This is a genomic window from Nocardioides aquaticus (genome assembly GCF_018459925.1).
Lineage (GTDB): Bacteria > Actinomycetota > Actinomycetes > Propionibacteriales > Nocardioidaceae > Nocardioides > Nocardioides aquaticus.
Genome location: NZ_CP075371.1, coordinates 1,511,738 through 2,406,776 on the forward strand (window position 1 = coordinate 1,511,738; position 895,039 = coordinate 2,406,776).

An 895,039-nucleotide genomic window follows, 5' to 3' on the forward strand; every position below is an offset into this window, starting at 1 on the left:
GCGACGTCGCGATCATGATGGTCGAGGCCGAGGCCACCGAGCAGACCTTCGAGCTCGTCCGCTCCGGTGCCCAGGCCCCCACCGAGGAGATCGTGGCCCAGGGCCTCGACGCCGCGAAGCCGTTCATCAAGCAGCTGTGCGAGGCCCAGGCCGAGCTGGCCAAGGAGGCCGCCAAGCCGGTCGCCGACTTCCCGGTCTTCCTGGACTTCGAGGACGACGTCTACGCCGCGGTCGAGGCCGCGGTCAAGGGTGACGTCGCCCAGGCGCTGACCATCGCCGACAAGCAGGACCGCGAGTCGCGCACCGACGAGATCAAGGCGGCGCTGCTCGAGAAGATCGGCGGCGACTTCGAGGGTCGCGAGAAGGAGATCGGCGCCGCGTTCCGTGCGCTGAACAAGTCCTCCATGCGCGAGCGCGTGCTGCGCGACCAGGTCCGCATGGACGGCCGCGGCCTCGCCGACATCCGTCCGCTGCACTCCGAGGTCGGGGTCATCCCGCGCGTGCACGGCTCGGCGCTGTTCGAGCGCGGCGAGACCCAGATCCTGGGTGTCACCACGCTGAACATGCTGACGCTGGAGCAGAAGCTCGACACGCTGTCGCCGGAGAAGTCGCGGCGCTACATGCACAAGTACGTCTTCCCGCCGTTCTCCACCGGTGAGACCGGTCGCGTGGGCTCGCCCAAGCGCCGCGAGGTCGGCCACGGCGCCCTGGCGCGTCGCGCCTTGCTGCCGGTGCTGCCCTCGCGCGAGGAGTTCCCGTACGCCATCCGCCAGCTGTCCGAGGCGATGGGCTCCAACGGGTCCACCTCGATGGGCTCGGTCTGCGCCTCGACCATGTCGCTGCTCCAGGCCGGCGTGCCGCTCAAGGCGCCCGTCGCGGGCATCGCGATGGGCCTCATCTCCGGCGAGGTCGACGGCAAGACCCAGTACGTCGCGCTGACCGACATCCTCGGTGCCGAGGACGCCTTCGGCGACATGGACTTCAAGGTCGCCGGCACCCGTGAGTTCGTCACGGCCCTCCAGCTCGACACCAAGCTCGACGGGATCCCCGCCGAGGTCCTGGGTGCTGCGCTGAACCAGGCCAAGGACGCCCGCCTGGCGATCCTCGACGTCATGAACGAGGCGATCGCCGAGCCCGAGGAGATGTCGCTGCACGCGCCGCGCATCATCACCGTGCGCATCCCGGTCGACAAGATCGGCGAGGTGATCGGGCCCAAGGGCAAGGTCATCAACCAGATCCAGGACGACACCGGCGCGAGCCTGTCGATCGAGGACGACGGCACCATCTACATCGGCGCCACCAACGGCGAGGCCGCCGAGATGGCCCGCCAGGCCGTCAACGCGATCGCCAACCCGACGATGCCCGAGGTCGGCGAGCGCTACCTCGGCACCGTGGTGAAGACGACCAACTTCGGCGCCTTCGTCTCGCTGCTGCCCGGCAAGGACGGCCTGCTGCACATCAGCAAGCTGCGCGGCCTGGCCGGTGGCAAGCGCGTCGAGGCCGTCGAGGACGTCGTGTCGGTGGGCCAGAAGGTCCAGGTCGAGATCGCCGAGATCGACGACCGCGGCAAGCTCTCGCTGATCCCGGTCGTGGACGAGTCCGCCGAGGGTGGCGCGGACGACGCCGAGGCCGAGGAGGCCTGAGCCCGTGGGGGAGACCCCGCCGCAGCGTGCGACCCGCCCTCCCCGGGACCCTCGTGGTCCCGGGGAGGGCGGGTCGCCGCCGCTGCGGCCCGGGACGACGCAGACCCTCCTGACCGAGCGTGACGCGCTCGGCCGGGTGACCTCGACGGTGCGGCGCACGCTGCTGCCTGCGGGCCTGCGGGTCGTCACCGAGGAGATGGCCGGGGCCCGCTCGGCCAGCGTCGGCGTCTGGGTCGGCGTCGGCTCCCGTGACGAGACCGCCGCCGAGCACGGCAGCTCGCACTTCCTGGAGCACCTGCTGTTCAAGGGCACCGCGGAGCGCTCCGCGCTCGACATCTCGGTCCAGCTCGACGCCGTGGGCGGCGAGCTTAACGCCTTCACGGCCAAGGAGTACACCTGCTTCCACGCCCGCGTGCTGGGCGAGGACCTCGACCTCGCGGTCGACGTGCTCGGTGACATGGTCACCGGCTCGCTGCTCGACGCCCACGAGGTCGAGGCCGAGCGGGACGTCATCCTCGACGAGATCGCGATGCACGAGGACGACCCCGACGACGTCGTCCACGAGCTGCTCTCCGAGGTCGCCTTCGGGGCCGACACGCCCCTGGGGCGCTCCATCGCCGGCACGGAGGCCTCGATCCAGGCCCAGACCCGGGACGGCATCGTCGACTTCCTGGGCCGGCACTACCGGCCCGGGCAGATGGTCGTCTCGGCCGCCGGGGCGCTCGACCACGACCACGTGGTCGCCGAGGTCGAGCGGGCCTTCGGCCGCGGCGGGTTCCTCGACGGCGTCGCGGGCCCGGCGGCGCCGCGCTCGAGCGACGTCGTCGTCCCGGTCCGGGCCGGCCAGGCGCGGCTGAGCCGCTCCTTCGAGCAGGCCAACGTGGTGCTCGCGGTGGAGGGGATGACCCGGCACGACCCGGACCGCTACGCCCTCGGCGTGCTGAACACCGCGCTCGGCGGCGGCACCTCGAGCCGGCTGTTCCAGGAGGTCCGCGAGCGGCGGGGGCTGGCGTACTCGGTGTTCTCCTTCTCCTCCCACCACGCCGACACCGGCCTGGTGGGCGTCAGCGTGGGGTGCCTGCCGGACCGTCTCGACGAGGTGCTGGCGACCGTCCGCGGTGAGCTGGCGAAGGTCGCCGCCGACGGCCTGGACGCCGCCGAGCTGGCGCTGGGCCAGGGCCAGCTGCGCGGGGGACTGGTGCTCGGCCTCGAGGACCCCGCGTCGCGGATGCACCGCCTCGGCAAGTCCGAGCTGGTCCACCACGAGCTGCTCGGGGTGGACGACGTGCTCGAGCGGGTCGCGGCGGTCACGCTGGAGGACGTACGGCGGGTCGCGGCGCAGGTGCTCGTCCGCCCCGAGGTGCTCGCCGTCGTCGGACCCGGCTGAGGGGTCGCCCCGTCGGGGTCGTCGGCGTCGGGCTCAGCGCCGGCCGATGATCCCGACCACGGCGGGCTGCGTGCTCTTCAGCGCGGAGACGCGGAAGCCGCCCTTCTCGAGCGAGGCCCCTGCCTGCGCGATCATCTGGGGGACCTGGTCCTCACGCGCCGCGTCGTAGAACAAGCCGACCACGCCTCCGGGGCGGAGCCGGTCGTGGAGCAGCGCGACCTCGTCGACGCACTCGCGCACCCAGAACAGGTTGACGTTGAACGCGAAGACCTTGCTGAGGCGCTTGACCGGCACCCGCAGGGTCGCGAGGTCGATCTGGCGGACCGTGAGCCGCTTGTCCTCGATGGCCGCGGCGTTGCGGCGCTTGGTCCGGTCGACGCCGGACTCCGAGCGGTCGATCGCGAAGAGCCGGCCCTGGCCGGGCTCGAGCCGGCTGCAGATCAGCTCGGCGGCCGCGCCCGGTCCGCACCCGATCTCGAGGACCTTGTCGTCGGGCTTGATGTCGACGAGGTCCACCGCCCACCGGATGCGCGCCGGGATCTGGTCCACCACCATGGGCCACAGCCTGCCAGAACCCCGGGCGCTAGGTTGGCAGGCGTGGCAGCAGCGACCCCCGTGACCTCGGAGAACCCCTCGTCCGACCCGGTGCCCGACCGGTCCGCGGCCCCCTTCGCGTCGGTGTGCTGGGCGCCCACGGACGCCTCGGCACCGCCATCGTCGACGCCGTCGAGCGTGCGGACGGCCTGCTGCTCGTGGCGCGCCTCGGGCGCGGCGACGCGCTGGAGGGGCTGCTCGGCGACGGTCCGGGCACCGGTGCGCAGGTCGTCGTCGACGTCACCCACCCCGACGTCGTGATGGACCACCTCCGCTTCTGCTGCGACCACGGGCTGCACGCCGTCGTCGGCACCACCGGGTTCGACGACGACCGCCTCGCGACCCTGCGCGGCTGGCTGGAGGAGCGGCCCGACCTCGGCGTGGTGCTGGCCCCGAACTTCTCGATCGGGGCCGTGCTGATGATGCGGCTGGCGACGCTGGCGGCGCCGTTCTTCGAGTCGGTCGAGGTCGTCGAGCTGCACCACCCCGACAAGGCCGACGCCCCCTCCGGCACGGCCCGCCGCACCGCCGAGCTCGTGGCGCAGGCCCGGGAGCGGGCCGGCTGCGCCCCCGCGCCCGACGCGACCACCACCGCGCTGCCCGGCGCCCGCGGCGCCGACGTGGCCGGCGTCCCGGTCCACTCCGTACGTCTGCGCGGCCTGGTCGCCCACCAGGAGGTGCTGCTCGGGGGGCTGGGGGAGACCCTGCAGATCCGCCACGACTCCTACGACCGGGCCTCCTTCGGCCCGGGGGCGGTGGCGGCCGTGCGGGCGGTCGTCGACCGCCCGGGGCTGACGGTCGGTCTGGAGCACGTGCTCGACCTCCCCTGACCGGGCCCGGTGGCCGAGGCGGCGCCGGCCCCGGTGGTCACCGCGCCCGACCCGATGCTCGACGCGCAGCGCAGGTGCAGGCGGTCATGTCGCTCGACGTGTGATCTTCACCCACCAGGTGCACGCACATCACACATCGACCCACCGCGACCGGTCTCGCTGCGCTCGCTCCTCGACCACGGGGGCCCGGGCGCTCGCTCCTCGGGCGCCGGCCGCGGCGAACCACGTGAGGCGCGGTTCGCCGCCCGCTGCGGAACTCTGCAGGTCGTTGCACTGCACAACCCTGCGCCGCCGTAGCGCTGGGGGGGACCGGGCAGGTCTGCGACGGTCGGAGCACAGGCGTCTCCCGACCGGGCGCCCGCCGTCTGCCGAAGGGTCCGTCATGCGCACCACCCCGTCCCGCCCCCTGGGCCTCGCCGTCGCCGCCGTCGCCGCGACCGGCGCCCTGGGCCTCTCCGTCCTCCAGGCCGCCGCCTCCGCCCCCTCCGCCGGGCCCTCCTCAGCAGCCGCCGACGAGGCGCTCGTACGCTCCGCCGTCGCCGCCCTGACCGCCCACCCCGGGGCCGCCCGGGTCCCGGGTAACGCCGCCCGGGGGAGGGGTGCGCAGGAGCTGCGGGCCACCGACACCGTGGTCGACGCGGACGGCACCAGCCACGTGCGCCTCGAGCGCACCTACGCCGGGCTGCCGGTGCGCGGCGGCGACGTCGTGGTGCACCAGGGGCCCGGGGCCGCCTGGGAGGGTGTGAGCCAGACCTTGGAGGACGACCTGGCGCTCGCCACCGACCCGCAGGTGGCCCCGGCGGCCGCCGCGCGGCGGGTGCTGGGCGCCGCGTCGCTGAGCAAGGGCATCCAGGGGTTCGCCACCCAGGGCGGCCCCGAGCTGGTCGTCGAGGCGTACGGCCCGTCCCCGCGCCTGGCCTGGGAGGTCACCACCACCGGGCGGCAGGCCGACGGCACCCCGAGCCGGGCCACCACCTCGGTCGACGCCCTCACCGGTGCGGTGCTCCGCTCCGAGGAGCACGTGCAGACCGTCGACGGGGACGGCCGGTCGCTCTACTCCGGCTCGGTCCCGCTGGACGTGACGGCGACCGGCGCCGGGTTCGAGCTGCGCGACCAGACCCGTGGGGGCACCTCCACGGTCGACGTCGCCAACAAGACCGACTCGGCCCTGTGCGGGTTGATGGGGCTCGGCTGCGCCACCGGTCCCGTCGTGTCCAGCACCGACGCCGTCTTCGGCGACGGGACCGCCGCCGACCGGCAGTCCGCCGCCGTGGACGCCCAGCACGGCACCGACACGACCTGGGACTACTTCCTCGACGTCCACGACCGCGAGGGGATCTTCGGCGACGGCACCGGGTCGGTCAACCGGGTCCACTACGGCAAGGACTACGTCAACGCCTTCTGGGACGGCGAGAAGATGACCTACGGCGACGGTGACGGCCAGAGCTACGGTCCGCTGGTCTCCCTCGACGTGGCCGGGCACGAGATGACGCACGGGGTCACGGAGAACACCGCGAACCTGACCTACTCCGGTGAGTCGGGAGGCCTCAACGAGGCCACCTCGGACATCTTCGGCACGATGGTCGAGTTCTACGCCGGCAACGCCGAGGACCCGGGCGACTACCTGATCGGCGAGGAGTTCGACCTGGCCCGCGGCGAGGGCCTGCGTCGGATGGACGACCCGATCTCCGACGGCAGCTCCCCGAACTGCTACTCGGCGAACACCAAGAACCTCGACGTGCACTACTCCTCGGGCGTGGGCAACCACTTCTTCTACCTGCTCGCCGAGGGGTCGGGGGCCAGGCAGATCAACGGCGTCGCGCACTCCTCCACGACCTGCGACGGCTCCACGCTGGCGGGCATCGGGCGCGACGCCGCGCAGCGGATCTGGTTCCGGGCGCTGTCGGTCTACATGACCTCGGGCACCGACTACGCCGGCGCCCGGACCACCACCCTGCAGGCCGCCTCCGACCTGTACGGCGCGGACAGTGCCGAGCGGGCCGCCGTGGGCGCGGCCTGGACCGCGGTGGGCGTGGGCTGACCCGGCCCGGGGCCGTGGCCCCACGGACGACGGACGCCGGCACTCGGGGAGTGCCGGCGTCCGTCTCGTGCGGGTGGTGCGTGCTGGTGGGGGTGCTGCTCAGGGCTCGATGGTGACCTTGATGGCCTCGCCGCGCTGGACGATGCCGAAGGCGTCGAGCGCCCGCTCGAGCGGGATGTGCTCGGTGATCAGGTCCTTGACCGGCACCTGGCCGGTCGAGATGTACTCCAGGGCCCGCTTGTTGTGCTCGGGAGCGGAGCCGTTGGCGCCGTGGATGTGCAGCTGGCGGTAGTGCACGACGTTGGAGTCGCAGGTGATCGTGGGGTCGGTCTTCGGCAGCCCGCCGAAGAACGAGATCCGGCCGTTGCGGGCGGCCATCGCGATGGCCTGCTCCTGGGTGACGTTGGCGGCGGTCGCGGTGATGACGACGTCCGCGCCGCGGCCGCCGGTCAGCTCCATGACCCGCTCGACCACGTCGACCTCGGCGCCGTTGATGGTCTCCTCGGGCGAGACCGCGTCGGCCGACATCTTCAGCCGCTCGGCGTTGACGTCGACGAGGTAGACCGGGCCGGCCTTGTGGACGCCGCGGGCGATCCGGATGTGCATGCAGCCGATCGGGCCGGCGCCGAAGACGACGACCGTGTCGCCCTCCTCGATGCCGAGCAGCTCCTGGGCGTTGATCGCGCAGGCGAACGGCTCGGCGGCCGAGGCCTCGTCGAAGCCCACGTTGTCGGGGATCCGGTTCAGGCCGTCGACCTTGAGCACCTGCTTCGGCACGATCATGAACTCGGCGAAGCCGCCGTCGTACTGGTAGCCGACCGAGGTCTGGTTCTGGCAGACCGCCATCCAGCCCTTGCGGCACTCGTGGCAGTCCCCGCACGGGACGGCCGCGATCACCTGGGCGCGGTCGCCGACCTCCCACGAGGAGCCGTACGTCGTGTTGACGTCGGCGCCGACCTCGACGACCTCGCCGGCGATCTCGTGACCGATCGTGCGCGGGGGAGTGAGGTTCTGGTGGCCGTTGTGCAGGATCTTGACGTCGGTCCCGCAGGTCGAGCAGTTGCGCACGCGCAGCTTGACCTCGTCCGGGCCGCACTCCGGCTCCGGGACGTCCTCGAGCCGGATGTCCTCGGGGGCGTAGAAACGCAGGGCCTTCATCTGTCCTCCTGGTGCTGCATCGGGTGTGTCGCCAGTCACTGTATCGGCGCGGGCCGCGGATTCCGATACCCGGTTGCGTTGTTGTCGCACCCGTTCATGTGGCATTGGAACCCTTGACCGGGGCCGTGACGTGTATTACAAAGGCATTCACACATCCGTGACCGCTGTCACAGCGGCTTGCGGATCGGTCGACGCCGGCCTGGGCCGGCCCTAGCAGGAGGGGTCTGGGATGGCCACCACCACCAGCGCGAGCCCGTACCACGCGGCTGACTCACCATCGGAGAACGGCGGCGGTGGGGGCGGCGTCCGGCTGCGCGTCCAGCGCTTCGGCACGTTCCTGTCCAACATGGTCCTGCCCAACATCGGGGCCTTCATCGCCTGGGGCCTGATCACGGCCCTGTTCATCGAGACCGGGTGGATCACCCTGATCGGCGACGCCCTCGGGTACGGCGGCGGCTACGGCTTCGTCGAGGACCTCGGCGCCTGGGGCTCCGGTGCCGACGGCACGGGGATCGTCGGCCCGATGATCACCTACCTGCTGCCGCTGCTGATCGGCTACACCGGCGGCCGGATGATGTACGACGACAACCTGCGCGGTGGCGTCGTCGGCGCCATCGCGACGATGGGGGCCATCACCGGCGCCGACGTGCCGATGTTCCTCGGCGCGATGATCATGGGCCCGCTCGGCGGCTGGTCGATGAAGAAGTTGGACGCCCTGTGGTCGCACAAGATCCGACCCGGTTTCGAGATGCTGGTCAACAACTTCTCCGCCGGGATCTGGGGTGGCTTCCTGGCCATCCTCGGCTTCGTCATCGCCGGCCCGCTCGTGACGCAGTTCAGCAACGGCGCGTCGCGGATCATCGACCTGCTGGTCGAGAACAACCTGCTGCCGCTGACCTCGATCTTCATCGAGCCGGCCAAGGTGCTGTTCCTCAACAACGCCGTCAACCAGGGCATCCTGACCCCGCTGGGCACCTCGGAGGCGCAGGACGCCGGCCAGTCCATCCTGTTCCTGCTCGAGGCCAACCCCGGCCCCGGCCTCGGCCTCCTGCTGGCCTTCACCTTCTTCGGCAAGGGCGCGGCCAAGGCCTCCGCCCCCGGGGCGATCGTGATCCAGTTCGTCGGCGGCATCCACGAGATCTACTTCCCGTACGTGCTGGCCAAGCCGAAGCTGATCCTCGCCGTCATCGCGGGCGGCATGGCCGGCATCGCCACCAACCTGGTCTTCGGCTCCGGCCTGCGCTCGCCGGCCTCCCCGGGCTCGATCATCGCCGTCTGGGCCGCCGCGCCTCCGAGCAGCCTGCTCGGCGTCACCGCCTCCGTGGTGGCCGCCGCCGGCGTCTCGTTCCTGGTCGCCTCGTTCCTGCTCAAGCTGGACCGTTCCGACGACGACGGCGACCTGACCGCCGCCACCGCGGCGATGGAGGCCCGCAAGGGCAAGAAGTCGTCGGTCGCCGGCAACCTGACCGGGGCCGCCGCGGAGCGCACCGGGGCGATCCGCTCGATCGTCTTCGCCTGCGACGCCGGCATGGGGTCCTCGGCGATGGGCGCCTCGGTGCTGCGCAAGAAGGTCCAGGGCGCCGGGTTCACCGACGTCACCGTGGTGAACAAGGCGATCTCGAACCTGAGGGACGACGCCGACCTGGTGGTCACCCACCAGGACCTCACCGCCCGTGCCCAGCAGCGCACGCCGTCGGCCACGCACGTCTCGGTCGACAACTTCATGGCCAGCCCGCGCTACGACGAGATCGTCGAGCTGCTCCAGCAGACCAACGCCCCCGACCGGGAGCCGGCCATGGCCGGTGCCGCCGCGGGCGGCGGGACGGCGGAGGCCGCGACTGGCGGTGCCGGTGACGGGCTGCTGGCCACGGAGGCGATCGTCCTGGACGGTCGCGGGTCCACCCGCGACGAGGCCATCACTCAGGCCGGGGAGCTGCTGGTGGGCACCGGGGCGGTCGACCAGGCCTACGCCGACGCCATGCACGAGCGGGAGACCTCGGTGTCGACCTACATGGGCAACCGGCTGGCGCTGCCGCACGGCACGAACGAGGCCAAGTCGGCCATCCACCGCACGGCGCTGTCCTTCGTCCGCTACCCGCAGGGGATCCAGTGGAAGGGCAAGGACGTCACCTTCGTGATCGGTGTCGCCGGTGCCGGGGACGACCACCTGAAGCTGCTGGGCAAGATCGCCGAGGTGTTCCTCGACGAGTCCCAGGTCGCCCGGCTCGAGGCCGCGACGACCCCGCAGGAGGTCCAGCAGATCCTGGGCTCGGTCAGCGTCTGAGCACCAGCACCACCACCCGTACGAGGCCCGCACCCCCGACCCGGGGAGCGGGCCTCGTCCGCGTCCGCGGCCGGCCCGGAGTCGGCCGGCGGCCGGCCGCGTCGCTGTAACGCTGTGTTACATCGTCAGGTGCGGCGTCGTGGCGCTGCGCCAGGTGCAGTAACACAGCGTTACAGCTGCCTGCCCCGGCCGGGTCCGGCCGCCGAGCCGCACGCGGCGCGCGGCGGGCGCGGCCCGGCGGAGGTCAGCCCAGCAGCCGGAGCACGGCGGCCAGGGCGGCGGCCCCGACCACCACGACCAGGAACGGCGCCCCGCGCCACAGCAGCAGCGCCGCCAGCCCGAGCGCCGGCAGCCGGGCGTCCACGACGAGCGCGCCAGCGCCGCCCAGCACCTGGACGGCCACGAGGGCCGAGAGCAGCGCCACGGGCAGCAGGAGGGCGGTCCGCGCCACCACCGGGTGCGCCAGCAGCGACGCCGGGACCGACAGGCCCAGCAGCTTGAGGAGGTAGCAGCCCACCGAGGCCCCGAGGACCGCCAGCCAGGTCACGGCGACGGCGCTCACGTCGCCGCACCCCGCGGCGCCGCCGCGCCCCGCGGTGCGAGGAGGCCGCCCAGCACCGCCACCCCGACGGCGGCGAGCACCGGCACCCCGGCCGGGGTGGCCGGGACCAGGGCGAGGGCCAGCGCCGCCGCGCCCGCCGCGACCGCGAGGGCCCGTCGGCCGCGCACCTGCGGCCAGACCAGGGCCAGGAAGGCGGCGCCGACCGCGGCGTCCAGGCCGAGCCGCCGAGGGTCCCCGAGCGCGGACCCGGCGAGCGCCCCGGCCAGGGTGGCGGCGTTCCACAGCACGAGCACCGAGACACCGGTGGCGGCGAACCCCAGCCGGGCGGCCGGCCGCGACGAGGCGTGCGCCAGCCCGACGGCCGTCGACTCGTCGATCAGCACGTGGGCCGCCGCGGCCCGACGGGCCCCGCGCCAGCCGAGCAGCGCGCCCATCCGGACGCCGTAGAACGCGTTGCGGGTGCCGAGCAGGACCGCGGTCGCCGCGCCCGCGAACGGCGAGCCGCCCGCGGCGAGCACGCCCACCAGCGCGAACTGCGAGGCGCCGGTGAACATCAGCAGCGACAGCGCGCAGGTCTGCGCGACCGAGAGCCCGGCGGCCACGCTCACCGCGCCGAACGAGACGCCGTACGCCCCGGTGGCGACCCCGACGCCGAGCGCCTGTCGCAGCACCGCCCGACGCTGGTCGGGAGCGAGCGCGTCCACCGGCTCAGGCCAGGGCGGTGTGCAGGCGTACCTGCTTGGCGCGCACGCCGCCGGGGCCCTCGAGCTCCCGGTGGGCCTGGTCCGGCGCCCACCCGGCCTCGGTGAGGAAGCGACGGCGTACGTCGTCCTCGGCGCGCAGCCAGGTCACGGCGCGTGTGAAGCGGTCGGCCACGAGGGTGTCGGCGGCGGCCTGGAGCAGCCGGGAGCCGTGGCCGAGGCGGCGGTCGTCGGGCGCGACGCAGATCTCGAGCAGCTCGCCGTCCGCGACGGGGTCGCAGTCGGGGTCGGTGCCCGGCGCGGTCACGGCGAACCCGACGACGCGGTTGCGCTCCAGCGCGACCAGGACGCGGTTGCGGGCGTCGCCCGGGCTCACCATCGAGGTGCGCCACACCTCGGCGGCGCGCTCCTCGACCTCGGGCCCCGACGGGACGTCGGCGGGGTCGACGAGACCGGCGTACTGCTCGGGCCAGGTGGCCACCTGGACGCGGGCGACGGCCGCGGCGTCGTCGGCCCACGCCACGCGCACGGAGACGTCGGCGGTCGGACCGGTTCCCTGGGCAGCCATGACCGCATCGTCGCAGCCGTGCCCCGGCCGCGTCGCGGGGGGACGCAGGGGTGGGTGCGCGATGCGTACGGTCGGGGCATGGAGATTCGTAATCTGGGCAGGAGCGGCCTGAAGGTCTCGGCCGTCTCGTACGGCAACTGGCTGACGCACGGCTCGCAGGTCGAGGAGGACGCCGCGCTGGCCTGCGTCCGTCAGGCGCTGGAGGAGGGCATCACGACCTTCGACACCGCCGACGTCTACGCCAACACCGCGGCGGAGACCGTGCTGGGCAAGGCGCTGAAGGACCAGCGACGGGAGGGTCTGGAGATCTTCACGAAGGTCTACTTCCCGACCGGGCCGGGAGCGCACAACGACCACGGCCTGTCGCGCAAGCACATCACCGAGTCCATCGAGGGCTCGCTGCGGCGCCTGGGCACCGACCACGTCGACCTCTACCAGGCCCACCGCTACGACCACGAGACCCCGCTCGAGGAGACGATGGAGGCCTTCGCCGACGTCGTCCACAGCGGCAAGGCGCTCTACATCGGCGTCTCGGAGTGGCGCGCCGAGGAGATCCGCGAGGCGCACGCCCTGGCCCGCGAGCTGCGGATCCCGCTGGTCTCGAACCAGCCGCAGTACAACATGCTGTGGCGCGTCATCGAGTCCGAGGTCGTCCCGACCTGCGAGGAGCTCGGCATCGGTCAGATCGTCTGGTCGCCGATCGCCCAGGGCGTGCTGACCGGCAAGTACAAGCCGGGCGCGGAGTTGCCGGCCGGGTCGCGGGCCACCGACGAGAAGGGTGGCGCCGACATGATCAAGCGCTTCCTCGACGACGACGTGCTCACCCGGGTGCAGGCGCTGCAGCCGGTCGCGGACGAGGCCGGGCTCAGCCTGGCGCAGCTCGCCGTGGCGTGGGTGCTGCAGAACCCCAACGTGTCCTCGGCCATCATCGGCGCCAGCCGCCCCGAGCAGGTCACCGAGAACGTCAAGGCCGCCGGGGTCACCCTCGACGCCGACGCGCTCGCGGCGATCGACGACGCGCTGGGCGAGGTGCCGGAGAAGGACCCGGCCAAGACGAAGTCCCCGGCCACGCGCGACTTCGGCTGAGCCGACCGCAACGCCGACGGGCCGGTGCGGCGTGGTCGTCCCACGCCGCACCGGCCCGTTCGTGCGTGCGGGTCAGCGGTAGCGCTCGGGGAGCTTCTCGCCGATCTTGACCTGGCTCTTCGGCAGCCGCATGAAGCGCATCTGCATGGAGCGGCTCACGGCGTACCAGGTGGTGCCCTTGACCGACTCGCCCTCGAAGCGCTTCGCCAGCTCGCGGCGCAGGCGGAAGCGGAGCGTGAGCACGTCCATCACGATCAGCGCGAGCACGGCCACCATCACGGTGCTGCCGATGCGGACCAGGCCGGGGTTGCCGGAGTACGTGAGGACCGTGGTCACCAGGACCAGGGGCAGCACGATCTCCAGGAACGAGAACCGGTGGTCGACGTAGTCGCGCACGAACCGGCGCACCGGGCCCTTGTCGCGGGGCAGCAGGTGCCGCTCGTCCCCAGTCTTCATCGCCGTACGCACCTTCTGGGCCTCGTCGGCGCGCACCCGGCGCTTGGCGGCGGCCTGCTCCTTGCGGGTGCGGGGGGCCTTGGCGCGTGCCTTGGCGGCGGCCTCGGCCTCACGACGGGTCGGCGTGGGACGCCCCTTGCCCGTGGTGATGACGGTGCTGCCGTCGGCGGGCGCCGCAGGGCTGCCCGCGACGGTGGTGTCGGTGTCGTTGCGACGTCGGAACAACAGGGGCCTCGGCAGATGTCAGGGGGTGGTCGGTGGTCGTCTCGTCCGGAGCCCGAGTCTACCGGTCGCGCCGTACGGACCCCTCGCACCGGTTGCCGCTGCGCCGTAGGGTGAGGGCGTCGGGCAGGCCCCGCCGACACGCAAGCCGACCCCGCAAGTCGCCGCACCGAGAGAGAGCCCCGACGTCGTGAGCCTGATGAAGCGCATGAGCCTGATCTTCCGCTCGAAGGCCAACTCGGCCATGGACCGGGCCGAGGACCCCCGCGAGACGCTGGACTACAGCTACCAGCGCCAGACAGAGCTGCTGACCAAGGTGCGCCGCGGGGTGGCCGACGTCGCCACCAGCCGCAAGCGCGTCGAGCTCCAGATGAACCAGCTCCAGCAGCAGGTCGACAAGCTGCAGGCCCAGGCCGAGAAGGCGCTCGGGATGGACCGCGAGGACCTCGCCCGTGAGGCGCTGACCCGCAAGTCCGCCGTCGTCGGCCAGGTCGAGGACCTCCGCGTGCAGCACGCCAACCTGCAGGGCGAGGAGGAGAAGCTGGTCCTGGCCCAGCAGCGGCTGCAGGCCAAGGTCGAGTCCTTCCGCACCCGCAAGGAGACGATCAAGGCCAACTACACCGCCGCCGAGGCCCAGACCCGGATCGGCGAGGCCATGTCGGGCATCGGCGAGGAGATGGGCGACGTGGGCATGGCCATCCAGCGCGCCGAGGACAAGACGGCCACGATGCAGGCCCGCGCCGGTGCGATCGACGAGCTGATCGCCTCGGGTGCCCTCGACGACGCCTCCTCGACCAACCGCGGCGACGACATCGCCCGCGAGCTGGAGCAGATGAGCTCGCAGTCCGACGTGGAGCTCGAGCTGGCCCGCCTCAAGGGCGTGTCGGCACCCCAGCAGCCCGAGGCCCTGAACCAGGGCACCGGCGACGACGTGCTCGCCCCCGAGGCCGAGCGGTCGACCGAGCCGGGCCAGGAGGGTCGGTCGTGATCGTCCGGATCCTCGGTGAGGGCCAGTACGACGTCGCCGACGCCGCCCTCGACCGCCTCAACGACCTCGACGGCGCGGTCGAGCGTGCGGTCGAGGCCGGCGACGAAGCCGCCTTCGAGGCCGCGCTCGCGGCGCTGCTCGACGGCGTGCGGACCGTCGGCGTGCCGCACGACCTGGACTCCCTCGACGAGTCCGACCTGATCCTCCCGCCGGCCGACGCCGACATCGCGCAGGTCCGCGACCTGCTCGGCGACGAGGGGCTCATCCCCGGCTGACCCCGGGTCGCAGGGTTCTCACCTCCCTCTTGGGAAGACAGGGGAGACTGGTCCCATGGCACGCACCCGGTTCGTCGGCGACTCGGGCCTCACCGCCCGGATGACGCTGGTCCTGTTCCTCCTCGGCGCCCTGTTCGTGGGGCTGATCGCCGTCCTGATGGCCGTCTTCGGGCGGTCGGGCGGACCCGGCGTCGCGGTGCTGATCGGCATCGCCGGCCTCGGCGTGGCCTGGTACCAGTGGTACTCCTCCGACAAGGTCGCGATGAAGGCGATGCGGGCCCGTGAGGTCACCCCGGAGCAGGCTCCCGAGCTGCACGGCATGATCGACCGGCTCTGCGCCCTGGCCGACATGCCCAAGCCCCGCGTCGGGATCGCCGACACCCCGCTGCCGAACGCGTTCGCGACCGGCCGCTCCCCGGAGCGGTCCGTGGTCGTCGTGACCACCGGGATCATGGGCCGGCTCACCGCCGAGGAGCTCGAGGGCGTGCTGGCCCACGAGCTGGCGCACGTCGCGCACCGCGACGTGCTGGTGATGACGGTGGCGTCCTCGGCCGGCATCGTCGCCGGCATGCTGACCCAGGGGGCGCAGTACGGCGCGCTGTTCGGCGGCCGCAGCCGCGACAACAACTCCGGGCTGCCGGTGTGGATCGTGGTGCTGGCGGTCAGCCTGGTCACCTACGCGATCAGCTTCCTGCTGCTCAAGATCCTCTCCCGCTACCGCGAGCTGTCGGCCGACCGCGCGGGGGCGTACCTGACGATGAAGCCGCAGGCCCTGGCCTCGGCGCTGCAGAAGATCAGCAGCGGCATGGACTCGGTGCCGCAGAAGGACCTGCGCGCCAGCCAGGCGATGAACGCCTTCTTCATCGCCCCGGCCGTCAAGGGTGTCTCGCTGTCGACGCTGACCTCCACCCACCCCAGCCTCGAGCAGCGCCTCGAGCAGCTCGCGCGGATCCAGACCGAGCTCGGCCGGACCACGCCGTGAGCGCGCGCTGATGGGGTTCTGGAGCTCGATCATGGGCCGCTCGCAGCCGGCCGCCCCGCGTCTGGACTCGTTGTTCGCGGTGCCGAGCGCCGCGCTCACCCTCGAGGCCGGGCTCGGCCTGGTCCCGACCGGCCTCGGCTCGGTCTGCTACCGCGCGGCCTCGGGTGCCGGCTTCGCGCAGACCCAGCAGGAGGCCGTGGCGCTGCTCGGCGCCGCGCCCGACGCGCCGGACGTCGAGGTCACCCTCGACGACTTCGGGTTCACCTGGCTCACCGTCTCCCACGACCCGAGCGACACCGCCGGGCTGTGCACGGACCTGCACGCGGTCAACAGCACCCTGGGCGACGCCGGGTTCGGCCCCGGGCTGCTGTGCTCGCTGGTCGTCTTCGCCGACGTCACCGGGCGCCGGGTCGGCCTGGTCTACCTCTACAAGCAGGGCACCTTCTACCCGTTCGCGCCGCAGCCCACGACGGGCTCGGCGCGCCAGGCGCAGGTGCGCGACACCCTGATGGAGATCCAGGTCCGCGACGCCGTCGAGCACGACCTGCCCCTGGAGCAGGAGCGCTCGCGCTGGCTGGCCGTGTGGGGCGCCCCCGGCCTGTGAGCCTGGTGGTGAGCCTGCTGGTGCGCCGGGTCCCCGGCCGGGCCGGGCCCGGGACGTCCGGCCGGCTCCGCGCGAGTCCGGCGCCGTCACCCCTCGGCGGCTCCTATGATCCCGCAGGGGGACGGGCAGGCCGTGGCTCCGTCCGGAACGGAGCGCCGAGCGATGACCGCCGAGCAGGTGTGGGTGGACATGGTGACCGACCTCGGTGACCTCGCCGCCCCGCCGACGCAGCAGCTGCAGGCCGTGGTCGACCTGACCGCGCGGATCTGCCGGGTGCCCCTCGCGCAGATCAACTTCTTCACCCGCGACGAGCAGCGGCAGGTCGCGGCGCACGGCATGGACCCCTCCGCGTGCGCGCTCGAGGACTCGATGTGCCACGTGGTGCGCCACGACCTGGAGACGGTGGTGGTCCCGGACACCCGGCTCGACCCGCGCTTCGCCGACAACCCCTTCGTGACCGGGCGGCTGGGCCTCCTCCGCTTCTACGCCTCGCACCCCCTGACCACCGCGTCCGGCCTGGTGGTGGGGCGGCTGTGCGTCTTCGACACCCGGCCCCGCACCCTCGAGGAGATCGCGGGGTCCGAGGTCGACTCGCTCGGGGTCGTCGCCGCCCGCGTGATGGACGTGCTGGAGCTCGCGCTGCGCAACCGCGAGCTGGTCCACGCCCTGGAGCACGTCGAGGCGATGCGGACCGAGCTGCTCACCTCCCACGACCGGCTGGCGGCCTTCGCCGGCCAGGTCAGCCACGACCTCAAGACACCGCTGTCCAGCGTGTCGCTCTCCCTCGGCCTGATCCGGGAGCAGCTCGCCGGGGGCGGGGGGAGCGCCGAGGAGCTCGACTGGCTCGTCACCAAGGCCGGCGACGCCGCCGGCCGGATGAGCGCCCTGGTGGACGACGTCCTGGCCTTCGCGCAGGTCGGGGGCTCCGAGCTGCACCAGGACGTCGACCTGGCCGAGGTGCTCGGCGAGGTCCTCGACGACGTCGGCTCCCGCCTCGACGGGGGAGAGGTCCTCGTGGGTCCCCTCCCGGTCGTGTGCGGCGACCGCACCCAGCTGAGGTCCCTGCTGCAGAACCTCGTCACCAACGCCCTGGCCTACCGCAGCCCGGACCGGCGCCTGCAGGTGGAGGTCGACGGTGGGCTCGTCGACCACCGGTGGCTGCTGGAGGTCCGCGACAACGGACGCGGGATCGCCCCCGAGGACGTCGAGCGCGTCTTCGTCCCGCTGCAGCGCGGCGCCCACGACGTCGCGGGCAGCGGCATCGGCCTGGCGACCTGCCGGCGCATCGTCGAGGCCCACGGCGGGCGGATCAGCCTGCGTCCGCGCGCCGGTCACGGGGCCGTGGCCCTGGTCGAGCTGCCGACCGGCTGACCACGCCCGGTCCGGGGCCTCGCCCTGGGGGCGGTCGTTCCCCTATCCTCGCCGCGGGGGAGCAGGCGTCCACGGCCTGCTCGGAGGGGGGACTCGTGGAACGGGTACGACGCACGGCCGACGACGGCGACCGCCGCGACGCGTCCGCCGGACGCGGCACGCGCGCCGAGGCGGGACCGGTCGCGACGGGCTCGGACGAGGCCGACGACGCCCGGGACCTGGCCGCGGTCGCGGACCTGGCCGCCCGCCTGTGGCAGGTGCCGCTGGCCGTCGTGACCCTGCTGGACGACGAGGGCCGGCCCGAGGTCACCGCCTTCGGTGGCGCGGGGCTCCCGGCCTCGGTCGACCCGCGGCTGCTGGCCACCCGGGGCCTGGTCCACGACCTGGTCGTGGTCCCGGACACGCTGCTCGACCCGGAGTGGGCCACGCACCCGCTGGTCGGGGACCGCACCGGTCTGCGGTTCCTGGTCCGGCAGCCCCTGCTGGGCCCGTCCGGACGGCAGGTCGGGCTGCTGTGCCTGCTCGACACCGCCCCCCGTGCCGCCGCCGACGTCCCGGCAGTGGCCGCGCTCGACGAGGTGGGCGCCCGGGTGGCCGACCTGGTCGAGGTGCTCGGCCGGCACCGGGCCTCGCGCCGCACCTTCGACCGGCTCGAGGAGGTGCACCGTGACCTGCGCGAGTCCAACGACCGCCTGGTGGTCTTCGCCGGCCAGGTCACCCACGACCTGAAGGCGCCGCTGGCGAGCATCTCGATGTCGGTGGACCTGATCGAGGACGAGGCCGGCCGCGACCACTTCGACCGGCGGCAGGTGCACTGGTTCGTGGAGAAGGCCCGTCAGGGGGCGCGCCGCATGCAGGCGCTCGTCGACGACCTGCTGGAGTACGCCACGCAGGGCGGTCCGGTCGAGGCGCGCAGCGTCGACCTCGACCTGGTCCTGGCCGCGGTCCTCGACGACCTCGCGGGGATGACCCGGACCGCCGAGATCCTCACCGGTCGCCTGCCCGTCGTCCTCGGCGACGAGGTCCAGCTGCGGTCGCTGCTGCAGAACCTGCTCAGCAACGCCCTGAAGTTCGCCCGCCCCGGGGTCCACGCCGTCGTCCGCGTCGAGGCGCACGCGGTGCCGGGGCGGGTGCGGGTCGAGGTCAGCGACAACGGCCGCGGTCTCCCCGCCGGCCTCGACCCCGAGGACCTGTTCGAGCCGCTGGTGCGCGGCGACCACTCGGTCCCGGGCGTGGGCATCGGCCTGGCCACCTGTCGCCGCGTCGTCGAGGCCCACGGGGGTCGGATCGGCCTGCTGCGCCGCCGTGAGGGCGGGGTGCTGGCGTGGTTCGAGCTGCCGGCCGGCGCCGCCGACCTCCCCGCCTGAGCCCTCGGCTCAGTCCTGGGCGGTCCGCCCGGGCAGGTCGAGCATCCGGCGGAGCGCGACGAGGGCGTCGCGCTCGGTGGCGTCGTCGACGTCGATCCGGTTCACGACCGTCCCCGCGACCAGCGACTCCAGCGCCCACACCAGGTGGGGCAGGTCGATCCGGTTCATCGTCGAGCAGTAGCAGACGGTCTTGTCGAGGAAGGCGATCGTCTGCTCGGGGTGCTCGCGGGCGAGCCGCTTGACCAGGTTCAGCTCGGTGCCGATCGCCCAGCTCGAGCCGGCCGGGGCGGCCCGGACGGTGTCGATGATGAACTCCGTCGAGCCGACCAGGTCCGCCTTGAGCACGACGTCGTGGGTGCACTCGGGGTGGACCAGGATCTTCACGTCCGGGACGGTGGCGCGCAGGCTGTCGACGACCTCGGCGCTGAAGCGGCCGTGGACCGAGCAGTGGCCCTTCCACAGGATCATCCGGGCGTCGCGCAGCTGCTCGGTGCTCAGCCCGCCCTGGGGCAGGCGGGGGTCCCAGACCACGCAGTCGTCCAGCGACATCCCCAGCTTGAGGACCGCGGTGTTCCGTCCGAGGTGCTGGTCGGGGAAGAACAGCACCTTGCCGCCGCCGGTCCCGTCCGGGCCGGCGGGCGGCTTCTGGGCGAAGGCCCACTCCAGCGCCGTCTCGGCGTTGGAGGAGGTGCAGACGACCCCGCCGTTGCGCCCGCAGAACGCCTTGATGTCGGCCGAGGAGTTCATGTAGGTCACCGGGACGACCGCGTCCCCGACGCCGGCGTCGGCCAGGGCGTCCCAGGCGTCCTCGACCTGGGTCAGCCGCGCCATGTCGGCCATCGAGCACCCGGCGGCCAGGTCCGGCAGGACGACCTGCTGCTCGGGACCGGTGAGGATGTCGGCGGACTCGGCCATGAAGTGCACGCCGCAGAAGACGATGAACTCGGCCTCGGGCCGCGCGGCGGCGTCCTTGGCCAGCTTGAAGGAGTCGCCGGTGACGTCGGCGAACTCGATGACCTCGTCGCGCTGGTAGTGGTGGCCGAGCACGAAGACCCGGTCGCCCAGCGCGGCCTTCGCGGCCCGGGCGCGCTCGACCAGGTCGGGGTCGGAGGCCGGCGGGAGGTCGCCCGGGCACTCGACACCGCGCTCGGCGGAGAGGTCGACGCCGCGGCCCAGCGGCAGCAGCGGGAGGTCGACGGTCGTCATGGGGAACATCCTAGGCCGGGGCCCGCGTCACAGCAGCGCCCCGCTGGGCAGGTAGGGCGCCGGCGGCCGCATCCCCCGGACCGCGAGGAAGCCGGAGGTGGTGACCTCCATCCGGGCGGTCATCGCGACGTCGACGGCCCACTCGTTGGCCGCGGTCACGTGGTGGACCTGCTGGACCGACCCGTCGGCCGACCCGTCGGCCAGGGCGGTCCAGAGCAGCTCGGTGGCCGTACGGCGGTCGGTCGCGGCGAGCAGCGCCACGCTCCCGTCGGCGGCGAGGTAGGCGTAGCCCGAGCCGGTGCCGCTGTCGCAGACGACCGGTCGCCAGGTGCGCTGCATCAGCGCGTGGTCGGGCCCGTGCGCGGCCCCCCGGGTGCGGCGGTCGACGGAGTCCATCAGGTCGGTGTCGGCGGGCGTGGCCTCGCGGACCCGGCGCAGGAGCGGGATGGCCGAGCGGTCGACCGTGCCCCGCAGCGTCAGGAAGGGGTGCATCGTGAAGCCGGCCAGGCGGTAGCGCCGGAAGGCGCGCGGGTCGTCCGAGGAGCACAGCATCCCGCGCAGGCACCCGCGGCCGTGGTGCAGCGCGGCCTCGAGCAGCACCCGGCCTGTCCCACGGCCCTGGAGGTCGGGCCGCACGGCGTACGTCGCGAGGATCCACATCAGCTCGCGCGTCAGCGAGGTGGCGAACCCGGCGAGCCCGTCCTCGTCCTCGGCCACCCAGCAGCCGCCGGGGTCGGTGCGCAGCAGGTGGTGGGTGCGCTCGACCCAGGCCCGGCCGCGCTCGGGGCTGCGCCGCTCGGGCAGCGGCACCGAGCGCGGCAGCATCCGGGCGTCGACCTGGTGGAAGGTCTCGGCCTTGAGCCGCTCCGCGGCGGGGACGTCCTCGGGCCGCATCGGGCGGACGACGGGCTGGTCGGGTGCGCTCACCGGCCCGAGCCTAGGAGGGCGCGAGCGCCGGGTGCGTGATGATGGGCACATGCGAGTTCTCGTGGCCCCCGACAAGTTCGCCGGCACCCTGACCGCGGTGGAGGCCGCCGAGGCCGTCGCCGCCGGGTGGCACCGGCACGCGCCCGACGACGAGATCGACCTGGCGCCGATGTCCGACGGTGGACCCGGCTTCGTCGACGTCCTGCACGCCACCCTCGGTGGCGAGCTCCTCGCGGTCACCGTGACCGGCCCGACGGGGGCACCCACCCCGGCGACGCTGCTGGTGGTCGACGACACCGCCTACGTCGAGAGCGCCCAGGCCTGCGGGCTGCACCTCACCGGGGCGCAGGGCGGCGAGCAGGCCACCACGCGCGGCGTGGGTGAGCTCCTCGCCGCGGCGATCGGCACCGGCGTACGACGCGTGGTCGTCGGGCTGGGCGGCAGCGGCACCAGCGACGGCGGGGCGGGCCTGCTCGCCGGCCTGGGGGCCACCGCCGACGTCCCGCTCGACGAGGGTCCGGCCGGCCTGGACGGCATCGGCACGATCGACCTCGCGGCGGCGCGGGAGCGCGTCGCCGGGGTGGAGGTCGTGGTCGCCAGCGACGTGGACAACCCGCTGAGCGGTCTCTTCGGCGCGGCCAAGGTCTTCGGGCCCCAGAAGGGGCTCACCGAGGAGCGCCTGGTCGTCGTGGACGCCTGGCTGGAGCGGTTCGCCGAGGTCGCCGGGAGGCGTACCGCGCTCGAGCCCGGCGCCGGCGCGGCCGGCGGCCTGGGGTTCGCGCTGCTCCTCCTCGGCGGCACGCGGACGCCCGGGATCGGCCTGGTCACCGATGCCGTCGGCCTGCCCGCCCGGGCCCGGGCCGCCGACCTCGTCGTCACCGGCGAGGGCGCCTTCGACTTCTCCAGCCGGGCCGGCAAGGTCCCGGCCGGTGTCGCGGCCGTGGCCGAGCAGGCCGTACGCCCGTGCGTGGCGCTGGCCGGCGCGGTGCTGGTCGGTGCGCGGGAGATGCGGGCGCTCGGGATGGAGTCGGCCTACTCCGTGGTCGACCTGGTGGGGGAGGAGCGCGCCTTCGCCGACCCCGCCGGGTCCCTGGCCGACCTCGCCGAGCGGGTCGCGCGCACCTGGTCGCGCTGAGGACCGCGAGGCGGCGAGGAATAACCCGGGCTGTGCGAGGATTGAGCAGCACAGACCATGATTGATCCCCGCACCCCTGGGAGAGCGCACATGACCGAGCAGGTCGAGACCACCACCGATCGTCGTACCGACCAGATCAACCTCAGCCCGGTCGCCGCGGGCAAGGTGACGAGCCTCCTCGAGCAGGAGGGCCGTGACGACCTCCAGCTGCGCATCTCGGTGCAGCCCGGCGGCTGCAGCGGGCTGCGCTACCAGCTGTTCTTCGACGAGCGCACCCTCGACGGCGACGTCGTCACCGACTTCGACGGCGTGTCCGTCGTCGTCGACCGGATGAGCGTGCCCTACCTCAACGGCGCGATGATCGACTTCGTCGACTCGATCGAGAAGCAGGGCTTCACCATCGACAACCCGAACGCGACCGGCTCCTGCGCCTGCGGCGACTCGTTCCACTGAGCCGCTGACGCACCGCGCGACCTGAGACACCGCAGCACCCAGCAGCACCCGGACCCCCGTCGGCCCCTGGCCGGCGGGGGTCCTGTGCGCCGAGATGACGCTTGCGGCGCGCCGAGATGACGCTTGCGGCGCGCCAAGATGACGCTTGCGGCGCCCCGACCTCAGCCGTGCGGCATCGAGGTCGGCGGTGCGGGCACCCGTCTGTCGTACGACGCCGCGCCGCGGTCGAGCCACGCTTCGCGACCGACCCCGAGCCGGGCACCCACCGCCTGGGCGTCGCGCCGCATCGCCTCGGTGGCGTCGGCGTCCTCATAGGCCAGGCGGGGCGTGGTGGTCCTCACACCGCGACGCTAGGGGCTACCGAGAAGTAGACCCAGGCCTACGCGGCGGTAGTGTCACGCGACGTGCCAGCCGACACCGCCGCCCCCCTGTCCTCCGCGCCGAACGGACCGCTGCTGATCGCGGGCTCGATCGCCACCGACCACCTGATGACCTTCGGTGGCCGGTTCGCCGACTCGCTGGTCGTCGAGCAGCTGGACAAGATCTCGCTGTCCTTCCTGGTGGAGGACCTGGAGATCCGTCGCGGGGGAGTCGCCCCGAACATGTGCTTCGGGCTGGGGCGCCTCGGCGTACGCCCGGTGCTGGTCGGCGCGGCCGGCGAGGACTTCACCGACTACCGGTCGTGGCTCGAGCGGCACGGCGTCGACTGCGACTCGGTGCACATCTCCACCTCCGCCCACACCGCGCGGTTCGTGTGCACCACCGACTCCTCGATGGCGCAGTTCGCCTCGTTCTACCCCGGTGCGATGGCCGAGGCGCGCCTGATCGAGCTGGCGCCGATCGTCGCCCGGGTGGGCGCGCCGGCCTACGTCCTGATCGGCGCCGACGACCCTGAGGCGATGCGCCGCCACACCCACGAGTGCCGCACCCGCGGCTACGCCTTCATCGCCGACTGCTCCCAGCAGCTGGCCTTCGGCGACGGCGACCTGATCCGCGACCTCGTCGACGGCGCGACGATCTCGTTCTCCAACGAGTACGAGTCGCACATGATCGAGCAGAAGACCGGCTGGTCGGCCGCGGAGATCCTGGACCGGGTCGGCATGCTCGTCACGACCCTCGGCGCGGAGGGCGTACGGATCAGCCGCCGCGGCGAGCAGGACGTGGTCGTCCCCGCCGCAGCCGACGTCACCGCGGTCGAGCCCACCGGGGTGGGCGACGCCTTCCGAGCCGGGTTCCTGGCCGCGCTGAGCTGGGGTCTCGGCCTCGAGCGCGCCGCCCAGGTCGGCTGCGTGCTCGCGGCCTACGTCGTGGAGACGGTCGGCACCCAGGAGTACTCCTTCACCGCTGCCGACTTCGCCGGCCGCCTCGAGGCGTCCTACGGCGCCGACGTGGCCGCCGAGGTCGTGCCGCACCTGACCTGAGCCACCGAGTCCCGGCGCACCTACGTCGTACGCCGCACCGCGAAGCGGGGGCAGCCGTCCGCGGCGACGTCCTCACCGACGTACTCCTGGTCCCGCATCCGGCACCACGCCGGGACGTCGTGACGGGCCGCGGGGTCGGTGGCGACGACGGCGAGGACCTCGCCGACGGCCACCCGGGGCAGGGCACGGGCCAGCTCCACCACCGGCAGCGGGCAGCGCAGGCCCCGGCAGTCCAGCTCCAGGGCCGGTGCTCCGCCGGGACTCACAGGCCGACCTCGGCGCGCAGCCCTGCAACGACCTCCGGCAGGACGGCGACGAAGCGCTCGACCTCGTCGGCGGTGGTGTCGCGGGCGACCCCGACGCGCACGTTGCCGTGGGTCAGCGCGCCCATCGCGGCCAGCACGTGGCTCGGCTCGAAGGTGGAGCTGGTGCACGCGGACCCGCTGGCCACCGCGAACCCGCGGGCGTCGAGGGCGTGGACCAGGGCCTCGCCGTCGACGTAGAGGCACGAGAAGGTCACCAGGTGCGGCAGGCGGTCGACGGGATCGCCGACGACCTCGGTGTCGGGGAGGGCCGTCGCGGCGGCGCGGATCCGATCGACCAGACGCCGTTGCCGGGCGGCGACCTCGTCCCGCTCGGCCACGACGGCCTGCAGTGCCGCGGCCGCCGCGAGCGCGGCAGGGACGTCCTCGTGGCCGGTCGTGCGCTCGTCGACCCGGTCGTCCGGCGGGAACGGCGAGGTCCACCGGACGCCCTTGCGCACGAGCAGGACACCCACGCCGGCCGGGCCACCCCAGTGGTGGGAGGACCCGGCCGCGGCCGACCACCCGTCGGGCAGCGGCTCGCGCCCCATCGAGGCCCGGGCGTCGGCGAAGAGGGGCACCCCACCCAGGCGGGTGGCCACCTCGGCCACGGGCTGGCGGGTGCCGACCTCGTGGTTCGCGCTCTGGAGCGCGACCACCGCGACCCCGGGCCGCCCGGCGGCGCGCAGCAGCTCCTCCACGTCGACACGGCCGGAACCGTCGACACCGACGTCCTCGACCGGGCCGGCCCACCGCGCCGCGTGGAGCACGGCCGAGTGCTCGACGGCGGCGTGGACGACGCGGTCCCCGGCCCGCCGACGGGCCGTCCGCAGCCCGAGCAGGCCCCGGTGCACGGCCTCGGTGCCGGAGCCGGTGAAGGAGACCTCGTCGGGCCTGACCCCCAGGGCTTCCGCGGTCGTCTCGCGGGCGCGGTCCAGCAGCATCCGGGCCCGGCGGGCGGGGCCGTGCAGGCGGCGCGGATCGGCGTACCCGGCCTCGACCGCGGCGCGCAGGGTGTCCCGCGCAGCCGGGTGCAGCGGCTCGGAGGAGGCCGCGTCCAGGTAGCCGCTCACGGCGGCAACCTAGCCGGTGGGGGCGAGGGCTCCGGGGACCACGGGTGAAGTACTCTCTGCAAGAGAGATTCTCCCTTCGAGAGGAAGGCCTGTTCGTGGGTCTGCAACTCCCCGGACGCCGCGCCGAGGCGTCGCGTCGCCGGCGCCTGACGGCGTCGTTGATGCTCGTCGCCGGTGCCGCGCTGCTCGCTGGCTGCTCCTCCGACACCGAGGCCGGTCGGCTCGGGTTCCCCGATCCGGTGTCGGTCCAGGCCGAGTCGAACCTCGAGCTGTGGCGTGGTGCCTGGGCGGCAGCACTCGTGACCGGCGTCGTGGTCTGGGGTCTGATCTTCTATGCGGTCCTCCGCTTCCGGCGGCGGTCCGACGACGAGATCCCGGTGCAGACGCGATACAACCTCCCGCTGGAGATCTTCTACACGATCTTCCCCGTCATCATGGTGATCGTCTTCTTCTCCCAGACCGTGCGCGTACAGAACGTGATGTTGGACGACTCGCCGCCCGACAACGAGCTGACCATCGTCGGCCAGCAGTGGCAGTGGACCTTCAACCACCCCTACGAGGAGGGCGGTGAGGAGGAGAACGTCTACGAGGTCGGCGCGGGCAACTACATCCCCACGCTCTACCTGCCCGTCGACGAGACCACCCGGTTCAACCTCTACTCGCCCGACGTGATCCACGACTTCGGCGTCCCGGGCTTCCTGATGAAGATGGACGTCATCCCGGGCCAGGTGAACTCCTACCAGGTCACACCGACGACCGAGGGCGACTACCTCGGCAAGTGCTACGAGCTTTGCGGGGTCTCGCACTCCCGGATGCTCTTCAACGTCAAGGTCGTCTCCCGTGCGGAGTACGACGACTACCTCGAGCAGCAGGCTGCCGCGGGCAACGTCTCTGACGAGCCCGTCCTCGGTGGCGCGTACGCCAACACCCAGGTCGGCCTCGAGGACGAGGCTGCCGAGGAGGGATCAGAGTGACCGCCACCGCCGAGAGGCCCACCGCCACCAACGCGACGCTGCCGCGCAAGACCCTGGGTCGTCAGCTCGTCACGCTGATGACCACCACCGACCACAAGCTGATCGGCAAGCTGTACCTGATCACCTCGTTCACCTGGTTCCTCGTCGGCGGCGTGATGGCGCTGCTGATCCGCTCCGAGCTGGCCTTCCCGGGCTCGCAGGTGGTCAACGACGAGCTCTACAACCAGCTGTTCACGATGCACGGCACGATCATGCTGCTGTTGTTCGCGACGCCGTTGTTCTTCGGCTTCGCCAACGTGATCATGCCGCTGCAGATCGGTGCGCCCGACGTCGCGTTCCCGCGCCTGAACATGTTCAGCTACTGGCTGTTCCTCTTCGGCGGCCTGATCGCGGCCTCCGGGTTCCTGACCCCCACCGGGGCGGCCGACTTCGGCTGGTTCGCCTACACCCCGCTCTCGGACGCCGTACGGTCCCCGGGCGTCGGCGGTGACCTGTGGATCATGGGCCTGTGGATGGCCGGACTCGGCACGATCCTCGGTGCGGTCAACTTCATCACCACGATCATCTGCATGCGCGCTCCCGGGATGACGATGTTCCGGATGCCGATGTTCGTCTGGAACACGCTGGTCACCAGCCTGCTGGTGCTCATCGCCTTCCCGGTGCTGGCCGGCGCGCTGCTCATGCTCGAGGCCGACCGCCAGTTTGGCGCCAACATCTTCGACACCTCGCACGGTGGCGCGATCCTGTGGCAGCACCTGTTCTGGTTCTTCGGCCACCCGGAGGTCTACATCATCGCGCTGCCGTTCTTCGGCATCGTGACCGAGATTCTCCCGGTCTTCAGCCGCAAGCCGATCTTCGGCTACGTCGGCCTGGTCGGCGCCACGATGGCCATCGCCATCCTCTCGGTCGCAGTGTGGGCGCACCACATGTTCGTGACCGGCTCGGTGAACCTGCCCTTCTTCTCGGGCATGACGTTCCTGATCGCGGTGCCCACAGGAGTCAAGTTCTTCAACTGGATCGGAACGATGTGGGGCGGGTCCCTGTCCTTCGACAACCCGATGCTCTGGTCGGTCGGGTTCCTGACCACCTTTCTGTTCGGGGGTCTGACCGGGGTGATCCTGGCCAGTCCGCCCCTCGACTTCGCGGTATCGGACTCCTACTTCGTGGTCGCGCACTTCCACTACGTCGTCTTCGGCACCGTCGTGTTCGCGATGTTCGCGGGCTTCTACTTCTGGTGGCCCAAGATGACCGGCCGGATGCTCAACGAGCGCCTAGGCAAGCTGCACTTCTGGCTGCTGTTCGTCGGCTTCCACACCACCTTCCTGGTCCAGCACTGGTTGGGAGCCCAGGGTATGCCGCGCCGGTACGCCGACTACCTCTCGATCGACGGGTTCACCGGGCTCAACCAGGTCTCGACGATCGGTGCCTTCATCCTGGCCGCCTCGACGCTGCCGTTCCTCTACAACGTCTACATCTCGCGCAACGCCCCGCTCGTCGAGGTCGACGACCCCTGGGGTTGGGGCCGCTCGCTGGAGTGGGCGACGTCCTGCCCGCCGCCGCGACACAACTTCGTCACCCTGCCCCGCATCCGCTCGGAGTCCCCGGCCTTCGACCTGCACCACCCCGAAGTCGTCGCCGTGGAGCTCGACGACAACCCGGCCGCGCGTGACGGCAACGCAGCCGACGCGCCCGACATGGCCGGGCGCGAAGAGGTCATCAACGACCGGACCAACCGACGCAGCAACGAGCGCAAAGACGGTGACCGATGAAGTCCGAGGCCTGGATCTTTGGCGTCACTAGCATCTTCCTGGTGCTCGTGACGCCTGGCTACTGGCTGATCACGTCGGCCGGTGACACGGGTGGGGACTGGACCGGCACGTCGGCGTTGGCCATGACCACGCTGCTCGCGGCGATGGTCACGTTCTATCTGGGGTTCCATGCGAGGCGCATGGATCCTCGTCCTGAGGACCGTCAGGACGGCGAGATCGCCGACGGTGCCGGAGAGCTCGGGTTCTTCCCGCCGTACTCCTGGTGGCCGCTGTGGTGCGCCTCCGCGATCGGCGTGATCGTGTTCTCGGTCGCGATGGCTGCCTGGTGGCTGTTGATCATCGGTGCCGTGCTCGGAGCGATCGCCCTGATGGGTCTCGTCTTCGAGTACTACCGGGGCTTGCACGCCCACTGAGCGCGGTACGGGCCCTCGCGCGTGAGTGCGGGAACCGGGGTCGTGTGCACCTGCTTGTTAGGCTGAGCGGGGTCGGAGGATCTCTCCGGCCCCGCTCAGCTGTCTTCTCACTGCCCCGGGAGCTCGTGCATGTCCCTTCCGTCCCGTTCCTCCTCCCAGTCCCGTCGCCTCGTCGCACTGGCCTCCGCCGCCGTCCTCGCCGGCAGCCTGGCTGCCTGCTCGACCGGCCCCAGCGCGCCGGAGACCAAGGGTGACGCGAGCGACGGGGGAGCACCCCGCGCCGGGGGCACGCAGGCCGCGTCCGAAGACGCCGCCCGACCCACGGTGACCACGAACGTCGCCCGGGGCGCCCAGGGCGTCCCCGTGGACACCACGGTGCAGGTGAGCGCCGACGGCGGCGAGCTGAGCCGCGTCACGGTCTCCTCGCCCGCGGGGCGCCTTCCCGGGACGCTGAGCGACGACGGCGCCGCCTGGGCGGCTGCCGAGCGCCTCGAGCCGGGCACGACGTACGACATCAGCTCGGTCGTCACCGGCACCGACGGTCGTGACGTCACCGAGTCGAGCTCGTTCACCACCGCGCCGCTCACGCTGGACGAGCAGACCTTCGCCTCCGTCGCGCCGCTCGACGGCGAGACCGTGGGCGTGGGCATGCCGGTCGTGGTCAGCTTCGACGTCCCGGTCACCGACCGTGCGGCCTTCGAGAAGCAGATGACCGTGACCTCCAGCCCCGCCCAGCCGGGCACCTGGCACTGGATGAGCGACTACGAGGCGCACTGGCGCCCGAAGGCGTACTGGGAGCCGGGCACCACCGTCGACGTCGACGTCGACGTCAACGGGGTCGACGCCGGCGACGGGATCTACGGCCAGGAGGACCGGGAGGTCGGCTTCACCGTGGGGGACTCCCACGTGTACAAGGTGAACGCCCAGACCCACCAGATGCAGGTCTTCTCCAACGGCGACCTGCTGCGCACGATCCCGATCACCACCGGCAAGGCGGGGTTCACCACCCGCTCCGGCACGAAGGTGATCATGGAGAAGTTCGAGAGCCGTCGGATGAACTCCGAGACGGTCGGCATCGCGGCCGGCAGCGCCGAGTCCTACGACATCGCCGACGTGCAGTACGCGATGCGGCTCACGTACTCCGGCGAGTTCATCCACGCCGCCCCCTGGTCGGTGTCCTCCCAGGGTTCTGCCAACGTCTCCCACGGCTGCACCGGGATGAGCACCGAGAACGCCGCCTGGCTCTACGGCATGACCCTGCGCGGCGACGTCGTCGAGTACACCGGCACCGACCGGCCGATGACGCTGGACAACGGCTACGGCGACTGGAACGCCTCCTACGCCGACTACCGCCAGGCCTCCGCTCTCGGCTGACCCCCGCCGAGGTGACGCTCGCGGCGCATCGAGGTGACGGTCGCGGCGCGCTCCCGGTCGTCCGTATCGCCGTCAGTCGGGTGGGTGCGGGCGTGCGCGTACTTGCGAGTTCGGGAGCGTCATCCCGGCAGATCCCCGCCGAGGTGACGCTCGCGGCACGTCGAGGTGACGCTCGCGGCGCCTCGTGGTGACGGTTGCGGCGCGCTCCCGGTCGTCCGTGTCGCTGTCGGTCGGGTGGAGCCGGGCGCGCGGCTCCCGGGTGGTGGGTGAGTGCGCCGTACGGGCTTGTGGTGTCGCGAGGCGCCGGGGCGTGCAGCTGGACCGGCGAACATCCACGGGTCCGAGAACGTCCTCGGCTGATCCCCGCCGAGGTGACGCTCGCGGCGCGTCGAGGTGACGGTTGCGGCGCGTTCTCGGTCGTCCGTATCGCCGTCGGTCGGGTGGGTGCGGGCGCGCGCGTCCTGGGTGGTGGGTGAGTGCGCCGTACGGCGCCGTGGTGCCGCGAGGCCCCGGGACTGCACAGCCGGATCGGCGTGTACTTGCGAGTCCGGAAGCGTCATCTCGGTGCGCCGCGACCGTCATCTCGGCTGTCCGCAAGCGTCATCTCGGCGCGCAGAACGGCCCGCCGCATGGTCTGCGACGGGCCGTCCTGGTGGTGCGGGCTGTGCGGGTGGTGCGTCAGTCGTTGCGGAGGTGGTCACCCTCGACGGCGTGCTTGCCGTCGTACTGGTGGCCGTCGGCCGCGCGGCCGTCCAGCGCCCCCTGCAGCTCGTGGGCGTGCTCGGCGTGGTGGTGCGCCTCGTCGAGCTCCTCCCGGGTGGGAGGTGCCGTGTCGTGGGCGAACCAGGCCTGGGACAGCTTGGCCCGCACCCGGTCGATGCGACCGTTCGGTGCGTCGACCCCGTTGGCGTCGGTGGCCGGCAGCGCCGCGTACGCCTTGGTGTCCTCACGGGAGGTGAGGGTGTAGACGGACTCCTGGGGGAGCGGCGCGTGCCGCTCGGAGAACCCGCCCTCGGGCGAACGCATGATGATGCCGGTCTCGTAGCCGTGGAGCACGTCGTCACGGTCCTTGCGCTGCAGCGAGATGCACCAGCGCCGGGCGATGATGAAGGCGATCACCGGTCCGATGAACACCGCCGCCCGCAGGAAGTACGTGATCTGGTTGATCGACAGGTCGAAGCGGATCGCGATGATGTCGTTGCCGCCCGCGGCCCACATCAGGCCGTAGAAGGTCATCAGCGCGACCATCAGGGCCGTCCGCGTCGGCGCGTCACGGGGACGCTCGAGCAGGTGGTGGTCCCGCTTGTCGCCGGTGATCCAGTTCTCGATGAACGGCAGCATCAGCAGGATCGTGAACATCAGCCCAGGCAGGATGATGATCGGCACGAGCACGTTCCACGACAGCGTGTAGCCGAAGAGCTCGGTCTCGATGCCCGGCATGATCCGCAGCGCACCGTCCGGCCAGCCCATGTACCAGTCCGGCTGGGACCCGGCGGTGACCTTGGTCGGGTCGTACGGTCCGTACCGCCAGATCGGGTTGATCGTCATCAGCCCACCCATGATCGCGGTGACGCCGAAGACGACGAAGAAGAACCCGCCGGCCTTGGCGGCGTACACCGGGAGCATCGGGAAGCCGACGACGTTCTCCTCGGTGCGGCCGGGGCCAGGCCACTGCGTGTGCTTGTGGTAGACGAGCAGCAGCATGTGGGCCGCGATCAGGCCGAGCAGGATGCCCGGGATCAGGAGCACGTGGATGATGTAGAGGCGCGGGATGATGCTGTCGCCGGGGAACTCGCCGCCGAACAGGAAGAACGAGACGTAGGTGCCCACGACGGGGATCGACTTCACGAAGCCGTCCGCCGCGCGGATCCCGGTGCCCGAGAGCAGGTCGTCGGGCAGGGAGTAGCCGGTGAAGCCCTCGAGCGTGCCGAGCAGCAGCAGCAGCGACCCGATCACCCAGTTCAGCTCACGGGGCTTGCGGAACGCGCCGGTGAAGTACACGCGGAGCAGGTGCACCATCATCGCGGCGATGAAGAGCATCGCCGCCCAGTGGTGCATCTGGCGCATCAGCAGGCCGCCGCGCACGTCGAAGGAGATGTGCAGCGTGGAGGACATGCCCTGGGACATCTCGATGCCGCGCAGCGGGGCGTAGGAGCCGGTGTACGGGGTCTCCGCCATGCTCGGGTCGTACCAGAGCGTCAGGAAGACTCCGGTGAGCAGCAGGACCACGAAGCTCCACAGGGCGATCTCGCCCAGCATGAACGACCAGTGGTCCGGGAAGACCTTGCGCAGGTTCTTCTTCATGACCGTGCCGAGGCCGAGGCGTTCGTCCGCCCAGTTGGCTACTGCTCCGGTACGGGTGGGCGCCGTGGCAGCGGTGCCTGTCGTCGTTGTCGCCACCTTGCTGGTGTCGATCGTCATCTTCAGCCACGCTCCCAAAAACTTGGTCCGACGGGCTCGTCGAAGTCGCTCTGTGCTACAAGGTACCCCTCGTCATCAACCGCAAGGGCGAGCTGCGGCAGCGGCCTGGCGGCCGGGCCGAAGATCACGTTCGCACCGTCTGCCAGGTCGAAGGTCGACTGGTGGCAGGGGCACAGGACGTGGTGGGTGGTGCGCTCGTACAGCGAGATCGGGCAGCCCACGTGGGTGCAGATCTTCGAGTAGGCGATGATCCCCTCGACGGTCCAGTTCTCGCGGCCCTCGACGGCCTCGATCTCCTCGGGCTCCATCCGGACCACGATCACCGGGGCCTTGGAGTTGGCGATCAGACGCACGGTGCCCTCGAGGACGAGCTCGCCCTCCTCGTCGGTCTCGTAGAGCGCGGCGGCGGTGGCGTTCACCAGGTCGCCGATCTCCAGGTCCGCGGCGCGGATCGGCGTGCCGATGACGTCGCGCACGACCCGCATCCCGTCGGCCCAGACCGTGTTGGCCAGGCCGGCACCCTCGTACGGCTGCTCGGTGGCGACCTGGCCCGGGGTGGGGCCGAGGTCGCGCAGGAGCACCACGGCGGGGACGCCGAGGAGGCCGACCGAGCCGAGCAGGGTGTTGCGGATCAGGGGGCGCCGGGCGATCCCGGACTCCTCGGTGCCGACGCGCAGCGCCTCGAGCGTGGCCTCGCGGTCCTCGTCGGAGGACCGGGCCGGGTGCCGCATCTCGGAGATCTCGTGGTCACCCATGAGCTTGCGGGCCCACTGGATGATCCCGACGCCGATGAGCAGCAGCGCGATGCCCAGGCACAGGCCCAGGGTCACCGTGGAGGCGCCGAGGCCGAGGAACGCGTCCCCGTCGCCACCGATGTCGAAGACGAAGTAGCTGACGACGAAGAGCACGACGAAGACCTGGGCGGCCACGAACATGCCGGCGACCTGGCGCTCGGCGCGCTTCTCGAGCTTCGGGTCGACGTCGGTGGGACGCCACTGGTGGGCGGGCAGGCCGGGGTCCGCGACCGGGGTGTCGGTCCGGACCGGGGTGAACTCACCGTGGCTGTCGGGCACGACGCCGCCCTGCGGCGAGGCGCCGGGGGTGGTGCCGGGGACAGTCGGGTGCTGGCCGCTGGGGTCCTTCGGGTCGTCGGGAGTCACTCCGTGGTGCCCTTCTGCTTGAGCGAACGCGTGCTGTGGGCCGCGATCCAGATCGCGAAGCCGACCAGGCCGCCGATGCCGACGACCCAGGCGAAGAGGCCCTCGGCCACCGGACCCATGCTGCCGAGGCCGAAGCCGCCGTACGTCGGCTGCTCCTCGGACTCCTGCAGGTAGGCGATGACGTCGCGCTTGTCCTCGGGTGCCAGGTTGCCGTTGGAGAAGGTCGGCATCGACTGGGGGCCGGTGAGCAGGGCCTCGTAGATGTACTTGGGCTCGACGCCCTGGAGGCTGGGGGCGTAGCCGCCACGCGGCATGGCGCCGCCGGCGCCGTCGAAGTTGTGGCAGGCGGTGCAGTTGGTGCGGAAGATCTCGCCGCCGCGGACGACGGCCTCCTCCTGCTCCTCGGCCGAGAGCCCCTCGACGGAGTACTCCGACTCCTCGGGGACCGCCGGGCCGGGGCCCAGGGAGGCGACGAAGGCGCCGAGCGCCTCGATCTCCTCGTCGGAGTAGATGGTCGGCTTGGAGGGGGCCTGCTGGCCGGGCTGCACCAGCGGCATCCGGCCGGTGCCGACCTGGAAGTCGACCGCGGCGGCGCCGACGCCGGCGAGCGCCGGGCCGTACTGGGTGCCGCTCTCGGTCAGGACGCCCTCGCCGTTGGTGCCGTGGCAGAAGGCGCAGCCGATGAGGAAGAGCTCACGGCCCTCCTCGACCTGGGCGGCGTCGCTGGCGGTCGTCTCGGCCTGCGCCGGGGCGAAGGCGGCGTAGAAGGTGCCGGTGGCGAACAGGCCGAGCAGCAGCACCAGGAGCGCGGCGACCGGGCGCCGACGGTGCCTCGACAGTCGGCCGGCGGTTCTGTTGAGCAGACGCACGATGGGTCCTCAGGATCGGGGTCGGGGTTCGGCGGCAGAGGTTCTGGCGGCAGGGATTGCGGTGGTGCCGTGCTCGGAGGGACGACTACTGGATCAGGTAGATCGTCGCGAACAGACCGATCCACACGACGTCGACGAAGTGCCAGTAGTACGAGACCACGATCGCGCTGACCGCCTGCTCGTGGGTGAACTTGCGGGCCAGGTAGGTGCGCCCGAGGACGAGGAGGAAGGCCAGCAGCCCGCCTGCCACGTGGATGCCGTGGAACCCGGTCGAGAGGTAGAAGACCGAGCCGTAGGCCGACGCCGACATGGTGACGCCCTCGGCGACCAGCTCGACGTACTCGACGGCCTGACCGGCGACGAAGACCGCGCCCATCAGGTAGGTGAGGATGAACCACTCGCGCAGGCCCCACTTGCGGAACTGCAGGAGCGAGCCGCTGCGACCGACCTGGCCGCGCTCGGCGGCGAAGACGCCGAGCTGGCAGGTCAGCGAGGAGAGCACCAGGATCGTGGTGTTCGCCAGGGCGAACGGGACGTTGAGCATCTCGGTGTTCTGCGCCCAGAGCTCGGGGCTCACGGAGCGGATCGTGAAGTACGCCGCGAACAGCGCCGCGAAGAACATCAGCTCGCTCGAGAGCCAGATGATGGTGCCGACGGCGACCATGCTGGGTCGGTCGTGATGCCCGTGGAGGCGGGAGGCCGGGATCGTTGCTGTGGTCGCCACGCGTTCATTATGCCCCGGCCACCAGGCCCGGGCACCCCCACCCCGCAGCGCGTCGCCGCACCCGCCCGGGGGCTAGGTTTGAACCGTGCTCACGACCCTCCTGGTGACGCTGCCGGCGGTGCTCGGCACGGTCGTGCCCGAGGACGCCCCGGTGCTCCCGCCGTTTGGCCTCGGAGCGGTCTTCACCCAGTGGGGGCTGGCCCCGGTCCCGCTCGTGGTCACCGTCTGGGGCGCCGGCCTCTACCTGCTCGGCGTGTCCACGCTGCGCCGGCGCGGGGACGCCTGGCCGTGGGCGCGGACGTTCTCGTTCGTGGTCGTCGGCATGGGCGCCTTCTACCTGGCCACGTCGTCGGGCTTCGCGGCGTACGACAGCACCCTGCTCAGCGTCCACATGGTCCAGCACATGGTGCTCTCGATGGTGGTCCCGCTGGCCCTGGCGTTGGGGGCGCCGGTCACCCTCGCGCTGCGGACGCTGCCCGGAGCGCCCCGCCGGCTGCTGCTGGCCCTGCTGCACTCGCGGGTGGCGCGGGTGCTGTCCTTCCCGCCGTTGACGTTCGCGCTCTACGTGCTCTCGCCGTGGGCGCTCTACTTCTCGCCCTGGTACGACGCCTCGCTCACCTCGACGTTCGTGCACGAGATGATGCACCTGCACCTGGTGACGGTGGGGGCGCTGTTCTTCTGGCCGCTGATGGGCATCGACCCCGTGCCCGGTCGGGTGGGCTACCCGTTCCGGGTGGCGATGGTGGTGCTGACGCTGCCGTTCCACGCCTTCCTGGGCGTCACGATCATGGGTCAGTCCACGCTGATCGGCGGGGACTGGTACCCGCGACTGGCTGCAGGCCCGATGGGGTCGTGGCTGCCCGACGCCGCAGCCGACCAGGAGCTGGCCGGGGGCATCCTGTGGGGATCCGGCGACCTCGTGGGGATCGGGTTCTTCATCGTGCTGTTCGTGCAGTGGGTGCGCTCGTCGCACCAGGAGGCGCGACGCGAGGACCGGCGCCTGGACCTCCTGGAGGCCCGCGAGGCCCGCGAGGCGCGGGCGGCGGCCGAGCAGACCGGGCGGTAGCATCGCCGGTGTGAGCGACGCGACCTCCCCGGCCCCCCTGAAGGTGCTCGTCTACAGCGACGACGTCAACACGCGGCAGCAGGTGATCCTGGCCCTGGGGCGCCGCCCGCACCCCGACCTGCCCGAGGTCGAGTACGTCGAGGTCGCGACCGAGCCGGTGGTGATCAAGGTCATGGACGCCGGCGGCGTCGCGCTGGCCATCCTCGACGGCGAGGCGGCGCCGGCGGGCGGGATGGGGATCGCCAAGCAGCTCAAGGACGAGATCTACAACTGCCCGCCGGTCCTGGTGCTCACGGGGCGCCCGCAGGACGCCTGGCTGGCCACTTGGTCGCGAGCCGACGGCGCGGTCGCGCACCCGCTGGACCCCATCGAGCTGGCGCAGACCGTGGTCACCCTGCTGCGCTCGCGCGTCCCGGCCTGAGCCGGGCGTGAGCGCCACGACCTGGCCCGACGTCCTCGGCGCGCTCGTCGCCGGACAGGACCTCGGGGCCGAGCAGACCACGTGGGCGATGGGCGAGATCCTCGCCGGCGCCGCGACCCCGGCCCAGGTCGCCGGCTTCGCGGTGGCCCTGCGTGCCAAGGGCGAGACCATCGAGGAGGTCGCCGGCCTGGTCGACGCCATGTGGGAGGCCCGGACGCCCCTGGAGGTGCCCGGGCGTCTGCTTGACGTCGTCGGCACCGGGGGAGACCGGTCGATGTCGGTCAACATCTCCACGATGTCGGCCATCGTCGCCGCGGGCGCCGGGGCGCGGGTGGTCAAGCACGGCGGCCGGTCGGCGTCCTCGCAGAGCGGGTCGGCCGACGTCCTCGAGGCGCTGGGCATCCGGCTCGACCTGCCCGCGTCGCGGGTCGCCGAGGTCGCGGTCGAGGCCGGCATCACGTTCTGCTTCGCCGCCGCCTTCAACCCCGCGATGCGTCACGTCGCCGGGACGCGGCGCGAGCTCGGCATCGGCACCACCTTCAACATGCTCGGTCCGCTGGCCAACCCGGTGCGTCCCCAGGCGATGGCCGTCGGCTGCGCGGACCTGCGCGCGGCCCCGGTGATGGCGGGTGTCCTGGCCCGTCGCGGTGCCGACGCGTGGGTCTTCCGCGGCGACGACGGGCTCGACGAGCTGACCACCAGCACCACGTCGACGGTCTGGGTCGTCCGTGACGGCGAGGTCGTGCGCACGAAGATCGACCCGGCGGCGTTCGGGCTGCCGCCGGCCACCGCCGAGGACCTGCGTGGGCACGACGCGGCGTACAACGCCGGGGTGGTCCGCCGCCTGCTCGACGGGGAGACCGGCCCGGTGCGCGACGCGGTCGTGCTGAACGCCGGCGCGGCGCTCGCGGTCTACGACGACCCGTCGGCCGAGCTCGCCGACGCGCTCGCGGCCGGGGTGGAGAGGGCCGCGCAGGCCATCGACTCCGGTGCCGCGGCACGCACGCTCGCGGCCTGGGTCACCGCCGCCGGGGCCTGAGAGTCAGTCCAGGCCGAGGGAGAACGCGGCCTCGAGGTCGTGGCGGGAGTAGGCCCGGAACGCGATGTGGGTCTCGGTCTCGCTCACCCCGGGCACCTTGTTGAGCCGGTCGGCGACCACGTGGGCCACGTCGTCGTGGTGGCGGACCCGCACCAGCGCGATCAGGTCGATGGTGCCGGTGACGGAGTAGACCTCCGAGACGCCGTCGATCTCGGCGATGGACTCCGCCACCTCGGGGATCCGGGCGACGTCGGCCTTGACGAACACGATGGCGGTGATCATCTGCTCAGCCTAGGAGACGCCGGCCGGTGAGGGCAGCCCGACGGTGGCCGGGTCGCGCGGGCCCGGGGCGAGCCGGGTGAGGTGTGGCGCCGCCCCGCGGACCGGGCAGGTCCACTCGCCCTCCACCTCCACCAGGCGTACGCCCGGCTGCTCCAGCCAGCGCAGCACCCGCTCCGACTCCGCCGCGCTCGCCGCGGGCACGGGCCCGGGCCGGGCGGCGACGGTCTCGGCGCTCGCGCGCAGGGTGTCCACCCAGGAGTGCGCGTCGGCGCCCGGCGGGATGACGCCGGCCGCGGAGAGCCGGCCGTGGCGTACCACGTGGACCGCCCACCGCCCGTCGTCCTCGCGCCGGGCGGCGACCACCTCGCGGCAGGCGGCCAGGGAGCCGAGCCGCTGGGTGCGGGACGCGGCGCGGACGAAGGAGGCCAGCCGGTCCCGGTGGGCGCCGGCCTCCTCGAAGCGCTCCTCGGCGGCCAGCGCGGCCATCTTGTGGTTGATCGTGTCGACCACGTCGTCGGGGCGGCGCAGCAGCGTGTCGCGCAGCCGCCGGACGACGGCGCCGTAGGTGAGCTGGTCCACGGAGCCGTCGCAGGGCGACAGGCAGCGGCCCAGCTCGGCCAGCGCGCACGGCGTACGGGAGGGCAGCGCCGGCATCCGGCCGCTGCACTGACGGACCGGGAAGGTCTGGTGCAGCGCGTCGAGGCACTGCTCGGCGGCGCGCCGGGAGGCGAACGGACCGAGGTAGTCGGCGTCGTCCTCCAGCACGGCCTTGACCAGGGAGAGCCGGGGCCACGGCTCGCGGGTGAGCTTGACGAAGGTGGTCTTCTCGGGGAACTTCGAACGGCGGTTGTACCCGGGCTTGTGGTGGGCGATCAGGCGCAGCTCACGGACCTCGGCCTCGAGCGGGGTGGCGCACTCGATGCCCCGCACCCGCGCGGCGAGCGCGACCATCTCGCCCATCCGGCTCCGCTTCTCCGAGGCGGTGAAGTAGGTGCGCACGCGGGTGCGCAGGTCCCGGGAGGTGCCGACGTAGAGCACGCGGCCACGCTCGTCCTCGAAGAGGTAGACCCCGGGGGCGTGGGGCAGGCCGTCGGCGAGGTGCCGCTTGCGGCGGGTCGCGGCACTGACCCGGGAGGTGTAGGTCTGCAGCTCCTCCAGGGTGTGCACGCCGACGCCGCCGAGGCGCTCCATCAGCGCGTGCAGCACGTGGACGGTGGCGCGGGCGTCGGAGAGCGCGCGGTGGTCGGGCGTGGTGGGGGAGCCGAACGCCCGGGCCAGGGAGGACAGCTTGCAGTTCGGGGCGTCGTCGCGGGTGATCACGCGCCGCGCCAGCCGGGCGGTGTCGACGATCTCGACCTCGGGCCAGGCGCGACCCTGGGCGCTGGCGAAGTGGCGCAGGAAGCCGATGTCGAAGGGGGCGTTGTGCGCCACCAGGACGCAGCCGGCAGCGAACTCGAGGAAGGCCGGCAGCGCCGCCTCGATGCGCGGGGCGCCGACGACCATGCCGTTGGTGATCCCGGTCAGCACGGAGATGAAGGCGGGGATGGAGCCCTCGGGGGCGACCAGGGTCTGGAACTCCCCGAGCACCTCCCCTCCGCGGACCTTGACCGCGCCGATCTCGGTGATCTCGCACCCGTCGCGCACCGAGGCCCCGGTGGTCTCGAGGTCGACCACGCAGAAGGTGACGTCGCGCAGGGGCGTGCCGAGCTCGTCGAGGCTGCGCTGGACCTCCCAGCGCGGGGACGGGGTCGGGGGAGCGGTGGTCACGGTCGTGACGCTAGGTCGCGGCACCGACAGCGGTGCGGAGGACGCGCGGTCCGTGGGGTCGGTGCGCGAGGGCTGTCGGCGGCGGGTGCGACGTTCTGTCCCATGACGACGAGAATCGACTGCGACTCCTGCGTGGTCCGCGGACTGGCCTGCCACGACTGCGTGGTGACGGTGCTCCTCGGGCCGCCGCCCGAGCTCACCTTCGACGACGAGGAGCGGCGCGCGCTCGACCTGCTGGCCGCCGGCGGGCTGGTGCCGCCACTGCGCCTGGTGCAGCCCGTCGACGGTCCCGAGGTCGAGTCGGCCTGACCCCGGCAGCTCCTCGAATCGGCCCCTCAGGACCAACGTCACGCCTGTGGACGCACGTTTGGTCGGTCGCGGGCCCGAGGTTAGGGTGGCCGCTCAGGTGCCCGAGGACGTCGACCACCAGGGTCAGCGGCGGGCACCGCGTCGAGTTGCGAACCGATCCGTCGGGGAGCGAGCCGGGGAACCAAGCACCTGGGGTGAATCCCCTGGCGCGGCCGCGTGCGGCCGGGCGGGGGTAGGGCACAGTCGAGCCCGAATCCGTCAGCTCACCTGGTAGACGTCACGACTACAAGGGAGACCGCCCGCTTTGCAGCACGGTCGTCATCGTTTTGCCAGCGTCCTCACCGGACTCACCCTCGTCGCCGGCGTCAGCCTGGTGTCGTCCTCGCCCGCCGCGGCCGAGCCGACGCTGGACGAGGTGAAGTCCCGCGTCGACACCCTCTACCACGAGGCCGAGATCGCCTCCGAGCGCTACAACGACGCCCGGCTGGAGCTCGACGAGCTCACCGACGACCTCGACTCCCTCTCGTCCGACCAGCAGCGTCAGGACCGTCGCCTGGAGGCCGTGCGCGAGCAGGTCCGCGACACCGTCCTGCAGCAGATGCAGGGCGACAACCTCTCGGCCATGGGCCAGGTCGTCGTCAGCGACGACCCGCAGGCGTTCGTCTCGCAGATGAGCACCATGTCGGCGTTCTACCAGCTCCAGCAGGGCATGTTCACCGACTACGCCACCGAGCTGAAGGCTCTCGACCTGCGCGCCGGCGCCACCGAGGACCGCGCCTCCGAGGTCGAGGTCGTCGAGCAGCGGCTCAAGGCCGAGAAGGACACGATCGACGCCAAGGTCGACGAGGCCGAGGCGCTGCTGGCCGACCTCGAGGCCGAGGAGCGCGAGCGGCTCGCCGCCGCGCAGGCCGCCGAGGCCGCCCGCTCGCAGGCCACCGTCTCCCGCTCCACCACGCCCGAGGCCGAGCCCGAGGCCGAGGAGGAGCCCGCCGCGAGCGTGCCCGCCTCCGGCGGGGCCGGTGCCGCGGTCAGCTACGCGATGTCGCAGGTCGGTGACGCCTACGTCTACGGCGCGGCCGGCCCCGACGCGTTCGACTGCTCCGGTCTGACGATGATGGCCTGGGGCGCCGCCGGCGTCGGCCTGCCGCACTCCTCGGGCGCCCAGATGAGCTCCGGCCCGTCGGTGTCGTCCTCCGACCTGCAGCCCGGCGACCTGGTGTTCTACTACAGCCCGGTCAGCCACGTCGGCATGTACATCGGCAACGGCCAGATCGTGCACGCGGCCAACCCGGGCACCGGCGTCGCCATCGCCCCGGTCTTCTCGATGCCGTTCTCCGGTGCGGTCCGCCCTGGCTGAGCACGCCACGCCTCGGCGCGAGGCCGGTCGTCCACGATGGTGGAGGGCCGGCCTCGTGCTGTTCCTGCTGCTGGTCGCCGGGGCCGTGGCCTGGGCCGCGCTGACCCCCGACCGGTACGTCGCCGGCTCGGCCGAGCCCGGGACCGGGCTGCCCGTCGTGGCCGACGGCGCGGCGGCCGCCCGGGCGGTCGAGCAGGTCGAGCGCGCGGTGCAGCGCCGGGACCCGGGGCCGCTGGCCGGCCTCGGCGCCGACCCGGCCGCCCAGGAGCGGCTGGACGCCGTCGTGGCCAACGCCCGTGCGATCGATGTCGTCGACTTCGACCTCCGCTACGTCGAGGAGACCTCGCCGGTCGACGCCGACGGCCGCTGGCGGGCCGAGGTGGAGGTCGCCTGGCGCTTCGCCGGCTACGACCGCGACGTCGCCTCCACCGAGACCTCGGTCGACCTGGTCACCGACGAGGACGGCACCCGGGTGGTGGCCCTCGCGCCGGTGGACGGCAGCGGGCCCGGCGCCGGGCGCAGCCCGGTGTGGCTCACCGGCCCGGTCGAGGTCGCCTCGTCACCGACCACGTTGGTGGTGCAGGCCGCCTCGTCCACCGGGCCCGACGCGGAGGCGTACGACGCCCGGGCCGACCGCGCGGTCGCCGTCGTCGAGCGGGTGCTGACCGGCTGGGACGGCCGGCTCGTCGTGGAGGTCCCGGCCGGGGAGGCCGGTCTGGACGCCGCCCTGGGCGTCGAGCCCGGCACGTACGGCGCGATCGCCGCGGTGACTGCCGCCGTCGACGGCGCACCCACCGGCTCGCCGGTGCACATCTTCCTCAACCCCGACGTCTTCGGCCAGCTGCAGGCGCAGGGCGCCCAGGTCGTGATGAGCCACGAGGCCGTGCACGTCGCCACCCGCGCGCCCAGCAGCGGCGCGCTGCCGCTGTGGCTGCTGGAGGGGTTCGCGGACTACGTCGCGTTGCGCGACGTCGACCTGCCGCTGTCGACGACGGCCGCCCAGGTCGTCGAGCAGGTCCGTGAGGACGGCCTGCCGCGGACGCTGCCGGGGCAGGCGGAGTTCGCGACCGGCGCCACGCACCTCGGCGCGACGTACGAGGCGGCCTGGGTGGCCTGCCTGGTGCTGGCCGACCGCGGTGGCGAGGAGGCCCTGGTGGACCTCTACGACGCCGTCGACGGCGGTGGGTCGGTGAGCCGGGCGCTGCGGGCGGACTTCGGGTGGGACGAGGCCGACCTCACCGAGGCGTGGCGGGACCGGTTGGACGCGCTCGCGGGCTGAGGGGTCCTGATACGCCGACGGCCCCCGCTCCGTGGGAGCGGGGGCCGTCGGGCGGCGAGATGAGGTCAGTTCAGCACGTCGCCGTGGCGGCGGCGCCACTCTCGGTTTCGATCGTGTCGCAAGTGTCCTCAAAGGCCTCGCTGACCACGGGACCGATCGCGAAGACGGCGACCACGACGAGCGCGGCGATGCCGGCCACGAGCAGGCCGTACTCGACGGCGGAGGCGCCGCGCTCACCGGCGGTGCGGCGGGTCTGGGCGAGGAGGGCGATCAGCTTGTCGATCATGTGGGGTTCCTTCGTGTGGGGGGACGTCCGAGGCGGGTCGAGTGGCCCCGCACACGAGTTCTCGGCGGACCCCGGGAGCGATCTGAGAGTCGATCGGACACACCGATCTAGTCCTTTCGGACTAGGTCCAGATCATCGGGACGAGGGGTCCACCGACGACAGGAGGCCCGACCGCATCGCGGTGACCAGGGCCTGCGCCCGGTTGGCGGCGCCGAGCTTCTGGTAGATCCGGGTGATGTCGGACTTGGCCGTGGACTCGGCGAGGAACAGCCGTTCGCCGATCCCGGCCGAGCCGAGCCCCTCCGCGAGGAGCAGCAGCACCGCGTGCTCGCGCTCGGTGAGCGCCCGCTCGCGTGAGGCCCGTTGGCGGACGACCGCCTGCACCAGTCCGGCGCACACGAACGACCCGGGTGACACCGCGGAGCGGCGGGCGGCCGCGACGACCTCGGAGGAGGGGGCGTCCTTGCCGACGAATCCGGAGGCGCCGGCCTGCATGGCCGCCAGGATCTGCTCGTCCCCGGCGTGCATGGTCACCACGACCAGCCCGACCTCGGGGCGACGGGCGCGCAACCTGCGGACGATGTCGAGGCCGGTGCCGTCGGGCAGCTGGAGGTCGGTGACGACGACGTCGGGTGAGTGCTGGTCGTGGGCGGCCTGCGCCTCCGTCACCGTGGCCGCGGTGCCGACGACCGACAGGTCGGGCTGCAGGTCCAGCACGGTCGACAGGCCTTCGCGGACGAGGGCGTGGTCGTCGACGACGAGCACCGTGGTGGAGGTGCTCACGCGTCCGCCGTGACGGAGGGGCGCCCGGCGCGCGGTGAGGGCCAGGCGTCGGCCGGTCGACCGACGCCGACCGCCACGCGGACACCACCGTCCTCGCCCTCCTCGATGGCCAGCTCCGCACCGACCAGGCTGGCGCGCTCGCGCATGATGGCGAGCCCGTGGGAGTCGGGGCGGGGCTGCTGCATGCCAACGCCGTCGTCGGTGACCACGATCCGGGCGTCGGGGGCGTGCACCTGGCAGAGCACCTCCACGCTGCGGGCGTGGGCGTGCTTCACGGCGTTGTTCATCGCCTCCTGGCCGATCCGGAAGAGCTCGGCCTCGACCTCGGGCTGCAGCCTGGTCGGGTGCTCGTCGGCGGTGACCTGGATCGCGACGCCGGACGCCTCCGAGAGGTGCCGGGCGACGGTGGCGAGGGCGGCGCCGAGGCTGGGGGAGCGTCCGACGCTGCTGCGCAGGGTCAGGACCGCCTGACGGACCTCGGCCACCACCGCGGTGACCCGCTCGCGCAGGACCCGCAGCTGCTCCTGCTGGTCCGTCGTCGTCTGCCCGGCGGCGAGCGCGTCGATCAGGTAGCCGAGTGAGGCGATGTCCTGGGCGACGCCGTCGTGCATCTCCCGGGCCAGGCGCTGCCGCTCGTCGGCGGTGGCGCTGTCGCGGAAGGCCGCGAACAGCAGGGCGGTGTCGAGGTGGACGGCGGCCGGGCGCAGCTCGTGCTCGAGCCGCGCCAGGGACCGCTCGACCCCGATGGCGTCCAGGTCGACCTCGGACGGGAGCAGGCCGGCCACCACGGCGGACTTGCCGAGCGGCCAGGCGAACGCCCGGTCGTCGACGACGACGTCGCCCCGCGACCAGGCCGCCTGGGCCGCGTCGCCACAGGCCGGGAGGTGGGCGTCACGGTCGGCGGCCTCGGCCACCAGCGGGCTCAGTGCCTCACCGCGCGGCGCGTAGAGCGCGACCGCCACGGTCGGCACCCGGTCGTTGACCGCGGCCAGGATCGACCCGCCCAGCGCCGTGACGTCGAGGCCGGAGCGCAGGCCGCCGGACAGGTCGATCAGCTCGCGGATCAGCTCCTGGGCGTACAGGTAGGGCGCCAGCTCGGTCGGGATCTGCAGCACCGCGGTCCGCACGAAGGTGGCGATGAACCCGAGGCCGAGCCCCCCGAGTAGCCAGACGGCGGCGAAGAGCAGCTCCTCGGACGGTGGGAGACCGAAGAGGGCCAGGGTGATCACGGACAGCGCGAGGACCTCCGCCAGCAGCGCGACGCCGACACCGACCACGCCGCGGTAGAGGCCGCCGACGAAGGGGGCGACGAGCAGGGCGCCGAGGACGGCCGGCTCGGTCTGCAGCCCGACCGCGGCGACGATGCCGGTGGCCATCGCCTCGCCGGCGACGAGGGGCAGCGCGGCCACGGTCGGCCGTCCCGTACCGACCTGGGCCACGGCCCAGACCGCGGCCAGCGCGGCCACGGCGACGACGGCGTCGCTGTCCCGACGCCACAGGACGGGCGCGAGAACACCGATCAGCACCACCACCCGAGTGGCGGCCGTGACCAAGAACAGCTGGCGCGAGCGCACGAGGGACCCCCTGTCCTCAGAGATTGTCCATCATGCTCAGGGCGGCCGGGCCCATTACTGCCACGAACAGGGTGGGCAGCACGAAGAAGATCAGGGGCACGGTGATCTTGACCGGCACCTGCTGCGCCTTCTCCTCCGCGCGCTGCCGGCGCTTGACCCGCATCTCGGTGGACTGGACCTCGAGCACCTGGGCGACCGGGATGCCGAACGAGTCGGCCTGGACCATGGCGGAGACGAAGCCCTTGATGTCCTCCACGTCGGTCCGGTCACCGAGCCCACGCAGGGCGGTGGCCCGGCCCTGACCCAGCTGCATCTCCTTCAGCACCCGGGCGAACTCCTCGGACAGCGGCCCCTCGAGGTTGCGGGCGACCTGCTGGACGGCGGCGTCGAACCCCAGGCCGGACTCGACGCTGATCCGGAGCAGGTCGACGGCGTCGGGCAGCTCGCGCTGCATCCGCTGGGCGCGGTCGTAGGCGCGCTGGTAGAGGAAGATCTCGGGCACGAAGAAGCCGGCGACCGTGCCGCCTGCGACGACGAGCAGGGTGACCGGCCAGGAGGTGCCGAGGACGAGCGTGACGGCCACGGCGACGACGAACAGGACGATCGCCCCCATCACCTTGCCGGAGACGACCGCGTCGACCGACCACTCCCGGGGGTTGCCGGCCAGGTCCAGCTTGCGACGGATCCGGGTGGCGGAGTCCGCGCCGGACAGTCGACGTCCGGTGGCCAGCGCCCGGCGGCGGAGGGGCACCAGGACCCGTTCGGCGAACGGGGGGTCCGTGTCACCCCGGATCTCCTCCGGGGCGGCGTTCAGCGCCTCGAGGTACGCCACGGACCGGTCGACCCCGACCAGCGGACGGGGCCCGCCGAGGGCCGCGGCGACCAGGACCAGGGCGCCGACGACGAGCAGGCAGCCCAGCAGCAGGAGCAGCACCTCAGACCTCCACCTTCACGAGCTTGCTCATCCAGAAGATCCCGAGCGACAACCACACCGCGGCGCCGATCAGGATCACGAGTCCGCGCGGGTCGGTGAAGAGCACCATCACGTACTCCCGGTTGGCCATCAGCAGGTAGAGCATGAAGCCCGGGGGCAGCACGGCCAGCACCACGGCGGACAGCTTGCCCTCGGCCGCGAGGGCCGACACCTGGCGCCGGATGTACTCCCGCTCGCGCATCGTGGCAGCCACGGTGTCGAGCAGCTCGGCGAGGTTGCCGCCGACCTGGCGCTGGATCCGGATCGCCATCACGACCCAGGCGAAGTCCTTGGACTCGTAGCGCTTCGCGACGCCGTCGAGCGCGTCCTCCAACGGCACCCCGAGCCGCGTCTCGACCAGCACCCGCTTGAACTCGGTGGCGATCACCTCGACGCCGTCGCGGACCACGGTGTCGATGGACTGGGCCAGGGACAGCCCGGCCGAGAGCGAGCCGGAGATCAGCTGCAGCGTCTCGGGCAGCGCCCGGTCGAACGCCTTGCGGCGCCGTCCGGCCTTCAACCCGAGGAAGACCCAGGGCAGCACCACCCCGAGCAGGAGCCCGACCAGGAGCAGCACCGGCCCGCCGAGCACGACCCCGACGACCGCGGACACCAGCGCGATGCCGACGTGCACCACCAGCCACTCCTGGGCCTTCAGCCCGCTGCCGGCGCGCTCGAGCTTGTGGGCGATCCGGCCCTCGAGGGAGCCGGTGCTGCTCAGCAGCCGGGCGGCCGCCGCGCCGGCCTGCTGACGGAGCGGCTCCCTGGCGGGCCCGGCCTCGACGGTCGGCGCGCCTCCGCGGCGGGAGGCGGCGACCCAGCGGTCCAGGCGGTCGCCGGCGCTCGGGTTGCCGGCCGCGGCCGGGACGAGGGCGACGGCCACGCCGAGCAGCCCGAGGCCCAGGAGGACGACGGCCGGCAGCAGCACCCCGGCCGGCACCTGCGGCAGCAGGGAGCGCTCCACCACCGGTCCGCCGGAGGTGCTCGCGGGGACGGCGGCCGGGTGCGACACCGGCACGAAGGACGACGCGACGACGTCGCCGGCAGGGGAGGGGAAGGTGACCGCGACGGTGGCCCGCTGCTCGGTCACCTCCGCCGGCACGACGACGTCGACCAGCACCTGGCGCTCGAGGATCGCGGCCTGCTCGTCGAAGGTCGCGGCTAGGGCAGCGCTGCTGGCCTCGACCACGGAGCCGCGCCCGGCCGCGGCGATCTCCGCGAGGGCGTCGCCGCCGGCGTCGCCGCCGGCGTCGCCACCGGCGTCACCGCGCTCGAGCGCCACCACGTCGACGTGCACTCCGGAGTCCTCGACGGCCCTGACGACGTCCTCGAGCGGGGTGCCGCTGGTGTCGGCGCCGTCGGAGAGCACGATCGCGGAGCGCTGGCCCCCGGCGCCTGCCAGCTCGACGGCGGTGCGCACGCCCTCGTTCAGCAGGGTCCCGCGCTCCAGCGACAACCCGTCCACGACGGCGCGGGCGGCGTCGCGGTCGGTGCTCGGCTCGAGCAGGACCTCCACCTCCCCTGCGAAGGCGACGACCCCGACGCTGACGTCGTCCGGGACGCCGTCCAGGTAGGTGCGCGCGGCGTCCTGGGCGGCGGCGAACCGCTCCCCGGCCATCGAGTCGCTGACGTCGACCGCCAGCACGCTGGTCCGTCGCACCCCGGCGCCGCCGGCCGCCTCGTCGGCGGGGGAGGCCACCGCCTCCGCGGTGGCACCGTCGACGGTGACCCCGACCCCGGCCAGGTCGACGTCGGCCCCGGCCGGCAGCGAGACCAGCACCGACAGGGCGTCGTCCCCGGGCTCGACGTAGCTGATCACGCCCTGGGCCGGCGCACCCAGGTCCGTGGCCGTCGCGGGCGCGGCCACGAGCGCGAGCACGGCCCCGAGGAGCGCGGTCGGCAGGAGACGGGAGGGCGTAGGCACGTCAGATCCGGTCGCTGTGGAAGAGCATCGGGTCCACCGTCACGTTGGCGTGCGACATCTTCTCCAGGAAGGACGGCCGCAGCCCGGTGGCCCGGAGCGTGCCGAGCGTGCGCCCGCCGAGGTCGAACCCCGCGGAGGTGTCGAAGAGGAAGATGTCCTGGAGCGTGATCACGTCACCCTCCATCCGCTCGACCTCGGTCAGGTGGGTGATCCGGCGGGTGCCGTCCTTGAACCGCGTCTGGTGCACCACCAGGTCCACCGCGGAGGCGACCTGCTCGCGGATCGCCCGGATCGGCAGGTCCATCCCGGCCATCAGCACCATCGTCTCCATCCGCGACAGCGTGTCGCGCGGTCCGTTGGAGTGCAGGCTGCAGATGGAGCCGTCGTGGCCGGTGTTCATCGCCTGGAGCATGTCCAGGGCGGAGGAGTCGCGGACCTCGCCGACGATGATCCGGTCCGGCCGCATCCGCAGGCTGTTGCGGACCAGGTCGCGGATGGTCACCGCGCCCTTGCCCTCGATGTTGGAGGGCCGGGACTCCAGGCGTACGACGTGGTCCTGCTTGAGCTGCAGCTCGGCGGCGTCCTCGATGGTGACGATCCGCTCGTCGTGCGGGATGAAGGTCGACAGGACGTTGAGCGTGGTGGTCTTCCCGGCGCCGGTGCTGCCGGAGACGATGATGTTCAGCCGGCCACGGACGCAGGCGTCGAGGAAGTCGGCGGTCTGCGGGGTCAGCGAGCCGAAGCGGATCAGGTCGTCGACCGTCAGCGGGTCGGCGGCGAACTTGCGGATCGTGAGCGCGGAGCCGTCGATCGCCAGGGGCGGCACGACCGCGTTGACCCGGCTGCCGTCGGGCAGGCGGGCGTCGACCATCGGGCTGGACTCGTCGACGCGGCGCCCGATCCGGGACACGATCTTGTCGATCGTGCGGCGCAGGTGGTCCTCGTCGTCGAAGACGGCGTCGGCCGCGACCAGCCGCCCGGACTTCTCCAGCCAGATCGAGTCCGGCCCGTTGACCATGACCTCGGAGACGTCGGGGTCGCGCAGGTACGGCTCGATCGGGCCGTAGCCCAGGATGTCGTCGGTGATGTCCTGCGTGACCCGCTGACGGTCCGAGGCGCTGATCGGCCGGTCCTGGGTCGAGAGCAGGTCCGAGAGCACGCTGCGGACCCGGCGGTCGAGCTCGGCCTCCTCCAGGTCGGCGTCGTAGAGGTGGGGCCCGAGCTGCTGGAGCAGCTCGGCGTGCACCCGGGCCTTGAGCTCCTCGACCGGGTCGCCCTGGCCGGCCTGCGCGCGGCGCTGCTGCAGCCCGCCCCCGGTGCTGGCGGCGGCGGGCGCGGAGGGCGCGGTGGGCGCGGCGGAGGGCGGCGGGACGGCGGGGGTGCTCCGCGGCGTCTCGGCCGCGTGCCGAGGGGCGGCGTCGGCCCGGTCGGCGGGTGCGGCGGGTGCGGCGGGTGCCGGCGCACGCCCGGTGCTGGTGTCGGTGGCCTGCCGCGCGGCGGCGAGGCGGTCGGCGAGGGTGCTCACTCGGCTCACCTCCGTCGCCGGAAGCGGCGTTGGCCGGCGTGCCCGGGATGGTCGGGGCCGGTGCCGCCGGCGGGGCCCGCGGCGGCGTCGGAGGGCCCCGGCACCGGGGTCTCCCCGCCCAGCAGCGTGCGGGCCAGGTCGCGGACGGCCTGGCTGGTCGGGTGGTCGGGTCTCGCGGTGACGATCGGGGTCCCGGTGTTGGTGCTGGCCGCGACGTCCACCGAGGTCGAGATCCGGGCCTCGACGGGTATGCCCAGGATGGCCTCGACCTTCTCGACGTCGATGCCGACGGCGTCGTCGGCCCGGTTGAGCAGCAGGTGCCGGTGGCCGGGGGCGACGTCGAGCAGGTCCATGGTCTCGAGCGCGACCTTGACGTTCTTCAGCGTCGGCACGTCGAGGGTGGTCACCAGGACGCACTCGTCGGTCTCGTCGAGCGCGGTCAGGGTCGCGTCGTCGAAGGCCGGGGCGGTGTCGACGACGACGTGGTCGAAGCTCTCGCGCAGGGTGCGCAGGACGCGGGAGACCAGGGCCGGGGTGATCCGCTCCTTGACGTCGGGGTGCGCCGGCGCGGCGAGGACCATCAGGGAGTCGGCGTGCCGGGTGAGCAGTCCGTCGAGCTGCACGGCGTCCAGGACGGACTCGGCGCCGACGGCCTGCTCGATGGTGTGGGTCGGGAAGAGCTGCATCGTGATCGCGACGTCGCCGAAGCCGAGGTCGAGGTCGACCAGGCAGACGCGGCGGGCGCCCCGGTCGGCCAGCGCGAGGGCGAGGTTGACCGCCAGCGTGGTCTTGCCGACCCCGCCCTTGGGGGAGAAGACGGTCGTCACCGTGCCGGTACGGGTGGCCCCGCCCGGTCCGCGCAGGGCGGTGTGCAGCTGGTGGGCGCGGCGTACGGCCTCGGCCACGGCCTGGTCGTCGTGGGTCTCGACGACGTCGCGCACCCCGGCCCGCATGGCCTGGCTGAGCAGCGGCGCGTCGATCACCTCCCGCACCAGCACGACGCTGACGGTGGGGCGGTCCACCCGCAGCCGCTCGCAGAGGTCGGTGACCAGGGCCAGGGGCACGCCCGGGCCGAGGAGCACGACGTACTCGTCGGGGTGGCGCGCCATCCAGGCGTGCATCCGCTCGACGTCCTCGACGGCCTGCGTGCCCGCGGGCAGCAGCTTGAGCAGCTCGGCGACGCGGGTCGCGTCGGGTTCGACCAGCACGGGCATCAGGTCACGGTCCTGGGGGCAGCGGTGCGCGGGAGGGGGAGGGGGTCACTCGAAGAGGTTCGCGGCATCGACGCCCCCGGTGTCCTCGAGCTCGCCCTCGGCGGGGAGCAGGGCGAAGGAGAGGGTGCCGGCGTCCTGGGCGAAGAGGACCTTCTCGGCCTCCCGCTGCTCGACGGCCAGCGTCAGCAGCGTGTTGGGCAGCTGCTCGGCGGGGACCTGGCCCTCGGCGGCGGTCGCGGCGGCCTGGACCTGGGTGGTGGACCCGGCGCCGATCACCGTGACCCGCGGCAGGAGCATCCGGGTGTAGGCCGCGGTGCCGTCCTCGGGGACAGCGGAGAGGTAGATCGCGACCTCCGAGCCGGGTCGGGTGAAGCTGCCGACGCGGCCCTGGTCGGTGAGGCTGACGGAGATCGCGACCTTGCCGTCGGGCACCGGGAGGGTCGAGGTCGACTCGACCTCGTCGGCGGAGCCGAACTTGACCGGGAGCAGTTGCTCGCCGGGGTAGATCGTGGTCAGCGCGACCTGGCCGGCGAACACCTCGTCGTCGGCGCCGGCGCCCTCGAGCACCTCGTCGACGGTGACGTCCTCGATCGTCACCTTGCCGGCGGCCAGGGCGTCGTCCATGGACTCGCCGCGCTCGATGCGCTGGGCGGCACTCAGCACCTCGACGGTCTGGAACTGCGCCACGGCCCGGTTCTCGGCACCCTGGGCGTAGAGGAAGACCAGGGTGGCCCCGAGGGCGGCGACGACGGCCGCCACGACCAGCAGGATCTTGCGTCGCTCCATGGGTCCCTCCCGGCGCGCGACATCGGCCACCTTCCCCCGGTGGTGCTGACGTCAGGCGCTGCGTGCGGCGCGCGGGACCATCCCGCGGGCGAGGCGAAATCGTGGCACGCAGCGGGACCGGGCCGTGGTGGAATCAGGAAAAAAGCGCTGTCGGGAGGGGCCTGCGGCAGGGTGCCCCTCAGGCCTCGTAGAGGCTCTCGATGGCGTCGCGGTGGCGGCGCAGGACCACCGAGCGGCGCAGCTTCAGGCTGGGCGTCAGGTCGCCGTCCTCCTCGGTCCAGTCCCGCGGCAGCACCCGGAAGCGCTTGACGGACTCGGCCTTGGACACCGCGAGGTTGGCCTCGTCCACGCCGGCCTGCACGTCGGCCAGCAGGGCCGGGTGGGAGACCAGCTTCGCGGGGTCCTTCGACGTGCCGTGCCGCTCGGCCCAGAGCGCGACGGCGTCCGGGTCGAGGGTGACCAGCGCCCCGACGTACGGGCGCCCGTCGCCGACCACGAGGCACTGGCTGACCAGCGGGTGCGCGCGCACCTTGTCCTCGAGCACCGCGGGGGCGACGTTCTTGCCGCCGGCGGTCACGAAGATCTCCCGCTGACGGCCGGTGACCCGGACGAAGCCCTCGTCGTCGACCTCGCCCACGTCGCCGGTGTGCAGCCACCCGTCGGCGGTCAGCACCTCGGCGGTCAGCCCGGGCAGGCCGTGGTAGCCGCGGAAGACCTGGGGCCCGCGCACCAGCAGCTCGCCCTCGTCGGAGATCCGCACGCCGGCACCGGGCAGCGGCCGACCCACGGTGCCGATCCGGGTGGCGTCGGGCTGGTTGACCGTCACCGCGCCGGCGGTCTCGGTGAGGCCGTAGCCCTCGAGCACGCTGATCCCGATGCCGCGGTAGAAGTGGCCGAGCCGCTCGCCCAGCGGCGCGCCGCCGCAGACGGCGTGCCGGCAGCGCCCGCCGAGGGCCTCGTGCAGGCGGGTGCGGACCAGGCGCTGGTACGCCGCGTGCCGGGCGCGGAGCCGGGCCGGCACCCGACCGCGCTCGCGTGCGCGGGACCAGGCGATGGCGGTGTCGGCCGCCTTCTCGAAGACGCGTCCCCGGCCGTCGGCGGCCGCGCGCAGCGAGACGGTGTTGAACAGCTGCTCCAGGACGCGCGGCACGGCCAGCACGAAGGTCGGGCGGACCTGCTGCAGGTCGTCGGTCAGCCGGCGCAGGTCCGAGCCGTGGGCGATCCGGACGCGGGCGCGGACGCACGCCACCTGCACCGAGCGGGCCAGCACGTGCGCGAGCGGGAGGAACAGCAGCGTCGAGGGTCCGTCGTCGTCCTCGTCGTCGGGGTCCGGGGTGCGGTAGAGCTCCGGCAGGCCGTCCAGGCAGGCCTGGGCGCCGGCCATCAGCTGGCCGTGGGTGAGCTCGCAGCCGCGCGGCCGCCCGGTGGTGCCCGAGGTGAACAGGAGCGTGGCCAGGTCGTCGGGCCCGACCGCGGCCCGACGGGCTTCCAGCGCCTCGTCGTCCGGGGCGTCCGGCCCGCGCCCGGCCGTGACCAGTGCGTCGAGCCCGCCGTCGTCGAGCACCCAGGTGTGGCGGGGGACGCCCGTGCCGGCGGCCTCGCGGAGCCGGTCGGCGACAGCGGTGTCGCCGACCACGGCGGCGACGACCGGCGCGTCGGCGAGGACCCGGGCCAGCTGGTCGACCGAGACGGAGTCGTAGAGGGGGACGCTGATGGCCCCGACCCACCACAGCGCGTAGTCGACGACGGTCCACTCCCACCGGGTGCGGGCCGCGATCAGGACCCGGTCGCCGGCGTGGACCCCGGCGGCGAGCAGGCCCCGGGCCACGGCGGCGACCTCGTCGCGGAGGGCGGTGGTGGTGACCTCGTCCCAGGTGCCGTCGGACGCGGTGGTGCGGCGCAGCAGGGCGACCGCGGTCGGCGCCTGGTCGGCGTTGGTCAGCAGGTCGTCGGTGAGGCTGCCGGTGAGCGGCGCGGGGGTGGTCCGGGGGGTGGAGTACTCCCGCACGGCTCCTCCTCGCTGGTCTCGCTGGTCCGGCGCCGCCGCTGGTGGCGGCGGGGGCAGGCTACTGCGCTGCCGGCCGGGGGACGCCATCCGGTGGGACGCCCGGGGCGTCCGGTAGTCTCGCCGATCGTCCGGCACCCCGGTCGCGCCCCGTCGCGACCGCGTGCCCGCGCAGCATCGGAAGGGTGTGAGCATGGCGGAGCAGACCACGTCGTCCCTCGTCGTCGACGCGACGCCCGCCGAGGTCATGGCCGTCATCGCCGACTTCGAGTCGTACCCCGCCTGGGCGACCGGGATGAAGCGCGCCGAGGTCCTCGACCGGGTCGGGGACGGCCCCGCGGCAGGCCGCGCCGACCGGGTCTTCTTCGTCCTCGACGTCTCCCCGATCAAGGACGAGTACACGTTGGCCTACACCTGGGACGGCGACCGGCAGGTCTCCTGGAGCCTGGTCGAGGGCAAGATGCTGCGCTCCCTCGACGGCGCCTACGTCCTGCGCGAGGTCCCCGGCGGCACCGAGGTCACCTACCGCCTCGCCCTGGACGTCTCGATCCCGCTGATCGGGATGCTGAAGCGCAAGGGCGAGAAGATCCTCATCGACACCGCGCTGAAGGGTCTGAAGAAGCGCGTCGAGCAGCTGGCCTGAGCGCCGGAAGCCCAGACACAGGACCAGGGTCAGGACCGATCGTGCGCGTCGTGCTGTTCACCGGCAAGGGTGGCGTGGGCAAGTCCACCGTCGCCGCCGGCACGGCCGCGCTCGCGGCGGCCCGCGGCAGTCGCACCCTCGTGCTCTCCACCGACGCCGCGCACTCCCTGTCCGACGCCTTCGGGGTCCCGGTCGGCCCGGAGCCGACGCCGGTCGCGCCCCACCTGCACGTGCAGCAGGTCGACGCCCAGCGCGGGCTCGAGGAGTCCTGGTCGGTCGTCCAGCGCTACCTGCTCGACGTGCTGCACCTCGCCGGCCTCGACCCGGTCACCGCCGAGGAGCTGACGGTCGTACCGGGCGCCGAGGAGGTCCTGGCCCTGCTCGAGCTGCGCCGCCAGGTGCTGTCGGGGGAGTGGGACGCCGTCGTCGTCGACTGCGCGCCCACCGCCGAGACGCTGCGCCTGCTGGCGCTCCCCGAGGCGCTGGGCTGGTACCTCCGCAAGGTGGTGCCCGCCGACCGGCGCGTCGTGCGCGCCCTCGCACCGCTCCTCAGCCGGGCCACGGGCGTGCCTGCGCCGGACGCCGAGGTCGCCGGTGCCGCCGAGCGGCTGCAGCTGGAGCTGGCCGAGGTGCGCGCCCTGCTGACCGGCCCCGAGGCCTCCGTACGCCTGGTGCTCACCCCGAGTCCGTCGTGCTGGCCGAGGCCCGACGGTCCTGGACGACGCTGTCGCTCTTCGGCTACCGCGTCGACGGCGTCGTGGCCAACCGGGTCTTCCCCGCCGGCCCCGGGGACGCCTGGCGGGAGGGCTGGGTGCGCGCGCAGGAGGGCGTGCTGGCCGAGGCGGAGTCGTCGTTCGAGGGCCTGCCCCTGTGGCGCGCGGGGTACGCGTCGGCCGAGCCCGTCGGCGTCGCCGCGCTGCGTGACCTCGCCTTCAACCTGTACGCCGGTCGCGACCCGCTCGGTGCGGTGACCGCGGCGGCGCCGTTCCGCGTCGAGCGCTGGAGCGGCGGGGCCACCCTGCACCTCTCCCTGCCGTTCGCCGACGCGGACCAGGTCGACCTCGCCCGCAGCGGCGACGACCTCGTCGTCACCGTCGGCGCCTACCGCCGCGTGCTCGCCCTGCCCGGCGTCCTGGCCCGGATGGCGGTCCGGGGTGCCGGCGTCGAGGAGGGCGGTCTGCGCGTGCGGTTCCAGGCGACGGATGCCGGCGCCCGGCCCGGGGTGCGGCCGGCGGCCCCCAGCGAGGCTGCCCCCGAGAGCGCGGTGGCCCGGTGAGCGCGGGACGGGCGGACGGACCCGACGGGCCGTACGGGGAGCCGTACGAGGAGGTCGGGTCGGTCGGCGAGGAGGCGGCGAAGCTGTTCGACGCCTTCTCCGAGATGTTCACCACCGGCCGGACCGAGCAGGCGCCGGGTCCGCAGCAGGGCCCGCAGCAGGGCCCGCAAGAGGGTGCCGGACGGGGCCGGTGGAGCGGGGACGGGCTGGCCGCGCTGGCTGCCGACGCGATGGGTGCCCTGCGCGACGCCGACCTGCACGTCGCGACGGGCGGTGAGGACTGCCGGATCTGCCCGGTCTGCCGCGCGATCCACGCCGTCCGGGAGACCACGCCGGAGGTCCGCTCGCACCTGGTGACGGCGGCCCGGTCGCTGCTGGCCGCGGGCACCGCCCTCGTGGACCAGCTCGACCAGCCCACCGACCCGGAGGCGTCCCCGCCGCCGCGCCCCGCACGCCCGCCCCGGCCACCCGGCCCGGGGGTGGAGCGGATCGACCTCGACCAGCACGACGAGCACGACGATGAGCACGATGAGCACGGGGCCCCCGGGTCCCAGGAGGAGCACCGGTGAGCCTGACCTGCGGCATCGACGTCGGCGGGACCAAGATCGCGGGCGCCGTGGTGGCCGAGGACGGCACCGTCCTGGAGCACCGCCGGGTGGTGTCCCCGGCCGAGGACCCCGAGGCGATCGAGGACGCCATCGTCGGCCTGGTGGCCGACCTCGGCTCACGGCACGCGCTGACCGGGGTCGGGGTCGGCGCCGCCGGCTACATCGACTCCGGGCGCTCGGTGGTCATGTTCGCGCCCAACATCGCCTGGCGCGACCGCGCGCTCCGTGAGGACCTCCAGGAGCGCACGCACCTGCCGGTGGTGGTCGAGAACGACGCCAACGCCGCGGCCTGGGGCGAGTTCGCGTTCGGTGCGGGGAGCGCCTTCGACGACCTCCTGCTGGTCACCGTCGGCACCGGCGTGGGCGGGGGCGTCGTCGTCGACGGCGAGCTCTACCGCGGCGCCTCGGGCGTGGCGGCCGAGATCGGGCACATGCGGGTGGTGCCGGACGGGCTGCCCTGCGGCTGCGGTCGGCACGGCTGCCTCGAGCAGTACGCCTCCGGCCGCGCGCTGCTGCGCCAGACCCGCGAGGCCGCGGCGACCGACCCCGGCGCGGCCGTGCTCGTCGCCGCCGCGGGCGGGGACGCCGAGGCCATCACCGGTCTGGCGATCACCGCCGCGGCCCGGGACGGCGACCCGTTCGCGCTGCGCTGCCTGGCCGGGCTCGGCCGCTGGCTCGGCGAGGGCATCGCGTCGATCTGCGCCGTCCTCGACCCCGGGGTCGTGGTGATCGGCGGTGGCGTCAGCGAGGCCGGCGACCTGCTGCTCGACCCGACCCGCGCCGCCTTCGCCGACCAGGTCATCGGCACCGGCTACCGCCCGCTGCCGCAGATCGTGCAGGCCACCCTCGGCAACGACGCCGGCGTCATCGGCGCCGCCGACCTGGCCCGGCGCTGACCCCGGTGGCGGCCGCGGTGGCGGCCCCGGTGACGGCCGACCCGGGCCGGGGGCTCGTCGTCGGCATCGACGTCGGCGGCACCAAGGTGCTCGGGGTCGAGACCGACGACCACGGGCGGGTCGTGCGGACCGCTCGCACGGCGACCCCGGGGCGTACCGCCACCCCGGGCGAGATCGAGGACGCCCTGTCCCGGGTCCTGGACGAGGTCGCCGACGGGCGACCCGTTGCCGCGGTCGGCGTCTCGGCGGCGGCGCTGGTCGGGCCGGACGGCGTGGTCCGCTTCGCCACCCACCTGCCCTGGCGCGAGCAGCCGGTGCACGCCCAGCTGGAGCAGCGCTGGCAGGTGCCGGTCGCACTCGAGAACGACGCGAGCTGCGCCCTGCTGGCCGAGCAGGCCCACGGCGCCGCCCGCGGCGTCGACGACGTCGTGATGATCACCGTCGGCACCGGTATCGGCGGTGCGATCAGCATCGGTGGCCGGCTGGTCCGAGGGCGCCAGGGCATGGCCGGCGAGCTCGGTCACCAGCAGGTCGTGCCGCAGGGCCTGCCGTGCGAGTGCGGGTTGCGCGGCTGCTGGGAGCAGTACGCCAGCGGCAACGCGCTGGTGCGGCTGGTCGCCCACACCCGGCCCGACCTGACCGCGGGCCCCGACGTCACCGCGGCCGCCCGCGCCGGGGACGGCTCGGCGCGCCAGGCGTTCGCCTCGGTGGGGGAGTGGCTCGGCGTCGGCACCGCCTCGTTGATCGCCGTGCTCGACCCTGCGCTGGTCCTGGTCGGCGGCGGGGTCTCGGAGGTCGGGGACCTCCTCCTCGGCCCCGCCCGGGTCGCGATGCGCCGCGCCCTCTACGCCGGCGACCACCGCGAGGTGCCGCCGATGGTGCAGGCCACGATGGGCCCCCACGCCGGCGCGATCGGCGCCGCCTGGCTGGCGACGGGACTCGACCGGCGGTAGGCGGCGCTCGGCTCCGGTGGTCGAGGAGCGAGCGCAGCGCCTCGGTGGTCGAGGGGCGAGCGCAGCGAGCGTCTCGAGACCGTCACTAAATCCTGTTAACGAACCTTTGATCGAATGTATCCGTGCTGGGCGGGCATAACCACCCCTGACCTGTGGAAACACCCCAGGACTGTCGGTGGCGAGTGCTTGGATTGATCCATGGCCACCACCAAGGACACCACCACCGCACACCCCGTGCCGGCCGGTGTCCGCGCCCTGTCGGCGAGCGTGACGGCGTTGGCGGAGCGGCCCCTGTTCGCGTTGGATGCCGCCACCACCCGCGACACCATCCAGTCGCTGGCGGTGCTGGAAGCCAAGGTCGCCTCCTTCAAGCTCGCCGTCCTGGCCCACGCTGAGGAGGTCCAGGTCGGCGCTGACACCGGGTGCACCTCCACCGGGGTGTGGGCAGCGAACGCCACCCGGTCGCAGAAGAACGTGTCCGCTGCCCAGGTCAGGCTCGCGACCGCACTCGAGACCCGGTGGACGAAGGTCCGTGACGCGCTCGCGGCCGGTGTCATGAATCCCGACCAGGTCCGCGTGGTCGTGAACGCGTTGGAGGACCTCCCCGACGACCTCGACGCGGGGTTGGTGACACAAGCCGAGGAGGCCCTGGTCGGGTACGCGGTCGAGTTCGATCCCGCCGAGCTGAGGCAGCTGGGGGCGCACATCCCGACCCTGATCGCACCGCAGGTCGGTGAGGAGATCGACCGCAAGAGGCTCGAAGCCGCTGAGGCGAAGGCCGCGCAGAAACGCCGGTTCACGCTGTCGTTCGACGGCCACGGCACCGCGCACGGGCGGTTCACGATCCCCGAAGTCCAAGGGCAGATGCTGCAGAAGCTCCTCCACGGGTTCGCTGCCCCCGGCCACGTGAACTGCACCCCCGACGCTGAGTCCGGGCAGAAACGGGAATGGGTCAAGGGCCGCCCGTCGGCGCAGAAGCTGGGTGAGGCGTTCTGCGAGCTCATCGAGAACTACCCCCGCACAAACGCCCCGAAGCTGGGGCGCACCGACGGCACGTTCATCACGACCACCACCTTCGACCTCCTCACCACCGCATTGGGGACCGCGACGCTCGATGACGGGACCCCGATGACCGCCGCCCAGGCGATGCGCCTGGCGTGCGAGGCACGGATCATCCCCGTCGTCCTCGGCGGCAACGGCGAGGTCCTGCACCAGGGCCGGGCCCGACGCCGGTTCACCGCAGCCCAGACCTACGCCCTGCACGCCCGCGACAAGCACTGCACCGCGAAGGGCTGTGACTGGCCGCCGGGTCTGTGTCACGCCCACCACGACACGTTGTTCTCCGAAGGCGGCCTGACTGACATCGAGGACGGACGCCTGCTCTGCCCCCACCACCACGCCCGGGCCCACGACCCGGCCTACGACATGAAGGTCCACGCCGACAACGAGGTCACCTTCCACCGGCGGACCTAGGCCGACCCAGCTCGGTCGATGGGTGATCTGCACTCACCAGGTGCACGGGGATCACCCATCGACCTGCGGGGGATGGCCTCGAGACGCTCGCTGCGCTCGCCCCTCGACCACCGTGGTTCGGCGCTCGTTCCTCGACCCCCGACCACCGGCGTACCCGGCTGTCCGGAACCGTCACCTCGAGGCGCCGCGAGCGTCATCTCGGCTGTCCGCGAGCGTCATCTCGGCTAGACGCGGGCGCCGTCGTCGTACGGGTCCCGCGGCTCGCGCGGCATCTTCCAGACCAGGTAGACGAACCCGGCGATGAACGCGGCGACCAGTGCCAGCGTGACGACGGTCGGCAGCGCCAGCCCGAGCAGCAGCGAGACCAGCAGCACGGCGGGGGCACCGATCACGCCGGCCCAGGCCGCGCGGCGGTCCGCGGTGGTCGGCGGCACCGGCGGCGGGGCGGGCGGCACGAAGGGGGCGTCCGGGGCCTTGGCCAGGTCGGCGTCGGGGTCGCCGGGTCGGGGCGGCGGGTCGCCACCCTCGCCGGCGCGGGGGGCCGGGCGGTCGAAAGGCTCGAAGAGGCGTCGCAGCCGGGCCGGGTCGGTGCCCGCCGGGTGCTGCTCGGAGCCCGGGGGCCGGGGCGGGCCGGGCTCGTCGAGCGTGGCGCGTTCGCCGAAGTTGGCCACGATCGAGGCCCACGCGGCGTCGTCGTCGGCCGGGGGTCCGGGCGGGGCGGGGTCGGCGTCCGGGCCGATGCTCGTGCCGTCCACCGTGCCGTCCACCGGGTCGTTCGCGTCGGTGGGCTCCTCCGGAGCCGGTCCGGGGTCCTGCGTACCGCCAGCCACGGTGCGAGGCTACGCGACCCACGGGCGGAGCAAGTCCGGGCCCGCTCCGCACCGGTGCCCCGGGCGTCCTCCAGGGACTAGGGTGAGCCCGCTGGACGCCGGACCGGGCCGACGCCGCGCAGACGAGGGAGAGGTGTCGGCTTGTTCTACTGGTTCCTGAAGTGGATCGCGATCGGGCCGCTGCTCCGCATCGTCTTCCGGCCGCAGTCCCACGGCCTCGAGCACGTGCCGACCGAGGGTGCGGCCATCCTGGCCAGCAACCACCTGTCGTACGCCGACTGGCTCTTCATGCCCAACGCCCTGCCGCGGCGGGTCAGCTTCGTGGCCAAGGCGGAGTACTTCACCGGCCGCGGGGTCAAGGGCTGGCTCCAGAAGACCTTCTTCTCGGGGGCCGGCCAGATCCCGATCGACCGCGGCGGCCGGGACGCCGCCGAGGGCGCGATGCTCTCCGCGAGGAGGGTGCTGGAGCGGGGGAGCTGTTCGGGATCTACCCCGAGGGCACCCGCTCGCACGACGGCCGCCTTTACCGCGGCAAGACCGGCGTCGCGCGACTCACGCTGGAGGCCGGCGTGCCGGTGATCCCGGTGGCGGTCGTCGGCACCGACACCGTCGCGCCCCCGGGCAAGAAGTTCGGCGCGATCACCCGCCCGGTCGTCCGCTTCGGCGCCCCGCTGGACTTCTCCCGCTACGCCGGGATGGAGAACGACCGCTACATCCTGCGCTCGATCACCGACGAGATCATGTACGAGATCATGCGCCTGTCCGGGCAGGAGTACGTCGACCAGTACGCCGCCCGCGCCAAGGAGCTCGCCAAGGAGCAGACCAAGGAGCTGGCGAAGGAGCAGGGCCGGGCCAAGGACCGCGCCGGCTCGGCCGACGTCGCCTCCGGGCAGCGCAAGGCGTCCTGACGCCGATGGCCGCCACCCGGGCCGCCGGGGCCGTCGCGGTCGAGGGCCGGCTGCTGCGGGCGCTGGCCGGGCTCCGGCTCGTCGTGCTGCTCAACGCCTGGGGCGTGGGCCTGTGGACCCTCGACGGCGCCGCACGGCCCGCCGGCGTGGTCGCCTGCCTGGTGCTGATGACGGTGTGGACGGGCGTCGCGACCTGGGGGTACGCCTCCCCGGCCCGCCGGGGACCGGTCCTGCTCGGTCTGGACCTGGCGGTCGCCCTCGGGGTCCTGCTGGCCGGGCCGTGGGTCAAGGGCCCTGACTTCGCCGCCACCGTGCCGGGCTTCTGGATCATGGCCGTGCTGTTCGCCTGGGCGATCCACCTGCGTACCGCGGGCGGGCTGGTCGCCGGGGTCGTGCTGGCCGGGGTCGACCTGGCGCTGCGGCCGGACGTGACCCTGACCGTCTACGGCAACGCGTTCCTGCTGGTCGTCGGCGGTCCCGTCGTCGGCTACCTCACCGGGTCCCTGCAGCAGATGGCCGACGAGCGCGACCGGGCCGAGCGGGCGGCGGCGACGGCCGCGGAGCGCGCCCGACTGGCGCGTGCGGTGCACGACGGGACACTGCAGGTGCTGGCGCTGGTGCAGCGGCGGGCCGGCGAGCTCGGCCCGCACGCCACCGACCTGGGCCGGCTGGCCGGTGAGCAGGAGCGCGGGCTGCGTCGCCTGATCCGGGCGCAGGACGCGGTCGCGGCGGGCGGCTCGCCCGGTGCGGGCGGCGACGGGAGCCCGTACGGCCCGTACGGCCCGGACGGGTCGGCCCTGGCTCCCGGGGAGCCGGTCGACGTGGCCGCCCTGCTGGCCTCGCTCGGCGCCCGCCCGGGGGTCGAGGTGGTCCTGCCGGGCGGGGTGGTCCCGGCCCCGCCGGTGACGGCCCACGAGCTGGTCGCGGCCGTGGTGGCCTGCCTCGACAACGTCGCCCGCCACGTCGGCGACGACGCCCGGGCCTGGGTGCTGCTCGAGGACCTCGGCGACGAGGTGGCGGTGTCGGTGCGCGACGAGGGCCCCGGCATCGCCGAGGGGCGCCTCGACGACGCCGCCGCGCAGGGCCGCCTCGGTGTGCGGGAGTCGGTGTGCGGCAGGGTGGCCGACCTGGGGGGCACCGCCACCCTGGACACCGGCCGCCACGGCACGACGTGGCGCCTCGCCGTACCCCGGGAGCACGCGTGACCATCCACACCACCCACCCCTTCGCCGCCGACCCCGACCCCGTACGCCGGCTGCGCGGCCGGCTGGCCTCGGGCGTCACCCTGCTGACCAGCGGCGCCGGCGCCAGCCGGGCGGGGCTGACCGTCACCTCGGTCGTCGTCGCCCACGGCGAGCCGGCCCGGGTGCTCGCCCTGGTCGATCCCGACTCCGACCTCGCCGACACCGTCGCCGAGGTCGGCACCGCCGTGCTCCAGCTGCTCGGCTGGGAGGACCGCGACCTGGCCGAGGCCTTCGCCGGCGCCGCCCCCGCGCCCGGCGGGCTGTTCCGGCAGGCGACCTTCGAGGACACCGCCTGGGGCCCGCGGCTGGCCGGCGACCGCACCTGGGCCGGGCTCCGGCTGGAGTCGACCGACGAGGTCGGGTGGTCGCGCCAGCTGCGGCTGGTCGTGGAGGAGGTTGTGGCCGGGGACGCCGGCCCGGCGCCGCTGCTGCACCACCGCGGCCGCTACCGCCGCCTGGAGGGGGAGACGTCGTGACGGCACCGGAGGCGCAGGCCGACCAGGCCGCGCAGGCCCTGCGGGTGATGGTGGTCGACGACCACCCGATGTGGCGCGACGCCGTCGAGCGCGACCTGGCCGCGGCCGGCTTCGACGTCGTCGCCGTCGCGGCCACCGGCGCCGAGGCGGTCGCCCGCTTCCCGGCGGCCCGTCCGCAGGTGGTGGTGCTGGACCTGCAGATCCCGCCGCCGTCCGGGGTGGAGGTGACCGGCCAGGTGCTCGCGCACGACCCGTCGGCGCGGGTGCTGATCCTCTCGGCGTCCGGCGAGCAGGACGACGTGCTCGCCGCGGTCAAGGCCGGCGCCACCGGCTACCTGGTCAAGTCGGCCTCCCGGGAGGAGCTGGTCGACGCCGTACGCCGGGTCGCCCGCGGCGAGGCCGTCTTCACCGCCGGGCTGGCCGGGCTGGTGCTGGGGGAGTACCGCCGGCTCTCCGAGCCCGCGCCCGGCCCCGAGCGCCCGCAGCTGACCGAGCGGGAGACGGAGGTGCTGCGGATGGTGGCGACCGGGCTGTCGGCCCGTCAGATCGCCGACCGCCTCGTGCTCTCCCACCGCACGGTGCAGAACCACGTGCAGAACACGCTGCGCAAGCTGCAGCTGCACAACCGGGTCGAGCTGACCCGGTGGGCGATCGAGCAGGGCCTGGACGGCGAGCCGGACGACCCGCGTGCCTGACCCTGCGGGGTGGCGGTGGCGCCGGGCGGGCCCGGCCGACGCCGTGCTGCTGCGCGACCTCGAGCGGGCGGCGAACCTGGCGGCGCTGGCGCACGTGTTCCCGCCGGCGACGTACCCCTTCCCCGACGCCGTGGTCGAGCAGCGCTGGGTCACCGCGCTGCAGGAGCCCGGGGTCGCGGCGTGGGTCGTCGGGCGGGACGGCCCGGGCGGCGCGGAGCCGCTGGGGTTCGTGGCCCACGACGACACCTGGGTGCGGCAGGTCGCCGTACGCCCCGAGGCGTGGGGCACGGGGCTCGGCTCGGCGCTGCTGGACCGAGCCGTCCACGGTGTCCGCGCCCGCGGGGGCCAGCCACGACTGTGGTGCCTGCGCCTGAACGAGCGGGCGCTCGGGCTGTACGGGCGCCGCGGGTGGCGTCGCACCGGCACCGAGCGGGCGGCGGTCCACCCGCCGCACCCGGTCGAGGTCGAGCTCGTCCTGGGCGAGCCGGTCCTGGCAGGATCCGGGGCGTGACCACGCTGCTCGAGGTCGCCGACCGGCTCTACGGCCTCCCCCTGGGCGACTTCACCCCGACCCGGGACGCCCGCGCCCGCGAGCTGCGAGCCGAGGACCGCGCGCTCGCCACGGCCGTCAAGGCGTTGCGCAAGCCGGCCACCGCGGCCTGGGTGGTCAACCAGCTCGTGCGCGGCGAGACCGAGCAGGTCGACCAGCTCCTCGCCGTCGGCGAGGCCCTGCGGGAGGCCCAGCGCGCGATGTCGGCCGACGAGCTGCGGGCCCTCACGCGGCAGCGCCGCCAGGTGACCGCCGCGGTGACCACGCGGGCGCGTGCCGTCGCCCGGGGCCTGGGGGTGAAGGTGACCGGGGCGGTGGGCGACCAGGTCGAGGCGACCCTGACCGCGGCCATGGTCGACGCCGACTGCGCGGCGGCGGTGCGCAGCGGGCTGCTCGTGGCGCCGCTGGCGTCGACCGGGGTGGGGTCCACCGACGTCGCCGCCGCGCTGGCCGCCCCCGAGGCGCTCGGGTTCGCCGCCTCCGGGCGCGAGGACGGGCCGGAGATCGACGGTGCCGCCGGGGTCGAGGGCCGGCACGGGATGCACGTCGTGCCCGACCCGGACGCGCACCTCAAGGCGGTCGCCGCCGCGGACGAGGCCCTGTCGGAGGCCGAGGACCAGCTGGTCGCCGCCACCGAGGAGGAGGCGGCCGCCCGGGAGGAGGTCGCGCAGCTGGAGGCGCGGGGCCTGCAGCTGCAGTCCGAGCTGGAGGAGCTGCGCCGCCGTCTGGCGGAGACCGAGTCGGCCGCCGAGGAGGCCGAGGACGAGCTGGCCGACGCCGAGGAGACCGCCGAGGAGGCCGCCCGCGTGACCGCGACCGCGACGGCCGACCGTGACGCGGCGCAGGCCGTCCGGGACGCGCTCGAGGAGGACTGACCCGGCCCGCGTCGGCCTCTCAGGCCGGCAGCAGGAGGAGCGGGACCCGCAGCCCGGCACAGCAGGCCGCGTCGGTCGTCCCGACGGGACCGGGTGGGACGACCGCGGGCAGCGCCTCGTCCGGGAGCCCGGCGAGGGCCGGTGCGCTCCTGGCCGGGCCGGTGAGGGCGACGTGCTCCAGGCCCCGGGTCGCCCGCGCGACGAGGTACGAGCCGAGGCTGCCGGCGGCGTACCGCCCCTCCAGGACCCCGGCCCAGGTCCGCGGGTCGGTGGCCCCGACCTCCGTCAGCAGCGACGCGACGTCGCCCCGGTGCTCGAGCGGGCGCGGGGCGCCGAGGGTCTCGGCGTCCCACAGCACGGCCCCGGCAGGGGCGTCGACCACGGCCACCTCGCTCACCGGCCCGGGTGCCTGCGCCACGGCCGTCAGCGCCGCGTCCCAGAGGGCCTGGGGCCGGGTCCCGCCGTCGAGCCCGGCCAGGAGCGCCTCGACGTCCCAGACCAGGCGGCTCATCCTCCGCGGACCACGGCCAGGATCCGACGGTCGACCCAGGTCAGGTCGTCGGCGACCCGCATCTCGTAGTTCTCGGTGCCGACCCAGGTGGCCACGTCGGGGTGCCCGGCCGCGGTGGCGTGGGCCTCGAGCTCGGCGCGGACGGCGTCGTCGACCGGTACCTTCTCCTCCTCGGTCGAGGCGGTCAGGTAGAGCGTGTTCAGGTCCAGCAACCGGGCCAGCTCGGGCACCGGGGCCGGGTGGTCGTCGACCCGCAGGTCGACGTCGACGTCGTCGCCGCCGGCGTACCCGGCCCCGTCCCGGACCACCAGCAGCGCCGCGGACTGCCGGCCGCGCTTGTCGCCGCCGGCCTCGTCGGCCGCGCTCAACGCGTCGAGCAGCCGCTGGCCGAGGGGAGCGGTCGGGTCGGAGGCCAGCCAGGCGGTCTCGAGGGCCTCGACGACCTCGGGCCCGGTCAGGCAGTTGCCTTGGACGGCGTACCCGTCACCGGTACGGCCGCCGGCCCAGGGGATGCAGTCCTCGCCGGTGTGGGAGGCCGCGCCCCCGTCGACGTCGACGATGCCGACCTGCCGGTCGGCGCGACCCGGGTCCTCCTCGAGCAGACGCTGCAGGGCGACCGGCGCGGTCGCGCCGTCGTCGAGGTGGGAGAGGGCCAGGCCCTTGTAGGCCACGTTGGCGTCGGCCTGCGTGGCCAGCGCGCCGACGTCGGCGACGGCGGCCGGCACGACCGCGCCGACGGCGAGGAACTTGGAGGCGACGGCGACGCCCCAGGAGTCGCCGTCCTCGGAGCGGGCCACGATGGAGAAGGTCATGCCCTGAGACTAGGAGACCCACGGGGCCGCGCCCTGGACGGGCGCGTCGCGCGTGGGCCGGGTCACAGTAGGGTCGCCCCCGTCTCGTCCGGAGGAACCAAGGAGGACCGTCCATGCGCGTCGGAGTGCTCACCGGGGGTGGTGACTGCCCCGGGCTGAACGCGGTCATCCGCGCCGTCGTGCGGCGGGGTGTCCGCGACCACGGCTTCACCTTCGTCGGCTTCCGCGACGGCTGGCGCGGCCCGCTCGAGGGCGTGACCATGGAGCTCGGCATCGACCAGTGCCGGGGCATCCTCCCGCGCGGCGGCACCATCCTCGGCTCCTCGCGGACCAACCCGCTCGCCGTCGACGGTGGGGTCGAGCGGATCAAGGAGAACCTCGCCGCGGCCGGCGTCGACGCGCTGGTCGCGATCGGGGGGGAGGACACCCTCGGGGTGGCCACCTCGCTCGCCGCGGCCGGGGTCAAGGTGGTCGGCGTGCCGAAGACCATCGACAACGACCTGTCCGGCACCGACTTCACCTTCGGCTTCGACACGGCCGTCAACATCGCCACCGACGCCATCGACCGCCTGCACACCACCGCGGAGAGCCACCACCGGGTGCTCGTCGTCGAGGTGATGGGCCGCCACGCCGGCTGGATCGCGCTCCACGCCGGCCTCGCCGGCGGGGCCAGCGCGGTGCTGATCCCCGAGCAGCCCTTCGACATCGACGCGGTCTGCGCGCACGTCGAGACCCGCTTCAAGAGCGAGTACGCCCCGATCGTCGTGGTGTCCGAGGGCGCCGTCCCGGTCGCGGGTGGCGACATGACGCTCTCGTCGGGTGAGAAGGACGCCTTCGGCCACGTCCGCCTCGGCGGCATCGGCGACCGGCTCGCCTCCGAGATCGAGCACCGCACCGGCAAGGAGGCCCGCGCGGTCGTGCTCGGTCACGTCCAGCGCGGCGGCACCCCCACCGCCTTCGACCGGTGGCTGGCCACCCGCTTCGGCCTGCAGGCCGCCGACGCGGTCGCCGACGGCGACTTCGGCACGATGATGGCGCTGCGCGGCACCCGCATCGAGCGCGTGCCGCTCAGCGAGGGCACCGCCGAGCTGAAGCTGGTGAGCCCGGCGGAGTACGCCGAGGCCGAGGTCTTCTTCGGCTGACCATGACCCTGCTGCTCTCGCGAGCCCTGCGCCGGCTGGGACGGACCCGGGCCTGGGCCCTGCCCGCCCTGATCATCTCGTTCGTGTTCCTCACCAGCTGGCCGCTGATGGTGCTGGCGGAACCGGCCAGCAACACCATCACCGCCCCCGAGAACTACTGGTGGTACTTCGTGGTGACCGCGGCCACCGTCGGCTACGGGGACCACTTCCCGGTCTCGGCGACCGGCCACGTGGTCGGCGCGTACGTCATCCTCGGTGGGATCGTCACGCTGACCACCTTGTTCACCCGGGTCTCGGTGGCCCTCGACAACGCGAAGGGACGACGCATGAAGGGTCTGGCGGACACCGAGGTGTCCGGGCACCTGGTGATCATCGGGTACACGCCCGGTCGCACCGAACGGCTCGTCGACGAGTACACCGCGGAGGGGCGCACCCAGGTCGTGCTGTGCGCCTGGGAGGACGTGCCGGAGCACCCGATGCCCGAGCGCGACGAGGTGGTGTTCGTCCGGGGCGACCTGACCGACGAGGAGGTGCTGCGACGCGCCGGGGTGCAGCGGGCCGCCCGGCTGCTCGTCGACGCCCGCGACGACAACGAGGCGCTCGCGCTCACGGTCGCCGCGATGCATGTCAACCCGGACGTGCACGCCGTGGTGACGCTGCGCGACATGTCGGCCGCCCGCAACCTGTCCTACGTCGACCCGGACGTCAGCTGCGTGCAGTGGCACTCGCCGCGGCTGGTCACCGAGGAGCTCGAGGACCCGGGCATCTCCCAGGTCTACGCCGACCTGATGACCTACGGGGGCCGCAACACCTACAGCGCCCCGCTGCCGGCGGCGCTGGGCGAGGTGCCGTTCGGCCGGGTGCAGGAGGGGCTGGGACGCACCCACGCCGTCACGGTGATCGCGGTGCGCCGCGGCGGGGCGCTCCTCGACCCGCGCTGGGAGTCGACCCTGTCGGGTGACGCGACCCTCTACTACGTCGGGGAGCGACGGCTGACCGCCGAGGAGATCGTCACGGCCGTCGGGTGACCCGTCCGATCGGGCGGCTCACGCGCCGCCGGGCGTCGCTAGCGTGGCCGGGATCAGGAGACCCCGGGTGCGAGGAGCGGACATGCGTGTGACGGAGCTGTGGCGGTTCCCGGTGAAGTCCCTGCAGGGCGAGCGGCTCGACGAGGCCGCCCTCGGGGAGCTGGGCATCGAGGGGGACCGCCGGTACGCGATCTTCGACCTCGGGACCGGGTTTGGGCTCACCGCGCGGCGCGAGCCGCAGATGCTGTTCGCCTCTGCCCGGACGACGCCCGACGGGGTGGAGGTCGTCCTGCCCGACGGCTCGGTCGCCGCCGACGACGCCGCGCTGTCGGCGTGGCTCGGTCGCCCGGTCGCACTGCGGTCCATGGCGGAGGTCGAGGAGCGGCGGTACGAGAACCCCGACGACACCGAGACCGAGGCCGCGGCCTCGTGGGGCCCGTTCACCGGGGCCGGCGGCGCGTTCCACGACTCCGCGGGCGCCACGGTCACGGTGCTGTCCACCGCCAGCATGGACGGTGAGCCCACCCGCAGGTTCCGCGCCAACGTGGTGGTCGACGAGGCCGGGGAGGACGGCCTCGTCGGGCACGCCGTACGGATCGGCGCCGCGACCGTCGCGGTGACCACGCCGGTCCCGCGGTGCGTGATGGTCACCCGCGCGCAGCCCGACGGCATCGAGGTCGACCGCGAGGTGCTGCGCGGCATCCACCGCGAGCACGGCGGCAACCTGGCGGTCGGTGGCTCGGTGAGCGTCCCCGGCACGGTGCGCGTCGGCGACGAGCTGGTCACCGCGGAGCCGCTGACCTGACACCCACCGCGCGGGACGTCAGACGGAGGGGGCGGTGACCACGCCGCCGTCCGTATGACGTCCCGGGCCTCAGCCGGCCAGGTGGCCCCAGGACGGGGCGAGGTCGCTCCACGGCCCGGTCGCGGCGACCTCGCCGTCGACGAGCACCACGACCCGGTCGGCCTGGGTGAGAGCGGCCCACTTCGAGGTGGAGCCGAGCACGGCGGTGCCGCGGGCGCGCAGCGCGGCCCACAGCTCGACCTCGGTGGTGGCGTCGAGCGCGCTCGAGACGTCGTCGGCGAGCAGCAGCTCGGTCTCGGCCGCGAGCGCCCGGGCCAGCGCCAGGCGCTGCACCTGCCCGCCGGACAGGCGTACGCCGCGGTGGCCGACGACGGCGTCCGGCCCGCCGGCCTCGTCGAGGTCGCGGCCCAGCCGGGCGTCGTCGACCGCGGGGTGCAGGGAGCGGTCGGCGTGGTCGAGGGCGACGTTGTCGGCGAAGGTCCCCGACAGCACCCGCGGCACCTGGGCGACGTGGGCGACCTGGCCGGGACGCAGGAAGGTCTCGGCGTCCTCCACCTCGTGGCCGTTCCACCGGATGCTGCCGGTGTGCTCCACGAGGCCGGCCAGGGCCGAGAGCAGGCTGGACTTGCCGGAGCCGACCTGGCCCAGCAGCAGCACCAGCTCGCCCGGCCCGACGTGCAGGTCGACGCCGGAGACGCCGATCGTGCCGTCGTCGTGGATCGCGCCGAGGCCGCTGACCCGCAGCTCGCGCAGGCGGACCGGTTCACCGGCGAGGTCCGGGGCGGGGGCGGCGCCGGAGACCAGGTCGATCCCGGCGGGCACCATCATCATCTCGTCGCCGCCGGCCAGCCGGGAGGTCGCGCGGGCCCAGGCGCGCACGCCCGGCGCCTCGGTGATCACCGCGCCGGCGACCCGGCCGAACCAGTCGAAGCCGGTGACGGCGCCGGCCACCAGCAGCGCCGTCGCCAGCTCCCACCCGCCGAGCAGCAGCACCGCCCAGGCGGCGACGACCCCGGCCTGCACCATCAGCACCGGCACGCCGGCCAGCAGCGCCTGCACCCGGTGCTCCTTGACCGCGGCGTCGACCCGGCCGCCGTCCACCCGCAGCAGGTGGGCGTGCACGGCCGGGGTGGCGGCGGCGAGCTTGACGGTGCGCGCGGACTCCAGCGCCGAGACCAGGGACCGGCCGAAGTCGGCGCGCGAGGTCGACGCCGCGGCGGCCGAGCGGCCGGCGACGGGTGAGCCCAGCGCCGAGGCGGCGGCGGAGACGCCCATCACCGTCATCAGCACCCCGCCGGCGAGCAGGCTGCCGCTGAGCAGGGTGGTGACCACGACGACGCCGAGCCCGTTCAGCACGTCGACCCAGCGGTCGGCGTAGCGGGCCAGCCGGTCGGCGTCCATGGCCCGGGCCACGGCCTCGCCGGGCGGGGTGCGGCGCAGGCGGTGCTGGCGGGTCTGGGCCACCAGCACGGACTGGCGCACCCGCAGCATCACCGCGACCCACCAGCGCGGGTAGCGCCGGATCGCCGAGGCCAGCAGCAGCGGCGCGGCCATCAGCGAGACGACCACGGCCACGGCCAGCGCGACGGTGGTGGTCCCGGTGTCCCGGCCCTCCTGCAGGCCCTGGACCAGCTCGCCCCAGGCCAGGCCGGTCAGCGCCCCGAACGAGCCGACCAGCGAGGTCAGCAGGAAGAGCCCGGCGGGGAACAGGCCCCACGTCGGGTGGATGGACAGCGCGCGCACCACGGTGCGGGACAGGCTCGGCCCGTGGCCGGGGTCGCGCAGCGGCGGCGGGGGACCGGTCCGCCGGACGCCGCCGATGGCGGCCGCCGCGACCGGGGCCGCCGGCTCGTCGGGCTCGTCGAGGGTGCTCGGGGCGGGGTCGCTGGGGGTGGCGGCGGCCTGCATCAGGCGGCGCAGCGGACCGTACTCGCCGGCCAGCACCGTCCGCGGCCCCTGCTGCACCACCCGGCCGGACTCGAGCACCACCACGTGGTCGGCGCGCTGGATGGTCGCCAGCCGGTGCGCCACGAGCAGGCCGGTCCGCCCGGCCAGCAGCCGGTCGGCGGCGCGCACGACCTGGGCCTCGGTGTGGGGGTCCATCCGGGCGGTGGCCTCGTCGAGCACCACGACGCTGACGTCGCGCACCAGGAGCCGGGCGAAGGCGACCAGCTGCTCCTCGCCGGCCGAGAGCGTCGTGCCGCCGGGGCCGAGCGGGGTGTCCAGGCCGGCGGGAAGGCCGGCCACCCAGTCCTCCAGGCCCAGCTCGACGACGGCCGCCTCGACCCGGGCCCGGGGGACCGCGCCGAAGAGCGCGATGTTCTCGGCGAGGGTCCCGGCCAGGATCTCGGTGCGCTGGCTGACCACCCCGACGGCGCGGCGCAGGTGCTGCAGGTCGACGTCGAGCACGTCGCGGCCGCCGAGCAGCACGGTGCCCGGGGGCGGGTCGGCGGCGCGGGAGACCAGGGAGACCAGGGTCGACTTGCCCGAGCCGGTCCGGCCCACCAGCGCGCAGGTGCGCCCGGCCGGCAGGGAGACCCGCACGTCGCTGAGGACCGGGCCCCCGGCGCCGGGGTAGGAGTACGACAGCCCGCGCAGCTCGAGGTCCAGGGCGCCCTCGGGCAGGTCCCGGCCGCCGACCGGCTCTTCGGGCGCGGCGAGCAGCTGGCGCAGCCGGATGACCGCGCCCAGTCCGGCCTGGAGGTCCGGCAGGTGCCGCGCCAGCTGGTCGATCTGGCCCACGAAGGTCGAGGTGACCAGGAACAGGGTGACCAGCTCGCCCACCGAGAGCCGCTCGGCGGTGGCCAGGGCGACCCCGGCCACCGCGATGCCGGCGAGCAGCGCGTGCAGCAGGACGCCGGTGCGGCGCGTCATCTGGGTCTCGAGCCGCAGCACGTCGTCGAAGCGGCGGTGCACCAGCGCGGTCAGCTCGGCCGAGCGGCGCATCAGGAAGGGCTGGCCGAGGCTGGTGCGCAGGTCGTCGCGACCGGCGATCCCCTCCTCCATCACCGCGGCGTGGTCGGTCCAGGCCATCTCCTCCAGGACCTTGCGGCGGGCGACCTCGCCGAGCAGCGGGCGGACGAGCGCCAGCGCCGCGATGGTGAAGAGCGGGAACAGGATCCAGGCCGGCCACCAGGTCAGCCCGGCCACGACCCACATCGGCACGGTGACCAGCGCGGTGCGCAGGGCGTCCCACGCGGACTGGCGCAGCAGCGAGCCGACCTCGTAGGTGTCGTCGTCGACGCGGTCCAGGACCTCGCCGACCGCCTGGTCGGAGAGCACCTCCAGCGGCTGGAGCAGGGCCGCGGCCAGCAGGTCGGCGCGCAGCCGGCCCTCGGCGCGGTCGACGACGGCGGCCCAGACCGTGCGGCCGACGGTGTCCAGCAGCGCCCCGCCGACCAGGCACAGCGCCAGGGCGCCCACCAGCATCCCCGTGGGGCTCTCGGCGACCTGGCCCGCGACGACCGTGCCGAGGGCCTGGCCGAGGGCGGCCACGGCGGCGACGGAGACCGCGAGCACGCTCGCGGGCCCCCGCAGCCGGGCCAGGTCGAGGCGCCGCTCGGGCCGGTCGACGGGCTGCACCGGGGTGCCCTCGTCGAGGTGGTCGGGGGCGGGGCGCGTGGTGGTCATGGCGTGGAGGGACGCTACGCCACCGCACCGACAGCGCTCACCTGCTTTTCGCCCGGAGCCCGGACCGGGTGCGACTGGCCGGGCGCGGTGGTCGACGTGGGCGTGCCGCAGGCGCTTTAGTGGGGCACCCGATCTCGAGGAGGGGCCGATGGGCTCGACCGCAGCCGACACCCAGGACCACGTCATCGAGGAGCCCGAGCTCAAGCGGGTGATGGGGCCCAAGCTCCTCCTTCTCTTCATCGTCGGCGACATCCTCGGTGCCGGCATCTACGCCGTGACCGGCGAGATGGCGCTCGAGGTCGGGGGCGTCGTCTGGCTGCCGTTCCTGATCGCCTTCGGGGTGGCCACCCTGACCGCGCTGTCCTACCTGGAGCTGGTCACCAAGCACCCGCAGGCCGCCGGCGCGGCGCTCTACGCCCACAAGGCGTTCGGCGTGCACTTCGTGACGTTCCTGGTCGCCTTCGCCGTGATCTGCTCGGGCATCACCAGCGCCTCGACCTCGGCGAACCTGCTGGCCACCAACCTGCTCGCCGGGCTCGACGGGGTCGGCTGGTCGGTGCCCCAGGGACAGCTGGCCATCACCGGCGTGGCGCTGGGCTTCATGCTGCTGCTGGCGCTGGTGAACCTGCGCGGGGTGGGGGAGTCGGTCGTCTTCAACGTCGTGCTGACCCTGATCGAGATGCTGGCGCTGGTCGTCGTGATCGGGATCGGCTTCGCGGTGATGGTGCGCGGCGACGCCGACATGTCGCGGGTGGTGGCCTTCGAGTCCGACTCCGACCGGGGCCTGTTCCTCGCCGTCACCGTCGCCACCGCCATCGCGTTCTTCGCCATGGTCGGCTTCGAGGACTCGGTCAACATGGTCGAGGAGACCCACGACCCGCACGGCACCTTCCCCAAGGTGATGCTCACCGGGCTCGGGATCGCGGTCGTCTTCTACGTGCTGGTCGCGATCTCGGTGATCGCGGTCGTGCCTGCGGGCGACCTCGAGCGGGTCGCCAGCCAGGAGGGGAAGGTGCTGCTGAACGTGGTCCGCCTCGGCGCGCCGGACCTCCCGATCGGCACGATCTTCCCGTTCCTGACCGTGGTCGCGGTGGCCAACACCGCCCTGATCAACATGCTGATGGCCAGCCGGCTGCTCTACGGCATGGCCCGCCAGGACGTGCTGCCGCGCTCGCTCGGCAAGGTGCTGCCGGGTCGTCGTACGCCCTGGGTCGGCATCGCCTTCTCGACCGTGCTGGCCCTCGGCCTGATCGTGGTCGTGACCGTGCTGGCCGAGACCTCGGTGATCACGGCGCTGTCCGGCACGACGGCGCTGCTGCTGCTGGGGGTGTTCACCGTGGTCAACATCGCCTGCCTGGTCCTGCGCCGCGACCAGGACGTGCCCGGTGGCTTCCGCGCCCCGCGCTGGACCCCGTACGCCGGGGCGGTGGCCTCCGCGTTCCTGATGGGCCCCTGGGCCCGGGACCGGGAGGACTGGATCCAGTACTCCGTCGGCGGGGGCCTGCTGGTCCTCGGCGTGGTCCTGTGGGGCCTCACCGCGCTGGTGAACCGCCGGGCCCGCGACCGCAGCGCCCGGTTCGACGACGTGGGCAGCCTCGGCGGCTGACCCCGGAGCTCCCGCGTCCACGGCGGGGATCGTGGTCGGGGAGCCGGGTGCGACCCGCGTACCCTGGCGCGTGTGAGCAGCTTCCCCGACCTCGCGGCCCTGCACGCCATCGGCGCCGCGCAGCAGCCGACCTACCCCGACGCCGCGGCCGTCGACGCCGCCGTCGCGCGGCTGCGCCGGATGCCCCCGCTGGTGTTCGCCGGCGAGTGCGACGACCTGACCGCGAAGATGGCCGCGGTCAGCCGCGGCGAGGCGTTCCTGCTCCAGGGCGGCGACTGCGCGGAGACCTTCGACGGCGTCACCGCCGAGAACGTCCGCAACAAGCTGCGGGTGCTGCTCCAGATGGCCGTCGTGCTGACCTACGCCGGCTCCGTGCCGGTGGTCAAGCTCGGCCGGCTCGCCGGGCAGTACGCCAAGCCGCGCTCCTCTGACCTGGAGACCCGCGAGATCGACGGCGAGAAGATCACCCTGCCGGCCTACCGCGGCGACGCGGTCAACGGCTTCGACTTCACCGAGGCCTCCCGGATCCCCGACCCGCAGCGCCTGCTCGACGTCTACAACTCCTCCGCGGCCACCCTCAACCTGGTCCGCGCGTTCGTCACCGGCGGGTACGCCGACCTGCGCCAGGTCCACGAGTGGAACACCGACTTCGTGCGCACCTCCGCGGCCGGGCAGCGCTACGAGCAGGTCGCGGCCGAGATCGACCGCGCGATGTCCTTCATGCGCGCGATCGGGGCCGACCCCCAGGAGCTGCGCCGCGTCGACTTCCACTCCAGCCACGAGGCGCTGCTGATGGAGTACGAGCACGCGATGACGCGGATCGACTCGCGCACCGACGAGCCGTACAACGTCTCGGGCCACTTCGTGTGGATCGGTGAGCGCACCCGCCAGCTCGACGGCGCGCACGTGGAGTACTTCCGCCACATCCGCAACCCGATCGGCTGCAAGCTCGGCCCGACGGCCACGGCCGACGACGCGCTGGACCTCGCGGCGAAGCTGAACCCGGACAACACCCCGGGCAGGCTGACGTTCATCACCCGTTTCGGCGCCTCCAAGATCCGGGACGGCCTGCCGCAGCTGGTGGAGAAGGTCACCGCGGAGGGCGTCAACGTGGCCTGGGTCTGCGACCCGATGCACGGCAACACCTTCGAGTCGAGCACGGGCTACAAGACCCGCCGCTTCGACGACGTGGTCGACGAGGTGCAGGGCTTCTTCGACGTGCACCGTTCCCTGGGCACCTGGCCCGGCGGGATCCTGGTCGAGATGACCGGCGACGACGTCACCGAGTGCATCGGCGGGGGCGAGGAGATCGACGAGGCCGGCCTGGCCCACCGCTACGAGTCGGTGGTCGACCCGCGCCTGAACCGGGTGCAGTCCCTCGAGCTGGCCTTCCTCGTCGCGGAGATGCTGCGCCAGGCATGAGCGACACCTCTGCGGCCCTCGACGGCCGCCCGGTCGACCTGCGCTCGGACACCGTGACCCGCCCGACCCGGGCGATGCGCACGGCCATGGCCGAGGCCGAGGTCGGCGACGACGTCTACGGCGAGGACCCGACCGTGCTGGCCCTCGAGGAGCGGGTCGCGGACCTGTTCGGCCACGAGGCGGCGCTGTTCGTGCCGACCGGGTCGATGGGCAACGTGCTGGCCGTCCGGGCCCTCGTCCCGGTCGGGCGCGAGCTGCTCTGCGAGTCCTCCTCCCACGTGGTCCGCGCCGAGCTGGGCGCGCACGCGGCGTACTCGGGTCTGACGACCCGCACCTGGACCCACCCGCGCGGGCTGGTCGACCTGGACGCCGTCCGGGGCCTCCACGCCCCCGACCTCGGGCCGTACTTCGTGCCGACCGCGGCGGTCGCGGTCGAGAACACCCACAACTTCGCCGGCGGCACCGTCAACCCGCTGGGCGCCCTGCAGGACCTGCGCGAGTGGGCGACCGGGGTCGGGGTCGCGGTGCACCTGGACGGTGCCCGGATCTGGAACGCCCACGTCGCCACCGGGACGCCGCTGCGGGAGTACGGCGCCGTGGTCGACACCCTGAGCGTGTGCCTGTCCAAGGGCCTCGGCGCGCCGATCGGCTCGGTGCTGGTCGGCAGCCGCGCGGTGGCCGACGAGGCCCGGGTCTGGCGCAAGCGGATGGGCGGCGGGATGCGTCAGGTGGGGATCCTGGCCGCCGCCGGCCTGCACGCCCTCGAGCACCACGTCGAGCGGCTGGCCGACGACCACGAGCACGCCCGCCTGCTGGCCGAGGCCGTGGGCGTGGACCCCGCCGGGGTCGACACCAACATCGTGGTCGTGCCCCGCAGCGACGCGGCCGACTTCGTGCTCGCGGCCCGCGAGCAGGGCGTCCTGGTCTCGGCGGTCGGCCCCACCACGGTCCGCCTGGTCACCCACCTCGACGTCACCCGCGCGCAGGTCGACCGCGCCGCCACCGTCCTGGGGCGCCTGGCTGCGTCCTGACCCGCCGAGATGACGCTCGCGGACAGCCGAGATGACGCTCGCGGCGCCTCGAGGTGACGGTCGCGGACAGGCCGGGCGTCAGGGGCGCAGCGACTGGAGCGCCCTGACCTGGGCGTCGTCGGGCTCGTTCGACCCCGGCGTCTCCAGGACGAACGGGACGCCCGCGGTCGCCGGGTGGGCGAGCAGCTCGCGGAAGGCGTCCAGTCCCAGCGGCCCCTCGCCGATCCGCTCGTGACGGTCGCGCATCGAGCCCCGTGCGTCCTTCGAGTCGTTGGCGTGCACCAGCCGCAGCAGGTCCGGCCCGCCCAGCTCGACCACCCGGTCGAGGGTCGCGGCCGCACCCCCCGGCTCGTCCAGCGGCGCGCCCGCCGCGAAGACGTGGCAGGTGTCGAGGCACAGGCCGACGCGCGGGTGCCGCCCGAGGACGTCGAGGTACGCCGGGAGGTCGTCGACGCCGGCGCACAGGCTGCGGCCCTGGCCCGCGGTCGGCTCGAGCAGCAGCCAGGGGGAGTCCTCGCCCAGCGCCGTCAGGGTGTCCAGGACGGGCGCCAGGGCGTCGCCGACCTGGCGCAGCGCGGCGGCGTGCCGCGCGGCGGCCTCCTGCGCGCCGAGCTGCGCGTCGACGTACGACCCGGTGTGCACCACGACGCCCTCGGCGCCCATCCGCACGGCCCGGGCCAGGTTGTGCGCCACCAGGGCGACCGACCGCTCGACGGTTGCGGTGGTCGGGCTGCCCAGGTTGACCAGGTACGGGGTGTGCACGAACACCCGCAGGCCGCGCTCGGCGGTGGCGGCGGCGAAGCGGGCGTCCTCGGCGGCGTCGCCGGCGGAGAGGGCCCAGCCGCGCGGGTTGCCGACGAAGACCTGGAACGTCTCGCAGCCCAGCGCCTCGGCCCGCGCGAGCGCCCCGGCGACGAGCCCCTTGCCGACCGGGACGTGGGTGCCGACGGGGTTGCGCATGGCGCCGACCGTACGACCCGGGCCGGCACCGCCCACGACCGGCACCGGCCGTCCGGTGCGCCTCCCCGTGCGGGCGGCGCCCGGGCCCTAGGCTCGGGCTCGTGATGGTCCTGCTGTGGCTCCTGCCCCCGGTCGTGGCGACCGTGCTGGCGATGCTCTGGGTGGGCTGGCTGGGCCGCGAGGGCCGCGGCGAGGTCGACCGCGAGACCGCCGTGCGTCGGATGGGCGAGGCGCTGTCGTCGCCGCAGCGCACCCCGGGGTACGCCGTGGCGCCCCCCGAGGCCGACCGCAGCACCGGCGTGGCCGTCCGCCCCTCCCGCCGCGCCTCCTGACCTGCGCCTGCCTGCCGGTCCGGGTTGGGCGGGGTGAGACAGTGGGGCCGTGAACCAGCGACTGATTGCCGCCCTCGTCGCGGCGCCGCTGGTCGTGGTCCTGGTCCTGGTGGCCGCCCTGGTGCCGCTGCCGTTCGCGACCTACGAGCCCGGTGACACCTTCGACGTCCTCGCCGAGGACGGCGGCTCCGAGATCATCCAGGTCGACGGCGCCAAGGTCTACCGCGACGACGGCCAGCTGCGGATGACGACCGTGCTGGTCTCGGTCCCGGGGCAGCGCAAGAGCCTGTTCGACGTCGTCGGCACCTGGTGGGACGACGACGACGCGGTCTACCCCTACGACGCGATCTACGGCGAGGAGGACACCGCCGAGGAGAGCGACATCGAGGGCCAGGTCGAGATGGTCTCCTCCCAGGACACCGCCACCGCCGTCGCGCTGCGCGAGCTCGGGTACGACGTGCCGACCCGGATCCAGGTCAGCTACGTCGACGAGGACACCCCCGCCGACGGGGTGCTGCAGGCGCGCGACGTCGTGCTGCAGGCGGCGGGGGAGCGCGTGCGCACCGGCGACGACATCGTCGAGGCGGTCCAGGCCACCCCGGCCGGGGACACGCTGAGCCTGACCGTCGCGCGCGGCGACGACGAGCGCCAGGTCGAGGTCACCCCCGAGCAGGTCGACGGCGAGCAGCGGATCGGCGTCCGGATCGGCCTCGGGTTCGACCTGCCGGTCGACGTCCAGGTCAACATCCCGCCGGCCATCGGAGGGCCCAGCGCCGGGCTGATGTTCGCGCTGGCCATCTACGACACCCTGACCCCCGGCTCGCTGACCGACGGCAGGTCGATCGCCGGCACCGGCACGATCGGTCCGGACGGCGCCGTCGGTCCGATCGGCGGCATCGCCCAGAAGGTCGCCGGCGCCCGCGCCGACGGCGCCGGGCTCTTCCTGGTCCCCCCGGCGAACTGCGAGGACGCCCTCGCCGCCGACAACGGCGCGATGCGGCTCGCCCGCGCCGACACCTTCGAGGCCGGCCTGGAGGCGGTCCAGGACTGGACCGCCGACCCCGACGCCGACCTCCCCTCCTGCGAGGACGCCGGATGACCGACGACGTGCCCCAGCCCACCCCGCCCGGCGAGCTCCAGGCCGACGTCGACCCGGCGCTGGCCTCGGCCGTGCTGGAGATCGAGCAGCACGTCGCCACCGCCGGCTGGGACCAGCCCGCACGGCTCTACGCCCTGGTCGAGACCGCCCGGCTGGTCGCCGGCGAGCCCGAGCTGGCGGCCGCGATGGGCCTGGACGACTCCGCCGCGGCCGGGTCGCTGACACCGGTCGAGCAGGAGGACCTGCGTGCCGACCTGCCCCTGGAGCAGCAGCTGGAGCAGATCGGCTGGCCCGAGGGCGTCGCCGGCTGCGCCGCGGTGGTCGAGCGGTTCGTGCTCCCCCCGGGCGTCGACGACGACCTGCCCGACGACCCGGCCGCCCAGGCCGAGTTCGCCCGCACCCACCCCGACCGCCAGGAGCTGCGGATGGTGGCCGGGGCGACCCGCCACGGGGCGACGTACTGCGTGCTGCGGTTCCGCTCCCACGACGACGACGCCGCGGTCGTGGGTGGCACCGACCTCGTGCCGGGCCTGCTGGCGCTGGTGCGCGAGACCCTGGCCGAGGACGGGGCCGACGACGGCGCCGCGGCCGCGTCCGGGGGCCTGTCAGGGTGAGCCCGGCATCATGAGTACCACCGACACCACCCGTCGCCGGGCCCTCCGCGCGACGCCGTCCTGCCCCCTGCCGCACCCCGCTAGGAGAACACCCACGTGAGCGAGCTCTTCGACGACGAGGACCCGCGCCGGACCGCGCCGCCCCCGCCGCCCGGCCCCTCCCGCCGCGCCAAGGCGCTGCTGGTCACCGCCGGCATCCTGGTGGTGCTCTTCTTCGCGCTGACGGCCTTCGCCGCGCTCTACACCGACCGGTTGTGGTTCTCCTCCGTGGGCTACACCGAGGTCTTCTCGACCCTGCTGTGGACCCGCGTCGGGCTGTTCGTGGTCTTCGGCGTCCTGATGGCCGTCGTGGTCGGGCTCAACATGGCCCTGGCCTTCCGGTTCCGCCCCACCACGCGGATCGCGACCCCGGACCAGAACAACCTCGAGCGCTACCGCCAGACCATCGCGCCCGTACGCCGGCTGCTGCTCGTCGGCGTCGCCGCGGTGATCGGCATCTTCGCCGGCACCTCCGCGCTGGGCCAGTGGCGCGAGTACCTCCTGTGGCGCAACGGCACCGACTTCGGCAGCACCGACGCCTACTTCGACCGCGACATCGGGTTCTTCGTCTTCGACCTGCCGTGGCTGCACTTCGTCACCGACTTCGCGATGGCCCTGATGGTCGTCTCGGCGCTCGCCGCCGGCCTCGTGCACTACCTGTACGGCGGGATCCGCCTCCAGGCCAAGCGCGACAAGATCTCCGGCGCCGCGCAGGTCCAGCTGTCGGTCCTGCTCGGCATCTTCGTGCTGGCCAAGGCCGCCGACTACTTCCTGGACCGCTACGACCTGGTCCTCCAGGACGGCAACCTGTTCACCGGGATGCACAACACCGACTTCAACGCGGTGCTCCCGGCGCGCAACATCCTGGCCGGCATCGCGCTGGTCTGCGCCCTGCTGTTCTTCGTCAACGTGTGGCGCCGCACCTGGCAGCTGCCGGCCGTCGGGCTGGCGCTGCTGGTGCTGTCCTCGATCCTGATGGGGATGATCTGGCCCGCCGTGGTCCAGCAGTTCCAGGTCAAGCCCTCGGAGGCCGACCAGGAGGCCGAGTTCATCGCCGCCAACATCGACGCCACCCGGCAGGCCTACGACCTGGAGGACGTCGAGCCTCAGGAGTACACCTCCGAGGCCTCGGTCAACGCCTCGGCCGCCCAGGGCGTCGCCGGGTCGATCTCCTCGGTGCCGCTGGTCGACCCGCAGCTGGTCCGACGGACCTTCGAGCAGCGCCAGCAGGCCCGCAACTACTACTCCGTGGCCCCGGTCCTCGACGTCGACCGCTACATCATCGACGGGGTCGACCGCGCGCTCGTCCTCGGCGCCCGCGAGCTCGACCAGACCGGCATCCCCGAGGCCGACCAGAACTGGTCCAACCTGCACACCGTCTACACCCACGGCGACGGCATCATCGCCGCCTACGCCAACCAGCGCCCCAAGAACAACAGCGCCGAGCAGACGGTGGCCACCGAGGCCGACCCCGAGGCCTCGAGCACCGACACCGCCGACGGCGCCGTGTGGGCCGAGGGCATCGAGAGCACGCAGGACGACCTCACCGAGCTGAGCGACGGCTACGAGAGCCGGATCTACTTCGGCGAGCAGTCCCCGTCGTACTCCATCGTCGGCAAGGCCAGCGAGAACGCCGAGGACGTCGAGCTCGGCCTGGCCGGCACGACCGCCGACCAGACCACGACCTACGACGGCGAGGGCGGTGTCGAGGTCGGCAGCCTCTTCCACCAGCTGCTCTACGCGGTGAAGTTCGGCGAGCCGAACTTCCTGCTGTCGGGCCGCGTCAACGAGAACTCCAAGCTGCTCTACGACCGCGCCCCCAGCGAGCGGATCCAGAAGGTCGCCCCGTGGCTGACCCTGGACAGCGACGCCTACCCCGCGATCGTCGACGGCCGGGTGCTGTGGATCGTGGACGGCTACACCACGACCGACCAGTTCCCCAACGCCCAGCGCGAGTCGTTCGACACGATGACCGACGACTCGCTGCAGGACGCGACACCGGGCTTCCAGACGGTGCCGACCGACGAGATCAACTACATGCGCCAGGCCGTGAAGGCCACCGTGGACGCCTACGACGGCACGGTCACGCTCTACGCCTGGGACGAGGAGGACCCCATCCTCCAGGCGTGGACGTCGATCTTCCCCGACAGCGTCGAGCCGAAGTCGGCGATCTCGGACGAGCTGCTGGAGCACCTGCGCTACCCCGAGGACCTGTTCAAGGCCCAGCGCTACCAGTACGCCCGCTACCACGTGACCGACCCGGTCGACTTCTACCAGGGCAACAACCGCTGGGCGGTGCCGGACGACCCGAACGTCGACGGCGCGCTGCAGCCGCCGTACCGCCTCTTCACGGGGCTCCCCGCCGCCGAGGGCGAGGAGGTCGAGGGCGCCGACGAGGCCGACCCGAACGCCGCCGTGGCCGAGCAGACGTGGTCGCTGACCTCGACGTTCGTGCCCTTCGAGCGCGAGGTGCTCGCCTCCTTCGTGTCGGTCAACTCCGACGCCACGTCGGACGAGTTCGGCCAGATGACCGTCCTCGAGCTCCAGGACCCGAACACCCCGGGCCCCGGCATCATCGCCAACGAGTTCAGCCAGGACCCGGAGGTCGTCTCCAGCCTGCTGCCGTACCGCGGGACCGGCGCCGCCGAGCCCAGCTTCGGCAACCTGCTGACGCTGCCGGTGCAGAACGGCCTGATCTACATCGAGCCGATCTACGCCCAGCGCTCGGCCTCCGAGTCGGCCTACCCGATCCTGCAGTTCGTGACGGTCTCGTACGGCGGCGAGGTCGGCATCGACACCACGCTGACCGGTGCGCTGGCCAACGCCTTCGGGGTCGACGAGATCGGCAGCACCGACCAGGCCCCGGGCACCGGGACCGGCGGTGGCAACGGTGGCAACGGCGGCGGCAACGGCGGGGGAGGTGGCGGCCAGGCCGAGGACCCCGGCACCCTCGACGAGCAGATCCTGGACACGCTCCGCGAGGCACAGCAGGCCTTCGACGACGCCGACGCCGCGGCCGCCGACGGTGACCCGGTGGAGTACGCCCGCCTGGTCGTCGTGGCGCAGAACCTGATCTCCGACGCCACCGCCCTGGCCGACGAGCGCGACGCCGCCGCGGGTGACCCGGCCGCCGGGGAGTGACACGCTGATCGGGTGAGGTGGCCCGGTGGTCGAGGAGTGAGCGCCAGCGTGCGTCTCGAGACCCTCGACGGCCGGAACCAGCCTGCATGACCCAGGCCACACCCGCCCGATTTGTCCCGGGCGCCCCCCGTCCCGTAATGTCTGGTTCACCGACGCGGGGTGGAGCAGCTCGGTAGCTCGCTGGGCTCATAACCCAGAGGTCGCAGGTTCAAATCCTGCCCCCGCTACAAAGTGCATAACAGCAGGTCAGAGGCGGCTTCCGGAGAGATTCGGAGGCCGCCTCTGATGCTTGTCGGGACCGAATGTCAGCAGGATGTCAGCATACGTTGCTCCGAAGAAGCGCCTGGCATTCGATCGGGCGGGTCAACTGTGAGGCATTGTGAGCACCGTCGAGCCAGCGTGAGCCGGTGTTTGTGGTGACAACATCCAATCGCATCGTTGGCGTGCTGCTAGAAGCGGTTCGGCACCTTCGATCACTTCGTCAGACCAGGCTCTCCACGGCCCTACGCGCGTGGGCCAGATTCTCCCGCGTTGACCGGAGAAGGATGTCGAGTTCCGCACCCTGGGCGGCGGACAAAGCTGAGAAGTTGAGGTTCGCCACCGAGATTTGGCACGCGGCTATCGTGAGAAAGCCTAGGTACTGCTGACGATTTGACTCCGACAACTCCGCCCACCGGAGCGGAGGAACCAGGCTCTGGCCCCAACGGCGCTGTGCGTGCCCTGCGTGAGTACCGACGTAGTCGAGCACGTCCGTAGCCACGGCGATCGCTTCTAGGAGGGCTTCGTAGCCACCCTGTGTGGCGAGCAGGGCAGCTTCGGCCTCGCCGAGCTTCGCCTGGGCTGCCCGCTCCTTCTGCTTGTTGCGTCGCGACATCCACAAGTAGCCGCCCAACCCGAGCGCTGCGGCGGGGACGGCCACGATCCCAGCGAGAACGCCGATTCCGCCGGCTATGCCGGCACCCCCGGCGGCGAGGCTCCCCCCACCCAAGTAGGCGAAGGTGGCGCTGGTGGCGGCCGCTCCGCTGAGCCCCGACAACGCGGCACCCGTGGACGCCGTCCCGAACATCGCCGCCGCGGTGAACGTTCCGTACGCCGCCGCGCCTCCCAGAGCGCCACCGAACGCCGCACCGCCGGCGCTGGCGCCGATGTTGTGGGCAACCCGACTAGTGGTCACGCTCAATCGATACTCAGCGACCACCTCCGGATCAGCCAACTCGTCGTCTTCGAGGCTCTCCGGCTCACTCGGACGCGGGGCGCCGTAGATGCCGCCCGCGACCGTCACGAACGGCAGGAAGAACTCGTCGCGGGCTCGGTCGTGTGCCACGTTGAACCGATCGCTGAGCGCTCCGACGGCCTTCATGCGCTGGTCGATCGCGTCCTGAAGCACACCGACCCGCTGCCTGATCGGCAGGCCTGAAGTGGAACCGGCATCCGAGCTCGCCGCCCCCTGATCCAGCCGGGCGCGTTCCTCCGCTTCCACGTCCGGCGCGAGTCGCTCTGCAGCCTCGGCAAGGACATCCATCGAGACCCCGAGGGTCCCTGCGATTCGTTGAAGTCGGGCGGCCCCCGGCCTCATCTGCCCCGACTCGACTCGCGAAATCGAAACCCCCGCACCCGGGCCCTTGCTGTAACCCGCCCTCTCGCCGAGCTGCTGCTGGCTGAGGTCCATGTCTTCGCGGAAGCCTCGGATGGCTCGCCCCAGAGCCTTCGTCGACACACTCATGGCCTGAACTTAGCATGACTTTACGTCGGTGCTATTGACTTAGCGTTTCCTCTTAGTGTTAAGGTGTTCACCTCAGTCTTGCCGACCAGGGGAAAGGAGCCGGATCGTGGCTCGTATCAACAAGGCCGCACTCATCGCCGACGTCGCACAGGTCGCGGTCCGTGCACACGTGGTTGCGCAGGACCCGGCTGTGGCCAAGGCCGCGCGCGTCGCGCTTGACGACGTGATCCGCGCTGGGCAGTCGACCGCCGACCTCGGCCGCGAGGTCGTTGACGCATGGAACCGTGCGGGCCCGGCCGCTCGCCGGATTTGATCGGCGAGATCCGTGTTCGACCTCACCGATCCGCTCGATCCACTCAACCCACTTCACGCGCAATTCTGGGCGGCATGGTCTTGCCCGCAGTGTGCGGAGGACGGGGACGAGGAACAGCTGGTCGACGGCAGATGCCCGAACTGTGGGTCGCGGGTGGATAAGCAGTGAGGAAACGCCCACTACGAGCGACGATGCCATCGAAGTCTCGGCGCCGCGGCCAACACCGTGGCTACCCTCGACCTCGGGACCATTCAAGGAGAGCCACATGAGAACGCCGACCGTGATCGTTGACGTGTCGACCGTCGTACGCGACCGGGTGGACCCCGGATGGCACCGGATGGACGCTCTGATCGACCTCTGGCGACGCGAGATGGACGAGAAGGCGATCTTCTACGGAGTCCTGGACGACGCGTCCTGGTATCACCTCGACGACGCCGGACAGGCCGCCTTCGCGGCCTGGCAGGCTGCGGGGCGAGCAACACGGGTGCGCTGGGCAGATCCGCTGGTCTGCGAGAACGCGGAACGATACCCGCACGCGAAGGTCCTCACGAGCGACCTCTACCGCGACCTGCGCCGGGACTTCGTCTGGCTCCAGAACAGCGACCGCTTCTACACCTTCAGCTTCACTCCCACGGGCGTCTCCATCGAGCGCGCGGAGATGGGCGCGATCCGGGACGAGGACGTCTCGCAGTACGGCGAAGCGGCATCGTTGAAGCCCAAGTGCCTCAACACTCCAGAGGGTCGCCAGATGCTCCGGCGGGAGTGGGCCTGCACCAACCCGAGCTGTCCGAGTAGCCAGGCGAGGGCGATCGCAGACCTCCCCTACAACAGGAACGGGAAGGCGCTCTGCCCCGACTGTCGCAAGGAGTTGGGGGATGCGGGCGACGCCGCGGACACGCGGGAGCTCAAGGTGCTAATCGGTGGCAATGATGTCGCCCACATTCCGCTCGTGGCTGGGAGCCGCATCGCGATCGGCCGGGGGGGAGGCGAAGACCGTTTCGACCTCCGGCCACTCGTCGGCGATCAGCAGACGTTAGTCAGCCGCGACCACGTGGCTTTTCGCAACCTGCGTGGTCGGATCTTGGTGTCTGACCTCGGGTCGAAGAACGGCTCAGCACTCGTCCGTGAGGACGGCCAGAGCGATCCGATCCCGGCAGACGTCGAGCAACGGCTCGAGCTGCATGAGTTCGTGAGCATCGCCGGCGGTCTCGTGCAGTTCAGGCTGTCGGGCAAGCGCTACGCGCGCGGCGCGTACGTCCCTGATCGAGGTACTGGCGTCATCTCAAGCCCGACCGTACTGGCGTCCCCGCAGTCACCTGCCTGAAAGGCCCCTCGTGTCCATTCTCGACGTGCCCGCGATTGTCCCTCGGCCGCTCCCCGTCGTGCTCCTCCTCGACACCAGCGGAAGCATGCTCAAGGACGACAAGATCGAGGTGCTCAACGACAGCGTCCGCGAAATGATCGCCGCCCTGAAGGACGCCGACGCTCATACCGGCTCGATTCGGCTCTCAGTGATCGCGTTCGGAGGTCCTACCGCCCAGACCGTGATCGCCCACGCCCCCATCGCCGAGGTGGAGTTCACTACCCTCCAGGCTGGCGGGCGAACCCCTCTGGGACAGGCGTTCGCCCGCGCGGAAGAGCTCGTCAACGATCTGGAGGCCCTTCCGTCCAATTCGCACCGCCCAACGATCGCGCTGGTTTCGGACGGCCTCCCGAACCGCGACGACGACTGGCGAGACCAGCTCGAGCGACTGATCGATCACCACCGAGGGGCCAAGGCGACTCGGTTCGCCCTCGGTGTCGGCGATGATGCCGACCGCGACATGCTCGCGGCGTTCAGTGGCGGCCTCGTGCATCGCGCCGGCGATGCCAGCAAGATCCGCACCTTCCTTCAGTTCGTCACCATGACCGTCACCGAGGCGACGGTCACAGGAGTGGTAGCCAACGCGTCGTCAGTGTCGGGCGACACCTCGATCGAAGAGTTGGTTTGGCGAGACGATGATTTCTGAGGTCCGCCACGTCGTGGATGAGGCCGATGTCGCGTACCAACTGGGCGAGCCCATCGCGAAGGGCGGCCAAGGCATCGTCTACCGCGTCGTCGCGCAGCCCGACCTCGCCATCAAGTTGTTGTTCCAGCCCGAGTCCTTGGCCCACATCGCCCGTGTGCGCAGGCTTTCGCTTGACGGCCTCCACATCGCGGGGCCGACAACGCTACTGCGGGGCGAAACGCCGGGATACGTTATGCGGTTGGCGCGCGACATGACGACCCTGACCGCCGCCTATCTCCCAGGACAGTTCGGCAACGGTCACGACGCCTCGTGGTATCGGGAGACCGGCGGTCTGCGGCGCCGGCTCGACGTCGCTTCGCGAGTCGCTGCCCTAATCGTTGCGCTGCACGACCGAGCGCTCGCGTACGTCGACCTCAACCCGTACAACGTTCTGATCTCCGACAACGTCGAGCTGGCGGAGACCTGGCTGATCGACACCGACAACCTGACATCGGCGTACAGCGCGACGAGCCAGGTCATGGGCATGCCGGGGTACCTGGCGCCCGAGCGCTCCAGGCCCCATTCGATCGCCCCTCCCAGCACGCTGGCCGACGCCTACAGCCTGGCTGTAATGGTGTTCAAGATGCTGTTCCTCAGCCACCCGCTCGCGGGTACCGCAAGCGCAGACCTCGGGGCGGAGGAAGCGCGCGACCGGGCCGACGCCGGGGAGTTCGACTACATCGGTCCCTCCGCGGGGAGCTCCAATAGCCCTGCGGCTCCGATGACCTCGGCGCTGCTGCCTCTCGGCATGACGACCCGCCTTGCCGTAACCGCGCGTCGCACGTTCGGCCCCGGCAAGCTAGACCCGCAACTCCGTCCCGGAGCGGCGGCGTGGCGCGACGACCTGTTCAGTGCACTGGACAACGTCGTGAGCTGCCCGGGTAGTTGCGGATGGACGATGTACCGCAACTCGGCGACCTGCCCGGCGTGCTCAACTCCAGTCGGCAGAACCTTGGTGGCATCGGTGCACCTCGACGACGGCGGAGTTCCCAGCCCCGACTCCCAGATTCACGTGCTTGTGGTGAGCCCGCGGCACCCGACCGAGATCAACCCACGGCACCTGTGGGGCGCCTCGGAAGAGACCGACCCGATCCTCACCATCACCGCGCATGGCGACACTTTCGTAGTCAGGGCAGAGGGCGACGCCGTCGTCAGCGACCCGCAGGGGAGGCCGGCTCGATCCGTAGCTCGACCGGCGGGTCGAGCCACGCACTTCCGCGTGAGTGTCCAGGGCCGACCGCCACGTTTGCTCGCCCTGCGATGGGCCGGTCCCCGATGAAGCTCGAGTTGGCCGGTGGGGGACAGGCACGGCTACTGGCCCTTCCGCGAATCAGCCAGGCCCCCGTTCAAGACGGGCAGCCCGTTCGCATCACCCTTACCGGTGGAGGCATCGCCCTCCACGACGGAACACGCACGTCCCTGTGCGGAGAGCCGGACGAGCCCGACGCCAGTTGGCTCAAGCAGGTCGCGGAGTCCCGCGCCTACCTCGCAGACGTCATCACAGTCGACCAAGGAGTCCGGCTCCGCGTCATCCCCTTCGACCAGGTAGACCAGTGGGCTCGCCAGCATGCCATCGGCGTCGACGAGCACGCACTCGATCGGATCGCCCAAGCGGTACCGCACCTGCAGTCTCGGCGTCCGGAGGAGATACGGGCCTGGCTCACCGACCAAGTCAGGCTCGAAGCGCCCGACCCTGCTGTCCTGGTGCACGTCGGCGGGTCCCGTCGTGTCAACGTCGAAGCTTTCCGGCTCGTCGGGGAGTCCCGCTACGTCGACGTGAGCCTTGTCGGGGAGCGCCTCCTCGTGGACACGGTGTCTCCACGCCGTCGCCGCGACTCTGAAACCCTTTGCCTGGTGCACGGGTCGGTTCGCTTCGAGGACGCGACCCGTCTGGCATCCATCAGCCCCGCGGACCTTGCGGAATGGCACCGGCTCACTGAAGCAGACAACTCTTACCTCCAGGTGTGGAACCGCTACAACCAGTTCGAGCGAGAAGCCCGAGAGCGAACCGCGCGCCTGGCAGGCAGCGCGGCCTACGACAGTCGCCGCCGCCTGCTGGACGGGAGCTGGGAGTTCGACCTCGTCCTCAGCGTCGGGGCCAGTCGCCTCATCGAGGCGCTCCGACTCGGCGAGGTCACCCTTGAAGCCGGCGCCACCGTTGCCTACGACCAGTCCGCAACCGTCTCTGGCGCCGGTCGGCGAACGCTGGCTGGCACTGCGCGTCTGACGGAAACCGGCACCGTGGTCCTTCGCCCCGAGGTGGACGACTCGGGGGTCGACCTTCCGCGCCACGGCTACCTCTCGGGCTCGTTCACAGCAGACCGAATCCGCCTGAAGCGCCGAGAAGAGGCGCAGGCAAGGGCCGTCACCGCGAAGTCGTTCCCGGTACTCCAGCTCTCCCGTGTCTTGGCGGGCCAAGCGCCGGCGGCGGCCGGGCGTGTGGACCGGCACCCCGCCATGTCCAAGCGGGCTGCCGAAGCGCTCGGGGCACCCCCGACGCGGGCCCAAGTCGACGCCATCACCATCGCCCTCAATACCCCCGACATCGCTCTCATTCAGGGACCGCCAGGGACAGGGAAGACCCGGGTGATCGCTGCCGTCAACGCTCGGCTGACGCAGATCAACGCGGACCACCCCGCCGAGATTCGCCGCACCTTGCTGAGCAGCTACCAGCACGACGCAGTGGACAACCTCGCCTTCGGAGCTGACGACGGTCGCCTGCCCGCGATGAAGGTGGCGGCCCGGAGTGGGCAGAGCGGGAACTCCCAGGTGGCCCAGTGGGCACGGGCCACCGTTGCGCGGATCGACAAGCACCATGCTGGGCGCGAAGAGAGCCGAGTGGTACGCGACTGGATTGAGCTGCGCGACCGGACGACGGCGTACCGACTCATGCCCGCAGACGTCGCCAGCACGGTCGAGGTACTGAGCTGGCTCGCTGCTCGCTCGTCCCTCATCGGCAGCGAGACGGCCCTCGACGCGGAGGACCTGATCACCAAGTTGAACCATCAGGTCGGCTTGCGGCATTCTCGCGAGCGGTTCGTTGAGATACTGCGTCGCGTCCGCTCGCTGCGCGTTTCTCCGGAGTCGTTCGCCGACGACGGCGCTGACAATGCCACGCTGGCGCTCGAAGACGAAGGTCTCCGAGCCGCGCTCTCCGAGGATCAGGCGCGGCTCATGACCGAGCTCAGCAACGCCGTCGACCCTGCACCCCACCTGCTTGAGGCAACCGCCCGACTTCAAGCCGACGTTCTGGACCGGCTCCTGACCTCGCGTGCCCGCTCTGCCGTAACGGCGCAAATGCCCGAGGTCAACGCTCTCCTGCAGCGGTCCCTCACGACGGCTCAAGAGCGTGTGCAGCAGTTGACGTCCGTTGCGGACAGGATCGTGGAGGACTTCAGGCGTGCGCTCCTGGAGCAGCCCGAGACGGTCGCAAGCGCGGTCAGCACGCACTCGCGCGCACTCGCAGCGACATGCCAGCAGGCAGTGGCCGGAGTGATGAAGGAGATACAGGCCAGCCTCGAGTTCGACACGGTGATCGTCGACGAGGCGGCTCGCGCCAACCCCCTCGACCTCCTCATCCCGCTCACCCTCGCGCGCCGCCGCATCATTCTTGTCGGCGACCACCGCCAGCTCCCGCAGATGCTCGACGAAGACGTCGTCGACACTCTCGAGAACTCGGATCCCGAAGCCGAAGTGAAGCGCGTGCTCGAAAAGTCGATGTTCGAGCAGCTCTTCCAGCAGTTGCGGGCACTGGAGCGAGCCGATGGGATCAGCCGGGTCGTCACCTTGGACCAGCAGTTCCGCACTCACCCTGTCCTCGGCGAGTTCGTCAGTACCCACTTCTACGAGCCCTACGGCGAGGCCTTCACAAATGGCCGTCCGGACCCGACCGAGTTCGAACACGGTTTGGACGCATACGAGGGCCGACCGGCGGCCTGGATCGACGTGCCCGCAACACTGGGGCCTGAGACAGGGCGGAGCAAGACCCGAAGGATCGAGGCGGAAGTCATTGTCCGCGAGCTCGTGGCCGCCCTGGACGCAGGCAGGGATCTCAACTTCGGGGTTATCGCGTTCTATTCCGGCCAAGTCCGCGCGATCTGGGAGGAACTCGAAAGGATCGGCTACGCGGTCCGCGACGGGGACGTGTTCTCCCTGGCGCCCTCGGTGAGGCTCCTGTGGTCGGAGGACGGCCTTGAACGCGTCCGCGTCGGAACGGTCGACGCCTTCCAAGGGCGTGAGTTCGATGTCGTGTACCTATCCGCGACGCGCTCCCAACGACTGGCCCCGCGGAACAAGCCGCGATTCGGTTTTCTGGCGTTGCCGAATCGCCTGTGTGTCGCCATGAGCCGACAGCGGCGACTACTGGTGGTAGTCGGTGACGCGGCGATGTTCACACACGACCACGCGAACGAGAAGGTGCCGGCGTTGGCGGCGTTCCACCAGTTGACCGGGGGTGCCCATGGCTGCCGTCGACCAGCGTGACCTCCCCGTGCACCTGGCAGAGGAGCTGGACGAGCGCACGGATTTCGTCGTGCTCGCGCCCGCGCAGAGGTGGCGGACCCTGATCGACGGCGTCTCGCACGTTCAGGGAGACGTGCTGCTCACCACGGTCGCCCGGTTCGTGGCGGCCGGCGCGGCGCCGCTCCAGATCAGTGAGGCGCTGCAGTTGCCCGACGACCTGATCACGCACCTGGTTTCCCGGGTTCGTCTGGAGCGCATCAAGGTTACTGAGGACGGGCGGGCGCTCGTCAGCGAGTCGGCCATCTTGGGCTGGATGTACCGGGACCTGATCACCGACGATCTCAACCCCACCATCGGCCCCGAACGTCCAGCCGTCGACGTCCGTTGGCAACACGACCGAGCCACCTTCACCACGGGAACGACTGGCAAGCCTCGTCGAATCCATGCGGCGGCGCTCTTCACACCCAAGACAGATCCAGCACGCCCGACCGCTCACGAGCTTGTGCGACTCGCGGCCGAACGCCCCGGCGGCGAGTGCCGGCTCACCTTGGTCGGAGCCGACGAGCTGTGCTTGCTGGTGCATCCCATCCAAGTGGTCGACCACGAAGCGGTTGTCGTCGATGCAGCCGGTCGCCCGCAACTCCAAATGACCCGCTCGTTGCACGAGACCGCGCGGTCGAAGCCGACGCTGCGCGCATGGCTCGATCGTGCCGTCGATGCCGAGCCAGTCACAGTCGTCTCGTCCACGACCGATTCGCCACTGGGGCGGTCGGTCCTCGGCTTGTTCAAAGCCCGCCAGGACTTCGAGGCTCACCGTTCAGCGCGAGCTGCGCGACAGCTGCTGGAGGCCGTCGAACTCGTCTTGAGGAGGTACTGCGCCCACACGTGGTTCCGCAGTCAGATTGATCCCTCTGAGTTCCCGCCCGTCATGGTCGACGCGGGCTCGTTGGCCGCCGCGTTCGGGATTACCGAGTCAGAGGCAGCGGCCCTGCTTGGCGACCACGACGCTGAGGCTCGTCGCACCTCCCAAGAACTTGTCCGCCTTGCCCTCGAGAGTCGGCATCGCTCGGAGCTCCAGGCCGTGAACGTCCTGGCTCTCGTCCAACTGGGCGCAGAGTTCGTCGTCCTTCGCGGCACTCAAGGACAGTTCGAGCGCCTGAGCAGATGCGCTCTCCAGGTCGAAGACCTCGGACGGCAAGCACTCAACGATCAGAAGGATCACCATGAGCGGTCGCAGTAACAAGGGTCGGTCCGCCAAGCCGGGCTACAAGGCAGCACAGCCCGTCGAGGACGTCCTGGCGGAGATAGAGAACGAAGAAGGTCCGCCTGACCCGGACGGCGGCGGCCCAGGAGGGGGTCCTTCGCAGACGCTGGCGGACGCCCCCGAGGATCTACGGGTCGTGGAACGAGAGCTGCGCGCCGCGTGGGCGGACGCGCTGCGGTTCAAGGAGCTGTGGCAGCGCGCCAAGCAGCGGGCCGACAAACGCGAGGGGGATCTCGCACCGAGAGAAGCGAAGGTCCGCGACGACGAGCTCGACATTGCAAAGCACAAGAAGGATCTGGCAGTCCGCGAACGAGCTGTCGCGGAGGAAGAGCGTTCGTTGGAAGACAAGCGCGCCGACGCTGCGTCCGGGTTCGCCAGCGAGCAGCTCAAGGCGACCGAGCAGCTCCGTGGGAAGCGAGACGCTCTCCAGATCGAAATCAACACCCTGGAGGAAGAGCTTGCCACCCGCCGGACTGTCGGTGTCTCCGAGGAACGCGCCGCACTAGCGAAGGAGCGCCTCCAACTGGACAACGACCGGCAGGCCCTCGAACAGGACCGTGCACGGCACGCGCGCGATGCTCAAGCACTTGCGGCCGAGCGCGCACTGTTCGACGACCAGAAGCGCCACCTGGAACGCAAGCACGAGCAGGACCTCGAGCTCGCCGAGCGCGACGTCGCTTTGAAGCTCGCGCGACCGGAGCGACTGCGCGAGAAGGAGGAGGAGGCACGCAAGGCCGCCGAAGAGGAGGGTGCCGCGCTGCGGGCCCTGCTCGACCGTCTGGGCGAGCGGCCTGAGAGGTTGGTGGAAGAGAATGCGCGCCTCAGCGTTCAAATCGGCGAGCTAGAGGACCGCTTGACCAACGTTCCCGACGCGGCCCAGCTGGAGAATCTGAAAGCACTGGCTGCCAGGACGCGCCAAGCTGAAGCCGACGCTGTCGAATGGCGGCGTCAGCGAGACGAGGTCGGCCAGCGGCTCGACCGCCAACTCGTCGCTGTCGGAGACCTGGAAACCGCTCGCGAGGTCGCCCGTGGCCTAGAACGCCAGAACGCCGGCCTGCGGGCAGCCCTTGACGAAATGGGCGCACGTTGGGGTGAGCTCCAAGCCCAGGAAGCCGACAGAAAGCCGTTTGTCACCCTCAGCGGCTACGACGCAGACCCGGCCATGCTGCGCCTCCCACCAACCAGGTCGGGGGAGCTGACCCTCCGCGCCCTGGCGGACGAAGTACGTCAACGGATGGCGGGTGAGCGGCAGTTCTACTACTCCGAGACCGACGTCCGTCTCTTCCTCGCCGGCCTTGCGTCAAGCCGACTCCACCTGCTCCAGGGCATCTCAGGGACTGGCAAGACCAGCCTGCCCATCGAGTTCTTCCGCGCGCTCGGCGGAAACAGCAGCGTGATCGAGGTTCAGGCCGGATGGCGAGACAAGGACGACCTCTTCGGCTTCTACAACGCATTTGAGAAACGGTTCAACGAGACCGAGTTCACCAAGGCTCTCTATCGCGCACTTCTCCCCGCGAACGCAGACCTTCCCACCGTCATCGTCCTGGACGAGATGAACCTGGCTCACCCCGAGCAGTACTTCGGCACCATGCTCTCGAAGCTGGAGAACCTCGAGCGCGGGGCCGTCCTCGACATCCTGAACAGTCCCGTCCCGAACGTTCCCGACCTCTTCGTCGACGGATCCAAGTTGCCCTTCGCAGAGAATGTGTGGTTCGTGGGCACCGCCAACCACGACGAGACCACCGTCTCCTTCGCGGACAAGACCTACGACCGATCCCACGTCCAGGAACTGCCACACACGTACACGTCTTTCCCCGCGAGCGACCAGCATCCCCAAGACCCGATTTCCTTCATCGCACTCAAGGACGCGTTCGACCTTGCGGAGAGGCAGCACCGCACCGCGGCCACAGGTGCGCGGCGCTTCATTGCCGATGAGGTCCGGCCCCTGTTCACACCCTTGAGGATTGGGTGGGCGAATCGCCTGCCCCTTCAGCTCGATCGTTTCGTGCCGGTCTTCCTTGCCGCGGGCGGCACCGTCACCGAAGCCGTCGATCACGTGATCGAGGCCAAGATCATCCGCAAGGTCCGCGACCAGTTTGAAATCACCCCCGACCAGCTCACCGAGCTCAAGGACAAGCTCCAGGCGGCTTGGCCCAAGCTCGAGAGCGGCGGATCGCCGACCCGCTCCCTCGCCAAACTGGACGACGAGATCCACAGACTCAGCGGCGGCATCGGCTAGCCGTGAACGAAACCCGAGACCGAGTGACAGGTCGTTCTACGGCGCCGGAGAGCGGATGGACCGGTCGCTGGCTGGATGACCTCGGCTACGTCCTCGACCCCCAAGCCGATCGCGATCGAGCGGCGTCCGACGACCTGGATGCCCTCGCCGACCACATTCCGGACCTGCGCGACCTCAGGAGCATTGAGTCCTGGGACCTTTTCGCGATCGCGGCGGACCCGAAGGCGCGCAACACCGACGACCTCCTCCTGGAGGAACGAGAGGAGAAGCTCGCCGAGCACCTACCGTCGATCGCGCGGATCTGCCAGAAGCCCCTCACTCGACTGACTGACGAGGTAGACCTACTGCCGGTGCCGAGGGTTCGTCGGCCGGCGAAGCGAGCCATCGAGCGATTCACCGCCCGCACGGAGGACTGGGCCGGCCGCACACTCCTCGGCCCTGTTCCCCGGCGTGCGCTGGCCCTGCTCCGCGTGGAGGACGCCAACCTCTACGAGAATCGCATGGTCAACGAACTCGTCCACCCAATCCTCAGCACGAGCTTGGCCCGGCGGATCCGCCAACTGAAGCGAGCCAGGTATGGGCTGGCCGAGCTCGACGACGCAACCACTCAGGGGACTCACCTCCGCCAAAGGCGGCTCTACGAGTTCTGGGGCGGAACGGGCGACGACCCAGGCACTCTCGCGCGCGGGGCCGCCGAAACTCTCGCCGAACTCGAGCGCCTCGCCGCGGCGGTCAAGGCTCTCCGCAGCACACGGCTGGTGCGCCTGCTCGGCAACCGCCGCACAGGCCGGCGTCAACTCCGTCAGACCAACGTGATCGCAGACAACGACAAGTACCATGCTGCCGGGATTGTCTGGCGGGCCTTCGAACGGGATACGCCGACTCCCGAAACTCCCGACGAGCGCCGCCACCGCTTGCTGGAGCGCCATGAGTGCTTCGCCCTCTACGCCCTCGTGCTGATCGTACGAGCCCTGAATGATCTCGGCTACCGACCCGACGCGGACCAAGCACCAACCCCCGGAACCTGGACACGCCTGAGCGGAGCCGCGACTTGGGCGGACGCCGAGCTGTACAGGGGCGGGGACGGCACCGTGACCCTACGCTGCGAGGGGCAAGAGACGCGGTTCGTCCCCCTCCTCGACCTTATTGGGCCCGGCGATCGACCCGAGCAAGTGCTGGTGCGTTGGGCCAGCATCGAGGCGGCAGTTAGGACGCCGACGGTTATCGTCAACCTGGCACCATTCCGGCTGGCGGCCGGGCTTCCTGGTGCGGCAGCCATGTCGCTGACCTCGGCCGGCGCCGACGGTCAAACCGGCCGCTACCTCGCGACCGCGGTGCCGGTAACCCCTCTTGAAAGCACAAGCCTCGAACGGGTGGCCCGCGCTGTGGCCGACGCAGTCCGGACACCCGCGCTTGACGCCTACCCTCCTCGCGTTGTGGATGGCGACAGCGGGCTGCCCCGGAAGATCATCTCTTCCCTCGTCGAGTCCCAGATCGCCTCTGCTCCGCTCGCCGATCTCTTCTTCCGTGCCGACCAGGACACGCTCTGCGTCCGGCGGCGCATGGTCCCCGCTGAAGCGGAGCGACTGCGCACCTGGGTAGGTAGCCGCTTGAGGAGCGGCCGGGGGACCGGTTGGGAGCGCGATTTCACAGATCTGCTGGAAAGAACACCAGACTTGATCGCGGCCGCCGGCGAGGTCGCCGACCGGCTCATGGTGTGTCCTGCGTGCGGGCAACGAGCCGACATTGTCGCGATGGGCCGCGGACGAGTAGGGAATCTGCTCTTCGTCACCTGTGACTCATGTGGTGCTCGATGGGGGCATCACCGATGCGGCGCCTGCCAGGGCCGAATCCCCTTCATGGCGCCAACGCGCCACGCGCCACGCCGAGCGCCTGAGGGGCCCGGGTGGGTAGAGCGCACGTACGGACAGGACGCATTGGCATCCCCATGCTGGCGAGATGGAGAGGTGGAGTCGGACTACGTCTGCCCGCACTGCGGTAGCTGCGGGGGATCCATCAAGAGTCCAAGTCGAGAATGCTCCCGATGCGCGCCTGGGCATCACTAGTCCCGCACGTACAGCGCCGCACCCCGTCGTCTCGCCCGACCCTTGAACGTCGCCGAGATCCGCCAGATCGTCGACGCCATCGACCGAACCACCTAGCACCGTGGGTCACCCCGGGGATCTTGGGCGGCACCCGCGTCCCTCTGTCCACTCGATCGGCCTGCCGCGCTTGAAGAAGGTCCCGATTCCCGAGGAGTGGAGATGGAGACCCTTCTGCTGAAGATCCCCGAGGTCATGGCGCGCCTGGCGGTCGGCCAGACGAAGGTCTACGAGTTGATGTCCAGCGGCGAGCTCCGGTCGGTGAAGGTCGGCCGGTCGCGCCGGGTCCCCAACGACGACCTCGAGCGCTTCATGGCTGAGCTCGATGACAGCCGACCAAATCTGCGCCTGCCCGCGCCGAGGGGGTCCACGGCCCGCGCTTCATAGCCCCTTTTCCACAGGCATGCGGTCGCCGGTACCGGTGGCGGTGCCCAAGAGTCACGCTGGCTTTCGTGTCCATTCGCGCACACTCGTGCGCTTGAAGAGGCGGATCCCGGTCAGGAGGCAGACGTGGTGTGCCAAGAGTGGCTGAATATGCAGGTCTGCCGAAGTGCCCGATTCGGGCGTAGCGTGGTTGCCTCAACATCACGGCGCGCCAACTCGGAGGCTGGAGTGTTGCGATCTCGGCTAGTACTCGCGACCTTCCTGGTGGTGACGTGCGCTGCTTGCAGCCACGAGGAGGCCTCACCAGCCCGGCCTCCGAGCCCAGATCCGACCACGTCGGCGCCCTCGGCGCCGACGTCTTCTGTTCCACCTGAACTCGCCGGCTACGACGAGAAGGAGCGGGCCGCCTACGAGACGGCGGTGGACGAGTACGACACGTTCACCACGCGCAACGACAAGTTCTACGCGGCCGGTCAGACGACAGGCGCGGCGAAGAAGTTCTACCAACGCTACGCCCTCGATTGGTCGACGGCATGGGGCAATCTCGCCCAGGTCGCCAACAACAAAGTCACCGTCAGTGGCTCGACCAAGAGCGTGTGGACGAAGCCGCGGTCGGTCAAGCTCGGCGGGCCGAGAGGCGACGTCATCGTCCTGCGCCGCTGCCTTGACGAGTCGGGCCGCGTCGTCACACAAGATGGGAAGACGCTGGATCAGCCTCAGTTCAAGCAGCCGCACATCTATACCGTCCGGCTGGAGAAGCACACCGGTGAGGCCTGGTGGCGCTCGGGAATCGCGGAGCAGGGCCAGACATGCTGAACCGGGCTCTCGCGATTTTGGTGGTGGCCCTGTTGCTACCGCTGCTCGTCATGACGCCGCGGGCCGCCGCCGCGGGCCACTCGGGGTGCCCAGCGGGAACGAATCCCGTCAGCGTCGGGTCCGGGGTCGTATGCGTCGTTGTCACCGATCCCGGTGAACCAGGCAGCGCAGGCAGCCCCGGCCCAAGAAATCCCGGAGAGGGTGGTCAGGCGCCGGTCGGCTGCCACAAGTCCGACGGCACTGAGGTTCCTTGCCAGACGCACGACGGCACCTGGTGGTCGGGGCCCCAGTGCTATGCCGCTCCCTACGACGCGCCGCCGGGAACCCCGGCATGGCAGGGGCATACCGACGGCTCGGTGTGGCAGTGCACGAGCTGTACGTCTGCCGGCACCGCAACCACCTGCAACGTCCAGATGATGTGGACGGCGCCGGGCCAACAGCCCGGGCCGCCCACGCCCGAGCAACTCGCGTCCACGGCTCTCGGACAGTTGCCTCTCGCGAGGGCCGACATACACACCGCACCCGAGCCGCCCGCAGCGACGTACATCGGTGTCGAGAATTGGCTGTGGGTACCGGATGGCCAATGGGCAACATTGCACAAGTCCGTCACGGCGGGTGCGACGACCGTGACCGTCACGGCTTCCCCCTCGCAGACGGTCTGGGACCTCGGACCGACCGCTATCACGTGCTACGGGCCGGGGAGACCGTGGGTTCAGGGCATGACGGAAGCTGCCAGCACCACCTGCGCCTACACCTACAAGGAGACCTCGGACAGAGCGCCACAAGGGCAGTTCCAGATCTCGGCGACCATTCGCTACCACGTGACCTGGAGCTGCTCGGGAACTTGTCCGACCACCGGCGGTGACCTTGGGCTCGTCGATGCGCCCGCAGGAGCCAGCACCATGCGTGTCCTTCAGCGCCAGACGGTGGTGGTCCAGTGAGCACCGAAACCGACCCGCGTGCGACCACGGACCAGCGGCCCATGGCTGCTACGCAACGGCCGATGTCCCTCGGCCATGACCTTCCCCGGGTGCCTCGGCGGTACGGCCAATGGGCCGGTGCGGTGCTCTTCGTCGTCATGGCCGTGCTCCTCGCCGGGTGGTTCTGGCAGCAGAAGAGCGACCAACGCCCGGTGCTCGCTATCGCCGAGCCAGTCCCGGCCGGCTCTGTGATCACAGCCAACGACCTGGAGATCATCGAGGTCTCGGGCGTCAAAGGTGCCATCCCGTCGGCCGACAGCGACACCGTCATCGGCAGCACGGCTGCGGTCGGCCTTGTGGACGGCCAGATCCTGACGCGCGACATGGTCACCGCCGATCCACTCCCGGGACCGGGCGAGCGGGTGGTCGGCCTTCAGTTGGAGGCCACCCGCGCCCCCGCCGGGCTCGCGCCGGGCGACGTCGTCGTGGTGATCGCGGTGCCGCCCGAGGGTGACCCGAGCACGCCGGGCAACCTCGACAACCCGACGGTCCTGGCCCCCAGCGCGACGGTCGCCTCGGCTGCGGCGATCGAGGGCGCGGGGACTCGCCTGACCCTCGTCGTGCCCGAACCGGTCGCCGAGCGTGTCACCGCCTACGTGGCAGCGGGGCGAGTGGCGCTGGTGCAGGCTCCCGCAGGGGGTGATGAGTGATGCTCATTGCGCTGTGCGGAGACAAGGGCTCGCCCGGAGTGACCACGACCGCTTTGGCGCTCGCCTCGGCGTGGACCGGACAAGCGATTGCCGTCGAGGCCGACCCTGCCGGCGGTGATCTGGCGATCCGGCTCCACCCGGGAGGCTCCACCCTTCCCGAGACTCCGACCGTGCTGTCGGTCGCAACCGCCGCGCGCGCCGACCGGGAGCACGATCCCGTCGCTACACACGCCCATGCGTTGAACTCCACGACCGGAGTCGTGCCCGGCCCTGTGCTGGCGGAGCAGATGGCGAACATCGGCGATTGGTCCCCGCTCACCGATGCACTCGTGCGATGCGCCTTCCCGGTATTCGTGGATCTCGGCCACCTGCACTCCGCATCATCGATGCTGCGTGTCGCCGCGCGTGCTGACCTGGTCATCGCGGTCGGGCGCCCCGACATGTCGTCTGTCATCCGGCTGCGCGACCGCCTGGCCCGCGTGGCGCCCCACCTGGCTCATTTGCGTGGTGCGGCTCCACGGCTTCTTCCGCTCCTGGTGACTACTAGTCGGCACGGCGCCGCCGACGTGGCGGACCTGCGCGGGATCCTCGCGGAGACTCCGGTCAAGCCGTTCGTCGTGGACTGTGGGTTCCTGGCACACGACCCGTCCGGAGTCCGGCGCCTGGAGGCGGGCGAGGAGCCCGGCGGCCGACTCTCGCGCACTGACCTCCTCCGGACCGCCCGCGACGTGACCGGCCGTCTTGAGTCCCTGACCGGATCACCGGCGACGGCATCGAAGCCGTCCATCGTGGGGGGACGTCGATGACCGACCTCGACTACACGCTGATCAAGCGCCTCCAGGCGGAACTGGGTCGACTTCGTCAGGAGGACATCTCCCGCCGCCGATCGGCGAACCTGCCTTCGCTCGCCGGCCCGGATGCCGTCCAGCATGGAAAGGCACTCGTCCAGCGAGTCATCGGCGACTATGAGGCCGGTCTGGCGGAGACGGGCGGTGACACGCTCGCGTGGGAGGCGCGGCAGGATCTCGTGGAAGCGTTGGAGGCACGGCTGTTCGGCGCGGGAAGCCTGCAGGCGCTCCTGGACGACGAGAACGTCGAGAACATCGACATCAACGGCTTCCAACACGTCTACGTCGAGTACGCAGACGGCACGACAGCCAAGGTTCGGCCGATCGCTGGGTCCGACGAAGAGTTGGTCGAGACCATCCAGACTCTCGCGGCCCACGAAGGCCTGTCGGCCAGGGCGTTCGACGTAGCCAACGTGCGGGTCAACCTTCGCCTGCCGGACGGATCGCGCCTCTACGCGGTTCAGTCGGTCACGAAGCAGCCAGTCGTCTCGATCCGCCGTCACCGCCACACCCGAGTGACGCTCAAGGACCTCGTTGGACTGGAGACCGTCGACCAAGAGATGTCCGAGCTTCTCTCGGCGCTCGTCCACGCACGCAAGAACGTGATGGTCGCGGGCGCCACCAGCGCAGGGAAGACGACTCTGCTCCGGGCACTGGCATCGGAGATCGGCCCGGATGAACGGATCCTGACCGTCGAGCGGTCGCTGGAACTCGGGCTCGACGGCGACATTGACCACCACCCCAATGCCATCGCGTTCGAGGAGCGGCTCCCCAACACCGAGGGTGCTGGCGCGGTCACGATGGCCGAGCTCGTCCGCGACACCCTGCGCATGAACCCGTCCCGAGTCATCGTCGGAGAAGTCCTGGGGGACGAGGTCGTCACCATGCTCAACGCGATGACCCAAGGAAACGACGGATCGCTGTCCACCATCCACGCAAACTCTTCCTCCGACGTAGTCCACAAGATCGCCACCTACGCCATCCAGGCGCCGGAGCGGCTCCCGTGGGAGGCGACCGTCCGCCTCGTCGCCACCGCTCTGGACTTCATCGTCTTCATTCGTCGTATCCGAGGCGAGGAAGGTCAACGGCGCCTGGTGGAGTCCGTGCGCGAGATCGCCGGGATCAGCGACGACGGACAACTCCAGACCAACGAGCTGTGGGGCCTCGATCCGAGCGGAAACGTCGTACGACGACACGGGGTCCAGGTCCGCGCCCAAGACGAGCTGATGGCGGTCGGTTGGCGTCCCAACACGGGCGGGTGGTCCTGATGGCCATGCTCGAGTTTCTCGCTGCCACCGCCGTGGCAGCACTCGGCCTGGTGGCGATACTCCGCCTCGCTCGAGGCCAAAGCGCCGTACCGAGGCTGTCCCTTGGTGGCGCGGTCGGCCGAACCAAGACCCGCCAGGTCGGCGTTGCCGCCGCCGTCGGGGTAGCCGCCCTCGTCCTCACACGCTGGCCTCTGGCCGGGCTCGCATCGGGCGTGATCGTGTTCCTCTGGCCCCGACTCTTCGGCGGTGGCGCGGCCGGACGCCGTCAGCTGGAGAAAATCGAGGCACTTGCCTTATGGACTGAGTCACTCCGGGACACCGCGACTGCGGCCGCCGGGTTGGAACAGGCCATTCCCGCAACCGTTCCTGCCACCCACGCACTGCTTCGCGGGCCGGTGCGCGAGCTGGCCGCGAGGCTTGACGGACGGGTTCCATTGCCCGAGGCCCTGGCACGCTTCGCCGACGACGTCGACGACCCCGCTGCCGACATGGTCGTTGCAGCGCTGTCGCTCAACGTCAGGCAACGTGCGGGTGGGCTGGAGCGGATCCTCACATCGCTTGCCGCGTCGTCCCGGACAGAACTAGAGATGCGTCGAAAGGTGGAGCTCGAACGGCGTGCCCTTCGTCGGCAGGCCCAGCGGATCGCGTTCGCTGTCGTCGGCTTCGTCGCCCTCCAAGCGGTGTTCGCCCGTGGCTGGGTTGAGCCCTACTCAACCCCGCTCGGACAGTTCGTGCTGGCCATCCTGACCGCCGTCTTCCTCGGCGCCTTCATCCGGATGCGCTCGCTGTCCAACAGCGAGCCCGAGTCCAGATTCCTGACCTCCCCGGACCACGTCACTGAGATCGCCTCGTACAAACCGCATCTCGTCCGGATGGGAGCACGGTCGTGACCGGGTTCATGCTCGCCGCCGGCGTTGTGGCCATCGCCGTACTCCACGCCTACCGCCTCGCGGTGCCGCCACGTCCCGACCTGGCGAGTGCCGTTCGGCGATGGGACGCGTCTCGAGCACGCGCCACCCGCATCCAGCGGATCGGCGCACCGAAGGCGACGACTGTCGGCGGGAAGGCCCAGAACTGGATGGTCGACCAGGTGCTCCGACGCGCACGTGACGTCAAGCACCTTGCGCAGGATCTGGCCGTCACGGGTGCCACGATCGAGCAACACGTCGGCAAGACAACCGTGCTGGCCATCGTCGGCTTCGTCGGTCCACTCGTCGTCCTCGGCTTCCTCAACACGATCGGACTTGGGCTGCCGCTCGTGTTCGGTCCGGCCGTGGGTGCAGTTCTCGCGGGAGCGATGCTGTTCGTCACTCGCCAGGAGCTGACTGACAAGGCCAAGAAGAAGCGCGCCGAGTTCAGGCGCACGCTCTCGGTCTATCTCGACCTCGTTGCCATGTCGATGCAGGCGGGTCGGGGCCATGCGGAAGCGCTGCCCGCGTCGGCGGCCATCGGCACAGGTTGGGCCTTCACCCAGCTCCAGGACGCTATCGACGGCGCCCGGTTCTCCGGGACCACGCCCTGGCACGCGCTGGGTCAGCTCGGTGATCGATTCGGCATCCGCGAACTCACCGATCTCGACGCGGCACTAACTCTGGCCAACGATGACGGCGCCAAGGTACGCACCACCCTGGTCGCTCGGGCGGAGACCCTTCGCTCGGAGCGGATCGCAGACGCCGAAGCGGCTTCCGCTCAGGCCACCGAGTCGATGCGCTTCGCCCTCATCGTCATGGTCTTCACCTTCCTCGCCTACGAGCTCTACCCCTCGGTCGCCCGGCTCTTCGCCGGCTGACTTCGCCACCACCCGCAGGAGAGCAACATGGAGGAAATCAGGATCCTGGTGATCTGGTTGCAGGCCCGCCTGTCCGAGCGCGAGCGAGACGAGCGCGGGTTCACGGCTGTCGAGTGGCTGCTGATCGCGCTCGGCGTCATCACCATCGCCGGCATCGCCGTTGCCGCGATCAAGGCGTATGTCACCGGCCAGACCAACAAGCTCGGACAACCCTGAACACGAGACCCATGCATCGGGCACGCCGAATCCGCGACGAGCGAGGAGCACTGTCCATCGAGTTCCTCCTCGTCATCAGCGCGCTCATGCTCGTCTTCCTGGTCATGCTTCAGTACGCCGTGAAGGCACACGCTCACCGCGTGGCCGAGGCGGCCGCTGAGGAGGCCTTGGCATCCGCCTCGGCGTATGACGGATCCGCTGCCTCCGGAGAGCAGGCTGGCAATCACACGCTCAGCGATCTCGGCACCTTGTCGAACACAACCGTTGTGGTGACCCGCAGCGGGACGACGGCCTCGGCGACGGTGACCGGCGACGTCGAGCAGTTGGTCCCGTTCCTGCCCGTGCATGTGACCGTCCGCATAGAGGGCCCCGTCGAGCAGTTCGTGGAGTCGCCATGAGGCGCAACGAGCGCGGCGCGATGGCGATCGAGGCCGTCCTCCTGACTCCTGTGCTGGTGGCGGCGATCATCATGGTTGCGGCTGGATCCCGGTACGTCGATGCGCGGAGCCAGACGAACCACGCGGCGTACGCCGCCGCGCGTGCGGCCTCGCTGACGACCAACCAAGAGGCCGCTGTCCAGGCCGGCAGGAAGGCCGCCGAGCATTCGATGGCCGAGCGCGGTCGCGCGTGCGCCGACCTCCAGGTCGACATTGACGCCGGCGACTTCAACCCCGGCGGGACGGTGCGAGCCACCATCGCCTGCACCGCTGACTTGTCGGATCTCGTTGGCATCGGGCTGCCCGGATCCAAGACATTCACGTTCACGGCGGTCGTCCCGCTTGAGCAACACCGGGACTTCCCATGATCGTGCGCAGCGAACGAGGTAGCGCCTCGATCTGGGCGATCCTGGTGATCTCCGGGGCCTTCACAGTCCTCCTCGGCCTCGTTGTCGATGGCGGGAGGGTCATGGACGCCCGCATCGCTGCATCGCGGGCCGCGGCCCAAGCGGCCCGGGTCGGAGCCGACTCTCTTTCCTCGGCCAGCGTGCGCAGTGGCCATGACGCCATCAGTGTCGAGGCGGCCAAGGCGCGCGCGCAGAACTATCTCCATGACGCCGGGATGAGCGGCGCCGTCAGCGTGTCGGGGGACACCGTCACGGTGACCGTCACAGGTGCGTCCGAGACGCAGATCCTCGGCGTCATCGGCATTGCGTCCTTCCCGATAAGGGAGTCCGAGTCCGCTCGAGCCATCACGGAGGAGGACCTGCCATGACAGCGATCCGCCGGGCAGGGATCCTGTTGCGAGGGCTGAGCTCCGCCGTCATCCTCGTCGTACTCGCGGTGGGCGTCCCCGCGATGCTCCTAGGCACGGTGGGCAATCCGATCCCCGACGAGTGGACCTGGACGTCACCGCTCACAACGGGCGCCCTGCTGGGGCTGATCGCTTGCGTCGCCTGGGTCTTCTGGGTGCAGCTCGTGATCTGCGTCGTCGTCGAACTGATCGCGGAGGTCCGACTCGCGACCGGGCGCTCCGCGGACTGGCTCGCTCGTGTCCCCGGCACTTTCGGCGGGCAGCAGGCGCTCGCGCGGTCGCTCGTCCAGGCCGTCATCGCCATCGGTCTGACCACCACCGCGACAGGAACGACGACGTCGTGGATCGGGCACGCTGATGCCGCTACACCCGCTCCAGCTGGGACGCCAGCCGTGACAACTCAGATGTCGTCCAACGCGGCAGCCCCTGCTTCGGCTGCGCGGCGATCCACGATCAGCGTCACGGTCGAACGCGGTGACACGCTCTGGTCGATCGCCGAGCAGCACCTGGGCGCAGGCGAGCGGTGGCGTGAGATCGCTGAACTCAACCGAGGTCGCGAGATGACCGACGGGTCGACCTTCGATGATGCCCGGACGATCTTGCCTGGCTGGGAGCTCCTCGTACCGTCCGTCGCACCGCGCGACGTAGTCGTCGACCGCGCCGTCACAGTCAAGCAAGGAGACACACTCTGGGAACTCGCCGAGGAGTCGTACGGCGAAGGCTCCGCGTGGCCACGCATCTACGAGGCCAACGCCGAGCAGATCGAGGACCCAGCCCGGATCTTCCCGGGGCAGCGCTTCGTCGTCCCGGATCAGCCGGCCAAGGAGCCTCCGGCGGTCGAGCACGTGCAACCGCCTGTCGAACCGCCCGACACGGAGGTCGTCCCGCCGGCCAAGTCCGACCCGCCCGCGGCGGAGGAGAGTCCGACGTCGGCTCCGACGTCGGCTCCAGCTGATGTGGCCCCGTCAAGCGCGGCGGAGACCGACAACCAGACGACGGTCGGCTCGGGTGGGGTGCTCGAGGATTCCGGATTCCACGTCGACGGAGCCACGATCACCCGCGCGCTCCTTGGTGGTGGCGGATTCCTCGCCGCCGGGATGCTTGCGGTGTACGTCGGACGACGGCGCACCCAGACCCGCAACAGGCGCTCCGGTCGGGCTATGCCGAGCGTGGCGCCGCCGTTGCGGGCCGACGACAAGGTGTTGAGGGCCATCGGGAATGAAGCTGGTCAACGGGTGGCGTTCTTCGATTCCGCCCTACGGGAGCTCGCGCAGTTGATCGAGAGTTCGGGGCTCCGCCTCCCGGACGCTGCGGCGGCTCGCATTGACCAGGAGCGGCTCGAGCTGCAACTCGCGCACCCAGAACTTGCGGCTCCTGACCCGTGGATCGCCTCGCCTGACGGATCGGTGTGGACCGTTTCGGCGGGCCACACCCCGGCGACATGGGATCGAATCTCGCCCTACCCGGCGATGGTCACTCTCGGTAACGACGCCGACGGCGGAACGTGGCTCCTCGATCTGGAGTCGGCCGGCGTCACCCAGATCGTGGGCGCTCCGGCCGCCGCGGCCGACCTGGCCCGGTTCGTCGCCGCAGAGTTGGCGCTCAATCCATGGTCGGACGCTGAGATCGTGAGCGTTGCCGGCATCGCCGGCGAGGTCGCCCCGCTGAACTACGGGCGCATCTTCGCCGAGCCGAGGCTCGACATCGATCGACTCACCAAACTCGCCCGTCAGGTGGCCGACACCGTCGAGTCATCTGGTCGGCATGTGCTTGCGTCACGCGTGGCGGACGGTGAGGACGCATGGGTACCCACCGTGGCCATCGGCCGCGTCGGAGATCAAGACGGCGATGTCTCGAAGTACGCGATCGCGGACCTGCTCAACGAGGTGGAACGCACCTCGGCCCGCACGTCGGTGGCCCTCCTGATCGTTGCCACGGAGGCGGTCGACGCCCGGGCGCTGACGCTCCGCCTCACCGGGGAAGGGAGCTTGGAGACACCGTGGGGAACCGTGCGCCCGAACCGACTGACCGGCGAAGAGGCGGCGATCCTGGCTGAACTGTTCGCCGACGCCGATACGGAGGGTGACGAGCCGATCCCGGGCATGACCGGCCCGGGCGCCGAGCCGACCGGCACCGACGAGGCTGGCGCCCTCGTCCAAGAGCTGACCGTGCCACGACGCGGCACTGGCGACCCTCACTCTGTCCTGCCGCGTCCTGATCGTGCCTACGTCGAGGCTGCGGCGACCACCGCCGACGATCTCGCCGCATTGGCCCCGGAGGTGCCGCCGAGCGAGGTGGCAAGCCACTTGGCGGGGACCCGACGCTCGAGGCTGATCTGGCCGACTGGCTCGATCCGGCAATCAGCCGACCCAAGCTCCGAGTCTTGGGACCGGTCGAGCTCCTCGCGGGCGGTGAGAAGACCAAAGAGGTCGAGTCGAGGCCGGCGTACTTCGCCGAACTCGCTGCCTACCTCGCCGCCCATCCAGCCGGACGAACACCGAACGAGGTGGCGGCCGACTTCGGGATCCAGAACAACACCCTGCACACCCGTCTGGGTCAGCTCCGGAAGTGGCTCGGCCGGCAGCCCGCCTCTGACGAGTGGTACCTGCCCAACGCCGTGCGGATACGGGGCCAGCAGGTTTACCGGATCGAGGGCATCATCGTGGACGCCGATCTCTTCCGGCGGCTTCGAGCACGCGGTGAGGCCCGAGGCCCGGAAGGGATCGAGGACCTGCGCCGTGCACTGGAGCTGGTGACCGGGAGGCCCTATGACCAGCCTCGAAACAGGGGGTACGGCTGGCTCGTCGACACGCCGTTCGACCACTACCTGACAGCGGCAATCGTCGACGTCGCCCACATCGTCGCCACGTTCGGGCTGACCGAAGGCCAGCCCAAGCTCGCGTTGTGGGCGGCTGAGAGGGCAATCGCCGCGGCTCCCTCCGAGGACAAGCCCCGGCTCGATCTGACCCGCGCCATGAAGGCGATGGGCCAGGATGCAGAAGCCGAGAACTACCTCAGTCGCGAGGTCTTCAACCGCTCCGACGACGACCGGGCTCCGCTCGACCCGTCAGAGCGGACGAAGCAAATCGCGGAGCGGCTCGACCAACGGCCCTTCACGCGAGTAACCAGGCGAGACGGGCTGCCAGGTTGATGCGCTGCGCGCACGTCGCGCTCACCCTGGAGGCAGGTCGCACCTTCGATATCCACTCCGGCAACGCCATCGGCGCCTAGCCTGAACACCCTAAGGTAGATCGACTCGAGGGCGGCAGCCTTGTCAAGTGACACAAGTAAGTTCCATGAGGCCAAGCAGGCAGCTGCCGTGCTGAAGCACGCCGTACTCGACCGTTACGTGACGCCGTTCGCTAGTAAGACCGGCAGCACGTCGAAGGATGGGCGGGTGGCGTTCATCGACGGATACGCCGGCCCCGGCAGGTATGCCGACGGCGCTGAGGGCTCCGGGGCGATGTTGCTCCGCAAGGCCAGGGAACTGGCCAGCATGGGCAGCCCTCGGCAGTTGGAGTGCCACTTCGTGGAGGACGACGCGGATACCATCGCACGACTCCACGAGGTCGCAGCGGCGGAAGGCGTGGGCGTCTCCTACACGATCACCGACGACAGCATCTCCAAGCGTTTGCCTGTGCTCCTCGACGCGGTCGAGAACATCCCGTTGTTCGTCTATCTCGATCCATGCGGGCTGCCGATCCCGCTCGAAGAGGTCGCCTCGATCTTCGCCCGTCCCAGCGGACCCGGCACACCCCCGACCGAGGTCCTCATCAACCTGACCGCGCACCTACGCCGGTTCGCTGGAATGCTCTACAGCGACAAGGCGATCGAGAACTCGCTCAAGACGGCGGACTCCGCGCTCGGCGGCGGTTGGTGGCGCGCGGTGTGGCTCGAGAGCTGCCCGACTAAGCACGCCAGCGAGGACCAGAAGAAGGCGGCCGAGCTTGCCGTGGTTGAAGGGTATGCGCAGCGCCTACGTGAGAAGGCGGGGGCCCTCGGCACGTGGATCATCGACGTGAAGCCGCGCGGCAACCTCAAGCCGGTGTACTACCTCGTGTTCGCGACGCGCAGCATCCATGGCATGGTCGCGTTCGGCGAAGCAGCCTCGAAGGGTCTGGAGCAGTGGCGGAAGCACATCGCCGAGCAAGACGCTGAGGACGACTTGTTCGGCTCTGCTGCCGACTGGGAGGCTACGTGGACGGCCGATGAAGCCAAGCTCAAGACGCAGTGGATCGACACCCTGTCGAAGCGCATCATCGCCGAGCTGTCCAAGGGTCAGCCGTTCCGCATCATCGACCGACCTGAAGAGGTCCTCGGCAGCGATCTGGTGGGCGTGGTGCGTACCTTGCATTTGCGCCAGGCCATCAAGAACGCGCTCGCAGCGGGCAAGACCTCGACGGACCCGAAGGGCGTGGACGACCTCTACACGCTGCAGCTCACGCCGGCGTAGGTACGGGCATCTCGTCCCAGAGGCGCCCGTCTAGCTCACGTCCATTGCTCTTGGGCCTCGTGCCGCCCCACTGTTTGAAGAAGAACGCCACGCCCTGCTCGCGGCAGGAGTCGCGCAGTTCTCGGACCCACGCCGGATCGAGCTGGCGGTGGTTCGGCCCGCTCTCCCCACCAGCGATGAGCCAGTGGATGCCGTTCAGGTCGATCCCGGCGAGCGATCCGAGCAGCGGCTCGGCCGAGACGAATCGCGTTGCCACCGGCACCTGCCTGAGCTCATCCAGTCGCCCGAGCTGGCCCTCCGATTCGACGCTGACGCCGAGCCAGACGTTGCTGGGCCACGGTAGGTGAGAGGCCAGCCGAACAGCTCTCCGCGGTCGCTTGGTCAAGAGCTGGTAGGTGTGACGCGGCGTCTCCTCCATCACGCGGAAGACTTCCTGGATGAACGGCGTGCTGACCTTGGCGTGGAACAGGTCCGACATGCTGTTCACAAAGATCAGCCTCGGAGCTGACCATCGATACGGGATATCCAGCGCCGAGGGGTGCTCTTGGACAGCGAAGCCGGGGCCGCTCGTACGCGGGTCGCCGTCCTCCTGGTATTTGGGGTTGCCCATCGCTTTGAGGCGCTTTGCCAATGTCAGCGCGTAGCAGTTGTCACAACCAGCGCTGATCCGGTCACAGCCGGTGGTGGGGTTCCACGTGGCTTCGGTCCACTCAATGCCGCTGCCGTCCGCCATACCCTCACCGTAGGGCAGCCGGCCGACTGTTCGGAGATCCCGTGCCGAGGTGCCCTGCCTGGCCGTGAGCCGCGGCCCCGACGTCCCGATCGACCGAGATCGGACTTCTCTGTCGGTGGGCTCCGAGATACTCAAGTACAGCGAAGAGGAGAAGCAGGTGAACGACCAGGCAGAACAGGCCGACCGACCGGAGAGAGTCGAGCCGCCTAACGACACCGACTATGAGGCTCTGACACTGCTCGCTGACATCGACTCGGCCGAAGCGGTGGAGCTCACCGCATACAAGGTCGTCCGCACCCTGGAACGAGAACGCGACCGCGCCATCTCCCGAGCGAACGCCTACCTGACCAAGGACGGCACTGGCTTCTTCGCCCACGAACCCTCCGCCCGATACAACCCCGTCCAGAAGCTCTGGATCATCGGATACCGCGAAACCGAATGCCCTGACGAGATCCTCATCGGGGGCGCCCTGATCGTCCCGGACCGCGGACCCGTCTACAGCACCGACAGCATGCCGAGGCAGCCTGAGTTCGACGGCATCATGGCGTTCGACATCCCAGGCGACTGGCTCGATGTGCTGCAAGACGAAACGAGCAAGCCGTATTGGGGCGTCCTAGAACGATTCGTCGCCGACGAGCGCGCCAATCCCGACCACGAGGTCTACCCGGCACCCGAGGACGTGTTCGCTGCGCTCAAGCTCACTCCGTTTCGCGACGTCAGAGTCGTGATCCTCGGCCAGGATCCGTACATCAACCCCGGCGAAGCCCACGGGCTGGCGTTCTCCGTCCCCGCCGGGATCGACCTCCCGCCGTCGCTACGAACTATCCGCAAGGAGCTGGCCGCCGACCTCGAAATCCACCCGGCTGACCTCCCCGAACACGGCGACCTCACCGCCTGGGCCGAGCAGGGGGTTCTCCTGCTCAACACCACCCTGACCGTCCGCCGCGGATCGTCGAACTCTCACCAAGGCTTCGGGTGGGAGACGTTCACCGACGCCGTCATCCGCGCCATCAGCGACGAGCTCGAAGGAGTCGTGTTCATCCTCTGGGGGAGCGCCGCACAGGACAAAGAGAAGCTGATCGACAAGAACCGGCACCCAAAGCCCATCACGGCCGCCCACCCCAAAGCGTGGGCAACTGCGCACAATCAGCTCGCCGGGTCGAGACCGTTCACCACAGCCAACCGATTGCTGGCCGAATGGGGCCGGCCGGAGGTTAACTGGTCGCTCGAGCAACCATCTGCCCAGGACAAGTGACGACCAGGCGGCGGCAAGCGGGCGTCGCTGACCTGACCTCCCAGGCAACGCCGCGCGGGCGAGCTTCGCTCCGCGAATGATGGTGTCCGTTCGTCTCCGTGAGCGCGAATCAGCCTCACATCGGCAAGAAGTCTCAGATTTCTTCGGTGTGTGAGCAACCAGGTGAGGCGCTTGGTGAGCGTGTCGGTGAGGCCCGTCTTCTTCCGTGGAGTTCCGCGTGGATTCACGGAAGGGAACTCAGCCCATGCCTCTCATCAGACAAGTGGGGATCACGCCCCAGGAACTCGACGAGCTCGTCGACGAGGAACGCTGGGGCCAGTGGTGCCTCGCTGAGCCGGACCTCGCCGGGGTCGGATCGCTACAGGCCGTGCGTGAGCTGCGTGGCGAGGCCGAGGACCAGGCCCTCGGCGCACTGCTTCGCCTAGCGGCTACGGACGGACACGACGAGCAACTGGCCGCAGTCGCCGTCCTGCATCAACTCGGCGGCTCGGTGCGCACCATCGCCCGGCACTTTTGGCACCTCGCCGGCGGCGACGTCGAGGGCATCGTTGTGGGCGCGGCTTGGGAGCAGATTCGCTCGTACGACTGGCGGAGCCGCCGGCGTCATCACGCCTCGGCGATCCACCACGGCACCAGGAAGGCCGTCCGCGCAACGCTGATGCCGGACACCTCAAGGTCATTGGGTCGGAGGGTCGTGCTCCTGAATCCACAGTCTTGGGTGTTCGCGGCACTCGCGGAGCATGACGAGACGCCCGGCATGAGCATGAGCCTGGACGCCTTCGACTCTCGCGACCAACTCACCATCTTCCTCAACTGGGCCGCCGGTCAGGGCGTGATCGACGACGAAGAGATAGCGCTGCTGGACGCCCTGATGGACCTTGATCGACACAACGCTCAGATCCCGAAATGGCTCCGCGGCGCCTGCTCGATGGCAGCAGTCGAGCGCATGGCCTCTGAGCGCGGGATCTGCACCAAGTCGGTCTCCCGCGCCAGGGACAAGGTGCTCGCCAAGCTGCGCGAGGCTGCCTCGACATTCCTGGAGGAGGTCGCGTGATGGGTGTCCACTCGCCCCAGGTCGATGCGCTTGAAGGGGGCATGCGCACCTGTACGGCGCTCGCGACGCTACCTTTCGACGCTGGCGACCCGGAGTGGGTCGCGGACCTCCTCGACACCATGAGCATCGGTGACCTCGACACGGTCATCGACCAGCTCGACGAACTTCTCAGGCTGATGCGGAGGGCGGCAAAGGCACGCAGGATCCTCGCGACCGTCCATCCGGAGTTGATTCGAGCAGGACTTCAGGTGCGAGCGTCACGTGGAGGTGGGTCGTGAGTACGGCGGTCACGGAGGCGGTCTCCGTCTCCGATCTCGTGGCGGCGGTCCGGCGGCAACAGGCACCCCGCCCCGCGACTTCTTCTGAGGCAGGGACTTCTCCCGTTCGCGGCGCGTGCGTCGTCGGTGCTCACCCCGGTGCCGGAGCCACTACGGTCGCAGTTGCCCTCGCCGACGCACTGGACGCCATCGGACGCCCAGGGACGCTCCTGGATCTGGCTCCGTCGCCGGACGCCTTCGCCGCCGCGGAGTGCGAGGTGGACTCCCGGGTGCCGGGCTGGCGAGCGGGGCGACGAGGGCAGATCCAGGTGCTGCGCCGGCGTACGCACGAGGCGGAGGCCCCGAAGTTCTCGAATGACCTTGTCGTCGACGGTCGGATGGACTCGCTCAAGAGCCGGGTCCTGGTCTGCCGGGCCACACTCCCAAGCGTCCGCCGTGCCGACACAGACCTGCCCGACGGCGTGGTTCTTGCGGTCGTGGGCTGCAGCCGCTGGCCGAAGGTCGTAGCCGCGTCGCTCGGCCCCACCTTTCAGCGCGCCATGAGCGACGGTCGGATCGTCTTCTTCCCACATGACCGAGATCTCGAACTGAACGGCGTCGACGCAGAGCCGTTGCCGTCGAGTGCGCGCGCCGCAGGGCGACATGTCATCGAGCTTCTCTGGCCCGACCTTGTCGGGCCTTCCGCACCGCATCGATGGAAAGGACGCCGGCGATGATTGCTGAGGCGATCAACAACGTCTGCGCGAAGGCGCCGACCGGCATCGACAAGTACGCCGATATGTTGCTCGGCTGGGTGAAGTACGGCGTGGCCGCCGTGATCATTGCCGCTGGCTTCATCTCCGTCGGCGCACTCGTGGTCGGCAAGCTCGGCAGCATGTCCCGCGCCGCTCAGATGGGCGCGTCCGGGCTCATCTACTCGGTGCTGGCCGCCGTCGGATACGTCACCATCTACGGCATCCTCAACGCGATCGTGGGGAACTGCTGATGTCGGCGCGGACCTCAGTGGCACGGATGCTGGCCGGCCCCGAGGAGTGGAACCGGCGCAGGCTCCAGCTCCTCCTGGTCGTTGCCGTGCTCGTCGTCATTGCCGTCGTGGCCGGGATTGTCTGGTCGGTCATCGAGCTCCTCGGAGCCGGAGCGACGCCCCACTCGCCGAGCGCCGAATCCGGCACTGCGGCTCGTGACTCCGCAGCCGCACGCGCAACCTCGATTGACGAAGCCCGGCCCGGGCCACTGTCGACCGGGCACACCGGGACGATCAGGATCCCGCAGCCATCGAAACTGGGCGGGGCTCAGGTCGGGACCGGCTTCCCGCCAACAGCGGAGGGAGCACTGGCACAACTGATCGCGATCGACAGGCGCGCGATCGAGTCGGCGTCTGTGGTCACCGCGCAGGACGTGATCGCGGTTTGGGCAGCGCCCGGCGGCCCATCTGCGGAGAGCTGGTCCGGTGTCGCCGCCGTCCAGACGCTGTTGGAGGCGGCCGGGCTTCCGGCGAACGGGTCCACCGATCTTGCGATTCAGCTCGAACCGGCGATGGGCCTGGTTCTGGACGCTGGCACAGGGATGGCGACCGTCTGCGTCGACTTCATTGTCACGGCAAGAGTCGTGGGCAATCCGCCCGACCGCGTTGCTGCAGCCGACTGCCAGCACATGACCTGGCACGGGGACAGCTGGGCGATCGCTTCCGGCGAGGAGGCCGAACCGACGCCCTCGCTGTGGCCCGGGACGCAGGCGTCGTACGACGCCGGTTACCGGTGGCTGGAGTTCCTGCCATGACCGCTGAGCTCGTGCCGATGATCGACCTGAACCCATTTCACTGGCTCGGAGACCAGGTCAAGGAAGGCCTCGCCGACGTGTTCACGGCGATGATGATGTCGCTCTGGTCGGCCGCGCTCTGGCTGATGGACCTCGTCTTCAGCGTGCTCGACCGCTTCCTGACGCCAGATGTGACCGACCCCGGTCTCAACCACCTCTACAGCGTCACCCTGTGGCTCTCGTTGCTCGTCGCCCTCCTGATCGGCTTCGGACAGGTGGGTGTCGCGGCTGTACGCCGGGACGGACGGTCGCTCGGCGCTCTTGCCATGGGGGTCGCGCAGTACGGCGCGGTCGTTGCCGGCTGGATTGTTGTCTGCGGCGCGTTGGTCGTCGGCTGTGCCGGACTCACGCGTGGGCTTCTCAGCGAAATGTTGAACGTGCCCGCATTCTCCGGCTACTCGGCATCCGCCGGCATGCCGAACCAGGTCGTCGGCACGGTCCAGGCGGCGGTCCTCGGGGTCTGTGCGTTGTTCCTGGTGATCCCGGCCGCGTTCGGCTATCTGCTCATCATGCTGGTGCGGGAGGCGGCCTTGCTGATCTTGACCGCCACCATGCCGATCGCGGCCGCGGGCGCACTCGGCGATGGCACCAAGGCGTGGATGTGGAAGTCGATCCGATGGTTCGTTGCCGCATGCCTCACGTCGCCGCTGCTGGCGCTGGTGGTTGGCATTGGCGTACAGATCTCGCGAGCAGCTTTCCCTGAGGCGGGTCAGGTCCAGCGCAACGACGGCCTGATGTCGGACGTCATCCGGGCCAATGAGGCTCAAGTCGGCATGGCTGTCGTTGGCTGCGTCGTGTTCGCGATCGCCTGCTTCTGCCCCATGGTGCTCTTCCGGCTGCTCGCGTTCGTCGACCCTGGCACGGCATCGGGGGCGTCCTTCCGCACTACCCTCACCGCCAACGGCGGAGTATCAGGACTCCTTTCGGGCCGACGCACCGAGGACCAGGGCTCGGGTGCTGCGACCCAGACCTCGGCTGACGGCCGGGCCACCAGCGAGAGCGGCGCCGACGCCGAGACCGCCAACAGGTTCCAGTCCCGCGCCGCTAGGGCTTTCGGCGGCGCCGGCAAGGCGGTCGGAAAGACGATGGACGTCGTTGGCGGTGTCGCCGCCACCGGTGCCTCGATGTCGGTGGACGTGATGGGCCAAGCAGGGGTCGGCCACCAGGGTTACTACGACACCACCCCGCCACGTCGTGCCGGTAAGCCGTACCCGCAGCGCACCCGGATCGGCCACGGGTACGACCAAGGCAGCGGCGTCGCCAACGACCCCGTCCACGTCGCCGATGCAGACGAAGCGGCCGCTGTTGCCGAGGACGGAGCCTTCCTCGCATGACTGTCTACGGAGGATCCGCCACCCGCGACCGCCAGGGCTGGTTCCTCGGGCTCACCGGACCACAAGTCGTCCTCGTCCTCGCTGCCGCGTTTCCTTCTTGGTTGGCCATGTCGGTCGGAGAGTGGGCTGCGCTGCTCGCTCTAGTGCCGTTGTGGCTCGTCGCCGTCGCCCTGATCTGCGTTCCCGTGCGCGGTTGGTCTGCTGCTCAGTGGATCGGTGTCCTTGCGCGGCATGTCGTGGGTCGCGGGGCCGGCTGGACCCGGTGGCAGTCGAAAGGGGCCGCGGGTGACATCGATGACCCGGCCGAGGCCGACCTCCCAGGTGTCCTGACTGGAATCCAGATCCACGACGGACCGACGATGGCGGGACGAGGCGTTCGGCCAGCCATCATCCAGAACCATGCCACCCGGACATGGGCGGCTACGGCTCGTATCCTCCACCCCGGCATCGGCATGGCCGACGATGCCGACCGCGACCGGATGGGTGCGGGTCTCTCGGAGCTCTTCGAGGCCGCCTCCGCCAGCAGCCAGATCGACGTGCTCGCCATCTGTGTTCGCACGGTTCCCGACGACGGCACCGAGCGAGCCGAGTGGGTGCGCCAGCACGCCCGCGAGACGGAGCCCGAGCTCTCCGCCCACATCCATGCACAACTCGACGCGTCGATCAGCGGCGCGGCGATCCGAGCGGAAGCATTCGTAACCGTCGTTGTTCGGGAGGATGCCATCTCGAAAGACGCGCGACGGGCGGGTCGTGGTCTCAGCGGGCGAGCCCGCATCCTGTACGGCGTCCTCGGCGAGGTTGAATCGCGTCTACTCGGTGCCATTAGATGCACGCAGGTCAGTTGGCTCGACAGTGCTGAGCTCGCCATTGCGATCCGCACTGGCTTCGAACCGGGGGACGCCCCTGCTCTGGCCGACTCGGTCATCCACCACGGGTACGACGACACGATCGGGGCAGGCGTTCCAGTCGCTGCCGCGGGTCCGACGAATGCGACGACCGCCCTGCGGTCCTACCGACACGGCGAATGGGAGTCCATTGCCGCCACGATCCTGCTGCCACGCAAGGGCGCCGTGATGGGCGCTCTTGCCCGAGCCCTCGTTCCTTCCCAGGTCGGAGAGCGCCGTGCCCTGACAGTGTTCTTTCGACCCGTCAGCCAGGGCCTCGCCGAGCGCAGCACCGGACGCGCTGAGATGTCGGCTGCCATGGCCACCGAGGTACGCCGCAAGGTCGGGCGCGTCGAACGAGCACGTGACCGCCGTGCCGTCGAGCAGGTGCATGAGACCGATGAGAAGCTCGAGCGGGGTCGCTCGCTAGTCCGGGTCTCATCGGCCTTGGCCATCACCGTCCCGGCCGCATGGAACGCCCAGGACTATGGCCGTCGCCTGGACGCCTCCGTGCGCCTGTGCGGCTTCACGCCGCTGCCCCTCGACGGCGCCCACGATGCTGCCTTCGCGGCTGCCGTGATCCCCCTCGGGACTGGGCTGCCCAAGAAGCGCCGGAGCTAGCGATGGCCAGGCGACGTACGACCTCGCGGTCCGTCGACCACCTGCTCACGGACTTCGGCTCTCGTCTGCCGCGCAAGGACGCCGAGCCGCCGGAGCCGCCAGCCGACAAGCCCTTTCCGCGGGTCATCCGACACCGCGGAGTACGCAGGGCCGGTCACGGCTGGGCGCCGACCCTCCCACCCCTGGCGGGCTATCAGACCACCTCGGAACAGGCCCCCGTCATGTGGCCGCTCATCGCCGGCGACGGCTTACCGCCGACCGGAGCCCCGATGGGGTTCAACGTCCTCTCCGGTGGGTCTTTCTACTGCGACCCGATGGGGTGGATCAACGACGACACCATCCCGGTGACCAACCCCAACGTCTTCATCTTCGGCAAACCGGGCCGTGGCAAGTCTGCGCTGGTGAAGGCGTTCATGCTCCGCATGATTCGTTTCGGATACAGGTCGCTTGTCCTCGGGGACGTCAAGGACGAGTACGAAGACATCTCTCGTGCCCTCCGCGTCGAGCCCTACCGCATCGGCCCCGGCCTGCCGGGACGGATCAATCCGCTCGATGCCGGGCCGCTCGCGATGGACTGGGAGCGGCAGGATCGCACCGAGACCGCTCGCCGGGCCGCAGTCATCTTCAACCGCTGGCTTGCGCTCATCCGAGGGCTCGTCGGTTCCCAGCAGGTCCCCTTCACCCCGACCGAGGCGCGGGTGATCAATCACGTTCTGCGTGACCTCATCGGCTGGACGAACGGGCAGACAAGGCTGACGCCGGTCACCATCCCGATGGTTTGGAAGTCCCTCGACGATCCGAGTGAGGACCTGGTCGCCGCCTGTCGCTACGAGTCTCAGCAGGACTTCTACGACAGCACCCGGCCGCTCCGCGACGCCCTCGGGTCGCTATGCGAAGGCGAACTTGAGGGGCTGTTCGACGCGCCCTCGACCTTCGAGCCGAACTGGCGCGCACCGATTCAGACGCTCTCCCTCAATGCCCTTCACTCGGCCGGAAACGAGGCTGCGGTCGGCATAGCGCTGATGTGTCTCAACTCGTGGGGCCAAGGCATCCGGGAGATGGCCGAGGTCGGTGACCGGCGCATCGTGCTCCGCGACGAAGCCTGGATGCAGACCCGCCTCGGAGTGGAAGCCGTCAAGACCCTCGACTCCAACCTCCGTCTGTCGCGCAACGACGGCGACATCCAGCTGGTGACTTACCACAAGCCGTCCGACCCGCTCTCGGCCGGCGACCAGGGAAGCCAAGCGGCGCAGATCGCCAAGGACCTCCTCCACCTCGCCGACGTACGCATCCTCATGGGCCAGGACGAAGAAGTCGGCACCGAGCTCGGTCATCTGCTGGGACTTACCCGGATGCAGCAGGACCTCGTCACCGGCTGGGCGATGCAGGACAAGGGACGAGCGCTGTGGATGGTCGGCGACCAGCGATTCAAGGTTCAGACCGTCCTGACGCCTGTCGAGCGTCGGCTCACGTATACAAACGACGCGGTCGCGTGAGGCATGGCCGGCAAGACGACGTACGCCGTCGGACTGCTCGCACTTCCGATCGCGTTCCCGATCCTCTTCATCGTCATGATCGGTGGCCAGGCTTTGTCGTCACCGGCGGCGGCTTGCGGCGAGGAGGGGGTCTCCGTCGGGCCGAGCAGCGATCCGGACCTGGACGCCGAGCAGATGCGGGTCGCGCAGCAGATCGTCGCCGCCGTCCGAGCCTTCCCAGCCACCGCGGACAAGCCGCACGCTGCGGTTATCGCGCTCGCGACAGCCCGCCAGGAGTCCGGCATCCGCAACCTCGACTACGGCGACCGCGACTCCCTCGGCGCTTTCCAGCAGCGTCCGTCACAGGGCTGGGGGACGCCGGAGCAGGTCATGAATGTCCCGCACGCCACCACGACCTTCCTCCGGCACCTCATCCTGACTCCAGAGTGGGAAACCCGCCGGGTCACCGATGTCGCCGCCGACGTCCAGCGGCCGGCCGAGGAGTACCGCGGGCTCTACGAACAGTGGGTGCCGCTCGCGACCCGACTCACTGAGCAGCTCTGGTCTGGCGCAACGGCCTCACTGACGACGGCACCTGCGGTCTGCGGGTCATCGCCGCTCGTGGGCCGGGGCGGCGATGTCTACCCGGTCCCGCCGGCGTTCATCGGGACCGACAGCCACAACTGGGGCGGCACCGGTAGCCACTGGGACAGCTGGCACACGGGCACCGACTTCTCCGTGCCGTGCGGCACTCCGGTTCTCGCGGCGATGACCGGGACAGTCGAGATCGACACGAGTCAGGCATGGGCAGGTACGTGGCTGGTCAAGGTCGTCACCGGCCCGGACTCGGTGGCCACCTGGTACGCCCACATGCAGTCGCTCGACGTCCACGCCGGGCAATCAGTCCGAGCGGGTCAGCAACTCGGGCAGGCCGGCGCGCGCGGTAACGCCACAGGCTGTCACCTCCACTTCGAGGTGCATCTCCATAACGGCAGCATCTACGGACCGGACAACTTCGACCCGAGCCAGTGGCTCGCGGAACGCACGTAGCTCTCGGCCTCCACGTCGTCAGTGCGTGCAGGCAGGGCTTGCTCCGGACGGTCCAGAAATCGGGACGTCACCCTGGCTCAGGAACGACGCCGCAGAAGTGTCGGTCGTGCCCTTCATGCTTGGCTCCAGGAAGCCCGAACGCACGGACTTGGAGAAGACACTTGACTCAGGGCCGGATCAAGAAGGCCGACCTCGACTGGTGGCTGGAGTTCGCTGCCGCACGGGAGTGGACCTTCGCGAAAACCTACGCGCAGACCGCGCCGCATCACTACGTCGTGCAGGACCGCACGCCTGGCGTTACCCACGACGACATGGTCCGCGCCGCGCGGGTGATTCACACATTCGGGGAGCCGGGTAAGTACTACTCGCTGACCAAGATCTACCTGCACAGCCCGGACGGGCAACACCGCTGGTGGACTGAGGACAGCCTCTTCACCGACACCACGTTGGTGAACCGGGCGAGGACCGATTTGTTGTACGGGATCCAGAACGCGCAATCCACAGTGAGTGGCGTCGAGTCGCCTTACGACGGCATCGCTACCTATTGGGACGCCGAGCACCCAATCGCCGCGGGTGAGTCCGACCACGTCAAGCGGTTGCTCGCTGGCCGGCGCGGCAAGTACCCGCCGCACGTACTCGACATCGGCTGCGGCACGGGCCGAGTCCTCGATCTCGGCCTCGTTGCCCCCGACAGGTATGCGGGGGTCGACTCCAGTCAGGCGATGCTCAACCTCATGCTGCGTAAGCACTCCAACGTCGGCGCGGTGTATCCGGTAGACATCCGTCAGGCACTCGACGTCGGCGTATTCACCCCGCAGCAGTTCGACTGGGTATTCCTCGACGGTGCGGTCGAGCTCGACCCCGGGCAGCGCGCCCAGGCCCAGCGCATCGCTCGCCTTGCTGCCATCACCGTCGACAAGGACGAGTGGACGGTCCTCGACAGCGAGTCGACGCTCGGTCGCGCGTACAGATGAGTCTGCAGGGGCGAAAGGACTGTGCGCATCAAGCGATGGGGAGGAGTAATGGACGATGGCGGAAGTCTGCGTTTCCGTACGTTCCACTGCAGGAGCGGCGCGCCGTTTCAGGTTTGCAGTAGTCGCCGACCTGGGCTGGCCGGTTCCGCCGTCAGTACGGTTGACAGATGAACCACGCCACCCGCCACGCCGAGTTGACTCGGAAGCTCGTAATCTCTGAGGAGCTCTCCGGCGAGTTCTTTGTGCCCGCATACCAGCGCGGCTACCGCTGGGGTGAGTCCGAGGTCGTCAATCTCCTCAAGGACATCAAGACGGGCGTCGTCGACGCCACCACACCCCACAGCTACTACTTGCAGCCCATCGTGGTGATGTGGAGGGATACCGAGGGCTACTGGGAACTGATCGACGGCCAACAGCGGCTCACAACCCTCTATCTGATCCTCAAGTGTATCCGCGACAACGGGTGGCTTCCCGGCGCTGACGTGAAGTACCGGATCTCCTACGAGACTAGAGAAGAGAGCCGCGACTACCTCGAGTCGCTCGACCCAGAACTGCGCCACGCGAACATCGACTTCCACTACATCTACGCGGCCTACCAAGCGATCGAGACCTGGTTTGGGAAGCAGGCGGACCCGCAGCAAGCGGCAATCGACATCCGGACGGCCCTTGCAAAACATGTGTACCTGCTCTGGTACGAAGCGCCGGAGGGTACCGACAACAACGATCTCTTCAGACGGCTCAACGTGGGCCGCATTCAGCTGACGGGTCTGCCCAGACTTTGGTTGACACCTGACCTGTGAGGATCCGTCCTCGCTGGAAGGATGTCGACCATGGCGAAGGCATACCCGAAGGAGTTCCGCGACGATGTCGTGGCAGTGGCCCGTAAGGGTCAGGCTCCGTTGTCCCAGATCGCGAAGGACTTCGGGATCTCTGAAGGCACGCTGTCGAACTGGCTCAAGCGTGCTGATGTCCAGGACGGTCACCGTCCCGGCCTCACCGACGCTGAGCGTGTCGAGCTGCGTGAGACCAAGAAGCGGATCCGGCTGCTGGAGCAGGAGAACGAGGTCCTGCGCCGGGCAGCTGCCTATCTGTCGCAGGCGAACCTGCCGGGAAAATAGTCTTCCCGCTCGTCCGTGAGATGGCCGCGACCGGTGCCCGCATCAGGGTGCCGGTCGCGGTGGCGTGCAGGGTCCTGGGGCTGTCGCCCCAGGGGTACTACAAGTGGCTCAAAGACCCGGTGTCCCAACGGGACTGGGATGACGCACACGTCATCGACGTCGTGCTGGGCATCCACGCCGATGACCCCACCCTGGGCTACCGGTTCGTCGCCGACGAGCTTGCCGACGTCGGCATCACCGCCAGCGAGAACCGGGTGTGGCGACTGTGCTCAACCGCAGGGGTCTTCGCCTCCCACCACCGTCGTCGGGGTAAGGCCGGCAAGCCCGGTCCGGCTGTCCATGACGACCTGCTCGCGAGCGTCGATGAGGAGGGCCGGGTGAGCCACGACTTCGTGGGGGCGACCTCCGGCCCGAACCAGGTCTGGCTCACCGACATCTCCGAGCACCCCACCAGGGAGGGGAAGCTCTACCTGTGTGCGGTCAAGGACTGCTACTCCAACAAGATCGTCGGCTACTCCATCGACTCACGGATGAAGTCCGGACTCGCTGCCGCCGCGCTGCGCAACGCGATCGCCCTGCGCTCACCGGAGGGAACCATCGTGCACAGCGACCGAGGATCTCAATTCCGTTCCAAGAAGGTGGTTCGCCTGCTGAAGAACAACGGGCTGCGCGGCTCGATGGGCCGAGTCGGATCGAGCAGTGACAACGCAGCCATGGAGAGCTTCTTCTCGCTGCTGCAGAAGAACGTCCTCGACACCCGCCGCTGGGACAGCCGCGAAGAACTGCGCCTCGCGATCGTCAGCTGGATCGAAACGAAGTACAACCGCCGCCGTCGCCAACGAGCCCTCGGCAAGCTCACCCCGATCGAGTTTGAGATGATCTACGCAGCCGCAGACGCGGCCTGAGAACCATCAACCCCGAGTGTCAACCAAACCTGGGGCAGTCCCTCATTCCTGTTCCTGCCGATTGAGGACATGGAGTCCGGGGACGACCTCTACATCAAGATGAACTCGCGCGGCAAGCCGCTTACAGAGTTCGAGGTCTTCAAGGCTCGTCTTGAGAAGTCGCTTGAAACCTCCGGGAGGCACGAACAGCTCAGTAGGAAGTTCGACAGGGAGTGGTCGGATCTGCTCTGGCACTACGAGGGCGGGGACTTCTCCATCGACGAAGAGTTCATGAACTACATCGCCTTCATCATTGATGTCTGCGAATGGCGGGCGGGACCGACCCGCGGCGATGAGTCGCTCCTCGAGCGCGCGGAACATCTCTTCACACATCACGAGGATGCTGACCTGCACCTCGACTTCCTCTTCTTCGCGTTCGACACCTGGGTCGGGGACACGCCATCCGACAACAAGCCCGCGCGGGTCTTCTCCGAGCTGTTTTCAGTAGAAGGAGGCATTGGGTCGGGGCTCCTGCTCTTCGAATCCCAAGACCCGAACCTCTTCGGAGCTTGCGTCGAGCACTATGGGAGCAACCAGTTCTCGCTGGCGGAGACGCTGTTCCTGTATGCGGTCATCATCTTCCGGCAGTCGTGCGCAGACGAACCTGTAGAGGTCCTAAGCCAGCGGCTGCGATCCCTTCGCAACATCGCAGAGTCAGCGCCGGACGAAGTCCGCAACGAGTACATGCCAGAGCTGATTGCATCAACTGCGAAGGTCATGACGGAGGTGACGGACTCGAATCTCGATGGTCTGAAGCGTTTCAACCAGGCGCGAGTCGACGACGAGAGGCTCAAGCGCACCCTCATGCAGGAGCACCCGGCCGTAGAACCCGCCGTCCGCGCCTTGGAGGATCACCCCCTGCTCCGAGGCAGGCTGTTCGCGTTCGAGCTCGACCCAGCCACGATCGCGGAGCAGGGAGACAACTTCCAGAGCGTCTCCAACGATGAGCTCCTGCCGTCTCTGGCTTCCGCACTGCTTACGAAAGGGGACTACTCCCGCCGACTTGGTTCGAGGAGGCAGTTCGGGGTTCCCGGCCAGCGAAGGGGCGGCGGGTCGTGGCGAGACCTGCTCACCAGCGGCTCCCGGGAAGCGAGATCCGCGATGCGAGCCGCAGTCAACGAGTTGCTGGAGGACGTAGCCAGTCGGGATGGCCAACCACAAGACATCCTCCGTGACATTGCGAACGACTGGCTGTCGGACCGGGAGGCAACGGCGACGTTCGACTGGAGGTACTACTTCGTGAAGTACCCTGCCATGCTCGAAGCCGGTCAAGGCATGTACGTCAGCGGTGATGAAGCGAGCAAGTTCGGATACAAGCTGCACATGCTGAACGGGCGTGACTACCGATCCGCGTTCAAAGACCCATACCTGCAGGCAATCTGGACCGAAGTAGCCATGCCCGGGGAAGTGGCGAAGCCCGAGTTCCGGAGCTGGGACTACACAGGCTCGGAACAAGCCATGAGGCTCCACCAATCAGGTGTCGGAATCCGCAGCCTCGACGTTGGCTTGGAAATCCTCCTACCGGAAGACCCGGTTCAGGCCGACACCGCGAAGACCGCACTTGCCCCCTTCGCTCCCGACGCCGAGAACGTCATCCACGTGAAGAAGGCTGGCGCCGAGGGTGATCAGGTGGATGCGCAGGACCGGGTCCAGTTGGGGGTCAAGATCGTCCGAGCTCTCGTGAATGCTGGGCTCTAACCCGTCGCGCCAAGCGAGAGGATTTGTTCACCTGTCGGGTACCCCCCCGCGGTGACCACTGAGGAGGCTGTCCACTCGGGCTCGCTCCTGCGCTTGAAAGGGCGTGAGGGTTCAGAGTCGCCGCACTGACGTCTTCCCGACGACCTGGGAAATCCCCGTGGGAATCGGACTGATCTGGCTGCTCGGGTCATTCCTCGCGCTGCCCGCGGGTCAGGGGCTTGCCTTCGCGCTCAGCGGTGATGGGTTCGTCTGGCCCGGGCCAGAACTCGGGCAGAGCCTTCATGGCCTGCTGACGGGAGACGCTGGTCGCGGGCTGTCGCTCAGCCTCCAGGCTGCGGTGCCGCCGACGGTTTTCGTCTACGCGGCCGCGGTCGTCGTCGAACTCGCCTTAGCGAGCGCCGCGGTCATCGGTCTCTCCTGGTGGTGGCGCACGGTCGGGCCGCTGGCTCAGTTCGGTATGGCGACTAGGCAGGAGGTATTCGCTGTACTCGGACGCCGGCAGCTCCTGCGGAGGCGGAAGACGATTCGACCCGATCTCCTCGACGGTGGGCGGTCATGAGTCTTGCCGAAGCGACCGACCTCGGGTGGCGTCTTGGCCGGTCTACTGTCCCGCGCGGGGTCGAGGCATGGGTGCCGTTCGACCGAACGGCTGGTGTCTACGGCCCGCAGGGATCGGGCAAGACCCTGGACCTGCTCACGCCTGCGCTGCTCACCGCTCCGGGCGCCGCGCTCGTGACGCTCACCAAGCCCGAGGACCTCTACCTGACTCTCGGAGCGCGGGCGGAAGGGGAGCGGCCCGTCCACGTGCTCGACCCGTTCGACTTGGCGCCCGGCGTGCCGGCCCTGGTGTGGGATCCCGTCGACGGTTGCGCCGACTCGATGACGGCTGAGCGGCGCGCCAAGGCATTCACGGCGGGAACCGTTGGCGGGGCGGTGAGCCGCGGCACCGGCGACGAGGCGGCTCGCTTCTACGCAGCCGAGGCGGCCAAGGTGCTCCAGGCGTACTTCCACGCGGCAGCTCTCGAAGGTGCATCGCTGGACGACGTACTGATGTGGATCGCCGACCCGCACAACGCATCGCAGCCGGAGGAGATCCTGCGGACCCATCCTGCGGCGGCACCGTTCTGGGACGGACTCCTGCGCGGCGCGCTGCACGGCGATCACCGGACGGCCGGCAACACGATAACGACGGTCCAGCAAGCGGTGGCGTTGTTCTTTCAAGAGAAGATCCGGCGCCGATGCGTTCCCGGAACCGGTAGGCCCGCGACCGATCTCGAGCAGGTGATCGCTGAACGCGGCACCGTCTACTTGCTCGGGCGGGAGGACCCCTACGCCTCTGCCTCGCCGCTGATGACCGCGATCGCTGAGCACGTTCTGGACACTGCGCTCGGCGTGGCGATCGCTTCGCCGTACGGTCGACTCTGCCCGTCGTTCCTTGCCTGCCTCGACGAGCTGCCGTCTACGACGCCGCTGCCCACCCTGCGCACCCGCATTGCCAATGAGCGGGCGCTTGGCCTGTCCTTCATCTACGCAGCGCAGACCTGGCGCCAGCTCGTGATCTGCTACGGCGAGGACGAAGCACGAGCGATGTTCGGCCTCACCAACAACATCGTGATCTTCGGCGGCGGGAAGGACGGCGAGTTCTACAAGGAGGTCTCCGACTTACTCGGCACCATCCGGGTCTCCCGCCGCAGCTACAACCTTCACCGAGGCGGTTGGGGCAGCAGCTTCTACGGCGACGACGTACCCGTCCTTCGTCCTGAAGAGATCAGGCAACTTCCGGAGCGTCACGCCTTGGTCGTCGCCGAGAACGCCCGGCCATTCGTCGCGAAGCTGTCCCGCTGCATCGATGGTCGCCGCGGGAAGGCGTTGCTCTTTGCACAGGCCAAAGCGCGAGCGAACGCCGCGGGGGTACGTCGGTGACCGCGACCGATCTGATGGCCGCACCGTTCCCGGAACCGCCCGGCGTCATCGCGCGGCTGCTCGACGAGCTGCGCCTCGCCGCAGCGGCGACGGACGAGACCGAGCACGAGAGCCGGCGGGTCGCGATGCTGTCGCGGCCGTGGGACCCTCCGAGCTGCCCGCCCGAGATCCGCCGGAACGTCTACCTGTGGCTCGACGACGTCGTCGCGTGGATCAACGAGGACCACACCTGGCGTACCGATCGCGTGGTCCCCATCTGCTGGGACCTCCATCCGCACATCGTTCATGAGCTCGCGACACTGACCTGCCTGCGCTGGGAGGCGGCCTTCGCGCGCACGCCAGCCGCTCTGGAGGAGTGGCACCGATTCACCCTGCCGGCCTTCCTCCAGCGCGTCGTCGACCGCATCGGCGAGACCGGGTGTCCACCGGGGCGGCATCAACCGAACCCCGGCGGCGGCAGGAACGCCATCTACCGAGACGGCGACGAGCCATCTCGTCGACGGAGCCGACGGTGGCAGGACGAGGAGTCGAATTCACGACTAGCCGGAAGAACTGCCGTGATGGAGCTCGAGAACCGGGTCCCGGAACAAGCGCCGAGGCTAGCGAAGTCCGGGAAGCAGCCCGGTTAGATCGATGACCTCGATATTGGCCAAGTCGGTGAACTCGGCGACAGTCATCATTGGAGTGAGTCCGGGTGCGTCACGGACGCGTAGCGATCCCTTCGACAAGGTCTTCACGGCGTTTCGGTTGCTGGTCTTGAGAAAGGCGACAGGAAGCGGGCCAACCACGTAAACCTGGCGCCGCCTGCCTGTGTCGTCCATGGAGAGACCGACCACGTCGGCGAACAGGCCGCGTTGACGACCACCGTCGTGGCCCTTCCAGGACGAGAGCTTGAACTCGGCGACTCTGTGCGTTGTCTCCAGGTCGAAGACGCGGTCGGGATCGTTGCCCGCGCCCAGTGATGGGCGCTTGGTCACCAACTCACCGTCTTCGAGGATCATCGGAACTACCTGAGTGATGACGGCAGCGTGCATGAGGGTGTCGAGCATCCCGACGCGCTCACGGACAACGAGAGCGCAATCGACCAGATCCTCGTCGAAGCCGGATGACGCCACAATCTCTTCAGCGTCGGCTCGACTGACGCCCTGCAGCTTCGCTTCCAGAGCCGCGAGGGTGGAGGTCAAAGCGTTGGATGCCATAAAGGAATCCAGCCGCCGGAACGCCTCCAGCGCATCGGTATCCGTGTGGGGAGACGGTGAGGGGGCTGCAACTGCTCCCCGCGGTCCCGAAGAGCGAGGCGACTCACCGGGGATGGGACTAGTTTGGAATCCCAGTCGCTGGAAGACGCGCAGCGCAAAGTGGCTGATGAACGGCTCGTCATGGAGTGCAGTCGCGACTCGGAAAGCCTGCTTCGGCGGCCAACGGCGACCGTCGATCTCTACCCAGTGCGTACGGATCGGGTCGGGCGGGGCCGCTGTCACACGGGCGCGGACGGTTGTCGGGTCCAGCGCGATGGTGCGTCCGTTGAGCACGAAGTCCATGGCGCCGAGCGTATTGGCGACGTCCGACGCAATGAAAGGCGATGGTGACTACATGCTGACGTGCAAGCTGGTCCGTGGGGCGACGAACGGCGAGTCGAGTTCGTGGATTGCGCCGGTTCCGCGAATGCCTTCGGCTGCGCGAGCCCGGGTAATCGCCGGCGCAGACGGCCGTACCATCGCGAGTTCGCGCGCGACGCAGGCTTGAGGTTCATCGGTCCACTTCGTGCCTGCCTCGAGGACTTCCTCGTACATGGTCGCCAGCGACAGGTCGAGACGTTCTGCCAGATGCTGGACGTTCTCCATCCACTCTTCGGGGGGAAGCGCACCGATGATCCTCGCGAGCTTTCGGCCGAGATCAACTCGCGAGAAGGCGTCAGAGTGGGCTGGAAGTCGCTCTTCAACAAGGCACTCGATGAGCAGTTGGGCGTACCCGGTGGAGGTGGCGAGGCGCTCGGCGAGGGCCTCGGATCCCTCTGTTCGCAGGATGTCCGCCGGGTCGATGCCTGCTGGTAGCGCCAAGTGCCTCGGGTTCGCGCGTAGTGCGGCGAGCCGCCAGAACGCACGCTGGGCAGCGTGCCACCCCGCTGAGTCCGGGTCGGTGGCGATGACGAGCCGGTCGGGATCGTCGCGTAGGTACGGCTTCAGTTTCGCTGCCTGCGACTCGGTGAAGGCCGTTCCCAAGGGCGCGATACCGACGTACTCACCCCGTGACGCGATGGTGACGGCGATGGCGTCCATCGGGCCCTCGACCAGGACCGGTGCGCCTCCTGCTGCGAGGTCGGTGGCACCTTCGGTGAGGCCATACAGCTGCTCGCCCTTGTTGAAGACGGCCGTCCCTAGCGTGTTGAGGTACTTCGGCCCGGCGAACTCATGAGCATCCTTGGTCGGGTTGCGTCGGCCGATGAACCCGACCAGGTCGCGGCCGGAATAGATAGGGAACACGAGGCGGTCCCGGAACGAGTCGACCAGTCGGCCGCGCTCTGTCTCGCGGGCGAGGCCGGCGTCGACCACTTCCTCGATCGACGCCCCGCGAGCCGTCAGGTGGTGCACCAGGCTCGTCGGTCCTGGGGGTGCGTAGCCGACCACGAACCGCTCGTCCTCGGTGAGGTCGGTTCCCAGCCGCTCGCGGAGGTAATCCGGCGCCCACGACCTATCGAACATCGAGGAGTAGTGGTCAAACGCCCAATCGTTGAGCTCGACAATCCGGGCGGCGGGCGTGCTCTGACCCACGAGCCTCTGGACCGGATCGGACGGCGTTGAATCGACGGGAGCGAAGTCCGGTTCGAATGGCTCCGGCTCGTCGAAGGGCGCGTCCGTCATCGTCGCGATGCGCCACACCAGGGCCGAGCAGAGGTCTTCAGGACGAACGTCGGATCCGCCCGACGTGGCGGCTTCGAGCAACTGCTCGGATGTCCATTCAGCGGGACGAGCATGCACGGCGGCGACGAGCGCCGGCCACATCGCATCGGCCATCACCCGCTCGCCGACAGCTTCACCAAGTCGCTCACGCAGGTACGTCGACCAGGCCGGGCGGAGCGTGTGGGACTGGTTTGCCGACGCACGGAGGGCGGCGGGACCGAGGTGCCGGACGATGCGCCACCAGAGCGCGTCCGCGGCGCGTTCGTCGGGGAGCGGGTGGCCGACGTTCACAGCCCTGTCGAGCAGCGAGCGGACGTCGAGCCCGGCTGCTTGGAGGGCGCCGAGGCGCTCGGACAGACGGGCGAATCCAGCGTCGGACTGGACCTCGTCGGGCAGGAGTTCGGTCAGATTCTCGTTGGCGCGGTGAACACCGAGCACTGCCTTTGCGCGGCGGTCGAGGTCTCGCTGGTACGGAGTCGTCGACGATCCCGACTGCACTGGGCCGGTCGGACGATCGTCGTCCTCGGGCACGGCGAAGGCGGCTCGCCAGACCGAGAGGTCTCCGCGAAGCACGGCGTCCTCGCCCGCGGTGAGCCCTGACGCCCACGCCGGAGCGTCGGCCGACGCCCAGGCTTCGGCTTCCCCTCGAACCGACGCAGCGAGGCCTGTGATCCGGTCGGCGCGGTCGTGAAGGTACGGCCCCCAGGTCGGGTGCCCCGCCAACTGGCTCGGGATGGAGTCGAGCCAGGGGAGAGGTCCCTCGGTTGCCGACCCTCCGAGACGCCAGTCGAGCACGGCGGCCCGGTCGTTGGATGTACCCAGCTCCCGGGTGTCAGCGACGTCGAGCATCGCGACGACAGGATCCTCACCGTCCAGAGCACGAAGCGCCAGATGCGCGCGCAGAGTGGGGTACGCCGGTTCGGCTGTGAGGCCCGGCCAGATCGCTTCGGCGTCCCGGTCGACGCTCGTGAGGGTGTCGGCGTCGAGTGCCTCCTCGGCCGCGAACCCCAGCGCATCGTGGTAACGCGTGACCGCGTCGTGCAGCTGAGTCGCGCAGGACGCTGCCTCCCGCTGCGTGGTCGTGGCGGAGCGGTCCGATCCGTCGCGCTCGAGGATCTCCGCCAGGACGTCGATCGCGGTCGGCGGGCGGAGCGCCCTCGGATCGATGAGGCTGTGCGGGTCACCGTCGAAGCCGGTAGCGAGATAGATGTGATTCGCCTGACGGCCGCGCGAGACGCCGACGTAGAGCGTCTGGCGCGTCTCCTCACCGGTCGCGACGAGGTGAGCCGTGTCGGCGGTCATGCCTTGGGCGCCGTGGACGGTGGTGGCGTATCCGAGCTGGACGTGCTCGGCGACGTAGTCGGCGGGCAGCTCGACGGAGCGTCCGAGTTCCACGTGCCGCGCGACGAGGGAGCCGCCTGCGAGAACTTGCTCGACCCGCCAGCGGTCGCCGTTCTTGACCCAGTTGCTGCGCGAGATCACGAGTCGGCGGCTGTTGCGGCGAGTCACGATGACATCCCCGGCCGACGCGCGATTGCCGTCGGCGAGATCGACTTCCAGATCGTCTTCTATCGGTGTCGTCGAGCGTCGGTCTACCCGTGCCCGTGCGTTGAGCCGGCTGACGAGGTCGCGGGTCGGTGCGAGGAGTACGGCGTCGAGCCCTGCTGCGCGGTCGGCCGACCACGCGTCGTACGCCTGGTCAGCGACGGAGCCGAGATCGCCGACGTGGATGCGTGCGCCGTCGGCGTAGAACCCGAGCGCACCCGCATCGCCCTCGCGCATGGCGAGGGTGGCCGCTGCCTCCGCCGGGTCGTCGAAGCGCCGTACTTCGGAGAGAGTGGAGGCGCCGAACTCCTGCTGGATGTCGCGCAGGATCCCGCCCGCGCCGACGGCGGCGAGCTGCTGGTCGTCGCCGACCAGGCGTACGACGCCACCACGCCCTGCGACGTATCGGACCGCGGCCGTCAGTTCAAGGGTGGCTGCCTGGCCGGCCTCGTCGATGATGACCATCGAACTCGGGCCTATCTCGCGGATCCAGCGCGGCCACTCCGCTGCCGATTCATTGGCGAGAGTCCAGGTCAGCTTGGCAAGGGTGTCGGTGTGACCGGTGATGGCCTGGCCGAGTTCGTGGGCAGCTTGGGCTGAGGGCGCGAGGCCGATCACGTGACCGCCGCCCTCGGTCCAGGCGTCCGCGAGGACACTCATCGTTGTGGTCTTGCCAGTCCCGGCAGGAGCGAGGGCGAGCTGGACGAAAGCTCCTGAGGTCGCGAGGTCGCGGATCATCGCGACTTGGGCGTCGTTGAGCTCGAAGCCATTGGCTGCGGACGCGGCGACGGCTACCTCGACCCGTACGTCGGCCAGCGCGTGGCCACCGGATCGTGCGGCGAGCGCGAGGAGTTCGTTCTCGGCGCTGAGGACCTTCGCCGACGTGTAGAGGGTTGCGCCGTGGACGTCGAAAACGCTCGCGCCGTCGGGGCGACGGAGCTGGGCAGGCTCGGCAACCGGGTCGTCGACGCCGAGCCGGACGGAGCGGGAGATCGCGGCCTCAACGACCTCGCGGACCGCTTGGTCCACTTCCTCACGAGCGATCCCGGACCGGCGTGACTGACGCTGGGCCTCGGCAACGAGGTGCCAGACGTTCCAGGTCGCTCGGGATTCCTCGACAGCCACGATGGTCGAGGCGGCGGCGTCCTCGACCCACTCACGGGTGAGGGCCCTGCCGGCGTTGCCTCTGTTGATCGCATGCGCGTACATCTCGTCGACCTCGGCGGGGTCGCCCATGACGTCGTCGGCCTCTGCACGCCAGGTCGCTCGCTGGTCGCGCTCGCTACGGTGGCCGTGCTTGGCGTCGCGGGTCTCGAGCGTTGCCTGGTCGGCGAGTGACTTGGCCTCGATGGCCGTGGGAGGGCGGCCGAAGCGTTGCTGGAACTCGGCGGCGATCTCTGCCTGACGAGCCTCGATGGCGACGCGGCGACGGGACCACCAACGGGTGAGTGTGGTGCTGACTCCGCGGATCTCGCGGACCGGCAGTCTGCCGGTGGTGGACCCAGCCCGTTCGACGAACTCGACGCCGAGCCGGCCGACGAGCTCCGCCTCGATCCGGGTGTTGTAGTGCTCCGACGCGGCGACCTTGGCGGCGTAGAGGAGCCTGCCGTCGAGTGCGAGCCAGCGACCGTCCTCGGCCTGGACCTTGTTGCTCACGGCGACATGGGTGTGCAGGTCCGGGTCTCCGGCGCGGCTATCGCGGTGTGTGAAGGCAGCCGCAACCAGTCCGCGCACCTTCACCTGCCGGACGCCGCCTCGGCCGACCCGCGTGTGTGCCACTTCGCGCTCCAGCCAGGAGAGGGTGTCGGCGACGGCTGCGTCGTGGGCCGCTCGGATGTCGCTGGCGACGTCGCGGGGCGCCAACGCCCAAAGCGCGGAGACCGATTTTACGGGCGAGAACGTCAGGTCGAATCCGGCGACGGCGCTGGTCGCCTGGCGTGAGGCCTTGGCGATGAATCCGGAGAGTTCGCGTGCGTCCTGCGGCGCTCGGTCGTGCTCCTCGACGAACATCCGGATGCCGATGTCGGTCCGGATCCGCGCGCGCTCCTCAGGCCGGAGGGGGGCGTTCCACTTCTGCCGGTGCTCGCGGTTGTATGTCGTGAAGGCCTGGGCGACGCGGACGTTGAAGACGGACGACGTGTTGTGGACCAGGAACTTCTTGCCGAGCGCGATCGCCGACTCGACCTCGGTGCGGGTCCCGCCACGCTCGGCGATCTGCTCCTCGAGGGCGCCGGCGTTGGGGTGCATGCCGAGGCCGAACAGGGACTTCATCTGCGTGGCCGTCACTGCTTCGCCCGGCGTCATCGAGAGGCCGGCAAGACCTGAGCCCATCCATCGGCCCGGCGACTCGCCCTTCTCGTCGTAGTAGTCGGCGAGGCTGGTGTGGCCCTTCTCGGTGCTGTCGTGGGCGGCCACCTGTCGGGTGAGGTAGCTGTAGCCGTCACCCGCGGTCAGCTTCCGCAGACTCATCACGGCCCTTCAAGCGCGCTGACGCGGGCGAGTGGACACCCGCCGATCAGCTCGGTGCAAAGGGTGTGTGGCCGTGCTGTTCCGTCGGAGGGTGAGGCGAGGAGGTCGAGCGGGAGGCGGTCAGGCGGCGGTGAGGGTCGACCAGGCGCGGTGCTTGGTCTTCGTGGGGGCGTCGGAGGTCAGAAGGCGGCTGGCTCGAGCCGTCGGGGCGTCCTGCTTGGCGCGCACGGGGGCGTAGTGGTCGACGTACTCGGCCACCGCCTGGTAGCCGGCCCACGCCGTTCCCCGGATGCCGGCCTGGGTCTCGGCGTCGTGGAAGAGGAACGTCAGAACTTCCTGCCGGTCGGCGTCGGCCTGCTTGGTGCGCTCGCTCGCGTCTGGGTCGAGTGGTCCGAAGGTCGCCTCAATGAGGGCGTCGAACTCTCCGTCGGTGAGCGTCGTCTGGATCAGCCGCTCGGCCTCAGCCTCGAACGCCTCGACGTAGGAGAACGTCAGCCCCAGCGCGTCACGCGCTGCCGCGACGGCCGCCTTGGCGTTGCGGGTGTGCCGAATGGAGAAGCTCGACGCGTAGGCGGCGAGCGCGGCGGCCTGGGTGTTGGCGCAGACCACACGAACCGGAGTCACGAGGATGCGGAAGGCACCCGAGCCGTCGTGGCTGTTGAGGGCCGCGATGTTGAGATCGACGGCGTCGGTCCCGCCAATCGTGAGCGACTCCGGCAACTGCATGGTGATGAACACATGCCGCCCACCTCGCAGCGATCCGGCGGTGTCGAAGACCGCGCCGGACTGGTCGGCCAGGTTGTTGAGGAACTCGGCGTGGTCCTCGTTCTGCAGCGGCTCGTAGGCCGTTCCGACGACGCCGAGCGCTTCGGCGCCGCCGGTGAACGGGTTGTCGCGCACGGTGGCGTAGCCGGGCGCGTCGATGGTGGTCACGCCCTCGGCGGTGACCTCGTGGGCGATCAGAGGCGCCTTACGGACTCGCCAGCCGCCCAGGTGCCCGAGTGTCATCGCTTCCTCGGCGGTGAACGCCCGGTCTCGCACCGTCGTGCCGAGCCGGTGCCACGGGTCCGTGCGGGCGAAGATGGCGGCGGCCTCGCAGCCGTTGGTCTCGATCTGATGTGCCATGGTCGTGGCTCCTTCCGGGTCAGACGGCGACCGACTGGTCGTCGGTCGGCTGGTCGTGGGTGGTTGCGGCGGCGAGGAGGAGGCTCTCGACCTCGCTGGGCTGGTAGCCCCACTTCGCCAGTGCGCCCAGGACGCGGGCATCCCAGGAGTTCGGGTTGCGCCACGTGTGCTTGCCGGTGCTGTCCTCCCACGCGGTGACGACGGCCGCGAGCGTTGTCATGGTCGCGGCCTTCGGTGTGGCCTGCTGGTCGGCGAGCCCCTCGGCTGCCTGACGGCCGCCGCCGTACACCGACGCGGTGTCGAGTCCGAGGAGTTCGCGCAACGTCGGGTGGGCGGCGTCCATCGCCTTGGTGAGCGTGAACTGACCTCCGACGACGGCCTCGCAGATCAGGGCCTCGGCTCCCTGCGGCGGGGTCTTGCGGGTGAGGAACTGGCGCAGCCAGTCGCGGCGGACGACCTCGGCGCTGGTCCAGGCCTTGTTGTTCGCGATGACGAGGCGGCGCTCCTCGCGTGCGGCCTCGGCCGCAGCCTCGTGGGCATCCTCGCTGGCATCGGCCATGCGCGTGCCGGTGAGGTAGGTCCAGCGCTGGACGAGTCCGGCGGCCTCGGGGTCGCGGCAGATCCACACGGGGGTGAACACCTGCACCGGCTCCGCGTCGTCCTCGTCGCTGTCGTCGCCGGTCTCGGGGTACTCCCACTCTCTGACCACCACGACGGCAGCGCCGGGCAGGTTGGGCCACTCGTCCTCGGGGACCGGCTCTCCGTCGGCGGCGCGGACGTGGTCCGACAGCCGGAATCGGTGGACGTCGCGCACCTCGTCGGGGTCGAGCATGGGTAGCCCCTCGGCGCGGAGGCGATCAACCTCGGCGAAGAGTACGGCGCGCTCCCGGGCATCGTCGCGCAGGCGCTGGGCGGTGTGGGAGAGCGGTCGGCCGAACTGCTTGGCGCGCTCGAGTTGCTCGACGGCCTGGGCGTCGTGCTCGAACTCCGCGAAGATCGCCGCCTCGTCGAGCGTCAGGTCACCAGCGACGACCCGGGCGCGGGTCTGTTCCTTGTCGGCCACAGACAGGGCGGCGTTGACCCGCTCGCGGGGGAGTGCGGCCCGCTTCGCGATCTGGGCAGCGCTGATGCCGACGAGCGCGAGCTGCTCGACGCCGTTGACGATCTCGCCGTCGCGCATGCCCGCGCGGTGGAGGTTCTCGACCATCTGGTCGGTGATCCGGTCGGCCTCGTCGGGCTTGGCGATGACCTGCGCTGGAATCTCGGAGAGTCCGACCTCTGCCGCGACGACGGTGCGCCGCTGGCCGCGCAGAACGACATACCCGCCGTCGTCGTCAAGGTAGACGGTCACCGGCTCCAGCACGCCGCGCTCTTTGATCGAGCGGGCGAACTCCTTGGCGTCTGCGTGCAGGTCGGTGCGGACGTTCGCGCCGATCTTGATCGTGCTGGGGTCCAGGCGGACGAACTGCGAGTCGCTCATCGGGTCTCCTTCGGTTGGTTGAGCGGTCAGTGGCAGCGTGTGAGCCGGTCGGCTCCGCTGGCGCTTCTCTGTTCCGGGATGTGGAAGCACGCCCCGGAAGTGCTGGCTGTGCTCGACCTCATCGCCGCCTTCCCTCGGTGAGCCGGCCTCACAGCGTGCACGGGGTGTGGCACCCAAGCCATGGGCTGTGTGAGCGGCCTCTGAGCCCCTCGGTGAGCCAAGGAAGAAGTTCTCGACAGGTGTGAGCCGCTGGCCTGTCCATTCGCAAGAGTTCACGTGCTTGCAGTTCGTAGCGGGAACTACGAACGCGAGGCGCACATGGGAATCGAGACAACGAAGGCGCTTCGGGCGAGGCGCCGGGAGTTGGACGCTCGCCTCGCTCGGCTGATCCAGCGGCTGGATGAGCGCAGTCCGGTCGGCATCGCCCGACGGTCCCGCATGAGTGAGGCCGCTCGTCTGGTCCGTCGGCGGCTCAAGGCGCTCGCGGTGGCACAAGAGGCGGTGGCGGCGATCGAGTTCGAGGTCGGTCACGTCCTTCTGCGGCTCGTCGGCGAAGGGCTTTCGCGCAACGAGGCGTTCGAGCTGGCCGGCATCACCCGGGCCCACGGGCGCCGGTACGTCCATCTCGCCGGAGCTGCATCTCCCCGGCTTCTCGACGCGTCATCCACAGATCCGGCCGCGGCCGCCCGGGCGACGGCGCAATCCGGCCACCTTGAGCCCGATGGCACCCACCCGGGCGCCGCTCACGAAGGGAAACCCTGATGCTGCTCTCGCACGCAGTCACGCTCGCCGAGGCCCGCTCTTACGTCGCCGCCCTCGCCGACAACGCCCATACGTTCGACGCCTCCGTGGAGTACGAACACGTCCTCCTCGAGCTCGACACGATCCATGGCGGAGAGTTCCCCCCGCTCACCGAGGTCCTTGTCGACAAGCGCGACGTCCTCTACGCCGTCGCCGAGGCCGCCATAGAGGAGCTCGTCAAGCACGGCGTCGACGGGCTCCAGGTCGAGCTCGTCCTCGCCAGGCTGGAGGACGCCCGAGCGCTGGACCGGCAATGACGTACGGCGAGAACGGCCACCAACTTCGGTCCGAGCTGACCACGCTGCTTCGCCAGCACCGCATCCAGCAGCGACTCGGCGGACCAGGGATCCACACTGTGCCCGAGTCGACCACCGCTGAACAGCGTGCGCTGCTCGGCGAGCAGATCCAGCGCTTTCGCTACGCGACCCTCGCGTGGTGCCTGCATGCGGTCGTCGCCGCGAATCCTCGCCTCAATCTCGAACGGACCACCGAGAGGTCACGCCGGCCGGCCGAGGAACTGCGATACCGACTCGCCCAGTCCATCAAGGCGTCGAATGCCGGCCTGCCCCCGCTCCACGAGCTGACCACACCACGTGAGTTCCCGATGGTGGAGAGCTGGCGCCAGGTCGCCAGGGCCGCCGTACTCGGCGAACACGACTTCGGCGGTCTCATGGACCACGGCCGACTGACGCCCGCGCAGTCCAGCACTGTCCTGAGGGACGCCGCCGAGGTCGCGAGGGCTCTCGTCGTCCTAGACAAGCGATACGAGAACATCCCCGGCTGGATCCCTATCCGCGAGCGCGGTCGGCTCGACCGTGCCGCCCAGACGGCCGGCGTCTTCGCCGGATACGACGAACCCGACTACTCGGTGGACCACAAGGGCTGGCGTCCTCCGCCGGCGACGATCGACGGGGGCCCGCTACCAGGGATTGGCGGAGTACTGCAGGCCGAGCACAACATGCTCGTGCACCTCGCCAGTTTCCCGAACGCGCTCAACCTGCGCCGCGTGATGGACGGCCAGCGAATCCTGTCGCACGAGGCGGCTCGTCGCGCACCCAACGTTGCGCCCGACCTGATCGAGAAGTGGCTCGACCGGGAGCAGACCTACAAGAAGCTCATTGACGAGACCAGAGACGTCGGCGGACCGGTCGGCAGCGGGGGATCGGCGGCTGCTGAAGCCGCCAACGCAGTCGGCCGACTTCGTCATGTCCACGTCGACGAAATCACGACGCCGGAGCCGCTCCGAGACCTGGACAAGCTCTTCATCCGGACAGACGCCCGGGTCGCGGCGATCATCGAGCAGGGTGTCGCCGATCGGCTGTACTTCATCAGCGTGAAGGTGCCCCGGATCATCGATTCGTCTGGCGAGCTGGTGAGCCCCGTCCGCGAGCGGTACGTCCCCATCGCGACCCCGATCAACACCGAACTCCTCGCGATCGCTCGGAACGAGCTGCGGCCCGCGCCAGTCGTGGCAGCTTTTTCAGCCGGCGCCCACGAGAGCCGACAGCAGCTCCTGGAGTCGCTTGATCACCGACCGGATCGGACCCGAGGCCCTGGCCGGTAGGCAGGGAGTGGACTGTCCGAAGGTGACACCAGGTCCCGAAAGCGATGCCGGTGACGTCGGGGACGACTGCCCTCGGACCCCGCAGAGGCGTCACGGCCCCGCAGGGTTTTGACCGCAGCGCCCGGGTGCATGCCTGCTCGCCCTCACACGCACTGGACGTGACGTGAATGGCAAAGCCAGGCGAGTGAACTGTGAATCCGATCAACACTTGACACTGGGGTTCCGGGGGACTACCTTGGTTCATGGGGTTCGACAATCGGATTCACACCAACAGACAGGTAGGGTAATGTTCACAAACATGGCGGCCGCGCTCCCGCAGAAGAAGCGCTCGCTGCGGGGACGTCGCCTCGTGGTTGTGGACATCGAGAACGTGGTGGGAGGAGCCGTCTTGGCGATCGAACAGGCTGTGCGTGCACGTCTTTCAATCAAGGAGGTGGCCGCGCTGAACGGTTCCGAGCATGTCGTAATCGGCACGAGTCACGTCGGGGTCGTTTCGACCGGGCTCGGCTGGCCGGGTCCTCGCCTCGTTGTCCGGTCCGGCGAGAACGGCGCAGACCTCGCCTTGCTTGATGTCCTCACGGAGGAACGGGTCGCGGAGCGGTTTGACGAGGTGGTGCTCGTGTCAGGCGACGGCATCTTCGCCGAGGCGGTCGCCGACCTTGGGTCCGCTGGTGTCGAGGTCACGGTTGTGGGACATCCCGGCCGTTGCTCGAAGCGTCTGCGGCTGGCGGCACGGCGCACGGTCCTCTTCGATCGACTCGGTGTGGGCTTCGGGGGAGCGGCGTGATCCAGAACAGGGACGAAGGCCTCGTCTCGCCGAGCGACATTGCTGACATAGCCGGCGTGTCGCGTGGCGCGGTAAGCAACTGGCGCAAGCGCGACGGCTCATTTCCCCAGCCCGTGGCAGGCTCGGCCACCAAGCCTCTCTTCTCGCTCTCCGACGTCAGTGGCTGGCTCGAAGCCACAGGAAAGCGCGCAACGGCCCATCGTGTGGAGGAGCCACGAGCTGACGCCATGGAGGTCTGGGCGGCGCTCAATCTGCTGCGAGGGTCTCTGCCAGCAGAGGAGATCGCGGAGTTAGTTCTGACAGTGGCGACTTCGCGCACGGAAGGCGGTCACGTCGACTTCGACGATGAGCGTATACCGGCAGACATCTTGGAGCGGGTCGTCCATGTCATCGAGAAGACGGACCGCACTGACCTCGGGGAGATTGCCGACTTCGCCCTGGAGCGGCTCGCACGCTCGCAGGGCAAGATGGGGGCCGACTTAGGGTTCGTTGGATCCCGCACGACGACGCTGTTGGCCAACCTCGCTTCGACGCTGCACGGGGGCGTCTTGTATGACCCAGCTTGCGGCATCGCCGCAGCGCTTCTGGATGCGGTCAAGCTCGGAGCCAGACCAGCACGAATGGTCGGTCATGACATCAACCCGCGGGCCCTTCGCATCGCATCGCAGCGCGCCGAGCTTCACGGTGTTGACCTCGACCTTGCGCTAACGAACGTTCTCGCTGAAGACATCGATCCGACACTTCGTGCCGACGTGATCGTGCTCGAGCCACCGTTCGGCGTTCGGCTCGAAGGCACGGCGCGCCTCACTGACGCACGCTTCGACTTCGGTACGCCACCCCGGTCATCGGCAGACACGGCCTGGCTCCAACACACGATTGCGCACCTCGCGGATGACGGGCGTGCCTACGTGTTGAGCCCGGCGGGGACGCTCTTCCGCAGCGGTGAGGAAGGCCGGATCCGTGCCGAACTCGTGAAGCACGGTTGCGTCGAGGCCATCGTGGGCCTCCCTGGCAAGCTCTTGCCACACACGTCAATCCCGTTGGCGCTGTGGGTGCTCCGCCGCCCCGTCCCGGAGGCGGCGATCGAGAGCGTTCTCTTCATCGACGCAGCCGAGACGGTCTCGCCCGAGCACAACGTCGCCACCTGGCTGACGGACGCGAATGCGCGCGAGAGCGTCCCTCACGCGGTGGTCGCGATCACCGACGTCCTAGCCGCGGAGTCGCTTCTCACGCCTCACCGTTGGGTGGACCGCACGGAACGTGAGCCGAGCGACGTTGCCGACGCCTACCGACAGGGTTGGTCCGCGATCACCGACACCATGAGGAAACTGCAGAACGTCCTCAAGTCGTTTGAGCACTTCGCGAGTTTCTCGAAGTCGCGGGTCATGACCGTGAGCGAACTGGTCGACCAAGGGGTGCTTGACATGCGCATGGGCCGCCCCAAGGACCGCTATGAGGACGCGCCTGAAGAGCTTCGCGAGCGCATCGCCACAGCCTCGGACGTGCGCGACGGCACGCTGCGTGAACTTGGTATCGACACCGAATACGACGACTACCCCGAACTGACCTGGGAGGGCGACGTCCTGGTGACGACGATGAACACCATCCGCGCCCGAGTAGACGAGGCCGGTGGACACCTGCCGTCAACAGGGGTCTATCGACTCCGAGTGCTGGACCGGGAAGTGCTGTCTCCGGGGTATCTCGCCATTGCGCTCTCTGGCAGCTGGAACGACAGATTCCAAGGCGGCACCACCATCCAGCGGGCATCGATCAAGGACCTTGAGGTCCCGCTCGTTCCCCTGACGGAACAGCGTGACATTCAACTTGCGGTTCTCTCGATCCAACTGCTCCACGAGCACTCGGCCGATATGGCCGAGGAGGCAAGCGCCGTGGGAACCGCCCTCCTGGACGCCGTCCGCTACAACGCACGACTCGCGAATCCAGACATTTCTGTCGGAACGACCGACCAAGATGGCCTGAACGACTCTGAGGGAGCCAAGTGACCGACCGCCTTACCCTGCCCGAGCTGCAGCAGTACCTTGCCAAGGCCGCCGACATTCTCCGCGGCAGCATCGACCAGGCCGACTTCAAGGCGTACATCTTTCCGCTGATGTTCTTCAAGCGGATCAGCGACGTCTACCTGGAGGAGTTCGCCCAGGCGCTGGAGGAGTCCGGCGGCGACCACGAGTTCGCGGCCTTCGCCGAGAATCACCGCTTCGCCATTCCTGATGGCAACCTGTGGGACGACATACGAAACCACACTGAAAACATCGGCAGCGCGCTGCAGACGGCGTTCCGCGAGATCGAGAAGGCCAACCCTGAGACGCTCTACGGCATCTTCGGCAACGCCAACTGGACCAACAAGGACAAGCTGCCCGACCGGAAGCTCGCCGACCTGATCGAGCACTTCTCGAGCAAGACACTCTCCAACGCGAACGTGGCCCCCGACGTGTTCGGCAACGCGTATGAATACCTCATCAAGCGCTTCGCCGACCAGTCGAACAAGAAGGCTGGCGAGTATTACACCCCCCGCTCGGTCGTCGGTTTGCTCATCAACATCCTCAACCCGATCGAGGGTGAGAGCGTCTACGACCCGGCGTGCGGCACTGGCGGCATGCTCATCGAGGTCATCGAGCACGTCAAGGCCGCCGGCGGCAGCCCCAAGACGCTGTGGGGCAAGCTGTACGGCCAGGAGAAGGTGCTCGCCACCTCGGGCATCGCCCGGATGAACCTCCTGCTCCACGGCGTCGAGGACTTCAAGATCATCCGCGAGGACACCCTGCGTAGCCCCGCCTTCTACACCGGCAATCGCCTCGCGCAGTTCGACTGTGTCGTCGCCAACCCGCCGTTCTCCTTGAAGAACTGGGGTGAGACCGAGTGGGGATCCGACAAGTGGGGGCGCAACGCCCTCGGTGGCGTCCCGCCGAAGGGATACGCCGACTGGGCCTGGGTCCAGCACATGCTCACCTCCGCACGCCCTACGACCGGCCGCGTCGCCGTCGTCCTGCCCCAGGGCGCACTCTTCCGTCAGGGTGCGGAGGCTCGGATTCGCACTCACATCCTTAAGTCGGATGTCGTCGACGCCGTGATCGGACTTGCACCCAATCTGTTCTACGGAACCGGCCTGGCGGCCTGTGTCCTGGTCCTGCGACCCCAGAAGCAGCCCGACGAGAAGGGCAAGGTCCTCTTCATCAACGGAGAGAGCCTGCTCAAGAAGGGGCGCAACCAGAACACCCTGGAGCCCAAGCACGCTCAGCAGCTCCTTGACGCTTACGAGAAGTCCGACGACATCGACGGCCTCTCGCGCGTCGTCGACCTCGACGAGATCGCCGGAAATAGCTACAACCTCAACATCCCGCTCTACGTTGCCCCCGCAGACATCGGCGAGAAGCTGACGCTCGAGCAGGCGCTCGCCGACCTCGAAGCGGCCGGTGCCAGGGCCGCGGACACCCGCTGGGTCCTGGAGGCAGAGCTGGCGAAGTGGGGGCTGTCGGCATGAGTGCACGGATCACCCAGCGTGAGCTGGAGGCCTACCTATGGGGTGCAGCTGTGGTCCTGCGCGGCCTGATCGACGCTGGCGACTACAAGCAGTACATCTTTCCGCTGGTCTTTCTAAAGCGGATCTCCGACGTCTACGACGAGGAGCACGCCGCTGCGCTGGAGGTGTATGGGGACGAGGAACTCGCCGACCTCCCAGAGAATCACCGCTTCGCCATTCCCGACGGTTGTCATTGGGACGACATTCGCGCTGCCACCAGGGACATCGGCAGTACGGCACTCAAGGCCATGCGCGCGATCGAGTCCGCGAACCCCGACACTCTTCCGGGAGTGTTCGGGGACGGCGATTGGGGCAACAAGAACCTGTTGCCCGACTCGACGCTGAGCGACCTCATCGAGCACTTCTCGACCGAGACGCTATCGATCGCGAACCTTCCCGAGGACGAGCTGGGCAACGGGTATGAGTTCCTGATCAAGAAGTTTGCCGACGATTCCGGTCACACGGCGCAGGAGTTCTACACCAACCGCACCCTCGTGCACCTGATGACGCTCATGTTGGAGCCGCAGCCGGGGGAGTCCGTCTACGATCCGACCTGCGGCACCGGTGGCATGCTCATCTCCACCGCTGCCGAGGTCAAGCGACAGGGCAAGGAGTGGCGCAACCTGCGCCTCTACGGCCAGGAGCTCAACTACGGGACGTCGGCCATTGCGCGGATGAACCTGTTCCTGCATGGGGTTACCGACGGTCACATTGCCCACGGCGACACCTTGTCGCGGCCTGCATTCCACGACGCCAAGGGACGCTTGCAGACCTTCGACGTCGTGCTGGCCAACCCGCCCTACTCCATCAAGACCTGGAACCGTGACGCCTTCACCAACGATCCCTACGGCCGCAACCTCTGGGGTGTGCCGCCCCAGGGCCGCGCGGATTACGCGTTCTTCCAGCACATCGCCAAGAGCCTCGACTCCAACACGGGACGAGCAGCCATCCTGTTCCCGCACGGCGTGCTCTTTCGCAAGGACGAAGCCGCGCTGCGCCGGGAGCTCGTGAAGTCTGACATTGTCGAGTGCGTCATTGGCATGGGAGAGGGACTGTTCTACAACTCGCCAATGCCGGCGACCGTGGTCGTCCTTCGTGCCAACAAGCCGCCCGAACGAAAGGGCAGGGTGCTGCTCATCAACGCCGTCGACGAGGTCGCCCGCGAGCAGGCCAAGTCATTCCTGAGGGAGTCGCATCAGAGGAAGATCCTTGACGCCTACCGCGGCTTCGCCGACATCGACCGGTTCGCGGCCGTCGCAACTCTCGACCAGATCGCCGACAAGTCCTATAGCCTCGCGATCCCCTTGTACGTTGCGGGCGCGAAGGGTGCCGATTCGGGAGAGCAGATCACCATTGCTGAGGCGCTCATCGACTGGCGCGCGGCTGCCGAGGCTTCCGAGGCGGCCGTCGACGATGTGCTCGCCTTGCTTCGCGGTGGAGCGACGGCATGACCCTCAACCTCGACAAGTCGAAGTGGAAGCACGTCACGCTGGGTGACATCGCGGCTGCCTCGAAGGAGAGAGTCGACCCGTCGGACGGCTCGGTTGAGCGATATGTCGCGGGCGAACACATGGACACCGACGATCTGCAGATCCACCGATGGGGTGACGTCGGCAAGGTCGACCTAGGCCCGGCGTTCCATCGTCGGTTCCGACCGGGTCAGGTCCTCTACGGCTCGCGCCGAACGTATCTGCGGAAGGTGGCCGTGGCCGACTTCGATGGTCTTTGCGCGAACACGACCTTCGTCGTGGAGACCAAGGACGAGGGAGCTCTCCTACAGGAGTTCCTGCCGTTCATCATGACTGCCGAGCCGTTTCACGCGTTCGCGATTTCGGAGTCCAAGGGATCGGTTAACCCGTACGTGAACTGGTCGGACATTGAGCGGTATGAGTTCGACCTACCACCCACCGACGAGCAGAAGCGCATCGCCGACCTCTTCTGGGCTGTCGAGCACCGTAGGCGGGCTCTCGACGATCTTGCACATCGAACCCGGGACGCCTTCGAAGTCGTGCTCCGCGACATTTGGTCGACCGGCTACTTGCGGCCCATCGGCGCCATCGGTGAATGTGTCACTGGCTCGACGCCCTCGAAGTCCAACCGCGCGTACTGGGCGAGCGAGGACGTTCCGTTCTACACGCCATCGGAGATCGACGGCAGCGACACCATCCGTCCTGCACGCCAGAAAGTCAGTCATGTGGGCGCGGATGCAGGGCGCATGCTTCCTCCCTACTCGGTCGCAGTCGCCTGTATCGGAGGCGACATGGGCAAGTCGGCCGTCATCCAGAATCCCGGGATCTCGAACCAGCAAATCACCTCAATTGTTGGACTTTCGGCTGACGACGCCTACACATTGCAGGCAGTCCTATCGCATCCGCTTGGGCGGGCGGGGATGGAGGCGCGGGAGACCACGACGATCGTCAGGAAGCTGAACAAGAGCGACCTCATGAAGGTTGAGGTGCCGTGGCCAGATGACAGAACCGTTCTCAAGACTCTGGTTGAGAGCAACAGGAGAGCAGCGTCCGGTGTGGAAGCGGAGGGCGCTGGTCTTGTTGGCTTGCGCTCGGCCATCCTCGGAGAAGTCTTCGGAGGCAACTGATGGCTCAGTTCAACGAGGCCAACTCGGTCCGAGACTTCGTGCGCGATCTGGTGAGGTCGGTCGACGTCCAGTGGCTAGCGGGTAACGAACTCCCGCGCCGAACTGACGAGGTGATGCTCGAGGGCCCGGTGAAGGCCGCTCTCATCCGGCTGAACCCGGAGATCGCTGCCGACCCGGACAAGGCCGATGAGGTCATCTACAACCTCCGTGCGATCCTGATCGCCGCCCGCACGAGCCCGCATCCCGTGGTGGCGAATGAGGAGTTCATGGCGTGGCTGACCGGGCAGAAGTCGATGCCGTTCGGCCCGAACGGAGAGCACACGACGGTCCGGCTGATCAATTTCGATGCTCTCGAGGATGACTCATCGAACCAGTGGGTGATCTCGACCGAAGTTGCCTTCAAGCAGGGACGCGTCGAGAAGCGCTTCGACCTGGTGTTGTGGTGCAACGGCTTCCCGCTGGTGGTGGGTGAGGCTAAGACGCCGGTTCGGGCGGCGTACACGTGGATCGACGGTGCAGCTCAGGTCCACGACGACTACGAGCAGAGCGTGCCGCAGTTCTTCGTGCCCAACGTGTTCTCCTTCGCCACCGAAGGCAAGGACTTCCGCTACGGCACGGTCGGGATGCCGGTGGAGCTGTGGGGTCCCTGGCGCGAGGAGACAACCGAAGATGATGCCCCGGCCAAGGTCGGGTTGGTCGCGGTCGGAGAGGCGGTCGAGGGGGTCCTCAGGCCGGCCGCAGTACTGGAGTTTCTCCGGTTCTTCACGATCTACGCGACCGACAAGAAGCACAAGAAGATCAAGATCATCGCCAGGTTTCAGCAGTTCCAGGCGACGAACCTGATCGTCGAGCGGGTGTTGCTCGGCAAGATCAAGCAAGGGCTGATCTGGCACTTCCAAGGGTCGGGCAAGTCACTGCTCATGGTCTTCACAGCGCTCAAGCTGCGTGCGATGACCGCGCTAACCAACCCGACCATCCTGATCGTGGTCGACCGCATCGACCTGGACACCCAGATCACGGGCACCTTCAATGCCTCCGACGTACCAGGACTCGTATCTACGGACTCGCGCGCACAGTTGCAGAGGTTGCTGAGCCAGGGTGCGCGGAAGGTCATCATCACGACGATCCACAAGTTCGGTGAGGCGCCGGGTGTGCTGGACGACCGGCACAACATCATCGCGATGGTCGACGAGGCGCACCGTTCGCAGGAGGGCGACTACGGGCAGAAGATGCGCGAGGCACTGCCGAATGCATTCCTCTTCGGCCTGACCGGCACGCCGATCAACAAGCGCGACCGCAACACGTTCATGTGGTTCGGGTCGCCCGAGGACGAGGGCGGCTATCTGTCCCGGTACTCCTTCCACGACTCCATCCGCGACGGGGCCACCCTGCCGTTGCACTTCGAGCCGCGTTTGTCGGAGCTGCACATCGACCAGGAGGCGATCGACACCGCGTTCGAGGAACTCGCAGTTGAGGAGCGACTGACTGAGGCGGACAAGATCACGCTGTCGAAGAAGGCCGCGTCGATCGAGGTTCTGATCAAGACCCCGTCACGGATCGCGAAGATCGCTGCCGACATCGCCGACCACTTCCGCTCCAAGGTCGAGCCGCAGGGGTTGAAGGCGCAGGTCGTCGTTTACGACAAGGCCTCGTGTGTTGCGTACAAGGAGGAGCTCGACAAGCACCTCGGCCCGGACGTCTCGACGATTGTGATGTCGAAGTCCCGCGGCGACTCGCCGAACTGGGCGCAGTGGACACCGGGAGCGGAGGCGCTCGAGCAGGTCGTCGCGCGATTCAACGACCCGGCCGATCCGCTGAAAATCATCATCGTCACGGCGAAGTTGCTGACGGGTTTCGACGCCCCGATCTTGCACTGCCAGTACCTCGACAAACCGCTCAAGGAGCACACGCTCCTTCAAGCGATCACTCGCACCAACCGGGTCTACCCGCCCAACAAAACCCATGGGTTGATCGTCGACTACCTCGGCATCTTCGACGACGTCGCCAAGTCGCTGGCCTTCGACGAGAAGTCCGTGCAGCAGCTGATCTCCAATATCGAGGAGCTGAAGAAACAGCTCGCGCCGGCCATGGCCGCGGCTCTAGCGTTCTTCCCCGGAGTCGATCGGACCGTCGGCGGCTACGCGGGACTCGTTCAAGCACAGTCGGCGATTGCGGACGACGAGGCCAAGGATGCATTCGGTCTGGCGTACAGCGTCGTCTCGCAGTTGTGGGAGGCGCTCAGTCCCGATCCGATGCTTGGTCAGTATCGCGATGACTACCGTTGGTTGACCGACGTCTACGAGTCCGTTCGTCCGTCCGATATCGCCGGTCGTCTGGTGTGGCACGCTCTCGGTGCGAAGACGATCGACCTGATCAACGAGCACGTCGAGGTCGAGATCCCGCAAGGCGCCGAAACGATCGTCCTGGATGCGCAGACCATCGAGGACCTGATGACCGGAAAGCGCAAGGACATCCCGATTGAGGAGGTTGAGAAGCACATCACCGCCCGGATCGCGCGCCACCTCAACAACCCCGTCTTCATCGAGCTCGGCCAACGACTCAACGCGCTCCGGGAGAAGTACGCCGACATCCAGCAGTCCAGCCTCGATTTCCTGCGCGAACTCCTGGAACTGGCCCGAGACACCGTCGCCGCGGAGAAGGCCGCTGCCGACGTCCCCCGGGAGGAGCAGGGCAAGGCGGCGCTCACTGAACTATTCGAGGCCCTCAAGGGCGAGGAAACCCCGATCATCGTCGAGAACGTCGTCAATCGAATCGACGAGGTTGTTCGAGCTGTCCGCTTCGAGGGCTGGCAGTCGACCATTCGAGGCGATCAGGAGGTCCGGCAGGCGCTGCGCAGGACGCTCTACGTCCAGTTCAAGATCCGCGACAACGACGTCTTCGAGAAGGCGCTCGGCTATGTGCGGGAGTACTACTGAGCTGATGAATGCACACGTCCCGCCCTCCCCAAGCGTGCGGCTGCACGAAATATCTGTCGCCCCGTCTGTGACCGGGAGGTGAGCCATGCCAACGGATAGGTCAACCACGTCCGGGTGGGGATGGGAGAGGACAGGGCCTGTCTGGGGCGCTCGCGTGTACGACACCAAGGGCGGCCAGGATCACCTCGGTCTTGGATCGGTGAGCTCGGACAGGATCCTCCCGGCGCTGTCACCAGGGATCAACGTGCTCACGATCCACCCACGCTATTGGTCCTTCTACGCGTGGGTGCTCTCAAGCTTCTGGGCCCACGAAGAGCTCAAGCGATCGAAGGCGGCCTTTCAAGCCTTCTACCGTCCGCGGGAAGCACTCTTCTCCATGGCGTGCCAAGTCTGCGATGCTCCCGAGCACGCAACGATCTCTGGCAACGTGGTTGGGTCACTGCGCGTCAGACGCCTGCGTGAGGACCAGGTCTTCGACCCCCAGTACAACTACATCAAGGAACCTTTAGGCGGATACGGGCTGTACTACCGGTCGACGATGGAAGCGATGGGTCTCCTCGTCATCGGTGGCCGAGGTAGCGGCTTCCCGGTCGATGCGCCGTGGCCAACGGGCCGAGCACTCGGAGCGGCATATGGAAGCGCCGTTGAGACGACCCGGTTGGGCGCACAGCTTGCGGCGGACCAGATTCCCGACAGTGTTCCTCGGGATGAACTGCTGGAGTTCGCGCGCGCCGGGTGCTTGTGCCGGCTCCGCATGGCCGACGACCATGACTTGCCACTGTTGCAGGACCTCTTCCTCCACTGGGGGAACCCGGCCGAGACTCCGGCACGGCTCGCGACACTGCGCTTCCTGCTGGATCTCAGTCAGAGCGCCCAAAGCGAAGGGCTGGAACGGGACAACTTCAGGCAGTTAGCGTACTTTCGCCGAACCGACGCGGGCACCTATCGGCCTCGTGCTGACCTGAAGGCGGTCGCTCGCCGGTGGCGCGTCTACCAGGCGCGGGAGTACTTCTCCTTTGCTCTGAACAGACTGTTCGGCTGGGTGGTGCGCAAGGGGCTTGAAGAATCTGACGACGGCCTCAGCCTGGTTCCGATAGATCGGCTTTGGGAGCTCGTCGACGAAGCATTAGATACGAGCGAGTTCGTTAGAGAGACAAAGCTAAGTCGCAGCACGGTGCGGTCATCGACGACGGCCGCGCGGTTCGCCGACATCCTGACTGAACATGTCGACGTTAGCCCCGGACCCAACGCAGTCTGGATGCGCAACATGGATGCCGACGAGCACGCCTTGTACGACTGGTGCCGAAGTAGGGTCGACGACTCCGAGACCGTCGTGGCGATGATCGCCATCATCCTGCTGCTCTACAGGCGACTCGGCACTCCGGCCCGGGTCAGCGAGATGGAAGCGGATTGGGACCTTCTCAGCAGCGGGGATTCGCTGCGGGTAGGCATGCTGCAGTTCTTTCAGCAACTTCACCGCAAGGTACTGGCCGGCGAAACGCTGTCCCTGCTGGCTCGATGGATCATCACCAACTTCGTCATCATCCAGCATGAGCGCGTAGCAACGGCAAAGCTCCCTGAAGACACCTTCCGCGTCCGGAGGATTGGTACGCAGCTGCAGTTCTTCATGCGAGAGGCACCAGCCGAGTTCAACGACAGCCGCTTCGTCGCTCTCAGCACCACCGTCCACGAGCTCGGATTTGTCAGTTCGATGCGAGAGTCCTCGCGGAAACTAACGCCGGTGGGCCGGGAGCTGTTGCGCCAAGGCGACCTCCCAGCAGGGGCGCTCGAGGAAGCCTTGGCCGCGTTCGAGATTCAGTCCGGTGGGGAACGTGCCTGAGCTTGCACCCTCAGCGGATCTCGTCCTCCCCGAGCTCCTGCAGGGGCAATGGTCAAGTGCCCTGATCCTGACCTTCGGTGCGGACCTGGGGTTCTTTGAAGCGCACCTGCTCAGTCAACTCGCTGCGGTGCCGCTCCGAATCATTCTGGCCGACGACGAACGCCTGAATGAGAAGTTCGCCGAAGCCGTCGAGACGGGACAGCGCTTGCGTCGGGCCAACCGAACCTACGTTGCGGCGGCGATCCGCCATCCCGGCTCAGCCCACGCCAAGGTGATTCTGCTAACGGCCGCGCGCGAAGGATTGCTCGTCATTGGCTCGGGCAACCTCGGCCATTCTGGCTACGCCTCTCCTGGCGAGCTCTGGAGCGTTTTCCGGTACCACTCCGAGGACCCAAGACATCTCTCGGAGTTCGTCGCTGGTCGGGCCTTCGGGACTGCCCCAGGTTTGGTTGACACTCGGGGTTGATGGTTCTCAGGCCGCGTCTGCGGCTGCGTAGATCATCTCAAACTCGATCGGGGTGAGCTTGCCGAGGGCTCGTTGGCGACGGCGGCGGTTGTACTTCGTTTCGATCCAGCTGACGATCGCGAGGCGCAGTTCTTCGCGGCTGTCCCAGCGGCGGGTGTCGAGGACGTTCTTCTGCAGCAGCGAGAAGAAGCTCTCCATGGCTGCGTTGTCACTGCTCGATCCGACTCGGCCCATCGAGCCGCGCAGCCCGTTGTTCTTCAGCAGGCGAACCACCTTCTTGGAACGGAATTGAGATCCTCGGTCGCTGTGCACGATGGTTCCCTCCGGTGAGCGCAGGGCGATCGCGTTGCGCAGCGCGGCGGCAGCGAGTCCGGACTTCATCCGTGAGTCGATGGAGTAGCCGACGATCTTGTTGGAGTAGCAGTCCTTGACCGCACACAGGTAGAGCTTCCCCTCCCTGGTGGGGTGCTCGGAGATGTCGGTGAGCCAGACCTGGTTCGGGCCGGAGGTCGCCCCCACGAAGTCGTGGCTCACCCGGCCCTCCTCATCGACGCTCGCGAGCAGGTCGTCATGGACAGCCGGACCGGGCTTGCCGGCCTTACCCCGACGACGGTGGTGGGAGGCGAAGACCCCTGCGGTTGAGCACAGTCGCCACACCCGGTTCTCGCTGGCGGTGATGCCGACGTCGGCAAGCTCGTCGGCGACGAACCGGTAGCCCAGGGTGGGGTCATCGGCGTGGATGCCCAGCACGACGTCGATGACGTGTGCGTCATCCCAGTCCCGTTGGGACACCGGGTCTTTGAGCCACTTGTAGTACCCCTGGGGCGACAGCCCCAGGACCCTGCACGCCACCGCGACCGGCACCCTGATGCGGGCACCGGTCGCGGCCATCTCACGGACGAGCGGGAAGACTATTTTCCCGGCAGGTTCGCCTGCGACAGATAGGCAGCTGCCCGGCGCAGGACCTCGTTCTCCTGCTCCAGCAGCCGGATCCGCTTCTTGGTCTCACGCAGCTCGACACGCTCAGCGTCGGTGAGGCCGGGACGGTGACCGTCCTGGACATCAGCACGCTTGAGCCAGTTCGACAGCGTGCCTTCAGAGATCCCGAAGTCCTTCGCGATCTGGGACAACGGAGCCTGACCCTTACGGGCCACTGCCACGACATCGTCGCGGAACTCCTTCGGGTATGCCTTCGCCATGGTCGACATCCTTCCAGCGAGGACGGATCCTCACAGGTCAGGTGTCAACCAAAGTCTGGGCAGACCCACCAAGCCCACGCCGACATCTCCGGAATGGACCTGCCGGTTGCGGGCTACCCGACAGCATGCGGGCCGTCGGCCATCTCCAGGTCGGCGGCATCTAGGGTTTGTGCGAACGGCGTGAGGTGCCTAACAATCTCTACGGGCTGGGGAGAATCGGGAAGCTGGTGAGAATCCGGCACGGGACCCGCTGCGGTGACCTGGACATTGATCCAGGAAGTCCGAAGGCCGGCCTCACGACCGCATGCGCCAGCAACCCGCGGGCGTGCTCAAGCCAGGCAGAGTGAGCGGGAGGCCCAAATGCCAGCGCAGGAAGAAACCACCCGTAACACCACTGAGCCCGGATCCGCTCGTGTGGCGGACCACCCACTCCAAATGGACGTGGTGGGTGCGAAAGCATTGGTGCTCGGTGGTGACGAGCACGCGGCCGTGGACGTGGCGCGGCTGCTCAGTGCCGGAGCGCACGTGACCGTGCACGCCACCCGGGCCTGCGCCTACGTGGAGGACCTCGCCACCCGGTGCCTGATCACCTGGGTCAGACACGAGGCGACGTTGGAGGAGGTGGTGTCTGCGGACCTGACGCTGCGGCCCCGCCTCCGCTCCCAGCCGCGGCCGGCCGGACTGGACGAGAAAGGCGCCCAGGGGCAAGTGACTCTGGTCGGCGGGGGACCGGGGGCCGTCGACCTGATGACGCTCGCGGGACGCGAGGCCATCGCCAAGGCAGATGTGGTGGTGATCGACCGGCTCGCTCCGTGGGAAGCCCTGACCTGGGCCCGGCCGGACGCGGAGATCGTCGACGTGGCCAAGATCCCCTTCGGACGGTTCACCAGTCAAGAGGAGATCAATCGCATCCTGGTTGACCGGGCGCTCGCGGGCCAGCAAGTGGTCCGCCTCAAGGGCGGGGACTCCTTTGTCTTCGGTCGTGGCCACGAAGAGCTGGAGGCGTGTCGCGAGGCCGGCGTTCCGGCCCGGGTGATCCCCGGGGTCACCTCGAGCATCGCGGTGCCGGGGGCCGCCGGTATCCCGGTGACGCACCGCGGCCTGACGCAGGGGTTCACGGTCGTGTCTGGCCATGTTCCACCTGGCCATCCGGAGTCGAGCTTGGACTACGCAGCGCTTGCCCGCTGCGGGACCACGCTGGTGTTCCTGATGGGAGTGGGCACGCTGGATGCGATCACCGCCGAGCTGTGCGCGGTGGGCATGGACGCGGCGACCCCTGCGGCCGTGATCGCCGACGGCACCCACCTCCACCAACGAGTCATCACCGCGTCTCTCGCCTCGATCGCCGAAGTTGCCCACGACGCCGGGATCCGAGCCCCGGCGGTCGTTGTCATCGGCCAGGTGGTCTCGCTGCGAAGGACGGGGTCGCCATGAACGACGATGTGACCGCGCCCGTCGTGCTCGTGGGCATGTCGGCGCGCGAGGTGCAGGCGCACAACCTGCTGCACGAGGTCGCCCACGAGCATGACGCCACGGTCGCCTTCCTGCAGCTGGGAGACCCGTCGCTCTCCGCGGAGCTGACACGGCTCGCTGACCTGGGTGCACAGCGGATCGTCCTCGTGGGCGTCAGCCTCGGCGCGCTCGCGCCCGCGGTCTCCTGGCTGCGCCGCATCGCCGCGCACTGGTGGCGCGAGCGAGCGGAGCAGAGGCCCATCGTCGAGGTCGCCACCCGGCTCGCCGACGGGGTCGACCAGGTGCGCCAGGTGCTTGCCGTACGGCGTGAGGTGACGGGCGCCGAGGCAGGCCTCGAGTCCGCAGCTTGGGAGGACGTGCCCGGGCACCGCCACCAGGTGCTGGTCTGTCGCGGTCCCCGCTGCACGGCGATGGGGTCCGACCGGACCGCCGAGGCCGTGATCCTCGAGCTGATGCGGCTGGGCCAGTCGGACGACGACGTACTCATCACCCACACCGGCTGCCAGTTCCCCTGCAACCACGCGCCGGTCGTCAGCGTCCAGCCCGACGACGTCTGGTACGGCGACGTCGATCCCGACGTCGCCCGGCAGATCGTCGCGGAGCACCTCGTTGGTAGGCGTCCCGTGGAGTCCGCACGGCTGCCCAGGACCCGCGGCGCCAGGCCGGCGACGAGCCGCTCGTCTAGAGTGATGACCGAAAGTCTCGTGGAACAGGAACCCGGTCGATTCCGGGGCGGTTCCGCCACTGTGATGCCGGATCAGGGTCCACCTGACCGGCTCAGCCAGACACTGGCCACGGGACCTCCGACGACGAGGGGCGAGAACCCCCTGGGAGAACCATGAAGATCGCGCTGCTGTCCACCTCCGACACCGACCTGCTCTCGGCCCGAGCTTCGGGAGCCGACTACGTCTGGGCCAACCCGTCGAGGCCCGGGCACCAGTCGATGGCCGAGGTCATCGAAGGTGCCGACCTAGTCGTCGGTCGGATCCTCGGTTCGCCGCAGGACCTGTGCTCGGGGTTCGCGCGCATCCGGGACACCGGGATGCCGATGGTGGTGCTGGGCGGTGAGCAGCAGCCCAGCGCCGAGCTGATGGAGATGTCGTCGGTGCCGATCGGCGTCTGCGCCGAGGCCCACCGCTACCTCGCCGAGGGTGGCCCGGCCAATCTCGCCCAGCTGCACGCATTCCTCTCCGACACCGTGCTGCTGACCGGTGAAGGTTTCGAGGCGCCGTCCGAGATCCCGGCCTGGGGCATCGTGGAGCGCCCCTCGGCTCCGGCAGACATGGACTTGCCCCGCGTGGGCGTGCTGTTCTACCGCGCCCACCAGGCCAGCGGCAACACCGCCTTCGCCCACGTCCTGGCCGACGCCGTGGACGCCACCGGCGAAGCGGTCGGCGTGCCGATCTTCTCGTCGTCGCTGCGCGCTGCCCCCGACTCCCTGTACGACGCCTTGGGCACCCTCGACGCATTGGTCGTCACCGTGCTCGCCGCCGGTGGGAGCCAGCCGGCCACGGCCAGCGCCGGTGGCGAGGACGAAGCGTGGGACGTACAGCGGATGGCGGCGCTCGACATCCCCATCCTGCAAGGGCTCTGCCTCACCAGCAGCCGGGCCGAGTGGGAGGCCTCCAGCGATGGCTTGACCCCGCTCGACTCCGCGAGCCAGATTGCGATCCCCGAGTTCGACGGCCGCATCATCACTGCGCCCTTCTCCTTCAAGGAGATCGACAAAGATGGCCTGCCGCGGTACGTCGCCGACCCCGAGCGGTGTGCGCGCGTGGCCGGCATCGCGGTCAACCACGCCCGGCTCCGCAGCATCCCCACCAGCGAGCGGAGGGTGGCGCTGATGCTGTCGGCGTACCCGACGAAGCACTCGCGCGTCGGCAACGCGGTCGGCCTGGACACGCCGGTCTCCACGATCCGGCTGCTGCGCAGGATGCGCGACGAGGGCTACGATCTCGGCCAGCCGGGCACGATCCCCGGGCTCGACGAGGACGACGACACCGTCGCCGGCGACACGTTGATCCATGCGCTGATCGCTGCGGGGGGCCAGGACGAGGAGTGGCTGACCAGCGCCCAGCTCACCGACGCCCACGTGCGGATCACGAAGGCCGACTACGACGCGTGGACCAGCGACGTGCCGTCGACGCTGATGGGTGACATCACCGAGACCTGGGGCGAGTCGCCCGGGACCCTGTTCGTGAATGACGACGGTGAGATCGTGCTCGCCACCATCACCGCCGGCAACGTGGTGTTGCTGATCCAGCCGCCGCGCGGCTTCGGCGAGAACCCCGTGGCGATCTACCACGACCCCGACATGGCTCCGTCGCACCACTACCTCGCGGCGTACCGATGGCTGGAGCGAGGCTTCGGCGCACACGCCGTCGTGCACCTCGGCAAGCACGGGTCGATGGAGTGGCTGCCGGGCAAGAACGCCGCACTGTCCGCCGACTGCGCGACGGACGCCGCCATCTCCAACATGCCGCTGATCTACCCCTTCCTGGTCAACGACCCGGGCGAGGGCGCCCAGGCCAAACGCAGGGCGCACGCGACCATCGTCGACCACCTGATCCCGCCGATGGCCCGCGCCGAGTCGTACGGCGACATCGCCAAGCTTGAGCAGCTCCTCGACGAGCACGCCAACATCGCCGCCATGGACCCGGCCAAGCTGCCCGCGATCCGTGGCGAGATCTGGCAGCTGATGCACGCCGCGGAGATGCACCGGGACCTGGGCCTCGAGGAGCGGCCGGACGACGAGACGTTCGACGACTTCATCCTGCACGTTGATGGCTGGCTGTGCGAGATCAAGGACGCCCAGATCCGCGACGGGTTGCACGTCCTCGGCCAGGCGCCCAACGGCGAGGCACGGGTCAACCTGGTGTTGGCGATCCTGCGTGCGTCCCAGGTGTGGGGTGGCCAGTCCGCGGCGGTGCCCGGACTGCGCGCCGCGCTCGGGCTCAAGGAGAACGCGGAAGCAGCCGGCGCGGTCGACGAGATCGAGCGACAGGCCCGTGCCCTGGTCCAGGGGATGGAGGACGCCGGGTGGATTCCGGACGCCGCAACCGGCCTTCACGACGACCCCCAGGTGCAACAGGTCCTCCACTTCGCAGCCATCCAGGTGGTGCCGAGGCTGGGTCGGACCACCGACGAGCTGGACGCGATCCTGCACGCGCTCGACGGCGGTTTCGTGCCGGCTGGGCCGTCGGGTTCGCCCCTGCGCGGGCTGGTCAACGTGCTCCCGACCGGGCGCAACTTCTACACCGTCGACCCTCGTGCGGTGCCGTCCCGGTTGGCGTGGCAGACCGGGCTGGCGATGGCGGAGAGCTTGGTGCAGCGCTACCTCGACGACACCGGCGGCTACCCGGAGTCGGTGGGACTCAGCGTGTGGGGCACGAGCGCGATGCGCACGAGCGGCGACGACGTGGCCGAGGTTCTCGCCCTGCTGGGGGTCCGGCCCGAATGGGACGAGGCGTCGCGCCGCGTCAGCGACTTGCACGTCGTCCCGCTGGAGGAGTTGGGTCGTCCACGCATCGACGTCACGGTGCGGATCTCCGGCTTCTTCCGCGATGCCTTCCCCCACGTGGTGGCCATGCTCGACGACGCCGTCAAGCTGGTGGCCGGTCTCGAGGAGCCGCTCGACCAGAACTTCGTGCGCGCCCACACGCAGGCCGACCTGGCCGAGCACGGCGACGAACGCCGTGCCACCACGCGCATCTTCGGCTCCAAGCCCGGGTCGTACGGCGCCGGCATCCTGCAACTGGTCGAGTCCGGGACCTGGCGCGACGACAAGGACCTGGCCGAGGTCTACACCGCCTGGGGCGGGTTCGCATACGGGCGAGGGCTGGACGGGGCCCCGGCCGCGGACGACATGCGCGCCAACTACCGGCGGATCAAGGTGGCGGCGAAGAACATCGACACCCGCGAGCACGACATCGCCGACTCCGATGACTACTACCAGTACCACGGCGGCATGGTCGCAACCGTGCGGGCGCTGACCGGGGCCGACCCCAAGGCCTACGTCGGTGACTCGACCACCCCCGATGCGGTGCGCACCCGGACCCTGCAGGAGGAGACCAACCGCGTCTTCCGAGCCCGCGTGGTCAACCCGCGGTGGATCAGCGCCATGCAACGGCACGGCTACAAGGGTGCGTTTGAGCTGGCGGCAACCGTCGACTACCTGTTCGGCTTCGACGCGACGGCAGGAGTGGTGCACGACTGGATGTACGCCAGCCTGGCCAAGGAGTACGTCCTCGACGAGACCAACCAGGCGTTCATGCGGCAGTCCAACCCGTGGGCGTTGCGCGGCATCGTGGAGAAACTGCACGAGGCGATCGACCGCGGTCTGTGGGCCGAGCCCGACCCGGACGTGGTCGCCGCAATGCAGGAGGTCTACCTCGACTTCGAGGGGGACCTCGAGGACCGTCACGGTGGCTGATGGGGGCCGGCGGGTCCGGCTCATCGGAGTCGGCCCGGGTGATCCCGACCAGGTGACTTTCGAGGCCGTGCGGGCGATGCGAGAGGTGGCGTTCTTTGTCGTCGCGGACAAGTCGCCCCGTGGAGGGATGCCCGATCCCTTGGTCAACGCACGCGAGCGGCTGCTGGACCGGCACCTCGACGCCTCCCCCGTCATCGTGCGGGTCGAGGATCCCGAGCGCGAGCGGCGCCCCGACCGGACGGCGGCGGTCGACGACTACGCCGCGGTGGTCGCTTCCTGGCACGCGGCGCGGGCCGAGGCGTTCGAGCAGGCGCTGCTCGACAACGACGGGGATGCGGGCTTCCTGGTCTGGGGAGACCCGGCCTTCTACGACTCCACGATCCGGGTCGTCGAGCAGGTTCGCGCCCGCGGCAACGTGGCCTTCGAGATCGAGGTCGTCCCGGGCATCTCCAGCCTCCAGCTGCTCGCCGCCCGGCACGCGATCGTGCTCCACGAGGTCAGCGAGCCGCTCCACGTCACCACCGGCCGGCGCCTGAGCGAGGCGGTCGACGCCGGCCAGCGCAACATCGTGGTGATGCTCAACCGCGAGATCGACGTCACCGGGCTCGAGGACTGGCACATCTGGTGGGGCGGCAACCTAGGCACGCCCCACGAGGAGCTCGTCTCCGGTCGCGTCGGCGACGTGCTCGACCGGATCGAGCAGGCACGCGAACGCGCAAGAGCGGCGGCGGGCTGGGTGATGGACATCTACCTCGTACGCCAAGCCACACCGTCGCGGGAGACACAGCCGTGACCCTGCCCGACCGCGACGTGCTGCTGTGCCGCGACTGCTGCTGTGGCAGCGGGTCCAAGCACCCGCGCACCGACCACGGCGCCCAGCGAGAGGCATTGCTCGCGTGTTCGGGGGTCGACGGCGTCCGGGTGCGGGTCGTGGACTGCCTCGACCAGTGTGACCGCAGCAACGTGGTGCTCGTGCGTGACTTCACGGCCGGTCGCCGCCCGCACGACACGTGGCTGGGCGGTGTCCTCGACGCCACGGCGACCGAGCAGGTCGTCGCCTGGGTCACGGCTGGCGGCACCCTGCCCACGGAACTGAAGTCGCACTGCTTCGGGCAGGTAGCGCGCGGATGAGCGCGCTGCTGGTCGCCGGCACCACCTCCGACGCGGGCAGAGCATTGTTACGACGGGCCTGTGCCGGGCGTTCGCCAGGCGCGGGATCTCCGTGGCGCCGTTCAAGTCGCAGAACATGAGCAACAACTCGATGGTCACCCGCGACGGCGCCGAGATCGGCCGCGCGCAATGGGTGCAGGCGCTCGCGGCGCGCGCCGAGCCCGAGGCCGCGATGAACCCGGTGCTGCTCAAGCCGGGCAGCGACCAGCGCAGCCACGTCGTCGTGATGGGCCGGCCCGCGGGCGAGGTCACCTCGCGCGACTTCGTCGACGGCCGGCGTCACCTCGCCGCCGCGGCGTACGCAGCGTTCGACGACCTCTCCTCCCGGTTCGACCTGGTCGTCGCGGAAGGTGCCGGCAGCCCCGCTGAGATCAACCTGCGGCAGAGCGACTACGTGAATATGGGGCTGGCCCGGCACGCGGACCTCCCGGTCGTCGTGGTCGGGGACATCGACCGCGGGGGCGTGTTCGCGGCGATGTTCGGCACCATCGCCCTGCTGGAGCCGGCTGACCAGCGGCTGGTGGTGGGCTTCGTGGTCAACAAGTTCCGCGGTGATGAGTCCCTGCTCGCGCCGGGACTTCGCTCACTGGAGAAGCTGACCGGACGCCGGGTGTTCGGCACCCTGCCGTGGCGACCCGACCTGTGGCTGGACTCCGAGGATGCGCTCGACCTGGCGGGACGGCGAGCCGGTGACGGCGCCGCGCTCAGGGTCGCGGTCGTGCGGTTGCCCCGGGTCAGCAACTTCACCGACGTCGACGCACTCGGGCTCGAGCCGGGGCTCGACGTCGTCTTCGTCACCGACCCGCGCGCGCTGAGTGACGCCGACCTCGTGGTGCTGCCCGGCACACGCTCGACCATCGCCGACCTCGCCTGGCTGCGCGCGCGGGGGCTTGACCGGGCCATCCTCGCCCACGCTGGGCATGGTCGACCGGTGCTCGGCATCTGCGGCGGCTTCCAGATGCTTGGGCACGAGATCGCCGATCCTCAGGGCGTCGAAGGTGCAGCCGGCGCCGTCGTCGAGGGGCTCGGACTCCTCGACGTACGCACGGAGTTCGCCGCCGAGAAGGTGCTGCGGCTCCCGGTCGGTGACGGACTGGGCGCCCCGGCGACGGGTTACGAGATCCACCACGGGATGATCGTGCGTGGCTCCGGAGAGGAGTTCCTCGGTGGAGCCCGGTGCGGGGCCGTCTTCGGGACCATGTGGCACGGCAGCCTGGAGGGCGACCTGTTCCGGTCGGCGTTCCTGGCCGAGGTCGCTGCCGCAGCCGGTCGGGTGTGGTCGCCGAGCGCGGTCAGCTTCGCTGCGGCGCGTGAGCGCCGGCTCGACCTGCTCGGCGATCTCGTCGAGCAGCACCTCGACGTGGACGCCCTGCTGGCTCTGGCTCGCGACGGTGCTCCGGACCTGCGGGTGCTCCCGCCGGGGGTGATGTCGTGACCGTCCTCCTGCTCGGCGGCACCGGGGAGGCCCGGGACTTCGCGGCCGCCCTCGTCGCGGACGGCGTGGCCGTCGTGTCGTCGCTGGCCGGTCGGGTGAACCGTCCGCGGCTGCCCGTGGGCGAGGTCCGGTCAGGTGGCTTCGGGGGTGCCGACGGTCTGCGGAAGTGGGCGCGGGAGAACCACGTGACGGCGGTCGTGGACGCCACCCATCCCTTCGCCGCCACGATCTCGGCCAACGCTGCCGAGGCCTGCAGCGGGACGCTGCCGCTGCTTCGGTTGCAACGACCCGGCTGGTCCTCGCGCCCCGGTGCGTCGGCCTGGCACTGGGTCGACGACCACGCCGAGGCGGCGGCTGTGACTGCTGGCCTGGGCGCGCGGCCGTTCCTGACGATCGGCCGCCAGTCGCTGGGCCACTTCGTGACGCCACTCGCCGAGGCTGGTGTGCTGGCGCGGGTGGTGGACCCGCCGGAGATCGCATTGCCCTTGGTCTGGCGCGTCGTGCTCGGACGTGGGCCCTACACGCTCGAGGGGGAGCAGACGGCGATGCGCGAGCACCGCGCCGACGTCCTCGTCACCAAGGACTCGGGAGGCGCTCACACCGAGGCCAAGCTGGACGCTGCCGAGATCCTCGGCGTGCCTGTCGTCGTCGTCAGCCGCCCGGCCCCACCGGCGGGGGTCGAGACCGTCGACGACGTCGATGCTGCGGTGAACTGGGTGCGGGGCCGGCGATGAAGGTGCTGGTCACGGGCGGGGTCCGCTCCGGCAAGTCACGCCACGCGGAGGGGCTGCTCGATGCCTACCCTGTGGTCACGTACGTCGCTCCCGGCCCGACCATCGACGAGGACCCCGACCCCGACTGGGCGGAGCGCATCGCCGCGCACCGGTCTCGACGGCCCGCGACTTGGACCACCCTGGAGAGCCGTGACCTCGCCGCCGCGCTGACCACACCGGGGCCGGTGCTCGTCGACTGCCTCGGCACCTGGCTCACCGCCGTCCTCGACCGCGAGCAGGCCTGGGAGCGTCCGGGTCCGCAGGTGCATGAACTGGTCGAGAACTACATCTCCGCCGCGGTCGCCGAGCTCCGGCGGGCGACCGGACCCGTGGTGCTGGTGACCAACGAGGTCGGGCTTGGGGTGGTGCCGGCGCACCGCTCGGGTCGGCTGTACCGCGACCTGCTGGGCCTCACCAACCAGCGACTCGGGGTGGACTGCGACGAGGTGCACCTGGTGGTCGCCGGATGCGTGTTGGTGCTCTGAGCCCTGCCTGGCTACCGGCGCCGGCGAAGGCGCCGCCCTCCGCAGGCCAGCGCGAGCAGCACCGCCACGACCGCTGACGCCGTGTCGACGCGCCGGGCCAGGTCCAGCGCCCGGGCCACGTCGTACGGCTCGGGCGGGCGGACGGATCCGAGCACCTGGCGGTGCTCGACCCGATCGCCGTAGGTGTTCGCCCCGCCGAGCTGCAGGCCGAGCGCCCCGGCGAACGAGGCCTCGACCGGGCCGGCGTTGGGGCTGGGGTAGCCGGCGGCGTCGCGCCGCCACGCCTCGAGGGCCCCCCGCGGGTCTGGCCCGAGTGCCGCGGCGAGGAGGGCGGTCAGCCGGGCACCGGGGAGGTTGAGCAGGTCGTCGAGCCTGGCGGAGGCCCAGCCGAACTCCTCGTAGCGCTGGTTGTGGTGGCCGACCATCGCGTCGAGGGTGTTCGCTGCCCGGTAGCCGAGGAGCCCGGGTACGCCGGCCAGGCCACCGAGCACCAGCGGGGCGACGACGGCGTCGGACGTGTTCTCGGCGACTGACTCGACGACCGCACGTGCGATCTCGTCGGCGTCGAGGGTGCGTGTGTCACGACCGACGAGGTGGGTGAGCTGTCGGCGCGCCTCTGGCAGCCGACCCTGCTCCAGCAGCGCCGACACCGCCCGCCCCTCGCGTTCCAGCGAGGCTCCGCCGAGCACGACCCAGGTCGAGGTGGCGGTGACGACGACGTGCAGCGCGGGTCGACCCAGGGTGAGGCGCTCGACGACCAGCCCGACGGTGACCGTGGCCCCGACGAGCACGCCGTCGTGGAGAACACCCCGCGCCCGTGTCGGCCGATAGAAGCGGGACTCCAGGGCGGCAGCGATTGTGCCGAACCCGGCGACCGGGTGGAAGCATCGGGGGTCGGCCACGAAGCGGTCGGCGACGACGCCGAGTGCCAGGCCGGCGGCCCGCGAGAGCGCACGGCTCATGCGAGCCCCACCACCAGGGCGGCCAGGCAGAGCTCGATTGCCGCCCCGTACACATCCCCGGTCACGCCTCCGAAGCGGAGCACGGCCCGCCGCACGAGAACCAGGACGACGACGACAGCTACCCCGGCCGCGATTGGCGCTCGCCACCAGTCACCCCCGGTCCACGCGACGAGTCCGGTGATGACGCACGTGACCGACATCCACCCCAGCACCGTCGCGAAGCGGGTGACCGCTCCGGCGTAGTCGCCGCCCAGCCCGTCGGGACGGGCACCCGGGACACCGGCCGCGCACGTCAGCAGCAGCGCGCAGCGCGAGGCACAGACGAGGGCACCGGCCAGGACCGCGCTCTCCGGCGAGGCGATGATCGAGGCGAACGCAGCGGCCTGCAGCCCCAGCACGAGGAGCACGGCCGCACCACCGGCCGGGCCCGAGGTACCCGTGCGCATCACGGCCAGCGACCGTTCGCGGTCGTAGGACGCCGTCAGCCCGTCGGCGGTGTCCGACAGGCCGTCCACGTGGAAGGCCCGGCTGCCCAGCACGAGCGCCCCGACGCACAGGAGCCCGATGACGAGGGGGGGCAGACCGGCCGCCCGCCCGAGCCCGCCGACGGCCGCGACCGCGAGCCCGAGCGGAAGCACGGCTAAGGGGGCCAGCAGTATCGCCGCGCGGGCGACGGAACGGTCGACGAACCGTGGGGGAGCGACGCGCACCACGGTCAGCATCCCGACGGCGAGCCGCCAGCCGTCACGCATCCGGCATGAGCTCCGAGAGCATGGCAACGTCGCGGAGCACGGCGACGGCACTGCGCAGCACGGGCACGGCGCTCACGGCCCCGCTGCCCTCGCCCAACCGCATGCCGAGGTCGAGCACGGGCTCGAGGCCCAGCTTGGACAACGCCAGCGACTGCGCGGGCTCGGTGGACCGGTGCCCAGCCGCGAACCAGGCCACAGCGCCGGGGGCGATCCGCTCCGCGGTCAGCGCGCAGGCCACCGACATCAGGCCGTCTAGCAGCACCGGCACTCCCGCCGTGGCGGCCTCGACGAGGTAGCCCGTGCTCGCCGCCAGATCGGCACTGCCGAGGGTAGCCAGCGTGGCCATCGGGTCGTCGGTGCGGCCGCGGGTCCGGCCAAGTGCCTGGTCAATCACCTGCTCCTTGCCGGCCAGCCCAGCATCGTCGACACCGGTGCCCCGGCCGGTGACCTCCGAGGCCGGGAGGCCGAGCGCGGCAGCGATGATGGCTGCCGCCGGGGTGGTGTTGCCGATGCCCATGTCGCCGCTGAGCAACAGCTGGGCGCCGGCCGCGATCTCCTCGCGCGCTACGGTCCGGCCGATTTCGAACGCCTGTGTCGTCTGCTCGACGGTGAGCGCGTCTTCCAGGTGGATGGCGCCGCTGCCGCGGGTCACCTTGTGGGCGATGACCTCGGACGGCACGTCGGTGAGGTCGTCGTCGACACCCAGGTCGAGCACCCGCACGTGCACGTCGTGCGCAGCGGCCAGGGCCGAGACCCCGGCACGACCGGCCACGAAGGTGCGCACCATGGCAGCGGTGATAGCTGGTGGGTACGCCGAGACGCCGTGGGCGGCGACGCCGTGGTCGCCCGCGAAGATGACCAGCCGGATGTTGTCGAGAGGGGACGGCGGGACCACGCCCTGGGCGCTGGCCAGCCAGACCCCGAGGTCGCCGAGACGTCCCAGCGCACCGGGTGGTGTGGCCAGCCCGGCGAGCCGGTCTTGCGCGAGGGACTGGGTCTCGCGGCTCGGGGGCTGCACCGGCTTCGGTGCCAGGTGTGGGGTCACAGGCTGGCGGCTAGCTTGCGGCGCTCAGCGTCGGCTAGGTCACGTTGGTGGAGCGACCGTGTCAGCCCGACGAGCGCCACACCGATGACGCCCCACATGGTGGCCTGGGTGAGGATCGCAGCCCGGCGGAAGTACCAGAGGGTGTCGGCGGGGAAGTCGCCGAGCTCGTTGATCGTCGGGAGCAGCTGCCCTGCGACGACGGTGACCACTAGGAAGAGGGCACCGCCGGCCAGCACGGCGACGTACGCACCTCGATCAGACCAGAGCCGGTTGGCCAGGACCACCGAGGCGACCGCGACGGCGACCGAGATCAGCAGGTAGAGGAAGTAGAGCCCCGTGCGGCTGCCGATGGTTTCGGTGTTCCCGACCGCGGGCGGGGACGCGGGGTATTTCAGGAACGGGACTATGGCGACGGAGACGAAGCCGAGGAAGGCTACGAGCGCCGTGGACTGGCCCGGGGTGAGTCGGCCCAGGCGTCCGACGACCCCGGCCGAGACGAGGGCGACGAGGCCTCCGAGAGCGGCGCCGACGCCCAGCGAGCCAGTCACCAGTCCCCAGGTGCGTTGGGTGTGCCGGGAGACGACCGTGCTCTCATCCTCGTGGGAGTGGCCGGCCTCCTCGCCGTCGTGGGAGTGGGTCTCCTCGGCGGTGTCGGCCGGAGCCGCAGCAGCACCGGCCTCCTCGAGCTCGATGGCGGTCTGGACGTGGGGCTCAGCCACGAAGTAGGCGACCCCGAAGGCGGCGAGGCCGGCGATGAGTCCCGCCAGGAGACCCCGGACCAGGAAGGTACGTGCAGTCATGGGTGGATCCGTTCAAGTGACGGCTCCGGTACGAAGGATCGCCCGGCGGACCGGGGCGGAGGAACGAGGCAGTCAGGGACCGGGCGATCAGTGGCAGGGGTAGCCCATGAGGTGGCGACCGTCGTGGACCCACTCATGGATCGCGGTGCCGGCGGGCAGCGAGACCGCGCCCTGATCCGCGCTAATGAAGAAGAGCACGAGCACGGCCAACAGCCCGAAGAAGAGCGCCCAAGGGGCCAGCTCACGTAGCGGGATGGCCGGGATCTCGACGGCCCCGGGAAGTGCGACGGTCTGCGACATGTGTTCCTCCTCTGGGGATGAAAGCGTCCCCATGAATGCGGATGAATGCGCGGACCTTCGGGTCTGACTCCACCGCTGCCGATCGCTCGGAGGCGGTATCACAGTAGCGCGACTGTACCGGATTTTCACCGGCTTCCTCGTGCCCGCACAGTCAGCCTAGGGCATCTGACAGGGCCGCCACCAGTAGGTCGGTCTCCGGTCTTGGCCGCGCCGCGATGCGCACCCACTCAGGCCCCAAGCCCGGGAACGTGTCAGCGCGGCGTACCGCGATCCCCGCCACGCGCAGGCGGGCGTACACGCCGTCACCGACGCGGTCCAGGACGTACGACGTAGCCGACGGCACGTGCTCGACGCCCAGCCGCTTGAGGGCGGTTTCGAGGTCTTGACGCCAGCCGATCATGGTCTGCGCGCGTGTCGCTGTGTCAGCCGTCGCCGCGGGCGCCGTGCAGGCGGCGATCGCGGCGGCCGCACTCGTGGACACCGACCACGGCACCTGTGCCTGTCGCAGCTGCGCCAGCGTCGCGGGGTCACCGAGGAGGTAGCCGGCCCGCACGCCGGGAATGCCCCAGTGCTTGGTCAGGCTGCGCAGCACGAGCAACCCGGGAAGCGCTTCAGAGGCGAGGCTCGCGACCTCGCCGGGAACCGTGTCCATGAACGCCTCGTCCACGACGACCATCCGTCCAGGTCGCAGGAGAGCCTGGATCGTCGCGGCGGGATGAAGGACACCGGTCGGGTTGGTCGGGTTGGTCGGGTTGGTCGGGTTGGTCGGGTTGCCGATCATCACGAGGTCGGCGTCGTCGGGCACGGCTGCGGGGTCGAGCGTGAAGCCGGTCTCTGGGGTACAGAGCACTTCGGTCACCCGGTTGCCGGCCTGCTGGAGCGCTGCGTGCGGCTCCGTGAATTGGGGATGCACCACCACCGGGTGCCTCCACGATCGGAGTCGCGCGACGAGCGAGAAGGCCTCTGCGGCACCGGCCGTGGCCAGCGCCTGGTCAGGCGGGCGTCCATGCCTGGCCGCCGCTGCGACAGAGGCCGCAGCGGCGTCCGGGTAGGTGCCGATCCGGTCCAGACTGTCTCGCAGTGCCGCGCTCAGCCACGACGGTGGTGGGCCGGGGAAGACGTTGACCGAAAAGTCGAGCAGTCCGCCGGCCACCTCCACGTCGCCGTGATAGCGAAGGGGGTCGGTGATGGCCGCCGGGGGCGCCACGGCGCGTCGCTCCACCGCACGCACCGGGGCCGCGGAATGCGGTACCGCTGCGTGCACCGCGTCCGCGAACCGTTGGGCGAGGTGGGGATGACCGGCCCAGTGGACGTGCAGGTACGAGGCGTGCAGTGTCGGTGACACGAAGCCGATGGTGCGGTCGTCGACGGTCCACGCCGGGCTGAGCCCGGCCGGCGGGTCGACGTGGGTGCGGTGGAACTCGTGTCCGGTCACAACCTCACCCGCGGAGGTAAGGAGCGAGTCTCCGGCCGCCGTGGCGGCGAAGTAGCCGAGGGTCAGCCGCGGTGTCATCTCGGCGGTGGCGTTCAGCGCGCCCACCATCGCCTCGCGGTCGACGCTCTGGCACAGGTACAGGAGGCCCGCACACTCGGCGACAGTGGGAGTCCCCGACATGATGGCGGCCTTGAGGTCGGCGCGGAGAGGGACGTTGTCACCGAGCCCGGCCGCGTGCACTTCGGGAAAGCCGCCGCCCAGGTAGACGCCGGCCGTGTCAGGCGGGAGCGCCGGGTCGGTCAGCGGGTCGAAGGACACCACGTCGCAGCCCGCGGCGCGCAGCAGCTCCTCGGTCTCGGCGTACCGGAACGTGAACGCGCGTCCGCCAGCCATCGCCACCACCGGGCGGCGGTCGCTGGGTCGGGTGACCTCGACGTGCGGGTCCCAAGGCGTAGCATCTAGGTCGGGCGCGGTGGCGGCGATCTGCAGGACGCGTTCGAGGTCGACCACCTCGGCGATCTGCTGCGCCAGCTGGTCCAGGGTGTGTGCCGCCTCGTCCCGTTCGGCCGCGGGGACGAGCCCCAGGTGCCGGGAGGGTACGCCAAAGGAGTCGTCGCGTCCGATGCTGCTAAGGACAGGCAGGGCGATCGAGGAGGCGACCTCGGCAGCGTGCCGCGGCGAGCCAGCCTTCTTCAGGATGACACCGGCGATCTCGACGGAGTCGTCGAAGGTCGCCATCCCGTGCACCACGGCCCCGATCGACCGGGAGGCCCGCGAGATGTCCACAACCAGGACGACCGGGCTGCGAGTGAGGGCCGCGACGTGCGCCGTCGAGGCGAACCCGTGGCCGCCGACCCGGCCGTCGTAGAGGCCCATCACGCCCTCGATGACGGCCACGTCGGCCGCGGTGTCGCCGTGCAGGAGCAGTGGGACGATGCGGTCCTCGCCGACGAGGTGCGGATCGAGGTTGCGGCCCGGACGCCCGCAGGCGAGGGCATGGTAGCCGGGGTCGATGTAGTCAGGCCCAACCTTGTGGCCGCTGACGACGTGCCCGGCGCGGCTCAACGCCGCCATCAAGCCGATGGAGACGGTCGTCTTTCCTTGGCCGGTTGCGGGTGCTGCCACGACCAACCGCGGCAGGCTCACTACTCGATGCCTCGCTGGCCCTTTTGACCTCGGTCCATCTGGTGCTTCACCTTGGTCATCTCGGTGACCAGGTCGGCTGCCTCGATCAGCTTCGGGTGTGCCCGGCGGCCGGTCACCACCACGTACTGGCGACCCGAGCGGTTGCTCAGCGTCTCGACGACATCATCCACGTCGACCCAGCCCCACTGCATCGGGTAGGTGAACTCGTCGAGCACCAGAAGGTCGTGGGTCTCAGCCGCGAGGCGGCGCTTGATCTCCTGCCACCCCTCCGCGGCCTCGGCCGCATGGTCGGACTCCTCGCCCTCCTTACGGGACCAGGACCAGCCGGCGCCCATCTTGTGCCATTCGACGGGGCCGCCCTCGCCGGTGTCATCGTGGAGCTGGCCGAGGCGTTCGAGTACGGTCTGTTCGCCGATGCGCCACTTGGCCGACTTCACGAACTGGAGGACGCCGACGTTCCAGCCCTGGTTCCAGCTGCGCAGCGCGAGCCCGAAGGCCGCGGTCGACTTCCCCTTGCCGTCGCCGGTGTGGACCATTGGTTGCGGCGCTCTCGTGTCGTGAGGCCGTCGTCGGGCGTGACCTCAGGCTTTCCTTTGGGCATCAGGCGACCCTTTCGTGGACGGTGTGGGTGAGGGCGCTGACGCTGACCTCGGCGACGGGCACGTGCTCAGCGAGGAGGTGCTCGGCCAGCGTGCGGGCGAGCCCGAGGCGCATAGGCCCGCTCTCGCAGTCGATGACCACCGCGCCGACGTTGTGCGCCGCCAACAACCGTGCTGCCTGGTGGGAACGGGCGACCGCATCCGCCCCGGCGGTGGCGCGTCCATCGGTGAGGACCACCAGGAGCGGTCGTCGCCGTGGGTCGCGGACGCGTTCGACCTCCAGCACGCGAGCAGCTTCGAGCAGCCCCTCGGCGAGCGGGGTGCGACCCCCGGCGGGAAGCTCGGCCAGCCGCCGCGCCGCAATCTCCACGGAGTGGGTCGGCGGCAGCGCGAGTTCGGCCGCACCACCCCGGAAGGTGACCAGCCCGACCTTGTCGCGCCTGCGGTAGGCGTCGAGCAGCAGCGAGAGGATCGCGGTCTTGACCTGCTCCATCCGCGTGCGTGCCGCCATCGAGCCGGAGGCGTCGACGCAGAACAGGATCAGGTTGGCCTCCTTGCCCTCGTGGCTGGCCACCCTGAGGTCGTCCCCGCGGAACCGGAGGGCACCCGTCGTGCGACCCCGGATCGCCTGGTGCGGTGCCGCGGCCCGGATGGTCTCGATCAGGTGGATGGAGCCGCCCGAACCGTCCGGACGTGTGGTCCCTACCCGGTGTCCGAACTGGGTGATTGCCCGACTCCGGCGGCCAGCCGCGCCGGTGCCGGTCCCGCGGACAGTGAACACCTTGGTCCGGTACGGGTCGCCCGCTGTCACGGTTGCCTGGGTCGTGTCCTCGGATCCGGTCGGTGCAGGAGCCGGATGATCCTGCACTTCGTCGGGAGTGGCCGTGGAGTCGCAGGGCGCCTCAGATGTTCCGTCATCCAGAGCCTCTGGCTGCCCCGGTTCCGAGTGAGTGTCGTCCTCGGGCGCCTGCTCGGGGGCGTCGCCGGGGATGGGGTCGTCGTCACCCTGATCGTCGCCCTCCGGTGGTGGTTCAGGCGGGAGCTCATCGTCGCCGAGGACCTGGTCGAGCAGGTCCTCGTCCAGGCCGGGTGCGTCGAACGGGTTGCGCCGGCGCCGGTGGGGGAGCGCCAGCCGAGCCGCCGCCCGGATGTCCTCGCGCGTGACCTCGGTGCGTCCGTGCCAGGCCGCGTGGGCGACGGCGGTGCGGGCGGTCACGATGTCGGCACGCATACCGTCCACGTCGAAGGCTGCACAGACCTCCGCGATCTTCCACAGCGCCTGCTCGGAGAGGTGCACCGTCCCGACGATCTCCTGTGACTTGACGATGCGGGCGGTGAGGGCCCGCTCCGCATCGTCGTACGTCGCCGCGAAGCCATCCGGGTCTGCGTCGTAGGCGAGCCGGCGGCGTACGACGTCGACCCGGACCGCCGGGTCCCGAGAAGCTGCGACCTCGACGGTGAGGCCGAACCGGTCGAGGAGCTGGGGTCGGAGCTCGCCCTCCTCGGGGTTCATCGTGCCGACCAGCACGAAGCGTGCCGCGTGCTCGACCGAGACTCCGTCCCGTTCAACAGTGGATCGGCCCATGGCGGCGGCGTCGAGGAGCAGGTCGACCAGGTGGTCGTGCAACAGGTTGACCTCGTCGACGTACAGGATCCCGCGGTGGGCGCGAGCGAGCAGACCAGGCTCGTACTCGGCACGGCCTTCGGACAGTGCCCGCTCAAGGTGCAGCGACCCGAGCACGCGGTCCTCGGTGACACCGACGGGCAGCTCGACGAGACGCACCGGCCGCGCCTCGGTCTTCGCGTCCGAGGCGAACGGGCCGTCGGGGGAGAGTGTGGTGCTTTCGCGGGGGTCGCTGGAGAACCGGTCCCCGGCCACCACGTCGATGGGGGGCAGGACGGTGGTGAGTGCGCGCACGATCGTGGACTTCGCGGTGCCCTTCTCGCCGCGTACCAGCACCCCGCCGATGTCGGGCGAGATTGTGGTGAGCAGAAGGGCGAGCGCCATGTCGTCGGAACCGACGACGGCAGAAAACGGGTAGTGCTGTGGCATGGGAGGCTCCCGCTCGTCGCCAGTGAATACGTGGGCGCAAGGCCGGTCTTCGGACTTGCTGGCTCGACGTCCGGGGACGCCGTCCAGACCACCGCAGCGGGCCTGTGCCGGATTCTCACCGACTTCCCAGATTCTCCCCTCAGACCGCCCGCTCCGTGTGGGACGTCCGGCACCTCGGGGCACCTCGTGCCTGTCACCGGTCACGATAGCGTGCCGTCGTGTCCTTCTCACTGCCCTCTCGTGTCACTGTCGTCGGCCTCGGTGCAGACGGGGGGGCGGGTCTGCCCGAACCGGCCAGGGCGCGGGTGCCGGTGCCGGCTCCGTGGGGATCGAGTGGATGCGCGCCCACCCCACCTGTACGACTGTCGCCGTCGAGGCCGACCCCGAGCGCGCCGCGCGGATCGGCCGCAACGCCGCGTCTCTCGGCGTTCCCACGCTGCGGGTTGTCCACGGCCGCGCACCGGAGGCGTTCGACAAGCTGCCAGCCCCGGATGCGGTCTTCGTAGGCGGCGCGGCGACGGTGCTCGGGGTGGTGACCGGCAGCCTCACCCGACTGTACCCGGGCACCTACCTCGATGAGGAGGTCCTCGGGCACTGCTCCCCGGACACCCAGCTCGTCGATACCCAGCATCTCGACCTCGACCAGATCATGGGTCACCTTCTCGAGACCGACCGGGACGGGCTCGAGGTCGTCCGGTTGGTGTCGGGAGACCCGTCGGTCTACTCGGCCCTGACCGAGCAGACCCGTCGCCTCGACGAGGCCGGCGTGGCCTGGGAGGTGACGCCGGGGGTGCCGGCCTACGCCGCTGCTGCCGCGCTGGTGGGTCGCGAGCTGACGGTGCCGCTGATCACCCAGTCCGTGGTGCTGACCCGCGCCCAGGCCAGATCGACGGCGATGCCTGAGACCGAGGCCCTTCGCCACTTCGCACGCACTCGCGCCACCCTCGTGATCCACCTGGCAACCACTCGGATCCGTGAGGTGATCAGCGAGCTGGTGGGCGAGTATGGCGCTGACTGCCCGGTGGTCGTGGTCTACCGAGCCAGCCAGACGGGTGAAGTAGTGCTCCACGGCACCGTCGCCGACATCGCCGAGCAGGTCGAGCACGCGGGCCTCCGGCAGGCCGCTGTGATCATGGTCGGGCGGGCTCTGGATCCCCGCGATGGTGGGGACTCCTACCTCTACGACCCGACGCGAGACCGCTCGACGAAGTCCTGACTCAGTCGACGAACCGCGGTGTCCACACGCTCCCGGACGCCGTACGACGTGTGGTCGAGGCCCCCACGATCAGCAGGCACTTCATGTCGATCGACTCCGGGTCGAGCTCGGCCAGCGTGGTGACGCGCAGCGACTCCTCCTCGCGGCCGATGTCGCGACCCACCACCACGACCGTGGCGGCGGACTTGTGCTCGAGCAGCAGCTTCTGGGCGCGCACGATCTGGTCGGTCCGGGAGCGGGACGCGGGGTTGTAGATCGCCAGCACGAGGTCGGCTTCAGCGATGGCCCGCAGCCGTCGTTCGACGACCGACCAGGGCTTGAGCCGGTCCGACAGGCTGACGACCGCGAAATCTGCGCCGATGGGCGCGCCCGCCCGTGCGGCTACGGCCTGCACCGCACTCACGCCGGGCAGCACCCGGATCGTCACCTCAGCGTAGGCCGGGTCGGCGGCGGCCTCGTGGACGGCCGAGGCCATCCCGAACACCCCGGCGTCCCCGCCGGAAACGACGGCGACCTTCTCTCCGCGCAGTGCAAGGTCGAGAGCCAGCCGGGCCCGGTCGAGCTCGACGGTGTTGCCTGAGGCATGCCTGGTCAGGCCGGCGCGTTGCGGCACCCGGTTCACGTACGGCGCGTAACCCACCACGTGGTCCACCTCGCGCAGCGCTGTGGTCGCCTCGGGAGTGATCCACCCCTCCGGGCCTGGACCGAGCCCGACCACCAGGAGCTCCGCGGTGTGCTCGACCGGCTCTGGCTGGGCGTGAGCTCGTCGCCCCGTCGGTTCCTGGTGCAGCGAGTCTCCCGGCACTACGATCAGCGAGAAGTACGGCACTGTCGCAGGGTCCACGTCCGCCACCGGAAGCCACCGCTGTTCGGGCATCGAGGCCCGTTCGACATAGAGCGCGTGCTCGAGCCGGCCCGCCTGCGCCAAGGCCGACCTGACGGCCGGGAAGGTGCGGCCCAGCTTCATGATGATCGCGCCGTCGGTGTCGGCCAGCCGTCGTGCGAGCTCGGCCTCGGGCAGCGTGCCCGGCAGGATCGTCAGCACGTCGGTCTGCCGCACCAGCGGCGACGCGACGGCTGCCGTGGCCGCGGCGAACGCCGGCACACCCGGAACGACCTCGGTCAGGAACCGCTCGGAGAGACGGTCATGCATGTACATGTAGGAGCCGTAGAACAGCGGGTCTCCCTCGGCGAGCAGCACCACCGTCCGACCGAGCTCGAGGTGCGCGGCCAGGCGGGCGGCCGACTGCTCGTAGAATTCCGCCATAGCTCCGGCATAACCCCCCGAATGTTCGGTGCGACCGGTCGTGACGGGGTAACGAAGCTCCTCCTCCAGAGCCGTTTTCGGGATCAGGCCGGAGGCGATACGGCGCGCGTTGGACTGCTTGCCCACCCCTGCGTGAAAGGCAATCACGTCGGCGCCGGCGATCAGCCGGGCCGCCTTGAGGGTCATCAGCTCGGGATCTCCGGGGCCGAGTCCGACACCGTAGAAGTGCCCGGTCACTCCTTCTCCTGAGCCAGCGCGTTGACGGCGGACGAGGTCATCGCCGAACCCCCGCGGCGCCCGCGCACCGTGACAAACGGGATGTCGATGCCGTGGTCCTGATGCAACGAGACGAGGGCCTCCTTGGACTCCGCCGCGCCGATGAAACCAACCGGGCAGCCAACGATCGCCGCGGGTCGGGGTGCCCCAGCGATCAGCATCTCCAACAGGTGGAACAGTGCCGTGGGCGCGTTGCCGATCGCCACGACGGCGCCCTCCAGGTGGGGCTCCCACAACGAGACAGCCGCGGCCGTCCGGGTCGTGCTCCACGCGGCGGCCAGACCGGGTACGCGCTCGTCGTTAAGGAAGCAGAGCACGTCGTTTTCGGCCGACAGTCGGCCGGCCGTGATGCCCATGGCGACCATCCGAGCATCGGCGAGGATCGGCGCTCCCGTCGACAGTGCGAGCCGGGCCGCCGGGGCCAGCCCCGGGTGGATCACAAGGTCGGGCACGAGGTCCACCTGGCCACTCCCATGCACCATCCGGACCGCGATCTTCTCGGCGTCAGCGGGGATACCGCCGAGGTTCGCCTCTCGACGGATGGTTGCGAAGGACTCCACGTAGATCGACGCCCCGTGGTCGATGTAGGTGTAGTGGCGCGGGGGGCGCCGCAGGTCGTTCATCGGGCCTCCTCGGACGGGACGAGGACGCCCCGCCACGGTGTGACGACCAGCTCCCGGTCATATCCGGCGAGCAGGCTGGCAAGGGCACGGTCGATGACACCCTGGGGAGCGGCAACGTGTTCGCCACCTGCGACGGGTCCGTACGGCAGGACCGGGCAGGTGACATTGGTTGCGGCCTCGCGCGGGCAGGGATCGACCAGCGGCTGCGCGAGCTCGTCGACGTGCCACGGCGCCAAGGGTCCGGCGCCGCGCTCGTGGAGGAAGCGCAGGGTCAGCTCGGTCAGTACCTGGGCGGCCGAGGTCAGCTCGATGACCGGCCCCCAACCGGTGGACCCGACGCGGAGTTGGGCGCTGGTGGCATCAAGCGCCATCAGTCCGAGGTCGGTCGGCCGGCCGGCCAGATCACCTCGACCGTCGTCGAGGACGAACAGGAACCGGCCAGGGAGCTCAGCAAACTGCGAGTTCGCGCACAGCAGTTCGTCGAGATCGGCGGCGACCGGTCGGAGGTCGGTGCGGCCGCCGCTGAGCCCGGTCTGGGGGGAGACCATGAGGTTGCGCACGAGCTCATGGGTCCTGGACGGGAGAAGCCCGGTCTCCTCGATCGACCGCACCACCTCCGGGAGCAGGTCGCCGGCACGAGTGGGGAGCCCGCGCAGCTGCAAGTTGGCCCGGCGGGTGAGGTGGACGTCGCCGTCGCCGTACTCGCAGGCGACAGTGCTCAGGGCTGCCAGCGACTCCGGAGCCAACTGTCCACCGACCAGTCGCAGCCTGACGAGGGCGCCGTCATCGGCTGACCACGGACGGAAGACGCCAGGGCAGAGATCGGGTCGTGACCGAAGGCTCGAGGTGGTCTGCACTGCTGTCCTCCGGGGGTCAGGGCTCGTGCGCGGAGTCCTCGGTTCCCGGCGGCGTTCGCCGCAGGGGCCAGCAGGTCTTCGGACTCGGGTTCATCCGGTGCGGAACGCCTTCCCGGATCCTTCGATCCAGTGGCTGTCGCGAGAACATCCTCGCAATCACGTTCCGTCCGTCACCCATACCGCTGCGCGTCAGTCCCGGAGTCTCACCGGGTTCCCTGACCCGCACAGATTCGTGCGGGTCGGCTGGCGCGACGAGGGTACCAACTCGAGGCGGACCCTTGCCGCGACAGGGCGAGACTCTGCATCACCGCCTCATCTCGTCGTGCGGTGCCGTGGGCCTGCTTCTGGTGTCGACCAGCGGGAAGCCGACGCGGTGCCTACGGTGTGCGGTGACGTGCTGCGGCCGATGCGGGCGCTCACGCCTTGTCCTGGCTCTTCGACGCTGTGCAGAGGATCGACCCGGTGGCTTCTTCGTACCTCGTCCGACACGGTGAGTCGGAGTAGAACGTGCGTCGCCTTACCCAGGGCCAGACGTCACATCCGTTGCTCACCCACGTGGGACGCGAACAGGCACGGGCTGCCGCCGACATCATCGCGAGCGACCTCGCCGATCGACAGGAACGTCTCGAGCGGCTCGTCACCAGCGACCTGGTGCGCGCCGTCGAGACTGCGGCAATCATCAGCGACGCACTTGGTGTCCCACCTATGGGGGATCGAGGGCGTATGAGTCCTGCCTGGTGGCAGTCCCCGCGGGGCGAAGGTCTGCGACGGTCGTGCCGACCACACGGGAGCCCGATGGCATCGGGCTGAGATGGGGCTGTTGCCGCCCTGACCGTCGAACCTGCTCCGGGTAATGCCGGCGAAGGAAGTGAATCTCGACGTGTTGCCACGCATCCATCTGATCAGCGATCCGACCACGCTCGACCGGGCGTCGCTCGACGTGGTCGTCCGGACTGCCGGGACGGTAGTGGATGCGATCCAGGTTCGGGCGAAAGGTGCGAAGGATGGCGCTGTGGCGGCCTGGACAGCCGCGCTGGTCGCTGCCGTACGCCCCCTCGGGACCCGGGTGATCGTCAACGACCGGCTCGACATCGCCCTCATGGCAGACGCGGACGGCGTCCACCTGGGCGCCGAGGACCTGCCGGTCGATGCGGTCCGCTTCCTGGCGCCGGAGGGGTTCCTGATCGGCGCCACGTGCCGAGGGCCGGAGGGTGCCCGGGCGGCGAGGGCACAGGGTGCCGACTACGTCGGGCTCGGACCCGTCTACCGCTCGACGACCAAGGCGGACCTGCCAGACCCCGTGGGCCTGGACGTGCTCGCGCAGACCTCGCGGGTGTTGCCGACGATAGCGATCGGTGGGGTCACGGTGGATCGTGTCCCGGACGTGATGGCCGCCGGTGCCTACGGTGTCGCCGTGGTCGCCGCCGTCTGGCAGGCATCCGATCCACCCCGAGTCGCGAAGGAGATCGCCGACCTGGTCCACGTCGCGTGAGCCGCCGCAGCGTGGTGGTGATCGGCGGCGGCATCATCGGGCTGAGCTGTGCCGACGAGCTCCTCCGGGCGGGCCACGACGTGGTCGTCTGCGACCCCGCGCCCGCATCCGGTGCGACGCATGCCGCGGCCGGGATGCTCGCGCCGGCGGGAGAGGCTTGGTTCGGCGAGGGCGCCCGTCTGCGTCTCGGCCTCGACTCCCTGGAGCGGTGGCCCGGGTTCGCCGCCGGCCTGGAGCAGCGGTCCGGCATCGACGTCGACCTCCGCAGCACCGGGAACCTGCTGATCGGGATGGACCGCGACGACCTCGCCGAGGTGTTTCGCTGCTGCGCACTGCTCGAGGGGTCCGGTGTCCAGGCCGAATCCCTTGACCGGGACGAGCTGTGGCGCCGGGAGCCCGGTCTCAGCTCGCGCGCGGCTGGTGGCGCCTGGCTTCCCCGCGACCGGCATGTTGACCCGCGACGGGTGGCGTCCGCGCTGCTGGCGGTGCTCGGCGATCGGGTGGTGCCGCACCGGGCCACTCCGGTCGCGGGCGGTGTGGCCCTCGAGGACGGTCGCGTGCTCCCGGCGGACGTGGTCGTGCTCGCCACGGGGGCGAGGGGGCTGGCCTCCGTCCGGCCGGTGCGCGGCGAGGTGATCCGCGTGCGGACCAGGGACGCGCCCTCCCACATGGTGCGCGCGCGGGTCCACGGCCAGCCGGTGTACGTCGTGCCGCGCAGCTCCGGTGAAGTCGTCGTCGGAGCCACCGAGGAGGAGCACCCGGGACACGCCGCACCCACCGTGGGTGGAGTGGCCCGGCTGCTTGACGCAGCCCGCCAACTGCTTCCCGGCCTCGACACGGCCGAGCTCGTCGACGTCGTCGCCCGGGACCGCCCCGGCACGCCCGACAACGGACCGCTCCTGGGCGTAGTGCACAGCCCGGGACCGGAGACACGCATCGTGGCGGGAGGCCACTACCGCGGTGTGGTGCTGCTGGCCCCCGTCACCGCTGCTGTCGTCCGGGCTTTGGTCGAGGGGTCTCCGCCGCCCGACATCGCTGATCCCTTCCGCCCCGACCGCTTCGAGAGGACAACCGCATGCAGCTGATCGTCAACGGAGAGACCACGCAGGTCCACGACGGGCTCCGGCTCACCGACCTGGTGCCGGATCCGCGCGGGGTTGCCGTCGCCGTGAACGGCTCCGTGGTCCGAGCCGCTGACTGGTCGCGCACCCGGCTCCGAGATGACGACCGGGTCGAGGTCGTCACCGCCCACCAGGGCGGTTGAGCGTCGTGGAACCGTTCCTGCTCGCCGGAGAGCCACTGGCAGCCGGCTGTGGATCGGGACAGGCGGCCTGACCAGCCTGGAGTCGGTGCGCCGGGTGGTCGGGGCAGCAGAGCCGGGCCTGGTCACGGTCTCGATGCGGCGTACCTCCGATCTTGCCGCGGGTGGCCTCCTTGCCACCCTGCGTGAGCTCGGCGTCCGCATCCTGCCCAACACCGCCGGCTGCCTGAGCGCCCGCGAGGCGGTGCTCACCGCCGAGCTCGCCCGGGAGGCGCTGCAGACGGACTGGGTGAAACTCGAGGTGATCGGCGACGAACGCAGCCTGCTGCCCGACGTGGTCGACCTCGTCGACGCGGCCGCCACACTGGTTGGCCGCGGGTTCACCGTGCTGCCCTACACCACCGCCGACCCCGTGGTCGCGCGCCGGCTCGTCGACGTGGGCTGCGCCGCCGTGATGCCGTTGGGCTCCCCGATCGGCTCGGGCCGCGGGATCGCGGACCCGCACGCCATCGCCGCCGTCCGGGCAGCCGTGTCGATACCCGTGGTGCTGGATGCCGGCATCGGGACGGCCAGCGAGGCAGCTCTGGCGCTCGAGCTCGGCTGCGATGCGGTGCTCGTCGCCACCGCGGTCACCCGGGCGGAGGATCCCGTCGCCATGGCCACGGCGATGCGCCACGCTGTCCTTGCCGGGTCCCTCGCTGCCGGCGCCGCAGGGTTCCGCGCCGCGAGGAGCCGCGTGCCTCGAGCCCGATGCGCGGACGGGTGACGGTGTGAACCTGCCGCCTCTGCTGCTCCTCACCGACCGGAGCCAGCTGCCTGCCGGGCGATCCCTGGAACGCGCCGTGGCTGAGTGCGCCTCGGCGGGCCTCGCCGTCGTCGTCCTGCGCGAGCTCGACCTTCCCGAGCCGGAGCGCGCGAGCCTCGCTGCGCAACTTGCCCGCCATGTCACGGTCATCGCGGCCCGCACGTTGTTGCCGGCCACCGCCGGGGTGCACCTGGCGGCGCACCAACCGGTGGTGGCGGCCCGGCACGGCCGGTCGTGTCACGACGAGTCGCAGCTGAGGCAGGCAGTGTCCGGGGGAGCGGCGTGGGTCACGCCGGTCGCCGGTCGCGGCCTCGCCGTCCAAGCCGGGCTACGGCCCGGCCCTCGGCATCGACGGCGTGGCCAGGCTGGCCCCCGCGGCCGCCGGGGTGCCGGTCTACGCACTCGGCGGGATCGACGCGACCAACGCCGCTGACTTCCGGACGGCCGGAGCCGACGGCGTGGCCGTGATGGGCGCGGTGATGCGTGCGGACGACCCGGCCGCCGTGGTCGAGCAGCTGCTCGGAGCGGTCGCATGACCACGCCGCTGGTGGCCCTGAGCATCGCGGGCACGGACTCGGGCGGAGCCGCCGGGCTGGCGGCCGACCTGGCCACGTTCGCCGCGCTGGGTGCACACGGTGCGTGCGCGGTCACGGCGGTCACCGCCCAGGACACGACCGGGGTCGGCCGGATCGTCCCCCTGGCCGCCGCCGACGTCCAGGCGCAGGTCGACGCCGTCCTCGGCGACCTCCCCGTCGGCGTCGTCAAGACCGGGATGCTCGGCTCGGACGAGGTCGCCGCTGTGGTGGCGGGCATCTCCGGCATTCCGGTCGTCGTAGACCCGGTGCTGACCGCCACGAGTGGCGCCCAGCTGGGGTCGGACGAGGTGGTCGCGGCCTACCGGGAGGTGGTCTTGCCGGGAGCCACCGTGATCACGCCCAACCGTGACGAGGCGGTCCGGCTGACCGGTCTTGATCCTCGGACTCCCGCGCTCGAGCTGGCCGCGGCCCTGCACGAACTGGGCCCGGCCGTGGTGCTCACCGGGGGCGATCCGAGGGCGGCCACCTGTGGGGACACTGTCATGGAAGGTTCCGGCGCGGTCACCGTGCTGGAGCACGACACGATCCGCACCTGCAACGACCACGGCACGGGGTGCACCTTCAGCGCCGCCCTCGCCGTCCACCTTGGCAACGGCACCGACCTGCTCACCGCAGTGCACCGCGCGCAGGCCTTTGTCTCGGCCGCCCTGACCACCTCCTCGACCTGGGAGCTCGGCCGCGGCCGGGGCCCGGTCGCCCACATTTTCGTCCCCACCACCCAGGAGAACTGATGCAGCTGCACCCCAACCACAGCACCGTCCACCGCACGGGATCGCGCGAGGACCTCGCTGTCCCGTTCACCCGGGTCGCGCTCACCAACGGGGAGACATTCGACCGCTACGCCACCGCCGGTCCCGGCAGCGATCCCGAGGTAGGCCTGCCTGCACTACGCAGCGCCTGGGTCGCAGAACGCGGCGACACCGAGGAGTACGACGGCCGCGAGGCCCAGCTGCTCGACAACGGCAAGGCGGCCGTGCGCCGCGGTGAGGCACGCGAGCAGTGGCGCGGGCACCGCGCACGACCGCGCCGCTCGCAGCCGGGCCGCAATGTCACCCAGATGCACTACGCCCGCCGAGGGGTGGTCACCCCGGAGATGGAGCACGCCGCGATCCGCGAGGGGATGGACGTCGAGCTGGTCCGCAGCGAGGTCGCGGCCGGACGCGCGATCATCCCGGTCAACGTCAACCACCCCGAGGCTGAGCCGATGATCATCGGCAAGCGCTTCCTGGTGAAGGTCAACGCCAACATCGGCAACTCGGCAGTCACGAGCTCGATCGCCGAAGAGGTGGACAAGATGACCTGGGCGGTGACCTGGGGTGCCGACACCGTGATGGATCTGTCCACCGGCGACGACATCCACAGCACCCGCGAGTGGATCGTGCGCAACTCCCCGGTCCCGATCGGCACCGTCCCGATCTACCAGGCCCTGGAGAAGGTCGACGGTGACGCGTCTCGGATGACGTGGGAGATCTACCGCGACACCGTGATCGAGCAGTGCGAGCAGGGCGTCGACTACATGACCGTGCACGCCGGCGTGCTGCTTCGCTACGTCCCGCTCACCGCCCAGCGGATCACCGGAATCGTCTCGCGCGGCGGTGCGATCATGGCGGGCTGGTGCCTGGCCCACCACCAGGAGAACTTCCTGTACACGCACTTCGACGAGCTGTGCGAGATCTTCGCGCGCTACGACGTCTCCTTCACTCTCGGTGACGGCCTGCGGCCCGGTTGCACCGCCGACGCCAACGACGAGGCCCAGCTCTCCGAGCTGCGCACCCTCGCCGAGCTGACCCAGCGCGCGTGGGAGCACGACGTCCAGGTGATGGTCGAGGGTCCCGGCCACGTGCCGCTGAACCTCGTCGAGGAGAACGTCGTGCTCCAGCAGGACTGGTGCCACGGCGCGCCGTTCTACACCCTCGGCCCGCTGGCCACCGACATCGCTCCGGGCTACGACCACATCACCTCGGCGATCGGCGCGGCCACCATCGCCATGCACGGCACCGCCATGCTCTGCTACGTCACTCCCAAGGAGCACCTGGGCCTGCCGAACCGTGACGACGTGAAGACCGGCGTGATCACCTACAAGCTCTCCGCCCATGCCGCGGACATCGCCAAGGGGCACCCGGGCGCGCGTGACTGGGACGACGCACTGTCGAAGGCGCGTTTCGAGTTCCGCTGGCACGACCAGTTCGCGCTGTCGCTGGACCCGCACACGGCGGAGTCTTTCCACGACGAGACGCTGCCGGCCGAGGCGAGCAAGACCGCGCACTTCTGCTCGATGTGCGGGCCGAAGTTCTGCTCGATGCGGATCAGTCAGGACGTCCGGGACTACGTGGCCGCCGGCCTGGAGGAGAAGTCCAGCCAGTTTCTGGAGCTGGGGTCGTCGATCTACGTCGAGGAACCTGCTTAGACTCGCGCCCCATGACCTGGAACCGCCCGGTACCCCTCCTCGGTGACCAGACCTCGGCGTCCGAGCGGGCCGCCGAGGTCGAGGGCTGGGCCTTCCCGCAGACCGCCCGGGAGACGTTCTACGACGTCGTCGCTGCCCGTCGAGACGTACGCCGCTTCCGGCCCGACCCGGTCGACCCGGAGACGGTGCGCCGGGTGTTGGCGGCTGCACACATGGCACCGTCGGTCGGGCACAGCCAGCCCTGGCGGTTCATCGTGGTCTCCGATCCGGCCACCCGGGACCGGGCCGCCCGCATGGCTGACGAGCAGCGGCTGCGACAGGCCCGCCAGATGGACCCCGAGGCGGGCCGGCGGTTGCTCGACCTGCAGCTCGAAGGCATCCGCGAGGCCCCGCTCGGCGTGGTCGTCGCCTGCGACCGGCGTACGGCGGCTGCAGGGGTGCTCGGCCGGGCGACCTTCCCCGACGCCGACATGTGGTCGTGCGCATGCGCCATCCAGAACCTCTGGCTGGCCGCGCGGGCCGAGGGCCTGGGCGTCGGCTGGGTCACCCTGTTCGAGCAGCACGATCTCGAGGCCCTGGTCGGGGTGCCAGACGGGGTGGTCACCCTGGGCTGGCTCTGCCTGGGCTGGCCCGACGAGCGTCCGCCGGCCCCGGGCCTGGAGCGGGCTGGCTGGTCGCGTCGGCAGCCAGTCGACGAGGTGATCTTCGCCGAGCGTTGGAGCGAGGCCACTCCGGCGCCGCCGTCGCACCTGCGGGCGCCCGCCAACGACGCAGTGGTGGGCGCCCGGGACGAGGCCGACGTGCTGCTCACCCCGCCTGGCTCGCTCGGGTTGCTAGACCGCTACGTCGACCGGGTCGAGGCCGCGATGCAGGAACGTCGCGAGAGCGCACCGACCGGCCAGCTGCTGCTTGTTGCGGGCCGGCACCCAGTAACCAGCCACGGCGTCTCCGCCTACCGCGAGTCCGTCACCGAGGACGTACTTGCGGCCAGCAAGGTCGGCGAGTCCGCTGGTGCGGTCGCAGCAGCAGCCGCCGGCCTCGACTTCGAGGTGGTTGACGCCGGTACGGCGACCGGTGATCTCGTCACCTCCGACGCCCTGTCTGCCGATCAGGTCTCTGACCTGATCGAGCGCGGGCGTGGCCTCGGCGCGGCCGTCGGCAGCCACCATGTCCTCCAGGCACTGGGGGAGGTCGGCATCGGCAACACCACCGTGGCCGCCACGCTCGCGGCGGTGCTGCTGGACCTGCCCGCCTCCGACGTGGTGGGGCTCGGAGCCGGTGCGGACACCGCCATGGTGCGACGCAAGACCGAGGTCGTGGAGGCCGCACTGGCGAGGGTGCACGCAGCTCGAGGTCCGGGTCAACTGCTTCCCGAGGAAGCGCTTGCCTGCGTGGGCGGGCCCGAGTTCTGTGTCCTCGCCGGGGCTGTGCTGGGCGCCGCGTCCACCGGAGCGGTCAGCGTGCTCGACGGCCTGGCCACGAGTGTCGCAGCCCTGGCCGCAGTTCGTATCGAGCCCGGTGCTGCGGCGTACCTCGTCGCCGGCCAGCGCAGCGGCGAGCGCGCCCACGCCACGGTCCTGGAGCACCTCGGGCTCGAGCCGTTGCTGGACCTGCGGCTGCGGGCCGGTGAAGGGGTCGGTGCCACGCTGGCCTGCGCCATGCTGATCAGTGGGCTGAAACTGCGCCGAGGGATAGGCCGAACGGCGCCGTGATGGAGCTGTTGCTGGTCCGGCACGGGGAGTCGACCTGGAATGTGGCTGGACGCATGCAGGGCCAGACCGCCTCTCCGGTGCTCACCGATCGTGGTCGCCGCCAGGCTGGCGATGTTGGGGCCCGACTGCTCGCCCTCGGGGCAGCCCGGTTGCTGACCTCGGACCTCGTCCGGGCGCGGCAGACCGCAGCGATCATTGGCAGGACACTGCGGCTCGAGCCGGAGACGGATCCGCTGCTGCGCGAGCGTCACTACGGGACATGGCAAGGGCGCAACAGTGCCGAAGCCATACGGGCCACGCGGTCCCTGCTCGACCACGAACGGGTGCCGGGCGGCGAGTCCCTGGTCGACGTACGCCAGCGTTGGGCGACCCTGGTCACCGCGCTGGGCGACATCCCCGAACCTGTCGTCCTGGTCACCCACGGCAACGTCATCGTCGAGGCTGCCGGGGGTCCAATCCCGGAGAACGGCTCGGTCACCCGTCTCCTGCTAGATATATGGACACACACGCTGACGCCGGTCGACCGGTCGAGCGATGCAAGCCCCTTCCTGAGTCACAGTGCACGCGACGGGGAGAGGGGGGGGTGACCTAGCCTCGTGCTTTCGCCGGGCACCGTGGAACTGGACCGTTTGCTGACCTGAAAAGTGCTCCTGACCTGCGACAATGAGGGTTTTCTAGGTCAACGTCGTCGTAGCTCGAGGAGCACCTTCCAGGTGAAGAACACTACCTGCTTCTACCCCCATGTCGAGGTCGACACCGCGCCGTGTGCCGCGGTCGCCCAGGCCGGTGGGATCACGTTGACCGAGACCATCGCCCTGACCTACCTGATCGGGGCGTTGAGCGGTGAGCTGGCCCCGTGGCGCAAGGACCTGGCGGTCCACGACCCCGCCAAGGTGCTGCTCGATCTCGCGTTGAGCCTGGCCCTGGGCGGGACCTGCCTGGCCGATGTTGCGGTGTTGCGCGCCGAGCCCGGCGTCTACGGCCTGGTGGCCTCCGATCCGACGATCTCGCGGACCATCGACGCCCTCGCCGCCAACGCACCGAAGGTGCTGGCCGCGATCGACCGGGCCCGCGCCGGCGCCCGTGCCCGGGCCTGGGCGCTGGCCGGGACCGAGGCACCCGACCACGCCGCGACCGCGAAGCACCCGATGGTCATCGACCTCGACGCCACCCTGATCGCCGCCCACTCCGAGAAGGAACAAGCGAGCAGGACGTGGAAGAAGGGGTTCGGGTTCCACCCGTTGTGCGCGTTAATCGACCACGGCACCGACGGGACCGGGGAGCCCCTCGTCATCGGGCTGCGCACCGGGCGGGCGGGGTCGAACACTGCCGCGGACCACATCGCGGTGACCCGCCAAGCGCTGGCCCAGCTCCCCGACCACGCCCCGGGGACCAGGCCCGGGCGCCGGGTGCTGGTGCGCACCGACGGCGCCGGCGCGACCCATGACTTCCTCACCTATCTCGCTGGGCGACGGGTCACCTACTCGGTCGGGTTGACCCTCCCGACCAACACCGCTGACCTGCTGCAACACATCCCCGAGGAGGTCTGGACCCCGGCCTACGACGCTGGCGGCGGCATTCGGAAAGGGGCCTGGGTCGCCGAGCTCACCGGGCTGCTCGACCTGGGCGGCTGGCCTGCGGGGATGCGCGTGATCGCCCGCAAGGAACGGCCCCACCCCGGCGCCCAGCTGCGCATCACCGACATCGAGGGCCACCGGGTCACCGCGTTCGCGACCAACACCCCCACCGGTGGCGGTCACGGCCAACTCGCCGACCTCGAGCTGCGCCACCGCCGCCGGGCCCGGTGCGAGGACCGGATCCGCATCGCCAAGGACACCGGCCTGCGTGCCCTGCCGTTGCACGACTTCGACCAGAACCAGATCTGGTGCGCCGTCATCGCCCTGGCCGGCGACCTGCTGGCCTGGATGCCGATGCTCGCACTGCCCGGCACCGAGGTCCGCCGCTGGGAACCCAAACGGCTGCGGATGCGACTGTTCACGATCCCCGCGACCCGCGCCCACCACGCCCGACGCCGCGTCGTGCACCTCGCCGAACACGCGCCCTGGGCCCACCTCGCCCAACAAGCCATCGACCGACTCCGTGAGCTACACCGACTCGGCGTACCCCTGGCCGTCCCCGGGTAGAACCCGGCCCACCCGCCCCAACGACCAGCACCAGCTTTGGACCCGTGAAACCCACGCCCACCCCGGACGACACCGGGGCCACTGTCCTACCCAGGTGCCACTATCAGCACCACCAAGGAGCTCAGCCCGATCCTCGCGTCACGAACCCCACCCCATGAAAGCGCGAGGTTAGGGCCAGATCGCGATGCTGCTCAGCTCTTGATCGGCTCCTCACCCCGACCGGCTCGCTGGCCACCCGGCACCCACATGGGGTCTTCGCCGCCGTTCTCTACCCGCGCCAGGATAAACAGCAGGTCCGATAGCCGATTGAGGTATTGGAGTGTCACCTTGTTGACCGCGTGATCCGACGTACTGAGCCAGGCGCTGCGCTCGGCCCTGCGAGACACGGTTCGAGCCTGGTGCAGCAGGGCGCCAGCGGGGCTGCCGCCCGGCAGGATGAAACTGGTCAGGGTTTGCAAAGACTCGTTGAACTCATCGCACCACTCCTCAAGTTGTTGCACCTGCTCTGGCAACATCCGCAGCTCCGTCTTCTTCCGCTGCGTGCCGATCGGGGTTGCCAGGTCGGCGCCCAAGTCGAACAGATCGTTCTGCACATGGCGGATGATCTCAGCCGTGCGCGGTGTCGGCGAGCCGAGGGCGAGGACGAGACCGAGGACAGAGTTGGTCTCGTCGCAGTCTGCATAGGCCTGGAGCCGCGGGTCACCCTTAGACGTGCGGGATCCGTCGCCCAAGTGGGTTTCGCCGTCATCGCCGGTACGGGTGTAAATGCGAGTCAGTCGGACCGTCACGGCTGCTCAGATCGCCATCACGAGCAGTGCCGCCGAGGCAGCACCGATAAGAGGATTGACAATCGGCAACCCCAGTGCCTCCCAGAGAATGCTATCGAGACTGGACACGCGTGGCACCTCAGGCTTTCGTCGCGGGCTCGGTTGTGAAGCCGCGGACTGCGGCGTTGCGCACTCTAGGTGTACCGAGGACCCGGGTGGAGGGTGCGGCACAGACCTGTCCCATTCCCATGTCCTCGCTGGAAGACGGACGGGCTTTACCTATCCAGCTGGTTAGGTCCGACCTGGCGCCGCGGGTGGGCAGCCGGCATGTCTCCAGCTGACCCCTTCCGTGCACGGGTCGCGAAAACTAGGCTCCCGTTCAGACGGATCCGCTCTCGGGTCCGCAGCAGCGACGATGGTGTCGCTCGGGAGAGGAGAACCATGCCGGCGAGCTTGACGTTGGAGGAGGCCGAGGCGGTGCTCGCGGCCGCCAAGGCCAAGGCCGAGGAGATCGGTCAGCCGATGAACATCGCGGTCTGCGACGACGGAGGCCACCTCGTGGTCTTCGCGCGCATGGACGCTGCCATCAAGGTCTCGGTCGACATCTCACAAAGGAAGGCGCGGACGGCCATCATGATGAACTTGCCTACGGACGCGCTGAGCGGGATCACCCAACCCGGTGCCGAGCTCTACGGGCTCGAGTGGACCTCGGGCGGATTGGTCAGTTTCGGCGGCGGCATGCTGCTCAGCCGTCGCGGCGACACGGTTGGCGCTATCGGGGTCAGCGCCGGGTCAGTCGCCCAAGACATGGAGGTCGCCGCAGCCGGGGTCGCTGCCCTTCCGAAGACGCGCGACAAGTGAGTCGCTCGGCGGCCCGGACCGTGGGGTCCGGGCCGCCGGGGGTCAGTCCAGGCCGAGCCGCACTGCGATAGAGACGACCTCGGCACGGTTGGTCGCGCCGAGTTTGTCGGTGATGTTGCGCAGGTGGAACTTGACAGTGGACTCGCTGATGAACAGGGTCCGGGCCACCACGTTGTTGCGTTGCCCCAGGGCCACCAGGCTGAGGACCTCGCGCTCCCGCGTTGTCAGCGAGGCACCGTGGACCGTGTGCTGGCGCCGCAGCGCGCGCATCACGGCGCTGCAGAAGTGGCGGTCCAGCGCCGGCTCACCCGCGACCACCTGATGCATCACAGCGAGCAGGTCCTCGACCCGTGAAGAGCGCGAGACCAGTGCGTCGACCCCGCCGGACACCGCTGACAGCACGTCGTCGTCCGGCAGCTCACGTGCGAGCAGCACCACGGTCAGCTCGGGGTTGGCCAGCTTGACGGCCCGTACCTCCAAGATCCCGGCGGAGCGGTCTTCCGCGCTGGGAAGATCAAGCACCACCACGTCGACCTGCCTCGCCTCCGCGAGCCGCCGCAGTGACTCCGGACGCTGATCGCCCGGAACCAGCTCGATTCCAGGATAGGTGCCGAGGACGTCGAGCAGGCCGCGGCGTACGAGCTCGTCACCGGTGAGCACGGCTGTGCGGCAGGGCTGCCGCTGAGCCTCGGTCGCCGCCGTCGCCCGTGGCTCAGGGGCAGCCCCGCGCGCGGGCAGATGAGACACCGGATGGCTCGTGCGCTCAGGCCTGGGTCTGGTGATCTGCTGCGTCATCCTCACACCGTCCTGTCGAGTTCCGGGACTGTAACCATGGTCACGTTGCGCAGCGTTGCGCGTCACCGACGGGGGACGCGCGTCAAGACGCAGTCGCCGCACAGGCCCGCTCCTGGGATTCGGTAGAACAAGCAGCAGCTCTGGCGGCGCCACCTGATCCGCCCCGCTGGTCCATCCGGAGCGACGACCCAGCTGCCACTCAGCTCCGAGACGGTGAGCAGGTCGCCTACCAGCTGTTCCGCGACCGAGCCGACGGCCGGCGACGCGCCGCGCAGCACAGTGACCGCACCCCGCAGCGCAGAGGCGGTGTTGCCGAGCACGATGACGGGCGTGAGGCCGGTGGTCCCAGCGAGCAGATCGCCGAAAGGCAGCAGCAGGGCACGCACCAGCGGTCCGGTCATGGAGTCGTCCGCCCGCGCCCACGCGGCATCGTCGACGAGTCCCGCGTAGTCGAGTCTTGCCTGGAGCCGGTGCTTGTCGAAGCGGAACCACAGGTGGGCACCGAGGTCGGGGGCATGGCGCGTGAGTGCGGTCAGGGCTACGGCCGGTGAGACCAAACGGGCCAGGACGCCGAGGTGCGCCGTGGAGGCTGCGACCCGGTCCTCGACGTCAACCTCCGCCACGCTGCCACCCAGGGCCAGGCCGATCCGGGTGCGTTCCACGAGCTGCTCGATCCAGGCAGCGGAGCGCAGTAGCTCCGCGCATGGGCGCCAGCCGTCGGCGACACCGTTCGGCGGCAGCGGGTCGTGCCCCACGAAGGGTCCCAGCTCTGCCAGTCGAGCGTGGACGTGCTCAGCCTGCGTGATGGTCATAACCGGTGCAGCCGGTTGGGAACGCGCGGGCCCGGAGCCGCGATGCCGTACTCCGTGCGCAACCTGTGGACCTGGCTCAGCGACGCCGCCCATAGAGGGGAGTCACGGGGCAGCAGTTGGGTCTGCCGCTCCCACAGTTCGAGGTTTTCGCTGGCCCAGCGCGACCTCGTGGCCGAGGCGAGCAGGTCGGCGCTGTGGCTGGTGAGCAGCGCCTGGGTCAGCTCACGCTCGAGGACGTTGCGTTGCTCGACGACTCCGGGGGCGTCCGAAGCCGGCAGCAGCGGACCCTTATAGAGGCGCACGGCTTCATCGAGCCGTCGCCCGCGCAGCGCGGCGACTACATCGCCCCAGTCGGTTTGGATGGCGACCTCGAGCCGGTAGGGCCGCGAGTGCAGGAAGCCGGCGCCGAGGATCCCGCGCAGTCGGGTCATCTGGGCGCGCATCGTGGAGGGCTGGATGTCCTCGTCGTAGACCGCCAAGGAGAGTTGCTCGCCGGAAACCCCGTCGGGTTGTTCAGCCAAGACAGCAACGATGTCGCTGTGGCGGCGGCTCAGCCGCCCGGTGCGTTCGCCCCACTCGACCTGGAGGTCGGGACGCCCCAATCCCGTAAGCTTCAACAGAGGCCGCTCGGCGTCCGGGTTCGGCTCGGGAGCGAGCGCGCGGCGCAGGATGAGCAGTCGACCCAGCTCGCTCTCGGCCATTCGTGCGGTGGCTTTGACCATCGCCAGTGTCTGCGGTGTGTCGATGATGCCCGTTCCCGTCACGTCGACCACGCCTAGGACAGCGTCGGTCTCCGGATGGTGTATCGGTGCGGCAGCACACGACCAGTCCTTGACGGAGGTCGCGAAGTGCTCGCGGGAGTTGATGTGCACCGCGTCGTCGAGCCGGATCGAGGTCCCGAGGGCGTTCGTCCCGATCCGGTCCTCTGCCCAGTCTGTGCCTTCGACGAAGCGGATGGACTCCGCCTGCCGCTTGACCCCGGGGCGTCCCGCGACCCAGAGCAACCGCGTCTGCCCGTCCGAGACCGCCAGCACGCAGTCGGTCTGCACGGCGGCCCGCCCGAGGACGTCAAAGATCAGGGGGTACACCGGCGCGAGGATGTGGCCCGCCCGGTAGTCCAGGACCTCGCGCCGCTCCATCCAAGTCCGTGCCTCGGACAAGTCGGCGTCGACCCCTGCCTGGTGCGAGCGATGCCAGGACTCCGCAACCAGCGCGCGCATGGGACTCACCCTGTTCTGCCCCCTCCTGGATCCGGTCCCCACCATGCAGCGTCGACGCAACGTGGCGAGGTTCACAGTGCTGGGCACGACGATAACCCACCGCGGATCGCCCCGGTCTCGACTACCGGGCGCCCCCATTCCCAGGAGGAAGCACATGAGTCAACCCGCCCTGACAGCGGCCGACTATCCGCTCAGCGTGAAGCGGCCGGAGCTGCTGACCACACCCACGGGGAAGGCCTTCTCAGAGATCACGCTAGACGGCGTGATGTCCGGAGACGTCAGGGCGGAGGACCTGCGGGTCAGCGCCGAGACGCTTCGTCTCCAGGCGGCGCTGTCCGAGGCTGCCGGACGACCCCAGCTCGGCGCCAATCTGCGTCGCGCCGCCGAGCTGACCGCCGTCGCCGACGAGCGCGTGCTGGGCATCTACAACGCGCTCCGTCCCAACGCCTCCACCAAGCAGGAGCTGCTCGACATCGCGACCGAGCTCGAGGAGCAGTACAACGCCACGATCACCGCTGACTTCGTCCGCGAGGCCGCCGACGTTTACGAGCGTCGCGGCGTCCTCGCCGACGCCGACTGACCACTCAGGCCCCTGGAAGCAAAGGACACACCATGACCGCCCTGGAGAACACTCCCGCCCCCATCCGGCACAGTCTGCGCACCGAGGTGCTGGAGAGCCGCCCCGTCAACCTCGACGGCTTCGTTGAGGAATGGCCCGAGAGGGGCATGGTGGCGATGGACAGCGACTTCGACCCCAAGCCCAGCATCACCGTCGATGACGGTGTGATCACCGAGATGGACGGCACCGCGCGCGCCGACTTCGACTTCATCGACCAGTTCATCGCCGACAAGGCGATCGACGCCAGCCTCGCCGAGGCGTCGATGTCGCTGCCGGCCCAAGAGATCGCCCGGATGGTGGTCGACCCGACCACGTCGCGCGAGGACGTCCGCGACGTCGTCAAGGGGCTGACCCCGGCGAAGCTGCTGGAGGTGGCCAACAACCTCAACATTGTCGAGATCATGATGGGTCTGCAGAAGATGCGTGCCCGTCGCACTCCGGCCAACCAGGCCCACTGCACCAGCGCGCGTGACAACCCGGTGCAGGTGGCCTGTGACGCGGCCGAGGCCACGCTGCGTGGGTTCAACGAGGTGGAGACCACGCTCGGTGTGGTGCGCTACGCCCCGCTGGTGGCCATGGCGCAGCAGATCGGCAGCCAGGTCGGCACTGGCGGCACGTTGACACAGTGCGCGCTGGAGGAGGCGACCGAGCTGGCGCTTGGGATGCGCGGCATCACGGCCTACGCCGAGACGATCTCGGTCTACGGCACCGAGCCCGTCTTTGTCGACGGCGACGACACCCCGTGGTCCAAGGGGTTCCTGGCCTCGTCGTACGCCTCGCGCGGCATCAAGATGCGGTTCACCTCCGGGACCGGCTCCGAGGTCCAGATGGGCAACGCCCAGGGCAAGTCGATGTTGTTCCTGGAGATCCGCTGCATCTTGATCGCCAAGGGCGCCGGGAGCCAGGGCCTGCAGAACGGCTCGATCTCGTGCATCGGGGTGCCCGGCGCGGTGCCGGCCGGCATCCGCGCAGTCGCGGCCGAGAACCTGATCGCCTCGATGGTCGACCTCGAGTGCGCCTCCGGTAACGACCAGTCGTTCTCGCACTCGCCGATGCGGCGCACGGCGCGGATGATGCCGCAGATGATGTCGGGCACCGACTTTGTGGTCTCTGGCTTCTCGGCGGTGCCGAACTACGACAACATGTTCGCAGGCTCCAACGTCGACACCGACGACTTCGACGACTGGAACACGATCCAGCGTGACTTGCAGATCGACGGCGGCTTGCGACACGTGCCCGAGCCGGAGATCCTCGCCGCTCGCCAGCGTGGTGGCGACGCGCTGCAGGCGGTCTTCAACCACCTCGACCTACCACCGATCTCTGACGAGGAAGTCACCGAGGCGGTCTACGCCAACGGCAGCAACGACTGCATCCCGCGTGACGTGATCGAGGACCTCAAGGGCGCGCAGTCGGTGATGGACCGGGGCATCACCGGCTTCGACCTGATCAAGGCGCTGGAGTCCGAAGGCTTCACCGACGTGGCGCAGAACCTGCTCGGCGTCCTCCGGCAGCGCGTCTCGGGTGACCTGCTCCAGACCTCGGCGATCCTGAAGGACATGGAGCCGCTCTCGGCGATCAACGACAACAACGACTACGCCGGGCCGGGCACCGGCTACCGCCCCTCCGGAGAGCGGTGGGAAGAAATGAAGCGACTCCGCCACGTGACCAGCGCGTCCAACCCTGAGCAGGAGGTCTGAGGACCATGAGCACGGTCGCATCCGAGAGCAGTCTGACCCTCCTCGAGAGCGGGCCCGCCGGCCCGGGAACCCGGCCCGACGAGGTGGTTCTGGCGATCTCGCCTGCCTTCGCGGACTTCTTCTCCATGACGATCACCAGGATCGACCATGCGGTCGTGATGCGGGAGGTGCTGGCAGGCATCGAGGAGCAGGGCGTCACCGCACGGGTGATCCGGATCAAGTCGAGCGCCGACCTGGCCCTCATCGCGCACACGGCAGCGAAGCTGTCGGGCTCCGGCATCGGGATCGGGATCCTGTCTCGTGGCACGACGATGATCCACCAGCGGGACCTGCCGCGGCTCTCCAGCCTGGAGCTGTTCCCGCAGTCGCCGCTGATGGAGCCTAAGACCTACCGCAGCGTCGGCAGCAACGCCGCGCGGTACGCCAAGGGTGAGTCGCCACAACCGGTGCCGACGCTGAACGACCAGATGGCGCGGCCACGCTGGCAGGCCAAGGCGGCCCTACTGCACCTGAAGGAGACCGAGATCATCGTCCAGGGAGCCAAGCCCGTCGAAGTCCAGCCCCAGTACGCCTGACCGGCTCTGGACGGGTCGGGTCCCCGCCATGGCGCCCGACCCGTCCACCACCACGTCCTGCGCACACCGCCGCGCAGGGCGCCACGCACACAACCACTGATGGGAGCCCCATGCCCCCCGAGCCCCGCATCGTTGCCGGAGTCGACATCGGCAACTCCACCACGGAGGCCAGCGTCGCCCGGATCCACCCCGACGGACGGGCCGAGCACCTCGCCTCCGCTCTCACCCCGACCTCTGGTGTGAAGGGCACGCCGAAGAACAGCGTTGGCGTGCTGCGCTCGCTGCGCCACGCGCTTGCCAACGCCGACGTGGCTTTCGGCCAGCTCGACACGGTGTTGGTCAACGAGGCCACGCCGGTCATCAGCGGACTGGCCATGGAGACCGTCACCGAGACCATCATCACCGAGTCGACGATGATTGGACACGATCCGCGGACCCCGGGGGGCTCGGCCTCGGCGTCGGGACCACCGTGCGGATCGAGGACCTCGAGGACGTCCCCGCCGGAGCGGAGGTGGTGGTCGTCGTGGGCGGCCAGCACGACTTCGAGGGCGCCGCGCGGCTCATCGAGGCCGCGGTCCAGCGCGGGGTGAGCGCCAAGGCAGCCGTGCTGCGCAACGACGACGCAGTCCTGGTCGGGAACCGCATCTCGCAGCTCATGCCCATCGTGGACGAGGTCTCGCTCGTGGAGGCCGTCCCCATCGGGATGCTCGCCGCGGTCGAGGTCGCGGCTCCCGGTCACACCGTGCGCACGCTGTCCAATGCCTACGGCATCGCCACCGTATTCGGACTTGACGCCGACCAGACCCGCACGGTCTCGCCCGTGGCGCGCGCGTTGACCGGTAACCGCTCGGCCGTCGTCGTGCGTACTCCCCACGGGGACGTGAGCGACCACACCGTGCCGGCCGGTGCGCTGCAGCTGATCGGGCGCGACCGCAGCCTCAGCATCGACGTCAACCGCGGCGCGCCGGCGATCATGGCGACCCTCGCGCGCGTCGGCGAGCTGGAGGACGCGACCGGTGAGGCCGGCACCAACGTGGGCGGCATGCTCGCCAAGGTGCGGCAGTCAATGTCGGACCTCCTCGCCCTGGCCGAGTCCGACATGCAGATCCGCGACATCCTCGCCGTCGACACCTTCGTGCCGCAGGAGGTACGAGGTGGCTTGGCCGGGGAGGTGGCGCTGGAGAACGCCGTCGCCCTCGCGGCGATGGTGAGCACCAAGCACAGCGGCATGCAGTCCGTCGCGGCCGTCATCGAGGAGCACCTGCTGGAGGCCGGGGCCGCGGACGTCAGCACCGTGATCGGGGGTGTCGAGGCCGAGATGGCCGTACGGGGGGCGCTCACCACACCGGGCACCGACAAGCCGCTGGTGGTGCTCGACCTCGGGGGTGGCTCGACCGATGCCGCCGTGATCGAGCGCAACGGCAGCATCCGAGCGACGCACGTGTCCGGTGCCGGTGACCTAGTCTCTAAGCTGATCGCCTCCGAGCTCGGCCTGGACAACCTCGAGGTGGCCGAGGCGATCAAGCAGCACCCCCTGGCGCGAGTGGAGAGCTTCTACCACTCCCGGCTCGAGGACGGCACTGTGCATTTTTCCGAGAAGCCGTTTCCGCCGAACGTGTTCGCTCGCGTGGTGACCCTCGACGGGGAGTCGATGGCGCCGATCCCGACCAAGCACAGCGTGGAGCGCGTACGCCAGATCAGGCGCACCGCCAAGGAGCGGGTCTTCGTGGTCAACGCACTGCGTGCGCTCACCTCGGTGGCTCCCCACGGTGACCTTCGACAGGTCGGGTTCGTGGTACTGCTGGGGGGGAGCGCCCTAGACTTCGAGATCCCGCAACTGATCGCGGACGCGCTCGCCCCCTTCGGCATCGTCTGCGGCACGGGCAACGTACGCGGCACCGAGGGTCCGCGCAACGCCGTCGCCTCGGGCCTGGTCATGGCGTACGTGGAAGGCCTCGCCGAGATGAAGGAGACCGCCGATGTCTGAGCTGCGCCGCGGCACGGGCCGTGGGAGCGGACAGCCCGAGCCGCCGCACGTGTTGGTAGCCGGAAGCGCCGACGACGACCTGGTGCGCGCCGCCCTGGCCGGGATCGAGGAGGAGGGCGTACCGAGCAGGGTCGTGCCGCCGCGTGGCGACTCGGAGGCGGCCGCCCGTGCGGCCGCCCAGACGGCCCCGCTTGATGTCGGGCTTGCGGTGGTCGACGGCGCGGTCTGCCTGACTCACGCGAAGTTCCCGGACGGCCACCTGGTCGACAGGGTGGTTGACGCGAGCCCGGTCGAAGCACGCCTGCTCGGGCACGACGCAGCCCGGATCGTGCTCAGCGTCCCGCTCCATGTTGGGAACCCGCAATGACGCTCGAGCGGACCATGCGCCCTCGCGTCCTGCACCCTGAGCACGACGGTGCGGCGCGCAGCGACATCATCACCCGGCTGGAGGATCTGGGGGAGACCTTCAAGGCCCAGCAAGCACTGGTACGCAGTTGCGGCGCGGGGGAGTTCGCCCCCGAGCTCAGGGCTCAGCTTGACGTGTTGCTGCGCGTACTAACCGACCTCCGCCGTCAGCAGCGCACCCTGGCGCGATTGTGGCGGACACTCCCAGTCGGCGCCCTCGCCCCCCAAGACTTGGTCGCCGACACCGACCTCCTAGTCGAGTTCCACATCGGGCTCGAGGCGCCGCTGGCCCGCTGCCGGAGCGCCGTGCTGCAGAGACAGCGTGAGGAGAGCCAGGCGACCTGGCACGAGGTAACCCAGCTCGCGCACCGGCGCCTCGCTCCCCACGCGTAAAGCGGTCGAGTCCTTCCGCGGCACGGGCCGTCTCGATCGAGCGATCCCGACGACTATGTCGGATACTCATGCACCAGGCATGTGCGTGAGCGCGCTGCCGCTGCCCACCCCCACGGGGGGGCGAGTGCCTGTCATGGGGAGCGGGAAGGCCGCGGTCGAGGTACTTCCGGGTCACGCGTGGCTCATGGACATGCATCCTGGCGCAAGTATGGCGGCACCGCCGAACTAGGGGGTGTCTCCAATATCGAGCGTGATCGGGGCTTGATCCTCGGTTCATGACCCGGATGGCGGTACTCAATGACGAGATGTGGGAGCAGATCGAGGTTGTCCTGCCGCCGGTGAAGGAAAGCCGGGGCCGGCCGATGCGTGATCACCGTCTGCTCCTCGAGGGCGCGATCTTCCGCTACCGCACAGGAGTCGTCTGGCGCGATCTACCGTCGGAGTTCGGCCCGTGGCAGACGGTCTGGAAGCGCCACCACAGGTTCTCCACCGACGGGACCTGGGACAAGTCCTCACCGCGCTGCAGGTCCAGGCCGAACGCTCGTGGCGGTATCGACTGGCGGGTCTCAGTCGACTCCACCAGCTCGCGAGTGCACCAGCACGCGCTACTGCTGCGAGGTCGCAGGGCGGGCCCAGCTCGCACACAGGGGGCACGGTCGAATGACAAAGATCCCGGGGCCCTACCCCCGGATCTTGGACACGGGGTGTGATTACGCAGCGGTTGGCAGCGTAGCGGTGGTGCGTGCTGTCTCGTAGGCGATGGGCGACTGGTAGCGGCACCAGGAATGGCGTCGTTTGGTGTTGTAGCGGGTGAGCCATCTGAAGACCTGGCGCCGGCAGGTGAGCTCGTCAGCCCAGCAGGCGGCGTCTTGGAGGACCTCCCGCTTCAGGGCGGCGTTGAACGACTCGGCGAGCGCGTTGTCCGCTGATGACCCGACCGCACCCATGGACTGGGTGACGCCGAGGTCGGCGCAGAGTCGGGCGTAGTCCTTGGAGGTGTAGACCGACCCGTGGTCGCTGTGGAAGGTCGCCCCGGCCAGGCTGCCGCGGGTCGCGGCAGCTGCCTTGAGCGCGTCGTCGACGAGCTCGGTGCGCATGTGGTCGGCGACTGCCCAGCCGGCGAGCCGTCGTGAGTAGCAGTCGATGACGGTGGCCAGGTAGAGGTTCGTCCCGTCGGCCAGCGGCAGGTAGGTGATGTCGCCGACGTAGCGGAGGTTCGGGGCATCGGCGGTGAGGTCCCGGTTGAGCAGGTCGGGGACCTTCTGTCCCGACTGGTCAGGGATCGTGGTGCGGACACGGCGCTTCTTGGCGTAGCCGACGATCCCGGCGGCCTTCATCACGCGGGCGACGCGCTTGTGGTTGACCCGCTCCTCGGTGGCGGCGCCGTCGTTGAGCTCGGCAGTGATCCGTGGGGCGCCGACGGTGTTGTCGGCGGCGTGGATCTTGCGGATCCGGGCCTCGAGGTCGGCGTTCGCGGCGGCCCGCTCGGCCCGGGCCGCAGCTGCCTCCTTCCAGGCGTAGAACGAAGAACGCGTCACCTCGAGGAGCTCACACAGTCGCTTCACCTCGAAGGTGGCGGAGTTGTCGGCGACGAACTGGAAGCGACTCACCAGCGCGTCTCCCCGGCGAAATACTTAGCCGCCCGTTGGAGGATCTCCCGCTCGGTGGACAGCTTGGTCGCCTCGATCTCGAGCTCGCTGACCCGGGCTTCGAGCCGGGCGACCTTCTGCTCCGGCGTCTCGTCCCCTGGCGGCACAGAGAAGGCCGTCTTGGACAGCGGGCTGGTGGTCAGCGTCCCGTCGGCAGCTGTCTTCTTGCCGGTCCCATACGCCTCGAGCCAATGGCGCAACGTGCCCCGCACGATGCCCAAGTCCTCGGCGATACCGCGGACCGTGGCCCCCGGCGTGGACTCATACAAGTCGACGGCCTGACGACGAAACTCCTCGGAGTAGTTCTTCCTGGCCATAGTTCTGGATCATCTCGCTTCCCCAGCAGCAGATGCTGGATTCAGCGTGTCCAAGAACCGGGGTCAGGCCCCCCTTCATGTACAGCGCGAGATCATCTTCGGCCCCGGTGGGCTTGACGCCGGCGCGTCGGTAGAAGCCGACGAGCCCATCGTTGTCGGCGTCGACGACGATGACCTTGCCACCGCCGGCGTCGGCGACGCGATCAAGGCTCAGCCACACCCCGGCCCTCCCGGGACACCCAAGAACGTACGGATCTGGGCTCAGTCAGAGGCGATGTCCCGACAACTCTGTGCCGTGCGCCGTTGAGCCCTGCACAGTCCTTTCTTGCCGGCTGAGGGGGATCAGTATGGGCGCATCCTCAGTCGGGTTGTTGTCTTCTGCGGCGGGCTCGGGCGAGGGCGTCGAGGTTTTTCTGGTCGGCTTCGGGGAGCGCGTGCAGGTATTTCTGGGTGGTCTGGATCTGGGCGTGTCCCATGCGTTCCATGACGCTTCTGAGGTCGGATCCTTCGGCGAGGAGCCAGGAGGCGTGGGCGTGGCGCAGGTCGTGCATGCGGACGGCGAAGTCGACGCCGCTGGCCTTGATGGCGGGCTGCCAGACGCGGGTGCGGAAGGTGTTGCGGGAGATCGGGGTGCCGGTGGTGGTGGTGAACAGGTGCTGGTCGCGGCCGATGCCCAGGGTCTTGATGTGCTGGGCGACCGCGTCGAGCCAGGCTTCGTCGACGCCGAAGGTGCGGGGTTCGTTGTCCTTGGGGTAGGGCTTAGCGACGTAGCGTCCGCCGGTGGGGGAGTGCTTGGTGGAGACCTCGATGATGGTCTCCTCCACGGTCACCTGCTTCCTGAGGAAGTCGATGTGCCGCGGGCGGAGCGCGATCAGCTCGCCCCACCGCATGCCGGTCTCGATGGCGGTCTCGACCAGCAGCCGGTACCGGTCTGGGATCGCGGCGACGAGCTGGTCGTACTCGGTCGGGGTCAGCGTGCGGGTTTTGCGGACGATGATCTTCGGCAGCTCGGTGTGCTCACACGGGTTCGCCACGATGAGCTTGTCGCGGACCGCTCGCTTGAAGATGGAGTGGAGCATGGTCTGGTATTTCCGGATGGACCGTGGCGACAGGCCCTGGCCGGCGGCCTGGGTCACCCAGTCTTGGACCAGGGAGCCGGTGATCTGGTACATCAGCTTCCTGCCGAAGAACGGGTAGAAGTGCTTGTTCAGGTTGGAGACGTAGGCGGCCTTGGTGGTGGGCTCGATGTGCTTGCTGGGAAGCCAGTCGTTCTCGACGTAGTCGCGGAACGTGATCGCGCCGAGGGTGGCGTCGCGCCAGGCGCCGGCCAGGACCTTCTGCTCTTCGCGGTGGGCGGCCCGCTCGGCGGCGCGGCGGGTGGGGTGGGTGCCGGCGGATCGGACCCTGCCTTCGGGGTCGCGGTAGCAGGCCAGGTAGCGGGTGGTGCCGTCGTTCCTCTTTCGTTCGACCACGTACGCCATCGCGGTTGCCCTCCCGATCCAGGCATGTCAGCGAGATGTCAGCGAACCTTGCCGAAAGTCAGCGAAGAGTGGTGAAGGTCCGCGGAAACTAGAAAGTGCCTTCTGACCTGCGACTATACCTCACAGTGGCTCACTTTGAGCGTGGCCTGAACGGCTTGTATGAAGGGTGCTGGTTTCACTCATAACCCAGAGGTCGCAGGTTCAAATCCTGCCCCCGCTACAAGAAGATGGCCCCTGACCTGCGAAAACGCAGGTCAGGGGCCACTTGGTTTTCTGAACCAGAAGCCGTTACTCCCCGTTTACTCCCCGAAAACGATTCGCGCACGTGTCTCTTCTTGGTAGCTGGACGCCGATTGGGACGGCGCCGCCGACCATGCTGCCAAGGCTAGATCGGCGTTCCTGGAGTCGAAAGCGTTCGCGGGACCCTGCAGTCTGCGACGGCCGGCCAGACCAAGATGGGTCTCAGGCTTCACAAGCGCCACTCTGGACGATCGTCGCCGGAAACGAGCAGCGCGCCTCTTCTCGGTCGCGCAGGCTCGCGTGCTGCACGCCCAGCCGCTCTCCCCCAACTACGGATCACGAGTCGAACGCCCCGACATTCATGTACGAAGGTCGATGCCAATGGGCGACCGCCGGCCGGGTCGTGGAGAGCGTGATCGTAGCGGCCTTGGAAGCGTCCGAGGGTGATCGGAGCGGCCCCTTGTCGTCCGACAACACCCGAGACTTGTGGTCGTCATGAAACCAGTTGTCAGAGGTTCGAGCGCGCTCTGGCGACCCGCAGCGCCGTGTCATGAGACGACCCCCCGTCAAGATCATGCTGCCGCACCATGACCGTGGGTCAGTCGTTCCTGGCTGGCGGCCTCGCCCCGGCGAAGGTCTGAAGAATCTGTGTCACGTCGGGTGTGGACCGGTTCTTCTCGATGTAGAACTCTTTCGTGATCGCGTCGGACGTGTGACCGAGGACTCGGGCTGCGGTGTCGGAGTCGACGAGGCGATCGATGAGTGTCGCGACGGTCTTCCGGAAGGTGTGGGGTGTCACCCACTCGAAGCCGGTATCTGCTCGGATGGTGCGCCACCGACGCTCGATATTGCCGACTTGGTGCCATGTGCCGTTCCGTGTGGCGAAGACAGCGTTGTAGTGGTTCGAAGGCTGCTCGATGCGTCGCCTCATCAGGACGTCGACCGCGAACGGCGGGAGAGCGATCTTGCGCTGGGACGCGTCGGTCTTAGGTTTCGGCTTCCGATAGGTCCCTTGACCGGTCTCGGTTTTGATCGTTCCTGTGACGGCAACGGTCGGTGGCGTCACTGCGAAGTCGATATCGCTCCAGCGAAGGGCAAGTATCTCCCCGATTCGGCAACCGGTCGCGAGCAGGAGATCGACGATGTCCGGCATGTCCCGGTTCGGTCGCGGGCCGGGCCGCTTCTTCGTCATCCAAGTGTTCACGGCCGAACGCACGGCGTTGAGATCCTCCACTGACAGAGCTTGCACTTCCTTCTTCTGTCCCCGAAGGCGCGACGTCGAGGTCACAGGGTTGGCCGGAAGAGCGTCGTCGATGACAGCGGCATCGAACATCATCTTCAGGACTGTCTTGGTCTTCTTGCGTCGGCTGTGCGAGTCCTGGGCCTTGATGAGCCGTTCAAGGCGTCCCGCCGTCGCCTCTCGCAACCGGATGTTGCCGATGGCTGGATTGATTACGTTGTCGACGATGCGCTCGTACTCGTTCGCAGTGGTCGCCTCAGATCGTTGCTCGGCACGGTAGAGCGTCAGCCAGAGCAGGGCGACTTGGTTAATCCGCATATCTGGGCCGATCAGATCCCCAGTGGGCGCGCTGCGGTCCGCGATCTTGACCTTCAGTTCTCGCTCGGCGGCGGATGCGCTTCGTCCGGTCCCCGTAATCTCGCGCGTGACTCCGTCGAGATCTCGAAAGCGCGTTCGTGCGCGGTGGACACCAGGGCGCACCTCGGTCGCCTTGATGCTTCCGAAGGTTCCGATGGGAAGCGGGGGGCGGGCCATGGCGGTTTCCGTTCTGCGGTTCTGCAGTTTATCGCTGTCGGGGCCTCGAACGCCGTGACATGGAACCTAGCGCGCCGGATGGGGACGCAGCGCCTCGTGTGTCTGCGTGGATGTGATCCGACTCCGGATCATCAAAGGCCTCGGCGTGTGCCTCAATCCATGCGTCGAGATCTGAGCGGCGGTAGCGCAGGGCGCCGCCCGCCTTCACCGCCCGCGGTCCGAACCCCGGTCGGCGGGTGCGCCACGTGTAGAGCGTCGATTTTGCGATCCCAAGATAGGTGGCCGCCTGGGCGATATTCATCGTTGCAGACAAGAGGGTGAGGGTCGTCTGTCTGATCGGTTGCGCGCGGACTTGTTGGATTGCCTGCTGGTCGCTCATGTCGACTCCTTGTCTCGGCCAGCGTCGGGAACGTGTCGTCCTATCCCGCGCCACTGCGTCCTGTGGTCACCTAGGGAGGCGAGTAGGTCGGGAGCGATCAGCGAGGTTGGAGTTCCTGTGAGCGGGCTCCATGCCCTCTACAGCCCGGCCGGTTCGGACGTTGGCGGCGCCGCGTTGGGCTTGAGTTTCGTTGCCCATTGCAGGGCAAGACGTCATCCCCTTAGTGGGCTGCTCCCCGATCACGGCCAACTGTCGGTGGGCGGCGGTCGACGCCGCCTTGGAGCTGGCTTGCTGAACCGCGCGGTTTGAAGTCCTCAACGCCTGCGTGACCGGCGCCGGGAGTTGAACCATGCGCTTGGACAAGATGTCGGCGGGGGAGACCCAGACGGCGTCGCCGGAGGGGTCTGGTGTGGTTAGGCCGGTTTCGATGTCGTTGTGGGCTCGGTGGGAGAGCGCGCGTGCTCGGCCGATGAGGCCGGGCTGGTTGACCTTCTCGGCGAGGACGTCGGCGAGCTCTGGAGCACTCTCGATCGCGGCCAAGGTCGCGCTCAGTGCGCGCTCAAGGCCGGGGTGCTGGGCGATGACGTCCGGGGGAACGTGGTCGTCGCGTCGTGGGTGAGCTCCCGGTAGGCGGCGCGCAGTTCCGCCGACGCGCGGAGCAGCTTGGAGTCGGGCCGGTCGGTGGGGGCGGGGAGGTCGTCCCATCGGCTGGCCAGGTTGTTCCAGGCTCGGCCGACCGTGGCGAGGGACGAGGCGAGTCGGTCTGTCGGCGGGTCGCCGGCGGCAGAGGTCGGGGCTGCGTGGTTGCGGGAGTCGGCGTCGACCAGGAGCAGACCGACGCCGGCGATGAGGGCTTGGGTGCGACTCGCGGTGACGTTGTCGGCGGCCGAGGATCGGGCGGCGAGGGTGCGGTGGGCCTGGATGTCCCAGCCGGCCAGGGCGCGCGCGATGCGGTTGTGGTCGGCTGCGGGTGGGCGCGCTTCGCCGGTGACGCCGGCGACGAATCCGCCGGCAAGGTATCGGCCAGCGATCGCCTCCGCGGTGGCGAATCGGCCCACCCACGTTGCGGTCGGTGCGACGACGTAGGGGGACTGGACCGTGGACAGCGCGACCTTACGGCCGGCCTGACGGGCCTCGCGGTACCGGTCGCGACCGTGAGCGTAAAGAGCGACGCTGCCGGCGTGCGCGGCGACGTAGAGCGCGTGCATGGTCCTGGACCGGGCTGCCTGCAGGTCCAGGCGTAGCGCGGGGCCGTGGCCGGAGATCCCGGGGCCGTAGCGGCGGACCAGGCTGCCTGCGGCCTGCAGCGTCTCGGCCATGTGGGCCAGGCGGGGATCAGGGACTCCGCGGCCGGGCCACCCGGCGGTCAGGCTGTTGTCGATGTTGGCCGCGTGGGCGACCAGGCGCTCCATGGGCCGGTCGTGCGGCTCGTGGGTGTATCTGGTGCGGGGGAGGGCCGTCCAGAGGTCGCTGGCGGCCGTCACGAGGGCCGGCCACCCCCGAACCAGGCTGCCGGCGTTGTCTCCGTCGACGTCGAGCAGCAGAAGCCGCGCCTGGTGGTCGACGTCGGCGAGCATCTCGCCCACAGTGCGGATGTCGCCTGTCGTGAAGGGGATGGCATCGACGTCGAACAGCTCCGCCTCGGCTGCGGCGAACTCAACGCCGAGGGTGCCGGTCGCCGGGGTTGGTGGTCGCGGGTTAGCAGCCAAGGTGCTTGGCCTCCCGTAGCAGGTCGCACACATCGACCACCAGCTGCGAGCCGTGCACCAGGTCGGCACGCCACAGAGGCAGTGGCCGGCTCAGCTCCTCCACTTCGGTGAGCAGCTGCGCTGCGGTGTGCACGTCGACCGCGTCAACGTCCATCTCGAGGTCCATCTCGAGGTCCATCTCGAGGTCCATCTCGAGGTCCATCTCGAGGTCCATCTCGAGGTCAGTGTGGTCCTTGGGGAGCATCAGTTGCGTCTGGCTGTGAGCGAGGTAGATGCCCAAGCCGAGGGAGTGCAGGGGTGATGTCGGCCCTTCCTCATCTGCGCGGGCCCAGACCGTCCTGGCGGCCTGGTGGAGCAGCTGCGATATCGAGTCCAGTCGACGCCAGACCTCCTGTGGGGTCTCGTCGGGGCCGTGCCCGAGGACCTGGCTCGAGGGATCGGTGCTGGGGTTGATGGTCGTTCCTCCGGATCTCGTCTCGGTCGGCGGCCCGGACGAGCCGCCGTCCTCATCAAGCCACGTCGGGACGACCCGGCGCCGGCCGGCAAGTCGGGCCTGTGGATAACCGGGGTGATGTCGGTGGCAGGGCACAAACTGGACACGGTCGCCTAGGGCGCGCCGAGGTCGTCGGACGATCACCGACACGCCAAGTCGGCCAACAAGCACTAGTGGCAACAGCCACGGGCGACAGGAGGCTGGTGGCGATGAAGATGCCGATGACGGTGTTGAAGGCAACGACGTTCTGGCCGGCCGCGCTGGTCAGTTTTGTGCTGTTCATGGTGGTCCTGGCGCTCGCGCCACCGTTTTTGTCGCTGCCGCTGGTGCTGGCGGCGACGGCCCTGCTGGTGGTGCTGGGCATTGGTCGACTTGAGGGGCCGACGGTTGAGCTGCTGACCGCCTCCAGGGCCGCGACCGTGGGGGAGCGGCAGGTGGTGGTGAACGTCGTCGACGGCTTGGGCCAGGTCGGGATCACCGACCTCGAGCTGCTGGTGCGTCGTCGCCAGCGTGCCTCGACGCCGGCGGTGATGGTTCTCGGTCGACGCTCTGTGGTGCTGACTCTTGGGCTGGTCGAGGCCGTGTACCGCGGCTGGGTGGACACCGAAGAGGTGGCGGCGCTTGTGGCGCAGGCGGTCGCGGCGCGACGTGCACGCCAGCCCCGCGCCGAGCTCGCGGGCCTGGTGGCCACGAGTCCGTGGCGCGCGGTCGTCACGGTCTTCCGAGGGGTAGGGGCGGCGTTCGCCTGGCTGCCGTTCGTGGGGATGGCCTGGGCGCTGCGCGGCGTGGTTGCGGTGATCTGCGTGCTGCAGTCGGTCGTCGAGGGACGAGCGACTGTTGGCCTGCTGGGCGGCGCCGTGATTGCCCTGACCTACGTGGTGCCGGCAGCCGGGCGAGCCCTGCAGGCGCGCACCGAGGCGATCGGGGACCAGTTCGTGGTCGAGCAGGGCCTGGGCGGCGTGCTCGCGCGGTTCCTGACTCGCTACGGCCACCCGACCACCGTCGAGCGGCTCCGCCACCTCGAGCAGCAGCCCCCGCCGCCCGTGCCGAGCCCGTCCACGCCTTTGGCGACGCAGCTCATGCCCCTGACGTCGTTCTCGCTGAACTGATCGGGCCGCACGAGCTCGCAGCGCCAGCCGTGGCTACTCGCCGCCTCCGTAGTCGGGGCAGTCGGGTACGCCCGAGGTTGAGTAGTGGACGCAGCCGCGGCCGTCGCCGGCGTTGGGGTGGTGGTTCATGCACGGCAGCACGGAGAGGGCGTGGGAGCACTCCACCCACCTGGTGAGGGGCCGACCGAGCCGGCCAGGAGAGCTGGTGCGCGTGGGCGCCGTCTGAGGCGGTGCCAGGGCCACGGAGGCCGGCGTGGAGGGCGCCCCGGCCGGGGCAGCGGTGGTCAACATGGCCGGGGCCCCCTAGCGTCGCGGGCCGCCGCGGCGGCGCCGATCAACGGCTGCGGGCTGCTGCTGGTTGTAGGCGGCGGTGTCGGTTATTCATGTTGCCGGCCGGAGCGCTCCAGCTCGGCGATCTCGGCGTCGGGGGAGCGGTCCTCGTCCATGACAGCCGCCCGCTCCGCGGCTGCCTCGCCGGCGCTGATCTCCTCCGTGCGCCTGCGGGCCTGTTCCTCGAGTTCGGCTCGTGACGAGATGCATCGTCGCTCATGATCTTCCGCCCATGCTGGCCGATGCGCGTCCGCCGGCGCCACTGGATGCCGGCATCGCTGACCTGGAGACGGCACTTCGTCGACGAGCTCGGACAACCCTGTCCTATGCACGCACCGGGACGGATCCCGGGTGAGACCCGGGAGACGCAATGGGTGACGCGAGCCGGTCGGCGCAACCCTCCTGCCGACGCTCGAGCTGCTACGGCCTGCCCCGGGGGGGTGGTCTCGTCGACATCGATGCCGACGAGGACCTCGCTTCGCCCTCGCCCTCGCCCTCGCCCTCGCGCCCGGGTCGGGTCCGCGACGTCCAGCGCGGCCGCCAGGTCGGCGACGTCGGTCGTGAGCACCTGCTCGAGGATCGAGGTGATGCTTGTGGTGGTGCCGTCTTACTCAGCCGCCAGGCGGCCGCCGCAGAGGTACGCGCACCGCCCAGGCGCGTCGCCGGCAGCCGCAAGCCCGAGGGCCCACGTTCAAGTCCCGGTGACGGTGGCGTGGCTGGTGAGGTGGGCAGCCTGCTGGTGCGCGGCGTCCAAGAGCCGGTATGGCAGCCCGCTGCCCCAGTGGCTGCCCGCTAGAATTCGCTGCCAATGAGTTGCGTCGACCCCCCGGCAATTAGGGCAGCCCGGGAAAGACTTGGATTGACCCAGCACAGGTTGGCGCGCCTCGTCGGGGTCGCTGGCGGGGAACGCATTTCGCGTTGGGAGCTCGGTCTCGACGAGCCCCGACCAGATCTGCTGGTCCGTCTCGCTACCGTCCTCGAGTTACCTCCAGCCGACCTCCTTGTTGGCGCGCGCCGCGACCTGCGGAAGCTGCGTTACTGCGCTGGCCTGTCCTCACCCGAACTCGCTGCCGCGGTGCACGTGTCGACCCGCAGCTACGTGCGATGGGAGTCAGGCGCCTGGGTGCGACCGCCCAGTGCCGAGATCCTTCGAGCGCTCGCCCGGGCACTCAACGTCCCCGTGGGGGCCGTCTGCGACGCACTGGATCTTGCTGAGCATCCCAAGTAGTCCCGTCAGCCGCGCCCGGACGCGTAGCGGGCCCACACCTGGGCGTAATCGGTGATGGTCGCCGTGTCAGTGCGCCACAGCACCATCTGGCCTCGACGCTTGCTGCGGTCGACATCGGTCCTCACCAGGTCGTGTTGCTCTAGGACCACTAGGTGCCGGTGGATGCTGGCCACGTGCACACCGATCTGTGCAGCCAGATCGTGCGCGGTCGAGGCGCCCTGCGCCAGTTGACGCAAAATCTCGGTGCGCACGTTGTTGCCGATGATGTCGATGGCGGCGAGCACATCCTCGGGCATGTCTACGGGCATTGACAGTCGTGGCACGACCGCATTCTGCCCGACCATGCCGCGTGTCGCTTTCGCACTTAGTGCGTTAGAATGAGCGCGAAACCGCACTCCCGTCGGTGGCGCCGGTTGCCAATTCGGGTGGCGGAGGAGTTTGCATCAGCTCGAACGAACGGACGGGGTGGGAGTAACGGTGAGTTCCCCGGGGAGTCGAATACGCCGAGCGCCAGCATCGGTCGCCACTAGTGGCGATCAGCCAACTTCTATCAGGGTGATCGCTCCGCCGCGCTAAAGCGTCCTAGGAGACCAGGGCGGGTTGGGCCGTCCGCCGGACATGCGCAACGGAAGCGAGGGGCGCAAGCCAATGACGGTGCCGACATCCGCTCAGTCGGTGCCCCGCCCTACCAACTGGACCGGGCCGCCGTCCCCGAATCGCTATACCATACCTAACTACGGAGTCATTACTCGGGAGGTCGCTTCTGATGCTGTCCCCACGACGAATCGCAGTCACGACCGTCTCGATCGCCCTGCTCGCCACCACGGCCGCCTGCGGGGGAGGTGACGACGAGCCTGAGGCCACACCCACCTCGTCGAGCGCCCCCACCACGCAGAGCCCGTCGCCGACGCAACCTAGTCCCACGGAGACCGCCTGGCAGGACCAGTACGCCCCCGCCCAGCTCGACGCCTACGAAGCGGCGCTCTCGCGGTACGAGGAGTACGAGACCCGCAGCGAACCCATCTGGGCCGCAGGAGAGGCCACCGATCGCGCCGAGGCGCTCTTGAAGCAGTACTTCCCCTCGCCGCTCTGGCAGGGCCGGCTCCGAATGCTGTCCAGCTACGAGCAGGTAGACGTGCAGGTGGAGGGATTGGCCGACGTCTACTGGTCCCGAGCCAAGTCCATCAGCGACACCGGCCTGTCTGTTGTGATCAACCAGTGCGTGGACTACACGACCGTGAAGGTGACGCAACGCCGCGAGGCGGCGCAGCCCGTGGAGTGGCAGCAGAAACCGAACCTTCGGACAATCACGCTCGAGAAGCCCGAAGGAAGTGACTGGCTGATCTACGGCGTGGTCGACGCTTCGAGCGGGAAGCCCCGGCCATGCGCGCCTTGAAGTCGGTTGTCGCAGCGGCCGCCCTACTCGCAGGCGTTCTGGTGGTGTCGGCAGCGACTGGAACGCCTGCCGCCGCAGATCCACCGGCATGCCCGCCGGGGGAGTCGCCGTCGGAGATCCCGGGTGGCTGGATCTGCATTCCTGTCTCTGATCCCGGCGAGCCCGGTGGAGAGGACCCAGGTGACGCCGGCGGGAACGGCGGCACCCTGCCGGCTGGCTGCTTCGAAGGTGATGAGGAGGTGTCCTGCAACGATGAGTACGGGGGCACCTGGGACGCCGGCCGCGGGTGCTATGCCTTTCAGGTTCAGCCCCAGCCGCCGGCTGGGTCGCCGCTGTGGGAGGGCCACGATCCATCCGAGGGCAGCGTGTGGAGTTGCGACTACACGGTGACGATCCCGGAGACCTCGTGGTTCGTGCCCACCGGTGAGGATCCGTTGGTCGACCCCGCGGTCTTGGCGCAGGAGGCGCTGGGGCGGATGAAGCTCGAGAACGCGAGCGCGCAGATCGCGCCAGGTCCAGGCTTCCACACCTATGTGCACATCGAGAACTGGCTTTGGTTGCCCGAGGCGCAGTGGCACGACCTGACCGAAACGGTCACCGCTGGACCCGCGTCGGTCACGGTCACCGCCGAGCCCATCCGGGTGGACTGGGACATGGGCACCGAGACGACCAGTTGCTACGACGTCGGACGGGTCTGGATCAAGGGCATGACAGACGCGGCGAAGACGACTTGCTCGTACGCCTACGAGTGGATCGAGAACCCCGCCGGCGACACCCACAGTGTCTCCGCCCAGCTGGTCTACGGCGTCACCTGGGACTGCGACGGAGCCTGCCTGACTCCCAACGGCGACCTCGGCGAGATCGACGCCCCGGCCGGCGACCCGACAACGATCGAGGTGCGACAGCGCCAGACAGTGGTGATCCAATGACGATGACCTCCGGACGGAGTAACACCCAGCGGTCCGGCTCCCGCGGCTCGCGAGACCAGGGCCTGGACCTGCGCTCGACCCTGGGCGGAGTGCGTCAGCGTGCTCCGCGCCGTCTGGGCCAGTGGGCGGGTGCGGTGCTGTTCGTGGTCATCGTGGTGATCGGGCTGCTGGCCTTGTTCCAGTCTCAGAGCGACCGGGTCGAGGTCCTCGCCGTCACTGACGCCGTACCGGCCGGCCAGGTGATCGAGAAGGGCGACGTGCGACCGGTTGAGGTGGCAGGCGTAGCCGGTGCGATTGCGGCCACCGACATCGACTCGGTGGTGGGCAAGCGAGCCGCGGCCGGCCTCGTCGAGGGCCAGGTGCTCACCGACGCCGCGCTGACCGACGAGCTGGTCCCCGGCGAGGACGAGCGGGTGGTGGCCATCGCGTTGCCGAACGGCCGCGTTCCGGGCGGCCTGTCAGCTGGGGACGTCGTGTCGGTGATCGTGGTGCCCGTCGAGGGTGCCGAGGGCTCTAGCGAGCAGCTCCAGGCGCCGACGGTGCTCTCCCAGGCCGCGTCCGTGCAGTCGGTGGGGGACACCCCGAAGGCGGACGGGTGGTCACGGTCCTTGTCGACGCCGGCGAGGCTGAGCAGGTCGCCGCCTACAGCGCGGCTGGTCAGGTCACGATCATCCAGGCGCCGCTCACCAACCGCGATGCAGCGGGGGAGTGAGGCCTTCATGCTGTTCGCCATCTGCGCCGACCGCGGTGCTCCCGGGTCGACTACCACCGCGCTTGCACTGGCGGCTGCCCGGGGCCTGCCGGCTGTTGTCGTCGAGGCCGACCCCTACGGCGGCGACCTCGCGCTGCGGATCCGCCACGACGGCAACCCGCTGCCCACGACCCCGACAGTCCTCAGCGTCAGTGCCGGCTGGTCTGTCCAGGGGTCGACATTGGGACCGCGAACCTCGCCTGGAGGGCCCTCAGAACGACGTCATCGCGACCTGTGGCGGGACGGCTCGCACGGACTGTCGGAGCTCGTGCGGGTTGTTCCCGGGTTTATGGCCGCCGAGCGCGGTAGATCGCTGGCTTGGCCCGTGCTGGCCAGTGCGCTCGAATCGCAGTCGGTGCCGGTCTTCGCCGACCTCGGCCGCATCCACACCGGTTCGCCCTCGCTGGCAGTGGCGGCCGCCGCCGACGCGCTGATTCCGGTGTGCCGCAGCGACATGGCCTCGGTCCAGCACATGGTCGACCGCCTCGAGCTCCTCGTGCCGGCGATCGTCGACCGGAACGGCCGACCCCCGGTCGTGCTGCCGGTGGTCATCGCGCCCCGCCAACACGGCGGCACCATCGCCAACAGCGTCGCGGAGATCCTCGGCGAGACCGCCGTGGGGCCCACCCTGCGCGGGGTCAGCTGGCTGGCCTGGGACCCGGCCGCGGTCGCACACCTCGAGAACGGCGCCGACCCCTGGACCAAGCCCCTGCGCAAGTCGCCGCTGATGAAGTCGGCCCGCAAGGTGATGTGGATGGTCGGCCTGGCCACCGGGCTCTCGCACGCCGACCCTTCCGCCAAGAGCGGCGACAAGCTCGGTGCGCGTCGTCGACGTCGGGACGAGCCGGGGACTCAGGAGCAGCCGCAGTCCTGGGCGTCGCCCTACGTACCCCACGACGCGCCAGGTTCCGCCGACGGACCTCGCGGGGAGGGTCAGCAGGACGCACCCACCCAGGCGGCTACTCGGCCTCTCGGTGCCCCGCCTGCCTTGATACCGAACCACGGCGCTGAGACGCCGCCCGCCCCCACTGGCAGCGAGCAGAACGGCCACCTGAACGGCCAGGCCGACAGCCGGGCCGACCAGGCCGAAAGCCAGGACGCCGGGGTTGGCCGCTGGGAGACCGCAGCACGACAGGAGCGCCGCTGATGGAGCGATCCGAAGCACGCTCAGATGTACTCAGCCTCGACCACGCGCTGCTGCGCCGGCTCCAGGTCCGCGTCGGTGACCTGCTCGAGGCGGACCTCTCCGAGCGCCGGCGCCGCCATCAGCCGCCGCTGTCGGAGGAGGACACCGACGCCTTCAAGGCCGAGCTGGCCCACCGCGTCGTTGACGAGCACGCCCGATCCCAGGCCGAGGGCGGGCTGGGCCAGATGTCGTGGGAGGACACCCAGGACCTGGTCAACGCCCTGAAGAACCGGCTCTACGGCGCCGGGTCGCTGGAAGCGCTGCTGCGTGACGAGCGGATCGAGGAGATCGACGTTAACGGCTGGCAGAACGTCTTCGTCGACTACACCAACGGTGTGAGGGCCAAGGTCGCGCCGGTGTTCGCCTCCAACGAGGAGCTGATCGAGACCATCCAGACCCTCGCTGCCCACGAGGGCCTCTCGGGCCGCAGCTTCGACTCGGCCAACCCGCACGTGAACTTCCGGCTCGGCTCGGCGCGCGTCCAGGCCGTGATGGCCGTCAGTACCGCCCCGGTGATCGCGATCCGCCTGCACCACCGGCACATGCGATACATGCTCAAAGACCTGGTGGCCAACGGCACCATCGACCAGCCGCTGGCCGACTTCTTCGCCGCGGCTGTCCGCGCGAAGAAGAACCTCATGATCGGTGGCGAGACGAGCGCCGGGAAGACCGTGCTGCTGCGGGCCCTGGCCGCTGAGATAGGTCCCGAGGAGCGGCTGATCACCATCGAGCGGGCCCTGGAGCTGGGCCTGGAGGACGACGTCGAGGCCCACCCGGACACCGTGGTGATGGAAGAGCGTCTGGCCAACGCCGAGGGTGAAGGTGCTGTGCCCATGCGAGAGCTGGTCACCATCTCCAAGCGCATGCGGCCCGACCGGGTCATCGTCGGGGAGGTCTTGGGCGATGAGGCCCTGGTGATGCTCAACGCGATGATGCAGGGCAACGACGGCAGCCTGTCCACGATTCATGCCAACAGCTCCGAGGGCATCGTGGAGAACATCATCGCCTACGCGGTGCAGGCACCCGAGCGGCTCCCGCGTGCCGCGACGGTGAGCATGATCGCCAGCGGTCTGGACTTCCTCGTCTTCGCTCGCCGCTACCGCGGTGAGGGCGCCCAGCGCCGGGTCGTGCACTCGGTGCGCGAGATCGTCGGCTACGACGAGCACGGGTTGAAGACCAACGAGATCTTCCGGCCCGGGCCCGATGGGATGGCGGTGCGCGACGAACCGGTAGCGATCAACTGCATCGAGGCGCTGCGCGAGGTCGGCTACCGCGACCCAGGCCAATGGGACGACCTCGGCAGCTCGAGAGGGTGGGTCTGACATGGTCGCGCTTCTTGGGATCGCGCTGGCCCTCGGCCTGCTCGGCATCGCACGCCTGATCCGAGGCCTGCCGTTGCTTCCCTCCCTCCGAACCGGGGAGCGGGTCCGCAACAGCTCCAGCCGGCTGTCGGCCCACGAGCAGCGGACGCTGATAGCCGGTGGGGCGGTCGGCCTCGTGGTCGTGCTGGTGAGCCGCAACCTCGTGTTCGGCGTCATCGCCGGCGCCGCGGTGGTGCTGTGGCCGATGGTGGTGGGCGGCGGGAGGGCCGAACGTGCCGCCTTGGCCAAGCTGGAGGCGCTGGCCCAGTGGACCGAGGCGCTGCGCGACCTGGCGCAGAAGGGCTCCGGCCTGGAGTCGGTCATCCCCCGCACGGTCGACACCGCCTCCGACGTCCTGATCGTCCCGCTGCGGCTGATGTCGCGGCGGCTTAGTGTCAAGGTCCCGCTGCCCGAGGCGCTGAGTTTGTTCGCCGACGAGGTCGACGACGCCAGCGCCGACACCGTCGTCGCAGCACTCGCGCTCTCGGCCCGCCAACGCCGCGGCCGGCTGTCCGATGTGCTCGGCACCCTGTCGGAGGCACTGCGCGACGAGCTCGAGCAGCGCACCAAGATCATGCGCGAGCGCAACATGATCCGCCGCGAGGCCGCCCAGGTCGCCGCCCTGACCGCGGTGCTGGTCATCGGCGCCAGCCTCTTCGCACCGCCCAGCCTTCCCAACGAGGCCGACAGCGCCGCCCAGGTTCTGCCGCTGCTCCTCGCGGTCGCGTTCGTGCTCGTGTTTAGCCGGGTCCGCAAGCTCGCAGAACCGGAGATCGAGCCGCGGTTCTTGTCCTCTGCGACCGAGGTCCTCGAGGCCGCGACCTACCGGCCCAAGACACGGCCGGGTGCAGCTCGTAAGCCGCTCGAGGAGGGGACCCGATGAACCACGTAACGACGGGCGTGATGGTCCTCGGCGCGCTGCTCGCGCTCGGGTTGCTGCAGCTGCGCTGGCTGCTGTTTCCACCGGCCCCCGACCTGGTCGCCGAGATCGACCACTGGCGCCGCGGCCGCGAGCGCGCCACCGAACGAGCCGACTCACCCCAGCAGCTCTCACCCATTGGTCGCATCGCCCGCTGGGTCGTCGACCTCCTGCGGGCGCACCGGCCCGACTTCCTCGACAACCTCGCACCCGACCTGGCCATCACTCAGCGCGACCTGCAGTCCTGGCTCACCCGCGTCACCGGTCTGGCTCTCGGCTTCGGTCTGGCCCCCATTGTGCTGGTCTTGGCCCGCCGTCTGCGAGGCGACGAGGTCAGCGTGCAGTGGGCGCCGATCGTCGGCGTTCTCCTGGCCGTGGCGGCGGTGGTGCTCTCGGTCAGGGATCTGCGCAACCAGGCAGCCAGTGCCCGTGAGGAGTACATCCGAGCGCTCTCGATCTACCTCGACCTCGTCGCCATGAGCATGGAAGCCGGCCAAGGACACGCCCAGGCGTTGCCCGCGGCCTCACAGATCGGCACCCGACGCGTCTTCGACGAGATCCGCACTGCGATCGACCTGGCACCTTCGCGCGGCATCACCGCCTGGGAGGCGCTCGGCCAGCTGGGGGAGCGGTACCGCATCGTCGAGCTCATCAGCCTGCGGTCCAGCATCGAGCTGGCCCAAGACGACGGCGCCCGGGTCAAGGCGTCACTGATCGCCCGAGCCAAGACGATGCGCTCCTCAAGGCTGGCGGGCGCGGTCGAGCGGGCCAACAAGGCCACCGAGTCGATGCGCCAGCTGACCCTCGTCGCCGCAATGCTCGCCTCGGTCTACATCGCGGCGCCAAAAATCCTCGCGCTCCGATCCGCCGCGGGAGCCCCATGAACCCATCCTTGATCCCAGCCGAACTCGGCACCCGCCCCGTAGCGGTCATCGGCCCACATGCACCACACGATCCTGCAAGAGGAGTCTAGATGTTCAAGCTGATCCGTGTTCTCAACGTCCTGATCCTGACCCTGATGCTGCGCATCCGGGGGTCCGCCACGGCGTTCATCTATCAGCCGCGTAAGCGCGACGAGCGCGGTGCGAGCGCGGTCGAGTGGCTGGTCATCCTCGGCGCTGGCATCGCGATCGCCTACTTCGCCGGTGACTCCGTCATGGCGTTCGCCAAGAATCTCGTCGGCCAGCTCGGCCAGTAGACCCGCTCGCCCACCGCCCCACCCAACCGGACACACAGGCCGGCCCACGCCGGTAGCCCCGTCCCCCTACCAAGGAGGTGCGACCCGCATGAACACCAGTCAGCTGCAGCGCGGCCGCCGCACCCTCCGGCCGCACCGGGGCGAGCGAGACGGGCGGGGCGCCGCTGGTGTGGAGTTCCTGATCGTGGCGGCGGTGCTGATCTTCCTTTTCACCACGCTGGTCCAGTACGGCATCGGGTTCCACGCCCAGCGTGTCGCTGAGGCCGCGGCACGCGAGGGCGCGGTCGCCACAGCTCGCCACGACGGAACCGAGGGCGCCGGCAGCAGCACCGCCAAGGAGTACGTCAACGACGATGGCAAGCCGGCGGTCACCGGCTCGAGCGTCTCGGTCAGCCGCTCGGCGACCGAGGCCCGAGTCACCGTCACGGTCGACGTCGTCACCCTGGCGCCGTGGCTGGGGGGCTCGATCACCTCCACCGCGACGGCACCCGTGGAGAGGTTCGTCGAATGACCAGCTGCGCCACGCAGCTGCCCCGCCGTCTGCCTCGCCGTCTCGTCGCCCTGGCCGTCGTGGGCCGGCACCGGCTGCGCCGGCTCGCACCTGCGCGCGACGAGCGGGGATCGGCGGGCCTTGAGACGCTCGTCATGGCGACCGCCGCACTCAGCATCGTGCTGGTCGTGGTCGCCGCCGGCCGATATGTCGACGGCTCAGCGCAGGCCAACGACGCCGCGTACGCCGCTGCCCGTGCCGCGTCGCTGGAATCCGGGATGGGCCAGGGCACCATCGCGGGCCGTCAGGCCGCAGAGAAGTCGCTTGCCGAGCGCGGCAAGAGCTGCCAGAACCTCACCGTCTCCTTCGCCGGCAGCGACTTCACCTCCGGCGGGCAGGTCGTCGCCGAGGTCACCTGCACTGTCACGCTCATCGACACCGGCTCCCTCGGCAAGCAGCTGGGGCTGCGCCCGAACACTCAGTTCACCGAGCGCGCCGTCGTGCCGATCGAGACCTACCGGAGCGAGTCGTGACCACGCCACGCAGTGCGCGTACCCGCGGCGTGACGGGATCGCGATCGAGACGGATCGCGATCCCGTCACGCCGACGGGCGCTCGCGCGGGTCCCCGAGTGCGTCGCACGGGGCCTCGCCCTGATGGTTGCCCGCCTGATCTCAGCGTCGAACCGGTGCCCTCACTGGCGCGCGCGCGAAGAGCGAGGCGCCGCCGCGGTGTGGACGATGATCATCGCCACCACCGCGTTCGTCGCGCTCATGGCTCTCGTCGGCGGCGGAGGCGAGCTCATCAACGAGCGCGTCGAGGCCAAGCGCGCAGCCGAGCAGGCCGCGAGGGCCGGCGCCGACGAGCTCTCCGCCTCGGCAGTGCGTTCGGGGACTGACCAGGTCGACGCCGGTGAGGCCATCGTCCGAGCCAACAGCGTGCTGCACCAGGCGGGCTGGTCCGGCTCCGTCAACGTCCAGGGCAGCCGCGTCGTCGTCACCGTCAATGACAGCCGCAGCCCGCAGTTCCTCAGCCTCATCGGCGTAGGAGCAATTCATGTCAACGAGACCGGCTCCGCCGACGCCATCTCGACACCAGACGGCTGAGACGCCGCTTAGAGCACCGAAAGCGGCGACGGTGCGCAACGCGACGCCGACCCGAGGAGGAGGATCACCATGCTGAACAGGCTGATACGCGGGGTAGGAGCCCTGATCGTGTTGGTGGCGCTTGTGGTGGGCGCGCCCCTGGTCCTGCTCGCGTGGGTCGGGAACCCGTGGCCGGCGGGCGGCTGGTCGGAGGTCCAGCTGCTCACCAACCGCAGCATCCTCGGGGCCCTTGCCGTAGTCGGGTGGCTGGCCTGGGCGCAGATGGCCGCGTGCATCCTGATCGAGCTGGCAGGCGCAGTAGGAGGGAAGGCGCCCCAGCGCGTCAGGTTCGCCTCTGGCGGGCAGCAGCAGTTCGCCCGCGTGCTCGTCACGTCGGTGATTGCCCTAGGCATCGGCGGGGGCATCGGCGCCAGCATCGTGGCACCCTCGCTGGCCGCCACCACCGCGGCCACGCCGCAGCCCGAGACGGCGCCGACGACCAGCCACACAGTCGAGCGCCGCGACGTCGGCCAGGTCGCGCCCGGGCCCACCGTCACCATCGACCGCGACACCACGGTGTGGAAGCTCGCCGAGGTCTACCTCGACGACGGATCGCGGTGGCGTGAACTCCTCGACCTCAACCGCGGCGAGGCCCTCAGCGACGGCACCGTCCTCACCCAGGCCACCCAGACCGTCCCAACCGGCTCTACCCTCCGCCTGTCCGCCGACGCGCACGTCAACGACGCGCCCACCTCGCAGCGCGACCAGAAGGACCACCGGGACCGGCAGGATGGCATTTACACCGTCAATCCGAACGACACCCTGTGGGACATCGCCGAGGCCAAGCTCGACGACCCCGCCCGTTACATGGAGCTCTACGAGGCATCGACCGGCACCCTCCAGCCCGGCGGTGATCACCTCGTCGACCCCGACCACATCGAAGTCGGATGGAAGATCACGATCCCCGGTGGCGGGACGGCACATGACGGCGGAGACCGCGACCACGGCAACCGGGGCGGTCAGGACGAGCACGGCGACCGGGGTGATGACGGGTCCGGCGAGCAGACTCCTGAGACTCCCGACGTCGTGCCCGAGGACCAGGATGACCAAGGGGACCAGGGACAGCAGGGCGGTGAGGCTGACGCCACCGAGGAGCAGAACCCAAGCGCGGAGACGGCGGCGGGGGACCAGAGCGTCGACGAGGCGGTCGACGAGGCAGGCGACGAGAGTGTTCTTGATGCCGGCTGGGTGCTGCCCGGCCTGACCGGTGGGGGAGTGCTTCTCGCCGGTGCGCTCTACCTCGGGCTGCAGCGTCGGCGCCGGGCGCAGTTCCGGGCGCGCCGTCCCGGCCGCGCGGTCGCGGCGCCGCCGGCCGAGCTCGCGCCGACCGGGATGACGATCAGTGCCGCCGGTGGACCCGTCGCAGCGACGGTGGCATTCATGGATGTGGCCCTTCGACGTCTCGCCGAGCATGCCCGCACCCACCAGGCCGAGATGCCGCCCCTAGCGGCGGTGCAGCTCCGTGAGGATCTGGTGACCCTTCACCTCAGCGGCGCGGTTGACCTGCCCGCCCCCTGGGAGGGGAGCCCGGATCGGCTGCACTGGTCGTGCTCGACTGCCGCGGTCGTCGAGGACCTTGGTCCGGACCACGGGTGGGCCGAGGCTCCCTACCCGATGCTCGTCACGATTGGCGTCGACGACCGACGCGACGCGGCCGCGGTGCCGCCGGTCGGTGACAGCGATGACCGCAGTGAGCACCAGGGCGGTTTGTGGTTGCTCAACTGTGAGGAGCTCGGGACGCTCGAGGTTGTGGGCGACCCGATCCGGGCCGGGGACTTCGCGCGGCACCTGGCCGTCCAGCTGGCGGTCAACCCGTGGTCGCAGCAGGTGAGCGTCGATTGCGTGGGCATCGCGCAGGAGGCCGAGGGTCTGGGCGACCGGATTCGCTACTACGACGCCGGGTGGGAGGGCGACCGCGCCGCCTCGGAGGTCCTCGCCGAGGCGGTGTCGATGGTCGACCGTGCCATTAGACACGACACCGACGTCAGCACCGGCCGTACCGGAGGCCTCGACGATGACGTGTGGCCCGCCCGGATGCTCGTGGTCACCGCCGAGGGCAACACCGACAGCGGCGCGCTGCACGAGCTACGGCGCCTGATCGCCACGCACGTCGGGCGCACGGGCACCGCCATCGTGGTCACTGCGACGTCTCCGGCCGCGCGGGCCTCGGGCGGTGACCAGAACGCGTCCTCCGGGACTGGGCAGACGGTGACAACCGTCGTCGAGGTGACCAGTACCGGCCGGGTGCTCCTCGGCGACCAGGGGCTCGACCTGGCGGCGGTCGAACTGACCAGGGAGGAGGCGCATGGCTGTGCGCTGCTCTACGCCCACAGCGAGATCCTCGACGACGTCGCGGTTCCCGTCGACGAGGAAGCCACCGAGGGGTGGCAGGCGCTGGTCGACCAGACCGGCGCGCTGCGGCGCGAGCTCACCTTGGCGCGCAGCACCCCAGTGGAGGACCTCGACGAGCCGGCGACCAGTCTGCTGGCCGGCACGGACGAGGAGTACGTGACGGCCGCGCCGGTGGTCCCTGAGGACCTCGAAGTGATCGCGCCGAAGGTGCCGGAGAGCGTGCTGGCTAAGGTCAAGGCCGAGGACCCGGCCCTGGACGCCGACCTGGCCGACTGGTTCGACCCGCACTGCCCGCGCCCCAAGCTCACCCTGCTCGGCCCGGTCGCGGTCCGTACGCACGGCCGGCCCCTGGCCAAGTACAAGGCGCTGGGCACCGAGATCGTCGCCTACCTCGCGCTCCGGCCCCGGAACGGCGCAACCCGCGACGAGCTGGCCGAAGCCGTGGGATGGGACGACCCCGCCCGCGTCCGCAAGTACATCGACCTCGTCCGGCACTGGCTGGGTGAGGACCCGGAGACCCACGAGCACTACCTGCCCCACGCCAACAAGTCGCCCGCGGCCAAGTCCCGAGGCGTGAACGTTTACCAGGTCACCGGCGGCCTTCTCATCGACTGGGACCTCTTCCGCCGCCTGCGGGCCCGAGGCGCGCACAGCGACCTCCTGCAGGCACTAGAGCTGGTCACCGGCCGGCCCTTCGACCATCTGCGCCAAGGGGGCTGGAGCTGGCTATACCAGGGCGACCCGCACGATCAATACGCCGCCCACGCCATCGCCGACGTCGCCTTCACCGTCGTCACGCACTGCCTGCGCGGAGGGGACCTGGTCCGCGCCCGGGCGGCCACCGAAATCGCCATCCTGGCGGTCCCGGACGAGCAGATCGTGCAGCTGTGCCAAGTGGCACTGACCGAGGCCGAGGGCAACAACACCGAAGCGATGCGCATCCTGCTCGGGGACGTCTGCAACCGCGCCGAGGACGGTGAGGCACCCCTCGACCTCCCCGAGCGCACCCAGGAGATCATCCGAAACCACCAGTGGATAGCCAGTTGAGGGCGAGGGGGCGGCGTGATGTTCGACGACGGGCCGCTGCGGGATTGCCTCCACGACCACGAGCGGGCAATCCTCGACCAGCACGAAGACATGGACGGCACGCCGTTTCCTTCGCTCGCCCACGCGAGCGACGCCGTCGAGCGCATCCTGACCCAGCTCGGCATCGACTGGCTCTACAGCTCCGGGCTGGAGCGCAAGACCCGCTGGGGTGGCGATGAGAGCAACCGGGTGGTGACCCAGGTAGTGGGTGTCGCAGAAGGGGTCACTCAAGAGGCAGTCCCGAGGCGCTGGCCCGCACAGTGACGCCTCAGGCGTCACCGTCCGGCGACAAGACGGGCTCACACGCCGACGACGTCGACGAGCTCCTCGAGGCCGGCGAAGTCGACCGGGTTGCGGGTGTACAGCCGGGCGCCGTGCGCGTGGGCAGTGGCCGCGATCAGGAGGTCCATCACACGGCCCCGGGGGCGTCGCCCGGCGTCGACGACGGCCGCCGACAGACGGCCGTAGCTGGCGGCGACCGCGTCATCGACCGGCAGGGCGTCGAAGCGCTGCTGGAGCACGCTGAGCCGACGCAGCCGCTCCGCGCGCACCTCGGTGGTCTTGGCAACCAGGACGCCGAAGTGCAGCTCTGCGAGTGTCACCGCACTGATGGCCAGAACGCCGGGAATCGGAGATGCGCCCTCGTCGATGACCACGCTGGTGTCCAAAATCGCCCGCTCAGCCGGCGCCTCGATCGGGCCCGGGTTCGAGGTCACCGACCGGCCCAAGGGTCACACAGCTCGTCGTCGACGAGCGCTCGGTCCTGCGCCCAGTCTGGGTCGGCGGGACCGCGAAACAGATCCTCGACCTCCCGCCAGGTCCTCCAGCGGGTGGGCCGCACGGGCACCAAGACAGCGCTGGGACGTCCAGAGACGGAGATCGTGATCTCCTCGCCTGCCTCGACGCGACGGACGAGTTCGGACGCGTCCTGCCTCAGCTCACGCAAGCCGACGGTCGTCATGCGCCCATCTTAATAGCACGTGTGCTACCCCGGCCAGCCTGGAGCAGCCTTGTGCGGCACACCGGGCGAGACGAAGCCCGCGCAACCCCTTCCCAGAAGTTCCTGCAACTTTCGGGGGGACGCCTTCTGACCTGCGCAAACGCTCGGCCTCCCGCCGTGTCCCCCCACCGATCTGATGTGGGGGGGACACCGAGAGGGACACCCGAGAGCCACCTTCCTGCCGTGCAGCGACACGACGGAAGGGAGGCCCCGGCATGAGTGTGGGCGACCAGCTTGGACTGGAGGAGAACAGCGAGCTGCTGGACAAGGCGCGACGGATGTGGCCCCGCTGGGTGGCCGCCAACAGCCGCCTGGGAGTCGTCGAGAGATTCGACGACCTGCGGCCCTGGCTTCCCACGGTGACCCGCGAGGAAGCCGACGAGGTCCTCCTCGCCTTGGCGATGCTCGCCGCCCCCGACGGCGGTGACGACATCGCGGCCGCGGCGGCGCTGGCCAAGTGCCTGCTCCCCGGCGCGTGCCGGCTGGCCGGCTGGCTGAGCTCGCTGCCGACCAAGGAGGTCTTCCGCGATAGCCAGCCGATCCAGGCCGGAGCCTGGTGGGCCGTCGAGCGGATCGACGAGCTGGTGGCCTCGCAGCTGTGGATCGAGGTCCGCTCGTTCCCGTGGCGCCGACTGACCAAGGTCGCGGCCAACATCATCGTCAACACCAAGGTCGGGGTCCTGCGGGAGGTCGGCGACTTCTTCTACGTCACACGCGCCGACCGGACCTGGGCGCACACCGACCTGGTCGAGTCCTTCTCCTTCGGCGACTTGCCGAGCGGCGGCAGCGAGTGGGCCGACGGCGAGCGGCCTCCCAGCAAGCGCCGTGCCAGCGCCCTGGGCCACCAACCCCAGGTACTCGCGGCCCCCGACCCGGCCGAGCCGGACACGTCGCCGGCCGAGGAGCTGCTCGAGCTGCTCACCTGGGCGTGCGAGCAGGACGTGATCAGCGAGTCCGACCGGCGCCTGCTGCTGTGCCTGGTGCACGAGGCCGACCGGGTCCAGACCCGCAACCTCGGCCGGGGCTGCGGCGGGCTGATCGCCAACGAGCTCTCGATGCGGGTCGCCCCCCAGCTCGGGGTCTCCCAAGCCACCGTGCGACGCAACGCCTCACGCAGCGTCCGCGCTCTGGCGCAGGCGGCCGGGAGGTTCGGCCATGACGAATGAGCCGAACAACAAGCCGGCCAGCGATCGCTCCCGAGCCTCCCACGGCCCTAGGCGACAGCCATGAACAGGGAGGTGGTGAAGGACATGGCAAGTACCCAGCGCACCCAGCACACCATCGGGATGGACGCAGCGCAGCTGCAGCGCTCCGCGCAGGAGATCTCACAGCTCTTCGACATCGCCGGCCGTGAGGGGAAGATCATCGCCGGCCTCACCGGCGGCATGGACCAACTACGCGCGGTCCACGCGGTCAAGCACGCACTGGCGACCCTCACCCCGGCCGAGGTCCGCGCCGCCATGGCTTATCGACATGCCTACCGGCGCACGATGCAGCCCGGTCCGGCCAACCAGTCAGTCGGCCAGCCAAGCGGGCGGCCCGCGGCAAAGCTGTCATGAGCAGCGGCACCCTGAGCGCCGGCACCGGCTCGCCCGCGCGTCCCTTCGCGCTGGAGGAGGTGCAGGCTGCCGTGCGCGCCCTTCGGGCCGGGGAGTTCCGAGACGCCCGCCCCACCACCCGACGGACCGGTCCGGGTGCACACCCGGAAGAGCCGCGCACAGCGGGCCGAGCCGCGGCACGGACCGGAGGCGGCGACCGCCACCGCGCCGCCGACGCAGCCGACTGGACCCCCCAGGCGGGGGAGCGAGTCCTTGCCGTGATCGGGACCTCCGGCTCGAGCGGAGCCAGCACCGTGGCCCTCGCCGTCGCGCTCAGCGCCGAGCTACCCGCTCGCGTCATCGAGTGCTGCTCAGCCAGCGCGTCCGGCCTGGCCGCCGCCACCACCGCCGAGCTCGGCCTGCACCCCGCCGGATGGCGACTGGGCCGGCGCGAGCAGGTCCTCATCGAACGCGTCTGCGAGGTCCTCGCCGGCGTCGACGAAGTCCCCACCCCCACACCAGCAGAGCACACCACCCAGCTGACCGTGCTGGACGTCGGCTGGGAGGTCGGTCAGCTGACGACCACCGACTCCTGGGTCAGCGACGCCGTCGCCAGCGCCGACCAGGTCCTCCTGGTCAGCACCTCCACGGTCCCCGGCATGCGCCGACTCGAAGGCGCCCTCGAGCTCCTTGTCAACCACGCCGGGGTACACATCACTGACCGGACCTGGGTGGCCGTGGTCGGCCCCCGGCGCAAGAAGTGGACCCGGGGCGTCGAGCACGCCGGCGGACCGCATGCCCGGCGTGCGCTGAACAGCGGACGTCTGGTCGAGATCCCTGAGGACCGTGGCCTGTCGATCCACGGCCTGGACTCCCGCCCGGTGCCGCAGGCCCTGCTCGCCGCAGTCGCCCACGCCCACGCCGTCGAACAGGACGCCGACCACGACGCCAACCGCGACGGCGACGACGAAGCGGCGGCTGACGAGCTCGACCTCTTCACCGATCACGACCTCACCGACCAGCCGACCGACCAGCCCGGCTGACACCGCAACACGAGTCGCAACACCACCAGTCCGCAACACCAGTTCGTATCACTCGAAAGGAACCGACCGGTGAACCTGATGATCCGCACCACCGAGATGGCCGTCAAGGTGTGCCCGAAGGCACCGCCCGGCGCCGAGGGGCCGACCAACGAGATCACCGGCTACGTGCTCTGGGGGGTGATCATCCTCTTCGGTCTCGCCATCATCATCGGGATCGGCGCCGTGATCGCCGGCCGGATGTTCGCCCTGCCCCACGCCTCGAAGGTCGGCGTGATCTCGCTGGTCGTCGTCTTCGGCTGCGCGATCGCCTACCTGGTCCTGCCCGGGATGCTCAACGGCATCCTCGGCAACGGCTGCATCTGATCGGAGTTCGCCGGTGGGTGCCATGCAGTCCAAGAGCACGGGTCGTTCCGGTCAGGAGACCTCGGGGGTCCGCGAGTGGAGTCGCGGGCGCCTGATCACGATCCTGACCGGAGCGGTCGTCGTCGCCCTCGCATTGCTCGTCGGGCTGGGGTACGCCATCTACCTGGCGGTGTCCGGGCTCAACGGCGACCCCTCGGCCGCCGGCGGCGTAGCCACCGGCGAGACCGAACGCTCCACCGTCGCCCGGGGCGCCAGCCACCGCGACGAGATCGCCGCCGAACCGATGCTGAGCGTCCCCTCGAGCGCAGCGTTCCCCGACGACCCCAACGACCCCGACGGAAGTGGGGACGCAGGCGCCGGTCAGGACAGCATCAAGATCCCGACCGGCACCGGCATCAACGGCCCTGGCCTGGTCATGACGGGCTTCCCCCACACCCCCGAGGGCGCGATTGGGCAACTCGCGCAGATCGACACCGCGGTGCTGCAGTCGATGAGCCTGCAGACCGCTCAAGAGGTCTACGCGAGCTGGGCGTTGCCCGGCGGCGTCAGGGCCGACGACTGGTGGATCACCTCGAGCGTCGCGGCCTTCCTGAGCAGCAGCGAGATGGGCAGCGTCAAGAGCGCCACAGCGTCGGTAGCCGTGGAACCGGCGGCAGCTCTGGTGAAGGGCACAGACGGACCCGACTGGGCCACGGTCTGCGTCCTGATCAAGGTCACCGCGACCTACCGTTCCGAGGGCCATGCCGCGTTCGGCCACTGCGAGCGCATGCAGTGGGTCGGGGGTCGCTGGATGCTCGCGCCAGGTGCGCCCCCGGCGCCCGCACCGGCCACATGGCCCGGCACCGAGCTGGCCGTCGAGGCGGGCTGGCGCACCTGGACTACGGACCCGTCGGCGGGCGTGCCCGAGGACGAGCAGGCGGTCGAGCAGGGCGAGGACCGCAGCCAGGACCACAGCGACGAGCAAGGAGGAGCACACTCATGAGCAGCCGCAGCACATCCACCACTCCCACCCCGTCCGGCAACCTGGCCCGCATCGCCGTCCTGGTGGTCATCGCCGTGGTAGCCGCCACCGCGGTGTGGCTCGGAACCCGCGGAGATGACGGGGCCGCAGATCGCGACGGCGGAACCGGAATCGCTGCCGGCACCTCGGGTGAGTCGGCAGGGGACTCATCGGGCCGCTCCACAGGTGGCTCGGGAAGCGAGCAGCTGGCACCCGAGAGCGCCGCGGCCGCGCCGGTCGGCGGCATCACCCTCCCGACCGGGTCGACCCAGACCGACGGCTACGCGGCCGGCTTCCCCTACACCGACCTCGGGGCGGTGGCGCTCCAGGTGGAGCTGGCCAGGGCCCAGGTCGGCTTCGACTACGACCAGGCCGCCACGGTCGCCCAGCTGTACTCCGACCCCGCCGACCAGGCCGTCTTCGAGCAGCGCTCCCACGACGCCGTGGCGCTACGGCGCCAGCAGGCGGGAGTGCCGGCCGAGGGCCAGGTGCCCGCACCCGCCTCGTACGCGGTCACGCCGGTCGCCTACACGCTCGAGGAGCTCGACACCGACTACTACGTGGTCAACCTGCTGAGCTACGTCACGCTGACCGACGTCGACGGCGAGGCCCGCGACGGCCTCTACGCAGGCACCCAGCTGGTGCGCTGGATGGCCGACCCCGACGCCGACTCCGACAACAGCAGCGGCGGTGACTGGAAGGTCGTCGAGGGCAGCACCGCCGACCTCGAGAACCTCATCGCACAGGGACAGCCCCAGGCCGTCGCGCCCGAGACCAACGATTTCGAGGACGCCAACTGGATCATGATCGACCCCACCAGCGGCAACTCCTCAGCCGAGGCCGGTGAGTCCTCGTGACCAGCGACCTCCTCCCGCGCCTGCGCTGCCCCCGCCGGGCTGGCGCCCTGGCCCTGTTCACCGGCCTTCTGGTGGGCCTGCTGAACGGGCTTATTGGCCCCGCCGCAGCGATCCAGCCGGCCACGTCCACGCCGGCCGCCGGCAAAGCCACCATCAGCTCCATCAGCACAGCGGCCGCACTCGACACCCGGCTCGCCGCCGCCGCCCCCGAACTCAAGCAGGGATGCCCAGGCCCCGACGCGCTGTGCGACCTCGGCGGCGACGTCCTGGACTGCGCCGCCGGCCCCGTCGACTGCGTGGAAGACGCCGGCGGAGCCGTCGCCGGCGACGTCAAGGACGGTGTCTTCAACGGCGTCGAGGGGGTGGCCGGCGCGGCCGGCGGGATCGCCGAGGGCGGCTGCGGCGTCCTCGACGCGGTCTGCGACGTAGCCGGCGGCGGACTGCCCGGAACCCCGGGAATCCTGGGCATCCCGGGACTGCCCGACGTCGGCGACATCTTCGGCGGCGGGTTCCCCGGCCTGGGCGACATCCCTAACCCCATGGCCGAGCTCGGCGACACCATCGCCAAGGCCGCCGCGGACGCCTGGACCGCCGCGATGCTGGCCATCTGGAACTCCGGGCTGTTCGTGCTCCGGATCGTGCTGACCTACTCCGAGCTGTTCCTGACCCCCGACCTGCGCGGCGACGGCCCCGGCAAGGACGTGTACGGGTTCGCGCTGTGGCTGGCCCTCGCGCTGGTGGTGCTCCTGACCGTCATCCAGCTCGGCGCCTCCGCCTTCAAACGCGAGGGCAAGGGCCTCGCGCGAGCACTGATCGGCGCCGGCCAGTTCGTCGTGGTGTGCGCCACCTGGTTCGGCTACTGCGTGACGATCGTCGCCGCGTGCGGTGCCATCAGCAAGGCACTGATGAAGGCGCTGCTCAACGTGAACACCTGGCCCGAATGGGAGCCGCTCGGCGGGCTCGGCAGCGAGGACATCGCCGACGCCACCGTGGCCACCGTCCTGGCCTTCCTCGGCATCTTCCTGTGGCTGGCCGCCATCGGACACATCCTGGTCTACCTGGCACGAGCGGCATCGCTGCTCGTGCTGACCGCCACCGGCCCCATCTCAGCGGCCGGCCTGGTCTCCGACTTCACCCGATCGTGGTTCTGGAAGAGCCTGCGCTGGTTCCACGCCGCCGCCCTCACCCCGGTCCTGATGATCATGGTGCTCGGCATCGGCGTACAGATGTCGAACGGCGTCGCCGCGCACCTCTCCGACGGCACCCAGAAGGCGATCGGCACCGCACTCCCCGCGGTGATGCTCATCCTGGTCAGCGTCGTCGCCCCGCTGGCGCTGTTCAAGCTGCTCGCCTTCGTCGACCCCGGCACCCCCAGCGGCGCCTCGTTCCGCCAGGGCATGGCGGTCCAGGGAGGCATCCAGGGACTGCTCTCCGGTAGCGGCGGTGCCGGCGGCGGGTCCTCAGCTGCCTCCTCGGCCGACTCCAGTGGCCGCTCGGCCGGCGAGCAGAACGCCGAAAGCTCCACCGGCGACCGGTTCAACCAGTCCGCCCAGGGGTTCCTGGGCAGTCTCGGCGCCGGGGGCCAGGCGATGGCCAAGGGTATGGGGATGACCAGCAGCGCCGGCGCCAAGGCCACCTCCCTGATCGCCGACGAAACCAACCAGGCCGGCGTCGGGCAGAACACCTACGGGCCCGACTTCAGCGGCACCCGAAGCAACAACAACCAGAACAACAGCCAGTCCAGCGACCAGCCCGGCAACGACTCGGGCGGCCAGTCGGGCGGGCAGGCCGGAAACCAGCCCGGCGGCCCGGGCCAGGGCCCCGGGGGAGGCCAGGACGGTGCGGGCGGCCTATCGGGTGGCACTGGTGACGGCGGCTCCGGCTCCCCGACACCGCCGACGCCGTCGGTCACCCCGGCGAACCTCCCCGTGGGCGCGCCCAGCGGCGGCAGTGGAGGCGGTGGCGGTGCTGGCGGCGACGGTGCTGACGGCGGCGGGGGTGCTCCCAAGCCGCCGGGAGGTGCCGGTGGCGGTGCCGGGGGAGCGGGAGGCGCCGGCGGAGCGGGTGTCGCCGCGGCCGTCCCACCTGTCGCCTAGCCCGTCGCCTAGCCCAGCCATGTCACCGACCCGCACGCCCCATCTTCGCGTCAGCACCACCAGGTCATCTGCCGGCCCGCCCGGGTCGACCAGTCAGGAAGGAAACCACAGACCATGACGACGTACGCCGACTACCAGCGAGATCCCATCGGGTGGTTCTTCGGGCTCTCCGGTGGCCAGCTGCTGCTGCTGTCGCTGGCCAGCCTCCCGGCCTTCTGGGCCATCAGCAGGGTTGCGTGGTTCTCCGCGCTGCTGTTCGCCGGCATCTGGCTGATGGTGCTGGCCGTCACCGTCGTCCCCGTCCGCGGCCGCTCGGCCACGGGCTGGATGATCGCCTCGATCGCCTACGCCTTCGGCGGGCTGCTCGGCTGGACCTCGTTCCGCGCCAAGGCCGCCCGGGGACGGGCCGAGGACCTCGAAACCCCCGACCTGCCCGGGGTGCTGCAGGGCATCCAGATCCACGACGGCCCGCCCCACGGCTCGCAGCTCCAGCGGGTGGCCGTGGTCCAGGACCACTCCACCCGCACCTGGTCGGTCACCGCCGCGGTGGTGCACCCCGGCATCGGCATGCAGGACAGCGACGAGCGCGCCCGCTACGGCGAAGCGCTCGCGGGCCTGATCGACGTGGCCGGTCGGACCGAGAAGATCGACGAGATCCTCTTCGTGGTCCGCACCGTGCCCGAGGACGGCGCCGAGCGGGAGCTGTGGGTCACCAAACACCGCCGGCCAGGCGCCCCCGAGCTCGCCGAGCAGGTCAACGCCGACCTGGCCCGTGGCCTGACCCAGGCATCGGTGCGGACCGAGGTCTTCGTGACCCTGGTGGTGCCGGAGGCCCGCATCGCCCGCTCGGCCAAGGAGTCCGGCGGGGGACTCGAGGGTAGGTGCCGCGAGCTGTACCTGCTGCTCGGCGAGATCGAGGCGCAGCTGCGTGGCCCGCTCGGGATGACCTCGGTGCGGTGGCTGACCAGCCCGGAGCTGGCGCTGGCGTGCCGCACCGGCTTCGCGCCCGGCGACCGTGCCGGCATCGTCGAGGCACTCTCGATGCGCGAGAAGGACGCCGGCGTGGCCGCCGACGTCCCGTGGGCGATGGCCGGCCCGTCGGGTGCCGACGCCACCGTGCGTCACTACAGCCACGACGCGTGGAACTCGATCAGCTCCACCATCAAGCTCCCGACCCGCGGCGCGGTGATGGGAGCCTTGGCGCCCATCCTGACCCCCAGCGAAGCCGGCGAACGGCGCAGCTTCGTGGTCGCCTACCCGATGGTGTCGCAGTCCAAGGCCGACCGGCAGAGCGGCAACGCCGAGTGGGCCGCCGACATCGCCGAGGGCATGAACGAGCGCCTGGGCCGCAAGACCCGCGCGAAGCAGCGCGATGACACCAGCAAGGCCCGAGGTCTGGACGTGAAGCTGGCCCGCGGCAACGCGCTCACTCGGCCCTACGCGGTGTGCACCGTGACGGTGCCGAAGACCTCGCGGATCAGCGAGTTCGGCCGCCGCCTCGACGCCTCGATCCGCCGCGCCGGGTTCGCCCCGCTGCGCCTGGACCTGTCCCAAGACGTCGGGTTCGCCTCCTCCACGGTGCCGCTCGGCATCAGCCTGACCCGGGCGGGAGACGCCTGATGAGCAACAGCAAGATGCGTCGACGCGGCGGCCACGGGAGAGGTCGCGACATGGCGGCGCTGCTCTCCGACTTCGGCCACGACCTGCCCACCGTCCCCACGCCGGCACCGCAGGCCAAGGAGGCCCGGCTGTTCCGCCACACCCCGCGCCGCGGCACAGCCCGCCCCGGACGAGGGTGGTCGCCCGCCAAGGCCACCGCGCTGGCCTACCGGATGACCAGCGACCAGGCCCCGGTGTTCTGGCCCTTCATCTCCGCCCCGGCCCTGCCGCCCACGGGCGCCCAGATGGGCATCGACCAGCTCTCCGGTGGCTCGTTCTACTTCGACCCCTTCGGCTGGGTGCTCGACGACGCGGTGCCGGTGACCAACCCCAACGTCTTCTTCTTCGCCAAGCCCGGCCTCGGCAAGTCCGCGACCACCAAGGCGTTCTGCCTGCGGATGATGCCGTTCGGCTACAAGGTGCTGATCCTGGGCGACCCCAAGGACGAGTACGAGCGGCTGTGCCGCGCCTTCGGTGTCGAGCCCTTCGCGATCGGCCCCGGGATGCGGACCCGGATCAACCCGCTCGCTATGGGGCCGCTGGGCCAGGGCTGGGAGCACCTCTCGGCCGAGGAGGCCCAGCGTCGCGCCACCATCATCTTCGGCCGCTGGCTCACCCTGGTCCGTGGCCTGGTCGGCTCGATGCGCATCGGCACCAACCACGTCCCGTTCGGACCCACCGACGCCGACGTGGTCCACACCGCCCTGGAGCACCTCACCGGCTACAGCGAGGGCAGCTCGGTGCTGCGCGAGACCACCATCCCCGAGCTGTGGCACCTGCTGCACAAACCCACCGAGGACCTCATCACACGGTCCCGCTACGCCACCCGCCAGCAGTTCCTCGACGAGACCCGACTGCTGCGCGACGCGCTCGGCCAGCTCGTCAAGGGCGCACTCGCCGGGCTGTTCGACGCCCCCACCAACATCGAGGTCGACTGGTCCGCGCCTATCCAGTCGCTGTCCCTGTCGCGCCTCGACGACCTCGGCGACGAGGCGGTCGGCATCGCGCTGCTCGCGCTCAACTCCTGGGGCCGCGGCATGCGCGAGACCGCCCGATCAGATGGCGACCCCGGCGACCTGCGCATCGTCGTGCGTGACGAGTCCTGGCGCCAGCTGCGCCTCGGGCCCGACGCTGTGAAGAGCTTCGACGCCGACCTGCGGCTGAGCCGAGGGATGGCCGGCCGGGGGGGCGACATCCAGTTCGCGATCGCCCACAAGCCCTCCGACCTCCTCGCCGCCGGCGACGTCGGCTCCCAGGCCGCCACCATCGCCAAGGACCTCCTCGACCTCGCCGACGTGAAGATCCTCGGCGGGCAGAACCCCAAGGTCGCCCGCGAGCTCGACTCCATGCTCGGCCTCGGACCCATCGCCCAAGACCTCGTCGCCGGGTGGGCGCGGCAGGACAAGGGCCGTGCCCTGTGGTCAGTGGGGGAATCGACCTACAAGGTCCAGACCGTGCTGCACCCGCTGGAGAAGCAGCTCACCTGGACCAACGAGGCCATAGAGACAGCCCGATGACAGCGGCCTCCTGGCCCGGCTGATCTGAGGTCGATACGTCGTGAAGAAGGTCCTCCTAGCGGTACTGCCGGTGCTGGTAATCCTCACCGGCCTGCCCCTGATCGGCGCCGTGATGATCACGATGTCGACCCAGGCCGCCGCCGAGTGCCGCACCCAGGCCGACACCACCGTCTCCAGTGAGTTGGGCGACCTCGGCGACATCGAGGGACCGGTCGGCGGGCCGGTCAAGGGCTCGGTGACGCTGTCGCAGGCCAACATCAAGGTCAGCCTCCCGCTGTCAGCGTTCAACGCCGACCTCAACACCACGCTCAGGTCCGATCCGGACTTCGTCACGCTCAACGAGATCAGCAGCCGCAGCCTCGGCCAGATCCAGAGCGCGGCCCCCGGCTACGAGGTCTTCCGCGAGGACCCCGCGGGCGGACCGGACTCGATCGAGTCGATTGGCAGCGCCGTGCTGTGGAAGCGCGACGCGTGGACCAAGGTCAACGCCGGGCGGGTCAAGATCGTCTCCGACGACCAGCTCTACTCCAAGGGCAACCCGCGCACCTGGGACCGGTACGCCACCTGGGTGATGCTGCAGCGTAAGAGCGACGGTGCCGTGGTCTCGGTCATCGCCACGCACCACATGACCAACCCCCACAAGTTCCCCCGCCAGCACGGGAACCCGGCCCTGACCCGCGCCCAGCAATACGGCGCCGGGATGGACATCCTCGTCCAGCTGACGAACTCGCTGGCCTCCCACGGCCCCGTCGTCATCGGCGGCGACATGAACACCCACGCCTCCTACACCGACCTGCCCTGGTCGGCGGTCTCGAAGATGACGGCCGCCGGCTACGGGTGGGCGAACCACTCGGTCGACTTCGTCTTCTTCCCCCAGAGCCAGGGCGCACGTCTGGCCAACAGCTCGACCGGGCCCCTGGTCTCTGACCACCAGTGGCTCACCGCCCGGATCGACATGAACGGCGCCGGCCCCAGCTCCACCTCCGGCTCGACCCCCGGGACCGCCACGGTGGCAGACACCTCGAGCACTGGGTCGGGCAGCTCCGGCGACGTCGACGACGCCGCCGGGGATGCGGGCGAGGACGTGGACGCCGCGGGCGCAGCCCCGCCGGCCGGCGATGTCCTCCCCGCACTGATGCAGCTGCGCTTCTCTGAGGCCTACCCCACCCTGACGGCCGAGCAGGCCCGCAACGCGGTCACCATCGCCCAGGTCGCGCGCGACCTGCGCGTCCCCCGTTACGGCCTCGAGGTGGCGATCGCCACGGCGATCCAGGAGTCCAAGCTGGTCAACCTCGACGGCGGTGACCGCGACTCCGGCGGCCTGTTGCAGCAGCGCCCCTCGACCGGCTGGGGCAGCCGCGCCCAGGTCACCAATCCCACCCTGGCGGCCCAGGCCTTCTTCGGCCGAGCCCAGCACACCAGCAACCCCGGGCTGCTCGACATCCCCGGCTGGGAGCAGATGCCGTTGACCGAGGCCGCCCAGGCCGTGCAGCGCTCGGGGCTCCCCGGCGCCTACGCCCAGTGGGAGGATGTCACCGGCGACATCACCGACATCCTCGGCGGCGACCTGCCCGAGGTTCCCGGCGGCGACGTCGAGATCGCCTCCACAACGACGTCAACCGGCAGCTGCACCGACGGCGACACCATCGCCCCGATCACCGTCGGCACCCTCAACCTCCTCGGCGCCGGCCACACCTCCGGCCCCGATGCACGGAAGGGATTCAGCAGCTGGCAGGCCCGCCTGCCCGGTGCGATGAGCTCGCTCAAGGACGCCGGGATCACCATCGCTGCGCTCCAGGAGGTCCACGGGCCGCAAGCCGACGCGATGGCCAGCCGCTACTCCCAGCAATGGGGCATGTACCCGTCTTCGGGTCCCACCCAGAACAAGGTGATCTGGGACCTCAACGAGTGGAGCGCCACCGACCAGCGGCTCGTCGACATCCCCTACTTCGGCGGCCACGACGTGGGCATGCCGCTGGTACAGCTGACCTCCACCACCACCGGGCAGGCAATCTGGGTCTGGAGCATCCACAACCCGGCCAACACCCAAGGTAACGTCTTTGGTCGCCGTGTCGAGGCGCTTCGCCGTCAGCTCGACACCCTCGACGACCTGGCAGCCACCGGCACGCCCACGGTCATCGGCGGCGGTTTCAACGACGGGGGGGACGGCACGAACGCATCGCACTGCGTGCTCACCCCGACCGTCACCAACGCCTTCGGCGGCTCCTCAGCACCGTGCCGTCAACCGAAGAAGGACGCCCCGATCGACCACATCTACGGCGCCAACCTCACCTGGGCCAGCGCACGGGTCGACAACGGCACCCAGTCGCAGAAGATCAGCGACCACCCGCTCGTCGTGGCCACCACCGCCGGCAGCAGCGCCGGATGCGCCCTGACCTCGGGCGCCACGAACACCAACTACAACCTTGGCCAGGTCAAGGCCCAGTTGACCCAGCTCGTCAACGTCCTGGGCCCGATGTTCGACATCAAGACCGTCGGCGGCTACCGCGACAGCGCCACCGATCCCAACGGCCACCCGGCCGGGCTGGCGGCTGACTTCATGGTTCCGCTCAGCTCCGCCGGCCGCGCGCAGGGACAGGCGCTCGCCGACTACGCCAAGCAGCACGCCGGCGAGCTCGGGATCGACTACATCATCTGGTACCAGCAGATCTGGTCGACCAGCCGCGCCTCCGAGGGCTGGCGCCCCATGGACGACCGAGGCAGCGCCACCGAGAACCACCGCGACCACGTCCACATCAACGTCAAGCCCGGCGACCCCTTCGACGACCCGGTCAGCTCGATCTTCAGCGGCGGCGAGACGGCCAGTTGCTCCGAGATCGTCTACCCGGTCCCCGCCGCCTACGTCGGCAACGACGCCCACAACTGGCACAGCCAGGGAAGCGCCTGGGACTCCTGGCACACCGGCACCGACTTCGGAGCACTCTGCGGCACTTCGGTTTACGCCGCCCACTCCGGGACCGTCGAGATCGACACCACCCAGTCGTGGGCCGGCCCCACCCTGGTCAAGGTCAGCACCGGACCCATTTCTCTGACCACCTGGTACGCCCACATGCAGCAGGTCACCGTCAGCCGCGGCGAGACGGTCCAGGCCGGCCAACAGATCGGCATGGTCGGCGACGAGGGCAACTCCCGCGGCTGCCACCTGCACTTCGAGGTGCACCTGGAGAACGGCTCGATCTACGGCGCCGACAACGTCGACCCCTCCCAATGGTTGGCCGAGAACGCCTCCCCGAACGGCGGCACGGTGGCCGCTCGAGCGGCGTAAGAGCCGCCCAGGCCGCCCGTGGCCGAACGACGTCCAGCCGGTGCGGTCAACACGACCAGCGCCGCGGTGATCGCTCCCGCGCCTCCCACGGACCTAGGAGACCGGGTGGACCCGGCCCCCGAGAAGCACCTGGCAACGGAAGGCGGAGCACCGTGCAGCGAGAACGTCGACGAGACCCCTACCCCTGGACCTGGGAGATCCCCCTGGGCGTGGCTCTGGCGGGGGGATTCGCCATCGTCATCGGCCTGCAGCTGGGTCGCTCGATGGCCAATCTCGTCGCCGGCGCCGGCTGGACCTGGCCCGACCCAGCCACGACCTCTGACGCGGGGCAGTTCACCTCGCCGATCGGCTCCGCCTTCTGGGCCAGCCTGCCTGGCGTCGTCACCGGCGACTCCAGCGCCGGCCTGGCCGAGCAGGAGGCCAGCAACCGCGGGCTCGCCGGTCCTTCCTTGACGTGGGGCTGCCTGGCCGCCACGGAGGTCCTCGTCGTCGTCGCGCTCGGCTGGCTGGCGATCTTCGTGCTCCAGCGTTGGGGACCCGGCCGCATGCGAGGCATGGCCACCTCAGCCGAGGCCGAGCGGATGCTTGGAGCTACCAGGCTCCACAAGGTCGCCGGCATCGTCCGCCCGGACCTCCACGGGAAGCACGCCAGCCCCGCGTTCACGACCTCTCTCGAAGGATCGGCCGGCCGCGTCCAGCGCACACCCGGCGACGTATCCCTCGACGTAGCCGAGCAACCCGGGCCGTACCTCGGCCGCGGGCTGAGCCCGTGGCTGGTAGCCGGCCGAGGAACCAAGGAGAAGCGATGAACGCCCAGACCCCGCGCCAGACACCACTTGGCGGCACCATCACGCCGCAGACTCCCGGGGCGGCGTCATGAAGCTGCGATTCGACCCATGGGACGTCGGCTGGCGCATCGGAGACGCCCACGAGCCTCGCGGCGGCGAGCTGTGGGTCCCGTGGGACCGCACCGCCGGCGTGATCGGCCCGCAGGGCTCCGGCAAGACCCTCGACCTGCTCACCCCAGCACTCCTCGGTGCCCCCGGAGCCGCGCTGGTGACGCTCACGAAGGTCGAGGACCTGCTGCTCAGCCTCACCGAACGCTCCCGCGACGACCGGCCCTGCGTCGTGCTCGACCCGCTAGGGCTCGCCGAGGGGATCTGGGGCCACGGCGTCGACGAGCTGACCTGGGACCCGATCGCCGGGTGCGTCGACCCCAAGGTGGCCGAGCGCCGCGCCAAGGCCTTCACCGCCGGCACCGTCAAGGGTGCGATCAACGGCGGCACCGGCGACGAGGCAGCCCGGTTCTACGCCGCAGAGTCGGCCAAGGTGCTGCAGGGCTACTTCCACGCCGCGGCGCTGACCGGCAAGACGCTCGAGGACGTGCTGCAGTGGATCGCCAACCCGACCGCAGCCTCACAACCGATGGAGATCCTGCGCCGACACCCGCACGCCGAACCGTTCTGGCACGGCCTACTCCACGGTGCGCTCAACGGCGACGACCGCACCGCCGGCAACACAATCACCACGGTGCAGCAGGCGGTCTCCCTGTTCTTCCAGGCCGAAACCCGCCGCCGCTGCATCCCCGGCCACCGACGGCCTGCGACCGACCTCGCCGACGTGATCCGGCGCCGCGGCACCATCTACCTCCTCGGCCGCGAAGACCCCTACGCGAGCGCTAGCCCGCTGATGACTGCCGTCACCGAGCACGTGCTGGACACCGGACTGCTGCTGGCCAACAGCTCCCCGTGGGGCGGGCGGCTGTGCCCACCGCTGGTCTCGGTGCTCGACGAGCTGCCATCGACCGCGCCGCTGCCGACCCTGCGCACCCGGATGGCCAACGAACGCGCCCTCGGACTCTCGTTCATCTGGGCCGCGCAGACCCGGCCACAGCTGACCAGCATCTTCGGTGAGCACGAGGCCCGGTCGCTGCTCGGCCTCACCAACACCCTGGTCATGTTCGGCGGGTCCAAAGACGTCCAGTTCAACCAGGAGATCTCCGACCTCCTCGGCACGGTCCGCGTCGGCCGCGTCACCCACCAGGCCGGTGGAACCCACGGCGGCGGCCGCAGCTACTCCGCGGACGACATCCCGATCATGCGACCCGAGGAAGTCCGCCAGCTGCCCGAGCGCCAGGCGCTCGTGATCGCCGAGAACGGCAAACCGATCATCGCCAAGCTCCACCGCTGCGTCGAAGGCAAGGCCGGTGCCCGTCTGCTCGCCGACCAGCGAACGCTGCGCCAGGAACTAACCAGCGACCGGCGCATGGTCGTCACCCCCAACGCCCGCGCGGCCGCCGCCCTCGCCGAGGCGCGGCGCCTCGGCTTCGTCGACGACGACACCGACCACGTCACCACCCACGGCGACAACCGCGCAAGGACCGGGCGGTGACCAGCCCCCAGCACAGCCGCCGGACGGCCTCGACGTCGATGGTGTTCGCGTTCCCGACTCCGGGTGAGGAAGTCCGGCTGGCCTACCGCGAGCTCCACATCGCAGTCAACGGCTCAGAGGAGCAGAAGCGAGCGCTGGGCAACCACGCGCTGCTGCCGCGGCCGTGGGAGCCGGCGAGCTGCCTGGACCCGGATCTGCGGCACGCGCTGTGGGAGTGGTTCGAGGCAGTCGTGATCTGGCTCAACCACGACTACTCCTGGGACGTCGCGGGGCTCATCCCCAGCTGCTGGCCGCTCCACCCGCACCTGGTTCACGAGATCGCCGTGCTCGCCGACCAGCGTCGACGAGCCGGCCTGGCGATGACCAGCGACGCGCTCGAGGAGTGGCACCGCTACTGCCTTCCGGCCTTCACCGACCGGATGCGAAACCGCCTGCGCGCGCACTGCGACGACGACCACAAGGGTTGGCCGGCCAAACCGCGGCATAGCGAGCACATGGCCGAAGCCGCCACCGAGCGCCGGGAGAACGCCTTCGCCCACGACGTCGACGCCCTGCTCGCCAGCCAGCGCCGCGCCGACGACCAGTCGACCCGACGCGATGGGCCGCCTCGGCTCGGCCTGGTCGACCTCGACACCGGCGAGATCCAAGACGACGAGCAGCCCGGTGCGCAGAAGCGCACCCGCACCGAGAAGGGACCCCGCAAGTGACTCAGGGAATGACGCAGGAAACGACTCGGCGATCGAACGCCGCGACGATGTCGATCATCGAGCGCTCCCAGGCCATCGGACGCGCTCAGCGCGCACTCAAGGCCCTGGGGGAGCACCCCCGCTCGAGCAAGAAGGAACTCGGTCACGCACGCGAGCACCTGAACGCCTGCTACTCCCACGGCTCGGGCGACCACGTCTGGGACGCGGTGTCGAAGGTGGAGACGATGGCCGAGCGACGCTTCGGAGTGCCGAGCCCGGACGAACAGGACCACGCGGTCGAGTCGAGCCGTGAGACCTCGGACCCTGAGGGGCCTGCGACACACCGCCGTGGTCGCTCCGCGGAGGTCCGCGCTGTCCCGTGGTCGACGCCGCCCGATGCCGCCACGCGGCCAGCGCCCACCGCGACACCATGAACGGTCCCTCAGCGCGACCGACGGCCCGAATCGGTCTCAGCACGCCGCTGAGAGACACGATTCACCGTCCAACGACCGCCCCCGAGCGGCCCGCCTGCGTGGGAGCGATTCTACCGAGGCGACGCGACGGCGCTAGAAGCCATGTCCGAACCGGCCCGCGACGCGGCCCTCATCCTGCTGACCGTCGCCTATCTCGGCGGTGCCGTGCTGTTGCTCGTGGCGCTGGCCAAGGTCCTCCTTGCCTGGGCGACCAGTTGGCGACCAGCCAAGGACGACGACGACCCGGGTGACATCGACGGCCTGCGACAGCTGGCCGCCACAGCGATGGCCGCGGTGGCGTCACGCGCGAGTGTGGCGGCGCCCGCCGTCGACGTCGTCGCGGTCCTCGGAGCGCCACTCGCCAACAGCGGGGGGCCAGTGACTGGCGATGGCGGCCTGGCCGTCACGCGGTTCCGCGTCGGCCGCCCGCCCACCGTTGTGTTCGCGACCCCTGCGCTGACTGGGCTGAGTCCCGCCGCGGTGCACAGTTTGGCTGCCCACGAGCTAGCGCACGTGATCCGCCGCGAACACGGCTCGGCCGCGGGCCGCTACGTGTGGCTGGTCGGCTATCTGGTGCTGATGGTGGCCGGCGCCGGTCTCAGCGTGACCGCGCTGGCGACGTCACCGCAGCTGGGCGGCCTGGCGCTGATGGCCACGCTGGCCACCGCAGTCATGTTCCTGGGCCTCCAGGTCGCCTTCGACCGGCGCGAGGAGATCGCCGCAGACCTGTTCGCAGCCGAACTGACCCACGACCTCGAGGCGGCCGCCGAGCTGATGCGGTTCCTCGACGAGTACGTGACAAGGCCGCTGCTCGATGGGCGGTCCGCTCGAGCAGTGACCCGCCTCGATCGACGCTGGTTCGCAACTCACCCACCGGCAACGGCGCGGCTCGCGGCGATGCGCAGCCACCTGGTTCACCGGCACGGACGGTAGGCGCCGCAGGACCTCCCGTCACCGGTGAACATCGCGGACGGGTCATTCGGGACGCATAGCCATGGCTAGACGCGCTGGCCTGCACCCGTCCCGCAGACCGTTCGTGTCCCGGGACACCGGCACGTTGCCGCAAAGATCCCTGCCGCGCCTTATCGCAGTCCCAGTCGAACAACATCCGCCAACAGGATTGCGGGATCTCCAGCTCTGTGTTGCCTCAGGATCGTCGGTTGGCGTCATCTGTCACCAGTCTGGTGCAAACGAGCACACGCGACGCGGGTCGGCTCCGTGACCGTCTCGTAGGCCCGGCCGTAGCCAAGAAGTTCGCTCGCGGTCGGGCGGTCGAATCCGACGATGATCCGCAACGCGGTGGCTCTTCCGACACCGTCCTGGGCCCCAGGAGTCCGGCCCCCCGGATGTGCCACGAAAGTGATCTCGTCGAAAGCAGCGCTCTGCCGCAGTGCTTTGACAGGTGACGAACCTTGATCATCTCGGGGCACCGCCCGCATGCGAGTCCTGTGCTGGGTCTTGGCCCTGCTCTGGTTCCCAGCGGAGGAGGTCGCCTGGCTGGCAGTCGAGCGTTTCGCACAATGCGGCCAACGTGGCGAAACGCACCGCTTTGGCTCGGCCGTTCTTGAGAACCGCGATGTTGGCTGGGGTGATGCCCACCTGGTCCGCGAGAGCGCCGACCGCCATCTTGCGCCGGGCGAGCATCACGTCGATGTCGACGATGATCGGCATTCAGATCACCTCATCGAGCTCGGACTGCAGTTGCTTGGCCTCAGAGTCCAAGGCGACCGCCTGCGCCAACAGGGTCCTCATCACGTAGACGAGCAGTGCCACCCCGGCGATCACTAGGGCAAATCCGCTGATCAGGCCGATCAATCCGGGGGCGACCTCATCCCCGGGCGTGGCGTGATTGGCGAAGCGAGCCACCACGGCGACGGCGAGGATGAGCACCGCGGCAGCACTGACTGACCCGATGACCAGGTCGACGTAACGGAACGCCGCGTGGGAGAAGACCGTGCCCCGCTTGACCATGGTCAACAACCGCCAGATACACACCGCGATGACCTGCAAGGTCACCACGCTGAGCACGCCGATGATCACCAACGAGATCCCGATCCTGGTGGGGTCCGTATCGGTGTCCAACCACAGCAAGGCCACCATTCCTACCTGCACCACCACGGACCCTGCTAGCGCTATGGCCATCACCACACGCAGCGCAGCGATAGCTCGACCACTCATTTCTCGACCCTTTCATGTCGTTGTGCGACACTAATCTATCGAAATTCAATCGGGCTGACAAGCGCTGGCGGCATCAACTTCATCGGGCCCCGTCACTACTTCGAACCCTTTCACCTGCCCCCTGGAGCCGATCCTTCATTGGCACGTCTTCAGCGCCTCTAACGGATCTTGAGCGCAGGGATGGCGGTGGACCTGCCCCGGCGTGCGGGTCAATGTCCCCGCAACCTCGCTTTTTCCACTCCAGCAGTCGTGGGGTCGATGACCAGCGCTGACTCACCCCACTGTTCGGGTCAGGAACCGTCCCACGGCCAAGTCCAACCCCGAGATGGACATATACGGGCTGACCTCACGCCGGCGCCCGCACATCCTGCCGTGGCCCTGCGCGTTGCTTTGCTGGCAGACTTCGTCTCGCTATGAAGTCTGACCCGAGCGAATACGAGCGCATCCGGGAGTACTGGGAAGGGCAATGGCCCGACGATCCACTGATTCATTTAGAGAAGGCCGCCTCGGAGCGCGTCGGTTCCGTCCCTCACGACATCTGGGACCTACACGCTGAGTCGGGCCGGTGGTGGGTCGTCACCAACCCGACGAACCTCTATTCGCAGGAGGACTTCAAGAGCCGCGACGTCGTGCTCACGTTTCACGTCGGGTTGGTGCTTCGCATGATGTCTCGCGAGGTCGTCCCGATCACCGAGTCGGCGGCCGCGCTCCTGCCCGCAGCGTGGCGACGCTGGGACCAGGCAGTTGAGGCACTTCAAGTTGCGCGGGAAGCCGAGGACTATCAGGCAGTTGGCATGCGCCTGCGGGAGTGTCTTGTCTCGTTCGCCGAGGAAGTCGCGGACGATGCGCTCGTCCCGGAGGGAACAGACCGCCCCCAAGCGGCGAACGTGAAGGCGTGGATCAACCTCTTCGCAGGCTATGTCGCCGGCGGGCCGAGCGCAGCGAAGCTGCGTTCGTATCTCAAGACCATGGGCGAGGAGACGTGGAGCTACGTCAACTGGCTCACCCACGCCAAGAACGCAGCCCACTTCGATGCGGAGATCGGTGCGGCCGTCACGAGCCACCTCTTGGCCACCGTGACCGCCTCGGCCATGCGCGCACGTACGGAACGGGGTAACCGTTGCCATAGCTGCGACTCCTACGCCGTGGTGGCTGGTCGGTGCGATGTTTGCGGGTGGATCGATGAGGAGTATGAAGCGCCGCCGTCTCCACCCGAACCGGACGAGGAGGACCTCGCTGCCCGGCTCGCCGACCCCTGCACGCCGAGCTCTGACATCTCGACGTTCATCACCCCCGAGGAATTCGGCCAGCGGCCTGCGCGCCGTCGCCGGCCACCGGACGAGCGGTCCTGAAGCCTCATAACTGGCCGAGCGGTATTGCGCCCGGCCTGTGCCGCAGGGCGATCGGCTCGCGGAGCGTGCCAGTGACCGATCCGCTCACGGGCGACGTTGAGCCGTCGCCGTGCGCGAGCACCGAGCTTTTGGGGGACGCCACATGAACTGCAACGACGCCGCCCAGCGCGCTGCGTCCCCCTCCGTGGGAGGAAGCAGGCGACGCTCCTGGCAACGCGGCCACCTCACCGTCCGTTCCATGGTCGCAGTCATGTCCTTTAACCACCCAGCAGACCCGGTTGTTCGCAAGGCGCTGCGTTATTAGGTGGTTGGCCGCCACTGACCCGAGTCGGGTCTACGAGTACGTCGCCGTGGGCCTGGCGGCGGTTGAAGTCCGGTCGCGGAGCGCGACATGCGAACCTCCCATCCGCGGTCAATTCGGATGATTCTCCCCTGGTGTCGCCGGCCAGTTCACATACGCGGCGTCGACTCGAACTCCGAGCACTCCACATCTCTCGAGGAGCACCCCCACATGGCCGAGAACGACACGACCGACCGTCCTGACGAGTCCGGCTACTCCCGACGTCAACTGGTCAAGTACGCCGGGGTCGGGGCAACGCTCGCCGCGGCCGGGACCATGACCGGCACCGGTGAGGCGTGGGCCGACGACACCGCGAGCCGGCGCCCGCGTAGCGGGAGTCGCGGCCGGAGGTGGCGGGCCGGTGATCACCATGTCCACTCCGAGTACAGCGGGGACTTCGACACGACCACCACCCCGCCGACGTTCCTCAAGGGCGCGGACGCGGTCTACCCGATCGTGACCAACGCGATCATGGGCAAGTACTTCGGGCTGGGCTGGATGATGTGCACCGACCACGGTGGCCCGAACCACTCGAAGGTGAACCTGGAGCAGGCCTACCCCGACCTGCTGCGGTCGCGGCAGCTGGTGCCCGACGTGCTGCAGTTCTGGGGGATGGAGTTCGACGCTCCGGCCCTGGACCACCACACGCTGATGATCCCGCGACGCAACGACGAGGCCCAGGTCCTCTTCGAGCTCGAGAGCCGCTTCGCCAAGCGGGACGCGTACCCCACGGACCCCGCGCGCGACACCGAAGAGAAGATGGTCGAGTTCCTCAAGGTCGCCGACCGGATGCGCCACAAGCCGCTGGTGCTCGCACACCACGCCTCACGCTCGGCCACCGGGTTGGGCGTCTACGGCCTCGACACCCCGCGCGAGTTCCGCAACGGCAACAACGCCGCCCCCCAGGTCTACGTCGGTTTCGAGGGCGCGCCCGGGCACCAGGCGGGACCGCTGAACGGGGAGGCCCGAGGCGGGTACGGCAGCTACCCCACTCACGGCGGATACGACCAAATGACCGCCCGGGTAGGCGGTCTCTGGGACTCCCTGCTCGGCGAGGGGCGGCGCTGGTGGATCACCGCCACCTCCGACTCCCACGTGCATTGGACGCGCGGTGGCACCGACTTCTGGCCCGGTGAGTACTCCAAGACCTATGTCCACGCCCGGGACGAGTACGCCGACGTGATGGACGGACTGCGCAGCGGGCGGGTCTGGGTCACTACCGGAGACCTGGTGCAGAGCCTGGACGTGACCGCCACGGCGGGTCGGCAGGAGGCGGTGATGGGGGAGACCATCACGGTCTCGCGACGGCAGAACTCTGACGTCGAGATCGAGATCCGGTTCCAGCCGCTCGACGGTGAGAACGGCAACGGCGACCGCCCGGAGGTCAACCGGGTGGACCTCATCGTCGGTGAGGTCACCGGCGTCGGCACCAACCTCGACTCCGACACCAACCCGACCACCGAGGTCGTGGCCCGGTTCGGCAGGCGGGACTGGCGCCGCCGTGGCGACGAGTACGTCATCCGCCATACCCTGTCCAATGTCCAGACTGACCTCTACGCCCGGGTCCGGGGCACCAACACCGACGAGATGGAGCCGGAGGCCGACGGTCTGGAGAGCCCGTGGGACGACCTCTGGTTCTACTCCAACCCGGTCTTCGTCAACGTCCGCTGACGCAGCAGGTGACACCCCCGGCCGGACGGGCCGGGGGTGTACACGACATGGCGGGTCCCCCTGGACCTAGAGGCCGAACAGCAGGTACAACCCGGTGAACGTGTACAGCGTCATGGCGCCGAGCAGCGGTAGCTGGCCGACGAGGTGACGCCGCGGCGGGAGGAGCTGCAGTGACCGGTCGTGGGCGACGATCACGCCGAGGACGTGCCCGACCACGATGGCCAGCACCTTGATGGTGGCCAGGAGAGTCGGGTTCGTCGACAAGAAGTAGCTGACACCCCACCCGCTGGTGCCGAACAGGTCCGAGCCGTTGCTGAGGGGGTCACTGACCTGGACCAGGGTCTGCTGACCGACCTCGACGAACAGGGTCAGGTAGTGGGCGACCATGTACCCGACGATGACCGGGACGATGCTGGCGGCCAGTCGCCGGGGCATGTGGCGTCGTGGGGTGCCGTCGTTTCCTGGTCCGGCCGCGGCGACTGCGGCGAAGAAGGTCGTTCCCACCAGGGCGCAGGCCGCCAGCAGCACCCCGGTGTCGAGGGCGGTGTTGTCGAGCATGGTCCGCTGGCTGAAGCGGACCCACGGGACCGACTCGCGGAAGCTGTCGAAGGCGGTGGACCCGAGCAGCACCGCCACCACGGCGACCAGTCCTGCTTCTCCGCGGAGACCTGTCATGTTGCGCAGTGGGCTGACCATGATGAGGGTGCCGTCTGCTCGCCGCCCCCAGACTGACAGTCGGGACACCAGGTTCGCGTAGACCTCGAAGGGGTCGGACCGGGACAACCAGCTCGCCCCGAACACCGCCGCGCCGATCACGGTGGCGGCCAGGTACAGCGCGAACCAGAGCCGCAGCGGTCCGAGGTAGGTGGCTTCGGGGTACACCAGTTCGAGCCACACGAAGGCGAAGAGTCCGATCGCTGCCGGCCAGTACCCGAGCCAGGACGGCATGGTGGCGATGCCTTGGTCTGGGTCGCCGCCGGTCGCGCGGGCCAGGATGAGGTGGATGGTCCGGGCCGGGCTGGCCAGGCTGATCACCGGACCGAGGAGGAGCGAGACCGGGACGATGCCGACCCACAGCCACACGTAGACCAGGCCGAAGACCGGGTTGGTCAGGAGGTCCTCGCCCGCGACGGCGGCCCAGGCGGCGAATGCCGCGACCGCCAGGCCGATGGTTCTGACGGCCACGCGGAGGGCGGGGTGGTCGATCACGACGGCGAGGGTGCGTGGCACGACCAGTCCCACCTCGGCGTCGGCGTAGCGCGCCCGGCGCCAGGCCAGCAGCAGGACCAGGAAGGACACCGTCAAGGCGGCGGTGCCTCCGGCGACCGCGAAGGAGGCCGGGATGGGGAGGTCGGCTCCGCCGCCCAGGCCGTGGGCCGAGACGTCCACGGCCGCTCCCATCAGCTCACTTCCAGGAGCGCGACCACGTCGCCGGTGTCGTCGTCCTCGACCTCGACGGATCCGGGGGTCTGGACCGTCAGCTCGAAGGAGGTCTCGCCGGGCTGGAAGGGGAAGTACTGCTCGGGCTTGGAGTGGACGTGCAGCTCACCGGCCCGGTCGGCCTCGACGCTCACCGAGAGTGGGTCGCCGACATCGACGCTGATCTCCTGCGCGTTCGGGGTGATCTCCGCACCGTCCACGACGACGGCGAGGTCGGCCGGGGCGGGCTCGGCGACCTGCGACCGGGACGGCTCGTCACCCGACGGACCGGAAGAGGTGGTTGAGGGGGTGGCTGAGGGGGGCGCCGTCGCCACCCCGTCACCGGTCGGTGCTGCTGCGTCCTCGGTGCCACACGCGGCGAGGAGTGTGAGGAGGATCGCGGCAAGCGCGGGAGCCACGGCCTTGGGCGTGATGACGATGCGCATGGAGGTCCTTCCGAGGGAGGGTCGGCGGTACCGCGGCCCGCGGCGCGGGTGTGGCCGAGGGGTCGCTGGGCGTGATCTACGATGTTGGATAGTACTTGACGGCGAGCGGGAGGCAGGACATGCGGACACAGACCAAGGGTGGGATCGGCGTCATCTTGATCGCGCTGATCGCGATCGGCGCCGTGCTGTTCTTGAACCGGGGCGAGGCGGCACCGGCGGCGGTGGAGAAGACCTCTGATGGCGAGGACTCCCTGTTGGTGCGGGAGGACAGCCAGGTCGTGGGGGAGCCGGCGAGGTCGGGGAACGTGACCATGGTCGAGTTCCTCGACTTCGAGTGCGAGGCCTGCGGTGCGGTCTACCCAGCGGTCGAGCAGCTGCGGGCCGAGTACGACGGCCGCGTCACCTTCGTGGCCCGCTACTTCCCGCTCCCCGGCCACGTCAACGCCGAACCGGCGGCACGCGCGGTGGAGTCGGCGGCCCGTCAGGGCGAGTTCGAGGCGATGTACCAGATGATGTACGAGACGCAGGCTGAGTGGGGGGAGAGCCAGGAGCCCAAGGACGACCTGTTCCGGTCCTACGCCGAGGATCTCGGCCTGGACATGGAGCAGTACGACGCCGACTTCGCGAGCCCCGAGGTGGCCGCCCGGGTGCAGCGCGACGTCGACGACGGCATGGAGCTCGGCGTCCAGGGCACCCCGACCTTCTACCTCGATGGCGAGCTGCTCCAGCCCCGGACCTACGAAGACTTCACTCAGGCGCTGGACGAGGCCCTCGAGTCGTGACCTCGGCGCTCGCACCCACCGGCCCCGCATCGGCTGACGTCGACGCCGGTGTCGGGCCGGATGTGCGGCCGCTGGCCTGGCTCCTGCTCCTCGGCGGGGTGACGGGTCTGCTCGCAGCAGCAACGCTCCTGGTCGAGAAGATCGCGCTCATCGCCGATCCCGCGTACGTGCCCAGCTGCAGCATCAACCCCGTGCTCAGCTGTGGGTCGATCATGTCGACCCCGCAGGCAGAGCTCTTCGGGTTCCCCAATCCGATCATCGGAGTGGCGGCGTTCCCCGTGCTCGCTGCCACGGGCGCGGCGCTCCTGGCAGGCGCGCGGCTTGCGCGGTGGTACTGGCTCGGTCTCCAGGTGGGGGTCGTCCTGGGCCTGGCCCTCGTGGGCTGGCTGGTGTTCCAGAGTCTGTACCGCATCGGTGCCCTGTGCCCGTACTGCATGGTGGTCTGGGCGGTGGTGGTGCCAGTGGCCTTCTACGTCACGTCGTTCAACCTTCGCGCAGGACTGCTCGGAGGGGCCGCGGCGCGCTCGCGCGCGGTCCGGATGGTCGCGGAATCGCACGTACTGGTGCTCGCGGTGGTGCTGGTGCTCGTCCTGGCGCTGGTCCTGCACCGCTTCTGGTCCTACTGGGTGACGGTGCTCTGATGGGTGCTCAGGACGTGGTGCTGTCGGGGTCGATGCTGCTGGCGGTCCCGGTCGCGGTGCTCGCCGGCGTCGTGTCGTTCTTCTCGCCCTGCACGCTGCCGCTTCTGCCCGGTTACCTGTCCTACGTCGCCGGTGTCTCCGACGACGACGCAGCTGGCGGCGCGGCCGCCGGTGCTCCTGCTCGGTCCCGGGTCGTGGTAGGCACCGTGCTCTTCGTGGCAGGCTTCGCGGTCGTCTTCACCAGCTACGGGGTGCTGTTCGGCTCACTGGGCTCCTCGCTGGTCCGCTACCAGGAGACGCTCGTCCGGGTCTCGGGAGCGGTGCTGGTCGTGCTGGGGCTGCTGTTCGCGGGGCTCTCGGACCGGGTCCCGTTCCTGCAACGCACCCTGCGTCCCCGCTACCAGCCGCGGGTCGGGCTCGCGGGGGCACCGCTGCTCGGCATGGTCTTCGGGATCGGGTGGACCCCGTGCGTCGGACCCGCCCTGGCGGCGGTCCTCGCACTGGCGACGACAAGCGCCACGGCCGGTCGCGGCGCAGCCCTGTCCTTCGCCTACAGCCTGGGCATCGGCGTCCCGTTCCTGCTGGCCGCGATCTGGTACGCCCGCGCACGTCGCCTGCTGGTGTGGGTACGCCGCCACTCCACGGCCATCGCCCGCGTGGGCGGCGGTGTGCTGGTCCTGATTGGGCTGCTCCAGCTCAGCGGGGCCTGGTCGGAGATGGTCGCCCAGGTGCAGGTCTGGGTCGCCGGCTGGCAGGTGCCGCTGTGAGCGCACCGGTACCCGAGCCGGACCGCGCAGGACCGGAGCGCAACCTGAAGGGCTCCGCCGTCCTGCTCCTCGTCCTGGTGCTGGTCGCTGTCGCAGCCTGGTACCTGACCAGCCCCGCCCGCGACTCCACCGACACCGCCGCCTCGAGCAGTGTCGGCAGCGGGGACGTCATCCAGCAGTACGCCGAGGGCGACCGGAAGGCGGTCGAGCCGTTCGTCGGGGCGCTGCTCGACGGCGGCGAGTTCGACAGCACCGCCCTCCAGGGCGGCGTCTCGGTGGTGAACGTCTGGGGCTCCTGGTGCGGCCCCTGCCGCGAAGAGGCTCCTGTCCTGGCGCAGGTGGCAGGCGAGACCGAGGATGAGGGGGTGCAGTTCCTCGGCATCAACGTGCGTGACAACCCTGACGCCGCTAGGGCCTTCGAGCGCACCTTCGACGTGCCATATCCCAGCATCGTGCCGGATGACAGTCCAGAGGCGCTTCTTGCCTTCGGGGGGTTGTTGGCCTCAGCCGCGGTTCCGTCCACCGTGGTGGTGGACCCAGACGGGAGGGTCGCGGCCCGGGTGGTGGGCACCGTGACGGCGCCGACGCTCCGCGCCCTGATCGAGGACGCGTCGACGGGGTCTGCGGTGACAGGTCGGTGACTGCCCGGCCCGGTGTGCACCGTCCCCGTCCCCGTCCGCGGTGGCACCGCACTGCTGGGGGGTGGAGTGCCGTGGTGGCAGTGGCGCTGATGGCCGCGACCGTGGCGACCTCGACCGGTGCGGCTCGAAGCACGGTCGAGAGCTCGACCCCCGGGGTGACGCCATCGATCAACCTCGGACCCGCGCCCGCCCGTGCACCCGGCCTGGAGGCGGTCCCGGCCGCTGAGCCCGTACGCCGACCCGTCGAGGGCACCCGGTTCCTTCCCGTGGTGCCCCAGCAGGCGGAGGGGACGTTCGCCGTCGCGCCGGCGCAGGGTGGGTCATCCGGTCCAGCCGACCTGACCTACGTGGTGGAGGTCGAGCGCGGCCTGCCGTACTCCGCCGCCGACGTCGCGACCCAGGTCGACGCGGTGCTGGGCGACGAGCGCGGATGGACCGGGGTCGTGGGCACGACCTTCGACCGTGTCGAGGCAACAGCAGATCTCCGGGTGCGCCTGGCCTCACCCGACACCACCGACCGGCTGTGTGCGCCGCTGCTTACCCGCGGTCAGGTCTCCTGCCGCAACGGCGACCTGGTGGTGCTCAACGCCGTGCGCTGGGCGGTCGGGGTGCCCCACTACGGCGGCCGGGTGGCTGACTACCGGCGCTACGTGGTGAACCACGAGGTGGGTCACGCCCTGGGACAAGGACACGTGTCGTGCCCCTCGCCCGGGGCGCCGGCCCCCGTCATGGTTCAGCAGACCTACGGCTTGCAGGGTTGCCGACCCAACCCGTGGCCGGCGGTGGGCTGAGGAGGACCGGGCCCGGGTGCGTGGGCCTCAGGGAGCGTCGAGGATGGCGGGCAGCAACTGATCGTCTCGGGACTCGACGTAGACGCAGCACCCGGTGGTGGCGGCGTCGAATGCGGGAGCCAGGGCCAGGGCGACCGGCGTCGCCAGCAGGGCCAGCCCTGCTACGGCGGCCCCACCGGCGCGTGCGCGGGCGTGACCGACCGGTGTGCCTGCGAGACGGGTGACGCGGGTCGTGACCTGTGCCCCGGCGACCGCGGGAGCAGCGGCGCGGGTCGCGGGGGCACCGGCCATCCTCATCGTTGCCAGGGCCTGGGCGAGCTGCCGGCGCTCGGCGGGAGCGCGGACGACGTCGTCGGCCTGCATCTCGGCCAGCGCAGCGATCGCCTGTGGGGCGGCCGCGAGGAGTGGCCACCAGGCGAAGGTGCGTGCCAGGGCTGTGGCGAAGGCCAGCGCGAGGTCGTGCCGCACCCGCAGGTGCACCCGCTCGTGGGCCAGGACAAGGGCCAGCTGCTCGGGGGTGAGCAGCGAGGCAGCCCCGGAGGTGACCACGATCTGCGGTCGGCGGCCGGGCAGGCAGTAGACCAGCGGAACCGGGTGGGAGAGCAGGAGGTAGCCGTCGGGATGGGGCGCGCCGACCATGTCCAGCGACATGCGTTGGGAGCCCCGCTCGAGGCCGGCCCGGCGGAGGTCGACCACCGTGAGCAGGAGGACGCGCAGCAGGAGCGCGCCGACGGTGCCTGCTGCGATGGCGGCGAGGAGCGCTCCTCCCGGATTGGGGTAGTGGTGGGCGAGCTCGATCGGGCTCAGCTGCATGATCGCCGCCACCTGGTCCTCGGGTGCCAGGGGGATCGCCAGGGTGAGACCGCCGAGAGCGAGGCAGAGCACGACCGAGACCGTGACTGTCTGCCACGCCCAGATCCCGGCCGCGGGGAACCTGCGTACCCACCGCGCCCGGGTGAGGACACGGTGCCCCAGGGTCGAGGTGGCCGCCGCGAACGTGATGAGGATGAGGGTCGAGATCATGGCTGGGAGTTGCCCGACTCATCCAGCGCGGCGCGGAGCTCCGCCAGCTCCGCCGGGTCGAGCTGGCCGACGAAGTGCAGCAGCGTGGAGCCGCGGTCGCCGCTGCTGCTGAGGACCTGGCCCAGGAGTGCCGCGGTGTGCTCCTCGCGGCTGGTGGTTGGCACGTAGAGGAAGGCCCGACCCGACTTCTCCCGGCGGACCAGGCCCTTGCCGTGCAGGTTGTCGAGGACCGTCATCACGGTCGTGTAGGCGAGGGGACGCTCGCGCTGCAGGTCCTCGAGGACTTCGCGGACCGCGGTGGGCCGGTCCCAGTCCCACAGGCGCTGCATCACGGCCGCCTCGAGCTGGCCCAGGTCCTTCACCACAGCCGCGCTCCACCGCGACTAGTACTGTTGGTCATAGTAATATTGTCCCACACGAGAACGAGGTCGCCCGGGTGTCGTCACCGCCCCGCCTGGTCCGCCCGGTCCAGCCGTTTCTGGTCGCGGGGGCCTCCCTGGGTGCTGGCCTGCTGGCCTCCGCCGGGTTCGAGCCGCTGGCCGTGGGATGGCTCGTCCCGCTGGGCACGGCGTGCTGGCTTGCTGTCACGGCGGGAGCGGGCCGCACGGTCGCTGCCGCTTCCGGACTGCTTTTCGGGCTCGGGTTCTTCCTGCCCCTCCTGGCGTGGCTTGGGCCCTCCATCGGGGTAGGGGCCTGGGTGGGACTCGGCATCGTGCAGGCCTTGTGGTTCGGCCTCGCTGGGACCGCGGTCCGTGCCGTGCGCGGCGTGCCCGGCGCCGCCCTGGCGAGCGCAGCCGTGCTCACGGCCGTCGAGCTGGCACGGCAGTCCTGGCCGTTCGGCGGCCTGCCGTGGGGCCGCGCGGGCTTTTCGGTCGTGGACACGGCGTGGTCAGGGCTGCTGCCCTGGATCGGCGTGACCGGCACCACCTTCGTCTTGATGCTGCTTGCCGCGACCGCCGCGGAGGCGGTGCGCGAGGCCGGCGTGCGGACGCTGTCCACCGTGGTCGTCGTTGCCGTCTGTTCGGTGATCCCGCAGATGGCGCCACCCGTGACCGCCTCCAGCAAGGAGACCTTCACCGTCGCTGCGGTGCAGGGAGGGGTCCCTGGCGACGGAAGATCGGTCGCGGCCTTTCACCGCACCATCACCCGCGCGCACCGGGACGCGACGGTGCGGCTGGCCCAACAGGTGGCTGACGGCGACGTCGCGAAACCGGACCTGGTGGTCTGGCCGGAGAGCTCGACGGCCGTCGACCCCGTGAACGATCCCCGCGCCCGGCGTGCCGTGGACGAGGCGAGCCGCGCGATCGGCGTGCCCCTGCTGGTGAACGGCATCGTGAGCGCCGACGACCCGGATGAGGCACTGAACCAGGCCCTGCTGTGGAACCCCGGCGGCGGAGCAGGTGCTCGGTACACCAAGCGCCACCCGGTCCCGTTCGGCGAGTACGTCCCTTTCCGCGACCTGCTCGGAGGCGCCTCGGACCGCTTCCGCGAGATCCCCCGCAACATCCTGCCGGGCCGGGAGACCCCGCCGATGGAGGTCGTCGGCGACGATGTCGTCGAGGTCGCCATGGCCATCTGCTTCGACGTGGCCTACGACGACGTCATCGCGCCCCAGGTCGCCGCGGGCGCGCAGGTCGTGGTCGTGCAGACCAGCAACGCGACCTTCACCGGCACCAGCCAGCTGGACCAGCAGCTTGCCCTGACCCGTGCCCGGGCGCTCGAGGTCGGCCGCGCGGTCGTGGTCTCCTCGGTCAACGGGGTGAGCGCCGTGATCGATCCCGAGGGCGTCGTGGTCGCCCAGTCACCCACCCAGGTCACCGACGTGCTCGTGCAGCGAGTCCCGCTGGTTGCCGACCTCACCCCGGTTACACGTCTGGCTCCCGTGCTGGGACCGGCGGTGTGGCTGCTGGCTGGGTTGTCGTTGGGTCTGGCGGTGGTCCAACGACGCCGCCAGGCCGTCCCGACAGTCGTGCGAGGTAGTCGTTGTACGCGTTGAGCTCGGCGTCACCGGACCGGTCCTCGTGCCGGTCGAAGCGCCTGCGTTCCCGTCGGTCCGAGCCGACCCAGAGCGCGATCAGTGCCACGGCCATCACCGCCAGGGGGTAGTCGCCCAGGGCCCAGCCGATGGAGGCGCCGAGGTTCTGATCCTCCAGCAGGGAGGCGCCCCAATCGCGCTGGAGGCTGGAGAACCAGGACTCGGCCAACACCCGGTTGCTCGACATCAGCGACACCGAGAAGAAGGCGTGGAAGCCGAAGGTGACCATCAGCAGCAACGCACGGAACGGGAAGGCCGGCCGCTCCGGGCCCGGGTCGATGCCGATGAGTGCGTTGCAGAAGAGATAACCCGAGGCGAGGAAGTGCACCACCATCAGCTGGTGGGCGGTGTGGGCCTGCAGCGACAGCTCGAACAACGAGGAGTAGTAGAAGGCCACCAGGCTGACCACGAACAGGCCCGCTGCGACGACGGGGTGCCCGAGCAGCTGGGCCGGCAGGGAGTGCACGAGCCGGAGCAGCCACTCGCGGCCGCCGTCGGAGCCGTCCCGGCGGCGGGGGATCGCCCGCATCGCCAGGGTCACCGGCGCTGACAGCACCAGGAACATGGGCACCGCCATCGCGATGGTCATGTGCTGGACCATGTGCATGCTGAACAGCACCTCGCCGTACGCGCCGGGTGCTCCGCTGGTGGCCCAGGTGAGCAGGGACCACCCGAGGACCCAGGTGAACGTACGCAGGGGCGACCAGTGGTCACCGCGCCGGGCCAACCGGCGCACCGCGACCAGGTAGGTCACCACCATCATCACGGCGACCGGCAGCCACAGGGAGTCGATGTCCCACCGGGTGAACCAGCCGGCGGCGTCGAGCGCGGGTGGCAGGTCCTTGCCGAGCAGCGACTCGGCCGCGCTGAGGGGGCGTTCTGCCCCGGGGGCTGCCGGCGGCTCGGTCCGGCTCAGGGCGACGCCGGCCCCGGCCGCCACGGCCAGCACGGCGACGTCGAGTGCGACGACACGCAGGAATCGCCCCGGCCGCCCGGCCTCCATCTGGTCGATCAGCCTTGCCCGGTGCCACCAACCCAGGGTGCCGACCAGGCCGAGCGCCGTGACCTTGACGAGCAGCACGGCACCGTAGCCCGACCAGAGGCCCGCGACCTGTTGTAGCCGCAGGGCTGCGCCGAGGGTGCCGGAGACCCCGACGACCAGGAACGACCACCCGGCCAGGGTCGAGTAGCGGCGCACGACGGTCACCAGCTGCGAGCCGAGCCAGGGACGAGCGAGCGCGATCGCAGCCAGACCTCCTAGCCACACCGAGGTGCCGAGCAGGTGGAAGGCCTGCAGGTTGACGGCGTCGTCGTGGTTCAGGGTCCCGGCCGCGTGGCCGGTCAGGGCCATCGGCCACAACCCGGCCAGGGCAAGGAGGACCAGCAGACCCACGGCACCTTGCCGGCCAGCGACGGTGCACCCGAGTGCCACCAGTGCCGCGATGGCGCTGCTGGCGAACAGGTAGCGGCCCAGCTCGAAGTTCTGTGCGAAGAACAGGGCCTGGCCCACCAGGCCCGGTTCGGTGAGCGAGACGCCGGCCGCGTCGGCGTAGGTCAGCACGATCAGCGCGGCACCGGCAGCGCTCCACGTCGCTGCGGCGAGCAGGGCCAGGTCCACCAGCCGCTGGCGAGGGCCTTCGAGGGCGTCCCGCCTCCCGCCGTCCTGGGATCTCGTCCTGGTGGCACCGGCGGTGGGACCCACGCACCACGCTGCCACCACGAGCAGGCCGACGGTGAGCATGGCTGCGATGTCACGCACGGACTGGACCAGAGGGATCCCGACCCGGACCGCGGCGCCGGGGTCGGGCAGGCCCGGTTCGGTCGATGCAGCCAGGGCCCCCACCGCGAGGAGCAGTCCCACAGCAGCGACCGGGGCGGCCAGGACCACGACGTACCGGACGGCAAGGGTGCTCGGCGCGGGCCGGGCAGTCGGCACGGTGCTCGGCACGGTGCTCGGACCCGCGCTCATGAGGTCGACTCGCCGGATGGTGCGCGACGCGCACGCAGCCGCCGCGCGCCCACGACCAGCAGCAGAGGGAGCGCGAGCACCACGACGACGAGCGCGGCCGCGATGGGGAGCCCGGCGGCCGACTCCTGCGCTGCCGGGATGGCGTCGGGGGCGCTGCTCACCGCGCCGGCGCCCGCCTCGTCCTGGGGTGCCGCGGTGTTCGCCGACACCTCGGGCGACGGCGATGAGGGTGATGATGGTGATGACGTGCTCGGGGCGGCGGCGACGCTGAACTCCACTGCCCCCTCGATCGGGTGGCCGTCCACCGACGTCACGCGGAACCGCACCTGCCAGGGTGTCGTGCTCGATGCGTCGGGCACGGCGAGCGCCGAGGAGTCGGCAAGCAGGGTGTCGGTCGATCGGCCCTGGGAGACCGGCAGGCGGCCGAGCTGGCGACTCCCCACGCTCAGCACCACCGCGGCGAGGTCCGGTGAGACGTCCTCGCTGAAGACTAGTTCGACGGTGCCCGGGGCTCGGGCGACCCGATCACCTGCTGCCGGGGTGGAGCCGACGAGGTCGGTGTGCGCCGAGGCCGGACTCGCCGTGGCAGGGATTGCGACGAGCAGGGCGGGCAGCGTCAGCAGCGCCGGGGCGATGATGATCGGGACGCGGTGGGTACGGGCGATGAGCGGGGACATCCGGTTCCTGCCTCTCGGGTCTACTATCGAGCAGCGTAGTTGGCGTGTGTAGACGAAGGAGGGCGCATGGGTTTCGGACATGGGCACGGGCACGACGGGGGAGGCCCTGCTGGCCACGCCGGCGGCCGCCACCGGTGGCGGCTGGCGGTCTCCTTCGCCCTCGTCGCCGGGTTCTTCGTCGTGGAGCTGGTTGCCGGGCTGCTGTCCGGCTCGCTGGCGCTGCTCTCGGACGCCGGCCACATGGCGGCCGACGTGGTCGCACTGGGTGCGGCGCTGCTCGCCACGAAGATCGCGACGAGGAAGGACACGACGGGTCGTCGCACCTACGGGTCGTACCGGGCCGAGATCTTCGCCTCCGGCCTCGCGGTCCTGCTGATGCTGGGTGTCTCGGTCTACGTGGTGACCGAGGCCTTTACCCGCATCGGTGAGGAGGTCGAGATCGCCACGGGCCCCGTGCTGGTGGTGGGCGTCCTGGGACTCCTGGTCAACGTGGCGGCCCTGATGCTGCTGCGTGCCGGCTCGGCCGAGTCCCTGAACGTGCGCGGCGCCTACCTCGAGGTCGTCGCTGACACCGTGGGCAGCCTCGGCGTCATCGCCTCCGCCATCCTGATCGCGACCACGGGAGCGACCTACTGGGACACCCTCGTCGCCCTGGCCATCGGCCTCTTCGTGGCCGTACGAGCAGTGTTCCTCGGCCGACAGGTCCTTGCAGTGCTCGGCCAGCACGTCCCCGAGGGCATGGACATGTCCGACGTCACCACCGAGCTGGAAGCGGTAGGCGGTGTGGCGGGGGTCCACGACCTCCACGTCTGGGCGCTCACGTCAGGGATGCACGTCGCCACCGCCCACCTCGTCGTCGTCCCCGGAGCGGACTCCCAGGACGTCCTGGTCCGGGCCCAGCAGGTGCTCCGCGAGCAGCACCGCATCGAGCATGCGACGCTCCAGGTCGAGGACGAGCCGTCCCAGGCCTGCCACGAGGTCACCTGGTAGGCACCGTGAGACCGACCCCATTGGGCCGGTGACTCGGAGAGCGGGGTGATCGCCGGTTCTCGCAAGCGGATGAGCTGCACCTTTCGGGTGCGAGGATCGACCATGGTGTCGACCGGGCTGCGGCGTGCGTGCTGATGTCGTCCCAAGGCCCTGCAAGGCGATATGGGCTGTGGGTGCCCCCCGGCCCAGGGGCGAGAAGCCGCAGACCGCTGTTCGCAGGTCACAGACGACAACCAAGACCGGCGAAGTTGACCTAGTGAAGAACAGGCCGCTTGTCGGGGCGGTTGGGGTCAGATCCTGCTGCCCTAAGTGGTGGCATGGCCCAGCGAGCCGTCTCTCGGCCGGCCCGGAGTGATCTGGTTGCCATTCACGGCGCGAATGCCGCAATGGTGGCGGTGGTGGCGGCTTCGGCTATTCCTCGACGCCAGCGGCTACGTGCCCGAGGTCAGCGGCCAACTCGACGTTGTCACGACGGCTGCGCCCAGCTCGGAATGACGCAGCACCCACTGGTCGAACTCCTCTCGGGTTCGGTGCCACTGTGGCCGAACGCCGAAACCGGCGGTCGTGGTCGCCCAGATCCAGTTCGAACTGGTCTCAATGCTGCCCACTGGGTTCGTCACTGCATTGGTTTTAACCAAGAAGTGGCCAGGACGGACCTGCAGTCCGCGACGGCATCGCCCGACATGGGTGCGACGGTTCCGGAGGGCTGCGAAGCCGGTGGCTGGCCTCACACAGCCGCCGTCAGCACTGATCGGGCGACGACGCAGAGGGGCGGCCTGCTCACAGCCCGAAGGCGCCGCCCTCGACCAGGATGACCACGCCGAGGCCGATGAGCACGAGGGGGAACAGGACCTGCTCCCAGCGCTCGAGCACTTCGGCGATCGGCTTCCGGGTGGCGACGAACTTTGCCGCCACCACCAGGACAACGACCAGGGCCAAGAACACGACGCAGTAGGCCACGAGGGCACCCGTGCCGACGGAGAGGAACACCGGGACATAGACCCCGATGTTGTCTCCGCCGTTGGCAAACGTCACTGCTGCCACGACCCAGGCGCTGATCACCCGCCCCTCCATCGCTTCGTCCTCGTCGTCCCCGTTGCGCCAGACCTGCCAGGCGGCGTGCAGGCCCAGTAACAGCGGAATCAGACCGAAGTACGGAATGGCGTCGACGGGAAGGAACAACCCGGCCCCGAGTGTCACCGCGAGGGAGGCGAGGAGGATGCCGCTGAACCCCAGGTACTGGCCGAGGACGATCTTGGCCGTCGTGCCCCGCTGTCCGGCTCCGCGAGCAAAGAACAGAGACAGAACGATGATGTCGTCGATATTGGTGACCAGGAAGAGGCCAATTGCTTGAAGCGCGGAGGGGACCATGGCGGTTGCGTTCCTTCTGAGTACGGTCGTGGCGATGGGATCGCGGGCAGCCCAACCTGTCGCGGCCCCGTGACGACGGGCACTGTGCGCGGTGTCTCTGCGCGCCCCAAGAGCACCGGGCAGGAGCCCTCGCATCAGTGTTGGCTGGATGGGCGGCCGGTTAATTCTCTTCTCTGGCCACCGTGCGTTCGGGGCGGAATTGCAGCATGGCGATCACGAGGAAACCGGTGACCAAGAAGGTGTCGGCGAGGTTGAAAGTAGGCCACCAACCGGTGTGCAGGTAGTCGGTGACGACGCCGTCGCGGGCACGGTCGATGACGTTGGCGACGGCGCCGCCGAGGACGGCCCCCCGGCGATCCGCTCGATCCACCCGGCACGTGGGGCTCGATGCCACACATACGCCGCCAGGGCGATGGAGATCACGGTGGTGATCGCCACGATGACGCCCACCGGGAGCTCGTTGCCCATGCTGAACGCTACGCCCGAGTTGTACCCCAGCCGCAGCTGGAGCAGTCCGAGGTCGACGGTGGAGTCGGCGAGCCGCGCCTCGGAGACGGCTTTGGCGACGAGGTCGATCGACGCCGCTGTGAGGGCCACCAGCACCACCGCCGTTCGACCCATCCGAGGTCGCCGGACGGCTGACCTGGTACCGCCGGTCACCTGACCGAGACTTCCATCGTCGGCGAAAGCAGGGCCGGCTGCGGAGCCGGCGCGGGCGGCAGCGGACGTGCGCGCCCGGCGCGGACCGCGTTGCCGATCACGAGGATCTCGGCGACCTCGTGGACGAGGACCACCGCGGCCAGGCCAAGCAGACCGAAAGCGGCGAGCGGGATGAGGACGGCGATCAGGCCCAGGGAGAGGCCGACGTTCTGCAGCATGATCGATCGGGCGCGGCGGGCGTGGCTCAGGCTGTGGGGCAGGTGGCGCAGGTCCTCACCCATGAGCGCAACGTCGGCGGTCTCGATGGCCACGTCGCTGCCCATCGCACCCATGGCGATCCCGACGTCAGCGGTGGCTAGGGCGGGGGCGTCGTTGACGCCATCGCCGACCATGGCGGTGGGTCGTTGCTCGCGAAGCCGGCGGATGATGGCCGACTTGTCCTCGGGACGGAGGTCGGCATGCACCTCAGTGATGCCGGCTTGGGCGGCCAGGGCGGTCGCGGTGCGCACGTTGTCGCCGGTGAGCATCGCGACCTGGTAGCCGTCGGCGCGCAGGCGGGCCACGACCTCGGCTGCTTCGGGCCGCAGATCGTCGCGGACCGCGAGGGCGCCGATCACAACTCCGCCGAACTCCACGAGTACGGCGGTGGCGCCCGCCTCCTGCATGCGCCGCACCGGGTCGGCGAGCTCACCGGCCGGGATCCAACCTGGGCGCCCCAGGCGCGCGGGTCGACCGCCGACGGTTCCGGTGAGCCCGGCGCCCGTGACGGACTCGACGCCCTCGGCGTCACGGTGCTGCGAAACGGCGGCGAGGATGGCGCGGGCCAGGGGATGCTCGCTCCGGGACTCGAGGGCGGCGGCCACGTCGAGGATCTGCTCGCGGGTGTGGCCGGGTGCGGCGGTGACGTTGACGACGGTCGGCTCGTTGCGGGTCAATGTGCCTGTCTTGTCCAAAGCGACGCTCCGGATCCGCCCAAGTGCCTCAAGGGCGGCGCCGCCCTTGACCAGGGCGCCGATGCGGCTCGCGGCGCCGACTGCGGCGACCACGGTGACCGGCACGGAGATCGCTAGTGCACAGGGGGAGGCAGCGACCAGGACGACCAGGGCACGCTCGATCCAGGTGGCGGGGTCGCCGAGCAGGCTGCCGACGACGGCGATAACGGCGGCAAGGACCATGATCCCGGGGACCAGGGGTTTGGCGATCCGGTCGGCCAAGCGCTGTGCGTCGCCCTTGCGAGACTGTTCTGCCTCGACGATGTTGACGATGCGGGCCAGGGAGTTGTCGTCGGCGGTGGTGGTGACCTCGACCTCAAGGACACCGGTGCCGTTGATGCAGCCGGCGTAGACGGCGTCGCCCGGACTGGCTTCGACCGGGACGGATTCGCCGGTGAGGGCCGAAACATCAAGGGCGGTGCGGCCGACCCGGATGATGCCGTCGGTCGCGAGCCGTTCACCGGGCCGGACCAGGAGCAGGTCACCGATAACGAGATCGGCGGGCGCGATGGTGACCTGCTTGCCGTCGCGAAGAATCGTGGCCTCCACCGGGACGAGATTCAGAAGGGCGCGCAGGCCGCGACGGGTGCGGGCCACGGCGTACTCCTCCAGCCCCTCGCTGATGGAGTAGAGGAAGGCCAGCATCGCCGCCTCGGTGACCTGACCGAGGACGACAGCGCCTACGGCGGCGATCGTCATCAGGGTGCCGACGCCGATCCTGCCCTTACCCAGCCGTCTCAACGTGCTGGGTACGAAGGTCCAGGCGCCGAGTGCCAGGGCGACAGCGTTGAGCGAGGTCACCATGCTTGGGGAGGCGTCACTCAGATCAGCCGCGTAACCGGCGACCAGGAAGAGCCCGGCCAGAGCGGCGAATTGCAGTTCGCTGACCTCCCATAGCCGTTCCGGCTCGAGCTTCCCCGCTCCGTTGTCGTCGCTGCGTGGTTCGTCGGGGCCGCAGCCGCAGGCGTCGGTCACAGTCCGGGGCCCTTCGTGGTGGTGGTCGGAGTGCCTGGCTCAGATTCGGCAGTGGTGCCGGAGGGGCCGAAACGGGGGCAGAGTTCGACCCTCTCGCCAGTCAACGCGAGCAGTTGCTCGGCAGCGCCGAGCAGGTCCACCAGCTGAGGGTGGGCAATGGAGTAGAAGACCTGGCGTCCCTCCGGTCGGCCGACGATCAGCCCGCAGTCACGCAAGCAAGCGAGGTGACCGGACACAGTGCCCTGTGCCAGTCCGAGGGCCTCGGTGAGATCCACCACGCGACGCTCGCCGCCGCCTGCGAGCTGGCGGATGATGGAGAGTCGATTGCGGTCCCCGAGGCCGTGGAACAGTGCCGCTCCCCGCAGTAGAGCTGGGTCGGATATCGCCGTTGTCATTGGCATAGCCCGATGATAGCGATGAGAAGTTGGGTCGTCTACCCCGGGTGATTGCGGCCGGAAGGTTAGACATCTGGGGTGACGGCGGTGCACGTCGTGAGAGGCAGGACGGAGACTTGAGGCAAGGCCTCGTCCGAGGTGGACCTCGACGGCGCCTAGGAGTACGCCGCCGGCGCCGCCGCGCTGCGTACCCAGGCCACGCCCTATGCTCTGTGCATCCAAAGCGTGGTGGTGGTCGCTGTGCTGTTGCTGGGGATTCCGGCCTGCCTGTTCAAGACGGGACACCGGGACGGGTTGACCTCGCGTGTCTGCCTGTACCCCTCGGCGGCACCGCCGAGCCCGGCCGGGTTGGGAGGGGGAGTTCCCCGCGCATCGAGTAGTCGTCGGATTTAGCGTGCAGCCCGACTTCCTGGTGGCCTCGGCGAGCGACCGACGCGCTGGACTCCGCTGCTGGGGCCGATTAGCTGCATTGTCTTCGGTGTGTGTGGATGGACTGCGATGTCTTGCGGCGTTACGGCCTCGCCGGGCGCACGCTGCAACGACATGAAGATCCCCACGCTGGAGGGCCGCCTGGCGTCTTCACCATCGAAGCTGCCGTTCGGGAGTCGTCGGCGTGCACTGAAGGCAAGTTACCTCGTTGTGAGTCCCCCGGCCGTGTGTGGGCCGGCTTTCGGCGCCACCGCGTGCGATCCTGCGCACCGACCCTGCCAGGCCTAGTCGTCGTCGCGTTGGTGGCGCGCCTCACGGGCATCGCGCCTGCGCCCCCGCGCCACGAGGTAGACCAGGGCGAGGGTGGCGACGACCGTGATCAACGCGATCACCAGGGTCGCGGCCTCCGACCCGCCACCGCCGCCCTCAGACACCGGCGTAGGAGTGCAGGCCCGGGATCCACATGTTGACCCCGAAGAAGTTGAACACGAAGGCCGCGTAGCCCGCGAGGGCGAACCAGGAGGCTCGCGAGCCCCGCCATCCGGTGGTGGCGTCGGCGTGCAGGTAGGCGGCGTAACAGACCCAGGTGATGAACGCCCAGGTCTCCTTGGGGTCCCAGCCCCAGTACCGACCCCAGGAGTTCTCGGCCCAGATGGCGCCGGCGATGACGGCGAAGGTCCAGATCGGGAAGGCGAAGACGTGGGCACCCCGCGCGACGCGCGAGAGGGTGTCCGCTGTGGGTAGCTGGGCGGCGTACCGACCCCGGGTGCGGCCCGCCTGGGCCGCTCGGGCGTCGTGGCGCTGTCGGACCATGAACAGGATGGTCGTCAGGGCCCCGACGGTGAAGACGCCGCCGGAGATGATCGCGGCTGCGACGTGCACCACGAGCCAGTAGGAGTCCAGCACCGGCACGAGGTCGCCGGCGGGGGTGTAGAGGACCGTGACGGCCAGGCCGAGCGTGAGGACGATCGCGCCGACGATCCAGGCGCCGAGGTCGCGCACCGGCTGGCGGCGGAGCAGGGCCAGGTAGGTCGCCCCGGCCGTCATCGTGATGACGATCGCGAACTCATACATGTTGCCCCAGGGAGCCCGCTCGGCTGCGAGGCCGCGCGTGACGACGCCGGCCAGGTTCAGCAGGAGGCCCAGGACCGCGAGGGACGACCCGACCGCACCGACGCGGGCTCCTGGTGTGCCCGCGGTCGATGAGGAGGGCGCCACTCGAGTCGGTGGTGGCGCTGCGGGTGCCCCGGCACCGACGGCGACCGGGACGTCGGCAGTGACCTCCACCCCCCGGTTGACCCGCGCGGCGGTCTCGGCGGCGTACGCCAGCATTGCCAGCACGTAGACGGCGATGGCGGAGTAGATGAGGTTGTCGGAGAGCAGGTCCCACGTCATCGGTTCGGCTCCTGGGTGTGTGTCTGGGTGCTGGGGCTCGGGGGAGGTGTGTCAGGGCCGCGGAGCGCCAAGGACACCGCCTCGAGGTCGCCCGCGGGCAGCTGGCGTCGGGTCAGGGACCGCATGGCCACCTCCACGGCGACGAACCCTTCGGCGGGGGCCGTGTCGGTGACACGGACCCAGAGCCGCCGGCGCCGGATGACCAGCGAGGTGGTGAGGCCGCCCAGCAGCAGCAACGCGGCGACCAGGCTGATCTCCTTGCCCGGGTCGTAGGCGACCTGGAAGTTGGCGAACCGCGAGACGCCGTCGAAGGTCAGGCTGCCCTGATCGTCGGGCAGGCGCATGGTCTCGCCCACGGCGAGCGGCTGCCGCAACGGGCTGCCGTCCTCGCCGAGCACGGGTTCCAGGTTCGTCGTGTCCAGGGTGTAGACCGACTGCGTGGTGCCGTCGGACATGCCGAGGTCACCGGTGAACGCGGTCATCACCAGCTGGGGGTCGACCGGGCCGGGAAAGGCCGAGACCGGGCCGCGCCCGTCGGTTGCCGCGGTGGGCAGGAACAGGCCCTGGAAGCCCAGCCCGACCGGCTGGGCGTCAGGGGCCTTGACGACGCCGTCGGAGGTGAAGTTGGAGTCAGAGGGAAGGAAGATGACAGGCCCGGAGAAGGTCACGGCGCCGGTGCCGTCACGGACGGTGACCTCGGGGGCGTAGCCGTGACCGGTGAGGAAGAACTTGGTCTCGTTGATGTCCAGGGGCGAGTTCGGCTTCACCTGGACCACGCCGGAGCCCTCCTCGGACTCGTAGGAGACGCGGGCGTCGAAGCTGCGGGGCTCGCCCAGCTTGGCTGGATCGGTCTCGAACTCCGCCTCGAAGCTGTCGAGGGTGAAGCTGAGCGGCTCCAGGCCCTCCACGTCGGTCCACACCGAGGGGAAGAACTCGTCGTACTCGGCGCTCACGTTGGTGAACGAGCTGCCCTCGGCGACGGCCACGCGGCCCTCGAAGCCGTACAGGCGCCCGCCGGCGATGCCGACGAGCAGCACCAGCAGCGACAGGTGGAAGGCCAGGTTGCCGGTCTCGCGCAGGTACCCCTTCTCCGCGCGCACCTCATCACCCACGACCCGGACCCGGAACCGTCGGCGGCGCAGGGCCGCCGCCGCGGTCTCCAGCGCCTGGTCGGCCGGCTCGGCGGTGGTGAGCGAGGCGTACTCCGGCTCCCTGCTCAAGTGTCGCGGGGCCGGGGGCGGTGCCGCGCGGCTCTCGCGCCACAAGCGCGCACAACGGGGCAGCACGCACCCGGTCATCGAGACCAGCAGCAGCAGGTAGATCGCGGCGAACCACGGCGAGCCGTAGACGTCGAACAGCGACAGACGGTCCATCCACGGCGCAAGCTCAGGGTGCTGCACGAAGTACCGCACGACGGCCTGCGGATCCGAGGCGACGTTGCGCTGGGGGAGGACCGAGCCGGGCACGGCCGCGACCGCGAGCAGCGACAACAAGATGACGGCCGTACGCATCGACGTGAGCCGCCGCCAGGCCCACCGCCCCCAACCCCAACGGGGTCGATAGTCCCGAGGCTCCGCCAGACCCGGGGGAGCCTGGCCTCTCTCCGGCGCGGTGGAGGTCGTCATGTGCTCATTCCGTCTCGAGGCGTTGGGGGCTACTCCCCATGGTAGTAGAAGGTTGGGTGCCGTAGGTCGGCAGGTCATCCCGATGGTGGTTAGAATGTTGGTATGACCGACGAGAGCTGCGGGCTGCTGTGCCTGGACCTACCGGAGGCGGAGCGGGTCCGCTCTCTGGTCCCGTCCGCCGAGGTGGCCGGGGTCTCAGCGGCGCGCTTGCGCGCGCTGGCAGACCCGACCCGGTTGCGGGTGGCCATGGCGCTGGCCGCCTCCGGCGGTGAGCTGTGCGTCTGTGACCTTGCCTGGGTGGTGGGGGCGTCCTCCGGGCTCGTCTCCCACCACCTGCGGCTGTTGCGGTCCAGCGGCCTGGCGGCCTCGCGGCGTGACGGCAAGATGGTCATGTACGCCCTCACCGAACCGGGAGAGGCGCTGTTGCGCTCCGTCACGGGCTGCACTGTCGGGTCGCAGGTGACGTCATGAGCGACGCCTGCTGCGGTGGTGACACACCCGAGGACGTGGGTCCGCGGGAGTCCATCGACCCGGTCCGGCTGCGCGACGTCCGCGAGCTCAGGATCGCCGGCGCTGCCGGCGTGCTGGTGCTCCTCGGGTTCCTTCTTCCTGTGCTCGGTGGTCCTCCGGCGACCGGCTCTGGGGTCGCAGCGCACCTCGCTGCGGCCGCGTTGGGTGGCGTGACGTTCGTGCCAGGTGCGGTGCGCGGTCTGCGGCGGCGCCGGGTCGGCGTCGCCACCTTGATGACCATCGCGCTCATCGGTGCGCTGGTGCTCGGCCAGGTCGCCGAGGCGGCCATGCTGGCGTTCCTGTTCTCCATCAGCGAGGCCCTCGAGCACTACTCGGTGACCCGCACCAGGCGTGGACTGCGCTCCCTCCTGGCGCTGGTGCCGACGGAGGTCTCCGTCGAGCGCGGCGGCCTCACGGGACGCATCCCAGCCTCCGCGCTTGAGGTCGGGGATCTGATGGTGGTCATGGCCGGCGACCGGGTGGCCAGCGACGGCATGGTCCGCAGCGGCCGGTCCTCGCTGGACGTCTCGGCTATCACCGGTGAGTCGATGCCAGCAGAGGTCGGACCGGGCGACGTCGTGCACGCCGGCTCGGTGAACGCCAACGGCGTACTCCGGGTCGAGGCCACCGCACGGGTCGAGGACAACTCGCTGGCCAAGGTGGTGGCCGTCGTCGAGGACGCTCAACGGCTCAAGGGTGACCGGCAGCGGATCGCGGACCGCATCGCGCGTCCGCTGGTGCCGGCGATCATGGTGGTGGCCGCCCTGATCGCGGGGATCGGTTCGCTCCTCGGGGACCCAACGCTGTGGGTGGAACGCGCGCTCGTGGTGCTGGTCGCCGCGGCGCCGTGCGCCTTGGCTCTCTCGGTGCCTGTCACCGTGGTCGCCGCCGTGGGCGCTGCGAGCCGGTTCGGCGTGCTGGTCAAGGGCGGCGCGGCGATCGAAGCGCTCGGCGCCGTCCGTACTGTCGCGCTGGACAAGACCGGGACGCTGACCGCCAACCGGCCCCGGGTGGTTGCTGTCGTAGCGGCCCAGGGCTGGACCGAGGACGAGGTCCTCGCAACGGCGGCGGCCCTGGAACGACACAGCGAGCACCCGCTGGCCGCGGCCGTGCTCACCGCCGCGGCAGAGGGAGCCGTCGCTCAACGGGACGCGACCGACATCGAGGCGGTGCCGGGCCACGGACTCCGAGGCGTGCTCGACGGCCGTCCGGCACGCCTCGGCAAGCCGACCTGGGTCCTGCCTGCGGCCCTGGCGGCCGAGGTGGACCAGCTGCAGGGATCAGGTGCGACCGTCGCAGTGGTCGAGGTCGACGGCGAGGTGGTCGGGGTGATCGCGGTGCGTGACGAGCTGCGCCGGGAGGCGGCCGAGGTGGTCGCCGATCTTCGCGCGCGCGGCATCGACGTGGTGATGCTGACTGGGGACCACGAGCGAACCGCGCGGGCCATCGCCGCGGAGCTTGGCATCACTCGAGTCCATGCCAACCTGGTCCCGACCGACAAGTCGGACCTGGTGGCTCGGTTTCGCAGTGAGTCGGGCCGACCGGTGGCCATGGTGGGTGACGGCGTGAACGACGCCCCGGCACTCGCCGTGGCCGACGTGGGCATCGCGATGGGCGCGATGGGAGCAGACGTCGCCATCGAGGCCGCAGATGTCGCCCTGATGGGCTCGGACCTGCGGCACCTCCCTCAGGCCATCGGCCACGCACGTCGAGCCAGGGGCATCATGCTGCAGAACATCGCGCTGTCACTGCTGATCGTGGTTGGCCTGGTCCCGCTGGCCGCGCTCGGCGTCCTTGGTCTGGCCGCCGTCGTGCTGATCCACGAGGTGGCCGAGGTGTTCGTCATCGCCAACGCCGTCCGGGCCGGGCGCCTCGCCGCCCTTGACGGCGTCGAGGCGCCGCGCGCGGCCGATCCCGGCCGGGACCTCGGCACGTTCCAGGTGGCGGAGGACGGCTGCGCATGCTGCGCGCCATCGGCCGACGCATCGCTCGACGCATCGGTCCTGGGAATCGGTGGGTCGGCGCGGGGCGCCTGAGGGGTCCTCCCCACGCGCGCGGTCCTTGCTCAGGCCGGGGGGTCCTCGTGGGTCCGCTCGGTGTCCTCCTCGGCGGGTTCGGTGCCCTCCGCGTCGTCCAGCGCAGCGTCGGGGCCCGGCGAGCGTTCGACGCGGGTGACCAGCAGTGCGCCGAGCACGACGAGACCGATGACGGCGGCCGGGATCAGAAAGCTCCACCCGAACCCACCAACGCTGCCGCCGCCGGTGCCCGGGGCGGCGCTTGCCGAGGCTGGCGTCGAAACAAGAATCAAAAAGGCCCCGATGAACGGTGCGCCCAGCAGCACCGCCCGCCCTGAAGAGCGACACCTGCGGTCCGTGCAGCGAAGGTGAAGCCCTAGACGGTTCATACTATAAACAGTAGTGGATGCTTGCTTGTACGATACCCGGCGCACTGCCAGTAGCGCCTACCTCAACCGGTTGGCGGGCAGTGGTCTCCAGGGAGTTTTCGGTCAGGTGTCGGCCGGTGTCATGTTTGGTCCCGCCCGGGGGCTAACCACCGGCGTGGTCGAATCCCGGCACGTGGGAACGGCTGCGCAAGGAGATTCTCCTCCGAGTCGAGGTGATGGCCTGGCTTCTCGCTGCGCAGATGATCGGTGGCCGGGTCGTCAGGGGGAGGGTGCCGTGTCGGTAGGCCGGGGCCTGCGGGAGGCCAGCTGGGTCAGGCCTCGTTCCTCACCACCAACCCCCAGGTGAGGCCGTCGTCGGTGGACTCATAGACGCCAGTTGCGGTTGCGGCGTGCCACCGGTCCGGCGACGCGTCGAGCGCTTCCGCAGGCCCGTCGACACGTCCTGCCTGGCGCCAGGTGGTGGTGTCAGTGCTGATCAGGACGGTCCCGTCGGGTCCCACCCCGACCAGCGGGCCACCGGGTTCCCAGTCGATCGCGGTCAGGACGGGTGCGCCCGGGACCGGTCGTGGGTCTGCGCCGTCGGTGGAGACGACGAGCTCGCCTCGGTCGGTGGTGGCGTAGACGGTGTCCGGGTCAGTCTGGTCGGCGGCGAGGTCGTAGATCGGTTGCTTGCTGATCGTGTCCCAGGTCTTCTCGTCGTCACTGGTCAGAAGGGAGCCGGACTGGGAGTCGTAGGCGTAGATGCGGCCGCCTACCGGCTCGATGGCGTGAAAGTCGGCCTCACCCTGCAACGACACTGGGGCCCAGGTGTTGGCGCCGTCGGTGGACTCGATGAGTCCGAGGCTTGCGGGGAGGTCTTCCTCCCGCAGGTCGGGGTGTCCGCTGCCGAGGAAGTGTCCGGGACCGACAATGGCGAACCCCATGGTGTCCTGCCACCGGTCTGCGACCCGTTCGGGTTGCCCGCCGTCGCTGACCTGGAACACCCCGAGGTGAGAGGCGATGTAGAGAGCACCGTTGCCGGGGTCGACTCCGACGCCGTGGACGTGGCCCAGCTCCGCCCGCGCGCCCTCCTCAGGAAGTCCTGCGGGTTCGGACGGGTCGGGGGCGGCGCACCCGGAGAGGGCAAGCGCCGCGCCGAGGGCCGTTGCGGCGAGTGCGAGAGGGACGGCTCGGTGCATGGTGACTCCGGTGTGGGTGAGCGAATGTTCGGATCGGTCGGAGCAGCGCAGGACGTCGTGCCCGTGCCGCCCCGACCGGGAGGTCGGGGGAGTCCCTTAGGCCGGCACGAGCGTCTGGTGGCGGCGGGTGAGCCGGTTGACGACGGGGTAGGCGGTAAGGAGTCCGAGGACGATGCCGACCTGCATGAGGAACCAGAAGTTGCCCTCGGTGGCGGGCGGCATGAACGAGTTGAAGTGCAGCAGCAGCATCCAGCCGCCCATGCCGATGTCGAAGGCGAGGACGGTGAGCACTGCTGCGGTGGCAGCCGTTCCGACGGGCAGCGTCCGACCGGGTCGGGTTGCGGCCCGCTCGTAGGCGAAAAGGAATGCCATGGCGAGGACGCCGATGACGATGATCATGACCCACAGGTCGATCCCGGCGATCGTGAGACCGGAGGCGAGGACCAGGGGCACGCCGAGGAGGTGAGCGATGGCCGAGGCTCCACCACCCGGCAGCCCCGCCACGGCGATCGGCTGGTCATGACCCTGCCTGGTCGTCACCGCCGCGTCGTTCTTCATGGCCCGGGCGGGGGCACGACCGTGGCGGGCGTACAGGGGAAGTGCGAAGGGCCCCAGGTAGAGCGCTGAGGCGATCCACACCACCTCCTCGGCGACGGTGGTATGGCGGCGGTGCCGGGCGTAGATGTCGACAGCGATGGCAGCGGCGCTGATGAGCGCCAGGGCGATGTAGAGCCAGGAGATCGGGGTGAGCCAGTCAGGCACCCGGTTGGTCATGTCCATGAGTGATGTGGTCCTTCGATGGTTGCGCGCGGCGTCGGCGCCCGGTGCGGGGCAGACGGGTGGGTAGTGGGCCCGGGTGGGCCCGGGGCGCACGCCCGGACAGGTAGTTCGGACGCGGCGGGCTGCTCAGGGGGACTCTGAGCGGCCTGTCACACCCGCCACACACACAACGTGGTCGACGACAACGGGACGTGACCCCGCCACCGTCCGCGCACGAACGAGGTCATCGATGGAACGGTCGCTCGCTCGAGCAATCGGAGGAACGGGGTGTGCCTGCGGGTCAACAGCAGGATCAGCATGGTCAAGGGTGCCGCGATCGCGATGACGAAGCACACCATCGTGGTCATCTCCGAGGCACACGCTGCATCGCACATGCCTGCCATCCCTGATGTAGGGGCCTGGTCGGCATCGGCCGCTGCCATGGCCGACGACGTGGTCGACGACGTGGTCGACGACGTGGCCGACATCGAGCTCATGGCGGCTGTGGACGTGCCCGAGCCGCTGGAGACGACGTAGCTCGCGCACATTAGGCTCAGCCCGAGCGCGATGGTGCTGAGCAACCCGTACCGCCACCACTGCGCTGGAGTCGGCAGAGCGGGAGCGGGCACGCCCCGAGGATAGGTCAGGGCCCCAGGCCCCGGGGACCACTACGAGTGGCCCGACCGGGGAGGGCTTCGGCCTCTGCGCGTCGCGTGCCGCAACCGCAAGACTCGAACCAGTCGCCCGGGGATTCGGCGTCTACGGGTCGTCCGTCGGGTTCTGTTCCGCGGGCCGCTCTCACACCGCCCTGGTCGGGCTGTTCCTACCGATTGCCACCGCTGCGGCGGTGGTGCGGTCGCTACCTGGCGCCGTGGTTGTTCGAGTACGGGCCACGGCCACCGCACGACCCACGAGAGGAGTTGTGAGGACGTTGTGTGTTGCCACGCGCAGACCGAACCGGACCCTGCCCGCACTTCTCGCTGTGGCGGTCGGGGCGGTCGTGCTGGGCATCGTCGGGATGCATGCCTCTACACCCACGGCGTCACCAGCGGTACGAACCACGCCACCACGGCCGTCTTTTCGGTGATGAGCGCCGCGCAGCCGTCCACGACTGGGCTCGCCGTCGGCGAGGCCCATGAGGGAGAGCACCACGGCCTCAGCAGCATGGCGATGCTCTGCACCGTGATGCTGGCGGCAGCCGCTGGAGCAGCCCTGCTCCTGGTTGGAGCGCACCGCGCACCGCGGATCTGGAGTCACGTGTCGACCATCGACCGCGCCACCGTGTGCCCGGGCAGCACCGTCGCCTGTCGAGGAACCGGCCTGCCACCGGCCTGGGAGTTCTCCGTCATCAGGTGCTGAGGGGGCATCGCGCTGCCCTGACCTCGGGCGCGCGACACGACGCCACCCGACCAACGCAACTCAGTCCACAGGAGAACCCCTTCGTACGTATCAATCGCACCACCCGCGCCATGAGCGCGATCGCCCTCGGACTCACCCTCGCCTTGGCCGCCGCTGCCTGCGGCGATAGCGATGACACCAGCAGTTCCGGTGCCGAGACCTCCACCACTGAGCACAACGACACCGACGTCGCCTTTGCCTCCGACATGCTCCAGCACCACACCCAGGCACTCGACGTGGTCGACCTCACCCAGGGCCGCGACCTCGACCTCGAGGTTCAGCAGCTGGCCGACGACATCAGGGCCGCTCAGGCCCCCGAGATCGAGACCTTCACCGGCTGGCTCACCGACTGGGACGAAGCCGTCCCTGCGACCAGCACGAGCGGGTCGATGCGCGACCGGGACATGCCCCGGATGGGCGGGTCGATGCGCGGCCGCGACGGGATGCGCCGCGACGCGATGCGCGGCGACGCGATGCGCGGCGACGCGATGCGGGGCGACGGGATGCGGGGCGACGCGATGCGCGGCGACGCGATGCGGGGCGACGCGATGCGCGGCGACGCGATGCGATGCGGGGGATGATGTCCGGCGCTGACATGCCGGGGATGATGTCCGGCACCGAGATGACCGCCCTGGCTCAGGCGCCTGATGCTGAGTTCGAGGAGTGGCTGGAGATGATGATCGAGCACCATACCGGTGCAATCGACATGTCCGAGACCGAGACCGAGCAGGGTCAGTACAAGCCTGCGATCGACCTCGCTAACGAAAGCGCAGAGTCGCAGACCGCCGAGGTCGAGACGATGGAGAACCTTCTCGCCCCTTGATTCGGCAGTAGGCACACGGTTGGGTGGACCGCCGCGCACGCCGAGGGCGGTCCATGCCTCGGAGTGGACTTCTTCGGGTCAGGTCGCTGGAAGCGGCGGATCGTGGTCCTGCCCGGGTCGTTGAGGACAGCAAGCAGGCGCTCCCGACCCGTTGCCCACCCCGGGGTCCGGTCTCGGGTTCACTGCCGGTGCAGTAGGCCCTGGGCGGCGTCACCGCGACACGTCAGCGGGGGAGGGCCCCGAGTCCTCTCCCGCGACGTGCTGACTCCTACCCGGGGGCTGACCCCAGGTGCTGGGCTGTGCCGCCCTGGAGGGCAGTCCTGGTCGGTCGCGGGGACAGAGCCCATGATTCCCGTCACTCCATCCGGACACGTGGTCGGGCGCGCCGGTCACGGCGTGGGGGAGGCTCGCCCTGGCATCAACGTCACCCCGGCCGGTCCTCCTGTGGGTTCAGCCGGTCGGCGACGCTGGTCGGCGGGTGGCCCGAGCATCACCGGCACCGGCCAGCGCCAGGACGCCGTGACGGGCGCGTGGAACGACCTCGCGCCCGTCACCGTCCATGCCCGAAGGGAAGGCCGCTGAGACCCCGAGGTGGCCAACCTGCCTGCCTGGAACCCAGACTCAACGCATGGCTGCAGAACGCGATGAAGACTTGAAGGCCCGCGAGGCCGAGGTGACGAGGCTTGAAGCCGCATTAGCAGAGCGCGCCGCGTCCGCCGAGGACCTGATTGATGCCGCCGTCGAACGAGACGCGGACGCCGACCAGCGTGACGAGGTCGCCATCGAGCGCGACCGGCAGGCCAGCCTCGCCGCATTCACCACCCAGGACGGCCCCTACCTCCACGACCTGGAGGCCCGGCGCGACGCCGCCCTCAACCGCATGCACTCCAAGGACGACCGCACCTCCTCCGCCGAGGACCGCGACGCTCTCAGGGCAGAGCACGACTCCGGCGACGATGCCGACGACACGAGGAGACCGCACCACTGACCTGCGCCACCGTTTCGCCGGAGCTGCACTGGATGGTCTAGTTGTTGCCGCCACCGCAACGCAGCGCAAGGGACGCCCGGATGTCCCTCGCGAACGGGCCCGGGCGCCTGAACCACGGGTCGGGGTCCGCGCGAGACGCGTCGGACCGCGTGTAGACCCGGCGGGCCGCTGCGACCGGGTAGACGAGGTAACCGCCCCCCGGTGTGGCTCTGGCCCGGCAGACCATGGCGACGTCGGTCGGACTCACCCGAACCACGGCAGGGGTGAGCCCGTCGCATGAATCCGCAGCACGAAGGGCGCCTGCCACGACGTCGATGGCCGCCGCAGCGGTACCGGAGGCGGTGAAGACGCGAGAGGTAGCCAGGACCGTGAGGGTGATCAGCTCGGCTCCGCGATCGAGCGAGGCACCTCGGTCCAGGTCGCGCCGTTCAGGAACGGCGCGTGATCGGCCAGCTCGGTGCCCACCTGAAAGGTCGAGACGATCTCGGCCAGCGCCACGCCTCGCTTTGGCGGTCAGGGGTAGCGACCCGCAGGCACAGACCGCCGCCGGGTCGAGCCAGTCGAGGACCGCTCGTTGCCCAGAGGGGCTGAAGCCGGCGTCGTGTCCAGGGGCGCGGGACGGGCTAAGAGCGGTGTTTGACGGCCGCTCAGCCACGTCCGGTCGCGACGCGGGCCTCCGGGACCACGACGACCGGGCAGCGGGCGTGCTCGAGGACGGCGGTCGTGGTCGAGGTCATCATCAGGCGGTGCCAGGCGCTGTGGTGGTGTCGGCCGACGACGACGAGGGCCCACGGACGGGCGCGGTCACCGGAGTTCTGGGTGACTAGTCCTTGTTCGACCTGGGCGGTGTACGCAACGTCAGGGTGCTTCTCGGCTGCTCCGGTCAGGCTCGCGAGCACCGCGTCCCTGGACTGGGTGCTCTCCTGGGCGTCCAGCGACCAGGAGTCCCCGGCCCAGGCCGAGGCAGGGTCGCGGACGCAATGCACGACGGTGAGGGGCAGGTCGCGCAGCGAGGCCTGGGCGAAGGCGTGCTCGATGACCGGTGTGGACTCAGGGGTGTCGTCGACGCCGACGAGGACCCCTGTGCCGTCGGCGTCGGAGAGGCGGGGGTCGGCCGGTGGTCGCACTACGACCACGGGGCACTGGGCGCGTCGGGTGACGGCGGCGGCGACCGAGCCGAGCAGGACGCTGCCGACCGGTCCCCAGCCATGGGACCCGAGCACCATCAGGTAGGCGGACTCCGAGAGCTCGACGAGGCCCTCACGGGTCTCTCGCTCGATCACGTGACCGTCCACCCGCAGATCAGGGTGCTGGAGACGGGCCAGGCCGACGACCGCGGCGAGGTCGGCCACCGCCCCCTCGCGCAGCACGTCCAGCACCGGGCCTCCCGCTCCTGAGCTCGCGATCCAGGCAGCGGACTGCACCTCGGCGACGTTGAGCAGGCGCACGACATCGACGGGACGCCGCTCGAGCACGGCCTGCTCGAGGCCCCAGGCGAGGGCCTCGGCGGAGCGTCCGCTGCTGTCGTAGGCAATGACGACGGAGCCGGCGGGGACGATGGGGGTCATCGTTTGACAGTGCCCCGCGCTGTCGCCCGGTCGGTACGGCCCTCGTCCCCGGACCGGGGGGACCTGCGGCCTGCCTCATCGGCTGCGGGCACCGCTCAGGTCGGTACTCCAACCGCTGCGGTCGACTTCGTTCCACGCCGGCTCCAGGCGGGCTCTGAGGTGATGTCAGAACTCTCGGTGTCTGAGGGACCGCCCGAGAGGACCCGCGCCGGCAGGGCTTCGGCCTCTGTGCGCCAGAGGCAGGTTTCCAGAGACTCGATGCCAACGGCCGTGAGCCCGGGCGTGGGCGGCCACTGTTTAAACCTATACCCCTAGGGGGTACCTTCGAACTATGTTCAGTCACCCGATCCACCGCGATGCGCACACACCAGTGACTACGAAGGACCCGGTGTGTGGCATGGACGTCGACCCCGCCACCAGCGGGCACACCGCCATGCACGACGGAGAGACGTTCTTCTTCTGCTCTGCGGGGTGCGCCGCGAAGTTCGAGGCTGACCCAAACCGCTACACCGCGCACGACCACTCCCCAGGAACCTCCGGGAGCGGCGGGCCGGTGCCGGTGGGGGAGGTTGCGGAGTACACGTGCCCGATGCACCCTGAGATCCGGCAGGACGGTCCCGGGTCGTGCCCCATCTGTGGGATGGCCCTGGAACCGGTCCTGGTGACTGCTGAGACGGGTCCGAACGCGGAGCTGGTCGACATGACCCGACGGTTCTGGGTCGCTGTCGCGCTGTCGATCCCGGTCGTCATCCTCAGCATGGGCCGCGACCTGGTCCCGGCCCTGCGCGACCTGATCGACGCCCAGGTCTCGGTGTGGGCGCAGCTGGTCCTGGCCACGCCGGTGGTGCTCTGGGCGGGGGCGCCGTTCTTCGTCCGGGGCTGGGCCTCGGTCCGCACCCGGAACCTGAACATGTTCACCCTCATCGCGATGGGCACCGGCGTCGCCTGGCTCTTCAGCATCGTCGCGACCCTCGCACCGGGGTTGTTCCCGGAGGCGTTCCGGATGGACGGGGTGGTCGCGGTCTACTTCGAGGCTGCTGCGGTGATCACCACCCTGGTCCTGCTGGGCCAGGTCCTCGAGCTCCGCGCCCGCGAGCAGACCTCGGGTGCGATCAAGGCACTGCTCGACCTCAGCCCGAAGACCGCCCGACGCCTCGGGGTGGACGGCACCGAGGAGGAGGTCGCCCTCGACGAGGTCCAGATCGGGGACCGGCTGCGGGTCCGCCCGGGCGAGAAGGTCCCCGTGGACGGTGCCGTTACCGAGGGCCGCTCGGCCGTGGATGAGTCCCTGGTGACGGGGGAGTCGATGCCGGTCACCAAGACCACCGGCGACCCGGTCATCGGGGGGACCATCAACCAGAGCGGGGCCCTGGTGATGGTCGCCGAGAAGGTCGGCCGCGACACCATGCTGGCCCGGATCGTGGCGATGGTCGCCGACGCTCAACGTTCCCGCGCCCCGATCCAGCGGATGGCCGACCGGGTCGCCGCGGTGTTCGTGCCCGCCGTGATCGTGATCGCGCTGGTCGCCTTCGCGGTGTGGGCGCTGGTGGGCCCCGACCCGCGACTGGCGCACGCGCTCGTCGTCGCGGTCGCGGTCCTGATCATCGCCTGCCCCTGTGCCCTGGGGCTGGCGACGCCGGTCTCGATCATGGTCGGTGTCGGACGTGGCGCGCAGATGGGTGTGCTGATCAAGAACGCCGAGTCGTTGGAGCGGATGGAGAAGGTCGACACCCTCGTGGTCGACAAGACCGGCACCCTGACCGAGGGCAAGCCCTCGGTCACCCACATCGGTCACGCCGACAACAGCCACCCGGGCGGCACAAGGTTCTCGGACGATGACCTCCTGCGGCTCTCTGCCGCCGTCGAACGCGTCTCGGAGCACCCGCTGGCCCAGGCCATCGTCAACGCAGCCCTCGACCGGGGCATCACCATCGGTGAGGCCACCGACTTCGACGCACCCGCTGGACGCGGAGTAGTCGGAACCGTGGAGGGACACACGGTGGCCTTGGGCAGCGCCGACTTCATGACCGCCCGCAACCTCGACCCGACGGGTCTCCTGGTGGAGGCGGACCGGCTCCGTGGCGATGGGGCGACGGTCGTCTTCGTCGGCATCGACTCCGTCGTGGCGGGCATCGTGGCGATCGCCGACCCCGTCAAGGCGACCAGCGCCGAAGCCGTCAGGGCACTGGGCGCGGAGGGCATCGAGGTCGTGATGCTCACCGGTGACAACCGGGTCACCGCCGAGGCTGTCGCCCGGTCCCTGGGCATCGACCGGGTCGAGGCCGAGGTCATGCCCGACCACAAGGCCGACGTCGTCCAGCGCCTGCGCAGCGAAGGCCGCGTGGTGGCGATGGCGGGCGACGGTGTGAACGACGCCCCCGCGCTTGCCGCGGCCGACGTCGGGCTCGCGATGGGCACCGGCACCGATGTGGCGATCGAGTCCGCCGGGGTGACGCTGCTCAACGGCGACCTGGGTGGCATCGTCCGAGCCCGCCAGCTCTCGGCGGCGACGATGTCGAACATCCGCCAGAACCTGGTCTTCGCGTTCGCCTACAATGTGGCGGGGATCCCGATCGCCGCCGGAGTCCTTTACCCCGTGTTTGGGGTCCTGCTGTCGCCGATGATCGCCGCGGCCGCGATGGCCCTGTCTTCGGTGAGCGTGATCACCAACGCGTTGCGCCTTCGGACCCACCGCCTCGGCTGAGCGCACCGAACACCTAGCACCAGCGAACGTACGATCAGGAGAGTGAGCACCGTGCGACCGACCACCAGCAGGAGCAGGGCCGTGCCCGGCCTGCTTGCTGCGGTGGTCGTGTCCCTCGTGCTCGGCATCCTCGGGATGCACGCCCTGTCCACCCACGGCGTCATGAGCGACATGGACCACGCTGCGATGAGCGGCGACACCGGTGGTGCCACCTCCGAGCCAGCCGATGGGGCCCCGGCCGGCAGGAACCTCACCGCAGTCACCGACCCGGCTGCTGCCGGGTCTGGTGAAGATGGCGGACACGACATGGGCGGCATGGTCATGCTCTGCGCCGCCATGCTCGCCGCTACCGCCGCAGCACTCCTGCTCCTCACCCTCGGCACACGGCGCACCCCACGGTTCTGGGCGCTCCTCCCCACCGCCACCACGAGCACGACGAGGTGGGTCACCTCCCGCCTGGGGACCGGCCCGCCACCGGTCTGGGAGTTCTCCGTCATCAGGTGCTGATCGGCAGCCCCGCCGCCCCCGCAATGCGGGTGCGCGGCGCGCAGTCGACCGACCACACCCACCTTCAGGAGAACCCTCATGCCTAGCAACCGCACGACCCGCGCCATCAGCGCGACCGCACTCGGCCTCACCCTCGCCCTGACCGCCGCCGCCTGCGGCAACGACGCCGACGGTGGTGACACGAGTGCTCAGGTGTCCACCACCGAGCACAACGACGCCGACGTCGCGTTCGCCTCCGAGATGCTCCAGCACCACGCCCAGGCCCTCACGATGGTCGACCTCACCCAGGGCCGTGACCTGGACCCCGAGGTTCAGCAGCTGGCGGACGACATCAGGGCCGCCCAGGCCCCCGAGATCGAGACCTTCACGGGCTGGCTCACCGACTGGGACGAGACGGTCCCCGACACCGGTGATGCGATGGAAGGCATGGACGCGGCCGAGATGGACATGCCCGGCATGATGAGCGCCGCCGACATGACCGCACTCGAAGACGCCCCCGACGGCGACTTCCAGACGATGTGGCTAGAGATGATGATCGAGCACCACAGCGGCGCGATCGACATGGCTGAAGCCGAGACCGAGCAGGGCCAGTACAAGCCCGCCATCGACCTCGCTGAGGAGATCGCAGAGTCGCAGGCCGGCGAGATCCAGACCATGGAGGACCTACTCGCCTCCTGACCCGGCACCACCGGTGAGGCGGACCGCCGCTGCCCTCGCGGCGGTCCGCCCTCGCATGTCCGCCTCGTCGAGGCGGTGTGCGAACCATCCCGACGTGCCGATCGCCGGTGCACGAGTCAACACAAGATGGCCGTGAGGCTCAGTCGCGTGTGACATGCGTCATGGTCGCCGCCTTCAGGACCGTCCTGTGCGTCGCCGGGTGTTTGTGCAAGCAGGCCTTATCTCCTACCCTCCATAGGACTTGCCGTCTGGTGGGTTGCACCTCTGGCGTCGTCTAGACCCGCCGCGCCGGGTGGTGCCCGATCTCAGTCCATGACGGCGGGTACGGAGAAACCACCACTGGCGCCCTGCCCTGCAACACGGGCGCCTCGGGGTGAAGCCGCGAATAGCGGCCGGGCACCTCCAGGCCCGAACCCGACAGCTAACTTCGTAGGCGTCCGGAGGATCCATGTCTTCTGCACCCATGTCCACCATCACCGCCGATCGACAGCCGGGCAGCCGCCACCGAGGCTCCCGCGGAGCGGCCGGCACCATCTCAGCGACCGGCACGGACGCAGGCAAGCACCGTGCCGAGGCCCAGCGGCGCGGTGGCCGGCGTGCGCTGGCCACCGCCACTCTCGCCGCCGGCCTAGTGGCCGTGCCTGCCCTAACTAACCCGGCAAGCGCGCACCCTTCGTACACCGTGCAGTCCGGCGACACGCTCAGCTCGATCGCGCAGGAGGTCGGCAGCACATGGCGCGATCTCTACAGCGCCAATCGCGACGTCATCTCCAGCCCCACTTCGATCTACCCCGGTCAGAGCCTAAAGACCGGCGGTGGCGGGTCCGCCGGCCAGGTAGCTCCCACCTCAACCGGTGGCGGAGGCGGGTGGACCGACCAGGCGGCCGGATCCTTCGAGCAGCAGCTACTGAACGAGGCCAGCCAGCTGGAGGGTATCCCGTACGTCTACGGCGGCTCCACGCCGTCGGGTTTTGACTGCTCGGGTTTTACCAGTTTTGCCTTCGCGCAGGCCGGCAAGACAATCCCGCGCACCTCCTCGGAGCAGGCGGCCGCTGCGACCCCGATCTCGGGCGACGACCTGCGCCCCGGCGACCTGATCTTCTACTCGCCGGGCGGCTCGGTCTCGCATGTGGCGATCTACGCCGGCGACGGCATGGTGTGGGAAGCCGCGAGCACGGGCACCTCGGTCCGGTACGCGCCCGTCTGGGATGTCGCCCGCTCCTACGGCCGGTTCTGATTCGCGCGCCAGGGTGACTCAGGAGGTCCGAGAACCATCAGGCTGAACCGGGCTGCTCCCCGGGCAATCCTGCAATACCGTCTGCTGCCTCCGGCCCAAAAATGGGCTGGGGGCAGCGATGTGTGCGACCAGGTTATCGTCAACAACGGTTGAAAATTGACCCCTCAGAGGAACCAGTTGGGGCGGCAAGGTCATCTAGCAGAGTTCAGACGCAAGGTTCTCGATCTGCTCGAGCAGGGGCGCAGCGTCGCCTCGGTCGTGCACAATCTCGACTTGTCGGATCAGACGATCTACAACTGGCGCCGGCAAGACCGAATCGACCGGGGCCAGATGCCCGGACTGAACACCGCCGAGAAAGCTGACCTGGCGGAGGCGAACAACCGCATCACTGAACTCGAGACCGAGTCGAGGTCAGCCGTGGCGCGATCAGGGGTGCAAGGGGGTCATCAGCCCAAAAGCGTACGCGGCGATTGAGGTGATCACCGCGGAGAGCATCCAGGTGCAGGTCGCGTGCAAGGTCCTTGGTGTCGCGGAATCGGGGTACTGCGAGCACAAGAATGGGCACCGTCGGAGCTGGCGGTGCGCCACGCGATGCTCACCGACCTAATCACTCAGATCCATGTCGAGTCCCACGGCCTCTACGGAGGTCGGCGGGTTCACGTCAAGCTCACCCTGGGCCGCGGCGTCCTCGTGGGCCACAACCAGGTCCAGCTGCTGAAGCGACGCGCCGGCCTGGCAGGGCCTCACGGGGGTGGAAGCGGAAACGGAGCCGCACCGATGACATCGCCACCGACCTAGTGGAGCGTAACTTCGACCGCACCGGCCCGAACTACCTGTGGGTCACCTACACCACCGAGTTCCCCACCAGAGTGGGCAAGGTCTAATGCTGCGCAATCCTCGACACCTACTCACGTCGCGTCGTGGGCTGGTCTCTCGGCTCCGCCCAGATCGGCGCACTGGTGACTAATGCGTTGAGGATGGCCATCGAGACCCGGCTCGGCAGGTTCGCTGAGCCGGGCACGATCATAGAGTCAGACCACGGCGTGCAGGGCGGATCCCTGGCCTTCACGCAACGTGCCCGTGACTCCGGTCTGCTGGCGTCGATGGGCAGCATCGGTGACTGCCACGACAGCTCGATGGTCGAGGCGTTCTGGTCGCGGATGCGGGTCGAGCTACTCAATCGCAAGCAGTGGAACACCTCCCTGGAGCTGACTAAAGCAATGTTCGAATACCTCGAGATCTGGCAAAACCGCAAGCGCCGGCACGGCCTGCCCGGGTGGCTCACGCCGGTAGCATTCGAACGTAACCGCATCATCACCGTGGCGTGAGGGTCTAAGCAATGGCAACTGCGCCGAACCCGGGAAGCACCAGTTGCGTTCCTGCGCACAGGTGACGGACACAATGATCCCACGGGCGGGTGGCGAGGCGTCCGCAACCATCCCTCACGACCCTTGGGGGCCAGCGAGTTTCGGGGGTGGGGCGGCGAAGGTCGTGTCGATGTGCTCGTCGAGCCCGCCGGCACGTCGCTTGCCACGACCTCCGGTGCCCGAGAGCACGAGGCAGAAGACGGCAGCGTCGACCAGCACGATCGTGGTCCCGCTGGGCACGTTGAGGTGGTAGCTGAGGTTCATCCCGACGAAGCCACCGGACGCGCCCAGGACTGAGGACATCCAGAGCATCCGCCCGAAGGAGTCGGTAAGCATGCGGGCCGCGACCGCCGGGATGACCAGGGTGGCCGCGACCAAGGTCACACCGATGATGGTCAGGGTGGACAGGATGGCCAGGGACAGCACGAGCATCAGCAGCGCGTCGGTGCGCGCAACTCGGACGCCGGAGACGTCGGCGACCTCGGGGTCGAAGGTCGAGAACAGCAGCGCGCGGTACCGTCCTAGAACCACGACCAGGGTCAGGACGGTGACGCCGGCCATCACCCACAGGTCGGCTTCATCCACACCAATGATGCTGCCGAACAGTGCTGCGTCGAAGCTCGGGCCCTTGTTGCCGTACAGGGTCAGCAGCGCGATCCCTAACGCGAACGAGGCGGTCGTGATGACTCCGATGGCGGCATCCGAGCCGATCCGTCGCGATCGCGAGACGCGGCTGATGGCCAGCGCCGAGGCCAGTCCCCACACACCGGCCCCGAGGAAGTAGTTGAGACTGATGACGCTGCTGGCGGCGAATCCTCCGAACACCGCGTGGGAGAGTCCGTGGCCGATGTAGCTCATCCCGCGCAGGGTGATGAACACGCCCAGCAGGCCACACAGCAGTCCCGCCATCGTGGCGGCCAGGACGCCCTTGACGAAGAACTCGTAGGCGAACGGTTCGAGGATCGTGTCCCATACGGCATGCATGCCGAGTTCACGCCGTCCTGCTGTCGCGGTAGCCCTCGACGACGATCGGCATCCCGGCATGTTGGAGGACTTCCATGTCCGCGCCGAAGGTGGCCTCGAGCACGTCGGGCCTGATGACCTCGGCCGGGGTGCCCTCCGCGATCACCCGGGTACGCAAGGCGACGAGGTGGGGAAGGTGGGCGGCTATGCCGTTGAGGTCGTGGGTGGTCAGCACGATGGAGAGCCCATCGTCGTTGAGCTCCCCCAGCAGGTGCAGGACCTCGTGCCGGGTTTTGACGTCGACGCCCGACGTGGGTTCGTCGAGCAGGATCAGCTCCGGGCGCCGTAGCAGCGCTCGTGCGAGGAACATGCGCTGCTGCTGCCCGCCGGACAGCTCGCGGATGTGGCGACCGGCGAGGTCGGCGATCCCGAGCCGGTCGAGCGTGTCGTGGACCTCGCGTCGTTCCGAGCCTGACGCCCAGGGCCACCGCAGGCCCTGCGGGCGGCTCATCAGTACGCACTCAGCGACGGTGACCGGGAAGTTCCAGTTGACCGTCTCCAGCTGCGGCACGTAGGCCATCGTGAGATCACGCCTGGTGCTGACCTGGCCCCGCTGGGGCTGGACCTTGCCGAGCAGGAGCCTCAGCAGGCTGGTCTTGCCGGATCCGGAGGGCCCCACCACGCCGGTGAAGGTGCCGGCCGCCACGCTCAGGGTCACCCCGTCCAGGACAGGCCTGCGGTCGTAGCCGAAGCCGACGCCCTGCAGCCCGATCAAGGGCTGGGCCGGAACCCGGGGGGCGGTCACTGGGGGTACTCAGCGCTGTCGGGTGCCACGTCGTCGACGTCGAGGGCATCGAGGGTCGGCGCGTGGCCGCCCAGTCCGGTGATCATCGTGACGTAGTCGTAGCGCATCAGACCCAGCCAGGAGTGCTCGGTATCACCCGGTTCGCCGGGGAGGTCGTCGTCGCGCAGCGTGTCCTCGTATCGCACACCGGTCTCATCAGCGATCTGCTCCAACGCCTTCGACGGGAAGACCTCCGACCCGAAGATGGTCGGGACGTCCTCGGCACGGATCTGGTCGATCAGGTCCGCTACCTCCTGCGGGGCAGGGTCCTCAAAGTTCTCGGGCTGGATGGCGCCGATGACCGTCCAGTCGTAGGTGTCTGCGAAGTAGGCGTAGGCGTCGTGGTACGTCAACAAGGCGCGAGGGCCCGGGATGCTCTCCTGGTCCTTGCGCAGGGCCTCGCCCAGCGCGGTGGCCTTCGCCTCGAACGCGTCGAAGTTCGACTCGTAGTAGTCAACGTTGTCGGGGTCCCGCTCGACGAAGGTGTCCCGGATGACCTCGGCGTACTTGAGCGCCCACGTGGGATCCGTCCACAGGTGGGGGTTCGGCTTGCCGTCCTCTTCTGGGAAAGAGAAGTCGTAGATGTAGTCCGACTCGGGCAGCACCGCAGTGCCGATCTCGATGAGCTCCGAGCCATCCTTCGCGGTCTGCTCAGCCAGGCCCTTCATGGGCTCCTCCAGCTGGAGCCCGTTGATGAAGACGACGTCTGCCTCAGACAGCACGACGCTCGCCGACGGTGGAGGCTCGAAGGTGTGACTGTTGGTCCCCTCCGGCACCAGGCCCGTGATGGAGACCTTGTCGCCACCGATGTTGGCCGCGATCGAGGTGATCGGCGCTACCGTCGTCACGACCGCCAATACGTTGCCGCCCGAGCTGCTGCGCGAGTCGGTCCCTCCGCAGGCAGCAAGACCGAAGGCGGTTAAGACCAGCGCGACTGGACCAGTTGCTCGGCTCGAACGCATCCTGCGACACTACTGCACTTGCGAAATGTTCGCAGTTGCATCACATGGGCAACTGGACGTGGAGGCTGTCCGAAAGGCTGCCTTTGAGCCGCGAATCCGGCCGGCCAGGGCGACGATGAGTCCCTCGACCCGGTCGGGCAGGTTGCCGTAGATGCCCCAGGCGGCGCCCAGGACGAGCGACCCGGAGACCACGGCGATCACGATGAAAGACACCATAACGATGCCCCCTCGTCCCCGGAAAACGTGAGGCAGCGTCCGAAGGGTCCCCGGTCACGAAGGCGTCGAGGACGTCGCGCCCACGGCAGTCGGGCAGTCACGAAAATCTCCTGTCGGTCGGCCCCGGTTACCGCCGGGGAACTCCGCGCCTGATGGATCTTCTCGAAATCAGAAGTCGGGGTGACGGACCTGGGAGAGCTCGGCGAGCTGGAGCAGGCAGTGCTGGCGTAGGGGTTCGGGGAAACCTTGGGCGAGGCGGTAGAAGACCATGCGTCCGTCCTTGCGTCGGGTGACGAGCCCGGCCGTTCTGAGCATTCGCAGCCCGTAGCCGACGGCGTCCTCGGAAGCGTGGAGCGCGAGGGCCAGGTCTCCGACACAGAGCTCCTCGGCTGCGTCGAGTGCGAACAGCAGGCGCATGCGGGTGGGGTCGGCGATGAGGGTGAGCACGCTGGTGACTCGTCCAGCGTCGGCCGGCGCCGGTACCCGGTCCCGGGCGCGGCTGACCGCCGTCGGGTCGACGGGATGTGCGTGATCTGCCATGGTCATCTCCAGAAAAGCCCGCACGACGGCACGGGTGTCGGGTATGTAGCGTAGGGCCTGGCCGGTGCTCAGCCAACGTCGAGAGCGAAGGAGAGGTCGTCGATGGCTTCACTGATGTTGCTCCTGGTCGCCGCGATCGGCACCGTTTTGGCCCTCCGGGTGCTGGTTCGCTGGACGGCGGTGTCGGCGATTCCTTTCGAGGTGGAGCCGTGGCTCTCGGGTCATCGGCCGACCGAGCATGCTCTGTCGCGCTATCACGCGCGCTGGTACAGCGCCAGCGTGGTCTTTCTCGCTTTCGACGTCGAGATGCTGTTCATGTATCCCTGGGCGATCGTCGTGGGACATCTCGGGGCTGGTGCCGTGGTGGAGATGTTCGGATTCTTGCTGATGCTGTTGTTAGCCGTCGCGTGGGCCCGGCGCGAGGGAGCGTTCCGGTGGGCCTGATCGAGGTGTTGACCAGGGCCGCAGCCGCGCGCGCTCACGTCCTCGTCGCGGAAGTTCCGGGTGCCTTTGAGGAGCGGGTCGCGCTCGAGCGTGCACTCGAGCGCATGGGCTGGTGCATCGCGGAGTCCGCCGCGGACGCTGACGTCCTGGCGGTGGTCGGTGCGCCCGACGAGGCCTTGACCGCCGTGGCCGACCACGTGTGGGCGCAGATGTCGGAGCCACGGGTGCGGGTCCATTTACATGCCGACTCCGAGGCGGCGGCTCTCCTCAACGAGGCCCGCGAGCGGCTCCGCCTTGGGGCGCGGCGCCTCACCGGCCCTGACGTTCGCCGTGGCTTCACCCCTTCCGCGGACGCCATGGCGCCGGAGCACGACGACCAGGACGGTGCCGCCGAGCACGGCGATCACCACGATCACGACGGCGGTCACGACCACTCCGCGATGATGCCGGACGGGATCCCGCTGGCCGAGGGGGCCGAGGATCGCGACGGCCTGGAGATGGATGAGCTCCACCTGCCGCTGGGACCGGTGCTCGCGCACTGGCCCGCCGGTATCGTCCTCCGGGTCACCTTGCATGGTGACGTGGTGGTCGGTGCCGAGGTCGAGCAGCTCGCAACGTCGCGCGCCGGCCAGCCGGACGACCCGGTCGTGCGGGCGGCGCGGCTGCTCGACGCTGCGGGTTCGGTGCTCGCACTCGCCGGCCTGCCGGCAGAGTCCGCGCGAGTACGACGACTGCGCGACCGCTGCCTCGACGGTGAGCTGCACGACGGTCACGAGGTCGCGCAGCTCGGCGATCGCCTAGGTCGACGGCGGGTCTTGCGTTGGATCCTCAGTGGACTCATCGCCGAAGGAAGTCACGGCGGGTCCGAGGAACTGCACGACCGACTGACGGCGCTTTTCGAGCAGGCGCGGGCCGAGCTGGACGGCGATGCGGTACGACCCGTGGCACCGGTCGTCCGGGCGCTTCCTGCGCTCGTGCGGGGGATGGAGCTGGCCGAGGTCAGATTATGGGTGGCCGCTCTTGGACCGGATCTGGCGCCTGGCCTGGCCGATCATGTGATGCCGGAGGCGGCCCATGGCTGACTCCTTGTCCTTGGTCTACGTGGTGCCGGTGCTGGTGGGTCTCGCGGTGGTGTCACTGTCAGTGGCCGGGCTCTCCTCCGCTCTCGAGGCCCGCGACCGAGGCTTGTCCGTTGGGTCGGGTCTCACGGTGCCGTTGCGCGAGACGGCCCGGCTGATGCGTCAACGCCCACGCCGTACGGTCTCGGCCGACAGGTTGCTGTGGCGCTCCGCGTCCTCGGCGGTCATCCCGCTGGCGGTCCTGATCGTGGCGTTCGTGCCGCTGGGCGCGCATGCGCTAGTTGACCACCCCCTGGGGCTGGTGTGGATCAACGCTCTCGACGTGGTGGCTTGGGCGGTGATGTGGCTGCTCGGCTGGGGGGCGAACTCGGTGACCGGCCTGGTGGGCGGCTACCGCTTCCTGGCCCTCGCCCTGGGCTATGAGCTCCCACTGATGTTCGCGCTGACCGCCCCGGCGATCGCCGCCGGAAGCCTGGACCTGGCCGAGATCTCGGCAGCCCAGGACGGGTTGTGGTTTGTGGTGTGGGCACCGGTTGCCTTCGCGGCGTATTGCTGGGGAGTGCTGGGCTTCTCGGTCCGGCCTCCCATGGACCCCGGCGCCGGCATCGACGTCAACGGTGGGATCCTCGCCGAGCTGGCCGGGGTGGACCGGCTGCTGGTGCTCGCGGGCCGCTACGCCCTGCTGGTAGCCGGCTCGGCGGCGGCGGTGCCGCTGTTCCTCGGCGGCGGAGCCGGCCCGCTGCTCCCCGGCTGGGGGTGGGTGCTGATCAAGACCATCCTCGTGAGCGGGTTGCTCGTGCTGGCAGGTCGCCGGCTGCCGACACTGCGCCCCGACAAGCTCCTCGAGATCGGCTGGGTGGTCGTGCTGCCGCTCGTGGTCGCCCAGGACCTGGTCGTCTCCGTCATCGCTGTTGCCACCACCCAACCCGGCTGAGTCCGTTCGAGTCCGTACAGAGAGGAGATCCGATGAACACCGTCCTCGTCGACGTGGGGTTCTGGTTGTGCGCCGTTGTGTCCGTGGTGGCGGGTGCGCTGGTGTTCTACGTCGACTCCATGGCCCGGGCGACCTATGCGTTGGCGGTCTCCTTCGTCGCGGTCGGGGTGACGCTGCTGCTGATGGGGCAGGCCTACATGGGCGTGATCGTGATCTTGATGATGGTCATGGAGATGGCCGTGATGGTGGTCTACATGGTGATGTTCATGGGGATGAACCCCGCCCTGATGCCGATGAGCATGGTCCACTCGCACCGCTCGTCGATCACCGCCGGCGTGGGGACCTTCCTGCTCCTGGGCGCCGGCGCGGTGCTCGCGCCTTGGCCCACCCGCCGTGGCGCACCCACTAGCGACGTCACGGCCGCGTTGGGGGAGGCGATTATGGAGTCCCACATGATCGTGATGATCGCGATGGGCCCCGTCATGGTCGCCACGATCGTCGCCGGTGTCGTCCTCTCCTCCCACCGCACCCGCTACGACCGTCTCGGCGACGACCTGGACCGCCGACCCGCCGACGACCCGCAGCCGGGGGGTGTGGGCCGGTGACGGTGGAGACAGTGCTGCTGGTCGCCTCGGCGCTGGTCGCTGTCGGGGTGTACGGCGTGCTGTCCCAGCAGGTGGTCGTGATGGTCGTGATGGGCTTGGAGCTGATGATCAACGGCGTCATCCTGGCCGCCGGCGGGCTGTGGTGGTTCCTGGCACCCGATCCGTCCGGGCAGGTGCTGCTGCTGGTGGTGATCGCGGCGATGACCGTGGAGATGGCGATGGGCTTTGCCGTCGCCACGCTGCTGCACCGCCAGGCCGGGCACGACATGACCGACATGGCCGCGGAGTTGCACGGCTGATGAGCGACCTGACGCTTGTCGCCCTCGTGGTGCTACCGGCCGTGGTGGGTGTGCTGCTCCTGCTGATCGGATCGGGTGCGGACCGATCGGCTGCGCCGGTCGGCGTCGGCACCGCGGCTCTGCTGGCGGCGGCGTCGTTCGCGGTCTCCTTCCCCGCGATCTCGCGACCCTCGGTGGCGACGCCGTTCATGGCGGGCGCGGATCTGGGTCTGGGCGTGGATGGCCTGGCTGCGCTGGTGCTGCCGGCGGTGGCGGTGGTGTCGGCGCTCGTGCTGCTGGCGGCCAGCGGTACCCCCGCGCTGCGAACGGCGCGGTTCTACGGGCTGATGCTGCTCTTCGTGGCCGCCGCATTGATGACGGTGCTGGCCACCACCCTGCCTACGCTGTTGATGTCGTGGGAGGTGATGGGCGCGACGTCGTTCGCTCTCGTCGGGTACCACTGGCGCGACCAGGAGACGATCAGCTCGGGCACGACGGCGTTCCTGACCACTCGGACCGCAGACGTCGGCCTGTACGTGGCAGCGGGTGCCGCGTTGGCCGGGGGAGCCGGTCTCGGACTCGCTGCCCTTCCGAACGCCTCCGGTGGTTGGCGTGACGTCATCGCGGCCGGGCTGGTGGTGGCCGGGCTCGGGAAGGCTGCCCAGCTGCCGTTCTCGTTCTGGCTCTCGCGCGCCATGCTCGGCCCCAGCCCGGTCAGTGCGCTCTTGCACTCGGCCGCGATGGTCGCGATGGGTGGCTACCTGCTGCTGCGGGTGGCCCCCACCCTGGGGGCGACCGGTTGGGCCGACGACGCTGCGGCCTGGGCGGGGGCTGCGACTGCGGTGCTGCTGGGCATGGTTGCGCTCGCGCAGCGTGACCTCAAGCAGCTCCTGGCCGCGTCCACGGCAGCTCAGCTCGGCTTCGTCGTGCTGGCCGCCGGGGTGGGGGCGACCGCGGGCGGCGCCACCCATCTGGTGGCTCACGCGGCGGTCAAGGCGGGGCTGTTCCTTGCTGCCGGGATTTGGCTGGAGGCGCTGGGCACCAAACGACTGTCCTCTCTGACCGGGGCGGCCAGGCTCTGGCCCGTGGTCGGTGCGTGCGCTGCGGCTGCTCTGCTCTCGCTGGCGGGGCTGCCCCCGCTGGCGCTGTGGGCGACGAAGGACGCCGTGCTGGCAGCTGCCGCTGAGCAGTCGCCAACCTTGTACGTGGCCGGGCTGGTCGGTGCGGCGCTCTCGGCGGCCTACGCGACCAAGGCCCTGGTCGTGCTGACCCGCGGCCTCCCCGACGACGCGGAGTCGCGGTATGACGATGAACGCGACGGCACCCGAGCCGTGCCGGGGCCCGCGTGGGTCCCGCTCCTCCCGCTGGCGGCAGAGGCCCTCCTTTTGGGCGTGCTCGCGCTCCCGCCGGTGTTCACAGACGTGCGGGAACTGGCGGGTGGCGCCTCGCAGGAGCCCAGCACGCTCGAGCTGGTGACGTCCGCGATGCTCGCCGTCGTGGTCATCGTCGCGACGGTGGCGGTGATGCGTGGTGTCCAGGGCCGACGGTTCGCCTGGCCCCGCGTGCTCAGGGACTGGCTGTTACTCGAACCGCTGGCGCACCGCAGCGTGGTCCGGCCGGTGGAGGTGCTGGCGCACCGGCTGGCGCACCTTGATGACGCAGTGCTGGACCGTGGCGTGGAGGCGACCGCGGGCGGCACGGTGCGACTGGCCCGAACCGTAGCGCTCCTCGACGACCGTCTTATCGACGGTGCAGTGGCGGGGATCGTCTCCGGGGTGAGACGCGTGGGCGGCCTGGCCCGGAGACCGCAGACCGGGCAGCTGCACCAGTACTACCTCCAAGCGCTTGCCGTTTTGGCCCTTGTCCTCGTCGTCCTCGTTCTCGTGAGGTGAATGTGCTTTCCGTCCTGGTCTTCCTCCCACTCGTCGCCGCTGCCGTGCTGCTGGTCCCACGGATCAGCGCCGCCGGCGCACGCGGCGTGTTCGTTGTCGTCACCGCAGCCGAGCTGGCGCTCGCTGGCCTGGTGTGGGCGAGGTACCAGACCCCGGCGGCGGGGGAGTTGGCGGCCGAGGAGCAGACCCGGTGGATCCCGGGCGTGGGGTCGAGCTACCACGTTGGCGTCGACGGCCTGTCGTTGCCGCTGGTGCTGATGACCACGCTCGTGTTCCTGGCCTGCGCGGTCCACGCGGTCCGCGAGCAGAGGCGACCTCGGTTGCAGGCTGCCCTGTTCCTGTTCCTCGAGGCTGTCTGCTTGGGCCTGTTCGTCTCCGCGGACCTGATCCTGTTCTTCGTCTTCTTCGACCTCTCGATCGTGGGCATGTACTTCTCGATCAGCGGGTGGGGCCACGAGAACGCCGCCCGGTCTGCGGTGAAGTTTTTCCTCTACACCTTCCTCGGCTCGCTGGCCCTGCTGGTAGGCTTCGTCGGCCTGTACGTCGCCTCTGACCCGCATACGTTCGACATGGTCGAGCTCACCGCCCACCCGCCCCTCCAGGGGCACGGTGTCGCGGGCGGACTGGTGCTGGCGGCGGTGCTGCTCGGTCTCGCGGTGAAGACGCCGACCTTCCCGTTCCACACTTGGCTTCCCCCCGCGCACAGCGACGCGCCGGCGATCGGGTCCGCGGTCCTGGCGGGCGTGATGCTGAAGATGGGCACCTACGGCTTCGTCCGGATCGCGATGCCGATGCTGCCGGACGCGTGGCGCGCTTGGGCCTGGGTCGTGATCGCGGTCGGCATCGTCTCGGTGCTGTGGGGAGCGCTGGTGGGCTTCGCGCAGACCGACCTGAAACGCATGATCGCCTACACCTCGGTCAACCACATGGGCTACGTCGTGCTGGCCGTCGGTGCCGCCGGGGTACTGGCCGACGGCGCGGACCAGGCACGTCAAGTGGCGGTGACCGGTGCGGTGACCCAGATGGTCAGTCACGGGCTGCTCACCGCGGCCTTGTTCCTGCTCGCGGGCAGCATGTTCGAACGGACCGAGACCTACGACTTGGACGGCTACGGAGGGTTGGCCGGAACCGCCCCGCGCTACGCCACGCTCTTCACCGTTGCGGCGTTCGGGTCGCTGGGGCTCCCTGCGCTGTCCGGGTTCATTGCCGAGTTCCAGATCTTCGCCGGCAGCATCGCCACCGTGCCCGTCACCGCGGTGGCCGTGCTCGGTATCCTCATCACTGCAGCCCTGTTCCTGCGGGCCCTGCAGCGGGTGTTCACCGGCCCGACTGCGGGCCTGTCGGTGGGGTTCACCGACGTCACCCCACGGGAGTGGGTGCCTGTCGCGCTGCTCCTGGCTGTGTCGGTGTTCATCGGGGTGCTGCCGCGGACCCTGCTCGACGTCATCGAGCCCGGTGCCGCCGTGCTCGCAGACCTCGTGGGGCGGTGAGTCGGCGCGATGGGGGCTGACCTGGTGGCGGTGCTGCCCGAGGCGTTGTTGTTCCTGGGAGGGATGGTCACGCTCGTCGGCGGGTCGTTCACCCCTCGGGCCCGGCAGCGGCGGATGGGCATCGTGGCGGCTGCCGCCACCGTGGCTGGTCTCGTGGCGAGCCTCGTAGCGTGGGAAGGTGATACCCGGGCTGTCTTCTCCGGCACCTTCACCGTCGACACCTCGACCGGGGCGACCCGGGTCATCGTGACCGTCTCGCTGCTGCTGATCCTGTTGATCGCTTCGGGGGAGGTGCGCGACCATCCGCGGGAGAGCGAGACCTACAGCCTGCTGCTCTTCGGCGGTGCCGGCGCCCTTTTGCTCGCCGGCAGCACCGACCTCGCCGTGCTGGTCGTGGCGTTCCTGCTCTCGAGCATCCCGCTCTACGGGCTCGTCGGGATCATCGCCCGGCCGGAGTCGCCGGAGGCGGCGTTGAAGACGTACCTCTGCGGAGCGCTCTTCGGCATCCTGCTGATGCTGGGCGCCGTCCTGCTCTACGGACTCGCAGGCCGGGCCGGATACTCGTCGTTGGCCGCCGAGCTAACCGACGCCCCGAGCGCGGCCGTCGCGGCCGGCGGGGTCTTGGTGTTGATGGGGCTGCTCTTCAAGGCCGGCGGCGTCCCCGGCCACTTCTGGGTCCCTGACGCCACCCAGGGCGCATCGGTGAGCGCCGCTGCCTTCCTCACCACCATTCCCAAGATCGGGGCGATCGTCGCGATCACCCGCCTCGTAGCGGTGCTGCCGGGGGATCTGCGGTGGGCCACGGTCCTGGGGGTCCTCGCGGTGGCCAGCATGACCATCGGCAACCTCGCGGCGCTCGCCCAGGACGACGTACGCCGGCTCCTGGGCTGGTCCACCGTCAGCCAGGTCGGCTACCTCCTCGCCGCCGCGGCCGTGACCCGGATCAGCGACCAGGGCCAGCCCGCACTGCTGTTCTTCCTGGCCGGCTACGCCCTAACCAACCTGGCCGCCTTCGCGGTCGCCGCCGCAGCGCCCGACCGCCGCTCGCTTGAGGACTGGGCGGGCTTCGCCTCCACACGCCCCGGCCTCAGTGCCGCCCTCGTGGTCGCGCTGCTCGGCCTGGTCGGAACACCTCCGACCGCGGTCTTCATCGGCAAGCTCACCACCATGGGGGCGACCTGGGGCGCCGGCCTCGCCTGGCTCGCGGTCGCGATCGCCCTCAACAGCGTGGTCAGCCTCTTCTACTACCTGCGTTGGCTCCGGGCAGCCCTACGTCCCGCCGCACAGCTCGAAGAGGGCAGCAGCACTGGCGGGCGAGGCGCTCCCACGGCTGCGCTCGTCGCGGCGTTCGCCACCGTCGCGATGGGGCTGACGGCCGGGCCGGTCTGGCTTATCCTCGCCTGAACCGAGCGCCCGGTGGATCTGCGGGCCGATGCCCTGGAAGGTCAGGTCCGGTAGTTCAGCGCGATCATCATCCCGGCCTCACCGTGGTACATGTTGTGGCAGTGCGTCATCCGGGACCCGGGGTTGTCGGCCTGCAGGTCCACCGACACCGTTCACACCGGCTTGACGAGCAGGGTGTCCTTCTGCGGCCCGTTGGGTAGGGCGAAGGTGTGGCGGTGGACGTGCATCGGATGGGTCATCTGCGTCATGTTCATCAGTTGCAGGCGCACCCGGTCACCCTCGTCGATCACGATGGGGTCGTTCTTGCCGTAAGGGGCGCCGTTGGTGGCCCACCGGTAGGGCGCCATCTGGCCGCTCAGGTGAACCATCTCGGAGGTGTCCGGGCCCCGAGAGGGCAGTCGGGTCGCTTCGGCCGGTCCGAGATCGGTGGCCTTGAGGATGGCGCCGTCAAGCTCCGCCGGTGAGCGGTTGGCCCGGGTGCATTGCCGGAGACCGTCCCATGGCGCACGTTGTCACCGGTGTCACAGCAAGCACACCCTCCGCGGCGCCGCTACCCAGGCGGGCGTCGTCTCGGGCGCTGATGGGTCCCGCGCGGTCGAGTCGGTCACGACATCGGGTCGAAGCCGTCGATGGCGCGCCGACCCACGGCGGTCAGCGAGAGCCAGTACTCCTGGGGGCTCTCGGTCGGCTCGTCGTAGCGACGGAACCGGGCGATGCCGACGTCAACGGCCACCAGCCCGGCCTCTTGCAAAACGGACGCGTGCGGACTGGTCCCGTGCCACGGCGCAGACGACTTCCAGAAGTGCGGACCGCCTCTTCGCTTCCACAGGTCGAGCAGCGCCAGGCCCACAGCCTTGGTTCCCGCGGCGCGACCAGGCTCTTCCTCTTGGGAGACAACCCAGAGGAGATCAAGCTGCACCTGGTTGAGCTCCATGAGTCGACACTACGAGCCCGAGTCGACAGCGCAACCCGCACAGCAACGCCGCAGACGACAGGCCAGGAGTGCGCGCCCCCTTGGCCCCGCGCGAGGCCGACGAGAACACGCTTCGCAGAGGACTGGCGACACCCCAGACTGGTGGCGGACGGGACTACCGTCTAGATGTGGGCAAGAAGAAGCCAAACAGACACCAGTCGGGAGACCCGTCTAAGCAGACTTCTCCCTCGCCGTTGGCGCGGAGTCCGATCACAGGGCCAAGCGGTTTCAACTACTCGCACTTCCCGCCCGAGGCATCCGACCGGCGCAGCCAGGCGGAGTACCTCATCGACAAGATCCTGCATGGCACCCCCGATGGTCGGGTCGACCCGGCCATCTCAGAGAACCTGCGCCACCACCTAGCCGAGAACGCCGGCGATCCCGAACGCGCGTTACTGAACCACCTCAACGAGCAGATGGCGGCCGCCGGGATGCCGGTGGACGCCGCGTTCCCCGAAGACCTCGAAGTGGACCACCGCGATGAACCACAGGACTCGTAGGTGCACGACTCCCGGCCGGGCAGCCCAGGTGCAGGCTTCCCAAGTCCGGCGCGGACCAGCGGGATGAGCGCAGAGGACGAGCGGAGGTGGCCCTCAGCGGCTGCGGCCGATCGGACCGGCCGAGATTCGAACCGTGACCCGTTTACTCCCCGAAAACGAGAGCAGAAGCCGTCGATCGAGGTCACGCACAAACAAGAAGAATGAGCCTGTCGGTGGTCGGCTCGGCGTGTTAGCGCAGGTCAGCGCATACGTGATCAAGAACAAGCACACGCTCGAGCAAGGTGCAGTGCTTGCGCCGGATGTCCAGAGGTCGCAGGTTCAAATCCTGCCCCCGCTACGAAGAAAGGCCCTCTGATCAGCGGAAACGCTGGCCAGGGGGCCTTTCAGGTTTTTGACCAATGGTCACAAGCGGGCGGAACCGGGCTCTATGTGGGGCGCTTCGGGCGTGTCCGAGGCGCGAACACGCAACCGCCGTCGCGTGTTCGCCGCGAGGGCACTCGGAGTCGGCGGAGTCGGCGGGTGCGAATCACGTCTTCGGCGTCACGGCCGGAACCGTTCGAGGTAGTCGGTGAGGTCAGGCGCGACCTTGGCCTTGTGGATGTAGTGGCTCCAGGGTGATGCCCTCGCTGGTGTGGCCCACGGGCATTCTCAACGCAGGAGTCCTGGCCGCCCACCAACGAGGGCAAGAGCGCCAAGTTCGGCTACGGCGGGGTGTCCGGTTCGATCCGCAGGGAGACGCCCAAGAAGATTCAGGCCTGAAAGAAGCGGGCCGCAAAGAAGTTGTAGTCATCGGCCGTCGTGAGCGCCAAGACGAGTTCGGACCAGGGGATCGTGACGACTCAGCCGTTCGGGTTCTGGGGGCGTGGGTTGGCCCTTGCCATGTTCGTGGCCGAGTATGGGATTCCGATCTTCGAGGTCGCCACGGTGCTGGGCGAAGACAGCATCGACGTACTCACGGCCTTCCTCGGCGCGGGGGGCCTGATGGAGAAGTGCGGTCGGGCATGGTGAGGAAGAGGGCCAGCGCGCGCACAGTGCATTCCATCTCGGAGCGGTTCGGGGGACACCATGAGCGAACGTCGTGATCGCGACTGGCAGGTTGCCAAGGCCGATTTCGTTTTCGTGCTGCTGGCGAATGGGCTGATGGCGCCGTTCTACGCGATGGTCGTGGTGGTCGGCTGGCTGTGCACACGCGGAGTCTGGGACCTTGAGGCCAGCATCATCATCTCGACCGTGGTGCTGTTCTGGGTCTTCGAGTCGATCCTGTTCTGGGCCGCTGTGTGGTCGATCGGCGAGCGGCAGAAGCCGCGGGCGGTGACCGGCCGCTACGCGCTCGGCGCGCGGCTCGTGGCGTCCCCGCTCGCCGCCTGGATGGCAGGCGGGTTCACCGGGCGGGCCGCGCTGTTTGGGCTGGTCGTCGGTGTCGTCTTTGCCGGTGTCGACTATGTGCGCCCCAGGCACGGGTTGGGAGACGAGGAGTCCGACCGGGTCCAGGACCGTGAGGTGCTGCGCCGAGCCATCCGCGACGAGTCGCTGTAGTCGGTGGTGCGCAACGCCTCGGGACGCCCTCGGTGGGGGCCGGGTCGAGCGTGGCGCCGTGCGGGCGGGGCGCGACTTCGTACGTCTGACTACGACGCCGGTGAAAGGCCATCGAGAAGCTGGCTCCCGACGGCAAAAAGCTCCAGCGCTTGAAAAGAAGCACCCGCCAATGCGACGAGATCACCATCCTGAACCCCGCGCGGTGGTAGGCGGCGTCCTCGTAGTCTTGCGCTGTTTCGCTCGTACAGGGGCAAGACACACCACCGCTGACGCCGCGATCGATGCGGTCTTGTCGGCGCCAGTTGTAGATCCTCTGGTCGCTGAGGTCGAGAGCGTGCGCGACTCTCGCGACGCTCTTGCCGGCTTTGAGCAAGTCGAGGACCTTGCGTCTGGAGGAGATGCAGCCAGAGGCGGTTCCCGAAGATCTCCGGGAACCGCCTCTGCTGTTGTCGGACGCATCGGTGTCCGACTACACGACCTCGGAGCGGCGAAGCAGGAGCAGCCCGACCACGAGCGGGAGCGCGATCCAGATCCCCGTGGTCGAGGCCAGCATCGCCCACTCCCTCGCCGTGTCCACGTCGTTCTCGAACAGGGCGACCTGCGTGTCGTTCCAGTCGATCCACGACTGCAGGTCGGCGAACCACGGGCGCACCTGGGCGAGGAGGGCGAGGATGCCCGGCATGACCAGGGAGACGACGAAGTAGCCCACGATCGCTGCCGCCGAGCTGCGCAGCACGACACCGAGCGTGAAGCCGATGGCCATGCCGACCAGGTTCCCCAGGAGGATCTGCGCCGCGGCCCCCAGGGAGACGTCCCAGACCGTGTCGAGGCCCGTGATGGTGGACCCGAGCAGGTTGCCTCCGGCGCCGACGGCGAGGGCGACTGCCATCGAGACGATCCCGACCACGATGGTCGCGACCGCCTTGGCCCCGATGACGCGGCCCCGGCTCGGCACGAGCGTGAACGTCGTGAGCCCGCTGCGCTGGCTCCACTCACCGGTGACGCCCAGGATCGCGACCACGGGCAGGATGACCGACATCGGGAAGCCGATCGCCGCGGCGAAGCTCCCGTAGGTGATCTCGCGGTCCGGGGCGAAGACGAGGACCGCCCCGGTCGCGACGACCGCCAGGACGCCGATGCTGACGAGCATCCAGAAGCCCGACCGGGTGTCGAACATCTTGCGGAGCTCGATCGTGACGAGCCGGGTGGTCGGGATGGGACGGATGGCCCGTCGGGCCGGCGCAGCTCCTGCGCGGCCGGTGGCGTCCGCGGAGTCTGTGGGGGCGGCCGTGGCGGTCATGCTGCCGCTCCTTCGCGCTGGGTGTCGGCGGTGAGCGACAGGAACATGTCCTCGAGCCCGGCGCCCTCGGCGGACCGGAGCTCGGTGAGGGCGATGCCCGCCGCCAGGGCCACGGACCCGACCCGTGCAGGGTCAACGTCGGTACGCACCGAGCCGTCCCCGGCGAGCGTGCAGGGGATCCCGGCCTGCTCGAGGGCGTGCGCGAGGTCGCGCGCCGACGTCGACCGGACGATCGTCCCCGCCGCGGCCAGCAGCTCCTCCTTGCTGCCGGACGCGACGATCGCGCCGTTCCCGATGACGACCAGGTCGTCGGCGACGACCTCGATCTCGTGCAGCAGGTGCGAGGACAGCAGGACGGTTCCGCCCTCGGCGGCGAAGCCCGTCAGCAGGTCGCGCATCCACCGGATGCCGGCCGGGTCGAGCCCGTTGGCCGGCTCGTCGAGGACCAGCACCCGCGGTTCCCCGAGCAGCGCGGTGCCGATGCCCAGTCGCTGACGCATGCCGAGGGAGTAGTGGCGCACGCGGCGCCGGGCCTCGTCCGGCGTCAGGCTGACCCGCTCGAGCATCTCGTCGACGCGGCGGCGGGGCAGCCCCATGGTGTCGGCGGCGATCGTGAGGATCTCGCGTCCGGTGCGACCGGCGTGCTGGGCGGAGGCGTCCAGGAGCACGCCCACCTCGAGGCCAGGGTTGGGGAGGTCGGCGAACCGTTCTCCGTTGATGGTCGCGGTGCCGGACGTCGGGACGGTCAGGCCGACCACCGCGCGCAACGTGGTGGACTTGCCGGCGCCGTTCGGGCCGAGGAAGCCGGTGACGCGACCGGGCAGGGCGGTGAAGGAGATGTCGTCGACGGCGGTGAGGCCGGCGTACCTCCGGGTCAGTGACTCGACAGTGATCATGGGACGAGACTCGTCGCGTCGCGGGTGCGCGCGCATCGGCGCCGGGGCCGGACCCTCCTCCGCCGTGAGGAGGAGCGGGACCTCGTCCTTCCGGCCGGTCCCCGAGACCCCCGCCGTCCCTAGGCTGTTCGGGTGGTCACCAACGCCCTGCGCTCGCTGTGGGCCGAGCCCCGCGCAGCCGACGTCCCCGGACGGCTGCCGCGCGACGCGGTGCTGCTCGGAGCGGTGGTCCTGACGGCGCTGCTCGAGGGAGTCCTCCGCGACGACGTCGCCTGGCGGCCGGTCGCGACGGCCGTGACGGTCGGGCTCGCGCCGGTGCTGCTGTGGCGGCGTACCCGGCCGTTGGCCTGCGTCGTGGTGGCCTTCGGCACCACGACGGTGCTGGGGCTGGCGAGCCTGCTGGGCGGGGTCCCGAGCGTGGGCCTGGACACGATGGTCTACCTCCTGGTGCTCGTCCACGCGCTGGTCCGCTGGGGCTCGGGGCGCGAGATCGTGATCGGGCTGGCGGTGGTGCTGGTCGCCGCGGCCACCAGCACGGTCGCCGACGACACGGGGGCGGCCGAGGTCCTCGGGGGGTTCGCGCTCCTGGTCGCGGTGGCGGCGGGCGGAGCGGCGTTCCGCTACCGCGCCGAGAGCTGGCGACGGGCGGCGGACCAGATCCGCAGCCAGGAGCGGGTCGGCCTCGCGCGCGAGCTGCACGACATGGTGGCCCACCACGTCTCGGCGATCGCGGTGCAGGCGCAGGCCGGCCGGGCGACCGCGGGGCAGCGACCCGAGGCGGCGCTCGAGGCGCTGTCGGTCATCGAGGGGGAGGCGTCGCGGACGCTGACGGAGATGCGGGCGATGGTCCGGGTGCTGCGCGACGCCGAGCCCGCGGAGTACGCCCCCCAGCCAGGCGTCGCCGACGTGGTGTCCCTCGCCCGTCGTGGCCCGGTCCCGGTCGTCGACGTCGAGCTGCCCGACGACCTGCCCGTGCTTCCCCTGCAGGTCGACGCGGCGGTCTACCGGCTGGCGCAGGAGGCGCTGACCAACGCCCTGCGGCACGCCCGCGGCGCCACGCGCGTGGAGATCCGGGTCGTCGAGGGCGGAGGAAGGCTGCGGCTGCGGGTGACCGACGACGGACAGGTCGACCCGGCACGCCCGGCGAGCCCCGGTTTCGGCCTGCTGGGGATGACCGAGCGCGTGCAGCTGCTCGGCGGCACGCTCCGTGCCGGGCCGGTGCCCGAGGGCGGGTGGGCGGTCGACGCCGAGCTGCCGACCGAGGTGCGCCGATGACGGTGCGCGTGCTCGTGGCCGACGACCAGGACCTGGTGCGTACCGGCCTGTCCATGATCCTCGACGCCCAGCCCGGGATCGAGGTCGTCGGTCAGGCCGCCGACGGCCACGCCGCGGTCGAGCTGGCCCGTCGGCTCGGACCCGACGTGTGCCTGGTCGACATCCGGATGCCCGGGCTCGACGGCATCGAGGTGACCGAGCTCCTCGCCGGCCGGGACGTCCCGGACCCGATGGCGGTGGTGGTGATCACGACCTTCGACCTCGACGAGTACGTCCACGGCGCGCTCCGGGCCGGCGCCCGAGGCTTCCTGCTGAAGGACGCCGGGCCCAAGCTGCTCGTCCAGGCCGTGCACGCGGCCGCCGTCGGCGATGCGCTCATCGCACCGAACATCACCCGGCGGCTGCTGTCCACCTTGGCCGCCAGGCAGCCGTCGAGACGACCTGCCCCACCGTACGAGCCGCTCACGGCCCGTGAGGAGGAGGTGCTGGCGCTGGTGGCCCGCGGCCGTACGAACGCCGAGATCGCCGCCGACCTCTTCATCGGCCTGACGACCGCCAAGACCCACGTCGCGAGCCTGCTGACCAAGATCGGCGCCCGCAACAGGGTCGAGATCGCGATGTGGGCCTACGACACCGGTCGGGTGGGGGACTGACCCGACACCCTTGACACCCGAATCGCAGTTCGTGAATACTGTGTCGCACGAGGGGAGTACCCCACCTCGGCGCATCGTCAGTCCGGTCGGCCCTGTCCGACCCGGTGCGGCGGCCGACCCGGACGACCGGGTGGGCGGGGGAGACCTCCGACGGACCCGCTCGACGCGGGCACGCTGGAGGAGACCGTGATGGATGTTCCACTCTGGGCCTGGGCCGCCGTCCTGGCCGTCATCGTGGTGATGCTGGGCATCGACCTGTTCGCGCACCGCACCGCGCACGTCGTCGGCGTGAAGGAGGCCGCCACGTGGTCCGCGGTCTGGGTCAGCCTCGGGCTCGCCTTCGGTGGCGTGGTCTGGTGGGCCTACGGCGCGCAGGCCGGCGGCGAGTACTACGCGGGCTACCTGATCGAGAAGTCGTTGGCGGTCGACAACGTCTTCGTGTTCGCGCTGATCTTCACCTACTTCGCCGTGCCGCGGGAGTACCAGCACCGGGTGCTCTTCTACGGAGTCCTGGGAGCGCTGGTGTTCCGGGCGATCTTCATCGCCGGCGGTGCGGTGCTGATCGAGAACTTCGCCTGGATCCTGTACGTGTTCGGCGCCTTCCTCGTCTACACGGGCTGGAAGATGTTCACCCACCGCAACGAGGAGATGGACCTGGCCGAGAACCCGGTGCTGCGGTGGGCCAGGAGGCGGATCCCCTCCACCGACGAGTACCACGGTCAGAAGTTCTGGGTGAAGAGGGCCGGCACGTGGGTCGCCACGCCCCTGTTCTTCGTCCTGGTCATGGTCGAGACCACCGACATCATCTTCGCCGTCGACTCCATCCCGGCGATCTTCGCCGTCACCCAGGAGCCGTTCCTGGTCTTCACCAGCAACGCCTTCGCGATCCTCGGGCTCCGGGCCATGTACTTCCTGCTGGCCGACCTCATCGACCGCTTCGTCTACCTGAAGGCCGGCCTCTCCGCGATCCTGGTCTTCGTCGGCGTGAAGATGCTGCTCCTCGACGTCTACAAGGTGCCGATCTGGCTCTCGCTCAGCGTGATCACCGCCTGCCTCACCGTCGCGGTCGTGGCCAGCCTGCGGGCGACGCGCGACCAGGCGGCGCCGCCGGTCGTCGATCCCGGCACGTCCTCCGACGACGACACCACGAGGACGGCGCGATGACCCGCCCCGCTGCCCGGCCCCCGACCGCGCTCCGGGCTCGCGACGTGGCCGAGCTGACCGTGGCGTCGGGCTATCCCTGCCTCTCGGTGCTGATGCCCACGCAACCCGGGCCCCGGATGACTCCCGCGGACGTCCACCAGCTCCGGTCCCTGGCTGCCCAGGTGGAGCAGGAGCTGACCGAGCAGGGCGTGACCACCAGGGCGCCGTTGCTGCGCACCCTCGCCGAGCAGGTCTCCCGGGTCGCCGTGGGACCGACCGACCACGGCCTCGCGACCTACGTCAGCCAGTCGGTCGCTCGGAGCTTCCGGCTGCCGCAGTCCGTGCCGGCTCGCACCCTGGTGGAGCGGACCTTCGCCACCCGCCCGCTGATCTCGGCCCTGCACCGGATGCCCCCGCACGTCGTGCTCGTGCTCCACCCCACCTGTGCCCACCTCTACGCCGGTGTCGACGGAGGTCTGCGACCGGTCGGACAGCTCGATCCGTTCGGGGGCAAGGGCCCGCTACGCCTGCCGCCCGCCGGGTCCCCGGGCGCTGCCGACGTGCGCGAGGAGGTGGCGGAGTCCTACCTGCGAGGGGTCGACCGGCTCCTCCGGGACTACCGCTCGGCACATCCGAGCCCGCTGGTCCTGGCGGGCCCGCCGCACCTCCTCGACCGCTTCTGCCTGCTCAGCCGCAACCTCGAGCGGCTCGCGGGCCGGGTGGACGCCGACGAGCACGACACCGCACTGGATCTCGCGCTGGCCGGCTCCGCGGTGATCCAGGACTACCTGCGCACCCGCCGCGCGGATGCCCTGGACCGGTTGCGCGAGGCGATGACGGGCCGGCCCGAGGACGTCGTGACCGGCATCGACGCGTGCTGGCAGACCCTGCCCGTGCGCAGGCCCGAGATGCTCCTGGTCGAGGAGGGCTTCATCAGCCCGGGCAGCGCGCGTCCCCCGTCCGCGGGCGCGAGCGGACCCCAGGGCCGGCGGGCGGACCCGTACGCCGACCACCACGTGCACGACCTGGTCGACGACCTGATGGAGCAGGTGATCCTGCACGGTGGTCAGCTGGCCCTCCTGCAGGACGGCGACCTCGACGAGCACGGACGCGTCGCGCTGGTCAGCCGACGTCGGCGCTGACCGGCCGGCCGGCTCCCCTCCGCACCAGGTCCAGGAACGCCCCCAGGGTGACGGCCGACTCCAGGTCGTGGCGGAAGCGCGCGTCCTGGGCCACCGCGTACCGGTTCCGGCGACCGACCTTCTCCTTGCGCAGGTACCCCTCGTCGACCAGCTCGCGCACGATCTGCTGCACGGCCCGCTCGGTGATGCCGACCGCGTCGGCGACGTCGCGCATCCGTGCGTCCGGGTCCCGCGCCAACGAGACCAGGACGTGGCCGTGGTTCGACAGGAACGTCCACTCGCGGCTCACGAGAAGCACGATACGTGAGTTCGAGTTCGCTGGACGGGAGCTCCGCAGACGACGGCGTCGGTCACCGCGCGACGGGAGCCAGGGAGTCGGCGAGGAAGGTGGTCACCCGCTCCTCCCACGCGGCGGGCGCTTCCTGGAGCCCTCCGGTGTGCCCCGCGCCGGGGACGGTCCACGTCCGGACCAGGTCGTCGCCCGGGCCGGAGAGGTAGTCGGCGGCGTGCCGCTCGTCCGGCACCTCCCCGGCCGTGATGAGCAGGAAGCCGGTGGGATCGGGTCGCGCGGTGGCGGTCGCGACGGATCGTCGCAGCGAGGTCGGCTCGGGAGCACCCGACAGCCCCCCGGCGAGCCAGTAGGTGACCCGGTCGACGCGCTGCTGCACCTCACCACGAGCCCCGTACACGTCGAGGTAGCCCTTGTCGGCCGCGACCCGGTGCGTGGCGCCCTCGGCCACCACCGCGGCCACCCGCGCGTCGACCCCGGCGGCCCCGATGGCCTCCTCCCCGCCCATGGACAGGCCGACGAGCCCGATGCGCCCGGCCGACACGCCGGGCTGCCGGCTCAGGAAGTCCACCGCACCGGACGCGTCCGACTCCCCGTACCAGCCGAAGTCCATGGCACGGCCCGCGCTCTCGCCGTGGCCGCGCGCGTCGAAGAGCAGGACCCCGAGGCCGTGCTCGGCGAGCACCGCCGCATGCTCCAGCACCTCGGACCGGGTCGACCCGGCCCCGTGCATGAGGACGACGGCGGCACCGTTGCGGGTCGGGACGTACCACCCGGCCAGGTCCGTGCCGTCGCTGCTGGGGAAGGTCACGTCCCGGTAGCCGAGCCCGAGGTCGGCGGGGGTCCGCTCGCCCAGCGCCGGTCGGGGTGCGTACGACGCGGCCACCGCCTGGCCGAGCGTCCAGAGCACCAGGGCGGCCGTGACCAGCACCAGGGCCACGACCGGCGCCCACCACCGTCGCCGGGTTGCGGACAGGACGCGGATCGTCGCCCACGCCGAGGCGCCGAGCCCGGCACCCATCAGCACCGCACCCGCGACGGCCGGGGGGCCGAGACCCTCCACGGCGTAGTGACGCGGCCCGAGTCCCACCCCGACGGCGAGCGCCACGAGCCCGGCGGGAAGCACGACCAGCCACACCAGCGGTGAGGCGGCGTCCCTCACGGGTCCTCCCTGCTGACCGACCGGACCGGTACGGCGATGAGGGCGGCGCCCAGGAGGACCAGGAGGACGGCCAGGACGAACAGCACCGTGACCGCGGTCCGCAGCACCGGGATCTCGGCGCCTGCCGAGACGTCCGCAGCGACCCCGTCGGAGCCGTCGGCGGCCATGACCACCGCGGTCCAGTCGCCCTCCTCGAGGCTCCAGGTCAGCTCCGGCTCGGTGCCGGAGGCCTCGGCCGCCCAGAAGCTCTGCTCGGTCGGCGGCGTGGCGGGGGCCCCGCCGGGCGTCGCGCGGTAGACGGGGTCTCCGCCGCGGACCTCGAGGAGCGTGTCGTGCCTGACGCCCGCGAGATAGGACCGCACCTCGGCCGCCGGCGCGATGCCGACGAAGGCCTCGGTGCCCTCGACGGCCTCGACGCTCAGCCGCAGGTCACCGACCACCGCGTCGGGCAGCATCTCGAGGGTCCCGTCGGTGTGCAGGTGGGCGTCCTCGGAGGTGATCGCGAAACCGTCGGTGGCGAGCCGGTGCCGGGGGCCCATCACGAACCCGTCGGCGTCCCGGGCCACCTGGTCCACGGCGACGAGGCCCACGCCGCCGCTGGCGAGCCCGGCGGCACCGACCACCAGCAGGGACCCGAGCACCACCGAGACCACCCGCCTGCCCGTCCATCCGGTGCCGGCGTCCCCCACGGGCCCGGGGTGACCGTCCGAGGGAGCCGAGGTGGTCACGACCGCACGCCCCCGTCGCCGACGGGTCGGGCGGTGCGTGGGCCAGCGGGGTCAGGGGAGCGGCGTTCCGCCGGGGCCGGGACCGCGCGCAGCCACAGGACCAGCGGCACGAGGGTCGCCGAGGCGAGGACGACGAACAGCGAGACGCCGGCCAGGGTCGCCACGTCGGAGGTGGGGTCCGCGCGGTGGCCGAACCACTGGTCGACGGCGACGCCGACCGCCTCGATCACCCAGAAGACCAGCCCGGCGCCGGCGAGGTGGACCCCGGACGGCCGGCGCTGCCACAGCAGCACGGCCACGACCGCGAGGGCCGGCAGCCAGACCGCCAGGTCCTGGACGTGGATCGGGTTGGTGGTCAGGCCGGTCCCCTCCAGGAAGCCGGGCGGGTCCTCGCCCAGGTCGGGCAGGACGACCCTCAGCCAGGCCGCCGCGTTGAGCGCGACGACGGTCAGAATGAAGGCGGCGATCCCGCGCGCGGGCAGCGCGGTGCCCGGCGCCAGGGGTGGCCTGGGGTCGAGCAGGGCGCTGACCAAGGACCACAGCGACGACCCGAGCAGGGCGACGTAGACCAGGAAGAGCTGGTTGAACGGGGTGGCGTAGACCAGCAGGGTGGCGTTGTAGGTGAGGTAGCCGAGCGCACCGAGGAGAGCGGCTCCTCCCCGGACAGAGCCCCTGGAGGCGCCGACCAGGCCGGCCACGAGCACCGGGAGCGCGAGCACGAGCATCGTCAGCGCCGTGCCCCGCGCGGAGCCGTCCAGGACCGGCGTCCCGTTCAGGATCCCGTCCACGAGGAACGTGGGCACGGCGGCGAGCACCACGAGCGCGGCGACGGCTGTGACGAGGCGCCGGGTCCGACGGCTCACGCCACCGGGGCCCGGCCGGACGTGGTCAACCGGGGTCATCGGCGTCACCCGTTCGTCCTGCTCGCCGCGCGCGGACGAGGTGGTCCTGGGTCGCGCGGTCGTGCGCGGGGGCCGCGGCGGCCGGCCGCGCCGGCGTCCACGCCACGACGAGGGCGCCGGTCACGAGGTAGACCACCTGCAGGACGTGGAACCCCCGGATCGACGCGATCTCCCCGACGATCCAGAACAGCATGACGGTCCCGGCGACGATGCTGGCGAGCTGCCAGCCGTCGGTGCGCTTGACCAGGGCGGCCGCGGCGACCAGCGAGCTCCCTCCGACGACGGCCATCAGGATCACGCCCGGGAAGTAGCTGCTGGCGAAGTCGGTGTCCCGGACCCAGGACGCCTGTTCGGGGATCCAGCCGGTCATCAGGGCGAGTCCTCCGCCCACCGCGGTGACGCCGTTGAACAGCAGCAGCCCGAGCAGGATCGTCCTCGTACGGGTCATGGCGTCTCAGCCTCCGTCGTGGATGGGGGCGGGGGAGCTGTCCTGGCCGGCGTCACCCTCGTGGCGACCACGCTAGGCAGCGCCCGAGACCCCACGGAGTGCTGAAGGTCCCCGTGGCTGACCTCCAAGGTCCTCGGGTCGACGTCCCGGTGACCTCCGGCCCTGCGCCGGCTCCGCCACGGACGACATGGTGGGCACCGACGGCTCGGGACGGGTCGTGGTGCGTCGTCGGCGAGGGGAGACGCTCGGAGTGCGGGATCGCCTAGGGTGCGGTCGGTTCCGGAGGGGCGTCGGACGCCGGGCCGTTCGTTCCTCGACGGAGGGCGGAGGCCTCTGAGGACGGCGTCAGGGAAGTCTTACGTTCCCCCCATGACCAGCGTGCCCGTCGGCGAGGCGGCGGACCTCCCACCGGCGAGGCGCGGGACGGGACCGGTGCTCCGGTCGCTCGTCCTGGTCGCCGTGCTGTCCCTGGGCGCCTCGTGCGCCAACCCGGACCTGGGGACGGCGGCCGGCGAGCTCGACGCCGAGCTCGCCGACCTGCCCGGCGTCACCTCCGTCCGACTCGACTACGGCGAGCCGCTCCCTCTGGACTCGGGCAAGATCGCCCTGCGCGTCGAGATGAGCGGCACCGCGACCGCGGACGAGGTGGTCGCGGTGGCCGAGACCGCGTACGACGCCTTCAGCACCACCCACCGTGGCGAGGAGGCGAACCTCGCGGTCCGGACGGGGCGGACGACGGTGTCGCTCCGCTCCTTCGAGCCCGAGGCCTCGACGACCGCGGTCGGTGACGCCGTCCGTACGGGGCTCGCGGCCGCGTCCGGCCCGGAGTCGGTCGCCGTCGACCTGACGACCGACGGCGTCGCGGGAGGTGATCACGTCGCCGGGACCTACCTCGTCTCGCTCCCCGGGGGGTCGACGTACGCCGACGTGCCGGCCCTCCTCGCCTCGCTCGCCGCGCGCCATCCCGACGACTCCCTCGTCGGCTGGGGTGGCGTGGCGTCCGACGGTGCCTCGCTGAGCTACGACAGCGGCTTCCCTCCGGCGCTCCTCGTCGACCGCTGGGAGCGGCTCCAGGAGGCGGGGCTCCCGCTCGCCGTCCGCGCCTACTCGGACGGGCCGCTCATCGCCGAGGGGCGGCTGACCGACCGGCCCGACGTCGACGACCCCGCCGACCGCCGCGTCCTCGACGAGATCACCCACCCCCAGCTGCTCGCCCTCGGCGACGGCGCCTGGGTGTACACCGTCCGCGGGTCGGGTGGCGCCTCCCTGGCCGAGATCGACCGTCTGACCTGCGTCGCGACCGCCGAGGGCCCGTACGACGAGGTGCTCGAGGCCTGGTTCACCGCCACCTCCGGACCCTGCGTCGAGCAGTGACCCCGCCGGTGGTGCCCGGTGTCCGGACGGGTCGGTGCGAGCGCAGGTCAGCGACGTGGCAGGGCCGGGTCGTCGTAGCGCTCGGCCAGGAGCGGTGACTCGCTGACCGCCGACCGCTCGTGGAAGGAGGCGGTGACCCGGCGGAGCGCGTCGCGCACGTGCAGCTCGATCCGGCCGGCGTCGTCGAGCACCTCGACGCGCCGCGAGCGTCACCTCGACGCGCCGCGAGCGTCACCTCGACGCGCCGCGAGCGTCGGCGAATTCATGGGGTGGTCGCAACACCTGGCTTGTGGTCGGTCAGCAGGTTAGCGAAGACCTCTGCCGGTGTGAGGAACTTGAGTCGCTTACGAGGGCGGTTGTTGAGCTCCTTGGCCACCAGGGCCAGGTCATCGTGGGTGTGGACCGAGAGATCGGTGCCTTTGGGCAGGTACTCACGGATCAGGCCGTTGGTGTTCTCGTTGCTCGGGCGCTGCTGAGGGCTGTAGGGATCAGCGAAGTAGACATCGATCCCGCTCGCTGCAGCGAAGTCGGCATGGCGGGCCATCTCGACACCACGGTCCCAGGTCAGGGTCTTGGCGAACCAGGCCGGCAGCTTGCCCATCTCCTGGGCCAGCGCGGCCGCGACCTTGTCCGCAGCCCACCCCTCGGGCAGGTGGACCAGAGTCAGGTACCCCGAGTGCCGCTCGACCACGGTGGCCACCGCAGAGTTCGAAGCCGTCGAGCCCTTGATCAGGTCGCCCTCGTGGTGCCCGGGCACCAACCTGCCCTTGACCTCCTCGGGCCGCTGATGGATCGAGACCGCCCCGACGATCCGCTCGTGCTTGTTGATGCGCTGCCCACGCGCACGGCGATGGGTCCTGCCGCTGCGTAGGTGCGACTTCAGCTCCCGGGTCAGCTCCCCGCGGGGATAGACGTACAAGGACTGGTAGATCGTCTCGGGGCTGATCCGCATGGACTCATCGTGGGGGAAACGCACCTGCAACCGCCCACTGATCTGCTCAGGTGAGAGCCGATGTTTGAGCATGTACCGCACCCAGGCAGCCAGCCGCGGGTCCGAGGCGATCTTGGAGGCCTTCGGTCGCCGCTGACGCTCCCAGGCCCGGGTATGGGCCGGGTGGGGCAGGTAGTGACCGGTCTTGTCATGGACGTTGCGGCGCAGCTCACGGCTGATCGTCGAGGGCGAGCGCCCCAGCCGCCGGCCAATCGCGCGCACCGAGATCCCGCCATCGTGGAGCCGGGCGATCTCACACCGCTCGTCCTGGCTGAGGTAACGCGGGCCGTACTCGGCTGCTGCTGGTCTGGGCACACCACCGAGCCTGGCCAGCATCCGCTGCACGGTCCGCACCGACACACCCGAACACTGTGCGATCACCTTCTGCTGCACACCACGACGCAACAAACAATGGATCAGATCAACCTGCTCGACAGCCATCGGCGGAGTAGGCACGTTCTTCCCCTAGTCATCAGGGGTGTTGCGACATTCCTCTGAACCCGCCGTCACCTCGGCTGTCCGCGAGCGTCACCTCGGCGGGGCGGGGGAGTCGCCGAGGACTCTCGGCTCCTTCCCGTGCGACACGCGGCGCGTCCGGGGTCCCCCTGCCCCGGCGTGGTCTACCTTCCTCTAAGTCGAGTGATCCGACTAAGATTGTCGGATCCGTCCACTTAACCGCATCGGAGCACCGGATGAACCTGTCGCCCTCCACCTCGCGTCGGCGTCCCCGCCACGTCGCCACCCTCGCTACCACGGTGGTCCTCGTGCTCGGTCTGGCAGCCTGCGGTGGCGACTCCGACGCCTCCTCGTCGGGCTCCGAGGACGGGGGCGAGGTCCGTCTCGGGTACTTCCCGAACCTCACCCACGGCACCCCGCTGGTCGGGCTGTCCGAGGGCTTCTACGAGGACGCCCTCGCCGAGGACGGTGCGACGCTGGTGGCCCAGGACTTCAACTCCGGCACGGACACCATCGAGGCGCTGCTCGGCGGTGGCCTCGACGCGACCTACATCGGCCCCTCGCCGACGGTCACCGCCTTCGCCCAGTCCGGTGGCGAGGGGGTGCGGGTGATCGCCGGGGCGACCTCGGGCGGCGCGGCCCTGGTGGTCCAGTCCGAGATCGAGACCATCGAGGACCTGCGCGGCGAGATCGTGGCGACGCCGTCGGTCGGCAACACCCAGGACATCGCGGCCCGCGCCTACTTCCAGGAGGAGGGCTTCGAGACCGACACCGACGGCGGCGGTGACATCTCGATCCTGGGCCAGGACAACAGCGTGACCGTGCAGGCGTTCCAGCAGGGTGACATCGCCGGGGCCTGGGTCCCCGAGCCGTACGTCGCGATCCTCACCGACGCCGGTGGCAAGGTGCTCCTCGACGAGGCCGAGCTGTGGCCCGAGGGCCAGTTCGTCACCACCCAGCTGATCGTGCGCACCGAGTTCCTCGAGGAGGAGCCCGACCTCGTGGCCGACCTGCTGAACGCGCACGTGGAGTCGACGAGCTTCATCAACGACAACCCCGACGAGGCCAAGACCATCATCGGGGAGCAGCTCCTCGAGCTCACCCAGTCCGAGCTGCCCGCCGAGACGTTGACCTCGGCGTTCGACTCGCTCACCTTCACCAACGACCCGCTGGCCAGCACGCTCGTCGAGAGTGCGGCCGACGCCGAGTCGGTCGAGGTGATCGAGCCCATCGAGGCCGACCTCGCCGACCTGTACGACCTCGACCCGCTCAACGAGATCCTGGCCGAGGCCGGCGAGGAGGAGGTGACGGGGCCGTGACCAGCACCAGGTTCCTCCGCCCGTTGACGCGGTCGTCGACCCCCCGCGAACCGGTGCGGTCCGGCGGGCCGGCCGTCACCATCACCGGCGTGTCCAAGGAGTTCGGGGCCGGTGACCAGCACACGGTCGCGCTCCACGACGTCGACATGACGGTGCACGAGGGGGAGTTCCTCTGCCTCGTGGGCGCCAGCGGGTGCGGCAAGAGCACCCTGCTGAACCTGGTCGCGGGCCTCGACGTGCCGAGCGCCGGGAGCGTGGACGTCGGCGGCCGCAAGGTCGCCTTCATGTTCCAGGAGTCCGCGCTCTTCCCGTGGCTCACGCTGCACCAGAACGTCGACCTCGCCCTCAAGCTCCAGGGCATGCCGCGCGCGGAGCGCGGACCCCGGGTCGACGAGCTGCTGGCGATGGTGCGGCTGGGGGGACGCGGCAACCGTCGCCCGCACGAGCTGTCCGGGGGCATGCGCCAGCGCGGCGCCCTGGCCCGGGTGCTCGCCCAGGACGCCGACGTCGTCCTGATGGACGAGCCCTTCGCCGCCCTCGACGCGATGACGCGCGACAACATGCACGACGAGCTCGAGCGGATCTGGACCGAGGTGGGGCTCACCGTCGTGTTCGTGACCCACAACGTCCGGGAGGCCGTCCGCCTCGGCGACCGCACCATCCTGATGGAGTCCGGCCCCGGGCGGGTCAAGCGGGAGTACAACATCAACCTGCCGCGCCCGCGGCACCACGAGGACGTCGCCGTCGCCGAGATGTCCGGCCGGTTGACCGAAGAGCTGAAGGCAGAGGTGGCCCGTCATGTCCGCTGACGTGCTGGAGCGTGCGGAGCCGAGCACGCCGCCCACCTTCGAGGCCCCCAGGCCGCGGGGCCTCGGCGCGAAGACCTGGGCGGCCACGTGGCCCAAGCTGCTCGCGGTCGGCATCGCCGTCGGCGTCTGGCAGGTCGTCGCGCTGTCGGGCTGGAAGCCCGACTACCTGCTGCCCGGGCCCGGGCAGACCTTTTCCCGGCTGTGGGAGGCCGCCGTCGACCCGGACGGCCGGTTGTGGAGCTCGCTGGGCACGACCTTGCGGCGCGGCCTCTTCGGGTTCTTCATCGCGCTGCTGCTCGGCAGCCTGCTCGGGATCGCGGTGTCCAGGTGGCGGGTGCTGCGTGCCGGGATCGGGTCGCTGATCACCGGCCTGCAGACCATGCCGTCGGTGGCGTGGTTCCCGCTCGCGCTGCTGCTGTTCGGGCTGACCGAGAACGCGATCACCTTCGTGATCGTCCTGGGCGCGGCGCCGTCGATCGCCAACGGCATCATCAGCGGCATCGACGAGGTGCCGCCGAACCTCCTGCGGGCCGGCCACATGCTGGGCGCGCGCGGCGTCGACCGCTACCGCTACGTGGTCCTGCCGGCCGCGCTGCCGTCCTACGTCTCCGGGCTCAAGCAGGGCTGGGCGTTCTCCTGGCGGAGCCTGCTGGCCGGCGAGCTCCTGGTCAGCGTCCCCGGCGTCGTCGCGCTCGGCAGCGACATGAGCAACGCCCGGAACCTGGGCCAGGCCGACCTGGTGATCGCCCTGATGATCGTGATCCTGCTGATCGGCATGGTGGTCGACGTCGTCTTCTCCTCGCTCACCAACCGGATCCGCCGCCGCCGGGGCCTGACCGGGCTCGACAGCGTCCCGTCCTGACCGACCCGGATGGAGAGCGACGGGGCGGGCCGTGGGGGTGACGAGGTGGCGGGGCCGTACGGCCTCGTGTGCTTCGTGACCCTCACGGCCCTGGTGCTGGCCGAGCAGTCCGCGCAGCTGCCCGGCGCCGTGGTGGCGTGCGCGTCGGGGTGGTTCGTCGTGCGGCCGGGCACGCGCGTCGAGCGGTGACCCCGGCGGACCTCAGCCCCCGGCGGGGAACCAGAACACGCCACGCTCCTCGACCCACACCATCGCGACGTCCTCGAGGTGCACCCGCCACGTGCCGCCGTCCAGGACCTGGCGCAGCTCGCCGAGCAGACGGCCCCACTCGGCCAGGGCGGCCCCGGCGGTCTCCTCCGGGCGCTCCAGGTCGACCGGCACGCGCACCGACCCCTCGAGGGCGGTGCCCTCGCTGGGGTCGTCCCAGAACGAGAAGGGCTCGCCGCCCATCAGCGGGTCGGCGAAGCGGTCGAGGTCGTGCCGGGCCAGCACCGCGGCGACCCGCTGCTGCTCGTCGGGGGCCAGGCGCGTGTCACGCTCGAGGGAGTAGTACAGGCTGACGCTCATCGCGGCCTCCGGGGTTCGGGGACGGGTGCGTCCGTGGGCGGCAGCGTACGGGCCACGGGCAGCCGCACCTCGAACTCCGCTCCCGTCCCGTCGGGCGGGACGCGGTGGCGCACCGTGCCGCCGTTGGCCCGGGCGAGCTCGCGCACCAGGTACAGGCCGAACCCGGTGCCGGCCACCTGGGCCGCCACCCCCGTCTGGGCCCGGGAGAACCGGTCGAACATCTGGGGGAGGAACGCCGCAGGCACGCCCTCGCCGTGGTCCCGCAGCCGCACCACGACCTCGCCGGCGTCCTCCCGGACCCCGACCACGTAGGGCGCGCGACCGTAGCGTGCCGCGTTGACCAGCAGGTTGTCCATGATCCGTGCGGCGTGCACGGGGTCCACCCACGCCCGGGCCGGCGTCTCGCAGGTCAGCGTCAGGGTGAGCCGGGCGTGCTCGCGGGCCTCCTCGAGCACCGCGACGAGGTCCACGGCCTCCGGTCGGGTCGTCAGGCTGGAGGCCCCGATGCTGACCAGCGCCAGGACGTCGGCCAGCAGCCCCTGGGAGCGCGTCCCGGTCCGCGAGGCACGGCGGACGAGCGACCGACGCTCGTCCGTGTCCAGGTCGTCCCACTCCTGGTCGAGGATCTCGAGGTAGCCGTTCGTCGCCGTCACGGGCTGGGCCAGGTCGTGCCCGAGCATCCCGATCAGGTCGGTGAGCAACCGGTTCGTCGTGGCCAGGTCGTCGGCCAGGCGCTGGACCTCCGTCTCGTCCTGCATCACGCCGCGCAGCAGGACCACCGCGCCGTCGGGGCCCAGCACCCGGGACGTGCGGCTGTGCACGTGCCGCACCGAGCCGTCGGGCGTCAGCACGCGGTAGTCGGTCTCGTACTCCTCCCCGTGCTCGGCCCGCACCCGGAGGGCCCGGACCCGGTCCCGGTCCTCGGGGTGGACGGCGGCGACGTACTCGTCCATGGTCGGGCTCGGGTCGGCCGGGTCGAGGCCCAGCATCGCGAGGACCTCGGGCGACAGGCGCAGGGTGCCCGTCACCGGGTCGATGGTGTAGCCGCCGACGCCGGCCAGGGACTGCGCCGCGGCGAGGTCCTGGCGGGCCTCCACCTGCTCGGTGATGTCGGCGACCAGGACGAAGAACCCGGCGACGCCCTCGTCCGTCAGGTGCGGGATGTACTCGGCCTGCGTGTGCCTGGTCTCGCCGGCCGCGGTGACCAGGACGCGGTCGAAGCGCTGGTGCTGCCCGGCCAGCGCGCCGTCGATGTGGGGCTTGTTCGCGCAGTACAGGGCCGCTCCGAGCAGGTCCCTGATGTGCATGCCGTGCACCTGGGCGGGGGTGAGGCCGAACCACCGCAGGTAGGCCGCGTTGCAGACCACGTTGCGCAGGTCGCGGTCCCAGTAGGCGACGAGCGCCGGCAGGTGGTCGACGAGCAGGCGCCACCGCTCGACCTGCTGGGGCAGGGGCTCCGCGCCGCTGGTCACCGGCGGTGGTTGAAGGTCGGGGGGTGATCGACGAGGGGGCTCACCCGACGATCGTCGTGCCGGTCCGGCCGCCTGGCCAGGGCCGTCGGTCCTAGGACCCGAGCCCGGGGACAGGCCCGGGGACGGGCTCGAGGACGGGCTCGAGGACGGATCCGGCTCAGACGGCAGGGCAGCCATCGGCGTACCAGCTCCCGAGCCTCGCGAAGCCCTCCTCGAGCCCCACGGCTGGGGTCCAGCCGAGGAGCGCGCGGGTGCGGCGCTGGTCGAACCAGTGCGCCGTGGAGAGCTGCTCGACCAGGAACCGGGTCAGCGGCGGCTGGTCCCGGCGGCCGGTCGCGGCCCACAGGGCGTCGACGACCGTGCCCGCGCCCAGCCCGAGCGGGACGGGCAGCCGGCGTCGCGGCGGGGGCACGCCGGCGGCCCGGCACACCCGTTCCAGGACCTCGCCGACCGGGCGGGGCTCACCGCCGCTGACCACCAGCGGCTCACCGTGCGCCCCGGGCCCGCAGGCGTCGACCGCGGCCACGAGCGCGTCGGCGGCGTCGCTGACGTAGGTGGTGTCGATCAGCGCGGTAGCCGGGCCGAGCAGGGGGAGCCGGCCGGACCGGGCGCGGTCGACGAGGCGGGCGACCAGCTGGGTGTCGCCGGGTCCCCACACCAGGTGCGGGCGGACGGCGAGGGCGGCGAGGTCGGGGGAGTCCGCGGCCAGCACCAGCTGCTCGGCGGCCGCCTTGGTCGCCGCGTAGTGCCCCCGCGCGCGGTCCGGGTCCGCCGGGTCCGCCGGCGCCCCGACCAGCGGTCGGCCGGCGTGGGCGACCGAGGGCGAGGAGACGTGCACGAAGCGGCCGGCTCCGGCCCGGCGGGCGGCCGCGAGCACGGTACGGGTGCCCGCGACGTTGGCGCGCTCGTACTCCACCAGGGGGCCGACCACGTCGACCTTGGCCGCCAGGTGCAGCACGACCTCCTGGCCCCGCGCGGCCTTCTCGACCGCCACGGCGTCGGCGACGTCGCCGAGGACCTCGCGGCAGCCGGTGCCGGACGGTCGTCGCTGCAGCACGGTGACGTCGTCGCCCCGGGCGGCCAGGGCGGTCGCCGTGGTCCGGCCGAGGAGCCCGGAGGCGCCGGTGACCAGGACCCTCACGCCGGGCTCACCCGCGCCCGGCGAGGACGGCGGCGGCCTGGCGGGCCAGCTCGGTCCGGTCGACCTTGGAGGCGTGCCGGATGTCCAGCGGCAGCCGGTCCGCGTGCAGCACCGCGGCGACCGGGACGCCGGCTGCGCCGCGCACGGCCTCGGCGAGGTCGTGGTCGGCGAGCCGCAGGCCCAGCGAGCCCCCGCGGCGGCGCGGCGCCGGCGCGGTGGGCCCGTCCGTCGCGGGCACGACCACGGCGGCGAGCACCTGCGCGCCCTCCGGACCGACGCCGACCAGGCCGGCGGCGTGCACCGCGGGCAGGGCCTCCAGGCGCTGCTCGGGGCCGACCGGCGTGACCAGCCCGTCCGCGGTGCTGATCAGGTGGGCCGAGCGGCCCTCCACCCACAATCGGCCCTCGTCGTCGAGGTGCCCGACGTCGCCGGTGCGGTGCCAGCCGGGGTGCCGGGCCGAGGCGCGCTGGGTCATCCACAGGGCGTCGTACCGGTCCTTGACGTGCGCGGCGCGCACGCAGATCTCGCCGGTGACCTCGGCGTCGGTGACCGGTCCGGAACCGTCCGGCTCGAGGTCGGTGCCGGTGAGCGGGACGATGCCGACGGTGACCCCGACCAGGGGTCGGCCGACGCAGACGCCCTCCCCGGCGCCGGCGGCGGTGATCTCCTCCAGCGAGACGTCGGTGACCGGCAGGGCCTCGGTCATGCCGTACGGCGTGTGCAGGCTCGCCGCCGGCAGGACCTGCCCGACCGCCCGGAGCAGCGCGGACGGCACGGGCGCACCGGCCGACATCAGCAGCCGGACCCGGCCCAGCGTCTCCTGCTGGGCAGGGCTCACCTGGTCGCGGGTGGCCACGACGCGGCGCAGGGCGGCCGGCGAGGCGAACACCACGGTGGCCCCCACCGCCGCCGCGGCGTCGGCCAGCAGCGGCGCGGTCAGGGTGTCCGGGGCGGTCACGTCGATGTCCGGCAGCGAGGACGCCAGACCCAGGGCGGGACCGAGCAGCGAGAACGGCGCGAACGCGGCCACGAACGCATCCTCGGGGCGGAGGTCGTAGGTCGCCCGGACCAGGGCGACCTGGGCGGCGGCCTGACGGTGCCGGTAGGCGACGCCCTTGGCCGGTCCGGTCGCGCCCGAGGTGAAGAGGACCGCGCAGCCGGCGTCGAGGTCGGGCTCGGGCGGCAGCACGGTGCCCCGCCCGATCCGGGCCAGCTCGTCGAGGTCGTGCTCGGCGCCGAGCAGGCGGCGTACGGCCGGGGGCCCGGCGTCCACGGCGATCCGGGAGCCCGGCAGCCCCATCGCCGCAGCGGCGGCCAGGCCGGCGCGACCGCCCACGACGTGGTCCAGCGAGGCGCCGCGCAGGGCGCGACGCATGCCGGTGAAGCCGAGCCCCTTGTCGGCGACCACGACGACGGCGCCGGCGCGCCAGGCGGCGTAGACGACCGAGGTGAGGTCGGCCGACGGCTCGACCAGGACGCCGATCCGGTCCCCGGGGCGGACCCCGGTGGCGGCCATCCCGGCGGCGAGCTCGGAGACCCGGTGCGAGAGCGCGGCCCAGCTGACGACGGTGCCGTGCGCCGCGATTGCGGGTGAGCGGTCCTCGGCACGGTGCTCCAGGACCGACCAGAGCCGGTCCGGGGGGCCGTCGGAGGGGCCGTCCGAGGGGGCCACCGCGGCCGCGGGGTCGGGTCCGGGGTCCTCGGGGGCCGTGTCGAGGTCGGTCAGCCACGCCGCGACGAGGTCGGCGTACCGGGGTGCGTCCTCGGTGACCAGGTGCGAGGCGCCCTCGAAGCGGTGCACCTGGGCCTGGGGGAGCCGGTCCTGCAGGTCGGCCAGGTAGCGCTCGCCGAAGACGGGGTCGCGGGGTCCCCAGAAGAGCAGCGCGGGGACGTCGAGGGTGCGCACGCCCTCGGCGAGGGCGTCGACGAACGGGAAGGAGGGGTGGCCCTCGGCGAACGGGATGTCGGCGACGAAGTCCCCGACGGCGGTGCGGCGCGCGGCACCGGTGTACGGCAGCGCGAGCGCGTCGCGGACCTCGCGGGGCAGGGCCGGCCGCGACAGGTTCGAGGTGGCGCGCACGAAGATCGGGGTGGCCACGCAGCCGAAGGGCCGGAAGCCGGGCAGGTGGGCGAGCCGGATCAGCGGCGGTCCGTGGTCGCCGGGCGGCTGCGCCACGGCGGTGTTGCCGGTGACGACGCCGCGCAGCTGCTCGCGGTGGGCCTGCGCCCAGCCGAGCGAGATCGCGCCGCCCCAGTCGTGGCCGAGGGTGACGACCGGGCCGTCGATGCCGAGGGCGTCGGTGAGCGTGCCGAGGTCGGCGACGCGCTGCTCGACGGTCCGGGGCTGCTCGGTGCGTGCGGAGTACCCCATCCCGAGCTGGTCGGGGGCGACCACGCGCCACCCGGGCGGGGCCGCGGCGAGCATCCCGCGCCACAGGTAGGACCAGGTGGGGTTGCCGTGCACGCACAGCACCGTGCCGTGCACCGGCTCGACCCCGTTGTCGAGGTAGTGCCAGGTGCGGGGGACGCCGCCGGTGTCCTCGACGGTGACGGTGCGCGACCAGGACGGGTCGAGGCCGGGGAGGTCGTGGGGCACGGGGGAGCTCGAGGCGTCCGGGGCGTCCGGGGCGTCCGGGGCGGCCGAGGTGCTCGTCGTCACCACTGGATCTCCAGGCAGCACGCGTTGAGGCCGGAACCGATGCCCATCAGCAGGACCCGGTCGCCGCTCGCGAGGTCGGCGCTGTGGGTGGCCAGGGTGAACGGGACCGAGGCCGGGCCGATGTTGCCGTGCTCGGGGAAGGTGCGGGGCACCTTGTCGGGGTCGATCCCGAGCCGTTCGCAGATCGCCTCGGTGTGGACCTGGGAGACCTGGTGCAGGACGTAGCGGTCCATCCCGGCGTCCCAGCCGAACTCGGGGGCGGCCTCGGCCCACAGGCCGGAGGAGAGCTCGAGGCCGGCGTCGAGCAGGCCCTTGAGGTCGGTGATCATCGTGTCGTTGTCGCCCACGCAGAGCTCGTGGTGCTGGGTGGCGGCGCGGCTGACCGCGGCCACCACCCGGTGGCCCTCGGGGTGCTCGTCGGACCGTCCGAGCACCATGCCGGCGGCGCCGGAGCCCAGGGTGAGGGCGGCGAACTGCGCCATCACGTCCTTCGACGTCACGCCGTCCTCGGAGAGCCGGGCGATGGTCGACTCCTGGACCGGCAGCGAGTCCTCGGCGTCGACGACCAGCGCGTGCCGGATCAGCCCGGCGTCGATCATCGCGCCGGCGATCTCGATGCCGTTGACGAAGCCGAGGCAGGCGTTGGTGACGTCGAAGCTCTGGGCCGAGGGCGGGAGACCGAGGGCGTCGTGGATGACGACGGCCGTCGACGGCTCGAGCCAGCGGCGGCTGAGGGAGGTGTTGACCAGCAGGTCGACGTCGCCGGCCGCGATCCCGGCGGCGTCGAGGGCGGCCTGCCCGGCCGCGACGGCGCCGTCGACGAACGTCTGGTCCGCCGACCACCGGCGCCGCTCGCGGATGCCGACCAGGCCCTCGAGGAGGCCGGGGCGCATCCGGGTCCGGCGGTAGACCTCGGTCAGCCGCCCGTCGAGCTCGGCGGAGGTGACGACCTCGGGCGCCTCGACCCGCTCGACGGCCAGGACGGCGGTCCGGGAGAAACGGTGGGTGGAGTTCAGGGTCACGGGGCTCCTGCCGGGACGGGGTGCGGCGACCGCTCGTCACGGCGCTGCGGCGGGGTCGCTCGGATCTGCCCAGGGGAGCACCGGGTGACCTCACCTAACCACGGTCCGCCTGAGAGGGCGCCGGTGCCTACGATGGCGCGATGGCCACCACCCGCGACCGCGACCCCGAGGGGCGGCCCCGCCAGGCCCGCCCGCGTGACGCGCTCGGGCGTCCCCTTCCCTACGGCCAGGTCGGCGTCGAGCCGGTCTCCGAGGAGCCGCTCCCGCCGTACGAGACCGTGGCCTACGCCCGCGAGCTGCTCGACGAGGGCCGGCCCTTCTCGGCGCACGAGGTGCTCGAGGCGCGGTGGAAGGACGGCCCTGAGGAGGAGCGCCCGCTGTGGCAGGGACTGGCCCAGCTCTGCGTCGGGATCACGCACCTGGCCCGCGGCAACACCGCCGGCGGCCTGCGGCTGCTCGACCGCGGGTCCGCCGCGGTCGAGGGGTACGCCGGGACCGGCGGGCCGACGTACGGCCTCGACCTCGAGGCGGTGCTGGCCTGCGCGCGCGAGCACGCCGACGGCGCCGACGGCACGGGCTCAGGCTGACGGCAGCCGGGCGCGCAGCCAGGTCTGCGTGCCGGGCCGCAGGTACTTCAGCTTGGGTGCCGCGGCGAGCGGCGCGACGACCAGCGAGGCGTCGTCGGGCAGCGACCACTTCAGCTCGTGGAAGACCCGGGAGAGGGTGTCGTCGCTGTCTACGAAGCCCAGCCCGGGGGCCGCGGGCCGCACCTCGCGCCACGGGCCGGGCTCGTCGGTCGGCAGGTCGACGCTGCTCCACGCGATGTAGACGGTCACCGGGGCAGTCTCGCGCGCTGGTCGGTCCGGGCCACCCCCGCGGCCGGTCCAGGATGGGGGCCATGAGCATCAGCGAGCAGGACCTGGCCCACCTGGAGCGCTGCGTGGCGCTGGCCGCGCAGGCCGTCGACCAGGGCGACGAGCCCTTCGGCTCGATCCTCGTCTCGGCCCGGGGGGAGGTGCTCCTCGAGGACCACAACCACGTCGGCGAGGGTGACGGCACCCGCCACCCCGAGCTCGAGATCGCGCAGTGGGCCGGGGCGCACACCGAGCCCGCCGAACGCGCGTCGATGACCGTCTACACCTCCGGCGAGCACTGCGCGATGTGCGCGGCCGCGCATGCCTGGGCCGGGCTCGGCCGGATCGTCTTCGCCAGCTCGACCGCCCAGCTGACGGGCTGGCTGGCCGAGCTCGGGGTCGCGCCGTCCCCGGTCGCGCCGCTGCCGATCAGCGAGGTGGCGCCGGGGCTGGTGGCCGAGGGGCCCGTACCAGGGCTCGACGAGCAGGTGCGCGCGCTCCACGCGCGCTTCCACGCCCCCCGCGGCTGACCGCCGAGATGACGGTTCCGGACAGCCGAGATGACGCTCGCGGCGCGTCGAGGTGACGGTTCCGGACACCGGCCGGACGCTCAGGGGCGGTAGAAGTGCTGGTAGTCCGGCGCCGAGAAGTCGCCGCCCCACTCCCAGCCGACCTCGGCGAAGGCCCGGACCACCACGTCGTCGGCGTGCACCACGCCGGCCGGGGGCTGGGCGTCCGCGGTGCGGTCCAGGTCGGCGAACCGGGCGCCCGCGGGCGGCAGCACGCCGCCGGCCGTCAGGTAGGGGTTCTCGACCGGGTTGACGTCGATCGCGCGACCGAAGGCGTGCGCCGAGAGGGTGTCGGAGCCGGCCACCTCGCGGCAGTTGTAGCCCGAGGAGTTGTCGGCGGCCATCGACCGGTCGTCGTCCCCGCCGAAGGCGTCGACCAACCGCATCCGTCGCAGGGGCCAGCGGGCGTCGTAGAGCCGCTCGAAGACCTGCACGACGTCGCGGGCCAGGGAGGCCCGCACCACCATCCGGCCGGTGCGGGGCTGCCCGTCGAAGCCGACGTGGGGCACGCTCAGCACGCGCAACCGGTCCAGCGGCAGCGGGCAGGTGGCGGGGTCGTGGCTGGAGCCGGTCATCCGGCGGCCGAGCGCCTCACCGATCGGCGCGACCCGGGCGCGGTACGCCGGCAGCCGCACCGGGGTCGCCGTCGCCGTCGGGGCCAGCCCGGTGCCGCGGCGGAGGTCGCGCCACCACACCTGCGCCTCGTCGCGCTCCCGACCGGCCAGCGGCCGGGGGACACCGCCCTCGAGCGGGATCCGGGCCGGTGACCACCGGTCCCCGACGACGACGCCGTCGCGCAGCTCCAGGGTCAGCACCCCGGTCTCGGACTTGCGGCCGTGGTACCAGGTGAAGTTGCCCAGGCCGTACCCCACGTAGGTGTCGTCGAGCATCCCGGAGCCGAGCAGCACGTGCGCGTGCGAACCGACCACGACGTCGGCACCCGCGCGCGCGAGGCGCTCGGCCAGGCCACGCTGGGCCGCCGTGGGCGTCTGCCGCTCCTCCTCGCCCCAGTGCAGGTAGACCGCCACGACATCGTCCGTACGGGCCGCGCGCCGCACGGCGTCGAGCAGCAGGCCGGCGTCGCCCGAGCGGGCGGCGGCGATCCCGGGGCCGCCCTCGCCGGCGGCCCAGACCGGGTCCCGGCTCTCGCGGGGCGAGGCGTCCGCGGCGAGGACGGCGACGCCGGTCCCGCGCACGTCCACGCGGTACGGCGCGTGCGCCTGCGCAGCGCCGGCGCCGATGCCCACGACGGCCGGCCGCGCGCGCTCGTCGGCGACCGCCAACGACTCCTGCAGCCCCGTCCGACCGTGGTCGGCGCCGTGGTTGTTGGCCAGCGAGACCACGTCGACCCCCGACCGGGCCAGCACGCCGAGCGCCGCGGGGTCGCTGCGGAACCAGTAGCGCTGGTCCGGGTCCTCGAGCTCCTTGTCGGTCGGGGTGTCCCGCGAGGCCAGTGCGCTCTCCAGGTTGACCATCGCCACGTCGGCGGCACCCAGCACGCGCGAGACGGGGCCCAGGTCGGAGCCGGGCTGCTGCACGAGGTCGCCCAGGGCCTGCTCGAAGTGCACGTCACCGGCGAAGGCCAGGGTGAGCGTGGCGCCGGGCGCCTCGGCGGCGCCGACGCCGGCACCCCCACCGGCCCGCGGTCCGTCGTCGGCCTCGGGGCCCGCCTGCGTCCGGGTGCCGTCGACGGAGCACGCCGCCGTGAGCACCAGGGACGCCAGGAGCGCGCCCAGGAACCCGGTCCGTCGCGGTGTGCAGCATGTCGTGGCCATGGGGCCTCCCTGGCGACCAGGATGCGGGGCCGGGACAAACGGCCCCGCCCGGGTGGGCGGTCCCGCGGTCCCGGGGGGAGAAAGAGGTGTGGGTGCGGACGACCCCTGCCAGAGCGTCCGCACCCACGATCGGGGGCCCTCAGTCCGTGGTCGGACCTCGGGGAGGCTGGCGCTCCTGGCGGCCGAGCTCGCCACCGACGCGACCGCCGAAGGGGCGGCCGTGGTCGGCGTGCTCGGCACGCGAGAACACCAGCAGGTGGTCGCCCACCTCGAGGCGTGCGCCGGCACGCAGCACCACGCGGTCGTCGAGCTGGGCGCCGTGCACGCGGGCACGGCCGGCGAGCGTGGTGACGACGTACTCGTCGTCCTCGCTGTGCCGGATGACGACCTGGCGGTCGGCCAGGCCGGGCAGGACCACGTCGCAGGACGGGTCCGAGCCCACGACGGTGGTCTCCTGCAGCCAGAAGATCGGCTGCCGCTCACCGGCCACCACGTCGGCCTTGAACAGCACCAGGCGCGGGCTGCCGCCGGTGCCGTGCGTGCCGCCGGTGCCGACCCTCGGGTTGCGCTGGAAGGTCGGCGCGATCGGCCACACCGGGAGCGGGGGGACCAGGTCGTTGCGGGGCAGGACCGGCTCGGCGGCGCGGGCCCGCGAGCGGGCCGAGGTCAGCGCACCGCGCAGGCTGCCGACCCGGATCCGGCGGGAGCCGGTCGCACGCCTCTGCCACCACGGCGCCTTGACGGCGCCGAGGGAGACCAGGTGCTGGCCGCCGGAGACCACACGGACCACCATCCCGTAGCGCGCCAGGGTCTCGGCCACGGTGCGGATCGCGGGGGCGTCGGCGCGACCGGCGAAGGCGCCGGGGTCGTCGACCTCGAGCTCGAGGCGGTTGCCGCTGCCCCGGAGACGGCCGTGGACGGCGCTGCCGTCCTCCCGGCCGATCTCGAAGCGCAGGTCCGCGCCGACGACGAGGGTCATGGTGCTCAGGCCCGCCCGGTGCTCTGGCCGGGCGCGACCGGGTCACCGGCGTCGCTGGTGGTGATGGTCAGCGTGCCGTCGATCTTCCAGGTGGCGCGGGGGGCGTTGGACCCGGTGTCGCGGGGCACCTCGACGGTCATGTTCTCGAAGCGGTAGTGGATCGCGGCCTCGCGGCCGGTCAGGAAGGTCCACATGCGGGCACCGAGGTCGGTCCAGTCGACGACCTCGTCGTGTCCCCCGTCCAGGGACTGGCTGCTGACTGACATGGTGGGCTCCTCAGGAGGATGAACCTCGACATCTTGTCGAGGCGGTTAGGATTAAACCATGGACGACGTGTCAAGGCCTGTGCAAGGCCTCCCCAGGGGTGTGATCTCCGACCCTCCCGCTGAGGCGGACCTGAGCATCGGAGACCTCGCCACCGCGACCGGGGTGGGCGCGGCCACCCTGCGCGCCTGGGAGCGACGCCACGGCTTCCCGGTCCCGCACCGGCTGCCCAGCGGGCACCGTCGTTACGATCAGGCGCAGGTCGACGCGGTGCTCGACGTGGTGCGCCGGCAGCACGAGGGGGTGCGCCTGGAGGCGGCGATCGCCGCCACCCTGGTCCACGCCCACGGCAGGGACGGGCACCGTCGCGTGGTGCCGGGGGAGCGCTCGGTCTTCGCCGCGCTCCGTCGCCGCCACCCGCAGCTCACCCCGCAGCGGCTCGGCAAGCCGATGCTGCTCGCGCTCTCCTGGGCGATCGAGGACGAGTTCTGCTCACGGGCCCTGGCCCCGCACCTGTTCGGCTCGTTCCAGCACGACTCGTACTTCCGCGCCGCACGACGGCGCTGGGACGACCTCGCCCTCGGGGCGCGCACCGCGGCCGTCTTCGCCGACTTCGACGGGGGGAGGACGTGGTGTCCCTGCGCGGGCCGGTCCGGGTGCATCTCGACGCCGGCGCCCCGCTGCTGCGCGAGTGGGCCGTGGTCTGCGACGACGACGACCTGCCGGCCGTGCTCACCGCGTGGGAGCTGCCCGGCCAGCAGCACGTGAAGGAGGCGGACCGGCTCTTCGACGCGGTGTGGACCGTGGACCGCCGTGCGGCCCGCGACGCCGCGCGCGCCTGCACCCGGGCGGCGTACGACGCCGGCGCCCCCTGGGCCCCGGACCTGCTCGACGAGCTGGCCCCGGAGCCACGGGCGGTCCAGGTCGACGCGGCCACCCAGACGGCGCTGTTCAACCGGGTACTGGCCTACGTCGACCGCCAGGTCCGCCGCTGAGCCCGCGCCGCCCGTCCACGGCCGTCCCATGCTCACGGGTGTGGTGCGGACCGTCCGGGGCGACTTGCGTGGGTGTGTGACCCACGACTCCTTCGGCAGCCAGGTCGACCGCGACCGCCAGGCCACCTTCCGCCCGCTCTCGGAGGACGCCGCGGCGCCGCCGCCCGAGCCGGTGGTGGTGCGCGTCAACGGCGTCGACGTCCCGGCCGACGCGCGACGGCCGCTCGTCGAGGCCCTGACCGACGAGGGTCACGACGGCGACTTCCCCTCGGTCTGCTACCACCCCGCGCTGGGGTCGATCCAGACCTGCGACACCTGCCTGGTCGAGGTGGACGGCGAGGTCGTCCGTGCGTGCGCGACACCCGTCCGGGACGGCCTGGACGTCACCACGACCGGGCCCTCGGCGCCGGCGCGGGAGCAGGCTGCGCAGCGCCTGGTCCGCAAGCACGTCCTCTACTGCACGGTCTGCGACCACAACGACGGCGCCTGCCCCCTCAAGGCAGGGGTCGAGGCGAGCGGTCTGACCCACGAGACGATCGGCTACCGCCCCAAGCCGTACGAGGTCGACGACAGCCACCCGTTCTACCGCTACGACCCGGACCAGTGCATCCTGTGCGGCCGGTGCGTGGAGGCGTGCCAGGACGTGCAGGTCACCGAGACCCTCTCCATCGACTGGGGCTCCGAGGACCCCCGCGTGCTGTGGGACGGCGGCGCCCCGGCGGGGGAGTCGTCCTGCGTGTCCTGCGGCCACTGCGTGTCGGTGTGCCCCTGCAACGCCCTGATCGAGAAGACCATGCTGGGCCGGCACGGCCTGATGACCGACTGGCCGACGGAGACCCGTGAGCTGGCGATCGACCTGGTCAAGGACGTGGAGCCGACCACCGGCTACCTCCCGCTCTACGACATCTCCAAGGCCGAGGCGGCGGCGCGGATGGCGGTCACCGACAAGGCGAAGACGGTGTGCACCTACTGCGGCGTCGGCTGCTCCTTCGACGTCGAGACCCGCGGGCGCGAGATCCTGCGCGTGCAGCCGCAGCTCGAGGGCCCGGCCAACTCCATCTCGACCTGCGTCAAGGGCAAGTTCGGGTGGGACTACGTCAACGCCGAGGACCGCCTCACCGTCCCGCTGGTGCGCGACGGCGACCGGTTCCGTGAGACCACCTGGGACGAGGCCCTGGACGTCGTCGCGCGCCGCCTCGGCGAGATCGTGGCCGAGCACGGCCCGGACGCCACCGGCGTGATCGGATCCTCCAAGGCCACCAACGAGGAGGGCTACCTCACCCAGAAGCTCGCGCGCCAGGTCCTGGGCACCAACAACACCGACAACTGCTCCCGCTACTGCCAGTCCCCGGCGACCGTCGGGCTGTGGCGCACGGTCGGGTACGGCGGCGACGCCGGGTCGATCAGCGACATGGAGCGCGCCGAGCTGGTCCTGATGGTCGGGACCAACACGGCGGCCTCCCACCCGGTGATCGCCTCGCGCCTGCGCAGGGCGCAGAAGTTGAACGGCCAGCAGCACGTGGTGGTGGACCTGCGTCGCCACGAGATGGCGCAACGGGCCGAGGTGTACCTCAAGCCGGCTCCCGGGACGGACCTGGTCTGGCTGTCCGCGGTGGCCAAGCACGTGGTCGACCAGGGCTGGCAGGACGAGGCCTTCCTGCGTGAGCGGGTCAACGGCTACGACGACTACGTCGCCTCGCTTGCCCCCTTCACCCTGGAGCACGCCGAGCAGCGCACCGGGATCTCGGCCGAGGACCTGCGCGCCCTGGCGCACCGGGTCGCCCACGCCGGGTCGGTCGTGGCCCTGTGGGCGATGGGGGTCACCCAGCACCACATGGGCTCGGACACCTCGACCGCGATCTCCAACCTGCTGCTCCTGACCGGCAACTACGGACGGCCGGGCACCGGCGCCTACCCCCTGCGCGGGCACAACAACGTCCAGGGCTGCAGCGACTTCGGCGTCATCAACACCTTCTTCCCCGGCTACCAGCCCGTCGACGACGACGAGGTGCGGCAGAAGTTCGAGCGGGCCTGGGGGCGTGAGCTCCCGGCCGAGCCGGGCCTGGACAACCACGGGATGGTCGACGCGGCGTACGACGGCTCCCTGAAGGGGCTGATCGTGATCGGCGAGGAGCTGTCGCTGGTGGACGCGAACGCCCACTACGTGCAGGAGGCCCTCGAGCGGCTGCCCTTCCTCGTGGTCTCCGAGCTGTTCTTCTCCCGCACCTGCGAGTTCGCCGACGTGGTCCTGCCCGCCGCGGCGTCGCTGGAGAAGGACGGCACCTTCGCCAGCACCGAGCGCCGGATCCAGCGCCTCTACGAGGTGATGCCGCCGATCGGCGAGGCCAAGCCGGACTGGAAGATCCTCCAGCTCCTCGCCGACCGGATGGGCTACCAGTGGGGCTTCACCCACCCCGGCGAGATCATGGCCGAGGTGGCCGGCCTGACCCCGCTGTTCGCCGGGGTGAGCTACGACCGCCTCGAGGGCTACGCCTCGCTGCAGTGGCCGGTGGCCGCCGACGGCACCGACACGCCGCTGCTCTACACCGACCGCTTCCACTTCGACGACGGACGGGCGCGGCTGCACCCGCTGGAGTTCCGCGAGCCCACCGACCAGGTCGACGAGGAGTACCCGCTGCACGTCAACAACGGGCGGACCCTCGAGCACTTCCACGAGGGCAACCTCACGCTGCGCTCGGCGGGCCTGGTGCAGCTGGTGCCCGACACCTACGCCGAGATGACGTGGCGCACCGCGGAGGAGCACGGGGGCCTGGCCACCGGCGACTGGGTCCGGCTGATCTCGCGGCGGGGCGAGCTGACGGTGCGCGTGCTGCTCTCGGACGAGGTGCACGACGGTGAGCTGTGGGTGCCGATGCAGGCTGCCGAGATCAACCTGCTGACCTCGAGCGTGGTCGATCCCGACAGCCACACGCCGGCCTACAAGGAGATCGCCGTGCGGCTGGAGCGCGCCGACGGCCCCGACGAGGTGCGCGGCGGCACCCGACGAGCGGCCGACCGGGCCCGCAAGGGCGACCGGGACACGAAGGGCGACCCGCAGGGCCCGCCGCTGCCGGCACACCACCACCGGTACGGGCACCCGACGCCGCAGCTCGGCGTGAAGGTCGCGCTGAAGTGGGAGCGCGCGGACTACCAGCCCCCGACCCGGCCCGAGCCCGACGGGGCCCGCGCGTGAGGGCCCCGGACGCACGACCCGCCCTGTACACCCGTCCTGCCCGGTGCACCCGTCCCGCCCGCCCGGAGGAGACCCGCTGATGGCCCGACCCCTGAGCTACGCCCCGCCCGTGCGCCCCGACCGCGCGCCCCAGGACGACGTCGACGAGCTGGTACGCGCGCTGCACGACAGCGGGCTGCTGCGGGCGATGGCGGGCGGCGCGCGGGCGTACCCGCAGCTGTTGACCAAGGCGCTGCAGGCCGTCGACGCGCGCACCGTGCGCTCGGTCCTGGAGCTGGCCGGAGGGCTGCGCGACCTGGACCCCGACGAGTCGGCCAAGGTCGCCGACGGCGTGCGCCGCGCCCGCCGGGACGCCGCGGAGGCGGCCGCGGGGAAGCCCGAGGGCCCGCTACGGCTGCTGCGTCGCCTGCGCGACCCCGACACGCGTCGGGGCCTGGCGGCCGCGCTGGCCGCGCTGGCCGCGATCGGTGGCTCGCTGCCGCGCGACTGACCTCGCCTTCTCTACCTCGCGACCTACCGCGGCGCCGGGACGACGCGGTCGGCCTCGAGCCGGTCGAAGAGCGCCAGGAAGCAGTCGAGCGTGGAGCGGTAACCGGTGAACCCCGCCGCGCGGCTGCGGGCCTGGTCGGTCAGGCACTCCATGTCGCGGCCGAGGTCGGCGTCGGTGTGCCACCAGGAGGCGACCCGGTCGAGGTCGGCCTCGCGCAGGCCCTCGCGCTCGGCCACCTCGCGCCACCGCGGGGCGGCGCCGGCCATCTGCTCCTCGAGCGGGCGGGGGCTCCCCGCGTACCCCTCGGGCTGCACGCCGAGGCGCGCGGCGAGCAGCGGCCACAGCCAGCGCCACCGGAAGACGTCGCCGTTGGCGGTGTTGAAGGCGGTGTCGGCGGCGGCCGGCTCGGTCGCGGCCCAGACCATCTGCTCGGCCAGCAGCCCGGCGTCGGTCATGTCGGTGAGCCCGTCCCACTGGGTCTGCGAGCCCGGGAAGACGAAGGGGCTGTCGGTCTCGCGGCACAGGGTGGCGTACGCGGCCAGCGTCTGGCCCATGTTCATCGCGTTGCCGAGCGCGGCGCCGATCACGGTGTGGGCGCGGTGGACGCTCCAGGTGAAGCCGTCGCGGGCGGCGGCCTCGAGCAGGCGGTCCTCCTGCTCGTAGTAGAAGTTCGGGTACGGCAGCCGCTCCTCGTCCTCGTGGAACGGGGTGTCCGGCGTCTCGCCCTTGCCGTAGGCCTCGAACGGGCCGAGGTAGTGCTTCAGGCCGGTCATCAGCGCGACGTGCTGGACGCTGCCGCCCGGGGACAGCGCGGCGAGCAGGTCGCGGACCATGCCGCCGTTGACGCGGATGTTCTCCTCCTCGGTGTCCTGGCGGGCCCAGGCGGTGAGGAAGACGTGGGTGGGCCGGACGTCGGCGAGCACGTCGCGCAACGCCTCGGCGTCGGTCAGGTCGGCCTGCAGGGCGGTGACGCCGGGGCGGTCGGCCGGGGCGCGGCGGGACAGGCCGAGCACGGCCCAGCCCTGCTCCACGAGCTGGTCGGCCAGGGCGCTGCCGGCGATGCCGGTGACGCCCACGACCAGGGCGGTGGGGGTGGGGGTGCGGGTGTCGGAGCGGGAGTCGGTCACCGGTCCACGGTAGGTCCCGGGCCGGCCCCGTCCGTCCACCCCCGGTGCGCCGAGTCGGTCGCGCGCCAGGATCGCGCTACGCTGGGCCCGTCGGCACCCACCCCGTCCCCGGACGGACCAGGCGGTGCCCGACCGGTGCTCGTCCCGGGAGGGGCGATCCCGGCTCCTGTCGCCCATGCCCGAGCGGGTCCCGGCCCGCTCGTCCGGACACGGCCGCCCGCCGTGCGCCCGGTCGGTCCGGGCGTGCGTCGGAGGAGCTGTCCACGCGGTCGTGCCTGAGCGCCGACCGTGGGCCCGATGTCGCGGGCCCAGCGTCGTCTAGGAGGATTCCGTGGCCCGAGGCCAACGCTCGAACGGCTCGCGCCGACCCCAGCGCAACGGGCGCGTGCGGCACCTGGACAACGACGGGATCATCCCCGTCCTCGCCCGGGCGGTGCGGGAGGTCGAGACGGCCGTGCAACGCGGCTCCGCGCTGGTCGGGGTGCGTCCGCGGTTCCAGGCCATCGCGCTGCTGGTGCGCGACGAGCGGTTCCGGGTCAAGGCCGACACCTCGGCCACCGAGGCGTACCGCTCCGAGCAGCTCAAGCGGCTCGACGGGGTGGCCACGATCCTGGCCCAGACCGCGGCCCGGCAGCCGTCGCTCTTCACGCTGCTCGACGAGGACGCCGAGATCACCTCGGAGACCAAGGCGCTGCGCCGCGAGATGCTCCAGGCCGGCGGCGTCGAGCTGCCCGAGCCGGAGGCGGTGCCCGAGACCGAGGTCGCCGGTACCCAGCCCGACCGGGGCGTCGTGCCGGTCTCGGTCTCGGCCCGTCAGCTGGCCAACCCGTTCCTCAAGCCCGACTTCTCGGTCGTCCGACGCTCGCAGAGCAGCACCCACCGGCTGAGCGGCTGGGAGCTGCTCGGCCCCCTCTTCCGCTCCTTCGAGAACGCCGAGGCCGGCGCCTCGGCCTGCATGCCGCTGCCCGAGGACGTGTCCCGCGCCGTGGTCGGCAGCGACCGCCGCGGCCAGGAGCTGATGCTCCACCAGGCCCAGGTCGTCGCGGCCGCGGGCCAGGGCCACCGCACCTTCCTGCTGGCCGACGAGCCGGGGCTGGGCAAGACCGCGCAGGCGCTGCTGGCCGCGCAGGCGGCCAAGGCCTTCCCGCTGCTGGTCGTCGTGCCGAACGTGGTCAAGACGAACTGGGCCGCCGAGGCCGCGCGGTGGGTGCCGCGGCACGCGGCGACCGTGGTGCACGGCGACGGCCGCGAGGTCGACGGCTTCGCCGACATCGTGGTGGTCAACTACGAGGTCCTCGACCGCCACGCCGGCTGGATGGCCGACCACGGGTTCCGCGGCATGGTCGTCGACGAGGCCCACTTCATCAAGAACCGCTCGTCGCAGCGCTCGCAGCACGTGCTGCGGCTCTCGCAGCGGATCCGCGCCCGCGTGGGCAACCCGTTGCTGATGGCGCTCACCGGCACCCCGCTGATCAACGACATCGAGGACTTCCGCGCGATCTGGCAGTTCCTCGGCTGGATCGACGACAAGGCCCCGCTGCCCGCGCTGATGGACTCCCTGGAGGAGATCGGGCTGACCCCCGCCGACCTGGGCTTCTACCCGGCGGCGCGGCAGCGGGTCGTCGACATGGGCATCGTGCGTCGCCGCAAGGTCGACGTCGCAGCCGACATCCCCGCCCGCCGTGTCGCCGACCTCACCGTCGAGCTGGACGACGAGGCCGGCCGCTCGATCAAGAAGGCCGAGAAGGAGCTCGCGCGCCGGCTGGTCGAGCGCTACGACACGGCGCTGGCCACGCGGACCTCCGGCAGCACCGTGGTCGGCATCGACCACGAGCTCGTCCGCCGGGTCGCGACGTGGGAGCGCGAGGACTCCACCTCGAAGACCGGCGAGAACGTCTTCGGGATGATGCGCCGGATCGGCCAGGCCAAGGCCGGGCTGGCTGCGGACTACGCCGCCCAGCTGGCCCGCAGCACCGGGAAGGTCGTCTTCTTCGCCAAGCACGTCGACGTCATGGACGACGCCGAGGAGCTCTTCGCCAGCCGCGGGATCGGCTACACCTCCATCCGCGGCGACCAGTCCCGCGCGGCGCGGGAGAAGGCGATCACCTCCTTCACCAGCGACCCCGAGGTCGAGGTCGTGGTCTGCTCGCTGACCGCCGCGGGGGTCGGCCTCAACCTGCAGGTCGCCTCGAACCTGGTGCTGGCCGAGCTGTCCTGGACCGACGCCGAGCAGACCCAGGCGATCGACCGGGTGCACCGGATCGGTCAGACCATGCCGGTCACTGCCTGGCGCGTGATCGCCGCGCAGACCATCGACGCGCGGATCGCCGAGCTGATCGACAGCAAGGCCGGCCTGGCCGCCCGCGCGCTGGACGGGGCCGGCGAGGACGCCTCCTCGACCGCCGACGTCCAGCTCGAGGCCCTGGTCTCGCTGCTCACCGACGCCCTCCGCAAGCGCCGCCGATGACGCGCCCGACCGGCCGAGATGACGCTCGCGGACAGCCGAGATGACGCTCGCGGCGCGTCGAGATGACGCTCGCGGCGCGACCGAGACGACCGGCATGGGGGCCCGGACGGCCGCCGCGCTGGTCTTCGGCACGTCGGCGGCGGTGCTGGTGGTCGAGCTGGTCGCGCTGCGGCTGCTCGCGCCGTACCTCGGGCTGACGCTCGAGACCAACACGCTGGTGATCGGCGTGGCGCTGACCGCGATCGCGCTGGGCTCCTGGCTGGGCGGGCGTGCAGCCGACGCCACGGACCCGCGCCGGCTGCTCGGCCCGGCGATCGGGATCTCGGGCGCGGTCGTCGCGCTGACCCCGGCCACCGTCCGCTCCGCGGCCGAGGTCGCGCCGAGCGGGTTCGTGCTCGTGGCGCTCGGCGCCATCCTGGTGCCCGGAGCCCTGCTGTCGGCGGTGACGCCGATCGTCACGAAGCTCCGGTTGACCACCCTCGAGGAGACCGGCACGGTCGTCGGCCGGCTGTCCGGGATCGGTACGGCCGGGGCGATCGTCGGCACCGTGCTGACCGGCTTCGTGCTGATCTCGCGGGTCCCGGTCGGCGTGATCATGGTCGGCCTCGGCGTGGTGCTGCTGGCCACCGCGCTCCTGGTCGACCTGCGGGTGCGCGGCTGGTCCGGCTGGAGCCGGGGTGCCCGGGTCGGCGCCGGCGCGGCCGTCCTGGCCGGCGGCCTCGGGGTGCTGGTGGCTCCCGGCGGCTGCGACGTGGAGACCACCTACCACTGCGCCCGGGTCGTCGAGGACCCCGACGACCCCGACGGCCGGACACTGGTGCTCGACGGCCTGCGCCACTCCTACGTCGACCTCGGCGACCCGACCCGCCTGGACTTCGAGTACGTCCGGGCGCTCGCCGCCGTCGCCGACGCCTCCTTCCCGCCCGGCGAGCCGATCGCCGCCCAGCACCTCGGCGCCGGCGGGGCCACGCTGCCGCGCTACCTCGCCGCCGACCGGCCCGGCACCCGCAGCGTGGTCTCCGAGATCGACGGCGGGGTCGTCCAGGTCGACCTCGACCGGCTCGGCCTCGAGACCGGCCCGGACCTCGAGGTCCGGGTCGAGGACGCCCGCCTCGGCCTGGCCGACGTCGCCGACGACAGCCGCGACCTGGTCGTCGGTGACGCCTTCGGCGGCGTGAGCGTGCCCTGGCACCTCGCCACCGTCGAGATGATGGACGAGGTCGACCGGGTGCTCGAAGACGACGGCGTCTACGCCGCCAACGTCATCGACCACGCACCGCTGTCCTTCGCCCGCGCCGAGGTGGCCACGCTGGCCGCGGCGTTCGACCACGTCGCGCTGCTCGGCCCGAGCGACGTGCTCGACGCCTCCGGCGGCGGCAACATGGTCGTGGTCGCCTCCGACGCCCCGCTGCCGCTGGAGGAGGTCGCCCGCGGGCTCGACGAGCGGGAGACGCAGTGGGACGTGCTGAGCGGTGACGCGCTCGCGTCGTGGGTCGGCGACGCCGAGGTCCTCACCGACGACTTCGCGCCGGTCGACCAGCTGCTCACGCCGTACGGCGCCTGACACGCCCCGGTGGTCTCCGGCAGAGTGGTGGCGTGCCTGCCAGAGCCGCCGACGCGGCGGACGCCCCCGCCCACCGGCTGACCCGCGCCGGGGCGCGACGGCTGGCCGTGCGCGCCCAGCTGCTGACCGCGGACCGGCCCACCGACCTCCTGGACGTGGTCCGGCACCTCACGGTGGTCCAGCTCGACCCGACCGCGGCGGTCGCCCCCAGCGCCGACGTCGTGCTGTGGAGCAGGCTGGGTGGGTCGTACGCCCCGGCCGACCTGCGCGACGCCCTCGACGCCGGCAGCCTGGTCGAGCTGCACATGATGGCCCGTCCGGCCGAGGACGTCGCGCTGCTGCGCGCGGAGATGGCGGCCTGGCCGGGGGAGGACACCCCGACGTCCAGCTGGCCCAGCGAGCTGCGGGACTGGGTCGCGGCCAACGGCGGCTGCCGCCAGGAGATCCTCGCCCTGCTGCGCGCCGAGGGTCCGTTGCCCGTGCCGGAGCTGCCGGACACGTGCGTGAGGCCCTGGCGTTCGAGCGGGTGGAACCACGGCCGCGACCGGGTCCGGCTGCTCGAGCTCATGGTCGCCCGGGGCGAGGTCGCCGTCGTCGGTCGGGAGGGCCGCGACAAGGTCTACGACCTGGCCGAGCGCGTCTACCCCGACGACCCGGTGGTCCCGCTGGCCGAGGCGGAGGCCGAGCGTGACCGGCGCCGCCTGGCCGCCCTCGGCATCGCCCGACCGGGCCGGCTGGTCGTCCCGGGGGAGCCGGGGTCGGTGGGCGAGGCGGGGGAGCCGGCGGTGGTGGAGGGCGTCCGCGGGCGGTGGCGGGTCGACCCCGCCCTGCTCACCGACGTCGACGACGAGGTCCCGGGCCGGACGGCGCTGCTGTCGCCGCTGGACCGGCTGGTCGTCGACCGCAAGCGGGCCGCCGAGCTCTTCGCCTTCGACTTCGCCCTCGAGATGTACAAGCCGGTGGCCGCCCGGCGGTGGGGCTACTGGGCGCTGCCGGTCCTGCACCACGAGGAGCTCGTCGGCAAGGTCGACGCGAGCGCGGAGGCGTCCGAGGGCGTGCTGCGGGTCGACGCCGTGCACGAGGACGCTCCCTGGTCCCCGGCGGTCCGGGAGGCGGTAGACCGCGAGCTGGACGCGTTGGCGACCTGGCTGGGGCTGGAGGTCCTCCGGCTCGACCGCCGCTGAGTGGACGCCGTGGGGGCGGGGATCAGCAGACGGAGTCCTCGGGCTTCGGGTTCCCGAGACCGAAGACCGGGCGCAGCTTGAGACCGAGGTAGGTCCCGAGGAGCGCCATCGCGCCCCAGAGCCACCCGTGCAGGCTGAAGGAGGCGATCCCGGCGAAGTACGCCCCGATGTTGCAGCCGTAGGCGATCCGGGCGCCGTACCCCATCGCGATGCCGCCGAGGACCGCGCCGAGCGCGAGCTTGCCCGGGATCCGCCGGTGCAGGGTCCAGGCGCCGGCGGCAGCGGAGGCGACCAGGGCTCCGAGCATGATCCCGATGTCCATCACCGAGGTGGTGTCACCGAGCACACCGGCCTCGTACGACCCCGCGCGATCGGCCCAGTAGGACCACGAGGTGACGTCGACGCCGACGAGGTCGAGCAGCTTGGAGCCCCACAGCGCGAAGGCCGAGGTGATGCCCCAGGCCGAGCCGGACAGCCACAGGGTGAGGCCGTTCAGGCCGGCCAGCAGCAGCGCGCCGACCCACAGCGGCCAGGAACCGCGCACGGCGCGGGCGGCCCCGCGGGCCGAGGCCGGGCGGCCGGTCGGCGGCACGCGACGCCCGCGGCCCACGACGTAGGTGACCGCCACGACGGCGCCGATCGCGGCCAGCGTGATCAGCCACCCGCCGAGGTAGCCCGCGCCGGTGTCGGCCAGCGAGACCGGGCCGAAGGCGGGCAGGCCGAGCCAGAAGTCGAAGGTCCAGGCACCGAGCACCGACCCGACGACGAACCCGCCGAGGGTCAGCACGATGGCCGACTGCCCGCTGCCGACCGCGAAGAGCGTCCCGGAGGCGCAGGCACCGCCGACCTGCATGCCGATGCCGAAGAGGAAGGCGCCGATCACGACGCCGAAGCCGATCGGGGCCAGGGAGGCGGTGGGGGTGGTGCCGGCGCCGAAGGACGCGCCGGTGGCCAGGATCGGGGCGAAGAGCGTGGCCGCCACGGCGATCATCAGCATGTGCGCGCGCAGGCCGGCGCCCTGGCGCACCGCGACCAGCTGCCGCCAGGCGGAGGTGAAGCCGAAGCGGCTGTGGAACAGCACGAAGCCGAAGGCCGTGCCGACCGCGAAGAGGGTGGCTGTCATGCCCCCGGAGCGGGACCAGATGATGCCGCCCAGCACGAGGGTGCCGAGCAGGCCGGCGATCACCACCCCGGCCTGGGGGGGAGGTGCCGGCTCGGCACGCGCCGGTCGGGTGTCGGGACGGGCCGTCGCCTGGTCGGCGGAGAACTGTTCGGTAGCCACGAGGGGTCCAACCCGGCAGGGCCGGTGGGTGTTCCGTGGCGCGGGCCACGTCGTGGCGCTCGGCGGTGCGGCCGTCAGTCGTCGGCCGCGCTCCGCAGGACCCGCGCGGGGTTGCCGACCGCGACCACGCCGGCGGGCAGGTCACGGGTGACGACCGAGCCCGCACCGACCACGGTGTCCGCGCCGATCGTGACGCCGGGGCACACGATCACGCCGCCGCCCAGCCACACGTTGTCGCCGATCGTGATCGGCTCGGCCGCCTCCCACTTCGCGCGGCGCAGGTCGGCGTCGATCGGGTGGGTGGGGGTGAGCAGCTGGACGTTGGGGCCGATCTGCACGTCGTCGCCGATCGTGATCGGGGCGACGTCGAGCGCGACCAGGCCGAAGTTGGCGAAGCAGCGGTCGCCGACGTGGAGGTTCGTGCCGTAGTCGACCTGCAGCGGCGGACGCAGCTCGGTCCCCTCGCCCAGCGAGCCCAGCAGGTCCTCCAGCAGCCCGCGACGCAGGGCCTCCTGGCGGGCGCTGGTGGCGTTGAACGCGGCCACCAGGTCCAGGGCACGGCGGCCGGCCTCGGCGATCTCGGGGTCGTCGGCGAGGTACAGCTCGCCGGCGCGCATCCGCTCGGTCATGGTCCGGTCGTCGCCCTCGTCGGGGCGGGGGTGCTGGTCACCCGCGCAGCCTAGGGCCGCGCGGGCGGCCACCGGGTCACGGCTCGACGGTGCCGTGCCGCGCGTCGTAGGTGTCCCCGGTCAGCTTGACCTTGGCGAAGGACAGCAGCGAGGCGACCTTGCCGCCGGGGGTGTCCCAGTACTCCGCCTTCTCGACGTCGACGCGGATCAGCACGGCGTTTGGGTCCTCGGGCCCGCCGGGCAGCCAGGCCTCGGCGAAGGTGTTCCACAGCTCGCGCAGCTTGGCGGTGTCGTCGACGACGTACGCCTTCCCGGTCAGGGACACCCAGGTGTCGCGGGAGGAGAAGGTGAGCGCGACCGACGCGTCGTGGCCGAGCGCCCGGGTGTGGGCGGTGTCGCGCGCGGTGATGAACCACATCTCGGCGTCGGGCTCGACCTCCTGGCGCGCCATCGGGATGCTGCGCGGGCCCTCGGTGCCGAAGGTGGTGAACATCGCGATCGGCATGTCCTCCATCAGCTCGACGAGGTGCGCCCGCTCGCGGTCCTGGTCGCCGGCGGTGGTGGTCTGCTCGGAGGAGGTCATGACCCCAGCCTGCGCCCACCCCGGGGAGGCTGGCCACCCTCTGCCGGGGTGGTCGGCCGCGGCCTGGCAGGGTCGTCGCCGTGACCGAGCACCACGAGGCGTACTTCCGGCGGACGGGCCGGACCACCTACCTCGCCACCGAGCACACCAGCGGGGCGTGGTCGACGACCGAGCAGCACGTCAGCCCGCTCTGCGGCCTGCTGGTGCACGTCCTCGAGCGCGACCTGCCCCGACCGGACCTCGCGCTGGCGCGGGTCAGCATCGACATCCTCGGCGTCGTGCCGGTGGACGAGGTGGAGGTCGGCGCCCGGGTGGTGCGCCCCGGGCGCACGATCGAGCTCGCCGAGGTCGAGGCGTCGTACGCCGGGCGCGCCGTGCTGCGCGCCCGTACCTGGCGCCTGGCGCCCTCGGACACCGCCGACGTCGCCGCGCACGACGTGACCCCCATGCCGCCGCCCGCGCGCTCCGAGCCGTGGGAGATGGGTTCGCTGTGGCCCGGCGGCTACATCGGCTCGCTCGAGGTGCGTCGTGCCGCCGGGGCGGCGCCCGGTCGGGGGCGGGCGTGGGTGAGCTCCCCGGTGGCGCTGGTGGCGGACGAGGAGGTCTCTGAGCAGGCGGCCTGGACGCGGTTGCTCGACACCGCCAACGGCGTCGCGGTCCGCGCCGCTCCGGGTGACTGGGCCTACCCCAACGTCGACCTCACCTACCACCTGCACCGCACGCCGCGAGGGCCGTGGGTCGGTCTCGACACGTCCGTCACCTGGGGCGCCGAGGGCGTCGGCCTCACCTCGACGGTGCTGCACGACGAGCACGGCCCGGTCGGCACGGCCGCCCAGGTGCTGACGCTGCGGCGGGCCGCCGCGCGCTGACCGGTCACGGTCGGTCGGGGCGGACGCGTCGGCGGCCCGGTGGTCGTCTCGGTGGTCGAGGAGCGAGCGCAGCGAGCGTCTCGAGACCAGGGCCGGTGGTCGACGTGTGATCTGCACGCATCGGGTGAGTGCAGATCACACGTCGACGGGGCTGGGGTGGGCGTGCCTCTCAGGCGGTACGGGTGCTGCTGCGTGGTGGGTCAGAAGGGTGGGGGCGTTGCGGGGTGGAGGCTCGGCGGCGCCGTCCGGTTGTCGTCCGGCACCGGGCTGGCGCCGCCTCCTCGACCACCGTGGTCACCGGGTCTCGAGACGCTCGCTGCGCTCGCTCCTCGACCACCGGGCCGGGAGACGCCCCTACGCGTCGCGCCCGGCGCCGCGGGCCGGGACCACCGTCAGGAAGCCCGGCTCGGCGAAGCCGGCGTCGGCGTAGGCCGCGCGCACCCGGGCCTCGACCGCCGCCACCAGGGCGGTGTCGACCAGGGCGACGACCGAGCCGCCGAACCCGCCGCCGGTCATCCGGGCGCCGAGGGCGCCGGCGGCCGTGGCGGTCTCCACGGCCAGGTCGACCTCGGGCACCGAGTTCTCGAAGTCGTCGCGCATCGAGGCGTGCGAGGCGGTCAGCACCGGGCCCACGTCCCGCAGCCGCCCGGTCCTGACGAGGTCGACGACCTCCAGGACCCGGGCGTTCTCGGTGATCACGTGGCGCGCCCGGCGTACGGCCTCCGGGTCGTCGGCGAGGTCGTCGAGCCGTGCCAGCGCGCCGTCCACGTCGAGGTCGTCGGTCAGCTCGCGCAGCGTCCCGACCCCGAGCCGGGTCGCGGCCCGCTCGCAGGCGTCGCGGCGGGAGCCGTACGCCCCGTCGGTCAGCGCGTGCGCCGCGCGGGTGTCGATGACCAATAGCTCCAGCCCGGCGGCGGCGAGGTCGCAGGGCACGGGGAGGGCCGTCTCGGCGCGGGCGTCGATGAAGGTCAGATGGTCGGCCACGGAGGCCAGCGACGCGGTCTGGTCGAGCAGCCCGGTGGGGGCGCCCACGTAGTCGTTCTCGGCGCGCTGCACGATCCGCGCCAGCTCGGGCACCGGCACCTCGAGGTCGGCCAGGCCGGTCAGGGCGAGCGCGACCGCGCACTCCAGGGAGTGCGAGGACGACAGGCCGGCGCCGAGCGGGACGTCGCTGGTGATCTCGAGGTCCGCACCCGGCACGGACACCCCGGCCTCGGCCAGGGCCCACGCGACGCCGGCGACGTACGCGCCCCAGCCGTCCACCTCGCCGCGGACGCCCGGCAGCCGCACCTCGAGCGGCTCCGTGGCGCCGGCCGACCGCGCCCGCAGCAGGCCGTCGTCGCGGCGGCGGGCGAGGACCGTCGTACGCCGGGGCAGCGCGCAGGGCAGCGCGAAGCCGCCGTTGTAGTCGGTGTGGTCGCCGATCAGGTTGACCCGCCCCGGCGCCGACCAGGTGCCGGCGTCGGTCACGCGTCCTCCGCCGGGAGCCGGCCCGACCGGACGACGTCCAGCAGGTCGGCGACGGATCCCGAGACGTGGGTGGGGCGGTAGGGGAACAGCTCGACCTCGTCGGGGGCGGTCGAGCCGCTGGTGACCAGGATCGTGCGCAGTCCCGCCTCGAGGCCGGCCTTGACGTCGGTGTCCATCCGGTCGCCGACCATGACGGTGGTCTCGGAGTGCGCCTCGAGCCGGTTCAGCGCCGAGCGCATCATCAGCGGGTTCGGCTTGCCGACGAAGTACGGCTCGCGCCCGGTCGCGGCCTGGATCAGCGCCGCCACCGAGCCCGTGGCCGGCAGCAGGCCCTGCTGGGAGGGGCCGCTGACGTCGGGGTTGGTGGCGATGAAGCGGGCCCCGGCCGACACCAGCCGGATCGCGCGGGTGATCGCCTCGAAGGAGTAGGTGCGGGTCTCGCCGAGGACCACGTAGTCGGGGTCACGGTCGGTCATCACGTACCCGATGTCGTGCAGCGCGGTCGTCAGACCGGCCTCGCCGACGACGTAGGCGGTGCCGGACGGACGCTGCTCGGCGAGGAACTGCGCGGTGGCCAGCGCCGAGGTCCAGATCGCCTTCTCCGGCACGTCGATGCCGCTGCCGAGCAGCCGTGCCCGCAGGTCGCGCGGCGTGTAGATCGAGTTGTTCGTGAGCACCAGGTAGTCGTGGTCGGACTCCTTGAGCGCGGTCACGAACTCGGCCGCGCCCCGGATCGCGTGCTCCTCGTGGACCAGCACGCCGTCCATGTCGGTCAGCCAGGTCTCGATCGGGCGTCCGGCGGGGGGCTGGGTCGCCGTCGACCCCGTGTCGTTGCTCATGGGGCCGATCCTGCCGCACCCGGCGCCACCTGTGCGCGGGCGCGGGTGCGGGCCACCGCGACCAGCTCGCGCACAGGGCCAGCCGGGGGACGGGCGGGGCCGGTCCACACGGCACGGAAAGTGCGGCGCAGGTCCAGGCCCTCGACGGCCACCTCGACCAGCTGGCCGGCGTCCAGCTCGCGGCGGGCGACCCTCCGGCTGAGGAAGGCCGGCGCGCCGCCGGCCGCCACGGCCTCCCGCACCGCCGCCGCCGTCGTCAGCTCCACCTGCCCGGCCGCGGGGGCCAGTCCGTGGGCGGCCAGCGCGGCCTCCACGACCTCACGGGTGCCGGAGCCTGCCTCGCGACCGGTGGTGCGCAGGCCGGCCACGTCCTCCGGCGAGAGCGGGGTACGCCGGCGCGCCAGCGCCGAGCCGGCCACGGTGACCAGCACCAGCTCGTCGGCGGCGACGGGCACCGAGGGCAGCCCCGACGGCGCGGACAGGCCCTCGACGAAGCCGAGGTGCGCCTCGCCGGAACGCACCGCCTCGACGACGTGGGTGCTGTTGGTCGCGGTCAGGCTGACCACGGTCGGGCGACGTGCCTCGGCCTCCTGGCGCTGGCGCAGCTGCACGAGCCAGCGGGGGAGCAGGCTTTCCGCGATCGTCATGCTCGACCAGACGGCGAGGTCGCGGTCCCGGTCCGAGCGCAGCCCCCCGATGGCGTGGTCGATCTCCTCGGCGAGGTCGAGCAGGCGCCCGGCCCACTCGACCACGACCCGTCCCTCGTCGGTCGGCTCCGAGCCCCGGCTGCCGCGCCGCAGCAGGCGCAGGCCGGTCTGTGTCTCGACCCCGCGCAGCCGCTCTGAGGCCGACTGCTGGCTCACCCCCGAGGCCCGTGCGGCGGCGCCGATGCTGCCGAGACGGGCGGCGTCGACCAGCAGCCGCAGCGCGGCCAGGTCCGGGACGCGGGACAGGTCGGTGGTCACCGGACCCAGCGTACGGCTCGCACAGGGCTCTCCTGTGCCTTCGCCGACGGGGTCGTGCGTGGGCGGTGGCGTCGGTCCGGACCGGGTGCTCCATGCTCGTCCCATGCCCGAGGCCCCGCAGCGCGTCGCACCCCGGCTGCTCGGGCCGAACTGGTTCACCCCGGTGATGGGCACCGGGATCCTGGCCACCGCCGCGTCCACACTGCCCCTGCGCCCGTCCTGGCTGTCCCCGGTCGCCACCGGCCTGTGGGTGCTCGCGGCCGCGGTGCTCCTGGCGGTCGTCACGGTCACGGTCCGGCAGCACCTCAAGTGGCCCGGCGTGCTGCCCCACTTCCTGGCCGACGACGTCCTGGTGCACTCCTACGGGGCGGTGCCGATGGCGCTGCTGACGGTGGGCGGTGGCGCGGTGGCGGTCGGCGCGCCCCTGGTCGGGACCGCGGTCGCAGTGACGGTGGGGGCGGTGCTGATGTCGGTCGGCACGGTGGTCGGCGTGGTCACCGCGATCGGCGTGCCCCGCCTGGTCCGGTCCCGCGACGGCTACGAGGTCGAGGACGCCGACGCGACCTGGCTGCTGCCGGTCGTGCCGCCCCTGGTCAGCGCGGCCGTCGTGCCGATGCTCTCGCCGTACCTCCCCGCCGGGTGGCCACGCCTCCTCCTGCTCGGCGTGTGCGTCGTGCTGCTGCTGGTGGGCGTGGTGGCCGCGTCGGCGATGCTGGTCCCGGTCGCGCTGCGGCTGCGCCGGCTCGGTCGCGCCCCCGCGGAGGACCTGCCCCCGGCCTGGGTCCTGATCGGCCTGCTCGGTCAGGCGGTGACCGCGGTCCACACGATCGGCGACGGGGCGGTGACCGAGCTGGGCGACGGCTGGGCATGGCTCGGGCCGGCCTTCGGCCTCCCGGTGATCGGCGTCGCGCTGCTCGTCCTGCTGGCCCTGGCCTTCTGGACCGTCCGCGCCCGGCTGCGCCCCGAGGGCCTGCCCTTCGCGATGACCTGGTGGTCCTTCGTCTTCCCGACCGGCACGGTCGTCACGGGGTTGTCGGCGTTGTCCGTCTCGACCGGGTTGCTGCTCACCGCCGAGCTGGCCTCCGGCCTGTACGCCGCCCTGGTCGTCGTCTGGCTGCTCGTCGCCGTCCTGACGGTGCGCGGGCTGCTCGACCGGTCCGTGCTGCCCCGCGTCGAGCCGACGTCGAGCTGACGACGAGCTGACGGCGACCTGACCCGGGGCCGCCGCCGGCCCGGGGACAGGTAGGTCCTGGGACCAGCCACAGCCTGACCCTGTGCACCCCTCGGGGCCGGGGCACTACCGGGGGCGGACGGACCGTCGCAGGCTGGGCGCATGGCCCTCCCCGTCGCGACCTCCGTCGCCACCGACGGAGGTCCCGGCCGGGCCGCGGTCGTCCTCGGCCCGAACTGGTTCGCCCCGGTGATGGGCACCGGCATCGTGGCCGTGGCCGCGGCGACCCTGCCCCACCGGTCCGCGGCGCTGCTGGCTGCCGCCGGCGTCGTCTGGGCGCTGGCGGCGCTGCTGCTGGTGCTGGTCACGATCGCCACGGCGGTGCACCACCGGCAGCAGGGGACCGGTCCGGGCCGCTACCTGGCCGACCGTTCGCTGGTCGACTTCCACGGCGCGGTGGCGATGGCCCCGCTCACAGTCGGTGCCGGAGCCCTGCTCGTGGGTCGTCCCCTGATCGGCACCCCGGCCGCCGTCACGGTCGCGGCGGCGCTCTGGGTGGTGGGGACGCTCCTCGGCCTCGCCACCGTGCTGCTGCTGCCGCGGCAGGGCCTGCGCGAGGGCCGCTACCGCCTCGCGGACGCCGGCGGGGCCTGGCTGATGCCGGTCGTACCGCCCATGGTCAGCGCCGCCACCGGGCCGCTGCTGCTGCCGCACCTCCCCGCCGGTGCGCCGCGGGTGACCATGCTGCTGGTCTGCCTGGCCCTCTTCGTCCTCGCCCTGGTGCCCAGCGTGGTGGTCGTGGGGGCCGTGTGCCGCAACCTCCTCCGGCACGGTCCCGGACCGGCGGCCGCGCTCCCGACGCTGTTCCTCGTGCTCGGGCCGCTCGGCCAGTCGGTCACCGCGGCCCACACGATCGGCGACGGCGCCGGGCGGGCCGGAGCCGGGGACGGCCCCGCCGTCGGGCTCGCGTACGGGCTCCCGACGTGGTGCCTGGCGCTGGCGTGGCTCGGGGTCGCCACCGCACTCCTGGTCCGCGCGGCGACGCGGACCGGGGTGCCCTTCTCGATGACGTGGTGGTCCTTCACCTTCCCGGTCGGGACGGTCGTCACCGGGACGTCGGCGCTGGCCGTCGCCACGGGCTCCGCCGAGCTCGCCGGCGTCGCGGTGGCGCTGTACGTCGTGCTGGTCGCGGCGTGGCTGCTGGTCGCGGGCCGCACCGTGGCCGGCCTGCGCGACGGCTCCCTCCTGCGGCCGGCGGGTCGGCCGGTGGGCGGGCCTACCGGCGCGCCAGCTCCGCGATCACGGTGAAGGGCTGGTCGTCGTCGCGCGGCGTGCCGCCGCACGCGTAGGCCGGGTCCGCCGCACCGCAGCGGGACCGGGACGACCCGTTGGTCAGCGAGACGGTGACGGCGTCGACACGGGACGACACCGGCACCGCGACCGCCCCCACGCCCTCGGCGTCGAGGCGGACCCGGCGCAGCACGGTCTCCCCGTCCCGCTCGACGACCACCCAGGCCACGGGGCGCGTCACCGCGCGCGGGCCGTCGACGACGACGCGGAGCGCCCACCGACCCGGCACCAGCCGCGCGTCTCGGTCGCCGGCCCGCAGGACCACGGCCGCGGAGGACAGGTGGTCCACCTCGACCTCGGTGCGCGCCGGGGCGGCACGGGTCACGCGGGTCGTCGCGGACGCGCGGGGCGCCGGCCACGCGGCGCCCTCGTCGTACTCCTGCTCGCGGGCGAGGTTGGCCGCGGCGAAGCGGCCGAGGGCCAGCGGGAGGTGCACGCCCCGCTCGCGCAGGGTGCGGCGCAGGGCCTGCACCGAGGACGCGTCGCCGGCGTCGACCGCGGCACGCTCCCAGACGTCGCGGACGACGTCGACGCCGAACCGGTCCGACAGGTGCTCCCAGAAGACCCAGGCGCCGTAGTGGGCGTAGCCGCTGGGGTCGAACAGGTCCAGCGGGACGCCGGGCCGGCGGAGCGGGCCGTACGGCAGGTAGCGGCGGTTGTCGTCGGCGCCGTCGGCGAACCGCTCCTCCATCCAGGTGGCGGTCGACTCGTGGAACCAGCCGTCGTCCTCGGCGTCGTAGGCCAGCTGCACGGCGTGGAAGAGCTCGTGGGCGGCGGTGACGTCGAGGCTGCCGCGGGGGCCGCACCGAAGTCGTCGCGCGCGAAGTCGTCGTCGAGCACGCAGTACGACGTCGCGGTGCCGGTGCGCCGCGCGCCCGGCAGGTCCTCGGGGGCGCAGTAGCCGAAGAGCCCGCGGGCGCCGACGTCGGCGAGGTAGACGTCGAGGCGGGCGTCGCCGCCGCGGCGGCCGTCGGGCAGCGGCGCGCGGTAGCCGAGCTCGTCGACCTGCAGTGCGAGGACGTCGTCGACGACCCCGAGCGTGGTCAGCGCCCAGGCCCGGTCCGGCGGGGCGTCGGGCCCGGTGCGCACCCAGTGCAGGCAGACCCGCTCGGTGCAGCGGCGGGTGGCCGGTGAGTCGTACCCGTCGCCGCGGGCGTCGGCGCCGCCCTCGGTCGGGCGGGCCAGCAGGGTGCGGGCCTCCGCGGCGGCGCCGGGGTCGGCACCGAGCCGGGGCAGGGCGCGGTGCAGGTCGCGCAGGGCGGACCCGGGGTCGCCGCCCAGGCCGGCGAGGGCGCTGCGGGCGTCGTCGAGCGCGCGCTGGGCCCGGGGGGCGGGCTCGGTGGAACCGGTCGTGCGCAGGCCGCGGTCGGCAGCGGTCGACGGCGTGGTGGTCGCCACGAGGGAGACGAGGAGGAGGGCCGGCAGCAGCCTGGGCAGCAGCGTGCGGGCACGACGGACGGAGGGACGGTGCGGGGGAAGGCGCATGACACCCGGGGAAGTCGGGGACGGGGAAGCCCTGAGGCTGCCGTACGGGCCCCGGTGAGCGGTGGAGGCGCGCGGCCTCAGCTCGTGCCGGAGATCTTCTCGATCAGCGCCGTGGTCGAGATGGCGGGGGTGCGGGGCAGGTAGACGACCTCGCAGGCGTCGCCGAGCTCGTCGAAGCGCCCGGCCCAGTCGTCACCCATCACGAGCACGTCGGCGGCGTACTGCGCGATGTACTCCCTCTTGAGCTCCAGGCTCTCCTCGACGAAGACCTCGTCGACCGGCTTGAGCGCGGCCACGATGGCCAGCCGCTCGGCCTGGCTGAAGACCGGCTCGCGGCCCTTCTTGCGCAGGTTGAGCGCGTCGGCGGACACCCCGACGACGAGGCGGTCGCCCAGCGCCGCGGCCCGTTCGATGACCCGCAGGTGCCCGACGTGGAAGACGTCGAAGGTGCCGAAGGTGATCACGGTCCGGGGGTGGTCGTCGGCGTGGGAGGTGGTCTCGGGCATGGCCGGAATCCTGTCAGACGAGGTTCCTGCCGTGGTGCTGCCACGGGTGCGTGGCGCGGCCTGGGTGGCCTCGGCAAGGATGAGGACCATGAGCCTGTCCACGACCGAGCCCGCCGCGGCGTCCGACCGACCGCCCGGCGGACGGCCGGACGGCCCGGGCGGGCCGGGCGGGCCGGGCGTCAGCCTGACCGACGTGGAGCGTGCGGCCGCCCTGCGCAGGATGCGCCTGGTGGCGCTGTCGCTGCTGGTGCTGGCCGCGATCGTCTTCGTGCTGACCCGTGACCGGGACGGGTTCCTGGGCTTCGTGAACGCCGGCGCGGAGGCGTCCATGGTCGGCGCGATCGCCGACTGGTTCGCGGTCACCGCGCTCTTCCGGCACCCGTTGGGCCTGCCGATCCCGCACACGGCGCTGATCCCACGTCGCAAGGACGACCTCGGCCGCGGGCTGCAGGACTTCGTGGGGGAGAACTTCCTCCAGGAGGACGTCATCCGCGAGCGGCTGGCCAGCGCCGAGGTGGGCCGCCGGGTCGGCACGTGGCTGGCCGACCCGGCCCACGCGCGCACCGTGGTCGACGAGGCCTCCGAGGTCGCCGCGATCGCGCTCAGCAAGGTGCGCGACGAGCACATCACCAGCCTGGTCAACGACGCGCTCGTCCCGCGCTTCCGGGAGGAGCCGATCTCCCCGCTGCTGGGCGGCCTGCTCGGCGAGGTCCTCTCGGACCGGGTGCACGTCGGGCTGGTCGACCTGGCCCTGGGCGAGCTGCACGACTGGCTGGCGGAGAACCCCGAGACGGTCTCGGAGGTGCTGGGGGAGCGGGCACCCTGGTGGGCGCCGACCAGCGTCAACGAGCGGGTGATCGGACGGATCCACGTCGAGATGGTCAAGTGGGTCGCCGACATCCGCGACGACCCGTACCACCGGGCGCGCTACGCCCTCGACCAGATGCTGGCCCGTCTCGCCGACGACCTGTCGCACCCCGGCACCGACACCGCGGTGCGCGCGGAGGCGCTGAAGGACCGGCTGCTGGACCACCCCGCGGTGATCTCGACCGCGATCTCGCTGTGGGACGCGCTGCGGCGTGCGCTCACCGGGTCGCTGGCCGACCCCGACGGGGCCGTGCGCCGTCGGCTGCTGACCGAGGTCGAGCGGTTCGCCGCACGGCTCGACGCCGAGCCGGCGCTGCGCGAGCGCGTCGACACCCTCGTCGCGGACGCCGTCGTCTTCGGCGTCAAGCGCTACGGCGCCGAGGCCACCAGCATCATCACGCAGACCATCGAGCGCTGGGACGGCGACGAGGCCGCCCGCCGGATCGAGCTGCACGTGGGCCGCGACCTGCAGTTCATCCGGATCAACGGCACGATCGTCGGGGGCCTGGTGGGCGTCGTCATCCACGCGCTGGGCATCCTGGTCCCATGACCGGGACCAGCGCTGCCGACCCGTACGACGTCCCGATCCGCGACGAGGTGATCCGGCTCGGGCAGTTCCTGAAGCTGGCCAACCTCGTCGACTCCGGCGCGGAGGCCAAGCCGGTCGTCGTCGAGGGGCGGGTCAGCGTCAACGGCGAGGTCGACACCCGGCGCGGGCGCCAGCTGAAGGTCGGCGACGTCGTCGCGCTGCACCACGAGCCCGGGGGAGCCGTCGCGGCGGCGGCGCGGGTGGCCGACGCGGCGACCTTCGACGACGGCCTGCCCTGGTAGGTCCGGCCCCGCGGGGTCGGGGCCGGCCGGGCGTCGATGAGAGAGACCTCATCGCCGGCTCACGGTCGGCTCATCGGGGAGCGCGACTCTTCTCCCGTCGCCGGAAGCAGTCCGGCCCACCACTCCCGGAGGACCTCGTGATCAGCACCGCCCGCCGCCTCACCGCCACGGCCGCCACCGCCTCGCTGCTGGCCCTGCCCGCCGTCGCCCTGAGCGCCAGCCCGGCCGCCGCCGTGCAGAACCAGAAGTCGTGCGCCGGCGCCAACGTGAAGCTCGAGGCCGAGCGCGACGACGGCCGCCACGAGGTGCAGGTGGACATCGACAACGGTCAGCGCGGCGAGCGCTGGCGCGTGAAGCTGTTCCAGAACGGCGACCGCTTCGTCAACGTCGTGCGCACCGTGGGTGGGGACGACCGGGACATCGACCTCGACCGCGACCGCCGCAACACCGCGGGCGCCGACACCTACAAGCTGCGTGCGAAGAACCTGCGCACCGGCGGCGCGTGCACCCTCCGGGTCACCCTGCGCTGATCCGTCCCGGGGTTCCCCGGGCAGCAGACGACCCGCCACCCCACGTGGGGTGGCGGGTCGTCGTGCGCAGGGTGGGTGCTGCGGTCGGGCGGGGTTCGTGGTCCGTCAGGAGACGGCGACGAGGTCGACCACGAAGATCAGCGTCTCGCCGGGCTTGATCACGCCACCGGCACCACGGTCGCCGTACCCGAGGTGCGGCGGGATGACGAGCTGACGGCGACCGCCGACCTTCATGCCCTGCACGCCCTGGTCCCAGCCGGCGATGACCTGGCCGGAGCCGAGCTTGAAACGCAGCGGGTCGCCACGGTTCCACGAGGCGTCGAACTCCTCGCCGGTGGAGTGGGCCACGCCCACGTAGTGCACGGTCGCGGTCTGGCCGGCCACGGCCTCGGCGCCGTCACCCTCGCTCAGGTCCGTGACCTGCAGGTCGGCGGGTGGGTCGAAGTCGGGGAAGTCGATCTCGGGCTTGCTCATGGCTCCACCCTAGAGGCCGGGAGGGGTGGTCGCGCGGGTGCCCGGCCGGTCGCCGGGCGTCCCGTGTGCGCCGCCGTCGGGCCGCCGGGGGCCCTCAGGACTGGCGCACGTAGCTGTCGAGCTGGTCGCGCTCGAACTCCAGCTGCCCGATCTTGTGCTTGACCACGTCGCCGATCGAGACGATGCCGACCAGCCGACCCTCGTCGACGACCGGCACGTGCCGCATCCGGCGCTCGGTCATCGTCAGCATCACCTCGTCGAGGGGGGTGCTGGGGGTGCAGGTCTCGACGGTCGCGGTCATGATCGCGCCGACCGTGTTGTCGACGACGGTCCCGTCGGCGTGCAGGCGGCGCACGACGTCGCGCTCGCTCACGATCCCGTCGACGCGGCTGCCGTCGCTGCTGACCACCAGGGCACCGACGTTGTGCTCGGCGAGCAGCCTCAGCAGGTCCCGCACGCCCGCCTCCGGGGCGACGGTGACCACGGTGGTGTCGGGCTTGGCCTGGAGCAGGTCGGCGATCCGCATGGTGTGACCGTACTCACGCCGGGTCCCCCTGGCCAGGGTCGTCCGGCAGGGTCAGGCGTCGGGGTCGGAGCGCCGTCGGTCCCGCAGGTCCGAGACGGACCCGGCGCCGCGCGAGGGCCAGTCCGCGTCGCCGGCGTGGTCGTCGGACAAGGAGCCGAGGAACGACAGGGCGGCGTCGTGCAGGTGGCCGTTGCTGGCCACGGCGTTGCCGCCGAACGGACCGTCGGTCCCGTCGAGGGAGCTGAAGCGGCCACCGGCCTCGCGGACGATGACGTCGAGGGCGGCCATGTCGTAGACCTCGAGCTCGGGCTCGGCCGCGAGGTCGACCGCGCCCTCGGCGAGCAGGACGTAGGACCAGAAGTCGCCGTAGGCGCGGGTGCGCCAGACCCGGCGCATCAGCGAGACCATGTCGTCGAGGCGGCCGCGCTCGTCCCAGCCGCTCAGCGAGGAGTAGGACAGCGACGCGTCCTCGAGGCGGCGGACGTCGGAGACCTGGCAGCGGGTGGCCTTGAGCAGCGAGCGGCCGGTCCAGGCGCCGTTGCCGGAGGAGGCCCACCAGCGCTTCTGCAGCTGCGGCGCCGAGACGACGCCGAGCACGACCTCGTCCTCCACCACGAGCGAGATCAGGGTGGCCCACACCGGCACCCCGCGCACGAAGTTCTTGGTCCCGTCGATCGGGTCCACGATCCAGCGCCGGGCGCCGCTGCCGGTGCTGCCCTGCTCCTCGCCGGTCACGGCGTCGCGCGAGCGGACCCGCGACAGGGTGCGGCGGATGCCCTCCTCGACGGCCTGGTCGGCGTCGGTGACCGGGGTCAGGTCGGGCTTGCTCATGACGTGCAGGTCCAGGGCCTTGAAGCGCCCCGTGGTCAGGGAGTCCGCGTCGTCGGCGAGCACGTGGGCGAGCCGGAGGTCGTCGGTGTAGTCGGTGGCCACGGGGGCAGGCTAGCCGTCGGTCCGTCGGAGGTCAGTACGCCGGCACGCTGCGGGCCGCCAGCAGCCGTCGGAAGGACGACACGCGCTCTGCGTCGACGTCGCCCCGCTCGACCGCGTCGTCCAGCCCGCACTCGGGGGTGTCCTCGCCGTGGGTGCACCCGCGCGGGCAGGACCCGGTCTCCGCCGCGAGGTCCGGGAAGGCCCCGATCAGGGTCTCCGGCTTCACGTGGGCCAGGCCGAAGCTCCGGATCCCGGGCGTGTCGACGATCCACCCACCGCCGGCGCCGTCACCGTCTTCACCGTTCTGCGCGGGCAGGCCGAGCATCACCGCCGAGGTCGACGTGTGCCGGCCGCGGCCGGTGACCACGTTGACGCCGCCGGTCTCCCGGTCGGCGTCCGGCACCAGCGCGTTGACCAGGGTCGACTTGCCGACGCCGCTGTGGCCCAGCAGCACGCTGGTCCGTCCCGCGAGGTGGCGCCGCAGCTCGCCGAGGTCGCCGTCACGCCGGGTGACCACCCACGGCACGTGCAACGCCCGGTAGGTCGACATGAACTCCTCCGGGCCCGCCAGGTCGGCCTTGGTCAGGCACAGCAGCGGCGTCATCCCGGAGTCGTACGCCGCCACCAGCGCGCGGTCCACCAGCCCCTGGCGGGGCTCGGGATCGGCCAGGGCGGTGACCACGACCAGCTGGTCGGCGTTGGAGACGATCACCCGCTCGACCGGGTCGTCGTCGTCGGCGGTGCGCCGCAGCACGGTGCTGCGCTCGTTGACCTCCACGACGCGGGCCAGGGCGCCCTCGTCGCCGGAGACGTCGCCGACCACGCGGACGCGGTCGCCGACGACCACGCCCTTGCGGCCCAGCGGACGCGCCTTGACGGCGTAGACGGGCACGCCGTCGACCAGCAGCGAGTACCGGCCGCGGTCGACGGTCACCACGACGCCGTCGGCCGCGTCGTCGTACGACGGTCGCTCCTTGGTGCGCGGCCGGGTGCGGCGGCGCGGACGCTCGTAGTGCTCCTGGTCCTGGTCGGTGTAGCGACCCCGGCGACCGGTCACAGCAGGCTGGACCAGAAGTCGGCGAAGTCGGGGAAGGTCTTGCTGGTGGTCGCGACGTCCTCGACCAGCACGCCGTCGACGGCCGCGCCGACGATCACCCCCGCGTGCGCCATCCGGTGGTCGGCGTAGGTGTGCCAGGTGCCGCCGTGCAGCGCCGACGGGCGCAGGGACAACCCGTCGGGCCGCTCCTCGACCTCGGCCCCGAGCGCGCCGAGCTCGGTAGCCAGCGCGGTGATCCGATCGGTCTCGTGGGCCCGGATGTGGGCGATGCCGCGCAGGTGCGAGGGCGAGGTGGCCACCGCGCAGAGGGCCGCCACGGCCGGGGCCAGCTCGCCGACGTCGTGCAGGTCGAGATCGACGCCCTGCAGCCCGGAGTGCGCGCCGGCGACCGGCTCGGGACCGGTCACCCGCAGCCCCTCGTCGACCCGGTCCACGGTGCAGCCCATCGCCGCCAGGATGTCGCGCAGCGCGTCGCCGGCCTGGTTCGTGGCGGTGGGCCAGCCCCGGACCACCACCGAGCCGCCCGAGACCGCGGCCAGCGCCAGGAACGGGGCGGCGTTGGAGAGGTCGGGCTCGATGTCGTGGTCGACCGCGGCGACCGGGCCGGGGGAGACCCGCCACCGGTCGGCGTCGCCGTCGTCGACGTCCACGCCGTGCTCGCGCAGCATGGCCACCGTCATCTCGACGTGGGGCAGCGACGGCACCGGCTTCCCCTCGTGGACCAGGTCGACGCCACGGTCGTAGCGCGCGCCGGCCAGCAGTAGCGCGGAGACGAACTGCGAGGACCCGGACGCGTCGAGGACGACCCGTCCGCCGGGCACCGTGCCGGTCCCGCGCACGGCGAACGGCAGCCCGCCGCGGCCGCCGTCGTCGACCTCGACGCCGAGCGTGCGCAGGGCGGTGAGGACCTGGCCGACCGGCCGGTTGCGCATGTGGGGGTCGCCGTCGAAGGCCACCGTCCCGGTCGAGAGCCCGGCCACGGGCGGCACGAACCGCATCACGGTGCCGGCCAGCCCGCAGTCGACGTCGGTGTCACCGGCGAAGGCGGCCGGGGTGACCACCCAGTCCTCGCCGGTCGTGTCGACTTGCGACCCGAGGCCGGTCAGGGCCGTGGCCATCAGCAGCGTGTCGCGCGAGCGCAGGGCACGCCGTACGACCGACGGGCCCTCGGCGACCGAGGCCAGCAGCAGGGCCCTGTTCGTCAGCGACTTGCTCCCGGGCAGGGAGACGACGGCGTCGACGCGACCACGGGCCCGGGGGGCCGGCCAGGGGTCGGCCGGGTGGTCCGGGCGCGCGGAGTCCATCGAGGTGCTCAGGTGAGGTTGGCCTTGGCCAGCTTGGCCTCGAGCTTGGCGGTGCTCGCCAGGTGCCCGGCCTCGCGGCGCGCGTCGCTGGCGACCCGCTTGGCGCGCCAGGAGACGCCGGGACGGCCCTCGGTGTCGTTGGCGGCGATGATCAGGCCGCCGAGGACGGCGACGTTCTTGACGAAGTGCTGGCGCTGCTCCTTGGCCTTCTCGCCCGAGAAGTCCCAGAACCGGTGGCCGGCGAGCGTGGTGGGCACCAGCGAGCCCGCGAGCACGAGCGCGCAGGCGCGCGGCGCCCGGTTGGTCGCCAGGCCGAGGGCGGCGGCGATCTGCACGCCCGCGTTGATCCGGACCAGGGTGGCGGCGTCCTCGGGGATCGGCGCGGTGGGCGCGGCCTTCTTGCCCAGCTCCACCATCTGGTCGGCGACCGGCTTGGCGCGCTCGGCGGCCGCCGTGGTGTTGCGCAGGGCGTCGGCGGCACCGACGAGGAACATGGAGGCGATCATCGGACGGGCAAGGGTGCGGCTCAAGGACATGGTCCCTTCCTACCGGATCGCGGTGGCGGGTGCCTCGCCCGGGCGGATGGTGGGCGGACGGTGGGCGCCGTGCCGGCTCTCGCCGGGGCGCGCACCGACCTCGGCGGGCGCCGCTAGGGTCGTGGCCATGTGTGGTCGCTACGCCTCCAGCCGTCGGCCCGAGGACCTGCTCGAGGAGTTCGAGGTCGTCGACGACCGGGTCCCGGCAGCGCTGGAGCCCGACTACAACGTCGCGCCCACCAAGGACGTCTACGCCGTGCTGGAGCGCGCTCGCAAGGACGCCGAGGACCCGGGCCCGCCGCAGCGCCAGCTGCGGGTGCTGCGGTGGGGCCTGGTGCCCTCCTGGGCCAAGGACCCGGCCATCGGCAGCCGGATGATCAACGCCCGCCGCGAGACGGTCGCCGAGAAGCCCGCCTTCCGACGCGCCCTCGCGGCGCGGCGCTGCCTGCTCCCCGCCGACGGCTACTACGAGTGGTACCCCACCTCGCAGCTGACGACGGCCGGCAAACCCCGCAAGCAGCCCTTCTACATCCACCCGCGCGACGGCGGCGTCCTCGCGATGGCCGGGCTGTACGAGATCTGGCGCGACCCCGACCGGGCCGAGGACGACCCGGACCGGTTCCGCTGGACCTGCACCGTGATCACCACCGCGGCCCAGGACGACCTCGGCCACCTGCACGACCGGATGCCGATGATGGTCGCCCGCGACCAGTGGGCCGACTGGCTGGACCCGGGGGCGCCGCGCGAGAGCGTCCTGGACCTGCTCGAGCCCGCGGCACCGGGCCGCCTGGAGGCGTACCCCGTCTCGGCGGCGGTCGGCAACGTGCGCAACAACGGGGCGACGCTCACCGAGCCGCTGCCGCTCGAGGAGGTCGTGACGTGAGCAGCGAGCTGCTGGTCGAGACCGCCCACGGCGAGGGGCGGCTGGTCACCGACCGCGCCGTGCGCCCCTGGGCCACGCTGCTGCTCAACCACGGCGCCGGGGCCGGGATCGAGAGCCGTGACCTGGCCGCCCTGGCCCGGCACCTGCCCAAGCAGGGCGTCACCGTGGTGCGCTTCGAGCAGCCCTGGCGACGTGCGGGGCGCCGGGTCGCCACCGCGCCGCCGACCCTCGACGCGGCCCTGATGACCGCCTACGACCGGTTGCGGGTGCGTACCCCGCTCGTGGTCGGCGGCCGCTCCGCCGGCGCCCGCAGCGCTGCCCGGCTGGCGCGGCGGATGGGCGCCACCGGCTGCCTGGCGCTGTCCTTCCCCCTCCACCCGCCCGGCCGCCCGGAGAAGTCCCGGGTCGAGGAGCTGCGCGGGATCGGCCTGCCGACGCTGGTGGTGCAGGGCGAGCGCGACGACATGGGCCGCCCCGAGGAGCTGCCCGACCTGCCCGGCCTGGACGTCGTCGTAGTGCCCGACGCCGACCACGGACTGGCGGTGCACAAGCGCGGCCCGATCACCGACGAGGAGGTCACCGGCCTGCTCGTCGGCGCCACGCTCGAGTGGCTGGTCCGCGAGATCCCGACCGGCCCGCGCTGAGGACCCCACCCGTCGGGTGCGCGGGACACCCGGCCGGGTGGTGGCCGGGAACAAAGAGCGGGGTGCGGCCTGTTCTCCCCCCGTGATCGCGATGCTGCTGCCGCCCGACGGGCGAACCGAGCCGAGGCTAGGCTGGGGAGCGATGACTGACACCGCCCCCACCTCGTTGATCGAGCCCGACGAGCCCTCCACCGTCGACCCGGCCGACATCGACGTCGCCACCGAGTCCGAGGACGACCGCGCGGCGCGCTTCGAGCGCGACGCGCTGCCGTTCCTCGACCAGCTCTACGGCGCCGCGATGCGGATGACCCGCAACCCCGCCGACGCCGAGGACCTCGTCCAGGAGACGTTCGCCAAGGCCTACTCGGCCTTTCACCAGTTCCGCCCCGGCACGAACCTCAAGGCGTGGCTGTACCGGATCCTCACGAACACCTTCATCAACACCTACCGCAAGAAGCAGCGCGAGCCCCAGAAGTCGATGGCCGAGGACATCGAGGACTGGCAGCTGGCCCGTGCGGAGAACCACAGCTCGGTCGGGCTCAAGTCCGCCGAGACCGAGGCCCTCGAGCACCTCCCCGACTCCGAGGTCAAGGACGCCCTGCAGCGCCTGCCCGAGGAGTTCCGGCTGGCGGTCTACCTCGCCGACGTCGAGGGGTTCGCCTACAAGGAGATCGCGGAGATCATGGACACCCCGATCGGGACGGTGATGTCGCGGCTGCACCGCGGCCGCCGCCAGCTGCGCGACATGCTGTCCGACTACGCCCGCGGAGGTGGCAAGCGATGACCGAGCACACCCACGCCGACACCGGCGTCCCGCCGGGGGACGAGGACTGCGCCGAGTACCTCGAGCGGATCGTCTACTTCCTGGACAACGAGCTCGACGCGGCCGACTGCGCCGCCGTACGGGTCCACCTCGACACCTGCAACCCCTGCCTGGAGCGCTACGACCTGCAGCGCACCGTCAAGGCCGTCGTCGCCCGGTCCTGCGCGGAGCCGGCTCCCGAGGCGCTGCGCGAGCGCGTGCGCGTGTCGATCCGCCAGGTGCAGGTGCGCCTCAGCGAGGGCTGAGCCACTCGGCCCCGTCGCGGGCCCGGACGCAGACGAGCCCCCTGCCGTGAGGCGGGGGGCTCGTGTGCGCGGCGAGCGCTCAGGTGTTGGGGCGCTTGCCGTGGTTTGCTGCCTTCTTGCGGCGTGAACGACGCTTGCGGCCGGTCTTGCCCATGGTGTCCTCCTCGGATCGCGAACGGTTGATCCTCCCAGACGTCGCTGCGCACCGCTAATCGGGTGGCCCGGGCAGTCCGACCGGGGCCACCGGTCAGCCCAGCCGGTCCAGGAACCGCTCGGCGTCGACGATCACCCGGGTGACCTCGCCGGCGCCGACCACGGCGCCCGGCCGGTCCCCGGAGAGGTGCCGGGCGCCGACGGTGAGACGGTGCAGCCGGCCGTCGACGTGGGCCACCGAGGCGGTGACCTCGAGGTGCCGGCCGACCGGGCTGGGCGCGAGGTGCTCGAGGACCACCCGGGTGCCGACGCTGGTGCCGCCGGGCGGCAGGACGGGCTCGATCGCCGCGCAGGTCGCCGCCTCGCACCACGCCAGCAGCCGCGGTGTGGCCAGCACGGGCAGGCTGCCCGAGCCCAGGGCGGCGGCGGTGTCGTCCTCGGTGACGGTGAAGCGCAGCACCGCGGTCAGGCTCGCGCGGTCGGGCGGGGACGGATCGGTCACGGGAGCTCCTGGGCGTAGGCGATCAGGGGCACGCCGGGCAGGGGCGCCCAGTCGCGGTCGGGTCGGCGGGTGAAGCCGAGCCGTTCGTAGAGCCGGTGCGCGGCGTGCATGGAGGGCAGGCTGGACAGCACCACCGCGGCGGCTCCCTCGGCCCGGAACCGCTCGATCACCGCGAGGGCGAGCACCTCCCCGACGCCGCGGCGCTGGGCCGGGGGATCGACGGCCAGCATCCGGAACTCGCCCTCGCCGTCCCCGGCCAGCTCGCGCCAGACCGAGCCGGGCGGGCAGACGGTGACGTTGCCGACCAGCTCCCCGGCCTCGTCGACGGCCACCCACACCTCCGCCTCCCGGTCGCGGCGGGCGGCGTCGGCGAGGCGGAGCGCGTACGGGTCGTCGGGGGAGAGGAACGGCGCGTAGGCCGCGACCGTCATCGCCCCGACACGGGCGTGCTCGTCCTCGCGCACGCGCCGGACACGCACCCTCAGATCCCGAAGGTGGCGCGCGGGTAGGCCGCCTCGACGTCGGTGATCACGTTGACCAGGTACGGCACGCCCGAGGCGAAGGCCCGGTCGAGGGCCGGCCCGATCTGGCGGGGGTCGGTCACGGTCTCCCCGGCCCCGCCGAGGGCCTTCACGACACCGTCGTAGGCCGTGCGCGGCGCCAGGTCGGCGATCACGTCGTAGCCGTAGAGCATCTGCATCGGGCCCTTCTCCAGGCCCCAGGCGGAGTTGTTGCCCATCACCATCACCACGGGCAGGTTGTGCCTGACCAGCGTGTCGACGTCCATCAGCGAGAAGCCGGCCGCGCCGTCGCCGAGCAGCAGCACGACCTGGGCCGAGGGTCGGGCCAGCCGTGCGGCGATGGCGGCGCCGAGGCCCGCGCCGAGGCAGCCGTACGGGCCCGGGTCCAGCCAGCCGCCGGGGCGCTTCGGCTCGACGTACTTGCCGGCGAACGAGACGAAGTCGCCGCCGTCGCCGATCACGACCGAGTCCTCGGCCAGCCGCGGGACCAGCTCGCCGTAGATGCGGGCCGGGTGGATGGGGTCGGCCTCGGCGGACAGCAGGGCTGCGTCGCGCTCGACGGCCGCCGCGACGGTGCCCTGCAGCTCCTCGACCCAGGTGCTCCAGTCGGGACGGTTGCCGCGCTCGAGCGCGGCCAGCAGCCCGTCGAGCACGGTGGTCAGGTCGCCGGAGACGGAGTCGGCGAGGTCGGCGTGGGTGGAGACCTGGGCCGGGGAGTCGGCGACGTGGACGACCCGGGCGGGCGTGGTGTCGTCCTTGCCCCCGAACACGCCGTAGCCGAGCCGGAAGTCCAGCGGGGTGCCGACCACCACGACGAGGTCGGCGCCCCCGAGGGCGGCGCTGCGGGCCTTGGTCACCAGCAGCCGGTGGCCGCCGGGCACGACGCCGCGGCCCATCCCGTTGGTGATCGCCGGCAGGCCGGCCTGCTCGACCAGCCGCAGGGCCGCGACCTCGGCGCCGTCGGCCCAGACGTCGGTGCCGAGCACCACGACGGGCCGTCGCGCCTCGGCGAGGAGCCGGGCGATGCGGACCACCGCCTCGCCGTCGGGCTCGATCGGCGCCGGCCGGGCACCGGTGGGACGCGGTCCCTCGGCGGTGTCGAAGAACTGGTCCATGGGCACGTCGACGAAGACCGGGCCGCGGTGGGAGGACCCGGCCGCCCCGAAGGCGTCCTCCATCCCGCCGAGCACCTCGCCGGCGGTGTGCAGGGTGCGGGCCTGCTTGGAGATCGACGCGAGGATCGGCGGCTGGTCCAGCTCCTGCAGGCTCCCGCTGCCCCAGCGGTTGGCCGGGGCGCGGCCGCCGACGACGACCATCGGGGACCCGGCGAACTGGGCCTGCGCGATCGCGCTGACGCCGTTGGTCACCCCGGGCCCGGCCGTCAGCACAGCGAGGCCCGGGGTGCGGGTGAGCTTGCCGGTGGCCTCGGCCGCGAAGGCGGCCGTCTGCTCGTGACGGACGTCGAGCAGACGCATCGGCGGGTCGGCGGTGACGGCGCCGTCGTACATCGGGAACACGTGCGCCCCGGAGAGGGTGAAGAGGGTCTCGACCCCGTGGGCGCGGGCCGCGGCCACCGCGAGCTGCCCCGCGTGGCCGCGCAGGGTGCCCTCCGGGCCGGCTGCGTCAGGGGCGTCGGAGGGGCTGGTCGGGCCGGACGTCGTCGTCATGCCCCGCAGGCTACCCAGCCGGCGCCGGAGGTCTCAGGCGATCGACGTCTCAGGCCATGGAGGTCTCAGGCGCCGGTGGTCAGTGCCGGGACGGCGAGGGTGTGCGGGTTGGTGCGGCGCAGGGCGTCGACGAGGAGGAGCAGCAGGTCAGAGCGGACCGCCGGCGGCTCCGGGGCCAGGACGAGCTGCAGGTGCAGCGCCCGCAGGAAGGCCTGCAGGTTGCCCGCGGCGAGGTACGGGTCCTCGACCGCCGCCCCGTCGCGCGTGCCGGTGACCGCGACCTCGGCCGCGTCGGTCAGGCGTGCCACCCAGCCCTCGAGGTGGTCGACGACGACGAGGTCGCGCCGGAGCGCGGCCAGCACGGCCGAGGCGAGCCGGTCGGGCTCCCCGGCCACGAGCAGGTCGTCGGGGGAGGTGCTGGGACGCACGACGCGGTCGGCGAGTACCTCGAGGACGACCTCGAGCTCCTCGCGACCCAGGTGCGGGGACCCGGCGAGGACGCCGAGGGCGTCGGCGCCGTGGGCCACCGCGTGCGCCCAGCCGTGCCCCGCGACCCGTCCCCGGGTGTCCTGCTCGGCCAGGAACCAGGTGGTCAGGCGGTCGCCCCACTCCAGGACCTTCCCGCCGGGGACGCGCCGGACCTCGGTGTCGCGCTGCAGGCACTCCGCGAGGGCGAGGGCGGAGAAGCTGCGCCGGAAGACCGAGTCGGTGCCCTGCTCGCCGATGCCGGAGCGCAGTCCGGTGGCGAGGCCGTCGCCGAGCCCGACGAGCAGGTCGTCGTAGACGCCACGCTCGATCCAGGTGGCCAGCACCGGCAGCGCCAGGTCGTCGCGCAGCACCGGGTCGGGGTCGCCCAGGGCCCGGACGAGGTCGGCGGTGACGCCGGCCAGCGGGCGGTCGAGCGGGACGGGGAAGTCGGCGTCGACGATCTGGGCGAGCTGCGCCGGTGTCATGCCGTCAGTGTGCCAAGGGCGCCGGGTCGGCGGGCCCGGACGCGGAGGCCGGGGACGCACCTCACGCAGCCTGGCGAGGGGATCCTCCTAGGCTGCCCCCGTGCCGACCCTTCTCGAGCTGGTCCGCAGCCACACCGACCTCGACGAGGACGACGTGTCCTGGCTGCAGCTGCTGCAGGCCGACTGGCAGATCGTGGCCGACCTGTCCTTCGCCGACCTGGTGCTCTGGCTGCCCGACCGCGACGGCCACGGCTTCTGGGCCGGCGCCCAGATGCGGCCGACCACCGGGCCGACCGCGTACGTCGACGACGTGGTCGGCACCTTCGTCGCGGCCGGTCGGCGGCCGCTGCTGGAGGAGGCGTACGCCAGCGGGCGGCTGGTCCGCGAAGGGGACCCCGAGTGGCGCGACGAGGTGCCCGTGCGGGTCGAGTCGATCCCGGTGGTGCGGGCCGGTCGGGTGATCGCGGTGATCACCCGGAACACCAACCTGCACGGCGTACGCACCCCGAGCCGCCTGGAGCTGACCTACCTGCAGACCGCGGACGACCTGAGCCAGATGATCGCCGCCGGTCACTTCCCGGTGCCCGGCGCACGCAGTGACCACGCGGACTCCCCGCGCGTCGGCGACGGGTTCCTGCGCGTCGACGCGTTCGGGCTGGTGACCTACGCGAGCCCGAACGCGTTGTCGCTCTACCGGCGCCTGGGGCTGTCGGGGGACCTGACCGGGCTCGACCTCGCCGACCTCACCCGTCGGCTCGTGCCGCCCCGGCGCCGACCCGACGAGGAGACGCTGAGCGCGGTGCTGGCCGGGCGGGCGCACCGCGACACCGAGCTGGCCGCCGAGGAGGTCGCCCTGATCGTGCGGGCGGTGCCGCTGCGCCCCGCCGGTGAGCGGATCGGGGCGCTGATCCTGGTCCGCGACGTGACCGAGCTGCGTCGGCGGGACCGCGAGCTGGTCACCAAGGACGCGACCATCCGCGAGATCCACCACCGGGTGAAGAACAACCTGCAGACCGTCGCCGCGCTGCTGCGCCTGCAGGCGCGCCGGATGGACTCACCGGGCGGCCGGGCCGCGCTCCAGGAGGCCGTGCGTCGGGTGGGCACCATCGCGGTCGTGCACGAGATGCTCAGCCAGGCCGTCGAGGAGGACGTCGACTTCGACGAGGTCGCCGACCGCCTGGTGGGCATGGTCGTGGAGGTCAGCACGGCGGCGGTCCCGGTGCAGGTGCGTCGCGAGGGGTCGTTCGGCCGGCTGCCGTCGGAGACCGCCACCACCCTGGCGATGGTGCTGACCGAGGTGCTGCAGAACGCGGTGGAGCACGGTTACGGCGACGCCGCCGCCGGGACGACGGGCCACGTGGAGATGCGGGTGCGCCGCGGAGCGGGCCGCCTGACGATCGGGGTCGCCGACGACGGTCACGGGCTGCCGGACGGCTTCGACCCCGAGACCTCGACCGGCCTGGGCCTGTCGATCGTGCGGACCCTGGTGGAGTCCGAGCTGGGCGGCCGCCTCCACCTCGGTGACCGCCCGCAGGGCAGTGGTGCGGTCGCCGACATCGACGTCCCCCTCACCTGAGGCGAGGGGGACGACGAGACATACGGCTGGGGGTCCTGCCCGGGGGGCGGGGGTCCGGCTCAGGCGGTGCGGATGCGGGCCCGGGCGTTGCGGCGCTTCAGCGCACGACGCTCGTCCTCGCTCAGACCGCCCCAGACCCCGTGGTCCTGGCCGGCCTCGAGGGCCCAGGCCAGGCACTGCTCGCGGACCTCGCAGCGGCGGCACACCTGCTTGGCCTCCTCGATCTGGAGGATCGCGGGACCGGTGTTGCCGATCGGGAAGAACAGCTCAGGGTCCTCGTCGAGGCACGCAGAACGATGGCGCCAATCCATGGCAGGGTTTCTCTCTCTCCTCACACGCGTGCAGACAGGGGTGCTCAGGCCTGCGGGCGCGCGTGACCGTCCACGATATGAAGGTGTTCACGAGCGCGCCCTCAAGACTCCCAATAGAACGGGCCGGGCACAAGCACCCAGAAGGTTCGGTGGGTCACAACGCGCAGGTTCGGGACGTCCGACCCAGGCTCGCGAGCGACGTGGGGAGCGTACCGATCTAGTCTCGACCCGTGGCCTCCCGACCGACCCCCGACCCCTCCGAGGACCCGACCGAGGACCCGGCCGGCGTCGCGGCCCGCCACGACCCGACACCACCACCCCTGGTGGTCGCCGCGTCCCTGGTCGCGCTGCAGGGCCTGGCGCTGGTCGCGCTCGGGGTGCTCCAGCTGGCCAGCCTGACCCGCGAGAGCTTCACCCTCGGCGTCGGTGTCGGCGTGTTCTTCCTGGCCTTCGCCGTCCTCCTGCTCGCCGCGGCGCGGGCGCTCCTGCGCGCGGAGACCTGGGGACGGGGGCCGGTGCTGCTCGCCCAGCTGATCCAGCTCGGGCTCGCCTGGACCAACCGCCAGGAGCTGCCGCTGCTGCTGACCGCCGCCCTGGTCGTCACGGCCGTCGTGGCGGTGCTCGGGGTCGTGCACCCCTCCTCGGTGGCTCGGCTGGCCCGCGAGCCGTGAGCCCGGCGCCGGGTCGGGCCGGACCGGTCTCCGGGGGGAGGTCCAGCGCGGCCCGCAGGTCGGCCAGCGTCCGCGCCAACACCCGCGAGACCTGCATCTGGGTCAACCCCGTCTCGGCCGCCACCTGGGACTGGGTCATCCCGGCGTAGAAGCGCAGCAGCAGGATCCTCTTCTCCCGTGGCGGGAGGCGCTCCAGCAGGGGGCGCACGGACTCCCGCAGCACCACGGCGGCCAGCGCCCCGTCCTCGCAACCGACCAGGTCGCTCCGCACGGTCGGCCCGTCCGGCGCGCCGGCCACGGCGTCGAGCGAGGTGGCGGTGTAGGCCTCGGCCGACTCCTGGCACTCCACGACCTCCGCCACGGTGCAACCGAGCGCGGAGGCGAGCTCGGCGGTGGTGGGGGAGCGGCCGAGCTCCTGGACGAGCGCGGCGGACGCGGTGCCGACCCGGACCCGCAGCTCCTGCAGGCGGCGGGGCACCCGCACCACCCCACCCCTGTCGCGGAACCAGCGCCGGACCTCGCCCTGGATCGTGGGCGCCGCGAAGGAGGTGAACTGGAGCCCCCGCGCGGGGTCGAAGCGGTCGATGGCGAGCAGCAGCGCGACCATCCCGACCTGCACGAGGTCCTCGTGGGGCTCCCCGCGCCCGCGGAAGCGGCGCACGCAGTGCTCGACCAGCGGCCGGTGGAGCAGGGCCAGGGCCTCGCGGGCGGCGGCCCGGCCGGGGCCGCCGGCGGCCACCACCGCCATCAGCTCCTCGCTGCGGGCCCGCAGCGCGGCGTGGTCGACGGGCTCGGGCACGGCGCTCCCTCGGCTCGGGTACGGGGCGGGCAGGACGCTAGTCGGGCCCGCCCGGGCCCGGGGCGTGCCGGGAGCGCCCTGTGGGCGACCGCGCCGGACGGTGGCCTGTGCCCGCTAGGCGGACGTGGTGGCGCGGAACCAGTCCCGGTAGGAGGCGATGGCCTCGCCGGCCTCGCCCAGCGCCACCGCGAGGTCCGCCAGGAGCGGCTCGCACCCGACCGCCTCACCCGTGTCGCCGCGCTCCTCCAGCCGGCGGGCCAGGTCGACCACCACGGGCAGCCCGAGGTTGGCCGCACCTCCCCGCAGCTCGTGCGCGGCGGCGCTCAACCGGGCGTGGTCCCGGTCGGCGACGGCGCTGACGAGAGCCGCGACGACCTCGGTACGACGGCGCAGGAAGTTCCCGATGGCACGGTCCAGGAAGTCGTGGGGCGGACCGAGCTCGAGCAGGTCGGCGAGCCGGTCCTGGTCGAGGTGCGGGCCGTCGGGTGCGGCAGCTGCCGCGGCTGGCGTGGGTTCGGGGGTGGCCATCGGGTCCTCCGGGTGCTCGGTCGTCGCGCCCGGGGCGTCGGTGGCGGGGGCGTCGGTGGCGGGGGCGTCGGGGGCGGCGGTGGCGGGCCGGTGCACCCAGCGCGCCAGGGCGGCGGCCAGGGCGGCCGCGGACACGGGCTTGGTGAGGTAGTCGTCCATCCCCGCGGCCAGGCACTTCTCACGCTCCCCGGTCACGGCGGCGGCGGTCATCGCGATGATCGGCAACCGCCGCCCGTCCCCGGTGGTGGCCCGCTCCCGGCGCAGCACGCGCGTGGTGGCGTACCCGTCCAGGCGCGGCATCTGGACGTCCATCAGCACGGCGTCCCAGGCGCCGGTGGCCACGGCGGCGAGGGCCTGCTCGCCGTCCTCGGCGGTCTCCACGACGTAGCCCTGGGCCTCCAGGAAGCCGCGGGCCACCATCTGGTTGATCGGGTTGTCCTCGACCACCAGCACCCGGCCCTGCCCGGTGGGGGCCGGTGCCGGCCTCACGTCCCGCGGGGCGTCGTCGGAGCCGGCGAGCACCGAGAGCAGCGCGTCGCGCAGGGTCGAGGACGGCACCGGCTTGGTCAGGCTCGTGGTGATGCCGGCGCCGGCGAGGTCCTCGGGCGTCGGCGTCAGCGAGGACGTCAGCAGCAGCAGCGGCAGGTCAGCCGGGTAACCACCGGCCCGTACGGCGGCCGCCAGGTCGAGGCCGTCGCTGCCCGGCATGTTCAGGTCGAGCAGCACCACGTCGTAGGGCTCGCCGGCCGCGCGCGCTCCCTCGAGCGCGGCCATCGCCGCCACTGCTCCCGCGGCCTCGGTCGCCACCACGCCCCACCAGCCCAGCTGCTCGACCAGGATCATCCGGTTGCGCGGGGTGTCGTCGACGACGAGGACCCGGGTGCCGCCGAGGACCGCCCGGGCCCGGACCGACGTGGCGTCCTCGGTGCTGCCGGTGGCGGGCCCCAGGTGGGCGGTGAACCAGAACGTGCTGCCGGCGCCGGGGACGCTGTCGACGCCGATCTCGCCGCCGAAGGCCGCCACGATCTCGGCGCAGATGGCCAGGCCCAGGCCCGTCCCGCCGAAGGTGCGGGTGGTCGAGGTGTCGGCCTGGCTGAAGGGGGCGAAGACGGCCCGCTGCTGGTCCGGGGTGATGCCGACACCGGTGTCGCCCACCTCGACACGCAGCAGGGTGCCGTCGGCGGCGGGGCTCGCGGTGGCGCGGATGGTCACCGAGCCCTCGGCGGTGAACTTGACCGCGTTCGAGCCCAGGTTGAGCAGGACCTGCTTCAACCGCGTCGGGTCCCCGGACAGCACCTCGGGGACGTCGGGAGCGCAGGAGACCTCGAGGTCGATGCCGCGGGAGCGGGCGCTCTCGGCGAGCACCCCGCCCACCTCGGCGAGGACCTCGCGCACCTCGAGGTCGACCCGCTCGAGGCCGAGGTGGCCGGCCTCGATCTTGGAGAAGTCGAGGATGTCGTTGATCAGGTCGAGCAGCGACCGGCTGGAGACCGCGACCCCCGAGACCAGGTGCTGCTGGCGGTCGGAGAGCGCCGTGGCCCCGAGCAGCTCGTTGAGGCCGACGATGCCGTTGAGCGGGGTGCGGATCTCGTGGCTCATCGTGGCCAGGAAGTCCGACTTGTGCTGCGAGGCGCTGACCGCCCGGTCCCGGGCGTCGGCCAGCAGCCCGCGGGCCCGCTCGCGCTCGGCGACCCGGGCGATCAGCAGCGCTGCCTGCGCGGCCATCTCCTCGATCAGCTCGTGGCGGTGGAGCGGGGGCAACGAGGTGAGGGTCAGCACCGCCACCACCTCCTCGTCGAGACGCACCGGGAAGGCGATCGTCAACCGGTCCACCTCGTCCCAGACGGGCGCGCCGAGCTCCAGGCACCGCGACGCCGTCGCCAGCTCGCGCGTGGCGACGTCGGTCGCACCGGCGTCGGTGGCGGGGTGCTCCTCCGGGAGGTGGGGCACCAGGCCCGTGCCGCCGGGGCAGGGCAGGAAGGCGCGGGCCCGGTCCCAGTCGTCGTGCAGCACGACGAGGTCGCGGGCCAGCAGCAGCACCTCGTCCAGGGTGCCGGCCTCGTTGGCGGCGGTGGCGACCGCCTGCATCAGCGAGTTCTGGGTCACCAGGTCCTGCAGGCGGTCCTCGGCGGCGCGCGAGCGGGTGACGTCCTGGTAGGTCCCGGAGACCTCGACCAGCACCCCCGCCGCGTCCCGGGTGCCCTCGGCGCGCAGCCGCACCCACATCCAGCCGTGCCGGCCCAGCTGGCGCAGCTCGACGTCGATCTCGTCCGCAGCACCGGACAGCAGGTCGCCCAGGTTGTCCTCGAGGCGGGCGTGGTCCTCGGGGTGGGTCATCCCCAGCAGCCGCGTGCGGTCGACGGCGAGGAGGGCGGCGAGGTGGTCGCCGTAGAGCTCGACGAGGCCGGCCGAGGACGAGGTGTCCCCGGTGGCGGGGTGCCAGGTGAAGCTGCCGCTGCGGGCGATCCGCTCGGCCCGGACGAGCCCGGCCTGGCTGGCGCGCAACGCCTCGAGCAGCTCCCGGTCGTGGTGGTTGTCGGTCATCCGCAGCACGACGGAGGTGACCCGGTCGCCTTCCCGGAGCGCCGTCTGTCGTAGGCGCACCCAGCGCGGGGAGCCGTCGCCGCGCACCAGGAGCGTGTCGACCTCCCCGTCGATGACGATCCCGCGGGCGGCCCGGGCCAGGTGGGAGGACGAGTGCAGCCTGCCGTCCTCGTCGAGGAAGTCGCCGATGTCACGGCCGACCAGGTCCTCGGCGCCGAGCAGGGCGGCGGCGCTGGTGTTGGCGTAGCGGATGCGCCCGTCGAGCCCGAGATCGAGCACGGCGTCCGTGAACGCCGCGAGGATGCGGCCACCGGGATCGTCGTCGTCCACCCGCACCTCCCTGTCCCGGCCGTCCGGTGGACGGTCCGCGCACGAGGATAGTGCGCCACGGGCGCCCGGGTGCGGCTTCGGCGCGGACCCGGAGGACGACGACGCCCTCCCGGCCACGACGGTGCGTGGCGGGAGGGCGGCGTACGACGGGGTGGCCCCGCGGAGGGCGTCAGGCCTTCTTGGTCTCCCAGAAGATCTCGGCGATCTCGTCGATCTTGGCCAGCAGCTGGTCGGCCACGTCGGCGTCGAGCGAGCCCTTGGCGCCGGTGGCGCCGGCGAGCTTGGTGGCCTCGTTGGTCAGCTGGTGCAGCTGGGGGTACTTCTCGAAGTGCGGGGGCTTGAAGTAGTCGGTCCACAGCACCCACAGGTGGTGCTTGACCAGCTCGGCGCGCTGCTCCTTGATCAGGATGGCGCGGGTGCGGAAGTCGGGGTCGTCGTTGTCGGCGACCTTGGCGATGATGCCCTTGATCGACTCGGCCTCGATGCGGGCCTGGGCGGGGTCGTAGACGCCGCAGGGCAGGTCGCAGTGGGCCGAGACCTCGATGGTGGGGGCGAAGAGCTTCGCGAGCATGCGGGTCCTCTCAGGGGTACGTCAGGTGGTCCGTGCCCTGCGAGACTACTGCGCGTGGCAGGCGTCGGGGATGGGGCACGCGACTTCGAAACTAGGGGTGCGGGCGCCCCGGGTCACCACGCCCCTTGGGGTGTGGCCCGGGTCCGGGGCCGGTCGATGGCGCCGTCGCTCTCGCCGGGGGACCGGCTGCTCGTGCGGTACGGCGCCGCGCCCCGACCCGGCGACGTCGTGGTCGCGCGGTTCCCCGACGGCACGGTCGTGGTCAAGCGCGCCACGGACCGGCGTACGACCAGGGCCGGCGCCCCGGGCTGGTGGCTGCTCAGCGACGACCCGGACGCGGGGGTCGACTCCCGGCACCGCGGCCCGGTCGCCGCGCAGGACGTGCTCGGGGTGGTGCGGGCCCGGCTCTGGCCACGTCCGCGCCGCGTGTGACGCACGTCTCGGTCGGTACGGCGTCCACGCGCGGTGCTGAGCCCTGTGGCCCCGCGGCGCGCTGTGCCAGACTCACCGACCGTGACCGACACCCCCTCCTCGCACCCCTTCGCCGGCGACCCGGTCTTCGACCTCCACGTCGGCGGCAAGCTCGAGACGGTGTCCACGGTCCCGCTGACCGGGGCCGAGGAGCTCTCGATGGCCTACACCCCGGGTGTCGCCCTGGTGTGCGAGGCGATCGCGGCCGACCCGTCGATGACGCAGCACTACACCTGGGTCCCGAACACGGTGGCCATCGTCAGCGACGGCACCGCGGTGCTCGGCCTCGGTGACATCGGCCCCGCCGCCGCGATGCCGGTGATGGAGGGCAAGGCCGTGCTGTTCAAGCAGTTCGGCGGTGTCGACGGTGTCCCGATCTGCCTGGACACCACCGACGTGGAGGAGATCATCGCGACGGTGGAGCGGCTCGCGCCGAGCTTCGGGGGGATCAACCTCGAGGACATCTCGGCGCCGCGCTGCTTCGAGATCGAGGACCGGCTCAAGGCCAGCCTCGACATCCCGGTCTTCCACGACGACCAGCACGGCACCGCCGTGGTCGCGCTCGCGGCGCTGACCAACGCGCTCAGGCTGACCCACCGCACCTTCGCCACGACGCGCGTGGTCATCTCCGGGGCCGGGGCCGCCGGCGTGGCGGTCGCCAAGATCCTGATCGAGGCCGGCATCACCGACCTCGTGGTCACCGACCGCAAGGGCGTGCTCAGCTCGCAGCGCGGCGACCTGACGCCGGTGAAGAAGGCCCTCGCCGAGATGACCGCCGACCGCACCGGGCGTACCGGCACCCTCGCCGAGGCGCTCGTCGGGGCGGACGCCTACATCGGGGTCTCGGGCGGGACCGTGCCCGAGGAGGACGTCGCCGCGATGGCCTCGGACGCGATCATCTTCGGCCTGGCCAACCCCACGCCCGAGGTGCACCCCGAGGTCGCCCGCCGCCACGCCCGCGTGGTGGCCACCGGGCGCTCGGACTTCCCCAACCAGATCAACAACGTGCTGGCCTTCCCCGGGATCTTCCGCGGTGCCTTCGACGTCCGCGCCACCGCGATCACGGAGGGCATGAAGCTGGCCGCGGCGCAGGCGCTGGCCGAGCTGGTCGGCGACGACCTGTCCGAGGACCGGATCATCCCGTCGCCGTTCGACCCGCGGGTCGGCCCGGCCGTGGCGCAGGCGGTCGCCCAGGCCGCGCGCGACGAGGGCGTCGCGCGGCGCTGACCCTGGGTGCCCGCCAGCCGGGCCGGGGGTCCCGGAGGCGGCCCGAGCGGTAGTAGGTTCGCGGCCATGTTCGCCGTCTACGCCGAGTCCTTCTCCTCCGACGACCCGCTGTCCGGCCTGGTGCTGGGCGACCGGCCCGAGCCCGAGGTCCCCGACGGGTGGACCACGATCACCGTCAAGGCCGCCTCGCTCAACCACCACGACCTGTTCTCGTTGCGGGGGGTGGGCCTGAAGCAGGAGCAGCTGCCCATGATCCTGGGCACCGACGCGGCCGGCCTCGACGAGGACGGCAACGAGGTCGTCGTCCACGGCGTGGTGAGCGACCCGTCCTGGCGCGGCGACGAGACCTTCGACCCCCGCCGCTCGCTGCTCAGCGAGCGCCACCAGGGCGCGATGGCCGAGCGGGTGGCCGTGCCGCGCGCCAACGTCGTGCCGAAGCCGGCCTCCCTGTCGTTCGCCGAGGCCGCCTGCCTGCCCACCGCCTGGCTCACCGCCTACCGGATGCTCTTCACCCGCGGCGAGCTGCGCGCCGGGGAGACCGTGCTGGTGCAGGGTGCCGGCGGCGGGGTCGCGACCGCCGCGATCACCCTGGCCCGCGCTGCCGGCCTGCGCGTGCTCGCCACCAGCCGCGACGAGGGCAAGCGTGCCCGCGCGCTCGAGATCGGTGCCCACGAGGTCTTCGAGTCCGGCGCCCGGCTGCCGGGCAAGGTCGACGCCGTCATCGAGACCGTCGGCAAGGCGACCTGGTCGCACTCCATCCGCTCCCTGCGTCCGGGCGGACGCCTGATCACCTCCGGCACCACGTCGGGCCCGAAGCTCGACGACGCCGAGCTGACCCGGATCTTCTTCCTCCAGCTCAGCGTGATCGGCTCGACGATGGGGACCCGGGAGGAGCTGGCCGCGCTGGTGACCATGCTCGACGCCACCGGCACCCGCCCGCTGATCGACCGCGAGCTGCCGATGGACCAGGCCCGCGACGGCTTCGCCGCGATGCTCGAGGGCGACCTGTTCGGCAAGGTGGTCCTCACCCGGTGAGCACCCACCTGCTCACCGGCGCAGGGTCGGGCATCGGCCGCATCCTCGCCGAGCGGCTGCTGGCCCGCGGCGACCAGGTGCTGGCGGTCGCCCGGTCCGAGGAACGGGCCGCCGAGATGGCCGCCGACCTCCCCGGGATCACCACCCTGGTCGCCGACCTGGCCGACGCGGCGAGCACCGAGGCGTCGGGGGAGCGGCTGCCCGCGCGCCTCGACTCCGTCGTGCACGCCGCCGGGGTCGTCGAGCTCGGCGCCGTCGGCGACCTCCCGGCCACGGCGTGGACCGAGCAGCTCGCCGTCAACCTCGTCGCGCCCGCCGTGCTGACCCGGGTCGCGCTGCCGGCGCTGCGGGCCGCGCGCGGCACCGTCGTGCTGCTCAACTCCGGCGCCGGCCTGCGGGCCAACCCGCAGTGGGCGGCGTACGCCGCGTCCAAGCACGGCCTGCGCGCGCTCGCCGACAGCCTGCGCGCCGAGGAGCCGGACGTGCGCGTGACCTCGGTCTTCCCGGGCCGGACCGCCACCGCCATGCAGGAGACGGTGCACGCCCAGGAGGGCAAGGCGTACGACGCCTCGGACTGGATCCAGCCCGGGACCGTGGCCGACCTCGTGCTGCACGTGCTCGACCTGCCGCGCGACGCCGAGGTGCCCGAGGTGGTCGTCAAGCCGGTCTGAGCCCGGGCGGTGTAACGCTGCGGGTGCGAGGTGACAAGGACCGGTGTGAGCAGCGACGACGTGACCGGCATCGGCCGGGACCCCGACCTTCTCGAGGCGTTCTACCGCGAGCACGTCGAGGCGGTCCAGCGGTTCGTCGCGCGGCGGGTGACGGACCCGCACACCGCCGCGGACCTCACCACCCAGGTGTTCCTGGCCGTGATCGACGCGGCGGCCGGGTACGACCCGGCGCGCGGAGCGCCCAGGGCCTGGTTGTTCGGCATCGCCCGCCACGTGGTGGCCGGGGAGCACCGGCGGGCCCGGCGGCAGCGGGAGTCCGCCCAGCGCTGGGGGACCCGTCGCGACCTCGAGCCCGACGCCGAGGAACGTGCCACCGAGAGGCTCGACGCCGAGCGCGACGGCCGCCGGGTGCTCGAGCAGGTGTCTCGCCTGCCCGAGGGTCTGCGCGCCGTGGTCGAGCTGGTCCTCGTCGACGGGCTCGACCTCTCCGACGCCGCCGACGCCCTCGGGATCACCGTCGGCAACGCCCGCGTCCGGCTGCACCGAGGACGCCGGCGGCTCGCTGCCTCCCTGCTGCCCGCCCTGACCCGCCCGACCGAGGAGGTAACGACGTGACGACCGATCTGGACAGCTTCGAGGGCAGGCTGCTCGCCGACCTGCGAGCCGAGGTCGCGGAGCGCGCAGCAGCGGGTGCCGCGGTCCCTCGCCGCGACGGGCCGGGCCCCGGGCGCCGGCGCGTCGCCGCCGTCCTGGCGGCCGCTGCGGCCGTCGTGGCCACCGCCGTCGCGGTGCCCGCCCTCGTGGGACCGAGCCCGGCGTACGCCGTGGGGGAGGGTCCCGGCGGGACGATCGAGGTCGAGATCGACCGGCTCGAGGATGCTGCCGGGTTGGAGCAGGCCCTCGAGGAGGAGGGAGTGGCGGCCGACGTGCAGTACCTCGGCACGGACCTGCAGTGCCAGGACGACCGGTACCGGGACGCGCCGTCGGCGCCGGGCAGTCGGACGACCTTCGAGGTCGGCACGGGCGGCCTCCGGGTGGTGCTGGACCGCAGGGACGTGGTCGAGGGGCGGACCGTGGTCATCGCCGCCTCGACGACCTCCCCGGGAGGAGTGGACGAGAACGGCATCGAGGACCTGGGAGGCGCCTACGGCGAGGTCGGCATCGCGCGCGGCCCGGTCGCGCCGTGCGAGCCCGAGCCGAACGACTCCTCGCTATGAGTGTCCGCAACCGTCATCTCGGGGCGCCGCGAGCGTCATCTCGGCTGTCCGCGAGCGTCATCTCGACTAGCGGTCGGAGCGCCAGCTCAACGCGCCGACGAGCACCATCCGCAGCTGGGTGCGCGCCGACTCGACCAGCCGCTTCTCCTCCTCCGGGTCGTCGCTGGCGTGCAGCACGGCGACGGCGGTGGCCACCAGGGCGGTGACGAAGAGGTTCGACAGGATCCGCAGGTCCTCGGTGGTCCAGGCGTCGGTGCCCGGCAGGCGCTGCAGGTCGCTGGCCAGCTCGCGCTCGAACAGCTCGATGCTGCGGGCGATCGCCTCGCGCACCGCGGGCGGGCCGGCCTCGCGCTCGCGGGCGATGAAGGCGAAGTGCGCCTGCTGGGCGTGCACGTGCTCGACGAGGACGTCGATCGAGCTGTCGATGAGGTCGTCGTAGGCCGGGTCGTGCACGCGCACGTCGAGCAGCATCTCGCGCAGCGACACGAACGACTCGTCGACCAGGGCCAGGCCGAGGTCCTCGATCGACTCGAAGTGGCGGTAGAACCCGGTGGGCACGATGCCCACCTCCTTGGCCACCTGGCGCAGGGACAGCGCCACCAGGCTGCTGCCCTCGCACAGCCGCAGGGCGGCGTCGAGGATGGCGCGGCGGGTCTGCTCCTTGCGCTCGGCCCGTGACTCAGGACGCGCGACCGCTTCCTCGTCCGTCGCCACCATGGCCGTCATCCTACGTGCGTGCGCGGGGTCACGCGTGACGGCGGTTGACGCCCGGGGCCGGTCCGCCCATATTGGTGAGTGCACATTCGTACACTCAACTGGAGCAGACGATGAGCACCACCACCACCGCCCCCCTCGCCGACCTGGCCCAGCGCGTCCTGCGCTCGCGCACCATGGCCGCGCTGACCCAGCCGCACGGCGTCGACCGCTACCTCGAGCTGGTCAACCCGATGTGGGCAGCCCACGAGGTGCGCGCCCGCATCGTCGACGTGCACCGCGAGGTCGACGTGCCCGGCCACCCGCCGGTGGCGACGCTGACCCTGGAGCCGACCTCGACCTGGCGGGGCCACCGCGCCGGCCAGCACGTGCAGCTCGGCGTGGAGGTCGACGGCGCCCGGCGTACGACCCGGGTCTTCACCGTCTCCAGCCCCGACTCACGCCCCGGCGACCGCTTCACCGTGACGATGCGCGCCAACCCCGACGGCGTGGTGTCGCGCTACCTCGCCGGCCGCGCCGCGATCGGCACCACCGTGCACCTGTCGCAGGCGCAGGGCGAGTTCGTCCTGCCCGACCGCGTCCCCGAGCACGTCGTGATGATCTCCGGAGGCTCCGGGATCACCCCGGTGATGTCGATGCTGCGCTCCCTGCAGCGCCGCACCCACCGCGGCCGGGTCACCTTCATCCACTACGCGCAGAGCCCCGAGCACCAGATCTTCGCCTCCGAGCTCGCCGACGTCGCCGCCTCGGGCAACGGCATCGACCTGCACCTGCTGCACCCCGAGCTCGGCGACCCGGCGCTGTCACCGGCCTGGCTGGAGCGGCTGGTGCCCGGCTACCGCGACGTGCCGACCTGGGCCTGCGGCCCGGCGCCGCTGATCGAGGCCGTGCACGGGGCGTACGGCGACTCCGCGGCCCTGCACGTCGAGTACTTCAAGCCCCCGCGCACCGGCGGCGGCGAGGTCGGCGGCGAGGTCACCTTCGCCCGCTCCGGCAGGACCGCGCCGAACACCGGGGAGAGCCTGCTCGCGCAGGCCGAGGCGCTGGGCCTGCGTCCGGAGTCCGGCTGCCGGATGGGGATCTGCTTCTCCTGCGTGAGCCGCAAGGAGGAGGGCACCGTGCGTGACGTCGTCAGCGGCGCCGAGTCCTCCCTGCCCGACGAGGAGATCCGCGTCTGCGTCTCGGCCCCCGTCGGCGACTGCACCGTCGACCTCTGACCGACCGCCACCCCTCCCGCACCTCCCCGCACCCCACGTCCGAGAAGGGACGACCACCATGACCATGACCATGACGAACCCGCAGCCCACCGCCGAGGAGGCCGCCGGCACCGCACGGCTCACGGCCGAGCAGCTCGAGCGCTTCGGCGAGGAGATGGACGCGATCCGCCAACGGATCCTGGCCGACCTCGGCGAGGAGGACGCGGCCTACATCCGCAAGGTCGTCAAGGCCCAGCGTGGCTTCGAGATCGCCGGGCGCGCCCTGTTCTACCTGCCGCCGGCCTGGCCGCTGGCCGTGGCGTCGCTCAGCATCTCCAAGATCCTCGACAACATGGAGATCGGCCACAACGTCATGCATGGCCAGTACGACTGGATGGGCGACCCCGGGCTGAACTCGCGGATGTACGAGTGGGACAACGTCTGCCCCAGCGACCAGTGGAAGAACTCCCACAACTTCATCCACCACACCTACACCAACATCGTCGGCAAGGACCGCGACATCGGGTACGGCGTGCTCCGGATGGACGAGGACCAGCCGTGGCACCCGTACTACCTGGGCAACCCGGTCTACGCGCTGCTGCTGATGGTGTTCTTCGAGTGGGGCGTGGCGCTGCACGACCTCGAGGTCGAGAACATCGTCGCCGGCAGGCGGAGCCTGGGCGACAACAAGCCGCTCTACCCGGGCCTGCTGCGCAAGATGCGACGCCAGGCCGTCAAGGACTACCTGCTGTTCCCGGCGCTGACCGGGCCGCTGTTCCCGCTGACCTTCGCCGGCAACGCCGTGGCCAACCTGGTCCGCAACGTGTGGGCCTTCAACATCATCTTCTGCGGCCACTTCCCGGCCGGCGTCGCGACCTTCAGCGTCGAGGAGTGCGAGGACGAGACCCGGGGCCACTGGTACTACCGCCAGCTCCTGGGCTCGGCGAACATCACCGGCGGCAAGGTCTTCCACCTGCTCACCGGGAACCTCTCGCACCAGATCGAGCACCACCTCTTCCCCGACCTGCCGGCGCGCCGTTACCCGCAGATCGCCGAGGAGGTCCGTGAGATCTGCGAGCGCTACGACCTCGACTACAACGCCGGCCCGCTCGGCAAGCAGCTGTTCAGCGTGGCCCGCAAGATCTGCCGGATGGCGCTGCCGGACCGGAAGAAGGCCGACGACCCCCGGGACGAGGTCGTGGAGCCGGTGCAGGTCGTGACCGAGCCCACGGTGGCGGCCTGAGGCCACAGGCGGGAGACTGAGCCCATGCAGGACCACCTGAGCAAGGGCGAGATCGCCAAGGACGCCCTCCAGTCGGGCGCCGAGGCCACCGCCGGTGCCGTCGGCCACGTCGCCACGATCATCACCGGTGCGGTCAAGGACGTCGCGACCACCGTCGGCGGGCTCGCCACCGACCTGTTCGAGATCCGCGACGCGGCCCGGCGTGCCCGCCAGGAGCACGGCGAGGACTGAGACGCCGTCAGGACGTCATACGAGCCGCACCCCGGCCGTGGCGCGGCTCGTATGACGTCCCGGGCGGGCGCGAGGTCGGCGGGCGTCAGCCGAAGCGGAGCCGGAACCCCTCGAGGCGTACGGAGCCGAGCGGGCGGGCAGCGGCCAGCCAGGACAGCGGGCCGTCGGGGGGCAGGTCCCACCGGGCCCGCAGGGGGCGGACCCGGGCGCTGCCGGACACCGGCGTCACCCGCGGACCGCCGCTCTCCGGCAACGCCGGCTGGTCGGTGGTGAACCGCAGCGGCACCCGCGGGCCGCCGTGACCCCGGTCGGTGACCGACGTCGTCGCCGTCGGCACGTCCTCCACCGCCGCCGACCAGGCACCGCCGGAGGGGGAGCCGGCGGGCGAGCCGGGGGAGTCGAACGCCGCCAACCCCTTGGGGATCGCCCACAGCGCCCGGCCGCCGGCCCACGAGGCGGGGGAGTCGACCCAGATGTCGGTGACCTCGACCCGGACGGCCGCACCACGGCGTACCGGGCGGGCCACCAGCAGCTCGCGGTAGGTCAGCGGGCTCGGGTCGGTGTAGTCGACCCAGGCAGCGCCCCAGAGCCCGCGCGGGCGTGCGCCCCCCGCCCCGTGGCCGGTCCGGGGCAGCCAGAACAGGCTGACCCACATCGAGCCGTGGAGCCGCCACGGGGCGTCGGGGTAGGCGGGCCCGTCCGGCGGCACCCGGTCAGTCCTCGGGGTCGTCGAGGCGTGCGAGCCAGGTGGCGAACCGCTCCACCGCCGCCTCGTGCTCGGGGTGGGTGTCGGTGAACTCCTGCAGCCGCTCGCCCAGCCACGCCAGGGTGACCTCCTCGTCACCCCGGCGTCGCTGCAGCTCCTCGATGCCACGGTCGGTGAAGTACATCCGTGCTGGCTCCTCGACGTCGGGTCACTGGGTGTCGTCACGGCGGTCGCGGCCTCGCAGGCTCGGCCGCGCGCCTGCTCGACCGGCTCTCCTACCTGACCCGCGGCTCCGCCGCGGTCAGGAGAAAGCCCGCGCGAGCAGGTCCTTCTGCTCGTCCTGGTGCCGCTTGGCGGTGCCGACCGACGGCGACGACGAGGCCACCCGGGTGACCGGCTCCACCTCGGCGTCGACCTCGGGCCACACGTTGAGCTGGTAGTGCGGCCACGGGCCCATGTTCTGCGGCTCGTCCTGGACCCACCGCACCTTCTTCAGGTGCGGGTAGCGGGCGATCTCGTCCTTGATCGCGTCGACCGGGCGCGGGTAGAGCTGCTCGACCCGGGCGATGGCGAACCGCTCGCCGTCCTCGGCCTTGTCCCGCGCGACGTGCAGGTCCCAGGTGATCCGGCCCGAGCAGATCAGCAGGGTGTCCACCTTGTCCTGGTCGGCGTGGTCGTCGCCGATGAACGGGCGGAAGGTGCCCTCGGTGAACTCGTGCGGCTGCGAGGCCGCCTCCTTGCGCCGCAGCATGGACTTCGGCGTGAAGACGATCATGGGACGGTGCCGCTCCCCGAGGGAGTGGCGCCGCAGCAGGTGGAAGTACGACGCCGGGGTCGAGGGCTGCGCGACCACGAACGCGTCGTCGGCGGCCATCGTCAGGAACCGCTCGATCCGGGCCGAGGAGTGGTCGGGGCCCTGGCCCTCGTACCCGTGGGGGAGCAGCAGGACGACGCCCGACTGCTGGTTCCACTTGGTCTCGCCGGCGGTGATGAACTCGTCGATCACGGTCTGGGCGCCGTTGACGAAGTCGCCGAACTGCGCCTCCCAGAGCACCAGCGCCTCGGGGCGGGCCACGGAGTAGCCGTACTCGAAGCCGAGGGCGGCGTACTCGGAGAGCAGCGAGTCGTAGACGAAGAACTTCCCCTGGTCCTCGGTCAGCGCCGACAGCGGGGTCCACTCGTCGGCGTTGCGCCGGTCGATCATGGTGGCGAACCGGCTCACGAAGGTGCCGCGCCGCGAGTCCTGCCCGGACAGCCGCACCGGGCGCCCGTCCATCAGCAGGGACCCGAAGGCGAGGACCTCGCCGGAGCCCCAGTCGATCGGGCCGCTGGTGATCGCCTGCGCGCGACGCTGCAGCTGCGGCATCACCTTGGGGTGGACGGTGAACCCGGCCGGCGGGGCGACGTAGGCGTCCGCGACCCGCTTCAGCGCCTCCATCGAGATCGCCGTCCGCTTCTCGCCCGCGGGCTTGTCCGGGTAGTCCGGGACGGTAGTCCAGTCGCTCGGCTGGTTGCTGGCGTCGCGCACCTCGGTGAACACCCGCTCCAGCTGCTGCTGGTAGTCGCGCAGGACCTGCTCGGCCTCCTCGACGGTGATGTCGCCGCGCCCGATCAGGGACTCGGTGTAGAGCTTGCGCACCGAGCGCTTCTGCTCGATCAGGTCGTACATCAGCGGCTGGGTGTACGAGGGGTCGTCGCCCTCGTTGTGCCCGCGCCGGCGGTAGCAGACCAGGTCGATCACGACGTCCTTGTTGAACGCCTGGCGGTACTCGAAGGCCAGCTGGGCCACCCGGATGCAGGCCTCGGGGTCGTCGCCGTTGACGTGGAAGATCGGCGCCTGCACCATCCGGGCCACGTCGGTGCAGTACAGCGAGCTGCGCGACGAGCCGGGGGAGGTGGTGAAGCCGACCTGGTTGTTGACGACCAGGTGGATCGTCCCGCCCGTGCGGTAGCCGCGCAGCTGGGACAGGTTGAGCGTCTCCGCGACGACGCCCTGGCCGGCGAAGGCCGCGTCGCCGTGCACCAGCAGCGGCAGCACGGGGTAGTCCGCGCCGCGGTCCAGCACGTCCTGCTTGGCGCGCGCGATGCCCTCGAGCACGGGGTCGACGGCCTCGAGGTGCGAGGGGTTGGCCGCGACCGAGACCTTGACGTGGTCGCCCTTGTCGGACTCGAAGACGCCCTCGGCGCCGAGGTGGTACTTCACGTCGCCCGAGCCCTGCACCGTGCGGGGGTCGATGTTGCCCTCGAACTCGCGGAAGATCTGCGAGTACTTCTTGCCCACGATGTTGGCCAGCACGTTGAGCCGACCGCGGTGCGCCATCCCGATGGCCACCTCGTCGAGCCCGGCGCCGGCCGCAGCCTCACAGATCTCGTCGAGGACCGGCACGGTCGTCTCCGCGCCCTCGAGGCTGAACCGCTTCTGGCCCACGAACTTGGTCTGCAGGAAGGTCTCGAACGCCTCGGCCTGGTTCAGCTTCAGCATGATCCGCAGCTGCTCCTCGCGCGGGGTCTTGCTGTGCGGACGCTCGACGCGCTCCTGGATCCAGCGACGCTGCTCGGGGTCCATGATGTGCATGTACTCGATGCCGGTGGTGCGGCAGTACGAGTCGCGCAGGATCCCGAGCACGCTGCGCAGCTTCATGAACGGCCGCGCGCTGCCGCCGAAGGCGCCGGTGGCGAACTCGCGGTCGAGGTCCCACAGGGTGAGCCCGTGGGTCTCGATCTCGAGGTCGGGGTGCGTGCGCTGGCGGTACTCCAGGGGGTCGGTGTCGGCCATCATGTGCCCGCGCACCCGGTAGGCGTGGATCAGCTCGAGGATCCGGGCCTGCTTGGAGATCTCGTCGTCGTGCGACGTCGCGATGTCGTTGCTCCAGCGGATCGGCTCGTAGGGGATCCGCAGCGACCGGAAGATGTCGTCGTAGAACCCGTCCTCGCCCAGCATCAGCTGGTGCAGGCGACGCAGGAACTCCCCGGACTGGGCGCCCTGGATGACGCGGTGGTCGTAGGTCGAGGTCAGCGTCATGACCTTGCTGATGCCGTTGCGGGCGATCGCGTCGGCCGACGCGCCCTGCCACTCGGCGGGGTAGTCCATCGCGCCGACGCCGAAGATCGCGGCCTGGCCGGGCATCAGGCGGGGCACCGGGTGGTTCGTGCCCAGGCCGCCGACGTTGGTCAGGCTGACCGTGGTGCCCGAGTAGTCGTCCATCGTGAGCTTGTTGTCGCGCGCCTTGCGCACGATGTCCTCATAGGCGGTCCAGAAGCCCGCGAAGTCCTTCGTCTCGCCGTGCTTGATCGACGGCACGACCAGCTGGCGGGTGCCGTCGGGCTTCTGCTGGTCGACCGCGAGCCCCAGGTTCACGTGCGGCGGGGTCACCAGGTTCGGCTTCCCGTCGACCTCGGCGTACGAGCTGTTCATCGCGGGCATCTCGCCCAGCGCCCGCACGATGGCGTAGCCGATCAGGTGCGTGAAGGACACCTTGCCGCCGCGGGCGCGGGCCAGGTGGTTGTTGATGACGGTGCGGTTGTCCCACAGCAGCTTGACCGGGACCGTGCGCACCGAGGTGGCGGTCGGCACGGTCAGCGAGGCGTCCATGTTCTTGACCGTGGCGGCCGGGATCCCGCGCAGCACCGTGTAGGTCGGCTCGGCCGGCTTCTCCGCCGGCTCGTCCTTCTTCTCGGTCCTGGCCGCAGGCTTGGCCGCGGGCTTCTCGGCGGCCTTCTGCGCGGCCTTCTGGGCAGGCTTCTGGGCGGGCTTGGTCGGGGGGGTCGGCGCCGCGGCCGCCTTCTCGGCGGGCTTCTCGGCGGGCTTCTCGGTCGCCTTCGGAGCGGAGGCGGGCTCCTCGGCGGGCTTGTCAGCAGGCTTCGCCGCCGAGGCGCCGTTGCGCGCGCTGCCGTTCGTCGACGACGCGGCAGCGCCGGGTCCGTCGGAGAAGAACGAGCGCCACTCGTCGTCGAGGCTGGAGGGGTCCTTGTCGAACCGCTCCCTCATCTCCTCCACGAGCCACTCGTTGGCCCCGAAGTCGGAGGTGGACGGTTGGGGGGTTGAGCTGCCAGACGACTGCGGCACGACTTGCTTCGCCTCTTCCAGTGAGCGCGCGGTGTGATGATCGCGACCCAGGCTAGTCCCCCGGCCGGGCAAATGCGCGGGGGCGGCTGTGGCGTCGGGCACCCTGGACGTAGAAAGGCCCAGCGCCCCCTCCCCGAGGACCCTCATGACCCTGCGCCGCTCCCGACCTGGCCTGCCCGGCGGCGTGTCGGGACCCCGCCGACGTCTACTCCCCGTGGTATCGGCACGCGGGGTCGCGGTGCTGCTGGCCGGCGTCGTGGCCCTGGGCGGCTGCAGCGGGGACGAGCCGGCCGGCCCCGCGGACCGGGCGCCGTCCTCCGCCGCCGTCACCGACGCGCGCACCACCGTCTCGCTCGGCCGGGTCACCGGCGACCTCGCCCGGGCGCGTCGCGCCGCTGCCCGGGACGCGGTGGCCGCGCTCGTCGACCGCTGGTTCGCGGCGGCGTACCTCGGCGACGAGCCGCCGGAGGGCGCCGGTCGGGCGTTCCCGGGGTTCACCCCGGGCGTGGCCCGGCAGGCGCGCGCGGACCGGGCCCTCACCACGAACGCGGCGCTGGCCCCGCGGGTCGACGACGTGGTCGGGCGGCGAGGGGACGTGGTCGTGGACCTGCTGGCGACCGGGGGGCGCGCGCAGGCCGCGACCGCGCGGTTCGTGCTGGTCATGGACCTGACCGGCGAGGTCGACCGGGTCGACCGGGTCGAGCGGGTCTCGGGGCGGCTCTACCTGACGCCGGGCGGCCCCGGGTGGCAGGTCGTCGGCTACGACGTCGAGCGGGGGCGGCAGCGATGAGAGCGGCACGAGCGCGCGCGGCCGGACCCGGTCAGGTCGGGCGGCGGATGTGGCGGGTGGGGGTGCTCGGGGTGGTGCTGGCCGTCGCGGCCCTGGTCGTGCCCGCGTCCACCGTCGCCCCCACCGAGGCGGCGCTGGTCAAGGTCCGCTCGGCCGAGGGGATGGCGCTCGACGACGACGTCGTGTGGATCCTCGCGGTCGGCTCCGACGCGCGACCGGGGAGGACATGCTGCGCACCCGGGGCGACGCGCTGCAGCTGGTCGGCCTGCGCCCCTCCACCGGGGCGGCCACCGCGATCGGCATCCCGCGTGACTCCTACGTCGCGGTCCCGGGGCACGGCTCCGACCGCGTCAACGCCGCGCTGACCTACGGCGGACCCCGGTTGCTCGGGGAGACCGTGGGGGACCTGGTCGGGATCGAGCCCGACTACGTGATGGTCACCCGGTTCCCGTTCTTCGAGGACATGGTCGACGACATCGGGGGATCACGGTGACCAACCCGCGCCCGTTCGCCGACCCGTACCTCAAGGACGACGGGTTCGCGACGGGCCGGATCAGGTTGAGCGGCTACGACGCGATGGCGTTCTCGCGGATCCGCAAGGAGCTCTCCGGCGGCGACTTCGACCGCTCGGCCAACCAGCAACGGGTGCTGCGCGGGATCGCCGCACAGGTGCGGGCCCGCGCGGACGAGCCCGGGTTCGTCGAGCGCGGCGTGCTGAGCGTGATGGAGCACCTCGACACCGGCGGGCTCCCTCCCTCCGAGCTGTTCATGCTCGCCCGGGCGGTCGCCTCGGTCCGTCAGGACCGGATCACCACCTGCGTGGTCGGCGGCACCCTCGGCAACGCCGGGGCGGCCAGCGTCGTCTTCCCCGACGTGGCGCAGGCCCGGCGCTACGGCGACGACGCCCGCCAGGACGCCCGGCTCAGCGGCTGCTGAGCCGGAGGTCACACCCCGGCCCACCCCAGGGATGGTGTGCGAGCCCCTCGGCCGGCCCCACTGTCGAGAGATGAGCAACGACAAGTCAGCAGAGGCACGCCAGGGCCTGATCGGTGGCCTCACCGGCAAGGCCAAGGAGGTCGCCGGCGCCGTCACCGGCAAGGACGACCTCGTCGAGGAGGGTCAGCTCCAGCAGGCCGAGGCGCAGCGCCGCAAGCAGGCCGTGGCCGACGAGGCGGTAGCCGACGCGAAGCGCCACGAGGCCACGCAGGAGATGCGCGAGGCCAGCCGGGAGACCGCCGAGGAGCAGGGCGAGGCCCGGGCCAGGGCGGAGCGCGAGAAGGCCGTCGCCGAGCAGCAGTCCGCCCAGGAGAAGTCCGCGGCCGAGCGCGACGCCGCTGAGCGCGAGGAGCAGGACCGCGCGGCCGCCGAGCGGCGCGCCGAGCAGGTCGCCGAGACCCGCCTCCGCGAGGCCGAGGCCACCGAGGCGCAGGCCGGCACCACCGAGGACCAGGCCGCCCGCGAGCAGGCCCGGCTGGACCGCGAGGCCGCCGACGCCGAGAAGCAGGCCGCGCAGCTGCGCGGCCAGACCGAGAAGTGAGGACCACCATGCTGAAGAAGATCGTCGCCCTGCCCTACGAGATCGCCCGCCTGCCGCTGGCCGCCGTCGACCACCGCCTCGCGGCGCGCCTCGACGAGACCTCCGCCCCGCGCGTGGCCCTCGACCGCACCCTCGGCTCCGCCGACAAGGTCGCCGGCACCGTCCTGCGCAACCGTGGACTCGTCGAGCGCGGCGCCGAGCGCCTCGAGCGCGGCGAGAAGCTGGCCACCGCCGCCCGTCTCGAGGCGGAGGCCGAGGCCAAGCGCGAGCAGGCCCGTGAGAAGGCCGCCGCCGGTCGCCGCAAGGCCGCCGCCCAGCGCAAGGCCGCCCAGGACAAGGCCGCCTCGGGCCTCAAGGAGGCCGACGTCGCCGAGGCCAAGGGCAAGCAGCAGGCCCGCGAGGACGCGGAGAAGAAGGCGGCCGCCAAGAAGGCCGCTGCCGACAAGCGGGCCGCGAGCAAGGCGAAGGCCGCCGAGGACCAGCGCACGAAGGCCGCCGCCGAGGCCGAGGCCAAGAAGAAGGCCGCCCAGCGCGAGGCGAAGGCCGAGATCGACGACGCCACCGCCTCGAAGAAGGCGGCCGACGAGGCCCGCGCCGACGCCGAGCGCCTCAGCGACCTCTCCGAGGCCAAGAAGGACCAGCGCACCAGCGACTGACCCACGTCGCTCCCGCGAGCCGGACGGCCCGGGACGTCATGCGGTCCGAGGACACGTGTCCTCGGGACGGATGACGTCCCGGGCCTTCGTGCGTCGTGCTGGGTGGTACCCCCGGTAGGATTCGAACCTACGCTTCCGCCTCCGGAGGGCGGCGCTCTATCCCCTGAGCTACGGGGCTCCGTGGGGCGAGACGAACCCTACAGGCGCCCGCCGGGCGGGGTGAAACCGGTTCGGGGTCCGCGCACCGGCGCCGATAGGCTGCCCGGGTGAACCCCGAGCAGCTCTCCACCGCGATCGTCGCCGCCCTGACGACGCTCGTCGACGCAGGGACCCTCTCCCTGCCCGACGGCGTCCCGAGCACGGTGACGGTGGAGCGACCCCGTCAGAAGGGGCACGGCGACTACGCCACCAACGTCGCGCTGCAGCTGGGCAAGAAGGCCGGGACGTCCCCGCGCGAGCTCGCGGCGCTCCTGGCCGAGGAGCTCGGACGCGCCGAGGGCGTCGCCGAGGTCGAGGTCGCCGGCCCGGGCTTCCTCAACATCTCCGTCGAGGCCGGCGCCCAGGGCGCCGTGGCCGCCCAGGTCGTCGCGGCGGGCGCGGCGTACGGCTCCTCGCAGACGCTGGCCGGCGAGCGGATCGACGTGGAGTTCATCTCCGCGAACCCCACCGGCCCGCTCCACCTCGGCCACACCCGCTGGGCGGTCGTCGGCGACGCGATCTCGCGGGTGCTCGAGGCGGCCGGCGCCTCGGTGACCCGGGAGTTCTACATCAACGACCGCGGCAACCAGATGAACCTGTTCGGGGCCTCGGTCGAGGCCGCCGCCCTGGGCGTGCCGGTGCCCGAGAACGGCTACCACGGCGGGTACGTCGCCGACGTCGCGGCGCAGGTCGTCGCCGAGCAGCCGGGCCTGCTGGAGCTGGAGGGCCCCGAGCGCACCGCGGCGTTCCGCGAGGCCGGGTACGCCGTCCAGCTGCGCCAGCAGCAGGAGCAGCTCGACCGCTTCCAGACGCACTTCGACGTGTGGTTCTCCGAGCGCAGCCTGCACGAGTCCGACGACGTGGCCACCGGCCTGGAGAAGCTGCGGGCGCAGGGCCACCTGTTCGAAGACGGGGGAGCGCTGTGGATGCGCACCACCGACTTCGACGACGACAAGGACCGCGTCCTGATCAAGTCGGACGGCGACCTGACCTACTTCGCCAGCGACACCGCCTACTACGTCAACAAGCGCGAGCGCGGCTTCGACCGGTGCATCTACCTGCTGGGCGCCGACCACCACGGCTACGTCAACCGGCTCCGGGCGATGGCGGCCTGCGCCGGCGACGACCCCGACCGCAACATCGAGGTCCTGATCGGCCAGATGGTCAAGATCATGAAGGACGGCGAGGAGCTCAAGCTCTCCAAGCGGGCCGGGACCCTGGTGACGCTGGAGGAGCTGGTCGACCTGATCGGCGTCGACGCCCTGCGCTACACGCTGGCGCGCTACCCGGCCGACTCGCCGCTGACCCTCGACGCCGCCGAGATGACCAGGCAGTCCAGCGACAACCCGGTCTTCTACGTCCAGTACGCCCACGCGCGGGTCTCCTCGATCCTGCGCAACGGCGCCGACCTCGGGGTGCACCCGGCGCAGGAGGACTTCGACCCCTCGCTGCTCAGCCACGAGAAGGAGGGCGAGCTGCTGCGCGCGCTCGCCGAGCTCCCGCGCGTCGTCGCCAGCGCCGCGGAGCTCCGGGAGCCGCACCGGGTCGCCCGCTACCTGGAGGACCTCGCCGGGTCGTACCACCGCTTCTACGACAGCTGCCGGGTGCTGCCGATGGGTGACGAGGAGCCCGGCGACCTGCACCGCGCCCGGCTGGTGCTGGTGGCCGCCACCCGGACGGTCCTGGCCAACGGCCTCGCCCTGCTCGGCGTCTCCGCGCCGGAGCGGATGTGACCACCACCCACGAGGCCGGCTGGGCGCACGCCTCGGGCGCCCTGCGCGGCCCCTCCTGGCTGCGCCAGCCCACCGACCCCAACGAGCTCGTCCCGCAGCTGTGGTCCCGCACCGCCCACAAGCGCGGTGACGACCTCGTCGTCGGCGGGGTGGCCCTGGCCGACCTCGCCGCCGAGCACATGACGCCGGCCTACGTCCTCGACGAGGAGGACTTCCGGGCCCGCGCGGTCGGGTTCCGCGACGCCTTCGCCGGCTGGCAGGTCTACTACGCCGCCAAGGCGTTCGTGTGCACCGGCGTGGCCCGGTGGATCGCCGAGGACGGCCTCCACCTCGACGCCTGCTCGTCCGGCGAGCTCACCGTGGCCCTGCGCGGCGGTGTCGACCCGGCGCGGATCGAGTACCACGGCAACAACAAGACCGTGCCCGAGCTGCGCCGCGTCGTCAGCGCCGGCGTCGGCAAGGTGATCGTGGACTCGCTGACCGAGATCGACCGGCTCGCCGACGTCGCCCGCGACCTCGGCACGGTGCAGCCGGTGCTGGTGCGGGTCACCGCCGGGGTCGAGGCCCACACCCACGAGTACATCGCCACCGCGCACGAGGACCAGAAGTTCGGGCTCTCGATCACCTCCGGAGACGCCTTCGAGGCGGTGCGCCGGGTGCTGGCCGCTCCCGGCCTGGAGCTGCGGGGGCTGCACTCCCACATCGGCAGCCAGATCTTCGACGCCTCCGGGTTCGAGGTGGCCGCGCGCCGGGTGCTGGCGCTGCACGCGCGGATCGCCGCGGAGCTGGGCGTCGAGCTGCCCGAGATGAACCTCGGCGGCGGGTTCGGCATCGCCTACACGACCCAGGACGACCCCGCCGACCCGGCCGACCTGGCCGCGGCCATGCGGTCGATCGTCGAGCACGAGTGCCGGGCGCTGGGGGTGGCGGTGCCCCAGCTGTCGATCGAGCCCGGCCGGGCCATCGCCGGGCCGTCGGTGTGCACGCTCTACACCGTCGGCACCGTCAAGCCGGTCCGCCTCGACGGCGGCGCCGTGCGCACCTACGTCTCCGTCGACGGCGGGATGAGTGACAACATCCGCACCGCGCTGTACGACGCCGACTACTCCTGCACGATGGCCGACCGCCGCTCCGAGGCCGAGCCGGTGCTGGCCCGCGTCGTCGGCAAGCACTGCGAGGCCGGTGACGTCGTGGTCAAGGACGAGTTCCTGCCCGGCGACGTCCGTCCCGGCGACCTGCTCGCGGTGCCCGGCACCGGGGCGTACTGCCGCTCGATGGCCTCCAACTACAACCACGCGCTGCGTCCCCCGGTGATCGCGGTGCGGGACGGGGTCGCGCGGGTGCTCGTGCGGCGGGAGACTGAGGACGACCTGTTGGCGACCGACGTGGGTGATCAGGAGTGAGCGTGGAGACCGCAGGCGATCAGCGTCCGCTGCGGGTGGCGGTGCTGGGCTGCGGCTCGGTGGGCTCCCAGGTGGTACGGCTGCTGCAGGACCAGTCCGGCGACCTGGCCGCCCGCATCGGCGCGCCGCTCGAGCTGGCCGGGGTGGCCGTGCGCCGTCTCGACGCCGCGCGTGAGGTCGAGGTGCCCCCGGGTCTGCTGACCACCGACGCCAGCGGGCTGGTCGCCCGCGACGACGTCGACCTGGTCGTCGAGGTGATCGGCGGCATCGAGCCGGCGCGCTCGTTGATCCTCTCGGCCCTCGAGCACGGCTGCTCGGTCGTGACCGCCAACAAGGCGCTGCTGGCCGAGGACGGGCCCACGCTGTTCGAGGCCGCCGAGAAGGTCGGCCGCGACCTGTACTACGAGGCCGCCGTCGCCGGGGCGATCCCGATCCTGCGGCCGCTGCGCGAGTCGCTGGCCGGGGACCGCGTCACCCGGGTGATCGGCATCGTCAACGGCACGACCAACTTCATCCTGGACAAGATGGACACCGCCGGCAGCGGCTTCGCCGAGGCGCTCGAGGAGGCCCAGGAGCTCGGGTACGCCGAGGCCGACCCCACCGCCGACGTCGAGGGCTTCGACGCCGCCGCCAAGGCCGCGATCCTGGCCTCGCTGGCCTTCCACTCCCGGGTGACGGCCGCCGACGTGCACCGCGAGGGCATCACCGACGTCACCGCCGCCGACATGGCCTCGGCCCGCGCGATGGGCGCGGTGGTCAAGCTGCTGGCGATCGCCGAGCTGCGCCCGCCGAACGAGCCGGGGGCGAGGAGACCGTGGCCGTGCGGGTGCACCCCGCGATGATCCCGCGCAGCCACCCGCTGGCGTCGGTGCGCGAGGCGTACAACGCCGTCTTCGTCGAGTCCGAGGCCGCCGGCCAGCTGATGTTCTACGGCCCCGGCGCGGGCGGCGCCCCGACCGCGTCGGCGGTGCTGGGTGACCTGGTCACCGTGGCCCGCAACCAGCGCGCCTCGACCCGGGGCATGGTCGAGTCGGCCTACGCCGACCGGGCCGTGCTGCCGATGGGGGAGACCGTCACCCGCTACCACGTGGCGATCGACGTCGACGACCGCACCGGCGTGCTGGCCGCGGTGGCCGCCGCCTTCGCCGAGCACGACGTCTCCCTGCGCACGGTGCGTCAGGAGGGTCGCGGTGACGACGCCCAGCTCGTGGTCGTCTCGCACGAGGCCACCGACGCCGCGCTCGCAGCGACGGTCGCGCACCTGCAGGGCATGGAGATGGTGCGCGAGATCAGCTCGGTCATGCGCGTCGAGGGGGAGTCCGAGTGACCACCGACCAGACCGCCGACCAGACCACCGAGCGGCGCGCACCCGGGGCCGTGCGCCAGTGGCGCGGCGTCATCGAGGAGTACCGCGACCTGCTCGACCTGCCGGACCTGCCCGACGGGATCCCCGCGGTCACCCTGCGCGAGGGGGGCACGCCCCTGGTCACCTCGGAGTGGCTCTCGGGCCTGACCGGCGCCGACGTGTGGCTCAAGGTGGAGGGCGACAACCCCACCGGTTCCTTCAAGGACCGGGGGATGACCGCCGCGATCTCGGTCGCCCGCTCGGAGGGCGCCCGCGCCGTGGTCTGCGCCTCCACCGGCAACACCTCGGCCTCGATGGCCGCCTACGCCGCCAAGGCCGGTCTCCAGCCGCTGGTGCTCGTTCCCGAGGGCAAGATCGCCGCCGGCAAGATGGCGCAGGCGATCCTGCACGGGGCGCAGGTGATCATGGTCCGGGGCAACTTCGACGACTGCCTGACCATGGCGCGCCGGATGGCCGAGGACTACCCGGTCGCGCTGGTGAACTCGGTCAACCCGGTGCGCCTCCAGGGCCAGAAGACCGCCGCGTTCGAGATCGTCGACTTCCTCGGCGACGCCCCTGACCACCACGTGCTGCCGGTCGGCAACGCCGGCAACGTCTCGGCCTACTGGATGGGCTACACGCAGTACGCGGACCTCGGTCGCTCCACCCGCCGGCCGGTGATGCACGGTTTCCAGGCCGCCGGCGCCGCGCCGTTGGTGCACGGGTCGCCGGTGGCGGACCCGGAGACCAAGGCCACCGCGATCCGGATCGGCAACCCGGCCTCCTGGCACCTCGCGGTCGCGGCGCGCGAGGAGTCCGGTGGTCGTTTCGCCGCGGTCACCGACGACCAGATCCTCAGCGCCCAGCGCGAGCTCGCCCGGCGGGACGGCGTCTTCGTCGAACCGGCCTCCGCCGCGGGCGTCGCCGGCATCCTCCAGGACCTCGAGCAGGGCCGGGGCTACGACGGCACCGTCGTGGTCACGGTGACCGGCCACGGGCTCAAGGACACGGTGACCGCGCTCGAGGGGGTCGGCCCGCTGGTCGACACCGTGGTCGACGCAGACCCGGCCGCCGCGGCCGCCGCGGCCGGGCTCGACGGGCCCGACCCTCGCGACGGCGCCTGAGCGGGGCGGTGGCGTGACGACGTTCGTCGACGGACCGGTGCGCGTCAGCGTGCCGGCGACCTCGGCCAACCTGGGCCCCGGCTTCGACTCCCTGGGGCTGGCGCTGGCGCACCGCGACCGTCTGGAGGCCGTCGTCCTGGGGCCGGCCGGTCCCGGCGGGCCGTCGGTGGAGGTGGAGGTGCGCGGCGAGGGGGCGGCGACCCTGCCCCGGGGGCGCGACCACCTGGTGGTCCAGGCGATGGAGGCGGCGTTCGCCGCGCTCGGGGTCGGCGCCCCCGACCTCCGGCTGACCTGCCACAACGTCATCCCGCAGGCCCGCGGGATGGGGTCGTCCTCGGCCGCGATCGTCGGGGGCCTCGGCCTGGCCCGGGCGCTGGTGCCCGACGGCGCGGACCGCCTCGACGACGACGCCCTGCTGGCCATGGCCGCCCGGATCGAGGGCCACCCCGACAACGTGGCGCCCGCCCTGCTCGGCGGCTTCGTCGTCTCCGGGCACGACGACGGCGTCTGGTGGGCCGTGCCGGCGCCGGTCGACCCGCGCGTGCGCGCCGTGGTCCTGGTGCCGCCGGACCCGGTCCCCACCGAGCTCGCGCGGGGCTGCTGCCCACCACCGTGCCGCTGGCGGAGGCCGCGGCGGACGCCGGTCGTACCGCGCTGCTGGTCGCGGCGCTCGGGGGAGCGTCGAGCACCTCTGGCGCGGGACCCGCGACCACCTGCACCAGGAGCACCGCCGACCGGCGATGCCCGCCACGCTCGAGATGGTGGACCGGCTGCGCGCCCGGGGAGTGGCGGCGGCGGTGTCCGGAGCCGGGCCGACCGTGATCGCCCTGGTGACCGACGAGGCCGACAGCGCGTCCGTGCTCGCCGACGCCCCCGAGAGCTGGGGGTCCTGGGCGCTGGACGTCGACCCGCGCGGTCTGGTCGTCGAGGTCTGAGCCGCACCGCTGGTGCTAGGTTGACCATCTTCGCCGATCTCGGCGACGTGCCGGTGGGTCTTCGCCCCCGGCGCTGACCTCGTCCGTGCGCCGATCGTGCCGGGCAGCCCGCTGCCCGTCCCGGCCGCAGCGCGCCGGCGAGCGACCGACCTGGCACCGACCGCCCGGCAGGGCAAGGACCTCACGTGACCGAGACCGACACCAGCGCCACGACCACCGACGCCCCGGCCGCGCGCAAGCGCTCCGGCGGCCTGAGCACCATGCTGATCGCGGACCTGAGGTCCATGGCCGTCGGCCTCGGCGTCAGCGGAGCCGGGTCTCTGAAGAAGGCCCAGCTCGTCGAGGCCATCAAGGCCGCGCAGTCGCCCGGCCCCGCCCGCCCCGCGGCCGAGCAGCCCGAGGCGCGGCAGCCGGCCGCGGCGGAGGAGCCGCCGGCCGACCGAGCCGCCGCCGAGCAGCCGGTGACCTCCAAGCCCGAGGTCCGGCGCCGTACCCGAGGACAGGACCGGCGCGCCGAGCAGACGGCCGCCGAGCCGGAGCAGCCCGCCCAGCGTCCGGCCGAGCAGGCGAAGGAGCAGCCGCGCCAGGACGAGGCCCCGGCCCGGCGCGACCAGGACCGCGCCCAGCCGCGCGACCAGGGCGGCAAGCAGGACAAGGGCCAGCAGGACAAGGGCCAGCAGGACAAGGGCCAGCAGGACAAGGGCCAGCAGGACAAGGGCCAGCAGGACAAGAACCAGCAGGGACCGGGCAAGGCCCAGCAGAACAAGCAGGACCAGCCGAAGAAGCAGCAGGGCGGTCAGCAGGGCGGTCAGCAGGGCGGTCAGCAGGGCGGTCAGCAGGGCAAGCAGGACCAGAACCGTCCCGAGCAGGGCAAGGGCAACCAGCCCCGGCAGAACGGCAACCCGAACAACCAGCAGGGCAACCAGCAGGGCAACCCGAACAACCAGAACGGCAACCCGAACCGGGACCAGCAGGACGACCAGGACTGGGACGACGACGAGGGCGGGGCCGCAGCCGCAACCGCCGGCGCCGCGGCCGCGACCGCAGCCGTCCCGCCGCACAGACGACGACCGGCCAGCGCGGCGAGCCCGACACGACCGTCCTGGAGGACGACGTGCTGGTGCCCGCGGCCGGGATCCTCGACGTCCTCGACAACTACGCGTTCGTGCGGACCACCGGCTACCTGGCCGGCACCGAGGACGTCTACCTGTCGCTGTCGATGGTGCGCCGCCACGGCCTGCGTCGCGGTGACGCGGTCGTCGGCGAGGTGCGCCAGCCCCGGGAGGGCGAGCGCAAGGAGAAGTTCAACCCGATGGTGCGGGTGGAGAGCATCAACGGGCTCGACCTCGACGCCGCCAAGGTGCGTCCCGACTTCGCCGACCTCACCCCGGTGCACCCGTCCGAGAGGCTGCGCCTGGAGACGGGCCCGGGCAACACGGTGGGCCGCGTGCTCGACCTCGTCGCGCCCCTCGGCAAGGGCCAGCGCGGCCTCGTCGTCGCCCCGCCCCAGTCGGGCCGTACGACGCTGCTGCGTGCGGTGGCGGACTCGGTGACCCAGAACAACCCCGAGTGCCACCTCATGGTGGTGCTCGTCGACGAGCGGCCCGAGGAGGTCACGGACTTCCAGCGTGCGGTGAAGGGCGAGGTCATCGCCTCCACGTTCGACCGCCCGGCCACCGACCACGTGGCCCTGGCCGAGCTGGCCGTCGAGCGGGCCAAGCGCCTGGTCGAGCTGGGCCACGACGTGGTGATGCTGGTCGACGGCCTGACCCGGCTCGGGCGCGCGTACAACGCCGCCGGGCCCGGCAGCGGCCGGGTGCTGGCGGGCGGCGTCGACGCCGCGGCCCTCTTCCCGCCCAAGCGGTTCTTCGCGGCGGCCCGCAACGTCGAGGGCGGCGGCTCGCTGACGATCCTGGCCACGGCCTCGGTGGAGACCGGCTCGGCGACCGACGAGGTGCTCTTCGAGGAGCTGGGCGGCACGGCCAACCTCGAGCTGCACCTGCGGCGTGACCTGGCCGAGCGGCACCTCACGCCGTCCGTCGACCCGCTGCGCTCGCGCACCCGCCGCGAGGACGAGCTGATGGGGGAGCAGGAGCTCACGGTGCTCGGCACCCTGCGTGGCCTGCTCGCCCAGCAGGAGGCGCCCCGCGCCCTGGAGCTGCTGGTGGAGCGGGTGCGCGCGACCCAGACCAACATCGAGCTGCTCACCGCGGTGCAGCGCACCGGGTCCCTCGGGCGCCCGACCTCCCGCGCGGCGGTGGCCAAGTGACCACATCGACGCGCGAGACCCGTTACGATCGACCAGGCCCGACGGGCCTGAGAACCGGGGGTAGCTCAGTGGCACGCATCGTAGTGGCCGACGACGACGTCGACATCCGGGAGCTGGTCGAGTTCAAGCTCTCGACCATGGGTCACGAGATCGTCGCGGTCTCCGACGGCGGCGCCGCCGTGGAGGCCTGCCAGGCGCAGCGTCCGGACCTCGCGGTCTTCGACGTGATGATGCCCGGGGTGTCGGGTCTGGACGCGATCCGTCGCATCCGCGCCGACCCGGGTCTCGCCGACCTCCCGGTCATCCTCCTCACGGCCCGGGCCCAGGAGTCCGACGTCGAGTCCGGGTTCAGCTCCGGCGCCGACGACTACATCACCAAGCCGTTCAGCCCCCGTGAGCTCGCCGCCCGCGTCGAGGCGCTGCTCGCCAGCCGCGCCCAGGCCGGCTGAGCCGACCCCGGCGGGGGCCTCGCGCCCCCGGCGTCCGTACCAGGAATGGGCCGGACGAGCGCGCTGTTCTATCATCGTCGATCGGTCCGGTTCACGCCTCGCGCACCCCGCGCACGGCGACCCGGCGCCAAGGAGGAGAGAGACATGAAGAAGGACATCCACCCGCACTACACCGAGACCGTGGTCACCTGCACCTGCGGTTCCACGTTCACCACGCGCAGCACCTCGGAGTCGGGCACCCTGCGCTCCGACGTCTGCTCGCAGTGCCACCCGTTCTACACCGGCAAGCAGAAGATCCTCGACACCGGTGGCCGCGTCGCCCGGTTCGAGGCGCGCTACGCCAAGGCCGCCAAGAAGTAGCGACCTCCGAGCGCCGGTCCCCTGCAGCGAGCGGGGGGCCGGCGCTCGCCATTTCCCCCGTCCCGCAGCACCCGCAGATCCAGCGCCGGAGGTCCCGTGTTCGAGGCAGTCGAGGGCATGCTCGCCGAGCACGCCGACCTCGAGACCCGCCTGGGCGAGCCCGAGACCCACGCCGACGCGCGACTGGCCAAGCGGCTGAACCAGCGCTACGCCGCGCTGTCCCGGATCGTCGAGACGTGGCGTGAGTGGGAGGCCACCGGGGACGACCTCGAGGCCGCCCGCGAGCTGGCGGGGGAGGACGACTCCTTCGCCGCGGAGGCCGTGACCCTGGCCGCCACCCGCGAGGACCTCGCCGAGAGGCTTCGTCGGCTGCTGGTCCCGCGCGACCCCGCCGACGACAAGGACGCCCTGCTGGAGCTCAAGTCCGGCGAGGGCGGCGAGGAGTCGGCGCTGTTCGCCGGCGACCTGCTGCGGATGTACACCCGGTACGCCGAGCGGCACGGCTGGAAGGTCGAGGTCCTCGACGCCGCCGAGTCCGACCTCGGCGGGTTCAAGTCGGTCACCGTCGCGGTCAAGGCCACCGGCACGCCCGACCCGGGGGACGCGCCGTTCGCGCGGCTGAAGTTCGAGGCCGGCGTGCACCGCGTCCAGCGGGTGCCGGTCACGGAGTCCCAGGGCCGGGTGCACACCTCCGCCGCCGGCGTCCTGGTGCTCCCGGAGGCCGAGCCGGTCGACGTCGAGGTCTCCGACAACGACCTGCGCATCGACGTCTACCGCAGCTCCGGGCCGGGCGGGCAGAGCGTGAACACCACCGACTCGGCCGTGCGGATCACCCACGTGCCGACCGGGATCGTCGCGTCCTGCCAGAACGAGAAGAGCCAGCTGCAGAACCGCGAGCAGGCCATGCGGATCCTGCGGTCCCGCCTCCTGGCGGCCGCCCAGGAGGCCGCCGACGCCGAGGCCAGTGACGCCCGGCGCAGCCAGATCCGCACCGTCGACCGGTCCGAGCGGATCCGCACCTACAACTTCCCCGAGAACCGCGTCTCCGACCACCGCACCGGTTACAAGGCGCACAACCTCGACCAGCTGCTCGACGGCGACCTCGCCCCGCTGCTCGACTCCTGCGCCGAGGCCGACCTCGCCGCCCGCCTGGCCGCGCTGGAGGACTGAGCCGCGGTGTCCTCCCGACGCGACCTGCTGGCCGGCGCGACCCGCCGGCTCGACGACGCCGGCGTGGCCAGCGCCCGCACCGACGCCGAGCTGCTGCTGGCCCACGTCCTCGGACGGCCCCGGGGCGCCCTGGTGCTCGTCGACGACGTCGCCGCGGCCGACGTCGAGGCCTTCGAGGCGCTCCTGCTGCGACGCGCGGCGCGCGAGCCGCTGCAGCACCTCACCGGCAGCGCCTGGTTCCGCACGGTGGAGCTGGCCGTGGGTCCGGGTGTCTTCGTGCCCCGCCCCGAGACCGAGCTCCTGGCCGGCTGGGCCCTGGAGCGCCTCGCCGAGCTCGAGGACCCGGTCGTCGTCGACCTCGGCACCGGCAGCGGCGCCATCGCCGCGGCCCTGGCCGCCGAGGCGCCGCACGCCCGGGTGCACGCCGTCGAGCTCGACGAGCAGGCGTACGCGTGGGCCGAGCGCAACCTGTCCGGGACCGGCGTCGACCTGCGCCACGGCGACCTGGCCACCGCCTTCGACGACCTGGCCGGCCAGGTCGACGTCGTGGTCAGCAACCCGCCCTACGTCCCCCTGGAGGCGTGGGAGTCGGTGGCGCCCGAGGCCCGGGACCACGACCCCCACCTCGCCCTGTTCTCCGGCGACGACGGTCTCGACGCGGTACGGGTGCTGGCGGTCCGCGCCCAGGTCCTCCTGCGCCGCGGCGGGGTGCTCGGTGTCGAGCACGCCGACGTGCAGGGCGACGCCGTCCCGGCCGTGCTGGCCGGCGCGGGGGCCTGGACCGAGGTGGCCGACCACCACGACCTCGCCGGGCGTCCACGGTTCACCACGGCCCGCCTGGCACGATGAGGCTGGCCCAGCACCGACCGTGACGACGAGGAGCACCGCGTGACCCGCGACCCGCAGGCCGACCCGGCCCCCGACGACACGGCCCAGGACCCGTCGGACGGCCTCGACGACGACCTGGACGACGACCTGGACGACGACCTGGACGACGACCTGGACGACGGGTCGGCGGAGGACGTCACGGGCGAGCTCTGGCCGACGGCCACCGACGAGCAGCGCGAGGACGCGGTCGCCGCCGCGACGTCGGCCCTGCAGCGCGGGCGGCTCGTGATCATCCCCACCGACACCGTCTACGGGCTGGCCGCAGACGCCTTCGACGCCGACGCCGTCGCCGACCTGCTCGACGCCAAGGGCCGTGGGCGGGAGATGCCGCCGCCGGTGCTGATCAGCTCGGCGGCGACGGTCGACGCCCTCGTCGTGGCGCTGCCGGGCTACGCCCGCCCGCTGATCGACGCGTTCTGGCCCGGTCCGCTGACCCTGGTCGCCCGCCAGCAGCCCTCGCTGCAGTGGGACCTCGGCGAGGCCAAGGGCACGGTCGCGGTCCGGATGCCCGACCACCCGGTCGCCCTGGCCGTCCTCGAACGCACCGGCCCGCTCGCCGTCAGCTCGGCCAACCTGACCGGCAGCCCGGCCGCCACGGACGCCGAGCACGCCCTCGACATGCTCGGTGACGAGGTGGCCGTGGTCGTCGACGACGGACCGTCGCCCGGGGGAGAGGCCAGCACGATCGTCGACGTGACCGGCACCCAGGGTCGGGTGCTGCGGGTCGGCGCCCTGTCGCTGGAGCAGCTGAACGCGGTCCTCGAGCCGCTCGGGGCCTCCCTGGTCCTCGAGGGGAGCTGACCCGGGGCCGTGCGCGAGTACCTGCTGGTGTTCCTGGTCGCCGCCGCCGTCACCTACCTGCTGACGGTGGTGGCGCGGGAGATCGCGATCCGCACCGGTGCGGTGGCGCAGGTCCGGGACCGCGACGTGCACGCGGTGCCGGTGCCGTACCTGGGTGGCCTGGCCATGCTCGGCGGCCTGGTGGCGGCCTACCTCGTGGCCCGTCAGCTGCCGTTCCTGTCCCAGAGCAGCCCGTTCGTCTTCGAGGACGCCGGCGTGGTGATCGTCGCCGGGGCGCTGGTGTGCGCCGTGGGCGTCCTGGACGACATCTTCGACATCGATGCGCTGACCAAGCTCGGCGGGCAGATCCTCGCGGTGGCCCTGCTGATCGGCTCGGGTCTGCAGTTCCGCTTCTTCCCGCAGCCCGACGGCACCCTGTTCTCCCTCGACCCGGCCCAGGGGGCGCTGCTGACCGCCGTCGTGGTCGTCGCGACCGTCAACGCGGTCAACTTCGTCGACGGTCTCGACGGGCTGGCCGCCGGGGTGGTCGGGATCGGCGCGATCGCCTTCTTCGTCTTCAGCTACACCCTGGCCGACCGCGCGGACCTGTCGCTGGCCACTACCGGGGCACTGCTGTCGGCCGCCCTGGGCGGGGCCTGCGTCGGATTCCTCCCGCACAACTGGCACCCGGCCCGGCTCTTCATGGGCGACAGCGGCTCGATGCTGATCGGCCTGGTGCTGTCGTCCACCGCGCTGACCCTGACCACCCAGTTCAACGGCACCGCGCTGACCGGCACCGCCTCCACCAGCCTGCTGGCCACCTTCCTGCCGGTGCTGCTGCCGGTGCTGATCCTGGTCGTGCCGATGGCCGACCTGGTGCTCGCGGTCCTGCGACGCACCGCGAAGGGGCGCTCGCCCTTCGCCCCGGACAAGAAGCACCTGCACCACCGGCTGCTCGAGATCGGCCACTCCCAGCGGCGGGCGGTGCTGATCATGTGGCTGTGGGCCGCCCTGGTGGCCTTCGGCACGGTCCTGGCGAGCCTCTACGTCGGCTGGAAGATGTGGTCCTCGCTGGGCGTGATGGCGGTCCTGGTGCTCCTGCTGACCTTCGTGGTGCCCCAGCTGCACCGCCGCCACCTCGGTCTCGAGGGCGGGCCCGGGCCGGGGGAGACCCCGCTCCCACCGGCCGACGCGGAGACCCCGCAGACTTTGTGATAGTTTTCACGAGCCCTGCTGAACCGCGACAGGACGGCCGCCGATGATGACGACCGACAGACCCGCCCGGTCCGCAGACCGTCGAGCCGTACCTCCGTCCGGCGCCCGTCTGCTGGTCCGATCGGCCGCCTCGACGGCCGTGCTGGGCCTCCTCGGAGCTGCCGTCGCAGCGCTCGTCGACGGCGGTGCGGCCGCGTCCGGCGTGCTGGTCGGCGTGGGCCTCGTCCTGGTCGTCCTGGTCGGCGGCAGCCTGATGGTCGACGCGGTGGCCGGGGTCCTGCCGGTGGCGTCGCTGATGGTCGCGCTGCTGACCTTCACGCTCCAGGTCGTGCTGGTCCTCCTGCTTCTCGCCGCCCTCGACGGGTCCGGTCTCCTGGGGGACGTGCTCGACCGCGGATGGCTCGGCGGGGGCGTCATCGGGGCCACCATGCTGTGGCTCGCGGTTCAGGTCCGCCTGCACACCACGACGCGTCTCCCGGTCTACGACCTGGCGGACGCCGGGCCGGGTCGGCTCGACGAGGGGGGTCACTGATGACCTCCACCGGCTGCTATCGTCCGGAGCGCAATGAGCAAGCAGGACCCGCCGTCCCCGACCTCGGAACGCGGTCCGCAGGGCGACCCGTGGCACGCATTCGGCTACGTGGTGTCCGGCGTCGCGGTCTACGGGCTCGTGGGGTGGTGGGCCGACCAGTGGCTCGGGACCAGCTTCCTCGTCGCGATCGGCATCCTGTTCGGAGCCGTGCTGGGGATCTACCTGACCATCTCCCGCTTCGACGCCTTGCCCCGCTTCCCTCGCGACAGCGAGCATCGGGCTCAGCACGACCCGCAGCACGATCCGCAGTCCGACCAGCATCCCGACCCGACGTAGTAGGAGTCCACCGGTGAGTCTTGCCGCCGCGTCCGTCGTCCGAGCAGCGGAGGAGTTCGTCCCGCCCGGGCCGAGCACCTTCGACCTCCCGCCCGTGTTCAGCGTGGCCGGGATCGGCGTGACCAAGCCCATGCTCCAGCTCGTGCTCGCCGCGATCCTGGTGTTCGGATTCTTCTACCTCGCCATCCGGCAGCGGGCCATGGTCCCCGGCCGGCTGCAGTACATGGGTGAGGCCGGGTACTCGTTCGTGCGGAACTCGATCAGCCGCGACATCATCGGCCAGCACGACTTCGCGCGCTACACGCCGTACCTGTTCGCGCTGTTCTTCTTCCTCCTCCTCAACAACTGGTTCGGGTCGATCCCGTTCATCCAGTTCCCGACGTTCAGCCGCGCGAGCATGGCCTACGCCCTCGCCGGGCTGAGCTGGCTGATCTACAACCTGGCCGGCATGTCGCGGCACGGGTTCTTCGGCTACCTCAAGCTGCAGTGCGTCCCGGCGAACATCACCGGACCGATCCTCGTCCTGCTGATCCCGCTGGAGTTCTTCTCCAACATCATCGTGCGGCCGGTCACCCTGGCCCTGCGTCTGTTCGCCAACATGTTCGCCGGCCACCTGCTGGTGATCCTGTTCGCGATCGGTGGTGAGTACCTGCTCCTCGAGGGCTCCCTGCTGGTCAAGCCGGCCGGGATCCTGGCCTGGGTGCTGTTCATCCTGATCACCTTCCTGGAGCTGCTGGTGCAGTTCCTTCAGGCGTACGTCTTCGTGCTCCTGAACGCCATGTACATCTCCGGTGCCGTCGCAGACGAGCACTGAGAGCACAGAAAAAGAAACCGAAAGGAACAGAAGCCATGACCGGCTCCCTGAACATGATCGGCTACGGCCTGGCCGCCATCGGCCCCGGCATCGGCATCGGCCTGATCTTCGCCGCGTACATCAACGGCGTCGCCCGTCAGCCCGAGGCCCAGAGCCGCCTGCAGTCGATCGCGATCCTCGGGTTCGCCCTCGCCGAGGCGCTGGCCATCATCGGTATCGCCCTCGCCTTCGTCCTGAACTAGCTCTTCCACCCGGACGCAACTGAAGACAAGGACTGACCGATGTTGCTGATTCCCCAAGCCGCGGAGCCGATGCCGCTCGCGGTCGAGCCGGTGGAGGTCGTCCTCGCGCTCGTGGCCTTCGGCATCCTCTTCTTCGCCGTGAAGAAGTTCGTGGTGCCGAACTTCGAGCAGACCTTCGAGGCACGAACGAAGGCCATCGAGGGCGGTCTGGCCTCGGCCGAGACCAAGCAGGCCGAGGCCGACGCCAAGCTCGCCGAGCTCGAGAAGCGGCTCGCCGACGCCCGGCAGGAGGCCTCTCGCATCCGTGAGGAGGCCCGCGAGCAGGGCGCCCAGATCGTCGCCGAGATGCGCGAGCAGGGCCAGGCGGAGTCGACGCGCATCGTCGAGCACGGCAAGGCCCAGATCGAGGCCGAGCGTCAGCAGGCCGTCGCCCAGCTCCGCGCTGAGGTCGGCTCGCTGGCCACCGGGCTCGCGGGTCGTATCGTGGGCGAGAGCCTGGAGGACGACGACCGCGCCAACCGCGTGGTCGACCGCTTCCTGGCCGACCTGGAGACCGACACCACGACCGGGAGCGGGGTCAGCTGATGCAGTTCCGCGGTGCCTCCTCCGACAGTGCCGCCGTGCTCGGCGACCAGCTCGCCGAGCAGGTCCGGGGCGAGCCCGGTCGCGCGGCGACCATGGCCGGCGACCTGGTGACGGTGGCCGCGACCCTGCGTAGCGAGGGCTCGCTGCGGCGCTTCCTCACCGACGGCTCGCTGCCCACGGAGGCCAGGACCGGTCTGGCCTCGGAGGTGTTCGGCGGCTCCGTCGACGCCCAGAGCCTGGAGCTGGTCACGGCGGGCGCCGCACGCCGCTGGACCTCTGCCGGTGACCTGCCGGCCGCCTTCGAGCACCTCGCGGTGGTCGCAGCGGTCCGGTCCGCCGGCGACGAGTCCGAGCGGCTCGCCGACGAGCTCTTCGCGGTCCGCCAGGCCGTCAAGCAGCAGCACGAGCTGCGCGACGCGCTCTCGGACCCCGTCCGGGACGTCGCGGCCAAGGAGGGGCTGGTCCGGGACGTCCTGGGCTCGCGCTTCCTGGACGCCACGGTCCGTCTGGTCGTCCAGGCGGTGACCAGCACCTACCGCACGGTCACCGCTGCGCTCGAGGAGTACCAGAAGGTCGCCGCCCGGGTGCACGGCGAGCGTGTGGCCACCGTCCGGGTGGCCAAGGCGCTCACCGACGACGAGGCCCGGCGCCTCGAGCAGGCCCTGCAGCGCCAGTACGACCGGCCGGTCCACCTCAACCAGGTGGTCGACCCCGGCGTGATCGGCGGCGTGCGCGTGGAGATCGGGGACGACGTCATCGACGGCACCGTCTCCTCCCGCCTCGCCGACGCCCGCCGACGCCTGGCCGGCACCGCCGGCTGACGCCGGCCCACGACCCCACCGACTGACGAACGAAGAGAGAAGGCACCACCATGACGGAGCTCTCCATCCGGCCGGAGGAGATCCGCGACGCGCTGGCCAAGTACGTCGCCGACTACCAGCCCGACGCCTCGAGCCGTGAGGAGGTCGGCACGGTCGCCTCCGCCGGTGACGGCATCGCGCGTGTCTCCGGGCTGCCCTCGGCGATGGCCAACGAGCTGCTCGAGTTCGAGGACGGCACCCGCGGCCTGGCCCTGAACCTCGACACCCGCGAGATCGGCGTGGTCATCCTGGGTGACTTCTCCGCCATCGAGGAGGGGCAGACGGTGCGTCGCACCGGCGAGGTCCTCTCCGTGCCGGTGGGCGACTCCTACCTCGGCCGCGTGGTGGACCCGCTGGGCAACCCCATCGACGGTCAGGGCGAGGTCGAGTCCACCGAGCGCCGGCCGCTGGAGCTGCAGGCGCCCTCCGTGGTGGAGCGGAAGTCCGTGCACGAGCCGATGGCCACCGGGATCAAGGCGATCGACGCCCTGACCCCGATCGGTCGCGGCCAGCGCCAGCTCATCATCGGCGACCGCGCGACGGGCAAGAGCACCATCGCGATCGACACGATCATCAACCAGAAGCGCAACTGGGACTCGGGCGACCCCGACAAGCAGGTCCGCTGCATCTACGTGTCGATCGGTCAGAAGGGCTCGACCATCGCGGCCGTCCGCGGCGTCTTCGAGGAGGCCGGCGCGATGGAGTACACCACCATCGTCGCGGCCCCGGCCTCGGACTCCGCCGGGTTCAAGTACCTCGCGCCGTACACCGGCTCGGCCATCGGCCAGCACTGGATGTACGAGGGCAAGCACGTCCTGATCGTGTTCGACGACCTGACCCGCCAGGCCGAGGCCTACCGCGCCGTGTCGCTGCTGCTGCGTCGCCCGCCGGGCCGTGAGGCCTACCCCGGTGACGTGTTCTACCTGCACAGCCGGCTCCTCGAGCGGTGCGCGAAGCTCTCCGACGACCTCGGCGCCGGCTCGATGACCGGGCTGCCGATCATCGAGACCCAGGCCAACGACGTCTCGGCGTTCATCCCGACCAACGTCATCTCGATCACCGACGGCCAGATCTTCCTGCAGTCCGACCTGTTCGCGGCCAACCAGCGCCCGGCCATCGACGTGGGCGTCTCGGTCTCCCGGGTGGGCGGCGCGGCGATGACGAAGGCGATGAAGGCCGTCACCGGGTCGCTGAAGGTGGACCTGGCGCAGTTCCGCGCCATGGAGGCGTTCGCGATGTTCGCCTCCGACCTCGACGCGGCCTCGCGCCAGCAGCTCGACCGCGGACAGCGCCTGATGGCCCTGCTCAAGCAGTCGGCCTACTCGCCGTACCCGATCGACCACATGACCGTCTCGCTGTGGCTGGGCACGTCCGGGCGTCTTGACCGGGTCCCGGTCGGCGACGTGCTCCGCTTCGAGCAGGAGTTCATCGACTACCTCAGCCGCTCGCACGAGGGCATCCTCTCCGGCATCCGGGAGAGCCTGAAGTTCGAGGACGAGGACGGCCTGATCTCCGCCTACGACTCCTTCCTGGACCAGTTCGAGACCTCGGACGGCGGGTCGCTGAAGGCCGGCCGCGAGGATCACGAGGCCCTCGAGGACGAGGACGTCGAGCAGGAGCAGATCGTCAAGCAGAAGCGGGGCTGACCATGGCTGTGTCCCTGCGCGAGTACCGCGCGCGGATCAAGTCGACCGAGTCGATGAAGAAGATCACGCGCGCGATGGAGCTCATCGCCGCGTCCCGCATCATCAAGGCTCAGCAGCGCGCCCAGGCGGCGGCGCCGTACGCCCGGGAGCTCACCCGGGCGGTCTCGGCGGTCGCCACCTTCTCCAACGTCGACCACCCGCTGACCCACGAGCAGGAGGACCCCAAGCGGGCCGCCGTGCTCGTGATCACCAGCGACCGCGGCCTGGCCGGCGCCTACTCCTCGAGCGTCCTGAGGGAGGCCGAGCGCCTCGCCGAGAAGCTGCGGGGCGAGGGCAAGGAGGTCGACTGGTACCTCACCGGCCGCAAGGGCGAGGCGTACTTCAAGTTCCGCCAGCGTCCGGTGGTGCAGGCGTGGACGGGTTTCTCCGACCAGCCGACCTACGACGTGGCAGCCGAGATCGGCACCGCGCTGATCGACTCCTTCCTCAAGGAGCAGGGCGAGGAGGGCGACGTGGACGAGGTCCACGTGGTCTACACCCGGTTCCGCTCCATGCTGACCCAGGAGCCGACCGACATCCGGATGCTGCCGCTCGAGGTCGTCGAGGGCGAGGAGTCGCCCGGCGACGCCGAGGTGCTGCCGCTGTACGAGTTCGAGCCGTCGGCCGAGGCCGTGCTCGACGGGCTGCTGCCGCAGTACGTCCAGAGCAGGATCTTCTTCTGCCTGCTCCAGGCTGCCGCCTCCGAGCTCGCCGCCCGCCAGAAGGCGATGAAGTCGGCCACGGACAACGCCGACGAGCTGATCAAGAAGTACAAGCGCATCGCGAACCAGGCCCGTCAGGCCGGGATCACCCAAGAAATCAGCGAGATCGTCGGTGGCGTCAACGCGCTCGCCGACTCACAAGCCGGGAGTGATTGAGAATGACCGCCACCATCGATGAGACCACCGAGACCTCGCAGCAGGGTGCTGTCGGCCGGGTCGCCCGCGTCATCGGCCCCGTGGTCGACGTGGAGTTCCCCGTCGACCAGATGCCCGACATCTACAACCTGCTGGAGACCGAGCTGAGCCTGGCCGGCAACGAGCGGACCCTGTCCCTCGAGGTCTCCCTGCACATCGGCGACGGCATGGTCCGCGCCGTGTCGCTGCAGCCCACCGACGGCCTGGTCCGCGGCGCCCAGGTGCGTGACACCGGCGGCCCGATCACGGTCCCCGTCGGCGACGGCACCCTCGGCAAGGTGTTCAACACCCTCGGCGAGTGCCTGAACCTCGAGGAGGGCCAGCAGCTCGAGGTCACCGAGCGCTGGGGGATCCACCGCAAGGCCCCGGCCTTCGACCAGCTCGAGTCCAAGACCGAGATGTTCGAGACCGGCATCAAGGTCATCGACCTGCTCACGCCCTACGTCCTCGGCGGCAAGATCGGCCTGTTCGGCGGCGCCGGTGTGGGCAAGACCGTGCTCATCCAGGAGATGATCGCCCGCGTGGCGACCAACCACGGTGGTGTGTCGGTGTTCGCCGGGGTCGGCGAGCGCACCCGTGAGGGCAACGACCTCATGGTCGAGATGGAGGAGGCCGGGGTGCTCGGGCAGACCGCCCTGGTGTTCGGCCAGATGGACGAGCCGCCGGGCACGCGCCTGCGGGTCGCCCTGTCCGCGCTGACGATGGCGGAGTACTTCCGCGACGTGCAGCAGCAGGACGTGCTGCTCTTCATCGACAACATCTTCCGCTTCACCCAGGCGGGGTCCGAGGTGTCGACCCTGCTGGGGCGGATGCCCTCCGCGGTGGGCTACCAGCCCACCCTCGCCGACGAGATGGGCCTGCTGCAGGAGCGGATCACCTCGACGCGTGGCCACTCGATCACCTCGATGCAGGCGATCTACGTGCCCGCCGACGACTACACCGACCCGGCGCCGGCCACCACCTTCGCGCACCTCGACGCCACCACGGAGCTGTCCCGCGAGATCGCCTCGCTCGGCATCTACCCCGCGGTGGACCCGCTCACCTCGACGTCGCGGATCCTCGACCCGCAGTACATCGGTCAGGAGCACTACGACTGCGCGATCCGGATCAAGCAGATCCTGCAGCGCAACAAGGAGCTCCAGGACATCATCGCGATCCTCGGCGTCGACGAGCTGTCCGAGGAGGACAAGGTCATCGTGTCGCGGGCCCGCCGCATCCAGCGGTTCCTGTCGCAGAACACCTACGTCGCCAAGCAGTTCACCGGCATCGAGGGCTCGACCGTGCCCGTCAAGGACACCATCGAGGCCTTCAACAAGATCGCCGACGGCGAGTACGACCACGTCGCCGAGCAGGCCTTCTTCATGTGCGGCGGTCTCGACGACGTCGAGGCGAAGTGGGCCGAGATCCAGAAGAACCTCTGATGGCCGAGCACCTGCAGGTCGAGCTGGTCGCTGCGGACCGCACCGTGTGGTCGGGGCGGGCCGAGATGATCATCGCCCGCACGGTCGAGGGCGACGTGGGCGTGCTGCGCGGCCACGCGCCGATGCTGGCGCTGCTCACCGACGCGGTCGTGGAGATCACCGACGACGAGGGCAACGTCACCGTCGCCGTGGTCGACGGCGGGTTCCTCTCCGTGGCCGGTGACCGCGTCTCGGTGCTGTCCGAGCGCGCGGTGCTGTCCGAGGAGGTCAACGTCGACGAGGTCCGTGCCGAGCTCGACACCGCCCGGGACGTCGGCGACGTGGACGAGTCCGAGCGCCGCATCCGCCGGGCCGAGGCCCGGCTCCGTGCGGTCGAGCGCGCCTCCTGAAGCGGCGCGCGCACCACGCCTGACGGGCGGGACCCCCACCGGGGTCCCGCCCGTCCTGCGTCCCGGGTGAGGGCCGCGCAGGTCACCCCGCCCGCCCGGGCTAGGGTTCCTGGCGTGGGGCGCGAGGTCGTGCCCTGCCTCGATCGACGAGGAGGTCCGGCGGGTGCCCTGGTGGCAGTGGGTCATCGACGTCGCCGGACTGCTGCTGCTCGGCGTCCTCCTCTACGGGCTCGCCCTCGTGCTGCGTCGGCGCTGGCTCGCCCGGCGCGGAGGGACGTTCGAGGTCTCCCACCGGCTCCACCAGCAACGCCCCGACCGCGGCTGGGTGCTCGGCATGGGCCGCTACACCGAGGACTCGCTGGAGTGGTTCCGGGTGTTCTCCCTCTCGCCCCGGCCCCGGTCCAGCTGGCGGCGCGGGGAGCTCGTCTACGACGGCCGTCGTGAGCCGCAGGGCCCCGAGCGGCACACGCTCTACCCGGACCACCTGGTGATCTGCTGCCAGTCGCGCGGGGAGCACGTCGAGCTCGCGATGAGCCCGGCGTCGCTGACCGGGTTCCAGTCGTGGCTGGAGGCCCGGCGACCGGGCACCGACTGGTCACGGTGAGCGGCAGCTCGACGGGGGTACGCCCGGTGGTCGTCGTCTTCGTCGTCAACGGCGTGCTGATGGCCTCGCTGTTCTCGCGCGTCCCGGACGTCCGTCGCGGCCTGGACCTGGCCAACGGGCCCCTGGGCCTGCTGCTGCTGTGCGCCGCGGTCGGCTCGGTGCTGTCCCTGCCGACCGCCGGGCGACTGATCCAGGGCCTGGGCGTGGCGACGGTGCTGCGGGCCGGCGCGCTGACCGGCGTGCTCGGCCTGGTGGTGCTCGGCGTCGCGGTGGACCTCACCGGGTCGGTGCCCCTCGCGGCGGCGGGCCTGCTGGCCGTCGGCGTGGGCATCGGGCTGTGGGACGTGGCGATGAACGCCGAGGGCGCCGAGGTCGAGCGCGACCGGGCGCGGACCCTGATGCCCCGGCTGCACGCGGGGTTCAGCCTCGGCAGCGTCGCCGGGGCCCTGCTCGGGGCGGGCGTGCTGTGGGTCGACCTGCCCGTCCTGCCGCACCTCGGCGTCGTCGGCGCGCTCGCCCTGATCGCCTCGTGGCGGGCCACCGCGGTGTTCCACGAGGCCCCCGCAGCGCCCGCCGGCGCCGCCGGGGTGGTTCCGCCGGCCCTCGGCGCCTGGACCGAGCCGCGCACGCTCGTCATCGGCCTGATGGTGCTCTGCTTCGCCGTCGCCGAGGGCAGCGCCAACGACTGGTTGTCGCTGGCCCTGATCGACGGTCACGGGGCCGCCGACGCGGTGGGGGTCGCCGGCTTCGCGCTGTTCGTGGCCGCGATGACGGTCGGGCGGGTGCTGGGTCCGCCGGTCCTCGACCGCTGGGGGCGCCCGCGGGTGCTCGCTGCCGGGGCGGCGACCGCCGGCGTCGGCGTCCTGCTGGTCGTGCTGCCCGGCAGCACCGTCGTGGTCGTCGTCGGCATCGTGCTGTGGGGCCTGGGCGCGGCCCTCGGCTTCCCGGTCGGGATGAGCGCGGCCGCCGACGACCCGCGGCACGCCGCCGCCCGGCTGAGCGTGGTCTCCACGATCGGGTACGCGGCGTTCCTCGCCGGACCGCCGCTGCTGGGCTGGCTGGGCGACGCGGTGGGCACCCTCGAGGCGCTGCTGCTCGTCGCGGCGCTGATGGGTCCGGCGCTGCTCACCGTGCTGGCGGCCCGCCCGGAGCCGGTCGTACCGCCGGAGCGGGTCGGCCGGTAGTCAGCCGCGCTCGCCGCCGGGCACCCAGGCGACGTCGCCCTGGTGGCGGTTGGCGTGACGGGCCAGGATGAACAGCAGGTCCGAGAGCCGGTTCAGGTAGGTCAGGGAGAGCTTGTTCATCACCTCGCCGTGCTCGGCCCAGGCGGCCCAGCCCGCGCGCTCGGCACGCCGCACCACGGTGCGGGCCACGTGGAGGTGGGCGGCCGGGACCGTGCCCCCGTTCAGGACGAACGACCGCAGGGCCTCCAACGGCTCGTTGTAGTGGTCGCACCAGCCCTCGAGGCGGTCGACGTAGTCCTGCTCGATGCGCAGCGGCGGGTACTCGGGGTCGGGCACCACCGGGGTGCACAGGTCCGCGCCGACGTCGAAGAGGTCGTTCTGCACGCGCGTCAGCAGGGCGACGACGTCGTCCTCCAGCCCGCCGTGGGCCAGCGCGACGCCGATGGCGGCGTTGGCCTCGTCGACGTCGGCGTACGCGTGCAGCCGCAGGTCGTTCTTCGTCGTCAGGCTCATGTCGCCGAGCCGGGTCTCGCCCGCATCGCCGGTCCGGGTGTAGATGCGCGTGAGGTTGACCATGCCCGGAGCCTAGGACACGGCCCCGACCACCCTGCGTCGCGCTGTGTGAGGTCGGTCGCGATCCGGCCTCACCCCTGTGGTCGACCTGCCCGACCGGGCAGGCTGGTACCTGTTCACGAGGGCAGTGCCGCCCCCGCACCTTCCGCCGTCGGCCGTGCCGGCGTGACCCCCGAGGAGGCCCCGTGTCCGGGACCTGCGAGTACTGCACCCACGACTGGCACGGCCTGGCCTGCCGCCACGAGGCGGTCGTGCGCGACGGCTGGTGGCTGACCCGCGAGAGCTGCAGCTGCCCGGGCGCCGCTGCGGGGTGACCCCGCACCCGGCACAGTGGGGCCATGCGTGAGTCCCGTGCCTACCCGCTGCTCCTGGCCCTGCCGGGCGTCGTCCTGGCCGCCGCCGGCCTCTTCCACCCCACCGGGCTGAACTACGACACAGCCCAGCTGTGGTACCTGCTGCACCTGCCGGGCCTGCTGGTCTTCCCGCTGGTCGGCTGGGCGCTGGCCGACCTGGTGGCCGGTCGCCGCGACGTGGTGGCCTGGGTGGTGCGGGCGACGGCCTACGTCTACGCCACCTTCTACACCGCCCTCGACGTGGTCAGCGGGATCGGCGCGGGCTACGTCACGCGCCAGCTCGGCCCCGACGTGCCCCGTCCCGAGGCCGTGTCGCTGATGTTCCGGATCGGCACGCCCCTCGGCGAGGTCGGGTCCTGGGCGCTGCTGGCCTGCGTGGTCGTGCTGCTCGCGGACCGGGTGCGGGCCCTGGGGGTCGGCGGCCTGGTCGGGCTGGTGCTCCTGCCCGGGGCCTGGCTGGTGCACACCGAGCACATCTTCTCCCCGCTCGGCGTGCTCGGGATGCTGCTGCTGGGAGCCGGCAGTGCCGCCCTGGCGGTCGTGGCCCGCCGTACGGGTGTGATAGCCCACACGTCGGACAGGTGACTGGTCGGTAACCGGCGCCCTACCCTGCCAAGCATGACCCAGCCCGAGCCGGACCTGCAGATCGTCGCCCCGACGCGTCCGGAGAAGGACCGCCCGTGGGTCATGCGCACCTACGCCGGCCACTCCACGGCCGCGGCCTCCAACGCGCTCTACCGGACCAACCTGGCCAAGGGCCAGACCGGGCTGTCGGTCGCCTTCGACCTGCCGACGCAGACCGGCTACGACCCCGACTCCCCGCTGAGTCGCGGCGAGGTCGGCAAGGTCGGCGTGCCGGTGCCGCACCTGGGTGAGATGCGCCGGCTGTTCGAGGACATCCCGATCACGCAGATGAACACCTCGATGACGATCAACGCCACCGCGATGTGGCTGCTCGCGCTCTACCAGGTGGCGGCGGAGGAGCAGAACCCCGACCTCGACCCCACCGAGGTGGCCCACCAGCTGGCCGGCACGACCCAGAACGACATCATCAAGGAGTACCTCTCCCGCGGGACCTACGTCTTCGGCCCGCAGCACTCGCTGCGCCTGATCGCCGACGTCGTGGCCTACACCGTCCACGAGATCCCGAAGTGGAACCCGATCAACATCTGCAGCTACCACCTGCAGGAGGCCGGGGCGACGCCGACCCAGGAGCTGGCGTACTCGCTGAGCACCGCGATCGCGGTCCTGGACCAGGTCCGGGACTCGGGGCAGGTCTCCGAGGAGGACTTCGGCAGGGTCGTCGGCCGGATCTCCTTCTTCGTCAACGCCGGGGTGCGCTTCGTCGAGGAGATGTGCAAGATGCGCGCCTTCGTGCAGCTCTGGGACGAGATCACGAGCGAGCGGTACGGCGTGACCGACCCCAAGATGCGCCGGTTCCGCTACGGGGTCCAGGTCAACTCCCTGGGCCTGACCGAGGCGCAGCCCGAGAACAACGTGCAGCGGATCGTGCTGGAGATGCTCGGCGTGACGCTGTCCAAGGACGCCCGCGCGCGTGCGGTCCAGCTGCCGGCCTGGAACGAGGCGCTCGGCCTGCCGCGGCCGTGGGACCAGCAGTGGTCCCTGCGCCTGCAGCAGGTGCTGGCCTTCGAGTCCGACCTGCTCGAGTACGAGGACCTCTTCGAGGGCAGCAAGGTGGTCGAGGCCAAGGTCGCCGAGCTCGTCGCGAGCGCCCGGGCCGAGATGGAACGCGTCGAGGGGATGGGCGGCGCGATCGCCGCGGTCGAGTCCGGCTACATGAAGCAGGCGCTGGTCGCGGCGCACGCCACCCGCCGGGCGCGGATCGAGGGGGGCGAGGAGAAGATCGTCGGCGTCAACGTCTTCACCACCACCGAGCCCAACCCGCTCACCGCCGACCTCGACGGCGCGATCCAGGCCGCCGACCCGGCGGCCGAGCAGGCCGCGCTGGACAGCGTGTCGCGCTGGAAGGCCGACCGCGACGAGGACGCCGTGACCGCGGCCCTGGCCCGGCTCGCGGCGGACGCGCAGACCGACACCAACCTGATGCACGCGACCCTCGCCGCGGCGCGGGCCGGCGCGACGACGGGGGAGTGGGCCGGCACGCTGCGCGAGGTGTTCGGGGAGTTCCGGGCGCCGACCGGCGTGGGGGGCGCGGTGCACGTGACCCACACCGGCACCGCCCTGGCCGAGGTGCGCGAGCGGGTGCGCGAGACCGGTGCCGAGCTGGGCGGGCGGCTGCGGCTGCTCGTCGGCAAGCCGGGGCTGGACGGCCACTCGAACGGCGCGGAGCAGATCGCGGTGCGGGCACGTGACGCCGGCTTCGAGGTGGTCTACCAGGGGATCCGGCTGACCCCGGCCGAGATCGTGGCCGCGGCGGTGGCCGAGGACGTGCACTGCGTGGGTCTCTCGATCCTCTCCGGGTCCCACATGTCCCTGGTGCCCGACGTGATCGCCGGTCTGAACGCCGCCGGGCTCGACGACGTCCCGGTCGTGGTCGGCGGGATCATCCCCGACTCCGACGCCCGGGAGCTGCTCCGGTCCGGGGTCGCCGCGGTCTACACGCCCAAGGACTTCGGGATGACCGAGATCATGGGCGGGATCGTCGACGTCATCCGGGCCGCGCACGGACTCGACGCCGGCGTCACGGTCTGAGCGGGGCCCGGCGTGGCGAGATGCGCGCCGGCGCCGGCGTGAGCGACACCCCGGGTCGCGAGGACGAGCTGCGTGTCAGGACGTGCGACACCGACGAGACGCTCGCACCGGCCAGCGTCGTGTTCGACCGGTACCGGCACCACTACGGCGAGTCCGGCGGCGAGGCGCTCGCCCTCGGATGGCTCAGCGAGATGGTGCGGTCGAACCTGCTCACGGTCTACTCGGCATCGGTGACCTCGCAGGTCGGCACACTCCCGGTCGGCCTGGCGACGGCTCACGCGGTTCCTGCCTCGCTGGTCCTGGGACGGTCCTGGCAGCTGCGTGACCTCTACGTGCTCCCCGAGGCCCGTCGCCGCGGGGTCGCGGCTGCTCTGGTCGGGGCAGTCCGAGACGCCGCCGTCGCAAGCGGCGCGACACGGCTGTCACTGCTCACCGAACCCGGCAACCGGGCTGCACTCGACCTCTATGAGGGGCTCGGGTTCAGACCCGTCGAGGGACTGACGTCGCTCAGCCTGGACCTCGCTCCCCGAGCCACGACGTAGCTGGCCCGCGCGACCGCCCACCCTGGCGTGACCTACGCCAAGTTGAGGTAAGGCTTCCCTCACCTCCTGCTACGGTGGGGGCATGGGGAAGCAGAGCGCGGTGGCCTCGATCAAGGCCCCCAAGCCGCCGAAGGCGAAGTGCTGCGTGTCCAAGAAGCGCTGCGGCAGCTGCCCGATCCGGATGCTCAAGGAGGGCACGCTGCCCGAGGGCTACGGCGTGAAGAAGCGGGTCCTGGTGAAGGTCGACCCCGACGCCCCCGACATCGTGCGGCCGGGCAAGAAGTCGAAGAAGGACAAGGACCGCTCGAAGTCGGGGAAGAAGGCCGCCAAGCGCGCCGCACGCCTCGGACAGGCCGCCTGACTCCTCCGTCGTGAGCCAGACTGCTCCCGTGCGCGTGGTGGTGGTCGGGGCCGGGGTGGTGGGGCTGAGCTGCGCCGTCCGCCTGCTCGAGGCCGGCCACCGCGTCGACGTGCTGGCCCGCGACCTGCCGCGCGAGACGACCTCGGCCGTCGCGGCCGCCATCTGGTACCCCTACCGCGCCGAGCCCCGGGACCGGGTCGGTGCGTGGGGCAGCCGGACGTACGCCGTGCTCGCGGGCCTGGCCGCCGACGGCGTCCCGGGCGTGGTGGTCCGCAGCACCACCGAGGTGGTCGCCGACACCGACGCCGAGCCCTGGTGGGCCGCCACCGTCCCGTCGGTGCGCCGGGTGGCGTCCCCGCCGGGGTACGCCGCCGCGTGGCGGTTCGACGCCCCCGTGGTGGAGATGCCGGTCTACCTCGACTGGTTGGCGGACCGGGTCGAGGAGCTCGGCGGGACGGTCACCAGGCAGGTGCTCTCCGCGCTCCCGTCGGGCGGCGACGTGGTGGTGGACGCCTCGGGCCTGGGCGCACGGCTGCTCGGCGGTGACCGGTCGGTGCTGCCGGTGCGCGGTCAGGTCGTCCGGCTCGCGCAGTGGGGCCTGGAGGAGGCCTGGCTGGACGGGTCCGGCCCGACGTACCTCGTGCCGCGCGCGCACGACGTGGTCGTCGGTGGGACCGCCGACGAGGGCGACTGGAGCCGGACGCCGACGCCGGAGGTGGCCACCGCGATCCTGGCCCGCGCCGCCCGCCTCGTCCCGGAGGTGGCCTCCGCCCGGGTGCTGTCACACAAGGTCGGGCTGCGCCCGGTCCGCCCGTCGGTGCGCCTCGAGCGCGACGCGGTCGACCCCCGGGTCGTCCACTGCTACGGCCACGGCGGCTCCGGCGTCACCCTCAGCTGGGGGTGCGCCGAGGAGGTCGCGGCGCTGGTCGGCCCGCCCGGTTGAGCCGCGGGGTCACGCGCGGTCGGTGAGGCGGCGATCGCGGCGCCGGTCGAGGACCACCGCGACCGGCATGCCGACGACGAGCCCGGCAATCGTGCCGAGCAGCGGTCCCCACGCGGGCGCCACGGCCCGGCCCACCACGGCGCCGACGACCACGACGGCCAGCACGAGCCCGGCGAGCAGCAGCCGGTGGAAGACCTCGCCGAGGAACAGGCTGCTGAACGACGCACCGGGCGAAACGGGCGAAACGGGCGCCACGGGCGTCACCGGCGCCACCGGTGTGGCGTCGAGCGGCACGACCGACACGACCGCGGCGGGGGTGATCGACCCGTACACGTGGGGGAAGGTCTCCGTGCCGCCGGCCACCGCGGGCTCCTCGACGACCGGCGCGTCGAGCAGGTCGGTGTCGATGACCAGCAGCACCAACGGCTCGGTCACGTCGGCGTAGAAGCGGCGCCGTACGTCCTGCCACTGGTCGCCCCGGGCGGCGTGGACGAAACCCTCCTCGGCCAGGGTGCGGCCGCGGGTGGAGGTGGTGTAGCGCCCGGAGGCCTGTGCCGCCCGCCAGTCGGCGGCGGTGGCCACGTGGAAGATCCGCACGGGGAGGGGCTCAGAACAGCCGGGTGGTCGGGTCGTCCAGCCCGCGGAGCGCGTCGTAGTCCACGACACGGCAGGCGATGCCGCGGTCGGTGGCCAGCACCCGCGCCTGCGGCTTGATCTCCTGGGCGGCGAAGATCCCGCGCACCGGGGCCAGCAGGGGGTCGCGGTTCAGGAGCTCCAGGTAGCGGGTGAGCTGCTCGACGCCGTCGATGTCGCCGCGCCGCTTGATCTCGACGGCCACCGACGCGCCGCCGGCGTCGCGGCACATCAGGTCCACCGGGCCGATCGCGGTCGGGAACTCCCGGCGTACCAGGGACAGGCCCTCGTCGAGCGTGGCCGGGTGCTCGGCCAGCAGCGCCTGGAGGTGCTTCTCGACGCCGTCCTTGACCAGGCCGGGATCGACACCGAGGTCGTGGCTGGAGTCGTGGATGACCTCGGTCAGCAGGATCCGCAGCGTGTCGTCGGTCTTGGGGCTGCTCACCACCCACTCCAGGGTGCCGTCGTCGGTGGTCTGCTCACGCAGGGTGCACGGGGGCGACATCCAGTTCAGGGGCTTGTACGACCCCCCGTCGGCGTGGACGAGCACCGAGCCGTCGGCCTTGATCATCAGCACCCGGGTGGCCGGGGGGAGATGGGCGGTCAAACGTCCGGCGTAGTCCACCTGGCAGGTCGCGACGACGAGTCTCACGGGCGACGAATCTACGTCACATTCCGGTTACTGGTGTGATCGGTGGGGTCGAAGGCCTTGCGGCCCGCGGGACGGCGCGGGCAGGGTGTGTGCGCATGACGCCACCCATGCTGACGCCCATGGTCGAGGCCGCCACCGACGGGTGGTTGGCGCGCGTCGAGGACGCGGTCAGCAGCGCCTTCGACCCCGTCGCCACCGCCGTGAGCGGGGTGATCTTCTACTCCGTGCCCCTGGGCGGCGCCGAGTTCCCGCTGATCGTGGGCTGGCTGGTCATCGCCGCGACGATCTTCACGATCTACTTCCGGGGCATCCAGTTCCGCAAGCTGGGGGTGGCGCTCGACCTGGTCCGCGGCAAGTACTCCCGGCACAGCGACCCGGGCGAGATCACGCACTTCCAGGCGTTGTCCTCCGCGGTCTCGGGCACGGTCGGCCTGGGCAACATCGCGGGCGTCGGCGCCGCGGTGACCCTCGGCGGTCCCGGCGCCACGTTCTGGATGATCCTGGCGGGACTGCTCGGCATGTGCACCAAGTTCGTCGAGTGCACGCTGGGGGTGAAGTACCGCGAGGTCCACGAGGACGGCACCGTCTCCGGCGGCCCCTTCCGCTACCTCCCGGTGGCCTTCGAGCGGTTCGGCCCGGTGGTCTCCAAGTCGTTCACCGGCATCTTCGCGGTCGCCCTGCTGCTCTTCGGCGCCATCGGCGGCAACATGTTCCAGGCCAACCAGACCTTCGCCCAGGCCCAGGAGGTCACCGGCGGCGCGGACGGCCTCCTCGGCTCCTCCGGCTCGGCGCTGATCTTCGGCATCGTGATGGCGCTGCTCGTCGGCGCGGTCATCCTCGGCGGCGTCCAGTCCATCGGCAAGGTCACCTCCGGCCTGGTCCCGATGATGGCCTTCATCTACCTCGGGGCCTGCCTGCTGGTCATCATCGGCAACATCGACCACGTCGGGGACGCGTTCGCCACGATCATCACCGGGGCGTTCAACCCCGAGGGCGTCGCCGGCGGTGCCGTCGGCGTGCTGATCATCGGCTTCCAGCGCGCGGCGTTCTCCAACGAGGCCGGGGTCGGCTCGGCACCGATCGCGCACTCCGCGGTCAAGACCCGGCACCCGGTCAGCGAGGGCTTCGTGGCCCTCTTCGAGCCCTTCATCGACACCGTCGTCATCTGCACGATGACCGCGCTGACGATCGTCATCGCCGACACCGCCTACTACTCCGAGCAGCGCGGGATCGTCGCCGGCGGCGGCGACGTCCCCGACGGCGTCGTGGTGACCTCGGACGCCTTCGAGTCCTTCCTGCCGCAGTTCCCGGTGATCCTGGCCATCGCGGTGGCGCTCTTCGCCTTCTCCACGCTGATCACCTGGAGCTACTACACGCAGAAGGCGTGGACGGCGCTGGTCGGCCGCAGCCCTGCCAAGGAGCTCGGCTTCAAGATCGTCTTCTGCTGCTTCACCGTGATCGGCACCGTGATCTCCTTCGGCTCGGTGCTCACCTTCGCCGACTCGATGCTCTTCGTCTGCGCGATCTTCAACCTCCTGGGCTGCTACCTGCTGCTGCCGGTGGTCCGCCGCGAGATGCGCAGCTTCCTCGACGGTCTCAAGTCGGGCGAGATCTCCAAGGTCCCGAAGGACGAGCGCACCAACCCGGCCTCCACCCTGCCGATCGTCGGCGACGAGTGAGCCCGGCGTACCAGTGAACTAAGTCACGCGGGGGCCCGGTCACGACACCGGGCCCCCGTGGCACGATGCCCGGCATGACCAGCGCTCCCGTGACCGCGACCACCTCCGCCGACCCGGCCCAGGACCCCTCGGTCCCCGGGCGCACGTTCCGCACCGTGGGCGTGATCGGCCTGGGCACGATGGGCGCCGGGATCGTGGAGGTCTTCGCCCGGCACGGGTTCGACGTGATCGGTGTCGACGTCGACACCGAGGGCGTCGACCGCGGCCGCCAGCACCTGGAGAACTCGACCGGGCGCGCGGTCAGCCGCGGCAAGCTCGGTGAGGACGAGCAGGCCGAGCTGCTGGGCCGGGTCCGCTACGCCACCGACATCGCCGACCTGGCCGGGGCCGACCTGGTCGTCGAGGCCGTCGTGGAGTCGTTGGAGGTCAAGAAGGGCATCTTCCGCGCGCTGGAGCAGGTCGTCGCCCCGGGCGCGGTGCTGGCCACGAACACCTCGTCGCTGTCGGTCACCGAGATCTCGACCGCCAACGCCCACCCGGGCCGGGTGATCGGCATCCACTTCTTCAACCCCGCGCCGGTGCAGGGCCTGGTCGAGGTCGTCCGCACGGTCGTCACCGAGCCCGCCGTCCTCGAGGACGTGACCGGGCTGGTCCGGTCGCTGGGCAAGAACCCGGTCGTCTGCGGCGACAAGGCCGGATTCATCGCCAACACCCTGCTCTTCGGCTACCTCAACCACGCCGTGTCGATGTTCGAGCAGCGCTACGCCACCCGGGAGGACATCGACGCCGCCATGCGCTTCGGCTGCGGCTACCCGATGGGCCCCCTGGCGCTGGTCGACCTGATCGGGCTCGACACGACGTACGAGATCCTCGAGACGATGTACCGCCAGGGCCGCGACCGGCTCCACGCGCCCACCCCGATCCTCAAGCAGATGGTCACCGCCGGCATGCTCGGCCGCAAGAGCGGGCGCGGCTTCTACACCTACGAGGCCCCCGACAGCCCGAGGACGGTCCGCGACGACATGACCCCGGGCACCGACGACCAGCCCGAGCTGCGCCACCACGTCCGCACCGTCGGCGTGGTCGGCACCGGGACGATGGCCACCGGCATCGTCGAGGTCTTCGCCAAGGGTGGCTACGACGTCGTCTACGTCGGCCGCTCCGCCGCGAAGGTCGACGGGGTCCGCGCCGGCGTCGAGCGCTCCCTGGACAAGGCGGTCCAGCGCGGCAAGCTCGAGGAGGCGGCCAGGGACGAGGTCCTCGGCAGGCTGAGCGGCACGACCTCGCTGGACGACCTCGCCGGGGTCGACCTCGTCGTGGAGGCGATCGCCGAGGACCTCGCGGTCAAGACGACGCTGTTCGAGAACCTCGACGAGATCTGCAAGCCGGGCGCGATCCTGGCCACCACGACCTCCTCGCTGCCGATCATCGCCTGCGCCCGGGCCACCACGCGCCCGCAGGACGTCGTCGGCATGCACTTCTTCAACCCGGCCGCGGTGATGAAGCTGGTCGAGGTCGTCTCGACCGTGGCCACCTCGCCCGAGGTCACCGAGACCACGCAGGCGCTGGTCGGCAAGCTGGGCAAGGTGGCGGTCTCCTGCGGTGACCGCGCCGGGTTCATCGTCAACGCGCTGCTGTTCCCCTACCTCAACGACGCGGTCCGGATGCTCGAGGCGCACTACGCCTCGGCCGACGACATCGACACGGCCATGAAGCAGGGCTGTGCCCTGCCGATGGGGCCCTTCGAGCTGCTCGACGTCGTCGGCAACGACGTGTCGCTGGCGATCCAGCGCGAGCTCTACCTGGAGTTCCGCGAGCCCGGCTTCGCTCCGGCGCCGCTGCTGGAGCAGCTGGTCACCGCCGGCTACCTCGGGCGCAAGACCCAGCGGGGGTTCCGGGACTACTCGCGGCGCTGACCGCCCGGTCCGGGCGGGTCAGCGGCCCCAGCCGTACGGCGGCTGCGACCGCTGCGGGGTCCACGGCGTCAGCCAGTCGGTCGCGGGCCAGCCCTCGTGGGCGGCGACGAGCTCGTACATCGTCGCGCCGTCGAGGTTCTCCCGGACCAGGTCGGCGTGCCCGGCGTGCCGGGCCAGCTCCTCGAGCAGGTGCAGCCAGACCCAGCGCACCGACCAGACCACGTCGGTGGGGTTCCAGGGGTCCGGCGCCGGCGGGACAGCGGTGTCGAGGTCCAGGGCAGTCACCGCGTCGAGGACGGCGACGCACACGGTGTCGTACGCCCCGAGGGCCCCGGCGACCGTGTCGGCGGAGGTCCAGGACCAGGACGCGGCGTGCTCGGCGTGCTGCTGCTCGGGCGGGCGGTCGTCGTGCAGCGCGGCCGGCGCGGCCCGCGCCTGGTCGAGCCAGCCGCGCTGGATCGCGGTGACGTGCTTGACCAGCGCGCCCAGCGTGAGCGTGCTGCGGCCCGCGGCGGCGACGCCCATCGAGGCCTCGTCGAGGCCGGTGACCACGACCCGGAAGGCGTCCTGCTGCTGGAGCAGGTAGGCCCGGAGCCCGTCGCGCTCGTCGCGGACCGGGGGCGCCTGGGCGGCCATCAGCGGACCCCCGTCGTCCCGGGGTGGGACGCGGCGTGGAGGTCGCGCAGGAGACAGATCTCGGCGCCGTGGTGGACGACCTCCCGGTTGATGTGGAGGACCAGGGCCGCGAACGGCTCGTCGGCCCACGGTCCCTCGCTCGGGCCGCAGGGCGCCGCCAGCTGCTCGGCGTCGAGACGGGAGACATGGGTGGTCCAGCGGTCCAGCTCGGCGTCGAGCTGGGCGAGGGCGTCCGCGGCGGTGCCGGCGTACTCCCAGGACTCGTAGGAGGCCGGCGGGCCGCCGGCGTGCGCGGCGTTGCGGGCCGCGAGCACGCCCACGACGACGTGGGCCAGCCGCCACGCGATGGTGGTGACGGGGGCGGGGTCCGGTTCCGGGAAGGCGAAGTCGACGGTGTGGTCGCCGACGCCGCCCTGGACCGGGGCGAGCGAGGTCCCACGCGGCCGGACGCTCCAGGCGCCGGGCACCGGCTCCCAGAAGTACTCGTCGTCGGTCAGGCCCTCGAGGCGGGGGCGCAGCTGCTGGTCCCAGTGCGTGGTCAGCTGGTCCAGCAGCAGGCCGGGCGTCAGGCCCGGGGTGGGTGGGGTGCGGGCGTCGGTGGTGTCGGTGGTGTCGGTGGTGGTGGTCATGCCTCCACTGTCGCGGCAGATGCGGACAGGAACGGTCCGCATGATCGGGCAGGATGGGGTCATGGCCGACGAGGGGCATCGGACCACCGAGCGCGTGCTGCACCTGCTCGGTCTGCTGCAGCAGCGCGCGGTGTGGACCGGGCCCGACCTGGCCGAGCGGCTCGGGGTGACCACCCGCAGCGTCCGCCGCGACGTCGACCGGCTCCGTGCGCTGGGCTACCCCGTCAACGCCGCCCCCGGCCTCGGCGGCGGCTACCAGCTGGGTGCCGGACGGGCGCTGCCCCCGCTGCTGCTCGACGACGCCGAGGCGGTCGCCACCGCTGTCGCGCTGCGGCTCGGCGCGCGGGGGACCGTCGCCGGCGGGGGAGAGGCTGCGCTGCGGGCGCTGGCCAAGCTGGACCAGGTCCTGCCGGCACGGCTGCGGGAGGAGGTGCGGGCGCTGCAGTCGGCGATCTCCACCCTCGACGGCGGCGTCGAGGAGGTCGAGGCCGACCTGCTGCTCGTCCTGGCCCGGGCCACCCGTGACGAGGTCCGGGTCCGGGTCGGCTACACCGACCGGGACGGCGCGGTCACCCGTCGCCGCCTCGAGCCGTACGGGCTGGTGGCGACGGGGCGACGGTGGTACCTGATGGCGTGGGACCTGGACCGCGAGGACTGGCGCACGCTGCGGCTGGACCGGATGCGCGAGCCCGAGGCGACCACCTGGCGGTTCCGTCCCCGCGAGCACCCGGACCCCGCCGAGCACGTCCAGCACGCGATCACGGTGTCGGCCTACCGGGTCCGGGGCCGGGTCCGGGTGGCCGCGCCGGCGGCGGTGGTCCGGGCGCGGACGACGGCGGCGTCGGTGCGGGTCGAGGAGGTCGACGACGACACCTGCGTGCTGCACGCAGGGGCCGACGACGCGGACAACCTCGCGCGGCACCTCGCGCTGCTCGGGCTGGAGCTGAAGGTGCTCGATCCTCCGGAGCTCGTCGCGGCGGTCCGGCGGCTGGGGGAGCGGATGCTGCGGGCAGCCGGGTGACGCGCGGCCGGGTGATGAGGGGAGCGGTCGGTCGCGCGGAACGCTGGCGCCGGTCCGTACCATGGGGAAATGGGTGTGGATCTGATTCTTGTCCTGCTGCTGCTCGCCGGTGCCGTCGCCCTCGTGGTGCGCTCCTCCACCAAGGGCAAGGCCCGTGAGCTCGAGCGCAAGAAGACCGAGCTCGAGCCGGTCCGCAAGCTCGTCGACGAGGACGTGACCGCGCTCGGCACCGAGCTGCAGGACCTCGACCTGGACATGACCGGGCACGACCTCGACCCCGGCGCCAACGCCGACTACCAGCGGGCGCTCGACGCCTACGAGGCCGCCAAGAGCGCGGCCGAGCAGATCACCGAGGCCGACCAGGTCAAGCACGTCACCGAGATCCTCGAGGACGGCCGCTACGCCATGGCGTGCGTCCGGGCCCGGGTGGACGGGCGGCCGCTGCCCACGCGCCGCCAGCCCTGCTTCTTCGACCCGCGCCACGGCCCCTCGGACCGCGACGTCCTGTGGTCGCCGCCCGGTGGGGCGCCGCGCGACGTGCCGGCCTGCGCCCTCGACGCCGAGCGCGTCGAGGCCGGTGCCGAGCCCGACTCCCGCAAGGTGCTCGTGGGCACCGAGCGCCGCCCGTACTACGAGGCCGGCGGGGCGTTCCAGCCCTACGCCGCCGGGTACTTCGGGATGAACGCGATGAACATGATGTTCGTCGGGATGATGTTCGGCGGTGCCTTCGGCGGGTTCGACGGCGGCGGCGACTACGGCGGCGACGGTGGGGGCGACGGTGGGGGCGACTTCGGTGGCGACGGTGGAGGCGGCGGCGACGGTGGCGGGTTCGACTTCGGTGACTTCGGCTTCTAGGCGCAGGGCGTGCTGACCGGGCTCCTGACCGCCCTCGCCCTCGTCCTCGGGCTGTCCGGCCCGGGGGGTGGCGCGGACCGGCCGCTGCCCGACCCCGCTGCCGACGTCGACTACCAGCTCGGCGGGGCCCGGGCTGTCCCCGAGCGGGTCGGGACCGTCGTGCGCGACCGCACCGCGAAGCCGACCGACCGCTACGACGTCTGCTACGTCAACGCCTTCCAGACCCAGCCGGACGCCAAGCGCTTCTGGCGCCAGCACTGGCGCCTGGTGCTCAAGGACGACGGCGACCCGGTCGTGGACGGCGCCTGGGGCGAGTGGCTGCTCGACCTGAGGACGCCCGCCACGCGCCAGCGGCTGGCAGCGATCGTCGGCGACTGGATCGCGGAGTGCGGGGCCGACGGGTTCGACGCCGTCGAGCTGGACAACCTCGACTCGTTCTCCCGCAGCCACGGGCTGCTGGACCGGGGGGACGCGCTCGCGTACGCCCGGCTGCTCGTGGGGCGCGCCCACGGCGCCGGCCTGGCGGTGGCGCAGAAGAACCTCGCCGGCTTCGACGGCACCCGGATCGGTTTCGACCTCGTGGTGGCCGAGGAGTGCGGGCGCTACGACGAGTGCATGGCCTACACCGACGACTTCGGGGACGCGGTGCTGGCGGTCGAGTACCGCGCGAAGGACTTCCGCCGCACCTGCCGCGACGTCGGCGCCCGGGTGCCGGTGGTGCTGCGTGACCGCGACGTCACGCCGGGGGCGTACGCCGGTTCTGCTGAGGCGGCTCAGTCGTCGGACGACCGGCGGGCGCGGTAGGCCGCGACCGCGTTGCGGTTGCCGCAGGCGGTGGAGCAGAAGCGGCGCGACCGGTTGCGCGACAGGTCGAGCACCACGCCCTGACAGGTGTCGTCGGCGCAGACCCCGAGCCTGCTCATCTCCTCGGCCCGGACCACGTCGACCATCGCCATCGCCGTCTCCGCCAGGATCCGGGTGACCAGGGTGGTGTTGGAGTCCACGCAGTGCAGGTGCCAGTCGTAGCCCTCGTGGCGCACCAGCTGGGGCAGTGCCCTGGTCTCGGCCAGCATCGCGTTGACGAGCCCGACGGCCTCGTCGCGCTCGGCGACGAGCAGCTGGCGGAGCCGCGGCCGCAGCGCGCGCACCTCGGCCAGCTCGGCCTCGTCGGCGTCGTGCCTGCCGCTGTAGCCGAGGTCGTCGAAGAGGGCCGTCAGCTCGGCGACGGTCTCGAGGGTGTCCGGCTCGAGCGCGGTGTTGGCCAGCAGCACGGCGGCCTGGAGGGCGACCTCGGTGTCATGGGCGAAAACCATGTTGACAGGTTACCGCACTCAGTCGTAGCGTCATGTCCCATGACGACGATGACTCATGACGCACCGCAGGGGGTGCACGGCTCCCGGATGTCCGGCGGACTGGTGATCGCCCTGGTCTCGGCCCTGAGCTTCGGCCTCTCCGGTGCCGTGGGTCGCGGGCTGCTCGACGCCGGCTGGAGCTCCGGCGCGGTCACCCTGGTGCGGGTCGGGCTCGGCGCCGCGATCGTGCTGCCGATCGGGGTCCGGGCGCTGCACGGTCGGTGGCACCTGTTGCGGCGCAGTGCCGGCACCGTCGTGGCGTACGGCGTGCTCGGCGTCGCCGGGGCGCAGTTCTGCTACTTCTCGGCCATCCAGTACATGCAGGTCGGGCCGGCGCTGATGATCGAGTACACCGGCCCCGCCGCCGTCGTGGTCTGGATGTGGCTGCGCCACGGCCAGCGGCCCTCGCGGCTGACGTTCGCCGGTGCCGCCGTCGCGGGCGTCGGCCTCGTCCTGGTCCTCGACGTCGTCTCCGGCACCGACGTGAGCCTGGTCGGCGTGCTCTGGGCGCTCGGCGCGATGGTCGGCCTCGCGGCGTACTTCGTCATCTCCGGCTCCCACGACAACGGGTTGCCGCCGATGAGCCTGGCCGCGGGCGGCCTGGTCGTCGGCGGTGTGCTGCTCGGGGTGCTCGGGCTGGTCGGCCTGCTGCCGATGACCGGCACCACCGCCGACGCGGTCTACGACGGCCGCGCGGTGGACTGGTGGGTGCCGCTGGTCGTGCTCGGCGTCTTCAGCGCCGCGGTCGCCTACGTCACCGGCATCGAGGCCAGCCGCCGGCTCGGCTCGCGCCTGGCCTCGTTCGTCGGGCTCACCGAGGTGCTGGCCGCCGTCGCCTTCGCCTGGCTGCTGCTGGACGAGCTGCCGGGCCCGCTCCAGCTGGCCGGCGGCGTCCTGGTGCTGGCCGGCGTGGTCGTGGTCAAGCTCGGCGAGCAGGACGTCGCCGCGGTCGTCGACCGGCCGGAGCCGACGCCGGCCTAGGCGCCGGAAGCGTCACCTCGGGTGTCCGCGAGCGTCGGCGAATTCATGGGGTGGTCGCAACACCTGGCTTGTGGTCGGTCAGCAGGTTAGCGAAGACCTCTGCCGGTGTGAGGAACTTGAGTCGCTTACGAGGGCGGTTGTTGAGCTCCTTGGCCACCAGGGCCAGGTCATCGTGGGTGTGGACCGAGAGATCGGTGCCTTTGGGCAGGTACTCACGGATCAGGCCGTTGGTGTTCTCGTTGCTCGGGCGCTGCTGAGGGCTGTAGGGATCAGCGAAGTAGACATCGATCCCGCTCGCTGCAGCGAAGTCGGCATGGCGGGCCATCTCGACACCACGGTCCCAGGTCAGGGTCTTGGCGAACCAGGCCGGCAGCTTGCCCATCTCCTGGGCCAGCGCGGCCGCGACCTTGTCCGCAGCCCACCCCTCGGGCAGGTGGACCAGAGTCAGGTACCCCGAGTGCCGCTCGACCACGGTGGCCACCGCAGAGTTCGAAGCCGTCGAGCCCTTGATCAGGTCGCCCTCGTGGTGCCCGGGCACCAACCTGCCCTTGACCTCCTCGGGCCGCTGATGGATCGAGACCGCCCCGACGATCCGCTCGTGCTTGTTGATGCGCTGCCCACGCGCACGGCGATGGGTCCTGCCGCTGCGTAGGTGCGACTTCAGCTCCCGGGTCAGCTCCCCGCGGGGATAGACGTACAAGGACTGGTAGATCGTCTCGGGGCTGATCCGCATGGACTCATCGTGGGGGAAACGCACCTGCAACCGCCCACTGATCTGCTCAGGTGAGAGCCGATGTTTGAGCATGTACCGCACCCAGGCAGCCAGCCGCGGGTCCGAGGCGATCTTGGAGGCCTTCGGTCGCCGCTGACGCTCCCAGGCCCGGGTATGGGCCGGGTGGGGCAGGTAGTGACCGGTCTTGTCATGGACGTTGCGGCGCAGCTCACGGCTGATCGTCGAGGGCGAGCGCCCCAGCCGCCGGCCAATCGCGCGCACCGAGATCCCGCCATCGTGGAGCCGGGCGATCTCACACCGCTCGTCCTGGCTGAGGTAACGCGGGCCGTACTCGGCTGCTGCTGGTCTGGGCACACCACCGAGCCTGGCCAGCATCCGCTGCACGGTCCGCACCGACACACCCGAACACTGTGCGATCACCTTCTGCTGCACACCACGACGCAACAAACAATGGATCAGATCAACCTGCTCGACAGCCATCGGCGGAGTAGGCACGTTCTTCCCCTAGTCATCAGGGGTGTTGCGACATTCCTCTGAACCCGCCGTCATCTCGGCTGTCCGGAAGCGTCATCTCGGCTAGCGAGCGTCCTGGCGGCGCTGGACGACCTCGCGCAGGATGAGCATCACCGCGGCGGCCATCGGGATCGCCAGCAGCGCCCCGACCACCCCCAGCAGGGTCGCACCGACCAGGGCCGCGATCACCGCGACCGCGCCGGGGATGTCGACCGAGCGGGACATCACGCGGGGGTAGACCACGTAGTTCTCGAGCTGCTGGTAGATCAGGAAGAAGATGACGCACGCGACGCCGGTGCGGACGTCGGTGGCGAAGCCGATCGCGCTGACCACGACCGCGCCGAGGGTGGCGCCGATCATCGGGATGACGTCGAGCAGCGCCACCACGAACGCCAGCGCCACGGCGTACTCGGCCAGGCCGACCAGGAGCAGGAAGACCAGGGAGACCAGGCCGGCTGTCAGCGCGACCACGAACGCACCGCCGACGTAGCCGCCGATGTCGGCCACGACGCGGTCGCCGAGCCGGCTGAACCGTTCGCGGCGCGAGGCCGGCACCAGGCCGTAGAGCGACCGCTTCGTGCGGTGCAACGACGCCAGGAAGTACAGCGTCAGGACGAGCACGATGAAGACGTTGAACAGCGAGCTGAGCACCCGCATCCCGAACCCCAGGACGCCCCCGAAGACCGGGCCGACGAAGTCCCCGTCGGCGATGTAGCCCTGGACGTTGCCGATGATGTCGTACTCGTCGTCGAGGGCCTGGATGCGCGGGCTGCCCTGGAGCCGGTCGAGCCACCCCGGGGCGCTGGTGGTGATCGCCACGACCTGGTCGGCGATGACGGGCACGATCGCGAGCACGAACAGCGACAGCACGCCGATCACGCCGACCGTCACCACCAGCACGGAGGGTCCGCGGCGCACGCCGTGCCGCTCCAGCCACTCGACGATCGGGTTCAGACCGGCGGCGAGGAAGAGCGAGACGACGACCAGGACCAGCACGGACTGGATCGTGTAGAGCGCGAATCCCAGCAGCAGGGCGGTCAGCAGACCGAGGCCGCCGACCAGCCCGACGTAGAACGGCGAGTGCCGCTCGAAGGGGCGGCCCGGCTCGCCGAGGGTGCGCACGGCCAGCGCCTCGGCCCCGCTCACGTCCTCGGTCGGGGCCTCGGTCGGGTCCTGGGTCGGGTCCGGCGCCTCGTCGGCGCCTGCCGGGGGAGCGGGGGACCCGCCCGCGGCGTCCTGGCCGGGCGACGCGGACGGGTCCAGGGTCACGACTTCTTCGTGCTCCCGGCTGCGGGGGTCGCGGGAGCGGCCTGCTCGGCGGCCGGGGTCTCGTCGTCGTCGGAGAACCCGGAGATGACGTCGCGCAGCGAGGCCAGCTGGGCGGTGATCGCGTCGCGGCGCTTGCTGAGCCGGCTGACCTCCATCTTCAGCGTCTCGACCTGGCGCTCGAGGTCGGCGTCGCCGGCGGCGCGCACCGAGTCGGCCTGGCTGCGGGCCGCGGCCACGACCTGCTCGGCCTCGCGGCGCGCCCGGTGGAGCAGCGCCTCCGCGTCCTTCTGCGACGAGGCGCGGTGCTCGGTCGTCTGGCGGGTGGCCTGGGCGGCGCGCTGCTCGGCGGCGTTCGCGCGCTCCTCGGCCTCCTCGACCAGCCGGCGGGTCTCGGCCGTCGCGCTGTTGTGGTGGTCGGTGGCCTCGCGGGCCAGCCGCTCCTTCTCGACCGCCAGCGCGCGACGGGCCTCCTGGACCTCGCGGTCGGCGCCGGCACGGGCCTGCTCGGCCTCCCGGGTCGCCGCGGTCCGCAGCTCGCCGGCCTCCTGCTGGGCGGCCAGGCGGACCTGGTCGGCCTCCCGCTTGGCGGCGGCCACCAGGTCGGCGGCCTCGGCGCGGGCCAGGTTGCGCTCCTGCTCGGCGTCGGCGGTCATCCTCGACCGGGTCTCGTCGAGCTCCCCGATCTGCACGGTGCGCATGTCCTCGGCCTCGCGGGCGGCCTCGGCGCGGATGGCCTCACCGTTGCGGGCGGCCTGCTCGCGGATGTCGTGGGCGTCCTTGAGGGCCTGCTCGCGGATCTCGTCGGCCTCCTCCTCGGCCAGGCGGAGCAGGGCGCTGGCGCGGCCGCCGAGCCCGGAGTAGGACGGGGTGCGCTGCTCGGCGAGCTCCTCGCGCGCGGCGGCGAGGTCGGCCTGCAGGGTGCCGAGCTGCTGCTCGGCCCGCGCCAGGCCCGACGTGGCGGCAGCGTGCTCGGTGACCAGGCGACCGACCTGCAGGTCGACGGCGTCCTTGTCGTAGCCGCCACGCCGCACCGCCGGGAAGGTCGGTCGGGCGGGCGGGGCGGTCCGGCCCGCGGGCGCGGGCGCGGTGGGCCGCGACGTCGGGGCCGCGGTCGCCTGCTGGGCGCCCGTCGGGGTCTGGTCGGCGGTGGGCCGGGAGGCCCGGACCGCCGGGATCCGCTGCGTGGACTCGACGTCGGGCGCGTTGTCGGCGCGTCCGGGACCCTCCGGGGGGCCCTGGTCGACGTCGGGCTCCTGGTCGAAGATGGACAGTCCCTGGTCGCTCATCTGGCAGCACCTCTTGTCAGCGTCGTGGCGCGGACCGGCCCGCCCGCAGACCCCATGATGCGGGATCGGGCCCGACCGCGCAGCCAGTGAGGCCCACGACACGCCCGGAGGAAAAGTCGCACCCGCCGAGCGGCGTGCGTCCGGTGCCGCCCCGACCTGCGCGGACGTCCGCCCGCGCGGCTCCCCGGGCGGCGACCACCCGGTCCGCGTCGTCTTGCCAGGCGGACCGGGTGGTCGTCGTCGGTGCTGCGGAGGGGGGTCAGACCCCGCGGAAGCGGTTGATCGCGGTGAGGTGCTGCTCGCGCATCTCGGGGTCGCGCACGCCCAGACCCTCCTCAGGGGCCAGGCAGAGCACGCCGACCTTGCCCTGGTGCAGGTTGTGGTGCACGTCCAGCGCGGCCTGGCCCACGTCCTCGAGGGCGTAGGTGCGCGACAGCGTGGGGTGGATCATCCCCTTCGCGATCAGCCGGTTCGCCTCGAACGACTCGCGGTAGTTGGCGAAGTGGCTGGAGATGATCCGCTTGAGGTTCATCCACAGGTAGCGGTTGTCGTACTCGTGCATGTAGCCCGACGTGGAGGCGCAGGTGGTGATCGTGCCGCCCTTGCGCGTCACGTAGACGCTCGCGCCGAACGTCTCGCGGCCCGGGTGCTCGAAGACGATGTCGATGTCCTCGCCGCCGGTCAGCTCGCGGATCTTCGAGCCCAGGCGCTTCCACTCCCGCGGGTCCTGGGTGTGCGGGTCCTTCCAGAACCGGTAGTCCTCCTCGGAACGGTCGATGACCAGCTCGGCACCCATGCTGCGGCAGATGTCGGCCTTCTCCGGGCTGGACACGACACAGACCGGGGTGGCGCCGCCGTTGAGGGCGTACTGCGTGGCGAAGCCGCCGAGACCGCCGGAGGCGCCCCAGATCAGCACGTTGTCGCCCTGCTTCATGTCGCCGCCGTTGCGCGAGACCAGCTGGCGGTAGGCGGTGGAGTTGACCAGCCCGGGGGAGGCGGCCTCCTCCCAGGTCAGGTGGGCCGGCTTGGGCATCAGCTGGTTGGCCTTGACCAGGGCGACCTCGGCGAGGCCGCCGAAGTTGGTCTCGAAGCCCCAGATCCGCTGCTCGGGGTCGAGCATCGTGTCGCCGTGGCCGTCGGGCGACTCGAGCTCGACCGACAGGCAGTGCGCGACGACCTCGCGGCCGGGCTCCCACAGGTGCACGCCGGGGCCGACGGCCAGCACGACGCCGGACAGGTCGGAGCCGACCACGTGGTACGGCAGGTCGTGGCGCTTCGAGAGCGGCGACATCCGGCCGTACCGCTCGAGGAAGCCGAAGGTCGAGACCGGCTCGAAGATCGAGGTCCACACGGTGTTGTAGTTGATCGCGGAGGCCATCACGGCCACCAGCGCCTCGCCCGGGCCGAGCTCGGGCAGCGGGACGTCGTCGAGGTGCAGCGAGCGGCGGGGGTCCTTCTCCTTCGCCGTCAGCCCCTCGAACATGTCCACCTCGTCCTTGTGGACCGTCACGCCCCGGTAGGACTCGGGCATGGTCAGGCTGGCGAAGTCACCGGTGGTGGCGTCACCGGCGGCGATCGCGTCGAGGATGTTCTGCACGGCGTCTCCTTGGCAGGGGGCGGGTCGGGGTGGGGCGAAGATACCCATGAGTAACCTGCGGGCGGCACCCGATGTGCCCTACGTCTCACCGACCCGGACGGCCCGATCCTGGCCCGACCAGGTTGGCGCCTCGTCGGTCGTGCCCTCGTCGAGCCGGGTCCGAAGTCCCTAGGGTGGCCCGATGACCAGCACGACCCCGGACGTACCGGCGACGTCCTCACGGGCGGCCCGCTCCGCCCTCCTCGGTGCGGTGTTCCTGATGGCGACGTCCGCGATCGGGCCCGGCTTCATCACCCAGACGGCCACCTACACGGTCTCGCTCGGCGCCGCGTTCGCCTGCGCCATCGCGATCTCGCTGCTCGTCGACGTGGCGGTCCAGATGAACGTGTGGCGCGTGATCGGGGTCAGCGGCCGACGCGCGCAGGAGCTCGGCAACGACGTGCTGCCCGGCGTCGGGTGGGTGCTGGCCCTGCTCGTGGTCTCGGGCGGCTTCGTGTTCAACATCGGCAACGTCGCCGGCAGCGGCCTCGGCACCCAGGCGATGCTGGGGGTGGAGCCGCGCGTGGGCGGGGCCGTCTCGGCGGCGCTGGCCGTCGCGGTCTTCCTGTCCCACCGGGCCGGGGTCGCCCTGGACCGGGTCGTGGTGGTGCTGGGGCTGCTGATGATCGTGGCCACGGGGGCCGTGGCGGTGACCTCCGCACCACCGGTCGGCGACGTGCTGCGTCAGACCGTCGCCCCGGACACCTTCGACGTGGTGGCCGTGACGACGATCATCGGCGGCACCGTCGGCGGCTACATCACCTACGCCGGCGCCCACCGCATGCTGGCCTCGGGGCGCACCGGGCCCGAGCACGCGGGGGCCGTGGCGCGCAGCTCGGTGGTCAGCATCCTGGTCACGGGTGCGATGCGGGTGCTGCTCTTCCTGGCCATCCTCGGCGTGGTCGCGGGGGGTGCGGAGCTGTCGACCGACGACCCGGCCGGGTCGGCCTTCGAGGCGGCCGCGGGCGCGGCCGGGCTGCGGGTGTTCGGGCTCGTGCTGTGGGCGGCCGCGCTGACCTCGATCATCGGCGCGGCCTACACCTCGGTCTCGTTCCTGACCACCGATCGGACCTCGGAGCGGAGGCGCTCGCTGCTGACCGTGGTCTTCATCGTGCTCAGCGCCGGCGTCTTCGTGGTCGTCGAGCAGGCGCCGACCACCCTGCTCGTCTTCGCCGGCACCTTCAACGGCCTGATCCTGCCGCTCGGCTTCGGGGTCCTGCTGTACGTCGCCTGGCGGCGACGCGACCTGCTGCGCGGCTACCGCTACCCGCGCTGGCTGCTCCTCGCCGGCGTCCTGGCCTGGCTGCTGACCCTCTACCTGGGCTACCAGGCCCTGGTGTCGCTGGGGGACCTGTGAGCGCCCGGGTGGACCTGAACGCCGACGTGGGCGAGGGCTTCGGCCGCTGGACGCTCGGCGACGACGAGGCCGTGCTGAGCCTGGTCAGCAGCGCCAACGTCGCCTGCGGCTTCCACGCCGGCGACCCGGTCACCCTGCGTCGCTGCTGCGAGCTGGCGGCGGCGCGCGGGGTGGTGGTCGGGGCGCAGGTCGGCTACCGCGACCTGGCCGGCTTCGGGCGGCGCTTCCTCGACGTCGACCCGGCCGAGCTGACCGCCGAGGTCGTCTACCAGGTCGGCGCGCTCGAGGCCCTGGCCCGGGTGGCCGGCACCCGGGTGGCCTACGTCAAGCCGCACGGTGCGCTCTACAACGCCACGGTGCACCACGCGGCGCAGGCCCGGGCCGTGGTCGAGGCCGTCGCGGCGTACGACCGGTCCCTGCCGCTGCTGGGCCTGCCGGGCTCGCTGCTGCTCGCCGAGGCCGAGCGGGCCGGGCTGCGCACGGTGCGGGAGGCCTTCGGCGACCGCGGCTACACGCCCGAGGGGACGCTCGTGCCGCGCTCGCAGCCCGGGGCGGTGCTGGAGGACCCCGACGAGGTCGCCGCGCGCGTGCTGCGGATGGTCCGGGAGGGCGAGGTGGTCGCCGTCGACGGCTCCGTGGTCGCGGTGGAGGCGGAGTCGGTCTGCCTGCACGGCGACAGTCCCGGCGCCGTCGCCATGGCCCGGGCCGTGCGTGCCGCCCTCGCCGACGCCGGCGTCGCCGTGACGGCCTTCGCGTGAGGGTGTGGACGTGAGGGTGCGGGCCTACGGCGACCGCGCCGTCCTGGTCGAGCTCGCCACGACCCAGGAGGCCGTGGACTGGGCGGCCGGGCTCGAGACCCTGCTCGGCAGCGCCGCCGGGGCCGGAGGGGCCGAGCAGCTGGAGCAGGTCGTGCCGGCCGCGCGCAGCGTGCTCGTGGTGGCACGCGACGGCGTCCCGGTCGTCGAGGTGCGCCGCCTCCTCGACCGCGTCGAGCCCCGTCCCGCCGCCGCGAGCGACGAGGGCGACGTCCTGGAGGTGCCGACGGTCTACGACGGCGAGGACCTCGCCGACGTCGCGTCGCTGACCGGTCTCACCGAGGAGCAGGTCGTGGCCGCCCACACCGGTCAGACCTGGCGGGTCGCCTTCGCGGGCTTCGCCCCGGGCTTCGGCTACCTGCTCGGGGAGGACGACCGGCTCCACGTCCCGCGTCGCGACGAACCGCGGACCCGGGTGCCGGAGGGGTCGGTGGGCCTGGCCGGGGCGTACTCCGGGGTCTACCCGACGGCGTCGCCCGGCGGGTGGCAGCTGCTCGGCCGTACGGACCTGGTCCTCTGGGACGTCGACCGCGACCCGCCCGCCCTGCTGCGCCCCGGTGTGCGGGTGCGGTTCGTCGACGTCGGCGGTGCCGCGGGCGGTGGCGGCGCGTGAGCGGCCTGCGCGTGCGCGCGACCGGCCCGCTGGCCCTGGTCGAGGACCTCGGACGACGCGGCCTCGCCGGCGTGGGCGTCGGCCGCTCGGGCGCCGCGGACCGGGGCGCGCTGCGCCTGGCCAACCGGCTGCTGGGCAACCCCGAGGGCGCTGCCGCGGTCGAGGTCCTCCTCGGCGGTCTCGAGGTCGAGGCGCTCGCCGACCTCGACGTCGTCGTCACCGGCGCACCCGCACCGGTGCTGCTCGACGGGCGCCCGGTCGGCTCGCACGCCCGGACCCGGGTGGCGGCCGGGTCGCGGCTGACGCTGGGGGTGCCGGGCACCGGCCTGCGGTCGTACCTGGCCGTGCGCGGGGGCCTCGACGTCCCGCCGGTCCTCGGCTCCGCCAGCCACGACGTGCTCGCCGGCCTCGGCCGGGCGCCGCTCGCGGCGGGGGACCTGCTCGAGGTGGGGGAGCCCGCCGGTCCGCTGCCGGCGACCCACGCCGCGCCGCCGCCGGGCGACGACGGGCGCGACGTGGTGCTGCGCGCCGTGCTGGGACCGCACGAGGACCGGGTCGTCGACGTCGCGCCCCTGGCCACCGGCTGGTGGGAGGTCAGCGAGCGCAGCAACCGGGTCGGCGCCCGGCTGCAGGGCGAGGGACTGGTGGCGACCGACGACGAGCAGCTGCCCAGCGAGGGCACCTGGCGGGGCGCCGTGCAGGTGCCTCCCGGTGGCGAGCCCGTGCTGTTCCTCGCCGACCACCCGGTGACCGGGGGCTACCCGGTGGTGGCCGTGGTGGTCGACGCCGACGTGGACCGGGCCGCGCAGCTGCGCCCGGGGCAGCGCGTACGCCTGCGCTGGGTCACCGCCTGAGGAGCTCCACCGCGGGACCCCTGACACCTGTCACCCTCGGGTCGTGACGTCGGGCGCATCCGCCGACGGTCGCCGGCGTCCAGGCTGGGGCCATGACCACTTCAGCGGACACCGGTCCGGCGCCGGTGATCGACCTGCACGGGCTGCGACAGACGTTCTCGACCCGTGCCGGCGAGGTGGTCGCCGTCGACCACCTGGACCTCCGGGTGGGGGTCGGCGAGGTCGTGGCGCTCCTGGGGCCCAACGGCGCCGGCAAGACCACGACCCTCGACGTCGTCCTCGGGCTGACCGAGCCCGGCGGCGGCACCGCGCGGGTGCTCGGGCTCCCGCCCCGGCAGGCGGTGCAGCAGGGCCGGGTCTCCGCGGTCTTGCAGACGGGAGGCCTGCTGGCCGACCTCACGGTGGGGGAGACCCTGCGCTACGTCGCCGCGACCTACCCCTGCCCCCGGGCCGGATCGAGGAGGTGGTCGAGCGGGCCGGTCTCGGCGACCTGGTCCGGCGGCGGGTCAGCCGGTGCTCCGGCGGGGAGCAGCAGCGTCTCCGCTTCGCCCTGGCCCTGCTGCCCGACCCCGAGCTGCTGGTCCTCGACGAACCGACCGCCGGGATGGACGTGGCGGCCCGACGCGCCTTCTGGGCGACCATGCACGAGGAGGCCCGCCGCGGCAGGACGGTCGTCTTCGCCACCCACTACCTGGAGGAGGCCGACGCCTTCGCCGAGCGGATCGTCCTGGTGGCCCGCGGACGGGTGGTGGCGGACGGTCCCACCCACGAGGTCCGCGCCCGCGCCCTCGGCCGCGTGGTGTCCGCCGCGGTGCCCGACCTCGCCGCCGCGACCCGACGGCTCGACGGCCTCGGCGAGGTGAGCGCCGACGGCGGGCGCGTGCGGGTGCGTACCGGGCACTCCGACGCCGTCGCCCTCGCCCTGCTCACCGAGCTCGGCGGCCACGACCTCGAGGTGGCCGGAGCCTCGCTCGAGGACGCGTTCCTGCAGCTCACCGCCGACCCGACCGTCCCCACCGTCCCCGCCGTCCCGCAGGAGGAGACCCGATGACCACGATGCTGCGCCTCGAGCTGCTCCGCCTGCTGCGCGACCCGGTGACGGTGTTCTTCACCGCGCTGCTCCCGGCGTTCTTCTACGTCGTCTTCGGCGCCGCGCAGGACTTCGGCGACCAACGCGTCGGCACCGGCAACGTCGCGATGAGCGTGATGATCGCGATGGCGGCCTACGGGGCGGTGAGCGCGACGATCGGCATCGGCGGCGCCGCCGCGGTCGAGCGGTCCCAGGGGTGGGGGCGCCAGCTCGGGCTGACGCCGCTGGAGGACCGGACGCACGTCGCGGTCAAGGTGGTCCTGGCGGTGCTCGTGGCCTGCGTCCCGATCGCCCTGGTCTACGCGATCGGCGCGGTCACCGGCGCCGAGGGGTCCCTGGCCGCCTGGGGCCTCAGCGCGGTGGTGCTGGTCCTCGGTGCGGCGGTGTTCTCGCTGTACGGCCTCTGTTTCGGCCTGGCGTTCCGCTCCGAGGCCGCCGTGGCCGGCGCGGGCGGCTCCGTGGTGGTGCTCGGGTTCCTCGGCAACATCTTCTTCCCGCTCTCCGGGGTGCTGCTCGAGGTGGCCAGGTGGACCCCGCTCTACGGGTACGCCTCCCTGGCCCGGTACCCGCTGACCGAGGGCACGCTCTACGCCGCCGACGGGACCGTGTCCAGCGAGGCGCTGTGGGTCCCGCTCGTTAACGTGGCCGGGTGGTGGGCGGTGCTGGCGCTGGTGGCGACCTGGTTGGTGCGTCGCGGCCGGGCCCGCCCGTGAGCGGCCCGGGGCCGGCCGCCGACCCCTGGCAGCGGTACGGCTGGCTGCTGTGGTCGGTCTGGCTGGTGTTCCTGGTCTTCCCGCTCAGCGCCGCCCTCGTGGCCGAGCGCCCCGGGTGGGTCCGGGTGGTCGCGGTCGTCGCGGTGCTCGGGTTCGCCGCGACGTACGTCGTCGCCACCCTGCGGCTCTCCCGGCGCGGCGCGGGCCTGGGGGAGGCGGCCGTGGTGCTCGCGGTGCTGGTCGGCCTGGGGCTGGCGATGGTGCCCGCGATCGGCCTGCAGGCCATCTCGGTGGTGCCCTTCCTGCAGAGCTTCACCATGTTCGCGCTGCCCCGGCCGTGGTGCTGGGTCGCCGCGGGTCTCGCGGTGGCCTCGACGGTGGCGCTGCCGCTCGCGGCCGGCGAGGAGCAGGCGTTCTACTTCACCCTGGTCGTGCTCGGCGCCGCGGCCGGCACCGGCGCCGGGCGGCTGATGTCGGACCACGCCGCGGAGTACGCCCGGGTCAGCGACCAGCTGACCGTCACCGCGGAGCGCGAGCGGCTGGCCCGCGACGTCCACGACCTGCTGGGGCACAGCCTGACCGTGGTCACGGTCAAGGCCGAGCTGGCCGAGCGGATGGTCCGGCTCGACCCGGGGCGTGCGGAGTCCGAGCTGCAGGAGATCCGTGCCCTGACCCGCGAGGCGCTCGCCGACGTACGGGCCACCGTCGGGGGCCTGCGCGCAGCCCGCCTCGACGACGAGCTGAGGGGCGCTGCTGCCGCCCTCGGCGACGCGGGCCTCGCCGCGAGCGTGCCCGCCGACGCCGCCGTGCTCGACCCGCGCCGCCGCCCGGTCGCGGGCTGGGTGCTGCGCGAGGCCGTCACCAACGTGATCCGCCACAGCGGCGCGACCCGCTGCCGGGTCGAGCTGGGGCCGCACCTGCTGCGCGTGGTGGACGACGGGTGTGGCCTCCCCGCGGGCGACGACGGACCCGGAACCGGGCCCGGGCACGGGCTGCGCGGTCTGCGGGAGCGCGTCGAGCAGTCCGGCGGCACCCTCGGCCTCGGCCCCGGTGACGACGGGCGCGGCACCGCGGTGCAGGTGACCTGGTGAGCGCCCCGGTCCGGCTGCTGCTGGCCGACGACCAGGCGCTGGTGCGCGGGGCGCTGGCCGCCCTGCTGGGTCTCGAGCCCGACCTCGAGGTCGTCGCCGAGGTGGGTCGGGGCGACGAGGTCCTGGCCGCGGTCGCCGAGCACCGCCCCGACGTCTGCCTGCTCGACATCGAGATGCCGGGTCTCGACGGCATCGAGGTCTGCCGCCGCCTGCGGGCGGACCTGCCTCCGGGCCTCGCCCCGCGGGTGCTGGTGGTGACCACCTTCGGCCGCGCCGGCTACCTCCGACGGGCGCTGGAGGCCGGCGCGTCCGGCTTCGTCGTCAAGGACACCCCCGCCGCCGAGCTGGCCGACGCGGTCCGCCGGGTGCACGCCGGGCTGCGGGTGGTCGACCCGGTCCTGGCCACGACGTCGCTGGTCGAGGGGTCCAGCCCGCTCACCGAGCGGGAGACCGAGGTGCTGCGGCTCGCCCTCGACGGCGCCACGGTGGCCGCGGTCGCCGGACGACTGCACCTGTCGTCGGGCACCGTGCGCAACCACCTGTCCGCGGCCATCGGCAAGACCGGCACCCGTACCCGGGTCGAGGCGGCGCGGGTGGCCCGGGAGCGGGGTTGGCTCTGAACCGGCCCCGGACCGGGCCCGCGTCCGGTCAGGTCCGGGCCGGCTCGACCAGCTCGACGAGGATCCCGCCGGCGTCCTTGGGGTGGATGAAGTTGACCCGCGAGTCCGAGGTGCCACGTCGCGGGGCGTCGTAGAGCAGGCGGAGACCGCGCTCGCGGAGCACGTCGCTGACGACGTCGAGGTCCTCGACGCGGTAGGCGACCTGCTGCACGCCGGGGCCGTTGCGGTCCAGGAACTTCGCGATCGTCGACGACGGGCTGAGCGGGGCGAGCAGCTGCAGGCGCTGGTCGGAGTCACCCACGGCGACCATGGCCTCGCGCACGCCCTGCTCCTCGTTGACCTCCTCGTGCACCGTGTGCATCCCGAAGGTCGCGGCGTAGAACTCCTTGGCCTCGTCGAGGTCGGCCACGGCGATGCCGACGTGGTCGATCGCGGTGAACAGGTGCTGGGGTAGCTCCACGGGTGCGCTCATGGCGCCCATCAAGGCACGCGCCCCGGTGGGCCGCAAGGGCGTACGTCCGGCCACGGCGTGTGACGCTCGCCTCACGGCGCCGACGACCTCGGACCCTCGATCCCGGAGGCGGGGGCTGGGTAGGGTCGCTCTGACACCGATCCACCCGACCACCCGGCCCTCGCGGGCCTGCCGCAGGAGGCTCCCATGTCCGGATCCGTCATCGTCGCCGGAGCACGCACGCCGATCGGTCGCCTGCTCGGCGGCCTGAAGTCCCTGTCGGCCGCCGACCTCGGGGCGTGGCGATCAAGGGCGCCCTGGACAAGGCCGGCGTCGGCGGCGACCAGGTCGACTACCTGATCATGGGCCAGGTCATCCAGGCCGGGGCCGGGCAGAACCCGGCGCGGACGGCGGGGATCGCCGCCGGCCTGCCGCTCTCGCTGCCGTCGATCACCGTGAACAAGGTCTGCCTCTCGGGCCTGAACGCGATTGCCACGGCCGACCAGATGATCCGCGCCGGCGAGGCCGACGTGATCGTGGCCGGCGGGATGGAGTCGATGACCAACGCGCCGCACCTGCTGCCGAAGTCGCGGGAGGGCTTCAAGTACGGCGACACCACGCTGGTCGACTCGATGGCCTACGACGCGCTGTACGACCAGACCACCCAGCAGGCGATGGGGGCGCTGACCGAGCAGTGCAACGCCGCCGGGACGCAGCTCACCCGCGAGCAGCAGGACGAGTTCGCCGCCGCGTCGCACCAGAAGGCCGCCGCCGCGTGGAAGAACGGCGTCTTCGACGACGAGGTCGTCCCGGTCTCGATCCCGCAGCGCAAGGGCGACCCGGTCGTGGTCGGCCAGGACGAGGGCGTGCGGGGTGACACCACGGCGGAGTCGCTGGGCCGGCTGCGCCCGGCCTTCGCCAAGGACGGCACCATCACCGCCGGCAGCGCCTCGCAGATCTCCGACGGCGCCTGCGCCGTGGTCGTGATGAGCAAGGCCAAGGCCGAGGAGCTCGGCCTGGAGTGGCTGGCCGAGATCGGCGCGCACGGCATGGTCGCCGGCCCCGACTCCACCCTGCAGCTGCAGCCGGCCAACGCCACCGCGAAGGCGTGCGCCAAGGAGGGCATCAGCCCGGCCGACCTCGACCTCGTGGAGTTCAACGAGGCCTTCGCCGCCGTCGGCATCGACTCGGCCCGGGCGCTCGAGATCGCCGAGGACAAGGTCAACGTCAACGGCGGCGCGATCGCGCTGGGCCACCCCGTGGGCATGTCCGGCGCGCGCCTGGTGCTCCACCTCGCGCTCGAGCTCAAGCGCCGCGGCGGCGGCACGGGTGCGGCGGCGCTCTGCGGCGGCGGCGGCCAGGGCGACGCCCTGATCGTGAAGGTGCCCACTGCCTGAGACGTCGCGCGTCGGCCCCCGCCCCCGTGGCGGGGGCCGACGCGCGCCCGACGTGGCCGCGCTGGTCGCCGGCGCCCGTGAGGGCGACCAGCGCTGCGTGGCCCGGCTGGTCTCGCTGGTCGAGGACGCCTCGCCGCTGCTGCGCGAGGTGATGGCGGCGCTGGCGCCGCTGACCGGCCGCGCGCACGTGGTCGGCCTGACCGGGCCGCCGGGCGTGGGCAAGTCGACGACGACCGACGCCCTGGTCCGCCGGCTCCGTGCCGCGGGTCGGCGGGTCGGCGTGCTGGCGGTCGACCCGTCCTCGCCGTTCTCCGGCGGCGCGCTGCTCGGCGACCGGGTCCGGATGGGCGACCACGCCCTCGACCAGGGGGTCTACATCCGCTCGATGGCCTCCCGCGGCCACCTCGGAGGCCTGGCCTGGTCCACGCCGCAGGCACTGCGGGTCCTGGACGCCGCCGGCTGCGACGTGGTGCTCGTCGAGACCGTCGGCGTGGGCCAGAGCGAGGTGGAGGTCGCCGGGCTGGCCGACACCACGGTGGTGCTGCTCGCCCCGGGCATGGGCGACGGCGTCCAGGCCGCCAAGGCGGGCATCCTCGAGATCGGCGACCTCTACGTCGTGAACAAGGCCGACCGCGACGGCGCCGACCGGGTCCGCCGCGACCTCGAGGCCGCGCTCGGCCTGGCCGGCCTCGAGCCCGGCCGCTGGCGCCCGCCGGTGCTCGCCACCGTCGCCTCCCGCGACGAGGGCATCGACGCCGTCGTCGCCGCCCTCGACGAGCACCGGGCCGTCTCCGAGCGCTCCGGCGAGACCGAGCGCCGCCGGCTGCGCCGCGCGCGCGAGGAGGTCGAGGCGCTCGCGCTCACCACGCTGCGCGAGCGGTGGGAGTCAGCGTCCGGTCGGGGTGCGCCCGGGGAGGACCTGGACCGGCTCGCCGCCGGGGTCGCCGCCGGGCGGCAGGACCCGTACGCCGCCGCCGACGAGCTGCTCGCCGCCTGGGCGGCCTCCGCCCGTACGGCGGGCACCGCCGACCCCGCCTGACGCGCGCCTCCCACCTCCTCGTCCCCGCGGCTGCTAGGAAGGTCCTCGAGCCGTGCCCACCGGGGGCCGCCGACGTGGAGGATGCGCGCGATGAAGAAGGTCGGGCTGGTCCTGCTCGTGCTGTTCCTCGGGTTCTGGCTGCTCAACGACCCCCGCGGGATGGCCGACTCCAGCTCCGCCGCCGCCGGCGCGATCTGGGGCCTGACCGAGCAGGTCTTCACCTCCGCCATGGACTTCTTCGCCGAGGTGGCATAGGCCCGGTGGGTCTGCTCACCTCGGTCACCGACCCCAGGATCGGCCGCCACCTGCTCCGCGAGGAGGGGGAGGTGATCGTCGACGAGGTCCGGCGGCACTGGGTCGCCTACGTGCGTCCGGTCCTGGAGGCCGTGGTCGCGCTGGCCCTGCTCTGCACGGTCCCCTTCGTGCTGATCGACCTGGCCGGCCTCCTGATGGTCCTCGCGCTGCTGGTCCTGCTGCACGCCGCCTGGCTGGGGCTGGGCCACGCGCGGGACCGCTTCGTGATCACCAACATGCGGGTCTTCCGGGTGCACGGCGTGCTCTCGCAGCACCTCGCGACGATGCCGCTGGCCCGGATCCTCGACATCAGCGTCGTGAAGCCGCTGCACGGGCGGCTGCTCGGGTTCGGCCACTTCGTCTTCGAGTCCGCCGCCCAGGAGCAGGGCCTGCGCGACATCCGCTACGTCGGCGACCCCGACGCGCGCGACCTGGCGATCCAGCGGGTCGTGCAGCGCTCGGGCCTGCGCGGACGGATGGTCAACTGACGTGAGCCTGCCCTTCGACCCGATCGACGAGGCGGCGCGCCAGTGGGGCCGCCGCTGGGACGGCGTGCCCGCGATGCACGCGGTGACCTCGCTGATGCGCACCCAGCAGCTGGTCCTGGCCCGCCTCGACGCGCTGCTCAAGCCCCACGGACTGACCTTCGCCCGGTACGAGGCCCTGGTGCTGCTCGTCTTCTCCTCCCGCGGGTCGCTGCCGCTGGGCAAGATGGGCGAGCGGCTCCAGGTGCACCCCACCTCGGTCACCTCGATCGTGCGGCGGCTCGAGGACGCCGACCTGCTGGTGCGCCGCCCGCACCCCGACGACCGGCGCGCGGTGCTTGCCGAGATCACCGACGCGGGTCGCGCGGTGGTCGAGCGTGCGACCGCCGAGCTGGTCGCGGGCGACTTCGGTCTCGACGCGCTGGACCCCGAGGCCCTCGCCGACCTCTCCGCGCTGCTCCGCCCGGTCCGCGCCGCGGCCGGTGACTTCTGAGCCCCACCCCTGGCTGTAACGCTGTGTTACTTCCTCTGGTGCGGCGTCACGACGCCGCACTAGACGAAGTAACACAGCGTTACAGCGGGCGCGGGGGTGCGGGGCGGTGCCCGTCGCCGGGCCGGGACCGGCACTCCCTAGGATCGGGGGCATGACGCAGCAGCCGTTCAGCCGTCCCGGGGCCATCGACCTCTCCGCCCTCAAGCGCCCGGCGCCGACCGCACCCGCCGGTGCCGGTGCCGGTGCTGGTGCTGGTGCTGGTGGCGCCGGAGCGCCCGGCGCCCCGGCGGGCGGGCGACGCGCGTCGGCGTACGCCGTGGACGTCACCGAGGAGAGCTTCCAGGCCACGGTCGAGGCCTCGATGACCGCGCCGGTGCTGCTGGTGTTCTACAGCCCCAGCGAGTCGCCCGAGAGCGCGACCATGGCCGACGACGTCGCCGCCGCGGTCGACGACTACGACGGCCGCTTCCTGGCCGGGCTGGTCGACATCGACGCCTCCCCGCAGATCGCCCAGGCGATGCAGATCCCGCAGGTGCCGCTGCTGCTGGTCATCCTCGAGGGCCGTCCGGCCACCCAGCCGATCCCCGGCCTGCTCGGCGCCGACGAGCTGCGCACCCTGCTGCAGCAGCTCGGCCAGCAGCTGACCACCCAGGGCATCACCGGCCGCCACCAGCCCCGCGGCGGCGCCGCCGCCCCGGCCGACCCGGGAGCCGAGGAGGACGGCGACGCCGTCGACCCGCGCTTCGTCCCGGCCGAGGAGGCCCTGATGGCCGGTGACGCCGCCGGCGCGGTGGTGGAGTACCAGAAGCTGGTCGACGCCAACCCGGCCGACAGCGAGGCCGTCGCCGGGCTCGCCCGCGCGAAGATCCTCCAGCGCACCGACGGCGTGGACCTCGGCGAGGCCCGCGCCGCGGCGGCCGCGGCGCCCGACGACGTCGCCGCGCAGACCCTGGTCGCCGACCTCGACCTCGCCGGGGGGCACGTCGAGGACGCCTTCGCCCGCCTCGTCGAGCTCGTGCGCCGCACCGCCGGTGCCGAGCGCGACGCGGCCCGCGACCACCTGGTCGGGCTCTTCGCCGCGGTCGGCAACGCCGACCCGCGGGTGATGAAGGGCCGCCAGGCACTGGCGTCGGCGCTGTTCTGACGCCGGTGAGCGGGCCGGCGTACCTGCTGCGCGGGCTCGGTCTCTGGCGCACCCGCCCGCGGCTGATGCTGCTCGGCGTGGTGCCGGCCGCGTTGGTCCTGCTCGTGCTGCTGGGGGCGATCGCCGCGCTGCTCTGGCGGGTGGACGACCTCGCCGCGTGGTCCACGCCCTTCGCCGACGACTGGGCCGACCCCTGGCGGCCGCTGGTACGCGTGCTGCTCGCCGCCGCGGTCGTGCTCGGCGCCGTCCTGCTGTCGACGGTGGTGTTCACCGGGCTGACGCTGGCGGTCGGCGACCCGTTCTACGAGCGGATCTGGGCCGCGGTCGAGGAGCAGCTCGGCGACGCGCCGGACGGGGACGGGATCCCGTGGTGGCGCTCGGTGCGCGACGGCCTGGCGCTCGCCGCGACCGGCCTGCTCGTGGCCGTGCTGCTGCTCGTCGTCGGTCTGGTGCCGGTCGTCGGCACCCTGACCGCGCTGCTGGCGGGTCTGGCCTTCGGCGGCCGGCTGCTCGCCGTCGAGCTGCTGGCCCGCCCGCTCGAGGCGCGGGGTCTCGACCGGCACGCCCGCAAGGAGCTGCTGCGCCGGCGGCGTACGACGGTGTGGGGCTTCGGCCTGGCCACCCAGGCCTGCTTCCTGGTGCCGCTGGGGGCGGTGGCGGTGATGCCGGCCGCGGTCGCCGGCGCGACGATGCTCGCCCGCGACCTGCTCCGCCCCGCCGAGATGACGCTTCCGGACAGCCGAGGTGACGCTCCCGGCGCCCCGAGGTGACGCTTGCGGCGCGTCACACGGTCAGCTGCGGCGCCCGGAGACGCCGGCCAACGCGTCCAGCACCGCGGCGACGGCGGGGGAGTCGGCCATGCTCCGGCGGTGCACCGCGACGACGTCGCGCGTCGGCACCGGGTCGACCACCGGCACCGCCACCAGGTCCGCGCCGAGCGTGGACCGCCCGAGCCGCGGGACCAGCGCGATGCCGAGCCCGGCGCGGGCCAGGGCGAGGTGGGACTCGAACTCCATCGAGACGTGCGCGATCCGCGGCAGCGCCCCGGTGCCGTCGTACATCCGGCTGAGCCACTGCCGGCAGATCGTGCCCTCCGGCGTCGCGATCCAGCCCTCGCCGACGAGGTCGGCCGGGCTCACCCGGTCGCGTCCCGCCAGCGGGTGGTCGCGGTGGCACACGACGTCGGCGACGTCGTGGGACACGGAGGTCCGGACGAGGTGGTCCGGCACGTCCAGCGGGACGTCGCCCCAGGTGTGCACCACGCCGACGTCGTGGTGCCCGGCGGCGACGAGGTCGATGCTGTCCCAGGGCTCCAGCTCGGTGACGCTGAGGGTCAGCAGCGGGTGCGCGGCGAGCAGCTCGCGCACGGCGGGGGCGACCAGGCCGCGGGTGGCGGTCGAGAACACCCCCAGGCGCAGGTGGCCGGCCACCGCCCCGGTCTGGCGGTGCAGCCCGGCCTCGACCGCCTCCAGGTCGTCGAGCACGCGGACGCCCGCGTCGACGAGGTAGCGCCCGGCGCGGGTCACGATGACCCCGCGCCCGACCCGTTCCAGGAGCGGTACGCCCACCTGGCGCTCCAGCCGCTTGACCTGCTGGCTGACCGCGCTCGGGGTGTACCCGAGCACCTCGGCGGCCCGGGACACCGACCCGTGCAGAGCCACGGCCCGCAGCGACCCCAGGGCGGCGATCTCGATCATGTAGCAACGCTACATCGTCGGCGGTCCCGACCGTTGCTGGTGCTGCACGGTCGTGACCGGGAGGCTGGACGCGTGACCCGCCGTGACTCCGCCCTCGCCGCCCTGGTGGCCCTGATCTGGGGACTGAACTTCCTCGTCATCGACGCCGGCATGGAAGGCGTCCCGCCCCTGCTCTTCCTGGCCGTCCGGTTCGTCGTCGTCCTGGTCCCGGCCGTCTTCCTGCTGCCGCGGCCCGACGTGCCGTGGCGGACGCTGGCGGCCGTCGGCGCGCTGATGTCGCTCGGGCAGTTCGGGTTCCTCTACGTCGCCCTCGCCGCCGGTCTCCCTCCGGGCCTGGCCGCGCTGGTCCTGCAGGCCCAGGTCGTGTTCACGATCGTGATCGCCGCGGTCGCCCTGCGCGAGCGCCCCCGGCCGACCCAGGTCGTCGGCGTCGCGGTCGCGGTCGCCGGCCTGGTCGTCGTCTCGGTGGGCCGCGGGGGAGCCGTCCCGCTGGTGGCCCTGCTGCTCTGCCTGCTCGGGCCCTGTCCTGGGGTGCGGGCAACGTGGTGTCGCGCGCCGCGGGCGTGCCCGGCGGGCTGTCGCTGACGGTGTGGTCGGCGCTGGTCGTCCCGGTGCCGGCGCTGGCCCTGTCGCTGCTCGTCGACGGACCCGACGCCGTCGTCGCCGGCCTGGCGGCCTTCGGGTGGCAGGCGGCGCTGGCCACGCTCTACACCGCCGGGCTGGCCTCGCTGGTCGGGTACGGCATCTTCAACACCCTGCTCGCGCGCAACCGGGCCGCCGACGTGGTCCCGTGGGTCCTGCTGGTGCCGGTCGTGGCCATGACGGCCTCGGCGGTGCTGGGGGACCTGCCCACGACCGGCGAGGCCGCCGGCGGCGCGGTGATGGTGCTCGGGGCGCTGGTCAGCCTGCGGGCACCGCGGGCCGTCACGACCCCGGGCGGCCCGACTCCGTGTACCGACCGCCCGGCTGGTCCAGCGCGGACAGTGCGGCCTCGACCCGTCGCGCGGTGAAGTCGGCGCAGCGGGCGCGCACCTCGTCGAGGTCGCAGAACCGGGCCGAGGCGATCTCCTTGGTCTCCCGGACGATCGCGTCGGTCAGCGACGCCGCGTGCGTCCCGCCGTCGAAGACCAGGCACAGCGCGTCGTCCCACCCGCTCCACGCCGGCAGCCAGTCGGTCAGCAGCAGGCGACCCGGGTCGATCGTGAGCGCGAGCTCCTCCTCGACCTCGCGGGCCACCGCGACCTGGGGTGACTCGCCGACCTCGACGACCCCGCCGGGCAGGTCCCAGTCACGCTTGTACGTGAGCTGGCACAGCAGCACCCGACCCGCGTCGTCGCGGATCAGCATCTGGCTGATCGCGCGCTTGCGGGGCAGGAACGAGTTGAGCAGCGCCCGGAACCCCCCGGGCTCCTCGACCGGGGTGTCGGTCGCCAGGCGCGCGTAGACGACGTGGTCGCCGGCCACGCCGCGGCGTACGCCCTCGCGCCGCAGGCCCGACCACGTCGCGACCCGGTGGGCGGCGGTGTCGTCGGCCGCGACGACGGCCTCGACCCGCCCGTGGTCGACCAGCGCCGAGCGCACCTCGCCCGCCACCGCCGCCACCGTCTGCTGCCAGTCGTCGGCGGCGAGCCCGGCGTCCCAGGAGACGCGGGCCACGCCGTCCTCGACGGTGCTCAGGCGGGGCCGCGGATCCACCCGGTCAGCCTAGGGCGCGACCGGTGGTGCCGGCCGCGGTCGGGGAGGGCGTCGTCGAGTCGAGGCGCTGCCGGAACCAGACCGTCGCCAGCGGCGGCACGGTGATGTCGGCGTACGCCGGCTGTCCCTGGTGCTCGCCCGCCACCGCGGTGACGGCGCCGAGGTTGCCGACACCGGAGCCGGCGTACGCCGCCGCGTCGGTGTTGAGCACCTCCTCCCAGGTGCCCGCCGCGGGCAGCCCCAGGCGGAAGTCGCCGTGCGGCGTGCCCGCGAAGTTCGTGACGCAGACCAGGTCCGGGACGGTGTCGTCCTCGGGCGCCCGACGCACGAAGGAGAACACGCTGCGGCCGGCGTCGTTGGCGTCGACCCAGGCGAAGCCGGACCCGTCGTCGTCGCGCGCCCAGGCCGCCGGGGAGTCCCGGTAGACGGTGTTGAGGTCCTTCACGAGGCCGTGCAGCCCGCGGTGCTCGGGGTGCTCGAGCAGCCACCAGTCGAGCTCGCGGGACTCCGCCCACTCCGCCTCCTGGCCGAACTCCTGGCCCATGAAGAGCAGCTGCTTGCCCGGGTGCGCCCACATGAACGCGTAGTAGGCCCGCAGCGTCGCCAGCTGCTGCCACCGGTCACCGGGCATCTTGCGCAGCAAGGAGCCCTTGCCGTGCACGACCTCGTCGTGCGAGAGCGGCAGCACGAAGTTCTCGGTCCAGGCGTAGACGATGGAGAACGTCAGCTCGCCGTGGTGGTAGGCCCGGTGCACCGGCTCGCGCGCGAGGTAGTCGAGCGTGTCGTGCATCCAGCCCATGTTCCACTTCAGGCCGAAGCCGAGGCCGCCCTCGGAGGTCGGTGCGGTGACGCCCGGCCAGGAGGTCGACTCCTCGGCGATCGTCACGATCCCGGGCACCCGGCGGTACGCGGTGGCGTTCATCTCCTGCAGGAACTGCACGGCCTCCAGGTTCTCCCGGCCGCCGTGCACGTTGGGCGTCCACTCGCCGGCCTGGCGGCCGTAGTCGAGGTAGAGCATCGAGGCGACGCCGTCGACGCGCAGCCCGTCGGCGTGGAACTCCTCGAGCCAGTAGATCGCGTTGGCGTAGAGGAAGTTGCGGACCTCGCGGCGACCGAAGTTGAAGATGTGGGAGCCCCACTCCTGGTGCCACCCGCGCTGCGGGTTGGGGTCCTCGTAGAGGGGCGTGCCGTCGAAGCGGGCCAGCGCCCACTCGTCGGTCGCGAAGTGCCCGGGCACCCAGTCCAGGATCACGCCGATCCCGGCCTGGTGCAGCCGGTCGACGAGACGCCGGAAGCCGTCGGGGTCGCCGTACCGGGAGTCCGGGGCGAAGTAGGAGGTGACGTGGTAGCCCCAGGACCCGCCGAACGGGTGCTGCATCACGGGCATCAGCTCGACGTGGGTGAAACCCAGGTCCGACAGGTACGGCACGAGGTCGTCGGCCAGCTGGTCGTAGGTCCAGTAGGTGGAGTCCGGGTGCCGCTTCCACGAGCCCAGGTGCATCTCGTAGGTCGCCATCGGCTCGACGACCGGTCGCCGCTGCGCCCGCTGGGTCATCCACTCCTGGTCGTTCCAGGTGTGGGAGGACTCGAAGACCACCGAGGAGGTCCGCGGGGCGATCTCGGCCGCCGAGGCCATCGGGTCGGCCTTCTCGCGCCACTCGTCGTCCGGCCCGAGCAGGTGGAACTTGTACGGGGTCCCGGTGCCGAGGCCGGGCACGAACAGCTCCCAGACGCCCGAGGTGCCGAGGTGGCGCATCGGGTGCTCGCGCCCGTCCCACGAGTTGAAGTCGCCGCGCAGCCGCACGGCCTTGGCCGAGGGTGCCCACACCGCGAACGAGGTGCCGCTGACGGTCTCGCCGCCCGGGACGTCGTAGTGGTGGACGTGGGCGCCCAGGACGGTCCAGAGCTGCTCGTGGCGGCCCTCGTTGACCAGGTGCAGGTCCATCTCGCCCAGCGTGGGCAGGAACCGGTACGGGTCGTCGACCACCACGGTGTCGTCGCCGTAGGTGACCGCCACCCGGTAGTCGGGCACCTCGGCGACCGGCAGCACACCGACCCACACGCCCTCGTGCTCGTGGCGCAGCGGCGTCTCGGCGCCGCCGTGGCGCACGACCACGGAGGTGGCCAACGGCCGCAGGACGCGGACGGTGACGGCCCCGTCGTACGGGTGGGCGCCGAGGATCGCGTGGGGGTCGCCGTGCCGACCGAGGACCAGCTGGTCCAGCAGGTCGACGGGGACGGGGGAGGCGGTGGTGCTCATCGTGCTCCGATCCGAGCCACGGCGGCGAGCGGGATGGAGACCCAGGTCGGACGGTTCCGGGTCTCGTAGACGCACTCGTACACGGCCTTGTCGGCGGTGTAGGCCGTCAGCAGCACGCGCTGGCTCTCGGTCAGGTCCCCGCCGGCGTAGGCCGTCAGGAAGTGGTTGCGGTTGCGGTGGGCCCACTCGTCGGCCCGGACGGACAGCTGGGCGCTGACCTCCGGGTCGGTCTCGGCCAGGGTGCGCTCGACGACGTGCGGGGCGTAGTCGAAGGAGCGCAGCATCCCGGCGACGTCGCGCCACCGGGAGTCGGGCAGGGTGCGCTCGGCCAGGGTCTTGGCCGGCTCGCCCTCGAAGTCGACGATCTTCCAGCCCTCGGTGGTGCGCAGGGTCTGGCCCAGGTGCAGGTCGCCGTGGACGCGCTGCACGTGCAGGTCGCCGAGGTCGGCGACCGCCGCGAAGACCTCGCGCAGCGCGGCCCCGTGCGCGGCCAGCTCGGGCACGACCGGCAGCGCGGCGTCGAGGCGCTCACCCATCGTCGCGGCGAGCGTCCGGGCGTCGGTGGTCCCGGTCGGGAAGCCCTCGCGCATCGCGTCGTGCACGGCGGACAGGGCGTGGCCGAGCCGGGTGGCCTCGCCGGCGAAGTCGCCGCCGACCTCGTGGGCGTGCAGGTCGCCCTCGGCGAACAGGTTCCGCACGCTGGCCAGCGCCAGGTCGAAACCGTCCGTGGCGGTGCGCAGGAACTCCTGCAGCATCGCCAGGTGCAGGGGCTCGCCGGTGCCCTCGGGGTCGTCGAGCTGCACCCAGCCGTAGAGCGCGGCGACCTGCTCGCTGCCGGCCCGGGTCAGCGCGTCGTGGATCTCGATGTCGGGGTTGGCGCCCGGGGTCACCTTGCGGAAGACCTTGAGCACGGCGTCCTCGCCGAAGCGGACCGAGCTGTTGGACTGCTCGCCGGTGAAGAGCGAGGCCGCGGTCTCCGGGTCCAGCTCGTGGCCGGGGAGCCGGTGGAAGCTCAGGCCGGTGGCCGGGTCGCCGACGGCGTCCTCGGTGCGGCTGGCGACGAAGCTGCGCAGCCAGCAGGCCATCGCCTCCCGGTCGTGCAGCGCGTCGTAGGCGTGCACCCATCCGTGGTCGGGGTCCTCCCACCAGCCGATGAAGGCGTGGTCGAGACGGTGCTCCGGGTGCGTGTAGCAGCTGAGCGGGACCTGGTACGTCTCGGTCTCGCCGCCGGCGGGCCCGTCGGCGTAGGCGACGTCGACCAGGTGCAGGACGACCCGCGGGCCGCCCTCGAGCGCGCCCGGGACCGTGCCGACGCGGCGCACGCCGACGACCTGCAGCGCGCGCCCCTTCCCGCCGAACCACCGGGTCCGGCCGAGGTAGGTCTCGAACGCGGCGGCGTCGAGGTGTGCGGGGATCGCGGGTCCGCTCACAGCAGCTGTCCCTCCTCGTGGGTCTCCGGCCTGGTGAGCCGGAACCAGTAGAACCCGTAGCCGCCCAGGGTGAGCAGGTACGGCAGCTCGCCGATGGCGGGGAAGGGGACGCCGCCGAGCATCTCCACCGGCACCAGGCCCTCGAAGCGGCGCAGGTCGAGCTCGACGGGCTGGGGGAAGCGGGAGAGGTTGTTGACGCACAGGATGATGTCGTCGCCGCTCTCCTCGGTGTGGTGCTCGCGCACGTAGGACAGCACCGTGGAGTTGGAGCCCCCGAGGTCGTCGAACGTGCCCAGGCCGAAGGCCTGGTGGCCGCGGCGCGCGTGGATCAGCCGGCGGGTCCAGTGCAGCAGCGAGGAGGTGTTCTCCAGCTGCGCCTCGACGTTGACGCTCTGGTAGCCGTACACCGGGTCCTGCACCGCGGGCAGGGCGAGCTTGCCGGGCGTGGCCTGGGAGAACCCGGCGTTGCGGTCCGGGGTCCACTGCATCGGGGTGCGCACGCCGTCGCGGTCGCCGAGCCAGATGTTGTCGCCCATCCCGATCTCGTCGCCGTAGTAGAGCACCGGCGAGCCGGGCAGCGAGAGCAGCAGCGCGGTGAACAGCTCGATCTGGTTGACGTCGTTGTCGAGCAGCGGGGCCAGGCGACGGCGGATGCCGATGTTGGCCTTCATCCGCGGGTCCTTGGCGTACTCGTTCCACATGTAGTCGCGGTCGTCGTCGGTGACCATCTCGAGGGTCAGCTCGTCGTGGTTGCGCAGGAAGATGCCCCACTGGCAGCCGTGCGGGATCGGCGGCGTCTGGGCGAGGATCTCCGAGATCGGGAAGCGCGACTCGCGGCGCACCGCCATGAAGATCCGCGGCATCACCGGGAAGTGGAAGCACATGTGGCACTCGTCGCCACCGGACTCGTGGTCGCCGAAGTAGTCCACGACGTCGGCCGGCCACTGGTTGGCCTCGGCCAGCAGCACGCGGCCGGGGTACTTGTCGTCGACGTAGCGGCGGACCTTGCGCAGGAACTCGTGGGTCTCGGGGAGGTTCTCGCCGTTAGTGCCGGGACGCTCGTACAGGTAGGGCACCGCGTCGAGGCGGAACCCGTCCAGGCCCATGTCGAACCAGAACGACAGCGCCTCGATGATCGCGTCGTGGACCGCCGGGTTGTCGAAGTTGAGGTCCGGCTGGTGGCTGAAGAACCGGTGCCAGTAGTACTGCTGGCGCACCGGGTCCCAGGTCCAGTTCGACGGCTCGGTGTCGACGAAGATGACACGCGCGTCCTGGTAGAGCTCGTCGGTGTCGGACCAGACGTAGAAGTCGCCGTACGGGCCCTCGGGGTCCGAGCGGCTGGCCTGGAACCACGCGTGCTGGTCGCTGGTGTGGTTCATGACGAAGTCGATGATCACCCGGATGCCGCGGGCGTGCGCCTCGTCGAGCAGGTGGTGGAAGTCGTCGACCGTGCCGCACTCGGGGAGGATGTCCTGGTAGTCGGCGACGTCGTAGCCGCCGTCGCGCAGCGGGGACCTCATGAAGGGCGGCAGCCAGATGCAGTCCACGCCGAGCCACTCGAGGTAGTCGAGCTTCTCGGTCAGCCCCTTGAAGTCGCCGACGCCGTCGCCGTTGGAGTCGCGGAACGAGCGGACGAGCACCTCGTAGAAGACCGCGGTCTTGAACCACTCGGGGCTGGTGTCCCCGCTGGTGCCCTCGGGGATCGTGCTCTCCTCGTGCTCCGGGTCGACGCGGTCCGGGTCGTGCTCGGCGGGTGCCAGGTCGGCACTGGTCACGGGTTGCTCCTCAGCGTCAGGACGTGTGCGGGCTCGTGGTGCGGGTCGAGGCGCACGTAGTTGTGCTGGCCCCAGTGGTACTCCTCGCCGGTGATCTCGTCGCGCACGGTCAGGGCGTCGTGCCAGTCCAGGCCGAGCGCGGGGAGGTCGAGGTGGATCGTGGTCTCACGGGTCGCGTGGGGGTCGAGGTTGACCACCGCGAGCACGGTGTCCGTGGTGCCGTCGGCGAGCCGCGCCTGCTTGGAGAAGACCAGCACCTGCTCGTCGTCGCTGCTGTGGATGACGACGTTGCGCAGCTGCTGCAGCGCGGGGTGCTCGCGGCGGACCTGGTTGAGCCGGGTGAGGTACGGCGCCAGCGTGCGGCCCTCGGCCGCCGCGCCGTCCCAGTCGCGGACGCGGACCTGGAACTTCTCGGTGTCGAGGTACTCCTCGCTGCCCGGGCGGACGGCGACGTGCTCGTACAGCTCGTACCCGGCGTACACGCCCCAGCTGGGGGAGCCCAGCGCCGCGATCACGGCGCGGATCTTGAACGCCGGCGGCCCGCCGTACTGCAGGTAGGAGTGCAGGATGTCGGGGGTGTTGACGAAGAAGTTCGGTCGCATCAGGTGGTCGGACTCGCTCGAGACCTCCCGCAGGTACGACTCGATCTCCCACCGCGCGGTGCGCCAGGTGAAGTAGGTGTAGCTCTGGTGGAAGCCGACCGACCCGAGGCCGTGCATCATCGCCGGGCGGGTGAAGGCCTCGGAGAGGAACAGCACGTCGGGGTCGGTGCGGCGGATCTCCTTGAGCAGCCACTCCCAGAACGCCAGCGGCTTGGTGTGGGGGTTGTCCACCCGGAAGACCCGCACCCCGTGGCTCATCCAGTGCTTGACCACGCGCAGGACCTCGCGGCAGATGCCCGCGGGGTCGTTGTCGAAGTTGACCGGGTAGATGTCCTGGTACTTCTTCGGCGGGTTCTCGGCATAGGCGATCGTGCCGTCGGCGCGGGTGGTGAAGAACTCGGGGTGCTCGGTGACCCACGGGTGGTCCGGCGCTGCCTGGAGGGCGAGGTCGAGGGCGACCTCGATGTCGAGCTCCCTGGCGCGGGCCACGAAGGCGTCGAAGTCCTCGATCGTGCCGAGGTCGGGGTGCACGGCGTCGTGGCCGCCGTCCTTCGACCCGATGGCCCACGGCGAGCCGGGGTCGTCCGGGCCGGGCGTCAGGATGTTGTTCGGCCCCTTGCGGTTGACCTCGCCGATCGGGTGGATCGGGGGCAGGTAGAGGATGTCGAACCCCATGGCCGCGACGGCCGGCAGTCGCTCGGCGGCGGTGCGGAACGTCCCGGTCACGACCTTGCCGGTGGCCTCGTCGAACCGGGCCCCCTCGGAGCGGGGGAAGAACTCGTACCAGCTGCCGAAGAGGGCGCGCGAGCGGTCGGCGAAGGCGCGGAACGGACCCTCGACGGTGACCAGCTCGCGCAACGGGTGGGCGCGGAGGACCGCCCAGAGGTCGTCGGCCTGCAGCTGCGCCAGCCGCGCCTCGTCGGGCCGCGTGGTGTCGGTGGTGGCCTCGAGCGCGCCGTCGAGCAGGGCCCGCTCGGCGGGGGTGGCGGTGGCGGGCAGGTCGGCGAGCTGCCGCTCGACCAGCAACCGGGCCTCGGTGAACATCAGCTCGACGTCGAGGCCGGCCGGCACCTTGATCCCGGCCGCGTGGTCCCAGGTGTCCCAGGGGTCGGCCCAGGCGTGCACCTCGAAGGTCCAGGGCCCCTCCTGGTCGGGGGTCACCCACGCCTCGTAGCGGTCCGGGGGGTCGGCCAGCTTGACCATCCGCACCGGCGCCCGGCGTACGCCGTCGGGCCCGGTGAGCACGACCTCGGCGGCGAGGCTGTCGTGCCCCTCGCGGAACACCGTGGCCCGCACCGGGAAGGGCTCTCCGTCCGTCGCCTTCGCGGGCTGCCGCCCGAGGTCGACGACGGGCATCACGTCCATGACAGGGATACGACCGACCATCCGACAACCCTCGCGGCTCCACCGGGGCACCGCAACCTGACCCCCTCGCCCCCAGGGGTGGGGGACCCGCGACCAGGGGTGAAGCGGCACCAGTGGTACGCGCTGGCGAGCGACGAACGGGACCACCGTCGGGTCGTGACCTGGTGCCAGCCGGTGGCACCAGATCACGACCCGAGCCGGGTCGCCGTCGTCAGCGGGTGAAGGCCTGGAGCTCGCTGGCGTGGACGATCGTGCCGCGGTCGGAGGCCGTGGCGCAGTCGGTGTCGTTGAGCGGGTCCTCGTCCTGCTCGCCGGCGTAGCCGGCGAAGCCGGTGCACTGGTTCTCCACGGTGACCAGCCGCAGCGCGGAGGCCGTGGTCGCGGGCACCGTGAAGGAGCGCATCGTCAGGTCGGGGGCGACCGGCCGGGGCTGACGCCCCGGGAAGGCGTTGCCCTTGCTGGTGAGGACGGGCTTCCACGTGGCGCCGTCCGTGTCACAGGCCCGTACGCAGGCCTCGATCGCGAAGCGGCGCAGCGCGGTGAAGCGCGACCCTGAGTCCGGGTCCTCGTCGACCTGGGCCACCGGGAGCCCGTCGTCCCCGGTGGCGGCGGGGGTGAGCATCGCGCTCACCTGGACCCGACGCACGGTCGAGCGGCCGCCGGCGAGGTCGACGGAGACGTACGGCTTGGTCTCGTCGACGTTGCCCTCGGTGACCCCGCCCCAGTTCGTGGCCTCGGTGCCGTCGATCAGCAGGTCGGCGTTGAGCGACCCCGCGGTCGCCTCGATGACCGAGGCGCCCGCGGCCGACGCCGCCAGGTTGGTCGGCGTCTCCAGCTCACGCACGATCCGCTGACCGGCGCGCACCCTCAGCGTGAACCGCTGGAAACCGCCCTTCGGCGAGACGTGCAGCATCCGGTACGTCCCCGGCGCCATCGCCAGGGTGTCGTCGAGCCGGGTGCGGCGGAGCGTGTCAGCCACCGGGGTGGCGCGGGCCTCGTACTCGCCCACGTAGAACCGTCCCGGCAGGCCGCCGCGCAGGGTGACCCGGCCGTTGGCGGCGGTGGGGGAGGCGAAGCTGGGCGTCGTGTCACCGGAGTCGGCGTCGGGCACCGAGCCCCCTGCCCCCATCCCGCGGCGGGCGAAGGCGTCCCACATGACCTCGACGTCCTGGCCCCCGAAACGCATCCGGTCCGCGGCGATCATGGCGTCGCGGGCGTCGAGCATCGACGTGGCGCCCTGCTGGAGGAGGAACGAGTCGAACATCAGCTGCACCCATCGGCGGTTGCCCGGGCAGGACGCCGGCGGCAGGGCGTAGTCCGGCGTGGCCTGGGCGCACAGCAGCTGGTGCCGGTTGTTCTCGTAGTCGTAGTTCCGGCCGCGGCCGTCGAGGCGGTCGACGATGGCCTGTCGCACGCTCCACTGGGTCCCGTTCCAGATCTCGCCGTCGGCGTGGACCTCGTCGCCGGTGATGTCGAAGCCGTAGTCGGAGTAGTTCAGCGGGTTGCGGTTGATGGCGTAGTCGCGGATCGCGACGTCCTCGTTGCCCGTGGCGTAGACACCGACGGCCCAGACGTTCCCGCCGTTGTCGTAGCCGTGCGAGAACTGGTACTCGGCGGCGACCAGGTCGCTCCACGACTCGCCCATGGCCGCACCCTGGTTGGAGGTCAGCCCCTCGTCCGGACCGGCGACCATCCGGTTGCTGATGGCGTGGGTGTACTCGTGCCCGACGATGCCCATGTCGAGGCCGCCGTCGGTGCACGGGGCGTAGAAGGCGCCCGCGATCGGCTGGAAGAGGTACTGGTTGGTGATGCCGGGGATGCCGTCCTGCAGCGTGATCTGGTTGGCGTTGTCGCGCCCGAGGTACGTCGGCTGGCCGCCGGTGATGGCGCCGGCCTGCGCGTTGCCGATCTCCTGGTCGCCCTCGACGCCGCCGCGGCCGAGGTTGTCCAGCTGCATGTTGTAGTTGCCCTCGTCGAAGCCGAGGTAGTAGGCGTAGTCGTGCATCCGGTTGTGGACCGAGAAGAGGTTCGTGACCGAGGCGAGGATGTCGTTGCCGCCCGGCACCAGCTCGGCAGGGCTGCAGCCGGAGTTGTTCCAGGCGTCGGTGAACTCGTCGGTGTAGTCCTGGGTCGGTGAGACCGGTGCCTGCGCCAGGCCACCGGGCGAGAGCGGGCTGGCCCACGCCTCGTGGGTGTTGGCGTTGTTGCCGACCGTGGTGAACGACGGCACCTGGGCGTTGGTCAGGAAGTCCCAGGGGCCGGGGGCGGCCACGTTGCGAAGCCGGCCGGTGGGCAGCGTGCAGTCACCCGCGGCCTCACGGGAGGTGAACCAGCAACCGATGACGCTGTTGGTCGGCGTGCCCTGGACGCTGTCGTCGTCCGGGTTGGCGGTGAAGAAGCGCCAGCGCGGTGAGCCCTCGGCGGTGGTGCCGGTGCCACCGCCCTCCGGTGTCGCGACGTCGCTGCTCAGCACCGACAGGGCGTAGTCGCCCGGAGGCAGGAACGGCACGGTCGGGTCCGCGAAGGGGCAGACCTGGGCCGAGTAGACCCCGGCCGGGATCTCCTCCGCGGTGTAGGTCGCGACCTCGGGGCTGGTGCCCGTGTCGGCGCTGACCAGCAGGTCGCCGTCCGGGTCGAAGATCGTGACCTCGATGTCGTTGAGCGTGTTGGCCGTCAGCGCCGCTGCCACGAGCTGGCGGGTGCTGCCGTCGGTCAGCTCGAACTCGTGCCTCGGCCCGCACTCCGTCGCGGTCACCTGACCCTGGAACGGGTACGCGTCGTTGTTGTTCTCGACCTGGTTCTCGCGGTGCAGCACCTCGCCCGAGACGGCGTCGACCATCACGGTGTACGCGCTGGCCGCGCCGCCGGCGACGTTGACGACGTTGGCCTCGACCACCGGCCGCACCGTGCCGTCGGCCCCCGCGAGGGCGCGGATCCGGGCCTGCTGCTCCTGGACCAGGCCCGGCACCTTCAACCGGGTCCAACCGTCGCGCAGGCCGCTGGTGATGTCCCCGACCGCGGGGATGTTCGCGCCCACGCTCTCGGCGGCGGCGACCCACCCCTCGAGCGGGGTCATCGTCGGCGCGTCGACTTGGTCGGCCGGGTCGCGGACCAGCGACGAGGAGACGTACGCGATCCGGCCCTCGGCCACACCGACGGTGACCATCGAGCCGATCGAGGGCGTGAGCCCGTCGAACACCTGGCGGAACAGCACCGCGCGGGCGTTGCTGCCGACCAGCTCCTGGGACTCCACCAGCTCCAGGTTCGACGGCGCCAGGTCGGCTGCGGTCAGCCCGAAGACGCTCGCGTGGCCCTGGAGCCACCTGCGGGCCGCGACGGCGGGGTCGCCGCTCGCGGATCCGAGAGAGCCGTCGACCGGCAGCAGGGACGAGGGGGTGCCGAACCGGTTCCAGCGCACGTCGCGCACGCCGAGCCGTGCGACCGCGTCACGCTGGGAGGTCAGGGCCTTCACCGTGCCCCGGACGTCGACGTCCTCCAGGCCGCCGACGGCGTCCCCGGGGGTGACCAGCGGGACCGGCGTCGGGCCCGGGTCGGCCGCCAGGATCGCCACGGCGGCCGGTGGGGCCGCGCTCGCGCCGGCGGTCAGCTGCGTCAGGCCCGGCAGCAGGGCTGCGGTGAGGGCGGCGGTGGCCAGGGCTGCGTGACGAGCGCGCCGGGCGGTCCGAGGTGTCATGCCGGCCTCAACGGGGGCGGAGGACGGCCGTTACGTCGACCCGGGGGAAACGGCATGCGAGTTCCTCACCCGAAACGTTTGGATCGTTCCAGCCGGGCCGCTAGCGTCCTGCCGTGCGTGCCTTCCGACGGTTCACCGTCCGCCCCGTCCTCCCGCCGGCCCTCGACGCGCTGGGGGAGCTGGCGGCCAACCTGCGCTGGTCCTGGCACCCCGCGACGCAGGACCTCTTCGCCGAGGTCGACGCCGAGCGGTGGGAGGCGACCGGCCACGACCCCGTACGCCTGCTCGGCGAGGTGGGCCGCGAACGCTTCGAGGAGCTCGCCGCGGACGAGGGCTTCACCCGGCGGCTCGCCGGGCTGCGCGCCGACCTGCAGGCCTACCTCACCGAGGACCGCTGGTTCCAGCGCACGCAGGTCCACGGCGCCGACGGGGGTCCCGGCGGCGGCCCGCGGGCGATCGCGTACTTCTCGCCGGAGTTCGGGATCACCGCGGTGCTCCCGCAGTACTCCGGCGGCCTGGGGATCCTGGCCGGCGACCACCTCAAGGCCGCCTCCGACCTCGGCGTGCCGATCGTCGGCGTCGGTCTGCTCTACCGGCACGGCTACTTCACGCAGTCGTTGGACCGCGACGGGTGGCAGCAGGAGAGCTACCCCGTCCTCGACCCCGACGGGCTGCCGGTCACGCTGCTGCGCGAGTCCGACGGCACGCCCGCCCAGGTCACCATCGCGATGCCCGACGGCCCGGAGCTCGTCGCACGGGTCTGGGTGGCCCAGGTCGGACGGGTGCCGCTGCTCGCGCTCGACACCGACGTCGAGGCCAACCCCGAGTCGTACCGCGAGGTGACCGACCGGCTCTACGGCGGCACCAGCGAGCACCGGCTGCGCCAGGAGCTGCTGCTCGGCGTCGGCGGGGTGCGCGCGCTGCGCGCCTTCTCCCGGATCACCGGCCACCCGGCTCCGGAGGTGTTCCACACCAACGAGGGGCACGCGGGCTTCCTCGGCCTGGAGCGGATCCGCGAGCTGACCGTGGCCGAGGACGGTCCGCAGCTGGACTTCGACACCGCGCTCGAGCTCGGCCGTGCCTCGACGGTCTTCACCACCCACACCCCGGTCCCGGCCGGCATCGACCGCTTCGCGCGGTCGCTGGTCGAGCAGTACTTCGGCGTCGGCGGTGCCGTCCCCGGCGTCCCGGCGGACCGGGTCCTCGCGCTCGGCGCCGAGGACTACGCCGGTGGCGACGGCGGCGTGTTCAACATGGCCGTGATGGGCTTCCGGCTCGCCCAGCGGGCCAACGGCGTCTCGTTGCTGCACGGCGAGGTGAGCCGCGGGATGTTCAGCGGGCTGTGGCCGGCCTTCGACGAGGCCGAGGTGCCGATCGGGTCCATCACCAACGGCGTGCACGCCCCCACCTGGACCGCCCGCGAGATCGTCGAGCTGGCCGTCGCCCGCGGTGCCGACACCCGCTCGGACGACACCGACCCGTTCTGGGCGGCCGTGGACACGGTGCCCGACACCGAGATGTGGGCGGTCAAGCGCGTCCTGCGCGAGCGGCTGGTGCACGAGGCGCGCCGGCGGACCCGGGCCTCCTGGACCCAGCGCGGCGCGTCCCCGGCCGAGCTCGGGTGGGTCGACGACGTGCTCGACCCCGACGTGCTGACCATCGGCTTCGCGCGGCGGGTGCCGTCGTACAAGCGGCTCACGCTGATGCTGCGCGACCCCGAGCGGCTCAAGCGGCTCCTGCTGCACCCCGAGCGCCCCGTGCAGCTGGTGATCGCCGGGAAGTCGCACCCGGCCGACGACGGCGGCAAGCGGCTGATCCAGCAGCTGGTCCGGTTCGCCGACGACCCCGAGGTGCGCCACCGCATCGTATTCCTGCCCGACTACGACATCGCGATGGCCCAGCCGCTCTACCCCGGCTGCGACGTCTGGCTCAACAACCCGCTGCGCCCCTACGAGGCCTGCGGCACGTCGGGGATGAAGGCGGCCCTGAACGGCGGCCTGAACCTCTCCATCCTCGACGGCTGGTGGGACGAGTGGTACGACGGCGGCAACGGCTGGGCGATCCCGTCGGCCGACGGCGTCGAGGACGCCGACCGCCGCGACGACCTCGAGGCGCACGCGCTGTACGACCTCCTCGAGCACGAGGTCGCCCCGCGCTTCTACGACCTCGACGCCGACGGTGTGCCCCCGCGCTGGGTCGCGATGCTGCGCCACACGCTGAAGTCGCTCGGCCGGAAGGTCCTCGCCACCCGGATGGTGCGCGACTACGTCCGCCAGCTCTACACGCCGGCCGCGACCACGGCCCGCCGCCTCGACGGCGACCACGCCGGTGCCGCCGCGCTGGCGGCGTGGAAGCGACACGTGCTGACCGGCTGGTCGGGCGTGGCGGTCGAGCACGTCGAGAGCGACGGCGTGAGCGACCTGGTCCGGGTCGGCGACCAGCTGGGTGTCCGCGCCTTCGTCGCGCTCGGCGACCTCGACCCCGGCGACGTCGCCGTCCAGCTGGTGCACGGCTCACCCGACGACACCGACCGGCTCCGCGACGCCGAGGTGGTCCCGCTCGCGCTCGCCGAGTCGTACGACGGGGGCCGCCACCGCTTCGAGGCCACGGTCCCGCTGGCCCGGGCCGGTGGCTTCGGCTACACCGTCCGCGTGGTGCCGCACCACGAGATGCTCGCCTCCGACGCCGAGCTCGGCGTCGTCTCGCTGCCCGCGGGCGGCTGAGCAGGTCCGGGGCTCGACCTGCTGGCACACTCCTCCCGTGGTCGTCTCCCTGTTCCTGGTCCTCCTCCTGCTGATCGGCGGGTTCTGACCCGTGGTCGCCAGCAGGACCGCCCGGGAGAAGAAGGCCGCCGCGCAGGCCGGGCCGCTGGCCCGGGTCCGCATCGACCTCGGCGACGAGGAGCAGTTCGTCTACAAGATCAGCTGCTCGGAGTGCACCGCACGCGGCCACCGCAGCTGGTCGGCCTACCGGCCCGGTGAGGACAACGGGTTCATGGCCGCGATGGACCGGTGGATCTTCCACCTCCGTGAGAAGCACCCGGACGCCGACGCGCCGTGCCTGGAGTTCGCGCCGGCGGCCGAGCAGCGGCTCCAGGAGCGACGCGACCGCGAGGCCGGGGCCGACCCGGCCTGAGCCTCGGCGCGGCCCGGGGCATGGTCTGATGTCGCCGTGGACCGCACCCTGGACGTCGACTACCTGGTGATCGGGGCCGGCGCCTCCGGCATGGCCTTCACCGACGCGCTCATCGACCACGCCGACGTGCGCGCGGCCCTGGTCGACCGACGGGACGGACCCGGAGGGCACTGGCGCGAGGCGTACCCGTTCGTCCGGCTCCACCAGGCGTCCTCCTTCTACGGCGTCGCCTCGACCGTGCTCGGTGGCGGCCGGGTGCAGCAGGACGGGCCCGAGGCCGGCCTGCACGAACGGGCCGACCAGCCCACGATCCTGGCCTACTACGAGGACGTCCTGGCGGAGCGGATGACCGGCCCCGGCCGCGTCGAGCTCCTGCCCGGGTGCGACGTCGAGGGCCGCACGGTCCTCGACCGGACGACGGGGGAGCGGTGGTCGGTGCCGGAGCGGTGCCGCGTCGTCGACGCGCGCTACCTCGCGCCCGACATCCCGGCCGAGACCCCGCCGCGCTTCCGGGTCGCCGACGGCGTCCGGGTGGTGCCGGTCAACGACCTCGAGCAGGTGGAGGACGCCGGTCAGCTCGTGGTCGTCGGCTCCGGCAAGACCGCGACCGACGCGGTCGTACGGCTCCTCGCGCGCGGCACCGACCCGGCCGCGATCTGCTGGGTACGCCCCCGCGAGCCGTGGATGCTCAACCGCGCCGTCGTGCAGCCCGACCCTGCGGTCTACCTCGGGATGGTCGCGGAGATGATGCGGCTGTCCGCCTCGGCCACCTCGCTGCCCCACCTCTTCACGGACCTCGAGGCCGCGGGGATCATGCTGCGCATCGACCCCGCGGTCACGCCGACCATGGCCAAGGCGCCCACCCTGGGCACCTGGGAGCTCGAGGAGCTGCGCCGCGTCGAGCACGTCGTACGGCTCGGGCACGTCACCGCGGCGCTCCCCGGTCGCCTCGAGCTGGACGGTGGGTCGGTCGGGCTCGCGCCCGACGCGGTCGTGGTCAACTGCGCGGCCGACGGCCTGAAGAACCGCCCGCTGGTCCCGATCTGGGGCGAGGACGCGATCACGCTGCAGCCCGTGCGCGCCGGCTTCCCGTGCTTCGGCGCCGCCCTGGTCGGCTACGTCGAGGCCACGCGGGACGACGACGCCGAGAAGAACCGGTTGTGCCCGCCGTCGTCGCTGGGCAACAGCCTGGCGGACTGGGCCCGGATGAACGTCACGGGGATGCGCAGCGCGGCGGCCTTCGCCACCGCCCCGGACGTCACGCAGTGGGCGCACTCCGTCGCGCTCAACCCGGCCCGGGTCGCCCCGGGGCACCCCGGGTCGCCCGCCCTCGACGCAGCACGCACGGGACTGGCCGAGCACGCGCCGGGCGGTGTGGCCCGGCTGGCCGAGCTGGCCGGGCCGGCCTGACCCCCGGCCCGGGCGGGGTTCACAGTCCCGTCTGGCGCAGCACGACGACGCTGCGTCCGGCCAGCCCGAGCTGCTGGCCCGCCCGCACCGTCGCCCCGACGGCGTGGTCGGGGTCCGTGGAGAGTGCGACCGCACCCTGACGCACCCACTCGTTGTCGGGCAGGGAGAGGGCGACCGCGTCGGGTCCGGCGTTGAACCACATCAGGAACGAGGCGACCACCTGCTGCTCGCCGCGCGGCCCGGGGGAGCGCAGGGGCGTGCCGGAGACGAACATCCCGACCACGCGCAGGCCGTCGTCGTGCCAGTCGTCGGTGGTCATCTCGCGCCCGGTGGGGTGCAGCCAGACCAGGTCCTTGGGGCCACCGGTCATCGTCGGGCGTCCCTCGAACCAGTGCCGCTGCCGCAGGGCCGGCTCCGAGCGGCGCAGCGCCAGGGCGGCCCGGGTGAGCCGGTGCAGGGCCGGCCAGGACGCCTCGGGCCGCCAGTCGACCCACGACATGGCGTTGTCCTGGCAGTAGGCGTTGTTGTTGCCGTGCTGCGTGCGGCCACGCTCGTCGCCGGCCACCATCATCGGCACCCCGGCGCTGAGACAGAGCGTGGCCATCAGGTTCGCCGCCTGCCGCTGCCGCAGCGCGAGGACGCCCTCGTCGTCGGTCTCGCCCTCGACGCCGTGGTTCCAGGACCGGTTGCCGTCGGTGCCGTCGCGGTTGTCCTCGCCGTTGGCCTCGTTGTGCTTGTGGTCGTAGCTGACGAGGTCGCGCAGGGTGAACCCGTCGTGCGCGGTGACCATGTTGACGGAGTTGTAGGGCGAGCGACCGTCGTCGGCGTAGAGGTCGGAGGACCCCGCCAGCCGGGTCGCGACCGACCGGATGCCGTCGCCGTGACCCCGCCAGAAGTCGCGCACCTGGTCGCGGTACTGGTCGTTCCACTCCACCCACGGCGGCGGGAACCCGCCCACCTGGTAGCCCTCGCCTGAGGCGTCCCACGGCTCCGCGACCAGCTTCACGTGCCGCAGGACCGGGTCCTGGCCGATCGCGGTCAGCAGCGGGGCGGCCATGTCGACGCGGTGGTCCACCCGGCACAGGGCGGGCAGCAGGTCGAAGCGGAACCCGTCCACGTGCATCTCGGTGACCCAGTAGCGCAGCGAGTCGAGGATCAGCCGCAGGGCGAACGGGTGACCGGCGTCGACGGTGTTGCCGCAGCCGGTCACGTCCCAGTACGGGTCGACGTCCTCGGGCCGTTCCGTGGGCGGCGCGGGGGCCGCCGGGTCCGGGTCGGTGTCCTCGGTGCCGTCGACGGCCGGCGGGGGAGCGGTCGTGGTCGAGACCGGGGGCGGCAGGGTGGGGTCCGGCGTGACCTCGGGCCGGGTGTAGATGCTGTCGTCGAGCCCGCGGAACGACAGCGTCGGACCGAGCGGCCCGGCCTCGGCGGTGTGGTTGTAGACCACGTCGAGGATGACCTCGAGCCCGGCCGCGTGCAGCGACCGGACCATCTCCTTGAACTCGGTCACCTGACCGCCACGGTCGCCCGCGGCGGCGTACGCGCCGTGCGGGGCCAGGAAGCCCAGGGTGTTGTAGCCCCAGTAGTTGCTCAGCCCGCGCCCGGCCAGGAACGGCTCGCTCACGAACTGCTGCACCGGGAGCAGCTCGACGGCCGTCACGCCGAGGTCGCGCAGGTAGTCGGTGACGGCGGGGTGGGCCAGGCCCGCGTACGTCCCCCTCAGCTCCTCGGGCACGTCCGGGTGCGCGGCGGTCAGGCCCTTGACGTGTGCCTCGTAGACGACCGTGTCGCGCCAGCGACGCTTCAGCGGCCGGTCGCCCTGCCAGTCGAAGGACCCCTCGGTCTCGTCGACGACCACGCCGTGCGGCACCACCGGTGCCGAGTCGACCGTGCTCGGCCGCGACGGGTCGTCCACGTCGTGGGCGTAGATGCCGGGGCCCGATCCCAGGTCGCCGCTGACGGCCCGGGCGAACGGGTCCAGGAGCAGCTGGTGCTCGTTGAAGCGGCACCCCTGCGCCGGGTCCCACGGTCCGCGCGCGCGGAACCCGTACCGGGTGCCCGGGGCGATACCGGGCAGCGCGCCGTGCCAGATGCCCAGGGACTGCTCGGTCAGCAGGTGGCGGGTCTCGGTGAACCCGCCGTCGGTCCCGTCGTCCTCCAGCACGCACACCCACACCGCCTGGGCCCGGGGGCGTGCACGGCGAAGTTGGTGGACGCGGGCGACCAGGTCGCGCCGAGGGGCCAGTTGCGCCCCGGCCAGACGGGGCTGCGTTCGCCGAGGCGGCTCCAGGTGGGGGTCACGGGCGGGATCATCCCATCCCGCGGCGCGACCCGGTGACCGTTCTGTGCTGCAGGTCACCTTCCCGGGTCGTCGGTGCCCTAGGCTCGGCGACCGGTAGACCGGCAAGGGCGACGCAGCATCGACGCAGGAGGCAGCAGGTATGGGTGAGCTGGTACGTCTCGAGGTCGAGGACGGGGTGGGCACGATCCGGCTGGACCGGCCGAAGATGAACGCGATCAGCGTCCAGGTCCAGGACGAGCTGGTCGAGGTCGCCCGCGAGGCCACCGCACGCGACGACGTGAAGGCGGTCGTCGTCTACGGCGGCGAGCGCGTCTTCGCCGCCGGCAACGACGTCAAGGAGATGGCCGACATGTCGCACGTCGACATGGTCAAGCGCTCCCGGCCGCTGCAGGACGCCGTGACCGCGGTCGCGGCCATCCCCAAGCCCGTCGTCGCGGCCGTCACCGGTTACGCGCTGGGCGGGGGCTGCGAGCTCGCGCTGGCCGCGGACGTGCGCTTCGCCGCCGACGACGCCGTGCTCGGGCAGCCCGAGGTGCTCCTCGGCATCATCCCCGGCGCCGGCGGCACCCAGCGCCTCGCGCGACTGGTCGGCCCCAGCAAGGCCAAGGACATCATCTTCACCGGCCGCTTCGTGAAGGCCGACGAGGCCCTGGCGATCGGGATGGTCGACCGGGTCGTGCCGGCTGCCGAGGTCTACGAGCAGGCCGTGGCCTGGGCGAGGCAGTTCGCGGGGGCGGCGACGTACGCCGTGCGCGCCGCGAAGGAGAGCATCGACGCCGGGCTCGAGGTCGACCTGGCCACCGGGCTGGAGATCGAGCGCCAGCAGTTCGCGGCCCTCTTCGCTACGCACGACCGCGAGGCCGGCATGCGATCCTTCGTCGACCAGGGCCCGGGGAAGGCCGTCTTCGAGGGACGCTGACCCGCGGCTCGCGGGTCCGAGCGCAGCACAGCAGCACCGCCGCACAGCAGCACAGCAGCACAGCAGGGGCCAGGGACCATGGGGACTTCGAGGAGCACCGGATGAGCGAGCAGCAGGACGAGAAGACCGTCGGGAAGACCGACGCGACGGCCGACGCGAAGGCCGACGCGAAGGCCGAGAAGCAGGCGGCGCGGGCGGACAAGAAGGCCGGCAAGGACCGCAAGGGCCAGGCTAAGAAGGCGGCCGCGGCGGTCGGCGACGGCGCCAACCGGGTCCGCACCCTGCTCGCCCGCATCGTCTGGGCCGTCGCGGTCGTGCTGGCCCTCGTGCTGGCGCTCGGGGCGCTGCTGATCACCCTCGACGCCAACCGTCAGAACGAGGCGGTCCGGTTCATCCTCGACGCGGCCAACGCCGTCGACCTCGGCATCTTCTCCCGCACCGACGGGATCAAGGAGTTCACCGGGAGCAACGCGGGCGTCAAGAACGCCCTGTTCAACTGGGGCCTGGGTGCCGTGGCCTGGCTGGTCATCGGCAAGGTGCTCGACAAGATCATCCGTCCCTGACCGGCTCCCACGACGTCTCGGCGTCGCCCTCGACCGGCGTGGGCGCGATGTGTGAGTCACCACATAGAAGATCGCTGTCCACAAGGATGTGACGCGGCGGTAACCTCGGTGGTGGAGTCGACGCACCCGCGTCACCGATCGCACAGGAGGGGCCTTCCCGGCCAACACCTATGAACATTGTCGTTTGCGTGAAGCACGTCCCCGACGCCACCGCCGACCGGCGCTTCGAGTCCGACAACACCGTGGACCGCGTCGGTGTGGACGGTCTGCTGTCCGAGCTCGACGAGTACGCCGTCGAGCAGGCGCTGCAGCTCAAGGAGAAGTCCGAGGACCCCGCGTCCACCACCGTCACCGCGCTGTGCGTCGGCCCCGAGAAGGCCGTCGACGCCGTGCGCAAGGCCCTGCAGATGGGCTGTGACCAAGGCATCCACGTCTCCGACGAGGCCGTGGCCGGCTCCGACTACATCGCCACCTCGCTGGTGCTGGCCAAGGCTGTCGAGAAGGCCGGCGAGGAGAACCCCGTCGACCTCGTCATGTGCGGGATGGCCTCCACCGACGCCTCCGGCAGCGTGGTCCCGGCCATGCTCGCCGAGCGGATGGGCCTGCCGCAGGTCACGCTCGCCTCCGTGGTCGAGACCCAGGGCGACCAGGTCCGGGTCAAGCGCGACGGCGACACCTCCACCGAGGTCATCGGCGCCACCATGCCGCTCGTGCTGTCGGTGACCGACCAGACCAGCGAGGCCCGCTACCCGTCCTTCAAGGGCATCATGGCGGCCAAGAAGAAGCCCATGCAGACCTGGTCGCTGGCCGACATCGGGGTCGACCCGTCGCTGGTCGGGCTCTCGGTCGCCTGGAGCGAGGTCGACGAGACCACCGAGCGCCCGCCGCGCTCGCAGGGCGAGATCGTCAAGGACGAGGACGGCTCCGGCGCTCCCGCGCTGGCCGGCTTCCTCGCGTCCAAGAAGTTCATCTGAGCAGCGGAAGCAGAGGAGACACCGATGTCTGAAGTCCTGGTGCTCGTCGACCACGTCGAGGGAGCCGTCCGCAAGCCCACCTACGAGCTGCTGGCCATCGCCAAGCGTCTCGGTGAGCCGTCCGCCGTCTTCATCGGCCCCGCCGACAAGGCCGACGAGGCGACCCAGAAGCTCACCGCCTACGGCGCCGAGAAGATCTACGTCGTCGACGACAGCGAGATCCGCGGCTACCTGGTGGCCCCCAAGGCCGAGACCCTGCAGCAGCTCGTGCAGCAGGCCTCGCCCGCCGCCGTGCTCATTCCCTCCACCTCGGAGGGCAAGGAGATCGGCGCCCGCCTGGCGATCAAGACCGAGTCCGGCCTGATCACCGACGCCGTCGACGTGCAGTCCGAGGGCGGGGTCCCGGTGACCACGCAGAGCGTCTTCGCCGGCAGCTGGACCACCCGGTCCAAGGTCACGCAGGGCACCCCGATCATCACGGTCAAGCCGAACTCGGCCGCGCCCGAGGAGACCGCAGGCGCCGGGGCGGTCGAGACCTTCGCCCCGACCATCTCGGACTCCGCGAAGCTGGCCAAGGTGGTGGCCTCGCAGCCGCGCCAGGCCTCGGGTCGCCCCGAGCTGACCGAGGCCGCCATCGTGGTCTCGGGCGGGCGCGGCACCGGTGGCGACTTCGCCCCGATCGAGGGCCTCGCCGACGCCCTGGGTGCGGCGGTGGGCGCCTCGCGCGCCGCGGTCGACTCGGGCTGGATGCCGCACAGCTTCCAGGTCGGGCAGACCGGCAAGACCGTCTCGCCGCAGCTCTACGTCGCCAACGGCATCTCGGGTGCGATCCAGCACCGTGCCGGGATGCAGACCTCGAAGACGATCATCGCGGTCAACAAGGACGAGGAGGCGCCGATCTTCGAGCTCGTCGACTTCGGCGTCGTCGGCGACCTGCACGCGATCCTCCCGGCCGCGACCGAGGAGATCACCAAGCGCAAGGGCTGAGCCCCCGCGCCACCGCTCGACCGTCGGCCCGCCGCCCCGCCCGGGTGGCGGGCCGACGCGCGTCCGCACCTATGACGGCGCTCACACCGCTCTGGCAGGATCGGGTGGCACACCCAGCCACCGCACCCGACCTGGAGGACACGTCCCCGCCATGAGCGAGCCCCTCATCCACACCAGCCCCCTGCCGGCTGTCGAGATCCCCGACGTCGCGCTGACGTCGTACTGCTTCGAGCACGCCGCCGAGCGTGCCGACCAGCCGGCGCTCGTCGACGGCCCGACCGGGCGCACGCTCACCTACGGACAGCTCGAGGAGCAGGTACGCCGGTTCGCCGGCGGTCTGGCCGCCCGCGGCTTCGGTCCCGGCGACACCCTCGCGCTGCTGTCGCCGAACATCCCCGAGTACGCGGTGGTCTTCCACGGGGTGGCCCTGGCCGGGGGTGCGATCACGACGATCAACCCGACGTACACCGCCAAGGAGATGGCGCACCAGATCAAGGACGCGAAGCCGCGCTTCATGGTGACGATCGGGATGTTCCTCGAGACCGCCCAGCAGGCGTCCGCGGACACCACGGTCGAGGAGGTCTTCGTGCTCGGCGGGACCGAGGACGGGGACCTGCGCGGCGCCCACGACGCGGCCGAGCTGTTCGGGGAGCCCCTGGCCGAGCAGGTGCCGGTCGGGCGCGACGACGTGGTCGCGCTGCCGTACTCCTCCGGCACCACCGGGCTGTCCAAGGGCGTGATGCTGACCCACGGCAACCTGGTGGCCAACATCGCCCAGGTGATCGACGCCGGCAAGCTCTCCGACGACGAGTCGTTCGTGGCGGTGCTGCCGTTCTTCCACATCTACGGCATGCAGGTGCTGATGAACGCGGGGCTGCGCGCCGGCGCCACGGTGATCACGATGCCGCGCTTCGACCTCGAGATGTACCTCCGGCTCAACGCCGAGCACGGCTGCACCCGCGCCTACGTCGCGCCGCCGATCGTGGTCGCGCTGGCCAAGCACCCGCTGGTCGACCAGTACGACCTCGGTTCGATGGGCTACGTCATGTCCGGCGCGGCGCCGCTCTCGGCCGAGACCGGTGAGCTCGCCGCGACCCGGCTGGGCTGCGAGGTCGTGCAGGGCTACGGGATGACCGAGATGTCCCCGGTCTCCCACATGACCGTGCCCGGCGACTACAAGCCCGGGTCGGTGGGCGTCACCGTGCCCGGCACGGAGTGCATGATCGTCGACCCGGCCTCGGGCGACAGCCTCGGCACCGACGCCGAGGGCGAGCTGTGGGTGCGCGGTCCGCAGGTGATGAAGGGCTACCTCGGGCGCCCCGAGGACTCCGACGCCACCCGGGACGCGCAGGGCTGGCTGCACACCGGCGACATCGCCCGGATCGACGACACCGGGCACGTCTACATCGTCGACCGGCTCAAGGAGCTCATCAAGTACAAGGGCTTCCAGGTGCCGCCGGCCGAGCTCGAGTCGGTGCTGCTGACGCACGACGAGATCACCGACGCCGCCGTCGTGGGCACGCCGGACGAGGAGGCCGGCGAGATCCCGGTCGGCTTCGTGGTGCTGAAGCCCGGCTCGACCCTGAGCGCCGACGAGGTGAAGGCCTACGTCGCCGCCGAGGTCGCGACCTACAAGCGGCTGGGCCACGTGGTCGTCGTCGACGAGATCCCGAAGTCGGCCTCCGGCAAGATCCTGCGCCGGGTACTGCGCGACCAGGTCCCCGCCTGAGCGGACCCGCCCGAGCGCAGGACCACGCCACGCACGACGGGCCCCGACCGGATCTCCGGTCGGGGCCCGTCGCGTGCTGCGAGGGGTCGCGGGTCAGCGGCGGAAGCCGCCGTAGCCCCACGCCTCGTCGATCAGGCCCACCTTCTCGGCGCGGACCACCCGGCGCCCGTCCGGGCGGGTCCTGAGGGTCACCTTCCGGTCCACCTGGTTGTTGGTCGTGTCGGACTCGACCAGGGCGTCGTTGGGGTTGGCGCTGACCCGGACGTAGTACGTGCCGTCCGCCAGCTTCTTGATGCCGCCGAAGGCCTGGCCGGCGCGGTACTGCGCGTAGGTGTCGCCCGAGCCGGCCGAGAGGACCTCGCGCACCGAGAGCGACCCGCGGCTGCCGCAGGCGGTGGCGAGGTCGGTGTTCTCGGGGCGCCAGTCGGCTCCGTCGACGGTGTAGTCGACCGCGTCGGTGTTGGCCAGGCAGAACGAGACCTTGCCGGAGTCGCGCACGACCTGCTTGTCCGCGTCGAGCAGCTGGTAACGGGCGAAGTCCTCGAAGTGCCAGTGGTTGTGGTTCTCGGCGTGCCAGTAGAAGCCGCTGTCCTCGACCGACTGGTAGGCGACCTGCTCGCCGTCGGTGTCGAAGAAGTACTGGTAGGCCGCCATCACGTCCTCGTCGGCGGTGCGGAACCCGTCGACGACGAGGGGGCTGTTCCCGGCGTTCCAGACGTTCGCGGCGAAGCTCATCTGCGTGCCCTTGCCGTTCAGCCCGATCTCGAAGGCCGGCAGCGAGCGGAGGTCGGGCATCGGCGTGCCCTCGGGCAGGTCGGCCGCGGCACGCGGGGCGGGCTCGGCCGCCGCAGGCCGGGCAGCGGCGTCCGACCCGCCGGTGGCGGTGGCCCCCGCGCGGGCCTTCTGGTCCCCCCAGCCCATCCGCCAGTCGGGTCCGCGGTCGTCGGACTTGCGGATGGTCAGCGGCACGTCGACGTGCGACTCCTCGGGGTCCAGGCCCCAGGCGGCGACGTACCGGTCGCCGACCGCGACGGTCGCGGTGTAGGAGCCGACGGGGAGCCGGGTGCGGGTGGCGGCCCAGAGGCGGCTGGCGTACCCGTCCTGGACGCCCTGGACCGAACCCAGCGTGTACGGGTTGTACGGGCAGCCCCAGGGGTAGGCGTTGGTCGCGGCGCCCTCGGGCTGGATGCGCTCGGCGTCGCCGTTGAGGCAGGTGGCGACCGACCTCGTCCGGCCGACGGGATCGCCGTCGGCGTCGCGGAACGAGACCTCGAGCAGGCCCGGCAGTCCGGAGAAGTCCGGCTGCAGGTCGCTGCCGAACGTCCCCGACTGCTCGCCCAGGGTCCAGGTGGTCGTGATCGGGCCGTCGTAGGGGTCCGTGGCGGGCCGGTTGCTGCGCACCTCGAGGTCGCCGGCGCCGGCCACGGCGCGTACCCGGAGGTCGAGGTAGGAGAAGCGCCCGTCCTTCTCGGCCTTCATCTTCTTGGCGCCCATCAGGGCCAGGGGGCCGTCGTAGGCGGTGACGTCCCCGGGACCGCCCGGGTCCTCGTGCCCGGGATCGGCGACGGCCGGCCCGGTGGCGGCGAGCGTGCCGGTGGCGCAGGCGGTGGAGAGCAGGGCTGCGGCGACGAGCCGGCGTGGTGAGGTCACGAGGTTCCCCTTCGGGTCTGGTGCGGGCGGACCACCGTGGTCCACCTGTGAGACGCCTCACCCTGTCGGATGGTTGCCACGGACCGTGGGAACTCCCGCCGGTCTGGTCCGCGCGTGTCCTGCCCTAGGCTCCGAGCATGGTGGCAGCAGCCGGGACGTACGACGCCGCAGCCGCCGTCGCCGAGCAGGCCGGCCGGGCGCGGACCGCCTCCTGGGACCTCGCCCTGGCGACCCGGGCCCGCAAGGACGACGCGCTGCGGGCGATGGCCGACGCCCTGGTCGCCGCGCAGGACGCCGTGCTGACCGCCAACGCCGACGACGTGGCCGCGGCCGAGGAGGCCGGCACGGAGCCGTCCGTCGTCGACCGGCTGCGCCTCGACGCCTCCCGGCTCGCGGCGATGGCCGAGGGGCTGCGCGACGTCGCCGACCTCCCGGACCCCGTCGGCGAGGTCGTCCGGGGCTCGACGCTGGCCAACGGGCTCGAGCTGCGGCAGGTGCGGGTGCCGCTGGGCGTGGTGGCCGTGGTCTACGAGGCGCGCCCCAACGTCACCGCGGACGCCGCGGGGATCTGCCTGAAGTCGGGCAACGCCGTGCTGCTGCGCGGCAGCTCGTCGGCGGCCCGCACCAACGCCGCGGTGGTGGACGTGCTGCGTGCCGCGGTCGCCGGCGCCGGACTGCCGGCCGACGTCGTGCAGCTGGTCGACAGCCGCAGCCGGGACAGCGTGGGCGCGCTGATGCGGGCCCGTGGGCTGGTCGACGTCCTGGTGCCGCGCGGGGGAGCGGGGCTGATCCGCAGCGTGGTGGAGGGCTCGACCGTGCCCGTCATCGAGACCGGCGTCGGGAACTGCCACGTCTACGTCGACGCCTCCGCCGACCTCGACCAGGCGCTGGCGGTGGTGATGAACGCCAAGACGCAGCGCACCAGCGTCTGCAACGCCGCCGAGTCGCTGCTGGTGCACGCCGACGTCGCCGAGACCTTCGTGCCGCGGGTCGTGGAGGCGCTCCAGGGGGCCGGCGTCACGGTTCACGGCGACCCGGTGTTCGCGGCGTACGACGGGGTGGTCCCGGCGACCGACGACGACCACGCCCGGGAGTACCTGTCGCTGGACCTCAGCGCCGCGGTCGTGCCCGACCTGGAGGCCGCGGTCGCGCACGTGCGCCGCTTCTCCAGCGGCCACTCCGAGGCCATCCTCACCCGGGACCAGGGGGCGGCGCGCCGCTTCGTGGCGGCGGTCGACTCCGCCGTGGTCCTGGTGAACGCCTCGACCCGGTTCACCGACGGCGCCGAGCTCGGCTTCGGCGCCGAGATCGGGATCAGCACCCAGAAGCTGCACGCGCGAGGTCCGATGGGCCTGCCCGAGATGACGTCGACCAAGTACGTCGTCACCGGTGACGGCCACGTCCGGTGACCGCGCTCTCGGCTGACCGGGCGGGGACGCGCTGATGGAGCTGCTCTGGAGCACCTTCGGGGTCTCGGTCCTCTCGGCCTTCTTCCCGGTCGTCAACATCGAGGCCTACCTCGGCGTGGTCGCCTCGCAGGTCGGCACCACCCAGTCCCTGCCCCTGGCGGTCACCGCCGCGTTCGGCCAGGCCCTCGGCAAGATCGCCTGGTACGAGGCCGCGCGACGCGGCACCGACAGCCGGTGGATGGCCAAGCGGCTCGAGAAGCCGGCGGTGCGGGCGCGGTACGAGTCCTGGACCTACCGCGCCGAGGGCCGTCCGCTGCTGGTCGTGGGGGTGCTCTTCACGGCCTCGCTGGTCGGGCTGCCCCCGCTGCTGGTGGTCGCGCCGCTGGCCGGGGCGCTGCGCCTGAACCGCCTGGTGTTCGTGGCCACCATCGTGGCCGGCCGCTCGGTGCAGTTCTTCGTGATCCTCCAGGGCATCGGCCACCTGCTCGGCTGACCGGGACCGGTAGGCTGCGGGCATGTCGCAGAGCCTCGTCCTCCCCCTGGTCCTCCGTGCCGCCGAGGAGGGCGCCCACAGCGGCCCCAACCACTGGCTGATCGGCGGCCTCGTCCTGCTCATCTTCCTGGGCATGCTGATCGGGCTGGTGTCCTTCGGCGGGGGCCGCGAGCACAGCTGAGCACGATGACCCCCGTGACCACCGCGAACGGCGCCCGGCCCGGCCGTCGTCGCCGCATCGGCGTCATGGGCGGCACCTTCGACCCGATCCACCACGGACACCTCGTGGCGGCCTCCGAGGTCCAGTCCTCCTACGACCTCGACGAGGTCGTGTTCGTCCCGACCGGCCAGCCCTGGCAGAAGTCGGGCCGTGAGGTCTCCCCGGCCGAGCACCGCTACCTGATGACGGTGATCGCCACCGCCGCCAACCCGCGGTTCTGGGTGTCCCGGGTCGACATCGACCGGGGCGGGCCGACGTACACCGTCGACACCCTGCGCGACCTGCGCACGGCGATGCCCGACGCCGAGCTGTACTTCATCACCGGTGCCGACGCGCTGGCCGGCATCTTCGGCTGGCGCGGCCACGAGCAGCTCTTCGAGCTCGCGCACTTCGTCGGCTGCACCCGCCCGGGCTACGAGATGGACGACGCCGCGCTCGCGGCGATCCCCTCGGACCGGGTGGCCATGCTCGAGATCCCCGCGCTGGCCATCTCGTCCACCGACTGCCGCGACCGGCAGCGCGCGGGGCAGCCCGTCTGGTACCTCGTGCCCGACGGTGTGGTGCAGTACATCACCAAGCACGGGCTCTACGCCGACCTCGCACGCACCGACCCACCCACCCTCACCGCCACCTCCGGAGACAGATGACCGCCACCGACCACGCCGTCGAGCTGACCCACGTCGCAGCGCGCGCCGCGGGCGACAAGCTCGCCCACCAGATCGTCGCCTTCGACGTCAGCGACCAGCTGGCGATCACCGACGTCTTCGTCATCGCCAGCGCGCCCAGCGACCGCCAGGTCAAGGCCGTGGTCGACGAGGTGCAGGCCAAGCTCCGCGAGGCCGGCGCCAAGCCGCTGCGTCGTGAGGGCGAGCGGCAGGGGCGGTGGGTGCTGCTGGACTACGGCGAGATCGTCGTCCACGTCCAGCACGAGGAGGAGCGCGAGTTCTACGCCCTCGAGCGGCTCTGGCGCGACTGCCCCCTGATCGAGCTGCCGGTGGACGTCGACGGCGGGGCCCGGTGAGCGGACCCCGCTCGCTGGTCCTGCTCCGCCACGGCCGCACCGCCTACAACGCCGCCAGCCGCATCCAGGGCCAGGTCGACGTCGACCTGGACGACACCGGCCACGACCAGGCCGCCCGCGCGGCGGTGGCCGTCGCCGCCCTCCAGCCGGACGTGCTGTGGTGCTCCGACCTCGAGCGCACCCGCTCGACCGCGGCGTACGTGGCGAAGGAGACCGGCCTCGAGCCGACCTACGACGCCCGCTTGCGCGAGTTCCACCTCGGCGAGCGCGAGGGCCTGACCCACGCGGAGTTCGCCGAGCTCGCGCCCGAGGAGTTCGCCCGCTTCCGGCTCGGCGACTTCGACGCGGTCAGCGGGGGAGAGGCCACGGCCGCGGTCGCCTCCCGGATGAGCGAGGTCGCCGGCGAGCTGCTGGCCGCCACCCCGGCCGGTGGCACCGCGGTCGCCGTCTCCCACGGCGCCGCGATCCGTACGGCGGTCACCGCCCTGGTGGGCTGGCCCCTCACCGCCCTCTCGGCCCTGCACGGCCTCGACAACTGCGGCTGGGTCGTCCTCGACGAGCACAAGGTCGACCCCGACGGCCCCGGCACGCTGCGCCTGCGCGCCTACAACCGCACCGCCGACGCCTGACCCACCCCCGCCAGCCCCGGTGGTCGAGGAGCGAGCGCAGCGAGCGTCACGAGACCCCTCCACAGGGGCGTAGGTCCACTGACGATCGAACGCGTGTTCGACTACACTGGATCCATGACCACCACCGCCCACACCTGCGACGACAGCACCGGGCCCGACCCGATGCTCGACGTCGAGGTGGAGGCGGTGATGTCTCCGGACCCGTCGTTCTTCGAGTGGGTCCACGAGCTGGATGACCGCCGCGAAGCCACCCGAGCCGCACTGCTGGCCGAAGTCAAGGACGCCAAGGCGGTCCGCGCTGCCGCAGAGGTCCGGGTGCTCCAGACCATCGTCGAGTGGTGCGTAGCGAACGAAGCGCTCCGTGAAGACGAGGCGATGTGGATCGCCGGGTACGGCGACCACGGCCTGGCCCTCGGTGGCGCGGGGTGCCCGCTGGTGCGTGAGTCCGCGGTCATCGAGCTCTCCGCCGCACTGGAGGTCTCCACCCGCTCCGGCGCCGACCAGATCGCCCTCACGCTGGAGCTCCGCTACCGGCTCCCCACGTTGTGGGCCCGCGTCATCTCCGGTGCGTGCCCGGTCTGGCGGGCACGGCTCGTCGCGGAGAAGACCATGGCCCTGTGCGAGGACGGTGCCGCCGAGGTCGACCGCCTCGTCGGCCCGTTCGCCCACTCCATCTCCTACGCCCAGCTGTCCCGCCTGACCGACGAAGCACTGATGCGGTGGGACCCCCAAGCGGCTGAGGAGAAGCGGAAGGCTGCCGCCGACGGCAGGTACTGCCGTATCGGCCTCTCGCAGCACGTCGACGGCACCGTGCAGCTCGACGCGGGCCTCGACCTCGCCGACGCCCTCGCCCTCGAAGCAGCTGTGCGGGATCGGGCCAAGGCGTACGCCGAGGACGGATCGACCGAGTCCCTCGACGTCCGCCGCTCCCAAGCCCTCGGCTCGCTGGCCACCGGACAGCCCACCCTCCCCGAGGGACAGGACGAACCCACGACACCAACGACACCGGCAGGGCCGAGCCTGGTGCTGTACGCCCACATCCCCGGCGGGGTGTTCAACCCGCTGTTCCAGGCCGGCCCTGGCCCCGTCAACGACGCCCTGGTGTCACGCCTGGACAACCGGCACCCCGCCAAAGGCCCCATCAGCACCGCCCAGGTCCGCCAGTGGGCACAGACCGCGGCCAGCATCACGATCCGGCCGGTCCTTGATCTGGCCGAGACGATCCACTGCGACTCCTACGAGTGCTCGGATCGCCTGAAGGAACAGACCCAGCTGCGCGACACCACCTGCGTGTTCCCGTGGTGCACCAACCCGGCGGTCTTCACCGACATGGAACACGTCATCCCCTACCCCGACGGCCCCACCGAGACCGGGAACGTCGCCCCCGCCTGCCGGCAGCACCACCGCGCCAAGACCCACATGGGCTGGGACTACGAGGTCCTCGGACCCGGGCTGTACCTGTGGACCAGTCCCCAAGGCGAGCGGTACTTGAGGTCCCACGCCGGGACGCATCCGATCGACCAGCTCCCACCGGGTCCACCACCCGACCCGCTGCCCGAGTCGCCGGACACCACCCCGTACCTGGACCCGTCACCTCCGGTCGCCGACGACCCCGACGACCCCGACGACCCCGACGAGTCACCACCCCGCGACAACACACCACCGTTCTGACCCGTTGACCACCAGCAGCAGCCGTACCGCCGGACCGGGCACGCCCACCGGCGGTACCGGCACGCCCGGACCTCCCCCGGTCACGCGGTGGCTCTCGACTCGCGATCTGGTGCCACCTGCTGACACCGGATCACGACCCGACCACCCCCGCGGCACGGCCCCACCATCGACCCACCGCGACTGGTCTCGTGACGCTCGCTTCGCTCGCTCCACGACCACCGGGGTTGGCGCGCTCGCTCCTCGAGCACCGCTGGCCGGCGCGGCACGCCACCCCTCCGACGGGGACCCCCTGATTCGCGTCGGAGGTGGGGTGCTTGTAATATCTCCCGAGTCGCCAGCACGGCGGCAGGTCTGGGGCTGTGGCGCAGCTGGTAGCGCATCTGCATGGCATGCAGAGGGTCAGGGGTTCGAGTCCCCTCAGCTCCACCGAGACCGGTACGACGGCGGGTTCCTCCAGGGGAACCCGCCGTCGTTCGTTCGTCGTCCTGGGGGTCAGCTCGCGTGCCCCACCGACACGGTCGCGTCCTCGGGGACGGGCACGCGATCCTCGGTGTCGAGGCGGCTGGGCCACCAGATCCGCCCGCCCAGGTCCATGTTGATCGCGGTCACGAGCACCGAGCGCACGATCATCGTGTCGAGGATGACGCCGAGCGCGACGGCGACGCCGAGCTGCGCCAGGAACACCACGGGGATGGTGCCCAGCACCAGGAACGTGGCGGCCAGCACGAGCCCGGCGCTGGTGATCACCCCGCCGGTGGAGGTCAGCGCCACCAGGGCGCCCGTACGGGTGCCGGAGTGCCTCGTCTCCTCACGCACCCGGGTCATCAGGAAGATGTTGTAGTCGATCCCGAGGGCCACGAGGAACACGAAGGCGAAGAGGGGGAAGCCGGGATCGGACCCGGCGAACCCGAAGACGTACTCGAACAGCATCGCCGAGATGCCGAGGGCGGCCCCGAAGGACAGCACGACCGTCACGATCAGGATGACCGGCGCCAGCACCGAGCGCAGCAGGATCATGAGGATGAGCAGCACCAGGAGCAGGATGACCGGGATGATCACCAGGTTGTCGCGGTTGGCGGCGTCCCGGGTGTCGAGGAAGAACGCCGAGCTGCCACCCACCAGCGCGTCGGCGCCGTCGAGGTCGTGCACGGCGCCGCGGACGCGTTCGACGGTGGCGAAGGCCGTAGGCGAGGCCGGGTCGGCGTCGATGGCGGCCTCGACGAAGGTGACGTCACCGGCGGTGACGGCAGGTTTGGGCGGCTCCACGCCCTCGAGACCCGTCAGCGCCTCGGTGACCGCGACGTCGGTGCCGGCCTGCGCCACCACCATCACCGTGTTGGACTGGTCGACCAGGCCGGCGTCCACCAGGACCTGCTGGCCGGTCACCGACTGGAACTCCTCGGTGTAGGAGTGCGCGGTCGACAGCCCGTTCGTGTCGAGGCGGAGCAGGCCCAGACAGGCGATCGCCAGCAGCACGGAGGTGACCACCCAGACCTGGCGCGGGCGGGGTGCGATCCAGCGCCCGACCCTGGCCCAGACGCCGGTCTGGGTCGGCTCCGCCGAGCCGAACCCGGGACGGCGCGGCCAGAAGATCCACCGGCCGGTGATCACCAGCAGGGCGGGCAGGAGCGTCACCATGACGACGAAGGTGACGGTGATGCCGATCGCCGCGACCGGCCCGAGGCCGGCGGTGGAGTTCATCTCGGCGAACAGCAGGCACAGCATGCCCAGCGCCACCGTCGCGGCGCTGGCCAGCAGGGCCGGGGCGGCGCGGTGGAGCGCGAACGCCATCGCCTCGTGCCGGTCCGCGTGCCGACGGAGCTCCTCGCGGTAGCGCGCCACGAGCAGCAGGGCGTAGTCGGTGCCGGCGCCGATCACCAGGATGGTGAGGATCGCGTACGACTGGCCGTTCACGGTGAGACCGGCGTCCCGGGCCAGGAAGTAGATCAAAGCCTGGGACACGAACAGGGCCACGACCGCGCTCAGGATCGGCAGGATCCACAGGACCGGGCTGCGGTAGGTCAGCAGCAGGATCAGGATGACGACGCCCAGGGTGGCGGCGAGCAGGGTGGTGTCGATCCCGCCGAACGCCTCGGCGGCGTCGGCGGCCTGGCCGCCGGCGCCGGCCACGTAGACCTCCACGCCATCGATGGCGGCGGTGGCCCGCAGCTCGTCGGCGATGCCCGGCATCTCGTTCCAGCCCTCGGCGCCGAGGTCGAAGGTGATGCTGGTCTGCGCGACCCGACCGTCCTGCGAGAGGGCGGGGAAGCCGAGCTGCTCGGCGGTGGCGGGGCTGACGACGGGCGGGGCCCGGCCCTCCGTGGGCGCGGCGACGCCGTCCATCGTCGCGAACTCCGCAGCCTGGTCCTCGATCGCGGCGAGATCGCTCTGCGTGAGTCCGGCGCCCCGTTCGTAGACCACGACGGTGGGGATGGCGTTCGGGTCCTGGAACGGCTCGAGCCGCTCGAGGGCCCGGGTCGACTCGGCAGACTCCGGCAGCCACGAGGAGGCCTCGTTGTTCTGGACGTCGGCAAGCTTGGCCGCGAACCCCGCGGAACCGGCCATCACCACGAGCCAGGCGACCACGACGAGCCACTTGGTGACACGTCCGGTCAGGATGCCCGCGAGCCCACGGTTCATGACTACCAGTGGAGCAGAACCCCCGGGGGACCGCACCCGAGGACTAGGTCCCGGTGGTGGCCCGCACCGGCTCCAGCTCGTCCCAGTCCACCGCGGTGACCCGCTGCTGGTACTCCGAGACGGTGCCGGGCCAGTTGGTGGTGATCCGGCTGCCCTCCTTGTACCAGCTGTCGCAGTCCGCCCAGGCGCTGTCGGTGAGGCGTTCCTGGACCTCGGCGTCCCAGCCGGTGGCGACCTCCGGGCGCACGTCGAGCAGCACCAGGTCACCGGCGGCGCGTCGGCGGCCGATCTCGGCGGCGACCTCGGCGACGTACCCGGCCTGGGCCTCCATCATGTTGATGATCGAGCTACCTCCCAGGTTCGTGTTCGGCCCGTAGATGCAGAACAGGTGGGGGAAGCCGGGCACGCTCACGCCGCGGTGCGCCCAGGCGCCGCCGGCCCAGGCGTCGTGGTGCAGGCGGCGGCCCCCTAGGCCGACCACCTCGATCCCGGCCAGGAACGAGGTCGCGGCGAAGCCGGTGCCCCAGATCAGCAAGTCGGCCTCGTGCAGGGTCCCGTCGGCCGTACGCACCCCGCCGGCCTCGACCCGGTCCACCGCCTCGGTCACGACGTCGACGTGGTCGCGGTCCAGGGCGGGGTACCAGTCGTTGGAGAACAGCAGCCGCTTGCAGCCGATCGGGTAGTCCGGGACCAGCCGGCGGCGCAGACCGGCGTCGCGGACCTGGCGGCGCAGCTGGAGGCGCCACGCGGCCCGGATCGCGGCGAGGGTCGGACGGGAGGTGCGCGCCTGGCCGCCGAGGGCGGAGTTGAGCCGTTCGGAGACCCAGAAGACGGCGTCGCGCTCGAAGGTGAGGGTGCGCGGGCGCTGCTCGAACGCGCGGCGGTAGCGGGGGCCGTACTCCTGGTCGGGCTTGGGCACGACGTACGGCGCCGAGCGCTGGAAGACCGTCATCGCGGCGACCCGGTCGACGATGCCGGGCACGAACTGGATCGCGCTCGCACCGGTGCCGACCACGGCCACGCGCTTGCCGGTGAGGTCGACGTCGTGGCGCCAGTGCGCGGAGTGGAACGCCGGGCCGGCGAAGTCGTCGGCGCCCTCGACCCGGGGGACGACCGGGTTCGAGAGCTGGCCCACGGCCGAGACCACCACGTCGGCGGTGAAGGTGCGCCCGGCGCGGGTGCGCACGGTCCAGGTCCCCGTCTCCTCGTCGAGCACCACCTGCACGACGTCCTGGCCGGTCACGACCAGGTCCAGCAGGCCCTCGCGGGTCGCGGCGTCGCGCAGGTAGGCCAGGATCTCCGGCTGCTTGGAGTAGCGCCGGCCCCAGCCGGGGTTGGGCGCCCACGACCACGAGTAGAGCGGGGAGGGCACGTCGCAGGCCGCGTCGGGGTAGGTGTTGTCCCGCCAGACCCCGCCCACCGTCTCCGCGCGCTCGAGCACCACGACGTCCTCGACGCCGGCCTCCCGCAGCGCCCGCGCCGCTCCCAGACCTCCGAACCCTGCCCCCACGATGACTGTGCGCACGGGCTGCAGTCTGACGTGGCCGTCGCGCCGCGTCCATCGGGGTCGCACCCGACGGGGGTGACACACCTTCACCCCTCGTTCACCCGACGGACAGGTCCTGCCCCCCGGCCCGAGGGGGGCGCAGACCTACCTTTCCGACGTCAGCCCACCTGCACCCGCTCGGGAATCCGGGCAGAGGAGATCAGATGACCCCCGCCCAGCCCACCCCACGCACCCTCCTGCCGCTGACCCCGGTGGGCGGCGCGGCCAGGCGGCACGGCTCGCGCAGCTTCGCCACGTGTCACTACCGCTGCGGCAGCGCCTGCGACATGCCGGTGCCGAACACCACCGGGAACGGCCACGTCCAGGACGAGATCGCCAAGGTGGTCGGGCGCCGCCGCGTGCTCCAGGGCGCCGCCCTGGTGGGCGCCGCCGGCGCCTTCGGCGGCCTGGTGGCGAGCCCGGTCGCCGCGGCCGAGGGGGGCGGTGCCGCCGCCGCCCGCGCGGCCGCCGCGGCACGCACCACCCAGGACCTCGGCACCACGCCGTTCCGCCCCGTCGCGCCCAACACGGTCGACGCGGTGCGCACTGCGCCGGGCTTCACCCACGACGTGGTCATCCGCTGGGGTGACGCCGTGCTGCGCGGGGCGCCCAAGTTCGACGCCCGCAACCAGAGCCCCGCGGCCGCCGAGCGGCAGTTCGGCTACAACTGCGACTACGTCGGCCTGATCCCGACCACCGGTGACAAGGCGCTGCTCGTGGTCAACCACGAGTACACCAACGAGGAGCTGATGTTCCCCGCCGACACCTACACCGACGACGAGATCAAGCTGATCTCGATGCGCAACCACGGCATGTCGGTGGTCACGGTCAAGCGGGGACTGGTCCCCGGCTCCTGGCGCCAGGTGAAGAACCTGAGGCGCGCCCCGCAGAACCGCCGGATCCACATCGAGACCGCGTTCGCCCTCACCGGTCCCGCCGCCGGCGACGACCGGCTCAAGACCTCCGCCGACCCGTCCGGGCGACGGGTGTTCGGCACCTTGAACAACTGCGCCGGCAGCACCACGCCGTGGGGCACGGTGCTCTCGGGCGAGGAGAACTTCAACCAGTACTTCGACGGGGTCCCGGACCCCTCCCTGGCCACGGAGTACGCCCGCTACGGCATCGCCGGCGGCGAGGGCCGCGGCTGGAGCGGGGTCGACCCTCGCTTCGGCCTGGGCAACGAGCCCAACGAGCCGCACCGCTTCGGCTGGGTCGTCGAGGTCGACCCGACCGACCCGACCTCCACCCCGATGAAGCACACGATGCTGGGCCGCTTCAAGCACGAGGGCGCCGACGTCGTGATCGCCAGGAGCGGCCAGGCGGTGGCCTACATGGGCGACGACGAGCGCGGCGACTACCTCTACAAGTTCGTCTCCTCCGGGACCTTCACCCCGGGTACGGGGCGGCGGGCCAAGCGGGCCAACATGCGGCTGCTCACCGAGGGCACCCTCTACGTGGCCCGCCTGACCGGGGACGGGACCGGAGACGGCGAGTACGACGGCACCGGCGCCTGGATCCCGCTCTGCACCGACACCGAGTCCTTCGTCGAGGGGATGACCGTCGCCGAGGTGCTCGTGTTCACCCGCCTGGCGGCCGACGCGGTCGGCCCGACCCGGATGGACCGCCCCGAGGACGTCGAGCACAACCCGGTCAACGGCAAGGTGTACGCGGCGCTGACCAACAACACCCAGCGCGGCACCCGGTTCCCGGTCGACGAGGCGAACCCGGTCTCGGGCAACCGCAACGGCTACGTGCTCGAGCTGACCCCGGCCCGCGGCAACCATGCGGTGGCCAGGTTCACCTGGAACCTGCTGCTCGTCTGCGGTGACCCGGCCTCGGCCGAGACCTACTTCGGCGGGTTCCCGAAGGACGACGTCAGCCCGATCAGCTGCCCCGACAACGTCACCTTCGACGACCGCGGCAACCTGTGGGTCTCCACCGACGGCAACGCGCTGGGCTCCAACGACGGCATCTTCCGGGTGCCGGTCGAGGGGCCCGAGCGTGGCAAGGTGCAGCAGTTCCTGACGGTCCCGCGCGGGTCCGAGGCGTGCGGGCCCCTCATCGCCGACGGCAACCGGTCGCTGTTCTTCGCCGTCCAGCACCCCGGTGAGGACGACGGCTCGACCTTCGAGACGCCGTTCAGCACCTGGCCGCACACGAACGACTTCCCGCGGCCCTCGGTCTGCGTGGCCTTCCAGGCCCGCTGACCCGGGCTCGCTGGCAGGTCGTCGGCGGCGGGACGATCAGGCGATGGTCATCCCGCCGTCGACGGCGAGCGTCTGCCCGGTGACGTAGCCGCCGGCGGCCGAGGCCAGGAACACCACGGCCGCGGCGAGCTCGGCCGGGTCGCCCTTGCGACCGGCCGGGATCCGCTCCTGCTGCTTGTCCAGGTAGCCGTCGGGGTACTGGTCGGTCATCTCGGAGGTGAAGAACCCCGGTGCGACCGCGTTGACCCGGATCCCCTTGCGCCCGGTCCACTGCTGGGCGAGGTCGCGCGTCAGCCCGATCAGGCCCGCCTTCGAGGCGGCGTACGCGGCCTGGGGGAGCGCCGCGGTCGTCAGGCCGAGCACCGAGGAGATGTTGACGATGCTCGAACCGGGCTGCATCACCCGGGCGCAGGACTGCGCCATCCAGTAGCAGCCGTTGAGGTTGACGTCGATCACGCCACGGAACTGCTCGGGGGTCTCACGGGTGGCCGGCACCGCGGTGCCGATGCCGGCGTTGTTGACCAGGACGTCGACCCGGCCGAGCTGGTCCATCGCCGCGTCCACCATGGCCTGGCAGGACTCCGGGTCCGAGACGTCGGTGGTCACCGTGACCGCTCGTCGCCCGGTCGCCTCGACCAGCGCGGCGGTGTCCTTCAGCCGGTCGGTGCGCCGGGCGCCGAGCACGACGTCGGCGCCGGCCTCGGCCAGCGCCTGCGCGAAGGCCACACCGAGCCCGCTCGAGGCGCCGGTCACCAGCGCCACCTTCCCGTCGAGGCGGAAGAGGTCGGTCACGGTCCGGTGGGCCTGCTGGGTGTCCTCGGTCTGGGTCATGCCCCGGATCGTAGGGGAGGGGCGTCCCCGCGGGGGTGGACCACGAACGCGGTCACCGGGTGCGCCACCCGCAGCCCCGGGCCGGGCTCGGCGGAGCGCCGCAGACGCTCCACGACCGCGGCGCGCGCCGCGTCGTCCAGGACCGTCTGGACCGTGAAGTCGAGCAGGGCTGGGTCGTCCCCGTCCCCGCCGTCGAGGTCGACCGTCGAGGCGAGGTCGTCGGCTGCCACCTCGACCGGCAACCGTGCGAGCGAGGCCGCGACCGCGTCGCTCCAGGGCTGCGGGCCGCCGGCCGCGGGCGGCGCGAGGTCGGCGACCAGCTCGTTGAGGGCCCCCAGCGGGGCGTGGAGCACCAGCAGCTCACCGCCCGGGGCGAGCAGGTCGAGCGCCCGCCCGAGCGCCGCGTCGAGGTCGGGCACGTAGTAGAGCGAGTGCACGAAGACCACCACGTCGAACCGCTCGTCCGGCCCGGTGAGGAGGCTGTCGAAGGTGCCCACGTGCCCGCGCACGGCCAGCTGCTCCTGGCCGAGACCCTCCAGGCCGGCCACGAAGGCGGCCACCCCGGGGGAGTGCGGGTCCACGCCGGTCCAGGAACGGGCGGCCCCGGGGGCGGCCTCGGCGCAGGCGCGCGCGGCCAGCGCCCGGTCGACGGTGCCGTCGCCGCAGCCGACCGAGAGCACGGACAGGTGCGCGTCGCCGGCCCGTCGCGACAACCGGTCGCCGAGCCAGGACACGATCCTCGTCCGCTGGTCGGAGCGGGCCTCGAAGAGGGCGTGCCCCCGGGCGTAGCTGTCCGGGTCGGGCGTCACGCGTGTCTCCTCGGGCTGTGCTGCCTGGCAGGTGGCCGCGTCGTCGTAGGCTGCACACGCAACCACGGTCGTCCTGCCCGGAGCACACCCGCCCCGTCCGTGGTCCGCCCCACGGGTTCCCAGCCCGCCCGGAACGACCCGACCAAGGAGCACCCGGTGACGTCGTCGCAGGACACCGCAGACCGCAGCCTGGCCCACTGGAGCGAGGCCGGCCGCGCCGAGATGGAGGCCTTCTACGTGCTGGCCACCGCCGACTACCGACGCCTCGCCGAGGCGGCCGACTGGCCCTCGCTGCTGGCCGGACGGCGCAGCATCCTCGACGTGGCGTGCGGGAGCGGGAAGTTCCCGGTCGCGCTGACGACCTACGCCGGCCTGCCCGCCGAGCCCCCGATCGCCTACGACCTGCTGGACCCGTCGGCCTTCTCGGTCGACGAGGCCCGCGCGCGCCTCGAGCCGCCGTTCGCGGCCGCCGCCGAGCACGTGGTCACGCTGCAGGACCTGCCCGAGGGGCTCACCTACGACGTCGTGTGGGCCACCCACGCGCTGTACGCCGTGCCCCCCGCCGAGCTCGGCCTGGCCGCCGAGCGGTTCGTCGGCGCGATCGCGCCGGGCGGCCTCGGGTTCGTCGCCCAGGCCACCTCCGCGGGGCACTACGTGGCCTTCTACGAGGCCTACCGCGCCGGGGTGCCCGGTGGGGCGGACCTCGCGCCGTACACGAGCGCCGAGCAGGTCCGCGACGCGCTCGTGGGCGCCGGCGCGGACGTGCGTGAGGAGCGGATCCGCTACACCAGCGGCACCGCCGACCGCGCGGTCGCCGAGGGCTTCCTCCAGCGCTGCCTCTTCGACGACACCCTGTCCCTGGAGGAGATGGAGGCCGCGCCGGTGCTGGGCGACCACCTCGCCGCCTGCCGGGGCACCGACGGCACCTACACCTTCGAGCACGAGGCGGCACTGCTGTGGCTGTGAACGACCGGGTCAACGACAAGCTCCCCGAGGCCAACCGCGCCGGCGGCATCGACGCCGCCTGGGACGGCGACGACCAGCAGTGGTGGGACTGGTACGTCACGCTGGCGGCCAACCCGGAGGCGGCCGGCCCGCTGGTCGACGGTCCCGGTCTGCCCGACGTGGCGCCGGCCTCGGACGCCGAGGTCGAGGCGCTGCTCGCCACGCCGTACGACGTCGCGCCCGCGGCCGTCCAGGCGTTCCGGGGCGACGCGTTCGTCAAGCTGCCCGGCGTGCTGCCGCCGGCCGTCGTACGCCGGCTGGCCGATCGGCTCCAGGAGCTGCTGGCCGCGGAGCACGGCACCGACACCGCCGGCCGGTTCCTGGCCCTGGAGCAGATGTGGCTGCACGACGACCTGATGCGCCTGGTCGCGCTGTCGCCGCGGATCGGCGGGATCGCCGCCACCCTGCTCGGCGAGGACGGCGTGCGGATCTACCACGACAACGCGCTGTCGAAGGAGCCCGGCTGCGGTCGCACGCCGTGGCACCACGACGACGAGCACTTCCCGCTCGACTCGCTCCAGGTCGTCACCGCCTGGATGCCGGTCTCGGCGATCCCGGCGCCGATGGGCCCGCTGTCCTTCGCCCACGGCACGGAGCTGCGCGAGGTGCTCGACGGGCTGGAGTTCGACAAGGTCGGCACGACCTACGACGTCGCCGTCTCGCAGCGCTTCGGCAGCTCCGGGGTCCAGGTCACCGAGACCCCGTACGCCGTGGGGGAGGTCAGCTTCCACTCCTCGCTGTGCTTCCACACCGCCGGCCCGAACCGGACCACGCAGCCGCGCCGGGCGCTCGCCACGACGTACTTCGCCGACGGCGCCCGCGTGGTCGACGCCCCCACCATGATCAGCGGCACCTGGCAGGAGTTCCTGCCCGACACCGAGCCCGGGGCGGTGGCCCGCAGCCGGCTCAACCCCGTGGTGGGTCACGGCTGAGGCGGCCGGGGGCGGTCACGCGCTACAGTGGACGCGTGCCCACCCCCGAGCTGCTCCTTCCCCAGCCGCGCTGATCCCACCCCGGATCGCGCGGCCACCCCTCCTGCGTGAGGGGTTTTTTCATGCCCGCAGCAGCCCGACCCGAAGGACCCCGTGATGACCCAGACCTCCCCGACCGAGACCGCGACGGGTGACGCCGAGACCTACGACGCCGTCGCGCTGCAGGAGAAGTGGCGCGCGGTCTGGGACGAGCGCGAGCCGTTCACCGCCGACGACGACAGCCCGCGCGAGAAGCGCTACGCGCTGACGATGTTCCCCTACCCCTCCGGCGACCTGCACATGGGCCACGCGGAGGTGTTCGCACTGCACGACGTCGTCGCGCGCTACTGGCGCTTCCGCGGCTACGAGGTGATGAACCCGATCGGCTGGGACTCCTTCGGCCTGCCCGCCGAGAACGCCGCGATCCGCAACGACGAGCACCCCTCGACCTACACCTACGCCAACATCGAGACCCAGGCCGCCTCGATGCGCCACTACGGCCTGGCCTTCGACTGGAGCCGGCGGCTGCACACCTCCGACCCGGAGTACTACCGGTGGACGCAGTGGCTGTTCACGAAGTTCCGCGAGCGGGGCCTGGCCTACCGCAAGAACAGCGCGGTCAACTGGTGCCCGCAGGACCAGACCGTGCTGGCCAACGAGCAGGTCGTCGACGGCGCGTGCGAGCGCTGCGGCGCCGAGGTCACCAAGCGCGAGCTGACCCAGTGGTACTTCCGGATCACCGACTACGCCGAGGAGCTGCTCAGCGAGCTGGACGCGCTGGAGGCGACCTGGCCGAACCGCGTGGTCACGGCCCAGCGGAACTGGATCGGCCGCTCCGAGGGCGCCCACGTCTCCTTCGTCGTCGAGGGTCGCGAGGAGCCGCTGCGCGTCTACACCACGCGCCCCGACACCGTCTTCGGTGCGACCTTCATGGTGGTCGCCGCCGACGCCCCGCTGGCCGCCGAGCTGTGCACCGACGAGCAGCAGGAGGCGCTGGAGGCCTACCGGGCGGAGGTGCGGCGCGCGAGCGACATCGAGCGCCTGGCCACCGACCGCCCCAAGACCGGCGTCTTCCTGGGCGTCCACGCCACCAACCCGGTCACCGGCGCGCAGGTCCCGGTGTGGGCCTCCGACTACGTGCTGGCCGACTACGGCACCGGCGCCATCATGGCGGTGCCCGGCCAGGACCAGCGCGACTGGGAGTTCGCGGCCCGCTTCGACCTGCCCGTCATCCGGACCGTGCAGCCGCCGGCCGACTTCGAGGGCGAGGCGTTCACCGGTGACGGTGCGGCGATCAACTCCGCCAATGACGAGATCGACCTGGACGGCATGGGGGTGGCCGAGGCCAAGGCCGTGGTCATCCCGTGGCTGGAGTCGAAGGGCCTGGGCGAGGGCACGGTCAACTACCGGCTGCGCGACTGGCTGCTGTCGCGCCAGCGCTACTGGGGCGTGCCGATCCCGGTCGTGCACTGCCCCTCCTGCGGCGAGGTCGACGTCCCCGAGGACCAGCTGCCCGTCGAGCTGCCCGAGCTGCGCGGCGCGGACCTGAAGCCGAAGGGCGTCTCGCCGCTGGCCGCGGCCGAGGACTGGGTGAACGTCGACTGCCCGTCCTGCGGTGGCCCCGCGAAGCGTGACAGCGACACGATGGACACCTTCGTGGACTCGTCGTGGTACTTCCTGCGCTACTGCTCGCCGCGCTACACCGGCGGCCCGTTCGACCCGGCGGTGACCAACGCCTGGATGAACGTCGACCTCTACATCGGCGGCGTCGAGCACGCCGTGCTGCACCTGCTGTACGCCCGCTTCTTCACCAAGGTGCTGCGCGACATGGGCCTGCTGGAGACCGGCGAGCCGTTCGGCGCGCAGCTGAACCAGGGCTTCGTGATCAACCAGGGCAAGAAGATGAGCAAGTCCCTGGGCAACGGGGTCAACCTGGGCGCGCAGCTGGACGAGTTCGGCGTCGACGCGGTGCGGCTGACGCTGGTCTTCGCCGGACCGCCCGAGGACGACATCGACTGGTCGGAGATGAGCCCGTCCGGCTCGCTGCGCTTCCTGCAGCGCGCCTGGCGGCTGGCCGGTGACGTCACCAGCGCGCCGGGGACCGACCCGGCCGGCGGCGACGCCGCGCTGCGCTCGGTCACCCACCGCACCGTCGAGGAGGTGCAGCGCCTGGTCGAGGGTCACAAGTTCAACGTGGTCGTCGCCCGCACCATGGAGCTGGTCAACGCCACCCGCAAGGCCATCGACACCGGTGCCGGACCGGCCGACCCGGCGGTGCGCGAGGCCGCGGAGACGGTCGCGCAGCTGCTGAGCCTGGTCGCGCCGTACGTCGCCGAGGAGATGTGGGAGCGCCTGGGCCACGAGCCCTGCGTGGCGCAGTCGACCTGGCTGGACGTCGACCCGGCCCTGCTGGTGCAGGCCTCGGTGACCGCCGTCGTCCAGGTCCAGGGCAAGGTCCGCGCGCGGCTCGAGGTCAGCCCCGACGTCACGCCTGCGGACCTCGAGGCGGCCGCGCTGGCCGACGAGGGCGTGCAGCGCGCGATCGAGGGCCGCGAGGTCCGCAAGGTGGTCGTCCGCGCACCGAAGCTCGTCAACGTCGTGGTCTGACGTCCGCGGTGACGGTGCAGCGGGCGGGTGCGGGTCCGACGGCTCCCCACCCGGCGAGCCGTCGGGGGGTCCTGGCCGCCGCCGGGCTCACCGGCCTCGGGGTGGGGCGGCGACGGTGGGCGGCGGCCCGGCCGCCGCCGGCCAGCGCCCCACCGCGGCCGCACCGCCCACCCGCCGTGACCCGTTCACGCTCGGCGTCGCCTCGGGGGACCCCGACGCGGACGGCTTCGTGATCTGGACCCGCCTGGCCGTCCGCCCGCTCGACGACGACGGCCGGGGCGGGATGCCGTCGCGCCGCTACCCGGTGGACTGGGAGGTGGCCACCGACCGGCGCTTCCGCCGGGTCGTGCGCCGCGGCACCGCGCGCGTCGGGCCGCGGACCGCGCACGCGCTGCACGTCGAGCTGTCCGGCCTCGAGCCGGGCCGTGAGTACCACTACCGCTTCCGCCTCGGTCGGCACGTGTCCCCGGCGGGCATCACGCGGACCGCGCCGGCGGCCGGGTCCCGGGTGGCGTCGCTGGCGATGGCGTTCGCCTCCTGCGCGAACTACCCCGTCGGCCACTTCACCGCCTACCGCCGCCTGGCCGACGAGCAGCCGGACCTGGTCGTGCACCTCGGGGACTACCAGTACGAGGGCGCCGCCGCGGCCAGCGCGGTCCGGCGGCCCCACGTCGGTCCCGAGACGGTGACCCTGGCGAACTACCGGCAGCGCCTCGCGCAGTACAAGACCGACCCCGACCTGCAGGCCGCGCACGCCGTCGCGCCGTGGCTGGTGGTCTGGGACGACCACGAGGTCGACAACAACTACGCCGGCCTGGTCCCGGCCCGGGCGGGGGAGACGGCCGGCTTCGCGCGGCGTCGCGCGGCGGCGTACCGCGCCTACTACGAGAACATGCCGCTGCGTCGCCGGTCGCTTCCCCGGGGCACGGACCTGCGCCTGTTCCGCCGGGTCGGGTGGGGCTCGCTGGCCACCTTCCACCTGCTCGACACCCGGCAGTACCGCTCGGACCAGGCGTGCGGCAGCGGCTACCAGGACTGCCCCGCGGCGGCCGACCCCGCGCGTACCCTCACCGGCGGTGAGCAGGCGGCGTGGCTGGACCGCGGTCTGCGCAGCTCGAGCGCGCGGTGGGACCTGCTGGCCCAGCAGGTCTTCTTCGGCGCCCGCGACAGCGACCCCTCGGCGGCGCGGACGGTGGCGACCGACGCCTGGGACGGGTACCCGGCCTCCCGCGACCGGGTGGTGTCGTCCTGGGTCGACGGCGGGGTGCGCAACCCGGTGGTGCTCACCGGCGACGTGCACGCGCACTGGGTCTCGGACCTCTACCGCGACCAGGCCGACCGCTCGTCGGGACTCGTGGGCACCGAGCTGGTGACCTCCTCGATCACCTCCGGCGGCGACGGCTACGACTCGGCCACGGGGGAGCACCCGTGGTTCGCCCAGAACCCGAACCTGCGGTTCTGGGCCAACCTGCGCGGCTACGTCAGCACCACGATCACCCCCGACGCGGTGAACGCCCGGTTCCGGTGCTTGCCGTCGGTGACCGACCGGGACGCCGAGGCCTTCACCCGCGCGGAGTGGAAGGTCGAGGACGGCGTGCCCGGCGCCCGACGGGTCTCGGACTCGCCGCTGCCGGCCGGGTCGGCGGCGCGACGCCGGGTCCCGAGCGACGCCGAGATCGTCGCGGACACCATCGAGCAGGAGACCGGCGTCCGTCCCTGACCCGCCGCGGCAGTAGGTTGCGCGCATGCCGATCGCCCGGGTCGCCGTCGTCACGGACTCCACCGCGAGCCTGCCTGCCGACGTCGTCGCGGCGCACGCGCTGACCGTCGTGCCGCTGCAGGTCGTCCTCGGCCCGCACGCCCACCTCGAGGGGTCGCCGGAGGCCACGCCGGGCCGCGTCGCGCAGGCACTGCGCGACCACGTGCCGGTGAGCACGTCGCGACCGGCCCCGGCCCGGATGCTGGAGGCCTACCGGGCGGCGGCCGACGCCGGGGCCGAGGCCGTCGTCTCGGTGCACCTGTCGGGGCAGATGAGTGGCACCGTCGAGGCCGCCCAGCTGGCCCGGCGGGAGTCGCCGGTGCCGGTGACGGTGGTCGACACGCGGCAGGTCGGGTTCGGGACCGGGTACGCCGCGGTCACCGCGGCGGAGGTGCTCGCGGCCGGTGGCGGGGTCGAGGAGGCCGCGGCCGCAGCACGGGAACGGGCCGCGGCGTGCTCGGCCCTGTTCTACGTCGACACCCTGGAGTACCTGCGGCGGGGCGGCCGGGTCGGCGCGGCCGCTGCCCTGCTCGGCGGGGCGCTCGCGGTCAAGCCGCTGCTGACGATCGAGGACGGCGTGGTGGGCAGCCTCGAGCGGGTCCGTACCTCGGCCCGGGCGCTCGCGCGGCTGGAGGAGCTGGCCGTCGAGCGGGCCGGGTCCGGCCCGGTGGACGTCGGCGTCGCGCACCTGGCCAGCAAGGAGCGTGCCGCCGCCCTCACGGCCGCGCTGCGCGAGCGTCTCGCCGACCAGCTCGAGGGCCGCGACGTGTGGTGCGCCGAGCTCGGGGCTGTCCTGGGGGCGCACGTGGGGCCCGGGACGATCGCGGTCTGCGTGGCGCCGCGCACCTGACCGGCCCGAGCACGTCCACAGGGACGTGTCCGGCGGCGTCGTCCACCGGTGCGGGTCGACTGCCTGCGCCGGACCGCGCTCGCTTCCTAGCGTCGCGTCCATGCGCCCGCCCACCGACTCCGTCCGCGGCTCGTACGACGACGTCCTCCAGCGCCGCCGGGACGCGCTGCGGGTGCGGCCGCCCGACCCGGACCCCGCCACCCCACCGACGCCCGGGGTGACGCCCGGGGTGACGCCCGGCCCGGGAGACCCGTACGTGCTGCCGGTGCCGGGTCGGCACGTCTCGCGCCGCGCCGCCCAGGAGCCTCGCGCGGTGGCCGGCCGGGCCGTGGGGGAGGTGGTCGCCGGTGTCGTGCCGGCGCCGCTGCGCGGGCGGGTCGGGCTCGGGGGCGCCCAGCTGGCTGTGCTGGCGGTCGTGGTCGCGGTGGCCCTCAGCGTGACGGCGTGGTGGGTGCTGCGGGCCGACGCCCGGACGGTCGAGGCCCCGGCGCCGGCGGCGGGGCTCGAGCCGGCGGCGGACCTGGTCGCGCTGGAGCCGGCGGCGGCCACGCCCGTGCCCTCCGAGCCGGCGCAGGCCTCGGCGCCCGGGGAGGCGGCGTCGGCGGCACCCGCGCCGGCCGAGGGGGAGGTGACGGTCGACGTCGCCGGCGAGGTGCGCCGCCCGGGTGTGGTCACGCTGGCGGCGGGCGCGCGGGTGGTGGACGCGCTCGGCGAGGCCGGCGGGGCGCGGCCCGGGGTCGACCTCTCCCCGTTGAACCTCGCCCGCGTGCTCGTGGACGGCGAGCAGGTCCTGGTCGGTGCGCCGAGCACCGGGGCGACCACCGCGGGAGCCCCCGCGTCCGGGGCCGCGCCCACCGCGCCGGCGCCGGCCGCTGCGGCCCCGCCGGGCCTGGTCGACCTCAACACCGCCGACGTGACGGCCCTGGAGGAGCTGCCCGAGGTGGGACCCGTCACGGCGGCCGCGATCGTGGCCTGGCGGGAGGAGAACGGCGGGTTCACCGCGGTGGAGGAGCTGCTCGAGGTGGACGGGATCGGGGACGCGACTCACGGACTGTAACCCGATAGGATGGGTCCTGTGAAGAACACGCCCAAGAATCCCGCGCTGCTGGTGCGAATCTCCGACGACAAGGCCGAGGATCGGGCCGGCGTCGGACGCCAGGAGGCAGACACCCGCGCTCTGGCTGTGCGCCTGGGGTGGGGGACTGGTGAAGTGTTCGTGGAGAACGACACCTCGGCATTCAAGCGCCGAGCGGTGACACTCCCCGACGGCTCGACCGGACTGCGCGTGTTCCGACCAGAGTTCCGCCGCTTGCTCGATGCCATCACCGTGGGCCAGGTGGACGGTCTGATCGCCTACCACCTTGACCGTGTGGCCCGAGATCCCCGCGACCTTGAAGACCTGATCGACGCCGTCGAGCTGACCCGCATCCCCGTCGACTCTGTGACTGGCTCCCTGCGCCTGGCATCGGACGCTGACATCACCATGGCCCGCATCGGGGTCGCCATCGCTAACCAGTCCAGCCGTGATGCCTCCCGACGCATCCGGCGCAAGATGGACGAGCTGGCCGAGGCCGGGACCTACTCAGGTGGGGGAGCGCGGCGCTACGGCTACGAGCCAGACGGGATGACAGTCAGGCCCGACGAGGCCGAGGTTCTGCGCTACGCGGCCCACAGGGTGCTCGAGGGTGCGTCGGTGACTGCTGTCGGCCGCGAGCTCGACGAGCAGGGCCACCGACCCGTCAAGGCTCAGCGGTGGTCGAGCAAGACGCTGGGGGACCAGCTCCGATCCGCCCGTGTCGCCGGCCTGCGCGTGCACCGCGGGGAGATCGTGGGGGAGGCTGCCTGGCCGGCCATCCTCGAGCGGGACACCTGGGAGCAGGTGTTAGTGGCGCTCAACTCTCGGCGCACCTATGACAACCGCCGCGAGCTGGCGCACTGGCTCGGCGGACTGCTGTTCTGCGATCGCTGCGGCCATGCCCTACAGGCCAACTTTGTGCGGGAGGGCGTCCATCGCTACTGGTGCCATAGCGGCCACCGGCGGGGAGGGTGTGGGCGCATCGCGATCCAGGGCGAGGGTGCCGAGCGGGAGGCCGAGCGCCAGGTGGTCGAGTACCTGTCTCGTCCCGACGTCGCTGAGCGACTGGCCGAGGTCACCTCACGCCGTGGCGCCGACCGCGCCCGCACCGACCTGGCAGCCGACGAGCACCAGCTACGGGACCTCTCGCGTATGTGGGCCGAGAAGGCGATCACGCTGGACGAGTACGCCGAGGCTCGCAAGATCATCCAAGCTCGGATCGACGGGGCGAAGGCGGTTCAGATGGCGCAGGTGCCCGAGGCCGCTCGGAAGGTGCTGGCGGCGGCGGACCCCGCCGCTGCGTTCCGCTCGCTCAACCCGACCCGCAAGCGCGAGACTGCCCGGGTGCTGCTCGCTTCGCTCGGCTACAAGGGGTGGAAGGTCGAGCCCCACGACGCGAGCAAGGCGCGACGGTTCGACCCGTCCCGCATGGCGCTGATGGAGGTGGACCGGTGACCGATGAACCGAAGGTCCGAAAGGCCGGTGACATTGTGTGCGCCGGCAAGGGCAGGGTGCATGTACTCGCCCGCGTGACGATCGGCGAGGGAACGCGTGCGTTTGACCTGACTGTGACGCCAGGCGTCGAGTGGTTCCTATCGCAAAGCACTGGGGGAGCGACGGCGTCCTTCTCCTGCAAGCACGGTCACGCAGTCGTCGACCTGCTGGAACTCGCCAAGGACATGCGTTCGACTAGCCGACGCGTGCGCAGGACGGTCAACAGCGCATAGCGTTTGGTACGCTGTGCATAGCACCAACCGCAAGCCCATCGGCTCTTCTTGAGCCGTAACGCTTCGTCCTGACAGGGCAGGGACAGACTCAAGGAGTCTGTCATGCCCACACAGGACCTCTCGGATCGTTTCCTGATCGCGTCAATCGCGGCTAACTCGCGTTGGGCGCAGGAGACTGACCGTGCCGCGGCCACACGGCCGGCGCGCGATGCGTTCGAACGCCGCTTCCTCGACGAGGTGGACCCGGACCGGTCGTTGCCCGATGGGGAGCGAGCGCGGCGGGCCGAGAACGCACGCAAGGCCTACTTCCACCGCCTGGCTCTCAAGTCGGCGCAGGCGCGTCGCCGGGTCGGTGTGGCGTGAGTGCGCCGCGGAGCCTCACTGACGTCGCTGCCGTGCCTGACGAGGTGGCGCTGCGGCGGCTGCTGGCGATGCTGTCGACCGCCGAGAGTGGTGGCGCCGATGCTGCTGCCTGAAAAGGAACAGCGCCCCGGGGCCGAATCCGAGACGCTGTCTAAGTCGTTTGCAGGCGACCCTCTCAGTGTACTGACCTACTGCACTCGGTGCGGGCACCTGCTGACCGCTAGGTCGTCGGTGTCTCGTGGCGTCGGGCCGGTCTGCATCCGGTTCGAGGTGGTCGCGTGAAGCGCCGTCGCCTGCTCGAGGTCGAACTGGACCGGCACCAAAGCATCCTGCGCGGGCACGGCAGCCGCGAGATCCTGATCCAGATCACTGGGCGTCCTCCAGTCTGGGTTGCCAGCGCACGGGGCTGGAGCTGTCAGGAGCACTCAGCTCGGTCGTCCGTCGCGTTGGCCGAACACCTGGGTTACGACATCGAGGTGATCGGCAGGCGGTCAGCTCGAGCCCGCGCGATCGATGCGCTCATGGCCGCACCGCCACCCAGGTTCCCCGAGCAGCCCGACCCGGGCCGAGGACTCTGGTGAACGCCCGCGACGCCCGCAAGGCGTGGGTGCGTCATTACACCCGACAGGCGCCCGACGCTCCGGCGTTCGGGTCTGCGGCCTGGCTGGCACTACCAGACGGGCCGGCCAAGATCGCGGCCGTGGTCCGCGCAGCGGAGGCGTGGGCGATGGACGGTGACGACCTCCAGGCACGCCTTCGGGCCGAGCTCGAGGCGGCCAGGCTCGCCGACAAGCGGGCCGAGGACGCCGCCTGGCAGACGCAGGGGGCGTCTCATCGAGCGGCCTACGACGGCAAGTCCGGGACGTTCCGGCCAGACCCGGAGATTGCCCGTGAGGTCGAGCAGGACTGGCTTGCCTGGACGCGGGGTGAGGTCGCGTGAGCCGCCGATTCACCGTCGACCAGTGGCGAGCCGCGGTCTACCGCGAGCCACACATCACCGACGCCACCCGGGTCTTGCTGCTCTACCTGTCGGACTACATGCGCGATGACCTGACCGTCAGTGTCGACCGCGAACAGATCGCGGCCGACCTCGGTCGCTCCGAGCGTCGGATCGGTGAGCGGTTTCGGGACGCGCTGGGCCAGCACCCGAGAAAGCCCGACGCCGAGCAACGTTGCCGGCTCGAGCACCGCCTGCTCGATCGGAAGGCGCGGGGACAGAAGCACGTCAGGGCGGTCTTTCAGGCTGTCGTGCCGGACGTTCTCAGCGCGACCCACGTGTGTCCTGCTGAGGATGCGTCTCCAGATTCTCAGCAGGACGCTCAGGAGCACCCTGAGAACGACGAGAACCGTCCTGCTGAGAAGCCGTATTCGGGGTCTCAGCAGGACCCCCGGGGGTCCTGCCTTATTAGAGCGGACCCCGCCGCAGGCCCCACCCGCCGTGACGTCGGCAGAGACGAGAGGGCCGAGGACCAGCAGGCCCGTGGGTCCGTCACCGAGTGCTCGTGGCACGACGAGACGCATCCCTGCCCCGATGACTGCGCCAACCACCCTGACGCCCGCAGGAGGATCGCATGACCGCGCCCATCGTCGACCTTGCTAGCCAGCGCTTGAAGCGTCGGCCCGCGCCCGGCTGCACCCGGTGCGACCACCGCACGGACGGGACGCGCTGCTTCCCCCACCAGCTCGAGGCACTGGCGATCCGCCTACGGGCCGACCAGGAAGACCACGCGGGCGAGCTGCTGGTCCCCGCCGACGACCTGGCGCAGACGTGGGCCGAGGCCCTGGCCGTGCTCGACGGCATCACTGCTGAGTGCTTGACCCCGATGGAGAGGACAGCCAAGTGAACCCGACCCCGCTGACCTACGACGCCGTCTCCGCGTGGATCGCACTGAGCCACGTCCTCTCCTCGCTGGAGCGGCCGACCCCGTGCCAGATCGACCCCGACCCGTTCGGCTCCAAGCGTGTGGCTGAGCGCCGGGAGGCCGCCGAAGCCTGCGCCAACTGTCCCGCGCTCGAGGCGTGCGGGAGGTACGCCGAGGCGGCAGGGGAGACGTGGTTGGTGTGGGCGGGCGTGGACCGCACGCCCGTCTACGCGCGCAAGCGCAGGGCGGTGGCCGCGTGATCGTCCACCACTTGACCAACGTGTCACCCCCGGGCCATGACCCATGCGCCCAACCCCCTCTAAGGACCGGGGAGAAGGCGAAATCCGCTCTGTACGGTTCCCCGGATCTCCGGAGCACGAAGGAGCGCAAGCGGTGATCCTCGGGCAGGACGGACCTGCGGTCGCGATCTCGGCACGTACCGCGGCCTGGCTCGAGCGGTACGCCGGACTCTCGGCCCTGCGCGTGCGTGTGCGGGGGACCGATCCGCTGATCTCTGAACAGCTCCAGGAGATCCGGGTGGTGGCGATGTCGTGGCGCGGTTCCGCTTGCGGAACCGAGGGCGCGACATCTCCGGAACCGGCCACATCATCGGAGTGGTTGTCGACGACAGAGGCAGCCGACCTCCTGGGGATCGGGCCGCGTGCGGTGGTGAAGGCCATTGCACGTGGCTCGATCCCGGCCAAGCGGGTGGGCAACCGACACCGGGTCAGCCGCGAGGACGTGGAGCACTACCGGTCTGCGAGAGCAGCGTGAAAGGGAACATGATGCCGAACCACAAGCTGACGGCGCACCGCGAGGCTGCCGACCGAATCAGTCAGAACTACAGGGCCGCTGTTGCGGAGGTCCAGGAGGACCGCGACCTGAGCAACGAGGGTCGGCAGCGGCGACTTGCCGACCTCTACGTCGATGCCAGGCGCCGGCTGACCGACCTCGCGCAGAAGGAGAAGGCTGAGCTCGACTCCCGTCGCACTGCACTGGAGAACCAGTTCTTCGGCGCCCGGGGCGCGGGCGGTGGCTGGGACACCGCATCGCATGCGATCAGCGCTCGTGACGCCAGCGATCGTGCCGCGCAGATCAAGACCCCCGCCGAGGCCGCTGAGTTGCTGGAGCGTGCCAACGCGGACGGCGACGAGCTGCTTGCTCGCGCTGTTGCTCGGCGCTCGGTGAGGGCATCGGAGCAGGCAGTGGGTCAGCGGGCCGTCGCTGATTGGGACGCAGTGTCGATGACCTACCTCGACGCCAGGCCCCGACTGCTTCCGGTGGCTGAGGAGCTGGGCCAGATCGAGAACATGAGCAAGCGCGAGGTGTTCTCCCCTTTCTCCCTCTCGAAGCCGGCGGGTCTGGACCCGGCTGCACTGAACGTGGCCGCGGTCAACAAGTCGAGCGAGCCGGTCGAGGCGTGACGCGGGCGCACGCCGCGGTCACCCCGACCCCCCGGCCCATGTCCCCTGGACCGTCTGGCGAAGTAGGACCGGGGAGTAGGTCAGTCGCTGTCCGGGCACTGCTTGGGGCTCGTTTCGGCCCTGGGGGGCGGGTGGCCCATGAGCGCCACTGAGGTCCCGGAGGCCCCGGAGACGCCCGACTTCGGCCCCCGTGGGGCGGCGTTTTGGGGCGAGACGACGACTCTCTACGAGCTGTCTGAGACTGAGACGGAGCTGCTGCGGGAGTGCTGCCGGCTGCTCGACGAGTGCGAGTCGCTGTGTCAGGCACTGGCCGAGCAGGGTGTAACCGTTCCCGGGTCGCAGGGCCAGACGCGGGTGCACCCGGCCATCGGTGAGTTACGCCAGCACCGCCTGGCGCTGGGTCGGTTGCTCGGCCAGCTCAGCCTGCCCGACGTCAGCGAGGACGCGCTCAAGACGCCCGCCCAGGTCCGGGCGTCCAAGGCTGCGCAGTCCCGTTGGCGCTCGCACAACGAGCGGAGGGCAGCCAATGGCTAGGCGCAGAGCTTCCGCGGCCATCAGTGCGGGCGATGTGTTGCCCCGGCATCTGGTCGACCAGTCCTGGGCCGGCCAGGGGGCTGGGGCGTATAGCGCCGTGTGGCGTGAGCGCAGCGCGTGGTTCAAGGCGCATGGGATCGACGTGCGCGACTGGTCGACGGTCAGTGCGGTGCTGCGGGCTTCCGAGGCGGCTCACGGTGTCGCCCTCGGAGGCGCCCTCGAGCGCGCCCGGCTGCGAGCACTGGTCGCGAAAGGGGAGGCGAACAGGTGACCAACCCCGAACCCGTAACCGAGGTCGCCGACTACCTGGCCACCCTGCCTGCCGGGGTCCGCGACCCGCTGGTGCGCATCGCCCGACTCATTCTTGACAGCACCGACGACGAGAAGCGAGCGGCCCGCCTCTTGACCAGCGTCATCGCCATGCAGGCCATTTCAGGCGACGCAGACGACCTGCTCCCGGGCGCGCAGATGATCAGCGCCCTTGGAGTCGCCATCACACACGCGCAGGCGCTCTCGGCGCCTGCGACCACGACAGGAGCCTGACCTATGTGTGCCGTCCGCCTGGAACGCATCGTCCTCGAGGTAGAGGACCGTGCCAGCCGTCCAATGGCGACCTTCGCTGCCTCCACCCGTGGCGCATCGTCGGCCCTGCACGACCTCGACGGCAGTAGCGCCGGCTCCTCCAAGTCCGTGACGGCAACCGGGGCCGCCGCGGCCACCGCAGCGCCCAAGGTGACTAACCTGGCCGCGGCTACCGCCCGCGCCGAGGCTGCCCAGCGCCGCCAGGCGGACGCCTCGGGCTCCCTGCGGGTCGCTGAGGCGAAGCTGCTGGAGTTGCGCGAGAAGGGCACCGCCAAGGCTGGCGCCGTCGCCGCAGCCGAGGAGCGGGTCGCGAAGGCTCGCCGCAACCTGACGGCGGAGACAGTGAAAGCCGCGCAGGCAGCGGTGGGCGTAACGAAGGCCAACGACGACCTGGCCGTGTCGTCGGCCAAGGCTGACCGCTCGATCAACCAACTGACGGGCCGTCTCGCGCTGGCGGCGCAGCTCGCGGTCACGCTCGGCCCCGCCCTGGCCCCCATCGGCGTCTTGGCGGTCCCTGCCGTGACTGGCCTGGCGTCTGCGCTCGGCTTCACTGCCCTCGCTGCCGGCACGGTGGTCGCCGGGTTCCAAGGGGTCGGGGACGCGATGGGCGCTCTGAACAAAGCGCAGCTCGAGCCCACGGCCGCGAACCTCAAAGCCGCCCGGATCGCGATGCAGGAGCTGTCTCCCGCCGCACGTGACATGGTGCGCGAGATCGACAGTCTGGGTCCCGCCCTGGAGTCCCTGCGCGACGCCTCCGCCGCTGGCTTGGCACCGGGCGTTGGGCGCTCGGTGGCTAACCTTCAGGAGCTGCTGCCCAGACTGCGGGGCCTATTCGAGGAGACCGCCCGCGCGGCCGGCGACTTCGCTGGCGACGCCACCGAGTCGCTGAACTCCGAGCGGTGGGCGCCGTTCCTGGCCTTCCTTGAGCGCGAGGCCCCCTCAGCAATCACCTCCCTGGGCCAGTCTGCTGGCGACCTGACGCACGGGCTGGCCGAGCTGTGGATGGCCATGGACCCGCTGAACGACGATCTGCTGCGAGTCATCAGTCGCGCGGCAGAGGGCTTCGACGACTGGGCCATGAACCTGGGGCAGACCGAAGGGTTCAGGGAGTTCGTCGAGTACGTGCGCCAGTCGGGTCCGCAGGTCGCTGATGCTTTCCAGTCGCTGGGCAACGCGGTCCTCCAGATCGCGGAGGCCGCTGCGCCCCTGGGTGGTCCGGTCCTGGCCGCGGTGAGTGCCATCGCGGACGGGGTGGCGGCCATTGCTGATTCCCCGCTCGGCACCCCGTTCCTCGCTGCCGTAGCTGCGGTGACGACGCTGAACCGGCTGCTGAAGGTCACCGCGGCTCTCAGTGCCGTGGCTGGCGCGACATCCGGCGCCGCCGGGACTGCGGCTGCTGGTGCTGCTGCCAGCAAGGCTGCTACCGCTACCAGGGCGGCGGGGCCTGTCGGACTTGCTGTGGGTGCTGCCCTGATCGCCGGCCCGCCCCTTGCCGATCTGATCAACCAGGCCAAGGGTTACGACGGCATCACGTCCTCGATCGAGTCCCTGAGCGGACAGCTCCGCAAGGGCGAGCTGCCCAACGAGTTCGAGGCCATCCGCCAGGCCACTGACTTCCTCTCGGAGCGCAACGGGTTCCAGCAGTTCATGGACTCCGGCAGCCGCCTCTTCGGCACAGAGATCGGCAAGCTCAAGGAATCCGACGACATGATCCAGGCGCTCGATCAGTCCCTCACGGGCATCGCCCAGCAGCGAGGTCCCGAGGCCGCGTCCCGGGCCTTCGACAAGCTGACCACCCAAGCCGGCATGTCACGCGAAGAGATCGGGCAGCTCAAGAACTTGCTGCCCGGCCTGACCGACGCAATCGGCAGCCGCTCGGTGGGCGACCTCCTTAACATCTTCGACGACCTGCCGGGCATTCTAAATCGCGGCACGAAGGCGGCCAACACCTTCAAGGGCGCACTCCAGTCTGCGACGGCAGCCCTGGAGGGACGTGCGTCGGCGCGCGACTTCGAGGCGTCGGTCGACGACGCAACGGCCGCCCTGCGTCAGAACGGCCGGACCCTCGACATCAACACGGCAAAGGGTCGAGCCAACTCGGCGGCGCTGGACAACATCGCCGGCTCAGCACTCAAGGTTGCCGACGGGATGCGCGGCGCCAACCGAGTCGAGTTCCTCAAGGGTGCCCGCGGTGACTTCATCGCGATGGCCCGCGACATGGGCAAGACTGCCGCGCAGGCCCGCAACCTGGCAGATCGCCTCGGGCTCATCGCGAGGCAGGACATCAAGCCGAAGATCGACCTCAACAAGGCACCGTTCGATGCTGTGTCCCGCGCGATCATGGCCGGGTTGCGGAACCTCGACAGGCAGAACCCGCGCCCGACCGCCGACATCAACGCCGGCCCATTCACGGGCAAGCGGGCGATGATCATGGCCGCGCTCGGCGTGACGGACCGCTTCACTGCTAACCCGGCCGTGAACCTGACCGACAACGCCTCGGGTAAGGCGCGGTCGATTCAGGCGTCCATCAACGCCATTCAGGGCAAGACGGTGGAGATCGTCGTCAACACCTTCCGCAACGTGTTCGGCAACAAGAACGAGGACGGTGGCCTGTACGACGGGCCGGTTCGCGCGTTCGCCGATGGTGGCTACGGATCCAACGGGCGCTACTACTCCCGCGACCCGCAGATCGTCCCGGGTGGCGCGAACATCCAGTGGGGCGAGAAGTCGACTGGCTGGGAGGCCTACATCTCGGGCAAGCCTGGCCAGCGTGCGCGCAACGTCAGCATCTTGGACGAGGCTGCGTCCCGGCTTGGCGTGCCCGGTCCGGGCGAGGCGGTGGCGATGGCGGCTCGCAACGCCGCGCTGATGGAGCAGATCACCTCCGGCGGTCGCCAGTCCGCTGCGGCGGCGTCCGCGCCTCGCATGGCGCCCGCGCAGTCCATGGCGGTGTCGTTCGACGACGTTCGCCTGTCCGGCACGGTCGACACCCGCACCGGCCTGGCGACCATGACCGGGATCGCACGCGCCGCCGCCCGCCAGGAGTTCGCAGCAATCGAGCGCGACGACGAGAGGGAGGCCCGGTGACCCAGTCCATCGTCAGCGACCTGGCCTCTATCCTTCCCGGCATGCCAGACGTGACAGACGATCTCGCGCTCATCAAGGGCCTGCCAACTGGCCCCATGTTCAGCATGGGGGACGAGAGGGCTTGGGCCAAGGTTTCCTGCGACAGCTGCTCCGCACCACAGATGCTGGTCATTGTCAGGTGCGACGGCGAGGGTCAGCAGTGGCTCCGTTGCCCGACTTGCAAGGCCGCTGCCATCGTTGACGGCGCAGTTGTGCTCCCTCGTCAGTCGGGTCTGCGCAACCCCGCAGGCCAGCCGGAGCCCGACCAATACGTCTGGGATGAGGTCCGCGCCTGCATGTCGGCTGGTGCTCACAACGCGGTGGTCATGCTCTGCCGGAAGTTGCTCTTTCATCTTGCGGTAAGTCAGGGGCTGCCACCCAAGAATGCTCGGAACCGGGCGCCAAGCTTTGAGCAAGCGGTTAACCACCTTGAGGCCGAAGGCCTGGTGACGAGTCGAATGCGACCGTGGGTCGTGAAGATCAAGGACGTGGGGAACGAGGCCAACCACGAGATCCCTCGGGTTACCGCTGCTGACGCGCGGACGATCGCCAAGTTCACAGAGCAGATGCTCCTGATGACCTACGAGTATCCAGCGGACCTCGAGGAATCGGCGCCTCTCGAAGTACCTGAGGCAGGCCAGCCATAGCCCACCATGCAGACGATGGCAACGAAACCGGCAGGTTGCGCGATCTTTCCCTCCGGTGTCGAGACACTGTTGGCATGGATCGACTCCTGACGCCGCCCGTTGGTGTAGCTCTCATTCTCGCTCTGTCGTCATGCTCCGGCGAGAGCGCATCGAGCGCGTCCGATCCGGCGCCGACTGCCACGGTGACGACGACAGTCACTGCATCGCCGGGGGACGCCTCGGAAAGTCCGCAGCACAGCATGGTGGCCAAGCTTGGCGACGTTCAGCCAACAGAGTGGGGTGACGTTGCCGTGCTTGAGTTCAATCCTCAGGTCACCTCCGATCCGGCGGCGCAGCGGAGCGTGGACCAGCCGCGCTGGGCGGGCGCATTGGCGCGCACATGTGTCAATGAGGATTGGGACGGCGAACCGATCATGCTGTCTTGGGGTCCGTGGTCGCTGACCGACCAGGACGATGGGACGTACCTCGAGACGGGGATCTCTGGCGGCGTCTCCTACCCACAACCCGCGTACCCGCAACTCGGCGACCGGACTACGCGTCCGGGTTCGTGCAGCCAGGGTTGGATCGTGTTCTCGGCTGCCCCAGGCGCGACGATCGCCGAGGTGGCTTACGAGGGACAAGGGTTGGATGCGCCTCTTGTTTGGTCGCTCGACTGACGAGAAGCACTCCTGCCTAGGTCACCAGATTCTGGACCGCAAACTAGAAGGTGCTCCGTCGCTGGCCGGATGCACGACGCCGCCACCCAGAGCTGGCGCACGAACGGGTCGGACCTCCCATCGCGGGCAGGCTCGGCCGAGATGACCCAGCCCTCCCATCCCTTGCCCTGACGCTCTCGCCAGCCCAGCAGCAGGCCCGGGGCCACGTCCTCGGCCCAGCGGCCTGTGAAGCAAACATGGACGTGCTCAGCGCGGTCGTGGGGCATGGCGGGATGGTAGGCGTGAACGCCGACGCGGCCTTCTGGCAATCCCCGAGCATAGGGTTCGAAGAATGGATGAGAACCGTGACTCCAAGTTCGACGCCGTAACGACAGGCGGTCTCGCTGCCGCGGGTGCTGGCGCGGGCCTGGGAGCGGCTGCGGACCTGGTCGTTCCCGGGCTCGGGTCAATTACGAGCGTCGCAGTCCAGTCAGTTTTGAACTTGAGTGGCCGGGCCGTCGAGCGGCGACGATTGCGGGCTGCGCGGGCACTGCAGTTGGGTTCTGACTTCGCTCACGTGGACATTACGGAGGTCGAGGCGGCCGCTCAAACCTCCGACCGGAAACTCGAACTGGCACTGTTGGCGCTGTCGGCCGCATCGCAGTCCGCGCTCGAGGCGAAGATCGCCGCGCTTGGGCGTGCGATGGTGACAGGCGTCTTGGCGCGGGACGAGGCCATCGTCGACCAGGAGTTTCTGATCGTGCAGGCTTTGGCGGGGCTGGAGGCCCCCCACGTGCGAGTCTTGGATCTCTGCCGCGGTTCGTCTCAGGTTCAACGTAATGGGCGCGCTTACGACTCGCGCGACCTGGCTTGGACGCCAGAGCGCTTAGCGTCGGAGTACAGGGGAGCTGCGCCCGTCATGCCGGCACTCCTCGCCGCGTTGGTGAGCGCTGGTGCCGTCCGAGACATCTCCGTTGGACGCACGGACTATCACCCAACCTACGAGTCGAGTCCTTTCGGCAACCTGCTGCTCGCCCGTTTGGAACAGGCTGGACGTGACGAGGCTGCCGCCACGGGAGACGCTGAACCCGCCGCTGGAGCGGACCGCCTGGCGTGAGCGGCGTTCTGGAGCGCGGATGGGAAGATAGACCATGACCGACGCGCGCGAACCCCTCCCCATAGTGCAAGCGTCTGACGAGGATGTGGCTGCCGCGGCCTACGGGGCGGGCGGTGAGCCCGATCCGGCAACACCCCTGGGTGCGGCTGCGCTGTGGCAGACGGCGCTAGGGATGGGCCCAGACCAGTACCGGACGGCTCTTGAGAACCTGTCGTTCGTCCCGAATGTATGGGGTGACTTCTCGGAGGCCGTTGGCCTCATCTCAGGCCGATCGATTCTGACCCGGGTAGATACGCCGGACGGTGCTCCTCACGTCAGTTACGTCCGATTCATCGAGTACAGCGGCGCGAGTGGCGCTGTGGCGTTCGCAGACGCGCCCCTTGATGACGTAATTGTGATGACATTGGTCAAGCCCCCGACTTCCCCTGGTGGTTGGTCTACAGCCTGACCCGCGACTACGCGCCTCCAGTCGACGAGCTGGAGCTCTGGTAGGCGGACGTGGCCGTCCGGCCTCGAGCTCCATCGGACACCCCGGGATCACGCAGGGTCCGAAGCCTGGATCTGCCAGCTTGGGCATGTGGGTTGGTGCAGGGCATGAGTTAACTCACGCGATCGTGCAGTAGGGTCGCCCGCCTAAGGCTGGCCGTAGAGAAACGAGTCTGGTGGGTTCTGTGTCGAACGACGTTAAGTTGCACCCAGATCCTTTCCGCCTAGACCGACGGCACCCGACGTCTGTGGCGTTCTTCGACGAAACTGGTGCGATAGCTTCCGACCGGTTCTTCGTTGTCGGAATGCTTAGAATCGAAGATCACTCGGCGCTGCTGAAAGAGGTCAAGGCGCTTCGGTCGCGACATAAGTACCGCGAAGAGTTCAAGTTTTGGTCAATTACCGAAGCCAACAAACAGGCCTACAAAGACCTGATCGACCTCCTGCTGAACTCGGAAGCCCGCTTCAGTTGCTTCGTCGCAGATCGTCATGTGGCAGATCCCGTGGCTAGGTTTGGCAATACGTTCGCGGCCTACGAGAAGCTGACGATTCAGTTGGCGCACGGGAGCATCAAGCCCTACGAGCTCATGACCGTCATCGCCGACAATTACTCGGCGCCCAATGAGCGTTCTTTCGAGCAAACCGTCAAAACGCAGTGCAATAGGCGGTTGAAGCGTCTGGGCGTCGTGTCGGTGGTCCAGGTGGATTCCGGCGCCACCGAGGGTTTGCAACTTGTGGACATTCTTGTCGGTGCAGTCGGGTCGGAGTTTCGCGCCAATGCGGGACTGGCCTCGCATGTAGCGCATAAAGCCGAGGTCGCGGCGCACCTTCGCGCGAGGCTCGGAACGTCAACGTTCAATCTAGGCTTCGTTAAGAATGGTTTTTCTGTTGCCATTTACGAGCACGAGGAGTGGTTGCGTCGTGCTCAGAAGCGACTAGCGAACTCGAGCCGCACGGTCGAACCGCCTAACCGTGCGGCCGAGCCGGACGAACCCAAGCCGCGTAAGACTCGCAGGGGCAGGCGGGGTGGTCGTCGGCGGCGTGGTGGTCGACCTACGGGCACGGCTTGACTCGTTCACGTCGACACGTCATGATTGTGCGCAGCACGTGGGCTTCGCGTCCGTAGTGCATACGCCGTGATCGGCGTATACCCCATGCCGCGCGGGCCTCGCGTCTGTAGCGGCGGCATAGCAGATGAGCGCCGGAGTGAGAACTCCTGGCGCTCTCTGTCGTTTAGGGGGGTGAACGTACAGAACCGCCCCGGCCGATACCTACGGCCGGGGCGGTTGCTGTCTGACGGGGTGGTCAGGCGCTCACCGTTCGCTCCGCAGCAGCGAGCGCGGCCGTCAGTGCCTCGACGGCACACCGCAGCGTCTCCACGGCATCTGTGTCGGCGCCGCAGTCTCCGTGAAAGTAGACATGATCGCTCTCCCCGTCCACGGCGAGAGCGATCACAACCTGCCCACCTTCCGCGTTCCTGAGGGCCATCGCCGCCTCAGACTTCTTGATCACGCCCAGGTCGTTGTCCTCACGCACGTAGACATCTGAGGTGGCGCCAGTGGAGTAGGTCTGCCTGACCCGCAGGCCCAGCGGCTGAATGGCGAGGGTCGTCCCGCCCAGCACGGCGTCGGGCAGGCCGCTCATCGCTGCGCCTCCGCACGGTCTGCGGCCTCGAGCAGCAGGCTGGCCAGCTCGCGGGCCTGTGTGGGCGTGAGGTCGCTGGCGTCGTCGGAGTAGACCTCGACGAACGCGACGCCCACGACGCCGGGGGCGGTCTCCAGCAGTCCCTCGGAGACGCCAACTTCGCCGACGTAGCGAGGGTCGGCCATGTGGTCGCGGCTGGTGGCGTTGTCGGTGTCATACCAGTGCTGGTAGCCGGCGCCATCGTGGCCGGCGCACCAGGGCGGACAGATGGCCTCTGTGGGGTGCTGGGTGCGGTGGGACATGGTGGTCATCGGGACTCCCGGTGTTCGAAGGGTGTTTCTCAGAGTGTCGGCGAGGTCACGCTGGCGCAGATCGCCCCGCACGCGACGGTCTGAGGCCCGGCGGTGCGGGTCCCGGCGGCCGAGGACGAGCCGCGCCGCACCGACCTGCGGCTCGTGCTGGTGGGGGCGGCCGCGTGGGCCGGGGCGCTGCTGGCGCGGGCGTACGGGGGCCCGGCCGTCCTGGTCCCGGTCCTGCTGGTGCCGGTCGTGGTGCTCGGCGTGGTCGCGACCCGGCGTCGTGCGCCCGCCGCCCTCGTGACCGTGCTCGGCGTGCTGGTCGCCCTGGGCGCGGGCGCCGGCGCGACGGTGCTGCGGGCCGCGTCGGTGGCGCAGAGCCCGGTGACGGCGCTGGCCGCCGAGGGCGCGGCGGTGACGCTGACCGGCCGTGTGGTGACGGACCCGCGCCTGGTGCCGGGACGGTTCGGCGACCTGGTCGTCGTGCGCCTGGACGTCCGCGACGTGATCGGCCGCGGCGAGCGGTCCCTGCTCTCCGCGCCCGCGCTGGTCCTGGGCGGACCGGAGTGGGCGTCGGTCGAGCTCGAGCTCGGGTCCGAGGTCAGGACCACGGGACGGTTGTCCGTCGCGGACGACCCCGACCTGTCGGCGTTGCTGCTGGGTGCCCGGGCCCCGGAGGTGGTGGCGCCGCCCGGTCCGGCCTGGCGCGCCGCGACCCACCTGCGCACCAGCATCCGGACCGCCGTGGACCACCGACCGCCCGAGCAGGCCGCCCTGGTGCCGGCCCTGGTGGACGGCGACGACGCCGGGCTGGACCCCGCCCTGGCGGCGGACTTCGCCACGACGGGTCTGACCCACCTGACCGCCGTGAGCGGCACCAACCTCACCCTGGTGGTCGGGTTCCTGCTGGTGCTCGCGCGCTGGGCCGGCGTCCGCGGCCGGTGGCTGATGCTCGTCGGGGCCCTGGGCGTGGTCGGGTTCGTGCTGCTCGCCCGCACCGAGCCGAGCGTGCTGCGGGCCGCCGCGATGGGCACCGTCGGGCTGCTCGCCTTCGGTCTCGACGGCCGGGACCGGGCGCTGCGTGCCCTGGGTCTCGCGGTGCTGGTCCTGGTGCTGCTGCAGCCGCACCTGGCCGCGGCGCCGGGGTTCGCGCTGTCGGTGCTGGCGACGGCCGGCATCGTCCTGCTCGGTCCGGGGATGCGGGACGCCCTGGCCGGGTGGATGCCCCGGGTGCTGGCCGAGGCGGTCGCGGTGCCGCTGGCCGCGCAGCTGGCCTGCACCCCGGTGGTGGCCGCCATCTCCGGCCAGGTCAGCCTGGTCGCGGTCGGGGCCAACCTCCTGGTCGGCCCGGTGGTGGCTCCGGCCACGGTCCTCGGGCTCGTCGCGGGTCTGGTCGGACTGCCTGGGGGATCGCCACCACGGTGTCGCGCGGGCCCGGCACGCTCGCGGCCTGGTGCGTCGGGTGGATCGTCCTCGTCGCCCGGCGGGGTGCCGACCTGCCGCTGCCCGCGTTGACGTGGGGGACCGGGGCCGTGGCGCTGGCCGTGCTGACGGTGCTGACCGTGCTGGTGGCGCTGCTCGCTCCCTGGGTGCTGCGCCGGCGGGTCCTCTCCGTGCTCGTCGTCGTGGTCCTCGTCGCCGTCGTGGGCGCCCGCGTCCCGCTGCCCGGGGGCTCCTGGCCCCCGTCGGGCTGGGTCGCGGTGGCGTGCGACGTCGGGCAGGGGGACGCGCTGGTGCTGCGGAGCGGTCCGGGCAGCGCGGTCGTGGTCGACGCCGGGCCCGAGCCCGAGCTCGTGGACCGGTGCCTGGACCGGCTCGGCGTCACCCGTGTTCCGCTCGTGGTGCTGACCCACTTCCACGCCGACCACGTCGACGGACTGGCCGGCGTGCTCGAGGACCGTGCCGTCGGCCGGGTGGTCGCCACCCGGGTGCTCGACCCGCCGTCGGGCGTCGCGCAGGTCACCGACGCGCTCGCGGCCGCGGGCGACCCCGCGGCCGTGCCTGCTCCCGCGGGCACCGTCCGGGTCGGGGACGTCGTCCTCCAGGTGCTGTGGCCCGAGCCGGGCCCGGTCACCGACGGTGCGGGGGACGGGTCGAGCGCCAACGACGCCAGCGTGGTGCTGCTGGCCGAGGTGGGGGCGTACGCCTGCTCCTGACCGGTGACGTCGAACCGGCCGGTCAGGCCCGGATCGCTGCGGAGCTGGGTGGCGCCGACCTCGGGGTCGACGTGCTGAAGGTGCCCCACCACGGCAGCTCGTACCAGGACCTCGACTGGCTCACCGGGCTGGAGGCGGGCACCGCGCTGGTCTCGGTGGGCGCCGACAACGACTACGGGCACCCCGCGCCCGACGTCCTCTCCGCGCTGGAGGCGGCCGGCACGGCGGTCCACCGCACCGACGAGGAGGGCGACCTCGCGGTCGTCCCCGGTCCCGACGGAGGGCCCGTGACGGTGGTCGACGGCTGAGTCCTCCGGCCAACCGAGGCCGGGACGAGGTCGGGACGGCGGTGTCGGTGCGTTGTGGGAGGCTGCTCGCATGTCACCTGCCGACGTCCTGGGCCGGGTGCTGCTGGTGACCGGCAAGGAGGAGTACCTCGCCGAGCGCGCGGTCGCACGGGTCCGCGGGGTGGTCCGCGCGCACGACGCCGAGGCCGAGCTCGCCGACACCGACGCCTCGACGCTCAGCCTCGCCACCCTGGGCGAGCTCGCGGCGCCCTCGCTGTTCTCCACCGTCCGCTGCGTCGTGGTGCGCGGCCTGCAGGACCTCCCGGAGGAGTCCGCCGCCGGTCTGCTGGCCTACGCCGCGGAGCCGGCCAAGGACGTGGCGCTGGTCCTGGTCCACGGCGGCGGTCAGAAGGGGACCGGCCTGCTGGCCAAGCTGCGCAAGGTCGCCGCCGTCACCGAGGAGAAGACCGGGGAGGTCAAGGCCTCCGAGCTGTCGGCGTTCGTGGCCGGCGAGGTGCGGGCCCACGGGGCGACCATCGACCGCGAAGGCGCCCAGGCCCTGGTGCAGGCCGTCGGTCACGACCTGCGCGGCCTGGCCGCGGCGGCCTCCCAGCTGGCCTCCGACTTCGGGCGCGCACGGATCACCGAGGAGGTCGTCGGTCGCTACTTCGGCGGCCGCGCCGAGGCCAAGTCGTTCGCCGTGGCCGACGCGGCCTTCGCCGGTCGCCGCCAGGCGGCGCTGGAGGAGCTGCGCTGGGCGTTGGACAACGGCACCGCGCCGGTGCTGGTCACCTCGGCCTTCGCCGGCAGCGTCCGGGGCCTGGCCCGCTACAAGGGGGCGCCGCGGGGCATGCGGGAGGCCGACCTGGCCCGCGAGATCGGCGTCCCGCCGTGGAAGGTCCGCCAGGTGCGGGACCAGTCGCGATCCTGGCCCGACGAGGCCCTCGCGGCGGCGATCCGTGCCGTGGCGCGCGCCGACGCCGACGTGAAGGGCGCGGCCAGCGACGCGGCGTACACCCTCGAGCGCCTGGTGCTCACGGTCGCGGCGCTGCGCGACGCGCGCTGATCTGCCGCGCTGAGATCGGCGCGTGACCGGGGGGCCGTACGCCGACAGGCACGACGCCCGGACCCGCACCCGACATGCACCGTCGCCGCAGGTCAGCGACGCGCGGCGGGCCGATGCCCGGACTTCCGCCGGTCGGTCTACGGCATGAGGCGCTGGGCCGACCCCCGCCCGGGTACGACGACGACCCGCCGGGGATCCCCGGCGGGTCGTGATGTCAGGCTCGGCCGCCCAGGCGGCGCCGGCTCAGAGAGAGGCGGTGCGCTTGCCGATGGCCGACTTGCGGTTGGCGGCCTGGTTCTTGTGGATGACGCCCTTGGAGACGGCCTTGTCCAGCTTGCGCGTGGCGGCCTGGCCGAGGGTGGTCGCGGTTGCGGTGTCGCCGGAGTCGGCGGCCTCGCGGAACTTGCGGATGGCGGTCCTGAGGTCGCTCTTGACCGCCTTGTTGCGCTGGTGACGCTTCTCGTTCTGCTTGATCCGCTTGATCTGGGACTTGATGTTCGCCACTGCTACGCCTTCGTCGTCGGGTGTGCTGCCGGTCGGTGCCTGGTACGTCTGGTGAGCGGGCGCGTCAGCGCCCCACTGCGACAGGCAAGGCTAGCAGCGGGCCCGGGGGCGCCCAAATCAGGCGCCGGGGCCACCGGCGTCAGCCGTTGCCGCCGAACCCAAGCCTACGGGCCGAGCTCAGGGCCGCACCCGCCAGGGCGCGCGCCCGGTCACCGCCAGCCCCGGCGCTCGCAGAGCCAGGACCAGCAGACCTCCGCCTGCCACCGCTGGGCCTCGCGGACGTGGGGCGAGGTGGTCGGCACGGGCATCGTCGCCGAGTGCAGGAACATGCCGGTGACCAGCGCCAGCAGCGCGTCCACGTCACTGGGCCGGACGTCGCGGGTCACGCGCGCGCCGGCCAGCGCCTCGTCGACGTCGAGGCCGTCGCCGCGGGGGCCGATCATGAGCAGCACCGTGTCGACCCAGGCGGCCCCGAGCGCGGGCCAGGCCCAGTCGCAGACCAGGGTCCGGCCGTCCGAGGCGAGCAGCAGGTTGTCGTCTCGAACCTCGGTGTGGACCAGGGTCGAACCGGCGGTGGCGGCACCGAAGCCCGCGGCGAGCCGGGCGGCCTGCTCGCGGCGCTCGGCCAGCAGCGGGAAGGCGACCGCGGCCACCCGGGGCACCTCCCAGTAGCCGGGTGCGGCGGCGAGGTCGTCGGCCAGCGCGGCCGGGCCGGACCCCGACAGCAGGCGCCCGGGCGGCGGGGTCAGCGCTCCGGCGACCTGCTCGAGGGCGTCGACGCAGCGGGCGAGGTCGGCGGTGTCCCAGGGGCGGCCGGGGGTGCGGGCCTCGACGTGCTCGAGGCCCAGCGCGACCCACTCGTCGTCCTCGTGCACCCACCGCAGCGCGGGGGCCGGGACGCCGTCCGGCAGGGCCGCGAGCGTGCGGGCCTCCGCGCGGTACGACCCGGCGAACGCGCGCTGCGCCTGCACCGACGCCGCCTTCACGAAGTGCCGGCTGCCGTCGGCGCAGACGAGCACGGAGGCGAAGGCCGGCGTGAACCCACCGCCCTGGGAGATGGCCTCGACGACGGGGGAGCCGCACCGCTGCTCGACCAGCCGCCGCACGTGGACCGGCAGGAACCGCCACTCCAGGCGCCGCGCGGTGCGCCCGTGCGGGACCAGGGACGGGATCGAGGAGGGGGCCACCACGCCCCCATCGTTGCCGAGATGACGCCCCCGACCGGCCGAGGTGACGCTCGCGGCGCGTCGAGATGACGATTCCGGCGCATCGACGTGACGTTCTCGGCGCCCCGGACCGTCGCGGCCCGAGGTCTCAGCCGGGCAGCTCGGCCTCGGTCTCGTAGCGCCGCACCGCCGTGATCAGCCCGTCGGCCACCTCGAAGACCACCCAGGTGTCGGCCGGCTCCGTGGTCGGCGCGTCGGCCGGCGCGTCGGGCGTGCGCCACCGCGCCTGCTCGTGGACCACGACGCGCCCGCCGTCGGCGACGAGCTCGTGCTGCGGCGCCAACGAGATCCCAGAGCGCTCCAGCCAGGCCCGCATCACCTCGGTCCCGCGGGCCTCCCCGCGCGGGCCGCCCACCGCGACGTCGGGGGAGCAGAGCACCAGCGCCCGACGTACGGCGCCGGCCTCCACGGCCTCGTGCCAGGCCGCGACGACCCGGGCCGGGTCCTGCTCAGGAACAGAACCGAGCGCACGCACCAGCTCGACGACCACGGCGACCCGCTCGGGGTTGGGGCGCGGCACGCGGTAGCGGCGGGCGTACCGCTCCTCGGCCTCGGCGACGACCGCCGGGTCCTCGCTGACCCGGGCGGTGCCCTCGAGCGAGGTCCACCACCGCCCGTCGACCGTGCCGATCGCGACCGGCACGCCGTCCTCGCCGCCGGCGCGGATGTTGCGCGCCTTGACCGAGCCGCGGGAGGTGACCGCCCACGCGCGCCGGCCGTCGGCGTCGAGCACGACACCCATCGGCGTGACGTGCAGCCCGCCGTCGGGACGCGGGGTGGTCACGGTGCAGAGGTGCCGCTCGCGCCAGAACGAGAGGTACGCCGGGTCGGCCAGGCGGGCGAGCGGGCGGGGCAGGTCGGGGGACGGGTCGGTCACGCCCCCAGTCTGCCGCGCCGCCAGTCGGTCGCGCCCACCGCCGGTCAGCGGCGCTCGGGCTGCAGCGTCCTCGACCACAGCGCCCCGCCCTCCACGTCGCGGAGCGTCACCGTGAGCTCCTGCGTGGCGCCGTCGATGCCGACCTCGCCGAAGAACTGCGACCCCTCGGCGGGGGAGGTGTTGGGCCGCGGCGGCGCGGCGACGAACTCCGCCCGCGGCCCGAAGGTGGCGTCGAGGGCGCTCGGGCCGAACGCGCCGGCGTTGAGCGGTCCGGAGACGAACTCCCAGAACGGGTCGAAGTCGCTGAACGACGCGCGCTCGGGGGAGTAGTGGTGCGCAGCGGTGTAGTGGACGTCGGCGGTCAGCCACACGTGGTTGCGGATCCCGAGCCGCTGGAGCCCGCGCAGGACCGTGGCGAGGTCGATCTCGCGGCCCAGCGGCGAGCCGCCGTCGCCCTGCGCGATGCCCTCCTGCGCGGTGCCGTCGGGCACGACGAGACCGATCGGGAGGTCGGCCGCGATCACCTTCCAGGTGGCGCGGGAGCGCTCGAGCTCGCGCAGGAGCCAGCGGGTCTGCGTACGGCCCAGGACGCCGCCGTCGCGGGTGGTCTCGTCGTTGGCGGTGTTGGGGTCCTTTGCGCTGCGCATGTCGAGCACGAACAGGTCGAGCATCGGCCCGAGGTGCAGCACGCGGTAGACGCGGCCGTCGGGGTCCGGCGAGATCGGGGCGACCGGGAGGTAGTCGTGGAAGGCCCGCTTCGCGCGGCGCGCGAGCACGTCGACGCGGCGCTCGGTGTAGCGCTCGTCGGTGAGGAGCTCGCCGGGGTACCAGTTGTTGGTGACCTCGTGGTCGTCCCACTGCGCGACGATCGGCGTCCGCGCCAGGAACGCGCGCCAGTTGTCGGCCTCGAGGTTGTAGCGGTACTGCCCGCGGAACTCCGCCAGCGTCTCCGCGACCTTGGTCTTCTCCGGGGTGACCAGGTTGGTCCAGGTCTCGCCCGAGGGCAGCAGGACCTGCTCCTCGAGCGGCCCGTCGGCGTAGACGTTGTCGCCGCTGCAGAGGAAGAAGTCGGCGTCGCGGGCGGTCATCGCGTCCGCGATGCGGAACCCGCCGTACGCCGGGTTGACGCCCCAGCCCTGCCCCGCGATGTCGCCGGACCACAGGAACCGGACGTCGGCCGGGCGGCGCGACGCCGTGCGCAGGTGGCCGGTCCCGGGCCGGCTGGTCGCCTGGCGCCGGTGCTCGTCGACCGCGGTGACGCGGTAGAAGACGTCGCGCCCGGCGGGCAGGCCCCGCAGCGGCACCTGGCCGGTGAGGTCGGTCCGCGGGGTGACCAGCGGGCCGCGGACCCAGCGGGAGCGCCGGAAGGACGGGTCGGCCGAGACCTCGGCCCAGAGCCGGGAGGGGCGGTCGGCGCGCGCCCACAGCTGGCCCGAGTCGACGCCGACGTCGCCGGCGGAGACGCCGTGCGTCAGCCGGGGACGGTCCCGGCGTACGAGCGCCGGCGCCGCCGCAAGCCCGGTCCTCGCCGCCGTCGCGGCGGCCGCGGAGGACGCGGCGGAGGAGGGCAGGAGGACGGCGCCGCCGAGCAGCGGCACCGCCCCGAGCAGGGCACGGCGCGAGGGTCCCGAGGAGGTCATGGGACACCTTCCCCACGCCGGCGTGAACGCCCGATGAGCGCAGCGGGCCGCGCGGGTGTCCGTACCGGAGCACGCAGGTGTCCGGAAGCGTCACCTCGACGCGCCGCGAGCGTCATCTCGGCTGTCCGCGAGCGTCACCTCGGCGGGTTCGGTGAGGGGAGGGGGGCCGTGGGACACTGGTGGGGACCGCCGCCTCGCTACAGAAATGACGACGTGCCCAAGACTCCCGCTGCTCCGCAGCCCGGCAGCACCGACCCGGCGATCATCCGGAACTTCTGCATCATCGCCCACATCGACCACGGCAAGTCGACCCTGGCCGACCGGATGCTGCAGCTCACCGGGGTGGTCGACGCCCGTGCCGCGCGCGCCCAGTACCTCGACCGGATGGACATCGAGCGCGAGCGCGGGATCACGATCAAGAGCCAGGCCGTGCGGATGCCCTGGACGGTGCCCGAGGACAACGACGAGCTCGCGGAGCCCGGCACCTACCTGCTCAACATGATCGACACCCCCGGCCACGTCGACTTCACCTACGAGGTGTCGCGCTCGCTGGCGGCCTGCGAGGCCGCGATCCTGCTGGTCGACGCGGCCCAGGGCATCGAGGCGCAGACGCTGGCCAACCTCTACCTGGCGATGGGCGCGGACCTGCACATCATCCCGGTGCTGAACAAGATCGACCTGCCCAGCGCCGACCCCGACAAGTACGCCGCCGAGCTCGCGGGCCTCGTCGGCTGCGACCCCTCGGACGTGCTGCGCGTGTCGGCCAAGACCGGCGTGGGCGTCGAGTCGGTGCTCAACGAGATCGTCAAGCAGACCCCGCCGCCGGTCGGCGACCCCGCAGCCCCGCCCCGGGCGTTGATCTTCGACTCCGTCTACGACACCTACCGCGGCGTGATCACCTACGTCCGGGTCATCGACGGCAGCCTGACCCACCGCGACCGGATCAAGATGATGTCGACCGGCGCGACCCACGAGATGCTCGAGGTCGGGGTGATCAGCCCGGAGCCGAACCCCGCCAAGGAGCTCGGCGTCGGCGAGGTCGGCTACCTGATCACCGGGGTGAAGGACGTCCGGCAATCGCGCGTCGGCGACACGGTCACCAGCCAGCACGGCGGCGCGACCGAGATGCTCGGCGGCTACGCCGACCCCAACCCGATGGTCTTCGCCGGTCTGTACCCGATCGACGGCGACCAGTACCCGGACCTGCGCGAGGCCCTAGAGAAGCTGCAGCTCAACGACGCGTCCCTGACGTACGAGCCGGAGACCTCCGGCGCGCTCGGGTTCGGGTTCCGCTGCGGCTTCCTCGGCCTGCTGCACATGGAGATCACCCGCGACCGCCTGGAGCGGGAGTCCGGCCTCGAGCTGATCTCGACCGCGCCCAGCGTGAGCTACGAGGTCACCATGGAGGACGGCTCGCTGCACACCGTCACCAACCCCAGCGAGTACCCCGAGGGCAAGATCGGTGAGGTGCGCGAGCCCGTCGTGGACGCCACGCTGCTGGCGCCGGCGGACTTCATCGGCGTGATCATGGAGCTGTGCCAGATGAAGCGCGGCACGCTCAAGGGGATGGACTACCTCTCCGAGGACCGGGTCGAGATGCGCTACTCGCTGCCCCTGGCGGAGATCGTCTTCGACTTCTTCGACCTGCTGAAGTCGCGCACCAAGGGCTACGCCTCGCTCGACTACAACCTCGCCGGCGAGCAGGCCGCCGACCTGGTCAAGGTCGACATCCTGCTCCAGGGCGAGCCGGTCGACGCGTTCTCGGCGATCGTGCACCGCGACGGCGCGTACGCGTACGGGGTGTCGATGGCCGGCAAGCTCAAGGACCTGATCCCGCGCCAGCAGTTCGAGGTGCCGATCCAGGCCGCGATCGGCGCCCGGGTGATCGCCCGCGAGAACATCCGCGCGATCCGCAAGGACGTGCTCTCCAAGTGCTACGGCGGCGACATCACCCGCAAGCGCAAGCTGCTGGAGAAGCAGAAGGAGGGCAAGAAGCGGATGAAGATGGTCGGCCGCGTCGAGGTCCCCCAGGAGGCCTTCGTGGCCGCGCTGACCAACGACGGCGCCGGGTCCAGCGGGGAGAAGGGCAAGAAGTAGCCCACTCCTGCCCGGCCGTGGTCCTCGGCCGGGGACTTCCCGCTCCCGACGACCGGCCGCGAGCCCTGCTGGGTCAGCGGGGGAGGCGGCAGGTGCCGCCGACGCGGCCCCGGCTCAGGGTGGCGCCGAGCCCCATCAGCCAGCACGTCGGGCAGCCGCGCCAGGCCACCACGGCCGGCACGAGCAGCAGCAGCGCCACCGGCCGGCTGCCGGCCAGGGCGAACGCGGCGACGACGAGGACCAGCCCGAGCACCCCGCGCACCACGTGCTCGGTGACCGAGCCGCTGGCGAACATCGACGTCACGGGGTCGGCGCCGGGATGCACCTCGGCGTCCACCTCGGCCGCGGTGTCCTGGCGGGTCGGCGCGGCGGTGGTCATGCGGCCAGGCTAGTCGGCCACCGGCTGGTCCGGCAGCGGGCACGGTCGCGCCAGCAGCGCCCCGAGCGCGACGAGGCGGTGGTCGGAGCCGACGGCGCCGGTGAGCATGACCCCGACCGGCATCCCGTCGGCCGGTGACGTCCCCGCCGGCACCGACAGGGCGGGCACCCCGGCCAGGTTGGCCACCACCGTCCAGCAGTCGGTGTACGGCGCGAGCATGGGGTCGGCGACCGAGGCGTTCGGCGGCCCGGCCGGCGCGAAGAGCGGCGCGGTCGTCGGCAGGGTGGGGGACAGCAGCACGTCGTGGTCGGTGAGGGCCGCCGCGACCTGGGCACGCAGCCGCTGACGCACCTCGGCCGCCTCGGCCAGCGCGGCCGGGCGCTGCTCGGCCAGGGAGCGGCCGAGCCGCAGCCGGCGTACCACCTCGGGACCGCAGCGGCCGCTGGCCAGCCACGGGGCGAGCACGCGCGCAGCGGCCGCCGACGTCAGGTCGAGGTACGCCGCGAGCGCCCGCGGCGCGTCGGGCACGGTGGCCGGCACGACCTCCGCGCCCAGCGCGCGGAGGAGGTCGGCGGACTCGTGCAGGCGCGCCAGGACCCCCGGCTGGTTGGTCGCGTCGGCCAGCTCGGTGACCAGGCCCACCCGCAGGCCGGCCAGCTCGGCGCCTCCGCGGGGGCCGTCGGTGCCGCGGCCGAGGCCGGGTCGCGGCGTGCCCCCGGTCATCGTGGTCAGGGCGGCGGCGAGCACGCCGGCGTCGGCCGCGATCGGCCCGACCCGGTCGCAGCTGGGGTCGAAGGGGACCACCCCGCCGGCCGGTACGAACCCCGGGGAGGGGGCCAGGCCCAGCACCCCGCACTGCGCTGCGGGTTCGCGCACGGAGCCGCCCGTGTCGGTGCCGACCGCGAGGTCGGCCAGGCCGGACGCGACGGCGGCCGCGCACCCGCCGCTGCTCCCGCCCGGGCTGCGGCGGTGGTCGTAGGGGTTGCGAGTCGCGCCGTGCACCGACGTCGCCGTCGACGCGCCCATCGCCAGCTCGTCCATGTTGGCTCGTCCGAGCACCACCGCACCGGCGGCGCGCAACCGGGCCACGACCGGGGCGTCGTGCACCGCAGCCACCCCGTCGTGACCGTGGCTGGCGCACGCGGTGACCTGACCGGCGACGTCGATGTTGTCCTTCACCACGTAGGTCAGCCCGGCCAGCGGTCGCGGCACGCTCCCGGCGGCGACCTCGGCGTCGAGGGCCCGGGCGTGGCGGAGCGCGCCGAGCTCGTCGACGAGCACCAGGCTGCGCAGGGAGCCGTCGGCGCTGTCGATGCGGCGGAGTCGGGCCAGGACGGCGTCCTCGACGGACGCCCGCGGGCGTGGCAGGCTCACGGTCTCAGCGTGGCAGGGGCGGTCAGGCGTGGGCGAACCGGCCAAGCACCCGGTCGGCGCGGACGCCGTCGAGGTGCGCGGCGAAGATCCGCTGGTAGCCGAGCTCCTCGCGGGTGCGCGCCGGGGGCAGCCCGGGCAGGGACACCGACTCCCAGTCGTCGTCGGGCACCATCGCCGCGCCCTGGCGCGCCATCACGTCGGTCGTGCCGGACCCGTCGCCGAACTGCTCCTTGCGGCGCCAGAGGATCTCGTCGGGCAGCCAGCCGGCGAAGGCCTCGCGCAGCAGCGCCTTCTCCTGGGCCTGGGGCTGCCCGTCGTCGCCGAGCAGCTTCCACTCGACGGGGACCCGCTGGGCCACCTCGAGCACCTGGCGGGCCAGGAACGGCACCCGTGCCTCCAGCCCGAAAGCCATGCTGACCCGGTCCGCACGCTGCAGGTTGAGGTGGTGCAGCACCTCGATGCCGTCCACGAGGGCTTCGGCGAGGTCGGCCGCGGAGAGCTCGCGCAGGTGGTGGTAGCCGGCGAACAGCTCGTCGGCACCCTCCCCCGTGAGCACCACCTTGACGTGCTGCGCGGCGAGCTCGGAGAGCAGGTAGTTGGGGACGGCGGAGCGGATCAGGGACGGTTCGTAGCTCTCGGTCGAGCGCACCACGTCGGGCAGCACCGCGACCACCTCGTCGTCGGTGTAGACGCGTTCGTGGTGCTCGAGACCGAGGTGCTCGGCGACGACCCGGGCCGCCGCCAGGTCGGCGCTGCCGTGCGTGCCGGCTGCGAACGAGCGCACCACCGCACCGGGCTCGGCCTCGTGGGCCATCACCGCCGCCACGATGCTGGAGTCGAGCCCACCGGAGAGGAAGACCCCGAGCGGGACGTCGGCCATCATCCGCTCGCGGACACCCTCCACCACGGCCCCGCGCACCGCGGCCAGCGCCTCGTCACGGTCGGTGAAGGGGGCGCCGACGCCGGCACCGCCGCCCAGCGGGTCGTGACGCAGGTCCACGACGCGGCGCAGGCCGCCCTCGGGGGTCCAGACGTGCCCGGGCGGGAACTCCTCGACGTACGGCCGCAGGTGGGTGGCGAAGGCGGCCAGCTCGGAGGCCACGACGACGCGGTCGTCCACCTCGGCCCAGTACAGCGGCTTCACGCCGAGGGGGTCGCGGCCCAGGACCACGCCGCCGTCGGGGTGGGCGACGCAGAAGGCGTACATGCCGAACAACCGGTACGCCGCGTCCGCCCCGGCCTCCGCGACCAGGTGCAGCACCACCTCGGAGTCCGAGCGGGTACGGAACGGCCCCTCGAGCTCCGCGCGCAGCACGTCGTGGTTGTAGACCTCGCCGTTGGCGACGACCCACCAGCCGTCGCGGTGGTCACGCGGACCGTGCTCGTCGGGCCCGATCCCGCCGGTCATCGGCTGGGCGCCGCCGGCCAGGTCGACGATGGCGAGCCGGGTGTGACCCAGCCAGGTGGGGCCGACCTGCTCCGATCCGGTGCCGTCGGGACCGCGGTGCGCCAGCGGACCGATCATCGCCTCACCCAGGCGGCGGCCCTCCCGCAGCCGCTCCGGGCTCGGTCGGCGGTCGTGGACGGCGGCGATTCCGCACATGCGGGGGGCTCCTGGGTCGGCGGGGTGGTGCGTCCATCGTGGTCCACCCACGTTACGGCTAGCGTCACGCGGCGTGACCGTCTCCCCGAACGACCTGCCCCCGGGGGTACGCGCGATGGCCGCCCGCGGACCCGACTGGGCCGCGTGGGTCGACCTCCTGCCCCGCCGCCGCGCCGAGGTGCTCGAGGAGTGGCGGCTGGTCCCCGACGGCGCCGCCGCCCACGGGTACTGCTCGCTGGTGCTGCCGGTGCGTGACGCCGACGGCCGGCCCGGAGCGCTGAAGCTCGCCTTCGACGGCGACCAGGAGTCCGCCCACGAGCACCTCGCCCTGCGGCAGTGGGACGGCGACGGCGCCGTACGCCTGCTGCGCGCCGACCCGCGCCGCCGGGCGCTGCTGCTCGAGCGGCTCTCGACGCAGGACCTCGCCGACGAGTGGGACCTCGCCGCCTGCGAGACGGTCGCGGCGTTGTACGCCCGGCTGCACCGGCCCGCGCTGCCGCAGCTGGCCTCGCTCACCTCGTACGTCGGCCGCTGGACCGAGGCGCTGGCCGCCCTCCCGCGCGACGCGCCGCTGCCGCACCGCCTGGTCGAGCAGGCCGTCTCGCTGGGGCGGTCCTTCGTCGACGACCCCGCCAGCACCGGGGTGACCGTCCACGGCGACCTGCACTACGGCAACGTGCTGGCCGCACCCGACCGCGAGGGCGACGACTGGCTGGCCATCGACCCCAAGCCGGTCGACGGCGACCCGCACTACGAGGTGGCGCCGCTGCTGTGGAACCGGTTCGAGGAGCTGGCCGGGGACGTCCGCGGCGGGGTGCGGCGCCGCTTCCACGCGACCATCGACGCCGCCGGTCTCGACGAGGACCGGGCGCGGGACTGGGTGGTGGTGCGGATGGTGCTGAACGCGGCGTGGGAGCTCGACGACGCCCGCACCGACGCCCGCGCCCCGGACGCCGACCTGCTCACGCGGTGCGTGAGCGTGGCCAAGGCGGTCCAGGAGTGAGGCGGGTCAGCCGTCGAGGATCGCGCGCAGCGCCGCACGGTGGGCGTCGTAGGCACGTCGCCCGTCCCGGGTGAGCCGGTAGCTCGTCGACGAGCCGCGGCCGCGGCCGCTCTTGCGGACCGCGACGTACCCGGCCTGCTCGAGCGCCGTCATCTGCTTGGAGAGGTCGGAGTCGCTGATCGCGAGGTGGTCGCGCAGGAAGGCGAAGGTGGTCGTCTCGGAGCTGCTCAGCAGCGCCATCGCGGTCAACCGCTTCGGGGCGTGGATCACCGGGTCGAGACCCGCGGCCCCGAGCCCGACCGGCTCGCTCATGCGAGGGCCAGGCGCGCGCGCACCCGTGCCACCGCGCGCTCGTAGGCCCGCTCGTAGAGCCACAGGCCGGCGGTGACCCCGACCAGCACCACGACGCAGACGGTGACCGGCCCGGCGAGCCACCCGGCGAGCCCGACGGCGACGGCGAGGACCGCGAGCCCACCGAGGAACTGCCAGTAGGCCCGGTCGACCTCCGGCGGCTTGCTGCCGGTCATCCGCGGCCACGCCCCCTGGCGCCGCACCATCCACCCGATGAAGGCGAGCTCGAGGGCGACCAGGGCCAGCAGGGCCACGCCGCTGAGGTCGAGCAGCAGGACGGCGGCCAGCGACGCCGCCCAGGCGCCGACCACGGGCGGGTACCACCAGGGGCTGGGGAGGAGGTCGACGTACGGGGCCGCCTCCGCCCGCTCGACCTCGCGCAGCTGGTCGGCGACCTCGTTGCTTCCCATGCTGGAAAGCGTACTGACCACTTTCCGTCGCGGCAAGTGGTGGACCAGGGCCGGCCGGACGCGTCAGCGGTGGGCCGCGCGGTCGGCCTCCAGCGCCGCCCCGACGATGCCGGCCTTGTTGCGCAGCGTGGCCGGCACGATCTCGGTGCTGATCTCGAGCAGCGGCAGGAACTCGTCGGCCTTCTTGCTGACGCCCCCGCCGACCACGAACAGGTCGGGGGAGAAGAGTCGCTCCAGGTGCCGGTAGAACCGGGTGAGCCGCTCGGCCCAGGCCGCCATCGTCAGCTCCTCGCGCTCCCGGGCGGAGTTGGCCGCGCGGTGCTCGGCGACGTGCCCGTCGAGCTCGAGGTGTCCCAGCTCGGAGTTCGGCACCAGCTGTCCGTCGTGGACCAGTGCGGAGCCGATCCCGGTGCCGAGCGTGGTGACCAGGACCAGGCCGCTGCGGCCGCGGGCCGCGCCGTAGGTCGCCTCGGCGAGGCCCGCGGCGTCCGCGTCGTTGACGACGTGCACCGCGCGTCCCAGGGTGCGGGTGAAGAGCGCGTCCGCGTCGGTGCCGACCCAGGCCGCGTCGATGTTGGCCGCGGAGCCGACGACGCCGTGGCGCACGATGCCCGGCATGGTCACCCCGACCGGGGCGTCGGAGACGGGGAACGTCGAGACCACCCGGGCCAGGGCGTCGGCCACGGCCTGCGGCGTCGCCGGCTGGGGGGTCCGCTCGCGCACCCGCTCGGCGGCGAAGTCGCCCGCCCCAAGGTCGACGGGCGCGGCCTTCATCCCGGTCCCGCCGATGTCGACCCCGAGCGGGAGGCGGGCCAGGTGCCCCGGGTCGGGGTGCGTCGTGTCGCTGCTGGTCATGGGGAGCAACCCTGTCAGATCAGGCGGTGCCCAGGGAGAGGGCGTAGTCGCCGGCCTCGTCGGTCCAGAACGCGGTCGGGCGCAGCCCGGCGGCCTCGAGCTCCGCCTCGACCCGGCTCTGGCGGAACTTGGCCGAGATCTCGGTCCGCACCTCCTCGCCCTCGGCGAAGTCGACCTCCAGGTCCAACGCGTCCAGACGCACCCGCTGGGCACGCCGCGACCGCAGCCGCATCTCGATCCACTCGTCCTCGGCGTTCCAGACCGACAGGTGCTGGAAGCCGTCGACGTCGAAGTCGGCGCCCAGGGAGGCGTTCATCACCCGCAGCACGTTGAGGTCGAAGTCCGCGGTGACGCCGGCGGCGTCGTCGTAGGCCGCGACCAGCCGGGCGGGGTCCTTGACCAGGTCGGTGCCCAGCAGCAGGGCGTCACCGGGCGTCATCGTGGCGGCCACGGCGGCGAGGAAGGCGGCGCGCTGGTCGGGCTCGAAGTTGCCGACCGTCCCGCCGAGGAAGGCCACCAGCCGGGGCCCCTCGGTGGGCAGCAGGTGCAGGTGCCGCTCGAAGTCGGCCACGACGCCGTGGACCTCGACCCCGGGGTACGCCTCGACCAGCCCGGGCATCGCCCACTCGACGGCGTCCGCGCTCACGTCGACCGGCACGTACCGCTCCAGCGACCCGACGTCGCGCAGCGCGCCGAGCAGCAGGTGGGTCTTCTCCGAGGATCCCGAGCCCAGCTCGACGAGCGTGCGGGCCTTGGTCAGGTCGGCGATCTCGGCGGCGCGGGTCTCGAGGATCTCGCGCTCGGCCCGGGTCGGGTAGTACTCGGGGAGCCGGGTGATCTCCTCGAACAGCTCGCTGCCGCGGCCGTCGTAGAAGTACTTCGGCGCCAGGACCTTGGGCGAGGCGGTCAGCCCGCGGCGTACGTCCTCGCGCATGGTCGCGGCGAGGTCCTCGGGCGTCAGGTGTCGGTCGATGGTGGGCACGGCCACTCCTTCGTGGGGTGCAGCGGGGCGCTGCGCGGGTGGGGCGGGGCAGGCAGGGTCAGAGGGGGTGCAGGTGCAGGCCGTCGTCGTCCACGAGCAGGACGTGGTCGTCGGGGACCTCGGTCCAGCGGTGGTCGTCGTCGTGCGGCTCGGAGGCGACCAGGACGCCGGCCCCGGTGGCCAGTGTCCACATCGGCTCGCCACGGACCACGCCGGCGATGCTCGCACCGTCGCCGGCCAGCGTCGTCAGCCGCCCGCCGCCGTGGGCGAGCAGGTCGTGGGTGGCCGCGGCCAGCCCCTCGGCCAACGGCGTCCCGTCGAGCCACCGCGCCAGGGCCAGCCCCACCAGCAGCGCGGAGTCGACGCCGGTGCGGGTGTCGGGCACGTCGGCGGCCCGGGGGCCCAGGCCCGCGCGGGCCGCCGCCCAGTCGCCGAGGCGCCCGTTGTGGCTGACCAGCCACCGCCCGTGCGTGAACGGTGCGGCCGCCCCCTCGTCGGGGGCCGTGCCGGGCGTCGCGGAGCGGACGGCCGCCACGACCGACGCGGCGGAGACGGTGGGTGCCAGGGAGGCGAAGGAGGCGTCGGTCCAGATCGGCTGCGCGCGGCGGTAGCGCACCGGCTCCGGACGGTCCGGCACCCACCAGCCCACCCCGAACCCGTCGACGTTGACGGTGCCGTGCCGCTGGCGCCGCGGCGCCCACGACTGGGTCTCCAGCGAGTGCGGGGGCGCGAGGACGAGGTCGTGCAGGGAGCGCGGCTCGCCACGCCAGGCCAGGTGACGACACATGGGCTGTCCGTCGTCCTCAGGCGTCGCGCGCGGTGCGGAAGCCGGAGAAGACCTGTCGGCGGATCGGGTGGTCCCAGTTGCGGAACGTGGTCCGGACCGCCTGCGGGTCGGTGGCCCAGCAGCCACCGCGCAGCACCCGGTAGCCGTCGTCGAAGAACACCTCGGAGTACTCCGGGTAGGGGAACGGGCGGAAGCCGGGGTAACCGGTGAAGACCGTCGAGGTCCACTCCCACACGTCGCCCACCATCTGCAGGGCGCCGTACGCGGAGGCGCCCGCGGGGTACGACCCGGCGACCGTCGGGCGGAACCGGGTCTGACCGAGGTTGGCGCGCTGCTCGTCGGGGGCCTCCTCGCCCCACGGGAAGCGTCGCTTGGTCGCCGTCACCGGGTCCCAGGAGGCCGCCTTCTCCCACTCGGCCTCCGTGGGCAGCCGCCGCCCGACCCAGCGGGCGTACGCCTGGGCCTCGTGGAAGCAGACGTGCTGGACGGCCTCGGCCCCCGGCAGCTCCTCCACCCGGGCGAACCGGCGGCGCAGCCAGGTGCCGGCGTCGCGGAACCAGAACGCCGGCGCGCGCTTGCCGCTCTCGCAGCGCCACCGCCAGCCGGCGGTGGTCCACAGGCGCGGGTCGTCGTAGCCGCCGGCCTCCACGAAGGCGAGGTACGCCGCGTTGGTCACCGGGGTGGTGTCGATGGCGAAGGCACCGACGTCGACGGTGTGCGCCGGCCGCTCGTTGTCCAGCGACCACGGGTCGTCGGTGGTGCCCTGCACGAAGGGGCCGGCCGGCACCAGGACCTCGGCGGCCACGACCGGGCCGGCCGGCGCGGGCAGGTCGTCGGTGGCCGGCAGCACCGGCGTCCCGCGACGCAGCTGGTGGGTCGCGAGCATCGTCTCGTCGTGCTGGTGCTCGTGCTGGATCACCATCCCGAAGACGAACCCGTGGTCGCGCAGCGGGTCGGGTCGGTCCTCTCGGGCGGTGACCGGCGTGGTCCCGAGGGCGTCCAGCACCTTGCGGCGCACCAGCGCCAGGTAGTCACCGGCCTCGTCGGGGCGCAGCAGCGGCAGGCTGGGACGGGTGTCACGGGGGTGCTCGAAGGCGTCGTAGAGGTCGTCGATGTCGGGCCGCATCGCCGCGTCACCGCGGGTCTCGCGCAGCAGCCACAGCTCCTCGTAGTTGCCGACGTGCGCCAGGTCCCACACCAGCGGCGACATCAGCCGCGAGTGCTGGGCCAGGAGCTCGTCCTCGTCCAGCACCGCGGTGGTCAGCCCGGCGCTGCGCTCGCGCACGCGCTCGAGCTCGTCGGCGACGTGCTGGCGCAGCGCGTGCTCGTCCAGCGTCCGCACGTCGGTGCCGGGGGAGGTCGTGGAGGTCATCAGGGCTCCAGGGGGTCGTCGGCCGGGCAGCGGCCCAGGGCGGTGTAGGTGTCGCGGAAGTCGGCGACGACCGCGACCAGGGCGGCGTCCTCGCCGAGACGGGTCAGCGCGGCCAGCGCCGCGTCGAGGCAGGCCAGGGCCGCGGCGTGCAGCCCGGGGTCGGCCAGGCCGTCACGGGCGGCGGCGGTCCAGTCGTCGAGGCCCGCGCAGGCCTCCGCGGCGGCGGCCGAGGCGACCGGGTCGTCGAGCAGGGCGGCCAGCACGGCGGTCGGGACCACCCACCAGCGGTACGGCTGGGTGTCGAGGTAGCGGACCTCGTACCAGCCCCGCGGGCGGACGGGCGGGAACAGCGTGGTCAGGTGCAGGGCGAGGTCGGGCTCGGCCAGCGGGTCGTCGGCCAGCAGCCAGTCCCGCATCGTCCAGCCGGCGGGCCCCGCCCAGTCGTCACCGTCGCCGCGCCGCAGCATGACCGAGGCGTCGAGGGCGTAGTCGGTCCACGCGGCCACCGGGTCGCCCTCGCGGGGCGCGGACGTGCGGGCCCGCTCCAGGCCCTGCCAGACCCGCTGCCGTCCCGAGCGCCACCCGGTGTCGCCGTCCGCGCCGACCGGGGAGTTGGCGAACGCAGCCACCATCACCGGGCCGACGGTGTGCAGCAGCGACCACCGCCGGTGGGCGTCGGCACGGTCCCGCCCGACGTCGAGGTTGACCTGGCAGGCCGCGGTCGTCGTCATCATCGCCGGGCCCATCGCCGCCGAGGCGCCGCCGGCGCGGACGAAGTGCTGCTCCATCGCGTCGTAGCGGGGGTGCCGCAGCTGACGGCGCGGGACGCGGTACGGGTCGAGGGCGGTGTCGAGAAGGCGGAGCCGGACCGCCTCGAGCGCGGTCCGGACGTGCCGTACGTCCTCCTCGAGCGCCGACCAGCAGGCACTGGTGCCCTGGTGCGGCAGGGAGCTGAGCTCGACCTGCCCGCCGGGTTCGAAGGTGAGGCGGCTGCCCCGGGGCGGGGGCCCCGCCGCGGCGAGGACCTCCCGGAGGTGGGGGAGCGGGACCGGGGCGGTGGGATCGTCCGGGTCGACGACGATCCACTCGAGCTCGGTCCCCACGAGTCCAGGGGGCCCGGTCTTGAAGCAGACCCGCTCGACGTAGCCGGCGACCGCGTCGCGGTCGCGCAACAGGGGGCGGGTGTCGATGCCTGCCGTCACGTCGCTCAGCCAAGCACACGGGGGGTGACGACCGACCCACCCGAAGGAGCCCGGCAGCAGGGTCCGCTCCGACCGCAGGACCCCCGGGAGCGGGCACCCGTGCCTGCCCCCGGGGGTCGCGGACGGGCCTGCTGCGGGTGTCCGCGGCCCGTCAGGGTCGTCGCGTCAGCGCCAGCTGCGCGCGTCGGTGTGGCTGGAGCCCTTGGCAGAGGACCCGACGGACACGCCGTCGGCTGCCTGGGCGGGGGCCGCGGCGAGGGTCGAGCCGGCGAAGGCGGCGAACGCGGCGGCGGCGAGGATCTTGCGGGTCGTCAGATTCATGATGGTCCTTCGGGTGGGGGGTGGGGGGTGGGTGGATCCACACGGTGGCCTCGGGCCGCTGTTCGGGTATGGCCCGAGAACCGGTCGTGCAGGGTCCACTCTCCGGCATCCCCCGACCGGTTCGCAGCAGATCCCCGGCAATACCGGCCCCGGTAGGACCTCCGACCTCCCTGCCCGCCGGCGTGAGGTCAGCCGGGCGGTCTGCCCGACGGCGATCGGGTCGTCCCGCCGCCCGGGGGAGGCGTCGGCTCGCTCTCGACCAGCGGCAGCCGGACCTCGAACGTGCTGCCCACACCCAGCTCTCCAGCCACGGTGATCACCCCGCCCATGAGCTCGGTCAGCTGCTTGCAGATCGCCAGGCCGAGGCCGGTCCCCTCGTACCGCCGGGTGGCCGAGCCGTCGACCTGGCTGAAGGCGGTGAAGATCGATGCCTGGTGGTCCTCGTCGATCCCGATGCCGGTGTCCGAGACGGCGAACCGCACCCCGGGGCCGCCGTCGCCGTCGTCCTCGACGGGCCGGACGTCCAGCCACACGCGTCCGCCCTCGGGGGTGAACTTCAGCGCGTTGCCCGTCAGGTTGGTCAGCACCTGGACGATCCTGGTCCGGTCTCCCACGACGACGCCGGGCACCCTCGGGTCCACGACGCAGTCCAACGTGATCCCCTCGGCCTGCGCGCGTGGCTCGTGGGCGTCGACGACGTCGGCCACCATCGCGCGCAGGTCGAAGGCGGCGTGGTGCAGGGTGGCGTGCCCGGCATCGATCCGGGAGAAGTCGAGGAGGTTCTCCACCAGGGACAGCAGCATCTCCCCGGACCGGTGCATCCTGCCGAGCAGCTTCAGCTGGTCCTCGTCGAGCGGGGTCTCGTTCAACAGCTCGCCGGCGGCGAGCACGGTGGTGAGCGGGGTGCGGACCTCGTGGCTCATGTTGGCCAGGAACATCGACTTGGCCTCCGAGACCGCCACGGCCGTGTCGCGTGCGGTCTTGAGCTCCCCCGCCAGCGTCTGGAGGTCGCTGACGATCCGTGCGCGCTCGATCGCGACACCGGCGTGGGCGGCGAGCGCCTCGAAGACCTGGACGTCCTCGTCACCGAACGTCTCCTGGTCGAAGGACCGGTCACACACCACGAGCAGGTACCGGGCGGAACCGGTTCCTCGCAGCTGGGCGGCGAGTCCGTCGCGCGGAGCCGACGTCAGCGCCGGCGCGACCGGGTGCTCGGGCGCCTCGTCGTGCCCGTGGCGCGGCGCCTCGTGCTGCGCCACGCCGGCGTCCAGTGCGCGCCACCACCAGGGTTCGGCCCCCAGCTCCAGGACCTCGGCGTGCACGGTGTCGCCCGAGAAGGCCTGGTAACGCACCTGCTGCTCGTCGAGGACCTCCACGAGGTAGGACCGCTCGGAGTACATCAGGTCTGCGGCCTCCCGCAGCACGACCTCGACGACCTCCTCCACGGAGCGCGCGGAGGAGGTGCGGTCGACGAACCTGTAGAGCAGACGGGTGCGGGCGTGCCCTCGGGCGAGGGAGATGTAGACGCGGTAGGCAAGGACCAGGAGGACCACGACGACACCCAGGAGCGGCAGCGCCGACGGCTGCACCAGCACGAGCGTCGCCACGAGCAGGGCGACGCAGGTGTTGATGAAGGCGGCCACGGAGCCGGACCGCAGCGCCTCCCGCAGGATCTCTCCGTCGAAGACTCCCTCGGTGAGGCTGATGCCGGCGGTCACGGCGCCGGCCGACATGAGGTCCGTGACGAGCACGGCCACCAGCACGGCCAGCCACCCGGTCGGCGACAGGGGGTCACCGCCCTGCAGGATCGCGTGGTAGGTCACCGCCCCGAGGGCCGCCTCGAGGGCGAACATCGCAGCATTGAACGCCAGCTTCACGCCCCGCATCCGGGCCGCGACGACGAGGCCGAGCACGGCGCCGACGACGTAGACGCTGACGTACTGCTGGGGTGCGAGGAAGGTCAGGCCGAGCACCGCAGGGATCTCACGGAGGGTGTGCCCGTGCGCGTTGCGCTGGGTCGGCAGGTGGACGACCACGATCTCGGCGAGCGCGAACAGCGGGAGCAGGGCGAACCACCGGAGGTCCGGGGCGGCCGATCCCGGGTCGTCGAGCACCGCCGGTGCGGCGATCAGCCCGGCCAGGCCCGCCATCGCCGCGGCGAGCAGCCAGATCAGGAGAGTCCCGCGGCGCGCGGTCCGGACGACGGGGGCGTCGTTCTCGGTGTCGGACGTCATTGCGCCGACGCGTCGCCCGCCCGAGGACCGGCCGCAGTGACACACCTGCGCGACACGCTGCTCATGGTCTTCCCACCTTCGAGACGGACGTCCCCCCACTGTTCGATCGTGGTCCCACGATAGGCGGGTCCGGAAGGCCGCGCTCGGGAACCGGGATCTTCCCGGCCGTCACGACCGACCGCCGGGCGCGGCGGCCTCCAGCCTCGGGCACCGAGGCGCGACGCGGTGCGAGGATGCACCCCATGGTCACCGGCGAGGCACTGGTCCGCTCCGTCAACGTCGGTCGTCCCCGTGCGGCCCCGTGGGCCGGCATCGGCCGCACCGCCATCGACAAGCAGCAGGTCCTCGGTCGGGTCGCGGTGGGCCCGCTCGGGCTGGACGGCGACGAGGTGGCCGACACCCGTCACCACGGCGGGCCGGACAAGGCGGTCTACGCCTTCGCCCGCGAGGACCTCGACCGCTGGGCCGGGGTGCTGGGCACGGAGCTCCCCGACGGGCACTTCGGGGAGAACCTGACCACCACCGGGATCGACGTCAACGAGGCCGAGATGGGGGAGCGCTGGCGGGTCGGCGGCCCCGACGGCACGGTGCTCGAGGTCGCCTCGGTCCGCACGCCGTGCAACGACTTCAAGACCTGGATGGGGCGCACCGGTCACGACGCCCGGGCCTGGGTCCGGCGGTTCGCCGAGGAGGGGCGTCCCGGGCCGTACCTGCGGGTGCTCGTGCCCGGCACGGTCGCGCCCGGGGACCCGCTGGAGGTGGTCCACCGCCCCGGCCACGGGGTCACCGTCACCACCTTCTTCCGGGCGCTGCACGGCCACCCCGAGCTGCTGCCCGAGCTGCTGCGCGTCGAGGCGCTGCCGGCGCAGGCGAGGGAGCGCGTGGAGACCTATCTGGGCAGCCCGGCGAGTACGGCTACCGGCGCGTAACCGTGTGAACTAGGTTACGCACCAGTTCGCCGGCACCCCGCGTGCCGCGCACCGCCTCGCCCATCCGTCTCGGCCGTCGCCAGGAGAGTCATGCCCGTCCCGATCGACACCAGCTTCCTCGACCACCTGCCCCAGAACGTGGCCGTCCAGTTCCTCGACCGCGTCCGGGCCTCCGGCTCCGCCGAGGCCTTCCGCTTCCCCCGCGGTGACTCCTGGGAGTCGGTGACCTGGGACGAGGCCGGCAAGCGCGTCCGCCGTCTCGCGGCCGGACTGGTCGCGCTCGGGGTGACCCAGGAGCAGCGGGTCGGCATCGCCTCCAACACCCGCTACGAATGGGTGCTGGCCGACCTCGCCGTCATGTGCGCCGGCGGCGCGACCACGACGGTCTACCCGAGCACGAACGCCGAGGACACCGCCTACATCCTCGCCGACTCCGACTCCCACGTGGTCTTCGCCGAGGACGCCGAGCAGTTGGCGAAGCTCCGCGAGCGACGCGCGGAGCTGCCCGCGCTGACCAAGGTCGTCGCGTTCAGCGACCACGAGGGCGGCAGCACCGGGGACGACGACCTCGACGACTGGGTGATCAGCATGGAGACCCTCGCCGCGCTCGGTGACGAGCGCCTGGCGGCGGAGCCGGGGCTGATCGACGACATCGCCGCCTCCATCCAGCCCGACCAGCTGGCGACCCTGATCTACACCTCCGGCACCACCGGCAAGCCGAAGGGCGTGCGGCTCAAGCACCGCTCGTGGGTCTACGAGGGCGAGGCGATCAAGGCCCAGGGCATCCTGGACGAGACCGACCTGCAGTTCCTGTGGCTGCCGATGGCGCACTCCTTCGGCAAGGTGCTGCTGTCCACCCAGATGGCGTGCGGCTTCGCGACCGCCATCGACGGCCGCGTCGACCGGATCGTGGACAACCTGGGCGTCGTCAAGCCCACCTTCATGGGCGCCGCACCTCGCATCTTCGAGAAGGCGCACGGCCGGATCGTGACGATGACGGCCTCCGAGGGCGGGGCGAAGAAGAAGATCTTCGACCAGGCCTTCAAGGTCGGCCTGGAGGTCGACCGCCGAAAGCGGGAGGGTCAGAGCATCCCGCTGCCGCTCAAGGCGCAGCACGCCGTCTTCGACAAGCTGGTCTTCAGCAAGGTCCGTGAGCGCTTCGGTGGACGGGTCCGGTTCTTCATCTCGGGCTCCGCGGCGCTGAACGGCGAGATCGCGAGCTGGTTCCACGCCGCCGGGATCCTGATCCTCGAGGGCTACGGGCTGACCGAGAACGCCGCCGGCGCCGCGGTCGGGCACCCCTCGGACTACAAGATCGGCACCGTGGGCCACGCGATGCCGGGCAGCGAGATCCGGATCGGCGAGGGCGACGAGGTCCAGGTCCGGGGCCCCCACGTGATGGACGGCTACCACAACCTGCCCGAGGAGACCGCGGCGACGCTGACCGAGGACGGCTGGCTGCGCACCGGGGACAAGGGCAGCCTCGACGCCGACGGGTTCCTGACCATCACCGGGCGGATCAAGGACCTGTTCAAGACCTCCGGCGGGAAGTACATCGCCCCCTCGGCCATCGAGTCGAAGTTCAAGGCGCTGTGCCCCTACACGAGCCAGTTCGTGGTCTTCGGCAACGAGCGCAACTTCGTGGTCGCCCTGATCACCCTCGACCCCGACGCCATGGCCACCTGGGCCGAGGAGAACGGGATGGGCGGCAGCTCCTACACGGAGATCGTCTCCTCGCAGAAGGTGCACGCGATGGTCGGCGACTACGTCGAGCAGCTCAACGAGCGGCTGAACCGCTGGGAGACCATCAAGAAGTGGGAGATCCTCGACCACGACCTCTCCATCGAGTCCGGCGAGCTCACACCGTCGATGAAGGTCAAGCGCAACGTCGTGGAGGACAACCACCAGCAGCTGATCTCCTCCTTCTACACCGCCTGAGCCCCGGCACCGTCTCGACGACGGGTCAGGACGGGTCCCCGTCCTGACCCGTCGGGGCAGCGGGTGGCAGGATCGGGCCGTGCCGTCCACGCTGCCCGAGGGCGAACCCGCCCCGGTCGACGGGTCGCTGCCGGAGGCGGCCCGCGCCGAGCTGGGCCGGCGACCGTTCGGCTTCTACCTGCACGTGCCGTTCTGCACGGTGCGGTGCGGCTACTGCGACTTCAACACCTACACCGCCGAGGAGCTGGGCCCGCAGCAGCACCCGGGCGCCTCCCGGGCGACCTACGCGGAGGCGGCCGTCACCGAGGTCCACCGGGCCCGCGCCGCGCTCGGGGACGCCGACGTCCCGGTCTCGACGGTCTTCGTCGGCGGTGGCACGCCGACCCTGCTCGAGCCGGCCGACCTGGGGCGCGTCGTCGCCGCCGTGCGGGACTGCTTCGGGCTGGCGCCCGACGCCGAGGTGACCACGGAGTCCAACCCCGACAGCGTCACCCCCGCGCGGCTCACGGCGCTGCGGGAGGCCGGTTTCGACCGGATCTCCTTCGGCATGCAGTCCTCGGTGCCGCACGTGCTGCGCACCCTGGACCGCACGCACGACCCCGAGCGGGTGCCGCAGGTGGTCGAGTGGGCCCGCCAGGCCGGGATCTCCCAGGTCAGCCTGGACCTGATCTACGGCACGCCGGGGGAGTCGGCCGCCGACTGGGCCACCACCCTGGACGCGGCGCTGGCCTGCGAGCCCGACCACGTCTCGGCCTACTCCCTGATCGTGGAGGCCGGCACCGCCCTGGCCCGCCGCGTCCGGCGCGGCGAGCTCCCGATGCCCGACGAGGACGACCTCGCCGAGAAGTACGTCGTGGCCGACGCGCGGCTCCGGGCGGCCGGGCTCGGGTGGTACGAGGTGTCCAACTGGGCGCGGGGCGAGCCCGGGGACCAGGACCGCCGGTGCCGGCACAACATGGGCTACTGGACCGGCGGCGACTGGTGGGGAGTCGGCCCCGGCGCGCACTCCCACGTGGGCGGCGTGCGCTGGTGGAACGTCAAGCACCCGGCGGCGTACGCGGCGCGGCTCGCGGGCGACGCCAGCCCGGCCCAGGCCCGGGAGGTGCTCTCCGCCGAGGACCGGCGGGTGGAGCGGGTGATGCTCGAGCTGCGGCTGCGCGACGGTCTGCCGCTCGACGTGCTCGACCCGTCCGGGGCCGCCGCCGTCCCGGACCTGGTGGCGCGGGGCCTGGTCGTCGTCGCCGGCTCCCGGCTGGTGCTCACCGACGCCGGCCGCCTGCTCGCCGACGGGGTCGTGCGCGACCTGCTCCCCTGAGGAGGGTCCGGCAGGGGAGGGTCAGCTGACCATCCGGATCGTCAGCGGGTAGCGGTAGTCCTCGCCGTTGGAGGCCTTCACGGCACCGATGATGGTGAACACCAGCCAGAACGCGGCGGCGGCGAGCGCGAGCGGGATGACGGCGAGCAGGCCGATACCCAGGGTCAGCACCACGACCACCACCGCGAGGATCCCGCCGACGATCCCGTAGATCACCATCGAGAGCTGGAAGTTCAGCGACTCCACGGCCTGACGCCGGACCCAGGGGGAGTCGGAGCGCACCAGCAGCACCAGCAGCGGGCCGAGGAACGCGAGCGCGAGGAACGCCGCGACCAGCGCGCTCCAGTGCGCGGCGCCGCCCCAGGTGCGGTCCATCGCGCTGAGCTGTCCACCGGGCTGCCAGCCGGACGGCTGCTGGCCGTAGGGCTGCTGCGGGGGGTACGGGGGCTGCTGGTCCATGGGTGTCTCCTGGCGGGTCACGCGTCGGGGTCGGTGACGAAGTCGATGAGCTCCTCGACCCTACCGAGCAGGGCCGGCTCGCAGTCGGCGTAGGTCGAGACGCGCGCGAGGATCCGCTGCCAGGCCCGGGCGATGTCGGCCTGCTCGGCGTGCGGCCATCCCAGGGCGGCGCAGATGCCGCGCTTCCACTCCACCGAGCGCGGGATCTCGGGCCACGCCTCCAGGCCGACCCGCTGCGGCTTGACGGCGGCCCAGACGTCGACGAACGGGTGGCCGACGACCAGGACGTGCTCGCCCAGCGGGGAGGCCGCGACCTCGGCGGCCACGCGGCTCTCCTTCGAGCCGGGCACGAGGTGGTCGACCAGGACGCCGACCCGCCGGCCGGGGCCGGGAGCGAAGTCTCGGAGCTGGGCGGGCAGGTCGTCGACGCCGTGCAGCATCTCCACGACCACGCCCTCCAGGCGCAGGTCCTCGCCCCAGACCTTCTCGACCAGCTCGGCGTCGTGCTTGCCCTCGACGAAGATGCGGCTGGCGCGGGCCACCCGGGCGCGGGCGCCGGCGACGGCGACCGACCCGGAGGCCGTACGGGTGGGGGCGGCCGGGGCGCGCACGTGCACCGGGGCGGACAGCACGACCGGTCGACCCTCGATCAGGAAGCCGGCGCCGAGCGGGAAGGTGCGGCGCTTGCCGTGCCGGTCCTCGAGGGTCAGCACGTGCAGGTCGCGGTCGACCGAGACGACCTCCCCGCAGAAGTCGGTGGTGACCTCCTCCACGACGGTGCCGAGGTCGGCCGTGGCCGGTTGCGCACGCCCGCGTCGGGGCGCGCGCCAGTCGCCGGAGAGGACGTCGGATCCGTAGCGGTCGCTCACCCGGGACACGGTAGGCGGCGCCGCCTACGGTGCCCGGGACGCGCGCCGGGGTCAGGACCCGGTGCTGTCGTCCCCCTCGTCGTGGGAGGTGTCGTTCTCGCCGAACGGGCCGTCGGGCTCCGAGCGCTCCACCGGCTTGCCGCTGGACATCAGGTCGTCGACCTGCTCGCCGTCGGTGAGGCCCTCGGCCAGCGGGTTCTCCTCGCTGGGCACCAGGTCCTCGGGCAGCTGGTCGTCCGAGATCCCGATGTCGGGTCCGGCGGTGGCGTCTTCGTCGGAGGCGTTGCTCATGGCGCGACGCTAGTGGGTCCGGCGCGGGCGTCAACCACCCCGTGGACCTGGTCCCGGCGGGGTCAGGCGAGAGGGAGTCGTCGGCCGCCGCGGGGGAGCGCGTCGTACCCCCGGCGGACGGCGTCGGCGAGCAGGTGCCGCGGGAAGGGCCACTCGCCGCGTGCCAGCGCCTCGTCCGGACCGACGCCGCCGGCGGCCAGGTCGCGCACCTGCTGGGCGAGCAGGCCGAGCTCGTTGCGCTGCTGCTCGACGTGGTCGCGGTCGACCGGCCGTCCGTGGCCGGGCACCACCAGGGTCGCGGGGGTGAGCAGGTCCAGGACGACGTCGAGGGTCGAGGGCCAGGCCAGCGGGTGGCAGTCCGGTCCGAGACCGGGGACGGCGAGGCCGCCCACGGAGCGTTCCCCCGCGAGCTCGGACTGCTCGACCAGGTCGCCGGCCAGGACCAGGTCGACGTCGCCGACCCGGACGACGAGGTCGCCCCCGGTGTGGCCCGCGCCGGGGTGGACCAGCTCGACCACCCGGTCGCCGAGGTCGAGGACGCTGACGGCGGAGAACACGTGGTCCGGGGCGACCAGCGCGGTCGCGGCCAGCTCGGCCGCGTGCTCCTCCGCGGGGTCGGCGGCCATCCGCAGGCGGGTGTCCTCGCCCCAGCGCGCCAGCTCCGCGGCCGCGGTCTCCTGGGCGTGCACCGGCACCGCCGGCCACCGTGCGCGGAAGGCGGCGACGCCGAAGGCGTGGTCGTGGTGCCAGTGGGTGGTCACCACGGCCACGACGTCGCCGGGCAGCCCGGCGACCGCCTCGGCCACGGGGGCCGCCGCGGCGGTCGAGCCGGAGGTGTCGACCACGACCATGCCGGCGGCACCGCCGACGACGGACACGTTGACGTCGCACCACGGCTGCGGGGCGACCCAGACGCGGTCGGCGACCTCGGTGAACGGCACGCCCTCACCCTAGGCCCGCACGCCCCCGGCCCTCCCCGCGGAGGCGGTGGATCGGGCCCCACGCGCTAGGATTGGCACTCACGATCGGGGAGTGCCAGACGCGGGAGGAGGACCGGGGGATGCAGGAGGAACGCAGGCTCGCCGTGCTGCGCGCCATCGTCGAGGACTACGTGTCCACCGAGGAGCCGGTCGGCTCCAAGGCGCTCGTCGAGCGGCACCGCCTGGGCGTCTCGCCGGCCACCGTGCGCAACGACATGGCCGTGCTGGAGGACGAGGGCTACATCGCGCAGCCCCACACCAGCGCCGGCCGGGTGCCGACCGACAAGGGCTACCGGCTCTTCGTCGACCGGCTCACCACCGTCAAGCCGATGACGGGGGCCGAGAAGCGGGCGATCGCGACCTTCCTCGACGGCGCCGTCGACCTCGACGACGTCGTCGGCCGCTCGGTGCGGCTTCTCTCGCAGCTGACCCGTCAGGTGGCCGTCGTGCAGTACCCCGTGCTGTCGCGGTCCACCGTGCGCCACGTCGAGCTCGTCGCGCTCGCCCCGACCCGGCTCCTGGTCGTGCTGATCCTGTCCACCGGCCGCGTCGAGCAGCGGGTCGTCGAGGTCGCCGAGCCGATGGGCGACGAGGACCTCGCCGACCTCCGCAGCCTGGTGAACCGGGCCGCGGTCGGCGAGCTGATCGCCTCCGCTGCCGACGCCTTGCGCGCGCTCGCCGGCCCACCCCCCGGTCCGGCCGAGGATCCCGCCGTCGCCGGCCCCGAGGACGCCACCCGGGCCACCAGCGCGGCGAGCAGCCCGGTCGTCGAGGCCCTGCTCGAGGCGATGAGCGACCACCGCTCCGACGAGCGGGTCGCGGTCGGCGGCGCGGCGAACCTCGCCCGCCACGTCGACAGCCCCGACTCGGCAGTCCGTCCGCTGCTCGAGGCGCTGGAGGAGCACGTCGTGCTGCTCAAGCTGCTCGGGGAGGCCGGCGCCGACGGTGCGGTCACGGTGCGCATCGGCCGCGAGGGGCCGTACGAGCAGCTGGCCTCGACCAGCGTGGTCGCCACCGGGTACGGCCCGCGCGACGACGTCCTCGCCACGCTCGGCGTCGTCGGCCCCACCCGGATGGACTACCCCGGCACGATGGCCGCGGTCCGCGCCGTGGCCCGCTACGTCACCCGCATCCTCGACGAGGCCTGACCGGCCCCGCCCCCGGCGCGGCCCCGGCCGCGCCCGTACCCCCGACCTGCCCCCAGCCCCCACGGACCGAAGGACGATGATCCCAGCGTGAGCCAGGACCTCTACGCGATGCTCGGCGTCGAGCGCGACGCCGACAGCGACACCATCAAGAAGGCCTACCGCCGCCTCGCTCGCCAGCTCCACCCGGACGTGAACCCGGACCCGGCGACGCAGGAGCGGTTCAAGGAGGTCTCGGCGGCCTACGAGGTGCTCTCGGACCCCCAGAAGCGCTCGGCCTACGACCGCGGCGGCGACCCCTTCGGCGGGGCCGGCGCCGGCGGGTTCGGCCAGGGTGCGGGCTTCTCGTTCACCGACATCATGGACGCCTTCTTCGGCGGCCAGGGCGGTGCCGCCGGTGGGGGCCGAGGACCGCGTCCCCGCAGCCGCCGCGGCCAGGACGCGCTGATCCGGCTCGAGATCAGCCTCGCCGAGGCCGCCTTCGGGGTCACCCGGGAGCTCAAGGTCGACACCGCGGTGCTGTGCACGACCTGCGACGGCGCCGGTGCCGCGCCCGGCACGCAGCCGGTGGCCTGCGAGACCTGTCGTGGTGCCGGCGAGGTCGCCCAGGTGCAGCGGTCGTTCCTCGGCGAGGTGCGCACGCTGCGCCCCTGCCCGGCCTGCCGCGGGTTCGGCTCGATCATCCCGGAGCCCTGCCGGACCTGCGCCGGCGACGGCCGGGTCCGCTCGCGTCGCTCGTTGACGGTCAAGATCCCGCCCGGCGTCGACACCGGCACCCGGGTGCAGCTGACGGAGCAGGGCGAGATCGGTCCCGGCGGTGGCCCGGCCGGCGACCTCTACGTCGAGATCAACGTCGCCGCGCACCCGGTCTTCACCCGCCACGGCGACGACCTGCACTGCGTGGTCACGGTGCCGATGGCGGCCGCCGCGCTCGGCACCACGCTCACCCTGCCCACCCTGGAGGCCGACGTCGTCGACCGCCCGGAGGAGGAGGGCCCGCTGGTGGACCCCGACCTGTCCACCTCGCACGACCTGGAGATCAAGCCGGGCACCCAGTCGGGCCTCGAGCAGGTCCTGCGCGGGCGCGGCGTGCCCGGCCTGCGGGGCGGGCGCGGTGACCTGGTCGTCAGCGTCAGCGTGGAGACGCCGACCCGGCTGGACGCCCGGCAGACCGAGCTGCTCGAGGAGCTGGCCGCGATCCGCGGCGAGCAGCGCCCCGACGGCCAGGTCAAGCCCCGTCAGTCGTCGGTGTTCGGCCGGCTCCGCGACGCCTTCAACCACTAGGACGCGGCGCGGTGAGCCTCCCGGTGCACCTGGTGCCCACCCTGGCCGGTGTGGGGGTGGGCGCCACCGTGACGGTCGAGGGCGACGAGGCCCACCACGCGGTCGCCGTACGCCGGCTGCGGGTCGGCGAGCAGGTCGTCCTGACCGACGGGGCCGGGGCGCGCGTGGTGGCCGAGGTGTCCGCGACCGGCAAGCGGACCTTCGACGCCGTCGTGGTCTCGCGCGAGGACCTGGGCCGGCCCGACCCGGAGCTGGTCGTGGTTCAGGCGCTGCCGAAGGGCGACCGGGGCGAGCTGGCCGTCGAGGTGCTCACCGAGGTCGGCGCCGCGCGGGTCGTGCCCTGGGCGGCGGAGCGCAGCGTGGCCGTGTGGCGCGGCGAACGGGCGGTGAAGTCGCTGGCCCGGTGGAGGGCCACCGCCCGCGAGGCCGCCAAGCAGGCCCGCCGCCCCTGGCACCCCGAGGTCGACGAGCTGGCCCGCACCGGGCGGGTCCTCGAGCTGGTAGCGACCGCCGACCTGGCCGTGGTGCTGCACGAGGACGCCACCGAGGCGCTGGCCGACCTCGACGTCCCGGCCTCCGGCACCCTCGTGGTCGTGGTCGGGCCCGAGGGCGGCCTCACCGACGACGAGGTCGCCGCCCTGGTCTCGGCCGGCGCCCGCTCGGTACGGCTGGGCGCGGAGGTGCTGCGTACCTCGACCGCCGGCGTCGTCGCCTGTGCGGCGCTGCTGGCCCGCACCCCCCGCTGGCGCCGAGATGACGCTTCCGGACAGCCGAGATGACGCTCGCGGCGCGCCGAGATGTCGATTCCGGCGCGCGCCGGGCTCACTCCACGCGGATGGTCTTGGTGTCCTCGGTGGGCCCGGCGCCCTCGCCGTCCGACGGGTCGGAGGTCATCGCGGCGAACGTGTACGTGCCCGGGTCGAGGGCGGACACGTCGACCTCGGCCGACCACGGGTAGAGGCGGTCCAGGTAGCCGTCGGCGGTGGCGAAGCCCTCCTGCACGACCTCGCCCCCGCTGCGCACCTCCCACGGGACGTTGCCCTCGAACGAGCTGGCCACCCCGGTCGCGGTGAAGGTGTCGCTGACGACCGTGGCCTCCTCGGGCATGGTCACGTTGACCAGCCCCAGCGTCTGCAGCTGCGGCGCGGCGTTCACCCCGCGGGCGGTGGGGACGCCGAGCAGCGTGGTGGGCTCGCCGCCGTCCTCCGCGAAGGCCCGCAGCGGCTCGCGCTCCTGGGCGACGCCCTGCAACGTGTACACGACCTGCTGCACGGCCAGCTTCGCCTGCGCCGCGGTCATCCCCTCGGGACGCTCGGTCCACGATTCGTCCTCGAGGACGACCTCGAAGCCGTCGTCGCCCTGACGCACGTCGGCGAACGAGCCCGTCGGCAGCAGGCTGTCGTAGTCCGGGTCCAGGGTGCTGCCGCCCGTGAGCATCTCGCCGGCGGCGACCAGCGGGTCGGTGGCCTCGACGGAGCGGAACTCGCGGAACAGTCGCTGGCCCTGCGGGGTGTCCCCGACCACGTAGACGGGGACCGTCGTGGTCGACGTCGGCTCCTCGGTCTCCTCCGAGGGCTCCTCCGTCGGCGTGGCGGACGCCTCGCCGGAAGGCTCGGCCTCCTCCGTCGGCGTCGCGGACGCAGCGTCGGACGGGTCGGACGCTGCGGCGTCCTCGGCGGCGTCGTCCCCGCACCCGGCGAGCGCGGCGAGGGACAACCCGCCCGCGAGCCCGAGGGCGATCGCGCGGTGGCGACGGTGACGGTGGTGGGGGGCAGCAGAGTGGGACCACATGCGCCCCATCATCCCCTCCGGTCCCAGCCGTACGCCGCGCCGCGGCCGCGTGTCGGTGGGCCGTACGCCCCGGCGGTGGTCCGTGCTCCGTTGCCCGTGACAGCATCGCGGCGACGGGCGGGACGCGCCCGGCGACGAGGAGGAGCCCTGTGGACGACTGCCTGTTCTGCTCGATCGTGGCCGGGGACGTGCCGGCCGAGGTCGTGCACGTGACCGAGCGCACCGTCGCCTTCCGCGACATCAACCCCCAGGCGCCGACCCACGTCCTGGTGGTGCCGCGCGAGCACCACCGCGACGCCGCGGCCCTGGCTGCCGCCGACCCGCAGGCCAGCGCCGAGCTGGTCACCACGGCCGCCGCGGTGGCTGCGGCCGAGGGGCACGCGGAGGCGTACCGACTGGTGTTCAACACCGGCGCCGGCGCCGGACAGACGGTCTTCCACGCCCACCTGCACGTGGTCGCCGGTCGCGACCTGGGCTGGCCCCCGGGCTGACGGGCCGGGCTGAGGGCCCGCACGCGCCGGAATCGTCACCTCGAGGCGCCGCGAGCGTCATCTCGGCTGTCCGCGAGCGTCATCTCGGCTCAGCCGGGCAGGACCGCCTGGACCAGCCGGACGACGTACATCAGCACCGGGAACGCGAAGACCACCAGCAGCACCCAGGCGGTGACGCGGTGCTTGGTCTTGGTGGCGTCCAGGCGCCCGGCGAAGTCCAGCAGCGCGCCGTCCGGGACGTGGTTCGTCAGGCCCATCCGCTGCGCGTCGTGGGGCAGGTGCTGACCGGCGAACCACGCCGGCGGGCTGTCGTCGTCGTGGTCGAAGTCGGTGTCGAACGGGTCGCGGGGGAGCTCGTCGTCGGCGCGGTCGCCCGTCCCCGTCATGCGCCCACCGTACGACCACCCGTGGCGGCGGTGCGGCGACACGCCCCCGGCGTACGATTGCCGGGCGGCGCACGGCTGGAACCAGGGCCCGGGCCGCACCCCTCCCTCCCGTGCCACAGGAAAGGTCGCCCACCCGGGCCTCCATGACAGACAGCGTGCCCGTCCAGCCCACCAAGCACACCGTGGTGGTCCCCAGCAGCATCGACATGGTCACCCTGCTCGGCCCCGGCGACGAGCACCTCGCCATGATCGAGCGCAGCTTCGACGCCGAGGTCCACGTCCGGGGCAACCGGATCAGCCTCACCGGCGAGCCGGCCGAGATCGCGATGGCCGAGCGCCTGCTGGACGAGCTCGTCACGATCATCCGCACCGGCCAGGGCGTCACCGCCGAGATCGTCGAGCGGGTGATGACGATGTTGCGCTCCTCGACCACGGAGCGCCCCGCCGACGTGCTCTCGCAGAACATCCTGTCCAACCGCGGGCGCTCGATCCGGCCCAAGACCGTGAACCAGAAGCGCTACGTCGACGCGATCGACGAGCACACCATCACGTTCGGGATCGGCCCGGCCGGCACCGGCAAGACGTACCTGGCGATGGCCAAGGCCGTCCAGGCGCTGCAGGCCAAGGCGGTCACCCGGATCATCCTGACCCGCCCGGCGGTCGAGGCGGGGGAGCGGCTGGGCTACCTGCCCGGGACGCTGAGCGAGAAGATCGACCCGTACCTGCGCCCCCTCTACGACGCGCTGCACGACATGATCGACCCCGAGACGATCCCGAAGCTGCTAGCGGCCGGGACGATCGAGGTGGCGCCCCTGGCGTACATGAGGGGCAGGACCTTGAACGACGCCTTCATCATCCTCGACGAGGCCCAGAACACCTCGCCGGAGCAGATGAAGATGTTCCTGACCCGGCTCGGGTTCGGCTCCAAGATCGTGGTCACCGGCGACGTCACCCAGGTCGACCTGCCGAAGGGCACCAAGTCCGGCCTGCGCGTGGTCGAGGACATCCTCGACGGCGTCGACGACCTGTCCTTCAACCGCCTCGGCAGCGCCGACGTCGTGCGGCACCGGCTGGTCGGCAAGATCGTCGCGGCCTACGACCAGCACGACGCCGACCGCGAGTCCAGGCTCCAGCGCGAGCAGGGCCAGCCCGCCCAGCCCGCCTCCTCCGGCGACCGGTCCTGAGCGGGTGGGGACGATGAGCATCGAGATCCTGGACGAGTCCGGCCACGGCATCGACGCCGCGCACCTGGCCCGGCTGTGCCGGTTCGTGATGGACCGGATGCGGGTCCACCCGCAGGCCGAGCTCTGCCTCAAGGCGGTCGACCGCGACACGATCGCCGAGCTCAACGAGCGGTGGATGGAGAAGGCCGGGCCGACCGACGTGCTGGCCTTCCCGATGGACGAGCTGCGCCCCGGCATGGTCGACGAGGAACCCGAGGAGGGCGTCCTGGGCGACCTCGTCCTGTGCCCCGAGATCGCCGCCACGCAGGGCGAGGAGGCCGGTCACGGCGAGCTGGCCGAGATCGAGCTGCTGACCACGCACGGGATCCTGCACCTGCTCGGCTACGACCACGCCGAGCCCGACGAGCACCGCGAGATGTTCTCCCTCCAGGACGAGATCCTCGCCGCCTGGCGTGCCCGGCCCGCGGAGGCAGCGCAGCCGGTCCAGGACGGCGCGTGACCGCCGACGTCCTGCCGTTCCTGGCCGCCGCCGTCCTCGTGGTCGCGGCCGGTGTGCTCAGCGCCGTCGACGCCGCGCTGGCGCAGTTCTCCCGCGCCCGCGCCCAGGAGCTGGTGGCCGAGGGCCGTACGGGCGCCAAGCGGCTGCTCGCCCTGCTCGACGACCCGCCCCGCTACCTCAGCACCGCGCTCCTGCTGCGCCTGGCCGCCGAGATCACCGCCATCGTGCTGGTGACCCTCGAGCTGAGCCAGGCACTGGACCGACGCTGGGGCCTGACCGTCGTGGTGACCACGGTCCTGATGCTGGTGGTCTCGTTCGTGGCCATCGGCGCCGCCCCGCGCACCCTGGGCCGCCAGCACTCCGAGAGCGTCGCGGTCTGGTGCGCGGCCCCGCTGGCCGCCGCGACCCGCGTGCTGGGCCCGCTGCCGCGGCTGCTGATCCTGGTCGGCAACGCGATCACCCCCGGCAAGGGGTTCCGGGAGGGCCCGTTCGGCTCCGAGACCGAGCTGCGCGAGATGGTCGACATGGCCGAGGCCTCGTCGCTGATCGAGTCCGAGGAACGACGGATGATCCACTCCGTCTTCGAGCTCGGCGACACCACGGCACGCGAGGTGATGGTCCCGCGCAACGACGTGGTCTACGTCGAGCGGCACCGCAACCTGCGCCAGACGCTGTCGCTGTTCCTGCGCAGCGGCTACTCCCGGGTGCCGGTGATCGGGGAGAACCTCGACGAGGTGGTCGGCTTCGCCTACCTCAAGGACATCGTCCGCCGCGACTTCGAGGCGCCCGACGCCGAGTTCACCGAGCGCATCGAGGCCCTGATGCGGCCGGTGCACTGGGTGCCGGAGTCCAAGCCCGTCGACGACCTGCTGCGCGAGATGCAGGCCGACCGCACCCACGTCGCGATCGTGGTCGACGAGTACGGCGGCACCGCAGGGCTGATCACCATCGAGGACGTGCTGGAGGAGATCGTCGGCGAGATCACCGACGAGTACGACGAGGAGCAGCTGGACCTGGAGGTGCTCGAGGAGGGCCGCGAGGTCCGCGTGTCCTCGCGGTGGCCGGTCGACGACCTCGAGGAGGTCTTCGGGTTCGACGTCGAGGAGGAGGACGTCGACAGCGTCGGCGGGCTGATGGCCAAGCACCTCGGGCGCGTCCCCATCCCCGGCTCCCACGTCGAGGCGCACGGCCTGCGCTTCGACGCCGAGGACGCCACCGGTCGCCGCAACAAGGTCAGCACCGTCCGGATCCGGCTGCTCGCGCCCACCACCGCGGACGCCGGGACCGGTAGCACCGGGACCGCCGGTAGCACCGCGACCACCGGGACCGTCCCCACGACGACGACCGAGCCGACCGGCACCGACGAGACGATGGCGAGCACCCGTGACTGACCACGCCCCCCGACCGACGACTCGACAGACCCGACCGACCTGGCGCCCGCGCCGGACCCGCTGCCGGCCGAGGACGCCAAGCTGGTCACGCTCGCGCGTGCCACCAGGGCCCGCACGGGTGCTGCCGAGGGCGCCGCGGTGCGCGACTCCGACGGTCGGACCTACGCCGCCGCGACGGTGGACCTGCCCTCGCTGCGGGTCTCGGCCCTCGGGGTGTGCGTGGCGATGGCGGTGGCCTCCGGCTCGGCCGGCCTCGAGGCCGCCGTCGTCCTCGGCGCCGGGGGCAGCGTGGCGCCGGCCGACGTCGACGCCGTCCGGGACCTCGGCGGGCCCGGCGTCCCCGTCCACGTCGGTGACGCCCGCGGCGCCCTGGGGGCACCGCCACGACCTGACCCGCGACCTGACCACGGGGCGTGTCGAACCCCACACTGGTTGAGGTCGGCAACCACCCGGGGTTCCCGCCGGGGGCGCGCAGGAGTAGTTTCCGATCACGTGACAGACGTCGGTATCCGCGATCCCCAGGTCCTGCCGGGCTGGGCGGCCCACCAGGCAGGCGTGGCGCGGCTGCGCACCTCGTACGCCGCGATCCCGGCCGGCGAACCGGTCCGGCTGGCCAAGACCACCTCGAACCTGTTCCGTGCGCGCAGCGCGACGGCGTCGCCCGGGCTGGACGTCTCGGGCCTCACCGGCGTGATCGGCGTCGACCCCGACGCGCGGACCGCGCAGGTGCAGGGGATGTGCACCTACGAGGACCTCGTCGCCGCGACCCTGGTGCACGGGCTGGTCCCGCTGGTGGTGCCGCAGCTGCGCACGATCACCCTCGGCGGCGCCGTGACCGGCCTCGGCATCGAGTCCACCAGCTTCCGCAACGGGCTGCCGCACGAGTCGGTGCGGGAGATGGACGTGCTCACCGGCGACGGCCAGGTCGTCACCACCCGGCCCGGCGACGCGCTCTTCGACGCCTTCCCCAACTCCTACGGCTCCCTGGGCTACGCCACCCGGCTCGAGATCGACCTCGAGGAGGTCCCGGCGTACGTCGCCCTGCGGCACGTCCGCTTCGACGACGCGGCGACGCTCTCCGCGGCCGTCGCCGGCGTCGTGGCCACCGGTGAGCACGACGGCGAGCGCGTCGACGGGCTCGACGGCGTCGCCTTCGCCCCCGACGAGCTCTACCTGACCCTGGCCCGCTGGACCGACCGGAAGCCGGTCGACGGCACGCCGCTCTCGGACTACGCCGGCCAGCAGGTGTTCTACCGCTCGATCCAGGAGCGCTCCACCGACCTGCTGACGGTCGAGGACTACCTCTGGCGCTGGGACACCGACTGGTTCTGGTGCTCGGGCGCCTTCGGGGCGCAGCACCCGGTCCTCCGCCGGCTGTGGCCGCGGCGCTGGCGCCGTTCGGACGCCTACCACCGCCTCCTCGGGCTGGACCAGCGCTTCGGCATCGCCGACCGCCTCGACCGGAGGGCCGGTCGTCCGCAGCGCGAGCGCGTGGTCCAGGACGTCGAGGTGCCGCTGGACCGGCTGGGCGACTTCCTGTCCTGGTTCGACGAGCACGTCGGGATGCGGCCGGTCTGGCTGTGCCCGCTGGTGGCGCGGCGTGACTGGTCCACCTACCCGCTGGCCCCCGGCGAGACCTACGTCAACGTCGGGTTCTGGGGCACCGTCCACGTCGGCCCCACGGCCCCCGAGGGCCCGACCAACCGGGCGATCGAGGCCCGGGTGCACGAGCTCGGCGGCCACAAGTCGCTCTACTCCGAGGCCTACTACGACCGGGCCACCTTCGACTCCCTCTACGACGGCGCCACCCTGGCCGCCGTCAGCCGGGCCACCGACCCCGACGGTCGGCTGACCTCCCTCTACGACAAGGCGGTGCGCAACAGATGAGCACGATCCCCATCGGCGACGCGGTCGCCGGACTGATGCGCGACGGGCTCCCCGTGCGCTTCGAGGCCTACGACGGCAGCACGGCGGGCCCGCGCGACGCGTCGATCACCCTGCGCCTGCGCAACCGGCGCGGGCTGGCGTACCTGATGACGGCGCCGGGCGACCTCGGCCTGGCCCGGGCCTACGTGGCCGGCGACCTCGAGCTCGAGGGCGCCCACCCCGGCGACCCGTACGACGCGATGTCGCTGATCCTGAACCACACGAAGTTCCGGCGGCCCTCGGCCAAGGAGCTCGTCGAGCTGGTCCGCGGGCTCGGGCTGTCGAACCTCAAGCCGCCGGCGCCGCCGCCCCAGGAGCACCTGCCGCGCTGGCGCCGGGTGATGGAGGGCATGCGGCACTCGGTGACCCGCGACGCCGACGCGATCGCCCACCACTACGACGTGTCCAACGCGTTCTACGAGCTGGTGCTCGGCCCGTCGATGACCTACACCTGCGCGGTCTACCCCGAGCACGACGCCAGCCTCGAGCAGGCGCAGGCCGAGAAGTACGACCTGGTGTGCCGCAAGCTCGGCCTCCAGCCGGGGATGCGGCTGCTCGACGTGGGCTGCGGCTGGGGTGGCATGGTCCGCCACGCCGCTCGCCACTACGGCGTCCGCGCGCTCGGGGTGACGCTGTCGCGCGAGCAGGCCGGCTGGGCCAAGGAGGCCATCGACCGCGAGGGCCTCGGCGACCTGGCGGAGGTCCGCCACAGCGACTACCGCGACGTGCTCGAGGGCGACTTCGACGCGGTCAGCTCGATCGGGCTCACCGAGCACATCGGGATCCGGCAGTACCCGGCGTACTTCTCGTTCCTGCGCGACCGGCTGCGCCCGGAGGGCCGGCTGCTGAACCACTGCATCACCCGCCCGCACAACCGGCCGGAGGAGACGGGTGCCTTCATCGACCGCTACGTCTTCCCCGACGGCGAGCTGACGGGGTCGGGGACGATCGTCGGCGCCATGCAGGACGTCGGGCTGGAGGTCGCGCACGAGGAGAACCTGCGCCACCACTACGCGATGACGCTGCGCGACTGGAACGCCAACCTGGTCGAGCACTGGGACGAGGCGGTGGCCGAGGTCGGGCTCGGCACGGCCCGCGTCTGGGGGCTCTACATGGCCAGCTCGCGGATCGCCTTCGAGCGCAACGAGATCCAGCTGCACCAGGTGCTCGGCGTGCGCACGACCGACGACGGCGCCGACGGGCTGCCGCTGCGCCCCACCTGGTGAGGGGCGGGTCCGCACGCGCGATGATGGCGCGATGAGCACCCGGGCCGGCCTCCACACCGCGACCGTCGTCGCCCGCGAGCAGGTCTCACCGCACCTCGTGCGGCTGCGCCTCTCCGGCGCCGGGATGGGCGGGTTCACCTCCAGCGGCGTGCCCGACGAGTGGGTCTCGCTGGTCGTCCCGGGGCAGTTCCAGGCCCGCTACTACACCGTCCGCTCGTGGGACGGCGCGGAGCTGGTGCTCGACGTGGTGGTCCACGACGAGGGCCTGGTGACCGAGTGGGTCGCCCGTGACTGCACCGGCGAGGAGGTCGTGGTCTCCGACGCCCGGGGCTCCTACGACCCCCCGCCCGACGCCGGCTGGGTGGTGCTGGTCGGCGACCTCACCGCGCTGCCCGCGATGGCACGGGTGTGCGAGACGACCGACCTGCCGGTGCGGGTGTGGGCCGAGGTGCCCGACGACCCGCGCCTGCTCGCCGACTACCTCCCGACGTCCGGGGCGGGCGGCGCGGAGGTCACCTGGGTGCCGAGCCCCGGCGACGGCACCAGCGGCCTGGCCGCGGTGGTCGAGGAGCTCGTGTGGCCCGACGGCCCGGGGTACTTCTGGATGGCGGGGGAGTCCTCGCAGATGCGGGCCATCCGCAAGCAGGTGATGCGCGAGAAGCGCCTGGCCAGCCACGAGTACGCCGTGATGGGCTACTGGCGCGCCCATGCCCGGCGGCAGCCGCGCAGCGTGGACCCGGGACCCATCTGGCGCGCCGGCAAGGCGGCAGGCAAGACTGACGAGCAGATCTGGGCCGACTACGACGCGGCGCAGCAGCGACAGCAGCAGGACGAGGCGAACGATGGCTGACCTTCCCCCTCCCTCCCCGCCCCCGGCGGGCCTGATGTCGCACGACTGGGCCGAGGGCCACCGCAGCGGCTTCGCGTCCTTCGTCGGCCGGCCCAACGCCGGCAAGTCGACGCTGACGAACGCCCTGGTCGGGACCAAGGTGGCGATCACCTCCGACAAGCCGCAGACGACGCGCAGCGTGGTGCGCGGCATCGTGCACCGCGACGACGCCCAGCTCGTGCTGGTCGACACCCCCGGTCTGCACCGCCCGCGCACGCTGCTCGGCGAGCGGCTGAACGACCTCGTGCGCACCACCTGGGCCGAGGTCGACGTCGTCGCGGTCTGCTTCCCCGCCGACGAGAAGGTCGGCCCCGGGGACCGCTTCATCGTCACCGAGCTGGCCAAGGTGCGCCGTACCGTCAAGGTCGCGGTGGCCACCAAGACCGACCTCGCGACGCCCGAGCAGATCGGGCAGCACCTGATGGACATCGAGCGCCTCGGGCGCGAGACCGACACCGACTGGGCCGAGATCGTGCCCGTCTCGGCCGTCGCCGGCGACCAGGTGGCGCTGCTCGAGGACCTCCTCGTCGCGCAGATGCCCGAGGGCCCGCCGCTCTACCCGGGTGGTGAGCTGACCGACACCCCGGACGAGACGCTGGTCGGTGAGCTGGTCCGCGAGGCCGCCCTCGACGGCGTGCGCGACGAGCTGCCCCACTCGATCGCGGTCGTCATCGAGGAGATGGTGCCCCGCGAGGGCCGCCCCGCCGACCGGCCGCTGCTCGACGTGCACGCGAACCTGTTCGTCGAGCGCGACTCCCAGAAGGGCATCGTGATCGGCCGCAAGGGGGCCCGGCTCCAGGAGGTCGGCACGAACGCGCGCAAGCAGATCGAGGCGCTGCTCGGCACCCCCGTGCACCTCGACCTGCGGGTCAAGGTGGCCAAGGACTGGCAGCGCGACCCCCGCCAGCTGCGCCGGCTCGGCTTCTGACGCGCGGGTCAGGTCAGTCGGGCGCCCAGCAGCGGCCGTACGTCTGTCCCGCCGCCCACTGCTCGGCGTCCGGCCACTCGTAGCCCCACTCGAACTCGGCCGGGTCGGCGGCGGCGTCCCGGCCGGCGTCCTCGCAGGGCGCCTGGCCGGCCTCGCGGGCGGCGGCCGCCCCGGGGTAGTCGCCGTCGGGCAGGTCCACCACCGAGATCGCGCGCCAGGTGTGCTCACGCGCGCAGACGACGCGCTCGAACGCCTCGGCGTCGGGCGCGGCGGTGCCGCACATGCCGTAGCGGCCGGCGCCGTCGGTGGTGGCGAGCGTGCCCTCGAGGTCTTGCCCGAGGTCGGCGAGCTCCTCGTCGGCGCCCACGGCGATCACGTCGCAGCGGAACCACTCCGCGCCCCGGTCGCTCTGCGCGACGGTGGGGGTGAACCACACGGTGCGCAGCATGCTCAGCCGACGCGCCTCCTCGGTCCCGCCGACGAACCCCCCGAGGCGCTCCTGGCACTCCTGCTCGGGCTGGCTGCGCACCCGGGCGGCGTCGACGGCGAGCAGGTGCCCGTCCACGACGGTCTCGAGCCGGCCGGTGGCGAAGGTCTGGGCGGTGTGCTCACGCCCGCAGGCGGTCGACCGGACGGTGGTCGTCGGGGCGAGGGCGTCGTCGTACCCGAGGTCGTAGCAGGCGCCCTCCTCGGGGGCGGCGACCTCCTCGGCGCGCAGCGGGGGCGTGGCCGACGGCGACGGTGCCGACGTCGACGGGTCCGCGGGGGCCGGGTCCGGCGAGGAGCCCGACCCGCCCGAGCAGGCCGTCGCCAGCAGCAGCACGGCGACGGCGGGCGCCGCGGCGAGGCGGGGGCGCATCAGTCGGGCGTCCTGGCCCAGCAGACCGAGCGGCGGTTGCCGGCGTCCCACTCCGCCTCGTGGAAGTAGGTGTAGGCGTACTCGAAGTCGATCGGGTAGTTCAGCCACGCACCCACGGAGTCGGAGCAGAAGTCCCGGGTGGTGACCTCCACGACGCGGTCCCCGGGGTACTCCTCCTCGTCCTCGCCGACCTTGATGGTCGTCACCGCGCGCCACTGGTGCGGCTGGGTGCAGGGGACCTTGGGGGAGCCGGCCACGGTCTCGCCGTCCGCGCAGACCATCCAGCTGTCGTCGGGCCGGCCGAGCAGGAGTCCCTTCGCGGATTCCGGCAGGGGGAGGTAGGACGTGCTCTCGGCGCCGCCGCCGACCACGTCGCAGCGGTACCAGCGTGCGCCCTCGGCCCACGCCTCCTCGCTCGGTCGGAACCACGCCCAGCTCACCACGGTGCGCATGGCCAGCGACTCGTCGGCGCCCAGGAACGCCTCGAACTTCGTGGCGCAGGTCCGGTAGGCGTAGTCGCTGACCTCGGGGGCGTCGTAGGCGGCGGTGTCCAGCGCGTCGGGCATCTCGCCGATCGCGTAGGTCTCCGCGGTGTGCTCCTGGCCGCAGGGCACCGTGGCGGTGGCGTTGCTGGCCGCCGCGACGTCCTCGGGGGTCAGCACCCGGCAGGCACCGAGCTCGGGGGTCTCGACGGCGTCGACCTGGTCGGGGTCGGCGTTCTCGCCCTGGGGCTCGCTGGCCCCGCAGCCCGACAGCACCAGCACGGCCGGTACCGCCACCCCGGCGAGCGCGCGCAGGCCGGCAGACCTCAGCACCACAGACCCCCACACGACCTCGGACCGACCACGGACAGGGCCCCAGGGTAGGTGATGGGCGGTGCCCGGTCGGCGCGGAGGGCTCAGCCGGAGAGCAGCGCGGCCAGCGTGGCCCCGAGCTCGTAGGCCGCACCCCGGTCGGCCTCGCCCACGTCGCCGAGCACCTCGAGGACCGGGGCGGCCTGCGTCCAGGGCAGTGCCGCGACGATGCCCTCCACGGCCCGGACCGCGCCGACGGTGTCGTACCGGCCGTGCACCCACAGTCCCCACGGCTTGCGCCCGGCGCCGGCCGCCCCGGCCGCCGAGCCGTCGTCGGAGAGCGCCCCGCCCACCTCGAGGAACACCGTGTCGAAGAAGTGCTTCAGCGCGCCACTCATGTAGCCGAAGTTGGCCGGCGTCCCGAGCAGCACCCCGTCGGAGCCGAGCACGTCGTCGGCCGTGGCCTCCAGCGCGGACCGCTCGAGCACCTCGACGCCCTCGATCGCCTCGTCGCGGGTCCCCGCCAGGGCGGCCTCGGCCAGCGCGGCCGTGCCGCGGGTGGGGGAGTGGTGGACCACCAGGAGCGTCGTCACCCGGTCGACCGTAGCGCTGGGTCGCCCACGGGCCGGACACGCCCGCCGTCAGCGCCGCCGGTCGGTTAGAGTCCTGTCCATGTCGTGCGCGCTGCTCCTCCTTGGCCGCCGCAGCGAGGTCTGAAACCGGACCCCCTCGCTGCGGAGGTTCGTGCTGTGCCCGGTGACCACCACCCGCCACACCCCGCGAGGACCCCGATGAACCAGCAGATGAGCACCCGTTCGGTCGTCAGCTTCGACACCAACCCGCAGCAGCCCAGCGGGATGCCGCACCAGCGCTACGAGCCCCTCGTGCCGGTCGTCCTCGATGACCGCACCTGGCCTACGAAGTCGATCACGCAGGCACCCCGGTGGTGCGCGGTCGACCTGCGCGACGGCAACCAGGCCCTGATCGACCCGATGTCGCCGACCCGCAAGCGGGCGATGTTCGACCTGCTCGTGGGGATGGGCTACAAGGAGATCGAGGTCGGGTTCCCCAGCGCGAGCCAGACCGACTTCGACTTCGTCCGCCAGCTGATCGACGACGGCGCGATCCCCGACGACGTCGTGATCCAGGTGCTGACCCAGGCCCGCGAGGAGCTGATCGAGCGCACCTTCGAGTCGCTGCGCGGCGCCAAGCAGGCGATCGTGCACCTCTACAACTCCACCTCGACGCTGCAGCGACGGGTCGTCTTCGGCCTCGACCAGGACGGGATCCGCGACATCGCCGTCCAGGGCGCGCGGCTGTGCAAGAAGTACGAGGAGGGCATCCCGGAGACCACCGTCTTCTACGAGTACTCCCCGGAGTCCTACACCGGCACCGAGCTGGAGTTCGCCGTCCGCGTCTGCAACGACGTGCTCGAGGTCTTCGAGCCCACCGCCGACAAGCCGGTGATCATCAACCTGCCGGCCACGGTCGAGATGACCACGCCCAACCTCTACGCCGACTCCATCGAGTGGATGGACCGCAACCTGGCCCACCGCGAGCACGTCGTGCTGTCGCTGCACCCCCACAACGACCGCGGTACGGCCGTGGCCGCCGCCGAGCTCGGCTACCTGGCCGGCGCCGACCGGATCGAGGGCTGCCTGTTCGGCAACGGCGAGCGGACCGGCAACGTGTGCCTGGTGACGCTGGGCCTGAACCTGTTCACCCAGGGCGTCGACCCGCAGATCGACTTCTCCGACATCGACGAGGTCCGCCGCACCGTCGAGTACTGCAACCAGCTGCCGGTCGCCGAGCGCCACCCGTACGGCGGGGACCTCGTCTACACCGCCTTCTCCGGCAGCCACCAGGACGCCATCAAGAAGGGCTTCGAGGCCCTGGAGCGCGACGCCGCCGCGGCCGGCCACGGCGTGGACGAGCACCCGTGGGCGGTGCCGTACCTGCCGATCGACCCCAAGGACGTCGGCCGGTCCTACGAGGCCGTGATCCGCGTCAACAGCCAGTCCGGCAAGGGCGGGGTGGCCTACATCCTCAAGACCGAGCACAAGCTGGAGCTGCCGCGCCGCGCCCAGATCGAGTTCAGCCGGACCATCCAGGCCCGCACCGACGCCGAGGGCGGCGAGGTCACCCCCGACGAGATCTGGGCGGCCTTCCGGGCCGAGTACCTCGACCGGACGAGCCCCCTGCGTCTCGACTCGGTGCACACCTCGTCGGCGGCCGGGGAGCGCGACGCGCTCACGGTGGGCGTCGAGGTCGACGGCGAGCTGCGCCGCCTCGAGGGCACCGGCAACGGCCCGATCGCGGCCTTCGTGACGGCGCTGAACGGTCTCGAGCACGACCTCGACGTGCGGGTGCTGGACTACCACGAGCACGCCCTGTCGGCCGGCGGCGACGCGATCGCCGCGGCGTACGTCGAGTGCACCGTCGGCGACGAGGTGGTCTGGGGCGTCGGGCTCGACGCCAACATCGTGACGGCGTCGCTGCGGGCCGTGCTGAGCGCGGTGAACCGCTCGAGGCGTGCCGGTGCCGGTGCCGCTGGTGCCTGAGCCCGAGCGGGTCCTGGTCTCGGAGCGGATCGGGCAGCTCTTCCACGAGGGCGAGGGCAGCCGGGACCGCCTCGAGTTCACCGAGTACGGCGCGGGCGAGCGCTGGGTGGTCCTGCTGCACGGCCAGCTGATGCCGCGCCGGATGCACCAGCACCTGGCCAGGGCGCTGGCGGCGGGCGGGATGCACGTGGTGACCCTGGACCTGCTCGGGCACGGCCGCTCGGACCGGCCGGCGGACCCGCTGATGTACTCGACGACGGCCTTCGCCGAGCAGGTCGTGGCGCTGCTGGACCACCTCGGTGCGGAGCAGGCCGTCGTCGGGGGCACGTCGCTGGGCGCCAACGTCGCGCTCGAGGTCGCCGTGGTGGCCCCGGACCGGGTCCGCGGGCTGCTGCTGGAGATGCCGGTCCTCGACAACGCGCTCGAGGCCGGGATCCTGGCCTTCGGCCCGCTGCTCTTCGCCGCGCGGTTCCTGCCGGTGAGCATCAGCGCGCTGCGCCTGGTCACCCGCCCGGTGCCGCGCGGTCTGGTGCCGTTCTGGGTCGGGATCGGGCTGGACACCCTCGACCAGCGGCCCGCACCGATGGCCGCGGTCGTGCACGGGCTGTTCTTCGGCCGGATCGCTCCCGCGCGGCGGATGCGACGCGCGATCGGGGCGCCGGCGATGGTGGTGGGGCACCCGGCCGACCCGATCCACCCGGCGGCCGACGCGGCCATGCTGGCCGACGAGATGCCGCGGGCGCGGTTCGTCCGGGCCCGCAGCATCCTGGAGTGGCGCGTCTCGCCCGCCCGGCTCGACGGTCTCGCGCTCGACTTCGTGCGCGGGTGCTGGTCGGCGGCGCCGGCCTCCGCGGACGACCCGCGTACGGCCTGACGCCGGCCTGCGGCCCCGGCGACCGGGGCTGAGGGATGATCGGGGGGTGCCCACCTACCGTGACGAGGCCGTCGTCCTGCGCACCCAGAAGCTGGGCGAGGCCGACCGGATCATCACGCTGCTGACGCGCTCCCACGGCCGGGTGCGGGCGGTGGCCAAGGGGGTCCGTCGGACGTCGTCGCGGTTCGGGTCACGCCTCGAGCCGTTCACCTACGTCGACCTGCAGCTCTACGAGGGCCGCAACCTCGACACGATCACCCAGGCCGAGACCCGGGCGGGCTGGTACGCCGAGCTCGGCGTCGACTACGAGCGCTACACCGCCGGCACCGTGATGCTGGAGACCGCCGAGCGGCTGGCCTCCGAGGAGCGCGAGCCGGCGGTGCAGCAGTTCCGGCTGCTGGTCGGTGCGCTGCACGCCCTGGCCGGGGGGCGTGCGCCCGGCCAGGTCCTGGACTCCTACCAGCTGAGGGCGCTGGCCACCGCCGGCTACGCGCCGACCTTCGACCACTGCGCGCACTGCGGCCTGGTCGGTCCGCACCGCTGGCTGAACCCGTCGATGGGCGGTGCGCTGTGCGCGACCTGCCGGATCCCCGGCTCGGCGAGTCCTGCGCCGGAGACGATGACCTTGCTGGCGGCGCTGCTCGCAGGTGACTGGCCGACCGTCGAGGCGGCGGACCCGCGGCACGCCAAGCAGGCCGCCGGCCTGGTCTCGGCGTTCGTCGCGTGGCACCTCGAGCGGCAGCTCCGCTCGCTGGAGCACCTCGAGCGCTAGCCCGGTGGTCGAGGAGCGAGCGCAGCGAGCGTCTCGAGACCCCGCCCGTAGGCTGCCCGCCGTGAAGCGTGCCGTCCGTCAGCCGACCCCCCACCCGTCCGGCGCGACCCCGCCGCCGGTCCCGCCCGAGCTGGTGCCACGCCACGTCGCGGTGGTGATGGACGGCAACGGGCGGTGGGCCAAGGAGCGCGGGCTGCCCCGCACCCGCGGTCACGAGCAGGGCGAGGCGGCGCTGTTCGACGTGGTCGAGGGTGCGATCGAGATGGGCGTCAAGGCGATCTCCGCCTACGCGTTCTCGACCGAGAACTGGTCGCGCTCGCCGGAGGAGGTCCGCTTCCTGATGGGCTTCAACCGCGACGTCATCCGGCGGCGGCGCGACGAGATGCACGAGCTGGGCGTCCGTGTCCGCTGGGCCGGGCGGGCGCCGCGGTTGTGGCGCTCGGTGGTCAAGGAGCTCCAGGTCGCCGAGGAGCTCACCCGCGACAACGACGTGCTGACGCTGACCATGTGCGTCAACTACGGCGGCCGTTCCGAGATCGCCGACACCGCCCGCGCGATCGCCCGCGAGGTCGCGGCCGGCCGGCTGAACCCCGAGAAGGTCGACGAGAAGACGTTCGCCCGCCACCTGTACGTCCCCGAGCAGTCCGACGCCGACCTGGTGTGGCGCACGTCGGGGGAGCAGCGGCTGAGCAACTTCATGCTGTGGCAGGCGGCGTACGCCGAGCTCGTCTTCACCGACGTGCTCTGGCCCGACGTCGACCGGCGCGAGCTGTGGAAGGCGATCGACCTCTACGCGCGTCGGGACCGGCGGTACGGCGGCGCGCAGTGAGCCGCCGGCCACCCCCCGCCCTCAGCCCCGGAACCTGGCCACCACGGCGTCCCGGACGTCGGGCGAGCCCGCCGACGCGGTGACGACGGTGACGGCCCGTTTGGCGCCGGGACGCACCGACCTGGTGCGCCGGACCTTGACCACGAGGGTCACGGACCCTCCGGGCTCCATGGACCCGGTCGTCCACGTCCCGGCCTCCACCGCCCTCGTCACGTCTGCCCCGCCCGTGCGGTAGGAGACGGGGAACCGGCGGTCGTCCGCGGTGGCGTCGACGGCCAGCGTGTCCGCGGTGGTGCCCCGGTTGGTGACCCGGACGTGCAGGGTCGCCCGCGGCGCCCGTCGGCTCAGGCGCTGGGTCACGCGCTGGCCGGGGCCGTACACCTCGACCCCGGTGAAGGCCTGCCGGGCGAGGCGGATCGCGGCGTCGGGCCGGGGGTCGGCCGCCGGCGTGCCCGGGTCCTCGGGTTCGACCGGGCCGCTGGGGCCGGAGGGGAGCCCGGGGCCGATGGTCAGGCGCTGGTCCACGGAGCCGGTGTTGCCGGCGGCGTCGGTGATCGAGGCGGTGACGGTGTGGACGCCCCGGGGCAGCGCCTCCGCGCTGACGCCCCAGGCGCCGCCGCGGACCACGACCGCGGTCAGCTGCTGGTCGCGGACGGTGACGTCGACCGTCGTCCCGGCCTGCTCGGCGGTCCGGCCGTAGACCCACGGCGAGGTGTCGCTGGTGCCGCGGGTCGCGCCCCCGTCGAGCGACACGACGGGCACCGTCTCGTCGACGGTGAGGACCTGGCGGGCCTCGCCGGTGTTGCCGGCGGCGTCGTCGGCCGAGGCCACCACGAGGTAGGACGCCTCCGCGAGCGGGGCCGCCGGGACGCTCCAGCTGCCGGAGGCGCCGGCGACGGCGGTGAGCGATTGCCCGTCGACCTCGACGGCGACGGCCGTCCCCTCCGGCGCGTCCGTCGTGCCCGAGAGGGTCGGGGTCGTGTCGTCGGTGGCGCTCCGGGCTCCGCCGTCGACGGCGACGAGAGGTGCCGTCACGTCGACGGTGAGGACCTGGGACGCGGTCCCGGTGTTCCGCGAGGCGTCGGTGACCGACGCCAGCACGGGGTGGGGCCCGGCGGCCAGCAGGTCGGTGCTGAGGGTCCACCGTCCCGCGGCGCCGACGCGGGTGGTGTAGGCCTGCTCGTCGACGGTGACGGTCACCGTGGTCCCGGACGGTTCGTCCGTGGTGCCGGAGACCGGAGGAGTGGTGTCGTTCGTCGAGCGGGTCGCCCCGCCGTCGATGCCCACCACCGGGGCGGTGAGGTCGTCCACCGGCTCGGTGACCGGGCTGTTGGCCAGGGCGACGGTGCCCGGGGTGAGGATGCGGCCCTTGACCGAGGCGCCCTCCCCGAGGGAGACCGCGCCGGCGGCGAGGAACGTCCCGACGTACTTCGCCCCGGCGCCCAGCGACGTCGCGCCGACGACCTGCCAGTAGACGTTGTTGGCCAGCGCCCCGTCGGTCAGCACCACCTTGCTGGCGGCGGCCGAGCTCATCGCGGCACCGATCTGGAAGACGAAGACCGCGCTCGGGTCGCCGTCGGCGTCGAGGGTCATCGTCCCGGTGTTGGTGAAGGCCGCTGCGCTGTCGTGGACACCCGGCTTGAACGTCGTCCCGGCCTGGTCGCCGCTGAAGGACGCCGTGCTGGGCTGCGCGGCCGCGGCGTCGTACGCCGCCTGCCGGTCGGTCTGCGCCTGCTCGGCCGCGGCGTCCTTGTCGTGGACGGTCCCCGCGACCGTGCCGGGGGGGAAGCCCGCGATCACCCCGGCGGGGCTGAGCCCCAGGTCGCCGGCGAGCGCCGTGCCGGCGCCGGTGCTGGACACCCCGGTGCCGCCGAGCACGGAGTACGTCGTGGCCGTGCCGAGGTCGACGAAGGCGGCGGCCGGAGCGGGGTCGGGGGCGGCAGCGGCCGGCGAGGTGGTCGTGAGCTGACCGGCGACGAGGAGCGCGGACGCCCCGACGGCGATCCTCGCGATCCCGGTCCGGGTCTGGGGGCGGACGGGGCGGCGGCTGGCTCGACTCATCAAGGAGTGCCTTCGGTCGAGGCACCGCGGCCGTCCCCCTGGTCGTCCAGGCGGGCGGGTCTCGGCGGTTGCCTACCCGTCGAACATACGGTCGGACGACCCCGGCGTCCGCCGATCAGCCGACGTGGCGCCGGTGGGCTGGACACCGCCCTTGTCGCCCACCGCGCGGTTCACGCAACCGGCTGCCGGAGCGTGCGGTCAGCAGCGGCGGAGGAGACCCAGCGCGTCGATGTCGCCGAGACCGCCGTCGGGTGTGCTGAACCCGTAGCCGAGCCGGTGGGTGCGTGCGTCAGGCACCCGGAGCACCTTGACCGCGGTCGTCTGACCGGGCTCGGTGGAGAACCGGGCGCGGTCGACGAGCGAGCCGCCGCGACGCACCGTGAAGGTGGCCTGGGCGGTCTGGCTCGACCGGTTGACCAGGCGGGTGCGCACCTTGAACGCCCGCCCGTCTCCCACCGGGACCTTGCAGGCCTGCGGCGCGGCCCCGTCGACGCCGGAGAGCGTGGTCCAGGAGGCGGCGCTGGCCGTCGAGGCCGTGCTGATCGGGATGAGTGTCGCGCTGCACACGACGGCGACGGCAAAGAGCGGCAGGCGGCGGGCGGGGAGTCGGGGGGTCCACATGCCCATGACCCTAGTGGCGCGGGTCCACCAGGATCTTGCCCGAGGAGCGCCTGCTCGCGAGCAGCCGCTGTGCCTCGGCGGCCTCGGCGAGGGGGAAGGTCGCGGCGACGGTGACCACCATCGACCCGTCGCGGACGGCGGCGAACACCCGCTCGCACCGCTCCAGCAGCTCGGCCCGGTCGACGACGTGGTCGACCACGGTCGGGCGGGTGAAGTAGAGCGATCCCCGCTTGTTCAGGTCCGGGCCGCTCACCGGGTCCGGCGCCCCGCTGGCCTGCCCGAACAGCACGTACGTCCCGCGGCGCCGCAGGCTGTCGAGGCTGGCCGTGCGGGTGCTCGCGCCGACACCGTCGTACGCGACGTGCACCCCCCGGCCGTCGGTCAGCCGCCGGACCTCGGCGGCCACGTCGACGCCGTCGCCGTACTGGACGGTGGCCACGGCGCCGGCGGTCTCGGCCGCCCGGCACTTCTCCGGCGTCGAGGCGGTGCCGATGACCCGCGCGCCGAGCTGCGTGCACGCCCGGGTCAGCAGGAGCCCCGTCCCGCCTGCAGCGGCGTGCACGAGGACGTCGTCGCCGGGGGAGACGACGTACGTCGACCGCGTCAGGTAGTCGACCGTGACGCCCTGCAGCATGACGGCGGCAGCATCGGCGTCGGTCATCTCGTCCGGGACGGGAACGCACCGCTCGGCGGGGACCACCACCCGCTCGGCGTACCCGGCTCCCGGCACCATCAGCCAGGCCACCCGGTCGCCGACCGCCACGTCGCGGACCTCGTCCCCGACCTCGACGACGCGTCCGGCGCCCTCGGACCCGGCGGTGAACGGCGTCGGGGCCTGGTAGACGCCCTCGCGCTGGTAGAGGTCGATGTAGTTGACCCCGGCGGCGGCCACCTCGACGACCACCTCGCCCGGACCGGGCCGAGGGCCCTCGAGGTCCACCAGGGCGAGGACCTCGGGCCCGCCGAACTCCGTGACCTGTACCGCGCGCATGGTGCCTCCTGCTTCGACGACGTGACCGGCTCAGCCTGCCCGACCACGGCGCTCGTGTGGGGTGGTCTCGCCAGGGTGGGTGTGGGCGACCGTGGCCGTCGCCGCGAAGAAGGTGTAGCAGAAGACCCCGTCGGCCTCGGTGGTGCGTCGGAGGTCCCGGAGGCCCTCGTCGAACCGTTCGGGCGTCAGGAGACCGGCGGCGACGGCCTGCTGGCGGACCCCCTCGATCATGGCGATGAAGGTGCGGGTGGTGAAGCCCTCGGCGAGCTGGGGGCGACTCCCGTCGACGTACACCTGACGCGGGGTGATCTCGACGCGCCGGAACCCGGCCGCGTCGAGCAGGGGGTAGAGCCGACGTCCGACCAGCGCGTCGCCCCCGGCGAGCCGCTGCAGCTGGACCTGGCAGTCGACCGCCTCGCGGGCGGCGCGGCTGTCAGGGTGGAAGTAGGCGGACCCGTGGTCGCCCTCGACGACGGTGATGGTGCCTCCCGGGCGCAGCAGGCACCGCAGGTGGCGCAGAGCGGTGGCCGGATCGACGAGGTGCTCGAGGACGAAGCAGACGAACACGTGGTCGAAGGTGCCCGGGCGGAGGTCACCGGTGTGGGTGGGGGCCTCCATGAGGTCGGCCTGGACGAACCGCACGCCGTGGTGGCCCGCCGCGCGGACGCGCGAGCGCGCGGCTGCCAGCGAGGTGTCGGAGAGGTCGACCGCGGTGAGGTCGATGCCGGGGTTGCGCTCCAGCAGCGTCAGGGTCTGCGCCCCGACGCCGCATCCCACCTCGACGACGCGTGCCCCCGCTTCGTAGGAGGCGCCGTGGTGGACCAGGTCGACGAGGGTGTCTGCCTGGTCCTGGAGCCGAGCATGCTCGGCGCCGTCGTAGCCGTGGACGTACTGCTCGAACATCATCATCGTCTCGATCACCCTCATCAGTGTCCGGTCGGCCGGGGCGGGATCGTCGTCGTGGTCGTCGGGTGGCTCCTCCCGCGGGTGGTCCAGGTCCTGGAGCACCGCCACGAGCCGGTCCCGCACCTGGCTGCGCCGCCGCAGGTCCGCGTCGATCGTCGCGACGTGCGAGCGCAGGGTGGCGACCGGGTCGGGGTCCTGCTCGTCGAGCAGGGCGGCGACCTGGGTCAGCCCGAGACCGGCACGCCGCAGGGCCAGGGCACGGTAGAGCCGCGTGGCCTGGAGGGGCAGGTAGCGCCGGTGACCGGTCGACCCGCGCTCGGCGGTGATCACGCCCACCTTCTCCCAGTGCCGCAGGACGCGGTGGGTCAGGCCGCTGGTGCGGGACAGGTCACCGATGGTCCAGGCGTCGAGGGGGTGGGGGCGCCCGGTGGTCATCCCCCGACGCTAGGACCTGACACGGTGGCAGGCGCAAGAACGGCTGACGCGGGACCCGCCAGGCGGCGCCGGCTCAGCCGGCGAGGTGGGTCGTGCCGTCGGGCGTGCGGACGAACTGCTCGCCGTGGGGCGAGCGCCAGAGGAAGACCGGTCGCGGGCCAGTGGGGTCGATCGCGCTGTAGGACCAGCCGCCGTGGGTCTTGAGCTGGTGGTGGTGTCCGCACAGGGGAGCGAGGTTGGTCTCGCTGGTCTGGGGCTGGTCGTCCGGGTCGGCACGTGAGGGTGGATCCGGTTCTCCGGGACGGTCGTCGGGCGGAGGGTCCGGGTGCTCGTAGGCGACGACGTGGTCGAGCTGGAGCCCGCGGGAGGGGCGTTCGCACCAGGGGAAGACGCAGGTGGGGTGGCGGAGCAGGACGCGCTCGCGCAGGCCCTCGCCGGGGCTGTAGACCGGGGTGGCATGGTCGTCGGGGTCGTCGTTCAGGTCGACGACCGGAGTGACCCGGAGGTAGGTGTCGGTGCGGCCGCACCAGGCGCGGACCTGCGACTCGATGACCTGTCGCAGCGTGGTGCCGTCCCGCACGAACATCTCCAGGCCGGCGAGGTGCTCCGGTGTCAGGTGGAGGTAGCCGACGACCTCGCGCCTCGGTGGCGGGACCGGCGCGGCGCCCCCGGGTGCCGCGGCCGGGCCGGTCCCGGGCTGCAGGAGGGCGAGGGCCCGGGCGGGGTCGGCCAGGACCCCCACGGCCCGGGCCCGGCGGACGTCCAGGGAGTCGTGCGCGTCGGGCGAGCCGCTGGCCTCGTCGGCGGCCTGCAGCGCCGCTGCGACCACGGACAGCACGGCATCGAAGTCGTCGAGGTCCGCCCAGTCACCGCGCAGGGTCATCTCGACGATCCCCGTGTGGTTGATCCCCGACCGGTGGAGCGTGGCGTGGCGCGCGTCGAGGGCGTCGAGCTGCTCCATCTCGCGCTCCTCGGGGTGCAGCTCGAGCATCGCCTCGTCCAGCAGCGCGTCGAGCCGGCGGTGCCCCACGGTGGCGATCACGCGGTGGACCCGGTCGTCGACGTAGGCCACGACGTCGGGCGGCGCGCCGAGGACGGCCTGGGCGACCCTCCGGGCCCGCCAGGCCGGCACCCCGCCCTGCAGGACCCGGGCCCAGGTGCGGGGGAGCCGGTGCTCGAGCACCAGGGCGTCCCGGATCAGCGCCTTGCCGGAGGTCGTGGTCATCCGGCGCGCGGCCGCGAAGGAGGCGGGGGCGTCCCACCGCACCGGCGGGATCCCGAACCACTCGGGGTCGACCCCCTCCCCGCCGTTGACCTCGTCCAGGTCGACGCCTCCCGCTGCCGCTGCCTCCAGCCCCTCGAGGTCCAGACCGCCGTCGTCGTCGGCGGCGCGCGCCCCGGCCCTGACGGGGACCCACCAGCGCGACATGGGCCCGTCCGCGTCGGCGGGGTGGGCGTCGGCCCAGGCCACGGCCAGCACCAGCAGGTCGACGCCGGCACGCTCCTCTGCGTCGTGCGCCTCCCGCACCCGGGCGAGCAGGTCGGCCGGGGTCGTCACCTCGCCGGTGACGCGCTCCTCCCGCGCGGTGACCGCGGTGGCGGCCCGCTGGTCCGGCGCGGGGGAGAGGGGCATGAGTGCATCGTACTAGAACAGGTGTTCGAATCGCAAGGCGAACGGGTCAACTCGATTGACGTCGTCCGGCCGTCATGAGCCTCCCCGTGAGGAGCAGGGCCGGCGCCGCCAGGACCACGCAGGGGGTCGCCATGACGATCCCGATCATGAACAGGCCGGACCCGTCCTGCGAGGACCACCAGGAGAGGAGAATGAGCATCGTCGAGGCGACCGCGACGGCCGCCATGCCCGCCAGGTGACCAGCGTGCGGCCGGGCCACGGCACCCGCGGCCACGCAGGCCGCCGCGACACCGACGAACCAGGCCACGTGGGCCTGGTCGCTCGCTCCGCCGTCCGCCCACGAGACGAGCGCGAGCCAGGCGAGCGCCGGGGCGAGCACCACCAGGGCGTACGCCGTCGGCGTCCGCCGCCGCGTCGTTCCTCCGTCGTCGAGATCCATGCCCCGAGCGTGGCCCGATCAGGCCCCCGAGGTCATGAGCACGAGTACTCGACGGGGACGTGGGTCAGGTGATGGCCCCCGCCAGCGGCCACAGCAGCGCGGCCAGCGCGAACGCGCTGAGGCCCAGCGTCGTCTCCATGACCGTCCAGGTCTTGAACGTGGTCTTGACGTCCATCCCGAAGAAGCGACTGACCAGCCAGAAGCCGGAGTCGTTGACGTGGGACAGGACGGTGGCGCCGGCGGCGATCGCCACCACGAGCAGGGCGACCTGCAGGTTGCCCAGGCCGTCGGCCTGCGAGGCGATCAAGCCGGCTGCCGTGGTCAACGCCACGGTCGCCGAGCCCTGGGCCACCCGCAGCGCGGTGGCGATCAGGAACGCCTGCAGCAGCAGCGGGATCCCCAGCCCGCCGAGGGAGCTGGTCAGGGCCTCCCCGATGCCGCTGGTGCGCAGCACACCACCGAACATCCCACCGGCGCCGGTGATCAGGATGATCGAGCAGATCGGTCCGAGCGCGTCGTCGATCAGGCTGGTCGTCTGGGCGAGGCTGCGCCCGCGACGGCCGATGGTGGCGATCGCCACCAGCAGCGTGATCAGCAGGGCGACGGGGGTCTGCCCCAGCAGGATCAGCGCGTCGGCGAAGCCGTTCGAGTCGAGGACCCCGGCCTGGATGAGGGTGCTGACCACCGTGTTGCCCGCGATCAGGACCATGGGGAGCAGCAGCAGGGCCAGCACCAGCCCGAACGACGGGGGAGCGGTCGTCCGGGTGGCGGTCGCCGTCCCGCCCGCGCCGTCCCCGGTCGTCCCGGCGGTCGCGTCCCCGGGTGCGTCACCGTGGGCGTCGCGCTGCTGGCCGAGCAGGAGGTCCGGCATCGCCACGTCGACGCGGGCGCCGATCCAGCGGGAGAACAGGTAGACCCCGACGTACCAGGAGATCAGCGCCACCGGCAGCCCGACCAGCAGGACGACGCCGATGTCGCCGCGGAGCAGAGTCGCCGCGGCGACCGGGCCCGGGTGCGGGGGCACCAGCGCGTGCATCGCGGCGAAGGCACCGGCTGCCGGGAGCGCGTAGTAGAGCAGGGAGCCGCCGAACCGGCGGGCGACGGTGAGGATGATCGGCAGGAAGACGACCAGGCCGGCGTCGAAGAAGATCGGGAAGCCGAAGATCAGCGCCGCGACGCCCAGCGCGAAGGGTGCCCGCTTCTCGCCGAACCGGGAGACCAGGGTGTCGGCGAGCACCTGGGCGCCGCCGGTGGCCTCGAGGAGGCGTCCGAGCATCACGCCGAAGCCGACCAGCAGGGCCACCGAGCCCAGCGTGCTGCTGAACCCGCTGGTCAGTGCTTCAGGGACTGTCGCCAGCGGGATGCCGGCGGCGACCGCCGTGAGCAGGCTGACCAGCACGAGCGCGATGAACGCGTGGAGGCGCACCACGATGATCAGCACGAGCAGCAGCGCGACCGCGGCGGCCGCGATCAGCAGCAGCACTCCGGTCCCGTAGGCGGGGGCGAGGGCGTCCATGGGGTTTCTCCTGTACGGCTCGGGTGGGGCAGGGGTGCGGTGCGGTCAGGCGTCCAGACGTGCGCGCACGGCGACGAGCGCGTCGCCGACGACCTCGGCGGCGCCGGGGGCGACGTCGATGACCGCGCCGTCCTCGTCGTCGCCGAGCAGCTCGAGGGTGTCGAACTGGGAGCGCAGCAGGCCCGTGGGCATGAAGTGCTTCTCGCGCTGCTGCATCCGTGGCTCGAGGACGTCGTAGTCCGCGTGCAGGTGCACGAAGAACATCGCGTCGACGTCGTCGGAGAGCCGGTCGCGGTAGGACCGCTTGAGCGCCGAGCAGGTGAGGACGCTGCTGCGGCCCGCCGCGGAGTGCTCACGCGCGACCCGGTTGATCTCGTCGAGCCACGGGGCCCGGTCGGCGTCGGTCAGCGGCTCGCCGGACTCCATCTTCGCGACGTTGCTGCGGGGGTGCAGGTCGTCACCCTCGACGAAGGTCCAGCCCAGCTCCTCGGCCAGGCGGTGGCCGACCGTGGACTTCCCGGTCGCCGAGACACCCATGACCACGACCTGCAACGACGACATGCCGCCGCACGCTACCTGTACGGACCGGGACCTGCGGCCCTGCCCTCTGACAGGTCCGGGTCAGGAGCCGGCGGCAGACGCGGAGGTGCAGTCGCGGCAGGACCCGAAGATCTCGAGCGTGTGGCTGACGTCGGCGAAGCCGTGCTCCTCGGCGATGGCCCGGGTCCACCGCTCGACCGCGGGCCCCTCGACCTCGACGGCCGCGCCGCACGAGCGGCAGACCAGGTGGTGGTGGTGCGTGGCCGAGCAGCGCCGCCACAGCGCCTCGCCGTCCTCGGTGCGCAGGGCGTCGACGTCGCCGGCCTCCGCCATCCGCTGCAGGGTCCGGTAGACGGTGGCCAGACCGACCTTCTCGCCGCGCTGCCCGAGCAGGGCGTGGATGTCCTGGGCCGAGCGGAAGTCGGTGAAGGAGTCCAGGGCCCGGGCCACGGCCGTGCGCTGGCGGGTCGGGCGCATCTCGGTGGCCGTCTCGCGCTCAGTGCTCGTCATAGTGCCCTCCGTGGGGAGCGTGCCGGTGGCCGTCGTGAACGTAGTCGACGTGGTCGCCGTGCGGCACCGCCGGGTGACCGCAGTCCTCCCCGTGCGCGTGGTCGTCCTCGTCGTGGGCGTGCTCGTGGTCGGTGGGCACCTCGTCGTCGAACGGCACCCGCGCCCGTTGCCGTCGCCGCAGCCAGACCCCCAGCGGCCAGGTCAGCACGAAGACGGCCAGCGACAGCAGCACGATCGTGGCGCCGGGAGCCACGTTCGCGCGGAACGATGCCAGCGCCGCGATCACCAGGCCCCCGAGCGAGGCCAGGACCCCGAGGCCCATCGCGGCCACCAGCGTCGTGCGGAACGACCGGGTCACCTGCTGCGCGGTGGCCACGGGCACCACCAGCAGCGCCGAGACCAGCAGCAGCCCGACGGTACGCATCGCCACCGTCACGCTGAGCGCGGCCAGCACCGCGACGAGCAGGTTGTAGGCCCGCACGTCCAGCCCGGCCACCCGGGCGAACTCCTGGTCGTGCGACACCGCGAACAGCTGCGGAGCCAGCCCCAGGCACAGCACGGACACGACCGTGGCCAGCACCATCGTGACCAGCACGTCGGGGATCGTGATGGTCAGGATCGAGCCGAACAGGAAGGTCTGCAGAGTGCTGGCGCTCTCCCCGCCCAGCCCCGTGATCAGCACCCCGCCGGCGAGGCCGCCGTAGAAGAACAGCGCGAGCGCCACGTCGCCGTTGGTGTGCCCGCGCTCGCGGATCAGCTCGATCAGGGTCGCGCCGAGCACCGCCACCACGACGGCGGTCCAGGTGGGGGAGGTGCTGGTGACCAGCCCGATCGCGACCCCGGTGACGGCCACGTGGCCGATCCCGTCGCCCATCAGCGCCAGCCGGCGCTGCACGAGGTACGTCCCGATCGCCGGCGCGGCGAGACCGACGAAGACGGCGGCGATCAGGGCCCGCTGCATGAACGGGTACGCGAACAGCTCGGCGACCTCGTTCATCGTCGCCCCTCGCGGTGGTCGGGGTGGTGGTCGTGAGCGGCCAGCGAGGCGCTCACCGACGGCACGTGGTCGTGGCGGGATCGGTGCTCGTGGGCGGTGTGGTGGTGCGAGTGCGCCTCGCCGAAGTCGGGGTGGTGCACCTCGTGGTCGGCCAGCGGGGGACCGTCGTAGGCGACCCGGCCGTCGCGCATCACCACGGCCCGGTCGACCAGCGACGCCAGCGGGCCGAGCTCGTGGGCGACCAGGACGATCGTGGCGCCGCGCTCGCGCAGCCGCCCCAGGCTCTCGGCCAGGGCGTGCTGGTTCGGCAGGTCGACGCCGGCGGTCGGCTCGTCGAGGAAGAACAGCTCGGGCTGCCCGGCCAGCGCCCGGGCGATCAGCACCCGCTGCTGCTGTCCGCCGGACAGCGACGAGACGCCCTCCTTGGCGCGGTCGGCGAGACCGACCACCTCGAGCGCGTCGGCGATCGCGGCGCGGTCCTCGCGGCCGAGCGGGCGCAGCAGGCGCCGGCGGGTCAGCCGGCCCGAGGCCACGACCTCCCACACCGAGGCAGGGACGCCGGACCCGGCGCCGGTGCGCTGGGGGACGTACCCCACCCGCTCCCACGACCTGAACTCGTCCAGGGTGGTCCCGAACAGCTCCAGGCGCCCCGCGGTGAGGGGACGCAGCCCGGTCAGGGCCCGGACCAGCGTGGACTTGCCCGACCCGTTGGCGCCCATCAGCGCCACGAAGTCGCCGGCGCCGACAGTCAGGTCGACGTGGCGGAGCACCGGACGTCCCTCGATGGAGACGGCGCCGTCCCGCAGCCGGACCGGCAGGAGCGGGTCGGCGGGGAGCGGGGCGGGTGGCTGCGTCACGAGCAGCCGTTGGCGGCGCGCAGCGCCTCGAGGTTGGACCGCATCAGGGAAAGGTAGTCCTCCTCGGCGGTCTCCTCGGTGAGGCCCTCGATCGGGTCGAGCACCGCGGTCTCGACCCCGGCGTCCCGGGCCAGGGACTCGGTCAGCGCGGGGCTGGCCAGCCGCTCGGAGAAGACGGTGGTGATGCCGTCGGTGGCGATCAGCTCCTGGAGCCGCCCCAGGTCGGCGGGGTTGGGCTCGGCGTCGGGGGAGAGACCGGCCACGGCCTCGACGTCGAGGCCGTAGCGGTCGAGGTAGCCGAACGCGTCGTGGCTGACGACGATGGTGTCGCGCTCGCAGGAGGCCAGGCCGGCCTGCAGGTCGGCGTCGAGCGCCTCGAGGTCGGACCGCAGGTCGGCGGCGCCGGCGGCGTACTCCTCGGCCCCGTCGGGGTCGACCTCGGCCATCGCCTCGGCCACCGCGTCACCGGCGTCGGCCATCAGGGTCGGGTCCAGCCAGAAGTGCGGGTCGAGGTCGCCGAGGTCGCCGTGGTCGTGGCCCTCGTGGTCCTCCTCGTGGCCCTCGCCGGCGTGCTCGGCGTGCTCCTCGGCGGTCTCGCCCTCGTGGCCCTCCTCCTCGGCGTGGTCGTGCTCCTCGTCGAGGGGGGTCAGCTCGACCACGTCGGTGACGTCGAGGACCTCACCGGGGGCGTTCTGCCCGACGGCCTCGTCGACGGCGGCCTGCAGCCCGCCCTCCAGGACGACGAGGTCGGCGCCGGCGACGGTCGCGTTGTCGGCGACCGACAGCTCGAGGTCGTGCGGCTCCTGGCCGGGGGCGGTGAGGGAGGAGACGTCGGCGCGGTCCCCGGCGACGCGGGAGGCGACGTACTCGAGGGGGTAGAACGCGGCGACGACCTGCGGGGTGCCGCCGTCCTCGACGGTCGAGGCGGTGCCGTCGGAGAAGGCGGCGCAGGAGCTGAGGGTCAGGCTGGCCAGGGCCACCGAGGCCAGGACGGGCAGGGAGCGGAGACGGCGCGACTTCATGACAACGATTCTCACCCTCAGTGAGAACGATTGTCAAAACGGCTCGGCGCCGGCTCGCCCGCTGCGGCACTAGGGTGGACGCGTGCTCGTCGTCACCCGCTTCCGCGTCCCCGCCGAGGGCGCCCCGGGGTTCCGGCTCGACCTCGACCGGGCCCGTCAGGCGCTCTCCGAGCGGCCCGGCTACCTCGACGGCACCGTGGGCCGCAACGTCGACGACCCCGACCTGTGGGTGCTGACCACGCGGTGGGAGCACGTCGGCGCCTACCGCCGTGCGTTGTCCTCCTACGACGTGAAGCTGCACGCCGTCCCGGTGCTCGGTCGGGCGCTGGACGAGCCGAGCGCCTACGAGGTCGTGGAGCCCGGCACCGTGCTCAACGAGGGGTCCGCGCGGTCGTTAGGCTGAGCGCTTCGCGACCGGCAGCCGGCCGGCCGTGACCCTGCCGAGGAGCTGTTGCCCGTGGCCAAGCCACCGCCGTCCACCGTCGATCTCGTCGTCTCGCTGGCCAAGCGCCGCGGCTTCGTCTTCCCCAGTGGCGAGATCTACGGCGGCACCCGCTCCGCGTGGGACTACGGCCCGCTCGGCGTCGAGCTGAAGGAGAACATCAAGCGCCAGTGGTGGCGCTCGATGGTCCAGATGCGCGACGACATGGTCGGCCTCGACTCCGCGATCATCCTGCCCCGGCGCACCTGGGAGGCCAGCGGCCACGTCGCGACGTTCTCCGACCCGCTGACCGAGTGCCAGTCCTGCCACAAGCGGTTCCGCGCCGACCACCTCCAGGAGGAGTACGCCGAGCGCAAGGGCGTAGAGGACCCCGACGAGGTCGACCTCACCAAGCTCGCCTGCCCCAACTGCGGCACCCGCGGCGCCTGGACCGAGCCGCGCCAGTTCTCCGGGCTGCTCAAGACCTACCTCGGTGTGGTCGAGGACGAGTCCGGCCTGCACTACCTGCGCCCCGAGACCGCGCAGGGCATCTTCCTCAACTTCGCCAACGTGGTGACCAGCAGCCGGATGAAGCCGCCGTTCGGGATCGCGCAGATCGGCAAGAGCTTCCGCAACGAGATCACGCCGGGCAACTTCATCTTCCGCACCCGCGAGTTCGAGCAGATGGAGATGGAGTTCTTCGTCAAGCCCGGCGAGGACGAGGAGTGGCACCAGTACTGGATCGACCAGCGCACCCAGTGGTACGTCGACCTGGGCATCGATCCCGCCAACCTGCGCCACTACGAGCACGCGCAGGAGAAGCTCAGCCACTACTCGAAGCGGACCGTCGACATCGAGTACCGCTTCCGCTTCGCCGGCTCCGAGTGGGGCGAGCTCGAGGGCGTCGCCAACCGCACCGACTTCGACCTCTCCACCCACGCCGAGGCCTCGGGGCAGGACCTGTCGTTCTTCGACCAGGCCGCCGGGGAGCGCTACACGCCGTACGTCATCGAGCCGGCCGCCGGCCTCTCGCGCAGCCTGATGACCTTCCTGGTCGACGCCTTCCGTGAGGACGAGGCGCCCAACACCAAGGGCGGCGTCGACAAGCGCACCGTCCTCGGCCTCGACCCGCGCCTGTCACCGGTCAAGGTCGCGGTGCTGCCGCTGTCGCGCAACGCCGACCTGACGCCGAAGGCCAAGGACCTGGCCGCCGAGCTGCGCCGGAGCTGGAACGTCGACTTCGACGACTCCGGCGCGATCGGCCGCCGCTACCGCCGCCAGGACGAGATCGGGACGCCCTACTGCGTCACGGTCGACTTCGACACCCTCGAGGACCAGGCCGTCACCGTGCGCGAGCGCGACACGATGAGCCAGGAGCGGATCGGGCTGGACCGGCTCACCGGCTGGTTCGCCGAGCGCCTCGTCGGGTGCTGACCGTGCACAATGGACGGGTGAACGGGCTCAGCACACGCACGCGTCGGACCCGGTTCGGCTCCGGCCTCGCCGTGGTCGTCCTCGGGGTCTCCGCGCTCTCCGCCTGCTCGGGCGGCTCCGAGGAGGCGGCCGACGCCGCGCCCTCCGGCGACGCCTCGGCGAGCACCGAGGAGTCCGCCGAGCCCACCGACGTCCCCAGCGCGGAGCCGTACCTCCCGGTGCCCGCCGGTGTCGAGCTGACGCCCCAGGGCAGCCTGCTCGGCGTCGGTGACGAGGCCGTGGTGGCCTACGAGCCGCGCCAGGACCAGGTCGGCGTGCTCGGCATCACCGTCCGCGAGCTGCGCGAGACGACCTTCGAGGAATTCTTCGAGGGGTGGCAGCTCGACGACCGGACCCGCGCCTCCACGCCGTACTTCGTCGACGTCACCGTCACCAACGAGGGGCGCACCGACCTCGGTGGTCGCCCGGTCCCGCTGTACCTGCTCGACGACGCGAACACGCTGATCGAGGCGTCCACCTTCGCCGGTGAGTTCGAGCCGTGCCCGAGCGCGCCGCTGCCGAAGAAGTTCGGCAGGGGCGACACCACCCGGGGCTGCCTGGTCTTCCTGGCCCCGGAGGGCCAGGAGCTGGCCGGCGTCAGCTTCCGGCCCGACCAGGACTTCGAGGCGATCACCTGGGCCGGCGACGTGCAGCAGCCTGCCGCGCGCGGCGGCCGGAACCAGGACGGCGGTGGCGACGGCGGTGGCAACGGCGGCGGCAACGGTGGCGGCAACGGTGGCGGCAACGGTGGCGGCAACGGTGGCGGCCGGGGCAACGGCGGCGGGGGCAACGGCTGAGCATGCCGACCCCCACCACCACGCTCCCCGGTCCGCTGCGGCTCGGTGGCCTCACCGTCGAGACGCCGGTGGTGCTGGCCCCGATGGCCGGCATCACCAACGCGGCCTACCGCCGGCTCTGCGCCGAGCACGGCGCCGGTCTCTACGTCTGCGAGATGATCACCAGCCGTGGCCTCGTCGAGGGTGACCGGCACACCCTGGACATGCTCGTCTTCGACGACGCCGAGCAGGTCCGCTCGGTGCAGCTCTACGGCACCGACCCGACCTACGTGGCCCGGGCCACCGAGATCCTCTGCGCCGACCACGGCGTGGCGCACGTCGACCTCAACTTCGGCTGTCCGGTGCCCAAGGTGACCCGCAAGGGCGGCGGCGGGGCGCTGCCCTGGAAGCGCGGCCTGCTCGCCGACATCCTCGAGGGCGCGGTGACGGCCGCGGCGCGGTACGGGGTCCCGGTGACGATGAAGACGCGGCTCGGGCTCGACCGCGACCACCTGACCTACCTCGACGCCGGTCGGATCGCGCAGGAGACCGGGGTCGCGGCGATCGCGCTGCACGGGCGCACGGTGGCGCAGGCCTACTCCGGCCAGGCCGACTGGGACGCGATCGGCGAGCTGGTCGCCAGCGTCGACATCCCGGTCCTGGGCAACGGCGACATCTGGGAGGCGGCGGACGCGGTCCGGATGGTCGAGCAGACCGGTGCTGCCGGTGTCGTCGTGGGCCGCGGCTGCCTCGGTCGGCCCTGGCTGTTCCGCGACCTCGCCGCCGTCTTCGCCGGCCAGGAGGGCGCCACCCTCCCGCGCCTGGGTGAGGTCTCGGCGATGATGCGTCGCCACGCCGAGCTGCTGTCGCGCCACATGGGGGAGGAGCGGGGCTGCCGCGAGTTCCGCAAGCACGTGTCGTGGTACCTCAAGGGCTTCGCCGTCGGTGGCGACCGGCGCCGTGCGCTGGGTCTCATCGACACCCTGGCGGAGCTGGACGCGCTGCTGGCCGACCTCGACGCCGACGAGCCGTACCCCGTCTCCGAGCTGGGCGCCCCCCGCGGGAGGCAGGGCTCCCCGCGAGGGCGGGTGGTGCTGCCCGAGGGCTGGCTCGACGACACCGACGGCCGCTCGACGGTGCTGGTCGAGACCGCGGACGAGGCGACCGGCGGCTGACCGTCGCGCCGCGCGCACGGCCGGCCGTACGTCCGCAGGACCCGGGACCAAGGTCACGAAATGGTCACGAAGCGGTGTCGGAAGGGTGACGGGACCCACGTCCCGGGTCGCGGCGGCGATTGTCCCGTAGCCCAGACCGTGTGCTTGACTCCTCAACTGTGCCGTGACGGGGCCGCCATCTGTGGCCCGGACCAGCACGTGACCTGACCTCGATCAGCAAAGGATCTGCGCTGTGGCCGAATCCAGCCACAAGCGGGACACCAATGCCCGCCGCCTGCCCCGACCCAGCGTCCTGGCAGGCTCCATCGCCGCACTGGCGACCCTCTCCGTCGTGTCCGTGGGAGTGCTCAGCTCCTCCCCGGCCGCCTCCGTCCTGATGGCCGACGACCCCGCCGACACCGGTTCCGGCCAGGTGGCCACCGTCCCCGAGGTGGAGCTGGCGGCCGACCGTGGCCTCGCGCCGCTCTCGCGCTCGGCGGTCCGCGGGACCACGCTCGAGGAGGTGCCGACCGCCCTGGAGCGCATCACCGCTCCCAAGGCCGTCGCCCGCGCCGTGGCCGCCGCCGACGACCGGCGCTGGTCGACCGACGACCTCAACCTGTGGTCCGGGCCCTCCGACGCGGCGGCCAACGTCGGCCTCATCGAGACCGCCGAGAAGGTGCTGGCCACCGGCCGCACCTTCATGGGTCGCGACGAGATCGTCGTCGGCGGCGAGTCCCGCTGGGTGACCGCGGGCTACCTCGACGACGAGAAGCCGGAGCCGGAGCCCGAGCCGGCACCGGAGACGGCACCGGAGGCGGAGGAGGCCACCACGACGTCCGGCCGCACGGTGGACGCGGGTGGCGGCTGCACCAACGGCACGTCGGTGCCCTCCGGCGTCAGCCCCAACATCGTCTCGGTGCACGCGGCGGTCTGCGCGGCCTGGCCGGAGATCAGCACCTACGGCACGTTCCGCAGCGACGGGGAGCACGCCCAGGGGATCGCGGTCGACATCATGACGTCCGGTCAGACGGGGTACGACATCGCCGACTACCTCCGCGCCAACGCCGGATCGCTGGGCATCAACTACATCATCTACTCCCAGCAGATCTGGTCGGTCGACCGTGCGGGCGAGGGCTGGCGGGGCATGGAGGACCGCGGGTCCACCACCGCCAACCACTACGACCACGTCCACGTCACGACGTACTGAGCACCACCAGGGCCCGTTCACGGGACCGGAGGGCACCGGCGTCCGTCGGCGCGGCTAGTCTCGCGCCGATGGACGCCGACCTGCTCTACGACGCGGGCGACCGCGAGCGCCTGGTCGACGAACCGCCCAAACGGGTCGACGCCCCGGTGCGCACCGCCTTCGAGCGCGACCGTGCCCGCCTCGTGCACGCCGCCTCCTTCCGGCGGCTGGCGGCCAAGACGCAGGTCGTCGGGCCGCACAGCCACGACTTCGTGCGCAACCGGTTGACGCACAGCCTCGAGGTGGCCCAGGTCGCCCGCGACCTGTCCCGGGCGCTCGGCAGCCTCCCGGACATCGCCGAGACCGCGGCCCTGGCGCACGACCTCGGGCACCCGCCGTTCGGGCACAACGGCGAGCGGGTCCTCGCCGAGGCCGCCGAGGCCTGCGGCGGGTTCGAGGGCAACGCCCAGACGTTGCGGCTGCTGACCCGGCTCGAGTCCAAGACGGCCGACCCGGAGGGGCGGTCCGTGGGACTGAACCTGACCCGGGCGACGCTCGACGCCTGCACCAAGTACCCCTGGCGGCGCGACGCCGGACCGGCGGGCACGCCGGCGGGCAAGTTCGGGGTCTACGCCGACGACGAGCCGGTCTTCACGTGGCTGCGCGGGCCCGGTCGCGGGCACCGCCGGTGCCTCGAGGCGCAGGTGATGGACCTCGCCGACGACGTCGCCTACTCCGTGCACGACGTCGAGGACGGCACCGTCGTCGGGCGGGTGGAGCTCGCCGGTCTGGGGCACGGCGAGGACCGCGGGGAGGTCTGGTCGACGGTGCGCGCGTGGTACCTGCCCGAGGCCGGCGACGACCTGCTCGACGACGTCCTCGCCGGGCTGCGGTCCGTGGGGAGCTGGCCGACCCGGGCCTACGACGGCACGCGAGGCAGCCAGGCGGCGCTGAAGAACCTGACCAGCGACCTGATCGGCCGCTTCTGCGGGGCCGTCCAGCACGCGACCCGCGCCGCCCAGGAGGGCCCGTTCGTGCGCTACCGCGCCGACCTGGTCGTGCCCGAGCGCACCCGCCTGGAGATCGGGCTGCTCAAGGGCGTCGCGGCGCACTACGTCATGCAGGCCGAGGACCGGGTGCGCGACATGGAGCGCCAGCGCGAGCTCGTGCACGAGCTGGTCGAGGTGCTGCTGGCGCACGCCCCGGCCGGGCTCGACCCCGCGTACGCCGCGGACTGGCGCGCGGCGGACGACGACGCCGCGCGACTGCGGGTCGTGATGGACCAGGTCGCCTCGTTCACCGACGCGGGCGCCGTCGACCGGCACCGGTCGCTCACCGCCTGAGGCGGAGGCGGTTCAGCGCACGCGGCCCAGCAGCGTCAGGACCCGCTGGGTGAGCAGGGCGGTCGCCGCGTCGTCGTAGGACGGCAGGCTGTCGTCGGAGAAGAGGTGCTGCTCGCCGGGGTAGACGAAGAGCTCGCCATCCGCGGCCGCGGCCACCAGGTCGCGGGCGGCGTCCAGGTCCTCCCCGGCGAAGAACGGGTCGGCGTCCATCCCGTGCACCTGCACCGGCACCGCGGCCGGCCACGTGCCGTCGCCGAACTCCTGGCGCGGGACGCAGGCGTGCAGCAGGACCGCGCCCCGGACCGACGCGCTGGTCTGGGCGAGCTCCTGCGCGGGCATGGCGCCGAGCGAGAGCCCGGCGACGACCAGGTCGCGCGTGCCGAGGTCGGCCGCGGCGCGCAGGCCGCGGGCCGCGACCTCGCCGAACCCCACGGAGCGGGCGTGGTCGAGACCCTCGTCGAGGTCCTCGAAGACGTGGCCGGTGTAGAGGTCGGGCGTGTGCACGACGTGCCCGGCGGCGCGGAACCGGTCGGCGAGGTGGGACACGCCGGCGGTCAGGCCCTGGGCGTGGTGGAACATCAGGATCTCGGTCATCGGCACAGCATGGACCCCGCCGCCGACGACGTCACGGGATCGAGGTCGAGTAGTCGTGCTCACGCGCCGGCGGTCCCAGGTGACCAGGATGGAGACATGACCACCGGCCCACAGTCCCCGCGCCCCCGGACCGCCTCGACCCTGCGGCCCGTCCTCCTGGCCACGCTGCAGACGGTGCTGCTGACGGTGCTGGCGGCCGGGTGCTGGTGGTCCTGGCTGGCGTGGGACGACACGTACCAGGTGGACCCGGTGACGGGAGTGGCGAGCGGCCCGTACGAGGCCTGGCAGGTGGTCGGTTGCGTGCTGAGCCTGCTGGTCCTCGCCGTGGCGGCCTACCGGGTGCTGCACCCGGTGCTCGTCGGCGTCGGTCTCACCGTGGGGTTCACCACCGCGTGGTGCCTCACCACCCTGCCCCAGGACGACACCGGTCTGGCCGGCGTCGGCGCCGTCCTGGTCCTGGCGGCGATGACCGCGGCGACCACCGTCACCGGCGCGGTCGCCGCCGGGCTGCGCGCCCGGCGGACCGCCGCCGGTCCCGCCGCCGTCCCTCGCTAGCCTCGCCCCTGTGAGCGAACCGCTGGTCTGGCTGCCCTTCGACCCCTCCGAGCTCGGCGAGGTGCCCGCCGGCCTGCGCTACGAGGTGGTGCCGACCCTCGACGAGGTGCCGGCCTCGGTCGGCGAGGTCGAGCTCGTCGTGACGCCCTACGACCTGGGCGACCAGCTGGGCGAGGCCGTCAAGGGCATGGAGCGGCTCCGGGTCGTGCAGACCCTGACCGCCGGCGTCGACGCGGTGCGCGCGAGCGTGCCGGCCGGCGTGACGCTGTGCAACGGCCGCGGCATCCACGACACCTCGACCGCCGAGCTGGCCTTCCTGCTGGTGCTGGCCGGTCTCCGCGACCTGCCGCGGTTCGTCCGGGCCCAGGACCGCCGCGAGTGGTCCCCGGCCTGGCGCGGGGCCCTGGCCGGCAAGCGGGTCTCCGTCGTCGGCGCCGGGTCGATCGCCTCGGCCCTGCAGCGGCGGCTGGAGGCCTTCGAGGCCGAGGTCACCATGGTCGGTCGCACCGCCCGCGACGGTGTCCACGCCACCGACGAGCTCCCCTCGCTGCTGCCCGAGCAGGACGTCGTCGTGCTGCTGGTCCCGCTCACCGACGCCACCCGCGGCCTGGTCGACGCCGACTTCCTGGCGGCCCTGCCCGACGGAGCCCTGCTGGTCAACGTCGCCCGCGGCGCCGTGGTCGACACCGACGCCCTGCTCGCCGAGCTCGGCACCGGCCGGTTGCGCGCGGCCCTCGACGTCTTCGAGACCGAGCCGCTGCCCGACGACAGCCCCCTGTGGGACGCCCGAGGTCTGATCCTGACCCCGCACGTCGGCGGTCTCAGCGACGCGATGTGGCCCCGGGCCTACCGCCTGGTGCGCGAGCAGCTCGAGCGCTTCGCCGCGGGGGAGCCGCTCGAGAACGTGATGGACGGCGACTACTAGCCGCCCCGCTGACCTGGGTCGATGCGCAGCCGGCCGGGGCCTCGTCGCGTCCGCCACTTAGGACGACCACGGTCCGGGGCCGGCGGTGGCTCGTTCTCCCCAGGCTCCGCCGCCCGGCCGACGGACGTCGGCGTGCGCCCGTAGACTCCGGACGTGGCAGGACGGATCCGCGAGGACGACATAGCGACGGTGCGTGAGAAGGCCCGCATCGACGACGTCGTCTCCTCCTACGTCACCCTGCGCAACGCCGGCGGCGGCTCGATGAAGGGGCTCTGCCCCTTCCACGACGAGAAGTCGCCGTCCTTCAACGTCAACCCCCAGCGTCAGTTCTGGCACTGCTTCGGTTGCGGCGAGGGCGGGGACGTCCTGTCGTTCCTGATGAAGATCGACGGGCTGTCCTTCGTCGAGGCCATCGAGCGGCTGGCCGAGAAGTACGGCGTGCCGCTGCGCCGTGAGGACGGTGACGACGACCGGCCCAAGGGACCCGGACGCGGGCGCCTCGTGGAGGCGCACAAGGTCGCCCAGGAGTACTACGCCGAGCAGCTCGGCACGCCGGCCGCCCAGCAGGCGCGCGACTTCCTGATCGGGCGCGGGTTCGACCAGGAGGCCGCCCTGACGTTCGGCGTCGGGTTCTCCCCGCGCGACGGGGACGCGCTGCTGAAGCACCTGCGGGGCCGTGGGTTCAGCCAGGACGAGCTGGTGGCCGGTGGCCTGGTCGGTGTGGGGCGCTCGGCGTACGACCGCTTCCGCGGCCGGCTGATGTGGCCGATCCGTGATCCCGGCGGCGACACCATCGGCTTCGGCGCGCGCCGGATCTTCGACGACGACCGGATCGAGGCGAAGTACCTCAACACCTCCGAGACGCAGATCTACAAGAAGAGCACCGTGCTCTACGGCCTCGACCTCGCCCGCCGGGAGATGGCCCGTTCCTCCCAGGCCGTCGTGGTGGAGGGGTACACCGACGTGATGGCCTGCCACCTCGCCGGGGTCGGCACGGCCGTGGCCACCTGCGGCACCGCCTTCGGCGACGACCACGCCCGCATCCTGCGCCGGTTCCTGCACGACCACGAGGAGTTCCGCGGCGAGGTCATCTTCACCTTCGACGGCGACGCCGCCGGGCAGAAGGCGGCGCTGAAGACCTTCGACGGCGACCAGAACTTCGTGTCGCAGACCTACGTCGCGGTCGAGCCCACCGGCCTCGACCCGTGCGACCTGCGGGTGCAGCAGGGGGACGCCGCGGTGCGCGAGCTCGTGGCCAAGCGGCTCCCGCTCTACCGTTTCGTGCTGTCCAACGTGGTCGGGAAGTACGACCTGGACCGCGCCGACGGTCGCGTCGACGCCGTGCGCGAGGGTGCCCGGCTGGTTTCCAGCATCCGGGACCGGTCGAAGGTCGACGCGTTCGCCCGCGAGCTGGCCGGCATGGTCGGCGCCGACCCCGACGACGTCCGCGCCGAGGTGCGGCGTGCGGCCGGTCGGCCGGCGCCCACCCAGCGGGGCGGACGCCCCGAGCGGAACGGGAGGGGGGAGCGCGACACGGCCACCACCGCCGAGCGCCCCGTCCGCAGCGCGGTGCCCGACCTGCGCGACCCGCGCTTCGCGATCGAGCGGGAGACCCTGAAGCTGGTCGTGCAGCACCCGATGGCCATCGGCCGCACCACCGCCGACATCGGCGACAACGACTTCACCCACCCGACCTACCGTGGTGTGTGGGCGGCGGTGGCCGCGGCAGGCGGCCCGTCGGCCGCAGCCGGCGACCCGTCGTGGGGGACCCGCGTCCGCGACGCCGCCACCGACCCCGCGGTCTCGTCGGCGATCAGCGCGCTGGGCGTCGAGCCGCTGAAGACGGCCAAGGAGCCGGACGCCCCGTACGTCCTCCTGCACGTGGTGCGGCTGATGGAGCTGACGGCTGCCCGACGGATCGCCGAGGTCAAGTCGCGCCTGCAGCGGACCAACCCCGTGGAGCATCCCGCCGAGTACAACCGGATGTTCGGGGAGCTGGCGGCGCTCGAGCAGCACCGCCGTCAGCTGCGCGACCGGATGGCCGGTCTGTGAAGGGCCTGCGCCGGCGCGACCCGATGCCGCCCGTCGACGTCGCGCCGGGGGAGCGGGTGCTGGCCTGGACGACGACCTCCGACGGGGGCGTGCTGGCCGGGACGCGGGACGCGGCCTACCTCCCCGGCGGTGCGCGCCTGCCGTGGGAGCAGGTCGAGAGCGCCGACTGGGACGTCGACGAGCAGCGCTTCACCATCGCTGAGGTTGGCACCTGGGGCCAGGTGCGGGCCGTCCACGAGATGGCCGTCCCGGACCCGCGCACCCTGCTGGAGCTGGTGCGCGAGCGGGTCACCGCCAGCATCGTGCTGCAGCGGCACGTCGCGGTGCACGGCAAGCGCGGCGTCCGGGTGATCGGTCGGCGGGCACCCTCCGGACGCCACCCGATCGTGTGGCTGACCGAGTACGACACCGGCGTCGAGCCCGAGGACCCGACCGCCGCGCGCGCCGCCGCGGACGCGCTCACCGCCGCTCGGGACGAGGTCGGCGACACCGGCCCCTGAACCGTCCACTGGTGCGGTCCCGACCGACGGGGACCGATTTTCCCCCCGGTCCGGGCGCTTGCTAATGTGTGCGCGCTGCACCCGATCCCCTGTAGCTCAATTGGCAGAGCATTCGGCTGTTAACCGGAGGGTTGTTGGTTCGAGTCCAACCGGGGGAGCAGAGAGAGGGCCTGACCTGCGAGTTCGTCTCGCGCGGTCGGGCCCTCTGTGCGTGGTCGCCCGCTGGCGCACGGGGCGACGGAGGGCAGCACGACGTGCCGTGCATGCCGGGCGCGTGGCTCTCGTGTGCAGGACCCGGTCCTCGTGCAGCGTCGGCGTCGCAGGCCGCGACGTCAGGTGAGGTCAGAAGAAGCGCCGCACCAGCGCGGCGAGCTCGCCTGGGCTGGAGACCTCGTCCTTGGCGCGGAAGAACTCGTCGAGATGGCCCGGAGCGACGATGAACAGGATGGTGGCCGGTCCGTCACCGTCGCCACCGTCGACGACGGTCCGGTAGGCGGCGAGGCTGCCGCCGGTGGACTCGTCGGAGCACGTGACCTCCGCGTCCCGGCCTGGAACACGTCGTCGACTCCATCCGGATCAGCAACGCTCCTGGCCGTGACGTCGCTACCGGGGGAGCAGCGGAACCCCGCCCGACCCGCGTGAGCGGGTCGGACGGGGTTCCTTCGTCACCGGACGGATGCTGCGGCGCCTACCTCCCTGCGACCAGGTTGGACCGCGGCGACTGCGCGCTGCCCCCGACCGCGTTGACGGCCTGCACCGTGAACCGGTAGTTGCCCACGACGGGGAGCGTCATCTGCAGCGACCGCGCCGTGGCGGGCTGCACCGCCGAGGTCGTCGTGGAGAGCACCGTCCCGATGATGCTCATCCGCAGCGCCCGGACCCGGTAGCCCGTGATGGGGGAGCCGCCGGTGGCGGTGGCCTCCGGCCAGGTCGCCGTGGCCGTGATCGGACCTCCTGCGGCACCGGGTGCCGCGGTGCCGATGGCGGGCCTGCCCGGGACCGTCACGGCCCTGGGGGTGACCACGTTCGAGGCCGCCGAGAGCGGCCCGACCCCCACCGCGTTGACCGCGAGGACACGGAAGTTGTACGCCGTGCCGTTGGTCAGCCCCGTGACGACGCTGCTGGTCGCCGTGGGCGGGATGCCGGCGACCGTGCGCACGATCGTCGTCCCCCGGAGCACCTGGATCCGGTACGAGGTGATCGCCGACCCGCCGTCGGCCGGTGCCCCCCAGCTGACCGTCGCCGAGGCGCTGCCGGCGGTGGCGCTGACGCCCGTCGGGGCGGCCGGAACAGTCGCACCCGGACCCGGGATGACCGGGTTGGACGCCGCGGACGGCTCCCCGGACCCGGCGTCGTTCACGGCGCGCACCTGGAGGGTGTACGTCGTGCCGTTGACGAGTCCGGTGACGACCCCGCTGGTGGCGGTCGGCGCGATGCCGGTCGCCGTCACGGGGACGCCGGTGCTCGGGGTGGCGACGATCTCGTAACCGGTGACCGCCGACGAGCCGTTGGGCGCCGGGGCGGTCCAGGACACGGTGGCCGAGGTGTTGCCCGCGGTCGCGGTGCCGATGGTCGGCGCCGCCGGGGTGGCGAGCGTGATCGTCCGGTCGGAGAACCGCAGCTGCTCGACGTTGCGGAGGGTGTCCGTCCCGTCGGCACCCGCGCCGCCGTCGTGCGCCACCGTGACGGTGCCGGCGTCGCTGGTGATGGTGTAGTCGGCGCGAGCGCCGGTGAACAACGCGGTGTCGGTGCCACCCGTACCGGTCAGGACCTCGCGGACCGCGACGATGTTGCCCGGGTCGACCCTGCCGGCGAACACGGCCTCCTGCAGCGTGGAGCCGGTCAGGGCTCCGGTGCTGTCCCGCAGGTACCGGCTGGTCATGGCGCTCTGCCCCGGACCCTCGATGCTCGCGCTGCCGATCTCGGTGGTCGGGTCCGCCGGGTCGGTCCGCACGCTCAGGCGGACGCTGAGGTACGCGTCGCCGTCCACGACGTCGTCGGCCCCACGACCCTCGATGAGGTCGCTGCCGGCGCCACCGAGCAGGATGTTGCCGGAGCCCCACACGTTGGGACCGCTCAGGATCGGGCAGTCCTGGGTCGCCGACTGCGCGACGACGTCGGCCAGCGGCGTGTCCAGGGTCGGCACGAGCAAGTCGAGACCGGCGATGCGGTCGACCCCGGCCCGGTCGAGGACGTCGCACCCGATGAACCCGGCGCCTCCGACCTGCGCCGGGACGATGTCGTCGCCTCGGAGCACGTCGTCGAACTTCCACCCGGACAGGGCCTCGGCCTCGTTGAACTTGTCGCGCACGCCCACCTGGAGGATGCCCAGCGGAGGGATCGGGAGCGCGAGGTCCAGGTCCTGCCGCTGTGGCTCTCCCTGCCCGATCTCCCAGTCGTAGCCCGAGGCTCCGGCGACCTTCTCGATGCCCGCTCCGCCGACACCGATGTCGTCGCCGCCCTCCATGTCGTAGTCGTCGTCGCCGCCCTGGCCGACGAGGATGTCGTGACCCGGCGTCTGGGAGTCGTCGAGGAAGAACAGGTTGCCGCTGTCCCCCTGCATGAGGTCGGGCTGGTCGCCGCCCTCCTCCCAGTCGTCCCCGCTGTCACCGAAGGCTGCGTCGAGGCTCTGGCCGAGGAGGACGAAGTCGTCGCCGGCCCCCGCGAAGGTCTCGTTGGCGTTGGCCCCACCGTTGGTGAAGTCGTTGCCGTTGCCGCCCATGAGGATGTCCAGCCCGATGCCGGCGTCGATCGCGTCGTCGCCGGGGCCACCCTTGGGAACGTCGTCCCCGGCGGTGTCGGTGATGATGTCGTCACCGTCGCCGCCGAGCGCGACGTCCGCCCCCGCACCGCCCTGGACGACGTCGTTGCCGAGGCCGCCCCAGAAGGTGTCGTTGTCGTTGCCGCCCCAGACACGGTCGACACCGGCGGTGCCGTTGTACACGCTCTGACCGTTGATGCCGGACGGGTCGACGGAGTTGAACTGGCGGTACTGGATCGTGCCGTCAGACTTCCTCAGCAGGAGCCTGTTCTCGTCGCACTCGGTCGACGGGTCGTCGTTGACGGACGTCGCGCCGACGGCGAAGCTGCCCGCCGCCGCGGGTGAGGTGAGGTTGCCCAGCTGGAACTTGCAGTCCGCCGTCGCGAACACGTCCGCCTTCAGGGTGTTGGTGCCCTCGGTGTTGCGCTCGATCAGCTCCGCGAACGAGTTGCCCTCGAGCTGCGCGCGCAGGTTCATGCCCGGCGTACGGGCCAGGTAGTAGAGCCGGTCACCGTTTTGGAGGTCGGTCATCTGGTTCTCGAACACGTAGTTGAAGGTGGTGCCGAGCAGGCCGCCGAACGGGGTGGTGTTCTCGGCCAGACCGCCGACCCACAGGTCGATGTCGTCCACCCCGGTGCTCGAGGTGGTGCCGGTGTCGGCCCAGGTGCCGGTGCTGTTCATGAAGTCGTCGGCGTCCTCAGGGACGTCGGGATCTCCCAGCACGGGGTTGACGAGCCGCCGCGCGGCGTCACGCCGCGACGCCAGGGTCGCCGGCCCGCCTCCGGGGGCCTGGAGGATGGTCGGGTGCCGGCCGTAGGCCGCGACGAAGTTGACCAACGACTCGGGGTGCTTGATGTTCTCCCCGAAGTCCACCCAGCTGATGTAGGGCTTCAGCTGGCCGTCGTTCGTCCGGTTGTACAGCTGGCGACGGAAGACGTTGAGCGGGGGCACTCCCTCGGACCGTGCCCGGGCCATGTTGACCGTGGCCAGGTCGAGGGGGAGCCCCAGCAGCTTGTTGCGCAGCGTGTCCGTCACGAACTCGTCGAGCTCGTTCCCGGTCTGGTCGGACATGCCCATCACGATGCTGCCGGCTGCCTGTGCCGGGCTCAGGTCCCCTGCGGAGCCGCCGTCGGTGTACGCGGGCGGGTTCAGGAACCCGTCGAGGAGCGAGATGTCGTTGCTCGACCCGTTGATGTTGGTGCGGGAGATCGTCTCGGTCAGCATGGAGTGGCCGAACCGGTAGACGGCATGGGCGAACTCGGCCCTGATCGCCGGGTTGAGGTCGGTCTGGGTGAAGGCGAACGGCTCGAAGGGGTTGATCGCGGGCTGGACCTTGCGGGCGAACTCCTCGAACACCAGGTGCTGGTACTCCATCTCCGTCACGAAACGTGCCGCCTGGAAGAGCCGCTCGCCGTACTCGAAGGTGGAGGCGCCGACGGCCTCGTAGCGTGCCTTGAGCGCCGCGTTGGCCGGCAGGTCCAAGGTGGCCCGGATGTCCTCCACGAGGCGGTCGTGCTCGGAGTGGAAGACCTGGTGGATGGCGGTCAGGCCGATGTTCTCGTTGACCCGACCGTCACCGGCGACGAAGTGCGCGTCGAGCATCTCGTCGTCGTAGGTCCCGGCCGGCTGGGTCGCGAAGTCGGCGGACGCCGTGGTGTCGGCGTCCGGCTCGAGACCCGGCTTGGGCTCGGCGTTGTGGGCGATGTCGGTCAGGAAGGGGGTGTCGAAGTGCAGGACGTCGGCCGGGACCGGGACCGGGGCGCTCGTGTCGCCCTCGACGAGTCCGGAGTCGGTCACGTACTGCGGCAGGCCGCGGAGCGGTCCGGGCAGGAAGTTCCCGTAGGCGTCGACGGCGAGCATCGGGACGTCGAGCACGTCGGCGTCGCTGAGCTCGAGTCCCAGCAGGTCGGCAGCCTGCTCCTTCGTCGTGGCCCAGGTGGCCATGCCGGTGTCCTGGCTGGCAGGGGCGCCGACCACGCCACCGAGCAGGCGTCCGGTCGCGACCGGACGGCCGGCGGAGTCGTTCGCGTACTCACGGAGGAACGCCTGGTGGGAGGCGTGCGAGGTGTAGGTCTGGCTCTGGTCGACCCAGGGAGAGTCGGTGTTCTTCGCCTCCTGGACGTCGTCCGAGGTGCCCATGACGTTGTCCGGGCCGGCCTGGTTCGCGGCGCGGGTCAGCACCATGAACCGCAGGTTCGGGTCGAGGTCGTCACCGTTGCCGAAGACGTGGTCCTTGCCCGCCACGAGCGGGTCGTCGTCCTTCAGGGGCACGAAGACCGTGCCGCCGCCCTTGACCGTCTGGTCGACGCCGTGGTCGAAGAACTGGCCGAAGAGGGTGAACATCGAGTTGTAGGGCGGGGAGAGACCCACGTCGGTGGTGACGTTGGGGATGAACAAGGTCTCGTACGACGGGGTGCAGTTCTCCGGGGCCGCTGCCACCGGAGGGTCGGCCAACGGGTCCGGGTCGGTCGTGCACGGCTGGACTCCCGGGTTGCCCTGCGTCCGGACGGGGAAGCCGGCCGCCGCGATGGCGGCGGGGTTCTTGAAGGTCTGGTCGACGATCAGGTTGCTGACGGTGCGGGGGCGCGTGTCGAAGACGTTGCCCGACTTCTGGGCGTAGCTCGTCGACCCTCCCGGCCCGAACCCGGCGGGGACGTCCTCGGCCGCCAGGTACCGCGAGTCGGCGAGACGTGGGAACAGCTCGTCGGCGGCGCCGTTCTTCTCCTGCCCCGGCACGAGGTTGTTGCAGGACCCGTCGACCGTCCGCAGCCCGAAGGACAGCAGGGGGCTGGAGAGCTGGTTCGGTCCGGTGCCGAGCAGGGCCCCGCAGGGGCCGGTGGCGGGGGTCGTGCCCGCGACGTGCGCCTCGGCGATCCTGATCTGCTTCAGGATGTAGGACAGGTCGGACGGGCTCACGGTGAAGCCCTGACCCACCGGGGCCGCGGCCGCGACGGCGACCGCCCCGGTCGGGGCGGTCGCTGCGCTTGCGGCCGGCACGCCGGCGGCCTCGACGACGAGGACTGCTGGGACCGTCATGGCGGTGAGCAGGGCCACGAGACGACGGCCCCGGTTTCGAGCCGTCCGCCGTCGGTGATCACCTGGTGGGGGAGCCGACCGAGCGGATGTTCCTCCGGACGCCGATCCTCGTTGACTGAACCTCATGACAACCCCCGCTTCGCTAGACGATTGCCGTCACCGTGGACCTCCCGCCTTGGGGAATCCTGGGGCGGCGCGCCCCGGCCCTCAGGGTCCGTGCGGGGGTGCCTCTTCCGTGCCGGACCGGGGTTCGAGGCTGGCGCTGCGGACGAGGCGTCGCTGGCCCGGTGTCTCCACGGCTCCGGCCCGGTAGCTCGTGCGCACCCAGGTCACGGCGTCCTCCGCGGGGAGCCCGGCGTACCGCGCCAGGACGGCGATCGCCGTGCCGGTCCGCCCGGTGCCCCCGTTGCAGGCGATCTCGACCCTCGTCGTGGCCGCACGCTCGAAGGCGTCGCGAAGCGCCACGAGCGCGTCCGGGGTCGAGTGAGGCAGGCGGAAGTCCGGCCAACGGATCCACCATGACTCCCAACCGGCCTCACGGTGCTCCCTCGCCGTGAGGTACAGCCCGAGCTCCGGCGCGTGGTCTCCTACCGTGGTCGTGCCGTCGCGGAGCCCGCGACCGCGGACGCGCCGTCCGTCCGGCAGGGTGACGACTCCTGCCCAGCGTGCATCCCACGTACCCATCGGCGCCGTGTCCCGAGCGTCCCGCGGGAAGGGAGGCCTCAGCCGCCCCAGCCCATCGGGAACTCCTCGAAGGCGGTCGCCATCGCGACCCCCATCCGCTGCCCGGTCGGCCGGGCGATGCCCTCGAGGAACTCCCGCGGGTCGAAGTGCTCCCAGCCCAGGCCGTCGATGTAGGCGCGGTGGGCGTCCAGCGAGGCGACGCCCGCGTCGAAGGTCGCCGTCACGTCGACGCCGTGCTCGGCCAGCGGCGACCCGTGCGCCCACACCGCGCGCACCCCACCCCACGGCTCGAGGCCGTCGACCAGCTGCTCCGGGAAGACCCACCGGTTGCCGGCGTCGCGCACGGCGTCCAGCGTGGCGCGGCCGACGGCGATGTGGTCGGCCTGGTTGAGGTTCCGTCCACCCCAGGTGTCGCGCGGGTTGTTGGTCAGCACGACGTCGGGGCGATGGCTTCGCACGGCGTGGGCGATCGCGCGGCGCAGGGGCACGCCGTACTCGAGGACACCGTCGGGCAGGCCCAGGAACTCGACGTCGTCCACGCCGACCAGCCGGGCCGAGGCCACCTGCTCGCCCTCGCGCACGCGCCGGCACTCGTCGGGGTGCAGGCCGTCGATGCCGGCCTCGCCGGAGGTCACCATGCAGTACGCGACCCGCTTGCCCTGCCCGGTCCAGCGAGCGACGGCCGCCGCCGCGCCGAACTCGAGGTCGTCGGGGTGGGCGACCACGCAGAGCGCCGTCGCCCAGGTCTCGTCCAGCGGCTCGAGGGGGTCCAGGGGTGCTGCCGGCTGCTCGGTCATGCACCGAGCGTCCCACGCCCGCGGCCGGGCCCGTCGCGATCGACCCCCGAGGGTGACTCGGGCCCGCCCCGGCACGGGTAGACAGGGGCCATGACCTACAAGCTCAGCCGCCTCATGTCCACCGCCACCGCCGGGTACGGCGTCTTCGCCCTCGCCCAGCCCGCCCACCTCGGCAAGGCCGTCGAGGCGCCGTCGTCCGAGATGGGCGCCTGGGAGGTCCTGGCACGCACCTACGCCGTGCGCGACCTGGCGATCAGCTCCTTCGGGATGTTCGGCCGCTCGGGTCGCACCGTGCGGACCGCGATGAAGCTGCGGATCCTGAACGACGTCGGTGACGGCCTCGTGCTCGCCGCGCGGACCTCCGACCCCGACGTGCGCCAGAAGGTGCTGGCCGTGACGATGGGCTGGGCCGCGCTGAACGCCGTGGCGCTGGCCGTCGACTCCCGTCGCAACGACGACGGGTCCTCGCTCAGCCTCCGCTGAGCTCGGGGTCGACGGTCGACCGCATCCGGCGTACCGGCGACAGCGCCACCGGGATGGTGGCGCACGCCATCACGACCGCCCCGACCACGGCCCCGCGGTAGGCCCCGGCGGTGTCGACGAGCAGACCGGCACCCAGGGCGCCGACGGCCAGCGCGCCCCATGACAGGAAGCGGTAGGCGGCGTTGACCCGGCCGCGGAGCGCCTCGGGCACCGCGAGCTGCCGCACCGTGACGGCCTGGGAGTTGGCGACCCCGATCCCGACGCCGGAGACGAGGAAGGCGGCCGCGAGCAGCAGGACCCGCCACGTCGAGCCCGAGGTGAGTGCGACGACGGCGAGGGGCGCGGAGTTGCCCACCAGCATGGCCGCCACCAGGCCCGGGCCGTACCCGACGGCGCACGTCAGTCGCGCGCTGAGGGCGCTCCCCGCGAAGGCGCCCACGCCGCCGGCAGTCAGCACCAGTCCCAGGACCAGCGGACCCAGGTCGTAGGTCCGCACGACCAGGATGATGACCGACAGCATCAGCAGCTCGTTGCCGAGGTTCCAGATCGTGGCCTCGGCGGCCAGCGCCCGGACCCGTCGATGACGGCAGAGGGCGCGGACCCCGGCCCAGGCCGCGGCCCAGCCCGGCTCCGTGGCCGGGGCCGGCTGCTCCTCGACCGTGCGGACCTGGCGCAGGAAGAGGGCCGATCCCAGGTAGGCGAGCCCGTTCACCACCAGCGCCCACGGTGCCGTGATCACCTGCACCAGCGCCCCTCCGACCCCTTGCCCCCCGATGCCCAGCGCGGAGTGGGTGGCGGTGATCCGGGCGTTCCCGTCCGGGAGCTGGGTCGGCGTGAGGACCTGGGGGAGGAACGAGAAGTCGGCCATGGTGTAGAGGACGGTGCAGGCACCGACGACAGCCACCAGGGCGACCAGGACCGGCACGCTCAGGACCGCCGTGAGCGCGAGACCGGCGACGGTGAGCAGCAGCACCCCGCGCAGCAGGTCGGCCTGCACCATGAGCCGACGGCGGGGCCGCCGGTCGACGAGGACGCCGAGGGGCAGGGTCAGCAGCAGGAACGGCGCGAACTGGGCCACGCGCACCCACGACAGCTCGGTGGGCGAGGCGTGGAGGACGACGAGCGCGAGCACCGGCACCGCGAGCTCCCCGACCTCGGACCCGGCGACCGACATCGTGCTCGCCCGCCAGAGCGCCCGGAACTCGGTGGACGCCCAGGCGCTCGTCTCAGTAACCGTCTTCATGGTCACGAAGGTTATCGACGCGCCGCCGGGTGGTGCAACCACCAAGGCGCCGACGACGGTTACAGTTGCCCGGATGGAGACGGATGCGGGCCCGCAGGCCCCGGGCGAGCTGGAGCTCGTGCGCGCCTTCGTGAACACCCTCGACGTCGAGGACGGTGTCGAGGCGCTCGCCGGTCCTGCGGACCTCGACGCCTGGGCACGCGAGCGGGGGTGTCCGCCCCCGGGGGCAGCGGCCGCCGACCTCGCCCGCGTCCTCGAGCTGCGCGAGGCGCTGCGGTCGCTCCTGCTCGCCCACCACGACGGCGCCGCGGCCGACGTCGGGGCGCTGGGTGTCGTCGACGACGCCATGTCGTGGGGCGTGGTGCGGCCGAGCCTGGCCGCCGGAGGCCTCACCTGGCGTGCCGCCGGCCATGGTGTGCCCGGGCTCGTCGGGCGGTTGATGTCGGCGGTCTCGGCCGCTGTGGTCGACGGCACCTGGTCGCGACTCAAGGTGTGCGGCAACGACACCTGCCGCTGGGCGTTCTACGACCACTCACGCTCGCGCACCGGCCGCTGGTGCTCCATGAAGGTCTGTGGCAACCGGGCCAAGCAGCAGAAGTTCAAGCAGGCTCTCCGGGACTGAGGGGACGTCGTGGCGACGTCCCTGCTCGTGTGCTCGGCACCCGCCGCTAGAGTTCCTCGGCGTCGCCCGGGGCGGTAGCTCAGTCGGTCAGAGCAGAGGACTCATAATCCTTGGGTCGTGGGTTCGAGCCCCACCCGCCCCACCATCAGCCACAACGCGAGTGCCGAGTCCCGCACGACGACAACCCGAGGCGAGCCGCTGCGCGACGTCCTCGACTGACGCATCGCACTGCGACGGGCCGGCCCCTCTCACGGACCTCCCGGCGACACCGCGTCACTGGACCTGACTCAGCGTGTTCGAGGCCAGGGTGACGGTGCCGAGGGAGAGGGCCCGGCCCTCCAAGGTGGTGCCGGCGCCGAGGGTGATCGCGCCCCGCGCGAGGACGGAACCTGCCAGCGACGAGTTGGCGCCGCTGCCTGCAGCTCCGGTGACGATCCAGAAGACGTTGCTGGCCTGCGCGCCGCCGGCGAGGACGACCGTGCTGCCGGCTGAGGTGTTGAATGCCGCATCGGTCTGGAAGATGAAGACGGAGTTCGGGTCTCCCTCACCGTCGAGGACGACGGCGCCCGTCAGGGCGAGCGCTGCGGTGATGTGGTGCACCCCGCCGTGGAACGTCCGCCCGCCGAGATCGCCGGCGATCTCGGTGTGCGGGAGGCGGGTCGACGCATCGTCGAGGGCAGCGACCAGCTCGTCGCGGGCTGTTGACGCGACGGCGTCGGCGGCGTGGATGCTGCCGTCCAGGGTGCCCCCTTCGGAGGGTCCGAACCCGGTGACGGAGGCGGAGGGGCTGACGCCGAGGTCGCCGCTCAGGTGGGTGAGTCCGGTGCTGACGACGCCGGTGCTGGCCAGCACGGAGAACGAGGCGGCGGTGCCGAGAACCACCGGCTGCGGGTTCACCTCGACGGTGAGGGCCTGGGCGGCGCTGGCGCCGTCGCCGCTGGGTGCGCGCACCTTGGCGACGACCTGATGGACGCCTGCAGCCAGGGTGGAGGCGGTGACGGCCCAGGTGCCGTCGACCGCAGCGGTGGTGGACAGGACCTGTCCCTCGAGGGTCACGGTGACCGGACTTGCTGCGGGCGCAGTGGTGGTGCCGGAGATGGTCGGGGTGGGATCCTTGCTGGTCCGGGTCGCACCACCGGCGATCGTCATCGTGGGTGGCAGGTCGGAGGTGAACCGGACGCTGTTGCCGGCCAGGGTGACGGTGCCGGTGGAGAGCGCACGTCCGGTGAGCGCGGTCCCGGCGCCGAGGGTGATCGCCCCGTGCGACAGGATGGTGCCTGCCAGCTGGGAGGCCGCGCCGGCGCCGGCGGCGCCGGCGACCACCCAGAAGACGTTGGCAGCCTTCGCCCCGCCGACGAGCTGGATGCGGGCGCCGGCGGCGGTGTCGAACGCGGCGTCCGCCTGGAACACGAAGGTCGCGTCGGGGTCCTGCTGGGCGTCCAGGGTCAGGACTCCTGTGAGCGCGAGGGCGGCGGTGCTGTGGTAGACGCCGGGCCCGAGGGTACGTCCACCGAGGTCACCGACCAGCTCGTTCTCCGCGGGGACGGGCCTCGCAGCCAGCTCGGCGTAGGCCAGGGCCGTGGCTTCCTGGGCGTGGGCCGCCTCCACGCCACCGGCGTGGAGCTCGCCACCGACGTCGTGCGGGCCCAGACCTGAGATCGCAGTTCCGGGGCTCACCCCGACATCGCCGCTGATCGACGACACGCCGGTGTTGACGACCGCGGTGCCGGCGAGCACCGAGAAGGTCCGGGCGGCGCCGAGCAGTGGGGGCGCGGTCACCGCGAACTCCGTGCTCGTCGCGGCCGTGAGTCCAGGGCTGGTGGCGACCAGGGTGTACCCCCTGCTGGGGCGGTCGAGGGACAACCCGGCGAAGGAGACCCTTCCTTCGACGTCGGTGTCCCGGGTCGTCACCCCGGCCAGGGTGCCGTCGGCCGGGTTCTCGGCGACGGCGATGGTCACCGGCACCCCGGCGGTCGCCACGGGTTGGTCGGATGCGGTGCGCAGGGACACCGTGACCGGTGGTGTGATCGGGGTGTCCACGGTGACGTCGCTCGGCTCGGTGTCGAAAGCGAGCACGGAGGCGGTACGGACGCTGACCACCTCGCTCGGGGCGCTGGGTGCAGTCCACGAACCGTGGGCCGAGACCGCGACGACGACGTAGGTGTGGTCGCCGTCGGGCACGGGGGCATCGGTGCAGCTGAAGCCGGGCGTCAGCTGGGTGGGGGCGGTCGCGCAGGCCGGCTCCACCGTGGCCGGGCTGTTCGCGGCTGCGGCCGTGTGCCGGGTGAGGTAGTACCCGGCGGGTGCGACGCCGCCGGGCCCCGAGGCCCAGGAGATGTCCACCTCCGAGCCCGCGGCCGGCGCCGTCGTGACGTCCACCGGGGAGGTGAGGGTGCCCGTCGTGGCCGTTCCGGTCCCGGACGAGCTCACGGTCCAGTAGGCGCCCGCCGGTGATTCCGCGGAGGCGACCAGCGCCATCACCAGCAGGGCGAAGGAAGCGGTCAGCGTCCTGGCGCGACGGGCCGCAGCTGCCCGCTTCCGACCAGTGGCTCGGCTCATCTTCGGCGACAGCAATCTGTTGGCGTGCGCGTTCGGAGCGGTGGGGGTCGCCCCGCCACGCCTGGCTAGTGCGGGTGGTGACCCGCACCAGCGCGACGTGGCTGTGCGACACGCAGGTCCCTGGTTCCGGGCCAGGGACTCGATCAGGTGGCGGTGTAGGCGATTACGAGCTGGGCGTTCTTGCAGGCGTCCTGGTTCGTCGCAGGGTCGTTGTCGAACTCGATCGTCAGGTTGCCCCACGACCCCACCCCCGTGCCCACGGGGATCTGGGAGTCCACGGCCCCCGTGCCGGCGATGGTGTAGTCGCCGGCGTCGCAGCCGACCAGGGTGGCGCCACTTCCGTCGTTGACCTCGCTGATCGTCGCACTCACGGCGGAGATGTAGACGGGTCCGTCGTTGGTGGTGTTGGTGAAGTCGCCACTCAACGCCTGGGTGCCTGAACCGGGTGCCAGGTCGGTCACCGTGCTTGTCTGGTTGATCTCGACAGCCGACGTCGTCCCGGTGTCGGCGTCACCCTCACCGGACCCGGTGGTGGTCCAGTAGGCGAAGGCCGCGGCAGCGACCGTCAGTCCGGCGGCCGTCATCGCGGCGACCTTCTTCTTGCGGGTGAACCGCTTCGGCGCGCCGTCGTGGTGGGTGTCGGTCTCGATCTCGGAGCTGCTGCTGTTCATGGGACTCCCTTTTCGCCTGGCGCCCCGGTCGAGCCCGATCTCTCGCGTGGCCTCTGCGCCGCCGGTTCGCACCGGTGATGCCGTGTCGCTGGAAGGAACAACTCAGATGAGTCGCTCCTGCGACAACCTGAATCTCGGTGCCGTCGAGCCGCAAGTTGAACGGAAGGCTGGTGGGGCTAGTCCGGTCGGACCGGAGCTGCCGCTCTGGAGGCAGGTCCGAGACCCGGCACTCGACAGTGCCGGGCCGGGTCGTGGGGTGCGATCCCCACTTGCCCCACGTGGATCCACACGGGTCCAGCCGATCCTCGGCACGTCTCCGGTCGTTGCCGGTCCCTGGTCGGACGACGAACGCCCCCGCCGGTCCTGGGGGGAGGGTCGGCGGGGGCGTCCGGAAGACCGGCGCGGCTCGGGGCCCCACCGGTCGGGGGAAACGGTACGGCGCACGCGTGCGGCAGCCGAACCCGGGCAGCATGACCTCGCCCACTCCCGCACGACGACCAGCGTCGTCGTGCCGGGCCGCGGCGGTCCTGGGCGGGTTCCCTGGCAGAGTGCGACCCATGGACGCGCTGCAGCCCTGCCCGTGCGGGAGCGGGTCTCCGTACGCCTCCTGCTGCCGGCGGGCGCACCTGGGGGAGCCGTCACCGACCGCGGAGGCGTTGATGAGGTCGCGCTACAGCGCGTACGCCCTCGGTGAGGCCGACCACCTGTTCCGCACGTGGCACCCCCGGACCCGGCCGCCCGAGGTGCGCGGCGTCCCGGACCTGACGTGGGAGGGGCTCGTCGTCACCCGGGTGGAGGACGGCGGGCCCGGTGACGAGGCGGGGCTGGTCGGCTTCGAGGCGCACTGGCGCTCGACCTCGACGGGGGAGCAGGGCGTGCTCCGCGAGCTCAGCCGCTTCGAACGACGGCGGAGCCGCTGGGTCTACGTCGGGGCCGACCCGGAGGGATGAGGACGGCCCACGTCCGTCTGGCACGGTGGGCGGCATGGACGAGCAGACGGCCCGCCAGGTCGCTTCCGGGGCGCCGATCCTCGAGACCAGCCCCGAGGCGCTGACCCGGTTCGCACCTGACCACGTCGGGCAGGTGCTGGCCCTCCCGCGCGACGAGGGCTGGCAGCTGATGGGCGTCGTGCGGTCGGACGTCTCGCGCACCGAGCGCGAGACCTTCGAGCAGTGGGCGCGCGAGCGTTTCTACGTCGTCGCCGTGAGCGGGAGCTTCGGCGACGACGGGTGGCTCGACCGAGGTGACGGGGGGTGGCAGCTGACGGCCCGGGCCGTCGAGATGCCACCCGACCCCTTCACCTGACCCACCGGCGGTAGGTCTTGCCCGTCCCTCAGGCGCCGCGGCCCGTGGAGGACTGGAGGCGCTCGATGTGGTCCGAGGCCGCAGCCTTGGTGAGGTCCGCCGGCAGCGTCTCGCCGGCCTCGCGGGCCAGCGTGTCGAGGTACGACTTCTGCGCGCCGGTCATCGGCTCGTCGCCGGTGACCCAGTCGTCGGTGTCCTTCTCCGCGTTGGAGGGGCTGGGGTTCTCGGCGCCGAGCACCTCGTCGGTGGACGAGTCGGCCTCGTTCGCTCCTGTGTTCGAATCACTCATGGAGCCACCGTACGACCAGCTGCTCACCCCTCGGGGTCGACCCGGTGCGGTCTCAGGCGCTGTGTGCCGGGTCCGCGGTCATCGCCCGGTAGGTCTCCTGGTAGAGCGCCAGCTGGGCACGGCCGCGTCGTAGGGCGCCGTCGGCGGCCGGGACGAGCAGCTCGGCGCCGTCGGTGGTCCCGCTGTCGCCGTGCGACTCCAGGGCGCGCAGCGGCTCGACCGCCACCACCGTCCCGAGGTTCAGCGCACTGCCCAGCAACCGGTGGGCGCTGGCCCGCAGCCGGTTGGCATCCCCAGCGGCGATGATCTCGCGGAACACCGCAGGAGCCTCGAGGGAGTTGCGGACGAAGTTGGCCACGGCCCGGTCCAGGTAGGACGTGTCCCCGGGGTCGAGGTCCCTCAGCTCGTCGAGGCGTTCGACGTCCAGTCCGGCGATGGACGGGGTCGGGGGGAGGTGCATGGCGGCTCCCGCCTCTCCGGCCCGCGGGGGGTCAGGCCTCGTCAGCGATCAGGTATCGGTCCGTCGCCGGGTCGTAGGCGAGCTGGAGCCCGACGTCGTCGACGAACTCGCCCCCGTTCGCGGTGCGGTAGGTGTAGGTATACCCGACCGTCAGGCTCTCCGGGTCGACTTCGGAGAACTCGGGCTGCTGCACCGACGTGACCTGTCCCCAGAACCCCGTGTAGCCCGACAGGCCGCCGCTCTCCTGCTGGAACGACGGCGTGAGCATCGCGAACCCTGCGTCGGGGTCGGAGGCCGCGGTCTGCAGGTACCCGGAGACGAAGGACCGCATCCCTGCCGCCGTGGGGGCGGCCGGCGACGGCTCGTCGGACGGGTCGGCCGACTCGGACGGGGGCGACGGGTCGCTCGTCGCGGACGGCGCGGGGTCGGCGGCCGGTGGTGCCTGCTGGTCGTCGGGCAGCAGGAGGAAGAAGACGATCGCGGCGAGCAGGAGGGCCACCAGGGCGGCCAGCGCGAGCAGCGGGCCTCGTCGCCTCGTGCGCTCGGGGGCTGGGTCGGTCCCGGCGGTGGAGGCGCCCGGCTCGACGGCGGGCGGCTCGACGGCGGGCGGCTCGACGGCGGGCGGCGTGACGGCGCTCCAGGCTGCGGGGTCCGGCACCGGGGTGGTGACCTGGGTGGCGTCGACCGGCGGCACCGCGGCCACGGGACGGGTGCGGTCCTGGTCCACCGCCGGCGTCTCGCGAGGGCCGGCCTGCAGGTAGGAGGTGACGTGCGCCATGCTCCACCGCCGGTCGGGGTCGCGCACCATGGTGGCGGCCAGCAGCGGGGCGAGCCAGCCGGCGTCGTCGAGGACCGGCGGCTCCTCGTGGACGATCCGGTAGAGACCGCCCACGATGTTGTCGCCCACGTCGTAGGGCGGGTGCCCAGAGAGCAGGTGGAACAGCGTGGCCCCGAGGGACCACACGTCGCTGGCCGTCGTGGCGGGGGCGCCGGAGGCCACCTCCGGGGCCAGGTACGCCGGGGATCCGCTGACCAGCCCGGTCTGGGTGAGCGTGAGGTCGCCCTGGGCGCGGGCGATGCCGAAGTCGAGCAGCTTGGCCTCGCCCGCTGCGGTGAGCAGGATGTTGGACGGCTTGACATCGCGGTGCACGATGCCGCTGGCGTGCGCGGTGGCCAGGGCGCCGGCGGCGTCGGCGAGGATGGCACCGGCGCGGTCGACGTCGAGCGGACCGTCGTCGCGCACGGTCTGGGACAGGCTGCGGCCCTCGACGTACTCCATCACGAGCCACTGCTCCTCGTGCTCCTCGACGAGGTCGAAGACGGCAACGACGTGGCGGTGGTTCAGGCTGGCCGCGATCCGGGCCTCGCGCTCCGCGCGCTTCAGGTCGGCCGCGTGGTCGTCGTCGAGGCCAGGTGCCCGGCCGACCCGCTTGATGGCGACGGCACGGCCGAGGAGCTCGTCGCGCCCGAGCCAGACCGCACCCATGCCGCCGCGCCCGATCTCCCGCTCGAGGGAGTACCTGTTCGCGATCACACCTCGTCCGTCCTGGTCGTGGTCCGTCCGGACCGCCTGTCACCGACCTGCGTGGCCACCGTTCACCCTAGGGGGCCGCGGGTTGGCCCGGGGCCACGCCTGCAGGTGGCGGCGGCACGGTGCGCGACACTGGGTACCCGGCCTGCGGGCCCGTGGGCCGGGACAGCAGACGAAAGGTAGTGCGTTGTCCGTCGACCCCACCCTCCTCGAGGACCTCGAGTGGCGCGGCCTGATCGCCCACTCCACGGATCGCGAGGCGCTCGGCGCCGCGCTGGCCGGGGGCAGCGTCCGGTTCTACGTGGGCTTCGACCCGACCGCGCCCAGCCTGCACATGGGACACCTCGTCCAGATCCTCACGGCCCGACGCCTCCAGCAGGCAGGGCACCGTCCGTACGCGCTGGTCGGCGGGGCGACCGGGATGATCGGTGACCCCAAGGACTCCGGCGAGCGGTCCATGAACTCCGCCGAGACCGTCGCGGAGTGGGTGGGCTCGGTGCGCGGCCAGATCGAGCCGTTCCTGTCCTTCGAGGGCGAGAACGCCGCGACCATGGTGAACAACCTGGACTGGACCTCGGCGCTGTCGGTGGTCGACTTCCTGCGCGACGTCGGCAAGCACTTCCCCGTGAACCGCATGCTGGCGCGGGACGTCGTGCGCACCCGCCTCGAGAGCGGCATCAGCTACACCGAGTTCAGCTACGTCCTCCTGCAGTCGCTGGACTTCCTGGAGCTGCACCGCCAGCACGGCGTCACCCTGCAGTTCGGCGGGTCCGACCAGTGGGGCAACCTCACCGCCGGTGTCGAGCTCATCCGTCGGACGGAACGGGCCCAGGTGCACGCCGTGGCGACCCCGTTGATGACCCGGGCGGACGGCACGAAGTACGGCAAGACCGAGGGTGGCGCGCTGTGGCTCGACCCGGCGCTGCTGTCGCCCTACGCCTTCCACCAGTTCTGGCTGAACGTGGAGGACGAGAAGGTCGGCGAGCTGCTCCGGGTCTTCACCTTCCTGCCCCGCGCCGACATCGAGGCGCTCGAGGCGCGCCACGCCGAGGCGCCCCACCGGAGGGAGGGACAGCGCACCCTGGCCGACGAGGTCACCGCGACCGTGCACGGCGCCCGTGCGGTGGAGCAGGCGAAGGCGGCCGCGGCGGCGCTGTTCGGGTCCGGCGACCTCACCGACCTCGAGGAGCCGACCCTGGCCGCGGCGCTGCGGGGAGCCGGGGTGGTGACCGTCGCGGGAGCGGCGCCATCCGTGGCCGACCTGCTGGTGCAGGCCGGCCTCGTGAAGAGCAAGGGGGAGGCGCGCCGCACGATCAACGAGGGCGGCGCCTACCTCAACAACGTGCGGGTCGACGACGCGGACGCCGTGCCCGGAGCCGACGACCTGCTGGCGGGACGCTGGATGGTGCTGCGGCGGGGCAAGAAGCGTTTCGCCGGCGTGGAGGTCGGGGTCGACGCATGAGTGAGGACGCGCGCTGGCTCGCGGGCCTGGGGGAGCAGGCTCGGGCACGGCTGCCCCGCGAGGTCTACGACTACGTCGCGCAAGGCGCCCGGGAGGGCGTCACCGCGGGGGAGGCGGCCTGGGCGTGGCACGGCCACCGGTTGCACCCGCACGTCCTCCGCGACGTCACCGACGTCGACCTGTCGGTGCCGGTGCTCGACGGTCGGGCCGGAGTGCCGTGGGGCATCGCCCCGACGACGTTGCAGGGTGCGGTGCATCCCGACGGCGAGCTGGCCGTCGCCCGGGCGACGGCCGAGGTCGACGGCCTGATGGTGCTGACCAGCAACGCCGGGGTGACGGTCGAGGAGGTGGCCGCCACCGGTGTGCGGTGGTGGTTGCAGGCCTACCTGCCCTCGGACCGCACCCTGGCGATCCCGCTGCTGCGACGGGCGGTAGCCGCGGGGGCGGGCGCGGTGGTGCTGACCGTGGACACCCCGGTGGTGGCCACCAAGTACGCCGCGGAGCGCGCCGCGGTCGAGCGCCGGCACCCCGACCTGGTCGGGACGAACCTGGAGCTGGCCGCGCCGAACGCGGAGAAGGCACTGGACCTCGGACCGCACGACCTCGACTGGCTGAGGGAGCTGACGGGACTGCCGGTGGTGGTCAAGGGGGTCCTGCGCGCCGACGACGCGGTGCGCTGCGTGCAGGCCGGCGCCGCTGCGGTGTGGGTCAGCAACCACGGGGGACGCCAGCTCGACCGCGCGGTGGCGACCGCCGCCGCGCTGCCGGACGTGGTCGCCGCCGTCGGCGGGCGCGCCCAGGTCTACGTCGACGGGGGAGTGCGCAGCGGGATCGACGTCGTCACCGCGCTGGCGCTCGGTGCCGACGCGGTCTTCCTGGGGCGACCGGTGATGTGGGCGCTGGTCGAGGGGGAGCTCGGGGTGGCCCGGATGCACCGCGAGATCGGCGTCCAGACCGTCGAGACACTGCGCCTGGCGGGGTGCTCGTCGGTCTCCGACGCCCGCGGCCTGGCGTCGCCGGCCGGCCTCAGGAGCCTCGCGCAAGCCGCTGACCTGCAATGACGGGCCGTCAGGGCGTCATGTGGCCCGGGTCACCAGACCCCGAGTTGGCATGACGGGCAGACGTCATCTAATGTTTCATCTGTCGCCAGGGAGCGGCGGGAAACAAGATCCGGTCCGGATCGGGTTTCCGGCCCCGAGGTGGCAGTCTCCGCACCAGCAGCACCGGATGCGGCCAGGACGTTAGTCCAGGTCACCGGAGCGAGCCGCGGGGGCCAACGGTCACGGGACCGAACCAGAGATGGTGAGGCCTGTGTGCGCGTGATGTTTGAGAACTCAACAGTGTGTCTTGTTTAGTCGATGAGAATTAGTTTGTATGCCCTTACTTTTTGTTTGGGTTTGTTTTTTCGGCAATGATTCTGGTCAAAGCAATTTGGTCAGGGTTTGTTTTTTGTCGGGTTTGGCTTTCAATGGAGAGTTTGATCCTGGCTCAGGACGAACGCTGGCGGCGTGCTTAACACATGCAAGTCGAGCGGTAAGGCCCCTTCGGGGGTACACGAGCGGCGAACGGGTGAGTAACACGTGAGTAATCTGCCCTCCACTTTGGGATAAGCCTCGGAAACGGGGTCTAATACCGGATATGAGCTTCCTACGCATGTGGGTTGCTGGAAAGTTTTTCGGTGGGGGATGTGCTCGCGGCCTATCAGCTTGTTGGTGGGGTAATGGCCTACCAAGGCTTCGACGGGTAGCCGGCCTGAGAGGGTGACCGGCCACACTGGGACTGAGACACGGCCCAGACTCCTACGGGAGGCAGCAGTGGGGAATATTGGACAATGGGCGGAAGCCTGATCCAGCAACGCCGCGTGAGGGATGACGGCCTTCGGGTTGTAAACCTCTTTCACCTCCGACGAAGCGAAAGTGACGGTAGGGGGAGAAGAAGCACCGGCCAACTACGTGCCAGCAGCCGCGGTAATACGTAGGGTGCGAGCGTTGTCCGGAATTATTGGGCGTAAAGGGCTCGTAGGCGGTTTGTCGCGTCGGGAGTGAAAACACCGGGCTTAACTCGGTGCTGGCTTCCGATACGGGCAGACTAGAGGTATTCAGGGGAGAACGGAATTCCTGGTGTAGCGGTGAAATGCGCAGATATCAGGAGGAACACCGGTGGCGAAGGCGGTTCTCTGGGAATTACCTGACGCTGAGGAGCGAAAGTGTGGGGAGCGAACAGGATTAGATACCCTGGTAGTCCACACCGTAAACGTTGGGCGCTAGGTGTGGGACCCGTCCACGGGTTCCGTGCCGCAGCTAACGCATTAAGCGCCCCGCCTGGGGAGTACGGCCGCAAGGCTAAAACTCAAAGGAATTGACGGGGGCCCGCACAAGCGGCGGAGCATGCGGATTAATTCGATGCAACGCGAAGAACCTTACCTGGGTTTGACATACGCCGGAAACACCTAGAGATAGGTGCCCTTTTAGTCGGTGTACAGGTGGTGCATGGCTGTCGTCAGCTCGTGTCGTGAGATGTTGGGTTAAGTCCCGCAACGAGCGCAACCCTTATCCTATGTTGCCAGCAAGCCCTTCGGGGTGTTGGGGACTCATGGGAGACTGCCGGGGTCAACTCGGAGGAAGGTGGGGATGACGTCAAGTCATCATGCCCCTTATGTCCAGGGCTTCACGCATGCTACAATGGCCGGTACAAAGGGCTGCGATGCTGTAAGGCGGAGCGAATCCCAAAAAGCCGGTCTCAGTTCGGATTGGGGTCTGCAACTCGACCCCATGAAGTCGGAGTCGCTAGTAATCGCAGATCAGCAACGCTGCGGTGAATACGTTCCCGGGCCTTGTACACACCGCCCGTCACGTCACGAAAGTCGGCAACACCCGAAGCCGGTGGCCCAACCCTTGTGGGGGGAGCCGTCGAAGGTGGGGCTGGCGATTGGGACGAAGTCGTAACAAGGTAGCCGTACCGGAAGGTGCGGCTGGATCACCTCCTTTCTAAGGAGCACGCACGGTGGGCCGGCGAGTGTTCGGCCCCGATGTTGCTCACTAGTGGATCTCATCGATGTTCTCCCGCACTGTGGTGTGGGGGTGGATTCAAGACACGCTGTTGGGGTTCTGAGGCATCACGCCTCTGACCCGGAGCTGCTGGTCGGCTCCTCCTTGGTGGAGGGGTGCGGGCTGGTTGCCTTCATGGTGTTTGATTATTGGATAGTGGACGCGAGCATCAAAGCCGCACAGGTCGCCTCACGTTGGTGAGGGGCTAGTTTTGTGTGTGGTTGTGATGTTTTCATATTGTAGTGTTAATTTGTGTCTTTGTTGTTTTTGTTGAGTGTTTGTGTTGGCAAGCTGCAAAGGGCACATGGTGGATGCCTTGGCATCGAGAGCCGATGAAGGACGTTGGAGCCTGCGATAAGCCCTGGGGAGCTGGCAACCGAGCTGTGATCCGGGGGTGTCCGAATGGGGAAACCTGGCTGGAATCATGTCCAGTCACCTGCACCTGAATGTATAGGGTGTGTGGAGGGAACGCGGGGAAGTGAAACATCTCAGTACCCGTAGGAAGAGAAAACAAGAGTGATTCCGAGAGTAGTGGCGAGCGAAATCGGATCAGGCCAAACCGTGCGCGTGTGATACCTGGCAGGGGTTGCGTGTACGGGGTTGTGGGATAGATCTTCGCATTGACTGCCATCGTGCGGCGGAGTAAGAAAACACGTTGCTAAACCTGAGTCTGTTGGAAAGCAGCGCCGTAGAGGGTGAGAGCCCCGTTGGTGTACGTACGTGTCTCCGTTGGTCTACTCCCAAGTAGTACGGAACCCCTGAAATTCTGTACGAATCTGGCGGGACCACCCGTTAAGCCTAAATACTTCTCGATGACCGATAGCGGACAAGTACCGTGAGGGAAAGGTGAAAAGTACCCCTGGCGGGGAGTGAAATAGTACCTGAAACCATGTGCCTACAATCCGTCAGAGCCTGGGACACGCTTGCGTGTCGGTGGGTGATGGCGTGCCTTTTGAAGAATGAGCCTGCGAGTTAGCGTTGTGTGGCGAGGTTAACCCGTGTGGGGAAGCCGTAGCGAAAGCGAGTCCTAATAGGGCGGTTGAGTCGCACGATCTAGACCCGAAGCGAAGTGATCTATCCATGGGCAGGTTGAAGCGCGGGTAAGACCGCGTGGAGGACCGAACCCACTTAGGTTGAAAACTGAGGGGATGACCTGTGGATAGGGGTGAAAGGCCAATCAAACTTCGTGATAGCTGGTTCTCCCCGAAATGCATTTAGGTGCAGCGTTGCGTGTTTCTTGCCGGAGGTAGAGCACTGGATAGCCGATGGGCCCGACCAGGTTACTGACGTTAGCCAAACTCCGAATGCCGGTAAGTGAGAGCGCAGCAGTGAGACTGCGGGCGATAAGGTTCGTAGTCGAGAGGGAAACAGCCCAGACCATCAGCTAAGGCCCCTAAGCGGTGACTAAGTGGAAAAGGATGTGGAGTCGCACTGACAACCAGGAGGTTGGCTTGGAAGCAGCCACCCTTGAAAGAGTGCGTAATAGCTCACTGGTCAAGTGATTCCGCGCCGACAATGTAGCGGGGCTCAAGTCATCCGCCGAAGCTATGGCATTCACATGGACTTTGATGTCCGATCTAGCGCACCCTTGGGTGTGTTCAGGTGTGTGGATGGGTAGGGGAGCGTCGTGTCGCGAGTGAAGCGCCGGAGTGATCCAGGTGTGGATGCGACACGAGTGAGAATGCAGGCATGAGTAGCGAATCACGGGTGAGAAACCCGTGCGCCGATTGATCAAGGGTTCCAGGGTCAAGCTAATCTGCCCTGGGTAAGTCGGGACCTAAGGCGAGGCCGACAGGCGTAGTCGATGGACAACGGGTTGATATTCCCGTACCGGCAAAGTAGCGCCCATGACGAGCCCGGTGATGCTAAGTGCCCGAAGCCGCGTGACTGTCCACCTTCGGGTGGATGGCGTGATGGTGGAGCGCACGAACCGATCCGGTAGTAGTCAAGCGATGGGGTGACGCAGGAAGGTAGCCCAACCGTGGCGATGGTTGTCCACGGGTAAGCCCGTAGGGTGTGTTCCAGGGAAATCCGGGACGCTGACTTCGATGTCGTGCCTGAGAGGTGATGCCGAGGCCGGTTGGCTGAAGTGGGTGATCCTATGCTGTCGAGAAAAACCTCTAGCGAGCTACGCGCCGCCCGTACCCCAAACCGACTCAGGTGATCAGGTAGAGAATACCAAGGCGATCGAGCGAACCATGGTTAAGGAACTCGGCAAAATGCCCCCGTAACTTCGGGAGAAGGGGGGCCCGGATCGTGTACCCACTTGCTGGGGAAGCGTGAAGGGCCGCAGAGACCAGGCCCAAGCGACTGTTTACTAAAAACACAGGTCCGTGCGAAGTTGTAAGACGATGTATACGGACTGACTCCTGCCCGGTGCTGGAAGGTTAAGGGGACGGGTTAGCCCACTTGTGGGTGAAGCTCAGAACTTAAGCCCCAGTAAACGGCGGTGGTAACTATAACCATCCTAAGGTAGCGAAATTCCTTGTCGGGTAAGTTCCGACCTGCACGAATGGAGTAACGACTTGGGCGCTGTCTCGACCATGGACTCGGCGAAATTGCACTACGAGTAAAGATGCTCGTTACGCGCGGCAGGACGGAAAGACCCCGGGACCTTTACTATAGTTTGGTATTGGTGTTTGGTTCGGCTTGTGTAGGATAGGTGGGAGACTGTGAAGTCCACACGCCAGTGTGGGTGGAGTCAACGTTGAAATACCACTCTGGTCGTACTAGATGTCTAACTTAGGTCCATGATCTGGATCAGGGACAGTGCCTGATGGGTAGTTTAACTGGGGCGGTTGCCTCCTAAAGAGTAACGGAGGCGCTCAAAGGTTCCCTCAGCCTGGTTGGCAATCAGGTGGCGAGTGTAAGTGCACAAGGGAGCTTGACTGTGAGACAGACATGTCGAGCAGGGACGAAAGTCGGAACTAGTGATCCGGCACCACCATGTGGATGGGGTGTCGCTCAACGGATAAAAGGTACCCCGGGGATAACAGGCTGATCTTCCCCAAGAGTCCATATCGACGGGATGGTTTGGCACCTCGATGTCGGCTCGTCGCATCCTGGGGCTGGAGTAGGTCCCAAGGGTTGGGCTGTTCGCCCATTAAAGCGGCACGCGAGCTGGGTTTAGAACGTCGTGAGACAGTTCGGTCCCTATCCGCCGCGCGCGTAGGAAACTTGAGAAAGGCTGTCCCTAGTACGAGAGGACCGGGATGGACGAACCTCTGGTGTGCCAGTTGTACCGCCAGGTGCAGGGCTGGTTGGCTACGTTCGGAAGTGATAACCGCTGAATGCATCTAAGCGGGAAGCACGTTTCAAGATGAGGTTTCCCACCCGTTATGGGGTAAGGCCCCCCACAGACCATGGGGTTGATAGGCCGGAGGTGTACAGCAGTGATGCCTAGCCGACCGGTACTAATAGGCCGAGGGCTTGTCTTCACAAACCCTCAACCATGACAACAACGACTACGCGTATATGAGAGACCCACGCTGGTAGTGGCCACCCGAACGGTGACCACCCCCAACAACCTGGGTCCTTGCGTCCACACAATCCACCCCCCGACACCACCACCAGGTGCAACACCACTGGCGGACACCGTGTCCCGGAGGGGTCATAGAGTTACGGCGGCCATAGCGAGAGGGAAACACCCGGTCCCATCCCGAACCCGGAAGTTAAGCCTCTCAGCGCCGATGGTACTGCAACCGCGAGGCTGTGGGAGACTAGGACGCCGCCGGACAACTTTTGATAAGCCCCAGGGGTCATGCACTCGTGCATGGCCCCTGGTGGCATTTCAGCCCCTTTTCCTGCACAGGCCGGCTGTTGCGTCCGGCCCTCCACCGGCCGGCTGTCGCGGCGCCCACCGGCTGGCCTCCCCCGTCATCCTGATGTCGAGGAGGTGGTGCGGATGGAGCAGGACGGGACCGAGCTCCTCAACGAGGTACGCCTCGTGGGTCGGGTGTCCGCAGAACCGGAACGTCGCGAGATGCCCAGCGGTGACGAGCTGTGGACGCTGCGGGTCGTCGTACCGCGTCCCGAGGTCGCCGGCGCCCGTCGCCAGGTCGATGCCCTGGAGTGCGTCGCCTGGGCGGCCCGCCCGCGCCGCAGCGTCGGCGGATGGCACGAGGGCGACCTCGTCGAGGTGGAGGGGCGGCTCCGACGCCGCTTCTACACCGCAGCCGGCGCGCGGGCGTCGCGGGTCGAGGTCGAGGTGCTGCGTGGTCGCGTCATCCGTCGCGCCAGGACCGGAAGAGCACCCCGAGCGGTGGCTTCGGCTGGAACGACGTCGCCTTGACCGGCAGCACCCGGCCCGAGGTGGCGGAAGCGGTGACCTCCGACATCGACGGTGGCGGGAGCACCAGGGCGACGGCGCTGGTGTCGCGACGTACCTGCCGCAGCGCGGCGCCGATCCGGTGGTGGTACTCGTAGCCGGCCGGCCCCACCACGGGGTCGAGCGCGGCGTGCAGCTGCTCCACGACGGTGGCCTCGGGGTGGTGGGGCACGACCACCCGGACCCGCCGGCGCGCGTCGGCGACGACGACCTCGTCGTGGGCCAGGCGCAGCGGCGCCTCCGGTGGTGCCGGCGACCCCACCGAACGGCTGCGTCGGGTGCGGTAGCCCGCCGTCGCGAGGACGTCGAGCACGTGCTCGGCGCCCAGGCCGGGGACGACCCGGTGCAGCGCGTGGAGCACGGGGGACTGGTCGACGGTGTCCACCAGCATCACCAGGGTCCGGCCGTCGCCGTTGCGGGGGTCAGGCGAGGTGCCGGAGCCGGCGCGGGCGCGCTCGAGCGCGAGGTGGGCCGCCCAGCGGTGGTGGCCGTCGGCGAGCAGGAAGCGGCGCGGCGCCACCGCCGCGGTGGTGGCCGCCACCACGTCCGGGTCGCAGACGTGCCACACCCGGTGCTCGTGGTGGCGGGCGTCCTCCCCGGCGACGAGGGGTGCGCCCTCGACCACTCCCCGCACGAGCGGGTCGAGGGGGTCGGCGGGCGGGATCCCGAGTCCGTGGCCAGGACCGGGGAGCGGGAGGAGCAGGATCGGTGCGGGGTCGAGGCCCAGGTCGGCCATCCGTGCGGCGAGCCGGTCGACGCGGTCCGGCTCGACCGCCTCGTGCGGGATCACCGCGGCATCCCCCCGGTCGGCGTCGGTCAGCGACCCCAGGCCGAGGTCGAGCAGGCCCACGAGGCCACGCACGCGCCGCCCGCCGATGCGGTACTCGTGGACGTAGAGGCCGGGCGCGTCGTCGAGGACCACGCCGGAGCCGTCGACCAGCCGGCCCGACACCGACTTGTCGGCCTGCCCCGGGGCGCCCGCCACCCGCGCCAGGTCGAGCCGGCGGGCCCGGAAGGGGGAGAGGACCAGGGGGCCCCGCAACGCGGGGTCGAGCGTTCCTGCCCGACCCCGACCTTCCCCGTGCTGCATCACGGCATCGTAGGGTTCCCAGCGCCCGTACCCGACCACCACTCGCAGGAGCGCCCGTGCTCGGCAGCAGCAACGCCCCGCTCTCCGCCGCCTACGACCTGGCGATGCTCGACCTCGACGGCGTGGTCTACGTCGGCGGGGACGCCGTCCCGGGGGCGCCGGAGCACCTGGCCCGCGCCCGCGAGGCCGGCATGCGGTGCGCCTACGTCACCAACAACGCCTCGCGACCGCCGGGTGCCGTGGTCAGCCACCTGCGTGCACTCGGCATCCAGCTGGACGACGCCGACGTCGTGACCTCGGCCCAGGCGGCAGCCTCGGTCCTGCGCGCCCAGCACGGCGTCGGCGCCGTGGTCCTCGTGCTCGGCGGCGAGGGGCTCTGGCAGGCCGTGGAGGCCGAGGGCCTGGAGGGGCGCGAGGTCGACACGGTCCAGGACGGCGCCTCCCCGGGCGACGCGGGTGGTCCGGTCGCCCTGGTGACCGGCTACGGCCCCGAGGTGCTGTGGCGCCAGGTGATGCGCGCGGCCGTCCTGATCCGCGACGGCCTGCCGTGGGTGGCCAGCAACACCGACATGAGCATCCCCACCTCGTACGGGACCGCACCGGGCCACGGGGTGCTGGTCGACACGCTGCGGCGCTTCGCCGAGGTCGAGCCGACCGTGGCCGGCAAGCCCGCCCGGCCGCTGCTCGACGAGACCGTCGCGCGGGTGGGTGGCGAGCGGCCGCTGATGGTGGGCGACCGGCTCGACACCGACATCGAGGGCGGCACCGCCGTCGGCGTCGACACGCTGCTCGTCCTCACCGGGGTCACCGGGCTCGGCGAGCTCGTCACCGCCCCGGCCGAGCAGCGGCCGACGTACGTCTCGGCCGACCTCGGCGGCCTGCACGTCGCCCACCAGGAGCCCGAGGCCCCGCGCGACGGCGACGACACGTGGCAGCACGCCGGCTGGGCGGCCCGGACGACCGACGGTCGGCTCGTGGTCGAGGGCGACGGCACCGTCGACGCGTGGTGGCAGCTCGTCGCCGCGGCAGCCTGGGCCCACCTCGACGCCACCGGGGAGCCCGTGGCCACCGACGCGCTCCAGGAGCCGTGAGCGCGGTACGCCCGCCGCTAGGCTGAGACCATGACCCAGCAGGAGGCGACCAGCCCCGCACCGGCCCCACCGGCCCCGCCGACCACCGGCGTCGCCGGCGTCGACGCGGTGCTCGGCGACCTGGCGACGGCCTTCGACCTCCCCGTCGCCGAGCAGTCGGCGGCGGTCGAGCAGGCCCACGACCGGCTGCGCCGGGCTCTCGACGAGCCCGACCCGGCCGGCTGAACGGCACCCGGTGCCCCCACGGCGCCTGCGCCTCGACGCCGAGCTGGTCCGGCGTGGCCTCGCCCGCAGCCGCGAGCACGCCGCCACCCTGGTGGCCGACGGGCGGGTGAAGGTCGGCGGCATGGTCGCCCGCAAGCCCGCGACCGGGGTGAGCACCGACGTGGCGCTCGTGGTGTCGGTCGACGACGACCGTCCCGACTACGTCTCCCGCGGCGGGCACAAGCTGGCCGGCGCCCTGGACGACCTCGCCGCCCACGGGCTGCGGGCCGCCGGCCGGCGGGTGCTCGACGCCGGCGCCTCGACGGGAGGCTTCACCGACGTCCTCCTGCGCGCCGGCGCCGCGGAGGTGGTGGCCGTGGACGTGGGCTACGGGCAGCTGGCCTGGCGCCTGCAGCAGGACGATCGGGTCCGCGTGCACGACCGCACCAACGTGCGCGACGTGACCCCCGCGCTGGTGGGTGGTCCGGTCGACCTCGTCGTCGGCGACCTCTCCTTCATCTCGCTGCGGCTGCTGCTCGAGGCCCTGGTCGGCGTCACCGAGCCGGACGGCGACCTCCTGCTCATGGTCAAGCCGCAGTTCGAGGTCGGCAAGGACCGCGTCGGCAAGGGCGGCGTGGTCCGGGACCCGGACCTGCGCGCCGAGACCGTCGTCGCGGTCTGCGCGGCCGCCGCACGCCTCGGCCGCGGCGTGGTCGGCCTGACCACCAGCAAGCTGCCCGGCCCGTCGGGCAACGTGGAGTTCTTCGTGTGGCTGCGCCAGGGGCCGCCCCTGCTCGACGACGAGACGCTGGCCGCGGCCGTCGCCGCCCAGCAGACCCGGGTCGGAACCGCCGGCCCGGCCCTGCCCGACGCGGCGCCCCCCGGGGCGTCGGGACCGGGTGAGAGAGTGGAGGAGTGAGCCAGACCGAGGACAGCCCGCCCGCCGCACGCCGGGTGCTGCTGCTCGCGCACACCGGCAGGGAGGCCGCCCGGGAGGTCGCCCTCGAGGCGCTGGAGGCCCTGACCGCCCAGGGCATCGTGGTCCGCCTGCTCGACGACGAGGCCGCCGACCTCGGTGTCGACGCGTCCCGGCCCGGCGTCGAGCTGACCACCTCCGCCGACGACGCCAGCCGCGACTGCGAGCTCACCCTGGTCGTCGGCGGGGACGGCACGATCCTGCGCGCGGCCGAGATCACCCGCGCCAGCGGCACCCCGATCCTCGGCATCAACCTCGGCCACGTCGGGTTCCTCGCCGAGGCCGAGCACGACGACGTGGCCTCGACCATCGCCGCGATCGTGGCGCGCGCCTACACCACCGAGGACCGGATGACCCTCGACGTGCGCGTGCTGCGCGGTGGCGAGGAGGTCGCCCGCACCTTCGCGGTCAACGAGGCGTCGGTGGAGAAGGCCTCGCGGCAGCGGATGCTCGAGGTGGTGGTCGAGATCGACGGCCGCCCGCTGTCGCGGTGGGGCTGCGACGGCGTCGTGTGCGCCACGCCGACCGGGTCCACCGCCTACAACTTCAGCGCCGGGGGCCGGTGGTGTGGCCGTCGGTCGAGGCGCTGCTGATGGTGCCGATCAGCGCCCACGCCCTGTTCGCCCGGCCGCTGGTCGCCGCTCCCGACTCGTTGCTGGCCGTCGAGGTGCTGGACCGGGCCGAGGGCGCCGGCGTGCTGTGGTGCGACGGCCGGCGTGCCGTCGACCTGCCGCCCGGCGCCCGGATCGAGGTCCGCCGTGGTGCGTCGCCCCTCCGTCTGGTGCGCCTGACCGACTCCCCGTTCACCGACCGCCTGGTGGCCAAGTTCGGGCTGCCCGTCGCCGGCTGGCGAGGCGCTGCGGAGCGTCGGTCACGCCACCTCGAGACCGTGCCGACGGGGGAGGGCCCGTGATCGAGGAGATCCGGATCAGCTCCCTCGGAGTCATCGACTCCTCCAGCCTGGAGCTGGGCCCGGGCCTGACCGTCGTCACCGGCGAGACCGGCGCCGGCAAGACGATGGTGGTGACCGCGCTCGGCCTGCTGCTCGGCGGCCGCGCCGACAGCGGGTCCGTACGCTCCGGCGCGCGGCAGGCCCGGGTCGAGGGCGTCGTGGCCGTGGGCTCCCTGCCCGGCTTCGCCGCCGCGGTCGACGCCGCCGGTGGCGAGGTCGAGGACGACCGGGTCGTGCTGGCCCGCAACGTCGCCGCCGAGGGCCGCTCCCGGGCGTACGTCGGCGGGGCCAGCGTCCCGGTCGCCACGCTGACCGGGCTCGCCCAGCCGCTGGTGGCCGTGCACGGCCAGTCCGACCAGCACCGGCTGCTGCAGCCCCGGACCCAGCGCGAGGCGCTCGACCGGTTCGGCGGGCCGCCCGTCCAGGACCTGGTCGCCGAGCACGGCGCGGGCTGGTCCCGGCTGCAGCAGGTCGAGCGGGAGCTCGAGGAGACCGTCGCCTCGGCCCGGGAGCGGGCCCGCGAGGCCGACCTCCTGCGCTTCGGGCTCGCCGAGGTCGAGGCCGTCGCGCCCGAGCCCGGGGAGGACGTCTCCCTGGCCGCCGAGGAGTCCCGGCTGGGCAACAGCGACACCCTGCTGACGGCCGCCGAGCAGGCCCGCGAGGCGCTGTCCAGCGAGAACGGCGGCCCCGACGCGATGGCCGCGGTCGCCGCCGGCCGGGGCGCCCTCGAGCAGGTGCGCGTCCACGACCGCGAGGCCGCTGACCTCGCCGACCGGCTGGCCGAGGTCGGCTACCTGCTCTCCGACGTGGCCGCCGACGTGGCCTCTTACGCCAGCCGCGTCGACGTCGACCCGTCCCGGCTCGCCGCCGTCTCGGAGCGGCGCGCCGCGCTCACCGCGCTGACCCGCAAGTACGGCGAGACCGTCGAGGAGGTCCTGGCCTGGGCCGAGCAGGCCTCGGTCCGGCTGCTCGACCTCGACGGGACCGACGAGCGCATCGACGCCCTGCGCGACGAGCGCGACGCCCTGCGCGACGAGCTGGGCGACGTGGCCGGACGCCTCTCGGCCGCCCGGTCGGCCGCGGCCCTGCGGCTGGGCACCACCGTCACCACCGAGCTCGGCGGCCTCGCGATGCCGCACGCCCGCCTCGAGGTCGCCGTGCGGCGCACCCCGACCGGCGCCGACGACCCCGCCGGGCTCCCTGTCGACGGCGAGCACCTCCACGCGGGCGCCCACGGCGTCGACGACGTCGAGCTGCTGCTCGCCGCCAACACCGGCAGCGAGCCGCGTCCGTTGCACAAGGGCGCCTCGGGCGGTGAGCTGTCCCGCGTGATGCTCGCCGTGGAGGTCGCCCTGGCCGGCACCAGCCCGGTGCCCACCTTCGTCTTCGACGAGGTCGACGCCGGCGTCGGCGGGACCGCCGCGGTCGAGATCGGACGGCGCCTGGCGGCGCTGGCGCGCACCTCCCAGGTCGTCGTCGTCACCCACCTGCCGCAGGTGGCGGCCTACGCCGACCGGCACGTCGTGGTGCGCAAGTCCTCCGACGGCACGGTCACCAGCTCCGGGCTGACCCTGCTCGACGAGACCGGCCGCGAGCGCGAGCTCTCCCGCATGCTGGCCGGCCTGACGGAGTCCGACACCGGGCTCGCCCACGCCCGCGAGCTGCTCGAGGTCGCGCAGCCCGCACGAGCCCTGCAACCCTGAGCATCCCGGCTGGGATAGGATCGAGTCCCGTGAAGGTGCAGGGAGTGGAACCGACCAAGCACGTGTTCGTGACCGGGGGTGTCGCCTCGTCCCTCGGGAAGGGGCTGACGGCCTCCAGCCTCGGCCGTCTCCTGCGATCGCGGGGGCTGCGGGTGACGATGCAGAAGCTCGACCCGTACCTCAACGTGGACCCCGGGACGATGAACCCGTTCCAGCACGGCGAGGTGTTCGTGACCAACGACGGGGCCGAGACCGACCTCGACATCGGCCACTACGAGCGGTTCCTCGACACCGACCTCGGGCAGATCGCCAACGTCACGACCGGCCAGGTCTACTCGAGCGTGATCGCCAAGGAGCGCCGCGGCGACTACCTCGGCGACACCGTCCAGGTGATCCCGCACATCACCAACGAGATCAAGGACCGGATCCTGGCGATGGGCGGGCACGCCCCCGCCGGCCAGGAGCCCGACGAGCCGGTCGACGTCGTGATCACCGAGGTCGGCGGCACGGTCGGCGACATCGAGTCGCTGCCGTTCCTCGAGGCGGCCCGCCAGGTCCGCCACGACATCGGCCGGGCCAACTGCTTCTTCCTCCACGTCTCCCTGGTGCCCTACATCGGTCCGTCGAAGGAGCTGAAGACCAAGCCCACGCAGCACTCCGTCGCCGCGCTGCGCCAGGTCGGCATCCAGCCCGACGCCGTCGTCTGCCGCGCCGACCGTGAGCTGCCGGACTCGATCAAGCGCAAGATCTCGCTGATGTGCGACGTCGACGAGGACGCCGTGGTCACCGCCGCCGACGCCCCCTCGATCTACGACATCCCCAAGGTGCTGCACCGCGAGGGCCTCGACGCCTACGTCGTGCGCCGCCTCGACCTGCCGTTCCGCGACGTCGACTGGACCCTGTGGGACGACCTGCTGCGCCGGGTGCACCACCCGCGCGAGGAGATCACGATCGCGCTGGTCGGCAAGTACGTCGACCTGCCCGACGCCTACCTGTCGGTGGCCGAGGCGCTGCGCGCGGGCGGCTTCGCCCACGAGGCCAAGGTCAACCTGGAGTGGGTGCCCTCCGACGAGTGCGACACCCCGGCCGGTGCGGCGCGCCGCCTCCAGGACGTCGACGCGATCTGCGTGCCCGGCGGGTTCGGCATCCGCGGGATCGAGGGGAAGCTCGGCGCGCTGACCTACGCCCGCACCCACGGGATCCCCACGCTCGGGCTGTGCCTGGGCCTGCAGTGCCTGGTGATCGAGTACTCCCGCAGCGTGCTGGGCCTGGAGAAGGCCGGGTCGACCGAGTTCGACCCCGGCACCCCGGAGCCGGTCATCGCCACGATGGAGGAGCAGAAGTCCTTCGTCGAGGGCGAGGGCGACCTCGGCGGCACGATGCGTCTGGGTCTCTACCCGGCCGACCTGCTGGCCGGCTCGGTCGTGCGGGAGGCATACGGCGCCGCCCGCGTGGAGGAGCGCCACCGTCACCGCTACGAGGTGAACAACGCCTACCGCGACCAGCTCCAGGACGCCGGCCTGGTCTTCTCGGGCGTGAACCCCGACCTCGACCTGGTGGAGTTCGTCGAGCTGCCCCGCGACGTGCACCCGTACTACGTCGCCACCCAGGCCCACCCCGAGCTCCGCTCGCGTCCGACCCGTCCGCACCCGCTGTTCGTGGGCCTGGTCGGCGCCGCCATCGAGCGCCAGCGCGAGCTGCGCCTGGAGATCGACGACCGCGGGCTGCGCCGCGAGCCGGAGCCGGAGGAGGCGTGAGCGAGCACCCGCCGCTGGCCGACAGCCCGGAGTCCTGGCCGGTCGACTCCACCCGTGACCTGCACCGCGACCACTGGGTGATGTCGCTGCGCGAGGACCGGATCCGCCGACCCGCGCACCCCGAGGACGAGCCGTTCCGGCGGCTGGTCCTCGAGCACCCCGGCGCGGTGATCGTGCTCGCGGTCGACGACCAGGACCGGGTGCGGTGCCTGTGGCAGTACCGCCACGCCGCGCACCGGCTCTTCGTCGAGCTGCCGGCCGGGCTGATGGACGAGGGCGACGAGACCCCCGAGCAGGTCGCCCGGCGCGAGCTGCGCGAGGAGACCGGCCTCGAGGCCACCGGCTGGACGCACCTGACGACCACGTGGTCGTCCCCGGGGATCTCGGAGGAGGTCATGCACCACTTCCTGGCCACGGGCCTCACCGACGTGGGGCGCGGCGACTTCGAGCCGGCCCACGAGGAGGCCGAGATGGTCGCCGGGTGGGTGCCGTTCGCCGACCTGGTCGAGGCCGTCCTGGACGGCCGGGTCGGGGACGGCCCGCTGGTCGTCGCGGTGCTGGCGGCCCATGCCCGTGGGCTCGTCGGAGGGCCCCGCTAGGGTCGTCGCGCCCCCGGTCCACAGCGTGGTGGACCCGGACCCGTGAAGGAGAGAGCACGATGAAGGTCGGCGTCCCGAAGGAAGTCAAGAACCACGAGTACCGCGTGGCCATCACGCCGATCGGCGTGCACGAGCTCGTCGCGCACGGCCACGACGTGCAGGTCCAGCAGGGCGCGGGGGAGGGGTCCTCGATCCCCGACGCCGAGTACGTCGCCGCCGGCGCCACGATCGTGCCCGACGCCGACGAGGTCTGGGGCGCCGCCGACCTGCTGCTCAAGGTCAAGGAGCCGGTCGCCGAGGAGTACCACCGCCTGCGCGAGGGCCTCACGCTCTTCACCTACCTGCACCTCGCCGCCGACCGCCCGCTGACCGAGGAGCTCATGTCCAGCCGGGTGACCGCGCTGGCCTACGAGACCGTCCAGCTGCCGTCGGGCTCCCTGCCGCTGCTCTACCCGATGTCGGAGGTCGCCGGCTGCCTGGCGCCGCAGGTCGGCGCCCACGCGCTGCTCAAGGCACAAGGCGGGCGCGGCGTGCTGATGGGAGGCGTCGGCGGGGTCGCCAACGCCAAGGTCGTCGTGATCGGTGCCGGTGTGTCCGGCCAGAACGCCGCCAACATCGCGCTCGGCATGGGCGCCGACGTCACCCTGCTCGACACCGACCTCGACAAGCTGCGGATGTCGTTCTGGCGCTACGACAACCGGGTCCAGGGCCTGGCCTCCTCCCGGCTCACCGTGGCCCAGCAGGTCATGGACGCCGACCTGGTGATCGGCGCCGTGCTGATCCCGGGCGCCAAGGCCCCCACGCTGGTCAGCAACGACCTGGTGGCGCAGATGAAGCCCGGCTCGGTGCTGGTCGACATCGCCGTCGACCAGGGCGGGTGCTTCGAGGACACCCGACCGACCACCCACGACGACCCCACCTTCACGGTGCACGGCTCGACGTTCTACTGCGTAGCCAACATGCCCGGTGCGGTGCCCAGCACCTCGACCTACGCCCTGACCAACGCCACGCTGCCCTACACCGTGGCGCTGGCCAACAAGGGCTGGGCCGACGCCTCGCGCACCGACCGCAGCCTGGCCCTGGGCCTCAACACCCACGCCGGCGCGCTCACCAACGGACCCGTCGGCGAGGCGTGGGACATCCTCGCCGTCTCGCTCGACGAGGTCCTGGCCTGAGCGAGCGGTGAGCGCCGTCGCCACCGACCCGGGGACCGGGACCGATCCCGGTCCCGGTCCCGGGCCCGGTCGGGCCGCGGTGGCCGTGCGCACCTACCTCGACCACCTCGGCGTCGAGAAGGGCTTGGCGGCCAACACCCTGAGCTCCTACCGCCGCGACCTGCGCCGCTACCTGGCCCACCTGGACGCCGTCGGGGTCCACGACCTCGACGCCGTCTCGGAGGCCACCGTCACCGAGTTCCTGGCCCGCTTGCGCGAGGGTGACGCCGAGCACCCGCCGCTCGCGGCGGCCTCGGCCGCCCGCACGGTCGTCGCCGTCCGCGGGTTCCACCGCTTCGCCCTGGCCGACGGGCTGGCCTCGCACGACCCGGCGGCGGCCGTACGACCCCCGGCGCCGGGCAAGCGGCTGCCCAAGGCGCTGCCGCTGTCCGACGTGGAGGCGATCGTGGAGGCCGCCGGCGCCCCGGGCACCCCGCTGGCGCTGCGTGACCGCGCCCTGCTCGAGCTGCTCTACGGCACCGGGGCCCGGATCTCCGAGGCGGTCGGCCTCGACGTCGACGACGTGCAGGAGGTGGTCGACCTCCCGCCCGGTGAGGGGGCGCTGCTGCTGCGCGGCAAGGGCGGCAAGGAGCGGCTGGTGCCCGTCGGGTCGTACGCCCGCGAGGCCCTGGCGGCCTACCTCGTGCGCGGGCGGCCGGCGCTCGTGGAGCGGGCCGGGCCGGCGCTGTTCCTCAACGCCCGGGGCGGGAGGCTCTCGCGGCAGTCGGCCTGGGCGGCGCTGGTGAAGGCCGCCGAGCGGGCCGGGGTCACCCGGGAGGTCTCCCCGCACACCCTCCGGCACTCCTTCGCCACCCACCTGCTCGACGGCGGCGCCGACGTCCGGGTCGTCCAGGAGCTGCTCGGTCACGCCTCGGTGACCACCACCCAGGTCTACACGCTGGTCACCGTCGACAACCTGCGCGAGGTCTTCGCCACCGCGCACCCCCGGGCCCGCGGATGAGCGCCGACGCCGACGAGGTCCTCGAGCAGGTCGTCACCTGGGCCGCCGGACGCGGGCTGGAGCTCTACCCGCACCAGGAGGAGGCCGTGATCGAGCTGCTCTCGGGCAGCAACGTGGTGCTGGCCACGCCGACCGGCTCGGGCAAGTCCCTGGTGGCCGTCGGGGCGCTGATGGCCGCGATGGCCGACGACCGGGTCGGGTTCTACACCGCCCCGATCAAGGCGCTGGTCAGCGAGAAGTTCTTCGAGCTGTGCGAGGTCTTCGGCGCCGACGACGTCGGGCTGCTGACCGGCGACGCCGCGGTCAACCCCGACGCCCCCATCATCTGCTGCACCGCCGAGGTGCTGGCCAACATCGCGCTGCGGGAGGGTGCCTCCGCCGACGTCGGCCTCGTGGTGATGGACGAGTTCCACTTCTACTCCGAGCCCGAGCGGGGGTGGGCCTGGCAGGTGCCGCTGATCGAGCTGCCGCAGGCCCAGGTGCTGCTGATGTCGGCCACGCTCGGCGACGTCACCGACCTGGCCGCCGACCTCGAGCGGCGCAGCGGACGCCCGACCGCGGTCGTCGACGACGCCGAGCGGCCGGTGCCGCTGACCTTCAGCTGGGCCACCACGCACGTCCCCGAGACGCTGGAGGAGCTGGTCGAGACCCACCAGACCCCCGTCTACGTCGTCCACTTCACCCAGGCGGCCGCCGTCGAGCACGCCAGCAACCTGCTCAACGCCTCCTGGCTCACCGCGCGCAGCGACGAGGCCAAGGCGCAGGCCGCCACCCGGGCCGAGCGGCTGGCCGGGTTCCGCTTCGGTGCCGGGTTCGGCAAGACCCTGTCCAAGCTGCTGCGCCGCGGGGTCGGGGTGCACCACGCGGGGATGCTGCCGCGCTACCGCCGGCTGGTGGAGCAGCTGGCCCAGGCCGGCCTCCTCGCCGTCATCTGCGGCACCGACACGCTCGGCGTCGGCATCAACGTGCCGATCCGTACCGTGATGTTCACCGGCCTGGCGAAGTACGACGGTCGCCGCCAGCGGGTGCTGCGCACCCGGGAGTTCCTGCAGATCGCCGGGCGGGCCGGACGGGCCGGCTTCGACACCGCCGGCTCCGTGGTCGTCCAGGCGCCCGAGCACGTCATCGACAACGAGAAGGCCAAGGCCAAGGCCGACGCCAAGAACGCCGCGATGAGCGAGGAGAAGCAGGCCAAGCGCAAGAGCAAGGCCCAGCTGCGCAAGCCCCCCGAGGGCGCCGTGGTGTGGTCGGAGCAGACCTTCGAGAAGCTCGTCGCCGGGGTGCCGGAGAAGCTCGTCTCGCGGATGAAGGTCGACAACGCGATGCTGGTCAACGTCCTGTCCCGCGAGGAGGACGCGTTCGTCGTGCTGAGGCGGCTGCTCACCGACAACCACGAGGACCGCCGCAGCCAGCTGCGGCTGTGCCGCCGGGCGCTGCGGCTGGCCCGCAGCCTGGTGGCCTCCGGCGTGCTGACCCGCCTCGACGAGGTCGACGAGCACGGGCGGCGCTACGTGATGACCGTCGACCTGCCGCTCGACTTCGCCCTCAACCAGCCGCTGGCCCACTTCGCGCTCGAGGCGATCGCGATGCTCGACCCCGACGCGGAGCACCACGCCCTCGACGTGGTGTCGGTGGCCGAGGCCGTGCTCGAGGTCCCGCGCCAGATCCTCTTCGCCCAGCAGAACCGCGCCAAGGGCGAGGCCCTGGCGGAGATGAAGGCCGACGGCCTGGAGTACGACGAGCGGATGGCGCTGCTCGACGAGGTCAGCTGGCCCCAGCCGCTGCGCGAGGGGCTGGAGGCGGCCTACGAGCTGTACCGCGGCGCGCACCCCTGGCTGCCGGAGGACGCACTGTCACCGGCGTCGGTGGTGCGCGAGATGTGGGAGCAGGGGATGAGCTTCACCGACGTCGTCTCGCGCTACCAGCTGGCGCGCTCCGAGGGGCTGGTGCTGCGCTACCTCACCGACGCCTACCGGTTCCTGCGCCAGACCGTGCCCGAGGCGGCGCGCAGCCCCGAGCTCGAGGACCTCGAGGCGTGGCTGGGCGAGACCGTGCGTCAGACCGACTCCTCGCTGCTCGACGAGTGGGAGGCGATGACCGACCCCGACGCGGTCGCGCGGACGGTCACCGACACCTCCGGGGCCCGCCCGCCGCGCCCGCTCTCGGAGCAGGGACGCGTCTTCGAGGTGATGGTCCGCAACGCCATGTGGCGCCGGGTCGAGCTGGTCGCCCGCGACGACCTGGACGGGCTGATGACCCTGGAGCGGGCGGCGGCCGACCGGCTGGACCCCGCGCGCGCGGTCGTGATGACGCGCAGCCGGTGGGACGAGGCGATCGAGTCCTACTTCGCCGAGCACGACGAGGTGCGGACCGACGGAGATGCCCGCGGGCCCGACCTCCTCCGGGTCACGGAGGAGGTCGGGACGCCCGCAGGCGCCGACGAGGACGTGGAGGCCCGTCTGTGGCGGGTGACCCAGACGATCCACGACCCCGCCGACCACCACGACTGGGTCGTGGAGGCTGTGGCGGACCTGGACGCCGGCGACGAGGTGGGCGAGCTGGTGCTCGCCACCACCTCGATGCGCCGGCTGTAACCGGGCCTCAGGCCGAGCGGGACTCCCCCAGGAACGGGTAGTCGGTGTAGCCCTCCGCGCCGCCGCCGTAGAAGGTGTCGCCGTTCGGCTCGTTGAGCTCGGCGCCCTGCTTCCAGCGCTCGGCCAGGTCGGGGTTGGCGATGTACTCGCGACCCACGGCGACCAGGTCGCCGAGGCCCTCGTCGAGCACGGACTCGACGTCGGCGAGCTGGGTGACGTCGGCGAAGCCCGAGTTCAGGATGGTCGGCCCGCCGAAGCGCTTGCGCAGGTCGGTCACCAGCTGGCTGCGCGGGTCGGCCAGGATGCTGAGGTAGGCCAGGCCGAGGTCGGCGATGCCCTCCACGAGCGAGGTGTAGGTGGCCTCGACGTCGGACGGGTCCTCCTCCAGGCAGCCCTGGATGTTGTGGGCGGGGGAGATCCGGATGCCGACCTTGTCGGCGCCGATGGCCTCGGCGACCGCGCGGGTGACCTCGACGGTGAGGCGGGCGCGGGCCTCGGGGGAGCCGCCGTACCCGTCGGTGCGGGTGTTGCTGCTCGGGGCGAGGAACTGGTGCAGCAGGTAGCCGTTGGCCGAGTGCACCTCGACGCCGTCCAGGCCGGCCTCGACGGCGCAGCGCGCGGCGTGCACGAACTCCTCGACGATGCCGGGGATCTCGTCGGTCTCCAGGGCGCGCGGCTCCACGTGGGGGACCCGGCCCTCGGCGGTGACCATCTCGCCCGGCGCGGTGAGCGCGCTCGGGGCGACGGTCTCGAGGCCCTGCTTGTTGTCCGGGTGCGCGATGCGGCCGACGTGCATCAGCTGCACGACGATCTTCCCGCCGCCGTCGTGGACGGCCTGGCCGACCTTGCGCCAGCCCTCGACCTGCTCGGGGGAGTGGATGCCGGGGGTGTTCAGGTAGCCCTGGCCGGTGGCGCTGGGCTGGGTGCCCTCGCTGATGATCAGCCCGGCCCCGGCCCGCTGGCCGTAGTAGGTCACCGCCAGGTCGGTGGGCGCCATGCCCTCGCCGGCGCGGTTGCGGGTCAGCGGCGCCATCACGAAGCGCTGCGGGAGGGTCCAGGACCCTACGGAGATGGGCTCGAACGCACGGGACACGAGGTGTCCTTTCGTCGGGGAGATGGGTAAAAGTACGACGACCTCAGCGCTCACCCCCGTCGTCTGATTCCCGCCCGTAGGGTGAGGAACATGACGCAGCAGCCCACCGACGGCGCCGGACAGCCCACCACCGAGGCCTTCGAGGTGCGCCACGCACCCGAGGAGAACCGCTACGAGGTGTGGGCCGCCGGCGAGCGGGCCGGCTTCGCCGCCTACGTGCTCGACGGGGACCGGATCACCTTCACCCACACCGAGGTCGCCGACCGCTTCGAGGGCCAGGGCGTCGGCTCCGTGCTGGTCCGCGGCGCGCTCGACGACGTCCGTCGCGGCGCCCGGCTGCGCGTGGTCGCGGAGTGCCCGTTCGTCGCGTCGTGGCTCGAGCGGCACCCCGACCAGCAGGACGTCCTCGCCGACTGACCGTGGACTGACCGCCGAGTGCCCGAGCGGCGGGCGCCGGGCAGGGAAGTCCCCGGTCGGCCGGGGACTTCCGAACATGTCGGCCTTTGCACAGGCCGACATGTTCGAAACTCGCCCGTCGAGTCCGGGCGTTTGAACCACACCCGCACCACAGGCACCACGCGTCACACGGTCGCCGCCCGCGCTTCCCTCATGTCGCCGACACGCGGCGCGCCTGCGCAATGTCGCCGTGTCGACAAACGATGCTGTCGGGGTACGGCCCACGTGGGCGGCACGAGACGACAGGGGTGCGGCAGATGACCGACGCAGGAACGTTCCCGGGCGGTGGGTCCTTCGGTGGCTCGGCCGCCGGCGAGATGCCCCCGATGGTGCGCACCCCGGCGCCGCCGCGCGCCCCGCAGGCGCCGCTGGGCACCAGCGAGCCGCTGCCCTTCGAGCGCCCGGCGCGCCCCGAGGCGGCTGCCCCCGCCGAGGCGCCGGCCGAGGTGGAGATCGGTCCGACCGGTCGCCCGATGCCCTTCCTGCCCGAGCCCGGCCCGGTCGCCGAGGGCGCCCGTGCCCGGGTGATCTCGATGTGCAACCAGAAGGGCGGGGTGGGCAAGACCACCACGACCATCAACCTGGGCGCCTCGCTGGCCGAGTACGGCCGCCGCGTCCTGCTCGTCGACTTCGACCCCCAGGGTTCGCTGTCGGTCGGCCTCGGGCTGAACCCCCAGGGCATGGACCTGACGATCTACAACCTGCTGATGCAGTCCGACGTGACCCTCGACGAGGTCGTCGTGCCCTCCGGCGTGCCCGGCATGGACCTGCTGCCCTCCAACATCGACCTGTCGGCCGCCGAGGTGCAGCTGGTCCACGAGGTCGGCCGCGAGCAGACCCTGCAGCGCGTGCTGGGGCCCGCGATGGAGGCCTATGACGTCATCCTCATCGACTGCCAGCCCTCGCTGGGCCTGCTGACGGTCAACGCGCTCACCGCCTCCGACGGCGTCATCGTGCCGCTCGAGTGCGAGTACTTCGCGCTGCGCGGCGTGGCCCTGCTCAAGACCACGATCGACAAGGTGCGCGAGCGGCTCAACCCCAAGCTGTCCATCGACGGCGTGCTCGGCACGATGTACGACGGGCGCACCCTGCACGGCCGCGAGGTCATGGAGCGCCTGGTCCAGGCCTGGGGCGACACGGTCTTCCACACCGTCATCCGCCGCACGGTGAAGTTCTCCGACTCCACCGTGGCCGGCGAGCCGATCACCTCCTACGCCTCGTCCTCGCCGGGCGCGGCGGCGTACCGTCAGCTGGCCAAGGAGGTGCTGGTCCGGTGCCACGACGCGTGAGCATGCCCTCGGCCGACGACCTGTTCCGGCCCACCGAGGACGCCGCCGCGGGCGCCGACGCCAAGCCGCGCTCCGTACGGGCCGTGCCCGACGACGCCACCGAGACCGCGCCCGCGCAACGTCGTCCCAGCGGTCGGGTCCGCCACGACGAGAAGATGACCGTCTACGTCACCGCCGAGGAGCTGCTCAGCATCGAGCACACCCGGCTGACCCTGCGTGCGAGCCACGGGCTGGCCGTCGACCGGGGCCGGCTGGTGCGCGAGGCGTTGGCGCTCGTGCTCGCCGAGTACGACGCGAACGGTGCCGACAGCGCGCTGGTGCGACGGCTCGCCGAGGGATGAGCGAGCAGCCGGACCCCACCCCGGCGTTCGCGGTGCACCTCGACAACTTCGAGGGCCCCTTCGACCTGCTGCTGAGCCTGATCTCGAAGCACAAGCTCGACATCACCGAGGTCTCGCTGTCCCGGGTCACCGACGAGTTCATCGCCCACGTCAAGGCCGGCGGCACCGTCTGGGACCTCGAGCAGACCACGTCGTTCCTGCTGGTCGCCTCCACCCTGCTCGACCTCAAGGCCGCCCGGCTGCTGCCGCAGGCCGAGGTGGAGGACGAGGAGGACCTGGCGCTGCTCGAGGCCCGTGACCTGCTCTTCGCCCGGCTGCTGCAGTACAAGGCCTTCAAGCTGGTCGCGGCCCGGATGGGCGAGCGGCTCGCCGGTGAGTCGCGGCGCCACCCGCGGGCCGTCGGTCTCGAGGACCGGTACGCCGCACTGCTGCCGGAGGTGCTGATCGGCATCGGGCTGGAGCAGTTCGCGGCGCTGGCGGCGAGGGCGCTGGCGCCCAAGCCGGTCGTGGAGGTCTCGCTCGAGCACATCCACACCAGCACCGTCAGCGTCCGGGAGCAGGGTGCGCTCGTGGTCTCCCGGCTCCGGGCGCAGGGCACGCTCACCTTCCGCACGCTGTGCGGCGACTCCCCGGACACCCTCACCACGGTGGCCCGGTTCCTGTCGCTGCTGGAGCTCTTCCGCGAGGGCGTGGTCGTCTTCGAGCAGGCCAGCGCCCTGGCCGAGCTCAGCATCCGCTGGACGGGGGCCGAGGACGCCGAGGTCGAGATCACCGACGAGTTCGACGGCGCCCCGCCCCAGGCGGACCCGCCGGCCCCGCGAGAGGATGACCCCGATGGACACTGACGCCCCCCGTACCGACGACCCGGCCCTCGACGACCCGGCCCTCGACGTGCCCCTCGCCCCGCTGCGTCCCTCGCTCGAGGCGATGCTGATGATCGCCGACCAGCCGCTCGACGAGCCCACGCTCGCCGCCGCGGTCGGCCACCCGGCCGACGCCGTGGCCGGGGCGCTGGTCGACCTGGCCCACGAGTACGACGAGCAGCGCCGCGGCTTCGAGCTGCGCAACGTCGCCGGCGGGTGGCGCTACTACACCCGCGACGAGTACGCCCCCGTCGTCGAGGCCTACGTCCTCGAGGGCCAGCAGGCCCGGCTGACCCAGGCCGCCCTCGAGACCCTCGCCGTGGTGGCCTACCGCCAGCCGATCGCCCGGGCCCGGGTGTCGGCGATCCGCGGCGTCAACGTCGACGGCGTGATGCGCACCCTGCTGACCCGCGGCCTGGTCGAGGAGGCCGGCGCCGACCACGAGTCCGGTGCCACGCTGTTCCGTACCACCGGCTACTTCCTCGAGCGGATCGGGGTCACCGGGCTCGACGACCTGCCCGACCTGGCGCCCTACCTGCCCGACATGGCCGACATGGAGGACGAGCTGGCCGGCCTCTCCGGCCGCGCGCCGGACCCGGTCGGGCCGGCCTCCACCCCCGACCTGCCCCCCGACGCACCCCAGGAGAACCCATGAGCGACCTGCCCGAGGGCGTGCCCGTCGACGAGGACGGCCGGGTACGCCTGCAGAAGCTGCTGGCCGCCTCCGGCGTCGCCTCGCGCCGCAAGTGCGAGGAGCTGATGCTCGGCGGCGAGGTCGTCGTCGATGGCGAGGTGGTCACCCGCCTCGGCACCAAGGTCGACCCGACCACCGCGGTGATCCGGGTCTCCGGGCGGCGGCTGCCGCCGGTCTCGCCGCACGTCTACCTCGTGCTGAACAAGCCGACCGGCGTCGTCTCGACGATGTCGGACCCGCAGGGCCGCCGCACCCTCTCGGACCTCGTCGAGGACCGCCCCGAGCGGCTCTTCCACGTCGGACGCCTCGACACGGACACCTCCGGCCTGCTGCTGCTGACCAACGACGGCGACTTCGCGCAGCGGATGGCGCACCCGTCCTACGAGGTCGACAAGACCTACGTCGCCGAGGTCGAGGGCGAGGTCCACATCCGCACGGTCCGCCAGCTGATCGCCGGTGTCGAGCTCGACGACGGCCCGGTCACCGTCAGCGCCGCCCGGGTCGTCGGCGGCGACCCGCGGCACGACTCGCAGGGCAAGTCCATCGTCGAGCTGACCATCCATGAGGGCCGGAACCGGATCGTGCGCCGCCTGCTCGACCACGTGGGGCACCCCGTACGCCGCCTCACCCGCACCGCGATCGGACCCGTACGCCTGGGCAAGCAGCCGGTCGGCGCCCTGCGCGACCTCACGCACGACGAGCTCGGCGCGCTGCTCGACCGCGCGGAGATGTGACCGAGCCCGAGGACCTCGACGAGGTCGAGCAGCAGCGCTGGCTGGTCGTCGGCGGCCGTCGCTGGCGACGCCAGGACCCGGCGCTGCCCGAGGACGTCGCCGCCCGCCTCAAGTCCCACCTGGGCCGGGGGCGCAGCGGCACCGGCGCCGCCCGCAAGCGGGGCGACGACGAGGCCGTCGCCGCTGCCCGCCACCGCACCGGCCTGGCCAAGCACGGCCTGGGGGAGCGGGGCGACCCGTGGTGGGATCAGTCCGACGACGAGCGCCGCGAGCGCTGGGAGCAGGCGCTGACCGAGCTGGACGCGCTCGACGGTGACGGTGGGGGGCGAGGCGACTAGCGTCGGAGGATGAGCGCACCGCGCCTGGGATCTCAGCCGCTGCCGGGGCTGCTGCGCCCCTACGTCACGGGCCTGGTCGCCTACGACGGCGTCGGCGAGCCGGGGGTGCACCGTGGTCTGCCGTCGACCTCGCTGACCCTCGTCCTGCCGGTGGGCGAGCCGGTCCTCGTGGGGTGGTCCTTGGCGGACCCCGGGCCGGCGCGCTGGTCAGTGATCTCCGGCCTCCGCGACGTTCCTGCAGCCATCCATCACGGCGGCCGACAGCGCGGGTTGCAGCTCTCGCTCACCGTGAGCGGGGCCCGTGCCCTGCTCGGCGTGCCGGCGGCCGCGCTCGCCGGTGAGATCCTCACGCTCGAGGAGGTCGGTCGTCTCCAGCAGCTCCCCGCACTGGTGCACGACGCCGACGACGTGACCACCGCGGCTCCCGCGGTGCTGGCCGCCCTGCTCGACGCTGTCGACGAGGACGCCGCGGCCACGGTGCGCGCCGAGGTCGGCCGGTCGCTGGCGCTGCTGAGCCGCGGCGCAGGCGTGCAGGAGTCGGCCGACCAGGTCGGCTACGGACGGCGCCACCTCGGCGCTCTCGTGCGTTCCGAGACGGGCCTGACCCCGCGCACGATCACGCGGATCGCCCGGTTCGAGCGTGCGCAGGCCGTCCTGCGGGGCGCGTCGCCGGGCACGCTGGGGGACGTGGCGGCTCGTGCCGGCTACGCCGACCAGTCGCACCTGACCCGGGAGTGGCTCGCCCTCGCGGGGTGCACCCCGTCGGCGTGGCGGCGCGACGAGCTCCCAAACGTCCAAGACGCGGTGTCCGCCCCCGGGTGAGGGTGGACCCATGACGACCCACGACATCGGCCTCTGGCACTCCCTGACCCTGCGCGACGCGGACTCGATGTTCGCGTGGCTGCGCGCCGTGGGGTTCGTCGAGCACGCCACCTACCGCGACGAGGCCGACCCGTCGGTCGTGCAGCACTCCGAGTGGACCTGGTCCGGAGGCGACGGCGTCACGGGCGGGCTGATGGTGGGGTCGGCCCGGGACGCCCAGCCGGGCGGCAACGGGTCGGCGTACCTCGTCTGCACGGACCCGACGGCGGTGATGGCGGCGGCGCTCGCGGCCGGCGGCACCGAAGTGGTGGCCATCGAGGACAAGGGGTACGGCGGCACCGGTGGCACGGTGGCCGACCCCGAGGGCAACCACTGGTCGCTCGGGACCTACCGACCCTCCTGAGGTGCCGGCCCGAGGTGCCGGCCTGAGACGCCCGCCGCCCCCGACCCGTGCCCTCGCTAGCCTGGGTCCGGTCCAGAGGTGGCGAGCGGAGGAGGCACGGTGTCGGTCAGGGCGGTCCGAGGGGCCACGCAGCTCGACGAGGACGTGCGCGAGCACATGCTCGAGCGGGTCGAGGAGATGGTCCGCGACGTGATGGCCGCCAACGGTCTCGAGGTCGACGACTTCATCTCGATCATCTTCACCGCCACCTCCGACCTGGTCAGCGAGTTCCCGGCCTACGCGGCCCGCCAGCTCGGCTTCTCCGACGTTCCGCTGCTGTGCGCCCGGGAGCTCGAGATCGAGCGGTCGATGCCGCGGGTGGTGCGGATGATGGCGCACGTCGAGACCGACCTGCCCCGCGCGGACCTGACCCACGTCTACCTCCACGGCGCGGCAGCCCTGCGCCGCGACCTGTCCCGGGTGCGCTCCGTCCCCGATGAGTGAGACCGATGAGTGAGACCGATGGGTGAGACCGGCGCCGGCGCCCGTACGCCGGTGGTCGCCGGGGTGCCCGGGCCCGTCGAGGTCGTCGGCGTCGGCCTGCTGGGCGCCTCGATCGGCCTGGCCTGCCGCCGGGCGGGGCTCGAGGTGCTGCTGCGCGACGTCAACGACGACCACGTCCGGACCGCCTCGGGGCTCGGCGCCGGGCGGGCCGTCCGGCCCGACGACGTGCCTGCCCTGGTGGTCGTGGCGGTCCCGCCGGACCACCTCGCCGCCGAGGTCGGACGGGCGCTGGACCGGGTCCGTGACGTCCCGGGCGCGGTGGTGACCGACGTCGGCAGCGTGAAGTCCGGCCCGCTGAACGCCCTCGCCGCGCACCCCGGGCTCGGCCGCTACGTCGGCGGCCACCCGATGGCCGGCAGCGAGCGGTCCGGGCCGCTGGCCGCGACCGCGGCCCTCTTCGACGGCCGCCCGTGGGCGGTGACTCCGCACCCGTCCTCCGCGCCGGACGCGACCGCGGTCGTCGAGGCGCTGGCGCTGCTCTGCGGCGGGGTGCCGGTCCGGCTGACGCCCGACGAGCACGACCAGGCCGTCGCCCGCACCTCTCACGTGCCGCACCTGCTCGCCTCGGTGGTCGCCGCCCGGCTGGCCGAGGCGCCGGGCTCGCACCTGGCGCTGTCCGGCCAGGGGGTGCGCGACGTCACACGGGTCGCGGCCGGCGATCCCGCGCTGTACGGCCAGATCGTCAGCGCCAACGCCGACGCGGTGGTCGCGCTGCTCGGCGAGGTCCGCGCCGACCTCGACCGGGTGATCGCGGCCGTGGCCGGGGCGGACCGGCCCGCGCTGGAGGAGGTGCTGGGCCGCGGCGCCGCCGGCACCCGCGCCATCCCGGGCAAGCACGGCGGCCCGGCGCGGCCCGTGCTCACCGTGCACGTCTCGGTGCCCGACCACCCCGGCGAGCTGGCCCGGTTGTTCGCCGACGCCGGTCGCAGCGGGGTCAACATCGAGGACGTCCGGATCGACCACGACCCCGGCCGCCCGGTCGGGCTGGTCGAGCTGGTCGTGGAGGAGGTCGGCGCCGAGCACCTGCGGGGGTCGCTCGAATCGAGGGGTTGGCTCACGCACCGGTAGGCTGACCTGCCGTGAGCAGCACCCCCGGACCCGCCGCCCCCGCCGACCAGGCAGGGGCCGCCGTACCGTCCCCCGACCTGGTGGTCGCCGTCGACGGCACCTCCGGGTCGGGCAAGTCGAGCACCTCGCGCCAGGTCGCGCACCGGCTCGGGCTGCGCTACCTCGACACCGGCGCCCAGTTCCGCGCAATCACCTGGTGGATGCTGCACCACGGCGTCGACGTGCACGACGCCGACGCCGTCGCCGCCCGGGCCGCCGAGCCCGTGGTCGTGTCCGGCACCGACCCGCTGGAGCCCACGATCACCGTCGACGGTGAGGACGTGGCGACCGCCGTACGCACCCCCGAGGTGACCGGTGCGGTCTCCCCGGTCAGCACCGTCCCCGAGGTGCGCGCCCGGTTGCTGGCGCTGCAGCGCGAGGTCATCGGCGCCGGCGGGATCGTGGTCGAGGGCCGCGACATCGGCTCGGTGGTGTGGCCGCAGGCCGACCTCAAGCTCTACGTGACCGCCGACCCGTCGGCGCGCGCGACCCGCCGCAGCGCCGAGGAGGGCGGCAGCGACGCCACCGCCACCGAGCAGGTGCTCCGCGAGCGCGACCGGATCGACTCCGGGCGCGCCACCGCCCCGCTGCGCCGCGCCGACGGCGCGGTCGAGCTCGACACCACGCCGCACACCCTCGACGAGGTCGTCGACCTCGTCCTGGGCCTGGTCCGCGACCTCCCGTCCCGGACCTCGCCGTGAGGTCCGCCGGCGCCCTCCGCGAGGCGTCCCACCTGCTCCCGCCGCGCTCCGACGCCGCCGCCCACCCCACCCGCTGGCTGATGCGCGGCGGCCGACCGCCCTCGCGGTGGCTGATGCGTCGCCGATGGGACGTGCGGGTGCACGGTGGCGAGCACGTGCCCGGCCGGGGACCGGTGGTGCTCGCGGGCAACCACGTCGGGTACCTCGACGGGCCGCTGGTGGCCGCCTTCGCGCCCCGGCCGCTGCACGTGCTGACCAAGACCGAGATGTTCGCCGGGGGCCTGGGCCGTTTCCTCGCGGCCGCGGGCCAGATGCCGCTCGACCGCTTCACCGTCGACCCCCGGGCGGTCCGCACCAGCCTGCGGGTGCTCCGCGACGGCGGTGCGGTCGGCATCTTCCCCGAGGGCGTGCGCGGCGACGGGTCGCTGGACCGCTTCCACCGCGGCGCGGCGTACCTCGCGCTGGTCACCGATGCCCCCGTGGTGCCCTTCCTCGTCGTGGGCACCCGCGAGCCCGGCGGCCACACCGACAGCCTGCCCGCCCGCGGGGCCCGGATCGACCTCTCCTTCGGCGAGCCGCTCGACCTGGGCCGCGTGGACTGGCCGCGCACCCGCGAGCTGGTCGCCGCCTGCTCCACCACGCTGCGGCGACGCATGCTGGACCACCAGACCGACGCACTGGCCCACCTGGGCCGAACCCTCCCCGGGCCCCTGCCCGCCGGGGAGCTCGAACCCGAGCCGGGCGGCGGAGTCACGGAGCATTCCCGATGAGCGAGCACGACCCCCAGGACCACGGGGACGGTCAGCCCGAGTACGAGTTCGACACCGAGGGCTTCGACGGCGAGGGCCCGCTGGGCCCGCTGCCGATCCTGGCCGTCGTCGGGCGCCCCAACGTGGGCAAGTCGACCCTGGTCAACCGGATCCTCGGCCGACGCGAGGCGGTCGTCGAGGACGTCCCCGGCGTCACCCGGGACCGCGTCTCCTACGACGCCGACTGGGCCGGGCGTGCCTTCACCCTGGTCGACACCGGCGGCTGGGACCCCGACGCCCGCGGCCTCGCGCAGCGGATCGCGGCCCAGGCCGAGATCGCGGTGACCCTCGCCGACGCGGTGATGTTCGTCGTGGACGCCACCATCGGGATCACCGACCACGACGAGGAGGTGGTCAAGGTCCTGCGCCGCTCCGGCAAGCCGATCGTCCTGGCCGCCAACAAGGTCGACGACATGCGCGCCGAGGCCGAGGCCGCCGGCCTGTGGAACCTCGGCCTGGGGGAGCCCCACGTCGTCTCCGCGCTTCACGGTCGCGGATCGGGCGACCTGCTCGACGCCGTCCTGGCAGCGCTGCCCGAGACCCCGCCCGAGCGCGACGCCGAGCCCGGCGGCCCCCGCCGGATCGCGATCGTCGGCAAGCCCAACGTCGGCAAGTCCTCGCTGCTGAACCGCCTCGCCCAGGAAGACCGGGTCGTGGTCGACAGCGTCGCCGGCACCACGGTCGACCCCGTCGACGAGCTGGTCGAGCTCGGCGGGCGCGTCTGGCGCTTCGTCGACACCGCCGGCATCCGCAAGCGGGTCAAGGAGTCCTCGGGCCACGAGTACTACGCCTCGCTGCGCACCAGCCAGGCCATCGACCGCGCCGAGGTGGCCGTGCTGGTCGTCGACGCCGAGCAGCCGCTCTCGGAGCAGGACGTCCGGATCCTGCAGACCGTGCGGGAGTCCGGCCGGGCCCTGGTCATCGCCTTCAACAAGTGGGACCTCGTCGACGAGGAGCGCCAGCACTTCCTCAAGCGCGAGATCGAGCGCGACCTGGTGCAGGTGCAGTGGGCGCCGCGGGTCAACATCACCGCGCGCACCGGCTGGCACGTCGACCGGCTGGTCCCGGCCCTCGACAAGGCCATCGAGGGCTGGGAGACCCGGATCACCACCGGGCAGCTCAACGCCTTCATCGGCCGCCTGGTCGCCGAGAACCCGCACCCCGTGCGCAGCGGCAAGCAGCCCAAGATCCTCTTCGGCACCCAGGCCGGCTCGGCCCCGCCGATGTTCGTGCTGTTCACCAGCGGCAAGCTCGACCAGGGCTACGAGCGCTACATCGAGCGCCGCCTGCGCGAGGAGTTCGGGTTCGTCGGGACCCCGATCATCCTGCAGCAGCGGGTGCGTGAGAAGCGCAAGCGCCGCTGACGCGATGACCGGGGTACGGTGCGGGGGTCCCAGGACGCCCGCTGCCCGACCACCCTTCGGCTGACCTGCACCGCTTGACCCGTTCGAACATGTGTTCGATGATCGGGGGGTGTCAGCACCCGTCGCCCTCGACCCCACGCGCTCGGTCCTGGACCAGCTGCGTGAGCGGGTCTCGGCGCTGGAGGGCGCCCCGGCGCGGCTGCCGCTGCCCACCCACCCCGCCGTGGCGAGCGTGCTGGGGCTGCGGGCCGGGGGGTCGTACGGCGTCGACTCCGCCTCGCTCGCCCTGGCCCTGGCGGCCGGGGCGTCGCAGGCCGGGGAGTGGGTCGGCTTCGCGGGGTGGGGCGACTTCGGCGCCGAGGCGGCCGAGGAGCTGGGCGTCGACCTGAGTCGTACGGTCCTGGTTCCCGAGCCCGGCGAGCACTGGCGCGAGGTGACCGCGGCCCTGGTCGACGTGCTCCGCGTGGTCGTGCTCCGCCCGCCGCTGGCCGTCGACGCGACGTCCGCCGGGCGGATCGAGGCCCGGCTGCGCACCCGCTCGGCCGCGCTGGTGGTCTGGGGGAATGGCCCCGCTGCGACGCCCGGCTCTCCCTGGAGCAGGTGCGCTGGACCGGTCCTGAGCAAGGCCGCGGCGTGCTGCGGCAGCGGCGGGCGACCCTGGCCGTACGCCGGGGCACCGCGCCCGCGGTGCGCGCCGACGTGCTGTTCCCCGGGGAGAGGTCGGCGCTGGAGCTGGTCGCGCCGGAGCACGAGCGACGCGTCACCCGGCCCACCCGCTGGGCGACAGCGCCTGCGGGGGCGGCCGGATGAGCGCCCGGGTCCTGGTCGTGTGGTGCCCCGACTGGCCGGTCGTGGCCGCGCTGGTCGAGGCCGGTCGGCCGACCGCGGCCCCGGCGGCGGTGCTGCACGCCGGTGCGGTCGAGGTCTGCAACGGCCCGGCCCGCGCCGAGTCGGTGCGCCGCGGCCAGCGCCGCCGCGACGCCCAGGCCCGCTGTCCCGAGCTGGTGCTGCTGGACGCGAACCCCGACCGCGACGTGCGCACCTTCGAGCCGGTCCTGGCCGCGGTCGAGGCGCTGCGCCCCGGGGTCTCCCCGATGCGGCCGGGCCTGCTGGCCGTCCGGGCGCCGGGACGCTACTTCGGCGGCGAGGAGTCGGCCGCCGCGGTCGTCGCGGAGTGCCTGGTCGACCAGGGCGTCTGGGACTGCCGGGTCGGCGTGGCCGACGACCTCTTCACCGCCGAGCAGGCCGCCCGGACCGCGGAGGTCCAGGGCTGCCGGGTGGTGCCCCCGGGCGGGTCCGGGGCCTTCCTGCGCGGGCTGCCGGTGGCGGTGCTCGAGGGCGACGGCCCGGCCGGTCGCGAGGCTGTCTCCCTGTTGCGCCGCCTCGGCCTGCGCACCCTCGGCGACCTGGCCGACCTGCCCGGCGAGGCGGTCCGGCAGCGGTTCGGGCGCTACGGCGGCGAGGTGTGGCGCCGCGTGCGCGGCGAGGACCCGAGCCTGGTCGCGGCCCGCACCCCGCCGCCCGAGCTGGCCACCGAGGTGCCCTTCGAGCCGCCCCTGGACTCCGTCGAGGCCATCTGCTTCAGCGTCCGCACCACCGCCGAGCGGTTCGTGACCGGCCTGGCCGAGCGCGGCCTGGTGGCCACCGAGGTGCGGGTCGAGGCCGAGCAGGACGGCGTCGTGGCGTCCTCGCGGGCCTGGCTGCACCCGCGCCACTTCTCCTCCCGCGACCTCGTCGACCGGGTGCACTGGCAGCTGCAGTCCCGCGCGACCAGCGGGCTGCGACCGGGCCGCGACGCCGGGGCGATGACCGCGCCGGTGGGCCTGGTCCGCTTCCTGCCGGAGACCGTCGAGCCCACCGCCGCCCACGCCGAGGGCCTGTGGGGCGGCAGCGCCGACGACCAGGTCGAGCGGGGCGTGGCCCGGGTCCAGGCCCTGGTCGGCTTCGACGCCGTACGCCGCCCGGTGCGCCAGGGCGGTCGGTCGCCCGCGGCCCGGCAGGCCACCGTGTCGTGGGGGGAGCGGGCAGTCGGGCTGCGTCCGGTCGAGCGGCCCTGGCCGGGCCGGGTGCCCGGACCGCCCCCCGTGCGGGTCTTCCCGGCCCCGCTGGGCGCCGAGGTCGTCGACGAGGGCGGGCGGGCGGTCGCGGTGACCGACCGGGGCGTGGTCACCGCCGAGCCGTCCCGGTTCCGTCTCGCCGCGACCTCGGCCTCCGCGACCGGCTCCGCCACCGCGAGGCCTGCCCAGCTGCCCTGGCAGCCGGTCGCGGCGTGGGCCGGCCCGTGGCCGGTCGACGAGTCGTGGTGGGACGGCGGCGCGGCCCCGGGCCCCTCGGCCCGGTTCCAGGTGGTCGGCGTGGACGGCCGCGCCTGGCTGCTGGTCTGCGGGTCGGCCGGCTGGCGGGTCGAGGCGGGTTACGACTGATGGGCTGGAACAACCCCGAGCTGCCCTGGCGCGAGCTCGAGCGACGCCTCTCGGCCCGGCCGGGTGCCGAGGACGCCCCGATCTCGCGGCGCAAGGCCGCCCGCCCCTCCGAGCAGCCGGTGGCGCGCCCGAGCGGGGGCACGCCGTACGCCGAGCTGCACTGCCACAGCCACTACAGCTTCCTGGACGGCGCGAGCTCGCCGGCCGACCTGGTCGCCGAGGCCGCGCGGCTGGGCCTGGAGGGGCTGGCGCTGACCGACCACGACGGGTTCCACGGTGCGCCGCTGTTCGCCGAGGCCGCCGCGGTCCACGGGCTGCGCACGGTCTACGGCGCCGAGCTGTCGCTGGGGCTGAGCGGCCCGCAGAACGGCGTCGCCGACCCCGAGGGCCAGCACCTGCTCGTCCTGGCCCGCGGGGTCGAGGGCTACCACCGCCTGGCCGCGGCGATGACCGAGGCGCACCTGCGCGGCGACGAGAAGGGCAAGCCGGTCCACGACCTCGACGAGCTGGCCGAGCGCGGCCGGGGGCACTGGGCGGTGCTGACCGGGTGCCGCAAGGGCAGCGTGCGCCAGGCCCTGGCCGCCGGTGGGCCCCGGGCGGCCGCCGAGGCGCTGGACGCGCTGACCGCGCGCTTCGGCCTCGAGCACGTCCTGGTCGAGCTGAGCGCCCGTCCCGTGCCCGGGGCCGACGCCACCGAGGACCTGCTGGCCGCGCTGGCCGCCGACCACGGGCTCGACGTCGTGGCGACCGGCAACGTGCACCACGCCGCGCCGGCCCAGGCCCGGCTCGCCGCGGCGATGGCGGCCGTCCGCGCCCGGCGCAGCCTGGCCGACATGGACGGCTGGCTGGACCTGTCCGGCGGGGGACACCTGCGCAGCGGCGACGAGGTCGCCCGGGCCCTGCCGCGCCACCCCGCAGCGCTGGCCCGCACGGTCACCCTGGCCCGAGAGCTGGCCTTCGACCTGCGGGCGGCCTCGCCCCGGCTGCCCAAGCACCGGATCCCCGAGGGTCACACCCCGACCAGCTGGCTGCGGGTGATCGCCGAGCGTGGCTTCGCCGAGCGCTACGCCCGCACCCCGCACGCCGCCCAGGCCCGCGAGCGGATGGAGCACGAGCTGCAGGTGATCGAGGAGAAGGACTTCGCCGGCTACTTCGTGATCGTGCACGACATCGTCGACTTCGCCCGCAGCCAGGGCATCCTCTGCCAGGGCCGGGGCTCGGCCGCGAGCTCGGCGGTCTGCTTCGCGCTCGGGATCACCGCCGTCGACGCGGTCTTCTACCGGCTGCCCTTCGAGCGGTTCATCTCGCGGCACCGCGACGAGGAGCCCGACATCGACGTGGACTTCGACTCCGACCGCCGCGAGGAGGTCATCCAGTGGGTCTACGAGACCTACGGCCGCCGCAACGCCGCGCAGGTCGCCAACGTGATCACCTACCGCCCCCGGATGGCCGTGCGCGACGCCGCCAAGGCGCTCGGCTACTCCCCGGGCCAGCAGGACGCGTGGTCCAAGCAGATCGACGGCTGGTCCAGCGTGGTCGAGGGTGCCGGCAGCGGCCCCGACGACCGGGTGCACTCGATCCCGGACCCGGTGGTCTCGCTGGCCGAGGAGATGCTCGGGGCTCCCCGCCACCTGGGCATCCACTCCGGCGGGATGGTGCTCACCGAGCGCCCGATCGGGGAGGTCTGCCCGATCGAGCGGGCCTCGATGGAGGCGCGCACGGTCCTGCAGTGGGACAAGGACGGCTGCGAGACAATGGGGCTGGTCAAGTTCGACCTGCTCGGGCTGGGCATGCTCGGCGCGCTGGACCACATGATGCGGATGGTCGCCGAGCACCTGGGGGAGCGCTGGACGCTGGCCTCGATGCCCAAGGAGGAGCCGGCGGTCTACGACATGCTCTGCCGGGCGGACTCGATCGGGGTCTTCCAGGTCGAGAGCCGCGCCCAGATCGGCACCCTGCCGCGGCTGCGCCCGCGCGAGTTCTACGACCTGGCCATCGACATCGCGCTGATCCGCCCCGGGCCGATTCAGGGCGGCGCGGTCCACCCGTACATCCGGCGGGTCACCGGGCGCGAGGAGGTCGTCTACGACCACCCCGAGCTGGTGCCGGTCCTGGAGCGGACCAAGGGGGTGCCGCTGTTCCAGGAGCAGCTGATGGCGATGGCGGTGGCCCTGGGCGACTGCACCCGCGACGACGCCGACCTGCTGCGCCGCGCGATGGGCTCCAAGCGCGGGGTGGAGCGGATCGAGAGCATCAAGGAAAAGCTTTACGCCGGGATGGAGCGCCGTGGGCTGGTGGGGGACAAGGCCGACGCGATCTACGTCCAGATCCTGTCCTTCGCCAACTTCGGCTTCGCCGAGTCCCACGCGCTGAGCTTCGCGCTGCTGGTCTACGCCTCGTCGTGGTTCAAGCTGCACTACCCGGCGGCGTTCCTGGCCGGGCTGCTGCGCGCCCAGCCGATGGGCTTCTACTCCCCCCAGTCCCTGGTCGGCGACGCTCGCCGGCACGGCGTGCAGGTACGCCGGCCCGACCTGCTGCGCTCGGGCGTGCAGGCGGGGCTCGAGGTGGTGGACGGGCCGCTGGGCGGACAGGCGGAGGTGACCGGGCTGGCGGGGTGCTGCGAGGCGTCGTACCCCCGCGCGGAGTTCCGCGACGACGCCCCCGACCCGACCCGCACCCACCGCCGCGACGGGCGGCTGGCCTGCCGGATGGGGCTGGACTCCGTGCGCGGGATCGGCCCGGACGTCGCCCAGCGGATCGTCACCGCCCGCGAGCAGGCGCCGTACGCCGACGTCACCGACCTGTCGCGCCGCGCGGACCTGACCGCCTCGCAGCTGGAGGCCCTGGCCACCGCGGGCGCCTTCGAGTCCTTCGGCCTGGACCGGCGTCAGGCGCTGTGGAGCGCTGGCTTCGCCGAGAGCCCGGATCACGTGGCCGGCGTGACGCCCGCGCCGGCCGCGCCCGCGCTGCCGGGGATGGGGGAGGTGGAGGAGACGCTGGCCGACCTGTGGGCCACCGGCGTCTCCACCGAGCGACACCCCGTCGAGCACCTGCGCGAGCAGCTGCGCGCCGCCGGCATCCTGGCGGTGTCCGACCTCGGCCGGGTCGAGCACGGCCGGCGGGTGCACGTGGGCGGCCTGATCACCCACCGCCAGCGCCCAGGCACCGCCGGGGGGATCACCTTCCTCAACGTCGAGGACGAGACCGGGATGCTCAACGTGGTCTGCTCGGTCGGGGTGATGAAGGCCCACCGCCAGGCCGCCCGGCACCGCGTCGCGGTCGTGGTGCGTGGGATGCTCGAGCGCAAGGACGGCACGATCAACCTGGTCGCCGACCGGGTCACCGCCCTCGACACCGTGGTCGCCGGCGCCGGCAAGGCGCTCCAGGAGCGTCAGACCTCCCGCGACTTCCGCTGACCGCCGGACGACGCACGCGGCTCCCAGGACGGTACGTCCGTGTGGGTTCTGGGCCGGTACGACCCCACGAACGTGCCGTTCTGTCGGGCCCGGGTTCGGTCCATGTCGTCTGCTGGGGTAGTGTCCCGTCCGTTCCGCCAGGCACCTGCGGGTGGCCGTGACGGGGCTTCGGGCTGTGGCGCAGCTTGGTAGCGCACTTGACTGGGGGTCAAGGGGTCGCAGGTTCAAATCCTGTCAGCCCGACAAACGAAAGGCCGGTTCAACTGCGGAAACGCGGTGGGCCGGCCTTCGTCATTACTGAACCGAAACGCCTAACCCGACGCTTACTCGACGGTTTGGGTCGAATAGAACTGTCAGACGGCAGCAAAAGGCCCCCGCACCAGTGTCGGTGCGGGGGTCTTGTGGGGACCGGTCATGAGGAGCAGGCGGACGCTGAGGCTGCTGTACGGGTGTTGCGTCGCCGGGCAGCTGTCGGGTTCTGGGGCCCAACCCTCGGCGGTTGATGAGCGCTACGACTAAGGCCACATCCGCAGCGACTATGCCTGTTGCCACGAAGGTCTCCAAGCTTGCTGCCGAGCTGGATCTGCCCGCTCGCGGTCATGCGGTGCCGTCGGCGGTCTAGTCGGTGCTTAGAAAGACGCAGGGGTCGGATGGCTCCGATTCGTTCACATCGTTCATCTTGTGGTGGAACGGCGAATTGGCTGCGGGGGAGCGGTTAGGCTGCCGCCGATGGTCACGGGGGTGTGGTCACGATGGGGGAGTTATGCGCATCCAGGGTCTCACCGTGCAACGTCGTCGCGGAGCCGACCGTTCTACTCATATGGGCGCCCTGGCCCAGGGTGTGATGAGGGTTGGCCTGCTGGCGGGTAGGCCGACGGCGGTGGCCCGGAAGTGCACTGCAGCAGCCCTCATGGCATGCCTGATGCTCTGCATGGCGACTGTTGTGCCCACGTCTGCTGGAGCCGCTGGGGGAAGCACACTGCTGACCTCGACGTCTGCGGGTATCGCCGGCGAGCCCGTGCGGTTCAGTGGGAAGTTGAGCACACGAGGCGCCCGTCCGGTTCAACTGCAGCGGAAGGTTGGGACACGGTGGGTGAAGGTCGCTGACGCGAAGTCCAACAAGCGTGGCCAATTTGCCTTCAGGTCCACGATCCGGACCGTCAGCACGACCTACCGGGTGGAGGCGCCCGCCGTACGACTTGGCGGCAGGAAGTTGAAGGTGCTCAGCACTCCAGCGCGAAAGATCACCACTGAATCGCAGTCAGGATCTCTTGATCTGCCTACGACGGCTGACCAAGCCTCGACTATCTCGGTGGCCACGGTGTTCACCCCGCCACGGCCAGGCCGTCCAGTTGAGCTTCAGATGAAGACGCCGCGAGGCTGGGAGCAGGTGGCGACTGCGCCGCAGTCCACGGTTGGCGGCGCGAAATTCTTGGTTCCCACCGAAGCAGTCGGGTCCTTCGACTTCCGAGCCATGACGGCGCCGTTCAACGGCGCCTCGGCCGTCACCACGGCCCCCCGCACGCTGGAAGTAACCGCGACTCCTCCCACCGACATAACTCCCCCTGCCGTTCCGACTGGGGTGGTCGCGACGCCCGGGAATGGTCACGTCGGCCTGGCATGGAGCCCGGTCACTGCAAGCGACCTCGATGGCTACCTCGTCTACCGTGCGCCCACCGCCAACGGCCCTTGGGCCAAGCTCACCGCCATCCCGAACACCGCCACCGGCTACGACGCCACGGGCCTGACCAACGGCACGACCTACTGGTTCGCCATTACCAGCATCGACGACACTGGCAACGAGTCCGCAAAGTCCGCGCCCGGACAAGGGACACCGGCTGCGGTGCTAGACACCACTCCGCCCGCCGTTCCGACTGGGGTGGTCGCGACGCCCGGGAATGGTCACGTCGGCCTGGCATGGAGCCCGGTCACTGCAAGCGACCTCGATGGCTACCTCGTCTACCGTGCGCCCACCGCCAACGGCCCTTGGGCCAAGCTCACCGCCATCCCGAACACCGCCACCGGCTACGACGCCACGGGCCTGACCAACGGCACGACCTACTGGTTCGCCATTACCAGCATCGACGACACTGGCAACGAGTCCGCAAGGTCCAACGCCTCTCCCGCGACACCCGCCTCGCCGCCGTCGAGTGTCGTGGACCACTGCGGGACCTTGAGTGTTGATCAGACGTGGACGCCCGCAACGACCCACCGCTTGACGTGTGACTTGACGGTGCCAGCCGGGCGGACTCTCACGGTTGAGGCCGGGGCCGTCATCAAAGGAGCCGGGAACTCTTTGGGCCTGGATGTCGAGGGCACCTTGAACGTCAACGGCACCGCCGCCAACCCGGTCGTGTTCACCAGCCTGCGCGACGACACCGCCGGCGGCGACACCAACGGTGATGGCGACGCCACCACCCCCGCCACCGGCGACTGGGACGGCATCAGCATCCGGCCCGAGGCCCGCGCCACCTTCGACTACACCACCGTCGGCTATGGCCGGGTCGACTCCGGCGACGCCGACGTGTTCCGGTTCCGCCACTCCACCTCCCACGACTCCGATGGAACTGGTGTGTCGGTCCAGGTGGACCGCTCCGGGATCGACGCCGGCAGCGCGATCGTGGAGGTCTCTGACTCCACCGTCACCCGCGCCCGCTACAGCGGGATCGAGGTGGACGCGACCGGAAATCCGCAGGGCTCAGGCACCCAGATCCCCGTCCCCACCGTCGCCAACAACACCGTCACCAACTCCGGCGCCGACTCCAACACCTCCGCCGCGATCAGCGTCTCCGGTGATGCCCTGGATGGAAGCCTTCTGCGCGACAACTCCGGCACCGGGAACAAGATCAACAGCATCACCCTGGGCGGCACCCTCACCACCAATACCAGCGTCCCGCTCGGCGGCCTCCCCCTCGGCCTGGCGAACTCCTCTGTCAGGCCGCTGACCGTGGCCCCCGGCGCCACCATGAACGTCGCCGCCGGCCAGGTCATCAAGGCCCATCCCGGCAGCTACACCAGCCTGGATGTCGAGGGCACCTTGAACGTCAACGGCACCGCCGCCAACCCGGTCGTGTTCACCAGCCTGCGCGACGACACCGCCGGCGGCGACACCAACGGTGATGGCGACGCCACCACCCCCGCCACCGGCGACTGGGACGGCATCAGCATCCGGCCCGAGGCCCGCGCCACCTTCGACTACACCACCGTCGGCTATGGCCGGGTCGACTCCGGCGACGCCGACGTGTTCCGGTTCCGCCACTCCACCTCCCACGACTCCGATGGAACTGGTGTGTCGGTCCAGGTGGACCGCTCCGGGATCGACGCCGGCAGCGCGATCGTGGAGGTCTCTGACTCCACCGTCACCCGCGCCCGCTACAGCGGGATCGAGGTGGACGCGACCGGAAATCCGCAGGGCTCAGGCACCCAGATCCCCGTCCCCACCGTCGCCAACAACACCGTCACCAACTCCGGCGCCGACTCCAACACCTCCGCCGCGATCAGCGTCTCCGGTGATGCCCTGGATGGAAGCCTTCTGCGCGACAACTCCGGCACCGGGAACAAGATCAACAGCATCACCCTGGGCGGCACCCTCACCACCAATACCAGCGTCCCGCTCGGCGGCCTCCCCCTCGGCCTGGCGAACTCCTCTGTCAGGCCGCTGACCGTGGCCCCCGGCGCCACCATGAACGTCGCCGCCGGCCAGGTCATCAAGGCCCATCCCGGCAGCTACACCAGCCTGGATGTCGAGGGCACCTTGAACGTCAACGGCACCGCCGCCAACCCGGTCGTGTTCACCAGCCTGCGCGACGACACCGCCGGCGGCGACACCAACGGTGATGGCGACGCCACCACCCCCGCCACCGGCGACTGGGACGGCATCAGCATCCGGCCCGAGGCCCGCGCCACCTTCGACTACACCACCGTCGGCTATGGCCGGGTCGACTCCGGCGACGCCGACGTGTTCCGGTTCCGCCACTCCACCTCCCACGACTCCGATGGAACTGGTGTGTCGGTCCAGGTGGACCGCTCCGGGATCGACGCCGGCAGCGCGATCGTGGAGGTCTCTGACTCCACCGTCACCCGCGCCCGCTACAGCGGGATCGAGGTGGACGCGACCGGAAATCCGCAGGGCTCAGGCACCCAGATCCCCGTCCCCACCGTCGCCAACAACACCGTCACCAACTCCGGCGCCGACTCCAACACCTCCGCCGCGATCAGCGTCTCCGGTGATGCCCTGGATGGAAGCCTTCTGCGCGACAACTCCGGCACCGGGAACAAGATCAACAGCATCACCCTGGGCGGCACCCTCACCACCAATACCAGCGTCCCGCTCGGCGGCCTCCCCCTCGGCCTGGCGAACTCCTCTGTCAGGCCGCTGACCGTGGCCCCCGGCGCCACCATGAACGTCGCCGCCGGCCAGGTCATCAAGGCCCATCCCGGCAGCTACACCAGCCTGGATGTCGAGGGCACCTTGAACGTCAACGGCACCGCCGCCAACCCGGTCGTGTTCACCAGCCTGCGCGACGACACCGCCGGCGGCGACACCAACGGTGATGGCGACGCCACCACCCCCGCCACCGGCGACTGGGACGGCATCAGCATCCGGCCCGAGGCCCGCGCCACCTTCGACTACACCACCGTCGGCTATGGCCGGGTCGACTCCGGCGACGCCGACGTGTTCCGGTTCCGCCACTCCACCTCCCACGACTCCGATGGAACTGGTGTGTCGGTCCAGGTGGACCGCTCCGGGATCGACGCCGGCAGCGCGATCGTGGAGGTCTCTGACTCCACCGTCACCCGCGCCCGCTACAGCGGGATCGAGGTGGACGCGACCGGAAATCCGCAGGGCTCAGGCACCCAGATCCCCGTCCCCACCGTCGCCAACAACACCGTCACCAACTCCGGCGCCGACTCCAACACCTCCGCCGCGATCAGCGTCTCCGGTGATGCCCTGGATGGAAGCCTTCTGCGCGACAACTCCGGCACCGGGAACAAGATCAACAGCATCACCCTGGGCGGCACCCTCACCACCAATACCAGCGTCCCGCTCGGCGGCCTCCCCCTCGGCCTGGCGAACTCCTCTGTCAGGCCGCTGACCGTGGCCCCCGGCGCCACCATGAACGTCGCCGCCGGCCAGGTCATCAAGGCCCATCCCGGCAGCTACACCAGCCTGGATGTCGAGGGCACCTTGAACGTCAACGGCACCGCCGCCAACCCGGTCGTGTTCACCAGCCTGCGCGACGACACCGCCGGCGGCGACACCAACGGTGATGGCGACGCCACCACCCCCGCCACCGGCGACTGGGACGGCATCAGCATCCGGCCCGAGGCCCGCGCCACCTTCGACTACACCACCGTCGGCTATGGCCGGGTCGACTCCGGCGACGCCGACGTGTTCCGGTTCCGCCACTCCACCTCCCACGACTCCGATGGAACTGGTGTGTCGGTCCAGGTGGACCGCTCCGGGATCGACGCCGGCAGCGCGATCGTGGAGGTCTCTGACTCCACCGTCACCCGCGCCCGCTACAGCGGGATCGAGGTGGACGCGACCGGAAATCCGCAGGGCTCAGGCACCCAGATCCCCGTCCCCACCGTCGCCAACAACACCGTCACCAACTCCGGCGCCGACTCCAACACCTCCGCCGCGATCAGCGTCTCCGGTGATGCCCTGGATGGAAGCCTTCTGCGCGACAACTCCGGCACCGGGAACAAGATCAACAGCATCACCCTGGGCGGCACCCTCACCACCAATACCAGCGTCCCGCTCGGCGGCCTCCCCCTCGGCCTGGCGAACTCCTCTGTCAGGCCGCTGACCGTGGCCCCCGGCGCCACCATGAACGTCGCCGCCGGCCAGGTCATCAAGGCCCATCCCGGCAGCTACACCAGCCTGGATGTCGAGGGCACCTTGAACGTCAACGGCACCGCCGCCAACCCGGTCGTGTTCACCAGCCTGCGCGACGACACCGCCGGCGGCGACACCAACGGTGATGGCGACGCCACCACCCCCGCCACCGGCGACTGGGACGGCATCAGCATCCGGCCCGAGGCCCGCGCCACCTTCGACTACACCACCGTCGGCTATGGCCGGGTCGACTCCGGCGACGCCGACGTGTTCCGGTTCCGCCACTCCACCTCCCACGACTCCGATGGAACTGGTGTGTCGGTCCAGGTGGACCGCTCCGGGATCGACGCCGGCAGCGCGATCGTGGAGGTCTCTGACTCCACCGTCACCCGCGCCCGCTACAGCGGGATCGAGGTGGACGCGACCGGAAATCCGCAGGGCTCAGGCACCCAGATCCCCGTCCCCACCGTCGCCAACAACACCGTCACCAACTCCGGCGCCGACTCCAACACCTCCGCCGCGATCAGCGTCTCCGGTGATGCCCTGGATGGAAGCCTTCTGCGCGACAACTCCGGCACCGGGAACAAGATCAACAGCATCACCCTGGGCGGCACCCTCACCACCAATACCAGCGTCCCGCTCGGCGGCCTCCCCCTCGGCCTGGCGAACTCCTCTGTCAGGCCGCTGACCGTGGCCCCCGGCGCCACCATGAACGTCGCCGCCGGCCAGGTCATCAAGGCCCATCCCGGCAGCTACACCAGCCTGGATGTCGAGGGCACCTTGAACGTCAACGGCACCGCCGCCAACCCGGTCGTGTTCACCAGCCTGCGCGACGACACCGCCGGCGGCGACACCAACGGTGATGGCGACGCCACCACCCCCGCCACCGGCGACTGGGACGGCATCAGCATCCGGCCCGAGGCCCGCGCCACCTTCGACTACACCACCGTCGGCTATGGCCGGGTCGACTCCGGCGACGCCGACGTGTTCCGGTTCCGCCACTCCACCTCCCACGACTCCGATGGAACTGGTGTGTCGGTCCAGGTGGACCGCTCCGGGATCGACGCCGGCAGCGCGATCGTGGAGGTCTCTGACTCCACCGTCACCCGCGCCCGCTACAGCGGGATCGAGGTGGACGCGACCGGAAATCCGCAGGGCTCAGGCACCCAGATCCCCGTCCCCACCGTCGCCAACAACACCGTCACCAACTCCGGCGCCGACTCCAACACCTCCGCCGCGATCAGCGTCTCCGGTGATGCCCTGGATGGAAGCCTTCTGCGCGACAACTCCGGCACCGGGAACAAGATCAACAGCATCACCCTGGGCGGCACCCTCACCACCAATACCAGCGTCCCGCTCGGCGGCCTCCCCCTCGGCCTGGCGAACTCCTCTGTCAGGCCGCTGACCGTGGCCCCCGGCGCCACCATGAACGTCGCCGCCGGCCAGGTCATCAAGGCCCATCCCGGCAGCTACACCAGCCTGGATGTCGAGGGCACCTTGAACGTCAACGGCACCGCCGCCAACCCGGTCGTGTTCACCAGCCTGCGCGACGACACCGCCGGCGGCGACACCAACGGTGATGGCGACGCCACCACCCCCGCCACCGGCGACTGGGACGGCATCCACATCCGGACAGGCGGAGCTGCTTCTCTGCAGCATGCGAGAATTCTGTATGCCTCAGGCCCGCTGATTTCTTCCGGCGCCTTGGACGCGACAAATACTCGTATTGACCGCGCTGGCTCTACGTGCGTATCGGTGGATTCCGATGGAAGTGGCCGTTTTGCCGGGACCCTGCGCGGCTGCGAGACCGGTGTTTCCGCGTCCTCTTCCACACCTTTTGATGCTCGTCACATTGACTGGGGCGCGACATCCGGGCCGGGTGTGGACGGGAACCCGCAAGTTTCCGGAAACCTCGTGAGCTACTACCCGTGGGTCGGCGCGCCGATCCCCAAGCCGATCGCGCAGCCACCAGCCACCGAACCCGTTCGTGTGAACGACCAGTGCGCCGACTACCTCTTCATCGGCCTCCGCGGATCGGGGGAAACGGGTGGTCTGGGGCCGAAAGTCACTGACATCTACAACGGGCTGACCTCTGACTGGGTGGGTGTCGATGTTCCCGACGATGCGACTTTCGACAAGGTGGCGATCGCCTACGAGGCCAACCCCGTTCCAATCGTTGGTACCTCCGGTCGCAACGCGTGGCAGCAAGTTGGTGACGTCGCGAACTACACACCCGGCGCCTGGGACGGCGCAGTGCGGCTGGTCCTTCAGCTCCAGACGGCGGTCGAGGAGTGCGGTGACGCCGGACAGACGATTCTTCTCGGCGGTTACTCACAAGGCGCGTGGGCGATACACGCCGCGGTCAGCTATCTGGAGGCCACCGACTCTGACCTGCTGGACCGGATCGATGGCGTTGCCCTCTTGGCCGATCCGCTGAGATCCAGTTTCATGAGCCGGCAGAACCTGGGAACCGCCGAACCACACGACGGGGTTAGCGCCACCTTCATCGGATTCGCGGCCCTCGAGTTCAACGACTGGATCCAGGATTCCGCACTTTCGGGATTCCCGAGCGTGCCGAATTTGAGGATGAATGATTTCAGCTACCCCTCCACCCTGTACTCCAGCACGGTCGAGATGTGCGATTGGGGCGACGCAGTCTGCGACACAAGCTCATTCCTAAAGTTCCCCGAGGTCCTGAGCATCGAGGACTACTTCGTCGACGGCGCTGAGATCCATAGCGCCTACAACACGCAGCGACTGCGCGGCCTGGGAGCCGAACTCCAACGCATCGCGCTGAACAACTGAGCAGGCCAGCTTTTCAAGCAGGACCGTCTCACTGCGAGCAAGTGTCGAAACTAGGCCCGGGCAAGCCTCCCTGAATCGCTTGGCTGCTCGTTCGGGCCGGCAAGCAGACCAAAGGCCCCCGCACCAGTGTCGGTGCGGGGGCCTTGAGGATGCCGGTTCAGGCGGTCTGCTCGTCCTCCGGCGGTGGAGCGAAGTCATCTAGGGCCGTCCCGAGGTTCGGACCCTTCACGATGCGTCGCAAGTAGTGCTGGTCGGTGACCTTCGAGCCCGGCACGTGGCCGAGCTGGACCTGCGCCTCGTCCTTCGACGAGGTATCGCGGACCGTCGTGGCCACGGTCTTGCGGAAGGTCCGGGGCGTGACCCACTCGAGGTCTGAGCCCTTCCGGGCCGCACGCCACTGCCGGCGCAGGTTGTTCGGGCTGACCCAGGTGTCGTTCCGGGTCAGGAAGATGCCGTCCAGCTCGGTCTCCCGAGCCTGGTCGCGTCGCAGCCGGAGCACCTCCGCGGCCCAGTCGGGCAGGAGCAGCCGGCGGAACCCGGTCTCGGTCTTCGGGAGGTCCTGTCGGTAGAGGCTGCCCTTGCGGGGCTGGATGACGGTCCCGGTCACCGTCACCCACATGCCGTCGGCATCCTCGACAACCTCGGACCACCGCAGAGCCAACACCTCACCGATGCGGCACCCGGTGGCCAGGTGCAGGGCGACGACGTGGGCGAGGTCAGCGTTGGTCTTCGGTCCGGTTCTCTGACGGTTCGACCAGGCGCCGATGAGCTCGTAGACCTCACGGACGCCGGCGCCGTCGAGAACTTGCACCTCGTTCTTCGGTCGGGACACCTTCGTCACGGACCGGGCCGGGTTGGCCAAGAGGACGTCGTGGCGGACTGCCAGGTCGAACATCATCCCGAGGACGGTCTTGGTGTGCCGGGCCTCGGTGGGCTTGCCCAGGTCGTTGCTGATCTTCTTGACGTGGGCGTCCAGACGTCCGACGGACGCCTCACGGAGCCGTAGTGCACCGAGGGGCTTGCGGATGCGGCGCTCGACGATGGCCTTGTAGCCGTCGTAGGTGGACTCGCGGATGCTGCCGCCGGCCTTGACCTCCTCGAGCCACAGGTCGGCCAGGTTGGCGACGGTGGACTCCCTGCTCAGCACACCGTCACCGGCGGGAGCGGCACGCTGGGTGAGCTTCACCTTGAGGGCGTTGCTGGCCTTGTTGGCGGTGGTGCCGTTGGCGGTCACGACGCGCGTGACGCCGTCGGTGTCACGGAACCGGGCCGAGGCGATGAAGCCGCCGCGGGCCTGCTTGGTGATGCTGACGTTGCCCCAGGAGCCGATGGGGAGGGGCGGGCGGGCCATCAGGCTGCCTCGGTCTGCGCGTCGAGCCAGGCGTCGACGACGGCGCGGCGGTAGCGGAGGTCGTTTCCGACCTTGATGGCGGAGGGGCCGTACCCCTGGACTCGCCAGCGGTAGAGGGTCCGCTTGGGCTTGCCGAGCCACTCGGCGAGCTCGTCGATGGTGAGGAGGGGGTCGAAGGGCTTCTCGGGGGTCGTGGTACTCACGGTTGCTCCATGCGTTGTGGGCTCCGGGGGAGCCGTGTGCAGAGGCACCGTGCGCGGCGGTCAGCCCTGGTCAATGGCGCTCAGGCCCGGATCGTGTGGCTTGCGCCATGCCCACGAGGGGCCCGGGGGTAAGTCTGGGTAACCCTGGGTGAGTCGCAAGTAGCGACTACCTACAGAAGAGAGAAGACGAGAAGAGAAGACAAGAAGAGGCTTGTACCCGGCGTGACCGCCGCCCGTCACAAGCTCCGGGGATGCCGGGTCCCCTTGAGGTTTGGGGCTTAGAGACACGGGTGGGACCCCGGTACGGCGCGGACGGTCCAGTCCATGACCCCCTCACCGACCGCCAGCCGTTCAACTCCTAGTACTCCGGCGATATCCAGCCAGCCAAGCCCAGGCGCACCGCGACTACGCCACCAAGACCCTGATCGTCCCCACGGCCCCGGCGAAGCCTGTCGTCGGTGACGACATCGGCCCCGACAACTACGACCTCGCCAGCCGACGCATCACCGGAGACGTCGTCTACACGACCGAGTCCCGCAAGATTGCCCGCGCATGGAGCGTCGTCGCCATCGACGGCAACCTCCACGGCGTCACCCCGAAGGCCCTGTGCGAGCTCCGAGCCTCCGGCATTCCGTTGACCGAGGTGACCCCGTGAACCCCGTCATCGCACCCAAGCCCGCGCCCCTGACCGGCCCCATCACGCTGGAGGAGGCCATCGCGGACATCAACTACCGCCACCTCCTCGTCGCCCCCTACGGCAAGGCGACGGCCGACCTCCACGAGGAACTGCACCGGGTCTGGTTCACCCTCCACAAGCCTCGCCTCGCCCGCTCAACCCACTGACACATTCACCAGTACGGCCACCCTGACACCCCAGGGTGGGCGTACTTCTTCGCCCAGACCAGGCGACCCGTAGGAGACACTGTGACCTAGCTCGCCCCCGACTCGGAGACTTCACCTGTGCCCAGCACCGTCAAGCGCCCCTCCCTCAACGAGATTCGCACCCGCGTTGCCAAGTTCGTCGTCGCCTACAAGGACGTCAAGGGCGAGAAGCAGCACACGCAGCAGTTCTGGTCCGACTTCCTCCGCTGCTACGGCATCGACTCCACCTTCCTCGAGGGGGTCGTCTTCGAGTACCCGGCACGGCGCTCCGACACTGGCGGACAAGGGTTCATCGACGCGTTCATGCCCGGCCGCTTCCTCGTCGAGCAGAAGTCCGAAGGCAAGGTCGTCCGACCCAAGGACGGCGCCCCGTCGAACGCCGAACTGCAGGCGTACGCGTACCTCACCGGAGGTGACATCACCGAAGCACAGCGACCGCGGTGGGTCGTCACCTCCGACTTCGCCACCCTCCAGGTCACCGACACGTCCAAGAAGCGCGAAGACATCACCCGCACCCTCACCATCGCCACCCGCGACCTCATCGACCACGTCGAGGACTTCCTCTTCCTCACCGGAGAAGACACCGACGGGCTCATCGCAGCCGACCAGGCGGAGGCATCCGTTGCCGCCGCCAAGCTCATGGGGCAGCTCTACGCGGCCATGACCGGCGACGACGACACCGAAACCGACATCGAAGACGCCGAAGCTGAGGACGCCGAGACGATGGAGGCCTCCATCGTCCTGACCCGGCTCCTCTTCCTCCTCTTCGGAGACGACGCCAACTTGTGGGAGCGCGGACTGTTCCAGCGGTTCGTCAAGACCCGCACCGCCCCTGACGGGTCCGACCTCGGGCCCATGTTGGCCCTGCTCTTCGACGTCCTCAACACCCCGGTCCGTCGGCGCGACAAGCGCACCGACGAGGGCGCCCTGGCGTTCCCCTACGTCAACGGCGCGCTCTATGCCGGCCAGACCAAGATGCAGTACTTCGACCGGGCCATGCGCGACTCCCTCCTCGCCTGCTGCGACTTCGACTGGTCCCGCATCTCGCCAGCCGTGTTCGGGTCCCTCTTCCAGACCGTCAAGAGCAAGAAGGCCCGCCGAGGCGACGGCGAGCACTACACCTCAGAGGAGAACATCCTCAAGACGCTGAGGCCCCTGTTCCTTGACGACTTCCGGGCCCGGCTCGACGTTGCCAACACCAAGCCCCAGCTTGAGCAGTTCCACACCGACCTGCTCGGCTACCGGTACGCAGACACCGCGTCTGGGTGCGGGAACTTCCTCGTCGTCGCCTACCGCGAGATGCGGGCCCTCGAGCTCGACCTGCTGGTCAAGCTGCGCACCAAGCAGGGCACCGACCTCGACACCATGCTCGACCCATCCGACCTGCTCAACGTGCGCCTCGACCAGTTCTACGGGATCGAACTCAACTGGTGGCCGGCCAAGATCTCCGAGGTCGCCATGTTCCTCGTCGACCACCAGGCCAACCAGCGGATGGCGAAGACGCTCGGGCTGACCCCGAACCGGTTGCCGATCGACATCGCCGCCAACATCACCCACACCAACGCGCTCACGAAGGACTGGGACGACCTGCTGCCCGGACGGGGCGTCACGACCTACCTGTTTGGAAATCCACCGTTCTTGGGTCATTACACGCGCACAGCCGCCCAGGGTGCCGAGCTTCAGGCCGCATGGGAGGTCGCGAACGTGGGCCACCTCGACTTCGTGACCGCCTGGCATGCCAAGGCGATCGCGTACTTCGCCGACAAGCGCGGCGAGTTCGCCTTGGTCACCACCAACTCGATCACCCAGGGCGAACCGGTCCCGGAACTGTTCGAGCGCATCCACGCTCAGGGCTGGCGGATCAAGTTCGGCCACCGAACCTTCAAGTGGGCCAACGAGTCGGCTGCGAAGGAGAAGGCAGCCGTCCACTGCGTCATCATCGGGTTCACCAGGACTCCAGCCACGCGAAACGACAAGGGTCGGCTGTTCGATTACGCCACCCCAACGTCGCCGCCGGTCGAGCGCAAGGTCACGACCGGAATCAATGGCTACCTCGTGGACGCACCCCCCGCCTACGTGACGTCCCGTTCCAAGCCCCTGTCGACCGACCTGCCGGTGGTTTCGTTCGGCTCGATGGCCAACGATGGCGGCGGACTACTCATCTCGGCAGCCGACCATGCCACAGTCGTCTCAGACCAGGTCGCGGCCAAGTACGTACGCAAGTTCGTCGGTGCGAAGGAGCTCATCAACAGTCTCGACCGCTGGTGCCTGTGGTTGGTCGACCTGGAACCGTCCGATCTGGCCAAGTCCCCGGTGCTTCGACAGCGGATCGAGGCGGTGCGACAGCGGCGCGCCGCGAGCAACCGTGGAACTACCAAGGCCCTGGCCCAGACTCCGCACCTGTTCGGCGAGATCAGGCAGCCGACGGTGCCCTACCTGTGCATCCCTCGGCACTTCGCTGAGGACCGGCCCTACGCGACTGTCTCGCGTTTCGACGCAGACGTCATCGCGGGGGACGCGAACTTCACCTGCCCCGACCCCGATGGTTTCGGTTTCGGGGTCATCTCGTCGGCCATGTTCATCACCTGGCAGAAGACCGTGGGTGGTCGTCTGAAGTCAGATCCGAGGTTCGCCGGGACAACGACTTGGAACACGCTCCCGCTGCCACCGGTCAAGGACTCGGTCCGTCAAGAGGTCATCGCCGCCGGCGCAGCGGTACTCGCGGAGAGAGCCAAGCACCCCGGGCGAAGCTTGGCGGGCCTGTACAACCCGTTGGCCATGGACCGGGACCTGCTGGCCGCACACCGAGCCTTGGACAAGGTTGTTGACCGGGCATTCGGTGCCGGCCGTCGCAACTTGGCTGAGGTCGACCGGCAGGAAGTTTTGTTCGGGCGGTACGCCGAGCTCACCGCGGCTGTCTGAGCCCCCGCCCGCACCCCTGCGGACCGGGGTGCGGGTCGGACGGTCCGAGGTATGTCCTGCGCCCTCGACCTCCTCCTCGCCGGCGTTGAGCACGCCCAGAAGCAACTCGACGAGCAGACCCGACCCGAAGTCGCAACCGGTCCAGCTCGGCATCGACGTGGGCGCCTCCGACAACGGCAACCAGACCGTCGTCTAGGGATGCGCGGCGGCCGGGTGGGCCGACGCTGGGCCCATCCGGATGCAAGACCACGTCAAGCTCGCAGCGTGGGTCGTGAACAAGATCCGGGTCACCGGCGCCCACGTGGTCAACATTGACGCCACCGGTCTCGGGCACGGCCTGGTGAACCTCCTCACCGCCTACGGCAAGAAGGGCCACCACCGTTCGGGTATGCGAGGTCAACTTCGGTGCCCGCGCCCAGAACCACAAGCGGTTCCGACCGATGAGTCAGCCGCGTGGGGCACTTGAGGCGCGCCTGGGGCGGCTCGCTCTTGGGCGCGCGTGAGGCGACCCCTGGGGAGGTGGCGTCCCTGACGCGCCCGTCGAGACACCTCCCGCGCCGGAGACGGCTGAGGAGCGGATGGCGAAACTGCAGGCGGAGTTCGAGACCTTCCGGGCCGAGATGTTGGCTCTGACGGACGAATTGACCTTGCCCGCAACACCGGCGCCGGCGACCGCCTGAACGGGTCCTGTGGGCCGCACCTGCCCGCTCACGGACGGTGGCAACCGGGTCCGGTCCCGGAACCTAACCAAAGACGTACTGCACACTGACGAACACCAGACCAGCACCCACTGCTGTTCGGGGGTTCGAGCTTGTGGTGTCAGACGCGCGCCCTGAGGAGCCTGTCCTGGGTGTGGGGGTCGAACCCCCGCTCCAACGCGCCCTCATCGACGAGGCGCCTGATGTCACGCGCCAGGGTCCTCGTGAAGGTGGTCCCGGTGAGGCGCGTCAGGTCCCGGTTCGTGAGGAACGACCAGCCCTCCGCGCTGTCGCGTCCGGAGGCGCGCACCGTGTCGAGGAGGAGCGCCTCCCTGGCGAGCCTGGGTCCGCTGTTCACCCGAACGCCTTTGCCAGTCATGGGGTGACTCCGGGGGAGGGGGGTTGCAGTAGCCCGTGTGGCTGCCTGCTTCCTCTCTGGCCGTCCGGGCTTGTCAGGGGGTGACAGGCAGCGATTTCCACCAAACATCAGGGGGGACCTGAGACGGCCGAAACGGGAGCTCGGGTTGTCCCGAAACCTTCTGTCAGCAGCTGCGAGTCCGGCACCATGTCCGCCGTGCCCCGCTACACGAGCAAACTCCCCCCTTCCAGGTTCAACTCAACTACGACCCCGACGAAGACCGGTCCCCCTACTCACTCGGCCTCATCGCCGACGCCCACCGGGACATCTCCGGTGTCGCCGACTGCTATCGAGGAGTCATTGAGGTCATCTTCGACGACGCCAGGGCCCGCTTCGGCGACCATGACCCCCGCGTCATCAAGGCGTTCCGGAAGGGCTGCACGCTCGAAGAGGTACTAGCCAACACTGAGAGCGTCGTGAGGTTCGCCGCTCAGTACAAGGACACTGAGCTGTACGCCCAGAACGCCTACCAGGTGATCGTGCTGAGGGCTCTGTGCCGGCTCGAGGTCGAGGACCGTCACTCCTGGCTGCAGCTCGTACAGCAGGGCGAAGACCCCCTAGTAGCCGTTGATGTCCTACTGGCCGCGAACACCTGAGACAGGAGATCCCAATGGCAGCCGTTCAGCGCTACACCGTGACCGTGCCCCCGTTCGTTGCCCGAGCCGCATATGACCCCCGCAACGGCGACAAGCCCAACCAGATCCTGATCCACACCGGCGAGGGGGACCCCATCGACCTGTCGGGTCTCGCTGTCGCTTTCCTCGACGCGGTGGAGGACCGGACGCACAACGCGTTCAGGACCGCAGACGAGGCCATCGCGGACCTCAAGGAGGGCTACACCTTCGAGATGTTCCAGGACTTCCTGCTGATGGAGCTCGACAGTGCCGTCGCCGATGACAACTACACCCAGTTCCCGCGGCTGGCCTACCAGGTTGCCCTCATGGCGCACCTAGAACCGTTGGCTCCGTTCGAGCGGGAGGCGTGGATGGCCCAGGTGCACGCCGGCGTCGACCCCGTGACCGCAGCGAAGGCCCTACACGCTACGAACGCCTGACACATAGAACCGCCCCGGACCTCATCACGAGGTCCGGGGCGGTGTGAGTCAGGGGTGTCAGCCCTGCGAGCTGGTCAGCTCGGTGATGCGGGCCCGAAGGTCCTCGTTGCGCCGTCGCAGGGAACGGGCCAGCTCGCGCTCGGAGTCGCGACGTTTCCCGCCCTCCTTCACCAGCTTGACGATCTCGTACACGGTCGCCGGGCTCACGCTCAGCGCCTCAGCGATGTACTTGACCCGGTGCCCAGAGGCGGCCAGGTCGGCGATGAGCTCGCGGCGTGCAACACACGCCTGGTGGTACGCCTGCTCAGCCTCGAGCAGCTGCCTCTCCGCCTCATGGACCCGCTGCATCGCAGCCGGTGGAAGGGCCTGACCGGTCACTTTGAGACCGGAGGCGGTCGTGTGAACGTTGCGGGGGGTGGTGCCTTGACCGGCATGGGGACCTCCTTGGGGAAGGGGTACGAGGCCGGGGATGACCTCTTCTATTTGACCGTCCGCGTCGGGTCCCCCCTGACAAGTGGCTGAGCGATCTTTCTCGGAGTATTTTCCGGAGCTCGCCGACGCCCACCGCGGGTACGCTCACGCGGCCATCACGGCACACCGCCGCCACCAGGAGGACGCATGAAGCGCACCGCCACCGGAGTCCTCGCAGCACTCACCATCGGACTCGGGGCCCAGGTCATCGCACCCGCACCGGCGTCCGCAGACACCCCCGGCTGTGTGTCCCGGAAGGAGTACCGCAACCTCCCCACAAACGGGACCCTGACCCGAGGCCAGGTCGCGAAGCGCTACGACACCAACGGGGATCTGCTCAACTTCGAGAAGAAGCGCGGCAAGTCCTACGAGACCCGCGCGTACGCGGTTTGCACTGACGACAATTTCGGCCGTACCGAGGTCCTCTTCGTGAAGGACTCCGACAAGCCCCGCCGGTTCGCGACGAAGAAGACCGTCTTCTGGGGCTGACCGGCCACCTGTTGCGCGGCGGAACCAGGCCGGCACAGTGACAGTCAGGCCGGTACTCCTGGACGCACTGCGTACCCCGGCCCGGGGGGGCAAGAACCCTGGGGAGGGTTCCTGCACACAAGCAGCCCCGCCGCTTGACCCGAGAGGTCGCGGCGGGGCTGCTGTTCGTCCGGCTCAGAACTTGCCGTCCGGCCGGTGCTCCTCGATGAGCTGCGACAGTGGCGCCGAGCTCGCCGGCGACGACAGGCGCGGCATATCCTTCACCTCGGGGAGCGCGTCGACCTGTCCGCCGTTGGCCACCTGCAAGCGCAACGCGGCCCGCTCAGCCCAACGGGCCCGGTTCTCGGCCAGCTTGCGCATCCCGTCGATGGCGACCGGGTCGACACCCTGCGGCGCCTCCCACGGCATCCGAGACGACGCTCCCAACGGCAGGAACCGCTGGTGCTCGCCGTCCCAGGTGACCTCGACCTCGAACGCCCCGACCTGACGGCAGATGGGAGCCAAGATCCAGGTGCGCTGTCCGTCGTTGTCGATGAACTCGGGCTCACCTTGACCGCGGGCTTCGTTGCGCAGCTTCTCGGGACGGTGGGGGATGAGGAGTGCGTCCATCTCGAACGCTGCCTCCTTCGCATCGCGCAGGTCACGCTCGGAGGGCTTCTCGTGCTTCGCCTTATGCGACAGGGTCAACTGCATCACGATGATGATGAGCACGTTCAGCCTCTTCGCAACGACGGTCATCAGCTGCACCTGCCAGACCATCATGTCCCTCCTCGTGCCGTTTGTGGGCGGCGGCGGGTAGCCGGGGAACCGCTGCCGGAAGATGGCGGCCTGGGAGGGGTGGATGTGTGACAGCTGGTCGAGGATGACGATGCCGTAGCCGTGCTCCTGTACGCGGGCGTTCGTAGCGACCCAGTCCCGCATCTCGTAGGCCAGCTGCTCGATGGTCCCGGCACGGTCGATCCACTCGATGCCGAGCGCGGCGAGCTTGTCGGTGGCGTCGTCGAAGTCGGCCGGGATAGCCATCTTCTCGCCGGACCGGGTGCGGAACCCGTCGCGGATGACGCCCACGTTGGTCGAGGCCAGGGAGGAGGCCCACCGGAACATCGTGTCGGTCGGGTTGTCCTCAAAGGACCCGACGAGCAGGGGTGCTCCCTGGGCGGCGAAGTTCACCGCCAGGTTGCCGGCGAGGACGGTCTTGCCCATCTTCGTGTCGGCTGCGATGCCGACGACCCGACCGGGCTGCAGCGTCGCGCCCAGGGCGCCGTCGAGGTCCGGGATGCCGGTGCGGAACCCGACGACGCCGTACTCGTGTCGAACGGCCAGCTCTTCTTTCGCCTGCACCATGACGTCCTGGACGGTGCGGCGACCGGTGCGGTACGGGGTCTGGCCTGACTGCTCCTGGGCGAGCTGCTCCTTCGCGGTCTCGGTGGCCCGCATCCGGGTCAGCTGGCGGTGGGTCTCGTCTGCGAGGTCGAGGGACCGCATGCTCTCGCCGCTCATGCCGTGCCTCCGGCCCACTCGGCGCGCTTGTTGGACGCGATCGTCTTGATGTACGCGACGGGCTTGCCGGTGAAGTCAACGGTGGCCGAGGACTGGGCGGCGAGGATGAACCAGTAGTACCCGTCCCTCTCGTTCAGCGCCTTCGCGCCGGCGTAGCACGCCGCGTAGTCCTTGCCGGTGAGCTTGTCGCCCAAGTAGTGCTCGAGGGCGTCACCGAGGACAGCGTTGAAGAGCTCTCCGCGGACCTTCGGGGACAGGTCGGCGTGCTCCTTGGCGAGTGCTTCCGCCTCGCTCAGGAGGGCGCGGTACCCCTCGAGTCGGGTCGTGCTCGCGAACACGGCGGGGAACTCCTCACGGAACTCTGTGACGAGCTGGCGGGTGCCGAACTTGGCCGCCCCGGCTGCGTGCTGGCTGGACGGGCGGGGGGTGGCCCCAGCGGTCGGGGCCTCTGTTGCGGGGGCACTGGAACCCTCCACGGGGGCTGCGCTGCCCTGGGGGGCATTCTGTGGCTCCTGGACCCCCTCCTGGGCCTGCTGGTCCCGCTCGTCGACGAACGGCACACCGGCGTCACACGCCGAGCAGCCGACGGTCTTCTCGAAGTGCCCCTTCGTCGTGTGGTGGTGCCAGCGCACGAGCGCAGCAGCCTGCTGTCCGGTCAGGTCGGTCTGGTAGCGGGCCCACGACCGAATGAGGAAGTAGCCGGGGTCGGTGGTCGGCACGAGGTAGTCCATGTCGACGAGCTCGCCCATCGCGGCCTGCACCTCGTCGACCGAACCGAAGCGGGCGTGCAGCTGGACCTTGCGGGGGTTGGTCGGAACGAGTCCGCCGGTCCCCTGGTCGGCTGCGTACAGCAGGACCACGACGGCGAGGAGGCGGGTCGCCACCGAGCACAGCAGGAGGTCATCGTCGTTGAGCATCGCGGTCTGCAGGGGGACCCAGCCCTGGCTCTTGCTGATGGTCTTCGAGGTGCTCACAGGGTCACCGCCGGGGAGGTCTCGATGCGCTGACCTGACGGGCACTCGGCGGTGGGACGGACACGGGTCACGACGATGAGCCCGTACGCCTCAAGGTCGCTCAGCGCGTAGTAGACCGAGCGCACGGAGCGGTCGAGGGCGTTGGCGAGCTCCGCCTTCGTGGCGGTGGTGGGCCCGCCGGCGACGAGGTGCTCGAGGAGCAGGTGCTGCGTGGTGACCGGGGCGGTCTGAGGGGTGTGGGGGGAGGTCATGGGGGAGGGGTTCCTGGCCCGTCCGGGCCCCCTGCGGTAGGGGCTGTGCATCTCCGGACGAGGTAGACCGTCCGGGCGCTTGCAGTGTGTGCAAGGGGTTAGATGCGCCAGGCTCAGGGGGGACCTGAGAGGTGCCAGGAAACCGGCACCCTGTCACTCAACTGGCGGCCGGCGAGGGGCGTCAGGAGGGCCTGCGGGGGTAGGTCCTACCTAACATTACCGAGCACTTACCCAAGCTCTAAGTAAGCCGCAAGTAACGAGTACCTACAGAAGAGAACAGAGTAGAAGAGACAAGACCAGAAGAGATTTCTTCCGGCCCCCAGCCGGGACGAACACGCCCCAGGACACCCACCGAATGGCATCGTGCCCACATGAACCAGTGCATCGACTGCCAACAAGACCTCCGCGGAAGCGTCCTCACCGCTGCCTGGGAAGACGGCAACAACGAGTCCGCCTACGTCACCTGCCGCCACTGCGGAGCCGAGAACATCAGGTCCGGGTTCGGCGGCGACGACTAGACCCAGACGACCCTGACAGGTGTCAGGTCCCCCCTGAGGTTTGCCATTGTCCCCACCAACCAGGCCCACACAGTGATGTGCAGGTGCCCCGTTGGAAGGACACCACATGCCCCTCAGCCGGGGGACTGAGAGGACCGGCCGTTAGGCCCAGCTCCCCGGGGATGGGGAGTAAGAACCACCACAGCAACACCACCGCGAACCCGTCCTGAGCCAGTCTCAGGACGGGTTCGTTCTGTCCCCGAACCCGTGCCCCAGAGCCCCCCGTTCCGGGCCTTCAGGTGTGACCCGCCACCACACACCTGGGAGCACTCCGTGGCCACCAACACCCCCACCGCCAACCGCGTCATCGCCGAAGCCCGCAAGCACGTCGGGTTCCGCGAGACCTACTCCGGAGGCCACTGGGTCAACGGTAACAAGTTCGCAGCCATCGCCGGCCACGCCAACGGGTACGCCTGGTGCGCGACCTTCGTGTGCGCCATCTACAAGCTCGCCGGCGTCGCAGGACTCATTACCACGCCCTCCGCCGGAGTCGACCAACTCTCCGTCGGGTTCAAGAAGGCCGGCCGCTGGTCCGAGTCCCCGGCCATCGGCGCGGTCGTCTTCTACGGCACCCCCGCCGACCTCAACCACACCGGCATCGTGGCCAGCTACATCGGCGACACCATCACCGCCATCGAGGGCAACACGAACGACACGGGCAGCCGTGAGGGCAACGGGGTCTACGTGAAGACCCGTCCCCGCCGGGGCTCCGGGACCGCCGTCGGGTACGGCTACCCCGCCTACCCCGAGGGCATCGTGTCCGCTGACCCTGCCTGGGCCGACCGCGGTCCGAAGGGCCCCGGCGCCCCGTCTACCCCTGCCAACGGCGCGACCGTCAACATCACCCGGGCCCTCCGCGCGAAGACCTGGAAGGGCCAGGCGGCGGCTCTCCGACTCGTCACTAAGTACGGCTCGGAGAAGGCGCAGAAGGCCGCCGAGGCGGCGCTGAAGACCGGTGCCGCCCACGCCAAGGCCATGGACGCTCCGCGGGCCGAAGAGCGCAAGTGAGCACCTACACGGGCCCCAGCCTCGTCATCTGGCACGGCAACGGGCACAACGAGATGAGCCTCGTGCAGTACGTGAAGGACGCCAACGCGGACTCCTTCGCGTGCAACGAGGCCCAGAACCTCCTCACGCCCCTCCGCGACATCGAGGGGCACCGGCTCACGGTTGCCGGCCGCGGGTGGACCGAGGACATCGGGCGGGCGAAGTCGACCTGCATCGTGACCCGCAACGCCCACGAGAACCTCGGTAAGCTGACCCGAAAGGTCTCCGAGCGGGTCCCGTCGGTCATCAAGGTCGCCCCCGGCCGGGTCCTGGTCGCGTCGTTCTACGCGCACCCTGTCGCGACTGCCCTCGGCATGGAGGGTGTCGCGCACTTCGCACTGCACCCCGACGCCGGCCCGTGGCTGCGTGAGGACGACGCGTCGCATCCCGTCGTGCGGGAGTACAGGGAGGCGCTGAACTCGACCCGAACCCACATGAAGGCAGCCCGGGACGACGGGTTGCTGCCCATCCTGACCGGCGACCTCCAGGTGGGTGCCGGTCACCGCAAGGCGTGGGGTCCTCGTCCGCAGCTGGCGAAGCCCCTGGGCCTCGGTGTGCGTGTCGTGGGCATCGACTGGGCGCTGTTCGGGACCCGCGTGGTCCCGGTGGCGTTCTCGACGCGCCGGCTGTTCGACCACACCGGTTTCGTCATCTCGTTTCGTCCCCGGGAGGGCTGAGTCATGGGCGACGGCGACATGCTGCTGTCCCGCATCACGGTGACCCGCCACATCGACGAGGACGGGCAAGACCTCTTCGGCTACGAGGCCGAGGACGGTTCCGGTGACGAGCTGTCCATCGTGGAGATCTTGGGTCTGCTCGAGCTGGCAAAGGACACCGCCCTGCGGTCTGCGATGGGGGAGGACTGACCTATGGCTCGCGAGGTGCCGCTCGTACCTTTGACGGACTGCCCGAAGTGCGGTGAGACGCACAACAAGTGCCACGGTCACACGTCGGCTGGGAAGCCGTGCAGCAGTCCCGGCCGCCGAACGGTGGGGTCATGTGTGCGCGCCGGCATGGGGCGTCTGCGAGCAGGTGAAGAAGGCCAACGAGCGTCGGGTGGTGGAGGCCCGGGTGGCTAAGACCCTGGCCGAGTTCTACGACGACGCTGACGCCGAGGACCTGTCTCCGATGGAGCTGTACGCGCTGGCTCGGCGTGGTGAGTCGGCGAAGTTGCGTGCTGTGCGGCAGATGGTGACTGCGGAGGAGGTGGACCTGTCGGCTGGGCTGTTGGAGCTGATGGATCGTCTGCACGCGGGCGCTGCTCGGGTCGCGAAGATCGGGATCGACGCGAACGTCGGGGAGAGGCAGCTGGCTTTCGCTCAGGAGCAGGCGTCACTGCTCGGTGCGGCGTTCGCCGGGGCGCTCACTGACGGTAAGGCGGACCCTGAGGTGGCGACCGCGGTGTTGTCGGCGTTGGGTGTGCGGTTGCGGGCACTGGGCCTCTGAGGTTCAGGGCCCCAGCAGGACGGCTACCAGCAGGATGGACGACATGCCTGTGGCGAAGATGCCGAACACGAGCCGGTTGTAGGTCTTCGCGGCGTGCGTTGAGGGTTCGCCACCGTCGGGTGACTGCCACACACGGAACAGGATCCGCACCTCCGTCCAGTGCCGGATGGCGTTGGGCAGGACGAGCAGGAGTCTCATGCTGCTGGCGAGGACGATGAGGGCCACGATGAAGATGGCGGGGTCCCGGTTGGCGAGGCCGGCGAAGACGGCGACGAGGTAGATGACGAATGCCGCGATGAGGGCGGACACGGTTCGGGTGTAGATCTCGCGGTAGAGGGATGCTTCGGTGTGCCAGTTGCGAAAGGTTCCCCAGGCGTCGGCTTCGTGGGCGTGGCGGGACACGCGGGGGAGTGTAGGTGTCGGGTCCCCCCTGACGCCCTGGTTCCTCGCATGGTGGCGCCTGGGTGCACAAACCAGGACCGTCTGTCGGGTGGCGCCAACAGGGGCTGTCCGTCCAAGCAATGACGTCGCTCAGTAGCAAGCGTGTGCTGAGTAGCAGCGGGGTGAGACGCCCCGCGCGGCCTATCAGGAGACCGGACGCGGTCACCGCCAGGACCCCCGCACAGAACAGGCGCTTCACGGTGTCGACGGTGCGGGGGTTTCCTGTGTGCACCCGGCCGGCGGGTGGAACCATGCGCCCCATGCCCCCCAAGACTCACTACCTCTACGCCGTCGGTGTCGACTACCCCGACAGGAACCTGACCGACCACAAGGTGAACCGCCTCTGGACCAAACTGTCCACGGCCATCAACGAGAAGCACGACAGGGCACGACGCGGCCCCCACCCGGTGCACGCCTACCGGGCCGAACTCGTCTGGGTTGAGATCGACGATGACGGGAACCCCGTCGAGCACCCCGAGGCTCCTGCGAGGCGGGACGACCGGGGCCTGTTGGGCGACGCGCTTGGTTCCCTCGACTGATGCCCCGGCCGACCCGGCACGACCGGCCAGTCAGCGTCCCGAACCCCGTCTGGTTCGGTCTCGCCAAGACCGGGATCTACCACGGCGACGCCGAGTGCCCCGCCATCGAGAGCAAGCTCGCCACACGGCCCAACTACGCCATGGGCTGGGTCTACGAGCTCGACCGTGCCACTGGCGTCGCCTACCTGTGGGAGTGGGGCATCAACGAGGTCGCCGGCTGGACGCGCCTGGCTGACTTCCCGAAGTTCGTGGGGACGTTCGCACCGAAGTTGAACCTCCGGCTCGAGGAGTGGCGGCCCTGCATGCGGTGCGGGTCGCTGAGGTCGGACGGCACCTATGCGGCGAAGAAGCGCCAGGAGGTGGCTCCGGTGGTGTGTACCCGGTGCTTCCTGGTGGGGTGTGACTGCTCCGACTGAGTGCCAGGTCCCCCTGAGTTTTGGTGTGGGAGAGGGCCCCGGGGCTCGTTGCTGCACAGGGGTAGGGCGCGGACGGTCAGTGGTGTCGGCAACCCCCAGCCGGCATCCCCTCACCCCAGGAGCCACCATGCCCAAGCCCTTCCGCGTCTCGTTCGCCACCAGCGAGCTCGTCGAGTCCGCCGCGCACGCGCTCATCACCCAGGAGCGCGAGACCTGCACCCCCGGGGTCGCCGTCCTGGCCGCCTACATCAGCCAGCTCGAGTCCGAACTGGACGAGGAGCGACACGAGCACCGCAGTACCTGCGACCTCCGACGAGCTGAGATCGAGCGGGTCGCGGCCCTCGAGATGGAGCTGCGAGAGCTCCGCGACGACCGCCGCCGAGAGCTCCTCTCCGCCGCCGACGGGTTCGACCCGGCCAAGCCCGCCGTGGCCTACGCCTACGACACCCGCATCAAGTCGCCCGCGCTCATCCTGGGCCTGTTCCCCGACGAGGACGCCGCCCGGGAGTGGGCAGAGGAGCACCTCGTGGACGACGAGTACACCAGCTGGGGAGTCGCAGACATTCAGCCGGTGAGGTAGCACGGGACAAACGCACGCCCCTCCGCACTCCGTGGAGGGGCGCTGTCGTGCACTCCAGAAGCTCACTCGATGAAATAGGCCTCGTCGTCGAACTCGTTGAGTGTGTAAGACGGCACGTCGCCGGCATACTCGTCCCAGTCGTTCTGGAGGTTGACCCTCATCTCAGGACCTGTCGTCCAGGCGTCTGCGTCCATGCCCATGCCGGCCATGCCTTCAGCCGCGGACGATTCCAAGCGCTCGACGGGCAACTCGGCGGCGGCGATCCAGAATTCGCCACCGGGTTCAGCGAAGTTGACTCCGAGCTCGGCCTCGTTCTGCTCGAAGTACTCAAGACACACTGAGGTGTGTTCGGCGTCGGTCACTGCGGGGACCCGCTCTACCCCTTCGCGGTCCTCGGCGCCGTTGAGAGGGACGCTGCGGAAGGCGCAGGTCGCCTCTGGGTCGCCCGCCGCCATCGCCTGGATGTAGCCGTAGACGGTCTCGGAGGGGTCTGCGGAGGCCTAAGTGGGGGCATCAGCAGCAGGGACGAAGTCTTCGGAACCACCACCTGACTCGTCGTCGCCACCGCACCCGGTCAGGGCCAGTGCTGCGGTGCATGCCAGGACGGCAAGGGTGGTTCGGGTGGAGCGCATTCGGGCGGTTCCTTCGTGGGGGTTTGGGAGGTGGCCGACCCAGGTGTGCCTGGGGTGACAGGCGGGACAGTAGGTACTCACCGGCGTGCGCGCTGGGAGACCGCCAGTTGCCATCACGACTGTCCAGACCGGTTCCTGCGGACCGCCCGGGGTCGGGTAACTTCCTGCCTCGTCACTTCGGTGACCGCGCTGCCGGACCCTATGCCGGCCTGGCGCCAGCAACGCCCCTCCACGGCCCTATCCGCGGAGGGGCGTTGTGCTTCCCCGGCGTGCTTCCCAGGTGCACACTGACCCACGACCGCGGCAACCTTGTCCGGCACACACCCGTGGGGGAAGCAATGTCGTTCCTGTCCAAGCTGCTCGGCGCCGTCAGCTCCACCACCGACACAGCCCCGTCAGCCGGGTACGACATGTGGGCCCGGGAAGAGCTCGCCCCCGGCGAGTACGTCTTCACCTGCGGCGAATGTGACGGGAAGGGCGAGGTCGAGGTCGGTGACCGCGACTACGGCGACTTCGACGTCATCCAGTGCGAGGACTGCCACGGCGACGGCGAGTACGGCGTCGATGAGGAAAAGGCCGACGAGCTCATCAACGACCTGGGGTTCGACCCCCTGCGTAGGCCGTGAGCCCTGGGGTGTCTGGTCCCCCCGGAGTGGACGGGTGGTTGGACCACTGCGCCCCCAGTCCCCGGTCGCTACTGCGGCTGGGTCGGGCACACGCACCCGACTGCGGTGGCATCGTGGTCGCAACACGCGGCACGCACTGACCAGCCGGAGCGAAGGATGACCGATGAGGACAAGCCCGTGGTGGCCGCCAACGGTCTAAGACAGTGGTTTGTCGACGGCCAACGGCATCGCGAGGGCGGGCCAGCCCGCGTGTATCGGGACGGCGCCAGCGAATGGTGGTTGGAGGGCGAAAAGCACCGCATCAACGGCCCTGCCGTCGACGACCCGCTCTGCGGCGACCCCGAGTTCTGGGTGCACGGCGATCGGGTGCCGGATGCCGAGTGCCTCGTGGGTGTGCCGGAGCGCCTGGTCAAGCAGGTTCTTCGGTTGTGGACCCGGGACGGTGTCTCGGTCGCTGAGCTACTTGCAGGTGTCACCGACGCGGACACCTGAGCGTTCGTATCCTCCGGGCCAAAGATACGGAAGGCTTCGGGTGCACCCTGGGGCCATGAACCCGCCAGCCGAGGCCCGTGACCCCCTCAGTGCACGGGACCGGTTGAGCCTCGCCCGCGTCCCAGACGCCGACCTCGACGCCACCGTCGAAGCGTGGCTGCCCCGGTGGATCTCGACGGCCCGCACCATCCTCGAGTACGGCGAGGAGGGCCTGGTGGACGGTCTCGTGGAGGAGCAGGCCGTCGCGGTACTCCTCCTCGCCCGGCAGGTGCGCCGGCTCAGCCAGACAACAGTCCGACCCGCCGGACAACTTCCGCAACCGCCTGCGGACACCACCGGGACCGTGTGACCGTGACCCGTGCGCACGACCCCAGCCCTCATCACCCTCGCCCTCGCAGCGACCCTCACCGCCTGCGGTCAGGACGACGGCACCGTGACAGTGTCCCCACCGCCGGCGACCGTCACGGTCACCGAGGAACCCATCCTCACGGACCTGCCGCCGCCGGAACCTCGTCTGCTGACACTGGATGAGGTGTGCGAGGAGTACAGCGACTTCTCGCACCTGGTCGACGTGGAGTACTCCGACTCGCTTCTCAACCACGTCGACCGCATTGACGAACTGATAGCCAACGCCGACAGCTCAGTCCGGCAGACCTTCGTGCCGGTCCGGGACGCCTACTTTGACGTGTTCGCAACTCAGCACACGACAACCAAGTGGTCGCGGGCGCTGGGGCGCACGATCATGGTCGAGGACAGGGTTCTGAAGGCCTGCTACGGGGTTTCCAACTTTGACAAGTAGCCGGCGTGTCCTGACAGGACCGGACCGTCCCAGGTATGAACCCCACCGTCGTCACCGCGTTCCTCCGCGGCCTCATCCCGCCCCGCGACCGCAACCTCATCTACGCGGCCTTGCTGGCCTTCGCGTTCGCCGTGTGGCTTGCCGGAGAGCTCGGTGTCACCGGCGTCGGGTCCGTCGACCTGGCAGCCCTCGAGGGTGTCGTAGCCAAGCTCGCGGTGCCCGTCTCCGCGCTCGCCGTCATCAACCCGGCCCGAGAGACCTACGAGCCCAAGCACGCCGCCTGATGGTGACCCCTCGCATCAGCGTCGAACCTCGTTACGCACCGACCGCCGTCGTCTCGCGGGGGACACTGCCGCCCGGCATGGCTAAGGCAGTCCGCGAGCGGGCCCGGAAGAACCACGAAGGCAAGCACCCGAGCTGGCTTTCACCCGTTCTTTGATGCCCGCGGCCATCCCGGCCGCCCCGCAACCACATAACGGTCGTGGTCTCAAAGGTCGAAGAGCGACCCGCCGGTAGCGCGGTTGAACTGCTGCTCGGTCCGCACCTCGGGGCTCGGCTCGACGTGGGGCGCCTCGTCGAGTGCGGCCTCCCGCGCGGCCAGCTCGGCTCGGCGCCTGCGTCGATACAGCTTCAGGTCAAGCTCGACCGCCGCCGAGACCACCATCCCGGCCGCTAACACTGCGGGAAAGAACCACACGACAAGGGTGAAGAGCAGTGCCTGAGAGTCCGTGGCGTTGATGGTGTTGGAGGTCCAGTCGGTGTGCGCGAAGGCGAACCAGTAGACCGCAATGAACGCGACGGTGCCACCGATGGCTCCGAGGACGCCTGACCAGGTCATGCCGCCGATGGTGGCACCGGTGGCTGGCATTGTCTTAGGAACGGACGAAGCCCCCACCCGGTCTCGGGTGGGGGCTTCGTGGTGTCTGGGGGTCAGCTGGTCGCGGCGTAGAGGGCACGCAGTGCGGGCTCGCGCTCCTCGCGGGTGCCGGCGTTCGCAATGCGCTTGCGGAGCTCGTCTGCCACGAGGGGAGCCCAGGTGGTGTCGCCGCGGTAGTGCTCGGCGCACTCGATGACCGCGTCGAGGCTGAGGAACGCGAGGCACTGGCGGGCGTACTCGACGGTCATCGTCATCGGGACGGTGGTCGGGGCGGTGGGGCTGGGGGCGAGGGTCATGGGGTGTCCTTGGGGGAGGGGTCGGCTGGCGGTGTTCCGTCTGCCTGTACCGGGGACCGTCCGGGCGGACGCACCCCCTGCCAAGTATCCGCAGGGGAGTCAGTCTCAGAACCCCGGCAGACGCGCGTCCCCTCCACCCTCGAGCTCAGCCAGCTCAGCCTCGATGAGGTCCCGCGCCTGCTCCAACCCGAGCACCAGGTCTTGGCCCAGCTCCCACCGCTTCAGCAGCGCCTCCTCGGTCATCGCCAGAGTCATGCGGAGCAGTCGGGTGTGGTCGTTGGGGGAGTCGTCCATGACCGCCACCGTGCCCGGACCTCGGCTCCCATCAGAGGCCTCAGTTCTCGTGCCACGCCTCGTCCGTCGGGACTACCGCAGCCCACACCGCCGCTAGGTCCGCCTGCGCCTGGTCCGCAGCAGCCAACAACCACCCCAAGCTCTTCACCGGGAACGACTGCACCTGGTGCTTGCCCCGCTTCACCGTCGACACATGCACCACCTGCTCGTCCAACCGGACCCGGTCGACGAACCCGTGCGCCAGGTCGTTCCGCAGCCGGTAGAACCGCCTCAGCACCTCAACCAGGAGCGGCCACCGACCGTCCAGGTCCCTCTCCTTGAGGAGATGGTCCAGGTGACGCAGACGGTCGTTGACCGACAGTCGCGACACCACCTCAGAGCTCAACCACAACCCTGCCGAGGCGTCCCGGGCGTGTGCGTCCGCCAAGACCTCGTCCAGGGCCATCTCGATCCTGGTGGCCCGCTCGAGGACCCGGGCCCGCATCCGGTGTGCCGTCGTGGTCGCCGGCGCCGGTCCCAGCAGCTCCTCGAGGACCGCCTCAGCGTTCGGCTCTTGGTCGTCTGTGCTCACGCCGGGACCATACGGGCGCCCGGGCGCACCTAGCTGCCCTCAGCAGCCCCCGCCCGGACGGTAGGGAGCAGGAATTAGCCCCTGAAGCCCTGCCGTGCGCAACCCCGGCCACCTGCCGACACCCCGAACCATGGACCGCATCGCTGCGGTCATCATCTGCGTCGCCCTGTGCACCCCGGCAGCCATCGGAGGGGCATGGGTCATCACACGACTCGAACGAGGCGATGACCAGGTCGGGTGCGCCGTCACCCTCGCCCCCGATGGGACACTGACCGGGTACGGGTGCCCGGGCCAGCCGACAACGCCGGCGCCCCTCCCGGTCGGGACCGTCCTCGCGTGATCGAGTCCAGGAAGGTCTCCGGGCGCGCGCTCATCGCCCGCCTTCACATCCTCGAGATGCGACAGCACCGTGCCCAGCCCTGGGTGCCTCAGATGGTCGAGGTCGTCCGCCGGGACCTCCTCGGCAGCTACCACGACCACGAGCTCGACGCCGCCTACGACAACGGCACACAGCTCCTCGACCCGCTCTCCCCGGAGGACTTGGAGTTCGTGTTCGACGAGGGGTGCCACTACTCGATGACCGGGCAGACCTCCGAGGAGCTCCTGACAGCTGCACTGGACGACCAGGACAAGCGCCGGCAGGCAAGGTCCCTTCTCACGGTCCCGGAGCCCGGTGAGGTGGACGAAGACGAGTTCTGGACCCTGTTCTGACCCCTCGGCAGGCATTGTCAGGGCCCCGGCGGAGGGCACGGTCGGCCGCATGACCAACGACCAGGCGACCCTCCGTGTCAGCGTCTCGACCGACGACGACGGGACCGTACGCTGGCACGCCCAGCTGCTCGTCGACCACGACGCGCTCGAGCTCCGACGCCCGTGGATACACGAGCCCCTTTTCATCCGGGCCGAGAACGCCCCAGAGGTCATCGCCAGCATGGTCGAGCTGACCGCGAAGCTCGGCACGATGAGCCCCGAGAACCTGCAGCTGTTCGAGAAGCTACGGATGCAGCAGCTCGCCATGCACCCGTTGGTGACTGCGAACGCCATCCTGGCCGCCGACGGGCCGGTGAGCGCATGATCGTGCTGCTGCACGGTGACGGGCAGGGGTCCGGCCTCCTAGTGTGCGGAGAACCGTGCTCGGAGTCCGTCGTGGCACTCCTGGGCCCCGACTTGGTCCTCGATGTGCACCCGGGGACACCGGAGCCGTGGCGGGACTGCTCGCACTGTGCGTGGTGCGGCACCAGGACCAGCAAGCCGGCTGGTGGGGCGTGCATCTTCCACGGCCCAGAGTGCCCGGACCGCATCCTGCAGCACACGGTGGCTGCGGCGGTGGTCGCGCTGCAGGCGGGACGGACGGTGGCGACAGACGCGGGGTGGCGTGCCCTGGGGCGGGTCCTGTGGGCCTCGGAGCAGAGGAACGGGCACGTGGATGCGGTGTGGTGTGTGGAGATGCTGAGGGGCGCCCGGGAGGACTGAGCACAACGACGAGGACCCCCGTCCGGTGTGGGCGGGGGTCCTCGTCAGGGGTACTTACGAAACCACGTCGGCCCAGGTCAGGGGTCCGTCATCTCGAATTGCCGGGGGCCAATCACACCGTTTTAGCGAACTGACCCACACTTTGCTCGACCCGTTGAGCCCCTCGAGCCGCTGAACGGCTTGGCGCAAGAGGGTCGAGCGCACGGCGTGGCCCCCCGTCGCGCCAGCGCGACCAGCCAGACTGGTCGCGTGAACTTCTTCTCGGGTGGCCCTTCACCCTGGAGCTTTCCCGACGGAGCACCTGAACCTGGCCCGGTGAAGGTCACCACCCGCACCCTGAGTACCGCCATCGAGGAGGTCCTCATCGGCACCTTCACCCGCGCCGACCTCGAACTTGTCCTTTCCGAGGAACTGGACCTCACCTGGCGCATAGACGCCCACACCCCCGCCGAGGCGGACACGAAGCGCGCCCTCATCAGCGGCTACATCGACTCCTGGGCAGTGCCGCAACTCATCGCGTTCGCGCGCCGCCTCGACGCCGACGTCGAGATCGCCGAGACCTACATCGCAGACCTCCGTCGCTACATCGACGCCTACGACCGGGGCGGAGGGGTCACGGGGCCCTCCAAGAATCTGATCTTCGCCGCGAACGGCCCCAAGCCCGACATCGTCTTGCGTGACGCCGTCAGCAACGACATCGAGATCGTCGCGAACGGCGAGCACTGCCTGGTCTACGACCGCCCCTTCCCACCTGAAGGGCTGAGGTTTTCCCACCTCATCGCGTGGTGGCGCGAACGCGAGGCCTTGCCCGGGGGTCTGTTCGATGACCGTGCGGTAGGTCATCAGCTCCATCGTCGCTTCGCGGCCTCGCTCGACAGCGAGGCCGAACGAGTGGTGTTTGAGGCCTACGCGAAGCGGTACAGGACCTCATACGACATCCCGGCGCTCGTCCCGCAGGTGTACCTGCACTACGACCCCTACGACCAACGGACCCGTCGAAAGTTGTCCAGCGGCACCGTGTTGGGTCGTCAGCGGATGGACTTCCTGCTGCTGTTCAGTGACCGCCAGCGAGTGGTCATCGAGGTAGACGGCAAGCAGCACTACGCCGAGGGCGACCGGGCAAGCCCTGCGCTGTACTCCGCGATGGTCGCCGAGGACAGGCGGCTTCGACTGAGCGGCTACGAGGTCTACCGGTTCGGCGGATACGAACTGACTCAGAGCCCCGACACCGAACCCATGCTCGGAGACTTCTTCGATCGGCTCGCAGCCCGGATGAAGTAGGCCAGAGTCTGGCCAACAGACTCTGTCCTAGCTCGACGCTCTCGTCTCTTTCTGGGACGGCTGGGCCCGGGACGGGCCACTGGCTCCCTCCGACCCGCGCCGCGGCCGGTCCGGTGTCAACGAGTTCTGCGAGCACCTAGGGATCGACTTCAGCAGCCCAACCCCACCGCAGCCCTGCTCGTCCTCGTGGCGGCCGTGCTGGCCACCTGGCGACTGGTCGCGAACCACAGCAGCAAGTCGTAGGCGTCCACCGCGCTCCTCAGGTTGCGCCAGCCGGTCAGGCCGCGACCGCTGTCAGCAAGGGCGCCAGGTCGTCCCTCCCGGCGCATAACACCGTGGTCCGGTGTAGTTGGAGTAGTCCGGCGCAGGGTCCGGCGCAGGGTCCGGCGCAGGGTCCGGCGCGGGTGCGGGCGTGCGGGGGGCCAGATCAGGGCGAGGAGCAGGCGTTCGCGGGAGGACGTGGGCGATGAATCTTCCCGACCATGTCGCCGCACGCCACCGGCGGTCGTCGTCTCCGAAGTCCAGATCTTCGACGTTGCCGTCCTCGCACTCAACCTTCACCGGCTGACCGTCGACCTCGATGGTCAGGTCCCGTTCGCTGGAGCACACGATCAGGGTCCGGTCGTCACATTGGTCCACCACCGTCGTGGCCCGCATTGCGATGGCGGCCTCTCGCTCGATGCAGTCCGTCACGCGGGCAAGCCCCTGGCGCGCGGGCTCGGTCGCGCGCGACGGGCCGGTCTCCGGGTCCGACGTCTGCAGCAGAGAGCACCCGCCGAAGATGAGCGCAATGACGAGGAGAGTCGGCGAGATTCTCATGTGGAAGGAGAACCGGTCTTCAGCATTGCCGAAGCGTATCGACTCGCATCAGGTCGCAGGGCTAGCAAGTCGAGACCACGTCGTCAGCACCGACGAAGGCCTCGATAGCGACGAAGTGGAGGAGTGCGAGATGCCCTTCGTCACCCTCACCTTGCCTCGCTCCCCACCGATGCCCTCGCCGCCGCCGACCTGGCGGGGTCTAGCCGCGGTCGCGGCGGCGCCCAGCTGCAACGACCAGGCCGACCTCCCCGGGCGCTACTGCTTCAGGGGTAGTAGAACCGGCCCATGTGGACCCTGTCCCCGGAGTAGGCGGGCGCATCGCTGCGGAAGGTTCCGGTGACGGTGCTGGCATCCATGTGCCACCCGTCCCAGGGCATGCACCGAAGCGGAACGGTGATGCTCAGGATGTCTTTGGCAGGCTTTCGCGTCACCGCGCCCAGCTCGCACCACTCGTCGGCGCGGGTGTCGTAGGCGTACGCATCACTCCGAGGCTTCTGGGTGAACCCGACCCCCGCGGACTGGTTGATCTTCTCGTTCTGCGGGTGAGAGTCGAAGAAGACCATCTGGTCCCACCGGGTGCTCTTGGCAGCCACCCGCTTGAACTTCACCGACACCCGGTAAGTGTTCTGGTCCACTTCACTCACCCAGGCCCGGCGGATGTCGACGCTCTTCCTGTCCCTGTCGCTGAGACCGTCGGGCGTGTAGATGCGCACGTCACCGGCGGGGTCCTGAGCATCAAGCAGTGCCTCCGCGGCCTGGGCGGGGTGCGGGACGCACAGCCCAAGGATCGACAGGCAGATCGCTGCGGCAAGGCGAACGGACTTCATTCTCAACTCCATGTGACTGCTGAACGGGCCTACCAGGCGACGCAGGCTGCGGGACTCCGATCATCTCCCGAATCGAGCTGGCCCTCCCCCGTTGTTGCCCCTTTCAGGACACGGGTTCCGAATGCGGGCCGGGGTGCGAACCAGCCCGGATGAGAGCTCAGGCTGCGCCGCCCCGCTTCGCAGGGCTCACACCGGCCGCTGTTGGGTCATGGGCGGCGGGCGACCCAACTACCTCCGAGCCGACGCGCTGCCCACTGGGCGGCCTCCCGGTGCTTGGCGTTGGCCGCTCCACGGGTGTCGTACCGGGTGCGCAGCGGCAGGACGAAGACTGTTCGGCGCTGTGCGTACCAGCTGCCCGACAGCGCACGACGGACCTTGCCGGGCTTGCCTGCGGGCACGTGGATGACTCCGACGTACCGCTTCCCGTGCCCGTCCGGGATCTTGGTGATCTCTGCCCGCCGGCGCCCGTTGTACCCGCCGTCCTCGAGCGTGGTGGCGAGCCACGCGCCGTGACCGCGGCCGTCGAGCTGGTTCGCTACAGCCGTGGTGCGGTCGTCGCAGTACGGCTCACACCCCGGCGCTGCTGCTGCCGGACCGACGACGGCCAGCGACGCCCCAACCATCAACAAGAGGAGCGCAAGCAGGGCTGAGCGGCGTCTGTTCACCCGGGCACGGTACGGCTCATCTCGGTCCAAGTCCTGCCACGGTTGGCGGCGGTGCCAAGTTTGCGCCCAGAAAGCCGACAGTGCGCACAGGCCCCGTAGCGCTGCGTGCCTCTGCCCGACGTCAACGCCCCCGGCGCGCCGAGGATGCGTCGGATCGGCGGCGAAACAGACCGCCTTTCGCAAATCACCAAGAACCAGCGACTGTCGGCGCGGGCACATAGCCTCCACCGGTCACCACAACCGGAGGTTCCATGCGCATCCGCTTCGTCCCCATGTTCATCGCCCTGGCCGTCGCCCTTACCGGCCTGCTGGGGTTCACCACCGCAACCGCTCAGGCTGCCGACAAGGACTGCGGCGACTTCGCCACGCAGAAGGCAGCCCAGACGTTCTACATCAACCACGGTGGTCCCCAGAGTGACCCGCACGGCCTTGACGCCGAGGGCGACGGGGTGGCCTGCGAGGGCAACCCCTGCCCCTGCTCCACCGACCAGGGTGGGGGCGGCGGTGGCGGCGACAACGGCGGCGGCGGCAACCCCGAGCCCAAGCCCAAGCGAGCAGCGGCCAAGATCATTCGCGTCGTCGACGGCGACACCGCGAAGGTGAAGTACATCGGCGGCGGCAAGGCGACCGTCCGGTTCCTCGGCATCGACACCCCCGAGGTGTTCGGCGGCGAGGAGTGCGGTGGACCTGAGGCCTCGGAAGCTCTGAAGAACCGCCTCCCGCGCGGCACCCGCGTCGTGCTGATCTCGGACACCAGCCAGGACCTGAAGGACCGCTACGGCCGCCAGCTGCGCTACGTGGAGAAGAAGGGCACGGACGTTGGCCGCGCGATGATTTTCGACGGCAAGGGCGAGGTCTACGTCTACCAGGGCAACCCGTTCAACCGGGTCAAGGCCTACCGCAAGGCCCAGGACAGCGCGAAGGACGCCGACCGCGGCATCTGGGGCGCCTGTTGACACCTCACTCCGGCCTTTGAGCAGGGCCGCTGACTAGGAACGCCTCGAAGGGCCCCCGGGACACCCCGTGGGCCCTTCTGCATGCCACCCGCCACGACATCGCCGCGGCGTTCGACCTTGGCTACTGCACCGTGCTGGGCGCCCATGACCAGGCCGGCGCCCCCGCGCTCCCGCGCCACCGAGACGGACTGGGGCTCAGCCTCGGTAGACCGACGTTGGGTCCTACCGGTCTTGGTTTCGATCTCGCCTTCTGCGCCCCGGCCGAACACCGAACCTCCAGCAGAATGCGGCTGCTGCGGCGGTTGTCAGAACCGCTACGCCCACTACCTGCGCCACTACGGGGATGGTTGCGTTCCCAGACACCACAGCCGCCAGGGCTCCCGCCGGGAGAGCCCACACGAAGACCCACCAGAACGGGACGAGGGCCGGCCGTTTCGGCGCCGAACCGCTGAGACGGGTGTCAACGACACGGTCGGCGTGGAACAGCGCCAGCCCAGTGACCGCCTACGCGACCGGCATCAGCACGGCATCCCAGGCGGACACGGTGCAGATGGTAGGTACAGCCCTAGCAAGTCTCAGCCGGGGTGGATGCCTCCCTGAAGATGCTAGGCCGCAAGGGGCCACGTACCTACGCTTCATCCTGTGGAGGGCGAGTGGGTCAGCCAGGCGGAGGCCGCGCGCCGGCTGGGCTGCACGGTGGGAGCGCTTCGCCGCCTGGCCGATCGCGGCGTGGTGCAGATGACCAGCCCGCCAACGCGCGGCACCCGTCGCCCTCGCAACGCTCCCTCGGTCAGGGCTGCCTCGCTCGAGCAGGCCCGGCAGGTGCTGCAGCAGGATCGAGCCGAGGCCGCCGCACGTCGGGCCGAGAGAATCCCAGGCGCACCACCTGACGGGCAGGTGTGGTTCAGCGTGGCCGAGACAGCTGTCCTCATCGGTGTCAGCCGCTCCCGGATCGGTCAGTGGGTCCAAGCCGGCCGCCTGCCCGCGACTCGACGGCGGCGCCTGTGGTGGATCCGCCGACAGGACGCCGAGGTCGCAGCGAACGCCCGCAGGTTCCGCCAAGCTTGGGGTCGCGATCCGGTCGATCTCGGAAGGGGCTGACCGGACCCGACGGGGACCAGAGTGCAGCCACCAGCTGACAACGTCGCGCGGCGAGGCGGACGCACCTGGCTGAACCTGGGGCGGGCCTCAGGCGAGGTCGGCGTCGCGCCAGCCTGTGTCAGCAACAACATGGCGGTCGAAGTCAGACGCCGACCACCGGTTGGCACCAACTGACAGAGGCCCCTCAGTCCCTCATCCCCACCCCCTCGTGCGACTACGGCCACCCCGCCGACGAGACCGACACCTCCTGCACCACCTGCGACGCCCACCGGATAGCACGCTGCAAGCCCGGCTACCTGGACAAGCTCGCGGTCGCAGCCGTCGACGACGCCGCACGCCGCATCTACGCCGACACGGTCTCCTCCATCGAGGCCACCGCCCGCCGCCTCTACTGGGGCTGGGTCAACGGCCACCAGGACGGCCTGTCCCAGCTGACGCTCATCTCGAAGGGCCACCAGCTCCTCACCGCCGTCCAGGGCCACACCGCCCTCGACTCCGACGTCCAGGACGCCATCTACGCGCTGTTCACGGTCACCCAGGTCGCCAGCATCCACGCCGGCATCAAGGCCCCCGACCCCCAGCTCGTCCAACCCCGAAGACCCCCTCCCGTACACACGGGAGGGGGTCTTGTTGCGCAGTCTCAAGGCACCGGGCAGGCCGCCGGTAGGCTGCAAGCACTGGTCATCGGTGGTCAAGAACGTGAACCGCTCGACGCTTACTCGACGGAAACGAGTGCGGAACCGTGGTCACACCCGGTCACCGATGGCACCCAGGGTTGCTCGAAACCGCAGGTCAGGCGGTAGTCGTGGGCAACGGTGGTCACCCGTTGCGCAATCCGCCCCAGGACAAGGGGTCGCAGGTTCAAATCCTGTCAGCCCGACAGAGTTTCACCAGGTCAGAGGCACTTTCCTCCTCGTGAGGGAGGTGCCTCTGGCCGTGAGGGACGGGTCTGACTACATCTTTGACTACATCGTCACTGACAGAGGTGATCGGTGAAGCGGGCTCCCAGGCCTTCGGTGCACTAACCGGAGGGACCAAGGCAAGCAGGCGAACCAAGCGGGCCGACGGTCCCTGAGGTCGTCTCGCCGCCCTCGGCCCAAGGTGACGATTCCGACATGTAGAAGGTCCGACCTGATGCGGCCGCGGGCACCGGCACGCGCGGACGGACCTGCACGGGTGGTCGATGTGCGATCTGCGTGCACCGGGTGAGTGCGGATCACACGTCGACGTCGTCGTGCCGTAGAGGACACAGCTGCCGCCCGTCGCTACGACGTCACCCTCACCGCCGAGAACCCTGATGGCTCGACCCGGAACGCGGCTGTCCCTGCCACGCTGCCCATGCAGCGGGGCCCGTTCTAGGGTGGCCCGTCGAGGGAACGTTGCACCAAGCTTCGGAGGGCATCCTGAGTACCAGCAAGTCGGATGTTTCCGCAGGTCGGCGCCGCGATGACGAGGTACGTCGGCCGGCGGCCGTCCTGTGGGACATGGACGGCACGCTGATCGATTCGGAGCCGATCTGGATAGCGCAGCAGTTCGCCCTGGTCGAGCACCACGGCGGGACGTGGTCGCACCGACAAGGTCTCGAGCTCGTCGGTTCCGACATGCACGAGACCGCGGACGCGATGCGCGCCGCCGGTGTCGTCCTGGATGCGACGTCGATCATCGCGACACTCGAAGCCGGAGTCATCGAAGCGCTGGCCCAGGATGTGCCCTGGCGACCAGGTGTCCTCGACCTGCTGTGCGACGTCAGGAGCAGTGGGATCCCCGCCGCGATCGTGACGACCTCGGCGCACGAGATGGCGGACCTCGTGGCACGCAGTGCGCCCGAGGGCACGTTCACCTGCATCGTCGGCTCCCAGGACGTCCGGCGCTCCAAGCCGCACCCGGACCCCTACCTCGAGGCAGCACGACTCCTCGACGTCAGCATCGCCGACTGTGTCGCCATCGAGGACTCGCCCAACGGCCTGGCCTCGGCCGTGGCCTCGGGAGCCGTCGCGATCGCGGTGCCGAACGACGCCCACCTCCCGACGCCGGGGAGCTGGCACGTCTGGCCGACCCTCCAGGGCCGGACCGTCGCCGACGTGGAAGGCCTGATGCGCGGCAGGTGACGCCGTCCGCCCCTGGCCGTCGCAGTCGTCCCCGGGCATGTGGCTGACGTGGCTACTAGCCACGCTCGCAGGCCGGCGCCACCTGAAGGACTCCGACGGCGCCACGGTTCCAACCTCCGCGGAGGGTGTTCGCCGCAGGGTGCGTCAGATGGTGTGTCAGATTGGGCGTGGCATGCGTCACAACCGGCAGCAACCGGCGATGGTCAGGCAGTCGCACCCGCGAACGCATTGGAGTGAACAGTGATCATCGGCATCCTCAACGAGGCGCGTGGTGGCGAGACGCGAGTGGCCGGGACCCCCGCCACCGTCGCCACGTTGATAGCCCTGGGATACGACGTGGTGGTCGACGCGGGCGCGGGTGCCGGGTCCAGCCTCAGCGATGAGGCGTTCGTTGCTGCCGGCGCAACGGTCGGCACGGCGACGGATGCCGATGTGGTCCTCGGGGTGAATCCACCCTCCACGGCCCAGCTGGATGCGCTCAAGCCTGGAGCCACGCTGGTGAGCATGCTCGCCCCAGGTCTGGACCCCGGCCTGGTGGCCGACCTCGCTGGTCGTCCGATCACGGCACTGGCAGTGGATGCGGTGCCGCGGATCTCGCGAGCGCAGTCGCTGGACGTGCTCAGCTCGATGGCCAACATCGCCGGCTACCGAGCCGTGATCGAGGCGGCCCATGTCTTCGGCCGGTTCTTCACCGGTCAGGTGACCGCCGCGGGGAAGGTGCCCCCGGCCAAGGTGCTGGTGTGCGGTGCCGGCGTCGCGGGTCTGGCCGCGATCGGTTCGGCGGGGGGCATGGGCGCCGTCGTCCGGGCCACCGATCCTCGACCCGAGGTCGCCGACCAGGTGCGCTCCCTGGGCGGGGAGTACCTCGCGGTCGAGGCCGCCGACGTCGAGGTGTCCGCGACCGGGTACGCCAAGGAGATGTCGCAGGACTACGCCGCGCGCGCGGCCGCGCTCTACGCAGCGCAGGCCAGCGACGTCGACATCATCATCACGACCGCCCTGATCCCGGGTCGTCCGGCGCCTCTCCTCATCGATGCCGCGATGGTGGCGTCGATGAAGCCCGGCAGCGTCATCGTCGACATGGCCGCGGCCAACGGCGGCAACGTCGAGGGTGTGGTCGCCGGCAAGACGGTCGTGACCGCCAACGGGGTCACCATCATCGGCTACACCGACCTGGCCGGTCGGCTGCCGGCCCAGGCCTCGCAGCTCTACGGCACCAACCTGGTCAACCTGATGAAGCTGCTCACCCCCGGCAAGGACGGTCAGCTGGTCCTCGACCTCGACGACGTCGTCCAACGCGGCATCACCGTGGTCCACGACGGCGAGCTGGCCTGGCCCCCGCCGCCCGTGGAGGTCTCGGCCGCCCCGGCGCCGACGGCCCCCCAGCCGGACTCACCGGTCAAGCAGCCGGTCTCCACCCGTCGCCGCGTCGGCACGGTGGCGGTCGCAGGCGTCCTGCTGTTCCTGCTCGCGGCGCTGGCGCCGAGCGCCCTGCTGGGCCATCTCACGGTGTTCGTTCTCGCCATCGTCATCGGCTACTACGTGATCGGGCACGTGCACCACGCGCTCCACACCCCGCTGATGTCGGTGACCAATGCGATCTCCGGGATCATCGTGGTCGGTGCCCTGCTGCAGATCGGGCACGGCTCCACGGTGATCACCGTGCTGGCCGCCGTCGCGATCACGCTCGCCAGCATCAACATCTTCGGCGGCTTCGCCGTGACCCGCCGCATGCTCGCGATGTTCTCGCGCAGCTGACCAGGAGCCCACCCACATGACTGCCGAAACCGCTGCCCAGGCGGCGTACATCGTCGCTGCCCTCCTGTTCATCCTGGCGTTGGCCGGTCTCTCCAAGCACGAGACGGCCCGCCTGGGGAACTCGTTCGCGATGGCCGGCATGGCTGTCGCCCTCCTGGCCACCGTCGCTCTGGCGGTCGAGCAGGACCTCTCGGTCCCGGGCCTGGGGCTCCTGGTCGTGGCGATGCTCCTCGGCGGCGCCGTCGGGCTCCGTCGCGCCAAGGTGGTCGAGATGACCGGGATGCCCGAGCTGATCGCCCTGCTGCACAGCTTCGTGGGCCTGGCCGCCGTGCTGGTCGGATGGAACGGCTACCTCCTGGTGGAGGCCGACCCCGACGGCCCCGAGGCGGCGTTGCTCGACGCCGTGGGCACCCTCGGCATCCACCACGCCGAGGTGATGATCGGAGTCTTCATCGGTGCCGTCACCTTCACCGGCTCGATCATCGCCTTCCTGAAGCTCTCGGCCCGGATCGGCTCCAACCCGTTGGTGCTGCCGGGCAAGAACCTGCTGAACCTGACGGCGTTGGGGCTCGTGGGGGTCCTGACCGTGTGGTTCGTGATCGACCCCCAGCTGTGGTTGCTGATCGCCGTCACCCTGGTGGCCCTGCTGCTCGGCCTCCACCTGGTGGCCTCGATCGGCGGCGGCGACATGCCCGTGGTCGTCTCCATGCTCAACAGCTACTCGGGCTGGGCAGCTGCGGCCGCCGGCTTCCTGCTGGAGAACAACCTGTTGATCATCACCGGTGCCCTGGTCGGCTCCTCGGGTGCCTACCTCTCCTTCATCATGTGCAAGGCGATGAACCGATCCTTCCTCTCCGTCATCGCCGGTGGGTTCGGCATCGAGGCCGGTCCCGGGGACGACAGGGACTACGGCGAGCACCGCGAGATCAACGCCGAGGGGGTGGCTCAGCTCCTGGCTGAGGCTGACCGCGTCATCATCACCCCGGGTTACGGAATGGCGGTCGCACAGGCCCAGCACGGGGTCGCCGAGCTGACGCGCAGGCTCCGCGACCGCGGCGTCGACGTCCGCTTCGGCATCCACCCGGTCGCGGGCCGGCTGCCCGGCCACATGAACGTGCTCCTGGCCGAGGCCAAGGTGCCCTACGACATCGTGCTCGAGCTGGACGAGATCAACGACGACTTCGCCGACACCGCCGTCGTTCTCGTCATCGGCGCGAACGACACCGTGAACCCTGCCGCGAACGACGACCCCACCAGCCCCATCGCCGGCATGCCGGTCCTCACCGTGTGGGACGCCGACGACGTCGTCATCTTCAAGCGCTCGATGGCCTCCGGCTACGCCGGCGTGCAGAACCCGCTGTTCTTCCGCGGGAACTCCGCGATGATCTTCGGAGACGCAAAAGAGCGGGTCGAGGACATCCTGCGCGTCCTCTAGACGATCTGGGCCGACCCGCGCTCAGCGACCCACAGCTGACCACGCATCGCAGCCCGACCCGCGGGGGCCCGTCCACGCTCCTCGGTCGGTCCTGACACGACCGCGACGAGCGACGAGCGACGAACGGCGGACTGGGCCCGTCGACGCATGACCGAAGGCGGCTCTTCAGCGTCGAGCGCGTCACCCCACGCACTCCCGGCGGCCCGCGCTTCACGCGGCGAGACGTCCCGGGCGGCGACGTGGGGGAGTTCGTCTCCGCACGCTTCAAGGGGTCGGACATCAACGCATGGCCGTGTCGGGGCACGGTGATCCTCCACGCACCCGCGCGAGATGTCCTGCCCTTCGCCGGGGACGGAACCGAACGAGCGCTGGGCGAGCGTCGATGCAGCCTCGAGGTCGGCTCGTGGTCCTGGGGCGCGCTGGCCGCCTCCTTCGGACGCTTCGCGGTCTCGATGGAAGTCGTCTCGCCTCCACAGTTCAACGAAGCCTTCGCAGAGCTGGCGGGGCGGTACGCAGGGACCGCACGCACCCACGATGCCGGCCCGTGATGCGCCGCAGCCAAGTCCCGCGTGGGTGCCCCGGCGAACCGGAAAACGCACCCGCTGCGCCGTACACGGAGTACGTTGCAGTGGCCGACAACACCCACGCGACACCACACCCAGCGCGGATGCGGAGCGCGCCTGGGAAGTCGTGGCCCGGTGGATGGTCGCGGTCCGCGAGGTCGCGGTTGGGCCCGCCGTCAGGCCTGGCGTTCGAATGTCAGCAGCAAGCCGTCGACCCCGCCGGGACCGACTCGGCCCTTGACCTCGACCGAGGTGATGGCTTTGAGCTGCCACCCCTGCGAACCATGCTCGTTGAGGATCTTCTGCAGCTTGTCGCCAGACATCTTGCCCCCGATCATCTTCTCGCGGACCTCGACGACTTTGTAACTGAACATGAAGCGTCCTCTCGTTGGTCTCGCACGTTAGCGGGTTCAGCGACTCGTCCGGGCGGCCCGAAGGTCCGGGGGAGCTGTGCCGCAAGACCGTGCCGAGGCCACCCCTCCCGGCCCCACCAGACCACAGATCAGATGCCACCTGCTGTGCAGTGGCCGCGCAGACCGGGTGGTCCCGACCCCAAGACCCGCGCACTCACGTCGCGCGGTGAGCCGCAGTGGAGCAGCGACGGCCCGCCGCCCCCACCAGGGGACGACGGGCCGTCGAGCGGTGGTCGTCGGGTCAGCCCACGTGGACCGGTGCACCCTCCGCGCCATCGGTGGCCAGCTCGCTGGCCTTGACGTTGAGGAACGCCCAGATCGCGGCCGAGCCGAGCGCGATGAGGACGGCGCCGACCAGGAACGCGGCCGTGGCGCCCTCGGTGAACGACCCGATGTAGGCCAGGCCGTTGGCGCCCTCGGGCGGGATCCCCTGGGCTGTGAGGTCGCGGACCAGGGAGGTCTTGGTGCCGTCGGCCGCGCTCAGCGAGACGGTGCCGAGGATGGCCAGGCCGAGAGCGCCGCCGACCTGCTGCATGGTGTTGAGGACGCCGGAGCCGATACCGGAGTCCTCGGCACGCAGGTGGTGCACGGCGGTCAGGGTGAGCGGCACGAAGGTCATGCCCATGCCGATCGACATCAGGACGATGAACGGGAAGATCGAGGCCCAGTAGTTGACGTCGGCGCCCAGGAAACCGTCACCGTTCGCCACGGCGAGGAGGTCGGCGGTGCCCGTGGGCACCTCGAGGCGGGAGAAGCCGACCAGGGCGGCCGCGGCCATGAGGGTCCCGACCCCGGCGATGAAGCGGGGGGCGACCCGGTTGACCAGGTTGGACGACAGGGCGGCGCCGATGACGATGCCGACCGAGAACGGCAGGAACGCGAAGCCGGTCTTGAGGGGGCTGTAGCCGATGACGAGCTGGATGAAGAGGCTGAGGAAGTAGAACATCGCGAACATCGCTGCGGGCACGAGCGCCATCACCAGGAAGCTGGTGGCGCGGGTGCGGTTGTTGAAGACGCGCACCGGCAGCAGCGGGTGGGACACACGGGACTCCACGACCGCGAAGACGGCGAGCAGCGCGACACCGGCCGCGAGCGAGGCGATGGTCCACGGGTCACCCCACCCGTGCTCCGCCTCGCCGGCGCGGCTGAAGCCGTAGACGAGGCCGAGCAGGCCGAGGGTGCCGGTGACGGCGCCGGGTACGTCGAGCTGGCCGGGGTGCGACGCCGACTCGCGCAGGAAGCGCGGGGCCAGGAAGGCGGCGACGAGGCCGATCGGGACGTTGATGAGGAAGGTCAGCCGCCAGCCCTCGAGACCGATGACCGGGTCGAGACCGGTGAGCCAGCCACCGAGGATGAGGCCGACCGCGGCACCGGCGCCCGACATGGCGGCGTACACGGCGAAGGCGCGGTTGCGGGCAGGACCGGCAGGGAACGTGGTGGCGATCAGGGCGAGCGCGGCCGGGGAGGCCAGCGCCGCACCGAGGCCCTGCAGGCCGCGCGAGGCGAGCAGCATGGCCTCGTTCTGCGCGAACCCGCCGATGAAGCTGGCGACCGCGAAGACGGCGAGGCCGATCATGAAGACGCGGCGACGGCCGTACAGGTCGCCGAGGCGGCCACCCAGCAGCAGCAGGCCACCGAACGCCAGGGCGTAACCGGTGACGATCCAGGTGAGGTTGGCGTCGGCGATGCCGAGGTCCGCGCCGATGAAGGGCAGGGCGATGTTGGCGATGGAGGCGTCGAGCACCACCATCAGCTGGGCCATGGAGATCAGGACGAGCGCCCACCCGAGGTGGAGCTCCTTCTCTTGCTTGTGAGCCGGGGTGGGAGCCACCTCGGCGTCGGAGACGTCGGTCATCAGGAGTCCTTCTGTTCGTGAGTGCGGTGCGAGGTGGGCCCGACGGCGACGGCGGGCAGGATGATCTGGTCGACGACCCGCTCGATGGCGGTGGCGTCGGGGGTCTCCCCGAGGAGGAACTGGCGGTGGAGGACGATGCCGGGCAGCGCAGCCGTGACGATGTCGAGGTCGACGTCGTCACGGATCTCCCCGCGGTCGCGGGCCCGCGTGAACACCTTCAGGCTGAGCTCGGCCTTCGGGCCGATGAAGTCACGGCGGAAGGCCTCGGCGAAGTCCTGGTCGCGACCGATGGCCGTGATGACGCTGGCCAGGATCGTGGTCTGGCGCTGGTCGGTCAGCCCGCCCATGCCGCAGAACATGCCGAGCAGGTCGCCACGCAGGGTGCCGGTGTCGGGGGCCGTCTGCGGCTCCTTCTGCGACTTCAGCGCGTCGATCACCAGGACGGCCTTGCTCGTCCAGCGGCGGTAGAGAGTCGCTTTGGACGCGCGAGCGGTCGAGGCGACGGCGTCCATCGTGAGGCGGTCGTAGCCGACGTCGGCGAGGACGTCGAGCGTGGCGTCCAGGATCTCCTGCTCTCGGTCCCCCTCGACACGGGGTCGCTGGCCGGCCTCGCTGGCGGTGGATCCGGAAGAGGCGGTCATGGTCGTGCGTCCTTCGTCAGTCGATGGAACGGTACTGTTTCGTTCCATCAAGACGGTACGGATCGGTTCTATTCCTGTGAAGCCAGATTTCTTCGAACAGTTCATGAACGGCTCGCGCCACCCCGGCGGCTCGAACGCGCTGCCGATCGGACCGCCGGCTCCGGGTCGTCCGAGGTAGACACGGCATCAGGGGTGGCAGACCATGGCGGACATGAAGACGATGAGGGACAAGGTCTCGTTCTGGAGGGAACCGAGCATGCGCCAGGTCGCGCGGGACTACCCGTGGGGCGTGGCGCTGGTCTTCCTGCTCGGCGTCGTGTTCTGGTTCGGGATCGTCGGCCCGCTGCTCGACTGACCTGAGGCTGCCTCCTCGAGGTCGGCCCCGGCGCGCGGGGCCTTCCCGTCTCGATGCGTGTCTGTCATGCTTTCCCGACCGGTCGGGAAAGTAATCAGAAGGCAGGCAGTCATGACAGAGCAGCTCGATCCCGAGCACCTCGACTTCCAGTCGATGTGTCGCACGTTCACCGACAAGCAGGTCCGTCCGCTGGTCGCCGAGGCCGAGGCCGAGGGCTTCCCCGCACTCGAGCTGTGGCGTGAGATGGGTGCCGCAGGCCTGCTCGGGCTGATGACGCCCGAGGAGCACGGCGGCAGCGGTCAGGACCCGCTCGCTGTCGCCATCGTGGCCGCCGAGCTCAGTCGGGCTGCGGGGGGCATGGCGATCGGGCCCATGGTGAGCGCCTACATGGCCGGGACCCACATCGTGGAGTACGGCACCGCCCAGCAGCGTCAGCGATGGTCGGCCCCGCTCGCGGCCGGTGAGGCGATCGCCTCGATCGCCGTCACCGAGCCCGGTGCCGGTTCCGACGTCGCCGGGATCACCACGAAGGCCGTCGCGACCGACGAGGGCTACCGGATCAGCGGCCAGAAGATGTACATCACCAACGCCGGGTACGCCGACGTCATCATCGTCGGAGCCAAGACCGAGCCCGACCTCGGGCACCGCGGGATCACGACGTTCCTGGTCGAGGCCGGGAGCGAGGGGCTCTCCGTGGGGGCGCCGTTGTCCAAGATGGGGTGGCACTCCTCCGACACCCGGGAGGTCGTGCTGGAGGACGTGCTCGTGCCGCACTCGGCCGTCCTGGGCGACCTGAACCGCGGTTTCTACCAGATCATGACGGCCTTCCAGCTCGAGCGCATCGTGCTCGCGGCCATGGGGGTCGGGCACGCTGCCGAGGCGCTCGCCCTGGCCACGCGCTACGTCTGCGACCGCATGGCGTTCGGTGCGCCGCTCATCGAGAAGCAGGTCGTCCGGCACAAGCTGGCCACGATGGAGATCGAGCTGGACACCGCCCGCCTGATCACCTTCCTGGCCGCCTCCCAGCTCAGCGCCGGCCACCCCGACGCGGCCCGGACGGTTGCGAAGGCGAAGTACCACGCCGCGGTCGCAGCAGCGCGGGTCGTCGACGACGCCGTCCAGCTCCACGGGGGGTCCGGGTACGTCGAGGAGTCCGACATCGCCCGGCACCACCGCGACGTCCGGATCCTGCGGATCGGTGGCGGTACCGACGAGGTGCAGCTCGACATCCTGGCCAAGGCGTTCGTCTCCGGCTGAGCCCAGCCACGGCCGCACCGACCGGCAGTCGTCCGCCCACCCGTTCGAGGAGGAACCCATGTCCGACAACCTCACCGCACTCATCGCAGCCGAGCTCCTACCGCTGCGCCCGGAGTGGATCTCGCCGCAGTACCAGGACGAGGCGGCGGAGGCGCGCGCGCTCGACGCCCAGGATCCGGACCTGTACTGGGAGTGGGTCGCTGCCCGGCAGCGCTGGCAGCGGCCCTGGACGACGCTGCGGCGTGGCGAGCTCGGCGACTTCGAGTACTACGTCGGTGGGCGCATCAACGTCGCGGACAACTGCGTCGACCGGTGGGCCGAGGACCCGGTGGTGCGCGACCGGCCCGCCGTCATCTGGGAGGGCGAACCGGGCGACACCCGCACGGTGACCTATGCCGAGCTGGCCGACCAGGTCGGGCGGCTGGCTGCCGGGCTGCTCGAGCTGGGTGTGAGACGCGGCGACGTCGTCGCGATCTACCTGCCCAACACCATCGAGGCCTTCGTCGCGGTGCACGCCTGCAACAGGATCGGGGCGGTCTACACCATCCTCTTCTCCGGGTTCAGCGAGGAGGCGACCCGGTCTCGGCTCGAGCAGGCCGAGGCGAAGGTCGTCATCGTGGCCGACGGCAGCTACCGGCGCGGCCGGGTGGTGCCGCTCCTGGAGACGCTGAGGGCGGCCCGGGCGTCGCTGTCGGTGCAGCCGACGACGATCGTCTTCGACCGGACGGGATCGGGACCCGTGCTCACCTCGGGCGAGGTGGACTACGACCGGTTGGTCCGGGCCCAGACCGAGTGGGCGCCGATGGAGGAGATGGACCCGAACGAACCCGCCTTCCTGATCTTCACCAGCGGGACCTCGGCCAAGCCCAAGGGTGTCGTCCACAGCGTCGGCGGCTTCCTCGTCGGCACCTGGGCCAACGCCCACTGGCAGGTCGGTCCCGAGGACGGCGACGTCTACTGGGTGGCCGCCGACGTCGGCTGGCTGACCTTCCCGATCCAGGCGGTCGTCGGTGGACTCGCCAACGGCATGACCGTCCTGTGCTACGAGGGCGCGCTGGACACACCGACCGACGAGAGGTTCTTCGAGGTGTGCGAGAAGCACGGGGTCACCAAGGTCCTCGCCGCGCCGACCGTCCTGAGGGTGCTGCGGGGGGTCGACCCCGACAAGCGCGCCGCCCACCCGTTGCCTGCGCTGAAGCTGGTCACCGCGCAGGGTGAACCGCTCGACAGCGAGACGTTCACCTGGGCGATGGAGGGTCTCGGGGCCGGGGTGCCTGTGATCAACGCCTACGGCCAGACCGAGACCGGTTCGACGTGGACCTACCCGATCTACGGCGTCGACGCTCTCAAGGCCGGATCGGCGGGGACGCCGGTGCCCGGTCACGCGTGTGCCGTGGTCGATGCCGAAGGCCGTCCCGTGCCGGCCGGGGTGAAGGGGGACCTGGTCATCACCCGACCGTTCCCGACGCTGGCCCGCACGGTCTGGAAGGACCCGCAGCGCTACCGCGACGCCTACTTCAGCCGGTTCCCCGGCGTCTACGCCACCCACGACGAGGCCGTGGTCGACGGGGAGGGTCACCTCTGGGTCCTGGGTCGCTCCGACGACGTCATCAACATCGCCGCGCACCGGATCTCCACGATGGAGATCGAGGAGGTCGTCGGCAGCGTCCCCGGGGTCCTGGAGGCCGCCGTGGTGGGGGTGCCGGACGCGACCAAGGGGACCGTGCCCGTCGCCTTCGTCCGGCTGGGCCAGGGCGCGCCCGCCGACACCGAGGAGGCGATCCTGGCCGCGGTGCCCCGGGAGCTGGGCAGGTACGTCCAGCTGGCCACGGTGTACGTCGCCGGTGCACTTCCTCGCACCCGCACCGGCAAGACCATGCGCAGGCTGCTGCGCGACGTCGCCGCGACCGGACGGGCGACCGGCGACACGAGCGCCGTCGAGGACGTGGCCGTCCTCGACGACATCATCGCCCTGGTCTCGAAGCCCGCGACGACCCAGGAGGCCGAGGCGTGAGCGCCCCCCGTACGTCCCGGGGCCTGTGGTTCGAGGAGCTGGAGCCCGGGACGACCGTGCAGCACGCGGTCCGGCGGACCGTCACCGAGACCGACAACGTCATGTTCACGACGATGACGATGAACACCGCGCCCCTGCACCTCGACGCCGCCTACGCCGCGACGACGGAGTTCAAGAAGCCGCTGGTCAACAGCATGTTCACGATGGCGCTGGTCGTCGGCATCTCGGTGACCGAGCTGACCCTGGGCACGATCGTCGCCCAGCTCGGGATCTCCGAGGCGACCTTCCCCGCTCCCGTCTTCACGGGCGACACGATCCGGGTGGAGACCGAGGTGGTCAGCGCGCGGGAGTCCAGGTCCCGCCCGGACGCGGGGCTCGTCGTCTTCGAGCACCGTGCCTACAACCAGCACGACCTGCTCGTGTGCCGTCTGCAGCGCACCGGGCTGATGTGCAAGGAGCCGGTGGATGGCTGAGGCGTCTCGCCCGCCGGTCCTCGAGCAGATGGAGGTGGCCCTCGCAGGCAACGATGCCAGCCGCTGGTCCGACAAGATCCCGGTCCGCGACCGGATCACCCTCCTGCTGGACCCGGGCACCTGGGTCGAGGACGGGTTGCTGGCCAACGCCACCGAGGACGGCCTGGCCGCAGACGGCGTCCTGACCGGCGTCGGGGAGGTCCACGGGCGCAAGGTCGCCGTGATCGCGCACGACTTCGCCGTCAAGGCCGGGTCGTGGGGTGCGCTGAACGTCGAGAAGCAGGTCCGCATCCTCGAACGCGCCGACCGCGACCTCCTGCCGGTGTTCTACCTCGTCGACTCCGCCGGCGGGCGCCTCACCGACCAGTACGGGTTCTTCCACGGCCGGCGTGGTGCGTCGAGGATCTTCCAGCTCCAGGTGGCCCTATCGGGCCGGGTGCCCCAGATCTGCTGCCTGCACGGGCCGTCGGCGGCCGGCGGTGCCTACATGCCGGCCTTCACCGACTGGGTCGGCATGGTCAACGGCAACGCGTCGATGTACCTGGCCTCCCCCCGCGTGGCCGAGAAGGTCACCGGGGAGAGGACCACGCTCGAGGAGATGGGCGGGGCGATGATGCACGCCAGCGTCTCCGGCTGCGGCGACGAGGTCTTCGACACCGACTGGGAGGTCGTCGCAGCCGCCCGTCACCTGCTGGCGTACCTCCCCGACAGCTGGGAGCGGGCACCGTCCCGCCAGGAACCCCGTGCGCCGGCACACCACGACTGGCCCGCCGACCTGATCCCCGAGGACCCCCAGGCCGGGTACGACGTGCGCGAGGTGGTCGACCGCTTCGTCGACGCGGACAGCTTCTTCGAGGTCAAGGCGCGCTGGGCCACCGAGATGGTCGTCGGCCTGGCCCGGCTGGACGGCGACGTGATCGGGATCGTGGCCAACCAGCCGTCGGTGCGCAGCGGTGCGATCTTCGTGGACTCCGCGGACAAGGCCGCCCGGTTCATCAGCATGTGCGACGCGTACAACATCCCGCTGCTCTTCCTCCAGGACGTGCCCGGGTTCATGGTGGGTGCGGCGATCGAACGCCAGGGGATCATCCGGCACGGCGCGAAGATGGTCACCGCCATGGCCAGTGCGGAGGTCCCGAAGATCACCGTCGTCCTCCGCAAGGCGTACGCCGCCGGCTACTACGCCATGTGCGCTCCCGGTTTCGAGCCGCGCGCGACCCTGGCCCTGCCGGGGGCGGCGATCGCCCCGATGTCACCGGAGGCCTCCACCAACGCGATCTACGCCAAGAGGATCGAGTCCATCGCGGACCCGGACGAGCGCGAGGCGTTCGTCGCCGAGAAGATCGCCGAGCAGTCGGTCGGTGCCGACCTGGTCAACGTGGCGAGCCGCCTGGTGGTGGACGCCGTCGTACCCCCCCTGCAGCTCCGGGCCGAGCTGGTCGACCGGTTCCGCGCCGCTGCGGGCTGGAGGAGACCACCGCCTCGCCGGCACCACGTCATCAGCCCCGTCTGACCCAGGGTGCCCACCGCAACGCGACCCCACGACGAGGAGGACCCTGTGCCGAAAGCGCTGATCGCACCCCGGAGCATGCTGTTCATGCCGGCCGACAGACCGAGGATGGCCGCCAAGATCCCGGGGACCGACCCCGACCTGGCCGTGCTCGACCTCGAGGACGCCGTCGCTCCCGGGGCGAAGGCGGCGGCCCGGCTGGCACTGCGGGAGTGCCTGGCCGACGGGGTGGTCCTCGGCGGCAGGTCGGTGGTCCTCGTGCGCGTCAACGAGGTCGGCAGTCCCTGGTTCGAGGACGACCTGGCCCTGGTCCGAGAGCTCGCGGCCACGTCAGGACCGGTCGGCGTGGTGGTCCCGAAGGTCGAGCGGCCCGAGGACGCGGCCACGGTGCGGGAGGTCCTGCCCGACGTCCAGCTCGTGGTCGGCCTCGAGAGCGGCCTGGGCGTGCTCGAGGCGCGCGCGATCATGGCCTCGGGCCCGGACGGGTGCTACTTCGGAGCCGAGGACTACATCGTGGACCTCGGTGGTCGCCGGACCGCGAGTGGTGCGGAAGTGCTGTTCGCGCGCAGCCAGGTCGTCCTCGCCGCCTCCGTCAACGGCCGGTTCGCGATCGACGAGGCCGTGGTCGCGGTGCGTGACGACGACGTGTTCACCGAGGACGCCGAGCGGGGACGCGACCTCGGGTACGACGGCAAGATCTGCCTCCACCCACGCCAGGTGGAGCTGGCCCACCAGAGCTTCAGCCCGACCCCTGCCGAGCTGGAGCACGCGCGTCGGGTCCTGGAGGCCGCGGCCGACGGCGTCGGCGTCGTCGACGGCCTGATGGTCGACCACGTCCACCTGAAGCAGGCCCAGGCGCTGCTGCAGCGTGACCAGGGCTGACGCCGTGCCGTCACCCCCGAACCGGGAGGAGTCCCCATGAACGACCGACGAGAGCTCGTCCACGGCGCGTTCGACAGCGTGCTGGTCGCCAACCGCGGCGAGATAGCCGTCCGCGTGCTGCAGGCGGCGCGCGACGAGGGACTCCGCGCGATCGCGGTCTACTCCGACGCGGACACCGACGCCCTCCACGTCAGGACGGCCGACGAGGCGCACGCACTGCACGGGGTCCTGGCCAAGGACACCTACCTCCGGATCGACAAGCTCATCGACGTCGCGCTCGCTGCCGGAGCGCAGGCCGTCCACCCGGGCTACGGCTTCCTGTCCGAGAGCGCGGACTTCGCGGAGGCCGTGATCGCCGCCGGGCTGGTGTGGATCGGGCCGTCACCCCGTGCCATCGACACCCTGGGTGACAAGGTCGAGGCCCGAGCGGTCGCCCGGGACGTGGGAGCACCACTGACCCCGGGCACCGAGAGCCCCGTCGCCTCGGTGGCCGAGATCGAGCAGTTCGTGGAGGCCCACGGGATGCCGATCGCCATCAAGGCCGCCTTCGGAGGCGGTGGCCGAGGGTTGCGCGTCGTGCGGGACAGGGACTCGATCGCCGAGCACTTCGACTCCGCCACGCGCGAGGCGGTCGCTGCCTTCGGCCGCGGCGAGTGCTTCGTCGAGCGGTACCTGGAACGTCCCCGCCACGTCGAGGCGCAGCTGCTCGCCGACCGGTACGGCGACGCCGTCGTGGTGGGGACCCGCGACTGCACCTTGCAGCGCCGGCACCAGAAGCTGATCGAGGAGGCCCCGGCGCCGTTCCTCACCGAGGAGCAGACCACCACCATCGTCGAGGCCTCGGTGGCGATCGCCCGGGAGGCCGGTTACGTCGGAGCCGGTACCGCGGAGTTCCTCGTCGGCGACGACGGCGCCATCTCCTTCCTGGAGGTCAACACGCGGCTGCAGGTCGAGCACCCCGTGACCGAGGAGACCTCCGGCGTCGACCTGGTCAGCGAGCAGTTCGCGATCGCGCGTGGGGAGCGCCTGCGGATCCGCGAGACCCCCGTCGCGCGCGGTCACAGCATCGAGCTGCGCATCAACGCCGAGGACCCGGTCCGGGGCTTCGCACCCTCACCGGGCCGCGTCACCACGTGGGACATCCCCCGTGGTCCTGGCATCCGGGTCGACACCGGGGTCGTGGCCGGCAGCGTGGTGACCGAGTACTACGACTCGATGCTCGGCAAGCTGATCGTCTCGGGCAAGGACCGCCCGACGGTGCTGGCCCGGACGCGGCGCGCGCTCGACGAGCAGCGCATCGTCGGCGTGGCGACCGTGCTCCCGCTCGATCGGGCGATCCTGGGCCATCCTGACTTCGTCGCCGGGGGAGACGGTTTCGCCGTGCACACCGGGTGGATCGAGGAGCACCTCGACGAGCTCCTCGACCTCGGGGAGGCGGATGACGGCACCGACGCCGAGGCGCCCGACGCGGTCGACGTCCTGATCGGCCGACAGGTGCACCGGATCGCCCTGCCCGGGCTGGCCGCTCTGGGCGAGCGGGGGGAGTCCATCAGGCAGAGCGTGCGCGAGCAGGTCTCGCCCACCGAGTCGGGCGAGGACGTGCGGACGCCCATGCAGGGCACGGTGGTCAGGGTCGCGGTCAGCGACGGGGACCGGGTCGAGAAGGGCGATCTCGTCGGCGCGGTGGAGGCGATGAAGATGGAGAACGCGATCAAGGCGCACCGGTCGGGGATCGTGACCGGCGTCAGCGTCGCCGTGGGCGACGTGTGTGCCCAGGGCTCGCTCGTGTGCCGGATCGAGGCGAGCCGGTGAGACGGCGTCCTCGCAGAAGCGCGCCGACGGGTCAGGTGCTCGCCCCGCGGGGGCCCAGGCTGCGTACCTGTGGCAGCACCTCGGTGGCGAACAGCTGCACCGTCTCGCGCAACGAGGCGACGTCGTCGGCGGCCGGCGCGAACAGGAACTCCTCCGCTCCGGCCGCTGCGTAGGCACCGAGTCGATCGACCACCTGGGCGGGGGAGCCGATGACCAGCAACCGGTCGGCCAGGGGCGCGAAGTCCTGCTGGTAGATCGAGCTGACCACGCGGACGGCCGTCTCCCTGGCCAGCGCGCCGGACCGCGCCACGTGGCCCCACCCGAAGAAGGCACCGCGTGCGGCACCCTGCGGACGGCCTTGTTCGTCGAGGAGCTCGCCGAGGCGGCCCATGCCGGCCTGCAGCTGCTCGGGGGTGACGGCGTAGGGGAACCACACGTCGCCGAACCGTGCCGTACGGCGCAGCGCGGCCTCCTTCCGCCCGCCGATCCACAAGGGCGGTCCGCCGGCCTGCAGCGGTGGTGGGTCGAGGCTCAGCCCCCGCAGCCGTACGGTCTCGCCCTCGAGCTCGACCGGACCGCCTGCGAACAGCTCCTGCACCACCCTCAGTGACTCGTCGGTGCGCCTGCCGCGACCGGCGACCGGCACCCCTGCCGCCTCGAACTCCGGTGGGTACTCGCCGCCGACGCCGATCCCGAGGTCCAACCGGCCGCCGGAGATCCGGTCCAGGGTGGCTGCCTGCTTCGCCGCCAGGACCGCCGGGTAGACCGGCAGGATCGTGAGCGCGCTCAGCAGCCGGATGCGGTCCGTGACCGCTGCTGCCGCGGCGAGCGAGACGAACGCGTTGGTGACCGGGCCGTGGAAGAACAGGTGCTCACCACACCCCAGGAAGTCGAAACCAAGGGTCTCCGCCTCCCTGGCGAAGGTGACGACCTCCGCCGGATCCGCCGAGATCGGGAACATCAGACCGACCCGCACGAGCAGCCCCCGATCCGTGGTGTCGCCGCGGCCGGCCGCCGTGGACGCCGGGCGAGCGTATCGGTTCCTCGACTGACGGGTCGAGGAACGGGAGGGGTGACCCTCCCGCGTCGCCGGCACCGGTCGGAGCCTCGTAGGGTCTGCGGTGACGCCGGCTGAGAGGACACGAGCGATGGGACGTCCCAGCCGGGCCCACGAGGTCAGGCGGCTGATCCTCGACGGCGCAGCCGACATCTTCAGCCGACGCGGTTATCGCGCGACGTCCATGAACGAGATCGCCGCCGCCGTCGGCCTCAGCAAGCCGACCCTCTACCACTACTTCCACAACAAGGAAGAGATCCTCGTGCGCCTCTACGAGGAGGTGATGAGCGACGCCGTGGACGACGCCGTCGAGATCTCCGAGTCGGTCGAGGATCCACGGGAGGTGCTGCACCGGCTCCTGGTCTACCGCGTCCGCACGACGTGCGAGCGGCAGTCGATCCACAAGGTGTTCTTCGAGGAGGAGGAAGAGCTCCCGCGCGACCTCGTCGAGACGGTCATCGAGCAGCGCCGGCGCTACGAGGACGTCTACCGCACCCAGGTACGTCGTTTCCTCGACGACCACCCCGACCCGCCCGACATCGATGTCACCGTGTTCGTGAACTCCTGCCTGGGCGCGGCCAACTGGGTCTACAAGTGGTACCGCCCGGACGGGCCGCGGACCCCGGAGCAGCTGGGTCGCGAGATCGCGTTCTACGCGCTCCACCCCCTCGGGTAGGCCGGCCCCGGTCCGGCTTGTGGCGGTAACAGTTACCCGCCCCCGAAACGATCCCGTCGGGAACCCGATGCCTCGTTCCAGCCCTAGATTCGGGGCTCGACGCGCCCGCGTCGTCCGGAGGAGGATCTCGATGGCTACCGACACCGCGCTGCCCCGCCGCTCGGACGGGCTGCGCCGCTTCGTGCAGAAGGGCGGACTGGTCCGACTGCTGGTCGTGGTCGGCGTCTACCTCGTGCTGTACCTCGGCGCCGGCCGGCTGCTCGGCCGGCTCGGTTCCGGGTACGCCGACGACGACCTGCTGAGCAGCGTCGGAGCGGTGTTCTTCCAGCTGACCGTCGCCCTCGTGGTGGGCGCCGTCGTCCTCACCGTGTTCATCACCTTCATGGGATGGAACGCCGAGATCTTCGGGCGCCAGCCGGTCTACCGCTCGGGGTGGATGTGGATCGCACCGGTCCTGGTGGCGGTCCCGATCGTGATGCGCGTCCTCGACATCGACTGGGGCGGTCCGTTGCTCTCCGTCGTGCTCCTCATGCTGGCCAGCGGCCTGCTGGTGGGGTACGTCGAGGAGCTGCTGTTCCGCGGCATCGCCGTGAAGATGCTGCGTGACGCGGGCCACCGGGAGCTCGCCGTGGCAGCCCTGTCCTCGCTGGTGTTCGGTCTGTCGCACGGCATCAACGCGCTGACGGGCCAGGACGCCAAGACCGTGGGCAGCACGATGGTCTACACCGTCGCGTTCGGCGCGCTGATGTACCTGACCATGCGCGCCACGGGGTTCATCGTCGTGGCGATGGTGCTGCACGGTCTCACCGACCCGACCACCTTCCTGGCCTCCGGCGGGATCGACACCGTGGTGGGGACCGGTGGCACGACTGCACTGGGAGACGCGGTCGGCCTCGTCACCGTCGTGATGATCGTGCTCGGGCTGGTGCTGCTGCTCTGCGTCAGGGGAGTGGCCGGGCAGCCCCGGGGCCCGAAGGCACGCGGTCGGGCCTGACGGTCAGAGGGGAGGGCCGGCGCCGAACGGCTCGAAGTGGTTGAGCAGCCTGTCCAGCTCGGCGGTGTCGAAGCGCGCCCGGCTGGTGAAGTAGCTCGCGGGGTCGTCGAGGAACGTCGGATCGATCTCCAGCACCTGGGCCATCTCGGTCCACGCCTGGTCCGAGAACCCGAGGGCAGCCAGGGCCAGCGCGCGGTAGAGGGGACCCCAGAGCTGGCCCGGTGCCTGGACCAGGCTGGCCTCGGCCAGCGCGCCGGCGTCATCGCCGGAGATCAGGCAGGCGAGGGCAGCCACGGCATGGGCTGAGCCGGGATGGAGCGGGTTCAACCGGAACCCCTCGCGCAGTGTCCGTACCCCGCCGTCCCAGTCGCCGGCGACGGCCATCACGGTGCCGGCGGACATGAGGACCGTCGGGCTCCAGGGTGCCAGCTCGACCGCCCGTGCCGCATGCCGGTGAGCGAGGTCCCACTCCCGCCGTTGCCAGGCTGTGCCCCCGAGGACGAGGTACGCAGACGCGTTCGCCGGGTCGAGCGCGAGGGCCTCGCGTGCGAGCGTCTCGGCGCTGGACAGCTCCCGTTCGCGTTGGCCGGACGTGGCCCCCTGGTTGACCTCGGCGTTGTGGATGGCGCCCCTCATCGCCAGCAGCTCGGCACGTCGCCCCGTGGCGAGTGCCGTGTCGAGCGCTGCCGCGGCCGCGCTGACGGAGTCGGCGGTCTGCTTCATGAGGTAGTCGGTGTAGGCGAGCCGGGCGGCGTACACGACCGAGCCGTCGTGGTCGTCGCACGCCAGCGCACGTCGGAACGTCACCCCGGTGGCGTCACCGACCTGGCCGGCGACAGCGGCTGCCCACCGGTCGTCGAGCCGGGACCCGGCAAGGGCCGCTCGGGCGAGGCGCTTCGTGACCCGCCACGTGATCTCTCCTGACGAGACCTCGGTGAGCGTCGCCTCGAGCCCGACGGTGTCCTCCGTCGTGGTGACCATGCCCTCCAGGACGAAGCGCGCCCCCAGCAGACGCGCCGCCACGGCCCCCTCCGGCGCGACCGCCGCCGGCCCGGTCACCGTCAACCCGGGGAACTCACCCAGGCGGTGGGCGATCGCGTCGCACAGGGCTGTCCCGATCAGCTCGGCGCCGCTCCCCGTGCATCCGAAGCGCAGCACCGCCACGGCGAGCGTGTCGTGCGCGGGCGACGGTTCCCGGGGCGGGTCGCGCCGCGTGATCGTCGGTGCGTACCGGCCGGTCGGCAAGCAGATCCGGATCGCCGAGCCCCGACCCTCGGCCTCGTAGTAGCGCTGGAGCGCAGTCCGCAGGCGGGTCGCCTGGACCCGGACCGTCGAGCTGAGCCGGGCGTCGTACTCGGACCGCCCCAGGGCGTGCCGGGCGACGGCGTGCTCCCCGAGTCGATCGGCGCGCCCGGCCAGGTGCTCGGTGACGATGTAGGCGAGGAAGTCGCGGCACCTCGGAGCCGTGCTGAAGGTGTCGCTGCCGAGGACGGCGGTGAGAGCCTCGACCACCTCTTCGGGCGCCACGGTGGCGGGCTCGAGCTGGTCCGGCTCGACGTCCCACGCCGGTGCGCTCGGCATCCGCACGCCCGCCTCTCGTCGATCCGCGACCAGATTCGATCGTAGAGTCCGCGCTCGTCGTCGCACATCGGGGCGAAGGTCACCTCCGGCCGGCGCGGTGAGCACCCTTCCGACCCGTGAGGCGTAACGGTTACTCCCGCTCGGAAGCACGGCCACGTCGTCCAGGGGCGCCTAGGTTCTGATGTCGAACCCGACACTCGCGCACCACCCAGGGAGACCCCATGCGCGTCGAACCCCGCCCTCTCTTCACCGTCGGTCTCGCGGTCGGCTACATGGCGATCGTGGCAGCCACCTGGGCGGTCGTCGGCGTCGACTACGACACGGTGGGGGACTCGACGTCGAACGTCGTGCGGGGCATCGTCCTGCCCGTGGCGCTCGCCTCGGCGTTCACGGCCGCGGTGACCAGTCGTCTCGGGTGGTGGGGGCCGGCGATCCACGAGGACCGGCGAGCACCCCGGTGGCTGTGGGTGGTCCCGGTGCTGATGTTCCTGCCCGGCCTGGGCTCGCTGCTCGGCGGCGTGGGGCCGGCCGACCGGGCCGCCTCCTACCTGCTCTGGCTGGGCGTCGGCACCCTGCTGGTGGGCTTCGGCGAGGAGATGCTGACCCGCGGCACGGGTCTCGTCGGGCTCCGGGGCGGGTTCGGAGAACCGCTGGCCTGGTTCTTCAGCTGCCTGCTGTTCGGGCTGGTCCATGCCCTCAACCTGTTCTTCGGGCAGTCACCCGGCTCGACGGCCCAGCAGATCGCCGTCGCGTTCGTGGCCGGCTCCGTCCTCTACGTCACCCGCCGGGTGTCCGGGACCCTGGTCGTCTGCATGCTGCTCCACGCCTGGATCGACTTCACGACGTTCGCGTTCTCCGAGGCCGCCGCCGATGCCAGGTCCGTCTTCGTCGTCCTGAGCCTCACCCAGTGGCTCGCCTTCGCCCTGGCCCTCGTCGGGGTGCTCGTCGTCCTGCGTCGAGGCGGCGGCCGGCTCGAGGACACCTCGGACGGTCATCCTGCTGTCCGAGCCTGACCAGCACCTCGAGGAGAGTGCGCGATGACCATCACCCCCCACCGCAGGACCGGGACCCCACGAGGCTCCCGCGTGCGGCCCACCGTCGCGGTCGGAGTCACGGTCGCCGTCGTCTACACCGTCGTCCTGTCGACGATCCAGCAGCAGTCGGGCATCGCCTACGACGAGTTCTTCGACAGCGCGTACAACGCCTGGCGCGGCCCCGTGCTCTCCCTGGCGATCGGGTCGGTGCTGCTGGTGGCGTTCGTCGCCTGGGCGCGGTGGGACATCCTGTGGCGTGATCCGGAGCGGCTGCCCGTACCCCGCCTGGCCTTCGTCCTGCTCGGGGCCTTCACCGTCCTCGTCGTCGTCCGGGCGTCGGGCATCGCCTACGCCGACATCGACACGAGCCTGCTCGTCGCCGTGCTCTGCCTGGGGGTCCTGGTCGGGCTCTCCGAGGAGCTGCTGTTCCGTGGCATCTTCCTGCGCTGCATGCGCAACGGTCACCTGTCGGAGGGGGCCGCAGCGTTGTGGACCGCGACGGCGTTCGGTCTGTTCCACCTGCCGAACGTGTTCCTGGGGACCGGTCCCGTGGGGGTCGTCCAGGTCCTCCTCGCGGGCCTGTCCGGCATCGCCCTGTACTACTTCCGGGTCGCCGGCGGCGCCATCGTGCTGGCCATGGTGATGCACGGGTTGTTCGACGTCACGACCTTCCTCAGCACCGACTACGGGGCTTCCTGGTCCACCCAGGTGGCCCTCCCGCTGCAGGTCGTGACCTGGGTGCTGGCCGGCCTGGTCGGGCTCCAGCTCTTCCGGAGAGCCCGCGGCTACGGGGTCACGTCGACCGGTGTCGTCCGGATGCCCACCGTGGGCCACCCAGCCTGACGCGGGTGGGTCGAGGGGGCCTGTCGTCGCCGTTCAGGGGCCGCTGAGCGCGAGGTCCACCGCCACGATCCTGCCGGTGGCCGAGACGGTGACTGCGACCGCCATGTCGGAGAAGCAGTCGCGCAGGTCCTGCGGGGGACGCAGCCACTGCACGGTCTCGTCCGGCTCGGTGCGCGGGGGCTCGTAGCGGACACAGCCCAGGAGCGGGCCGGGTGGGGAGGTCTCGACGACCACCGGGGAGGTCTCTCGATCGCGGTCGGCGATGGCCAGCAGGGCGTCGACCGGACAGCCGCGCCCCTCCGTGGTCGCAGCGTCCGCGACACAGCCGCCCCAGGCCGTACGCGTGGACGCCGCCGCCGGGTCGAGTCGGCTCACGAGCGTGCCCTCGATCGAGAACGCCACCGTGCGTGCCCACGGCACGCCCGTCCCGGGGCCCGTTCCGGTGGCGTACCGCAGGAACGCGTCGGTCGGCGACGAGGCCCGTGGTGGTGCTGGAGCAGGTGCGCGGGAGGAGCCGCCGTGCTGCTCGGTCCCGGCAGTCCCCGCAGCCGGGTCGCGCGGACCGGGTGCTTCGGCGCCGCAGCCGACCAGCAGTGCTGCGAGTGCGAGCGACGGCAGGGCGCTGGTCCTCATGCGTCTGAGACGCCTGGGACGCACGAGAAGTTGCCTGGACGGCTCGCTTTCTCGTGCGCCGAGGCGCGCCACCGGACCTCGCGCCGCCACGTACCCAGCTCACCGCAGGTCTGACCGCGGCCCACACTCGAGGTGAGGTCCTCCGTGGTCGGCGACGACCCGGCCCTCCTCGAGGCGGACGACCCGGTCGGCGCGGGCGATCACGTCGGGGTCGTGGCTGACGCAGACCACGCACACGCCGCGGGCCACCTCACGGGCGACGGCCTCGCAGATGTGTGCCGCGTTGCGGGTGTCGAGCCCCGTGGTGGGTTCGTCGACGAGCAGCAGGTCGGCGCCGCGCGCCAGACCCTGGGCGAGCAGCGCGCGTTGCCGCTCACCGCCCGACAGGGTCGCGAAGGACCGGCGCGAGAGGGGGCCGAGGTCGAGCACCTCCATCGCCTCCTCGACGCGGGACCGACCCTCCCGACCGATCCGGCGCCACGGCCCGGTCTCGCCCCAGGCGCCCATGGTCACGACGTCGTGCACGGTCACCGGCAAGCGGTCGGGCACCGCAGCCCGCTGCGGGACGAAGGCCACTGAACGTGCCCGGACCTCCGTCCGTCCGGCCGTCGGCGGGCGGACGCCGGCGAGGACCTCGATCAGGGTCGACTTCCCGGCGCCGTTCGGCCCGGTCAGCGCAGTGAGACAGGCGCGGTCGAGCGTCAGGTCGACCTGGCGCAGCACGTCGTGGCCACCGAGGTGGACGCGGACGTCCACGAGCCGGGCCGCGTACGCCCCGTCGGGTCCGGGGGGCCCGTGGCGGGGCTCTACGTGGGCGGGTGAAGTGGTCACGGGCCGACCCTAGGACGCCCAAACTGATTTTGATAATCGGTCTCAAGTCATCTAACGTCCCGGTCCGTGACCTGGTTGACCGAGCCCTTCGCCCTCGAGTTCGTCCAGCGCGCCGCCGTGGGTGGCGCGCTGGTGGCCGTGCTGTGCGGCGTCGTCGGCACCTGGGTCGTCGTGCGCGGGATGGCCTTCCTCGGGGAGGCCCTGGCGCACGGGATGCTCCCCGGCGTCGCGTTCGCCACCATCGCGGGCCTGCCGGTGCTGCTCGGTGCCGCGGCGAGTGCGGCGGTGATGAGCATCGCGCTGGGCGTGCTGCAGCGGCGTGGGCGGCTGTCGTACGACACCAGCATCGGCCTGCTGTTCGTGGGCATGCTCGCGTTCGGGGTCATCGTCATCTCGCACTCCGGCAGCTTCGCCACCGACGCGACCGCGATCCTCTTCGGCGACATCCTGGCCATCTCCGGCCAGGACCTGGTGTTTCTGGCGGCCGCCACGGCGGCCGGCCTGACCCTGGCCGTGCTCGCCCACCGCCCGCTGGTGGCGCTGGCCCTCGACGCCCGCGTGGCCGCCGTGCTCGGGCTACGGCCGGCGCTGGCCCAGGCCCTGCTGGTCGGTCTGGTGACCCTCGCTGTCGTGGTGTCCTACCAGGCCGTCGGCTCGCTGCTGGTCGTCGGTCTGCTGGTCGCCCCTGCCGTCGCGGCCTCGCAGTGGACCCGCCGGATCCCGACCACCATGGCGCTGGCCGCCGTGCTCGGCGTGGTGGCCGTGCTGGGCGGGTTGCTCGTGTCGTGGTTCGGCGCCACCGCCGCCGGCTCCTCGATCGCGATGACCGCGATCGGGCTCGTCGCTCTGTCCTGGGCGCTGCGCGCCGCCACCCGCGCCCTGCACGCCGCCGTCCGCACCCCCGCCCCTTCTCCCGCCCCATCTGACTCGGAGGACCCGTGTCCCACCGCTCCCTCGCCCTGGCCGCCCTCGTCCTGATCGCCCCGCTCGTCGTCGCGTGCGGCGCCGACGTCGACAACCCCGCCGCCGACAAGGGCGACCCGGCGTCCTCGACCGCGGAGGGCCACGGCGAGATCGCCGACGCGGTCGAGCTCGATGAGCCGCCCGTCGGTCTGACCACGGTCGACGCCTCCGGTGTCGTGCGCCACCTGGACCTGCTCGACGAGAGCGTCACCGAGCTGGCCGCCGTCGGTCCGCTCGGCGACGTCGCAGGCGTGCACACCGACGGTCGCTACGTCTTCGTCGGGTCCGGCGACGGCGTCGAGGTGGTGGACAGCGGCGTGTGGACCTGGGACCACCTCGACCATTTCCACTACTACCGCACCGAGCCTCGCGACCTGGGCCTCGTCGAGGGCGGCGGACCTGCGACCGTCGCGACCACGGCCTCCTCGACCAGCGGTGCCACCGGCGTGTTCTTCGACAGCTCCGGCGAGGCCGTCCTGCTCGACACTGCGGCCCTGGCCGACGGCACGCTCGTCGAGCTCTTTCGCGTCGAGGCCCAGCCCCACGCCGGGATGCTCGTCCCCGTCGGAGAGCACGCCCTGGTCACCCAGCCGGGGCGTACGGGCGAGGCGGAGCGCGTCGTCGCGCTCGACGGCGACGGTGACCCGCTGCCGGGGCAGACCTGGACCTGCCGGGACGCCGCCGGCACCATCACGACGCGCGTGGGGACGGTCGTCGGCTGCACCGACGGGGCCCTGCTGGCGACCAGCGTCGACGGGATGCTGCGCGTGGAGCGGATCGGCTACCCCCGCGGCACGACCGCGCCCCCGGCCACCGACTTCGCCGGGCGCGACGGCCGCCCCACCGTGGCCGCGCTCGCCGGGCGGGACCAGGTCTGGCTGCTGGACACCCGCCAGGAGTCCTGGCGCCTGCTCGACTCGCCCGTCCCCCTCACCCAGGTCACGGCGGTCGACGACGACGACCAGCACGTCCTCGGCCTGACGACCGACGGCCGCGTGGCCGTCCTGGACGGGGAGACCGGGGAGCTGCTGGCCACCACCGCCCCGCTGGCCGCCGAGTCCCTGCGGACCGGTACCGGTGAGCAGACCCTGGTCGTCGACCAGCAGCGGGCCTACCTGAGCCTTCCGGCGGAGAGGCGCCTGGTCGAGATCGACTTCGCCGACGACGCCCGGGTCGCGCGCACCCTCGACACCACGACCGAGCCCCTCCTCACCGCCGGGACCGGCCGGTGAGCCGGGCAGGCGTCCTGCTGGCCGGGCTGCTCCTCACGACCGGTCTCAGCGCCTGCGGCGCCCCCGCCGACGACCGGCCCCTCGTGGTGGTCTCGACCAACATCTTGGGCGACGTCGTCGAGGAGGTGGCCGGTGACGAGGTGCAGGTGCTGACCCTGATGCGGCCCAACGCCGACCCACACTCCTTCGAGATCTCCGCCCAGGAGGCGGCTCGGGTGAGGTCCGCGGACCTGGTCGTCTCCAACGGGCTCGGGCTCGAGGAGGGCCTGCAGCAGCACCTCGACGCTGCCGCGGCCGACGGCGTGCCGGGGTTCGTGGCCGGCGACGCAGTCGCGGTGCTCGACTACGCCGAGGGCGACGCGGCCGGCACGCCCGACCCGCACTTCTGGACCGACCCGGGCCGGATGGTCGACGTGGTCGAGGGCCTCGAGGACGCGCTGGTCGAGGTCGACGGCATCGACCCGGGCCCCGTGCGCGCGCAGGCCGAGGCGTACCTCGCGGAGGTGCGCGCACTCGACGCCGAGATGAGCGAGGCGTTCGCCGGCATCCCGGACGAGCAGCGGGCGCTGGTCACCAACCACCACGTCTTCGGCTACCTCGCCGAGCGCTACGACTTCGACGTCGTCGGGGCGGTGGTCCCCGGCGGCACCACCCTGGCCGCTCCCAGTGCCTCCGACCTCGCCGACCTGGTCGAGGCCGTCGAGGAGACGGGCGTCGGCGCGATCTTCGCCGAGTCCTCCTCGCCCGACGACCTCGTGCGCGCGCTGGCCGACGAGGCCGGCGTCGAGGTCGACGTCGTCGGGCTCTACACGGAGTCGCTGACCGAGCCCGGCGGCGGCGCGGAGGACTACCTGACCATGATGCGCGTCAACACCGCGCGCATCGCCGAGGGACTCGGGTGACTCGGTCCCGCACCACCCACCTGCCAGACCACGAGAGAGAAGGACGTACCACGATGCGCACACCCCTGACCCGAGCCCAGCAGCGACCCGGGCTGCGCCGCGGCGGCCTCGCCGCGCTGTCCACCGCGGCGGTGCTGACCCTGGCTGCCTGCTCCGGCGGCACGACCCCCGCGAGCGACGAGACCGCCGAAGGAGCGGAGAGCGCCGGTGCGACCGCCGCCGCCGACCCTGCCGGCTCGCGGGTCGCCGTCTCCTACGAGGGCGGCGTGCTGGTGCTCGACGGCGAGACCATGGAGGTCGTCGCGGACCTGGACTCCGAGGAGTTCACCCGCCTGAACAGCGCCGGTGACGGCCGCCACGTGATGGTGACGGTGGCCGACGGCTTCCAGCTGCTGGACACCGGCGCCGGCACCGAGGGCGGCGCCGCCGAGCTCACCGACACGGTCTTCGAGGCCGAGCTGCCCGGCCACGTGGTGACCCACGCCGACAAGACGGTGCTCTACGCCGACGGCACCAGCGACACGACGATCATGGAGACCGCCGACCTGGCCGCGGGGGAGGTGCCGGAGACCGAGACCGTCGAGGGCACCGAGGCCCACCACGGCGTCTCGATCGTCCTCGGGGACGGCACCTTCCTGACCACGGTCGGCGACGCCGAGACGCGGACGGGTGCGGTGGCCAGGGATGCCTCCGGTGAGGTCGTCGCCGAGAACGACGAGTGCCCTGGCATCCACGGCGAGGGCACCGCGGTCGACGAGGCCGTGGTCTTCGGCTGCGAGGACGGCGCGCTGCTCTTCGTCGACGGCGGGTTCCAGAAGGTCGACGCCCCCGACCGGGGGTACGCCCGGATGGGCAACGCCTACGTCAGCGAGACCAGCCCGCTCGTGGTCGGTGACTACAACACCGACCAGGACGCTGAGGGCTACCTGCTCGAGGAGCTGGCCGTCGTCGACACCGCGGCCGGCGAGCTCGACGTCGTCGCGCTGCCCGAGGGTGCCGAGTACACCTACCGCGGCGTGGCCCGCGGCCCGGGCGACCTCGCCTACGTCATCGCCACCGACGGCGCGATCCACGTGCTCGACCCGCAGACCCGCGAGCTCACCGACGCCCTCCCGGTCGTCGAGGCGTGGGAGGGGCCGGCTGAGTGGCAGGACCCGCACCCCTCGATGCGGGTCGAGGGTGATGTGGCCTACGTGACCGACCCCGCCGCGCAGGCCGTCCACGCCGTCGACCTGACCACCGGTGAGGTCACCGCCAGCGCCGAGCTGGATGTCGACCCCAACGAGATCGCCGTGGCCGCCGGTTGACCCACCGGCACGCCCCCGGGCGACGATCCTCGTCCGGGGGCGTCGTCGTCCGGGGTGCGCGCTGGCAGCTCGGCCCTTGCCCCTCGCGCCTTCGGGCCCGAGCGCCCAGCACCCACCGGCGGATCGGTGACGGTGTACCTGGGGTGTGGGCGGCCGGCGACTACTGTTCGCGCATGTCCGTGACCTCGTCGTCCCAGGACGGAGCCGACGCGGGCGTCTCGGTCGGCATGGCCGCAGCGCGCCTGGGCGTCACGACCAGCACGTTGCGCAGCTGGGAACGCCGTTACGGCGTGACCCCCTCCCTGAGGACACCCGGAGGTCACCGCCGCTACTCCGACGCCGACATCGAGCGGCTCGACCAGGTGCAGCGCGACATCCAGAGCGGCCTCCCGCCGGCGGCTGCTGCTGCGGCCGCACTGAGGGCCGACACCGCGCCGGAACCGGCGACGCGGGCGCGTCGCGGCGCCGGTCCCGGAGGACGGGTCATCGCCGTCCCGGGTGCGAGCGCGAGCGCCCGGGGGCTGGCCAGGGCTGCGGGCCAGCTCGACCTCGACGGCGTAGAGAACCTCATCCTCGAGGGACTGCGCAGCGGCGGTGTTCTTCGCACCTGGGACGAGATGATGCGCCCGGTCCTGGTGGCTGTCGGCAAGCGCTGGGCCGAGTCTGGCGAGGCCATCGAGGTGGAGCACGTGCTGTCCGAGGCGGCACTCGGTGCGCTGCGGCGACGTCGCGCCGAGCTCCCGGTCGCCGACGAGCGGCGCCCGGTCCTGCTGTCCTCGGCGGTGCGCGACCAGCACACCCTGACCCTGCACGTGCTCGCGGTGGGCCTGATGGAGCGACGCGTGCCCGCGCGCATCATCGGGGCGCAGGTGCCCGTGGCGGCACTGGCTGCGGCAGTGCGTCGGATCAGGCCCGCGGCGGTGTTCGTCAACTGCGCGGTGAGTGGGGGAGTCGATCCCGACGAGCTGGCCGCGCAGCTGCCGAGGACCCGCCCGCCCACGCTCGTGGTGGTCGGCGGGGCGGGGTGGCCGAGCGAGCTGCCGGGTGCGTTGCGTCGTGCGGCGGGGCTCGAGGAGGCACTGGACCTGCTGGCCGGCTCGGCGTAGGGCCGTTCGGCCCGGGATCTGAGGCCGTTCGGCAAACTTGTGCAACTTGTGCAAGTCCTGGGTGGGGCGTATGTTCACCTTTGCCTCCCATTCGTGGAGACCGCCCCGAATCAGGGGCAGATGCCGACCGCTCGGCTGCTGAAGCCAGCGCTCATCAGAAGGACCCTCATGATGTTGTCTTATGCAACTTCGCAATCGGGTGCGATTTCGTCATTGTCGTCAGGCCAGTACTCCACGGTCTACAACGTGCTCTCGCTCGCCATCGCCAGCCTGCTGTTCACGGCGCTCTACCTGCTCCTGTCGCAGCGCCAGGTGGCTCCGCGCTATCGCAACGCGATCGTCGTGTCAGCGATCGTGTGCGGGATCGCGGCCTACCACTACTTCCGGATCTTCGCGAACTTCCAGGAGAGCTATCCGGCCGGCGCGACCATCGACGCGGCGCACGTGCTGTCCAACGTCGAGTTCAACGAGGGCTACCGCTACGTCGACTGGTTCCTCACGGTTCCGCTGCTGCTGGTCGAGACGGTCGCGGTGCTCGCCCTCAGTCGTGCCGCGTCACAGCGCCTCCTGGTCAGGCTGGTGCCTGCCGCCGCCCTGATGATCGTGCTCGGCTACCCGGGCGAGCTCACCTTGGAGACCGGCCCCCGCGTCATCTGGGGCGTCTTGTCGACCCTGCCGTTCCTCTACCTGCTCTACGTGCTGTTCGTCGGGCTCACCAAGGCCCTGGAAGGCAAGAGCCCCCAGGTACGCGCCCAGATCTCCAACCTGCGCTGGATCCTGCTGGCGTCGTGGGGTGTCTACCCGATCGCCTACGCGTTCCCGTTGATCGGTGGCGACTTCTTCAGCGGCGCCGGTGGCTTCGTGCTCCGTCAGACCGGTTACTCGATCGCCGACATCGTCGCCAAGGCCCTCTTCGGCATCCTCATCTACCGCCTGGCACGCACCCAGAGCCGCGAGGAGGACCCGCAGGTCTACGGTGACGGGCACGACCTGCAGCGGGTGGCGTGATCACCACATGACAGCTGCACGGGCGGGTCGGGTACGCGTCGCGTCGGGTCGAGAGGGGCTCACCGGCCTGCCGGACCACGGGGTCGCCGTCCCGGTCCCGCCCGTGCTCCCCTCCTGCTCCCTCCCGGCCGGTGCGGCGTCGTCCTTCTCGCGGGCCGCCGTGGCTGTGGCCGTCGTCGGGTCGTGGCTCGTCCCGCCGTGGGTCGTCCTGATCGCCGGGCTGGTGGCCGGTCTCCCGCACGGCGCGGTGGACCACCTCGTCCCGCGCTGGTGGCTGGGTGCACGAGCGCCGTGGATGCTTCTCGTGGTGAGCGTCTACGCAGCGACGGCCGCCGCCTCCTACCTCGCGTTCCGCACCTGGCCGGTGGCCGCGGTGGCGCTGTTCCTCGCGGTGTCGGCGTGGCACTTCGCGTCCGGCGAGACAGGGTTCGCCGACCTCCGGGCCGGCCGCGCGCTCGCCGGGCGGCGGTTGCGGGCCGTGGGCCACGTCGTGGCGGTCCTGGCCCTCCCGGTGCTGCTGCACCCGGACGGTGTGCTGCCGCTCCTCCGGGTGGTGGTCGACGCGCCGGTCGAGCTGCCTCCCGGGTCCGGGACCGCCGTGGCGGTCGCCGCTGTGGTCGGCCTCCTCGTGGTGGCGGGCGTGCTCGCGACCGACCTGTCGAGGGGTCGCCGGGCCGAGGCTGTGGACCTGGGCCTGCTCGTCCTGCTCGCCGTGCTCGTGCACCCCCTGGCCGCGTTCGGCGTCTACTTCGGGGCGTGGCACTCCGTACGGCACCTCGCGCGGACCCTGGTGGACGACCCGGGCAACGCGAGGCTCCTTGCCGACGGACGCCTCGGTGCGGCGCTGCGCCGCTTCGCCGTCTCGGCGGCGCTGCCGACGCTCGCCTCGCTGCTCCTCGTCGGCGCCCTCGTCGTCGCCGCGGACGGCTGGCGGGGCTTCGCCTCCGAGTACCTGGCCCTCCTGGCCGGCCTCACCGTGCCGCACCTGGTCACGGTCGCGTGGGCCGACCGCCGGCGCGCCGCTGCCAGTTCCGCGGTCACCGTGCAGCAGCCACCGGTTCGTGCTGGCGTCCGGGTCGCGGCGCGAGGTCCGCGACCGCCGTGGTGACCCAGATCTCCGCGCGGGCCAGCTCGCCCCCGAGCAGTGGGCCCACGTTGTCGGCCACCATGAACGACCCCGGACGCCGGTGGACCGCGAAGCCACGGTGGCGCGCCAGCACGCAGGCGCGGGGGCCGGCGGCCCCTCGCAGCCGGCGGGCCCGCTGCACCCGGGTGTCGAAGGCCAGCAGCGGGACCCGACGCCCGTGCGCGGGGGTCACCTCGGAAAGCCACTCGCGCAGCCCGGTGCGGACCGCGGCCGCCGACGCCCCGTGCCGGGCGGCGTCGGCGCGGGCCGACGGCCGGGTCAGCGAGAACGCGTGCGTCGGAGCCCCGACGACCACGAGGTCGGTGTCGAGCCGGCCCGTGGGCATGGTCGGGTCGCCGACCTCGTGGAGCGTGACGCCGTAGCTGACCCGCTCGAGGGCCTGGGCGACCACGTGCGCCACGGCTTCGGTGTTGCCGCGCATCGACTCGACCACGACGAGGGCCAGCGGCCGGCCGTCGGGTGCGTAGGACATGACTCTCTCCTGGGGTCGTGTCGTCCCAGGCTGCTCCTCCGGTCGGTCCGTCCCCAGGGTTGACGGTCCCCGGACATGGGGACCTCGGTCCCGGTGGCGGCGCCCGGCCCCGGTGCCGACCCGGTGAAGGGGTCCAACGTCCCCGGGGCCGGGGACCGGCGCGCCTTGGTCGGACGACCCACCGCGGCCGATCGTGGGGGCAACGGGGCTGGGGCGGGTGGACGGACGGGTGGACGGGACGGGGCACGAGGTGACGGGTGATCCGCGGGAGGACCTGACCAGGATCGTGGCGCTGGCCTGCGCCGCGCCGAGCATCCACAACAGCCAGCCCTGGGCCTGGCGCATCCGGGGGGATGCCCTCGAGCTCCATCGTGACGCCGGTCGGCTCCTGCCGCTGGATGACGCGGACGGGCGTGACCAGGTGATCAGCTGCGGCGCGGCGCTGCACCACGCGGAGCGGGCGGCCCAGGCCCTGCGCTGGACCACCGAGCTCGAGCGGCTGCCGGAGGGCCCCCGCTCCTCGTTGCTCGGTGTGGTCCACCTGACCGGCCGGGGCGAGGGAGCGGCGGACCGGGCCGGCCTCGCCCTCCTCCGGAGCCGCCGCACCGACCGGCGACGGTTCACCTCCTGGCCGGTCCCGCCGCACCGCCTCGAGCACCTGGCGGGGCTGGCCAGGGATCGTGGGGCACGGGCCCAGGTGGTGGAGGCGCAGTCCGAGCGGTTCCGGCTCTGGCTGCTGGTCGAGCGCGCCCGGGAGACGGGGACCTCGGGTCCACGGACCACGGGGGAGGGGCGTCCCGGGGGGCTCTGCGCACACGACACCGCCGGACGGGGCGAGGACCTGCGCCGGGCGGACGGTGCGGTCGTGCTGGGCGGGGCGGCGTACGACGCCTCGGGCTGGTTGCGGACGGGGGAGGCCCTGAGCTCGCTGTGGCTCGACGCGTGGCGGGCCGATCTGTCGGTCGTCCCCCTCAGCCAACCCATCGAGGTGGCCCAGACCCGGGCGGCGATCAGGGACGAGGTGCTCACCGGCGCCTTCTGGCCGCATCTCGTCGTCCGCGTCGGGTGGCAGGCCCTCGGTCGCGACCGGGTGCTGCCGACGCCCCGCCGGCCGGTGGGGGACGTCCTGCTGCCGTGAGCGCGCCGCGGCCCGGGGCGCGGGCCGGGGCGTGGGCCGGTGCGTGGGCCGGGGCGTGGGCCGAAGGGCAGTTCCGCGGTGGACCGGGGTCCCTTCCCGACCCGCGGTGCAGCCCCGGAAGGTGAGGTGCGCGGGGCCACAGGGCCGCCGCGGGGACGGAGGCCCGGATGACCACGACACTGCCCGACACGACGTCGCGCGAACCGACGTCCCCGGGTGCCGCGGCCGGGTGGACGGAGGATCCGACAGCGGGGTCCGGGCCCTCTGTCGACCTGTCCGGCGACGAGCCCTGGGCGGAGGTCCGGCGGACGGGTTCCGGGGCCGTGTTCCTGGTGGGGGACCGGGCGTTCAAGGTCAAGCGACCGGTGGACGACGGGCTCCTCGACCTCACGTCGCGCTCGAGCCGGCTCGAGGCCTGCCGGCGTGAGCTCCGCCTGAAGCGGCGTGCCGCTCCGGACGTCTACCTGGGGCTCGGGTCACTGGAGGATCCCGTGCGCGGACCGGAACCGGCGGTCGTGATGCGACGGATGCCGGCCGCCCGTCGGCTGGCCCGTCTCGTCGGCACGGGGGCGGGGCGGCAGGACGCGACGGAGCAGCACGTGCGTGACGTGGCCCGGGCGGTCGCGGTGTTCCACGGTGGTGCCCGTCGGCACCCGTCGATCTGGGCGGCGGGGTCGCGCGACGCGCTGGTCGCCAGGTGGTCGGAGGACCTCGACCGGGCGCTCTCGGCTCCGGCGCACGTCGTCGTGGACGGCGCCGTGGTCGAGGAGGTCGCACGCCTCGCCCTGCGGTTCCTCGCCGGGCGCGACGAGCTCTTCGAGGGGCGCATCGAGCAGAACCGGGTCGTCGACGGGCACGGTGACCTGTCGGCCGACGGGGTGTTCTGCCTCGACGACGGTCCCCGTCTCCTGGGGTGCCTCGACCTCGACGCGACGTCGCGCCACGCCGACCAGCTCGACGACCTCTGCTCGCTCGCGATGGACCTGGACCGCCTCGGTCGCGCCGACCTCGCCGCGGTCCTGGTCGAGCACTACGTCGGGCTCACCGGTGACCCGGCTCCGCCGGCGCTGGTGCACCACTACGTCGCGCACCGGGCGTTCAGGCGGGCGGGGGCCTCGACCCTCGCGGGTGCGGCGGACGCCGGTGCCGTGGCGACCCTGGCGGCGCTCGCGCTGGACCACCTCCGGCGCGGCGCCGTGCGACTCGTGCTGGTGGGCGGGCCACCGGCCACGGGGAAGTCCACCCTGGCCCGCGGGATCGGCGACAGGACCGGTCTCGTGGTGCTGCGCTCCGACGAGGTCCGCCGCGAGCTCGACCCGGCAGGTGCCTCGGCGGCCGGGCAGTACTCGCCGGCCGCGGTCCGACGTACCTACGCCGAGCTGCTGCGACGGGCGGGGGTGCTGCTGCGGCACGGCCGGTCGGTCGTGCTGGACGCGTCCTGGTCGGACCCGGCCGAGCGGCTCCTCGCCTCCGAGCTCGCGGCGGAGACGTCGTCCGACCTCGTGTCCGTGCGGTGCGCGGTGACCCCGCGGGCAGCTGGCACCCGCGACGGGCGGTTCACCCGCTGGCCGGGGAGCTACCGGGTCGACACCGACGGGCCGCCCGAGCAGGTGCTGCAGGAGGCGCTGGAGCTGCTGGGGCTCCCACAGCGGCGCCCGCTGCTCGGCGCGTGGCCCGACGTACCAGGTCAGGGACCCGTCGAGGTGGGGTCGTCCCTTTCGTCTCGGAGTTAGATGGCACCACCGGGCAGGACGGCGAGGGGGCATGGACGTGCGCATCGTGACGAGCGACGATCCGTCGTCGAGCGGGCCGGAGTGGCCCGACGTGGTCGCGGCCCTGCAGGGCGTCGGGGGCCACCCCCTGATGCGCTCCTTCCCGGAGGGCGCCCTCTTCACCTTCGACCAGGACCTGCGCTTCCTGTCGGCCGGTGGGCGTGGGCTCGAGGACATCGGGCTCTCGCGCAGCATGCTGGAGGGCAGGACGATCTTCGAGGTGTTCCCCGCCGAGACCGTCGCCGTCATCGAGCCCCTCTACCGGGCCGCCCTGGAGGGGACGTCGACCACCGAGGACGTCCCGTACCGAGGGCGCACCTACACCCAACGCCTTGCGCCGGTCACCGACGCCGCCGGGACGGTCGTCGCGGGTTTCGGCTACACCCAGGACGTGACCGGGGCCCGTGCCGCCGAGGAAGCCCTGAGGGAGTCCGAGCTGCAGAACCGGCTCACCTTCGAGCACGCCCCGATCGGCAAGGCCATCGTCGAGCTGGACGGGACGTGGCGACAGGTGAACGCGGCGCTCTGCGAGCTGACCGGGTACACCGAGGACCATCTGCTGCAGATGACGTTCCAGGACATCACCCACCCCGACGACCTGGACCTCGACCTCGCCCACCTGGGACGACTGGTCGACGGCGAGATCAGGTCGTACCAGATCGAGAAGCGCTACCTCACGGCGTCCGGCCAGGTCGTCTGGGTCCTGCTCTCGGTGGCGCTGGTCCGCTCCGACGACGGTGCTCCGCTGTACTTCATCTCCCAGCTCGTCGACATCACCGCGACCAAGCGCCAGTACCAGGCGTTGCAGGACCTGACCGCGATGGTCGCCCACGACCTGCGCACGCCCGCGACCGTGATGCGTGGCTTCGCCGAGCTCCTCGAGGGCCCGACGGCCTCGGACCCGCAGAAGGTCCGCGAGTACGCGGCCCGGATCTCCGCGAGCGCCGACGCCATGATGGTCCTGACCGAGAACGCGCTCACCGCCACCGCGATCAGTGACGGACGCATGGTGGCCCGGCCGACGTCGGTGACCCTCCGGGGCGCCGTCGAGGACGCCGTCCGGGCCACCGAGCTCGGGTCGACCTCGGTCGACACCGACGGGCTGGACGATCTCGCGGTGTGGGTGGACCCCGTCCATCTCGGCCAGGTCCTGACGAACCTGCTGACGAACGCCGCGAAGTACGGCGACGGCGCCGTCGTCGTGTCCTCCACCGCGCACCGGGGACGGGTCCGGGTCTCGGTCAGCGACGACGGCCCGGGCGTGGAACCGGACTTCGTCCCGCACCTGTTCGAGCGCTTCAGCCGCTCGCCGGCTGCTCGCGCCGGGCGTCGACGGGGGAGCGGCCTCGGGCTGCACATCGTGCTCGATCTCCTGGCCGCGAACGACGGGCAGGTCGAGTACGCACGCTCCGCCCGCGGCGGGGCCGACTTCGTCGTCGAGCTGCCCGCGGCGCCGGACGACGCCCGCACCAACGAGTAGGACTCCGGCCCGACGCCGGACCGCCTCTCAGGGCTCGGCCCGGGGCGTTGTCCGGTCCGTCGCCCGGGCCGTCGCCCGGGCCGTCACCCGGTCGGGGTGCGGCCCTCCGGGACGACGGCCACCGGGCAGTGCGCCCGTTCCAGCACGGCGATCGTGGTGGAGCCGACGAGGAGGCGGTGCAGGGCACCGTGACGGCGGCCGCCGACCACGACGAGGTCCCACGCCTTGTCGGCGTCGGTGACCAGCTGGTCGAGCAGGCCCCGGTTCAGGCGGCGCGAGACGGCGACGTCCGGGTACTTCTCGGCCAGGCCGGCCACGCTCTCGGCGAGCACGGCGCGAGCCCGGAGCATCTCCTCCTCGGTGGGGAACCCGGCATCGCCGACGTAGGCGGCGATGAGGTCCCTGACGCAGTGCACCGCCGTGAGGTGGTGTCCGCGCAGGGCGGCCTGGGCGAAGGCGAACTCGAGGACCGGCACGGACTCCGCGGTCCCGTCGACGCCCACCAGCACCCCGGACCCGGCGGGAGCCGCCGTGTCGGAGGCCGGCCGCGGCGGCCGCACGACCACGACCGGGCACTCGGCGCGTCGGGTCACGGCCGCGCTGACCGAGCCCAGCAGCGGGCTGGTCAGCGGCCCCCGGCCGTGAGAGCCGAGCACCATCAGGTGCGCCGACGCGGACAGGTCGATGAGCCCGTGCCGGGCCTCGCGCTCGACGACGTGGGTCCGGATCCGGAGCGACGGGTACTGCGCCCGTGCCAGGACGGCCAGGCCCTCGAGGTGGGCGACGGCCTGGTCGCGGAGGTCGTCCAACGCCTGGAGACCGGCGCCCGAGGCGCCCAACCACGCGGCCTGCTGGGCCTCGGTGACGCTGAGCAGGTGCACCACGTCGACCGGGCGGTCCTCCACGGAGGCCTGCTCGAGCCCCCAGGAGAGCGCGGCCGCCGAGTGGGGGCTGCTGTCGTGGGCGATGACGATGGAACCGGCGGCAGGGGTGGTAGGCATGCCACCAGGCTCGGCCTGCGCCGCGACGGCCCAGCACGGTCCTCGTTCCCCGACGGCGGGGACGTTCGCCCCGTCCTGCGACCCCCCGGGTGCGTCTGGGCCTGATGGCCCGGGCGTCACGGGACCTGGGGCCGTGGCCCAGAGGACGCGGGGCCCGTGCCGGAGCGCCGTCGTCGGGCCACCGTGGAGTGATGCCCTCGACCGGAACGCCCGGCGCCACCGCCGACCACGCGGCTCGCGCCGGTTGAGCGCCGGACCGTGGCCAGCATCCTCGTCGCCGACGACGATCCCGACATCCTGTTCCTGATGGCGCTGGTCCTGTCCCGGGCGGGGCACCGGGTGACGGCCGTGGCCGACGGCCAGGCGGCGCTGCGAGCCGTCGAGCTCCGTGACTTCGACGTGGTGGTGCTCGACCAGCAGATGCCTGGCCTGACCGGGCTGGAGGTCATCGTGCACAGCTCGAGGCTGGGCCGTCCCGACGGCCCGCCGGTGCTGGTGGTCTCAGCGCAGCACGACCCCTCGCTCGTCGTGGCAGTGACGGACGCGGGTGCTGTCGACTTCCTGGGCAAACCGTTCCGGCTGGCCGTCCTGCAGGAGCGGGTCGCGCGGCGGCTGCCGCTGCCCGACCCCGCCCACGATCCCGACCCCGATGCCGGAGAGGACCGGTCGTGACGGCGCTGCGGACGGCGTCCGCGGTCAGGGGCGGGTGGACCGGGACGGGGGCGGGGGCGGTCGATCGCCTCCTACGTCCCTGGTCCGCGCGAGCGAACCCGCCCGGTCCGTGATCAGACGGCGCGCGACGTTCTCGGTCAAGGCCAGGCAGGTGGGGGACAGCCGATGCAGCTGCGCGGTCCGCCGGTGCGCGAGCGCCACCACCGCCAGGACCTGGTCGGGCGTCAGCAGGTCCCCGTACTCGGAGGCGAGACGGTCCCCCAGGTCCCTGACCTCACGGCGGTGCACCTGGCCGGAGTGCATCCCGACCTCCTAGCGGCCGGTGGTACTGGCTTCGGGCACCACGGCGACCGGTGTGGTGGCGTGCTCGAGCACCGCGGTGGTCGTCGACCCCAGGACCAGCCGATGCCAGGCCCCGTGGCGGGCGCGTCCGACGACGACGAGGTCCCACGGTTCGTGGCGGCGGTCGAGCACCTGGTCGAGCAGGCCGCGCTCGAGGCGGCGGGTGACCACGACGTCGGGGTACTTCTCGGCCATGCCGGCGACCGACTCGGCCAGGAGCAGGGGCGCCAGGTCGGGGTCCTCGGGCAGTGGGTGGAGCGCGTCTCCTGCGTAGGCGGCCAGGACGTCGCTGACGGCGTGCACCACGGTGAGGGGCATCCCCCGGAGCGAGGCCTGGTGGAAGGCGAACTCCACCACGGGGCGGGAGTCGGGGCTGCCGTCCACCCCGACGACGACGCCGGCGCCGCCCGTCGGGGCGGGGTCGTCGTGCGGCGGGCGGACCACGACGGTGGGGCACCGGGTGCGTCGGCTGACCGCGGCACTGACCGAACCGAGGATCCTGCTTACCACGGGACCACGGCCGTGGGAGCCGAGGACCAGCAGGTGCGCCGACTGCGAGAGCGCGGTCAGCGCCCGCGGGGCGGCGTCCTCGAGGACGTGGCTGCGCAGCTCGACCGCGGGGTGGTCCAGGTGGGCCTGCGCGACCGCGTCGCCCACCGCGGTGCGAGCCTCCAGGCGCAGGCGTTCGGCCAGCGGGAGTGCGTCCCCCGTCGCGCCGAGCCAGGCGGCCGACGGCAACCGGGAGAGGTCGAGCGCGTGGACGACGTCCACCGGCCTGTTCTCCACCTCCGCCTGCGTCGACGCCCAGTCGAGCGCGCGTCGTGAGTGGTCGTCGGGATCGAGGGCGACGACGATGGATCCGGGAGGCACGGTGGTCGGCATGGGGCCACCGTGCCGCGCTCGAGGTGCCGCGCGGGACGGCCGCTGTGCCCTCCGGGCACGGACCTAGGCCCTGGGCCGGCGGGGAGGACGGTGACCAAGGTCCTCGCGGGCGAGGACCTCCGGAGGCTGCAGGCCGACCGTGGGTCGGGGCTACGGTCGGGTCATGAACGCGAGCGGGAACCCCCGCCCCACGGGCGTGGGGGCACAGCCGTTGCGGGTGTTCCTGCTCGACGACCACGAGGTCGTCCGTCGAGGCGTGCGCATCCTGCTGGAGGCGGAGCCCGACCTCGAGGTGGTCGGGGAGTCGAGCTCGGCGAAGGAGGCCGTCCGCCGGATCCCCGCGCTGCGCCCGGACGTCGCCGTCCTCGACGGGCGGCTGCCTGACGGCTCGGGCATCGAGGTCTGCCGGCAGGTCCGTTCGCTCGATCCCTCGATCCGCGCCCTCATCCTGACCTCCTTCGACGACGACGAGTCGCTGTTCTCGGCGATCATGGCGGGCGCGCAGGGGTACGTGCTGAAGCAGACGGGCGGTGAGGACCTGGTCGACGCCGTACGCCGCGTCGGCCGCGGCCAGTCCCTCCTGGACCCCGCCGTCACGCACCGGGTCCTCGAACGTGTCCGCGTCGGCGCGCCACGGGACCCCGCCCTCGGGGGCTGAGCCCCCAGGACCTCGTCCTGCTGGAGCTCATCGGGCTGGGGCTGACCAACCGCCAGATCGCGGTCAGGACCCATCTGGCGGAGAAGACCGTGAAGAACTACGTGAGCCGCCTGCTGGGCAAGCTCGGCGTGACCACCCGGACGCAGGCGGCCATCTTCGCCGTGAAGCACCCGACGGTGCAGGACCCGGCCCCCTGACCCCGTCGGAACGGCGCCTGCACGGGCACCGGTGCCTTGCTCGACCACGCGCCGAGGACGACACTGCTGTGCCATGGGCATGATCGGACGTCGGCCACCTCGGACGGCCCCGGGATGATGCCCGACCCCGACCCCGACCCCGGCCCCGACCCGGACGAGCCACCTGGCGACCTCGAGCTGGAACGCCTCCTGCGCGAGGTCGGCCGTCGGGTCCACGGGGTCCTGGACGAGCAGGACCGTCTGCGCGCCCTCCTCGACGCCGTCGTCACGATGGCCGGTGACCTGACGCTGGACGGTGTCCTGCACCGGATCCTCACCGCCGCCCGGGCCCTGACCGGAGCGCGCTACGCCGCCCTCGGCGTGCTCGAACCCGGCTCGGGTCGTCGGCTCGACACCTTCATCCACCAGGGCATGGAGGACTCGCTCGCCCGGAGCATCGGTCCCCTCCCCAGCGGCAAGGGCGTCCTGGGCGTGATCACCGAACGTCGAGAACCGCTGCGCCTGGAGGACATCGCCGAGCACGCGAGCTCCTTCGGGTTCCCGGCCGGTCACCCTCCCATGCACTCGTTCCTCGGTGTCCCCATCCGCATCCACGACCGCTCCTTCGGCAACCTCTACCTCACCGAGAAGGCCGGAGGGCTCGCGTTCACCGAGGAGGACGAGGGGGTGGTGGTGGCCCTGGCTGCCGCGGCCGGCGTCGTGGTCGAGAACGCCCGGCTCTACGCCGAGGCCGCCCGCCGCGAGCGGTGGCTCGCCGGCGACGCCGAGGTCGCGGCGGTGCTCTCCGGGCACGGCACCGGAGCAGACGGCCTCCAGGCGATCGTCGAGCTGGTCCGCGACGTCGCCGGGGCCGACGTGGCCTGGATCGCCTCCGGCGGCTCACCTCCTGAGCTGGTGCTGCGCGCGGCGTGCGGAGACGGGGTCGACCTGGACGACCTGCGCTCCCGTTCCCTGATGGGCTCGACCGCGGCCCGTGCCCTGTCCACCGGCTCGGCGGTCGCCGTCGCGGACATCGAGTCGGACCCGTGGTCGCTCGTGCCTCCGCAGGTGGAACGGGCGCTGGGTCTGCAGGCCGTGGCGGGGGCGCCCCTGAGTCACGAGGGGCAGACCGAGGGCGTGATCGCCGTCGGCTGGCGCGGTGGCCGGGCGGCCTCGTTCCACGACCTCGATCCCGCGCTGCTGACCAGGTTCGCCGACCACGTGACCCTGAACCTCAACGCTGCCCGCGCCCGTGCCGCGCAGCAGCGTGTCGCCGTCCTGGAGGACCGCGAGCGCATCGCCCGCGACCTCCACGACCTCGTCATCCAGCGCATCTTCGCCGTCGAGATGAACCTCCAGGGCGCCCGACGTCGGGCGGACGCCGAGGTCTCCCGCAGCCTCGCCACGGCCATCGAGGACCTCGACGCCACGATCACGGACCTGCGCCGGTCGATCTTCGGGCTGGCCCACGTCGACGTGGCCGGTGACCTGCAGGGCGAGATGACCCGCATCGTCGAGCGCGCGGCGGCGACGCTGAAGTTCCGCCCGACGCTGCGCTTCCGGGGGCCGGTCCGGACCCTCGTCGACCCCGACACCGTCCCCGACCTCCTCGCCGTCCTCAGCGAGGCGCTGAGCAACGTCACCCGGCACGCCGGGGCCGCCGCGGTCTCGGTCGAGCTGAGCGTCGGTACGGAGGTGACCCTCACCGTGACCGACGACGGCCGCGGGCTGCCCGCCGGGTCCGTGCTCGGGGGCCTGGCGAACATGCGCGCCCGAGCGCGCTGCCGGGGTGGCGACGCCACCTTCGTCAGCCCGCCTGGCGGCGGCACCACCGTGCGGTGGGTCGTGCCGGTCGCACCGGTCGTACCGCTCGGTCACGGTTCCTCGGACGAGCCGGCCTGACCCGGGCCCAGCGACCCGACCCCGACGGGCCGGGGACCCTCGCTCACGCCCCGCCGTGGTCCTACGGTCGGGACGACCGCGAGGGAACGGAGAGGCGCATGGACGACGAGGCACGCGGCAGCGAGCTCGCCCTGGACGAGTGCTGGGCGCTGGTCGCCCAGGAGGAGGTGGGTCGTCTGGCCTACCGCCTGGTCGACGAGATCCACGTCGTCCCGGTCAACCACACCGTCCACGACGGGGTCGTGCTCTTCCGCACAACAGCCGGCAACAAGCTGCTGGCCGCCGCCCTGGGCGAGTCCGTCGCCTTCGAGGTCGACTGGTTCGGGCAGGACGCCGCCTGGTCGGTCGAGGTGCGCGGTCGGATCCGTCGGCTCGAGGACGACGAGCACGAGCGGCTCGACGAGACGGTCCGTGCCCCGTGGGTGGACGGGTACCGCTTCGACCTGGTCGCCCTCGAGCCGTCGCACGTCAGTGGACGCCGGTTCCAGCTACGCCGAGGACGGGCCTCGCCCGTCCTCCCGTGACCGGGAGCAGGACCGGCGACGCTCCTCGACCACCGCTCGACGCAGCAGGAGTCACAGCATCCGGCCGTGGACGTCCCACCCCTCCTGCGAGGCCTGCCGCAAGGCGGTCATCCTCCGGAAGCCGACGGCGTGGTCGGCCCGGAAGTTCGCGGCCTTCAACCAGAACCCGTCCTCGTGGTCGTCCACGGAGGCGAAGTACGCATCGACGTCGACGTGGGTGCCCACGTGCTTGCCGGCCAGCACCGAGACCATGCCGAGGGCACCTTCCGGCGCCAGGTAGCAGCCGACCCGGTCGGCGGTGTACTCCTGGGCGCGGCTGACGCTCTGCCCCAGCTGCAGCAGCATCGACACCGGCCGCAGAGCCGCCCGCCAGACGCTGACGTGACCGCAGTGGATGTGCCCGAGCTCGTGGCCGAGGATGAACCGCACGGTCTCGAAGTCCCCGTTCAGGTAGGCCACGTCGAGCAGGTCGCTGTAGATGACGACGTACCCGCGGCGGATGCGGCACTTCGTGGCGTAGGCGTTCATGGTGCCGTTGCCGTTGACGACGTAGAGCCGGGGCAGCCTCTCCAAGCCCTCGCCCTCGGGGGTCATCCCGAGCTGCGCGCCGAGGTCGCGGAACATGGTGTGGAGTTGCGGCAGCTGGCGGGGGGTGACCTCGACGCCGTTGCTGATCGTCGACCAGTACAGGAAGCGCATCATCACCAGGGCCGTGATCAGCGGGGCGATCGCCGCGGCCGCGACGGCAGACGTCAGCCAGCCGGGCTCCTCCAGTCCGGCGACCGCCAGGACGAGGAGGACGGCGCCGACGGAGGCGGTCCCGGCGGTCGCCAGCATGGGCAGCTCGGAGCGGTGCCGCAGCCGGCGGACGGACGGGAGGTCGCTGCCGGGGCGGTGCGCGATGGCCCCCGGTCCCGGCTCTGCGCGTAGGTCGATCATGTCGGCCCTCCTCGTCGCGGTGACCTCGGCGCCCACCGATCGAACCACGGTGGTCCGACGTCGGTGGGTGGCCCAGGGGCGCGGGTCCACCGACGAGCAGGACTTCGGTCCTGGGGCGCCGCCTCGGGTCGCCGGCCGCCCCGACGGCTCCAAGGTGAGCCCAAGGCCGGGTTGGCACGCTCGGTGCCCAGGTCGAGGCGCGCGCAGGGCGCGCCGCCAAGGGGGCTCCGATGACATCGCTCAACCGTCGTGACGTACTCAAGATCGGCGCAGCAGGGGTCGGGGTGGCCGCGCTCGGGATGACGCTGCCGCTGGGGGAGGCGGCCAGCACGGCCGACTGGATCAGCACGGCACCCAAGCCGGCGCGGTTCGCGCGCCGGATGCCCCTGCCGCCCGTCCTCGTGCCGACCCCGATGAGCGACGAGCACGGCGACTTCTGGCACTTCGACCTCAGCGAGCGCTCGGCGTCGGCGCAGGTGCTCGACCCGGGTTCGCCCCTGACCACCGTCTTCGGGTACGCCGCCCCGGGTGCGGCACCCACGGTGCCCGGGCCCGTCATCCGGGTCCCGCAGAACACCCGGGTCCGGCTGCGGGTCACCAACGACCTGCCCCCGGTCCACCCGACCTTCGGGCACGAGGTCGCCACGTCGGTCCACCTGCACGGGTCGGCGTCGCTGCCGCAGTTCGACGGGTACGCCAACGACGTCTCCCTCCCCGGGCGGGCCAAGGACTACTGGTACCCGAACCACCAGGGACCCCGGACGCTCTGGTACCACGACCACGGCGCCCACCAGACCGCCTGGAACGTCTACAGCGGGATGGTCGCGCAGTACCACCTGAAGAACGCCTGGGAGACCGAGAACCTGCCCCAGGGTCGCTACGACGTCCCGCTGACCGTCAGCGACGCGATCTTCGCCAAGGACGGCTCCCTGGCCTACCTCGACCGCGACCACTCCGGGCTCTACGGCGACGTGATCACCGTCAACGGCGTGCCGTGGCCCTACCTGGAGGTCGAGCGGCGCTTCTACCGGTTCCGGGTCCTGATGGCCACGCTCTCCCGCTCGATGACCCTGCGGTTCGTCAACACGCGCACGGGCGCCACGGTGCCGACCTGGGTGGTGGCCACGGACGGCGGTGTCACGGCGCCCCAACGTGTCACCAGCTGGCGCCATGCCGGCGCCGAGCGGTACGAGGTGATGGTGGACCTCGGCACCTGCCGGGTCGGGGACCGGGTCGAGCTGCGGAACGCCAGCAACAAGAACAACCGCGACTACCAGTACACCGGCAAGGTGCTGCAGCTGCGGGTCACCGGCGAGTCGACCGAGGACCGGTGGGGCACCGTGCCGACGCCGCCGAGCAGTGAGCTGAACCCGGTGATGACGGTGCCGGTGTCCGCGGCGCGCCGCACCCGCGACATCGACCTCGAGCACGACGACCTCACCAACGAGTTCATGATCAACGGCCACACGTGGGAGGACGTCGTCGCCTCCGGGTGGAACCTCTTCGCCGACGACAGCGGCGACCCGCCGAGGCCGGGGGAGGCGGAGATCTGGCGGATCGAGAACAAGTCCGGTGGCTGGTTCCACCCCCTCCACATCCACCTGGTCGACTTCCGCATCGTCAGCCGTCGGGGCGGGGCCGGGCGGGTGCAGCCGTGGGAGCGGGGCCCCAAGGACGTCGTCTACGTGGGGGAGGGCGAGATCGTCGAGGTGCTGGTGCTCTACCGCATCGCACCCCAGGCCTACCCAGACGGACGCTCGACCGGTCCGGCCGGCGCGACCGGTGAGCAGGGGGGCGCTACATGATCCACTGCCACAACCTGGCCCACGAGGACCACGACATGATGAGTCAGTTCCTCGTCGCCGCGGCGGACGGGACGGTCGACCTCTCGCCCACGCACCCCAACCACCCCGTCTTCGCGGCACCGCCGCAGTGAGACCGGGGGCGGCGGCCCTGGCCCTGACCCTGGTGGTCGGAGGCTCGACCGGTCTGGTGTGGGCCGTGCGGACGTCCGTGGTCACCCCCGTCCGCATCGACTCGGCCAGCATGGCGCCCACGCTCGAGCCCGGCGACGTCGTCCTGGTCTCGCGGTGGGCGCCCGACGTGGACGACCTCGCGCACGGCGACCTCGTGGTGTTCGCCGACCCGCGCGAGGGCCGGCGCACCATCAAGCGCGTCGTCGGGCTCCCGGGGGAGTCCGTCGTGGTCCTCGACGGGGTGCTGCACGTCGACGGGGCGCCGGTCGAGGAGCCGTGGGTGGACCCTGCGACGGTCGACGGGTACTACAGCCGGACCTTCGAGGTCCCCGGTCAGCACGTGTTCGTGCTCGGTGACAACCGGGGCAACTCCGTGGACTCCCGTGACTACGGCGCCGTGGACGCCGAGGACCTGCGAGGCACGGTGCTGCTCGGCCCCTGACCCCGGTCAGGCCCAGGGTGTGCCGGGCGCGCACGTGAGGCCCGGCTGGTGGCCGCCACCACCGCTGCCGCGGCGACACAGGCGACCGCAAGTGCCGCCAGCCCGGCCAGGGCCCCGGCCAGGCGCTGGTCGGCTGCGGGCTCCACCCAGCCGAGCCGCAGCTCGAGAAACCACGCGGAGGCGAGCAGGTCGTCGGCGTCGCGGAGCTGGAGCGCGAGCACCCCGAGGCAGGCCACCACGGGCAGCAGCCACCCGGCCCACTCGGCGACCGGCCGGCGCTCCGGGTGCTCCGCCCGAGCACCGGCCACCACAGGACCAGGCCGGACGTGAGGGTCAGGACCACCACGACCAGGTGCCACCAGGGCGAGCCCAGCGACAGGCTCATCACCGGGGTCCGGTGGACGACCGTCAGCAGGACGCACGCAGCGAGCGCGCCGGTCGGCGGTGCGGCCAGGAGGCGACGGGCTGCGGTGGGCGGCTCCCGGCCGGTGGCGTCGCGGAGCAGCACGACCGGGCGTCCCATCAGCAGCAGCGGCGGGACGACGAGGAGCAGGAGGAGCTGCTGGGCCAGGTGCACGCTGAGCAGCAGCGGGGCGTACGTCGCGAGGGCCGAGCACAGGGCCGCGCCGGCCGTCCCAGCCCCCGCGAGGAACCACCGGGTCCGGCTCCGGGGCCAGTCCCTGCCCCCGGTGCGGGCTCGGCGCTGAGCCAGGACGTAGGCCGTGACGGCCGTCCCGAGCACGACCAGCACCACCGCGTCGGGTCGCCACGTGGTGACCAGCACCGCAGGAGACAGCCGCTCCACCGTCGCACCGTCGTGGCCCACCACCCCACGGGCCGGCGGCGGGGTGCGGGCCAGCGCGGTCGCCAGACCGGCGCCGACGGCCATCAGCCCGAGCTCGGCGACCGCCAGCCGCCGGAAGGCCCGGGGCTCCCGTGCCACCACCCGGGGGACCGTCACCCGCCGGTGTCGTGCCCCGAGGACGCCGAGCACGACGAGGACGACGGCCTTGGCCGCCACCACCGCGGCGTACCCGCTGGCCCAGGCCGTCTGCCAGGCGACGCCGCTGAAGGGGAGCGAGGCCGAGACCGCCACGAGCCCGGACCCGGCCAGGGCCGTGTAGCTGACGAGCGCCAGCGCGCTGAACCGGGGCACGGCGACCGCGAGCGCGTCGTCGGCGCGCACGAGCAGCAGCAGGGCGGCCAGGCCGCCGACCCAGACGAGGGCCGCCGCCACGTGGACCACCAGGCCCCCCGGGGAGAGCCCCGCGTCCTCCGCCGACGCCACGTGACCGGCCACGGGGGACACGAGCGCCGCGGCGAGCGCGACGGGGACCAGGGCCGCGGCGCGGCGGCGGCCGGCAGCGGCGCCGGCCCCCGTCGCCACCAGCGCGGCGAGCGGGGCGACGACCAGGGCAGGGGTGATGACACCGGCGGCCGACCACGGCAGCAGCGCCGCCACGGGCACGCCCGACACGGGGACGCCGAGGGTGTCGCACACCGTCAGGACGTGTCCGAGGAGGGCCACGACCGTCCACGTCGCCGCGGCGCGGCGCGCCGTGCGGCCCGCACGCGCCGACGACACGACGTCCCCGGGGCTGAGCACGGTCGGCACGAGGAGCGCCCCGACGGTCGCGGCCGCGGCCACCAGGGCCAGGAGGTCGACCAACGGAGCGCCCCAGCCGACCACGGGTCCCGGGTCGGCGATGCCCGGTGGGAGGTCGGAGGGCGCGCCACCCGCCGCGAGCAGGGCGACCCCGCCACTGGTCGCGGCGACCACCAGACCGGTGACCACCAGACCGGCGACAGCGAGGGCGGCGGAGGCCCGCACGCGCACGGGGGTCCGGGTCGGGGGTGCGATCAGGGCCATGCCCGAACCGTGACCGGGCCCGGTGGGGAAAACCTGGGGGAGGCCCGCAGGACGGCGGTGGCGGCCCGAGGTGAGCCCAAGGTCCCCCCGCACGCTGGGCGGGTCGCAGCACGTCGGCTGCACCCACACCGAGGAGATGAGCGCCATGGCAGCACCCAGGTCGACCAGGAACCGCGACCGCGGACACTCCCGCCGGCGGGTGCTGGCCGTCGTCGTCGCGGCGCTCGTCGTGGTGTCCCTCGCGGTGGGGGCGCAGGGTGCCCCGGTCGCACCGACCGAGCCCGACGGCTCGCTCAAGGCCCGGACGGGGCGGCTGACCGAGGTCGGCCCGACCGCCGAGCACGGGTTCCCGGCTTGGTACCGCGACAGCAACGGGGTGCGGCTCGAGGCCTGCACGACCCTCGACGACCCGCTGTGCGCGACCCTGCCCGACGAGGTCCCGGACCCCGGCTCCCCGGTCTCGTACCCGGACAACTTCCCCGGCGAGTTCTTCTACCAGCTGGCCGGTGCCGAGCTCGCCGGCAACGGTGTCGACATGAGCATCGGGATGGACCTCGAGGGTGCGTGGGCCGCCGAGGAGGTCGTCGACGGTGACCAGATGGTCTTCGGCCGGGTGCGGATCCGCGACCGGGGCCTGGCCGACGGCGAGTACCGCGTCACCCACCCCTACGGCGTGGACGTCTTCCAGGTCGAGGGCGACGGCATCAACTACACCCAGGACATCGGGACCACCCCGGGCGTGTTCGGGCAGGCCCTGTCCAGCAGGATCGGCCCCTTCCTCACCTGGGACCCCGCGGTGGCCCCGGCCGCCCCGGCCGGGTACGTCGGCGACCCCGGTGTCCCGCACCCGGTGGTCGGCAGCCCCTACGGCACCGACTACGTCTCCGTCGAGCAGCGTGACCCGGCCGGTGGGTGGACCGAGCTGGCCCGCACCGACCTGTTCAGCGTGCAGGGCCGGCTCGCCACGAACGCCGGCGTCGACGTCCGGGCGGCGACCTACAGCGTCGGCGCGGACGGGCGCGGCTTCGTCGACGTGTACGCGACCTCGGACGCGGGACAGTCGATCCGGGTGCGGGACGCCGGGCTGGGCTTCGTCGAGACCGCGATGGAGGGCGACCGCGGGGTCTACTACGGCCGCTTCGCCGTCGACCGGGAGCCCGACGGGCGGACGCTGACGGTGCTCAACGCCGGGGACCGACCGGTGGCGCAGAAGCAGGCCGTGCTGACCGACGTCGTGACCGTCACCGGCGCCCGCTACGACGCTGACAGCGATCTGCTCACCGTGTCGGCGTCCTCCAGCGACCAGGACTCGACCCCCGGGCGCCTGACCGTGATGGGTCAGCCGCTGGTGGACGGCACCGTCAGCATCAGCACCGTCGCGCCGACCGCGACGGTGACGGTGACCTCGGACAAGGGCGGCACCACCACGGTGCCGGTGACCACCGGCGGGGACGGCATGCAGGCCGACCTGCCGGTGGCGGCAGCCTTCGCGAACCCGGTCGACGCCGCCCCCGGCCAGCGCGTCACGCTCACCGGCACCGGGTCGACCGGCACCATCGAGACCTACGCCTGGCGCCAGGTCCCGGGCACCGTGACCGAGGACGTCGAGGTCACGCTGCCCGACGGCACGACCGGCACCCAGCCCTCGACCGTGGAGGTCCCGGTGACCGACGCCAACCGGGTCGTCCTGGCCGGAGCGGGGACCGCGGTGGCCACCTTCACCGCTCCGGGCGGCTACACCGGGCCCCTGGCCTTCGAGCTCGTGGTCAGCGGGCCCGCCGGGACCAGCGAGCCGGTGGTGGTCGCGGTGACCGTCGTGGCACCCGACCCGGCGGACCCCGCCCCGGCTCCGACCGCTGACGCGGGCCCGGACCAGACGGTGCGGCGCACGTCCACGGTGCGGCTCGACGGCGCCGGCAGCACCCTGGTCGACGAGATGCGCTGGACGAGGGTCAGCGGGCCGCCGGTGACCCTGACGGGGGCCACCACGCCCGGTGCCTCCTTCGTGATGCCCCCGATGGGCCTGCCCACCAGCACCACCGGGCCCAACCCGACCTACGCGCCGAGCGACGAACCGGTCGTCCTGCGGCTGACGGTCACGGGCCAGGGAGGTCAGGAGGCCACCGACGAGGTGGTGGTCACGCCGGGCGCGGAGACCCTGGGCGTGACCGCGGCCGAGTTCCGGGCGGGCAGGGAGTGGCGGGTCTCGGGCACCTCGAGCGTCCTAGCCGGTCAGCGGGTCGCGGTCGTGCTCGGCAGCGCCCTCACCGGGCGGGTGCTGGGGTTCGCGACGGTCGACGCCGCCGGCGTCTGGGTCTTCCGTGGCGCCGGGGCGGTCACGCCCCCCGCGACCACGACGACCGTCAGCGCGGTCAGTGCCGTCGGCGGACGGACGACCGGGTTCGTCTTCCGACGCCGCTGAGCGGGCCCCGCCGCGCGCCGCGACCACCTCGGCCGGCGCGCGGCGGGGCGGGTCGAAGGACCTCCCCCCGATTCGGGGGCGCGACCCCACCACCTGCGGGTGCCGGCACGTCCTGGCGGCGGGCAGATTGGGAGGTGCTCCCGGGGGGGATGCGGGAGAGGGGAAGGCCATGCACGTCGAGATCTTCGGACAGACACGGGTCGTCATGTCGCACGGCACGGTCGACGGGAGCGGTCTCGGGGGCGTCAAACCGCGCCAGATCCTCGAGATCCTCGCGGTCTCCGCGGGGAGTCCGGTGTCCAAGGAGGTCCTGGCTGACCTGCTCTGGGCGGGCTGCCCGCCGCGAAGCTGGACCGGGACCCTCGAGAGCTACGTCTGCCTGCTCCGGCGGCACCTCGGCACGACGGGGTCCGCGTGCCGTGGCATCGTCACGGTCCCGCAGGGCTACCTCCTCGACCTCTCCTCCGTCGACGTCGACCTGACGACGTTCCGGGCCCTGGCTCGCCGTGCCGAGGCCGACCGACACCCGGCGACGTGCCTCCCCCTGGTGGAGGAGGCCTTGTCCCTCGCGCACGGCGACCTGCTGGGCGACGAGATGCAGGCCGGCTGGGCCGACGACCAGCGGGAGACGCTGCGGCGGGAGCTGGTGGGCCTCCACGGACTGGCGGCGTCGTGCGGTCTCGCCCTCGAGCAGCCGGACCTCGCCGTCCGGCACGCCCGTGCCGCGCTGCGCCGGGACCCGTTGGCCGAGGGCGTGTGGCGGACCCTGATGAGGGCACTGGCCGCAGCCGGGCGGCGTGCCGAGGCGCTCCGGGCGTACGCCGAGGTCCGTGAGCGCCTCGCCGAGGAGCTGGGCACCGACCCGAGCCCGGAGACGACGAACCTGTACCTCGACCTGCTGCGCAGTGACGGCGCGGTGCCGGCCCACGGCGCCGCCGAGGCCCGGGAGGAGGTCCGGCTGCTGATGCGGCTGCTGCGCGACGCCGTGCTGGCGGTCCCGGACCGCGACGTCGGGGACCTCGAGGTGGCCGACCGGGACGCCGGCTGGTGGCAGGTCGCCGTCCGCCTCGCCGCCGCGTCCTGATCCTTGGGGGACGAGGTCCCGACGGTGTGGGGCACGAGGTCCCGAAGGTGGTCCCGAAGGTGTCCCGGCCCGTTGACAGGTCGGTGGCGCCCGCGGTGCCATGGGTGCGTCCGCTCGGGAGCCTCGTCGCCACACCGAACGGAGATGAGCACCTACATGCCGAGACTGGGCCTGGTCGATCCGACCGTCGTGCCGGCGACGTGTGCACGCCTGCTGATCGTCGACGACCACCGCACCTTCACCGAGCTGGTCTGCCTGGCGCTGGAGGCGGAGACCGACCTCGAGTGCGTCGGCGCCGCCCACGACGTCCAGGAGGCGCGCGCCGAGGTCGCACGCCACGAACCCGACCTCGTGCTGATGGACGTCGATCTCGGCGACGGGGACGAGGACGGTCTGCAGCTGACATCCGAGCTGACTGCCCGCCGGCCCTCGCTGAGGGTGGTCGTCCTCACCGCGCACGGAGACCTCGGGGTGATGCAGCGGGCGGCCTCGTCCGGCGCGTGCGCCCTGCTGCCCAAGGGAGGTTCGTTGGGGGACCTGCTGGGCGGACTCCGCACCGCGCGCCGCGGTGCGTTCTTCGTCCCGGCCGACCTGCTGCGCTCGCTCGTCTTCGAGCAGGACGGGCGGGGACGGTCGCCGCGCCACCCCGCGCTCACGCCGAGGGAGGCCCTCGTCCTGCAGCTGCTGTCCGAGGGCCGCCACGTCACCGAGATCGCCCGGGACCTGGACCTCTCGGTCCACACCTGTCGCGGCTACGTCAAGACGCTGCTCGCGAAGCTGGGAGCCCACTCGCAGCTCGAGGCGGTCGCGATCGCGGGCAGGCACGGGCTCCTCGGTGCTCCGACCAGGTCTCCTTGAGCGAGGCGGGTCGGGCCGTCGTGCCCGACCCGTCCACGACGCCGACACCGCGGTGCGGAGGGCCTTGTCCCGCTTCCTGCTGCTCAGCCTGGTCGCGATGGCGCTGGTCGTCCTCGCGACGCTGGGGATAGCCGAGCGCGTCGCGCGGGACCAGGCCCTCGACGACGCCCGCGAGCAGGGTGCCGGCGTGGCCGAACGGCTGGTGGCTCCGCTGGTCGACGAGGACGTCCGCGCGCGGACACCCGGGGCCGCGGACCAGCTGACGGCGGTGATGGCGGCCCGGATGCGGGACGGCAGCGTCCGGCACGTCAAGGTCTGGGACGTCGACGGGGTGGTGATCTGGTCCGACCAGCAGGAGATGGTCGGGAGACGGTTCGCGCTCACCCAGGACGTGGCCGCCCTCTTCGGCACCCGGGGCGTGACCGCGGAGCTCTCCGGGCTGGACCGTCCGGAGAACCTCGGCGAGCGGGAGGAGCGCGAGCTGTTGGAGGTGTACGTCGGGACCACCGACCGCACCGGGGAGCCGCTCGTCGTCGAGGCCTACCTGTCGACCGCGCCGATGGAGGAGAACACCCGGGCGATCGTGGCCACCTTCGTGCCGCTCATCGTCGGGTCGCTGGTCCTGCTGCTGCTGCTGGTCGTGCCGCTGGCGGTGTCGCTGAGCCGACAGGTGCACCGGGCCCACGCCGAACGCGCCGTGATGATGCGTCACGCGCTCCTGGCCTCGGACCTGGAGCAGCGCCGGATGGCCGAGGAGCTGCACCACGGCGTCGTCCAGGACCTCTCCGGACTCGTCTACGCCCTCCCCACCGTCGGGCGACACCTGGGGGAGGGCGGCGACCTCGACGCGGCGCGCTCGATGGTGGTGCGGGCCACCCGCCTGATCGAGCAGGACGTCGCGGCGCTGCGCTCGTTGATGACGGGCGTCTACCCACCGGACCTGGACCGGGGCGGGCTGCCGGCCGCGGTCCGGCAGCTGGTCGCGACCTGTGCGGGCGACGCCGGTCTGCGCGGACAGGTGTCGATCCCCGACGACCTCGTCCTCCCGAGCGACGCGGCCCGTCTCGCCTACCGGGTGGTGCGTGAGGGCGTGCGCAACGTCGTCAAGCACGCGGCTGCCGAGGAGGTCGTCATCGAGGTGGCGGCGACCGGGCTCGAGGTCGTGGTGCGCGTCCTCGACGACGGGGCAGGACCCGGCCCCCGTCCTCCCTCGAGCCCCACGGGCCACCTCGGGCTCCGGCTCCTGACCGACACCGTGCGCGACTTCGGGGGGCGGCTGACCGTCGGGCCGCGTGCCGGTGGGGGGACGGAGCTGGCGGCGGTGTTCCCGACCGCGCTGGTCCGGGGCTGACCCAGGAGGACCCAAGGTCGGTCTGGGACGGTCCATCGACCGACGACCCAGTCACGACGGAGGACGCACATGAGGACCAGGGTGATGCTCGTGGACGACCACCGGATGGTGAGGGACGCCGTGGTCGTCCTCGTCTCGCACGAGCCTGACCTCGTCGTGGTCGGGGTCGCCGGCGACGCGCGCTCCGCGGTCAGGGAGGCCAGGACGACCCGGCCCGAGGTGGTGGTCATGGACCTCGACCTGGCCGGCACCGACGGTCTCGCCGCGACGCGGTCCCTGCTGGCGCTCGACCCCACCCTGCGGGTGCTGGTCCTGAGTGCCTCCTGCACCCCGTCCCTGATCGACGCCGCGGTCGACGCCGGTGCCTGCGGGTACCTGGTGAAGGGCGACCGGGCCCAGCACCTCCTCGACGGGATCCGCCTCGCGGCCGCCGGAGGACACCCCATGGCCCGGCAGGTCGCCACGGTCCGCACGACCTGGCCCGACCCCGCCGGACCGGCGGCTCCGCGGACCCCCCGAGCGCCCGGTGGTCCTGGTGGTTCCGGCGCCGGCGCACCTGGTGCACGGCCCCTGCGCTGCTCGTCGTCCTCGCGCTGCTGCTGACGGCGCCGTCGCCGGCGCTGGCCCACTCCGACCTCGTGGGCAGCACCCCCGGGACGGCGACACGGTCTCCCTGCGCACCGACCGGCTCGTCCTGGTGTTCGGTGACGACCTCCTTCCCGGGTCCGAGCAGGTGGTGGTCCGGGGCGCGGCCGGCGAGGACGTCGTCGCAGGGACGCCGTCGGTCACAGGGGGGACCCTCGAGGTCCCGCTGGACCTGTCGGCGCCCGGTCCCCACCTCGTCACCTACCGCGTCCTGTCCGGGGACGGCCACGCCGTGGTCGGTGAGCTGTCCTTCGACGTCGTGGGCACGGGAGCCCCGGCGGTCGCCGTGACGCCGGCCGTGGCCGAGGCCTCCGGAGGCCCCCTGGGCTCACCGATCTGGTGGCTGGCCGGCGCGGTCGGCGCCGTCGGTGCGGTGGCGCTCCTGCGCCGGGGACTCGCACCTCCCCGGAGGTAGCGGCCCCCGTGGTCACCGTTGGCCGTGGCGCTCCACCCACAACGCCGCCTGGGTGCGGTCGGCGACCCCGATCCGCTGGAAGGCAGACGTCAGGTGCCCCTTGACGGTGCGCTCGGTGATGCCGAGCCTGCGGGCGATCTGCTTGTTGGCCAGGCCCGCGGCGACCAGGTCGAGGACCTCGCGCTCGCGGACCGACAGCACCGTGCGGGGGGCGGCCTGCTCCTCGGCCCAGCGACCGGTGGCCCGGGAGGTGAGCAGGTGCCGGGCCGCCTTGGGGTCGATCGGCGACTCGCCACGGGCGGCGGCGCGGATCCCGGCCACGAGGTCCTCGGGCTCGGCGTCCTTGAGCAGGTAGCCGACGGCGCCGGCGTCGATGGCGGCGAGGAGGCGGGGGCCGTCGGAGAACGAGGTCAGGATCAGCACGTCGGTGCCGGGGGACTGCTCGGTGATGGTCCGGGTGGCGGCGACGCCGTCCATGACCGGCATCTGCAGGTCCATCAGGACCAGGTCGGGCGCCAGCTCGCCCACCTGCCGCACCGCCTCCGCGCCGTCGGCGGCCACCCCGACCACCTCGACGTCGTCGAGCTCGCCGAGCATCCCGGTGAGTCCGCGGCGCACGACGGCGTGGTCGTCGGCGATCACGAGTCGGATCACGGCAGCGGCACCTGCATCCGTACGGTGGTGCCGGCCCCGGGGCGGACTCCACGGCCCACGAGCCGCCGGCCTCCTCGACCAGGGAGCGGACCCCTCGCAGACCCAGGTGACCGGCAGGGAGGGGGGCGGTGACGTCGAACCCGCAGCCGTCGTCGCGGACCACGGCGACCACCTCGTCCGGGGTCTGCTGGACGCTGACGTCGAGGTGCGCCCCGCCGCCGTGGCGCACGGCGTTGCGCACGGCCTCCTGGACCGTGCGCCAGGTGAGCGCGACCAGGTGCGGGGGCAGGTCGTCGTCGACCTGCACGGCCAGGGAGGTGGTGACCCCGTCGCGGCCCAGGGGGGCGAGGAGGTCGTCAAGGGCACCGGCCAGCCCGGTGGCGTCGAGGTCCGGTGGGTAGATCTCGACCAGCAGGGAGCGCAGTGCCCGGACGCTGCCGCGCACCGAGCTGCTCGCGTCGTCGAGCTCGGTGCGCAGGGCGCTGCCCGTGTCCGGTCGGGCGGCGATGGAGGTCAGCACGTACGACGTGCCGGCCAGCTCCTGGACGACCCCGTCGTGGAGGTCCCGCGCGATCCGGGTGCGTTCGGCGTCCGAGGCGTCGACCGCGGCCCGCAGCAGCCGCTCGCGCTGCTCGGCGGCCCGGCCGAGCCGACGGGTGAGGAGCATGATGAGCGGCAGTGCCACCGCGACGAGTGCACCCAGCCCGACCAGGGTCACGGGCCGGAACCGGCTCAGGATCGCGTCGGCGCGGTCGCCGACGCCGGCGGTGGAGTAGTACGCCTCGAAGAGGAGGGCCTCGCCCTCCGGTGACTCGACGCGCGTGTAGACCTCGAGCACGCCGCCGAGGTCGCGCTCGTACCGGTTCTCGGGGCGGCTCACGTCGGACAGCTCGGCCTCCGTGCCGCCACCCCGCAGGACGTCGAGCTCCTCCTCGTCCAGCTCGTAGCGGCTGCCGACCAGCAGCGTCTCGTCGGAGTAGACGATCGTCCCGTCCTCGGCCCAGATCTTGATCCGTTCCAGGCCCGGGACGTCGAGGCGCTGCTGCAGGGCGCGGTCGAGGCGGTCGACGGGACCGGCCTCGCCGGACGACAACCGGGACGGGAGGGCCGGGCCCACCACGCTGCGGGCCAGCACCTCCGTGGTCGCCCGGGCGTCGTCGGTCGCCTCCTCGTCCGCGGCGCTGCGGCTGAGCCGGCCGGTCACGAGCACGACCAGGAGCACAGCGAGGCACCCCGCGGCGAGGAACTGTGCCGCGGGGTGCCGGGCCAGACGTCTCATCCGCGGGGCCACGGGGGGAGCGTGACCCACACGGACGAGTGCGGCGGCGTCAGAATCTGATGCTGCCGCGGCACGTCTGGCCGTTCCTGGAGGCCGCGAAGGTGACGCGGTCGGTGCCGGCGAGGTTCGTGATGCGGCGCTCCACGCTGAAGGAGCCGCTGGGGCCGCGGGTGGTCGCGGTGCCACGGGCCGAGACCGAGCCGTTGTGGACGATGCGCCAGCTCCAGGTCTGGCCGTTGACGTTGCTGTCGACCTCGCCCTCGACCTCGAGGCCGCCGTCGTCGGTCTTGACCTTGAGGTCCCAGCGCGCCGACCCGGAGCACTGCCCGGTGCGCTCGACGCGGTCGTCGCTCGCGTTCGCCGGGGCGGTCGCGGAGAGCAGCCCGAGGGTCGTGGTGCCGGCGAGCAGCGCGGCGGCGGCCGCCCTGCGGGTGGTGGTGGTGTTCATGGGGTCCTCCTGTGGTGGGTGGTGAGCCCCATCCTGGGCACCCCGTGCGGGGCCCGACAGCCGTCCGATGGTGCCGGTACCCCCCGTCCGGCGTCCAGGGTCGATCGTCCCGCGTCGTGCAGGACGACCGGCCACCACCGTCCGTCGAACCCGGGCGTTCAGTCCGGCTCGTGACGTCCTTCTCCCGTGCGCCGATGCAGCAGGGCCCAGGCACCCCAGACCAGGAGCGCCACGACGGCGGGGACCCAGAGAGGCCACTCCAGCAGGCGCGCGACGGCCTCGATCATGGAGTCGTTGGCGGTGGGCTCCTGCTCCATGCGTCGAGTGTGGCAGAGGGGCGGACCGGTGACGCGCCGTGTGGAGGTGCGGCCCCGGAGATGACAGGGTTGTCAGCCGACGTGCCGGCCGCCAGGTGCCCACGTCCGCCCGACGACCACGACGGACGAGGAGCAACGACATGCCAGGAACACCTCCCGAGGGCGTGGACCCCACGGGTCCCGCGGGAGTCCGGCACGGCAGGGACGGCAGACGGCTCGGCGGTCGGGCCGGGCAGTCCCTCGGCCAGCTCGACTACCAACGCCCCCAGTACCCGCACGACGTCCATCCCGCCCTCGTGCCGGGGATCTCGATCGACGAGCAGCGACGTCGCTACGGGCTCGACACCTTCGTCTTCGCCGTCGCCGGGACGCTGACGGTCGCCTTCGTCGTGTGGGGGGTCGTCTCGCCCGGGAGCGTGGCCTCGGTCGCCGAGGCCGCTTTCCTGTGGTCGACCCGGAACGTGGGCTGGTTGTTCAACCTGGTCGCGATCACGGTGCTCGTGTCCCTGCTGATCCTGGCCTTCTCGCCCTACGGGAGGATCCCGCTCGGCAAGGACGGCGAGGAGGTCGAGTTCAGCACCTTCTCGTGGGTGTCGATGCTGTTCGCGGCCGGGATCGGCATCGGGGTCCTCTTCTTCGGGCCCTCCGAGCCGCTGACCTACTTCGTCTCGCCCCCGCCGCTGACCAACGACCCCGAGTCGACCGCGGCGATGCACCGCGCGATGGCGCAGACGTACTTCCACTGGGGCTTCCACGCCTGGGCGATGTACGCCCTGGTCGGGGGTGCCGTCGCCTACGCCGCCTACCGGCGAGGCAGGGCCATGCTGATGTCGTCGATCTTCCGCGGCCTCTTCGGCGCCCGCCACGCCGACGGGCTGGCCGGCAAGCTGGTCGACGTCTTCGCCATCATCGCCACGCTCTTCGGCACCGCCGCGGCGCTCGGCATCGCAGCCATGCAGATCGGCACGGGGGTCGGCATCGTGTCGGGCGTGGAGCTGACCAACGTCATGGTGGTCGGGCTGCTGCTCGTGCTCACCGTCGGGTTCGTCATCTCGGCGGTCACCGGGGTCGCCCGGGGGATCCGCTACCTGTCGAGCCTGAACATCGTGCTGACGGTGGCCATCGTCGGTCTGCTGCTGGTCCTGGGTCCGACCCTGTTCCTGCTGAACTTCCTGCCCTCGGCGCTGCTGGAGTACGTCGGGTCGATGTTCGACATGATGGGCCGGTCGCTGTCCTGGGGCGAGGAGACGGTCGAGTTCCAGTCGTCCTGGACCGTCTACTACTGGGCCTGGTGGATCTCCTGGTCGCCCTTCGTCGGGATCTTCATCGCCCGCATCTCCCGCGGCCGGACCATCCGCCAGTTCATCCTCGGCACCATCCTCATCCCGTCCTCGCTGCTCTTCGTCGCCTTCGGCGTCATGGGCGGCTCGTCCATCTGGCAGTACCGCGAGGGTGCGGACGGCCTGTCCGCCGACCTGGCCCCGCCCGAGGTGTTCTTCGCGGTCGTCGACAACCTGCCGTACCTGGAGTGGCTGCCGTTCCTGAGCATCCTGGTGCTGGCCATCTTCTTCATCACCTCGGCCGACTCCGCGTCCGTGGTGATGGGCATGCTCTCGACCCGCGGCAACCTCGACCCCGGCCGCTGGGTGGTCGTGTTCTGGGGGCTGGTGATGTCTGGGATCGCCGTGGTGATGCTGCTGCTCGGTGACGCCACGGCCCTGGCCGGCCTGCAGCAGCTGGTGATCGTGACGGCGGTCCCGTTCGCGCTGGTGATGCTGCTGATCATCGTGGCGTGGGTGCGGGACCTGCGGACCGACCCCTACATCCTGCGGCACCGCTACGCCGAGGCGGCGGTCAGGAACGCCGTGCTGCAGGGCGTCGAGCGCTACGGCGACGACTTCGCGCTGGAGGTCACGCGGACCGTGCCTCCCGCCGAGGGGGCCGGGGCCGAGGTCGACTCGACCGACGACCGCTACACCGACTGGTACCAGCGCACCGACGAGGACGGTGAGCCGGTCGGCTACGACTTCGCCTCCGGTGAGTGGGCCGACGGCTTCGACCCCGAGACCGGTACCTGCCCCGACGAGGCGACTGGCGGTGAGCAGGGCGGCCGCGACGCCTGACGCGGCACCTCAGCGCGACCGGCCGGGAGCTGAGATCAGGCAGGTCGCCACCGGTCCGCAGGCTGTGCCGGCGACCCGTCCAGGTGAGAGGGTGTCAGGACGCGCCGAACCAGGGGTGGTCAGAGCCATGACCGCCGATCCGCCCGCCCGGGCAGGTCCCGGTGCCCGAGGAGAGCAGGGCCGGTCCCGTGTGCTTCTCGATCGAGGCCGACGTGATCGTCGGTGCCGCACTCCTGCCGGTCGGTGTGCTGTCACTCCGCGAGGTGAGGCACGTCCGTGAGGTGCCCTTCGCCTCGCTGCCGCTGCTCTTCGCCCTGCACCAGCTGGTCGAGGCGCTCGTGTGGGCCGGATCGACGGGAGCCGTCTGCCCGAGCGTCCAGGCCGGCGCGAGCCTCGCCTACGTCCTCTTCGCGCTCCCGGTGCTCCCGCTGCTCGTGCCGGTCGCGGTGCTCCTCCTGGAGCCGCGGGGTGCGCGTCGCCGGGTCGTGCCCTTCGCCGCCGTCGGCCTGGTCGTCGCGATCGTCCTGGCCGTGGCCGTGCTCGACGGACCGGTGCTCGTCGAGGTCCGCCCGAACGCGATCCTCTACCGGGTGGGCCTGACGGGCTACCTGTTCTGGTCCGTGGCCTACATCGGGGCCGTGATCGGGGCGCCCCTGATCTCCGGCTACCGGTCGATCTTCTGGTTCGGTGTCGTCAACCTGGTCGGTCTGGTCGTCGTGGGCGTGCTGTTCCTCGAGGCGTTCGCCTCGTTGTGGTGCGTGTACGCGGCGTGCTCGTCGCTGCTCGTCTGGTGGCACATGCGCCGACGGCGGCTGCTCCCCGACCACGACCGGATCCACGGGCTGCGCGAGCCGGTGTCCCGGCCGGGGTGACACCCCGTCCGGCAACCCGGGAAGGGTGCGCCACCCACGGTCCCCGTGGCCTGCGGGAGGCCTCGCCGCGGGCAGGGCCCTCGGCACCGGAGGGGCGGTCGCTCGGCCCACCGATAGCGTCGTGACCGTGACAACCGCCCCGGAGACCGCACCCCAGACCGTCCTGGCGAGGTCGCGGCGACCCCTCCTGCAGCTGGTCGTGTTCGCGTGCGTGGGTGCGGCCTTCAACGTCGTCTACGCGCTGCTGTACCTCCTGCTGCGGGGGAGCATGGAGGCCCAGTGGGCCAACGCCCTGGCCCTGATCGCGTCGACGATCGCCGGCACGTGGGGCCACCGGCGGGTCACCTTCGGGGTCCGGGGCCGCACCCGGACCGTGCGCCACCAGGTGCTCGGGCTGGTGCTCCTGGCCTTCAGCCTCGCGGTGACGGCCGGGTCCCTCGCACTGCTCGCGCGCAGCGACCCGGACCCGTCGCGGACGGCCGAGATCCTGGTCCTGGTCGCGGCGAACCTCGGGGCCGGGCTGGTGCGGTTCGCGGTGTTCCGGGTGGTGATGGTGCCCACGTCGGCTCGCCGTGGGGTCGTCTGAATGGTGGCCGGTCCGACCCGGCGTGCTTGGCTGTGCGCCTGGACCGGGTCCCCGATCAGCGGGCGCCCGGCGCCGGCGCACGACGCCACCCGGGCGTGACGAGAGGGATCCACCGACATGACCGCGATGCACGTCGCCGAGGAGCCGCTCCGCCTGCGCGCCGCCGGCTGGGCCCTGCACGCCTACACCGCCAGCGGCACCGTGATCGCCTTCCTCGCCCTGGCCGCCGCCGTGGGCGGGGACGAGGTCGCGGCGCTGTGGTGGCTGCTGCTCGCCCTGCTCATCGACGGCACCGACGGCATGCTGGCGCGGCGGCTCCGGGTCAAGGAGGTCATCCCGAACTTCGACGGCGCGCGCCTCGACGACGTCGTCGACTACATCACCTACTGCTTCGCGCCGGTCTTCCTGCTCTGGTACGGCGGCTACCTGCCCGAGGGGAACCTCGGCACCCTGGTCGCGGTGCTGCCGCTGCTGGCCTCGAGCTACCAGTTCTGCCGCACCGACGCCAAGACCGAGGACCACTTCTTCCTGGGGTTCCCGAGCTACTGGAACGTGGTGGCCTTCTACGTCATCGTCCTGGACGTCTCGCCCGGCGTGACCTCGGCCCTCCTGCTGACCTGCGTGGTGCTGGTCTTCGTGCCGGTGAAGTACATCTACCCCTCACGTACGGCCACCGCGCGGGGTCTCAACCTCTCCCTCGCGGGGGCGTGGCTGGTGACCTACGCGGTGCTGCTGCTGCAGTACCCCGACCCGAACGTCCTGGTCGTCGCCCTGTCGCTGCTGTACGTCCTGTACTACGCCGCCGTGAGCGTCGTGCTCACGCTGCGGCACCCGACCCCGGCCGGCGGCAGGGCTGCCTGACGGACCGGTGGCGGCGCTCACGTGGCGTCGCGGAGGTGCGAGGCCTCGGGCTGCGCGAAGCCGATGCCCTCGCGGAGCAACCAGACGATGGCCTCCGGCCGGGTGCTGACGCCCATCTTGCGGTAGGCGGAGCGGATGCAGGACTTGACCGCGCTGCTGCTCAGGAACATCGCACCGGCGATCTCCGCGTTGGACCTGCCGCCGACGATGTGGGCGACGACCTCGTGCTCCCGGGACGAGAACAGACCGAGCCCCCGGTCGGTGCCGCGGCAGAACCGCAGCGCGCCGGTTCCCTGCCCGTCCGCGACGTCGGTCGACGCCAGGTCGCCGGTACCCGCGGCCTCGACGGTGGCGACCAGGTCGGGGGCGGTGACGTCGGGGGACAGGCAGGCGGCCACCCCGGTGCCCCGGAGGAGGACCGGCAGGTCGGCGCGGAAGCCCTCGGCGACCGCCACCACGGCGTAGGCCCCCGCCATCACGGTCTCGACGGCGCTCCGTCGCGTCGGATCCTTCAGCGCGGCGACGTCCAGGACCAGCACGTCCGCGCCGGCGGTCCGGGCCGTGGACGGCGCGCCGCAGGGGTCGTCGGCGTCGTCGGTGTCGTCGGCGTCGTCGAGGACCTCGATCCGGTCGGGGTGACGGGCCAGCAGCGCACGGAGCCCGGTCCGGGTGATGACGGACGGGCTGAGGACCGACACCCGGATCCGGCACGGGGTCGTCGGGGCGTCCACGGCGTCCTCCGTCCGGTCGGGACCGTGGGCGAGGACGACGGACGATGACGGGATGTCCCCGGTCTGCGACGCGGTCCACGCCACCGGGTCCGGGGTAGCGCCACGAAGGTGGCTCTGTGGCCAGGGTCGCCGACATCAGCACGTCTGACAACCCTCGCGGTGTGGCGCCGGGGGTCGTTCGCTCCGCGGACCGGGACCTTCGCCCCGGGCGTCGGCTCGGAGTGCGGGCGCAGGCTCGCCGGGGGAGCCCGCCCCGGGCGCTCCCTGCCGACCACCAGGCGCCACGGGCGCCGGACAGGACCACGCGATGCGCAGCGACCACGACGACCACAGCGACCACCAGGACCTCCGTGCGTGACCGCGTCGCCGTCGCCGTCGTGGGCTCGGGCAACGGCGCCCTCGCGGTCGCCTTCGACTTCGCGAGCCACGGGCACGACGTACGACTCGTGGACTCCGCGCACTTCCCCGACCAGGTCGCTGCGGTCGCGGTCGCGGGCGGGATCCACGCGACCGGTGAGATCGAGGGCTTCGCAGCGGTCACCTACGCCGGTCAGGACGCCGAGACCGCCGTGGCCGGTGCCGGGCTCGTGGTGCTGGTCGGACCGGCGTACAGCACCGAGCACCAGGCTGCGCTCGTGGCGCCGTACCTCGTGCCGGGCCAGGCGGTGCTCGTCTGCCCCGCTTCCTGCGCGGGCGCGATCACGGCCAAGCGGGCCCTGGGCCTGGCGCTCGACGACGAGACGATCACCGTCGGGGAGACCAGCACCCTCCCGTACGCGGTGCGGATCGTGGGACCGGCCCGGATCACCGTGTTCCACAAGCTCGGCGGCGGCGTGCTGGTCGCCGGTCTGCCCCGCTCGGGCACCGGTCGGCTGCTGTCGCTGGTGCAGGACGTCTACCCGGGGGCGGAGGCTGCACAGAGCGTCTTCCAGACGACGCTGCAGAACGGCAACCCGGTGATCCACCCGGCCGTGACGCTGCTGAACGCCGGCCTGATCGAGCGGACCGGCGGCGGCTTCCTGTTCTACGAGGAGGGCATCACCGAGGCCGTCGGCCGGGTGATCGAGGCGGCCGACCTCGAGCGGCTGGCAATCGCGGCGGCGCTCGGGGTGAGCGTGCTGTCCGAGCCCGACCTGGGGGTCGTGCAGGGCTACATGCGCGAGGCCAGCTACTCGACCGGCTACTCCACCGCCCCGGGCTTCCTGGGGATCGGCGCCCAGGACCGCCTCGACCACCGCTACCTCACCGAGGACGTCGGATACTCCCTGGTCTTCCTCACCGACCTCGCCCGCCGCACGGGGGTGGCGACGCCCACGATGGACGCGCTGATCACCCTCGCGTCGGTCGTGCTGGCCCAGGACCTCCGGGGCCAGGGAGCCCGCACCCTGACGACGCTGGGGCTCGACGGCCTCAGCGCCCAGGAGCTGGCTGCCCTCTGACCCGGGACGGGCGACCCGACCGGCAGGTAGCGTCGCGGGCACTCACCGCCGCCGCCCCGACCCCACGAAGTCGAAGGACCCGTCGTGAACGCATGGACCACTCCCGAGCGCCAGGCGCTGCGCGAGGCCGTCACCCGCTTCACCGAGCGCGAGATCGCGCCGCACCTCGCGCAGTGGGAGGACGACGGCCGGCTGCCACGCGAGCTCAGCAGGGCCGCGGCGGACGCCGGCATCCTCGGTGTCGGCTTCGCCGAGGAGGTGGGTGGGCAGGGCGGTGACGCCGTCGACACGGCGGTCGTCACCGAGGCCCTGCTCGGGGCCGGGGGGAGCACCGGCGTCGTCGCGGCCCTGATGACCTACGGCATCGCCGTCCCGCACATCGTCGACAGCGGGAACCGCGACCTCGTCGACCGCTTCGTCAGGCCCACGCTGGCGGGTGAGCTGATCGGCTCCCTCGGGGTCACCGAGCCCGGTGGCGGCAGCGACGTCGCCAGGATCACGACGAGGGCGGTCCGCGACGGGGACCACTACGTCGTCGACGGCGCGAAGACCTACATCACCTCCGCGGTGCGCGGGGACTTCGTCACGACGGCGGTCCGCACCGGTGGACCCGGCTCCGGCGGCATCAGCCTGCTGGTCATCGAGAGGGGGACCCCTGGGTTCACCGTCTCCGGGCCCCTGCGGAAGACGGGCTGGCACTGCTCCGACACCGCCGAGCTGACCTTCGAGGACGCCCGGGTGCCCGTGCGGAACCTGGTCGGTGCGGAGAACGGGGGCTTCGGGCTGCTGATGCAGCAGTTCGTCGGGGAGCGTCTCGCCCTGGCGCTGCAGGGCTACGCCACCGCCCAGCGTGCCCTGGACCTGGCCGTTCGCCACGCCACGGACCGGGAGACCTTCGGCAGGCCCCTGGTCAGCCGGCAGGTGATCCGGCACAAGCTGGTGGAGATGCACCGCCGTACGGCAGCGGCCCGTACGGTCACCCGCGCCGCGATCGAGAAGTCCCTGGAGGTCCCCGCGACGGACCCCGACCTCGTCCTCGACGCCCTGATGGCCAAGAACACCGCCGTCGAGGCGGTGGAGCACGTGGTCAGCGAGTCGGTGCAGATCCACGGCGGCGCGGGCTACATGCGCGAGTCGGAGATCGACCGCCACTACCGTGACGCCCGCGTCCTGGGCATCGGGGGAGGAGCGACCGAGGTCCTGACCGACCTGGCCGCCACGCTGCTCGGCTACTGACCCGGCCGCGGACGCAGCCCCTGGGCAGACCCCGACCCGCTGACTAGGGTGCCGACCATGACCGACGGCAGAGAGCTTCGTCGCCTCGCCCGGTCCGTGCTCGGGGCCGTGCTGGGCCTGGTCGTGCTGGTGGCGCCGTCGCAGCAGGTCGCCTCCGGCGACCCCCGGCCGAGCCCGGCCCCACCGGTCTTCGTGGCCCTCGACGAGGTCGACCCGACGATCCTGCACGACATCCGCTACACCACGCGGCACAACTTCGTCGGCCGGCGGATCCACGCCTACCGCGACCCCGTGTGCCTGCTGACCAGGCCGGCCGCGGAGGCGCTGGCGGAGGCGCAGGACGCGGCCCGGTCGAGGGGGTACTCGCTCAAGGTGTACGACTGCTTCCGGCCCCAGACCGCGGTCGACGACTTCGTCGCGTGGGCGGAGCGGCTGCGCGACGACCGGATGAAGGACGAGTTCTACCCCGACGTGGACAAGGCAGCGCTGTTCGAGGACGGCTACATCGCGGCGCGGTCCGGGCACAGCCGCGGCAGCACGGTCGACCTCACGCTGGTCGAGCTGCCCGTCGCCCGGCAGCCACGGTGGCGGCCGAGTGACGGTCTCGTGCCCTGCGACGCGCCGTACGGCGAGCGCTTCGCCGACGGCTCCGTGGACATGGGCACCGGCTACGACTGCTTCGACACGTTGTCGACCACCCTCGACCCGCGCGTTCGGGGTCAGGCGCGGCAGAACCGGCTGCTGCTGAAGTCCCTGCTCGAGACCGCCGGCTTCTCCAACTACGCCCAGGAGTGGTGGCACTACACCCTCGACGACGAGCCCTTCCCCGACCGGTACGTCGACGTCCCGGTGGCGCGGCGCGCGCCGGGCTGACGCCCGGGTCCGGGGACCTCGGTGTCGCACCGGGGTGACGGGCGGGCGTACCTTGTCGCGACCGCACCGGAGCTCCACCGAAGAGGGCAGCAGTGACTGACGTAATTTTCGCCAACGGACGACTCTTCGACGGTCTCCAGTACCACCGCGACGGAGCGGTGGGTGTGCGCGGGCAGATCATCTATGCCGTCGGCACCCTCGACCAGGTCCGCGACGAGATGGCGACCGGGGGAGGACGGGTCGAGGAGGTCGACGCCCGGGGCGGCCTGGTGATGCCGGCCTTCCACGACGCCCACATCCACCCGCTGATCGGTGGCCTGGAGATGCGCAACGGCCTGCTCACCGACTGCGGCACCGCGGACGACTGCCTGGAGTCGATCGCGGCGGCCGTGGCCGCCCAGGACGAGCGGGACGGGCGCGACGACGGCGCCTGGTTCCGCGCCGGCGGGTGGTCCCTGGAGCACTTCGACCAGGCGACGGGGCCGATGGCGTCGACCCTCGACCGCATCGTCGCGCACCGACCGGCGTTCCTGCCCAGCAACGACCACCACAACGCCTGGGTGAACACCCGCGCGCTGGAGCTGGCCGGCATCGACCGCAACACCCCCGACCCGGAGGACGGCTGGATCGAGCGGGACCACGACGGGAACCCGACGGGCACGCTGCGCGAGGCCGCCGCCCAGCTCGTGCACCGTCTGGTCGACACCACGCGCGCGGAGAAGCTCGACGCGCTCCGGGAGGCCCAGGCGCACCTGGAGTCGTGGGGGATCGTCGGGTGGCAGGACGCGTTGGTCGGGGGGTACGCCGGCATCGACGACCCCACCCAGGCCTACCTCGACCTCGCAGAGGCCGGAGAGCTCACGGCGCGGGTCCGGCTGGCGCTCTGGTGGGACCGGCACCGCGGGGTGGAGCAGCTGGACGACCTCGTCGCCGAGCGTGAGCGCCTCGGGGCCGCTGGACTGGACGCGGGATCGGTCAAGCTGATGGTCGACGGTGTCTCGGAGACCTTCACCATGGCGGTCGACGAGCCGTACCTCGGTGGCGCGCGGTGCCCGTGCGAGGGGGGTGACCGCGGGATCACCTTTCTCCCGCCGGACCAGCTCGACGAGGCCGTCGTCGCGCTGGACGCCGCCGGCTTCCAGGCGCACTTCCACGCCCTGGGCGACCGGGCCGTCCGGACCTCGCTCGACGCCATCGCCGCCGCGCGCCGCCGGAACGGGTGGAGCGCCCAGCGCCACCAGCTGGCGCACCTGCAGCTCGTGGCACCGCGCGACCGGGCCCGCTTCCGCCACCTCGGCGCGATCGCGAACGTCGAGGGGATGTGGGCCCGCTACAACACGCCCGCCGTGCAGATGGTGGAGCCGTACCTCGACCAGGAGCGCCTGGACTGGCAGTACCCCTTCCGCGACATCGTCGACAGCGGTGCCCTGGTGGCAGGGGGCTCGGACTGGCCGATCAACCCGCCCGAGCCGATGGAGGGCATCCACGTCCTGGTGAACCGCTCCTCGCGCCGGACCGACGAGCGCGACGAGGAGCCGCCCATGCGCGACGACCAGGGCCTCACGCTGAGCCAGGCGCTGCAGGCGTACACGAGCGGTGCGGCCCACGCCAACCACCAGGAGGACTCGGGGAACCTGCGGGTCGGGTCGTCGGCGGACATCGTGGTGCTGGACCGGGACCCCTTCGACCTCCACGAGGACGACATCGGCTCCGCCGACCCGGTCACGGCCTGGGCGCGAGGCGCGGAGGTCTACCGCCGGGACCACTAGGGCGCGCACCGGCGACCCGCAGGCGACCCGCAGGCGGGCGACGCCGGTCCCGCCCCAAGCCTGGAGGTGGACGGCCGGTGCCACCACCCGCCGTCTACCTCCAGCCCACGTCCTGTCTACTCCGCCGCGGCCCCCGGCGCCAGGGCTCGTCGTGGTCCGGCTCAGCGCGGTGCGCCCAGGCGCTCGTCCCACCGCGGCGGACCGAGCTCCACGACACGGTCGACGAGGTCGAGGCCGACCCGGTCGTGGGAGATCCAGACCACGCTGCGGCCGGGGTCGCCGGCGAGCACCTCGTGGGCCAGGTCGGCGGCCGTGTCGTGGTCGAGGTGGGCCGTGGGCTCGTCCAGCACCAGGACGGCCTGGTCGCCCAGGATCGAGCGCGCGACGGCGATGCGGGCACGTTCGCCGCCGGAGACCGCCCCGTGGCCGTCGCCGAGCCAGGTGTGCAGCCCCTCCGGCAGGGAGTCCAGCCACGGCCCGAGGCGGGCGGCGCGGACGGCGCGCGCCACCTCGGCGTCGCTCGCGGCAGGCCGGGCGAGCCGGACGTTCTCCACCAGCGTGGTGGCGAACACGTGCGGGTCGTCGTCGACGAGGCCGACCTGGTGCCGCACCTCGTCGAGGGCCAGGCCCGGCAGCGGGGCCCCGCCCAGCGTCACCTGCCCGGCCGACGGGTCGAGGAAGCGGATCATCAGGGCCGCGACCGTGCTCTTGCCGGACCCCGACTCCCCGACGATCCCCACGCGCGCACCGCGCGGCACGTCGAGCGAGAGGTGGTCGACCGCCGGCCGGGTGCGGTCCCACCCGGCGCTCACGCCGCGCAGGGCGAGGGTGGTCGAGGTGGGGGCCGAGGTGACCACGGTGTCGCGCACCGCCGGGGCGCTCCGCTCCAGGGCGGTGAGTCGTCGTGCCGCGGCGTCGGTCCGCGCGGAGAGCGCGCCGGCGTCGGCGGCGGGGGAGGTGACCTCGGCCAGGGCCAGGGGGACCAGCACGAGCAGGGCGGCGAGGGGCCCGGAGATCGCACCGGACATCACCGCGGGGGTGACGACCGCGGCCGTCGCGGCCACGCCGGCTCCGTGGCACAGCAGCACGAGGGCGCGCGCACCCGCCCACCACCGTGCCGCCCCCACCGACGCCTCGCCGAGGGGGCGGCCCGCGGCGGCGATCCGCTCGAGGGCGAGCCCGTCGGCCTGCCACATCACGAGCTCGGGGGCCAGCTGGCCGACCTCGACCACCGCGGCCGAGAGGTCGGCCCGGCGGGCGACCCCGTCGCGCTCGGCCCGTCCCGCGCCGACGCGTGACACCACGAAGCCGCCACCGCCGGCCAGCACGCACGTGAGGGCGACGATGAGCCCGGCGGCCGGCAGCACCAGGGCCGCACCCGTCGCGACGGCGCCCGCGACGGCGACCAGGACGGCGAGGGGCAGGCGTACCCGCAGCTGCCGGTCGACCACGCTGTCCACGTCGTCGACGATCGAGGTCAGGACGTCCCCGCGCCGTCGCCCGAGCCGACCCGGCGTCAGCGGCACGACGGCGTCGTAGACCCGGACGCGCTCCGCGGCGAGCAGCCGGAGGGCCACGTCGTGGGACCGCAGGCGTTCGGCGTAGCGCAGTACCGGTCGCCCCAGGCCGAAGGCCCGCACGCCGACGATGGCCACCATCAGGGTCAGGATCGCGGGACGTGTCGACGCCTGGACGATCAGCCACCCGGCGGTCGCGGTCAGGGCGACCCCGGAGGTCGCGGCGAGGGCACCGAGCACGACGCTGAGCACCAGGGAGCGCGGCGGCTCGGGCGGGGCTGGCTGGTCGTCCGGCGCGGCGACCCGCAGGGGGACGTCCGGTGCGCGCGGCGGGACGACCCGCGGCGCCGGGCGGGCGGCCGGCAGGACCAGCTCGGCGTCGGCCAGCCGTACGATCGCCGGCCGGTGCGCCACCACCAGCACCGCCCGGGTACGCCCCAGCTCGACCACGGTGTCGGCGACGACCTGCTCGGTCAGCGCGTCGAGGTGGGCGGTCGGCTCGTCCAGGAGGACCCACGGCCGGTCGGTCACCAGCACCCGGGCCAGCGCGAGCCGTGCCCGTTCGCCGGCCGACAGAGTGGTGCCGTCCTCGCCGACCGGCGCCGCGAGGCCGCCCGGCAGCGCCCGCACCCGCTCCTCGAGCGCGACGCGTCGCAGCGCCGACCACAGCTGCTCGTCGGCGGCGTCGGGGGCCGCGATCCTCAGGTTCTCGGCGACGCTGCCGCTGACGAAGACCGGCCGCTGGGGGAGCCAGGCGATCCGTGAGCGCCACTCCTCGCCCCCGACGGTCGCTCCACCGACGCGGACCGAGCCCGAGGCGGTGGGCAGCAGGCCGGCCACGGCCGCCAGCAGCGTCGACTTGCCGCATCCCGAGGGGCCGCGGACCACGGTGACCCCGCGCGACGCGACGACCCCGGTGACGTGGGCCAGGGCGGGTGTCGTGCGACCGGGGTAGCGCACGCTGACGTCGTCCAGCACGAGGTCGGCACCCGCGACGGGCGGCACGGTGCTCGCGTCGTCGGCGGCAGCTGCCGAGCTCTCGGTGAGCTGCTCGACGGCCTCGAACGTCGCGACGCCCTCCGCGGCGGCGTGGAACTCCGCCCCGACCCGGCGCAGCGGCCAGTAGGCCTCGGGGGCGAGCAGCAGCACGAACAGGGCGGTACGCAGGTCGAGGCCGCCGGCGGCCAGCCGCAGCCCCACCAGCACGGCGACCAGGGCGACGCTGAGCGTGGCCACCAGCTCGAGGACGGCCGACGACGCGAACGCCACCCGCAGCGTGGACATCGACGCCCGGCGGTAGCGGTCGGTGATCTCGGCGATCCGGGGCGACTGGGCCCGGGCGCGGCTGAAGGCGACGAGCGTCGGCAGGCCGCGCACCAGGTCGAGGAAGTGGCCCGAGAGCGAGGCCATCAGCCGCCACTGCTCCCGCGCGCGGTCCCGGGTCCGCAGGCCCACCAGGGCGCCGAACAGCGGGACCAGCGGCAGCGTGGCCGCCACCACGACCGCGCTGAGCAGGTCCTGGGCAGCGATCGTGACCAGCGTCAGCAGCGGGAGCACCCCGGCCAGCACGACCGCCGGCAGGTAGCGGGTCAGGTAGGGCTCGGAGGCGGCGACGCCGCGGGTCGCCAGCAGCGCCAGCTCACCGGTGGAGGACGACGGCCCGCCGGTCGTGCGCTGCACCAGGTACGCCGCCACGACCCGCCGCCGCAGGTCGGCGCCCACCAGGACGGCCGCGCGGGCGGCGAGGACGTCCGACACCCAGCCCGTGGCCCCGCGGAGGGCGAACGCGACCACCACGACGGCGACCCAGCGGGTGAGGTCCGCGCCCGCGACGACGGCCAGCACCAGCCCGGTGACGGCCCACGCCTGGGTGATGACGAGGACACTGCCGACCACGCCCGCGACGACGACACCGGTCAGCGGACGCCGGGCGGGGGCCAGTCCGGCCCGCAGCCGGGGGTCGGTGGGCCTCACGCCACGGGGACGGACGGCGTGGTGTCGGGGATGTGGTGGACGGCGATCCGCTTGCGGAACACCCAGTAGGTCCAGCCCTGGTAGAGGAGGACCAGCGGGGTGAAGACGACCGCCACGACGGTCATGATCCGCAGCGTGTAGGGCGTCGCGGCCGCGTTGGTCGTGGTCAGCGACAGGCCGTCGGCCAGCGTGGTCGGCATCACGTCGGGGAAGAGCGCGAGGAACAGCCCGACGACGCCGAGACCGATGGCCACGAAGGTGCCCACGAAGGCCCAGCCCTCCCGGCCCGCCGAGAGGGCGGCCAGCCCGGCGAGCAGCGCGAGCGCGGCGACGGCGAAGGCCACCGCCGAGGGCAGGGAGCCGGTGAGGACCTGGGTCCAGGACAGGAAGACCACGGTCACCACGGCGGCGGCGACTCCCAGCTTGAGGGCCAGCGTCCGCGCGGCGTGCCGGATCGGTCCGTCGGTCTTGAGCGAGATGAACACCGCCCCGTGCGTCAGGAAGAGCAGCAGCGTGGTGAGGCCCCCGGTGAGGGCGTAGGGGTTGAGCAGGTCGAAGAAGCCCCCGACGTACTCCATCTCGGCGTCGATGGGCACCCCGCGCACGATGTTGGCGAAGGCCACGCCCCACAGCAGCGCGGGGACGACGGAGCCGAGGACGATGGCGGCGTCCCAGCGCGAGCGCCACCGGTCGTCGTCACGCTTGGCGCGGTACTCGAAGGCGAGCCCGCGCACGATGAGGGCCAGCAGGATCAGCAGCAGCGGCAGGTAGAAGCCGCTGAACAAGGTGGCGTACCACTCGGGGAAGGCCGCGAAGGTGGCGCCGCCGGCCACGAGCAGCCAGACCTCGTTGCCGTCCCAGACCGGGCCGATCGTGTTGATCATGACCCGGCGCTCCTTCTCGGTGCGGCCCAGGACGGGCAGCAGCATGCCGACGCCGAAGTCGAACCCCTCGAGGACGAAGTAGCCGGTCCAGAGGATCGCGATGAGCGCGAACCAGACGGTGGTGAGCTCCATGGTGGTGGTCTCCGGGTCAGTAGGCGAAGGCGAGCGGGCGGTCGGCGGCGTCGTCGCCGTCGTCGGGTGGCGCGAGGTCGGCCTCGGTCAGGGGGTCGGCACCACGACGGATGTAGGTGAGCATCAGGCTCACCTCGATCACGGCCAGCACGGCGTAGAGGGTGGTCAGGGCGATCAGTGAGAACAGCATCTCGCCGGCGCCGACCCCCGGCGAGACGGCCCGCTCGGTGGTCATCAGGCCGAACACCGCCCAGGGCTGACGCCCCATCTCGGTGAAGATCCAGCCGAAGCTGTTCGCCAGGATCGGGGTGAAGGGCAGGGCGATCGCCACCCAGAGCAGGACCCGCCCGCCGGGCGTACGCCCCCGTCGGGTCGCCCACAGGATCCAGGCGGCGGCGGCCGCGGCCGCGAGCCCCAGCCCGATCATCAGCCGGAACGACCAGTAGGTCAGCGGGATCACCGGCGTGTAGTCGCCGGCGGAGTAGTAGGCGGCACCCGGGTCCTGGCCGTAGGTCTGCGTGTACTGCTCCCGCAGGTCGTTGATGCCGACGACCTCGCTGCTGGTGTCCCCGGTGGCCAGGTAGGAGAGCACGCCCGGGAGCTTGATCGAGAACAGCTCCTCGGAGCCGTCGAGGCTGCCGATGGTCAGCACGGAGAAGTCCGCCGGCGCCTCGGTCTCGTAGAGGGCCTCGGCGGCAGCCATCTTCATCGGCTGGACCTCCGTCATCACCTTGCCCTGGGCGTCCCCCGAGAGCGCGACCCCGAGGCCGCTGAGCAGCACGACCACCGCGCCGACGCGGACGGCGCCGCGGTACATCGTGCGGTCCTCGTCGGTCGAGGCCCGGCGGACCAGCTGCCAGAAGGCGACCCCGACGACGAAGGCGCCCGCGGTCATGTACGCCGCCAGCACCGTGTGCGGGAAGGTCACCAGCTGGACCTCGTTGAACAGCACGGCGCCGAAGTCGTTCAGCTCTGCGCGTCCGGTCTCGGGGTTGAAGGCGTAGCCGACGGGGTTCTGCATCCAGGAGTTGGCCGCCAGGATGAAGTAGGCCGACAGCAGCGTCCCGAGGTGCACGATCCACATGCAGGCGACGTGCAGCCGGGGCGAGAGGCGGTCCCAGCCGAAGATCCACAGGCCGAGGAACGTGGACTCGAGGAAGAACGCGAGCAGGCCCTCGATCGCCAGGGGGGCGCCGAAGACGTCGCCGACGAAGCGCGAGTAGTCGCTCCAGTTCATCCCGAACTGGAACTCCTGCACGATCCCGGTCACCACGCCGATCGCGAAGTTGATCAGCAGCAGCTTGCCGAAGAACTTCGTCAGCCGGAGCCACTTCACGTCGTGGGTGCGGACCCACGCGGTCTCGTACCCGGCGACGATGGCGGTGAGCCCGATCGTGATCGGCACGAACCAGAAGTGGTACACGGTCACGATCGCGAACTGCCAGCGTGCGATGTCGAGCGGATCGAGGTCCACGGGATCTCCTGATCGGGAGGGATGGTGCTGGCCACGCTAGGAAGCGCGGGGACCCGTGAGCACGGTCGTCGGGCCCGAGGGGCGGCGCCGAAGGTCCCTGACGTGCGGTGGGGCGCTCAGCGCAGGAAGCACAGGTAGACGCCCACCAGGGCCGGGGCGAGGCCGAGGAGCAGCCACGGGACCTGCGGACGGCGCTGGTGGATCGCGGACGCGGCCACCGCCGCGAGCACGCCCATCACCCCTGCGATGGCGAGCAGCCCGATCCGGGAGGTCGGCACCGAGGCGTCGATGCTGACGGCCGCGACGACGAGCCCGACCGCGAGGTGGAAGACGGTCGAGAACAGCAGGATCGAGACCACCCAGCGCTGCACCCGGCGGGTGCTCGCCGGGGTCGGTACGGGGCGGTGCGGCTGGCCGGGGACCATCAGGTGGGCCCGGCGCCGTGCGGGGGCGGCGGGTGGTGGGCGCTCGCCGGTGCGGTCAGGCACGGTCGGCCTCCCTCTCGTCGGTCGGGGTCCGGCCCGCGAGCGCGAGCAGGCGTCGGGCCTCGGCGATGGCGGCCGGGGTGTCGGGCAGGATCCGGCCGGCGGCACGCAGGTCGGCGGTGCTGCCGAGCCGGCCGAGCACGATCTCGTGCTGCGCGGTGACGCCGGAGAGCAGCACGACGATGCCGCGCCGGCCCAGTCGCTCGATCGCGTCCCCCAGCACCGTGGCGCCGGTCGCGTCGAGGGTGGTGACCCGCGACATCCGGAGCACGACGACGTCGACCTGGAGGATGTCGGGCAGCTCGAGCAGGAGCCGGTGCGCGGCGCCGAAGAACAGCGGGCCGTCGATCCGGTAGACCACGATGTGCTCGGCCAGCAGGGCGTGCTCCTCCGCGCCGTGGTCACCGACCTCGAGGGGGACCTGCTCGATCCGCGCGCTGCGCGCGACCGACCGCAGGGCCAGGGCGACCGCGACGGCCACCCCGACGCCGACGGCGGTGACGAGGTCCAGGGCGACGGTGACGGAGAACGTCAGCAGCACGATGACCCCGTCGGAGGGCGTCGAACGGACCAGGGCCCGCAGCGCCCCGGCCTCGACCATCCGCACGCAGGTCGCGAAGAGCACGCCGGCGAGCGCGGCGAGGGGCACGGCCGAGACCAGGGGGGCGGCGACCAGCACGAGCAGCAGCAGCACCACCGCGTGGGAGACCGCGGCGAGGCGGGAGGTGGCGCCGGCGCGCACGTTGACGGCCGTGCGCGCGATGGCGGCCGTGGCCGGGATGCCACCGAACAGCGGGACCACCATGTTGGCCACGCCCTGCCCGAAGAGCTCGCGGTCGGGGTCGTGGTGCTGGTCCACCGTCATCGCGTCGGCGACCGTGGCGCACAGCAGGCTCTCCAGGGCCGCGAGCGCGGCGATCGCGAGCGCCGCGGTGGCCAGGGTGCTGACGGCGCCGAGGTCCACGAAGTCGAGCGAGGGCGCCGGCAGCGTCGCGGGGAGGTCCCCGAGCGGGACCAGGCCCGCGTCCCACACCTGCGTGACGAGGGTGGCGATCGCGACGCCCACCAGCGAGAACGGCACTCCCGGTCGCCAGCGGCCGCCCAGCAGCATCAGCGCGGCGACGCCGAGGGAGACCACGACCGGCGCAGCCTGCGGGTGGGCGAGCCAGGTCGCTGCCGCGTCGGCGGCGGTGGCCCACACCTTCTCGCCGGTCGGGTCGGACACCCCGAGCGCGAAGGGGACCTGCTGCAGCGCGATGACGACCGCTATGCCGGCGGTGAACCCCTCGATCACCGAGACGGGCAGGAACCGGACGTACCGCCCGGAGCCGGCCACGGCCATGAGGACCAGGACGATCCCGGCCAGGAACCCGACCATGAGCACGCCGGTGGCGCCGTGCTGGTGGGCGACGGGCACCAGCACCACGGTCATCGCGCCGGTGGGCCCGGAGACCTGGACGTTCGAGCCGCCGAGCACGGCGGCCACGATCCCGGCGACGACGGCCGTGGCCAGGCCGGCCTGGGCGCCGAGCCCGGAGGCGACGCCGAAGGCCAGGGCCAGCGGCAGGGCCACGATCGCCACGGTCACGCCGGCGACCAGGTCCTGCCGGGGGTGGCGGCGTACGGCGGCGAGGTCCTCGCGCTGCGGAAGCAGCCTGGTGAGGCGCTGGACGGTGGTGGGTGACGCTGGTCCTTCGATGATGTGCCTCCTGGTGCCCACCCTGCGCCCGGGCCGGGGACGTGGCCAGGACGCAACGACCCCCGTCGTCGGGCCTTCAGGCCCGTGACGGGCGCGTCGCGGAGGAGCACCGTGGAGGTCATGGCCCCTCCGTCCGCACCCGCCCCGCGTCCCCCCACCCAGGGCGGTACGGCGTCCCGCGCCGCCGCCGACCGCCGGCTCCTCGAGCTCGTCGAGCGTGAGCTCGAGCGGGCGCCCGACGTGACGGAGTCCAGCGTCGGGGTGACGGTGCTCGGCCGCGCCGTGACCCTGACGGGGGAGGTGGCCAGTCACCCGGAGAAGAGGTCGGCGGAGCGGGCGGCGCTGAGCGTGCCCGGGGTCCGCGCCATGGCCGGGAAGATCACCGTCCGGCCCCACCTGGGCAGGGTCAGCGACGTCGACGTCACCCGTGAGGTGGCCGCCGCACTGGTCGCGGCCGTCGAGGTGCCGGACCAGGATGTGCTCGGCACGGTCACGGACCACGTCGTGACGCTGTCGGGCACCGTCCGCTCGGTGCCCGAGCGGGAGGCAGCGGTGCTCGCGGTGCACGACCTGCCGGGGGTCGCCGGGGTGCACGACCACGTCGTGGTGCAACCGGTCGACTGACGTCAGCGCTGGGGCGTGTGCCGGCACCACCGGTCCACGGACCCTCTGACATTCAGGGACGCGTAGGCGGCGAGGCCGACGGGGATCGGCAGCCAGTACTGCCACAGCCGCCAGGTGAGGACGCCGAGCAGCGCGGTCGCGGCCGGGACGCCCACCGAGATGAGGCCCGGGACCAGCACCGCCTCGACGATGCCGAGGCCGCCCGGGGTCGACGGCACGATCGCGAGCAGGTTGACCGCGGCGTAGAGGGCCAGCAGCGGCCCGGGCTGGACGGCGGAGCCGTAGGCCGCCAGGCACACCCACAGGCACGCCGCGTCGAGGGCCCAGTTCGCCCCGGCCCATCCGAGGGTCCGGGCCAGCAGCCGGGGGTCGCGCACCAGGGCCCGGAGCCGGTCGCCGAGCCCGTCCAGCATGCCCTCGACGGCGGCGGCCCGTACGCGCGGCAGGTGCCGGGTGAGGTGGTGGACCGTGCGCAGGGTGCCGGGCCGGAACCGCGTCAGCAGCAGCCCTCCTGCCCCGAGGCCGACGAGCAGGACGAGCGCGAGGGCCGTGGCACCGTGCAACGACCCGCCGCTGAGGATCGCGGGCCGCGACAGCACGACCCCGGTGACCATGAGGACGACCAGCGCCGCGATCGCCCCGACGGTCTGCACCGTGGCTCCCGTGACGGCGTCGCCGGCCGAGACCCCGGCCCGGTGCAGCATCCGGTAGCGCAGGGCCGCCGCGGTCGCGCCCCCGCCGGGCAGGACGTGACTCAGGCCGAAGCCGGAGAGGTCGATGCGCAGCAGCGTCCAGAAGTGCGGCCGGCTGCGTCCGGGCAGGGTGGCCCGGGACAGCAGGGTGAAGCAGAGCAACGAGACCGCCTCGAGGGCGACGGCGACCCCCAGCAGCCACGGGGTGGCCGAGCGGATCAGCGAGACCTCGGCCCGCGCGGCGACGAGCTGGGGCAGCACGAGGTACTCGACCACCACGACGGTCAGCAGCAGCAGACCGCCGCGGCGCAGCCAGCGCCAGCCGTGGAAACCCTCGGTCGGCGCCAGGGGGACCGGCCGCACCGGCGCCTCGACAACCAGGTCTCGCACCTGCGGTCCTCCGTCCCCGCGCCGGCCGTCCGGCGTCGTGCACCCAGCCTCACCGGGACGAGGCCACGGGGGCAGGGTCCGACGGCCGGACGACGCGGACCATCGGCACTGCCGTCGCCCTCGGGCCGGTCGTCGAGGCAGGGCGGCGACCGCGCGCGGACGAGCCCGATCAGCGGCAGTCCGGCCCGCGAGACCCCGGCGAGCGCGAACGAGCATCGGACCCCCCTAGCATCGCCTGAGCCTGCGTGCCTCGTGCGGCTCCGCTGCTAGGCTCGACTCGTTTCCGGGTGGCGTGCGTGCACCCGCCCTCACCGCCCAGACCTCGCGGCTCGTTGCGAGAGCTGGTGGCCCGTTGAGATCCCAAGACAGCTTGGCCGTCGTGCTGAGCGAGTTCGCGCGGACGCTGGTGACCGACTTCCCGATCGAGGGCATCCTGGACCACCTGGTCCGGCGGATCGTCGACATCATGCCGATCGATGCCGCGGGTGTGTCGCTGATCTCGCCGACCACGTACCCGCACCTGGTCGCCGGGTCGGACGAGTCGGCGGTGCGCTACGAGAACCTGCAGACCGAGCTCGGCGAGGGACCCTGCGTCCTGGCCTACGCCTCGAACGAGGCCGTCTCGGTCCCGGACCTGACCTCCGACGACCGCTTCCCGGGGTTCGCCGAGCGGGCCCACGTCGAGGGTCTGGTCGCCGTCTTCACCTTTCCCCTGCGCAGCGACGACCGCTGCCTGGGTGCCCTGGACCTCTATCGGACGAAACCCGGCGAGCTGGACGAGCAGGACATGGCCACCGCCCAGACCCTCGCCGACGTCGCGACGGCCTACCTGCTCAACGCCGAGGCGCGCAGGACCAAGTCCGAGTTCGTCGCCACGGTGTCCCACGAGCTCCGCACCCCGATGACCTGCATCGCCGGCTTCATCGAGCTCCTCCAGGACGGTCAGGGGGGAGCCCTGACCCCGCGCCAGGAGATGTTCGTGGAGGCCATCGTCCGCAACAGCGCCCGGCTGACGGCCCTGGCCGACAACCTGCTGCTCGTCACCGGCCTGGCCTCCAACGCCGCCCGTCGCGGGCACTCCGACGTGGACCTGGCCGCGGTCGTGCTGGCCGCGGGGCGGGACCTGGACCGGGTGGTCGTAGCGAGGGGCCTCGAGCTGTTCCTCGATGTCGGTGGAGACCCGGTCGTCGTCCACGGCGACACCGCTCACCTCGAGGCCGTGGTGACCAACCTGCTGACCAACGCGATCAAGTTCACCGAGGACGGCGGGTGGGTCCGCTGCACCCTGCGGGCGGTGTCGGGGACCGCACGGCTCTCAGTCAGCGACAACGGCCTGGGCATCCCCGAGGCCGAGCAAGGTGACCTGTTCACCCGGTTCTTCCGTTCCTCCACCGCCCGGGAGCACGCCATCCAGGGCACAGGTCTGGGGCTGACCATCGTCGACTCGATCGTGCGGAGCCACGGCGGTGACATCGCGGTCACCTCGAAGCACCTGGGCGGGTCCACCTTCTCCGTCTGCCTCCCCCTGGCCACGTAGACCCAGTGGTGCCGGCGGGCGGCGTCAGCGCTCGAGGTGGGCCTCGTTCTCGACGTCAGGGCACCCGCGGTGGCCCACGCCGCATGACCGACCCCGGGTGTGCGGTCATCCCTGGGCGACGACCTCGGCGACGGTGCGGACCGCGAGGAACCCGACGGCACCACGCGGGTCACCGGGCGCCGGACAGGACGGGGGGAGGGGAGTGCAGCAGGGTGGTGACCCCGGCGACGGCGTCCACCAGCGGTCCGGTGGTGGGGACCACCGTCGCCGACGGCCAGCTGTCCTCGCGCCCGGCCATGGTGTCCGCGACCCGGTCGTCGGCGTCCGAGGCACCCGGCGCGCGGGTCCGCAGACGCATCGATGCGACCGCGGCGGGGGCGTAGCACCGGACCTCCACGAGCTCGGCGTGGGCGTCGCGGGCGAGGGCCCGGGCCGCGGCCCGCTGGTCGGCATCGGTCCAGGACGCGTCCAGCACGACCGACTCTCCGCGGGCGAGCAGCCGACGGGCCCGGTCGAGGAGGGTGGCGTAGGTCGCCGACGTGGCGCCCGCGTCGTAGAGGACCTCCCCGTACGCCGCCGGTGCGGGCTGCTCCGGCGACAGCCCGGCCAGCTCCTTGCGGACGCGGTCGCTGCTCATCACGACGTACCCGTGCTCGTCGGCGACGGCCGAGGCCAGGGTGGTCTTGCCGGTGCCGGGCAGGCCACCCACGAGCACCAGCCGGACCGCGCCCCGCTCGAGGTGGCGCAGGGCCAGCCGGGTCAGCTGGTCGGCCGTGCGGCGTGACGCGTCGTCTCCTTGGCTCACGCGCAGGCAGGCGACCTTGGCCCGGACGAACGCGCGGTACGCGACGTAGTGGTCCCGCAGCGCCGCGGGCGCCGGGTCGCCGGTGAGCTCCACGTAGGCGTCGAGGAAGGCGGACCCGGCGGCGGCGTCGCCGAGGCGCTCGAGGTCCATGGCGAGGAACGCGGCGTCATCGAGCTGGTCGACGTGCCGCAGCGCGTCGTCGAACTCGAGGCAGTCCAGGATGCGAGGGCCGTCGGCCAGGCAGAAGACGTCCTCGGCCTGGAGGTCGCCGTGCCCGTCGAGGACGTGACCGGCAGCGATCCGCTGGTCGAGGAGCTCGGTCCGGCCGGCCATGAAGGTCTCCACCAGCTCGGCCAGCCGCTGCACCGTCGGGGCGTCCACCACGTCGAGGGAGAGCACCTGGGAGATGCTGTCGCGCCACCGCTGCCGCAGGGCGTCGCGCCCGGCCTGCTCCTGGAGGACGGGGTGGCGGTCGGCGCGGAGGTGGAAGACGGCGAGCTGGCGCGCCACGGCCCGGAGCTCGTCGCCGACCGGGGCCCCGGCGGCGACCAGGGTCGACAACCGCCGGTCCTCCGGCATCCGCCGCATCACCACGGCGGTCTCGGATGGTCGCCCGGGCTGGTCGAGGTGGCCCAGCCCGAGGTAGACGTCGGGCGCGGTCCTGCGGTTCAGGGCCAGCTCACGGGCGCAGGCCTCGTGCCTCAGCTCCGCGGTGCTGAAGTCGAGGAAGCCGAGGTCCACGGGCTTCTTGGTCTTGTAGGCGCGGTCGCCCAGCAGCACGACGACGGCGGTGTGGGTCTCGTGCACCGCGGCGTACGGGTGCAGGGCCTCGGTGGTCAACAGTGCTCCAGGTCAGGCGTGGCGATCGTCGTGGCGGTGGTCGTGGCGGTGGTCGTGGCGGTGGTCGTGGCGGCGGTGGGGACGGTGGGGACGGTGGGGACGGTGGGGACGGTGGGGACGGTGGGGACCGTGACGGGGTCGGTGAGCAGGAGGGGGGCGGTGCAGTGGTCGAGCAGCGCCCGGGTCACCGGGCCGAGGTGGGAGCCCACCGGCAGCCGGTGGTGGTGGCGACCGACGACCACCAGCTCGGCGCCCGTGCCGGCGGTGAGCAGCGTCGTCTCCACCGGACCCCGGTCGACGTCGAGGCCCACGTCGACGCCGGGCCACCTGTTCCGGAGCGCGGTGAGGCAGCGCTCCAGGCTCGCGTGCTCGGTCCGGCCGAAGGTATGCGGATCGTCGCGGACGTCGATACCGACGACGGCGTGGTTCTCGCCGGTCCGCGACGCGTGCACGACCACGAGGCGGGCACCCAGGCCGTGGGCGGCCGACGCGGCGGCGTCGAGCAGGGCAGGGGCCTCGACGACGTCCTGGACCCCGACGACCACGACCGGGTCCGGAGCCGTGGCGGGGCGCCACCCGGCGGGGACGACCACGACCGGGGCGGGGCTGCGGGCGGCGACGACGGCCAGGACCGAACCGCTCACGAGCCGGCCGGAGCGCTCGCCGCCGGTCCGCCCGATGACCAGGACCTCGGCGTGACAGGCGCGCGCCGTCGTGACCAGGCAGGAGACGACGTCCTCGCCCTCGGCGAGGGCGCCGGTCACCGCGACCTCGCCGCCTGCCCGGTCGCGAGCGAGCCCCAGGGCGGAGTGCAGCTCGAGCTCGTGGCTGGTGCGCGTCCTCGCACCGCCGGCCGGCACGGCGAGCACGAGGTGGAGGGGAGCGCCGAGCCGCCGGGCGAGACCGACGGCGTAGCGGACGGCCGCGACCGAGCCGTCGTCACCGAGGGCGAGGAGGACGGGACGGGTGCTCACAGGAGCCGCCACGCGACCGGTCGCTCGTGGACGGTGCGGTGGATGTCGCGGACCAGGTCCTCGACGACCAGCGTCATCTCGGTGTTCGCACGCAGGTCCTGCTCCTGGGCGACGAAGTCGTGGTCGGCCTTGACCTGCTGGAAGCGCGCCTGCCGGTTCTGCCCGATCATCACGAAGGTCGAGAGGAAGATCGCCTCGAGCGAGACGACCAGCGTCAAGGTCGGCCAGGGGCTGGTCTCCACCAGCAGCATCCACGCCGCGAAGCCCGCCACGTGGGCGTAGACGAAGGGCATCGAGCCGGCGAACCGGGTGATCGAGTCCGCCAGGCGCATCTGCAGGTCCTCGGCGAGGGCCCGCTCGTGGGCCACCACGGCGGGGTGGTGGCGTACCGCCGCCAGGTGCGAGGGTGCTGCCGTCCTGCTGCTCGGGGCGCGTGCCGTCGGGGCCGCCATCGGTCGACCGCCGTCAGGATCCGGGCGTCGGCGCCTCGGGCACCACCGCCACCGGGCCGTGGGCGTGCTCCAGCACCGCGAGCGTGGTGGAGCCGACGACCAGGCGGTGCCACGCGTCGTGCCGCCGGCGTCCCACGACGGCCAGGTCCCACGACTGCGCCTCGCGCTCGAGGACCTGGTCCAGGAGCCCGAGCTCGAGACGTCGTGTCACGGGGACGTCCGGGAACTTCTCCGCCATCCCGGCCACGGACTCCGCGATCAGGAGGTGCGCCTCCTCGCGCTCCTCGAGCACGGGGTACGGCCGGTCGCCGACGGAGGCCGCCACGACGTCGCGGATGACGTGGACCACCGTCAGCGGCAGGGCGTGGGCGGAGGCCTGCGAGAAGGCGAACTCGATGACCGGTCCTGACTCGACGCTGCCGTCGACGCCCACGACCACACCGGACCCGCCCGGTCGCGGCGCACCTCCTCGGGGTGGTCGGACCACCACGACGGGGCAGCTGCTGGCCCGGGTGACGGCGGCGCTGACCGAACCGAGAAGAGCGCTGAGGACCGGACCCCGTCCGTGCGAGCCGAGGACCAGGAGGTACGCCGACCCGGAGAGCCCCACCAGGACCTGGCGCGGGTCGCCCTCGAGCACGTGCAGGCGCACCTCGACGTCGGGGTGGGCGAGGTGGGCGGTGGCGACCACGGCCTTCATGGTGGCCGTGCACTCGGCCCGGAGCCGCTCGACGAGCGGCATCGCGTCACCGGAGATGCCGAGCCAGGCCTCGGACGGCAGCCGGGCGAGGTCGAGGGTGTGCACCACGTCGACGGGACGGTTCTCGAGCGCGGCCTGGGCCAGGCCCCACTCGACGGCCCGGGTGGCGTGCCCGCTGGAGTCGTAGGCCACGATCACGGAGCCGGTGCAGACGGTGGGGGTCATGACACCAGCCTGCGACGGCTGGACGCGCTGGACCACGGCTGGAGGTCCCCGGGGCAGGGACCTGTGGCCCGGGCTGCTGCGCGGGACGCGACCCGGTGGGCGTCGCGAGGGCGCTCAGCCACGCCCGGCCGGGACCCGTGCCTCCGGCACCACGACGACCGGGCAGCGGGCGTGCTCGAGAACGGCGGTCGTGGTCGTGGAGACCAGCAGGCGGTGCCAGGCCCCGTGGTGGCGGCGACCCACGACGACGAGGTCCCACGGCCGGGCGCGGTTGCCGGCGACCTGGGCGACCAGCCCGTGCTCCACCTGGGCGGTGAACGCGACGTCGGGGTGCTTCTCGGCCGCGCCGGCCAGGGTGTCGAGCAGGGCGCTCCGGCCGTCCTCGGCGTCCTGGACGCCCGGGACCCAGGAGCTCCCGGCGTAGGCGGCCACGAGGTCACGGACGCAGTGCACCGCGGTCAGCGGCCGACCCCGCAGCGAGGCCAGCGCGAAGGCGTGCTCGACGACCGGCAGCGACTCCGGGGCGCCGTCCACGCCGACGAGGATCCCGGCGCCGTCCTCCGTGGACAGCCGGGCGTCGGCCGGGGGTCGTACGACCACCACGGGGCAGTCGGCCCGTCGGGTGACGGCTGCTGCGACGGAGCCGAGCAGGAGGCTGCCGACCGGCCCCCACCCGTGGGAGCCGAGCACCACGAGGTGGGCCGACGCCGAGAGCTCCACCAGTCCCTGGCGGGTCTCCCGCTCGACCACGTGGCCGTCCACCTGCAGACCCGGGTGCTGCCGCCGGGCGAGCGCGACGAGCGCGTCGAGGTCGGCCACCGCCTGCCTGCGCAGGTCGTGGAGGACCTGCAGCCCCGCCCCGGAGCTGGCGATCCAGGCGGCGGACTGCACCTCGGTGACGTTGAGCAGGCGGACCACCGCGGCGGGGCGTCGCTCGAGAGCGGCCTGCTCGAGGCCCCAGGCCAGGGCCTCGGCGGAGTTCCCGCTGGCGTCGTGGGCGATGACGACGGAACCTGCTGGCACGGTGGGGGTCATGGTCCGAGACTTCCCCGGGCGGGGGCGCGGCGGTACGGTCCTCGGCCCCGGCCCGCCGGGACCTGCGGCCCGGTCGGCCTCCCCGCCCACCGACGACAGCAGCGGATCACTGCCACCAGGTGGCGGTGATCCGCTGCTGTCACGCTCGGGCGAGGGGATCCCCGCGGTCCTGCTCCTCGTCGTCCTCGACCACGCGCTAGCATGCCGCTGTCGATGCCCGGACCCCGCGTCGCTGACCCTGTGGCGCGCGGCGAGCATCGGAGGTGCCGGTGACGACCTCCCCGGACGGAACGATCCCGGCTGCGGGCCGCGGCCTGGGCGTCGCGTTGGACGCGCTGTCGGTGGCGACCGCCGCCGAGCTCCGTACGTCCGGCGTCGTCATCACGGTGATGGCGGCCGGCGCCGCCGAGGCCTCGGTCGGCTCCAGCGGTGGGACGGTCCGGGCGTGGGAGCAGCTGCAGCTCGACGTCGGGGAGGGGCCCAGCCGCAGCGCCTTCGCCACCGGTCTGTCCCAGGCGGTCCCCGACCTCGAGAGCGATGACGAGCTCGTGCGCTGGCCCGGGTACGTGTCGCAGGCCCGTCGCGCCGGCCTCCGGTCCGTCCACGCGTTCCCTCTCCAGCTGGGCGCGAGCAGGCTCGGCGCCCTCACCGCCTACGGCTCCCGGCCGGGCCACCTCTCGAGCGCGTCCCTGCGCGTGTGCCTGGCGGCTGCGGACCGGGCGACCGCGCTCATTCTCGCCGGCGAGACCGAGTGGTGCGCCGACGACCCGGGGTCCGACGACGTGTTCCAGCTGCCGAGCGAGGTCTACCAGGCGCAGGGGATGGTGATGACGCAGCTCGGCTGCTCGCTGGCCGAGGCGCTGGCCCGGTTGCGCGGCCACGCCTACGCCGGTGACCTCACCCTGACCGAGCTCGCCGCGGAGGTCCTCGAGGGGCGGACCCGGTTCGGTCCCGAGACACCGGTGGCGCGGCCGCCGCCGTGACGGTGGACTACTCCCGCTCCCGACCTGTCACCCAGCCGCGAAACGAGACCAGCCCATGATCGCCACCGGAGAGCTCGCCGACGTGTTCGTCGAGGCCGCCGACTCGCTCGTCGACGACTTCGACCTCGTCGACTTCCTGCAGAACCTCACGGACCGCGCAGCCGCGATCAGCGGTGCGTCCTCCGTGGGCCTGCTCCTGGCCGACCACCGCGACACCCTGCGTTTCATGGCGGCCTCGACGGCGTCGGGCCAGGTGCTGGAGCTCTTCCAGCTCCAGAACGACGACGGGCCCTGCCTGGACTGCTTCCGGACCGGGCTGCCGGTGGTCAACGCCGACCTGCGCCACGCCGCCGATCGGTGGCCCCGGTTCGCCCCCCGCGCGGTCGCGGCCGGGTTCGAGTCGGTGCACGCCTTCCCGATGCGCCTGCGGAAGAAGGTCATCGGTGCGATGAACCTGTTCGGCGCGGTCGACGACCACTTCGACCCGGAGGAGGTGCGCCTCGTCCAGGCGCTCGCCGACATCGCCACGATCGCGCTCCTCCAGGAGCGCAGCATCGCCCAGGCCGGCGTGGTGACGCAGCAGCTCCAGGCCGCGCTGAACAGCCGGATCGCCGTCGAGCAGGCCAAGGGTGCGGTCGCCCAGAAGCTGGGGACGTCCCCCGACGAGGCCTTCCAGCTGCTCCGGGCCCGGGCACGTTCGACCGGTCGGAGCATCAGCGACGTCGCCGCGGAGGTGCTCCAGGGTGCCTGACCTCCGGGGCGGGGGTTCCCCGGACCGCCAGGTGGCACACTCGATCCATGGCTGAGGAGCGTGCGGACGGTCTCGAGGCCCGGGAGGCGCGGGTGGCGCGGCGTGAGGCCGCCCTGGCGGAGCGGGCCGAGTCGGCGCAGCGGGTGCTGGCAGCCGCGGAGGCTCGGGACGGCGAAGCGGACGGGCGTGACGACGTCGCGGTGGAGCGCGACCGGGCCGCCAGCATGGAGGCGTTCACCACCCCTGACGGGCCGTACCCGCAGGACCTCGAGGCCCGGCGCCACGCTGCGATCGACCGGCACAGCTCGAAGGACGACCGGACGTCCGCAGCGGCGGACCGCACCGCCCTGACGGAGCCACCGGACGACCCGGAGACCGACGACCTTCGGCCCTGACCCGCCGGCCTGTCCCGGCGCAGGCTCGGGACGAGCCGCACCCGACCGGATGCGGCCAGACAGAGGGGGACGCGCATGAGCGACGTCGATCGAGGCCCGGGCGGCATGATGGACCCGGGTCAGGGCTACGGCCGCTACGACGGCGGGTTCGACGGCTCGGGGATGATGGACGGCGGCTCCATGGACGGCGGCGGCTGGATGATCGTCTTCGGCGTGCTGACGCTCGTCCTGCTGCTCCTCGCGCTCGCCGCGGTCGTGGCGCACCTGGTGCTGCACGCCACGGGCCGACTGGCACCTGGCGCGCAGAGGGCTCCCGGGGCGACGGGGAGCGACGCTCGCACGGTGCTGGACACGCGTCTGGCCCGGGGCGAGGTCAGCGCCGAGGAGTACTCCTCCACTCGAGCGCTGCTCGACGCCTGAGGCACCCGTGCGCTGCTTCGTCCGGGGGATGCTCAGGCCGGGACAGGCCCGCCGTCCGGCACCGGCTCCAGCTCCCCGGGGTCCAGCCGGAACGGCGGGTACTGGTCGGTCATCAGTGCCGCGTAGGCCACGACCCGGGCGCACCAGCGGTCCAGGCCGACGACCAGGTCGAAGATCCCGCGAGGGTAGGTGCCGGTGAACAGCAGCACGACGACGCCCACGAGCACCAGCACACCGATCAGACCGGCCGTCTGCGGGCCGCCGCCCCCGTCGGTGCCATCCGCCCACAGCACTCCTCCGGTCAGGATGCCGACCACGACGTACTGCGGGAGCGCGAGGAGCCACCACTTCACCAGCACGAGCCCCCGCGAGAGGTGCTCGGGGTAGTCGACCTCGAGGCGGGCCGGGTAGTCGGTGGGGAGCAGCGTGAAGGGTGGGTACCGGTCGGTCCCGGCCGCGCTGCCGGTGTAGAACGCGACCCGCCAGGTCCACCGCAGGACGCCCACGTTGAAGGTGAACAGCGAGCGCGGGTAGCGGCCGGTGACCAGGATGGCGACGCCGGCCACCGCGGTCAGGACCGTGAAGGCGATCCAGAGGAACGCGAGCACGACGTAGTGCGGCAGGGCGAGCAGCCACTTGACCAGCCACATCCAACGGCTGAGCTGCGGGTCGAGGTGGCCCTCGAGGTGGACGGGCGAACGGGTCATCCGGTGCTCCTGACGGCGGTGGTGGACCTCGAGCCTGGCCGGGCAGGGCCTGCTCCGTCAGGGCCGTCCGTCGGCCACCGGCGGGACCAGCGGGACCAGCGGCCCGGGACCGGCGACCTGCAGCCCGGCCGACCATCCGGGGGCGCGGGTGCCGGCAGGGGGGAGCACGGTGGCCATGTCGTGCCCGCTGCGGGCGAGCAGCCAGGCGGTCAGCGAGTTCGAGCACCACATGTCGCCGGTCCCCAGCTCGTCGCGCCCCCACGTCAGGGGCGGGAAACGGGGGACCAGCCCCAGGAGCCGCAGGGCGGTGCCCCGGTCCGCGCTCACGCAGCGGGCGCCGCCGATCGCCGTGGCGGCGTTTGACCACGGCCCCCTGGCTGCCTCGTATCCCCGCCCGCTGAGCCGGACCAGGGTCGATCCCGGCCCCGCGCCGAGGGGGAGCCACAGCAGCTCGACCGCGGCGGCGGGTCCGCACGGCGGCGGGGGTGTCATCCGACGACGCCGCCGAACGCGCGGCCGATGGCGTAGGTCAGCGCCAGGCCCGCGGCGCCGCCGACGACGACGCGCACCACGGCGACCCGGGCACGACTGCCGCCGATCCGCGAGCTGAGCACGCCGGTGAGGGCGAGGGCCACCAGGACGGCGACGACGGTGACCGGTACGCGCACGGCGCCCGGCGACAGCATGATGGCCAGCAGCGGCAGCAGGGCGCCGACGGTGAACGCGACCGCCGAGGCCATGGCGGCGTGCCAGGCGTTGGTGAGCTCGTCGGGGTCCAGGTGAAGCTCGGCGTCGGCGTGCGCGGCGAGGGCGTCGTGCGCGGTCAGCTCGATCGCGACGGTCCTCGCCGTCGCGGCGCTGAGCCCCTTGGCCCGGTAGAGGCCGGCGAGCTCGGCGAGCTCCTCCTCGGGCATCTCGGCCAGCTCGCGACGCTCCAGGGCCAGCTGCGCTCTCTCGCTGTCGCGCTGGCTGCTCACCGAGATGAACTCGCCGAGCGCCATCGACACCGCCCCGGCCACGAGGCCGGCCAGGCCGGCGGTGAAGATCGCGCCCCGGGACGAGGTGGCGCCCGCGACGCCGACGACCAGGCCCGCGGTCGAGACGATGCCGTCGTTGGCGCCCAGCACCCCAGCACGCAGCCAGTTCAACCGGGGTGCCATCGCGGTGCGGTGCGGCTCACCCAGGTGGGGCGGCCGGGTGCGCGGGACCATCAGCCGCCGGACGCGCTGGGGACGTCCCCCCAGGCGGCACGGGCGCCGGAGTCACCGACCCGGTAGACCTGCACGCCGCAGGCGACGGCGGCGAGCACGGCCACCGCGGCGACGGCGGTGAGCTGCTTGCCGCCGGTGCTGGTGCTGACGCCGGCGCCGCCGCTGCTGCGGCTCGCCGCGCGTCCCGCGCGCCACTGCAGCCCGACCAGCAGGGCCGAGGTGAGCAGGAGGGCCAGCGCGAACCACAGCAGCTGGTCCCCGAGCTCGGCGTGCTGGCCCGGGTTGCCCACGCGTTCCTCGAGGGACTCCCCGCTCGAGGTCGAGATCGGCACGAGGACCGTCGCCACGAGGGCGGTGGCCACGACGAGCAGGCCGTAGCGGGTGCGCCAGCGCGGCACCACGGCGATCGCGATCGTGCCCAGGACGGCGAGGGGCAGCAGCACCACCACGCCGTGGACGACGAGGGGGTGCCAGGGCAGACCGTTGAGGGTGTCGAACACGGGGGCCTTCTTCCGGGGCGGTCTGGTGGAGGTCAGAGCGTGACGGGCAGGGACGCCGGGACCGGCGCGAACTCGAAGACCAGGCGCGCGGGCACGTGGCCGGAGAGCACCTCGGCCATCGCCTCGTTGACGTCGTCGAGGTCGCGGGTCTCGGCGATGACGCGGGTGCGCCCGGCGGCGTGCAGGGCGAAGACCTCAGCCAGGTCCTGGCGCGTGCCGACGATGGAACCGAGGATGGTCAGCCCCTTGACCACCGTCTCGAAGATCGGGACCTGCATCGTGCCGGCGTCGGCCGGCATCGCGACGCAGACCAGGCGCCCGCCGCGGCGCAGCGAGGCGAAGGCCTGCTCGAAGACCAGGGGGGAGGTGGCCAGCACGACGGCGACGTCGAGGCCGCCGAGCCCCTGCAGCGCGGCCACCGGCTCCTCCTGGGTCGCGTCGACCGTGTAGGTGGCCCCGAGCTCCTGGGCCAGCGCGAGCTTCTCCGGCTCGATGTCGACGGCGGCGACGGTGCCACCGAGGATCCGGGCGTACTGCACCGCGAGGTGGCCCAGGCCACCGATGCCGAACACGCCGACCAGCTCGGTCGGCGCGACCCGGGCCACCTTCATCGCCTTGTAGGTGGTCAGGCCGGCGCAGGTCAGCGGTGCTGCGTCGAGGGAGGACACCCCGTCGGGCACGGGGACGACGTAGGTGGCGTCGGCCACGGCGTACTCGGCGAACGCACCGTCGACGGAGTAGCCGCTGTTCTGCTGCTCGGTGCAGAGCGTCTCGCGACCGTCGACGCAGAAGCGGCAGGCGCCGCAGGCGGAGCCGAGCCAGGCGATGGCGACCCGTTCTCCCACCCAGCGGTCCTGGACGCCGGCGCCGAGCTGCTCCACGATGCCGACGCCCTCGTGGCCGGGGACGAACGGGAGCCCGGGCTGGACCGGCCAGTCACCGCCGGCGGCGTGGATGTCGGTGTGGCACAACCCGCAGGTCTCGAGGCGGACCAGGACCTGCCCCGGTGCGGGGGCGGGCACCTCGCGGTCGACGATCTGGAGCGGTGCGGAGAACGAGGTGACGACGGCAGCCTTCATGGCAGGTCTTCCTTCCGGGGCAGGGACGGGGAACGGGACGTCGACGGGGCGGCGCGGTGGTCGGGAGGGAGCGGGGTCAGGGGGTGCCGGCGGGCACCACGGCGACGTCGCACCGGGCGTGCTCGACGACGGTGGCGGCGACGGAGGCGTGCAGGAAGTCGTCGACACGGCCGCGGTGGCGGGCGCCGACGACCACGAGGGCGGCCGTCTCGCCAGCACGGATCAGCTGGCGGTCGCGGAAGCCGCGCTCGAGCACGAGCCGGTCCTCCACCTCGGGGTACTGCTCCTGCATCCCGGCGACCGCCTCGGACAGCAGGGCCCGGACGTCGCCGAGCCCCTCCTCGTCCTCGGCCACGACGTGCTCCTCGCTGTCGTGGTGCACCGCGTCCCAGAAGACGTGCAGCGCGGTGAGGGGCAGCCCCCGGAACGCCGCGGTCCTGTAGGCCAGCTCGATCGCCGGGAGCGAGTCCGCCGTGCCGTCCACCTCCACGACGACGCGACCGTGGGCCGCCTCGGGCTCGGTCTCCCGGACGATGACCACCGGACCGGCGGCGTGCTTGGAGACCGCGAGGCTGACGGAGCCGAGGAGCAGGCTCTTGACCGGCCCGAGACCGCGGGAGCCGAGGACCGTCATCGCCGCGGTGGCGGTGCCGCCGAGGAGCAGCTCACGGGGGTCGTCGGTGGTGACCACCTCCTGCACCTCGAGACCGGGCTCCTGCTGACGCACCCGGTCGGCGCTGGCGGCCAGGAGCTCTTGGCCGCTCCGGGTCAGGTCGTCGAGCACCCGGCCGACCTCGGCACCCTGGAGGCCGTCCCAGAGGGTCTCGCCGGCCCCGCCGAGGTGCGCTGCGTGCAGCAGGGCCAGGGGACGGTGCTCGAGGGCGGCCTGGCGCGCGGCCCAGTCGAGGGCCCGGGTCGACGAGGCCGACCCGTCGATGCCGACGACGATGCTGCCGGGGGTGATCGCGGGGGACGAGGTGGGTGACATGGTTCCACCCTCGGGGCGCCGGGCGAGCCGCACCACGGCCGACCGGACCGAGCCGTGGGGACCTCCGACCCTCACCGGTGACAGGGCACCGGCCGGTGCTGTCACGCTCTGTCACCTCCTCTGGCGGGCCGTCACGGCGCCTCACCAGTCGGAGTAGCAATGCGTGACAGGTGCGCTCGGCCCGGCCCCGCCGAGGACAGGCAGAGCCGATGGTCCCCTCAGGACGACGCCGGCGGGACCCACCGGCACGCTCGGGCGGGCCTTCAGGCCCTGTGCCGGTGGGCGGCCCGCGACGAGGCTCGGGCCATGACGACCACACCTGTGCGGAGCGACGCCACCCTGCGACACCTGCTGCTCGAGGAGCTCGACCGGGAGGCCGGGGTCGACGCCACCCGGATCGGGGTCGGCGTCACCGACGGGGCCGTCACGCTCGCCGGCGAGGTCACCTCGTACCCCCAGAAGCGGTTGGCCGAGAAGGCCGTCCAGCGGGTCCCCGGCGTGCACGCCATCGCCGAGCAGATCACGGTCCGCAGCACCTACGCCGGCACGAGCGACACCGACATCGCCCGCGCGGCGAACACGGCGCTCGGGGCCGCGGTCGACATCGCCTCCGACGCGGTGACGGCGACCGTCTCGGACCACGTCGTGACGCTGAGCGGCGAGGTGCCGTGGCACTACCAGCGCGAGGCCGCCGTGCGCAGCGTGCGCCACCTCAAGGGCGTCCACGACGTACGCAGCCACATCACGGTCACGCCGGTCGTCTCCACCATCGACCTGCGCCAGGGCATCGAGGACGCGCTGGTCCGCCACGCGGTCGTCGAGGCCCGGCGGTGCACGGTCACCGCGGGCGCGGACGGCGAGGTCACGATCACCGGCACCGTCGGCACCTGGGCCGAGCGCCGCGACGTCGACGTCCTGGCCTGGGCGACGCCCGGTGTCTGCACCGTGCACAACCGGCTCCGGGTCGCGTCCTGATGACGCAGACCGAGGACCGCCGCGAGCAGACCACGGCGGGCGACGGCGCCCGGTTCGGGCTGACGCAGTCCACCGCGCTGGTCGTCGGCAGCATCATCGGTGTCGGCATCTTCAGCCTCCCCTACGCCATCGCGGGGTACGGCCCGATCAGCCTCGTGGCCATGGGGGTCGCCACGGTCGGCGCCGTGTCCCTGGCCATGCTCTTCGCGGTGATGTCGCGCCGCCTGCCGGCCGACGGGGGGCCGTACGCCTACGCCCGCGCCGCCTTCGGCAACGGGATCGGGTTCAGCAACGCCTGGTCCTACTGGATCACGGCCTGGGCCGGCAACGCCGCGATCGCCGTGGCCTGGGTCTACTACGTCGAGACCTTCGTCAACACCGGCGGCACCGTGGTCTGGTCGATCCTGATCGCGCTGGTGGGGCTGTGGATCCCGGCCGCGGTGAACCTCACCGGCGTGCACTCGATGGGCGTCTTCCAGGTGTGGACCACGGTGCTCAAGTTCATCCCGCTCGCCCTGATGTCCACCCTCGGGCTGTTCTTCGTCACCTGGGGCAACTTCACGCCGTGGAACACCAGCGGTGACACCACCCTGTCCGCCATCGGCGGTGCGATGGCCATCTGCCTGTTCAGCTACCTCGGCGTCGAGACCGCCTCGGTGGCCGCGGCCAAGGTCCGCGACCCCGCCCGCAACGTCGGCCGCTCGACCATCTTCGGGACCGCGGCCAGCGGGGTGGTCTACCTGCTCTCCCTGGTCGCCGTGTTCGGCATCGTCCCGGCCGGGGCGCTGGCCCTGGACGAGAACAAGGCGTCCTACTCCGCAGCGGCCGACGCGGTCGCCGGTGGGTCCTGGGCCGGCCAGCTGGTCGCCCTCGCCGTCATCGTCTCCGGCATCGGTGCCTTGAACGGCTGGACGATGATCTGTGCCGAGATGCCGCTCGCAGCCACGCGCGACGGGCTCTTCCCGGCCCGCTTCGGGGTGCTGTCGGGCCGAGGGGTGCCCGCGTTCGGCATCGTCTCCTCCACCGCGCTGGCCTCGGTGGCCGTCGTGATCAGCTACCTGGGCGCGAGCGGTGCCACGGTCTTCACCACGCTCGTGCTGATGACCGGCATCACCTCCGCGATCCCGTACGCCTTCTCGGCCCTGGCGCAGATCAGCTGGCGGCTGCGGGACCACCGGGCCGGCCCGACGCCGCGGCTCGCCCTGGACCTCGGCGTCGCCGCGGTCGCGCTGCTGATGTCGGTGGCGTTCATCTACTACTCCCGCAACACCGGCAGCTCCTGGTACGTCGTCTGGGGCCCGTTCCTGATGGCCGGCGGCGCCTCGCTCGCCGGGATCCCGGTCTACCTCGCGATGCGTCGCGGGATGACCGAGCCGGCCGACGTCCCGACCTACCGATGACCACCACCCGACCGACAGACAGGCACCCGATGACCTTCCACGTGGACTCCGAGGTGGGCACCCTGAGGCAGGCGATCGTCCACCGCCCCGGTCTCGAGCTCGACCGGCTCACCCCGACAGCGTCGACGACCTGCTGTTCGACGACGTGATGTGGGCCGAGCGCGCCCGCCAGGAGCACGACGCGTTCTGCCAGCAGCTGCGCGACACCGGCGTCGTCGTGCACGAGTTCGCCACCCTGCTCGCCGAGGCCCTCGACGCCCCACGGGCGCGGGTGTTCCTGCAGGACCGGCTGACCACCGCCACCCGGTTCGGCCCCGCGCTCGACGGCCCGCTCGACGAGCTGGTCGGCTCGGCCCCGGCGCCGGTCCTGGCCGAGCTGCTGATCGGGGGGTCCTGAAGCGAGACGTGTCGTCGCTGCTGCAGGCGCCCAGCCTGCTGATGGAGCACCTCGGACCGGACGACTTCCTCCTCCCGCCGCTGCCCAACCACCTCTTCCAGCGCGACAACTCCGCCTGGGTCTACGACGGTGTCTCGGTGAACCCGATGGCCAAGCAGGCCCGGCGCCGGGAGACCCTCAACTCGCGGGTCGTCTACAACTTCCACCCGATGTTCACCGCCGGACCGATGCGCTTCCTCTACGGCAACGACTCCGCGGCGCACGAGACCGCGACGATCGAGGGCGGGGACATCACCGTGATCGGCCACCGGGCCGTGATGATCGGGATGGGGGAGCGCTCCACCCCGCAGGGGATCGAGATCCTGGCCCGCAGCCTGTTCCGGGCCGGCACGGTCGACACCGTCCTGGTGGTGGAGCTGCCCCACTCCCGGGCCTTCATGCACCTCGACACGGTGATGACGATGGTGGACAAGGACGCGTTCTGCCTGTTCCCGTACCTGCCGGACACGCTGCGGTCCTTCACCCTCACGCGTCTCGACGACGCCGGAGAGCTCAAGGTCGAGGAGAACACCGACCTCTTCCCGGTCCTGGCCGACCTGCTGGGGGTGGCCGACCTGCGGCTCCTGCGCAGCCCGATCGACCAGCGGGGCGCGGCCCGCGAGCAGTGGGACGACGGCAACAACTTCCTGGCGGTGTCCCCGGGAGTGGTGCTCGGCTACGAGCGCAACACCGTCACCAACACCTATCTCGGCGAGCAGGGGATCACGGTGATCCCCGTCGTCGGCGAGGAGCTCGGGCGCGGCCGCGGTGGGCCCCGCTGCATGACCTGCCCCATCGAGCGCGACGCGGTGGACGCATGAGCACCGCGGTCGGCCCGGTCGAGCCCGTCGTCAGCGAGCGTCGCCACCACCTCGACCTGCGCGGGCGCCACTTCCTGCGCGAGCTGGACTTCACCCCCGAAGAGTGGCGGCACCTGCTCACGCTGGCCGAGTGCCTCAAGGCCGACAAGCAGCAGGGCCGGGAGGTGCAGCACCTGCGCGGGCGCAACGTCGCGCTGATCTTCGAGAAGGCCTCCACCCGCACCCGGTGCGCCTTCGAGGTCGCCACGCACGACCAGGGCGGCCACGTGACCTACCTCGACCCGACCGGCTCGCACATGGGGCACAAGGAGTCCACCGCCGACACCGCCCGCGTCCTGGGCCGGATGTACGACGCGATCGAGTTCCGCGGGTTCAGCCACGCCACCGCCGAGTCGCTGGCCGCCCACGCCGGGGTGCCGGTGTGGAACGGCCTCACCGACCGCTGGCACCCCACCCAGTCGCTCTGCGACGCCCTGACCATGCGCGAGCACGTCGACAAGCCCGACGCCCACGTGTCCTTCGCCTTCGTCGGCGACGCGGCGGACAACACCGCGAACTCGCTGCTGCTCTCCGGCGCCCTGCTCGGCATGGACGTGCGGATGGTCGCCCCGTCCTCGCTCCAGACACCTCCGGAGATCGTCGCTGCGGCGCGCGCGGTGGCCGTGACCACGGGCGCCCGGCTGACCTTCACCGACGACGTCCGGGCCGGGGTGGCCGGCGTCGACTTCGTCCACACCGACGTGTGGGTGTCGATGGGCGAGCCCGTCGAGACGTGGGCCGAGCGGATCGCGCTGCTGAGGCCGTACCAGGTCGACGCCGCGCTGATGGCCTCGACCGGGAACCCGGAGACCAAGTTCATGCACTGCCTGCCGGCCTTCCACGACCGGGGCACCGAGGTCGGCGAGGAGCTCTTCCAGCAGACCGGCCTGAGCTCGCTCGAGGTCACCGACGAGGTGTTCGAGTCGAGCGCCTCGATCGTCTTCGACCAGGCCGAGAACCGCCTCCACACGATCAAGGCCGTGATGGTGGCGACCCTCGGCGGCTCCGACGGCCTGGCCAGCGGCCCGCCGGTGGGGGAGTGGAGGGCGTGAGGGCGTCCGTGGTCTTCGAGTCGATGTTCGGCAACACCGAGCAGGTCGCCGACGCCATCTGCGAGGGCCTGCGGGACCAGGGCGTCGAGGTGACCCGGTGCCGGGTGGGCGACGCCGGCGACCACGAGCTCGCGCCGGACCTCCTGGTCCTGGGAGCCCCGACCCACACCTTCACCCTCAGCCGGCCCGCCACCCGGGCCGAGGCGGTGACGAAGGGCGCGGAGGCCGTCGGCGCGACCACCGGTGTGCGGGACTGGCTGGACGCGCTGGACCCCACGTCGTCGTCGGCCGGCGTCGCGCCCGAGGTCCCCGGTGCGGTCGCGGTCTTCGACACCAGGGCCACCACGGTCCGTCACCTCCCAGGGTCCGCCGCGAAGAGCACCGCCAGGATCCTGCGCAAGCGGGGCCTCGACGTCGGCGAGGTCACCAGCTTCTTCGTCGACGACGTACGCGGACCGCTCGTCGAGGGCGAGCTGTCGCGGGCTCGCAGCTGGGGCCGGCACCTCGCGGTGACGACCCGGTGAGCCACCCTTGAGCACCCGATGACGGCCACCCCGGCAGCGGTCACGCCGGCGTCGGGCCTGACCACCGCGGAGGTCGGGGCGCGGCGGGCCCAGGACGGGCCGAACGCCGTGCCCCGCCCCCCGCCGACCCCTGCCTGGCGCCTGCTCCTGGCCGAGATGACGCACTTCTTCGCCGGGATGCTCTGGGTGGCGGCGCTGCTCGCCCTGCTCGCGGGGATGGGGGAGCTGGCGGTGGCGATCGTCGTGATCGTGCTGCTGAACGGCGTCTTCGCCTTCGCCCAGGAGCACAAGGCCGACCGCGCGGCCGAGCAGCTGGTGGCGATGATGCCGGCCTCGACGCGGGTGCGTCGCGACGGCGCGCTGGCCGTGGTGCCGGTGGTGGACCTGGTCCGCGAGGACGTTGTGCTGCTCGCCGCAGGGGACCGCGTGGGTGCCGACGTACGCCTCGTCGAGTCGCACGAGGTCAGCGTCGACGAGTCGATGCTGACAGGGGAGAGCCTGCCGGTCGTGCACGTCGTCGGGGACGAGGTCGCGGCCGGGACGTTCGTGGTCCAGGGCGACGCCGTGGGCGTGGTGGAGGCGACCGGGTCCCGGACCCGGCTGGCCGGGATCGCAGCACTGACCGAGCAGGCCCACCGCCCGCCCAGCCCTCTCGCGAAGCAGCTGCACCGGCTGGTGCTGGTCGTCGCCGTGCTGGCGGTCTCGGTCGGTGTTCTGCTGGCCGGGACCTCGCTGCTGCTCGGCCTCGGGGTGACCTCGTCGCTGCTCCTCGGCATCGGGGTCATGGTCGCCCTCGTGCCCGAGGGCCTGCTGCCGACCGTCACGCTCTCCCTCGCGCGGGCCGCGCAGAGCATGGCGCGTGACCACGCGCTCGTCCGTCGCCTCGAGGCGGTCGAGACCCTCGGGGCGACCACCTTCATCTGCACCGACAAGACCGGGACCCTGACCCGCAACGAGATGTCGGTGGTGGAGGCCTGGACCACCGCCGGACCGGTCGCGGTGCTCGGGACGGGGTACGAGCCCGACGGCACGGCGACCGGCGCACCCGGGGCACTCCACCTCGCCGGTGCTGCGGCCGTCGGTGCGCGCGGGTGCGCGACCGGGCGGGCGGTGCTGCGGGAGGGGGCCTGGGTCGCCGACGGTGATCCGATGGACGCCGCGCTGGACTCGTTCGCCTCCCGGCTCGGGCTCCCCGAGGCGGGGTCCTCGGCGCCCTCGGCCCGCCTGCCCTTCACCTCGGCCAGCCTGTCCAGCGCTGCCGCGCTGGACGGGGTCGGCTACCTGATGGGCGCGCCGGAGCGGCTCCTCGAGCGGTGCGGCGGCTCCCTGCCCGAGGCCCGGGCGGAGCTGGTGCGGATGTCGGGGCGCGGGCGGCGGGTGATCGCCGTGTGCCGCGTCCTCGGCGGACCGTCGGTGCGCACCGAGGACGAGCTGCTCGCGACCGCGGCCGCGCGGCTCGAGCTGCTGGCGCTCGTCGGGTTGCGCGACCCGCCGCGGGACGAGGTGCCGGCCGCGGTCGCGCTGTGCCGGCGCGCCGGGATCCGCCTGGCCATGGTCACCGGCGACAGCGCCCTGACCGGGGCCGCCATCGCCACCGAGGTCGGCCTGCTCGGACCGGGCGGGGTCGTGGTCGAGGGCTCCGACCTGCCCGAGGCCGACGCCGACGTTGCCGACCTCCTGGACCGTGACGACGGCGCGGTGGTGGCCCGCGTGTCGCCGGCCGACAAGCTCCGCATCGCCCGTGCCCTGCGCGAGCACGGTCACGTGGTGGCGATGACCGGGGACGGCGTCAACGACGTCGCGGCCCTGCGCGAGGCCGACGTCGGGATCGCGATGGGCCGGGCCGGCAGCGACGTCGCCCGGGAGGCCGCGGACCTGGTGCTCCTCGACGACAGCTTCGCGACCATCCCGAAGGCGGTCCGGCTGGGGCGTGGCACCTTCCTCAACATCCGGCGGTTCCTGACCTTCCACCTGACCGACAACGTCGCCGAGCTCGTGCCGTTCGTCCTGTGGGCCGTGACCGGCAGCGAGATCCCGCTCGCGATCGGGGTGCTCCAGGTGCTCGCGCTCGACATCGGCACCGACATGCTCCCGGCGCTCGCGCTGGGCGCCGAGCCGGCCGACGACCGGGCCATGCAGGGTCCCCGCCGGTCCACCGACGTCGTCGACGCTCCGCTGCTGCGCCGTGCGCTGCTGGTCCTCGGGCCGACCGAGGCGGTGCTGTCCATGGCCGCGTTCTTCACCGTGCTGCTCCAGGGCGGCTGGAGCTACGGCGCGGACGCCCCGGCGTCCCTGCTCGTCCTCGCCTCCGGGTCGGCCTTCGCCGTGATCGCCGTCGGGCAGATGGTCAACGCCTTCGTCTGCCGCAGCGAGTCCCGCCCGGTGTGGCGTCTCGACCCCCGCGGCAACCCCTGGGTTGCCGGCGCGGTGCTCGTCGAGGCCGTGCTGCTGGCGGTCTTCCTGGGCGTCCCGTGGGTGGCCGAGGCGCTGGGCGGGGCGTGGCCGCCGGCGACCGGGTGGCTGTTCTGCCTGCTGGCCGTGCTCGTCCTGCCCCTGGTCGACGCCGTGCACAAGCGGCTGCGGACCGTCGGCAGGACGTGAACGGACCTTCGGCCCCTGCGTCGGAGGGCAGTGGCAACGAGCCTGGTCATGACGGAGCACGACCCCCGAGGAGGCACCATGACCACCACCAGCAGGCCCCGGCGCAGATCCGTGCAGGTCGCCGGACTGCCAGGAACCCGCCCCACCCGCACCCCGCTCGGTGGCGTGCTGGTCGGCATCGACACCGGCCAGGACCCGCGGACGCGGGCCGACGAGGCCACCAGCCGTCCCCTCGGGGCCCTGGCCTGGGCGGTCGCCGAGGCACGCGCCTCCGGTCGCCCGCTGCACCTCCTCACGGCCTGCGCACCGTCCGAGCCGCTGAGCCCGGCCTTCGGCCGCCTGGCCACGCCCTACCCGGAACCGGCCTGGGACTCCGCCGGCCCGGCTCTCGAGGCCCTCGTCGAGGCACTGCCCGACCCGGAGGCGAGGTCGGCGACCACCGGTGTCACGACCGAGAGGGCCACCGGCCACGCGTGGGAGGTGCTGCTCGAGGCCTGCCCCGACGCGGGGATCCTGGTGATCGGCCAGCGCCGGCTCGGCGCCGTGCGCCGCTGGGTCGAGGGCAGCACCTCGATGGCCGTGGTCGGGCGCTGCCCGGTGCCGGTGGCCGTGGTCCCCGACGACTGGCCGCCGCCCGGGGCCCGCGACACCACGGACCCGGTCACGGTCGGCGTCGACCTGCACCCGGGCGACCTGCGTACCCCCACCGACGGCGTGACCGGTCGGCACCTGCGTCGTCACCGGGTCGAGCGCGCCGAGGCCACGGTCGGGTTCGCCGCGGCGTACGCCGCCCGGCACGGGGTCGCGCTACGGGTGCTCTGCAGCTGGGACCCCCCGCCCGAGCTGGCCTGGTCCGACGACCAGCTCGCGACCCACGAGGCACGCCGCACCGCCGACCTCGAGTCCTGGGTCGAGGGCCTCACGGACCGGCCGAGCGGCCTCGACGTGCGCGTCGAGACCAGCGTGGGACGCGCCGCGGAACGCCTGGTCGCGTACGCGGCGTCGAGCAGCCTGACCGTGGTCGGGCGGCACTCCGGCCTGGCGCACACCCCCGGGAGGTCGTTCGGGTCGTCGACGAGGGCGCTCCTGCGTCACGCGCCGAGCCCCGTGGTGGTCGTCCCGCCGACCGAGCCGAGGCGCTGACCGCTCACGCCTGACGCCGAGATGACGCTTGCGGCGCCTCGAGGTGACGCTCGCGGACACCCCGACCCCGTGGCACCCGGTGCCACGGGCGGAGCGGACCTCTCAGGCCAGGTGGGCGATCGAGGCGTGGTGTCGGTGCGCATCGGCGGCCGAGCCGGTGCCGTACGCACGCAGGACCTCGGCGATCCCGGGGTGCTCCTCCTCGAGGACCGCCGCGGCAGCCGCCAGCTCGCGGCCCGACGCGACCGCGCGCAGCACCCCGCTCACCGCGGCCGCCACGTCGGTGGGCGCCGTGGTGGCTGTGACCTCGCGGGAGCCGGTCAACGGCATGGTCTCCTCCCGGGAGATCTCGGCCACCCGCGTGGCCACCTGCTCGTGCGCCAGACCGGTCCCGACCTCGTCGACCAGCTGCAGCAGCGAGAAGAAACGCGCGGCCGCGTGCGGGTTGCCGATCTTGATCCGGTGACCGCTGGCCAGCTGGGAGAGCATCGGCGCGGAGATCCCCGTGGTCCGTGCCACCGCGGCCTGCGAGAGGCCCAGGGTCCCGGTGATCCGGCGCAGGCACTCGCCGATCGTGGCGCCGTAGAGCTCCCGCTGTCGCGCCACGTTGTCGGTCAGGTCCACGCTCGACCTCCTCGGCGTCGGTACTGCGCGACTCTAGTCGTCCCCGTCTGATTTGCAAACGCATCCTTGACATTTGCGAATGCGAAGGTCAAGGTCCTGGTGCACACCCCGGCACCACCGACCCGATGCGAAGGACGACGATGACCGTCATGCGTTCCCCGGCCCCAGTCCTGGCCCGAGTCCTGGCCCGAGTCCTGGCCCGAGTCCTGGCCCGAGTCCTGGCCCGAGTCCTGACCCGTGGCGTCGCCGCCGCGCTCGTGGTGGCACCCCTGACCGCGTTCGGGCCGCTGCCGGCCGCGGGCGCGACGGGGGAGCGGGACGGGTCCACGGCCGGCGAGTACGGGCGGGTGCTCCTGGTCCTGGACTCCTCCGGGTCCATGGAGGAGCCCGCGGCCGGCGGGCAGAGCAAGATCGAGGCCGCCAAGGAGGCCCTCGGTCGGGTGGTCGACGACCTGCCAGGGACCGCGGACGTCGGTCTGCGCGTGTTCGGCTCCGAGGTGTTCTCCCGGGACCAGCCCGGCGCCTGCACCGACTCCCAGCTGGTCGTGCCGCCCGGCGCCGACAACCGGGACGAGCTCCGCGCGGCCATCGCGGCCTACCGGCCGTTCGGTGAGACGCCGATCGCCCACGCTCTGACCGAGGCGGCCGGGGACCTCGGCGACGGGGGCACGCGCTCGATCGTGCTGGTCTCGGACGGCGTGGCCACGTGCGAGCCCGATCCGTGCGAGGTGGCCGCCGACCTCGCCGAGGCCGGGATCGACCTGCGGGTCGACGTCGTGGGCCTGGGTGTGGACGCGCGGGCGCGGGACCAGTTGTCATGCATCGCGCGGGAGGGCAACGGGGAGTACTACGACGCCGACTCCGCCGAGGACATCGTCGAGCAGCTCCAGACCGTGGCGACCCGCGCTGTCCGCCCGTTCGAGGTCGACGGCACCCCGGTCGAGGGCGGCACCGAGCTCGACCCCACGACGATCACCGCCGGCCTGTGGACCGACGAGGTCGCCGCCGAGGGAGCCGGCGAGGAGGAGAGCCGTTGGTTCCGCTACGAACGGACCATCCCGGGCTCGTCCGTGCACGTATCGGCGGTGAGCCTCGGCACCGAGGTGCGCGACTCGCTCGACGTCGACGTCAGCTCGGCCGAGGGCCTGGCCTGCTGGTCGGGCTTCGCCGCCAAGCAGCTGGTCAGCAGCGAGCTGGTCAGCACCGGCGTCACGGTGGACAGCTCTTCGGAGCCGATCAACGAGGAGTGCGTGGACGGCCCGCTCCGGATCGCGGTCTCACGCGGCACGCTCAGTGCTGGTCAGACCGCCGCCTACGGGCTGCAGGTGGTCGAGGAGCCGCCGGTCGGCGACCTGGCGGAGCTGCCACCCAGCGTGGGCCGCGCCCCCGAGATCACCGTGGACCCCGTCGACGACAGTCCCGAGCCCGTGCAGGGCGGCTCATCCTTCGGCACTGCGACCGAGGTCGCGCCCGGCGCCTACACCAGCTCGACGGTCGCCGGGGAGACCCAGGTCTTCAAGGTGCCGGTCTCCTGGGGGCAGACGCTCACCGCTCGCGTGGTGACGCCCGCGGCGACGGGGGCGATCGAGGAGGCGTCGACGAGGGTGCTCGGCCCCTTCGCCTCGGTCGCGGTGCACAACCCGCTGCGGCGGACGTCGGACACCCTGGGCGGCACGACCACCGGGTTCGCTGCCAGCAGCGTGAGCAACGAGCTCTCGACCGGCACCGGCGAGGTCCGCTACCGCAACCGGGAGGACCAGAACGCCTTCGACCTGGCGGGGTTCCACTACATCGAGTACGCCGTCGGCGATGACGAGGGCCTGGCCGGCCTGGAGCTTCCCTACCGGCTCGAGGTCGCCGTGGTCGGCGAGGAGGACGGTGTCCCGGAGTACGCCGGAGGAGCGTCGCTGGTGACCGGCGGGACCGGGCCCGACGAGACCGAGGATCCCGACGCCCCGGACGAGGGGCAGTCGCCCCCGGCAGCGGAGGGCTCCCAGGAGAGCGCCCAGGAGAGCACAGGGAACGCCCCGGAGGACGCGCAGGGGACCGCCGCCGAGGACTCCGACGACCCGGTACGGCTCCTCATCGCCGGCGGCCTCGGCCTGGTCGCGGTCGCGGCCGTCGGTCTCGGGGTGCTGCTGCTGCGGCGCTCACGCCCCCAGCAGTAGCCAGACGGCGCCGGCGGCCGCGAGCAGGCCGACGAGCACCAGGAGCAGGCCGGCCCACCGCCGCGGGTCGGCACCGGTCGGCTCGGCCGTCGGAGCCTCGATCTGGTCGAACACGTGCGGGGCCTCCTCGTCCGGGTCGGCGGCCAGGGGGGTCGACCGCAGGCGGGCGGCCAGCTCCGCGGCGGACGCGGGCCGGCGGCCCGGGTCGGCGTCGGCCGTCGCCAGCAGCAGGGCCACCAGGGGCCCGTGGGCCGGGTCGGCCGCCACCAGCGCGCGGGCCGCCCGGGACGCGCCGGGGGGTCGGACCCCGGTGAGCATCTCCAGCCCGCACGTGGCGAGGGCGAAGAGGTCCTGGCGGGGGTCGGGGTCGGCTCCGGCGCGTTGCTCGGGTGCCATGTAGCCGGGGCTCCCGATCACCTGGGAGCCGCGCGTCAGTCGCGCGTCGTCGAGCGCGACGGCGATCCCGAAGTCGGTGAGCCGGACGTGCGGTGGCCCGCTCCCGGTGGGTTCGAGCAGCAGGTTCGCGGGCTTGAGGTCGCGGTGCACCACCCCTGCCGCGTGCACCGCGGTGAGCGCATCGGCTGCCTGGAGCAGCACCGCCACGACGTACGACGCCGGCAGCGGCCCGTGGTCGCCCAGCAGGGTGGCGACGGAGCCGCCGCGCACCAGGGGCATGGTGAACACCACGCGGTGGTCCTCACCGGCCCAGGCCATCGGGGTGACCACGTGGGGGTGGTCGATGCGGGTCGCCTGCTCGCGCATGAACCGCATCAGGGAGGCGGCGTCGGAGTGCCGGAGGACCTTGCCGGCGTAGAGACGGTCGTCCTTGCGGTCGCGCACCACCCACACCGAGCCCATGCCGCCCTCGGCGATCGGTTCGAGCAGCTCGAAGCGCCCCGCGAAGACCTCTCCCACGCCGGCAGCGTAGGCGCTCCGACGCGAGGGCCTCAGAGCAGGCGCGTGGCGAGGACCGCGGCCTGGGTGCGCCGCTCGAGACCGAGCTTGGACAGGATGCTGGAGACGTAGTTCTTGACCGTCTTCTCGGCCAGGAACATCCGCTCGCCGATCTGCCGGTTCGTCAGGCCCTCCGCGATCAGGGCCAGCAGGCGCAGCTCCTGGTCGGTCAGGTCGCGCAGCTCGGTCGCGGTCTGCGCCGGATGGCGCACGCGCTCCAGCACCTTGGCGGTGAGCGCGGGGTCGATCAGCGACCGACCGGCCGCGACCTCCCGCACCGCGGCGACGAGGTCACCGCCCTTGGTCTCCTTGAGCACGTAGCCTGCGGCGCCGGCCATGATCGCAGCGAAGAGCGCCGCGTCGTCGTCGTAGGACGTGAGGATCAGGGCCTTGATCGTGGGGTCGACGGAGCGGACGTCGCGGCACACCGCCACGCCGGAACCGTCCGGCAGCCGACCGTCCAGCACGGCGACGTCGGGCCGCAGCGCGGGGATCCGGTGGGTGGCGTCCACCGCCGACCCGGACTCACCGACAACCTCGATGTCGCCGGCGCCCTCGAGCAGGGCTCGCAGGCCCTGCCGTACGACCTCGTGGTCGTCGAGCAGGTAGACACGGATCTTCTGGTCCTCGATGGTGGCCTCCCAGCAGCACGTGACGTCGTCCGACGCACCGCTCGACGTTCGCACCCGGACGGCGGGGTGGACAGGGTCTTTGGTCCCCAGCGCCGTGGGTCGCTCGCGTGCGAGCGTGAGGGGATGACAGCGCTCACCGACCTCCGCCCCGCCACCGCCCGGCCCGCGGGATGAGGGTGGTGGTCGCGCTCGGGGGCAACGCCCTGCTGCCGCGGGGCGAGGTCCCCGACGCCGTCGCCCAGGTCGCCCGGGTGTCCCGGGCGGCCCCCGCCCTGGCCCGGGTCGCCGCGGAGCACGAGGTGGTGCTGGTGCACGGCAACGGGCCCCAGGTCGGGATGCTGGCCCTCGAGACGGCCGCCGACGCCGCCCTGTCGCGGCCCTACCCTTTCAGCGAGCTCGTGGCGGAGACCCAGGGACTGATCGGCTACTGGTTGCAGCAGGGCCTGGTCAACGCGGGCCTGACCACCCCGGTCGTGACGCTGGTGACGCAGACCCTGGTGGCCGCCGACGACCCGGCCTTCGCCGACCCCACCAAGTTCGTCGGGAGCGTCTACGACGAGGCGCGGGCGCACGAGCTGGCCGCACGCGAGGGCTGGACGGTCCGTCCAGACGGTGCCGGCTGGCGCCGCGTCGTGGCCTCCCCGCTGCCGACCGACGTGCTCGAGGTCGACACCGCCCGGCTGCTGCTCGAGCACGGGACGACGGTGGTGCTGGCCGGGGGCGGCGGGGTCCCGGTCGTCGAGGGGGTCCACGGTCTCACCGGGGTCGACGCCGTCGTCGACAAGGACTTCGTGGCCGCCCTGGTCGCCACCCGGCTCGGCGCCGACGCGCTGGTGCTGCTCACCGACGTGCCCGCGGTGATGGCCGGCTGGGGCACTCCCGGCCAGCGAGCTCTCGGGGAGGTGCGCGCCGCGGACCTCGTGCTCGACGACTTCCCCGCCGGGTCGATGGGCCCCAAGGTCGCTGCGGCGGCGGGGTTCGTCACGGGCACCGGCGGACGGGCCGCGATCGGCTCGCTGGACGACGCCGCCGCGGTGGTGGCCGGGACGGCCGGCACGCAGGTGCGCTGAGCCCCTCAGCCGGTGGGCGTGCGCGCGCGACGGCGTACGGCGCGGGCCTTGTCCGCGGCGATCACGGCCGTGACCACGGCGGCCGCGGTCAGCACGCGGGCCCAGGAGGCGAGGTCCAGCGGCGCCGTGCCGAAGACGGTGTTCATCACCGGCAGGTAGGTGAACGCGGCCTGGGCGAGTAGCTGCACGACGATCCCGCCGACCACCCACGGGTTGGACAGCAGGCCGAGCCGCCAGGTGGCCCGGGTCTGGGACCGGCAGCTGACCAGGTAGGCGATCTCGACCAGCACGAAGACGCTCACCGCCGCCGTGCGCGCCTCGGCCAGGCCGCTGCCGGCGGCGAGCGCGGCGTCGAAGACCCAGGACGACGCCGCCACCAGGAGCCCCGCCACCAGCACGGTGCGCCAGACCAGGGGACCGGTGAGCAGCGGCCGGTCCGGCGCCCGTGGCGGGCGCAGCATCACCCCGGGCTCCCGCGGCTCGAAGGCCAGCGTCAGGCCGAGCAGGACCGCGGTGGTCATGTTGATCCACAGGATCTGCGTCGGCAGGATCGGCAGCGCGGTGCCGAGGAGCACGGCCACCAGGATCACCAGGCCCTCGCCCATGTTGGTCGGCAGCGTCCAGAGGATGAACTTCACCAGGTTGTCGAAGACGCCCCGGCCCTCCTCGACCGCGGCCTCGATCGTCGCGAAGTCGTCGTCCAGCAGGACCATGTCGGCGGCGTCCTTGGCCACCTCGGTGCCGCCGAGGCCCATCGCGATGCCGATGTCGGCGCGCCGCAGCGCCGGAGCGTCGTTGACGCCGTCGCCGGTCATCGCGACGACGTGCCCCTGGGCCTGCAGCGCCGTGACCAGCCGCAGCTTCTCCTCCGGGGCGACCCGCGCGAAGACCCGGGTCGAGGTGATGGCGGCGCCGTACGCCTCGTCGTCGAGCGAGGCCAGCTCGGCGCCGGTCAGGACGACCGGGCGGTCGGTGCGGGGGTCGAGGTGCAGCTCCGCGGCGACCGCCGCCGCGGTGGCCGCGTGGTCGCCGGTGATCATCCTGACCTCGATCCCGGCCGCCAGGCAGGCGGCGATCGCGGCCGCGGCGGCCGGCCGGGGCGGGTCGAGCATGGCCTGCAGGCCGGTCAGCACCAGGTCCGTGCGGTGCAGGTCGGCGGGGGTGAAGTCGACCGCGGAGCCGTCGACGTCGACCGCCGTGGCGAGCACCCGCAGGCCCCGCGCGGCCAGGTCGTCCACCGCCTGCGACAGCGCGGCGTGGTCGAGCGGCTCCGTGGTCCCGTCGGCACGCATCTGCAGGTCGCACAGGGCAGCGACCTGTTCCACCGCCCCCTTCACCAGCACCACACCGGTGCGGTCGTCCGCCTGGTGCAGCGTGGCCATGAAGGGACGCCGCGCGTCGAAGGGGATGGTCGCGGTCCGCGCGAGCCCTCTGCCGGGTACGCCGGCGACGTCGGTCTTGAGCGCGGCCACCTTCATCGCGCCCTCCGTGGGGTCGCCGGTCAGCAGCCACTGGCTGCCGTCGTGGTCGAGCCCCGCATCGTTGCACCACGACCCGGCCGTCAGGCTCCAGCGCAGTGCCGCGTCCCGCGCGGTGTCGGCCACCGCCCCGTCCCTGGTCACCTGCCCGTCCGGGTCGTACCCGGCGCCGGAGACGTCGTAGCTGCCGTCCGGGGTCCACACCGCGCGCACCGTCATCTGGTTGGTGGTCAGCGTGCCGGTCTTGTCGGTGCAGATCACGGTGGTGCCGCCGAGCGTCTCGACCGCGGGGAGGCGCCGGACGACGGCGTGGCGGTGGACCAGGCGGGTGACGCCGATGGCCAGCACCACCGTGACCGCGGCGGGCAGCGCCTCGGGGATGGCTCCGACCGCCAGGGCGACGGCAGCGGTGAACATCGACGCGGCGTCTTGTCCGCGCAGGAGCCCGACGGCGAAGGTGACCGCGGCCAGGGCGACGATGACGACGGTCAGCAGGGAGCTGAAGCGGGCCAGCTTGCGGGTCAGCGGGGTCGCCAGGAGCTCGGCCCCGCTCACCATCCGGTGGATGGCTCCGAGCTCGGTGTCCTCGCCGGTGGCCACCACCAGGCCCTGGGCCGACCCGGTGCGGACCAGGGTCCCGGCGTGGAACATGGTGCACCGGTCGGCGACCCGGGTCTCCGCGGGCAGGACCGCGTCACGCTTGGCGACCGGGTCCGACTCCCCGGTCAGCGCCGACTCGTCGACCCGCACGTCGTCGGCGCCGACCAGCCGCAGGTCCGCGGGCACCTTGTCCCCGGGCTGGAGGGCGACGAGGTCGCCAGGCACGAGGTCGGCCGAGCCGACGGTGCGCAGCCGGCCGTCGCGCACCACCCTGGCCTCGGCGAGCGCGAGGGAGCGCAGGCCCTCCAGCGCCGCGAGGGCCCGGGTCTCCTGGATGAACCCGACGGTCGCGTTGACCAGGACCACCGCCGCGATGACCGAGGCGTCGACGTACTCGCCGAGCACCAGGGTGGTGGCGGCCGCGGCCAGCAGCACGTAGATCAGGGGGTCGGCGAGCTGGCCCAGGGCCCGGCGCCACGCCGGGTCGCCGGTGGCCTCCGGCAGGACGTTGGGCCCGTGGTCCGCCAGGCGGGTCGCCGCCTCGGCCTCGCCCAGCCCGTCGCGTCCGTCGGTGCCGAGGCGCTCGACCTCGTCCACCACCGCGCGGGCGTGCGGGCGCGACGACGTGCGCGGTGCCAGGTCGAGGTCCATGGCCCGAGCCTGCGGCAGCGGGTGGGACCCGGGCAGAGCCCGACGCCTCCGCCGGTCGGGACCTGCGGCAGGGGCACCGACGTGCGTACGGTGGGTGGTGCCCGCGTTCCGACGGCCTCGGACAGCGTCCACCGAGACACCAGGAGCGCGCCGTGCCGATGCGTGAACCGACCGGAGACCACCCCGGGGTGTCCGAGCTGCGCACGACCACCCCCGCGCAGCTGCGACGGCTGATCCAGGCCAACCGGCTCGCCGTCGAGTACCTCGACCTCCCGCGTACGCTGCGCCAGATCGTGGAGGCCGCCGTCGACCTGGTCGGGGCGCCGTACGCCGCGATCGGGGTGCTCGGCACCGACGGCATGCTGGAGCAGTTCGTGCACACCGGGATGGACGAGGCCACCGTGGCGGCGATCGGCGACCTGCCGGTCGGGCGCGGGCTGCTGGCCCCGCCGTCCGAGGACCCCCGTCCGGTGCGCCTCGGCTCCATCACCGACGACCCCCGCTCGGTCGGCGTGCCCGCGGGCCACCCGGCCCTCGTCAGCTTCCTCGGGGTCCCGCTCCAGGTGCGCGACGAGGTGTACGGCCACCTCTACCTGGCCGACACCGAGCCGGGGGCGTTCAACCAGGACGACCAGGTGCTGGTCGAGGCGCTGGCCACCACGGCCGGCATCGCGATCGACCACGCCCGGCTCTTCGGTGAGAGCCAGCGCCGCGAGCGGTGGACCGCGGTGACCACGGAAATCACCCAGGAGCTGCTGAGCGCCTCCGAGGCCGACGCCCTGCAGCTGGTCGCCGACCGGGTCCGTGAGCTCGCCGGTGCCGCGCTGGTGGAGGTCGTGCTGACCCACGGCAGCGTCGATCCCTTCGACGACGTCCGCGCGGACCGGGTCAGCGGGGCGTCGGGCTCCCGGGTGCTGGGCCGGCGCCTCCCGGTGGGCGACGGCCTCGTGCGGCGCTGCCTGAGCACGCGTCGGCCCCAGCTGGTGGACGAGCTGCTCGACGAGCTGCTCGACGAGCAGGGCGAGCCCGCCCCGCGCTACCTCCCGGTCGCGGAGTGCGGGCCGGCGATGGCCCTCCCGCTGACCTCGGAGGTCGGGATGCGGGGCAGCATCCTGGTGCTCCGCGACCGGGGACAGCCCCGGTTCACCGAGCTCGACCTGGACGTCGCCGCGTCCCTCGCCGACCACGCCGCCCTGGCGCTGGACCGGGCCGACGCCCGGGTCGCCCGGGTCCGTCTGGACCAGGTGGACGAGCGGGACCGGATCGCCCGCGACCTGCACGACCACGTCGTGCAACGGCTCTACGCGGCCGGCCTGGGGATCCAGAGCGTCCGCTCCGCGCTGCCCGAGGGGCCGCTGCCGGACCGCCTCGGGGCCCAGGTCGACGAGCTCGACGCCACCATCCGTCAGGTGCGGACCACGATCTTCGGCCTGCACGACACCGGCGCCGAGGACGCCGGGCTGCGGACCAAGGTGCTCGCGGTCGTCGCGGCCACCGGGCACCTGCTGAGCGAGCCGCCCGCGGTCACCTTCCGTGGGCCGCTCGACCTGCTCGTCGACCCGCCGATGCACGAGGACGTCGAGGCCGTCGTGCGCGAGGGCCTCAGCAACGCCGGCCGGCACGCCCGGGCGCGGAACGTCGCGGTCGCGGTCGAGGCCGACCCGTCCTCCCTGGTGGTGCGGGTCCGCGACGACGGGGTCGGCCTCGGCGCCGGCACGCGCCGCAGCGGGCTGGACAACCTGCGGATCCGCGCCGAGCGCCGTGGCGGGTCCCTCGTGGTGGGCGCGCCGGACGCCGGCGGCACCCGGCTGACCTGGACCGTGCCGCTGGGCGCCGCGGCGGGCGGCTGAGCGTCACACCCCCCGCAGCCCGGGCCGCCTCAGCCGGGGGGCGACCCGGCCGCGACCACCGCGACGCTGCAGTGCGCGTGCTCGACCACCCTCGTGACGACCGAGTCGTGCACGAGGTCGTCCACCGGACCCCGGCGTCGCGCCGCGACGACCAGGAGGGAGGCGCGGTGCGAGGCAGCGATCAGCTGCTGGTCACGCACGCCCCGCTCGAGGACCAGCTCGTCCTTCACCTCGGGGTACCGCTCGCGCATGCCGGCGACGGACTCCGACAACAGCTCCCGGTGGTCTGCGACGTCGTCGTCGCGGACCAGGTGCACCCCGGTCCGGCGGAAACGGTCGTCGTCGACGACGTGCAGGGCGGTCAGGGGAAGGTGCCGCTGCGCCGCGATCCGGTAGGCCACCTCGACCGCGGCCTCGGAGTCCGCGGTCCCGTCGACGTCGACCACGACGCACCGGGGGCGACGGGTGCGCTCCTCGCCCCGCACCACCACGACGGTGCCGGTGGCGAGGCGGCTGACCGCGACGCTGACGGATCCGAGCAGGAGGCTGACGACCGGACCGCGGCCCCGCGAGCCCACGACCGTGAGGTCGGCGTCCCCGGACAGCGCGGTGAGGGCGTGGCGGGGGTCGTGCGTGCTGAGGACGGACCGGACCACCAGCGACGGGTCGGCCCGCACGGCGCGGGCCTCGGCCGCGGCCAGCAGGGAGCGGCCGGTCGCGCGCAGGTCGTCCACCACGGCGCGCAGGTCCGTGCCGGGGGTCCCCATCCACAAGGTCTCGCCCGCCGCGCTGAGGTGCGCCGCGTGCACGACGGTCAGGGCGCGGTGCTCGAGCCGCGCCTGCAGCACCGCCCAGTCCAGGGCCCGGTCGGACTGGACCGAGCCGTCGATCCCGACGACGACGGTGCCCGGCGGCGGTGCGCTGCTGCCGGACAGGACGTGAGGGGCGGTGAGGGTGGTCATGGGGCCACCGTGGTCCGGCGGAGGACCCGACCACCACGGCCGATCGGTCACCGCCGGTGGTCCTAGGTCCCGCCCTGCCGGGCCGTCGTCCCCCTGCGCGACCGACTGCCCCGGCCGCACGCTGGGAGGCATGACGACGGCCCTCGACCCGGACCGCGCGGTCCTGCCCGAGCCCCCGCGGCTCCCCGACCTGACCGGGCGTGACGCCGAGGTGGTCGACGCGTGGTGGCGCGCGGCGATGTACCTGACGGTCGCCCAGATCTACCTCCAGGAGAACGCGCTGCTGCGCGAGCCGCTGCTGGCCGCGCACATCAAGCCCCGCCTCCTCGGGCACTGGGGCACCAGCCCGGGGCTGGCCCTGGTCTACGCCCACGCCTCACGCCTGGTCCGGGAGACCGGTCAGCGCGCGGTCTACCTGGCCGGGCCCGGCCACGGCGGTCCCGCGCTCGTCGCCGCGTCCTGGCTGGAGGGGACGTGGAGCGAGACGTACCCCGACCTGACCCGTGACGCCGCCGGGCTGCGACGCCTGGTCCGACAGTTCTCCACGCCCGGCGGGATCCCGAGCCACGTCTCGGTGACCACCCCGGGGTCGATCCACGAGGGCGGCGAGCTCGGCTACGTGCTGCTGCACGCCTTCGGGGCCGTGATGGACGACCCCGGCCTGCTGGCCGTCGCCGTCGTGGGGGACGGCGAGGCCGAGACCGGCCCCCTCGAGGGGTCGTGGAAGGGGATCTCCTTCCTCGACCCGGTCCGTGACGGGGCCGTGCTGCCGGTGCTGCACCTCAACGGGGCCAAGATCAGCGGCCCCACCGTGCTGGGCCGCAAGGACCCCGCCGAGGTGCGCGCCCTGCTGAGCGGGCACGGCTACGAGGTCCTCGAGGTCGAGGGCTCCGACCTGCCCGGCATGCACCACCGGTTCGCCGCGGCGCTGGCCACCGCCTGGCAGCGGATCCGCGACATCCAGCAGGCCGCGCGGACCGGGGAGTGGGACGGGACCCGGCCGCGGTGGCCGATGATCGTGCTCCGGTCCCCGAAGGGCTGGACCGGCCCGCACGAGGTCGACGGCGTCCTGGTCGAGGGCACGTTCCGCTCCCACCAGGTGCCCCTGTCCCGGGTGCGCGAGGACCCCGCGCACCTCGCGATGCTGGAGCGGTGGCTGCGGTCGTACCGGCCCGAGGAGCTCTTCGACGCCGCCGGACGCCCCACCACGACGCTCCAGGACCCCGTCGGGGACCTGCGGCTGAGCGCCGCGCCGGCCGCCAACGGCGGCGCCACCACCCGGGCGCTGGCGCTGCGGGACCTGAGGGCGTACGCCGTCGACGTCCCGGCCCCCGGCGTGGTCCGGCAGGAGTCGACCCGCCGGCTGGGGCGGATGCTGCGCGACGTCTACGTCGACAACCCGACCAGCTTCCGGCTCTTCTGCCCCGACGAGACCACCAGCAACCGGCTGGGCGACGTCCTGGACGTCTCCGACCGTGCCTTCGCCGAACGGGTCGAGCCCGAGGACGACCACCTCGCCCACGCCGGGCGGGTGATGGAGGTGCTCTCCGAGCACAGCTGCCACGGCTGGCTGGAGGGCTACACCCTCACCGGCCGGCACGGCCTGTTCGCGACCTACGAGGCCTTCGCGATGGTCAGCGCCTCCCAGACCGTCCAGCACATGAAGTGGCTCGAGGAGGCCGCGGCGCTGCCCTGGCGGGCACCGGTGCCGAGCCTCAACCTGCTGCTCACCTCGACCGCCTGGCGCAACGATCACAACGGCTTCTCCCACCAGGGCCCCGGCCTGCTGCAGGTCGTGCTGACCCACCGCGGCTCGGTCACCCGGATCTACCTCCCGCCGGACGCCAACTGCCTGCTCGCGGTCGCCGAGCACTGCCTGGGCTCGCGCTCGTACGTGAACCTGGTGGTCATCGACAAGCAGCCGCAGCTGCAGTGGCTCGACCTCGACGCCGCGGCCGCGCACTGCGCCGCCGGCGCGGGGACCTGGGCCTGGGCCGGGCACGACCCCGGTCCTGAGGAGCCCGACGTCGTCCTGGCCTGCGCGGGGGACACCCCGACCCTGGAGACCGTCGCGGCGGCGCAGATCCTGCGGGAACGGCTGCCGCGGCTGCGCACCCGGGTGGTCAACGTCGTCGACCTGATGTCGCTGAGCCCCGACCACCCGCACGCCCTGGCCGAGACCCACTTCCGCGAGCTCTTCACCGACACCGTCGACGTGGTCTTCGCCTTCCACGGGTTCCCGGGCGCGGTCCACCAGCTGGTCCACGGCCGTCCCGCCCCGGGGCGCTTCCACGTCCGGGGGTTCATCGAGCAGGGCACCACGACCACCCCGTTCGACATGACGGTGCTGAACCGGATCTCGCGCTTCCACCTCGTCATCGAGGCGATCGAGCGGGCCCGTACGACGCCGCCCGGCGCGCAGGCCGTCGTGGACTGGTGCCACGAGCGGCTGGCCGAGCACCACGCGTACGTGCGCGAGCACTTCGAGGACCTCCCGGCGATCCGGGACTGGAGCCTCGAGGGCTGAGGTCGCACGGGTCGCACGGGCGGGCCGGTCAGGCCGGTCAGGCCGCGCGGTGGACCCGACGGCCCTGGACGTCGTCGGTGCCCAGGGTCAGCCACTGGGAGGTGAGGCCGGCCTCCCACGGCTGCGTACGGGGTGCCGACCACAGCGAGGCCAGGACGGCCGCCTCCTGCACCCGCTGCGGGACGCCGGCGACGGTGACCGACCAGGTGGGGGGCTCGCCGCCCTGCGCGTCGTCGACCTGGAAGGTCACCGGGCGCTCGCTGGCACGGCGGGCCGCGGGCCCGAAGGCGGCCGCCCGGAACCGCAGCTGTGTGTCCTGCAGCAGGTAGGTCGTCACCACCACGACCACCCGGTCGTCGACGACGAGGCAGATCCGGCCGAAGGACCGTGACCCCAGGAGCGCCCGGCAGGTGTCCGCGTCGAGCTGTTCCAGGGCCGGGCGGGCCCCTAGGCTGCGGCCCGCCACGCGTCTCCCCGTCTGCTCATGGCACCAGCCTGCGGTCTGCCGGCACACGCGGGACAGGGCACGGCGACCCTGTCGACGGGGCCGGTCGGGACCGCCCGGGCGGCTGCCCTCACGAGGTCTGCCGCAGTCGACGGGGGACACCCGGGTCGGGCGTGGTGGCGCCGTCGAGGCGCAGCTTCACGTCGACCAGGTGCACCCCGTCCACGTCGACCAGGACGGGGTTGAGGTCGAGCTCGGCGACCTCCGGCACCTCCGAGGCCAGCGCCCCGAGGGCGGTCACGGCCCGCTCGAGGGCGGTCACGTCGGCCCGGGGCGCGCCGCGGTAGCCGTCCAGCAGGGGCCAGGCCCGCAGCGACCGGATCGCCCGCGCGACGGCGCCCGGGTCGAGCGGGGGCAGCAGGAACACCCGGTCGTCCAGCAGGTCGGTGGTGGTGCCGCCCGCGGCGACCATCACGAGCGGGCCGAAGGTGGGGTCGCGGACCATGCCGAGGGCCAGCTCGACGCCCCGGGCCATCGGCTGCACCACCACGTCGACGGTGTCGGCAGGCACGCCCAGCTCGCTGCCGAACGCCGCGGCGGCCGCGGACACCTCCGTCGGCGAGGTCAGCCCGGTCCGCACCAGGCCGCGGTCCGACTTGTGCACCACGCGGGGGTCGCCGACCTTCAGCGCGACGGGGAAGCCGGCCAGGACGGCGGCCGCCACCGCGCCGGCGGGACCGCTGGCAGGCACGCCCTCGGGGTCCAGGCCGTACGGCGCGAGCAGCCGTCGGGTCGCCTCCAGGTCGAGCCACCCGGCCCCGTGCCCGGCCAGGCCACGCGCCACGGTCGCCCGCGACTCGTCGGGCGGCGCGGGGTCGGTTCGGGGGACCGCCAGCCACCCGGCGTACCGGCTCGCCCGGGCCAGCGCGTCGACCGCCTCGGGGACCCCGCCCAGCGACGTGACGCCCGGGACGCGGGGGACGTCGCCACCGGTCCCGATCGTGACCAGCAGGACCGGCACGCCCGGACGCGTGGCCCGGGCGTCCGCGAGGGCCGCGGCCAGCGGGCCGGGGTCGGCGACGAGGGTCTCGACGAGGACGACCAGCAGGGCGTCCACCTCGTCCGAGGCCAGCACCTGCTCCACCACGGCGGCCAGCAGACCGGGCTCGGCGCCGGCCCCGAGGTCGACCGGGTTGGTCGCGCCGGCCAGGCCCGGGGCGACGGCGTCGAGCCGGCCCCGGAGGTCGTCGGTGAACGGGGCGACGACCAGACCGGCCCCGTCGGCCGCGTCGGCGGCCAGCACCCCGGCGCCGCCGGCGTTGGTGACGACGGCGACCCGCGGGCCCGCCGGGTACGGCTGCTCGGTCAGCACCAGCGCCGTCGCCGCCACCTCCTCCACGGAGCGGCACACGACCACGCCGGCGTGACCGGCGAGGGCGTCCACCGCGGTCGAGGACGTGGCGGTGGCAGCGGTGTGGGAGGCGCCCGCGCGCCGACCGCCGGCGGAGCGCCCGCCGGAGACGAGCAGGAGCGGCTTGGTCTCGGAGAAGCGGCGCGCCAGGCGGGCCAGCTTGGGGGCGTTGCCGAAGGACTCGAGGTACAGCGCCGCCGCCGTGACCTCCGGGTCGTCCATCCACGCGCAGAGCAGGTCGTTGCCGGACACGTCGGCCTTGTTGCCGAGGGAGACGAAGCTCCGCACGCCCAGGCCGGTGCGTCGGGCGACGTCGAGCAGCGCCACGCCCACGCCGCCCGACTGCGAGGCGACGGCGAGCCCGCCGACCGGGGGCACCAGGTCGGTGAAGGTGGCGTTGAGCCGGACGGCGGGGTCGTTGGCCACCACCCCGAGGCAGTTCGGCCCCACCAGCCGGATGCTGTGGGAGCGGGCCAGCCGGACCAGCTCGCGCTGCTGCTCGGCCCCGGCGGGGCCGGTCTCGGCGAAGCCGGAGGAGACGACCACGACCGCGCGGGCCCCGGCGGCCGCGGCGTCGAGCAGCACCGCGGCGACGGCCGGGGTCGGCACCGCCACGACGACGAGGTCGACGGGCCCGGGTGCGTCGGCCACGCGCGCGACCGCCGGGACGCCGGCGACCTCGGCGGCGGTGGGGTGCACCGCGACGAGCGACCCGGTGAAGCCGCCCCGGACGACCGACCCGAGGACCGCGGCGCCGATGCCGACGCCGTCGCGGCGCGCCCCGACGACGGCCACCCCGGCGGGCCGGGAGAGGGCCGAGAGGGACCGGACCTCCGAGGTGATCTCGCGCCGGTCCGCCGCCGCGACGGCGGCCGCCGACGCGGCGGTCGACATCCGCACCTCGACCACGCCCTGCTCGGTCACCCGCTCGACGGTGAAGCCGGCCGCGCGGAAGACCTGGGTCATCGCCCCGTTCTCGGCGAGCACGTCGGCGGTGAAGCGGCGCACGCCGAGGTCCCGGCCGGCCGCGGCGAGGTGCTCCAGCAGGAGCGCGCCGAGCCCGTGGCCGCGGTGGTCGTCGGCGACCAGGAACGCGACCTCCGCGGTGGCGGGGTCGATCCGCTCGGCGGTGGCCAGCGCGACGACCCGGCCCCGGACCAGCGCGACGAGGGCGATCGCGGGCGGGGTGTCGGAGAAGAGGTGCGCGACGTACTCCTGGCCCAGGCGGCGCCCGAGGGCGAAGAACCGGAACCGGAAGCTGCCGTCCGAGACGCCGTCGTGCAGCCGCCCCAGCGCCTCGCGGTCGTCCGGACGTACCGGGCGGACCACGGCCACCGTGCCGTCGTCCAGGAGGACGTCGCTCACCGGGACGCGGGTCCCGCGGGTGTCGCCGGGTGCCGCTGGATGCTGCCGGGCCGGCCCTGGCCGGTGGCGGGGGAGACGTCGGCCTGGTGCAGGACCCGCCCGGTGACGGTGGTGGGGAACAGCGCGAACGTCATCCAGCGCAGGCCCTCGGGCCACGGCGCGGGGTCGGGCCAGTCGCCCGGCGTCTCGCCGGGCCCGGCCACGACGTGCTCGGCGTGCCCGCGCACCAGCACGCTCCAGCCGGTGTGCGCGTGCTCGTCGACGTGGTCGACCTCGAAGGCGGCCTGCTGGTGGGGCAGGTGGATGGCCAGCTGGTCGTAGGAGGCGGTGCGGACCCAGATCCGGCCCTCCGCGACGCGGTAGTTCAGCGGCACGATCACCGGGCCGTCGCGGTCGACGTAGGCCATCCGGCCCACGGTGCCGCGCGCCAGGTGCTCCCAGCACTGCTCCGTCGTCATCTCGCTCAGCGCCCCGCGGGCGGGGGTGCCGGGGTGGAGGCCGCGGTGGGGGCCGGGGTGGGGGCCGGGGTGGTGCTCATGCGCGCTCCTCTGCTCGGTGACGGGCGTGGCGCCCGGTGCTTCCCACCTCACCCGCCGGACGGTCCGGGGGGCAGGGCCGAAGGTCGCGACGTACCGGGCAGACCGACCCGCCGAGATGACACTTGCGGCGCCTCGAGATGACGCTCGCGGCGCCGCGAGATGACGCTCGCGGCGCCGCGAGATGACGCTCGCGGCGCCTCGAGCCGAGGTCGGACGGACGGCCCGGTTGACCACGGCCCCGGGCTCGCGGACGATCCACCCGTGGCCCCGTCGTCCCCGCCGCCCCCCGTCCGCGACGTGGTCCCGCTCCGCGAGGCCGCCCGGGCGTGGTTCGCCATCTCCCTGCAGACCTTCGGCGGCCCCGCCGGCCAGATCGCGGTGATGCAGCGCACCCTGGTCGAGGAGAAGCGGTGGATCGGCCAGCAGCGGTTCCTCTTCGCGCTGTCCTACTGCACCCTGCTGCCGGGCCCGGAGGCGCAGCAGCTGGCGACGTACGTCGGGTGGTTGCTCAACGGCGTCCGGGGCGCCCTGGTCGCCGGGATCCTGTTCATCCTCCCCGGGGTCGTCTCGCTGCTGGTGCTGTCGGGGATCTACGTCGCCTTCGGTGACACCACCGTGGTGGAGTCGCTGTTCCTGGGACTGGCGCCGGCGGTGATCGCGATCGTCGCCCAGGCCGTGGTCCGGGTCGCCCGGAAGGGCCTGACCCACCCGGCGCTGGTGGCCCTGGCGGTCGCCGCGTTCCTGGCCCTGACCCTGTTCTCGGTGCCCTTCCCCGCCGTCGTGGCCGCGGCGGCGCTCGTCGGATGGCTCCTCGGGCGGGTGCTCCCGGGTGTCGGCCGGCCGTCGGGGGCGGTCGCGGACGACGGCCCGGCGCCACTCATCAGCGACGACGCCCTCCACACCGAGCGGCCGTCGGGACGCCGCGCGACGGTGGTCCTCGCCGTCGGGCTCACGCTCTGGGCCGCGCCGGTCGTCCTGGCCGGGCTCGTCTTCGGGCGGTCCAGCATCTACGTCGACCAGGGCCTGTTCTTCTCCGGTGCGGCGGTGGTGACGTTCGGCGGTGCGTACGCGGTCCTGGCCTACGTCGCCCAGCAGGCCGTCGAGGTGTACGGCTGGCTGGCCCCGGGCGAGATGGTCCGCGGCCTGGCCCTGGCCGAGACCACCCCGGGGCCGCTGATCATGGTGGTGCAGTTCGTCGCGTTCGTCGGCGCCTACCGGGCGCCGGGGGAACTCGACCCGTGGGTGGCGGCGGTCCTGGCGTCGCTGCTGGTGACCTGGGTGACGTTCGTGCCGTGCTTCCTGTTCATCCTGCTGGGGGCGCCCTACGTCGAGCGTCTCCGCGGCAACCGGTCGCTCGCGACCGCGCTCACCGGCATCACCGCCGCCGTGGTCGGCGTCATCGCCAACCTCGGCGTCTACTTCGCGCTGCACACCCTCTTCGCCGAGACCGACCGCGTCGGGGCCGGCCCGCTCGACCTCGAGCTCCCGGTCCTGGACTCGGTCCAGTGGCCTGCGGTGGCCATCACCGGTCTGGGGTTCGCGCTGATCTTCTGGCGGGGCTGGTCGGTGCTGCGGACCCTCGGGGCGTGCGCGCTGACCGGGGTCGTCGTGGGGCTGGTGCTGGCAGCGGTCTGAGGCTGGACACCGGGTCTAGGGTGAGGACGTCGCCGAGATCCCCCCTCGCGGTGACCACGCGGCGTCAGCCCAGCCCTCGCCGGCGCCGCGTCGCCCCCGGTGTCCCGCCCCGGGTTCCGCCCCGAGGATCTGCCTTAACTTCGCGACAGTTCAGGCATATGCTGAACAGATGGTCGTCCTGCACACCCTGATCGGCGATGTCGTGGACTCCCGGTCGATCGAGGACCGCGCCGCGTTCCAGGACCACCTCGCGACCGTGCTCGACCAGGTCACGGCCGCGCTGCGGCCCGAGCAGCCACTCGAACCCACGGTCGGCGACGAGCTCCAGGGCGCCTTCACCTCGGTCTCCGACGCCGTGCTCGCCTCGTTGCTGGTCCGGCTCGCGCTGCTGCCGGCGTACGACGTGCGGTGCGGGCTCGGCCACGGGGAGGTCGCCGTGCACGGCCGGCGCCGTCCGCTGCTGCAGGACGGCCCCGGGTGGTGGACGGCCCGCGACGCCCTCGACGTGCTCGGACGGCCGCGTCGCGCGGCCCAGCGCACCTGGTACGTCGGCCCCGACCAGGGGCGCGTCAACGCCTTCCTGCTGACCAGGGACGCCCTGGTGGACCGGCTCGGCCCCCGGGGACAGCGGCTGCTCGCCGCCGCCGTCACCGGCGCGAGCCAGGTCGAGATCGCCGCGGCCGAGGGCATCAGCCGGTCCGCGGTGAGCCAGCAGTTCGCGCGGGGTGTCGGTGCCCTGCGCGAGGCTCATCTCAGCTTCGCCGCCGGCGAGGGCGACATCGAGAGCGAGGGGGACCGCGGGTGAGCCTGGTCCTGGTCGGTCTCTGGCTGGCGGCCATCGGCGCGAGCGACCTGCTGCGGGCCTCCCAGGACGTCGTGACCCCGCGTCGGCTCCTCGCCTGCCTCGGGGTGGCGACCACGGTGCTGCTCGTCGGACTGCTGCGGCTGGACCCCGGAGTGGGGCCCGGGGCCCTGCTGCTCGCCGTGCTCGGCGGCCTCGTCGCGACCTGGTTGGTCTCCTCCACGCTCGCCCTCGACCCCCGCCGTACCCCGCAGCAGCGCGACGTGGGCCGTGCGGTGGCCTTCGCCGCCCTCGCCGTCGGCGGGCTGACGGCCCTGCTCGGCGTCCAGGCCGTCACCACGACGCTGACCTGGCCCGACGTCCTGAGCCGCACCGTCGCGGCCCGCTGGCCGGCCGCCGACCTCGTCGTGGCCACGGGCGTGGTGCTGGCACAGCTGGTCACCGCCAACATCGTCGTACGCCTGCTGCTCGACGCGGTCGGCGTGCCGGCCACCACGAACGAAAAGCGGCTCAAGGGCGGGCGGGTGCTGGGCCCCATGGAGCGGATCCTGATCGTGGGTCTCGGTGCGCTCGGCGAGCTGACCGCCGCTGCGATCGTGGTCGCCGCGAAGGGCCTGCTGCGCTTCCCCGAGCTGCAGCGAGCGCAGCGCGGACCGGAGGCGGACGGCCCGAGCGACGTCTCGGAGTACTTCCTGATCGGCAGCCTGGCGAGCTGGCTGGTCGCGCTGGGCGGCGCCGCGCTGATCCACCTCGCCTGAGCGCGTGCCGAGCCGGCACCGCTCAGGCGGTGGCGGAACGGATCTGCTCGGCGAGCTTCTCGGCCGAGCGGGCGTTCTTCTTGCCGTCCAGGAGTGCCTTGCGACGCCCCGGGAGGGTGTCCACCGTCAGCTCTACCCGCGAGCCGGCTGCGGTCGGCGTGACGCGGACGCGGGCGTCGAGCTCCCAGCTCAGCATCGTCTTGCGGGTGACGAAGGAGATGGTGCGGCCGTCGGGGGTCTGGTCGCCGGGGCGGTGCTTGTTCTCGGCGACGACCTGGTGGACGCCCGCGGCCACCGCCTCCGGACGGGCAGCGATCTCGAACGTCGTGGTGGCAGAGGAATCCATGTCGTCTCCAGGGGTGGGGAGGGGGGAGCGGGGGCAGGAGGTGCGGGTGGTGACGATCCTCCCCCCACCCGCACCTAGCGTCGAGCGCACCGCGCCGCACGTGCTCGCCCAGAGAACGAGTGCAGGCCGCGCCTGATCTCATCGCCTCCAGGAGGAAAACCATGTCCCAGCGCAACACCACCGTCCGCAGCCTCCACGACCTCGGCCTCGCCGGCTGGTTCGGCGGCTCCCTGATGGGTGCGGTCGGCCTCAACGGTGCCGCGGCCCAGGCCCAGGACCCGCGCGAGCGTCTCAGCCTGTCGGCCGAGGGCTGGAAGCGCTGGGCCCCGGTCAACGCCGCCGCGATCGGCGCGCACGCCGTCGGCGGCGCCGGTCTCATCCTCGCCAACCGACGCCGCGTGCGCCAGCAGGACGAGGCCGCCGCCAACACCGCGATCAAGCTCGCCCTCACCGTCACCGCGGCCGGTCTCACCGCCTACAGCGGCGTGCTCGGCGCGAAGGTGCAGAAGGAGAGCGACCAGGGCGGCAAGGGTGCCACCGAGCCGTCCGACCAGGCCTCCGCCGGCCTCGCCGCGGCCCAGCGCCAGCTGCAGGCCGTGCAGTGGGCCATCCCCGCGATCACCGGCGTGCTCGTCGTGATGGGTGCCCAGCAGGGCGAGCAGCAGCGCCCGTCGCAGCAGCTGCGCACCCGCCTCGGCCGCTGAACGGCTCGCGCCGGGGTCGCTAGGACGCGCCGTCGGGGCGTCGTACGACGACGGCCCCGGCGTTGTCCGGCCACCCCGGCGGGGTGGCGACCTGCTTGAGGCGACCCACGGTCGTCTGGCCCCCGCCGGCGGAGAACGTGTCACCCACCGCATAGCGGGAGCCGGCGTACGTCAGGTGCGTGCCGTCCCAAGAGACGTCCTCCCGGTGGGCGACGAGCAGCGAGCTGCCGAGCGTCACCGCGCCGTGGAAGACCCCGAGGCGACCCAGCAGGATGCCCGGCAGCTGGGGGGCCCGCTCGTACGTCGTCAGCACGGCGTCACTGCGATCGGCTTCAGGCACGCCTTGGATCGTAGTGATCGGTGGGGGCGCGGGCCGAGGGGGTGAGCTCCCCGCCTCGCGGTGCGGGAGCGAGTGTAGTGAGCGCCTCTCGAGACCATCACTGCAAGCCTGTTAACGAACCTTTGATCGAATGTGGCCGTACTGGGTGTGCAAAACTGCCTCTGACCTGTTGAAACACCCCAGAACTGTCGGTGGCGAGTGCTTGGATTGATCCATGGCCACCGACAACGACACCACCACCGCACACCCCGTGCCGGCCGGTGTCCGCGCCCTGTCGGCGAGCGTGACGGCGTTGGCGGAGCGGCCGCTGTTCGCGTTGGACGCCGCCACCACCCGGCAGACGATCGTGGCCCTGTCCGAGCTGAAGTCGCGCCTCGCGGCCTACGAGTACGCCGTCCTGGCCCACGCCGAGGAGGTCCAGGTCGGCGCCGACACCGGCTGCACCTCCACCGGTGTCTGGGCCGCCAACGCCACCCGCTCGCCGAAGAACGTCACCGCCGCCCAGGTGAAGCTGGCCACCGCCCTGGAGTCCCGGTGGCACCGTGTGCGGGACGCGCTGGCCGACGGTGTCATGAACCCCGATCAGGTCCGGGTCGTGGTGAACGCGTTGGAGGACCTCCCCGACGACCTCGACGCAGCCCTCCTGGTCCAGGCCGAGGAGGCACTGGTCGCCTACGCCGTCGAGTTCGCTCCCACCGAGCTCAAGCAGCTCGGCGCGCACATCCTGACCCTGATCGCACCGCAGGTCGGTGAGGAGATCGACCGCAAGAGGCTCGAAGCCGCTGAGGCGAAGGCCGCGCAGAAGCGCAGGTTCACGCTGTCGTTCGACGGGCACGGCACCGCGCACGGGCGGTTCACGATCCCCGAAGTCCAAGGGCAGATGCTGCAGAAGCTCCTCCACGGGTTCGCTGCCCCTGGCCACGTCAACTGCACCTCCGCCAGCGACGACCCCGAGGGTGGGAAGCGGGAGTGGGTCAAGGGCCGCCCGTCGGCGCAGAAGCTGGGTGAGGCGTTCTGCGAGCTCATCGAGAACTACCCCCGCACGAGCGCACCGAAGGTCGGGGGAACGTCCGCGACGGTCGTGGTCGCGACGTTCCTCAAGGATCTCCAGGACGGCCTCGGGACCGCCACCCTGGACACCGGTGGGGAGATGACGGTCGCGCAGGTCCGGCGTCTGGCGTGCGAGGCCGAGATCATCCCGGTCGTCCTCGGCGGCGACGGGGAGATCCTCGACCTCGGCGACGGCAAGCGGTTGTTCTCCACCCCGCAACGGATCGCGATCGCGCTGCGTGACACGACGTGCACCGCCAGAGGCTGTGACTGGCCCGCCTACCTGTGCCATTTCCATCACGACACCTGGGTCTCCAAGGGTGGCAAGACCGACCTCAAGGACGGGCGGCTGCTGTGTCCGCACCACCACGCCCGCGCCCACGACCCCACCTACGACATGACCGTCCACGCCGACAACGAGGTCACCTTCCACCGACGGACATAAGCCGACCCAGCTCGGTCGATGGGTGATCTGCACCCACCAGGTGCACGGGGATCACCCATCGACCTGCGGAGGTTGGTCTCGAGACGCTCGCTGCGCTCGCTCCTCGACCACCCGGGTTCGACCGACCCCGTACCCGTCCGAAACCGCTACGCCGCGCCCAGGGTCGCTCGTCACCGGGTCTCGAGACACCCCGGAGGTCAGGCGTCGGTGTGCCGCGAACGCTCGGCGAGTCGTACTGCCGCGTGCAGGACCAGGCCGGCCTCCTCTGGGTCGGACACGGCCCGCTCCGGCACCGCGCCGCCGAGCAGCGCCGCCGGGCCGGTCAGCCACGCCCACACCCGCCACGGGTCCATCCCGGCGGCCAGCAGCGGCTCGAGCACCGGGGCGAGGTCGGCCCTCACCTCTCCGTCCGCCGTGAGCTGGAAGGCGGGGATGAGGACCTGCTCCCCGGCGTTCACCAGCAGGAGCCGGTGGGTCGACGCGGCCTTGTGCACCGCGAACCGGGTCGCGTCCACGCTCGTCCCGCGGACCTCTGCGAGCGAGGGGTAGTCGTGCCAGCGGCCCGCCAACAGCTCCTCCCGCACCCTTGCCCGGCGGGCGACCTGGACCAGGCCGACGGGGACGGCGTGCTCCGGCTGGGAGCCCTGCTGGCGGAGCAGCGCGTCGAGCCGTTCGATCTCGTCGTCGCTCAGCGCCCGGCCGGTGAGCGGGTCGGTCCATCCCGCACGGCCCTGGTCGTCCCGGGCCACGGTCGGCAGACCGGACTCCGCCAGGGCGTCGGCGAGGCCCAGGGCCTCCAGCCGGGCAGCGAGGCGGTCACCAGGGCGTTCGTCGGTCATGCGCCCCAGCCTGCCCCACCCCTCGCAGCGCCGCCCGGCCCCGGTGCTCGCCGTGCCCCCTCCAGCCGGGCGGACCGTCCAGATCCCGGCAGGTGGGAGGATGGTGCGGTGAGCGAGCGCAACGTCCTCGGCGGCGAGCTGGAGCCCTGCGGCACCGACCCGATGACCGGGTTCTTCCGCGACGGGTGCTGCCGCACCGGCGAGCAGGACCAGGGCAGCCACACGATCTGCGCGGTCGCCACCGCGGAGTTCCTGGACCACCAGCGCAGCATCGGCAACGACCTGTCTCGGCCGATGCCGGCGTACTCGTTCCCCGGCCTCGTACCGGGGGACCGCTGGTGCGTCACGGCCCTCAACTGGGCGCGGGCCCACCGCGACGGCGTGGCGGCCCCGGTGGTGCTCGCCTCCACCAACGAGGCCGTGCTGCGGCTGGTGCCGCTCGAGCTCCTGCAGCAGCACGCGGTGGACGTGCCCTCCGATCCGAGCGGGCTCGTCTGAGCCGGTGTCACCGACCGGGGGCCGCCGCTGCGAGCTCCCGGCCGAGGATGCGCGCGCCCTCGGCGAAGTCCGCCGGGCGGGGGCCGGCGAAACCCAGCCGGAGGTACGGCGCGGGCGGCTCGGCGGGGAACCAGTCGGCGCCGTCGGCGACGGCCAGACCGGCGCGGCTGCAGCGCTGCACCAGGTCCGGTACGTCCGTGCCGGCCGGCAGGCGTAGCCACAGGTTGAGCCCGCCTGCAGGGACCTGCTCGAGCACGCCGTCCGGCACGTGCTCGCGCAGCGCGCCGGCCAGCAGGTCCCGCCGGCCGTGGAGCTGCTCGCGCAGGCGTCGCAGGTGGGTGCGCCACCCGGGCTGGGTCACCACGTCGAGGGCGGCGGCCTGCAGCAGACCGCTGACGTAGAGCGACTCCGCGGCCCGGTCGGCGAGGACCCGCTCTCGTACGGGCCCCCGGGCCACCAGTGCGGCGACCCGCAGCGAGGGGGACACGCTCTTGGTCAGCGAGCGCAGGTAGACCACGTGGCCCGTGTCGTCGAGCGACGCCAGCGGCAGCGGGGTGGTGGTGATGCCGAGGTCGTGCGCCCAGTCGTCCTCCACCAGGAAGGCGTCGTGCGCCCGGGCGACCGCGAGCACCTCGGCCCCGCGGGCCGGGGTCCACTGCGCCCCGGTGGGGTTGGCGTAGTGCGGCTGCACGTAGCAGGCCCGTGCCCCGGTCTCGGCGAAGGCGCGGTCGAGCCGGGCCGGGTCCGGCCCGTCGTGCCCGCTGGGTACCGCCACCACCCGCACCCCGGCCTGCTCGGCGGCGCGCAGGGCGCCCCAGTAGGTGGGGGACTCCACCAGCAGCGCCTCTCCCGGGGCCACCAGGGCGCGGAAGACCGAGCTCAGGCCGCTCTGGCTGCCGGGCAGGACGACCACCTCGTGCGCGGCGGGCGGCGTCACGTCCACCGGGGTGGTGGTGGCCAGCTCCGAGGCGAACCAGGCGCGCAGCCCCGGCAGGCCCTCGCTCGGCGGCCGGACCAGCGCCGCGTCGGACCGGGCGGCCCGGCCGAGGGCGGCGCGCACCAGCCGCTCCGGCAGCAGGGCGGGGTCGGGGTAGCCGGAGTGCAGGGCGATCACGTCGTCCGACGTCGTGCGCAGCGCCGCGGGCACACCGGGGGAGCGGGCCGGGGGCGGGCGCAGGGCCGCGGTCTGCCAGCCGAGGTCGGCGGTGCGCACCGGGCGTGCGGCGCGCACGAACGTGCCCGCGCCCGGACGGGTCTCCACGAGTCCCTGCGTCGACAGCGTCCGCAGCGCCCGCTGCACGGTGACCGGGCTGGCGCCGTGCTCGGCGACCAGGGCCCGCGTCGACGGCAGCCGCGACCCCGGGGCGGCCGTGCCGATCCACTCCCGCAGCGCCGCCGCGATCCGTCCGCTGCTATCGTCATCCATGAACAAGCATGATAGCGCTACTATCAGACGGGCTTCACCGCTTCCCCCACGGCTCGTCGGCCCGGCCTGGGGTCTTCTCGGGGTCGTCGGCTTCTCGCTGACGGTGCCGCTGACCCGACTGGCCGTCGCCGACCTGCCGCCGCTGCTGGTCGGGTGCGGCCGGGCCGTGGTCGCCGCGCTCCTGGCCGGGCTGTGCCTGGCACTGACCCGCCAGCGGCTGCCGACCAGCCACCAGTGGGGCCGGCTGGCCGTCGTCGGCGGCGGGGTCGTCGTGGGGTTCCCGATGCTCACCTCCTTCGCGCTGACCTCCGTGCCGGCCACCCACGGCGCCGTCGTGATCGCCGTGCTGCCGGCGGCGACGGCGGTCGCCACCGTGCTGCGCACCGGGGAGCGTCTGCCGCCCGTCTTCTGGGTCGCCGCCCTCGCGGGCGCGGCGGCCGCGATGGTCTTCGCGGGGCTGCAGGGCGCCGGCCCGGACCGGGTCGGGTGGGCCGACCTGCTGCTGCTCGGCGCCGTGGTCGCGGCGGCCACGGGGTACGCCGAGGGCGGACTGCTGGCCCGCGAGATCGGTGCGTGGCAGACCGTGTCGTGGGCGCTGGTGCTCTGCGTGCCGCTGACGGCCACGCTCACGGCCGTCTCCCTCGTCGACCAGGGGCTCCCGTCGGCCGGCCCGTCGGCCTGGGCGGCCTTCGGCTACCTCGGGGTCGTCAGCACGTTCCTGGCCTTCGTCGCGTGGTACCGCGGCCTGGGCATCGGCCCGATGGCCTCCGTCAGCCAGGTCCAGCTCGCGCAGCCGGTGGTCAGCCTCGGCTGGGCCGCCCTGCTGCTGGGCGAGCAGGTCGGGCCGACCACCCTGCTCGGCGGCCTCGTGGTGGTCGGCTGCGCCGCGGGCGCGGTGCGCGTACGCCTCGCGGCGTCCCACCCCATACCCCGTCCGGCGCCCCGGGCCGCTTCACTGCCCGGGTGACCGGCCGGCCGGCCGGAGCCGGCTGTAACGCTGTGTTACTCCATCTCGCGCATCGTCACGACACCGCACCAGATGAAGTAACACAGCGTTACAGCGCGCCCAGCGCGCCCAGCGCGCCCGGCACGCCCGGCACGCCCGGCACGCCCGGCACGCCCGGCCCGGACCGGCCGACCCGCCGCACCTCCCGCGGCGTCCGCCCGAACCACCGGCGGCAGGCCCGGGTGAGCACCGACTGCTCGGCCAGGCCGAGCAGGCCGGCGACCTGGCTGAGCGGCAGGTCGGTGTCGAGGAGGTAGCCCTCGGCCGCCCGGCGCCGCTCCGCGTCCAGGACGGCGGCGAAGGTGGTGCCCTCGGCGGCCAGGCGGCGCTGCAGGGTGCGGGCGTGCAGGCCGAGCAGGCGGGCGACGGCGGCGACCTCCGGCGTCCCGGTCCCGAGCAGCTCCCGGACGGCGCCGTGCACCCGCGGCGCCACGGTGTCGTCGAGCGCCGGCGACTGCCGGTCCAGGAACTCCAGGGCGAGTCGGCGGACCGTCTCGTCGCGCCCCGAGAGCGGCAGCGCGCCCAGGCTGCTGGGCAGCCGCAGCATCGCCGCCGGCCGGCCGAAGCGGACCCGGGCGCCGAAGAACTCCTCGTAGGCCGCGGCCGGTGCGACGGGGTCGTAGGGCAGGTCCACGGTGCGCAGGCCGTACGTGCCCCCGACCAGCGTGCCGATGTTGCGGTGCAGGGAGGCCAGGCTCAGGTCGGTGCCCTGCCGCGGCGGGACGATGCCGGCCGGGGTCACGTCCAGGCGCAGCCCCTCGACCCCCCGCACGCCGTCGGGGTCGGGGACCGAGGTGATCCGCATCGCGGGGGCGTGGACGAAGAGGTAGCGCGTGCTGCACGCCAGCGCGTCGGCCACGGTGGGGGAGTTCTCGATGGCCAGCGCCAGCGGGCCGAGCAGGGAGAGGTCCTGGCGCCGGGCGATCCGCAGCCCGAGGTCGGGCCGGTCCAGCTCGGCAGCCGCCAGCTCGAGCACCCCGGCCAGCGCCAGGTCGGGCACCAGCAGGTCGTCGGTGTCGAGCGCCGCCGGGTCCAGCCCGGACCGCCGGGCCAGCGCCTCCGCGTCGCCCCCGAGCGCGGTGACCTCGTCGCGGAACCCGCGCAGCCCGGCGGAGCGGATGACCGACATGTCGTCCAGGATCAACGACTTGTCGCGCAGGATCAAGAATGGCGGTGTCCGACGGCGCAGGATGGAGCCATGAGCACCGACGACCTCCCCCTGCCCGCCCACGTCGACGTCGTCGTGGTCGGCGCCGGCCTGTCCGGCATCGGCGCGGGCTACCGCCTGCAGACCGAGTGCCCCGACCGCGGCTACCTGATCCTGGAGTCCCGCGAGACCATGGGCGGCACCTGGGACCTGTTCACCTACCCCGGCGTCCGCTCCGACTCCGACATGTTCACCCTCGGCTACCAGTTCAAGCCCTGGCGCGAGGCCAAGGCGATCGCCGACGGCCCCTCGATCCTGCGCTACATCCAGGAGACCGCCGCCGAGTTCGGCATCGACGAGCACATCCGGTACTCGACCAAGGTGGTCTCCGCCGACTTCTCCACCGCCGAGGCGCGCTGGACGCTGACCCTGGACCACCGCGGCGAGCGCACCACGATGACCTGCGACTTCCTCTACTCCTGCGCGGGCTACTACGACTACGACGACACCTACACCCCCGACTTCCCGGGGATCGAGGAGTACGCCGGGACGGTCGCCCACCCGCAGTTCTGGCCGGCCGACCTGGACTACAGCGACCAGAAGGTCGTCGTGATCGGCAGCGGCGCCACCGCGGTGACGCTGGTGCCGTCGATGACCAGCGGCGAGGGCCGCGCCGAGCACGTCACGATGCTCCAGCGCAGCCCCACCTGGATCAGCGCCGTGCCCAGCCGCGACGCCAAGGCCGACTTCCTGCGCGCCCACCTGCCGGCGGGCCTGGCCCACACGCTGGTGCGGTCGAAGAACATCGCCTTCGGCACGGCGTTCTACCAGTTCTGCCAGCAGCGCCCGCAGCAGGCGCGCAAGCTGCTGCTCGGGATGACGATGAAGCTGCTCGGTGACGAGCAGATGGTCGCCGACCACTTCACGCCGACCTACGACCCCTGGGACCAGCGCCTGTGCGCGGTGCCCAGCGGCGACCTCTTCAAGGCGATCAAGGCCGGCGATGCCGAGGTCGTCACCGACACCATCGACTCGTTCGTGCCCGAGGGGATCCGGCTCAGCTCGGGGCGGGTGCTCGAGGCCGACGTCGTGGTCACCGCGACCGGCCTGCAGCTGCTGGCCTTCGGCGGGATCAGCCCGCAGGTCGACGGCGAGACCGTCCCGCTGTCGGAGCAGTTCGTCTGGCAGGGGGCGATGATGACCGGCGTCCCGAACTTCGCGGTCTGCATCGGCTACACCAACGCCTCCTGGACCCTGCGCGCCGACCTGTCCCACAAGCTGGTCTGCAAGGTCCTGAACTGGATGGACGGCCACGACTACGCCGCGGTCGAGCCGCGCCCGGACCGCGACCTCACCGAGCGGCCGCTGCTCGACCTGGCCGCCGGCTACGTGCAGCGCTCGATCGACGCCTTCCCGCGCCAGGGCGACTCCGGGCCGTGGCGGGTGCGGCAGAACTACGTGCTGGACTCGATCACCACGCTGCGCACCAACCTCGCCAAGACGCTCGCGCCGACGCCGCGGTCGGCCGTACGCCGCGCGCAGGACGAGAAGGTCGCCTGATGCCCACCTCCTCCGAGCAGGCGCCCCGCACGATGCGTGCCCAGCGTCTCGACACCCGCACCCTGACCTTCGAGGTCACCGACGTCCCCGTGCCGACCCCGGGACCGGGCGAGGTGCTGATGAAGGTGGCGTTCTGCGGGATCTGCCACTCCGACCTCAGCCTGCTCGACGGCACCTTCCCCGCGATGGGACCGCCGGTGATCACCCAGGGCCACGAGGCCTCCGGCACGATCGCCGAGCTCGGTCCCGGCGTCACCGGCTGGTCGGTCGGGGACCGTGTCGTGCCGGCCGCCGGCCGCCCGTGCGGGCAGTGCCCGTCGTGCCGCCGCGCGGACCCCAGCAGCTGCACCGCGCTGGCGCTGATGGCCTTCGCCTACGACGGGGCGTGGGCGGAGTACACCGTCGCCCAGGCCGGCGGGCTGACCCGGATCCCTGACAACGTGTCGATGGAGCAGGCCGCGATCCTCGCCGACGCCGTCTCCACGCCGTACGGCGCCGTGGTCCACACCGGGCAGGTCCGCGTCGGCGAGGCCGTCGGCGTGTGGGGCGCCGGCGGCGTGGGCACCCACGTCGTCCAGCTGGCCCGGCTGGTCGGCGCCACGCCGATCGTCGCGGTCGACCTCGACGAGACCGTGCGCGCCCGGGCCCTCGAGCTCGGCGCCGACCTCGCCCTGGACTCCCGCGACCCCGACCTCGCCGCGAAGATCGCCGAGGTCACCGGCGGGGAGATGCTCGACGTCGCCTTCGACTCCGTCGGCCTCAAGGTCACCTTCGACCAGGCCCTGGCCAGCCTCGGCTCGCGCGGGCGCCTGGTCGGCGTCGGGATGAGCGGCGAGGAGTGGTCGCTGGGCCCGAGCATGTGGTTCAACCTCAGCCGCAAGGAGGTCCGCGGCCACCTCGGCTACCGCGTCGAGGACATCGGGGTGCTGGCCCGGCTGGTCTCGACCGGCCGCCTCGACCTCAGCCGCTCCATCAGCGGGGTGGTCTCCCTCGAGGACGTCGGTGAGGGCATCCGGCGGCTGCACGAGCGCGAGGGCAGCCCGGTCCGGATCCTCGTGCAGCCCTGAGCCGCACCTGGCCCGGCCCGGGGTGCGGCGGGCCTAGGCTGCGCAGATGGACACCACCCGGCTCGCGGACGCCGACCGCACCCTGGCCGAGCACGAGGCGCACCTCGAGGCCGAGCTGGCGGCCCTGGTCGGCGGGCCCGCCGAGGCCGAGGGCATCCCCTTCGGCAAGCGGGTCGGCGAGGGGACCGCGGCCGCGGCGCACCGGATGTCGGCCGTCTCCACCCAGGAGCAGCTGCTGCGCTCGCTGACGGCGGTGCGCGACGCCCGCGCCCGGGTGGCCGACGGGACGTACGGCACCTGCGAGGTGTGCGGCGAGGAGATCCCGGCCGAGCGGCTCGAGGCGCGCCCGCACGTCTCGCGCTGCGTCGCGCACGCCTGAGCGGTCCGCCCCGCCGGGGCCCTGGCGCCCCTCAGGCCTCGACCGGGGGAGGCGTCGACGGCCCGCCCCCGTCGGGCACCGGGTCGCACTGGGTGAGCGTGATCGCCTTGTAGAGCTGGAACTCCTCCGACGAGACCGCCGCCTCGGGGTAGTCCTCGGGCGGGAGCGCGGCGTACCACCGCACGGCCTCGAGCAGCTGGTCGGCCCGGTCGGAGCCGTCGAGCTGCTCCTCGGCGAGCGGGACCGCCTCGACGAAGCGGGCGACGGTCTCGTCGTAGTCGCCCTCGTTGAACGCGTCGATCCCCGCCCGCACCTCGGCACAGGCGGGAGTCCTCGCGGGGGCCGCTCCGGTGGAGGGTGCGTCCGGCGCGTCGTCGGCCTCCGGGGACGGGGAGGTCGACGGGGAGGAGGACGGGGAGGACGACGGGTCCGGGGTGGGCTCATCGTCGGCAGCCGGGCCGCCGCAGGCCGCGAGGACGGGCAGCAGGAGCAGGACGGCGGCACGACGCATGCCGCCGAGGCTAGGCGAGGACACCGCCGTGGGGGACCATCCCCGGGGTTTCGCCGGTGGTCCCGCCAGCGCCGACGCCGCCCCGGACGGGACACACCCCACCGTTCGCCGCCGCCGACCACCCGGATGGGGCAGGGTGGTGCCTGTGCCCGGACGGGTGCGCGAACCTCATGAGGGAGTCACGAATGCGACGCAGCAGGATCCTGATGGCCACGACCGCCCTCAGCATGAGCTTCCTGGTGGGCGGGTGCGGTGGTGGCACCGACGCGTACTGCGAGGACCTGCGTTCGGCCGAGGACCAGTTCGCGGCCTTCGACAGCGAGCAGCCCAGTGCCGACGAGATCGAGGAGGCCATCTCGACCTTCCGCGACCTCGGGGAGCAGGCCCCGGACGAGGTGTCGGGGGACTGGGACGTCTTCCTGGGCGCCTTCGACGACCTGGAGAGCGCGCTCGAGGACGCCGGCATCGGGTTCGGCGACCTCGCCGACATCCAGGCCGGCGAGCTGCCCGAGGGCCTCGACGAGCAGGCCCTCCAGGACCTCGGTACCGAGATCGAGTCCCTCGGCGGCGACGAGATCGAGCAGGCCAGCGACGCGATCGAGGAGCACGCCTCCTCCGAGTGCGACGTGGACCTCAGCGGGTCCTGACCCGGTTGACCGGCACCCGACCAGCAGAACCCACCAGACAGGAGACGGACGTGCGACGTACGAAGATGATGATGGTTGGCAGCGCGCTCGCGCTCAGCCTGGCGCTCAGCGGCTGCGGCGGGGGCGACGAGGGGTCCGAGGAGCCGGCCCCCTCGGAGTCGGCCTCGGCCTCGGAGTCGGCCGAGACCCCGTCGGAGTCGCCCTCGGAGTCGGAGGAGGCGGCGCAGGCCGGCGGCTCGTCGGACTACTGCCAGCAGCTGGAGTCGGCGAACAAGCAGTTCACCGCCCTCGCGACCGGTGACCTGTCGCAGTTCGACGCGGCGATCACCACGCTGCAGGAGCTCGGCGACTCGGCCCCGCAGGAGATCTCCGGGGCGTGGCAGCAGGTGCTGGCGCCGCTCAACCAGCTGGAGACCGCGCTGCAGAAGGCCGGGCTGACCTTCGACGACCTCGACGGCCTCAGCCGCGGCGAGCTCCCGCAGGGCGTGGACCCGCAGTCGCTGCAGCAGCTGGCCACCGAGGTCCAGGGGCTCAACAGCGCAGGTTCCGCCGACGCCCAGGCCGAGATCACCGAGCAGGCCTCGACCGAGTGCGGGGTCGAGCTGGGTCAGTGACCCCTGCGTCCACCAGGACGCACGCACGACGACGGGGCACCCCGGCTCACCGGCCGGGGTGCCCCGTCGCTGCGTCCCGTCGCAGCGTCCCGCCGAGCCCTCACGCCCCGGCCGGCCGCGCCCGGCGCAGGCACTCCTCCAGCAGGTCGAGGTAGACCGCCACCGCGGTGTCGTCGGGCCGGGCCGACCACGCGGCCCAGGCCGTACGGGTGGCGGCGAGGGCGAGGTCGACGGTCAGGTCGGCACCCAGGGGGTCGGTCGGGTCCCGTTCGCGCAGCCAGTCGCGCAGGACCCCGGCGAGCTCCTCGCCGAGCTCCTGTGCCCGGTGGTCCAGGGCCGGGTCCGCCCCGAGCAGCCGACGCCGTCGGGACACCTCGTCCCGGCCTGCGCGGGTGAGGCCGAGGAGCACGGCGGAGACGGCGTCCCACGCCGCCAGCGCGGCCGGCTGCTCGGCGACCAGGACTGCCAGACGCTCCCGGTCGGCGGGGGAGGGGTCCAGCACGACGCCCTCCTTGGTGTGGAAGTAGTTGAAGAACGTGGTGCGCGAGACCCCGGCGGTCGCGGCGATCTCCTCGACACTGACCCCGGCGTACCCGCGCTCCTCGAAGAGCCGCCAGGCGGCCTCACGGATGTCGCGCCGCGCGGCGTCCTTCTTCTGCTCCCGCAGCCCCACGGTCGACCTCCTCCGGACCCGTCCGGGTCCCTCTCGATCAGGGGCGCCGCCCGGGGAATGAAACAGGCACCCCTCAAAGTTGTACCGCGTACACCTTTGCCGCACCAGGTCCCGCGCCACCACACCGGCCGGACCACGCCAGACCAGGAGCCCGCGTGACCCAGACCCCCACCGCACCGCCCGGCACCGACGAGGCCCTCCCGCCGGGGGCGTCCCGGCTGATCGCGCTACTCGTCGGCTCCGCCTTCGTGGTGATCCTCAACGAGACCATCATGAGCGTCGCGCTGCCCTCGCTGATGGTCGACTTCGGCATCACCGCGGCGACCGCGCAGTGGATCACCACCGCGTTCCTGCTCACGATGGCGGTGATCATCCCGATCACCGGGTACCTGATCAGCAGGTTCCCGCTGCGGCTGCTGTTCACCGTCGCCATGGTCTCCTTCAGCGTCGGCACGCTCGTGGCCGCCGTGGCCCCCACCTTCGGGCTGCTCGTCCTGGGCCGGGTGATCCAGGCCAGCGGCACCGCGGTGATGATGCCGCTGCTGATCACGACCGTGCTCAACCTCGTGCCGGCCAGTAGGCGGGGCCGGATGATGGGCACGATCTCCATCGTCATCTCCGTCGCCCCGGCGATCGGGCCCACGGTGTCCGGCCTCGTGCTGGCCAACCTGACCTGGCGCTGGATGTTCTGGATCGTGCTGCCGATCGCCCTGCTCGCGCTCGCGCTCGGCCGGCTGTGGGTCCGCGACGTCACCCCGGTCACCGGGGGCCGCGTCGACGTGGTCTCGGTGGTGCTCTCGGCGATCGGCTTCGCCGGGCTGATCTACGGGCTGTCCAGCATCGGGGAGAGCGCCACCGGCGACACGCTCGTCGCACCGTGGATCCCGGTCCTGGTCGGCGTCGTGGCGCTGGCGGTGTTCGTACGCCGTCAGCTGCAGCTGCGCGACCGCGCGCTGCTCGACCTGCGGGCGTTCGCCTCGCGGACCTTCAGCGTGGCCGTGCTGCTGGTGGTGGCCGCCATGATGGCGCTGTTCGGGACGCTGATCCTGCTGCCGATCATGCTGCAGGACGTGCTCGGCCTGACCACGCTCGAGACCGGTCTGGTGCTGCTGCCCGGCGGCGCGACGATGGGCCTGATGGCCCCGCTGGTCGGCCGCGCCTTCGACCGGGTCGGCCCGCGCCCCCTCGTGCCCCCGGGCGCGCTGCTGGCCAGCGTCGCCCTGTGGCTGATGAGCACCTTCGGTGCCACGACCGCCACCGGCACCGTCGTCGCCGTGCACGTTCTGCTCAGCGTCGGCATCGCCCTGATGTTCACCCCGCTGCTGACCTCGGCGCTCGGCTCGCTGCCGCAGCACCTGTACTCGCACGGCAGCGCGATCGTCAGCACCGTCCAGCAGGTCGCCGGTGCCGCCGGCACCGCGCTGTTCATCACCGTGATGACCCGCGGCGCCGCCGCCGCGACCGAGGCCGGGGCGGGCGCGGCCCGGGCCACCGAGCTCGGCGTCCAGGACGCCCTGGTCTGGGGTGGCGTCGTCTCCTCGGTGGCGGTCGTGCTCTCGCTGCTGGTCCGGGGCGGTGGTGCGGCCGAGACGCCGACCGCGGCACCGACCGCGGGGCCGACCGAGGTCGACGCCCCGGCAGAGGGGACGGCGGAGGCCGCGGAGGCCGCCCGCCGCTGAACCTCAGCCGTGGCGCCGGGTCCACTCCCGGAACGGCGCCACGGGGTCCTCGGCCGCGCCCTGCTCGGCCGGCAGGGCCCGGGCGGACGGCGCCCGGGCGTACTCGTCGTAGAAGGTCGCCAGCGTCATGTAGCGACCGCCGTCCTCGTAGTGCTCGCCCTCCTGCTCCCGCGTCGCGGCGTGGACGACCCGCTCGGGGGCGGCGTAGTACAGCGCCCCCAGGCACATCGGGCACGGGTAGGCCGTGACGTAGACGTCGCAGCCGGTGAGGTCCCTACGGCCCGCGACCGCGAGCTCGCGGATGGCGACGATCTCGGCGTGCGCGGTGACGTCACCGGTGCGGCTGACCTGGTTCGTCGCCTCGTGCAGCACCTCGCCGGTGGCGGCGTCGACGACCAGGCAGGCGAACGGCTTGCCCCCGGCCTCGACGTTCTCCAGCGCCAGGTCGACGCTGCGGCGGACGAGGGCGGGGTCGACCGGGCGGCTCACGCGGCCCCGCCGGTGACGTGCGGTCCCGGGACGGGCATCTGGTGCTCCTCGGTGTCGACGGTGTGCCTGCGGTCACCCTGCCACGGGGACGACGGCCCACCCGGGGGAGGATGACGGCGTGAGGTTCACCGAGCACGAGATGACGGTCGGGGTCGAGGCGGTCGCCCGCGAGCTGTTCGCCGCCACCCGACCGCCCTGGAAGCGGCAGTCGGTGCCGGGCGACTTCGCCGCGCTCGACAAGGCCCGCCGGTACCGGCACAAGGCCGCGGCCGGCGAGGTGGTGCTGCCGGTCCTGACCGCGCTGCCCGAACGACCGACGGTCGGCGCCACCCCGGTCTTCACCGACGAGGAGTGGCGCGACGCCGCCGAACGGGGCAGCCGGGAGGTGCTCGACTTCCGGACCGAGGGCGGGTGGGAGGCGCTGGGGGAGCGCAAGCGCCGCAAGCTGGTCGACGGCGCCGTCGCCCTGGCCCGCGTCGCGGTGGCCGCGATGCCCGTGCGCAGCGACCCCGACGCGCTGATCGTCCCGGACCACCTGTGACGCGGGCGCTGCGCGGACGGGTCCACTAGTCTGACCGGCATGAGCACCAGCGGCGGCCCCGGGCGTACGCCCGTCGTGGCACGCCTGCAGGTCGTGCTGGCCGCCGTCGTGGCGCTGCTCCTGACCCTGGTGGTCGTGCCCCTGCTGCCGGTGCTCGTGGCCGGCGAGGCCCCGACGTCGGTCGCGGTGACGGTGGTCGCGGTGGCGCTCGCCGCGCTGCTGGGCGGCGGTCGACCGGGCTGGGCCGGGGTGCACCGCGGACCGGTCGCGGCCCGCCCGCGGTCGGCCGACGTGGCGTTGGACCTGACCGGACGGGTCACCGACCCCGGACACCACCCCGTCCGCCCCCGGGCCCCGGGACCGGCCTGACGCTCGCGCCTGCGCGAGCCACGGCCCGTACCCCGTCTCGCCCTCCAGGAGCTCCGCCATGTCCCTGCTCGACCCGATCTCGCACGCCCTCGCCGCCGTGGTGGCCACCGCGCACACCGGCCTGACCTCGCTGGGTGCCGACCCCGGCGCCGGCACCACCTGGGTGCTCTGCGTGGCGGCGGTCGTGGTGACCGTCCGCCTCGCCCTCCTGCCGCTGGCCGTGCAGGGCGTGCGGCTGGCCCACGCCTCGGCCCGCGCCCGGCCGCACCTGAAGGAGCTGACCGCCCGGTACAAGGGCAAACGTGACCCCGACAGCCTGCGGGCGCTGGCCGAGGAGCGGAAGCGGATCTCCGCCGAGCACGGCGTCCCGCGGCTCGGGTGCCTGCCGCTGCTGCTGCAGCTGCCGGTGTGGATCTCGATGTACCACCTGGTCTCCGACGTCGCCGGCGGCAGCCCGGTCGGCGCGATGGACGCCGGCCTGGTCGCCTCGTTCGGCGCGGCCAGCCTGGTCGGCGTGCCGCTGGCCGAGCGCGGCTACCTCGGCGGCGGCTCCGGCCACCTCGCGGTGGTCGTCGTCCTGGTCGTGCTCGCCGGCGGGCTCAGCTTCGTGACCCAGCGCTTCCTGGTGCTGCCCAACACCCTCTCGGCCGACCTGCCCGAGGCGATGGCCAGCGCCCAGCAGGTGATGCCGCTGCTCTCGGCGCTCGGGATGGCGGTGGCCGCCGCGGTCGTGCCCGCCGCGCTGCTCGTCTACTGGGTGCTCAACGCGACCTGGACGATGGGGCAGTCGGCGGTGGTGTGGCGGTACTTCCCCACGCCGGGGTCGCCGGCGGACGTGCGACGGGTCGCGCGGGAGGAGCGGGCCGGGCGCGCGGGGCGGCTCAGCCCCGGCGCGTGACCGTCTCGGCCAGGGGTGCCCGGCTGGTGCGGTAGGACGCCGTCGGGTGGTCGGGGTCGGGCCGGCCGAAGGAGATGCCGCAGACGACCGCACGGTCCTCGGGGATGTCGAGGTGCTCGTGCAGCAGCGACGACTGGCCGGCGAGCGCTGCCTGCGCGCAGGCACCGAGCCCGAGCGCCTGGGCGGCCAGCAGGAACGTCTGGACGTAGAGCCCGCAGTCGATCGCGCCGTAGGTCCCCAACTCGCGCGGCGCGGAGATGATCGCGACGTGCGGGGCCCCGAACAGCTCGAAGTTGCGCAGGCCCTCCAGGAACGACCGGTCCCGGTCGCCCTTCTCGATGCCCACCGCGTCGTAGAGCTGCCACCCGCTCTCACGGCGCCGGTCGCGGTGCACCCCGGTGTAGGCCTGGGGGAAGTCGAGGTCGCTGCCGCCCTGCTCGAGCCCGGCCAGCATCGCCGCCGACAGCTCCCGGGCGGCGTCGCCGGAGAGCACGTCGACCCGCCACGGCTGGGTGTTGCACCACGACGGCGTGCGCCGGGCCGCCTCGAGCAGGCGCTCCAGGGTGGCGTCGTCGACCGGCTCGGGCAGGTACCCCCGGCAGCTCCACCGCTCGGCCAGGACCCGCTCGAGGGCCTCGATGTCGCCGGTCGCGCCGGCTCGCGCGTCGGCTCGCGCGTCGGCCCGGTCGGCGGGCGAGCTGTCGGGCAGGTCGTCGGTCATGCGGCGGAGTCTGCCAGGGACGCTGACAGCGCCGGTGTCACGGTGCCGAGATGACGCTCGCGGACAGCCGAGATGACGCTCGCGGCGCCTCGAGGTGACGGTTCCGGCGTCACCGGTCGCGGACGGAGGCGACGTCGTCGACGATCCTGACGATGGTGCGCAACGAGACCAGCAGGTCGCCGTAGACCGTCCACAGCAGCCCGGGGAGCTCCTCGCGCGACAGGTCGCGGACGAGGTCGTCGATACGGGGGAGGAGGTCCTCCATGCCGGCGTGCGGGTCCGCCATCCGCTCGCCCACCTCGCGCAGCAGCGCGAGCCAGGGCTCACGGAAGCGGGGGTCCCACTCCTCGGCGTCGGCGACCGCGTCGCCGACGGTCCGTGCGATGGCCCGGGCCTGCGCGACCCCCTCCTCGAGGCGGTGCATCACGGTCTCGTCGCGGTCGGGGTCGCCGGCCGCCCGGGACCGTCGCCGCCGCACGTTGTAGCGCTGGCTGTCGCGCGAGTGCCGCAGCAGCTCCTCGCCGCGGTCGAGGTCGGCGTCGATCGCGCGGGTCTCGTCGATCCAGGCCTGCGCGTGCTCGTTGCTGGCCGGCAGAGAGAGGTCGTCGGCGATGCGGCGGAGCAGGTTGCCGAGCCGGCGGTCGACCTGGTCGAGCTGGCGCTCGGTGAGCCGGTCGTCGAGCGGCGGCACGACGAGGAAGTTCACCGCGACCCCCACCGCGACCCCGAGCAGCGTGTCGGCGAAGCGGTGCAGGAGCACGATCGACGCACCGTCCGCGCTGCTGGTCAGCACGAACAGGGCGGTCGTCGCGACGGTGACACCCTCCGCCCTGATCGCGGTCAGACGCGCCAGCAGCAGCCCGACCAGCACGGCCGCGCCCAGGCTGACCACCCCGCCCCCGAGCGTCACGACGGCCAGGAAGCTGACGATGATGCCCAGGAAGGTGGCGACCACGGTCTGACCGCCCCGCCACACCGAGGTCCGCACGGTGGCGTGCACGGTCAGCAGGGCCGCCCACGGCGCGAGGAAGGGTTGCGCCAGGTCCAGCACGGCCGCGGCCAGCAACCACGCCACGACGGTCGCGATGGTGGACTTGACCACCTGGAGCAGGTCCGTACGGACCTCGGGACGCGCCAGCAGCCCCCGCACCCGGGAGGGCCAGGTACGAGGGTGTGGTGCGCCGCGAGGGCCGGCAGCGGAGATGGTCAGACCACGCCGGGCACGATGCGCATGTCGCGCTCGGCACCGCCGTCGAGCGCGGCCAACGCCTCCTGGTACGCCGCGCCGTCGTGGGCGGCGACCGCGGCCTCGACCGAGGCGAACTCGATGACGACGCAGCGGGCGGCGACCCCCGCCTCGTACGTCTGCTCGGGCATCCCGCGGACGATGAAGGTGCCGCCGGCGCCGGTCAGGGCGGGGCCGGCGAGCTCGGCGTAGGCCGCGAGCTTCTGCTCGTCGCGGACCTCGCGGTACAGGCTGATCCAGTAGGCGCTCATGGGTCCATGCTGCCGCAACGGCGGTGCGGCCTAGGCTGCGGGCGTGCTGGGGACGAGACGCGACGGTCCGGTGTCGGTGCTCGAGCTGCAGCGGGAGGACCGGCGCAACGCGCTCGACCTCGCGCTGTGCCGGGCGATCGGGGAGGCCGCGGCCGCCGAGGTCGACGCCGGGGCGCGGGTGCTGGTCCTGACCGGGCAGGGCTCGGCCTTCTGCGCCGGGGCCGACCTCGACGGCGTGTACGGCGGGGAGTTCCTCGAGGCGCTGTACGGGATGCTGCACGGACTGACCCGGCTGCCGGTGCCGGTCGTCGCCGCCGTCAACGGCCCGGCCATCGGCGCAGGCACCCAGCTGGTCCTGGCCTGCGACCTGCGGGTGGCCGCACCGACCGCGCGGTTCGCCGTGCCGACGGCCCGCAACGGGATGGCGGTCGACGCGTGGACCATCCGCACCCTCGCCGCCACCGTCGGCGCCGGTGTGGCCAACCGGGTGATGCTGGGGGCCGAGACCCTCGACCACGACGCGGCGCTCGCGGTCGGCCTGGTCGACCGCACCGGTGACGTCGAGGACGCGCTGGCCTGGGCGCAGGAGGTGGCGGCGCTGGCGCCGTTGGCGCTGGCGCACAACAAGCTGGTGCTCCGGGGCGGTGACGACGAGACGGTCGCGGAGACCTTCGACGCGTGCTGGGCCAGCGACGACGTGCGCGAGGCGCTCGCGGCGCGTGCCGAGCGGCGTACGCCGGTCTTCCGCGGGCGCTGAGCGCGCCGCGATCGTCACCTCGACGCGCCGGAATCGTCATCCCGGCTGTCCGCGAGCGTCATCTCGGCTGTCCGGGACGGCCCCTCGTGCCTAGGGTCGGAGCCGTGGGCGGGCTGGAGCTGGTGGAGGACGCGGGCGGGGTGGTGGTGCGCCTCGACGAGCGCGACCAGTCCCACGTCGACCTCGACGACCCCCGGCGGCTGGTCTTCGACTACGTCCAGCGCCTGGCCGAGGCGCTCGACGCGTGGGGCGTGCCGGGGGAGCCGGTGCGGGTGGTGCACGTCGGCGGGGGCGGGCTGACGCTGCCGCGCTACGTCGCCGCGACCCGGCCGCGCTCGGCCCAGGTCGTCCTCGAGCCCGACACCGAGCTGACCGAGGAGGTGCGGCGGGTGCTGCCGCTGCCGGCCCGGAGCGGGATCAAGGTCCGCCCGGTCGACGGCCGGGCCGGCGTCGCGGCGCTGCGACCGGCGTACGCGGAGGTGGTCGTCGTCGACGCGTTCGCCGACGGCCGGCTGCCGGCCTCGCTGGTGGGGGAGGACTTCTGGGGCGACGTCGCGCGGGTGCTCGAACCGGACGGGTGGCTGCTGCTCAACCTCAGCGACCGGGCGCCGTGGCAGCACACCCGGCGCGTCCTCGCCGGCGTCCGGGCGCACCTCCCGCACCTGCTGCTGACCGCCGAGCCGGCCACCCTGAAAGGGCGCCGCGCGGGCAACCTGGTGCTCGTGGCCTCCCGCGGCGAGGTCCCGACCGAACGGCTGCGCGAGCGCGCCCGTCGCGCCGGGCTGCCGACCCGGGTGCTCGACGCCGGCGCCGTCGCGGACGCGTTCGGCGGGGGCACTGCCTTCACCGACGACGCGGAACCAGGACCGGACCACCGCGATTTCGCGGGCTGACCGGTCGCCTGGTTGTCTCGGGGCGTGAGCACCCGAGGCCGGACGACGCGCGCGGCCGGCGCCCTCACCGTCGCGACCCTGCTGCTGGCCACCGCCTGCGGAGCCTCGGGGCCGGAGGCCGACGCCCCCGCCGGCGCGGCCTCGCCGTCCGGCACTGCGGAGTCCTCGGGATCGTCCGAGCCGGCCGCGCCGACCGAGCCCGCGGTGGACCCCGACGCCCCCACCGGCTGGGGGCCCACCGAGGGCGAGCTCGCCGAGGCGCAGGAGACGGCGGCCTCGATGACCGAGGCCGAGCTCGCCGGCCAGGTCGTGGTGGGCCGCTACCGCGGGACCGACCCCGCTGAGGCCGCGGCCATGGTGCGCGACCTGCACCTCGCCGGCCTGAGCGTCACCTCCGAGAACCTCCTCGACGAGGCGCAGGCCCGCGCGATGACCGCGGCGATCTCCGGTGCCGTCGCCGAGGACGGACGCGACGTGCCGGCCGTGGTCGGCGTCGACCAGGAGGGCGGGACCGTCGAGCAGCTGCGCGGCATCGCGACCACGTTCCCTGCCTTCGCCGAGGCCGGCGAGGCGCTGGCCGCGGACCAGCAGCGGGGCCGCCGCGTGGTGACCGCGGCCGCCGACGCCGCCGGCCTCGAGCTGCGCGACCTGGGCTTCACCTGGGTCTTCGGGCCGGTGGCCGACGTCACGATCGGCGCCGCCGACCCGACCATCGGCTCGCGCTCGCCGTCGAGCGACGTCGACCTCGCCGCCGAGGCGGTCGTCGCGGCCCTGGCGGGGTACGCCGACGCGGGCCTGGTCACCACCGTCAAGCACTTCCCCGGCCACGGCGCCGTCACCAGCGACAGCCACCTGACCCTGCCGGAGCTCGACTCGACCCTCGCCGAGCTGCGCGCCCGGGACCTGCGGCCGTTCGAGGCCGCCGTCGACGCCGGTGCGCCGGCGGTGATGATGAGCCACATCGCCCTCTACGCGCTCGCCCCCGGCCGGCCGGCGACCCTGGCCGCGCCGGTCTACGACCTGCTGCGCGACGAGGTCGGCTTCGAGGGCGTCGTGATCACCGACTCGCTCGGGATGGGTGCGGTCGTCGGCCGCGACACCCCGGCCGTCCAGGCGCTCAACGCCGGGGCCGACCTGCTGCTGATGCCGGCCGACACCGAGGCCACGCAGGGCACGCTGACCGACGCGATCACCTCGGGGCTCGTACCCCGGGAGCGGGCGGAGGAGGCCGCCGCCCGCGTCATCGCCCTGCAGCGGTGGCAGGCCCGTACGGCGGCCGCGGTGCCGGTGCCCGGTGACGTCGGGGCGCGCGCGGCCCGGGCCGCCGCGGACCTCGCGGCCGCCGGCTGACGCGCCGCGAGCGTCATCTCGACGCGCCGGAACCGTCATCTCGGCTGTCCGCGAGCGTCATCTCGGCAGGTGGCGGACCTTCCGTGGCCCGCCCGCCCTAGCCTGGGCGTGTGAGCGAGACCACGACCGACCCCTGGCAGCACACCCGCGTCGAGCGGGACGGGCTCGTCCTCGACGTCCGCACCGCCGGGCCCGAGGACGGCGAGCCCGTCGTGCTGCTGCACGGCTTCCCGCAGACCTCGCGTTCCTTCACCGCGCTGGCCCGGATCCTTGCCGCCGCGCCCGTACGCCTGCTGGCCCCCGACCAGCGCGGCTACTCGCCCGGCGCCCGGCCCCGTGACGTCGCGGCCTACGCGCTCGAGGAGCTCGTGGCCGACGCGCTCGCCGTCGTCGAGGCCACCGGCCACGCCTCCGCGCACGTGGTCGGCCACGACTGGGGGTCGCAGGTGGCCTGGGCGGTCGCGGGGCGGCACCCCGAGCGGGTCCGGTCGCTGCTGGCGGTCTCGATCCCGCACCCGGCGGCGTACGGCACGGCCCTGCGGACCGACAGCGACCAGCAGTCCCGCTCTGCCTACCTGCAGGACTTCCGGGCGCCCGCGCCCGGCCCGGAGGGCGCCCTGCTCGCCGACGACGCCGCCGCGCTCCGCTCACTGTGGGGCGCTGCCGTGCCGGCCGCGGAGCAGGAGGCCGACCTCGCGCAGCTGCGGGACGGCGCGCTCGAGGGCGGTCTGAACTGGTACCGCGCGATGCGCCGCGACATCGCCGACACCCCGGCCAGCGCCGTGCCGACCACGTTCGTGTGGGGCGAGGACGACGCGTTCGCCGGGGCGGCCGCCGCGCACGCCTGCGGCGACCACGTCCGGGCCGACTACCGGTTCGTGTCGCTGCCCGGGGTCGGGCACTGGGTGCCCGACCAGGCGCCCCAGGTGCTGGCCGACGAGCTGCTCGCCCGCCTGGCGTCGGCCCGGTAGCCGGCCCGGACGGTGGACTAGGAGCGCACGCCGCTGAGGCGGAAGAGAAGCCAGACGCTGGCGTCGGCCACGCGCTGCACGGGTCCGCCGCCGGCCCCGAGCGCGCCGGGCGCGGACGAGAGCGGTGCGCCGGACGCGGTGCCGTGGCCGCGGGCGGGGCCGTCGTGGAGCGAGGTGTCGAGCGCGGTCATGGGTCACCTGCTTCCGGGCCGGGGCCCGTGGCGAGTCGGAGGGAGTGGGTGGATCGTGGAGTGATCATCGGCGCGCGGGCACACCCTCTTGAGCCCTGCAGCCGGGACCGGGACCGCCGTACGGGTGGGAACCCGCGCCGCTGCGGCGTCGTAACGTCGCCGGGGTGACCGACCAGACACCCCCCGCCACCCCGTCCGAGCAGTCTCCGTCCGAGTCCTCGCCCCAGCGGCCCGTCGTCGCCTTCCTGGGCACCGGGACCATGGGCGCGCCGATGGCCCGCAACGTCGCCGCCGCCGGTCTCGAGACCCGCGTGTGGAACCGGACGGCGGCGAAGGCCGAGCCGCTGGCCGACGTCGCGACGGTCTGCGGCGGGGTCGCCGAGGCCGTCGACGGCGCCGACGTGGTCGTCACCATGCTCTACGACGCCGACTCGGTCGCCGCGACCATGGAGGAGGCGCGGGGGTCACTGGCCCCGGACGCGGTGTGGGTGCAGCAGTCCACCGTCGGCGTCGAGGGCAGCGACCGGCTGGCCGCGCTGGCCACGGACCTGGGCGTGGCCTACCTCGACGCGCCGGTGCTGGGGACCAAGGAGCCGGCCGAGAAGGGCGCCCTGGTGGTCCTGGCGTCCGGCCCGGAGGAGCTGCGGGAGCGGGTCGCCCCGGTCCTCGACGCCGTGGGCTCGCGGACCACCTGGGTCGGGCCGGTCGGCGCCGGGTCCCGGCTCAAGCTGGCCGCGAACGCCTGGGTGCTCAGCGTCGTGCAGGGCGTCGCGGACTCCCTGACCCTGGCGCGCGAGCTCGGGGTCGACCCCCGGGCGTTCCTGGACGCGGTGTCCGGGGGCGCGCTCGACGCGCCGTACGTCCAGCTGAAGGGCGCCGCGATGCTCGACGGCGAGCACGACGCCAGCTTCGCGCTCAGCGGCGGCGTCAAGGACGCCGGGCTCATCCTGGACGCGGCCCGGGACGCCGGGGTCGACCTCTCCCTCGTGCCCGGCCTGCACGACCGGATGCGGGCCGCCGACCAGGCCGGGTACGGCGACCTCGACCTCTCCGCCACCTACCTGCTGGGCCTCGGCGGACCGGACCGGCCGCAGGCCTGACGGGCGTTCACAGCGAGGTCATCACGCCGACCTGCTCGGGTGCGAAGCCGGGGAAGACGGTGGCGGTCGAGGCGCGGAACCGTGTCGTGACGACCTCGGACAGCACGCTGCGGTAGTCGGTGGTGACGAGGAGGTCGGAGTCGAGGTCGTTGGTCAGGCCGGGCCAGGTGCCGTAGTAGCGGCCCCCCTTGACCCCGGCCCCGGCGAGCAGCATCACGTTGCCGTAGCCGTGGTCCAGTCCCCAGTTGGCGTTCTCCTGCACGCGGCGGCCGAACTCGCTCAGCGCCACCAGGGTCACCTTGGACGCCTGGTCGCCGAGGTCGTCGAAGAAGGCGGCGATGCTGCCGGCGAGCCGGCCGGCGTTGGTGCGCATCCGTCCCCACTCGAGGTTGCCGACGTCGGTGTGCATGTCCCAGTCGCCCTGGTCGACGGTGATCACCTCGACGCCGACGTCGCCCCGGACCACCCGGGCGACCTGGGAGAGGGCGGCGCCAAGGTCGCCGGCGGGGTAGCGGCCGCGGTTGTCGGTCGTCGCGCTCGCCGGTGCCAGCGCCTCGACGGCGCGGAAGGTGGAGCGCATCGACCCGGCCAGCACCGAGGCGTCGGCGTCCCAGAGCGTGTGCAGCGACCGGACCCGGCCACCGATGGTGTCCCACTGGTCGTCGCCGGGGAGCCGGGTCTGGGACAGCGAGGCCGCCGCCATCACGGGCGCGTCGCCGTACATCGAGGTCGGCAGCACCCCGCCGCCCATGGTGAAGCCCTGCAACGGGCTGTCACCGGCGGTCGTGCCGACCAGCCGGTTCAGCCAGCCCTGTCGCTCCGCGGACCCGGCGTCGGCGTCCTCGAGCTCCTCCATCGCCGCGAAGTGGGAGCGGTTCGGGACCGGCAGACCGGTGGCGTGCACGGCGGCCAGGCGCCCCGAGCGCCACAGCGGCTCCAGCGGCGCGAGCTGGGGGTGCATGCCGAACATGCCGTCCTTGTTGACCAGCCGGTCGGCGGCCACGGCCAGCCGGGGCCGGGCCTGGTAGTAGACGGGGTCGCCGTGCGGCACCACCAGGGAGAGCCCGTCGGCGGCGCCGCGCAGGGAGAGCACCACGAGCACCGACCCGGCGCTCGCGGCGGTGGCGGGGGAGGCCGTCACGACGGCCGAGCCGAGCACGGTGGTGGTCCCGGCGAGCGCGGCGGCGCCCTGGAGCAGGCCGCGCCGCGACAGCGCGGCGTACTCGGGGCAGCAGGAGGTCGTCGAGGTCATCGTGGTCACCGGTCCGGTCATCGGGTCAGGTGGGCGGGGGAGTCGAGGACGGTGGCCAGCACCCGGTGCATGTTCCACTTCACGACGCCGTGCTCGGCGTCCATCACCGTCGCGGGCGTCACGTCGACCGACTCGCAGCAGGCGCGCAGCAGCGCCGAGGTCGAGCGGCGTCCGAGCAGCTGCTGCGAGAGGTGGTCGACGAGCAGGTCGAAGCGCAGCGAGCGCCGCGGCAGCCACTGCCGGTCGGTGCGGTAGGTGACGTCCTTGCTGGGCCACCACGCGCCGCTCATCGAGTAGTGCAGGTCCAGCGAGGCCAGCATCCGCGAGGGCGAGGCCCAGGAGCGGTTGTCGACGGGCTGGCCGTCCGGGGTGGGCCAGGCGTACGGCTCGGCCCCCAGGTTGGCGGCCTGCCAGAGCATCGCGTTGACGGCGGAGTCGCCCTGCGTCGGGCGGGCGATGCGCACGCCGAGGGCGCGGTAGGTCGCCACGACGTCCTCGGCCGGGTCCCTGACCTTCGACCCGCGGGCCGCGCGGAACTCGTCGCTGGCGACCAGCGCACGAAGCACGGGACGGACGGCGGTGTCGGCCCGGAGGTAGGTGCGGGCCAGCATCGCCACCAGCGCCTCGGACGGGGCGTCGCCGACGAACTTGACCGCGAGCCGCCGGGCGACCCGCTCGGCGGTGCTCGGGTGGCGGGCGAGGTAGTCGGTGTAGCGACGGGTCAGCGCCCGCCCCTCGGCCTCGGTGCGGGGGGCGTTGTCGTCGGTGAAGCCGATCACCTGCACCGGTCCGGTCCAGTGGTCCTCGAGGGAGTAGGTGGCCTCCCACGTCCGCCAGAGGTCGACCCGCCACCCGGTGAGGATCCGGGCGGAGGCCTTGACGTCGTCCTCGGTGTAGGCCCCGCGCCCGACCGTGTGCAGCTCCAGCAGCTCCCGGCCGAGGTTCTCGTTCGGGTGCTTCCTGGTCGAGACCGCGTTGGACAGGAAGATCCCCATCGCGGGGTGGGTGGTCGTGGCGTGCAGCAGGTCGGCGAAGGAGCCGAGCGCGTGCTGACGGACCGCCCGGTCGTAGGAGGCGCGGTGGGTGAAGCTGCCGTCGCTGTGCACCGGCACGTTCAGCAGGTGCTGCCAGAACTCGGTCATCACCTCGTGCACCTGGCGCCGTGAGACCGTCCGCCGCGCGAGGGCGTGGCGCTGGAGGCTCTGCATGACCTCCCAGCCGCCCTCGACCTCCTCGACGTTGCGGGTCCAGAGCTCCTTCGGGCCGCGCCGCAGGCTCGGCCACCAGGTGTCGACGTCGTCACCGGCGGGGTCGGCCACCCGGTCCGGCTCGAGCTGCCGCTCGAACCACGCCGCCGCGCCGCCGGCCTTGCGCACCTCGGCGCCCAGGGCCGGGCTCAGGCCGTAGGAGAACCTCCCGACCAGGTGCCGGTCGCCCGGGGTGAGCAGCGGGCGACCGTCGAAGCGGCGGGGCCGGTACGCCCGGGCGGGCGGGGCGGCAGCGGGCATCGGGGGCTCCGGGGCTGGGGGGATCGGACGGGCGGATCGGACGGGCGGATCGGCGCGGGGGGATCGGCGCGGGGGGACGGCGCGGGGGGACGCCGACGAGGAGGGTGTCGGCACCCACGGTGGCGTCCTTGAGGGGGACCGGGCCCGACGGGCCTACGATGGTGTCCCCGGCGCCCGCGCCGCCCCGCCCCACGACGCGCAGAGGACCCGAGCACCCCGCATGGACGGCACCGACAGTCCCAGCCCCGACCGCCCTCCGGAACCCGGCGGTTCCCCCGGTGACGCCCGCGACGACGTGAGGGCCGGGCGGTGACCGAGCTCCTCCTCCTCGCGCTCGCGCTGGTCCTGGTGGCCCTCTGCGGCGTGTTCGTCGCCGCCGAGTTCTCCCTCGTCACCGTCGACCGGCAACAGGTCGACCAGGCCGTCGCCGCCGGCGAGCCCGGCGCCGAGGGCGTCCAGGCCGCCCTCAAGCAGCTGTCGACCCAGCTCTCCGGCGCGCAGGTCGGCATCACCGTCACCAACCTCGGGGTCGGCTTCCTGGCCGAGCCGGCGATCGCGTCGCTGATCCGCGGTCCGCTGACCGCGGTCGGCCTGCCGGACGGGGCCGTCGGGCCCACGTCGGTCACCCTCGGGCTCGTCATCGGCACCGTGCTGACCATGATCTTCGGCGAGCTGGTGCCCAAGAACCTCGCGATCGCCCTGCCGATGGCCACCGCCCGCGCCACGCAGGCGCCGATGCGGCTGTTCACCGCCGCCGTACGGGCGCCGATCAGCGTGCTCAACGGCTCCGCCAACCTGATCGTGCGTCGCCTGGGCATCGAACCGCAGGAGGAGCTGCGCTCGGCGCGCTCCTCCACCGAGCTGGCCTCGCTGATCGCGCGCTCGGCCGACGAGGGAACCCTCGACCCCGACACCGCCGAGCTGATGGAGCGCTCGGTGGAGTTCGGGCACCGCACCGCCGGCGAGATCATGACCCCCCGGGTGCGCACCCACAGCCTCGAGGCCAACGACCGCGCGGCCGCGGTGATCGACCTGACCCGCCGCACCGGTCACTCCCGCTTCCCGGTCCTCGACGACGAGGACCAGGTCGTCGGCACCGTCCACGTCAAGAACGCCGTCGCGCTGCCCCTGCACGAGCGGGCCACCACCAAGGTCAAGCACCTGATGGTGCGCCCGATCGTGGTGCCCGACTCGCTGCGCCTGGACCCGCTGCTGGCGCTGCTGCGCGGCGACGGCTTCCAGCTCGCGGTCGTGCTCGACGAGTACGGCGGGCACGCCGGCATCGTCACCCTCGAGGACGTGATCGAGGAGATCGTCGGTGACATCTCCGACGAGCACGACCGCCTCGGCGCCCGCGCCCGGTCCCGCCGCGACGGCACCTGGTCGCTGTCCGGGCTGCTGCGACCCGACGAGGTCGAGGACCTCACGGGGGTCGCGCTGCCCGAGGGCGAGGACTACGACACCATCGCCGGGCTGGTCCTGAAGGTGCTCGGTCGCGTCCCGACCGCGGGCGACCTGGCCGAGGTCGCCGTCCCGGACACCTCGGACCCCGACTCGCCCCGCGAGCAGCTGGTCGTGCTGACCGTCGAGCGGATGGACGGCCTGCGCGTCGACCGGATCGTGCTCAACGTGCACGAGGGCGACGACGTCCCCGGCACCGGACCCACCGGACCCACCGGACCCACCGGACCCACCGGACCCACCGGCCCCACCGGGCCCCGGTCCGACCGCACCCAGGGAGCACGCGCATGAGCGACTACGCCGGTCTCCTCGTCGGAGCGGCCCTGCTGGCCGCCAACGCCTTCTTCGTGGGAGCCGAGTTCGCGCTCGTCTCGGCGCGCCGCAGCCAGGTCGAGCCCAAGGCCCAGGCCGGGTCCCGGATGGCGCGCACCACCCTGCGCGCGATGGAGCAGGTCTCCTTGATGATGGCCGGCGCCCAGCTCGGCATCACCGTCTGCTCGCTGGGCCTGGGCGCCGTGGCCGAGCCGGCCCTGGCCCACCTGATCGAGCCCGGGTTCGAGGCCCTCGGGGTCCCCGAGGCGTTCCTGCACCCGGTCGCCTTCGTGCTCGCGCTGCTCGTCGTGGTCGCGCTGCACGTCGTGCTCGGCGAGATGGTGCCCAAGAACATCGCGCTGGCCGGCCCCGACCGCGCCGCGATCGCGCTCGGCCCGCCGCTGCTGCTCGTGGTGCGCCTCCTCGGTCCCGTCATCACCGGGCTCAACGCGATCGCCAACGCGGTCCTGCGGACCCTGCGCGTCGAGCCCCGCGACGAGATCAGCTCCAGCTTCACCCGCGAGGAGGTCGCCGCGCTGGTCGAGGAGTCGCGCGGCGAGGGCCTGCTGGAGAAGGCCGAGTACGACCGCCTCTCCGGCGCGCTGGGCTTCACCGAGAAGACCGTCAGCTCCGTCGTGCTGCCCGCCGAGGGCCTGACCGTGGTCCGACCCGGCGCGACGGGCGCCGAGGTGGAGGCGCTCTGCGCGGCCACGGGCTTCAGCAGGTTCCCGGTCGCCGACGACGACGGCGACCTCGTGGGCTACCTGCACATCAAGGACGTCATCGAGCCCGACGAGGCGCGCCGCCAGGAGGTCGTCGACGCCAAGTGGGTCCGCCCCTTCGCCCCGGTGGCCGCCCACGAGCCTCTCCACGACGCCCTGGAGACGCTCCAGCGCCGCGGGGCCCACATGGCCCGGGTCGTCGACCGGGAGACCGGCCGCACCCTGGGTCTGGCCACGCTCGAGGACATGGTCGAGGAGCTGGTCGGCGAGATCCGCGACGCCGCCCACCTGGAGGAGCACCCCGCGACCCGCTGACGCGACTGCGGACGTGGCGCCGGAGAGGGCCGCACCGTTGCCCTAGGGTGGCCAGCGACCGACCGCGTCCACCGAGCCGGACACCGAGAGAAGCAGGTACGACCCGTGGCGGAGCACGACCCCCCGACCCACGGCGCGTGGACCCTTCCCAACCTGCTCAGCGGGCTGCGCCTGCTCGGCGTCCCGCTGTTCCTGTGGCTGGTGCTCGTGCCCGAGGCCGACGAGTGGGCGCTGCTGCTGCTGGTCGTCTCCGGCCTCACCGACTGGCTCGACGGTTGGCTGGCGCGCCGCCTGAACCAGACCTCGCTCCTCGGCCAGGTGCTCGACCCGGTGGCCGACCGGCTCTACATCCTGGCCGTCGTGCTCGGCCTGGCCCTGCGCGACATCATCCCCTGGTGGATGGCGGTCTCGCTGCCGCTGCGCGACGCGCTGATGTGGCTGCTGGTGCCGATCCTGCGCACCCGCGGCTACAGCGCCCTGCCGGTGCATTTCCTGGGCAAGGCGGCCACCGCCTGCCTGCTCTACGCCTTCCCGCTGCTGCTCCTCGGCGACGGCGAGGGCGTGGTGGCCGAGCTGTCGCTCGTCCTCGGCTGGGCGTTCGCGTTCTGGGGCATCGGGCTCTACTGGTGGGCCGGGGTCCTCTACACCTGGCAGGTACGCCGGCTGCTCGCGACCACCGAGCGCCGCCGCGGACGGGACCTCTCCGATGCCTGAGCGCACCCCCACCGGCCCCACGCCCGGAGCAGGGCCCGCCGGCACGCCGGACCCGACCGGACGGGGACCCGCCGGCCGGCTCCCGGACCGGGTCACCATGCCGCTGCTGGCGCTGGTCAACGACCAGGCCCTGGACGAGGACTACGTGGTGGCCGCGCAGCGCCGCCGGGACCGTCCGGCTCCCGCAGGACGGTCCGAGCGTGGGCCGGCGGGCGGGGCGCCCCCGGGCCGGGCGCGGACGGCCACGGCCGTCACCGTCGCCGCGGTCGCCGTCTTCGGGGTGCTGCTGGCGACCGCCGCGGTGCAGACGAACCAGGACGCCGACGTGCGTGACGCCGGCCGTGCCGGGCTGATCGACCGGGTCGAGGCCGAGCGGGCCCGGGTCGTGTCCGACCAGGACCGGGTGGCGGGGCTGCGTACGCAGAGCATCGACGACGAGGCCCGCGCCGTCGCACTGGCGCAGGACCTCTCGGCCGAGACCTCGCGGCTGCGGCGCCTGCAGACCAGCACCGGGTTCGTCGCGGTGCGCGGCGAGGGCGTGCGCGCCACCCTGGACCAGGCACCGGACGCCGGGCCGACCAGCCAGCTGCGCGACTCCGACCTCGCGCTGCTGGTCAACGGCCTGTGGAGCGCCGGCGCGGAGGCCGTAGCCGTCAACGGGCAGCGGCTCACGGCGCTGAGCGCGATCCGTACCTCCGGGGTGGCCGTCGAGGTCAACGGCGTCGGCATCGCGCCGCCCTACACCGTGGAGGCCATCGGCGACCGGGCCACGTTGCAGGCCGACTTCTACGACACCTCCAGCGGCCTGGCCTTCGCCGACCTGGCCGCCCGCTACGCGTTCGACTTCGAGATCGAGAACGCCACCGACCTGGCCCTGCCCTCCGCGCCGAACCGGCTGCAGCGGCTACGGTCGGCCACGACCGTCCCCGGACCAGACCCCCTGCCCGCCCCCTCGTCCGACCCCGCCTCGGAGGTGTCGCCGTGATCCCCGTCCTCGGACTGCTGCTGGGCGTGGTGCTCGGTCTGTACGTCCAGCCCGACGTGCCGCTGGGCCTCGAGCCCTACCTCCCGATCGCCGTCGTCGCCGCCCTCGACGCCGTGCTGGGTGGGCTGCGCGCCTACCTCGACGGGATCTTCGACGACCGCGTCTTCGTGATCTCCTTCGCCAGCAACGTGGTGATCGCTGCGCTGATCGTCTACATCGGCGACCGGCTCGGCGTGGGCGGGCAGCTCTCGACCGGGGTGATCGTCGTCCTCGGGATCCGGATCTTCTCCAACGTCGCCGCGATCCGGCGCCACCTGTTCCATGCCTGAGCCCGAGGACCGGCCGGAGGACCGGCCAGAGGACCGGCCAGAGGACCGTCCCGACGACCGTCCCGGGGGGACCGGCCGCGACAAGGTGACCCGCGCGGCGCTGAGGCCCTCGCGCCGGCAGCTCGTGGTCGCGGTGGTGCTGGCGCTGGTCGGGTACGGCGTGGTGGTCCAGGTCCGCGCGACCGACGCCGACTCCGACTACGACAGCCTGCGCCAGCAGGACCTCATCGACGTGCTCAACGGCCTGGCCGGCACGACCCAGCGCACCCAGTCCGAGATCGAACGGCTGACCCGCACCCGCGAGCAGCTGCTGGACGAGACCAGCGCCCGCGGCACCGCGCTGCAGGAGGCACGCGACGAGGTCGACACCCTCGCCGTGCTGGCGGGCCTGGTCCCGGTGACCGGGCCCGGCATCCGGATCACCATCACCGAGGGCGCCGAGGCCGAGGTGAGCCTCTCCTCGATGCTCGACCTCGTCCAGGAGCTGCGCACGGTGGGCGCGGAGGCGATCCAGCTCAACGGCGAGGTGCGCGTGGTGGCCCAGACGTCGCTCGAGGACGTCGAGGGCGGCCTGCTGGTCGACGGGACGCTGGTCGAGGCGCCGTACGTCGTCGACGTCATCGGCGAGCCCGGCGTGCTGTCCGGCGCGGTGGAGTTCGCGCTGGGCCCCCGGGCCCAGATCGAGGGCGACGGGGCCTCGCTCCAGGTCACCGAGCTCGGCTCGCTCGACGTCGACGCCGTCGTGGAGCAGCAGGAGGCGGAGTACGCCGTCCCGGACCCCGACCAGTAGCCTCACCGATCACCGCACCAGCCGTCCCGTCCCCGAGGAGCCAGCGTGAACCCCGACGACCTGCTGTACACCCCCGAGCACGAGTGGTTGCGTCGCCCCGGCGAGGCCGAGGGCTCGGTCCGGGTCGGCATCACCGACTACGCCCAGGAGGCGCTCGGCGACATCGTCTACGTCCAGCTGCCCGAGGTCGGCGAGACGATCGAGGCCGGCGGCACCTGCGGCGAGCTCGAGTCGACCAAGTCGGTCTCCGACGTCTACGCCCCCGTCAGCGGCGAGGTCGTGGCTCGCAACGAGGCGCTGGACGCGACCCCCGAGCTGGTCAACTCCGACCCGTACGGCGGGGGCTGGTTGTTCGAGGTCGTCCCGTCCACCGACGGCCAGCTCGACGCGCTCCTCGACGCCGCGGCGTACGCCTCCCACACCGACGCCTGATCCCGGGTGGGGGCGTCCGAGGACGTCCGTCAGGGACCCTGCCGGGCCGCTCGGGCTGCTGGTAGGTTTCACGCACCTCAAGCCTCTGGTGAGGGTTGAGGTGCGGCCATCAGCACACCGATCACCGAACGAGGAGCACCCATGCCGTTCTGCACCGCCTGCGGTCGCCAGAACCCCGACGACGCGCGTTTCTGCGCCCAGTGCGGCACCCGGCTGGTCGGCGTCGACGCCCCCGCCGGTGGTGAGACGCCGGGGGAGACCACCGCGACCATCCAGGTCGGCGCCGTGAGCCCCGGCGGCGACGGAGCCAAGACCGACACCTCCGACGGGCTGCGGGCCGTCGACGCGGCCGCGGTCGACGCGCTCCCGCTGGGTCACGCCCTGCTCGTCGTGCAGAAGGGCCCCGGCTCCGGCAGCCGGTTCCTGCTCGACAGCGACGTGATCGAGGCCGGTCGCCACCAGGACAGCAGCATCTTCCTCGACGACGTCACCGTCTCGCGCCGCCACGCGGTGTTCACCCGGGAGGGCGACTCCTTCTCGGTGGCCGACGCGGGCAGCCTGAACGGCACGTACGTCAACCGCGACCGGATCGAGAAGGTCCGGCTCAACGACGGTGACGAGGTCCAGATCGGCAAGTACCGCCTGGTGTTCTTCTCCGGCCACGACCGCAGCTGAGGTCGCTCGGCATGGACCGGACGCCTCGCGCGGCCACCGCACCCGGGGAGGGTGCCTCCGGCGTCGCCCGTCACAACATCGGGCAGGTGCTCGACCTGCTGCGCCCCGACTACCCCTCGGTGACGATCCCCAAGATCCGCTTCCTCGAGGACAAGGGCCTGATCAAGCCCGAGCGGACCCCGGCGGGGTACCGCAAGTTCAGCGACGCCGACGTCGAGCGGCTGCGGTACGTGCTGCGGATGCAGCGCGACCACTACCTGCCGCTGAAGGTGATCGGGGAGCACCTCGACGCCCTGGACCGCGGCCTGGCCCCGCCGCCGATCGACTCCGTGGTGCCCACGGTGCCGGTCGTGGCCCTGGCCGCCGACGGGTTGCCGAGCGCGGCGTCGTTCAACCGGCGCGACGACCTGCGCCTGTCCCGGCGCGAGCTGGTCAAGATCGCCGAGATCGACGAGGACCTGCTCGACCAGCTCGAGCAGTTCGGCCTGCTCGCCGTCCGGCCGGGGACCCGCCACTACGACGCCGACGCGCTGGTGGTGGCGCGGACCGCGCGCGACCTCTCCGACTTCGGCATCGAGCCCCGTCACCTGCGTGCGTTCCGCACCGCCGCGGACCGTGAGGTGGGCCTGGTGGAGCAGGTGACCGCGACCGCCCGCGGGTCCCGCGACCCGGCTGCGAGCGCCCGTGCGCACGAGACGGCCTCGGAGGTGGCGGCGCTGACCGTGCGCCTGCACGCCACGCTCGTGAAGGCGGGTCTGCGCCGCCGCTGACCGCCCACCGGTGCGGAGTAAGGTGACGACGTGCGCGTAGTAGATGTCATGGGTGTCCGTGTCGAGATGCCCTCCAGCCAGCCGTTGGTGCTGCTGCGTGAGGTCTCGGGGGAGCGCTACCTGCCGATCTGGATCGGTGCGGTCGAGGCCACCGCGATCGCCTTCGCCCAGCAGGGCGTCGTCCCGCCGCGCCCGCTCACGCACGACCTGATGAAGGACGTGCTCGAGGCCACCGGCAACGAGCTGACCGAGGTCCGCATCACCGAGGTCAAGGACGGCGTCTTCTTCGCGCTGCTCGTGCTCGGCTCCGGCGCCGAGGTCAGCGCACGCCCGTCGGACTCGATCGCGCTCGCCCTGCGCACCGGCACCCGGATCGTGTGCGCCGACGAGGTGCTCGACGAGGCCGGCCTGGCCGTCCCGGCCGAGCAGGAGGACGAGGTCGAGAAGTTCCGCGAGTTCCTCGACCACGTCACGCCCGAGGACTTCGACCCCGCCTGACCGGGTCGTCGGGGGACCGGGTGCGCCGCGGCGTACCCGGGGCGCTGCGTGCGCGGGCGCCGCGGCCGCGCACAGCCCCCGGGCCCGCTGTAACGCTGTGTTACTTCGTCTCCTGCAGCGTCATGACGCTGCACCAGAGGATGTAACACAGCGTTACAGCTGCGCCTTCTCGCTGCCAAACCCCTCACCCTCAGGTTGAGGGTGAGGGTCGGCGACACGCGGGGCTGCTGTCGTTGACCCCGCTGCGACGGGGTCCTACCTTGAAGTCCTCCGTATGTAACTCCACCGCTGTGGTGCGACCGGCCCGACCGGTCCGCACGGCTTTCCTGGGAGCTACCCTGCACGGAGCAGACCGACGGAGGACCGCGTGACCGAGCAGAAGCCCCCCGGGGCAGCCAGCAGTGCCACCCAGCCCGACCCCGTAGGCGTCCACGCCACGGCGCTCGCCGAGGAGCAGGGCCTGCTCTTCACCGACGACGTCTCGCCGCTGCCCAGCGACGTCGGCTACCGCGGGCCCACGGCCTGCAACGCCGCCGGGATCACCTACCGCCAGCTCGACTACTGGGCCCGCACCGGCCTGATCGAGCCGACCGTGCGCGGCGCCTCCGGGTCCGGCTCGCAGCGGCTGTACTCCTTCCGCGACATCTTGATCCTCAAGGTGATCAAGCGCCTGCTCGACGCCGGCATCTCGCTGCAGCAGATCCGGACCGCGGTCTCGCACCTGCGCGAGCGCGGCACCGACGACCTGACCCAGGTCACCTTGATGAGCGACGGTGCCTCGGTCTACGAGTGCACCAGCAACGACGAGGTCATCGACCTGCTCCAGGGCGGGCAGGGCGTCTTCGGGATCGCGATCGGCGGTGTCTGGCGCGAGATCGAGGGCACGCTGGCCCAGCTGCCCAGCGAGCGTGCGGCCGAGCCGGGCGCCGCGCCCAGCGCCCGCGACGAGCTCGCGGCCCGCCGCGCCGCCCGCAAGACCGGCTGACCCGCCCGACCAGAACCGCCCGTACGACCGGTCGGGCCTGACTCGTGGGCTAGGCTCGACCTGCTGACGATCCCGCACGGGAGAGTCTTGCCGCCGCAGCCCCGGGTGACCGGGTCACGGTGGGAAGCGCCGAAGGGGCAAATCCTCCCCGGAACCTCTCAGGCGCCCGGACCGTGCGGAGAAGGCAGCTCTGGAGCTCCGACGACGGGGTGACAGAGGGGGAGGTGAACGAGTGCGCCCATCCACTCTCGTCCCTCCAGGAGCCCGCGTGTCCGACCTGCCCCGTCTCTCCGAGCTCGACGCGGCCTCGCCGTTCGTCTCCCGCCACATCGGCCCCCGGGAGCACGAGGTGGCCACCATGCTGGACCGCCTCGGCTACGCCACGCTCGACGAGCTGATGCTGGCCGCCGTGCCCGGCGGCATCCGGGCCCAGGCCGCGCTCGACCTGCCCCCCGCCGCGTCGGAGGAGACCACGGCGCGCGAGCTGCGCGAGATGGCCGCCGCGAACGCCCCGGGCGAGGCGATGATCGGCCTGGGCTACCACGCCACGCTGACGCCGGCGGTGATCCGCCGCAACGTGCTGGAGGACCCCAGCTGGTACACCGCCTACACGCCGTACCAGCCCGAGATCTCCCAGGGCCGCCTCGAGGCGCTGATCAACTTCCAGACCGCCGTCGCCGACCTGACCGGGCTGCCCACCGCCGGGGCGTCGTTGCTCGACGAGGGCACCGCCGCCGCGGAGGCGATGACGCTCGTGCGTCGCGCCGACCGCAAGTCCACCGGCCCGTTCGTCGTCGACGCCGACGCGCTGCCGCAGACCATCGACGTCGTCCGCACCCGGGCGGCCGGGCTGGGCATCGAGGTCGTCGTCGCGGACCTCACCGACGGTCTGCCCGCCGACCTCGAGCGGGTCTGCGGGACGCTGGTGCAGTACCCCGGCGCCTCCGGGCGGGTCCTCGACCCCCGCACGGTGATCGAGCAGACCCACGAGCGCGGCGGCCTGGCCGTCGTCGCCGCCGACCTGCTCGGGCTGACCCTGCTGGAGAGCCCCGGCGAGCTCGGCGCCGACGTCGCCGTCGGCTCCTCGCAGCGCTTCGGCGTCCCGCTCTTCTACGGCGGCCCGCACGCCGGGTTCATGGCCGTGCGCGCCGGCCTCGAGCGGCACCTGCCGGGCCGGCTGGTCGGTGTGTCCGTCGACGCGACCGGGCGCCCGGCGTACCGCCTGGCCCTGCAGACCCGCGAGCAGCACATCCGCCGGGACAAGGCGACCTCGAACATCTGCACCGCGCAGGTGCTGCTGGCCGTGGTGGCCTCGATGTATGCCGTCTACCACGGCGCCGACGGGCTGCGCACGATCGCGCACCGCACCCACCGGTACGCCGCCGTCCTCGCCGCCGCGCTCGGCCGCGGCGGCATCGCGGTGGCCCACGAGCAGTTCTTCGACACCCTCGAGGTGCCGGTGCCCGGCCGGGCCGACGAGGTCGTCTCCGCCGCCCGCGGGCTCGGCGTGCAGCTGCGCCGCGTCGACGGCGACACCGTCGGGGTGTCCACCTCCGAGGTCACCACCGCCGGCACCCTGGCCCGGGTGCTCGAGGCCTTCGGCGTGGACGTGCCGGACGCCGAGGCCCTCGACGCGCTCGACCAGGCCACGCCGGACGCGCTGCCCGAGCCGCTGGCCCGGCGCACCGAGTTCCTGACGCACGAGGTGTTCCGCACCCACCGCAGCGAGACGCAGATGCTGCGCTACCTGCGCCGGCTCTCGAACCGCGACTACGCCCTCGACCGCGGGATGATCCCGCTCGGCTCCTGCACGATGAAGCTGAACGCGACCACCGAGATGGAGCCGGTCTCGCTGCCGGGCTTCGCCGACCTGCACCCGTTCGCACCGGCCGAGGACGCGCTGGGCTACCGGATGCTGGTCGACCAGCTGGAGGGCTGGCTGGCCGAGGTGACCGGCTACGACCGCGTCTCGATCCAGCCGAACGCCGGCTCGCAGGGCGAGCTGGCCGGGCTGCTGGCGATCCGGGGCTACCACCTGGGCCGCGGCGACGAGTCGCGCGACGTGTGCCTGATCCCGTCCTCGGCCCACGGCACCAACGCCGCCTCCGCGGTGATGGCCGGGATGCGCGTGGTGGTCGTCGCGGCCGACGAGGCCGGCGGGGTGGACCTGGCCGACCTGCGTGCCAAGTGCGAGCAGCACGCGGACACGCTGGCCGCGATCATGGTCACCTACCCCTCGACCCACGGGGCGTACGAGGACACCATCGGCGAGCTCTGCGACGTGGTGCACCAGCACGGCGGCCAGGTCTACGTCGACGGCGCCAACCTCAACGCGCTGCTCGGGCACGCCAAGCCGGGCGAGTTCGGTGGCGACGTGTCGCACCTGAACCTGCACAAGACCTTCTGCATCCCGCACGGCGGCGGCGGCCCCGGGGTCGGCCCGGTCGCGGTGCGCGAGCACCTCGCGCCGTACCTGCCCTCCCACGCGGCCCACCCCGAGGTGGACAAGCGCGACGGCATCGGCCCGATCAGCGCCGCGCCCTACGGCTCGGCCGGCATCCTGCCTATCTCGTGGGCCTACGTGCGGATGATGGGCGGCGAGGGCCTGACCCGCGCCACCTCGGTGGCCGTGCTGGCCGCGAACTACGTCGCGGCGCGCCTCGGCGAACACTTCCCGGTGCTCTACCGCGGTCACAACGGCCTGGTCGCGCACGAGTGCATCCTCGACCTGCGCGGGCTCACCAAGGAGACCGGTGTCAGCGTCGACGACGTCGCCAAGCGCCTGGTCGACTACGGCTTCCACGCCCCGACCATGTCCTTCCCGGTCGCCGGCACGCTGATGGTCGAGCCGACGGAGTCCGAGGACCTCGCCGAGATCGACCGGTTCTGCGAGGCGATGATCGCGATCCGCGACGAGGTCCGTCGGGTCGAGGCGGGGGAGTGGAGCGCCGAGGACTCGCCGCTGCGCGGCGCCCCGCACACCTCGCGCGCCCTGGTGGGCGAGTGGGACCGGGCCTACGACCGGCAGCTCGCGGTCTTCCCGAACGGGATCGACCCCGACAAGTACTGGCCGCCGGTGGGCCGGATCGACCAGGCCTACGGCGACCGCAACCTGACCTGCTCGTGCCCGCCGCTCGAGGCGTTCGCGGAGCCGGTGGAGCCGGTGGGGTCCGAGGGGTGAGCGCCCTGCTGGAGCCCACGGCCCGGGCGGCCGTGGGCGTGCTGGCCCGCGCCCAGGCCACCGGGCGGATCCCGTCACTGGTGGGCGGCGTCGTCCGTGAGGGCGACGTCGTCTGGAGCGCCGGTCGCGGCACCTCGGTGACCGCGCCGTCGACCACCGGCGCCCGCCCGGACGCCGGCACGCAGTACAAGATCGGCTCGGTCACCAAGACGATGACCGCGGTGCTGGTCATGCTGGCCCGCGAGCGCGGCGACCTGGCGCTCGACGACACGGTCGGGCGCTTCCTGCCCGACGGGCCGTTCGCCGACGCGACCCTGCGCTCGCTGCTGTCGCACTCGGCCGGGATCACCGCCGAGCCGCACGGCACCTGGTGGGAGCGCTCCACCGGTGGCGACCGGGCTGCCCTGGTCGCCGCGCACGCCGGCGCCGAGCGGGTCCTGGAGACCGGCTCGCAGCACCACTACTCCAACCTCGGCTTCGGGGTCCTCGGCGAGGTCGCGGCCGAGGTGGCCGGGTCGTCGTGGTGGGCGGCGCTCTCCGAGCAGGTCCTCGGCCCCCTGGGGATGACCCGGACGACCTACCAGTTCGAGGAGCCGTACGCCCGGGGCTGGGCCGTCGACGCCCTCACCGGCGAGCTGGTCGCCGAGCCGCTGCCCGACACCGGGGCGATGGCACCGGCCGGTCAGCTGTGGAGCACCGTGACCGACCTCGGCACCTGGCTGTCCGCGCTGGTCGACCCGGACGCCTCGGTGCTGACCGAGGAGTCGCTGGTGGCGATGCGGACCCCGCAGGCGAGCACGCCCGGGGACCGGTCGGGCTCGTCGTACGGGCTGGGGGTCTCGGTGACCGTCGCCGGCGGACGGATGCTGGTGGGCCACGGCGGCTCGATGCCCGGCTTCACCTGCGGCGTCCTGGTCGACGTCGACTCGCGCACCGGCGCGGTGGTGCTGACCAACGGGGCGTACGGCCTGGGCGGCGCCACCCGCGAGCTGTTGGAGACGGTGCTGGACGCCGAACCGCCGCTGCCACGCGAGTGGAGCCCGACGACGGCACCTGTGCCGGAGGTGGTGCGCGAGGTGCTCGGCACCTGGCACTGGGGCCACGCCCCGTCGGTGCTGCGCTGGGACGGCAGCCACCTGCAGCTGGCCCCGGCCGACGGCCCGGGACGCGCGATGTCCTTCGCGCCCACCGACGACCCGGAGGTCTTCGTCGGTGCCACCGGCTACCTGACCGGGGAGACCCTGCGCGTGGAGCGGCACCCCGACGGCTCGGTCAGCCACCTGGGCTGCGCGACCTTCGTCTACACCCGCGTCCCGTACGACCCCCGCGCCCCCATCCCCACGCCCACCGAGCCGAGATGACGCTTCCGGACAGCCGAGATGACGCTCGCGGCGCCTCGAGGTGACGGTTCCGGCGCGCCGGGGTGGTGGCCGGGGGGCGTACGCCGGTCCAGAATGCGGCGGTGGCCGACCTCGACCCCGACTCACCCGCCCGTGACGTCCTGCATCGCCGGCTGACCGAGCTCGCCGAGCGGCTCCCGGCCGCTGTCGCCGCGGCGCGGGAGGACCGGGACGACGGGCTGCACCGCACCCGCACCACCTGCCGTCGGCTGCGCGCGGTGCTGGTGGCGTACCGACCGCTGGTCGACCGCGAGCGGGTCGAGCCGGTGCGCGACGAGCTCCGGTGGCTGGCCCGGGCGCTGGGGGAGCGCCGCGACGTCGAGGTGGTCGGCGAGCGCCTGGGCCGGCTGCTGGACGAGGAGGAGCCGCGCCTGGTGCGGGGGCCCGTACGCCGTCGGCTGGCGACGCACCAACGGGCCGCGCGGAGGACGACCGGTGCCGCCGACGACGTCCTCGACTCGGACCGCTGCGCGCGGCTCGTCGAGGCCGTGCGTCGGCTGGCCGAGTCCCCACCGTGGACCGTCCGGGCGGACAAGAGAGCCTCGAAGGTCGTGACCAAGCGGTTGCGCAAGGAGCTGTCCCGCGTCGCCGACCGCCTGGACGCCGTGCCCGACGGCGAGCCGGGCGCCCGCGCCGAGCGCGAGCGTGACGAGGCCGTCCACGACCTGCGCAAGGCGGTGAAGCGGCTGCGGTACGCCGCCGAGGTCGCCCGACCGGCCTTCGGCGCGGACGCCGACCGCCTCACGAAACGCGCCAAGCGGCTGACCACGGCGCTCGGGGACCGTCAGGACACCGTCGAGACCCGGGCGCTGCTGCGGACCCTCGCCGACGAGGCGGAGCAGTCCGGGGAGCCGACCTTCACCTGGGGCCGGCTGCACGCCCGCGAGGAGTCCGCGGCGCACGCCGTCGAGGCCGACCTGCCCCGCTTGTGGGACGCGGTCGCCCGCGACAAGACGAGCGGCTGGGTGCGCTGAGCGGCACCGAGGTCGCCGGAACCGTCACCTCGAGGCGCCGCGAGCGTCATCTCGGCTGTCCGCGAGCGTCATCTCGGCGGGTCAGAGGGCCTGGGAGACGCTGGACATGTTGAAGTCCGGGACCCGCAGCGGCGGCATCGCGGTGCGGGAGAAGTAGTCGTCGCCCCACTCGCGGCTGAAGGCGGGCACGGTCGCACCGGCGTGGCTGAACCGGCGGAGGAGGTCGACCGGGCTCTCGTTGAACCGGAAGTTGTTGACCGCGCCGGTCACCTCCCCGTCCTCGACGAGGTAGACGCCGTCGCGGGTCAGGCCGGTCAGCAGCAGGGTCTGCGGGTCGACCTCGCGGATGTACCAGAGGCAGGTCAGCAGCAGGCCGCGCTCGGTGCCCGCGACCAGGTCGTCGATGCTCCCGCTCGCGCCGTCGACCTCGAGCAGCAGGTTGTCGACGTACGGCGTCACGGGCAGGTCGGTCATCGCCGCGGAGTGCCGGGTCTGGATCAGCGAGGTCAGCTCGCCGTCGCGCAGCCAGTCGGTGCGTCCCAGCGGCAGCCCGTTGTCGAAGACCGACGACTCGTTGGACGACGAGGTGGCCAGCGCGAACGGCGCGCACTCCAGACCGGGTGCGGCGGGGTCGGACCACAGGCCGACCCCGGGGCGCGCCAGGCACTCGCCGACGCGGGTCCCGCCGCCGCGGCGGCTGTAGACCGACTGGCCCTCGTGGGCGTCGCGGCCACCGGCGTACCAGTAGGCGTCGATCATCAGGTCGGCCACGGCCGTCGGCGGCAGGATCGTGTCGTAGCGACCGGCGGGGAGGTCGACGCGGCGCTCGGCCCAGGCCAGGCGCCTGGCCAGCTCGTCGTCAAGGGCCAGCGGGTCGACGTCGGTGAAGTCGCGGGTCGCGGCGCCGACCCAGGCGCTGCGGGTCAGGTCGGCGCTCTTGCCGGTCACCCCGACGTGGCCGTTGGGCTGGACGTGGCGCAGCCGCAGGCCGGTGCTGGAGGCGAGGTAGGTCGTGGTCATCTCGTGGTGCACGAACCCGTAGAGCACCCGGCCGGCGGACCGGGCACGCCCGAAGGCCTCGCCGAGCGCGGGCGCCACGGTGGCGTACACCTCGATGTCGGTCGGCTGGGGGGCGTCGGCCCAGTCCGCGGACACCCGGTCCCCGAGCAGCTCGGCGACGTCCTCGGCCGGCGAGGAGGCGCGTGCCGCGGCGTCCGCGGCGGCCACGAGGGCCTCGACCTGGTCGCGCGTGGTCGCGGTGGAGGTGACCGACCCGGTGCCGGTCCCGGCGGCGGACCGCGCGAAGGACACGACGGTGACCGACGAGGCGTGCATGACACCGTTGGTGGTCAGGGTGTTGGTGGCCCAGCGCAGGTTCGCGCTGGTGGCGTCGCGGACGACGACCACGCAGTCGTCGGCGGTGCTCGCGGCCAGCGCGTGCTCGGCGAGGTCCTGGGGGGTCGGTGCGGCAGCGGATCCGGCGGTGGCCATCACTGGCCTCCTTCCTCGGCGGTGTTGAGGATCGAGACGCCGCGGAACAACGACGTGGGGCACCCGTGGCTGACCGCCGCGACCTGGCCGGGCTGGGCCTTGCCGCAGTTGAACGCCCCGCCCAGCACCCAGGTCTGCGGACCGCCGACGGCCTCGAGCGAGCCCCAGAAGTCGGTCGTGGTGGCCTGGTAGGCCACGTCGCGCAGCTGGCCGCGCAGCTCGCCGTCCTCGATGGCGTAGAACCGCTGGCCGGTGAACTGGAAGTTGAACCGCTGCATGTCGATCGACCAGGACTTGTCGCCGACGACGTAGATGCCGCGCTCGACCCGCCCGACCAGCTCCTCGGTCGACGGGCCGTCGGGGTCCGGCTGCAGCGAGACGTTGGCCATCCGCTGGACCGGGACGTGGCCGGGGGAGTCGGCGTACGCGCAACCGTTGGAGCGGCCGCCGTTGAGCTCGGGCATCCTCTCGCCCATCGCCCGGTCGAGCTGGTAGCCGACCAGGACCCCGTCGCGGACGATGTCCCACGACTGGGTCTGCACCCCCTCGTCGTCGTAGCCGACGGTCGACAGGCCGTGGGGGTACGTCCGGTCGCCGGTGACGTGCATGACCTCGCTGCCGTAGCGCAGCGTGCCGAGGTGGTCGGGGGTGGCGAACGAGGTCCCGGCGTAGTTGGCCTCGTAGCCGAGCGCCCGGTCGAGCTCGGTGGCGTGCCCGATCGACTCGTGGATCGTCAGCCACAGGTTGGAGGGGTGCACGAGGAGGTCGTAGGTGCCCGGCTCGACCGACGGCGCCGCCAGCTTCTCGGCCAGCAGGTCCGGCACCTCGGCCAGCTCGGCGTCCCAGTCCCAGGCTCCCTGGGCCGGCGTGCCGGTGCAGTACTCCCACCCGCGCCCGACCGGCGGCGCGATGCTGGCCATCGCGTCGAAGGAGGTCGCGGTGGAGCCCATCGCCTCGAACCCGGGCTGCAGCCGCACCCGCTGCTGCGTGGTCCGGGTGCCGGCGAGGTCGGCGTAGTACTTGTTCTCGTGCACCTGGAGCAGGAACGCGGTCGCGTGGTCGACCGCGTCGCTGCGCAGCAGCCGCGCGGTCCAGTCGACGAGCACGGCGGCCTTCTCGGCGACGGGAACACCGAGCGGGTCGACGTCGTAGTCCGAGACCCAGGTGACGTCGTCGTACGTCGGCTCCGGCGCGAGGCGGACCGGCTCGGTGGTCATCGTGGCCGCGACCCGGGCCACCCCGACGGCCCGCTCGGCCACGGCGACCGCCTCGGCCTCGGTCAGCACCACGCCGGAGGCGAACCCCCAGGCGCCACCGTGCAGGACGCGGACCGCGAAGCCGAGGTCCTCGGCGTCGCTGGCGCCCTGGAGCACCCCGTCACGCACCCCGAGGTGCTGGGAGCGGACCCGCTCCAGGCGGAAGTCGGCGTGCGTGGCGCCGAGCTGCTCGGCCCGGCCGAGTGCGACCTCGCCTAGCCGGCGGTGCGGCAGCGCCGCGAAGGTGGGATCGAGGACGGGACCGCTCATGGACCGAGAATCTACCGGGCCGCTCACCGGTGGATCGCCAGCCGCGACCCGGTGCGCGCCTTCGTCACGCGCAGCTGGACCGGGATCCGGTCGCGCATCTCCGCGACGTGGCTGACCACGCCGACGACCCGCCCGCCGTCGCGCAGCGCGTCGAGGGTGTCCATCACGTCGTCGAGGGTGTCGGCGTCCAGCGACCCGAACCCCTCGTCGACGAAGAGCGTGTCCAGCTCGACGCCGCCGGCCTCGGCCGTGATCACGTCGGACAGCCCGAGCGCCAGCGCCAGCGAGACCACGAAGGTCTCGCCGCCCGAGAGCGTCGAGGGGTTGCGCGAGAGCCCCGACCAGTCGTCGCGCACCAGCAGGCCCAGGCCGCCACGACGGTCGCGGCCGCGGTCGGCGGTGTGCTCGAGAGCGTAGCGCTGGTCGCTCATCCGGGCCAGCCGCACGTTGGCTGCGGCGACGACCTGGCTGAGCCGGTAGGCCAGCACGTAGGCGGAGAACCGGATCTGCCAGCGATTGTCGGCGCTGCGTCCCTCGGCGAAGGTGGACAGGCGCGACACCAGGTCGAGCTCGTCGCGCAGCGGTGTCCACCGGGCCACGGCGGCTGCGACCTCGGTGTCGAGCTCCCCGAGCCGGGCGGCGCGGTGGGCGACCTGGCGCTGCCGGCCGCGGTGGTCGCCGAGCCGGTCCAGGGCGGCGCGGTGGGCCGCCTCGAGCGCCGGGAGGTCCGGCGGCCCGGCGGGCCCGGTGGAGTCGGCGGAGTCGGTGGAGTCGGGGGCCGTACGGGCGGGGTCGGTGTCGCGCAGCACCGCGGTGACGGCGCTCAGCCGCTCCCGGTGTCGACGGACGCGGGCGTCGAGGGACTCGACGTCGGCGCCGGGGAGGGTGGCGTCGCGGGCGTCGTCGGGCGAGCCGAACCCGGCCTCCGCGGCTGCGGCGGCGAGGTCGGCGGCGGCCGCGATGACGTGGGAGCGGGCCGCGGCCAGCGCCTCGGCGGCGCGCACGGCCCGGCGGGCCGTACCGACCCGGTCGAGGTGGTGCCGCTCGGCGGTGTCGAGGTCGGGGTGCGTGCCGCGGACCGTGGCCAGCTCGGCGTCGAGGGCGGTCGACTGCTCCTCCAGGGAGGTGCGGCGCTCCTCGGCCCGGACCAGGGCGGCGCGGGCCTCGGTCAGCGCGAGCTGGCGGGCGTCCTGCTCCTGCTCGACGCGGTCGAGGTCGCGGTGGTGCCGCTCGAGCCCGGCGGCCTCGGCCTCCAGGGCAGCGCACGCCGCCCGGGCCTGCTCGGTCCGGGCGAGGAGGTCGTCGGTCTCGTCGTCGCCCGCGCGGGCCCGGGCGGCGGCCAGCCGGCTCTCGAGGTCGCGTGCCTCCTCGTCGCGCAGGTGCGCCACGGCGTTGGCCTGGTCGACGTCGTGCTGCGCGCGGCGCTCGGCGGTCGCGTCGGGCGACCCGGGGGCGGGGCTGGCCTTGGTGGGGTGCTCGGCGGAGCCGCAGACCGGGCAGCTCGCCCCGACGGCGAGACCGGTCGCGAGCTCGGCGGCCATCCCGGCGATCCGGCACTCGCGGAGCTCGAGGAGGACCTCCCGTGCCGCGAGGACCTCGTCGCGGGCGTCGGCGTGACGCTGCCGGGCGGGGCCGAGCAGGGCCAGCACCCGGTCGGCGTCGCGCGCTGCGGCGCTGCGCGCCTCGAGCTCGCGGACGGTACGACGCTCGGCCTCCGCGCGGACCGCGGCCTGCTGGGCGCCGGCGGCCTGGGAGCGCAGCGCCGCCAGCTCGGCCGGGGCACCGGCGCAGGCGTCGACCAGGTCGGTGACCTGGGCGGTCCGCCGGCTGACCTCCTCGCGCACCGAGACCAGCGCGCCGGCGACCTCACGCGCACGGGCCTCCAGGGGGCGCGCGGCGTCCACCGCGGTGGCGTCGGCGAGCGCCGCGTCGGCCTGGTCGCGCATCCAGGCGAGGTCGGCGTCGTCCTGGGCGGTGGAGGTCTCGAGACGCTCGCTGCGCTCGCTCCTCGACCACCGGGGCTCGTTCTCCGCTTCCTGCGTGTCCGGGAGGTCGAACAACGTCGGCTCGTCGGCCTCGTCCTCCGGCTGCGCCACCACCACCGGCGCGGGCCCGAGCAGGTCCTCGGCCTCGGCCCACGCCGCGGTCCGGTCGACCTCGGCGCGCTGTTGCTGCCCCAGCGCGGCGGTCAGACGCGTGCGCAGGGGGGCGACGGGAGCGGCGCGGCGGGCCGCCTCGAGCCGACGCACGTCCTCGTCGTGCTCGACGGTCCGTGCGTGGAGGACGTCGAGCTCGGCCGCCGCGGCTGCACGGCGGGCCAGCCGCTCGGCCTCGACCCGGGCAGCCTCCAGCGCCGTGCGGGCCTCGTGCTCGCGCGCAGCGACCTCGTCCAGGCCGGCGTCCAGCCGCGCGCGGTCGTCGTCGGCCGCCTGCGCGAGACCGTGGGCCCAGCCGGTGACCTCGCCGGTGCGGGCGGGCCCGGCCAGGTCGTCGAGGTCCCACGGCGGCAGGTCGGTGTCGGCGACCTCGGCGACGCGGCCGAGGGTGCCGGAGAGGTCGAGGTGGGCGCGGTCGTGCTCACGACGGGCGTCGCTGCGGCGCTCGCGCAGCCACGCCTCGGCCCGCTCGAAGCGGGCGGTGCCGAAGAGACGCTGGAGCAGCTTCTGCCGCTCGTCGGAGTCGGCGCGCAGGAACGCCTGGAACCTGCCCTGCGGCAGCATCGCGACCTGCGTGAACTGGGCCAGGTTCATCCCCAGCAGCGTCGTGACCAGGTGCCCGGCCTCGTCGAGCCGGGTGGTGAGCGTGGTCCAGGACCCGTCCACGCGCTCGCGGACCCGGACGCTGGCCTGTTGTGGCGTGGTGCCGGTGCCGCGCTTCTTCGGTCGCTGCCAGGCCGGGGTGCGGGTCAGCTCGAAGCGGCGTCCGGCCAGCGTGGCGACCAGGCGTACGCGCGGCTCGGCTCCCTCGGCGGCCTGGTCGGAGCGCAGCCGGCGGGCGGCTGCACGGTCCCCGGGGACCTCGCCGTACAGCGCGAAGCAGACCGCGTCCAGGACGCTGGTCTTGCCCGCACCGGTCGGCCCGGACAGCAGGAACAGCCCGCCCTCGGCCAGCGCGTCGAGGTCGACGGTGACGGCGTCGGTGAACGGGCCGAAGGCCGCGACCTCCAGCTCGTGCAGCCTCACCGGCCCACCCCCGACCCAGGGTCGGTCTCCGCCCCGGCCCTCAGCAGCGTGTCGACGTCGGTGTCCTCGCAGCACGCGTCGACGGCGTCGTGCAGCAGGGCCAGCTCGGCGTCAGCGGGGTCGGTTCCGCGCATCGTGGTCAGGAACTCGGTCGCCAGCTCCCGGTCCGTACGCCGGGTGCCGCGCGCGGCGCCGTCGCCGAGGACGGCCAGGCCCGGGGGAGGGGTCGCGAAGGACAGCAGCAGCGCGTGCGGGAAGCGTCGGCGCAGCTGCTCCATCGCCTGCAGCGGGCGGCTGGCGTCGGTGAGCGTCGCCTCCACCCACGACCCCTCGTGCACGGCATGCCGGGGGTCGGCGAGCAGCTCCTCCAGCGACCCGCGCAGCCGGGCCAGCGGGCGCGGGACCGGGGCGTCGACCCAGGTCGCGTCCACGCCGCCGGCGGCGTCGAGGTCGACCAGCCAGGAGCCCTTGCGGTGCTCGGCCTCGGAGAAGGAGTAGGCCAGCGGCGAGCCGGAGTAGCGCAGCCGCTCGGTCAGCGCCCGGCGGCCGTGCAGGTGGCCGAGAGCGACGTAGTCGACGCCGTCGAAGACCGACCCGGGCACCAGCGAGACCCCGCCGACGCTGATGTCGCGCTCGGAGTCGCTGGCCTCGGGCGCGGTGCCGCCGGCGGCCACGAACGCGTGCGCCAGGACGACCGAGCGGGTGCCGGCCGGGCGGGCGGCCAGGTCGGCGCGGACCCGGCGCATCGCCTCGGCCATCGCGCTCTCGTGGCTGCGCACCGGCAGGCCCCACGCGTCGGCGACCGTGTGCGGGTCGAGGTAGGGCAGACCGTGGACGGCGACGGGGCCGTGCTCGTCCTCCAGCAGGACGGGGACCCCGACCGCGGACACGTCGGCACGGATGTGGACGCCGGCGGCGTCGATCAGCCGGGAGCTGAACCCGAGCCGCTGGGCGGAGTCGTGGTTGCCGCTGGTCAGCACGACCCGGGCCCGCGACGCGGCCAGCCGGGCCAGCGACTCGTCGGCAAGCCGGACGGCGTCGACCGGCGGCAGCGCCCGGTCGTAGACGTCGCCGGCGACCAGCACCACGTCGACCTCCTCGGAGGCGACGACCTCAAGCAGGTGGTCGACGAACGCGGCCTGGTGCTCGAGCATGCCCTCCCGGTGGAAGGACCGGCCCAGGTGCCAGTCGGAGGTGTGCAGCAGCCGCATGCGATGAACCTAGGCGGCGCCACCGACAGCCCCCGGGACGCACGCCGGACGGACCCCGGACAGCCCGGATCCACCCCCGGATCCACCCCCGGGGTTCGCCCTCGGTGAACACCGGAAGCACAGCCGTGTCACGCAGGTTGAGTCGGTCGCACTCAACGTGCGCCCGCACCGTCCCTGGAGGATCCATGTCCGACCCCGTCACCCCCGCCGACGCTCCCGTCCAGAAGCTGCCGGTCCTCTTCGTCCCCGACCTCGTCGTCCTGCCCGGCATGGTCGTCTCGATCGAGCTCGACGACGCGGCCCGCGCCACGGTCGACGCCGCCCGCTCCGGCAGCGACGGCCGGCTGCTGGTCGCGCCCCGGCTGGACGACCGCTACGCGGCGTACGGCGCCGTGGCCACCGTCGAGCGCGTCGGCCGCGTGCAGGGCGGAACCGAGGCGGCGATCCTCAAGGCCGACCAGCGCGCCCGGATCGGCTCCGGCGTGACCGGCCCCGGCGCAGCGCTGTGGGTCGAGGTCGAACCGGTGCCCGCCGACGTGGGCGCGAAGGACGACCGGCGGGTCCAGGACCTCGCCGAGGAGTACAAGCGCCTCGTCGTCGCCACCCTCCAGCGGCGCGAGGCCTGGCAGGTCATCGACCAGGTCCAGCGGGTCACCGACCCGGGCGCGCTGGCCGACCTCGCCGGCTACGCGCCGTACCTGTCCGCCGAGCGCAAGCGTGAGCTGCTCGAGACCGCGCAGGTCGCCGCCCGCCTCGAGCTGGTGGTCGGCTGGACCCGCGAGCACCTCGCCGAGATGGAGCTGACCGACAAGATCGGCCACGACGTCGCCGAGGGCATGGAGAAGAGCCAGCGCGAGTTCCTGCTGCGCCAGCAGCTCGCCGCGATCCGCAAGGAGCTCGGTGAGGGCGAGCCCGAGGGGGCCGACGACTACCGCGCCCGGGTCGAGGCCGCCCAGGTCCCCGACGCCGTGCGCGCGTCGATGCTGCGCGAGGTCGACAAGCTGGAGCGGGCCAGCGACCAGAGCCCGGAGACGTCCTACCTGCGGACCTGGCTCGACACGGTCCTCGACCTGCCCTGGTCGGTGCGCACCGACGACACCACCGACGTCGCCGCGGCCCGCGCCGTGCTCGACGCCGACCACCACGGCCTCGAGGAGGTCAAGGACCGGATCACCGAGTACCTCGCCGTCCGCGCCCGTCGCGCCGAGCGCGGCCTGCAGGTCGTCGGCGGACGCGGCTCCGGCGCCGTGATGCTGCTCGCGGGACCTCCCGGCGTCGGTAAGACGTCGTTGGGCGAGTCCGTGGCCCGCGCCCTAGGCCGCGAGTTCGTCCGCGTCTCCCTCGGCGGGGTGCGCGACGAGGCCGAGATCCGCGGCCACCGGCGCACCTACGTCGGCGCCCTGCCCGGTCGCATCGTGCGCGCCGTGAAGGAGGCCGGCTCGATGAACCCGGTCGTCCTGCTCGACGAGGTCGACAAGGTCGGCGCGGACCACCGCGGCGACCCCGCGGCCGCGCTGCTCGAGGTGCTCGACCCGGCGCAGAACCACACCTTCCGCGACCACTACCTCGAGCTCGACCTGGACCTCTCCGACGTGCTCTTCCTGGCCACCGCCAACGTGGTCGAGCAGATCCCGCAGGCCCTGCTGGACCGGATGGAGCTGATCACCCTCGACGGCTACACCGAGGACGACAAGGTCGCCATCGCCCGCGACTACCTGCTGCCCCGTCAGCTCGAGCGCACCGCGATGACGCCCGACGAGGTCACGGTCACCGACGAGGCGCTGCACGAGCTCGCCGCCAGCCACACCCGCGAGGCGGGCGTACGCCAGATGGAGCGCCTGCTCGCCCGGCTGCTGCGCAAGGCGGCCACGCGGCTCGCCACGGGCCAGGCGAGTGGACCGGTGCACGTCGACGTCGCCGACCTGAAGGACCTGGTCGGCCGTCCGCGGTTCACGCCCGAGGTGGCGGAGCGGACCTCGGTCCCCGGCGTCGCGACCGGCCTGGCCGTGACCGGGCTCGGGGGCGACGTGCTCTTCATCGAGGCCTCCGCCCACGAGGTACGCCCCGGCGGCTCGCCCGGGCTGACCCTCACCGGCCAGCTGGGCGAGGTGATGAAGGAGTCCGCCCAGATCGCACTGACCTACGTCACGGCGCACGCCGACGAGCTCGGCGTCGACCCGGCGTTCTTCGACCGCGCGGTGCACCTGCACGTGCCGGCCGGCGCGGTGCCCAAGGACGGCCCGTCGGCCGGGATCACGATGGTCACCGCGCTGACGTCGCTGGCCACCGGTCGCCCGGTGCGCTCGGAGGTCGGGATGACCGGCGAGGTGACCCTCAACGGACGGGTGCTGCCGATCGGCGGGCTGAAGCAGAAGCTGCTCGCCGCCCAGCGCGCCGGGCTGACCGAGGTGTTCGTCCCGCTCCGCAACGAGCCCGACCTGGACGACGTGCCCGAGGAGGTCCTCGCCGCGCTGACGGTGCACGTGGTGGGCGACGTGCGGGACGTCGTACGCGGGGCGCTCGGCGAGGCCGCGGAGGTGGCCGTCGAGAGGGCGGCCTGAGCGTCCTGCCCGAGCCTGTTGCTGGGCCGGGGGCATGATCGGGTCATGGCAGACGACGAGTGGCCCCCCGGCTTCTTCGACCGGCAGGACAGCGGTGACGACGCGGAGTTCTACGTCCCGCCGCGCCTGGTGACCCATCTCGACGACGCCGCGATCGCCGCGGTCGGCGCGCTGTACGACGAGCTCGGGGTGCCGGACGGCAGGGTCCTGGACCTGATGTCGTCCTGGGTGTCCCACCTGTCCGTGCAACCGGGCGGAGGGCTCGTCGTGCTCGGGATGAACGACGTCGAGCTGCAGGCGAACCCGATGGCCGAGCAGGTCGTCGTCCAGGACCTCAACGTCGACCCGCGGCTGCCCTTCGGCGAGGACTCGTTCGACGCGGTGACCTGCTGCGTGTCGGTCGACTACCTCACCCGGCCGGTCGCGGTGCTGCGCGAGGTCCGCCGGGTGCTGCGGCCCGGCGGGGTCGTCGTGCTCACCTTCAGCAACCGGTGCTTCCCGACCAAGGCGGTCCGCGGGTGGCTCGCCACCGACGACGACGGACGGGTCGCGATCGTCCGGGCCTACCTCGAGCAGGCCGGCTTCGACGGGGTGACGACCGCGCTGCGGTCCGATCCGCGCGGGGGCGGCGACCCCCTGTACGGCGCCTGGGCCCGCACCGGGTAGTCGCGCTGGTCGACGTGTTGTTTGCCTCCACCTGGTGGACGCGGATCACACGTCGACAGCCGTGCCAGGATCGACGCCATGGGACTGGGTTGGCCGGCACTCACCTTCACCCCGTACGGGCTCGCAGGGGGGTGGGACGCGCCCCGGTGGCTGGCGTCGGTCGAGGGACCTCTGGGGCATCCCGCGGTCGGCATCCGTCTCAAGCACGGGTGGACGCAGGAGCGGGACCCCGAGCGGCCGTGGCTGGAGATCACGACGCTGCGCAAGGACCGGTACGCCGACTTCAAGCCCGAGCCGGTGGCCGACCCGGGCGACGCGGCGTTCACGGCGACCTTCGGGCTGGTCGAGAGGACCATGCCCGCTCCGCTCGAGCGGCCGGACGAGTACCGCGAACGCATCGTCGGCTTCGCCGAGCGCCGCGCCAAGGACCACCACGAGTGGCCGACGGCCACCTGGTCGATCGACGGGCGGGGCGCGGTCGCCTCGATCTTCCGCTGGGCAGGGGCGTGGGCCGGCTTCACCAGCGCCGCCCCGGAGTGCGACGTCGTGGTCATGGGGTTCGGCATCGAGCCGGGCGGCCTGGCTCTCACCGCGCTGCATGACACGTCGCCCTACCACTTCCACGCGACCCAGCCCCTCAGCCTGCCCGAGACCCTTCCGCGGTCTCAGGAGGCGGCGCTGGCGCACCTCGGAGGTGACGGGGGGCTCGACGTCGACAGGCCATGGCCCGCGCACCCCGACCACGACTCCGTCCTGTGGTGACGACGACGGGCACCGAGGCGTCCCTCACCTGGCCCCAGGTCCTCGCCTGGCGCCTGGACCGCCACCTGCTCGACCCGGTGGGCGCGGAGCCGGTCGCCGGTGTCGTACGCCGCCTCGGCGCGGTGCTGTCGATGGACGAGACCGCCGCCGAGCTGGTGGTCCGCACCCGCCGCGCCGCGTCGGAGCCGGGCGAGCTCGCCGCCGCACTCCGCACCGGCGAGGTGGTCAAGGCGTTCGCCTTCCGAGGCGCGGTGCACTACCTCGCCCCGGAGGACGCCGGGGCCTACCTGGCGCTGCGCGCGGCGGGGAGGCAGTGGGAGCGGAAGAGCTGGGTCGACCACTACCGGCTCACCGCCGACGACTGGCCCGCCTTCCGGGCCGCGGTCCGCGAGGCGCTGACGGACGGCCCGCTGACTGTGGTCGAGCTCGGCCAGGCGCTGGCACGGCACCGCGCGTACCGGCACCTCCTGCCGGTCTTCGAGGAGGGTGCCGGCACGCTCATCAAGCCGCTGACCTGGCAGGGCGACGCGAGCATCGGCGCCCCGAGGGACGGTCGCCTCACGCTCCAGCGCCTCGACACCAACCCGCGGTGGCCGGGCGTACCCGACCTGGAGGCGGCGGGGCCGTGGGCGATCACCGCCTACCTGCGCACGTACGGCCCGGCGACGCCCGAGCACCTGCAGTACTGGCTCGGCGAGGGCCTCAGCGCCGGCCGCGCACGGCTCACGCGCTGGTTCGCCGGGCTGGCCGACGAAGTCGTCGCGGTCGACGTCGAGGGCACCACGGCGTACGTCGTCCGCGAGGACGTCGACTCCCTCCTCGCGGCGCGACCCTCGACGGCGGTGCGGCTGCTGCCGGGCCACGACCCGTGGGTGATCGGCCCGGGCACGAAGGCCGCCGAGGTCACGCCGTCGTCACGGCGCGAGCTGATGACGCGCAAGGCGAACCCGGTCGTCGTCGGGGGAGTGGTCCGGGGGACGTGGGCCCGCCGCGGCGACGACCTCACGGTGACCTGGCTCGAGGAGAGCCCGCCGCCGGTCGGGGAGATCGAGCTCGAGGCAGGACGCCTGGGGGCGATCCTCGGCCGCGAGCTGCGCCTGGTCATCGCCTGATCCGCTCGACCGGCGCCTCACTCCGTCGCGGCCACGTCGACGACCAGGCGCGGCGGTGAGGTGAGGGTGAAGACCCGGAAGGGGGCGCGGTCGCCGTCGATCCCGGCGAGGACCTGGGTGAAGCCCTCGAAGGTGCCCGCCATGAACAGGCCGTCGAGGACGTCGCCGTCCAGCGGGGAGAGCCGCCGGGGGCCGTCGTAGTAGTCGGGGGCGGGCGCGGTGGTGCCGGAGGCGTAGACGTCCAGGACCGCGCCCCGGCCGAAGTCGACGACCTGCCCGCTGCCGTCGTGGACGGCCCGGTCGACGTAGTTGACGACGTAGCCGGGCGTCCCCCTGCCGCTGAACTCCAGCACGACCCGGTCGAAACGCCGGGCCTCCCCGGTCCGGACGTCCGTCAGCACGAGGAGGGCGTTGCGGGACGGGTCGCTCGTACGACGGCCCGTGCCGCGGCCGAACGCCGGAGGGCCGTCCGCGGTGTCCGCGGTGTCTGCGGTCGTCGACCCCTCGTCGGGCGTGGCTGTCGACGAGGGTGCTGGCGCGGGGGCCGGGCCGGTCGCCGGCTCGCCGGCGCAGCCCGCCGCGAGCGCGACAGTGGCGACTGCGCCCAGCATCGCGGTCACCGCGCGACGGACGGAGCACCTCGTCGGATGCCTGGCCATGTCGGTCGTCACCCAGGTAGGACGCCCGTTGCGCCCCGGTGGTTGCCTCGGCGCTCGACTCAGTCCGGGTGCCGCAGCGGGATGCCGGCCTCGACGAGCCCCCCGCCGCCGGCCGTCCCCGTCCGGAGGCTCCCGCCGACCGCCTGCGCGCGCTGTCGCATCGAGGAGATGCCGACGCCCGCGGTCCACGGCCGGTCCGAGGCGCCGTCGTCGCGGACGGTCAGCCTCAGGTCCGCGCCGCGCACCGCGATCTCGACGCTGGCCGAGGTGGCGTCCGCGTGCCGGGCGACGTTGGTGAGCGCCTCCACGACGATCCGGTACGCCGCCACCTCGCTCACGGCCGGCAGCGCAGGGAGCCGGTCCGGCACCTCCACCCGGACGTCGAGCCGCGTGCCGGCGGCGCCGTGGAGGGTCGCCGCGTGCTGCCGGATGGCGCCGACCAGGCCCAGCTCGTCGAGCGCGGGGGGACGCAACCCCTCGACCAGGCGACGGATCTCCGCGATCGCCCCGGTGGTCTCGGCGCGCAGGAGCCGGAGCAGCTCGTCGGCCTTGTCGGGGTGGGAGCGGAGCTGGTTGCGGGCGGCGTCGGTGGCGAACGCGACGCCGCTGAGCGTCGGTCCGAGCCCGTCGTGCAGGTCGTTGCGGAGCCGCCGCCGCTCCTCCTCGATCGCGGTGACGACCGCCTCCCGGGACCGCTGCAGGTCCCGGCTCATCGCCCGCGCGCGCAGCGTCTGGGCGAGCAGGGGCGCGACGATCCGCAGCACGTCGGCGTCCGGCGCGGCCAGCCCCAGGTCGCCGGTCCTCAGCCCGACCTCGACCTCGCCGATCTCGTCCTGGCCGAGCACGAGCGGGAGCACGCGGGTGTGGGTCACCTCCGTGCCGGACGTCGCCAGGACCTCGCCACCGACGCGCAGGCTGGCGTAGGGGAGGACCAGCGCCTCGCGGAGGGCGTCCAGCGCCCGGGAGGGGTCGTCGCCGATCTGGTCGGCGAGCGAGGTCGCGGCCACCAGCGGGTCCGGCCGGTCGCCGAACAGGAGCTGGTCGACGACGCCGCGCAGCAGCACCCGCAGCGGCTGCACCCCGAAGGCGAGCAGGGCGCAGAGGACGACGAGCGGGGTCGGTGCCAGGGGTGCCCCGCCGACCAGCTCGACCGTCGCGGTGAGGCCGATCGCGACGGCGACGTAGCCGAGCAGCACGGTCGCGTCGACGACCGCCCGCGTCACCAGGCCGCGGACGTCGACCACCTCGGGGCGGACCGCGCCGACGGCCATCGCCACCGGTCCGACGGCCAGGCAGGCGAGGTAGACCGCGTCGAGGTCGGGCACACCACCCGTCCCGGCGGACTCGCTCAGGAAGCCGACGAAGCCCGCGACGAGGCCGCCGCCGATCCACGCCAGGGTGCTCCAGGTCAACGCGTGACGGTCCTCGGCGTCGCCGCGCTCGAAGGCCCACCAGGCGTGGACCAGGAGGGCGAGGACGATGACGTACCCCATCGGCTCGACCGTGTCCGGCCAGGTCACGGCGAGCACGCCTGCCGCCGTGACGACCACCGTCAGGACGAAGGACAGCGGGTCGCGCCAGCCCGGGCGTGGGTAGGCCACCACGGCGACCGGCAGCAGCAGGCACCCCGCGAGCCGGTACGCCGGCGGCGCGACGCCGGCCAGGTCGAGCACGGCAGCGGCCGACCCGAGGACGGTCACCGCGCCGCCCAGGAGCAGGGCGAGCCCCGCCGTACGGGACCTGCCGCTACGAACGACGACCCAACCCGACGCCGTGGCCACCACGCCGAGGAAGGCGGCCGCGGCGAGCTCCGCGGTCACGGTCCGCCCAGCCCGCCCTGGCGTGCCCGGACGATGGCGGCGGACCGGTCGGCGACGGCGAGCTTGTGGAAGATCGAGGAGATGTGGTTCGCCACGGTCTTGGGGGAGAGGAAGAGCTGGTCGGCGATCGCCTGGTTCCGCTTCCCGGCGGCGACGAGGTCGAGCACCTCGCGCTCGCGGACCGTCAGCTCCGGGAACGGCTCGGGCGGCTGCGCGGGACGCGGCGGCGCGGCGAAGTAGCCCAGCACCCGCTGGGCGACGCCGGGGCTGAAGATCGCCTCGCCGGCGACCACCGCGCGGAGAGCACGGTCGATCTCGACCTGGTCGGCACCCTTGAGCAGGTAGCCCTGCGCCCCGGCGCGCATGGCTCCGAAGACAGTGTCGTCGTCGTCGAACATCGTGAGCACGAGGACGGAGACCTCTTGGTGGGCGGCGCGGATCCGGCGAGTGGCCTCCAGCCCGTCGATCCCGGGCAGCCGGACGTCCATCGGCACCACGTCGGGGGAGGTGCGGTCCACCTCGGTCACGGCGGCCTCGCCGGTGCTCGCCTCACCCACCACGTCGTAGTCGGGCAGCGACTCCAGCAGCGCGCGCATCCCACCCCGTACGACCGGGTGGTCGTCGACCAGGAGGACGCGGATCGGACCCATGAGCCCATGGTCGCGCCTGGGGGCCGGGATTGACCCGGGATCCTGGTCCTATCCGCACCGGGAGATCTGCCGGAGGATCGGGAGCACGCGCCGATGCCGGCGGGTGCGTCGGGCGAGCAGCCTGGGTCCACCCAGCACCCCGTCGAAGGAGTTCCGATGACCACCACCACCACCGCAGCCAGGACCGAGGACCGCGTCGGCTGGAGCACGAAGAACAAGGTCGGCCTCGGCCTGGCCGTCTTCTACGCCGTCACCAACATCCCGAGCGCCCTGCTGCCCACGCCCGACGGCGAGGAGGGGCCGCCGATGGCGATCCTCGTCGTCTGCACCGTCCTCGCCGTCGTCGCCCTGGTCGCCGCCGTCGTCGCGTGGCGCTCGGGGAGCCGTCCCGCCGCACGGCTCACCGCGGCGAGCCTCATCGTGATCACCCTGACCTCGCTGCCGGCGTTCTTCGTCGACGTGCCCGCCGGGATCAAGGTGCTGGTCGCGGCCGGCGTCGTGGTCACGATCGCGATCGTGGTCCTGATGTTCTCGCCGCCCCGGCGCCGCTGACCGTTCCCTCCGTACGGCCGGCGTCCCCCGCGGCGCCGGCCATCAGCGCGTCAGCGTCGCTGCATCCGCCACGCCAGCTCGAGCGCGGTACGCACGGCCCCGGGCTCGGCGTCGTCGAGGTACGCCTCGACCTTGTGGTGGGCCTCGAACCGCGGAGGCACCCCGAACGCCTCCGGGTGCGCAGCCAGCAGGGCGTCCCGCTCCTCCATCGGGACGCGGACGAGGAGGGTGCCGGCGTCGAGCAGGCGGGCGACCAGACGGTTGTCGACGTACCAGGCCGGGTGGCCGGGGTGCCCCTTGCGCCTGACCCCGGGGAGGGCCTCGGCCAGCGCGCCTGCCTCGTCCGGGGTCATCCGCTGACGCTACGTCGCCGGAGAGTCGTCGTCACGGCCCTGGCCGGCCGGGAGCGTGCGGCCCTAGGGTGCGACGGTGAGCGACGTGCTGGACGAGGGACCGTTCTTCCACGGCACGAAGGCCGATCTGCAGGTCGGCGGCCTCCTCACCGCCGGCTTCCGGTCCAACTACCGGCCCGAGATCGTGATGAACCACGTCTACTTCACCGCCCAGGTGGCCGGCGCCGGCCTCGCCGCGGAACTCGCAGCAGGTGACGCGGAGCCGCGGGTGTACGAGGTCGAGCCGACCGGGGACTTCGAGGACGACCCGAACGTGACCGACAAGAAGTTGCCGGGCAACCCCACCCGGTCCTATCGCAGCAACGCGCCGATCCGCGTCGTGCGCGAGGTGCTCGACTGGCCACGCCTGACGCCCGAGGCGCTGCAGACGTGGCGCGACCGGCTCGCGGTGATCGAGCGGGAGGGCGGGGAGATCGTCAACTGAGCGCACGGGGACGCCTCACGCACCGACCACGCTGCCCGGCCGGTTCGGCCCCTCGCCGACGGAGCGGAACGATCAGAGCGGCAGCGGTCCGCGCAGGACGCTGACGCCGGAATGCGTCGGGTCCCCGTCCTGGGGCTCAAGGCTCACGTCGACGACCGGGTAGCGCCCAAGCCGAATCCCGGTCGGGATCGTGAGGTCGGCGCGGCCGGCCGGATCGAGCGTCCCGAGGGCGACGAGCCGGTTGCTGCCCGGGTCGAGCAGCCAGACCTCGTAGAAGTCAGACCCCGGTGAGGCGAGGCCCTGGGTCTCGACGCGCAGGCTCCAGCGTCCTTCGACGTCGTCGAGGCTCACTTCGCCGCTGCCGACCCGCTGGTCCCCGTACGGCGCCAGCGCCGCGGTGGGGGTCACCTGCGGAGGAGGGCTGCCGTCCGGCAGGACCCCCGGCAGAACGAGGGCCAGCACCAGCACCAGGACAGCCGCCGCGACGGCCGCGGCTCCCGCCAGGAGCCGGGGGCGCCCGCCGCGCGGTGCCTCATCGGGTGAGCCGAGGTCGAGCTCGCGGGTGACGCGGGCCCAGACCATCTCGGGCGCGGGCGGGAGGGTCTCGGGGCCGACCTGACGCGCCGCCCGTACCGTCGCGGACAAGGCGTCGACCTCACGGCTGCACGCAGCACAGGACGCCAGGTGCAGGCGGACCTGCGGCACGTTCTCACCCAGCGCCACCAGGGCCAGGTCGTCCTCATCGGGGTGCTGCACCGTCCACCTCCAGCCGGCGTCGTAGGACCGCGAGTCCGCGGCGGATGTGGCTCTTGGCGGTCCCGAGCGGAACCCCCATGGTGACCGCGACCTGCTCGTGCGTCAGGCCGTCGTAGAAAGCTAGACCCACCGCGCGCCGCTGTTCGGGGTTCAGGGTGGCAAGCGCGTCGGCAAGCAGCAACCGGTCCAGCAACTGCTCCTGGGTGGGAGGCTCCTCCTCGGGGCGGAGCTCAGCCACGGCTTCTCGGACCGCCCGGTCGCGGGCTGCGGCGGCGTGGGCGTCGGCGACCCGGTGGCGAGCGATCCCCAGCAGCCAGCCGGGCAGCGTGCCGCGGTCGGGATCGAACTTCTTGCGGCTGCGCCACGCGTCGACGAAGACCTGCGCGGTGGTCTCCTCCGCGTCCGCCCGGCTCGCCATGCTGCGCAAGCAGTAGGCGTGCACCAGCCCCGACCAGCGATCGTAGACCCCCCGGAGCGCTGCCTCACCGCCGGCGGCGAAGGCCAGCGCCAGGGCCCGTTCCGGGTCGTCGGCCCGGGCCCGGGCCCGCAGGCCCCTCACCGCAGCGTCCCCACGGGCACCGCGGTGACGACGATGTTGTCGGTATAGCTGCCGGTCGCCTCGTCGAAGTCCCCACCGCAGCTGATGAGCGTCAGCCGTGGCGCACCGTCGGCGGCGAAAAGGTCCGCCAACGGCAGCTCGGCCTTGCCGAACTGCTCGAGTCCCACCACCCGGTGGTCGACCCGGCGCCCGGAGCCCAGCTCGACTGCCACCTCATCGCCAGGTTCAGCGTCGGCCAGCACCGCGAAGACGCCGAGGCCCTGCTCGCGGTCGTCGACGTGGCCCACGAGCACCGCCGAGCCACTGGCCGAGCCCGGCGCTGGTCCGGGCGAGTACCAGCCGGCCCTGTTCACGTCGTCGGGCACCACGACCTGCCGATCTCCGTCCAACGCGACTGGATCAACCGGAGCCGAGATCCCGGCCAGGCTCACCTGGACCGGCGGATCGACCGGAGTCGGCACGCCGACGTCGGCCAGCCGGGCAGACCTGGTCGGGGTGGTCGGCGCCGAGGTGGATGTCGACGTAGACGACGGCGAGCCGGTCGACGGGGACCTGACAGACGGGGTGGTCATCGGGCCCGGCGTCGGGCTCGGCGTCGGGTCTCGCGCGCTGAGAGACTGCACCAGGCCAGCCCCGAACTCCTCCGGTTGGTCGTCGACCAGGAACCACCCCGCCGGCGCGCCCGCCGCCAGCAGGCAGCCCGCGATGATCGCGAGACGTGCCTGCCGGCGACGACCGGGGTGGGCGTCGGAGGTCTGTTTGATGACGTCCTCCTCGGGTGACCAGTGGCCTTTCGATGCTAGCGGCGCGCCCGGGCGAGCGAGGCGGCCCCGCCGGCGACCGCGACCAGGCCCAGGCCGGTGGCGAGCAGCACGCCGGCCGGCACGCCCTCGTCCGCCATCCCTCCGGTGCCGGCCGGGACGCCTGCGGGTGCGCCGCCGCCCGTCGGCACGGACTGGACCAGCACGTCGAGGCTGTCGTCGTCGAGCGAGCCGATCGCATAGACGATCGTGGACTCGCCCTCGACCACCGGGACGTCGACGGGCCCGATCACGGGCTCGGTGGTCCCGGCGGCGGCGACCGCGGCGCTGATCGTGCCGACCGGCAGCTCGGCGCTCTGCTCGTTGGGGTTGCTGATCCCGGTCAGCGCCGGCTCTCCCCCGACAAGCACGTCGACCGGAGGCGCGGCGGCGGTGTGACGGACCACGACGCGGCCCTCTCCGGCGGCCGTCGCGGACGTGTCGTTGACGTACGGCGTGATGGTCGGCGTGCCGTCCTCGCCGAGGTGCGCGATCGCGCTCACGTTGCCGCTGGCCGGGATGTCCAGGTCGACCGGGCCGATCACGGGGTCGCCGCTGTCGTCGGGGGCGTCCGCCCCGAAGACGGCGACCTCGTAGGAGCCCGCGGCCAGGGCGAGGTCCTCGGTCGTGGTGCCCGGCTCGAAGTCGTCGAGCGCCAGCTCGCCGTCCACGTAGACGTCGACCGGCGTGCCGGGGATGCCGTGCAGCACACGGACCTCTGCACCGCCCGTGTTCTGCGCGAAGGCGGGGGAAGCGAGTGCGAGCGGGACGACGGCGACTGCGCCCAGGGCACCCAGGGTGGGCAGCACGCTCAGCTTTGGCGACGTTCGAGACATGTCAAGGCTCCTTCAGCTAAGAAGATCTGCACCGGATGGTGCAGTAGGGACTTCCTCTGGATGGCACTCGTTGGATGCAGCTCGTGACCCAGAACTTCGGCCCTGGGGTCCACCCCCGGCGCCCAGCCCGTCGGGCGCCGCCCCGGGCACGAATCAAGCATGAGCAAGGACGAGTTCCTGACGGCACCCGTTCGTACTCGGAGGGACACACGAGGAGGTCATGGCCGCGACCGGTGAGAACGAGCGCCGGTGGGGGATCACCCGGCACGTGATGCGCGGGCCTGGAGCCTGGTCAGAGACCAGGCCGGTGAGACCGCGGTGCAGGCACACCGGAGACCCGAAGATCACCTGGGGGGCGACGCGGTGGCGCCCACGCTCGGCAGGAACAGGCTCCATCTCGACCTCGTGCCATCCGCCCCCTCAACCCTCGTTGCCGAGGTGGAACGCCTGGTGGCGCTCGGGGCCAGTCGCGTCGATGTCCGCTGCGCGGACGGGATAGGCATGGCGGACCCCGGGGGCAACGAGTTCTGCGTCGTGGGGTGACCGGCCAACGACGGCCGCGGGTTCCCGACACCGCGAGCCGATCCTGACCAGGACCGATCTACCGCGGGCGAGGGTGACGGGCATCGGGTCCCAGCGAGGCCCGGTCGACGACGTCAGGGTTGGTAGGGAGGGGCAACGCCCCATCCCCAGTGGGGCACCGGGGCAGTGGCCGGGGGAGTGGCGTCCGACTGCGAGTTCGCCATGGCCAGTCGGGTGCCCCACTCGAGGTAGCCGACCAACGCGGCGCGGAACTCCGGATCGTCTGGGAGGCGGGCGTCGTCGACGGCCTGGCTCATGGTGGTGGCGAACCGCAGCCGTTGGTCGGCGGTGATGTTGAGGCCGCGGTGATGAGCGAGCATCCGCTGGTATCCGCCGAGCTGGTCGGTGTAGTGCGTGGGCCCTCCGAAGACCTCGGTCCACCACATCGCCACGTGCTCGCGGTGCTCGACGGTGACGCCACCGGGAAAGAAGGCGCTGAGGGCGTCGTCGTGCTCGACGCGGTCGTAGAAGGCGTTGACCATGCGCAGGATCGCTTCCGGTCCGCCGGCCCAGTCGACCAGGGTGGGGACACCGTCTTCGCACCTTGTCACGGGCTTCTCCTCCTCCGGTGACGAGCAGATCACGTCACCGTACCCACGTACGGGGCAACGCGGCGCGATCGCGATCGAGTCGGTCGGCACCTGGTCACCGCCCGACCGCATCCGTCTCCTCGTCGGCTGTCGGCGGTGTGGAGCGCCCGTCGCGGTGGCCCTCGCCGATCAAAGGCTCCGCGGCGGCGAGTTTGCGGGCCCTGGGACCAGCCAGCCGACCGAGCGCCGACCAGCTCCAGGCCGGGCGACGCCTCAGATAGACCAGTCAAGAGTCGGCGCCGTGGCCGGCGGCCTCTATGTCCCGGTCGGCCGGCTGACAGTTGTCCTGGGCGAGGGCGGCACAGGTGGTGTCACAACCGGGCGCGCTGCTGCTGGACGGCGAGCACCGCGCACAGCCCGGCCAGGACGGCCAGCACCGGGGCCACCGACACGCGTTCGGCGAGCGTGGTGATCATCAGCGGGAAGCCGAACCCGAGGTAGGCGGTGGCGTAGAACCCGGCCGAGACGGTGCCCAGCCGTCCCTCGCTGGCCAGCGCGGGCAGCCGCGACATCCCGCTGGCCAGCGCGAGCCCACCGCCGGCCCCCAGCACCCCGAGGCCGGGATGACCAGGAGCAGGAGCGCGGGGACGGCGGCCGCGAGCGCCGTACCCCCGAAGCCGACGACCCCGCAGGCGGCCGCGACGGGCGCGGTACGCGGCCCGAGCCGACCCTGGAGCGGTGCCGCCAACGCTCCCGCGCCGAGGGCGAGACCGGCCATCAGCCCGGTCAGCGCCACCGGCGCGACGGGGAACCCGACCAGGACGGGGACTGCGGCGACCGTGCTCGCCGGGAAGGCGTAGACGCAGACCGCGAGCGGCGCGACGACGAGCAGGCCGGTCCGCCGGGCGCCGGGACGGAACGCGCCAGGGGCCGTGGTGCCGGGTTCCCTCTGCTGCCGGACCAGCGACTCCGCCACCGACCGGGAGGTCCACAGCGCCACCAGCAGGACGGCCACGTGCAGCAGGTAGGGCAGGACCAGGGGCCACGGTCCCCACTGGCCGATCAGGCCCGCGAAGACCGGCCCGACCGCGAAGCCTCCCGTCATGGCGACCGCGGCCGTACGGGGACCCGCGGGGTTGCCGCGTCGCGCGGCCGTCTCCACCAGCCAGGCGCTGCCGACGCTGAACACGGTCCCCGACGCCGCCCCCTGGAGGAACCGCACGACGTAGAGGAGGGGCTCGCTGTCGGTGGCGAGGACGAACATCGCCGAGGTGGCGGCCGCGCAGATCGCTGCCGGCAGCACGACCCGGCGGCGTCCGAACCGGTCGGCGGCGCGACCCGCGACCGCCAGCGCGAGCATCAGGCCGAGGGCGTAGACGCCGAAGATCGCCGTCAGGGACGCATCGGTCATCGCGAGCCGCTCGCGGTAGACCAGGAGCAGGGGAGTGGGGACGTTGGTACCGGTGGCCACCGCGAGCAGCAGCACCGCAAGCCGTCGATCCGCGCTCCAGGTCACACGGCGCAGCCTCGCACGCCGCCGCGACCGGCGTTCGACGGGCGACCGGTGCTCCGGGCGCTGCGCGATACTCGACGGCATGGCTGTCATCGAGCTGGTCGACGTCGTCAAGACCTTCGGCTCCACCCGCGCGCTCGACGGCCTCGACCTCACCGTCGAGCACGGCGAGGTGCACGCGTTCCTCGGCCCCAACGGCGCCGGGAAGTCCACCGCCATCCGCGTCCTCCTCGGCCTGCTCAAGGCGGAGTCCGGCACCGCCACCATGCTCGGCGGCGACCCGTGGCGCGACGCCGCGGCCCTGCACCGTCGCCTCGCCTACGTGCCCGGGGACGTCTCCCTGTGGCCGAGCCTCAGCGGTGGCCAGGTCATCGACGTGCTCGCCCGGATGCGCGGCGGCCTCGACGAGTCACGCCGCGACGAGATGCTCGCGCGGTTCGACCTGGACCCGACGAAGAAGGCGCGCACCTACTCCAAGGGCAACCGGCAGAAGGTCGCGCTGGTCGCCGCGCTCGCCGCCCGTGCCGACCTCTACCTCCTCGACGAGCCCACGTCCGGGCTGGACCCGCTGATGGAGGCCGAGTTCCAGAAGGCGGTCCTCGAGCTCAAGCAGGAGGGCGCGACCGTCCTGCTCAGCTCCCACATCCTGGCCGAGGCGGAGGCGCTCGCCGACCGGATCAGCATCATCCGCGCCGGGCGGGTCGTGCAGTCCGGGACGCTGGCCGACCTGCGCCACCTGACCCGTACCACCGTCATCGCCGAGACCGACAGGCCGGCGACCCGGATCGCGGCCGTGCCGGGCGTCCGCGAGCCCCAGCTGCACGGCAACCGGGTCAGCTTCGACGTCGACTCCGACCACCTCCACGAGGCGGTGGCCGCGCTCGCCGGGCTCGGCGTACGGTCCCTCACCGCGCACCCGCCCACGCTGGAGGAGCTGTTCCTGCGCCAGTACGGCGACGAGGTCACGACAGGAGAGGTGACGGCGTGAGTGGCGCGACGAGGTCCTCCGTGGTCGGCGTCGGCCACCTGGTGCGCCTCATCCTGCGGCGCGACCGGCTGCGCCTGCCACTGTGGGTCGTCGGCCTCGGCGGGACCATCGTCGCCAGCGCGCTGGCCGTGCCGCCGCTCTACGACACGCCGGAGAAGATCGCGGGCTACGCCCGCACCGTCGGCGCCAGTCCGGTCAGCTACCTGATGTCAGGACGGCAGGCCGGGCTGGACACCCTCGGCGGCATCGTCGCGAACGAGATCTCCCAGGTCGCCCAGCTCGGCGTCTGCCTCATGGTCGTCTTCCTCGTCGTGCGGCACACGCGCGCCGAGGAGGAGTCCGGACGGGCCGAGCTGCTCCGCTCCACGGTCCTGGGCCGGCACGCCGCCACCCTCGCCGGGCTGCTCTACGGCGTCGCGGCCGCGGTGCTCGTCGCCGGTGTCACCACCGCCTCGATGCTCGCGGCCGGGCTGTCGGGCTACGGCAGCCTCACGTACGGCGTCGGCCTGGCGCTGCTCGGGGTGACGTACACCGGCGTCACGCTGGTCGCCGTCCAGCTCTCCACCTCGTCCCGCGGGGCGCTCGGCCTGGCCGGCGCCGCCGTCACCGTCGGCTACCTGGTGCGCGGCCTCGGGGCGATGCAGGACAACGGGCTCGTCTGGCTCTCGCCGTTCGGGTGGGCGCAGGGCATGGACGCCTTCGGCGACGAGCGCTGGTGGCCCGCCGCGCTGCTGCTCGCGGCCACGGCGCTCCTGCTGGCCCTGGCGGCCCGGCTGGTGGCGCACCGCGATTTCGGCGGCGGCCTCCTCGACACCCGTCCCGGCCCCGAGCGGGCCGGGCGGCTGCTCGGCACCCCCTTCGGCCTCGCCGTCCGGCTTCAGCGCGGCCTGCTGATCGGCTGGGCCACCGGACTCCTCCTGCTGGGGGTGCTCTACGGTTCGGTCGTCCCCACCGTGCCCGATCTCATCGCCTCCAACCCCGAGATGGCCCAGGTCGTCGGCGCGTCGGGCCGCGCGGCCGAGGACGCGCTCGTGGACGCCTTCCTCGGCTACATCTTCCTCTTCATGGCCGTCATCTCCTGCGGGTTCGTGGTCTCCTCGGTGCTGCGCCTGCGCGCCGAGGAGGAGGCCGGCCGTACGGAGACCGTCCTCGCGACCACGGTCGGCAGGACCACCTGGATGGCCGCCGTGACCGCCGTCGCGCTGATCGCCACCGCCGTGCTGACCGTGCTCATGGGTCTCGGCCTCGCCGTCGGCTACGGCATCGCCAGCGGCGAGTGGACCCAGGTCGTCGGCCAGGTCGGCGGTCAGCTGGCCTACCTCCCCGGCACCCTCGTCGTCGGCGCCCTCACCGTCGCCCTCTACGGCCTGCTCCCCGCCTGGACCGGTCTGGCCTGGGCCGCGGTCGCGCTCGTTGCCCTGCAGGTCATCCTCGGCCAGCTCCTCGGCCTCCCCGACGCGGTGCTGGCGGTGTCCCCGTTCTGGCACCTCGCCGCGGTGCCCGTCGACGACTTCGAGGTCCTTCCCTTCGTCTCCCTGGTCGTCGTCGCGGTCGGGCTCGTCGCTGCCGGCCTCTGGGGCTACCGGCGACGGGACGTGGTGAGCGGCTGAGACCCGCTGCGGGGGATCGTCGAGGGAGTCGAGCAGGCGCTGTCCGGCCCCGGCAGGTCGACCCCTCAGGGCACTCAGGTCAGGACCGGGTGCCCTGTCCTGCGCCGGTGGACGACTCGGCGATCCGCTTGATCGCGGCCAGCGTCTCGGGGATGCCGTGGAGGGCCTGCTGCGTGCGGTCGGCGATCTCGGCCTCCGCCCGGTCGCCGAACTTCTCCTCGAACATGGCGATCCCGCCGGGCAGGAACTCCCACGACTCGGTGATCGTGGTGCTTGTCGGGGCGGGGTCGAAGGTGAAGCCCCAGCGGACGTAGCTGCCGCCCACGACCCAGGCGAACTCGCGCCCGCGCTCGGCCGCGACCACCGTCGACCGGGTCTCCCACGTCCGGTCCGGGAGCTCGTTGCGGCCGGTGAACCAGGCGCCGACCTGACCCGCCTCGGCGTCGTCGTCCCACCAGCAGGACGTGCAGACCGGGCTCCACTCGCCGGTCCGGGTGATGTCGGAGACCAGGTCGTAGAGGGTCTCGGCCGACGCCTCGACGGTGAGGGACTCCTGGTGGCTGCGGATGCTCGTCTCGCTCATCAGCCCACCCTCGCAGACCACCTCACCCCGTCTGGCGTGACCGGTGACCGGGGGCCTCGACCCGGTCAGGTGTGTCGTCCTCGGTCAGGTGTCGTCCTCGGTCAGGGCCGCGGCCGGCAGCCACTCGACCCCGAGCAGCTCGGCGACGTCGGTGAGACCGGCGGTGTCACCGCCGACCGTGTCGGACGCGGCGGCGATCCGCTCCACCATCACCTTGCCGACCTGCTCCTCGACGGTGCCCTCGGCGTAGGCGATGTGCCACGGCGAGACCTGGTGGTCGCGGTGGGTGCGGCCGGTGACCTGGCGCGCGGCGATGCCGGAGAAGCGGGCCTGGTGGAAGACGCCGACCCGCGGCTCGGTGCTCGCCTGGTGACCGTCGGGGAGGGTCTCGCCGGCGTGCAGGCTGATCGAGGCGACCGTGGTGAACACGCAGACCTTCGCCTGCCCGGTCTGGAACCGGAGCCGCTCGGCCTCGGGGTCGAACCGGTCGCGGCCGTAGATCGTGGCCACCTCGATCCCGGCGTCGCGCAGCCGGTCGGCGATCGGGTCGGCGGCGGTCGCGACGAACTCGACCGAGCACGCCACCTGCCGCTCGGCCTGGACCTGCTGGGCGATCCAGTCGACGGTCGACTCGACCCGGATCAGTCCGGCCTTCTGCCGGAAGCGCAGCAGCGCGGCCCGCCCCTTCGAGACGCTGCGACCGCGTCGCGCGAGGTCCATCTCGCGGCAGAACTCGCCCCACTCGGCCTCGTACGCGCGCCGCTCGGTCGGCGTGAGCGCGACCGGCATGCCGGAGATCGGCACGGGTCCCCACGGCGCGGCGCGGTGCAGCATCGCCGGGGGCCGCTCGTCGGCGAGCCAGCCGCGGACGAGCTTGAGGTCCGCGGCGCGCCGCGCCGGGTCGGTGGTCCAGGTCGCGCCGGAGCGCCCCTGCTGCTCCACGCCGACGCCGTGGCGATCGAGCGCGCTGGCGAACGTCGCCCCGGGGTGCGCGGCCGAGGTCCACTCCTTCATCGGCTCGTCGAGCACCTGCGCGTAGGCCGGAGCGAGGTACGGCAGCTCCAGCGGCGTGTGTCCGGGCGTCGCGGTGGTCGCGATGACGAACGGCGCCGTGTCGTGGGGCTTCCCGTGCCCCGAGATCCTCGCCCAGTGCTTCCACCGCTTCGTCGTGGTCCGCCGCAGCGCGTGGGCCTCGTCGGCGATGATCACGTCCCACGGGTGGTCGGTGACCTTCTCGAGGCGGTCCCAGGTGATCACGACCCACTCGAGGCCGCCGTCGCCCAGGGCTGCGATGGTGCGGCACCAGTGGCCGATCGTGATCGCGGCGGGCCGGTCGGCGACGACCAGCACCCGCCGCGCGCCGCGGAGGTCGCCCACCGCCGTCGCCCCGAGGACCGCGGAGATCGTCTTGCCGACGCCGGGCTCGTCGGCCAGCAGGAACTGTCGTCCGCCCGCCTCGGCGCGCGCCGCGATCGCGTCGGCGGCCTCGAACTGGATCCGCCGGGGCTCGAGCGCGTCGGTCGGTGCGGGGGACGGCGTGGGGCTCTCCGGGTTCAGCGTGTTCTCGACGAACCGACCCAGCGTGTACGGACCGGGAGCGTACGGCGCGAGATGCGCAGGAAGGTCACGCCCGACGTACAGGTGCGACCTGACCGCCGGGTGCCAGGCGGCACCGTCGACCTGGGTCCCGTAAGGGACGTCGAGCACCCACAGCCGCTCGCCCGGCCCGGCGGTCGGCAACGGTCGCGGACGCTTGCCGCTGCGGCGGGACGACGTGCCGCGTCGACGCGCGGGGGAGGGGCGTCGGCTGGGCACCTCCCGACGCTATCGGGGCCGCACCCTCGTCGGAGGGCGGCTCGCAGGCCGCCCACCGACCAGCAGGTCGGGCCCGGCGGTCAGGAGCAGCGGGGCCAGGTGTTCGGCCAGGCCGACGCACCGCCCTGCGGCTTCCGGTCCCCCCACCCGCGGAAGGCGACGCGCTTGGCGATCTTGATCTGCTCTGCCCGGGTGGCCTTGTGGGGGTAGGCGTTCTTCGAGTAGTTGGGGCCGCCGTAGTAGCGCCAGGTCGACAACGAGAACTGGAGGCCCCCGTAGTGCCCGTTCCCCGTGTTCACCTGCCACCGGTGGGTGGACTCGTAGTGGGCGAGGCACTCCCACCGGTTCGGGCCGGTGTGGGCGTCGGCGGCCGGCGCGGCCACGGTGAGCAGCGAGGCGGCGAGCGCGGCGGAGCCCAGGGCCGAGACGAGCAGGCGTGAGGCGGTGGAGGCAGCGTGGATCGCAGGCATGTGGCCAGTTCCTTCCCGCGCCTGCGAGGTGAGCTGTCGGGCTGGAGCAGAAAGGTGCCCCGCCACCGCAGTGGCTTCGCCCCGAGTGGCCGCCGTCCCGTCGGGACGGGTGTCGGCGGCCGCGTGGAACCTGGGTCCCCCGCTCCTGCCCGTGGTGAGTATCAGCGGCGGCGGGCAGGATTCGGCGTGACCGTGCTGGTGTCGAGTTGTCGCCCCGCCCGGTGGCGGCAGCCCGGGCATCGTACGTGTGACCGCGGCCGAGCGCCAGGGCTGCGGGCGCCCCGCCGTCCTGCCGGTGCCGGCCGAGCGCCTCGCGTCAGCCGATGACGTCGCGCTCGAGCCGGGCGTAGCTGGTCTCCATGCCGTCGACCATCCCGGTGGCCAGGATGGCGTCCCGGGTCGCAGCGTCGGGGAAGGTGACGACCACCGCCAGCAGGGTGCCCTCGGGGACCGGGGTGAGCGTGAGCTCGTTGAGGGTGCCGTCGCCCGGCATCCCGATCATCTGCTCGGTGGTCACGGCTCGGTACGGTCGGACGGACTCCAGGAGCTCGCCCTCGAAGCCGAAGCGCTCCCCGGCGGTGCCGGCGGCCGGCTCCCACTCGTAGCGGTACTTCTCGCCGACCGTGGTGGCGACGTCGCAGACCGGCATCGTCCACCCGTCCGGCCCGAGGAGCCACCGTCGCATCAGTGCGGCGTCGTGGTGTGCCTGCCACACCGTCTCGATCGGCCCGTGGATGACTCGAGTGATGCGTGCCTGCGTCTCGGACAGGATCTGGCACACCGTGCCGTCCCCGGCGGCGAACGCCGTCAGGTCTGCGAGAACCGTGTCCATCTGGCCCATCGCCGCCCGCAGCCCCTCCTCCATGCCCATCTCGACGAGCTGCTCGAGCTCCTCGAGCGTGGCGAAGTAGGTCGTCGTGGTGACCCGCGACCCCGTTCCGCGCTCCTCGAAGAGGAAGTGCATCCGCATGGAGGGCATCTGGGGGTTCGGCTCGCCGTCAGGCGAGGCGAAGCCGTCGCGGACCTCGAAGCTCGTGAGCGGATCGACCGAGATCCATTCCCAGTAGCCGCCGTGGGTCTGCCCGTCCGGACCGGTCATCCGGTACGTCGAGCGTCCGCCGGGGGCGGCGTCGTGACGGGTGAACGTGGAGGGGTAGTCGGGCGGGCCCCAGAAGCGCTCCAGCTGACGCGGGTCGACGTAGACCTGCCAGAGGCGCTGCAGGTCGGCTGCGAAGTCGGCGACCACGGTCATGGTCAGGGACGCAGGGTCTCGGTTCACCGAGGTGATGGGCATGGCTGTCTCCAGGTCGGGTAGGTCGGTTCAGTCCTCGGCGAGCAGGGAGTCGAGTCGGTCGATCCGAGAGCGCCAGATCTCCTCGTAGCGGTTCAGCAGGGCCTGCGCCTTCTGCACCACCTCGGGGTCTCCGCGGATGATGCGTTCGCGGCCACGTTGTTGCTTGGTCACGAGACGGGCTCCTTCCAGCACGGCAACGTGCTTCTGGACGGCCGCGAAGGACATGTCGTACGCGGCCGCCAGCTGGGACACCGATGCTCCCCCCGCCATCGTGCGACGCAGGATGTCGCGGCGCGTGGCGTCGGCGAGGGCCCGGAAGATGCGGTCCACCTCGGTGTGGGTGAGCTCGAGTCGTACAACCATTTGGTTGTAGATTAGGTCGGACGCCGGCGACCGTCAAGGCCCCCGGCCGGGGGTGCGGTTGACGGCTGTCCGCTCGTGGCGCCACCGTGAGGCCATGGTCGGCCGCGCTGCGGCTGGTCACCTCGCCGGCCGAACGGCAAGCCGACCGGCTTCCGTCCGAGCCCGCCCGCAAGAGAGGTCACGTGACATGACCCGCGTCCGTATCGACCTCTTCAGCTCTCTCGACGGCTACACCTCGGCCGGCGGCAGTCCCGAGAACCCGATGGGGGAGGACTGGGGTCTCCTGACCACCGCCTACGTCGCGACCCGCACCGTCAAGGAGCGCGTCTTCGGCGACACCAGCGGCACGGGCACCACCGGTGTCGACGACGCCTACGCCGCGGCGTCCTTCGAGGGCATCGGCGCCGAGATCATGGGTGCCGCCATGTTCGGTCTGCACTCGTTCCCGGACGACCCCGGTTGGAAGGGCTGGTGGGGTGACGAGCCACCGTTCGGCTTCCCGGTCTACGTCCTCACCAGCACCGCACCACGGCCCGAGGTCGAGATGCGGGGAGGGACGTCGTTCCGGTTCCGCGACGCCTCTCTCGACTGCGTGCTCGCCGAGGCGAGCGAGGCCGCTGGCGCGCTCGACGTGCGCGTCGGGGGCGGCATCGGCACCGCCCGATCGTTCCTGCGTGCCGGCCTCGTCGACGACCTCCACGTCGCCGTCGCGCCCGTCCTGCTCGACCGCGGTCACCGCGTGTGGGAGGACCTGCGCGGGCTGGAGCGCACCCACCGCATGACGTCCGAGGTCGCCGAGAGCGGCACGATCCACGTCACCTTCTCGCGCTAGGACCGCGCCCGTAGCGACGGACGCCGCCTCCGGGGCGCCTCCCCACACCTCGCTCGCGCGGCATGCTGTCGTCATGGTGGAGGCGGACGCCGGGTCCGCCACGACGACAGGGAGGGAGCGCAGCAGGCATGGCCGAGTACCTCATCTTCTTCAACCAGCAGTGGGTCGGCGACCACGACGAGGAGTGGTTCCGCAGTCGCGGACCCACCTCGCGCGCGGTCATCGAGGACATGAGGGCCGAGGGTGTGCTGGTGTTCGCCGGCGGGCTCGTGGAGGAGCTCGACCAGGCCTTCAGTGCCGACGCCACCAGCGGCACGCTGACCCTCACCAGCGGGCCGTTCTCCGAGTCCGAGGAGTGGCTGGGCGGGTTCACGATCATCGACGTGGAGACCGAGGACCAGGCCCGCTACTGGGGTGGCCGCGTGGCGGAGGGATGCGGCTGGCCGCAGGAGGTCCGCCCGGTCAAGGGCGGCTCGATGCGCGGTTGACGCCGGGGGTCAGCTCGCGCGTCCCAGGCTGTGGGCCGTGGCCCGCGTCGATGCCTGCCGACGGTCGCGGTCTCGGAGGAGCTGCTCGGTGTACACCAGGCCGACGAGGACTGCGCCGAGGCCCGTGCCCGCTCCCATGGCGGACGACAGGGAGCTGTCCCACGCGGCGACGACGAGGAACGCGGTGACGACCGTGAACGCCGAGGCGAAGTGCGTCAGGCGGTCCACCACGTCTCTGCGGTGCAGCAGCTGCCAGGCAACGCCAGAAGCCCCGCACAGCGCCACGACAGCGAAGAGGTCCGAGCCGGTGAACCTCCCGCCGTGCCCCAGCTCGCCTGCCCAGAACACGGAGATCAGCGGTAGGACGAAAGCGGCACCGTGTCGGCGACGCGCGGCGGTTCGACGGGGCACCCGCGACATGATGCCTCACGTGGCCCGCCCCGTCCGGTCGACAGGGCGACCGACGCCATCGCAGGATCCACCATCCGACAGCTGGTCCTGGAAAGCGATTGGCAGTCACCACCTGTGCGATCTAGCCTCCGAGTCGTTCTCGGGAGGTAGCGATGGCAGACGACGAAGAGACGTCGATGTGCGCCGTGCCGCCTCGGCGACCCCGAGGGGCGGGGGAGGGGACGGCCCGTGAGTGACGGTGGATCCGTGCTGGCACCGCTGCGCGAGACGAACTTCCGCTACTACGCCCTCTCGCGCCTGGTCGACCGCGCCGGCTCCACGATGGCCGGCGTCGCCCTGGCCTTCGCGGTGCTCGAGGTGAGCGACTCGGCCACGGCGCTCGGCATCGTGCTGGCGGCGTACAGCATCCCGATGGTCGTCTTCCTGCTCGCCGGTGGCGTCCTCGCCGACACGTTCGGCCGCACCCTGGTCATGCAGGCCACCAACGTGCTGTCCGCGGTGAGCCAGCTGGGCATGGCGGCTCTGGTCATCAGCGGAACCGCTGAGCTCTGGCACCTCGTGGTGCTGGCCGCGCTCAACGGGACGGCGACGGCGGCCGGGATGCCGGCGATGGCCGGTCTGCTGCCCCAGCTCGTGCCACGCGCGCAGCTCCAGCAGGCCAACCTGGTGCTCGCGGTCCCGGAGAACGCGCTGATGGTGCTCGGCCCCGCGATCAGCGGTCTCCTCGTCGTCACGATCGGGCCCGGGTGGGCCCTGGCGGTCGACGGCTTCACCTACGTGGCGGCCACCCTGCTCCTGATGCGGGTACGGATCCCGCCTCCGCTGCCCCGGGAGGACCCGCCAGGCGTGCTCGCCGACCTGCGCGAGGGGTGGACCTACCTCACCTCGACGACCTGGCTGTGGGTGGTGGTGGCCTCGTTCTCCCTGCTCAACGCCATCACGAGCGGCGCCTTCAACACGCTGGGCCCGGTCCTGGCGACCGAGACCGACATCGGCGAGGGCGGCTGGGGGCTGATCCGCTCGGCGGAGGCCGTCGGGTTCCTCCTGTGCTCGCTGGTCCTGATCAAGATCCGGCTCCGGCGCCCGCTGCTGTGGGGCATGGTCGCCATCGCGTTCGGCGGCGCACCGATGATCGCGCTGGGGATCGAACCCGTCCTGGTGGCGGGCGCGGTTGCCGCGTTCGCCGCCGGGATCGGCAGCCAGGTCTTCGGCCTCGGCTGGGACCTCGCCATGCGGGAGCACGTCCCCGACGAGATGCTCTCGCGCGCCTACTCCTACGACATGCTCGGCTCGTTCGTGGCCATCCCGATCGGGCAGCTGACCATCGGCCCGCTCGCCGCGGTCTTCGGCGTGCAGCCGGTGATGCTCATCGCCGGCCTGGCGTACGCCACCCTCGCGCTGGCCACCCTCGCCTCGCGATCGGTGCGCGACCTGACCCGGGTGACGACCGTGGGTCCGGTTGCAACCACGCCCACGCCCTGACCCCGCGTACTGCGGGGCCGGCCAGGGGCGCCCAGCAGGGCTCAGCCGGTGCTGTCGAGGATCAGCCCGTGCTGTCGAGGATCAACCGGGTCGCTTCCTCAGGTGCGTCCCACTGCGGGAAGTGACCGCACCGCTCGAACCAGTGCAGCACCGCGTCGGGGTACAGCTCCTGGGCACGGGCGGCCTGCCTCGGCACGGTCACCAGGTCGCGCCGCCCCCACCCGATCGTGACCCGGCCGGGCACGGTGCCGGCCGGGGCACCCTGCTGCTTGGGCCCCTTGGTCAGGGCATCCAGGGCAGCGCCGGTCGACGGGGCGTCGGCCAGCCCACGCACGTCCGGCAGCACGGTCTCGCGGGAGAGCGCCCAGGGCCGTGCCGACAGCTGCGCGAGGAGCACGCTCCGTCCCACGGCGCTGCCGAGCAGCGACGGCAGCATGCCTCGTAGCGCACGGACCAGGGCGATCGACGGGCGCAGCGTGGCGCCGAAGGCGACGAGCTCCCGGTCGCTCCAGAAGCCGCCCGGGTCCAACGCCACGGTGTCGCCGCCCACGCCGCGGCGCGCGAGCTCGAGAACGATCCGGCCGCCCATCGACTGGCCGACGGTCGAGATGCCGTCCAGGCCCTGATCGCGGATGAAGTCCGCGACGGCGTCGCTCAGGGTGGCGATCGAGACCTCGCCCGTCAACGGCGGCGTCTCGCCGAACCCCGGCAGGTCGACGGCGATCACCTCACGGGTCTCGGCCAGCTCATCGAGGATCGGTGACCAGGACCGCCACCCAGCTCCCAGGCCGTGCACCAGCAGCAACGGGCTGCCGCTGCCTCGTCTCACGTGGTTCAGGGTCACCTCCGGAACGCTAGCTCACGCGGGGTCGGGGGAGCTCGGTGGCGCAGTCCGCCTGGGGGCGCCCTGCCCCGGTTGCGGGCCGTCGCCAGACGCCTGACAGGGACCGGCGAGGGTGTCAGGATCCGGGCATGTCGATCGACGTGACGGTCCGGGACGAGACGACCGCAGGCGACCTCCTGCAGGAGCTGGCGCTCCAGCTGGCAAGCGAGCGGCTGACGGTGGCCGAGCTCATCCGCAGCCGCGTCGAGACCGAGGCGCGCGCCCACCAGGCTTCCAGGGGCACCACCCCGTACCAGGGCCTCGTGCAGCCCGTGCCCCACGAGCAGAACCTGAACGCCGCTCGGCCCCCGACGCGGATCGACCCCGAGCGACAGGTCGAGGTCGCCCTCGACGCCTTCTCCCGGGGCCGGGTCCTGGTCCTCGTCGACGATCGTCAGGTCACCGAGCTCGGCGACGAGGTGGTGCTCCGACCCGGCAGCGCGGTCACCTTCCTCAGGCTCACGCCGCTGGTCGGGGGCTGACGGGTGCGCTCACTCGATCGCTGGCGCCGGCGCAGCAGCGACGGCACCGGCCGTACCGGCGACCCTGGCGACTCTGGCGACTCCGAGGCATGCGACCTCATCGCCGTGGTGATGCGACAGGTGGACGGCCGCGGGTGGCCGAGTGCGGAGCAGGTGCGAGCCACGGAGGCGTGGGACGCGATCCGCGACGCCCCCGGGGAGGTCCGCGTCTCGGTCGCCATCGAGGCCTTCACCCGGGCTGCCCCTCCGGCGACGGACTCACGCGAGGAGGGGGCCCTGGTCGTGATCGGCCAGGAGGTCCTTCGCAAGAGGGTGGCCCTCACCGCCGACGACCGGGTCGCCCTCCTGAGCGCCTTGGTGGCGTACGCGGGCCGTCACGGGAGTGGGTGCCGGCTCGATCCGAGCTGGGACCACACCCGCACGGTGCTCCGCGCCCTCGAGCGAGGAGGCGAGGTGGACCGCCTGCCCGCCGAACACGAGCTGTTGCAGCGCGTTCGCGCCGCGCTGGTCGAGACCGACACAGCCACGGCGCGGCGCGCCGTCCCCCGTGTCGACGCGATCCTGGGGGTCACGACCGGCGACGTCGCCATCTTCGCCGAGCAGGACTGGTGCGGCAGGGCGATGGAGGGCTGTGTCCCGGACCTGCCCGGGGAGGTGTCGGGGGCCGCCACCGCCGCGCTGCAGCTGGCCACGAGGGCGTCCTCGGCCAGGCCGCCGCAACCGTTCCTCGACCGAGCCGCCGAGCTGGCCCGTACGCACGGCGACGACACCCTCGCTCGGGCGGTCGCGGCGATGTTGCGGGCCGGTGCGCTCCCGGTCACCGCCGAACGCGGTGTCGTCGACCCCGCGAGCGGGGATGCGGTCCGGGGTCTGTGCTGGACGGCGGCGACCGTCACGCCGACTCCCGAGCTGGCAGCGGCGGTGGGGGCGTGGGTCACCGGCGGCTGGACGAAGGCGCCCGGGGTGGGTGTGCGATGTCGCAAGGGCGCTGGCGGCGCCCTGTGGGCGCTGGCCCGGCTCGGTGACGCCGGCGCGGTCGAGCTCGGCCGTGCGCGGGCCCTGGTGAGGCAGCCCCAGGCCGTCAAGGAGGTCGATGCCGCCATCGACCTCGCGGCCGACGGGCTCGGCATCCCTCGGGAGGAGTTCGAGGAGCGGGTCGTGCCGACGTACGGCCTCGACGTCGGAGCCGTCCGGACGGCGCCGCTGGGCGACTACCTGGCGACGGTCGGCGTCGAACGTGGGAAGGCCGCGGTGTCGGTCGTGGGCCCTGACGGGAGGGTGCGGAAGTCCGTGCCCGCGGCGGTCCGCCGTGATCACGCCGGCGAGCTGGCGGATCTCCGGGCGCTGGCTAAGGACGTCTCGACCATGCTCGTGGCCCAGCGGTTGCGGATCGAACGACTCCTGATGGAGGAGCGTTCGTGGGAGCCGCAGGTGTGGCGGCAGAGGTACCTCGACCACCCCCTGGTGTCGGTGCTGGCCCGTCCGCTCGTGTGGCAGGTCGTGGGGCCGAGGGGCCGTCGGCCCTTCGTCGCCCCGGACGGGACCTTCGTCGACGTCGAGGGCTCCCCGGTCTCCTGGGACACGGACGACCGGATCGAGCTGTGGCACCCGGCCACGGTGTCCACCTCGGAGGTCGAGGCCTGGCGGCTACGGATCGAGGGGCTGGGCGTCGTGCAGCCCTTCAAGCAGGCCCACCGCGAGGTCTACCTGCTGACCGAGGCCGAGCGCTCCACCGACCTGTACTCCAACCGGTTCGCCGGCCACATCCTGCGCCAGCACCAGTTCGCCGCCCTCGCCCGGGCGCGGGGATGGACGTACGCCCTGCAGGGGGCCTGGGACCAGCCGGACGACCTGGCCCGGCTGCCGCTCGACCGGCACGACCTGTCGGTCGGCCTGTGGGTCGACCGCCCCTGGGACGCGGAGGAGGACTGGAACGACCACGGGATCTTCACCCACGTGCTGACCGACCAGGTGCGCTTCTCCACCCTCGCCGGGGAGGACGTGCACCTGGCCGACATCCCGGTGCGGGTCCTCAGCGAAGTGCTCCGGGACGTCGACCTCTTCGTCGGGGTCAGCTCGATCGGCAACGACCCCACCTGGCAGGACTCCGGCGACGCCCGCCGCCGGACCTGGGGCGACTACTGGTCGTCGTACTCCTTCGGCGAGCTGAGCGCTGCTGCGGAGGTGCGCCGCGACCTGCTGGCCCGCATCCTCCCCAAGCTCTCGATCCGCGACGTCGCCACGCTGGAGGAGAGGTTCCTGGTCGTGCAGGGCTCCCTGCGGACCTACAAGATCCATCTCGGCTCGGGCAACATCCTGATGGAGCCGAACGGCGAGTACCTCTGCATCGTGCCCGGGCGAGGCGACGCCGAGCCCCGCGAGATCATGCTCCCCTTCGACGGGGACCGGACCCTCAGCATCCTGCTCTCCAAGGCCCTGCTGCTCGCCCACGACCGGAGCATCACGGACGAGACCATCACGTCCCAGATCACCCGGCGGTGAGAGGGCGCGTACACCTGCCACCGCCTCCTGGAGCCACGACTCACAGGAACGCGGCCGGGCCTCCGCGCTCGATCGTCACCGGGTACATCGCACCGAGAAGCTCCCGGGGGTCCTCTGCGGCGAGGAGCTCCGCGTCGGTGCCCATCAGCCTGATGCCCGTACCGTCGTGAAGGGCGTGACCGCCGCTGACCCGAGCAGGCCGCTCCCTCATGAGGCGCAGCACCTCGTCGGTCAGCTCGGCGGAGGTGTAGGGCGCGTCGCGCCAGGTCACCCGGAGGCTCGAGGGTGCAGCCCGGATGAGGGCGGCGATCCTGTTGCTCGGTGTCCCCACGGTGAAGATGACCAGCTCCTGCTCACCGTCGACGAGTTCCGCACCGGCATAGGCCGGCGAGTCCTGGACGAGGGACACGAGGCGGTCGTAGTAGTCGCCTGTCTCCGTCGTCCATGGTTCGAGGTGATCGTGGTCTCCACCGTCCATGGACTGATGGTGCCTCCTCGCTCGCCCTGCGGCGGCATCTCGGGACGTGCCCGTGGACCCCGGTGGTCGGTCAGTCGGTCAGTGGGTGCCCGACGAGCCGACCGGTCACGGGCACGATCCGCAGGCCGGTCATCAGCTGGGCTGCACCTGGCTGAGCCAGGCCTCGAGCTGCCTCGAGGTGGTGAAGGTCAGTACTGGTGGGACGTCGGGTGACTCGGACCAGCGACGGATCCGGTCTCGCTTCCTGCCGAACGATCTGAAGTGCCACCTCACGATCGAGTCCTTCCCGAGCATCTGCCGGAAGGTCTCCGTGTTGCCGTTGCACCGTGGGGACTTCGTCACCGCGCCCATGATCGTTCGTCGGACCAGGCGCTGCAGCGAGAACCAGCGCGGGTAGTCCAGGGCGACGATGAGCTCCGCCCTCGGTAGGACGAGGTCGAGCCACGTGCCGTAAGCAGAATCCAGGACCCAGCGGTCGCCAGAAGTCACGGCGGCGATCAGCTCGCGTTGCCGTCCGACGTCGACCGGCACCCAGCCTGGGAGCCAGGTCAGTTCGTCGACCAGGGTGACCGGGAGCCCGGTGCGTTCACCGATGCGTTCTGCGGCGGTGCTCTTCCCGCTCCCGGTCACGCCATAGACGAGTATCCGGCTCACACCCGTCGGGACCTCGGCGAAGGACACGGGCACAGGCTAGGCAGGTGGTGACGCGCTGAGCGCGGTCTTCACTGCTCGACCCGATCCTGACGGGTGCTACGTTCGATCGGCGTTCGGCGGAAGGATCAAGCGTGGACGACAAGAAGCCCTCGCCCGGTTATCTGTGGCGACCCGGATCTTCACCCCAGGACAACCCGCTCCACGTCGTCGTCGCGGTCGTCATCGGGCTCATCCTGATCGGCGTCGTGGTCCTCGCGCTCGTCGCCTGAGGCGTCTCGTCCGATCAGTCACACCAAACAGCCGCGAACACGGAGTGTGGGATGGGATTGACGATCGTGACGGCGGTCTGGGCGGTGTTCGTGGCACTGTCGTGGTGGTCTCCGATTCGGGCCGGGCGCTGGGGCGTCGCCGCCTTCCTGCTGTCAGTGACGGTGAATGAAGTCCCGATCGTTCTCCTGGTCGTCTTCGTGGCTTCGCTGGCCGCACAGGTGCCGACCGCGCTCACCTGGAACGACTGGCTCCCGGCAGCGCTGGCCGGGTTCGTCGTGGTCGGGCTGGTGTGGTTGCAGGTCCGTGCCGCCAGTTCTTGGGCCCGCCTTGCAGCGGCGATGGGGATGGAGCCCGCCAAGGGCGGTGGCTGGGGGGTGTGGGCCGGCGGGATCTTGTTGCTGTTCCAGCGTCATCGGCGCGGCGTTCGTCGTCACCGCAACCTGGCGTACGGCTCCGAGGGCCGAGCGCACCGGCTCGACGTCTACCGCGGGTCCGACCAGTCACAGGAGCGCCCGATCGTGATCCACCTGCACGGTGGTGGCTTCGTCCAGGGCGGCAAGAGTCGCGAGAGCGTGGTCCTGCTCAATCAGCTGGCCGCGCACGGGTGGTTGTGCATCAGTGCCAACTACCTGTTACGCGCCGCCGGGGTGTTTCCGCACTCCTTGGTGGATGCGAAGCACGTGATCGTCTGGGCGAAGGAGCATGCCGCCGAGTACGGCGCCGACCCCACCCAGATCTTCTTGGTCGGCACCTCCGCAGGTGGCCACCTTGCGCTTTCCGCAGCGCTGACCCAGAACGACCCTGAGCTCCAACCGAACTTCGAGGACCGCGACACCACGGTGGCGGGGGTGGTCGTCCTCTACGGCTACCTCGGCCCACGCACCACCGATCCATCCAGCTCGCCGGCCGCCCTGGTCCACCCAGATGCCCCGCCAGCGCTGATGATCCACGGATCCCACGACAGCATGGTGGCGTCTGTCGGACCTCGCTCGGTGGCCACCGCTCTGCGAGATGTCTCGCGCGCACCGGTGGTCTGGATCGAGTTGCCCCACACCCAGCACAACTTCGACCTCTTCGCCTCTGTCCGTGCCCGCATGGTTGCGAACGCCACCCTCACCTTCCTGGAACGGGTTCGGACACGGGGGTGAATCGGTGGACCGAGTCGGACGTGCTGGAGCCGGCGCTCCGTCTCACGCCGCGCCGGGCCGAGGAGGTCGAGAACGCCGAGAACGCCGCCGGCCTCCTCCTGCAGGAGCTCCCGAAGGCCGGGCGGCTCAGGCCGGCCCAGCCCCGGGCACGCACCGCTCAGGCCGCGGGGGCCGGGACGGCCTCGTCCCGCATGGTCGGCGCCTCCCGCGGGGTCCCCGGACCGTCCGCGCGCGGGAGCGGGGCACCCTCGGTCGCGTCGCAGGTGGCCGACCCGGGACCGAGGGGCCCGCAGTCCTCCACGGACGGGGCCGGCACCGCACCCCCGGCCCGCGGGACCGGCACCTCACCCTCAGCCGACGGGGCCGGCACCTCACCCCCGGCCGGCGGGGCGGCTGGGACGGGCAGCTCGCCCTCGGCAGGAGGCTGGGGGATGCCGCCCTCGACATGGGGCGCGGGCGGCGCGGGCGGCGCGGGGCAGGTCGTCGCACCGGTGCCGGCAGCCGGAGCGTCGCCTGAGGCGGAGTCGGCGCCACCGGCGCTTCCCCCACCTGCCAGCGAGGCCTCGGTGGGGGAGGACGTGCTCGCGCCGGTGGCGCCGGAGTCGGCCAACGCCGGCACCGAGAAGGCCAGGCCGATGCCGGCGACGGCACCGACCGCCACGCCGGCGATGAGACGACGCCCGCGCCGCGGGCGACCGGCGGCGAGCATGACGGTGTCATCGGCCTGAGCGGGGTGCCAGCTGCCGACGGTGATCGGCTGGGTGTCGCCCTGCGAGAAGGCCGGGCCGGACGGGACGGCCGGGTGGGTGGTGGTGGGACGGCGGAAGGGGTTCTTCACGGTTCCTCCTGGAACGGGTGGGACGGGCGGCTTGGGTGGATCAGACGGGTCGGGGTCAGGGCGTTCCCGGCGCGCCGGGGCGATCGCCGGTCAGCTGCCCGAGGTCGTCGAGCGCGGCGACGGGCATCGGCAGCGCCCGAGCGAAGGCGCTGCGCTGCACCTCGCCTGCCAGGGGCGGGGGACCCCAGGCGGTGAGGGCGACAGCAGCCACCCAGGCCAACGCGACGGTGCCGAGCGAGGCGCCCAGCACGGGCAGCAGCCCGCGTCCGGCGCGCAGCGCACCGACCGCGGCCACCACGACGAGCGCCAGCACGACCAGGTCGACCAGGCCGAGGGACGGGAGATCGATCACGGTTCCTCCTTGCGTGTCCTCGTCGGCAGGCTTGCCGGCCGAGGTGGGAACAAGGACGAACCTGGTGACCCCACCTGCGGGGAACCTGAAGAACGGGCCATCCCGCCACGTTCTTCAGGTGCTCTTCAGCCGCACGGCGGCAGACTGGGTGCCGTGCCGTCCTCGCCCCTGCCGCCCTCCACCACGACCCGCAGCACGGCCCGTGACGGCACGGGGCCGCGGATCCTGGTCGTCGAGGACGACGACGCGATCCGGGTGGCCCTCGAGCGCTCCTTCGTCGGCGCCGGGTACGCGGTCCGCGGCGTGCCCGACGGCGAGGAGCTCGAGCGCGAGGTCACCGGGTTCTCGCCCGCGCTGGTGGTCCTCGACTGGATGCTGCCTGGGCGCGACGGGCCGGCGCTGGTCGAGGTCGTACGACGTCGCAGCAGCGCCGCGATCGTGATGCTGACCGCCCGCGAGGCCGTCGAGGACCGCCTGCGCGGGTTCGACGTGGGCGTCGACGACTACCTGGCGAAGCCGTTCGTGGTGGAGGAGCTGCTGGCGCGGGTACGTGTCGTCCTGCGTCGAACCGGCGCGCTCTCCACGACCGTCACCGTCGACGACCTCGAGGTCGACGAGGGCGCCGGTCGCGCCACCCGCGGCGGACACGACCTGCCGCTCACGGCCACCGAGTTCCGCCTCGTGGCCTTCCTGGCCCAGCACCGCGACCGAGTCCTGTCCAACGCCCAGATCCTCAGCCAGGTCTGGGGCTACGAGGAGTACGCCGACAACCTCGTGCAGGTCCACCTCAGCGCACTGCGGCGCAAGATGGAGGCCCACGGCCCGCGGTTGATCCACACCGAGCGCGGGCTCGGCTATGTCATGCGTGCCCCCCGTGGTTGACCCGCGGACACCTGGGTCACGGGACCCGGCAGGCGGTCTACGCACCCCGTCCCTGCGGCGCCGGGTGACCGTGGTCGTCACCGTTCTGGTCGCGGTGATGCTGCTCGTGCTCGTCGCGGCGACCGCCCTGACCCTGCGGGAGCGGTTCGACTCCCAGCTGCGGCAGCGCCTGCTCGACCGCGCCGCCGTCGCCACCGCGCTCGACGACCAGGTCGAGGACCGTGACCTGGCCCGCCGACTCGAGGGTGAGGGCGTCTCGGTGGTGCTCACCACCGACGGGGACCAGTACCGCGAGGGACCGCTGGCGGACACCGTCGGGCTGGCCCCCGGTGAGGCCGCCGGAACGGAGGACAGGACCGAGGTCGAACGAGGGGACCCACTCCCCGGCCCGCTCGGTGGCCCCTCGCCCCCGTCCCTGCCCACCCCGGACGAGGGCGTCCAGGAGAGCGGCGACCTCCTGTCGGTCTCCGCGGACCTGGACGACGGCAGCACCGTGCTGTTGCTCGCCGATGCCGGTGAGGCCCGGGCGACGGTGAGGCAGGTGCTCGTCGTGCTGGTCGCTGCTGCGCTGCTCGTCCTGCTCGGCACCGCGCTGGTGGTCCCGGCGGTGGTCGGTCGTGCCCTTGGTCCGCTGGACCGCATCACCACCGTGGCCCGGTCGATCACCGGGGGTGACCGGGACCGTCGCATCCGGCCGCAGGACCCCCTGACCGAGCTCGGGCGGACCGCCGCGGCCTTCGACGACATGCTCGACGCGGTGGTCGGCGCCGAGGAACGCGCCACGACGTCCGAGGCCAGGCTGCGCGACTTCGTCGGCGACGCCGCCCACGAGCTGCGGACCCCGGTGGCGGGGATCCAGGCCACTGCGGAGCACCTGCTGCGCGACGACCCGGACCGCGCGGCCCGCGAGGCGGCGCTGTTGACCCTGGTCCGCGAGACCCGCAGGGCAGGGCGTCTGGTCGACGACCTGCTGACGATGGCCAGGGTGGACCGCGGGCTCGACCTGCGTCGACAGGCGATCGACCTGGTCGACCTCGTCGACGGGGTGCTGGCTGCCCGCCGGCACGCCCACCCGGTGGCGACCCTGCGTCGGGCAGGCTCGGCGGCGTCGGTCGAGGCAGATCCGGATCGGCTGGCGCAGGTCGTCGGCAACCTCGTCGACAACGCCCTGGCCGCGACAGGCGACCGGGGGGCGGTCGACGTTCGCGTGTCGCGGGCCGGGCGTGAGGTCCACGTCGACGTCGCGGATGACGGGCCGGGGGTGCCGGAGGCGGAGCGGGAACGCGTCTTTGAGCGGTTGGTACGCCTTGACGCGCGGGGGCCCGGCTCCGGGCTGGGACTGCCCATCTCGCGTGGGATCGCCCGCGCGCACGGCGGTGACCTCGTCTGTCTGCCGACGCCCGTGGGCGCCACCGGAAGCGGGGCGACGTTCAGGCTCTCGCTGCCGGACAGGACCGCAGCGGGCAGCTGACGCCGACCCCGCCAACACGGCCGCGAACCGGACAGGCCCGGCGGCCGGCGCCAGCAGCCCGGGGACGGCCGGGCAGCAGCAACCCTCGACGGAGCCGGCCCGCGGACCAAGGCTGATCTCGGAGTAGACCGTCAGCGCCACAGCCGCGACAACCGGATCGTGATGGGTCGCGTACCTGGCCTTGCGACGGGAGGCGAACTGGGTGCTGGCTGGTGCACTCGGCCACGGCCCGATGCCCGGGCCGGCTGCAAGCTCGTGGACCTGCCGGACCCACTTCGGGAGGTGCGTCATGAGCACGCTGCTTGTCGGGGTACGCCCGTTGCTCGATCGCTGAGCATGATCTGACTGCCGGTTCCGGAGTCAGTCCGCTTGGCGCGTTCTGGGCTTCGTCTCGACGCTGCCTTGCTGCTCTGCTGCCTTGCTGCCTTGCTGCCGGCCGGGTCTGTCGTTGAAGGTCTGATGCATCGGATCCCTGCCAGCTCGGGTTCGCATGCCCAGTCAACGATCGGCTAGCGCCGAGCCACGACGGTCACAGCATCCGGGCGCAGTTCTCGCCGGGAGCTGGCGCCAGGAAACGGACGTCTGTTCCGTGGGCAGGGATGGTGATGCCGTCGCCGAGCGACCACTCAGCAGCACGCGCGGCGTCCTCGGCGCGCACCTCGGATTCCCCCGACGAGTACGGAGGGACCGGGTAGGTCCCATGGCTGTCGTGCGCCAACACCACCTCGTATCCCCACCGCATCGCGTCTCTGGCGGTCGCTGCGACGCACATCTCGGACATGACACCGCAGACGGACACTGCGGTGACGCTGCGCTCCTGGAGCAGCAGGTGGAGGTTCGTACCGACGAAGCCGCTGTCTTCGCTCTTCCGGATCACAACGTCGGTTGACGCTGGCTCGAGCGACAGCTGCCAGCCCCAGGACCCTGGCTCATCTGGTGCGCCAAGAGCACCGTCGTTCTGCAGTTGAACGACCAACGCATTGGCCCGCCGTGCGGCGGAAAGCTGCTGACGGACAGCAGGCAACAGCTGCAGAACGTGCGGTGAGGCGCCTGCACCCTCGACGAAGGCCCTTTGCATGTCCACCACGATCAGACATCCGACGACAGGCGCCTCCGCAGACATGTCTTTCAGGTTAGAGGTGTCACGACGAGCACCGCCACGAACCGGACCCTCTGCGGTCAGCCCCTCGGCTCGACGCGCTGCAGCTCGTGGTCGACGCCATCCGCAACTGCCGCGCCGGACGCGCGAGCAGACCGATCGGCTCGCGGAGCGTGCCATGGGGGATCGGTCACCGGCAGGTTCACGAGCCGATCCGTCACCGGCAATGGCTGCTCCTACGGAACACCCGGATCTGCCGAGAGTCGGTGTGGTCACTTGATGTCGGGGACGGACCAGTCCGGCGGGGGGTCAACCTCGAAGCGAACAGCATCGACGTCGGTGCGCCCATCGAGCCACGCCCGAGCAATCCGGTGACCGCCGTCCATCAGACCGCCGTCGCTGTTCAGGATCACCGGGTGGCTCAGGTCGGCCACCTCGATGCGACGCGCGTGCTCAGCCACCACGACAGGTCGGAGGGGTGCCGAACCAACAGTTTCGATCGAACTCGGCGATAGGCACTGGCACCACTCGCAGGCCGGCCGCGGCCGTCCACAGGGTCTCGGTCCACCAGAACTCCCGCATCCCGGCAGTGACGCGGGAGTGAGTCTCTCGTTCCCCATCCATCAACCGATTGTCACCTACGCCCGGACACCGATGGGCTCGCGGAGCGCGCCGTAGGCCGATCCCGTGTGGGAGCCAAGCGGCGAGGTGCGGGTTCAGCTCACGGGTGATGCATGGCGACGTTGATGACGTGGCCGTCGGGGCTCCGAACGAAGAAGCGACGGATGCCCCAGACCTCGTCGGTGATCGGGTGCACGATCTCGTAGCCGCGTCGTTGCGCCTCGTCGTACGCCGTGTCGACGTCGTCGACCTTGATGGTCATGACGGAGTCCTCCGGTGCGGTCGCGTCGCGCGTCACGACTTGGACGCACGCGTCAGAGTCCGGGGAGCTGAACCGGGCCACCCAGCCCTGGTTCATGCCGACGTCGGTCAGCCCGAGGAACTGGAAGAACTCCCGAGCGTGCTCGACGTCGTCGGTGTGCAGGTTGGTGATGACCTCGACTGCCTTCATCGACCGATTCTCACACCTGATCCGTGCTTGCGTGATCGTCGCGACCGGTGAGTGCGTCGCACGCGGGCTTGCGTGCGTTCCCTCCGCAGGTGGTGCCCGGCGTTAGCCGCTCGTCCTGGCCACGTCCCCGCAGGACACACTTGATCCGGAACGGTGGGCCGCGTGACGGCGGTCGTCGTCTCGCGGATGCGGTAAGCGCAGGACGAACCCGTTCCGGTAGCCGCACGGCAAACAGTCGCGTGGGGAGTGACTGCCGGCCACCAGGGCAGCCATCACGCCTTGGGTCGGCAGGACCGACGCTTGCGAAACCCGTTGTCACTAGACCCACGCACGCGGAGAGAATCGGGCATGCTCTCACTGGAGGAGATCTTTCCCCCGTTCGGACTACGTGTCACCAGCGGCCCCATCGAGCTCCGAGTCCTGCGTGACGACGACCTCCCCGAGCTCGTCGACCTGGTCGGAGGCGGCGTTCAGCCGCCCGAACAGCCCATGCCCTTTCTCCATGACTGGCATCAACAGCCGTTCGCCCCCGGCGCACCTGACGGGTTCCCCACGACGTCGCTGGCCTGGTGGTGGACACAGCGAGCCCAGTTCGCGCCCGCGCACTGGCGCCTGGCACTGACCGTGCGGCGAGACGGTGAGCTCGTCGGCATGCAGGACCTGAACGCTCGAGACTTCGCGCTCACGCGTCATGTCGAAACCGGCTCCTGGCTCGGTCTGGCCCACCATGGACGAGGCACCGGCACCTTGATGCGTCAACTCGTGGTCGGGTTCGCTTTCGACGAGCTCGGCGCTCTGGAGTGCGGTTCCGGCTTCATCATCGGCAACCGCGCCTCGGCGGCTGTGAGCCGGAAGACCGGCTACCTCGAGAACGGCCAGCGCCGGATCGTGCAGCACACGCGCCAAGGCGAAATCGGCGTCGATGAACAGCGCGTGGTGGTCACGCCGGCCACCTACGTGCGACAGGACGGCGACGTTGTCATTGAGGGCGCTGAGGCGTTGCGCCGATTTCTCGCGATCGACCGCTGACCACCGTGCCTGGACCGCGAGGCTGCCCGACCTCCCGCCGTACTCTCGCCAACTGCTCGCGTCGTAAACCCAGGAAGACGACTCTGATCGCGCGGTCGCTTGTCAGCGGTTAGACACACGATGGGTGACCAGTAGCCCATCCCGTACTGAGACTCCCGAAGTGGCCACCAGCGGCCGGCGACCTGCCGCACTGCCCGGCTCGTGACCGCGTTGGTCTGAGCCGGAGCATCGGTGAAACTCGGCTGCTTGAGGGCTCCCACGGCCCTGGCGATCCGCGGCGCGGGCCCCCCATTGCGAGCGCGAGCGGATCAACTCGCTGGATGGGGCCCGAACTCGCGGCGGTAGTGATCGGCAAGGGCCGGATAGTAGTCGTCCCAGTGGACGGAGTCTGCGCCCTCGCCGCGCTCCGCTCCGACGAGACGGTCGAGGTAGTAGTCCCAGCCGGGGCCGACGTTCTCGGCGATGTCGGGGTCGGTCATTGCCTGCGCGAACGTCAGGGTCGTGACGCCGGACTCGGACTCGGCCAGGTCGAGCTCGAGGTGCCAGACCGTGTCGGGCTCCTCGTCCGCCCAGGTCCGTGCAACAAGGCGGGTCGGCGGAGTACACACCTCGAGCCGGTACCGCTCAGGCTGCACGTCTTCGCCCTCTGCCGTCATGTAGAAGTCCACCTCGCCCGTAACCGGGTCCCCGGTCCACGTGCCGATCCACCGCTCGAGACGCTCGGGCTCTGTGACAGCAGCCCAGACGTCGTGGATCGGCGCTACGAAGGTCCGGGTGTAGACCACGTACGACGTCCCCTGACGGACTTCGCGGCGGCCGGTTGCTGAGGTCATGCCAGCTCCTCGGTCGAGTGTGGTGCCGAGATGGTCAAGGCGCTGGTGCGCCGCTCGCGCGACGTGCGCCGCACCTCGAGGTCGAGTCCGTCGAGATCGGCCTCGGAGAAAGGGGTTGCCTGCAGTTCGGCGAGCAACTCGCGCAGGGGCGCCAGTGACGCGGGGCGCAGCCGGTAGTGCCGCTCCCGCCCACGCTCCTCAACCTCGGTGATGCCGGCCTCGGTCAGCAGGCGAAGGTGCTTGCTCACGGCTGGACGGCTAATCGGGTGCTGCGCGGCGAGGTCCACCACCCGTGCCGGGCCGGCGGCGAGGTGTCGCATCAGTTCGCGGCGGATCGGATCCGCGAGGGCGCCGAAGATGTCCACCCTGTATTAGTAACCCAATGGTCACCAATAGTCTAGGTGGGTAGCTCGACCTGCTTGTCCATCGGCTTGCAGACGTGCCGGTGCTGGATCCCGTCTGGCACGCTCCGCGACCGCTCGTCGGCAGAGCACATTCACGCGGGAAGCCGCCTCGCTGAGGCGCTGGCGCTGGCGACGCCCAACCAGGCGTCGTGGGCGCCATTGAAGAACAGCTAGCTCGCAGAGCGTGCAGCAGTCGGTCACCTACCGAGACGCGACAAGGCCGGTACGTGCAGCCGCGGGTCAAGGGGTCCTGCGGACCATCCAATAGCGCCGTTCGCGCCCGTGTGCATCCTGCACTGCCACTTCGAGCACTCCGCCGCATCTCTCGATTGTTCTGATGGATGCGACGTTCGAGTCGCTGCATACAAGTAAGACCTGCTGCATGCCAGTGGTCCAGGCGACTTCGACGACCTGACCGAGCGCCCAGGCAGCGATTCCTCGGCCGCGAGCCGATGGCTGCACGCCGTACCCGACATGGCCAAGGCGCTGCACCGAGTCGTTGGTGAATGCGCGGAGGGTGATGCCACCGACAACGCGGTGATCGTCGACGATCCACCACACGTGAGCCGGTCGGGACAGCAGCTCGTCCACCCATGTCGCGAAGCCCTGCGGGGTCTCGACGTCGTCAGCGGGGCCCACGCCGAAGCCGTCTTCGTGCTGGCCTGACCCCCACTCGCGGTGTGACTCCAACCAGGCTGCGTGAAGAGCCGCGTCCGGCGACACGAGTTCCAGCACACGACCAGTCTATGAGCGCCCCGTCGGCCGAGCGGCCTGTCACGACCACAGGTTCTGTGCGGCTGGCGGAGCGGCTCGCAGAGCGTGCCAATACGGGACAGAAAAGTAGGTGGCCCTCAGTAGGCGTGGTCGAGCGAACGGACAAGCTTCGCGCGCTGCTGCTCGGCAGCGATGCCTACTGCAAGTCTGATGAGGAGACTCAGCAGCAAGACTGGGGTTGCAGCGGCCATCACGACGATCGGGGCCACGACGACCGACTCTGAGCCGATGGCGAGACCGACAGCCAGCACGTTGAACGCGACCAGAAACATCGCGAGTTCCCAACCCAGGGGTCGCAGGCGCATGGCCTCAGAATACGGCGCCCAGGAGATCGACATCGGCGGGGACAAGATTCGAGCTTGGCTGCGCGGAACTGGGGATTGATGCGACCGGCCGAAGTTGGTCGCTTCACCCAAGGTCAGCGGGATCAGCAACGGCCGACAGCTTCAATCGTTGAAACACCTCGCCTCTGGGGCCCAGGAGGGACACCTGCATCTGCGGCCGATCCCTCCATACAACAGCCACCCGCCCGTGCTCGGGGACAGTCACCACTCTCTCAGCACCAACCGTCACTGCGGTGACCGCGCCGGTAGTCCTGATCAGCGCGTGATGTACCCACCGAGCGCCAGAGGCAGGCCGCTCGAGGAGGCTCACGCTCGAGCTCCCACCACCCTCTACCGCGGCGTAGCCACCGAGCTCCTCGAACGTCGGCACCGACGTCAGCTCGTCCAAGGACTCAACTCCCCATCCGCCGCCGCCGAGTCTGCGCCACCCCTCGCCCGTGCGGGCCAGAGTGTGCTCCTGGAACTCGGCGCCGCCGTGCGCGCGTCGCAAGAAGATCGTCACGGCGACGTCGTGGTCGACGTCGACTGCAACGGGCAAGAAGCGACGGCGCCGAGTCAGTCGCTCCCGCCCAGCCACCGGCACTCCTTCGATCAATCGGATCGATTCGCCGAGCTCGTCATAGGTCACCCCGACAGTATGAGCGGCTTGCGCACCTCGTCGCCGACACCGAAATTGTTACCGGTCGGGGATCCCCTGTGGGACAACAGTGGGCGGAACCGACCACCGTGCGTGCATCGCCGTGGCCGGTTCGGCTTGCGGGGCGACGGATCTGTCAGGAGCGGTCAGCCAGCCTCGAGTGCCCCTTCTACAGGGACCTGATCCACAGGTGGCCGGGCAGAGTTTTGTTGCAGTGAGTCCCTCAGCCACTCACGGCGGCGGTCGTCGAGGTAGGGCAGGGTATTCTCGAAGTCGAGTTCGTCCTTTGGCCGCAACCCCTTGGCCCTGTAGAGCAACTGGATCTGGTGTCGTGAAGCCGTATCGAGTGCGTATGTTCGCAGAGCTGGGCTGTGATTTCGCCCTATGGGGCGACCCGTTTCGGCCGCTTCCCGCTACGGGAGAAGAAGAGGCCGAAGACCTCGAACACTCGCTGCCGATTTCAGAGTCTTTACGCCTGCGCCTGCTGGCCTGGGCTGGCCAGTACCAGTACCTCGGCTGGGACGGCGGCGAACGCAACTCCGACATGTCCGACTTCGATGAGCAAGGCATGCGGTTAAGCCGCGACTTACAGCGGGAACTTGGCTCGGAGTACTCAGTTAGGTATGCCTTCACCTTCGCTGGAAGCAAGGAACGGCTGCTGCCGTTGGTGGCAGATGAACCCTGTCCGGGCTGGCGGGCTAGATAGAATCCCGCTGCGTTGCGAACCTCCTTGGTGGTGGGGTGCCACCGGTCATTGATCGAGAGCCAACCAAGTCGATGACGGCCGCGTTCTTGGGACTGCTGCGCGAACTGGTGACAGGCTGATGAACCCCGGTGGAGGAATCCTGACCGACGAAGGTCGGCATTGGTTCTGTAAGTGCGACCAGCAAATTGTTCTTGTCCACCACGAGGGCAGGAAGACTGTCGACCGCGTCCCTCTGATGGCCAACAGTCGAAGCGGCGCGGATTCGAAGCGATTCGGCCACTAGGTCGTCATGCCGCCGTGAAGCGCTGCCTGCTCCTCACGCGCCCCATACCCGCTACGGCAGTCCCGATGGTGTGACGTCGCAGCTCAGTTGAGCCGGGAGTACTGCACAGACAGGGCGGTGGCAACGCTGAGCCACACGGCGTACGGCACCAGGGCCACACCCGCCCAGGGCAGCGAGCGAATGACGAGCGCCACCAGCACCCAGGTGAGGGCCGCCGCCACGGCGAGCGCGACCGTAGCGGCGCCGATCCGGTGTGGAACATAGAAGAGCCACGCCCAGGCCAGCGCCGCGACCGCGGAGCCCGCAAGCACGAGCGTCGCGGGCCATACCGCAGCCGCCGCAGCGGAGCGGGTGAACCACACGCCCACCCCCAGCAGCGCCAGGAAGTTGAGCGGCCACACGACCGCGAAGACCACGTCAGGGGGCTGGAGCGACGGCTTCAAGAGCCGGGCGTACCAGCCCGGGTCGTGCGCCGTCCAGACGCTCGACAGGGCGGCGTACAACAGCACCACCGCAACCCACGCGAACGTGGCCACCCATCCGCCGGGGCCCGACGCGGTCATGCGCGGTCTGCGGCCAGCCGTCCGCGGAGCAGGTCGCCGAGCCGCGCGACCGAGCCCTCCAGCGCGTCGAGCTCGGCGCTGACGATCAGCGGCCGAAGGCCGGCCGCGGTCCGGGCCAGGATCGCCGGGGCACCGCACGCGGCAACCGCCCGGCGCACGTCCGGCGGCATCTCATCGAGGTGGAGCAGGTCCACTGGCATTCCCAGGTCGGCGACCATGCTGTCCCACTCGGGCCTGCGCCGCACGCGCCCGTGGGTGATGTCGCACAGGGCGCAGTGGCGGGTCCCGCGCAACTTGCCCCAGACGTACGCCGCCTCGCCGAGCAGGCCGCCGTCGGCGTCGTAGACCCCGACCAGACGGGTGACGGACCGGTCGTCCATGCGGGTCTCCTGACGGGTCGTGCCGGGGCTCGGTCCGAGGCTAACCCCACGCCCGTCACGCCATGACCAGCGCCTGGCGCGGAACCACCCCCAGCAGCTCGTACGTCGCGCGGCGTGCGCGCCGACACCGTCGACGTCCAGGGGCAGCCGGTCGACCATCGGGTTGCGGAGCGCGCCAGTGACCCCTGGGCGCGCGGAGCGTGCGAGTACCGCATCGGGCTAGGGCGGCCGTCAGCGTCGCCAAGCGGCCCTGCCCAGGCAATAGGCTCAGTCTCATGAAGTTCTTCCGACGACGGGCCGAAACGCCGAGAGAAGCCGCACTCGCGGAAGCGCGAAAGGCCACCGTCAAGACGCGTCGCGAGAACGAGAAGGCCGAGCGATATCGGGCCAACAAGCAAGGAAACCCCGCCAACCAGATGACGACGAACCAGTGGATCGGGGGTGGGAACTAGTGCCAGTTGCATGCGTCCTCAGGGACTAAGGCGGAGACGTCCGACGAGAAGCGCCCGTTCACTGCCGTGCGGAGGTACAACGACGCTTTCCACACCGGCGATCACGAGTCTGTCTACCGCATGCAAGTCGATCTCTGCCGCAACCTTTCGTTTGAGGACGGGCTGTCGATGCAGGTGAAGCAGTCCGCAACACGTTTCGGAGAGCCCCAGAACATCACGACGTTCAAGGCGAAGTTCGACCAAGAACTCGCGCTCGTGACCTACACCTTCGAGGACCGGCGCTCAACCGTCGAGGAGAGGCCTGGGTCCTCGACAGCAATGGCTGGCGATACGCCGACTGCTGAGACTCGCCCGACCGACCATGCCGCCAGTGGCTCGCCGTCAGCCGAAGACCTGGTCCTACCACGATCGGGCCGAGAGCCACCACGGTGCAGAGCAGGGTCATCACCATCGGGGTGGCCGGCCTCCCCGAACAACATGAGGTCCCACCCGCCACGTCGGGCGGTGAGGAACGACCACAGTCCACAATCAAGCAGGAAAACCATGGCGCGGTTGCGCTCCGGGTCATCGAACACCTGCTACGTACATCGTCGCTCCCGCAGCCGCATGCCTGCGTCCCTGGCCTTGGAGCCCCCGAACGCCCGGACTGTAGGCAGGACCAGGGCCACGACCAGCACCCAGAAAGACGGTTCCGATCGCGGGGCCGTACAGCCATCGGTCACCGGGTCGCTCGCGAGCCGATCGTCTGGGGGAGCTGCGCGCAGCGCGGCCATGGCCGAGCAGGGACGCGGCTCAGCAAGGGAGTGCATCTCGTGCATGCTGCGGAGTGTGAATCCCGCAGCATTGCCGGCCGAGGTCCTAGCCGACGTAGTGCGCGTGGTCGAGTCGGAGATCACTCTGCTCAGTCGCCTCCCCGGTGGCGTCAACGCCGGCGCGATGCGCGTCGAAGTGGCCGGACGAGCAGACGCAGTGCTCAAGGCAGCGCCTCGGACGCATTCCGAACAGTTGCGGGAGACATGGCGAGCCCAGAAGGTCGTCGAGCACATGCGTGGACTCGGCTACCCGACACCGGCCTGGCTCGGAGTGGGGGCCACCACCACTCATGTGTGGCACTTGATGGACTTCGTCGACGCGGTCCCCGCGCAAGAGCTGACGACGTCGCTCGCCGAGCAGTTGATACAGATCAACGCGCTGCAGGCTGGCCAGGCCAGCGAACCCCACGACCACTGGAGTTACGCGTGGCGGGTCGTGACCGGCCAGGAGGCCACCGTCGCCGGACTCTCCGGGTACTCCTCCGCAGTGTCGGCCTTGGTCGAGCGCCTGCTTCTTGCATGTGCCAACCTGCCGCCGCCACCACGGGCGCCCGACATGGTCCACGCAGATCTCAACCCGAGCAACGTCCTGACGCGTGGCGGAGTCGTGGTGGCGGTCGTGGACATCGAGAACGCAGGAAGCGGCACCCGCGCGACCGATCTCGTCACCCTCCAGTGGCACACGTTCCACGACCCGATGGACGGCGTCCGTAGCCGGTTGTGGACGAAGATCCTCGACCTGGTCGGCTGGGAGTGGGCTGCGGCACTCGTCGCAACACAGATCCTTCTGCAACTCGACTGGCGCATCCGCCGCGCGGACGGCGATGCCGTCGCAGAGGTCGTCCACCGGGGCCACGTCGCCTTCGACGAGCTGGACGCGCGTCGCTGACAGTCGCCTCACGTCACCATGCTCCGCAGCGGATGTAGCGAGTTCGTGACCGTCCGGCAGTCGGCACAGGCGGGCGGGTTCGCAAGCCACCCCGTCCAGGGAAGAAGGCCCCCCGCACTGCTTAAGGGCCGCGTTGGCAACGCTTGGACACCATCCCGCGGGTGGTCGGCCGGTTACCGTCCAGCGGTGGGCATTCGGAACTACCTGATCGAGGGCGTGTCGGGCACCGGAAAGACGTCGGTCTGCCACGAACTACGCCGTCGCGGCTTCCACGCCATCAACGGTGACACCGAGCTGGCCTACCAGGCGGACCCGGAGACGGGTGAGCCGACGGATGTTCCGTCCCACTGGCACCACCTGTGGCCCGTCCACAGGGTCCGAGCGCTGGTCGCCGACCAGAGTGAGCGCTTCACCTTCTTCTGCGGCGGCTCGCGGAACTTCGCGACGTTCCAGGACCTGTTCGACGGGGTCTTCGTCCTGGACACCGACCTGGAGACCTTGAACCGGAGACTCGATCAGCGACCGGAGCACGAGTTCGGCGCGCAGCAACCGGAACGCGACCTCATCCTGCGACTGCACCGGACGAAGGAAGACACCCCGAAGAACGGCATCCTGATCGATGCCACCGAACCGCTCGCCGACGTCGTCGACGAGGTTCTCCGCCGGGCGAGGGCGATCGCCAGCAGCAGTGCGGATCCCGCTGACTCTTCATCGCTCGACCGCCATCAGGCAGATCCTGACGAGAGGTGTCAGCCCCCGTCCGGCGACCCTCCCGGGCCACGGTCCTGATCTGGTCAGTCGATGCGGGCGCCTCGCCCCGCGCCGTGACACTCAGACGTACCGCACCGTCCGCCGCTCCCGGGTGAACCCCCACAGCCCCAGCCCGGCCTTCTTCGCCAGGTCCACCGACAGGCTCGTCGGCGCCCCCACCGCGGCCAGCGACCCCATCCCGGCGGCCACCGCCTTCTGCACCAGCTCGAACCCGGCCCGCCCGCTGACCACCAGGCACGCGTCGGCCACCGGGTCGCCGGCCAGCAGCCGGGCGCCGGTGACCTTGTCGACGGCGTTGTGGCGACCGATGTCCTCACGCACGACGAGCAGCTCTCCGGCTGCGGTGGCCAGGCCGGCGGCGTGGACGCCGCCGGTGCGGTCGAAGACCTGCTGGCGCTCGCGCAGGCGGTCGGGAAGGCCGCGGACGACAGACGGCGACGGCAGCTCTCCGGTCCAGGCGGAACCGTGGGCGACCGAGAGGGCCGCGTCCAGGCTGTCGGCGCCGCAGACGCCGCAGGCCGAGGACCCGGCCGAGACCGCCGTGCTACGGGGGCCGGGCTCGTGCGGCGGGGGAGCGCGCAGGGTCAGCGTGACCACGTTGAACTCCTGCTCGGGGTCCAGGCTCTCGTCGGTGCAGTAGGCCACCCGCGCCACGTCGTCCAGCGTCGCGACCAGACCCTCGTGGCGTGCCCATCCGGCGGCGAGCTCGAAGTCGTGGCCGGGGGTCCGCATGGTCACCCAGACCCGGTGCGCCTCGCGGCCGGGCCACTCCAGGCGTACCTCCAACGGCTCCTCGGTGGCGAGCCGGTCCTCGTGCCGCTTCTCGCGGGTGCCGTCAGGGGCGTCGTCGTCCGCGAGCTGCTCGACGACCCGAGTCCGCACGGTCGGCCCGGGGCGCCGCGCCCGCGACCCACCGGCCGCACCCGCGCTCACGCCGTCACCTCGACCCCGAAGGCCCGGGCCACGGCACGCTGGCGGTCCAGGTCGTCCAGGTTGTCGACCACCCGCCGGCGTACGGGCGGGGGCACGTCGGGGTGCTCGAGCAGACCGTGCAGCAGCTTGGCGCTGGCGTCGTCGAGGTGGGTGCGCGGGAAGAACGCCTCCGCCGCCAACGCCAGCAGCCACCCGCTGCGCACCGACGCGGTGGCGGGCAGGTCGGCGACGTAGCGCTCGACGTACGGTGCCGTCAGCGCCTGCTGGCCGGGACGCCACAGCCCGTGACCCGCGGCCTGGACCTCGTGGTTGGGCACGTCGGCCTCGGCGGTGAGGCGCTGCCAGGCCCAGGCCTTGGCCTCCATGTCCGGCAGGGAGGCCACGGCCAGGGTGTGCGCGATCGTCGCGGTCGTGCTCGGGTCGGCCGCCAGGGTCCTGTCGAGCTCGTCGCGGTCGCTCGCCCCGATCTCGGCGAGCCGACCGAGCAGCCGCCACCGCAGGTCGGTGTCCAGGTCGACTCCCGCGGGCAGCCCATCGGGGGAGAGCCAGCGCCGCAGCAGGTCGGGGTCCTCGGCCGTGCGGACCGCACCGCGGACCACCCGCAGCCGGTCGTCCCCCTCCGCCGCCTCCAGCACTCCGAGCACGGCGTCGTGCACCCGGCGGGTCGAGCCGGCCGGCGCCAGCGGCAGCAGGGTCCCGGTGGTCCACGCGTCGACGTGGGTGCCGGTGTCGCCGAGGTCGGCCAGGTAGGGAGCCGCCACGACCAGGTCGACGACGGCGGCCGGGTCCAGCTGGGCGGCGTGGAAGCCGCTGCGCACGTTGTTCCAGGCCGCGGTGCGCAGCATCGGGTCGCTGGTGCGGGGGAGCACCCCGCGCAGCGCGGCCACGGTCGCGGCGTCGGCGCAGCTCGCCGCCCAGGTGTCCTCCGCCGCGTCGAGCACGACGGCCGCACCCGGCGGCACGTCCGGCAGGTCGGTCAGGTCCGCGGCCACCTCGACGGTCGACGTGGTCCAGCCGTGCTCCTCGGCGACGGCCACCACGACGGTGTGCTCGCGGACGGCCTCGTCGCCCGGGTCGCCGCACTCGCGCGGCCCGAGGCGCCGTACGGACGTCCCGCCCGACCCGTTCGACGGCCGCTCGACCCGCAGCGTGTCCAGGCCCGCGGTCCGCAGCCAGCTCCCGGTGAAGCCGGACAGGTCACCGGCGCCCGCGCCCTCCCACGACGCCACCAGGTCGGCCATGGTCGCGTTGCCGAACCGGTGCCGGGTCAGGTGGTCGACGACCCCGCCGAGGAACGCCTCGTCACCGATCCGCGAGGCCAGCTGCTTCAGCACCGTCGAGCCCTTGGCGTAGGAGATCCCGTCGAAGTCCTGCAGCGCCGCGACCGCGTCGGTGGCGCCGTTGCCGGCGACCGGGTGCGTGCTCGGGCGCTGGTCGGCGTGCAGCCCCCACTGGCGGCGCGCCTGCGAGCGCTGCGCCCACGCGTCGTCGTAGACCGTGGCGTCGGCGATCACCCGCCATCCGAGGTACTCCGCGAACGACTCGTTGAGCCACAGGTCGTCCCACCAGCGCGGCGTCACCAGGTTGCCGAACCACTGGTGCGCCATCTCGTGGGCCACCGTCGAGGCGCGGTTGACCCGCGCCGCGCGGGTGACGCGGTCGGGGAAGAGCATCTGGTCCCGGAAGGTCACGCAGCCGGGGTTCTCCATCGCGCCGGCGTTGAAGTCCGGCACGAACGCCTGGTGGTAGTCGCCGAAGGCGTAGCGGATCCCGAACAGCCGGTGCAGCTCGTCGAACGACTGCCGGGTCAGCGTGAACAGCTCCTCGGCCTCCGCCTCGAGCGCGCCTGCCAGGCTCGCGCGCGACGACAGGCCCAGCGCGATGCCGTCGTGCTGGTCGCTGACCAGGTGGTACGGCCCGGCCACCAGCGTGACGAAGTACGTCGACAGCGGCTGCGTCTCGGCCAGCTCCCACAGCGCGACGTCGCCGTCGTCCCCGGTCCGGGTCGCGCGGCCGTTGCCGACCACGACCCACTCCCGCGGGGCCCGCACCCGCAGCCGGTACGGCGCCTTCAGGTCGGGCTGGTCGAAGCAGGCCAGGACCGTGGGCGCGGCGTCCATGAACGACATGCCGTAGAGGTAGGCGCGACCGTCGGCCGGGTCGACGCTGCGGTGCAGGCCCTCGCCGTCGTTGCGGTAGGGCATCCGGGCCTCGACGACGACCTCGTGGTCACCGGCGGAGGTCTCCAGCGGCAGCCGGCCCTCGCGCAGCGACGCCGGGTCCAGCGGCGCCCCGTCCAGGGTCGCGGACAGCAGCTCGGCCGGCTTGAGGTCGAGGAACGTCGACCCGCCCGCGCTCGCGAACCGCACCACGGTCCGGGACCCGAAGGTCGCCGTCCCCGGGTCGTCGCCGCCCGCGAGGTCCAGCGCCAGGTCGTAGGAGTGCACGGCCAGCAGCGCGGCCCGCTGCTCGGCCTCGGTGCGCAGGAGGCTGCGGGAGGTGGACGCGCCGGAGGAGCTCATGGTCACCGAGCCTAGGCAGGGCCCCGCCGCTGCCGCGCGCCGGGCGACTGGACCAGACCAGCAACGCCTCTGGCAACCACCCGGCGGTGGGGTGCGTCACAGCCGGCAGCGCGTCCTCGCGCCCGCACCGTTCTCGGAAGGAGAACCCCATGTCCACTCCTCTGTCCCGTTCCCGCACCCGCCGACGGGCCGCCGTCGCCACCACCTCGCTGGCCGTCGTCGCCTCGTCGACGCTGCTGGCCCTCAGCGGCGGGCAGGGCTCCTGGGCCGCACCGGCCGAGGACTGCACGGAGGCGTTCCCGGTGGCCGAGGTCGCCCAGGGCGACGCCGTCACCGGCCTGACCGTCAGCGACGGGACCGACCCGGAGGGCTTCTCGGGCGAGGTCATCGGGGTCCTCGACGACGGGATCGCCCCGGGGCTCGACATGGTGCTGGCCCGGCTGAGCTCGCCCGAGATCGACCGGGTGGGCGGGATCTGGCAGGGCATGTCCGGCTCCCCGGTCTACGCCGCCGACGGCCGGTTGATCGGCGCGGTCGCCTACGGCCTGTCGTACGGCTCCTCGCCCGTCGCCGGCATCACGCCGTTCGAGGAGATGGACGACTACCTCGGTGACGCCGGGGCCCCGGTCCGCGTCGGGGTCGACGGGCGTACGGCCCGGGCCGTCGCCGCGGGCTCCTCCGTCAGCGCCGCCCAGGCCGAGCAGGGGCTGACCCGGCTGCCGATGCCGGTCAGCATCAGCGGGGTGTCGGCCCGGCGGCTGGCCGCGGTCCAGGACCGGGCCGGCGACCACGCCTACCTCGGCGACGGGGCCGTCGTCAGCGGTGCGCGCGTCGCCCGCGGGGGCGCCGCCGCGGTGGCCGCCGACGGTGACGACCTGGTCGCCGGCGGCAACCTGGCCGCGGCCGTCTACTACGGCGACGTGGACGCCGTCGGCGTCGGGACGGTGACCTCGGTGTGCGGTGACCGGGTGGTCGGGTTCGGGCACCCGTTCTCCTTCGCCGGCGACACCTCGCTCAGCCTGCACCCGGCCGAGGCGCTCTACATCCAGGAGGACTCCCTGGGAGCGCCGTTCAAGGTCGCCGGCGCGGGCGCCCCGGTGGGCACCGTGACCGACGACCGGCTGGCCGGGATCACCTCCACCTTCGGGCCCCTGCCCGCGTCGGCCACCATCACCTCCTCGGTGGCCTACGACGGCCGCAGCCGCACCGGCAGCACCGAGGTGAACCTCGACGAGGCCACCGCGGAGACCACCTTGTACGGCGTGCTGGCCAACCACGACCGGGTCCTGGACGGCGTCACCGGCGGCACCGAGCTGCAGACCGTCGAGATCACCGGTACCGACGGGGCGGGGGAGGCCTTCGCGGTCACCTACGCCGACCGCTACACCGCGCAGGACGACATCACCTTCGGCGCCCTCTTCGACGTGGCCGACACGGTCTACTCGCTGAGCCGGCTCGACGGCGTCGACCTCGACTCCGTGACCGTCGACTCCGACGTCACCGACGACACCTCGGTGTCCAGGATCAGCCGCGTCGAGCGCAAGGTCGGCGGCAGGTGGACCAAGCTCGGCCGTCGCACCCAGGTCGCCGCGGGGGACACCCTGACGCTGCGCGTCACCGTCACCTCCTCCGACGGGTCCGCGACCACCAAGAGGCTCTCCCTCGCCGTCCCGCGCAGCGCCGCGGGCGACCCGGCCTTCCTGTCGGTCGGCGGCGGCGACCGCCTCTACACCCGTCCCGGCAGGACGCTGGAGAAGGCGCTGGCCGGGTTGGAGGACCAGGTCCGCAACGACCAGGTGGCGGCGAGCATCAGCACCTACGAGCGGCGCCAGAAGGTCGTGGCACAGGCGGTCAGCGAGCCCGGTGACGAGGTCGTCCGCGGCGGCTCCGGCTACAGCCTCCGGATCACCCGCAGGTAGCCGGCACCCGGCACGACGCCCGACGGCGGCCCTGGTCCTCGGACCGGGGCCGCCGTCGTGGCTTGGGGGGTGGCTCAGAGCCGGACGAGCATCTTGCCCAGGTTGGCGCCGGAGAACAGCCCCAGGAAGGCGTCGACGGTCTGCTCCAGGCCCTCGAAGTACGTCTCGCGGGTGCGGACCGAGCCGTCGGCGACCCAGCCCGGGGCGCTGGCGTAGAAGTCGCCGGCGAGGTCGGCGTGGTCGCTGACGATGAAGCCGCGGATCGTCAGCTTGCGCGGCACGACGAGGCCGATCGTGCGCGGGCCGGGGGCGGGCTGCTGGTCGTTGTAGGTCGTGATCGCGCCGCAGGCCGCGACCCGGCCGAACTCGGCGAGGTGCAGCAGCGCGGCCTCGAGGTGCTCGCCGCCGACGTTGTCGAAGTAGACGTCCGCGCGCCCGCCGCCGGTGCGGTCCAGGGCGTCGCGCAGCAGGTGCGAGACCTTGCCGTCGTGGTAGTCGAAGGCCGCGTCGAAGCCGAGCTCCTCGGTCAGCCAGGCGACCTTCTCGGGCGACCCGGCGCTGCCGATCACGCGGGCGGCGCCGAGCTGGCGGGCGAACTGGCCGACCGCGGAGCCGACGGCACCGGCGGCGCCGGAGACGAAGACCGTCTCGCCCTCGGCCAGCGCGGCGATGCGACGCAGGCCGACGTACGCCGTCAGCCCCGGCATGCCGAGCACGCCGAGGTAGGCCGAGGCGGGGGCCCGCTCGACGTCGACGACGCGGACCGCGCCGGCGTCGAGGACCTCGGCGTCGCGCCAGGCGGCCCCGTGGCTGACGGTCGCGCCGACCGGGACGCGGTCCGAGGTCGACTCCTCGACGACGCCGACCGCGGCACCCAGCATCGGGGCCTCGAGCGCGTACGGCTCGGCGTAGGACTCGGTGTCGTTCATCCGGCCCCGCATGTAGGGGTCGACCGACAGCACGGTGTTGCGGACCCGGACCTGGTCGGGCCCGAGGTCGGGCAGGTCGACGTCGACCATGCGGAAGTCGTCGGTGGTGGGCAGCCCCGCGGGACGGCGGACGAGCTGGATCTGGCGTGCGGTTCGGGTGGTCATGTCCTGCATCCTGCCAGCCGCGCGACCGCCGCCCTGACCTGCGGCGGGGCCACGGCGCAGGCGTCGCCGACGTGCCCGAGGTCACCCCCTCGACGGGGAATGGTCGAGGCCCTCCCGACGCTAACCTGTCATCACCGTCCGACTTATTGGTCCATGACGGGAACCACCATCACCAGAGCGCGGCGCGAGCCGCGACGCCGGGCCCCCGCGGCCCACGAGAGGACTTGAGAATCATGACGACGCAGCAGTACGTGGCCCACGGCATCACCGAGGGGCGCGCCTGGTCGCGACAGGACCGGGCCCAGCTGCGCGACATCGAGCTCTCCCGTCCCGGCGCCCGTCGTGGCCTGCGCGCGTGGCGCCGCGAGGCCCGCGACGCCTGACCTCCGCGGCGCCGGGTGCTCCCGGTGGCAGGCTCGGGGCATGACCTCGAGCGCGGAGCAGCAGCAGCAGCAGCACGACGACACCTGGCGCGGCGTGGAGCTGCGCAGGATCGGGGCTGGCCGCTACCTGGCCAGCAACGGTCGTGGGGGAGTGCTCCCCGTGGGCCGCGGCGCGGACCCGGACTTCACCCCGGTCGAGCTGCTGCTGGCCGCCATCGCCGGATGCAGCGCGGTCGACATCGAGCTGGTCACCGGCAAGCGGGTCGACCCCGACCACGTGCACCTGGCCGTCGAGGGCCACAAGACCCGCGACCAGGACGGGAACCACCTGACCGGCCTGCGGGTCACCGTCGACCTCGGGTTCCCCGCGGGCGCCGACGGCGACCGCGCCCGATCGATGCTGCCGCGCGCGGTCGAGCAGACGCGCGACCGGCTGTGCACCGTCTCGCGGACCGTGCAGCTGGCCACGCCCGTGGACTACCACCTGGCAGACCCCGCCGACCCAGCCGACCCAGCAGCCCCCGCCGAACCCTCGTAGTGAGGCCTCGGCCGGGGCGGCGTCGGGCCGGCAGCGTCGACCGGCGCCGTCAGCCGATGGTGACGCCGGTGATCTCGACGGGCTCGGCCGGCGGGCCGTCGGGCGCGCCACCCTCGGCGCCGGCGTCCGCGACCTCCTGGACCACCGCGAGGCCCTCCTCGCTGATCGACCCGAACACGGTGTAGTCGGGGTCCAGCGGGCTGTCGTCGAAGACCATGAAGAACTGCGAGCCGTTGGTGTCGGGGCCCGCGTTGGCCATCGCGAGCGTGCCGGGGCCGTAGGTCTCCTCGCCGGTGAGCTCGTCGGGGAAGGAGTACCCGGGGCCGCCGGTGCCGGTGCCGGTCGGGTCGCCGCACTGGAGCACGAAGATGCCCGCGGTGGTCAGCCGGTGGCACGGGGTGTCGGTGAAGTAGTCCTGCTCGGCGAGGGACACGAACGAGTTGACCGTGCAGGGCGCGGCGTCCGCGTCGAGGGTGATCGGCACGTCGCCGGCGCTGGTCGTGATGGTCGCGCTGACCTCGCCGGTCTGGGTGGCGGTGGCCGGCGGGGCGTCGACCTCCGTGGCGGCGGTGCCGGCGGAGGGGTAGGCGCAGCTCTCGCCCTCGGCGGCGGCCGGCTCCTCGGTCGCGGTCGTGTCGTCCCCGCCGCAGGCGCTCAGGCCCGCGGAGAGAGCGACCAGCACGGCGGCGGCGGAGAGCGGGCGGCGGACGGAACGGCGCAGGGGGCGGATCATGCCGCGATCGTAGGTGGGCGGTGGGAGCCCGGCCGCGGTCGGGTGGGCGCCCGTACGGCCCGTGGTCAGCCCCGGTCAGTCCGGTGTGGCGGTGTGGTCGGGCCGGCCGCGGGTGCGCCGGTCCTCCTTCATCTCGGCCTCGAACAGGTGCCGCCGCCCGCCGACCAGCTCGTCGCGGGCGCGTCGTTCGGCGTCCTTGACCGCCGCGTAGTAGCCGTCGTCGTACTCCTCGACGACCTGGAAGCTCCAGCGGCCCTCGAGGATGTTGCGGCCGATGACGTCCTGCTCGACGGCGTCGGCGAGGTCGGTGTGCCCGGCCTCGCGCAGCTCGTCGGCGGCCTTGCTCAGGGTCAGGTCGGCGGTGCCGCAGAGCCGGTGGAAGGCGTAGAGGTGGCCGCGCGCGTGCTCGACCACCTCCAGCGCCTCCGAGAGCGTGCCGAGGGCCTCGACGGTGGCGTCGCTGACGCCCGCCGGTCGACGGTGCTCCTCGGCCGGACGCTCGGGGGAGGGGTGGTCCTCGGTCACCCGAGGACCGAGGCGGCGTCGGCCGAGGCCGGGTCCGCCTCGATGGCGTCGACCAGCTTGGTGATCTCGTCCTCGGACGGGTCGATGTCGGTCTCGCCGAACGCGGAGCGGAGCTCCTTCTCGGTGGTGCCCTCGGTGGCGCCGTCCTGGTAGGAGACGACACGCTGGACGACGGCCTGCATGGCTTCGAGCTCTTCGCTGCTTCGGGTCATGCCGCGAACCTACGGGCGTCCGCGGGCAGGCATCCCCACCCCCACGGGTTCGGCGTCGGGGACGTCCCGTGCGCGGGGCCGGTTCACATCTCCTCGTGGGTGTCGGGGTCGCCGCCGAACAGCCGGCCGTCGGGCCTGGCGAGCCCGGTGACCGCGGCCATCTCGGAGTCGTCGAGCGCAAAGCCGAGCACGTCGAGGTTGGCGCGCTGCCGCTCCGGGGTGGCGGACTTGGGGAGCGGGACGGCGCCGAGCTGGACCTGCCAGCGCAGGATCACCTGGCCGGGGGTGACGCCGTGGCGCTCGGCCGCGTCGGCCACCGGCGGCTCCGTGAACGGCGCCTGCCGCTTGCCCAGCGGGCTCCAGGAGCAGGTACGGATGCCGCGGCGCTCGTTCTCGGCGCGCATCTGCTCCTGCGGGAAGTACGGGTGCAGCTCGATCTGGTTGACCGCCGGGGTGACACCGGTGGCCTCGATGACCCGGTCGAGGTGGGTCGGGGTGAAGTTCGAGACGCCCACGGAGCGGATCAGGCCCTCCCGCTGGCAGTCGACCAGGGCACGCCAGGCCTCCACGTAGGAGTCGACCGACGGGTTCGGCCAGTGGATGAGGTGCAGGTCGATCTGCTCGACGCCGAGGCGGCCGAGGGACTCGTGCACGCTGGCCACGGCGTCGTCGTACCCGTGGTGGCGCCCGGGCAGCTTGCTGGTCAGCACGACCTCCTCGCGGGGGACGCCCGAGCGGCGCAGCGCCTCGCCGACCTCGGTCTCGTTGCCGTAGTTCACGGCCGTGTCGAGCAGGCGGTAGCCGACCTCGAGCGCGCTCTGGATCGCGGTGATCCCGTCGTCGTCGGACAGCGGGTAGGTGCCGAAGCCGACCGCCGGGATCGTGGTGCCGTCGTTCAGCTCGTACGTCGGGAGGTCGATGGGGAGGTCATGGCGCCGAACCTAGGGGGCGCACCGACGGGGCGGTCGCCTGTGGGGGTGGGCTGTCGGCGGTCCGTCGTAGACAGGTCGGGTGGCGGACCCTGACGAGAGCGAGTGCCTGCTGTGCTTCCTGCGGCGGGCGGTGGTCGAGGACGGCTGCGCGCACGACTGGGCGCACGCCGTGCGCTTCCGTGACGTCCGCGTGCCGGCGGCGGTCGGCCTGGAGCGACGCCTGCAGGACGTCGGCGCCCGCTGCGACTGCACCGTGCTGGAGCGCGGCTGGTGGCCGGAGCGGACGCTGTGGCAGCGCGACCTCGACACCGACGAGCTGACCGAGCCGGTCCCGTGGCCCGGGTGCGCCGGGGTGGGCGCCACCTCGGCCAGGCCGTGCGCGCACTGGGTGCGGCGGACCCGGTGGGACGTGCCGTCGGGCTGGTGACCCGGTGGAGTGCTGCTCAGGTCCGGCGCGCGCGGAGCCGTGCGAGCAGCCACCCGGCGGCGCCGGTGCACCACAGCGCCCAGGCCACCAGCACCGGCTGGAAGAACAGCCGGACCAGGCGCGCCTGGTCGGTGTCGAGCCCGAAGGCGTCCCGGCCCTCGACGTACTGGGCGACGTTGCCGGGGAAGACCGCGACGAACAGCGCGGCCGTGACCAGGCCGGCGCCGACGCGTGCCCGCGCGGCCCGGCCGGGCAGGAGGGTCAGCAGGAGTGCGGCGCCGACCAGGACCTCGACCACGCCGGAGGCGACCACGACCAGGTCGACGTCCAGCGGGACCCACGGCGGGACCTGCGCCCGGAACTCCGTGCGCAGGACGGTGACGTGGGCGGTCCCGGCGGCCACCAGGAACGCGCCGAGCACCGCCTGGGCGAGGGACCGGACGAGGGCGGCGGGGGAGGGGCGGGGCACGCCACCATCGTGCCCGGTCGCCCATCGCGGTCTGGCTACGCTCGGAGGGCATGAGGTCCTCCCTGCCCGCCCCGCTCGTGGCACTGACCGCACTGGCCGCGCTGACGGGCTGTGCCGCCGCGCCGGAGCGCGAGCCGGCCAGCGACCGGGTGCGCGACGTCGCGGCCCGCGTACCGGCCA

General features: G+C 72.1%; 855 protein-coding genes, 7 tRNA genes, 3 rRNA genes, 17 pseudogenes and 9 riboswitches (2 of these 891 cut by a window edge). Of the genes and pseudogenes, 557 read left to right on the forward strand and 325 right to left on the reverse strand.

Features of this window, described 5'->3' with window-relative positions:
* Both ENKNEFLB_RS07330 and ENKNEFLB_RS07335 read left to right on the forward strand, forming a co-directional pair.
* Positions 1-1,643, forward strand: partial view of a polyribonucleotide nucleotidyltransferase gene (locus tag ENKNEFLB_RS07330; RefSeq protein ID WP_214058587.1) — the 3' portion only. The gene continues 589 nt to the left of window position 1, outside the view; 1,643 of the gene's 2,232 nt are visible here — the last part of the coding sequence; the start codon falls outside the window, past its left edge; its stop codon occupies positions 1,641-1,643.
* A 4-nt stretch (positions 1,644-1,647) separates the two neighbouring features.
* Positions 1,648-3,030: a M16 family metallopeptidase gene (locus ENKNEFLB_RS07335; RefSeq protein WP_214058588.1), complete on the forward strand. Its 1,383-nt coding sequence runs from the start codon at positions 1,648-1,650 to the stop codon at positions 3,028-3,030.
* A 33-nt stretch (positions 3,031-3,063) separates the two neighbouring features.
* On the opposite strand, the gene ENKNEFLB_RS07340 is transcribed toward ENKNEFLB_RS07335, so the two are convergent.
* A complete protein-coding gene (locus tag ENKNEFLB_RS07340; RefSeq protein ID WP_214058589.1) occupies positions 3,064-3,585 on the reverse strand; it encodes a class I SAM-dependent methyltransferase in 522 nt (173 codons plus the stop codon).
* A 125-nt stretch (positions 3,586-3,710) separates the two neighbouring features.
* Between ENKNEFLB_RS07340 and dapB the strand changes: the two genes are divergently transcribed.
* Entirely contained in the window at positions 3,711-4,454 is a 744-nt protein-coding gene (gene dapB, locus ENKNEFLB_RS07345; RefSeq protein ID WP_214058590.1) for a 4-hydroxy-tetrahydrodipicolinate reductase, read from the forward strand.
* Positions 4,455-4,836: 382 nt separating this feature from the next.
* Positions 4,837-6,495 carry a M4 family metallopeptidase gene (locus ENKNEFLB_RS07350; protein WP_214058591.1) on the forward strand — a complete coding sequence of 553 codons (1,659 nt, stop codon included), beginning with the start codon at positions 4,837-4,839 and terminating at the stop codon, positions 6,493-6,495.
* Positions 6,496-6,594: 99 nt separating this feature from the next.
* On the opposite strand, the gene ENKNEFLB_RS07355 is transcribed toward ENKNEFLB_RS07350, so the two are convergent.
* Positions 6,595-7,653 carry a zinc-dependent dehydrogenase gene (locus ENKNEFLB_RS07355; RefSeq protein ID WP_214058592.1) on the reverse strand — a complete coding sequence of 353 codons (1,059 nt, stop codon included), beginning with the start codon at positions 7,651-7,653 and terminating at the stop codon, positions 6,595-6,597.
* Positions 7,654-7,882: 229 nt separating this feature from the next.
* On the opposite strand from ENKNEFLB_RS07355, the gene ENKNEFLB_RS07360 reads away from it, so the two are divergent.
* Positions 7,883-9,937 (forward strand): PTS mannitol transporter subunit IICBA, encoded by a 2,055-nt coding sequence (locus ENKNEFLB_RS07360; protein WP_214058593.1) that lies wholly within the window; start codon positions 7,883-7,885, stop codon positions 9,935-9,937.
* A gap of 244 nt (positions 9,938-10,181) precedes the next feature.
* Here ENKNEFLB_RS07360 and ENKNEFLB_RS07365 read toward each other — a convergent pair whose 3' ends face one another.
* The 3 genes from ENKNEFLB_RS07365 to ENKNEFLB_RS07375 are packed head-to-tail and all read right to left on the reverse strand — an operon-like array spanning position 10,182 to position 11,768.
* Positions 10,182-10,499: an AzlD domain-containing protein gene (locus tag ENKNEFLB_RS07365; RefSeq protein WP_246535893.1), complete on the reverse strand. Its 318-nt coding sequence runs from the start codon at positions 10,497-10,499 to the stop codon at positions 10,182-10,184.
* On the reverse strand, positions 10,496-11,203 hold the full coding sequence (locus ENKNEFLB_RS07370) for an AzlC family ABC transporter permease (protein ID WP_214058594.1): 708 nt from the start codon (positions 11,201-11,203) through the stop codon (positions 10,496-10,498). The genes ENKNEFLB_RS07365 and ENKNEFLB_RS07370 overlap by 4 nt, the downstream gene beginning before the upstream one ends.
* Positions 11,204-11,207: 4 nt before the next feature.
* Positions 11,208-11,768, reverse strand: a complete 561-nt coding sequence (locus ENKNEFLB_RS07375) for a GNAT family N-acetyltransferase (protein WP_214058595.1) — start codon at positions 11,766-11,768, stop codon at positions 11,208-11,210.
* A gap of 78 nt (positions 11,769-11,846) precedes the next feature.
* On the opposite strand from ENKNEFLB_RS07375, the gene ENKNEFLB_RS07380 reads away from it, so the two are divergent.
* A complete protein-coding gene (locus tag ENKNEFLB_RS07380; RefSeq protein WP_214058596.1) occupies positions 11,847-12,854 on the forward strand; it encodes an aldo/keto reductase family protein in 1,008 nt (335 codons plus the stop codon).
* A 72-nt stretch (positions 12,855-12,926) separates the two neighbouring features.
* Here ENKNEFLB_RS07380 and ENKNEFLB_RS07385 read toward each other — a convergent pair whose 3' ends face one another.
* Positions 12,927-13,535: a DUF3043 domain-containing protein gene (locus ENKNEFLB_RS07385; protein ID WP_246535894.1), complete on the reverse strand. Its 609-nt coding sequence runs from the start codon at positions 13,533-13,535 to the stop codon at positions 12,927-12,929.
* A gap of 196 nt (positions 13,536-13,731) precedes the next feature.
* Here ENKNEFLB_RS07385 and ENKNEFLB_RS07390 point away from each other — a divergent pair, with 196 nt between their 5' ends.
* The 6 genes from ENKNEFLB_RS07390 to ENKNEFLB_RS07415 all read left to right on the forward strand — a co-directional run bounded on the left by ENKNEFLB_RS07390 (position 13,732) and on the right by ENKNEFLB_RS07415 (position 19,119).
* Positions 13,732-14,520 (forward strand): PspA/IM30 family protein, encoded by a 789-nt coding sequence (locus ENKNEFLB_RS07390; protein ID WP_214059372.1) that lies wholly within the window; start codon positions 13,732-13,734, stop codon positions 14,518-14,520.
* Positions 14,517-14,795 carry a PspA-associated protein PspAA gene (pspAA, locus tag ENKNEFLB_RS07395; RefSeq protein ID WP_214058597.1) on the forward strand — a complete coding sequence of 93 codons (279 nt, stop codon included), beginning with the start codon at positions 14,517-14,519 and terminating at the stop codon, positions 14,793-14,795. The genes ENKNEFLB_RS07390 and pspAA overlap by 4 nt, the downstream gene beginning before the upstream one ends.
* Positions 14,796-14,850: 55 nt before the next feature.
* On the forward strand, positions 14,851-15,777 hold the full coding sequence (gene htpX, locus ENKNEFLB_RS07400; protein ID WP_214058598.1) for a zinc metalloprotease HtpX: 927 nt from the start codon (positions 14,851-14,853) through the stop codon (positions 15,775-15,777).
* A 10-nt stretch (positions 15,778-15,787) separates the two neighbouring features.
* Positions 15,788-16,381 (forward strand): PspA-associated protein PspAB, encoded by a 594-nt coding sequence (pspAB, locus tag ENKNEFLB_RS07405; protein ID WP_214058599.1) that lies wholly within the window; start codon positions 15,788-15,790, stop codon positions 16,379-16,381.
* Positions 16,382-16,543: 162 nt separating this feature from the next.
* Entirely contained in the window at positions 16,544-17,752 is a 1,209-nt protein-coding gene (locus ENKNEFLB_RS07410) for a sensor histidine kinase (RefSeq protein ID WP_214058600.1), read from the forward strand.
* A gap of 95 nt (positions 17,753-17,847) precedes the next feature.
* Positions 17,848-19,119 (forward strand): sensor histidine kinase, encoded by a 1,272-nt coding sequence (locus tag ENKNEFLB_RS07415; RefSeq protein ID WP_214058601.1) that lies wholly within the window; start codon positions 17,848-17,850, stop codon positions 19,117-19,119.
* A gap of 9 nt (positions 19,120-19,128) precedes the next feature.
* Here ENKNEFLB_RS07415 and nadA read toward each other — a convergent pair whose 3' ends face one another.
* Positions 19,129-20,325 carry a quinolinate synthase NadA gene (gene nadA, locus ENKNEFLB_RS07420; protein ID WP_214058602.1) on the reverse strand — a complete coding sequence of 399 codons (1,197 nt, stop codon included), beginning with the start codon at positions 20,323-20,325 and terminating at the stop codon, positions 19,129-19,131.
* Positions 20,326-20,352: 27 nt separating this feature from the next.
* Positions 20,353-21,252 (reverse strand): GNAT family N-acetyltransferase, encoded by a 900-nt coding sequence (locus ENKNEFLB_RS07425; RefSeq protein WP_246535895.1) that lies wholly within the window; start codon positions 21,250-21,252, stop codon positions 20,353-20,355.
* Between the two features lie 49 nt (positions 21,253-21,301).
* On the opposite strand from ENKNEFLB_RS07425, the gene ENKNEFLB_RS07430 reads away from it, so the two are divergent.
* Complete coding sequence (locus ENKNEFLB_RS07430) at positions 21,302-22,387, forward strand: glycerate kinase family protein (RefSeq protein WP_214058604.1); 1,086 nt, start codon at positions 21,302-21,304, stop codon at positions 22,385-22,387.
* A gap of 90 nt (positions 22,388-22,477) precedes the next feature.
* Positions 22,478-22,840 (forward strand): iron-sulfur cluster insertion protein ErpA, encoded by a 363-nt coding sequence (gene erpA / locus ENKNEFLB_RS07435; protein WP_160008183.1) that lies wholly within the window; start codon positions 22,478-22,480, stop codon positions 22,838-22,840.
* Between the two features lie 161 nt (positions 22,841-23,001).
* Here the strand turns inward: erpA and ENKNEFLB_RS07440 are convergent, their stop codons facing one another.
* On the reverse strand, positions 23,002-23,181 hold the full coding sequence (locus ENKNEFLB_RS07440; protein WP_160008181.1) for a hypothetical protein: 180 nt from the start codon (positions 23,179-23,181) through the stop codon (positions 23,002-23,004).
* Between the two features lie 147 nt (positions 23,182-23,328).
* On the opposite strand from ENKNEFLB_RS07440, the gene ENKNEFLB_RS07445 reads away from it, so the two are divergent.
* Positions 23,329-24,261, forward strand: coding sequence for a carbohydrate kinase family protein (locus ENKNEFLB_RS07445; protein WP_214059373.1), 933 nt, complete (start codon positions 23,329-23,331; stop codon positions 24,259-24,261).
* Positions 24,262-24,281: 20 nt separating this feature from the next.
* On the opposite strand, the gene ENKNEFLB_RS07450 is transcribed toward ENKNEFLB_RS07445, so the two are convergent.
* Together ENKNEFLB_RS07450 and ENKNEFLB_RS07455 are read right to left on the reverse strand one after the other, a co-directional pair.
* Positions 24,282-24,527, reverse strand: coding sequence for a sulfurtransferase TusA family protein (locus tag ENKNEFLB_RS07450; protein WP_246535896.1), 246 nt, complete (start codon positions 24,525-24,527; stop codon positions 24,282-24,284).
* Positions 24,524-25,636 (reverse strand): cysteine desulfurase family protein, encoded by a 1,113-nt coding sequence (locus ENKNEFLB_RS07455; RefSeq protein WP_214058605.1) that lies wholly within the window; start codon positions 25,634-25,636, stop codon positions 24,524-24,526. Before ENKNEFLB_RS07455 ends, ENKNEFLB_RS07450 begins: the two co-directional genes overlap by 4 nt.
* Positions 25,637-25,731: 95 nt before the next feature.
* Between ENKNEFLB_RS07455 and ctaC the strand changes: the two genes are divergently transcribed.
* The 4 genes from ctaC (at position 25,732) to ENKNEFLB_RS07475 (ending at position 30,166) form a co-directional block, all read left to right on the forward strand.
* Positions 25,732-26,610: an aa3-type cytochrome oxidase subunit II gene (gene ctaC, locus ENKNEFLB_RS07460; RefSeq protein ID WP_246535897.1), complete on the forward strand. Its 879-nt coding sequence runs from the start codon at positions 25,732-25,734 to the stop codon at positions 26,608-26,610.
* Positions 26,607-28,379, forward strand: a complete 1,773-nt coding sequence (gene ctaD, locus ENKNEFLB_RS07465) for an aa3-type cytochrome oxidase subunit I (protein WP_420830532.1) — start codon at positions 26,607-26,609, stop codon at positions 28,377-28,379. Before ctaC ends, ctaD begins: the two co-directional genes overlap by 4 nt.
* On the forward strand, positions 28,376-28,792 hold the full coding sequence (locus tag ENKNEFLB_RS07470) for a cytochrome c oxidase subunit 4 (RefSeq protein WP_214058606.1): 417 nt from the start codon (positions 28,376-28,378) through the stop codon (positions 28,790-28,792). The genes ctaD and ENKNEFLB_RS07470 overlap by 4 nt, the downstream gene beginning before the upstream one ends.
* Positions 28,793-28,921: 129 nt before the next feature.
* Positions 28,922-30,166 carry a L,D-transpeptidase gene (locus tag ENKNEFLB_RS07475; RefSeq protein ID WP_214058607.1) on the forward strand — a complete coding sequence of 415 codons (1,245 nt, stop codon included), beginning with the start codon at positions 28,922-28,924 and terminating at the stop codon, positions 30,164-30,166.
* Positions 30,167-30,844: 678 nt separating this feature from the next.
* Here ENKNEFLB_RS07475 and qcrB read toward each other — a convergent pair.
* From qcrB to ctaE, 4 genes are all read right to left on the reverse strand, one after another.
* Positions 30,845-32,587: a cytochrome bc1 complex cytochrome b subunit gene (qcrB, locus tag ENKNEFLB_RS07480; RefSeq protein ID WP_214058608.1), complete on the reverse strand. Its 1,743-nt coding sequence runs from the start codon at positions 32,585-32,587 to the stop codon at positions 30,845-30,847.
* Between the two features lie 2 nt (positions 32,588-32,589).
* Entirely contained in the window at positions 32,590-33,660 is a 1,071-nt protein-coding gene (gene qcrA / locus ENKNEFLB_RS07485; RefSeq protein WP_214059377.1) for a cytochrome bc1 complex Rieske iron-sulfur subunit, read from the reverse strand.
* Between the two features lie 83 nt (positions 33,661-33,743).
* Complete coding sequence (gene qcrC, locus ENKNEFLB_RS07490; RefSeq protein ID WP_214058609.1) at positions 33,744-34,616, reverse strand: cytochrome bc1 complex diheme cytochrome c subunit; 873 nt, start codon at positions 34,614-34,616, stop codon at positions 33,744-33,746.
* An 85-nt stretch (positions 34,617-34,701) separates the two neighbouring features.
* Entirely contained in the window at positions 34,702-35,340 is a 639-nt protein-coding gene (gene ctaE / locus ENKNEFLB_RS07495) for an aa3-type cytochrome oxidase subunit III (protein WP_214058610.1), read from the reverse strand.
* A gap of 85 nt (positions 35,341-35,425) precedes the next feature.
* Here ctaE and ENKNEFLB_RS07500 point away from each other — a divergent pair, with 85 nt between their 5' ends.
* Genes ENKNEFLB_RS07500 through trpD form a run of 3 tightly spaced genes read left to right on the forward strand, consistent with a single transcriptional unit; the run spans position 35,426 to position 37,866 of the window.
* On the forward strand, positions 35,426-36,406 hold the full coding sequence (locus tag ENKNEFLB_RS07500) for a cytochrome c oxidase assembly protein (protein ID WP_246535898.1): 981 nt from the start codon (positions 35,426-35,428) through the stop codon (positions 36,404-36,406).
* A 10-nt stretch (positions 36,407-36,416) separates the two neighbouring features.
* Positions 36,417-36,827, forward strand: coding sequence for an Rv3143 family two-component system response regulator (locus tag ENKNEFLB_RS07505; RefSeq protein ID WP_214058611.1), 411 nt, complete (start codon positions 36,417-36,419; stop codon positions 36,825-36,827).
* Between the two features lie 7 nt (positions 36,828-36,834).
* Complete coding sequence (gene trpD / locus ENKNEFLB_RS07510) at positions 36,835-37,866, forward strand: anthranilate phosphoribosyltransferase (RefSeq protein WP_214058612.1); 1,032 nt, start codon at positions 36,835-36,837, stop codon at positions 37,864-37,866.
* Positions 37,867-37,869: 3 nt separating this feature from the next.
* Here the strand turns inward: trpD and ENKNEFLB_RS07515 are convergent, their stop codons facing one another.
* Both ENKNEFLB_RS07515 and ENKNEFLB_RS07520 read right to left on the reverse strand, forming a co-directional pair.
* A complete protein-coding gene (locus tag ENKNEFLB_RS07515) occupies positions 37,870-38,148 on the reverse strand; it encodes an Lrp/AsnC family transcriptional regulator (protein WP_214058613.1) in 279 nt (92 codons plus the stop codon).
* A 9-nt stretch (positions 38,149-38,157) separates the two neighbouring features.
* On the reverse strand, positions 38,158-39,915 hold the full coding sequence (locus tag ENKNEFLB_RS07520; protein ID WP_214058614.1) for a DEDD exonuclease domain-containing protein: 1,758 nt from the start codon (positions 39,913-39,915) through the stop codon (positions 38,158-38,160).
* A gap of 102 nt (positions 39,916-40,017) precedes the next feature.
* Between ENKNEFLB_RS07520 and ENKNEFLB_RS07525 the strand changes: the two genes are divergently transcribed.
* From ENKNEFLB_RS07525 to ENKNEFLB_RS07535, 3 genes are all read left to right on the forward strand, one after another.
* Positions 40,018-40,224 (forward strand): hypothetical protein, encoded by a 207-nt coding sequence (locus tag ENKNEFLB_RS07525; RefSeq protein WP_160008157.1) that lies wholly within the window; start codon positions 40,018-40,020, stop codon positions 40,222-40,224.
* A gap of 144 nt (positions 40,225-40,368) precedes the next feature.
* A riboswitch (cyclic di-AMP (ydaO/yuaA leader) is annotated at positions 40,369-40,515 on the forward strand.
* Between the two features lie 82 nt (positions 40,516-40,597).
* A complete protein-coding gene (locus ENKNEFLB_RS07530) occupies positions 40,598-41,581 on the forward strand; it encodes a C40 family peptidase (protein ID WP_246535899.1) in 984 nt (327 codons plus the stop codon).
* Positions 41,582-41,636: 55 nt separating this feature from the next.
* Positions 41,637-42,860 carry a hypothetical protein gene (locus ENKNEFLB_RS07535; protein ID WP_214058616.1) on the forward strand — a complete coding sequence of 408 codons (1,224 nt, stop codon included), beginning with the start codon at positions 41,637-41,639 and terminating at the stop codon, positions 42,858-42,860.
* Between the two features lie 70 nt (positions 42,861-42,930).
* Here the strand turns inward: ENKNEFLB_RS07535 and ENKNEFLB_RS07540 are convergent, their stop codons facing one another.
* The 9 genes from ENKNEFLB_RS07540 to ENKNEFLB_RS07580 all read right to left on the reverse strand — a co-directional run bounded on the left by ENKNEFLB_RS07540 (position 42,931) and on the right by ENKNEFLB_RS07580 (position 53,933).
* On the reverse strand, positions 42,931-43,146 hold the full coding sequence (locus ENKNEFLB_RS07540; RefSeq protein ID WP_214058617.1) for a Flp family type IVb pilin: 216 nt from the start codon (positions 43,144-43,146) through the stop codon (positions 42,931-42,933).
* Between the two features lie 132 nt (positions 43,147-43,278).
* Positions 43,279-43,929, reverse strand: a complete 651-nt coding sequence (locus tag ENKNEFLB_RS07545) for a response regulator transcription factor (RefSeq protein ID WP_214058618.1) — start codon at positions 43,927-43,929, stop codon at positions 43,279-43,281.
* Positions 43,926-45,503 carry a sensor histidine kinase gene (locus ENKNEFLB_RS07550; RefSeq protein WP_214058619.1) on the reverse strand — a complete coding sequence of 526 codons (1,578 nt, stop codon included), beginning with the start codon at positions 45,501-45,503 and terminating at the stop codon, positions 43,926-43,928. The genes ENKNEFLB_RS07545 and ENKNEFLB_RS07550 overlap by 4 nt, the downstream gene beginning before the upstream one ends.
* Positions 45,504-45,519: 16 nt before the next feature.
* Positions 45,520-46,437, reverse strand: coding sequence for a type II secretion system F family protein (locus ENKNEFLB_RS07555; protein WP_214058620.1), 918 nt, complete (start codon positions 46,435-46,437; stop codon positions 45,520-45,522).
* 1 nt (position 46,438) lies between these two features.
* On the reverse strand, positions 46,439-48,400 hold the full coding sequence (locus ENKNEFLB_RS07560) for a type II secretion system F family protein (RefSeq protein ID WP_214058621.1): 1,962 nt from the start codon (positions 48,398-48,400) through the stop codon (positions 46,439-46,441).
* 1 nt (position 48,401) lies between these two features.
* Complete coding sequence (locus tag ENKNEFLB_RS07565; RefSeq protein WP_214058622.1) at positions 48,402-49,925, reverse strand: TadA family conjugal transfer-associated ATPase; 1,524 nt, start codon at positions 49,923-49,925, stop codon at positions 48,402-48,404.
* A gap of 5 nt (positions 49,926-49,930) precedes the next feature.
* Positions 49,931-51,139 carry a CpaE/TadZ family protein gene (locus ENKNEFLB_RS07570; protein ID WP_214058623.1) on the reverse strand — a complete coding sequence of 403 codons (1,209 nt, stop codon included), beginning with the start codon at positions 51,137-51,139 and terminating at the stop codon, positions 49,931-49,933.
* Positions 51,140-51,184: 45 nt separating this feature from the next.
* Positions 51,185-51,925: a Flp pilus assembly protein CpaB gene (gene cpaB / locus ENKNEFLB_RS07575; protein WP_214058624.1), complete on the reverse strand. Its 741-nt coding sequence runs from the start codon at positions 51,923-51,925 to the stop codon at positions 51,185-51,187.
* Positions 51,926-52,103: 178 nt separating this feature from the next.
* Positions 52,104-53,933: an AMP-dependent synthetase/ligase gene (locus ENKNEFLB_RS07580; protein WP_214058625.1), complete on the reverse strand. Its 1,830-nt coding sequence runs from the start codon at positions 53,931-53,933 to the stop codon at positions 52,104-52,106.
* Between the two features lie 190 nt (positions 53,934-54,123).
* Here ENKNEFLB_RS07580 and ENKNEFLB_RS07585 point away from each other — a divergent pair, with 190 nt between their 5' ends.
* From ENKNEFLB_RS07585 to ENKNEFLB_RS07610, 7 genes and pseudogenes are all read left to right on the forward strand, one after another.
* Positions 54,124-54,573: an SRPBCC family protein gene (locus tag ENKNEFLB_RS07585; RefSeq protein ID WP_214058626.1), complete on the forward strand. Its 450-nt coding sequence runs from the start codon at positions 54,124-54,126 to the stop codon at positions 54,571-54,573.
* A gap of 74 nt (positions 54,574-54,647) precedes the next feature.
* Positions 54,648-55,456: pseudogene (locus tag ENKNEFLB_RS07590) on the forward strand (ArsA family ATPase); the annotation flags it as partial.
* A gap of 84 nt (positions 55,457-55,540) precedes the next feature.
* Positions 55,541-55,849 (forward strand): ArsA family ATPase, encoded by a 309-nt coding sequence (locus ENKNEFLB_RS22435; protein WP_246535990.1) that lies wholly within the window; start codon positions 55,541-55,543, stop codon positions 55,847-55,849.
* Complete coding sequence (locus ENKNEFLB_RS07595) at positions 55,846-56,418, forward strand: hypothetical protein (RefSeq protein WP_214058627.1); 573 nt, start codon at positions 55,846-55,848, stop codon at positions 56,416-56,418. The genes ENKNEFLB_RS22435 and ENKNEFLB_RS07595 overlap by 4 nt, the downstream gene beginning before the upstream one ends.
* Positions 56,415-57,353 (forward strand): ROK family glucokinase, encoded by a 939-nt coding sequence (locus tag ENKNEFLB_RS07600; RefSeq protein ID WP_214058628.1) that lies wholly within the window; start codon positions 56,415-56,417, stop codon positions 57,351-57,353. The genes ENKNEFLB_RS07595 and ENKNEFLB_RS07600 overlap by 4 nt, the downstream gene beginning before the upstream one ends.
* A gap of 29 nt (positions 57,354-57,382) precedes the next feature.
* The gene (locus ENKNEFLB_RS07605) at positions 57,383-58,306 is read left to right on the forward strand and encodes an ROK family protein (protein ID WP_214058629.1); all 924 of its coding nucleotides are present in this window, start codon (positions 57,383-57,385) and stop codon (positions 58,304-58,306) included.
* Positions 58,307-58,504: 198 nt separating this feature from the next.
* The gene (locus ENKNEFLB_RS07610; RefSeq protein ID WP_214058630.1) at positions 58,505-59,779 is read left to right on the forward strand and encodes an HNH endonuclease signature motif containing protein; all 1,275 of its coding nucleotides are present in this window, start codon (positions 58,505-58,507) and stop codon (positions 59,777-59,779) included.
* A gap of 224 nt (positions 59,780-60,003) precedes the next feature.
* On the opposite strand, the gene ENKNEFLB_RS07615 is transcribed toward ENKNEFLB_RS07610, so the two are convergent.
* The gene (locus tag ENKNEFLB_RS07615; protein ID WP_214058631.1) at positions 60,004-60,609 is read right to left on the reverse strand and encodes a hypothetical protein; all 606 of its coding nucleotides are present in this window, start codon (positions 60,607-60,609) and stop codon (positions 60,004-60,006) included.
* A gap of 225 nt (positions 60,610-60,834) precedes the next feature.
* Between ENKNEFLB_RS07615 and ENKNEFLB_RS23005 the strand changes: the two are divergent.
* The 7 genes and pseudogenes from ENKNEFLB_RS23005 to ENKNEFLB_RS07645 all read left to right on the forward strand — a co-directional run.
* A pseudogene (locus ENKNEFLB_RS23005) lies at positions 60,835-61,142 on the forward strand (lysophospholipid acyltransferase family protein); the annotation flags it as partial.
* Between the two features lie 36 nt (positions 61,143-61,178).
* Positions 61,179-61,517, forward strand: a complete 339-nt coding sequence (locus ENKNEFLB_RS23010) for a lysophospholipid acyltransferase family protein (RefSeq protein WP_338040975.1) — start codon at positions 61,179-61,181, stop codon at positions 61,515-61,517.
* 5 nt (positions 61,518-61,522) lie between these two features.
* Complete coding sequence (gene macS / locus ENKNEFLB_RS07625; RefSeq protein ID WP_214058632.1) at positions 61,523-62,722, forward strand: MacS family sensor histidine kinase; 1,200 nt, start codon at positions 61,523-61,525, stop codon at positions 62,720-62,722.
* Positions 62,719-63,237 (forward strand): flavin reductase family protein, encoded by a 519-nt coding sequence (locus ENKNEFLB_RS07630; protein WP_214058633.1) that lies wholly within the window; start codon positions 62,719-62,721, stop codon positions 63,235-63,237. The genes macS and ENKNEFLB_RS07630 overlap by 4 nt, the downstream gene beginning before the upstream one ends.
* A 47-nt stretch (positions 63,238-63,284) precedes the next feature.
* Positions 63,285-63,932, forward strand: coding sequence for a response regulator (locus tag ENKNEFLB_RS07635; protein WP_214059379.1), 648 nt, complete (start codon positions 63,285-63,287; stop codon positions 63,930-63,932).
* Complete coding sequence (locus tag ENKNEFLB_RS07640) at positions 63,925-64,443, forward strand: GNAT family N-acetyltransferase (protein WP_214058634.1); 519 nt, start codon at positions 63,925-63,927, stop codon at positions 64,441-64,443. Before ENKNEFLB_RS07635 ends, ENKNEFLB_RS07640 begins: the two co-directional genes overlap by 8 nt.
* A complete protein-coding gene (locus ENKNEFLB_RS07645) occupies positions 64,440-65,357 on the forward strand; it encodes a hypothetical protein (protein ID WP_214058635.1) in 918 nt (305 codons plus the stop codon). The genes ENKNEFLB_RS07640 and ENKNEFLB_RS07645 overlap by 4 nt, the downstream gene beginning before the upstream one ends.
* Before the next feature lie 19 nt (positions 65,358-65,376).
* Here ENKNEFLB_RS07645 and ENKNEFLB_RS07650 read toward each other — a convergent pair whose 3' ends face one another.
* Together ENKNEFLB_RS07650 and ENKNEFLB_RS07655 are read right to left on the reverse strand one after the other, a co-directional pair.
* On the reverse strand, positions 65,377-65,868 hold the full coding sequence (locus ENKNEFLB_RS07650; RefSeq protein ID WP_214058636.1) for a hypothetical protein: 492 nt from the start codon (positions 65,866-65,868) through the stop codon (positions 65,377-65,379).
* Positions 65,865-66,680 carry a DUF1028 domain-containing protein gene (locus ENKNEFLB_RS07655; protein ID WP_214058637.1) on the reverse strand — a complete coding sequence of 272 codons (816 nt, stop codon included), beginning with the start codon at positions 66,678-66,680 and terminating at the stop codon, positions 65,865-65,867. Before ENKNEFLB_RS07655 ends, ENKNEFLB_RS07650 begins: the two co-directional genes overlap by 4 nt.
* 113 nt (positions 66,681-66,793) lie before the next feature.
* On the opposite strand from ENKNEFLB_RS07655, the gene ENKNEFLB_RS07660 reads away from it, so the two are divergent.
* The 3 genes from ENKNEFLB_RS07660 to ENKNEFLB_RS07670 all read left to right on the forward strand — a co-directional run bounded on the left by ENKNEFLB_RS07660 (position 66,794) and on the right by ENKNEFLB_RS07670 (position 69,655).
* Positions 66,794-67,822 (forward strand): 6-phosphofructokinase, encoded by a 1,029-nt coding sequence (locus tag ENKNEFLB_RS07660; RefSeq protein ID WP_214058638.1) that lies wholly within the window; start codon positions 66,794-66,796, stop codon positions 67,820-67,822.
* 2 nt (positions 67,823-67,824) lie between these two features.
* Positions 67,825-68,850, forward strand: coding sequence for an NAD-binding protein (locus tag ENKNEFLB_RS07665; protein WP_214058639.1), 1,026 nt, complete (start codon positions 67,825-67,827; stop codon positions 68,848-68,850).
* An 82-nt stretch (positions 68,851-68,932) separates the two neighbouring features.
* Positions 68,933-69,655 carry an MOSC domain-containing protein gene (locus ENKNEFLB_RS07670; RefSeq protein WP_214058640.1) on the forward strand — a complete coding sequence of 241 codons (723 nt, stop codon included), beginning with the start codon at positions 68,933-68,935 and terminating at the stop codon, positions 69,653-69,655.
* Positions 69,656-69,724: 69 nt separating this feature from the next.
* On the opposite strand, the gene ENKNEFLB_RS07675 is transcribed toward ENKNEFLB_RS07670, so the two are convergent.
* On the reverse strand, positions 69,725-73,285 hold the full coding sequence (locus ENKNEFLB_RS07675) for an ATP-binding cassette domain-containing protein (protein WP_214058641.1): 3,561 nt from the start codon (positions 73,283-73,285) through the stop codon (positions 69,725-69,727).
* Positions 73,286-73,433: 148 nt separating this feature from the next.
* Here ENKNEFLB_RS07675 and ENKNEFLB_RS07680 point away from each other — a divergent pair, with 148 nt between their 5' ends.
* From ENKNEFLB_RS07680 to ENKNEFLB_RS07690, 3 genes are all read left to right on the forward strand, one after another.
* Entirely contained in the window at positions 73,434-74,891 is a 1,458-nt protein-coding gene (locus ENKNEFLB_RS07680; protein ID WP_214058642.1) for an APC family permease, read from the forward strand.
* Positions 74,892-74,963: 72 nt separating this feature from the next.
* Positions 74,964-76,313: a class II 3-deoxy-7-phosphoheptulonate synthase gene (locus tag ENKNEFLB_RS07685; protein WP_214058643.1), complete on the forward strand. Its 1,350-nt coding sequence runs from the start codon at positions 74,964-74,966 to the stop codon at positions 76,311-76,313.
* Entirely contained in the window at positions 76,310-77,344 is a 1,035-nt protein-coding gene (locus ENKNEFLB_RS07690) for a threonine aldolase family protein (protein ID WP_214058644.1), read from the forward strand. The genes ENKNEFLB_RS07685 and ENKNEFLB_RS07690 overlap by 4 nt, the downstream gene beginning before the upstream one ends.
* 78 nt (positions 77,345-77,422) lie before the next feature.
* Here the strand turns inward: ENKNEFLB_RS07690 and ENKNEFLB_RS07695 are convergent, their stop codons facing one another.
* Positions 77,423-78,304, reverse strand: coding sequence for a deoxyribonuclease IV (locus ENKNEFLB_RS07695; protein ID WP_214058645.1), 882 nt, complete (start codon positions 78,302-78,304; stop codon positions 77,423-77,425).
* 104 nt (positions 78,305-78,408) lie between these two features.
* Between ENKNEFLB_RS07695 and ENKNEFLB_RS07700 the strand changes: the two genes are divergently transcribed.
* The 5 genes from ENKNEFLB_RS07700 to ENKNEFLB_RS07720 all read left to right on the forward strand — a co-directional run bounded on the left by ENKNEFLB_RS07700 (position 78,409) and on the right by ENKNEFLB_RS07720 (position 83,756).
* The gene (locus tag ENKNEFLB_RS07700) at positions 78,409-78,636 is read left to right on the forward strand and encodes a hypothetical protein (RefSeq protein ID WP_246535991.1); all 228 of its coding nucleotides are present in this window, start codon (positions 78,409-78,411) and stop codon (positions 78,634-78,636) included.
* Positions 78,637-78,685: 49 nt separating this feature from the next.
* Entirely contained in the window at positions 78,686-79,735 is a 1,050-nt protein-coding gene (locus ENKNEFLB_RS07705; RefSeq protein ID WP_214058647.1) for a YlbL family protein, read from the forward strand.
* Positions 79,732-80,349 (forward strand): PPA1309 family protein, encoded by a 618-nt coding sequence (locus tag ENKNEFLB_RS07710; protein WP_214058648.1) that lies wholly within the window; start codon positions 79,732-79,734, stop codon positions 80,347-80,349. The genes ENKNEFLB_RS07705 and ENKNEFLB_RS07710 overlap by 4 nt, the downstream gene beginning before the upstream one ends.
* Positions 80,350-80,445: 96 nt before the next feature.
* The gene (locus tag ENKNEFLB_RS07715; RefSeq protein ID WP_214058649.1) at positions 80,446-83,529 is read left to right on the forward strand and encodes a UPF0182 family membrane protein; all 3,084 of its coding nucleotides are present in this window, start codon (positions 80,446-80,448) and stop codon (positions 83,527-83,529) included.
* 153 nt (positions 83,530-83,682) lie between these two features.
* Positions 83,683-83,756, forward strand: a tRNA-Met gene (locus ENKNEFLB_RS07720).
* Positions 83,757-84,010: 254 nt separating this feature from the next.
* Here the strand turns inward: ENKNEFLB_RS07720 and ENKNEFLB_RS07725 are convergent.
* Complete coding sequence (locus tag ENKNEFLB_RS07725; protein ID WP_275955951.1) at positions 84,011-85,252, reverse strand: helix-turn-helix domain-containing protein; 1,242 nt, start codon at positions 85,250-85,252, stop codon at positions 84,011-84,013.
* 106 nt (positions 85,253-85,358) lie between these two features.
* Here ENKNEFLB_RS07725 and ENKNEFLB_RS07730 point away from each other — a divergent pair, with 106 nt between their 5' ends.
* The 23 genes from ENKNEFLB_RS07730 to tcmP all read left to right on the forward strand — a co-directional run bounded on the left by ENKNEFLB_RS07730 (position 85,359) and on the right by tcmP (position 110,334).
* Positions 85,359-85,565, forward strand: coding sequence for a hypothetical protein (locus tag ENKNEFLB_RS07730; RefSeq protein WP_214058651.1), 207 nt, complete (start codon positions 85,359-85,361; stop codon positions 85,563-85,565).
* 265 nt (positions 85,566-85,830) lie between these two features.
* Positions 85,831-86,889 (forward strand): FHA domain-containing protein, encoded by a 1,059-nt coding sequence (locus tag ENKNEFLB_RS07735; RefSeq protein WP_214058652.1) that lies wholly within the window; start codon positions 85,831-85,833, stop codon positions 86,887-86,889.
* A 58-nt stretch (positions 86,890-86,947) separates the two neighbouring features.
* Entirely contained in the window at positions 86,948-87,574 is a 627-nt protein-coding gene (locus tag ENKNEFLB_RS07740) for a vWA domain-containing protein (RefSeq protein ID WP_214058653.1), read from the forward strand.
* Positions 87,564-88,892, forward strand: a complete 1,329-nt coding sequence (locus tag ENKNEFLB_RS07745) for a serine/threonine protein kinase (RefSeq protein ID WP_214058654.1) — start codon at positions 87,564-87,566, stop codon at positions 88,890-88,892. Before ENKNEFLB_RS07740 ends, ENKNEFLB_RS07745 begins: the two co-directional genes overlap by 11 nt.
* Positions 88,889-92,095 carry a DEAD/DEAH box helicase gene (locus tag ENKNEFLB_RS07750; protein WP_214058655.1) on the forward strand — a complete coding sequence of 1,069 codons (3,207 nt, stop codon included), beginning with the start codon at positions 88,889-88,891 and terminating at the stop codon, positions 92,093-92,095. Before ENKNEFLB_RS07745 ends, ENKNEFLB_RS07750 begins: the two co-directional genes overlap by 4 nt.
* Positions 92,073-93,314, forward strand: coding sequence for a hypothetical protein (locus tag ENKNEFLB_RS07755; RefSeq protein ID WP_214058656.1), 1,242 nt, complete (start codon positions 92,073-92,075; stop codon positions 93,312-93,314). Before ENKNEFLB_RS07750 ends, ENKNEFLB_RS07755 begins: the two co-directional genes overlap by 23 nt.
* Before the next feature lie 160 nt (positions 93,315-93,474).
* Positions 93,475-95,577: an AAA family ATPase gene (locus ENKNEFLB_RS07760; RefSeq protein WP_214058657.1), complete on the forward strand. Its 2,103-nt coding sequence runs from the start codon at positions 93,475-93,477 to the stop codon at positions 95,575-95,577.
* Positions 95,578-95,579: 2 nt separating this feature from the next.
* Entirely contained in the window at positions 95,580-97,643 is a 2,064-nt protein-coding gene (locus tag ENKNEFLB_RS07765; RefSeq protein WP_214058658.1) for a hypothetical protein, read from the forward strand.
* A 198-nt stretch (positions 97,644-97,841) separates the two neighbouring features.
* Entirely contained in the window at positions 97,842-98,066 is a 225-nt protein-coding gene (locus tag ENKNEFLB_RS07770) for a helix-turn-helix domain-containing protein (RefSeq protein WP_214058659.1), read from the forward strand.
* Between the two features lie 417 nt (positions 98,067-98,483).
* A complete protein-coding gene (locus ENKNEFLB_RS07775) occupies positions 98,484-98,879 on the forward strand; it encodes a hypothetical protein (protein WP_214058660.1) in 396 nt (131 codons plus the stop codon).
* Between the two features lie 719 nt (positions 98,880-99,598).
* A complete protein-coding gene (locus ENKNEFLB_RS07780; RefSeq protein WP_214058661.1) occupies positions 99,599-99,820 on the forward strand; it encodes a hypothetical protein in 222 nt (73 codons plus the stop codon).
* A 122-nt stretch (positions 99,821-99,942) separates the two neighbouring features.
* A complete protein-coding gene (locus tag ENKNEFLB_RS07785; RefSeq protein ID WP_214058662.1) occupies positions 99,943-100,509 on the forward strand; it encodes an SAF domain-containing protein in 567 nt (188 codons plus the stop codon).
* Positions 100,509-101,315 (forward strand): CpaE/TadZ family protein, encoded by an 807-nt coding sequence (locus ENKNEFLB_RS07790; RefSeq protein WP_214058663.1) that lies wholly within the window; start codon positions 100,509-100,511, stop codon positions 101,313-101,315. The genes ENKNEFLB_RS07785 and ENKNEFLB_RS07790 overlap by 1 nt, the downstream gene beginning before the upstream one ends.
* Positions 101,312-102,625, forward strand: a complete 1,314-nt coding sequence (locus ENKNEFLB_RS07795) for a TadA family conjugal transfer-associated ATPase (protein WP_214058664.1) — start codon at positions 101,312-101,314, stop codon at positions 102,623-102,625. The genes ENKNEFLB_RS07790 and ENKNEFLB_RS07795 overlap by 4 nt, the downstream gene beginning before the upstream one ends.
* Positions 102,625-103,515, forward strand: a complete 891-nt coding sequence (locus ENKNEFLB_RS07800) for a type II secretion system F family protein (RefSeq protein ID WP_214058665.1) — start codon at positions 102,625-102,627, stop codon at positions 103,513-103,515. Before ENKNEFLB_RS07795 ends, ENKNEFLB_RS07800 begins: the two co-directional genes overlap by 1 nt.
* Entirely contained in the window at positions 103,512-104,414 is a 903-nt protein-coding gene (locus tag ENKNEFLB_RS07805) for a type II secretion system F family protein (protein ID WP_214058666.1), read from the forward strand. The genes ENKNEFLB_RS07800 and ENKNEFLB_RS07805 overlap by 4 nt, the downstream gene beginning before the upstream one ends.
* A 27-nt stretch (positions 104,415-104,441) precedes the next feature.
* Positions 104,442-104,630 carry a hypothetical protein gene (locus tag ENKNEFLB_RS07810; protein WP_214058667.1) on the forward strand — a complete coding sequence of 63 codons (189 nt, stop codon included), beginning with the start codon at positions 104,442-104,444 and terminating at the stop codon, positions 104,628-104,630.
* 11 nt (positions 104,631-104,641) lie between these two features.
* Positions 104,642-105,028, forward strand: a complete 387-nt coding sequence (locus ENKNEFLB_RS07815) for a TadE/TadG family type IV pilus assembly protein (RefSeq protein ID WP_214058668.1) — start codon at positions 104,642-104,644, stop codon at positions 105,026-105,028.
* Positions 105,025-105,435 (forward strand): TadE/TadG family type IV pilus assembly protein, encoded by a 411-nt coding sequence (locus ENKNEFLB_RS07820; RefSeq protein ID WP_214058669.1) that lies wholly within the window; start codon positions 105,025-105,027, stop codon positions 105,433-105,435. Before ENKNEFLB_RS07815 ends, ENKNEFLB_RS07820 begins: the two co-directional genes overlap by 4 nt.
* The gene (locus ENKNEFLB_RS07825) at positions 105,432-105,842 is read left to right on the forward strand and encodes a pilus assembly protein TadG-related protein (protein WP_214058670.1); all 411 of its coding nucleotides are present in this window, start codon (positions 105,432-105,434) and stop codon (positions 105,840-105,842) included. The genes ENKNEFLB_RS07820 and ENKNEFLB_RS07825 overlap by 4 nt, the downstream gene beginning before the upstream one ends.
* A complete protein-coding gene (locus tag ENKNEFLB_RS07830) occupies positions 105,839-108,637 on the forward strand; it encodes a LysM peptidoglycan-binding domain-containing protein (RefSeq protein ID WP_214058671.1) in 2,799 nt (932 codons plus the stop codon). Before ENKNEFLB_RS07825 ends, ENKNEFLB_RS07830 begins: the two co-directional genes overlap by 4 nt.
* Positions 108,634-109,032, forward strand: coding sequence for a hypothetical protein (locus tag ENKNEFLB_RS07835; protein WP_214058672.1), 399 nt, complete (start codon positions 108,634-108,636; stop codon positions 109,030-109,032). The genes ENKNEFLB_RS07830 and ENKNEFLB_RS07835 overlap by 4 nt, the downstream gene beginning before the upstream one ends.
* A 168-nt stretch (positions 109,033-109,200) precedes the next feature.
* The gene (tcmP, locus tag ENKNEFLB_RS07840) at positions 109,201-110,334 is read left to right on the forward strand and encodes a three-Cys-motif partner protein TcmP (RefSeq protein ID WP_214058673.1); all 1,134 of its coding nucleotides are present in this window, start codon (positions 109,201-109,203) and stop codon (positions 110,332-110,334) included.
* Here tcmP and ENKNEFLB_RS07845 read toward each other — a convergent pair.
* Positions 110,321-111,067 (reverse strand): DUF5131 family protein, encoded by a 747-nt coding sequence (locus tag ENKNEFLB_RS07845; RefSeq protein ID WP_214058674.1) that lies wholly within the window; start codon positions 111,065-111,067, stop codon positions 110,321-110,323. The genes tcmP and ENKNEFLB_RS07845 overlap by 14 nt on opposite strands.
* 64 nt (positions 111,068-111,131) lie before the next feature.
* Here ENKNEFLB_RS07845 and ung point away from each other — a divergent pair, with 64 nt between their 5' ends.
* The 17 genes from ung (at position 111,132) to ENKNEFLB_RS07930 (ending at position 128,122) form a co-directional block, all read left to right on the forward strand.
* Positions 111,132-112,322, forward strand: a complete 1,191-nt coding sequence (ung, locus tag ENKNEFLB_RS07850) for a uracil-DNA glycosylase (RefSeq protein ID WP_214058675.1) — start codon at positions 111,132-111,134, stop codon at positions 112,320-112,322.
* 262 nt (positions 112,323-112,584) lie between these two features.
* On the forward strand, positions 112,585-113,376 hold the full coding sequence (locus tag ENKNEFLB_RS07855) for a hypothetical protein (protein WP_214058676.1): 792 nt from the start codon (positions 112,585-112,587) through the stop codon (positions 113,374-113,376).
* A complete protein-coding gene (locus ENKNEFLB_RS07860; RefSeq protein WP_214058677.1) occupies positions 113,373-113,654 on the forward strand; it encodes a hypothetical protein in 282 nt (93 codons plus the stop codon). Before ENKNEFLB_RS07855 ends, ENKNEFLB_RS07860 begins: the two co-directional genes overlap by 4 nt.
* 257 nt (positions 113,655-113,911) lie before the next feature.
* Complete coding sequence (locus ENKNEFLB_RS07865) at positions 113,912-114,370, forward strand: hypothetical protein (RefSeq protein ID WP_214058678.1); 459 nt, start codon at positions 113,912-113,914, stop codon at positions 114,368-114,370.
* Entirely contained in the window at positions 114,367-114,639 is a 273-nt protein-coding gene (locus ENKNEFLB_RS07870; protein ID WP_214058679.1) for a hypothetical protein, read from the forward strand. Before ENKNEFLB_RS07865 ends, ENKNEFLB_RS07870 begins: the two co-directional genes overlap by 4 nt.
* 26 nt (positions 114,640-114,665) lie before the next feature.
* On the forward strand, positions 114,666-115,433 hold the full coding sequence (locus tag ENKNEFLB_RS07875; protein WP_246535900.1) for a hypothetical protein: 768 nt from the start codon (positions 114,666-114,668) through the stop codon (positions 115,431-115,433).
* Complete coding sequence (locus ENKNEFLB_RS07880) at positions 115,430-116,806, forward strand: hypothetical protein (RefSeq protein WP_214058681.1); 1,377 nt, start codon at positions 115,430-115,432, stop codon at positions 116,804-116,806. Before ENKNEFLB_RS07875 ends, ENKNEFLB_RS07880 begins: the two co-directional genes overlap by 4 nt.
* On the forward strand, positions 116,803-118,311 hold the full coding sequence (locus tag ENKNEFLB_RS07885) for an SCO6880 family protein (RefSeq protein WP_214058682.1): 1,509 nt from the start codon (positions 116,803-116,805) through the stop codon (positions 118,309-118,311). Before ENKNEFLB_RS07880 ends, ENKNEFLB_RS07885 begins: the two co-directional genes overlap by 4 nt.
* A 221-nt stretch (positions 118,312-118,532) precedes the next feature.
* Complete coding sequence (locus ENKNEFLB_RS07890) at positions 118,533-119,807, forward strand: ATP-binding protein (protein WP_246535901.1); 1,275 nt, start codon at positions 118,533-118,535, stop codon at positions 119,805-119,807.
* 3 nt (positions 119,808-119,810) lie between these two features.
* Positions 119,811-120,836 carry a M23 family metallopeptidase gene (locus ENKNEFLB_RS07895; RefSeq protein ID WP_214058684.1) on the forward strand — a complete coding sequence of 342 codons (1,026 nt, stop codon included), beginning with the start codon at positions 119,811-119,813 and terminating at the stop codon, positions 120,834-120,836.
* Between the two features lie 161 nt (positions 120,837-120,997).
* Positions 120,998-121,810, forward strand: coding sequence for a class I SAM-dependent methyltransferase (locus ENKNEFLB_RS07900; protein WP_214058685.1), 813 nt, complete (start codon positions 120,998-121,000; stop codon positions 121,808-121,810).
* 167 nt (positions 121,811-121,977) lie between these two features.
* Complete coding sequence (locus tag ENKNEFLB_RS07905; RefSeq protein ID WP_214058686.1) at positions 121,978-122,610, forward strand: DUF262 domain-containing protein; 633 nt, start codon at positions 121,978-121,980, stop codon at positions 122,608-122,610.
* 30 nt (positions 122,611-122,640) lie between these two features.
* Positions 122,641-123,833 (forward strand): IS3 family transposase gene (locus ENKNEFLB_RS07910; protein ID WP_246535555.1). Its coding sequence is split into 2 segments (ribosomal slippage): positions 122,641-122,919 and positions 122,922-123,833, totalling 1,191 coding nucleotides; the frame shifts between segments, so codons are not numbered across the junction.
* 69 nt (positions 123,834-123,902) lie between these two features.
* Entirely contained in the window at positions 123,903-125,570 is a 1,668-nt protein-coding gene (locus ENKNEFLB_RS07915; protein WP_214058688.1) for a hypothetical protein, read from the forward strand.
* Positions 125,571-125,727: 157 nt separating this feature from the next.
* Positions 125,728-126,129, forward strand: coding sequence for a hypothetical protein (locus ENKNEFLB_RS07920; RefSeq protein ID WP_214058689.1), 402 nt, complete (start codon positions 125,728-125,730; stop codon positions 126,127-126,129).
* Positions 126,126-127,493, forward strand: a complete 1,368-nt coding sequence (locus tag ENKNEFLB_RS07925) for a type IV secretory system conjugative DNA transfer family protein (RefSeq protein ID WP_214058690.1) — start codon at positions 126,126-126,128, stop codon at positions 127,491-127,493. The genes ENKNEFLB_RS07920 and ENKNEFLB_RS07925 overlap by 4 nt, the downstream gene beginning before the upstream one ends.
* 14 nt (positions 127,494-127,507) lie before the next feature.
* Positions 127,508-128,122 (forward strand): hypothetical protein, encoded by a 615-nt coding sequence (locus ENKNEFLB_RS07930; protein WP_214058691.1) that lies wholly within the window; start codon positions 127,508-127,510, stop codon positions 128,120-128,122.
* Here the strand turns inward: ENKNEFLB_RS07930 and ENKNEFLB_RS07935 are convergent.
* From ENKNEFLB_RS07935 to ENKNEFLB_RS07950, 4 genes are all read right to left on the reverse strand, one after another.
* Positions 128,093-129,034, reverse strand: a complete 942-nt coding sequence (locus ENKNEFLB_RS07935) for a hypothetical protein (protein WP_214058692.1) — start codon at positions 129,032-129,034, stop codon at positions 128,093-128,095. The two genes, ENKNEFLB_RS07930 and ENKNEFLB_RS07935, sit on opposite strands and share 30 nt — an antisense overlap.
* Before the next feature lie 48 nt (positions 129,035-129,082).
* Positions 129,083-134,407 (reverse strand): MobF family relaxase, encoded by a 5,325-nt coding sequence (gene mobF, locus ENKNEFLB_RS07940; protein WP_214058693.1) that lies wholly within the window; start codon positions 134,405-134,407, stop codon positions 129,083-129,085.
* 120 nt (positions 134,408-134,527) lie between these two features.
* The gene (locus tag ENKNEFLB_RS07945) at positions 134,528-135,532 is read right to left on the reverse strand and encodes a DUF932 domain-containing protein (protein ID WP_214058694.1); all 1,005 of its coding nucleotides are present in this window, start codon (positions 135,530-135,532) and stop codon (positions 134,528-134,530) included.
* Positions 135,533-135,551: 19 nt separating this feature from the next.
* Positions 135,552-137,012, reverse strand: a complete 1,461-nt coding sequence (locus ENKNEFLB_RS07950) for a ParB/RepB/Spo0J family partition protein (protein WP_214058695.1) — start codon at positions 137,010-137,012, stop codon at positions 135,552-135,554.
* A gap of 438 nt (positions 137,013-137,450) precedes the next feature.
* Between ENKNEFLB_RS07950 and ENKNEFLB_RS07955 the strand changes: the two genes are divergently transcribed.
* The 11 genes from ENKNEFLB_RS07955 to ENKNEFLB_RS08005 all read left to right on the forward strand — a co-directional run bounded on the left by ENKNEFLB_RS07955 (position 137,451) and on the right by ENKNEFLB_RS08005 (position 151,540).
* The gene (locus ENKNEFLB_RS07955) at positions 137,451-137,774 is read left to right on the forward strand and encodes a hypothetical protein (protein ID WP_214058697.1); all 324 of its coding nucleotides are present in this window, start codon (positions 137,451-137,453) and stop codon (positions 137,772-137,774) included.
* Positions 137,774-138,070, forward strand: a complete 297-nt coding sequence (locus ENKNEFLB_RS07960) for a hypothetical protein (RefSeq protein ID WP_214058699.1) — start codon at positions 137,774-137,776, stop codon at positions 138,068-138,070. The genes ENKNEFLB_RS07955 and ENKNEFLB_RS07960 overlap by 1 nt, the downstream gene beginning before the upstream one ends.
* Positions 138,071-138,168: 98 nt before the next feature.
* Positions 138,169-139,377 carry a hypothetical protein gene (locus ENKNEFLB_RS07965; RefSeq protein WP_214058700.1) on the forward strand — a complete coding sequence of 403 codons (1,209 nt, stop codon included), beginning with the start codon at positions 138,169-138,171 and terminating at the stop codon, positions 139,375-139,377.
* Between the two features lie 298 nt (positions 139,378-139,675).
* Entirely contained in the window at positions 139,676-140,164 is a 489-nt protein-coding gene (locus ENKNEFLB_RS07970; protein ID WP_214058702.1) for an NYN domain-containing protein, read from the forward strand.
* Positions 140,161-142,167: an N-6 DNA methylase gene (locus tag ENKNEFLB_RS07975; RefSeq protein ID WP_214058703.1), complete on the forward strand. Its 2,007-nt coding sequence runs from the start codon at positions 140,161-140,163 to the stop codon at positions 142,165-142,167. Before ENKNEFLB_RS07970 ends, ENKNEFLB_RS07975 begins: the two co-directional genes overlap by 4 nt.
* The gene (locus ENKNEFLB_RS07980) at positions 142,164-143,663 is read left to right on the forward strand and encodes a type I restriction-modification system subunit M (protein WP_214058704.1); all 1,500 of its coding nucleotides are present in this window, start codon (positions 142,164-142,166) and stop codon (positions 143,661-143,663) included. The genes ENKNEFLB_RS07975 and ENKNEFLB_RS07980 overlap by 4 nt, the downstream gene beginning before the upstream one ends.
* The gene (locus ENKNEFLB_RS07985) at positions 143,660-145,153 is read left to right on the forward strand and encodes a type I restriction-modification system subunit M (protein WP_214058705.1); all 1,494 of its coding nucleotides are present in this window, start codon (positions 143,660-143,662) and stop codon (positions 145,151-145,153) included. Before ENKNEFLB_RS07980 ends, ENKNEFLB_RS07985 begins: the two co-directional genes overlap by 4 nt.
* On the forward strand, positions 145,150-146,298 hold the full coding sequence (locus tag ENKNEFLB_RS07990; RefSeq protein WP_214058706.1) for a restriction endonuclease subunit S: 1,149 nt from the start codon (positions 145,150-145,152) through the stop codon (positions 146,296-146,298). The genes ENKNEFLB_RS07985 and ENKNEFLB_RS07990 overlap by 4 nt, the downstream gene beginning before the upstream one ends.
* Positions 146,298-149,234: a type I restriction endonuclease subunit R gene (locus tag ENKNEFLB_RS07995; RefSeq protein WP_214058707.1), complete on the forward strand. Its 2,937-nt coding sequence runs from the start codon at positions 146,298-146,300 to the stop codon at positions 149,232-149,234. The genes ENKNEFLB_RS07990 and ENKNEFLB_RS07995 overlap by 1 nt, the downstream gene beginning before the upstream one ends.
* A gap of 154 nt (positions 149,235-149,388) precedes the next feature.
* The gene (locus tag ENKNEFLB_RS08000) at positions 149,389-151,074 is read left to right on the forward strand and encodes a hypothetical protein (protein WP_214058708.1); all 1,686 of its coding nucleotides are present in this window, start codon (positions 149,389-149,391) and stop codon (positions 151,072-151,074) included.
* Complete coding sequence (locus ENKNEFLB_RS08005; protein ID WP_214058709.1) at positions 151,067-151,540, forward strand: phospholipase D-like domain-containing protein; 474 nt, start codon at positions 151,067-151,069, stop codon at positions 151,538-151,540. Before ENKNEFLB_RS08000 ends, ENKNEFLB_RS08005 begins: the two co-directional genes overlap by 8 nt.
* 6 nt (positions 151,541-151,546) lie before the next feature.
* On the opposite strand, the gene ENKNEFLB_RS08010 is transcribed toward ENKNEFLB_RS08005, so the two are convergent.
* A protein-coding gene (locus tag ENKNEFLB_RS08010) for an IS3 family transposase (RefSeq protein ID WP_246535555.1) occupies positions 151,547-152,739 on the reverse strand; the annotation gives its coding sequence in 2 pieces (ribosomal slippage) (positions 151,547-152,458 and positions 152,461-152,739; 1,191 coding nt in all).
* 166 nt (positions 152,740-152,905) lie between these two features.
* A riboswitch (cobalamin riboswitch) is annotated at positions 152,906-153,050 on the forward strand.
* Between the two features lie 124 nt (positions 153,051-153,174).
* Between ENKNEFLB_RS08010 and cobA the strand changes: the two genes are divergently transcribed.
* The 8 genes and pseudogenes from cobA (at position 153,175) to ENKNEFLB_RS08050 (ending at position 162,507) form a co-directional block, all read left to right on the forward strand.
* Positions 153,175-154,173 (forward strand): uroporphyrinogen-III C-methyltransferase, encoded by a 999-nt coding sequence (gene cobA / locus ENKNEFLB_RS08015; RefSeq protein ID WP_214058710.1) that lies wholly within the window; start codon positions 153,175-153,177, stop codon positions 154,171-154,173.
* 35 nt (positions 154,174-154,208) lie between these two features.
* Positions 154,209-154,802 (forward strand): annotated as a pseudogene (locus ENKNEFLB_RS22865) ((2Fe-2S) ferredoxin domain-containing protein); the annotation flags it as partial.
* A gap of 90 nt (positions 154,803-154,892) precedes the next feature.
* A riboswitch (cobalamin riboswitch) is annotated at positions 154,893-155,023 on the forward strand.
* Positions 155,024-155,050: 27 nt separating this feature from the next.
* A complete protein-coding gene (gene cobN, locus ENKNEFLB_RS08025; protein WP_214058711.1) occupies positions 155,051-158,644 on the forward strand; it encodes a cobaltochelatase subunit CobN in 3,594 nt (1,197 codons plus the stop codon).
* Positions 158,637-159,437 carry a precorrin-6A synthase (deacetylating) gene (gene cobF / locus ENKNEFLB_RS08030; protein ID WP_214058712.1) on the forward strand — a complete coding sequence of 267 codons (801 nt, stop codon included), beginning with the start codon at positions 158,637-158,639 and terminating at the stop codon, positions 159,435-159,437. The genes cobN and cobF overlap by 8 nt, the downstream gene beginning before the upstream one ends.
* Positions 159,434-159,775, forward strand: coding sequence for a hypothetical protein (locus ENKNEFLB_RS08035; RefSeq protein WP_214058713.1), 342 nt, complete (start codon positions 159,434-159,436; stop codon positions 159,773-159,775). Before cobF ends, ENKNEFLB_RS08035 begins: the two co-directional genes overlap by 4 nt.
* Positions 159,772-161,249 (forward strand): annotated as a pseudogene (locus tag ENKNEFLB_RS08040) (cobyric acid synthase). Before ENKNEFLB_RS08035 ends, ENKNEFLB_RS08040 begins: the two are co-directional and overlap by 4 nt.
* Complete coding sequence (locus ENKNEFLB_RS08045) at positions 161,246-161,983, forward strand: cobalt-precorrin-6A reductase (protein WP_214058714.1); 738 nt, start codon at positions 161,246-161,248, stop codon at positions 161,981-161,983. Before ENKNEFLB_RS08040 ends, ENKNEFLB_RS08045 begins: the two are co-directional and overlap by 4 nt.
* The gene (locus ENKNEFLB_RS08050; protein WP_214058715.1) at positions 161,980-162,507 is read left to right on the forward strand and encodes a bifunctional adenosylcobinamide kinase/adenosylcobinamide-phosphate guanylyltransferase; all 528 of its coding nucleotides are present in this window, start codon (positions 161,980-161,982) and stop codon (positions 162,505-162,507) included. Before ENKNEFLB_RS08045 ends, ENKNEFLB_RS08050 begins: the two co-directional genes overlap by 4 nt.
* Before the next feature lie 11 nt (positions 162,508-162,518).
* Here the strand turns inward: ENKNEFLB_RS08050 and ENKNEFLB_RS08055 are convergent, their stop codons facing one another.
* The 8 genes and pseudogenes from ENKNEFLB_RS08055 to ENKNEFLB_RS08090 form a co-directional block, all read right to left on the reverse strand.
* Positions 162,519-163,469, reverse strand: a complete 951-nt coding sequence (locus ENKNEFLB_RS08055; RefSeq protein ID WP_214058716.1) for a cobalamin biosynthesis protein — start codon at positions 163,467-163,469, stop codon at positions 162,519-162,521.
* Positions 163,466-164,221, reverse strand: coding sequence for an adenosylcobinamide-GDP ribazoletransferase (locus ENKNEFLB_RS08060; RefSeq protein WP_214058717.1), 756 nt, complete (start codon positions 164,219-164,221; stop codon positions 163,466-163,468). Before ENKNEFLB_RS08060 ends, ENKNEFLB_RS08055 begins: the two co-directional genes overlap by 4 nt.
* Positions 164,214-165,266 carry a nicotinate-nucleotide--dimethylbenzimidazole phosphoribosyltransferase gene (gene cobT / locus ENKNEFLB_RS08065; RefSeq protein ID WP_246535902.1) on the reverse strand — a complete coding sequence of 351 codons (1,053 nt, stop codon included), beginning with the start codon at positions 165,264-165,266 and terminating at the stop codon, positions 164,214-164,216. The genes ENKNEFLB_RS08060 and cobT overlap by 8 nt, the downstream gene beginning before the upstream one ends.
* The gene (locus tag ENKNEFLB_RS08070; RefSeq protein ID WP_214058718.1) at positions 165,263-166,066 is read right to left on the reverse strand and encodes a CbtA family protein; all 804 of its coding nucleotides are present in this window, start codon (positions 166,064-166,066) and stop codon (positions 165,263-165,265) included. The genes cobT and ENKNEFLB_RS08070 overlap by 4 nt, the downstream gene beginning before the upstream one ends.
* Positions 166,067-166,153: 87 nt before the next feature.
* Positions 166,154-166,366 carry a CbtB domain-containing protein gene (locus ENKNEFLB_RS08075; RefSeq protein WP_214058719.1) on the reverse strand — a complete coding sequence of 71 codons (213 nt, stop codon included), beginning with the start codon at positions 166,364-166,366 and terminating at the stop codon, positions 166,154-166,156.
* Positions 166,367-166,517: 151 nt separating this feature from the next.
* On the reverse strand, positions 166,518-168,947 hold the full coding sequence (locus ENKNEFLB_RS08080) for a bifunctional hydrogenobyrinic acid a,c-diamide synthase/histidinol phosphate aminotransferase CobBC (protein WP_246535903.1): 2,430 nt from the start codon (positions 168,945-168,947) through the stop codon (positions 166,518-166,520).
* Positions 168,947-169,548 (reverse strand): annotated as a pseudogene (cobO, locus tag ENKNEFLB_RS08085) (cob(I)yrinic acid a,c-diamide adenosyltransferase). The gene ENKNEFLB_RS08080 and the pseudogene cobO overlap by 1 nt, the downstream one beginning before the upstream one ends.
* Complete coding sequence (locus tag ENKNEFLB_RS08090; RefSeq protein WP_246535904.1) at positions 169,548-171,599, reverse strand: magnesium chelatase subunit D family protein; 2,052 nt, start codon at positions 171,597-171,599, stop codon at positions 169,548-169,550. Before ENKNEFLB_RS08090 ends, cobO begins: the two are co-directional and overlap by 1 nt.
* Before the next feature lie 23 nt (positions 171,600-171,622).
* Positions 171,623-171,791: riboswitch (cobalamin riboswitch) on the reverse strand.
* Positions 171,792-171,936: 145 nt separating this feature from the next.
* On the opposite strand from ENKNEFLB_RS08090, the gene ENKNEFLB_RS08095 reads away from it, so the two are divergent.
* A complete protein-coding gene (locus ENKNEFLB_RS08095; protein ID WP_214058720.1) occupies positions 171,937-172,815 on the forward strand; it encodes a cobalt-precorrin-4/precorrin-4 C(11)-methyltransferase in 879 nt (292 codons plus the stop codon).
* Between the two features lies 1 nt (position 172,816).
* Here the strand turns inward: ENKNEFLB_RS08095 and cobJ are convergent, their stop codons facing one another.
* From cobJ to ENKNEFLB_RS22445, 4 genes and pseudogenes are all read right to left on the reverse strand, one after another.
* A complete protein-coding gene (cobJ, locus tag ENKNEFLB_RS08100; protein ID WP_246535993.1) occupies positions 172,817-174,268 on the reverse strand; it encodes a precorrin-3B C(17)-methyltransferase in 1,452 nt (483 codons plus the stop codon).
* A 47-nt stretch (positions 174,269-174,315) separates the two neighbouring features.
* Positions 174,316-174,981 carry a precorrin-8X methylmutase gene (locus ENKNEFLB_RS08105; RefSeq protein ID WP_214058722.1) on the reverse strand — a complete coding sequence of 222 codons (666 nt, stop codon included), beginning with the start codon at positions 174,979-174,981 and terminating at the stop codon, positions 174,316-174,318.
* Positions 174,978-175,541, reverse strand: a complete 564-nt coding sequence (locus ENKNEFLB_RS08110; protein WP_246536073.1) for a hypothetical protein — start codon at positions 175,539-175,541, stop codon at positions 174,978-174,980. Before ENKNEFLB_RS08110 ends, ENKNEFLB_RS08105 begins: the two co-directional genes overlap by 4 nt.
* 90 nt (positions 175,542-175,631) lie before the next feature.
* A pseudogene (locus ENKNEFLB_RS22445) lies at positions 175,632-175,838 on the reverse strand (precorrin-3B synthase); the annotation flags it as partial.
* 52 nt (positions 175,839-175,890) lie between these two features.
* A riboswitch (cobalamin riboswitch) is annotated at positions 175,891-176,097 on the reverse strand.
* Positions 176,098-176,345: 248 nt separating this feature from the next.
* On the opposite strand from ENKNEFLB_RS22445, the gene ENKNEFLB_RS23115 reads away from it, so the two are divergent.
* The 11 genes and pseudogenes from ENKNEFLB_RS23115 to ENKNEFLB_RS08165 all read left to right on the forward strand — a co-directional run bounded on the left by ENKNEFLB_RS23115 (position 176,346) and on the right by ENKNEFLB_RS08165 (position 186,255).
* Positions 176,346-176,648, forward strand: coding sequence for a histidine phosphatase family protein (locus ENKNEFLB_RS23115; RefSeq protein WP_214058724.1), 303 nt, complete (start codon positions 176,346-176,348; stop codon positions 176,646-176,648).
* A riboswitch (TPP riboswitch) is annotated at positions 176,613-176,723 on the forward strand. Its footprint overlaps the gene before it by 36 nt.
* Positions 176,692-177,330, forward strand: a complete 639-nt coding sequence (gene thiE / locus ENKNEFLB_RS08120) for a thiamine phosphate synthase (protein ID WP_214058725.1) — start codon at positions 176,692-176,694, stop codon at positions 177,328-177,330. Its footprint overlaps the riboswitch before it by 32 nt.
* Positions 177,327-178,415 carry a glycine oxidase ThiO gene (gene thiO / locus ENKNEFLB_RS08125; RefSeq protein ID WP_214058726.1) on the forward strand — a complete coding sequence of 363 codons (1,089 nt, stop codon included), beginning with the start codon at positions 177,327-177,329 and terminating at the stop codon, positions 178,413-178,415. Before thiE ends, thiO begins: the two co-directional genes overlap by 4 nt.
* Positions 178,406-178,594, forward strand: a complete 189-nt coding sequence (gene thiS, locus ENKNEFLB_RS08130) for a sulfur carrier protein ThiS (RefSeq protein ID WP_214058727.1) — start codon at positions 178,406-178,408, stop codon at positions 178,592-178,594. Before thiO ends, thiS begins: the two co-directional genes overlap by 10 nt.
* 85 nt (positions 178,595-178,679) lie before the next feature.
* Positions 178,680-179,357, forward strand: a complete 678-nt coding sequence (locus ENKNEFLB_RS08135; RefSeq protein ID WP_275955953.1) for a beta/alpha barrel domain-containing protein — start codon at positions 178,680-178,682, stop codon at positions 179,355-179,357.
* A gap of 347 nt (positions 179,358-179,704) precedes the next feature.
* A pseudogene (locus ENKNEFLB_RS08140) lies at positions 179,705-179,932 on the forward strand (thiamine phosphate synthase); the annotation flags it as partial.
* Positions 179,929-180,723 (forward strand): bifunctional hydroxymethylpyrimidine kinase/phosphomethylpyrimidine kinase, encoded by a 795-nt coding sequence (gene thiD / locus ENKNEFLB_RS08145; protein ID WP_214058728.1) that lies wholly within the window; start codon positions 179,929-179,931, stop codon positions 180,721-180,723. The pseudogene ENKNEFLB_RS08140 and the gene thiD, both read left to right, overlap by 4 nt.
* Positions 180,723-182,399, forward strand: a complete 1,677-nt coding sequence (gene thiC / locus ENKNEFLB_RS08150; protein ID WP_214058729.1) for a phosphomethylpyrimidine synthase ThiC — start codon at positions 180,723-180,725, stop codon at positions 182,397-182,399. Before thiD ends, thiC begins: the two co-directional genes overlap by 1 nt.
* A gap of 11 nt (positions 182,400-182,410) precedes the next feature.
* On the forward strand, positions 182,411-184,111 hold the full coding sequence (bluB, locus tag ENKNEFLB_RS08155; protein WP_214058730.1) for a 5,6-dimethylbenzimidazole synthase: 1,701 nt from the start codon (positions 182,411-182,413) through the stop codon (positions 184,109-184,111).
* The gene (locus ENKNEFLB_RS08160) at positions 184,111-184,698 is read left to right on the forward strand and encodes a histidine phosphatase family protein (RefSeq protein ID WP_214058731.1); all 588 of its coding nucleotides are present in this window, start codon (positions 184,111-184,113) and stop codon (positions 184,696-184,698) included. The genes bluB and ENKNEFLB_RS08160 overlap by 1 nt, the downstream gene beginning before the upstream one ends.
* A 126-nt stretch (positions 184,699-184,824) precedes the next feature.
* The gene (locus ENKNEFLB_RS08165; RefSeq protein ID WP_214058732.1) at positions 184,825-186,255 is read left to right on the forward strand and encodes an IS1380 family transposase; all 1,431 of its coding nucleotides are present in this window, start codon (positions 184,825-184,827) and stop codon (positions 186,253-186,255) included.
* A 191-nt stretch (positions 186,256-186,446) separates the two neighbouring features.
* Here ENKNEFLB_RS08165 and ENKNEFLB_RS08170 read toward each other — a convergent pair whose 3' ends face one another.
* A complete protein-coding gene (locus ENKNEFLB_RS08170; protein ID WP_214058733.1) occupies positions 186,447-187,043 on the reverse strand; it encodes a cob(I)yrinic acid a,c-diamide adenosyltransferase in 597 nt (198 codons plus the stop codon).
* 420 nt (positions 187,044-187,463) lie between these two features.
* Between ENKNEFLB_RS08170 and ENKNEFLB_RS08175 the strand changes: the two genes are divergently transcribed.
* Positions 187,464-187,883, forward strand: a complete 420-nt coding sequence (locus tag ENKNEFLB_RS08175) for a GlcG/HbpS family heme-binding protein (RefSeq protein WP_214058734.1) — start codon at positions 187,464-187,466, stop codon at positions 187,881-187,883.
* A gap of 42 nt (positions 187,884-187,925) precedes the next feature.
* Here the strand turns inward: ENKNEFLB_RS08175 and ENKNEFLB_RS08180 are convergent, their stop codons facing one another.
* From ENKNEFLB_RS08180 to ENKNEFLB_RS08190, 3 genes are all read right to left on the reverse strand, one after another.
* Positions 187,926-188,678, reverse strand: a complete 753-nt coding sequence (locus ENKNEFLB_RS08180) for a LuxR C-terminal-related transcriptional regulator (protein ID WP_214058735.1) — start codon at positions 188,676-188,678, stop codon at positions 187,926-187,928.
* A 62-nt stretch (positions 188,679-188,740) separates the two neighbouring features.
* Positions 188,741-189,490 (reverse strand): (2Fe-2S)-binding protein, encoded by a 750-nt coding sequence (locus ENKNEFLB_RS08185; RefSeq protein WP_214058736.1) that lies wholly within the window; start codon positions 189,488-189,490, stop codon positions 188,741-188,743.
* The gene (locus tag ENKNEFLB_RS08190) at positions 189,487-190,710 is read right to left on the reverse strand and encodes a sigma-54-dependent transcriptional regulator family protein (protein ID WP_214058737.1); all 1,224 of its coding nucleotides are present in this window, start codon (positions 190,708-190,710) and stop codon (positions 189,487-189,489) included. The genes ENKNEFLB_RS08185 and ENKNEFLB_RS08190 overlap by 4 nt, the downstream gene beginning before the upstream one ends.
* A 154-nt stretch (positions 190,711-190,864) precedes the next feature.
* Here ENKNEFLB_RS08190 and ENKNEFLB_RS08195 point away from each other — a divergent pair, with 154 nt between their 5' ends.
* The 7 genes from ENKNEFLB_RS08195 (at position 190,865) to ENKNEFLB_RS23120 (ending at position 197,096) form a co-directional block, all read left to right on the forward strand.
* A complete protein-coding gene (locus ENKNEFLB_RS08195) occupies positions 190,865-191,290 on the forward strand; it encodes a diol dehydratase small subunit (protein WP_214058738.1) in 426 nt (141 codons plus the stop codon).
* A 32-nt stretch (positions 191,291-191,322) separates the two neighbouring features.
* Complete coding sequence (locus tag ENKNEFLB_RS08200) at positions 191,323-193,026, forward strand: propanediol/glycerol family dehydratase large subunit (RefSeq protein WP_214058739.1); 1,704 nt, start codon at positions 191,323-191,325, stop codon at positions 193,024-193,026.
* Between the two features lie 5 nt (positions 193,027-193,031).
* Positions 193,032-193,601, forward strand: a complete 570-nt coding sequence (locus ENKNEFLB_RS08205; RefSeq protein ID WP_214058740.1) for a propanediol/glycerol family dehydratase medium subunit — start codon at positions 193,032-193,034, stop codon at positions 193,599-193,601.
* Between the two features lie 469 nt (positions 193,602-194,070).
* Positions 194,071-195,588, forward strand: coding sequence for a diol dehydratase reactivase subunit alpha (locus ENKNEFLB_RS08210; RefSeq protein WP_246535906.1), 1,518 nt, complete (start codon positions 194,071-194,073; stop codon positions 195,586-195,588).
* A complete protein-coding gene (locus tag ENKNEFLB_RS08215) occupies positions 195,581-195,955 on the forward strand; it encodes a glycerol dehydratase reactivase beta/small subunit family protein (RefSeq protein ID WP_214058741.1) in 375 nt (124 codons plus the stop codon). Before ENKNEFLB_RS08210 ends, ENKNEFLB_RS08215 begins: the two co-directional genes overlap by 8 nt.
* Entirely contained in the window at positions 195,952-196,386 is a 435-nt protein-coding gene (locus tag ENKNEFLB_RS08220) for a hypothetical protein (protein WP_214058742.1), read from the forward strand. The genes ENKNEFLB_RS08215 and ENKNEFLB_RS08220 overlap by 4 nt, the downstream gene beginning before the upstream one ends.
* Positions 196,387-196,691: 305 nt before the next feature.
* Entirely contained in the window at positions 196,692-197,096 is a 405-nt protein-coding gene (locus ENKNEFLB_RS23120) for a transposase (protein WP_420830545.1), read from the forward strand.
* Here the strand turns inward: ENKNEFLB_RS23120 and ENKNEFLB_RS08230 are convergent.
* A protein-coding gene (locus tag ENKNEFLB_RS08230) for an IS3 family transposase (protein ID WP_214058744.1) occupies positions 197,097-198,352 on the reverse strand; the annotation gives its coding sequence in 2 pieces (ribosomal slippage) (positions 197,097-198,013 and positions 198,013-198,352; 1,257 coding nt in all).
* A gap of 46 nt (positions 198,353-198,398) precedes the next feature.
* Here ENKNEFLB_RS08230 and ENKNEFLB_RS08235 point away from each other — a divergent pair.
* Positions 198,399-198,659, forward strand: coding sequence for a hypothetical protein (locus ENKNEFLB_RS08235; RefSeq protein ID WP_214058745.1), 261 nt, complete (start codon positions 198,399-198,401; stop codon positions 198,657-198,659).
* A 52-nt stretch (positions 198,660-198,711) separates the two neighbouring features.
* Here ENKNEFLB_RS08235 and ENKNEFLB_RS08240 read toward each other — a convergent pair whose 3' ends face one another.
* A complete protein-coding gene (locus tag ENKNEFLB_RS08240) occupies positions 198,712-199,833 on the reverse strand; it encodes a tyrosine-type recombinase/integrase (protein WP_214058746.1) in 1,122 nt (373 codons plus the stop codon).
* Between the two features lie 138 nt (positions 199,834-199,971).
* Between ENKNEFLB_RS08240 and ENKNEFLB_RS08245 the strand changes: the two genes are divergently transcribed.
* A tRNA-OTHER gene (locus ENKNEFLB_RS08245) sits at positions 199,972-200,053 on the forward strand.
* A gap of 618 nt (positions 200,054-200,671) precedes the next feature.
* On the opposite strand, the gene ENKNEFLB_RS08250 is transcribed toward ENKNEFLB_RS08245, so the two are convergent.
* The 4 genes from ENKNEFLB_RS08250 to ENKNEFLB_RS08265 form a co-directional block, all read right to left on the reverse strand.
* Complete coding sequence (locus ENKNEFLB_RS08250) at positions 200,672-201,847, reverse strand: tyrosine-type recombinase/integrase (protein WP_214058747.1); 1,176 nt, start codon at positions 201,845-201,847, stop codon at positions 200,672-200,674.
* Positions 201,848-201,875: 28 nt separating this feature from the next.
* Entirely contained in the window at positions 201,876-202,226 is a 351-nt protein-coding gene (locus tag ENKNEFLB_RS23125; protein ID WP_214058748.1) for a helix-turn-helix transcriptional regulator, read from the reverse strand.
* 548 nt (positions 202,227-202,774) lie between these two features.
* The gene (locus tag ENKNEFLB_RS08260; RefSeq protein ID WP_214058749.1) at positions 202,775-203,935 is read right to left on the reverse strand and encodes a hypothetical protein; all 1,161 of its coding nucleotides are present in this window, start codon (positions 203,933-203,935) and stop codon (positions 202,775-202,777) included.
* Positions 203,925-204,179, reverse strand: a complete 255-nt coding sequence (locus ENKNEFLB_RS08265; protein WP_214058750.1) for a hypothetical protein — start codon at positions 204,177-204,179, stop codon at positions 203,925-203,927. The genes ENKNEFLB_RS08260 and ENKNEFLB_RS08265 overlap by 11 nt, the downstream gene beginning before the upstream one ends.
* A gap of 458 nt (positions 204,180-204,637) precedes the next feature.
* On the opposite strand from ENKNEFLB_RS08265, the gene ENKNEFLB_RS08270 reads away from it, so the two are divergent.
* Positions 204,638-205,537, forward strand: coding sequence for a hypothetical protein (locus ENKNEFLB_RS08270; RefSeq protein ID WP_214058751.1), 900 nt, complete (start codon positions 204,638-204,640; stop codon positions 205,535-205,537).
* Between the two features lie 1,138 nt (positions 205,538-206,675).
* A complete protein-coding gene (locus tag ENKNEFLB_RS23130; protein ID WP_420830535.1) occupies positions 206,676-207,095 on the forward strand; it encodes a helix-turn-helix domain-containing protein in 420 nt (139 codons plus the stop codon).
* Between the two features lie 5 nt (positions 207,096-207,100).
* Here the strand turns inward: ENKNEFLB_RS23130 and ENKNEFLB_RS08280 are convergent, their stop codons facing one another.
* Entirely contained in the window at positions 207,101-207,391 is a 291-nt protein-coding gene (locus ENKNEFLB_RS08280) for an ArsR/SmtB family transcription factor (RefSeq protein ID WP_246535907.1), read from the reverse strand.
* A 470-nt stretch (positions 207,392-207,861) separates the two neighbouring features.
* Between ENKNEFLB_RS08280 and ENKNEFLB_RS08285 the strand changes: the two genes are divergently transcribed.
* The 12 genes from ENKNEFLB_RS08285 to ENKNEFLB_RS08340 all read left to right on the forward strand — a co-directional run bounded on the left by ENKNEFLB_RS08285 (position 207,862) and on the right by ENKNEFLB_RS08340 (position 220,171).
* Entirely contained in the window at positions 207,862-208,491 is a 630-nt protein-coding gene (locus ENKNEFLB_RS08285) for a hypothetical protein (RefSeq protein WP_214058754.1), read from the forward strand.
* Positions 208,479-209,420 carry a hypothetical protein gene (locus ENKNEFLB_RS08290; RefSeq protein WP_246535908.1) on the forward strand — a complete coding sequence of 314 codons (942 nt, stop codon included), beginning with the start codon at positions 208,479-208,481 and terminating at the stop codon, positions 209,418-209,420. The genes ENKNEFLB_RS08285 and ENKNEFLB_RS08290 overlap by 13 nt, the downstream gene beginning before the upstream one ends.
* 2 nt (positions 209,421-209,422) lie before the next feature.
* Positions 209,423-211,318, forward strand: coding sequence for an SAF domain-containing protein (locus tag ENKNEFLB_RS08295; protein ID WP_214058755.1), 1,896 nt, complete (start codon positions 209,423-209,425; stop codon positions 211,316-211,318).
* The gene (locus ENKNEFLB_RS08300; protein ID WP_214058756.1) at positions 211,318-212,679 is read left to right on the forward strand and encodes a TadA family conjugal transfer-associated ATPase; all 1,362 of its coding nucleotides are present in this window, start codon (positions 211,318-211,320) and stop codon (positions 212,677-212,679) included. Before ENKNEFLB_RS08295 ends, ENKNEFLB_RS08300 begins: the two co-directional genes overlap by 1 nt.
* A 1-nt stretch (position 212,680) precedes the next feature.
* Positions 212,681-213,601, forward strand: coding sequence for a type II secretion system F family protein (locus ENKNEFLB_RS08305; RefSeq protein ID WP_214058757.1), 921 nt, complete (start codon positions 212,681-212,683; stop codon positions 213,599-213,601).
* Positions 213,598-214,521: a hypothetical protein gene (locus tag ENKNEFLB_RS08310; RefSeq protein ID WP_214058758.1), complete on the forward strand. Its 924-nt coding sequence runs from the start codon at positions 213,598-213,600 to the stop codon at positions 214,519-214,521. Before ENKNEFLB_RS08305 ends, ENKNEFLB_RS08310 begins: the two co-directional genes overlap by 4 nt.
* A gap of 89 nt (positions 214,522-214,610) precedes the next feature.
* Positions 214,611-214,835, forward strand: coding sequence for a hypothetical protein (locus ENKNEFLB_RS08315; protein ID WP_214058759.1), 225 nt, complete (start codon positions 214,611-214,613; stop codon positions 214,833-214,835).
* Positions 214,836-214,923: 88 nt separating this feature from the next.
* Positions 214,924-215,346 (forward strand): TadE/TadG family type IV pilus assembly protein, encoded by a 423-nt coding sequence (locus tag ENKNEFLB_RS08320; protein ID WP_214058760.1) that lies wholly within the window; start codon positions 214,924-214,926, stop codon positions 215,344-215,346.
* A complete protein-coding gene (locus ENKNEFLB_RS08325) occupies positions 215,343-215,858 on the forward strand; it encodes a TadE family protein (protein ID WP_214058761.1) in 516 nt (171 codons plus the stop codon). The genes ENKNEFLB_RS08320 and ENKNEFLB_RS08325 overlap by 4 nt, the downstream gene beginning before the upstream one ends.
* Positions 215,859-215,980: 122 nt before the next feature.
* Positions 215,981-216,430, forward strand: coding sequence for a pilus assembly protein TadG-related protein (locus ENKNEFLB_RS08330; protein WP_338040965.1), 450 nt, complete (start codon positions 215,981-215,983; stop codon positions 216,428-216,430).
* A 108-nt stretch (positions 216,431-216,538) separates the two neighbouring features.
* On the forward strand, positions 216,539-219,868 hold the full coding sequence (locus ENKNEFLB_RS08335; RefSeq protein WP_214058763.1) for a LysM peptidoglycan-binding domain-containing protein: 3,330 nt from the start codon (positions 216,539-216,541) through the stop codon (positions 219,866-219,868).
* 15 nt (positions 219,869-219,883) lie between these two features.
* The gene (locus ENKNEFLB_RS08340) at positions 219,884-220,171 is read left to right on the forward strand and encodes a hypothetical protein (protein WP_214058764.1); all 288 of its coding nucleotides are present in this window, start codon (positions 219,884-219,886) and stop codon (positions 220,169-220,171) included.
* A 35-nt stretch (positions 220,172-220,206) separates the two neighbouring features.
* Here the strand turns inward: ENKNEFLB_RS08340 and ENKNEFLB_RS08345 are convergent, their stop codons facing one another.
* Together ENKNEFLB_RS08345 and ENKNEFLB_RS08350 are read right to left on the reverse strand one after the other, a co-directional pair.
* Entirely contained in the window at positions 220,207-220,563 is a 357-nt protein-coding gene (locus ENKNEFLB_RS08345) for a type II toxin-antitoxin system VapC family toxin (protein ID WP_246535909.1), read from the reverse strand.
* Positions 220,564-220,619: 56 nt separating this feature from the next.
* Positions 220,620-220,868, reverse strand: a complete 249-nt coding sequence (locus tag ENKNEFLB_RS08350) for a type II toxin-antitoxin system Phd/YefM family antitoxin (protein WP_214058765.1) — start codon at positions 220,866-220,868, stop codon at positions 220,620-220,622.
* Between the two features lie 254 nt (positions 220,869-221,122).
* Here ENKNEFLB_RS08350 and ENKNEFLB_RS08355 point away from each other — a divergent pair, with 254 nt between their 5' ends.
* The 15 genes from ENKNEFLB_RS08355 (at position 221,123) to ENKNEFLB_RS08425 (ending at position 238,749) form a co-directional block, all read left to right on the forward strand.
* Positions 221,123-222,073 carry a hypothetical protein gene (locus ENKNEFLB_RS08355; RefSeq protein ID WP_214058766.1) on the forward strand — a complete coding sequence of 317 codons (951 nt, stop codon included), beginning with the start codon at positions 221,123-221,125 and terminating at the stop codon, positions 222,071-222,073.
* Positions 222,074-222,133: 60 nt separating this feature from the next.
* Positions 222,134-222,466, forward strand: coding sequence for a hypothetical protein (locus ENKNEFLB_RS08360; protein WP_214058767.1), 333 nt, complete (start codon positions 222,134-222,136; stop codon positions 222,464-222,466).
* A gap of 257 nt (positions 222,467-222,723) precedes the next feature.
* Positions 222,724-223,488 carry a hypothetical protein gene (locus tag ENKNEFLB_RS08365; RefSeq protein WP_214058768.1) on the forward strand — a complete coding sequence of 255 codons (765 nt, stop codon included), beginning with the start codon at positions 222,724-222,726 and terminating at the stop codon, positions 223,486-223,488.
* A 78-nt stretch (positions 223,489-223,566) separates the two neighbouring features.
* Positions 223,567-223,851: a hypothetical protein gene (locus ENKNEFLB_RS08370; protein WP_214059385.1), complete on the forward strand. Its 285-nt coding sequence runs from the start codon at positions 223,567-223,569 to the stop codon at positions 223,849-223,851.
* A 22-nt stretch (positions 223,852-223,873) separates the two neighbouring features.
* A complete protein-coding gene (locus tag ENKNEFLB_RS08375; protein WP_214058769.1) occupies positions 223,874-224,833 on the forward strand; it encodes a hypothetical protein in 960 nt (319 codons plus the stop codon).
* On the forward strand, positions 224,830-225,708 hold the full coding sequence (locus tag ENKNEFLB_RS08380) for a hypothetical protein (protein WP_214058770.1): 879 nt from the start codon (positions 224,830-224,832) through the stop codon (positions 225,706-225,708). The genes ENKNEFLB_RS08375 and ENKNEFLB_RS08380 overlap by 4 nt, the downstream gene beginning before the upstream one ends.
* Positions 225,705-227,804, forward strand: coding sequence for a type IV secretion system protein (locus ENKNEFLB_RS22870; RefSeq protein ID WP_214058771.1), 2,100 nt, complete (start codon positions 225,705-225,707; stop codon positions 227,802-227,804). Before ENKNEFLB_RS08380 ends, ENKNEFLB_RS22870 begins: the two co-directional genes overlap by 4 nt.
* 114 nt (positions 227,805-227,918) lie before the next feature.
* Complete coding sequence (locus ENKNEFLB_RS08390; protein ID WP_214058772.1) at positions 227,919-229,424, forward strand: SCO6880 family protein; 1,506 nt, start codon at positions 227,919-227,921, stop codon at positions 229,422-229,424.
* Positions 229,424-230,980, forward strand: a complete 1,557-nt coding sequence (locus ENKNEFLB_RS08395; protein WP_214058773.1) for an ATP-binding protein — start codon at positions 229,424-229,426, stop codon at positions 230,978-230,980. Before ENKNEFLB_RS08390 ends, ENKNEFLB_RS08395 begins: the two co-directional genes overlap by 1 nt.
* Positions 230,981-231,050: 70 nt before the next feature.
* Positions 231,051-234,266: a VldE C-terminal domain-containing protein gene (locus ENKNEFLB_RS22875; RefSeq protein ID WP_214058774.1), complete on the forward strand. Its 3,216-nt coding sequence runs from the start codon at positions 231,051-231,053 to the stop codon at positions 234,264-234,266.
* Between the two features lie 152 nt (positions 234,267-234,418).
* The gene (locus ENKNEFLB_RS08405; RefSeq protein WP_214058775.1) at positions 234,419-235,075 is read left to right on the forward strand and encodes a hypothetical protein; all 657 of its coding nucleotides are present in this window, start codon (positions 234,419-234,421) and stop codon (positions 235,073-235,075) included.
* A gap of 67 nt (positions 235,076-235,142) precedes the next feature.
* Positions 235,143-236,657 (forward strand): type IV secretory system conjugative DNA transfer family protein, encoded by a 1,515-nt coding sequence (locus tag ENKNEFLB_RS08410; protein ID WP_214058776.1) that lies wholly within the window; start codon positions 235,143-235,145, stop codon positions 236,655-236,657.
* Entirely contained in the window at positions 236,654-237,364 is a 711-nt protein-coding gene (locus ENKNEFLB_RS08415) for a hypothetical protein (protein ID WP_214058777.1), read from the forward strand. The genes ENKNEFLB_RS08410 and ENKNEFLB_RS08415 overlap by 4 nt, the downstream gene beginning before the upstream one ends.
* A gap of 8 nt (positions 237,365-237,372) precedes the next feature.
* The gene (locus ENKNEFLB_RS08420) at positions 237,373-237,777 is read left to right on the forward strand and encodes a hypothetical protein (protein WP_214058778.1); all 405 of its coding nucleotides are present in this window, start codon (positions 237,373-237,375) and stop codon (positions 237,775-237,777) included.
* Between the two features lie 141 nt (positions 237,778-237,918).
* Positions 237,919-238,749: a M48 family metalloprotease gene (locus ENKNEFLB_RS08425; RefSeq protein WP_214058779.1), complete on the forward strand. Its 831-nt coding sequence runs from the start codon at positions 237,919-237,921 to the stop codon at positions 238,747-238,749.
* A gap of 483 nt (positions 238,750-239,232) precedes the next feature.
* Here the strand turns inward: ENKNEFLB_RS08425 and ENKNEFLB_RS08430 are convergent, their stop codons facing one another.
* Both ENKNEFLB_RS08430 and ENKNEFLB_RS08435 read right to left on the reverse strand, forming a co-directional pair.
* A complete protein-coding gene (locus tag ENKNEFLB_RS08430) occupies positions 239,233-239,487 on the reverse strand; it encodes a helix-turn-helix domain-containing protein (RefSeq protein ID WP_214058780.1) in 255 nt (84 codons plus the stop codon).
* Positions 239,488-239,934, reverse strand: coding sequence for a DUF2975 domain-containing protein (locus ENKNEFLB_RS08435; protein ID WP_246535910.1), 447 nt, complete (start codon positions 239,932-239,934; stop codon positions 239,488-239,490).
* 473 nt (positions 239,935-240,407) lie between these two features.
* On the opposite strand from ENKNEFLB_RS08435, the gene ENKNEFLB_RS08440 reads away from it, so the two are divergent.
* On the forward strand, positions 240,408-241,346 hold the full coding sequence (locus ENKNEFLB_RS08440; RefSeq protein ID WP_214058782.1) for a hypothetical protein: 939 nt from the start codon (positions 240,408-240,410) through the stop codon (positions 241,344-241,346).
* Between the two features lie 511 nt (positions 241,347-241,857).
* Positions 241,858-243,357 carry a CehA/McbA family metallohydrolase domain-containing protein gene (locus ENKNEFLB_RS08445; protein WP_214058783.1) on the forward strand — a complete coding sequence of 500 codons (1,500 nt, stop codon included), beginning with the start codon at positions 241,858-241,860 and terminating at the stop codon, positions 243,355-243,357.
* A gap of 66 nt (positions 243,358-243,423) precedes the next feature.
* On the opposite strand, the gene ENKNEFLB_RS08450 is transcribed toward ENKNEFLB_RS08445, so the two are convergent.
* Together ENKNEFLB_RS08450 and ENKNEFLB_RS08455 are read right to left on the reverse strand one after the other, a co-directional pair.
* A complete protein-coding gene (locus tag ENKNEFLB_RS08450) occupies positions 243,424-244,758 on the reverse strand; it encodes a hypothetical protein (protein WP_214058784.1) in 1,335 nt (444 codons plus the stop codon).
* The gene (locus tag ENKNEFLB_RS08455) at positions 244,758-245,222 is read right to left on the reverse strand and encodes a hypothetical protein (protein ID WP_214058785.1); all 465 of its coding nucleotides are present in this window, start codon (positions 245,220-245,222) and stop codon (positions 244,758-244,760) included. Before ENKNEFLB_RS08455 ends, ENKNEFLB_RS08450 begins: the two co-directional genes overlap by 1 nt.
* Before the next feature lie 119 nt (positions 245,223-245,341).
* On the opposite strand from ENKNEFLB_RS08455, the gene ENKNEFLB_RS08460 reads away from it, so the two are divergent.
* From ENKNEFLB_RS08460 to ENKNEFLB_RS08480, 5 genes are all read left to right on the forward strand, one after another.
* Complete coding sequence (locus tag ENKNEFLB_RS08460) at positions 245,342-246,004, forward strand: DsbA family protein (protein WP_214058786.1); 663 nt, start codon at positions 245,342-245,344, stop codon at positions 246,002-246,004.
* Positions 246,001-246,645: a vitamin K epoxide reductase family protein gene (locus ENKNEFLB_RS08465; RefSeq protein ID WP_214058787.1), complete on the forward strand. Its 645-nt coding sequence runs from the start codon at positions 246,001-246,003 to the stop codon at positions 246,643-246,645. The genes ENKNEFLB_RS08460 and ENKNEFLB_RS08465 overlap by 4 nt, the downstream gene beginning before the upstream one ends.
* The gene (locus ENKNEFLB_RS08470; RefSeq protein ID WP_214058788.1) at positions 246,645-247,412 is read left to right on the forward strand and encodes a cytochrome c biogenesis CcdA family protein; all 768 of its coding nucleotides are present in this window, start codon (positions 246,645-246,647) and stop codon (positions 247,410-247,412) included. Before ENKNEFLB_RS08465 ends, ENKNEFLB_RS08470 begins: the two co-directional genes overlap by 1 nt.
* Positions 247,409-248,053 carry a TlpA family protein disulfide reductase gene (locus ENKNEFLB_RS08475; RefSeq protein WP_214058789.1) on the forward strand — a complete coding sequence of 215 codons (645 nt, stop codon included), beginning with the start codon at positions 247,409-247,411 and terminating at the stop codon, positions 248,051-248,053. Before ENKNEFLB_RS08470 ends, ENKNEFLB_RS08475 begins: the two co-directional genes overlap by 4 nt.
* A gap of 74 nt (positions 248,054-248,127) precedes the next feature.
* Positions 248,128-248,844 carry a DUF3152 domain-containing protein gene (locus ENKNEFLB_RS08480; protein ID WP_246535911.1) on the forward strand — a complete coding sequence of 239 codons (717 nt, stop codon included), beginning with the start codon at positions 248,128-248,130 and terminating at the stop codon, positions 248,842-248,844.
* A 27-nt stretch (positions 248,845-248,871) separates the two neighbouring features.
* Here ENKNEFLB_RS08480 and ENKNEFLB_RS08485 read toward each other — a convergent pair whose 3' ends face one another.
* Positions 248,872-249,867: a M56 family metallopeptidase gene (locus ENKNEFLB_RS08485; RefSeq protein ID WP_214058790.1), complete on the reverse strand. Its 996-nt coding sequence runs from the start codon at positions 249,865-249,867 to the stop codon at positions 248,872-248,874.
* Positions 249,864-250,232 (reverse strand): BlaI/MecI/CopY family transcriptional regulator, encoded by a 369-nt coding sequence (locus tag ENKNEFLB_RS08490; protein ID WP_246535912.1) that lies wholly within the window; start codon positions 250,230-250,232, stop codon positions 249,864-249,866. The genes ENKNEFLB_RS08485 and ENKNEFLB_RS08490 overlap by 4 nt, the downstream gene beginning before the upstream one ends.
* A 71-nt stretch (positions 250,233-250,303) precedes the next feature.
* Between ENKNEFLB_RS08490 and lnt the strand changes: the two genes are divergently transcribed.
* Positions 250,304-251,863, forward strand: a complete 1,560-nt coding sequence (gene lnt, locus ENKNEFLB_RS22460; protein ID WP_338040955.1) for an apolipoprotein N-acyltransferase — start codon at positions 250,304-250,306, stop codon at positions 251,861-251,863.
* A gap of 76 nt (positions 251,864-251,939) precedes the next feature.
* Here lnt and ENKNEFLB_RS08495 read toward each other — a convergent pair.
* Both ENKNEFLB_RS08495 and ENKNEFLB_RS08500 read right to left on the reverse strand, forming a co-directional pair.
* Positions 251,940-253,871, reverse strand: a pseudogene (locus ENKNEFLB_RS08495) (bifunctional copper resistance protein CopD/cytochrome c oxidase assembly protein); the annotation flags it as partial.
* Positions 253,868-254,548 carry a copper resistance CopC family protein gene (locus tag ENKNEFLB_RS08500; protein WP_214058792.1) on the reverse strand — a complete coding sequence of 227 codons (681 nt, stop codon included), beginning with the start codon at positions 254,546-254,548 and terminating at the stop codon, positions 253,868-253,870. The pseudogene ENKNEFLB_RS08495 and the gene ENKNEFLB_RS08500, both read right to left, overlap by 4 nt.
* 66 nt (positions 254,549-254,614) lie before the next feature.
* On the opposite strand from ENKNEFLB_RS08500, the gene ENKNEFLB_RS08505 reads away from it, so the two are divergent.
* Positions 254,615-255,538, forward strand: a complete 924-nt coding sequence (locus ENKNEFLB_RS08505) for a cation diffusion facilitator family transporter (protein ID WP_214058793.1) — start codon at positions 254,615-254,617, stop codon at positions 255,536-255,538.
* A 780-nt stretch (positions 255,539-256,318) separates the two neighbouring features.
* Here the strand turns inward: ENKNEFLB_RS08505 and ENKNEFLB_RS08510 are convergent.
* The 7 genes from ENKNEFLB_RS08510 to resB form a co-directional block, all read right to left on the reverse strand.
* Positions 256,319-256,909 (reverse strand): cadmium resistance transporter, encoded by a 591-nt coding sequence (locus ENKNEFLB_RS08510; RefSeq protein ID WP_214058794.1) that lies wholly within the window; start codon positions 256,907-256,909, stop codon positions 256,319-256,321.
* Positions 256,910-257,069: 160 nt separating this feature from the next.
* Positions 257,070-257,303, reverse strand: a complete 234-nt coding sequence (locus tag ENKNEFLB_RS22465) for a signal peptidase II (protein WP_338040956.1) — start codon at positions 257,301-257,303, stop codon at positions 257,070-257,072.
* A 262-nt stretch (positions 257,304-257,565) separates the two neighbouring features.
* Positions 257,566-259,536, reverse strand: coding sequence for a heavy metal translocating P-type ATPase (locus ENKNEFLB_RS08520; protein ID WP_214058795.1), 1,971 nt, complete (start codon positions 259,534-259,536; stop codon positions 257,566-257,568).
* A complete protein-coding gene (locus ENKNEFLB_RS08525) occupies positions 259,533-259,937 on the reverse strand; it encodes an ArsR/SmtB family transcription factor (RefSeq protein WP_214058796.1) in 405 nt (134 codons plus the stop codon). Before ENKNEFLB_RS08525 ends, ENKNEFLB_RS08520 begins: the two co-directional genes overlap by 4 nt.
* A gap of 707 nt (positions 259,938-260,644) precedes the next feature.
* A complete protein-coding gene (locus ENKNEFLB_RS08530; RefSeq protein WP_214058797.1) occupies positions 260,645-260,794 on the reverse strand; it encodes a hypothetical protein in 150 nt (49 codons plus the stop codon).
* Entirely contained in the window at positions 260,787-261,755 is a 969-nt protein-coding gene (gene ccsB, locus ENKNEFLB_RS08535) for a c-type cytochrome biogenesis protein CcsB (protein ID WP_214058798.1), read from the reverse strand. The genes ENKNEFLB_RS08530 and ccsB overlap by 8 nt, the downstream gene beginning before the upstream one ends.
* Entirely contained in the window at positions 261,752-263,266 is a 1,515-nt protein-coding gene (gene resB / locus ENKNEFLB_RS08540) for a cytochrome c biogenesis protein ResB (protein ID WP_246535914.1), read from the reverse strand. The genes ccsB and resB overlap by 4 nt, the downstream gene beginning before the upstream one ends.
* A gap of 216 nt (positions 263,267-263,482) precedes the next feature.
* Between resB and ENKNEFLB_RS08545 the strand changes: the two genes are divergently transcribed.
* Positions 263,483-263,851: an ArsR/SmtB family transcription factor gene (locus ENKNEFLB_RS08545; protein ID WP_214058800.1), complete on the forward strand. Its 369-nt coding sequence runs from the start codon at positions 263,483-263,485 to the stop codon at positions 263,849-263,851.
* Positions 263,848-265,926, forward strand: coding sequence for a heavy metal translocating P-type ATPase (locus tag ENKNEFLB_RS08550; RefSeq protein ID WP_214058801.1), 2,079 nt, complete (start codon positions 263,848-263,850; stop codon positions 265,924-265,926). The genes ENKNEFLB_RS08545 and ENKNEFLB_RS08550 overlap by 4 nt, the downstream gene beginning before the upstream one ends.
* Positions 265,927-265,955: 29 nt before the next feature.
* Here ENKNEFLB_RS08550 and ENKNEFLB_RS08555 read toward each other — a convergent pair whose 3' ends face one another.
* The 3 genes from ENKNEFLB_RS08555 to ENKNEFLB_RS08565 form a co-directional block, all read right to left on the reverse strand.
* Positions 265,956-266,231, reverse strand: coding sequence for a hypothetical protein (locus ENKNEFLB_RS08555; RefSeq protein ID WP_214058802.1), 276 nt, complete (start codon positions 266,229-266,231; stop codon positions 265,956-265,958).
* Positions 266,232-266,605: 374 nt separating this feature from the next.
* Positions 266,606-267,472 carry a F510_1955 family glycosylhydrolase gene (locus tag ENKNEFLB_RS08560; RefSeq protein WP_214058803.1) on the reverse strand — a complete coding sequence of 289 codons (867 nt, stop codon included), beginning with the start codon at positions 267,470-267,472 and terminating at the stop codon, positions 266,606-266,608.
* 96 nt (positions 267,473-267,568) lie between these two features.
* A complete protein-coding gene (locus ENKNEFLB_RS08565) occupies positions 267,569-268,252 on the reverse strand; it encodes a DUF4396 domain-containing protein (RefSeq protein WP_214058804.1) in 684 nt (227 codons plus the stop codon).
* Positions 268,253-268,549: 297 nt separating this feature from the next.
* On the opposite strand from ENKNEFLB_RS08565, the gene ENKNEFLB_RS08570 reads away from it, so the two are divergent.
* From ENKNEFLB_RS08570 to ENKNEFLB_RS08585, 4 genes are all read left to right on the forward strand, one after another.
* Positions 268,550-268,768 (forward strand): hypothetical protein, encoded by a 219-nt coding sequence (locus tag ENKNEFLB_RS08570; protein ID WP_214058805.1) that lies wholly within the window; start codon positions 268,550-268,552, stop codon positions 268,766-268,768.
* 932 nt (positions 268,769-269,700) lie between these two features.
* Positions 269,701-270,210: a DUF305 domain-containing protein gene (locus ENKNEFLB_RS08575; RefSeq protein WP_214058806.1), complete on the forward strand. Its 510-nt coding sequence runs from the start codon at positions 269,701-269,703 to the stop codon at positions 270,208-270,210.
* Positions 270,207-270,452 carry a DUF305 domain-containing protein gene (locus tag ENKNEFLB_RS08580; RefSeq protein ID WP_214058807.1) on the forward strand — a complete coding sequence of 82 codons (246 nt, stop codon included), beginning with the start codon at positions 270,207-270,209 and terminating at the stop codon, positions 270,450-270,452. Before ENKNEFLB_RS08575 ends, ENKNEFLB_RS08580 begins: the two co-directional genes overlap by 4 nt.
* A gap of 628 nt (positions 270,453-271,080) precedes the next feature.
* A complete protein-coding gene (locus tag ENKNEFLB_RS08585; protein ID WP_214058808.1) occupies positions 271,081-271,440 on the forward strand; it encodes a hypothetical protein in 360 nt (119 codons plus the stop codon).
* A 647-nt stretch (positions 271,441-272,087) separates the two neighbouring features.
* Here the strand turns inward: ENKNEFLB_RS08585 and ENKNEFLB_RS08590 are convergent.
* Positions 272,088-273,008, reverse strand: a complete 921-nt coding sequence (locus ENKNEFLB_RS08590) for a universal stress protein (RefSeq protein WP_214058809.1) — start codon at positions 273,006-273,008, stop codon at positions 272,088-272,090.
* A gap of 331 nt (positions 273,009-273,339) precedes the next feature.
* Here ENKNEFLB_RS08590 and ENKNEFLB_RS08595 point away from each other — a divergent pair, with 331 nt between their 5' ends.
* The 7 genes from ENKNEFLB_RS08595 to ENKNEFLB_RS08625 all read left to right on the forward strand — a co-directional run bounded on the left by ENKNEFLB_RS08595 (position 273,340) and on the right by ENKNEFLB_RS08625 (position 279,462).
* Positions 273,340-275,712: a heavy metal translocating P-type ATPase gene (locus ENKNEFLB_RS08595; RefSeq protein WP_214058810.1), complete on the forward strand. Its 2,373-nt coding sequence runs from the start codon at positions 273,340-273,342 to the stop codon at positions 275,710-275,712.
* A gap of 42 nt (positions 275,713-275,754) precedes the next feature.
* Positions 275,755-276,219 carry a DUF6153 family protein gene (locus ENKNEFLB_RS08600; RefSeq protein WP_214058811.1) on the forward strand — a complete coding sequence of 155 codons (465 nt, stop codon included), beginning with the start codon at positions 275,755-275,757 and terminating at the stop codon, positions 276,217-276,219.
* Between the two features lie 78 nt (positions 276,220-276,297).
* The gene (locus tag ENKNEFLB_RS08605) at positions 276,298-276,897 is read left to right on the forward strand and encodes a DUF305 domain-containing protein (RefSeq protein ID WP_214058812.1); all 600 of its coding nucleotides are present in this window, start codon (positions 276,298-276,300) and stop codon (positions 276,895-276,897) included.
* 286 nt (positions 276,898-277,183) lie between these two features.
* Positions 277,184-277,349, forward strand: a riboswitch (cyclic di-AMP (ydaO/yuaA leader).
* Positions 277,350-277,360: 11 nt separating this feature from the next.
* Entirely contained in the window at positions 277,361-278,134 is a 774-nt protein-coding gene (locus ENKNEFLB_RS08610; protein ID WP_214058813.1) for a LysM peptidoglycan-binding domain-containing C40 family peptidase, read from the forward strand.
* A gap of 156 nt (positions 278,135-278,290) precedes the next feature.
* A complete protein-coding gene (locus tag ENKNEFLB_RS08615) occupies positions 278,291-278,608 on the forward strand; it encodes a transposase (protein WP_214058814.1) in 318 nt (105 codons plus the stop codon).
* 117 nt (positions 278,609-278,725) lie between these two features.
* Positions 278,726-278,932 carry a helix-turn-helix domain-containing protein gene (locus tag ENKNEFLB_RS23135; RefSeq protein ID WP_420830546.1) on the forward strand — a complete coding sequence of 69 codons (207 nt, stop codon included), beginning with the start codon at positions 278,726-278,728 and terminating at the stop codon, positions 278,930-278,932.
* 95 nt (positions 278,933-279,027) lie between these two features.
* Complete coding sequence (locus ENKNEFLB_RS08625) at positions 279,028-279,462, forward strand: DDE-type integrase/transposase/recombinase (RefSeq protein ID WP_338040966.1); 435 nt, start codon at positions 279,028-279,030, stop codon at positions 279,460-279,462.
* 114 nt (positions 279,463-279,576) lie between these two features.
* Here the strand turns inward: ENKNEFLB_RS08625 and ENKNEFLB_RS08630 are convergent, their stop codons facing one another.
* The 4 genes from ENKNEFLB_RS08630 to ENKNEFLB_RS08645 form a co-directional block, all read right to left on the reverse strand.
* A complete protein-coding gene (locus ENKNEFLB_RS08630; RefSeq protein WP_214058817.1) occupies positions 279,577-280,485 on the reverse strand; it encodes a metal ABC transporter permease in 909 nt (302 codons plus the stop codon).
* A 7-nt stretch (positions 280,486-280,492) separates the two neighbouring features.
* Entirely contained in the window at positions 280,493-281,269 is a 777-nt protein-coding gene (locus tag ENKNEFLB_RS08635) for a metal ABC transporter ATP-binding protein (protein WP_214058818.1), read from the reverse strand.
* Positions 281,266-282,270: a metal ABC transporter substrate-binding protein gene (locus ENKNEFLB_RS08640; RefSeq protein ID WP_214058819.1), complete on the reverse strand. Its 1,005-nt coding sequence runs from the start codon at positions 282,268-282,270 to the stop codon at positions 281,266-281,268. Before ENKNEFLB_RS08640 ends, ENKNEFLB_RS08635 begins: the two co-directional genes overlap by 4 nt.
* Positions 282,271-282,654: 384 nt before the next feature.
* Entirely contained in the window at positions 282,655-282,933 is a 279-nt protein-coding gene (locus ENKNEFLB_RS08645) for an ArsR/SmtB family transcription factor (RefSeq protein WP_214058820.1), read from the reverse strand.
* 207 nt (positions 282,934-283,140) lie between these two features.
* On the opposite strand from ENKNEFLB_RS08645, the gene ENKNEFLB_RS08650 reads away from it, so the two are divergent.
* From ENKNEFLB_RS08650 to ENKNEFLB_RS08685, 8 genes are read left to right on the forward strand one after another with little or no spacing between them, the layout of a single operon-like run.
* On the forward strand, positions 283,141-283,470 hold the full coding sequence (locus ENKNEFLB_RS08650) for an NADH-quinone oxidoreductase subunit A (RefSeq protein WP_214058821.1): 330 nt from the start codon (positions 283,141-283,143) through the stop codon (positions 283,468-283,470).
* Complete coding sequence (locus tag ENKNEFLB_RS08655; protein ID WP_214058822.1) at positions 283,461-284,552, forward strand: hypothetical protein; 1,092 nt, start codon at positions 283,461-283,463, stop codon at positions 284,550-284,552. The genes ENKNEFLB_RS08650 and ENKNEFLB_RS08655 overlap by 10 nt, the downstream gene beginning before the upstream one ends.
* Positions 284,545-285,483: an NADH-quinone oxidoreductase subunit H gene (locus ENKNEFLB_RS08660; protein ID WP_214058823.1), complete on the forward strand. Its 939-nt coding sequence runs from the start codon at positions 284,545-284,547 to the stop codon at positions 285,481-285,483. The genes ENKNEFLB_RS08655 and ENKNEFLB_RS08660 overlap by 8 nt, the downstream gene beginning before the upstream one ends.
* A 32-nt stretch (positions 285,484-285,515) precedes the next feature.
* Positions 285,516-286,088 (forward strand): NADH-quinone oxidoreductase subunit J, encoded by a 573-nt coding sequence (locus ENKNEFLB_RS08665; protein ID WP_214058824.1) that lies wholly within the window; start codon positions 285,516-285,518, stop codon positions 286,086-286,088.
* Positions 286,085-286,387, forward strand: a complete 303-nt coding sequence (locus tag ENKNEFLB_RS08670) for an NADH-quinone oxidoreductase subunit NuoK (RefSeq protein ID WP_214058825.1) — start codon at positions 286,085-286,087, stop codon at positions 286,385-286,387. Before ENKNEFLB_RS08665 ends, ENKNEFLB_RS08670 begins: the two co-directional genes overlap by 4 nt.
* Positions 286,387-288,258 carry a proton-conducting transporter transmembrane domain-containing protein gene (locus ENKNEFLB_RS08675; protein WP_214058826.1) on the forward strand — a complete coding sequence of 624 codons (1,872 nt, stop codon included), beginning with the start codon at positions 286,387-286,389 and terminating at the stop codon, positions 288,256-288,258. Before ENKNEFLB_RS08670 ends, ENKNEFLB_RS08675 begins: the two co-directional genes overlap by 1 nt.
* Positions 288,255-289,748: a complex I subunit 4 family protein gene (locus ENKNEFLB_RS08680; RefSeq protein WP_214058827.1), complete on the forward strand. Its 1,494-nt coding sequence runs from the start codon at positions 288,255-288,257 to the stop codon at positions 289,746-289,748. Before ENKNEFLB_RS08675 ends, ENKNEFLB_RS08680 begins: the two co-directional genes overlap by 4 nt.
* A gap of 9 nt (positions 289,749-289,757) precedes the next feature.
* Complete coding sequence (locus tag ENKNEFLB_RS08685; RefSeq protein WP_214058828.1) at positions 289,758-291,152, forward strand: NADH-quinone oxidoreductase subunit N; 1,395 nt, start codon at positions 289,758-289,760, stop codon at positions 291,150-291,152.
* Positions 291,153-291,193: 41 nt separating this feature from the next.
* Here the strand turns inward: ENKNEFLB_RS08685 and ENKNEFLB_RS22470 are convergent.
* Positions 291,194-291,520, reverse strand: a pseudogene (locus ENKNEFLB_RS22470) (multicopper oxidase domain-containing protein).
* Between the two features lie 236 nt (positions 291,521-291,756).
* On the reverse strand, positions 291,757-292,086 hold the full coding sequence (locus tag ENKNEFLB_RS08700) for a hypothetical protein (RefSeq protein ID WP_214058831.1): 330 nt from the start codon (positions 292,084-292,086) through the stop codon (positions 291,757-291,759).
* Positions 292,087-292,253: 167 nt separating this feature from the next.
* Here ENKNEFLB_RS08700 and ENKNEFLB_RS08705 point away from each other — a divergent pair, with 167 nt between their 5' ends.
* The 3 genes from ENKNEFLB_RS08705 (at position 292,254) to ENKNEFLB_RS22475 (ending at position 294,161) form a co-directional block, all read left to right on the forward strand.
* Entirely contained in the window at positions 292,254-292,625 is a 372-nt protein-coding gene (locus ENKNEFLB_RS08705) for a hypothetical protein (protein ID WP_214058832.1), read from the forward strand.
* 798 nt (positions 292,626-293,423) lie between these two features.
* On the forward strand, positions 293,424-293,633 hold the full coding sequence (locus tag ENKNEFLB_RS08710; RefSeq protein WP_214058833.1) for a hypothetical protein: 210 nt from the start codon (positions 293,424-293,426) through the stop codon (positions 293,631-293,633).
* 57 nt (positions 293,634-293,690) lie between these two features.
* Positions 293,691-294,161, forward strand: a complete 471-nt coding sequence (locus ENKNEFLB_RS22475) for a hypothetical protein (protein ID WP_246535917.1) — start codon at positions 293,691-293,693, stop codon at positions 294,159-294,161.
* A 469-nt stretch (positions 294,162-294,630) separates the two neighbouring features.
* Here the strand turns inward: ENKNEFLB_RS22475 and ENKNEFLB_RS08720 are convergent, their stop codons facing one another.
* Positions 294,631-295,461 carry an ABC-2 transporter permease gene (locus ENKNEFLB_RS08720; RefSeq protein WP_214058835.1) on the reverse strand — a complete coding sequence of 277 codons (831 nt, stop codon included), beginning with the start codon at positions 295,459-295,461 and terminating at the stop codon, positions 294,631-294,633.
* Positions 295,458-296,357, reverse strand: a complete 900-nt coding sequence (locus tag ENKNEFLB_RS08725; protein WP_214058836.1) for an ABC transporter ATP-binding protein — start codon at positions 296,355-296,357, stop codon at positions 295,458-295,460. Before ENKNEFLB_RS08725 ends, ENKNEFLB_RS08720 begins: the two co-directional genes overlap by 4 nt.
* A 132-nt stretch (positions 296,358-296,489) precedes the next feature.
* Here ENKNEFLB_RS08725 and ENKNEFLB_RS08730 point away from each other — a divergent pair, with 132 nt between their 5' ends.
* The 4 genes from ENKNEFLB_RS08730 to ENKNEFLB_RS08745 all read left to right on the forward strand — a co-directional run bounded on the left by ENKNEFLB_RS08730 (position 296,490) and on the right by ENKNEFLB_RS08745 (position 300,570).
* Entirely contained in the window at positions 296,490-297,632 is a 1,143-nt protein-coding gene (locus tag ENKNEFLB_RS08730) for a sensor histidine kinase (protein WP_214058837.1), read from the forward strand.
* A complete protein-coding gene (locus tag ENKNEFLB_RS08735) occupies positions 297,629-298,285 on the forward strand; it encodes a response regulator (protein ID WP_214058838.1) in 657 nt (218 codons plus the stop codon). The genes ENKNEFLB_RS08730 and ENKNEFLB_RS08735 overlap by 4 nt, the downstream gene beginning before the upstream one ends.
* 189 nt (positions 298,286-298,474) lie before the next feature.
* Positions 298,475-299,449, forward strand: coding sequence for a TerC family protein (locus tag ENKNEFLB_RS08740; protein ID WP_214058839.1), 975 nt, complete (start codon positions 298,475-298,477; stop codon positions 299,447-299,449).
* On the forward strand, positions 299,446-300,570 hold the full coding sequence (locus tag ENKNEFLB_RS08745) for a baeRF3 domain-containing protein (RefSeq protein ID WP_214058840.1): 1,125 nt from the start codon (positions 299,446-299,448) through the stop codon (positions 300,568-300,570). Before ENKNEFLB_RS08740 ends, ENKNEFLB_RS08745 begins: the two co-directional genes overlap by 4 nt.
* Here the strand turns inward: ENKNEFLB_RS08745 and ENKNEFLB_RS08750 are convergent.
* From ENKNEFLB_RS08750 to ENKNEFLB_RS08770, 5 genes are all read right to left on the reverse strand, one after another.
* Positions 300,551-300,859 (reverse strand): helix-turn-helix transcriptional regulator, encoded by a 309-nt coding sequence (locus ENKNEFLB_RS08750; RefSeq protein ID WP_214058841.1) that lies wholly within the window; start codon positions 300,857-300,859, stop codon positions 300,551-300,553. The two genes, ENKNEFLB_RS08745 and ENKNEFLB_RS08750, sit on opposite strands and share 20 nt — an antisense overlap.
* A 61-nt stretch (positions 300,860-300,920) precedes the next feature.
* A complete protein-coding gene (locus ENKNEFLB_RS08755; RefSeq protein ID WP_214058842.1) occupies positions 300,921-302,021 on the reverse strand; it encodes a serine aminopeptidase domain-containing protein in 1,101 nt (366 codons plus the stop codon).
* A complete protein-coding gene (locus ENKNEFLB_RS08760; RefSeq protein ID WP_214058843.1) occupies positions 302,018-302,749 on the reverse strand; it encodes a hypothetical protein in 732 nt (243 codons plus the stop codon). Before ENKNEFLB_RS08760 ends, ENKNEFLB_RS08755 begins: the two co-directional genes overlap by 4 nt.
* Entirely contained in the window at positions 302,746-303,660 is a 915-nt protein-coding gene (locus ENKNEFLB_RS08765; protein ID WP_214058844.1) for a hypothetical protein, read from the reverse strand. The genes ENKNEFLB_RS08760 and ENKNEFLB_RS08765 overlap by 4 nt, the downstream gene beginning before the upstream one ends.
* The gene (locus ENKNEFLB_RS08770; RefSeq protein ID WP_214058845.1) at positions 303,638-304,099 is read right to left on the reverse strand and encodes a hypothetical protein; all 462 of its coding nucleotides are present in this window, start codon (positions 304,097-304,099) and stop codon (positions 303,638-303,640) included. The genes ENKNEFLB_RS08765 and ENKNEFLB_RS08770 overlap by 23 nt, the downstream gene beginning before the upstream one ends.
* 369 nt (positions 304,100-304,468) lie before the next feature.
* On the opposite strand from ENKNEFLB_RS08770, the gene ENKNEFLB_RS08775 reads away from it, so the two are divergent.
* Positions 304,469-305,473 carry a hypothetical protein gene (locus tag ENKNEFLB_RS08775; protein WP_214058846.1) on the forward strand — a complete coding sequence of 335 codons (1,005 nt, stop codon included), beginning with the start codon at positions 304,469-304,471 and terminating at the stop codon, positions 305,471-305,473.
* 47 nt (positions 305,474-305,520) lie between these two features.
* Here ENKNEFLB_RS08775 and ENKNEFLB_RS08780 read toward each other — a convergent pair whose 3' ends face one another.
* Both ENKNEFLB_RS08780 and ENKNEFLB_RS08785 read right to left on the reverse strand, forming a co-directional pair.
* A complete protein-coding gene (locus ENKNEFLB_RS08780) occupies positions 305,521-305,664 on the reverse strand; it encodes a hypothetical protein (RefSeq protein WP_214058847.1) in 144 nt (47 codons plus the stop codon).
* Between the two features lie 71 nt (positions 305,665-305,735).
* Entirely contained in the window at positions 305,736-306,905 is a 1,170-nt protein-coding gene (locus ENKNEFLB_RS08785; RefSeq protein ID WP_420830527.1) for an IS30 family transposase, read from the reverse strand.
* A gap of 251 nt (positions 306,906-307,156) precedes the next feature.
* Between ENKNEFLB_RS08785 and ENKNEFLB_RS08790 the strand changes: the two genes are divergently transcribed.
* From ENKNEFLB_RS08790 to ENKNEFLB_RS08800, 3 genes are read left to right on the forward strand one after another with little or no spacing between them, the layout of a single operon-like run.
* Entirely contained in the window at positions 307,157-308,239 is a 1,083-nt protein-coding gene (locus ENKNEFLB_RS08790) for an ABC transporter substrate-binding protein (RefSeq protein WP_214058848.1), read from the forward strand.
* Entirely contained in the window at positions 308,236-309,048 is an 813-nt protein-coding gene (locus ENKNEFLB_RS08795; protein WP_246535918.1) for an ABC transporter ATP-binding protein, read from the forward strand. The genes ENKNEFLB_RS08790 and ENKNEFLB_RS08795 overlap by 4 nt, the downstream gene beginning before the upstream one ends.
* Positions 309,038-309,910 carry an ABC transporter permease gene (locus ENKNEFLB_RS08800; protein WP_214058849.1) on the forward strand — a complete coding sequence of 291 codons (873 nt, stop codon included), beginning with the start codon at positions 309,038-309,040 and terminating at the stop codon, positions 309,908-309,910. Before ENKNEFLB_RS08795 ends, ENKNEFLB_RS08800 begins: the two co-directional genes overlap by 11 nt.
* A 201-nt stretch (positions 309,911-310,111) precedes the next feature.
* On the opposite strand, the gene ENKNEFLB_RS08805 is transcribed toward ENKNEFLB_RS08800, so the two are convergent.
* From ENKNEFLB_RS08805 to ENKNEFLB_RS08825, 5 genes are all read right to left on the reverse strand, one after another.
* Entirely contained in the window at positions 310,112-310,477 is a 366-nt protein-coding gene (locus ENKNEFLB_RS08805) for a hypothetical protein (RefSeq protein ID WP_214058850.1), read from the reverse strand.
* Positions 310,474-311,949: a PAS domain-containing sensor histidine kinase gene (locus ENKNEFLB_RS08810; RefSeq protein WP_214058851.1), complete on the reverse strand. Its 1,476-nt coding sequence runs from the start codon at positions 311,947-311,949 to the stop codon at positions 310,474-310,476. The genes ENKNEFLB_RS08805 and ENKNEFLB_RS08810 overlap by 4 nt, the downstream gene beginning before the upstream one ends.
* Before the next feature lie 157 nt (positions 311,950-312,106).
* Complete coding sequence (locus ENKNEFLB_RS08815) at positions 312,107-313,090, reverse strand: NAD-dependent epimerase/dehydratase family protein (protein ID WP_214058852.1); 984 nt, start codon at positions 313,088-313,090, stop codon at positions 312,107-312,109.
* A gap of 7 nt (positions 313,091-313,097) precedes the next feature.
* Positions 313,098-315,749, reverse strand: coding sequence for an alpha/beta fold hydrolase (locus tag ENKNEFLB_RS08820; RefSeq protein WP_214058853.1), 2,652 nt, complete (start codon positions 315,747-315,749; stop codon positions 313,098-313,100).
* On the reverse strand, positions 315,746-316,771 hold the full coding sequence (locus tag ENKNEFLB_RS08825; protein ID WP_214058854.1) for a 3-oxoacyl-ACP synthase III: 1,026 nt from the start codon (positions 316,769-316,771) through the stop codon (positions 315,746-315,748). The genes ENKNEFLB_RS08820 and ENKNEFLB_RS08825 overlap by 4 nt, the downstream gene beginning before the upstream one ends.
* Before the next feature lie 140 nt (positions 316,772-316,911).
* On the opposite strand from ENKNEFLB_RS08825, the gene ENKNEFLB_RS08830 reads away from it, so the two are divergent.
* Positions 316,912-317,358 (forward strand): DUF309 domain-containing protein, encoded by a 447-nt coding sequence (locus tag ENKNEFLB_RS08830; RefSeq protein ID WP_214058855.1) that lies wholly within the window; start codon positions 316,912-316,914, stop codon positions 317,356-317,358.
* On the opposite strand, the gene ENKNEFLB_RS08835 is transcribed toward ENKNEFLB_RS08830, so the two are convergent.
* Positions 317,350-317,607 (reverse strand): hypothetical protein, encoded by a 258-nt coding sequence (locus ENKNEFLB_RS08835; RefSeq protein ID WP_214058856.1) that lies wholly within the window; start codon positions 317,605-317,607, stop codon positions 317,350-317,352. The genes ENKNEFLB_RS08830 and ENKNEFLB_RS08835 overlap by 9 nt on opposite strands.
* A gap of 62 nt (positions 317,608-317,669) precedes the next feature.
* On the opposite strand from ENKNEFLB_RS08835, the gene ENKNEFLB_RS08840 reads away from it, so the two are divergent.
* On the forward strand, positions 317,670-318,155 hold the full coding sequence (locus ENKNEFLB_RS08840) for a deaminase (protein ID WP_214058857.1): 486 nt from the start codon (positions 317,670-317,672) through the stop codon (positions 318,153-318,155).
* Positions 318,156-318,235: 80 nt separating this feature from the next.
* On the opposite strand, the gene ENKNEFLB_RS08845 is transcribed toward ENKNEFLB_RS08840, so the two are convergent.
* The 3 genes from ENKNEFLB_RS08845 to ENKNEFLB_RS08855 form a co-directional block, all read right to left on the reverse strand.
* On the reverse strand, positions 318,236-319,969 hold the full coding sequence (locus tag ENKNEFLB_RS08845) for a CapA family protein (RefSeq protein WP_214058858.1): 1,734 nt from the start codon (positions 319,967-319,969) through the stop codon (positions 318,236-318,238).
* A 139-nt stretch (positions 319,970-320,108) separates the two neighbouring features.
* Positions 320,109-320,948, reverse strand: coding sequence for an FHA domain-containing protein (locus tag ENKNEFLB_RS08850; RefSeq protein WP_214058859.1), 840 nt, complete (start codon positions 320,946-320,948; stop codon positions 320,109-320,111).
* A 5-nt stretch (positions 320,949-320,953) separates the two neighbouring features.
* On the reverse strand, positions 320,954-321,214 hold the full coding sequence (locus ENKNEFLB_RS08855; RefSeq protein ID WP_214058860.1) for a hypothetical protein: 261 nt from the start codon (positions 321,212-321,214) through the stop codon (positions 320,954-320,956).
* Positions 321,215-321,314: 100 nt separating this feature from the next.
* Between ENKNEFLB_RS08855 and ENKNEFLB_RS08860 the strand changes: the two genes are divergently transcribed.
* From ENKNEFLB_RS08860 to ENKNEFLB_RS08875, 4 genes are all read left to right on the forward strand, one after another.
* Positions 321,315-321,980, forward strand: coding sequence for a MerR family transcriptional regulator (locus tag ENKNEFLB_RS08860; RefSeq protein ID WP_214058861.1), 666 nt, complete (start codon positions 321,315-321,317; stop codon positions 321,978-321,980).
* Entirely contained in the window at positions 321,941-322,207 is a 267-nt protein-coding gene (locus ENKNEFLB_RS08865; RefSeq protein ID WP_214058862.1) for a hypothetical protein, read from the forward strand. Before ENKNEFLB_RS08860 ends, ENKNEFLB_RS08865 begins: the two co-directional genes overlap by 40 nt.
* A gap of 76 nt (positions 322,208-322,283) precedes the next feature.
* Positions 322,284-325,400: a formate dehydrogenase subunit alpha gene (fdhF, locus tag ENKNEFLB_RS08870; RefSeq protein WP_214058863.1), complete on the forward strand. Its 3,117-nt coding sequence runs from the start codon at positions 322,284-322,286 to the stop codon at positions 325,398-325,400.
* Between the two features lie 79 nt (positions 325,401-325,479).
* Entirely contained in the window at positions 325,480-325,890 is a 411-nt protein-coding gene (locus tag ENKNEFLB_RS08875; protein ID WP_214058864.1) for a DUF1641 domain-containing protein, read from the forward strand.
* Between the two features lie 23 nt (positions 325,891-325,913).
* On the opposite strand, the gene ENKNEFLB_RS08880 is transcribed toward ENKNEFLB_RS08875, so the two are convergent.
* Positions 325,914-327,017, reverse strand: a complete 1,104-nt coding sequence (locus tag ENKNEFLB_RS08880; RefSeq protein ID WP_214058865.1) for an SDR family oxidoreductase — start codon at positions 327,015-327,017, stop codon at positions 325,914-325,916.
* 331 nt (positions 327,018-327,348) lie between these two features.
* Between ENKNEFLB_RS08880 and ENKNEFLB_RS08885 the strand changes: the two genes are divergently transcribed.
* The 3 genes from ENKNEFLB_RS08885 to ENKNEFLB_RS08895 all read left to right on the forward strand — a co-directional run bounded on the left by ENKNEFLB_RS08885 (position 327,349) and on the right by ENKNEFLB_RS08895 (position 332,232).
* Positions 327,349-329,484, forward strand: coding sequence for a DEAD/DEAH box helicase (locus tag ENKNEFLB_RS08885; RefSeq protein WP_214058866.1), 2,136 nt, complete (start codon positions 327,349-327,351; stop codon positions 329,482-329,484).
* Between the two features lie 94 nt (positions 329,485-329,578).
* The gene (locus ENKNEFLB_RS08890) at positions 329,579-331,048 is read left to right on the forward strand and encodes a fused MFS/spermidine synthase (protein ID WP_246535919.1); all 1,470 of its coding nucleotides are present in this window, start codon (positions 329,579-329,581) and stop codon (positions 331,046-331,048) included.
* Between the two features lie 32 nt (positions 331,049-331,080).
* Complete coding sequence (locus ENKNEFLB_RS08895; protein ID WP_214058868.1) at positions 331,081-332,232, forward strand: DNA glycosylase AlkZ-like family protein; 1,152 nt, start codon at positions 331,081-331,083, stop codon at positions 332,230-332,232.
* A 22-nt stretch (positions 332,233-332,254) separates the two neighbouring features.
* On the opposite strand, the gene ENKNEFLB_RS08900 is transcribed toward ENKNEFLB_RS08895, so the two are convergent.
* From ENKNEFLB_RS08900 to ENKNEFLB_RS08910, 3 genes are all read right to left on the reverse strand, one after another.
* Positions 332,255-333,514, reverse strand: a complete 1,260-nt coding sequence (locus ENKNEFLB_RS08900; RefSeq protein ID WP_246535920.1) for a YeeE/YedE family protein — start codon at positions 333,512-333,514, stop codon at positions 332,255-332,257.
* Positions 333,515-333,588: 74 nt separating this feature from the next.
* Positions 333,589-334,143, reverse strand: coding sequence for a sugar O-acetyltransferase (locus ENKNEFLB_RS08905; protein ID WP_214058869.1), 555 nt, complete (start codon positions 334,141-334,143; stop codon positions 333,589-333,591).
* 76 nt (positions 334,144-334,219) lie between these two features.
* Positions 334,220-334,726 carry a pyridoxamine 5'-phosphate oxidase family protein gene (locus ENKNEFLB_RS08910; protein ID WP_214058870.1) on the reverse strand — a complete coding sequence of 169 codons (507 nt, stop codon included), beginning with the start codon at positions 334,724-334,726 and terminating at the stop codon, positions 334,220-334,222.
* Positions 334,727-334,806: 80 nt separating this feature from the next.
* Here ENKNEFLB_RS08910 and ENKNEFLB_RS08915 point away from each other — a divergent pair, with 80 nt between their 5' ends.
* Positions 334,807-335,595, forward strand: a complete 789-nt coding sequence (locus ENKNEFLB_RS08915) for a thioesterase family protein (RefSeq protein ID WP_214058871.1) — start codon at positions 334,807-334,809, stop codon at positions 335,593-335,595.
* Between the two features lie 354 nt (positions 335,596-335,949).
* Here the strand turns inward: ENKNEFLB_RS08915 and galK are convergent, their stop codons facing one another.
* From galK to ENKNEFLB_RS08930, 3 genes are read right to left on the reverse strand one after another with little or no spacing between them, the layout of a single operon-like run.
* Positions 335,950-337,065, reverse strand: coding sequence for a galactokinase (gene galK, locus ENKNEFLB_RS08920; RefSeq protein WP_214058872.1), 1,116 nt, complete (start codon positions 337,063-337,065; stop codon positions 335,950-335,952).
* Positions 337,062-337,904, reverse strand: a complete 843-nt coding sequence (locus tag ENKNEFLB_RS08925) for an HAD-IIA family hydrolase (protein ID WP_214058873.1) — start codon at positions 337,902-337,904, stop codon at positions 337,062-337,064. Before ENKNEFLB_RS08925 ends, galK begins: the two co-directional genes overlap by 4 nt.
* Positions 337,901-338,869 (reverse strand): LysR family transcriptional regulator, encoded by a 969-nt coding sequence (locus tag ENKNEFLB_RS08930; RefSeq protein ID WP_246535921.1) that lies wholly within the window; start codon positions 338,867-338,869, stop codon positions 337,901-337,903. Before ENKNEFLB_RS08930 ends, ENKNEFLB_RS08925 begins: the two co-directional genes overlap by 4 nt.
* A 103-nt stretch (positions 338,870-338,972) precedes the next feature.
* On the opposite strand from ENKNEFLB_RS08930, the gene ENKNEFLB_RS08935 reads away from it, so the two are divergent.
* Complete coding sequence (locus tag ENKNEFLB_RS08935; RefSeq protein WP_214058874.1) at positions 338,973-340,061, forward strand: SLAC1 family transporter; 1,089 nt, start codon at positions 338,973-338,975, stop codon at positions 340,059-340,061.
* 141 nt (positions 340,062-340,202) lie between these two features.
* Complete coding sequence (locus tag ENKNEFLB_RS08940) at positions 340,203-341,348, forward strand: SLAC1 family transporter (protein WP_214058875.1); 1,146 nt, start codon at positions 340,203-340,205, stop codon at positions 341,346-341,348.
* Here ENKNEFLB_RS08940 and ENKNEFLB_RS08945 read toward each other — a convergent pair.
* A complete protein-coding gene (locus tag ENKNEFLB_RS08945) occupies positions 341,317-342,141 on the reverse strand; it encodes an MXAN_6640 family putative metalloprotease (RefSeq protein ID WP_214058876.1) in 825 nt (274 codons plus the stop codon). The genes ENKNEFLB_RS08940 and ENKNEFLB_RS08945 overlap by 32 nt on opposite strands.
* 3 nt (positions 342,142-342,144) lie before the next feature.
* Here ENKNEFLB_RS08945 and ENKNEFLB_RS08950 point away from each other — a divergent pair, with 3 nt between their 5' ends.
* Complete coding sequence (locus ENKNEFLB_RS08950) at positions 342,145-342,291, forward strand: hypothetical protein (RefSeq protein ID WP_214058877.1); 147 nt, start codon at positions 342,145-342,147, stop codon at positions 342,289-342,291.
* 661 nt (positions 342,292-342,952) lie between these two features.
* On the opposite strand, the gene ENKNEFLB_RS08955 is transcribed toward ENKNEFLB_RS08950, so the two are convergent.
* Positions 342,953-343,381: an FAD synthase family protein gene (locus ENKNEFLB_RS08955; protein ID WP_214058878.1), complete on the reverse strand. Its 429-nt coding sequence runs from the start codon at positions 343,379-343,381 to the stop codon at positions 342,953-342,955.
* 88 nt (positions 343,382-343,469) lie between these two features.
* Here ENKNEFLB_RS08955 and ENKNEFLB_RS08960 point away from each other — a divergent pair, with 88 nt between their 5' ends.
* The 3 genes from ENKNEFLB_RS08960 to ENKNEFLB_RS08970 all read left to right on the forward strand — a co-directional run bounded on the left by ENKNEFLB_RS08960 (position 343,470) and on the right by ENKNEFLB_RS08970 (position 345,609).
* Positions 343,470-344,798, forward strand: coding sequence for a DUF445 domain-containing protein (locus ENKNEFLB_RS08960; RefSeq protein WP_214058879.1), 1,329 nt, complete (start codon positions 343,470-343,472; stop codon positions 344,796-344,798).
* Positions 344,795-345,079 (forward strand): RNA-binding S4 domain-containing protein, encoded by a 285-nt coding sequence (locus ENKNEFLB_RS08965; RefSeq protein WP_214058880.1) that lies wholly within the window; start codon positions 344,795-344,797, stop codon positions 345,077-345,079. Before ENKNEFLB_RS08960 ends, ENKNEFLB_RS08965 begins: the two co-directional genes overlap by 4 nt.
* Before the next feature lie 137 nt (positions 345,080-345,216).
* Positions 345,217-345,609, forward strand: coding sequence for a hypothetical protein (locus ENKNEFLB_RS08970; protein ID WP_214058881.1), 393 nt, complete (start codon positions 345,217-345,219; stop codon positions 345,607-345,609).
* A gap of 105 nt (positions 345,610-345,714) precedes the next feature.
* Here the strand turns inward: ENKNEFLB_RS08970 and ENKNEFLB_RS08975 are convergent, their stop codons facing one another.
* From ENKNEFLB_RS08975 to ENKNEFLB_RS09000, 6 genes are all read right to left on the reverse strand, one after another.
* The gene (locus ENKNEFLB_RS08975) at positions 345,715-346,083 is read right to left on the reverse strand and encodes an FKBP-type peptidyl-prolyl cis-trans isomerase (protein WP_214058882.1); all 369 of its coding nucleotides are present in this window, start codon (positions 346,081-346,083) and stop codon (positions 345,715-345,717) included.
* 94 nt (positions 346,084-346,177) lie between these two features.
* A complete protein-coding gene (locus tag ENKNEFLB_RS08980; RefSeq protein WP_214058883.1) occupies positions 346,178-346,609 on the reverse strand; it encodes a CBS domain-containing protein in 432 nt (143 codons plus the stop codon).
* A 51-nt stretch (positions 346,610-346,660) separates the two neighbouring features.
* Positions 346,661-347,542, reverse strand: a complete 882-nt coding sequence (locus tag ENKNEFLB_RS08985; RefSeq protein WP_214058884.1) for an inositol monophosphatase family protein — start codon at positions 347,540-347,542, stop codon at positions 346,661-346,663.
* A gap of 31 nt (positions 347,543-347,573) precedes the next feature.
* Entirely contained in the window at positions 347,574-348,599 is a 1,026-nt protein-coding gene (gene rsgA / locus ENKNEFLB_RS08990) for a ribosome small subunit-dependent GTPase A (RefSeq protein ID WP_214058885.1), read from the reverse strand.
* Complete coding sequence (aroA, locus tag ENKNEFLB_RS08995) at positions 348,596-349,903, reverse strand: 3-phosphoshikimate 1-carboxyvinyltransferase (RefSeq protein WP_214058886.1); 1,308 nt, start codon at positions 349,901-349,903, stop codon at positions 348,596-348,598. Before aroA ends, rsgA begins: the two co-directional genes overlap by 4 nt.
* An 8-nt stretch (positions 349,904-349,911) precedes the next feature.
* Positions 349,912-350,439, reverse strand: coding sequence for a DoxX family protein (locus tag ENKNEFLB_RS09000; protein WP_214058887.1), 528 nt, complete (start codon positions 350,437-350,439; stop codon positions 349,912-349,914).
* A gap of 127 nt (positions 350,440-350,566) precedes the next feature.
* Between ENKNEFLB_RS09000 and ENKNEFLB_RS09005 the strand changes: the two genes are divergently transcribed.
* From ENKNEFLB_RS09005 to rsrA, 4 genes are all read left to right on the forward strand, one after another.
* Positions 350,567-351,322 carry an SOS response-associated peptidase gene (locus ENKNEFLB_RS09005; RefSeq protein WP_214058888.1) on the forward strand — a complete coding sequence of 252 codons (756 nt, stop codon included), beginning with the start codon at positions 350,567-350,569 and terminating at the stop codon, positions 351,320-351,322.
* Positions 351,319-351,966 (forward strand): alpha/beta hydrolase family protein, encoded by a 648-nt coding sequence (locus tag ENKNEFLB_RS09010; RefSeq protein WP_214058889.1) that lies wholly within the window; start codon positions 351,319-351,321, stop codon positions 351,964-351,966. Before ENKNEFLB_RS09005 ends, ENKNEFLB_RS09010 begins: the two co-directional genes overlap by 4 nt.
* 82 nt (positions 351,967-352,048) lie before the next feature.
* A complete protein-coding gene (locus tag ENKNEFLB_RS09015) occupies positions 352,049-352,750 on the forward strand; it encodes a sigma-70 family RNA polymerase sigma factor (RefSeq protein WP_420830536.1) in 702 nt (233 codons plus the stop codon).
* Positions 352,747-353,034, forward strand: coding sequence for a mycothiol system anti-sigma-R factor (gene rsrA / locus ENKNEFLB_RS09020; RefSeq protein WP_214058891.1), 288 nt, complete (start codon positions 352,747-352,749; stop codon positions 353,032-353,034). The genes ENKNEFLB_RS09015 and rsrA overlap by 4 nt, the downstream gene beginning before the upstream one ends.
* Positions 353,035-353,113: 79 nt before the next feature.
* Here the strand turns inward: rsrA and ENKNEFLB_RS23145 are convergent, their stop codons facing one another.
* The 5 genes from ENKNEFLB_RS23145 to ENKNEFLB_RS09040 form a co-directional block, all read right to left on the reverse strand.
* The gene (locus ENKNEFLB_RS23145) at positions 353,114-353,188 is read right to left on the reverse strand and encodes a 50S ribosomal protein bL37 (RefSeq protein WP_420830547.1); all 75 of its coding nucleotides are present in this window, start codon (positions 353,186-353,188) and stop codon (positions 353,114-353,116) included.
* A gap of 93 nt (positions 353,189-353,281) precedes the next feature.
* A complete protein-coding gene (locus ENKNEFLB_RS09025) occupies positions 353,282-353,689 on the reverse strand; it encodes a thioesterase family protein (protein WP_246535922.1) in 408 nt (135 codons plus the stop codon).
* Positions 353,686-354,168, reverse strand: coding sequence for a GNAT family N-acetyltransferase (locus ENKNEFLB_RS09030; RefSeq protein WP_246535923.1), 483 nt, complete (start codon positions 354,166-354,168; stop codon positions 353,686-353,688). Before ENKNEFLB_RS09030 ends, ENKNEFLB_RS09025 begins: the two co-directional genes overlap by 4 nt.
* Before the next feature lie 2 nt (positions 354,169-354,170).
* Entirely contained in the window at positions 354,171-355,877 is a 1,707-nt protein-coding gene (locus ENKNEFLB_RS09035; RefSeq protein WP_214058892.1) for an acetolactate synthase, read from the reverse strand.
* A 65-nt stretch (positions 355,878-355,942) separates the two neighbouring features.
* Positions 355,943-356,830, reverse strand: coding sequence for a DUF2785 domain-containing protein (locus ENKNEFLB_RS09040; RefSeq protein ID WP_214058893.1), 888 nt, complete (start codon positions 356,828-356,830; stop codon positions 355,943-355,945).
* A gap of 100 nt (positions 356,831-356,930) precedes the next feature.
* Between ENKNEFLB_RS09040 and ENKNEFLB_RS09045 the strand changes: the two genes are divergently transcribed.
* The gene (locus ENKNEFLB_RS09045) at positions 356,931-358,406 is read left to right on the forward strand and encodes a sensor histidine kinase (RefSeq protein WP_214058894.1); all 1,476 of its coding nucleotides are present in this window, start codon (positions 356,931-356,933) and stop codon (positions 358,404-358,406) included.
* Positions 358,407-358,465: 59 nt separating this feature from the next.
* On the opposite strand, the gene ENKNEFLB_RS09050 is transcribed toward ENKNEFLB_RS09045, so the two are convergent.
* Positions 358,466-358,717 carry a WhiB family transcriptional regulator gene (locus tag ENKNEFLB_RS09050; protein ID WP_101524945.1) on the reverse strand — a complete coding sequence of 84 codons (252 nt, stop codon included), beginning with the start codon at positions 358,715-358,717 and terminating at the stop codon, positions 358,466-358,468.
* A 230-nt stretch (positions 358,718-358,947) separates the two neighbouring features.
* On the opposite strand from ENKNEFLB_RS09050, the gene ENKNEFLB_RS09055 reads away from it, so the two are divergent.
* Positions 358,948-359,388: a hypothetical protein gene (locus tag ENKNEFLB_RS09055; protein ID WP_214058895.1), complete on the forward strand. Its 441-nt coding sequence runs from the start codon at positions 358,948-358,950 to the stop codon at positions 359,386-359,388.
* Here the strand turns inward: ENKNEFLB_RS09055 and ENKNEFLB_RS09060 are convergent.
* From ENKNEFLB_RS09060 to sodN, 3 genes are all read right to left on the reverse strand, one after another.
* On the reverse strand, positions 359,318-360,187 hold the full coding sequence (locus ENKNEFLB_RS09060) for a SigB/SigF/SigG family RNA polymerase sigma factor (protein ID WP_246535924.1): 870 nt from the start codon (positions 360,185-360,187) through the stop codon (positions 359,318-359,320). The two genes, ENKNEFLB_RS09055 and ENKNEFLB_RS09060, sit on opposite strands and share 71 nt — an antisense overlap.
* Positions 360,188-360,301: 114 nt before the next feature.
* Positions 360,302-363,589, reverse strand: coding sequence for a response regulator (locus ENKNEFLB_RS09065; protein ID WP_214058896.1), 3,288 nt, complete (start codon positions 363,587-363,589; stop codon positions 360,302-360,304).
* A gap of 169 nt (positions 363,590-363,758) precedes the next feature.
* Positions 363,759-364,160, reverse strand: a complete 402-nt coding sequence (gene sodN, locus ENKNEFLB_RS09070) for a superoxide dismutase, Ni (protein WP_160006238.1) — start codon at positions 364,158-364,160, stop codon at positions 363,759-363,761.
* Positions 364,161-364,292: 132 nt separating this feature from the next.
* Between sodN and ENKNEFLB_RS09075 the strand changes: the two genes are divergently transcribed.
* The 6 genes from ENKNEFLB_RS09075 (at position 364,293) to ENKNEFLB_RS09100 (ending at position 368,781) form a co-directional block, all read left to right on the forward strand.
* Entirely contained in the window at positions 364,293-364,592 is a 300-nt protein-coding gene (locus tag ENKNEFLB_RS09075; protein ID WP_275955954.1) for a S26 family signal peptidase, read from the forward strand.
* An 81-nt stretch (positions 364,593-364,673) separates the two neighbouring features.
* On the forward strand, positions 364,674-365,858 hold the full coding sequence (locus ENKNEFLB_RS09080; protein WP_214058898.1) for an NAD(P)-dependent malic enzyme: 1,185 nt from the start codon (positions 364,674-364,676) through the stop codon (positions 365,856-365,858).
* A 66-nt stretch (positions 365,859-365,924) separates the two neighbouring features.
* Positions 365,925-366,893, forward strand: a complete 969-nt coding sequence (locus tag ENKNEFLB_RS09085; RefSeq protein ID WP_214058899.1) for a zinc-binding dehydrogenase — start codon at positions 365,925-365,927, stop codon at positions 366,891-366,893.
* A complete protein-coding gene (locus tag ENKNEFLB_RS09090; RefSeq protein WP_214058900.1) occupies positions 366,890-367,564 on the forward strand; it encodes an SDR family oxidoreductase in 675 nt (224 codons plus the stop codon). The genes ENKNEFLB_RS09085 and ENKNEFLB_RS09090 overlap by 4 nt, the downstream gene beginning before the upstream one ends.
* Before the next feature lie 45 nt (positions 367,565-367,609).
* Entirely contained in the window at positions 367,610-368,179 is a 570-nt protein-coding gene (locus ENKNEFLB_RS09095) for an RNA polymerase sigma factor (protein ID WP_214058901.1), read from the forward strand.
* On the forward strand, positions 368,176-368,781 hold the full coding sequence (locus tag ENKNEFLB_RS09100; RefSeq protein WP_214058902.1) for a hypothetical protein: 606 nt from the start codon (positions 368,176-368,178) through the stop codon (positions 368,779-368,781). Before ENKNEFLB_RS09095 ends, ENKNEFLB_RS09100 begins: the two co-directional genes overlap by 4 nt.
* 66 nt (positions 368,782-368,847) lie before the next feature.
* Here ENKNEFLB_RS09100 and ENKNEFLB_RS09105 read toward each other — a convergent pair whose 3' ends face one another.
* Complete coding sequence (locus ENKNEFLB_RS09105) at positions 368,848-369,498, reverse strand: TetR family transcriptional regulator (protein WP_214058903.1); 651 nt, start codon at positions 369,496-369,498, stop codon at positions 368,848-368,850.
* A 110-nt stretch (positions 369,499-369,608) separates the two neighbouring features.
* Here ENKNEFLB_RS09105 and ENKNEFLB_RS09110 point away from each other — a divergent pair, with 110 nt between their 5' ends.
* The 3 genes from ENKNEFLB_RS09110 to ENKNEFLB_RS09120 all read left to right on the forward strand — a co-directional run bounded on the left by ENKNEFLB_RS09110 (position 369,609) and on the right by ENKNEFLB_RS09120 (position 372,165).
* Positions 369,609-370,712 carry a ferredoxin reductase gene (locus ENKNEFLB_RS09110; RefSeq protein WP_214058904.1) on the forward strand — a complete coding sequence of 368 codons (1,104 nt, stop codon included), beginning with the start codon at positions 369,609-369,611 and terminating at the stop codon, positions 370,710-370,712.
* 70 nt (positions 370,713-370,782) lie between these two features.
* A complete protein-coding gene (locus ENKNEFLB_RS09115; RefSeq protein WP_214058905.1) occupies positions 370,783-371,934 on the forward strand; it encodes a fatty acid desaturase family protein in 1,152 nt (383 codons plus the stop codon).
* Positions 371,935-371,958: 24 nt separating this feature from the next.
* Positions 371,959-372,165 (forward strand): hypothetical protein, encoded by a 207-nt coding sequence (locus ENKNEFLB_RS09120; RefSeq protein ID WP_214058906.1) that lies wholly within the window; start codon positions 371,959-371,961, stop codon positions 372,163-372,165.
* Between the two features lie 85 nt (positions 372,166-372,250).
* Here ENKNEFLB_RS09120 and ENKNEFLB_RS09125 read toward each other — a convergent pair whose 3' ends face one another.
* The 3 genes from ENKNEFLB_RS09125 to ENKNEFLB_RS09135 all read right to left on the reverse strand — a co-directional run bounded on the left by ENKNEFLB_RS09125 (position 372,251) and on the right by ENKNEFLB_RS09135 (position 376,937).
* Complete coding sequence (locus ENKNEFLB_RS09125; protein WP_214058907.1) at positions 372,251-372,874, reverse strand: acetoacetate decarboxylase family protein; 624 nt, start codon at positions 372,872-372,874, stop codon at positions 372,251-372,253.
* Positions 372,875-372,878: 4 nt separating this feature from the next.
* Positions 372,879-373,055, reverse strand: coding sequence for a DUF6104 family protein (locus tag ENKNEFLB_RS09130; RefSeq protein ID WP_201300081.1), 177 nt, complete (start codon positions 373,053-373,055; stop codon positions 372,879-372,881).
* 117 nt (positions 373,056-373,172) lie between these two features.
* Positions 373,173-376,937 (reverse strand): multifunctional oxoglutarate decarboxylase/oxoglutarate dehydrogenase thiamine pyrophosphate-binding subunit/dihydrolipoyllysine-residue succinyltransferase subunit, encoded by a 3,765-nt coding sequence (locus ENKNEFLB_RS09135; RefSeq protein WP_214058908.1) that lies wholly within the window; start codon positions 376,935-376,937, stop codon positions 373,173-373,175.
* A gap of 214 nt (positions 376,938-377,151) precedes the next feature.
* On the opposite strand from ENKNEFLB_RS09135, the gene ENKNEFLB_RS09140 reads away from it, so the two are divergent.
* The 4 genes and pseudogenes from ENKNEFLB_RS09140 to ENKNEFLB_RS09155 all read left to right on the forward strand — a co-directional run bounded on the left by ENKNEFLB_RS09140 (position 377,152) and on the right by ENKNEFLB_RS09155 (position 379,920).
* On the forward strand, positions 377,152-377,727 hold the full coding sequence (locus ENKNEFLB_RS09140) for a hypothetical protein (RefSeq protein WP_214058909.1): 576 nt from the start codon (positions 377,152-377,154) through the stop codon (positions 377,725-377,727).
* Positions 377,728-377,953: 226 nt separating this feature from the next.
* A pseudogene (locus ENKNEFLB_RS09145) lies at positions 377,954-378,663 on the forward strand (LCP family protein).
* Positions 378,664-378,733: 70 nt separating this feature from the next.
* A complete protein-coding gene (locus ENKNEFLB_RS09150; RefSeq protein ID WP_214058910.1) occupies positions 378,734-379,264 on the forward strand; it encodes a hypothetical protein in 531 nt (176 codons plus the stop codon).
* Positions 379,265-379,272: 8 nt separating this feature from the next.
* Positions 379,273-379,920 carry a hypothetical protein gene (locus ENKNEFLB_RS09155; RefSeq protein ID WP_214058911.1) on the forward strand — a complete coding sequence of 216 codons (648 nt, stop codon included), beginning with the start codon at positions 379,273-379,275 and terminating at the stop codon, positions 379,918-379,920.
* Positions 379,921-380,023: 103 nt separating this feature from the next.
* Here ENKNEFLB_RS09155 and ENKNEFLB_RS09160 read toward each other — a convergent pair.
* Positions 380,024-380,098, reverse strand: a tRNA-Arg gene (locus ENKNEFLB_RS09160).
* An 88-nt stretch (positions 380,099-380,186) separates the two neighbouring features.
* Here ENKNEFLB_RS09160 and argS point away from each other — a divergent pair.
* The 25 genes and pseudogenes from argS (at position 380,187) to ENKNEFLB_RS09280 (ending at position 403,358) form a co-directional block, all read left to right on the forward strand.
* The gene (gene argS / locus ENKNEFLB_RS09165) at positions 380,187-381,851 is read left to right on the forward strand and encodes an arginine--tRNA ligase (RefSeq protein WP_214058912.1); all 1,665 of its coding nucleotides are present in this window, start codon (positions 380,187-380,189) and stop codon (positions 381,849-381,851) included.
* Positions 381,848-383,254 carry a diaminopimelate decarboxylase gene (gene lysA / locus ENKNEFLB_RS09170; protein ID WP_214058913.1) on the forward strand — a complete coding sequence of 469 codons (1,407 nt, stop codon included), beginning with the start codon at positions 381,848-381,850 and terminating at the stop codon, positions 383,252-383,254. The genes argS and lysA overlap by 4 nt, the downstream gene beginning before the upstream one ends.
* A pseudogene (locus tag ENKNEFLB_RS09175) lies at positions 383,251-384,581 on the forward strand (homoserine dehydrogenase). The gene lysA and the pseudogene ENKNEFLB_RS09175 overlap by 4 nt, the downstream one beginning before the upstream one ends.
* A 50-nt stretch (positions 384,582-384,631) precedes the next feature.
* On the forward strand, positions 384,632-385,723 hold the full coding sequence (gene thrC, locus ENKNEFLB_RS09180; RefSeq protein WP_214059394.1) for a threonine synthase: 1,092 nt from the start codon (positions 384,632-384,634) through the stop codon (positions 385,721-385,723).
* A 238-nt stretch (positions 385,724-385,961) separates the two neighbouring features.
* Positions 385,962-386,141: pseudogene (locus ENKNEFLB_RS23150) on the forward strand (GHMP family kinase ATP-binding protein); the annotation flags it as partial.
* Between the two features lie 340 nt (positions 386,142-386,481).
* On the forward strand, positions 386,482-386,658 hold the full coding sequence (locus ENKNEFLB_RS22485) for a hypothetical protein (RefSeq protein ID WP_246535997.1): 177 nt from the start codon (positions 386,482-386,484) through the stop codon (positions 386,656-386,658).
* Positions 386,659-387,772: 1,114 nt separating this feature from the next.
* Positions 387,773-388,927, forward strand: a complete 1,155-nt coding sequence (gene rho, locus ENKNEFLB_RS22495) for a transcription termination factor Rho (RefSeq protein ID WP_246535925.1) — start codon at positions 387,773-387,775, stop codon at positions 388,925-388,927.
* A 68-nt stretch (positions 388,928-388,995) separates the two neighbouring features.
* Positions 388,996-389,376, forward strand: coding sequence for a response regulator transcription factor (locus ENKNEFLB_RS09195; RefSeq protein ID WP_214058914.1), 381 nt, complete (start codon positions 388,996-388,998; stop codon positions 389,374-389,376).
* A 144-nt stretch (positions 389,377-389,520) separates the two neighbouring features.
* A complete protein-coding gene (rpmE, locus tag ENKNEFLB_RS09200) occupies positions 389,521-389,736 on the forward strand; it encodes a 50S ribosomal protein L31 (RefSeq protein WP_214058915.1) in 216 nt (71 codons plus the stop codon).
* A gap of 96 nt (positions 389,737-389,832) precedes the next feature.
* The gene (prfA, locus tag ENKNEFLB_RS09205; protein ID WP_214058916.1) at positions 389,833-390,906 is read left to right on the forward strand and encodes a peptide chain release factor 1; all 1,074 of its coding nucleotides are present in this window, start codon (positions 389,833-389,835) and stop codon (positions 390,904-390,906) included.
* 6 nt (positions 390,907-390,912) lie between these two features.
* Entirely contained in the window at positions 390,913-391,755 is an 843-nt protein-coding gene (gene prmC, locus ENKNEFLB_RS09210; RefSeq protein ID WP_214058917.1) for a peptide chain release factor N(5)-glutamine methyltransferase, read from the forward strand.
* Between the two features lie 39 nt (positions 391,756-391,794).
* Positions 391,795-392,595 carry an L-threonylcarbamoyladenylate synthase gene (locus tag ENKNEFLB_RS09215; protein ID WP_246535926.1) on the forward strand — a complete coding sequence of 267 codons (801 nt, stop codon included), beginning with the start codon at positions 391,795-391,797 and terminating at the stop codon, positions 392,593-392,595.
* 9 nt (positions 392,596-392,604) lie between these two features.
* A complete protein-coding gene (locus tag ENKNEFLB_RS09220; RefSeq protein WP_214058918.1) occupies positions 392,605-393,789 on the forward strand; it encodes a glycosyltransferase family 4 protein in 1,185 nt (394 codons plus the stop codon).
* Between the two features lie 139 nt (positions 393,790-393,928).
* Positions 393,929-394,321 (forward strand): hypothetical protein, encoded by a 393-nt coding sequence (locus tag ENKNEFLB_RS09225; protein ID WP_214058919.1) that lies wholly within the window; start codon positions 393,929-393,931, stop codon positions 394,319-394,321.
* Between the two features lie 33 nt (positions 394,322-394,354).
* On the forward strand, positions 394,355-394,657 hold the full coding sequence (locus tag ENKNEFLB_RS09230) for an AtpZ/AtpI family protein (protein ID WP_214058920.1): 303 nt from the start codon (positions 394,355-394,357) through the stop codon (positions 394,655-394,657).
* A gap of 13 nt (positions 394,658-394,670) precedes the next feature.
* Positions 394,671-395,471 carry a F0F1 ATP synthase subunit A gene (atpB, locus tag ENKNEFLB_RS09235; protein ID WP_214058921.1) on the forward strand — a complete coding sequence of 267 codons (801 nt, stop codon included), beginning with the start codon at positions 394,671-394,673 and terminating at the stop codon, positions 395,469-395,471.
* A gap of 35 nt (positions 395,472-395,506) precedes the next feature.
* Entirely contained in the window at positions 395,507-395,713 is a 207-nt protein-coding gene (atpE, locus tag ENKNEFLB_RS09240; protein WP_160006291.1) for an ATP synthase F0 subunit C, read from the forward strand.
* 39 nt (positions 395,714-395,752) lie between these two features.
* Positions 395,753-396,298 (forward strand): F0F1 ATP synthase subunit B, encoded by a 546-nt coding sequence (locus ENKNEFLB_RS09245; protein WP_214058922.1) that lies wholly within the window; start codon positions 395,753-395,755, stop codon positions 396,296-396,298.
* Positions 396,298-397,119: a F0F1 ATP synthase subunit delta gene (locus ENKNEFLB_RS09250; protein ID WP_214058923.1), complete on the forward strand. Its 822-nt coding sequence runs from the start codon at positions 396,298-396,300 to the stop codon at positions 397,117-397,119. Before ENKNEFLB_RS09245 ends, ENKNEFLB_RS09250 begins: the two co-directional genes overlap by 1 nt.
* A 50-nt stretch (positions 397,120-397,169) precedes the next feature.
* Positions 397,170-398,804 carry a F0F1 ATP synthase subunit alpha gene (gene atpA, locus ENKNEFLB_RS09255; RefSeq protein ID WP_214058924.1) on the forward strand — a complete coding sequence of 545 codons (1,635 nt, stop codon included), beginning with the start codon at positions 397,170-397,172 and terminating at the stop codon, positions 398,802-398,804.
* Positions 398,805-398,806: 2 nt separating this feature from the next.
* Entirely contained in the window at positions 398,807-399,721 is a 915-nt protein-coding gene (locus ENKNEFLB_RS09260; protein WP_214058925.1) for a F0F1 ATP synthase subunit gamma, read from the forward strand.
* Between the two features lie 2 nt (positions 399,722-399,723).
* On the forward strand, positions 399,724-401,181 hold the full coding sequence (gene atpD / locus ENKNEFLB_RS09265) for a F0F1 ATP synthase subunit beta (protein ID WP_214058926.1): 1,458 nt from the start codon (positions 399,724-399,726) through the stop codon (positions 401,179-401,181).
* Positions 401,181-401,570 (forward strand): F0F1 ATP synthase subunit epsilon, encoded by a 390-nt coding sequence (locus ENKNEFLB_RS09270; protein ID WP_214058927.1) that lies wholly within the window; start codon positions 401,181-401,183, stop codon positions 401,568-401,570. Before atpD ends, ENKNEFLB_RS09270 begins: the two co-directional genes overlap by 1 nt.
* Before the next feature lie 163 nt (positions 401,571-401,733).
* Positions 401,734-402,174, forward strand: coding sequence for a DUF2550 domain-containing protein (locus tag ENKNEFLB_RS09275; protein WP_214058928.1), 441 nt, complete (start codon positions 401,734-401,736; stop codon positions 402,172-402,174).
* The gene (locus tag ENKNEFLB_RS09280; RefSeq protein ID WP_246535927.1) at positions 402,171-403,358 is read left to right on the forward strand and encodes an MFS transporter; all 1,188 of its coding nucleotides are present in this window, start codon (positions 402,171-402,173) and stop codon (positions 403,356-403,358) included. The genes ENKNEFLB_RS09275 and ENKNEFLB_RS09280 overlap by 4 nt, the downstream gene beginning before the upstream one ends.
* Here ENKNEFLB_RS09280 and ENKNEFLB_RS09285 read toward each other — a convergent pair whose 3' ends face one another.
* The gene (locus tag ENKNEFLB_RS09285) at positions 403,359-403,934 is read right to left on the reverse strand and encodes a cob(I)yrinic acid a,c-diamide adenosyltransferase (protein WP_214058929.1); all 576 of its coding nucleotides are present in this window, start codon (positions 403,932-403,934) and stop codon (positions 403,359-403,361) included.
* Between the two features lie 182 nt (positions 403,935-404,116).
* On the opposite strand from ENKNEFLB_RS09285, the gene ENKNEFLB_RS22880 reads away from it, so the two are divergent.
* The 6 genes from ENKNEFLB_RS22880 (at position 404,117) to ENKNEFLB_RS09310 (ending at position 408,803) form a co-directional block, all read left to right on the forward strand.
* Positions 404,117-404,245 carry a hypothetical protein gene (locus ENKNEFLB_RS22880; RefSeq protein ID WP_275955955.1) on the forward strand — a complete coding sequence of 43 codons (129 nt, stop codon included), beginning with the start codon at positions 404,117-404,119 and terminating at the stop codon, positions 404,243-404,245.
* A gap of 24 nt (positions 404,246-404,269) precedes the next feature.
* Complete coding sequence (locus tag ENKNEFLB_RS09290; RefSeq protein ID WP_214058930.1) at positions 404,270-404,869, forward strand: hypothetical protein; 600 nt, start codon at positions 404,270-404,272, stop codon at positions 404,867-404,869.
* A 33-nt stretch (positions 404,870-404,902) separates the two neighbouring features.
* Positions 404,903-406,957, forward strand: coding sequence for a protein meaA (locus tag ENKNEFLB_RS09295; RefSeq protein WP_214058931.1), 2,055 nt, complete (start codon positions 404,903-404,905; stop codon positions 406,955-406,957).
* A gap of 38 nt (positions 406,958-406,995) precedes the next feature.
* A complete protein-coding gene (locus tag ENKNEFLB_RS09300) occupies positions 406,996-407,499 on the forward strand; it encodes a GNAT family N-acetyltransferase (protein WP_214058932.1) in 504 nt (167 codons plus the stop codon).
* Positions 407,500-407,581: 82 nt separating this feature from the next.
* On the forward strand, positions 407,582-407,860 hold the full coding sequence (locus ENKNEFLB_RS09305; RefSeq protein WP_214059694.1) for a hypothetical protein: 279 nt from the start codon (positions 407,582-407,584) through the stop codon (positions 407,858-407,860).
* Between the two features lie 28 nt (positions 407,861-407,888).
* Positions 407,889-408,803: an FAD-dependent oxidoreductase gene (locus ENKNEFLB_RS09310; RefSeq protein ID WP_214058933.1), complete on the forward strand. Its 915-nt coding sequence runs from the start codon at positions 407,889-407,891 to the stop codon at positions 408,801-408,803.
* Between the two features lie 9 nt (positions 408,804-408,812).
* Here ENKNEFLB_RS09310 and ENKNEFLB_RS09315 read toward each other — a convergent pair whose 3' ends face one another.
* Positions 408,813-409,400, reverse strand: coding sequence for a DUF952 domain-containing protein (locus ENKNEFLB_RS09315; RefSeq protein ID WP_214058934.1), 588 nt, complete (start codon positions 409,398-409,400; stop codon positions 408,813-408,815).
* Positions 409,401-409,410: 10 nt separating this feature from the next.
* Positions 409,411-410,088 carry an endonuclease NucS gene (gene nucS, locus ENKNEFLB_RS09320; protein WP_160006313.1) on the reverse strand — a complete coding sequence of 226 codons (678 nt, stop codon included), beginning with the start codon at positions 410,086-410,088 and terminating at the stop codon, positions 409,411-409,413.
* Between the two features lie 95 nt (positions 410,089-410,183).
* On the opposite strand from nucS, the gene ENKNEFLB_RS09325 reads away from it, so the two are divergent.
* Complete coding sequence (locus ENKNEFLB_RS09325) at positions 410,184-411,767, forward strand: alanine/glycine:cation symporter family protein (protein WP_246535928.1); 1,584 nt, start codon at positions 410,184-410,186, stop codon at positions 411,765-411,767.
* Positions 411,768-411,841: 74 nt separating this feature from the next.
* Positions 411,842-413,683 (forward strand): 3-hydroxyacyl-CoA dehydrogenase family protein, encoded by a 1,842-nt coding sequence (locus ENKNEFLB_RS09330; protein WP_246535929.1) that lies wholly within the window; start codon positions 411,842-411,844, stop codon positions 413,681-413,683.
* 18 nt (positions 413,684-413,701) lie between these two features.
* Here the strand turns inward: ENKNEFLB_RS09330 and ENKNEFLB_RS09335 are convergent, their stop codons facing one another.
* Together ENKNEFLB_RS09335 and ENKNEFLB_RS09340 are read right to left on the reverse strand one after the other, a co-directional pair.
* Positions 413,702-414,319 (reverse strand): mycothiol transferase, encoded by a 618-nt coding sequence (locus tag ENKNEFLB_RS09335; protein WP_214058936.1) that lies wholly within the window; start codon positions 414,317-414,319, stop codon positions 413,702-413,704.
* Positions 414,319-414,948 carry a DinB family protein gene (locus ENKNEFLB_RS09340; protein WP_214058937.1) on the reverse strand — a complete coding sequence of 210 codons (630 nt, stop codon included), beginning with the start codon at positions 414,946-414,948 and terminating at the stop codon, positions 414,319-414,321. Before ENKNEFLB_RS09340 ends, ENKNEFLB_RS09335 begins: the two co-directional genes overlap by 1 nt.
* Before the next feature lie 61 nt (positions 414,949-415,009).
* Between ENKNEFLB_RS09340 and ENKNEFLB_RS09345 the strand changes: the two genes are divergently transcribed.
* From ENKNEFLB_RS09345 to ENKNEFLB_RS09355, 3 genes are all read left to right on the forward strand, one after another.
* Entirely contained in the window at positions 415,010-415,969 is a 960-nt protein-coding gene (locus ENKNEFLB_RS09345) for a helix-turn-helix transcriptional regulator (protein ID WP_214058938.1), read from the forward strand.
* A gap of 69 nt (positions 415,970-416,038) precedes the next feature.
* Positions 416,039-416,824 carry a hypothetical protein gene (locus tag ENKNEFLB_RS09350; RefSeq protein ID WP_214058939.1) on the forward strand — a complete coding sequence of 262 codons (786 nt, stop codon included), beginning with the start codon at positions 416,039-416,041 and terminating at the stop codon, positions 416,822-416,824.
* 9 nt (positions 416,825-416,833) lie between these two features.
* The gene (locus ENKNEFLB_RS09355; RefSeq protein ID WP_214058940.1) at positions 416,834-417,628 is read left to right on the forward strand and encodes an endo alpha-1,4 polygalactosaminidase; all 795 of its coding nucleotides are present in this window, start codon (positions 416,834-416,836) and stop codon (positions 417,626-417,628) included.
* Here ENKNEFLB_RS09355 and ENKNEFLB_RS09360 read toward each other — a convergent pair.
* A complete protein-coding gene (locus ENKNEFLB_RS09360) occupies positions 417,598-418,137 on the reverse strand; it encodes a CGNR zinc finger domain-containing protein (protein ID WP_214058941.1) in 540 nt (179 codons plus the stop codon). The genes ENKNEFLB_RS09355 and ENKNEFLB_RS09360 overlap by 31 nt on opposite strands.
* Positions 418,138-418,176: 39 nt before the next feature.
* Between ENKNEFLB_RS09360 and ENKNEFLB_RS09365 the strand changes: the two genes are divergently transcribed.
* Positions 418,177-419,157, forward strand: coding sequence for an EamA family transporter (locus ENKNEFLB_RS09365; protein WP_214058942.1), 981 nt, complete (start codon positions 418,177-418,179; stop codon positions 419,155-419,157).
* Positions 419,158-419,200: 43 nt separating this feature from the next.
* Here the strand turns inward: ENKNEFLB_RS09365 and ENKNEFLB_RS09370 are convergent, their stop codons facing one another.
* From ENKNEFLB_RS09370 to ccrA, 4 genes are all read right to left on the reverse strand, one after another.
* Positions 419,201-420,370, reverse strand: a complete 1,170-nt coding sequence (locus ENKNEFLB_RS09370; RefSeq protein ID WP_420830527.1) for an IS30 family transposase — start codon at positions 420,368-420,370, stop codon at positions 419,201-419,203.
* Between the two features lie 96 nt (positions 420,371-420,466).
* Positions 420,467-421,672 (reverse strand): AI-2E family transporter, encoded by a 1,206-nt coding sequence (locus ENKNEFLB_RS09375; protein ID WP_214058943.1) that lies wholly within the window; start codon positions 421,670-421,672, stop codon positions 420,467-420,469.
* Positions 421,669-422,958, reverse strand: coding sequence for a coiled-coil domain-containing protein (locus ENKNEFLB_RS09380; RefSeq protein ID WP_214058944.1), 1,290 nt, complete (start codon positions 422,956-422,958; stop codon positions 421,669-421,671). Before ENKNEFLB_RS09380 ends, ENKNEFLB_RS09375 begins: the two co-directional genes overlap by 4 nt.
* Positions 422,959-423,217: 259 nt before the next feature.
* A complete protein-coding gene (ccrA, locus tag ENKNEFLB_RS09385; RefSeq protein WP_214058945.1) occupies positions 423,218-424,555 on the reverse strand; it encodes a crotonyl-CoA carboxylase/reductase in 1,338 nt (445 codons plus the stop codon).
* Positions 424,556-424,736: 181 nt separating this feature from the next.
* Here ccrA and ENKNEFLB_RS09390 point away from each other — a divergent pair, with 181 nt between their 5' ends.
* The 9 genes and pseudogenes from ENKNEFLB_RS09390 (at position 424,737) to ENKNEFLB_RS09425 (ending at position 431,747) form a co-directional block, all read left to right on the forward strand.
* A complete protein-coding gene (locus ENKNEFLB_RS09390) occupies positions 424,737-425,951 on the forward strand; it encodes an NRAMP family divalent metal transporter (RefSeq protein WP_214058946.1) in 1,215 nt (404 codons plus the stop codon).
* Positions 425,948-426,709 (forward strand): LamB/YcsF family protein, encoded by a 762-nt coding sequence (locus ENKNEFLB_RS09395; protein ID WP_246535930.1) that lies wholly within the window; start codon positions 425,948-425,950, stop codon positions 426,707-426,709. Before ENKNEFLB_RS09390 ends, ENKNEFLB_RS09395 begins: the two co-directional genes overlap by 4 nt.
* 10 nt (positions 426,710-426,719) lie before the next feature.
* Complete coding sequence (gene pxpB / locus ENKNEFLB_RS09400; RefSeq protein ID WP_214058947.1) at positions 426,720-427,379, forward strand: 5-oxoprolinase subunit PxpB; 660 nt, start codon at positions 426,720-426,722, stop codon at positions 427,377-427,379.
* Positions 427,376-428,233, forward strand: coding sequence for a 5-oxoprolinase subunit C family protein (locus ENKNEFLB_RS09405; protein WP_214058948.1), 858 nt, complete (start codon positions 427,376-427,378; stop codon positions 428,231-428,233). The genes pxpB and ENKNEFLB_RS09405 overlap by 4 nt, the downstream gene beginning before the upstream one ends.
* Positions 428,234-428,325: 92 nt before the next feature.
* Positions 428,326-428,601: pseudogene (locus ENKNEFLB_RS23015) on the forward strand (ATP-binding cassette domain-containing protein); the annotation flags it as partial.
* 95 nt (positions 428,602-428,696) lie between these two features.
* Positions 428,697-429,284 carry an ATP-binding cassette domain-containing protein gene (locus ENKNEFLB_RS23020; RefSeq protein WP_338040960.1) on the forward strand — a complete coding sequence of 196 codons (588 nt, stop codon included), beginning with the start codon at positions 428,697-428,699 and terminating at the stop codon, positions 429,282-429,284.
* Complete coding sequence (locus ENKNEFLB_RS09415; protein WP_214058949.1) at positions 429,281-430,036, forward strand: ABC transporter permease; 756 nt, start codon at positions 429,281-429,283, stop codon at positions 430,034-430,036. Before ENKNEFLB_RS23020 ends, ENKNEFLB_RS09415 begins: the two co-directional genes overlap by 4 nt.
* Entirely contained in the window at positions 430,033-431,127 is a 1,095-nt protein-coding gene (locus ENKNEFLB_RS09420; protein WP_214058950.1) for a sensor histidine kinase, read from the forward strand. The genes ENKNEFLB_RS09415 and ENKNEFLB_RS09420 overlap by 4 nt, the downstream gene beginning before the upstream one ends.
* Complete coding sequence (locus ENKNEFLB_RS09425) at positions 431,121-431,747, forward strand: response regulator transcription factor (protein WP_214059399.1); 627 nt, start codon at positions 431,121-431,123, stop codon at positions 431,745-431,747. Before ENKNEFLB_RS09420 ends, ENKNEFLB_RS09425 begins: the two co-directional genes overlap by 7 nt.
* A 28-nt stretch (positions 431,748-431,775) precedes the next feature.
* Here the strand turns inward: ENKNEFLB_RS09425 and mce are convergent, their stop codons facing one another.
* The gene (gene mce, locus ENKNEFLB_RS09430) at positions 431,776-432,228 is read right to left on the reverse strand and encodes a methylmalonyl-CoA epimerase (protein ID WP_420830537.1); all 453 of its coding nucleotides are present in this window, start codon (positions 432,226-432,228) and stop codon (positions 431,776-431,778) included.
* Between the two features lie 177 nt (positions 432,229-432,405).
* On the opposite strand from mce, the pseudogene ENKNEFLB_RS09435 reads away from it, so the two are divergent.
* From ENKNEFLB_RS09435 to ENKNEFLB_RS09465, 7 genes and pseudogenes are all read left to right on the forward strand, one after another.
* A pseudogene (locus ENKNEFLB_RS09435) lies at positions 432,406-433,595 on the forward strand (acetyl-CoA C-acetyltransferase).
* A 52-nt stretch (positions 433,596-433,647) separates the two neighbouring features.
* Complete coding sequence (meaB, locus tag ENKNEFLB_RS09440) at positions 433,648-434,634, forward strand: methylmalonyl Co-A mutase-associated GTPase MeaB (protein WP_214058952.1); 987 nt, start codon at positions 433,648-433,650, stop codon at positions 434,632-434,634.
* A 90-nt stretch (positions 434,635-434,724) separates the two neighbouring features.
* Positions 434,725-434,889, forward strand: a complete 165-nt coding sequence (locus ENKNEFLB_RS09445; RefSeq protein ID WP_160006355.1) for a hypothetical protein — start codon at positions 434,725-434,727, stop codon at positions 434,887-434,889.
* 5 nt (positions 434,890-434,894) lie between these two features.
* On the forward strand, positions 434,895-435,416 hold the full coding sequence (locus ENKNEFLB_RS09450; protein WP_214058953.1) for a PH domain-containing protein: 522 nt from the start codon (positions 434,895-434,897) through the stop codon (positions 435,414-435,416).
* A 1-nt stretch (position 435,417) separates the two neighbouring features.
* Positions 435,418-435,906 carry a MarR family winged helix-turn-helix transcriptional regulator gene (locus ENKNEFLB_RS09455; RefSeq protein WP_246535931.1) on the forward strand — a complete coding sequence of 163 codons (489 nt, stop codon included), beginning with the start codon at positions 435,418-435,420 and terminating at the stop codon, positions 435,904-435,906.
* Between the two features lie 151 nt (positions 435,907-436,057).
* Positions 436,058-437,050: a co-chaperone YbbN gene (locus ENKNEFLB_RS09460; protein ID WP_214058954.1), complete on the forward strand. Its 993-nt coding sequence runs from the start codon at positions 436,058-436,060 to the stop codon at positions 437,048-437,050.
* A gap of 5 nt (positions 437,051-437,055) precedes the next feature.
* Positions 437,056-437,820 (forward strand): EI24 domain-containing protein, encoded by a 765-nt coding sequence (locus ENKNEFLB_RS09465; RefSeq protein WP_214058955.1) that lies wholly within the window; start codon positions 437,056-437,058, stop codon positions 437,818-437,820.
* Positions 437,821-437,841: 21 nt separating this feature from the next.
* On the opposite strand, the gene ENKNEFLB_RS09470 is transcribed toward ENKNEFLB_RS09465, so the two are convergent.
* Positions 437,842-438,747: a LysR family transcriptional regulator gene (locus ENKNEFLB_RS09470; protein WP_214058956.1), complete on the reverse strand. Its 906-nt coding sequence runs from the start codon at positions 438,745-438,747 to the stop codon at positions 437,842-437,844.
* 72 nt (positions 438,748-438,819) lie between these two features.
* On the opposite strand from ENKNEFLB_RS09470, the gene ENKNEFLB_RS22500 reads away from it, so the two are divergent.
* Positions 438,820-439,332, forward strand: coding sequence for an EamA family transporter (locus ENKNEFLB_RS22500; protein WP_246535932.1), 513 nt, complete (start codon positions 438,820-438,822; stop codon positions 439,330-439,332).
* Positions 439,290-439,757, forward strand: coding sequence for an EamA family transporter (locus ENKNEFLB_RS22505; protein ID WP_246535933.1), 468 nt, complete (start codon positions 439,290-439,292; stop codon positions 439,755-439,757). The genes ENKNEFLB_RS22500 and ENKNEFLB_RS22505 overlap by 43 nt, the downstream gene beginning before the upstream one ends.
* Here ENKNEFLB_RS22505 and ENKNEFLB_RS09480 read toward each other — a convergent pair.
* The 6 genes from ENKNEFLB_RS09480 to ENKNEFLB_RS09505 all read right to left on the reverse strand — a co-directional run bounded on the left by ENKNEFLB_RS09480 (position 439,672) and on the right by ENKNEFLB_RS09505 (position 451,568).
* Entirely contained in the window at positions 439,672-440,442 is a 771-nt protein-coding gene (locus tag ENKNEFLB_RS09480) for an NUDIX domain-containing protein (RefSeq protein WP_246535934.1), read from the reverse strand. The genes ENKNEFLB_RS22505 and ENKNEFLB_RS09480 overlap by 86 nt on opposite strands.
* Before the next feature lie 4 nt (positions 440,443-440,446).
* A complete protein-coding gene (glgB, locus tag ENKNEFLB_RS09485) occupies positions 440,447-442,702 on the reverse strand; it encodes a 1,4-alpha-glucan branching protein GlgB (RefSeq protein WP_214058957.1) in 2,256 nt (751 codons plus the stop codon).
* Positions 442,699-444,132, reverse strand: a complete 1,434-nt coding sequence (locus ENKNEFLB_RS09490; protein ID WP_214058958.1) for a maltokinase N-terminal cap-like domain-containing protein — start codon at positions 444,130-444,132, stop codon at positions 442,699-442,701. Before ENKNEFLB_RS09490 ends, glgB begins: the two co-directional genes overlap by 4 nt.
* Positions 444,129-445,835: a maltose alpha-D-glucosyltransferase gene (gene treS / locus ENKNEFLB_RS09495; RefSeq protein ID WP_246535999.1), complete on the reverse strand. Its 1,707-nt coding sequence runs from the start codon at positions 445,833-445,835 to the stop codon at positions 444,129-444,131. The genes ENKNEFLB_RS09490 and treS overlap by 4 nt, the downstream gene beginning before the upstream one ends.
* A 68-nt stretch (positions 445,836-445,903) precedes the next feature.
* A complete protein-coding gene (locus ENKNEFLB_RS09500; RefSeq protein ID WP_214058960.1) occupies positions 445,904-447,895 on the reverse strand; it encodes an alpha-1,4-glucan--maltose-1-phosphate maltosyltransferase in 1,992 nt (663 codons plus the stop codon).
* A gap of 190 nt (positions 447,896-448,085) precedes the next feature.
* Positions 448,086-451,568 (reverse strand): M36 family metallopeptidase, encoded by a 3,483-nt coding sequence (locus ENKNEFLB_RS09505; protein ID WP_214058961.1) that lies wholly within the window; start codon positions 451,566-451,568, stop codon positions 448,086-448,088.
* A gap of 113 nt (positions 451,569-451,681) precedes the next feature.
* Between ENKNEFLB_RS09505 and glgP the strand changes: the two genes are divergently transcribed.
* The 3 genes from glgP to ENKNEFLB_RS09520 all read left to right on the forward strand — a co-directional run bounded on the left by glgP (position 451,682) and on the right by ENKNEFLB_RS09520 (position 456,113).
* Positions 451,682-454,291, forward strand: coding sequence for an alpha-glucan family phosphorylase (gene glgP, locus ENKNEFLB_RS09510; RefSeq protein ID WP_214058962.1), 2,610 nt, complete (start codon positions 451,682-451,684; stop codon positions 454,289-454,291).
* Between the two features lie 91 nt (positions 454,292-454,382).
* Positions 454,383-454,703, forward strand: coding sequence for a hypothetical protein (locus ENKNEFLB_RS09515; RefSeq protein WP_214058963.1), 321 nt, complete (start codon positions 454,383-454,385; stop codon positions 454,701-454,703).
* Between the two features lie 36 nt (positions 454,704-454,739).
* Positions 454,740-456,113 carry an NAD(P)-binding protein gene (locus ENKNEFLB_RS09520; RefSeq protein ID WP_246535936.1) on the forward strand — a complete coding sequence of 458 codons (1,374 nt, stop codon included), beginning with the start codon at positions 454,740-454,742 and terminating at the stop codon, positions 456,111-456,113.
* A gap of 19 nt (positions 456,114-456,132) precedes the next feature.
* Here ENKNEFLB_RS09520 and ENKNEFLB_RS09525 read toward each other — a convergent pair whose 3' ends face one another.
* Positions 456,133-458,283 carry a glycogen debranching protein gene (locus ENKNEFLB_RS09525; RefSeq protein WP_246535937.1) on the reverse strand — a complete coding sequence of 717 codons (2,151 nt, stop codon included), beginning with the start codon at positions 458,281-458,283 and terminating at the stop codon, positions 456,133-456,135.
* Between the two features lie 271 nt (positions 458,284-458,554).
* Between ENKNEFLB_RS09525 and ENKNEFLB_RS09530 the strand changes: the two genes are divergently transcribed.
* From ENKNEFLB_RS09530 to ENKNEFLB_RS09550, 5 genes are all read left to right on the forward strand, one after another.
* On the forward strand, positions 458,555-459,334 hold the full coding sequence (locus tag ENKNEFLB_RS09530; protein ID WP_214058964.1) for an enoyl-CoA hydratase/isomerase family protein: 780 nt from the start codon (positions 458,555-458,557) through the stop codon (positions 459,332-459,334).
* Between the two features lie 101 nt (positions 459,335-459,435).
* A complete protein-coding gene (locus ENKNEFLB_RS22510) occupies positions 459,436-459,897 on the forward strand; it encodes a hypothetical protein (RefSeq protein WP_246535938.1) in 462 nt (153 codons plus the stop codon).
* A 188-nt stretch (positions 459,898-460,085) separates the two neighbouring features.
* Positions 460,086-460,871: an electron transfer flavoprotein subunit beta/FixA family protein gene (locus ENKNEFLB_RS09540; protein WP_246535939.1), complete on the forward strand. Its 786-nt coding sequence runs from the start codon at positions 460,086-460,088 to the stop codon at positions 460,869-460,871.
* 24 nt (positions 460,872-460,895) lie between these two features.
* Complete coding sequence (locus tag ENKNEFLB_RS09545; RefSeq protein WP_214058966.1) at positions 460,896-461,858, forward strand: electron transfer flavoprotein subunit alpha/FixB family protein; 963 nt, start codon at positions 460,896-460,898, stop codon at positions 461,856-461,858.
* A 151-nt stretch (positions 461,859-462,009) separates the two neighbouring features.
* Entirely contained in the window at positions 462,010-463,587 is a 1,578-nt protein-coding gene (locus ENKNEFLB_RS09550) for a 4-coumarate--CoA ligase family protein (protein ID WP_214058967.1), read from the forward strand.
* Between the two features lie 93 nt (positions 463,588-463,680).
* Here the strand turns inward: ENKNEFLB_RS09550 and ENKNEFLB_RS09555 are convergent, their stop codons facing one another.
* Positions 463,681-465,237 (reverse strand): lysyl oxidase family protein, encoded by a 1,557-nt coding sequence (locus ENKNEFLB_RS09555; protein WP_214058968.1) that lies wholly within the window; start codon positions 465,235-465,237, stop codon positions 463,681-463,683.
* Positions 465,238-465,374: 137 nt separating this feature from the next.
* Between ENKNEFLB_RS09555 and ENKNEFLB_RS09560 the strand changes: the two genes are divergently transcribed.
* The 8 genes from ENKNEFLB_RS09560 to ENKNEFLB_RS09595 all read left to right on the forward strand — a co-directional run bounded on the left by ENKNEFLB_RS09560 (position 465,375) and on the right by ENKNEFLB_RS09595 (position 471,106).
* Positions 465,375-466,646, forward strand: a complete 1,272-nt coding sequence (locus ENKNEFLB_RS09560) for a glutamate-5-semialdehyde dehydrogenase (protein ID WP_214058969.1) — start codon at positions 465,375-465,377, stop codon at positions 466,644-466,646.
* Positions 466,647-466,680: 34 nt separating this feature from the next.
* Positions 466,681-467,139: a hypothetical protein gene (locus tag ENKNEFLB_RS09565; RefSeq protein ID WP_214058970.1), complete on the forward strand. Its 459-nt coding sequence runs from the start codon at positions 466,681-466,683 to the stop codon at positions 467,137-467,139.
* Between the two features lie 22 nt (positions 467,140-467,161).
* On the forward strand, positions 467,162-467,320 hold the full coding sequence (locus tag ENKNEFLB_RS09570) for a hypothetical protein (protein WP_214058971.1): 159 nt from the start codon (positions 467,162-467,164) through the stop codon (positions 467,318-467,320).
* 14 nt (positions 467,321-467,334) lie between these two features.
* Positions 467,335-468,006: a nicotinate-nucleotide adenylyltransferase gene (gene nadD / locus ENKNEFLB_RS09575; protein ID WP_275955956.1), complete on the forward strand. Its 672-nt coding sequence runs from the start codon at positions 467,335-467,337 to the stop codon at positions 468,004-468,006.
* Positions 468,003-468,380, forward strand: a complete 378-nt coding sequence (gene rsfS, locus ENKNEFLB_RS09580) for a ribosome silencing factor (protein WP_160006405.1) — start codon at positions 468,003-468,005, stop codon at positions 468,378-468,380. Before nadD ends, rsfS begins: the two co-directional genes overlap by 4 nt.
* Complete coding sequence (locus tag ENKNEFLB_RS09585; RefSeq protein WP_214058973.1) at positions 468,377-469,009, forward strand: histidine phosphatase family protein; 633 nt, start codon at positions 468,377-468,379, stop codon at positions 469,007-469,009. The genes rsfS and ENKNEFLB_RS09585 overlap by 4 nt, the downstream gene beginning before the upstream one ends.
* A gap of 114 nt (positions 469,010-469,123) precedes the next feature.
* Positions 469,124-470,680 (forward strand): HNH endonuclease signature motif containing protein, encoded by a 1,557-nt coding sequence (locus ENKNEFLB_RS09590; protein ID WP_214058974.1) that lies wholly within the window; start codon positions 469,124-469,126, stop codon positions 470,678-470,680.
* A gap of 353 nt (positions 470,681-471,033) precedes the next feature.
* Positions 471,034-471,106 (forward strand) — tRNA-Ala (locus tag ENKNEFLB_RS09595).
* A 66-nt stretch (positions 471,107-471,172) separates the two neighbouring features.
* Here ENKNEFLB_RS09595 and ENKNEFLB_RS09600 read toward each other — a convergent pair.
* Together ENKNEFLB_RS09600 and ENKNEFLB_RS09605 are read right to left on the reverse strand one after the other, a co-directional pair.
* Entirely contained in the window at positions 471,173-473,320 is a 2,148-nt protein-coding gene (locus tag ENKNEFLB_RS09600) for an MMPL family transporter (RefSeq protein ID WP_214058975.1), read from the reverse strand.
* A gap of 43 nt (positions 473,321-473,363) precedes the next feature.
* Positions 473,364-474,845, reverse strand: coding sequence for a flavin-containing monooxygenase (locus ENKNEFLB_RS09605; RefSeq protein ID WP_214058976.1), 1,482 nt, complete (start codon positions 474,843-474,845; stop codon positions 473,364-473,366).
* A 185-nt stretch (positions 474,846-475,030) separates the two neighbouring features.
* Here ENKNEFLB_RS09605 and ENKNEFLB_RS09610 point away from each other — a divergent pair, with 185 nt between their 5' ends.
* Positions 475,031-477,073: a PhoX family protein gene (locus ENKNEFLB_RS09610; RefSeq protein ID WP_214058977.1), complete on the forward strand. Its 2,043-nt coding sequence runs from the start codon at positions 475,031-475,033 to the stop codon at positions 477,071-477,073.
* 36 nt (positions 477,074-477,109) lie between these two features.
* Here the strand turns inward: ENKNEFLB_RS09610 and ENKNEFLB_RS09615 are convergent, their stop codons facing one another.
* Together ENKNEFLB_RS09615 and ENKNEFLB_RS09620 are read right to left on the reverse strand one after the other, a co-directional pair.
* Positions 477,110-477,904 (reverse strand): SDR family NAD(P)-dependent oxidoreductase, encoded by a 795-nt coding sequence (locus tag ENKNEFLB_RS09615; protein WP_214058978.1) that lies wholly within the window; start codon positions 477,902-477,904, stop codon positions 477,110-477,112.
* Entirely contained in the window at positions 477,901-478,713 is an 813-nt protein-coding gene (locus ENKNEFLB_RS09620; protein WP_214058979.1) for a class I SAM-dependent methyltransferase, read from the reverse strand. The genes ENKNEFLB_RS09615 and ENKNEFLB_RS09620 overlap by 4 nt, the downstream gene beginning before the upstream one ends.
* 156 nt (positions 478,714-478,869) lie before the next feature.
* Between ENKNEFLB_RS09620 and ENKNEFLB_RS09625 the strand changes: the two genes are divergently transcribed.
* From ENKNEFLB_RS09625 to ENKNEFLB_RS09730, 23 genes are all read left to right on the forward strand, one after another.
* Positions 478,870-479,679 (forward strand): class I SAM-dependent methyltransferase, encoded by an 810-nt coding sequence (locus tag ENKNEFLB_RS09625; RefSeq protein ID WP_214058980.1) that lies wholly within the window; start codon positions 478,870-478,872, stop codon positions 479,677-479,679.
* Positions 479,670-480,650 carry a phytanoyl-CoA dioxygenase family protein gene (locus tag ENKNEFLB_RS09630; RefSeq protein ID WP_214058981.1) on the forward strand — a complete coding sequence of 327 codons (981 nt, stop codon included), beginning with the start codon at positions 479,670-479,672 and terminating at the stop codon, positions 480,648-480,650. Before ENKNEFLB_RS09625 ends, ENKNEFLB_RS09630 begins: the two co-directional genes overlap by 10 nt.
* A gap of 156 nt (positions 480,651-480,806) precedes the next feature.
* Complete coding sequence (gene leuS, locus ENKNEFLB_RS09635) at positions 480,807-483,296, forward strand: leucine--tRNA ligase (RefSeq protein WP_214058982.1); 2,490 nt, start codon at positions 480,807-480,809, stop codon at positions 483,294-483,296.
* 115 nt (positions 483,297-483,411) lie between these two features.
* Positions 483,412-485,016, forward strand: a complete 1,605-nt coding sequence (locus ENKNEFLB_RS09640; RefSeq protein WP_214058983.1) for an alkaline phosphatase D family protein — start codon at positions 483,412-483,414, stop codon at positions 485,014-485,016.
* Positions 485,017-485,041: 25 nt separating this feature from the next.
* The gene (locus ENKNEFLB_RS09645) at positions 485,042-485,905 is read left to right on the forward strand and encodes a DegV family protein (RefSeq protein WP_214058984.1); all 864 of its coding nucleotides are present in this window, start codon (positions 485,042-485,044) and stop codon (positions 485,903-485,905) included.
* 100 nt (positions 485,906-486,005) lie between these two features.
* The gene (locus tag ENKNEFLB_RS09650) at positions 486,006-486,962 is read left to right on the forward strand and encodes a ComEA family DNA-binding protein (RefSeq protein WP_214058985.1); all 957 of its coding nucleotides are present in this window, start codon (positions 486,006-486,008) and stop codon (positions 486,960-486,962) included.
* Positions 486,963-486,980: 18 nt separating this feature from the next.
* A complete protein-coding gene (locus ENKNEFLB_RS09655; RefSeq protein ID WP_214058986.1) occupies positions 486,981-488,435 on the forward strand; it encodes a recombinase family protein in 1,455 nt (484 codons plus the stop codon).
* 374 nt (positions 488,436-488,809) lie between these two features.
* Positions 488,810-489,070 carry a hypothetical protein gene (locus tag ENKNEFLB_RS09660; protein ID WP_214058987.1) on the forward strand — a complete coding sequence of 87 codons (261 nt, stop codon included), beginning with the start codon at positions 488,810-488,812 and terminating at the stop codon, positions 489,068-489,070.
* A 99-nt stretch (positions 489,071-489,169) separates the two neighbouring features.
* A complete protein-coding gene (locus ENKNEFLB_RS23155; protein ID WP_420830538.1) occupies positions 489,170-489,352 on the forward strand; it encodes a DUF6011 domain-containing protein in 183 nt (60 codons plus the stop codon).
* Complete coding sequence (locus ENKNEFLB_RS09665; RefSeq protein WP_214058988.1) at positions 489,349-489,651, forward strand: hypothetical protein; 303 nt, start codon at positions 489,349-489,351, stop codon at positions 489,649-489,651. Before ENKNEFLB_RS23155 ends, ENKNEFLB_RS09665 begins: the two co-directional genes overlap by 4 nt.
* Complete coding sequence (locus tag ENKNEFLB_RS09670) at positions 489,648-490,010, forward strand: hypothetical protein (RefSeq protein WP_214058989.1); 363 nt, start codon at positions 489,648-489,650, stop codon at positions 490,008-490,010. The genes ENKNEFLB_RS09665 and ENKNEFLB_RS09670 overlap by 4 nt, the downstream gene beginning before the upstream one ends.
* Positions 490,007-490,645, forward strand: coding sequence for a hypothetical protein (locus ENKNEFLB_RS09675; RefSeq protein WP_214058990.1), 639 nt, complete (start codon positions 490,007-490,009; stop codon positions 490,643-490,645). Before ENKNEFLB_RS09670 ends, ENKNEFLB_RS09675 begins: the two co-directional genes overlap by 4 nt.
* The gene (locus ENKNEFLB_RS09680) at positions 490,642-490,914 is read left to right on the forward strand and encodes a hypothetical protein (RefSeq protein ID WP_214058991.1); all 273 of its coding nucleotides are present in this window, start codon (positions 490,642-490,644) and stop codon (positions 490,912-490,914) included. The genes ENKNEFLB_RS09675 and ENKNEFLB_RS09680 overlap by 4 nt, the downstream gene beginning before the upstream one ends.
* On the forward strand, positions 490,911-491,192 hold the full coding sequence (locus tag ENKNEFLB_RS09685) for a WhiB family transcriptional regulator (RefSeq protein WP_214058992.1): 282 nt from the start codon (positions 490,911-490,913) through the stop codon (positions 491,190-491,192). Before ENKNEFLB_RS09680 ends, ENKNEFLB_RS09685 begins: the two co-directional genes overlap by 4 nt.
* 133 nt (positions 491,193-491,325) lie before the next feature.
* Positions 491,326-491,706 carry a helix-turn-helix domain-containing protein gene (locus ENKNEFLB_RS09690; protein ID WP_214058993.1) on the forward strand — a complete coding sequence of 127 codons (381 nt, stop codon included), beginning with the start codon at positions 491,326-491,328 and terminating at the stop codon, positions 491,704-491,706.
* Complete coding sequence (locus ENKNEFLB_RS09695) at positions 491,703-492,356, forward strand: hypothetical protein (protein WP_214058994.1); 654 nt, start codon at positions 491,703-491,705, stop codon at positions 492,354-492,356. Before ENKNEFLB_RS09690 ends, ENKNEFLB_RS09695 begins: the two co-directional genes overlap by 4 nt.
* A 138-nt stretch (positions 492,357-492,494) precedes the next feature.
* Positions 492,495-492,890 (forward strand): P27 family phage terminase small subunit, encoded by a 396-nt coding sequence (locus ENKNEFLB_RS09700; protein ID WP_214058995.1) that lies wholly within the window; start codon positions 492,495-492,497, stop codon positions 492,888-492,890.
* A gap of 267 nt (positions 492,891-493,157) precedes the next feature.
* Complete coding sequence (locus ENKNEFLB_RS09705; RefSeq protein ID WP_214058996.1) at positions 493,158-493,433, forward strand: hypothetical protein; 276 nt, start codon at positions 493,158-493,160, stop codon at positions 493,431-493,433.
* Positions 493,434-493,436: 3 nt separating this feature from the next.
* Positions 493,437-496,559, forward strand: coding sequence for a hypothetical protein (locus ENKNEFLB_RS09710; RefSeq protein WP_214058997.1), 3,123 nt, complete (start codon positions 493,437-493,439; stop codon positions 496,557-496,559).
* The gene (locus tag ENKNEFLB_RS09715; protein WP_214058998.1) at positions 496,556-497,245 is read left to right on the forward strand and encodes a DUF4145 domain-containing protein; all 690 of its coding nucleotides are present in this window, start codon (positions 496,556-496,558) and stop codon (positions 497,243-497,245) included. Before ENKNEFLB_RS09710 ends, ENKNEFLB_RS09715 begins: the two co-directional genes overlap by 4 nt.
* A gap of 74 nt (positions 497,246-497,319) precedes the next feature.
* Entirely contained in the window at positions 497,320-497,901 is a 582-nt protein-coding gene (locus ENKNEFLB_RS09720; RefSeq protein ID WP_214058999.1) for a hypothetical protein, read from the forward strand.
* 331 nt (positions 497,902-498,232) lie between these two features.
* On the forward strand, positions 498,233-498,997 hold the full coding sequence (locus ENKNEFLB_RS09725; protein ID WP_214059000.1) for a hypothetical protein: 765 nt from the start codon (positions 498,233-498,235) through the stop codon (positions 498,995-498,997).
* 734 nt (positions 498,998-499,731) lie between these two features.
* Positions 499,732-500,553, forward strand: a complete 822-nt coding sequence (locus ENKNEFLB_RS09730) for a DUF3800 domain-containing protein (protein ID WP_214059001.1) — start codon at positions 499,732-499,734, stop codon at positions 500,551-500,553.
* A gap of 235 nt (positions 500,554-500,788) precedes the next feature.
* Here ENKNEFLB_RS09730 and ENKNEFLB_RS09735 read toward each other — a convergent pair whose 3' ends face one another.
* Positions 500,789-501,127, reverse strand: a complete 339-nt coding sequence (locus ENKNEFLB_RS09735; protein ID WP_214059002.1) for a hypothetical protein — start codon at positions 501,125-501,127, stop codon at positions 500,789-500,791.
* Positions 501,124-501,438, reverse strand: coding sequence for a DUF6907 domain-containing protein (locus tag ENKNEFLB_RS09740; protein WP_214059003.1), 315 nt, complete (start codon positions 501,436-501,438; stop codon positions 501,124-501,126). The genes ENKNEFLB_RS09735 and ENKNEFLB_RS09740 overlap by 4 nt, the downstream gene beginning before the upstream one ends.
* Positions 501,439-501,531: 93 nt before the next feature.
* Between ENKNEFLB_RS09740 and ENKNEFLB_RS22515 the strand changes: the two genes are divergently transcribed.
* From ENKNEFLB_RS22515 to holA, 4 genes are all read left to right on the forward strand, one after another.
* Positions 501,532-502,938, forward strand: coding sequence for a ComEC/Rec2 family competence protein (locus ENKNEFLB_RS22515; RefSeq protein ID WP_246535940.1), 1,407 nt, complete (start codon positions 501,532-501,534; stop codon positions 502,936-502,938).
* Positions 502,935-503,579: a ComEC/Rec2 family competence protein gene (locus tag ENKNEFLB_RS22520; RefSeq protein ID WP_246535941.1), complete on the forward strand. Its 645-nt coding sequence runs from the start codon at positions 502,935-502,937 to the stop codon at positions 503,577-503,579. The genes ENKNEFLB_RS22515 and ENKNEFLB_RS22520 overlap by 4 nt, the downstream gene beginning before the upstream one ends.
* 71 nt (positions 503,580-503,650) lie before the next feature.
* Positions 503,651-503,887 (forward strand): ComEC/Rec2 family competence protein, encoded by a 237-nt coding sequence (locus tag ENKNEFLB_RS22525; RefSeq protein WP_246535942.1) that lies wholly within the window; start codon positions 503,651-503,653, stop codon positions 503,885-503,887.
* Positions 503,888-503,957: 70 nt separating this feature from the next.
* On the forward strand, positions 503,958-504,932 hold the full coding sequence (holA, locus tag ENKNEFLB_RS09750) for a DNA polymerase III subunit delta (RefSeq protein ID WP_214059004.1): 975 nt from the start codon (positions 503,958-503,960) through the stop codon (positions 504,930-504,932).
* Between the two features lie 243 nt (positions 504,933-505,175).
* On the opposite strand, the gene rpsT is transcribed toward holA, so the two are convergent.
* The 4 genes from rpsT to ENKNEFLB_RS09770 all read right to left on the reverse strand — a co-directional run bounded on the left by rpsT (position 505,176) and on the right by ENKNEFLB_RS09770 (position 509,179).
* A complete protein-coding gene (gene rpsT / locus ENKNEFLB_RS09755) occupies positions 505,176-505,436 on the reverse strand; it encodes a 30S ribosomal protein S20 (RefSeq protein WP_214059005.1) in 261 nt (86 codons plus the stop codon).
* A gap of 209 nt (positions 505,437-505,645) precedes the next feature.
* Entirely contained in the window at positions 505,646-506,626 is a 981-nt protein-coding gene (locus ENKNEFLB_RS09760; RefSeq protein WP_246535943.1) for a phosphotransferase family protein, read from the reverse strand.
* A gap of 124 nt (positions 506,627-506,750) precedes the next feature.
* Complete coding sequence (locus tag ENKNEFLB_RS09765; protein WP_214059006.1) at positions 506,751-507,539, reverse strand: pyridoxamine 5'-phosphate oxidase family protein; 789 nt, start codon at positions 507,537-507,539, stop codon at positions 506,751-506,753.
* A 44-nt stretch (positions 507,540-507,583) separates the two neighbouring features.
* Positions 507,584-509,179, reverse strand: a complete 1,596-nt coding sequence (locus ENKNEFLB_RS09770; protein WP_214059007.1) for an alkaline phosphatase D family protein — start codon at positions 509,177-509,179, stop codon at positions 507,584-507,586.
* 213 nt (positions 509,180-509,392) lie between these two features.
* Between ENKNEFLB_RS09770 and lepA the strand changes: the two genes are divergently transcribed.
* On the forward strand, positions 509,393-511,276 hold the full coding sequence (gene lepA / locus ENKNEFLB_RS09775) for a translation elongation factor 4 (protein WP_214059008.1): 1,884 nt from the start codon (positions 509,393-509,395) through the stop codon (positions 511,274-511,276).
* Positions 511,277-511,349: 73 nt separating this feature from the next.
* Here the strand turns inward: lepA and ENKNEFLB_RS09780 are convergent, their stop codons facing one another.
* Genes ENKNEFLB_RS09780 through asnB form a run of 3 tightly spaced genes read right to left on the reverse strand, consistent with a single transcriptional unit; the run spans position 511,350 to position 514,632 of the window.
* A complete protein-coding gene (locus ENKNEFLB_RS09780; RefSeq protein ID WP_214059009.1) occupies positions 511,350-511,655 on the reverse strand; it encodes a hypothetical protein in 306 nt (101 codons plus the stop codon).
* Positions 511,656-511,664: 9 nt separating this feature from the next.
* Positions 511,665-513,029: an amidase gene (locus tag ENKNEFLB_RS09785; RefSeq protein WP_214059010.1), complete on the reverse strand. Its 1,365-nt coding sequence runs from the start codon at positions 513,027-513,029 to the stop codon at positions 511,665-511,667.
* 22 nt (positions 513,030-513,051) lie between these two features.
* Positions 513,052-514,632: an asparagine synthase (glutamine-hydrolyzing) gene (gene asnB, locus ENKNEFLB_RS09790; protein WP_214059011.1), complete on the reverse strand. Its 1,581-nt coding sequence runs from the start codon at positions 514,630-514,632 to the stop codon at positions 513,052-513,054.
* Between the two features lie 73 nt (positions 514,633-514,705).
* Between asnB and ENKNEFLB_RS09795 the strand changes: the two genes are divergently transcribed.
* Complete coding sequence (locus ENKNEFLB_RS09795; protein WP_246535944.1) at positions 514,706-515,635, forward strand: aminoglycoside phosphotransferase family protein; 930 nt, start codon at positions 514,706-514,708, stop codon at positions 515,633-515,635.
* A 6-nt stretch (positions 515,636-515,641) separates the two neighbouring features.
* On the opposite strand, the gene ENKNEFLB_RS09800 is transcribed toward ENKNEFLB_RS09795, so the two are convergent.
* The 9 genes from ENKNEFLB_RS09800 to ENKNEFLB_RS09840 all read right to left on the reverse strand — a co-directional run bounded on the left by ENKNEFLB_RS09800 (position 515,642) and on the right by ENKNEFLB_RS09840 (position 524,149).
* Complete coding sequence (locus ENKNEFLB_RS09800) at positions 515,642-515,947, reverse strand: transcriptional regulator (protein ID WP_214059012.1); 306 nt, start codon at positions 515,945-515,947, stop codon at positions 515,642-515,644.
* The gene (locus ENKNEFLB_RS09805) at positions 515,944-516,396 is read right to left on the reverse strand and encodes a hypothetical protein (RefSeq protein ID WP_214059013.1); all 453 of its coding nucleotides are present in this window, start codon (positions 516,394-516,396) and stop codon (positions 515,944-515,946) included. Before ENKNEFLB_RS09805 ends, ENKNEFLB_RS09800 begins: the two co-directional genes overlap by 4 nt.
* Before the next feature lie 63 nt (positions 516,397-516,459).
* Entirely contained in the window at positions 516,460-517,251 is a 792-nt protein-coding gene (gene ppgK / locus ENKNEFLB_RS09810; protein ID WP_214059014.1) for a polyphosphate--glucose phosphotransferase, read from the reverse strand.
* 19 nt (positions 517,252-517,270) lie between these two features.
* Complete coding sequence (gene egtD / locus ENKNEFLB_RS09815) at positions 517,271-518,233, reverse strand: L-histidine N(alpha)-methyltransferase (RefSeq protein WP_246535945.1); 963 nt, start codon at positions 518,231-518,233, stop codon at positions 517,271-517,273.
* Positions 518,234-518,291: 58 nt separating this feature from the next.
* Entirely contained in the window at positions 518,292-519,020 is a 729-nt protein-coding gene (egtC, locus tag ENKNEFLB_RS09820; protein ID WP_214059015.1) for an ergothioneine biosynthesis protein EgtC, read from the reverse strand.
* 16 nt (positions 519,021-519,036) lie between these two features.
* Positions 519,037-520,392: an ergothioneine biosynthesis protein EgtB gene (gene egtB, locus ENKNEFLB_RS09825; protein ID WP_214059016.1), complete on the reverse strand. Its 1,356-nt coding sequence runs from the start codon at positions 520,390-520,392 to the stop codon at positions 519,037-519,039.
* The gene (gene egtA / locus ENKNEFLB_RS09830) at positions 520,392-521,594 is read right to left on the reverse strand and encodes an ergothioneine biosynthesis glutamate--cysteine ligase EgtA (protein WP_246535946.1); all 1,203 of its coding nucleotides are present in this window, start codon (positions 521,592-521,594) and stop codon (positions 520,392-520,394) included. Before egtA ends, egtB begins: the two co-directional genes overlap by 1 nt.
* Before the next feature lie 165 nt (positions 521,595-521,759).
* Positions 521,760-521,915 carry a hypothetical protein gene (locus ENKNEFLB_RS09835; protein ID WP_214059017.1) on the reverse strand — a complete coding sequence of 52 codons (156 nt, stop codon included), beginning with the start codon at positions 521,913-521,915 and terminating at the stop codon, positions 521,760-521,762.
* 188 nt (positions 521,916-522,103) lie between these two features.
* Positions 522,104-524,149 (reverse strand): GAF domain-containing protein, encoded by a 2,046-nt coding sequence (locus tag ENKNEFLB_RS09840; RefSeq protein WP_214059018.1) that lies wholly within the window; start codon positions 524,147-524,149, stop codon positions 522,104-522,106.
* Between the two features lie 242 nt (positions 524,150-524,391).
* On the opposite strand from ENKNEFLB_RS09840, the gene ENKNEFLB_RS09845 reads away from it, so the two are divergent.
* From ENKNEFLB_RS09845 to hemW, 3 genes are all read left to right on the forward strand, one after another.
* Entirely contained in the window at positions 524,392-525,078 is a 687-nt protein-coding gene (locus tag ENKNEFLB_RS09845; RefSeq protein WP_214059019.1) for an MOSC domain-containing protein, read from the forward strand.
* A 90-nt stretch (positions 525,079-525,168) separates the two neighbouring features.
* Positions 525,169-527,016: an AMP-dependent synthetase/ligase gene (locus ENKNEFLB_RS09850; protein ID WP_214059020.1), complete on the forward strand. Its 1,848-nt coding sequence runs from the start codon at positions 525,169-525,171 to the stop codon at positions 527,014-527,016.
* A 79-nt stretch (positions 527,017-527,095) separates the two neighbouring features.
* Positions 527,096-528,331, forward strand: a complete 1,236-nt coding sequence (gene hemW / locus ENKNEFLB_RS09855; RefSeq protein ID WP_214059021.1) for a radical SAM family heme chaperone HemW — start codon at positions 527,096-527,098, stop codon at positions 528,329-528,331.
* A gap of 21 nt (positions 528,332-528,352) precedes the next feature.
* Here hemW and ENKNEFLB_RS09860 read toward each other — a convergent pair whose 3' ends face one another.
* The 4 genes from ENKNEFLB_RS09860 to ENKNEFLB_RS09875 all read right to left on the reverse strand — a co-directional run bounded on the left by ENKNEFLB_RS09860 (position 528,353) and on the right by ENKNEFLB_RS09875 (position 530,891).
* The gene (locus ENKNEFLB_RS09860) at positions 528,353-528,790 is read right to left on the reverse strand and encodes a DUF4870 domain-containing protein (RefSeq protein ID WP_214059022.1); all 438 of its coding nucleotides are present in this window, start codon (positions 528,788-528,790) and stop codon (positions 528,353-528,355) included.
* A gap of 17 nt (positions 528,791-528,807) precedes the next feature.
* Complete coding sequence (locus ENKNEFLB_RS09865) at positions 528,808-529,659, reverse strand: DUF3097 domain-containing protein (protein ID WP_214059023.1); 852 nt, start codon at positions 529,657-529,659, stop codon at positions 528,808-528,810.
* 51 nt (positions 529,660-529,710) lie between these two features.
* Positions 529,711-529,950 carry a hypothetical protein gene (locus tag ENKNEFLB_RS09870; protein ID WP_214059024.1) on the reverse strand — a complete coding sequence of 80 codons (240 nt, stop codon included), beginning with the start codon at positions 529,948-529,950 and terminating at the stop codon, positions 529,711-529,713.
* 62 nt (positions 529,951-530,012) lie between these two features.
* Positions 530,013-530,891, reverse strand: coding sequence for an MBL fold metallo-hydrolase (locus ENKNEFLB_RS09875; RefSeq protein ID WP_214059025.1), 879 nt, complete (start codon positions 530,889-530,891; stop codon positions 530,013-530,015).
* 119 nt (positions 530,892-531,010) lie between these two features.
* Between ENKNEFLB_RS09875 and hrcA the strand changes: the two genes are divergently transcribed.
* From hrcA to ENKNEFLB_RS09890, 3 genes are all read left to right on the forward strand, one after another.
* A complete protein-coding gene (gene hrcA / locus ENKNEFLB_RS09880) occupies positions 531,011-532,078 on the forward strand; it encodes a heat-inducible transcriptional repressor HrcA (protein ID WP_214059026.1) in 1,068 nt (355 codons plus the stop codon).
* A gap of 87 nt (positions 532,079-532,165) precedes the next feature.
* The gene (gene dnaJ / locus ENKNEFLB_RS09885; protein WP_214059027.1) at positions 532,166-533,359 is read left to right on the forward strand and encodes a molecular chaperone DnaJ; all 1,194 of its coding nucleotides are present in this window, start codon (positions 532,166-532,168) and stop codon (positions 533,357-533,359) included.
* An 11-nt stretch (positions 533,360-533,370) separates the two neighbouring features.
* Positions 533,371-534,138 (forward strand): 16S rRNA (uracil(1498)-N(3))-methyltransferase, encoded by a 768-nt coding sequence (locus tag ENKNEFLB_RS09890; RefSeq protein ID WP_214059028.1) that lies wholly within the window; start codon positions 533,371-533,373, stop codon positions 534,136-534,138.
* Positions 534,139-534,181: 43 nt separating this feature from the next.
* Here the strand turns inward: ENKNEFLB_RS09890 and ENKNEFLB_RS09895 are convergent, their stop codons facing one another.
* Complete coding sequence (locus ENKNEFLB_RS09895; protein ID WP_214059029.1) at positions 534,182-535,150, reverse strand: Gmad2 immunoglobulin-like domain-containing protein; 969 nt, start codon at positions 535,148-535,150, stop codon at positions 534,182-534,184.
* Positions 535,151-535,299: 149 nt separating this feature from the next.
* On the opposite strand from ENKNEFLB_RS09895, the gene ENKNEFLB_RS09900 reads away from it, so the two are divergent.
* A complete protein-coding gene (locus tag ENKNEFLB_RS09900) occupies positions 535,300-535,641 on the forward strand; it encodes an HIT domain-containing protein (RefSeq protein ID WP_214059030.1) in 342 nt (113 codons plus the stop codon).
* A gap of 89 nt (positions 535,642-535,730) precedes the next feature.
* On the opposite strand, the gene ENKNEFLB_RS09905 is transcribed toward ENKNEFLB_RS09900, so the two are convergent.
* On the reverse strand, positions 535,731-536,027 hold the full coding sequence (locus tag ENKNEFLB_RS09905; RefSeq protein ID WP_214059031.1) for a hypothetical protein: 297 nt from the start codon (positions 536,025-536,027) through the stop codon (positions 535,731-535,733).
* A gap of 143 nt (positions 536,028-536,170) precedes the next feature.
* On the opposite strand from ENKNEFLB_RS09905, the gene ENKNEFLB_RS09910 reads away from it, so the two are divergent.
* The 7 genes from ENKNEFLB_RS09910 (at position 536,171) to era (ending at position 544,070) form a co-directional block, all read left to right on the forward strand.
* Positions 536,171-537,211 (forward strand): PhoH family protein, encoded by a 1,041-nt coding sequence (locus ENKNEFLB_RS09910; protein ID WP_214059032.1) that lies wholly within the window; start codon positions 536,171-536,173, stop codon positions 537,209-537,211.
* A gap of 13 nt (positions 537,212-537,224) precedes the next feature.
* A complete protein-coding gene (gene ybeY / locus ENKNEFLB_RS09915) occupies positions 537,225-537,710 on the forward strand; it encodes an rRNA maturation RNase YbeY (protein ID WP_214059033.1) in 486 nt (161 codons plus the stop codon).
* A complete protein-coding gene (locus tag ENKNEFLB_RS09920) occupies positions 537,707-539,101 on the forward strand; it encodes a hemolysin family protein (RefSeq protein ID WP_246535947.1) in 1,395 nt (464 codons plus the stop codon). Before ybeY ends, ENKNEFLB_RS09920 begins: the two co-directional genes overlap by 4 nt.
* A 492-nt stretch (positions 539,102-539,593) precedes the next feature.
* Positions 539,594-540,988 carry an FAD-binding oxidoreductase gene (locus tag ENKNEFLB_RS09925; RefSeq protein WP_246535948.1) on the forward strand — a complete coding sequence of 465 codons (1,395 nt, stop codon included), beginning with the start codon at positions 539,594-539,596 and terminating at the stop codon, positions 540,986-540,988.
* Positions 540,985-542,253 carry a class I SAM-dependent methyltransferase gene (locus ENKNEFLB_RS09930; RefSeq protein WP_214059034.1) on the forward strand — a complete coding sequence of 423 codons (1,269 nt, stop codon included), beginning with the start codon at positions 540,985-540,987 and terminating at the stop codon, positions 542,251-542,253. The genes ENKNEFLB_RS09925 and ENKNEFLB_RS09930 overlap by 4 nt, the downstream gene beginning before the upstream one ends.
* 31 nt (positions 542,254-542,284) lie before the next feature.
* Entirely contained in the window at positions 542,285-543,103 is an 819-nt protein-coding gene (locus ENKNEFLB_RS09935) for a siderophore-interacting protein (RefSeq protein WP_214059035.1), read from the forward strand.
* Positions 543,104-543,137: 34 nt separating this feature from the next.
* Positions 543,138-544,070: a GTPase Era gene (era, locus tag ENKNEFLB_RS09940; RefSeq protein ID WP_214059410.1), complete on the forward strand. Its 933-nt coding sequence runs from the start codon at positions 543,138-543,140 to the stop codon at positions 544,068-544,070.
* Positions 544,071-544,083: 13 nt separating this feature from the next.
* Here era and ENKNEFLB_RS09945 read toward each other — a convergent pair whose 3' ends face one another.
* From ENKNEFLB_RS09945 to ENKNEFLB_RS09955, 3 genes are all read right to left on the reverse strand, one after another.
* Positions 544,084-544,929, reverse strand: a complete 846-nt coding sequence (locus ENKNEFLB_RS09945; RefSeq protein ID WP_214059036.1) for a septum formation family protein — start codon at positions 544,927-544,929, stop codon at positions 544,084-544,086.
* Positions 544,929-545,744 (reverse strand): septum formation family protein, encoded by an 816-nt coding sequence (locus ENKNEFLB_RS09950; RefSeq protein ID WP_246535949.1) that lies wholly within the window; start codon positions 545,742-545,744, stop codon positions 544,929-544,931. Before ENKNEFLB_RS09950 ends, ENKNEFLB_RS09945 begins: the two co-directional genes overlap by 1 nt.
* Before the next feature lie 83 nt (positions 545,745-545,827).
* A complete protein-coding gene (locus ENKNEFLB_RS09955) occupies positions 545,828-546,316 on the reverse strand; it encodes a flavodoxin family protein (RefSeq protein WP_214059037.1) in 489 nt (162 codons plus the stop codon).
* Between the two features lie 210 nt (positions 546,317-546,526).
* Between ENKNEFLB_RS09955 and leuA the strand changes: the two genes are divergently transcribed.
* From leuA to ENKNEFLB_RS09975, 4 genes are all read left to right on the forward strand, one after another.
* Positions 546,527-548,284 (forward strand): 2-isopropylmalate synthase, encoded by a 1,758-nt coding sequence (leuA, locus tag ENKNEFLB_RS09960; protein WP_214059038.1) that lies wholly within the window; start codon positions 546,527-546,529, stop codon positions 548,282-548,284.
* The gene (locus ENKNEFLB_RS09965; RefSeq protein ID WP_246535950.1) at positions 548,277-549,158 is read left to right on the forward strand and encodes an alpha/beta fold hydrolase; all 882 of its coding nucleotides are present in this window, start codon (positions 548,277-548,279) and stop codon (positions 549,156-549,158) included. Before leuA ends, ENKNEFLB_RS09965 begins: the two co-directional genes overlap by 8 nt.
* A gap of 46 nt (positions 549,159-549,204) precedes the next feature.
* Positions 549,205-549,930, forward strand: a complete 726-nt coding sequence (gene recO, locus ENKNEFLB_RS09970; RefSeq protein WP_214059039.1) for a DNA repair protein RecO — start codon at positions 549,205-549,207, stop codon at positions 549,928-549,930.
* Between the two features lie 61 nt (positions 549,931-549,991).
* Positions 549,992-550,759: an isoprenyl transferase gene (locus ENKNEFLB_RS09975; RefSeq protein WP_246535951.1), complete on the forward strand. Its 768-nt coding sequence runs from the start codon at positions 549,992-549,994 to the stop codon at positions 550,757-550,759.
* A 21-nt stretch (positions 550,760-550,780) separates the two neighbouring features.
* Here ENKNEFLB_RS09975 and ENKNEFLB_RS09980 read toward each other — a convergent pair whose 3' ends face one another.
* From ENKNEFLB_RS09980 to ENKNEFLB_RS10035, 12 genes are all read right to left on the reverse strand, one after another.
* A complete protein-coding gene (locus tag ENKNEFLB_RS09980) occupies positions 550,781-552,820 on the reverse strand; it encodes an ice-binding family protein (RefSeq protein WP_214059040.1) in 2,040 nt (679 codons plus the stop codon).
* Positions 552,821-553,018: 198 nt separating this feature from the next.
* A complete protein-coding gene (locus ENKNEFLB_RS09985; RefSeq protein WP_214059041.1) occupies positions 553,019-553,441 on the reverse strand; it encodes a hypothetical protein in 423 nt (140 codons plus the stop codon).
* 10 nt (positions 553,442-553,451) lie between these two features.
* A complete protein-coding gene (locus tag ENKNEFLB_RS09990) occupies positions 553,452-554,432 on the reverse strand; it encodes a quinone oxidoreductase family protein (RefSeq protein WP_214059042.1) in 981 nt (326 codons plus the stop codon).
* A gap of 30 nt (positions 554,433-554,462) precedes the next feature.
* Positions 554,463-555,773 carry a methyltransferase gene (locus ENKNEFLB_RS09995; protein ID WP_214059043.1) on the reverse strand — a complete coding sequence of 437 codons (1,311 nt, stop codon included), beginning with the start codon at positions 555,771-555,773 and terminating at the stop codon, positions 554,463-554,465.
* 73 nt (positions 555,774-555,846) lie between these two features.
* The gene (locus ENKNEFLB_RS10000) at positions 555,847-557,406 is read right to left on the reverse strand and encodes an HNH endonuclease signature motif containing protein (protein WP_214059044.1); all 1,560 of its coding nucleotides are present in this window, start codon (positions 557,404-557,406) and stop codon (positions 555,847-555,849) included.
* A gap of 46 nt (positions 557,407-557,452) precedes the next feature.
* Positions 557,453-557,845: a hypothetical protein gene (locus tag ENKNEFLB_RS10005; RefSeq protein WP_214059045.1), complete on the reverse strand. Its 393-nt coding sequence runs from the start codon at positions 557,843-557,845 to the stop codon at positions 557,453-557,455.
* 64 nt (positions 557,846-557,909) lie between these two features.
* A complete protein-coding gene (locus ENKNEFLB_RS10010) occupies positions 557,910-559,361 on the reverse strand; it encodes a GntP family permease (protein WP_214059046.1) in 1,452 nt (483 codons plus the stop codon).
* Between the two features lie 45 nt (positions 559,362-559,406).
* Positions 559,407-559,922 carry a gluconokinase gene (locus ENKNEFLB_RS10015; RefSeq protein WP_214059047.1) on the reverse strand — a complete coding sequence of 172 codons (516 nt, stop codon included), beginning with the start codon at positions 559,920-559,922 and terminating at the stop codon, positions 559,407-559,409.
* A 60-nt stretch (positions 559,923-559,982) separates the two neighbouring features.
* Positions 559,983-560,411 carry a Fur family transcriptional regulator gene (locus ENKNEFLB_RS10020; RefSeq protein ID WP_214059048.1) on the reverse strand — a complete coding sequence of 143 codons (429 nt, stop codon included), beginning with the start codon at positions 560,409-560,411 and terminating at the stop codon, positions 559,983-559,985.
* Positions 560,398-561,408: a metal ABC transporter permease gene (locus tag ENKNEFLB_RS10025; protein WP_214059049.1), complete on the reverse strand. Its 1,011-nt coding sequence runs from the start codon at positions 561,406-561,408 to the stop codon at positions 560,398-560,400. Before ENKNEFLB_RS10025 ends, ENKNEFLB_RS10020 begins: the two co-directional genes overlap by 14 nt.
* Entirely contained in the window at positions 561,405-562,265 is an 861-nt protein-coding gene (locus ENKNEFLB_RS10030) for a metal ABC transporter ATP-binding protein (protein ID WP_214059050.1), read from the reverse strand. Before ENKNEFLB_RS10030 ends, ENKNEFLB_RS10025 begins: the two co-directional genes overlap by 4 nt.
* Positions 562,262-563,287 (reverse strand): metal ABC transporter substrate-binding protein, encoded by a 1,026-nt coding sequence (locus tag ENKNEFLB_RS10035; RefSeq protein WP_214059051.1) that lies wholly within the window; start codon positions 563,285-563,287, stop codon positions 562,262-562,264. Before ENKNEFLB_RS10035 ends, ENKNEFLB_RS10030 begins: the two co-directional genes overlap by 4 nt.
* 82 nt (positions 563,288-563,369) lie before the next feature.
* On the opposite strand from ENKNEFLB_RS10035, the gene ENKNEFLB_RS10040 reads away from it, so the two are divergent.
* The 6 genes from ENKNEFLB_RS10040 (at position 563,370) to ENKNEFLB_RS10065 (ending at position 569,643) form a co-directional block, all read left to right on the forward strand.
* On the forward strand, positions 563,370-563,690 hold the full coding sequence (locus ENKNEFLB_RS10040) for an antibiotic biosynthesis monooxygenase family protein (RefSeq protein WP_214059052.1): 321 nt from the start codon (positions 563,370-563,372) through the stop codon (positions 563,688-563,690).
* Between the two features lie 54 nt (positions 563,691-563,744).
* Positions 563,745-565,142 carry a glycine--tRNA ligase gene (locus ENKNEFLB_RS10045; RefSeq protein WP_214059053.1) on the forward strand — a complete coding sequence of 466 codons (1,398 nt, stop codon included), beginning with the start codon at positions 563,745-563,747 and terminating at the stop codon, positions 565,140-565,142.
* Between the two features lie 17 nt (positions 565,143-565,159).
* On the forward strand, positions 565,160-565,978 hold the full coding sequence (locus tag ENKNEFLB_RS10050; RefSeq protein WP_214059054.1) for a hypothetical protein: 819 nt from the start codon (positions 565,160-565,162) through the stop codon (positions 565,976-565,978).
* A gap of 2 nt (positions 565,979-565,980) precedes the next feature.
* Positions 565,981-567,132 carry a tRNA dihydrouridine synthase DusB gene (gene dusB, locus ENKNEFLB_RS10055; protein WP_214059055.1) on the forward strand — a complete coding sequence of 384 codons (1,152 nt, stop codon included), beginning with the start codon at positions 565,981-565,983 and terminating at the stop codon, positions 567,130-567,132.
* Positions 567,133-567,364: 232 nt separating this feature from the next.
* Positions 567,365-568,321: a VldE C-terminal domain-containing protein gene (locus tag ENKNEFLB_RS10060; RefSeq protein WP_214059056.1), complete on the forward strand. Its 957-nt coding sequence runs from the start codon at positions 567,365-567,367 to the stop codon at positions 568,319-568,321.
* A gap of 68 nt (positions 568,322-568,389) precedes the next feature.
* Complete coding sequence (locus ENKNEFLB_RS10065; RefSeq protein ID WP_214059057.1) at positions 568,390-569,643, forward strand: deoxyguanosinetriphosphate triphosphohydrolase; 1,254 nt, start codon at positions 568,390-568,392, stop codon at positions 569,641-569,643.
* A gap of 12 nt (positions 569,644-569,655) precedes the next feature.
* Here ENKNEFLB_RS10065 and ENKNEFLB_RS10070 read toward each other — a convergent pair whose 3' ends face one another.
* Complete coding sequence (locus ENKNEFLB_RS10070) at positions 569,656-570,237, reverse strand: dienelactone hydrolase family protein (RefSeq protein WP_214059058.1); 582 nt, start codon at positions 570,235-570,237, stop codon at positions 569,656-569,658.
* Positions 570,238-570,333: 96 nt separating this feature from the next.
* Here ENKNEFLB_RS10070 and ENKNEFLB_RS10075 point away from each other — a divergent pair, with 96 nt between their 5' ends.
* The 5 genes from ENKNEFLB_RS10075 (at position 570,334) to ENKNEFLB_RS10095 (ending at position 574,427) form a co-directional block, all read left to right on the forward strand.
* The gene (locus ENKNEFLB_RS10075; RefSeq protein WP_214059059.1) at positions 570,334-570,792 is read left to right on the forward strand and encodes a hypothetical protein; all 459 of its coding nucleotides are present in this window, start codon (positions 570,334-570,336) and stop codon (positions 570,790-570,792) included.
* A 10-nt stretch (positions 570,793-570,802) separates the two neighbouring features.
* Positions 570,803-571,717, forward strand: coding sequence for a 2-hydroxyacid dehydrogenase (locus ENKNEFLB_RS10080; RefSeq protein ID WP_214059060.1), 915 nt, complete (start codon positions 570,803-570,805; stop codon positions 571,715-571,717).
* A 153-nt stretch (positions 571,718-571,870) separates the two neighbouring features.
* A complete protein-coding gene (gene dnaG / locus ENKNEFLB_RS10085) occupies positions 571,871-573,769 on the forward strand; it encodes a DNA primase (RefSeq protein ID WP_214059061.1) in 1,899 nt (632 codons plus the stop codon).
* The gene (locus ENKNEFLB_RS10090) at positions 573,766-574,269 is read left to right on the forward strand and encodes a hypothetical protein (RefSeq protein WP_214059062.1); all 504 of its coding nucleotides are present in this window, start codon (positions 573,766-573,768) and stop codon (positions 574,267-574,269) included. The genes dnaG and ENKNEFLB_RS10090 overlap by 4 nt, the downstream gene beginning before the upstream one ends.
* A gap of 85 nt (positions 574,270-574,354) precedes the next feature.
* Positions 574,355-574,427 (forward strand) — tRNA-Asn (locus tag ENKNEFLB_RS10095).
* A 530-nt stretch (positions 574,428-574,957) separates the two neighbouring features.
* Here the strand turns inward: ENKNEFLB_RS10095 and ENKNEFLB_RS10100 are convergent.
* The 3 genes from ENKNEFLB_RS10100 to ENKNEFLB_RS10110 form a co-directional block, all read right to left on the reverse strand.
* Positions 574,958-580,066 carry a peroxidase family protein gene (locus ENKNEFLB_RS10100; protein WP_214059063.1) on the reverse strand — a complete coding sequence of 1,703 codons (5,109 nt, stop codon included), beginning with the start codon at positions 580,064-580,066 and terminating at the stop codon, positions 574,958-574,960.
* A 207-nt stretch (positions 580,067-580,273) separates the two neighbouring features.
* Positions 580,274-580,750: a protein-tyrosine phosphatase family protein gene (locus ENKNEFLB_RS10105; RefSeq protein ID WP_214059064.1), complete on the reverse strand. Its 477-nt coding sequence runs from the start codon at positions 580,748-580,750 to the stop codon at positions 580,274-580,276.
* Between the two features lie 38 nt (positions 580,751-580,788).
* Positions 580,789-581,547 carry a PIG-L deacetylase family protein gene (locus ENKNEFLB_RS10110; protein WP_214059065.1) on the reverse strand — a complete coding sequence of 253 codons (759 nt, stop codon included), beginning with the start codon at positions 581,545-581,547 and terminating at the stop codon, positions 580,789-580,791.
* Between the two features lie 90 nt (positions 581,548-581,637).
* On the opposite strand from ENKNEFLB_RS10110, the gene ENKNEFLB_RS10115 reads away from it, so the two are divergent.
* Positions 581,638-582,030 (forward strand): hypothetical protein, encoded by a 393-nt coding sequence (locus ENKNEFLB_RS10115; RefSeq protein WP_214059066.1) that lies wholly within the window; start codon positions 581,638-581,640, stop codon positions 582,028-582,030.
* Here the strand turns inward: ENKNEFLB_RS10115 and ENKNEFLB_RS10120 are convergent.
* Positions 582,017-583,273 (reverse strand): MFS transporter, encoded by a 1,257-nt coding sequence (locus tag ENKNEFLB_RS10120; RefSeq protein ID WP_214059067.1) that lies wholly within the window; start codon positions 583,271-583,273, stop codon positions 582,017-582,019. The genes ENKNEFLB_RS10115 and ENKNEFLB_RS10120 overlap by 14 nt on opposite strands.
* Positions 583,274-583,346: 73 nt before the next feature.
* Between ENKNEFLB_RS10120 and ENKNEFLB_RS10125 the strand changes: the two genes are divergently transcribed.
* On the forward strand, positions 583,347-583,895 hold the full coding sequence (locus ENKNEFLB_RS10125) for a CGNR zinc finger domain-containing protein (protein WP_214059068.1): 549 nt from the start codon (positions 583,347-583,349) through the stop codon (positions 583,893-583,895).
* Positions 583,896-583,963: 68 nt separating this feature from the next.
* Positions 583,964-584,040: transfer RNA gene (locus tag ENKNEFLB_RS10130), tRNA-Ile, on the forward strand.
* A gap of 128 nt (positions 584,041-584,168) precedes the next feature.
* Here ENKNEFLB_RS10130 and ENKNEFLB_RS10135 read toward each other — a convergent pair.
* Both ENKNEFLB_RS10135 and ENKNEFLB_RS10140 read right to left on the reverse strand, forming a co-directional pair.
* The gene (locus ENKNEFLB_RS10135; protein WP_214059069.1) at positions 584,169-586,454 is read right to left on the reverse strand and encodes an ice-binding family protein; all 2,286 of its coding nucleotides are present in this window, start codon (positions 586,452-586,454) and stop codon (positions 584,169-584,171) included.
* A 143-nt stretch (positions 586,455-586,597) separates the two neighbouring features.
* Positions 586,598-587,125: a hypothetical protein gene (locus tag ENKNEFLB_RS10140; RefSeq protein WP_214059070.1), complete on the reverse strand. Its 528-nt coding sequence runs from the start codon at positions 587,123-587,125 to the stop codon at positions 586,598-586,600.
* A gap of 557 nt (positions 587,126-587,682) precedes the next feature.
* On the opposite strand from ENKNEFLB_RS10140, the gene ENKNEFLB_RS10145 reads away from it, so the two are divergent.
* Positions 587,683-588,075, forward strand: a complete 393-nt coding sequence (locus ENKNEFLB_RS10145; RefSeq protein ID WP_214059071.1) for a YchJ family protein — start codon at positions 587,683-587,685, stop codon at positions 588,073-588,075.
* Between the two features lie 34 nt (positions 588,076-588,109).
* The gene (locus tag ENKNEFLB_RS10150; protein WP_214059072.1) at positions 588,110-588,430 is read left to right on the forward strand and encodes a hypothetical protein; all 321 of its coding nucleotides are present in this window, start codon (positions 588,110-588,112) and stop codon (positions 588,428-588,430) included.
* Between the two features lie 28 nt (positions 588,431-588,458).
* Here the strand turns inward: ENKNEFLB_RS10150 and ENKNEFLB_RS10155 are convergent, their stop codons facing one another.
* From ENKNEFLB_RS10155 to ENKNEFLB_RS10165, 3 genes are read right to left on the reverse strand one after another with little or no spacing between them, the layout of a single operon-like run.
* Positions 588,459-588,719 (reverse strand): DUF3072 domain-containing protein, encoded by a 261-nt coding sequence (locus tag ENKNEFLB_RS10155; RefSeq protein ID WP_214059073.1) that lies wholly within the window; start codon positions 588,717-588,719, stop codon positions 588,459-588,461.
* Positions 588,720-588,771: 52 nt separating this feature from the next.
* Positions 588,772-589,179 carry a hypothetical protein gene (locus ENKNEFLB_RS10160; RefSeq protein WP_214059074.1) on the reverse strand — a complete coding sequence of 136 codons (408 nt, stop codon included), beginning with the start codon at positions 589,177-589,179 and terminating at the stop codon, positions 588,772-588,774.
* Between the two features lie 31 nt (positions 589,180-589,210).
* On the reverse strand, positions 589,211-590,713 hold the full coding sequence (locus ENKNEFLB_RS10165) for a serine/threonine-protein kinase (RefSeq protein WP_214059075.1): 1,503 nt from the start codon (positions 590,711-590,713) through the stop codon (positions 589,211-589,213).
* A 184-nt stretch (positions 590,714-590,897) separates the two neighbouring features.
* Between ENKNEFLB_RS10165 and tyrS the strand changes: the two genes are divergently transcribed.
* The 6 genes from tyrS to ENKNEFLB_RS10195 all read left to right on the forward strand — a co-directional run bounded on the left by tyrS (position 590,898) and on the right by ENKNEFLB_RS10195 (position 599,510).
* Positions 590,898-592,172, forward strand: a complete 1,275-nt coding sequence (tyrS, locus tag ENKNEFLB_RS10170; protein WP_246535952.1) for a tyrosine--tRNA ligase — start codon at positions 590,898-590,900, stop codon at positions 592,170-592,172.
* Entirely contained in the window at positions 592,169-593,233 is a 1,065-nt protein-coding gene (locus ENKNEFLB_RS10175; protein ID WP_214059077.1) for an alpha-hydroxy acid oxidase, read from the forward strand. Before tyrS ends, ENKNEFLB_RS10175 begins: the two co-directional genes overlap by 4 nt.
* Before the next feature lie 404 nt (positions 593,234-593,637).
* A 16S ribosomal RNA gene (locus ENKNEFLB_RS10180) occupies positions 593,638-595,159 on the forward strand.
* A gap of 344 nt (positions 595,160-595,503) precedes the next feature.
* Positions 595,504-598,656: ribosomal RNA gene (locus tag ENKNEFLB_RS10185) — 23S ribosomal RNA — on the forward strand.
* Positions 598,657-598,838: 182 nt separating this feature from the next.
* A 5S ribosomal RNA gene (rrf, locus tag ENKNEFLB_RS10190) occupies positions 598,839-598,955 on the forward strand.
* Together the 16S, 23S and 5S rRNA genes form the textbook arrangement of a ribosomal RNA operon.
* Before the next feature lie 168 nt (positions 598,956-599,123).
* Positions 599,124-599,510, forward strand: coding sequence for a single-stranded DNA-binding protein (locus tag ENKNEFLB_RS10195; RefSeq protein ID WP_214059078.1), 387 nt, complete (start codon positions 599,124-599,126; stop codon positions 599,508-599,510).
* Here the strand turns inward: ENKNEFLB_RS10195 and ENKNEFLB_RS10200 are convergent.
* A complete protein-coding gene (locus ENKNEFLB_RS10200) occupies positions 599,443-600,636 on the reverse strand; it encodes a DUF1015 family protein (RefSeq protein ID WP_214059079.1) in 1,194 nt (397 codons plus the stop codon). The genes ENKNEFLB_RS10195 and ENKNEFLB_RS10200 overlap by 68 nt on opposite strands.
* Before the next feature lie 56 nt (positions 600,637-600,692).
* On the opposite strand from ENKNEFLB_RS10200, the gene ENKNEFLB_RS10205 reads away from it, so the two are divergent.
* The 10 genes and pseudogenes from ENKNEFLB_RS10205 to ENKNEFLB_RS10250 all read left to right on the forward strand — a co-directional run bounded on the left by ENKNEFLB_RS10205 (position 600,693) and on the right by ENKNEFLB_RS10250 (position 612,687).
* Positions 600,693-601,727: an HAD-IIA family hydrolase gene (locus ENKNEFLB_RS10205; RefSeq protein WP_246535953.1), complete on the forward strand. Its 1,035-nt coding sequence runs from the start codon at positions 600,693-600,695 to the stop codon at positions 601,725-601,727.
* A gap of 30 nt (positions 601,728-601,757) precedes the next feature.
* Positions 601,758-601,952, forward strand: coding sequence for a hypothetical protein (locus ENKNEFLB_RS10210; protein ID WP_214059080.1), 195 nt, complete (start codon positions 601,758-601,760; stop codon positions 601,950-601,952).
* Positions 601,953-601,962: 10 nt separating this feature from the next.
* Entirely contained in the window at positions 601,963-602,850 is an 888-nt protein-coding gene (locus ENKNEFLB_RS10215) for a TlyA family RNA methyltransferase (protein ID WP_214059081.1), read from the forward strand.
* A 119-nt stretch (positions 602,851-602,969) separates the two neighbouring features.
* Positions 602,970-603,820: pseudogene (locus ENKNEFLB_RS10220) on the forward strand (NAD kinase).
* Positions 603,817-605,562 carry a DNA repair protein RecN gene (gene recN, locus ENKNEFLB_RS10225; protein ID WP_214059082.1) on the forward strand — a complete coding sequence of 582 codons (1,746 nt, stop codon included), beginning with the start codon at positions 603,817-603,819 and terminating at the stop codon, positions 605,560-605,562. Before ENKNEFLB_RS10220 ends, recN begins: the two are co-directional and overlap by 4 nt.
* A gap of 35 nt (positions 605,563-605,597) precedes the next feature.
* Positions 605,598-607,319 carry a CTP synthase gene (locus ENKNEFLB_RS10230; protein WP_246536002.1) on the forward strand — a complete coding sequence of 574 codons (1,722 nt, stop codon included), beginning with the start codon at positions 605,598-605,600 and terminating at the stop codon, positions 607,317-607,319.
* A complete protein-coding gene (locus ENKNEFLB_RS10235) occupies positions 607,316-607,918 on the forward strand; it encodes an NUDIX domain-containing protein (RefSeq protein WP_246535954.1) in 603 nt (200 codons plus the stop codon). Before ENKNEFLB_RS10230 ends, ENKNEFLB_RS10235 begins: the two co-directional genes overlap by 4 nt.
* A gap of 59 nt (positions 607,919-607,977) precedes the next feature.
* On the forward strand, positions 607,978-609,093 hold the full coding sequence (gene ald / locus ENKNEFLB_RS10240) for an alanine dehydrogenase (protein ID WP_214059083.1): 1,116 nt from the start codon (positions 607,978-607,980) through the stop codon (positions 609,091-609,093).
* An 85-nt stretch (positions 609,094-609,178) separates the two neighbouring features.
* The gene (locus ENKNEFLB_RS10245; protein ID WP_214059417.1) at positions 609,179-610,093 is read left to right on the forward strand and encodes a site-specific tyrosine recombinase XerD; all 915 of its coding nucleotides are present in this window, start codon (positions 609,179-609,181) and stop codon (positions 610,091-610,093) included.
* Positions 610,090-612,687: a DEAD/DEAH box helicase gene (locus tag ENKNEFLB_RS10250; RefSeq protein ID WP_214059084.1), complete on the forward strand. Its 2,598-nt coding sequence runs from the start codon at positions 610,090-610,092 to the stop codon at positions 612,685-612,687. Before ENKNEFLB_RS10245 ends, ENKNEFLB_RS10250 begins: the two co-directional genes overlap by 4 nt.
* A 7-nt stretch (positions 612,688-612,694) precedes the next feature.
* Here ENKNEFLB_RS10250 and ENKNEFLB_RS10255 read toward each other — a convergent pair whose 3' ends face one another.
* Entirely contained in the window at positions 612,695-613,780 is a 1,086-nt protein-coding gene (locus tag ENKNEFLB_RS10255; protein WP_214059085.1) for an alkene reductase, read from the reverse strand.
* 90 nt (positions 613,781-613,870) lie between these two features.
* Here ENKNEFLB_RS10255 and ENKNEFLB_RS10260 point away from each other — a divergent pair, with 90 nt between their 5' ends.
* The 19 genes from ENKNEFLB_RS10260 (at position 613,871) to ENKNEFLB_RS10350 (ending at position 638,730) form a co-directional block, all read left to right on the forward strand.
* Positions 613,871-614,197 carry a GNAT family N-acetyltransferase gene (locus ENKNEFLB_RS10260; protein WP_214059086.1) on the forward strand — a complete coding sequence of 109 codons (327 nt, stop codon included), beginning with the start codon at positions 613,871-613,873 and terminating at the stop codon, positions 614,195-614,197.
* Positions 614,198-614,604: 407 nt separating this feature from the next.
* Positions 614,605-615,525, forward strand: a complete 921-nt coding sequence (locus tag ENKNEFLB_RS10265) for a ParA family protein (RefSeq protein ID WP_420830548.1) — start codon at positions 614,605-614,607, stop codon at positions 615,523-615,525.
* A gap of 2 nt (positions 615,526-615,527) precedes the next feature.
* Positions 615,528-615,866 carry a hypothetical protein gene (locus ENKNEFLB_RS10270; protein WP_246536004.1) on the forward strand — a complete coding sequence of 113 codons (339 nt, stop codon included), beginning with the start codon at positions 615,528-615,530 and terminating at the stop codon, positions 615,864-615,866.
* Positions 615,863-616,711, forward strand: a complete 849-nt coding sequence (locus tag ENKNEFLB_RS10275; protein WP_214059088.1) for a segregation and condensation protein A — start codon at positions 615,863-615,865, stop codon at positions 616,709-616,711. The genes ENKNEFLB_RS10270 and ENKNEFLB_RS10275 overlap by 4 nt, the downstream gene beginning before the upstream one ends.
* Positions 616,701-617,384 (forward strand): SMC-Scp complex subunit ScpB, encoded by a 684-nt coding sequence (gene scpB / locus ENKNEFLB_RS10280; RefSeq protein WP_214059089.1) that lies wholly within the window; start codon positions 616,701-616,703, stop codon positions 617,382-617,384. The genes ENKNEFLB_RS10275 and scpB overlap by 11 nt, the downstream gene beginning before the upstream one ends.
* Positions 617,381-618,157 (forward strand): pseudouridine synthase, encoded by a 777-nt coding sequence (locus tag ENKNEFLB_RS10285; RefSeq protein ID WP_160007907.1) that lies wholly within the window; start codon positions 617,381-617,383, stop codon positions 618,155-618,157. The genes scpB and ENKNEFLB_RS10285 overlap by 4 nt, the downstream gene beginning before the upstream one ends.
* Positions 618,154-618,495 carry a hypothetical protein gene (locus ENKNEFLB_RS10290; RefSeq protein ID WP_214059090.1) on the forward strand — a complete coding sequence of 114 codons (342 nt, stop codon included), beginning with the start codon at positions 618,154-618,156 and terminating at the stop codon, positions 618,493-618,495. Before ENKNEFLB_RS10285 ends, ENKNEFLB_RS10290 begins: the two co-directional genes overlap by 4 nt.
* A gap of 9 nt (positions 618,496-618,504) precedes the next feature.
* On the forward strand, positions 618,505-619,317 hold the full coding sequence (locus ENKNEFLB_RS10295) for an AraC family transcriptional regulator (protein ID WP_214059091.1): 813 nt from the start codon (positions 618,505-618,507) through the stop codon (positions 619,315-619,317).
* Positions 619,318-619,327: 10 nt separating this feature from the next.
* The gene (locus ENKNEFLB_RS10300; protein ID WP_214059092.1) at positions 619,328-619,720 is read left to right on the forward strand and encodes a VOC family protein; all 393 of its coding nucleotides are present in this window, start codon (positions 619,328-619,330) and stop codon (positions 619,718-619,720) included.
* Between the two features lie 99 nt (positions 619,721-619,819).
* Positions 619,820-620,203 carry a chorismate mutase gene (gene aroH / locus ENKNEFLB_RS10305; RefSeq protein WP_214059093.1) on the forward strand — a complete coding sequence of 128 codons (384 nt, stop codon included), beginning with the start codon at positions 619,820-619,822 and terminating at the stop codon, positions 620,201-620,203.
* Positions 620,204-620,221: 18 nt separating this feature from the next.
* Positions 620,222-621,331, forward strand: a complete 1,110-nt coding sequence (locus tag ENKNEFLB_RS10310) for a prephenate dehydrogenase (protein ID WP_214059094.1) — start codon at positions 620,222-620,224, stop codon at positions 621,329-621,331.
* Positions 621,332-621,342: 11 nt separating this feature from the next.
* The gene (gene cmk, locus ENKNEFLB_RS10315) at positions 621,343-622,071 is read left to right on the forward strand and encodes a (d)CMP kinase (protein ID WP_246535955.1); all 729 of its coding nucleotides are present in this window, start codon (positions 621,343-621,345) and stop codon (positions 622,069-622,071) included.
* The gene (locus tag ENKNEFLB_RS10320) at positions 622,068-622,841 is read left to right on the forward strand and encodes a lysophospholipid acyltransferase family protein (protein WP_246535956.1); all 774 of its coding nucleotides are present in this window, start codon (positions 622,068-622,070) and stop codon (positions 622,839-622,841) included. Before cmk ends, ENKNEFLB_RS10320 begins: the two co-directional genes overlap by 4 nt.
* The gene (gene der / locus ENKNEFLB_RS10325; RefSeq protein ID WP_214059095.1) at positions 622,838-624,244 is read left to right on the forward strand and encodes a ribosome biogenesis GTPase Der; all 1,407 of its coding nucleotides are present in this window, start codon (positions 622,838-622,840) and stop codon (positions 624,242-624,244) included. The genes ENKNEFLB_RS10320 and der overlap by 4 nt, the downstream gene beginning before the upstream one ends.
* A 633-nt stretch (positions 624,245-624,877) precedes the next feature.
* Positions 624,878-625,054 carry a hypothetical protein gene (locus ENKNEFLB_RS10330; protein ID WP_214059096.1) on the forward strand — a complete coding sequence of 59 codons (177 nt, stop codon included), beginning with the start codon at positions 624,878-624,880 and terminating at the stop codon, positions 625,052-625,054.
* Positions 625,051-626,667 (forward strand): DNA polymerase Y family protein, encoded by a 1,617-nt coding sequence (locus tag ENKNEFLB_RS10335; RefSeq protein ID WP_214059097.1) that lies wholly within the window; start codon positions 625,051-625,053, stop codon positions 626,665-626,667. Before ENKNEFLB_RS10330 ends, ENKNEFLB_RS10335 begins: the two co-directional genes overlap by 4 nt.
* On the forward strand, positions 626,667-630,083 hold the full coding sequence (locus tag ENKNEFLB_RS10340) for an error-prone DNA polymerase (protein ID WP_214059098.1): 3,417 nt from the start codon (positions 626,667-626,669) through the stop codon (positions 630,081-630,083). The genes ENKNEFLB_RS10335 and ENKNEFLB_RS10340 overlap by 1 nt, the downstream gene beginning before the upstream one ends.
* Positions 630,084-630,252: 169 nt before the next feature.
* A tRNA-Pro gene (locus ENKNEFLB_RS10345) sits at positions 630,253-630,326 on the forward strand.
* 850 nt (positions 630,327-631,176) lie between these two features.
* Positions 631,177-638,730, forward strand: a complete 7,554-nt coding sequence (locus tag ENKNEFLB_RS10350; protein WP_214059099.1) for a cutinase family protein — start codon at positions 631,177-631,179, stop codon at positions 638,728-638,730.
* A gap of 157 nt (positions 638,731-638,887) precedes the next feature.
* On the opposite strand, the gene ENKNEFLB_RS10355 is transcribed toward ENKNEFLB_RS10350, so the two are convergent.
* Positions 638,888-640,081, reverse strand: a complete 1,194-nt coding sequence (locus ENKNEFLB_RS10355; RefSeq protein ID WP_214059100.1) for a tyrosine-type recombinase/integrase — start codon at positions 640,079-640,081, stop codon at positions 638,888-638,890.
* Entirely contained in the window at positions 640,081-640,284 is a 204-nt protein-coding gene (locus ENKNEFLB_RS10360) for a helix-turn-helix transcriptional regulator (protein ID WP_214059101.1), read from the reverse strand. The genes ENKNEFLB_RS10355 and ENKNEFLB_RS10360 overlap by 1 nt, the downstream gene beginning before the upstream one ends.
* A 651-nt stretch (positions 640,285-640,935) precedes the next feature.
* On the opposite strand from ENKNEFLB_RS10360, the gene ENKNEFLB_RS10365 reads away from it, so the two are divergent.
* Both ENKNEFLB_RS10365 and ENKNEFLB_RS10370 read left to right on the forward strand, forming a co-directional pair.
* A complete protein-coding gene (locus tag ENKNEFLB_RS10365) occupies positions 640,936-641,127 on the forward strand; it encodes a hypothetical protein (protein WP_214059102.1) in 192 nt (63 codons plus the stop codon).
* A gap of 117 nt (positions 641,128-641,244) precedes the next feature.
* Positions 641,245-644,088 carry a DNA methyltransferase gene (locus ENKNEFLB_RS10370; RefSeq protein ID WP_214059103.1) on the forward strand — a complete coding sequence of 948 codons (2,844 nt, stop codon included), beginning with the start codon at positions 641,245-641,247 and terminating at the stop codon, positions 644,086-644,088.
* Positions 644,089-644,907: 819 nt separating this feature from the next.
* Here ENKNEFLB_RS10370 and ENKNEFLB_RS10375 read toward each other — a convergent pair.
* Positions 644,908-645,165, reverse strand: a complete 258-nt coding sequence (locus ENKNEFLB_RS10375; RefSeq protein ID WP_214059104.1) for a hypothetical protein — start codon at positions 645,163-645,165, stop codon at positions 644,908-644,910.
* A gap of 455 nt (positions 645,166-645,620) precedes the next feature.
* On the opposite strand from ENKNEFLB_RS10375, the gene ENKNEFLB_RS10380 reads away from it, so the two are divergent.
* Positions 645,621-645,800 carry a hypothetical protein gene (locus ENKNEFLB_RS10380; protein WP_214059105.1) on the forward strand — a complete coding sequence of 60 codons (180 nt, stop codon included), beginning with the start codon at positions 645,621-645,623 and terminating at the stop codon, positions 645,798-645,800.
* 14 nt (positions 645,801-645,814) lie between these two features.
* The gene (locus ENKNEFLB_RS10385) at positions 645,815-646,258 is read left to right on the forward strand and encodes a hypothetical protein (protein WP_214059106.1); all 444 of its coding nucleotides are present in this window, start codon (positions 645,815-645,817) and stop codon (positions 646,256-646,258) included.
* 57 nt (positions 646,259-646,315) lie between these two features.
* Here ENKNEFLB_RS10385 and ENKNEFLB_RS10390 read toward each other — a convergent pair whose 3' ends face one another.
* A complete protein-coding gene (locus ENKNEFLB_RS10390) occupies positions 646,316-646,606 on the reverse strand; it encodes a helix-turn-helix domain-containing protein (protein ID WP_214059107.1) in 291 nt (96 codons plus the stop codon).
* Between the two features lie 270 nt (positions 646,607-646,876).
* On the opposite strand from ENKNEFLB_RS10390, the gene ENKNEFLB_RS10395 reads away from it, so the two are divergent.
* Entirely contained in the window at positions 646,877-647,218 is a 342-nt protein-coding gene (locus tag ENKNEFLB_RS10395) for a hypothetical protein (protein ID WP_214059108.1), read from the forward strand.
* 174 nt (positions 647,219-647,392) lie between these two features.
* On the opposite strand, the gene ENKNEFLB_RS10400 is transcribed toward ENKNEFLB_RS10395, so the two are convergent.
* From ENKNEFLB_RS10400 to ENKNEFLB_RS10410, 3 genes are read right to left on the reverse strand one after another with little or no spacing between them, the layout of a single operon-like run.
* Positions 647,393-648,718 (reverse strand): DnaB-like helicase C-terminal domain-containing protein, encoded by a 1,326-nt coding sequence (locus ENKNEFLB_RS10400; RefSeq protein ID WP_214059109.1) that lies wholly within the window; start codon positions 648,716-648,718, stop codon positions 647,393-647,395.
* Positions 648,715-649,692 (reverse strand): hypothetical protein, encoded by a 978-nt coding sequence (locus tag ENKNEFLB_RS10405; protein WP_214059110.1) that lies wholly within the window; start codon positions 649,690-649,692, stop codon positions 648,715-648,717. The genes ENKNEFLB_RS10400 and ENKNEFLB_RS10405 overlap by 4 nt, the downstream gene beginning before the upstream one ends.
* Complete coding sequence (locus ENKNEFLB_RS10410; RefSeq protein WP_214059111.1) at positions 649,689-649,943, reverse strand: helix-turn-helix domain-containing protein; 255 nt, start codon at positions 649,941-649,943, stop codon at positions 649,689-649,691. Before ENKNEFLB_RS10410 ends, ENKNEFLB_RS10405 begins: the two co-directional genes overlap by 4 nt.
* Before the next feature lie 371 nt (positions 649,944-650,314).
* On the opposite strand from ENKNEFLB_RS10410, the gene ENKNEFLB_RS10415 reads away from it, so the two are divergent.
* From ENKNEFLB_RS10415 to ENKNEFLB_RS10435, 5 genes are all read left to right on the forward strand, one after another.
* A complete protein-coding gene (locus tag ENKNEFLB_RS10415) occupies positions 650,315-650,461 on the forward strand; it encodes a hypothetical protein (RefSeq protein ID WP_214059112.1) in 147 nt (48 codons plus the stop codon).
* Between the two features lie 312 nt (positions 650,462-650,773).
* Positions 650,774-651,508 (forward strand): CHAP domain-containing protein, encoded by a 735-nt coding sequence (locus ENKNEFLB_RS10420; RefSeq protein ID WP_214059113.1) that lies wholly within the window; start codon positions 650,774-650,776, stop codon positions 651,506-651,508.
* Positions 651,505-652,224: a hypothetical protein gene (locus ENKNEFLB_RS10425; RefSeq protein WP_214059114.1), complete on the forward strand. Its 720-nt coding sequence runs from the start codon at positions 651,505-651,507 to the stop codon at positions 652,222-652,224. The genes ENKNEFLB_RS10420 and ENKNEFLB_RS10425 overlap by 4 nt, the downstream gene beginning before the upstream one ends.
* A gap of 3 nt (positions 652,225-652,227) precedes the next feature.
* Positions 652,228-652,413 carry a hypothetical protein gene (locus ENKNEFLB_RS10430; RefSeq protein WP_214059115.1) on the forward strand — a complete coding sequence of 62 codons (186 nt, stop codon included), beginning with the start codon at positions 652,228-652,230 and terminating at the stop codon, positions 652,411-652,413.
* 166 nt (positions 652,414-652,579) lie between these two features.
* Positions 652,580-652,993, forward strand: a complete 414-nt coding sequence (locus ENKNEFLB_RS10435) for a hypothetical protein (RefSeq protein ID WP_214059116.1) — start codon at positions 652,580-652,582, stop codon at positions 652,991-652,993.
* Between the two features lie 3 nt (positions 652,994-652,996).
* Here the strand turns inward: ENKNEFLB_RS10435 and ENKNEFLB_RS10440 are convergent, their stop codons facing one another.
* Positions 652,997-653,395, reverse strand: coding sequence for a hypothetical protein (locus ENKNEFLB_RS10440; RefSeq protein WP_214059117.1), 399 nt, complete (start codon positions 653,393-653,395; stop codon positions 652,997-652,999).
* A 299-nt stretch (positions 653,396-653,694) separates the two neighbouring features.
* On the opposite strand from ENKNEFLB_RS10440, the gene ENKNEFLB_RS10445 reads away from it, so the two are divergent.
* The 3 genes from ENKNEFLB_RS10445 to ENKNEFLB_RS10455 all read left to right on the forward strand — a co-directional run bounded on the left by ENKNEFLB_RS10445 (position 653,695) and on the right by ENKNEFLB_RS10455 (position 654,969).
* A complete protein-coding gene (locus ENKNEFLB_RS10445) occupies positions 653,695-653,973 on the forward strand; it encodes a hypothetical protein (protein ID WP_214059118.1) in 279 nt (92 codons plus the stop codon).
* The gene (locus tag ENKNEFLB_RS10450; protein ID WP_214059119.1) at positions 653,973-654,389 is read left to right on the forward strand and encodes a hypothetical protein; all 417 of its coding nucleotides are present in this window, start codon (positions 653,973-653,975) and stop codon (positions 654,387-654,389) included. Before ENKNEFLB_RS10445 ends, ENKNEFLB_RS10450 begins: the two co-directional genes overlap by 1 nt.
* A 127-nt stretch (positions 654,390-654,516) precedes the next feature.
* Entirely contained in the window at positions 654,517-654,969 is a 453-nt protein-coding gene (locus ENKNEFLB_RS10455; protein ID WP_214059120.1) for a hypothetical protein, read from the forward strand.
* 62 nt (positions 654,970-655,031) lie between these two features.
* Here ENKNEFLB_RS10455 and ENKNEFLB_RS10460 read toward each other — a convergent pair whose 3' ends face one another.
* Positions 655,032-655,424 carry a hypothetical protein gene (locus ENKNEFLB_RS10460; RefSeq protein ID WP_214059121.1) on the reverse strand — a complete coding sequence of 131 codons (393 nt, stop codon included), beginning with the start codon at positions 655,422-655,424 and terminating at the stop codon, positions 655,032-655,034.
* Positions 655,425-655,939: 515 nt separating this feature from the next.
* Between ENKNEFLB_RS10460 and ENKNEFLB_RS10465 the strand changes: the two genes are divergently transcribed.
* The 5 genes from ENKNEFLB_RS10465 (at position 655,940) to ENKNEFLB_RS10485 (ending at position 657,802) form a co-directional block, all read left to right on the forward strand.
* Positions 655,940-656,227, forward strand: coding sequence for a DnaJ-like cysteine-rich domain-containing protein (locus ENKNEFLB_RS10465; protein ID WP_214059122.1), 288 nt, complete (start codon positions 655,940-655,942; stop codon positions 656,225-656,227).
* A 156-nt stretch (positions 656,228-656,383) separates the two neighbouring features.
* Positions 656,384-656,719, forward strand: coding sequence for a hypothetical protein (locus ENKNEFLB_RS10470; RefSeq protein WP_214059123.1), 336 nt, complete (start codon positions 656,384-656,386; stop codon positions 656,717-656,719).
* Positions 656,720-656,774: 55 nt separating this feature from the next.
* Positions 656,775-657,068, forward strand: a complete 294-nt coding sequence (locus tag ENKNEFLB_RS10475) for a hypothetical protein (protein WP_214059124.1) — start codon at positions 656,775-656,777, stop codon at positions 657,066-657,068.
* Between the two features lie 9 nt (positions 657,069-657,077).
* Positions 657,078-657,518: a hypothetical protein gene (locus ENKNEFLB_RS10480; protein WP_214059125.1), complete on the forward strand. Its 441-nt coding sequence runs from the start codon at positions 657,078-657,080 to the stop codon at positions 657,516-657,518.
* Positions 657,519-657,553: 35 nt separating this feature from the next.
* Positions 657,554-657,802, forward strand: coding sequence for a hypothetical protein (locus ENKNEFLB_RS10485; RefSeq protein ID WP_214059126.1), 249 nt, complete (start codon positions 657,554-657,556; stop codon positions 657,800-657,802).
* Between the two features lie 203 nt (positions 657,803-658,005).
* On the opposite strand, the gene ENKNEFLB_RS10490 is transcribed toward ENKNEFLB_RS10485, so the two are convergent.
* From ENKNEFLB_RS10490 to ENKNEFLB_RS10505, 4 genes are all read right to left on the reverse strand, one after another.
* Positions 658,006-658,356, reverse strand: coding sequence for a hypothetical protein (locus tag ENKNEFLB_RS10490; protein ID WP_214059127.1), 351 nt, complete (start codon positions 658,354-658,356; stop codon positions 658,006-658,008).
* Between the two features lie 92 nt (positions 658,357-658,448).
* Entirely contained in the window at positions 658,449-658,691 is a 243-nt protein-coding gene (locus ENKNEFLB_RS10495; RefSeq protein ID WP_214059128.1) for a hypothetical protein, read from the reverse strand.
* A 105-nt stretch (positions 658,692-658,796) separates the two neighbouring features.
* A complete protein-coding gene (locus ENKNEFLB_RS10500; RefSeq protein ID WP_214059129.1) occupies positions 658,797-658,985 on the reverse strand; it encodes a hypothetical protein in 189 nt (62 codons plus the stop codon).
* A 40-nt stretch (positions 658,986-659,025) separates the two neighbouring features.
* Complete coding sequence (locus ENKNEFLB_RS10505) at positions 659,026-659,430, reverse strand: hypothetical protein (RefSeq protein ID WP_214059130.1); 405 nt, start codon at positions 659,428-659,430, stop codon at positions 659,026-659,028.
* A 462-nt stretch (positions 659,431-659,892) separates the two neighbouring features.
* On the opposite strand from ENKNEFLB_RS10505, the gene ENKNEFLB_RS10510 reads away from it, so the two are divergent.
* The 3 genes from ENKNEFLB_RS10510 (at position 659,893) to ENKNEFLB_RS10520 (ending at position 662,310) form a co-directional block, all read left to right on the forward strand.
* Positions 659,893-660,267 (forward strand): hypothetical protein, encoded by a 375-nt coding sequence (locus ENKNEFLB_RS10510; RefSeq protein ID WP_214059131.1) that lies wholly within the window; start codon positions 659,893-659,895, stop codon positions 660,265-660,267.
* A gap of 49 nt (positions 660,268-660,316) precedes the next feature.
* Complete coding sequence (locus ENKNEFLB_RS10515; RefSeq protein ID WP_214059132.1) at positions 660,317-660,631, forward strand: hypothetical protein; 315 nt, start codon at positions 660,317-660,319, stop codon at positions 660,629-660,631.
* A gap of 713 nt (positions 660,632-661,344) precedes the next feature.
* Positions 661,345-662,310 carry a hypothetical protein gene (locus ENKNEFLB_RS10520; RefSeq protein WP_214059133.1) on the forward strand — a complete coding sequence of 322 codons (966 nt, stop codon included), beginning with the start codon at positions 661,345-661,347 and terminating at the stop codon, positions 662,308-662,310.
* 294 nt (positions 662,311-662,604) lie between these two features.
* On the opposite strand, the gene ENKNEFLB_RS10525 is transcribed toward ENKNEFLB_RS10520, so the two are convergent.
* From ENKNEFLB_RS10525 to ENKNEFLB_RS10535, 3 genes are all read right to left on the reverse strand, one after another.
* Positions 662,605-663,129: a hypothetical protein gene (locus ENKNEFLB_RS10525; protein ID WP_214059134.1), complete on the reverse strand. Its 525-nt coding sequence runs from the start codon at positions 663,127-663,129 to the stop codon at positions 662,605-662,607.
* A gap of 263 nt (positions 663,130-663,392) precedes the next feature.
* Positions 663,393-663,956, reverse strand: a complete 564-nt coding sequence (locus ENKNEFLB_RS10530) for a hypothetical protein (protein WP_214059135.1) — start codon at positions 663,954-663,956, stop codon at positions 663,393-663,395.
* Positions 663,957-664,162: 206 nt separating this feature from the next.
* Positions 664,163-664,621, reverse strand: a complete 459-nt coding sequence (locus ENKNEFLB_RS10535; protein ID WP_214059136.1) for a hypothetical protein — start codon at positions 664,619-664,621, stop codon at positions 664,163-664,165.
* A gap of 251 nt (positions 664,622-664,872) precedes the next feature.
* Here ENKNEFLB_RS10535 and ENKNEFLB_RS10540 point away from each other — a divergent pair, with 251 nt between their 5' ends.
* The 6 genes from ENKNEFLB_RS10540 (at position 664,873) to ENKNEFLB_RS10565 (ending at position 672,527) form a co-directional block, all read left to right on the forward strand.
* A complete protein-coding gene (locus ENKNEFLB_RS10540; protein ID WP_214059137.1) occupies positions 664,873-665,577 on the forward strand; it encodes a thermonuclease family protein in 705 nt (234 codons plus the stop codon).
* Positions 665,578-666,315: 738 nt separating this feature from the next.
* Positions 666,316-666,678: an excisionase family DNA-binding protein gene (locus tag ENKNEFLB_RS23160; RefSeq protein WP_420830549.1), complete on the forward strand. Its 363-nt coding sequence runs from the start codon at positions 666,316-666,318 to the stop codon at positions 666,676-666,678.
* Between the two features lie 1,379 nt (positions 666,679-668,057).
* Entirely contained in the window at positions 668,058-668,786 is a 729-nt protein-coding gene (locus ENKNEFLB_RS10550; protein WP_275955957.1) for an HAD family hydrolase, read from the forward strand.
* A 240-nt stretch (positions 668,787-669,026) separates the two neighbouring features.
* Complete coding sequence (locus ENKNEFLB_RS10555; protein WP_214059140.1) at positions 669,027-670,544, forward strand: Re/Si-specific NAD(P)(+) transhydrogenase subunit alpha; 1,518 nt, start codon at positions 669,027-669,029, stop codon at positions 670,542-670,544.
* Positions 670,545-670,560: 16 nt separating this feature from the next.
* Positions 670,561-671,979, forward strand: a complete 1,419-nt coding sequence (pntB, locus tag ENKNEFLB_RS10560) for a Re/Si-specific NAD(P)(+) transhydrogenase subunit beta (RefSeq protein ID WP_214059141.1) — start codon at positions 670,561-670,563, stop codon at positions 671,977-671,979.
* A gap of 239 nt (positions 671,980-672,218) precedes the next feature.
* Complete coding sequence (locus ENKNEFLB_RS10565) at positions 672,219-672,527, forward strand: hypothetical protein (protein WP_214059142.1); 309 nt, start codon at positions 672,219-672,221, stop codon at positions 672,525-672,527.
* Between the two features lie 191 nt (positions 672,528-672,718).
* On the opposite strand, the gene ENKNEFLB_RS10570 is transcribed toward ENKNEFLB_RS10565, so the two are convergent.
* The 3 genes from ENKNEFLB_RS10570 to ENKNEFLB_RS10580 form a co-directional block, all read right to left on the reverse strand.
* Positions 672,719-672,916 (reverse strand): DUF4177 domain-containing protein, encoded by a 198-nt coding sequence (locus tag ENKNEFLB_RS10570; RefSeq protein WP_214059143.1) that lies wholly within the window; start codon positions 672,914-672,916, stop codon positions 672,719-672,721.
* A gap of 280 nt (positions 672,917-673,196) precedes the next feature.
* The gene (locus ENKNEFLB_RS10575; protein ID WP_214059144.1) at positions 673,197-674,810 is read right to left on the reverse strand and encodes an MFS transporter; all 1,614 of its coding nucleotides are present in this window, start codon (positions 674,808-674,810) and stop codon (positions 673,197-673,199) included.
* Positions 674,810-675,451 (reverse strand): TetR/AcrR family transcriptional regulator, encoded by a 642-nt coding sequence (locus ENKNEFLB_RS10580; RefSeq protein WP_214059145.1) that lies wholly within the window; start codon positions 675,449-675,451, stop codon positions 674,810-674,812. The genes ENKNEFLB_RS10575 and ENKNEFLB_RS10580 overlap by 1 nt, the downstream gene beginning before the upstream one ends.
* Positions 675,452-675,662: 211 nt before the next feature.
* Between ENKNEFLB_RS10580 and ENKNEFLB_RS10585 the strand changes: the two genes are divergently transcribed.
* From ENKNEFLB_RS10585 to ENKNEFLB_RS10615, 7 genes are all read left to right on the forward strand, one after another.
* Entirely contained in the window at positions 675,663-675,806 is a 144-nt protein-coding gene (locus ENKNEFLB_RS10585) for a hypothetical protein (RefSeq protein ID WP_214059146.1), read from the forward strand.
* A 111-nt stretch (positions 675,807-675,917) separates the two neighbouring features.
* Positions 675,918-677,063, forward strand: coding sequence for an acyl-CoA dehydrogenase family protein (locus ENKNEFLB_RS10590; protein ID WP_214059147.1), 1,146 nt, complete (start codon positions 675,918-675,920; stop codon positions 677,061-677,063).
* A gap of 58 nt (positions 677,064-677,121) precedes the next feature.
* Positions 677,122-679,077, forward strand: a complete 1,956-nt coding sequence (locus tag ENKNEFLB_RS10595; RefSeq protein ID WP_214059148.1) for an AMP-binding protein — start codon at positions 677,122-677,124, stop codon at positions 679,075-679,077.
* Positions 679,074-679,550 carry a MaoC family dehydratase gene (locus ENKNEFLB_RS10600; protein WP_214059149.1) on the forward strand — a complete coding sequence of 159 codons (477 nt, stop codon included), beginning with the start codon at positions 679,074-679,076 and terminating at the stop codon, positions 679,548-679,550. Before ENKNEFLB_RS10595 ends, ENKNEFLB_RS10600 begins: the two co-directional genes overlap by 4 nt.
* On the forward strand, positions 679,543-681,063 hold the full coding sequence (locus tag ENKNEFLB_RS10605) for an acyl-CoA carboxylase subunit beta (RefSeq protein ID WP_214059150.1): 1,521 nt from the start codon (positions 679,543-679,545) through the stop codon (positions 681,061-681,063). Before ENKNEFLB_RS10600 ends, ENKNEFLB_RS10605 begins: the two co-directional genes overlap by 8 nt.
* A gap of 75 nt (positions 681,064-681,138) precedes the next feature.
* Complete coding sequence (locus ENKNEFLB_RS10610; protein ID WP_275955965.1) at positions 681,139-681,942, forward strand: HpcH/HpaI aldolase/citrate lyase family protein; 804 nt, start codon at positions 681,139-681,141, stop codon at positions 681,940-681,942.
* Positions 681,943-681,978: 36 nt separating this feature from the next.
* Positions 681,979-683,754, forward strand: coding sequence for an acetyl/propionyl/methylcrotonyl-CoA carboxylase subunit alpha (locus ENKNEFLB_RS10615; protein ID WP_214059152.1), 1,776 nt, complete (start codon positions 681,979-681,981; stop codon positions 683,752-683,754).
* Between the two features lie 31 nt (positions 683,755-683,785).
* Here ENKNEFLB_RS10615 and ENKNEFLB_RS10620 read toward each other — a convergent pair whose 3' ends face one another.
* A complete protein-coding gene (locus tag ENKNEFLB_RS10620) occupies positions 683,786-684,715 on the reverse strand; it encodes an LLM class flavin-dependent oxidoreductase (RefSeq protein WP_214059153.1) in 930 nt (309 codons plus the stop codon).
* Between the two features lie 187 nt (positions 684,716-684,902).
* Here ENKNEFLB_RS10620 and ENKNEFLB_RS10625 point away from each other — a divergent pair, with 187 nt between their 5' ends.
* The gene (locus ENKNEFLB_RS10625; RefSeq protein WP_214059154.1) at positions 684,903-685,487 is read left to right on the forward strand and encodes a TetR/AcrR family transcriptional regulator; all 585 of its coding nucleotides are present in this window, start codon (positions 684,903-684,905) and stop codon (positions 685,485-685,487) included.
* A gap of 130 nt (positions 685,488-685,617) precedes the next feature.
* Positions 685,618-686,481: a CPBP family intramembrane glutamic endopeptidase gene (locus ENKNEFLB_RS10630; protein ID WP_214059155.1), complete on the forward strand. Its 864-nt coding sequence runs from the start codon at positions 685,618-685,620 to the stop codon at positions 686,479-686,481.
* A gap of 3 nt (positions 686,482-686,484) precedes the next feature.
* Here ENKNEFLB_RS10630 and ENKNEFLB_RS10635 read toward each other — a convergent pair whose 3' ends face one another.
* A complete protein-coding gene (locus tag ENKNEFLB_RS10635; RefSeq protein ID WP_214059156.1) occupies positions 686,485-688,062 on the reverse strand; it encodes a hypothetical protein in 1,578 nt (525 codons plus the stop codon).
* 221 nt (positions 688,063-688,283) lie between these two features.
* Here ENKNEFLB_RS10635 and ENKNEFLB_RS10640 point away from each other — a divergent pair, with 221 nt between their 5' ends.
* Both ENKNEFLB_RS10640 and ENKNEFLB_RS10645 read left to right on the forward strand, forming a co-directional pair.
* On the forward strand, positions 688,284-689,075 hold the full coding sequence (locus ENKNEFLB_RS10640; protein ID WP_214059157.1) for a CPBP family intramembrane glutamic endopeptidase: 792 nt from the start codon (positions 688,284-688,286) through the stop codon (positions 689,073-689,075).
* A gap of 24 nt (positions 689,076-689,099) precedes the next feature.
* Entirely contained in the window at positions 689,100-689,939 is an 840-nt protein-coding gene (locus tag ENKNEFLB_RS10645) for a CPBP family intramembrane glutamic endopeptidase (RefSeq protein ID WP_214059158.1), read from the forward strand.
* 33 nt (positions 689,940-689,972) lie between these two features.
* Here the strand turns inward: ENKNEFLB_RS10645 and ENKNEFLB_RS10650 are convergent, their stop codons facing one another.
* On the reverse strand, positions 689,973-690,572 hold the full coding sequence (locus ENKNEFLB_RS10650) for a hypothetical protein (protein ID WP_214059159.1): 600 nt from the start codon (positions 690,570-690,572) through the stop codon (positions 689,973-689,975).
* A gap of 99 nt (positions 690,573-690,671) precedes the next feature.
* Complete coding sequence (gene aztA / locus ENKNEFLB_RS10655) at positions 690,672-691,403, reverse strand: zinc ABC transporter ATP-binding protein AztA (protein WP_214059160.1); 732 nt, start codon at positions 691,401-691,403, stop codon at positions 690,672-690,674.
* Positions 691,404-691,469: 66 nt separating this feature from the next.
* On the opposite strand from aztA, the gene aztB reads away from it, so the two are divergent.
* The 7 genes from aztB (at position 691,470) to ENKNEFLB_RS10690 (ending at position 699,029) form a co-directional block, all read left to right on the forward strand.
* On the forward strand, positions 691,470-692,381 hold the full coding sequence (gene aztB, locus ENKNEFLB_RS10660; RefSeq protein ID WP_214059161.1) for a zinc ABC transporter permease AztB: 912 nt from the start codon (positions 691,470-691,472) through the stop codon (positions 692,379-692,381).
* Complete coding sequence (locus ENKNEFLB_RS10665; RefSeq protein WP_214059162.1) at positions 692,342-693,598, forward strand: ABC transporter; 1,257 nt, start codon at positions 692,342-692,344, stop codon at positions 693,596-693,598. The genes aztB and ENKNEFLB_RS10665 overlap by 40 nt, the downstream gene beginning before the upstream one ends.
* Positions 693,595-694,500, forward strand: coding sequence for a zinc ABC transporter substrate-binding protein AztC (aztC, locus tag ENKNEFLB_RS10670; RefSeq protein WP_214059163.1), 906 nt, complete (start codon positions 693,595-693,597; stop codon positions 694,498-694,500). Before ENKNEFLB_RS10665 ends, aztC begins: the two co-directional genes overlap by 4 nt.
* A gap of 53 nt (positions 694,501-694,553) precedes the next feature.
* Positions 694,554-695,807: a zinc metallochaperone AztD gene (aztD, locus tag ENKNEFLB_RS10675; protein ID WP_214059164.1), complete on the forward strand. Its 1,254-nt coding sequence runs from the start codon at positions 694,554-694,556 to the stop codon at positions 695,805-695,807.
* Positions 695,808-695,980: 173 nt separating this feature from the next.
* Positions 695,981-696,913: a MerR family transcriptional regulator gene (locus ENKNEFLB_RS10680; protein WP_214059165.1), complete on the forward strand. Its 933-nt coding sequence runs from the start codon at positions 695,981-695,983 to the stop codon at positions 696,911-696,913.
* 93 nt (positions 696,914-697,006) lie between these two features.
* Positions 697,007-697,921 (forward strand): bacteriorhodopsin-like, encoded by a 915-nt coding sequence (locus tag ENKNEFLB_RS10685; RefSeq protein ID WP_214059166.1) that lies wholly within the window; start codon positions 697,007-697,009, stop codon positions 697,919-697,921.
* Between the two features lie 103 nt (positions 697,922-698,024).
* Positions 698,025-699,029 (forward strand): Brp/Blh family beta-carotene 15,15'-dioxygenase, encoded by a 1,005-nt coding sequence (locus ENKNEFLB_RS10690; protein WP_214059167.1) that lies wholly within the window; start codon positions 698,025-698,027, stop codon positions 699,027-699,029.
* Here ENKNEFLB_RS10690 and ENKNEFLB_RS10695 read toward each other — a convergent pair.
* Positions 698,959-699,540 carry a flavodoxin family protein gene (locus ENKNEFLB_RS10695; protein WP_214059168.1) on the reverse strand — a complete coding sequence of 194 codons (582 nt, stop codon included), beginning with the start codon at positions 699,538-699,540 and terminating at the stop codon, positions 698,959-698,961. The two genes, ENKNEFLB_RS10690 and ENKNEFLB_RS10695, sit on opposite strands and share 71 nt — an antisense overlap.
* Before the next feature lie 250 nt (positions 699,541-699,790).
* Between ENKNEFLB_RS10695 and ENKNEFLB_RS10700 the strand changes: the two genes are divergently transcribed.
* From ENKNEFLB_RS10700 to ENKNEFLB_RS10710, 3 genes are all read left to right on the forward strand, one after another.
* Positions 699,791-700,678 carry a nitroreductase family protein gene (locus ENKNEFLB_RS10700; RefSeq protein ID WP_214059169.1) on the forward strand — a complete coding sequence of 296 codons (888 nt, stop codon included), beginning with the start codon at positions 699,791-699,793 and terminating at the stop codon, positions 700,676-700,678.
* A 167-nt stretch (positions 700,679-700,845) separates the two neighbouring features.
* Positions 700,846-702,411 (forward strand): AAA family ATPase, encoded by a 1,566-nt coding sequence (locus ENKNEFLB_RS10705; protein ID WP_214059170.1) that lies wholly within the window; start codon positions 700,846-700,848, stop codon positions 702,409-702,411.
* 31 nt (positions 702,412-702,442) lie between these two features.
* Positions 702,443-703,930 (forward strand): sensor histidine kinase, encoded by a 1,488-nt coding sequence (locus ENKNEFLB_RS10710; protein WP_214059171.1) that lies wholly within the window; start codon positions 702,443-702,445, stop codon positions 703,928-703,930.
* Between the two features lie 83 nt (positions 703,931-704,013).
* Here ENKNEFLB_RS10710 and ENKNEFLB_RS10715 read toward each other — a convergent pair whose 3' ends face one another.
* The gene (locus tag ENKNEFLB_RS10715; RefSeq protein ID WP_214059172.1) at positions 704,014-704,931 is read right to left on the reverse strand and encodes a universal stress protein; all 918 of its coding nucleotides are present in this window, start codon (positions 704,929-704,931) and stop codon (positions 704,014-704,016) included.
* 258 nt (positions 704,932-705,189) lie between these two features.
* Between ENKNEFLB_RS10715 and ENKNEFLB_RS10720 the strand changes: the two genes are divergently transcribed.
* Positions 705,190-705,603, forward strand: a complete 414-nt coding sequence (locus tag ENKNEFLB_RS10720) for a response regulator (RefSeq protein ID WP_214059173.1) — start codon at positions 705,190-705,192, stop codon at positions 705,601-705,603.
* Between the two features lie 312 nt (positions 705,604-705,915).
* Here ENKNEFLB_RS10720 and ENKNEFLB_RS10725 read toward each other — a convergent pair whose 3' ends face one another.
* Complete coding sequence (locus ENKNEFLB_RS10725; protein WP_214059174.1) at positions 705,916-706,827, reverse strand: universal stress protein; 912 nt, start codon at positions 706,825-706,827, stop codon at positions 705,916-705,918.
* A gap of 163 nt (positions 706,828-706,990) precedes the next feature.
* Between ENKNEFLB_RS10725 and ENKNEFLB_RS10730 the strand changes: the two genes are divergently transcribed.
* The 4 genes from ENKNEFLB_RS10730 to ENKNEFLB_RS10740 all read left to right on the forward strand — a co-directional run bounded on the left by ENKNEFLB_RS10730 (position 706,991) and on the right by ENKNEFLB_RS10740 (position 710,087).
* The gene (locus ENKNEFLB_RS10730; protein ID WP_338040962.1) at positions 706,991-707,485 is read left to right on the forward strand and encodes a response regulator; all 495 of its coding nucleotides are present in this window, start codon (positions 706,991-706,993) and stop codon (positions 707,483-707,485) included.
* A 56-nt stretch (positions 707,486-707,541) separates the two neighbouring features.
* Positions 707,542-707,682 (forward strand): response regulator transcription factor, encoded by a 141-nt coding sequence (locus ENKNEFLB_RS23025; RefSeq protein ID WP_338040968.1) that lies wholly within the window; start codon positions 707,542-707,544, stop codon positions 707,680-707,682.
* A gap of 114 nt (positions 707,683-707,796) precedes the next feature.
* The gene (locus ENKNEFLB_RS10735) at positions 707,797-709,563 is read left to right on the forward strand and encodes a sensor histidine kinase (RefSeq protein ID WP_214059175.1); all 1,767 of its coding nucleotides are present in this window, start codon (positions 707,797-707,799) and stop codon (positions 709,561-709,563) included.
* Between the two features lie 98 nt (positions 709,564-709,661).
* Positions 709,662-710,087: a pyridoxamine 5'-phosphate oxidase family protein gene (locus ENKNEFLB_RS10740; RefSeq protein WP_214059176.1), complete on the forward strand. Its 426-nt coding sequence runs from the start codon at positions 709,662-709,664 to the stop codon at positions 710,085-710,087.
* 51 nt (positions 710,088-710,138) lie between these two features.
* Here the strand turns inward: ENKNEFLB_RS10740 and ENKNEFLB_RS10745 are convergent, their stop codons facing one another.
* Positions 710,139-711,026, reverse strand: a complete 888-nt coding sequence (locus ENKNEFLB_RS10745; protein ID WP_214059177.1) for a M48 family metallopeptidase — start codon at positions 711,024-711,026, stop codon at positions 710,139-710,141.
* Between the two features lie 230 nt (positions 711,027-711,256).
* On the opposite strand from ENKNEFLB_RS10745, the gene ENKNEFLB_RS10750 reads away from it, so the two are divergent.
* The 3 genes from ENKNEFLB_RS10750 to lepB are packed head-to-tail and all read left to right on the forward strand — an operon-like array spanning position 711,257 to position 713,444.
* Complete coding sequence (locus ENKNEFLB_RS10750) at positions 711,257-712,831, forward strand: multicopper oxidase family protein (protein ID WP_214059178.1); 1,575 nt, start codon at positions 711,257-711,259, stop codon at positions 712,829-712,831.
* The gene (locus ENKNEFLB_RS22885; RefSeq protein WP_214059179.1) at positions 712,828-712,962 is read left to right on the forward strand and encodes a multicopper oxidase domain-containing protein; all 135 of its coding nucleotides are present in this window, start codon (positions 712,828-712,830) and stop codon (positions 712,960-712,962) included. The genes ENKNEFLB_RS10750 and ENKNEFLB_RS22885 overlap by 4 nt, the downstream gene beginning before the upstream one ends.
* Before the next feature lie 32 nt (positions 712,963-712,994).
* Positions 712,995-713,444 carry a signal peptidase I gene (gene lepB, locus ENKNEFLB_RS22540; protein WP_338040969.1) on the forward strand — a complete coding sequence of 150 codons (450 nt, stop codon included), beginning with the start codon at positions 712,995-712,997 and terminating at the stop codon, positions 713,442-713,444.
* Positions 713,445-713,727: 283 nt separating this feature from the next.
* On the opposite strand, the pseudogene ENKNEFLB_RS23165 reads toward lepB, so the two are convergent.
* Positions 713,728-715,461: pseudogene (locus ENKNEFLB_RS23165) on the reverse strand (cytochrome c oxidase assembly protein); the annotation flags it as partial.
* Between ENKNEFLB_RS23165 and ENKNEFLB_RS10765 the strand changes: the two are divergent.
* From ENKNEFLB_RS10765 to ENKNEFLB_RS10790, 6 genes are all read left to right on the forward strand, one after another.
* A complete protein-coding gene (locus tag ENKNEFLB_RS10765; protein ID WP_214059181.1) occupies positions 715,460-717,736 on the forward strand; it encodes a hypothetical protein in 2,277 nt (758 codons plus the stop codon). The pseudogene ENKNEFLB_RS23165 and the gene ENKNEFLB_RS10765 overlap by 2 nt on opposite strands.
* Positions 717,737-717,905: 169 nt before the next feature.
* Positions 717,906-718,820, forward strand: a complete 915-nt coding sequence (locus tag ENKNEFLB_RS10770; protein WP_214059182.1) for an AfsR/SARP family transcriptional regulator — start codon at positions 717,906-717,908, stop codon at positions 718,818-718,820.
* Between the two features lie 144 nt (positions 718,821-718,964).
* Positions 718,965-719,678 carry a response regulator transcription factor gene (locus ENKNEFLB_RS10775; protein WP_214059183.1) on the forward strand — a complete coding sequence of 238 codons (714 nt, stop codon included), beginning with the start codon at positions 718,965-718,967 and terminating at the stop codon, positions 719,676-719,678.
* A gap of 64 nt (positions 719,679-719,742) precedes the next feature.
* Positions 719,743-721,029 carry a sensor histidine kinase gene (locus ENKNEFLB_RS10780; protein WP_214059184.1) on the forward strand — a complete coding sequence of 429 codons (1,287 nt, stop codon included), beginning with the start codon at positions 719,743-719,745 and terminating at the stop codon, positions 721,027-721,029.
* A gap of 69 nt (positions 721,030-721,098) precedes the next feature.
* A complete protein-coding gene (locus ENKNEFLB_RS10785; protein WP_214059185.1) occupies positions 721,099-721,632 on the forward strand; it encodes a response regulator in 534 nt (177 codons plus the stop codon).
* Entirely contained in the window at positions 721,589-722,089 is a 501-nt protein-coding gene (locus tag ENKNEFLB_RS10790) for a copper resistance CopC family protein (RefSeq protein WP_214059186.1), read from the forward strand. Before ENKNEFLB_RS10785 ends, ENKNEFLB_RS10790 begins: the two co-directional genes overlap by 44 nt.
* Before the next feature lie 12 nt (positions 722,090-722,101).
* On the opposite strand, the gene ENKNEFLB_RS10795 is transcribed toward ENKNEFLB_RS10790, so the two are convergent.
* From ENKNEFLB_RS10795 to ENKNEFLB_RS10810, 4 genes and pseudogenes are all read right to left on the reverse strand, one after another.
* Positions 722,102-722,743, reverse strand: coding sequence for a response regulator (locus ENKNEFLB_RS10795; RefSeq protein ID WP_214059187.1), 642 nt, complete (start codon positions 722,741-722,743; stop codon positions 722,102-722,104).
* Positions 722,744-722,837: 94 nt separating this feature from the next.
* Positions 722,838-724,022: pseudogene (locus ENKNEFLB_RS23170) on the reverse strand (sensor histidine kinase); the annotation flags it as partial.
* A 49-nt stretch (positions 724,023-724,071) separates the two neighbouring features.
* Positions 724,072-724,470, reverse strand: a complete 399-nt coding sequence (locus ENKNEFLB_RS10805) for a hypothetical protein (RefSeq protein ID WP_214059188.1) — start codon at positions 724,468-724,470, stop codon at positions 724,072-724,074.
* Between the two features lie 158 nt (positions 724,471-724,628).
* Positions 724,629-724,787, reverse strand: a complete 159-nt coding sequence (locus tag ENKNEFLB_RS10810; protein WP_214059189.1) for a hypothetical protein — start codon at positions 724,785-724,787, stop codon at positions 724,629-724,631.
* Between the two features lie 140 nt (positions 724,788-724,927).
* On the opposite strand from ENKNEFLB_RS10810, the gene ENKNEFLB_RS10815 reads away from it, so the two are divergent.
* The 4 genes from ENKNEFLB_RS10815 (at position 724,928) to ENKNEFLB_RS10830 (ending at position 729,229) form a co-directional block, all read left to right on the forward strand.
* Positions 724,928-726,910 carry a BCCT family transporter gene (locus ENKNEFLB_RS10815; protein ID WP_214059190.1) on the forward strand — a complete coding sequence of 661 codons (1,983 nt, stop codon included), beginning with the start codon at positions 724,928-724,930 and terminating at the stop codon, positions 726,908-726,910.
* A 188-nt stretch (positions 726,911-727,098) separates the two neighbouring features.
* The gene (locus tag ENKNEFLB_RS10820; protein ID WP_214059191.1) at positions 727,099-727,782 is read left to right on the forward strand and encodes a DUF6629 family protein; all 684 of its coding nucleotides are present in this window, start codon (positions 727,099-727,101) and stop codon (positions 727,780-727,782) included.
* Positions 727,783-727,909: 127 nt separating this feature from the next.
* Entirely contained in the window at positions 727,910-728,368 is a 459-nt protein-coding gene (locus ENKNEFLB_RS10825) for a GtrA family protein (protein ID WP_214059192.1), read from the forward strand.
* Positions 728,369-728,485: 117 nt separating this feature from the next.
* Positions 728,486-729,229, forward strand: coding sequence for a CDP-alcohol phosphatidyltransferase family protein (locus tag ENKNEFLB_RS10830; RefSeq protein WP_246535960.1), 744 nt, complete (start codon positions 728,486-728,488; stop codon positions 729,227-729,229).
* A gap of 17 nt (positions 729,230-729,246) precedes the next feature.
* Here ENKNEFLB_RS10830 and ENKNEFLB_RS10835 read toward each other — a convergent pair whose 3' ends face one another.
* Positions 729,247-730,044 (reverse strand): helix-turn-helix transcriptional regulator, encoded by a 798-nt coding sequence (locus tag ENKNEFLB_RS10835; RefSeq protein WP_214059193.1) that lies wholly within the window; start codon positions 730,042-730,044, stop codon positions 729,247-729,249.
* Positions 730,045-730,310: 266 nt separating this feature from the next.
* Here ENKNEFLB_RS10835 and ENKNEFLB_RS10840 point away from each other — a divergent pair, with 266 nt between their 5' ends.
* The 4 genes from ENKNEFLB_RS10840 to ENKNEFLB_RS10855 all read left to right on the forward strand — a co-directional run bounded on the left by ENKNEFLB_RS10840 (position 730,311) and on the right by ENKNEFLB_RS10855 (position 735,277).
* Positions 730,311-731,399, forward strand: coding sequence for an NAD/NADP octopine/nopaline dehydrogenase family protein (locus tag ENKNEFLB_RS10840; protein ID WP_214059194.1), 1,089 nt, complete (start codon positions 730,311-730,313; stop codon positions 731,397-731,399).
* An 84-nt stretch (positions 731,400-731,483) separates the two neighbouring features.
* Positions 731,484-732,635 (forward strand): acyl-CoA dehydrogenase family protein, encoded by a 1,152-nt coding sequence (locus tag ENKNEFLB_RS10845; RefSeq protein WP_214059195.1) that lies wholly within the window; start codon positions 731,484-731,486, stop codon positions 732,633-732,635.
* Positions 732,636-732,692: 57 nt separating this feature from the next.
* Complete coding sequence (locus ENKNEFLB_RS10850) at positions 732,693-733,508, forward strand: M15 family metallopeptidase (RefSeq protein ID WP_214059196.1); 816 nt, start codon at positions 732,693-732,695, stop codon at positions 733,506-733,508.
* A gap of 92 nt (positions 733,509-733,600) precedes the next feature.
* A complete protein-coding gene (locus ENKNEFLB_RS10855) occupies positions 733,601-735,277 on the forward strand; it encodes an amidohydrolase (protein ID WP_214059197.1) in 1,677 nt (558 codons plus the stop codon).
* A 161-nt stretch (positions 735,278-735,438) separates the two neighbouring features.
* Here ENKNEFLB_RS10855 and cydD read toward each other — a convergent pair whose 3' ends face one another.
* The 5 genes from cydD to ENKNEFLB_RS10880 form a co-directional block, all read right to left on the reverse strand.
* On the reverse strand, positions 735,439-738,768 hold the full coding sequence (gene cydD / locus ENKNEFLB_RS10860; protein ID WP_214059198.1) for a thiol reductant ABC exporter subunit CydD: 3,330 nt from the start codon (positions 738,766-738,768) through the stop codon (positions 735,439-735,441).
* Entirely contained in the window at positions 738,765-739,784 is a 1,020-nt protein-coding gene (cydB, locus tag ENKNEFLB_RS10865) for a cytochrome d ubiquinol oxidase subunit II (RefSeq protein WP_214059199.1), read from the reverse strand. Before cydB ends, cydD begins: the two co-directional genes overlap by 4 nt.
* A gap of 16 nt (positions 739,785-739,800) precedes the next feature.
* Positions 739,801-741,258 (reverse strand): cytochrome ubiquinol oxidase subunit I, encoded by a 1,458-nt coding sequence (locus ENKNEFLB_RS10870; RefSeq protein ID WP_214059200.1) that lies wholly within the window; start codon positions 741,256-741,258, stop codon positions 739,801-739,803.
* A gap of 116 nt (positions 741,259-741,374) precedes the next feature.
* Positions 741,375-741,746 (reverse strand): hypothetical protein, encoded by a 372-nt coding sequence (locus ENKNEFLB_RS10875; protein ID WP_246535961.1) that lies wholly within the window; start codon positions 741,744-741,746, stop codon positions 741,375-741,377.
* The gene (locus tag ENKNEFLB_RS10880; RefSeq protein ID WP_246535962.1) at positions 741,739-743,463 is read right to left on the reverse strand and encodes a SulP family inorganic anion transporter; all 1,725 of its coding nucleotides are present in this window, start codon (positions 743,461-743,463) and stop codon (positions 741,739-741,741) included. The genes ENKNEFLB_RS10875 and ENKNEFLB_RS10880 overlap by 8 nt, the downstream gene beginning before the upstream one ends.
* Positions 743,464-743,562: 99 nt before the next feature.
* Between ENKNEFLB_RS10880 and ENKNEFLB_RS10885 the strand changes: the two genes are divergently transcribed.
* Entirely contained in the window at positions 743,563-744,066 is a 504-nt protein-coding gene (locus tag ENKNEFLB_RS10885; protein ID WP_214059201.1) for a BON domain-containing protein, read from the forward strand.
* A gap of 2 nt (positions 744,067-744,068) precedes the next feature.
* On the opposite strand, the gene ENKNEFLB_RS10890 is transcribed toward ENKNEFLB_RS10885, so the two are convergent.
* Positions 744,069-745,148 (reverse strand): lysylphosphatidylglycerol synthase transmembrane domain-containing protein, encoded by a 1,080-nt coding sequence (locus ENKNEFLB_RS10890; protein ID WP_214059202.1) that lies wholly within the window; start codon positions 745,146-745,148, stop codon positions 744,069-744,071.
* Positions 745,149-745,527: 379 nt separating this feature from the next.
* Between ENKNEFLB_RS10890 and ENKNEFLB_RS10895 the strand changes: the two genes are divergently transcribed.
* The gene (locus ENKNEFLB_RS10895) at positions 745,528-746,685 is read left to right on the forward strand and encodes a GAF domain-containing sensor histidine kinase (RefSeq protein ID WP_214059203.1); all 1,158 of its coding nucleotides are present in this window, start codon (positions 745,528-745,530) and stop codon (positions 746,683-746,685) included.
* A gap of 169 nt (positions 746,686-746,854) precedes the next feature.
* Here the strand turns inward: ENKNEFLB_RS10895 and ENKNEFLB_RS10900 are convergent, their stop codons facing one another.
* From ENKNEFLB_RS10900 to ENKNEFLB_RS10920, 5 genes are all read right to left on the reverse strand, one after another.
* The gene (locus ENKNEFLB_RS10900) at positions 746,855-748,330 is read right to left on the reverse strand and encodes a bifunctional aminoglycoside phosphotransferase/ATP-binding protein (protein ID WP_214059204.1); all 1,476 of its coding nucleotides are present in this window, start codon (positions 748,328-748,330) and stop codon (positions 746,855-746,857) included.
* Positions 748,327-749,304 carry a universal stress protein gene (locus ENKNEFLB_RS10905; RefSeq protein ID WP_214059205.1) on the reverse strand — a complete coding sequence of 326 codons (978 nt, stop codon included), beginning with the start codon at positions 749,302-749,304 and terminating at the stop codon, positions 748,327-748,329. Before ENKNEFLB_RS10905 ends, ENKNEFLB_RS10900 begins: the two co-directional genes overlap by 4 nt.
* Complete coding sequence (locus ENKNEFLB_RS10910) at positions 749,301-749,756, reverse strand: DUF1003 domain-containing protein (RefSeq protein ID WP_214059206.1); 456 nt, start codon at positions 749,754-749,756, stop codon at positions 749,301-749,303. The genes ENKNEFLB_RS10905 and ENKNEFLB_RS10910 overlap by 4 nt, the downstream gene beginning before the upstream one ends.
* Before the next feature lie 13 nt (positions 749,757-749,769).
* Complete coding sequence (locus ENKNEFLB_RS10915) at positions 749,770-750,681, reverse strand: universal stress protein (RefSeq protein ID WP_214059207.1); 912 nt, start codon at positions 750,679-750,681, stop codon at positions 749,770-749,772.
* A 114-nt stretch (positions 750,682-750,795) separates the two neighbouring features.
* Positions 750,796-751,716: a universal stress protein gene (locus ENKNEFLB_RS10920; protein WP_214059208.1), complete on the reverse strand. Its 921-nt coding sequence runs from the start codon at positions 751,714-751,716 to the stop codon at positions 750,796-750,798.
* A 269-nt stretch (positions 751,717-751,985) separates the two neighbouring features.
* Between ENKNEFLB_RS10920 and ENKNEFLB_RS10925 the strand changes: the two genes are divergently transcribed.
* The 4 genes from ENKNEFLB_RS10925 to ENKNEFLB_RS10940 all read left to right on the forward strand — a co-directional run bounded on the left by ENKNEFLB_RS10925 (position 751,986) and on the right by ENKNEFLB_RS10940 (position 754,265).
* Positions 751,986-752,699, forward strand: coding sequence for a GAF and ANTAR domain-containing protein (locus ENKNEFLB_RS10925; protein ID WP_214059209.1), 714 nt, complete (start codon positions 751,986-751,988; stop codon positions 752,697-752,699).
* A gap of 55 nt (positions 752,700-752,754) precedes the next feature.
* A complete protein-coding gene (locus ENKNEFLB_RS10930) occupies positions 752,755-753,450 on the forward strand; it encodes a GAF and ANTAR domain-containing protein (RefSeq protein ID WP_214059210.1) in 696 nt (231 codons plus the stop codon).
* A 47-nt stretch (positions 753,451-753,497) separates the two neighbouring features.
* On the forward strand, positions 753,498-753,845 hold the full coding sequence (locus ENKNEFLB_RS10935) for a hypothetical protein (RefSeq protein ID WP_214059211.1): 348 nt from the start codon (positions 753,498-753,500) through the stop codon (positions 753,843-753,845).
* 75 nt (positions 753,846-753,920) lie between these two features.
* The gene (locus ENKNEFLB_RS10940) at positions 753,921-754,265 is read left to right on the forward strand and encodes a hypothetical protein (protein WP_214059212.1); all 345 of its coding nucleotides are present in this window, start codon (positions 753,921-753,923) and stop codon (positions 754,263-754,265) included.
* A gap of 32 nt (positions 754,266-754,297) precedes the next feature.
* Here ENKNEFLB_RS10940 and ENKNEFLB_RS10945 read toward each other — a convergent pair whose 3' ends face one another.
* From ENKNEFLB_RS10945 to ENKNEFLB_RS10970, 6 genes are all read right to left on the reverse strand, one after another.
* A complete protein-coding gene (locus ENKNEFLB_RS10945; protein ID WP_214059213.1) occupies positions 754,298-754,972 on the reverse strand; it encodes a DUF4389 domain-containing protein in 675 nt (224 codons plus the stop codon).
* Between the two features lie 57 nt (positions 754,973-755,029).
* Positions 755,030-755,464 carry a hypothetical protein gene (locus tag ENKNEFLB_RS10950; protein WP_214059214.1) on the reverse strand — a complete coding sequence of 145 codons (435 nt, stop codon included), beginning with the start codon at positions 755,462-755,464 and terminating at the stop codon, positions 755,030-755,032.
* A complete protein-coding gene (locus tag ENKNEFLB_RS10955; RefSeq protein ID WP_420830539.1) occupies positions 755,461-756,132 on the reverse strand; it encodes a VIT1/CCC1 transporter family protein in 672 nt (223 codons plus the stop codon). The genes ENKNEFLB_RS10950 and ENKNEFLB_RS10955 overlap by 4 nt, the downstream gene beginning before the upstream one ends.
* Positions 756,133-756,182: 50 nt before the next feature.
* Entirely contained in the window at positions 756,183-756,683 is a 501-nt protein-coding gene (locus ENKNEFLB_RS10960; protein WP_214059216.1) for a DUF2231 domain-containing protein, read from the reverse strand.
* Between the two features lie 32 nt (positions 756,684-756,715).
* Complete coding sequence (locus ENKNEFLB_RS10965; RefSeq protein WP_214059217.1) at positions 756,716-757,762, reverse strand: zinc-dependent alcohol dehydrogenase; 1,047 nt, start codon at positions 757,760-757,762, stop codon at positions 756,716-756,718.
* A 76-nt stretch (positions 757,763-757,838) separates the two neighbouring features.
* The gene (locus tag ENKNEFLB_RS10970; RefSeq protein WP_214059218.1) at positions 757,839-758,750 is read right to left on the reverse strand and encodes a universal stress protein; all 912 of its coding nucleotides are present in this window, start codon (positions 758,748-758,750) and stop codon (positions 757,839-757,841) included.
* A 306-nt stretch (positions 758,751-759,056) separates the two neighbouring features.
* Here ENKNEFLB_RS10970 and ENKNEFLB_RS10975 point away from each other — a divergent pair, with 306 nt between their 5' ends.
* From ENKNEFLB_RS10975 to ENKNEFLB_RS11010, 8 genes are all read left to right on the forward strand, one after another.
* A complete protein-coding gene (locus ENKNEFLB_RS10975; RefSeq protein ID WP_214059219.1) occupies positions 759,057-759,725 on the forward strand; it encodes a BON domain-containing protein in 669 nt (222 codons plus the stop codon).
* Positions 759,725-761,125: an amino acid permease gene (locus ENKNEFLB_RS10980; RefSeq protein WP_214059220.1), complete on the forward strand. Its 1,401-nt coding sequence runs from the start codon at positions 759,725-759,727 to the stop codon at positions 761,123-761,125. The genes ENKNEFLB_RS10975 and ENKNEFLB_RS10980 overlap by 1 nt, the downstream gene beginning before the upstream one ends.
* A 133-nt stretch (positions 761,126-761,258) precedes the next feature.
* A complete protein-coding gene (locus ENKNEFLB_RS22890) occupies positions 761,259-761,522 on the forward strand; it encodes an arginine deiminase family protein (RefSeq protein WP_275955967.1) in 264 nt (87 codons plus the stop codon).
* Positions 761,523-761,530: 8 nt separating this feature from the next.
* Positions 761,531-762,382: an arginine deiminase gene (locus tag ENKNEFLB_RS10990; RefSeq protein ID WP_214059222.1), complete on the forward strand. Its 852-nt coding sequence runs from the start codon at positions 761,531-761,533 to the stop codon at positions 762,380-762,382.
* The gene (gene argF / locus ENKNEFLB_RS10995; RefSeq protein WP_214059223.1) at positions 762,379-763,473 is read left to right on the forward strand and encodes an ornithine carbamoyltransferase; all 1,095 of its coding nucleotides are present in this window, start codon (positions 762,379-762,381) and stop codon (positions 763,471-763,473) included. Before ENKNEFLB_RS10990 ends, argF begins: the two co-directional genes overlap by 4 nt.
* Complete coding sequence (locus tag ENKNEFLB_RS11000; protein ID WP_214059224.1) at positions 763,470-763,997, forward strand: flavodoxin family protein; 528 nt, start codon at positions 763,470-763,472, stop codon at positions 763,995-763,997. Before argF ends, ENKNEFLB_RS11000 begins: the two co-directional genes overlap by 4 nt.
* Positions 763,998-764,015: 18 nt before the next feature.
* Positions 764,016-766,598: a cation-translocating P-type ATPase gene (locus tag ENKNEFLB_RS11005; RefSeq protein WP_214059225.1), complete on the forward strand. Its 2,583-nt coding sequence runs from the start codon at positions 764,016-764,018 to the stop codon at positions 766,596-766,598.
* A gap of 78 nt (positions 766,599-766,676) precedes the next feature.
* The gene (locus tag ENKNEFLB_RS11010; protein ID WP_214059226.1) at positions 766,677-767,741 is read left to right on the forward strand and encodes a universal stress protein; all 1,065 of its coding nucleotides are present in this window, start codon (positions 766,677-766,679) and stop codon (positions 767,739-767,741) included.
* 102 nt (positions 767,742-767,843) lie between these two features.
* Here ENKNEFLB_RS11010 and ENKNEFLB_RS11015 read toward each other — a convergent pair whose 3' ends face one another.
* Positions 767,844-768,365 carry a helix-turn-helix domain-containing protein gene (locus ENKNEFLB_RS11015; RefSeq protein ID WP_214059227.1) on the reverse strand — a complete coding sequence of 174 codons (522 nt, stop codon included), beginning with the start codon at positions 768,363-768,365 and terminating at the stop codon, positions 767,844-767,846.
* Positions 768,366-768,514: 149 nt separating this feature from the next.
* On the opposite strand from ENKNEFLB_RS11015, the gene ENKNEFLB_RS11020 reads away from it, so the two are divergent.
* Positions 768,515-770,533 (forward strand): VWA domain-containing protein, encoded by a 2,019-nt coding sequence (locus tag ENKNEFLB_RS11020; protein WP_214059228.1) that lies wholly within the window; start codon positions 768,515-768,517, stop codon positions 770,531-770,533.
* Here the strand turns inward: ENKNEFLB_RS11020 and ENKNEFLB_RS11025 are convergent.
* Positions 770,516-771,448 carry a serine/threonine-protein kinase gene (locus ENKNEFLB_RS11025; RefSeq protein WP_246535963.1) on the reverse strand — a complete coding sequence of 311 codons (933 nt, stop codon included), beginning with the start codon at positions 771,446-771,448 and terminating at the stop codon, positions 770,516-770,518. The two genes, ENKNEFLB_RS11020 and ENKNEFLB_RS11025, sit on opposite strands and share 18 nt — an antisense overlap.
* A gap of 32 nt (positions 771,449-771,480) precedes the next feature.
* Positions 771,481-772,119, reverse strand: a complete 639-nt coding sequence (locus tag ENKNEFLB_RS11030) for a response regulator (protein ID WP_275955968.1) — start codon at positions 772,117-772,119, stop codon at positions 771,481-771,483.
* A 170-nt stretch (positions 772,120-772,289) separates the two neighbouring features.
* On the opposite strand from ENKNEFLB_RS11030, the gene ENKNEFLB_RS11035 reads away from it, so the two are divergent.
* Positions 772,290-773,189, forward strand: coding sequence for a carbamate kinase (locus ENKNEFLB_RS11035; RefSeq protein ID WP_214059229.1), 900 nt, complete (start codon positions 772,290-772,292; stop codon positions 773,187-773,189).
* Positions 773,190-773,194: 5 nt separating this feature from the next.
* Here ENKNEFLB_RS11035 and ENKNEFLB_RS11040 read toward each other — a convergent pair whose 3' ends face one another.
* The gene (locus ENKNEFLB_RS11040; protein ID WP_214059230.1) at positions 773,195-775,918 is read right to left on the reverse strand and encodes an HAD-IC family P-type ATPase; all 2,724 of its coding nucleotides are present in this window, start codon (positions 775,916-775,918) and stop codon (positions 773,195-773,197) included.
* A 158-nt stretch (positions 775,919-776,076) separates the two neighbouring features.
* Between ENKNEFLB_RS11040 and ENKNEFLB_RS11045 the strand changes: the two genes are divergently transcribed.
* Positions 776,077-777,768 carry a GAF domain-containing sensor histidine kinase gene (locus ENKNEFLB_RS11045; RefSeq protein ID WP_246536005.1) on the forward strand — a complete coding sequence of 564 codons (1,692 nt, stop codon included), beginning with the start codon at positions 776,077-776,079 and terminating at the stop codon, positions 777,766-777,768.
* 29 nt (positions 777,769-777,797) lie between these two features.
* On the opposite strand, the gene ENKNEFLB_RS11050 is transcribed toward ENKNEFLB_RS11045, so the two are convergent.
* The gene (locus tag ENKNEFLB_RS11050) at positions 777,798-778,730 is read right to left on the reverse strand and encodes a universal stress protein (protein ID WP_214059232.1); all 933 of its coding nucleotides are present in this window, start codon (positions 778,728-778,730) and stop codon (positions 777,798-777,800) included.
* Between the two features lie 130 nt (positions 778,731-778,860).
* Between ENKNEFLB_RS11050 and ENKNEFLB_RS11055 the strand changes: the two genes are divergently transcribed.
* Positions 778,861-781,257: a phosphoketolase family protein gene (locus ENKNEFLB_RS11055; RefSeq protein WP_214055481.1), complete on the forward strand. Its 2,397-nt coding sequence runs from the start codon at positions 778,861-778,863 to the stop codon at positions 781,255-781,257.
* A gap of 37 nt (positions 781,258-781,294) precedes the next feature.
* Here the strand turns inward: ENKNEFLB_RS11055 and ENKNEFLB_RS11060 are convergent, their stop codons facing one another.
* The 3 genes from ENKNEFLB_RS11060 to ENKNEFLB_RS11070 all read right to left on the reverse strand — a co-directional run bounded on the left by ENKNEFLB_RS11060 (position 781,295) and on the right by ENKNEFLB_RS11070 (position 785,068).
* Positions 781,295-781,723, reverse strand: a complete 429-nt coding sequence (locus ENKNEFLB_RS11060) for a pyridoxamine 5'-phosphate oxidase family protein (protein WP_214055482.1) — start codon at positions 781,721-781,723, stop codon at positions 781,295-781,297.
* A gap of 109 nt (positions 781,724-781,832) precedes the next feature.
* A complete protein-coding gene (locus ENKNEFLB_RS11065) occupies positions 781,833-784,478 on the reverse strand; it encodes a bifunctional acetate--CoA ligase family protein/GNAT family N-acetyltransferase (RefSeq protein ID WP_214055483.1) in 2,646 nt (881 codons plus the stop codon).
* A complete protein-coding gene (locus tag ENKNEFLB_RS11070; RefSeq protein WP_214055484.1) occupies positions 784,475-785,068 on the reverse strand; it encodes a pyridoxamine 5'-phosphate oxidase family protein in 594 nt (197 codons plus the stop codon). Before ENKNEFLB_RS11070 ends, ENKNEFLB_RS11065 begins: the two co-directional genes overlap by 4 nt.
* A gap of 210 nt (positions 785,069-785,278) precedes the next feature.
* Here ENKNEFLB_RS11070 and chrA point away from each other — a divergent pair, with 210 nt between their 5' ends.
* The 3 genes from chrA to ENKNEFLB_RS11085 all read left to right on the forward strand — a co-directional run bounded on the left by chrA (position 785,279) and on the right by ENKNEFLB_RS11085 (position 788,212).
* On the forward strand, positions 785,279-786,652 hold the full coding sequence (chrA, locus tag ENKNEFLB_RS11075) for a chromate efflux transporter (RefSeq protein ID WP_246535477.1): 1,374 nt from the start codon (positions 785,279-785,281) through the stop codon (positions 786,650-786,652).
* A 169-nt stretch (positions 786,653-786,821) separates the two neighbouring features.
* Positions 786,822-787,457 (forward strand): SatD family protein, encoded by a 636-nt coding sequence (locus ENKNEFLB_RS11080; protein ID WP_214055486.1) that lies wholly within the window; start codon positions 786,822-786,824, stop codon positions 787,455-787,457.
* Positions 787,454-788,212, forward strand: a complete 759-nt coding sequence (locus ENKNEFLB_RS11085; RefSeq protein WP_214055487.1) for a hypothetical protein — start codon at positions 787,454-787,456, stop codon at positions 788,210-788,212. The genes ENKNEFLB_RS11080 and ENKNEFLB_RS11085 overlap by 4 nt, the downstream gene beginning before the upstream one ends.
* Positions 788,213-788,234: 22 nt before the next feature.
* On the opposite strand, the gene ENKNEFLB_RS11090 is transcribed toward ENKNEFLB_RS11085, so the two are convergent.
* Positions 788,235-788,558, reverse strand: a complete 324-nt coding sequence (locus tag ENKNEFLB_RS11090; RefSeq protein WP_214055488.1) for a hypothetical protein — start codon at positions 788,556-788,558, stop codon at positions 788,235-788,237.
* 161 nt (positions 788,559-788,719) lie between these two features.
* Between ENKNEFLB_RS11090 and ENKNEFLB_RS11095 the strand changes: the two genes are divergently transcribed.
* On the forward strand, positions 788,720-789,262 hold the full coding sequence (locus ENKNEFLB_RS11095) for a hypothetical protein (protein WP_214055489.1): 543 nt from the start codon (positions 788,720-788,722) through the stop codon (positions 789,260-789,262).
* Between the two features lie 19 nt (positions 789,263-789,281).
* Here ENKNEFLB_RS11095 and ENKNEFLB_RS11100 read toward each other — a convergent pair whose 3' ends face one another.
* On the reverse strand, positions 789,282-789,602 hold the full coding sequence (locus tag ENKNEFLB_RS11100) for a hypothetical protein (RefSeq protein ID WP_214055490.1): 321 nt from the start codon (positions 789,600-789,602) through the stop codon (positions 789,282-789,284).
* Positions 789,603-789,816: 214 nt separating this feature from the next.
* On the opposite strand from ENKNEFLB_RS11100, the gene ENKNEFLB_RS11105 reads away from it, so the two are divergent.
* Positions 789,817-791,097 (forward strand): HNH endonuclease signature motif containing protein, encoded by a 1,281-nt coding sequence (locus ENKNEFLB_RS11105; RefSeq protein ID WP_214055491.1) that lies wholly within the window; start codon positions 789,817-789,819, stop codon positions 791,095-791,097.
* Between the two features lie 197 nt (positions 791,098-791,294).
* Here ENKNEFLB_RS11105 and ENKNEFLB_RS11110 read toward each other — a convergent pair whose 3' ends face one another.
* Positions 791,295-791,936 carry a hypothetical protein gene (locus ENKNEFLB_RS11110; RefSeq protein WP_214055492.1) on the reverse strand — a complete coding sequence of 214 codons (642 nt, stop codon included), beginning with the start codon at positions 791,934-791,936 and terminating at the stop codon, positions 791,295-791,297.
* Between the two features lie 108 nt (positions 791,937-792,044).
* Between ENKNEFLB_RS11110 and ENKNEFLB_RS11115 the strand changes: the two genes are divergently transcribed.
* Positions 792,045-792,434 carry a DUF2237 family protein gene (locus tag ENKNEFLB_RS11115; RefSeq protein ID WP_246535478.1) on the forward strand — a complete coding sequence of 130 codons (390 nt, stop codon included), beginning with the start codon at positions 792,045-792,047 and terminating at the stop codon, positions 792,432-792,434.
* Positions 792,435-792,441: 7 nt separating this feature from the next.
* On the opposite strand, the gene ENKNEFLB_RS11120 is transcribed toward ENKNEFLB_RS11115, so the two are convergent.
* Positions 792,442-793,860: an aminotransferase-like domain-containing protein gene (locus ENKNEFLB_RS11120; RefSeq protein ID WP_214055493.1), complete on the reverse strand. Its 1,419-nt coding sequence runs from the start codon at positions 793,858-793,860 to the stop codon at positions 792,442-792,444.
* On the opposite strand from ENKNEFLB_RS11120, the gene ENKNEFLB_RS11125 reads away from it, so the two are divergent.
* Entirely contained in the window at positions 793,859-794,827 is a 969-nt protein-coding gene (locus ENKNEFLB_RS11125; protein WP_214055494.1) for a DMT family transporter, read from the forward strand. The two genes, ENKNEFLB_RS11120 and ENKNEFLB_RS11125, sit on opposite strands and share 2 nt — an antisense overlap.
* An 88-nt stretch (positions 794,828-794,915) precedes the next feature.
* On the opposite strand, the gene ENKNEFLB_RS11130 is transcribed toward ENKNEFLB_RS11125, so the two are convergent.
* The gene (locus tag ENKNEFLB_RS11130; RefSeq protein ID WP_214055495.1) at positions 794,916-796,031 is read right to left on the reverse strand and encodes an AraC family transcriptional regulator; all 1,116 of its coding nucleotides are present in this window, start codon (positions 796,029-796,031) and stop codon (positions 794,916-794,918) included.
* Between the two features lie 33 nt (positions 796,032-796,064).
* On the opposite strand from ENKNEFLB_RS11130, the gene ENKNEFLB_RS11135 reads away from it, so the two are divergent.
* The 3 genes from ENKNEFLB_RS11135 to ENKNEFLB_RS22550 are packed head-to-tail and all read left to right on the forward strand — an operon-like array spanning position 796,065 to position 799,019.
* Entirely contained in the window at positions 796,065-797,573 is a 1,509-nt protein-coding gene (locus ENKNEFLB_RS11135; RefSeq protein ID WP_214055496.1) for a flavin-containing monooxygenase, read from the forward strand.
* Positions 797,573-798,640 (forward strand): zinc-binding dehydrogenase, encoded by a 1,068-nt coding sequence (locus ENKNEFLB_RS11140; protein ID WP_420830500.1) that lies wholly within the window; start codon positions 797,573-797,575, stop codon positions 798,638-798,640. The genes ENKNEFLB_RS11135 and ENKNEFLB_RS11140 overlap by 1 nt, the downstream gene beginning before the upstream one ends.
* Positions 798,641-798,686: 46 nt before the next feature.
* Complete coding sequence (locus tag ENKNEFLB_RS22550; RefSeq protein WP_246535480.1) at positions 798,687-799,019, forward strand: TraR/DksA family transcriptional regulator; 333 nt, start codon at positions 798,687-798,689, stop codon at positions 799,017-799,019.
* 31 nt (positions 799,020-799,050) lie between these two features.
* Here ENKNEFLB_RS22550 and ENKNEFLB_RS11150 read toward each other — a convergent pair whose 3' ends face one another.
* Positions 799,051-799,530: a hypothetical protein gene (locus tag ENKNEFLB_RS11150; protein WP_214055497.1), complete on the reverse strand. Its 480-nt coding sequence runs from the start codon at positions 799,528-799,530 to the stop codon at positions 799,051-799,053.
* 206 nt (positions 799,531-799,736) lie between these two features.
* Here ENKNEFLB_RS11150 and ENKNEFLB_RS11155 point away from each other — a divergent pair, with 206 nt between their 5' ends.
* On the forward strand, positions 799,737-800,177 hold the full coding sequence (locus ENKNEFLB_RS11155; protein ID WP_214055498.1) for a hypothetical protein: 441 nt from the start codon (positions 799,737-799,739) through the stop codon (positions 800,175-800,177).
* A 50-nt stretch (positions 800,178-800,227) separates the two neighbouring features.
* On the forward strand, positions 800,228-800,791 hold the full coding sequence (locus ENKNEFLB_RS11160; RefSeq protein ID WP_214055499.1) for a hypothetical protein: 564 nt from the start codon (positions 800,228-800,230) through the stop codon (positions 800,789-800,791).
* A 100-nt stretch (positions 800,792-800,891) separates the two neighbouring features.
* Here ENKNEFLB_RS11160 and ENKNEFLB_RS22895 read toward each other — a convergent pair whose 3' ends face one another.
* Entirely contained in the window at positions 800,892-801,464 is a 573-nt protein-coding gene (locus tag ENKNEFLB_RS22895) for a TetR/AcrR family transcriptional regulator (protein WP_214055500.1), read from the reverse strand.
* Between the two features lie 155 nt (positions 801,465-801,619).
* Between ENKNEFLB_RS22895 and ENKNEFLB_RS11170 the strand changes: the two genes are divergently transcribed.
* Positions 801,620-803,143 (forward strand): DHA2 family efflux MFS transporter permease subunit, encoded by a 1,524-nt coding sequence (locus ENKNEFLB_RS11170; RefSeq protein ID WP_214055501.1) that lies wholly within the window; start codon positions 801,620-801,622, stop codon positions 803,141-803,143.
* A 3-nt stretch (positions 803,144-803,146) separates the two neighbouring features.
* Here the strand turns inward: ENKNEFLB_RS11170 and ENKNEFLB_RS11175 are convergent, their stop codons facing one another.
* On the reverse strand, positions 803,147-803,632 hold the full coding sequence (locus ENKNEFLB_RS11175; RefSeq protein ID WP_214055502.1) for a nucleoside deaminase: 486 nt from the start codon (positions 803,630-803,632) through the stop codon (positions 803,147-803,149).
* A gap of 118 nt (positions 803,633-803,750) precedes the next feature.
* Here ENKNEFLB_RS11175 and ENKNEFLB_RS11180 point away from each other — a divergent pair, with 118 nt between their 5' ends.
* Genes ENKNEFLB_RS11180 through yidC form a run of 3 tightly spaced genes read left to right on the forward strand, consistent with a single transcriptional unit; the run spans position 803,751 to position 805,440 of the window.
* Complete coding sequence (locus ENKNEFLB_RS11180) at positions 803,751-804,173, forward strand: hypothetical protein (protein WP_214055503.1); 423 nt, start codon at positions 803,751-803,753, stop codon at positions 804,171-804,173.
* Positions 804,174-804,212: 39 nt separating this feature from the next.
* Entirely contained in the window at positions 804,213-804,542 is a 330-nt protein-coding gene (locus ENKNEFLB_RS11185) for a hypothetical protein (RefSeq protein ID WP_214055504.1), read from the forward strand.
* Between the two features lie 58 nt (positions 804,543-804,600).
* Positions 804,601-805,440, forward strand: a complete 840-nt coding sequence (gene yidC / locus ENKNEFLB_RS11190) for a membrane protein insertase YidC (RefSeq protein WP_214055505.1) — start codon at positions 804,601-804,603, stop codon at positions 805,438-805,440.
* Here yidC and ENKNEFLB_RS11195 read toward each other — a convergent pair.
* From ENKNEFLB_RS11195 to ENKNEFLB_RS11205, 3 genes are all read right to left on the reverse strand, one after another.
* Positions 805,424-806,161, reverse strand: a complete 738-nt coding sequence (locus ENKNEFLB_RS11195) for a nitroreductase (RefSeq protein WP_214055506.1) — start codon at positions 806,159-806,161, stop codon at positions 805,424-805,426. The genes yidC and ENKNEFLB_RS11195 overlap by 17 nt on opposite strands.
* Positions 806,162-806,270: 109 nt before the next feature.
* On the reverse strand, positions 806,271-807,311 hold the full coding sequence (locus tag ENKNEFLB_RS11200; RefSeq protein ID WP_214055507.1) for an FUSC family protein: 1,041 nt from the start codon (positions 807,309-807,311) through the stop codon (positions 806,271-806,273).
* 56 nt (positions 807,312-807,367) lie between these two features.
* Positions 807,368-807,658, reverse strand: coding sequence for a DUF1330 domain-containing protein (locus ENKNEFLB_RS11205; RefSeq protein ID WP_214055508.1), 291 nt, complete (start codon positions 807,656-807,658; stop codon positions 807,368-807,370).
* Between the two features lie 43 nt (positions 807,659-807,701).
* Between ENKNEFLB_RS11205 and ENKNEFLB_RS11210 the strand changes: the two genes are divergently transcribed.
* From ENKNEFLB_RS11210 to ENKNEFLB_RS11225, 4 genes are all read left to right on the forward strand, one after another.
* Complete coding sequence (locus tag ENKNEFLB_RS11210) at positions 807,702-808,415, forward strand: enoyl-CoA hydratase (RefSeq protein WP_214055509.1); 714 nt, start codon at positions 807,702-807,704, stop codon at positions 808,413-808,415.
* Positions 808,416-808,519: 104 nt separating this feature from the next.
* On the forward strand, positions 808,520-809,308 hold the full coding sequence (locus ENKNEFLB_RS11215; protein WP_214055510.1) for a spermidine synthase: 789 nt from the start codon (positions 808,520-808,522) through the stop codon (positions 809,306-809,308).
* 24 nt (positions 809,309-809,332) lie between these two features.
* On the forward strand, positions 809,333-810,658 hold the full coding sequence (locus ENKNEFLB_RS11220) for a glycoside hydrolase family 3 N-terminal domain-containing protein (protein WP_246535481.1): 1,326 nt from the start codon (positions 809,333-809,335) through the stop codon (positions 810,656-810,658).
* A 110-nt stretch (positions 810,659-810,768) separates the two neighbouring features.
* Positions 810,769-811,629 (forward strand): alpha/beta fold hydrolase, encoded by an 861-nt coding sequence (locus ENKNEFLB_RS11225; RefSeq protein ID WP_214055511.1) that lies wholly within the window; start codon positions 810,769-810,771, stop codon positions 811,627-811,629.
* A gap of 17 nt (positions 811,630-811,646) precedes the next feature.
* On the opposite strand, the gene ENKNEFLB_RS11230 is transcribed toward ENKNEFLB_RS11225, so the two are convergent.
* Entirely contained in the window at positions 811,647-811,820 is a 174-nt protein-coding gene (locus ENKNEFLB_RS11230) for a hypothetical protein (protein ID WP_214055512.1), read from the reverse strand.
* A 164-nt stretch (positions 811,821-811,984) separates the two neighbouring features.
* Here ENKNEFLB_RS11230 and ENKNEFLB_RS11235 point away from each other — a divergent pair, with 164 nt between their 5' ends.
* Positions 811,985-812,920, forward strand: a complete 936-nt coding sequence (locus ENKNEFLB_RS11235; protein ID WP_214055513.1) for an NAD(P)-dependent oxidoreductase — start codon at positions 811,985-811,987, stop codon at positions 812,918-812,920.
* 7 nt (positions 812,921-812,927) lie between these two features.
* Here ENKNEFLB_RS11235 and ENKNEFLB_RS11240 read toward each other — a convergent pair whose 3' ends face one another.
* On the reverse strand, positions 812,928-814,172 hold the full coding sequence (locus ENKNEFLB_RS11240) for a DUF1501 domain-containing protein (protein WP_246536006.1): 1,245 nt from the start codon (positions 814,170-814,172) through the stop codon (positions 812,928-812,930).
* A gap of 17 nt (positions 814,173-814,189) precedes the next feature.
* On the reverse strand, positions 814,190-815,680 hold the full coding sequence (locus tag ENKNEFLB_RS11245; protein WP_214055515.1) for a DUF1800 domain-containing protein: 1,491 nt from the start codon (positions 815,678-815,680) through the stop codon (positions 814,190-814,192).
* A 309-nt stretch (positions 815,681-815,989) separates the two neighbouring features.
* Here ENKNEFLB_RS11245 and ENKNEFLB_RS11250 point away from each other — a divergent pair, with 309 nt between their 5' ends.
* The 14 genes from ENKNEFLB_RS11250 to ENKNEFLB_RS11315 all read left to right on the forward strand — a co-directional run bounded on the left by ENKNEFLB_RS11250 (position 815,990) and on the right by ENKNEFLB_RS11315 (position 830,223).
* The gene (locus tag ENKNEFLB_RS11250) at positions 815,990-817,432 is read left to right on the forward strand and encodes a hemolysin family protein (protein ID WP_214055516.1); all 1,443 of its coding nucleotides are present in this window, start codon (positions 815,990-815,992) and stop codon (positions 817,430-817,432) included.
* Positions 817,429-818,490, forward strand: coding sequence for a hemolysin family protein (locus tag ENKNEFLB_RS11255; protein ID WP_214055517.1), 1,062 nt, complete (start codon positions 817,429-817,431; stop codon positions 818,488-818,490). The genes ENKNEFLB_RS11250 and ENKNEFLB_RS11255 overlap by 4 nt, the downstream gene beginning before the upstream one ends.
* Positions 818,491-818,595: 105 nt before the next feature.
* Complete coding sequence (clsA, locus tag ENKNEFLB_RS11260; protein WP_214055518.1) at positions 818,596-819,204, forward strand: cardiolipin synthase ClsA; 609 nt, start codon at positions 818,596-818,598, stop codon at positions 819,202-819,204.
* Complete coding sequence (locus ENKNEFLB_RS11265; protein ID WP_214055519.1) at positions 819,197-820,189, forward strand: DUF881 domain-containing protein; 993 nt, start codon at positions 819,197-819,199, stop codon at positions 820,187-820,189. Before clsA ends, ENKNEFLB_RS11265 begins: the two co-directional genes overlap by 8 nt.
* Positions 820,186-820,518: a small basic family protein gene (locus tag ENKNEFLB_RS11270; protein WP_160007879.1), complete on the forward strand. Its 333-nt coding sequence runs from the start codon at positions 820,186-820,188 to the stop codon at positions 820,516-820,518. The genes ENKNEFLB_RS11265 and ENKNEFLB_RS11270 overlap by 4 nt, the downstream gene beginning before the upstream one ends.
* On the forward strand, positions 820,511-821,308 hold the full coding sequence (locus ENKNEFLB_RS11275; protein ID WP_214055520.1) for a DUF881 domain-containing protein: 798 nt from the start codon (positions 820,511-820,513) through the stop codon (positions 821,306-821,308). Before ENKNEFLB_RS11270 ends, ENKNEFLB_RS11275 begins: the two co-directional genes overlap by 8 nt.
* A gap of 45 nt (positions 821,309-821,353) precedes the next feature.
* The gene (gene gcvH, locus ENKNEFLB_RS11280) at positions 821,354-821,740 is read left to right on the forward strand and encodes a glycine cleavage system protein GcvH (protein WP_214055521.1); all 387 of its coding nucleotides are present in this window, start codon (positions 821,354-821,356) and stop codon (positions 821,738-821,740) included.
* Between the two features lie 141 nt (positions 821,741-821,881).
* On the forward strand, positions 821,882-822,415 hold the full coding sequence (locus ENKNEFLB_RS11285) for an FHA domain-containing protein (RefSeq protein WP_214055522.1): 534 nt from the start codon (positions 821,882-821,884) through the stop codon (positions 822,413-822,415).
* Between the two features lie 11 nt (positions 822,416-822,426).
* A complete protein-coding gene (ftsR, locus tag ENKNEFLB_RS11290) occupies positions 822,427-823,185 on the forward strand; it encodes a transcriptional regulator FtsR (protein ID WP_214055523.1) in 759 nt (252 codons plus the stop codon).
* A gap of 48 nt (positions 823,186-823,233) precedes the next feature.
* The gene (locus ENKNEFLB_RS11295) at positions 823,234-823,683 is read left to right on the forward strand and encodes a bifunctional nuclease family protein (RefSeq protein WP_246535482.1); all 450 of its coding nucleotides are present in this window, start codon (positions 823,234-823,236) and stop codon (positions 823,681-823,683) included.
* Between the two features lie 460 nt (positions 823,684-824,143).
* Entirely contained in the window at positions 824,144-824,668 is a 525-nt protein-coding gene (locus tag ENKNEFLB_RS11300; RefSeq protein WP_246536007.1) for a MerR family transcriptional regulator, read from the forward strand.
* 67 nt (positions 824,669-824,735) lie between these two features.
* Positions 824,736-824,852, forward strand: a riboswitch (glycine riboswitch).
* Between the two features lie 174 nt (positions 824,853-825,026).
* Positions 825,027-827,849: an aminomethyl-transferring glycine dehydrogenase gene (gene gcvP / locus ENKNEFLB_RS11305; protein ID WP_420830550.1), complete on the forward strand. Its 2,823-nt coding sequence runs from the start codon at positions 825,027-825,029 to the stop codon at positions 827,847-827,849.
* Positions 827,846-829,210 carry a serine hydrolase domain-containing protein gene (locus ENKNEFLB_RS11310; protein ID WP_214055527.1) on the forward strand — a complete coding sequence of 455 codons (1,365 nt, stop codon included), beginning with the start codon at positions 827,846-827,848 and terminating at the stop codon, positions 829,208-829,210. Before gcvP ends, ENKNEFLB_RS11310 begins: the two co-directional genes overlap by 4 nt.
* 101 nt (positions 829,211-829,311) lie before the next feature.
* A complete protein-coding gene (locus ENKNEFLB_RS11315; protein ID WP_214055528.1) occupies positions 829,312-830,223 on the forward strand; it encodes a CHAD domain-containing protein in 912 nt (303 codons plus the stop codon).
* 81 nt (positions 830,224-830,304) lie between these two features.
* Here ENKNEFLB_RS11315 and ENKNEFLB_RS11320 read toward each other — a convergent pair whose 3' ends face one another.
* The 4 genes from ENKNEFLB_RS11320 to ENKNEFLB_RS11335 are packed head-to-tail and all read right to left on the reverse strand — an operon-like array spanning position 830,305 to position 837,633.
* On the reverse strand, positions 830,305-831,714 hold the full coding sequence (locus tag ENKNEFLB_RS11320) for a metallopeptidase TldD-related protein (protein ID WP_214055529.1): 1,410 nt from the start codon (positions 831,712-831,714) through the stop codon (positions 830,305-830,307).
* Entirely contained in the window at positions 831,714-833,240 is a 1,527-nt protein-coding gene (locus ENKNEFLB_RS11325; protein ID WP_214055530.1) for a TldD/PmbA family protein, read from the reverse strand. The genes ENKNEFLB_RS11320 and ENKNEFLB_RS11325 overlap by 1 nt, the downstream gene beginning before the upstream one ends.
* Positions 833,241-833,263: 23 nt before the next feature.
* Positions 833,264-836,422, reverse strand: a complete 3,159-nt coding sequence (locus tag ENKNEFLB_RS11330; protein ID WP_214055531.1) for an AAA family ATPase — start codon at positions 836,420-836,422, stop codon at positions 833,264-833,266.
* On the reverse strand, positions 836,419-837,633 hold the full coding sequence (locus ENKNEFLB_RS11335) for an exonuclease SbcCD subunit D (protein WP_214055532.1): 1,215 nt from the start codon (positions 837,631-837,633) through the stop codon (positions 836,419-836,421). Before ENKNEFLB_RS11335 ends, ENKNEFLB_RS11330 begins: the two co-directional genes overlap by 4 nt.
* Positions 837,634-837,818: 185 nt before the next feature.
* On the opposite strand from ENKNEFLB_RS11335, the gene lon reads away from it, so the two are divergent.
* The 4 genes from lon to ENKNEFLB_RS11355 all read left to right on the forward strand — a co-directional run bounded on the left by lon (position 837,819) and on the right by ENKNEFLB_RS11355 (position 842,734).
* Positions 837,819-840,194, forward strand: coding sequence for an endopeptidase La (gene lon / locus ENKNEFLB_RS11340; RefSeq protein ID WP_214055533.1), 2,376 nt, complete (start codon positions 837,819-837,821; stop codon positions 840,192-840,194).
* Between the two features lie 45 nt (positions 840,195-840,239).
* Complete coding sequence (locus ENKNEFLB_RS11345) at positions 840,240-840,860, forward strand: methyltransferase domain-containing protein (protein ID WP_214055534.1); 621 nt, start codon at positions 840,240-840,242, stop codon at positions 840,858-840,860.
* Between the two features lie 78 nt (positions 840,861-840,938).
* Complete coding sequence (locus ENKNEFLB_RS11350; RefSeq protein ID WP_214055535.1) at positions 840,939-841,622, forward strand: hypothetical protein; 684 nt, start codon at positions 840,939-840,941, stop codon at positions 841,620-841,622.
* Positions 841,619-842,734 (forward strand): DNA glycosylase AlkZ-like family protein, encoded by a 1,116-nt coding sequence (locus tag ENKNEFLB_RS11355; RefSeq protein WP_246535483.1) that lies wholly within the window; start codon positions 841,619-841,621, stop codon positions 842,732-842,734. The genes ENKNEFLB_RS11350 and ENKNEFLB_RS11355 overlap by 4 nt, the downstream gene beginning before the upstream one ends.
* 17 nt (positions 842,735-842,751) lie before the next feature.
* Here the strand turns inward: ENKNEFLB_RS11355 and ENKNEFLB_RS11360 are convergent, their stop codons facing one another.
* From ENKNEFLB_RS11360 to ENKNEFLB_RS11370, 3 genes are all read right to left on the reverse strand, one after another.
* Complete coding sequence (locus tag ENKNEFLB_RS11360) at positions 842,752-843,345, reverse strand: AMIN-like domain-containing (lipo)protein (RefSeq protein WP_420830551.1); 594 nt, start codon at positions 843,343-843,345, stop codon at positions 842,752-842,754.
* Between the two features lie 107 nt (positions 843,346-843,452).
* Positions 843,453-845,213, reverse strand: a complete 1,761-nt coding sequence (locus ENKNEFLB_RS11365; RefSeq protein ID WP_214055538.1) for a sensor histidine kinase — start codon at positions 845,211-845,213, stop codon at positions 843,453-843,455.
* The gene (locus tag ENKNEFLB_RS11370; protein WP_214055539.1) at positions 845,210-845,863 is read right to left on the reverse strand and encodes a response regulator transcription factor; all 654 of its coding nucleotides are present in this window, start codon (positions 845,861-845,863) and stop codon (positions 845,210-845,212) included. Before ENKNEFLB_RS11370 ends, ENKNEFLB_RS11365 begins: the two co-directional genes overlap by 4 nt.
* 156 nt (positions 845,864-846,019) lie before the next feature.
* Between ENKNEFLB_RS11370 and ENKNEFLB_RS11375 the strand changes: the two genes are divergently transcribed.
* On the forward strand, positions 846,020-846,415 hold the full coding sequence (locus tag ENKNEFLB_RS11375; RefSeq protein WP_214055540.1) for a hypothetical protein: 396 nt from the start codon (positions 846,020-846,022) through the stop codon (positions 846,413-846,415).
* Positions 846,416-846,465: 50 nt separating this feature from the next.
* Here ENKNEFLB_RS11375 and ENKNEFLB_RS11380 read toward each other — a convergent pair whose 3' ends face one another.
* Positions 846,466-846,768 (reverse strand): hypothetical protein, encoded by a 303-nt coding sequence (locus tag ENKNEFLB_RS11380; protein WP_214055541.1) that lies wholly within the window; start codon positions 846,766-846,768, stop codon positions 846,466-846,468.
* A 76-nt stretch (positions 846,769-846,844) separates the two neighbouring features.
* On the opposite strand from ENKNEFLB_RS11380, the gene arr reads away from it, so the two are divergent.
* Positions 846,845-847,252 carry an NAD(+)--rifampin ADP-ribosyltransferase gene (arr, locus tag ENKNEFLB_RS11385; RefSeq protein WP_214055542.1) on the forward strand — a complete coding sequence of 136 codons (408 nt, stop codon included), beginning with the start codon at positions 846,845-846,847 and terminating at the stop codon, positions 847,250-847,252.
* Between the two features lie 72 nt (positions 847,253-847,324).
* On the opposite strand, the gene ENKNEFLB_RS11390 is transcribed toward arr, so the two are convergent.
* From ENKNEFLB_RS11390 to ENKNEFLB_RS11405, 4 genes are all read right to left on the reverse strand, one after another.
* Entirely contained in the window at positions 847,325-848,008 is a 684-nt protein-coding gene (locus ENKNEFLB_RS11390) for an anti-sigma factor (RefSeq protein WP_214055543.1), read from the reverse strand.
* Positions 847,992-848,567: an RNA polymerase sigma factor gene (locus tag ENKNEFLB_RS11395; RefSeq protein ID WP_214055544.1), complete on the reverse strand. Its 576-nt coding sequence runs from the start codon at positions 848,565-848,567 to the stop codon at positions 847,992-847,994. The genes ENKNEFLB_RS11390 and ENKNEFLB_RS11395 overlap by 17 nt, the downstream gene beginning before the upstream one ends.
* A complete protein-coding gene (locus ENKNEFLB_RS11400) occupies positions 848,564-848,956 on the reverse strand; it encodes a class F sortase (RefSeq protein WP_214055545.1) in 393 nt (130 codons plus the stop codon). Before ENKNEFLB_RS11400 ends, ENKNEFLB_RS11395 begins: the two co-directional genes overlap by 4 nt.
* 410 nt (positions 848,957-849,366) lie before the next feature.
* Complete coding sequence (locus tag ENKNEFLB_RS11405; RefSeq protein ID WP_214055546.1) at positions 849,367-850,203, reverse strand: DUF4397 domain-containing protein; 837 nt, start codon at positions 850,201-850,203, stop codon at positions 849,367-849,369.
* Positions 850,204-850,452: 249 nt separating this feature from the next.
* Here ENKNEFLB_RS11405 and ENKNEFLB_RS11410 point away from each other — a divergent pair, with 249 nt between their 5' ends.
* A complete protein-coding gene (locus ENKNEFLB_RS11410; RefSeq protein WP_214055547.1) occupies positions 850,453-850,746 on the forward strand; it encodes a VOC family protein in 294 nt (97 codons plus the stop codon).
* Positions 850,747-850,859: 113 nt separating this feature from the next.
* Here the strand turns inward: ENKNEFLB_RS11410 and ENKNEFLB_RS11415 are convergent, their stop codons facing one another.
* Both ENKNEFLB_RS11415 and ENKNEFLB_RS11420 read right to left on the reverse strand, forming a co-directional pair.
* Complete coding sequence (locus ENKNEFLB_RS11415; RefSeq protein WP_246535484.1) at positions 850,860-851,336, reverse strand: group II truncated hemoglobin; 477 nt, start codon at positions 851,334-851,336, stop codon at positions 850,860-850,862.
* Positions 851,337-851,790: 454 nt separating this feature from the next.
* A complete protein-coding gene (locus tag ENKNEFLB_RS11420) occupies positions 851,791-852,831 on the reverse strand; it encodes an MFS transporter (protein ID WP_214055549.1) in 1,041 nt (346 codons plus the stop codon).
* 79 nt (positions 852,832-852,910) lie between these two features.
* Between ENKNEFLB_RS11420 and ENKNEFLB_RS11425 the strand changes: the two genes are divergently transcribed.
* Together ENKNEFLB_RS11425 and ENKNEFLB_RS11430 are read left to right on the forward strand one after the other, a co-directional pair.
* Positions 852,911-853,816 (forward strand): ABC transporter ATP-binding protein, encoded by a 906-nt coding sequence (locus ENKNEFLB_RS11425; RefSeq protein ID WP_214055550.1) that lies wholly within the window; start codon positions 852,911-852,913, stop codon positions 853,814-853,816.
* Positions 853,813-855,426 carry an ABC transporter permease gene (locus ENKNEFLB_RS11430; RefSeq protein WP_214055551.1) on the forward strand — a complete coding sequence of 538 codons (1,614 nt, stop codon included), beginning with the start codon at positions 853,813-853,815 and terminating at the stop codon, positions 855,424-855,426. The genes ENKNEFLB_RS11425 and ENKNEFLB_RS11430 overlap by 4 nt, the downstream gene beginning before the upstream one ends.
* Before the next feature lie 79 nt (positions 855,427-855,505).
* Here ENKNEFLB_RS11430 and ENKNEFLB_RS11435 read toward each other — a convergent pair whose 3' ends face one another.
* The 5 genes from ENKNEFLB_RS11435 to ENKNEFLB_RS11455 all read right to left on the reverse strand — a co-directional run bounded on the left by ENKNEFLB_RS11435 (position 855,506) and on the right by ENKNEFLB_RS11455 (position 859,951).
* Positions 855,506-856,009, reverse strand: a complete 504-nt coding sequence (locus tag ENKNEFLB_RS11435) for an SRPBCC family protein (protein WP_214055552.1) — start codon at positions 856,007-856,009, stop codon at positions 855,506-855,508.
* Between the two features lie 84 nt (positions 856,010-856,093).
* Complete coding sequence (locus tag ENKNEFLB_RS11440) at positions 856,094-857,824, reverse strand: DEAD/DEAH box helicase (protein WP_246535485.1); 1,731 nt, start codon at positions 857,822-857,824, stop codon at positions 856,094-856,096.
* 80 nt (positions 857,825-857,904) lie between these two features.
* The gene (locus ENKNEFLB_RS22560; protein ID WP_246535486.1) at positions 857,905-858,294 is read right to left on the reverse strand and encodes a transglycosylase family protein; all 390 of its coding nucleotides are present in this window, start codon (positions 858,292-858,294) and stop codon (positions 857,905-857,907) included.
* A gap of 6 nt (positions 858,295-858,300) precedes the next feature.
* A riboswitch (cyclic di-AMP (ydaO/yuaA leader) is annotated at positions 858,301-858,491 on the reverse strand.
* Positions 858,492-858,610: 119 nt separating this feature from the next.
* Positions 858,611-859,588 carry an SRPBCC family protein gene (locus ENKNEFLB_RS11450; RefSeq protein ID WP_214055554.1) on the reverse strand — a complete coding sequence of 326 codons (978 nt, stop codon included), beginning with the start codon at positions 859,586-859,588 and terminating at the stop codon, positions 858,611-858,613.
* A 27-nt stretch (positions 859,589-859,615) separates the two neighbouring features.
* The gene (locus tag ENKNEFLB_RS11455) at positions 859,616-859,951 is read right to left on the reverse strand and encodes an ArsR/SmtB family transcription factor (protein ID WP_214055555.1); all 336 of its coding nucleotides are present in this window, start codon (positions 859,949-859,951) and stop codon (positions 859,616-859,618) included.
* Positions 859,952-860,138: 187 nt separating this feature from the next.
* Between ENKNEFLB_RS11455 and ENKNEFLB_RS11460 the strand changes: the two genes are divergently transcribed.
* Both ENKNEFLB_RS11460 and ENKNEFLB_RS11465 read left to right on the forward strand, forming a co-directional pair.
* Positions 860,139-860,783, forward strand: a complete 645-nt coding sequence (locus tag ENKNEFLB_RS11460; RefSeq protein WP_214055556.1) for a dihydrofolate reductase family protein — start codon at positions 860,139-860,141, stop codon at positions 860,781-860,783.
* A gap of 128 nt (positions 860,784-860,911) precedes the next feature.
* Positions 860,912-861,271 (forward strand): YciI family protein, encoded by a 360-nt coding sequence (locus tag ENKNEFLB_RS11465; protein ID WP_214055557.1) that lies wholly within the window; start codon positions 860,912-860,914, stop codon positions 861,269-861,271.
* A gap of 9 nt (positions 861,272-861,280) precedes the next feature.
* Here ENKNEFLB_RS11465 and ENKNEFLB_RS11470 read toward each other — a convergent pair whose 3' ends face one another.
* Positions 861,281-861,619 (reverse strand): hypothetical protein, encoded by a 339-nt coding sequence (locus ENKNEFLB_RS11470; RefSeq protein WP_214055558.1) that lies wholly within the window; start codon positions 861,617-861,619, stop codon positions 861,281-861,283.
* Positions 861,620-861,910: 291 nt separating this feature from the next.
* Here ENKNEFLB_RS11470 and ENKNEFLB_RS11475 point away from each other — a divergent pair, with 291 nt between their 5' ends.
* A complete protein-coding gene (locus ENKNEFLB_RS11475; protein ID WP_246535487.1) occupies positions 861,911-863,164 on the forward strand; it encodes an MFS transporter in 1,254 nt (417 codons plus the stop codon).
* Positions 863,165-863,225: 61 nt separating this feature from the next.
* On the opposite strand, the gene ENKNEFLB_RS11480 is transcribed toward ENKNEFLB_RS11475, so the two are convergent.
* The gene (locus tag ENKNEFLB_RS11480; RefSeq protein WP_214055559.1) at positions 863,226-864,008 is read right to left on the reverse strand and encodes an alpha/beta fold hydrolase; all 783 of its coding nucleotides are present in this window, start codon (positions 864,006-864,008) and stop codon (positions 863,226-863,228) included.
* A gap of 128 nt (positions 864,009-864,136) precedes the next feature.
* On the opposite strand from ENKNEFLB_RS11480, the gene ENKNEFLB_RS11485 reads away from it, so the two are divergent.
* Together ENKNEFLB_RS11485 and ENKNEFLB_RS11490 are read left to right on the forward strand one after the other, a co-directional pair.
* Positions 864,137-864,529, forward strand: coding sequence for a hypothetical protein (locus tag ENKNEFLB_RS11485; protein ID WP_214055560.1), 393 nt, complete (start codon positions 864,137-864,139; stop codon positions 864,527-864,529).
* Between the two features lie 153 nt (positions 864,530-864,682).
* On the forward strand, positions 864,683-867,031 hold the full coding sequence (locus ENKNEFLB_RS11490; RefSeq protein ID WP_214055561.1) for a DUF4132 domain-containing protein: 2,349 nt from the start codon (positions 864,683-864,685) through the stop codon (positions 867,029-867,031).
* Between the two features lie 40 nt (positions 867,032-867,071).
* Here ENKNEFLB_RS11490 and ENKNEFLB_RS11495 read toward each other — a convergent pair whose 3' ends face one another.
* Positions 867,072-867,509 carry a hypothetical protein gene (locus ENKNEFLB_RS11495; protein ID WP_214055562.1) on the reverse strand — a complete coding sequence of 146 codons (438 nt, stop codon included), beginning with the start codon at positions 867,507-867,509 and terminating at the stop codon, positions 867,072-867,074.
* Between the two features lie 132 nt (positions 867,510-867,641).
* Positions 867,642-868,190, reverse strand: coding sequence for a P-loop NTPase family protein (locus tag ENKNEFLB_RS11500; RefSeq protein WP_214055563.1), 549 nt, complete (start codon positions 868,188-868,190; stop codon positions 867,642-867,644).
* Between the two features lie 104 nt (positions 868,191-868,294).
* On the opposite strand from ENKNEFLB_RS11500, the gene ENKNEFLB_RS11505 reads away from it, so the two are divergent.
* Both ENKNEFLB_RS11505 and ENKNEFLB_RS11510 read left to right on the forward strand, forming a co-directional pair.
* On the forward strand, positions 868,295-868,432 hold the full coding sequence (locus ENKNEFLB_RS11505) for a hypothetical protein (protein WP_214055564.1): 138 nt from the start codon (positions 868,295-868,297) through the stop codon (positions 868,430-868,432).
* Between the two features lie 51 nt (positions 868,433-868,483).
* On the forward strand, positions 868,484-869,581 hold the full coding sequence (locus ENKNEFLB_RS11510; RefSeq protein WP_214055565.1) for an alpha/beta hydrolase: 1,098 nt from the start codon (positions 868,484-868,486) through the stop codon (positions 869,579-869,581).
* Between the two features lie 157 nt (positions 869,582-869,738).
* Here ENKNEFLB_RS11510 and ENKNEFLB_RS11515 read toward each other — a convergent pair whose 3' ends face one another.
* On the reverse strand, positions 869,739-870,419 hold the full coding sequence (locus ENKNEFLB_RS11515) for a hypothetical protein (RefSeq protein WP_214055566.1): 681 nt from the start codon (positions 870,417-870,419) through the stop codon (positions 869,739-869,741).
* A gap of 55 nt (positions 870,420-870,474) precedes the next feature.
* Complete coding sequence (locus ENKNEFLB_RS11520) at positions 870,475-870,771, reverse strand: hypothetical protein (protein WP_214055567.1); 297 nt, start codon at positions 870,769-870,771, stop codon at positions 870,475-870,477.
* Positions 870,772-870,924: 153 nt separating this feature from the next.
* Here ENKNEFLB_RS11520 and ENKNEFLB_RS11525 point away from each other — a divergent pair, with 153 nt between their 5' ends.
* Both ENKNEFLB_RS11525 and ENKNEFLB_RS11530 read left to right on the forward strand, forming a co-directional pair.
* Entirely contained in the window at positions 870,925-871,653 is a 729-nt protein-coding gene (locus tag ENKNEFLB_RS11525) for a response regulator transcription factor (protein ID WP_246535488.1), read from the forward strand.
* 70 nt (positions 871,654-871,723) lie between these two features.
* The gene (locus ENKNEFLB_RS11530; RefSeq protein ID WP_214055568.1) at positions 871,724-873,124 is read left to right on the forward strand and encodes a HAMP domain-containing sensor histidine kinase; all 1,401 of its coding nucleotides are present in this window, start codon (positions 871,724-871,726) and stop codon (positions 873,122-873,124) included.
* Between the two features lie 529 nt (positions 873,125-873,653).
* Here ENKNEFLB_RS11530 and ENKNEFLB_RS11535 read toward each other — a convergent pair.
* The 3 genes from ENKNEFLB_RS11535 to ENKNEFLB_RS11545 all read right to left on the reverse strand — a co-directional run bounded on the left by ENKNEFLB_RS11535 (position 873,654) and on the right by ENKNEFLB_RS11545 (position 875,295).
* Positions 873,654-874,247: a cysteine hydrolase family protein gene (locus ENKNEFLB_RS11535; protein ID WP_214055569.1), complete on the reverse strand. Its 594-nt coding sequence runs from the start codon at positions 874,245-874,247 to the stop codon at positions 873,654-873,656.
* A 248-nt stretch (positions 874,248-874,495) separates the two neighbouring features.
* Entirely contained in the window at positions 874,496-874,684 is a 189-nt protein-coding gene (locus ENKNEFLB_RS11540; protein ID WP_214055570.1) for a hypothetical protein, read from the reverse strand.
* A 260-nt stretch (positions 874,685-874,944) separates the two neighbouring features.
* The gene (locus tag ENKNEFLB_RS11545) at positions 874,945-875,295 is read right to left on the reverse strand and encodes a VOC family protein (protein ID WP_214055571.1); all 351 of its coding nucleotides are present in this window, start codon (positions 875,293-875,295) and stop codon (positions 874,945-874,947) included.
* 348 nt (positions 875,296-875,643) lie between these two features.
* Here ENKNEFLB_RS11545 and ENKNEFLB_RS11550 point away from each other — a divergent pair, with 348 nt between their 5' ends.
* Entirely contained in the window at positions 875,644-876,324 is a 681-nt protein-coding gene (locus ENKNEFLB_RS11550) for a GNAT family N-acetyltransferase (protein WP_214055572.1), read from the forward strand.
* A 308-nt stretch (positions 876,325-876,632) separates the two neighbouring features.
* On the opposite strand, the gene ENKNEFLB_RS11555 is transcribed toward ENKNEFLB_RS11550, so the two are convergent.
* The 5 genes from ENKNEFLB_RS11555 to ENKNEFLB_RS11575 form a co-directional block, all read right to left on the reverse strand.
* Positions 876,633-877,157: an SRPBCC domain-containing protein gene (locus ENKNEFLB_RS11555; RefSeq protein WP_214055573.1), complete on the reverse strand. Its 525-nt coding sequence runs from the start codon at positions 877,155-877,157 to the stop codon at positions 876,633-876,635.
* Positions 877,154-877,522 carry an ArsR/SmtB family transcription factor gene (locus tag ENKNEFLB_RS11560; protein WP_214055574.1) on the reverse strand — a complete coding sequence of 123 codons (369 nt, stop codon included), beginning with the start codon at positions 877,520-877,522 and terminating at the stop codon, positions 877,154-877,156. Before ENKNEFLB_RS11560 ends, ENKNEFLB_RS11555 begins: the two co-directional genes overlap by 4 nt.
* Before the next feature lie 279 nt (positions 877,523-877,801).
* A complete protein-coding gene (locus tag ENKNEFLB_RS11565) occupies positions 877,802-878,296 on the reverse strand; it encodes a GNAT family N-acetyltransferase (protein ID WP_214055575.1) in 495 nt (164 codons plus the stop codon).
* 116 nt (positions 878,297-878,412) lie between these two features.
* On the reverse strand, positions 878,413-878,640 hold the full coding sequence (locus ENKNEFLB_RS11570; RefSeq protein ID WP_214055576.1) for a hypothetical protein: 228 nt from the start codon (positions 878,638-878,640) through the stop codon (positions 878,413-878,415).
* Positions 878,641-878,743: 103 nt separating this feature from the next.
* A complete protein-coding gene (locus tag ENKNEFLB_RS11575) occupies positions 878,744-879,307 on the reverse strand; it encodes a hypothetical protein (protein ID WP_214055577.1) in 564 nt (187 codons plus the stop codon).
* A gap of 361 nt (positions 879,308-879,668) precedes the next feature.
* Here ENKNEFLB_RS11575 and ENKNEFLB_RS11580 point away from each other — a divergent pair, with 361 nt between their 5' ends.
* Entirely contained in the window at positions 879,669-880,022 is a 354-nt protein-coding gene (locus ENKNEFLB_RS11580; protein WP_214055578.1) for a hypothetical protein, read from the forward strand.
* A gap of 366 nt (positions 880,023-880,388) precedes the next feature.
* On the opposite strand, the gene ENKNEFLB_RS11585 is transcribed toward ENKNEFLB_RS11580, so the two are convergent.
* Complete coding sequence (locus ENKNEFLB_RS11585) at positions 880,389-880,841, reverse strand: TspO/MBR family protein (RefSeq protein WP_214055579.1); 453 nt, start codon at positions 880,839-880,841, stop codon at positions 880,389-880,391.
* 23 nt (positions 880,842-880,864) lie between these two features.
* On the reverse strand, positions 880,865-881,248 hold the full coding sequence (locus ENKNEFLB_RS11590) for a hypothetical protein (protein ID WP_214055580.1): 384 nt from the start codon (positions 881,246-881,248) through the stop codon (positions 880,865-880,867).
* 275 nt (positions 881,249-881,523) lie between these two features.
* Here ENKNEFLB_RS11590 and ENKNEFLB_RS11595 point away from each other — a divergent pair, with 275 nt between their 5' ends.
* From ENKNEFLB_RS11595 to ENKNEFLB_RS11605, 3 genes are all read left to right on the forward strand, one after another.
* Positions 881,524-881,700: a hypothetical protein gene (locus tag ENKNEFLB_RS11595; RefSeq protein ID WP_214055581.1), complete on the forward strand. Its 177-nt coding sequence runs from the start codon at positions 881,524-881,526 to the stop codon at positions 881,698-881,700.
* Between the two features lie 876 nt (positions 881,701-882,576).
* Complete coding sequence (locus tag ENKNEFLB_RS11600; protein WP_214055582.1) at positions 882,577-883,401, forward strand: phosphotransferase family protein; 825 nt, start codon at positions 882,577-882,579, stop codon at positions 883,399-883,401.
* 186 nt (positions 883,402-883,587) lie between these two features.
* A complete protein-coding gene (locus tag ENKNEFLB_RS11605; protein WP_214055583.1) occupies positions 883,588-884,190 on the forward strand; it encodes an AAA family ATPase in 603 nt (200 codons plus the stop codon).
* A 42-nt stretch (positions 884,191-884,232) separates the two neighbouring features.
* Here the strand turns inward: ENKNEFLB_RS11605 and ENKNEFLB_RS11610 are convergent, their stop codons facing one another.
* Together ENKNEFLB_RS11610 and pepN are read right to left on the reverse strand one after the other, a co-directional pair.
* Positions 884,233-885,105, reverse strand: a complete 873-nt coding sequence (locus ENKNEFLB_RS11610; protein ID WP_246535489.1) for a formate dehydrogenase accessory sulfurtransferase FdhD — start codon at positions 885,103-885,105, stop codon at positions 884,233-884,235.
* Positions 885,102-887,627, reverse strand: a complete 2,526-nt coding sequence (gene pepN / locus ENKNEFLB_RS11615) for an aminopeptidase N (RefSeq protein ID WP_214055584.1) — start codon at positions 887,625-887,627, stop codon at positions 885,102-885,104. The genes ENKNEFLB_RS11610 and pepN overlap by 4 nt, the downstream gene beginning before the upstream one ends.
* A gap of 149 nt (positions 887,628-887,776) precedes the next feature.
* On the opposite strand from pepN, the gene ENKNEFLB_RS11620 reads away from it, so the two are divergent.
* Positions 887,777-889,546, forward strand: coding sequence for a SpoIVB peptidase S55 domain-containing protein (locus ENKNEFLB_RS11620; RefSeq protein ID WP_214055585.1), 1,770 nt, complete (start codon positions 887,777-887,779; stop codon positions 889,544-889,546).
* A 74-nt stretch (positions 889,547-889,620) separates the two neighbouring features.
* Here the strand turns inward: ENKNEFLB_RS11620 and ENKNEFLB_RS11625 are convergent, their stop codons facing one another.
* Positions 889,621-890,640 (reverse strand): NADP-dependent oxidoreductase, encoded by a 1,020-nt coding sequence (locus ENKNEFLB_RS11625; protein WP_214055586.1) that lies wholly within the window; start codon positions 890,638-890,640, stop codon positions 889,621-889,623.
* A 233-nt stretch (positions 890,641-890,873) separates the two neighbouring features.
* On the opposite strand from ENKNEFLB_RS11625, the gene ENKNEFLB_RS11630 reads away from it, so the two are divergent.
* Both ENKNEFLB_RS11630 and ENKNEFLB_RS11635 read left to right on the forward strand, forming a co-directional pair.
* Positions 890,874-891,023: a hypothetical protein gene (locus ENKNEFLB_RS11630; protein ID WP_214055587.1), complete on the forward strand. Its 150-nt coding sequence runs from the start codon at positions 890,874-890,876 to the stop codon at positions 891,021-891,023.
* A gap of 40 nt (positions 891,024-891,063) precedes the next feature.
* Positions 891,064-891,561, forward strand: coding sequence for an OsmC family protein (locus ENKNEFLB_RS11635; protein ID WP_214055588.1), 498 nt, complete (start codon positions 891,064-891,066; stop codon positions 891,559-891,561).
* Positions 891,562-891,610: 49 nt separating this feature from the next.
* Here ENKNEFLB_RS11635 and ENKNEFLB_RS11640 read toward each other — a convergent pair whose 3' ends face one another.
* From ENKNEFLB_RS11640 to ENKNEFLB_RS11655, 4 genes are all read right to left on the reverse strand, one after another.
* A complete protein-coding gene (locus ENKNEFLB_RS11640) occupies positions 891,611-892,294 on the reverse strand; it encodes a peptidylprolyl isomerase (protein ID WP_214055589.1) in 684 nt (227 codons plus the stop codon).
* Between the two features lie 75 nt (positions 892,295-892,369).
* On the reverse strand, positions 892,370-892,819 hold the full coding sequence (locus ENKNEFLB_RS11645) for a hypothetical protein (protein ID WP_214055590.1): 450 nt from the start codon (positions 892,817-892,819) through the stop codon (positions 892,370-892,372).
* On the reverse strand, positions 892,816-893,031 hold the full coding sequence (locus ENKNEFLB_RS11650) for a hypothetical protein (RefSeq protein WP_214055591.1): 216 nt from the start codon (positions 893,029-893,031) through the stop codon (positions 892,816-892,818). The genes ENKNEFLB_RS11645 and ENKNEFLB_RS11650 overlap by 4 nt, the downstream gene beginning before the upstream one ends.
* Positions 893,032-893,114: 83 nt before the next feature.
* Positions 893,115-893,951: an aldo/keto reductase gene (locus tag ENKNEFLB_RS11655; protein ID WP_214059434.1), complete on the reverse strand. Its 837-nt coding sequence runs from the start codon at positions 893,949-893,951 to the stop codon at positions 893,115-893,117.
* 91 nt (positions 893,952-894,042) lie between these two features.
* On the opposite strand from ENKNEFLB_RS11655, the gene ENKNEFLB_RS11660 reads away from it, so the two are divergent.
* Positions 894,043-894,390, forward strand: coding sequence for a DUF2695 domain-containing protein (locus ENKNEFLB_RS11660; protein WP_214055592.1), 348 nt, complete (start codon positions 894,043-894,045; stop codon positions 894,388-894,390).
* Between the two features lie 16 nt (positions 894,391-894,406).
* Here ENKNEFLB_RS11660 and ENKNEFLB_RS11665 read toward each other — a convergent pair whose 3' ends face one another.
* Positions 894,407-894,859, reverse strand: coding sequence for a DoxX family protein (locus ENKNEFLB_RS11665; protein ID WP_214055593.1), 453 nt, complete (start codon positions 894,857-894,859; stop codon positions 894,407-894,409).
* A gap of 50 nt (positions 894,860-894,909) precedes the next feature.
* Here ENKNEFLB_RS11665 and ENKNEFLB_RS11670 point away from each other — a divergent pair, with 50 nt between their 5' ends.
* Positions 894,910-895,039: the beginning of a class E sortase gene (locus ENKNEFLB_RS11670; protein WP_214055594.1), read on the forward strand. It continues 599 nt past the right edge of the window; only the first 130 of its 729 coding nucleotides appear in the window; it begins with the start codon at positions 894,910-894,912; the stop codon falls past the right edge of the window.

Bases quoted from the DNA above. Each gene is read 5' to 3' on its own strand.
- ENKNEFLB_RS10530 (WP_214059135.1), bottom strand. From the start codon at position 663,956: ATGAAGTCCGTTCGCCTTGCCGCAGCGATCTGCCTGTCGATCCTTGGG.
- ENKNEFLB_RS07390 (WP_214059372.1), top strand. From the start codon at position 13,732: ATGAAGCGCATGAGCCTGATCTTCCGCTCGAAGGCCAACTCGGCCATG.
- ENKNEFLB_RS10935 (WP_214059211.1), top strand. From the start codon at position 753,498: ATGGCTGAGGAGCGTGCGGACGGTCTCGAGGCCCGGGAGGCGCGGGTG.
- cobN (WP_214058711.1), top strand. From the start codon at position 155,051: ATGAAGATCGCGCTGCTGTCCACCTCCGACACCGACCTGCTCTCGGCC.
- ENKNEFLB_RS11040 (WP_214059230.1), bottom strand. From the start codon at position 775,918: ATGGACCTCGACCTGGCACCGCGCACGTCGTCGCGCCCGCACGCCCGC.
- ENKNEFLB_RS10175 (WP_214059077.1), top strand. From the start codon at position 592,169: ATGAGTGAGGACGCGCGCTGGCTCGCGGGCCTGGGGGAGCAGGCTCGG.
- ENKNEFLB_RS10810 (WP_214059189.1), bottom strand. From the start codon at position 724,787: ATGGAGCAGGAGCCCACCGCCAACGACTCCATGATCGAGGCCGTCGCG.
- ENKNEFLB_RS07445 (WP_214059373.1), top strand. From the start codon at position 23,329: ATGACCTTCGGTGGCCGGTTCGCCGACTCGCTGGTCGTCGAGCAGCTG.
- ENKNEFLB_RS08305 (WP_214058757.1), top strand. From the start codon at position 212,681: ATGGTCGCGCTTCTTGGGATCGCGCTGGCCCTCGGCCTGCTCGGCATC.
- ENKNEFLB_RS09305 (WP_214059694.1), top strand. From the start codon at position 407,582: ATGGGGAAGCAGAGCGCGGTGGCCTCGATCAAGGCCCCCAAGCCGCCG.
- ENKNEFLB_RS11205 (WP_214055508.1), bottom strand. From the start codon at position 807,658: ATGAGCGCCTACTGGATCAGCCTGTACCGCGAGGTCCGCGACGAGCAG.
- ENKNEFLB_RS10930 (WP_214059210.1), top strand. From the start codon at position 752,755: ATGATCGCCACCGGAGAGCTCGCCGACGTGTTCGTCGAGGCCGCCGAC.
- ENKNEFLB_RS22475 (WP_246535917.1), top strand. From the start codon at position 293,691: ATGAGCGAACGTCGTGATCGCGACTGGCAGGTTGCCAAGGCCGATTTC.
- ENKNEFLB_RS09130 (WP_201300081.1), bottom strand. From the start codon at position 373,055: ATGTACTTCACCGACCGTGGCATCGAGGAGCTGCAGCGACGCCGGGGT.
- ENKNEFLB_RS07815 (WP_214058668.1), top strand. From the start codon at position 104,642: ATGCATCGGGCACGCCGAATCCGCGACGAGCGAGGAGCACTGTCCATC.
- ENKNEFLB_RS10585 (WP_214059146.1), top strand. From the start codon at position 675,663: ATGAAGACGATGAGGGACAAGGTCTCGTTCTGGAGGGAACCGAGCATG.
- ENKNEFLB_RS10250 (WP_214059084.1), top strand. From the start codon at position 610,090: ATGAGCGCCGACGCCGACGAGGTCCTCGAGCAGGTCGTCACCTGGGCC.
- der (WP_214059095.1), top strand. From the start codon at position 622,838: ATGAGCGAGCACGACCCCCAGGACCACGGGGACGGTCAGCCCGAGTAC.
- ENKNEFLB_RS07380 (WP_214058596.1), top strand. From the start codon at position 11,847: ATGGAGATTCGTAATCTGGGCAGGAGCGGCCTGAAGGTCTCGGCCGTC.
- ENKNEFLB_RS08460 (WP_214058786.1), top strand. From the start codon at position 245,342: ATGCGGACACAGACCAAGGGTGGGATCGGCGTCATCTTGATCGCGCTG.
- ENKNEFLB_RS09645 (WP_214058984.1), top strand. From the start codon at position 485,042: ATGCCGATCGCCCGGGTCGCCGTCGTCACGGACTCCACCGCGAGCCTG.
- ENKNEFLB_RS09650 (WP_214058985.1), top strand. From the start codon at position 486,006: ATGCGCCCGCCCACCGACTCCGTCCGCGGCTCGTACGACGACGTCCTC.
- ENKNEFLB_RS10975 (WP_214059219.1), top strand. From the start codon at position 759,057: ATGACGACCACACCTGTGCGGAGCGACGCCACCCTGCGACACCTGCTG.
- ENKNEFLB_RS09910 (WP_214059032.1), top strand. From the start codon at position 536,171: ATGACAGACAGCGTGCCCGTCCAGCCCACCAAGCACACCGTGGTGGTC.
- ENKNEFLB_RS11050 (WP_214059232.1), bottom strand. From the start codon at position 778,730: ATGACCACCCTCACCGCCCCTCACGTCCTGTCCGGCAGCAGCGCACCG.
- ENKNEFLB_RS10580 (WP_214059145.1), bottom strand. From the start codon at position 675,451: ATGACCGCCTCTTCCGGATCCACCGCCAGCGAGGCCGGCCAGCGACCC.
- ENKNEFLB_RS09360 (WP_214058941.1), bottom strand. From the start codon at position 418,137: ATGGTTTTCGCCCATGACACCGAGGTCGCCCTCCAGGCCGCCGTGCTG.
- ENKNEFLB_RS10005 (WP_214059045.1), bottom strand. From the start codon at position 557,845: ATGGATCTCGACGACGGAGGAACGACGCGGCGGCGGACGCCGACGGCG.
- htpX (WP_214058598.1), top strand. From the start codon at position 14,851: ATGGCACGCACCCGGTTCGTCGGCGACTCGGGCCTCACCGCCCGGATG.
- ENKNEFLB_RS09800 (WP_214059012.1), bottom strand. From the start codon at position 515,947: ATGAGCGAGCCGGTCGGGCTCGGGGCCGCGGGTCTCGACCCGGTGATC.
- ENKNEFLB_RS08905 (WP_214058869.1), bottom strand. From the start codon at position 334,143: ATGACCGAGCGGATGCGCGCCGGCGAGCTGTACCTCGCCGACGACCCC.
- ENKNEFLB_RS09380 (WP_214058944.1), bottom strand. From the start codon at position 422,958: ATGAGCGACCAGGGACTGTCCATCTTCGACCAGGAGCCCGACGTCGAC.
- ENKNEFLB_RS07410 (WP_214058600.1), top strand. From the start codon at position 16,544: ATGACCGCCGAGCAGGTGTGGGTGGACATGGTGACCGACCTCGGTGAC.
- ENKNEFLB_RS10400 (WP_214059109.1), bottom strand. From the start codon at position 648,718: ATGAGCGGCGAGAGCATGCGGTCCCTCGACCTCGCAGACGAGACCCAC.
- ENKNEFLB_RS09150 (WP_214058910.1), top strand. From the start codon at position 378,734: ATGAGCAACGACAAGTCAGCAGAGGCACGCCAGGGCCTGATCGGTGGC.
- ENKNEFLB_RS10430 (WP_214059115.1), top strand. From the start codon at position 652,228: ATGGGCGACGGCGACATGCTGCTGTCCCGCATCACGGTGACCCGCCAC.
- ENKNEFLB_RS09570 (WP_214058971.1), top strand. From the start codon at position 467,162: ATGTCGCAGAGCCTCGTCCTCCCCCTGGTCCTCCGTGCCGCCGAGGAG.
- ENKNEFLB_RS09000 (WP_214058887.1), bottom strand. From the start codon at position 350,439: ATGTCCTTGAGCCGCACCCTTGCCCGTCCGATGATCGCCTCCATGTTC.
- ENKNEFLB_RS07655 (WP_214058637.1), bottom strand. From the start codon at position 66,680: ATGACCTTCTCCATCGTGGCCCGCTCCGAGGACGGCGACTCCTGGGGC.
- ENKNEFLB_RS08355 (WP_214058766.1), top strand. From the start codon at position 221,123: ATGAGTGTGGGCGACCAGCTTGGACTGGAGGAGAACAGCGAGCTGCTG.
- ENKNEFLB_RS09660 (WP_214058987.1), top strand. From the start codon at position 488,810: ATGCCCACACAGGACCTCTCGGATCGTTTCCTGATCGCGTCAATCGCG.
- ENKNEFLB_RS10105 (WP_214059064.1), bottom strand. From the start codon at position 580,750: ATGGGTACGTGGGATGCACGCTGGGCAGGAGTCGTCACCCTGCCGGAC.
- ENKNEFLB_RS08890 (WP_246535919.1), top strand. From the start codon at position 329,579: ATGGGGGCCCGGACGGCCGCCGCGCTGGTCTTCGGCACGTCGGCGGCG.
- ENKNEFLB_RS08070 (WP_214058718.1), bottom strand. From the start codon at position 166,066: ATGACTGCACGTACCTTCCTGGTCCGGGGTCTCCTGGCGGGACTCATC.
- ENKNEFLB_RS07820 (WP_214058669.1), top strand. From the start codon at position 105,025: ATGAGGCGCAACGAGCGCGGCGCGATGGCGATCGAGGCCGTCCTCCTG.
- ENKNEFLB_RS08380 (WP_214058770.1), top strand. From the start codon at position 224,830: ATGAGCAGCCGCAGCACATCCACCACTCCCACCCCGTCCGGCAACCTG.
- ENKNEFLB_RS10270 (WP_246536004.1), top strand. From the start codon at position 615,528: ATGCCCTCGGCCGACGACCTGTTCCGGCCCACCGAGGACGCCGCCGCG.
- ENKNEFLB_RS23120 (WP_420830545.1), top strand. From the start codon at position 196,692: ATGTGGGAGCAGATCGAGGTTGTCCTGCCGCCGGTGAAGGAAAGCCGG.
- ald (WP_214059083.1), top strand. From the start codon at position 607,978: ATGAAGGTCGGCGTCCCGAAGGAAGTCAAGAACCACGAGTACCGCGTG.
- ENKNEFLB_RS09930 (WP_214059034.1), top strand. From the start codon at position 540,985: ATGAGCACGATCCCCATCGGCGACGCGGTCGCCGGACTGATGCGCGAC.
- ENKNEFLB_RS10945 (WP_214059213.1), bottom strand. From the start codon at position 754,972: ATGACCCGTTCGCCCGTCCACCTCGAGGGCCACCTCGACCCGCAGCTC.
- ENKNEFLB_RS07905 (WP_214058686.1), top strand. From the start codon at position 121,978: ATGAACCACGCCACCCGCCACGCCGAGTTGACTCGGAAGCTCGTAATC.
- ENKNEFLB_RS23130 (WP_420830535.1), top strand. From the start codon at position 206,676: ATGAGTTGCGTCGACCCCCCGGCAATTAGGGCAGCCCGGGAAAGACTT.
- ENKNEFLB_RS08940 (WP_214058875.1), top strand. From the start codon at position 340,203: ATGGCCCTCCCCGTCGCGACCTCCGTCGCCACCGACGGAGGTCCCGGC.
- ENKNEFLB_RS08175 (WP_214058734.1), top strand. From the start codon at position 187,464: ATGCCGGCGAGCTTGACGTTGGAGGAGGCCGAGGCGGTGCTCGCGGCC.
- ENKNEFLB_RS11240 (WP_246536006.1), bottom strand. From the start codon at position 814,172: ATGACCTCGACGACCTCCTGCTGCCCCGAGTACGCCGCGCTGTCGCGG.
- ENKNEFLB_RS11510 (WP_214055565.1), top strand. From the start codon at position 868,484: ATGGGATTGACGATCGTGACGGCGGTCTGGGCGGTGTTCGTGGCACTG.
- ENKNEFLB_RS08720 (WP_214058835.1), bottom strand. From the start codon at position 295,461: ATGACCGCCACGGCCGCCCCCACAGACTCCGCGGACGCCACCGGCCGC.
- ENKNEFLB_RS22560 (WP_246535486.1), bottom strand. From the start codon at position 858,294: ATGCCTGCGATCCACGCTGCCTCCACCGCCTCACGCCTGCTCGTCTCG.
- ENKNEFLB_RS09120 (WP_214058906.1), top strand. From the start codon at position 371,959: ATGCAGGACCACCTGAGCAAGGGCGAGATCGCCAAGGACGCCCTCCAG.
- ENKNEFLB_RS08590 (WP_214058809.1), bottom strand. From the start codon at position 273,008: ATGACCCCCATCGTCCCCGCCGGCTCCGTCGTCATTGCCTACGACAGC.
- ENKNEFLB_RS09365 (WP_214058942.1), top strand. From the start codon at position 418,177: ATGACGACGATGACTCATGACGCACCGCAGGGGGTGCACGGCTCCCGG.
- ENKNEFLB_RS08280 (WP_246535907.1), bottom strand. From the start codon at position 207,391: ATGCCCGAGGATGTGCTCGCCGCCATCGACATCATCGGCAACAACGTG.
- ENKNEFLB_RS08570 (WP_214058805.1), top strand. From the start codon at position 268,550: ATGGTCAAGGGTGCCGCGATCGCGATGACGAAGCACACCATCGTGGTC.
- ENKNEFLB_RS10750 (WP_214059178.1), top strand. From the start codon at position 711,257: ATGACATCGCTCAACCGTCGTGACGTACTCAAGATCGGCGCAGCAGGG.
- ENKNEFLB_RS08295 (WP_214058755.1), top strand. From the start codon at position 209,423: ATGACCTCCGGACGGAGTAACACCCAGCGGTCCGGCTCCCGCGGCTCG.
- ENKNEFLB_RS08310 (WP_214058758.1), top strand. From the start codon at position 213,598: ATGAACCACGTAACGACGGGCGTGATGGTCCTCGGCGCGCTGCTCGCG.
- ENKNEFLB_RS10740 (WP_214059176.1), top strand. From the start codon at position 709,662: ATGGACGACGAGGCACGCGGCAGCGAGCTCGCCCTGGACGAGTGCTGG.
- ENKNEFLB_RS09980 (WP_214059040.1), bottom strand. From the start codon at position 552,820: ATGAGTCGAGCCAGCCGCCGCCCCGTCCGCCCCCAGACCCGGACCGGG.
- thiE (WP_214058725.1), top strand. From the start codon at position 176,692: ATGCCGGCGAAGGAAGTGAATCTCGACGTGTTGCCACGCATCCATCTG.
- ENKNEFLB_RS07770 (WP_214058659.1), top strand. From the start codon at position 97,842: ATGGAGACCCTTCTGCTGAAGATCCCCGAGGTCATGGCGCGCCTGGCG.
- ENKNEFLB_RS09905 (WP_214059031.1), bottom strand. From the start codon at position 536,027: ATGACGGGGACGGGCGACCGCGCCGACGACGAGCTCCCCCGCGACCCG.
- atpA (WP_214058924.1), top strand. From the start codon at position 397,170: ATGACGGAGCTCTCCATCCGGCCGGAGGAGATCCGCGACGCGCTGGCC.
- ENKNEFLB_RS10455 (WP_214059120.1), top strand. From the start codon at position 654,517: ATGCCCAAGCCCTTCCGCGTCTCGTTCGCCACCAGCGAGCTCGTCGAG.
- argF (WP_214059223.1), top strand. From the start codon at position 762,379: ATGAGCACCGCGGTCGGCCCGGTCGAGCCCGTCGTCAGCGAGCGTCGC.
- ENKNEFLB_RS10010 (WP_214059046.1), bottom strand. From the start codon at position 559,361: ATGGACGCCCTCGCCCCCGCCTACGGGACCGGAGTGCTGCTGCTGATC.
- ENKNEFLB_RS10910 (WP_214059206.1), bottom strand. From the start codon at position 749,756: ATGGCGGCCCCGACGGCACGCGCCCCGAGCAGCAGGACGGCAGCACCC.
- ENKNEFLB_RS09115 (WP_214058905.1), top strand. From the start codon at position 370,783: ATGACGAACCCGCAGCCCACCGCCGAGGAGGCCGCCGGCACCGCACGG.
- ENKNEFLB_RS09290 (WP_214058930.1), top strand. From the start codon at position 404,270: ATGCGTGAGTCCCGTGCCTACCCGCTGCTCCTGGCCCTGCCGGGCGTC.
- ENKNEFLB_RS08640 (WP_214058819.1), bottom strand. From the start codon at position 282,270: ATGCGTTCGAGCCGAGCAACTGGTCCAGTCGCGCTGGTCTTAACCGCC.
- ENKNEFLB_RS08770 (WP_214058845.1), bottom strand. From the start codon at position 304,099: ATGACCCGTACGAGGACGATCCTGCTCGGGCTGCTGCTGTTCAACGGC.
- ENKNEFLB_RS10465 (WP_214059122.1), top strand. From the start codon at position 655,940: ATGTCGTTCCTGTCCAAGCTGCTCGGCGCCGTCAGCTCCACCACCGAC.
- ENKNEFLB_RS08840 (WP_214058857.1), top strand. From the start codon at position 317,670: ATGAGCATCAGCGAGCAGGACCTGGCCCACCTGGAGCGCTGCGTGGCG.
- ENKNEFLB_RS10590 (WP_214059147.1), top strand. From the start codon at position 675,918: ATGACAGAGCAGCTCGATCCCGAGCACCTCGACTTCCAGTCGATGTGT.
- ENKNEFLB_RS10275 (WP_214059088.1), top strand. From the start codon at position 615,863: ATGAGCGAGCAGCCGGACCCCACCCCGGCGTTCGCGGTGCACCTCGAC.
- ENKNEFLB_RS08790 (WP_214058848.1), top strand. From the start codon at position 307,157: ATGAACCTGTCGCCCTCCACCTCGCGTCGGCGTCCCCGCCACGTCGCC.
- ENKNEFLB_RS11425 (WP_214055550.1), top strand. From the start codon at position 852,911: ATGGCTGTCATCGAGCTGGTCGACGTCGTCAAGACCTTCGGCTCCACC.
- ENKNEFLB_RS08200 (WP_214058739.1), top strand. From the start codon at position 191,323: ATGACCGCCCTGGAGAACACTCCCGCCCCCATCCGGCACAGTCTGCGC.
- ENKNEFLB_RS09505 (WP_214058961.1), bottom strand. From the start codon at position 451,568: ATGACACCTCGGACCGCCCGGCGCGCTCGTCACGCAGCCCTGGCCACC.
- ENKNEFLB_RS09780 (WP_214059009.1), bottom strand. From the start codon at position 511,655: ATGACCACCGCCGCGCCGACCCGCCAGGACACCGCGGCCGAGGTGGAC.
- ENKNEFLB_RS10135 (WP_214059069.1), bottom strand. From the start codon at position 586,454: ATGAGCCGAGCCACTGGTCGGAAGCGGGCAGCTGCGGCCCGTCGCGCC.
- ENKNEFLB_RS09945 (WP_214059036.1), bottom strand. From the start codon at position 544,929: ATGCGCCCCCGCCTCGCCGCGGCGCCCGCCGTCGCCGTGCTGCTGCTG.
- ENKNEFLB_RS09050 (WP_101524945.1), bottom strand. From the start codon at position 358,717: ATGGATTGGCGCCATCGTTCTGCGTGCCTCGACGAGGACCCTGAGCTG.
- ENKNEFLB_RS10100 (WP_214059063.1), bottom strand. From the start codon at position 580,066: ATGACGGTCCCAGCAGTCCTCGTCGTCGAGGCCGCCGGCGTGCCGGCC.
- ENKNEFLB_RS11035 (WP_214059229.1), top strand. From the start codon at position 772,290: ATGAGGGTGGTGGTCGCGCTCGGGGGCAACGCCCTGCTGCCGCGGGGC.
- ENKNEFLB_RS09835 (WP_214059017.1), bottom strand. From the start codon at position 521,915: ATGAATCTGACGACCCGCAAGATCCTCGCCGCCGCCGCGTTCGCCGCC.
- ENKNEFLB_RS09560 (WP_214058969.1), top strand. From the start codon at position 465,375: ATGGTGGCAGCAGCCGGGACGTACGACGCCGCAGCCGCCGTCGCCGAG.
- ENKNEFLB_RS22485 (WP_246535997.1), top strand. From the start codon at position 386,482: ATGGTGGACCGGCTGCGCGCCCGGGGAGTGGCGGCGGCGGTGTCCGGA.
- ENKNEFLB_RS11590 (WP_214055580.1), bottom strand. From the start codon at position 881,248: ATGGACGACCGGTCCGTCACCCGTCTGGTCGGGGTCTACGACGCCGAC.
- ENKNEFLB_RS08325 (WP_214058761.1), top strand. From the start codon at position 215,343: ATGACCAGCTGCGCCACGCAGCTGCCCCGCCGTCTGCCTCGCCGTCTC.
- ENKNEFLB_RS07725 (WP_275955951.1), bottom strand. From the start codon at position 85,252: ATGAGTGTGTCGACGAAGGCTCTGGGGCGAGCCATCCGAGGCTTCCGC.
- ENKNEFLB_RS08250 (WP_214058747.1), bottom strand. From the start codon at position 201,847: ATGGCCCGCCCCCCGCTTCCCATCGGAACCTTCGGAAGCATCAAGGCG.
- ENKNEFLB_RS08805 (WP_214058850.1), bottom strand. From the start codon at position 310,477: ATGAGCGTCAGCCTGTACTACTCCCTCGAGCGTGACACGCGCCTGGCC.
- ENKNEFLB_RS09260 (WP_214058925.1), top strand. From the start codon at position 398,807: ATGGCTGTGTCCCTGCGCGAGTACCGCGCGCGGATCAAGTCGACCGAG.
- ENKNEFLB_RS08575 (WP_214058806.1), top strand. From the start codon at position 269,701: ATGAGCGCGATCGCCCTCGGACTCACCCTCGCCTTGGCCGCCGCTGCC.
- aroA (WP_214058886.1), bottom strand. From the start codon at position 349,903: ATGGACTCCGCGCGCCCGGACCACCCGGCCGACCCCTGGCCGGCCCCC.
- ENKNEFLB_RS22885 (WP_214059179.1), top strand. From the start codon at position 712,828: ATGATCCACTGCCACAACCTGGCCCACGAGGACCACGACATGATGAGT.
- ENKNEFLB_RS08215 (WP_214058741.1), top strand. From the start codon at position 195,581: ATGTCTGAGCTGCGCCGCGGCACGGGCCGTGGGAGCGGACAGCCCGAG.
- ENKNEFLB_RS10650 (WP_214059159.1), bottom strand. From the start codon at position 690,572: ATGAGGACCAGCGCCCTGCCGTCGCTCGCACTCGCAGCACTGCTGGTC.
- ENKNEFLB_RS08960 (WP_214058879.1), top strand. From the start codon at position 343,470: ATGAGCCTGTCCACGACCGAGCCCGCCGCGGCGTCCGACCGACCGCCC.
- ENKNEFLB_RS08845 (WP_214058858.1), bottom strand. From the start codon at position 319,969: ATGGCCACGACATGCTGCACACCGCGACGGACCGGGTTCCTGGGCGCG.
- ENKNEFLB_RS11230 (WP_214055512.1), bottom strand. From the start codon at position 811,820: ATGACCGCGCTCGACACCTCGCTCCACGACGGCCCCGCCCGCGGCCAC.
- ENKNEFLB_RS11495 (WP_214055562.1), bottom strand. From the start codon at position 867,509: ATGGACGGTGGAGACCACGATCACCTCGAACCATGGACGACGGAGACA.
- ENKNEFLB_RS07375 (WP_214058595.1), bottom strand. From the start codon at position 11,768: ATGGCTGCCCAGGGAACCGGTCCGACCGCCGACGTCTCCGTGCGCGTG.
- ENKNEFLB_RS08320 (WP_214058760.1), top strand. From the start codon at position 214,924: ATGAACACCAGTCAGCTGCAGCGCGGCCGCCGCACCCTCCGGCCGCAC.
- ENKNEFLB_RS08055 (WP_214058716.1), bottom strand. From the start codon at position 163,469: ATGAGCCGTGCGCTCTCGCGGGCCGCCGGCCTGGCACTCGGCGTCGTC.
- ENKNEFLB_RS10770 (WP_214059182.1), top strand. From the start codon at position 717,906: ATGCACGTCGAGATCTTCGGACAGACACGGGTCGTCATGTCGCACGGC.
- ENKNEFLB_RS08800 (WP_214058849.1), top strand. From the start codon at position 309,038: ATGTCCGCTGACGTGCTGGAGCGTGCGGAGCCGAGCACGCCGCCCACC.
- ENKNEFLB_RS08240 (WP_214058746.1), bottom strand. From the start codon at position 199,833: ATGGCGTACGTGGTCGAACGAAAGAGGAACGACGGCACCACCCGCTAC.
- ENKNEFLB_RS11090 (WP_214055488.1), bottom strand. From the start codon at position 788,558: ATGGATTCCTCTGCCACCACGACGTTCGAGATCGCTGCCCGTCCGGAG.
- ENKNEFLB_RS07340 (WP_214058589.1), bottom strand. From the start codon at position 3,585: ATGGTGGTGGACCAGATCCCGGCGCGCATCCGGTGGGCGGTGGACCTC.
- ENKNEFLB_RS10850 (WP_214059196.1), top strand. From the start codon at position 732,693: ATGACCGACGGCAGAGAGCTTCGTCGCCTCGCCCGGTCCGTGCTCGGG.
- ENKNEFLB_RS08775 (WP_214058846.1), top strand. From the start codon at position 304,469: ATGACCAGCGTGCCCGTCGGCGAGGCGGCGGACCTCCCACCGGCGAGG.
- ENKNEFLB_RS10300 (WP_214059092.1), top strand. From the start codon at position 619,328: ATGACGACCCACGACATCGGCCTCTGGCACTCCCTGACCCTGCGCGAC.
- ENKNEFLB_RS08395 (WP_214058773.1), top strand. From the start codon at position 229,424: ATGAGCAACAGCAAGATGCGTCGACGCGGCGGCCACGGGAGAGGTCGC.
- ENKNEFLB_RS07895 (WP_214058684.1), top strand. From the start codon at position 119,811: ATGGCCGGCAAGACGACGTACGCCGTCGGACTGCTCGCACTTCCGATC.
- ENKNEFLB_RS08560 (WP_214058803.1), bottom strand. From the start codon at position 267,472: ATGCACCGAGCCGTCCCTCTCGCACTCGCCGCAACGGCCCTCGGCGCG.
- ENKNEFLB_RS07610 (WP_214058630.1), top strand. From the start codon at position 58,505: ATGGCCACCACCAAGGACACCACCACCGCACACCCCGTGCCGGCCGGT.
- ENKNEFLB_RS10615 (WP_214059152.1), top strand. From the start codon at position 681,979: ATGAACGACCGACGAGAGCTCGTCCACGGCGCGTTCGACAGCGTGCTG.
- ENKNEFLB_RS11080 (WP_214055486.1), top strand. From the start codon at position 786,822: ATGGTCGTCCTGCACACCCTGATCGGCGATGTCGTGGACTCCCGGTCG.
- ENKNEFLB_RS07665 (WP_214058639.1), top strand. From the start codon at position 67,825: ATGACCCTGCTGCTCTCGCGAGCCCTGCGCCGGCTGGGACGGACCCGG.
- ENKNEFLB_RS08205 (WP_214058740.1), top strand. From the start codon at position 193,032: ATGAGCACGGTCGCATCCGAGAGCAGTCTGACCCTCCTCGAGAGCGGG.
- ENKNEFLB_RS07780 (WP_214058661.1), top strand. From the start codon at position 99,599: ATGACGGAAGCTGCCAGCACCACCTGCGCCTACACCTACAAGGAGACC.
- ENKNEFLB_RS07995 (WP_214058707.1), top strand. From the start codon at position 146,298: ATGGCTCAGTTCAACGAGGCCAACTCGGTCCGAGACTTCGTGCGCGAT.
- ENKNEFLB_RS08725 (WP_214058836.1), bottom strand. From the start codon at position 296,357: ATGATCACTGTCGAGTCACTGACCCGGAGGTACGCCGGCCTCACCGCC.
- ENKNEFLB_RS09040 (WP_214058893.1), bottom strand. From the start codon at position 356,830: ATGACACCGGCGCAGCTCGCCCAGATCGTCGACGCCGACTTCCCCGTC.
- ENKNEFLB_RS08360 (WP_214058767.1), top strand. From the start codon at position 222,134: ATGAACAGGGAGGTGGTGAAGGACATGGCAAGTACCCAGCGCACCCAG.
- ENKNEFLB_RS09530 (WP_214058964.1), top strand. From the start codon at position 458,555: ATGGGTGAGCTGGTACGTCTCGAGGTCGAGGACGGGGTGGGCACGATC.
- cobA (WP_214058710.1), top strand. From the start codon at position 153,175: ATGGACGTGGTGGGTGCGAAAGCATTGGTGCTCGGTGGTGACGAGCAC.
- ENKNEFLB_RS07585 (WP_214058626.1), top strand. From the start codon at position 54,124: ATGGCGGAGCAGACCACGTCGTCCCTCGTCGTCGACGCGACGCCCGCC.
- bluB (WP_214058730.1), top strand. From the start codon at position 182,411: ATGACCTGGAACCGCCCGGTACCCCTCCTCGGTGACCAGACCTCGGCG.
- ENKNEFLB_RS08270 (WP_214058751.1), top strand. From the start codon at position 204,638: ATGAAGATGCCGATGACGGTGTTGAAGGCAACGACGTTCTGGCCGGCC.
- ENKNEFLB_RS07750 (WP_214058655.1), top strand. From the start codon at position 88,889: ATGAAGCTCGAGTTGGCCGGTGGGGGACAGGCACGGCTACTGGCCCTT.
- ENKNEFLB_RS10645 (WP_214059158.1), top strand. From the start codon at position 689,100: ATGACCATCACCCCCCACCGCAGGACCGGGACCCCACGAGGCTCCCGC.
- ENKNEFLB_RS08050 (WP_214058715.1), top strand. From the start codon at position 161,980: ATGAAGGTGCTGGTCACGGGCGGGGTCCGCTCCGGCAAGTCACGCCAC.
- ENKNEFLB_RS10125 (WP_214059068.1), top strand. From the start codon at position 583,347: ATGGAGACGGATGCGGGCCCGCAGGCCCCGGGCGAGCTGGAGCTCGTG.
- ENKNEFLB_RS11285 (WP_214055522.1), top strand. From the start codon at position 821,882: ATGCCGTTCTGCACCGCCTGCGGTCGCCAGAACCCCGACGACGCGCGT.
- cobJ (WP_246535993.1), bottom strand. From the start codon at position 174,268: ATGACCCTCAAGGCGGCCCGGCTGATCGCCGGCGCCGACGTGATTGCC.
- ENKNEFLB_RS10940 (WP_214059212.1), top strand. From the start codon at position 753,921: ATGAGCGACGTCGATCGAGGCCCGGGCGGCATGATGGACCCGGGTCAG.
- ENKNEFLB_RS08410 (WP_214058776.1), top strand. From the start codon at position 235,143: ATGAAGCTGCGATTCGACCCATGGGACGTCGGCTGGCGCATCGGAGAC.
- ENKNEFLB_RS09550 (WP_214058967.1), top strand. From the start codon at position 462,010: ATGAGCGAGCCCCTCATCCACACCAGCCCCCTGCCGGCTGTCGAGATC.
- ENKNEFLB_RS10640 (WP_214059157.1), top strand. From the start codon at position 688,284: ATGCGCGTCGAACCCCGCCCTCTCTTCACCGTCGGTCTCGCGGTCGGC.
- ENKNEFLB_RS11350 (WP_214055535.1), top strand. From the start codon at position 840,939: ATGGGACTGGGTTGGCCGGCACTCACCTTCACCCCGTACGGGCTCGCA.
- ENKNEFLB_RS10065 (WP_214059057.1), top strand. From the start codon at position 568,390: ATGGACGCCGACCTGCTCTACGACGCGGGCGACCGCGAGCGCCTGGTC.
- ENKNEFLB_RS08470 (WP_214058788.1), top strand. From the start codon at position 246,645: ATGGGTGCTCAGGACGTGGTGCTGTCGGGGTCGATGCTGCTGGCGGTC.
- ENKNEFLB_RS08740 (WP_214058839.1), top strand. From the start codon at position 298,475: ATGGATGTTCCACTCTGGGCCTGGGCCGCCGTCCTGGCCGTCATCGTG.
- ENKNEFLB_RS10490 (WP_214059127.1), bottom strand. From the start codon at position 658,356: ATGACCTGGTCAGGCGTCCTCGGAGCCATCGGTGGCACCGTCGCGTTC.
- ENKNEFLB_RS09335 (WP_214058936.1), bottom strand. From the start codon at position 414,319: ATGGCCGCCCAGGCGCCCCCGGTCCGCGACGAGCGCGACGGGCTCCGG.
- ENKNEFLB_RS08370 (WP_214059385.1), top strand. From the start codon at position 223,567: ATGATCCGCACCACCGAGATGGCCGTCAAGGTGTGCCCGAAGGCACCG.
- ENKNEFLB_RS10540 (WP_214059137.1), top strand. From the start codon at position 664,873: ATGCGCATCCGCTTCGTCCCCATGTTCATCGCCCTGGCCGTCGCCCTT.
- ENKNEFLB_RS07985 (WP_214058705.1), top strand. From the start codon at position 143,660: ATGAGTGCACGGATCACCCAGCGTGAGCTGGAGGCCTACCTATGGGGT.
- ENKNEFLB_RS07950 (WP_214058695.1), bottom strand. From the start codon at position 137,012: ATGAGCGACTCGCAGTTCGTCCGCCTGGACCCCAGCACGATCAAGATC.
- ENKNEFLB_RS10475 (WP_214059124.1), top strand. From the start codon at position 656,775: ATGAACCCGCCAGCCGAGGCCCGTGACCCCCTCAGTGCACGGGACCGG.
- ENKNEFLB_RS09105 (WP_214058903.1), bottom strand. From the start codon at position 369,498: ATGGTGGCGACGGACGAGGAAGCGGTCGCGCGTCCTGAGTCACGGGCC.
- ENKNEFLB_RS11370 (WP_214055539.1), bottom strand. From the start codon at position 845,863: ATGGGTCCGATCCGCGTCCTCCTGGTCGACGACCACCCGGTCGTACGG.
- ENKNEFLB_RS10715 (WP_214059172.1), bottom strand. From the start codon at position 704,931: ATGCCTACCACCCCTGCCGCCGGTTCCATCGTCATCGCCCACGACAGC.
- pspAB (WP_214058599.1), top strand. From the start codon at position 15,788: ATGGGGTTCTGGAGCTCGATCATGGGCCGCTCGCAGCCGGCCGCCCCG.
- ENKNEFLB_RS08925 (WP_214058873.1), bottom strand. From the start codon at position 337,904: ATGAGCAACGACACGGGGTCGACGGCGACCCAGCCCCCCGCCGGACGC.
- ENKNEFLB_RS11380 (WP_214055541.1), bottom strand. From the start codon at position 846,768: ATGACCCCGGACGAGGCAGGCGCGCTGGCCGAGGCCCTCCCCGGGGTC.
- ENKNEFLB_RS23155 (WP_420830538.1), top strand. From the start codon at position 489,170: ATGCTGCTGCCTGAAAAGGAACAGCGCCCCGGGGCCGAATCCGAGACG.
- ENKNEFLB_RS08315 (WP_214058759.1), top strand. From the start codon at position 214,611: ATGTTCAAGCTGATCCGTGTTCTCAACGTCCTGATCCTGACCCTGATG.
- ENKNEFLB_RS10000 (WP_214059044.1), bottom strand. From the start codon at position 557,406: ATGCCCCTCTCCCCCGCGCCGGACCAGCGGGCCGCCACCGCGGTCACC.
- ENKNEFLB_RS09340 (WP_214058937.1), bottom strand. From the start codon at position 414,948: ATGACCACCACCACCGACACCACCGACACCACCGACGCCCGCACCCCA.
- ENKNEFLB_RS07800 (WP_214058665.1), top strand. From the start codon at position 102,625: ATGGCCATGCTCGAGTTTCTCGCTGCCACCGCCGTGGCAGCACTCGGC.
- ENKNEFLB_RS23160 (WP_420830549.1), top strand. From the start codon at position 666,316: ATGACCAGCCCGCCAACGCGCGGCACCCGTCGCCCTCGCAACGCTCCC.
- rsfS (WP_160006405.1), top strand. From the start codon at position 468,003: ATGACCGCCACCGACCACGCCGTCGAGCTGACCCACGTCGCAGCGCGC.
- ENKNEFLB_RS10775 (WP_214059183.1), top strand. From the start codon at position 718,965: ATGAGCACCTACATGCCGAGACTGGGCCTGGTCGATCCGACCGTCGTG.
- ENKNEFLB_RS08685 (WP_214058828.1), top strand. From the start codon at position 289,758: ATGGGGGCTGACCTGGTGGCGGTGCTGCCCGAGGCGTTGTTGTTCCTG.
- ENKNEFLB_RS07660 (WP_214058638.1), top strand. From the start codon at position 66,794: ATGCGCGTCGGAGTGCTCACCGGGGGTGGTGACTGCCCCGGGCTGAAC.
- ENKNEFLB_RS08650 (WP_214058821.1), top strand. From the start codon at position 283,141: ATGTTGCTCCTGGTCGCCGCGATCGGCACCGTTTTGGCCCTCCGGGTG.
- ENKNEFLB_RS09725 (WP_214059000.1), top strand. From the start codon at position 498,233: ATGGATGAGAACCGTGACTCCAAGTTCGACGCCGTAACGACAGGCGGT.
- ENKNEFLB_RS09610 (WP_214058977.1), top strand. From the start codon at position 475,031: ATGACCCCCGCCCAGCCCACCCCACGCACCCTCCTGCCGCTGACCCCG.
- ENKNEFLB_RS07790 (WP_214058663.1), top strand. From the start codon at position 100,509: ATGCTCATTGCGCTGTGCGGAGACAAGGGCTCGCCCGGAGTGACCACG.
- ENKNEFLB_RS11630 (WP_214055587.1), top strand. From the start codon at position 890,874: ATGACGACGCAGCAGTACGTGGCCCACGGCATCACCGAGGGGCGCGCC.
- gcvP (WP_420830550.1), top strand. From the start codon at position 825,027: ATGCTGGACCGCCTCGGCTACGCCACGCTCGACGAGCTGATGCTGGCC.
- ENKNEFLB_RS07970 (WP_214058702.1), top strand. From the start codon at position 139,676: ATGGCGGCCGCGCTCCCGCAGAAGAAGCGCTCGCTGCGGGGACGTCGC.
- ENKNEFLB_RS10505 (WP_214059130.1), bottom strand. From the start codon at position 659,430: ATGGCCCTGGACGAGGTCTTGGCGGACGCACACGCCCGGGACGCCTCG.
- ENKNEFLB_RS23125 (WP_214058748.1), bottom strand. From the start codon at position 202,226: ATGAGCGACCAGCAGGCAATCCAACAAGTCCGCGCGCAACCGATCAGA.
- ENKNEFLB_RS07690 (WP_214058644.1), top strand. From the start codon at position 76,310: ATGAGCGACACCTCTGCGGCCCTCGACGGCCGCCCGGTCGACCTGCGC.
- ENKNEFLB_RS10015 (WP_214059047.1), bottom strand. From the start codon at position 559,922: ATGTCGTCGTTGCAGGTCGTGGTCATGGGTGTCTCGGCGACCGGGAAG.
- ENKNEFLB_RS08285 (WP_214058754.1), top strand. From the start codon at position 207,862: ATGCTGTCCCCACGACGAATCGCAGTCACGACCGTCTCGATCGCCCTG.
- ENKNEFLB_RS11375 (WP_214055540.1), top strand. From the start codon at position 846,020: ATGACCACCACCACCACCGCAGCCAGGACCGAGGACCGCGTCGGCTGG.
- ENKNEFLB_RS10200 (WP_214059079.1), bottom strand. From the start codon at position 600,636: ATGCAGCACGGGGAAGGTCGGGGTCGGGCAGGAACGCTCGACCCCGCG.
- ENKNEFLB_RS08830 (WP_214058855.1), top strand. From the start codon at position 316,912: ATGGCCACCACCCGCGACCGCGACCCCGAGGGGCGGCCCCGCCAGGCC.
- ENKNEFLB_RS10340 (WP_214059098.1), top strand. From the start codon at position 626,667: ATGGGCTGGAACAACCCCGAGCTGCCCTGGCGCGAGCTCGAGCGACGC.
- resB (WP_246535914.1), bottom strand. From the start codon at position 263,266: ATGCGTACGGCCGTCATCTTGTTGTCGCTGCTCGCGGTCGCGGCCGTG.
- ENKNEFLB_RS07880 (WP_214058681.1), top strand. From the start codon at position 115,430: ATGACCGCTGAGCTCGTGCCGATGATCGACCTGAACCCATTTCACTGG.
- ENKNEFLB_RS08975 (WP_214058882.1), bottom strand. From the start codon at position 346,083: ATGAGCAAGCCCGAGATCGACTTCCCCGACTTCGACCCACCCGCCGAC.
- ENKNEFLB_RS10495 (WP_214059128.1), bottom strand. From the start codon at position 658,691: ATGACCCTCGCCCCCAGCCCCACCGCCCCGACCACCGTCCCGATGACG.
- ENKNEFLB_RS09270 (WP_214058927.1), top strand. From the start codon at position 401,181: ATGGCCGAGCACCTGCAGGTCGAGCTGGTCGCTGCGGACCGCACCGTG.
- ENKNEFLB_RS07355 (WP_214058592.1), bottom strand. From the start codon at position 7,653: ATGAAGGCCCTGCGTTTCTACGCCCCCGAGGACATCCGGCTCGAGGAC.
- ENKNEFLB_RS10395 (WP_214059108.1), top strand. From the start codon at position 646,877: ATGAAGCGCACCGCCACCGGAGTCCTCGCAGCACTCACCATCGGACTC.
- ENKNEFLB_RS10815 (WP_214059190.1), top strand. From the start codon at position 724,928: ATGCCAGGAACACCTCCCGAGGGCGTGGACCCCACGGGTCCCGCGGGA.
- ENKNEFLB_RS09500 (WP_214058960.1), bottom strand. From the start codon at position 447,895: ATGGTCGGTCGTATCCCTGTCATGGACGTGATGCCCGTCGTCGACCTC.
- ENKNEFLB_RS10830 (WP_246535960.1), top strand. From the start codon at position 728,486: ATGACCGCGATGCACGTCGCCGAGGAGCCGCTCCGCCTGCGCGCCGCC.
- ENKNEFLB_RS08955 (WP_214058878.1), bottom strand. From the start codon at position 343,381: ATGCCCGAGACCACCTCCCACGCCGACGACCACCCCCGGACCGTGATC.
- ENKNEFLB_RS08855 (WP_214058860.1), bottom strand. From the start codon at position 321,214: ATGTCAGTCAGCAGCCAGTCCCTGGACGGGGGACACGACGAGGTCGTC.
- ENKNEFLB_RS11255 (WP_214055517.1), top strand. From the start codon at position 817,429: ATGAGCGACTACGCCGGTCTCCTCGTCGGAGCGGCCCTGCTGGCCGCC.
- ENKNEFLB_RS07930 (WP_214058691.1), top strand. From the start codon at position 127,508: ATGGCCGCACCGTTCCCGGAACCGCCCGGCGTCATCGCGCGGCTGCTC.
- ENKNEFLB_RS09680 (WP_214058991.1), top strand. From the start codon at position 490,642: ATGACCGCGCCCATCGTCGACCTTGCTAGCCAGCGCTTGAAGCGTCGG.
- ENKNEFLB_RS10965 (WP_214059217.1), bottom strand. From the start codon at position 757,762: ATGAAGGCTGCCGTCGTCACCTCGTTCTCCGCACCGCTCCAGATCGTC.
- ENKNEFLB_RS08185 (WP_214058736.1), bottom strand. From the start codon at position 189,490: ATGACCATCACGCAGGCTGAGCACGTCCACGCTCGACTGGCAGAGCTG.
- ENKNEFLB_RS08980 (WP_214058883.1), bottom strand. From the start codon at position 346,609: ATGCGGATCGCCGACCTGCTCCAGGCCAAGCCCGACACCACCGTGGTC.
- ENKNEFLB_RS11020 (WP_214059228.1), top strand. From the start codon at position 768,515: ATGCGTTCCCCGGCCCCAGTCCTGGCCCGAGTCCTGGCCCGAGTCCTG.
- ENKNEFLB_RS10570 (WP_214059143.1), bottom strand. From the start codon at position 672,916: ATGTTCAGTTACAAAGTCGTCGAGGTCCGCGAGAAGATGATCGGGGGC.
- ENKNEFLB_RS08965 (WP_214058880.1), top strand. From the start codon at position 344,795: ATGACCGGGACCAGCGCTGCCGACCCGTACGACGTCCCGATCCGCGAC.
- ENKNEFLB_RS09155 (WP_214058911.1), top strand. From the start codon at position 379,273: ATGCTGAAGAAGATCGTCGCCCTGCCCTACGAGATCGCCCGCCTGCCG.
- rpmE (WP_214058915.1), top strand. From the start codon at position 389,521: ATGAAGAAGGACATCCACCCGCACTACACCGAGACCGTGGTCACCTGC.
- ENKNEFLB_RS11550 (WP_214055572.1), top strand. From the start codon at position 875,644: ATGCTCTCACTGGAGGAGATCTTTCCCCCGTTCGGACTACGTGTCACC.
- yidC (WP_214055505.1), top strand. From the start codon at position 804,601: ATGTCCCTGCTCGACCCGATCTCGCACGCCCTCGCCGCCGTGGTGGCC.
- ENKNEFLB_RS11055 (WP_214055481.1), top strand. From the start codon at position 778,861: ATGACGACGGCCCTCGACCCGGACCGCGCGGTCCTGCCCGAGCCCCCG.
- ENKNEFLB_RS07795 (WP_214058664.1), top strand. From the start codon at position 101,312: ATGACCGACCTCGACTACACGCTGATCAAGCGCCTCCAGGCGGAACTG.
- ENKNEFLB_RS10310 (WP_214059094.1), top strand. From the start codon at position 620,222: ATGGGTGAGACCGGCGCCGGCGCCCGTACGCCGGTGGTCGCCGGGGTG.
- ENKNEFLB_RS09845 (WP_214059019.1), top strand. From the start codon at position 524,392: ATGGTCACCGGCGAGGCACTGGTCCGCTCCGTCAACGTCGGTCGTCCC.
- ENKNEFLB_RS11105 (WP_214055491.1), top strand. From the start codon at position 789,817: ATGGCCACCGACAACGACACCACCACCGCACACCCCGTGCCGGCCGGT.
- ENKNEFLB_RS09110 (WP_214058904.1), top strand. From the start codon at position 369,609: ATGAGCACCACCACCACCGCCCCCCTCGCCGACCTGGCCCAGCGCGTC.
- ENKNEFLB_RS10515 (WP_214059132.1), top strand. From the start codon at position 660,317: ATGACCAACGACCAGGCGACCCTCCGTGTCAGCGTCTCGACCGACGAC.
- ENKNEFLB_RS08565 (WP_214058804.1), bottom strand. From the start codon at position 268,252: ATGGACATGACCAACCGGGTGCCTGACTGGCTCACCCCGATCTCCTGG.
- ENKNEFLB_RS08735 (WP_214058838.1), top strand. From the start codon at position 297,629: ATGACGGTGCGCGTGCTCGTGGCCGACGACCAGGACCTGGTGCGTACC.
- ENKNEFLB_RS09700 (WP_214058995.1), top strand. From the start codon at position 492,495: ATGAGCGCCACTGAGGTCCCGGAGGCCCCGGAGACGCCCGACTTCGGC.
- ENKNEFLB_RS11465 (WP_214055557.1), top strand. From the start codon at position 860,912: ATGGCCGAGTACCTCATCTTCTTCAACCAGCAGTGGGTCGGCGACCAC.
- ENKNEFLB_RS10450 (WP_214059119.1), top strand. From the start codon at position 653,973: ATGCCCCGGCCGACCCGGCACGACCGGCCAGTCAGCGTCCCGAACCCC.
- macS (WP_214058632.1), top strand. From the start codon at position 61,523: ATGGCCGCCACCCGGGCCGCCGGGGCCGTCGCGGTCGAGGGCCGGCTG.
- ENKNEFLB_RS08445 (WP_214058783.1), top strand. From the start codon at position 241,858: ATGGCCGAGAACGACACGACCGACCGTCCTGACGAGTCCGGCTACTCC.
- ENKNEFLB_RS11460 (WP_214055556.1), top strand. From the start codon at position 860,139: ATGACCCGCGTCCGTATCGACCTCTTCAGCTCTCTCGACGGCTACACC.
- ENKNEFLB_RS09600 (WP_214058975.1), bottom strand. From the start codon at position 473,320: ATGAACCGTGGGCTCGCGGGCATCCTGACCGGACGTGTCACCAAGTGG.
- ENKNEFLB_RS07475 (WP_214058607.1), top strand. From the start codon at position 28,922: ATGTCCCTTCCGTCCCGTTCCTCCTCCCAGTCCCGTCGCCTCGTCGCA.
- ENKNEFLB_RS07635 (WP_214059379.1), top strand. From the start codon at position 63,285: ATGGTGGTCGACGACCACCCGATGTGGCGCGACGCCGTCGAGCGCGAC.
- ENKNEFLB_RS07810 (WP_214058667.1), top strand. From the start codon at position 104,442: ATGGAGGAAATCAGGATCCTGGTGATCTGGTTGCAGGCCCGCCTGTCC.
- ENKNEFLB_RS08545 (WP_214058800.1), top strand. From the start codon at position 263,483: ATGACCGACGAGAGCTGCGGGCTGCTGTGCCTGGACCTACCGGAGGCG.
- ENKNEFLB_RS09370 (WP_420830527.1), bottom strand. From the start codon at position 420,370: ATGGCTGTCGAGCAGGTTGATCTGATCCATTGTTTGTTGCGTCGTGGT.
- ENKNEFLB_RS10485 (WP_214059126.1), top strand. From the start codon at position 657,554: ATGAACCCCACCGTCGTCACCGCGTTCCTCCGCGGCCTCATCCCGCCC.
- ENKNEFLB_RS10765 (WP_214059181.1), top strand. From the start codon at position 715,460: ATGGCAGCACCCAGGTCGACCAGGAACCGCGACCGCGGACACTCCCGC.
- ENKNEFLB_RS10260 (WP_214059086.1), top strand. From the start codon at position 613,871: ATGACGCAGCAGCCCACCGACGGCGCCGGACAGCCCACCACCGAGGCC.
- ENKNEFLB_RS11335 (WP_214055532.1), bottom strand. From the start codon at position 837,633: ATGCGGCTGCTGCACACCTCCGACTGGCACCTGGGCCGGTCCTTCCAC.
- ENKNEFLB_RS10335 (WP_214059097.1), top strand. From the start codon at position 625,051: ATGAGCGCCCGGGTCCTGGTCGTGTGGTGCCCCGACTGGCCGGTCGTG.
- ENKNEFLB_RS08910 (WP_214058870.1), bottom strand. From the start codon at position 334,726: ATGACCTCCTCCGAGCAGACCACCACCGCCGGCGACCAGGACCGCGAG.
- ENKNEFLB_RS10955 (WP_420830539.1), bottom strand. From the start codon at position 756,132: ATGGCACCCCGGTTGAACTGGCTGCGTGCTGGGGTGCTGGGCGCCAAC.
- nadA (WP_214058602.1), bottom strand. From the start codon at position 20,325: ATGACGACCGTCGACCTCCCGCTGCTGCCGCTGGGCCGCGGCGTCGAC.
- ENKNEFLB_RS10025 (WP_214059049.1), bottom strand. From the start codon at position 561,408: ATGAACGAGGTCGCCGAGCTGTTCGCGTACCCGTTCATGCAGCGGGCC.
- ENKNEFLB_RS11555 (WP_214055573.1), bottom strand. From the start codon at position 877,157: ATGACCTCAGCAACCGGCCGCCGCGAAGTCCGTCAGGGGACGTCGTAC.
- ENKNEFLB_RS09870 (WP_214059024.1), bottom strand. From the start codon at position 529,950: ATGAGCAACGCCTCCGACGAAGACGCCACCGCCGGACCCGACATCGGG.
- ENKNEFLB_RS10725 (WP_214059174.1), bottom strand. From the start codon at position 706,827: ATGCCGACCACCGTGCCTCCCGGATCCATCGTCGTCGCCCTCGATCCC.
- thiC (WP_214058729.1), top strand. From the start codon at position 180,723: ATGCAGCTGCACCCCAACCACAGCACCGTCCACCGCACGGGATCGCGC.
- ENKNEFLB_RS08455 (WP_214058785.1), bottom strand. From the start codon at position 245,222: ATGCGCATCGTCATCACGCCCAAGGCCGTGGCTCCCGCGCTTGCCGCG.
- ENKNEFLB_RS08160 (WP_214058731.1), top strand. From the start codon at position 184,111: ATGGAGCTGTTGCTGGTCCGGCACGGGGAGTCGACCTGGAATGTGGCT.
- ENKNEFLB_RS09805 (WP_214059013.1), bottom strand. From the start codon at position 516,396: ATGGGAAGCAACGAGGTCGCCGACCAGCTGCGCGAGGTCGAGCGGGCG.
- ENKNEFLB_RS08060 (WP_214058717.1), bottom strand. From the start codon at position 164,221: ATGCGTGACGGCTGGCGGCTCGCCGTCGGGATGCTGACCGTGGTGCGC.
- ENKNEFLB_RS11125 (WP_214055494.1), top strand. From the start codon at position 793,859: ATGAACAAGCATGATAGCGCTACTATCAGACGGGCTTCACCGCTTCCC.
- ENKNEFLB_RS10630 (WP_214059155.1), top strand. From the start codon at position 685,618: ATGGCTACCGACACCGCGCTGCCCCGCCGCTCGGACGGGCTGCGCCGC.
- ENKNEFLB_RS07885 (WP_214058682.1), top strand. From the start codon at position 116,803: ATGACTGTCTACGGAGGATCCGCCACCCGCGACCGCCAGGGCTGGTTC.
- ENKNEFLB_RS08290 (WP_246535908.1), top strand. From the start codon at position 208,479: ATGCGCGCCTTGAAGTCGGTTGTCGCAGCGGCCGCCCTACTCGCAGGC.
- ENKNEFLB_RS11345 (WP_214055534.1), top strand. From the start codon at position 840,240: ATGGCAGACGACGAGTGGCCCCCCGGCTTCTTCGACCGGCAGGACAGC.
- ENKNEFLB_RS08505 (WP_214058793.1), top strand. From the start codon at position 254,615: ATGGGTTTCGGACATGGGCACGGGCACGACGGGGGAGGCCCTGCTGGC.
- ENKNEFLB_RS08665 (WP_214058824.1), top strand. From the start codon at position 285,516: ATGAACACCGTCCTCGTCGACGTGGGGTTCTGGTTGTGCGCCGTTGTG.
- ENKNEFLB_RS10160 (WP_214059074.1), bottom strand. From the start codon at position 589,179: ATGCACCTCCCCCCGACCCCGTCCATCGCCGGACTGGACGTCGAACGC.
- pntB (WP_214059141.1), top strand. From the start codon at position 670,561: ATGACTGCCGAAACCGCTGCCCAGGCGGCGTACATCGTCGCTGCCCTC.
- ENKNEFLB_RS07515 (WP_214058613.1), bottom strand. From the start codon at position 38,148: ATGATCACCGCCATCGTGTTCGTCAAGGCCGACGTCGCCCGGATCCCC.
- ENKNEFLB_RS10385 (WP_214059106.1), top strand. From the start codon at position 645,815: ATGGCAGCCGTTCAGCGCTACACCGTGACCGTGCCCCCGTTCGTTGCC.
- ENKNEFLB_RS09545 (WP_214058966.1), top strand. From the start codon at position 460,896: ATGTCTGAAGTCCTGGTGCTCGTCGACCACGTCGAGGGAGCCGTCCGC.
- ENKNEFLB_RS08525 (WP_214058796.1), bottom strand. From the start codon at position 259,937: ATGCCAATGACAACGGCGATATCCGACCCAGCTCTACTGCGGGGAGCG.
- dusB (WP_214059055.1), top strand. From the start codon at position 565,981: ATGCCGACCCCCACCACCACGCTCCCCGGTCCGCTGCGGCTCGGTGGC.
- ENKNEFLB_RS08105 (WP_214058722.1), bottom strand. From the start codon at position 174,981: ATGAACGACCTGCGGCGCCCCCCGCGCCACTACACCTACATCGACCAC.
- egtB (WP_214059016.1), bottom strand. From the start codon at position 520,392: ATGACCTCCACGACCTCCCCCGGCACCGACGTGCGGACGCTGGACGAG.
- ENKNEFLB_RS07915 (WP_214058688.1), top strand. From the start codon at position 123,903: ATGGAGTCCGGGGACGACCTCTACATCAAGATGAACTCGCGCGGCAAG.
- ENKNEFLB_RS10970 (WP_214059218.1), bottom strand. From the start codon at position 758,750: ATGTCACCCACCTCGTCCCCCGCGATCACCCCCGGCAGCATCGTCGTC.
- ENKNEFLB_RS09415 (WP_214058949.1), top strand. From the start codon at position 429,281: ATGACCACGATGCTGCGCCTCGAGCTGCTCCGCCTGCTGCGCGACCCG.
- ENKNEFLB_RS11245 (WP_214055515.1), bottom strand. From the start codon at position 815,680: ATGCCCGCTGCCGCCCCGCCCGCCCGGGCGTACCGGCCCCGCCGCTTC.
- mobF (WP_214058693.1), bottom strand. From the start codon at position 134,407: ATGAGTCTGCGGAAGCTGACCGCGGGTGACGGCTACAGCTACCTCACC.
- ENKNEFLB_RS10915 (WP_214059207.1), bottom strand. From the start codon at position 750,681: ATGACCCCCACCGTCTGCACCGGCTCCGTGATCGTGGCCTACGACTCC.
- ENKNEFLB_RS23135 (WP_420830546.1), top strand. From the start codon at position 278,726: ATGCTCACCGACCTAATCACTCAGATCCATGTCGAGTCCCACGGCCTC.
- ENKNEFLB_RS08675 (WP_214058826.1), top strand. From the start codon at position 286,387: ATGAGCGACCTGACGCTTGTCGCCCTCGTGGTGCTACCGGCCGTGGTG.
- ENKNEFLB_RS08660 (WP_214058823.1), top strand. From the start codon at position 284,545: ATGGCTGACTCCTTGTCCTTGGTCTACGTGGTGCCGGTGCTGGTGGGT.
- ENKNEFLB_RS10470 (WP_214059123.1), top strand. From the start codon at position 656,384: ATGACCGATGAGGACAAGCCCGTGGTGGCCGCCAACGGTCTAAGACAG.
- ENKNEFLB_RS11150 (WP_214055497.1), bottom strand. From the start codon at position 799,530: ATGCGTCGTGCCGCCGTCCTGCTCCTGCTGCCCGTCCTCGCGGCCTGC.
- thiD (WP_214058728.1), top strand. From the start codon at position 179,929: ATGACCACGCCGCTGGTGGCCCTGAGCATCGCGGGCACGGACTCGGGC.
- ENKNEFLB_RS08935 (WP_214058874.1), top strand. From the start codon at position 338,973: ATGCCCGAGGCCCCGCAGCGCGTCGCACCCCGGCTGCTCGGGCCGAAC.
- ENKNEFLB_RS08220 (WP_214058742.1), top strand. From the start codon at position 195,952: ATGACGCTCGAGCGGACCATGCGCCCTCGCGTCCTGCACCCTGAGCAC.
- ENKNEFLB_RS10145 (WP_214059071.1), top strand. From the start codon at position 587,683: ATGGACGCGCTGCAGCCCTGCCCGTGCGGGAGCGGGTCTCCGTACGCC.
- ENKNEFLB_RS09460 (WP_214058954.1), top strand. From the start codon at position 436,058: ATGACGCAGCAGCCGTTCAGCCGTCCCGGGGCCATCGACCTCTCCGCC.
- ENKNEFLB_RS10415 (WP_214059112.1), top strand. From the start codon at position 650,315: ATGAACCAGTGCATCGACTGCCAACAAGACCTCCGCGGAAGCGTCCTC.
- ENKNEFLB_RS08500 (WP_214058792.1), bottom strand. From the start codon at position 254,548: ATGTCCCCGCTCATCGCCCGTACCCACCGCGTCCCGATCATCATCGCC.
- ENKNEFLB_RS10710 (WP_214059171.1), top strand. From the start codon at position 702,443: ATGGACGTGCGCATCGTGACGAGCGACGATCCGTCGTCGAGCGGGCCG.
- ENKNEFLB_RS10020 (WP_214059048.1), bottom strand. From the start codon at position 560,411: ATGACGAGCACTGAGCGCGAGACGGCCACCGAGATGCGCCCGACCCGC.
- ENKNEFLB_RS07870 (WP_214058679.1), top strand. From the start codon at position 114,367: ATGATTGCTGAGGCGATCAACAACGTCTGCGCGAAGGCGCCGACCGGC.
- ENKNEFLB_RS07945 (WP_214058694.1), bottom strand. From the start codon at position 135,532: ATGGCACATCAGATCGAGACCAACGGCTGCGAGGCCGCCGCCATCTTC.
- ENKNEFLB_RS08420 (WP_214058778.1), top strand. From the start codon at position 237,373: ATGACGCAGGAAACGACTCGGCGATCGAACGCCGCGACGATGTCGATC.
- ENKNEFLB_RS11140 (WP_420830500.1), top strand. From the start codon at position 797,573: ATGCCCACCTCCTCCGAGCAGGCGCCCCGCACGATGCGTGCCCAGCGT.
- ENKNEFLB_RS08605 (WP_214058812.1), top strand. From the start codon at position 276,298: ATGCCTAGCAACCGCACGACCCGCGCCATCAGCGCGACCGCACTCGGC.
- ENKNEFLB_RS10445 (WP_214059118.1), top strand. From the start codon at position 653,695: ATGCCCCCCAAGACTCACTACCTCTACGCCGTCGGTGTCGACTACCCC.
- ENKNEFLB_RS10115 (WP_214059066.1), top strand. From the start codon at position 581,638: ATGACCTACAAGCTCAGCCGCCTCATGTCCACCGCCACCGCCGGGTAC.
- ENKNEFLB_RS08375 (WP_214058769.1), top strand. From the start codon at position 223,874: ATGCAGTCCAAGAGCACGGGTCGTTCCGGTCAGGAGACCTCGGGGGTC.
- ENKNEFLB_RS10500 (WP_214059129.1), bottom strand. From the start codon at position 658,985: ATGGACGACTCCCCCAACGACCACACCCGACTGCTCCGCATGACTCTG.
- ENKNEFLB_RS08195 (WP_214058738.1), top strand. From the start codon at position 190,865: ATGAGTCAACCCGCCCTGACAGCGGCCGACTATCCGCTCAGCGTGAAG.
- ENKNEFLB_RS09345 (WP_214058938.1), top strand. From the start codon at position 415,010: ATGGCCGACGAGGGGCATCGGACCACCGAGCGCGTGCTGCACCTGCTC.
- ENKNEFLB_RS08510 (WP_214058794.1), bottom strand. From the start codon at position 256,909: ATGGTCCCCTCCGCGCTTCAAGCAATTGGCCTCTTCCTGGTCACCAAT.
- erpA (WP_160008183.1), top strand. From the start codon at position 22,478: ATGACCGAGCAGGTCGAGACCACCACCGATCGTCGTACCGACCAGATC.
- ENKNEFLB_RS10150 (WP_214059072.1), top strand. From the start codon at position 588,110: ATGGACGAGCAGACGGCCCGCCAGGTCGCTTCCGGGGCGCCGATCCTC.
- ENKNEFLB_RS11110 (WP_214055492.1), bottom strand. From the start codon at position 791,936: ATGACCGACGAACGCCCTGGTGACCGCCTCGCTGCCCGGCTGGAGGCC.
- ENKNEFLB_RS07695 (WP_214058645.1), bottom strand. From the start codon at position 78,304: ATGCGCAACCCCGTCGGCACCCACGTCCCGGTCGGCAAGGGGCTCGTC.
- ENKNEFLB_RS09740 (WP_214059003.1), bottom strand. From the start codon at position 501,438: ATGACCACCATGTCCCACCGCACCCAGCACCCCACAGAGGCCATCTGT.
- ENKNEFLB_RS10595 (WP_214059148.1), top strand. From the start codon at position 677,122: ATGTCCGACAACCTCACCGCACTCATCGCAGCCGAGCTCCTACCGCTG.
- ENKNEFLB_RS07675 (WP_214058641.1), bottom strand. From the start codon at position 73,285: ATGACCACCACGCGCCCCGCCCCCGACCACCTCGACGAGGGCACCCCG.
- ENKNEFLB_RS09285 (WP_214058929.1), bottom strand. From the start codon at position 403,934: ATGGTCAACCTCACGCGCATCTACACCCGGACCGGCGATGCGGGCGAG.
- ENKNEFLB_RS09850 (WP_214059020.1), top strand. From the start codon at position 525,169: ATGCCCGTCCCGATCGACACCAGCTTCCTCGACCACCTGCCCCAGAAC.
- ENKNEFLB_RS11155 (WP_214055498.1), top strand. From the start codon at position 799,737: ATGGCCACGACCGCCCTCAGCATGAGCTTCCTGGTGGGCGGGTGCGGT.
- ENKNEFLB_RS08630 (WP_214058817.1), bottom strand. From the start codon at position 280,485: ATGCATGCCGTATGGGACACGATCCTCGAACCGTTCGCCTACGAGTTC.
- ENKNEFLB_RS08265 (WP_214058750.1), bottom strand. From the start codon at position 204,179: ATGCTCCCCAAGGACCACACTGACCTCGAGATGGACCTCGAGATGGAC.
- era (WP_214059410.1), top strand. From the start codon at position 543,138: ATGTCGCACGACTGGGCCGAGGGCCACCGCAGCGGCTTCGCGTCCTTC.
- ENKNEFLB_RS09840 (WP_214059018.1), bottom strand. From the start codon at position 524,149: ATGACGTCCGACACCGAGAACGACGCCCCCGTCGTCCGGACCGCGCGC.
- ENKNEFLB_RS08095 (WP_214058720.1), top strand. From the start codon at position 171,937: ATGCGCGCCCACCCCACCTGTACGACTGTCGCCGTCGAGGCCGACCCC.
- ENKNEFLB_RS11455 (WP_214055555.1), bottom strand. From the start codon at position 859,951: ATGGTTGTACGACTCGAGCTCACCCACACCGAGGTGGACCGCATCTTC.
- ENKNEFLB_RS11010 (WP_214059226.1), top strand. From the start codon at position 766,677: ATGACCACCACCAGCAGGCCCCGGCGCAGATCCGTGCAGGTCGCCGGA.
- ENKNEFLB_RS10575 (WP_214059144.1), bottom strand. From the start codon at position 674,810: ATGACCGACGTCTCCGACGCCGAGGTGGCTCCCACCCCGGCTCACAAG.
- ENKNEFLB_RS10980 (WP_214059220.1), top strand. From the start codon at position 759,725: ATGACGCAGACCGAGGACCGCCGCGAGCAGACCACGGCGGGCGACGGC.
- ENKNEFLB_RS10950 (WP_214059214.1), bottom strand. From the start codon at position 755,464: ATGACACCCCCGCCGCCGTGCGGACCCGCCGCCGCGGTCGAGCTGCTG.
- ENKNEFLB_RS11485 (WP_214055560.1), top strand. From the start codon at position 864,137: ATGTCGATCGACGTGACGGTCCGGGACGAGACGACCGCAGGCGACCTC.
- ENKNEFLB_RS09250 (WP_214058923.1), top strand. From the start codon at position 396,298: ATGCAGTTCCGCGGTGCCTCCTCCGACAGTGCCGCCGTGCTCGGCGAC.
- ENKNEFLB_RS08450 (WP_214058784.1), bottom strand. From the start codon at position 244,758: ATGGGAGCGGCCGTGGACGTCTCGGCCCACGGCCTGGGCGGCGGAGCC.
- ENKNEFLB_RS09985 (WP_214059041.1), bottom strand. From the start codon at position 553,441: ATGTGGACCCCCCGACTCCCCGCCCGCCGCCTGCCGCTCTTTGCCGTC.
- cpaB (WP_214058624.1), bottom strand. From the start codon at position 51,925: ATGGAGCGACGCAAGATCCTGCTGGTCGTGGCGGCCGTCGTCGCCGCC.
- ENKNEFLB_RS11570 (WP_214055576.1), bottom strand. From the start codon at position 878,640: ATGCGCCTGCGACCCCTGGGTTGGGAACTCGCGATGTTTCTGGTCGCG.
- ENKNEFLB_RS11640 (WP_214055589.1), bottom strand. From the start codon at position 892,294: ATGATCCGCCCCCTGCGCCGTTCCGTCCGCCGCCCGCTCTCCGCCGCC.
- ENKNEFLB_RS08700 (WP_214058831.1), bottom strand. From the start codon at position 292,086: ATGGAGCTCAACCAGGTGCAGCTTGATCTCCTCTGGGTTGTCTCCCAA.
- ENKNEFLB_RS11120 (WP_214055493.1), bottom strand. From the start codon at position 793,860: ATGGATGACGATAGCAGCGGACGGATCGCGGCGGCGCTGCGGGAGTGG.
- ENKNEFLB_RS10375 (WP_214059104.1), bottom strand. From the start codon at position 645,165: ATGACTGGCAAAGGCGTTCGGGTGAACAGCGGACCCAGGCTCGCCAGG.
- cydB (WP_214059199.1), bottom strand. From the start codon at position 739,784: ATGGAGCTCACCACCGTCTGGTTCGCGCTCATCGCGATCCTCTGGACC.
- ENKNEFLB_RS11620 (WP_214055585.1), top strand. From the start codon at position 887,777: ATGTCCACTCCTCTGTCCCGTTCCCGCACCCGCCGACGGGCCGCCGTC.
- ENKNEFLB_RS07350 (WP_214058591.1), top strand. From the start codon at position 4,837: ATGCGCACCACCCCGTCCCGCCCCCTGGGCCTCGCCGTCGCCGCCGTC.
- ENKNEFLB_RS11195 (WP_214055506.1), bottom strand. From the start codon at position 806,161: ATGACCGACGACCTGCCCGACAGCTCGCCCGCCGACCGGGCCGACGCG.
- ENKNEFLB_RS10110 (WP_214059065.1), bottom strand. From the start codon at position 581,547: ATGACCGAGCAGCCGGCAGCACCCCTGGACCCCCTCGAGCCGCTGGAC.
- ENKNEFLB_RS09710 (WP_214058997.1), top strand. From the start codon at position 493,437: ATGTGTGCCGTCCGCCTGGAACGCATCGTCCTCGAGGTAGAGGACCGT.
- ENKNEFLB_RS08875 (WP_214058864.1), top strand. From the start codon at position 325,480: ATGGCCCGACCCCTGAGCTACGCCCCGCCCGTGCGCCCCGACCGCGCG.
- ENKNEFLB_RS09230 (WP_214058920.1), top strand. From the start codon at position 394,355: ATGAGCAAGCAGGACCCGCCGTCCCCGACCTCGGAACGCGGTCCGCAG.
- ENKNEFLB_RS11635 (WP_214055588.1), top strand. From the start codon at position 891,064: ATGACCTCGAGCGCGGAGCAGCAGCAGCAGCAGCACGACGACACCTGG.
- ENKNEFLB_RS10120 (WP_214059067.1), bottom strand. From the start codon at position 583,273: ATGAAGACGGTTACTGAGACGAGCGCCTGGGCGTCCACCGAGTTCCGG.
- ENKNEFLB_RS09245 (WP_214058922.1), top strand. From the start codon at position 395,753: ATGTTGCTGATTCCCCAAGCCGCGGAGCCGATGCCGCTCGCGGTCGAG.
- ENKNEFLB_RS07680 (WP_214058642.1), top strand. From the start codon at position 73,434: ATGGGCTCGACCGCAGCCGACACCCAGGACCACGTCATCGAGGAGCCC.
- ENKNEFLB_RS07700 (WP_246535991.1), top strand. From the start codon at position 78,409: ATGGTCCTGCTGTGGCTCCTGCCCCCGGTCGTGGCGACCGTGCTGGCG.
- ENKNEFLB_RS11135 (WP_214055496.1), top strand. From the start codon at position 796,065: ATGAGCACCGACGACCTCCCCCTGCCCGCCCACGTCGACGTCGTCGTG.
- ENKNEFLB_RS10680 (WP_214059165.1), top strand. From the start codon at position 695,981: ATGTCCGTGACCTCGTCGTCCCAGGACGGAGCCGACGCGGGCGTCTCG.
- asnB (WP_214059011.1), bottom strand. From the start codon at position 514,632: ATGTGCGGAATCGCCGCCGTCCACGACCGCCGACCGAGCCCGGAGCGG.
- ENKNEFLB_RS08440 (WP_214058782.1), top strand. From the start codon at position 240,408: ATGAAGTCTGACCCGAGCGAATACGAGCGCATCCGGGAGTACTGGGAA.
- atpD (WP_214058926.1), top strand. From the start codon at position 399,724: ATGACCGCCACCATCGATGAGACCACCGAGACCTCGCAGCAGGGTGCT.
- ENKNEFLB_RS11595 (WP_214055581.1), top strand. From the start codon at position 881,524: ATGAAGTTCTTCCGACGACGGGCCGAAACGCCGAGAGAAGCCGCACTC.
- ENKNEFLB_RS07735 (WP_214058652.1), top strand. From the start codon at position 85,831: ATGAGAACGCCGACCGTGATCGTTGACGTGTCGACCGTCGTACGCGAC.
- ENKNEFLB_RS10210 (WP_214059080.1), top strand. From the start codon at position 601,758: ATGACCCAGCAGGAGGCGACCAGCCCCGCACCGGCCCCACCGGCCCCG.
- ENKNEFLB_RS07570 (WP_214058623.1), bottom strand. From the start codon at position 51,139: ATGCCCGTGCTGGTCGAACCCGACGCGACCCGCGTCGCCGAGCTGCTC.
- ENKNEFLB_RS11580 (WP_214055578.1), top strand. From the start codon at position 879,669: ATGTTCGCAGAGCTGGGCTGTGATTTCGCCCTATGGGGCGACCCGTTT.
- ENKNEFLB_RS07875 (WP_246535900.1), top strand. From the start codon at position 114,666: ATGCTGGCCGGCCCCGAGGAGTGGAACCGGCGCAGGCTCCAGCTCCTC.
- ENKNEFLB_RS08390 (WP_214058772.1), top strand. From the start codon at position 227,919: ATGACGACGTACGCCGACTACCAGCGAGATCCCATCGGGTGGTTCTTC.
- ENKNEFLB_RS10295 (WP_214059091.1), top strand. From the start codon at position 618,505: ATGAGCGCACCGCGCCTGGGATCTCAGCCGCTGCCGGGGCTGCTGCGC.
- ENKNEFLB_RS07825 (WP_214058670.1), top strand. From the start codon at position 105,432: ATGATCGTGCGCAGCGAACGAGGTAGCGCCTCGATCTGGGCGATCCTG.
- ENKNEFLB_RS09350 (WP_214058939.1), top strand. From the start codon at position 416,039: ATGGGTGTGGATCTGATTCTTGTCCTGCTGCTGCTCGCCGGTGCCGTC.
- ENKNEFLB_RS11005 (WP_214059225.1), top strand. From the start codon at position 764,016: ATGACGGCCACCCCGGCAGCGGTCACGCCGGCGTCGGGCCTGACCACC.
- ENKNEFLB_RS09005 (WP_214058888.1), top strand. From the start codon at position 350,567: ATGTGTGGTCGCTACGCCTCCAGCCGTCGGCCCGAGGACCTGCTCGAG.
- atpE (WP_160006291.1), top strand. From the start codon at position 395,507: ATGACCGGCTCCCTGAACATGATCGGCTACGGCCTGGCCGCCATCGGC.
- thiS (WP_214058727.1), top strand. From the start codon at position 178,406: ATGCAGCTGATCGTCAACGGAGAGACCACGCAGGTCCACGACGGGCTC.
- ENKNEFLB_RS08745 (WP_214058840.1), top strand. From the start codon at position 299,446: ATGACCCGCCCCGCTGCCCGGCCCCCGACCGCGCTCCGGGCTCGCGAC.
- ENKNEFLB_RS09860 (WP_214059022.1), bottom strand. From the start codon at position 528,790: ATGGACCAGCAGCCCCCGTACCCCCCGCAGCAGCCCTACGGCCAGCAG.
- ENKNEFLB_RS07955 (WP_214058697.1), top strand. From the start codon at position 137,451: ATGAGTGAGGCCGCTCGTCTGGTCCGTCGGCGGCTCAAGGCGCTCGCG.
- ENKNEFLB_RS08330 (WP_338040965.1), top strand. From the start codon at position 215,981: ATGGTTGCCCGCCTGATCTCAGCGTCGAACCGGTGCCCTCACTGGCGC.
- ENKNEFLB_RS10635 (WP_214059156.1), bottom strand. From the start codon at position 688,062: ATGCCGAGCGCACCGGCGTGGGACGTCGAGCCGGACCAGCTCGAGCCC.
- scpB (WP_214059089.1), top strand. From the start codon at position 616,701: ATGGACACTGACGCCCCCCGTACCGACGACCCGGCCCTCGACGACCCG.
- ENKNEFLB_RS08090 (WP_246535904.1), bottom strand. From the start codon at position 171,599: ATGCCACAGCACTACCCGTTTTCTGCCGTCGTCGGTTCCGACGACATG.
- ENKNEFLB_RS07990 (WP_214058706.1), top strand. From the start codon at position 145,150: ATGACCCTCAACCTCGACAAGTCGAAGTGGAAGCACGTCACGCTGGGT.
- ENKNEFLB_RS10625 (WP_214059154.1), top strand. From the start codon at position 684,903: ATGGGACGTCCCAGCCGGGCCCACGAGGTCAGGCGGCTGATCCTCGAC.
- ENKNEFLB_RS09445 (WP_160006355.1), top strand. From the start codon at position 434,725: ATGAAGAAGGTCGGGCTGGTCCTGCTCGTGCTGTTCCTCGGGTTCTGG.
- ccsB (WP_214058798.1), bottom strand. From the start codon at position 261,755: ATGACGTGGGACCTGCTCTCCGACAACCTCATCTACTCCGCCATCGCC.
- ENKNEFLB_RS08610 (WP_214058813.1), top strand. From the start codon at position 277,361: ATGTCCACCATCACCGCCGATCGACAGCCGGGCAGCCGCCACCGAGGC.
- ENKNEFLB_RS09390 (WP_214058946.1), top strand. From the start codon at position 424,737: ATGACCAGCACGACCCCGGACGTACCGGCGACGTCCTCACGGGCGGCC.
- sodN (WP_160006238.1), bottom strand. From the start codon at position 364,160: ATGCTCGCGAAGCTCTTCGCCCCCACCATCGAGGTCTCGGCCCACTGC.
- ENKNEFLB_RS10410 (WP_214059111.1), bottom strand. From the start codon at position 649,943: ATGACCTCCCCCCACACCCCTCAGACCGCCCCGGTCACCACGCAGCAC.
- ENKNEFLB_RS09330 (WP_246535929.1), top strand. From the start codon at position 411,842: ATGACCAGCGCTCCCGTGACCGCGACCACCTCCGCCGACCCGGCCCAG.
- ENKNEFLB_RS07745 (WP_214058654.1), top strand. From the start codon at position 87,564: ATGATTTCTGAGGTCCGCCACGTCGTGGATGAGGCCGATGTCGCGTAC.
- ENKNEFLB_RS09935 (WP_214059035.1), top strand. From the start codon at position 542,285: ATGAGCACCCGGGCCGGCCTCCACACCGCGACCGTCGTCGCCCGCGAG.
- ENKNEFLB_RS08485 (WP_214058790.1), bottom strand. From the start codon at position 249,867: ATGATCTCGACCCTCATCCTCATCACGTTCGCGGCGGCCACCTCGACC.
- ENKNEFLB_RS08300 (WP_214058756.1), top strand. From the start codon at position 211,318: ATGGAGCGATCCGAAGCACGCTCAGATGTACTCAGCCTCGACCACGCG.
- ENKNEFLB_RS11045 (WP_246536005.1), top strand. From the start codon at position 776,077: ATGCGTGAACCGACCGGAGACCACCCCGGGGTGTCCGAGCTGCGCACG.
- ENKNEFLB_RS22510 (WP_246535938.1), top strand. From the start codon at position 459,436: ATGAGCGAGCAGCAGGACGAGAAGACCGTCGGGAAGACCGACGCGACG.
- ENKNEFLB_RS09995 (WP_214059043.1), bottom strand. From the start codon at position 555,773: ATGACCACCGGGCGCCCCCACCCCCTCGACGCCTGGACCATCGGTGAC.
- ENKNEFLB_RS10605 (WP_214059150.1), top strand. From the start codon at position 679,543: ATGGCTGAGGCGTCTCGCCCGCCGGTCCTCGAGCAGATGGAGGTGGCC.
- ENKNEFLB_RS08350 (WP_214058765.1), bottom strand. From the start codon at position 220,868: ATGACGACCGTCGGCTTGCGTGAGCTGAGGCAGGACGCGTCCGAACTC.
- ENKNEFLB_RS07925 (WP_214058690.1), top strand. From the start codon at position 126,126: ATGAGTCTTGCCGAAGCGACCGACCTCGGGTGGCGTCTTGGCCGGTCT.
- ENKNEFLB_RS11320 (WP_214055529.1), bottom strand. From the start codon at position 831,714: ATGGCCACCGCCGGATCCGCTGCCGCACCGACCCCCCAGGACCTCGCC.
- ENKNEFLB_RS10610 (WP_275955965.1), top strand. From the start codon at position 681,139: ATGCTGTTCATGCCGGCCGACAGACCGAGGATGGCCGCCAAGATCCCG.
- ENKNEFLB_RS08850 (WP_214058859.1), bottom strand. From the start codon at position 320,948: ATGACCCTCGTCGTCGGCGCGGACCTGCGCTTCGAGATCGGCCGGGAG.
- egtC (WP_214059015.1), bottom strand. From the start codon at position 519,020: ATGTGTCGTCACCTGGCCTGGCGTGGCGAGCCGCGCTCCCTGCACGAC.
- holA (WP_214059004.1), top strand. From the start codon at position 503,958: ATGTCACCTGCCGACGTCCTGGGCCGGGTGCTGCTGGTGACCGGCAAG.
- lon (WP_214055533.1), top strand. From the start codon at position 837,819: ATGTCCGACCCCGTCACCCCCGCCGACGCTCCCGTCCAGAAGCTGCCG.
- ENKNEFLB_RS07650 (WP_214058636.1), bottom strand. From the start codon at position 65,868: ATGAGCCGCCTGGTCTGGGACGTCGAGGCGCTCCTGGCCGGGCTCGAC.
- ENKNEFLB_RS09295 (WP_214058931.1), top strand. From the start codon at position 404,903: ATGACCCAGCCCGAGCCGGACCTGCAGATCGTCGCCCCGACGCGTCCG.
- ENKNEFLB_RS09990 (WP_214059042.1), bottom strand. From the start codon at position 554,432: ATGCGCGCGGTACAGGTCACGGAGTTCGGCGGGCCCGAGGTCCTCGCC.
- ENKNEFLB_RS09720 (WP_214058999.1), top strand. From the start codon at position 497,320: ATGGATCGACTCCTGACGCCGCCCGTTGGTGTAGCTCTCATTCTCGCT.
- ENKNEFLB_RS07960 (WP_214058699.1), top strand. From the start codon at position 137,774: ATGCTGCTCTCGCACGCAGTCACGCTCGCCGAGGCCCGCTCTTACGTC.
- ENKNEFLB_RS10705 (WP_214059170.1), top strand. From the start codon at position 700,846: ATGACCACGACACTGCCCGACACGACGTCGCGCGAACCGACGTCCCCG.
- ENKNEFLB_RS07830 (WP_214058671.1), top strand. From the start codon at position 105,839: ATGACAGCGATCCGCCGGGCAGGGATCCTGTTGCGAGGGCTGAGCTCC.
- ybeY (WP_214059033.1), top strand. From the start codon at position 537,225: ATGAGCATCGAGATCCTGGACGAGTCCGGCCACGGCATCGACGCCGCG.
- ENKNEFLB_RS11625 (WP_214055586.1), bottom strand. From the start codon at position 890,640: ATGACCACCCGAACCGCACGCCAGATCCAGCTCGTCCGCCGTCCCGCG.
- ENKNEFLB_RS09470 (WP_214058956.1), bottom strand. From the start codon at position 438,747: ATGATCGAGATCGCCGCCCTGGGGTCGCTGCGGGCCGTGGCTCTGCAC.
- ENKNEFLB_RS10620 (WP_214059153.1), bottom strand. From the start codon at position 684,715: ATGTTCCCGATCTCGGCGGATCCGGCGGAGGTCGTCACCTTCGCCAGG.
- ENKNEFLB_RS10390 (WP_214059107.1), bottom strand. From the start codon at position 646,606: ATGCAGCGGGTCCATGAGGCGGAGAGGCAGCTGCTCGAGGCTGAGCAG.
- aztD (WP_214059164.1), top strand. From the start codon at position 694,554: ATGCGCACACCCCTGACCCGAGCCCAGCAGCGACCCGGGCTGCGCCGC.
- ENKNEFLB_RS08785 (WP_420830527.1), bottom strand. From the start codon at position 306,905: ATGGCTGTCGAGCAGGTTGATCTGATCCATTGTTTGTTGCGTCGTGGT.
- ENKNEFLB_RS10070 (WP_214059058.1), bottom strand. From the start codon at position 570,237: ATGACCGAGATCCTGATGTTCCACCACGCCCAGGGCCTGACCGCCGGC.
- ENKNEFLB_RS10355 (WP_214059100.1), bottom strand. From the start codon at position 640,081: ATGGCCCGCCCGCCCCTCCCCATCGGCTCCTGGGGCAACGTCAGCATC.
- ENKNEFLB_RS09325 (WP_246535928.1), top strand. From the start codon at position 410,184: ATGACGCCACCCATGCTGACGCCCATGGTCGAGGCCGCCACCGACGGG.
- ENKNEFLB_RS11095 (WP_214055489.1), top strand. From the start codon at position 788,720: ATGTCCCAGCGCAACACCACCGTCCGCAGCCTCCACGACCTCGGCCTC.
- ENKNEFLB_RS10285 (WP_160007907.1), top strand. From the start codon at position 617,381: ATGAGCGACCTGCCCGAGGGCGTGCCCGTCGACGAGGACGGCCGGGTA.
- ENKNEFLB_RS10885 (WP_214059201.1), top strand. From the start codon at position 743,563: ATGGCCCCTCCGTCCGCACCCGCCCCGCGTCCCCCCACCCAGGGCGGT.
- ENKNEFLB_RS22550 (WP_246535480.1), top strand. From the start codon at position 798,687: ATGGACACCACCCGGCTCGCGGACGCCGACCGCACCCTGGCCGAGCAC.
- ENKNEFLB_RS10155 (WP_214059073.1), bottom strand. From the start codon at position 588,719: ATGAGTGATTCGAACACAGGAGCGAACGAGGCCGACTCGTCCACCGAC.
- ENKNEFLB_RS10805 (WP_214059188.1), bottom strand. From the start codon at position 724,470: ATGAACACCACCACCACCCGCAGGGCGGCCGCCGCCGCGCTGCTCGCC.
- ENKNEFLB_RS10035 (WP_214059051.1), bottom strand. From the start codon at position 563,287: ATGAAGTCGCGCCGTCTCCGCTCCCTGCCCGTCCTGGCCTCGGTGGCC.
- ENKNEFLB_RS10730 (WP_338040962.1), top strand. From the start codon at position 706,991: ATGAACGCGAGCGGGAACCCCCGCCCCACGGGCGTGGGGGCACAGCCG.
- ENKNEFLB_RS10525 (WP_214059134.1), bottom strand. From the start codon at position 663,129: ATGAGAATCTCGCCGACTCTCCTCGTCATTGCGCTCATCTTCGGCGGG.
- ENKNEFLB_RS08425 (WP_214058779.1), top strand. From the start codon at position 237,919: ATGTCCGAACCGGCCCGCGACGCGGCCCTCATCCTGCTGACCGTCGCC.
- ENKNEFLB_RS10140 (WP_214059070.1), bottom strand. From the start codon at position 587,125: ATGAACAGCAGCAGCTCCGAGATCGAGACCGACACCCACCACGACGGC.
- ENKNEFLB_RS07935 (WP_214058692.1), bottom strand. From the start codon at position 129,034: ATGGACTTCGTGCTCAACGGACGCACCATCGCGCTGGACCCGACAACC.
- ENKNEFLB_RS09035 (WP_214058892.1), bottom strand. From the start codon at position 355,877: ATGACGACGACGTCCGGCCCGACCAGCCCCTCCGACGCCCCTGACGCA.
- hrcA (WP_214059026.1), top strand. From the start codon at position 531,011: ATGCAGGAGGAACGCAGGCTCGCCGTGCTGCGCGCCATCGTCGAGGAC.
- ENKNEFLB_RS09615 (WP_214058978.1), bottom strand. From the start codon at position 477,904: ATGACCCAGACCGAGGACACCCAGCAGGCCCACCGGACCGTGACCGAC.
- ENKNEFLB_RS07540 (WP_214058617.1), bottom strand. From the start codon at position 43,146: ATGATCGACAAGCTGATCGCCCTCCTCGCCCAGACCCGCCGCACCGCC.
- ENKNEFLB_RS10785 (WP_214059185.1), top strand. From the start codon at position 721,099: ATGAGGACCAGGGTGATGCTCGTGGACGACCACCGGATGGTGAGGGAC.
- ENKNEFLB_RS10460 (WP_214059121.1), bottom strand. From the start codon at position 655,424: ATGGCGGCGGGCGACCCAGAGGCGACCTGCGCCTTCCGCAGCGTCCCT.
- ENKNEFLB_RS11435 (WP_214055552.1), bottom strand. From the start codon at position 856,009: ATGAGCGAGACGAGCATCCGCAGCCACCAGGAGTCCCTCACCGTCGAG.
- ENKNEFLB_RS10920 (WP_214059208.1), bottom strand. From the start codon at position 751,716: ATGACCCCCACCGTGCCAGCAGGTTCCGTCGTCATCGCCCACGACGCC.
- ENKNEFLB_RS07360 (WP_214058593.1), top strand. From the start codon at position 7,883: ATGGCCACCACCACCAGCGCGAGCCCGTACCACGCGGCTGACTCACCA.
- ENKNEFLB_RS08430 (WP_214058780.1), bottom strand. From the start codon at position 239,487: ATGCCGATCATCGTCGACATCGACGTGATGCTCGCCCGGCGCAAGATG.
- glgB (WP_214058957.1), bottom strand. From the start codon at position 442,702: ATGAGCACCACCGCCTCCCCCGTCCCCGTCGACCTGCTGGACCAGCTG.
- rsrA (WP_214058891.1), top strand. From the start codon at position 352,747: ATGACCGAGCACACCCACGCCGACACCGGCGTCCCGCCGGGGGACGAG.
- ENKNEFLB_RS08190 (WP_214058737.1), bottom strand. From the start codon at position 190,710: ATGCGCGCGCTGGTTGCGGAGTCCTGGCATCGCTCGCACCAGGCAGGG.
- ENKNEFLB_RS09590 (WP_214058974.1), top strand. From the start codon at position 469,124: ATGACCACCACCGCCCACACCTGCGACGACAGCACCGGGCCCGACCCG.
- ENKNEFLB_RS07710 (WP_214058648.1), top strand. From the start codon at position 79,732: ATGACCGACGACGTGCCCCAGCCCACCCCGCCCGGCGAGCTCCAGGCC.
- ENKNEFLB_RS07470 (WP_214058606.1), top strand. From the start codon at position 28,376: ATGAAGTCCGAGGCCTGGATCTTTGGCGTCACTAGCATCTTCCTGGTG.
- qcrB (WP_214058608.1), bottom strand. From the start codon at position 32,587: ATGACGATCGACACCAGCAAGGTGGCGACAACGACGACAGGCACCGCT.
- ENKNEFLB_RS11535 (WP_214055569.1), bottom strand. From the start codon at position 874,247: ATGTCTGCGGAGGCGCCTGTCGTCGGATGTCTGATCGTGGTGGACATG.
- ENKNEFLB_RS09770 (WP_214059007.1), bottom strand. From the start codon at position 509,179: ATGACCTCCTCGGGACCCTCGCGCCGTGCCCTGCTCGGGGCGGTGCCG.
- ftsR (WP_214055523.1), top strand. From the start codon at position 822,427: ATGGACCGGACGCCTCGCGCGGCCACCGCACCCGGGGAGGGTGCCTCC.
- ENKNEFLB_RS11450 (WP_214055554.1), bottom strand. From the start codon at position 859,588: ATGCCCATCACCTCGGTGAACCGAGACCCTGCGTCCCTGACCATGACC.
- ENKNEFLB_RS11360 (WP_420830551.1), bottom strand. From the start codon at position 843,345: ATGCTGGGCGCAGTCGCCACTGTCGCGCTCGCGGCGGGCTGCGCCGGC.
- ENKNEFLB_RS08585 (WP_214058808.1), top strand. From the start codon at position 271,081: ATGGCTGCAGAACGCGATGAAGACTTGAAGGCCCGCGAGGCCGAGGTG.
- mce (WP_420830537.1), bottom strand. From the start codon at position 432,228: ATGGGCGCCATGAGCGCACCCGTGGAGCTACCCCAGCACCTGTTCACC.
- ENKNEFLB_RS11265 (WP_214055519.1), top strand. From the start codon at position 819,197: ATGCCTGAGCGCACCCCCACCGGCCCCACGCCCGGAGCAGGGCCCGCC.
- ppgK (WP_214059014.1), bottom strand. From the start codon at position 517,251: ATGACCAGCAGCGACACGACGCACCCCGACCCGGGGCACCTGGCCCGC.
- ENKNEFLB_RS08595 (WP_214058810.1), top strand. From the start codon at position 273,340: ATGTTCAGTCACCCGATCCACCGCGATGCGCACACACCAGTGACTACG.
- ENKNEFLB_RS11185 (WP_214055504.1), top strand. From the start codon at position 804,213: ATGAGCACCAGCGGCGGCCCCGGGCGTACGCCCGTCGTGGCACGCCTG.
- ENKNEFLB_RS07845 (WP_214058674.1), bottom strand. From the start codon at position 111,067: ATGGCGGACGGCAGCGGCATTGAGTGGACCGAAGCCACGTGGAACCCC.
- ENKNEFLB_RS09085 (WP_214058899.1), top strand. From the start codon at position 365,925: ATGTTCGCCGTCTACGCCGAGTCCTTCTCCTCCGACGACCCGCTGTCC.
- ENKNEFLB_RS07430 (WP_214058604.1), top strand. From the start codon at position 21,302: ATGCGAGTTCTCGTGGCCCCCGACAAGTTCGCCGGCACCCTGACCGCG.
- ENKNEFLB_RS11405 (WP_214055546.1), bottom strand. From the start codon at position 850,203: ATGTCTCGAACGTCGCCAAAGCTGAGCGTGCTGCCCACCCTGGGTGCC.
- ENKNEFLB_RS08550 (WP_214058801.1), top strand. From the start codon at position 263,848: ATGAGCGACGCCTGCTGCGGTGGTGACACACCCGAGGACGTGGGTCCG.
- ENKNEFLB_RS09735 (WP_214059002.1), bottom strand. From the start codon at position 501,127: ATGAGCGGCCTGCCCGACGCCGTGCTGGGCGGGACGACCCTCGCCATT.
- ENKNEFLB_RS10695 (WP_214059168.1), bottom strand. From the start codon at position 699,540: ATGTCCTACGCACCCGACGGCCGGCCGCTGGCCCTCGTCGTGGTCGAG.
- ENKNEFLB_RS07755 (WP_214058656.1), top strand. From the start codon at position 92,073: ATGGCTGCCGTCGACCAGCGTGACCTCCCCGTGCACCTGGCAGAGGAG.
- leuA (WP_214059038.1), top strand. From the start codon at position 546,527: ATGAGCACCCGTTCGGTCGTCAGCTTCGACACCAACCCGCAGCAGCCC.
- ENKNEFLB_RS11545 (WP_214055571.1), bottom strand. From the start codon at position 875,295: ATGAAGGCAGTCGAGGTCATCACCAACCTGCACACCGACGACGTCGAG.
- leuS (WP_214058982.1), top strand. From the start codon at position 480,807: ATGACCCAGACCTCCCCGACCGAGACCGCGACGGGTGACGCCGAGACC.
- ENKNEFLB_RS11650 (WP_214055591.1), bottom strand. From the start codon at position 893,031: ATGACCCGAAGCAGCGAAGAGCTCGAAGCCATGCAGGCCGTCGTCCAG.
- ENKNEFLB_RS10195 (WP_214059078.1), top strand. From the start codon at position 599,124: ATGGAGCAGGACGGGACCGAGCTCCTCAACGAGGTACGCCTCGTGGGT.
- ENKNEFLB_RS10745 (WP_214059177.1), bottom strand. From the start codon at position 711,026: ATGATCGACCTACGCGCAGAGCCGGGACCGGGGGCCATCGCGCACCGC.
- ENKNEFLB_RS08580 (WP_214058807.1), top strand. From the start codon at position 270,207: ATGATGTCCGGCGCTGACATGCCGGGGATGATGTCCGGCACCGAGATG.
- ENKNEFLB_RS07670 (WP_214058640.1), top strand. From the start codon at position 68,933: ATGCGTGTGACGGAGCTGTGGCGGTTCCCGGTGAAGTCCCTGCAGGGC.
- ENKNEFLB_RS08075 (WP_214058719.1), bottom strand. From the start codon at position 166,366: ATGTCGCAGACCGTCGCACTTCCCGGGGCCGTCGAGATCCCGGCCATC.
- ENKNEFLB_RS07525 (WP_160008157.1), top strand. From the start codon at position 40,018: ATGACGACGAGAATCGACTGCGACTCCTGCGTGGTCCGCGGACTGGCC.
- ENKNEFLB_RS10735 (WP_214059175.1), top strand. From the start codon at position 707,797: ATGATGCCCGACCCCGACCCCGACCCCGGCCCCGACCCGGACGAGCCA.
- ENKNEFLB_RS09895 (WP_214059029.1), bottom strand. From the start codon at position 535,150: ATGTGGTCCCACTCTGCTGCCCCCCACCACCGTCACCGTCGCCACCGC.
- ENKNEFLB_RS10075 (WP_214059059.1), top strand. From the start codon at position 570,334: ATGACCACCGGCCCACAGTCCCCGCGCCCCCGGACCGCCTCGACCCTG.
- ENKNEFLB_RS08180 (WP_214058735.1), bottom strand. From the start codon at position 188,678: ATGACGCAGCAGATCACCAGACCCAGGCCTGAGCGCACGAGCCATCCG.
- ENKNEFLB_RS11275 (WP_214055520.1), top strand. From the start codon at position 820,511: ATGCCTGAGCCCGAGGACCGGCCGGAGGACCGGCCAGAGGACCGGCCA.
- pepN (WP_214055584.1), bottom strand. From the start codon at position 887,627: ATGAGCTCCTCCGGCGCGTCCACCTCCCGCAGCCTCCTGCGCACCGAG.
- ENKNEFLB_RS09565 (WP_214058970.1), top strand. From the start codon at position 466,681: ATGGAGCTGCTCTGGAGCACCTTCGGGGTCTCGGTCCTCTCGGCCTTC.
- ENKNEFLB_RS11295 (WP_246535482.1), top strand. From the start codon at position 823,234: ATGGGTGTCCGTGTCGAGATGCCCTCCAGCCAGCCGTTGGTGCTGCTG.
- ENKNEFLB_RS11325 (WP_214055530.1), bottom strand. From the start codon at position 833,240: ATGAGCGGTCCCGTCCTCGATCCCACCTTCGCGGCGCTGCCGCACCGC.
- ENKNEFLB_RS07890 (WP_246535901.1), top strand. From the start codon at position 118,533: ATGTGGCCGCTCATCGCCGGCGACGGCTTACCGCCGACCGGAGCCCCG.